General features: G+C 70.9%; 774 protein-coding genes, 6 tRNA genes, 60 pseudogenes and 1 riboswitch (2 of these 841 cut by a window edge). Of the genes and pseudogenes, 312 read left to right on the forward strand and 528 right to left on the reverse strand.

All coding sequences use genetic code 11. The features are described 5' to 3' along the window. On the forward strand, positions 1-649 hold the 3' portion of the coding sequence (locus HUV60_RS09940) for a sugar ABC transporter permease (protein ID WP_257847770.1). 371 nt of this gene lie to the left of the window's left edge; the window shows 649 of its 1,020 coding nt (coding positions 372-1,020); its start codon lies beyond the left edge, outside the window; the stop codon is at positions 647-649. Between the two features lie 630 nt (positions 650-1,279). Here HUV60_RS09940 and HUV60_RS09945 read toward each other — a convergent pair. Continuing rightward, positions 1,280-2,452: an acyl-CoA dehydrogenase family protein gene (locus HUV60_RS09945; protein WP_257847769.1), complete on the reverse strand. Its 1,173-nt coding sequence runs from the start codon at positions 2,450-2,452 to the stop codon at positions 1,280-1,282. Positions 2,453-2,578: 126 nt separating this feature from the next. On the opposite strand from HUV60_RS09945, the gene HUV60_RS09950 reads away from it, so the two are divergent. Continuing rightward, entirely contained in the window at positions 2,579-4,318 is a 1,740-nt protein-coding gene (locus HUV60_RS09950) for a CoA transferase (RefSeq protein ID WP_042167450.1), read from the forward strand. Beyond that, positions 4,315-5,982, forward strand: a complete 1,668-nt coding sequence (locus HUV60_RS09955; protein ID WP_257847768.1) for a class I adenylate-forming enzyme family protein — start codon at positions 4,315-4,317, stop codon at positions 5,980-5,982. The genes HUV60_RS09950 and HUV60_RS09955 overlap by 4 nt, the downstream gene beginning before the upstream one ends. Positions 5,983-6,067: 85 nt before the next feature. Here the strand turns inward: HUV60_RS09955 and HUV60_RS09960 are convergent, their stop codons facing one another. The 7 genes from HUV60_RS09960 to HUV60_RS09990 form a co-directional block, all read right to left on the reverse strand. Further along, positions 6,068-6,892 carry a metal ABC transporter substrate-binding protein gene (locus tag HUV60_RS09960; protein WP_257847767.1) on the reverse strand — a complete coding sequence of 275 codons (825 nt, stop codon included), beginning with the start codon at positions 6,890-6,892 and terminating at the stop codon, positions 6,068-6,070. Further along, positions 6,841-7,719 carry a metal ABC transporter permease gene (locus HUV60_RS09965; RefSeq protein WP_042167444.1) on the reverse strand — a complete coding sequence of 293 codons (879 nt, stop codon included), beginning with the start codon at positions 7,717-7,719 and terminating at the stop codon, positions 6,841-6,843. The genes HUV60_RS09960 and HUV60_RS09965 overlap by 52 nt, the downstream gene beginning before the upstream one ends. Next, the gene (locus tag HUV60_RS09970; RefSeq protein WP_042167443.1) at positions 7,716-8,351 is read right to left on the reverse strand and encodes an ABC transporter ATP-binding protein; all 636 of its coding nucleotides are present in this window, start codon (positions 8,349-8,351) and stop codon (positions 7,716-7,718) included. The genes HUV60_RS09965 and HUV60_RS09970 overlap by 4 nt, the downstream gene beginning before the upstream one ends. Before the next feature lie 286 nt (positions 8,352-8,637). Continuing rightward, a complete protein-coding gene (locus HUV60_RS09975) occupies positions 8,638-10,032 on the reverse strand; it encodes an endonuclease VII domain-containing protein (RefSeq protein WP_257847766.1) in 1,395 nt (464 codons plus the stop codon). A gap of 321 nt (positions 10,033-10,353) precedes the next feature. Beyond that, positions 10,354-10,890, reverse strand: a complete 537-nt coding sequence (locus HUV60_RS09980; RefSeq protein ID WP_257847765.1) for a hypothetical protein — start codon at positions 10,888-10,890, stop codon at positions 10,354-10,356. A gap of 650 nt (positions 10,891-11,540) precedes the next feature. Next, on the reverse strand, positions 11,541-15,365 hold the full coding sequence (locus HUV60_RS09985; RefSeq protein WP_257847764.1) for an ATP-dependent DNA helicase: 3,825 nt from the start codon (positions 15,363-15,365) through the stop codon (positions 11,541-11,543). A gap of 94 nt (positions 15,366-15,459) precedes the next feature. Further along, positions 15,460-16,035, reverse strand: a complete 576-nt coding sequence (locus HUV60_RS09990) for a hypothetical protein (RefSeq protein ID WP_257847763.1) — start codon at positions 16,033-16,035, stop codon at positions 15,460-15,462. 365 nt (positions 16,036-16,400) lie between these two features. On the opposite strand from HUV60_RS09990, the gene HUV60_RS09995 reads away from it, so the two are divergent. The 7 genes from HUV60_RS09995 to HUV60_RS10025 all read left to right on the forward strand — a co-directional run bounded on the left by HUV60_RS09995 (position 16,401) and on the right by HUV60_RS10025 (position 29,454). After that, positions 16,401-16,838 carry a hypothetical protein gene (locus HUV60_RS09995; protein WP_269441162.1) on the forward strand — a complete coding sequence of 146 codons (438 nt, stop codon included), beginning with the start codon at positions 16,401-16,403 and terminating at the stop codon, positions 16,836-16,838. A 163-nt stretch (positions 16,839-17,001) separates the two neighbouring features. Continuing rightward, positions 17,002-18,414, forward strand: a complete 1,413-nt coding sequence (locus HUV60_RS10000; protein WP_257847761.1) for a serine/threonine-protein kinase — start codon at positions 17,002-17,004, stop codon at positions 18,412-18,414. Between the two features lie 244 nt (positions 18,415-18,658). Next, positions 18,659-21,853: a DEAD/DEAH box helicase gene (locus HUV60_RS10005; protein WP_257847760.1), complete on the forward strand. Its 3,195-nt coding sequence runs from the start codon at positions 18,659-18,661 to the stop codon at positions 21,851-21,853. A 160-nt stretch (positions 21,854-22,013) separates the two neighbouring features. After that, the gene (locus tag HUV60_RS10010; protein WP_257847759.1) at positions 22,014-26,213 is read left to right on the forward strand and encodes an Eco57I restriction-modification methylase domain-containing protein; all 4,200 of its coding nucleotides are present in this window, start codon (positions 22,014-22,016) and stop codon (positions 26,211-26,213) included. Between the two features lie 78 nt (positions 26,214-26,291). Next, positions 26,292-26,975 (forward strand): transposase, encoded by a 684-nt coding sequence (locus tag HUV60_RS10015; RefSeq protein ID WP_269441099.1) that lies wholly within the window; start codon positions 26,292-26,294, stop codon positions 26,973-26,975. Then, positions 26,972-27,751: a transposase gene (locus tag HUV60_RS10020; protein ID WP_257853091.1), complete on the forward strand. Its 780-nt coding sequence runs from the start codon at positions 26,972-26,974 to the stop codon at positions 27,749-27,751. The genes HUV60_RS10015 and HUV60_RS10020 overlap by 4 nt, the downstream gene beginning before the upstream one ends. 170 nt (positions 27,752-27,921) lie before the next feature. Beyond that, on the forward strand, positions 27,922-29,454 hold the full coding sequence (locus HUV60_RS10025) for a hypothetical protein (protein WP_257847757.1): 1,533 nt from the start codon (positions 27,922-27,924) through the stop codon (positions 29,452-29,454). A 64-nt stretch (positions 29,455-29,518) separates the two neighbouring features. Here the strand turns inward: HUV60_RS10025 and HUV60_RS10030 are convergent, their stop codons facing one another. The 4 genes from HUV60_RS10030 to HUV60_RS10045 all read right to left on the reverse strand — a co-directional run bounded on the left by HUV60_RS10030 (position 29,519) and on the right by HUV60_RS10045 (position 34,437). Beyond that, entirely contained in the window at positions 29,519-29,710 is a 192-nt protein-coding gene (locus HUV60_RS10030; RefSeq protein WP_257847756.1) for a DUF397 domain-containing protein, read from the reverse strand. Positions 29,711-29,727: 17 nt separating this feature from the next. After that, a complete protein-coding gene (locus tag HUV60_RS10035; protein WP_443047253.1) occupies positions 29,728-30,597 on the reverse strand; it encodes a helix-turn-helix domain-containing protein in 870 nt (289 codons plus the stop codon). Between the two features lie 235 nt (positions 30,598-30,832). Beyond that, positions 30,833-31,774, reverse strand: a complete 942-nt coding sequence (locus HUV60_RS10040) for a phosphotransferase (RefSeq protein ID WP_257847754.1) — start codon at positions 31,772-31,774, stop codon at positions 30,833-30,835. A gap of 5 nt (positions 31,775-31,779) precedes the next feature. Next, positions 31,780-34,437, reverse strand: coding sequence for an ATP/GTP-binding protein (locus HUV60_RS10045; RefSeq protein WP_257847753.1), 2,658 nt, complete (start codon positions 34,435-34,437; stop codon positions 31,780-31,782). Positions 34,438-34,652: 215 nt separating this feature from the next. Between HUV60_RS10045 and HUV60_RS10050 the strand changes: the two genes are divergently transcribed. Beyond that, positions 34,653-35,183: an ATP-binding protein gene (locus HUV60_RS10050; protein WP_257847751.1), complete on the forward strand. Its 531-nt coding sequence runs from the start codon at positions 34,653-34,655 to the stop codon at positions 35,181-35,183. A 174-nt stretch (positions 35,184-35,357) separates the two neighbouring features. Then, positions 35,358-39,533, forward strand: coding sequence for a DEAD/DEAH box helicase (locus tag HUV60_RS10055; protein ID WP_257847750.1), 4,176 nt, complete (start codon positions 35,358-35,360; stop codon positions 39,531-39,533). On the opposite strand, the gene HUV60_RS10060 is transcribed toward HUV60_RS10055, so the two are convergent. Further along, entirely contained in the window at positions 39,515-41,293 is a 1,779-nt protein-coding gene (locus HUV60_RS10060; RefSeq protein ID WP_269441163.1) for a transposase, read from the reverse strand. The two genes, HUV60_RS10055 and HUV60_RS10060, sit on opposite strands and share 19 nt — an antisense overlap. Before the next feature lie 161 nt (positions 41,294-41,454). Here HUV60_RS10060 and HUV60_RS10065 point away from each other — a divergent pair, with 161 nt between their 5' ends. From HUV60_RS10065 to HUV60_RS10090, 6 genes are all read left to right on the forward strand, one after another. Beyond that, positions 41,455-44,562: a DUF1998 domain-containing protein gene (locus HUV60_RS10065; protein ID WP_269441164.1), complete on the forward strand. Its 3,108-nt coding sequence runs from the start codon at positions 41,455-41,457 to the stop codon at positions 44,560-44,562. Continuing rightward, positions 44,559-46,976 carry a UvrD-helicase domain-containing protein gene (locus HUV60_RS10070; RefSeq protein ID WP_257847748.1) on the forward strand — a complete coding sequence of 806 codons (2,418 nt, stop codon included), beginning with the start codon at positions 44,559-44,561 and terminating at the stop codon, positions 46,974-46,976. Before HUV60_RS10065 ends, HUV60_RS10070 begins: the two co-directional genes overlap by 4 nt. 291 nt (positions 46,977-47,267) lie before the next feature. After that, on the forward strand, positions 47,268-47,444 hold the full coding sequence (locus HUV60_RS33880) for a hypothetical protein (protein ID WP_443047254.1): 177 nt from the start codon (positions 47,268-47,270) through the stop codon (positions 47,442-47,444). Position 47,445: 1 nt separating this feature from the next. Next, positions 47,446-47,664 (forward strand): hypothetical protein, encoded by a 219-nt coding sequence (locus tag HUV60_RS10080; RefSeq protein WP_257847747.1) that lies wholly within the window; start codon positions 47,446-47,448, stop codon positions 47,662-47,664. Positions 47,665-47,698: 34 nt separating this feature from the next. Beyond that, positions 47,699-48,583, forward strand: a complete 885-nt coding sequence (locus HUV60_RS10085; protein ID WP_269441165.1) for a potassium channel family protein — start codon at positions 47,699-47,701, stop codon at positions 48,581-48,583. Positions 48,584-49,193: 610 nt separating this feature from the next. Next, positions 49,194-49,484 (forward strand): hypothetical protein, encoded by a 291-nt coding sequence (locus HUV60_RS10090; RefSeq protein WP_042167420.1) that lies wholly within the window; start codon positions 49,194-49,196, stop codon positions 49,482-49,484. An 870-nt stretch (positions 49,485-50,354) separates the two neighbouring features. Here the strand turns inward: HUV60_RS10090 and HUV60_RS10095 are convergent. After that, complete coding sequence (locus HUV60_RS10095; protein WP_062189508.1) at positions 50,355-50,852, reverse strand: MarR family winged helix-turn-helix transcriptional regulator; 498 nt, start codon at positions 50,850-50,852, stop codon at positions 50,355-50,357. Positions 50,853-50,964: 112 nt separating this feature from the next. On the opposite strand from HUV60_RS10095, the gene HUV60_RS10100 reads away from it, so the two are divergent. The 7 genes from HUV60_RS10100 to HUV60_RS10130 all read left to right on the forward strand — a co-directional run bounded on the left by HUV60_RS10100 (position 50,965) and on the right by HUV60_RS10130 (position 63,712). Beyond that, the gene (locus HUV60_RS10100; protein ID WP_042167415.1) at positions 50,965-53,121 is read left to right on the forward strand and encodes an MMPL family transporter; all 2,157 of its coding nucleotides are present in this window, start codon (positions 50,965-50,967) and stop codon (positions 53,119-53,121) included. A gap of 96 nt (positions 53,122-53,217) precedes the next feature. Next, entirely contained in the window at positions 53,218-54,834 is a 1,617-nt protein-coding gene (locus HUV60_RS10105; RefSeq protein ID WP_443047255.1) for an SDR family oxidoreductase, read from the forward strand. Between the two features lie 164 nt (positions 54,835-54,998). Beyond that, on the forward strand, positions 54,999-56,378 hold the full coding sequence (locus tag HUV60_RS10110) for a cryptochrome/photolyase family protein (RefSeq protein WP_257847746.1): 1,380 nt from the start codon (positions 54,999-55,001) through the stop codon (positions 56,376-56,378). 163 nt (positions 56,379-56,541) lie between these two features. Continuing rightward, positions 56,542-57,309, forward strand: coding sequence for a GntR family transcriptional regulator (locus tag HUV60_RS10115; RefSeq protein ID WP_257847745.1), 768 nt, complete (start codon positions 56,542-56,544; stop codon positions 57,307-57,309). A 388-nt stretch (positions 57,310-57,697) separates the two neighbouring features. After that, positions 57,698-61,324, forward strand: a complete 3,627-nt coding sequence (uca, locus tag HUV60_RS10120; protein ID WP_257847744.1) for an urea carboxylase — start codon at positions 57,698-57,700, stop codon at positions 61,322-61,324. Next, positions 61,321-63,045: an allophanate hydrolase gene (gene atzF / locus HUV60_RS10125; RefSeq protein WP_257847743.1), complete on the forward strand. Its 1,725-nt coding sequence runs from the start codon at positions 61,321-61,323 to the stop codon at positions 63,043-63,045. The genes uca and atzF overlap by 4 nt, the downstream gene beginning before the upstream one ends. Before the next feature lie 463 nt (positions 63,046-63,508). Further along, on the forward strand, positions 63,509-63,712 hold the full coding sequence (locus HUV60_RS10130; RefSeq protein ID WP_443047256.1) for an alpha/beta fold hydrolase: 204 nt from the start codon (positions 63,509-63,511) through the stop codon (positions 63,710-63,712). Positions 63,713-63,758: 46 nt separating this feature from the next. Here HUV60_RS10130 and HUV60_RS10135 read toward each other — a convergent pair whose 3' ends face one another. The 4 genes from HUV60_RS10135 to HUV60_RS10150 form a co-directional block, all read right to left on the reverse strand. Further along, complete coding sequence (locus HUV60_RS10135; RefSeq protein WP_257847742.1) at positions 63,759-64,523, reverse strand: hypothetical protein; 765 nt, start codon at positions 64,521-64,523, stop codon at positions 63,759-63,761. Continuing rightward, complete coding sequence (locus HUV60_RS10140; protein ID WP_257847741.1) at positions 64,513-65,028, reverse strand: SigE family RNA polymerase sigma factor; 516 nt, start codon at positions 65,026-65,028, stop codon at positions 64,513-64,515. The genes HUV60_RS10135 and HUV60_RS10140 overlap by 11 nt, the downstream gene beginning before the upstream one ends. A 177-nt stretch (positions 65,029-65,205) precedes the next feature. Beyond that, positions 65,206-65,409 (reverse strand): hypothetical protein, encoded by a 204-nt coding sequence (locus HUV60_RS10145; protein WP_269441166.1) that lies wholly within the window; start codon positions 65,407-65,409, stop codon positions 65,206-65,208. Between the two features lie 25 nt (positions 65,410-65,434). Then, positions 65,435-66,241 carry an NERD domain-containing protein gene (locus HUV60_RS10150; RefSeq protein ID WP_257847740.1) on the reverse strand — a complete coding sequence of 269 codons (807 nt, stop codon included), beginning with the start codon at positions 66,239-66,241 and terminating at the stop codon, positions 65,435-65,437. A 101-nt stretch (positions 66,242-66,342) separates the two neighbouring features. On the opposite strand from HUV60_RS10150, the gene HUV60_RS10155 reads away from it, so the two are divergent. The 5 genes and pseudogenes from HUV60_RS10155 to HUV60_RS10175 form a co-directional block, all read left to right on the forward strand. Next, positions 66,343-66,849 carry a protein-tyrosine phosphatase family protein gene (locus HUV60_RS10155; protein WP_257847739.1) on the forward strand — a complete coding sequence of 169 codons (507 nt, stop codon included), beginning with the start codon at positions 66,343-66,345 and terminating at the stop codon, positions 66,847-66,849. Between the two features lie 108 nt (positions 66,850-66,957). After that, positions 66,958-67,578 carry an SH3 domain-containing protein gene (locus HUV60_RS10160; RefSeq protein ID WP_443047257.1) on the forward strand — a complete coding sequence of 207 codons (621 nt, stop codon included), beginning with the start codon at positions 66,958-66,960 and terminating at the stop codon, positions 67,576-67,578. A 43-nt stretch (positions 67,579-67,621) separates the two neighbouring features. Continuing rightward, positions 67,622-69,010, forward strand: coding sequence for an FtsW/RodA/SpoVE family cell cycle protein (locus tag HUV60_RS10165; protein WP_257847737.1), 1,389 nt, complete (start codon positions 67,622-67,624; stop codon positions 69,008-69,010). Beyond that, complete coding sequence (locus tag HUV60_RS10170; RefSeq protein WP_257847736.1) at positions 69,007-70,464, forward strand: penicillin-binding transpeptidase domain-containing protein; 1,458 nt, start codon at positions 69,007-69,009, stop codon at positions 70,462-70,464. The genes HUV60_RS10165 and HUV60_RS10170 overlap by 4 nt, the downstream gene beginning before the upstream one ends. 82 nt (positions 70,465-70,546) lie before the next feature. After that, a pseudogene (locus HUV60_RS10175) lies at positions 70,547-70,921 on the forward strand (DUF3291 domain-containing protein); the annotation flags it as partial. A gap of 60 nt (positions 70,922-70,981) precedes the next feature. Here the strand turns inward: HUV60_RS10175 and HUV60_RS10180 are convergent. Continuing rightward, a pseudogene (locus tag HUV60_RS10180) lies at positions 70,982-71,299 on the reverse strand (Uma2 family endonuclease); the annotation flags it as partial. A gap of 212 nt (positions 71,300-71,511) precedes the next feature. On the opposite strand from HUV60_RS10180, the gene HUV60_RS10185 reads away from it, so the two are divergent. The 4 genes from HUV60_RS10185 (at position 71,512) to HUV60_RS10200 (ending at position 75,352) form a co-directional block, all read left to right on the forward strand. Continuing rightward, positions 71,512-72,456: an AurF N-oxygenase family protein gene (locus HUV60_RS10185; RefSeq protein WP_257847735.1), complete on the forward strand. Its 945-nt coding sequence runs from the start codon at positions 71,512-71,514 to the stop codon at positions 72,454-72,456. Positions 72,457-72,925: 469 nt separating this feature from the next. Continuing rightward, a complete protein-coding gene (locus HUV60_RS10190) occupies positions 72,926-73,579 on the forward strand; it encodes a TetR/AcrR family transcriptional regulator (protein ID WP_257847734.1) in 654 nt (217 codons plus the stop codon). Between the two features lie 54 nt (positions 73,580-73,633). After that, entirely contained in the window at positions 73,634-73,963 is a 330-nt protein-coding gene (locus HUV60_RS10195) for a hypothetical protein (protein WP_257847733.1), read from the forward strand. Positions 73,964-74,065: 102 nt separating this feature from the next. Continuing rightward, positions 74,066-75,352, forward strand: a complete 1,287-nt coding sequence (locus HUV60_RS10200) for a C40 family peptidase (protein WP_257847732.1) — start codon at positions 74,066-74,068, stop codon at positions 75,350-75,352. On the opposite strand, the pseudogene HUV60_RS10205 reads toward HUV60_RS10200, so the two are convergent. The 5 genes and pseudogenes from HUV60_RS10205 to HUV60_RS10225 all read right to left on the reverse strand — a co-directional run bounded on the left by HUV60_RS10205 (position 75,316) and on the right by HUV60_RS10225 (position 81,693). Beyond that, positions 75,316-76,576, reverse strand: a pseudogene (locus HUV60_RS10205) (styrene monooxygenase/indole monooxygenase family protein). The gene HUV60_RS10200 and the pseudogene HUV60_RS10205 sit on opposite strands and share 37 nt — an antisense overlap. Positions 76,577-76,630: 54 nt before the next feature. Then, complete coding sequence (locus tag HUV60_RS10210) at positions 76,631-77,269, reverse strand: GTP-binding protein (RefSeq protein ID WP_257847731.1); 639 nt, start codon at positions 77,267-77,269, stop codon at positions 76,631-76,633. Next, on the reverse strand, positions 77,250-77,672 hold the full coding sequence (locus tag HUV60_RS10215) for a DUF742 domain-containing protein (RefSeq protein ID WP_257847730.1): 423 nt from the start codon (positions 77,670-77,672) through the stop codon (positions 77,250-77,252). The genes HUV60_RS10210 and HUV60_RS10215 overlap by 20 nt, the downstream gene beginning before the upstream one ends. Continuing rightward, the gene (locus HUV60_RS10220; RefSeq protein ID WP_257847729.1) at positions 77,669-78,223 is read right to left on the reverse strand and encodes a roadblock/LC7 domain-containing protein; all 555 of its coding nucleotides are present in this window, start codon (positions 78,221-78,223) and stop codon (positions 77,669-77,671) included. Before HUV60_RS10220 ends, HUV60_RS10215 begins: the two co-directional genes overlap by 4 nt. Beyond that, positions 78,220-81,693 carry a sensor histidine kinase gene (locus tag HUV60_RS10225; protein WP_257847728.1) on the reverse strand — a complete coding sequence of 1,158 codons (3,474 nt, stop codon included), beginning with the start codon at positions 81,691-81,693 and terminating at the stop codon, positions 78,220-78,222. The genes HUV60_RS10220 and HUV60_RS10225 overlap by 4 nt, the downstream gene beginning before the upstream one ends. A gap of 431 nt (positions 81,694-82,124) precedes the next feature. Here HUV60_RS10225 and HUV60_RS10230 point away from each other — a divergent pair, with 431 nt between their 5' ends. Beyond that, the gene (locus HUV60_RS10230; protein ID WP_257847727.1) at positions 82,125-82,910 is read left to right on the forward strand and encodes a protein phosphatase 2C domain-containing protein; all 786 of its coding nucleotides are present in this window, start codon (positions 82,125-82,127) and stop codon (positions 82,908-82,910) included. 35 nt (positions 82,911-82,945) lie between these two features. Here HUV60_RS10230 and HUV60_RS10235 read toward each other — a convergent pair whose 3' ends face one another. Together HUV60_RS10235 and lon are read right to left on the reverse strand one after the other, a co-directional pair. Beyond that, on the reverse strand, positions 82,946-83,440 hold the full coding sequence (locus HUV60_RS10235; protein WP_257847726.1) for a MarR family winged helix-turn-helix transcriptional regulator: 495 nt from the start codon (positions 83,438-83,440) through the stop codon (positions 82,946-82,948). Positions 83,441-83,646: 206 nt separating this feature from the next. Next, positions 83,647-86,061 carry an endopeptidase La gene (gene lon / locus HUV60_RS10240; protein WP_257847725.1) on the reverse strand — a complete coding sequence of 805 codons (2,415 nt, stop codon included), beginning with the start codon at positions 86,059-86,061 and terminating at the stop codon, positions 83,647-83,649. A 223-nt stretch (positions 86,062-86,284) separates the two neighbouring features. Between lon and HUV60_RS10245 the strand changes: the two genes are divergently transcribed. From HUV60_RS10245 to HUV60_RS10265, 5 genes are all read left to right on the forward strand, one after another. Further along, positions 86,285-86,989 (forward strand): spermidine synthase, encoded by a 705-nt coding sequence (locus HUV60_RS10245; RefSeq protein ID WP_257847724.1) that lies wholly within the window; start codon positions 86,285-86,287, stop codon positions 86,987-86,989. A 123-nt stretch (positions 86,990-87,112) separates the two neighbouring features. Then, positions 87,113-87,850, forward strand: a complete 738-nt coding sequence (locus HUV60_RS10250) for a response regulator transcription factor (RefSeq protein ID WP_257847723.1) — start codon at positions 87,113-87,115, stop codon at positions 87,848-87,850. After that, positions 87,847-88,959, forward strand: a complete 1,113-nt coding sequence (locus tag HUV60_RS10255; protein WP_257847722.1) for a sensor histidine kinase — start codon at positions 87,847-87,849, stop codon at positions 88,957-88,959. The genes HUV60_RS10250 and HUV60_RS10255 overlap by 4 nt, the downstream gene beginning before the upstream one ends. Before the next feature lie 303 nt (positions 88,960-89,262). Next, entirely contained in the window at positions 89,263-93,069 is a 3,807-nt protein-coding gene (locus tag HUV60_RS10260) for a multifunctional oxoglutarate decarboxylase/oxoglutarate dehydrogenase thiamine pyrophosphate-binding subunit/dihydrolipoyllysine-residue succinyltransferase subunit (RefSeq protein ID WP_257847721.1), read from the forward strand. Positions 93,070-93,177: 108 nt separating this feature from the next. Then, a complete protein-coding gene (locus HUV60_RS10265) occupies positions 93,178-93,363 on the forward strand; it encodes a DUF6104 family protein (RefSeq protein ID WP_257847720.1) in 186 nt (61 codons plus the stop codon). 26 nt (positions 93,364-93,389) lie between these two features. Here HUV60_RS10265 and HUV60_RS10270 read toward each other — a convergent pair whose 3' ends face one another. Next, entirely contained in the window at positions 93,390-94,277 is an 888-nt protein-coding gene (locus HUV60_RS10270; RefSeq protein ID WP_257847719.1) for a hypothetical protein, read from the reverse strand. A 204-nt stretch (positions 94,278-94,481) separates the two neighbouring features. Between HUV60_RS10270 and HUV60_RS10275 the strand changes: the two genes are divergently transcribed. Then, the gene (locus HUV60_RS10275; protein ID WP_257847718.1) at positions 94,482-95,408 is read left to right on the forward strand and encodes a DUF4097 family beta strand repeat-containing protein; all 927 of its coding nucleotides are present in this window, start codon (positions 94,482-94,484) and stop codon (positions 95,406-95,408) included. Between the two features lies 1 nt (position 95,409). Then, the gene (locus HUV60_RS10280; protein WP_257847717.1) at positions 95,410-96,471 is read left to right on the forward strand and encodes a PadR family transcriptional regulator; all 1,062 of its coding nucleotides are present in this window, start codon (positions 95,410-95,412) and stop codon (positions 96,469-96,471) included. A gap of 698 nt (positions 96,472-97,169) precedes the next feature. On the opposite strand, the gene HUV60_RS10290 is transcribed toward HUV60_RS10280, so the two are convergent. The 3 genes from HUV60_RS10290 to HUV60_RS10300 form a co-directional block, all read right to left on the reverse strand. Continuing rightward, positions 97,170-97,379: an HTH domain-containing protein gene (locus HUV60_RS10290; protein WP_257847716.1), complete on the reverse strand. Its 210-nt coding sequence runs from the start codon at positions 97,377-97,379 to the stop codon at positions 97,170-97,172. Between the two features lie 132 nt (positions 97,380-97,511). Beyond that, positions 97,512-98,477 carry a zinc-binding dehydrogenase gene (locus HUV60_RS10295; RefSeq protein ID WP_257847715.1) on the reverse strand — a complete coding sequence of 322 codons (966 nt, stop codon included), beginning with the start codon at positions 98,475-98,477 and terminating at the stop codon, positions 97,512-97,514. 142 nt (positions 98,478-98,619) lie between these two features. Further along, on the reverse strand, positions 98,620-99,858 hold the full coding sequence (locus tag HUV60_RS10300) for an NAD(P)-dependent malic enzyme (RefSeq protein ID WP_257847714.1): 1,239 nt from the start codon (positions 99,856-99,858) through the stop codon (positions 98,620-98,622). A gap of 584 nt (positions 99,859-100,442) precedes the next feature. Between HUV60_RS10300 and HUV60_RS10305 the strand changes: the two genes are divergently transcribed. From HUV60_RS10305 to HUV60_RS10315, 3 genes are read left to right on the forward strand one after another with little or no spacing between them, the layout of a single operon-like run. Further along, positions 100,443-101,411: an ABC transporter substrate-binding protein gene (locus HUV60_RS10305; RefSeq protein ID WP_257847713.1), complete on the forward strand. Its 969-nt coding sequence runs from the start codon at positions 100,443-100,445 to the stop codon at positions 101,409-101,411. Positions 101,412-101,444: 33 nt separating this feature from the next. Continuing rightward, positions 101,445-102,383 (forward strand): amino acid ABC transporter permease, encoded by a 939-nt coding sequence (locus tag HUV60_RS10310; RefSeq protein ID WP_257847712.1) that lies wholly within the window; start codon positions 101,445-101,447, stop codon positions 102,381-102,383. Between the two features lie 56 nt (positions 102,384-102,439). Continuing rightward, on the forward strand, positions 102,440-103,192 hold the full coding sequence (locus tag HUV60_RS10315) for an amino acid ABC transporter ATP-binding protein (RefSeq protein WP_257850104.1): 753 nt from the start codon (positions 102,440-102,442) through the stop codon (positions 103,190-103,192). A gap of 84 nt (positions 103,193-103,276) precedes the next feature. Here HUV60_RS10315 and HUV60_RS10320 read toward each other — a convergent pair whose 3' ends face one another. Then, positions 103,277-104,062: a class I SAM-dependent methyltransferase gene (locus tag HUV60_RS10320; protein WP_443047508.1), complete on the reverse strand. Its 786-nt coding sequence runs from the start codon at positions 104,060-104,062 to the stop codon at positions 103,277-103,279. Between the two features lie 102 nt (positions 104,063-104,164). Between HUV60_RS10320 and HUV60_RS10325 the strand changes: the two genes are divergently transcribed. Further along, positions 104,165-104,794: a CGNR zinc finger domain-containing protein gene (locus HUV60_RS10325; protein ID WP_257847710.1), complete on the forward strand. Its 630-nt coding sequence runs from the start codon at positions 104,165-104,167 to the stop codon at positions 104,792-104,794. Here HUV60_RS10325 and sodX read toward each other — a convergent pair. Beyond that, positions 104,698-105,132 carry a nickel-type superoxide dismutase maturation protease gene (gene sodX, locus HUV60_RS10330; protein WP_257847709.1) on the reverse strand — a complete coding sequence of 145 codons (435 nt, stop codon included), beginning with the start codon at positions 105,130-105,132 and terminating at the stop codon, positions 104,698-104,700. The genes HUV60_RS10325 and sodX overlap by 97 nt on opposite strands. 145 nt (positions 105,133-105,277) lie before the next feature. Between sodX and sodN the strand changes: the two genes are divergently transcribed. After that, positions 105,278-105,673 carry a superoxide dismutase, Ni gene (sodN, locus tag HUV60_RS10335; protein WP_257847708.1) on the forward strand — a complete coding sequence of 132 codons (396 nt, stop codon included), beginning with the start codon at positions 105,278-105,280 and terminating at the stop codon, positions 105,671-105,673. A 7-nt stretch (positions 105,674-105,680) separates the two neighbouring features. Here sodN and HUV60_RS10340 read toward each other — a convergent pair. Beyond that, positions 105,681-105,956: pseudogene (locus tag HUV60_RS10340) on the reverse strand (tyrosine-type recombinase/integrase); the annotation flags it as partial. A 51-nt stretch (positions 105,957-106,007) separates the two neighbouring features. Beyond that, positions 106,008-106,904, reverse strand: a complete 897-nt coding sequence (locus HUV60_RS10345; RefSeq protein WP_257847707.1) for a transposase — start codon at positions 106,902-106,904, stop codon at positions 106,008-106,010. 97 nt (positions 106,905-107,001) lie between these two features. On the opposite strand from HUV60_RS10345, the pseudogene HUV60_RS10350 reads away from it, so the two are divergent. Then, positions 107,002-107,199, forward strand: a pseudogene (locus tag HUV60_RS10350) (TetR/AcrR family transcriptional regulator); the annotation flags it as partial. A 126-nt stretch (positions 107,200-107,325) separates the two neighbouring features. Here HUV60_RS10350 and HUV60_RS10355 read toward each other — a convergent pair. From HUV60_RS10355 to HUV60_RS10365, 3 genes are all read right to left on the reverse strand, one after another. Beyond that, entirely contained in the window at positions 107,326-107,934 is a 609-nt protein-coding gene (locus HUV60_RS10355) for a GNAT family N-acetyltransferase (RefSeq protein WP_257847706.1), read from the reverse strand. Positions 107,935-108,440: 506 nt separating this feature from the next. Beyond that, on the reverse strand, positions 108,441-109,478 hold the full coding sequence (locus HUV60_RS10360) for a family 2 encapsulin nanocompartment cargo protein polyprenyl transferase (RefSeq protein ID WP_257847705.1): 1,038 nt from the start codon (positions 109,476-109,478) through the stop codon (positions 108,441-108,443). 161 nt (positions 109,479-109,639) lie between these two features. Further along, on the reverse strand, positions 109,640-111,043 hold the full coding sequence (locus HUV60_RS10365) for a family 2B encapsulin nanocompartment shell protein (protein ID WP_257847704.1): 1,404 nt from the start codon (positions 111,041-111,043) through the stop codon (positions 109,640-109,642). Positions 111,044-111,337: 294 nt separating this feature from the next. Here HUV60_RS10365 and HUV60_RS10370 point away from each other — a divergent pair, with 294 nt between their 5' ends. Together HUV60_RS10370 and HUV60_RS10375 are read left to right on the forward strand one after the other, a co-directional pair. Beyond that, entirely contained in the window at positions 111,338-111,925 is a 588-nt protein-coding gene (locus tag HUV60_RS10370; RefSeq protein WP_257847703.1) for a peptidoglycan recognition protein family protein, read from the forward strand. Positions 111,926-112,221: 296 nt separating this feature from the next. Further along, a pseudogene (locus tag HUV60_RS10375) lies at positions 112,222-112,607 on the forward strand (DUF6010 family protein); the annotation flags it as partial. Positions 112,608-112,786: 179 nt separating this feature from the next. Here the strand turns inward: HUV60_RS10375 and HUV60_RS10380 are convergent. Beyond that, the gene (locus HUV60_RS10380) at positions 112,787-114,577 is read right to left on the reverse strand and encodes a transposase (RefSeq protein ID WP_269441168.1); all 1,791 of its coding nucleotides are present in this window, start codon (positions 114,575-114,577) and stop codon (positions 112,787-112,789) included. A 389-nt stretch (positions 114,578-114,966) separates the two neighbouring features. Here HUV60_RS10380 and HUV60_RS10385 point away from each other — a divergent pair, with 389 nt between their 5' ends. From HUV60_RS10385 to HUV60_RS10395, 3 genes are all read left to right on the forward strand, one after another. Beyond that, the gene (locus HUV60_RS10385) at positions 114,967-115,842 is read left to right on the forward strand and encodes a 1-aminocyclopropane-1-carboxylate deaminase/D-cysteine desulfhydrase (RefSeq protein WP_257850103.1); all 876 of its coding nucleotides are present in this window, start codon (positions 114,967-114,969) and stop codon (positions 115,840-115,842) included. Positions 115,843-116,141: 299 nt separating this feature from the next. After that, positions 116,142-116,555 carry an anti-sigma factor gene (locus HUV60_RS10390; protein WP_006136266.1) on the forward strand — a complete coding sequence of 138 codons (414 nt, stop codon included), beginning with the start codon at positions 116,142-116,144 and terminating at the stop codon, positions 116,553-116,555. 17 nt (positions 116,556-116,572) lie between these two features. After that, positions 116,573-117,718, forward strand: a complete 1,146-nt coding sequence (locus tag HUV60_RS10395) for an RNA polymerase sigma factor SigF (protein WP_257847701.1) — start codon at positions 116,573-116,575, stop codon at positions 117,716-117,718. A 57-nt stretch (positions 117,719-117,775) separates the two neighbouring features. Here HUV60_RS10395 and HUV60_RS10400 read toward each other — a convergent pair whose 3' ends face one another. Beyond that, on the reverse strand, positions 117,776-118,219 hold the full coding sequence (locus HUV60_RS10400) for a hypothetical protein (RefSeq protein ID WP_257847700.1): 444 nt from the start codon (positions 118,217-118,219) through the stop codon (positions 117,776-117,778). 173 nt (positions 118,220-118,392) lie between these two features. Between HUV60_RS10400 and HUV60_RS10405 the strand changes: the two genes are divergently transcribed. Both HUV60_RS10405 and HUV60_RS10410 read left to right on the forward strand, forming a co-directional pair. Then, a complete protein-coding gene (locus HUV60_RS10405; protein ID WP_257847699.1) occupies positions 118,393-119,361 on the forward strand; it encodes a diacylglycerol/lipid kinase family protein in 969 nt (322 codons plus the stop codon). A gap of 318 nt (positions 119,362-119,679) precedes the next feature. Further along, on the forward strand, positions 119,680-119,937 hold the full coding sequence (locus HUV60_RS10410) for a WhiB family transcriptional regulator (protein WP_030219886.1): 258 nt from the start codon (positions 119,680-119,682) through the stop codon (positions 119,935-119,937). 222 nt (positions 119,938-120,159) lie between these two features. On the opposite strand, the gene HUV60_RS10415 is transcribed toward HUV60_RS10410, so the two are convergent. Further along, entirely contained in the window at positions 120,160-121,626 is a 1,467-nt protein-coding gene (locus HUV60_RS10415; RefSeq protein WP_257850102.1) for a sensor histidine kinase, read from the reverse strand. A gap of 677 nt (positions 121,627-122,303) precedes the next feature. Here HUV60_RS10415 and nagB point away from each other — a divergent pair. The 7 genes and pseudogenes from nagB to HUV60_RS10450 all read left to right on the forward strand — a co-directional run. Continuing rightward, positions 122,304-123,089, forward strand: coding sequence for a glucosamine-6-phosphate deaminase (gene nagB / locus HUV60_RS10420; RefSeq protein WP_257847698.1), 786 nt, complete (start codon positions 122,304-122,306; stop codon positions 123,087-123,089). Between the two features lie 225 nt (positions 123,090-123,314). Then, positions 123,315-124,079, forward strand: a complete 765-nt coding sequence (locus HUV60_RS10425) for a GntR family transcriptional regulator (protein WP_257847697.1) — start codon at positions 123,315-123,317, stop codon at positions 124,077-124,079. Between the two features lie 131 nt (positions 124,080-124,210). Next, a complete protein-coding gene (locus HUV60_RS10430; protein WP_257847696.1) occupies positions 124,211-124,477 on the forward strand; it encodes a DUF3311 domain-containing protein in 267 nt (88 codons plus the stop codon). After that, positions 124,474-126,123: a monocarboxylate uptake permease MctP gene (gene mctP / locus HUV60_RS10435; RefSeq protein WP_257847695.1), complete on the forward strand. Its 1,650-nt coding sequence runs from the start codon at positions 124,474-124,476 to the stop codon at positions 126,121-126,123. The genes HUV60_RS10430 and mctP overlap by 4 nt, the downstream gene beginning before the upstream one ends. A 49-nt stretch (positions 126,124-126,172) precedes the next feature. Beyond that, positions 126,173-127,002, forward strand: a pseudogene (locus HUV60_RS10440) (ribonucleoside-diphosphate reductase subunit alpha); the annotation flags it as partial. A gap of 70 nt (positions 127,003-127,072) precedes the next feature. Beyond that, a pseudogene (locus tag HUV60_RS10445) lies at positions 127,073-127,639 on the forward strand (ribonucleotide-diphosphate reductase subunit beta); the annotation flags it as partial. Beyond that, positions 127,609-128,330: pseudogene (locus tag HUV60_RS10450) on the forward strand (helix-turn-helix domain-containing protein); the annotation flags it as partial. The pseudogenes HUV60_RS10445 and HUV60_RS10450, both read left to right, overlap by 31 nt. A gap of 39 nt (positions 128,331-128,369) precedes the next feature. On the opposite strand, the gene HUV60_RS10455 reads toward HUV60_RS10450, so the two are convergent. The 12 genes and pseudogenes from HUV60_RS10455 to HUV60_RS33885 all read right to left on the reverse strand — a co-directional run bounded on the left by HUV60_RS10455 (position 128,370) and on the right by HUV60_RS33885 (position 139,021). Continuing rightward, the gene (locus HUV60_RS10455; protein ID WP_257847694.1) at positions 128,370-129,800 is read right to left on the reverse strand and encodes a bifunctional albaflavenone monooxygenase/terpene synthase; all 1,431 of its coding nucleotides are present in this window, start codon (positions 129,798-129,800) and stop codon (positions 128,370-128,372) included. Continuing rightward, positions 129,797-130,882, reverse strand: coding sequence for an epi-isozizaene synthase (cyc1, locus tag HUV60_RS10460; RefSeq protein ID WP_257847693.1), 1,086 nt, complete (start codon positions 130,880-130,882; stop codon positions 129,797-129,799). The genes HUV60_RS10455 and cyc1 overlap by 4 nt, the downstream gene beginning before the upstream one ends. 330 nt (positions 130,883-131,212) lie before the next feature. Next, a complete protein-coding gene (def, locus tag HUV60_RS10465; protein WP_257847692.1) occupies positions 131,213-131,863 on the reverse strand; it encodes a peptide deformylase in 651 nt (216 codons plus the stop codon). Between the two features lie 145 nt (positions 131,864-132,008). Next, positions 132,009-132,989, reverse strand: coding sequence for a tetratricopeptide repeat protein (locus HUV60_RS10470; protein WP_257847691.1), 981 nt, complete (start codon positions 132,987-132,989; stop codon positions 132,009-132,011). Positions 132,990-133,261: 272 nt separating this feature from the next. Next, positions 133,262-133,633, reverse strand: coding sequence for a hypothetical protein (locus HUV60_RS10475; protein ID WP_257850309.1), 372 nt, complete (start codon positions 133,631-133,633; stop codon positions 133,262-133,264). Between the two features lie 58 nt (positions 133,634-133,691). After that, positions 133,692-133,922: pseudogene (locus HUV60_RS10480) on the reverse strand (metal-dependent phosphohydrolase); the annotation flags it as partial. Positions 133,923-133,969: 47 nt separating this feature from the next. Then, positions 133,970-135,430, reverse strand: coding sequence for an HD-GYP domain-containing protein (locus HUV60_RS10485; RefSeq protein WP_257850101.1), 1,461 nt, complete (start codon positions 135,428-135,430; stop codon positions 133,970-133,972). 208 nt (positions 135,431-135,638) lie between these two features. Further along, the gene (rsrA, locus tag HUV60_RS10490) at positions 135,639-135,977 is read right to left on the reverse strand and encodes a mycothiol system anti-sigma-R factor (RefSeq protein WP_257847690.1); all 339 of its coding nucleotides are present in this window, start codon (positions 135,975-135,977) and stop codon (positions 135,639-135,641) included. Further along, positions 135,974-136,660 carry a sigma-70 family RNA polymerase sigma factor gene (locus tag HUV60_RS10495; RefSeq protein WP_257850100.1) on the reverse strand — a complete coding sequence of 229 codons (687 nt, stop codon included), beginning with the start codon at positions 136,658-136,660 and terminating at the stop codon, positions 135,974-135,976. Before HUV60_RS10495 ends, rsrA begins: the two co-directional genes overlap by 4 nt. A 237-nt stretch (positions 136,661-136,897) precedes the next feature. Continuing rightward, positions 136,898-137,638: an alpha/beta hydrolase family protein gene (locus HUV60_RS10500; protein ID WP_257850099.1), complete on the reverse strand. Its 741-nt coding sequence runs from the start codon at positions 137,636-137,638 to the stop codon at positions 136,898-136,900. Between the two features lie 10 nt (positions 137,639-137,648). Then, positions 137,649-138,407, reverse strand: a complete 759-nt coding sequence (locus HUV60_RS10505; protein ID WP_443047509.1) for an SOS response-associated peptidase — start codon at positions 138,405-138,407, stop codon at positions 137,649-137,651. After that, positions 138,317-139,021 carry a tyrosine-type recombinase/integrase gene (locus tag HUV60_RS33885; RefSeq protein ID WP_443047511.1) on the reverse strand — a complete coding sequence of 235 codons (705 nt, stop codon included), beginning with the start codon at positions 139,019-139,021 and terminating at the stop codon, positions 138,317-138,319. The genes HUV60_RS10505 and HUV60_RS33885 overlap by 91 nt, the downstream gene beginning before the upstream one ends. On the opposite strand from HUV60_RS33885, the gene HUV60_RS10510 reads away from it, so the two are divergent. Further along, positions 138,905-139,240, forward strand: coding sequence for a hypothetical protein (locus HUV60_RS10510; protein WP_257847688.1), 336 nt, complete (start codon positions 138,905-138,907; stop codon positions 139,238-139,240). The genes HUV60_RS33885 and HUV60_RS10510 overlap by 117 nt on opposite strands. Here the strand turns inward: HUV60_RS10510 and HUV60_RS10515 are convergent. Further along, positions 139,219-139,665, reverse strand: a complete 447-nt coding sequence (locus HUV60_RS10515) for an N-terminal phage integrase SAM-like domain-containing protein (protein WP_257847687.1) — start codon at positions 139,663-139,665, stop codon at positions 139,219-139,221. The genes HUV60_RS10510 and HUV60_RS10515 overlap by 22 nt on opposite strands. Positions 139,666-140,599: 934 nt before the next feature. Between HUV60_RS10515 and HUV60_RS10520 the strand changes: the two genes are divergently transcribed. Next, a complete protein-coding gene (locus HUV60_RS10520) occupies positions 140,600-141,172 on the forward strand; it encodes a transposase family protein (RefSeq protein WP_257847686.1) in 573 nt (190 codons plus the stop codon). Positions 141,173-141,195: 23 nt separating this feature from the next. Here HUV60_RS10520 and HUV60_RS10525 read toward each other — a convergent pair. Further along, a protein-coding gene (locus HUV60_RS10525) for an IS3 family transposase (RefSeq protein WP_257850098.1) occupies positions 141,196-142,412 on the reverse strand; the annotation gives its coding sequence in 2 pieces (ribosomal slippage) (positions 141,196-142,097 and positions 142,097-142,412; 1,218 coding nt in all). A gap of 166 nt (positions 142,413-142,578) precedes the next feature. Here HUV60_RS10525 and HUV60_RS10530 point away from each other — a divergent pair. From HUV60_RS10530 to HUV60_RS10550, 5 genes are all read left to right on the forward strand, one after another. After that, entirely contained in the window at positions 142,579-143,532 is a 954-nt protein-coding gene (locus HUV60_RS10530; protein WP_443047259.1) for a transposase, read from the forward strand. A gap of 333 nt (positions 143,533-143,865) precedes the next feature. Then, positions 143,866-144,588, forward strand: a complete 723-nt coding sequence (locus tag HUV60_RS10535; protein ID WP_257847685.1) for a M50 family metallopeptidase — start codon at positions 143,866-143,868, stop codon at positions 144,586-144,588. A gap of 191 nt (positions 144,589-144,779) precedes the next feature. Then, complete coding sequence (gene aroA / locus HUV60_RS10540) at positions 144,780-146,096, forward strand: 3-phosphoshikimate 1-carboxyvinyltransferase (RefSeq protein ID WP_257847684.1); 1,317 nt, start codon at positions 144,780-144,782, stop codon at positions 146,094-146,096. An 11-nt stretch (positions 146,097-146,107) separates the two neighbouring features. Next, positions 146,108-147,118, forward strand: coding sequence for a ribosome small subunit-dependent GTPase A (gene rsgA / locus HUV60_RS10545; RefSeq protein ID WP_257847683.1), 1,011 nt, complete (start codon positions 146,108-146,110; stop codon positions 147,116-147,118). A 223-nt stretch (positions 147,119-147,341) separates the two neighbouring features. After that, on the forward strand, positions 147,342-147,665 hold the full coding sequence (locus HUV60_RS10550; RefSeq protein ID WP_257847682.1) for a DMT family transporter: 324 nt from the start codon (positions 147,342-147,344) through the stop codon (positions 147,663-147,665). Between the two features lie 44 nt (positions 147,666-147,709). Here the strand turns inward: HUV60_RS10550 and HUV60_RS10555 are convergent, their stop codons facing one another. Continuing rightward, a complete protein-coding gene (locus tag HUV60_RS10555) occupies positions 147,710-148,324 on the reverse strand; it encodes a TetR/AcrR family transcriptional regulator (RefSeq protein WP_257847681.1) in 615 nt (204 codons plus the stop codon). Positions 148,325-148,479: 155 nt separating this feature from the next. Here HUV60_RS10555 and hisN point away from each other — a divergent pair, with 155 nt between their 5' ends. Together hisN and HUV60_RS10565 are read left to right on the forward strand one after the other, a co-directional pair. Next, complete coding sequence (gene hisN / locus HUV60_RS10560) at positions 148,480-149,280, forward strand: histidinol-phosphatase (protein ID WP_257847680.1); 801 nt, start codon at positions 148,480-148,482, stop codon at positions 149,278-149,280. Positions 149,281-149,476: 196 nt separating this feature from the next. After that, the gene (locus HUV60_RS10565; RefSeq protein ID WP_257847679.1) at positions 149,477-149,881 is read left to right on the forward strand and encodes a CBS domain-containing protein; all 405 of its coding nucleotides are present in this window, start codon (positions 149,477-149,479) and stop codon (positions 149,879-149,881) included. A gap of 93 nt (positions 149,882-149,974) precedes the next feature. Here HUV60_RS10565 and HUV60_RS10570 read toward each other — a convergent pair whose 3' ends face one another. Further along, entirely contained in the window at positions 149,975-151,426 is a 1,452-nt protein-coding gene (locus tag HUV60_RS10570) for a catalase (protein WP_257847678.1), read from the reverse strand. A 144-nt stretch (positions 151,427-151,570) separates the two neighbouring features. Between HUV60_RS10570 and HUV60_RS10575 the strand changes: the two genes are divergently transcribed. Then, entirely contained in the window at positions 151,571-151,987 is a 417-nt protein-coding gene (locus HUV60_RS10575) for a Fur family transcriptional regulator (RefSeq protein WP_257847677.1), read from the forward strand. A gap of 86 nt (positions 151,988-152,073) precedes the next feature. On the opposite strand, the gene HUV60_RS10580 is transcribed toward HUV60_RS10575, so the two are convergent. The 4 genes from HUV60_RS10580 to HUV60_RS10595 all read right to left on the reverse strand — a co-directional run bounded on the left by HUV60_RS10580 (position 152,074) and on the right by HUV60_RS10595 (position 157,506). Next, a tRNA-Met gene (locus HUV60_RS10580) sits at positions 152,074-152,147 on the reverse strand. A 257-nt stretch (positions 152,148-152,404) separates the two neighbouring features. Beyond that, entirely contained in the window at positions 152,405-154,222 is a 1,818-nt protein-coding gene (locus HUV60_RS10585; RefSeq protein WP_443047262.1) for a sel1 repeat family protein, read from the reverse strand. Between the two features lie 223 nt (positions 154,223-154,445). After that, positions 154,446-154,519 (reverse strand) — tRNA-Met (locus tag HUV60_RS10590). Positions 154,520-154,575: 56 nt separating this feature from the next. Continuing rightward, a complete protein-coding gene (locus HUV60_RS10595; protein WP_257847675.1) occupies positions 154,576-157,506 on the reverse strand; it encodes a UPF0182 family membrane protein in 2,931 nt (976 codons plus the stop codon). Between the two features lie 200 nt (positions 157,507-157,706). On the opposite strand from HUV60_RS10595, the gene HUV60_RS10600 reads away from it, so the two are divergent. Further along, positions 157,707-158,249 (forward strand): PPA1309 family protein, encoded by a 543-nt coding sequence (locus tag HUV60_RS10600; RefSeq protein ID WP_257847674.1) that lies wholly within the window; start codon positions 157,707-157,709, stop codon positions 158,247-158,249. 44 nt (positions 158,250-158,293) lie between these two features. Here HUV60_RS10600 and HUV60_RS10605 read toward each other — a convergent pair whose 3' ends face one another. From HUV60_RS10605 to HUV60_RS10615, 3 genes are all read right to left on the reverse strand, one after another. Then, complete coding sequence (locus HUV60_RS10605; RefSeq protein ID WP_257847673.1) at positions 158,294-159,388, reverse strand: YlbL family protein; 1,095 nt, start codon at positions 159,386-159,388, stop codon at positions 158,294-158,296. Positions 159,389-159,850: 462 nt separating this feature from the next. After that, on the reverse strand, positions 159,851-160,309 hold the full coding sequence (locus HUV60_RS10610; protein WP_257847672.1) for a molybdenum cofactor biosynthesis protein MoaE: 459 nt from the start codon (positions 160,307-160,309) through the stop codon (positions 159,851-159,853). Positions 160,310-160,421: 112 nt separating this feature from the next. Next, positions 160,422-161,537 (reverse strand): SDR family oxidoreductase, encoded by a 1,116-nt coding sequence (locus HUV60_RS10615; protein ID WP_257847671.1) that lies wholly within the window; start codon positions 161,535-161,537, stop codon positions 160,422-160,424. Between the two features lie 192 nt (positions 161,538-161,729). Between HUV60_RS10615 and HUV60_RS10620 the strand changes: the two genes are divergently transcribed. Together HUV60_RS10620 and HUV60_RS10625 are read left to right on the forward strand one after the other, a co-directional pair. Continuing rightward, the gene (locus HUV60_RS10620) at positions 161,730-163,247 is read left to right on the forward strand and encodes a zinc-dependent metalloprotease (protein WP_257847670.1); all 1,518 of its coding nucleotides are present in this window, start codon (positions 161,730-161,732) and stop codon (positions 163,245-163,247) included. Beyond that, positions 163,244-163,771, forward strand: a complete 528-nt coding sequence (locus HUV60_RS10625; RefSeq protein WP_257847669.1) for an NUDIX hydrolase — start codon at positions 163,244-163,246, stop codon at positions 163,769-163,771. Before HUV60_RS10620 ends, HUV60_RS10625 begins: the two co-directional genes overlap by 4 nt. Positions 163,772-163,891: 120 nt before the next feature. Here the strand turns inward: HUV60_RS10625 and HUV60_RS10630 are convergent, their stop codons facing one another. From HUV60_RS10630 to HUV60_RS10645, 4 genes are all read right to left on the reverse strand, one after another. Then, positions 163,892-164,647 (reverse strand): AIM24 family protein, encoded by a 756-nt coding sequence (locus HUV60_RS10630; protein ID WP_257847668.1) that lies wholly within the window; start codon positions 164,645-164,647, stop codon positions 163,892-163,894. Between the two features lie 17 nt (positions 164,648-164,664). Continuing rightward, the gene (locus HUV60_RS10635; protein WP_257847667.1) at positions 164,665-165,345 is read right to left on the reverse strand and encodes an AIM24 family protein; all 681 of its coding nucleotides are present in this window, start codon (positions 165,343-165,345) and stop codon (positions 164,665-164,667) included. Positions 165,346-165,356: 11 nt separating this feature from the next. Beyond that, a complete protein-coding gene (locus HUV60_RS10640) occupies positions 165,357-167,057 on the reverse strand; it encodes a TerD family protein (protein ID WP_257847666.1) in 1,701 nt (566 codons plus the stop codon). 137 nt (positions 167,058-167,194) lie between these two features. After that, positions 167,195-167,791, reverse strand: a complete 597-nt coding sequence (locus HUV60_RS10645) for a M48 metallopeptidase family protein (RefSeq protein ID WP_257847665.1) — start codon at positions 167,789-167,791, stop codon at positions 167,195-167,197. Between the two features lie 247 nt (positions 167,792-168,038). Here HUV60_RS10645 and HUV60_RS10650 point away from each other — a divergent pair, with 247 nt between their 5' ends. Together HUV60_RS10650 and HUV60_RS10655 are read left to right on the forward strand one after the other, a co-directional pair. Continuing rightward, positions 168,039-169,265 (forward strand): TOMM precursor leader peptide-binding protein, encoded by a 1,227-nt coding sequence (locus tag HUV60_RS10650; protein ID WP_257847664.1) that lies wholly within the window; start codon positions 168,039-168,041, stop codon positions 169,263-169,265. Beyond that, positions 169,258-170,742 carry an ABC1 kinase family protein gene (locus HUV60_RS10655; protein WP_257847663.1) on the forward strand — a complete coding sequence of 495 codons (1,485 nt, stop codon included), beginning with the start codon at positions 169,258-169,260 and terminating at the stop codon, positions 170,740-170,742. The genes HUV60_RS10650 and HUV60_RS10655 overlap by 8 nt, the downstream gene beginning before the upstream one ends. Positions 170,743-171,119: 377 nt before the next feature. Here the strand turns inward: HUV60_RS10655 and HUV60_RS10660 are convergent, their stop codons facing one another. The 4 genes from HUV60_RS10660 to HUV60_RS10675 all read right to left on the reverse strand — a co-directional run bounded on the left by HUV60_RS10660 (position 171,120) and on the right by HUV60_RS10675 (position 174,753). Continuing rightward, positions 171,120-171,443: a hypothetical protein gene (locus HUV60_RS10660; protein ID WP_257847662.1), complete on the reverse strand. Its 324-nt coding sequence runs from the start codon at positions 171,441-171,443 to the stop codon at positions 171,120-171,122. After that, positions 171,440-171,808 carry a WhiB family transcriptional regulator gene (locus HUV60_RS10665; RefSeq protein ID WP_257847661.1) on the reverse strand — a complete coding sequence of 123 codons (369 nt, stop codon included), beginning with the start codon at positions 171,806-171,808 and terminating at the stop codon, positions 171,440-171,442. The genes HUV60_RS10660 and HUV60_RS10665 overlap by 4 nt, the downstream gene beginning before the upstream one ends. A gap of 173 nt (positions 171,809-171,981) precedes the next feature. Further along, positions 171,982-172,296, reverse strand: coding sequence for a hypothetical protein (locus HUV60_RS10670; protein ID WP_257847660.1), 315 nt, complete (start codon positions 172,294-172,296; stop codon positions 171,982-171,984). A gap of 165 nt (positions 172,297-172,461) precedes the next feature. Further along, the gene (locus HUV60_RS10675; protein WP_257847659.1) at positions 172,462-174,753 is read right to left on the reverse strand and encodes an ATP-dependent DNA helicase UvrD2; all 2,292 of its coding nucleotides are present in this window, start codon (positions 174,751-174,753) and stop codon (positions 172,462-172,464) included. A 106-nt stretch (positions 174,754-174,859) separates the two neighbouring features. Here HUV60_RS10675 and HUV60_RS10680 point away from each other — a divergent pair, with 106 nt between their 5' ends. After that, complete coding sequence (locus tag HUV60_RS10680) at positions 174,860-175,102, forward strand: mycoredoxin (RefSeq protein WP_257847658.1); 243 nt, start codon at positions 174,860-174,862, stop codon at positions 175,100-175,102. Between the two features lie 66 nt (positions 175,103-175,168). Here HUV60_RS10680 and nudC read toward each other — a convergent pair whose 3' ends face one another. The 5 genes from nudC to HUV60_RS10705 form a co-directional block, all read right to left on the reverse strand. Beyond that, positions 175,169-176,113 (reverse strand): NAD(+) diphosphatase, encoded by a 945-nt coding sequence (nudC, locus tag HUV60_RS10685; RefSeq protein ID WP_257847657.1) that lies wholly within the window; start codon positions 176,111-176,113, stop codon positions 175,169-175,171. A 152-nt stretch (positions 176,114-176,265) separates the two neighbouring features. After that, positions 176,266-177,678, reverse strand: coding sequence for a dipeptidase (locus tag HUV60_RS10690; protein ID WP_257847656.1), 1,413 nt, complete (start codon positions 177,676-177,678; stop codon positions 176,266-176,268). Positions 177,679-177,688: 10 nt separating this feature from the next. Then, the gene (locus tag HUV60_RS10695; RefSeq protein ID WP_257847655.1) at positions 177,689-181,300 is read right to left on the reverse strand and encodes an ATP-dependent DNA helicase; all 3,612 of its coding nucleotides are present in this window, start codon (positions 181,298-181,300) and stop codon (positions 177,689-177,691) included. A gap of 133 nt (positions 181,301-181,433) precedes the next feature. Continuing rightward, on the reverse strand, positions 181,434-184,793 hold the full coding sequence (locus tag HUV60_RS10700; protein WP_257847654.1) for an ATP-dependent helicase: 3,360 nt from the start codon (positions 184,791-184,793) through the stop codon (positions 181,434-181,436). A 219-nt stretch (positions 184,794-185,012) separates the two neighbouring features. Further along, positions 185,013-185,435, reverse strand: a complete 423-nt coding sequence (locus HUV60_RS10705; RefSeq protein WP_257847653.1) for an MGMT family protein — start codon at positions 185,433-185,435, stop codon at positions 185,013-185,015. 199 nt (positions 185,436-185,634) lie between these two features. Here HUV60_RS10705 and HUV60_RS10710 point away from each other — a divergent pair, with 199 nt between their 5' ends. Together HUV60_RS10710 and HUV60_RS10715 are read left to right on the forward strand one after the other, a co-directional pair. Beyond that, on the forward strand, positions 185,635-188,463 hold the full coding sequence (locus HUV60_RS10710) for a lysylphosphatidylglycerol synthase transmembrane domain-containing protein (RefSeq protein ID WP_257847652.1): 2,829 nt from the start codon (positions 185,635-185,637) through the stop codon (positions 188,461-188,463). A 158-nt stretch (positions 188,464-188,621) separates the two neighbouring features. Then, positions 188,622-190,124, forward strand: a complete 1,503-nt coding sequence (locus tag HUV60_RS10715) for an alpha/beta hydrolase (protein WP_257847651.1) — start codon at positions 188,622-188,624, stop codon at positions 190,122-190,124. Between the two features lie 119 nt (positions 190,125-190,243). On the opposite strand, the gene moeZ is transcribed toward HUV60_RS10715, so the two are convergent. The 6 genes and pseudogenes from moeZ to HUV60_RS10745 all read right to left on the reverse strand — a co-directional run bounded on the left by moeZ (position 190,244) and on the right by HUV60_RS10745 (position 198,552). Further along, positions 190,244-191,422 carry an adenylyltransferase/sulfurtransferase MoeZ gene (gene moeZ, locus HUV60_RS10720; RefSeq protein ID WP_257847650.1) on the reverse strand — a complete coding sequence of 393 codons (1,179 nt, stop codon included), beginning with the start codon at positions 191,420-191,422 and terminating at the stop codon, positions 190,244-190,246. 64 nt (positions 191,423-191,486) lie between these two features. After that, complete coding sequence (locus HUV60_RS10725; protein ID WP_257847649.1) at positions 191,487-192,308, reverse strand: spherulation-specific family 4 protein; 822 nt, start codon at positions 192,306-192,308, stop codon at positions 191,487-191,489. Beyond that, positions 192,296-193,315, reverse strand: a complete 1,020-nt coding sequence (locus HUV60_RS10730) for an NAD-dependent epimerase/dehydratase (protein WP_257847648.1) — start codon at positions 193,313-193,315, stop codon at positions 192,296-192,298. The genes HUV60_RS10725 and HUV60_RS10730 overlap by 13 nt, the downstream gene beginning before the upstream one ends. Positions 193,316-194,267: 952 nt before the next feature. Next, positions 194,268-195,818, reverse strand: a pseudogene (locus tag HUV60_RS10735) (DUF3492 domain-containing protein); the annotation flags it as partial. Positions 195,819-196,000: 182 nt separating this feature from the next. Next, positions 196,001-197,470, reverse strand: coding sequence for a DUF3152 domain-containing protein (locus tag HUV60_RS10740; RefSeq protein ID WP_257847647.1), 1,470 nt, complete (start codon positions 197,468-197,470; stop codon positions 196,001-196,003). Between the two features lie 8 nt (positions 197,471-197,478). Further along, positions 197,479-198,552: an alpha/beta fold hydrolase gene (locus HUV60_RS10745; RefSeq protein ID WP_257847646.1), complete on the reverse strand. Its 1,074-nt coding sequence runs from the start codon at positions 198,550-198,552 to the stop codon at positions 197,479-197,481. A gap of 200 nt (positions 198,553-198,752) precedes the next feature. Here HUV60_RS10745 and HUV60_RS10750 point away from each other — a divergent pair, with 200 nt between their 5' ends. The 4 genes from HUV60_RS10750 to HUV60_RS10765 all read left to right on the forward strand — a co-directional run bounded on the left by HUV60_RS10750 (position 198,753) and on the right by HUV60_RS10765 (position 200,835). Beyond that, complete coding sequence (locus HUV60_RS10750) at positions 198,753-198,980, forward strand: hypothetical protein (RefSeq protein WP_257847645.1); 228 nt, start codon at positions 198,753-198,755, stop codon at positions 198,978-198,980. Positions 198,981-199,207: 227 nt separating this feature from the next. Beyond that, positions 199,208-199,852 (forward strand): TetR/AcrR family transcriptional regulator, encoded by a 645-nt coding sequence (locus tag HUV60_RS10755; protein ID WP_065002280.1) that lies wholly within the window; start codon positions 199,208-199,210, stop codon positions 199,850-199,852. 168 nt (positions 199,853-200,020) lie between these two features. Then, positions 200,021-200,248, forward strand: a complete 228-nt coding sequence (locus HUV60_RS10760) for a DUF3107 domain-containing protein (RefSeq protein ID WP_030220063.1) — start codon at positions 200,021-200,023, stop codon at positions 200,246-200,248. A gap of 317 nt (positions 200,249-200,565) precedes the next feature. Further along, on the forward strand, positions 200,566-200,835 hold the full coding sequence (locus HUV60_RS10765; RefSeq protein ID WP_257847644.1) for a hypothetical protein: 270 nt from the start codon (positions 200,566-200,568) through the stop codon (positions 200,833-200,835). Between the two features lie 84 nt (positions 200,836-200,919). On the opposite strand, the gene HUV60_RS10770 is transcribed toward HUV60_RS10765, so the two are convergent. Beyond that, positions 200,920-201,675 (reverse strand): ferritin-like domain-containing protein, encoded by a 756-nt coding sequence (locus HUV60_RS10770; protein WP_257847643.1) that lies wholly within the window; start codon positions 201,673-201,675, stop codon positions 200,920-200,922. Positions 201,676-202,151: 476 nt separating this feature from the next. Here HUV60_RS10770 and HUV60_RS10775 point away from each other — a divergent pair, with 476 nt between their 5' ends. After that, positions 202,152-204,617: a DEAD/DEAH box helicase gene (locus HUV60_RS10775; RefSeq protein ID WP_257847642.1), complete on the forward strand. Its 2,466-nt coding sequence runs from the start codon at positions 202,152-202,154 to the stop codon at positions 204,615-204,617. Between the two features lie 217 nt (positions 204,618-204,834). Further along, a complete protein-coding gene (locus HUV60_RS10780; protein ID WP_257850097.1) occupies positions 204,835-205,737 on the forward strand; it encodes an alpha/beta fold hydrolase in 903 nt (300 codons plus the stop codon). Here the strand turns inward: HUV60_RS10780 and HUV60_RS10785 are convergent. Next, positions 205,734-206,627, reverse strand: a complete 894-nt coding sequence (locus HUV60_RS10785) for an NYN domain-containing protein (RefSeq protein ID WP_257847641.1) — start codon at positions 206,625-206,627, stop codon at positions 205,734-205,736. The two genes, HUV60_RS10780 and HUV60_RS10785, sit on opposite strands and share 4 nt — an antisense overlap. Positions 206,628-206,830: 203 nt before the next feature. On the opposite strand from HUV60_RS10785, the gene HUV60_RS10790 reads away from it, so the two are divergent. After that, positions 206,831-207,007 (forward strand): hypothetical protein, encoded by a 177-nt coding sequence (locus HUV60_RS10790; protein ID WP_257850308.1) that lies wholly within the window; start codon positions 206,831-206,833, stop codon positions 207,005-207,007. Positions 207,008-207,119: 112 nt separating this feature from the next. Here the strand turns inward: HUV60_RS10790 and HUV60_RS10795 are convergent, their stop codons facing one another. From HUV60_RS10795 to HUV60_RS10810, 4 genes are all read right to left on the reverse strand, one after another. Next, a complete protein-coding gene (locus HUV60_RS10795; protein ID WP_257847640.1) occupies positions 207,120-207,725 on the reverse strand; it encodes a MarC family protein in 606 nt (201 codons plus the stop codon). A gap of 194 nt (positions 207,726-207,919) precedes the next feature. Then, positions 207,920-208,777 (reverse strand): PHP domain-containing protein, encoded by an 858-nt coding sequence (locus HUV60_RS10800; RefSeq protein ID WP_257847639.1) that lies wholly within the window; start codon positions 208,775-208,777, stop codon positions 207,920-207,922. 165 nt (positions 208,778-208,942) lie between these two features. Continuing rightward, a complete protein-coding gene (locus HUV60_RS10805) occupies positions 208,943-209,587 on the reverse strand; it encodes a DUF6758 family protein (RefSeq protein ID WP_257847638.1) in 645 nt (214 codons plus the stop codon). Between the two features lie 228 nt (positions 209,588-209,815). Further along, positions 209,816-210,400, reverse strand: coding sequence for a suppressor of fused domain protein (locus tag HUV60_RS10810; protein ID WP_257847637.1), 585 nt, complete (start codon positions 210,398-210,400; stop codon positions 209,816-209,818). Between the two features lie 579 nt (positions 210,401-210,979). On the opposite strand from HUV60_RS10810, the gene HUV60_RS10815 reads away from it, so the two are divergent. Together HUV60_RS10815 and HUV60_RS10820 are read left to right on the forward strand one after the other, a co-directional pair. Continuing rightward, complete coding sequence (locus tag HUV60_RS10815; protein ID WP_257847636.1) at positions 210,980-212,098, forward strand: magnesium and cobalt transport protein CorA; 1,119 nt, start codon at positions 210,980-210,982, stop codon at positions 212,096-212,098. 78 nt (positions 212,099-212,176) lie between these two features. Beyond that, positions 212,177-212,698 (forward strand): hypothetical protein, encoded by a 522-nt coding sequence (locus tag HUV60_RS10820; RefSeq protein WP_257847635.1) that lies wholly within the window; start codon positions 212,177-212,179, stop codon positions 212,696-212,698. A gap of 21 nt (positions 212,699-212,719) precedes the next feature. Here the strand turns inward: HUV60_RS10820 and HUV60_RS10825 are convergent, their stop codons facing one another. Beyond that, positions 212,720-213,502, reverse strand: coding sequence for a hypothetical protein (locus tag HUV60_RS10825; RefSeq protein ID WP_257847634.1), 783 nt, complete (start codon positions 213,500-213,502; stop codon positions 212,720-212,722). A gap of 260 nt (positions 213,503-213,762) precedes the next feature. On the opposite strand from HUV60_RS10825, the gene HUV60_RS10830 reads away from it, so the two are divergent. From HUV60_RS10830 to HUV60_RS10840, 3 genes are read left to right on the forward strand one after another with little or no spacing between them, the layout of a single operon-like run. Continuing rightward, the gene (locus HUV60_RS10830; RefSeq protein WP_257847633.1) at positions 213,763-215,172 is read left to right on the forward strand and encodes a magnesium transporter MgtE N-terminal domain-containing protein; all 1,410 of its coding nucleotides are present in this window, start codon (positions 213,763-213,765) and stop codon (positions 215,170-215,172) included. After that, a complete protein-coding gene (locus HUV60_RS10835) occupies positions 215,162-215,794 on the forward strand; it encodes a DUF1003 domain-containing protein (RefSeq protein ID WP_257847632.1) in 633 nt (210 codons plus the stop codon). Before HUV60_RS10830 ends, HUV60_RS10835 begins: the two co-directional genes overlap by 11 nt. 43 nt (positions 215,795-215,837) lie before the next feature. After that, a complete protein-coding gene (locus HUV60_RS10840) occupies positions 215,838-216,971 on the forward strand; it encodes an Mrp/NBP35 family ATP-binding protein (protein ID WP_257847631.1) in 1,134 nt (377 codons plus the stop codon). A 145-nt stretch (positions 216,972-217,116) separates the two neighbouring features. On the opposite strand, the gene HUV60_RS10845 is transcribed toward HUV60_RS10840, so the two are convergent. The 5 genes from HUV60_RS10845 to sigE all read right to left on the reverse strand — a co-directional run bounded on the left by HUV60_RS10845 (position 217,117) and on the right by sigE (position 222,733). Then, a complete protein-coding gene (locus HUV60_RS10845; RefSeq protein WP_257847630.1) occupies positions 217,117-217,794 on the reverse strand; it encodes a hypothetical protein in 678 nt (225 codons plus the stop codon). Between the two features lie 247 nt (positions 217,795-218,041). Then, positions 218,042-218,491, reverse strand: a complete 450-nt coding sequence (locus HUV60_RS10850; protein WP_257847629.1) for a sec-independent translocase — start codon at positions 218,489-218,491, stop codon at positions 218,042-218,044. Between the two features lie 219 nt (positions 218,492-218,710). Then, positions 218,711-220,855 carry a trypsin-like peptidase domain-containing protein gene (locus tag HUV60_RS10855; protein ID WP_269441169.1) on the reverse strand — a complete coding sequence of 715 codons (2,145 nt, stop codon included), beginning with the start codon at positions 220,853-220,855 and terminating at the stop codon, positions 218,711-218,713. A 160-nt stretch (positions 220,856-221,015) separates the two neighbouring features. Further along, on the reverse strand, positions 221,016-222,020 hold the full coding sequence (locus HUV60_RS10860; protein WP_257847627.1) for an anti-sigma factor family protein: 1,005 nt from the start codon (positions 222,018-222,020) through the stop codon (positions 221,016-221,018). Continuing rightward, on the reverse strand, positions 222,017-222,733 hold the full coding sequence (gene sigE, locus HUV60_RS10865; RefSeq protein ID WP_257847626.1) for an RNA polymerase sigma factor SigE: 717 nt from the start codon (positions 222,731-222,733) through the stop codon (positions 222,017-222,019). The genes HUV60_RS10860 and sigE overlap by 4 nt, the downstream gene beginning before the upstream one ends. 219 nt (positions 222,734-222,952) lie before the next feature. On the opposite strand from sigE, the gene HUV60_RS10870 reads away from it, so the two are divergent. After that, positions 222,953-223,651, forward strand: coding sequence for an O-methyltransferase (locus HUV60_RS10870; protein ID WP_257850096.1), 699 nt, complete (start codon positions 222,953-222,955; stop codon positions 223,649-223,651). A 115-nt stretch (positions 223,652-223,766) separates the two neighbouring features. Here HUV60_RS10870 and HUV60_RS10875 read toward each other — a convergent pair whose 3' ends face one another. Together HUV60_RS10875 and HUV60_RS10880 are read right to left on the reverse strand one after the other, a co-directional pair. Then, positions 223,767-223,934 carry a DUF3117 domain-containing protein gene (locus HUV60_RS10875; RefSeq protein ID WP_003966491.1) on the reverse strand — a complete coding sequence of 56 codons (168 nt, stop codon included), beginning with the start codon at positions 223,932-223,934 and terminating at the stop codon, positions 223,767-223,769. 151 nt (positions 223,935-224,085) lie between these two features. Then, positions 224,086-224,250 carry a hypothetical protein gene (locus tag HUV60_RS10880; protein WP_257847625.1) on the reverse strand — a complete coding sequence of 55 codons (165 nt, stop codon included), beginning with the start codon at positions 224,248-224,250 and terminating at the stop codon, positions 224,086-224,088. Between the two features lie 65 nt (positions 224,251-224,315). On the opposite strand from HUV60_RS10880, the gene HUV60_RS10885 reads away from it, so the two are divergent. Next, positions 224,316-225,119, forward strand: coding sequence for an enoyl-CoA hydratase/isomerase family protein (locus HUV60_RS10885; RefSeq protein WP_257847624.1), 804 nt, complete (start codon positions 224,316-224,318; stop codon positions 225,117-225,119). A 54-nt stretch (positions 225,120-225,173) separates the two neighbouring features. On the opposite strand, the gene HUV60_RS10890 is transcribed toward HUV60_RS10885, so the two are convergent. Next, a complete protein-coding gene (locus tag HUV60_RS10890) occupies positions 225,174-225,758 on the reverse strand; it encodes a DNA-3-methyladenine glycosylase I (RefSeq protein ID WP_269441170.1) in 585 nt (194 codons plus the stop codon). Then, entirely contained in the window at positions 225,755-226,117 is a 363-nt protein-coding gene (locus HUV60_RS10895) for a DivIVA domain-containing protein (protein WP_257847623.1), read from the reverse strand. Before HUV60_RS10895 ends, HUV60_RS10890 begins: the two co-directional genes overlap by 4 nt. 147 nt (positions 226,118-226,264) lie before the next feature. Between HUV60_RS10895 and folP the strand changes: the two genes are divergently transcribed. After that, positions 226,265-227,125 (forward strand): dihydropteroate synthase, encoded by an 861-nt coding sequence (gene folP, locus HUV60_RS10900; protein WP_257847622.1) that lies wholly within the window; start codon positions 226,265-226,267, stop codon positions 227,123-227,125. 278 nt (positions 227,126-227,403) lie between these two features. On the opposite strand, the gene HUV60_RS10905 is transcribed toward folP, so the two are convergent. Both HUV60_RS10905 and dapE read right to left on the reverse strand, forming a co-directional pair. Beyond that, the gene (locus HUV60_RS10905; protein ID WP_257847621.1) at positions 227,404-228,162 is read right to left on the reverse strand and encodes a TIGR00730 family Rossman fold protein; all 759 of its coding nucleotides are present in this window, start codon (positions 228,160-228,162) and stop codon (positions 227,404-227,406) included. Positions 228,163-228,325: 163 nt separating this feature from the next. Then, a complete protein-coding gene (dapE, locus tag HUV60_RS10910) occupies positions 228,326-229,405 on the reverse strand; it encodes a succinyl-diaminopimelate desuccinylase (protein ID WP_257847620.1) in 1,080 nt (359 codons plus the stop codon). 81 nt (positions 229,406-229,486) lie between these two features. On the opposite strand from dapE, the gene HUV60_RS10915 reads away from it, so the two are divergent. Further along, the gene (locus HUV60_RS10915) at positions 229,487-230,488 is read left to right on the forward strand and encodes a heavy metal transporter (protein ID WP_443047264.1); all 1,002 of its coding nucleotides are present in this window, start codon (positions 229,487-229,489) and stop codon (positions 230,486-230,488) included. A 334-nt stretch (positions 230,489-230,822) separates the two neighbouring features. After that, positions 230,823-231,149, forward strand: a complete 327-nt coding sequence (locus tag HUV60_RS10920) for an ATP-binding protein (RefSeq protein ID WP_257847619.1) — start codon at positions 230,823-230,825, stop codon at positions 231,147-231,149. Between the two features lie 111 nt (positions 231,150-231,260). Here HUV60_RS10920 and HUV60_RS10925 read toward each other — a convergent pair whose 3' ends face one another. Further along, positions 231,261-232,382: a bifunctional succinyldiaminopimelate transaminase/glutamate-prephenate aminotransferase gene (locus HUV60_RS10925; protein WP_257847618.1), complete on the reverse strand. Its 1,122-nt coding sequence runs from the start codon at positions 232,380-232,382 to the stop codon at positions 231,261-231,263. 122 nt (positions 232,383-232,504) lie between these two features. Next, positions 232,505-232,822 (reverse strand): ferredoxin, encoded by a 318-nt coding sequence (gene fdxA, locus HUV60_RS10930; protein WP_055572727.1) that lies wholly within the window; start codon positions 232,820-232,822, stop codon positions 232,505-232,507. Positions 232,823-232,962: 140 nt separating this feature from the next. On the opposite strand from fdxA, the gene HUV60_RS10935 reads away from it, so the two are divergent. The 4 genes and pseudogenes from HUV60_RS10935 to HUV60_RS10950 all read left to right on the forward strand — a co-directional run bounded on the left by HUV60_RS10935 (position 232,963) and on the right by HUV60_RS10950 (position 235,003). Next, a complete protein-coding gene (locus tag HUV60_RS10935) occupies positions 232,963-234,021 on the forward strand; it encodes a GNAT family N-acetyltransferase (RefSeq protein WP_257850092.1) in 1,059 nt (352 codons plus the stop codon). Positions 234,022-234,038: 17 nt separating this feature from the next. Further along, positions 234,039-234,320 (forward strand): annotated as a pseudogene (locus HUV60_RS10940) (hypothetical protein); the annotation flags it as partial. 3 nt (positions 234,321-234,323) lie between these two features. Then, positions 234,324-234,527: pseudogene (locus tag HUV60_RS10945) on the forward strand (SHOCT domain-containing protein); the annotation flags it as partial. 38 nt (positions 234,528-234,565) lie between these two features. Continuing rightward, positions 234,566-235,003 (forward strand): DUF7144 family membrane protein, encoded by a 438-nt coding sequence (locus HUV60_RS10950; protein ID WP_257847617.1) that lies wholly within the window; start codon positions 234,566-234,568, stop codon positions 235,001-235,003. 57 nt (positions 235,004-235,060) lie between these two features. Here the strand turns inward: HUV60_RS10950 and HUV60_RS10955 are convergent, their stop codons facing one another. From HUV60_RS10955 to HUV60_RS11005, 11 genes and pseudogenes are all read right to left on the reverse strand, one after another. Continuing rightward, positions 235,061-237,400, reverse strand: coding sequence for a hypothetical protein (locus HUV60_RS10955; RefSeq protein ID WP_257847616.1), 2,340 nt, complete (start codon positions 237,398-237,400; stop codon positions 235,061-235,063). A 195-nt stretch (positions 237,401-237,595) separates the two neighbouring features. Next, a complete protein-coding gene (locus HUV60_RS10960) occupies positions 237,596-238,024 on the reverse strand; it encodes a DUF6113 family protein (RefSeq protein ID WP_257847615.1) in 429 nt (142 codons plus the stop codon). After that, positions 238,021-238,911, reverse strand: a complete 891-nt coding sequence (gene mshB, locus HUV60_RS10965) for an N-acetyl-1-D-myo-inositol-2-amino-2-deoxy-alpha-D-glucopyranoside deacetylase (protein WP_257847614.1) — start codon at positions 238,909-238,911, stop codon at positions 238,021-238,023. Before mshB ends, HUV60_RS10960 begins: the two co-directional genes overlap by 4 nt. Before the next feature lie 278 nt (positions 238,912-239,189). Further along, complete coding sequence (locus tag HUV60_RS10970) at positions 239,190-240,152, reverse strand: Gfo/Idh/MocA family protein (RefSeq protein ID WP_257847613.1); 963 nt, start codon at positions 240,150-240,152, stop codon at positions 239,190-239,192. Positions 240,153-240,178: 26 nt separating this feature from the next. Beyond that, positions 240,179-241,504 carry an aspartate aminotransferase family protein gene (locus tag HUV60_RS10975; RefSeq protein ID WP_257847612.1) on the reverse strand — a complete coding sequence of 442 codons (1,326 nt, stop codon included), beginning with the start codon at positions 241,502-241,504 and terminating at the stop codon, positions 240,179-240,181. Beyond that, a complete protein-coding gene (locus HUV60_RS10980; protein WP_257847611.1) occupies positions 241,494-243,242 on the reverse strand; it encodes a formylglycine-generating enzyme family protein in 1,749 nt (582 codons plus the stop codon). The genes HUV60_RS10975 and HUV60_RS10980 overlap by 11 nt, the downstream gene beginning before the upstream one ends. Further along, a complete protein-coding gene (locus HUV60_RS10985; protein WP_257847610.1) occupies positions 243,239-244,015 on the reverse strand; it encodes an alpha/beta hydrolase family protein in 777 nt (258 codons plus the stop codon). The genes HUV60_RS10980 and HUV60_RS10985 overlap by 4 nt, the downstream gene beginning before the upstream one ends. Before the next feature lie 37 nt (positions 244,016-244,052). After that, positions 244,053-246,194, reverse strand: coding sequence for an ATP-binding protein (locus HUV60_RS10990; RefSeq protein ID WP_269441171.1), 2,142 nt, complete (start codon positions 246,192-246,194; stop codon positions 244,053-244,055). Then, entirely contained in the window at positions 246,194-246,577 is a 384-nt protein-coding gene (locus HUV60_RS10995; RefSeq protein ID WP_257847608.1) for a hypothetical protein, read from the reverse strand. Before HUV60_RS10995 ends, HUV60_RS10990 begins: the two co-directional genes overlap by 1 nt. Positions 246,578-247,087: 510 nt before the next feature. Then, positions 247,088-247,523, reverse strand: a pseudogene (locus HUV60_RS11000) (helix-turn-helix domain-containing protein); the annotation flags it as partial. Positions 247,524-247,750: 227 nt separating this feature from the next. Further along, positions 247,751-248,184, reverse strand: a pseudogene (locus HUV60_RS11005) (ATP-binding protein). Between the two features lie 84 nt (positions 248,185-248,268). Between HUV60_RS11005 and HUV60_RS11010 the strand changes: the two are divergent. Both HUV60_RS11010 and HUV60_RS11015 read left to right on the forward strand, forming a co-directional pair. Beyond that, positions 248,269-248,448: pseudogene (locus HUV60_RS11010) on the forward strand (transcriptional regulator); the annotation flags it as partial. Beyond that, positions 248,445-248,654 (forward strand): DUF397 domain-containing protein, encoded by a 210-nt coding sequence (locus HUV60_RS11015; protein ID WP_257847607.1) that lies wholly within the window; start codon positions 248,445-248,447, stop codon positions 248,652-248,654. The pseudogene HUV60_RS11010 and the gene HUV60_RS11015, both read left to right, overlap by 4 nt. A 10-nt stretch (positions 248,655-248,664) precedes the next feature. Here HUV60_RS11015 and HUV60_RS11020 read toward each other — a convergent pair whose 3' ends face one another. Next, on the reverse strand, positions 248,665-248,952 hold the full coding sequence (locus HUV60_RS11020) for a methyltransferase (protein WP_257847606.1): 288 nt from the start codon (positions 248,950-248,952) through the stop codon (positions 248,665-248,667). 12 nt (positions 248,953-248,964) lie between these two features. Here HUV60_RS11020 and HUV60_RS11025 point away from each other — a divergent pair, with 12 nt between their 5' ends. Both HUV60_RS11025 and HUV60_RS11030 read left to right on the forward strand, forming a co-directional pair. Continuing rightward, positions 248,965-249,183 carry a hypothetical protein gene (locus tag HUV60_RS11025; RefSeq protein WP_257847605.1) on the forward strand — a complete coding sequence of 73 codons (219 nt, stop codon included), beginning with the start codon at positions 248,965-248,967 and terminating at the stop codon, positions 249,181-249,183. A 210-nt stretch (positions 249,184-249,393) separates the two neighbouring features. Then, positions 249,394-250,375 (forward strand): annotated as a pseudogene (locus HUV60_RS11030) (zinc-binding dehydrogenase). Between the two features lie 322 nt (positions 250,376-250,697). On the opposite strand, the gene HUV60_RS11035 reads toward HUV60_RS11030, so the two are convergent. Beyond that, positions 250,698-252,113 carry an amidase gene (locus tag HUV60_RS11035; RefSeq protein WP_257847604.1) on the reverse strand — a complete coding sequence of 472 codons (1,416 nt, stop codon included), beginning with the start codon at positions 252,111-252,113 and terminating at the stop codon, positions 250,698-250,700. 514 nt (positions 252,114-252,627) lie between these two features. Next, positions 252,628-252,822, reverse strand: coding sequence for a hypothetical protein (locus tag HUV60_RS11040; protein WP_042172665.1), 195 nt, complete (start codon positions 252,820-252,822; stop codon positions 252,628-252,630). A gap of 177 nt (positions 252,823-252,999) precedes the next feature. Here HUV60_RS11040 and HUV60_RS11045 point away from each other — a divergent pair, with 177 nt between their 5' ends. Both HUV60_RS11045 and HUV60_RS11050 read left to right on the forward strand, forming a co-directional pair. After that, positions 253,000-255,153 carry a S9 family peptidase gene (locus HUV60_RS11045; RefSeq protein WP_257847603.1) on the forward strand — a complete coding sequence of 718 codons (2,154 nt, stop codon included), beginning with the start codon at positions 253,000-253,002 and terminating at the stop codon, positions 255,151-255,153. 221 nt (positions 255,154-255,374) lie between these two features. Next, positions 255,375-255,797, forward strand: a pseudogene (locus tag HUV60_RS11050) (ATP-binding cassette domain-containing protein); the annotation flags it as partial. Here HUV60_RS11050 and HUV60_RS11055 read toward each other — a convergent pair. Beyond that, positions 255,796-256,080, reverse strand: a pseudogene (locus tag HUV60_RS11055) (AfsR/SARP family transcriptional regulator); the annotation flags it as partial. The pseudogenes HUV60_RS11050 and HUV60_RS11055 overlap by 2 nt on opposite strands. Positions 256,081-256,311: 231 nt before the next feature. Between HUV60_RS11055 and HUV60_RS11060 the strand changes: the two are divergent. Together HUV60_RS11060 and HUV60_RS11065 are read left to right on the forward strand one after the other, a co-directional pair. After that, entirely contained in the window at positions 256,312-256,887 is a 576-nt protein-coding gene (locus tag HUV60_RS11060; protein WP_257850091.1) for an ATP-binding cassette domain-containing protein, read from the forward strand. 12 nt (positions 256,888-256,899) lie between these two features. Next, a complete protein-coding gene (locus tag HUV60_RS11065) occupies positions 256,900-257,037 on the forward strand; it encodes a hypothetical protein (RefSeq protein ID WP_257847602.1) in 138 nt (45 codons plus the stop codon). A gap of 217 nt (positions 257,038-257,254) precedes the next feature. On the opposite strand, the gene HUV60_RS11070 is transcribed toward HUV60_RS11065, so the two are convergent. From HUV60_RS11070 to HUV60_RS11125, 12 genes are all read right to left on the reverse strand, one after another. Then, positions 257,255-258,382 (reverse strand): ABC transporter ATP-binding protein, encoded by a 1,128-nt coding sequence (locus HUV60_RS11070; RefSeq protein WP_257847601.1) that lies wholly within the window; start codon positions 258,380-258,382, stop codon positions 257,255-257,257. After that, the gene (locus HUV60_RS11075) at positions 258,375-259,358 is read right to left on the reverse strand and encodes an ABC transporter ATP-binding protein (protein WP_257847600.1); all 984 of its coding nucleotides are present in this window, start codon (positions 259,356-259,358) and stop codon (positions 258,375-258,377) included. Before HUV60_RS11075 ends, HUV60_RS11070 begins: the two co-directional genes overlap by 8 nt. A 9-nt stretch (positions 259,359-259,367) precedes the next feature. After that, entirely contained in the window at positions 259,368-260,348 is a 981-nt protein-coding gene (locus tag HUV60_RS11080; protein ID WP_257847599.1) for an ABC transporter permease, read from the reverse strand. Beyond that, positions 260,341-261,264: an ABC transporter permease gene (locus tag HUV60_RS11085; protein ID WP_257847598.1), complete on the reverse strand. Its 924-nt coding sequence runs from the start codon at positions 261,262-261,264 to the stop codon at positions 260,341-260,343. Before HUV60_RS11085 ends, HUV60_RS11080 begins: the two co-directional genes overlap by 8 nt. Positions 261,265-261,270: 6 nt before the next feature. Further along, positions 261,271-262,905, reverse strand: coding sequence for a peptide ABC transporter substrate-binding protein (locus HUV60_RS11090; protein WP_257847597.1), 1,635 nt, complete (start codon positions 262,903-262,905; stop codon positions 261,271-261,273). 279 nt (positions 262,906-263,184) lie between these two features. Then, positions 263,185-264,333: an ABC transporter ATP-binding protein gene (locus HUV60_RS11095; protein WP_257847596.1), complete on the reverse strand. Its 1,149-nt coding sequence runs from the start codon at positions 264,331-264,333 to the stop codon at positions 263,185-263,187. 27 nt (positions 264,334-264,360) lie between these two features. Beyond that, positions 264,361-265,422 carry an ABC transporter ATP-binding protein gene (locus HUV60_RS11100; RefSeq protein ID WP_257847595.1) on the reverse strand — a complete coding sequence of 354 codons (1,062 nt, stop codon included), beginning with the start codon at positions 265,420-265,422 and terminating at the stop codon, positions 264,361-264,363. 10 nt (positions 265,423-265,432) lie between these two features. Further along, positions 265,433-266,410: an ABC transporter permease gene (locus tag HUV60_RS11105; RefSeq protein WP_257847594.1), complete on the reverse strand. Its 978-nt coding sequence runs from the start codon at positions 266,408-266,410 to the stop codon at positions 265,433-265,435. A gap of 116 nt (positions 266,411-266,526) precedes the next feature. Next, positions 266,527-268,329, reverse strand: coding sequence for an ABC transporter substrate-binding protein (locus HUV60_RS11110; protein WP_257847593.1), 1,803 nt, complete (start codon positions 268,327-268,329; stop codon positions 266,527-266,529). 107 nt (positions 268,330-268,436) lie between these two features. After that, complete coding sequence (locus tag HUV60_RS11115) at positions 268,437-269,468, reverse strand: ABC transporter permease (RefSeq protein ID WP_257847592.1); 1,032 nt, start codon at positions 269,466-269,468, stop codon at positions 268,437-268,439. 997 nt (positions 269,469-270,465) lie between these two features. Then, the gene (gene typA, locus HUV60_RS11120; protein ID WP_257847591.1) at positions 270,466-272,373 is read right to left on the reverse strand and encodes a translational GTPase TypA; all 1,908 of its coding nucleotides are present in this window, start codon (positions 272,371-272,373) and stop codon (positions 270,466-270,468) included. Between the two features lie 177 nt (positions 272,374-272,550). Beyond that, a complete protein-coding gene (locus HUV60_RS11125; RefSeq protein WP_257847590.1) occupies positions 272,551-274,950 on the reverse strand; it encodes an ABC transporter family substrate-binding protein in 2,400 nt (799 codons plus the stop codon). Positions 274,951-275,250: 300 nt separating this feature from the next. Here HUV60_RS11125 and HUV60_RS11130 point away from each other — a divergent pair, with 300 nt between their 5' ends. From HUV60_RS11130 to HUV60_RS11145, 4 genes are all read left to right on the forward strand, one after another. Next, the gene (locus tag HUV60_RS11130; RefSeq protein ID WP_257847589.1) at positions 275,251-275,544 is read left to right on the forward strand and encodes a hypothetical protein; all 294 of its coding nucleotides are present in this window, start codon (positions 275,251-275,253) and stop codon (positions 275,542-275,544) included. Positions 275,545-275,612: 68 nt separating this feature from the next. Continuing rightward, the gene (locus tag HUV60_RS11135; protein WP_257847588.1) at positions 275,613-276,449 is read left to right on the forward strand and encodes a hypothetical protein; all 837 of its coding nucleotides are present in this window, start codon (positions 275,613-275,615) and stop codon (positions 276,447-276,449) included. A gap of 19 nt (positions 276,450-276,468) precedes the next feature. After that, positions 276,469-278,409, forward strand: a complete 1,941-nt coding sequence (locus HUV60_RS11140) for a fumarate reductase/succinate dehydrogenase flavoprotein subunit (RefSeq protein WP_257847587.1) — start codon at positions 276,469-276,471, stop codon at positions 278,407-278,409. Beyond that, positions 278,406-279,182 carry a succinate dehydrogenase/fumarate reductase iron-sulfur subunit gene (locus HUV60_RS11145; protein WP_257847586.1) on the forward strand — a complete coding sequence of 259 codons (777 nt, stop codon included), beginning with the start codon at positions 278,406-278,408 and terminating at the stop codon, positions 279,180-279,182. The genes HUV60_RS11140 and HUV60_RS11145 overlap by 4 nt, the downstream gene beginning before the upstream one ends. A gap of 620 nt (positions 279,183-279,802) precedes the next feature. On the opposite strand, the pseudogene HUV60_RS11150 reads toward HUV60_RS11145, so the two are convergent. The 13 genes and pseudogenes from HUV60_RS11150 to HUV60_RS11210 form a co-directional block, all read right to left on the reverse strand. Further along, positions 279,803-280,339: pseudogene (locus tag HUV60_RS11150) on the reverse strand (GNAT family N-acetyltransferase); the annotation flags it as partial. 65 nt (positions 280,340-280,404) lie between these two features. Further along, a complete protein-coding gene (locus HUV60_RS11155) occupies positions 280,405-283,119 on the reverse strand; it encodes a SpoIIE family protein phosphatase (protein WP_257847585.1) in 2,715 nt (904 codons plus the stop codon). Between the two features lie 289 nt (positions 283,120-283,408). After that, entirely contained in the window at positions 283,409-283,807 is a 399-nt protein-coding gene (locus HUV60_RS11160) for an ATP-binding protein (protein ID WP_257847584.1), read from the reverse strand. 190 nt (positions 283,808-283,997) lie between these two features. Beyond that, the gene (locus tag HUV60_RS11165) at positions 283,998-284,414 is read right to left on the reverse strand and encodes a (deoxy)nucleoside triphosphate pyrophosphohydrolase (protein ID WP_257847583.1); all 417 of its coding nucleotides are present in this window, start codon (positions 284,412-284,414) and stop codon (positions 283,998-284,000) included. A gap of 97 nt (positions 284,415-284,511) precedes the next feature. Beyond that, complete coding sequence (locus tag HUV60_RS11170) at positions 284,512-284,700, reverse strand: SPOR domain-containing protein (RefSeq protein WP_257847582.1); 189 nt, start codon at positions 284,698-284,700, stop codon at positions 284,512-284,514. Between the two features lie 378 nt (positions 284,701-285,078). Continuing rightward, positions 285,079-285,831 (reverse strand): GntR family transcriptional regulator, encoded by a 753-nt coding sequence (locus HUV60_RS11175; RefSeq protein WP_257847581.1) that lies wholly within the window; start codon positions 285,829-285,831, stop codon positions 285,079-285,081. A 263-nt stretch (positions 285,832-286,094) separates the two neighbouring features. Next, positions 286,095-286,877: a DUF4190 domain-containing protein gene (locus HUV60_RS11180; protein ID WP_331461983.1), complete on the reverse strand. Its 783-nt coding sequence runs from the start codon at positions 286,875-286,877 to the stop codon at positions 286,095-286,097. Between the two features lie 191 nt (positions 286,878-287,068). Continuing rightward, the gene (locus HUV60_RS11185) at positions 287,069-288,649 is read right to left on the reverse strand and encodes a S8 family peptidase (protein WP_257847579.1); all 1,581 of its coding nucleotides are present in this window, start codon (positions 288,647-288,649) and stop codon (positions 287,069-287,071) included. 318 nt (positions 288,650-288,967) lie between these two features. Then, positions 288,968-289,465, reverse strand: a complete 498-nt coding sequence (locus HUV60_RS11190) for a CocE/NonD family hydrolase C-terminal non-catalytic domain-containing protein (RefSeq protein WP_257847578.1) — start codon at positions 289,463-289,465, stop codon at positions 288,968-288,970. A 254-nt stretch (positions 289,466-289,719) separates the two neighbouring features. After that, positions 289,720-290,772 (reverse strand): SPFH domain-containing protein, encoded by a 1,053-nt coding sequence (locus HUV60_RS11195; protein WP_257847577.1) that lies wholly within the window; start codon positions 290,770-290,772, stop codon positions 289,720-289,722. Between the two features lie 4 nt (positions 290,773-290,776). After that, positions 290,777-291,208, reverse strand: coding sequence for an NfeD family protein (locus tag HUV60_RS11200; RefSeq protein WP_257847576.1), 432 nt, complete (start codon positions 291,206-291,208; stop codon positions 290,777-290,779). Positions 291,209-291,452: 244 nt separating this feature from the next. After that, entirely contained in the window at positions 291,453-292,445 is a 993-nt protein-coding gene (locus HUV60_RS11205; RefSeq protein ID WP_257847575.1) for a TIGR03557 family F420-dependent LLM class oxidoreductase, read from the reverse strand. Positions 292,446-292,814: 369 nt separating this feature from the next. Beyond that, positions 292,815-294,452, reverse strand: a complete 1,638-nt coding sequence (locus tag HUV60_RS11210) for a SpoIIE family protein phosphatase (RefSeq protein WP_257847574.1) — start codon at positions 294,450-294,452, stop codon at positions 292,815-292,817. A gap of 613 nt (positions 294,453-295,065) precedes the next feature. On the opposite strand from HUV60_RS11210, the gene HUV60_RS11215 reads away from it, so the two are divergent. Then, positions 295,066-295,524, forward strand: coding sequence for an integrase core domain-containing protein (locus tag HUV60_RS11215; RefSeq protein ID WP_257847573.1), 459 nt, complete (start codon positions 295,066-295,068; stop codon positions 295,522-295,524). Between the two features lie 35 nt (positions 295,525-295,559). Then, a pseudogene (locus HUV60_RS11220) lies at positions 295,560-295,685 on the forward strand (hypothetical protein); the annotation flags it as partial. A gap of 167 nt (positions 295,686-295,852) precedes the next feature. On the opposite strand, the gene HUV60_RS11225 reads toward HUV60_RS11220, so the two are convergent. From HUV60_RS11225 to HUV60_RS11255, 7 genes and pseudogenes are all read right to left on the reverse strand, one after another. Beyond that, a complete protein-coding gene (locus HUV60_RS11225; RefSeq protein ID WP_257847572.1) occupies positions 295,853-297,331 on the reverse strand; it encodes an oxygenase MpaB family protein in 1,479 nt (492 codons plus the stop codon). Then, positions 297,328-298,065 (reverse strand): polyprenyl diphosphate synthase, encoded by a 738-nt coding sequence (gene uppS / locus HUV60_RS11230; RefSeq protein ID WP_443047513.1) that lies wholly within the window; start codon positions 298,063-298,065, stop codon positions 297,328-297,330. Before uppS ends, HUV60_RS11225 begins: the two co-directional genes overlap by 4 nt. A 774-nt stretch (positions 298,066-298,839) precedes the next feature. Beyond that, positions 298,840-299,509 (reverse strand): annotated as a pseudogene (locus HUV60_RS11235) (transposase family protein); the annotation flags it as partial. Positions 299,510-300,126: 617 nt separating this feature from the next. Continuing rightward, a complete protein-coding gene (locus HUV60_RS11240; RefSeq protein WP_257847571.1) occupies positions 300,127-300,303 on the reverse strand; it encodes a hypothetical protein in 177 nt (58 codons plus the stop codon). Between the two features lie 155 nt (positions 300,304-300,458). Further along, positions 300,459-301,991 carry an ISKra4 family transposase gene (locus HUV60_RS11245; RefSeq protein ID WP_257847570.1) on the reverse strand — a complete coding sequence of 511 codons (1,533 nt, stop codon included), beginning with the start codon at positions 301,989-301,991 and terminating at the stop codon, positions 300,459-300,461. Further along, positions 301,988-302,467, reverse strand: coding sequence for a hypothetical protein (locus HUV60_RS11250; RefSeq protein ID WP_269441172.1), 480 nt, complete (start codon positions 302,465-302,467; stop codon positions 301,988-301,990). Before HUV60_RS11250 ends, HUV60_RS11245 begins: the two co-directional genes overlap by 4 nt. 159 nt (positions 302,468-302,626) lie before the next feature. Then, positions 302,627-302,848 (reverse strand): annotated as a pseudogene (locus HUV60_RS11255) (DUF5655 domain-containing protein); the annotation flags it as partial. Between the two features lie 811 nt (positions 302,849-303,659). Here HUV60_RS11255 and HUV60_RS11260 point away from each other — a divergent pair. From HUV60_RS11260 to HUV60_RS11270, 3 genes and pseudogenes are all read left to right on the forward strand, one after another. Continuing rightward, positions 303,660-304,046, forward strand: coding sequence for a CPCC family cysteine-rich protein (locus HUV60_RS11260; protein ID WP_257847567.1), 387 nt, complete (start codon positions 303,660-303,662; stop codon positions 304,044-304,046). Then, positions 304,043-304,774 carry a HEAT repeat domain-containing protein gene (locus tag HUV60_RS11265; RefSeq protein WP_257847566.1) on the forward strand — a complete coding sequence of 244 codons (732 nt, stop codon included), beginning with the start codon at positions 304,043-304,045 and terminating at the stop codon, positions 304,772-304,774. The genes HUV60_RS11260 and HUV60_RS11265 overlap by 4 nt, the downstream gene beginning before the upstream one ends. Before the next feature lie 3 nt (positions 304,775-304,777). Next, positions 304,778-305,215 (forward strand): annotated as a pseudogene (locus HUV60_RS11270) (DUF6000 family protein); the annotation flags it as partial. A 241-nt stretch (positions 305,216-305,456) separates the two neighbouring features. Here HUV60_RS11270 and HUV60_RS11275 read toward each other — a convergent pair. The 3 genes from HUV60_RS11275 to HUV60_RS11285 form a co-directional block, all read right to left on the reverse strand. After that, positions 305,457-306,791 carry an ISL3 family transposase gene (locus tag HUV60_RS11275; protein WP_257847564.1) on the reverse strand — a complete coding sequence of 445 codons (1,335 nt, stop codon included), beginning with the start codon at positions 306,789-306,791 and terminating at the stop codon, positions 305,457-305,459. A 226-nt stretch (positions 306,792-307,017) separates the two neighbouring features. Further along, on the reverse strand, positions 307,018-307,548 hold the full coding sequence (locus tag HUV60_RS11280; protein WP_257847563.1) for an NUDIX domain-containing protein: 531 nt from the start codon (positions 307,546-307,548) through the stop codon (positions 307,018-307,020). Position 307,549: 1 nt separating this feature from the next. Beyond that, positions 307,550-308,905: a tetratricopeptide repeat protein gene (locus HUV60_RS11285; protein WP_257847562.1), complete on the reverse strand. Its 1,356-nt coding sequence runs from the start codon at positions 308,903-308,905 to the stop codon at positions 307,550-307,552. Between the two features lie 224 nt (positions 308,906-309,129). Here HUV60_RS11285 and HUV60_RS11290 point away from each other — a divergent pair, with 224 nt between their 5' ends. The 4 genes from HUV60_RS11290 to HUV60_RS11305 all read left to right on the forward strand — a co-directional run bounded on the left by HUV60_RS11290 (position 309,130) and on the right by HUV60_RS11305 (position 312,141). Next, complete coding sequence (locus tag HUV60_RS11290; RefSeq protein ID WP_257847561.1) at positions 309,130-309,879, forward strand: hypothetical protein; 750 nt, start codon at positions 309,130-309,132, stop codon at positions 309,877-309,879. A gap of 79 nt (positions 309,880-309,958) precedes the next feature. After that, positions 309,959-310,870, forward strand: coding sequence for a phosphotransferase family protein (locus HUV60_RS11295; protein ID WP_257847560.1), 912 nt, complete (start codon positions 309,959-309,961; stop codon positions 310,868-310,870). Between the two features lies 1 nt (position 310,871). Further along, positions 310,872-311,564: a class I SAM-dependent methyltransferase gene (locus tag HUV60_RS11300; protein ID WP_257847559.1), complete on the forward strand. Its 693-nt coding sequence runs from the start codon at positions 310,872-310,874 to the stop codon at positions 311,562-311,564. A gap of 31 nt (positions 311,565-311,595) precedes the next feature. Further along, positions 311,596-312,141, forward strand: a complete 546-nt coding sequence (locus HUV60_RS11305) for an HAD domain-containing protein (RefSeq protein WP_257847558.1) — start codon at positions 311,596-311,598, stop codon at positions 312,139-312,141. A 66-nt stretch (positions 312,142-312,207) separates the two neighbouring features. Here HUV60_RS11305 and HUV60_RS11310 read toward each other — a convergent pair whose 3' ends face one another. Continuing rightward, positions 312,208-312,711 (reverse strand): hypothetical protein, encoded by a 504-nt coding sequence (locus HUV60_RS11310; RefSeq protein ID WP_257847557.1) that lies wholly within the window; start codon positions 312,709-312,711, stop codon positions 312,208-312,210. Between the two features lie 90 nt (positions 312,712-312,801). Here HUV60_RS11310 and HUV60_RS11315 point away from each other — a divergent pair, with 90 nt between their 5' ends. Continuing rightward, complete coding sequence (locus HUV60_RS11315; protein WP_257847556.1) at positions 312,802-313,335, forward strand: SMI1/KNR4 family protein; 534 nt, start codon at positions 312,802-312,804, stop codon at positions 313,333-313,335. Positions 313,336-313,384: 49 nt separating this feature from the next. On the opposite strand, the gene HUV60_RS11320 is transcribed toward HUV60_RS11315, so the two are convergent. From HUV60_RS11320 to HUV60_RS11335, 4 genes are all read right to left on the reverse strand, one after another. Continuing rightward, entirely contained in the window at positions 313,385-315,082 is a 1,698-nt protein-coding gene (locus tag HUV60_RS11320; protein ID WP_257847555.1) for a relaxase/mobilization nuclease domain-containing protein, read from the reverse strand. Then, a complete protein-coding gene (locus HUV60_RS11325; protein ID WP_257850089.1) occupies positions 315,072-315,647 on the reverse strand; it encodes a MobC family plasmid mobilization relaxosome protein in 576 nt (191 codons plus the stop codon). The genes HUV60_RS11320 and HUV60_RS11325 overlap by 11 nt, the downstream gene beginning before the upstream one ends. Before the next feature lie 315 nt (positions 315,648-315,962). Continuing rightward, positions 315,963-317,216, reverse strand: coding sequence for a DUF3631 domain-containing protein (locus HUV60_RS11330; protein WP_257847554.1), 1,254 nt, complete (start codon positions 317,214-317,216; stop codon positions 315,963-315,965). Positions 317,217-317,733: 517 nt separating this feature from the next. Beyond that, positions 317,734-317,928: a helix-turn-helix transcriptional regulator gene (locus HUV60_RS11335; RefSeq protein ID WP_257847553.1), complete on the reverse strand. Its 195-nt coding sequence runs from the start codon at positions 317,926-317,928 to the stop codon at positions 317,734-317,736. Positions 317,929-318,049: 121 nt separating this feature from the next. Here HUV60_RS11335 and HUV60_RS11340 point away from each other — a divergent pair, with 121 nt between their 5' ends. Next, positions 318,050-318,550 carry a helix-turn-helix transcriptional regulator gene (locus tag HUV60_RS11340; protein WP_257847552.1) on the forward strand — a complete coding sequence of 167 codons (501 nt, stop codon included), beginning with the start codon at positions 318,050-318,052 and terminating at the stop codon, positions 318,548-318,550. Positions 318,551-318,574: 24 nt separating this feature from the next. Next, positions 318,575-319,693, forward strand: a complete 1,119-nt coding sequence (locus HUV60_RS11345; RefSeq protein ID WP_257847551.1) for a tyrosine-type recombinase/integrase — start codon at positions 318,575-318,577, stop codon at positions 319,691-319,693. Positions 319,694-319,801: 108 nt separating this feature from the next. On the opposite strand, the gene ychF is transcribed toward HUV60_RS11345, so the two are convergent. Further along, complete coding sequence (gene ychF, locus HUV60_RS11350; RefSeq protein WP_257847550.1) at positions 319,802-320,890, reverse strand: redox-regulated ATPase YchF; 1,089 nt, start codon at positions 320,888-320,890, stop codon at positions 319,802-319,804. 181 nt (positions 320,891-321,071) lie between these two features. On the opposite strand from ychF, the gene HUV60_RS11355 reads away from it, so the two are divergent. Then, a complete protein-coding gene (locus HUV60_RS11355) occupies positions 321,072-321,701 on the forward strand; it encodes a DUF6542 domain-containing protein (RefSeq protein ID WP_257847549.1) in 630 nt (209 codons plus the stop codon). A 46-nt stretch (positions 321,702-321,747) separates the two neighbouring features. Here HUV60_RS11355 and ppgK read toward each other — a convergent pair whose 3' ends face one another. Next, positions 321,748-322,494, reverse strand: a complete 747-nt coding sequence (gene ppgK / locus HUV60_RS11360) for a polyphosphate--glucose phosphotransferase (RefSeq protein WP_257847548.1) — start codon at positions 322,492-322,494, stop codon at positions 321,748-321,750. 144 nt (positions 322,495-322,638) lie between these two features. Further along, complete coding sequence (locus tag HUV60_RS11365; RefSeq protein ID WP_257847547.1) at positions 322,639-323,661, reverse strand: 4-hydroxy-3-methylbut-2-enyl diphosphate reductase; 1,023 nt, start codon at positions 323,659-323,661, stop codon at positions 322,639-322,641. A 211-nt stretch (positions 323,662-323,872) separates the two neighbouring features. Here HUV60_RS11365 and xseA point away from each other — a divergent pair, with 211 nt between their 5' ends. Both xseA and HUV60_RS11375 read left to right on the forward strand, forming a co-directional pair. Further along, positions 323,873-325,081, forward strand: coding sequence for an exodeoxyribonuclease VII large subunit (xseA, locus tag HUV60_RS11370; RefSeq protein ID WP_257847546.1), 1,209 nt, complete (start codon positions 323,873-323,875; stop codon positions 325,079-325,081). Positions 325,082-325,090: 9 nt separating this feature from the next. Beyond that, the gene (locus tag HUV60_RS11375) at positions 325,091-325,402 is read left to right on the forward strand and encodes an exodeoxyribonuclease VII small subunit (RefSeq protein WP_257847545.1); all 312 of its coding nucleotides are present in this window, start codon (positions 325,091-325,093) and stop codon (positions 325,400-325,402) included. 41 nt (positions 325,403-325,443) lie between these two features. On the opposite strand, the gene HUV60_RS11380 is transcribed toward HUV60_RS11375, so the two are convergent. Further along, complete coding sequence (locus HUV60_RS11380) at positions 325,444-325,656, reverse strand: DUF4287 domain-containing protein (protein ID WP_257847544.1); 213 nt, start codon at positions 325,654-325,656, stop codon at positions 325,444-325,446. A 234-nt stretch (positions 325,657-325,890) separates the two neighbouring features. On the opposite strand from HUV60_RS11380, the gene HUV60_RS11385 reads away from it, so the two are divergent. Further along, entirely contained in the window at positions 325,891-326,481 is a 591-nt protein-coding gene (locus HUV60_RS11385) for a malonic semialdehyde reductase (RefSeq protein WP_257847543.1), read from the forward strand. An 86-nt stretch (positions 326,482-326,567) separates the two neighbouring features. On the opposite strand, the gene HUV60_RS11390 is transcribed toward HUV60_RS11385, so the two are convergent. Beyond that, positions 326,568-327,095 carry a DUF4245 domain-containing protein gene (locus tag HUV60_RS11390; RefSeq protein ID WP_257847542.1) on the reverse strand — a complete coding sequence of 176 codons (528 nt, stop codon included), beginning with the start codon at positions 327,093-327,095 and terminating at the stop codon, positions 326,568-326,570. A 125-nt stretch (positions 327,096-327,220) separates the two neighbouring features. Between HUV60_RS11390 and glpX the strand changes: the two genes are divergently transcribed. Further along, complete coding sequence (gene glpX, locus HUV60_RS11395) at positions 327,221-328,255, forward strand: class II fructose-bisphosphatase (RefSeq protein ID WP_257847541.1); 1,035 nt, start codon at positions 327,221-327,223, stop codon at positions 328,253-328,255. An 871-nt stretch (positions 328,256-329,126) separates the two neighbouring features. On the opposite strand, the gene HUV60_RS11400 is transcribed toward glpX, so the two are convergent. Further along, positions 329,127-329,504 carry a WhiB family transcriptional regulator gene (locus tag HUV60_RS11400; RefSeq protein ID WP_257847540.1) on the reverse strand — a complete coding sequence of 126 codons (378 nt, stop codon included), beginning with the start codon at positions 329,502-329,504 and terminating at the stop codon, positions 329,127-329,129. Positions 329,505-329,680: 176 nt separating this feature from the next. Next, positions 329,681-330,376 (reverse strand): DUF1707 SHOCT-like domain-containing protein, encoded by a 696-nt coding sequence (locus tag HUV60_RS11405; protein ID WP_257847539.1) that lies wholly within the window; start codon positions 330,374-330,376, stop codon positions 329,681-329,683. Between the two features lie 216 nt (positions 330,377-330,592). Here HUV60_RS11405 and HUV60_RS11410 point away from each other — a divergent pair, with 216 nt between their 5' ends. The 5 genes from HUV60_RS11410 to HUV60_RS11430 all read left to right on the forward strand — a co-directional run bounded on the left by HUV60_RS11410 (position 330,593) and on the right by HUV60_RS11430 (position 338,732). Then, positions 330,593-332,272: a fumarate hydratase gene (locus HUV60_RS11410; RefSeq protein ID WP_269441173.1), complete on the forward strand. Its 1,680-nt coding sequence runs from the start codon at positions 330,593-330,595 to the stop codon at positions 332,270-332,272. Positions 332,273-332,678: 406 nt separating this feature from the next. Further along, positions 332,679-333,647 (forward strand): M28 family metallopeptidase, encoded by a 969-nt coding sequence (locus tag HUV60_RS11415; protein ID WP_257847537.1) that lies wholly within the window; start codon positions 332,679-332,681, stop codon positions 333,645-333,647. A 401-nt stretch (positions 333,648-334,048) separates the two neighbouring features. After that, on the forward strand, positions 334,049-335,452 hold the full coding sequence (locus tag HUV60_RS11420; RefSeq protein WP_257847536.1) for a class II fumarate hydratase: 1,404 nt from the start codon (positions 334,049-334,051) through the stop codon (positions 335,450-335,452). A gap of 103 nt (positions 335,453-335,555) precedes the next feature. After that, the gene (fomD, locus tag HUV60_RS11425; RefSeq protein WP_257847535.1) at positions 335,556-336,233 is read left to right on the forward strand and encodes a cytidylyl-2-hydroxypropylphosphonate hydrolase; all 678 of its coding nucleotides are present in this window, start codon (positions 335,556-335,558) and stop codon (positions 336,231-336,233) included. 330 nt (positions 336,234-336,563) lie between these two features. Continuing rightward, a complete protein-coding gene (locus HUV60_RS11430) occupies positions 336,564-338,732 on the forward strand; it encodes a SpoIIE family protein phosphatase (protein ID WP_257847534.1) in 2,169 nt (722 codons plus the stop codon). Between the two features lie 85 nt (positions 338,733-338,817). Here the strand turns inward: HUV60_RS11430 and HUV60_RS11435 are convergent, their stop codons facing one another. Further along, positions 338,818-341,130, reverse strand: a complete 2,313-nt coding sequence (locus HUV60_RS11435; protein WP_257847533.1) for a transglycosylase domain-containing protein — start codon at positions 341,128-341,130, stop codon at positions 338,818-338,820. A gap of 291 nt (positions 341,131-341,421) precedes the next feature. Here HUV60_RS11435 and HUV60_RS11440 point away from each other — a divergent pair, with 291 nt between their 5' ends. From HUV60_RS11440 to HUV60_RS11465, 6 genes are all read left to right on the forward strand, one after another. Continuing rightward, entirely contained in the window at positions 341,422-342,366 is a 945-nt protein-coding gene (locus HUV60_RS11440; RefSeq protein WP_257847532.1) for an SPFH domain-containing protein, read from the forward strand. Next, positions 342,363-342,701: a hypothetical protein gene (locus HUV60_RS11445; protein ID WP_257847531.1), complete on the forward strand. Its 339-nt coding sequence runs from the start codon at positions 342,363-342,365 to the stop codon at positions 342,699-342,701. Before HUV60_RS11440 ends, HUV60_RS11445 begins: the two co-directional genes overlap by 4 nt. Before the next feature lie 442 nt (positions 342,702-343,143). Further along, a complete protein-coding gene (locus tag HUV60_RS11450) occupies positions 343,144-343,668 on the forward strand; it encodes a PadR family transcriptional regulator (RefSeq protein WP_257847530.1) in 525 nt (174 codons plus the stop codon). Beyond that, a complete protein-coding gene (locus tag HUV60_RS11455; RefSeq protein ID WP_257847529.1) occupies positions 343,665-344,354 on the forward strand; it encodes an ABC transporter ATP-binding protein in 690 nt (229 codons plus the stop codon). The genes HUV60_RS11450 and HUV60_RS11455 overlap by 4 nt, the downstream gene beginning before the upstream one ends. Positions 344,355-344,449: 95 nt before the next feature. Continuing rightward, positions 344,450-346,768, forward strand: coding sequence for an ABC transporter permease (locus tag HUV60_RS11460; RefSeq protein ID WP_257850088.1), 2,319 nt, complete (start codon positions 344,450-344,452; stop codon positions 346,766-346,768). Positions 346,769-346,872: 104 nt separating this feature from the next. After that, the gene (locus tag HUV60_RS11465; RefSeq protein ID WP_257847528.1) at positions 346,873-347,460 is read left to right on the forward strand and encodes an alkyl hydroperoxide reductase; all 588 of its coding nucleotides are present in this window, start codon (positions 346,873-346,875) and stop codon (positions 347,458-347,460) included. Positions 347,461-347,506: 46 nt separating this feature from the next. On the opposite strand, the gene HUV60_RS11470 is transcribed toward HUV60_RS11465, so the two are convergent. From HUV60_RS11470 to HUV60_RS11485, 4 genes are all read right to left on the reverse strand, one after another. After that, a complete protein-coding gene (locus tag HUV60_RS11470) occupies positions 347,507-348,964 on the reverse strand; it encodes an AI-2E family transporter (protein ID WP_257847527.1) in 1,458 nt (485 codons plus the stop codon). Positions 348,965-349,104: 140 nt separating this feature from the next. Further along, positions 349,105-349,821, reverse strand: a complete 717-nt coding sequence (locus HUV60_RS11475) for a lytic transglycosylase domain-containing protein (protein WP_257847526.1) — start codon at positions 349,819-349,821, stop codon at positions 349,105-349,107. A 475-nt stretch (positions 349,822-350,296) separates the two neighbouring features. Further along, positions 350,297-351,622: a PhoH family protein gene (locus tag HUV60_RS11480; RefSeq protein ID WP_257847525.1), complete on the reverse strand. Its 1,326-nt coding sequence runs from the start codon at positions 351,620-351,622 to the stop codon at positions 350,297-350,299. A gap of 640 nt (positions 351,623-352,262) precedes the next feature. Next, on the reverse strand, positions 352,263-353,036 hold the full coding sequence (locus HUV60_RS11485; RefSeq protein ID WP_257847524.1) for an isoprenyl transferase: 774 nt from the start codon (positions 353,034-353,036) through the stop codon (positions 352,263-352,265). Between the two features lie 316 nt (positions 353,037-353,352). Between HUV60_RS11485 and HUV60_RS11490 the strand changes: the two genes are divergently transcribed. Next, positions 353,353-353,511: a hypothetical protein gene (locus tag HUV60_RS11490; RefSeq protein ID WP_257847523.1), complete on the forward strand. Its 159-nt coding sequence runs from the start codon at positions 353,353-353,355 to the stop codon at positions 353,509-353,511. A gap of 278 nt (positions 353,512-353,789) precedes the next feature. Here HUV60_RS11490 and HUV60_RS11495 read toward each other — a convergent pair whose 3' ends face one another. The 3 genes and pseudogenes from HUV60_RS11495 to HUV60_RS11505 form a co-directional block, all read right to left on the reverse strand. After that, positions 353,790-354,680, reverse strand: coding sequence for a class I SAM-dependent methyltransferase (locus tag HUV60_RS11495; protein ID WP_257847522.1), 891 nt, complete (start codon positions 354,678-354,680; stop codon positions 353,790-353,792). A gap of 74 nt (positions 354,681-354,754) precedes the next feature. Further along, positions 354,755-355,646: pseudogene (locus tag HUV60_RS11500) on the reverse strand (LLM class flavin-dependent oxidoreductase). Between the two features lie 10 nt (positions 355,647-355,656). Continuing rightward, entirely contained in the window at positions 355,657-355,983 is a 327-nt protein-coding gene (locus HUV60_RS11505; RefSeq protein WP_257847521.1) for a hypothetical protein, read from the reverse strand. 225 nt (positions 355,984-356,208) lie between these two features. On the opposite strand from HUV60_RS11505, the gene HUV60_RS11510 reads away from it, so the two are divergent. Then, on the forward strand, positions 356,209-358,140 hold the full coding sequence (locus HUV60_RS11510; RefSeq protein WP_269441174.1) for an IS4 family transposase: 1,932 nt from the start codon (positions 356,209-356,211) through the stop codon (positions 358,138-358,140). A gap of 200 nt (positions 358,141-358,340) precedes the next feature. On the opposite strand, the gene HUV60_RS11515 is transcribed toward HUV60_RS11510, so the two are convergent. After that, on the reverse strand, positions 358,341-358,661 hold the full coding sequence (locus tag HUV60_RS11515) for a hypothetical protein (protein WP_257847519.1): 321 nt from the start codon (positions 358,659-358,661) through the stop codon (positions 358,341-358,343). Positions 358,662-359,273: 612 nt separating this feature from the next. Here HUV60_RS11515 and HUV60_RS11520 point away from each other — a divergent pair. Together HUV60_RS11520 and HUV60_RS11525 are read left to right on the forward strand one after the other, a co-directional pair. Then, entirely contained in the window at positions 359,274-360,818 is a 1,545-nt protein-coding gene (locus tag HUV60_RS11520; RefSeq protein WP_257847518.1) for an alpha-1,2-mannosidase, read from the forward strand. Positions 360,819-360,876: 58 nt separating this feature from the next. Then, complete coding sequence (locus HUV60_RS11525; protein WP_257847517.1) at positions 360,877-361,293, forward strand: DUF192 domain-containing protein; 417 nt, start codon at positions 360,877-360,879, stop codon at positions 361,291-361,293. Here the strand turns inward: HUV60_RS11525 and HUV60_RS11530 are convergent. Both HUV60_RS11530 and HUV60_RS11535 read right to left on the reverse strand, forming a co-directional pair. Next, positions 361,290-361,781 (reverse strand): annotated as a pseudogene (locus HUV60_RS11530) (transposase); the annotation flags it as partial. The gene HUV60_RS11525 and the pseudogene HUV60_RS11530 overlap by 4 nt on opposite strands. Then, positions 361,781-363,034 carry an ISAs1 family transposase gene (locus HUV60_RS11535; RefSeq protein WP_257847516.1) on the reverse strand — a complete coding sequence of 418 codons (1,254 nt, stop codon included), beginning with the start codon at positions 363,032-363,034 and terminating at the stop codon, positions 361,781-361,783. The gene HUV60_RS11535 and the pseudogene HUV60_RS11530, both read right to left, overlap by 1 nt. 529 nt (positions 363,035-363,563) lie before the next feature. Here HUV60_RS11535 and HUV60_RS11540 point away from each other — a divergent pair. Beyond that, positions 363,564-364,172 (forward strand): hypothetical protein, encoded by a 609-nt coding sequence (locus HUV60_RS11540; RefSeq protein ID WP_257847515.1) that lies wholly within the window; start codon positions 363,564-363,566, stop codon positions 364,170-364,172. A gap of 210 nt (positions 364,173-364,382) precedes the next feature. Here HUV60_RS11540 and HUV60_RS11545 read toward each other — a convergent pair whose 3' ends face one another. From HUV60_RS11545 to HUV60_RS11615, 15 genes are all read right to left on the reverse strand, one after another. After that, on the reverse strand, positions 364,383-365,558 hold the full coding sequence (locus tag HUV60_RS11545) for an amidinotransferase (protein WP_257847514.1): 1,176 nt from the start codon (positions 365,556-365,558) through the stop codon (positions 364,383-364,385). A gap of 166 nt (positions 365,559-365,724) precedes the next feature. Then, a complete protein-coding gene (locus HUV60_RS11550) occupies positions 365,725-366,372 on the reverse strand; it encodes an OmpA family protein (RefSeq protein ID WP_257847513.1) in 648 nt (215 codons plus the stop codon). Between the two features lie 8 nt (positions 366,373-366,380). After that, positions 366,381-366,962, reverse strand: a complete 582-nt coding sequence (locus HUV60_RS11555) for a hypothetical protein (protein ID WP_257847512.1) — start codon at positions 366,960-366,962, stop codon at positions 366,381-366,383. Between the two features lie 34 nt (positions 366,963-366,996). Next, on the reverse strand, positions 366,997-367,599 hold the full coding sequence (locus tag HUV60_RS11560; RefSeq protein WP_257847511.1) for a pilus assembly protein TadG-related protein: 603 nt from the start codon (positions 367,597-367,599) through the stop codon (positions 366,997-366,999). After that, the gene (locus HUV60_RS11565; protein WP_257847510.1) at positions 367,596-367,793 is read right to left on the reverse strand and encodes a Flp family type IVb pilin; all 198 of its coding nucleotides are present in this window, start codon (positions 367,791-367,793) and stop codon (positions 367,596-367,598) included. The genes HUV60_RS11560 and HUV60_RS11565 overlap by 4 nt, the downstream gene beginning before the upstream one ends. 160 nt (positions 367,794-367,953) lie before the next feature. Then, entirely contained in the window at positions 367,954-368,874 is a 921-nt protein-coding gene (locus HUV60_RS11570; protein WP_257847509.1) for a response regulator transcription factor, read from the reverse strand. Positions 368,875-368,879: 5 nt separating this feature from the next. After that, positions 368,880-370,391, reverse strand: a complete 1,512-nt coding sequence (locus tag HUV60_RS11575; protein ID WP_257847508.1) for a sensor histidine kinase — start codon at positions 370,389-370,391, stop codon at positions 368,880-368,882. Between the two features lie 50 nt (positions 370,392-370,441). Further along, a complete protein-coding gene (locus tag HUV60_RS11580; protein ID WP_257847507.1) occupies positions 370,442-371,329 on the reverse strand; it encodes a type II secretion system F family protein in 888 nt (295 codons plus the stop codon). Between the two features lie 19 nt (positions 371,330-371,348). Next, positions 371,349-372,293 (reverse strand): type II secretion system F family protein, encoded by a 945-nt coding sequence (locus HUV60_RS11585; RefSeq protein ID WP_257847506.1) that lies wholly within the window; start codon positions 372,291-372,293, stop codon positions 371,349-371,351. A gap of 10 nt (positions 372,294-372,303) precedes the next feature. Then, on the reverse strand, positions 372,304-373,641 hold the full coding sequence (locus HUV60_RS11590; RefSeq protein ID WP_257847505.1) for a CpaF family protein: 1,338 nt from the start codon (positions 373,639-373,641) through the stop codon (positions 372,304-372,306). A 118-nt stretch (positions 373,642-373,759) separates the two neighbouring features. Then, complete coding sequence (locus HUV60_RS11595) at positions 373,760-374,080, reverse strand: TadE/TadG family type IV pilus assembly protein (RefSeq protein WP_042175707.1); 321 nt, start codon at positions 374,078-374,080, stop codon at positions 373,760-373,762. A 120-nt stretch (positions 374,081-374,200) separates the two neighbouring features. Next, positions 374,201-374,533 (reverse strand): pilus assembly protein, encoded by a 333-nt coding sequence (locus HUV60_RS11600; RefSeq protein ID WP_234308024.1) that lies wholly within the window; start codon positions 374,531-374,533, stop codon positions 374,201-374,203. A gap of 140 nt (positions 374,534-374,673) precedes the next feature. Then, a complete protein-coding gene (locus HUV60_RS11605; protein ID WP_257847504.1) occupies positions 374,674-375,957 on the reverse strand; it encodes an AAA family ATPase in 1,284 nt (427 codons plus the stop codon). A gap of 9 nt (positions 375,958-375,966) precedes the next feature. Beyond that, a complete protein-coding gene (gene cpaB, locus HUV60_RS11610; protein ID WP_257847503.1) occupies positions 375,967-376,674 on the reverse strand; it encodes a Flp pilus assembly protein CpaB in 708 nt (235 codons plus the stop codon). Between the two features lie 101 nt (positions 376,675-376,775). Continuing rightward, positions 376,776-377,669: a hypothetical protein gene (locus HUV60_RS11615; protein ID WP_257847502.1), complete on the reverse strand. Its 894-nt coding sequence runs from the start codon at positions 377,667-377,669 to the stop codon at positions 376,776-376,778. Positions 377,670-378,194: 525 nt separating this feature from the next. Between HUV60_RS11615 and HUV60_RS11620 the strand changes: the two genes are divergently transcribed. Next, entirely contained in the window at positions 378,195-379,922 is a 1,728-nt protein-coding gene (locus tag HUV60_RS11620) for a chitinase (RefSeq protein ID WP_257847501.1), read from the forward strand. A gap of 43 nt (positions 379,923-379,965) precedes the next feature. On the opposite strand, the pseudogene HUV60_RS11625 reads toward HUV60_RS11620, so the two are convergent. Then, a pseudogene (locus HUV60_RS11625) lies at positions 379,966-380,052 on the reverse strand (DUF899 domain-containing protein); the annotation flags it as partial. 171 nt (positions 380,053-380,223) lie between these two features. On the opposite strand from HUV60_RS11625, the gene HUV60_RS11630 reads away from it, so the two are divergent. Next, positions 380,224-380,433 (forward strand): 4-oxalocrotonate tautomerase family protein, encoded by a 210-nt coding sequence (locus tag HUV60_RS11630; protein ID WP_257850087.1) that lies wholly within the window; start codon positions 380,224-380,226, stop codon positions 380,431-380,433. Positions 380,434-380,468: 35 nt separating this feature from the next. On the opposite strand, the gene HUV60_RS11635 is transcribed toward HUV60_RS11630, so the two are convergent. Continuing rightward, positions 380,469-381,797 (reverse strand): Nramp family divalent metal transporter, encoded by a 1,329-nt coding sequence (locus tag HUV60_RS11635; RefSeq protein ID WP_257850086.1) that lies wholly within the window; start codon positions 381,795-381,797, stop codon positions 380,469-380,471. A gap of 189 nt (positions 381,798-381,986) precedes the next feature. Here HUV60_RS11635 and HUV60_RS11640 point away from each other — a divergent pair, with 189 nt between their 5' ends. Beyond that, positions 381,987-383,324 carry a M14 family metallopeptidase gene (locus HUV60_RS11640; RefSeq protein WP_257847500.1) on the forward strand — a complete coding sequence of 446 codons (1,338 nt, stop codon included), beginning with the start codon at positions 381,987-381,989 and terminating at the stop codon, positions 383,322-383,324. 24 nt (positions 383,325-383,348) lie between these two features. Here the strand turns inward: HUV60_RS11640 and HUV60_RS11645 are convergent, their stop codons facing one another. From HUV60_RS11645 to HUV60_RS11665, 5 genes and pseudogenes are all read right to left on the reverse strand, one after another. Continuing rightward, a complete protein-coding gene (locus tag HUV60_RS11645) occupies positions 383,349-384,059 on the reverse strand; it encodes a hypothetical protein (protein WP_257847499.1) in 711 nt (236 codons plus the stop codon). Positions 384,060-384,193: 134 nt separating this feature from the next. Further along, positions 384,194-385,078 (reverse strand): annotated as a pseudogene (locus tag HUV60_RS11650) (GntP family permease); the annotation flags it as partial. Between the two features lie 33 nt (positions 385,079-385,111). Next, the gene (locus HUV60_RS11655; RefSeq protein ID WP_257847498.1) at positions 385,112-385,531 is read right to left on the reverse strand and encodes a RidA family protein; all 420 of its coding nucleotides are present in this window, start codon (positions 385,529-385,531) and stop codon (positions 385,112-385,114) included. 22 nt (positions 385,532-385,553) lie between these two features. Further along, complete coding sequence (locus HUV60_RS11660) at positions 385,554-386,312, reverse strand: IclR family transcriptional regulator (protein ID WP_257847497.1); 759 nt, start codon at positions 386,310-386,312, stop codon at positions 385,554-385,556. Further along, positions 386,309-387,517 carry a sugar kinase gene (locus HUV60_RS11665; protein ID WP_443047270.1) on the reverse strand — a complete coding sequence of 403 codons (1,209 nt, stop codon included), beginning with the start codon at positions 387,515-387,517 and terminating at the stop codon, positions 386,309-386,311. Before HUV60_RS11665 ends, HUV60_RS11660 begins: the two co-directional genes overlap by 4 nt. Positions 387,518-387,752: 235 nt before the next feature. Here HUV60_RS11665 and HUV60_RS11670 point away from each other — a divergent pair, with 235 nt between their 5' ends. Both HUV60_RS11670 and HUV60_RS11675 read left to right on the forward strand, forming a co-directional pair. Next, complete coding sequence (locus tag HUV60_RS11670; protein WP_257847496.1) at positions 387,753-389,030, forward strand: amino acid deaminase; 1,278 nt, start codon at positions 387,753-387,755, stop codon at positions 389,028-389,030. Positions 389,031-389,041: 11 nt separating this feature from the next. Beyond that, positions 389,042-390,652, forward strand: a complete 1,611-nt coding sequence (locus HUV60_RS11675; protein WP_257847495.1) for an N-acyl-D-amino-acid deacylase family protein — start codon at positions 389,042-389,044, stop codon at positions 390,650-390,652. Between the two features lie 23 nt (positions 390,653-390,675). Here the strand turns inward: HUV60_RS11675 and HUV60_RS11680 are convergent, their stop codons facing one another. After that, the gene (locus HUV60_RS11680) at positions 390,676-391,617 is read right to left on the reverse strand and encodes a S1 family peptidase (RefSeq protein WP_257847494.1); all 942 of its coding nucleotides are present in this window, start codon (positions 391,615-391,617) and stop codon (positions 390,676-390,678) included. Between the two features lie 368 nt (positions 391,618-391,985). Here HUV60_RS11680 and HUV60_RS11685 point away from each other — a divergent pair, with 368 nt between their 5' ends. From HUV60_RS11685 to HUV60_RS11695, 3 genes are all read left to right on the forward strand, one after another. After that, on the forward strand, positions 391,986-393,197 hold the full coding sequence (locus HUV60_RS11685; protein ID WP_257847493.1) for a pyridoxal phosphate-dependent aminotransferase: 1,212 nt from the start codon (positions 391,986-391,988) through the stop codon (positions 393,195-393,197). 95 nt (positions 393,198-393,292) lie between these two features. Then, the gene (locus HUV60_RS11690; protein WP_257847492.1) at positions 393,293-393,715 is read left to right on the forward strand and encodes an SCO4983 family protein; all 423 of its coding nucleotides are present in this window, start codon (positions 393,293-393,295) and stop codon (positions 393,713-393,715) included. A gap of 264 nt (positions 393,716-393,979) precedes the next feature. Beyond that, positions 393,980-394,264 carry a type II toxin-antitoxin system RelE/ParE family toxin gene (locus HUV60_RS11695; RefSeq protein ID WP_331462045.1) on the forward strand — a complete coding sequence of 95 codons (285 nt, stop codon included), beginning with the start codon at positions 393,980-393,982 and terminating at the stop codon, positions 394,262-394,264. A 333-nt stretch (positions 394,265-394,597) separates the two neighbouring features. Here the strand turns inward: HUV60_RS11695 and HUV60_RS11700 are convergent, their stop codons facing one another. Then, complete coding sequence (locus HUV60_RS11700) at positions 394,598-396,418, reverse strand: phosphoenolpyruvate carboxykinase (GTP) (protein WP_257847491.1); 1,821 nt, start codon at positions 396,416-396,418, stop codon at positions 394,598-394,600. 364 nt (positions 396,419-396,782) lie between these two features. On the opposite strand from HUV60_RS11700, the gene trhA reads away from it, so the two are divergent. Together trhA and HUV60_RS11710 are read left to right on the forward strand one after the other, a co-directional pair. Further along, positions 396,783-397,514, forward strand: coding sequence for a PAQR family membrane homeostasis protein TrhA (gene trhA / locus HUV60_RS11705; protein WP_257847490.1), 732 nt, complete (start codon positions 396,783-396,785; stop codon positions 397,512-397,514). A gap of 212 nt (positions 397,515-397,726) precedes the next feature. Next, on the forward strand, positions 397,727-398,455 hold the full coding sequence (locus tag HUV60_RS11710) for a Mut7-C ubiquitin/RNAse domain-containing protein (RefSeq protein ID WP_257847489.1): 729 nt from the start codon (positions 397,727-397,729) through the stop codon (positions 398,453-398,455). Between the two features lie 19 nt (positions 398,456-398,474). Here HUV60_RS11710 and HUV60_RS11715 read toward each other — a convergent pair whose 3' ends face one another. Then, positions 398,475-400,517 carry a thioredoxin domain-containing protein gene (locus tag HUV60_RS11715; RefSeq protein WP_257847488.1) on the reverse strand — a complete coding sequence of 681 codons (2,043 nt, stop codon included), beginning with the start codon at positions 400,515-400,517 and terminating at the stop codon, positions 398,475-398,477. Positions 400,518-400,799: 282 nt separating this feature from the next. Between HUV60_RS11715 and HUV60_RS11720 the strand changes: the two genes are divergently transcribed. Next, positions 400,800-404,018 (forward strand): tetratricopeptide repeat protein, encoded by a 3,219-nt coding sequence (locus HUV60_RS11720; RefSeq protein ID WP_257847487.1) that lies wholly within the window; start codon positions 400,800-400,802, stop codon positions 404,016-404,018. Between the two features lie 484 nt (positions 404,019-404,502). Here the strand turns inward: HUV60_RS11720 and HUV60_RS11725 are convergent, their stop codons facing one another. Both HUV60_RS11725 and mca read right to left on the reverse strand, forming a co-directional pair. Then, complete coding sequence (locus HUV60_RS11725) at positions 404,503-404,760, reverse strand: hypothetical protein (RefSeq protein WP_257847486.1); 258 nt, start codon at positions 404,758-404,760, stop codon at positions 404,503-404,505. After that, complete coding sequence (gene mca / locus HUV60_RS11730) at positions 404,753-405,634, reverse strand: mycothiol conjugate amidase Mca (RefSeq protein WP_257847485.1); 882 nt, start codon at positions 405,632-405,634, stop codon at positions 404,753-404,755. Before mca ends, HUV60_RS11725 begins: the two co-directional genes overlap by 8 nt. Before the next feature lie 225 nt (positions 405,635-405,859). Between mca and HUV60_RS11735 the strand changes: the two genes are divergently transcribed. Both HUV60_RS11735 and greA read left to right on the forward strand, forming a co-directional pair. Next, positions 405,860-406,258, forward strand: a complete 399-nt coding sequence (locus HUV60_RS11735) for a DUF4307 domain-containing protein (protein ID WP_257847484.1) — start codon at positions 405,860-405,862, stop codon at positions 406,256-406,258. A gap of 187 nt (positions 406,259-406,445) precedes the next feature. Next, the gene (gene greA / locus HUV60_RS11740) at positions 406,446-406,943 is read left to right on the forward strand and encodes a transcription elongation factor GreA (RefSeq protein ID WP_257847483.1); all 498 of its coding nucleotides are present in this window, start codon (positions 406,446-406,448) and stop codon (positions 406,941-406,943) included. A 456-nt stretch (positions 406,944-407,399) separates the two neighbouring features. Here greA and ilvA read toward each other — a convergent pair whose 3' ends face one another. After that, positions 407,400-408,629, reverse strand: a complete 1,230-nt coding sequence (ilvA, locus tag HUV60_RS11745; protein ID WP_257847482.1) for a threonine ammonia-lyase — start codon at positions 408,627-408,629, stop codon at positions 407,400-407,402. 163 nt (positions 408,630-408,792) lie between these two features. Between ilvA and HUV60_RS11750 the strand changes: the two genes are divergently transcribed. Beyond that, the gene (locus tag HUV60_RS11750) at positions 408,793-409,299 is read left to right on the forward strand and encodes a MarR family winged helix-turn-helix transcriptional regulator (protein WP_257850084.1); all 507 of its coding nucleotides are present in this window, start codon (positions 408,793-408,795) and stop codon (positions 409,297-409,299) included. A gap of 151 nt (positions 409,300-409,450) precedes the next feature. Here the strand turns inward: HUV60_RS11750 and HUV60_RS11755 are convergent, their stop codons facing one another. Next, entirely contained in the window at positions 409,451-410,608 is a 1,158-nt protein-coding gene (locus HUV60_RS11755; protein WP_257847481.1) for a cystathionine gamma-synthase, read from the reverse strand. Between the two features lie 105 nt (positions 410,609-410,713). Between HUV60_RS11755 and HUV60_RS11760 the strand changes: the two genes are divergently transcribed. Further along, positions 410,714-411,835 (forward strand): hypothetical protein, encoded by a 1,122-nt coding sequence (locus tag HUV60_RS11760; protein WP_257847480.1) that lies wholly within the window; start codon positions 410,714-410,716, stop codon positions 411,833-411,835. Positions 411,836-411,886: 51 nt separating this feature from the next. Here HUV60_RS11760 and HUV60_RS11765 read toward each other — a convergent pair whose 3' ends face one another. The 4 genes from HUV60_RS11765 to HUV60_RS11780 form a co-directional block, all read right to left on the reverse strand. Next, positions 411,887-412,570 (reverse strand): ABC transporter ATP-binding protein, encoded by a 684-nt coding sequence (locus tag HUV60_RS11765; RefSeq protein WP_257847479.1) that lies wholly within the window; start codon positions 412,568-412,570, stop codon positions 411,887-411,889. Between the two features lie 112 nt (positions 412,571-412,682). Next, complete coding sequence (locus HUV60_RS11770; protein ID WP_257847478.1) at positions 412,683-414,146, reverse strand: ABC transporter permease; 1,464 nt, start codon at positions 414,144-414,146, stop codon at positions 412,683-412,685. A gap of 168 nt (positions 414,147-414,314) precedes the next feature. Then, positions 414,315-415,571 carry a L,D-transpeptidase gene (locus tag HUV60_RS11775; RefSeq protein WP_257847477.1) on the reverse strand — a complete coding sequence of 419 codons (1,257 nt, stop codon included), beginning with the start codon at positions 415,569-415,571 and terminating at the stop codon, positions 414,315-414,317. Positions 415,572-415,861: 290 nt separating this feature from the next. Further along, positions 415,862-416,353 carry a hypothetical protein gene (locus HUV60_RS11780; protein ID WP_257847476.1) on the reverse strand — a complete coding sequence of 164 codons (492 nt, stop codon included), beginning with the start codon at positions 416,351-416,353 and terminating at the stop codon, positions 415,862-415,864. A gap of 108 nt (positions 416,354-416,461) precedes the next feature. Between HUV60_RS11780 and HUV60_RS11785 the strand changes: the two genes are divergently transcribed. Continuing rightward, positions 416,462-416,800 (forward strand): hypothetical protein, encoded by a 339-nt coding sequence (locus tag HUV60_RS11785; protein ID WP_257847475.1) that lies wholly within the window; start codon positions 416,462-416,464, stop codon positions 416,798-416,800. Between the two features lie 60 nt (positions 416,801-416,860). Here HUV60_RS11785 and hutH read toward each other — a convergent pair whose 3' ends face one another. The 3 genes from hutH to HUV60_RS11800 all read right to left on the reverse strand — a co-directional run bounded on the left by hutH (position 416,861) and on the right by HUV60_RS11800 (position 420,649). Continuing rightward, positions 416,861-418,525, reverse strand: coding sequence for a histidine ammonia-lyase (gene hutH, locus HUV60_RS11790; protein ID WP_257850083.1), 1,665 nt, complete (start codon positions 418,523-418,525; stop codon positions 416,861-416,863). An 81-nt stretch (positions 418,526-418,606) separates the two neighbouring features. Further along, a complete protein-coding gene (locus tag HUV60_RS11795; RefSeq protein WP_257847474.1) occupies positions 418,607-419,758 on the reverse strand; it encodes a GGDEF domain-containing protein in 1,152 nt (383 codons plus the stop codon). Between the two features lie 90 nt (positions 419,759-419,848). Next, entirely contained in the window at positions 419,849-420,649 is an 801-nt protein-coding gene (locus HUV60_RS11800) for an enoyl-CoA hydratase/isomerase family protein (protein ID WP_257847473.1), read from the reverse strand. Between the two features lie 213 nt (positions 420,650-420,862). On the opposite strand from HUV60_RS11800, the gene HUV60_RS11805 reads away from it, so the two are divergent. Continuing rightward, positions 420,863-421,657, forward strand: a complete 795-nt coding sequence (locus HUV60_RS11805) for a hypothetical protein (RefSeq protein WP_257850306.1) — start codon at positions 420,863-420,865, stop codon at positions 421,655-421,657. 29 nt (positions 421,658-421,686) lie between these two features. Here the strand turns inward: HUV60_RS11805 and HUV60_RS11810 are convergent, their stop codons facing one another. Together HUV60_RS11810 and HUV60_RS11815 are read right to left on the reverse strand one after the other, a co-directional pair. Further along, positions 421,687-422,844 (reverse strand): adenylate/guanylate cyclase domain-containing protein, encoded by a 1,158-nt coding sequence (locus tag HUV60_RS11810; RefSeq protein ID WP_257847472.1) that lies wholly within the window; start codon positions 422,842-422,844, stop codon positions 421,687-421,689. A gap of 192 nt (positions 422,845-423,036) precedes the next feature. Further along, a complete protein-coding gene (locus HUV60_RS11815; protein WP_257847471.1) occupies positions 423,037-423,945 on the reverse strand; it encodes a biotin--[acetyl-CoA-carboxylase] ligase in 909 nt (302 codons plus the stop codon). Between the two features lie 264 nt (positions 423,946-424,209). Between HUV60_RS11815 and HUV60_RS11820 the strand changes: the two genes are divergently transcribed. The 4 genes from HUV60_RS11820 to HUV60_RS11835 all read left to right on the forward strand — a co-directional run bounded on the left by HUV60_RS11820 (position 424,210) and on the right by HUV60_RS11835 (position 427,027). Beyond that, a complete protein-coding gene (locus HUV60_RS11820; RefSeq protein WP_257847470.1) occupies positions 424,210-425,814 on the forward strand; it encodes an acyl-CoA carboxylase subunit beta in 1,605 nt (534 codons plus the stop codon). 16 nt (positions 425,815-425,830) lie between these two features. After that, entirely contained in the window at positions 425,831-426,040 is a 210-nt protein-coding gene (locus HUV60_RS11825; RefSeq protein ID WP_257847469.1) for an acyl-CoA carboxylase epsilon subunit, read from the forward strand. Positions 426,041-426,190: 150 nt separating this feature from the next. Continuing rightward, positions 426,191-426,319 (forward strand): morphogenic membrane protein MmpB, encoded by a 129-nt coding sequence (mmpB, locus tag HUV60_RS11830; protein ID WP_257847468.1) that lies wholly within the window; start codon positions 426,191-426,193, stop codon positions 426,317-426,319. 81 nt (positions 426,320-426,400) lie between these two features. Further along, positions 426,401-427,027, forward strand: a complete 627-nt coding sequence (locus HUV60_RS11835) for a Maf family protein (protein ID WP_257847467.1) — start codon at positions 426,401-426,403, stop codon at positions 427,025-427,027. Here HUV60_RS11835 and HUV60_RS11840 read toward each other — a convergent pair. After that, positions 426,996-427,435: pseudogene (locus HUV60_RS11840) on the reverse strand (hypothetical protein). The gene HUV60_RS11835 and the pseudogene HUV60_RS11840 overlap by 32 nt on opposite strands. A gap of 363 nt (positions 427,436-427,798) precedes the next feature. On the opposite strand from HUV60_RS11840, the gene HUV60_RS11845 reads away from it, so the two are divergent. Further along, the gene (locus HUV60_RS11845; RefSeq protein ID WP_257847466.1) at positions 427,799-429,571 is read left to right on the forward strand and encodes an acetyl/propionyl/methylcrotonyl-CoA carboxylase subunit alpha; all 1,773 of its coding nucleotides are present in this window, start codon (positions 427,799-427,801) and stop codon (positions 429,569-429,571) included. A gap of 75 nt (positions 429,572-429,646) precedes the next feature. Here HUV60_RS11845 and HUV60_RS11850 read toward each other — a convergent pair whose 3' ends face one another. After that, entirely contained in the window at positions 429,647-430,609 is a 963-nt protein-coding gene (locus HUV60_RS11850; protein WP_257847465.1) for a DeoR/GlpR family DNA-binding transcription regulator, read from the reverse strand. Positions 430,610-430,818: 209 nt separating this feature from the next. Beyond that, a complete protein-coding gene (locus HUV60_RS11855) occupies positions 430,819-432,267 on the reverse strand; it encodes an NAD(P)H-quinone dehydrogenase (protein WP_257847464.1) in 1,449 nt (482 codons plus the stop codon). Between the two features lie 110 nt (positions 432,268-432,377). Here HUV60_RS11855 and HUV60_RS11860 point away from each other — a divergent pair, with 110 nt between their 5' ends. The 3 genes from HUV60_RS11860 to HUV60_RS11870 all read left to right on the forward strand — a co-directional run bounded on the left by HUV60_RS11860 (position 432,378) and on the right by HUV60_RS11870 (position 435,622). Next, complete coding sequence (locus HUV60_RS11860; RefSeq protein ID WP_257847463.1) at positions 432,378-432,866, forward strand: gamma-glutamylcyclotransferase; 489 nt, start codon at positions 432,378-432,380, stop codon at positions 432,864-432,866. Positions 432,867-433,037: 171 nt separating this feature from the next. Further along, positions 433,038-433,862 (forward strand): purine-nucleoside phosphorylase, encoded by an 825-nt coding sequence (locus tag HUV60_RS11865; RefSeq protein ID WP_257847462.1) that lies wholly within the window; start codon positions 433,038-433,040, stop codon positions 433,860-433,862. 110 nt (positions 433,863-433,972) lie between these two features. Further along, the gene (locus HUV60_RS11870; protein ID WP_257847461.1) at positions 433,973-435,622 is read left to right on the forward strand and encodes a phospho-sugar mutase; all 1,650 of its coding nucleotides are present in this window, start codon (positions 433,973-433,975) and stop codon (positions 435,620-435,622) included. 416 nt (positions 435,623-436,038) lie between these two features. On the opposite strand, the gene HUV60_RS11875 is transcribed toward HUV60_RS11870, so the two are convergent. Next, positions 436,039-436,614 (reverse strand): PH domain-containing protein, encoded by a 576-nt coding sequence (locus HUV60_RS11875; protein ID WP_257850082.1) that lies wholly within the window; start codon positions 436,612-436,614, stop codon positions 436,039-436,041. Positions 436,615-437,054: 440 nt separating this feature from the next. Here HUV60_RS11875 and deoC point away from each other — a divergent pair, with 440 nt between their 5' ends. Genes deoC through HUV60_RS11890 form a run of 3 tightly spaced genes read left to right on the forward strand, consistent with a single transcriptional unit; the run spans position 437,055 to position 440,558 of the window. Then, positions 437,055-438,053 (forward strand): deoxyribose-phosphate aldolase, encoded by a 999-nt coding sequence (deoC, locus tag HUV60_RS11880; RefSeq protein ID WP_257850081.1) that lies wholly within the window; start codon positions 437,055-437,057, stop codon positions 438,051-438,053. Between the two features lie 5 nt (positions 438,054-438,058). Then, positions 438,059-439,630 carry an aldehyde dehydrogenase family protein gene (locus HUV60_RS11885; protein ID WP_257847460.1) on the forward strand — a complete coding sequence of 524 codons (1,572 nt, stop codon included), beginning with the start codon at positions 438,059-438,061 and terminating at the stop codon, positions 439,628-439,630. Next, entirely contained in the window at positions 439,620-440,558 is a 939-nt protein-coding gene (locus tag HUV60_RS11890) for an aldehyde dehydrogenase family protein (RefSeq protein WP_257847459.1), read from the forward strand. The genes HUV60_RS11885 and HUV60_RS11890 overlap by 11 nt, the downstream gene beginning before the upstream one ends. A 74-nt stretch (positions 440,559-440,632) precedes the next feature. Here the strand turns inward: HUV60_RS11890 and mads8 are convergent, their stop codons facing one another. The 4 genes from mads8 to HUV60_RS11910 all read right to left on the reverse strand — a co-directional run bounded on the left by mads8 (position 440,633) and on the right by HUV60_RS11910 (position 452,580). Beyond that, a complete protein-coding gene (gene mads8 / locus HUV60_RS11895; RefSeq protein ID WP_257847458.1) occupies positions 440,633-446,206 on the reverse strand; it encodes a methylation-associated defense system ATP-binding protein MAD8 in 5,574 nt (1,857 codons plus the stop codon). Positions 446,207-446,222: 16 nt separating this feature from the next. After that, positions 446,223-447,929: a methylation-associated defense system protein MAD7 gene (gene mads7 / locus HUV60_RS11900; RefSeq protein WP_257847457.1), complete on the reverse strand. Its 1,707-nt coding sequence runs from the start codon at positions 447,927-447,929 to the stop codon at positions 446,223-446,225. Further along, a complete protein-coding gene (mads6, locus tag HUV60_RS11905; protein WP_257847456.1) occupies positions 447,929-452,098 on the reverse strand; it encodes a methylation-associated defense system protein kinase MAD6 in 4,170 nt (1,389 codons plus the stop codon). The genes mads7 and mads6 overlap by 1 nt, the downstream gene beginning before the upstream one ends. Positions 452,099-452,223: 125 nt before the next feature. Further along, positions 452,224-452,580: a hypothetical protein gene (locus HUV60_RS11910; RefSeq protein WP_257847455.1), complete on the reverse strand. Its 357-nt coding sequence runs from the start codon at positions 452,578-452,580 to the stop codon at positions 452,224-452,226. Positions 452,581-452,955: 375 nt separating this feature from the next. Between HUV60_RS11910 and HUV60_RS11915 the strand changes: the two genes are divergently transcribed. The 6 genes from HUV60_RS11915 to HUV60_RS11940 all read left to right on the forward strand — a co-directional run bounded on the left by HUV60_RS11915 (position 452,956) and on the right by HUV60_RS11940 (position 459,266). Beyond that, entirely contained in the window at positions 452,956-453,732 is a 777-nt protein-coding gene (locus HUV60_RS11915; RefSeq protein ID WP_269441175.1) for a class I SAM-dependent methyltransferase, read from the forward strand. After that, positions 453,729-456,380 (forward strand): SUMF1/EgtB/PvdO family nonheme iron enzyme, encoded by a 2,652-nt coding sequence (locus HUV60_RS11920; RefSeq protein ID WP_257847453.1) that lies wholly within the window; start codon positions 453,729-453,731, stop codon positions 456,378-456,380. The genes HUV60_RS11915 and HUV60_RS11920 overlap by 4 nt, the downstream gene beginning before the upstream one ends. Beyond that, the gene (locus HUV60_RS11925; RefSeq protein WP_062194076.1) at positions 456,377-456,643 is read left to right on the forward strand and encodes a hypothetical protein; all 267 of its coding nucleotides are present in this window, start codon (positions 456,377-456,379) and stop codon (positions 456,641-456,643) included. The genes HUV60_RS11920 and HUV60_RS11925 overlap by 4 nt, the downstream gene beginning before the upstream one ends. Beyond that, positions 456,640-457,926, forward strand: coding sequence for a hypothetical protein (locus HUV60_RS11930; protein WP_062194073.1), 1,287 nt, complete (start codon positions 456,640-456,642; stop codon positions 457,924-457,926). Before HUV60_RS11925 ends, HUV60_RS11930 begins: the two co-directional genes overlap by 4 nt. Positions 457,927-458,232: 306 nt before the next feature. Next, the gene (locus tag HUV60_RS11935; protein ID WP_069086982.1) at positions 458,233-459,081 is read left to right on the forward strand and encodes a DUF5753 domain-containing protein; all 849 of its coding nucleotides are present in this window, start codon (positions 458,233-458,235) and stop codon (positions 459,079-459,081) included. Continuing rightward, positions 459,060-459,266, forward strand: a complete 207-nt coding sequence (locus HUV60_RS11940) for a DUF397 domain-containing protein (protein WP_079139438.1) — start codon at positions 459,060-459,062, stop codon at positions 459,264-459,266. Before HUV60_RS11935 ends, HUV60_RS11940 begins: the two co-directional genes overlap by 22 nt. A gap of 58 nt (positions 459,267-459,324) precedes the next feature. Here the strand turns inward: HUV60_RS11940 and mads5 are convergent, their stop codons facing one another. The 4 genes from mads5 to HUV60_RS11960 all read right to left on the reverse strand — a co-directional run bounded on the left by mads5 (position 459,325) and on the right by HUV60_RS11960 (position 467,037). Next, a complete protein-coding gene (mads5, locus tag HUV60_RS11945) occupies positions 459,325-460,767 on the reverse strand; it encodes a methylation-associated defense system restriction endonuclease subunit S MAD5 (protein ID WP_257847452.1) in 1,443 nt (480 codons plus the stop codon). Next, positions 460,764-463,010: a methylation-associated defense system DNA methyltransferase MAD2 gene (gene mads2 / locus HUV60_RS11950; protein ID WP_257847451.1), complete on the reverse strand. Its 2,247-nt coding sequence runs from the start codon at positions 463,008-463,010 to the stop codon at positions 460,764-460,766. Before mads2 ends, mads5 begins: the two co-directional genes overlap by 4 nt. Positions 463,011-463,161: 151 nt before the next feature. Then, entirely contained in the window at positions 463,162-465,297 is a 2,136-nt protein-coding gene (locus HUV60_RS11955; protein WP_257847450.1) for an AIPR family protein, read from the reverse strand. Positions 465,298-465,639: 342 nt separating this feature from the next. Further along, positions 465,640-467,037: an IS1380 family transposase gene (locus HUV60_RS11960; RefSeq protein WP_269441176.1), complete on the reverse strand. Its 1,398-nt coding sequence runs from the start codon at positions 467,035-467,037 to the stop codon at positions 465,640-465,642. A gap of 137 nt (positions 467,038-467,174) precedes the next feature. Here HUV60_RS11960 and HUV60_RS11965 point away from each other — a divergent pair, with 137 nt between their 5' ends. The 3 genes from HUV60_RS11965 (at position 467,175) to HUV60_RS11975 (ending at position 468,923) form a co-directional block, all read left to right on the forward strand. Then, complete coding sequence (locus HUV60_RS11965; RefSeq protein WP_257850080.1) at positions 467,175-467,711, forward strand: histidine kinase dimerization/phosphoacceptor domain-containing protein; 537 nt, start codon at positions 467,175-467,177, stop codon at positions 467,709-467,711. Beyond that, positions 467,708-468,142 (forward strand): sensor histidine kinase, encoded by a 435-nt coding sequence (locus HUV60_RS11970; RefSeq protein WP_257847448.1) that lies wholly within the window; start codon positions 467,708-467,710, stop codon positions 468,140-468,142. Before HUV60_RS11965 ends, HUV60_RS11970 begins: the two co-directional genes overlap by 4 nt. A 76-nt stretch (positions 468,143-468,218) precedes the next feature. Beyond that, the gene (locus tag HUV60_RS11975; protein ID WP_257847447.1) at positions 468,219-468,923 is read left to right on the forward strand and encodes a YqeB family protein; all 705 of its coding nucleotides are present in this window, start codon (positions 468,219-468,221) and stop codon (positions 468,921-468,923) included. A gap of 16 nt (positions 468,924-468,939) precedes the next feature. On the opposite strand, the gene HUV60_RS11980 is transcribed toward HUV60_RS11975, so the two are convergent. After that, complete coding sequence (locus HUV60_RS11980) at positions 468,940-470,175, reverse strand: nucleotide disphospho-sugar-binding domain-containing protein (protein ID WP_257847446.1); 1,236 nt, start codon at positions 470,173-470,175, stop codon at positions 468,940-468,942. A 44-nt stretch (positions 470,176-470,219) separates the two neighbouring features. On the opposite strand from HUV60_RS11980, the gene HUV60_RS11985 reads away from it, so the two are divergent. After that, positions 470,220-470,495 (forward strand): hypothetical protein, encoded by a 276-nt coding sequence (locus HUV60_RS11985; protein ID WP_269441294.1) that lies wholly within the window; start codon positions 470,220-470,222, stop codon positions 470,493-470,495. A 91-nt stretch (positions 470,496-470,586) separates the two neighbouring features. Here the strand turns inward: HUV60_RS11985 and HUV60_RS11990 are convergent, their stop codons facing one another. After that, positions 470,587-470,925 carry a hypothetical protein gene (locus HUV60_RS11990; protein ID WP_062193208.1) on the reverse strand — a complete coding sequence of 113 codons (339 nt, stop codon included), beginning with the start codon at positions 470,923-470,925 and terminating at the stop codon, positions 470,587-470,589. A 128-nt stretch (positions 470,926-471,053) separates the two neighbouring features. Here HUV60_RS11990 and HUV60_RS11995 point away from each other — a divergent pair, with 128 nt between their 5' ends. Further along, positions 471,054-471,728, forward strand: coding sequence for a uridine kinase (locus HUV60_RS11995; protein WP_257851276.1), 675 nt, complete (start codon positions 471,054-471,056; stop codon positions 471,726-471,728). A 237-nt stretch (positions 471,729-471,965) separates the two neighbouring features. Here the strand turns inward: HUV60_RS11995 and HUV60_RS12000 are convergent, their stop codons facing one another. Further along, positions 471,966-472,709: a SigE family RNA polymerase sigma factor gene (locus HUV60_RS12000; protein ID WP_257851275.1), complete on the reverse strand. Its 744-nt coding sequence runs from the start codon at positions 472,707-472,709 to the stop codon at positions 471,966-471,968. A gap of 262 nt (positions 472,710-472,971) precedes the next feature. Between HUV60_RS12000 and afsQ1 the strand changes: the two genes are divergently transcribed. From afsQ1 to HUV60_RS12025, 5 genes are all read left to right on the forward strand, one after another. Then, complete coding sequence (afsQ1, locus tag HUV60_RS12005) at positions 472,972-473,649, forward strand: two-component system response regulator AfsQ1 (RefSeq protein ID WP_042165460.1); 678 nt, start codon at positions 472,972-472,974, stop codon at positions 473,647-473,649. Continuing rightward, on the forward strand, positions 473,547-475,433 hold the full coding sequence (locus tag HUV60_RS12010) for an ATP-binding protein (RefSeq protein WP_443047516.1): 1,887 nt from the start codon (positions 473,547-473,549) through the stop codon (positions 475,431-475,433). The genes afsQ1 and HUV60_RS12010 overlap by 103 nt, the downstream gene beginning before the upstream one ends. Continuing rightward, a complete protein-coding gene (locus HUV60_RS12015; RefSeq protein ID WP_257851273.1) occupies positions 475,433-476,077 on the forward strand; it encodes a hypothetical protein in 645 nt (214 codons plus the stop codon). Before HUV60_RS12010 ends, HUV60_RS12015 begins: the two co-directional genes overlap by 1 nt. A gap of 99 nt (positions 476,078-476,176) precedes the next feature. Continuing rightward, a complete protein-coding gene (locus tag HUV60_RS12020; RefSeq protein WP_257851272.1) occupies positions 476,177-476,758 on the forward strand; it encodes a VanZ family protein in 582 nt (193 codons plus the stop codon). A gap of 53 nt (positions 476,759-476,811) precedes the next feature. After that, positions 476,812-477,015: a PspC domain-containing protein gene (locus HUV60_RS12025; RefSeq protein WP_257851271.1), complete on the forward strand. Its 204-nt coding sequence runs from the start codon at positions 476,812-476,814 to the stop codon at positions 477,013-477,015. Positions 477,016-477,137: 122 nt separating this feature from the next. Here the strand turns inward: HUV60_RS12025 and HUV60_RS12030 are convergent, their stop codons facing one another. Both HUV60_RS12030 and HUV60_RS12035 read right to left on the reverse strand, forming a co-directional pair. After that, positions 477,138-477,470 (reverse strand): ATP-binding protein, encoded by a 333-nt coding sequence (locus HUV60_RS12030; RefSeq protein WP_257851270.1) that lies wholly within the window; start codon positions 477,468-477,470, stop codon positions 477,138-477,140. A gap of 140 nt (positions 477,471-477,610) precedes the next feature. Further along, positions 477,611-478,768 (reverse strand): adenosine deaminase, encoded by a 1,158-nt coding sequence (locus HUV60_RS12035; protein ID WP_257851269.1) that lies wholly within the window; start codon positions 478,766-478,768, stop codon positions 477,611-477,613. A 113-nt stretch (positions 478,769-478,881) separates the two neighbouring features. On the opposite strand from HUV60_RS12035, the gene HUV60_RS12040 reads away from it, so the two are divergent. Continuing rightward, positions 478,882-479,643 carry an alpha/beta hydrolase gene (locus HUV60_RS12040; RefSeq protein WP_257851268.1) on the forward strand — a complete coding sequence of 254 codons (762 nt, stop codon included), beginning with the start codon at positions 478,882-478,884 and terminating at the stop codon, positions 479,641-479,643. A 113-nt stretch (positions 479,644-479,756) separates the two neighbouring features. On the opposite strand, the gene HUV60_RS12045 is transcribed toward HUV60_RS12040, so the two are convergent. Then, entirely contained in the window at positions 479,757-480,710 is a 954-nt protein-coding gene (locus HUV60_RS12045) for a LysR family transcriptional regulator (protein ID WP_257851267.1), read from the reverse strand. Between the two features lie 63 nt (positions 480,711-480,773). Between HUV60_RS12045 and HUV60_RS12050 the strand changes: the two genes are divergently transcribed. Both HUV60_RS12050 and HUV60_RS12055 read left to right on the forward strand, forming a co-directional pair. Next, on the forward strand, positions 480,774-482,213 hold the full coding sequence (locus HUV60_RS12050; protein ID WP_257851266.1) for an MFS transporter: 1,440 nt from the start codon (positions 480,774-480,776) through the stop codon (positions 482,211-482,213). Positions 482,214-482,344: 131 nt separating this feature from the next. Continuing rightward, positions 482,345-483,358: pseudogene (locus HUV60_RS12055) on the forward strand (sigma-70 family RNA polymerase sigma factor); the annotation flags it as partial. Here HUV60_RS12055 and HUV60_RS12060 read toward each other — a convergent pair. Then, positions 483,251-483,634, reverse strand: a pseudogene (locus HUV60_RS12060) (STAS domain-containing protein); the annotation flags it as partial. The pseudogenes HUV60_RS12055 and HUV60_RS12060 overlap by 108 nt on opposite strands. Before the next feature lie 181 nt (positions 483,635-483,815). Between HUV60_RS12060 and HUV60_RS12065 the strand changes: the two are divergent. Further along, a complete protein-coding gene (locus tag HUV60_RS12065; RefSeq protein WP_257851265.1) occupies positions 483,816-484,736 on the forward strand; it encodes an AEC family transporter in 921 nt (306 codons plus the stop codon). Positions 484,737-484,869: 133 nt separating this feature from the next. Here the strand turns inward: HUV60_RS12065 and HUV60_RS12070 are convergent, their stop codons facing one another. From HUV60_RS12070 to HUV60_RS12130, 13 genes are all read right to left on the reverse strand, one after another. Beyond that, positions 484,870-486,153, reverse strand: coding sequence for a thymidine phosphorylase (locus tag HUV60_RS12070; protein WP_257851264.1), 1,284 nt, complete (start codon positions 486,151-486,153; stop codon positions 484,870-484,872). 157 nt (positions 486,154-486,310) lie between these two features. Then, positions 486,311-486,724, reverse strand: coding sequence for a cytidine deaminase (locus HUV60_RS12075; RefSeq protein ID WP_257851263.1), 414 nt, complete (start codon positions 486,722-486,724; stop codon positions 486,311-486,313). Next, the gene (locus HUV60_RS12080; protein WP_257851262.1) at positions 486,721-487,995 is read right to left on the reverse strand and encodes an ABC transporter permease; all 1,275 of its coding nucleotides are present in this window, start codon (positions 487,993-487,995) and stop codon (positions 486,721-486,723) included. Before HUV60_RS12080 ends, HUV60_RS12075 begins: the two co-directional genes overlap by 4 nt. Next, a complete protein-coding gene (locus HUV60_RS12085; protein WP_257851261.1) occupies positions 487,992-489,116 on the reverse strand; it encodes an ABC transporter permease in 1,125 nt (374 codons plus the stop codon). Before HUV60_RS12085 ends, HUV60_RS12080 begins: the two co-directional genes overlap by 4 nt. Further along, positions 489,116-490,726 carry an ABC transporter ATP-binding protein gene (locus HUV60_RS12090; RefSeq protein ID WP_257851260.1) on the reverse strand — a complete coding sequence of 537 codons (1,611 nt, stop codon included), beginning with the start codon at positions 490,724-490,726 and terminating at the stop codon, positions 489,116-489,118. The genes HUV60_RS12085 and HUV60_RS12090 overlap by 1 nt, the downstream gene beginning before the upstream one ends. Before the next feature lie 207 nt (positions 490,727-490,933). Beyond that, entirely contained in the window at positions 490,934-491,986 is a 1,053-nt protein-coding gene (locus HUV60_RS12095) for a BMP family lipoprotein (RefSeq protein WP_257851259.1), read from the reverse strand. Positions 491,987-492,283: 297 nt separating this feature from the next. Next, a complete protein-coding gene (locus tag HUV60_RS12100) occupies positions 492,284-492,961 on the reverse strand; it encodes a class I SAM-dependent methyltransferase (RefSeq protein WP_257851258.1) in 678 nt (225 codons plus the stop codon). A 149-nt stretch (positions 492,962-493,110) separates the two neighbouring features. Further along, the gene (locus tag HUV60_RS12105; RefSeq protein ID WP_257851257.1) at positions 493,111-494,166 is read right to left on the reverse strand and encodes a BMP family lipoprotein; all 1,056 of its coding nucleotides are present in this window, start codon (positions 494,164-494,166) and stop codon (positions 493,111-493,113) included. A 369-nt stretch (positions 494,167-494,535) separates the two neighbouring features. Next, a complete protein-coding gene (locus HUV60_RS12110) occupies positions 494,536-495,795 on the reverse strand; it encodes a M20 family metallopeptidase (protein WP_257851770.1) in 1,260 nt (419 codons plus the stop codon). A 394-nt stretch (positions 495,796-496,189) separates the two neighbouring features. Then, complete coding sequence (locus tag HUV60_RS12115) at positions 496,190-497,263, reverse strand: hypothetical protein (protein WP_257851256.1); 1,074 nt, start codon at positions 497,261-497,263, stop codon at positions 496,190-496,192. 51 nt (positions 497,264-497,314) lie between these two features. After that, the gene (locus HUV60_RS12120) at positions 497,315-498,253 is read right to left on the reverse strand and encodes an N-acetylneuraminate synthase family protein (RefSeq protein WP_257851255.1); all 939 of its coding nucleotides are present in this window, start codon (positions 498,251-498,253) and stop codon (positions 497,315-497,317) included. 14 nt (positions 498,254-498,267) lie between these two features. After that, complete coding sequence (locus HUV60_RS12125) at positions 498,268-499,557, reverse strand: acylneuraminate cytidylyltransferase (protein ID WP_257851254.1); 1,290 nt, start codon at positions 499,555-499,557, stop codon at positions 498,268-498,270. Between the two features lie 62 nt (positions 499,558-499,619). Then, positions 499,620-501,005 (reverse strand): DUF6716 putative glycosyltransferase, encoded by a 1,386-nt coding sequence (locus HUV60_RS12130; protein ID WP_257851253.1) that lies wholly within the window; start codon positions 501,003-501,005, stop codon positions 499,620-499,622. Between the two features lie 197 nt (positions 501,006-501,202). Between HUV60_RS12130 and HUV60_RS12135 the strand changes: the two genes are divergently transcribed. From HUV60_RS12135 to HUV60_RS12145, 3 genes are all read left to right on the forward strand, one after another. Then, on the forward strand, positions 501,203-502,183 hold the full coding sequence (locus HUV60_RS12135) for a glycosyltransferase family 2 protein (protein WP_257851769.1): 981 nt from the start codon (positions 501,203-501,205) through the stop codon (positions 502,181-502,183). Continuing rightward, on the forward strand, positions 502,180-503,517 hold the full coding sequence (locus HUV60_RS12140; RefSeq protein ID WP_257851252.1) for an alpha-2,8-polysialyltransferase family protein: 1,338 nt from the start codon (positions 502,180-502,182) through the stop codon (positions 503,515-503,517). Before HUV60_RS12135 ends, HUV60_RS12140 begins: the two co-directional genes overlap by 4 nt. Positions 503,518-503,762: 245 nt before the next feature. Next, positions 503,763-504,749 carry a class I SAM-dependent methyltransferase gene (locus HUV60_RS12145; protein ID WP_257851251.1) on the forward strand — a complete coding sequence of 329 codons (987 nt, stop codon included), beginning with the start codon at positions 503,763-503,765 and terminating at the stop codon, positions 504,747-504,749. Positions 504,750-504,866: 117 nt separating this feature from the next. On the opposite strand, the gene HUV60_RS12150 is transcribed toward HUV60_RS12145, so the two are convergent. Beyond that, on the reverse strand, positions 504,867-507,200 hold the full coding sequence (locus HUV60_RS12150) for a glycosyltransferase (RefSeq protein ID WP_257851250.1): 2,334 nt from the start codon (positions 507,198-507,200) through the stop codon (positions 504,867-504,869). Beyond that, complete coding sequence (locus tag HUV60_RS12155) at positions 507,197-508,669, reverse strand: glycosyltransferase family 29 protein (RefSeq protein ID WP_257851249.1); 1,473 nt, start codon at positions 508,667-508,669, stop codon at positions 507,197-507,199. Before HUV60_RS12155 ends, HUV60_RS12150 begins: the two co-directional genes overlap by 4 nt. Before the next feature lie 242 nt (positions 508,670-508,911). Between HUV60_RS12155 and HUV60_RS12160 the strand changes: the two genes are divergently transcribed. Continuing rightward, positions 508,912-510,051: an acyltransferase family protein gene (locus tag HUV60_RS12160; protein ID WP_257851248.1), complete on the forward strand. Its 1,140-nt coding sequence runs from the start codon at positions 508,912-508,914 to the stop codon at positions 510,049-510,051. A 484-nt stretch (positions 510,052-510,535) separates the two neighbouring features. On the opposite strand, the gene leuE is transcribed toward HUV60_RS12160, so the two are convergent. Continuing rightward, positions 510,536-511,192 (reverse strand): leucine efflux protein LeuE, encoded by a 657-nt coding sequence (gene leuE / locus HUV60_RS12165; RefSeq protein WP_257851247.1) that lies wholly within the window; start codon positions 511,190-511,192, stop codon positions 510,536-510,538. 220 nt (positions 511,193-511,412) lie between these two features. Next, positions 511,413-513,011, reverse strand: coding sequence for an acyl-CoA mutase large subunit family protein (locus tag HUV60_RS12170; RefSeq protein ID WP_257851246.1), 1,599 nt, complete (start codon positions 513,009-513,011; stop codon positions 511,413-511,415). 326 nt (positions 513,012-513,337) lie between these two features. On the opposite strand from HUV60_RS12170, the gene HUV60_RS12175 reads away from it, so the two are divergent. Further along, the gene (locus HUV60_RS12175) at positions 513,338-514,321 is read left to right on the forward strand and encodes a L,D-transpeptidase family protein (protein WP_257851245.1); all 984 of its coding nucleotides are present in this window, start codon (positions 513,338-513,340) and stop codon (positions 514,319-514,321) included. A 186-nt stretch (positions 514,322-514,507) separates the two neighbouring features. On the opposite strand, the gene HUV60_RS12180 is transcribed toward HUV60_RS12175, so the two are convergent. The 6 genes from HUV60_RS12180 to HUV60_RS12205 all read right to left on the reverse strand — a co-directional run bounded on the left by HUV60_RS12180 (position 514,508) and on the right by HUV60_RS12205 (position 520,775). Beyond that, positions 514,508-515,578 carry a hypothetical protein gene (locus HUV60_RS12180; RefSeq protein ID WP_257851244.1) on the reverse strand — a complete coding sequence of 357 codons (1,071 nt, stop codon included), beginning with the start codon at positions 515,576-515,578 and terminating at the stop codon, positions 514,508-514,510. Next, a complete protein-coding gene (locus tag HUV60_RS12185; protein ID WP_257851243.1) occupies positions 515,578-516,252 on the reverse strand; it encodes an RNA polymerase sigma factor in 675 nt (224 codons plus the stop codon). The genes HUV60_RS12180 and HUV60_RS12185 overlap by 1 nt, the downstream gene beginning before the upstream one ends. 643 nt (positions 516,253-516,895) lie before the next feature. Further along, positions 516,896-517,324: a hypothetical protein gene (locus HUV60_RS12190; RefSeq protein WP_257851242.1), complete on the reverse strand. Its 429-nt coding sequence runs from the start codon at positions 517,322-517,324 to the stop codon at positions 516,896-516,898. 484 nt (positions 517,325-517,808) lie between these two features. Then, positions 517,809-518,378 carry a hypothetical protein gene (locus tag HUV60_RS12195; RefSeq protein WP_257851241.1) on the reverse strand — a complete coding sequence of 190 codons (570 nt, stop codon included), beginning with the start codon at positions 518,376-518,378 and terminating at the stop codon, positions 517,809-517,811. Positions 518,379-518,486: 108 nt separating this feature from the next. After that, positions 518,487-519,032 (reverse strand): hypothetical protein, encoded by a 546-nt coding sequence (locus HUV60_RS12200; RefSeq protein ID WP_257851240.1) that lies wholly within the window; start codon positions 519,030-519,032, stop codon positions 518,487-518,489. Positions 519,033-519,176: 144 nt separating this feature from the next. Then, positions 519,177-520,775, reverse strand: a complete 1,599-nt coding sequence (locus tag HUV60_RS12205) for a beta-N-acetylhexosaminidase (RefSeq protein WP_257851768.1) — start codon at positions 520,773-520,775, stop codon at positions 519,177-519,179. 391 nt (positions 520,776-521,166) lie between these two features. Between HUV60_RS12205 and HUV60_RS12210 the strand changes: the two genes are divergently transcribed. Next, a complete protein-coding gene (locus HUV60_RS12210) occupies positions 521,167-521,607 on the forward strand; it encodes a 2-oxo-4-hydroxy-4-carboxy-5-ureidoimidazoline decarboxylase (RefSeq protein WP_257851767.1) in 441 nt (146 codons plus the stop codon). Positions 521,608-521,737: 130 nt separating this feature from the next. On the opposite strand, the gene HUV60_RS12215 is transcribed toward HUV60_RS12210, so the two are convergent. After that, positions 521,738-522,631 (reverse strand): IS982 family transposase, encoded by an 894-nt coding sequence (locus tag HUV60_RS12215; RefSeq protein ID WP_257848832.1) that lies wholly within the window; start codon positions 522,629-522,631, stop codon positions 521,738-521,740. 220 nt (positions 522,632-522,851) lie between these two features. Here HUV60_RS12215 and sdhC point away from each other — a divergent pair, with 220 nt between their 5' ends. From sdhC to HUV60_RS12235, 4 genes are read left to right on the forward strand one after another with little or no spacing between them, the layout of a single operon-like run. Then, entirely contained in the window at positions 522,852-523,232 is a 381-nt protein-coding gene (sdhC, locus tag HUV60_RS12220; RefSeq protein WP_257851239.1) for a succinate dehydrogenase, cytochrome b556 subunit, read from the forward strand. Positions 523,233-523,237: 5 nt separating this feature from the next. Beyond that, positions 523,238-523,720 (forward strand): succinate dehydrogenase hydrophobic membrane anchor subunit, encoded by a 483-nt coding sequence (locus HUV60_RS12225; protein ID WP_257851238.1) that lies wholly within the window; start codon positions 523,238-523,240, stop codon positions 523,718-523,720. A gap of 19 nt (positions 523,721-523,739) precedes the next feature. Beyond that, positions 523,740-525,494: a succinate dehydrogenase flavoprotein subunit gene (gene sdhA, locus HUV60_RS12230; protein WP_257851237.1), complete on the forward strand. Its 1,755-nt coding sequence runs from the start codon at positions 523,740-523,742 to the stop codon at positions 525,492-525,494. Next, a complete protein-coding gene (locus HUV60_RS12235; protein ID WP_062190266.1) occupies positions 525,494-526,273 on the forward strand; it encodes a succinate dehydrogenase iron-sulfur subunit in 780 nt (259 codons plus the stop codon). The genes sdhA and HUV60_RS12235 overlap by 1 nt, the downstream gene beginning before the upstream one ends. An 84-nt stretch (positions 526,274-526,357) precedes the next feature. Here HUV60_RS12235 and HUV60_RS12240 read toward each other — a convergent pair whose 3' ends face one another. The 3 genes from HUV60_RS12240 to HUV60_RS12250 all read right to left on the reverse strand — a co-directional run bounded on the left by HUV60_RS12240 (position 526,358) and on the right by HUV60_RS12250 (position 527,714). Beyond that, positions 526,358-526,624 carry a TM2 domain-containing protein gene (locus HUV60_RS12240; protein ID WP_257851236.1) on the reverse strand — a complete coding sequence of 89 codons (267 nt, stop codon included), beginning with the start codon at positions 526,622-526,624 and terminating at the stop codon, positions 526,358-526,360. A 231-nt stretch (positions 526,625-526,855) separates the two neighbouring features. Continuing rightward, a complete protein-coding gene (locus HUV60_RS12245; RefSeq protein WP_269441177.1) occupies positions 526,856-527,272 on the reverse strand; it encodes a DUF2752 domain-containing protein in 417 nt (138 codons plus the stop codon). Further along, the gene (locus tag HUV60_RS12250) at positions 527,265-527,714 is read right to left on the reverse strand and encodes a TM2 domain-containing protein (RefSeq protein ID WP_257851234.1); all 450 of its coding nucleotides are present in this window, start codon (positions 527,712-527,714) and stop codon (positions 527,265-527,267) included. The genes HUV60_RS12245 and HUV60_RS12250 overlap by 8 nt, the downstream gene beginning before the upstream one ends. A gap of 203 nt (positions 527,715-527,917) precedes the next feature. Here HUV60_RS12250 and HUV60_RS12255 point away from each other — a divergent pair, with 203 nt between their 5' ends. Together HUV60_RS12255 and HUV60_RS12260 are read left to right on the forward strand one after the other, a co-directional pair. Next, positions 527,918-528,328 carry a VOC family protein gene (locus HUV60_RS12255; protein ID WP_257851232.1) on the forward strand — a complete coding sequence of 137 codons (411 nt, stop codon included), beginning with the start codon at positions 527,918-527,920 and terminating at the stop codon, positions 528,326-528,328. Between the two features lie 229 nt (positions 528,329-528,557). Further along, complete coding sequence (locus tag HUV60_RS12260) at positions 528,558-529,403, forward strand: TetR/AcrR family transcriptional regulator (RefSeq protein ID WP_257851231.1); 846 nt, start codon at positions 528,558-528,560, stop codon at positions 529,401-529,403. Here HUV60_RS12260 and HUV60_RS12265 read toward each other — a convergent pair. After that, positions 529,396-531,520 (reverse strand): annotated as a pseudogene (locus HUV60_RS12265) (MMPL family transporter); the annotation flags it as partial. The gene HUV60_RS12260 and the pseudogene HUV60_RS12265 sit on opposite strands and share 8 nt — an antisense overlap. Before the next feature lie 248 nt (positions 531,521-531,768). Between HUV60_RS12265 and HUV60_RS12270 the strand changes: the two are divergent. The 4 genes and pseudogenes from HUV60_RS12270 (at position 531,769) to HUV60_RS12280 (ending at position 538,940) form a co-directional block, all read left to right on the forward strand. Then, positions 531,769-534,795, forward strand: a complete 3,027-nt coding sequence (locus HUV60_RS12270; RefSeq protein WP_257851229.1) for a TnsA-like heteromeric transposase endonuclease subunit — start codon at positions 531,769-531,771, stop codon at positions 534,793-534,795. Further along, on the forward strand, positions 534,792-535,934 hold the full coding sequence (locus tag HUV60_RS12275; protein WP_257851228.1) for a TniB family NTP-binding protein: 1,143 nt from the start codon (positions 534,792-534,794) through the stop codon (positions 535,932-535,934). The genes HUV60_RS12270 and HUV60_RS12275 overlap by 4 nt, the downstream gene beginning before the upstream one ends. Then, positions 535,931-536,299 (forward strand): annotated as a pseudogene (locus HUV60_RS33890) (TniQ family protein); the annotation flags it as partial. The gene HUV60_RS12275 and the pseudogene HUV60_RS33890, both read left to right, overlap by 4 nt. 163 nt (positions 536,300-536,462) lie before the next feature. Further along, complete coding sequence (locus HUV60_RS12280; RefSeq protein ID WP_257851227.1) at positions 536,463-538,940, forward strand: helix-turn-helix domain-containing protein; 2,478 nt, start codon at positions 536,463-536,465, stop codon at positions 538,938-538,940. A gap of 117 nt (positions 538,941-539,057) precedes the next feature. Here HUV60_RS12280 and HUV60_RS12285 read toward each other — a convergent pair whose 3' ends face one another. The 17 genes from HUV60_RS12285 to HUV60_RS12365 form a co-directional block, all read right to left on the reverse strand. Continuing rightward, the gene (locus HUV60_RS12285) at positions 539,058-539,363 is read right to left on the reverse strand and encodes a hypothetical protein (protein WP_257851226.1); all 306 of its coding nucleotides are present in this window, start codon (positions 539,361-539,363) and stop codon (positions 539,058-539,060) included. A 500-nt stretch (positions 539,364-539,863) separates the two neighbouring features. Continuing rightward, entirely contained in the window at positions 539,864-540,181 is a 318-nt protein-coding gene (locus tag HUV60_RS12290; protein WP_257851225.1) for a winged helix-turn-helix domain-containing protein, read from the reverse strand. Further along, on the reverse strand, positions 540,178-540,618 hold the full coding sequence (locus HUV60_RS12295; protein ID WP_257851224.1) for a hypothetical protein: 441 nt from the start codon (positions 540,616-540,618) through the stop codon (positions 540,178-540,180). The genes HUV60_RS12290 and HUV60_RS12295 overlap by 4 nt, the downstream gene beginning before the upstream one ends. Positions 540,619-540,695: 77 nt before the next feature. Further along, entirely contained in the window at positions 540,696-541,457 is a 762-nt protein-coding gene (locus HUV60_RS12300) for an ABC transporter permease (RefSeq protein WP_257851223.1), read from the reverse strand. Then, positions 541,454-542,485: an ABC transporter ATP-binding protein gene (locus tag HUV60_RS12305; RefSeq protein WP_257851222.1), complete on the reverse strand. Its 1,032-nt coding sequence runs from the start codon at positions 542,483-542,485 to the stop codon at positions 541,454-541,456. Before HUV60_RS12305 ends, HUV60_RS12300 begins: the two co-directional genes overlap by 4 nt. A 154-nt stretch (positions 542,486-542,639) precedes the next feature. Then, positions 542,640-543,512: a thiopeptide-type bacteriocin biosynthesis protein gene (locus HUV60_RS12310; RefSeq protein WP_257851221.1), complete on the reverse strand. Its 873-nt coding sequence runs from the start codon at positions 543,510-543,512 to the stop codon at positions 542,640-542,642. A 2-nt stretch (positions 543,513-543,514) separates the two neighbouring features. Beyond that, positions 543,515-545,992 carry a lantibiotic dehydratase family protein gene (locus HUV60_RS12315; RefSeq protein ID WP_257851220.1) on the reverse strand — a complete coding sequence of 826 codons (2,478 nt, stop codon included), beginning with the start codon at positions 545,990-545,992 and terminating at the stop codon, positions 543,515-543,517. A gap of 23 nt (positions 545,993-546,015) precedes the next feature. Continuing rightward, positions 546,016-547,143, reverse strand: coding sequence for a hypothetical protein (locus tag HUV60_RS12320; RefSeq protein ID WP_257851219.1), 1,128 nt, complete (start codon positions 547,141-547,143; stop codon positions 546,016-546,018). Positions 547,144-547,309: 166 nt separating this feature from the next. After that, positions 547,310-547,492 carry a thiocillin family RiPP gene (locus HUV60_RS12325; RefSeq protein ID WP_257851218.1) on the reverse strand — a complete coding sequence of 61 codons (183 nt, stop codon included), beginning with the start codon at positions 547,490-547,492 and terminating at the stop codon, positions 547,310-547,312. 64 nt (positions 547,493-547,556) lie between these two features. After that, positions 547,557-547,739 carry a thiocillin family RiPP gene (locus HUV60_RS12330; RefSeq protein ID WP_331461984.1) on the reverse strand — a complete coding sequence of 61 codons (183 nt, stop codon included), beginning with the start codon at positions 547,737-547,739 and terminating at the stop codon, positions 547,557-547,559. Between the two features lie 70 nt (positions 547,740-547,809). Then, on the reverse strand, positions 547,810-547,995 hold the full coding sequence (locus HUV60_RS12335; RefSeq protein WP_257851217.1) for a thiocillin family RiPP: 186 nt from the start codon (positions 547,993-547,995) through the stop codon (positions 547,810-547,812). A 19-nt stretch (positions 547,996-548,014) separates the two neighbouring features. Next, complete coding sequence (locus tag HUV60_RS12340) at positions 548,015-548,188, reverse strand: thiocillin family RiPP (protein WP_257851215.1); 174 nt, start codon at positions 548,186-548,188, stop codon at positions 548,015-548,017. Between the two features lie 33 nt (positions 548,189-548,221). Next, positions 548,222-548,407: a thiocillin family RiPP gene (locus HUV60_RS12345; protein ID WP_257851214.1), complete on the reverse strand. Its 186-nt coding sequence runs from the start codon at positions 548,405-548,407 to the stop codon at positions 548,222-548,224. A 31-nt stretch (positions 548,408-548,438) separates the two neighbouring features. Further along, entirely contained in the window at positions 548,439-549,194 is a 756-nt protein-coding gene (locus HUV60_RS12350) for a nitroreductase family protein (RefSeq protein ID WP_257851213.1), read from the reverse strand. Next, positions 549,191-550,852, reverse strand: a complete 1,662-nt coding sequence (locus tag HUV60_RS12355; protein ID WP_257851212.1) for a nitroreductase family protein — start codon at positions 550,850-550,852, stop codon at positions 549,191-549,193. The genes HUV60_RS12350 and HUV60_RS12355 overlap by 4 nt, the downstream gene beginning before the upstream one ends. Further along, positions 550,849-551,463 carry a TOMM precursor leader peptide-binding protein gene (locus HUV60_RS12360; RefSeq protein ID WP_257851210.1) on the reverse strand — a complete coding sequence of 205 codons (615 nt, stop codon included), beginning with the start codon at positions 551,461-551,463 and terminating at the stop codon, positions 550,849-550,851. The genes HUV60_RS12355 and HUV60_RS12360 overlap by 4 nt, the downstream gene beginning before the upstream one ends. Before the next feature lie 8 nt (positions 551,464-551,471). Next, positions 551,472-552,827, reverse strand: a complete 1,356-nt coding sequence (locus tag HUV60_RS12365; RefSeq protein ID WP_257851208.1) for a YcaO-like family protein — start codon at positions 552,825-552,827, stop codon at positions 551,472-551,474. 192 nt (positions 552,828-553,019) lie between these two features. Between HUV60_RS12365 and HUV60_RS12370 the strand changes: the two genes are divergently transcribed. Next, positions 553,020-553,742 carry a SigE family RNA polymerase sigma factor gene (locus HUV60_RS12370; protein ID WP_257851207.1) on the forward strand — a complete coding sequence of 241 codons (723 nt, stop codon included), beginning with the start codon at positions 553,020-553,022 and terminating at the stop codon, positions 553,740-553,742. Positions 553,743-554,471: 729 nt separating this feature from the next. On the opposite strand, the pseudogene HUV60_RS12375 reads toward HUV60_RS12370, so the two are convergent. Continuing rightward, positions 554,472-554,783 (reverse strand): annotated as a pseudogene (locus HUV60_RS12375) (MMPL family transporter); the annotation flags it as partial. Positions 554,784-554,944: 161 nt separating this feature from the next. Between HUV60_RS12375 and HUV60_RS12380 the strand changes: the two are divergent. Further along, positions 554,945-555,634, forward strand: coding sequence for a response regulator transcription factor (locus tag HUV60_RS12380; RefSeq protein WP_257851206.1), 690 nt, complete (start codon positions 554,945-554,947; stop codon positions 555,632-555,634). 62 nt (positions 555,635-555,696) lie between these two features. Beyond that, a pseudogene (locus tag HUV60_RS12385) lies at positions 555,697-556,695 on the forward strand (histidine kinase dimerization/phospho-acceptor domain-containing protein); the annotation flags it as partial. Between the two features lie 145 nt (positions 556,696-556,840). Here the strand turns inward: HUV60_RS12385 and HUV60_RS12390 are convergent. Both HUV60_RS12390 and HUV60_RS12395 read right to left on the reverse strand, forming a co-directional pair. Further along, complete coding sequence (locus tag HUV60_RS12390; RefSeq protein WP_257851205.1) at positions 556,841-558,199, reverse strand: metallophosphoesterase; 1,359 nt, start codon at positions 558,197-558,199, stop codon at positions 556,841-556,843. A gap of 24 nt (positions 558,200-558,223) precedes the next feature. Beyond that, complete coding sequence (locus HUV60_RS12395) at positions 558,224-558,472, reverse strand: SCO4848 family membrane protein (protein ID WP_257851204.1); 249 nt, start codon at positions 558,470-558,472, stop codon at positions 558,224-558,226. Between the two features lie 172 nt (positions 558,473-558,644). Between HUV60_RS12395 and HUV60_RS12400 the strand changes: the two genes are divergently transcribed. Next, positions 558,645-560,045, forward strand: a complete 1,401-nt coding sequence (locus HUV60_RS12400; protein ID WP_257851203.1) for a D-alanyl-D-alanine carboxypeptidase family protein — start codon at positions 558,645-558,647, stop codon at positions 560,043-560,045. Here HUV60_RS12400 and HUV60_RS12405 read toward each other — a convergent pair. Next, positions 559,993-560,910, reverse strand: a complete 918-nt coding sequence (locus HUV60_RS12405; RefSeq protein WP_257851202.1) for a YihY/virulence factor BrkB family protein — start codon at positions 560,908-560,910, stop codon at positions 559,993-559,995. The genes HUV60_RS12400 and HUV60_RS12405 overlap by 53 nt on opposite strands. A gap of 125 nt (positions 560,911-561,035) precedes the next feature. Between HUV60_RS12405 and HUV60_RS12410 the strand changes: the two genes are divergently transcribed. Further along, entirely contained in the window at positions 561,036-561,833 is a 798-nt protein-coding gene (locus tag HUV60_RS12410; RefSeq protein WP_257851201.1) for a decaprenylphospho-beta-D-erythro-pentofuranosid-2-ulose 2-reductase, read from the forward strand. 206 nt (positions 561,834-562,039) lie between these two features. Here HUV60_RS12410 and HUV60_RS12415 read toward each other — a convergent pair whose 3' ends face one another. The 5 genes and pseudogenes from HUV60_RS12415 to HUV60_RS12435 all read right to left on the reverse strand — a co-directional run bounded on the left by HUV60_RS12415 (position 562,040) and on the right by HUV60_RS12435 (position 566,257). Further along, positions 562,040-562,618 (reverse strand): 2'-5' RNA ligase family protein, encoded by a 579-nt coding sequence (locus tag HUV60_RS12415; RefSeq protein ID WP_257851200.1) that lies wholly within the window; start codon positions 562,616-562,618, stop codon positions 562,040-562,042. A 253-nt stretch (positions 562,619-562,871) separates the two neighbouring features. Further along, positions 562,872-563,942: a tryptophan--tRNA ligase gene (gene trpS, locus HUV60_RS12420; RefSeq protein ID WP_269441178.1), complete on the reverse strand. Its 1,071-nt coding sequence runs from the start codon at positions 563,940-563,942 to the stop codon at positions 562,872-562,874. Positions 563,943-564,221: 279 nt separating this feature from the next. Next, positions 564,222-565,670 (reverse strand): glycine hydroxymethyltransferase, encoded by a 1,449-nt coding sequence (locus HUV60_RS12425; protein WP_257851199.1) that lies wholly within the window; start codon positions 565,668-565,670, stop codon positions 564,222-564,224. Between the two features lie 126 nt (positions 565,671-565,796). Then, positions 565,797-565,952: a hypothetical protein gene (locus HUV60_RS12430; protein WP_257851198.1), complete on the reverse strand. Its 156-nt coding sequence runs from the start codon at positions 565,950-565,952 to the stop codon at positions 565,797-565,799. A gap of 35 nt (positions 565,953-565,987) precedes the next feature. After that, positions 565,988-566,257 (reverse strand): annotated as a pseudogene (locus HUV60_RS12435) (hypothetical protein). Between the two features lie 910 nt (positions 566,258-567,167). Here HUV60_RS12435 and HUV60_RS12440 point away from each other — a divergent pair. Next, positions 567,168-567,858 (forward strand): annotated as a pseudogene (locus tag HUV60_RS12440) (isocitrate lyase/phosphoenolpyruvate mutase family protein). Positions 567,859-567,942: 84 nt separating this feature from the next. Here HUV60_RS12440 and HUV60_RS12445 read toward each other — a convergent pair. The 12 genes from HUV60_RS12445 to HUV60_RS12500 all read right to left on the reverse strand — a co-directional run bounded on the left by HUV60_RS12445 (position 567,943) and on the right by HUV60_RS12500 (position 583,812). Next, on the reverse strand, positions 567,943-568,905 hold the full coding sequence (locus HUV60_RS12445; RefSeq protein WP_257851196.1) for an ABC transporter substrate-binding protein: 963 nt from the start codon (positions 568,903-568,905) through the stop codon (positions 567,943-567,945). A gap of 97 nt (positions 568,906-569,002) precedes the next feature. Next, a complete protein-coding gene (locus tag HUV60_RS12450; protein WP_443047277.1) occupies positions 569,003-571,021 on the reverse strand; it encodes an ABC transporter permease in 2,019 nt (672 codons plus the stop codon). Positions 571,022-571,085: 64 nt separating this feature from the next. Beyond that, the gene (locus HUV60_RS12455; protein ID WP_257851195.1) at positions 571,086-572,195 is read right to left on the reverse strand and encodes a quaternary amine ABC transporter ATP-binding protein; all 1,110 of its coding nucleotides are present in this window, start codon (positions 572,193-572,195) and stop codon (positions 571,086-571,088) included. Further along, positions 572,195-573,805, reverse strand: coding sequence for a GMC family oxidoreductase (locus HUV60_RS12460; RefSeq protein ID WP_257851194.1), 1,611 nt, complete (start codon positions 573,803-573,805; stop codon positions 572,195-572,197). Before HUV60_RS12460 ends, HUV60_RS12455 begins: the two co-directional genes overlap by 1 nt. A gap of 225 nt (positions 573,806-574,030) precedes the next feature. After that, positions 574,031-575,551, reverse strand: coding sequence for an aldehyde dehydrogenase family protein (locus HUV60_RS12465; RefSeq protein ID WP_257851192.1), 1,521 nt, complete (start codon positions 575,549-575,551; stop codon positions 574,031-574,033). 212 nt (positions 575,552-575,763) lie between these two features. Beyond that, positions 575,764-576,798, reverse strand: a complete 1,035-nt coding sequence (locus HUV60_RS12470; protein ID WP_257851191.1) for a hypothetical protein — start codon at positions 576,796-576,798, stop codon at positions 575,764-575,766. Between the two features lie 69 nt (positions 576,799-576,867). Beyond that, the gene (locus tag HUV60_RS12475; RefSeq protein WP_257851190.1) at positions 576,868-577,224 is read right to left on the reverse strand and encodes a hypothetical protein; all 357 of its coding nucleotides are present in this window, start codon (positions 577,222-577,224) and stop codon (positions 576,868-576,870) included. Then, positions 577,211-579,019 (reverse strand): hypothetical protein, encoded by a 1,809-nt coding sequence (locus tag HUV60_RS12480; protein WP_257851189.1) that lies wholly within the window; start codon positions 579,017-579,019, stop codon positions 577,211-577,213. The genes HUV60_RS12475 and HUV60_RS12480 overlap by 14 nt, the downstream gene beginning before the upstream one ends. Positions 579,020-579,270: 251 nt before the next feature. Further along, positions 579,271-580,260 (reverse strand): malate dehydrogenase, encoded by a 990-nt coding sequence (locus tag HUV60_RS12485; protein ID WP_257851188.1) that lies wholly within the window; start codon positions 580,258-580,260, stop codon positions 579,271-579,273. Positions 580,261-580,738: 478 nt separating this feature from the next. After that, positions 580,739-581,845, reverse strand: a complete 1,107-nt coding sequence (locus tag HUV60_RS12490) for a helix-turn-helix domain-containing protein (RefSeq protein ID WP_257851187.1) — start codon at positions 581,843-581,845, stop codon at positions 580,739-580,741. A 481-nt stretch (positions 581,846-582,326) separates the two neighbouring features. After that, on the reverse strand, positions 582,327-582,968 hold the full coding sequence (locus HUV60_RS12495; RefSeq protein ID WP_257851186.1) for a DUF3017 domain-containing protein: 642 nt from the start codon (positions 582,966-582,968) through the stop codon (positions 582,327-582,329). After that, on the reverse strand, positions 582,958-583,812 hold the full coding sequence (locus HUV60_RS12500; protein WP_257851185.1) for a bifunctional methylenetetrahydrofolate dehydrogenase/methenyltetrahydrofolate cyclohydrolase: 855 nt from the start codon (positions 583,810-583,812) through the stop codon (positions 582,958-582,960). Before HUV60_RS12500 ends, HUV60_RS12495 begins: the two co-directional genes overlap by 11 nt. A gap of 366 nt (positions 583,813-584,178) precedes the next feature. Between HUV60_RS12500 and HUV60_RS12505 the strand changes: the two genes are divergently transcribed. Next, positions 584,179-584,787 carry a hypothetical protein gene (locus tag HUV60_RS12505; protein ID WP_257851184.1) on the forward strand — a complete coding sequence of 203 codons (609 nt, stop codon included), beginning with the start codon at positions 584,179-584,181 and terminating at the stop codon, positions 584,785-584,787. A 673-nt stretch (positions 584,788-585,460) separates the two neighbouring features. Here HUV60_RS12505 and purH read toward each other — a convergent pair. Both purH and purN read right to left on the reverse strand, forming a co-directional pair. Then, complete coding sequence (purH, locus tag HUV60_RS12515) at positions 585,461-587,023, reverse strand: bifunctional phosphoribosylaminoimidazolecarboxamide formyltransferase/IMP cyclohydrolase (RefSeq protein WP_257851182.1); 1,563 nt, start codon at positions 587,021-587,023, stop codon at positions 585,461-585,463. Next, the gene (gene purN, locus HUV60_RS12520) at positions 587,020-587,658 is read right to left on the reverse strand and encodes a phosphoribosylglycinamide formyltransferase (RefSeq protein WP_257851180.1); all 639 of its coding nucleotides are present in this window, start codon (positions 587,656-587,658) and stop codon (positions 587,020-587,022) included. The genes purH and purN overlap by 4 nt, the downstream gene beginning before the upstream one ends. Positions 587,659-588,076: 418 nt before the next feature. Here purN and HUV60_RS12525 point away from each other — a divergent pair, with 418 nt between their 5' ends. Further along, positions 588,077-588,877 carry an MFS transporter gene (locus tag HUV60_RS12525; RefSeq protein WP_257851179.1) on the forward strand — a complete coding sequence of 267 codons (801 nt, stop codon included), beginning with the start codon at positions 588,077-588,079 and terminating at the stop codon, positions 588,875-588,877. Between the two features lie 54 nt (positions 588,878-588,931). On the opposite strand, the gene HUV60_RS12530 is transcribed toward HUV60_RS12525, so the two are convergent. Then, positions 588,932-590,581 (reverse strand): cell division protein PerM, encoded by a 1,650-nt coding sequence (locus HUV60_RS12530; RefSeq protein WP_257851178.1) that lies wholly within the window; start codon positions 590,579-590,581, stop codon positions 588,932-588,934. 96 nt (positions 590,582-590,677) lie between these two features. On the opposite strand from HUV60_RS12530, the gene HUV60_RS12535 reads away from it, so the two are divergent. Further along, positions 590,678-591,868 (forward strand): helix-turn-helix domain-containing protein, encoded by a 1,191-nt coding sequence (locus HUV60_RS12535; protein ID WP_257851177.1) that lies wholly within the window; start codon positions 590,678-590,680, stop codon positions 591,866-591,868. Between the two features lie 110 nt (positions 591,869-591,978). On the opposite strand, the gene sucD is transcribed toward HUV60_RS12535, so the two are convergent. From sucD to HUV60_RS12560, 5 genes are all read right to left on the reverse strand, one after another. Further along, complete coding sequence (sucD, locus tag HUV60_RS12540) at positions 591,979-592,863, reverse strand: succinate--CoA ligase subunit alpha (RefSeq protein ID WP_257851176.1); 885 nt, start codon at positions 592,861-592,863, stop codon at positions 591,979-591,981. A gap of 21 nt (positions 592,864-592,884) precedes the next feature. Then, the gene (sucC, locus tag HUV60_RS12545; RefSeq protein WP_257851175.1) at positions 592,885-594,063 is read right to left on the reverse strand and encodes an ADP-forming succinate--CoA ligase subunit beta; all 1,179 of its coding nucleotides are present in this window, start codon (positions 594,061-594,063) and stop codon (positions 592,885-592,887) included. Between the two features lie 1,443 nt (positions 594,064-595,506). Further along, positions 595,507-596,688 carry a VWA domain-containing protein gene (locus HUV60_RS12550; RefSeq protein WP_257851173.1) on the reverse strand — a complete coding sequence of 394 codons (1,182 nt, stop codon included), beginning with the start codon at positions 596,686-596,688 and terminating at the stop codon, positions 595,507-595,509. Beyond that, entirely contained in the window at positions 596,673-599,258 is a 2,586-nt protein-coding gene (locus HUV60_RS12555) for a DUF5682 family protein (protein ID WP_257851762.1), read from the reverse strand. Before HUV60_RS12555 ends, HUV60_RS12550 begins: the two co-directional genes overlap by 16 nt. 82 nt (positions 599,259-599,340) lie before the next feature. Continuing rightward, positions 599,341-600,486: an ATP-binding protein gene (locus HUV60_RS12560; RefSeq protein WP_257851172.1), complete on the reverse strand. Its 1,146-nt coding sequence runs from the start codon at positions 600,484-600,486 to the stop codon at positions 599,341-599,343. Between the two features lie 132 nt (positions 600,487-600,618). Here HUV60_RS12560 and HUV60_RS12565 point away from each other — a divergent pair, with 132 nt between their 5' ends. Together HUV60_RS12565 and HUV60_RS12570 are read left to right on the forward strand one after the other, a co-directional pair. Then, on the forward strand, positions 600,619-601,977 hold the full coding sequence (locus HUV60_RS12565) for an SWIM zinc finger family protein (protein WP_257851171.1): 1,359 nt from the start codon (positions 600,619-600,621) through the stop codon (positions 601,975-601,977). A 127-nt stretch (positions 601,978-602,104) separates the two neighbouring features. Beyond that, positions 602,105-603,781, forward strand: a complete 1,677-nt coding sequence (locus tag HUV60_RS12570; protein ID WP_257851170.1) for a DUF5691 domain-containing protein — start codon at positions 602,105-602,107, stop codon at positions 603,779-603,781. 143 nt (positions 603,782-603,924) lie between these two features. Here HUV60_RS12570 and HUV60_RS12575 read toward each other — a convergent pair whose 3' ends face one another. Continuing rightward, positions 603,925-604,341, reverse strand: coding sequence for a cobalamin B12-binding domain-containing protein (locus tag HUV60_RS12575; RefSeq protein ID WP_257851761.1), 417 nt, complete (start codon positions 604,339-604,341; stop codon positions 603,925-603,927). 458 nt (positions 604,342-604,799) lie between these two features. Here HUV60_RS12575 and HUV60_RS12580 point away from each other — a divergent pair. Beyond that, positions 604,800-605,665 (forward strand): annotated as a pseudogene (locus HUV60_RS12580) (esterase/lipase family protein); the annotation flags it as partial. 321 nt (positions 605,666-605,986) lie between these two features. Next, positions 605,987-607,633, forward strand: a complete 1,647-nt coding sequence (locus HUV60_RS12585) for a peptidoglycan DD-metalloendopeptidase family protein (RefSeq protein ID WP_443047278.1) — start codon at positions 605,987-605,989, stop codon at positions 607,631-607,633. 416 nt (positions 607,634-608,049) lie between these two features. Here the strand turns inward: HUV60_RS12585 and pcrA are convergent, their stop codons facing one another. After that, positions 608,050-610,533 (reverse strand): DNA helicase PcrA, encoded by a 2,484-nt coding sequence (gene pcrA, locus HUV60_RS12590; RefSeq protein WP_257851167.1) that lies wholly within the window; start codon positions 610,531-610,533, stop codon positions 608,050-608,052. Between the two features lie 489 nt (positions 610,534-611,022). On the opposite strand from pcrA, the gene HUV60_RS12595 reads away from it, so the two are divergent. Continuing rightward, on the forward strand, positions 611,023-612,195 hold the full coding sequence (locus HUV60_RS12595) for a C40 family peptidase (RefSeq protein WP_257851166.1): 1,173 nt from the start codon (positions 611,023-611,025) through the stop codon (positions 612,193-612,195). A 358-nt stretch (positions 612,196-612,553) separates the two neighbouring features. Here the strand turns inward: HUV60_RS12595 and HUV60_RS12600 are convergent. Continuing rightward, positions 612,554-613,388 (reverse strand): annotated as a pseudogene (locus HUV60_RS12600) (LysR family transcriptional regulator). A 182-nt stretch (positions 613,389-613,570) separates the two neighbouring features. On the opposite strand from HUV60_RS12600, the pseudogene HUV60_RS12605 reads away from it, so the two are divergent. Continuing rightward, positions 613,571-613,808 (forward strand): annotated as a pseudogene (locus tag HUV60_RS12605) (cupin domain-containing protein); the annotation flags it as partial. Between the two features lie 11 nt (positions 613,809-613,819). Continuing rightward, positions 613,820-614,153, forward strand: a pseudogene (locus tag HUV60_RS12610) (DoxX family protein). Between the two features lie 200 nt (positions 614,154-614,353). Here the strand turns inward: HUV60_RS12610 and HUV60_RS12615 are convergent. Genes HUV60_RS12615 through HUV60_RS12625 form a run of 3 tightly spaced genes read right to left on the reverse strand, consistent with a single transcriptional unit; the run spans position 614,354 to position 616,773 of the window. Then, positions 614,354-614,707: a hypothetical protein gene (locus HUV60_RS12615; RefSeq protein ID WP_257851165.1), complete on the reverse strand. Its 354-nt coding sequence runs from the start codon at positions 614,705-614,707 to the stop codon at positions 614,354-614,356. 45 nt (positions 614,708-614,752) lie between these two features. After that, positions 614,753-615,484, reverse strand: coding sequence for a LuxR C-terminal-related transcriptional regulator (locus tag HUV60_RS12620; RefSeq protein WP_269441179.1), 732 nt, complete (start codon positions 615,482-615,484; stop codon positions 614,753-614,755). Then, a complete protein-coding gene (locus HUV60_RS12625) occupies positions 615,481-616,773 on the reverse strand; it encodes an ATP-binding protein (protein WP_257851164.1) in 1,293 nt (430 codons plus the stop codon). The genes HUV60_RS12620 and HUV60_RS12625 overlap by 4 nt, the downstream gene beginning before the upstream one ends. A gap of 197 nt (positions 616,774-616,970) precedes the next feature. Here HUV60_RS12625 and HUV60_RS12630 point away from each other — a divergent pair, with 197 nt between their 5' ends. Then, positions 616,971-618,419, forward strand: coding sequence for a PspC domain-containing protein (locus HUV60_RS12630; protein ID WP_257851163.1), 1,449 nt, complete (start codon positions 616,971-616,973; stop codon positions 618,417-618,419). Continuing rightward, entirely contained in the window at positions 618,406-618,639 is a 234-nt protein-coding gene (locus HUV60_RS12635; protein ID WP_257851162.1) for a hypothetical protein, read from the forward strand. Before HUV60_RS12630 ends, HUV60_RS12635 begins: the two co-directional genes overlap by 14 nt. A 126-nt stretch (positions 618,640-618,765) precedes the next feature. On the opposite strand, the gene HUV60_RS12640 is transcribed toward HUV60_RS12635, so the two are convergent. From HUV60_RS12640 to HUV60_RS12650, 3 genes and pseudogenes are all read right to left on the reverse strand, one after another. Beyond that, a complete protein-coding gene (locus HUV60_RS12640) occupies positions 618,766-619,284 on the reverse strand; it encodes a DoxX family protein (RefSeq protein WP_443047279.1) in 519 nt (172 codons plus the stop codon). Positions 619,285-619,439: 155 nt separating this feature from the next. Continuing rightward, positions 619,440-620,720: a hypothetical protein gene (locus tag HUV60_RS12645; protein WP_257851160.1), complete on the reverse strand. Its 1,281-nt coding sequence runs from the start codon at positions 620,718-620,720 to the stop codon at positions 619,440-619,442. A 226-nt stretch (positions 620,721-620,946) separates the two neighbouring features. Then, positions 620,947-621,764 (reverse strand): annotated as a pseudogene (locus tag HUV60_RS12650) (class II aldolase/adducin family protein). Positions 621,765-621,970: 206 nt separating this feature from the next. Here HUV60_RS12650 and HUV60_RS12655 point away from each other — a divergent pair. Then, entirely contained in the window at positions 621,971-622,444 is a 474-nt protein-coding gene (locus tag HUV60_RS12655; RefSeq protein ID WP_257851158.1) for a pyridoxamine 5'-phosphate oxidase family protein, read from the forward strand. Positions 622,445-622,477: 33 nt separating this feature from the next. Here the strand turns inward: HUV60_RS12655 and guaA are convergent, their stop codons facing one another. Then, positions 622,478-624,058 (reverse strand): glutamine-hydrolyzing GMP synthase, encoded by a 1,581-nt coding sequence (guaA, locus tag HUV60_RS12660; RefSeq protein WP_257851157.1) that lies wholly within the window; start codon positions 624,056-624,058, stop codon positions 622,478-622,480. Between the two features lie 370 nt (positions 624,059-624,428). On the opposite strand from guaA, the gene HUV60_RS12665 reads away from it, so the two are divergent. Next, positions 624,429-624,785, forward strand: a complete 357-nt coding sequence (locus tag HUV60_RS12665; protein WP_257851156.1) for a chorismate mutase — start codon at positions 624,429-624,431, stop codon at positions 624,783-624,785. A 256-nt stretch (positions 624,786-625,041) separates the two neighbouring features. Here the strand turns inward: HUV60_RS12665 and HUV60_RS12670 are convergent, their stop codons facing one another. Continuing rightward, complete coding sequence (locus HUV60_RS12670) at positions 625,042-625,635, reverse strand: hypothetical protein (RefSeq protein ID WP_257851155.1); 594 nt, start codon at positions 625,633-625,635, stop codon at positions 625,042-625,044. Between the two features lie 312 nt (positions 625,636-625,947). On the opposite strand from HUV60_RS12670, the gene HUV60_RS12675 reads away from it, so the two are divergent. Next, positions 625,948-626,964, forward strand: coding sequence for a hypothetical protein (locus tag HUV60_RS12675; protein ID WP_257851154.1), 1,017 nt, complete (start codon positions 625,948-625,950; stop codon positions 626,962-626,964). 133 nt (positions 626,965-627,097) lie between these two features. On the opposite strand, the gene HUV60_RS12680 is transcribed toward HUV60_RS12675, so the two are convergent. The 8 genes and pseudogenes from HUV60_RS12680 to HUV60_RS12715 all read right to left on the reverse strand — a co-directional run bounded on the left by HUV60_RS12680 (position 627,098) and on the right by HUV60_RS12715 (position 640,716). Then, entirely contained in the window at positions 627,098-628,969 is a 1,872-nt protein-coding gene (locus HUV60_RS12680) for a GMC oxidoreductase (protein ID WP_257851153.1), read from the reverse strand. 54 nt (positions 628,970-629,023) lie between these two features. Further along, positions 629,024-630,637 (reverse strand): succinic semialdehyde dehydrogenase, encoded by a 1,614-nt coding sequence (locus tag HUV60_RS12685; protein WP_257851152.1) that lies wholly within the window; start codon positions 630,635-630,637, stop codon positions 629,024-629,026. A 104-nt stretch (positions 630,638-630,741) separates the two neighbouring features. Then, a complete protein-coding gene (locus tag HUV60_RS12690) occupies positions 630,742-631,122 on the reverse strand; it encodes a hypothetical protein (RefSeq protein ID WP_257851803.1) in 381 nt (126 codons plus the stop codon). Between the two features lie 669 nt (positions 631,123-631,791). After that, positions 631,792-632,448, reverse strand: a pseudogene (locus HUV60_RS12695) (serine/threonine protein kinase); the annotation flags it as partial. A 99-nt stretch (positions 632,449-632,547) separates the two neighbouring features. Then, positions 632,548-633,804 (reverse strand): serine/threonine-protein kinase, encoded by a 1,257-nt coding sequence (locus HUV60_RS12700; protein ID WP_257851151.1) that lies wholly within the window; start codon positions 633,802-633,804, stop codon positions 632,548-632,550. 106 nt (positions 633,805-633,910) lie between these two features. Next, positions 633,911-635,612 (reverse strand): annotated as a pseudogene (locus tag HUV60_RS12705) (protein kinase domain-containing protein). Positions 635,613-635,780: 168 nt separating this feature from the next. Then, a complete protein-coding gene (locus HUV60_RS12710) occupies positions 635,781-638,468 on the reverse strand; it encodes a protein kinase (RefSeq protein ID WP_257851150.1) in 2,688 nt (895 codons plus the stop codon). A gap of 154 nt (positions 638,469-638,622) precedes the next feature. Further along, positions 638,623-640,716 (reverse strand): serine/threonine-protein kinase, encoded by a 2,094-nt coding sequence (locus HUV60_RS12715; RefSeq protein ID WP_257851149.1) that lies wholly within the window; start codon positions 640,714-640,716, stop codon positions 638,623-638,625. Positions 640,717-641,083: 367 nt separating this feature from the next. Between HUV60_RS12715 and HUV60_RS33895 the strand changes: the two genes are divergently transcribed. After that, entirely contained in the window at positions 641,084-641,350 is a 267-nt protein-coding gene (locus HUV60_RS33895; protein ID WP_443047280.1) for a serine hydrolase, read from the forward strand. A 128-nt stretch (positions 641,351-641,478) separates the two neighbouring features. Here the strand turns inward: HUV60_RS33895 and HUV60_RS12725 are convergent, their stop codons facing one another. Then, positions 641,479-643,185, reverse strand: a complete 1,707-nt coding sequence (locus tag HUV60_RS12725) for a glycerol-3-phosphate dehydrogenase/oxidase (protein WP_257851148.1) — start codon at positions 643,183-643,185, stop codon at positions 641,479-641,481. A gap of 286 nt (positions 643,186-643,471) precedes the next feature. Here HUV60_RS12725 and HUV60_RS12730 point away from each other — a divergent pair, with 286 nt between their 5' ends. Beyond that, complete coding sequence (locus HUV60_RS12730; protein ID WP_257851147.1) at positions 643,472-644,680, forward strand: nucleotide sugar dehydrogenase; 1,209 nt, start codon at positions 643,472-643,474, stop codon at positions 644,678-644,680. Between the two features lie 671 nt (positions 644,681-645,351). On the opposite strand, the gene HUV60_RS12735 is transcribed toward HUV60_RS12730, so the two are convergent. The 4 genes from HUV60_RS12735 to HUV60_RS12750 all read right to left on the reverse strand — a co-directional run bounded on the left by HUV60_RS12735 (position 645,352) and on the right by HUV60_RS12750 (position 650,100). Beyond that, positions 645,352-646,476: a GuaB3 family IMP dehydrogenase-related protein gene (locus tag HUV60_RS12735; protein WP_257851146.1), complete on the reverse strand. Its 1,125-nt coding sequence runs from the start codon at positions 646,474-646,476 to the stop codon at positions 645,352-645,354. A gap of 212 nt (positions 646,477-646,688) precedes the next feature. Next, positions 646,689-648,197: an IMP dehydrogenase gene (gene guaB / locus HUV60_RS12740; protein ID WP_257851145.1), complete on the reverse strand. Its 1,509-nt coding sequence runs from the start codon at positions 648,195-648,197 to the stop codon at positions 646,689-646,691. A gap of 173 nt (positions 648,198-648,370) precedes the next feature. After that, positions 648,371-648,958: a sigma-70 family RNA polymerase sigma factor gene (locus HUV60_RS12745; RefSeq protein ID WP_042165213.1), complete on the reverse strand. Its 588-nt coding sequence runs from the start codon at positions 648,956-648,958 to the stop codon at positions 648,371-648,373. Between the two features lie 530 nt (positions 648,959-649,488). Further along, complete coding sequence (locus HUV60_RS12750; protein ID WP_003948568.1) at positions 649,489-650,100, reverse strand: response regulator transcription factor; 612 nt, start codon at positions 650,098-650,100, stop codon at positions 649,489-649,491. A gap of 380 nt (positions 650,101-650,480) precedes the next feature. Between HUV60_RS12750 and HUV60_RS12755 the strand changes: the two genes are divergently transcribed. Continuing rightward, entirely contained in the window at positions 650,481-650,834 is a 354-nt protein-coding gene (locus tag HUV60_RS12755) for a WhiB family transcriptional regulator (RefSeq protein ID WP_257851144.1), read from the forward strand. 349 nt (positions 650,835-651,183) lie between these two features. On the opposite strand, the gene HUV60_RS12760 is transcribed toward HUV60_RS12755, so the two are convergent. Further along, positions 651,184-652,080, reverse strand: a complete 897-nt coding sequence (locus HUV60_RS12760; RefSeq protein WP_257851143.1) for a LysR family transcriptional regulator — start codon at positions 652,078-652,080, stop codon at positions 651,184-651,186. Between the two features lie 82 nt (positions 652,081-652,162). Here HUV60_RS12760 and HUV60_RS12765 point away from each other — a divergent pair, with 82 nt between their 5' ends. Beyond that, positions 652,163-652,879, forward strand: a complete 717-nt coding sequence (locus tag HUV60_RS12765; RefSeq protein WP_257851142.1) for an MOSC domain-containing protein — start codon at positions 652,163-652,165, stop codon at positions 652,877-652,879. A gap of 179 nt (positions 652,880-653,058) precedes the next feature. Then, positions 653,059-653,832, forward strand: a complete 774-nt coding sequence (locus HUV60_RS12770) for an SDR family NAD(P)-dependent oxidoreductase (protein ID WP_257851141.1) — start codon at positions 653,059-653,061, stop codon at positions 653,830-653,832. Between the two features lie 216 nt (positions 653,833-654,048). On the opposite strand, the gene HUV60_RS12775 is transcribed toward HUV60_RS12770, so the two are convergent. Beyond that, a complete protein-coding gene (locus tag HUV60_RS12775; RefSeq protein ID WP_257851140.1) occupies positions 654,049-654,522 on the reverse strand; it encodes an MmyB family transcriptional regulator in 474 nt (157 codons plus the stop codon). Positions 654,523-654,632: 110 nt separating this feature from the next. On the opposite strand from HUV60_RS12775, the gene HUV60_RS33900 reads away from it, so the two are divergent. Further along, positions 654,633-654,719: a type II toxin-antitoxin system RelE family toxin gene (locus tag HUV60_RS33900; protein WP_257851758.1), complete on the forward strand. Its 87-nt coding sequence runs from the start codon at positions 654,633-654,635 to the stop codon at positions 654,717-654,719. Positions 654,720-654,982: 263 nt separating this feature from the next. Continuing rightward, on the forward strand, positions 654,983-655,402 hold the full coding sequence (locus HUV60_RS12785; protein WP_257851139.1) for an ATP-binding protein: 420 nt from the start codon (positions 654,983-654,985) through the stop codon (positions 655,400-655,402). 261 nt (positions 655,403-655,663) lie between these two features. Here HUV60_RS12785 and groL read toward each other — a convergent pair whose 3' ends face one another. The 4 genes from groL to HUV60_RS12805 all read right to left on the reverse strand — a co-directional run bounded on the left by groL (position 655,664) and on the right by HUV60_RS12805 (position 659,793). Continuing rightward, positions 655,664-657,289, reverse strand: coding sequence for a chaperonin GroEL (gene groL / locus HUV60_RS12790; RefSeq protein WP_257851138.1), 1,626 nt, complete (start codon positions 657,287-657,289; stop codon positions 655,664-655,666). A gap of 117 nt (positions 657,290-657,406) precedes the next feature. After that, entirely contained in the window at positions 657,407-657,715 is a 309-nt protein-coding gene (gene groES, locus HUV60_RS12795) for a co-chaperone GroES (RefSeq protein WP_042165190.1), read from the reverse strand. Positions 657,716-658,096: 381 nt separating this feature from the next. After that, positions 658,097-658,864 carry a polysaccharide deacetylase family protein gene (locus HUV60_RS12800; RefSeq protein WP_331461985.1) on the reverse strand — a complete coding sequence of 256 codons (768 nt, stop codon included), beginning with the start codon at positions 658,862-658,864 and terminating at the stop codon, positions 658,097-658,099. Further along, positions 658,861-659,793 carry a polysaccharide deacetylase family protein gene (locus HUV60_RS12805; protein WP_257851137.1) on the reverse strand — a complete coding sequence of 311 codons (933 nt, stop codon included), beginning with the start codon at positions 659,791-659,793 and terminating at the stop codon, positions 658,861-658,863. Before HUV60_RS12805 ends, HUV60_RS12800 begins: the two co-directional genes overlap by 4 nt. A 112-nt stretch (positions 659,794-659,905) precedes the next feature. On the opposite strand from HUV60_RS12805, the gene HUV60_RS12810 reads away from it, so the two are divergent. After that, a complete protein-coding gene (locus HUV60_RS12810) occupies positions 659,906-661,159 on the forward strand; it encodes a THUMP-like domain-containing protein (protein ID WP_443047281.1) in 1,254 nt (417 codons plus the stop codon). A gap of 40 nt (positions 661,160-661,199) precedes the next feature. Here the strand turns inward: HUV60_RS12810 and HUV60_RS12815 are convergent, their stop codons facing one another. Both HUV60_RS12815 and HUV60_RS12820 read right to left on the reverse strand, forming a co-directional pair. After that, positions 661,200-662,240, reverse strand: a complete 1,041-nt coding sequence (locus tag HUV60_RS12815; protein ID WP_257851755.1) for an LCP family protein — start codon at positions 662,238-662,240, stop codon at positions 661,200-661,202. A 350-nt stretch (positions 662,241-662,590) separates the two neighbouring features. After that, the gene (locus HUV60_RS12820) at positions 662,591-663,649 is read right to left on the reverse strand and encodes a LacI family DNA-binding transcriptional regulator (protein ID WP_257851136.1); all 1,059 of its coding nucleotides are present in this window, start codon (positions 663,647-663,649) and stop codon (positions 662,591-662,593) included. Between the two features lie 201 nt (positions 663,650-663,850). Between HUV60_RS12820 and HUV60_RS12825 the strand changes: the two genes are divergently transcribed. Continuing rightward, positions 663,851-666,163, forward strand: coding sequence for a glycoside hydrolase family 3 N-terminal domain-containing protein (locus HUV60_RS12825; RefSeq protein ID WP_257851135.1), 2,313 nt, complete (start codon positions 663,851-663,853; stop codon positions 666,161-666,163). Positions 666,164-667,077: 914 nt separating this feature from the next. Here HUV60_RS12825 and HUV60_RS33555 read toward each other — a convergent pair. From HUV60_RS33555 to tsaB, 5 genes and pseudogenes are all read right to left on the reverse strand, one after another. After that, positions 667,078-667,386 (reverse strand): annotated as a pseudogene (locus HUV60_RS33555) (RHS repeat-associated core domain-containing protein); the annotation flags it as partial. Positions 667,387-668,115: 729 nt separating this feature from the next. Then, the gene (locus HUV60_RS12835; protein WP_257851134.1) at positions 668,116-668,385 is read right to left on the reverse strand and encodes a hypothetical protein; all 270 of its coding nucleotides are present in this window, start codon (positions 668,383-668,385) and stop codon (positions 668,116-668,118) included. Then, entirely contained in the window at positions 668,382-669,491 is a 1,110-nt protein-coding gene (tsaD, locus tag HUV60_RS12840; RefSeq protein WP_257851132.1) for a tRNA (adenosine(37)-N6)-threonylcarbamoyltransferase complex transferase subunit TsaD, read from the reverse strand. Before tsaD ends, HUV60_RS12835 begins: the two co-directional genes overlap by 4 nt. Beyond that, positions 669,484-670,053, reverse strand: coding sequence for a ribosomal protein S18-alanine N-acetyltransferase (gene rimI, locus HUV60_RS12845; RefSeq protein WP_257851753.1), 570 nt, complete (start codon positions 670,051-670,053; stop codon positions 669,484-669,486). The genes tsaD and rimI overlap by 8 nt, the downstream gene beginning before the upstream one ends. Positions 670,054-670,091: 38 nt before the next feature. Further along, positions 670,092-670,745, reverse strand: coding sequence for a tRNA (adenosine(37)-N6)-threonylcarbamoyltransferase complex dimerization subunit type 1 TsaB (tsaB, locus tag HUV60_RS12850; protein WP_257851131.1), 654 nt, complete (start codon positions 670,743-670,745; stop codon positions 670,092-670,094). A gap of 244 nt (positions 670,746-670,989) precedes the next feature. Between tsaB and HUV60_RS12855 the strand changes: the two genes are divergently transcribed. Continuing rightward, complete coding sequence (locus HUV60_RS12855; RefSeq protein WP_257851752.1) at positions 670,990-671,538, forward strand: hypothetical protein; 549 nt, start codon at positions 670,990-670,992, stop codon at positions 671,536-671,538. A gap of 44 nt (positions 671,539-671,582) precedes the next feature. Here the strand turns inward: HUV60_RS12855 and HUV60_RS12860 are convergent, their stop codons facing one another. The 5 genes from HUV60_RS12860 to HUV60_RS12880 all read right to left on the reverse strand — a co-directional run bounded on the left by HUV60_RS12860 (position 671,583) and on the right by HUV60_RS12880 (position 676,706). After that, the gene (locus HUV60_RS12860) at positions 671,583-671,774 is read right to left on the reverse strand and encodes a hypothetical protein (protein ID WP_257851130.1); all 192 of its coding nucleotides are present in this window, start codon (positions 671,772-671,774) and stop codon (positions 671,583-671,585) included. Between the two features lie 184 nt (positions 671,775-671,958). After that, entirely contained in the window at positions 671,959-672,540 is a 582-nt protein-coding gene (tsaE, locus tag HUV60_RS12865) for a tRNA (adenosine(37)-N6)-threonylcarbamoyltransferase complex ATPase subunit type 1 TsaE (RefSeq protein WP_269441180.1), read from the reverse strand. Beyond that, the gene (locus HUV60_RS12870) at positions 672,494-673,759 is read right to left on the reverse strand and encodes an alpha/beta fold hydrolase (protein WP_257851129.1); all 1,266 of its coding nucleotides are present in this window, start codon (positions 673,757-673,759) and stop codon (positions 672,494-672,496) included. Before HUV60_RS12870 ends, tsaE begins: the two co-directional genes overlap by 47 nt. Before the next feature lie 75 nt (positions 673,760-673,834). After that, complete coding sequence (gene alr / locus HUV60_RS12875) at positions 673,835-675,046, reverse strand: alanine racemase (RefSeq protein ID WP_257851128.1); 1,212 nt, start codon at positions 675,044-675,046, stop codon at positions 673,835-673,837. 103 nt (positions 675,047-675,149) lie between these two features. Continuing rightward, positions 675,150-676,706, reverse strand: a complete 1,557-nt coding sequence (locus tag HUV60_RS12880; protein ID WP_257851127.1) for an NAD(P)H-hydrate epimerase — start codon at positions 676,704-676,706, stop codon at positions 675,150-675,152. 247 nt (positions 676,707-676,953) lie between these two features. On the opposite strand from HUV60_RS12880, the gene HUV60_RS12885 reads away from it, so the two are divergent. Beyond that, the gene (locus HUV60_RS12885; RefSeq protein WP_257851126.1) at positions 676,954-678,132 is read left to right on the forward strand and encodes a hypothetical protein; all 1,179 of its coding nucleotides are present in this window, start codon (positions 676,954-676,956) and stop codon (positions 678,130-678,132) included. 62 nt (positions 678,133-678,194) lie between these two features. Here the strand turns inward: HUV60_RS12885 and HUV60_RS12890 are convergent, their stop codons facing one another. From HUV60_RS12890 to HUV60_RS12920, 6 genes are all read right to left on the reverse strand, one after another. Further along, positions 678,195-678,365 (reverse strand): hypothetical protein, encoded by a 171-nt coding sequence (locus HUV60_RS12890; protein ID WP_257851124.1) that lies wholly within the window; start codon positions 678,363-678,365, stop codon positions 678,195-678,197. A 5-nt stretch (positions 678,366-678,370) separates the two neighbouring features. Continuing rightward, on the reverse strand, positions 678,371-678,742 hold the full coding sequence (locus HUV60_RS12895) for a holo-ACP synthase (RefSeq protein ID WP_042165154.1): 372 nt from the start codon (positions 678,740-678,742) through the stop codon (positions 678,371-678,373). Beyond that, positions 678,739-678,963 carry a hypothetical protein gene (locus HUV60_RS12900; RefSeq protein ID WP_257851122.1) on the reverse strand — a complete coding sequence of 75 codons (225 nt, stop codon included), beginning with the start codon at positions 678,961-678,963 and terminating at the stop codon, positions 678,739-678,741. Before HUV60_RS12900 ends, HUV60_RS12895 begins: the two co-directional genes overlap by 4 nt. A gap of 227 nt (positions 678,964-679,190) precedes the next feature. Beyond that, the gene (glmS, locus tag HUV60_RS12910; RefSeq protein WP_257851121.1) at positions 679,191-681,038 is read right to left on the reverse strand and encodes a glutamine--fructose-6-phosphate transaminase (isomerizing); all 1,848 of its coding nucleotides are present in this window, start codon (positions 681,036-681,038) and stop codon (positions 679,191-679,193) included. A 452-nt stretch (positions 681,039-681,490) separates the two neighbouring features. After that, the gene (locus HUV60_RS33560) at positions 681,491-681,919 is read right to left on the reverse strand and encodes a hypothetical protein (protein ID WP_331461986.1); all 429 of its coding nucleotides are present in this window, start codon (positions 681,917-681,919) and stop codon (positions 681,491-681,493) included. A 164-nt stretch (positions 681,920-682,083) separates the two neighbouring features. Continuing rightward, positions 682,084-683,580, reverse strand: coding sequence for a polysaccharide pyruvyl transferase family protein (locus HUV60_RS12920; RefSeq protein ID WP_257851120.1), 1,497 nt, complete (start codon positions 683,578-683,580; stop codon positions 682,084-682,086). A gap of 202 nt (positions 683,581-683,782) precedes the next feature. Between HUV60_RS12920 and coaA the strand changes: the two genes are divergently transcribed. Continuing rightward, on the forward strand, positions 683,783-684,772 hold the full coding sequence (coaA, locus tag HUV60_RS12925; protein WP_257851119.1) for a type I pantothenate kinase: 990 nt from the start codon (positions 683,783-683,785) through the stop codon (positions 684,770-684,772). Between the two features lie 90 nt (positions 684,773-684,862). On the opposite strand, the gene glmM is transcribed toward coaA, so the two are convergent. From glmM to rplM, 3 genes are all read right to left on the reverse strand, one after another. Next, on the reverse strand, positions 684,863-686,221 hold the full coding sequence (glmM, locus tag HUV60_RS12930) for a phosphoglucosamine mutase (protein ID WP_257851118.1): 1,359 nt from the start codon (positions 686,219-686,221) through the stop codon (positions 684,863-684,865). 273 nt (positions 686,222-686,494) lie between these two features. Further along, positions 686,495-687,007, reverse strand: coding sequence for a 30S ribosomal protein S9 (rpsI, locus tag HUV60_RS12935; RefSeq protein WP_257851116.1), 513 nt, complete (start codon positions 687,005-687,007; stop codon positions 686,495-686,497). A gap of 42 nt (positions 687,008-687,049) precedes the next feature. Then, positions 687,050-687,493, reverse strand: coding sequence for a 50S ribosomal protein L13 (gene rplM / locus HUV60_RS12940; protein WP_042165138.1), 444 nt, complete (start codon positions 687,491-687,493; stop codon positions 687,050-687,052). A 426-nt stretch (positions 687,494-687,919) separates the two neighbouring features. Here rplM and HUV60_RS12945 point away from each other — a divergent pair, with 426 nt between their 5' ends. Then, positions 687,920-688,810 (forward strand): hypothetical protein, encoded by an 891-nt coding sequence (locus HUV60_RS12945; protein WP_257851114.1) that lies wholly within the window; start codon positions 687,920-687,922, stop codon positions 688,808-688,810. 52 nt (positions 688,811-688,862) lie between these two features. On the opposite strand, the gene truA is transcribed toward HUV60_RS12945, so the two are convergent. From truA to gdhA, 35 genes and pseudogenes are all read right to left on the reverse strand, one after another. Continuing rightward, positions 688,863-689,726 carry a tRNA pseudouridine(38-40) synthase TruA gene (truA, locus tag HUV60_RS12950; protein ID WP_257851113.1) on the reverse strand — a complete coding sequence of 288 codons (864 nt, stop codon included), beginning with the start codon at positions 689,724-689,726 and terminating at the stop codon, positions 688,863-688,865. A gap of 115 nt (positions 689,727-689,841) precedes the next feature. Beyond that, positions 689,842-690,399: a group II intron maturase-specific domain-containing protein gene (locus HUV60_RS12955; RefSeq protein WP_257851112.1), complete on the reverse strand. Its 558-nt coding sequence runs from the start codon at positions 690,397-690,399 to the stop codon at positions 689,842-689,844. A 49-nt stretch (positions 690,400-690,448) separates the two neighbouring features. After that, positions 690,449-691,156, reverse strand: a pseudogene (locus HUV60_RS33905) (reverse transcriptase domain-containing protein); the annotation flags it as partial. A 70-nt stretch (positions 691,157-691,226) separates the two neighbouring features. Further along, a complete protein-coding gene (rplQ, locus tag HUV60_RS12960; RefSeq protein WP_257851111.1) occupies positions 691,227-691,856 on the reverse strand; it encodes a 50S ribosomal protein L17 in 630 nt (209 codons plus the stop codon). Between the two features lie 187 nt (positions 691,857-692,043). Further along, a complete protein-coding gene (locus tag HUV60_RS12965) occupies positions 692,044-693,066 on the reverse strand; it encodes a DNA-directed RNA polymerase subunit alpha (protein ID WP_042165128.1) in 1,023 nt (340 codons plus the stop codon). Positions 693,067-693,218: 152 nt separating this feature from the next. Beyond that, complete coding sequence (gene rpsK / locus HUV60_RS12970; RefSeq protein ID WP_003956432.1) at positions 693,219-693,623, reverse strand: 30S ribosomal protein S11; 405 nt, start codon at positions 693,621-693,623, stop codon at positions 693,219-693,221. Positions 693,624-693,688: 65 nt separating this feature from the next. Beyond that, positions 693,689-694,069, reverse strand: coding sequence for a 30S ribosomal protein S13 (gene rpsM / locus HUV60_RS12975; RefSeq protein ID WP_031041520.1), 381 nt, complete (start codon positions 694,067-694,069; stop codon positions 693,689-693,691). A gap of 208 nt (positions 694,070-694,277) precedes the next feature. Beyond that, positions 694,278-694,391: a 50S ribosomal protein L36 gene (rpmJ, locus tag HUV60_RS12980; protein ID WP_003974245.1), complete on the reverse strand. Its 114-nt coding sequence runs from the start codon at positions 694,389-694,391 to the stop codon at positions 694,278-694,280. 70 nt (positions 694,392-694,461) lie between these two features. Beyond that, positions 694,462-694,683, reverse strand: a complete 222-nt coding sequence (infA, locus tag HUV60_RS12985) for a translation initiation factor IF-1 (protein ID WP_003948620.1) — start codon at positions 694,681-694,683, stop codon at positions 694,462-694,464. Positions 694,684-695,008: 325 nt separating this feature from the next. Then, positions 695,009-695,845 (reverse strand): type I methionyl aminopeptidase, encoded by an 837-nt coding sequence (gene map / locus HUV60_RS12990; RefSeq protein ID WP_257851109.1) that lies wholly within the window; start codon positions 695,843-695,845, stop codon positions 695,009-695,011. Between the two features lie 147 nt (positions 695,846-695,992). Continuing rightward, positions 695,993-696,646, reverse strand: coding sequence for an adenylate kinase (locus HUV60_RS12995; protein ID WP_257851108.1), 654 nt, complete (start codon positions 696,644-696,646; stop codon positions 695,993-695,995). After that, entirely contained in the window at positions 696,646-697,959 is a 1,314-nt protein-coding gene (gene secY, locus HUV60_RS13000) for a preprotein translocase subunit SecY (RefSeq protein WP_257851107.1), read from the reverse strand. Before secY ends, HUV60_RS12995 begins: the two co-directional genes overlap by 1 nt. Before the next feature lie 232 nt (positions 697,960-698,191). Further along, positions 698,192-698,647 (reverse strand): 50S ribosomal protein L15, encoded by a 456-nt coding sequence (rplO, locus tag HUV60_RS13005; protein ID WP_257851106.1) that lies wholly within the window; start codon positions 698,645-698,647, stop codon positions 698,192-698,194. A 2-nt stretch (positions 698,648-698,649) separates the two neighbouring features. Further along, the gene (gene rpmD, locus HUV60_RS13010) at positions 698,650-698,832 is read right to left on the reverse strand and encodes a 50S ribosomal protein L30 (protein WP_042165115.1); all 183 of its coding nucleotides are present in this window, start codon (positions 698,830-698,832) and stop codon (positions 698,650-698,652) included. 2 nt (positions 698,833-698,834) lie between these two features. Next, the gene (rpsE, locus tag HUV60_RS13015) at positions 698,835-699,440 is read right to left on the reverse strand and encodes a 30S ribosomal protein S5 (RefSeq protein WP_007494753.1); all 606 of its coding nucleotides are present in this window, start codon (positions 699,438-699,440) and stop codon (positions 698,835-698,837) included. A 67-nt stretch (positions 699,441-699,507) separates the two neighbouring features. Further along, positions 699,508-699,891 (reverse strand): 50S ribosomal protein L18, encoded by a 384-nt coding sequence (gene rplR / locus HUV60_RS13020; RefSeq protein ID WP_257851105.1) that lies wholly within the window; start codon positions 699,889-699,891, stop codon positions 699,508-699,510. A 3-nt stretch (positions 699,892-699,894) separates the two neighbouring features. After that, the gene (gene rplF, locus HUV60_RS13025) at positions 699,895-700,434 is read right to left on the reverse strand and encodes a 50S ribosomal protein L6 (RefSeq protein ID WP_042165107.1); all 540 of its coding nucleotides are present in this window, start codon (positions 700,432-700,434) and stop codon (positions 699,895-699,897) included. Between the two features lie 24 nt (positions 700,435-700,458). Further along, positions 700,459-700,857, reverse strand: a complete 399-nt coding sequence (rpsH, locus tag HUV60_RS13030; protein ID WP_013001411.1) for a 30S ribosomal protein S8 — start codon at positions 700,855-700,857, stop codon at positions 700,459-700,461. Between the two features lie 236 nt (positions 700,858-701,093). Next, on the reverse strand, positions 701,094-701,279 hold the full coding sequence (locus HUV60_RS13035; RefSeq protein WP_003948630.1) for a type Z 30S ribosomal protein S14: 186 nt from the start codon (positions 701,277-701,279) through the stop codon (positions 701,094-701,096). 5 nt (positions 701,280-701,284) lie between these two features. Then, a complete protein-coding gene (rplE, locus tag HUV60_RS13040) occupies positions 701,285-701,842 on the reverse strand; it encodes a 50S ribosomal protein L5 (RefSeq protein WP_042165103.1) in 558 nt (185 codons plus the stop codon). Continuing rightward, on the reverse strand, positions 701,842-702,165 hold the full coding sequence (rplX, locus tag HUV60_RS13045) for a 50S ribosomal protein L24 (RefSeq protein WP_042165101.1): 324 nt from the start codon (positions 702,163-702,165) through the stop codon (positions 701,842-701,844). The genes rplE and rplX overlap by 1 nt, the downstream gene beginning before the upstream one ends. A 2-nt stretch (positions 702,166-702,167) precedes the next feature. Next, entirely contained in the window at positions 702,168-702,536 is a 369-nt protein-coding gene (gene rplN, locus HUV60_RS13050; RefSeq protein WP_003992364.1) for a 50S ribosomal protein L14, read from the reverse strand. Positions 702,537-702,637: 101 nt separating this feature from the next. After that, complete coding sequence (gene rpsQ, locus HUV60_RS13055) at positions 702,638-702,919, reverse strand: 30S ribosomal protein S17 (protein WP_042165099.1); 282 nt, start codon at positions 702,917-702,919, stop codon at positions 702,638-702,640. Beyond that, on the reverse strand, positions 702,919-703,143 hold the full coding sequence (gene rpmC / locus HUV60_RS13060; protein WP_042165097.1) for a 50S ribosomal protein L29: 225 nt from the start codon (positions 703,141-703,143) through the stop codon (positions 702,919-702,921). Before rpmC ends, rpsQ begins: the two co-directional genes overlap by 1 nt. Beyond that, positions 703,143-703,562 (reverse strand): 50S ribosomal protein L16, encoded by a 420-nt coding sequence (gene rplP / locus HUV60_RS13065; protein ID WP_004927269.1) that lies wholly within the window; start codon positions 703,560-703,562, stop codon positions 703,143-703,145. The genes rpmC and rplP overlap by 1 nt, the downstream gene beginning before the upstream one ends. A 5-nt stretch (positions 703,563-703,567) precedes the next feature. Then, the gene (rpsC, locus tag HUV60_RS13070; RefSeq protein ID WP_257851103.1) at positions 703,568-704,398 is read right to left on the reverse strand and encodes a 30S ribosomal protein S3; all 831 of its coding nucleotides are present in this window, start codon (positions 704,396-704,398) and stop codon (positions 703,568-703,570) included. Then, a complete protein-coding gene (gene rplV, locus HUV60_RS13075; protein WP_257851101.1) occupies positions 704,398-704,745 on the reverse strand; it encodes a 50S ribosomal protein L22 in 348 nt (115 codons plus the stop codon). The genes rpsC and rplV overlap by 1 nt, the downstream gene beginning before the upstream one ends. Positions 704,746-704,787: 42 nt before the next feature. Then, the gene (gene rpsS / locus HUV60_RS13080) at positions 704,788-705,069 is read right to left on the reverse strand and encodes a 30S ribosomal protein S19 (protein ID WP_003948639.1); all 282 of its coding nucleotides are present in this window, start codon (positions 705,067-705,069) and stop codon (positions 704,788-704,790) included. 12 nt (positions 705,070-705,081) lie between these two features. Next, entirely contained in the window at positions 705,082-705,918 is an 837-nt protein-coding gene (gene rplB, locus HUV60_RS13085; RefSeq protein WP_257851099.1) for a 50S ribosomal protein L2, read from the reverse strand. A gap of 40 nt (positions 705,919-705,958) precedes the next feature. Then, positions 705,959-706,378, reverse strand: a complete 420-nt coding sequence (gene rplW / locus HUV60_RS13090) for a 50S ribosomal protein L23 (RefSeq protein ID WP_257851098.1) — start codon at positions 706,376-706,378, stop codon at positions 705,959-705,961. Further along, the gene (rplD, locus tag HUV60_RS13095) at positions 706,378-707,037 is read right to left on the reverse strand and encodes a 50S ribosomal protein L4 (protein WP_257851096.1); all 660 of its coding nucleotides are present in this window, start codon (positions 707,035-707,037) and stop codon (positions 706,378-706,380) included. Before rplD ends, rplW begins: the two co-directional genes overlap by 1 nt. An 8-nt stretch (positions 707,038-707,045) precedes the next feature. Then, positions 707,046-707,690, reverse strand: a complete 645-nt coding sequence (gene rplC / locus HUV60_RS13100; protein ID WP_257851095.1) for a 50S ribosomal protein L3 — start codon at positions 707,688-707,690, stop codon at positions 707,046-707,048. A gap of 18 nt (positions 707,691-707,708) precedes the next feature. After that, entirely contained in the window at positions 707,709-708,017 is a 309-nt protein-coding gene (rpsJ, locus tag HUV60_RS13105; RefSeq protein WP_003948644.1) for a 30S ribosomal protein S10, read from the reverse strand. Between the two features lie 645 nt (positions 708,018-708,662). After that, the gene (locus HUV60_RS13110) at positions 708,663-708,995 is read right to left on the reverse strand and encodes a cupin domain-containing protein (protein WP_257851093.1); all 333 of its coding nucleotides are present in this window, start codon (positions 708,993-708,995) and stop codon (positions 708,663-708,665) included. 115 nt (positions 708,996-709,110) lie between these two features. Continuing rightward, positions 709,111-710,466 carry an NADP-specific glutamate dehydrogenase gene (gdhA, locus tag HUV60_RS13115; RefSeq protein WP_257851092.1) on the reverse strand — a complete coding sequence of 452 codons (1,356 nt, stop codon included), beginning with the start codon at positions 710,464-710,466 and terminating at the stop codon, positions 709,111-709,113. A gap of 455 nt (positions 710,467-710,921) precedes the next feature. Between gdhA and HUV60_RS13120 the strand changes: the two are divergent. Continuing rightward, a pseudogene (locus HUV60_RS13120) lies at positions 710,922-711,223 on the forward strand (RNA polymerase subunit sigma-24); the annotation flags it as partial. A gap of 33 nt (positions 711,224-711,256) precedes the next feature. Here the strand turns inward: HUV60_RS13120 and HUV60_RS33910 are convergent. The 16 genes from HUV60_RS33910 to HUV60_RS13200 all read right to left on the reverse strand — a co-directional run bounded on the left by HUV60_RS33910 (position 711,257) and on the right by HUV60_RS13200 (position 731,300). Continuing rightward, the gene (locus HUV60_RS33910; protein WP_443047284.1) at positions 711,257-711,985 is read right to left on the reverse strand and encodes a hypothetical protein; all 729 of its coding nucleotides are present in this window, start codon (positions 711,983-711,985) and stop codon (positions 711,257-711,259) included. Between the two features lie 364 nt (positions 711,986-712,349). After that, positions 712,350-713,543, reverse strand: a complete 1,194-nt coding sequence (gene tuf / locus HUV60_RS13130) for an elongation factor Tu (protein ID WP_042165064.1) — start codon at positions 713,541-713,543, stop codon at positions 712,350-712,352. Positions 713,544-713,697: 154 nt separating this feature from the next. Beyond that, complete coding sequence (gene fusA / locus HUV60_RS13135; protein WP_257851091.1) at positions 713,698-715,824, reverse strand: elongation factor G; 2,127 nt, start codon at positions 715,822-715,824, stop codon at positions 713,698-713,700. Positions 715,825-715,863: 39 nt separating this feature from the next. Continuing rightward, entirely contained in the window at positions 715,864-716,334 is a 471-nt protein-coding gene (rpsG, locus tag HUV60_RS13140) for a 30S ribosomal protein S7 (protein WP_003974303.1), read from the reverse strand. A 2-nt stretch (positions 716,335-716,336) separates the two neighbouring features. Next, positions 716,337-716,708 (reverse strand): 30S ribosomal protein S12, encoded by a 372-nt coding sequence (gene rpsL, locus HUV60_RS13145; protein ID WP_003948652.1) that lies wholly within the window; start codon positions 716,706-716,708, stop codon positions 716,337-716,339. Positions 716,709-717,049: 341 nt separating this feature from the next. Further along, on the reverse strand, positions 717,050-717,523 hold the full coding sequence (locus tag HUV60_RS13150) for a DUF1707 and DUF4190 domain-containing protein (RefSeq protein WP_257851090.1): 474 nt from the start codon (positions 717,521-717,523) through the stop codon (positions 717,050-717,052). 271 nt (positions 717,524-717,794) lie between these two features. Further along, positions 717,795-721,709, reverse strand: coding sequence for a DNA-directed RNA polymerase subunit beta' (locus tag HUV60_RS13155; RefSeq protein WP_257851089.1), 3,915 nt, complete (start codon positions 721,707-721,709; stop codon positions 717,795-717,797). Between the two features lie 111 nt (positions 721,710-721,820). Then, positions 721,821-725,306 (reverse strand): DNA-directed RNA polymerase subunit beta, encoded by a 3,486-nt coding sequence (gene rpoB, locus HUV60_RS13160; RefSeq protein WP_257851088.1) that lies wholly within the window; start codon positions 725,304-725,306, stop codon positions 721,821-721,823. Positions 725,307-725,950: 644 nt separating this feature from the next. Further along, the gene (gene rplL / locus HUV60_RS13165) at positions 725,951-726,334 is read right to left on the reverse strand and encodes a 50S ribosomal protein L7/L12 (RefSeq protein ID WP_257851087.1); all 384 of its coding nucleotides are present in this window, start codon (positions 726,332-726,334) and stop codon (positions 725,951-725,953) included. Positions 726,335-726,449: 115 nt separating this feature from the next. Further along, positions 726,450-726,980, reverse strand: coding sequence for a 50S ribosomal protein L10 (gene rplJ / locus HUV60_RS13170; RefSeq protein WP_257851086.1), 531 nt, complete (start codon positions 726,978-726,980; stop codon positions 726,450-726,452). Between the two features lie 347 nt (positions 726,981-727,327). Next, entirely contained in the window at positions 727,328-728,089 is a 762-nt protein-coding gene (locus HUV60_RS13175) for a hypothetical protein (protein WP_331461987.1), read from the reverse strand. 384 nt (positions 728,090-728,473) lie between these two features. Continuing rightward, a complete protein-coding gene (rplA, locus tag HUV60_RS13180) occupies positions 728,474-729,199 on the reverse strand; it encodes a 50S ribosomal protein L1 (protein WP_257851085.1) in 726 nt (241 codons plus the stop codon). An 84-nt stretch (positions 729,200-729,283) separates the two neighbouring features. Then, positions 729,284-729,718 (reverse strand): 50S ribosomal protein L11, encoded by a 435-nt coding sequence (rplK, locus tag HUV60_RS13185; protein ID WP_024883170.1) that lies wholly within the window; start codon positions 729,716-729,718, stop codon positions 729,284-729,286. Between the two features lie 189 nt (positions 729,719-729,907). Then, positions 729,908-730,753, reverse strand: a complete 846-nt coding sequence (gene nusG, locus HUV60_RS13190) for a transcription termination/antitermination protein NusG (protein ID WP_257851083.1) — start codon at positions 730,751-730,753, stop codon at positions 729,908-729,910. 80 nt (positions 730,754-730,833) lie between these two features. Next, a complete protein-coding gene (secE, locus tag HUV60_RS13195; protein ID WP_257851081.1) occupies positions 730,834-731,118 on the reverse strand; it encodes a preprotein translocase subunit SecE in 285 nt (94 codons plus the stop codon). 109 nt (positions 731,119-731,227) lie between these two features. Next, positions 731,228-731,300 (reverse strand) — tRNA-Trp (locus HUV60_RS13200). Positions 731,301-731,605: 305 nt separating this feature from the next. On the opposite strand from HUV60_RS13200, the gene HUV60_RS13205 reads away from it, so the two are divergent. Both HUV60_RS13205 and HUV60_RS13210 read left to right on the forward strand, forming a co-directional pair. Continuing rightward, positions 731,606-732,832, forward strand: a complete 1,227-nt coding sequence (locus HUV60_RS13205; protein ID WP_257851080.1) for a pyridoxal phosphate-dependent aminotransferase — start codon at positions 731,606-731,608, stop codon at positions 732,830-732,832. A 180-nt stretch (positions 732,833-733,012) separates the two neighbouring features. Continuing rightward, positions 733,013-734,053 (forward strand): adenosine deaminase, encoded by a 1,041-nt coding sequence (locus HUV60_RS13210; protein WP_257851079.1) that lies wholly within the window; start codon positions 733,013-733,015, stop codon positions 734,051-734,053. 67 nt (positions 734,054-734,120) lie between these two features. On the opposite strand, the gene HUV60_RS13215 is transcribed toward HUV60_RS13210, so the two are convergent. From HUV60_RS13215 to HUV60_RS13255, 9 genes are all read right to left on the reverse strand, one after another. Beyond that, entirely contained in the window at positions 734,121-735,176 is a 1,056-nt protein-coding gene (locus HUV60_RS13215; protein ID WP_257851078.1) for a UDP-N-acetylmuramate dehydrogenase, read from the reverse strand. A gap of 77 nt (positions 735,177-735,253) precedes the next feature. Next, entirely contained in the window at positions 735,254-735,634 is a 381-nt protein-coding gene (locus HUV60_RS13220; protein WP_257851077.1) for a DUF3291 domain-containing protein, read from the reverse strand. An 81-nt stretch (positions 735,635-735,715) separates the two neighbouring features. After that, positions 735,716-737,158, reverse strand: coding sequence for an MFS transporter (locus tag HUV60_RS13225; RefSeq protein ID WP_257851076.1), 1,443 nt, complete (start codon positions 737,156-737,158; stop codon positions 735,716-735,718). An 86-nt stretch (positions 737,159-737,244) separates the two neighbouring features. Beyond that, entirely contained in the window at positions 737,245-737,802 is a 558-nt protein-coding gene (locus HUV60_RS13230; protein ID WP_257851075.1) for a TetR/AcrR family transcriptional regulator, read from the reverse strand. Positions 737,803-737,937: 135 nt separating this feature from the next. Continuing rightward, positions 737,938-738,366, reverse strand: coding sequence for a MaoC family dehydratase (locus tag HUV60_RS13235; protein ID WP_257851746.1), 429 nt, complete (start codon positions 738,364-738,366; stop codon positions 737,938-737,940). Between the two features lie 8 nt (positions 738,367-738,374). Continuing rightward, on the reverse strand, positions 738,375-738,833 hold the full coding sequence (locus tag HUV60_RS13240; RefSeq protein ID WP_257851074.1) for a MaoC family dehydratase N-terminal domain-containing protein: 459 nt from the start codon (positions 738,831-738,833) through the stop codon (positions 738,375-738,377). A gap of 103 nt (positions 738,834-738,936) precedes the next feature. After that, positions 738,937-739,101, reverse strand: a complete 165-nt coding sequence (rpmG, locus tag HUV60_RS13245; RefSeq protein ID WP_003948671.1) for a 50S ribosomal protein L33 — start codon at positions 739,099-739,101, stop codon at positions 738,937-738,939. A 94-nt stretch (positions 739,102-739,195) separates the two neighbouring features. Beyond that, positions 739,196-739,268: transfer RNA gene (locus HUV60_RS13250), tRNA-Met, on the reverse strand. Between the two features lie 46 nt (positions 739,269-739,314). After that, positions 739,315-739,387 (reverse strand) — tRNA-Thr (locus HUV60_RS13255). Between the two features lie 378 nt (positions 739,388-739,765). Here HUV60_RS13255 and HUV60_RS13260 point away from each other — a divergent pair. Together HUV60_RS13260 and HUV60_RS13265 are read left to right on the forward strand one after the other, a co-directional pair. Then, on the forward strand, positions 739,766-741,043 hold the full coding sequence (locus HUV60_RS13260) for an amidohydrolase family protein (RefSeq protein ID WP_257851072.1): 1,278 nt from the start codon (positions 739,766-739,768) through the stop codon (positions 741,041-741,043). A 100-nt stretch (positions 741,044-741,143) separates the two neighbouring features. Continuing rightward, positions 741,144-741,800: an SDR family oxidoreductase gene (locus tag HUV60_RS13265; protein ID WP_257851071.1), complete on the forward strand. Its 657-nt coding sequence runs from the start codon at positions 741,144-741,146 to the stop codon at positions 741,798-741,800. Positions 741,801-741,846: 46 nt separating this feature from the next. Here the strand turns inward: HUV60_RS13265 and HUV60_RS13270 are convergent. Together HUV60_RS13270 and HUV60_RS13275 are read right to left on the reverse strand one after the other, a co-directional pair. Beyond that, positions 741,847-742,045 (reverse strand): annotated as a pseudogene (locus HUV60_RS13270) (hypothetical protein). A gap of 106 nt (positions 742,046-742,151) precedes the next feature. Further along, positions 742,152-742,233, reverse strand: a tRNA-Tyr gene (locus HUV60_RS13275). A 242-nt stretch (positions 742,234-742,475) separates the two neighbouring features. On the opposite strand from HUV60_RS13275, the gene HUV60_RS13280 reads away from it, so the two are divergent. Then, positions 742,476-742,964: a YajQ family cyclic di-GMP-binding protein gene (locus tag HUV60_RS13280; RefSeq protein WP_257851070.1), complete on the forward strand. Its 489-nt coding sequence runs from the start codon at positions 742,476-742,478 to the stop codon at positions 742,962-742,964. A gap of 133 nt (positions 742,965-743,097) precedes the next feature. Here the strand turns inward: HUV60_RS13280 and HUV60_RS13285 are convergent, their stop codons facing one another. Beyond that, positions 743,098-743,364 (reverse strand): GlsB/YeaQ/YmgE family stress response membrane protein, encoded by a 267-nt coding sequence (locus tag HUV60_RS13285; RefSeq protein ID WP_042165006.1) that lies wholly within the window; start codon positions 743,362-743,364, stop codon positions 743,098-743,100. Positions 743,365-743,506: 142 nt separating this feature from the next. On the opposite strand from HUV60_RS13285, the gene HUV60_RS13290 reads away from it, so the two are divergent. Beyond that, the gene (locus HUV60_RS13290) at positions 743,507-744,757 is read left to right on the forward strand and encodes an APC family permease (RefSeq protein ID WP_257851068.1); all 1,251 of its coding nucleotides are present in this window, start codon (positions 743,507-743,509) and stop codon (positions 744,755-744,757) included. A gap of 269 nt (positions 744,758-745,026) precedes the next feature. Here the strand turns inward: HUV60_RS13290 and HUV60_RS13295 are convergent. The 13 genes and pseudogenes from HUV60_RS13295 to HUV60_RS13355 all read right to left on the reverse strand — a co-directional run bounded on the left by HUV60_RS13295 (position 745,027) and on the right by HUV60_RS13355 (position 757,932). Continuing rightward, positions 745,027-746,118: pseudogene (locus tag HUV60_RS13295) on the reverse strand (IS630 family transposase). 54 nt (positions 746,119-746,172) lie between these two features. Beyond that, a pseudogene (locus HUV60_RS13300) lies at positions 746,173-746,286 on the reverse strand (YccF domain-containing protein); the annotation flags it as partial. Next, entirely contained in the window at positions 746,283-747,146 is an 864-nt protein-coding gene (gene htpX / locus HUV60_RS13305; protein ID WP_257851067.1) for a zinc metalloprotease HtpX, read from the reverse strand. The pseudogene HUV60_RS13300 and the gene htpX, both read right to left, overlap by 4 nt. A 336-nt stretch (positions 747,147-747,482) precedes the next feature. Then, on the reverse strand, positions 747,483-748,982 hold the full coding sequence (locus HUV60_RS13310) for an NADH-quinone oxidoreductase subunit N (RefSeq protein WP_257851066.1): 1,500 nt from the start codon (positions 748,980-748,982) through the stop codon (positions 747,483-747,485). Then, complete coding sequence (locus HUV60_RS13315) at positions 748,979-750,553, reverse strand: complex I subunit 4 family protein (RefSeq protein WP_257851065.1); 1,575 nt, start codon at positions 750,551-750,553, stop codon at positions 748,979-748,981. Before HUV60_RS13315 ends, HUV60_RS13310 begins: the two co-directional genes overlap by 4 nt. Before the next feature lie 6 nt (positions 750,554-750,559). After that, the gene (locus tag HUV60_RS13320; RefSeq protein WP_257851064.1) at positions 750,560-752,554 is read right to left on the reverse strand and encodes an NADH-quinone oxidoreductase subunit 5 family protein; all 1,995 of its coding nucleotides are present in this window, start codon (positions 752,552-752,554) and stop codon (positions 750,560-750,562) included. Then, positions 752,551-752,991, reverse strand: coding sequence for an NADH-quinone oxidoreductase subunit NuoK (gene nuoK, locus HUV60_RS13325; protein WP_257851063.1), 441 nt, complete (start codon positions 752,989-752,991; stop codon positions 752,551-752,553). Before nuoK (HUV60_RS13325) ends, HUV60_RS13320 begins: the two co-directional genes overlap by 4 nt. After that, positions 752,991-753,692, reverse strand: a complete 702-nt coding sequence (locus HUV60_RS13330) for an NADH-quinone oxidoreductase subunit J family protein (RefSeq protein WP_257851062.1) — start codon at positions 753,690-753,692, stop codon at positions 752,991-752,993. The genes nuoK (HUV60_RS13325) and HUV60_RS13330 overlap by 1 nt, the downstream gene beginning before the upstream one ends. Continuing rightward, positions 753,689-754,285 (reverse strand): NuoI/complex I 23 kDa subunit family protein, encoded by a 597-nt coding sequence (locus HUV60_RS13335; protein ID WP_257851061.1) that lies wholly within the window; start codon positions 754,283-754,285, stop codon positions 753,689-753,691. The genes HUV60_RS13330 and HUV60_RS13335 overlap by 4 nt, the downstream gene beginning before the upstream one ends. A gap of 2 nt (positions 754,286-754,287) precedes the next feature. Beyond that, positions 754,288-755,256: a complex I subunit 1/NuoH family protein gene (locus HUV60_RS13340; protein ID WP_257851060.1), complete on the reverse strand. Its 969-nt coding sequence runs from the start codon at positions 755,254-755,256 to the stop codon at positions 754,288-754,290. Then, positions 755,253-756,773 carry an NADH-quinone oxidoreductase subunit C gene (locus HUV60_RS13345; RefSeq protein ID WP_257851059.1) on the reverse strand — a complete coding sequence of 507 codons (1,521 nt, stop codon included), beginning with the start codon at positions 756,771-756,773 and terminating at the stop codon, positions 755,253-755,255. The genes HUV60_RS13340 and HUV60_RS13345 overlap by 4 nt, the downstream gene beginning before the upstream one ends. Continuing rightward, entirely contained in the window at positions 756,770-757,477 is a 708-nt protein-coding gene (locus HUV60_RS13350; RefSeq protein WP_257851058.1) for an NADH-quinone oxidoreductase subunit B, read from the reverse strand. Before HUV60_RS13350 ends, HUV60_RS13345 begins: the two co-directional genes overlap by 4 nt. Next, positions 757,468-757,932, reverse strand: a complete 465-nt coding sequence (locus tag HUV60_RS13355) for an NADH-quinone oxidoreductase subunit A (protein WP_443047517.1) — start codon at positions 757,930-757,932, stop codon at positions 757,468-757,470. Before HUV60_RS13355 ends, HUV60_RS13350 begins: the two co-directional genes overlap by 10 nt. 219 nt (positions 757,933-758,151) lie before the next feature. Between HUV60_RS13355 and HUV60_RS13360 the strand changes: the two genes are divergently transcribed. The 5 genes from HUV60_RS13360 to HUV60_RS13380 all read left to right on the forward strand — a co-directional run bounded on the left by HUV60_RS13360 (position 758,152) and on the right by HUV60_RS13380 (position 765,209). Beyond that, a complete protein-coding gene (locus HUV60_RS13360) occupies positions 758,152-759,378 on the forward strand; it encodes a sensor histidine kinase (RefSeq protein WP_257851057.1) in 1,227 nt (408 codons plus the stop codon). A gap of 176 nt (positions 759,379-759,554) precedes the next feature. Next, positions 759,555-760,931: a sensor histidine kinase gene (locus tag HUV60_RS13365; RefSeq protein WP_257851056.1), complete on the forward strand. Its 1,377-nt coding sequence runs from the start codon at positions 759,555-759,557 to the stop codon at positions 760,929-760,931. Positions 760,932-761,211: 280 nt separating this feature from the next. Beyond that, a complete protein-coding gene (locus HUV60_RS13370; protein WP_257851055.1) occupies positions 761,212-761,883 on the forward strand; it encodes a response regulator transcription factor in 672 nt (223 codons plus the stop codon). Positions 761,884-762,187: 304 nt separating this feature from the next. Then, positions 762,188-764,119: a 2-oxoacid:acceptor oxidoreductase subunit alpha gene (locus HUV60_RS13375; RefSeq protein WP_257851054.1), complete on the forward strand. Its 1,932-nt coding sequence runs from the start codon at positions 762,188-762,190 to the stop codon at positions 764,117-764,119. Then, on the forward strand, positions 764,112-765,209 hold the full coding sequence (locus HUV60_RS13380) for a 2-oxoacid:ferredoxin oxidoreductase subunit beta (RefSeq protein ID WP_257851053.1): 1,098 nt from the start codon (positions 764,112-764,114) through the stop codon (positions 765,207-765,209). The genes HUV60_RS13375 and HUV60_RS13380 overlap by 8 nt, the downstream gene beginning before the upstream one ends. A gap of 62 nt (positions 765,210-765,271) precedes the next feature. Here the strand turns inward: HUV60_RS13380 and HUV60_RS13385 are convergent, their stop codons facing one another. Further along, the gene (locus HUV60_RS13385) at positions 765,272-765,631 is read right to left on the reverse strand and encodes a winged helix-turn-helix transcriptional regulator (RefSeq protein ID WP_257851052.1); all 360 of its coding nucleotides are present in this window, start codon (positions 765,629-765,631) and stop codon (positions 765,272-765,274) included. A gap of 173 nt (positions 765,632-765,804) precedes the next feature. Here HUV60_RS13385 and HUV60_RS13390 point away from each other — a divergent pair. Together HUV60_RS13390 and rarD are read left to right on the forward strand one after the other, a co-directional pair. After that, a pseudogene (locus tag HUV60_RS13390) lies at positions 765,805-766,585 on the forward strand (NAD(P)H-binding protein). A gap of 169 nt (positions 766,586-766,754) precedes the next feature. Further along, positions 766,755-767,822, forward strand: coding sequence for an EamA family transporter RarD (gene rarD, locus HUV60_RS13395; protein WP_257851051.1), 1,068 nt, complete (start codon positions 766,755-766,757; stop codon positions 767,820-767,822). A gap of 19 nt (positions 767,823-767,841) precedes the next feature. Here rarD and HUV60_RS13400 read toward each other — a convergent pair whose 3' ends face one another. After that, the gene (locus tag HUV60_RS13400) at positions 767,842-768,735 is read right to left on the reverse strand and encodes an IS982 family transposase (protein ID WP_269441181.1); all 894 of its coding nucleotides are present in this window, start codon (positions 768,733-768,735) and stop codon (positions 767,842-767,844) included. A gap of 234 nt (positions 768,736-768,969) precedes the next feature. Between HUV60_RS13400 and HUV60_RS13405 the strand changes: the two genes are divergently transcribed. Continuing rightward, positions 768,970-769,470 (forward strand): VOC family protein, encoded by a 501-nt coding sequence (locus HUV60_RS13405; protein WP_257851050.1) that lies wholly within the window; start codon positions 768,970-768,972, stop codon positions 769,468-769,470. A 30-nt stretch (positions 769,471-769,500) separates the two neighbouring features. On the opposite strand, the gene HUV60_RS13410 is transcribed toward HUV60_RS13405, so the two are convergent. Beyond that, a complete protein-coding gene (locus HUV60_RS13410) occupies positions 769,501-770,976 on the reverse strand; it encodes a tetratricopeptide repeat protein (RefSeq protein ID WP_257851049.1) in 1,476 nt (491 codons plus the stop codon). Between the two features lie 132 nt (positions 770,977-771,108). Here HUV60_RS13410 and HUV60_RS13415 point away from each other — a divergent pair, with 132 nt between their 5' ends. The 3 genes and pseudogenes from HUV60_RS13415 to HUV60_RS13425 all read left to right on the forward strand — a co-directional run bounded on the left by HUV60_RS13415 (position 771,109) and on the right by HUV60_RS13425 (position 773,543). Then, positions 771,109-771,615: a DUF6668 family protein gene (locus HUV60_RS13415; protein WP_257851048.1), complete on the forward strand. Its 507-nt coding sequence runs from the start codon at positions 771,109-771,111 to the stop codon at positions 771,613-771,615. A gap of 35 nt (positions 771,616-771,650) precedes the next feature. Continuing rightward, positions 771,651-772,844 (forward strand): annotated as a pseudogene (locus HUV60_RS13420) (amidase family protein); the annotation flags it as partial. A 99-nt stretch (positions 772,845-772,943) separates the two neighbouring features. After that, the gene (locus HUV60_RS13425; protein ID WP_257851743.1) at positions 772,944-773,543 is read left to right on the forward strand and encodes a flavodoxin family protein; all 600 of its coding nucleotides are present in this window, start codon (positions 772,944-772,946) and stop codon (positions 773,541-773,543) included. On the opposite strand, the pseudogene HUV60_RS13430 reads toward HUV60_RS13425, so the two are convergent. The 4 genes and pseudogenes from HUV60_RS13430 to HUV60_RS13445 all read right to left on the reverse strand — a co-directional run. Further along, a pseudogene (locus tag HUV60_RS13430) lies at positions 773,533-774,059 on the reverse strand (ABC transporter permease); the annotation flags it as partial. The gene HUV60_RS13425 and the pseudogene HUV60_RS13430 sit on opposite strands and share 11 nt — an antisense overlap. Next, positions 774,054-774,919, reverse strand: a pseudogene (locus HUV60_RS13435) (ABC transporter ATP-binding protein); the annotation flags it as partial. The pseudogenes HUV60_RS13435 and HUV60_RS13430, both read right to left, overlap by 6 nt. A 35-nt stretch (positions 774,920-774,954) precedes the next feature. After that, positions 774,955-776,223 (reverse strand): LolA family protein, encoded by a 1,269-nt coding sequence (locus HUV60_RS13440; RefSeq protein WP_257851047.1) that lies wholly within the window; start codon positions 776,221-776,223, stop codon positions 774,955-774,957. Between the two features lie 259 nt (positions 776,224-776,482). Further along, a complete protein-coding gene (locus HUV60_RS13445; RefSeq protein WP_257851046.1) occupies positions 776,483-777,493 on the reverse strand; it encodes a polyprenyl synthetase family protein in 1,011 nt (336 codons plus the stop codon). Between the two features lie 609 nt (positions 777,494-778,102). After that, a riboswitch (cyclic di-AMP (ydaO/yuaA leader) is annotated at positions 778,103-778,267 on the forward strand. A 3-nt stretch (positions 778,268-778,270) separates the two neighbouring features. On the opposite strand from HUV60_RS13445, the gene HUV60_RS13450 reads away from it, so the two are divergent. After that, a complete protein-coding gene (locus tag HUV60_RS13450) occupies positions 778,271-778,765 on the forward strand; it encodes a transglycosylase SLT domain-containing protein (protein ID WP_257851045.1) in 495 nt (164 codons plus the stop codon). 75 nt (positions 778,766-778,840) lie between these two features. On the opposite strand, the gene HUV60_RS13455 is transcribed toward HUV60_RS13450, so the two are convergent. After that, complete coding sequence (locus HUV60_RS13455; protein ID WP_257851044.1) at positions 778,841-779,710, reverse strand: HAD family hydrolase; 870 nt, start codon at positions 779,708-779,710, stop codon at positions 778,841-778,843. 193 nt (positions 779,711-779,903) lie between these two features. On the opposite strand from HUV60_RS13455, the gene HUV60_RS13460 reads away from it, so the two are divergent. From HUV60_RS13460 to HUV60_RS13470, 3 genes are all read left to right on the forward strand, one after another. Beyond that, the gene (locus HUV60_RS13460) at positions 779,904-780,974 is read left to right on the forward strand and encodes a GNAT family N-acetyltransferase (protein ID WP_269441182.1); all 1,071 of its coding nucleotides are present in this window, start codon (positions 779,904-779,906) and stop codon (positions 780,972-780,974) included. A 120-nt stretch (positions 780,975-781,094) separates the two neighbouring features. Continuing rightward, positions 781,095-782,465: a glycosyltransferase gene (locus HUV60_RS13465; protein WP_257851042.1), complete on the forward strand. Its 1,371-nt coding sequence runs from the start codon at positions 781,095-781,097 to the stop codon at positions 782,463-782,465. A 62-nt stretch (positions 782,466-782,527) separates the two neighbouring features. After that, positions 782,528-783,283 (forward strand): polysaccharide deacetylase family protein, encoded by a 756-nt coding sequence (locus HUV60_RS13470; protein ID WP_257851041.1) that lies wholly within the window; start codon positions 782,528-782,530, stop codon positions 783,281-783,283. Positions 783,284-783,341: 58 nt separating this feature from the next. Here HUV60_RS13470 and HUV60_RS13475 read toward each other — a convergent pair whose 3' ends face one another. The 5 genes from HUV60_RS13475 to HUV60_RS13495 form a co-directional block, all read right to left on the reverse strand. Next, on the reverse strand, positions 783,342-784,364 hold the full coding sequence (locus HUV60_RS13475) for a glycoside hydrolase family 26 protein (protein WP_257851040.1): 1,023 nt from the start codon (positions 784,362-784,364) through the stop codon (positions 783,342-783,344). A 188-nt stretch (positions 784,365-784,552) separates the two neighbouring features. After that, positions 784,553-784,981, reverse strand: a complete 429-nt coding sequence (locus tag HUV60_RS13480; protein WP_257851039.1) for a hypothetical protein — start codon at positions 784,979-784,981, stop codon at positions 784,553-784,555. After that, positions 784,981-786,882 carry a glycosyltransferase gene (locus HUV60_RS13485; RefSeq protein WP_257851038.1) on the reverse strand — a complete coding sequence of 634 codons (1,902 nt, stop codon included), beginning with the start codon at positions 786,880-786,882 and terminating at the stop codon, positions 784,981-784,983. The genes HUV60_RS13480 and HUV60_RS13485 overlap by 1 nt, the downstream gene beginning before the upstream one ends. Positions 786,883-787,099: 217 nt before the next feature. After that, positions 787,100-789,676, reverse strand: coding sequence for a lipopolysaccharide biosynthesis protein (locus HUV60_RS13490; RefSeq protein ID WP_257851037.1), 2,577 nt, complete (start codon positions 789,674-789,676; stop codon positions 787,100-787,102). After that, entirely contained in the window at positions 789,669-790,958 is a 1,290-nt protein-coding gene (locus HUV60_RS13495; protein ID WP_443047285.1) for a DegT/DnrJ/EryC1/StrS family aminotransferase, read from the reverse strand. Before HUV60_RS13495 ends, HUV60_RS13490 begins: the two co-directional genes overlap by 8 nt. 279 nt (positions 790,959-791,237) lie before the next feature. Here HUV60_RS13495 and fahA point away from each other — a divergent pair, with 279 nt between their 5' ends. Together fahA and HUV60_RS13505 are read left to right on the forward strand one after the other, a co-directional pair. Next, positions 791,238-792,452, forward strand: coding sequence for a fumarylacetoacetase (gene fahA / locus HUV60_RS13500; RefSeq protein WP_257851036.1), 1,215 nt, complete (start codon positions 791,238-791,240; stop codon positions 792,450-792,452). A gap of 266 nt (positions 792,453-792,718) precedes the next feature. Further along, positions 792,719-792,901, forward strand: a pseudogene (locus tag HUV60_RS13505) (M56 family peptidase); the annotation flags it as partial. A gap of 11 nt (positions 792,902-792,912) precedes the next feature. Here HUV60_RS13505 and recQ read toward each other — a convergent pair. The 15 genes from recQ to HUV60_RS13580 form a co-directional block, all read right to left on the reverse strand. Beyond that, entirely contained in the window at positions 792,913-794,937 is a 2,025-nt protein-coding gene (gene recQ, locus HUV60_RS13510) for a DNA helicase RecQ (protein WP_443047286.1), read from the reverse strand. A gap of 283 nt (positions 794,938-795,220) precedes the next feature. After that, complete coding sequence (gene nuoN / locus HUV60_RS13515; RefSeq protein WP_257851035.1) at positions 795,221-796,870, reverse strand: NADH-quinone oxidoreductase subunit NuoN; 1,650 nt, start codon at positions 796,868-796,870, stop codon at positions 795,221-795,223. Beyond that, entirely contained in the window at positions 796,867-798,438 is a 1,572-nt protein-coding gene (locus HUV60_RS13520; protein ID WP_257851034.1) for an NADH-quinone oxidoreductase subunit M, read from the reverse strand. Before HUV60_RS13520 ends, nuoN begins: the two co-directional genes overlap by 4 nt. Positions 798,439-798,443: 5 nt before the next feature. After that, on the reverse strand, positions 798,444-800,417 hold the full coding sequence (nuoL, locus tag HUV60_RS13525) for an NADH-quinone oxidoreductase subunit L (protein ID WP_257851033.1): 1,974 nt from the start codon (positions 800,415-800,417) through the stop codon (positions 798,444-798,446). Between the two features lie 15 nt (positions 800,418-800,432). Continuing rightward, positions 800,433-800,732 (reverse strand): NADH-quinone oxidoreductase subunit NuoK, encoded by a 300-nt coding sequence (nuoK, locus tag HUV60_RS13530; protein WP_003974374.1) that lies wholly within the window; start codon positions 800,730-800,732, stop codon positions 800,433-800,435. Beyond that, on the reverse strand, positions 800,729-801,571 hold the full coding sequence (locus tag HUV60_RS13535) for an NADH-quinone oxidoreductase subunit J (protein WP_257851032.1): 843 nt from the start codon (positions 801,569-801,571) through the stop codon (positions 800,729-800,731). The genes nuoK (HUV60_RS13530) and HUV60_RS13535 overlap by 4 nt, the downstream gene beginning before the upstream one ends. Beyond that, positions 801,568-802,218, reverse strand: coding sequence for an NADH-quinone oxidoreductase subunit NuoI (gene nuoI / locus HUV60_RS13540; RefSeq protein WP_257851031.1), 651 nt, complete (start codon positions 802,216-802,218; stop codon positions 801,568-801,570). Before nuoI ends, HUV60_RS13535 begins: the two co-directional genes overlap by 4 nt. Next, complete coding sequence (gene nuoH, locus HUV60_RS13545; protein ID WP_257851030.1) at positions 802,211-803,584, reverse strand: NADH-quinone oxidoreductase subunit NuoH; 1,374 nt, start codon at positions 803,582-803,584, stop codon at positions 802,211-802,213. The genes nuoI and nuoH overlap by 8 nt, the downstream gene beginning before the upstream one ends. Further along, entirely contained in the window at positions 803,581-806,106 is a 2,526-nt protein-coding gene (locus tag HUV60_RS13550) for an NADH-quinone oxidoreductase subunit G (protein ID WP_257851029.1), read from the reverse strand. Before HUV60_RS13550 ends, nuoH begins: the two co-directional genes overlap by 4 nt. After that, positions 806,103-807,449 (reverse strand): NADH-quinone oxidoreductase subunit NuoF, encoded by a 1,347-nt coding sequence (gene nuoF, locus HUV60_RS13555; protein WP_443047287.1) that lies wholly within the window; start codon positions 807,447-807,449, stop codon positions 806,103-806,105. The genes HUV60_RS13550 and nuoF overlap by 4 nt, the downstream gene beginning before the upstream one ends. Beyond that, positions 807,449-808,309: an NADH-quinone oxidoreductase subunit NuoE gene (gene nuoE / locus HUV60_RS13560; protein WP_257851027.1), complete on the reverse strand. Its 861-nt coding sequence runs from the start codon at positions 808,307-808,309 to the stop codon at positions 807,449-807,451. Before nuoE ends, nuoF begins: the two co-directional genes overlap by 1 nt. Next, complete coding sequence (locus HUV60_RS13565; protein ID WP_257851026.1) at positions 808,306-809,646, reverse strand: NADH-quinone oxidoreductase subunit D; 1,341 nt, start codon at positions 809,644-809,646, stop codon at positions 808,306-808,308. The genes nuoE and HUV60_RS13565 overlap by 4 nt, the downstream gene beginning before the upstream one ends. Next, positions 809,643-810,392 (reverse strand): NADH-quinone oxidoreductase subunit C, encoded by a 750-nt coding sequence (locus HUV60_RS13570; RefSeq protein WP_257851025.1) that lies wholly within the window; start codon positions 810,390-810,392, stop codon positions 809,643-809,645. The genes HUV60_RS13565 and HUV60_RS13570 overlap by 4 nt, the downstream gene beginning before the upstream one ends. Further along, positions 810,389-810,943 carry a NuoB/complex I 20 kDa subunit family protein gene (locus HUV60_RS13575; RefSeq protein WP_257851024.1) on the reverse strand — a complete coding sequence of 185 codons (555 nt, stop codon included), beginning with the start codon at positions 810,941-810,943 and terminating at the stop codon, positions 810,389-810,391. Before HUV60_RS13575 ends, HUV60_RS13570 begins: the two co-directional genes overlap by 4 nt. 13 nt (positions 810,944-810,956) lie before the next feature. Further along, on the reverse strand, positions 810,957-811,316 hold the full coding sequence (locus HUV60_RS13580) for an NADH-quinone oxidoreductase subunit A (RefSeq protein WP_055570452.1): 360 nt from the start codon (positions 811,314-811,316) through the stop codon (positions 810,957-810,959). Between the two features lie 1,090 nt (positions 811,317-812,406). Here HUV60_RS13580 and HUV60_RS13585 point away from each other — a divergent pair. After that, the gene (locus HUV60_RS13585; protein ID WP_257851022.1) at positions 812,407-813,261 is read left to right on the forward strand and encodes a C40 family peptidase; all 855 of its coding nucleotides are present in this window, start codon (positions 812,407-812,409) and stop codon (positions 813,259-813,261) included. A gap of 342 nt (positions 813,262-813,603) precedes the next feature. Here the strand turns inward: HUV60_RS13585 and HUV60_RS13590 are convergent, their stop codons facing one another. After that, positions 813,604-814,887, reverse strand: coding sequence for a geranylgeranyl reductase family protein (locus HUV60_RS13590; RefSeq protein ID WP_257851020.1), 1,284 nt, complete (start codon positions 814,885-814,887; stop codon positions 813,604-813,606). A 98-nt stretch (positions 814,888-814,985) separates the two neighbouring features. On the opposite strand from HUV60_RS13590, the gene HUV60_RS13595 reads away from it, so the two are divergent. Both HUV60_RS13595 and HUV60_RS13600 read left to right on the forward strand, forming a co-directional pair. Beyond that, positions 814,986-815,492, forward strand: coding sequence for a GNAT family N-acetyltransferase (locus HUV60_RS13595; RefSeq protein ID WP_257851018.1), 507 nt, complete (start codon positions 814,986-814,988; stop codon positions 815,490-815,492). A gap of 151 nt (positions 815,493-815,643) precedes the next feature. Continuing rightward, the gene (locus HUV60_RS13600) at positions 815,644-815,979 is read left to right on the forward strand and encodes a PASTA domain-containing protein (RefSeq protein ID WP_256082493.1); all 336 of its coding nucleotides are present in this window, start codon (positions 815,644-815,646) and stop codon (positions 815,977-815,979) included. A gap of 40 nt (positions 815,980-816,019) precedes the next feature. Here HUV60_RS13600 and HUV60_RS13605 read toward each other — a convergent pair whose 3' ends face one another. Together HUV60_RS13605 and HUV60_RS13610 are read right to left on the reverse strand one after the other, a co-directional pair. Further along, positions 816,020-816,715 carry a demethylmenaquinone methyltransferase gene (locus HUV60_RS13605; protein WP_257851740.1) on the reverse strand — a complete coding sequence of 232 codons (696 nt, stop codon included), beginning with the start codon at positions 816,713-816,715 and terminating at the stop codon, positions 816,020-816,022. A 346-nt stretch (positions 816,716-817,061) separates the two neighbouring features. Further along, the gene (locus HUV60_RS13610) at positions 817,062-817,976 is read right to left on the reverse strand and encodes an alpha/beta hydrolase (RefSeq protein WP_257851014.1); all 915 of its coding nucleotides are present in this window, start codon (positions 817,974-817,976) and stop codon (positions 817,062-817,064) included. A 106-nt stretch (positions 817,977-818,082) separates the two neighbouring features. On the opposite strand from HUV60_RS13610, the gene HUV60_RS13615 reads away from it, so the two are divergent. After that, positions 818,083-818,517 carry a MarR family winged helix-turn-helix transcriptional regulator gene (locus HUV60_RS13615; protein WP_062193584.1) on the forward strand — a complete coding sequence of 145 codons (435 nt, stop codon included), beginning with the start codon at positions 818,083-818,085 and terminating at the stop codon, positions 818,515-818,517. Between the two features lie 75 nt (positions 818,518-818,592). On the opposite strand, the pseudogene HUV60_RS13620 reads toward HUV60_RS13615, so the two are convergent. The 5 genes and pseudogenes from HUV60_RS13620 to HUV60_RS13640 form a co-directional block, all read right to left on the reverse strand. Next, positions 818,593-819,585 (reverse strand): annotated as a pseudogene (locus HUV60_RS13620) (IS630 family transposase); the annotation flags it as partial. 144 nt (positions 819,586-819,729) lie between these two features. Then, a complete protein-coding gene (locus tag HUV60_RS13625; protein WP_062193582.1) occupies positions 819,730-820,191 on the reverse strand; it encodes an imidazolonepropionase-like domain-containing protein in 462 nt (153 codons plus the stop codon). Positions 820,192-820,198: 7 nt separating this feature from the next. Beyond that, on the reverse strand, positions 820,199-821,398 hold the full coding sequence (mqnC, locus tag HUV60_RS13630; RefSeq protein WP_257851009.1) for a cyclic dehypoxanthinyl futalosine synthase: 1,200 nt from the start codon (positions 821,396-821,398) through the stop codon (positions 820,199-820,201). Positions 821,399-821,566: 168 nt separating this feature from the next. Then, entirely contained in the window at positions 821,567-822,346 is a 780-nt protein-coding gene (locus HUV60_RS13635) for a prepilin peptidase (RefSeq protein ID WP_257851008.1), read from the reverse strand. Further along, entirely contained in the window at positions 822,343-825,243 is a 2,901-nt protein-coding gene (locus tag HUV60_RS13640; protein WP_443047288.1) for a BTAD domain-containing putative transcriptional regulator, read from the reverse strand. Before HUV60_RS13640 ends, HUV60_RS13635 begins: the two co-directional genes overlap by 4 nt. A 584-nt stretch (positions 825,244-825,827) precedes the next feature. Here HUV60_RS13640 and HUV60_RS13645 point away from each other — a divergent pair. From HUV60_RS13645 to HUV60_RS13680, 8 genes are all read left to right on the forward strand, one after another. Further along, positions 825,828-826,055, forward strand: a complete 228-nt coding sequence (locus HUV60_RS13645; RefSeq protein WP_257851802.1) for a hypothetical protein — start codon at positions 825,828-825,830, stop codon at positions 826,053-826,055. A gap of 537 nt (positions 826,056-826,592) precedes the next feature. Next, a complete protein-coding gene (ltrA, locus tag HUV60_RS13650) occupies positions 826,593-828,041 on the forward strand; it encodes a group II intron reverse transcriptase/maturase (protein ID WP_257848168.1) in 1,449 nt (482 codons plus the stop codon). 162 nt (positions 828,042-828,203) lie between these two features. Further along, complete coding sequence (locus tag HUV60_RS13655) at positions 828,204-829,232, forward strand: IS701 family transposase (protein WP_257851739.1); 1,029 nt, start codon at positions 828,204-828,206, stop codon at positions 829,230-829,232. A 308-nt stretch (positions 829,233-829,540) separates the two neighbouring features. Beyond that, positions 829,541-830,629 (forward strand): putative T7SS-secreted protein, encoded by a 1,089-nt coding sequence (locus HUV60_RS13660; RefSeq protein ID WP_257851006.1) that lies wholly within the window; start codon positions 829,541-829,543, stop codon positions 830,627-830,629. Positions 830,630-830,695: 66 nt separating this feature from the next. Then, positions 830,696-831,121, forward strand: a complete 426-nt coding sequence (locus HUV60_RS13665; protein ID WP_257851005.1) for a hypothetical protein — start codon at positions 830,696-830,698, stop codon at positions 831,119-831,121. 26 nt (positions 831,122-831,147) lie between these two features. After that, positions 831,148-831,543 carry a hypothetical protein gene (locus HUV60_RS13670; RefSeq protein ID WP_257851004.1) on the forward strand — a complete coding sequence of 132 codons (396 nt, stop codon included), beginning with the start codon at positions 831,148-831,150 and terminating at the stop codon, positions 831,541-831,543. Between the two features lie 37 nt (positions 831,544-831,580). Further along, positions 831,581-832,186, forward strand: a complete 606-nt coding sequence (locus HUV60_RS13675) for a hypothetical protein (protein WP_257851003.1) — start codon at positions 831,581-831,583, stop codon at positions 832,184-832,186. 41 nt (positions 832,187-832,227) lie between these two features. Further along, positions 832,228-832,557: a hypothetical protein gene (locus HUV60_RS13680; protein ID WP_257851002.1), complete on the forward strand. Its 330-nt coding sequence runs from the start codon at positions 832,228-832,230 to the stop codon at positions 832,555-832,557. 94 nt (positions 832,558-832,651) lie between these two features. Here HUV60_RS13680 and HUV60_RS13685 read toward each other — a convergent pair whose 3' ends face one another. Then, positions 832,652-832,885: a hypothetical protein gene (locus tag HUV60_RS13685; protein WP_257851001.1), complete on the reverse strand. Its 234-nt coding sequence runs from the start codon at positions 832,883-832,885 to the stop codon at positions 832,652-832,654. Positions 832,886-832,911: 26 nt separating this feature from the next. On the opposite strand from HUV60_RS13685, the gene HUV60_RS13690 reads away from it, so the two are divergent. Next, on the forward strand, positions 832,912-833,064 hold the full coding sequence (locus HUV60_RS13690) for a hypothetical protein (protein WP_257851000.1): 153 nt from the start codon (positions 832,912-832,914) through the stop codon (positions 833,062-833,064). Positions 833,065-833,874: 810 nt separating this feature from the next. On the opposite strand, the gene HUV60_RS13695 is transcribed toward HUV60_RS13690, so the two are convergent. Continuing rightward, positions 833,875-834,096: a hypothetical protein gene (locus HUV60_RS13695; protein ID WP_257850999.1), complete on the reverse strand. Its 222-nt coding sequence runs from the start codon at positions 834,094-834,096 to the stop codon at positions 833,875-833,877. A 169-nt stretch (positions 834,097-834,265) separates the two neighbouring features. Continuing rightward, positions 834,266-834,682 (reverse strand): ATP-binding protein, encoded by a 417-nt coding sequence (locus tag HUV60_RS13700; protein ID WP_257850998.1) that lies wholly within the window; start codon positions 834,680-834,682, stop codon positions 834,266-834,268. 292 nt (positions 834,683-834,974) lie between these two features. Here HUV60_RS13700 and HUV60_RS13705 point away from each other — a divergent pair, with 292 nt between their 5' ends. Both HUV60_RS13705 and HUV60_RS13710 read left to right on the forward strand, forming a co-directional pair. Further along, positions 834,975-835,748: a helix-turn-helix domain-containing protein gene (locus HUV60_RS13705; protein ID WP_257850997.1), complete on the forward strand. Its 774-nt coding sequence runs from the start codon at positions 834,975-834,977 to the stop codon at positions 835,746-835,748. Positions 835,749-835,756: 8 nt separating this feature from the next. Next, positions 835,757-835,948 carry a DUF397 domain-containing protein gene (locus HUV60_RS13710; RefSeq protein WP_257850996.1) on the forward strand — a complete coding sequence of 64 codons (192 nt, stop codon included), beginning with the start codon at positions 835,757-835,759 and terminating at the stop codon, positions 835,946-835,948. Positions 835,949-836,287: 339 nt separating this feature from the next. Here HUV60_RS13710 and HUV60_RS33915 read toward each other — a convergent pair whose 3' ends face one another. Together HUV60_RS33915 and ltrA (HUV60_RS13715) are read right to left on the reverse strand one after the other, a co-directional pair. Next, on the reverse strand, positions 836,288-836,638 hold the full coding sequence (locus HUV60_RS33915; protein ID WP_443047289.1) for a group II intron maturase-specific domain-containing protein: 351 nt from the start codon (positions 836,636-836,638) through the stop codon (positions 836,288-836,290). Then, complete coding sequence (gene ltrA, locus HUV60_RS13715; RefSeq protein WP_257850995.1) at positions 836,569-837,759, reverse strand: group II intron reverse transcriptase/maturase; 1,191 nt, start codon at positions 837,757-837,759, stop codon at positions 836,569-836,571. Before ltrA (HUV60_RS13715) ends, HUV60_RS33915 begins: the two co-directional genes overlap by 70 nt. A gap of 661 nt (positions 837,760-838,420) precedes the next feature. Here ltrA (HUV60_RS13715) and HUV60_RS13720 point away from each other — a divergent pair. Further along, positions 838,421-839,074 carry a hypothetical protein gene (locus tag HUV60_RS13720; RefSeq protein WP_257850994.1) on the forward strand — a complete coding sequence of 218 codons (654 nt, stop codon included), beginning with the start codon at positions 838,421-838,423 and terminating at the stop codon, positions 839,072-839,074. Positions 839,075-839,084: 10 nt separating this feature from the next. Here the strand turns inward: HUV60_RS13720 and HUV60_RS13725 are convergent, their stop codons facing one another. From HUV60_RS13725 to HUV60_RS13790, 14 genes are all read right to left on the reverse strand, one after another. Continuing rightward, positions 839,085-839,675 carry a hypothetical protein gene (locus tag HUV60_RS13725; protein ID WP_257850993.1) on the reverse strand — a complete coding sequence of 197 codons (591 nt, stop codon included), beginning with the start codon at positions 839,673-839,675 and terminating at the stop codon, positions 839,085-839,087. An 8-nt stretch (positions 839,676-839,683) separates the two neighbouring features. Continuing rightward, positions 839,684-840,289 carry a hypothetical protein gene (locus tag HUV60_RS13730; RefSeq protein WP_257850992.1) on the reverse strand — a complete coding sequence of 202 codons (606 nt, stop codon included), beginning with the start codon at positions 840,287-840,289 and terminating at the stop codon, positions 839,684-839,686. Beyond that, on the reverse strand, positions 840,286-841,608 hold the full coding sequence (locus tag HUV60_RS13735) for a hypothetical protein (protein WP_257850991.1): 1,323 nt from the start codon (positions 841,606-841,608) through the stop codon (positions 840,286-840,288). The genes HUV60_RS13730 and HUV60_RS13735 overlap by 4 nt, the downstream gene beginning before the upstream one ends. Next, positions 841,605-843,032, reverse strand: coding sequence for a putative T7SS-secreted protein (locus HUV60_RS13740; RefSeq protein ID WP_257850990.1), 1,428 nt, complete (start codon positions 843,030-843,032; stop codon positions 841,605-841,607). Before HUV60_RS13740 ends, HUV60_RS13735 begins: the two co-directional genes overlap by 4 nt. Continuing rightward, the gene (locus HUV60_RS13745; RefSeq protein ID WP_042176818.1) at positions 843,029-843,346 is read right to left on the reverse strand and encodes a hypothetical protein; all 318 of its coding nucleotides are present in this window, start codon (positions 843,344-843,346) and stop codon (positions 843,029-843,031) included. The genes HUV60_RS13740 and HUV60_RS13745 overlap by 4 nt, the downstream gene beginning before the upstream one ends. A 23-nt stretch (positions 843,347-843,369) precedes the next feature. Beyond that, the gene (locus tag HUV60_RS13750; protein WP_257850989.1) at positions 843,370-843,831 is read right to left on the reverse strand and encodes a Tad domain-containing protein; all 462 of its coding nucleotides are present in this window, start codon (positions 843,829-843,831) and stop codon (positions 843,370-843,372) included. Then, positions 843,828-844,289, reverse strand: a complete 462-nt coding sequence (locus HUV60_RS13755; RefSeq protein WP_257850988.1) for a TadE/TadG family type IV pilus assembly protein — start codon at positions 844,287-844,289, stop codon at positions 843,828-843,830. Before HUV60_RS13755 ends, HUV60_RS13750 begins: the two co-directional genes overlap by 4 nt. Then, positions 844,290-844,739, reverse strand: coding sequence for a TadE family protein (locus HUV60_RS13760; protein WP_257850987.1), 450 nt, complete (start codon positions 844,737-844,739; stop codon positions 844,290-844,292). 69 nt (positions 844,740-844,808) lie between these two features. Next, positions 844,809-845,060 carry a hypothetical protein gene (locus HUV60_RS13765; RefSeq protein WP_257850986.1) on the reverse strand — a complete coding sequence of 84 codons (252 nt, stop codon included), beginning with the start codon at positions 845,058-845,060 and terminating at the stop codon, positions 844,809-844,811. A gap of 120 nt (positions 845,061-845,180) precedes the next feature. Next, positions 845,181-846,089 carry a type II secretion system F family protein gene (locus tag HUV60_RS13770; protein ID WP_257851738.1) on the reverse strand — a complete coding sequence of 303 codons (909 nt, stop codon included), beginning with the start codon at positions 846,087-846,089 and terminating at the stop codon, positions 845,181-845,183. 14 nt (positions 846,090-846,103) lie between these two features. Further along, the gene (locus HUV60_RS13775; protein ID WP_257851737.1) at positions 846,104-847,096 is read right to left on the reverse strand and encodes a type II secretion system F family protein; all 993 of its coding nucleotides are present in this window, start codon (positions 847,094-847,096) and stop codon (positions 846,104-846,106) included. 115 nt (positions 847,097-847,211) lie between these two features. Next, the gene (locus tag HUV60_RS13780) at positions 847,212-848,519 is read right to left on the reverse strand and encodes a CpaF family protein (RefSeq protein ID WP_257850984.1); all 1,308 of its coding nucleotides are present in this window, start codon (positions 848,517-848,519) and stop codon (positions 847,212-847,214) included. Then, positions 848,516-849,490 carry a hypothetical protein gene (locus HUV60_RS13785; RefSeq protein ID WP_257850983.1) on the reverse strand — a complete coding sequence of 325 codons (975 nt, stop codon included), beginning with the start codon at positions 849,488-849,490 and terminating at the stop codon, positions 848,516-848,518. Before HUV60_RS13785 ends, HUV60_RS13780 begins: the two co-directional genes overlap by 4 nt. Further along, entirely contained in the window at positions 849,481-850,239 is a 759-nt protein-coding gene (locus HUV60_RS13790; RefSeq protein ID WP_257850982.1) for a hypothetical protein, read from the reverse strand. The genes HUV60_RS13785 and HUV60_RS13790 overlap by 10 nt, the downstream gene beginning before the upstream one ends. Before the next feature lie 800 nt (positions 850,240-851,039). Here HUV60_RS13790 and HUV60_RS13795 point away from each other — a divergent pair. Next, positions 851,040-851,411: a hypothetical protein gene (locus HUV60_RS13795; RefSeq protein ID WP_257850978.1), complete on the forward strand. Its 372-nt coding sequence runs from the start codon at positions 851,040-851,042 to the stop codon at positions 851,409-851,411. Positions 851,412-851,440: 29 nt separating this feature from the next. Then, on the forward strand, positions 851,441-851,776 hold the full coding sequence (locus tag HUV60_RS13800) for a hypothetical protein (protein ID WP_257850977.1): 336 nt from the start codon (positions 851,441-851,443) through the stop codon (positions 851,774-851,776). A gap of 644 nt (positions 851,777-852,420) precedes the next feature. Here the strand turns inward: HUV60_RS13800 and HUV60_RS13805 are convergent. Together HUV60_RS13805 and HUV60_RS13810 are read right to left on the reverse strand one after the other, a co-directional pair. Continuing rightward, positions 852,421-852,951, reverse strand: coding sequence for a DDE-type integrase/transposase/recombinase (locus HUV60_RS13805; RefSeq protein ID WP_257850975.1), 531 nt, complete (start codon positions 852,949-852,951; stop codon positions 852,421-852,423). 292 nt (positions 852,952-853,243) lie between these two features. Continuing rightward, positions 853,244-853,627, reverse strand: a complete 384-nt coding sequence (locus HUV60_RS13810; protein WP_257850974.1) for a hypothetical protein — start codon at positions 853,625-853,627, stop codon at positions 853,244-853,246. A 201-nt stretch (positions 853,628-853,828) separates the two neighbouring features. Here HUV60_RS13810 and HUV60_RS13815 point away from each other — a divergent pair, with 201 nt between their 5' ends. The 6 genes from HUV60_RS13815 to HUV60_RS13840 all read left to right on the forward strand — a co-directional run bounded on the left by HUV60_RS13815 (position 853,829) and on the right by HUV60_RS13840 (position 858,903). Beyond that, positions 853,829-854,503 (forward strand): hypothetical protein, encoded by a 675-nt coding sequence (locus HUV60_RS13815; protein WP_257850973.1) that lies wholly within the window; start codon positions 853,829-853,831, stop codon positions 854,501-854,503. After that, positions 854,491-855,534 carry a hypothetical protein gene (locus HUV60_RS13820; protein WP_257850971.1) on the forward strand — a complete coding sequence of 348 codons (1,044 nt, stop codon included), beginning with the start codon at positions 854,491-854,493 and terminating at the stop codon, positions 855,532-855,534. Before HUV60_RS13815 ends, HUV60_RS13820 begins: the two co-directional genes overlap by 13 nt. Before the next feature lie 56 nt (positions 855,535-855,590). Beyond that, positions 855,591-855,899 carry a hypothetical protein gene (locus HUV60_RS13825; RefSeq protein WP_257850970.1) on the forward strand — a complete coding sequence of 103 codons (309 nt, stop codon included), beginning with the start codon at positions 855,591-855,593 and terminating at the stop codon, positions 855,897-855,899. Positions 855,900-855,901: 2 nt separating this feature from the next. After that, complete coding sequence (locus HUV60_RS13830) at positions 855,902-857,122, forward strand: enoyl-CoA hydratase/isomerase family protein (protein WP_257850969.1); 1,221 nt, start codon at positions 855,902-855,904, stop codon at positions 857,120-857,122. Positions 857,123-857,226: 104 nt separating this feature from the next. Beyond that, on the forward strand, positions 857,227-858,144 hold the full coding sequence (locus HUV60_RS13835) for a hypothetical protein (RefSeq protein ID WP_257850968.1): 918 nt from the start codon (positions 857,227-857,229) through the stop codon (positions 858,142-858,144). A gap of 27 nt (positions 858,145-858,171) precedes the next feature. After that, positions 858,172-858,903 carry a hypothetical protein gene (locus tag HUV60_RS13840; RefSeq protein ID WP_257850967.1) on the forward strand — a complete coding sequence of 244 codons (732 nt, stop codon included), beginning with the start codon at positions 858,172-858,174 and terminating at the stop codon, positions 858,901-858,903. Between the two features lie 189 nt (positions 858,904-859,092). Here HUV60_RS13840 and HUV60_RS13845 read toward each other — a convergent pair whose 3' ends face one another. Continuing rightward, positions 859,093-859,401 (reverse strand): WXG100 family type VII secretion target, encoded by a 309-nt coding sequence (locus HUV60_RS13845; protein WP_042176546.1) that lies wholly within the window; start codon positions 859,399-859,401, stop codon positions 859,093-859,095. A gap of 248 nt (positions 859,402-859,649) precedes the next feature. Here HUV60_RS13845 and HUV60_RS13850 point away from each other — a divergent pair, with 248 nt between their 5' ends. Continuing rightward, complete coding sequence (locus HUV60_RS13850; RefSeq protein WP_257848832.1) at positions 859,650-860,543, forward strand: IS982 family transposase; 894 nt, start codon at positions 859,650-859,652, stop codon at positions 860,541-860,543. 83 nt (positions 860,544-860,626) lie between these two features. Beyond that, positions 860,627-865,255, forward strand: a complete 4,629-nt coding sequence (locus tag HUV60_RS13855) for an FtsK/SpoIIIE domain-containing protein (RefSeq protein WP_257850966.1) — start codon at positions 860,627-860,629, stop codon at positions 865,253-865,255. 77 nt (positions 865,256-865,332) lie between these two features. Here the strand turns inward: HUV60_RS13855 and HUV60_RS13860 are convergent, their stop codons facing one another. The 3 genes from HUV60_RS13860 to HUV60_RS13870 all read right to left on the reverse strand — a co-directional run bounded on the left by HUV60_RS13860 (position 865,333) and on the right by HUV60_RS13870 (position 867,681). Next, entirely contained in the window at positions 865,333-865,644 is a 312-nt protein-coding gene (locus HUV60_RS13860) for a hypothetical protein (RefSeq protein WP_257851801.1), read from the reverse strand. A 91-nt stretch (positions 865,645-865,735) separates the two neighbouring features. Beyond that, a complete protein-coding gene (locus tag HUV60_RS13865; protein ID WP_257851736.1) occupies positions 865,736-866,659 on the reverse strand; it encodes a hypothetical protein in 924 nt (307 codons plus the stop codon). 173 nt (positions 866,660-866,832) lie between these two features. Beyond that, on the reverse strand, positions 866,833-867,681 hold the full coding sequence (locus HUV60_RS13870; protein WP_257850965.1) for a menaquinone biosynthetic enzyme MqnA/MqnD family protein: 849 nt from the start codon (positions 867,679-867,681) through the stop codon (positions 866,833-866,835). Between the two features lie 300 nt (positions 867,682-867,981). On the opposite strand from HUV60_RS13870, the gene HUV60_RS13875 reads away from it, so the two are divergent. The 4 genes and pseudogenes from HUV60_RS13875 to HUV60_RS13890 all read left to right on the forward strand — a co-directional run bounded on the left by HUV60_RS13875 (position 867,982) and on the right by HUV60_RS13890 (position 870,366). Further along, on the forward strand, positions 867,982-868,185 hold the full coding sequence (locus tag HUV60_RS13875) for a cold-shock protein (protein ID WP_003992177.1): 204 nt from the start codon (positions 867,982-867,984) through the stop codon (positions 868,183-868,185). A 140-nt stretch (positions 868,186-868,325) separates the two neighbouring features. After that, the gene (locus HUV60_RS13880) at positions 868,326-869,033 is read left to right on the forward strand and encodes a class I SAM-dependent DNA methyltransferase (protein ID WP_257850953.1); all 708 of its coding nucleotides are present in this window, start codon (positions 868,326-868,328) and stop codon (positions 869,031-869,033) included. A gap of 10 nt (positions 869,034-869,043) precedes the next feature. Continuing rightward, positions 869,044-869,451, forward strand: a pseudogene (locus HUV60_RS13885) (SDR family oxidoreductase); the annotation flags it as partial. A gap of 43 nt (positions 869,452-869,494) precedes the next feature. Beyond that, positions 869,495-870,366, forward strand: a pseudogene (locus HUV60_RS13890) (MaoC family dehydratase). Here HUV60_RS13890 and HUV60_RS13895 read toward each other — a convergent pair. The 6 genes and pseudogenes from HUV60_RS13895 to HUV60_RS13920 form a co-directional block, all read right to left on the reverse strand. Further along, positions 870,336-871,165: pseudogene (locus HUV60_RS13895) on the reverse strand (TetR/AcrR family transcriptional regulator). The pseudogenes HUV60_RS13890 and HUV60_RS13895 sit on opposite strands and share 31 nt — an antisense overlap. 89 nt (positions 871,166-871,254) lie before the next feature. Continuing rightward, complete coding sequence (locus tag HUV60_RS13900; protein ID WP_257850951.1) at positions 871,255-871,581, reverse strand: DUF4229 domain-containing protein; 327 nt, start codon at positions 871,579-871,581, stop codon at positions 871,255-871,257. Positions 871,582-871,704: 123 nt separating this feature from the next. Next, positions 871,705-872,271 (reverse strand): GNAT family N-acetyltransferase, encoded by a 567-nt coding sequence (locus HUV60_RS13905; protein ID WP_257850949.1) that lies wholly within the window; start codon positions 872,269-872,271, stop codon positions 871,705-871,707. 16 nt (positions 872,272-872,287) lie between these two features. Then, a complete protein-coding gene (mqnE, locus tag HUV60_RS13910; RefSeq protein ID WP_257850948.1) occupies positions 872,288-873,451 on the reverse strand; it encodes an aminofutalosine synthase MqnE in 1,164 nt (387 codons plus the stop codon). 48 nt (positions 873,452-873,499) lie between these two features. Beyond that, positions 873,500-873,958: an Lrp/AsnC family transcriptional regulator gene (locus HUV60_RS13915; protein WP_257850947.1), complete on the reverse strand. Its 459-nt coding sequence runs from the start codon at positions 873,956-873,958 to the stop codon at positions 873,500-873,502. A gap of 99 nt (positions 873,959-874,057) precedes the next feature. Further along, positions 874,058-874,771 carry a UbiX family flavin prenyltransferase gene (locus tag HUV60_RS13920; protein WP_257850946.1) on the reverse strand — a complete coding sequence of 238 codons (714 nt, stop codon included), beginning with the start codon at positions 874,769-874,771 and terminating at the stop codon, positions 874,058-874,060. A 188-nt stretch (positions 874,772-874,959) separates the two neighbouring features. On the opposite strand from HUV60_RS13920, the gene HUV60_RS13925 reads away from it, so the two are divergent. Further along, positions 874,960-875,505: a rhomboid family intramembrane serine protease gene (locus tag HUV60_RS13925; protein WP_443047518.1), complete on the forward strand. Its 546-nt coding sequence runs from the start codon at positions 874,960-874,962 to the stop codon at positions 875,503-875,505. Between the two features lie 42 nt (positions 875,506-875,547). Here HUV60_RS13925 and mqnP read toward each other — a convergent pair whose 3' ends face one another. From mqnP to HUV60_RS13940, 3 genes are read right to left on the reverse strand one after another with little or no spacing between them, the layout of a single operon-like run. Further along, on the reverse strand, positions 875,548-876,471 hold the full coding sequence (gene mqnP / locus HUV60_RS13930; RefSeq protein ID WP_257850944.1) for a menaquinone biosynthesis prenyltransferase MqnP: 924 nt from the start codon (positions 876,469-876,471) through the stop codon (positions 875,548-875,550). Further along, positions 876,468-876,992, reverse strand: coding sequence for a hypothetical protein (locus HUV60_RS13935; protein WP_257850943.1), 525 nt, complete (start codon positions 876,990-876,992; stop codon positions 876,468-876,470). Before HUV60_RS13935 ends, mqnP begins: the two co-directional genes overlap by 4 nt. Further along, positions 876,989-878,440 (reverse strand): menaquinone biosynthesis decarboxylase, encoded by a 1,452-nt coding sequence (locus HUV60_RS13940; RefSeq protein ID WP_257850942.1) that lies wholly within the window; start codon positions 878,438-878,440, stop codon positions 876,989-876,991. Before HUV60_RS13940 ends, HUV60_RS13935 begins: the two co-directional genes overlap by 4 nt. Positions 878,441-878,533: 93 nt before the next feature. Between HUV60_RS13940 and HUV60_RS13945 the strand changes: the two genes are divergently transcribed. Then, positions 878,534-878,905: a PLD nuclease N-terminal domain-containing protein gene (locus HUV60_RS13945; protein ID WP_257850941.1), complete on the forward strand. Its 372-nt coding sequence runs from the start codon at positions 878,534-878,536 to the stop codon at positions 878,903-878,905. Positions 878,906-879,154: 249 nt separating this feature from the next. On the opposite strand, the gene HUV60_RS13950 is transcribed toward HUV60_RS13945, so the two are convergent. The 8 genes from HUV60_RS13950 to hemL form a co-directional block, all read right to left on the reverse strand. Beyond that, complete coding sequence (locus HUV60_RS13950; protein WP_257850940.1) at positions 879,155-879,649, reverse strand: hypothetical protein; 495 nt, start codon at positions 879,647-879,649, stop codon at positions 879,155-879,157. A 126-nt stretch (positions 879,650-879,775) separates the two neighbouring features. Then, positions 879,776-880,927, reverse strand: coding sequence for a c-type cytochrome biogenesis protein CcsB (gene ccsB, locus HUV60_RS13955; protein WP_257850939.1), 1,152 nt, complete (start codon positions 880,925-880,927; stop codon positions 879,776-879,778). Further along, positions 880,924-882,738, reverse strand: a complete 1,815-nt coding sequence (resB, locus tag HUV60_RS13960; RefSeq protein ID WP_257850938.1) for a cytochrome c biogenesis protein ResB — start codon at positions 882,736-882,738, stop codon at positions 880,924-880,926. Before resB ends, ccsB begins: the two co-directional genes overlap by 4 nt. 5 nt (positions 882,739-882,743) lie before the next feature. After that, positions 882,744-883,559: a cytochrome c biogenesis CcdA family protein gene (locus HUV60_RS13965; protein WP_443047292.1), complete on the reverse strand. Its 816-nt coding sequence runs from the start codon at positions 883,557-883,559 to the stop codon at positions 882,744-882,746. Between the two features lies 1 nt (position 883,560). Beyond that, positions 883,561-884,205, reverse strand: coding sequence for a TlpA family protein disulfide reductase (locus HUV60_RS13970; RefSeq protein ID WP_257850937.1), 645 nt, complete (start codon positions 884,203-884,205; stop codon positions 883,561-883,563). Next, positions 884,202-885,614, reverse strand: coding sequence for a hypothetical protein (locus HUV60_RS13975; protein WP_269441183.1), 1,413 nt, complete (start codon positions 885,612-885,614; stop codon positions 884,202-884,204). Before HUV60_RS13975 ends, HUV60_RS13970 begins: the two co-directional genes overlap by 4 nt. Positions 885,615-885,994: 380 nt before the next feature. Continuing rightward, positions 885,995-886,657, reverse strand: a complete 663-nt coding sequence (locus tag HUV60_RS13980; protein WP_257851734.1) for a histidine phosphatase family protein — start codon at positions 886,655-886,657, stop codon at positions 885,995-885,997. An 89-nt stretch (positions 886,658-886,746) separates the two neighbouring features. Beyond that, the gene (gene hemL / locus HUV60_RS13985; RefSeq protein WP_257850935.1) at positions 886,747-888,063 is read right to left on the reverse strand and encodes a glutamate-1-semialdehyde 2,1-aminomutase; all 1,317 of its coding nucleotides are present in this window, start codon (positions 888,061-888,063) and stop codon (positions 886,747-886,749) included. A gap of 619 nt (positions 888,064-888,682) precedes the next feature. On the opposite strand from hemL, the gene HUV60_RS13990 reads away from it, so the two are divergent. After that, entirely contained in the window at positions 888,683-889,120 is a 438-nt protein-coding gene (locus tag HUV60_RS13990) for a hypothetical protein (RefSeq protein WP_003992141.1), read from the forward strand. A gap of 421 nt (positions 889,121-889,541) precedes the next feature. Here HUV60_RS13990 and HUV60_RS13995 read toward each other — a convergent pair whose 3' ends face one another. From HUV60_RS13995 to HUV60_RS14030, 8 genes are all read right to left on the reverse strand, one after another. Then, positions 889,542-891,302, reverse strand: coding sequence for a hypothetical protein (locus HUV60_RS13995; RefSeq protein WP_257850933.1), 1,761 nt, complete (start codon positions 891,300-891,302; stop codon positions 889,542-889,544). Positions 891,303-891,388: 86 nt separating this feature from the next. Beyond that, positions 891,389-892,093, reverse strand: a complete 705-nt coding sequence (locus tag HUV60_RS14000; RefSeq protein ID WP_257850932.1) for a cupin domain-containing protein — start codon at positions 892,091-892,093, stop codon at positions 891,389-891,391. Continuing rightward, positions 892,087-892,986 (reverse strand): PmoA family protein, encoded by a 900-nt coding sequence (locus HUV60_RS14005; protein WP_257850931.1) that lies wholly within the window; start codon positions 892,984-892,986, stop codon positions 892,087-892,089. The genes HUV60_RS14000 and HUV60_RS14005 overlap by 7 nt, the downstream gene beginning before the upstream one ends. An 11-nt stretch (positions 892,987-892,997) precedes the next feature. Next, positions 892,998-894,125, reverse strand: coding sequence for a Gfo/Idh/MocA family protein (locus HUV60_RS14010; RefSeq protein ID WP_257850930.1), 1,128 nt, complete (start codon positions 894,123-894,125; stop codon positions 892,998-893,000). A gap of 11 nt (positions 894,126-894,136) precedes the next feature. Further along, positions 894,137-894,979, reverse strand: coding sequence for an ABC transporter permease (locus tag HUV60_RS14015; RefSeq protein ID WP_257850929.1), 843 nt, complete (start codon positions 894,977-894,979; stop codon positions 894,137-894,139). Next, positions 894,976-895,899 carry an ABC transporter permease gene (locus tag HUV60_RS14020; protein WP_257850928.1) on the reverse strand — a complete coding sequence of 308 codons (924 nt, stop codon included), beginning with the start codon at positions 895,897-895,899 and terminating at the stop codon, positions 894,976-894,978. Before HUV60_RS14020 ends, HUV60_RS14015 begins: the two co-directional genes overlap by 4 nt. Continuing rightward, positions 895,896-897,005, reverse strand: coding sequence for an ABC transporter ATP-binding protein (locus tag HUV60_RS14025; protein ID WP_257850927.1), 1,110 nt, complete (start codon positions 897,003-897,005; stop codon positions 895,896-895,898). Before HUV60_RS14025 ends, HUV60_RS14020 begins: the two co-directional genes overlap by 4 nt. Next, positions 897,002-898,198 carry an extracellular solute-binding protein gene (locus tag HUV60_RS14030; RefSeq protein WP_257850926.1) on the reverse strand — a complete coding sequence of 399 codons (1,197 nt, stop codon included), beginning with the start codon at positions 898,196-898,198 and terminating at the stop codon, positions 897,002-897,004. The genes HUV60_RS14025 and HUV60_RS14030 overlap by 4 nt, the downstream gene beginning before the upstream one ends. Before the next feature lie 367 nt (positions 898,199-898,565). On the opposite strand from HUV60_RS14030, the gene HUV60_RS14035 reads away from it, so the two are divergent. Together HUV60_RS14035 and HUV60_RS14040 are read left to right on the forward strand one after the other, a co-directional pair. Next, positions 898,566-899,585 carry a LacI family DNA-binding transcriptional regulator gene (locus HUV60_RS14035; RefSeq protein WP_257850925.1) on the forward strand — a complete coding sequence of 340 codons (1,020 nt, stop codon included), beginning with the start codon at positions 898,566-898,568 and terminating at the stop codon, positions 899,583-899,585. A gap of 81 nt (positions 899,586-899,666) precedes the next feature. Then, positions 899,667-900,785, forward strand: coding sequence for a LacI family DNA-binding transcriptional regulator (locus HUV60_RS14040; RefSeq protein WP_257850924.1), 1,119 nt, complete (start codon positions 899,667-899,669; stop codon positions 900,783-900,785). A gap of 235 nt (positions 900,786-901,020) precedes the next feature. Here HUV60_RS14040 and HUV60_RS14045 read toward each other — a convergent pair whose 3' ends face one another. Beyond that, the gene (locus HUV60_RS14045) at positions 901,021-902,139 is read right to left on the reverse strand and encodes a fatty acid desaturase family protein (RefSeq protein ID WP_257850923.1); all 1,119 of its coding nucleotides are present in this window, start codon (positions 902,137-902,139) and stop codon (positions 901,021-901,023) included. A 7-nt stretch (positions 902,140-902,146) separates the two neighbouring features. Then, complete coding sequence (locus HUV60_RS14050; protein ID WP_257850922.1) at positions 902,147-903,202, reverse strand: ferredoxin reductase; 1,056 nt, start codon at positions 903,200-903,202, stop codon at positions 902,147-902,149. Between the two features lie 86 nt (positions 903,203-903,288). On the opposite strand from HUV60_RS14050, the gene HUV60_RS14055 reads away from it, so the two are divergent. Continuing rightward, complete coding sequence (locus tag HUV60_RS14055) at positions 903,289-904,431, forward strand: PucR family transcriptional regulator (RefSeq protein ID WP_257850921.1); 1,143 nt, start codon at positions 903,289-903,291, stop codon at positions 904,429-904,431. Positions 904,432-905,339: 908 nt separating this feature from the next. On the opposite strand, the pseudogene HUV60_RS14060 reads toward HUV60_RS14055, so the two are convergent. Continuing rightward, positions 905,340-905,944 (reverse strand): annotated as a pseudogene (locus tag HUV60_RS14060) (sigma-70 family RNA polymerase sigma factor). Between the two features lie 661 nt (positions 905,945-906,605). Here HUV60_RS14060 and HUV60_RS14065 point away from each other — a divergent pair. Next, the gene (locus HUV60_RS14065; RefSeq protein ID WP_257850919.1) at positions 906,606-907,703 is read left to right on the forward strand and encodes a carboxylate-amine ligase; all 1,098 of its coding nucleotides are present in this window, start codon (positions 906,606-906,608) and stop codon (positions 907,701-907,703) included. A gap of 672 nt (positions 907,704-908,375) precedes the next feature. After that, the gene (locus HUV60_RS14070; protein ID WP_257850918.1) at positions 908,376-908,717 is read left to right on the forward strand and encodes a serine/threonine-protein phosphatase; all 342 of its coding nucleotides are present in this window, start codon (positions 908,376-908,378) and stop codon (positions 908,715-908,717) included. A gap of 52 nt (positions 908,718-908,769) precedes the next feature. On the opposite strand, the gene HUV60_RS14075 is transcribed toward HUV60_RS14070, so the two are convergent. From HUV60_RS14075 to HUV60_RS14095, 5 genes are all read right to left on the reverse strand, one after another. Continuing rightward, entirely contained in the window at positions 908,770-910,527 is a 1,758-nt protein-coding gene (locus tag HUV60_RS14075) for a sigma-70 family RNA polymerase sigma factor (RefSeq protein ID WP_257850917.1), read from the reverse strand. A 219-nt stretch (positions 910,528-910,746) separates the two neighbouring features. Beyond that, positions 910,747-912,207, reverse strand: coding sequence for a HAMP domain-containing sensor histidine kinase (locus HUV60_RS14080; RefSeq protein WP_257851733.1), 1,461 nt, complete (start codon positions 912,205-912,207; stop codon positions 910,747-910,749). A gap of 24 nt (positions 912,208-912,231) precedes the next feature. Then, positions 912,232-913,026, reverse strand: a complete 795-nt coding sequence (locus tag HUV60_RS14085; RefSeq protein WP_257850916.1) for a response regulator transcription factor — start codon at positions 913,024-913,026, stop codon at positions 912,232-912,234. Positions 913,027-913,189: 163 nt separating this feature from the next. Next, on the reverse strand, positions 913,190-913,888 hold the full coding sequence (locus HUV60_RS14090) for a CE1759 family FMN reductase (protein WP_257850915.1): 699 nt from the start codon (positions 913,886-913,888) through the stop codon (positions 913,190-913,192). Beyond that, a complete protein-coding gene (locus HUV60_RS14095; protein ID WP_257850914.1) occupies positions 913,885-914,970 on the reverse strand; it encodes an LLM class flavin-dependent oxidoreductase in 1,086 nt (361 codons plus the stop codon). Before HUV60_RS14095 ends, HUV60_RS14090 begins: the two co-directional genes overlap by 4 nt. A 94-nt stretch (positions 914,971-915,064) precedes the next feature. Between HUV60_RS14095 and HUV60_RS14100 the strand changes: the two genes are divergently transcribed. The 5 genes from HUV60_RS14100 (at position 915,065) to HUV60_RS14120 (ending at position 920,080) form a co-directional block, all read left to right on the forward strand. After that, positions 915,065-915,400, forward strand: a complete 336-nt coding sequence (locus HUV60_RS14100; RefSeq protein ID WP_257850913.1) for a YnfA family protein — start codon at positions 915,065-915,067, stop codon at positions 915,398-915,400. Positions 915,401-915,528: 128 nt separating this feature from the next. Then, the gene (locus HUV60_RS14105) at positions 915,529-916,305 is read left to right on the forward strand and encodes an SDR family NAD(P)-dependent oxidoreductase (RefSeq protein WP_257850912.1); all 777 of its coding nucleotides are present in this window, start codon (positions 915,529-915,531) and stop codon (positions 916,303-916,305) included. Between the two features lie 366 nt (positions 916,306-916,671). After that, positions 916,672-917,574: a DUF3558 domain-containing protein gene (locus tag HUV60_RS14110; protein WP_257850911.1), complete on the forward strand. Its 903-nt coding sequence runs from the start codon at positions 916,672-916,674 to the stop codon at positions 917,572-917,574. A gap of 119 nt (positions 917,575-917,693) precedes the next feature. Beyond that, a complete protein-coding gene (locus HUV60_RS14115) occupies positions 917,694-918,497 on the forward strand; it encodes a DUF3558 domain-containing protein (protein WP_257850910.1) in 804 nt (267 codons plus the stop codon). A 128-nt stretch (positions 918,498-918,625) separates the two neighbouring features. Continuing rightward, the gene (locus HUV60_RS14120) at positions 918,626-920,080 is read left to right on the forward strand and encodes a DUF2637 domain-containing protein (RefSeq protein WP_257850909.1); all 1,455 of its coding nucleotides are present in this window, start codon (positions 918,626-918,628) and stop codon (positions 920,078-920,080) included. A 96-nt stretch (positions 920,081-920,176) separates the two neighbouring features. Here the strand turns inward: HUV60_RS14120 and lysS are convergent, their stop codons facing one another. Next, positions 920,177-921,916, reverse strand: coding sequence for a lysine--tRNA ligase (lysS, locus tag HUV60_RS14125; RefSeq protein WP_257850908.1), 1,740 nt, complete (start codon positions 921,914-921,916; stop codon positions 920,177-920,179). 152 nt (positions 921,917-922,068) lie between these two features. Here lysS and argS point away from each other — a divergent pair, with 152 nt between their 5' ends. Further along, positions 922,069-922,746, forward strand: partial view of an arginine--tRNA ligase gene (argS, locus tag HUV60_RS14130; protein ID WP_257850907.1) — the 5' portion only. Its footprint extends 1,098 nt past the window's final position; 678 of the gene's 1,776 nt are visible here — the first part of the coding sequence; it begins with the start codon at positions 922,069-922,071; its stop codon lies beyond the right edge, outside the window.

Genomic DNA, 922,746 nt, shown 5'->3' on the forward strand with positions numbered 1-922,746 from the left:
GGCGGCTGACGCCTGCCGGGACGCCTACGACTGCGAACTCGGCCTGGTTCCCTGGGGCTCGGCGTTCGGCGGACCCCGTCTCCTGGCGCGCGTGGACGGCGTGCCCGGCATGGTTCCGCTGCTTGCCTCGGTGGACCCACGGGCGGCCGGGTCCCATCTGCGCCGTCATCTGGAACTCTGCGCGGGTGATGGCTGCTTCCGCTGGTCCTGGCGGTACGAGCGGCCTGGCGGCTGGGCGTCCTGCGACGACCCGCCGCCCGGCTGGAGCCGAGGCCGCGCCTGGCTGCTGCTGGCCGTCGCCGATGCCGCGCACCATCTGGACACCGACGATCCGGCAGAATCCGTAAGTCACTTGCTCCGGGAACCGGCTGTGCCTCCGGCCGACGAGGCACACCCCGAAGGCCCTCTCGACACCTCCGCCGCCGCCATTACCACCGTGGCCCTGCTCAAGCTCGGCCACCGCGAGCAGGCGGTCACACTTCTCGACGAACTGGTCCGCACCCATGTCACGGCGGACGGCCGTCTCCTGAACGGCTGCTACGACCTCGCCGCCGGGACGGCGACGCAACACGAGCTGATCTGGGGCGACTTCTTCCTCGCGTACGCGCTCGCCACACTCACGGGCCTCGTCGGCCCGCACGACGCCTGAGCGCTCCGCCGGACGTGCCGTGTCATGCCGTCGTTCGTCTGCGGCACCGTCTCGGCCGGTCGCTCTCCTCGCTCTCGGCTTCGCTCGAAACCGGGGGACCCGTCGTCGTCGGTCGCGGGTCACGTCCCGCTGTCCGGTGTGGCCGATCTTGTATCTTCCGCCCCTCGGACACCGACGCACCGGCCATCGGGGGCAGCGCCTCCCAGCGGAACGTGATCCGCTGCACCACTCCACGGGACACCGTCCCGTCGCGGCGGGGCCGCATGGCGATACGGCCCCGCATCCCTTCAGGGCGCTGTCGGACAGCGTGGAAACCGGCGGTCGTGCGAGGCGCGCGGAACCGCCCGGACAGCTTGCTTCCTCGTCGGAGCAGCCGTACGCGCGGGCGAGGGCCGGGGGCCGGCCGCCTCGAGGGGCGGGCCGGACGGTGACAGAGCCGCCCAACCTCACGCGCCGAGATCCAACCCAGTGCCGCGGCAGGCAATGTGTGCCCGTCAAGGGGCGGCGTCCGGTGCGTGCTCTCGGCGTGCCGGGCGCACGCCCCCGTACTGGACGTACTTGGGCTTGTGCCCGGTGCGGCGAGAGTGCGCACCGGACGCCGCGACGGGGCGAACGTTGCCTGTTGCGGCCCTAGGTGGTGCGCAGGACCCGGCGCGCGACCGACGTGACGTGCAGTTCGTCCGGGCCATCGAGGAGCCGGGCCGCTCTGCCCGTGCGAAACAGGGCGGGCAGAGCGGTGTCCGGGCCGAGGCCGGCTGCTCCGTGGACCTGGATCGCCGCGTCGGCCACCTGCTGAAGGGTGCGGGCGGCGGCCACCTTGGCCAGGCCCACCTCCACGTGCGCGTCAGCCCCCGCGTCGAGGCGGGCCACCGCTTCGTACACCAGCGGGCGGGTGGTCCGCAGGGCGAGCAGCGACTCGAAGACGTGCTGCTGGACGAGTTGCAGGTCGCCGAGCGGGCCTCGGGAGCGGGTGCGGTTCACGGCGCGCTCGCGCATCAGGTCGAAGGCCCGGCGTGCCTGGCCCAGCCAGCGCAGGCAGCGCAGGGTACGGCCGAGTTGGAGTCGTTCGCCCGCGACGGCGAGGGCCTTGCCGCGCTCGCCGATCACATGGTCCCCGTCGACCATCACCTCGTCCAGGGCGATCTCCCACTGCCCGCCCGCACCGAACACCGGCAGTTCGCGCACCACACGGAAGCCGGGTGAGGAGGTGGGCACGAGGAGCAGCGACAGCTCTTCGCGGTCCGGCGGTTCGCCGTCGGTGCGGGCGAGGACCGTGACGAGGTCGGCGTCGGCGGCCCCACTGGTGAACCACTTCCGCCCGTTCACCCGCCAGCTTCCGTCCTCCTCCGGCACGGCACGCGTGGCGGTGAGGAAGGGGTCGGTGCCCGGTGTCTCGGGCTCGGTCATCGCGTAGCAGGCCCGTATCTCCCCGGCGACCAGGCGCTCGGCGTAGCGGTCGCGGACGCCGGGGCTGCCGTGCCGCCACAGCATCAGCGTGTCGAGCAGAGGTGCCGATCCGAGGGCGGCCGGTCCGTGGTCGCTGGCTCCCTCCGCTTCGGCGACATGCGCGTACGACCCCAGCGGCAGCCCTTGCCCGCCGAGTTCGGCGGGAAGCGGCAACGCCCACAGCCCCTCGGCCGTCGCTGCCTCCCGCAGTCCGTGCAGGGCGGCTGCGGCTTCCGGTCCGCCGGCGTCCAGCAGCGGTTCACGGGGCACCACCCGGTCGCGTACGAACGCCCCGACGCGGTCTCTCAACTCTGTTGTTTCCGCCGGGCATTGGGGCGCTCCGGTGAAGTCCTCCATGCGGATTTCTCCTCACTTTCCTCAGAGGTCACGGGAACCCCGGCCGTCGGCCGTCCGACTTCCTCTTCCGTGGAACAGGTCGGGGGCGACCGCCCCCGGGTTCCCGCGCGTCAGGAAAGGAGTGGCATGGCGACTCCAGCCACACCGGCCGTCGCTCGGACGGTCGGCCCCCTCGACGGACTCCGACTGGAGAGCTCAGGTCCACCGGGTCCGGCGGACGGCCTCGTCGCGGAGCATCTGCGGCTGCTCGGCGCCCGGGGAGACGGAAGCTCCGGCAGCCGGCTCACCGTCACCGGAGAAGACCTCGGCGAGGTCACCGCCCGCACCACATGGGGCATGACCGCGACGGACGAGGCCACCGCTCAGGCGGCGACGGGCATCATGGCGGTGCACGGTCGGCGCGACGGCTCCCCGCGCGGGCTCGCCGTCGACTACGCCGCCACCGCCACCGGCGTGCTCGCCGTGCAGGGCCTGCTGGCCGGGCTCCTGGCCTCGGCGCGCGGAGGCGGGCGCACCGCGCAGGTGGAGGTGAGCGCGGAGCGGGCCGGTCTGCTCGCGGCCTCGCAGTACCTGGCCGCCGCCGGGGCGGAGGAGGGCGAGGCCGCCGAACTCGCGCCCGGCGGGCCCCCCTTCACCTCCGCCGACGGGACCGTCTTCGAACTGGAGACGCTCGACCCTGGGGTGTGGGCGGCGTTCTGGCGCGCCCTCGACGCACCGGAGGAGGCGATACGTCAGGGGTGGCGGCCCTTCCAGTTCCGTTACGCCACCGCCTGCGCTCCCTTCCCGCGGACCCTGCACGAGGCGGTGCGGGCGAGCTCCTGGGAGCGGGTCCGGCACACCGCCGAGACGTCCGGCGCCGATGTGTGCCCGCTGCGGTCACTCGCCGAACGGGCGGCGGAGTACGACGGGGCCCCGCCCTGGGAACTGAGCCCGCGCGACGCCACGTACGCCCCGGGGAGAGCGAGCGGCGATCCGCCGCTGTCCGGGTTCACCGTCCTGGAGGCCGGCCGCCGCGTCCAGGCCCCGCTTGCCGCCCATCTCCTCGGTCTGCTGGGCGCGGAGGTGATCCGGATCGAGCCGCCGGGCGGCGACCCGTTGCGTGGTATGCCGCCCACCTGCTCGGGTGTCTCGGCACGGTGGCTCGCGCTGAACCGGGGCAAGAAGGCCGTCGAGGTGGACATCAAGTCCCCGGCCGACCGGGAGCGGCTGCGCGAGATGGCCGCCGACGCCGATGTGTTCCTGCACAACTGGGCGCCGGGCAAGGCCGCGCAACTCGGCCTCGACCACGAGCACCTGGCCGCCGCCAACCCCGCGCTCGTCTACGCGTACACCAGCGGCTGGGCCGGCCGGCTGCCAGGCGCTCCTATGGGCACCGACTTCATGGTCCAGGCCCGTACCGGGGTGGGTGAGGCCGTACGGCCCGCCGACGAGACACCCGCGCCGTCGCTGATGACACTGCTCGACGTCCTCGGCGGGCTGCTCGGCACCGAGGGGGTCCTGGCGGGGCTGCTGCTGCGTGAGCGCACTGGTCACGGGGTGCGCGTCGACTCGTCTCTCCTCGGCGCCGCCGACGTGCTCACGGCACCCGCCCGGGCCCGGGCCGCACAAGGGCTCGACCCGCGTCAGCCGGCTGGGTTCCGCCGCCCGCTGCCGACGACGGACGGCTGGATCGCCCTTCCCGATCACGGCGCGATCCCGTACGACGTACGCGGACTGTCCACCGGTCAGGCGCTTTTGCGGTTGCGCGAGCGTGGTCTGGCCGCCGTCCCGGTCGTCACCGACCTCGCCCTTCTCCTCTCCTCCGGCTCGATCAGCCGCGACGCCCACGGCGCACCCGCCGTGCCGACCCCCTGGAGCTTCGTATGACCGTGGCCCTGCACGACCTGCTTCCCGCCGGACTGCGCCGCGGCTGGGCGGTCGACGGCAGCTGCCCCGACCTCGACCTCTACAGCCTCTACCGGTCCCGGCAGATCGCCGACCCGCACCGCACCGCGGTCCTCGATGCCAGGGGGAAGCTCTGTTACACCGCCATGGACCGTAAGGTGCGATGTCTGGCCGCCGGGCTGTCCGGGCTCGGCATACGCGCCGGCGACGTCGTCGGCATACAGCTCCCCAACGGCCGGGGCGCCGTCATCGCCGACCTCGCGCTGGCCGCCCTGGGCGCGATCGCGCTGCCCTTCCCGGTCGGCCGCGGCCACCGCGAGGCGGCCTCGCTGCTGCGCAGGGCGGAGGCGGTCGCCGTCATCGCCGCCACCGAACACCGCGGCAACCACCACGCCGCCGGCCTGCTCGCTCTGACCGGTGAACTGCCCGACCTGCGCACCGTGATCAGCGCCGGGCCGGGAACCGCCCCCGAAGGCACTGTCGCGCTCTCCTCACTGCTGCGCACCGACCCCACTTCCTTCAGTCCGGCCCGCCCCGACCCCGACTCCGCCGCCCGCATCCTCGTCTCGTCCGGCTCCGAGGCCGAGCCGAAGATGGTGGCTTACTCCCACAACGCGCTGGCCGGCGGCCGCGGCAACTTCCTGGCCTCCCTCATCCCCGACGGTCAGCCGCCGCGCTGTCTCTTCCTCGTACCGCTGGCCTCCGCGTTCGGCAGCAACGGCACCGCCGTCACGCTCGCCCGGCACGGCGGAACGCTCGTCCTGCTGGACCACTTCACCCCCGAGGCGGCCCTGGACGCGCTCGCCGAGCACGAGCCCACGCATGTCCTGGGCGTGCCGACCATGATCCGGATGATGCTGGACCGGACCGCCGAGGGGCGGCACCCGGCGCCGACTCCCCCGACGGCCGTCGTCGTCGGCGGCTCGCCGCTCGACGAGGCCACGGCCGAGGAGGCCCGCCGGGTCTTCGGCTGCCCGGTCGTGAACCTCTACGGCTCGGCCGACGGCGTCAACTGCCACACCGGGCTGAGTGATGAACCCCTGCGCGGGGAAGGGCCCGGCATCCTCGCGGGACACCCCGACCCGCGCGTCGCCGACATCCGTATAGCCGTCCCCGGCACACCCGAACTGCAGGAAGCGCCGAAGGGGTCGGTCGGTGAGATCGTCGCCCGCGGTCCCATGACGCCACTGTGCTATGTGGCCGCCCCGGACCTTGATGCCCGCTACCGCACCGCCGACGGTTGGGTACGCACCGGCGACCTCGGCCTGGTCGAGGACGACGGCAACCTGCGGATCGTCGGCCGCCTGAAGGACGTCGTCATAAGGGGCGGGGCCAATATCAGCCCGGCCGAGGTGGAGATCGAGCTCGCCGGCCATCCGCTGGTCCGGGACGTGGTGTGCGTCGGGGTGCCGGATGCGCTGATGGGCGAGCGGCTGGCGGCCTGCGTGGTGTCGCGGGGTAATGCGCCCACGCTGGAGGAGCTGTCCGCGCACCTGGACAGGCGCGGACTTGAGCGGCGCAAGCACCCCGAACACCTGGTGTTCGTCACGGAGTTGCCGTTGACTCCGGCGGGCAAGCCGGACCGGGCGCTGCTGCGGGAGCGGTGCGCGGCGCAGGCACCGGAGCCCGCGGCGCAGGCCGTGTGACCCGTACGTGAGAGGGCCGCCGTGTGTCTCCCGGCGGCCCCGCACTCCTGTCAGGAGGACTCCCCCTCCTCCCTCGCGTGCCCCGCTACGGGGCCAGCGCCTTCTCGATCGTCTCCGCCGCGTTCTTGTAGACGGTCATCAGATCCAGGTCCTTGCCCGGGTAGTTGACGATCTCCACCTGCTTCGCCCCCGAGTCCGGCAGCACCTCGCCCGTCGTCATGTGGACGTTGTCGAAGACGTACGCGGGTTTCTTCCCCGACAGCTCGGACAGCTGCTTGGCCGTCACGGCCTCGGGGCCGTACGTGCCGCTCACCTCGGCGCCCGCCAGTTTCGCCGACCAGAGGGAGAACACCTGGGCGACGACGGTCGGGGCATTGCCGCCCGGCCATGCCTCCTTCAACTGCTTCTGCAGCGTGCCGTACTCGCTCTCGAAGGAGGCGTTCCACTGAGTGGCGGCGTCCCCGGTGCCGAACAGCTCGCCCAGGCGTGCCACTTCGGTGCTCACCTTGTCGGCGTCGTTGTCCAGGTTGACCTCGACCAGCTTCGCGTCGGACCCGGCGGCTTCCTTGATCTTCTCCGCGTACGGCTCGAAGGGTGCGTAGAGCACGAAGTCGGCGCCGGCGACGGCCGTGAGGTCGGACGGTTTGGGGTCGTAGTCGGGGGCGTGCTGCGCGGACGACGGGACGATGACCTTCACGTCCTCGGCACCCGCGGCTTTCGCGAAGGCGCCCTCCCAGGTGGTGGTGGCAACGACGACGGGCGTGTCGGCGTCGGTCTTCCCGCTCGTGCTCGCGTCCGAGCTGTCGGCCTTGTCGGAGCCGCAGCCGGTGGCGGTCAGGACGAGCGCGGTGCTCAGACTCAGTGCGAGAAGGGAAGGGACACGGATGATGCGGACGCGGATGCGCGCCATGAGCTGATTCTCCGTTCGGGGATGAGATGGACGGCCAGGACGACGATCCCGGCCGTCAGGACGAGCACGGGCCCGGGCGGCCAGTCGAGCTTCAACGCGACAAGGAACCCGGTGAGGTTCACGACGACACCGATGCCCACCGCCCAGGCGGTGATGGACTTCAGGGAGGTGCCCAGCCGCCTCGCGGCCAGCGCGGGCAGCAGGGTCAGCGCGTCGACGAGCAGCGCGCCGGTCAGTTTGATGGCTCCGGCCACGGACACCGCGACCAGGACGAGCAGCAGGAGGGTGAGCAGGTCGACGCGTACGCCCGAGGAAAGGGCGAGTTCACGGTCGTGGAGCAGCAGGGCGAGATCGCGGCGACGCCACCAGAACAGCGCCGGTACGACGACCGCGAGCACGCCCAGCAGCCACAGGTCGGCCGTGCCCACGGACAGGATCGAGCCCCACAGCAGCGCGAACGCGCCCTGCGCGTTCACCCCGGACACGGCAAGAAGCAGCAGCGCGGCGGCGATCGCCAGACTCATCAGCAAACCCATCGCGCCCGACAGGCCGTCCGGCGTGCGCGCGAGCGGCGCGACCCCGGCACCCGCCAGGGCGCAGGCGACGAGGGCGCACAGCATGGGGTCGAGCCCGGTCAGCAGTCCGACCGCGATGCCCAGCAGCGCGACGTGCATCATCGCGAACCGCACCGGCATGATGTCGAGCCCGACGATCACGACACCGATCACGGGGAGACCGATCGCAGCCAACAGCAGTGCCGTTCCGGCGCGTTGGACGGGTAAGAGCTGGAGGAGCGGCCCGAGGTCGGTGGCGGCGAGGGTGTTCACCGGACCTCCCTCAGCCGGCCGGCGGCCATCTCCAGCACCCGGTCGCAGCGATCGGCGAGCGCCCGGTCGTGCGTGACGACCACGACGGTGACGGGCAGGGACAGCAGGACGTCGGCGGCCTCCTCCTGTCCCGCGAAGTCGAGCGCGGCGGTGGGCTCGTCGGCCAGCAGCACCCCCGCGCCGGCCGCGACACAGCCGACCGCGCGGGCCAGATACATGCGTTGCAGCTGGCCTCCGGAGAGCGTGTGCAGCGGCCGGCCGGTCAACGACCCGACGCCCAGCTTCTCCGCCGCCTCCACCGCCTCGACGCGCGCGCCGCTGCTTGCCAGCAACTCCCCTGCCAGCAGCGGGAACCGGCCGACCGCGGGTTTCTGCGGAATCCACGCGCACGCCCGGCGCCGCCATGCCCACTCGGCCGCGCTCTCCGTGCCCCGACCGCCGACGAGGATCCGGCCGGCGTACTGACGGTGCAGGCCAAGGACAGCTCGTAGCAAGGTGGTCTTGCCCGAACCGTTGGTGCCGGTCAACGCCACCCGCTGGCCCGCCCCGACGTCCAGGCCGACGTCCCGCACGGCGTCCACCCGGCCGTGACGGCAGACGACTTCACACATCCGGACGTCCAGACCGTCCATGCCACCTCCTCGCTCCCCCACAACAGTCGGAAGGAAGGAGCGGCTGGTTCCCGCGGATCGCCACACGTTGCTCACCGCGCAGTCGGGGCATGCCTCATCGTCTGCCGGCGCAGTCACGATCTGTGCAGCCGGCACGCACAGCGCCATGAGCACTGCCGCATCTGCGCCGAGACCACCGGCCGCGCCGACGACGCCGACGCCTGCCGGGATGTACGCAACGCCATACGGGGCGGTTCAGCCCGTGCCATGGCGCCGGAGTCCGCCTCGCCGTGCGCGGCACACCGCCTCAGAACAGTGCCAAGCCGTCACCACTGGTGTCCACGACGACCGGGCGGGGCTGGGTCGGGAGGCCGTCCACCCGGTCGGGACCGGCCGCAGCGGCCACGGCGGGGGCCGTCTCGGCCAGCCAGTCGTGGAACAACCGGACGGCCTCGCGGTAGGGGACCCGGGCCAGGATCCGGTGCTCGCCGGAGGGACAGAAGTCGACCATGACGGTGAGCAGACAGGCTCGCGGCGTGTTCTGACTGCCCGTCCAGGACACACGCAGGGCTCCGCAGGGTTTGCGTCCGCCCGGAGTCCGGTGGGTCGGGCGCAGGGACCGGCAGGCGATGAACGCCGTCCACGCGGCGAGGTGCGGCAGCGGCAGGACGGTGCGCGCGCGACAGCCGGTGCAGCGGTGCCAGTGGCGGAGCCATGTCTCGGCGTCGGTGCGGAAGAGGCGGAGGCAGCGGTCCGTGACGCGGGCGTCGGTGGCGTAGAGGTGGTCGGGACGTTCCCGCGTGTTGCAGGACTGGCAGACGGGGGCGCGGACATAGCCGTGCTCGTGGCAGTGGTCGAGGACCGCGGCGGGCACACGGAGGCAGACGGCGCAGAGCCACCCGGCCACCCTCTCCGTGATGCCGGGCTCTCTGCTGAGCACGGAGTACCGACGGCCTTCGAGCTCTTTCCCGTACGGGCGGGGCGGAGCGGTGGCCTCCTCGGAGGGCTGTGACACGCCCTGCTCCACGGGATCCGGTGGCGACACGGGACCCGCGAAGCGCGGCGCCGGCCCGCCATCGGCTCCCACGTCCTGCCGGGCGGCGGGGGAAGAAGCGGTCGCGGTCGGTCCCCCGGCCACGTCCCCTTCACCGATCGCCTCGGCTCGCAGCCACCGTGTCTCGGCGTGCTCGGCCGCGTCGAGCAGCCTCACCACCGTGCGCGGCAGCCACCACGTCCGGGTCCCGGCACGGTCGCGCTCCACCAGCACCCGCCGCCAGTCGATCCCCGCCAGGTGAGTCGGTCGACCTGCCGTGCGCCCGGGACCGGCCGGCTCCGCCAGCTCGTCCGCGACGCGCCGCCGCCAACGCATCCGTGTCTCCTCGTCGTACGCGGGCCCCTGCGACGCGCGGAAGGGACCGACACGGACCAGGTCCCGCCGGTCCATCCGCACCGCGTTCAACTCCGCCGCCGCTTCGCGCACCTGGGCCTCCGGAACACGCCACCGGTCCCCGCCCACCTGAACCGCCGTGACGACACGGCACCCGACGAGGACATACCCCGCCCGGGCGGGGGAAGGCCGGTGGGTGAACGGCCCGGCGACCGCCGGCACGGTACCGTCGGCCGTCAGAACGGCCCACAGTGCGTCCGCCTCCTCCGGAGTGACCAGACCCTTCGCACCGTGGTGCACGACGTGCTCCGTCATACCGACAGGCTAACGGGACACCAGTGGGCCGACCGGTCCGGACGGGACACGGCCTCCCGGTCAGCCGCAGCGGGGCCGCGTCGGAGCGCCCGTGTCGGCCTGCCCGCCGGGCGAGCGGACTCGAGGCGGCGATACGCCGGTGACGTGCCGGAAGCCGGTGGCGAGTGCCGGGTAGCGGTACGGCGGCTGGAACGCCGTCAACCGACCGCTACAACCGGCCCCCCGGCCCGCACACCCGCACTGCCCACTCGCCGTCCCGCGGCCGGCCGGTCCGCCTGCTCCCCGGCCCCGGCCCTTCGGCCCGCTGGTCCGTCCGGTCGGTCACAGGGCCGGCCCGGCAAGCCGCGCGGTCTCGTCGCGGAGGTCCTCGATCGCCCTCAGCGCCGCCTCACGCTCGGCGTTGATCCTCGCACCCGGCTCCGTGAGGCCGCCGAGCGACTGCTCCACCAGGGCGATCCACGCGTTCACGTACCGCGTGCCGGCCTCGGTGAGGGCCTTCCGCTGTGCGCGTGCCTGCTCGGCGAAGTGGCCCCTGACCTCCTGCCGCCGCTTGTTGACCACCCTCCACTCGCCCTGCTCCTGCACGACGCCCGCCAGGTCCGTCAGCGGCCCCATGACCGCCAGCGCCCACTGCACCCGGCCCGCCGCATCCGCCACCTTTCCGGCCGCCTTGGTCTTGCCCCACGGCTTGAACTTCCCTGCGCCGTCGGTGACTTTTCCACCGGCGTCGAGGATCTTCCGTCCCACCCCGTGCTTGTTGAGCTTGTCCACGACGGTGGCCGCCGCGCTTCCCGGCCCGTGGCCGCCGTCCTTGACCCTCCCGAGCCACTCCCCCGCCTTCGCGGCACCCGTCTTCACGCCCTTCTTGGCCGCCCCCTTGACCCCCTGAGCCAGCGGGGACGCTTCCTTCGGCGCCGCGACGGGCGTCGTCCCGGGGGTTTCGAGGTCGTTCGCCTGCTTTGGGCAGCTCCCGTTCTGCGACCGCCAGCGCCGCGGCGTCCGCCCGGAGCGCCTCCACCGGCACGCCCTCCAGGGCCGGCAGACGGCTCCGCAGTCCGTCGAACCGTCGCAGCTCCCTGAGGTGTCCGCCCCCGTCCGGCGCCGGGACCCGCCCGCGGGCCGTCGTCAGGCGGATCAGTTCGTGTGCCTCGGCGCAGGTCACCACCGCGTCGGACACCGGTGGGAGAGTGCTCCCGGACGCCGGCAGGGCCGGGTACCCCCGCGCCCGGGCGACCGCGGCCACGTCCTCGGCGAAGCGCTGGAGTGCGGCCGGGCCCACCACGGCGTCCACCCTCAGCGGTTCGAGCAGGAGGGCCAGCGCCCCGGCCCTGAGGGTCGTCCCGCCGTGCACTGTCCTGCCCTTCGCCGCGCCGTCGTTCAGCATGCCCCCGTTCACCGACCCGTCGTTCCTCTTCCGCGCTTCCCCGCGCTCACCCGGGCCTCGTACGGTCCCTCGTCCTTCGGGGGGACCGTACGCGCACGCCACCGGGCGGGTGCCGGCGGCGCGGTCACGGCCTCCTCCGCCGGGCGGCGGTCTTCTTGGCCCTTCTCACCGGACCGGCCCCGGCCCCGGTCACGTTCGCGGACCCGGAGTCCGCAGGCTCCGCGTCCAGGACCTGGGAGGCGAGCGCGAGCCAGGCCCGGGCGTCCGCGCCGTCGAGGTCGTCGGTCCACATCAGGGTGCCGTTGGGGCCGCCGCCCTTTTCCCACGGCTCGATGCCGTTCTTCGCGTACCACTCCTTCTTGCGCTCCCACGTGCGCGCGTAGTCGGGGAGGTCGAGCATGCCGGCGTGTTCCCAGAAGACCGTGCGGCCGTCCTCGGCGGCCACGGTGAAGTCGGGGCGGACGACGCGGCCGTCGGCGCCCGTGAGCGGCTCCTCGTAGAGCCATCGCCCCGGCGCCAGGCGGTCGAGGAGGCCCGCGATGATGACCTCGTTCTTGGAGGCCATCGGCGTCCCGTCGGCGGACACGTGCATCAGTTTGCGGTCGAAGCGGCGGGTCTGCCCCCGTACGTCGAGGGCGAACGGCTGCGGTGCCTCGAAGAGGTCGGTCAGCCGACGGGCGGTCTCGGAGTTGCTCGGGTGGGCGAAGGCACGCAGGTCCGCCAGGGTGCCCTCGTGGAGGATGACGACTCTGTCCTTCTGCCGGGTCAGCGCCGTGTACAGAAGTTCCCTGGGCAGGTTGGCCCTGGCGGGCAGGACCAGGAACGTCGTGCCGAACTCGGAGCCCTGCGACTTGTGCACGGTGACGGCCCAGGCCAGCTCCAGTGGGGCGTCGTCCTTGTCCGACGGCTGGTAGCTGTACTCGTGGCCGGGCTGGGAGGAAAACTCCACACCGAGCTTCAGGGTGTGCTTCTTCCGTTTGGCGGGGGGCGTGGGCCGGGCGAGGGCGACGCCGATCTCCCCGTTGGCGACGTAGTCCATCGCGTTCTCGCGCGGCCACGCCTTCATGCGTTTGTTGGTCGTCTGCATGACCTTGTCACCGCGCACGATCTCCTCGGGCCCGATCGGGAAGGGGATGTTCGCACGCCGGTACCGTTTCGCCCACTCGGTGTCGCCGGCCCGGTACACGCGTTTGATGTGTCGGTTCAGCTCGACCGTCCCGAAGGCACGGGAACGGGTGGGCGAGAGGATCTGCCACGCCTCCGCGCGGATGCCCGCGCCGCGCTGCCAGTTGAGGTGGTCGCCGTTGACGCTGCCGCCGTAGGTGAGGGCGAACGCCCGCACGGGATCCTCCGCATCACCGAGACCGAGGACCTGGCCGAGGGCGTCCGTGAGGGCCTGCACGGCGGTGCGCCCGCCCCAGGGGACGTACTGGAGCGTGGGAAGGTCGGGGTTGGTCGCGAGTTCGTCCCAGACGGCCTCGTCGCCGGCGCCGCGGGTGCCCCCGCCGAACCAGGCGGCGAGTTCGAGGTCGTGGCGGGTGCCGTGGCTGCCGTCCGGCAACTGGCGTCGGGGCACCTGCAACTCGACGTATCCGGCGGCGACCCGCACCGCGGTCGGGAAGTCGTCCGGGCACAGTCTGTCGACCAGGTCAACGAACGGCCGTCCGGCTCCGATCGGGGGCAGTTGGCGGGGGTCGCCCACCAGGATCAGCCGTTTGACGCCGGTGAACGAGTCCAGCGTCGCGGCGAGCATCTCCTCCGTCAGCATGGACGCCTCGTCGATCACTACGAGGCCGTAGCCGCGCCGGGGGCGGTCGGCGCCCCGTACCAGGTACCGGCCGCTGTCGGCGTCGTAGCGGCCGGTGGCGCTCAGGTGGGAGGCGAGGGTCTTCGCCGGACGCCCGACCTTGGTCTCCAGCTGCACCTTCGCCTTGCCCGTGGGGGCGAGGAGCAGGACGTCCCCTGCGGCCACGCCGGGGTAGTCGACGAGGGCCCGCAGCAGCGTCGTCTTGCCGGTGCCCGCCGGTCCGACCAGGACGGACAGGCGTGCGTCGTGCAGGGCGGCGAGCCCCGCGGCCTTCTCCGTGCGGGCCCGCTCCTCCAGCTCGGCGGCGTGCGCGGCGTCGCCGGAGCCGTCCCGGTCCCGGTCACTGTCCCGGTCGAGTACGGCGTCGAGTACGGCGCGGGCGTCACCGATCCCGCCCAGCGCGGGGCGTGCCTGCTGCGCCGCCACCCAGTCCCGGACGACGTTCGCCGTCTCCTCCAGCCGGTCCAGCTTGTAGGCGGGCGCGCCGTCGTCGAGCCGGACGGCGGTCAGCGGTGACCAGTCCGGGCAGTCGACGACCCCGTCGTGGTCCAGGCCGAGTCCGGTGAGGATGTCGCGGTTCAGAGCCGGGAGCCCCGTGGGTGCCATGAGCCGGATGTGCTCCAGGGCCTCGCCGACGGGGATCAGGGTGTCCCCCTGGTCGCACTGCCGCTCCAGCACCTCGGTGAGGAGTGCTTCGACGCGTCGGCGGTCCAGGGGGTCGCCGAGGCCCACCTCGTCCGGGACGGGCGGTCGCCAGGTGACGTGCGCCGGAGGGAACACCGCGCGGTCGACGGTGGTGAACGGGACGTGGAGGGGTTGGCCGTACGTGCAGGTCGCGGCGTAGTACGGGTTCTCCAGGAGTTCCTCGGCGGTCGTCTCGACCTCGGTGTCGCCGTCGAGCAGCATGCGCACCTGGTCCGGGCCGATGTCGAACCCGGACAGCAGACGCAGAACCGCCCGGCGCTCGGCCGGGATCCTGTTCCAGACCCGTGCCTGGAGGGGGCCGACATGAGCCCGCAGTGCCCGCGGAGCGCGCGCGGGATCGGCGAAGACGCCGTGCAGCAGGTCCCACGGATCGGTGGCCTCGCCGGCTTCCGTGAGCACCGCTCGTGCGGCCACGTGTGGCCGCTGGACCCCGATGAGGGCGAGGACGCCGGGCAGGCCAGGGACCGGACCGCGCAGCTGCCAGAGCCGTTCGGTCTGCTCGGTCAGCCAGGTCGTGGCGGACTCGGGGACGGCGAGGCCCAGTTCGCGCATGCCCTCGGCGGCCGACATCAGTGAGGCCAGGGCCTCGATGGCGGCGTCGTCGGAGAGGTGTTCCGTGACGTAGGAGAACTCGACGTCACGGCCCTCGGGCGCCCAGGCCAGTGCCCTGTCGATGTCGGCGCCCCCGTCCAGGAGCGGCACGAGCTGCTGATAGGGCAGTAGGACTCCCTCCGTCATGCCGGGGCGCAGGGAGTGCTGCACGATCGTCTCCCACATGGAGGAGTCGAACGGCGGTTTCCCGGCCTGGTTCCACATCGGCGGCCGGGTCAGGCCCGTGACGTGTGCGGCGCCCACCAGCAGGCGGTCGGTGCGCTGCTCCTGGAGCGGGGAGTGCTTGAGGTAGACGAACACCAGGCTGTCGCGTGGTGCGACCGGCTCGAAGAAGGACTCGATGACCGCCTGTTGGTTGTCACCGTCCATCACCCAGGCGGCACGGGAGTTCAGGACGCGGTCGGTGTGGTCCTCGGCGAACTGGTCGAAGGCGGGCACCCTGGCGTGGCCGATCTCGTCGTTCAGGGAGGCGCGGTTCAGCCAGCGGAAGGGGATGGCCTCGAACGCGTACCCGGGGACGCTGAGGGACGTGGGGAGCAGACTGCCGCGCAGCGCCTGGTTGTGGCTGTAGGGGTGCTCCTTGACGACGGTGTACCCGACGGGCGACATGAAGGTGGCCCGCTCACTCAGGCAGGGCAGCCGGTCGGGGTCCAGGCTGCCGACGGGGGCGCCCGCGTGTTCCGCTTCGAACGCGTCGTCGCGGCCCTTGCCGATCGCCGCGAGCAGGGTGCACGAGGAGTTGCCCTTCGGGTCGTCGCAGAGGAACTGGTCCCAGGGGCGGTCCCGCCACGGGATCCTCATCGACAGATGCTTCACGCCGCTCATGCTGGTGTCCTGTCGGCCGGGTTCGTACGGTTTCGGGTCGCGGAGCTCTCCGCGTGCGGCCGTGCCGGATGGCCGCCGCCGGTCCGGGGCGCCGTCACGTGTCGCCCGTCCAGCCGGTCTGCCTCAGCGTCGGCATGAGGCGGGTGAGCACGTAGGCGACGACGGGTGTCTCCCGGTCCTCGTCCTCGAACACGATCGCGTGCTGGAACCGCTCGGTGTCCTGCGGGTCCGCCGGATCGAAGGACGGGCTGAGCGACACGCCGGGGCGGGCCACCAGCCGGCACAGGAGCTGAGCCCCGCAGCCCTGCGCCAGCTGCGCCGTGGTCAGGGCGCGCTTCTGCTTCGGCCGCCCGTTCGGCTGGGGCAGGGACAGGAAGGCAGTGATCCGCCGACGCTCCGCGGACACCTCGGTGATCCCGGCCCGGTGCCGGCCGTGCAGGTTGGCCAGTCCGGCCGGCATCTCCGGTAACAGCGCGCCCTGTTGCAGGACCACGTCCCGTTCGCCTCCGTCCCACCGCGTGTCGTGGATCGTCAGCCGTGGACGGCCGGCGGCCTGAAGGTGCCATTCGGTGGCGAACCCCGCGTCCTGGGCGCCGGAGGTCGTGGTGCCCTGCCTGGGGACGTAGTCGCGAGCGTGTTTCAAGGTGAGGGTGGAGCCGAGTACGGTCAAAGTGCCTTCTCCTGTGCGGAACCGAGGATCGGGGGACATCGCGGGCCTGAGGACGTTCAAGGGCTGTGACATTCGGAGTCCGTAATGTCGCAGTGCCCCGGGCCCCCGCCTTCGGGGCGGCGCGGCCGGTGACCACATCCGTTCGTCCTGCATCGGATATAGCACCTGATGCACGGAGTTGGCGGGGGAAATGATGATCCCGTCGACGAAGCGTGACACGGTCAGGGTGGTGTGCCGTCGGCGTGTGCGGCTCGACGAGGTGCGGCACGGGGCCAGCCGTACGGTGCGGGGACGAGGGTATGGCGACTCAACTGGTGATCATCAGTGACCGTGAACCGCCGGCATAGGTCCTGGGGGCCCAGCGGTTGGCCTTTCCGGCCAGCCGGGCCGCGAGCGGGCTGCCCGCCGAGGGCGACCAGGCCCTTCTCTGCACGACGCGGGGCTGCTACCGGAATCCGACACGTGACCGCGGCCGGGCCATGGGACTGGCCGTCGTCACGTCGCCCGTCGAGACGCTCCCGGAACCGGTCGTCTTCGGCGAGCGACGCTTCACCTCGGGGTGTGCCCTGCGGATCGAAGGGCTGGCGCCGGTGCGTGACGGTGTCGTGCTCGCCGACCTGGTCCCGCGGCTGGAGGTCTTCCCGGACGAGCGCTCCTGGAGCGTACGCATGCGGCGGGCGTCGCTCACCCTTCCGCCGGCGGACGCGCATCTGCTCACCCGTGAGCTGCGGCCGCTGCTCGGACCACGATCGGAACGGCTCGCCGGCTACACGCGGGGGACCGAGTGGCATGACGGAACCTGACCGGAACCGGCCGATCATGGCTACTACGTCCGTACACTGATCGACACGCTGTGTGCGTAGTCGGCGCGACGCGGCCGTCCGGGAACCGCACGGGCTCCCGAGCCGCTCCTCTGCCGCCGGCCGGATCTGATCCAAGGACGAGGGACGGGGGACGCGGAGCGGCATGCAGGCGTTGGACATGGAGAGGGACCCGGCTGTGCTGGGCCCGTTCGAGCTGCTCGCCGTGCTCGGTCAGGGAGGCATGGGCAGGACCTATCTGGCGCGGAGGCTACGGCTGGAGGACCTCCCGCCGGAACTGGAGGCGGCCTGTCACCTGACGGACGTCGACCAGCGGCAGGACGGTGGTCCTGTGCTCGCCGCGGTCAAAGTGGTCAAGCCGGACAGGCTGACGGACGGCAGCGAGCACTCCGAGCAGCAGGCGCGTGCCCGCTTCGGGCAGGAGATAGAGACGATGCGGACCGTCGTCAGCGCCCGGGTGCCGTCCCTCCTGGCGTCGGACGCCGACGCGGCACGGCCCTGGCTGGCCATGGACTACGTGCACGGCCCGACGCTCCACCACCTCGTGCACGCCCGCGGCCCGCTGGAGGTCGGCCCGTACGCGGCGGTCGGTCTGGCCCTCGTCGAGGCCCTGCGCGCCATCCACGAGGTGAAACTGCTGCACCGGGACCTCAAACCGGGCAACATCGCGATCGGCCCGGACGGCCCGGCGGTACTCGACTTCGGTCTGGCGGTGCTGACCGAACGCGACAGCGCCGAGGCGCTGACGAAGACCGGTACGGGTTTCGGGACCCCGGCCTACATGTCCCTGGAGCAGGCGACCGACGCCAAGCACGTCGAGGAGCCGGCCGACGTCTACTCTCTCGGCGCGGTGCTCTACTACACCGCGACGGGCCGGGTGGCCTTCCCTCACGGCCCCATTCCGGTGGAGCCCGGCTGGGAGCGGGTGCCGTCGCCCTTCGTACCGCTGCTCTCCCGGATGCTGGTGCACGTCGCGGTCCAGCGGCCGCTGCTCGGTGAGATCGAGCAGACTCTGGTGCAGCTGCTCGCCCAGCACGGCCTCACCCCGCAGGATGCGGCCGGACAGCTCCGGGCCCTGGTCGACTCGTCCGGGCTCGTACCGGTCCTTCCCCCCGGCGCGTTCGCCGACGGGCCCGACCCCGAGGTACGGTCGGCCGCCCAGCGGGCCGTGGACGAGGGCGACCGTCCGGACGCGCCGTGGGCGCCGGCCGACGACCTGTTCGCCGAGTTCCTGGCCGGGGAGGACGCTGAGCAGCTTCCGGCGGCCGACGTCGCCGACGCCCCTGCGCCTGCGCCTGCGCCTGCGCCTGCGCCTGCGCCCGACGACGCTCCTCCCGCCGGGTACGTACCGACCGTCGTGGACGAGGGGGCGGTGCGGACGCCGGGAACCGGGGCACCCGCGGGGAACCCCGCCAAGGTCACCAGCTACCGTCTGGCTCCGCCGAAGCCCGCGCCGGCCCCGGTGCCGGCGGAGCCGACGACGTCCGGTCCGCCGCCGGCCGCGCTCAAGGCGGCGGAGTCCCTGCGTCGCGCGTACGCGCACAGCGGACGTCTGTGAGCGGGGTACCGGCCGGGAACACCGATGGCCGGTGTCCCCGCCGTCGACGGCTCGGTCACGCCGGTCCCGCCGTGCGGGGCACGTGACGACGCCGCCCCCCTGCACGGCGTCCCCGCCGCCGTGACCGATTCCGGGGTGCCCGCCCGGCCGACGGGCGGCGAACGGTACAAAGGAAAACCCACACCGAGACCGTGCCCGCGACCCGGGTGTCGCCCCGCGGCCTCCGTCGAAAGGAACGTCCGTCATGTCCGAGACCGCCTCCGGTCTTCCCTCCGGCGCGCCCCCGGCCGGGACGCTGATCGAGGTCCGGGACGAGGAATGGCTGGTACGCAGCAGCGACGAGCTGCGGGCGGGCGAGTACGCGATCGACGCGATCGGCGCCTCGGAGCTGGTCCGCGGGCACAGCGCCCGGTTCCTGACGGCACTCGACGGCATGCCGCGGGTTCTGCGGCCGGAGGACACCAGGCTGGAGGTCGACGGGTCCGACGGGTACCGGGTCGGCCGGCTGTTCCTCGAAGCGGTGCGACGCAGGCTGCCGCTCCCGCAGGGGGAGCAGGGTCTCGCGCTGACCGAGGGGTTTCTGCTGGACCGGCTGGACTACCAGCTGAGGCCCGCGGTGAAGGCCCTCGCCAACCGGTTCCAGCCGCGGCTGCTGATCGGCGATGTCGTCGGCCTCGGCAAGACCCTGGAGATCGGGATCCTGCTGGGCGAGCTGATCCGGCGCGGCCGTGGTGAGCGCATCCTGGTGGTGACGCCGGCTCCCGTGCTGGAGCAGTTCCAGCACGAGATGTGGACGCGGTTCTCCCTGCCCCTGGTCCGGCTGGACAGCGCCGGCATCTCGCGGATCGAGCGGAAGATCCCGGTGGGGCGCAACCCGTTCACCTACTACAAGCGCGTCATCGTGTCGATGGACACCCTGAAGAACCAGAAGCGCTACGGGCCCTGGCTGCGGGACGTCGAGTGGGACGCCGTGGTGATGGACGAGTCGCACAATCTGCTCAACCGGGGCAGCGACCGCCGGGAGCTCGCCGAGGTGCTGGCCCGCCAGACCGACGCGCTGGTGCTGGCGAGCGCCACCCCGCACAACGGCGAGATGCGCGCCTTCACCGGCCTGGTCCGGCTGCTGGACCCGATGGCGGTGCGGGACGCCGCCCGCCCCCGGGCCGAGGAACTGCACCATCTGATGGTGCGGCGGACCAAGGTGAGCGACGAGGTCGCACGGGTGCTGGAGGACAAGTGGGCGCCCCGCGGCGATTCCCGCCCCCTGCGGGTGAGGGCGAGCGAGCTGGAGGAGGAGGTGTTCGCCGAGCTGGCGGCGGTGTGGCTGTCCGACCCCGGGGCCGGCCGGTCCGGCGCCCGGGGCGACGAGCGCCTCTTCCCGTACGTGCTGCTGAAGTCGTTCCTCTCCTCGCACCGGGCGCTGTTCGCGACGGCCCGCGAGAAGCTGGCCACGCTGGGGCACGCGCTTCCCGAGGGCCACAAGCAGGTAGCGGACCCCTCCCCGGCGGGGCCAGCGGAGTCCCCGGCGGCGCGCGAGGTGGTGTCCCTGCTGCGGCTCACCGAGCTGGCCCGGCGCATCGAGCTGACGGCGGCGGACGGTACGGGCGTCTCGGCCAAGCTCGCCGGACTCGTCGCCGAGCTGCGGGACGAGGTGAAGGTGGGGCCGGGCCGCGCGGCCCGCGCCGTCGTGTTCTCCGAGCGCCGCGAGACCCTCAACTGGCTCGGCACGGTGCTGCCGCCGCTGCTGGGCTGGTCGGACCCGAAGGACGGCGAGGCCGCCGTCAAGGTGATGCACAGCGGGGTCTCCGACACGGTCCAGATGGGCCACGTCGACGAGTTCGCCCGCGCGGGCGGGGACATCCGGGTGCTGCTCACCGGTGACGGCGCTTCAGAGGGTGTCAACCTGCACCGCCAGTGCCACCACCTGATCCACTGGGACCTGCCGTGGAGCCTGATCCGGGTCGAGCAGCGCAACGGCCGTATCGACCGCTACGGCCAGACCCGCCGCCCCGAGTTCCGCGCCCTGCTGCTCACCAGCGGGGTCGAGGGGGCGCTCGACGACCGGACCGTCGCGGAGAAGGTGCTGGCCCGCGAGGCCAGGGTGCACGAGGTGCTGGGCGCGGTGGAGGCCGTCACCCGGGAGAACGACGGGGACCGCGAGGAGCGCAGGGTCATGGAGGCGCTGCTGGGCCGGGCCACGTCCGAGGAGGCAGTGGCGGACCTGGAGGCGGTCCCGGTGGAGGCGTTCGCGTCGGGTGAGGGTGACGGGACACCGGGAACGGACGCCGCCGCGCTACCGGTCGAGCGGCTGACGATGAGCGAGTTCGGCACCGGCCCCGCACCCGTCGGCTCTCCGGCCCACGTCGCCTCGACGGTGACCGAGGCCGGTACGCCGGACGGGAGCGCCTTCGGCGCCGCTTCCGGACTGGACCTGGACATCGACCTGGACGACTTCGGGGACTTCGCCCCTCCGGCGGACGGCGAGGGGACGGAGGAGGACGGCAGCGGTAGGGGGGCGGCCTCGGGCACGGGCTCGTCGGAGGCCCCCGCCTCGGACATCCCCACGGTCGAGGAGCTGCGCTTCTTCTCCGGGGTCCCCGAGCGCAACCGGCAGGAGTTCGTCCTGGCCGGTCTCGCCGAGTTGCCGGACCTCGGCGGGCTGCGGGCCGGGCTCACCGTCGCGGGCACCGACCTGAGCTTCGAGCCGCCGCGGGACCTGGCCGACCGTTTCGACGTCCTGCCGCCCGGATACGTCCGTGACCAGGGCATCACGCGGCGGATCAACCTCACGTTCAGCCGGGAGGACGCCGCCGACTCGTTGCGGCGGGCCCGGGAGGACGCCGGTTCGACGTCGCTGTGGCCGGACGCGCACTACGTGGGCGAGTTGCACCCGGTAGTGGAGTGGATCACCGACAGGGTGCTGGTGGAGTACGGACGTCAGCAGGCCCTGGTGCTCCAGGTGGGGCCCGAGAAGGCGCCGGACCCGGTGTTCCTGACACAGGGGGTGTGGTCCAACGCGGAGGGCCGTCCCACCGCCGTGGTCTGGCTGGCGATCGACCAACTCGGCTCCGGCACGCCCCGCACCCGCGAGCTGACCCCCGGCCTGCTCGCGGCACTCGGAGTGGGTCCGGGGATGCCGGACCACTGGACCCCCTCCGACGCCGCGACGACACTCCAGCCGCTGGTGCGTCCCGCCGTGGAGGAGACCCGGCGGGCGATGCAACGGGTCAGGGACGTGGCGGAGGAGCGGGTGGACGGCCCGCTGCGCGACCTCGAACGCGGGATCGCCGCGTGGCGGCAGCAGACGCTGCCGGGTTTCGAGGGCGGCAAGCCCAAACAGCGGGAGGCGGCGGACCGGCTGGCCCGGCTCGCCGCCCGGCTGCGGACGGCCGGCGAGCCCATGGTCCGGGTGCTGGCCGTGCTGGAGGCCGGTTCATGACCGGCTCCGCTCCCCGTCGCGCCGCCGGCCGCCCGAGGGGTGGCCGCGCGCGCCGGGCCGCCTCCCGGCGCGCCGGTCCCTTCACGTCCGACGCGTCCCCGGTGGTGTCGGCGCCACCCCCGCCCCTCCCCTTTCCGAGCAGTCGGCAGGAGCCGCAGGCATGACGTTCGACTCCCTGATCAACGAGAACGAGTACTTTCCCTCGTTCTACCTGGACGACATCCTGCCCAAGGAGCTGGCGAGCGGCCCGCTGAAGGAGTGGGCGGCGCTGGAGCGGCAGGGTGTGCCCACGCCGCGGCAGGCGCTGCGCGACCTGACCGGCCCGTACATGGACGTACGGGCCGTGCTCGGTCCGGAGGCGGACAAGTACAACCGGCTGCCGTACGCGCCCGCCATGGCCTCGCAGCTCGCGGCGGCCGAGGTGCTGCGAGCGGTCGGCCCCGACGCCGGGCCGCCGGTCTTCCAGCCCTCGGTGCCCACCACGGACGACCCCGACGACCCGTACGTACCGGATGTGGAGGACGAGTGGCGCGAGGCACTGGACGGCTGGCACCGCCGACTGCTGTCCGCCCTGGGGTTCACCCCCTCCCCCGGTCACTTCGCCGTCCGTACCCCCACCGGGCCCGTCGCCGCCCCCGTCGCCCATCACGAGCCCGGGATCGTCGTCCTGACGGGCGGGTTCGCGGAGGATCTGGACGCCACCCGGGGCGACGGCACCGCGAACCTCCTGCCGGTGCCGGTGCGGGTGTCCGCGTCGAAGACCCTCACCACCGTCCGTGAGCTGGCATCCTGGCTGCTCAACTCGGAGAACGCGCCCCGCTACGCGCTGCTGCTCTTCGGGGGCGTGGTGATCCTCGCCGACCGGCACGCCTTCTCCCGGGGCCGCTGTCTGGCGGTACGGCTGGACACCGCGCTGCCCCGCAAGGCCGCCAAGGGTGCGCGTGCGAACGAGATCGACCTGATCGCAGCCCTCTTCGCGGCGGATTCGCTGCGGCCCGGCGAGAGCGGCGCGGACGACGGCATCGCCCGTCTGGTCGCCGCCTCCCGGGACCACTCGGTGGGAGTCACCGCCGAACTCCGCGTCGGCCTCCAGAAGTCGGTGCAGCTCATCGCCAACGAGGTCCTGGAGCGGGCCCGGACCGAGCGCGGCGTGCACCCCGAGGACCTGCCCGAGTGGCTGCCCGACGAGCTGCGTGAGCCGGGCGACCTGCCGCGCCTGCTCACCGAGGAGTCGCTGCGCTACCTGTACCGCATCCTGTTCCTGCTGTACGCGGAGGCCCGGCCGGAGCTGAACATCCTGCCGGTGAAGTCGGAGGCGTACGCCACCGGTTACAGCGTGGCCCGGCTGCGCGAGCTGGCCGTGCCGGACAGGCTGGGCAGCGCCTCACGCCGGGGCCACCACTTCCACGAGTCCCTCGCCCTGCTCTTCGACCGGGTCTACCACGGGCATCCGCTGGCAGGGACCGTCACCGACCGCGCCTCGGCCTCCGTCCTCGCCGAGGAGGCGCCGGCGCTCGCCGCCGACGACGGCCACGACGACGTCCGCGTGGAGGCCCTGCGCTCCCGCCTGTTCGACCCCGAGTCGACAAGGCTGGTCGGCCGCCGCGTCCCCTACCCGGACCGGGTGCGCCCCGACGGCTCTCCCGCCCCGGCACAGCCGCTGGACCTGCGCCTGCGCAACGAGGTGCTCCACCAGGTGCTGCGCCATTTGACCCTGGTGGAGGGCAGGGGCAGCAAGGGACGCGGAGGCTTCATCAGCTACGCGAACCTGAGCATCGACCAACTCGGCGCGGTGTACGAGGGCCTGATGGCGTACTCGGGTTTAGTCGCCACCGAGCCGCTGTACGAGGTCGCCAGGGGCGGCGACCCGGAGGGCGGGAGCTGGCTGATCAGCAAGGCGCAGGTGCGTTCCGGGCTGTACCCGGACACGCCGGGTGACAGCGTCTTCGTCAAGGCGGACGACATCAATCCGGAGACCGGCGTGCCGGACTCGGTGGTGCATCCGGTGGGTTCGTACGTCTACCGGCTGGCCGGCCGCGAGCGGCAGACGAGCGCCTCCTACTACACCCCGAAGTCCCTCACCGAGACCACGGTGGAGCAGACCCTGCGCTTCCGGCTCGACGACCAGGGCCGGACCGACCCCCGTGCACCGGAGAAGTCCCGGGTCACGGCCGCCGAGGTGCTGCGCTGGCGGGTGTGCGAACCGGCCCTGGGCTCGGGCGCGTTCCTCAACGAGGCCGTGAACCAGCTGGCCGAGCTGTACCTGAGGCTGGCCCAGCACGAGCGGGGCGAGCAGATCGACCCCGAGGAGTATCCGCGCGAACTGCAGAAGGCGAAGGCGTACATCGCCCTGCACAACGCCTACGGCGTCGACCTGAACCGTACGGCGGTGGAGCTGGCGGAGATCTCGCTGTGGCTGAACACCATGTACCCCGGGATGCGGGCCCCTTGGTACGGGCTGCACCTGCACCGGGGCAACTCGCTCGTCGGCGCGTCCCGGAAGGTGTACCCGGGCAAGGGGCTGAGCGAGGGCGGCTGGCTGAAGTCCGGGGGCCAGCAGAAGCCGCGTGTGCTGCCGTTCCCCGAGAAGCTGCCGGGGCGGTCGGTGCACCAGTTCCTGCTGCCGGCGCTGGGCTGGGGCTCGGTCGCCGAGTCCGTGTCGGTGCGCAGGCCGAAGAAGAACGCGGCCGACCGGACGCCGGTGAGCGTGGTGGCCGGGGCGGTCGCGGAGTGGCTGGAGCCTGAGCGGATCGAGGCGCTGAAGCGGTGGCGGTCGCGTATCCGGCGTGCGCCGGAGGGCTCGAAGACGTCGAAGCGGGCGGGCGCGGGCGCGTCGGCTGCCGCGCAGGTGGTCCGGTCCACGCCGCAGGAACGGGCCGCGAAGTCGGAGGCGCGGTCCGGGCAGGGGGCGTTCGACCTGGGGCTGGAGATCTGGGAGCAGGCGGGGCTGGACTTCGGCGGGTCCGGGGAGGCGGAGGGTTCCGGGGGCGCGGAGGGTTCCGGGGGCCCCGGTGCCCGGGCCGTCCCGGCCGCTTCCGTGCCGGCGGCGCGGGCCGCCCAGGTGTCCGCCCGGACGGCCACCGGCGGCGGTGAGGACGACGAAAGGCCCGGCGGGCGGTCCCAGACGGGCCGGCTGATGGCACTGGCCGAGCGGGTGGAGTACCTGTGGGGCCTGGTACGGCTCCGTCTGGAACTGTCCGAGCGGGAGATCGCGCGGCAGGTTCCCGTGTGGGGCGCGGACGCGCCGTCCGGTGGGACGGGCGGACCTATCATGGACCGTGCGGCGGTCGTCGCCGCCCTGCACGCGCCGGGCAGCCCGTACTGGCGGCTGCGGCAGCTCATGGACGCCTGGTGCGCCCTGTGGTTCTGGCCGCTGGAGCAGGTCGCCCTGCTGGACGGCACGGCACCGGACTACTTCCGTGAGGGCCGGGACCTGAAGAAGGCCCCCCGGGGCGGCGGGGACCGCCGGGTTGCCCTGCGGTCCCTGGACGACTGGATCGAGTTCGCCGAGGCCCTCGTCGGCCGCGTCGACGCCGACTCGGAGGCGGAGGCCAGAGCCAGGGGGACGACCTCGCTGTTCGAGATGCCGAAGGTGACCGGCCTGCGGGACCTGGACACCTTCGAGCAGGAACTCGACGGGCGGATGACCCGGCTGTCGGCCTGGGTGTCCTTCCTCGACCTGGGCGACCTGTTCCCGTGGCACGGGACGGCCGTACAGATCGCCAGGGACCGGGGGTTCTTCCACTGGGAGCTGGACTTCGCCCACGTGTTCGCGGAGGGCGGGTTCGACGTGATGGTGGGAAATCCGCCGTGGGTCAAGCAGGAGTGGAAGGAGAGCGAGGTCCTCGCCGAGTTCGAGCCGTGGTTCGAACTGGCGGAGAAGCCGGGCAACGAGGCGTGGGCCGAGCGGAAGTCGGCGGTGCTGGAGCGGGGGGACGCGCGGTCGGCGTTTCTGGGGGAGCTGGCGGGGGCGGCGGGGCTTTCCGGTTTCCTGGCCTCGGCTGACACCTGTCCGGAGCTCGTCGGAACGCAGCCGGATGTGTACCGCGGGTTCATGCTGCTCTCGTGGAGGTCGACGGGAGAAAGAGGAGCCGTGGGGCTCATCCATCCGTCCACTCATCTGACGGGGGCCAAGGAAGGCCCCTTGCGGCGTGCCTCCTATCAGCACCTGCGCCTGCACGCCGACTTCGTGAACGAGCTCTACCTCTTCGCCAAGCCGGTCGACCACAGCACGCATTTCAGCGTGAACATCTACGGCAGGAAGCGGGCCATCGGGTTCCAGCATCTGTCTTGGCTGGTCCATCCATTGGCCTCGTGTATTCAGCTACGAGGGCCGTCCGTCAGTGATGTGACGCCCTGATAGCGGAAGGGTGCCCCTGACCTGCGATGATCTGAACTTCCTAGATCAAGAACGTCGCAGAGTGGGGGCACCCAACAGGTGCAGGCTACCGAATGGGATCGTCGGCTCGTTGTGCGGGCCGACGGCAAGAACCTGGTCGGGCATGCGGGCGTGGTGCTGCTGCACCGGATCGCGGACCGGGTCGGGCTGACCCGCGCCCTGGCCGCCGCGCTGCCCCGCGGCGTCGGGCCGGGGTGGCGGGATCGCGGGATGGCCCTGGTCCAGCTGGCCTGCGCGATCGTCCTCGGCGCGAGGAATGTCCTGCAGGCCGAGCAACTGCAGCAGCACTGGAGGCCGTTCTTCCCCCGTCCGGTCTCGGACAGCACCCTGTGGCGCACGCTGGAAGCCATCGACGGCCCTGTCGGAGCCCGGGTGGAGCGCGTGCGCGCCGTGATACGGCGTGGGGTGTGGACGCTGCTCGCCCTGCGGCCCGGTGGGTTCCCGTGGATCTCGGTATGCGGGCGCACGCTCACCAACTGGTACGTCCTGGATCTCGATGCCACCTTGGTGACCTGCACCAGCAAGAAGGACGGCGCGGCCGGCACGTTCAAGGGCGGCTACGGACATCACCCGCTGGGCGCCTGGCTGGCCAATACCCGCGAGTGCGTGACCATGCTGCTACGGCCGGGCAACGCGGCGTCCAACGACGTCGCCGACCACAAGACGGTGCTGGCCGCCGCGCTGCGGCAACTCCGCTGCCGCTGTGGTCGAAGCTGCTGGTGAGGATCGACGGCGCGGCCTTCAGCCACGGCCTCCTTGAGCATCTGCAGGCGCTGACCACCAGCCGCCGCCGAGTGCGCTGGGTGACCGGCTGGGCCATCAATACCGCCGACGAGGCCGCGATCGCACTGCTGCCCGCGGACGTGTGGAACGACGCGCTGCGGCAGGACGGCGAGGTCCACGAGATCAAGGGCCCGGACGGACAGAAGGTCACCTACCAGGTCGCCGAGCTGACCGGGGTGCGCGACCTGAGCGGCTGGCCCGAGGGGATGCGGCTGATCGTGCGCCGGGTCAAGCCCTCGCGCCGCGATCTGAAGAAGCTGACCGCGTTCGAGCAGCGCACCGGCTGGCGTTACCAGATCGTCGCCACGAACATCCCCGCCCACCAGGGGCTTTCCGGGGTGTCCGGCTCCGGGCAGGTGTGGTTCGTCGATGCTCTCTACCGTGATCATGCCGAGGTCGAGGATCGTGTCAAGGCGATCAAGCGGATCGGCCTCGGGCTGCTGCCCTCGAAGTCCTGGCAGCTGAACGCCGCCTGGGTGCTGGCTGCCACTATCGCCGCGGACCTCGACGCATGGACCAGGCTCCTTCTCCTGCATGACGAGCCCGAACTCGCCGCCGCCGAACCGGAGACGATCCGCAGGAGGCTCTACCACCTGCCCGCCCGGCTCACCGCCCACGCACGCAGACGCACCCTCCACCTCGACCGCACCTGGCCCTGGGCGCCGGCGTTCGCCACCGCCTGGCAGCGGGCCACCCAGCTTCCGGCCCACACCTGACGGTCGGCCCCGCCCCGACGACAGCGGAGAGGAGAGGACCCGCAGCACCCTCGGGCCCGTGGAACCCGACGCCCCGCAGCGTCACGCGACGGCCCGTCCTCGAACGGCAGGGGACATTACGGGCAAACCGCCGAACCGACCGACGTCACACCGCAAGTGAAGAATCGAGGTTGGTTCTGTCTGAGTCTTTGCGTCACGACGGCAAGGGCGATACCCCCGGCATCAAGCACGCGGGCAACTGGGACCAACGGCCGCATGCGAAACGCGTCGTCACCGTGAGCACATCGACGCTCACCGAATGGCAGAAGCTGACGGGTGACAAGGAGGGGCCCGCCGAAGAGGCCAAGCTGCTGTTCCCCGTGACCGCGTCCGAGGAGTCGGCCATCTCGGCCCTGGCCAGGTGGCCACACCGGCTCGGGGCGCTCAGGCCGCGCATCAGCCCCGGTTTTCACGAGAAGAACGACCACACGGCGGGCTACTTCACCTGGGACTCCGGCCCGGCAGGGGCGTGGGAGGACGTAATCCTCCAGGGGCCGTTCTTCGGTATCGCGACGCCGTTCGCGAAGCGGCCGGTGGAGGGCGCGCGGACTTCGCTTCAGATGGAGCCCTGGGATAATACGGGGCTTGCCGAGGACGCGGTGCCGCGTACCAATTACCGGCGGGCCACGCCAAGGGCGCGGTTCCTGAAGGCGCAGGATCGTTGGGTAGACCACGGGCGGCTGGCGCAGCTTCTCACTTCTCCGGCCGCTGTGGACGCGGCCGAGACCGAGGTGCTGGCCGGTCGGCCCGACCTGGCGGAGGACGAGGCAGCATGCGCCCAGGCCGTCAAGTCACTTCTGGAAACGGTGGCGGAGCGACCGTACTCGGAGTTCTACCGAGTGGCGTGGCGGCGGCAGATTCCCTCCAACACTGAGCGCAGCCTCTTCGCCTCACTCATTCCGAGCGGTCCGGTGCACGTCGACCTGGTAAATAGCGCCTCACTGCACGATGACTTCAAGACGGTGTTGCTGAGCGGATTCATGGCCGGTCTCCCACTCGATTACTACCTGCGAGCTACAGGCCGTAACGACCTGCGTATCGGAGAAGCGAAGACACTTCCCTCACCCACACTCGGCCATCCCCTCACCCATGCCCTGCTCCTCCGCACCCTGCGCCTCAACGCCCAGACGAACGCCTACGCACGCCTCTGGTCCATGCTGTACGAGCCGTCCTGGGCGAAGGACGACTGGGCGGCGAAGAGCGAGTGGCCGTCAGCCCGTCCGAGCCTCTCGGCGGGCGTCGGTCCCGACTGGACGCGTGACGCCCCCCTCCGCTCGGAGTTCGCCCGGCGTGCCGCCCTGGTCGAGATTGACGCGCTCGTGGCCGTGTGGCTGGGCATCAGCGCGGAGGAGTTGGTCGCGATGTACCGGGCCCGGTTCCCTGTACTTCAGCAGTACGAGGAGAGCATGTGGTTCGACGCCACGGGGCGGAGGATCGCCAAGGCGCATCAGCAGCACGGCCACGACCAACCCAAGGACGCGTGGAAGCAGCTCAGTTCACATGACGACTTCCCGCTCAAGGGCAACATTCCCGAAGGCTACGAAGGGCCGCTGTACCGGGCGAACCGAGTGGAGGAGATGCAGGCCGCGCACGCGGAGTTCACGCGACGGATGCGGGCCGTCGGCTGGGAGCCCGGCGACACCGAGCCGCCCGGAGGGAAGTAGAACTTCGGCGCCGCATGACGTGGCCCCTGACCCCAAGGGGGCAGGGGCCACGTCATGCCAGGACTCACACGCGCAGGTCCGTGACGGCCAGGGCGACCAGCCCGGCCCACGCCTGCGGGGAGACGGTCACGATCGCGTCAGTCGGTCGCTTCGAGTCCCGCACGTGGACGGTGCCGGGGGCGGTGGCGACCTCCAGGCACTCGCCGCCACCCCCACCGCTGTAGCTGCTCTTGAACCAGGCTGTCTCCGAGATCATCGGTGCGCCCCCATCAGTCATCTCTCTCCCAGCAACTTCTCGATGAACGCTGACGACTCACGCGGGGTGAGCGCCTGTGATCGGATGATGCCATAGCGGGATTCGAGTTCATGAACCCTGGCTCGATCTGTATGCATACGGCTGTCATCCTGCACTTCCGTGTAGGCGATGCGTTGCCCCTCAGCCGTGTCAATGAGGTTGAAGGGCCCGTCCATTCCCGCGTGGTCCTCGCGATCCACCGGCATGACCTGGATCTCCACGTTCCGCTTCTGGCTGACCAGCAGGATGTGCTCCAACTGCTCGTTCAGTACCGACCGTCCACCGAGCGGCCTGCGCAGGACGAACTCCTCGATCACGAAGCTCAGCAAGGGCGCGGGGCGCCGGTCGAAGATGTCCTGCCGGGCCAGGCGCGCCGACAGCCGTTGTTCGATGACGTCGTCGTCCAGCAGCGGACGCTGCACGGTGAACACCGCGCGCGCGTACTCTTCCGTTTGCAACAGGCCAGGTACAGCGATGGCTGCGTACACGTGCACTCCCAGAGCCCTGGCCTCCGCACGCGCCGCGTCCCGGAAGTGTGCCGGATACTGCGCCCGAGCCACCTCCTCCTTCAGCGCCGCCAGCACCCCGCCCGCCCTCAGCGCCTCGTCCGCCCGCTCGATGAACCGGGGCGGCGGAATGCGGCGCCCCTGCTCGTAGGAGGCGATGCTGGAGGCCGAGTAGCCCAGCCTGCACCCCAGTTCCGTACGCTCCATGCCCGCCGCCGTTCTCAGCAGCTTCAGCTGGCGGCCGAACGCGGCCACCACCCCCGTACCCGGATCGTCCTCCGGCCGGGAGCCCGTCTCCCCCGCCGTGTGCTCCACGTCCGTGCCCAGTTCCGTCGGCTCCATCGGCCCTCACCGCCCGTTCTCCGTACGCCCACGCGCCCCGCGTCACCCACGGCGCGCCCAGCCCCGCCGACAACCTCGCCGACGGCCGCGCACAGCCGGCCCGCGTCAGCGCGTCACCACTGGTCACGCTACGCGACCGACCCGGACGCTGTCCGCATGACGACGGATACCACCACCCGCACCGGTGACCCCGCCGCGCTCGAACCCCTCACCCCCGTACGGCGGATCCGCTCGGTCAGTCGACCAGCCCTCGCGCCCGGCCCTCCACGGACTCGGCGAACCTCACCATCTCCCGGTGATAGGCGGCTCTGTCGGGGTTCGGGAAGCGCACGTTGTGGCGGTGGTAGCGGTGGTAGCCGATGATGAGGGCCGCGTGCTCGATCTCCAGGGGGAGAACGGCACGGTCTTCCATCGTGAGAGGCCGTCTCTTCTCGTAGCCGCGCAGAAGCGCTTCGAACCGCTCGATGGAGAGGAGTCCCGCTCCGTCCTGTGCCAGGCCCACCGCGGCCATGCCGAGATCGAGCAGAGGGTCGTCCAGGGAGACCGTCTCCCAGTCGAGAACGGAAAGGTGCCCGTCGTCCCGGACGACGATGTTGTCGTCGAAGAGGTCACCGTGGACGAGACACGGTTCGCGCCGGGCGCGGAGCTCAGCGACGCGGATCCGGTCGAGGCGCCCCGTCAGCCACCCGGCGAACTCCCGGTCGGGGAAGCCGGGGATCGCGGCAAGCTGTTCGGAGGACAGTCGACGAGCGCCGCGGGGGACGTCCTCCAGGCCGTCGGCCTGAGACGGCAGGCCGTGCAGCTCGGCGAGGAACTGGCCGGCCTCGGGCAGCAGCGTCACCGGCAGGGGCTGTTCGACCCTTCCGGAGATCCATTCCTTCAGCACGAGTCTCCGGCCGCCGACCGGGGTGACCAGGTCTCCGTCCACCGTCGGGACGATCACGCTGGTGGACAGGCCGAGCATGCGCAGGGCGCGAGTGTGGCGGGCCAGGGCCGACGCGCTGCGGTCGTCGTGGTTGTCCAACGCGGTGAGGACGTATCGCCCCTGGTCGGCGTCGAGTCGGAAGCTGGAGTTGGCGGCCCCTCCCGCGAGCGGGGCGATCGCCGGGTTCGTCAACGCGTACCGCTCGGCGACGGCGTTCAGGGCGATCTGATCGGCTGTGGTGTAGTGCGCCACCTGGCTCAGTCTCCTTGGCGTGCGGTAGGCGACTCGCGCCTGCGGTCCTCGACGAGGCCGGCCCAGCGTGCCCGCACCTGGTCGACGGTGTCCAGCCAGGTGGCCCGTGGAAGGCTGTCCGGGGGCTCCTCCCCCGCCATCAGGTGGGTAAGCTCCACGAGATAGGCGAACTCGGTGCCGTTGACGCACTCCCGCGTCAACCGTTCCCGCGCGGTGGTGAGTGCGTCCCTGCCTTCGGTGAGGCGAACGTGGAGGCACTCCGCGAAGCGGACGTACGCCACGGACGAGGTCAGGCCCGCCTCCCGGGCCTCGGTCGCGACTGCTTCAGCTCGCTCGGGGAAGCCGCCCGCGATGCCCGCGTCGCGTACCAGCGCGGCGACGCGGAGGTGGACCTCGGCCCAGCGGATCGCGACGCCCGCGAGGAGCTCCCCGGCACGGTCGATCTGCTCGGCAGCCCGGGGACGGTCCTGGAAGGCCGCGGCGAAGGCGAGGCAGGTCTGCGAGAGCGCGGCCTCACCGGCCTGCCCGGCGGCGAGGGCCTGGTCGCGGGCCGACGCGTAGGAGGCGCAGGCCAGGGCGATGGACCCATGAGCCCAGTGCAGGTCACCCATGACCCGGTCCTGTCGTCCTTCGACGCCGAGACGCGTGGCGGCCTGGAACGCCTGAGGGAAGTCACCAGTCCTGCGGGCGAGGTGCACCAGGCCCCGGCGCGCGGTCGCGGACAGGCGTCCACCGGCGTCGGCAACACGGTGCATGCCTTCCAGGGACGCCCGGAAGTTGCCGAGGTCCCGGTCGCATTCGGCGAGGAAGTAGCGGGGCAGTTCGCTCAGGCTCTCCGGCAGTGCACCGCTGTCGAGGACCACGCGGAGTCGCCGCGCCGTTTGGCCGCGATGGTGACGCTGACGCTGTGCGATGGAGGAGAGCACGGTCGCCAGCGCTTGCGCGGGGGTGAGAGGCCGGTCGTCGGACGGGGCCACCGAGGGCGGCTCGATCGGCTCCCACACGAAGTCGTCGACGTACTGGAAGGCCGCGTCCTCCAGCCATCCGAGCGGCAGGTCGAACTCGTGGGAGAGCGTCAGCCCCTGGCGCAGGGCAGAGACAAGGCGCGCACGGTCGGAGAGATCCTGCTGTCCGACGGCGTCGAACGCCCGCCGCGCGGCTCGTCGCCAGTCCGCTTCCGTCCACCGGTCGTCGCTGGTCGAGTCCATCTCCCGCACCGCTTCACGGACCAGCGAGTGCAGGCGGTACGGCCAGGGCGCGTCGGGGTCGTGGTCGACGAACGGCCGCTCGGTCAAATCCTGCGCGGGAGCGTCGTGGTCAAGGCCTGCGGCGGCGGACGCCAGCGGGACCGAGAAGGTCTCCAGGAGACTCACAGAGCGAAGGACCCGGCGTGTCTCCGGGGCCAGGTCCCGGAAGGTCCGGGCCACGAGAGCGGGGAAGCCGATGTTGAACTCATCAGCCGCGGGCGCGTGTCCCCGGCGTCGGTAGAGGTCGAGGAACCGCATCGCGGCGAGGTCGAGGTAGAGCGGCAGACCGTGGGAGTTGGTCGTGATCAGCCGGCGGGTGGCGTCGTCCATCATCGGCCGTCCGTCACGTGTCAGGCGCTGCGAGAGATACGCCTCGCAGTCCCCGGCTGAAAGATAGCCGACCGTGTGCTGGCGGGGCTCCTGCGTAGCACCGCCGACCAACTGCGGCCAGAACTCGTCGCCAGCCCAGTCCAGCTGCCCTTCGAGGCGCGGGTCGTCCCATTGGAGGCGATTGCGTCCGGTGATGACGAACAGGGTTCCCGGCATCAGCCACACCACACGTTGGACGAGGCGTTCGAGGTCGCGGTGGATCCGGTCGCCGACATCCTCGAAGGTGTCCAGCAGGACGACGAGGGTCGCCCGCTGCCGCCTCGGTACATTGGCCAGGTCCCAGGCGAGAAGGTACGGGTAGAAACTGAGCGCGTCCTGGTCCGGGGTGGCCTCGAGGAGGTCGGCGAACCGGCGGCACCCGGCGAACGCCCTGACCCGGTGCTGCCTCTCCCGCAGGGCGTGCACCACCATGCGTAAGCCTTGGCCGACGACGTTGCCCACCGTGCCCGGAAGAGCCACGGCCTGCGCCACGTCCGCCAGGGCCGACTGCACCTGGCCCGGCAGGTTCCGCGCCCCGGGCAGCCCACTGAGCCGGGTACGGCGCAGAATGTACTCGTCGAGCGGCTCACCCGGATGGTTGTGCTCCCAGTAACGCTGGAGGGCTAGGTCGAACGTCGGCATCGGTCGTCCCAGTTCCGCCGCTGCCAGGCGGATGGCCAGTACCAGGGACTCGAAGTCCGTGCCCGAGTCCCGCGCCAGATCGATCCGCACCGGCACGACGGGGCCGGTCGCCAGATCGACCGCCGGCCAGTGTCCCCGACGGCCGGTCCCCTGCCTCAGGTGCCCGGTCACCTGACGTGAGAGGGTCGACTTCCCGATACCGCCGACACCGTAGAAGGTGAGCACGTTCCGCCGGGGTGCCTCAAGGTCCTGGACGTCGAAGCCCCTCTCCCGCGTCGCGTCCACGAGAACGGATAGCCCCCGGGCGACGGACTGCCACTCGTCGACGCGGTCCGCGAAGTAGTCGACCGCCTTGACCTCCCGGTCGTTGGAACGGAACAGCGCCCTCAGATCCGACCGACCCACTGTGCATCCCCCTTGTCTCGGCAACGGTGCCAGAACAACAGCACGTCTGATGGCCGTCAAGGACGTGTGGAAGAACTTCACGCCGCCCCGGGACCCGGCCGTCACCCACGGCACGCCCGGTCCCGCCGACAACGCCGCCGACAGCCGCGTACAGCCGGCCCGCGTCAGCGCGTCACCACTGGTCACGCTACGCGACCGGCCCGGATGCTGTCCGCATGACGAAGGAAGACACCTCCGGCACCACCCTCACCGGTGCCCCCGAACCCCTCACCCCCGTCCGGCACTTCGGGATGCGGTTCAGTTGCACCCCGCGCGGTGCCCGGCTCGCCCGGCGGCTGGCCGGGGTGCGGCTGGACGCGTGGGGGTGGGCGTACGGCACCGACGCGCACGACGACGTGACGCTGATCGTCGCCGAGCTGTGCTCCAACGCCGTACGGCACGCACGGGTGTCCGGCCGGGACTTCCGGCTGGACCTCGGCGCGCGCCCCGCCCCCGGCGCCTCCCCCCACACCGCCTCAGCCCTCGGCGCCTCCCCCGACGGGAGGGCCGTCGTCCTCCGCGTCGCTGTCACCGACACCGTCGGCGAGCGGTTCCCCGTCACCCGTCCGGTCCGGCCGCTGGACGACACGGGGCGCGGACTCGCGATCGTGGCGGCGCTCGCCGCCCGCTCGGGATGGCGGCCCCGGGAGAGCGGGACGCCGGGGAAGACCGTGTGGGCGGAGTACGCGGCACCGGTCCCCTCCTGACGGGCGGGACGCCGGCCAGGTCCCGCAGGCCCCTCACCAGTCCGTTCCGGCTGATTCGTTCCTCACCCTCAGTGCCCGCGCGTAAGGTGGTGGTGATCGTGTGCGGGGCGGCGGGGCCGGGGGAACCGTCGGCGGGCGTCCCGTGTCTGGCCGTACGGGAGGGGCGCGACCGCCATGAGACCCACACTCGCCGCGCAGGCACTGCGCGACACGGCGGTCGAGTACCTGACCACCACGTTCGCGCTGGCCGAACCGGCCACGCAGGAGGCGCTCACCGACTTCCTCACCGATCCGGCCGACGGCCTCTTCCGGGGGCCGTATCTGCGCGTCCGGCGGCCGTTCCGGTCCGCGCCCGGCGGCTGGGAGCGGCACCTGGACTGGTGGCAGGACGGTTTCCGGCCGTACGCGCACCAGGCGGAGGCCTTCGCTCGGCTCACCACCAAGGACGGGCATACTCCTCAGCCCACGCTCGTGACGACCGGTACGGGGTCCGGGAAGACCGAGTCGTTCCTGGTGCCCGTGATCGACCACTGCCGTCGGGAGCGGGCGGCGGGACAGGCCGGCGTCAAGGCGGTGCTGCTGTATCCGATGAACGCGCTCGCCGGGGACCAGGCGGGGCGGCTCGGCAAGCTGCTGGACGAGGACCCGCGGCTCGCCGAGGTGACCGCCGGGCTGTACATCGGCGAGGCGAGCGCCCGGGGGGCGGCCTCCCCTTACGGGCGGGTGATGGTGGACCGGTCGGAGATGCGCCGTAATCCGCCGGACGTCCTGCTCACCAACTACAAGATGCTGGACCTGCTGCTCCAGCGGCAGCTCGACGCCCCGCTGTGGGCGGACGCGGACCTCGCGTACGTGGTGATCGACGAGTTCCACACCTACGACGGCGCACAGGGCACGGACGTGGCGATGCTGCTGCGGCGCCTCGGCGCGGTCGCCGGGGCGGCCGAGGAGGGGCGGCCACTCGGGTCGGTGTGCCCGGTGGCGACGTCGGCGACCCTCGGCGGGTCCGGGCCGCGGGCCGATCCGCAGACCGCGGGGGCCGGCGGGGCACGGGCCATACTGGACGTGGCCTCGCGGGTGTTCGGCACGTACTTCCCCGACGACGCGGTGATCGGGGAGGACCGGCGGGAGCCGGGTGCCTTCCTGAAGCCGCTGGACGTCTCGCTGCCCGTGCCGCCGCCCGGCGAGGTGGCCGCGCTGCCCGACCCGGCGGCCACGGCCGGCGGGATGGACCGGCTGGCGCGCGCCGTGCTCGGCTGCGACGCGTCCGACGCCCGGGAGCTGGGACGCCGGCTGCTCGCGCACCCGGTGACCCACGAGCTGCTGGCCACGGGGGTGGATCAGCCGCTCACCTTCGAGGAGGTGCTGCGGGGCTTCCCGGCGAGTTCGCCCTGGTGTCCGGTGGTGGAGCAGGACCCGGCGACCGCCGTGGAGGCGCTGGCCCGGTTCGTGGCGCTGGTCTCCGAGGCCCGTGACCCGGACGCCCCAAACGGGGAGCGGCGGCCCCTGCTGCTGGTCGAGAGCCACCTGTGGGTGCGGTCGCTGTCGCGGGTGCTGCGGTTCGTGGCGCCCCGGCCGGTGTTCTCCTGGTCGGACGCCGACCAGGCCGCCGCCTGTGCCGTGGCGTCGGCCGCGCAGGAGGAGCGGCGGCGTTCGGTGCGGCGCTCGGGGCGGCTGCCGTCGGCGTACTGCCGGCACTGCGGGCGGTCCGGCTGGAGCGCCGTGTGCCCCGAGCGCAACCCGTCCGAGTTGGTGACCGCCCCCGATGACGTCTACCGGCTGAGCGCGGGCGGCGGCGCAGGGAAGGCCCGGGTGCGGGCGATGATCGCGGCGACGCCCGCCGAGGCGGCCGAGGAGGCCCGCCGGGCCCTCGCTCGGGCCCGGCGCAGGCGTACGGCGACCTCGCGGGACGCGAGCGTGCTCGTCCTGGAGGACAACGGGGAGCGGCTGCGGCCCGTCGACCCGGATGAAGTCCTGCTGCCCGGCGACCGGATCGCCGACGCCCCGGACAACGGGGTGTTCGTCAAGATGTGGTACCTCCAGTCGGACGCCGACGAGTTCGCCCGGCAGGACCGCTGCCCGGCCTGCGGCCAGGCCCAGGGCATCCGCTTCCTCGGCGCGGGCGTCGCGCCGCTCGCGTCGGTGGCGGTCACCCAGTTGTTCACCGGTGGCGAGCTGCCCGCGAGGGACACCGACGGAAACGACCGGCGACGCACCCTGGTCTTCAACGACTCGGTGCAGGACGCCGCGCACCTGGCCGGGTTCGTGGCCAGCCGGGCGTGGAAGTTCTCCCTGCGTTCGCTGGTCCACGAGCAGCTGGCCGAACAGGCGTCGGAGGACCCGGAGTTCGCGAAGGACGGCGTGCCGCTGAACGAGCTGATCGCCGCGCTGGTGCGGCGGGCGTCGGTGGACAAGGAGAAGCTCCTGGCCTCCGTCGTACCGCCGGACCTGCACGACGTGGACGGGGTACGGCGGCTGCTGGCCGGGCGGAAGCGGTTACCGAAGGGCACGTGGAATCTGGTCGGGGAGCGCCTGGCGTTCAACACGCTGCTGGAGTTCGGGCTGCACGCCCGGCTCGGCCGCACCCTGGAACTGACCCGAACCGTGGCCGCCGAGGTCCACCTGCCCGACCCGGGGACGGCGGCCAGGACCGCCGAGGCCCTCTACGAGGAGGTCCTGCGGCAGCAACTGCCGTTCGACGAGGCGCCGGCCGAGGGGTCCCCCGCCCACCCGGAAGCCGGGGACGGCGGCTTCGACGACCCCCCGGACGACACTCCGGACGGCGGCCCGGACGCGGGCGTGCCGGTCAGGGTGCCCGCGGTGGGGCCCGAACGGCTGCGCCGCTTCGAGGGGTTCGTGCGCGGGCTGCTGGAACACGTCAGGGTCAGCGGCGGGATACGGCACGCCTGGCTGGACACCTTCATCGGCGAGGAGGGCCGCAACCGCTACAGCGTGTGGGGCGGGCGCCCGGAGGGGATGCAGGCGTTCGGGCGGGGCTCCGAGGCCCCGGCGTTCGTCCTCGTCGGCGCACGGGCCGGCCGGAGCGACTTCGAACGGGTCGACACCCGGGAGAGCTGGTACACCGACTTCACGGCCCGCTGCCTGGACATGGACCGCTCCCTGGCCGGCGACTACCTGGCCAGGCTGCTTCCCCGGCTCGCCGAGCCGGGCATCGGCGCGCTGGCGTACCGGCGTACCGGCGAGCAGCGCGCCGGACGCGGCCGGGACCGGGCCGGGGTGTACGGGCTGACCCCCGGACACGTCCGGGTGCGTCCGCTCGCCGACGACGAGACGGCCGCCGCCGCGCTGGTGTGCCGCGAGTGCGGCTGGACGCAGACCGTGCCGCCGGAGCGGGTCCAGGTGTGGGCGGGGCTGCCCTGTCCGCTCAAAGGCTGCGCCGGCGCCCTGCGACGGCCCCCGGCGGCGGACGCCGGGCGGGCCGGACGTGACTTCCGCGGCGACTACTACCGCCGTCTGTACCGGGAGGCCGACCCCTACAGCGTGGTCGCGGCCGAGCACACCGGTGTGCTGACCCGCAGGGAACGCGAGCAGGTCGAGAAGGGCTTCCGCGAAGGGGTCCGGCACACCGACCCCAACGTGCTGTCCTGCACGCCCACCCTGGAGCTCGGCATCGACATCGGCCAGTTGGAGGCGGTGCTGCTGGCCTCGCTGCCGCCGACGACCGCGGCGTACGTCCAGCGGTCCGGCCGGGCGGGGCGCTCCACCGGCAACGCGCTGCTGGTGTCCCTCGCCGACACCAGCCCACGCTCCCTTTACCACCTGGCAGAGCCCCGGCATCTGATCGCCGGGCGCATCCTTCCACCGGGCTGCTTCCTGTCCGCCACCGAGCTGCTGCGCCGCCAGTTCACCGCCCGTCTGCTCGACCTCGCGGGCCGGGGCGGGCTGGAGGGCGTGCTGCCGCTGCCCGACCGGGCTACGGCACTGTTCGGGCGGGCCGGATGGCTGCGCCGGTTCGCCGAGGCCGTCGTCGGCCGGACCGACCTGGTGGACGACTTCCTGCGACTGTTCCCCGAGGTCGAGGGGGTCCCCGACTCGGGGGCGTCCCGTGACGCCCACAAGGAGCTGCGCCGGTACGTGGAGCCGCTGCCCGACGCCGGTGACGCGGCGGCGGCGCGATCGCCCGAGCGGTGGCTGGCCTGGCGGCTGCGGGACGCCGAGACCGCCTGGGAGGCGGAGCGGGCGGAGCTGGTGGACCGGCTCGCCGCGATCGACGAGGCCGCCGAGGCGTTGCACGACACCGTCGAGGACGAGGCCCGCGAGAAGCGGACCCTCGGCCGGGACTCCGTTGCCCAATTCCGAGCGGTCGCCGGTCAGGCTGTGAGCATGTAGGCAAGGCGTTCGAGTCTGCTGGTCCGGGGTCTGCCGAGCGGGGTGGTGCTCCAGTAGGCGTCGAGGCGGATGACGTTCAAGGCGGTGGCGGAGAAGACGTGCTGGAGGCGGACCTTGGCCAGTCCTCGGTAGCGGGCCCGGCGGATTCCGGTCATGTCCAGGGCCTGGTTGATCGTGCCCTCGACCCCCGCGCGCAGCTTGTACTTGTCCCGCCAGGTCTGGGTCTTCTGCACGGCGCGGGCGGTGGCCTGGATCTCGTGCAGCTCTTTCGGCCGCAGGGTGAGCATCCGACTGACCCGCCGGGAGGAAGTGCACTGCGTCCTTGACGGGCAGGCCCGGCAGTCGGTGGAGGCGAACTGGGCGACGATGGCGGGCCTGCCGTGCTGGGTGACCGGATACCACCCGGCGCTGGTGCGACCGGCCGGGCAGGTGACCTGACGGGCCTTCCAGTCGACGCGGAAAGCACTCTTGTCGAACCCCGCAGCGGCCTTGGACTGCGGCGAGTGGTCGGCCAGCAGCGGGGTGACCATCGCGGTCCCGTCCTTGCCGGCGGCGGCCACCAGGTCCACGCTCGGATAGCCGGAGTCCAGATAGTGCTCGCCCGGGCGCAGACCGCGCTCATTCAGGCGCTGCTGGATGCCGGCGGTGGCCTTCACGTCCGGCACCGTCGCCTTCGTGGTGTGCACATCGGTGATCAGGTTCGGCGGCGCCGCGACGCGCTTCCCGCTCCCGGCTTCGGCTTCGGCTTCGGCTTCGGCTTCGGCTTCGGCTTCGGCTTCGGCTTCGGCTTCGGCTTCGGCTTCGGCTTCGGCTTCGGCTTCGGCTTCGGCTTCGGCTTCGGCTTCGGCTTCGGCTTCGGCGGGAGTATGGCAGGTCTCGGTCAAATGAATCTTGTAGCCCAGCCAGAACAGCTCCTCGCCCTTGGCCGCCCACCGCGCATCCGCATCGTAGGGAGAGGCCAGGCGGATATGACCGGGCGGGACGCCGTCCACCTCGGCCTCCCGCTTCCTGATCACCTCCCGTCCCCGCGCGCCGGTCTCGATGTAGTAGGTCTGCACCAGCACCTGCCGCAAAAGCTCAACCGCGGGAAGCTCCGCCAGCCACGGCGGGGCGCCGGGCGCGCGCACCGCCCGGCACAGCATCAGCGCGTCCTGCCCGAACACCACCGCGAGCCGGTCCCGCTTGGTCTTCGAGGCCGGCAGCTTCCACCCGTCCACGCGCGGACCGTAGCGGTGCGCCAGTTCGGTGACATCCACCGCGCCTGCCAGCCACTCGGGCGCGGCTGCGGCCAGCACCTCCAGCGCGGCGCGCACGCTCTCGCCCGCCAACTCCAGCCGGTTCAAGTCCCTCACCGCGCTGATGACATGGGTGGAGTCGCTGCGCTGCTTGCCGCCGGCCGCAACGAGTCCCTCGGTGCGGCAGCACTCCAGGAGCCGGTCGAAGACCAGGCGTTCCATGCCGTGCTCGATCAGGCGTGCGCGGAACTTGGCCAGCACGCTGAAGTCGAAGCCGGGATCGGTCAGCTCGGCGCCGATCGCGTACTTCCAGTCGATCGCGCGTACCGCCATCGCGGTGGCCTGCCGGTCGGTCAGGTCCTCGGTGAACTGCAGGACAGTGACCAGCGAGAGCACCGCCGGGGACAGCCCCGGGGCACCGCGCACCCCGAACGCGTCGGTGTACGGCTCATCGGCGAAGACCGCTTCCATCCGGTCTCGCAGGCGTATCGGCAGGCTCCCGGCCGGGAAAGCGGCCCGGGCCACCCTCGCTGTCTCCTCCGGAACCGCAGGCAGCCCCTCCGGCCGCATCGACATCCGCACCATCCCAGGGCTCGCACCACTCATGACGACACGGCAGATCATCTCCCACTGCGCATCGCCGCCGCGGCGAATTGGGCAACAGAGTCGGCCGGGAGGCCAAAGCCGTGCGCGGACAGTTGCAGACCCTCGCCCAGTCCGGCGCGCAGGCGTTCCTCGTCGAGCGGGGACTGCTGCCCAACTACACCCTGGTGGAGAACGGCGTCCGGCTGGAGGCGGTCCTCACCCGCAAGGAACCGGCCCGGCGGGCCCGGGGGGCGGACGCGGAGCGCGCGCCGAAGAGCCGGTGGCGTACCGAGACACGCCTGTACCAGCGGCCCGCCGAGGCCGCGCTGACCGAGCTGGCACCGGGCAGCTCCTACTACGTTCTCGGCTACCGGCACGAGGTCGACGGGTTCGACCTCGGCGCCCGGCCCCGCGGCGGCGAGCAGACCGCGGACGGCACCGGGGAGGAGAGCCGGCCGGCGATTGCGGTGTGGCGGGTGTGCCCGGAGTGCGGTCACGTCCGCACCGGACGGGACGCCGAGGCGGACACCTCGCCGTGCCCGCGCTGCGCCGGGCCCGGCATCGGCGGCCGGTCGGCACGGTTCTCGGTCATCGTGCCGCGCAAGGTCACCTCCCGTGACCGGCGGGACGACGCCCGCATCATCGACGACCAGGAGTCCCGCAGCCGCCGCTACCACTCGACGGTGACGGCGGTCGACGTCGACCCGGCGGCGGTCAAGGAGAGCTGGCGGCACCAGAGCGCCGTCTTCGGGTTCGACCACGTACGCGAGGCGGTCGTACGCCGTTTCAACCTGGGTCCGTCCAGGCCGGGGCGGCGTCCGGACACGTTCTTCGCCGGGCGTGAGGTGACTGTCAGCCCGTTCACCGTGTGCCCGCTGTGCGGCGGGGCCACCGACCGGGATGCGGGCCATCCGCCCGTGCAGGAGCAGGTGAGCGAGTCGATCGCGGCCCGGCCCGAGCTGGCGCATCACCGGCCCTGGTGTCCCACCCGGCGCCGGGCCCGGCCCGTTCAGACGGCGAACGCGCGGGTGATCACGTGCGCCGAGCACCGCACCGAGGCCCTGCGCGTCCTGCTGCCGGCCGCGACCCTGCAAGTCCCCGAGCGACTCGCTTCGTTCTCCGCCGCGCTCCATCTCGGCCTGGCCCTGCGCTACGGCGGCGACCCCGCGCACATCCGCTCCGCCCCGACCAGCGAACCGGACCGGGCGACCGGTCTGACCCGCAACCACCTGGTGCTGTACGACTCCCTGCCCGGGGGCACCGGCTATCTCCAGCGTCTCGTCGAACGCGACGGCGAGGAGTTCCGGGCCGTACTGGCCCGCGCCCAGTCGTATCTGCGCGGCTGCCCCTGCGGGAAGGAGCCCCGGCGCCGCGCCTGCCATCTGTGTCTGCTCGGCTACGCGCCCGACCGGGACCACGCTCTGCTCGACCGGCGCGAGGCCCTGTGGATGCTGGACGACGTCCTCGGCGTGGACGGGCACAGCCGCTGGGACGTCCGCCGAGCCCGCAAGGAACCGGACGGACGGACCGGAGCCGGTGAGGACGTCGGGGACGTGGACCGCCGACGTTTCGCGAAGCAGGCACAGAGCGACCTGGAGCGGCGCTTCATCGACTGCCTGGACCGGTGGCTGGAGAGCGCCTCCGACGGCGCCGGGGTCGAGCACGAGGAGACGCCGACCGGTCGCCAGGGCAAGCTGTTCACCCTGCGCGGACGGGACGGCTCCCCCGTCCACTGGGAGGTCGTCGCGCAGAAGCCGCTCGATGCCCACGGCACGGTCCCGGACCTGCTGCTGCGCCCCGCGGGCGACACGGCCACCGGTGACGGGCCGCGCCCGGTACCCGTGGCCGTGTATCTCGACGGCTACCGCTGGCACGCCTCCGAAGCCGTCAACCGGATCGCCGGGGACGCGGCGAAACGTGCCCGCCTGCGGGCCGACGGCACGTTGGTGTGGCAGATCACCTGGGACGACGTCATCGCCTGGGAGAAGGAACTGCGCGAGCGGTCCGGGCGCGCCGGCGGCGCCGACGCGGACGAGGCTGCGGGTGCGCTCGCCCCCGCGCTGGCCGGACCGCAGGCGCGAGGCGCCTGGCCTCCGTACCCGGTGGACGGCGACAACACGCCGGGCGGCAAGGCGCGTGCCCGGTGGGTACAGCAGCGGCAGGACCCGGCGTACATGGACCGGCTGTTCGCCGGTGCGATCCCCGCGCTACTGGGGTTCCTGGCCGATCCGGACCCGCGCCGGTGGCAGGTGCTGGCACGGCTCGCCGTGGCGGGCCTGATGAGCATGGCGCGGCGCGAGGACGTCGTCGACGCCGGGCCCGAGGCCGCGGTGCCGTGGGTGGAGGCCGTGCTGCGTGGCGGGGAACGCCCGGCGGTCGGCGGGGACCCGGGGGGGCTGCGGCTGTATCCGGTACGCGACGGTTCGGGGCTGCCCCTGCTGCTGATCGGGGACTCCCGCGTCAGACCGCAGGGGCTGAGCGCACTGGCGGTCCTGGACGACCGTCCGGAGGCCGTCGCCGGTGACGGTGCCGAGCACCGGCGGCGCTGGAAGGCGTGGCTGTGCTGGGGCAACGTCCTGCAGTTCCTCGACCCGTCGGGCGAAGGCCGGGCGGACGGACTGCAGCTGGCCCGCACGGCGCTGGACGCCTTCGACGCCGGCCTGCTGGCCGCGACCGCCGGGCCGGCCGGCGGGCTTCTGGCCGCCCTGCGCGAGGACCAGCAGGGTACCGGGCTGACCGACAGCGGCGCGGTCCCGGCCGGGGCCGTCGCGGAGCCCGAGCGGGGCGCCGACGTCCGCATCACGGGCACCGGCACCGGTGCCGCAGTCGCAGTCGCGCACGCCGACGCCGTCACGCCCACTGCTCTGGAGCGGACGACCGCCTGGCAACTCGTGCTGCGGGAGCTGTCGTACATGGGCGACCCTGCCATCGAGAAGCTGGCGCTCGCGCTCGCGGAGCGGGGGGACGTACCGCCGCCCGAGGCCGGGTGGGACACGCATGGGGTCTCCCGCCCGCTGGAACTGGCCTGGCCCACGGCGAGGATCGCCGTCGTCCTGGCCGAGGACGCGCAGGACGCCGGGTATCTGTCCGAGTGCCACGCCGCGGGCTGGCGGGTCGGGGACGCGGGAGCCTGGAACGAGACCGAGCTGGCCGCCCTGGTCCGCCAGGCACGGTCCGGCGCGACGGACGAGGGAGGCGACGGAGCGTGAACACCCCGGTCAGGACACAGGTCATCCCGACCCCGCAGGCCAACGAGGACATCAAGGGCCTGGCTCCCGGCGACAAGAACGCCGTCGGCGACTTCGTCCGCAGGTTGCGCGCCGACCGCTCCAACCGCGCTCTGCGACTCACCTCGCTGCGGGATGCGGGCCGCAACGGCCGGCTCTTCCTCGCGAGGGTCGACAGCCGCGGGACGGCTCTGCTACTGGAGACCGACGAGAACCGCTTCAGCCTCCTCGCCGTGCGGGTCGGCGACACGGCCCGCGACGAACTCGCCCGGATCACCGTGGAGATCAACGAGATCTCCGGGGGTGTCGAACTCGTGGACCAGAGCGTGGTCAGCCGTGAGGTCGTCGCGCTCCCGCCCCGAGAGGGCGCGGGCAACACCGGGGACGCGGTGCCGTCGCCGGCCGACGGCACCGCTCATCCGGCCCCCCGGTCGCTGCCGGTACCCCTGTTCGCCCGGCACGACGACACGGAACTGCTCCGCCTCGGCGTGTCCGCCTCGCTGCTTCCGGCGCTTCGGCGGATCACGGACCGGGCGCAGTTGGAGACGCTGCTGGGCCACAACCTCCCCGCTCTCACCCGCGACGTCCTGCTCGCCCTGAGCGACGGAATGGAGCCCGCCGACGTCCGGGTCCACATCACCGAGGCGTGGCGCGCCGACGACAAGGTGGATCCGCACGACTGGGCGAAGGCTGCACGCCGGCCGGTGTCCCGGGTCAGCACCGAGGACGCCGCCGTGCTCGGCGCGCTCGGCGACGGGTTCGAAGCCTGGCGGCTGTTCCTCCACCCCGAGCAGCACCGCCTGGCCACTACCTCGTTCAAGGGGTCGGCCAAGGTGACCGGCGGCCCCGGGACCGGCAAGACGGTGGTGGCACTGCACCGGGTGCGCCATCTGGTGGAGCGGCTTCCGCCGGGGCACACCAAGCCGGTGCTGCTCACCACGTACAACACCAACCTGGCCAAGGACCTTCAGGACAGGCTGTACCGCCTCGGCGGTGACAAGCTGGTGCGCCGGGTCGAAGTGAAGTCGATCGACCGGCTCGCCCGTGAAGTCGTCCAGGAGACGCACCCCGGGTCCCCGCTGCCCCCTCCGCTGAGCGACGAGCAGGCGCTGAGCCTCTGGCACACCGTCTGCGCCGAGGCCAAGGTGTACGCGTTCGACGCGGAGTTCCTGGACTGGGAGTTCCGACATGTGATCCTCGCCCAGGGCTGCGGCACCGACCACATGTACCTCCGGGCCGGGCGCAAGGGCAGGGGCGTCCTCCAGCGTCCGCAGCGCCGCCAGGTGTGGGAGCTGGTCCAGCGTTACCGGGCGCATCTGGACCAGCAATACCGCACCACACACGCGCTCATCGCCGACGAGGCCGCCCGTGCGGAGGGCCATCGAATGGCCAGGGTGAACGAGCAGACCCGCTACAAAGCCGAACACGGTGGCCTCGACCTGATCCACCGCGAGGCCGGGAGCGGTATGTGGCTCAAGCCCCGTTACCGGCACGTGGTCGTGGACGAGGCGCAGGACCTGTCCGCGTCCCACTGGCGCATGCTGCGCGCGATGGTGACGCCCGACCGGGACGACATCTTCCTGGTCGGTGACGCCCACCAGCGGATCTATGCCCACCAGGTGGTACTGGGGCGGCTGGGCATCAGCACGCCCGGCCGGGCCTCACGCCGGCTGACGCTCAACTACCGGACCACGCGCGAGATCCTGGGCAGCGCGCAGGGGCTGATGAGCGGCGAGCGGTTCGACGACCTCGACGACGGCCGGGACACTCTCGACGGTTACCGATCCGTGCTCACCGGACTGTCACCGCAGTACTGGCGCGCCCCTGACTGGCAGACCGAGATGCGGGCGATCGCCGTGCTTCTCAGGGAACGCCACGACCGCTACGGAACGCCCTACGCGGCGATGGCGATCGGTGTGCCGTCGCGGGACTCGGCCAGGCAACTGGCCGTCACCCTGGCCGATGAGCGGTACGGCATCCACGCCTGCGAGATCGGCCGGGACATCCCGGCCAGGGTTGACGCCGTACGCATCGGCACGCTGCACGGCTTCAAGGGTCTGGAGTTCCAACGGGTTTTCCTCGCCGGGGTGAGCGAGGGTCTGATTCCGCATCAGCGGCTCGAAACCTACCGGCACGAACAAGTGGAACGCTACCGGCAGGAAGAACAGCAGTCCCGTTCGCTGCTCTTCGTGGCGGCCACACGGGCCCGCGACGAACTGGTGATCACGTGGAACGGGAAGGCCAGTCGTTTCCTCCCGGAGCACGCCATGAGGAGCGCCGGGCACGCCACGGAACTTCTGGTGGACGACGGCCCGCCATCCGGATCGGCAGCGGCATGGTCGGACAGGCAAAGCGGCTCGCACGGCCCGGCCGAGTGCTCTTCGGAAGCCTCCTGACTGCTTGGCTGCGCTCTGGGCCGACCGGGATACTCACCTCCAGACCAAAGTCACCCAGCAGGGCCTTCCGGCCCATTCCTCCACCCGGGACAGGCCCGAGGGGACCCTCGATCTCGTGCACACCATTGCACGGAGTTCTTAGGGGAGTTCACCGTTCCTGACACAACCCGGGAGGCACCCTTCCGCCAGGATGCGGGCAACTGCTTCCGCCTCGGCACCGACGGCGACGGCGACGGCGACGGCGACGGCGACGGCCAAGAGGACCACTGCCCCGCCGACTCCCTCGAAGCCTTGCGTACCCTCATCACCGACATCAAGGCCGGCGAGGCCGACCACCTGCTGCAGGGCCCGCCACGCATCCCGCCACCAGTCGGTACCGTGTACAGCGACCGGCTGACGCGGCATCAGGACGACGCGGGCGCAACGCGTTGCGCCCGCAAGGAGACTCTGCGAGCAGGACCGTTGTGAGTTGATCGAGGAGATCGAGTCCGGTGGTATGAGCACGGTCCGGCGCGGCTACGACGCCGTCCTGGACCGGGAGATCGCGGTCGAGATCATCCGGGCCGACGTCGTCGCGTCGCCCGCGCAGGCGAAGGATTCCACCCGTCGCTTCACAGCCCCGCCTGGTCCTGCCCGGACCGCCGGGTCCCCAGCCGTCCCCCTGGGGCCGGAACGCATGCCGTCGTGACCGTCGTACCGGGTCGATGCCACAATGGCGTGCCATGTCTGCCACACCTGCCCTCAGGGACCAACGGCTCCGGCGCTGGGAGCAGCGCACCGGCGGCTGGCTCATCGGCCTCGCGCTGGTCTACCTCACGGCCTACGCGGTGCCGATCCTCGACCCGGGGCTGCCCCGCGCCTGGCGTGACGCCGCCGAAACCGTGACCTTCGCCATCTGGGCGCTGCTGGCCGCCGAGTTCGTTCTGCGCTTCGCCGTGGCCGGCAGCCGATGGCAGTTCCTCAAGGTACGGCTGTTCGACCTGGCGACCCTGGTCCTGCCGCCGCTGCGCCCCCTGCGACTGGTGACCCTCGTGTTCATGGTGGTACGCCGCAACGCCTCCACCCTGGGCCGGGTCCGGCTGCGTCTGGGCACCTACGTGGCGGCCTGCACGGCTCTGCTGCTGTTCCTCTCCAGCCTGACCATCCTCGATGTCGAGCGGCGCAACCCGGACGCCTCGATCACGGCGTTCGGTGACGCCCTGTGGTGGTCGCTGACCACGGTCACCACCGTCGGTTACGGCGACCTCTACCCCACGACGACCGAGGGGCGTCTGATCGCCGTCGCGCTGATGGTCGGCGGCATCGCGCTCGCGGGTCTCGTCACCGCGACCCTCGCGTCCTGGTTCATGGACCGGTTCTCCGAACTCCGCGCCAACGAGGCCCAGACGACCAGCGAGATCTCCGCCCTCACGGAAGAGGTCCGCCGCCTCCGCGAGGAACTGCACACCCAACGCCCCACCGCCCCGTCCGCTTCTGCGGAAGGGCCGCACACCGCTGGAGCGAACGGCCCCGGGACCACGTCCGGCGGCGCCCCCGGCCTGGACACCGGCACCGCGGACGGCACCCCCGGCGCGTCCGGGACCCGCGCCCCCTCCCGCCTCGCGTAGCCCGGCCGCGGAGGGCGAGGCACCCGGCCGCCACGCTCAGGCCGCCTGACAGGCCGCCCGCACAAGAGGAACGTCATGATCTTGATGGTCTTTCCGGCAGGCCAGGACTCGTTCCGGGGCCGCGCGGGCGTCCGGGCGTCCGGGCGTCCGGGCGTCCGGGCGTCCGGGCGTCCGGGCACGCAGGAGATCTTGTGACGTCCTGCTCCCCGTGGCCGGTGTTCTCCCAGCCCTGATCGCAGCTCTGGGGACTCTCCTCGGTGTCGCCGTGACGCACCTGTTCCAGCGCCGAGCGGCTGCACGCGACCAGATGGCCGCGTCCCGGCGGCAGCTCCGCAGTGAACGCATGACCGCGTACAGCGACTTCGCCGGAACAGTGGCCGTGTTCAGACAGGGCCGGGCCGCGGGGAAGCCCTGGACGCCTCCGGGCAGATCAAAGCCTCCGTCCCCGCCGGAGCGGTTCACGATCCGGCGGGGAACATTCCGGTGCCGCTCCGCGCTGACCGTATTGACCCGCCGGAGGTCCCGGACAGGACACCTGCCGGGCCCAGCGGACAGGACGACCGCCGGAGTTGCCGGGCCGGCCCGGCCGGCGCAAAGGAGTGTGAGACGGATGACGACGACAGGGCGCGACCTGGCCACCGCGGCCGGGACCCCCTCGCTCGTGACGGCCTGCGGGCGCAGGATCGCGGTGCGGTGCCTGCGGCTCGCGCCCGCGGACCGGCCCATCAGCAGGGTCACCCTGGACGTGGGCCAGGACCAGGGGGGCGGGCCGGGGACATGGGCGGCGCTCACCGCCGACGAGGCGCGTGACCTGGCCCGCCTGCTTCTCCTGCACGCCGGGCTCGCCGAGCGGGGCAACGGGCCCGTCGGGCCGCCGCAGCCGGGGGTTTCCTCCCTCTGACCTCGTCCGGGCGTTGCCTTCGAGGCTCGCGCCGCGGTGAGCACCGCTCTGCCGCGGGCGTGGCCCCGCGCCACGTGGCGCACCGACCCGGACGCCTCGGCTCCCTCGGCCCCCTCGGCCCCCTCGGCCCCCTCGGCCCCCTCGGCCAGGGGGTTGCCGCGACCGTGTGATCGTGCACCGGTCCGCTGCCGGCCACCCGACGCACGCCGCCAGATCCTGATCACTGCGGTGTGCCCGCCGCACAGCGCCGTGATGCCCTCGGGGCCGAAGGTCCCGAGGGCGGCGGCGAGGCCGGTAGATGTTCGGGTGCCGTGGGTGTCACGCTGATGTGCGCTGCCGCGTGTCGCGGATTCCGGGTGGGAACGGGGTGGATCGTGGTCGAGCCTGACAGGGGCTGGGTGACGTTGGGGGAGTGGGCCGCCCAGGTGGGGTACCGCCACGGCCACGTGGTGCGCGCGATGCCTCGCCACTACCCCGGCTTCCCGGCCCCGGGGCGCGCTCGACGCGGGATGGGCACCAAGGGAGGGGCGGGGCAGCGCGTGGTACGACCCGGTCGAGCGGGAACCGTTTCGTCCACGGCCAGCCGACCCGGTGGAGCCGAGGGAGGAGGACCTGGACCGTGAGGTGACGCTCGGAGGGCTCGCCAAGCCGATCGGGGTGGACGGCCGCAGGGTGACGCAGATCAAGGACGACCGCCCCGACACCCTTGCGAACACGGTGGACGGACGGCGGTGGTACCCGAGGGCACGGTTCCACGTACCTGACCTGCTGCTGATGTGGAACAGACGCCCGGGCCGTGGGGTTGCCCTCCCCGGTCGGGCATGGCCTTTCGTGCGGGCGGCAACCGGAGCCGGGGTGCCCTTCCCGTCGTCACGAGCCGTGACGGCCCAGGAGGACGAGTTCCCGGTTGAGTTCGGTGAGGAACCGGGTCACCGTCATCAGTTCGTCCTGGGTGAAGCGGACCCGGGCCGCTTCCGTACTCCGTGCCAGAGGGCGGAAGAAGGCGCCTGCGACGGCCCTGGCCGCCTGCTCGTAGTGCAGATGGACCACGCGGCGGTCCCCCGGGGCCCGTACACGGCGGATGTGGCCCGCCTTCTCCAGGCGGTCGACGCATGCCGTCACCGCGCCGGACGTGAGGTCGAGCTGGTCGCGCAGCCTGCCGGGCGTCATGGGGCCGTCGGCCGGGTCGGCGTCCAGGACGGCGACCAGCGCCTGCACGTCGGTGAGGTGCAGGCCCTGCGCCTGGGCGAACTCGTGGGCGATGCGGTTGAACTCGGAGTTCATCCGGCGCAGCAGGACCGCGAAGCTCTGCAGCCCCGTCGGGTCGTCCCCGGGAGGGGAGGGCGAGGTGCTATCGGTGCCGGACATGCGTTCAGTATATATTTGTTCAACCATTGAGATACTTGATGGTTGACTTACTTCTGCTCGTCCCGCTTCCGTTCCTTCCGTTCCTTCCGTTCCTATGCCACTTGGGGATTCAATGAGGACCACACCGATCTGGGGCCGGTGGCTGGTGCCGCTCGTTCTGCTGATCGTCTGGCTGGGTGTGGGCGGCACGCTCGGCCCCTACGCGGGCAAGCTGGGCGAGGTCGCCACCAACGACCAGGCCGCGTTCCTGCCGCAGAGCGCAGAGTCGACCAAGGTACTCGAAGAGGGCGACGCGTTCGAGCAGGCCGGGGCGTCGCGCGATGTACCCGCCGTCATCGTGTGGACGGCCGACGGGGGCGGCCGGGTGACGGGGGCCCAGCAGGAGGAGGCCACGCGGGCCGCCGGCGCTCTGGCCGGGCAGCCCGGGGTCGCCGGTTCGCCGTCGCCCGCTCTCGTCTCCGACGACGGGCAGGCCCTGCAGGCAGTCGTCCAACTGGAGCCGGGTCTCGACGAGGAACTGCCCGCCGTCCTGGACGAGATCCGGCAGGCGGCCGGGAACGTGCCGGGGACCACGGCGCAGATCGCGGGGCCGGCGGCAAGCCAGGCCGATCTGTCGGACGCGTTCGCGGGGGTCGACGGGCTGCTGCTGGGCGTGGCGCTCGCCGCCGTGCTGGTGATCCTGCTGCTCGTCTACCGGAGCGTCCTGCTGCCGTTCCTGATCATTCTCGGGTCCGTCTTCGCCCTCGGGCTCGCCTGCGCGGTCGTGTACGCGCTGGCCGACCGGGACGTCGTCCGGGTCGACGGCCAGGTGCAGGGCATTCTCTCCATCCTCGTCATCGGCGCCGCCACGGACTACGCGCTGCTGCTGACCGCCCGCTTCCGCGAGGAGATCACCCTGCGCGGGGACCGGGTCGAGGCCGCGGTCGCCGCGGTGCGCCGCTCGTTCGGGGCGATCACGGCCAGTGCCGCCACCGTGGCGCTCGGACTGCTGGCCCTGCTCGCCAGTGACCTCACCAACAACCGCGCTCTCGGGCCGGTCGGCGCGATCGGCATCGTGTGCGCCGTGCTCTCCACGCTCACCTTCCTGCCGGCCGTGCTGGCCCTGCTGGGGCGCAGCGCGTTCTGGCCCTCCCGCCCGAAGAAGGCCGGGAGCACGCCCTCCGCGGACGCCCCCGCGGAGGGGCACGGAGTGTGGCACCGGGTCGCCGCGGCCGTGGACCGGCGGCCGCGCGCCACCTGGGTGGTGACCGCCCTGGTGCTCGCCGTCTTCGCGGCCTTCTCCCCCACCCTGTCCTCCAAGGGCGTACCGTTCGAGGAGATCTTCGTCGGTGACGCCCCCTCGGTGACCGCCCAGGAGACACTCGGCGAGCACTTCCCCGGCGGCTCCGGCAACCCCGCCGTCATCATCGCCGACGCCGCCCGCGTCACCGAGGTGACGGCCGCGGCCGAGGAGACCGAGGGCGTCGCCTCGGCGGCCCCGGTCTCCGCCTCGGGGAGGCCCGGCGGCGAGCCGCTCGTCGCCGACGGCCGGGTCGAGATCGCCGCCACCCTCGAGGACGGCGCGGACAGCGACGCCGCCAAGGAGACCGTCGAGCGGCTCCGCGACAGCGTGCACGCCGTCTCCGGGGCCGACGCGCTGGTCGGCGGCTACACGGCGCAGCAGTACGACACCCAGGAGACCGCAGCCCGGGACCGTACGGTGATCGTGCCGATCGTGCTCGCCATCATCCTGCTGATCCTCGTCCTGCTGCTGCGCTCGCTGCTCGTACCGGTGCTGCTGGTGGCGACGGTCGGGCTCAACTTCCTGGCGACGCTCGGGGTGTCGGCGCTCGTCTTCGAGCATCTCCTCGGCTTCTCGGGCACGGACGCGTCGGTACCCCTGTACGGGTTCGTGTTCCTGGTCGCGCTGGGCGTCGACTACAACATCTTCCTGATGTCCCGGGTCCGGGAGGAGGCGCTCGCGCACGGCAGCCGGCAGGGCGTGCTGCGCGGGCTCACCACGACCGGCGGGGTCATCACCTCGGCGGGGGTCGTCCTCGCGGCGACGTTCGCGGCCCTGATGGTGATTCCCCTGGCCTTCCTGGTCCAGATCGCGTTCATCGTGGCCTTCGGCGTCCTGCTCGACACCCTCGTCGTCCGCTCGCTCCTGGTGCCCGCGCTCGTGATCGACATCGGCCCCCGGGCATGGTGGCCCAGCGCCCTGGCCCGCGGGAGCGACGCGGATGCCGGTGCCGGCTCCGGCTCCCCTTCCGGTTCCCGGTCCGTCTGAACGGGCACGTCCACCGCGCTGCCGCCATGATCGGAGGAGAGGAAGCAACCCCGGAGCGAGTGGGCACGTGGGCGGACGAGCGCGGAGGAGACGGACGTGGGTACCGAGACGGACGCGGGCGAGGGCTCGGGCGGGCAGTGGGACGAGGGCGGCACCGAGCGGCTGCACTGCCTGGTCACCGGCGCCTCCGGATACATCGGCGGGCGCCTGGTACCGGAGCTGCTGCGGGCCGGCCACCGGGTCCGGTGCCTCGCCCGCTCCCCCGGCAAACTCCGCGACCATCCCTGGGCGGGTGACGTCGAGGCGGTCCGGGGCGACGTCACCGACCCCGGTTCGGTCGCCGCGGCCATGCGCGGGATCGACGTCGCCTACTACCTGGTGCACGCCCTCGGGGCCGGTCCCGGCTTCGAGGAGACCGACCGGCGGTCCGCCCGGACCTTCGCCGAGCAGGCCCGTGCCGCCGGCGTACGGCGCATCGTCTACCTGGGCGGGCTGACCCCGCGCGACGTCCCGGAAGAGTCCCTGTCCCCGCATCTGCGCTCCCGCGCCGAGGTGGGACGGATCTTCCTCGACGGGCCGGTGCCCGCCACCGTGCTGCGGGCCGCGGTGGTCATCGGTTCGGGGTCGGCGTCGTTCGAGATGCTGCGCTACCTGACCGAACGGCTGCCGGTCATGGTCACCCCCAGCTGGGTGCACACCCGGATCCAGCCGATCGGGGTACGCGACGTGCTGCGGTACCTGGTGGGCTCGGCCCGCATGCCCGCCGACGTCGACCGGGCGTTCGACATCGGCGGGCCGGACGTCCTCACCTACCGCGAGATGATGCGGCGGTACGCCGTCATCGCCGGACTGCGGCGGCGGCTCGTCGTGTCGGTGCCGGTGCTCACCCCGAGCCTGTCCAGCCACTGGATCGGGCTCATCACCCCCGTACCCGCCTCCCTGGCACGGCCGCTGACGGAGTCGCTGCGCCACGAGGTCGTCTGCCACGAGCACGACATCGCCCCCTACGTGCCCGACACACCGGACAGCCCGCTGTCGTTCGACGAGTCACTGGCGCTCGCGCTGCGGAGGGTGCGGGAGGCGCAGGTCGCCACGCGCTGGTCGTCCGCGAGCCTGCCGGGGGCGCCCAGCGATCCGCTGCCCACCGACCCCGACTGGGCCGGCGGAAGTCTCTACCGCGACGAGCGCGAGGTGCGCGTCGAGGCGTCCGTGGAGTCGCTCTGGAAGGTGATCGAGGGCATCGGCGGGGACAACGGCTGGTACTCCTTCCCGCTGGCCTGGGCGGTGCGGGGCTGGCTGGACCGGTTCGTCGGCGGGGTGGGCCTGCGGCGCGGGCGGCGTGACGCCGAACGGCTGCGGGTCGGTGACTCGCTGGACTTCTGGCGGGTCGAGGAGATCGAGCCCGGCCGGCTGCTGCGGCTGCGGGCGGAGATGCGGCTGCCGGGTCTCGCCTGGCTGGAGATGTACGCCGGCACGGACGACGAGGGCCGCACTCTCTACCGGCAACGCGCCCTGTTCCACCCGCGCGGGCTGCCGGGCCACGCCTACTGGTGGTCCGTCGCCCCGCTCCACTCCGTCGTGTTCGAGGGCATGGCCCGCAACATCACCCAGGCCGCCACGAAGGGCATGAGCGCACACGAGGCCGATGCGCGCGGGGGCCGCGGCGAAAGCCACGGGCCCGCACGGCGTGCCCGCCGCCCGCGCCGCGGGTGACGAGTCCGGCGTGACGTGCCCGGCGGTGACGTGCCCGGCGGTGACGTGCCCGGCGGTGACGTGCCCGGCGGTGACGTGCCCGGCTCCGCATCCGCGGGCCGGGAACAGCCCGAAGAGACGGCGGGAAAGCAAGCAAGGCCTCATGCACGGCGAGGAGTGGCCCCATGACCGTCGCGGTCGTCCTGTTCACCTCGGATCTGCGTCTGCACGACCATCCGCCGCTGCGCGCCGCGCTCGCCGCGGCCGACGAGGTGGTGCCGCTCTTCGTACGCGATACCGGCATCCACGCGGCCGGCTTCGACGCGCCGAACCGTGCCGCCTTCCTCGGCGACTGCCTGCGGGATCTCGACGCCTCGCTGCGCCGGCGCGGCGGCCGGCTCGTCGTGCGTACGGGGCCGGGTGTCCGGGAGGCCTGCGCGGTCGCCGCGGAGTGCGGGGCCACGGAGGTCCACATGGCGGCGGGCGTCAGCGGCTACGCCCAGCGGCGTGAGGAGCGGCTGCGGGAGGAACTCGAGCGGCGTGGGGTGGCGCTGCAGGTGCACGACGCCGTGATCACCGCCCTCGCCGCCGGGGCGGTGACGCCCGCCGGGTCCGACCACTACGCCGTGTTCACCCCCTACTTCCGCCGCTGGTCGCAGGAGCAGCTGCGGGAGACCTGCCCGGCGCCGCGCACCGTGCGGGTCCCCGACGCGGTGCGCGGCGAGCCGCTGCCCTCCCGTGACGGCCTGTCCGGCCTCTCGCCCGGCCTCCCGGACGGAGGCGAGTCGGCGGGGCGCGAACGGTTCGCCCGGTGGGCCCGGTCCCGGATGTCCGGGTACCAGGAACGGCACGACGACCTGGCGGGCGACGCGACCTCCCGGCTCTCGGCCTACCTCCACTTCGGGGCCCTCTCGCCGGTGGAACTCGTCCACCGGGCCCGGTCACGGGGCGGGGCCGGGGCGGAGGCGTTCGTGCGCCAGTTGTGCTGGCGCGACTTCCACCACCAGGTGCTGGCGGCACGGCCCGAGGCGTCCGAACGCGACTACCGCCCCCGGCACGACCGGTGGCGGACCGGGGACGAGGCGGCCGAGGACATCGCCGCGTGGCGGGAGGGCCGTACCGGCTATCCGGTCGTCGACGCGGCGATGCGCCAGCTGCTCCACGAGGGATGGATGCACAACCGCGCACGGCTGCTGGCGGCGAGCTTCCTGACCAAGACGCTGTACGTGGACTGGCGGGTCGGCGCCCGGCACTTCCTGGACCTGCTCGTGGACGGCGACCTCGTCAACAACCAGCTCAACTGGCAGTGGGTCGCCGGGACCGGCACCGACACCCGCCCGAACCGGGTCCTCAACCCCGTGCGCCAGGGCAGGCGTTACGACCCGAGCGGCATCTACGTACGGCGCTGGGTGCCCGAGTTGGCGGACGTGGACGACCGGTACGTGCACGAGCCCTGGCGGCTGCCGGAGGACCGGCGCGCCCGCCTCGGCTATCCCGGACCGCTGATCGGCCTCGCCGACGGCCAGGCCCGCTTCGCCCACGCCCGCGGCCTCGGCGGCACCTGAGCCCGGGGGAGCGGGCGCCGGATCCCGGACCCCGGGCGCCGGATCCCGGACCCCGGGCGCCGGATCCCGGATTCCGGGGTGAGGACTCGGAAACGAGGCATTCACGCGCGGAGGGCTCCTGGGAAACAAGGGGTTTCTAGCGTCTGCGGGCATGGATTCAACGGTGTATACGCGGCCGGACGCGGTCCCGGCCGATCCTGCCGGACCGCTCACCCTCGTGGCCCCGGTGGCCCCGGGCGTGACGCCGCCCGCGGGTTCGCTGCGTGACCGGGTGTACGCGGAGTTGCGGGCCGCCGTGCTCGACGGCGGGTTCGGCACACGCGAGCGGCTGAGCGACGTACGGCTGGCCGCGCGCTTCGGGGTGTCGCGGACGCCCGTGCGGGAGGCGCTGGCGCGGCTGCTGGCGGACGGGCTGATCGAGCGGGGGGACGGCGGTTTCCACGTCACGGTCCTCGGACTCGCCCAGCTGAAGGATCTCTACGAACTCCGGGTCACCCTGGAGCTGCGCGGTATCGCCCGGGCGATCGAGGACCCCTCCGTGCGGCACGATCCGGCGGTCCTCGGCGCCGAGCTGGAGCGCTGGTACGCGATGCGGGAGCGGTCGCCGGCGCCGGATCCGCGTTTCGTGGTGCAGGACGAGCGGTTCCACGCCGAGCTGTCCCGCGCCTCGGGCAATCCGGCACTCACGGACGCACTCGTGGCGGTCGGCGAGCGCATCCGCCGGGTGCGCAGGTACGACTTCCTGACCGAGGACCGGGTGCGGACGACCGTCGCCGAGCACATCGAGATCATGGAGCTCGTCCGCGACGGACGGCTCGACGAGGCCTACCGCGCCCTGCACGCCCACGTCGGCGACTCGATGGACGTGGTGCTGGAACGCGCCCGGCGTGCCATGACGCAGAGGGCGCTGCACGCCGACGACCACCCCTGAGTCCCCGTCGGGCCAGGGGCCCCGACCTCCCTCTCCGCCGTCGCGCCCCCGGTCGCCCTCCGCCTGGCCGGCCTCACCGCCCTCGCGCCACGCACCGCCGCAGCCCTCGCCCCGCGCTCCCCGCCCGTCACCCCCCACCGCCCTCCTCCGCCCGGCACGCCGCCCCGACGCCCGCCCCAGCGTCTCCGCCCCTCACCTCCCGACGTCCACCGCCGTCCCCCACCCGGCCCCGCACCCGACCCGCCACCCCACCACTTGCCACCCCTCGCCCGGCCCTCACCCCACCACTTGCCACCGTCGTCTCCGCCCCGCGCCGTCTCGCCTGCCCCGGGAGCGGCCGTCCCGCCCCGAACCGTCCCGCCCCGCCCGTTCCGGAGGAGCTGCCGTCATGTTCGACACCCTGCTCGTCGCCAACCGCGGAGAGATCGCCTGCCGCATCATCCGCAGCGCCCACGCGCTCGGGCTGCGCACCGTCGCGGTGTACTCGGACGCCGACGGCGCCGCCCCGCACGTCCGGATGGCCGACGAGGCCGTACGGCTGGGCCCGGCGCCCGCCGCCGAGAGCTATCTGCGGGCGGATCTGCTGCTGGAGGCGGCGCTGGCCACCGGCGCGGGGGCGGTCCACCCCGGGTACGGCTTCCTGTCGGAGAGCGCCGCCTTCGCCACCGCCGTGGAGGAGGCCGGCCTGGTCTTCGTCGGCCCCACCCCGTCCCAGCTGGAGGTCTTCGGTGCCAAGCACACCGCCCGGACCGCCGCACGGGCGGCCGGGGTGCCGCTGCTGCCAGGCAGCGGACTGCTCGCCGACGAGGACGAGGCGCTGCGCGCGGCGGAGGAGACCGGCTACCCGGTGATGCTCAAGGCGACGGGCGGCGGGGGCGGCATCGGCATGCGGGTGTGCGCCGGACCGGAGGCACTGCGGGAGGCGTTCGGCCGGGTGACGCGGCTCGCCCGGAGCAGTTTCGGGGACGGCGGGGTCTACCTGGAGCGGTACGTCGACCGCGCCCGCCATGTGGAGGTGCAGGTCTTCGGCGACGGGGCCGGAGGGGTGGTCGTCCTCGGTGACCGCGACTGCTCGCTCCAGCGCCGCAACCAGAAGGTGCTGGAGGAGGCCCCGGCACCCGGTCTGCCGCAGCGGCTGCGCTCCCGACTGCACAGCGCCGCACGGGACTTGTGTGCCTCCGTCGGCTACCGCTCCGCCGGCACCGTCGAGTTCGTGTACGACGCCGAGCGCGAGGAGGCGTACTTCCTGGAGGTCAACACCCGGCTCCAGGTGGAACATCCGGTCACCGAGGAGATCACCGGCGTCGATCTCGTCGCCTGGATGCTGCGCCTGGCCCGCGGCGAGTCCGGCTTCCCGGCCTCCGCTCCCCTCGGCGCAGTCGAGAACTCCAACGGCTCCAGGGGTCCCGAGGGCTCGGGCACTCGCCACGCCCACGCGGTGGAGGCACGCATCTACGCCGAGGACCCGTCCCGCGACCACCGCCCCAGCTCCGGGCTGCTGACCCGCGTCCGCTTCCCCGACGGCGTGCGCGTGGACGGCTGGGCGGAGACCGGGCAGCAGGTGTCCACCGCGTACGACCCGATGCTCGCCAAGGTCGTCGCGACCGGCCGCGACCGCGCGGAGGCGTTCGCCCGGCTCGCGGCGGCCCTGGACGCGACCCGCGTCGACGGTGTGGAGACCAACCTCGGCCTGCTGCGCGCCGCGTGCCGGACGAAGGACGTGCTGGAGGTGCGGCACACCACGGCCACACTCGCCAAGATCGTCGACCCGCGTCCGCGCGTCGACGTCGTACGCGGCGGCACGCAGACCACCGTGCAGGACTGGCCCGGCCGCACCGGCTACTGGGAGGTGGGCGTCCCTCCCGGCGGTCCGATGGACGACCTCTCCTTCCGGCTCGGCAACACCGCCGTCGGCAACCCTGTGGGAGCACCGGGCCTGGAGTGCACGCTCGAGGGTCCGGCGCTGCGGTTCTCGCACCCGGCGGTCGTCTGCGTCACGGGCGCCCCGGCCGAGGTCACCGTCGACGGACGGCCCGCCGCCCAGTGGCAGCCGGTCGAGCTGGCCGCCGGGCAACTGCTGGACGTGGGCACGCCGGAGGGCCCCGGCATGCGGACATACGTACTGGTCCGCGGGGGCCTCGACATACCCGGCCACCTCGGCAGCGCGGCCACCTTCACCCCGGGCGGGTTCGGCGGGCACGCCGGCCGTGCCCTGCGCACCGGGGACGTGCTGCATCCGGCCGTTCCCGCCGACGGCGCTCCGACGCCCGCGCCCGTCCCCGTGCCGGACCGCCCGCGCTTCACCGCCCACTGGCGGCTCGCGGTGAGCGAAGGCCCGCACCCCGCACCGGACTTCCTCACCCGCGACGGCCTGAGGACGGTGTACTCCTCCGACTGGAAGGTGTCCGCCCAGTCCGCCCGCACCGGTGTCCGGCTCATCGGACCACGCCCCGAGTGGGCCCGCCCGGACGGCGGCGAGGCGGGGCTGCACCCCTCCAACGTCCACGACACCGCGTACTCGGTCGGCGCGGTCAACCTCACCGGCGACATCCCGGCGATCCTCGGCCCGGACGGGCCCAGCCTCGGCGGCTTCGCCTGCCCGGTCACCGTCGTGCGCGGCGAACGCTGGAAAACCGGGCAGCTGCGCCCCGGCGACACCGTACGGTTCGTGCCGGTCACGGAGGCCGTCGCCGACGGTCTGCGCCGTACGCCCACCCTGCTCACGGCGGCGGGCGGCCCGGACGGCGACGACGGCGTCCTCGCCCGCCGCCCGGCCACCGACGACACCCCCGAGGTCACCTACCGGCGCGGCGCGGACGACAACATCCTCGTCGAGTACGGCCCGATGACCCTCGACCTGGCCCTGCGCATGCGGGTCCACACCCTCGCCCGGCACCTGGCCGCCCTCGCTCCGCGGGGCCTGGTGGACTCCACGCCCGGGGTCCGTTCCCTGCACCTGCACACCGACCCCGACGTGCTGCCCCTGCGCACGCTGCTCGCGATCCTCCGGGAGGCGGAGGACGAGCTGCCCGCGACCGCCGGACTGACCGTGCCCAGCAGGGAGGTGCACCTCCCGATGTCCTGGGACGACCCCACGGTCGACGAGGCCGTCTCCCGCTACGGGGCGTCCATCCGGGACGACGCGCCGTGGAACCCGTCCAACATCGACTTCATCCGCCGCATCAACGGCCTGGACAGCGTGGAGGACGTGCGCCGGACGGTCTTCGACGCCGAGTACCTGGTGCTCGGGCTCGGTGACGTGTACCTGGGCGCCCCTGCCGCGACCCCGCTCGACCCGCGGCACCGGCTGGTCACCACCAAGTACAACCCGGCCCGCACCTGGACCGCCGAGGCCGGTGTCGGGATCGGCGGCGCCTATCTGTGCATCTACGGGATGGAGAGCCCCGGCGGCTACCAGCTGATCGGCCGGACCGTGCCCATCTGGGGCGGGCTGCGGCCACCGCGCTCCTTCGCCGACGGCACACCGTGGCTGCTGCGGTTCTTCGACCGCATCGTCTGGCACCCCGTCGAGGCCGACGAGCTCCTCGGCATCCGGGCCGACCTGGCCGCCGGCCGCACCGGCCTCGACATCCGGCCCGGCACCTTCTCGCTCGCCGCGCACGAGGCGTTCCTGCGCGACAACGCCGCCGGCATCGCCGCGTTCCGCAGCCGTCAGGCCGCCGCCTTCGAGGCGGAGCGGCAGGCGTGGGAGGCGGCGGGCGAGTTCGCCGACCGCCCGCTGCCCGGGCCGGGCGCCGACACCGCCCCGGTGGCCCTTCCGCCGGGCGGGAGCCTGGTGGAGGCGCCGCTCAGCTCCACCGTGTGGAAGGTCGAGGCGGGGCCCGGCACCACCGTGGAACCCGGCCAGCCCCTGCTCGTCCTGGAGGCCATGAAGATGGAGGTGGTGATCCGGGCGCCCGGACACGGCATCGTGACCGACGTCCTCGTCTCCGCCGGACAGCACATCGACGCCGGTGCCCCGCTGGCCGTCGTCGTACGAGAGGAAGCAGCATGACCCTCACCCCGTCCCCGAGCTGCGTGGAACGCGTCGCCGCCGCGTACCGGCGCATCACCGAGACCGACCGCCCGGAGATCTGGATCACCCTGCGGGACGAACAGGACGTCGTGGCCGAGGCGCGGGCCCTCGACACGCGCGTGGCGGCGGGTTCCCCGGGCACACCGCTGCCGCTGGCGGGCGTTCTGGTGGCGGTCAAGGACAACATCGACGTCGCCGGACTGCCCACCACGGCCGGCTGTCCCGCGTACGCGTACACGCCGGACGTCTCCGCGCCCGCCGTGCGACGGCTGGTGGAGGCGGGGGCGATCGTGCTGGGCAAGACGAACCTGGACCAGTTCGCCACCGGCCTCGTCGGCACCCGCAGCCCGTACGGCGCGGTCCGCGGGGCGCTGCGCCCCGGGAAGGTCTCCGGCGGTTCCAGTTCCGGCTCGGCGGTCGCGGTCGCGCTGGGCATCGCCGACCTCGCGCTCGGCACCGACACCGCGGGGTCCGGCCGGGTACCCGCCGCCTTCAACGGCATCGTCGGCATCAAGCCCACCCTGGGCCTGGTCCCCGCCGCGGGGGTGGTCCCGGCCGCGCGGTCCTACGACGCGGTCACCGTGTTCGCCCGCACGCTCACCCAGGCGCAGCGGGCCGTGGCCCGCATGGCCGGCCCCGACGCCGGCGACCCGCGCGGCCGCGACTGGCCGGACGACGTGCGCCTGGCCGCGCCCGAACACCCGCGCGTCGCGGTGCCCCGGGACGAGGACCTGGCCCCGCTCTCACCGGCGGCCCGGGCCGCGTTCCGCGGCGCCGTCGAACGGCTGGAGGCGGCCGGGGCCGAGACCGCCGTCCTCGACGTCTCCCCGCTGCTGCGGGCCGCGCGCCTGCTGTACGACGGCGCCCTGGTCGCCGAACGGTACGCGGCCGTCGGCGAGTTCATCGCGCGGGACCCCTCGGCGGCGGACCCGACGGTGGCCGCGATCATCCTGGCCGCCGCCGGGATTCCCGCCCACGCGCTGGCGGCGGACCAGGAGCGGCTGGACCGGCACAAGGCGGAGGCCTCACGGCTGCTGGCCGGTTTCGACGCCCTGCTCCTGCCGACCACGACCGAACACCCCGACATCGCCGAGGTCCTCGCCGACCCGGTCGGCGTGAACAAGCGGCTGGGGACCTACACCAACTTCGTCAACCTGCTGGACATGGCCGCCGTGGCCGTTCCGGCCGGGGAGGCGGACGGCGGTCCGTTCGGCGTCAGTGTCATCACGCGTGCCTTCGAGGACCAGCCGGCGCTCGACATCGCGGCCCTGCTGACCGGGGAGCAGGAGCCCGCTCCGCTGCCGGGTACGGGAGTCGGGCTCGCCGTGTTCGGCGCCCACCTGCGCGGCCAGCCCCTCAACCACCAGCTCACGGGCGCGGGCGCGCGGTTCGGGGGCGAGGTCGTCACCGCGCCGCACTACCGGCTCGCCGCGCTGGACACCGTCCCCGCCAAGCCCGGCCTGGTCCGGGTCGCTCCGGGGTCCGGGGCCGGGATCACCGGGGAGCTCTGGACCCTCTCCCCCGCCGCCCTCGGGCGTTTCCTCGCCGCGCTGCCCGCGCCCATGTCCCTCGGGCGCGTCGAACTCGGCGACGGGACGTGGGTCCTCGGCTTCCAGTGCGACCCGGAGTCGGCCGCGGCCGGCACCGACATCACCCGTCTCGGCGGCTGGCGGGCCCATTTGGCGGCCGGGGCGTCCTGACCCGGGCTGCCCCGCCCTGCCTCGTTCCCTGCCTGTCCTTACCTGTCCCCTTACCTGTCCTTACCTGTCCTGCCCTTACCTGTCCTGCCCTGCCCTGTCCTGTCCTGTCCTGTCCTTGCCCTGTCCTCGGCCTGATCCGCCCGGCCGGCGGGCGCCGGCCCCGGGGCCCTGGGATTCGCCCCGAGACCCTCGGGGCCGTCGTGTCCTCGTGGACACGTTCCTGGCCGTGCTGCCGTCGGGCATCGCCTTCCCGGTCCTCCGGCGCTCGTTCCTCCGCGGGCTGACGTCGGGGACGGTCAGGGAGAAGGGAGAAGGGAGAAGGCTTGCGGAGGATCCGGGTGTGGCATCGGTGTTCTCCTGGGAGGAGTTGCCGAAGGACGCTTCGCGTACTGCCGCGGCGCACCTCCGACCGGGGTGGGCCGTGGGCGGCGTCGTGGGCGGCCGGAATCGAAAGCGGGTGTACATGAGCGAGTGGCAGTGGCAGTTGAGCGGGCGGTTCTCCGGTTCGGACGCCTGGATCCCGGTGGCCAGGGGGCGGAAGCCCGCCGTCCTGATCCCGCACGCCCGGTGGGAGCCGATCCCCGGCGCCGGGCGTCTCGTCCAGGAGCATGCGCCCGCCGAACTCGCGGCTGTCCTGGGCTCGTTCCTCCGGAACGTGTTCCGCTGATCCAGGGGCGTTGGTCCAGGGCCGTGGTCCCGGGGCGCGGGTGGGGTCAGGTCCGGGGGCGGGAGGTTGCGGTTCCGGTTTCGGGGCCGGCCCCTGCGGTGGGGTCCGTCGTCGCCTCGGGCGGGGCCGGGGCGGCCACGGAGGTGATCTCGATGTGCTCGCCCCGCCGGGCGCGGGTGTAGAACCATCGCGCGTCGTCGACGCCCAGGCCCAGCCAGCTCGTCCTGGCGTCGAGGGCGCCGAGGGACCTGGTGTCGAAGGCGAGGGCGCCCGCGTAGGCCGGGGCCCCGTCGCCGGTACGCAGCTCCACCACGTACGGGACCTTGGCCTCGTAGGCGTTACCGGCCTTCGCGTCGCTCCGCAGCAGCATGGCCTCGTGCTTGGCCCACACGGTCAGCCGGTGGCCGTGCGGCAGCGGAGTGGCGGCGAGGTACGAGTTGACGCGCATGACGCGGCCGCCGACCGTGAGGGTGTGGCGGCCCAGGTCGAGGACGGCCTCTGCGGTGCCGGCCGGCCTGCCGGCCGCCGCCTCGGGTGCCCGGGGGCTGGACGTCGGCGTGCCGGTCGCCCGGGTGCCGGACGAGGTGGCCGGGGTGTGCCGCGAGTCGTGGCCGGGCTCCTCGGCATGCACGGTGAGTCCGATCGTCGCCAGCATGCCGGCCACCGAGGTCGCCAGGCCCAGGCGGACGGTGGCCCGGCGACGGTGGGAGCGGCGGCGTGCCCGGGTGCGGACCTCGGCGGCCGGCGTGGGCGGCGGGGCCTCATGGGCTTCCGCCAACTCACGCAACACGGTCGCGAGTTCATCCGACACGGCCGCCCTCCCTCCAGACCGGCTCCTCGGCCTCGTCCACCGCCAGCTGTTTGGCCAGTGCCGCCCGCCCCCGGGACAGCCGGGCCTTGACCGTCCCCACGGGTGCGCCGGTCTCGGAGGCTACCTGTTCGACACTGAGGTCGCACAGATGGTGAAGAACGACCGCCATGCGCTGGGTCTCGGGCAGTTCGCGCAACGCGGCGACCAGCGCGGCGCGTTCGGGGCCGGGGCCGGGGGTCGTTTCCGGCAGCGCGGAATGGCGCACCAGCTCCAGCCAACGGCGTGCGCGGCGCCAGCGGCTGACCGCGAGGCGCATGGCGACCGTGCGTACCCATGCCTCGGGTGCCCCGTCGGCCTGAAGCACGCGGCGCCGGTCCCAGGCCCGTACGAACGCCTCCTGGACCACGTCCTGAGCCTCGCCCAGGTCCCCCGTGAAGGCGAAGAGCTGCCCGGTCAGACGGGGGAAAGCGGCCGCGTAGAAAGCGTCGAACTCGTCCTCGGTCATGCCCTCCACCGGTATCCGTGAATGTGCCGTGTGACCGGCTGCCTCCTCATGCACACAGGTCCAACAGATCACGCACATGGAAGCACAGCCCTGAAGGAAGACGCGGAACGCCGGTCCCGGGATCCATCAACCGCCATGTGAGTGAACATCTTTTCGTCGTCGCGCAGTCGGCCGTAGTCACCCGCGGCCGTCTGCGGCCGGGGCAGGCCGAGCGTCCGCGCGCTCCGGCCCGTCTTCGCCGTGGCCGTCCCCGAGGCCCGGTTCGGCGACGAGGCCGTCGGCGTCGGCTCCTTGCCGCCGTTCCTCCTGCATCTGGCCCGCTCCCTCCTCCTCCCCCCGCGAAGCACGGGCCGCACGGACGTCGTTCTCCGGGGCCGCCATCAGGTCCAGGACCTTGCCGCCCCGCTCAGAGCCGTGCCCACGTGTTCCGGTCCCGTGCCATCGCGTGCAGGGCCTCCACGTCCGCCGGTTTCAGTACGCCCCCCAGGCCGCCCAGGCGCTCCACCTCGCCGTCCGTCAGGACGCGCACCTCGCGCGGCGGGGTCCTCACCGTCACCTGCGACGCTCCGGCCAGGACAAGTACCGGACGGACCTCAGCGGTCAGGGCGTACGAGACCCGGTCGGCGTCGGCACGGACGCGGCGCAGCAGGGGGTGCGGCTCACGACGGCGGCCGACGGTGACCAGGGGGTCGGCGACCGTAACCCGCTGCCTGCGGGCGTACACGGCGTGTACGGCGTACAGCCCGCCGGGGCCGATCGCCAGGTGGTGGACGCGGTCGCCGCCGGGGAGCGGGATCGAGTGCAGGGTGCGTACGCCCAGGCCGTCCATGCGGTCCAGCACCTCGCCCACCGCCCGCTCCGCCTCGAGAGCCCGGTGGCGCGGGTCGGCGCGGAGGAGGCGGGCCGGGCCGGGGTCGCGGTCGATCGCGACCAGAAGGGCCTCGCCGGGGCGGTTCGGGGCGAGGTCGTCGTCGGGGTGGAGGGTGAGTCGTGCCAGCTCGGCGGGGGTGGGGGCCAGAGGCGGGCCGACCGAGACCGGGCCGGTGAGGAAGGGGCCGAGTGCTTCGAGCACCTCCGCCTCCCGGTCCTCGCCGAGCAGGTTGACCCTGGCCGCGTCACGGTCGTACCAGGCGATGTTCCCGCCGTCCGGGAGAGAGACGTACAGCCGCTCCTGGCCGTGCCGCCAGGCCGGTACGACGCGCAGACCGTTCATGCACCATCACCCCGTCTTCCATGGGAACAGGCGGGGTGCTCCAGGGGCAAGAACCCGGCTACCTTTGGGAGCACGTGGACGGTGATGCCGGGGAGGCACCGTTGCATACCCGCAGGAAGCAGCCCGACGTGCCGGCACCGGACACTCCGTGGGACGAGATCGCACCCGGTCTGTGGATGGGCGGTCACCAGTTCAGGGCCCGGACCGGGCAGCTGGAGTCCGTTTCGGTGCGCCAGGAGTTCGATCTCGTACAGACGCTGCTGCGGCTGCCGGGGCACGGGCCGGCCCCCGGGGTCGGGCACCATGTGTGGGCGATCCCGGACGGGCCGCTCGACGGAACCCACCTGCTGGGCGTCATCCGGCTCGCCGAGGCGGCGTGCGAGGCGCTGGACGACGGGCGCAAGGTCCTCGTGCGCTGCTATCACGGGTACAACCGCTCCGGACTGGTCGTCGCGCACGCGCTGATGCGCCGGGGCAGCTCCGCCGAGGAGGCGATCCGGCTGATCCGGGCCCGCCGCTCGGTCTGGGCCCTGCACAACGACCTGTTCGTCGACTACCTGCGGGCCGGACTGGCGACGGCCCGGCTGCTGGAGGAACTGGCCGAGTAGACGGACTGCCGTCCCCGATGGCGCACCAGGGCGGGCGGGGGCGGAGGGGTGCTCCTAATGTGGCGATTAGTCACCTTCGGCCCTCTCGCCCCCATGTGGAGGTACTTCATGTCACGCCACTCCCCGCGCACGCCGCGCTCGTCGCGCTCCCCCCTCCTTCGCCGTCTGCCCATGACGCTGGCCGCCGGCACCCTGGCGCTCGCGGCCGCCGTCGCCCCCGCGGTCGCCGTCGCGAACGACACTCCGGACAGCGGCGGCCAGTCGGACTGGAGCCAGCAGGGCGGCGGCAACGGCGACGGCGGCGGCTCCCCCCAGCAGGGCGGCAACGACGACTGGGACCAGCAGTCCGGCGGCAACGGCGGCAACGGCGGCAACGGCGACTGGGACCAGCAGTCCGGCGGCAACGGCGGCAACGATCACGGCAACAACAGCGGCGGAGGCAACGCAGGCGGCGGCGACGGGGGCAACCATGCCGGCGGCAACCACGGCAACCGGGGCGAGTACAAGGGGGTCGTCACGACCGATTCGCTCGCCCTGCGCACCTCGCCGGACCGCGGTTCGAAGGTCATCCGGTATGCCCACAAGGGCGATGTCGTCTCGATCTACTGCAAGGTGGGCGGAGACGACGTGCAGGGCAACCCGCTCTGGTACCTGCTCACCGACGGCACCTGGGCCTGGGGCCCCGCCCGCCACATCGACAACATCGGGCCCGCGCCACGCTGGTGCTGACAGACACAGCACCCAAAGGGGAACATATAGGTAGGTTCCGGGCATGAGCAAGGCCGGAATCTCCCTGGCGACGGCTGATCCGCCCACGCCCACCGCTCCCCTCTCCCGGCGCCGTGGCGTCGAACTCGCCCTCATCGTCCTGGCCGTCCTGCTGTCGGTGTACGGCTACTGCGCCGTCGGCTACGCCAGGAACGGCTCCGTCCCGCCCGGCGCCGCCGGTTACGGCGCCGGGCTCGGTGTGCTCGCGCTGGTCGCGCATCTGACGGTGCGCTTCCGGGCGCCCTGCGCCGACCCGCTCCTGCTCCCCATCGCCGTCCTGCTCAACGGGCTCGGCCTGGTGCTGATCTACCGGCTCGACCTGGAGACACCGGGCGACGAGGCCGCCCCGACCCAGCTGGTGTGGTCGACGCTGGGCGTGGCGCTGTTCATCGCGGTCGTCCTGCTGCTGCGCGACCACCGGGTGCTCCGGCGCTTCACCCGCGTGTGCGCCGTCTCCGCTCTCGTCCTGCTCACGGTGCCGATCTTCTTCCCCTCGGTGAACGGAGCCCGGATCTGGATCCGCGTCGCCGGCTTCTCCATCCAGCCGGGTGAGTTCGCGAAGGTGCTGCTCGCGGTGTTCTTCGCCGCGTACCTGGCGGAGAACCGGGGCGCGCTCACCTACGCCGGCCGCCGGTTCTGGGGGGTGCAGTTGCCCACCGGGCGGGTGCTCGGGCCGATCGTCGCCGTGTGGCTGGTGAGCGTGGGCGTGCTGGTCCTGGAACGGGACCTCGGCACGTCGCTGCTGTTCTTCGGCCTGTTCGTCATCGTGCTGTACGTCGCCACCGGCCGCACCGGCTGGCTCGCCGTAGGGCTGCTGCTGGCATCGCTGGGCGCGGTGGCCGTCGGCCGGCTGGAACCCCACGTGCACAGCAGGATCGAGACCTGGCTGCGACCGTTCGCCTCGATCGAGGCGGGCGCGGGCCCGAACCAGCTGGCGCAGTCCCTGTTCGCCTTCGCGGAGGGCGGGCTGCTCGGCACCGGTCTGGGGCTCGGGCACTCCGTACTCATCGGCTTCGCGGTCAAGTCCGACTTCATCCTGGCCACGGCCGGCGAGGAACTGGGGCTGGCCGGGCTCTCCGCGATCTTCCTGCTGTACGGGCTGCTGGTGGAACGCGGCTACCGGACGGGCCTCGCGCTGCGCGACCCGTTCGGCCGACTGCTCGCCGTGGGGCTGGCCGCGATCGTGGCGCTCCAGGTGTTCGTGATCGCGGGCGGGGTGACCGGGCTGATCCCGCTGACCGGGATGGCGATGCCGTTCCTGGCACAGGGAGGTTCGTCGGTGGTCGCCAACTGGGCGATCGTGGCGCTGCTGGTCCGGCTGAGCGATTCGGCACGCCGTCGGGGGGACGGACGTTCCCGGTGCGACGGGGCGAACGAAGGGGCGGGGTCATGACGCGGTACATCCGGCGTGCCGCCGTCTTCTGCGCGCTGCTGCTGTTCGCCCTGCTGACGAACGCCACCCGGGTACAGGTACTGCATGCCGATGCCTACGCCGACAACCCCGCCAACCGCCGTGACACCATCGCCCGTTACCACCAGCCGCGCGGCGACATCCTGGTCGACGGCCGCCCCGTCACCGGCTCGCGGGACACCGGCGAGCACCTGCGCTACGAACGGACCTACACCGACGGCCCGTTGTACGCGCCGGTGACCGGCTTCGCCTCACAGGAGTACGGGACGACCCTGCTGGAGCACACGGAGGACGCGCTGCTGGCGGGCACCGACCCGCTGCTCCAGCCGCTGCCGCTGTGGAACGACTTCACCCGTTCCCGCAACGCGGGCGGCGACGTCGTCACGACGATCCACCCTGCAGCCCAGCGGGCCGCGTACGAGGGACTGCGCTCGCGCAAGGGCGCGGTGGCGGCGGTGGAGCCGTCAACCGGCCGGATCCTGGCACTGGTGTCCGTTCCGTCGTACGACCCGGAGCCGCTGGCCGGGAACGGGGCGGCGGCGCGGCGGGCCTGGGCCCGGCTGAACGCCGATCCGGACAAGCCGATGCTGAACCGGGCCGTGCGGCAGACGTACCCGCCGGGGTCGACGTTCAAGGTGGTCACCGCGGCGGCGGCGCTGGACGCGGGTGTGGTCACCGACCTCGACGAGCCGACGGACTCCCCCGACCCGTACACCCTGCCGGGGACGACGACACGGCTGACGAACGAGTCCCGCGGCTGCGCGGACGCCTCGGTGCGGGAGGCGTTCACCTGGTCCTGCAACACCGTGTTCGCCAAGCTGGGGGTGGCCACGGGCCTGGCGGACCTGGCGGCCACGGCGGAGGGCTTCGGCTTCAACGAGGAGGGACTGCGGGTGCCGTTCCCGGTGGCGCGCAGCACCCTCGACACCACGATGGACCGGGCACAGGTCGCACTGTCGTCGATCGGGCAGTACAACACGCGGGCCACTCCCCTGCAGATGGCGATGGTCGCGGCGGCCGTCGCCGACAACGGGAACGTGCGGGAGCCGTACCTGGTGGAGCGGACCACCCGGGCGGGCGGCTCCACGGTGGCGACGGCCGCCCCGGGGCAGCCCCGGCGGGCCATGCACCCGTCGACGGCGCTGCGGATGCGAAAGCTGATGCGCGCGGTGGTGGAGGAGGGCACGGGCACGAACGCCGCGATCCCCGGTGCCGTGGTCGGCGGCAAGACCGGCACGGCCCAGCACGGGATCGGCAACTCCGGTACGCCGTACGCCTGGTTCGTGTCCTGGGCGCAGGCCGTCGGGGACGCGGCGGCGAAGGTCGCGGTGGCCGTCGTGGTGGAGGACGCGGCGGCCAGCCGCCGGGAGATCAGCGGCGGCGGCACGGCGGCGCCGATCGCGCGGGCGGTGATGGAGGCGGTGCTGAGGCCGTAGGCGTCACTCGCGGACCACCTCGCGGATCACCTGCCGGGACGGGGACTGCCGAATCCCGCCCCCCGCGCCTACGGTTCGGCCCATGACGGAAGCCGCTCCCGCGTACGCACTCGCCCAGGTCAACATCGCCCGGCTCAAGGCCCCTCTGGATTCCCCGCGGCTGAAGGACTTCGTCGACAACCTCGGCCCGGTGAACGCGGACGCCGAGGCCGCCGACGGCTTCGTCCGGCGACTGCAGAGCGAGGAGGGGAACGCCGCCGATGTGGCCGTCTTCGACGATGCGTGGCTGATCCTGAACATGACGGTGTGGCGGGACGCCGACACCCTGACGGCGTACATGTACCAAGGGCGGCACCGGGAGATGCTGGCGCGGCGCAGAGAGTTCTTCGAACGGGTGCAGGAGGCGATGACGACCCTGTGGTGGGTTCCGAAGGGACACCGCCCCACGGTCGCGGAGAACGACCTCGACCGCGATCACGACATCCTCCGGCCGGTACCAGGTCTGGCCTGGTCCGGTGCCGGCGTCCGCCCGGAACACCAGAACACCGGGCTCCGGTCGATTGCGCTGGTTGAGCTTGACGGTCATCGCACGGAGGACGTCGAACTCGTCAGGCACCTGAGCAAGCAGGGCATTGTCCAGCAGGCGGATGACACGTGAGTGGAAATTGGTCTGCGGACTCACGAAGACAAGGCTCCCGTCGATCAGCTCCGTGTGCGGAGGCAGATTGGGAAGCCTGTCGAGGTCGTCCGCCGTCCAGCCGTCCTGCGGCGGACGCGGCCACTGGTAGTCGTCGTCCGACTCGGACTCGCGTACGGCGCTCATGGTTGCCCCCATGCGCTGGAGTCCGACCCGCGCAGTCAGCCTACCCGGGGTGAACGCCGATTCGCCGCTCCATGAGGTGGGCCGGGGCGTGCGCCGTTGACACTCGCCCCAGGTAGATCATCTGTCAATAAGACTCGCACGAGGGATTGACGGGCTTACTGACAAGCGGTCTCATAAGTTGAGTGACCGCCGGTAACCCCTAACGCCCGCGAGGTGGAACCACCATGACGGCCCAGCCCCTGACGGATGCCGACGCGATCGACGGGCTGCGCGACGCGCTCGGCCTGCTCAAGGACCGGGAGCAGGTGGCGCAGCGGCTGCTCGACGCCTCCGCCAAGCACTCCGTCGACCCGGACGAGGAGCTGGACTGGGACGCGCCCTTCGAGGAGGGCCTGTGGTTCTGGCCGCCGGAGCTGGTCTCGCTGTACGGCACCCCGCTGTGGAAGCGGATGAGCGAAGAACAGCGCATCCGGCTGTCGCGGCACGAGGCGGCGGCGCTCGCCTCGCTCGGCATCTGGTTCGAGCTGATCCTGATGCAGCTGCTGGTGCGGCACGTCTACGACAAGGACGCCACCACTGCCCATGTGCGGTACGCGCTCACCGAGATGGAGGACGAGTGCCGGCACTCCATGATGTTCGCGCGGCTGATCACCCGCGGCGGGACACCGTGGTACCCGGTGAGCCCGCTGCACCAGCACCTGGGACGGCTGTTCAAGACCATCTCCACCACGCCCGGCTCCTTCACTGCGACCCTGCTCGGCGAGGAGGTCCTGGACTGGATGCAGCGGCTGACCTTCCCCGACGAGCGGGTCCAGCCGCTGATCCGGGGCGTCACGCGCATCCACGTCGTCGAGGAGGCCCGGCATGTGCGCTACGCCCGCGAGGAGCTGCGGCGCCAGATGGTGACCGCGCCGAAGTGGTCGCAGGAGTTCACCCGGGTCACCTCCGGCGAGTTCGCCCGCGTCTTCTCGGTGGCGTTCGTCAACCCGGAGGTCTACACGAACGTCGGGCTGGACAAGCGGGAGGCCGTCGCCCAGGTCAGGGCGAGCGGACACCGCCGGGAGATCATGCAGCAGGGCTCGAAGCGGCTCACCGACTTCCTGGACGACATCGGTGTGCTGCGCGGGGTCGGACGACGGCTGTGGAAGTCGTCCGGACTGCTGGCCTGAACACCACCGCCCCACACCCGCCAAACGGCCCACCACCACACGGCGGAGCCGCACACCGACACGACCTGGACGACATCGGCGTGCTGCCCGGCACCGCACGACGACCGCGGAAACCATCCGGACCGCCGGCCTGAACACCACCGCCCCACACCCGCCAAACGGCCCACCACCACACGGCGGAGCCGCACACCGACACGACCTGGACGACATCGGCGTGCTGCCCGGCACCGCACGACGACCGCGGAAACCATCCGGACCGCCGGCCTGAACACCACCGCCCCACACCCGCCAAACGGCCCACCACCACACGGCGGAGCCGCACACCGACACGACCTGGACGACATCGGCGTGCTGCCCGGCACCGCACGACGACCGCGGAAACCATCCGGACCGCCGGCACAGGGCTCGGGCAGGGGCAGTCGGCACACACCCGAGCAGCCGCCGGGGGCGGGCGGTTACGCTGCGGGGCATGACTCCGCCGGCCCCCACCCCCGCCTACCGGCGCCTCGGCGTCGAGGAGCGGCGCAGTCAGCTGCTCGACGCCGCGCTGTCCCTCTTCGCGCACCGCGCACCCGACGAGGTGTCGCTGGACGACGTGGCGGAGGCGGCCGGCGTGTCGCGGCCCCTGGTGTACCGGTACTTCCCGGGCGGCAAGCAGCAGCTGCACGAGGCGGCGCTCCGGTCCGCCGCCGACGAGCTGCGGGACTGCTTCGACGAGCCCCGCGAGGGCCCGCTGCTGCTCCGGCTGTCCCGGGCGCTCGACCGGTATCTCGCCTTCGCCGACGGGCACGGCACCGGGTTCAGCGCGCTGCTGCAGGGCGGGAGCGTGGTGGAGACCTCCCGTACGACCGCCATCGTCGACGGGGTGCGCCGGGCCGCCGCCGAGCACATCCTCAGTCATCTCGGGGTCGCCGAGCCGGGGCCGCGGCTGCGGATGACCATCCGGATGTGGATCACCGCCGTGGAGGCTGCCTCGCTGATCTGGCTCGACGAGGACAGGCCGCTGCCCGTCGGTGAGCTGCGGGACTGGCTCGTGGAGCAGTTCCTGGCCGCCCTGGAGGTGACCGCGCGGCGTGACGCGGAGACCGGGGTCCTCGTCCGCACGCTGCTGGTGGACGGCTGACCGGACGGCCGGCCGGCGGGCACCCTGCGCGGGGGCATGGCCGACACTGGTGCCGTGAAGAGACAGGACACCCCCTTCGAGGGCGGGCCCATGGACGGGCGCGTCCTGCCCGTGCTGCCGGGCATCACCGGGCACCCGCCCAAGACGTACCGCATCCCCGTCCCGGCCCCGGGCGGCGGCCCGCCCACGGTGCTGGTCTACCGGCGCGTGCCCCGGGGGCGGAGCAGCCGGCTCGGCCTGACGCAGGGGTGGAAGTACCTGTACGACCCGGACGGGGCGGCGACACCCGGCCGCCCGAGGTGGCCGTGGTCCGGGCGCACCCGCGGTCCGGCCGCCGATCCAGGCGCCACGCCGCGCGGCAAGCCGGACGACGCCGACGGGTGACGCTGTTGCGCCGAACCGCGCACACCCGGCGAGCGGGCCCGGCCGGGTCGCCGGATGCTCACGGGGCGGAGCGGAGGAGCCGCCCGCGTCGGAGGTGATGGCGTGCCAGGAATGCTTCTGCGTCTGGTGTGTACGGCGGCGGTCGCGGCCGGAACCGTTCTCGCACCGGTACCCGCTACGGCCGCTGCGGACCCGTCGGGAGGTACCGCGGCACGGGCTCCGGGGGCCGGGGTGTCCACCGAGAGGGCTCAGCCCGATGACCGGTCCGTCGCGGAACTGCTGACGGATCTCCAGCGGCTGTACCGCGAGGCCGGGAAGGCCACCGAGGCCTACAACGCCACCGAGGAGCGGCTGGCGAAGCAGCGCGCCGAGACACGGCGCCTGGACCGTGCCCTCGCCGCCGCCCGCCTCTCCCTGCATGACAGCCGGGGCGCTGCCGGGCTGCTGGCCCGGCAGCAGTACCAGAGCAGCACCGGCATCTCCCCGTACGTACGACTGCTGCTGGCCCGCGATCCGCAGCGCGCGCTCGACCAGGGACACGTGATCGGGCGGCTGGCGCGCAACCGGGCGGACACGGTGGGCCGGCTGACCGGCAGCGAGCAGCGTGCCGACGCGCTCGCCCGGCGGGCCCGCACGGCACTCGACGACCAGCTCGCCCTCACCGAGCTGCGCGGGAAGCAACGCGCCGCGGTGCACGAGCGGCTCGGCGAGGTCGAGGAACTGCTCGCCTCGCTCACCCCCGGCCGGTTGGCCGCCCTCGCGGAGCTGGAGCGGACCGAAGCGGCCGAGAAACAGGCGGAGTTCATGGCGTCCGGTGCCCTCGGCACGCCAGGCGCTCCCGGCGCCCCGGGCGGTACCGGCGCCCCGGGCGGTACCGGTACCGGGCGCACGCCCTCCGCTGCGGGCGACCGGGCCCTGCGGTACGCGGTGGAGCAGATCGGGAAGCCGTACGAGTGGGGCGCCGAGGGTCCGGAGGCGTTCGACTGCTCGGGGCTGACCTCCGGGGCGTGGGGGACGGCCGGGACGCAGGTGCCCCGGACCAGCCAGGAGCAGTGGGCGCGGCTGGACCGGATCCCGCTGGACGAGCTGCGACCGGGTGACCTCGTCGTGTACTTCCCCGACGCCACGCATGTCGCCCTCTACCTCGGCGATGGCATGGTGGTGCAGGCCCCCCGGCCCGGCGCGCGGGTGAAGGTCTCCCCGATCGCGGCCAACCCGGTCCTGGGCGCCGTACGCCCCGACCCGGACGGGAAGCCCCTGCGGCACCATGTGCCGCCCGAACTCCCCGAGGGGGCGACGGAGGGGCCCGACGAGGGATACGCACCGGCTCAGGACCAGGACCGGGGCCTGCCCTACGCCCCCACGGCCCCCGGGACCTCCGCCAGGTAGGCGCCGGCCTTCTCCGGGTCGTAGAGGAAGTTCTCGAAGTCGGCCGGGTTGTCGAAGCCGTTGGCGAACCGGTCGGCGACGGGCTGGAGGCCGCCGGTGGCACCGAGGACGTCCAGGACGTGCTCGGGCGGCGGGGCCAGCATGGCGGTGGTCCACTTGGTGACGTGCCGGGTCATGTCCCAGTAGCGGTCGAAGGTCCCTCGCATCCACGCCTCGTCGAACGGGGCCTCGCCGTGCTCGACGATGGAGGCGAGGGTAGGAGGCCGTGCACCGGGACGCGGAGTTGGAGCCCTGACCGGTGATCGGGTCGTTGGCCACGACCACGTCGGCGACGCCGAGGACCTTGCCGCCGCCGGGCAGGGTGCCGACGGGGTGGCGGACGGTCGGGGCGTAACGGCCGGCGAGGGTGCCGCCGGCGTCGGTCAGTTCGACCTTGGTGGCCCGCGCGTACTCCCAGGGAAGGAACCTCTCCATGAGTTCCCGGGTCAGGGAGAGGTGCTCCGCCGGGTCCTTGACGTCCTTGAAGACGTCCAGCGGGCCGCCGGGTACGCCTTCCCAGAACAGGATGTCGGCGCGGCCCGAGGTGGTGGACGTCGGCATGATGAGCATCTCGCCGACCCCGGGGACGAGGTTGCAGCGGACGGCCTCCGTCTCCGGGTGCTCCGGACGCGGGGCGAGTCCGTGGACCTAGGCCACCGCGAGGGCGCGCTGCGGCTGCGCGTACGGGGAACGCGAGGCGTCCCGGCCGAACATCCGCACGAGCTCGCCCTGGCCGGCGGAGACGAGCACGAGGTCGTACGTACGGGAGAAGTGGTCCAGGTCGCCCACGGCCGCGCCGTGGATGACCAGCCGGCCGCCGCGCTGGGCGAACGTCTCCATCCAGCCCGCCATCTTCACCCGCTGGTCGACCGACTGCGCGAACCCGTCGAGCCTGCCCAGCCAGTCGACCGCGCGCTGCGTGGGACCCGGGTCGTGCGAGCCGGAGGCCGCGACCGAGACGCCGGTCCCCTGGATCCTCGGGGCCCGGGACTCCCAGAAGCTCAGCTGGAGATCACGCTCGTGCTGCACCGTGTGGAACATGCACTGCGTCGACATCACCCGCCCGGTGCGGATCTCGTCCACGGTCCGGTTGGACATCAGGGTGGCCTCGTACCCGTGCGGCTGGAGGCCGGGGGCGAGCTGGAGACCGGACTGGCCGGCTCCGACGACGAGTATCTTCCGCATACGGGGTCTCCTCGCTGGACGAGGGCTTCGGCAGCCGAACAGAGGGCTCCCGGACTACTCCGGGGTTTCCTCGAGCGCGTGACCCACCAGGGACAGGAGGGTCTCGATGACCGAGATCCGGCGCCGAGCGTCCATGATCATGACAGGTATGTGGGCGGGGACGGTGAGCGCCTCCCGCACGTCGTCCGGCTCGAACAGCTCGGTCTCGTCGAAGTGGTTGACCGCGACGACGTACGGCAGTCCACAGCTCTCGAAGTAGTCGAGCGCCGGGAAGCAGTCCTTCAGCCGGCGGGTGTCGGCCATGACGACCGCGCCGATCGCGCCGCGCACCAGGTCGTCCCACATGAACCAGAACCGCTGCTGACCGGGGGTGCCGAAGACATAGAGCACCAGGTCGTCGTCGAGCGTGATCCGGCCGAAGTCCAGGGCCACGGTGGTGGTGAGCTTCTCCGGCGTGGCGCTGAGGTCGTCGGTCCCCGCGCTCGCCTCGGTCATCAGCGCCTCGGTCTCCAGAGGCCTGATCTCCGAGACGGTGGTGACCAGCGTGGTCTTGCCGACGCCGAAACCGCCGGCCACCACTATCTTCGTGGCGACGGGGGCGCGGGTACGGTCCGTCTGCCAGGGCAGCAACGGCTCGTCGTCCTCGACGAGCGAGGTGACGCCTCGAGCAGCGTCAGAGACGGCGGAGTCCACTCAGCACCCTTTCCAGCAGCGCGCGGTCCGGGCGGCCCGTGCCGTGGCCGGTTCCCGTTCCGTAGACACGGATCTTTCCCTGGTCCACGAGGTCACTCAGGAGCACGCGGACCACACCGAGCGGCATCTTCAGCAGCGCGGAGATCTCGGCCACCGTTCGCATACGGCGGCACAGTTCGACGATGGCCCGCAGTTCCGGCGTCACCGTCGACTTCAGCGAGCCCTTCGGCAGCTCCTTGCGTTCCTCGGCGGCCTCCAGATCGGCGGTGCTCGCCACGAACGTCTCGACGAGGAGTACGTGCCCGAAGCGGGTACGTCCGCCGGTGAGCGAGTAGGGGCGGACCCTGGCGGGTTTGCGGTCACCGCCGCGGACCGGGAGGTCCTTCCTGGACTTACCGCTCAACGGGGGCTCCCGGGGGACTCGTTCTCCAGGGACTTGTTCTCCAGGGACCGGCGCAGCTCGCTGCGGAGTTCGGGGGTCAGTACATGGCCGGCCCGGCCCACGAACAGGGCCATGTGGTACGCCACCACGCTCATGTCGCAGTCCGCGGAGCCGTGCACACCGAGCAGCGAGCCGTCGCTGATCGACATGACGAACAGGCTGCCCTCGTCCATCGCCACCATGGTGTGCCGGACCGGGCCGGAGTCCATCAGCTTGGCGGCGCCGACGGTGAGGCTGCCGATGCCGGAGACGACGGTGGCCAGATCGGCGGCGGAGCCGCGCGGGCCGGTGCGCCCGCCGGCCCGCGCCCGGGGTGCCCCGGCGGTGCGGGCGCCCTCGGGCGAGTCCGTCCGGGCCATCACGGGATCGGGGTCCGAGGAGAGCAGCAGCAGGCCGTCGGAGGAGACCACGGCGACCGAGAGGATGCCGGGGACCTCCTCGACGAGATTGGTCAGCAGCCAGTGCAGGTTGCGGGCTTCACTGCTCGGTCCGAAGGTACTCGGCGCGGTCAACTCGTTGCCTCCTCGACAGTGCCCCCCGTGGCTTCTTCGGATGGGGCGGTGGACGGCGGCCGGTGCGGTCCCGCCTCCTCCCCGATCTCCACCTCGACGTCCCGGCGTCCGGCGTCCGCCCCCCGGCGGAAGCCACCGAGGCGGCGGCGCAGGGTGTCGGCGTCCACCGAGCCGGTGCGCTGGCGAGGGGCCTCGACGGGTGCGGTGATCTTCGGTGTGCGCTTGGGCAGGCCCTTGTCGGTGACCGGTTCCGGCGCCTGCTGCACCGCTCGCTCCGCCGCCGGGCCGTCGGCCGCACGCGTGTCCTCGGCAACGGAGGGGGGGGCGGGGTCGGGGGCGGAGTCACTCACGGGCGCCGACGCGGGCGCGGGCCTGGCCGGCGACACGGGCCCGGGGGCGGCTGTGGCCTCCGGGGCGGCCGTGAGGTCGACGGCCGCAGAGGTGTCGTCGACCGGGTGACCGGGGTGGGCGGCCGGGGTGTCGGCGCCGGAAGTCCCGGCAGGTCCGGCGATCTCGGTGGCCGGCCGTGCGGGCTGGTCGTCGGCCGGCAGCGCGGGCGCCGGGATCAGCAGCTCCATGGTGGTCTCGACGGGCCGCTCGTGCGTCGTGTCCGCGGGCTCGCCGGCGCCGTGGACGACGTCGGCCGCTCGGGCCCCCGCCTCCGAGACACCGTCCCGCACGGACTCCCCGGCCTGCTCTGCCACGGGCACGTCCGCGGGCTCGCCGACGCCGTCGACAGCACCGCTCGCCCCAGGCCCGTCGGCCGCCCCGTCCGTGCGCTCCAGGGCGTCGTCCCGCACGGACTCCCCGGCCTGCTCTGCCACGGGCACGTCCGCGGGCTCGCCGACGCCGTCGACAGCACCGCTCGCCCCAGGCCCGTCGGCCGCCCCATCCGTGCGCTCCAGGGCGTCGTCCCGCACGGACTCCCCGGCCTGCTCTGCCACGGGCACGTCCGCGGGCTCGCCGACGCCGTCGACAGCACCGCTCGCCCCAGGCCCGTCGGCCGCCCCGTCCGTGCGCTCCAGGGCGTCGTCCCGCACGGACTCCCCGGCCTGCTCTGCCACGGGCACGTCCGCGGGCTCGCCGACGCCGTCGACAGCACCGCTCGCCCCAGGCCCGTCGGCCGCCCCGTCCGTGCGCTCCAGGGCGTCGTCCCGCACGGACTCCCCGGCCTGCTCCCCTGCGGGCTCGGCGGCGGGCTTCCCGGCCGGCTCGTCGTCGGCGGGCTCCTGCTGCTGTACCGCCTGCTCCGCCAGGGCGACCAGCGGGTCGCCGCCCTCCGCACGGTCGTGCAGGACGTGGGAGCTGGACTCCGCGTCGGCGCCGGGCAGGGTGACACGGGGCGAACCGTCGGCGACGGTGCCGGAGGCCGGTACGGCGCCCGGGGCGGCGGCCAGCAGGGTCGTGGGCAGGACCACGACCGCGGCGACGCCGCCCTGCTTCTGCTCCCGCAGCTGCACCCGTACCCCGTGCCGCCGGGCGAGCCGGGCGACGACGTACAGGCCGAGCCCGAGGCCGCCCTCGCCCTCGTGCTCGTAGGGCGCCTGAGGGTCGAAGTCGGACAGACGGGCGTTGAGCCGCTCCAGCCGCTCCCCGGTCATGCCGATGCCCTCGTCCTGCACGGAGAGCATGACCTCGCCGCTCTCGAGCAGCCAGCCGGAGGCCTCGACGGGCAGGTCGGGCGGGCAGAACGAGGTGGCGTTCTCCAGGAGTTCGGCGAGCAGATGGCTGAGGTCGTCCGCGGCGAACCCGGCGATGTGCGCGTGCGGCGGCAGTGCGGCGATGCGGACCCGCTCGTAGCGCTCGATCTCGCTGACCGCGGCCCGTACCACGTCGACGAGCGGCACCGGCCCGGCCGAGTGCTGGACGTGTTCGGTGCCGGCGAGGACGAGGAGGTTCTCGCTGTGCCGGCGCATCACCGTGGCGAAGTGGTCGAGCTTGAACAGGGTGGCCAGGCGCTCCGGGTCGTCCTCGCGCTCCTCCAGACCCTCGATGACCCCGAGTTGCCGTTCGACCAGGCCGAGGGTGCGCAGTGCCAGGCTGACGAAGGTGCCGCCGATGCTGCTGCGCAGCTGCTCCAGGTGGGTGGCGGACTCGGTGACCTGGGTGCGCAGCTCCTCGCGGGCGTCGGCCATCCGCTGCCGCTGCGCGACGAGGTGCTTGCGGTCGGCCTCCAGCGTGGTGATCCGCCCGGCGAGCTGCGCGGCGTGCGCGTGCAGGGCGTTGACGGAGCGCACGACCTGGGCGAACTCGTCGTTGCGCCCGGTGAACGCGACCGGCTCCTCGCTGCTGGGGTCCTCGGCGCCGGCGAGCCGGGCGGAACCGCGGCGCAGCACGGACAGCGGACGGGTGAGGGTACGGGCCATGGCGGTGGCGACGCCGACCGCGAGCAGCAGGAGGGCACCGAGGAGGGCGACGCGGACCTCCAGCGCGGTGACGTCGTCGTCGCGCAGCTGGGCGAGGTCCTTGGTGCGCTGGTCGAAGAGGGCGGACTCGACTCCGCGCATCGCCTCGACGCGGGCGGTGAGCGCGGCCGCCAGCTTCTTGGTGCCGGTGGAGAGTTCCTCGTCGGAGAGGGTCGGCTCGTCGGTGAGGTTCTCGAGGTACTTCTCGGCGGCGTCGACCTCGGGCCCGGTGACCGTGGAGTCGTACGAGGCGCGGGGGGCCTTGGGGGCCGTCTCACGGAAGTCGGCGAGCGCTGCGTCGGAGCGCAGGCGGGCCTGGAGGGCGGCGGCGGTCAGCGCGTCGCGCCGCTCGGCGTCGGCGTCCGACGTGGAGGTGGACGTGCCGGGCCGACCGGTGACGGGGTCGATCACGGCCTGGGCGGTGCTCGGCACGTTGAGCGCGGCGAGCAGCAGTCCTCGGGTGGCGGCGGCCTGCTGGACGGCGGTGTCCAGCTCGGCGAGCGCGTAGGAGCCGGAACCGGCCCGGGGCGGGGTCTCCTCCGCGAGCTGCTCGGCGAGCCGGTGCAGCTGGGTGATGGCGGTGGAGTACGCCTGGTGCGCCTCGAGCGGGCTGCTCTTGCCGGTGAGCGCGGCCCTGCGCAGGGCCGCGATGGCGTCGAGGTCCTCGCGCAGCGCCTCGGGGGTGCCGGTGTCGGCGCGCAGTTCCTCGACCTGCCGGTCGACGCGGGTGCTGTGCTGCTCGGTGGGCGCCTTGTCCTCGTCACGGCCGGCCGCGACGTAGGACGTGACGTCGTCCCGCTCGTCGGCGAGCGAGTGCGCGAGGGTGAGTGCGTCCTGGGTCAGCTCGGCGTGGGTCACCAGGTTCTGTGAGTCGCTCAGCTGCCCGGAGGCGGTGAGCAGGGACGGTGTCCCGGCGGCGGCGATCGCCGCGGCCACGACCGCGACGGCCACGATGAGCCGGTTGCGTACGTGGGCGGGGCGGCCCCTGCCGACGGCGGGCTGCTGCTCAGCGTCCCCCGTGGGGGACGTCTGCTTGCCTGTGCGACGAGGCCGCGTCTTCTGCACCGGTGCTCGCATTCCTGAACTCGTGTACCCGTGGGTCGGGGTGACGTTCCGTCAACAGGCTTCTGCGCCCTGCCCGTGCCGGGCGTGTACGTCCTGGCGGACGGCCGGTCGCGCTCGGGCAGCGAGACGCCCCCGTCACTCCCCGACCCTCCCAGTGCCCACGGGCACCGCACGCGCATCACCTGACCCGCCACTCGAAGGAGTGAACCCCGGAGTCGAGTTGAGGAGCAAGTCACGCGACCTCCCGCAGCAGCCCTCCGCGGCACGTCGGTTGGACGTCTGCGGCGGCCGGTGGCAGGATTCGCCGCCACGCGTTTTCGGAGCACTGCAACCCCGCCCAAACGCGGTGCCTGACCTGCGTGACTGTAGGCATCCGGTCAACGGTGACGGTCTCCTGGAGCCCTTGTGGAGACGTCGTGCAGACTGGCCGAATGCGTACGGAACTTGTCTCGGACCCCGGTGACGCGGACCGCCCCAACGAGGACTTCGCGAGCGTCGGGCTTCCGGCCTCCGGGCAGGGCGGTTCACTGGTCGTACTGGACGGGGTCACGCCGCCGCGCGACGGCACGGGCTGCCTGCACGCGGTCCCCTGGTTCACCGCGCGGCTCGGCGGGGCGCTCGCCGAACTGACCGTTTCCCTCCCTGATGTCCCCCTGACGGACCTGCTGTCCCGGGCCGTGTCCCGTACCGCCGGGGCACACGCCGGGACCTGTGACCTTTCTCACCCGCGAACGCCGCAGGCGACGGTGGTGCTGGCGCGCTGGTCACCGGAGTCGGTCGACTACCTGGTCCTCTCCGACTCCGCCCTGCTGGTCGAGTCCTCCGACGGCACGGTCACCGCGCTGCTGGACGACCGGCTGGCCCGGCTGCCCCGCTCGGCGCTGGCCACGGACGCGCTGGTGGACTCCACCGTGCGGAACAGGGAGGGCGGCTTCTTCACCGCGGCGGCCGATCCGTCGGTCGCGGCGCGCGCGGTCACCGGTACGCTGCCGCGCGCCGGGGTGCGCGCCCTGGCCGCGCTGACGGACGGGGCGACCCGCTGGGTCGAGAAGTTCGGCGAGGGCGACTGGCCCGACTGTCTCGCCCTCGTCCGCAAGGAGGGGGCGCAGGCGCTGGTGGACCGTGTCCGGGCGCTGGAGCGGGCGGACACGGAACGGGTGATGCTCGGCCGGAGCAAGACGCACGACGACGCGACGGTCGTGTACGTGGAGTTCTGAGCCCCGCGGGTTCCGAGGACCGGCCAAGGCCCCCGCTACTTCTCCATCCCCCGGTTCAGCTGGTGCAGCAGCCGGGCGAGTTCCGTGACCTCGCCCGGATCCCAGTCGGCGAGGCCGCGGGAGTAGCGCTCCCGACGGGCCTCGCGGACCCTGCTCATCCGGCTCCGGCCCTCCGGGGTGAGGGCGACCAGCCAGGCACGGCCGTCGGCGGGGTCCGGTTCGCGCGTGACGAGTCCGAGTTCCTCCAGGGCGTGCAGCTGGCGCGACATGGTCGCCTTGCCGACGCCGATGAAGGCGGCGAGTTCGGTGGCCCGCTGCTTGCCGCACTCGTCCAGGCGCACGAGCAGCCCGTACGCGGACGGCTCCAGGTCCGGGTGGACCGCGCGGGACATCTCCCCCTGGCTGGCCCTGGCCCGGCGCAGCAGCACGGTCAGCTCCCTTTCCAGGGCGAGGAATCCGGGCTGTTCCACGCCGCTGTCGGGTGCCTGGGACGAGGTGTCCTCGCTGTCGCCGTTTCCGCCTTCGTGCACGTCGGTCCCTGCCTCGGTCTTCCCGGTCGTCCGTGTTTCCGCCACATGGCGACGCCACTGGGGCTCCGCAAGTATTTCGCAGACGTGGGGCGCGGCAGTACACCGCCACCGGCCCGCCGGCCACGGCCCCGTCGTTCGCGCTGCCGCACGGCGGCGGCCCGGACCGCCCTCACGGGGCCCGGACCGCCGCCCGTCCGATGGCGCCGTCACACCGCCAGCGGAACCTTTGGCCCGGCGCCGTTCGCCGCCGGCGAGAGCGTCAGTTCCAGGACCTGGCGGACGTCGGTCACGGCGTGGACGTCGAGCCCGTCCAGCACCTCGGCGGGGACGTCGTCCAGGTCGGGCTCGTTGCGCTTGGGGATGATCACCGTGGCGATCCCGGCCCGGTGCGCCGCGAGCAGCTTCTGCTTCACCCCGCCGATCGGCAGCACCCGCCCGGTCAGCGAGACCTCTCCGGTCATGGCCACGTCCGTACGGACCGGGCGCCCGGACAGCAGCGAGGCCAGGGCGGTGGTCATCGTGACGCCGGCACTGGGGCCGTCCTTGGGCACCGCACCCGCCGGGAAGTGGATGTGCGCGCCCCGGTCCTTCAGGTCGCCGACGGGAAGCTCCAGTTCGGCGCCGTGGGAACGCAGGAAACTCAGCGCGATCTGCGCCGACTCCTTCATCACGTCGCCCAGCTGTCCGGTCAGGGTCAGTCCGGCGGCACCCGTCTCCGGGTCGGCCAGGGACGCCTCCACGTAGAGGACGTCACCGCCTGCACCGGTCACCGCGAGCCCGGTGGCGACACCGGGGACGGCGGTGCGGCGCTCGGCCGGGTCCTGGGCGGACTCGGGCACGTGGTGCGGCCGGCCGAGCAGTCCGCGCAGGTCACCGTCCGTGACGGTGAACGGCAGCTCCCGCTCGCCCAGTTCGTGCTGGGCCGCGACCTTGCGCAACAGCCGCGCGATGGATCGCTCCAGGGTGCGCACCCCCGCCTCGCGCGTGTACTCACCGGCCAGCTTGCGCAGCGCGCCGTCGTCGAGGGCGACCTCGTCGGTGGCGAGCCCCGCGTGCTCCAGCTGGCGCGGCAGCAGGTGGTCGCGTGCGATGACGACCTTCTCGTCCTCCGTGTAACCGTCCAGACGGACGATGTCCATCCGGTCCGCCAGTGCCTCCGGGACGGCCTCCAGGACGTTGGCGGTGGCGAGGAAGACGACGTCCGAGAGGTCCAGCTCGACCTCCAGGTAGTGGTCGCGGAAGGTGTGGTTCTGCGCCGGGTCCAGCACTTCGAGGAGGGCTGCGGCCGGGTCGCCCCGGAAGTCGGAGCCCACCTTGTCGATCTCGTCGAGCAGCACCACCGGGTTCATCGACCCGGCCTCCTTGATCGCCCGCACGATCCGGCCGGGCAGCGCGCCGACGTACGTACGTCGGTGGCCGCGGATCTCGGCCTCGTCGCGGACGCCGCCGAGGGCGACCCGGACGAACCTGCGCCCCATCGCGTGGGCGACGGACTCGCCGAGGCTCGTCTTGCCGACGCCCGGCGGGCCCACGAGGGCGAGTACGGCACCGCCGCGGCGGCCGCCGACGACGCCGAGCCCGCGCTCGGCACGCCGCTTGCGCACCGCCAGGTACTCGGTGATGCGTTCCTTCACGTCCGTCAGGCCGGCGTGCTCGGCGTCGAGCACGGCCCGGGCGCCCTGGATGTCGTACGCGTCCTCGGTGCGCTCGCTCCACGGCATCTCCAGGGCCGTGTCGAGCCAGGCGCGGATCCACGAGCCCTCGGGCGACTGGTCGGAGGAGCGCTCCAGCTTGTCGACCTCCTTGAGCGCGGCCTCGCGCACCTTCTCCGGCAGGCCGGCGGCCTCCACCCGGCTGCGGTAGTCGTCGGACTCCTCACCGTCCTGTTCGCCGTTCAGCTCGCGCAGTTCCTTGCGCACGGCTTCCAGTTGGCGGCGCAGCAGGAACTCGCGCTGCTGCTTGTCCACGCCGTCCTGGACGTCCTTGGCGAGGGACTCGGCGACGTCCTGCTCGGCGAGGTGGTCGCGCAGCTGCCGGGTGGCGAGCTTCAGCCGGGCCACCGGATCGGCGGTCTCCAGCAGGGCCACCTTCTGTCCGGTGGCCAGGAACGGTGAGTATCCGGAGTTGTCGGCGAGGGCGGAGACGTCGTCGATGGCCTGGACGCGGTCGACGACCTGCCAGGCACCGCGCTTGCGCAGCCAGGCGGTGGCGAGCGCCTTGTACTCGGTGACCAGCTCGGTCACCTGGCCGGACACCGGCTCCGGTACGGTCTCGTCGGTCCGGGTGCCCTCCACCCACAGCGCGGCGCCCGGCCCGGTCGTCCCGGCGCCTATCCGCACCCGGCCCCGGCCCCGGATCAGGGCGCCCGGGTCACCGTCGGCCAGCCGGCCGACCTGCTCGACCGTGCCCAGGACGCCGGTGGCAGCGTAGGTCCCGTCGATGCGTGGAACCAGCAGGACCCTGGGCTTTCCGGTCTCCGACGTGGCGGCGGCCTGGGCGGCCTCCACCGCGGCGCGCACCTCGGAATCGCTCAGGTCCAGCGGGACCACCATCCCGGGCAGCACGACCTCGTCGTCGAGCGGCAGCACAGGCAGGGCGAGCGGTGTGGACTCAGCAGCCATGATCTCCCCTTCGGCAGTCAAGTTGAGCTATGCCGACTCAATGCTGGTGAGTCCGCGATTGTTCCCGGACTGCGCTCCCTCGCGTTCGCTCTCAGCGATCACCCGCCGGCCCGGGACGGATCAGGGCCACCTGGTGCCGCTCGGGCACGCCCGGATCCGCCGCGGACGACACGAAACGGCGGGAGGTGCTCCGCCGAACGGGGAGCACTGCCAGGATGAACGCATGTCCACCCCCTACGACATTCCCGAAGTCCTGGACCGCCGCGAGGGCCCGTACGGGGAGGTGGTGCTCCGCCGGCACGGGAGCCTGCTGCAGATCATCGCGAACGGGTGCTTCCTGATGGACACCTCCGACGGCCGCTCGGAGCGCCGGCTGGTCGACGCGGCCCTGTCCGCGCTCGACGCCGCCGACACCCGTGCGGGGCACGGTCCGCGGCAGGACCCGCACGTCCTCATCGGCGGACTCGGCGTCGGCTTCTCACTCGCGCACGCCGCCGCAGCACCCCGCTGGGGCCGCATCACGGTGGTGGAGCGCGAACCCGCCGTCGTCGACTGGCACCGCGCGGGCCCCCTGGCCGAACTCTCCGCGAGCGCCCTCGCCGACCCGCGCACGGAGATCGTCGAGGCCGATCTGGTGGCGTACGTCCACGAGACGTCCGACACGTTCGACGCACTGTGCCTCGACATCGACAACGGTCCCGACTGGACCGTCACCGAGGACAACGGCGGGCTCTACTCCCCCACCGGACTCATGGACTGCGCAAGGGCGTTGAGACCGGACGGAGTACTCGCGGTGTGGTCCGCGCAGCCGTCGGCGAATTTCGAAAAAACCTTGCGGGATGCCGGGTTCAGGCAGGTGCGTACCGAAGAGATCCCCGTTGCCCGGGGCGTGCCGGACGTCGTGCACCTCGGCGTCCGCCCTGGATAGCAAAGCCGCGGTGACTCCCCGTACGCTGCTGCACTGACGCCGATCATTCAAACGTCAATCACAGTCATGCGCAGAGACGGATTCACCCCACGGATTCCGGAAAGCACACTTCAGGGGCGGGCGATGGAGCAGACACACACCTCCCACAACGGCACGGCGGCCACCCCGGGCGCGCAGCGCCGGGTCCTGGTGGTCGAGGACGACGCGACGATCGTGGACGCCATCGCGACCCGCCTTCGCGCCGAGGGATTCCTGGTGCAGACGGCGGGTGACGGGCCGTCCGCGGTCGACACGGCGGAGGCCTGGCAGCCCGACCTGCTGATCCTCGACATCATGCTGCCCGGCTTCGACGGTCTGGAGGTCTGCCGGCGCGTGCAGGCACAGCGGCCGGTGCCGGTGATGATGCTGACCGCGCGCGACGACGAGACCGACATGCTGGTCGGGCTGGGCGTCGGCGCCGACGACTACATGACCAAGCCGTTCTCCATGCGGGAACTGGCGGCACGCGTGCACGTGCTGCTGCGCCGCATGGAGCGGGCGGCCCAGGCGGCCACCACCCCGCGCAGCGGCATCCTGCGCCTGGGCGAACTGGAGATCGACCACACGCAGCGCAGGGTCCGGGTGTGCAGCGAGGACGTCCACCTGACGCCCACCGAGTTCGACCTCCTGGTGTGCCTGGCGAACACGCCCCGCGCGGTGCTCTCCCGCGAGCAGCTGCTGGCCGAGGTCTGGGACTGGGCGGACGCCTCCGGCACCCGGACCGTCGACAGCCACATCAAGGCGCTGCGCCGGAAGATCGGTGCCGAGCGCATCCGCACCGTGCACGGCGTGGGCTACGCCCTGGAGACGCCGACGCCATGAGCGACGGGCCGGCCGCACGGAAAGGCTCCGGGGATCCCGGTCCCTGGGGCGCTGTCCGCCCGTTCTCCATCAAGACCAAGCTGGGCGCGCTGGTCGTCATCTCGGTGCTGATCACCACCGGGCTGTCGATGATCGCGGTGCACACCAAGACGGAGCTGCGCTTCATCACGGTCTTCTCGATGATCGCCACCCTGCTCATCACGCAGTTCGTGGCGCACTCCCTCACCGCGCCGCTGGACGACATGAACGCGGTGGCCCGGTCCATCTCCCACGGCGACTACACCCGCCGCGTGCGCGAGAACCGCTGGGACGAGCTGGGCGACCTGGCCCGGACCATCAACGTCATGGCCGACGAGCTGGAGGCCCAGGACCATCAGCGCAAGGAGCTGGTGGCCAACGTCTCGCACGAGCTGCGCACCCCCATCGCGGGTCTGCGCGCGGTGCTGGAGAACATCGTCGACGGCGTCACCGAGGCCGACCCCGAGACCATGCGCACGGCGCTGAAGCAGACCGAGCGGCTGGGACGTCTCGTGGAGACGCTCCTGGACCTGTCCCGTCTGGACAACGGGGTCGTCCCGCTGCGGCGGCAGCGGTTCGAGGTGTGGCCGTATCTGTCCGGCGTGCTCAAGGAGGCCAACATGGTCGCCTCCGCTCGCGCGGGCATGACCACCGGATCCGGCGGCCACACGCGTAAGGACGTCCATCTGAGCCTCGACGTCTCGCCCCCGGAGCTCACCGCGCACCTCGACCCGGAGCGCATCCACCAGGTCGTCGCCAACCTCGTCGACAACGCGGTCAAGCACAGCCCGCCGCACGGCCGGGTGACGGTCAAGGCGCGGCCCGGACCGCAGCCGGACTCGCTCCGGCTGGAGATCCTGGACGAGGGGCCCGGCATTCCGCGGACCGAGTGGCACCGCGTCTTCGAGCGGTTCAACCGTGGCAGCGTCAATCTGCCGCACGGTCCGGGCAGCGACGGGGGCACCGGTCTCGGCCTGGCGATCGCCCGCTGGGCCGTCGATCTCCACGGCGGACGCATCGGGGTGGCCGAATCCGAGCGGGGCTGTCGCATTCTCATCACTCTTCCGGGAGCCTCTCTCTCGTCAGGTTGACGTAGGGTGCCAAGCGGAGCCACAAGATCCACGTACGTTCGCACTGACGGATACGTGTGATCAGGTACGGATTCGGACACAGGCCCGTGCGGCGAGCACGACGGGTCGCGGCCGACCCGTACCCCACGCGCCCCGACAGCGCGGAACCACGCTTGTTTCCCGCCATTTCCTGCACCGAAACACCCTCCGAGATGTGACTTGCACGACGTTGAACGGGCCCGGACTGACCTTCTCGGTCGGGGAGGCGTAGCCTTAATTTCCGCTGTCCATCATCTTGTGAAGCGGAAGAGGGCGGTTGACGCCGTGTCGCCACAGTCCCCCAGTAACTCGAGCATCTCGACCGACACCGACCAAGCGGGCAAGAACCCCGCCGCGGCCTTCGGTGCCAACGAGTGGCTCGTCGACGAGATCTACCAGCAGTACCTCCAGGACCCGAACTCGGTCGACCGGGCCTGGTGGGACTTCTTCGCCGACTACAAGCCGGGCGCCCCTCAGGGCCCGGCTCCGGTGAACAACGCGGCGTCGGGGACCGCAGGCACGACGACGGCTGCGCCGGTCACTCCGGCCCAGCCCGCCGCCACGCCCGCGCCGGCTGCCCCGCGGCCCGCCGCCCCGCGGCCGGCTGCCCAGCCGGCCGCGAAGGCTCCGGCGTCCGCTCCGGCGAAGGCCGCTCCGCCCCCCGCCGAGCCGGCCGCCGCGAAGTCCCGGGCCCCCCGGGAGAAGCCCGCCGAGGAGGCCAAGCAGGGCCCCGAGCAGCTGACGCTGCGCGGCCCGTCCGCGGCCGTCGCGAAGAACATGGACGCCTCCCTGGAGGTGCCCACGGCCACGTCCGTACGCGCACTCCCGGTGAAGCTCCTGTTCGACAACCGCATCGTCATCAACAACCACCTCAAGCGTGCCCGGGGCGGGAAGATCTCCTTCACGCACCTCATCGGCTACGCGATGGTCCAGGCCATCAAGGCGATGCCGTCGATGAACTGGCACTACGCGAAGGTGGACGGCAGGCCCACCCTGGTGAAGCCGGAGCACATCAAGTTCGGCCTCGCCATCGACCTGGTCAAGCCGAACGGCGACCGCCAGCTGGTCGTCGCGGGCATCAAGAAGGCCGAGACCCTGAACTTCTTCGAGTTCTGGCAGGCCTACGAGGACATCGTCCGTCGCGCCCGCGACAACAAGCTGACGATGGACGACTTCAGCGGAGTCACCGTCTCGCTGACCAACCCCGGCGGCCTCGGCACGGTTCACTCGGTGCCGCGTCTGATGCCGAACCAGTCGGTGATCCTGGGCGTCGGTTCCATGGACTACCCGGCGGAGTTCCAGGGCACCAGCCAGGACACCCTGAACAAGCTCGGCATCTCGAAGGTCATGACGCTCACGTCGACCTACGACCACCGGGTGATCCAGGGCGCCGCCTCCGGCGAGTTCCTGCGCGCCGTGGCGAACCTGCTGCTGGGCGAGAACGGCTTCTACGACGACATCTTCGAGGCGCTGCGCATCCCCTACGAGCCGGTCCGCTGGCTCAAGGACATCGACGCGTCCCACGACGACGACGTCACCAAGGCCGCCCGCGTCTTCGAGCTGATCCACTCCTACCGGGTCCGCGGCCACGTCATGGCCGACACCGACCCGCTGGAGTACCGCCAGCGCAAGCACCCCGACCTGGACATCACCGAGCACGGACTCACCCTGTGGGACCTGGAGCGCGAGTTCGCGGTCGGCGGTTTCTCGGGCAAGAGCCTGATGAAGCTGCGCGACATCCTCGGCGTGCTCCGCGACTCGTACTGCCGCACCACCGGCATCGAGTTCATGCACATCCAGGACCCGAAGCAGCGCAAGTGGATCCAGGACCGCGTGGAGCGCACGCACTCCAACCTGGAGCGTGAGGAGCAGCTGCGCATCCTGCGCCGGCTGAACGCGGCGGAGGCCTTCGAGACCTTCCTGCAGACCAAGTACGTCGGTCAGAAGCGCTTCTCCCTGGAGGGCGGCGAGTCCGTCATCCCGCTGCTCGACGCCGTGCTGGACTCGGCCGCCGAGTCCCGTCTCGACGAGGTCGTCGTCGGCATGGCCCACCGCGGCCGGCTGAACGTGCTGGCCAACGTCGTGGGCAAGTCGTACGCGCAGATCTTCCGCGAGTTCGAGGGCAACCTCGACCCGAAGTCGATGCACGGCTCCGGCGACGTGAAGTACCACCTCGGCGCCGAGGGCACCTTCACCGGTCTCGACGGCGAGCAGATCAAGGTCTCCCTGGTCGCCAACCCCTCCCACCTGGAGGCGGTGGACCCGGTACTGGAGGGCGTCGCGCGCGCCAAGCAGGACATCATCAACAAGGGCGGCACGGACTTCACCGTCCTGCCGGTGGCGATCCACGGCGACGCGGCCTTCGCGGGCCAGGGCGTGGTGGCCGAGACCCTGAACATGTCCCAGCTGCGCGGCTACCGCACCGGCGGTACGGTCCACGTCGTCATCAACAACCAGGTCGGCTTCACCGCGGCCCCCGAGTCCTCGCGTTCCTCCATGTACGCGACGGACGTGGCCCGCATGATCGAGGCCCCGATCTTCCATGTGAACGGTGACGACCCGGAGGCCGTGGTCCGCGTCGCGCGACTGGCCTTCGAGTTCCGCCAGGCGTTCAACAAGGACGTGGTGATCGACCTCATCTGCTACCGCCGCCGCGGTCACAACGAGTCGGACAACCCGGCGTTCACACAGCCGCTGATGTACGACCTGATCGACAAGAAGCGCTCGGTGCGCAAGCTGTACACCGAGTCCCTCATCGGTCGCGGCGACATCACCCTGGAGGAGGCCGAGCAGGCGCTGCAGGACTACCAGGGCCAGCTGGAGAAGGTCTTCACCGAGGTCCGCGAGGCGGCGTCCCAGCCGACGGCCGTCGAGCCCTCGGAGCCGCAGGCCCGGTTCCCCGTGGCGGTGAACACGGCGGTCACCTCGGAGGTCGTCAAGCGGATCGCCGAGTCGCAGGTCAACATCCCCGACCACGTCACCATCCACCCGCGTCTGCTGCCGCAGTTGCAGCGCCGGGCGGCGATGGTCGAGGACGGCACGATCGACTGGGGCATGGGTGAGACCCTCGCGGTCGGCTCGCTGCTCCTGGAGGGCGTCCCGGTCCGGCTGTCCGGCCAGGACTCGCAGCGCGGCACCTTCGGCCAGCGTCACGCGGTGGTCATCGACCGTGAGACGGGCGACGAGTTCACACCGCTGCTGTACCTGTCCGAGGACCAGTCGCGGTACAACGTCCACAACTCGCTGCTCTCCGAATACGCGGCGATGGGCTTCGAGTACGGCTACTCGCTGGCCCGCCCTGACGCGCTGGTGATGTGGGAGGCGCAGTTCGGCGACTTCGTCAACGGCGCGCAGACGGTCGTGGACGAGTTCATCTCGTCGGCCGAGCAGAAGTGGAGCCAGACCTCCGGGGTGACCCTGCTTCTGCCGCACGGCTACGAGGGCCAGGGCCCGGACCACTCCTCGGCCCGTCCGGAGCGGTTCCTGCAGCTCTGCGCGCAGAACAACATGACGGTCGCGATGCCGACCCTCCCGTCGAACTACTTCCACCTCCTGCGGTGGCAGGTGCACAACCCGCACCACAAGCCGCTGGTCGTCTTCACCCCGAAGTCGATGCTGCGTCTGAAGACCGCGGCCTCGAAGGCGGAGGAGTTCACCACGGGCCAGTTCCGTCCGGTCATCGGCGACGGCTCGGTCGACCCGGCCGCGGTCAGGAAGGTCGTCTTCTGCGCCGGCAAGGTCTACTACGACCTCGAGGCCGAGCGGAAGAAGCGCGGCGTGACGGACACGGCGATCCTGCGCATCGAGCGCCTGTACCCGCTGCCGGGTGCCGAGCTCCAGGCGGAGATCAAGAAGTACCCGAACGCCGAGAAGTACCTGTGGGCCCAGGAGGAGCCGGCGAACCAGGGTGCCTGGCCGTTCATCGCGCTCAACCTGATCGACCACCTCGACCTGGCGGTCGGCGCCGACGTCCCGCACGGCGAGCGTCTGCGCCGCATCTCGCGCCCGCACGGCTCGTCCCCGGCCGTCGGTTCCGCGAAGCGGCACCAGGCCGAGCAGGAGCAGCTGGTGCGTGAGGTGTTCGACGCCTGACGGACTCCTGAGCGGCCCCGTGACGGGTCGTAGGCCGTACGTGACCGGGCCGCACTCCCACTCCGGGGGTGCGGCCCGGCTCGTGTGGGCGCACATATTCTTGTCCTCATGTACTTCACGGACCGTGGCATCGAGGAACTGGAGAAGCGGCGCGGCGGGGAGGAGGTCACCTTCGAGTGGCTCGCCGAGCGGCTGCGGACGTTCGTCGACCTCAACCCCGACTTCGAGGTGCCGGTGGAGCGCCTGGCGACATGGCTGGCCCGGCTGGACGACGACGACGAGGACGAGGAGTAGGAGTAGGCCGGGCTCTGCGCGCGGGTTCAGCCGCGCGGGTGGGTGAGGGTGTGGGTGGCCAGCGTGACGGCTCCCTGGGCGAGCAGGAGCGTCCCCGCCACGATCCAGCCGCCGCTGCGGTGCCGTAGACCCCAGAGGGCCAGCGGCAGGCCCGCGGCCATCTGGACGAGGGCCGGGACGGGCACGGCGGCGGACACGACGGGCACGGACGACGGACCGCCCGCGCGGGAGGGCCGGGGCGCGGGGTGCGGGGCGGCGGTGCCGTCCGGCCGTCCCGCCGCGCTCTTCTCGCCGCTCTTCTCGCCGCTCTCGTCGGCCTCGATCCGGCGGGTGTCCGGCTGGAGCCGGGCCGCTTCGAGCAGTCCGTCGGCGTTCTCTCCGGGGACGAGTCCCGGGGGCAGTGATACGCCCGCGTGGGTGAGGACGGCGAGGACGCCGCGCAGCCGCGTGGAGGCGTCGGCGGCGGAGTCGGGCTTGGTCAGCTCGTCCAGGGCCTGCATGTCCAGGACCGGGTCGAGGCCGAGCCGGCCCGCGAAGGTGCGCATGGCCTCCTCCGTGCCGGCCGGTGTGCCGTCGGCCAGCCACACGTAGCCGACCGGACGGCAGAAGCCGGTGGCGAGGGTGAATCCGGTTCGCTCTCCGTCCCACCACAGGGCCAGCACCGGCCAGGAGAAAGCGACGGTGAGCGCGATGGCCCAGCCGTTGACCACCCGGTCCACCGGGTCCGTGCCGGACCGCCAGGGCCCGCCCTCGGGGACGAGCACGCTCCATTCGTCGCCGGCTCGGGCGAGCAGCATGCGTTCGTGCAGCAGCCGGGCGTCGGGGACGACGGATCGGGCCGCCGCCCGGCACAGCAGCAGGGCTCCCGATTCGGGACGGGCCCGCTCCGCGACCTGGGACTGTTCCGTCGACATGGTCACACCGTAGGGCAATTCACCCCTCTCGCACGGCGACTGCCCACCGGAACGAGCGTCTTGACTTTCCTTGCCCGCGATATATCGTGAATTGCGTGAGACGCGATATGGCGTGTCATGGTGTGCGTGCAGCCATGCACCGCACTCCTCGTTGCACTGTTTCGCCCCCCGGCGTTCAGGCAGTCCGGCCCAGGAGGTTCCGCCATGTCCGAAAGGTCCGTCCCAGGGCCCGAGAAGCTCACTTTCGACGACCCGGTGACCGAGCTCCACGTCCGCATCGTCGACGGAACGGTGAACGTGGTGGGCACGGACGAAGGTTCCGCCCGGCTGGAGGTCTCCGAGATCGAGGGACCGCCCCTGGTGGTGACCCAGCGGGACGGCGTCCTGACGGTGACCTACAAGGACCTGCCCTGGAAGGGCCTCCTCAAGTGGCTGGACCGCAAGGGCCGGCGCCGCAGCGCGGTGGTCTCCCTGGCCGTCCCGGCGCGAACGCGGGTCGAGGTGGGGGTGGTCGGCGCCGCCGCCGTCGTCTCCGGGGTCAAGGGACCGTCCGTGGTGAGGGGCGTCACGGGCGACGCGACCCTGGTCGCCCTCGCCGGCCCGGTCCGCGCGGACACGGTGTCCGGGAACGTCGAGGCCCAGTCCGTCACCGGTGACCTCCAGTTCAACTCCGTCTCCGGCGACCTCACCGTGGTCGACGGCTCCGGCTCCACCGTGCGGGCGGAGTCGGTCAGCGGCTCCATGATCGTGGACCTCGCTGCCGACGGCCCCACCGACATCCGGCTGACCAGCGTTTCCGGCGAGATCGCGATCCGGCTGCCCGATCCGGCGGATGCCCGGGTCGAGGCCAATACGGCGAGCGGCGCCGTCTCCAGCGCCTTCGACGGCCTGCGCGTGCACGGCCAGTGGGGCGCCCACCAGATAACCGGCCGGCTGGGCGCGGGCACCGGCAGGCTACGGGCCACCACCGTCTCCGGCTCCATCGCCCTGCTGCGCCGCCCGCCTCACGAGGAGGGGAGCGAGCCGTGGGACGACTCGGGGGACCCTTCCGTCCCCACTCCGGACCCCGGCTCCACCGACGCCACATCCGGTGGCCCTGCCGATGGCCCGACCGACAAGAAGGTGTTCTGACATGCCCCCCGTCTTCGCGCACGGCCGTCTCCGCCTTTATCTGCTGAAGCTGCTGGCCGAGGCCCCGCGCCACGGCTACGAGGTGATCCGTCTGCTCGAGGAGCGCTTCCAGGGGCTCTACGCGCCGTCGGCGGGCACGGTCTACCCGCGCCTGGCCAAGCTGGAGGCCGAGGGCCTGGTCACCCACACCACCGAGGGCGGCCGCAAGGTGTACTCGATCACGGACGCCGGCCGTGCCGAACTGACCGACCGCAGCGGTGAGCTGGTCGACCTGGAGCTGGAGATCCGGGATTCGGTCGCCGAGCTGGCCGCCGAGATCCGGGCCGACGTCCGCGGTGCGGCGGGCGACCTGCGCCGCGAGATGCGTGCCGCCGCCGGCCAGGCCCGCAAGGGCGGCCGCGACGCGGAGGCACCGGGCGGGGCCGGCCCCGGCGCTGCCTCCGGCGGCGACTTCACGGGCCTCGGCGACAACGAGGCCTGGCGCGCCGCGAAGGAGGAGATGCACCGCGCCAAGCAGGAGTGGAAGGAACAGGCCCGGCGCGCGAAGGACGAGAGCCGCCGCGCCCGCGACGAGGCACAGCGTGCCCGCCGTCAGGCCAAGGAGGCCCAGGACCGGGCCGCCGCCCAGGCCCAGGAGGAGGTGCAGCGCATCGCCCGGCGGGTCCAGGAGCAGATGCAGGACCACTTCTCACGGGGTGACTGGCCTACGGGCCTGCGCGAGGGCCTGGGTGAGCTGGTCAAGGAGGTGGGCGGGTTCGGCAAGGACTTCGACTTCGGCCTTACCGGCACGGAGAGCGGCGCCCCGGCGCCCGGACCGTCGTACTCCCGGACACCGGAGGACTTCCCCGCCGACTACACCCCGGCGTGGGCGCACGAGGGCGCCACGGACTCCGCCGGTGACCCCGCGCGCGACCTGGACCGCCTGCTGGACCGCTTCCGGGACGACATCCGCGACGCGACCCGCGACCACGGCATCACCCCGGACCAGCTCCGCGAAGCCCGCCACCACCTGTCCACGGCCGCAGCCCGGATCGGAGCCCTCCTTCACCCCCCGAAGCCCTGAACCTCCGGCACACCCGGCCCGCGACCACACACCACCCGCACCGCGCGATCCCCGGCCCGGCCTCTCCGGACCAGCTCCGCGACGCCCGCCCGCCGCGCATCCACGGCCGCAGCCCGGATCGAAGCCCTCCTTCACCCCCGAAGCCCTGAACCTCCGGCACGCCCGGCCCCACCCGGCCCGCGACCACACACCACCCGCACCGCGCGATCCCCGGCCCGGCCTCTCCGGACCAGCTCCGCGACGCCCGCCCGCCGCGCATCCACGGCCGCAGCCCGGATCGAAGCCCTCCTTCACCCCCGAAGCCCTGAACCTCCGGCACGCCCGGCCCCACCCGGCCCGCGACCACACACCACCCGCACCGCGCGATCCCCGGCCCGGCCTCTCCGGACCAGCTCCGCGACGCCCGCCCGCCGCGCATCCACGGCCGCAGCCCGGATCGAAGCCCTCCTTCACCCCCCGAAGCCCTGAACCTCCGGCACACCCGGCCCCACCCGGCCCGCGACCACACACCACCCGCACCGAGTCCCGTCGCTCGGCGAGTCCGGGAGCGGCCAGCGCGAACGAACCCCTGCCGCCCTCCCGGTCGGTCAGGGCCAGCAGCAGGTGGCCGGCGTCGACACGCCGTGCTCCCGCCTTTTCTGCGTGCTCGACCGCCCCCTTCACCACGGCGCGGGCATCCTTCGTGAACCGCTCGAACATCAATGCCTCCCGTACTTCTTGTGCGCGGCCTGCCTGCTCACTCCGAGCTCGTTGGCGATCTCCTGCCACGACCAGCCGCGATTGCGCGCGTTGCGCACCTGCACGGCCTCCAACTGCTCCAGCAGCCTGCGCAGCGCGGCGACGGCCCGCAGGCCGACCCGTGGATCGCGGTCGCCCGCCCGCTCGGCAAGATCGGTTGCCTCGGTCATGCCGTCAACGTACATTGACGACCTCGCGCACGTCGACCTCGGTTGACATTTCGACGGCCGGTCCGGAAACCGGACCGGCCGCGAACACCCACCGCGAGAGGCGTCGGGACTGGGCGGCGTACCGCCGTGCGCCTACGGAGCAGTGAGCACGATCTTTCCGAACTGCCCGCCCGTCTCCATACGCCCGAACCCCTCCCGGGCCCGGTCCATGGGCAGCACCTCGTCGATGACGGGACGCACCCCGGCGGCGGCGCAGAAGGCGAGCAGGTCCTCCAGTTCGTCCTTGCTGCCCATCGTCGACCCGACGACCTTGAGCTCCAGGAAGAAGATCCGGGTCAGCTCGGCGTGCGAGGGCCGGTCACCGCTGGTGGCGCCGGAGATCACCAGCGTGCCGCCGGGCCGCAGCGACTTCACCGAGTGGGACCAGGTGGCGGCCCCCACCGTCTCGATGACCGCGTCGACCCGCTGCGGCAGCCGAGCCCCGGGCTCCAGCGCCTCCACGGCGCCCAGCTCCAGAGCCCGCTTCCGCTTCGCCTCGTCACGGCTGGTGGCGAACACCCGCAGCCCCGCGGCCCTGCCGAGCACGATCGCAGCGGTGGCGACGCCTCCGCCGGCGCCCTGCACCAGTACGGAGTCGCCGGGCCGCACCCCGGCGTTGGTGAACAGCATCCGGTACGCGGTCAGCCAGGCCGTGGGCAGGCAGGCCGCCTCCTCGAAGGACAGTTGCTTCGGCTTGGGCAGGACGTTCCAGGTGGGCACGGCGACCTGCTCGGCGAACGTGCCGGGGTAGCGCTCCGTCAGGATCGACCGGGGTTCTTCGGGACCCACCCCGTGGCCGGTCTGTCCGATCACGGAGTGCAGGACGACCTCGTTGCCGTCCTCGTCGACCCCGGCGGCGTCGCAGCCGAGGATCATCGGCAGCCGGTCCTCCGGAAGGCCGACGCCCCGCAGGGACCACAGGTCATGGTGATTGAGGGAGGCGGCCTTCACGGTCACGGTGCTCCAGCCGGGGCGGGCCTCGGGAGCCGGGCGCTCCCCCAGCTCCAGACCGGAAAGCGGCTGGTCACGGTCGATTCGAGCGGCGTAGACAGCGAACATGGCCTTGACGATAGGCCGCCCGTCCTCCTGGCGGAACAAGGTGTCGCTGTGAGACACGCCTTCTTGCCACCGCGCTTCGAACCACACACGCGTGTCGGCCCCGTCCACGGGTGGACGGGGCCGACACACACCGTCGCGCGCCTCAGCGGCGGGCGACGCCCTCCGCACGGGCCGCCGCGGCGACCGCCGCCGTCACCGCCGGCGCGACCCGCTCGTCGAACGGGGACGGGATGACGTAGTCGGGGGCGAGATCGTCTCCGACCACGGCCGCCAGCGCCTCGGCCGCCGCCAGCTTCATCCCCTCGGTGATCCGCGAGGCCCGCACCTGCAGCGCCCCGGCGAAGATCCCCGGGAACGCCAGCACGTTGTTGATCTGGTTCGGGAAGTCCGACCGCCCGGTGGCCACGACGGCCGCGTACTTGTGGGCGATCTCCGGGAGCACCTCGGGATCGGGGTTGGCCATGGCGAAGACGAAGGCACCCTCGGCCATCGACGCCACCGCCGTCTCCGCCACCGTACCGCCGGAGACGCCGATGAAGACGTCGGCCCCGGCGAGCGCGTCCTCCAGCGATCCGGAGAGGCCGGCCTTGTTGGTGAACCGGGCGACCTCCCGCTTGACCGGCGTGAGGTCCTCGCGGTCCCGTGAGACGACACCCTTGCGGTCGGCCACCGCGACGTCGCCGATACCGGCCTCGACGAGCATCTTCGCGATGGCGACACCGGCCGCGCCCGCGCCCGAGATCACGGCCCGCAGCTCACCCAGGGACCGCCCGCTCAGCCGCGCCGCGTTCCGCAGTGCCGCCAGCGACACGACCGCGGTGCCGTGCTGGTCGTCGTGGAAGACCGGGATGTCCAGCAGTTCCTGGAGCCGCTGCTCGATCTCGAAGCACCGGGGCGCCGAGATGTCCTCCAGGTTCACGCCGCCGAAGGACGGGGCGAGCCGGACCACGGTCTCGACGATCTCGTCCACGTCGGTGCAGTCCAGGGCGAGCGGAACCGCGTCCACGCCGCCGAACTGCTTGAAGAGGATCGCCTTGCCCTCCATCACGGGGAGGGAGGCCTCGGGGCCGATGTCACCGAGCCCCAGCACGGCCGTACCGTCCGTGACGACGGCGACGACCGAGGACTTCCAGGTGTAGTCGTGGACGAGGTCCGGCTGCTCGGCGATCGCGCTGCACACCTTCGCGACGCCGGGTGTGTACGCCAGGGACAGGTCGTCCTTGTCGCGGAGCGGCACGGTGGCCTGCACAGCCATCTTGCCGCCGCGGTGCAGCGCGAATGCCGGGTCGAAGGACTCGAGGGGCTCCGCCCCGCCGTCCTTCTCCTCATGACCGGTCCGGCTTTCGCTGTCGCTGCGAGGATTGACGATCTCCGCTGCCACTTGGTTTTACCCCTTAATCGTTCACGGTTTGAGGGTTGCCGCTCCGGGTGAGGAGCGGGCGGGACCGTGCCGGGCCCGGTGGGTTGATGCGTCGGGCTCGGACACGACGGGCGCGCCGCACACGCGCCCTTGATCCCCGGATGAGGGGTGTAAAGCACCTTCTTACCGGACCGACGCCTTCGGCGACGAGTCCATAACGCAAAGGTCACATGCGGGCGCCAGGACCCATCGACCATTTTCAGGACAAGGCCCGGACAAAGACTCGGCAAGCGCTCGAGCCGCAACAAATCCGACGGCCGAACGCCCTTTACCTCACCGAAGACCGAAGATCTTCCGGCCACGATGGCGTAAACCAGCAGGCTGCCCGGCCATGGTGGAGCGGGGCAGTGCGGTTCGAGCGTCACCTGTTATCCGATTTTGACATGGCGAGCCCACTGAACGGCGCAGTCCGAATGGCAAGATGCGGTCATCACACAGAGTCGCGACACTCGAAGACGTGTGCTTCCGTCGACTCGCGGCACTGCCGATACCCATCGGCCGTGGCCGACCCCATCGGCACCCCACCCTTCCGCCGGAGGAACACCATGACCGCACGTACCACCCGTCGTACCCCCGCCGCCAAGTCCCGACTGGCAGCGGTTGGCGCGATCGCGGTCGCAGGCACCCTGCTCGTCACCGGCTGCGGTGACCAGACCAAGGACAACGGCAACGGCTCGGACGGCGGCAGCACCGCGGCCGACAGCGCCGCCCCGCTGGCCGACAAGCTGCCGCAGGCGATCCGCGACAAGGGCGTCATCAAGGTCGGCTCGGACATCGCGTACGCCCCGGTCGAGTTCAAGGACGACTCCGGCGAAACGGTCGGCATCGACCCCGACCTCGCCGACGCCATGGGCAAGCAGCTCGGCGTGACGTTCGAGTTCGAGAACGGCACCTTCGACACCCTGATCACGGGTCTGCGCTCCAAGCGGTACGACATCGCCATGTCCGCGATGACCGACACCAAGGACCGCCAGGAAGGCATCGACTCCGAGACCGGCAAGAAGGTCGGCGAGGGCGTCGACTTCGTCGACTACTTCACGGCCGGTGTGTCGATCTACACCGAGAAGGGTGACGACCAGGGCATCAAGACCTGGTCGGACCTGTGCGGCAAGAAGATCGTGCTGCAGCGCGGCACCGTCTCCGAGGACCTCGCCAAGGCCGAGGCCGAGAAGTGCCCGGCGGACCAGAAGCTCAGCATCGAGTCCTTCGACAACGACCAGCAGGCCCAGACCCGCCTGCGGGCCGGCGGTGCCGACGCCGGATCGTCCGACTTCCCGGTCGCCGCGTACGCCGTGAAGACCTCCGGCGGCGGCAACGACTTCGAGCTGGTCGGCGAGCAGGTCGAGGCCGCCCCGTACGGCATCGCGGTCGCCAAGACCAACACCGAACTGCGGGACGCCCTCCAGGCCGCGCTGGAGGCCGTGATCGAGAACGGCGAGTACCAGGAGATCATGGACAAGTGGGGCGTCGAGGAAGGCGCCGTCGGCGAAGCCACCGTCAACGGCGGCAAGTGACCGCGGGCCTCGCGGCGCTGAGAGGCAACACCCGTGACTGTTGACACCGACAAGACGACGGGCCCGGCCGACACCCCGCCGGCCGGCCCGGAGGCCATCAAGGCCATCCCGGTCCGTCACTACGGCCGGTACGTCACCGGCGTGATCGCTCTCGTCCTGCTGGGCTCGGTCGTCTACGCCTTCTCCCAGGGCAGGATCAACTGGAACGCGATCCCGGACTACTTCTTCGACGGCCGTGTCCTCGGCGGTGTGGGCAAGACGCTCCTGATGACCGTCCTGGCCATGACCATGGGCATCGTCGGCGGCATCGTGCTGGCTGTCATGCGACTGTCGGAGAACCCGGTGACCTCGGCGATCGCGTGGTTCTACATCTGGTTCTTCCGGGGCACCCCGGTCCTGGTGCAGCTGGTGGTCTGGTTCAACCTGGGCCTGGTCTTCGACTACATCAGCCTCGGGCCGGTCTACCGGGACGAGTGGTCCGACTTCATGACCCCGTTCCTGACCGCGCTGCTCGGCCTCGGCCTCAACGAGGCCGCGTACATGGCGGAGATCTGCCGTGCAGGTCTGCTCTCGGTCGACGAGGGCCAGACGGAGGCGTCGCACGCGCTGGGCATGAGCCACACCAAGACGCTGCGCCGCGTCGTCATCCCGCAGGCGATGCGCGTCATCGTGCCGCCCACGGGCAACGAGGTCATCAACATGCTGAAGACGACCTCGCTGGTGTCCGTCGTCCAGTACTCCGAGTTGTTCAGGGTGGCCCAGGACATCGGACAGACCTCCGGGGCCCCCGCGGAGATGCTGTTCCTGGCGGCGGCCTGGTACCTGCTGCTGACCTCGGTCTTCAGCGTCGGCCAGTACTACCTGGAGCGTTACTACGCCCGCGGCTCCACCCGGCAGCTGCCGGCGACGCCGTGGCAGAAGGTGAGGGCGAACATGCTGTCCCTCGGCCGCCCGAAGGGAGGCGCGGCATGACCGACCAGGTGAAGGCGAGCACGACGGGCACACCGGTGAAGAACTCCTCCGTTCCCATGGTCAAGGCGGAGGGCGTTCACAAGTCCTTCGGTCTCGTGGAGGTCCTCAAGGGCATCGACCTCGAGGTCAGGACGGGTGAGGTGTTCTGCCTCATCGGCCCTTCCGGCTCCGGCAAGTCCACCTTCCTGAGGTGTATCAACCACCTCGAGAAGATCAACGCCGGGCGTCTTTACGTCGACGGTGAGCTGGTCGGCTACCGCCAGAAGGGCGACAAGCTGTACGAGCTCAAGGACAGCGAGGTCGCGCTGAAGCGCCGGGACATCGGCATGGTCTTCCAGCGCTTCAACCTGTTCCCTCACATGACGGCGCTGGAGAACGTCATGGAGGCGCCGGTGCAGGTCAAGGGCGTGAGCAGGGCGCAGGCCAGGGAGCGCGCGGGGCAACTGCTGGAGCGCGTGGGCCTGGCCGACAAGGCCGAGGGCTACCCCACGCAGCTCTCCGGCGGCCAGCAGCAGCGGGTGGCGATCGCGCGGGCGCTCGCCATGGACCCGAAGCTGATGCTGTTCGACGAGCCGACCTCGGCCCTCGACCCGGAACTGGTCGGTGACGTCCTCGACGTCATGCGCGATCTGGCCGAGTCGGGCATGACGATGGTCGTCGTCACCCACGAGATGGGCTTCGCCCGCGAGGTGGGCGACAACCTGGTCTTCATGGACGGCGGCGTGGTGGTCGAGTCCGGCCGCCCGCGGGACGTGCTGACCGACCCGCAGCACGAGCGGACGAAGTCGTTCCTGTCCAAGGTGCTCTGACGGCCCACGGGAACACGCGAGGACGGAGGGGCGGTACGGATGATCTCCGTACCGCCCCTCCGGCGTGCGCCTCGTACGGCCGGCTCACTTCACCGCGAGCAGCAGGGTGTCCGAGGGCGAGCACCACACCGGGCGGGCCTCGGCGAACCCCTTTTCGCGCAGCACGCGCGCGTGCCACGCCGCGGACGGCGTGTCACCGTCGGCGTGCTCGCCGTAGATCCCGAAGCGTCGGGCGGTGGGTTCGGCCAGGACGGGGTCCTCGGCCGCGGCCTTCCACCATTCGGCCCAGTCGAGGGCACCGGCGCGTTTGGCCTGCTCCATGCGTGCGTGACGCTGGGCGCGCTCGGCCGCGTTGATCCGGGGGGTCGCCTCGTCGATCATGTGGTCCGCGTTCATGAAGACACCGCCGTCGCGGACCAGTTCCGCGACCTGTCCGTAGAGGTCCGCGAGAGGTTCGCCGTGCAGCCAGTGGAGGGCGGTCGCGGTCAGTACGGCGTCGTAGGAGTCACGGGGAAGCCGGGCGGGCCAGTCGGGGTCCTTGAGGTCGGCCGTGACGAAGGCGACCCGCTCGTCGTCCGCGAAGGTGCCCTCGGCGATGGTGAGCAGCGCCGGGTCCAGGTCGACGCCGGTGCTGGTGGCGTCCGGGAACCGGGCGAGCAGCCGGGCGGTGATGGTCCCCGTGCCGCAGGCGAGGTCCAGGACGCGCGGAGAGGTGCCGACGACGGCCTCCATCATGTCGAGCATGATCCGGAACCGCTCCTCACGGTCGGGCATGTACCACTCCTGCTGGCGGTCCCAGCTCTCCTGCCAGGCCTGCCAGTCCGCTGTCACCGCGGCCCCGACCGCCGTCGTACTGATGCTCGAGTCCATCATGCAGCTCTCCCGTATCCATGAAACGTAATACCCTTTAACTACAGTCACCTGTTACTTGACCGCAGGCACGACCATAGACCTCCCACGTAAGGACTACAAGTGGAACTGGCCTATTACTCAGACTACGCCCTGCGTCTCGTCAACACCGAGGAGCCGGCCCGGGGCAAGGACACCCTGACCTCGGTGGACGCCGTCCGTGACCTGTTCGGTGCCAACCAGTCCGCGGCGCGGCGCGCGACCGAGGCGGACGTGACCCGGTTCCGTTCCGTCCGGGCCCGGCTGCGCGCGGTCTTCGAGGCGGCGGACGCGGGCGACGAGACCCTCGGCGTCGACCTGCTGAACTCACTGCTGCTGGAGTTCCCGGTGAGCCCGCAGATCTCCGGGCACGACCACCGTGACGACGACGGCCGCCCCCTGTGGCACATGCACCTGGCGGACCATCCCTCCAACCCGACCGCCGGCTACGCCGCCATCGCCGCGATGGGTCTGGCCTTCCACCTCACCGAGTACGGCGTCGACCGCCTCGGCCTGTGCGAGGCGCCGCCCTGCCGCAACGCCTACCTCGACACCTCGACCAACCGCTCCCGGCGTTACTGCTCGGACCGCTGCGCCACCCGCGCCAACGTGGCCGCCTACCGCGCCCGCAAGCGCCTGGAGGCCGAGCGGGCGGTGAACACCGGCCGGGCCGCCGACAGCGCCCAGCCCAGCACGGCCAGCGGCGAGCGCTGAGCCGGTTCGCGCGGCCGGTAGCGCAGGCGGACCCGGCCGAGCACCAGTTCGTCGGGCACCACCCCGTAGTCGGTGCTGTCACCGCCGGCGTACCGGTTGTCCCCCAGCACCCACCAGCCGCCCTCGCGCTGCTCGGCGATCCGCTTGACCACGAGCAGATCCTGCTGGAACGGGTGTCGCAGCACGACTACGCATCCCGGCCCGACCGGGGCTCCGTAATGCACCAGGAGCCGGTCCCCGTGGTGCAGCGTGGGCACCATGGACGGCCCCGTCACCTCGGCCACCCCGAAGGGCAGCGGCGCCCTTGCCCGCCCGGCGTCCTGCGACAGCTCCGGCATCACCCGGCACCTCCCCGGTTCTTCCTCCACCAGTCCCAGTCTGACCCCGGACTTTTGTCCTAAGCCCCCGGGGGCACTCGAGAAAACCACTCCTCCACGGAGTAATGTCCCCTGTGAGAAGACGATCACGAGGAAGGATTGCTCCATGCTTTCCCGCCTGTTTGCCCCCAAGGTCAAGGTCAGCGCCCACTGCGACCTGCCCTGCGGCGTGTACGACCCGGCCCAGGCCCGCATCGAGGCGGAGTCGGTGAAGGCCGTCCAGGAGAAGATGGCCGGCAACGACGACGCCCACTTCCAGGCCCGCGCCACGGTCATCAAGGAGCAGCGCGCCGAACTGGCGAAGCACCACGTCTCCGTCCTGTGGAGCGACTACTTCAAGCCCCCGCACTTCGAGAAGTACCCGGAGCTGCACCAGCTGGTCAACGACACCCTGAAGGCCCTGTCGGCCGCCAAGGGTTCGACCGACCCGGCCACCGGCCAGAAGGCACTGGACCACATCGCCCAGATCGACAAGATCTTCTGGGAGACGAAGAAGGCCTGATCTCTGGCTAGGCGTTCTGACCTGCGGTTTCGCGGGTAACGTCGCCTACCTGTCCGCACCCGGTCCGCAGGCCGCCAAGCACGGCGTCCATGACGGCCCGGGTGCGGTCTTCTTCCCCGGGCCACAGGTGCGCGTAGATCCGCAGCGTGATGACGGCGGACGCGTGCCCGAGGACGAGCTGCACCTGCTTGACGCTCGCGCCGCCGGCGATGAGCGCAGAGGCGTAGAAGTGCCGCAGGTCGTGGGTGACCATGTGGGGCAGCTCGATGGCCTTACGACGTGGTGCGCGATTGAGCTTGGGGCGTGCCGGCCTGGCGGGTTGGCTGGTGGGTGATCACCTTTCGGCGGCGTGGTCGGAGAGCAGGCCGGCGACGGCCCGGTAGCTCTCATCGAAGTACTTGCGGCGTCCGAGGAAGCGCTGGAGGGTTCGCCACTGCTTGTGCTCGGCGTTGGCGTGCTCCACGCAGATCCGTTCCGAGGACTGCTGGTGGCGCTCGGTCTCCCAGACGGCAACTTCCTCGGGTGTCGCGTCCTTCTTCGGTTTGAGCGGCGGGGCGGTGACCTGGCAGGGGAACTCCTTTGCCAGGCCTCGGTATCCGGCGTCGACCTTGGCCTTGACCTGGGGAAACTCCTTGAACAGGTCGGCGATGCCCTCGGTGCGCACGGCGGTCTGGTCGTGCACGCGGCCGGGCCGGAACGCCCCCGCCCACAGCGTGCGGCCCTTCTCGTCGGTGATGACGGTGGCCTTCTTGGTGTTCATCCTCTTCTTGCCCGAGACGAACGCACGGCGGCCGGGCTTGTTGGCCCGTGGTCGGCGCACCTGGACCTCCGTGCCGTCGATGCGCAGCTCGACGCCTTCGGCCGCAGCGTACGAAAAAACGTCCGCCAGGGTGCGAAGGCGCAGGTCGGGGCGGGCGGGGACGGCGAATCCGCGGGCCGCCAGGAGCGGCCGGATCTCGTGGACGGCGCGGGTGAGCGTGGAGCGGTCCACCCGGTACAGCTCCGCCAGGGCCGCGTGCGGGAGCTGGAAGCGCAGCACGACCAGGGTGACGATCACTCGGTCGACGAACACCAGATCGTGGTTCGGGCCGGCTCCTGGCGCGCGCTGACGGTCGTGACCTCGGCGTTCACGCAGCCGCCCCTCTTCCGCGGCCAACCAGGAGTCGGCAAGCTCGACGACGAGTTCGCCAAGGCGCCGCGGGGCAAGGCCGGTGAAGATACGCTTGGACAAGGCCGTGCGGCCAAGGTATTGCGTCACAACAACACCCAAGCCGCACGGCCTACTTCATGCCCCGACAGTGCCCCGATCGTTACCGCGCACCACGTCGATACGGCTCGCACCCGACCCGGCGGTCGTCGCCGAGCTGCTGACCCGGCCGCGGGGCCGCTCGCTCGTCACCGCGTTCATGCACGACCTGATGGCGCGTGCCACCGGTGACCGCACGGGCTGGCTGGCCCTGCTGGAGATGCGGCTGGAGGCCACCCGGCACCCCGAACTGCTCACCTCCTACACCGCCTCGGCCCGCTTCTTGCCAGGCAAGTGAAGCGAGGAGGCACGTCGGCAGCCAGGGCCGAACGTCCCTGTCGGGACGGGAAACCTGCCCGATCGCGTTCGGTCGGGCCCGGCCGGACGCGGGCGGGACGTCGGCCGGTCACGGGGTGCGGGGCTCGCGCCACATCGGCCACATGTGAGGGCCGTCCGGGAGCGACAGGGGCTCGCCGGCCGGGGCGAAGCCGAGACGTTCGTACAGCAGACGGCTGCGGGCGCTGCTCGCCTCCAGATAGGCCGGCCGCCCCTCGCGGTCGCAGCGGTCGAGGACCGGACCGATGAGCGCGGTGCCGAGTCCCTCACCCTGCCGGCCGGGGGTCACGCCGATCATCCACAGGTACTCGTGGGCCCGCCCGGTGGGGTGGACGCCCGCCGTCAGCCGGCCGATCATCTCCACCCGCTCGTTCTCCGGGTCGACGGCCTGGCGCACCTGCGCAGGCCCCTCGTCGTCCGCCCGGTCCCCGTCGCCGTGGTCGTCGGCCGGCATCGACGTCCACAGCGCGCACGCCGAGCCGTCCCCCGTGACATCGATGCGTCCTGCGGCAAGCACGATGTCGGTAAAGGCTCCCATCAGCCTGTGGTGCGTCGTACGGCGGTACTCCACGCCCGGGAAGACCCAGCCACTCACCGGGTCGTCCTGGAACGCCTCGTCCAGGAGCCGGACCAGCAGCTCCCGGTCCCCGTCCCCAGCCGTCCGGATCGCCACACCCATGTCCGCTCCTTCGCCTCAACCATCCTCTTCTGTAAGGGGGGTGACCCTATCGGGACGGCGATGCCCGGCGGGACTCTGTTGCTCCATTGCGGAGAGGGACGCCGGCCTGTCGGCGGGGCGCAGGGAACGGGTCTCGTGAGGAGGCGGTCCGGCGCCCCGGCCGGCCCCTCTGGGATGCGGTGCGTGACCCTCCCCCGAATTGAGCAGCAGAGTCCGGCGGGACTCTGCTGCGCAATTACCCGGCGTGATGACGCCGTGCCGATACGGCCTTCAGAGCGCGTCGCAGATGCAGGCAGGCCGGGCGCGGCCGAGCCCTGAAAGCATGGCACGTGATCGCTCGCCGAATTGAGCAGCAGAGTCCGGCGGCAGGGCAAAGACAGGCGCGCGGCGGGGACGGCAGGACTCGCACACCATGGGAAAGTGGGGGGCCGCCGAGCCGGAACCACGGCCGCCGTACGGGTGGGTCCCGCACGGCACCGGTGGCCCGGCGGCCCGAGCCGCTCTGCCTACGTGGTGCGCCGTGTCACGAACTCGGAGAGGGCCAGCAGTCCGCCCGCCGCCTCCGGGTCCGGCACCGCGCGGGCCAGTTCCTGCATCATCCGGGCCATGCGGTCGGCAGCCTGGGCCTGTGCCCAGTCGCGGCCGCCCGCCCGTTCCACGGCAAGGGCGATGCGCTCCAGGTCCTCCCCAGCATGCGGGGCCGTGTACAGCGCGGCGAGTTCGGGGGCCGCCGGAGTGCCGGAGGTGAGCGCGGCGACCACTGGCAGGGACTTCTTGCGGGCGGCCAGATCCGCACCGGCCGGCTTGCCGGTGCGCCGTGGGTCTCCCCATATGCCGATCACGTCGTCGATCAGCTGGAAGGCCAGTCCCGCCTCCCGGCCGAACGCGTCCAGTGCCGCCACGTCCGCCGTCCCGGCACCCGCGTACAGCGCACCGAGCGCACAGGCGCAGCCGAGCAGCGCGCCCGTTTTCGCCTCAGCCATGGACAGCGTCTCGTCGAGGGTGACCTCGTCGGGAGCGCGCCCCTCCATGGCTGTGTCCACCTGTTGCCCCGCGCACAGTTCCACGACACAGTCCGCGAGCCGGGCCACCGCGGCCGGGGCCGACGGGTGCGGATCCTCCGCGAGCAGTCCCAGGGCGAGGGCGTGGAGGGCGTCCCCGGCGAGGATCGCGTCGGCGTCGCCGAACACGGTCCACACGGTGGGCCGGTGGCGCCGGGTGGTGTCCCGGTCCATCACGTCGTCGTGCAGCAGCGTGAAGTTGTGGACCAGTTCCACCGCGACGGCCGCCCGGACGGCCGTCGCCCGTGCGGCACGGCCGCCGAGGGCGGAGGCCGTGGCGAGCACCAGTGCGGGGCGGATCGCCTTGCCGGAACCGCCGTCGGCCGGGGCACCGTCCGCGTGCTCCCATCCGAAGTGGTAGCGGACGATCCGGCGCAGCGGGCCGGGCAGCGAGCCGATGGCGGCCCGCAGCACCGGGTCGACCTCGGCCCTCGCCCGCTCGAGCAGAATCGTCGCCTCGTGGCCCTCCACGGGAGGGTGCACGTCCTCCCTCCCCGTCTTGAGTTCGGTCGTGGACTCACCTCTGGACCCGTCCCGGAAAATGGGCGGAGGTGGCGCTTCCGCCGGTGTCGCGCGCGTGCCCCCGGGGTGCACCCGCCCAGGTGGGCGAGGACACGGCGGGCGGGCCGAGAGATCCCGGAAGGTCACCGCCAGCGGCCGATCTCGACGTTCTCCAGAACGCCGAGCGCGTCCGGCACCAGGACCGCGGCCGAGTAGTAGGCCGTGACGAGGTACTTGATGATGGCCTGTTCGTTGACGCCCATGAACCGCACCGACAGGCTCGGCTCGATCTCGTCGGGGATGCCGGAGGCCCGCAGGCCGATGACGCCCTGGTCCTCCTCACCGGTACGCAGGGCGATGATGGAGGTCGTGCGTTCCTCGGTCACCGGGATCTTGTTGCACGGGAAGAGGGGGACGCCCCGCCAGGTGGGGATGCGGTTGCCGGCCATGTCGATGGTCTCCGGCACCAGCCCGCGCTTGTTGAGCTCGCGGCCGATGGCCGAGATCGCGCGCGGATGGGCGAGGAGCAGCTTGGTGCCGCGCCGCCTGCTCAGCAGTTCGTCCAGGTCGTCGGGGGCGGGTACCCCGTCGTGCGGCTGGATCCGCTGGTCGTACTCGCAGTTGTGCAGCAGACCGAAGCCGCGGTTGTTGACGAGTTCGTGCTCCTGGCGCTCCTTCAGCGCCTCGACGGTCAGCCGGATCTGCTGTTCCGTCTGGTTCATGGGCTGGTTGTAGAGGTCGGCCACGCGGGAGTGGATGCGCAGCACGGTCTGGGCGACACTCAGTTCGTACTCGCGGGGCTTGGCCTCGTAGTCGACGAAGGTGTGCGGGATGTCGGGTTCGCCGCTGTGGTCGGCCGCGAGGTCGATCTCCTGCTCACCGTACTTGTTGGTGCGCCTGCTGGGGGCCGAGCGCTGCTGCTGGAGGTGTTCGCCCAGTGTCTCGGCCCGCTCGGCGACCTGCTGGACGGCGTCACGCGGCAGCACGAGCACGGTGCAGGCGGTCAGGGTGCGGGTGGTGTACTCCCAGATGGCGTCGTCGTCCAGCAGCGCCTGGTCGCCGAAGTAGGCGCCGTCGGCGAGGACTCCGAGCGACTCGTCGTCGCCGTAGGGGCCGGTGCCGACCTTCTCGACCCTGCCGTGCGCCAGCAGGAACACCTCGTCGGCCGGGCTGCCGAACGAGGCGATCACCTGGCCTGCCTCGATCTCCCGCTGCCGGCAGCGGGAGGCCAGCTCCGAGAGCACCTCCTCGTCCTCGTACGACCGCAGGGCCGGCAGCTCGCCCAGCTCGGCCGGGATGACCTCGACGCGGTCGCCGGTCTTCACGAACGTCACGCGTCCGTCGCCGACGGCGTACGTCAGCCGCCGGTTCACCCGGTATGCGCCGCCCTGCACGTCCACCCAGGGCAGCATGCGCAGCAGCCAGCGCGAGCTGATCTCCTGCATCTGCGGTACGGACTTGGTGGTGGTGGCCAGGTTCCGCGCCGCGGCCGTGCCGAGACTCTGCTGCCGGGTCTGCTCGGTGCGGACCTCTTCGCCTACCGACATAAGGAATTGCCCTCCCAGTTGTGACCGATGCCCATCCGTGCCGGGCGCCGGTCTCCGCGACAAAGCCTTCCTCACGTAACGTGTCCGCGGTATTACCCGAAAGAGCGGGAATGGATCTTCAACTGTGTGGGCATCCATGGGGGTTCCGTTCAGCGGCGACCCCGTGGCCGGACATTGTCCGGATCGGCTCGTACCGGGCCCGGACGATGGGTTGCGCTCGCTCCGTTCAGGTACGAGCACCGGTACGAGGCGACTGCGACCGGCAGCCGTCGCGCTGCGAGAAGGAGGGTGGACATGACCCCACCCCTGTCCGCGAGCGCGTTCCTGAGCGCCCTGAAAGCGGAGGGTCCCACGGTCGCCGAGGTCGGCGACTGGCGCGACCACAACCGCAACCACAAGGGCCCGTGGGGGCCGGTGCACGGCGTGATGATCCATCACACGGTCACCCGGGGCAGCGCCCGGACCGTGGAGCTGTGCCGCAAGGGCTACTCGGGGCTGCCGGGACCGCTGTGCCACGGTGTCATCACCCAGGACGGCAAGGTCCACCTCGTCGGCTACGGCCGTGCCGACCACGCCGGCCCGGGCGACGACGACGTCCTGCGCGCGGTGATCGCGGAGAAGCGGCTGCCCGCGGACAACGAGCAGAACACCGACGGCAACCGGCACTTCTCCGGCTTCGAGTACGAGAACCCGGGCGACGGGAAGGATCCCTGGCCCGCGGCGCAGTTGGAGGCCGTCGAGAGGGCCGCCCCGGTCTGCCGCCGCCACGGCTGGAACGAGCGGTCGGTGATCGGGCATCTGGAGTGTCAGCCGGGAAAGGTGGACCCGCGCGGGTTCACGATGGCGTCGACGCGGAAGCGGATCCTCGACCGGCTCAAGTGACGCACGCGGGCACACGCGGCGTACGGGAGAGCGCCGGGACCGGGGGTCGGCGGCGATCCGCCGGAAGCTGTCGCCCGGCCCCCGGGAGTGCGGCACACCCGCTTCCGACGTGGCGAGCCACCCCACGTCGTCGACTCTGCTGCTCAATTCGGCGAGCGATCACGTGCCGTGCTTTCAGGGCTCGGCCGCGCCCGGCCTGCCTGCATCTGCGACGCGCTCTGAAGGCCGTATCGGCACGGCGTCATCACGCCGGGTAATTGCGCAGCAGAGTCGTCGTCCCGGGCAAAGGCCCCGCCGTGCAGTACGTGGCCCCCGTAGCCCTCGGCGTTCTCCACGCCCTGTCGATGCACCTCGTCCGCGAGCCGCACCGGCGGCGCCCGAACGCCGTCGTGCTCGCCGGCGCGGGCGCCGCCCACCTCAACGGGTCGGCCTGGGCGGCTGGACGTTCGCCTTCGCCGCGCCGATGCCCTGCGTCGCGTTCCGCGGCCTGGATCCGTGGACGTTCACCGGCATCGGCCGGCTGTCGCACACCGCGTGGGACGTCGTCCACCACCTCGAGGGCAACCCGATCATCCCGTTCGCCCACACCTCGTCGCCGGGCTGCGCGATCTGCGACCCGGTGATCGCCCTGCGGTGTCTTCGGCGCGGCCCGTCCCTGGTCACCCTCGCCCGCCGCCGACGGCGCGGGTCCCCCACCGGGACCGACCGGGAAACCCGGTCCCGCCGGACCTGTCGGACACTCCGGCGCTCCAGCGCCGGAGCGCCGGCATCGAACAAAAGTTCAAGCCAACCGCGCACATCGGTCGCGTGCTCCTTTGAAGCCCGGTTGGACTCCGTTGCCCAATTCCGAGCGGTCGCCGGTCAGGCTGTGAGCATGTAGGCAAGGCGTTCGAGTCTGCTGGTCCGGGGTCTGCCGAGCGGGGTGGTGCTCCAGTAGGCGTCGAGGCGGATGACGTTCAAGGCGGTGGCGGAGAAGACGTGCTGGAGGCGGACCTTGGCCAGTCCTCGGTAGCGGGCCCGGCGGATTCCGGTCATGTCCAGGGCCTGGTTGATCGTGCCCTCGACCCCCGCGCGCAGCTTGTACTTGTCCCGCCAGGTCTGGGTCTTCTGCACGGCGCGGGCGGTGGCCTGGATCTCGTGCAGCTCTTTCGGCCGCAGGGTGAGCATCCGACTGACCCGCCGGGAGGAAGTGCACTGCGTCCTTGACGGGCAGGCCCGGCAGTCGGTGGAGGCGAACTGGGCGACGATGGCGGGCCTGCCGTGCTGGGTGACCGGATACCACCCGGCGCTGGTGCGACCGGCCGGGCAGGTGACCTGACGGGCCTTCCAGTCGACGCGGAAAGCACTCTTGTCGAACCCCGCAGCGGCCTTGGACTGCGGCGAGTGGTCGGCCAGCAGCGGGGTGACCATCGCGGTCCCGTCCTTGCCGGCGGCGGCCACCAGGTCCACGCTCGGATAGCCGGAGTCCAGATAGTGCTCGCCCGGGCGCAGACCGCGCTCATTCAGGCGCTGCTGGATGCCGGCGGTGGCCTTCACGTCCGGCACCGTCGCCTTCGTGGTGTGCACATCGGTGATCAGGTTCGGCGGCGCCGCGACGCGCTTCCCGCTCCCGGCTTCGGCTTCGGCTTCGGCTTCGGCTTCGGCTTCGGCTTCGGCTTCGGCTTCGGCTTCGGCTTCGGCTTCGGCTTCGGCTTCGGCTTCGGCTTCGGCTTCGGCTTCGGCTTCGGCTTCGGCTTCGGCTTCGGCTTCGGCGGGAGTATGGCAGGTCTCGGTCAAATGAATCTTGTAGCCCAGCCAGAACAGCTCCTCGCCCTTGGCCGCCCACCGCGCATCCGCATCGTAGGGAGAGGCCAGGCGGATATGACCGGGCGGGACGCCGTCCACCTCGGCCTCCCGCTTCCTGATCACCTCCCGTCCCCGCGCGCCGGTCTCGATGTAGTAGGTCTGCACCAGCACCTGCCGCAAAAGCTCAACCGCGGGAAGCTCCGCCAGCCACGGCGGGGCGCCGGGCGCGCGCACCGCCCGGCACAGCATCAGCGCGTCCTGCCCGAACACCACCGCGAGCCGGTCCCGCTTGGTCTTCGAGGCCGGCAGCTTCCACCCGTCCACGCGCGGACCGTAGCGGTGCGCCAGTTCGGTGACATCCACCGCGCCTGCCAGCCACTCGGGCGCGGCTGCGGCCAGCACCTCCAGCGCGGCGCGCACGCTCTCGCCCGCCAACTCCAGCCGGTTCAAGTCCCTCACCGCGCTGATGACATGGGTGGAGTCGCTGCGCTGCTTGCCGCCGGCCGCAACGAGTCCCTCGGTGCGGCAGCACTCCAGGAGCCGGTCGAAGACCAGGCGTTCCATGCCGTGCTCGATCAGGCGTGCGCGGAACTTGGCCAGCACGCTGAAGTCGAAGCCGGGATCGGTCAGCTCGGCGCCGATCGCGTACTTCCAGTCGATCGCGCGTACCGCCATCGCGGTGGCCTGCCGGTCGGTCAGGTCCTCGGTGAACTGCAGGACAGTGACCAGCGAGAGCACCGCCGGGGACAGCCCCGGGGCACCGCGCACCCCGAACGCGTCGGTGTACGGCTCATCGGCGAAGACCGCTTCCATCCGGTCTCGCAGGCGTATCGGCAGGCTCCCGGCCGGGAAAGCGGCCCGGGCCACCCTCGCTGTCTCCTCCGGAACCGCAGGCAGCCCCTCCGGCCGCATCGACATCCGCACCATCCCAGGGCTCGCACCACTCATGACGACACGGCAGATCATCTCCCACTGCGCATCGCCGCCGCGGCGAATTGGGCAACAGAGTCCGGTTGGCAACGGCAGAATCCAGCCATGCTCACTTCACCCGCCCGACGCCCGGCCCGTCCGGCGTCCGGTCTCCCCAGCCGGGCGACAATGGCCCGGTGACCAGACCGGAAACCCCCGATTCCCCTTCCGGCCCCAGGCCGGGCGCCCGTTCCAGCCCTGAACCCGCCGCCTCCGGCACCGCGACCTCCACCGCCCCGGCCTCCGTCACCTCCGTCACCTCCGCCGGTCCCGGAGGCGTCGCGGGTCTGCGCCCCCGGCTGCCCTCGCCGGTGCAGGACGTCGTGGACGAGCGGTTCGAGCGGCACGGCGTCCGGCTGGTGCTGAAACGGGACGATCTGATCCACCCGGAGCTGATCGGAAACAAATGGCGCAAACTCGCGCCGAACCTGTCGGCGGTGACCGGACGGACGGTGCTCACCTTCGGCGGCGCCTACTCCAACCACCTGAGGGCCACCGCCGCCGCCGGGCGGCTGCTCGGGCTCCCCACGGTCGGCGTGGTGCGCGGCCAGGAACTCGCCGGCCGCCCCCTCAACGCCTCGCTGGCCCGGTGCGCGGCCGACGGCATGCGGCTGCACTTCGTCGACCGGACGACCTACCGCCGCACAACCACACCGGAGACGCTCGCCGCCGTCCTGCGCGACACGGATGCCCGGGACGCGTACGTCGTCCCCGAGGGCGGCAGCAACGCCGCCGCCGTGCGCGGCTGCCGTGCGCTCGGAGAGGAGCTGGCGGGGCGGGCGGACGTGGTCGCGGTGGCGTGCGGCACCGGCGGGACGCTCGCCGGGCTGGCCGCCGGACTCGGCTCCGGTGAGCGCGCGTTGGGCGTTCCGGTGCTCAAGGGCGGCTTCCTGGCCGCCGGGACACAGAGGCTGCAGGCCGAGGCGTTCGGCGGTCCGCGCGGCGACTGGAGCCTGGACGACCGCTTCCACTTCGGCGGCTACGCCCGTACACCCCCGGAACTCGATGCGTTCGCCGCGGACTTCGAGCACCGCCACGGCGTACCCGTCGAACGCGTCTATGTCGCCAAGTTGCTTTACGCCCTTGTCGCCCTGGTGGAAGAGAACGCGTTCCCGCGCGGGAGCACCGTCGCGGCCGTGGTCACCGGGCACCCCTTCCCATGAGCAGGGACGCGTGGACAAGGGCGCCCCGGTGTCCTGCGAAGCGACCCGAGAGGACTCCGATACCGGACGGTTCGACCGTCTGACGTCTGGGTACGTCAATGCGGCGCGCGCTCTTCCCATTCGGGCCCACAGACCCCTAGCCACGGAGCGTATTCATAGGTTTACTATGAGTAACCGCGTGAGGTCGGGGTCCCGGGGACAGGACTGTCCGGGGCGCGGTAGCGTCACCGCTGAACCACATATCGCGTTGTCCGGGGGCGACCCCGATCCTGAACGCTTGTACCACCTTGGAGGTGAGGGTGTCCCAGATCGCAGGCGAGCCCGCGACCCAGGACTTCGTGGAAGTCCGGCTGCCGGCCGCGGGTGCCTACCTGTCGGTGCTGCGTACGGCCACGGCCGGCCTCGCGGCCCGTTTGGACTTCACCCTCGACGAGATCGAGGACCTGCGCATCGCGGTCGACGAGGCCTGCGCGATCCTGCTTCAGCAGGCCGTGCCGGGTTCGGTGCTCAGTTGCGTCTTCCGCCTCGTCGACGACTCGCTCGAGGTCACCGTCTCGGCGCCCACCACGGACGGTCACGCGCCTTCGCGTGACACCTTCGCGTGGACCGTGCTGTCCGCTCTCGCGGGCAAGGTCTCCTCCGCCGTGGACGAGGACAGAACCGTTTCGATCAGCCTCTACAAACAGCGCGGCGCGGGACCCGGGCCGGCGTGAGGAACGAGGACGGGCCGGTGCGGGACGAAGAACGCGGCACACGCGAACTGCCGGCCGAGCGGATGCCGGGCGGCGTCGACCCCGTCGACGCCATTCCGGAACAGGCCCGGCCGCATCCGGAGGACGACTCCGCGGTGGCCGGGGCTCCGGACGGCGGGCAGCACGACGCCGCCGCACGGAACATGCCCGAGGCCGGGCGGCCCGCCGTCTCCCCCGGCCACGGGGGAGACCGTGTGCATGCGAAGCCGACGGCGGGGGACGAGGCGAGCGCTCGGGGAAGGACGACGGGCGGGACGATGAACGAGCACGAGCGACACGCCGAGAGCGAGGTGCCGCGGATGCCGGGCGCAGAGAGCGCCCGGCGGACACCGGACACCCCCGGGACGCACGGCGGCGCACAGCGTGACCCGCAGGACCGCAGCGGGGCGCGTGCCTTGTTCCTCGAGTTGCGCATGCTGCAGGACGGCAGTCCGGAGTACGCGGAACTGCGCAACCGGCTGGTCCGCATGCACCTGCCGCTCGTCGAGCATCTCGCGCGCCGTTTCCGCAACCGCGGGGAACCGCTGGACGACCTGACACAGGTCGCCACCATCGGCCTGATCAAGTCGGTCGACCGTTTCGACCCGGACCGGGGCGTCGAGTTCTCGACGTACGCGACCCCGACGGTCGTGGGCGAGATCAAGCGGCACTTCCGGGACAAGGGCTGGGCGGTACGCGTGCCGCGCAGGCTGCAGGAGCTGCGGCTGGCGCTGACGACGGCCACGGCCGAACTCTCGCAGCAGCACGGCCGCTCCCCCACCGTCCACGAACTCGCCGAGAAGCTGGCCATCTCGGAGGAGGAGGTCCTGGAGGGCCTGGAGTCCGCCAACGCGTACTCCACGCTGTCCCTGGACGTTCCCGACACCGACGACGAGTCCCCGGCGGTCGCGGACACCCTGGGCGCGGAGGACGAGGCGCTGGAGGGCGTGGAGTACCGCGAGTCGCTGAAGCCGCTGCTCGAGGACCTGCCTCCGCGCGAGAAGCGGATTCTGCTGCTGCGCTTCTTCGGCAACATGACCCAGTCGCAGATCGCCCAGGAGGTCGGGATCTCGCAGATGCACGTCTCCCGGCTGCTGGCCCGCACACTGGCCCAGCTGCGGGAGAAGCTGCTCGTGGAGGAATGAAGTCCCGAGAGCCCGCCCGGACCGTGAAACGTGCCCCGGGCCGTGGAGCGTGCGGCGTTACTTCTCGGCGTTCCCGGGCCCCCGGATACCGAGGGCCCGGGCCGTCTCGGGATTCAGCAGCAGCACCAGGGCCGTGACGGCGACCACCGCGAGCGCGATTCCCGCCGGGATGGCCACGCTGTCGGACTGCAGCAGGTTGTAGGCCACCGGCAGGGCCAGGAGCTGGGTGATGACGGCCGGGCCGCGACTCCAGCCGCGGCGGCCGAGCAGCCCGCGCGCGGCAAGCAGCGGCAGCAGGGCGAGGACCGCGAGCGTCACTCCGCCGGTGACGGCCTGCTGCCGGTCGTCCGGCTCGCCCGTGAGCCCGAGGACCAGCATCCAGACCCCGCCGACCAGCAGGGCCAGCCCTTCCAGGGCGGCGAGCCCCGCGGCGTACGTCAGGCGGCGCGGGCGGGGACCGGCGGCGCCCGGGGCGGTGGTGGGGGTCTGCTCGCTGCTCACCCCTGAAGGGTAGCCCTCGCCCGAGCGCCTCCATGCGGAGGTTCACGCCCCCTCCCGTGCCCGTGCCACCCCCGAATCCGTCCCTGGTCACACCCCTGGTCCCACCTCTGATCCCGCTCACCGCCTCGCCTCGGCCTGGGCCCCGGTACCACCCAGTAGGTACCCTGCATCGCATGCGTGCACTTCTCGTGGTCAATCCGGCGGCAACCACGACGAGTGCGCGCACGCGCGATGTGCTGATCCACGCCCTCGCCAGCGAGATGAAGCTGGAGGCGGTCACCACCGAGTACCGCGGCCACGCGCGCGACCTGGGCCGGCAGGCGGCGGAGAGCGACGACATCGGCCTGGTGGTAGCCCTCGGCGGCGACGGCACGGTCAACGAGGTCGTCAACGGCCTGCTGCACGCCGGCCCCGACCCGGAGCACCTGCCCGGCCTCGCCGTGGTCCCCGGCGGCTCCACCAATGTCTTCGCCCGCGCCCTGGATCTGCCCAACCACCCCGTGGAGGCCACCGGCGCCCTCCTGGACGCGCTGCGCGAGGGCCGCGAACGCACCGTCGGCCTGGGCCTGACGTCGGGCACACCGGGAACGGACGACGAGGGCGTGCCGGCCCGCTGGTTCACCTTCAACGCGGGGCTGGGCTTCGACGCCGGTGTGGTCGGCCGGGTGGAGCAGCACCGGGAGCGCGGCAGGAAGTCCACTCACGCGTTGTACATGCGTCAGGTCGTGCGTCAGCTGGTCGGTGAGCCCCATCGCCACAGCGGTGTGATAACGCTCGAGCAGCCGGGCGAGGACCCGGTCACCGATCTGGTGCTCTCGATAGTTTCGAACGCTTCCCCGTGGACGTTTCTCGGCAATCGCCCGATCTACGCGTCACCTAAGGCCTCGTTCGATACCGGCCTCGACATCTTCGGTCTGAAACGGCTGTCCACCCTCGCCGTTGCCCGGTATGGCACCCAGTTGCTCACTTCGTCCCCCGAGCGCGGACCCCTGGGCCGGCACGTGGTCGCAGGGCACGATCTGACCCAGTTCACCTTGCATTCGAAGGTGCCACTCCCCCTCCAGATGGACGGCGACCACCTAGGACTGCGAACCAGCGTGACGTTCACAGGCGTTCGCCGTGCACTGCGTGTGATTGTGTGAGCGGAAAACACTAAACTCCTTTCACTCGAACGTTTAGACCAGGATCCACCCCATGGAAGTACGGCTGTGACCTAGTCGACACCGATGAATCAAAAAAAACTTTCCGCAAGGGGTTGTATCCGCCGCCGAGGTTTGCGAGTCTCTACATGGCGATCGGGACGGCCCGCAACATCGGCCTCCACAGATCGCCGGAACCCCTCTTCAAACCCAAGGACCACGCCAGGCGATCTGGCGTTCGGCCCTTCCCTTGTTGAGGGATTCGTGAAAGCGTTCACATTCACAAGCATATGTAGTTCATACCAAGGAGAGGTAGCAGCCATGGACTGGCGTCACAACGCCGTTTGCCGCGAGGAAGACCCCGAGCTCTTCTTCCCCATCGGCAACACCGGTCCTGCGCTGCTGCAGATCGAGGAAGCCAAGGCCGTCTGCCGTCGCTGCCCGGTGATCGAGAGCTGCCTTCAGTGGGCACTCGAGTCCGGTCAGGACTCCGGCGTCTGGGGTGGTCTCAGCGAGGACGAGCGCCGTGCGATGAAGCGCCGCGCCGCCCGCAACCGGGCCCGTCAGGCCTCCGCCTGACCACCCACCCCTGCTGACAGCCTGAGCTTGGCGGCGCGTACAGCGCGTACGCATCTCCCGCCCCCGAGCCGCAGCACGCAGTTCCCCGGTGCTCCCCCGAGTTCCCGGCTCACTTCGAGCCGGAGGGGAACCCATCAGTCAGGCAAGAGCCCCGGACGGTCGACCGTCCGGGGCTCTTCGCTGCTCACCGACATCACGTACGTCGCTCGTCGGCACTCGCCGTCACTTGTCCACGGCGACCGGCACGTCCAGGATCGCCCGTGTTCCCCCGTGCGGGGCCGGGACCATGTCAAAGGTGCCGCCCAACTCGCCTTCGACCAGGGTCCGTACGATGTGCAACCCCAGGTTGCCGCCGGTGTGCGGGTCGAAGCCCTCGGGCAGGCCGACGCCGTCGTCCTGGACGGTGACCAGCAGGCGGGCCTCCTTGGTGGTGCCGCCGCGGACCGCAGTCACCTCGACCGTGCCCGTGTCACCCTCGCGGAAGCCGTGCTCCAGAGCGTTCTGCAGAACCTCCGTCAGCACCATGGACAACGGGGTGGCGACCTCCGCGTCGAGTATGCCGAAGCGGCCGGTGCGCCGTCCGGCGACCTTGCCCGGTGAGATTTCGGCGACCATCGCCAGGACACGGTCAGCGATCTCGTCGAACTCCACCCGCTCGTCCAGGTTCTGGGAGAGTGTCTCGTGCACGATCGCGATGGAACCGACCCGGCGCACCGCCTCCTCCAGCGCCGCGCGGCCGCGCTCGGAGCCGATCCGCCGGGCCTGGAGGCGCAGCAGTGCCGCCACCGTCTGGAGGTTGTTCTTCACCCGGTGGTGGATCTCCCTGATGGTCGCGTCCTTGGTGATCAGCTCCCTTTCACGGCGCCGGAGTTCGGTGACGTCCCGGAGCAGGACCAGCGAACCGATGCGGGTTCCCTTCGGCTTGAGCGGGATCGCCCGGAACTGGATCACCCCGCCGGGCGCCTCGATCTCGAACTCGCGCGGTGCCCAGCCGCTGGCGACCTTGGCCAGCGCCTCGTCCACCGGCCCGCGGGAGGGCGCCAGTTCGGCAGTGGTGCGGCCGAGGTGGTGGCCGACCAGGTCGGACGCCAGGCCCATCCGGTGGTAGGCGGACAGGGCGTTCGGGGAGGCGTACTGGACGAGCCCTTCGGCGTCGAGCCGGATCAGTCCGTCGCCCACCCGGGGCAACGCGTCCATGTCGAGCTGTTGGTTCGCGAACGGGAAGGAACCGGCCGCGATCATCTGCGCGAGGTCGGAGGCGCTCTGGAGGTAGGTGAGCTCCAGCCGGCTGGGGGTACGCACCGTGAGCAGGTTGGTGTTGCGCGCGATGACCCCGAGGACGCGGCCCTCCCGCCGTACGGGAATGGACTCGACGCGGACGGGGACCTCCTCGCGCCACTCCGGGTCGCCCTCGCGCACGATCCGCCCCTCGTCCAGGGCAACGTCCAGCATGGGACGCCGGCCGCGCGGGACGAGATGACCGACCATGTCGTCCTGGTACGAGGTCGGGCCGGTGTTGGGCCGCATCTGGGCGACGGAGACATAGCGGGTGCCGTCGCGGGTGGGGACCCACAGGACCAGGTCGGCGAAGGAGAGGTCGGAGAGCAGCTGCCACTCCGAGACCAGCAGATGAAGCCACTCGAGAGCGGAGTCGCCGAGATCGGTGTGCTGGTGTACGAGTTCGTTCATGGAGGGCACGTCAGCGAGCGTACCCGGGGCGTCGCCCCTCCCCCGGAAACACCCGCGGGCCGCGGCGCCGGGGAGGGACCCTCAGCCCTCCCGGCACCGCAGCCCGGAGCGACATCGGCCGCGGGGTGTGCGGTCCCGTTCGGCCGAGGGACGAGGATCCGGGGCAGTCAGGGCAGAGAGCTCCGGGTCCTCGATCCGCCTTCCTGTGCGGGGAAGGCAGGCTTGCGTGCGCTGCACTGTTAGGCATTGTGGACTAGACCACTACCCGTGTCCATGTGCCGGAGGCTGTTCGTTGTTGTCTTTTTTCCGTGCTCACGTGCTCACGTGCTCACGTGCTCACGCGACCCTCGGGACAACGATCGATCGGGACAACGGTCAAGCGGACAGCCAAGAGTCCATCAGGCACCCTATCCCGCGGGGGTGCGCCTCGGGAACGGAATTCCATGCTCATTTCGGTCGGCGGGCCGCGACCGTTCCGTCCCGGGGCGCCGGGAAGAGGCCAGGCGGCGGATGTCCACCCGACGTGCCGCTCCCCTCGCCCCTTCACCCCCTCGCCCCGACCGCCTGGGAGCGGGACCCCCGCTCTGTTAGATTGAGATTGGTCTAAACCACATGGCTGCCCGCGCCTCTCCGGGGCCGGTCCCAGTCGAGTCCCCTCCCAGATCGGCAGGCTCAGCGTGGAAGTTGTCATCGTTCCGGACGCCAAGACCGGCGGCGCACTCATCGCCGGGGCCATGGCGGATCTCCTGCGGCGCACCTCCGACGCCCTGCTCGGTGTGGCCACCGGCTCGACACCCCTGCCCGTCTACGAGGCGCTTGCGGCCCAGGTGCGCTCCGGCGCCGTGGACACCTCCCGGGCGAGGATCGCCCAGCTCGACGAGTACGTGGGCCTGCCCGCCGATCACCCCGAGTCCTACCGGTCGGTGCTCCGGCGCGAGGTCCTGGAGCCGCTCGGCATCGGCATGGACGCCTTCATGGGCCCCAACGGCACGGCCGAGGACGTACAGGCCGCGTGCGAGGCGTACGACAGGGCGCTGGCCGAGGCCGGCGGCGTCGACCTGCAACTGCTCGGCATCGGGACGGACGGGCACATCGGGTTCAACGAGCCGTGCTCCTCGCTCGCCTCACGCACCCGGATCAAGACGCTGACCGAGCAGACCCGGGTGGACAACGCGCGCTTCTTCGGCGACGACATCGGCCAGGTCCCGCACCACGTCATCACCCAGGGCATCGGCACCATCCTGGAGGCCCGCCACCTGGTCCTGCTCGCCACCGGCGAGGGCAAGGCGGACGCGGTCGCCGCGACCGTCGAGGGCCCGGTGGCCGCGGTGTGCCCGGCGTCCGCGCTGCAACTGCACCCGCACGTCACGGTCGTCGTCGACGAGGCCGCCGCGACCGAACTCAAGCTCGCGGACTACTTCCGGCACACCTACGCCAACAAGCCGGACTGGCAGGGGATCTGACCGAAGGCCCCCGGGCTCGCCCCTCGCCCCTCGCCGCGCGCCGCAGCTCCCGCGGCCGCCACGGCCCCGGGCGGCCTCGGTGGACTAGACCAGCCCCGGGCCCGGCGGTATACAGAGGGGATCACGGAGCGTACGGGGAACACCCCCGGCCGCGGCCGTGCCACGATGTGAGCCGGGGCCGATGGCGTGTCGGTCGTTCGGCACTCGGAGCCGGGAAGGCAGAGCATGAGCACCGACGTCAGCAATACGGAGAACGAGGGTGGGACTACGGTCCGTACGGCGCGCGTGCCCAAGTACTACCGGTTGAAGAAGCATCTGCTCGACATGACGGAAACGGCCTCTCCCGGTACGCCGGTCCCGCCCGAGCGCACCCTGGCGGCGGAGTTCGACACCTCGCGCACCACCGTGCGCCAGGCGCTGCAGGAGCTGGTGGTCGAGGGGCGTCTGGAGCGCATCCAGGGCAAGGGCACCTTCGTCGCCAAGCCCAAGGTCTCGCAGGCGCTGCAACTCACCTCGTACACCGAGGACATGCGCGCGCAGGGTCTGGAGCCCACCTCGCAGCTGCTGGACGTCGGCTACATCACCGCCGACGACGGGCTCGCCTCGCTGCTCGACATCGCCACCGGCGGGCGGGTGCTGCGCATCGAGCGGCTGCGCATGGCGAACGGCGAGCCGATGGCCATCGAGACCACCCACCTCAGCGCCAAGCGCTTCCCGGCCCTGCGCCGCAGCCTGGTCAAGTACACGTCTCTCTACACCGCCCTCGCCGAGGTGTACGACATCCATCTGGCGGAAGCCGAGGAGACCATCGAGACCTCCCTGGCCACCCCGCGCGAGGCCGGCCTGCTCGGCACCGACGTGGGGCTGCCGATGCTGATGCTCTCCCGGCACTCTCTGGACCGGGGCGGGCAGCCGGTGGAGTGGGTGCGCTCGGTGTACCGGGGGGACCGGTACAAGTTCGTCGCCCGGCTGAAGCGCCCGCAGGACTGAGCCGTTGAGTCGGCCTTCCGTGGAGTTTGAGTACGCAATACCCTCGAGGGGTTCCGCCCCGGTCCGGCGCTGATCTAGATTCTCTGCGCGTCACGCAGCGCAGGCGATCAGCGAAGGGACGGAGTCGTTCGATGTCGCAAGCCCCAGATTCCAGCAGAGGTCCGGCGGTGACGCCCGCGCGCGTCGTCATCGGCGTCTGTCTCGCAGCACCGTTCGTGGCCATGCTGTGGGTCGGTTCGTACGCGAGGATCGACCCCACCTTCATCGGCATCCCGTTCTTCTACTGGTACCAGATGCTGTGGGTGCTGGTCTCCACCGCGCTGACGGTGATCGCCTACAAGCTGTGGCAGCGTGACCAGCGTGCCCACGCGGCGGCGAAGGGCGGTACGCGGCGGTGAACGACGGCGTGAACGGCGTGGCACTCGCCGTCTTCATCTTCTTCTTCGTCCTCGTCACGGCGATGGGTTTCCTGGCCGCCCGCTGGCGCAAGGCCGCCAACGAGCACAGCCTCGACGAATGGGGCCTGGGCGGACGGTCGTTCGGCACCTGGGTCACCTGGTTCCTGCTGGGTGGCGACCTGTACACCGCGTACACCTTCGTGGCCGTACCGGCGGCGATCTACGCGGCGGGAGCGGCGGGCTTCTTCGCCGTGCCGTACACCATCCTCGTCTACCCGCTGATCTTCACCTTCCTGCCCCGGCTGTGGTCGGTGTCGCACAAGCACGGCTATGTGACGACCTCCGACTTCGTGCGCGGCCGGTTCGGCTCGAAGGGACTGTCGCTGGCGGTGGCGCTCACCGGCATCCTGGCGACGATGCCGTACATCGCCCTCCAACTGGTCGGTATCCAGGCCGTGCTGGACGTGATGGGCGTCGGCGGCGGCGAGGACACCAACTGGTTCGTCAAGGACCTGCCGCTGCTGATCGCCTTCGGTGTGCTGGCGGCGTACACGTACTCGTCGGGTCTGCGGGCCCCGGCGCTGATCGCGTTCGTGAAGGACACGCTGATCTATCTCGTGATCGCGGTGGCGATCATCTACATCCCGATCAAGCTGGGCGGCTTCGACGACATCTTCGCCAGGGCGAGCGAGGCGTACAGCGAGACCAACCCGGCCACCGGCGCGGCGCGCGGTTCGCTGGTGCCGGCCGAGGCGGGGCAGTGGACGTACGCCACGCTGGCGCTGGGCTCGGCGCTCGCGCTGTTCATGTACCCGCACTCGATCACCGCGACGCTGTCCTCGCGCAGCCGTGAGGTGATCCGCCGCAACACCACGATCCTGCCGTTGTACTCGCTGATGCTGGGCCTGCTGGCGCTGCTCGGCTTCATGGCGATCGCGGCCGGGGTCGAGGTCAGCAACGGGCAGCTGGCGATCCCCCAGTTGTTCGAGAACATGTTCCCGGCCTGGTTCGCCGGCGTGGCCTTCGCGGCCATCGGCATCGGGGCGCTGGTGCCGGCGGCGATCATGTCGATCGCCGCCGCGAACCTGTTCACCCGTAACATCTACAAGGACTTCATCAAACCGGACGCGACACCGGCGCAGGAGACCAAAGTCTCCAAGGTGGTCTCGCTCCTTGTGAAGGTGGGGGCGCTGGCCTTCGTCCTCACCATGGACAAGACGGTCGCCATCAACTTCCAGCTCCTCGGCGGCATCTGGATCCTGCAGACCTTCCCGGCGCTGGTGGGCGGTCTGTTCACCCGTTGGTTCCACCGCTGGGCGCTGCTCGCGGGCTGGGCGGTCGGCATGCTCTACGGCACGGTCGCGGCGTACGGGGTGGCCTCGCCGACGCAGAAGCACTTCGGCGGTTCGTCGCGGGAGATCCCGGGCATCGGCGAGATCGGCTACATCGGCCTCACCGCTTTCGTGATCAACGCTCTGGTCACGATCGCCCTGACCTTCGTCCTGCGGGCGGTCAAGGCTCCCGAGGGCATCGACGAGACCCGACCGCGGGACTACACGGCGGACTCGGGCGACCCGGGGGTCAGCACCGAGCTGCCGCTGGACGCGGCCGAGGCAGCCGACGTGGCCGCCGACGGAAAGCGCTGACACGGGCTGGCACCGCACACGGGGACGACAACGGGCAACGGCCGCCGGAGAAACCCGGCGGCTCTCCGCCCGGATCGCGGAGCGGATCGTGCTCGCCGTGTACGAGACCTCCGCCGACCTGACCGAACGCGACGGTGTCCTGCCGGCCTGGGAACACACACGGACCGCCCGGGGCGTGCTGCACCCCGACCACTACGACACCGCACTCGCCTGGCCCGAGCGGCGGTCGGCGCTGCGCGAGCGCATCGCGTCCGTCGGGCCTGCGCAACGCGCTGCTGCTGGCGATCGCGCCGACCGCCACCATCGCGTCCATCGCGTCCATCGCCGGCGTGTACGAGTGCGTCGAGCCGCAGGTGTCCAACCTGTTCAAGCGCGAGACGCTGTCCGGCGAGTTCCTCCAGGTCAACTCGTACCTGGTGAACGATCCGAAGCGGCCGGGCACGTGGGACGCGCGGACCCGCGAGGCGCTGCGCGAGGCCGGCGGCTCGGTGCGGGGGGCACCTGGATCCCCGAGGAGGTGCGCGAGCTGTACCGGACCGCGTGGGAGATTCCGCAGCGCGGTCTGATCGACGTGGCCGCCGACCGCACCCCGTTCCTGGACCAGTCGCAGTCGCAGTCGCTGAACCTGTTCCTGGAGACGCCGACCATCGGCAGGCTCTCCTCGATGTACGCCTACGCCTGGAAGCGGGGCCTGAAGGCCACCTACTACCTGCGCTCGCGCCCGGCGACCCGCATCGCCCGCGCGGCCCAGGCGCAGAGCACCGCCGCCACCGCCCCCGTTTCTCCCCTGCCCCCGTCCCCGCCCGGCAGCCGGCCGCCGACCCCGAGGCCGTCTCCTGCTCCCTTGAGACCCCCGAGTCCTGCGAGGCCTGCCAGTAATGACCAGCACCACGGGACCACCCGGACCCAGAACCTCCTCGACCCGGGCTTCGAGCTCACCCTGCGGCCCATGCGCTACCCCGACTTCTACGAGCGCTACCGGGACGCGATCAAGAACACCTGGACCGTGGAGGAGGTCGACCTCCACTCGGACGTCGCCGACCTCGCGGAACTGAGCCCCGCGGAACAGCATCTGATCGGCCGTCCGGTGGCGTTCTTCGCCACCGGCGACTCGATCGTGGCCAACAACCTCGTGCTCACCCTCTACCAGCACATCGACTCCCCGGAGGCGCGGCTGTATCTGTCGCGGCAGCTCTTCGAGGAGGCGGCGCACGTCCAGTTCTATCTGACGCTGCTGGACACCTGTCTGCCCGGCCTCCAGGACCGGACGGCCGCGTTCGCGGCGGTGGAGAACATTCCGTCCATCCGGGAGAAGGCCGAGTTCTGCTTCCGGTGGATGGGCTCGGTGGAGAAGCTGGACCGGCTGGAGACGCGGGCCGACCGCCGCCGCTTCCTGCTCAACCTGATCTGCTTCGCCGCGTGCATCGAAGGTCTGTTCTTCTGCGGGGCGTTCGCCTACGTGTACTGGTTCCGCCGCCGGGGCACGAGACGCGGGACTTCCCGCCCGAGCTGCTGGACGCGCTGCGCCGGGGCGTGGACCGGGGGGCCAGGGTGCTCAGCGTCTGCTCCGGCGTGTTCGTGCTGGCCGTCGCCGGTCTTCTCGACGGCCGGCGCGCCGCCGCACACTGGCGGCACGCGGACGCGCTGACCAGTAAGTACCCCCATCTGACCGTGGAACCGGACGTGCTCTACGTCGACGAGGACCCCGTGATCACCTCCGCGGGCACCGCCGCCGGGATCGACGCCTGTCTGCATCTCGTGCGCAAGGAGCAGGGCCCGGGGTCGCCAACCGGATCGCCCGGCGCATGGTGGTGCCCCCGCACCGGGACGGGGGCCAGGCCCAGTACATAGAACGCCCGCTGCCGCTGCCCGGCGGCGACACCGTGACCGAGGTGCTGGTGTGGACGGAGCGGCACCTCGACGAGGAGGTCACCGTCGAGCGGCTCGCGGCCCGCGCCCTCATGTCCCCGCGCGCCTTCGCCCGCCGCTTCCAGCAGGAGACCGGCACCACGCCGTACCGCTGGATCCTGCGCCGGCGTGCGCTGCTCGCCCAGCGTCTCCTGGAGGGGACCGACGAGACGGTGGACGCGGTCGCGGGTCGTACGGGCTTCGGCAACGCGGCCGCGCTGCGCCACCACTTCGTACGCGCCGTGGGAACGACCCCGAACGCCTACCGGCGGACGTTCCGTGGCCCCGAGGCCGCGTGAACGCCCGCCGGAGGTGACAGTCCCGCCGGCTGTGACGGTTCAGCGCGTGACCGGCCTGAGCATCAGCCGGTTCGGGCGCAGGGTGATGCCCACACGGGTGGTGTCGTCCGAGCCGGGGACGTGCTCGAAGCGGAACTTCGTCGCCAGCGCGGCCGCGATCAGGCTGAGCTGGGCCATCGAGAAGTGATCGCTCGGGCACTTGCGGTTGCCCACGCCGAACGGGCTCATGGCGTATTTCGGAACGTCCTTCGCACGCTCCGGAAGCCAGCGGTCCGGGTCGAACTCCAGGTTGCGCTCGTACGACTTCGGATCGCGCTGGATCGCGAACGGACTGTAGATGATGTCCGCCCCGGCCGGAATGCGATAGCCACCGAGCTCCGTGTCCCTGACCGCCCGGCGGGTCAATATCCAGACAGCGGGACGCAGACGCATGGACTCGACGACGACATTGTTGGTGTGCGTGAGCTTCTGTATGTCCTCGAATGCGACCGGGCGGCCCCCGGTAACGGCGAGAACCTCGTCGCGCATCCTGTCGCCGTGTTCCGGGTGCGCGGCAAGTGCCTGCAGCAACCACATGATCGTGGAGCCGATCGTTTCACCGCCGGGGGTGAGTATCGCGAGCACCTGGTCGTGGATCTCCTGCTCCCCGATCGGGTCGCCATTGTCGTCCTTCGCCTCCAGCAATGCCGTCAGCAAATCGTCCGGCCTTTGATCGGATACACGGCGCTCGGCGACGATCTCGTCGACCACGCGATGCAAATCGGCCAGAGCCCGGTTGAATTCGCGGTTGGCCGGAAGCGGCAGTTTGTACAGCGGGCCGAGCGGCAACACCATCCGCCGGTACATGCCGCGGAAGACGGTGGAGAGCGCGACGCACAGCCGGTCCGCCCGCTCGTCCATGTAACCGCCGTGCAGGAGACAGCGGGCGGCGATGCGCACGGCGACCCGGAACGCCTCGGTGGTGCAGTCGACCGGCTCCCCCGGCACCCAGCGCCCGGTCAGCGCGTGGGCCTCCTCTTCGATGACCGGGCCGTAGGCGGGGATCGCGTCGAGCCGGAAGGCGGGCTGGATGGTGCGCCGCTGGCGCCGGTGCAGCGGGCCGTTGGCCGTGGCCACGCCCTCCTTTCCGAGCAGGTCCTCCATCGACTCCCACAGGGGGCCGGAGATGATGTAGTCGGTGCTGAGGGCCAGCGCCCCGGTGAGAGCGGGCGTGGTGACGGCGTACACGGTCTTGGGGCCGAGCCTGAGCCGCACGATGTCGCCGTGGTCGCGCAACTGGGAGATGAAGGCCAGCGGATCGCGGACCAGTCTGAGGCCGTGGCCGAGGCCGGGGATGCCTCCGCCGGCCACCGGCGCCACGTGCAGCCCGGTCGTGTCGGTCCTCCCCCGGGTTGCCTCGTCGGCCGCTTCGGATGCTCCGGATGCTCCGGATGCGTCTGGTGCGTCGGGCGTCACCGACTCGAGGGTCATTTCTCACCTGCCGTTTCGTTGTTGACGTACGGGGGCGTGGACCGGTCGTCCCAGCTGTCGACCCTGTACCGGCCGGATTCGTGGTGGAACCAGTAGACGGAACTGAACCAGTTCCGCATGTTTCCGAGGCAGGCACGCACGGCCGCACCCCGTTCCTTTCCTCCTACCGTGCCGTCCTCGAGACCGTCGGCGAATCGTAAGACCTCCTGTTCGACGTCGATGAATTCGTTGATGCATTCCTCGATCCGGCGCCTCACATCGGCGGTCGCCTCTTCGAGAGTCAGCCGTTCGTGGGTGATGAGACTGATTCCGAGGTTGTGCACCTCATTGCCCGCCAGTTCCTTCGGGAGTGAGCAGAGGTCGTTGTACCAGGCGGCGAATTCCTGACTCAGTAGAGCCGCCTTCCGATAGGACGGGTCATTCCGCACGAAGACCGGCAGTTCACAGCCCGCACTCAGCTCCAGTAGATCGGTCCAGATCCAGTGGGCGAAGGTGAGCCGGCGCAGTTCCAGGTATTCCTCGACGGTCGGGACGATCCCCTCCGTACGATTGAAAAATTCCCGGTCGTACGCCTCGATCACCGCGTGGAAGTGCCGGGCGAACCGGGCGTTCCACGTGTCCGGGAGGAACGAGTACAGCCGCCGCACACCGTCCGCGAGCCCGGCCACCAGTGCGTCTTCGTGACGCAGGTGGTCCGTGGGACGGTCGAGAGCCGTGTGCAGGTGGTCCTTCAGCCGCCGCCAGGCGCCGGGACGGCCGTGCACGATGTCGCGGTCGTGCCGGTCGTCCCAGACGAAGAACCACGCGCTGTAGTCCGCTATCGCCTGGAGGACCTCGTCGGCGGCGCCGGTGTAGTAGCCCGCCATGAGGTCCGTGTAGCACAGTCCGTCGGCATATTCCTCCACCTTCTCGGCCGGCATGAGCCGCTTTTCGAGCAGCCACACACGGGTTTCCTTTTGGAGCTTCGGCCAATACGGATGGAGTTGCCGGGGAAACGCCGCCTCGATCACCGGGAGGAACAGCGCCGGTGGAACTGCGATGGCGGTCGGTTTCGATGTGGTGCCGCGTGACAAAGCATGCACGAACAATCCCCTCTCAGCCGCCACTTGGTGTGCGCCCCGTTCCCCCGTCCCGGGCGCGCGCCGTTGCGTATCCCTGCCACTCCATTCAGCACCACAACTGACCGTTTTGGGAACGCATTTGCCTTCTTCACCACCCGAGGGTGCCGAGAATCTTCCCTTGGGTGTCTGATTTCGGGCCGCCGGGCCGCCGAGGGGTCGAACACGTGCCGGAAAGACGCACGGCGCCTGGTCCGGTAGGGATGCCGGACCAGGCGCCGTGCGCGAGGGAGTTGTGCGGACCAGCGGACGAGAGGGGCGAGGAGGCCCGGACGTGACGGGCGCGACGGGAGATCAGTCGTTGGCGACCACGGGATAGCGCGGCTCGTTCTCGGCCATCTGCCGCAGCACGTCCTTGCGTTCCCGCTTGGAGAGCCGGTCGATGTACAGGTAGCCGTAGAGATGATCCGTCTCGTGTTGCAAACACCGTGCGAAGTAGCCGGTGCCCCGCACCTTGACCGGGTTGCCCAGCTCGTCCTGGCCGGACACCTCGGCGCAGTCGGGCCGGGCCAGCGGGGAGTACGCCGTGGGGACGGACAGACAGCCCTCGTTGGAGTCGTCCAGCCGGCGCCTCCCGGCGGGCAGTTCGACCAGCTCGGGATTGCAGACCACGCCGACGTGGCGTGCGCCGTCGTCGTCCGGACAGTCGTAGACGAAGACCTTCAGGTCGACACCGATCTGGTTGGCGGCCAGGCCCACGCCCTCGGCGGTGCGCTGGCTGGCGAACATGTCCGCGACCAGCTGCTGGAGTTCCGGACCGAAGTCGGTGACGTCCCGGCACTCCTTGTGCAGCACCGGATTGCCGACCACGGTGATCGGCCGCGGGGTGCCGCGCTCGACCCAGGCGGCCTCGCGCTCCGCGCAGCCCTCCGTGTCGATGACGTACCCCTCCTCGTCGACGGGGAGCACTCCCGCGTGCTGCTGATCGGTGTCCTGCTGAACCATGACCGACGTACGCCTTCCTGGAAAACATGGGGTGTGATACTGATACAGGGTACGGCGAACGGACGTCCCGCCGACCGGCCCTCGCCCGCGGCCGGCACGGCAACCGGCCCTGTGGTACGCCCCGTGAACGGGCCCCGGGAACGCCCTAGCAGACCTCTTCGAGGTCCCGCCAGCCCCGCGAGTCCGGGCTGTCCGCGACCCATCCGTCCAGCAGCCCGCGGACCAGCGAGGCCGGCGCGGCCAGCCCACACTCGCGCTCGGGCACCCACAACTGCCCGTCGGTGCGGTGGCCGAGCGGCCCGGGGTGTCCGGGCTCGCTGTGGTCGTGCGGGTCGAGATGCTCGCCCTCCCCCTCGTCGGACGGCATCCGGGACTCCGAGCACAACCGGCACAGCAGCCGCACCGAGGACGACCAGTCCTCGGCGGCGAACCCGGCGTCCGCGGCCAACCGCTCCAGGGCGTCCCGGTCGACCTCGCTCGCGGCCTCCAGCAGGACCACCCACGTGGGCACCGGAGAGGGCGCCCACAACTCGATCTCGTCGAACACCGGGTAGGTGTGCCCGGCGGCCGTGCTCCGCTCGCCGTGCGGCACCCCGTCGTGCAGGACGACCTCGCCCCAGCGGCGGCCGGAGGACGGCAGTGGAATGGACAGCACCTCAATCCGGGCGGGATCGAGCCGTCGCCCCCAGACGACCTCGGCCTCCCCCTCCGGGGACAGCCGCACGGCCGCGCTGCCCAGGTCCATACCGAGCGGCTCGCCGGAGTCGGTGGGGCCCCCTGGCACCTTCAGCCCGTAGGCCTGCCAGGCGCGGCGGGCCAGCGGCCAGTCCTGCAGGGCGGTGGCGGCGATGCCGACGTTCCACCAGTCCGGCGCGCCGGTGTCCCGGTCGAGCAGCGCCACGGCCCTGAGGCCCGCTGCCCGCGCCTGCTCCCAGTCGTGCCGGAACTTGTGCAGCAGCGCGAGGTTGAACCAGGACTCCGACAGCCAGGGTTCCAGATCGGCGGCCCGGGTGAGCAGCGCACCCGCGTCCTCGTAACGGCCGTCGCCGATGAGTGTGAACGCGCGGTCCGTGGCCTGCCGCCAGGAGGCGGAGGGCCTGTTCCGTCCCTTGCCGAAGATCCTCACGATTCCCGCCTGCCAGTTCCGTGCGGTGGGCGGCCTAGCCCCCGGACACCGTCTCCTTCGCATCCAACCACGTACGGGCGGAAGGGCGCCCATTACCCATGGGTTACCCCGGACCGGCCCGGGTCAGACCGTCCGGTTCGCGGCTCTCGCCGCGGTCGGGCGCCTGTCCTCACGCCGGTTCTCGCGCCCTTTCCTCCCTCGCCCCCCACTTCGGTCCTCATCCTCATCCTCACATCCCGGCCTCCGCGGTCCTTGGGCGGCCTCCCACTGCCTCACGACCGTCCGCCTCCGTCGTCGTACCCGTCTGCGTAGTCCCTCTCCCTGGCCCTGGACAGCACCCGGGCCAGGGATTCGACGACCTGGGGCGCGTACTCACCGGCGGTACCGAGGCGCAGTTCCTCCAGTGCCGTCAGCGGTCCGCCGGGGCCTCCTGCCCGGGACTTCTCGTCGTACGCGTTCACCACCCGGACGATCCGCGCGGCCAGCGGCTGCTCCCCGTGCGGTTCGGCCTGCCGCTCCACGATCCCGGCCACCCTCGGGTCCACCCCGGTCTGCCGGACCACGGCGCCGCCGAGCAGGGCGATCCGCCGCTGTTGCGCTGCCGACAGGGCGGCGGTGGCGCCCTGCCGGCACCGGGTCGACAAGGCTGAGCTGGCCGATGTCGTGCATCAGGGCCGCGTACTCCAACACCACCAGATCCGGCTCGGCCAGTCCCAGGTCCCGGCCCACCGACCGGCTGAGGTCGGCGACCCTGCGGGCGTGCCCGGCCGGGGTGCAGCCGGCGATCTCTGTGGCCCGCGCGAGGGAGGTGATGGTCTGGCGGTAGGTGGCCCGGACAGCCGCGTACCGTCGGTAGGGCAGCTGTGCGAGCAGCAAGGGCACGGAGAGCAGGGGCAGCGCCCACAGCCCCACGGCCGCGACGCCGAGCGCCATCCCCGCGCCCGTCGCGACGGCGGCGGCCCCGATGCCGGACAGCGCCCTCAGTTCGTCACGCAGTACCGGCGGGAAGGGCCAGCCGGTGCGGGAGCGGGCCAGCGCGGCGGCGAGCACGGTGTCGCACAGGGCGGACAACGACAGGGGGACGAGCAGCAGCAGCGCGTAGGCGGGGCCACCCCCGTCGTCGAACGTCCCCCTGCCGTACAAGGGCTGGATACACACGGCGACGAACCCGACGGTGAGGCTCCGGCGGGCCAGCCGGTCGCGGGTGGGTCCGTGCCCGCGGCCGATGTGCGGCACGCTGCCGAGCAGGGAGGCGGCGAGGACCACGGCGCCGGCCTGGGCCACGCCGTGGTGGCTGGGTCCCCCGCCGGCCTCGCCGAGCAGCGCGTACGCCAGTGACCCGGCGGCGGCGAGCGGCGCGGCCTGACGGACCCGCGGTCCGTCGCGGGGCTGCGTTCCGGCGCCCGGCAGCGCTCCTTCACCGGGCTGCCGTCCGTTTCGATGACCCGCCGCTCCTCGGGGGTCAGCGGCCCGTCCTTGGTGAGCAGCCGGGTGGGCACACCGAGCTTGCCCACGTCGTGCAGGATGCCGGCGAAGCGCAGCACCTCGGTCCGCTCGTCGTCCATGCCGAGTTCGCGCGCGATCATCGTGGAGGCCTGACCGACCCGCTCGCTGTGTCCGCGTGTGTACCCGTCCTTGATGTCGACGGCCTGCACGAGCGCGCGGATCGTGGCCTGGTGGGCGGCCCGCTCCCGGTGGTACTGGGCGAACGCCCACCACGAGACGTATATCGGCGGCAGCACGAGCAGCGCGGCCACGGGTCCGTGGGGGCTGCGCCACAGCAGGGCTGTCATCAGTCCGGCGAGCCCGTGCACGGTGACCGGTGCGAGCGACCGCAGGAACAGCCGCCACCAGGTCGTCTGCCGGGCCCTCCGTCGCGTCGTCCGCCGGGCCGTCCGGCCCCCGGGCCGAAGCGGCAGGCCGCCCGCAAACACCAGGATGCCGCGGTCCAGCAGCGTCAGCACCAGGCAGAACACCAGCACCGAGGCGCCGACCGCGCTCAGCGCCTCAGGAACGTCGCCGTCCGCGATCGTCTCCCGGCCGCCGGCCGCACGGTGTACCCGGCTCGCGGCCCACACGGCGAGGGCCAGCTGCCCGGCCCGCCAGATCCGCCGCGCGAGGAACGGCCGCTGCTCCACGGGGGTGAGCAGCGCGCCGGGCAGCGCGACCAGCGCTGCGGCGGACGGCGGCAGCAGAAAAGCCGCGGCGAGCAGTACGGGGTGGAAGGTGCCGCCGGAGTGCGGAGCACCGAGCTGCCGGGACCGGGCGAGGCGTTCGCAGCAGGCGTACAGCACGGCGAGTGACGCGACGGCCCGCCAGGAGACGTCCGGACCGTACCCGGCCCGCATCGACAACGGCACCGCCGGCAGCAGACAGAGCAGGCCCGCCACGGCGACACCGGCCAGGTACACACGACCCCGCGCCGGTAACACCTCCGTCAGGCCCTCCCCCCGACCGTGCCGGCCACGCTCGGCCTGCCGTCTGTCAGGGTCTGGAGCCTAGAGGGACGAGCGGCGCCTCCGCGGGTCCCCGACCCGCGGATTAGCGCGTACGGGTGAGGGCGCTCCTCTTTCGCGGGTGCTCACCGGGGCGACTGTTCGGCGGCGTTCGAACAGTGGGCCGCGGGGGGGGGAGGGGTTCCCGAAGGGCTCAGGACTCCTGCGGCGCCGGAGCGGCCTGGGGCCGCTGTGCGGCCGCCTCGGAGACGGTGACGTCCTGGTCGGGAACGTCCTGGCCCGAGCGGATCACGTCGATCCGGCCCATGACCTTGGCACGCAGGTCACCCGGCACGTCGTCCTGCCCGCAGCACCGCTTGACCAGCTTCTTCACCGCCTGCTCGAGCCCGTACTTCTCGAGGCAGGGCGAGCATTCCTCGAAGTGATGTTCGAATTTTGCGCAGTCGGAGTCCGGCATCTCACGGTCGAGGAACTCGTAGAGATGATCGAGGATCTCGCTGCAATCCGTCTCGTGCGGCTCTCCGCAGCTCATGACCTCGAGCCTTTCGCTTCGTTCGACTCTCCGGCGCCCGCCGGGACCAGCCCACGCTCGCGCGCGTAGTCCTCGAGCATGCCGCGCAGCTGACGGCGGCCGCGGTGCAGCCGGGACATCACGGTACCGATGGGTGTGCCCATGATGTCGGCGATCTCCTTGTAGGCAAAGCCCTCGACATCTGCGAGATACACGGCAATGCGGAACTCCTCGGGGATCGCCTGGAGCGCTTCCTTGACGTCCGAGTCGGGAAGATGGTCCAGCGCCTGTGCCTCCGCGGAACGCAGACCGGTCGACATGTGCGACGCGGCCCGCGCGATCTGCCAGTCCTCGATCTCCTCGGCCCCGCTGCGCTGCGGTTCCCGCTGCTTCTTGCGGTACGAGTTGATGAAGGTGTTGGTGAGAATCCGGTACAGCCACGCCTTGAGGTTGGTGCCCTCGCGGAACTGGTGGAAGGACGCGTACGCCTTGGCATACGTCTCCTGAACCAGGTCCTCGGCGTCCGCCGGGTTGCGCGTCATGCGCAGGGCGGCCGAGTACATCTGGTCGAGGAACTCGAGCGCGTCCCGCTCGAAGCGCGCGCTGCGCTCGGCGTTCGACTCCACTCGCTTGTCGCCCTGGCCCTCGGGCTGTTCCGCCCGGCCGTGTTCGGTCCCTGCGTCGGTACCGGGAACCGGACCCACCTCCTCCAGAGTTGTCGTGGGACCGGAAACGGTCCCACTCGAATCGGAGGATAGACGACGATCCGGTCCGTCCGCCGCCCGAAGGGCGACGGTCCTTGCCGCGTGCAGCACCGTCCAGTCCAGCTCGGTGCGGCCCTTGCGGCTCGGGCAGAAGGTCGAACCCATGCGGCGGACTTCCTCTCCTACGACTACGACGGCTGCGCCGGCTGCGACGGCGGACCGGCGGACACGTCGGGGTCAACAGCGGAGGCCGTCCGGACATTCCCGAAGCTTTACCCGGGCGGGAGGCGCCCCCTGCTCCACGAGGGAGCCGACCCACCGCACGACAGCGTCCGTGACGACTGTCAGGGCCTCCTCCTGCGTGATGTCCGCCCGCCTGGGAACGGCGAGACCGTGATCGCCGTGCGCCACCTCGACCAGTTCGTACGTCCCCCCGGGGAACTCCCCGGGCCTGCCGAAGGGGTCGTTGCCGCCCTGCACGACGAGGGTGGGCACCCCGGCCCCGAGCAGCTCGTCGGCGCGGGACTTCTCGGGCCTGCCCGGCGGGTGCAGGGGAAAACCGAGAGCGAGTACCGCGTGGGCGCCCAGTTCACCGGCGGTCCGGCAGGCGACGCGGGCTCCGGCGCTGCGCCCGCCCGAGATCACCGGCAGGCCCGGCTTCGTCAGCGCGGGCCAGAGGCCGCGCCAGCCGGTGTCCAGGGTCTTCGGCGCGGGGGCCACCTTCTTGCCGGCCACCCGCCAGGGCTGCTCCACCAGCGCCACGGTCGTGCCGTGCGCGGGCAGCACGGCGGCCAGGGCCCGCAGGTCCCGGGCTTCGATGCCGCCGCCGGCGCCGTGGCTCAGCGCGAGGACGAAGCGCGCGGTGTGCCGGGCGGGGTGCCAGGTGATGCGGGCAGGACCGGCGTCGGTCTCGACGGTCTCGGCCGACGGCGGCTCCGCCGGGCCGGCCGCGGCAGGAGCGTTCTTCGTGTTCCTCACAGGCGTCACGTCAGAAGAGTGTGCTCTCTTCCGGTGCCTCCAGCTCCCTCAGCAGCTCCGGGCCGTTGTTGCGCACGTTGCTGACCGCGGTGGAGACCGGGAAGGCACGCATCAGGCCGGAGGGCGGCGGCGCGAGGAGCCCGCGCAGCTCCTCGGTGTCCGTGCGGGCGGGGTCGAGCCAGGCGTCCCAGCGGTCCGGTGTGAGCATCAGCGGCATCCGCGGGTGGATGTCGGCCAGCGCCCTCAGGCCGTCCGCCGGCGCCACCGCGAGCGGCGTGGTCTCCGCCTCGGTGGTGATGACGGTGCACGTCGCCCACCAGGCCCGCGGATGGTCGTCCGGCAGGGTCCGGTCCCGCCAGAACTCGTACAGACCCGCCATCGCGAACACCGAGCCGTCGGCCGGGGTCACGAAGTACGGCTGCTTGCGCGGGCGCTTGCGTTTGCCCTCGACCTCCAGGTCCCGCTCCTGCGTGCCGGTGACCCACTCGTAGTAGCCGTCGGCGGGCAGGATGCATCGCCGGGCGGCGAAGGCGCGGCGGTAGGACGGCTTCTCGTGGACGGTCTCCGCACGGGCGTTGATCATCCGGGCCCCGCCCTCGGGCGTCTTGGCCCAGGACGGCACGAGGCCCCACTTCAGCTTCCGCAGCTGCCGAACCGGCCGCGGGTCGTCCGCGTCCTTCACTGCGCGGTCGAGCACGGCGAAGACCTCTTTGGTGGGTGCCACGTTGTAGTCGGGCTCCAGGGCCTCTTCCGGCTCCCACCTGTCGATCTCAAAGACTCCTGCGAGATCCTCGGGCCTGCGACTTGCTGCATACCGTCCGCACATCTCAATCCGACCCTCCGACCTGCGAAAACGCTAAATTGTGCCACGTCAGTCAGCACCAAGTCAGCACGGTGCTGGGTCAGCGCCACATCCATCACCTTGACAGCCCGGCCCGTGGAGTCGGGAGTGAGGTGCCCGTACGTGTCCGCCGTCTCCTTGATGCTCTTGTGCCCGAGCCACCTGGACACGTCCAAGAGTGGCAGACCGTTGCTGAGCGCGGTCGTGGCGAACCAGTGCCGCAGGTCGTGAGGCGACCAGTCGTAACCCAGGGTCTTCACGACCTTACGGAACGCTGACGAGTAGTTCGAGGTCGTGACCAGGGTTCCGGTGATGGTCTGGAACAGGGCACCGTCCGGACCGGTGCCAGAGCGGGCCACGTGCTCGCCCACGGCCTCGGACAGGTTCGTCGCCAACGGAATGTCCCGCCAGTCTCCCTTCCTGCGATGCTTCAGCGGGCCCAGTACGGCCCCCTTGACGCCCTTGACACGGGTTACCTGGCGGCGGAGCCGTACGCGGTCGTCGAGGACGTCTCCGACCCGGAGACCGAGCATCTCGCCCATCCGGAGCCCAAGGCCCGCCATGAGCCAGACGGACAGCGCCCACTCGCGGCGGAACTCGTCAGCGATGTCCTGCACCTGCTGACCGGACGGAAGGAGCGTCTCATCCACGGCCCGGCTCGGCAGCGCGGGCAGCTTGGCACCGCGGAAGGGGTGCCGGCCGACATCCCCGTTGTTCACAGCAGCCGTGAAGACCGCCTTCAGGGGGGCGTGTACGCCTGAACGGAGTGCGCGGAGAGCCCTCCAGCCGTCATGTGGGCGCCCAACCGCTCGATGTCATCGGGGCGTATCGAGGTCAGCAGTCGTTCACCCATGAAGGGGAAGACGTGCAGTCGGAAGGCCCGCTCGTACGTGTTCTCCGTGTTGGGTGCGAGATGCTGACGTTCGAACCACGCCTCCGCGTACATCCGAAGCGGTACGGCGCCCCGCTTGGGATCGAGGTACGTGCCTTCCCGCTTGGCGTTCTCCATCTCCACGCCGTGGTCGTCGGCCTCGCGCTTGGTCGGGAACGTCCTCTCGCGCTGCCGCCCGGACCGGCCTCCCGGCTCACGGTATCTGACCGTCCAGGGGTGGCCGCATCTGGTCTTCTCACACGGATATTTCTTATTCTTGTCATCGGTCTTGCACTTCTGGAAGACGGTGGCCAAGTGGCCTCCTTTCACTCTTGGGTGCCATGCGACAGGCTCACCCGTAGTTGCGGTCCAGGTAGCTCACGACATCGCGCTATCGGAAGCGCAGAAGGCGACCGACTTTCTGAGGCTTTAGCCCCCATGCGCGATACTTGTTCTTGACAGTGATCTCGCTGACTTTGAGCCAGGCGGCCACTTCCTCCGGGGTCAGCAACCGGTTGCTGCCTCCGGCGGTCAAAGCGCCACCAGCCAGTTTGCCTCGGCGGCATCCGGGACAGGAACGAAGTCGGCGAGCAATACAGAGGGCGCCGCCAATCGAAGGGGAAAATGGGCAGAGGATATCGCGGATCGGCACATCGCGTGGAATCTCTCGGGAAGGGGCACACAAAGCGACAGAGCGGGAGCAGCAACACCTGAGAGTCCACGCCAAGACGTGGATTTCGCTATCTTTCAGCGAACGGCGCTGCTGATTCCAGGGAAGCCGTAGACAGGGCCGCTTATTACCTCCTTGTGTATTGCGGCACTACCGACTGTATCCACAACGGCTCCACCGCCAAGCACAGCCGCTGCGAACTCCCCCAATGGTCGTTACGATCGCCGGTTTGGCTAACCGGCGATCGTCGGCTATGTTGCGCGCCGCACCCCGCACCCGACGGCTGCGTGGTCGTCGAGGCCGTCTGCCCGGTGTGGCTGCTAGCGGGGCGTCGCTCGTAGGTCAGTCGAGAGGCACCGTCACGCGACACTCGGGAGCCACGGGGCCGCGCACCACTTGGCGCGGAGTCGCCGGGACACGGGTCTTCGAATTTAGTCGGGGAGGGCCGCCCGTGACCTGTACCGCCGGTTGCCGAGAGTGACCGTCGTGGGTGCGTGAGGGGTGAACGCAGACCGCCCGCGCTGCTTGTGGATCATGACTGGTGTCTAGACAGCCGATCTTCAAACAGACACGGGCGGCATGGGCCACGATACCGGCGCGACGGCGCTGTTCGATCTGGAGGGGGTCGCGGTGGCCGAGGTCGTCCGCGACGAGGACGGGATACGTACGGTGCGTCTGGTGACCACGGACCCGGCGGCGCGGGCCTGCCCGGCGTGCGGGACCTTCGCCACCCGGGTCAAGGAACGGGCCGTGACGCGGCCTCGTGACCTCGCCCATGGCGGTGGCGCGGTACGGATCCGCTGGCACAAACGGCGCTGGCAGTGTCGTGAAGATGCCTGTGAGCGGGGCTCGTTCACCGAACAGATTCCCCAGATACCCGCACGGATGCGGCTCACCGAGCGGCTGCGGACCGCGTGCGGGCAGGCCGTGGCCGACGGCGGACGCACCGTGGTGCAGACCGGCCGCGACCTGGGGCCGTCCTGGCCGGTCGTCATGCGCGCCACCCGCACCTACGCCGAGCGCCACCTGCCCGCCGCACTGCCGACGACCGAGGCGATCGGGATCGACGAGGCGGGGCAAGCCGGTATGGAAGCAGAACCCGGACACGGAGAAGTGGGAGCTGGTCGCGGATGCCTGGCACATGGGGCTTGACCCCGGATCGTGGACACCGTTTGCTATGCAGCGGTGGCCAGCGTAATCGATCGTTGTTCGTAGGTGATCGGGCTGATCTGGCCGAGTGCGGAGTGTCTTCTTTTCGTGTTGTAGCGAGTGACCCACCGGAACACCGCGAGGCGGGCCTCGCGCGCCCCTGACCAGCGTTTCCTTCTCTGCAAGGTCTCCCGTTTCAGGCTTGCGTTGAAGGATTCGGCGGCGGCGTTGTCCGCCGAGGTTCCGACCGCCCCACGTGATCTGGTCACGCCGAGTTCGCGGCACACGTTCGCGAACTCCTTCGACGCATACTGGGCGCCGTTGTCGCTGTGGAATATCGCCCCGTCAAGAGTTCCGCCGCGGGTACGGGCCGCAGCCCGGAGCGCATCGGTGACCAGCTCGGTGCGCATGTGGTCGGCGATCGACCAGCCAGCCAGCCGTTTCGAGCAAAGGTCCAACACCGTTGCCAAATACAGGAATTGGCCGTCGCCGATGGGCAGGTAAGTGATGTCGCCGACGTACCTGGTGTTCGGCTCGCTCGCGGTGAAGTCACGCCGCAGTAGATCGGGCACCGGCGTCGCGGACGGCTCGGGGACGGTAGTGCGGACCTTCTTACGCAGATGCACGCCCTGCAGGCCGATCCGGGCCATCACACGCGCGACCCGCTTGTGGTTCACCTCGATCCCGGCGTCCCACAACTCGGCCGTGATCCGCGGGACGCCGTAGGTACCGTCGGACTCCTTGTGGATCTCCCGGATCCGCCGGGCCAGGCGGGCGTCGGACCGCGCCCGCTCGATGCGGGCCGGGGCGCCCTTCAGCCACCGGTAGAACCCGGACCGGGAGACCTCCAGGACCCGGCACAGCCGCTTGACGCCGAACGCGCCGCGATGATCATCAACGAACTGGAAACGGCTCACCAGTTGGTCTCGCCGGCGAAATACTTCGCGGCCCTCCGCAGGATCTCCCGCTCGGTCTCCAGCTCCCTGATCCGAGCCCTGAGCTGCTTGTTCTCCTCTTTCAGCACATCGTCGGAGGGCACATCAACGGCCTGTACCGCCCGCGGCGAGCGACTCGCGGCCGCCGCACGGCCCTGCCGGGTGCACTCGACCCGCACCCAATTCCGCAGCGTCTCCCGGCTGACGCCCAGGTCCTTACTCACGCCCTCGAACGTATTCTTCGGGTCCGACAGGTACAGCGCGACAGCATCCGCCTTGAACTCCGCCGAGTACACCTTCATCACCATCAGTGACATCTCTTCCTCTGGACCCTCAAGGTCCAGTGTCCAAGGTGTCTACGATCCGGGGTGAAGCCCCGGCCGGTGGTGCACCGCGCACGACTACACCGACCCCGGCAAACCCAAGATCGCCTGGAATGACGAGGCCGCCCGCGCCGCGCTGGTCGACGCGCTGGTGTCCGACGCACTCAACCTGCTCGGCCGGCTGCCCGACCGCGAGCTGGGCGAGCAGGCCGCGAACGCGGTGGGCCTGCTCGCCCTGGTCGCCGGCCAGGACGTGGAGCCGGCCGAGGACTCCGACGGCCGCGACGGACGCTGGCGCATCGCCCGGCGCACCGTGCCCGACCGGACGGTGTCCACCGTCGATGCCGATGCCCGGCACATCCACAAGAACCGCACCCGCCACCAGGAGGGCTACCGCGGGCACGTGTCCTTCGAGCCGGAGGCCGGACTGTTCACCGCCGTGGCGCTGACCGGCGGCTACGGTCCGGACAACCACGAGGCCGCCGTCGCGCTGGACCTGCTGGCCGACGAAGACCACAGCGAAGGCGAGACGCTGACCGTGCTCGGCGACTCCGCCTACGGCACCGGCAGCCTGCGCGAACAGCTGACCGCCCAGGGCCACGTCCTGGTGATCAAACCGCCGCCGCTGCGGCAGGCCGTCCCCGGCGGCTTCACCATCGACGACTTCCACGTCGACACCGGCGCCGCCACCGTGACCTGCCCGGCGGGACAGACCGCGAATCTGGGCCGCCCCAAGGCCGACGGCGCCCGCACCGCCCAGTTCAAACGGCTGTGCACCGGCTGCCCGCTGCGGGAACGCTGCACGACCTCGAAGACCGGACGGGTCGTCAATGTCCACCCCCAGCACGGGCTGCTGACCGCCGCCCGGCACCAGGCCACCACCGACACCGCCTGGCAGGACGAATACCGCCGCTGGCGGCCCCCGGTCGAACGCGCCATCGCCTGGCTCGTCGCCCACGGCCACCGCCGCGTCCGCTACCGAGGCGTGATCGCCAACAACATCGCGCTCCACCACCGCGCCGCCGCCCTCAACCTCCGCCGACTGATCAACCTGGGACTCACCCGAACCAGCGGCACCTGGCACCTCGCCCCAACCACCCCATGACGAAGAAGGGCCGCCCGGCCTGCGGCCGAACAGCCCCTCCACAAGATTTTCAGTGGCCTTCTAGGCAACGCCACGCCCGAACTGGGAATGTGCAAGGAGATCAGCACCAGCCCAGCACGGGACGGGTTCCCTGGGGTGATCACAGGTGTCTACAGGTCAGCACGCAGTCAGCACGGGTAAGGCAAGAGCCCCGGATCGCTCCGGGGCTGCAACGCTGTGACCTGCATGTTTGCCGTCAGGAACGATCGCTGCTACGTCAGCGTCTCAGATACCGTCCGCACATACGTGCAACACTGCCAGACTCCGCGCCACCACGAGGAGCCCCCGCCCCACATGGACAGCACCGCATCCGCCTCGCTCACCTCCCTCTGGGACGAGGTCACCGGCACCCAGCCCGACCCTGACCTGTGGGTGGTGATCGCCACACTGGCCGCCGCGCTCGTCGTGGTCACGCCGCACGGGCTGTGGCGGCTCTCGCGCAATGCCATCACCATCGCGCACGAGGGGGGCCACGGGCTCGTGGCACTGCTCACCGGCCGCACCCTCACGGGGATACGCCTCCATTCGGACACCAGCGGCCTGACCGTCAGCCGCGGCAAACCGACCGGCATCGGCATGATCCTCACCGCCGCGGCCGGCTACACCGCTCCCCCGCTGCTGGGCCTCGGCGGTGCGGCGCTGCTGGGCGCCGGGCGCATCACGCTGCTGCTGTGGCTGGCCACGGTGCTGCTCGTGGCGATGCTGGTCATGATCCGCAATGCCTACGGGGCGCTGACGGTGCTACTCACCGGCGGCACGTTCGTCCTCGTGTCCTGGCTGGCAGGCCCGCAGGTCCAGGCGGCCTTCGCGTACGCCGTGGTGTGGTTCCTGCTGCTCGGCGGGGTGCGCCCGGCGTTCGAGCTCCAGGCCAAGCGGGCGCGCGGGGGCGCGGGCGACTCGGACGCGGACCAGTTGTCCCGGCTGACACACGTACCGGCGGGGCTGTGGTTCTTCCTGTTCCACGCGGTGTCGCTGTGTTCGCTGCTCGGCGGTGGACGGTGGCTGCTGGGGCTGTGACGCCGCAGGAGTGGCCCGGGGGCGGTGGTTGCCGACGGGTCAACAGGGGCGCCCGCCGCGCGGGACCCACGCGTACTCCGCCCAGGGGCACCCGGTGGAGCGGCCCGGCCTGGGGTACAACGGCCCGGGGCCGACCGTTCGGGGTGTCCCGGGCACGCCCGGTGGCCGGAACCGCCACTAAAGTGGTGCGCATGACCGCTGATCCCGCGCACACCGACCTCTGGCCCGCCCCGCACGCGAGCGGAGCCGTCGACGCGACGGTCCACGTGCCGGGGTCGAAGTCGGTCACCAACCGTGCTCTCGTACTCGCCGCCCTCGCCTCCGAGCCCGGCTGGCTGCGCCGCCCGCTCCGCTCACGCGACACGCTGCTGATGGCCGGCGCGCTGCGGGCCATGGGGATCGAGATCGAGGAGGGCGTGGGCCCCGACGGCACCGGTGAGGCCTGGCGGGTGCTGCCCACGGGCCTGCGCGGCCCGGCCACCGTCGATGTCGGCAACGCCGGCACGGTGATGCGGTTCCTTCCCCCGGTGGCCGCCCTGGCCGACGGTCCCGTCCGGTTCGACGGCGACCCGCGGTCGTACGAGCGCCCACTGAACGGCGTCGTCGACGCACTGCGTCACCTGGGTGCCCGGATCGACGACGACGGCCGGGGCGCGCTGCCGCTGACCGTGCACGGCGGCGGCGCCCTGGAGGGCGGCCCCGTGTCGGTGGACGCGTCCTCGTCGTCGCAGTTCGTCAGCGCGCTGCTGCTGTCGGCGCCGCGTTTCAACCAGGGCGTCGAGGTCCGGCACACCGGCGCGACGCTTCCCTCCCTGCCGCACATCCGGATGACCGTCGACATGCTCCGCGCGGTGGGCGCCCAGGTGGACAGTCCGGAGTCGGGCGGCGAGCCCAACGTCTGGCGGGTGACCCCGGGTGCCCTGCTCGGACGGGATCTCGCCGTCGAACCCGACCTGTCCAACGCCCAGCCGTTCCTGGCGGCGGCGCTGGTGACCGGCGGCCGGGTGCTCGTCCCGGACTGGCCGGCCCGTACCACCCAGCCCGGTGACCGGCTGCGGGAGATCTTCACCGAGATGGGCGGTTCCTGCGAGCTGACCGAGCAGGGGCTGGAGTTCACCGGTTCCGGATCGGTCCACGGCATCGACGTGGACCTCGGCGAGGTCGGTGAGCTGGCGCCGGGCATCGCGGCCGTCGCGGCGCTGGCGGACTCACCTTCCACGCTGCGCGGTGTGGCCCACCTCCGGCTGCACGAGACGGACCGCCTGGCCGCGCTCACCAAGGAGATCGACGAGCTCGGCGGCGACGTCACCGAGACCGCCGACGGTCTGCACATCCGCCCGCGCCGGCTGCACGGCGGTGTCTTCCACACGTACGAGGACCACCGCATGGCCACCGCCGGTGCGATCATCGGCCTCCGGGTGGGGGGCGTACGGATCGAGAACGTGGCGACCACGGCGAAGACCCTCCCGGACTTCCCCGCACTGTGGGCCGGGATGCTCGGGGCTTAGGACCGCAGACGATGCGCCGCTACGGCAAGCACACCGACGAGGACGACATCCGCTCCCGTCCGAACCGCAAGGGCAACCGGCCGCGCACCCACATCCGGCCCAAACACGAGGACGCCGCCGAGGGCATGGTCCTCACCGTCGACCGGGGCCGGCTCACCTGCCTCGTCGAGGACCGGACCGTGTTCGCCATGAAGGCCCGTGAGCTGGGCCGCAAGGCGGCGGTGGTCGGCGACCGGGTCGCGATCGTCGGCGACCTCTCCGGGGAGAAGGACACCCTCGCGCGGATCGTCCGCATCGAGAAGCGGACGTCGGTACTGCGCCGTACCGCGGACGACGACGACCCCTACGAGCGGGTCGTCGTCGCCAACGCCGACCAGCTGGCCGTCGTCACCGCCCTCTCCGACCCCGAGCCCCGCCCACGCCTGATCGACCGCTGCCTGGTCGCGGCGTACGACGGCGGGCTCACCCCGCTGCTGGTCCTGACGAAGTCGGACCTCGCACCACCGGACAAACTGCTGGAGCTGTACGGCGACCTCGACATCCCGCACGTCGTCACCAGCCGCGCGGAACTGGAGAGCGGTGCGGCGGCCGACCGGGTGCGGGAGCAGCTGGCGGGCCGGATCACGGCGTTCGTGGGGCACTCCGGGGTCGGCAAGACGACCCTGGTGAACGCGCTGGTGCCGCAGGAGCGGCGGCGGTCGACCGGGCATGTCAACGCGGTGACAGGGCGGGGGCGCCATACGACGACGTCCGCGCTGGCGCTGCCGTTGTCGGGCGCCGAGGGGTGGGTGGTCGACACCCCCGGAGTGCGGTCGTTCGGCCTCGCGCACGTCGATCCGTCACGGGTCATCCTCGCCTTTCCCGACCTCGGTCCGGGTACGGAGGGCTGCCCCCGCGCGTGCAGCCACGACGAGCCGGACTGCGCGCTGGACGCGTGGGTCGCCGAGGGACACGCGGACCCGGCGCGGCTGTACTCGCTGCGGCGGCTGCTGGCGGCCCGGGAGCACACGGAGGGCGACTGACCCGGACGGACCGGACCGGACCCGAAGGGTCCTGGAGCGGCCTGAAGCCGCCGGGTCTTCTCGGGCCACGACGCGGAATCGTCGGCCCGCCCGTGTTTGCCATGGACCACGGACGGTAAGTGCATAATCGCACCGAGCCGGATCCGAAGCTCTCGAACCCGGCGGAACAGGTCGCCGTACGCGAAAGCGGTCACTGCATGTCGGGACGACGGGAGGACGACACATGGCGTGGCTGCTGGTCGTGGTGGCCGGGTTGCTCGAGACCGGTTTCGCCGTGTGCCTGAAGCTGTCCCACGGCTTCACACGGCTCTGGCCGACGATCGCCTTCTGCGTGTTCGCGCTGGGCAGCTTCGGCCTGCTCACCATGGCCCTGAAGAAACTGGACGTCGGGCCCGCGTACGCCGTGTGGACGGGGATCGGGGCCGCCGGCACGGCCGTCTACGGGATGGTGTTCCTGGGTGACCTGGTGTCGACGCTGAAGATCGTGTCGATCACCTTGGTGATCGTCGGCGTGATCGGGCTGCAGTTGTCTGGGTCGGCGCGCTGAACGCTTCCCGACGGTGGGCGTGGGGGTGCGGCAGCGCCGGAGTGCTACGGCGCCGGCTGACGGTACAGGGCACTGCGGACCAGATCGGCGACACCGCCCTCGGCCGGCGGCGCGGCGATGCAGGACAGGGCGAGGCGCACCACCAGTTCGCAGGCGCGGGTCAGCTCCGCGGCGTCGGCCGGCCCGGGCACGCCGGGGCCGGTCAGGACGGCCACCGCGCGGTCGCGGACGAGCGCGACGAGGTCACCGGGCGAGGGCAGCGGACCGTCGGCGTGGCGTTGGGCGGGGACGGCAGAGCCGGACCGGACCGGCGCGAGGGCCGGGGAGGGCAGGTACTCGCTCCAGCAGCCGGTGAGCAGGGCCCGGACGAGGGCATTCTGGCGGGCCGCGGCGGCGGTCCACTCGGCCGCCGCGGTGAGCCGGTCGCGGGGGTCGCTGTGGACCGTGAGGGCCCGGTCGACGCCGGCGAGGTAGCCGTCGGCCTCTCTGCGGGCCAGGGCCCTGGCGAGTCCGTCCTTGCTGCCGAACTCGTTGTAGAGCGTCTGCCGGGACACCCCGGCCGTCGCGGCCACGTCCACCATCCGTACCGCGGACCACGGGCGGCGCGCGAGGGCCGTGTAAGCGGCGTCCAACAGGGATTCCCGCGCTGCAGGCATCATCGCCTCCCTCGGGGCGGGCGAGCGGCTCTGCGTCTCAGATTTGACGCGCCGCCGGGCACTGTCAAGGGTTCGCGCGACGTGCGGACCGTCGGCCCGCGCGCGGGCCACAAGCCCCCTGTGGCCCTGGCCCCACCTCGGCAGATACGGTTCGTTTCATGCCCGACTACCTTGACGACCTGCGTCTCGCCCATGTCCTCGCGGACGCCGCCGACGCCGCGACGATGGACCGGTTCAAGGCCCTCGACCTCAAGGTGGAGACCAAACCGGACATGACGCCGGTGACCGAGGCGGACAGGGGCGCGGAGGACGTCGTCCGAGGCCACCTGAAGCGTGCCCGTCCGAGGGACGCGGTTCTCGGCGAGGAGTACGGGGTGGAGGGCACGGGGCCGCGGCGCTGGGTGATCGACCCGATCGACGGCACCAAGAACTACGTGCGCGGCGTTCCCGTCTGGGCCACCCTGATCTCCCTGACGGAGGCCGGCGAGGGGGGCTTCCAGCCTGTCGTCGGTCTCGTCTCGGCTCCCGCGCTCGGCCGCCGCTGGTGGGCGGCGAAGGGCCACGGCGCGTACAGCGGCCGCAGCCTGACCTCGGCCTCCCGGCTCCAGGTCTCCCGGGTGTCCAAACTCGCCGACGCCTCGTTCGCGTACTCCTCACTCAGCGGCTGGGAGGAGCAGGGGCGCCTGGACGGCTTCCTGGACCTCACCCGCGAGGTGTGGCGGACGCGCGCGTACGGCGACTTCTGGCCGTACATGATGGTCGCGGAGGGGGCGGTCGACATGTGCGCCGAGCCCGAGCTGTCGCTCTGGGACATGGCCGCCACCTCGATCGTCGTCACCGAGGCGGGCGGCGGTTTCACCGGACTCGACGGCCGGCCCGGACCGCACAGCGGCAACGCGGCCGCCTCGAACGGCCTGCTGCATGACGAGCTGCTGGGCTACCTCAACCAGCGTTACTAGCGCTGCCGGCGTCCGGGGACGCACGAAGCCCGCGCACGAGGCCCGCGCCCCAGATCCGCCGCACGCGCCCTCTTGTTGGCTCCGGCCTTACCTGCGACTCTGAGGATCCGCCCACTTGTGAAATTGTGAAACCGTGAACCGGCGGACCGCTCCGGCGTCCGACGGCACGGTTCCCGGTAGGAGGTGGCTCCATCCCATGCTCGTCCGTGACGCCATGAGCACGGTGGTCCTCACCATCGGCCCCGCCCACACTCTTCGCCAGGCCGCCACCCTGATGTCCGCCCGCCGCGTCGGCGCGGCCGTGGTCCTCGACCCCGACGGCATCGGCATCGGCATTCTCACCGAACGGGACGTCCTCAATTCGCTGGGCCTGGGACAGAACCCGGACTCCGAGCGCGCCCACGCCCACACCACCACCGACGTCGTCTTCGCCGCCCCGTCCTGGACGCTCGAGGACGCCGCCCACGCCATGGCCCACGGCGGGTTCCGCCATCTGATCGTCCTGGAGCGGGGCGAGCCCGTCGGCATCGTCTCGGTACGCGACATCATCCGCTGCTGGGCTCCCCTACGACGACAGGCCGCCCAGCACACACCTGCGTGACCGAACGGGTCAGGAGCCGCTCGGCACGCCGAACGGGCCGGGCCCCGTGAGGGAGCCCGGCCCGTCGCCACGACAAGCGGTCCAGCGCTGGAATCAGCCGCGAAGGGCCTGGACCGCGGCCTCCAGCCGCTTGCCGAAGTCCTCGTCCGCCTGACGGAAGTTGTTGATCGCGCGCTCGGCGATGTCGTCGCGCGTGACCCCGGAGAGGGCGCCCGCCAGGTTGTCGACCAGGCGGACCTTCTCGTCCTCGCTCATCAGCCGGTAGAGGTTGCCCGCCTGCACGAAGTCGTCGTCCTCGGCGTGGGACGGCGTGGCCGTCTCGCCGGTGAGACCGGTCACCGCGATGGGCTCCCACAGCGGACGGTCGATCTGGACCGGACCGTCGAAGCTGTTCGGCTCGTAGTTCTTCGCACCCTTGTGACGGCCGTCGTACAGGTGGCCGTCACGGGAGTAGGTGCGCGCCTCGGTGGCGTGCGGGCGGTTGACCGGCAGGTGGTCGGCGTTGATCCCGACCCGGTACCGGTGGGCGTCCGCGTAGGAGAAGACGCGGCCCTGGAGCATCCTGTCCGGGGACGGACCGATGCCGGGCACGAAGTGACCGGGGCTGAAGACGGACTGCTCGACCTCGGCGAAGATGTTCTCCGGGTTGCGGTCGAGCTCCAGCTTGCCGAACTCGATGACCGGGTAGTCCGCGTGCGGCCAGACCTTGGTCAGGTCGAACGGGTTGAAGCGGTACGTGGCCGCCTCGGCCGCCGGCATGATCTGCACGCCCACGGTCCAGGACGGGAAGTCGCCCCGCTCGATGGACTCGCGCAGGTCACGCTGGTGCGAGTCGGGGTCCCTGCCCGCGAGGACCTCGGCCTCCCCGGCGGTGAGGTTCCTGATGCCCTGGTCGGTCTTGAAGTGGTACTTGACCCAGAAGACCTCGCCGGCCTCGTTGTTCCACTGGTAGGTGTGGGAGCTGAAACCGTCCATGTGACGGTAGGACGCCGGGATACCGCGGTCACCGAACAGCCAGGTCACCTGGTGGGTGGACTCGGGCGACAGGCCCCAGAAGTCGAAGACGTTGTCCGCCTCCTGCGAGCCCGTGTACGGGTCGCGCTTCTGCGTGTGGATGAAGTCGGGGAACTTGATGGCGTCCCGGATGAAGAAGACCGGGGTGTTGTTGCCGACGAGGTCGTAGTTGCCCTCTTCGGTGTAGAACTTCAGCGCGAAACCACGCGGGTCGCGCACGGCGTCCGGAGCGCCCAGATTGCCTGCCACGGTCGAGAAACGGACGAAGGTCTCCGTCTCCTTGCCCACCTCGGACAGGAACTTGGCCCTGGTGTACTTCGTCACGTCGGCGGTGACCTTGAAGGTTCCGTAGGCGCCGGCGCCGCGGGCGTGCACCACGCGCTCCGGAATGCGCTCACGATTGAAGTGGGCCAGCTTCTCCAGAAGCAGCTGGTCCTGAACGAGCACCGGGCCACCGACGCCCGCGCTCTCACTGTTCTGATTGTCGGATACCGGAGCCCCGGCCTCCGTGGTGAGCGGTCCCTGCGTCACGTGTGCCTCCTGCGTCATTCCAACCAACTGTGCCCCTCGGCCAAAGCCATCCCCGATCCTACAATGGACAATGTCTAAGTCAAGTAAGGCTCCAAAATCACACTCATTCGGGATCTGGCCTCCGCGGCTGTTAGACTGGCGTTCATGAGCGACCTTCTGGAACGACTGCGCGGGCGTGGCTGGCGGATGACCGCACAGCGTCGTGTGGTGGCCGAGGTCCTCGACGGCGATCACGTCCATCTGACGGCCGACGAGGTGCACGCCCGAGCTGTCACCAAGCTGCCCGAGATCTCCCGGGCGACCGTCTACAACACACTGGGCGAGCTGGTCACGCTCGGTGAGGTGGTGGAGGTCTCCACGGACAAACGGGCCAAGCGCTACGACCCGAACGCCCACCGGCCGCACCACCACCTGGTGTGCGCACGGTGCGGCGCGATCCGTGACGTGCATCCGACCGGCAACCCGCTGGCCGACCTCCCCGACACGGAGCGCTTCGGCTTCACGGTGTCGGGCGTCGAGATGACGTACCGCGGCGTCTGCCCGAACTGCGTACCTGCGTAACGTTCCGCCAGCGCCACCACGCATCCACGGATGCGCACATGCACCGAGGGCCGGAACCCTTTCGGATTCCGGCCCTCGGCCTTCAGTAGCGGGGACAGGATTTGAACCTGCGACCTCTGGGTTATGAGCCCAGCGAGCTACCGAGCTGCTCCACCCCGCGTCGACGTATGCAACGTTACGTCAAGGACGCGGACGGAGGCAAATTCCTTTCGGAGCGGTCGTACGCCCCCGAGCTGCGGCGACACCGTCCCACCGCCGGCCGGACGGGCGGACGGGCGGCCGGGCGGACGGGCGGACGGGCGGACGGGCGGCCGGGCGGACGGGCGGACGGGCGGACGGGCGGCCGGACGGGCGGACGGGCGGACGGGCGGACGGGCGGCCGGACGGGCGGACGGGCGGACGGGCGGACGGGCGGCCTCAGGCCGAGAGTTCCTCCCGGAGGGCGTCGCGCAGGCGGATCGCGCGCTCCATGACCGCCGCCGGGCCCAGTGCCGCCGCGCGGTCGGCCCAGCGCTGCCCCTCGGCGAGCTCACCCCGGCGCGCGTAGACCAGGGCGAGCCGCAGGGCGGCACGCCCGTGCCCGGCGTCGGCCGCGCGGGCCCACCACAGGGCCGCCTCGGGCTCGCTGCCCTCACGGGCCAGCAGCAGGCCCAGGTTGAACGCGCCATTGCGGGAACCGGCCTCGGCCGCCTCCCGGTACCAGCGGGCCGCCTCGACCACGTCACCACGGGCCGCGGCGAGCATGCCGACCCGCACCTGTGCGCGCCGGTGGCCCTGCAGGGCCGCGCGCTCGTACCACTCCTCGCACTCGCTGCGCCGGTTCACCGGCTCGCCCAGTTCGTGCGCAGGCTCCGGCGGGCGGCGGGCGTCCAGCACGGCCGCCAGGCGGTAGGCGGCCTCGGCGCTGCCGCCGCCCGCCGCGCACCGCAGGAACCGCTCCGCCTCACCCTCGTCGCCGTCGCGCAGCCGGGCCATGCCGACCTGGAGCGCGGCCTCCGTGTGCCCGGCGCCCGCGGCCTGCTCGTACCAGCGCAGCGCGGCCTCCTTCTCCTCCCGGCCCGCGTGCAGGATGCCGAGGTTGAAGGCGGCGTCCACGCTGCCCGCCTCCGCGGCCTTGGAGAACCAGGGCTCCGCCCCCTTCTCGTCGCCGGCCGTCAGCAGCAGGATCGCCAGCGCGTTGGCCGCCTCCCGGTGGCCGGCATAGGCGGCCCGGCGGTACCACTGCTCGGCCGGGCCGGTCCGTCCCTGCTCGGCGCAGAGCAGCGCGAGGTTGTACGCGCCGTTGACGTCGCCCGCGTCCATCGCGGCCCGGTACCAGCGTTCGGCGGTCTGGGTCTCGCCGCGCTCGGCGTGCAGGGCGCCCAGCGCGTTGGCGGCGTTGCCGTCGCCGTCCTGGGCGGCGCGCAGCCACCACACGGCGGCGTTCTCGGTGTCGCCGGCGTCGCGCAGCAGGAAGGCGAGCGCGCAGGCGGCCCGCGCCTCCCCGTCCTTGGCCGACGTCAGGTACCAGCGGCCGGCCTCCTTGAGTTCGCCGCGCTTCTCCAGGATCGCGCCGAGGTGCAGCGCGGCCCTGCGGTGTCCCCGCGCGGCGGCCTGCCGGTACCACTGCTCGGCCTCCTCCAGGAACGGGAGGGTGTCCTCGCCTGCCTCCCGGACCACCTTCCGGTCCAGCGTCCTCGCCAGGCGGTAGGCGGCTTCCCGGTGTCCCCGCTCGGCGGCCGTCCGCATCCAGCGCTCGGCACCTGCCGCGTCCCCGCGGTGTTCCAGCAGGTCGGCGAGGGCGTAGGCACCCAGGGCGTGTTCCTGCTCGGCAGACTGGCGCAGCCAGTACTCGGCGGCGGGCTCGTCGCCACGCTCCCGGTGGTACCGGCCGAGTGCGTGCGCCGCCGGGGCCGATCCGGCGACGGCCGCGATCCGCCACCACACCGCGGCCTCCTCCGGGTAGCCGCGCTGGAACAGAAGGACGCCCAGGTTGTTGGCGGCGGCGCGGTCGCCCGCGGCGGTGGCTGCGCGCAGATGGGGTTCGGCTCCGGCAAGGTCACCGCGGCGCAGCAGCATGGCGCCGAGAACGCTCATCGCCTCGACGTCGCCGACTTCGGCGGCGAGCCGTCGACGCAGCTCCTCGGCCGCCTCGTCGGCGGCCTCCGCGGTCTCGTCGCGAGTTTCCTCCCGAGGGGAGGGATGCTCAATACGTCCCGTCTCGAACAGAGTTGTCCTGTCCCCCATAACATCCATCGTCGCACCACCTGCAACCTGGGTACACCTGGTATGCCGCAGTCAGTGAGGTCACTTCAGCGTTTTGTCGACATGCCCACAGAGAGACAAGTGAAACACAGATCCGCCAACTTCCTTCGTCGGCGCGGCCGCAGACGCTCCCGGCATATGCGTTCGCACACCACAAAGGCCCGGATTCCCTGAGGAATCCGGGCCTTTACTGTCGCCGACTTCACGACTTCAGTAGCGGGGACAGGATTTGAACCTGCGACCTCTGGGTTATGAGCCCAGCGAGCTACCGAGCTGCTCCACCCCGCGCCGTTGTGTGCCCAACCGTACCACGGCGCGAGGTGGGCCTTTGACCAGCCGACCTGCTAACTGCTCGGGCTCGAGTCGGGGCCGGGACTGCTGTCCGACGTGCCCGAGCCGCCTCGGCCTTCCGCGGACTGGGCCTCCTCGGCCCTGCGCAGGGCCTCCTCGAGGTCCTCCTGCGCCTGGCCGTAGGCTTCCCAGTCGTTCTTCTGCAGGGCTTCCTGGCCGGCCTCGAAGGCCTCCTGGGCGTCGTTCAGAGCCTCTTGGACCGTCGGGGTGTCGGACGACGGCGGCTCGGCGCCTTCCTCCTCGCCGGTTCCTTCGCCCTCGCCCTCGCCCTCGCCCTCGCCCTCGCCTTCCGGTGGCTCGGTGGCCGCGCCATCCGTTCCGAAGATCTTGTCAAGAGCCTGCTCCAGAGTGTCCTCGAAGGCGGTCTGGCCTCCGTAGGTCACCAGCACCTTCCGCAGCAGCGGGTACTTGAGTCCGCCACCGCGCACATAGACCGGCTCCACGTACAGCAGTCCGCCGTCGAGCGGGACGGCCAGCAGGTTGCCGTACTCCACTTCGGAGTCGCCGCCTCTCAGCAGCCTGATCGTCTCCGCGATGTCCTGCTGGGAGTTGAACTGGCTCTGGACCTGTTTGGGTCCGGCGGCCGTGGTGCTCGTCGGCAGTTTCAGGACTCTGATCTTGCCGTACCCCTCACTGCCCGCCTCGGCGTCGACCGCCATGAACGCGCTGAGGTTGTCACGGCCGTTCGGAGTGAACGTGGTGGTGAGCGAGAAGGCCTGTTCCTGCTGGTCGGGCATCTTCATGCTCAGGTAGTACGGCGGTACCGCGTCGCCCGTCTTGTTCGTCGGGTCGTCCGGCACCTGCCACACCTCGCTGCCACTGAGGAACGTGGTGGCGTCCTTCACGTGGTAGCGGGTCAGCAGTTCGCGCTGCACCTTGAACAGGTCCTGCGGATACCGCAGATGATTCATCAGGTCGTCGGAGATCTCGCTCTTCGGGTCGACCGTGCCCGGGAACGCCTTCATCCATGTCTTCAGGACGGGATCCTGGGTGTCCCACTGGTAGAGCTCGACCTTGCCGCTGTACGCGTCGACGGTCGCCTTCACCGAGTTGCGGATGTAGTTGACCTGGTTCTCCTGGGCCACCACCGTGCGGCTGTCGTTGGTGGCGGTCAGCGAGTCGGCCGTCGTGTCACCGAGGGTCGTCCGCGAGGCGTACGGATAGCCGTTGGTGGTCGTGTAGGCGTCCACGATCCACTGGATCCGGCCCTCCACCACCGCGGGGTAGGCGTCGCCGTCGATGGTCAGCCAGGGGGCGACCGCTTCGACGCGCTCCTTGGGCGTGCGGTTGTACAGAATCCGCGAGCCCTCTCCGATGGCACCGGAGTACAGGATCTGCGGCTCGCTGAACGCGGCGGCGTAGGCGGCCCGGTTGACCGGGTTCTCGAGGTTGACGCCGCTGTCGCCCTCGTAACTGGTCGTCTTCTCGCCGCTGTCGTCGGAGTAGTCGATCTCCTTCTGGGGGCCGCCGACGATCGAGTACGTCGTCGTCCGCTCGCCATAGTAGACGCGCTGCTCGTACGTCCCCAGGTCACCCTTGGACGGCAGGTCCGACTCGGTGAAATCCGGACGGCCGCCGGCGTCGGCGCTGGTGCCCTTGGCCGCGACGGCACCGTATCCGTGGGTGTACCGGAAGTGGTCGTTGATCCAGTTCCGCTTGGGGATGCCGTTCAGGTTGATCTCGCGCAGACCGATGACGGTGTCCTGCTCCGTGCCGGTCGCGGGATCGGGATAGCGGTCCACGTCCAGGTTGGTCGGGAACGCGTAGTAGTTCCTGATCTGCTGGAGCTGCTGGAACGTCGGCGAGACGATGTTCGGGTCTATGATCCGGATGCTCGCCGTGTCGGAGACCTGGCCCCGGAGCTCGGTCTTGTCCTCGGTCTGGCTGGTTCCCGGGTAGTCGTCGACCTGGGCGTCTTCGATGCCGTAGGCCTCACGCGTCGCCTTGAGGTTCTTCTCGACGTACGGCGCTTCCTTGGCCTGCTCGTTCGGCTGGACCTGGAACTTCTGCACGATCGCCGGGTACAGGCCGCCGATGAGGATCGCCGACAGCACCATCAGGCCGAAGCCGATCACGGGCAGCTGCCAGGTGCGCCGCCACAGGGTGGCGAAGAACAGCAGCGCGCAGATGACGGCGATGCAGAACAGGATCGTCTTCGCCGGCAGATAGGCGTTGGCGTCGACGTACCGCAGACCGGTCCAGCTGTCGGTCGCCTTGAAGTCGCTGGACTTGACCGCCAGGCCGTACCGGTCGAGCCAGTACGCGACCGCCTTCAGGGCGACGAAGACGCCGAGGAGCACCGACAGATGGCCGGTGGCCGAGGCCGTGGCACGCGCGCCGGGGCTGGTGACCCGCAGACCGCCGTACAGGTAGTGGGTGAGCGCGGCCGCGATCAGCGACAGGATGGTGGCCGCGAAGCCGAACCCGAGCAGAAACCGGTACCAGGGCAGGTCGAAGGCGTAGAACGCCACGTCGAGCTTGAACTGCGGGTCCTTCTGGCCGAACGGCACCCCGTTGACCCACATCAGCCAGGTGCGCCACTGGCTCGAGGCCGAGGCACCGGCGATCAGCCCGAGCAGCGCGGTGATGCCGAGCAGCAGCCACTTCTTGTACGGGGCGATGCCCATCCGGTAGCGGTCGAGGTTCTGCTGCTCCATCGACATGGCGCTCAGCGGCGGCCGCATCCGGTGTGCCAGCCAGATGTTGAAGCCGACCGCGAGGGCCATCAGCAGACCGAAGACGAAGAAGAGTCCGATCTTGGTCCACAGGGTCGTCGTGAACACCGACGAGTAGTCGACCGAGCGGTACCACAGCCAGTCGGTCCAGAACCCCGCGAACATGGTGAACGCCATGCCGAGGACGGCCAGGACGCCCAGTGTCGTGAGCAGGGTTCGGACCCGCCGGGACGGGCGGCCCACTCTCATCCGTGGCCCTGTCGGGCCTCCGCCTCGGTCCGGCATCTGGAAAGCCAAGGTAGGCACCTCGAAGTTCGCTGTTGATTCGTCAGGCCCGCGAGTTCGTGGACCGTGTGCGGGCCCTTTTACTCACGAGCCCACACCTATGCAACTTACTCACCCTTTACTCGGTTCCCGATTCCGGGCCTGAACGAGAGAGGATTGTGACCATGTCCAACACACCCATGGCGGCGAGCCCGCTCACCCGGGCCGTGCTCGAGATCGACGCGTACGTCTCCGGCCTCGGCTGGGACCAGCCCGCCCGGCTCTTCGCCCTCGTAGACACCGCACGGCTGCGTGCCGAGCAGCCTTCTCTCGCGCACCGGCTCGGTCCGGGCGACGAGCAGGGGACGACCGCCCTCACCCCGATCGAGCAGGATGCCATTCCAACGGGCCAGCCGCTGGACGAGTTCCTGGGCACCGTCGCCTGGCCCGACTCGGTGGCCGGCTGCGCCCTGACCGTGGAACGTCTGATGCTGCCGCCGTCCGCGGAGGCCCAGGTTCCGCAGGACCTGGAGGAGGACGCGCTGGCCGCGTGGGTGGCGAAGCACCCGAAGCGCCAGGAGGTCCGTATGACGGTCGCGGTACTGCGCGACGGCGCCCGCGATTCCGCTCTGCGGCTGCGGGGGAAGGACTCTCCGACGGAGGTCCTCACCGGTTCTGCCCTGGTGCCGGGCCTGGCGGAGGCGTTGACGGCGACGTTCGAGGCGTAGTCCGAGGCCTGCCCGTCAGCGACCGCGGCGGGCAGTCCGCACGGTCAGGAGGCCGTGCACGTCGGCAGGTCGGCGGTGTCGCCGGAGCCGAGGTCCTTCAGGGCGCCGAGGGCGTCGTCGATGGTGTCCACCTTGATGAGCGTCAGACCCTCGGGGACGTCCTCGGCGGCGGCCGCGCAGTTGTCGGCGGGCGTGAGGAAGTACTCGGCGCCCTTGGCGCGCGCGCCGACCGTCTTCATCTCGATCCCGCCGATCGGCCCGACCTTGCCGGCGTCGTCTATGGTGCCGGTGCCGGCGACGAACTTGCCTCCGGTCAGGCTGCCCGGGGTGAGCTTGTCGTAGAGGCCGAGTGCGAACATCAGACCGGCGCTCGGCCCTCCGACGTCGGCGAGCTTGATGTCGATGGTGAACGGGAAGGTGTGGTCGATTCCGGCGGCGATCCCGACGACGGCGCGGTCGTCCCCGGCGTCGTCGGAGGCCACGGTGGTGATCGTGATCTCCTCGGTCCCGGTCGGCGTCCGGTTCTCCTTCTCGGCGGCGGCCTGCTCCTTGGCGGGCACGATCGTGAAGCCGACGTCCTCGCCGGGCTTGTGCTTGGTCACCAGCTCGGCGACGTCGGCCGGCTCGCGCACCGCGCTGCCGTCGACGCTCCTGATCACGTCACCCGCGTGCAGCTTGCCCTCGGCGGGCGATCCCTTGACGACCATGGAGACGATCACCCAGGACTTCACCGGGACGTCGAGCTCCTTCAGGGCGGCGACCTTGGCGCTCTCCTGGGACTGGCTGAACTCCTCGGCGTTCTCCTGGGTGGACTGCTCCTCCGTCTTGCCGTCGGGGTAGAGCGTGTCGTGCGGCACGACCTTGTTGTCGTGCGCGAGCCACCCGTAGACGGCCTCGACCAGGTTCATCCGGTAGTCAGCGCTCGTGACCCGCACCGTGGTCATGTTGAGGTGGCCGTCGGTCGGATACGTCTTGCGCCCGTCGATCCGCAGCACCGGGTCGCCGTCATGATCACCCAGAGTGTTGACCGTCGGCCCCGGGGACATCTCCGAGTACGGCACAGGGATGAACACACCCGCGCACAGAAGCACGATCAGCATGAGGGTGGAGGCGAGCATCGTCGCAGTGCGGCGTGGCATGCACCGACAGTACGGGACGGGTCTGTCAGCGCACTGTCAGGGCCGCCCGGACGGGCGGCCCTGATCTTTTCCTACACACGTGACCTGCTGTTTCGACACGAGGGCCGGACCTCTTCCTCCGCCGGCCGAGGTCTCTCCATGGCTTCGCGGAACCGGGCGTAACCGATGAGCTCGGGGCCGTCGCTCCGCACCCGGCGGGTGCGACTGGCCCAACTGCCCCACAGTCCCGCGCCGACCGCGGTCATCAACGGAATCAGCAACCAGGCAAGCGCCGCCATGCCGACCTCCCATCCCCATGAGCGTCCGCGACTGACTGATCAGCAGATTAACCATCCGCAGTGACAACGCTCATACCCGGGGGGAGGTTGCGCAAGCGGAGCGGAACGGGGAACAGACGTGCGAGAGCGGAGGTGGTGGGGCGGCCCTCGGAGGCCTCCTCCCGGCATGCCTCACCCGCCCGCGCTACGCGCCGACCCACTCCTCGGTCCCGTCCGCGAACGTCTGGTGCTTCCAGATGGGCACCTCGTGCTTGAGGTCGTCGATCAGCTTCCGGCAGGCCTCGAAGGCCTCGCCCCGGTGTGCACACGAAACACCGACGACGACGGCAAGATCCCCGACCCCGAGGCCCCCCACCCTGTGCACGGCCGCCAGCGCCCGCACGGGGTACTCGGCGACGACCTTCTCGGCGATCCGCCGCATCTCTTCCTCGGCGCTCGGGTGGCACGAGTACCCCAGCTCATCGACGTCGGCCCCGCCGTCGTGGTTGCGTACGGTCCCCACGAACAGTGCCGTCCCTCCGGCCGCGTCGTCGCCGACGGCCCGGAAGACCTCGTCGACGGAGAGCGGCGTGCCCCGGATCGCGATCAGTTTGATCGGATCCTGTGCGGGCTGCTCACCGGGGTGATCGTTCGTGGATGCCATGTCCTCCATCGTGCCCCACGCCCACGCCGGCGCAAAAGCACCCCTGTGTCCCGTCGGCGCCCTGCCCCCGGCGGGTGCCGCGTGGTACTCGAATACGGCCACCGCGTGGTGCTCAGATCCGCCGCCGGGCCTTCCGCGCCCGCCGCACCACTGCCGCCGCACCCAGCAGGGCCACCGTCGCTCCCGCGGCGCCGGCAGCCGTCGCGTCCTTGCGTCCGAGCCGCCGCCCGGCGACGGTGTGCCGGCCGGCGACCTCCTCCAGCAGCTCGGCCAGCACCTGCTCGTTGGTGTAGGCGGGCCGCCACCCGGCGTCGTGCAGTCGGCTCCCGCTGACCACCCAGGGGTGCATCGTGTACGCCAGGTCCCCGGCCGGGGACGGGGTGAGCCCGATCCGGTGCAGCCGGGCCGCCGCGCCCAGCGCGACCGCCGACGGCAGCTCCATCCGCCGGATCCCGCTGAGCTCCTCGACCTCCTCCTGCTCCAGCCATCCGTCGCACCCGACGGCCAGCTCTCCGTCGGCCTTCTCCAGGACGGCGTACTCCAGGGCACTGCACAGGTCGTCGACGTGGCAGAACTGCCACGCGGGCCGCGAACCGGCCACCACGAGCAGCCGAGGCGACTCGAAGTATCTGGTCAGCGCAGTGTCGGTGCCGCCCACGAGCACGGCCGGACGCACCACCGTGACATTGAGCCCGGGGTGTGCACGGGGTGCCCTGCGCGCGAGCCGCTCGATCTCCAGGAGGTCGCCCACGCCCGTCGCCTCGGCGGTGGCCCGCAGTTCCGCGTCCTCGGACAGCGGCAGCTCGTTGTCCGGGAGCGCCCCGTAGACCATCGTCGAGGTGCACAGCACCGCTCGGTGCACTCCGGCGGCCGCGGCGGCGGTCAGCACGGTCTGCGTCCCGCGGACGTTGTAGGCCGTCCGGGTGGCAGCGTCGGTCTCCAGGTCGAGGTCGAGTGCCAGATGGACCACGGCGTCGGCCCCGCGCAGCCGGTCCGCGATGGCGGGGTCCCGTACGTCGAGGATGTGCCACTGTGCCTCGGCGCACTCGCCGCGGCGCTCGTCGATGGCGATGACCTGCTTGATCTCCTGCGAGGCAGCGAGCCGCTCGGTGAGCAGCGCGCCGACACCCGAGGCGGCGCCGGTGACCGCGACGACGGGCCCCCGCGCGGGCGACGAGCGGGCTGACCGGTTTCGCGCTGCGCGAACCTGTGGATCTGGGGAACTCACCGGGCGTCTCCAGCGGTTGTCTTCAGTACGAGCGCATGCGAAGCATGCGTACCAGGTGGCATCCATCCTGCCGCAGGCCTTATGTCGGCGAAGCATCGAGGCTCGAACCGCCTCAGGTGTCTACGCTGGGTGGTGTTGTCGGGCAACCGCGCCGCCGGAAAGAACCGGTGGCCCTATCAGCCGAGGAATCCCGTGAGTGACACCCCATTCGGATTCGGCCTTCCGCCGGAGGAGCCGGACGACGGCGACGAGGGCAAGAAGAAGGACCAGCAGAGCGGTGGTGGTCAGGACCCGGCCAACCCGTTCGGTCTCGGCATGTCCGGAGCCGGTGGCTTCGGCGCACCCGGCGCGGACAATCCGTTCGCCGCGATGTTCGGTTCCCTGAACCCCAACGACCTGGGCGCCGCGTTCCAGCAGCTCGGCCAGATGCTCTCCTACGAGGGCGGCCCGGTGAACTGGGACATGGCCAAGCAGATCGCCCGCCAGACGGTGTCCCAGGGCACCGCCGACGGCACGAAGGACGCGAGCGTCGGCCCCGCCGAGCGCAAGGCCGTCGACGAGGCCGTCCGGCTGGCCGACCTGTGGCTGGACGATGCCACCTCGCTGCCGTCCGGTGCGGCTTCTTCGGTGGCCTGGAGCCGCGCGGAGTGGGTCGAGGCGACGCTTCCGGCGTGGCGGGAGCTCGTGGACCCGGTCGCCGAGCGTGTCGGCACCGCCATGGGCGATGTGCTGCCGGAGGAGATGCAGGCCATGGCGGGCCCGCTGATCGGCATGATGCGTTCGATGGGCGGAGCCATGTTCGGTACGCAGATCGGCCAGGCGGTCGGCGTGCTGGCCGGTGAGGTCGTCGGCTCCACCGACATCGGTCTGCCGCTCGGCCCGGTCGGCAAGGCCGCGCTGCTGCCGGTGAACATCGCGGCGTTCGGCAAGGACCTGGGCGTCCCGCAGGAGGAGGTGCGGCTGTATCTCGCCCTGCGGGAGGCCGCCCACCAGCGCCTGTTCGCGCATGTGCCGTGGCTGCGCTCCCACCTGTACGGCGCGGTCGACGGCTACGCGCGCGGGATCGAGGTCGACACCGCCAAGCTGGAGGACGTGGTCGGCCAGTTCGACCCGCAGAACCCGGAGCAGCTCCAGGAAGCTCTTCAGCAGGGCATGTTCCAGCCGGAGGACACCCCGCAGCAGAAGACGGCGCTGGCCCGTCTCGAGACGGCACTGGCCCTCGTCGAGGGCTGGGTGGACGCAGTGGTGCACGCGGCGGCGAAGCCCCGCCTGTCGTCGGCGGACGCGCTGCGCGAGACGCTGCGCCGCCGCCGTGCCTCGGGCGGCCCCGCGGAGCAGACGTTCGCCACGCTGATCGGTCTGGAGCTGCGCCCGCGCCGGCTGCGCGACGCCTCGCGCCTGTGGGCCTCACTCACGGACGCGCACGGCGTCGACGGGAGGGACGCCCTGTGGGCCCACCCCGACATGCTGCCGACGGCCACCGACCTGGACGACCCGGACGGCTTCGTGCACCGCGAGCAGACCGACTTCTCCGAGCTGGACAAGATGCTCGGCGAGGCGGCGGGCAAGCACGACCTCGGCAAGCGGAGCAACAACGAAGACACCAAGGACACCAAGGACACCACCGGGGACGCCGACGGGGGCAGCAACGACGGCGGCGAGGACGGGGGCGGCCGGGGCGGCGACCGCAAGGGTGACGGCGCCGAGTGAGTCTGTACGACGACGCGGTTCTCGCACTCAAGAAGCACGAGGACCAGCCGGAGCTGCGCCAGGCCTACCTGGATCACCTCGCCGCGCATCCGGACGGCATGTGGAAGACCTGCCATGCGGGCCATCTCACCGCCAGCGCCCTGGTGGTCGACCCCGGACTCGGCCGGGTGCTGCTGACTCTGCACCGGAAACTGCGGATGTGGCTGCAGATGGGCGGTCACTGCGAGCCGGGCGACCCGTCACTGACCGCGGCGGCTTTGCGGGAGGCCACCGAGGAGTCGGGGATCGCGGGGCTGACCCTCCTTGCGGGCGGGCCGGTGCGCCTGGACCGGCATGCGATCCCGTCTCCCTGCCACTGGCACTTCGACGTCCAGTATGCGGCCGTGGCCCCTCCCGACGCCGCGCACACCATCAGTGACGAGTCGCTCGACCTGCGCTGGTTCCCGTACGCGGAGGTGGCGGAGGTGGCGGATGCCTCGGTCGTGCGTCTGCTGGAGGCGACCCGGCCGCGCCTGGGCGTCTGACCTGCGGGTGACGGCAGGCACACGGGCAGAACGGCAGACCTGCACCTGATTGTTCTCCGCATACGGGTGAGGGGCGACCGCCTGGCGACCGCCCCTCACCGCCCTGTCCCCGAAAGCCGGTCAGCTCCAGACGTTGCCCTGGTTCTGCCCGCGGGCACCCTGCTGTCCCATGCCGTACTGCGCGGCGATGCCGGAGCCGATCCGGGCGTTCTGCGGCGGCAGCAGCTCGCTGGGCTGGACGAGGGCGAAGCCGCTGCCCATGAAGCTGAGCTCCCAGCCCTCGCCGGTGCTGCCACGGCGCCGCCACACCCCGGAGGAGTGCGTCTGGGCCTGCAGCTGCACGCGCAGCCCCGTGGACCATGCGACGATCGCGTCGGCGTCGCAGTTGACGTACTTGTCCGGCGTCACCCGCATCAGCAGCGGCATGCCGGAGGTCATCAGGGCGACCTTGCCCTGACCGGTGATGTTGAGCTGGTACTTCCCGGATCCGGAGATGCCGTACAGGCTGTCGACGGCGATGACCTCCTGATGCAGCGAGGAGTCCATCGCGAGCACGTAGCTGCTGTCGACGGTCAGCCCTTCATGGTCCACATCCATGACATGGATGTGCTGGGCGAGGTTGGCGAGGTAGACCGTGCCCTGCCCGTGGCAGCGCATCAGGTCCAGCCCCTCGCCCGTGTACGAACGGCTGTGCGTCTGGCTACGGCTCTGGTACTCGGCGTCGAACTCGACGAGTCCCTGGTAGGCGATCATGCTGCCCTTGCGGGCGAGGATGTCGTCGTGGCCGCCCAGGGCGACCCGGAGCATCTGCTTGTTCTGCAGGCTCCAGCGTTCTTGGGTCTGCCGGTCGTTGAAGGCGAAAAGCGGGCTCTGCATGGTGTAGTTGCTCCCCCTCAGCCCCGGACCCGGAGACGGTCGGTGCTGTCCTCACTGGGCTGGACGACGACGATGCCCTGACCGGAGAACGCCATCTGGTAGGCCTCGCCGCTGCCGCGGCCGATCAGTGACTGTGCCCGGAAGCTGCGCTTGCCCTTCACCTTGAGGTTCGGGGACCAGGCGACCAGGGCGTCCGGGTCGACGTACGTCTCGTCGTCACCTCCGCCGCAGTCGACGACGATCGGCTTGCCCCGGGAGGTCAGCGCGACCCAGCCCTGCCCGGAGATCTTGGTGTTCCACAGGCCCTGCCCGGCGAACTTCGCCAGCCCCTTCACCCGCTCCACGCCCCACGTCAGGCCGGCGTCGAAGGCGAGGAGGTTGGTGGCGTTGACGGAGATGCCGTCGCCGTCGAGGTTGATCACGACGACGTTCGCGCCGTAGTCGGCGAGGTAGAGCAGGCCGTCGCCGGAGCACTTCATCAACGGGGCGCCCTCCCCGGTGGCCCAGTCCCGGGCGATCTGGCGCACGGCCGGCGGGTTGGGCTCGTACTGGATGAAACCTTCGTAGGCGATCATCGACCCGACGCGCGCGAGAAGGTCGTTCCCGGTCTGCATGGCGACCTTGAGCATGTGGTCGCCGTGGTTCTCCATGCGCGCGGTGACCGGTGCGGGGGCGAAGCCCGCGAGTGGCTGGTTCATGACGGGCTCCCTCAGATCTCGTACGGCTGGACGAGGACGAAGTTGCCGGGCGCGCCCCGGAACTGGAGGTTGACGCTCTCCCCGGTGTCGCCGGGGTAGGAGTTGCGGCGCATCCGCACCTGGCTGGAGACGACAACCTGGGAGGCGGCCGACCAGGCGACCACGGCGTTGGCGTCGGCGAAGGTGGTGGGCGTGACCGGCAGGACCACGGGCACACCGTGCGTCTTGACGACAATGGTGCCGGTCCCCTGGAACTGCATCGTGAACAGCGCCCCGCCGGGGATGCCGTGCCCCTCGATGCGGCGGACCTCGTACTGGAGGCTCTCGTCGAAGGCGAGGACGTTCTCGGCGGAGACGCAGACGGCGTCGCCCTGGAGCTCGATCGGGTGCAGCATCGTGGCGTCCTCGGCGAAGAACACCTGGCCCTGGCCCGTGCAGCGCATCAGCTGCATCTCCTGGCCGGTCGCGTTGCCGACGATCCGGCCGCTGAACCCGGCGCCCTTGTAGCTGAAGTCGACCTTGCCCTGGTAAAGCACCATGCTGCCCTGACGGGCCAGCACGGGCTGCCCGCCCGTGCCGAGATCGGCACGGACCAGCTTCGGGTTCTGGGCGGTCCAGCGCTGCCCGGTGGGCGTCTCCTTGAACATCTGGAGCGCGCCGAGCACACCCGGACTCTGCGGCGCTCCCTGCGGTGCCCCGTAGGGGGCCGCCTGCTGACCCGGCACCTGACCCGGCGGCATCTGTCCGGGCGGCATCTGTCCGGGCGGCTGCTGCCGGCCGTAGCCCGGCGGGGGTGTCGGCCGACCGTAGCCCGGCGGCGGAGCGGGGGCCTGCGGTGTGTGTGGCTGCGCGCCGTAGCCCGGGGGCGGCGGGGCGCTCGGGGCGGGCGGCTGCTGGCCGGGCTGGCCGAAGGCGGGCGCCGGGGACGGTGGCGGCACGGGAGAACCGCCGGGCGGAGTGTGCAAGGGCGCGACGATCGTCTGCGCGGCGTGCACCGGCGGCGGGGCGGCGGGGGGAGGGGCGAACCCCTGCGCGGCAGGCTGAGGCGCGGGAACAGGGGCCGGGGCGGGTGCGGGAGGCGGCGCGGGTGCGGGGTTGCCGGGAACCCCGAACGCGGGCGGGGCGAAGCCGGGGACCGCGCCACCGGCCTGGGGCTGCGGCTGTTGCGGGGCGGCGGGCTCCTCCTCGGCGACCTCGCCGCCGAAGTTCTTCAGCAGCGCGTCGAGACCGCCGTCGAAGCCCTGGCCGACGGCGGCGAACCGCCACACGTCCTTGACGTAGAAGTCACCCAGCATCACCGCGCGCTCGGTGGAGAACTCCGAGCCGTTGAAGGGGTAGCGGGCCACTTCCTCGCCGCCCGCGACGATGCGGATGTATCCGGGACCGATCTGGGACATCTGTCCGGCGCCGTCGAGCGTCGCCGTGAAGGACAGCTTCCTGATCTGCTGCGGGATCGCGTCCAGCGTCACTCGGAAGGACTCCGTGTCGCCCGCCTGGGGGCCCAGCAGCTGAAGGGACTCCTCGGGGGACTTCGGCTGGTTGAAGAAAACGAAGTACCGGTCGTCCGAGAGCCGTTCCTCGGCGTCGAGACCGAAGCAGCTGATGTCGAAGGCGAGCCCGGGGCCGGAGATCTGTACGCCTACGTACAGATCCGTGCCCGCGGTGAGGTCACTGATCCTGGCCTTGTGGCCGCGTTGGAATTCCCTGGCCATGCGTACGACCGTCCCCCATCCCGAATGCGAGTGCGTCGCGCCAGGCTAACCGCAGACTCGGACATCCGATGAAGTTCGGTACAGACCCGGTACACAACGCGCGGCTGCCCCTGCGGGGTTCTCGCCTCGGGCGACATTCACTCGTCGCGGGTCCCCGGCGGGTGGGGCGACCGCTCGGCAGCGACCACTCCTTCAAGGTAGCCCCGGGCCCGCTCCGTCTTCGGATACGCCTCCAGCAGGCGCCAGAAGTCGGGCCCGTGCCCGGGCACGAGCAGGTGGGCCAGTTCGTGGCAGAGGACATAGTCGACGACGTACTCGGGCATGCCCTGCAGCCGGTGCGACAGGCGGATGCTGCCCTCGGACGGCGTGCACGAACCCCAGCGCGTGTTCTGGTTGGTCACCCAGCGCACGGAGCGGGGCAGGGACCGCCCGTCGAAGTACTGGGCCGACAGCCGCTCGGCGCGCTCGGCCAGCTCGGTGTCCCCGAGCGCCCTCCGTCTCTCCTGGGCCGCCAGCTTGTCGAGCATGACGTTCACCCAGCGCTGCTCCTCCGCCTCGGACATCCGGGCGGGGATGAGCACCACCGTGCGATCACCCTCGCGGTACGCGGAGACCGTTCTGCGCCGGCGGGTACTCCTGCGGACCTCGATCGCGCTCGCCCGTGAGCCGCTCGTCGGCTGGCTCGTCGTGCTGCGCTGTGGATCTGCGGCGCTGTGCAGTGGGTCGGCGGGCACGCCCCGACGTTACCCGCTGCACACGGGGAAGTCCCGGCTTCGGGATGCTTCGGTACCCGATCCCCCGCCATGCGACGGATTTATACGATCAATCAACTTCCCTGTGGACAACTTTTCGCAAGACACTTCAGATCCGGGCATGCTGGCACTCACCGACCGGCCCACGAACGGACGGCGGTATGACGGCGGCCGTTCGGGGACGCACGAAGACATACATGGACACACAAGGGCACACGGGGGACCTGACATGCATCCGATGATGAAGCCGGCACTCCGGCGCGGCTGGCGCGACCTGAACACCGTGCAGTTCGGGATGACATCCGCGCACGCGTTGACCCTGGGGCCGGTGGACACGGCGACAGGCAGCTTCCTCGGCCTGCTCAACGGCACCCGCGGCCTCGGTCGTCTGCGCAAGGAGGGCCGGCGGATGGATCTGCCCGACGGCCATGTCGACCGGCTCGTGGCCCGGCTGTCCCGGGCCGGACTCCTCGACGACTCCCGGGGCGGCGGCCCTGCCGCCGACGCACTGCGCGAGAAGCGGGAGGTCCTCGACCGGCTGCGCCCCGATCTGGCCTCGCTGACCCTGACCACCTCCGCGCCGGGCGACGCGCTCGGACGGCTCGCGGCGCGGAGCGGAGCGCGGGTGCAGGTGAGGGGCGCGGGCCGGGTGGGCTCGACGCTGGCCGCACTGCTGTCAGGGGCCGGCGTGGGCGAGGTCGACGTGCGCGACATCGGCCGGGTCGAGCCCTGGGACGTCGCACCGGGCGGGCTGCCCCCGGAAGCCGTCGGCGACCGCAGGGACGAGGCGGCCCGCCGCGCCGTGCGCCGGGCCGCGCCGGACCGGCCGCCGCGCCGGACCACTCAGTCCCCGCCCGATGAGGGCACCCACGGGTTCTCCCTGGTGATCGTCGCTCCACGGGACGACGTCGCCGTGCACGCTCCGGACCCGGCGGGGGCCGAAACCCTGATGGTCTCGGGAACACCCCATCTCTACGCAGGCGTGGTGGAGGGGACCGGTGTCGTCGGCCCGTTCGTCCTGCCTGGTGAGACAGGGTGCGCGGGCTGTCTCCAGGAGGACAGGACCGACCGGGATCCGACGTGGCCGCGTATGGTCGCCCAATGGCGTTCCGGGCAGCAGCGCCGGGTGGGAGCCTGTGATCTGCTACTGGCCGCGACCGTGGCCGGACTCGCCGGTGCCCATGCGCTCGCCTTCCTGGACGGCCATGTTCCGTCCAGTGCCGGTGCCCGGTGGGAGGTTTCCCTTCCGAGTCTGCGCTGGCATGCGCGGCCGGTCGGGGGTCACCCCGGCTGTCCGTGCGGAGCGGCGGATCAGGACTCGGCGAAAACGGAGTCGGAGCACACCTCCGAGTACGGCCGGACGCACGGGACAATGGTCATGCACGGGCCGTCGAAGAAGGTGTGCCGTCAGGCGGACGCGGAGCGGCCGGCAAGGACTTGGAGGGCTCATGTCTGATCTTCCCCGGAAGGCGGTCACCCGGACCGCCAAACTCGCCGCGCTCCCGCTCGGCTTCGCCGGGCGGGCGACCTGGGGGCTCGGCAAGCGGATCGTGGGCGAGTCCGCGGAGCTCGTCGGCCGCGAGTTGCAGCAGCGCACCGCGGAGCAGTTGTTCAAGGTGCTCGGCGAGCTCAAGGGCGGGGCGATGAAGTTCGGCCAGGCCCTGTCGGTCTTCGAGTCCGCCCTGCCCGAGGAGGTCGCCGGCCCCTACCGCGCGGCGCTGACGAAACTCCAGGAGGCGGCCCCGCCGATGCCGGCCCGGACCGTGCACGCGGTGCTGGAGGAGCGGCTCGGCGAGGACTGGCCCGACTTGTTCCTGGAGTTCGAGGACAAGCCGTCCGCCGCGGCCTCGATCGGTCAGGTGCACCGTGGGGTGTGGCACGACGGCCGTGAAGTGGCGGTCAAGGTGCAGTACCCGGGCGCCGGCGAGGCCTTGCTCTCCGACCTGAACCAGTTGAGCCGGTTCGCCCGGCTGCTGGGACCGCTGGTCCCCGGTATGGATGTCAAGCCACTGATCGCGGAGCTGAAGGACCGGGTCGCGGAGGAGCTGGACTACGGTCTGGAGGCCCAGGCCCAGCGGACCCACGCCGAGGAGTTCGCTGACGACCCCGATGTCCTCGTACCGGCGGTGGTCCACCAGTGCGAGCAGGTGCTGGTCACCGAGTGGATGGACGGCGTCCCGCTGTCGGAGATCATCTCGGACGGCACGGAGGAACAGCGCGACCGGGCCGGCCAGCTCCTCGCCCGTTTCCTGTTCTCCGGGCCCGCCCGCACCGGACTGCTGCACGCCGACCCGCATCCGGGCAACTTCCGCCTGCTGCCCGGCGGCCCGGACGGTGAGGGCCACTGGCGTCTGGGTGTGCTGGACTTCGGCACGGTCGACCGTCTGCCGGGCGGGCTGCCCACTCCCATCGGCGCGGCTCTGCGGATGACGCTGGACGGCGAGGCGGAGGCCGTCCACGAGATGCTGCGCGCGGAGGGGTTCATCAGGGAGACCATCGAGCTGGATCCCGACGCGGTCCTCGAGTACCTCCTGCCGATCATCGAACCGGCGCAGGTGGAGGAGTTCACGTTCACCCGGGGCTGGATGCGCGGTCAGGCAGCCCGCATCGGCGACCCCCGCTCCCCCGCGTACCAGCTGGCCAAGCAGCTCAACCTTCCCCCGGCGTATCTGCTGATCCACCGGGTGACCCTGAGCACGATCGGCGTGCTGTGCCAGCTGGGCGGGACGGTACGGCTGCGCGACGAACTGCGGGAGTGGCTGCCGGGGTTCGCCCCGGAGGAGTCGCAGGAGACGGATGAAACGCAAGCAGCGGAAGTGGAAGACGCGGATCCGGAGGCGGCGGGACCGGAGAGAACAGGGGGAGCGGAGGAAGCCGGGAAGCCGGTGCCGAGGCAGACGGTGGACGAGGTCCTGATGAAGGAGCCCTCGTAGGAGAGGCCTGCCGGCCGGGGAACCGCGAAGCAGAAGTCCTCGAAGCGGAAGTCCACAAAGGGGAGGCCTCCAGCGAGAAAGGCCACGGAGGGGAAGGCCACGGCGGCCAAGCCTTCGGACGGGGCCTCCGAGGACGGGGTGGAGGAGGCGCCGGCAGCGCAGGCGTGAGAGACGCGGACCGCGCCTGCCGTCACCGACACCGGAATGGCTCGTCGCCCGGCGACGACAACGCCGCAGCGGACGGACCGCACCATGTGCTCGGCGCAACGCACCGCGAGGGCCTGGCCGTTCGGCACGGACCGGCCCCCGCGGGAAGAGCCACGACGGGCTGGATCACCTTGATCCGTTGGATCGGATCATTGGATCGGTCGGATCGGTTACTGCATGACGGCCATGGCGAGCGCGCGGCGGGCGCGCCGGGAGGCGCGCTCGGCACGGCGCTGCATCCGGCGAGCGGTCACCAGGTGGGCGACCCGGCGTTCCCGCTCGGCCTCTCGCAGTCGCTCGTGCATATGCGCACGGGCCAGGGCTTCTGGGATGAGTTGCATTTCTCGGGTCCTGTTCTGGCGCGAGTCGTTCGCGCCACGGGTGGTGAAGTCTTCGGTCGCGGAGCCTGCGGGCTCGTCTGCGGTCGGCATCATCGGGGCCTGCTTCTGGGGGTCGTGCGTGAGGGGGCGGTCGATTGTTCCTGAGGTGTTCATGCCATGACCGGGTTCTTCCGCGGACGGCCACGCGGCCGCTTCCGGGCGACCACGGCACCCTGGACGAAAAGTTCTCCACCCCAGACACCCCACGGCTCACGCCGCTCCTTGGCGCCGGCGAGGCAGGCCTCCATCAGCGGGCAGGTGCGGCAGAGAGACTTGGCGTACTCGACGTCTGCCGGCGACTCGGCGAAGAAGACCTCCGGGTCGTAGGAACGGCAGGGGACGGGGACGCCGAGGTTCTCGATGGCGTCGTCGAGCGCGGTGAGCGTGGTGAGCGGAGTCAAGGTCGGGTCCTCCGTGGAGCCGGTCTTGGGGATCGTGTGGGAAGGCGGTACGGACGGGGCGTGCGCTTCGAGTTGCACGGTTCGTCTTCCTCGTCTGGTCGTTTCCGGCCGGTGGGCCGGGTGGCAGCTGGTACCGGGCTCTTGCTCTTGTCCCGAGGCGCTTCGGTCCGTCGTCCCCGTTCGGGGACAAACAGAAGGGCCGCGGATCCCGGATGGGGTTCCGCGGCCCTGAAGGCGCCGGCCTGAGCGAATCAGGCTGGATCACTCCAGGGTTCTGGCCCACGGAAGGCCCACATCAGGTGGTGCTGCGTCGTCTGCTTCCGGAATCCGGCACCGGTCGCCGCAAAGGCATAGGCCTTCGCCTGTGCCTCTACCGCTTCCAGTGCCTTGACCGGTCGCTCATCGCGCTCACGGAGGGCAAGGCCCGCGGGAGCGACGGAGGACGCCGGACGTGCGGCAGGGATGCCGGACAGACCGGTGCCCTGATTCGAGGCGCCGAGAATGCACAGGGAGACGGCCGAGCGACCGGTCATTTTGACGACGGAGCTGGTGTTGATGCTGATCACAGGACTCGCCTCCTCTCGGCGCATCGGGGGACCGGGGACAGCCGGTCCAACGGATATGCAAGTACAACACGGAATCAGGGCCTTCGAGAAGGCCGCTGTTCTCGTGTCTAAGAACCTATGGGGATTCCCGGGGCCTGCGCAAACTATTTTCTCGACGAGTCGAAATCAGTCCTGTTCCTTGCCCTCCGCTCCGTCCCGGCCCGCGCAGATGGCCAGTACGTCGGCCCCGTAGCGGTCCAGCTTGCGCCTGCCCACACCGGGGATGCGGGCGAGCTCCGGCGCGTCCTCGGGGACGGTCTCGGCGATGGCCATCAACGTCTTGTCGGTGAAGACGCAGAACGCGGGCTGCCCGCTGCGTCGCGCCTGCTCACCACGCCACTCGTGCAGCCGCTCGTAAACGCCCTCGTCCATGTCGGAGGGGCAGTCCTCGCAGCGCATCAGCTTCATCTCGCCCGCGTCCGTCAACGTGCGCCCGCAGACCCGGCAGCGGGCGGGGTTGCGCTGCCTGCGTCCCGGACTCGGGGCCGCGGAGGCGGTCACCGGCCCGGACACACCGCGCTCCACACCGCCGGCGCCTCCCGCTCCGCTCCGGCCGACCGCGGCGGGCGAGCCGGAACGCAGCCCGTGAAGAAAACGGCTGGGCCGGCGGTTCGCCCGGCCGCCGGGCGAGCGGGCGAGCGACCAGGACACATGGAGACGCTCCCGTGCCCGGGTGACACCCACATAGAGGAGACGGCGCTCCTCCTCGATCTGCTCGTCGGTCTTTGCGTAGGTGATCGGCATCATGCCCTCGGCGACACCGACCAGGAAGACGACGTCCCACTCGAGTCCCTTGGCCGAGTGCAGCGACGCGAGCGTGACGCCCTGCACGGTCGGGGCGTGCTGGGCACCGGCCCGCTCGTCGAGCTCGGCGACGAGATCGGTGAGGGTGGCGCCGGGGCTCGCGGCGGTGAAGTCCTGGGCGAGGTTCACCAGAGCGGCCAAGGACTCCCAGCGCTCCCGCACCGCCCCCGAGCCCGCCGGCGGCTGCGCCGTCCACCCTTCGCCCGACAGCACGGCGCGCACCTGGGAGGGCAGGTCGACCACGTCGTCGAGAAGGCTGTCGTTGCCTCCGAAGCGGGCCGCCGCGCGCAGGGCGCTGCTCGCCTTGCGCACCTCCGGACGGTCGAAGAAGCGCTCGGCGCCCCGCAGCTGGTAAGGAACTCCGGCGTCCGCGAGGGCCTGCTCGTAGGTCTCGGACTGGGAGTTCGTGCGGAACAGCACGGCGATCTCACTGGCCCGGGCACCGGCGCCGATCAGTTCGCCGATCCGGCGCGCGGCACCCTCGGCCTCCGCGGGTTCGTCGGTGTACTCGGTGAAGACGGGGTCGGGTCCTGGACCGCGCTGGGAGACGAGTTCCAGCCGATGGTCGGCGGCACGGCCGCGTGCCTGGGCGAGCAGGCCGTTGGCGAGGCGGACCACCTGGGGAGTCGAGCGGTAGTCGCGGACCAGTTTCACGACGGTGGCACCGGGATGCCGGGTGCGGAAGTCGAGCAGGTGGTCGGGGGTTGCGCCCGTGAACGAGTAGATCGTCTGGCTGGCGTCGCCGACCACGCACAGGTTCTCCCGGCCGCCGAGCCAGAGCTCCAGCAGCCGCTGCTGGAGCGGACTGACGTCCTGGTACTCGTCGACGACGAAGTGCTGGTACTGGGCGCGGACCTGTTCCGCGATGTCCTGACGGTCCTGGAGCACGGCCACGGTGAGCAGCAGCACGTCCTCGAAGTCGATGACCCCCCGCTCCCGCTTGAGGTCCTCGTAGGCGGCGTAGAGCTGGGCGATCTCGGCGGGGTCACGGGTCACCTCCCGCGCGGCCCTGGCGGCGGCGGACGGGTACTCGGCGGGGACGGTCTGGGTGACCTTGGACCACTCGATCTCGGCGGTGACGTCCCGCAGCTCGCCCCGGTCGAGCCGGATGCGGCAGGCGGCGGCCGCGTCGGCGACGAGCTGGACCTTGCGGTCGACCAGCCGGGGCAGGGAGCCACCGACCGCTTTCGGCCAGAAGTACTGGAGCTGGCGGAGCGCCGCCGAGTGGAAGGTGCGGGCCTGGACCCCTGCGGCGCCGAGGTGGCGCAGCCGGCCGCGCATCTCCCCGGCGGCGCGGTGGGTGAAGGTGACGGCGAGCACGCTGGAGGGCTGGAGGATTCCGGCGCGCACCCCGTAGGCGATCCGGTGGGTGATCGCCCTGGTCTTGCCGGTACCGGCGCCCGCCAGCACACACACCGGGCCGTGCAGGGCGGTGGCGACCTCACGCTGCTCGGGGTCGAGCCCTTCGAGCACCGCGTCGGCCGAGTCCGGTACCCGCGGGAAGAGAGGGGAGTGCGTTGCTGCTGTCACACAGCCATGCTGCCAGGTCCCCGGAGACGGCTGAGCCGGTTGTCCACAGGCACGCCCTCGCAGTCGTACTGATGCGGCAGGCATCACGTCACACGGGTGAGTGGGCCGCGGCCCCTGGGAATGCCGGCGCTTTCAAGTACGTTCCTGCCCCAGCGAGGACTTCCCGAGTCGCCGAAGGAGCGCGAGAGATATGCCGGGCACTGTGACGATGTACAGCACCACGTGGTGCGGTTACTGCCGCCGTCTGAAGGGCCAGATGGACCGCGAGGGCATCGCCTACACCGAGATCAACATCGAGCAGGACCCGGCCTCCGCGGCCTTCGTGGAGGAGGCGAACGGCGGGAATCAGACCGTTCCCACTGTGCTCTTCGCAGACGGCTCGACGCTCACCAACCCGTCGTTGGCGCAGGTGAAGCAGAAGGTCGGTGTCTGAGCGAGTGGTTCACCCCAAGCGGGGTGGGGGTCCCTGGCCGAGGAACGCCCACCCCGTTTCCGTGTGTCAGAAAGCGGTGCGGGTCGGGAGGGGCTTGCCGTACCAGCGCTCGATCAGGCGGGCCGCGATCGAGATGCCGTAGGGCGGGAGCATCTCGCCGGATTCGAAGGCTGCGCCCAGTTCGTCCCGGGAGAACCAGCGGGCTTCGTGGATCTCCTCGCCGTCGACGTCGATGTCGGTGGAGGTGGCGCGGGCGACGAAGCCCAGCATGAGGCTGGAGGGGAACGGCCAGGGCTGGCTGGCGATGTACTCGACCTCGCCGACGCCGATGCCGACCTCCTCGTGGACCTCGCGGCGCACCGACTGCTCGATGGACTCCCCCGGCTCGACGAAGCCGGCGAGCGTCGAGAAGCGGCCCTCGGGCCAGTGGACCTGGCGGCCGAGCAGGATGCGGTCCTGGTCGTCGACGACGGACATGATCACCGCGGGGTCGGTGCGCGGGTAGTGCTCGGCGCCGCAGGCCGGGCAGCGGCGGATGTGGCCGGCCGCGGCGATGACGGTGCGCTCGCCGCAGCGGGAGCAGAAGCGGTGCAGACGCTGCCAGTTCTCCAGGGCGACCGCGTGCACCATCAGGCCCGCGTCGCGGGGTGACAGGAGCAGGCCCGCCTCGCGCAGGCCGGCCGGACGGGCGGAGTCGTCCATGCGGCCGGGCAGGGCGTCCTTCTGCAGGGCGAAGTAGCTGACGCCGTCCTCGTCGATGCCCAGGAAGTAGCGGTGTGCTTCGGTGAGCGGCGCCTCGAAGGAGGGTGTCATGACGAGTTCGGTACGGCCGTCGGCCGTCTCGTCGATGAGGACCTGGCCGCCGGAGACCACGAAGCAGCGCGTCGAGGGGTGACTCCAGGCCGCCGCGAGCCATGCTTCGTCGAGCCGGTGGTGGGCGGCGCGGTGGATGCCGCTCGAGGCGGTGAGCGAGACGGGGCGGTCGGCGGTGTGGTCGGTCCAGGTGGTCACGGGTGCTTCCAACTCCCCCGGTGAAACGGATGGGATCGGCGGTCGGGTCGGCGGGTGGTACGGCGGGAGGCGACCGGGCCCGGCGGCACGCGCGGCGGGGTGCTTCCAGTGTGCCCCGCGCGGGCGGCCGGGGTCGGACGGCCTGAGGGCGTTCAGGGCACGCGCCGCCAGTGCTCGGCGAGGTCGTCCCAGAGGTGTGCGGCGGCTTCGGCACCCTTGCGGAGCAGGTTCAGTTCGATCTTCTCGTCGGGGGCGTGCCATCCGTCGGACGGGACGGAGATACCGAGGAAGAGCACGGGCGCGCCGAGCACGTCCTGGAGGTCGGCGGCCGGTCCGGAACCCCCCTCGCGCGTGAAGCGGACGGGTGTGCCGAAGGCGCGGCCCATGGCGCGGACCACGGATTTGAGGACCGGGTGGTCCAGCGGGGTCAGGCACGGGCGGGTGGCGGGGCTGAAGGCGATCTCGCAGCGGATGCCGTCGGGGATCTGCCCGGCCGCCCAGTCGCGGACGGCTTTCTCGACGTGGCCGGGCTCCTGGCCCGCGACCAGCCGGAAGGACAGTTTGACCATGGCGGAGGACGGGATGACCGTCTTGCTGCCGGGGCCCTGGTAGCCCCCGCCGATACCGTTGACCTCCGCGGTGGGGCGGGCCCAGACGCGCTCCAGGGTGCTGTATCCGACCTCGCCGCCGGTGGCGTGGGAGGAGGCGGCGCGCAGCCACTCCCGCTCGTCGAAGGGCAGCTCGGCGAAGAGTTCGCGTTCGCGGTCGGTGAGCTCGACGACACCGTCGTAGAAGCCGGGGACCGCCACGCGCGCGTTCTCGTCGTGCAGCGCGGCGACCAGGCGGGCGACGACGGTGGCCGGGTTGGGCACCGCACCGCCGAAGGAGCCGGAGTGGATGTCCTGGTCCGGGCCGTGCAGCCGGATCTCGCATTCGGCGAGGCCGCGCATGCCGGTGCACACGGTAGGGGTGTCCTCGGACCACATCCCGGTGTCCGAGACGATCACCACATCGGCGGCGAGCCGGTCCGCGTGCCGCTCGACGAGGGCCCGGAAGTGGGGTGAGCCGGATTCCTCCTCGCCCTCGATCAGCAGTTTCAGGTGCACTGCGGGGGCGGTACGGCCGGTCGTGGCGAGGTGGGCCCGGACGCCGAGGGTGTGGAAGAACACCTGGCCCTTGTCGTCGGCCGCCCCGCGTGCGTACAGCCGGTTGTCCCGGACGACGGGTTCGAAGGGTTCGCTGTGCCAGCCGTCCTCGCGGGCGGCGGGCTGCACGTCGTGGTGGCCGTAGACCAGGACGGTGGGCGCCCCGGGGTCGGCGGAGGGCCATTCGGCGTAGACGGCGGGGGCGCCCGGGGTCGGCCAGACCTCGGCGGACGGGAAGCCGGTCGCGGTGAGTGCGGCGGCGAGCCAGTCGGCGCTGCGGCGCACGTCGGGTGCGTGATCGGGGCGGGCCGACACCGAGGGGATACGCAGCCACTCGGTGAGGTCGTCGAGGAAGGCGGCGCTGTGCTGTTCGATGTACGTACGGACGGCGCTGACGGCACTGTCAACGGGCTGGCTCATGGTCTCGAGCCTATCGGCCCGCGGGGGTGTCCTCGGAGTGCGGTATCTCACCGGGCGCATCACCCGGTCCGTCACCCGATGTGTCTTTGGAGGGTTCCTCCAGGAGCAGCTGTTCGATGGCCGCTCGGTCCGGCAGCACATCGTGGCGTACGGTCTCGCCGGTGCGTACGTGCAGGAAGGCGGCGGTGACCGACTCCAGGGGGACTCCCTGCTGCTCGGCCCACGCGAGCCGGTAGACGGCGAGCTGGAGCGGGTCGGCGGTGCGGCCGCGGCCGGTCTTCCAGTCGATGATCTCGTACGTTGTCCCGGCACCGGTACCGGTACCACCCGCGTCGCTGTCGTCCTGCCGGTAGACGGCGTCGATGCGGCCGCGGACGACCCGGCCTGCGATCTCCAGCTGGAAAGGGGCCTCCACCCGGTAGGGCGTGCGGTGGGCGTACTCGGTGCGCTCGAAGGCGTCCTTGAGGGCGGCGAGGTCGTGCTCGTCGGAGATCTCGGCCTCGCTGCCGGGGAGGTCGTCCGGTTCGAGCAGGGGCAGCGTCAGTTCCTCGAACCGGGCCTCGACCCAGGCGTGGAAGCGGGTGCCGCGGCGGGCGGCGGGCTGCGGTGGGCGGGGCATGGGGCGGGCCAGTTCCCGCGCGAAGCCGTCCGGGTCCGCGGCCAGCCGCAGCAGCTGGGAGGCGGTGAGCGACGCGGGCAGCAAAACCTCGGTGCCGCTGTCGCGGGCGCGCAGCAGCTCGCCGGCGAGGGCGTCGAGGTCGCGGTCCCAGGAGGCGACGGTCCGGGCCTCCTCCGGGGTGAGGCGGGGCGCGGCGGGTTCCGGAGCCGTCGCCTGGTGCGGGACGGTGGGACGGCGGCCGGCGGGACGGTCGGCCGGAAGACTGTCGATGGACGGGCCGGCGGGCAGGCTGTCGGCGGGGAGGCCGTCGTCCGGGGGGCGGTCGGCGGTCCAGGAGGCCCAGTCGTCCTCGTCGGCTACGTCGGCCACGTCGGCCACGTCGTCGGCGAAGGGGGCGACGTCGTCGGGCGGGAGGTCTTCGTCGTCCGGGGGCGGGGGCCAGTCCGGGTCGTCGTACGTGTCCTGGGCGTGTACGGCCGCAGGGCGGTCGTCGGGGTGGCCGGCGAGGCTCTCGAGGTGGGCCAGGACGGTGTCGGCGGCGGCGCGGCGTCGGGCGAGGGCGTCGTCGTCCAGCGGAAGGGGCCACGCCTGGTCCTGGCCGGCCCGCCGCAGGGCGGGGTTCTCGTCGTCCTCGGCGGGCTCGTTCGCCCAGGCCTCGGTCTCGCCGTACCCGGCGGCGCAGTGGTCGTGGAGAGCCTGGAGGAACGCGGAAGGCCCGCGCGGTTTCTTCTGCGAGGGCCCCCACCAGTGGCCGGAGCCGAGCAGCAGCGAGCGGGGGCGGGTGAAGGTGACGTAGCCGAGGCGGAGTTCCTCGGTGTGCTGGTGGTCCTTCATCGCCTCGTGGAAGACCTTCAGGCCCCGGGAGTCCCAGGATTCGATGTCGGGCAGGGTGTCGGCGTCGCCGCGCAGTCCGTGCGGCAGCACCTTGCCCTGTGCGGTCCACTTCTCGCGGCCCTGGCCGCTGGGGAAGGTGCCGGTGACCAGTCCGGGGACGGCCACGACGTCCCACTCCAGACCCTTGGACTTGTGCGCGGTGAGCACCTTGACGGTGTTCTCGCCGCCGGGCAGCGCGTTGTCGAGGCCCTTCTCGTACTGGGCGGCGGTGCGCAGGAAGCCGAGGAAGGCGAGCAGGGTCGCCTCGCCGTCCCCGGCGGCGAAAGAGGCGGCGATGTCGAGAAAGTTGGACAGGGTCTCGCGGCGGCGGGCGGCCAGGGCGTGCGGGGACGCCGACAGTTCGATCTCGAGGCCGGTGACGGCGAGGACGCGGTGCAGGACGTCCATCAGCGGGTCGGCCAGGGAGCGGCGCAGGTCGCGCAGTTCGGTGGCCAGCCGGGCGAACCGTACGCGCGCGTCCGGCGAGAAGGGCAGCCCGTCGTCGTCCCCGTGGCCGTCGAGCGGGGTTTCCAGGAACGTGTCGAGGGCGTCGGCGAGCGAGATCACCTCGGACGGGTCGGTCCCCTCGACGGCCTCGGCGAGACGGCGGTCGGGGTCGCCCTCGCCGTCCATACGCGCGTGGGAGACGAGCAGGCGCGCACGGCGGCCGAGGAGGGCGAGGTCGCGCGGGCCGATGCGCCAGCGCGGGCCGGTCAGCAGACGGACGAGCGAGGCGTTGGCACCGGGATCCTGGAGGACCTCGCAGACGGCGACCAGGTCGGCGATCTCGGGCAGGTACAGCAGCCCGGACAGGCCGACGACCTCGACGGGGACCTCCCGGGCGACGAGGACGCTCTGGATCTCGGCGAAATCGGTCGCCGTACGGCACAGGACGGCGATCTCGCCGGGCGCCGTGCCGGTGCGTACGAGGTGGGCGATGGAGTCGGCGATCCAGTCGAGTTCCTCGGCGTGGGTGAGCAGCAGGGCGCAGCGCACGGTGCCGTTCCGCTCGGCTCCCGGGGCCGGGCGGAGGGCCTCCACTCCCGCGTGCATGGCCCGCAGGGGCTCGGCGAGACCGTTGGCGAGGTCCAGCAGGCGACCGCCGCTGCGGCGGTTCTCGCTGAGCGACTGGCGGGTGGCGGGGCCGCCGTCGGCCCGTGCGAAGTGCTCGGGGAAGTCGTCCAGGTTGGCGACGGAGGCGCCGCGCCAGCCGTAGATCGCCTGGCAGGGGTCGCCCACGGCGGTCACCGGGTGGCCGGTCCCGCCGCCGAACAGGCCGGAGAGCAGAACGCGCTGGGCGACCGAGGTGTCCTGGTACTCGTCGAGCAGGACCACACGGAACTCGTCGCGCAGGACGCGGCCCACCTCGGGGATCCGGCCGAGCCGCGCCGAGAGAGCGATCTGGTCACCGAAGTCGAGCAGGTCGCGCTCGCGTTTGGCTGCCCGGTAGCGCAGGACGAGGTCGGCGAGTTCGCGCCGCGCGGCGGCCGCTTCGGGCACTTTGCGCAGGTCGGCGTTGGTGAGCTTGGTGTTCTCCAGGGTGCGCAGCAACTCGGTGTCGTGGCCGCGCAAGTCCTCGGGTCGCACGAGGTGCTCGGAGAGTTCGCCGTCGAGGGTGAGGAGGTCGCCGACCAGGTCGGGGAAGGAACGGGTGAGGGCGGGGTACGGGCCGGGGGCCTCGCGCAGCACCCGCGCGGCGAGCTGGTAGCGGGTGGCGTCGGCGAGGAGCCGGGAGGTCGGTTCGAGGCCGATGCGCAGCCCGTGGTCGGTCAGGAGGCGGCCCGCGAAGGCATGGTAGGTGGAGATCACCGGTTCGCCCGGCGGGTTGTCGGGGTCGATGGTGTCCGGATCGGTGACGCCTGCCTTGATCAGCGCCTTGCGGACGCGTTCGGCGAGTTCACCGGCGGCCTTGTTGGTGAAGGTCAGGCCGAGCACCTGTTCGGGGGCGACCCGGCCGGTGCCGACCAGCCACACCACGCGTGCCGCCATCACCGTCGTCTTGCCGGAACCGGCTCCGGCCACGATCACCTGAGGAGCGGGCGGCGCGACGATGCAGGCCGTCTGCTCGGGGGTGAAGGGGATCCCGAGGAGCTCCTTGAGCTGCTCGGGATCGCTGATGGGCGCATGCACATGCAGAGGCTAGCGGCGATCACCGACAAAAGGCCCCACCGCCCCTCAACAGCCAAAGAATCGCAGGTCGGCGCGGGTGGTGCGATGCGTCACGCCGGTGCGCCCCGCCGGTCTGCGGAGCCTGCCGGACCGCTCACTCGATCACGTGCCGCCCCTCGGGGCGGGCGCTGCACGAGGCGCGGAAGGCGCAGTGGGTGCAGTGTTGGCCCGCGCTCGGGGTGAAGCGTTCGTCGAGGACCTTCCCGGCGGCCGTGGCGAGCAGGTCACCGACCCACTCCCCCTGCTCTCCCTGCTCTCCCTGTCCCTCCAGCGACTCCTGGGCCTGCACCTTGGGCAGGGTCTCTCCGCCGTCCCGCTTGGCCGCGGGCTGGCGCAGTTGGACCAGTTCGGCGCCGCCCGCCTCGGGGCGGGAGCCGTCGAAGACCTCGTCGACAGCTCCCTCCTGCACGGCGAGCTGGTAGACGGCGAGCTGGGGGTGACGGGCCACCTCGGCGGAGCTGGGGGCGTGCTTGCCGGTCTTGAAGTCGACGACGTAGGCACGGCCTTCGCCGTCCGCTTCGACGCGGTCCATCTGGCCGCGGATACGGACCTCGTAGTCGCCTGCTCCGAGGCGGACGTCGAAGTCGTGCTCGCTGGCCACCGGGGTGCGGCCGGCGCGGTCCATGACGTGCCACTTCAGAAACCGTTCGAGTGCCACGCGCGCGTTCTGCTTCTCCTGCCGGGACTTCCACGGCGCGTCGAAGGCAAGCGCGTTCCACACGGAGTCGAGCCGCTCCATGAGGACGGCGAGGTCGGCCGGGGTGCGCCCGGAGGCCACCTCGTCGGCGAGGACGTGCACCACGTTGCCGAAGCCCTGGGCGGCGGTCGCGGGGGCGTCGGCCTTCACCTCCCGGCCGAGGAACCACTGCAGGGCGCAGGTGTTGGCGAGCTGGTCGAGGGCGCTGCCGGAGAGCACGACGGGCTGGTCGCGGCTGCGCAGCGGCACCCTGCTCCGGGTGGGCTCGTACATGCCCCACCAGCGGTAGGGGTGTGCGGACGGCACCAGGGGGCGGCCGTCCTCGTCGGCGAGGGCGGCGAGCCGGGCGAGCCGGCGGGCGGCGGCCTCCCTGAGGGTGCCGGAGACACGCGGGTCGACGGTGGTGGCGCGCAGCTCCGCGACGAGCGCGGCGACGGACAGCGGGCGGCGTGGGCGTCCGGTGACGTCCTTGGGCTCGACGCCGAGTTCGGTCAGGAAGCGGGAGGGCTGGTCCCCGTCGTCGGCGGGGGCCTTCACGGCCGTCACGACGAGCCGTTCACGCGCGCGGGTGGCGGCGACGTAGAACAGGCGGCGTTCCTCGGCGAGGAGCGCGCCGGGGGTGAGCGGTTCGGCGAGCCCGTCGCGGCCGATGCGGTCGGCCTCCAGCAGGGAGCCGCGGCGGCGCAGGTCGGGCCACAGGCCTTCCTGGACACCGGCCACGACGACGAGCCGCCACTCCAGGCCCTTCGCGCGGTGCGCGGTCATCAGGCGCACGGCGTCGGGGCGTACGGCGCGGCGGGTGAGGGCGTCGGCGGCGATGTCCTCGGCGTCGATCTCCTCCAGGAAGTTCAGGGCGCCGCGGCCCCCGGTGCGTTCCTCCGCGCGGGCGGCGGTCGCGAACAGGGCGCACACCGCGTCGAGGTCCCGGTCGGCGTTGCGTCCGGCCGCGCCGCCGCGGCGGGCGGAGCGTTCCAGGCGCGTCGGCCACGGGGTGCCGTCCCACAGGTCCCACAACGCCTCCTCGGCGGTACCGCCGTTCGCCAGACGCTCGCGTGCCGTGCGCAGCAGCGTGCCGAGCCGCTGGGCTCCGCGCGCGTACGTGGGGTCGTGCACGACCAGCCGTTCGGGTTCGGCCAGCGCCCGCGCGAGGAGGTCGTCCGAGGGCGGCGGCAGCGCGTTGCCCGCGGCCCGCTCCTCCTCGCGCAGGGCCCGGCCGAGGCGCCGCAGATCGGCGGTGTCCATGCCGGCGAGAGGAGAGGCGAGCAGGGTGAGCGCGGTCTCGGTGTCGAGCCAGCAGCGTTGCCCCTGCGCCTGCCCCTTCTCCTGCCCTGAAGCATCGGGCTCCTCCTCCGGCCCGCCGGCCGCCTCCGCCGTCGCCACCGCTCGCAGGGCCGTGAGCAACGGGGTCACCGCCGGTTCGTGGCGCAGGGGAAGGTCGTTGCCGTCGACGTCCACCGGGACGCCCGCCGAGGTGAGGGCGCGGCGGACGACGGGGAGGGTGCGGGAGCCTGCCCGCACCAGGACGGCCATGTCCCGCCAGGCGACGCCGTCCTCCAGGTGGGCCCTGCGCAGGATGTCGGCGATGTTGTCCAGCTCCGTGCCGGAGGTCGGGTACGTGTGGACCTCAGCCCGGCCGCCGTCCCCTACCGGGGTGGGCTCCCGGTGGGCGCGGACCTTCTCGGCGGGCAGGCGGGGCAGCGGCATGCGCTGGGTGACCAGGCGGGTGGCCGCCAGCAGGGCAGCGCCGGAGCGGCGCGCGACACGCAGCACCTCGACCGGGGCCGGGCGGCCGTCCGCGCGGGGGAACGCGTCGGGGAAGTCCAGGATGCCGTTCACGTCCGCGCCCCGGAAGGCGTAGATCGACTGGTCCGGGTCGCCGAGGGCGACCAGGGTACGGCCGCCGCCGGCCAGCGCCTGCAGCAGCCGTACCTGCGCCGGGTCGGTGTCCTGGTACTCGTCCACGTACACGGCGTCGTACCGCGCGGCGAGCTGCCGGGCGGTCTCGGGGCGGCGGGCGAGGAGCACCGCACGGTGGACCAGTTCGGCGTAGTCGAGGACGCCCTGCAGGTCGAGGACGTCGAGATACTCGGCGAGGAAGGCGGACGCGGCACGCCAGTCGGGGCGACCGATACGGCGGGCGAAGGCGTCCAGGGCGTCGGGGCCGAGGCCCAGTTCGCGGCTGCGGGCGAGCACCGCGCGGACCTCGTCGGCGAAGCCGCGGGTGGTCAGGCAGGCGCGCAGTTCGTCCGGCCAGCGCACGTGTGTCAGGCCGAGGCGCTCCAGGTCGACCTGGCCGGCGAGCAGCTCACGGACGGTGACGTCCTGTTCGGGGCCCGACAGCAGTCGCAGGGGCTCGACGAAGAGGTCGCTGTCCTGGTGGGCACGGATCAGGGCATAGCACAGCGAGTGGAACGTGGTCGCCTGCGGAGCGTGCGCGGCTCCTGTGCGCAGGGCCATGCGGTCGCGCAGCTCGACCGCCGCCCCGCGGCTGAACGTCAGCACGAGGATGCGCTCGGGGTCACCTCCCCGGGCGATGCGCGCGGCCACCGACTCGACCAGTGTGGTCGTTTTTCCGGTGCCCGGACCTGCGAGGACGAGCATCGGCCCGGTCCCGTGGTCAACCACGGAGCGCTGTGCGGCGTCCAACCGAGGGGGGGATGTGCGGGCCGGCGGGGTACGGACCAGTCGATGAGCGCCACGCTTCCCCCGTCGTACCTGGGGGTGCGACAGGCCGTTGGTGGAGAAAGAGGAGCTCACGTGGTTCGCCGGTCCTGGTGGGTGTGCTGGTTGCCGTTCCACCACGTGTGGCGGGCGGTGGCCGCGGGGTCGAGAGGGACACGTGTGGTTGACGCTACGCCTACGGAAAGTGCGGAATCAGGGCTTCCGATTCTTCCCTCCCGGCACACACGGCGGGCGTGTCACTTGCCTCACGAACGTACGTCATGGCACAGAGGTGTCCTGTTTCCCCCGTACGGATCACAGGTCGCCCGGCGGTACGTCCGATGGCGGAAGCCGGCCGCCGTCCTCTGCGGACCCGCCGCCGTCCCACCGCGCGCGCTTCATGTCGAGGCGCGGCAGGTGCCGCTCGGCGGCCCGGCCCGCCTCCCTCAGGGGAGTGCCCTCCGCCCGGTAGTGGTCGAGGGCTCTCAGCTCGTGGCCCGGCAGCAGCGCCCCGTCCGCGCGGACGACCCTCCACCACGGGACGGCTCCCCCGTAGAGCGCCATCACGCGCCCGACCTGTCGGGGACCGCCCTCCTCCAGCCATTCGGCCACGTCCCCGTATGTCAGGACACGGCCCGGCGGGATCCGCTCGGCCGCGTCGAGAACCCGCTCGGCGTACTCGGGCAGGGCGCCCGCGCACTTTGGGCCGGTATCGGACGGAAGGCTCTGCTGGCTCATCCTGCCCATCCTGCACCACCCCGCCGACAACGCGACCGGCGACCTCACGCGCACCGGGGCGTACATACGCCTCGCCCGGGAACCGTGTGTCGGGCAGACTGTGCGACCCCGCACGTCGACCCTGCCGCCCGCGCGCGGCGGTGCAGCATGCCACCATCGTGCGGGCGGTGAACCGGTGATACGAGATCAAGACGAGGCCATGACGGAACAGGGTGCGCACCCAGGGGACGCGGCGGGCACCCCTGACGCCTCGGCGCGCCCGGACCCCGGTCGCACCGACGGCCCCGGTTCCCGGGGCACCGATCCGCAGCACGCCGGCACCGAGGACGCAGGCACCAGGACGGCCGGGACCGGGAGGCAGGCCGCTCCGGACGCACACGGCACCGACGGCGAAAACGGCACCGGTCCGGCGCACGTCGACGAGGTGGAGGGCGACGAACCCCTGCTCCCCGCGCGCGTGCACCGTCCGTCCGATCTCATGCGGCTCCTGGTGGGCGTGTTCGCCATCGGAGTGCTGCTGGCGATCGCCACGTTCGCCCACGGCACCACCTCGGGACTGGAACAGGACATCACCAAGGGCACCGGTCAGGCGCCCGACCTGCTCATCAAGATCGCCGGTCTGGCCTCCAGCATCGCGATCCTCCTCGTGCCGGTCGCCTTCGCCATCGAACGGCTGATCAAACGCGACGGACTGCGGATCGCGGACGGTGTGCTCGCCGCCGTCCTCGCGCACGGAGTGACACTCGCCACCGACCTGTGGGTCGCGCAGGCGGCCCCCGGCTCGATCCAGGAGGCGCTGACCCAGCCCTCCCCCGGCAACGTCCACGCCCTCACCGATCCGGTGCACGGCTATCTGGCACCCGTCATCGCCTACATGACGGCCGTCGGCATGTCCCGCAGGCCCAGGTGGCGCGCGGTGCTGTGGGCCGTGCTGCTCCTCGACGCCTTCTCCATGCTGGTCACCGGGTACACGACCCCGTTCTCGGTCATCCTGACGGTGCTGCTCGGCTGGACCGTCGCGTACGGCACGCTCTATGCGGTCGGTTCGCCCAATGTGCGTCCCACCGGACAGACCCTGATGGCGGGCCTGCGGACGGTCGGCTTCCATCCGGTGAGCGCGTCCCGCCAGGAGGCGCCGGACGCCGTCGAGACCGGGGACCGGGGCCGCCGGTACTTCGTCACCCTGGAGGACGGTCCGCCGCTGGACGTGACGGTGGTCGACCGCGAGCAGCAGGCACAGGGCTTCTTCTACCGCGCGTGGCGCAATCTGACCCTGCGCGGCTTCGCCACCCGCAGCAGTCTCCAGTCCCTGCGCCAGGCACTCGAGCAGGAGGCGCTGCTGGCGTACGCGGCCATCGCGGCCGGTGCCAACGCGCCGAAGCTGATCGCGATGTCCGAGCTGGGCCCCGACGCGGTGATGCTCGTCTACGAGCACAGCGGCGGGCGCACCCTCGACTCGCTGCCGGACGAGGAGATCACCGACGAACTCCTGCGCGGCACCTGGCATCAGGTGCAGTCTCTGCAGTCCCGCCGGATCGCGCACCGCAGGCTGGTCGGCGACGCGATCCTGGTGGATCGTTCCGGCGCGGTGATCCTCACCGATCTGCGGAGCGGGGAGATCGCGGCCGGCGAGGTGCTGCTGCGCATGGACGTCTCCCAGCTGCTGGTGACACTGGGGCTCCGGGTGGGCGCCGAACGCGCGGTGGCCTCCGCGCTGAGCGTGCTCGGACCCGACGCCGTGGCGGACTGCCTGCCGATGCTCCAGCCGATCGCACTGAGCCGCTCCACACGCGCGACGCTGCGCAGGCTCGCCCGGGAACGGGCGGAGCGCGAACGTGAGGCGGTCCTGGAGGCTTCCCGGCAGGCCAAGCTGCTGCGCACGGAGCAGGCCGCGGACCACTTCGGGGGGGCCTCGGCCGACGGTCGGCCCGAGGCCGGGAAGCCCGACAAGAAGGCCGTACGCGCGGAACAGCGGGCCGAGAAGCGGGCGATCGACGAGGCGCTGGAGGAGGCGCGCGAGGAGGACCTGCTCATGCAGATCCGGTACGAGGTGCTGCGGATCAGGCCGCAGGCGCCGGTCGAGCCGGTCCGCCTCGAGCGGGTGCGTCCGCGCACGCTGATCAGTTTCATCGCGGGCGCCATCGGCGGGTACTTCCTGCTGACGCAGCTCACCCATATCGAGTTCGGGCCGCTGATCTCCAACGCGGAATGGGGCTGGGTGGCGGCGGCCGCGCTGTTCTCGGCGGCCAGCTACTTCGCCGCCGCCCTGGCGCTGCTGGGGTTCGTGCCGGAGCGGGTGCCGTACGTCAGGACGGTGGCGGCGCAGGTCGCCGGTTCCTTCGTGAAGATCGTCGCTCCGGCGGCGGTGGGCGGTGTCGCCCTGAACACCCGCTTCCTCCAACGTGCCGGGGTGCGGCCGGGGCTCGCGGTGGCGAGTGTCGGCGCGTCCCAGCTGTTCGGGCTGGGCTGCCACATCCTGATGCTGCTGGCGTTCGGCTATCTGACCGGTACCGAGAAGACGCCCTCGCTGTCGCCGTCCCGTACGGTCATCGCGGGTCTGCTGACGGTGGCGGTGCTGGTGCTGGTGGTGACCTCGGTGCCGTTCCTGAGGAAGTTCCTCTTCACGCGCGTGCGGTCGCTCTTCGCGGGTGTCGTGCCACGGATGCTCGATGTACTGCAACGCCCGCAGAAACTGGTCACCGGCATCGGTGGCATGCTGCTGCTGACCGCCTGTTTCGTGCTGTGCCTGTACGCCTCCGTCCAGGCGTTCGGCGACGGGACGACGTCGGTCAGCCTCGCCGGCGTGGCCGTGGTCTTCCTCGCGGGCAACGCGCTGGGGTCGGCGGCGCCCACCCCGGGTGGTGTGGGCGCGGTCGAGGCGACCCTGACGGTCGGTCTGATCGCGGTCGGCCTGCCCAGCGAGGTCGCCGCGCCGGCGGTCCTGTTGTTCCGGCTGCTGACCCTGTGGCTGCCGGTTCTTCCGGGGTGGCTGGCCTTCAACCACCTCACCCGCAAGCAGGCCCTGTAGCGGGTAGCGGGCTGCGACGGGTACACACCGAACAACTCCACAAAACAGCAGGTCAGTAGGTTGTCCACAGGCTTTCGTGACGAATGCGGGATCTGCCTACCATGGCCTGACCGCCATCCGCCGCACGGTGCGGACGGCCCGCGAGGGGAATGTGGCACATGACGCGTTGCGTACGGTGGACGGCTCTGGCGGCCTGTGCCGCGCTGCTGACGGCAGGATGCAGCGGCGGCTCCTCCGACGACGGTCCGGACGGTTCCGGCGACCAGGACAGGAGCGGCGGGACGTCGATCGACTGGGGGCGCTGCGAGGCCTCCGGGGACACGCCCGCACCCGGTGAGGAATGGCAGTGCGGCACTCTCGAGGTGCCGCTCGACTGGTCGGACCCGGACGGCAGGACGATCGGGCTGGCGCTGATCCGGGCGAAGGCCACGGGGGACGACCGCCTCGGATCCCTGCTGTTCAACTTCGGCGGCCCCGGCGGCTCCGGCGTGTCCGGGATGCCTTCCTACGCCGCTACCGCCTCGCAGCTGCGCGGGCGGTACGACCTGGTGAGCTGGGACCCGCGCGGGGTGGCCGCCAGTGAGGGCATCCGCTGCCGGGACGACGAGGAGATCCAGGCGGCCGAGTCGGTGGACTTCACCCCGGACACCCCGGCCGAAAGGCAGGCGTACCTCGCGGACGCCGCCGACTTCGGGAAGGGCTGCCAGGAGTCGGCCGGCGAGCTGCTGGCCCATGTGTCGACCACCGACACCGCTCGTGACATGGACCGCATCCGGCAGGCTCTGGGTGACGACAGGCTCAACTACTTCGGGATCTCCTACGGCACCGAACTCGGCGGCGTCTACGCCCACCTGTTCCCGAAGAAGGTGGGACGGCTGGCTCTCGACGCGGTGGTCGACCCGACCGCCGACACGGTGGGGCACGCCCAGAACCAGGCCCGTGGATTCCAGCGCGCGCTGGACAACTATCTGAAGTCCACGGGCCGGGACCCCGAGCAGGGGTCGCGTGAGACAGCGGAGCTGCTGGACCGGATCGACGCCGCGCCGCTGCCGACGTCCTCGCAGGGGCGTGAGCTGACCCAGTCGCTGGCGCTGACCGGCATCGTCCTCCCGTTGTACAGCCGGACCAGCTGGCCGGTGCTGACCAGTGCCCTGGAGGCGGCCGAGGAGGGCGACGGCTCGGAGCTGCTGGCGCTGGCCGACGGCTACAACGAACGGGATGCCTCGGGGAAGTACGGCACGACGACCCACTCACAGCGGGCCATATCGTGCCTGGACGACAAGCAGCGGATGACGGCGGCCGAGACGGAGGAACTGCTGCCGGAGTTCGAGCGGATATCGGCGGTGTTCGGCCCGTTCCTCGGCTGGGACACGGCCGGCTGGTGCCACGACTGGCCGGTCTCCGGTCAGCACGACAACCCGGAGGTGAGCGCGCCGGGTGCCGCGCCGGTGCTGGTGATCGGCAACACCGGCGATCCAGCCACCCCGTACGAGGGCGCGCGGCGGATGGCGGACGAGCTGGGCGAGGGCGTGGGAACCGTGCTCACCTGGAAGGGCGAGGGCCACGGCGCGTACGGCAGTGGGAGCGACTGTGTCGACTCCACTGTGAACGCGTATCTGCTGGACGGCACGGTGCCGAAGGACGGCCGGGTCTGCTCATGAGAACGGCGGGGGCTTCGCGCAACCGTGGTGCGCGAAGCCCCCGCCGAAAACGCCCGGGACCGGGGTCCTGCACGGGGTCGGCGGGGGCGACCCCGCGTCAGGCGCACCCCGGGGATCGGTCAGTAGATCGGCTTGGCCGGCTCGATCTGGTTGACCCAGCCGACGACGCCGCCGCCGACATGGACGGCGTCGGCAAAGCCCGCGGACTTCAGGACCGCGAGGACTTCCGCACTGCGGACGCCCGTCTTGCAGTTCAGGACGATCTTCTTGTCCTGCGGGAGGCTCTCCAGGGCGCCGCCCATGAGGAACTCGTTCTTCGGGATCAGCCGGGCGCCGGGGATGGAGACGATCTCGAACTCGTTCGGCTCGCGGACGTCGATGATCTCGATGTTCTCGCCGTCGTCGATCCATTCCTTGAGCTGCTTGGGAGTGATCGTGGAGCCGGCGGCTGCCGCCTGGGCCTCGTCGGAGACGACGCCGCAGAAGGCCTCGTAGTCGATGAGTTCGGTGACGGTCGGGTTCTCGCCGCAGACCGCGCAGTCGGGGTCCTTGCGGACCTTGACCTGGCGGTACTGCATCTCCAGGGCGTCGTAGATCATCAGGCGGCCGACCAGCGGCTCACCGATACCGGCGAGGAGCTTGATGGCCTCGTTGGCCTGGATGGAGCCGATGGACGCGCACAGCACACCCAGGACGCCGCCCTCTGCGCAGGAGGGAACCATGCCGGGGGGCGGGGGCTCCGGGTAGAGGCAGCGGTAGCAGGGGCCGTGCTCGGACCAGAACACGGAGGCCTGGCCGTCGAAGCGGTAGATCGAGCCCCAGACGTAGGGCTTGTTCAACAGCACGCACGCGTCGTTGACCAGGTAGCGGGTCGCGAAGTTGTCCGTGCCGTCGACGATGAGGTCGTAGTCGCCGAAGAGGCCCATCACGTTGTCGGCCTCGAGGCGCTCCTCGTGGAGGACCACGTTCACGTAGGGGTTGATGCCCTTGATCGTGTCGCGCGCGGACTCGGCCTTGGGCCGGCCGATGTCGGCCTGGCTGTGGATGATCTGTCGCTGCAGGTTCGACTCGTCGACCTCGTCGAACTCCACGATGCCGAGCGTGCCCACGCCCGCCGCGGCCAGATACATCAGCCCCGGCGAACCCAGGCCACCGGCGCCGACGAACAGCACCTTGGCGTTCTTCAGCCGCTTCTGCCCGGCCATCCCCACGTCGGGGATGATCAGGTGGCGGGAGTACCTGCGGACCTCGTCTACGGTGAGCTCGGCGGCCGGCTCGACCAGGGGTGGCAACGACACGGGGACTCCGTTGGTCGGTCAATCACTACGGTTGTTCTTCCCCTCAACAGTGTCATGGCCTTTTTCATTCCGAGACACCCATCCCGACCTGCGAGACAACATCGTCCCAGTAGTCGGGCAGCGACTCCCAGGGGCCGACGTTGCTGTCGTGGTCGGTGCGGTCGGTGAACCATACGGTCGCGGCACCCTGCCAGCGGGCGATGCGCAGCGCCTCCTCCAGACGCGACCGGGGCACTCCGTGGACGAAGTGGCAGAAACGCTCGGGCGGATGACCGGCGGTCCACTCGGCCACCTGTGACCAGCGGTAGTCGCGCCACGGGCCGGAAAAGGTGACCAGTTGGTCGGCGATGTCCGCGTGGCCCGGGTGCGGGTGGGTCCCGTGACCGAGGACGATGTGGGCATCGTCACGGATCGCCCGGAGCGTACGGACCACGCGCCGGACCTCGGGGAGCACGGCGCGGCCCGCGGGGCAGCGGTCCAGGAGGAACCCGTCGGCCTGATACCAGTCGAGGAAACGGTGGGCCTCCGGGATCAGTTCGCCGAGGCCCCGAAGACCATGTGCCGAGTCGAGACGGCCCAGAATGCGGACACCCGCGTTGCGCAGGCGACCGGCCGCTTCCAGGCAGCTCGGGTCGGGGTGTGCTCCGGGTCCGTCGGCCACGTTCAGGACGACCCAGTCCAGCGGGCCCGCGCCTCCCGGGCGGGTGAGCGCGTTCCACTCGGCCGGGGCGAGGAGAGGATGCGCCAGACCGGGCACCCCGAAGCCGGTACGGGCACCGGTGCCCGTGCTTGTGCCCCTGCAGGCCCCGGGCCTGCTGCCGTCCGCGGCGGGACGGCCGGGGCGCACCGGACCGCCCGGGTGGTTCCGGTTGATCAGATGCGGCATGCCGCCTCCATCCAGATGTCGGCGAGGGACTCCTCGAGATTGATCCGGGGCCGCCAGCCGAGCCGGTCGCGCGCGGTGCGCACGTCCGCCTGCTGCCAGTTGCCGCAGCCGTCCGGGTAGGGGAACGCGACCGCGGCCGTGTGCTGGTCGGACTCGCCGCGGGGGTGCCCGATGGCCGACCTCGGATGCGGGGGTTGCCCCGTGTGCCCGCCGTGCCCGCCGTGCGCGGAGTGGGAGAGGTGGGTGCCGAGCGGGCCGTCGAGCTCGTTCAGGGCGCCGCTGTACCCGGCCACCCGGGCGAGCACCCCGGCGACGTCCCGCAGGCGGACGGCGCGGCCCGAACCGATGTTGATGACGCCCTGCGCGGCGGAGAGCGAGGCCGCGTGGACGGCTCGGGCCACGTCCCGGACATCGACGAAGTCGCGCTGGACGCCGAGGCCGCCGAGCTTCAGTTCCCCGTCACCGGACTGCATGGCACGGCGCATGGCCTCGGCGAGGCGGCCGAGCGGCGAACCGGCGGGGGTGCCGGGGCCCGCGGGCGAGAAGACCCGCAGGACCACGGCGTCCAGGCCGGAGCCGAGGACGAGTTCGGTCGCGGCGAGCTTGCTCACTCCGTACGGGCCGCCGGGGCGGGGGACGGCGTCCTCCGCCGTGGAGGAGTTGGGCTGGCTGGGGCCGTACTCGGCGCCGCAGCCGATCTGCACGAGCCGGGCGCCGCAGCCGCTGCGGCGCAGGGCCTCGCAGACGGTGGCCACGGCGACGGTGTTGTGCCGGGTGAGGTCGCGGGCTCCGCCGCGGGTGGTGCCGGCGCAGTTGACCACGACGCCGGGGTGTACGGCGTCGAGGAAGCGGGTGAGCGCGCCGGGGCTGCCGGTGGCGAGGTCGAAGCGGACGTCCGCGTCGTCGCCGCGACCGAGAGCGGTGAGCTGGACGGCCGGGTCGGCGAGCAGGCGGTCGGCGACGAAGCGGCCGAGGTAGCCGTTGGCTCCGATCAGCAGGACTCTCATCGGGCGGCTCCTGTAGCGGCCGAGGCTGCTGGGCGGGTGATCATGCGGGATCTCCTTGGGATGGGGCCTCCGGCTGGGCGTGGGCCGAGGCTCGGGTGAGGGTGCGTGCTGCGTGGATCAGGAGGGTCAGGGCGGCCACGCCGCAGATGAGGGTGGGGACGCCGCTGGGGTCCCAGGCGGTGACCAGGGTTTCCACGGGGGCGGCCAGCGCCCCGCAACCGGGCAGGCGGGCCGTGAGGACCACGGCCAGGACCGCCGCCTGGGCGAGGACCGCGGCGACGAGGATCACCTTCGGCGCATGGGTGAAGCCGTGGAGGGTGAGGAGGCGGGCCAGGAAGAGGAGGGCCCCCAGGGCGAGCACCTCGTGGAAGGTGAAGGGCTCGTCCAGGGCCGTGGCGCAGAAGGCGAAGAGAGCGGCAAGAGCGCACAGGAACAGGACGAAGACGCCGAGCAGCAGGGGGCGCACGGAGTCGGCGAAGTCCTCGAGGCCACGGCTGGCCGCGACCTTGCGTCGGGCCCGTACGGCGAACAGCCGGGCGCTCCAGACCCCGGGGGCGAAGGCCAGGGTGAGGGCCAGGGCCGGGGCTACGGCGAGCGCCCAGCCACCGTCGGAGGTGACGCCGGTGGCGCCGGTGGGCAGGCCGTCGGGGCCGCCGGTGATCGCGGTGTGGAGCAGGCCGTCACCCAGGAGGGCGTAACCGACGAGCCAGCAGGTCCAGGCCGCCGGGCCCGTGGTGGGTGGGTTGGACGCGGCGGGCGTGGTGCCGAGCGGCCTGCCGCGTCGCAGGGCCGCGCGCATGGCCAGGGCGATGGCGAGGACGCCCGCAGAGACGGCGTAGACGCGGGTCTGGCCATGAGTGAGGCGCAGAGCGGCCACCGATGCGAGGCCGAGGGCGCCGGGGAGCAGGGTGAGGACGACCCAGCCGGCGCGGAGTCCGGGAGCGGCCCTGTCTGCGGAGGGGCGGGCGGCGGCACCGAGGCGCACGCGCCGCTCGGGGTCGCGCAGCAGCGACACGCACGCCTCCGCGAGCGCTCGCGGAGGGCGCGGGGGTACGACGAGTCCGGTGCCGCCGATGACCTCGACCACGGCGCCGACGTCCGCGGACACCGTCGCGCGGCCGGCGAACATCGCCTCGACGAGTCCGGCGGGGAAGCCTTCGACGACGCTGGACAGGACGGTCACGGCGCCCGCTGCGTACGCGTCGGCGGGGCCGGTGAGCTCCGGGCCGCCGATCTTCTCGAAGGACACCGGACCGGCGCCGTCGGCGTGTGGGTCCTCGGCCCCGTCCGGGAAGAGCCGCGTGGCCAGGTCCCGGCCGGCCCCGAGGGAGGGGGCGCCCTCGGGGCCGGCCGGGCCGCCGATGATCCGCAGGCGGGCCGAGGGCTCGGCCGTACGGACCACGGCGAACGCGTGCAGCAGCGAGACGAGGTCCTTGGCGGGCTCCACCCGGCCGGTCCCGACGAGGGTGTGCGGGGCGGCGCGCTCCGGTGACCCGCCCGTCTCCGCGAAGGGCGCCGCGTCCATCCCGGGATGGACCGTACGGACCTTGGCCCGGTCGGCGCCGCAGCGCTCCTGCCGGCGGCGGGCGTGCGAGTTGCCCGGGGTGATGAACGCGGCCCGCCGGTAGGTTTCGGTGGCGAGCCGGCCGTGGAAGGCCGCGAGCAGGGACCGGACGGCGGGCGAGGAGTCCGGCCGGATCAGGTAGTGCGTGCGCAGCCGAACGCCGTACTCGGTCACCAGCAGGGGGATGCCGAAGAAGTGGGCGGCGAGCAGACCCGGCGGGGCGGCCGTGCCGCCGGAGGCTGCGTGGCACAGGTCGACCGCGCCGCACCCGTCCTCCCCGTACCAGTCGGGGGAGAGGGGGCGCAGGGCCTGGTGCAGGTGCGCGGCCACGGCCAGCAGGTCCGGCGCCCGGGCCTCCCGCGCGGCGGGCAGCACGCGGGGCGCACGACAGGCGCGTTCCAGGGCTCGTACGGCGGTCTCGGAGCGGAGGGCGGCGATGAGACCGCCCTCGTCGCGGGCGAGTTCGTCGCGGGCGAGTTCGTCGCGGGCGAGTTCGTCGCGGGCGAGTTCGTCGCGGGCGAGTTCGGTGAGGCCGAACAGAGCTCCGGCGAAACGGTCCGCCTCGGCCGGGGCACGGGTCGTCCCTGCCGTTCCGGTGTCCCCGGGGCCCGCGTCGGATGTCATCGCCGGGACCGCCGTGGCGGAGTCGGACGCGCAGAGAATGGCGACGGGTTCGCCGTAGTGCTCGGCGAAGCGCCGGCGCGCGCGCCTGCCGTACACCACCTCTTCGTCCCCGGCCGTCCACAGCGGCGCGGTACGCACCCGGCCGACCTGCGGCGGCAGCGGCACCCAGCCCTCGTCCCCCTGGGCCTCACTGCGACTGAACGCGTAGACGTCGAACTCGTGGTGTCCGAGTCCGCGCACGAGACGGTCGCACCAGAGTCCGGCGTCACCGCTCACATACGGAGAGTCACCTTCCGTAGGTAGTCCGATGCGCACGAGTGCACCCCCGATCTCCCGTATGGGGAGCCGCCGTTGCCCCGGCGGCTCGTAGCGGGACGAACGTATGCGGACAAGGTGGTGGCGTGATGGACGGTTGTCCGTCACGCCATCAAAAGGGGTGAACGGTCGTAACTTTCCCGCGTGGAGCGCGTTGGGTCGCGCTGGGAGATCGGATGCCGTCAGCTGTTCGGATACGCCCAGGCATTGGGCCGACAGCTGATTCCGTCGTGTTCGAGGAACTTGGTCTGCTGCTGCATGACCGGGGCCAGATCGCCGTCCTTGTCACAGGTGACGTGGTTGTACCCGAGGCGGTGGCCGACCTCGTGGTTGATCAGCATCTGGCGGTAGGCGAGCAGCTCGTCGCCGTACGTCGCGGCCCCCCGAGCCCAGCGGAACGCGTTGATCATCACGCGTTCGGTGGCCGCCGAGTCACAGGACACGTTGTCGACCGTGGTGTCCAGGCCGGACTTGGCGCACCATTCGGCGGTCGTCGCGGGGCTGGCGAGGGTGATGACGAAGTCGGGGCGGCCGGAGTGGATGCGTTCGAAGGTGCGGGCGCCGTTGTGCGCCCAGCTGCGGTTGTCGTTGAGCGTCCTGTGCACCGCCTCGGCGAAGAGTGCCCCGTCCAGGCCGAGTCCCTGCTCCACGTCCACGCGGTAGGTGATCTTCTGCCCCTTGCCGGACCCGTCGGCGATGCCGGTGATCGCGTCGAACCTCCCCGAGCCCTCGGCCGTGGCGCTGAGCGGGAACTTCCTGTCCATCTTCTGCGCGTACGTCAGCGGCTCGGTGCGGGAGGTCCCCCGATCGTCGTCCGCGCCCCCGTTCACGCCGGGGTCCCGGACGTCGCGCGCCGCCTGTTCGGGGGCGGACTGCGACTGAAGGCCGTCGGAACCGTCGCGTTCGTCGGCGACCTGGCCGGCCACGACGATCGCCAGCACGGTGGTGACGGCGGCGGCCGCGGTTCCGGCGAACGCACGCCCCTTGGCGCCCTTGCCCTGCTCCGGCGCGCCGGTGGGCGGCGCGTCGTCGTCGGGGCCGACCGGGTCCCCCGCGGCCGGGGCGGAGCTCCGGTCCGTGACGGCGGCGCAAGGGTCTGCGGGGTGTGCGCGGTCCGCGCCGGAGGCCGGGCGGGCCGTGGCGGTCCGACGTGACGCGAAGACGTCGTCGCCCTCGCCGAAGGCGTCGAGGTAGTCCTGCCGCGGCCCCTGTCGCCCGCCCGGTTGCTCGGGCGGCGCCTGGCGCTGTCCCGGCAGGGGGAGGGCCCTGTCGGCCGACCCGGCACTCGCGCCACGTCCCCCCACCTCTCCCCAGCCACCGCCGGGTTCCCGCTGCTCGGGGTGGCCGCCGCCACGGCCAGCTCCCGGAACGCCGTGCGCGGGAGCGCCGTCGGGCAGGCGGGGGAAGCCATGGGCGGGCGTGCCGTCGGGGAAGCGGTGCGCTCCGTGGGCCGGGGTTCCGGGCCCCGCGGGTATGCCGTCGCCCCGCGCCGCCTGCCCGGGTGAGCCGTACGGGCCGGGCGGGGCGGGGTGGGTGGGTGGGCCGTACGCACCGGTTCCGCCGGAGGCCGCCCCCTGCCCCGGGGGCGTCGTACCCCGCGCCGGGCGGGCGTCGTCCTTGGGCGCGGGTCCACGGCGGCTGTGGCGTCCCACGTCGTGCCTCAGCCCCTCGCGTTGTCGGCGGTTGACCCGCCGGCGGCGGTCCCGTCCGCGGCGATACCGGCGGTCGAGCCCGGGGCGCCCTTCGCGCCCGGCTCCAAAGTATCCCCCTCCTCCGCCGAATCCGTTGCATCCGCGAGGAGTTCACGGAACGCAGCGGCCACCGCCTCGGGGTATTCCATCATCGCCACATGCCCCGCATCAGGCAGGGTGACCAGCCTGGAGTCCCGGAACGCGCGGGCCGCGCGCCCGGCCATCCGGAAGCCGACGAGCTGGTCCCGTCCGCCGTACAGCAGCAGGGTCGGCGCGAGCACCCGCTCGGCCTGGCGCCACAGCCCGTGCTGACCGCCGAGAGTATACGCGTTGACGAGGCCCCGCGCGGAGCGGGTCATGGCATCCCAGAAGTACGGCAGCCGCAGCCGCCGCTCCATCTCCTGCACGGCGTGGCGGAACGCCTCCGGTGCCACCTGCCCGGGATCCCCGTAGCAGAGCGCCACGACGCCGCGGACGCGCTGCTCCGCCGACCATCCCCGGGTGATCCGGGTGAACAGCGGGGCCACCCCGGGCACCGCCAGCAGTCCCGTCGGCACGGCGGTGCGCTGTACGCGCAGTTCGGGAAGGGCCGGTGACACGAGCGTGAGCGTCCGGACGAGATCGGGGCGTACGGCGGCGACACGGGTGGCGACCGCGCCGCCGAGCGAATTGCCCAGGAGGTGTACGGGGCCGCGCCCGGCCACGTCGAGATAGCGGATCACCGCGCGGGCGTGCGCCGGGATCGAGTAGTTGCCGTCGTCCGGCGGCGGCGAGCTGCCGAAGCCGGGAAGGTCGACGGCCTCGCTGTGAACAGCGTCCTCCAGGAGGGGCATCAGCGTCGACCAGTTCTGCGACGACCCCCCGAGCCCGTGGATGTGGAGTGCGGGCGGGAGACCTTCGCGCGTGGGCGGTCTCGACCGCACGGACAGGGTGAGGCCCGGAAGTTCGACCGACCTGAGACGCTCACCCTCGGCGACCCTCACGGCAGCCGCTTCGGAAAGAACGGTCGTGGGCGGCACGGACGGCAGGTCGGTCGAAGGCATGCGGCAATATTACGAGACGATCACGCCGGGGCTCATGTGTCGGCGGTCACAGGTCCGCCGCCCCGCCGCGTGCACACGGCGTCACGTTCCGGTCGCGGATCGTACGGCGTCCGGATCGGGTGTCTCCCCGGCTCGAACCGGGGGCACCCGTATGTGGCCCCCGCACGGTGCGGGGCCGTTCGCAGGAAGGGAGCCCAGCCATGGCACCGGATCCCACCGATCCCGAGACGTTCGAGGAAGCCGACGACGCCCGCGAAGACCTGGGGTACGGCGTCGAGGCGCCGGAGGCCGACGCGGCCGAGCAGCGCGCGGCCCTCGCCCCGGACCGTGACGAGCCGCTGACCGACGCCGACATCGACCGCGCCAACGAGGCGGACCTCGCCGAGCAGGCCAGGGTCGTCTCCCTCGACGAGGACGACTACCGGTGACGGCGCCGAGGGAGCCGTGGAGGCCGCCGAAGGGCGACTCCACGGGAGGGTTCCACGCGGAAGCGAGGCATCGCCTTGCCCTCTCTGACAGCTTCTGAAACCGTCCGTACGGCTTTCGGTGTCGTCCGGTCCGTGAAATTCTGCGCTCTCACCGCGCACAGCACGGTTACCGAAAAGTACGATGACGGCGCGGCTCACACCGCATGTGGACGACAATGGGAGGCGGCGTGACAGCCATCGAGCAGACAGAGACCGTGCGCCCGAGGGGTACACGCCTGCCGCGCCGTGCCCGACGGAACCAGCTGCTGGGCGCCGCCCAGGAAGTGTTCGTCGCGCAGGGTTACCACGCGGCGGCGATGGACGACATCGCCGAGCGGGCGGGCGTCAGCAAGCCGGTGCTCTACCAGCACTTCCCGGGCAAGCTCGACCTGTATCTGGCGCTGCTGGACCAGCACTGCGAGTCGCTGATCCAGTCGGTGCGTCACGCGCTCGCGTCGACGCACGACAACAAGCAGCGCGTACGGGCGACCATGGACGCCTACTTCGCGTACGTCGAGGACGACGGTGGCGCCTTCCGGCTGGTCTTCGAGTCGGACCTGACGAACGAGCCCGCGGTACGTGAGCGGGTCGACCGGGTCACCAACGACTGCGCCGAGGCGATCTGCGACGTCATCGCCGAGGACACCGGGCTGTCGCGCCAGGAGTCGATGCTGCTCGCCTCGGGGCTTGGCGGTCTGGCCCAGGTGGTCGCGCGGTCCTGGCTGCACAGCGACCGCAGCGTGCCGCGCGACCAGGCGGTCCAGCTGCTGACCTCGCTGGCCTGGCGGGGCATCGCCGGATTCCCGCTGCACGGCAGCGAGCAGCAACTCTGACAGCACCGGGCCGCAGGGGCCGGCGGGCGGGGGGGGCCGTTTGTTCCCGTCCGCTGTTCGCTCCTGGCGTTGCGGGGGCTGAGCGTGCACATCGCCTCACCGGGCTAATGTGTGCTGGGTACGGCGCGGAAGGTCGCGCACTTCACTGACCGTCGGAGGGACATAGCCGTGGAGGTCAAGATCGGCGTGCAGCACGCGCCCCGCGAGATCGTTCTGGAGAGCGGTCAGAGCGCCGAGGAGGTCGAGCGTGTGGTGGCCGAGGCGCTGGCCGGGAAGTCTCAGCTGCTGAGTCTCGTGGACGAGCACGGCCGCAAGATCCTGGTCCCGGCCGACCGTCTCGCATACATCGAGATCGGCGAGCCGGCCCCGCGCAAGGTGGGCTTCGGCGCGCTGTAGGCGACGGCCGGCAGACACGCCGACAAGCACGGAAGGGCCCGGCGGCTCGGCACCTCGAGCCGCCGGGCCCTTCCATGCCCGCGTTCCGCACCCCGGATGTTCCGGCGCTCCGCTCTCCGCGTCTGCTCCGTTCGGCTTCTCCCCCCCCTGCCGTTCACCCCCGCGCACCCCGCCGCTCCCCTGCCGTCCACCGCCGTCTTCGCTCTTCACGGACGAGACAGGGCTCCCTGTGCAGGGAAGGATTGGAATCCGCAGGTCAGGGGTAGACGGGCTACGACCGATGTGAGCAGGCCGGCCCTGTGGGAGGGACCCCGAACATGCTCTTGGAAGCGCTCAGTTCAGCGATCCTCGGCCTGGCTCTGGCATGGGTGGCCACGCGCCGCCTGCCGCACCGCCTCCCCGCCCGCACCCTGGTCCTGTCGACCGGTGTGGCCGGAGCCCTGTTCGGCGCGTTCCTCACGCACAGCGCGCTGGACGCGGACCGCCTGCTGACGGTCCTGCTCGGGGCGGCGATCGTCTCCGTGGCGTCGCTGTCGCTGCTGCTGCGCCCTGCGGGCGGACTCGGCGGCCGGTCGGCGACCGCCTGACCGGCCGCCGAAACCGGCCCCGCCGGCACCTCCCGTCCTGGAGCCCCGCGGAGCCCCCAGGAGCCCGGCCGAGCCGGACGATTCTCAGGCCGCCAGGCCCAGGGCCGCCATCCGCTTGGTGTGGGCCTCGGTGATCCGGGAGAACATCCGGCCGACCTCGGCGAGGTCGAAGCCGTCCGAGACACCGCCGACGAGCATCGTCGACAGCGCGTCCCGGTCGGCCACGACCCGCTGCGACTGGGACAGCGCCTCACCCATCAGCCGCCGCGCCCACAGCGCGAGCCGCCCGCCCACGCGCGGGTCCGCGTCGATCGCCGCGCGCACCTTCTCCACGGCGAACCCGCCGTGCCCGGTGTCGTCGAGCACGCCCAGCACCAGCGCGCGGGTGTCGGAGTCCAGCCGGACCGCGACCTCCCGGTAGAAGTCGCTGGCGATCGAGTCGCCGACGTAGGCCTTGACCAGCCCCTCGAGCCAGTCGGAGGGCGCCGTCTGCTTGTGGAAGCCCTCGTAGGCGGCCACGAACGGCTCCATCGCGACGGTCGGCTCCTGGCCGATCCCGGCCAGCCGGTCGCGCAGCCGCTCGAAGTGGTGGAACTCGGCCGACGCCATCTTCGCCAGCTCCGCCTTGTCCTCCAGCGTGGGCGCCAGCTTGGCGTCGTCGGCGAGCCGCTCGAACGCCGCCAACTCCCCGTACGCGAGCGCGCCGAGCAGGTCCACGACGGCGGCGCGGTACTGCGGGTCGGCGGAGGCGGCCGCCCAGTCCATGGCGGCGACGCCGGTCGGCGCGGCGGGGGTGTCGGGGGTGGCCTCGACGTGGTCGGGCATGTCAGAGCTCGTCATAATCCGCACAATAGCCCGCTTGTCCCGGGCCGTAAGGCGCTGGTCAGCACGTGTGATGACGACTACGTGACCAAATCGGCCATGGCGTGTGCACGAATTCGAGGTATGGTGGTAATGCGTCTGTCGACTACTTTGAGGTAGTCGACAGGGCGCATGCATGAGGATGCCCGGTCGGAGGCCCGATCGGCTCCGCCCCGACCGCTCTCCCTGACCGTACGGCACCTTGCGTACGACGATCGGAGGGACCCTCAGCGGTACGAGCGCTAGAGCGTCGGCAGTGGTCCCGTGCCCTACGGCATCCCCGTAAGGCAGCCGACGTCCCCGGCACGGTCCATAGACGACCCCCCGCGCTCGCCTCGCACCGCGCACACAGAAGAGGCAGCACCCTGACTACGTTCCGAGAGCTCGGGATTCTCCCCGAGACCGCCGAAGCCCTTGAAGCCGTCGGCATCATCACCCCCTTCCCCATCCAGGAGATGACGCTCCCCGTGGCCCTGTCGGGCTCGGACGTCATCGGCCAGGCCAAGACCGGTACCGGCAAGACGCTGGGCTTCGGCCTTCCGCTCCTCGAGCGCGTGACCGTCCCCGCGGACGTGGAGGCGGGCCGCGCGAAGCCCGAGGACCTCACGGACACGCCGCAGGCGCTCGTCGTCGTCCCCACCCGCGAGCTGTGCACGCAGGTCACCAACGACCTGCTGACCGCAGGCAAGGTGCGCAACGTCCGCGTCACCGCGATCTACGGCGGACGGGCCTACGAGCCGCAGGTCGAGGCCCTGAGGAAGGGCGTCGACGTGATCGTCGGCACCCCGGGCCGGCTGCTCGACCTGGCCGGGCAGAAGAAGCTGAACCTGAAGGATGTCAGGGCCCTCGTCCTCGACGAGGCCGACGAGATGCTCGACCTGGGCTTCCTGCCCGACGTCGAGAAGATCATCAACCTGCTTCCGGCCCGCCGCCAGACCATGCTGTTCTCGGCGACGATGCCGGGCGCGGTCATTGGGCTGGCCCGCCGCTACATGTCGCAGCCCACGCACATCCGCGCCACCGCGCCGGACGACGAGGGCGCGACCGTCGCGAACACCACGCAGTTCATCTACCGCGCGCACAACATGGACAAGCCCGAGATGGTCGCGCGGATACTCCAGGCGGACAGCCGGGGCCTGGTCATGGTCTTCTGCCGCACCAAGCGCACCGCCGCCGACCTCGCCGACCAGCTCAAGCAGCGCGGTTTCGCCTCCGGCGCGGTCCACGGCGACCTCGGCCAGGGCGCCCGCGAGCAGGCGCTGCGCGCGTTCCGCAACGGCAAGGTGGACGTGCTCGTCTGCACCGACGTCGCCGCCCGCGGCATCGACGTCGAAGGCGTCACGCACGTCATCAACTACCAGTCCCCCGAGGACGAGAAGACGTACCTGCACCGCATCGGCCGTACCGGCCGCGCGGGGGCGAAGGGTACGGCGATCACGCTGGTCGACTGGGACGACATCCCGCGCTGGCAGCTGATCAACAAAGCGCTGGACCTGGGCTTCGGCGACCCGCCGGAGACGTACTCCACCTCCCCGCACCTGTTCACCGACCTCGGCATCTCCGAGGGCACGAAGGGGGTCCTGCCACGTTCGGAGCGCGTCCGCGCCGGGCTCGACGCGGAGGAGATGGAGGACCTGGGCGAGCCGGGCGGCCGTGGTGGCCCACGCGGACGCGGTGGCCGCAACGACCGGGCCGACCGCAGCAACCGGGGCGACTCCCGGTCCGCCGATCACGAGCGTTTGGCCCGTACGCCGCGCCGCCGTCGCCGCACACGTGGCGGTACGCCGCTGAGCGAGTCGGCGCGGCAGCCGGCGGTCCCGGCCGTCGAGGGCACCGGTGAAAGCACCGGTGAGACGGAGGCCGGCACCGCTTCCCGCACCCCGCGTCGCCGTCGCCGTATGCGCGGTGGGGCCGCGGCCGAGGCGACGACGGCCCCGGTGACCGCGGTCGAGTCCGCCGAGGCCGCTGTCGCGACGGCGGAGGGCACGACCGGCCACGCGCCAATGGCCCTGGAGGCCCTCGATGCCCCGTCGGGCGAGGTCCCGTCGAAGTCGCGCCGCCGCCGTTCCCGCAGGTCCGCGGAGCCGGAAGCCGTCGACTCCGCGGCCGACGCAGCGGTGGCGGTCGCCGTCGCCCCGTCGGCCGGGAGCACCGCCCCGACCGGGACGGCCCCGGTGACCGGGGAGCCCGAGGCCCCCGCCGCCGAGCCGCGCCGTCGCCGGACCCGCAAGTCCGCGGCCGCGACTGCGTCTTCGGCTGCCGAGGCAGTGGCGGACACGGCCGAGGCGACCGCCGCATCCGTCCCGGAGCCGGTGGAGACCAAGCCGCGCCGCACCCGCAAGAGCGTGGCCAGGGCCCCCGAGGCTGCCGAGGCCGTGCTCGACACCGCCGAAGGCACGGAGGCCAAGCCCCGCCGCCGCACCCGCAAGGCCACCGCGACGGCCGAGGCCGCCGGGACCACCGCGACGGCCGCTGGTATTCCGGCCCAGGCTGCGTCCGAGACCGAGCCGGAGGCAGCCGTGGCGGCCAAGCCCCGGCGCACCCGCAAGACCGCCGCGACGGCGGAGACGGCTGTGGACACGGCCGAGGCCACCGAGGCCAAGCCCCGGGTCCGCCGCACCCGCAAGGCGGCCACCGCCACGCAGCAGCCGGAAGCCTCGCCGGAGACCACGGTCACCACGGCCGAGGCGAAGCCCAAGCGCACCCGGAAGGCGGCGGCCGACAAGACCGTCGACACTGCTGAGGCTGTCGAGGCTGTCGAGACCAAGCCCCGCCGCCGCGCCCGCAAGGCCACCGCGGACACCGCCGGTATCCCGGCCCAGGCTGCGTCCGAGACCGAGCCGGAGGCAGCCGTGGCGGCCAAGCCCCGGCGCACCCGCAAGACCGCCGCGACGGCCCCCGTGGAGTCCACGGAGGCCTGACGCCCACCAGAGGCGACGCCGACGGCCCGGCCCCCACAGAGGTGTGGGGGCCGGGCCGTCGGCGTCGCCCGGCGCCCCGTCCGCGCCCCGTCCGCGCCCCGGCGCCCGCTACCCTCACCCCGTGACCAGCCACCCCTCCCCCGTTTCCCCTCCTTCCGCTCCTTCCGCTTCCCCTGCCCCCTCCCCTCCCTCCCCTTCCTCCCCTCCCTTCTCCACGCTGCCGGCCGGTGCTCGGGCTTACCGGCTCCGCACCGCCCGTGGGGAGTTCGCCGTCGTCGACGTGCCGCCGGCCGACGGGATCGAGCCGAAGGGGGTCGTGCTGTCGCTGCCCGGGTTCACGGGCAGCAAGGAGGACTTCACGCTGGTGCACGGACCGCTCGCCGCACGCGGGTACCGCAGCGTCGCCGTGGACGGGCGGGGGCAGTACGAGTCGGACGGGCCCCTGGACGACGAGTCCGCGTACGCGCGGGCGGAACTGGCGCGGGACGTGCTCGCGCAGGCGGAGGCGCTCGGCGGTCCGCGCGGAGCGGACGTACCACTGCATCTGGTCGGACACTCGCTCGGCGGCCAGATCGCCCGTGCTGCGCTGCTCGAGGACCTCTCGCCTTTCGGTTCGCTCACCCTGATCTCGTCCGGTCCCGCCCGGATCTCGGTCTCCCAGGAACAGCGCGTGAAGCTGCTGCGGGACGCGCTCTCCCACAAGACGATGGCGGAGTGCTGGGATGCGGTCCTGGCCCTGGGCCCACCGGAGGAGGTCGGCGGACCCGCGCGCGGGATCGGGGGCCAGGAGCATCTGCGCCGCCGCTGGCTGGGCACCAGCCCCGCTCAGCTCCTTGCTACGGGGCGGCAGTTGTGCGCGGAGCCGGATCTGGTCGCCGAACTGGCCGCCGTACCGCTGCCGTTCCACGTGCTGTCGGGCGCGTACGACGACACCTGGCCGGTGGCGGACCTCGACGCCATGGCCGTACGCCTGAACGCGCACCGCACGGTCGTCGCGGGGGCCGAGCACTCCCCCGCCGCCGACCGGCCCGAGCCCACCGCGCAAGCCCTCGCCGACTTCTGGGACGGCCTCCAGGCCCGCCCCGCCGACAACGCCACCGGCACCGGGCCCCTCTCCTAGTACTGCGCCTGGAGGTGGGCCCAGAAGCCGTCGCGCAGGGCGCGTCGCAGGTCGGCCTGTCCGCGCAGGGAGTACTGCAGCAGCCCTTCGGCCTCCACCAGCAGGTCCTGGTCGACCGAGCCGGGCAGATAGGGGCGGCCCGGCAGTAGTTCCACCAGCGAGTCCCGCCCGCGTTCGGAGAGCCACTTCGCGGCGATCTGCGCGCCGACGAAGCGGACGTCCTCGCGGGCGGGCCGGCCCGTCGCGGGCTCGTACATGGGGCCCGTACGCCGGGAGACGTACGGCTTGAAGAAGTCGAGGTCGAAGGTGCGCTGGCTGTCGACCTCCCAGAGCAGGGGCTCGGCCTGGTTGCGGCCATCAGGGGCCTCTATCCCCCAGAGGTGGACCCGGGCGCCGTACCCCTGGGCGGCCTCGACCGCCGAGACCAGGTCCTCGTCGCCGCCCAGCAGGGCCGCGTCGCTGATGGCGCGGTGCCGGGCCAGTGACTCCAGGTCGGAGCGGATCAGGGAGTCGACGCCCTTCTGCTGGTTGTTGGCGTTGAGGTTGCCCAGGCGGACCTTGACGTCGGGGAGCTCGGCGATGGTCTGCTGCTCGGCGGTGTGGATACGGCGCCTGGCGCCGTCGTACCAGTAGACGCGCAGCAGTCTGCTGTCCGCGAAGATGGTGCGGGCCCGGTCGATGAGCGCGTCGATGAGTCCCTCGGCGTCGAGGTCGAAGGCCCGGCGGTCCTCCGTCCCGGCCACCAGCCGCCCCGCCGCCGCGTACAGGTAGCCCGCGTCGACGAAGATCGCGTGGGTGGAGGGCGTCTTCGCCACCTCGGCGAGCATGCGCTGGAGCAGCTCGTTCGTGCGGTCGATACGGGAGTTCAGGTCCGCCAGGTCGTCGTTCATCGTTTCCATTGTCCCGGCGGTCACTGTGCGAACACAACCGGTCCCGGTCGGTCTCCTGCGAAACCCCTACTCGTCATTATTTAGCCGATCGAAGAATTTCTTTAGCGTAGGGAATGTCTGTAGGGGGCAACTCGTTGAGAGCGGATGGAACACGGGCCGTTCCGGACCGTGGCCGACCACCCCAGTAGTTCTCCTTCAGGAGGATGCCCGGACGAAGGGAGAAGCCCCTGCGCTTCGAAATCATGCGACTCGACGACATCGACGGCACCGCCGTGGACACCACCGTCGTGGACGCCGCCTCCGTCAACCACATCGTGCAGCAGGCCGCCGCCATCGGGCAGCGCCTGTGGATCCGCCCGGCCGACACACCGGCCTCATAACTCAGGACACCGGCAGCGCACCGGCCTTCCGGAGCCCCCGTACCGCCGTCGCCGGCCACGGGGGTTTCGTGCGTCCCGTGCGCTGCCGTCCGGCGTCGCGCGGGCGACACGGTCAACCGCCCTGGATCACCTGTGTGACCCCGTTGATGATCTGCTGGACGGCGATCGCGGAGAGCATCATGCCCGCGAGCCGCGTCACCAGGACCACCCCGCCGTCCTTGATGACCCTGATGATCAGCAGCGAGTACCGCATCACCAGCCACAGCACGACGTGGATGGCGAGGATCGCCGCCCACACCGACACCTGGGCCGTGCCGCTGTCGGCCTTCTGCACGGCGAGGATGACCGACACGATCGCGCCGGGCCCGGCCAGCAGCGGCATGCCGAGCGGGACCAGGGCGACGTTGACGTCCTTGGTCTGCTGGGGCTCGTCGGTCTTGCCGGTGAGCAGGTCGAGCGCGATCAGCAGGAGCAGCAGCCCGCCCGCGATCATCAGCGCGGGCACGGACACGTGCAGGTAGTCGAGGATCTGCTGCCCGACCAGCCCGAACAGGGCGATCACGCCACCGGCCACGCAGACGGCCTGGAAGGCCATCCGCTTCTGCACCTTGGCGGGCCGGCCCGCGGTCAGGGCCAGGAAGATCGGGGTGATCCCGGGGGGATCCATGATGACGAAGAGGGTCAGGAAGAGGGAGCCGAAGACGGCGACGTCGAACATGACTGCCTTGCTGTGAAACGAATGAGGGGAGAGGGGTGGCGGGAGCGGCGAGCCGGGGGCACCGGAAGGACGCGCGCGCAGACGTGCTCGATGCACGGGCTCGGAACGGGGAGCCTCAAGGAGCGGGAAGGCGCGGGGGGAAAGCGTGCGCCGCCCCTGCCGGGGCGAAGCCCAAGGGCGTACGGACGGGCGGCTCAGGCGCCGCCGGCCCCCGGCACCGGGAACGCGCCGGCCGCACGGCGTGTGATCTCGCCGTACACCTCGGGGTCCGTGGTGAACTCGCCGGGCACGCAGCTCTTCCGGCTGCCGTGGTAGTCGCTGGACCCGGTCACGAGCAGCCCCAGTTCCTTCGCGAGGCCCCGCAGCCGCGCCCGGGTGTCGGGGTCGTGGTCCATGTGGTCGACCTCGATGCCGTCGAGGCCGGCCTCGGCCAGTTCGGCGATGGCGGAATCCGGCACGGTCCGACCGCGCTTGGCCGCGGCCGGGTGGGCGAACACCGCCACCCCGCCCGCTCCCTTGACCAGGCGCAGCGCCTCGAAGGGGTCGGTCTCGTGCTTCGCCATGTGGGCCCGGCCGCCGTCGGCCAGCCACTGCGGGGTGAACGCGTCGTTCACCGTCTCCACCACACCCAGCTCGACGAGTGCCGTGGCGATGTGCGGGCGGCCCACCGAGCCGTCGCCGGCGATCCGCGCGACCTGCTCCCAGGTGACGGGCACCCCCAGATCGTTCAGCTTGGCGACCATGCCCCGGGCCCGCGGCACCCGGTCGTCCCGGACCAGCTCACGCTCGGCGAGCAGCGCCGGTTCCTCGGGGTCGAACAGGTAGGCCAGCATGTGCATGCTGGTGCCGGCGTAGCGGCAGGAGAGCTCGGCACCGGTCACCAGCGTGAGCCCCGCGGGGAGTGCGGCGAGGGCCTCTGCATGTCCGCGGGTGGTGTCGTGGTCGGTCAGCGCGACGACGTCGAGACCGGCGGCGGCCGCCGCTCGCACCAGCTCGGCCGGGGAGTCCGTACCGTCGGACGCGGTGGAGTGGGTGTGCAGATCGATGCGCACGACGCGTGGCTCCAAGCGGTGGCGGGCGGACGGGGACGGTTCAGGATAACCGCACTCCCGCACGCTACCGTCACACCCGAACTCGTCCCGCGCCCCCTACACACGCACTCCTCCGTCCACGCACTCCACCTCGACGCGCCCCTCCGGCCCTCCCGCCGCCACGGATCACGGCGCCTCCATCAGCCGCGGCGACAGCGCACCGCAGGGCACCAGCTCCACTTCGGCCCCGGCGTCCCGCAGGTCGGTGAGGACCAGTTCGTCGTACATCAGGAGCCCGGACCGCTCGGGCCACACCACCGCCCACAGCCACATCCCGAGCGCCTCGCCCGCGAAGACGGCCCGGTCGTCCGGTGTCTTGGAGACGTGCCAGAGCGGGGTCGGGCGGCCGGCGGCCAGCACCTTGGTGTCGGCGGGCTTCTCGACGTCCAGATACGGCCCCGGGTCCGGACCTTCGACGCCCGCGTACCGCGCGCCGAGTCCGACGCCGAGTTCCTCGGCCACCAGGATCAGCTCGCCCATGCCGCCGAGCGGCCCGGGTCCGGTGCACGCGACGGCGCTGGCACGGCCGCCGCTGCGGTCGTCACCGGCGCTGGCCACACCGCTGAACAGCCAGCCCACCGGCAGCGGCCACGGCATCCACACCGGCACCCGCGTACGGTGTACGACGACGTCGAGAGCCTCGACGCTCGGCGGTATCACGGGCTGGACCGGATGCACGGTGCCGTGCGCATCGCACTGCCAGGCATCGGAGAAGAGGCCGGGAGCCCTGACCCGGCCACCACACTTCGGGCAACTGGGTTCGCCTCTCATAGGGCCCCACGGTCCTACCCTCGCACCGCCACGTCAAGGACGATCACCCGTTCGGACCGAACCGGTCACCCACCACGGCCGAGGCCCGCCCGCCCGCGATCGCGCTCCCGGTTGACCTCAGGCCGCGCTTCCCTCGCCAACTGGGGCGTCACAGCTCGACGTTGACGGGTCGGCACAGGTGAGCTTGCTCACTCCGGCGAGCGACCGCCCGCCCCGCCGGGGAGCCGTTCAGTCCAGCGCGACGGAGGCGCGGGCGGGGTGCCGCAGGTCCGTCCCCCGGGCCAGCCAGCGCTCCTGAAGAGCCTGGGCGCCGTGCACCCGCTTCCAGGCGGCCTCGTTCGGCGTCATGGGCAGCAGCGGCAGGAACCGTACGGGCTCCATGGGCTCGTCGAGCTCCAGGTCCTCCACCAGACCGCCCGGCTCGGCGACCAGTACCGAGGTGAACGGGGCCCCGGGCCACAGCGGTTCACCGACGTCGAGTGAAGCACCGGGGGCCACGACCACGCCCTCGACCTGCGGGGACGCGGCGAGCACGGCGAGCGGGCGGAGCACCTTGTCGGTGTCGGCGGGACCGGTCCGTACCGACAGCACCAGTTCCGCGCGCGGGCCCTCGACCGGGTCCGCGAGCACCGCCGTGGGGTCGGCCATGGGCAGCGTGGACATGCCGAGGGTGGCGTAGCGCACGATGTCGCCCTCCTGGAAGCGCAACACCTCGACCCGGTCCGTACCCAGGAAGGTGACCGCCGCGCGTGCGTCCGGTTCGCCCAGAGCCGTACGCAACCGGGCTTCGACCAGAGGAAGAACATCTGCCATGCGGCGAGCATAGAACTCGTCGGCAGCAGGCGAAGCGGCGCCTTGACACAGCGGCCGGCTGCTAGTGTGGCCCGGTGGTTCGGGGCAGCACGCAGTAGGCCTCCCAGGCAACGCCCAGGCCCGTCAGGGCATTTTCAGGGCACTGGGAGAGTCCGCCGGAGCCCCGGTACCGCTGTGACCCTCCCCTGTGGGGGAATTCCCCCACAGGGGATCAGAATCGTCCCTCACGGGGGACCGGCCGGAGGAGGTGGGGCTGGCATGGACCGAAGTCGACCGTGCAGTAGCACCCGCTCTTCCACTCGTTGATGTAGCCGCTCCGTTCCGGCTGCCACCTCGCATTATCGCGTCTTCATCGGAAGAGCTTTTCGTTTCGTCCCGTCTGATCTGCCCCAGCAGCTGCATCAGCGACGAGACTCGCCACCGCGACGATGCGGTGCTCCCCGCTTTGTGGACGTGCCAAACATCCTCTGCCCCTGCTTTCCCGGAGGCCGGGTCATCTCCGGTCAGGACGTCCTCATTCCGAGTGGTTCCACCGTTGCACCGGCGCCTTTCGTTGCCCGTTTCGCGAAGGAGCCCGCCATGTCGATGATCCGCGACCTGCGCGCCGTGGTCCGTCCCTCCCGTGTCTCGCTGCGCAAGGAGAGCAACTCCCCGTACGACACCACCCGTGATCCGGCGACGGCCACCGCGGTCGTCGACTGCGCCATCTACCGCGACGGCCGGCGCGTGGAGACCGACAGCCCGCTCACCCCGCAGGAGGCGATGCGCCTGGTGCGCCGTGACTCGGGCTTCGTGTGGATCGGTCTGCACGAGCCGACCGAGGACGAATTCTCCGGTGTCGCCCGCGAGTTCGGTCTGCACCCGCTGGCCGTGGAGGATGCGGTCCAGGCCCATCAGCGGCCCAAGCTGGAGCGCTACGACGACTCTCTCTTCACGGTCTTCAAGACCATCCACTACCTCGACCACGACCGGCTCAACTCCAGCAGCGAGGTCGTCGAGACCGGTGAGGTGATGTGCTTCACCGGCCGGGACTTCTTCATCACCGTCCGGCACGGCGGCCAGGGCTCCCTGCGGGGGCTGCGGCACCGCCTCCAGGAGGACCCCGAGCTGCTGGCCAAAGGCCCCTCGGCGGTCCTGCATGCCATCGCCGACCATGTCGTCGACGGCTACATCGCGGTGGCCGACGCGGTGCAGGACGACATCGACGAGGTGGAGACGGAGGTGTTCTCGCCGGGCCGGGGAGGCACCCCGCGCGGCACCGACGCCGGACGGATCTACCAGCTCAAGCGTGAGGTGCTGGAGTTCAAGCGGGCGGTGTCGCCGCTGCTGCGGCCCATGCAGCTGCTGAGTGAGCGGCCGATGCGGCTGGTCGACCCGGAGATCCAGAAGTACTTCCGGGACGTCGCCGACCACGTGGCCCGGGTGCACGAGCAGGTGATCGGCTTCGACGAGCTGCTCAACTCCATCCTCCAGGCCAACCTCGCGCAGGCCTCCGTGGCGCAGAACGAGGACATGCGCAAGATCACCTCGTGGGCCGCCATCATCGCCGTGCCGACGATGGTCTGCGGGGTGTACGGCATGAACTTCGACTACATGCCGGAGACGCACTGGAAGTACGGCTATCCGGTGATCCTCAGTGTGACCGTCGCCCTCTGCCTGGGCATCCACCGCACGCTGAAGCGCAACGGCTGGCTCTGACACCGGCACCGGAGCGGGACCGGGCCCCGGGATCCGGGATCCGGGATCCGGCTCCACGGCCCTGGATAGGCTGGGCCCATGACAAGTGCGACCAGTGCGCTGTTCGACCGGGCCCTCGTCGAGGAGGCCACCAGGAAGTCCGGCCTCGTCTGGGTCCAGGGGCCCGGTGTCCCGGCCCGGCCGCTGTGGCATGTGTGGCACGAGGGTGCGATGTGCCTGGTCGGCGACGGTCCCGGCGAGCAGCCGCTGCCGGGGCTGGTGGACGGCGGGCCGGCCGGGGTGACGGTGCGCAGCAAGGACAAGGGCGGCCGGCTGGTCTCCTGGGCCGCGACGGTCGTGGAGCTGGCGTCCGGCTCCGAGGAGTGGGAGGCTGCGGTCGCCGTACTCAAGGGCAAGCGGCTCAACGCGCCCGACGGCGAGGCGATGACGGGTCGCTGGGCGCGTGAGTGCCGGGTCCTGCGCCTGGAGCCGACCGGGGTGACGGCACCGCTGCCCGACGGTTCCCTGGCCGAGCCCCCGCTGCCGACCCCGGTGACGACCCGGCATCCGGCCCCCGCGGGCCTGCCCCGGCTGCTGGCGGGGCGGAGGAAGCGGCGCTGACCGGCCGCTGTGCCGGTCCTCCTACGACGTCGGGAGCTGCCCCTCGTAGTCCAGCGTCTCGTCCTTGGCCGGCTTCTCCAGGGCGAAGTCGACGCCCCAGGCCGAGAAGGTGAGGGTGCCGGCCTTGCCGGCGCGCACCATGCGCAGTGGGTACGGCTTGCCCTCGAGGGAGACGTCCAGAGTGCCGCCGGAGCCCTTGTCTCCGGTGACGCGGATGCTGCGGACGCCGTCCTGCTCGTGGTGACCGTCCGTGGCGAGGGTGCCGTACAGGGTCAGCAGGCTGTCGAGGAGAACGTCCTTGTCCGCGAAGCCGATGAACTTCTTGTACGACGGGTCGCCCTCCGGCACCTTCACGTACTTCTCGGCGAGCTTGCCGGCCGCCACCGCGTCCGACGCGCCGTCACCCTTCGCGTCGTCCTCGCCGGCCCCCCCGTCCGCCTGGCCCCAGAACCTGGCGTCGGCCTTCAGGAAGAGCTCGTCGTCGACCTTCAGCAGCCGGAAGGTCTGCCCGCCGGCGGTGACCGATCCGATGCCGCCCTCGGGCTTGAGGCGCATGTCGAGCGTGTACGTACGCCCGCTGGTGACCACGTTCCCGTGCAGCCGCACGGTGTCGACCGACTTGGCGGCCGTCCGCGTCCTGTTCTGGATCTCGGCGGCGGAGAGCTTGCCGACGCCGTTGGTGCCCTTGTGGGGGTCTTCCTCCTCGGAGGAGCATCCCGTGAGCACCGTTCCGGTCACGAGCAGCACGCACACGGCACCCGCCAGCGTGGCTGTGCGGGAACGGCCCGGGGAGATCGGAGTCACAGGTTGCGCTGCCTCTCTGACGGGGACCTGAACGGCGTACCGCAGATTACCGGGACCGCACCGGCCCCTCGGAGGCAGTCCGTCCGGACCGGCTCCCGAAGCACCGCTGGTCGGGACGGGCTAGCCTGAAGCCGCCCGAACGGGGCATCCGGACCACCGGCACGGTACGCGGGGGAGAAGCGGCAGGGCCAGAGCAGGCAGCACGCAGCACAGGCAAGGCGGCACCGCAGCACCGCCCCGTACGAAAAGGAGCCGCCGCCATGGCAGCGGGCGCCCCCCGGTTCTTCGTCTCGCACATCTCCGGTGTCGCCACCTTCGATCCGGCCGGTGACCAGGTGGGGCGTGTGCGCGATCTGGTCGTCATGCTGCGGGTGGGCGGGCGTCCGCCGAGGCTGCTCGGTCTGGTGGTCGAACTCCCCAGCCGGCGCCGCATCTTCCTGCCCATGAACCGGGTGACCGCCGTGCAGTCCGGCCAGGTCATCACCACCGGGGTGCTCAACGTCCGGCGCTTCGAGCAGCGGCCCACCGAGCGGCTCGTCTTCGGCGAGCTCCTGGACCGCAGGGTGACGCTGGTGGAGACCGGTGAGGAGGTCACCGTCCTGGACCTGTCGGTGCATCAGCTGCCGGCCCGCCGGGAATGGGAGATCGACCGGGTCTTCGTCCGCAAGGGCAAGAAGGGCGGAACGTTTCGGCGGGGCAGGGGGGAGACACTGACCGTCGAGTGGTCGGCGGTCACCGGGTTCTCACTGGAGGAGCAGGGGCAGGGCGCCGAGAGTCTGCTCGCCACGTTCGAGCAGCTGCGTCCCGCCGACCTGGCCAACGTCCTGCACCACCTCTCCGCCAAGCGCCGCGCCGAGGTGGCCGCCGCCCTGGACGACGACCGCCTCGCGGACGTGCTGGAGGAGCTGCCCGAGGACGACCAGGTGGAGATCCTCGGCAAGCTGAAGGAGGAGCGCGCCGCCGACGTCCTGGAGGCCATGGACCCGGATGACGCCGCCGACCTGCTCTCCGAGCTGCCCGAGGAGGACAAGGAGCGGCTGCTGAGCCTGATGAAGCCCGGTGACGCGGCCGACATGCGGCGTCTGATGGCGTACGAGGAGCACACCGCGGGCGGTCTGATGACGACCGAGCCGATCGTGCTCAGGCCCGACGCGACCGTCGCCGACGCCCTGGCCCGCATCCGCAACCCGGACCTGTCCCCGGCGCACGCGGCCCAGATCTACGTGTGCCGTCCGCCGGACGAGACCCCGACCGGCAAGTACCTGGGCACGGTCCACTTCCAGCGGCTGCTGCGGGACCCCCCGTACACGCTGGTCGGCTCGATCCTCGACGACGATCTGCAGTCGCTGGCGCCGGGTGCGGCGCTGCCCGTGGTCGCCGGGTTCTTCGCCGCGTACGACATGGTGGCGGCGCCCGTGGTCGACGAGACGGGCGCGCTGCTGGGCGCGGTGACGGTGGACGACGTACTGGACCACATGCTGCCGGACGACTGGCGGGAGACCGAGTTCCATCTGGACGACGACGACGCCCCGGACCACGACGCCCCGGACGACACCGGGGGCCCGGAGGGCACGAGGGGCGCAGGGGACACGAACGGGACGGACGGCACCGATGACGCGGACGGCAGAGACGTCGGGGGCGACGAGGGGGTGGTGACCGATGGCACCTGAGCGCGACGGCGTGCGCGAGCAGCGTCAGCCCGCGGGAGCCACGGCCTCCGGCCACCGGCCGCGTACGCCCCGGCTGGACCAGCCGCTCCCGCCCGGGCGCCGGCTGCTGCCCGAGTGGGACCCGGAGGCCTTCGGGCGCCTGTCGGAGCGGATCGCGCGGTTCCTGGGTACCGGGCGGTTCATCGTCTGGATGACCGTCGTCATCATCGTGTGGCTGGTGTGGAACGTGGCAGCGCCCGAGGAACTGCGCTTCGACGAGTACCCGTTCATCTTCCTGACCCTGATGCTGTCCCTCCAGGCCTCGTACGCCGCCCCGCTGATCCTGCTCGCGCAGAACAGGCAGGACGACCGCGACCGGGTCAACCTGGAGCAGGACCGCAAGCAGGACGAGCGGGTGATCGCGGACACCGAGTACCTGACACGGGAGATCGCCGCCCTGCGGATCGGGCTCGGGGAGGTCGCGACGCGTGACTGGATCCGCTCGGAGCTCCAGGACATGATGAAGGAGCTCGAGGGACGGCAGAACGGACACCGGGCCCACCAGGACCACCAGGACCACCAGGACGCAATCGCGGCGATGCGGACGCAACGGCCTCCGGGACGTGACGCAGACGACCGGTAGAGGGCTTACCGGGAGACGCACCGGGCGCCGTACCATCGACACCATGGCTACGGAAGACGCGGTGCGCGAGGCACTGGCGACGGTGAACGACCCCGAGATCAACCGGCCCATCACCGAGCTGGGGATGGTCAAATCGGTGGAGACCGGTGCGGACGGGGCGGTCGCGGTCACCGTGTACCTGACGGTCTCCGGCTGCCCGATGCGGGACACGATCACGCAGCGGGTGACGGACGCGGTCTCCCGGCTCGAAGGCGTCACCCGGGTCGACGTCACGCTGGACGTGATGAGCGACGAACAGCGCAAGGAGCTGGCGAACGCCCTGCGCGGCGGCCAGACCGAGCGCGAGGTGCCCTTCGCCAAGCCGGGCAGCCTGACCCGGGTGTACGCGGTCGCCTCCGGCAAGGGCGGGGTCGGCAAGTCGTCGGTGACGGTGAACCTGGCGGCGGCGATGGCGGCCGACGGCCTGAAGGTGGGCGTCGTGGACGCCGACATCTACGGTCACTCGGTGCCGCGCATGCTGGGTGCCGACGGGCGTCCGACCCAGGTCGAGAACATGATCATGCCGCCGTCCGCGCACGGTGTGAAGGTCATCTCCATCGGCATGTTCACCCCGGGCAACGAGCCGGTGGTGTGGCGCGGTCCGATGCTGCACCGCGCGCTGCAGCAGTTCCTGGCAGACGTGTACTGGGGCGACCTGGACGTGCTGCTGCTCGATCTGCCGCCGGGTACCGGCGACATCGCGATCTCCGTCGCGCAGCTCGTGCCGAACGCCGAGATCCTGGTCGTCACCACGCCTCAGCAGGCGGCGGCCGAGGTGGCCGAGCGGGCGGGTTCCATCGCCGTGCAGACCCACCAGAAGATCGTCGGCGTGGTCGAGAACATGTCCGGCCTGCCCTGCCCGCACTGCGGTGAGATGGTCGACGTCTTCGGCACCGGTGGCGGCCAGTCGGTGGCCGACGGACTGACCCGGACCACGGGCGCGAACGTCCCGGTGCTGGGGTCCATCCCCATCGACGTGCGTCTGCGCGAGGGCAGCGACGAGGGAAGGCCGGTCGTCCTGTCCGACCCGGAGTCCCCCGCGGGTTCGGCACTCCGCTCGATCGCCGGCAAGCTCGGCGGGCGCCAGCGCGGCCTGGCGGGCCTGGCGCTGGGTATCACGCCGAAGAACAAGTTCTGAGCGCTCCAGGGGCCCGTACGGGGCCGTGAGCGGGCCGTGGTCCGCTGTACTGCGGGGCGCCGTCCGTCAGGGCGGCGCCCTTCGCCGTAGGGGGACATCCGTACGGGGACGCCCGTACGGGGGCGGCAGTGGTGCGCTCCGCGGCTCAGACCGCCGCGTAGGCGGCGATGTCCTTGACCACGGCGAAACCCAGGCCGTACGCGCTCATGCCCCGGCCGTACGCGCCGACGTGCACGCCCGCCCGCGTCGATCCCGCGAGCACCCAGCCGAACTCGGACTCCCGGTAGTGGAACGGCGCCGGAACCCCGTCCACGGGGAGGGACAGCGTCGACCAGTCCGGCCCGTCGAGGTCGTCCGCCAGCACCCAGGCCGTCTCCGTCTGCTGCTCCAGCCAGTCGTCGCGCAGGGAGTGGTCCATCTGGCCCGGCCAGGTGAACGACAGCAGCCCCACTCCGGCCAGCCAGGCGGCGGAGGACACCGAGGTGGCCTCCATCAGACCGGTGCCGTCCGCACTGCGGCGCACCGGGTTCGCGGCCACCGTCACGGCGACCGCGAACTTCTCCTTCGCGTCCTGGCCGGCCTGGGCCGTGTACTCGCTGCGGACCGAGGGCTCGTCACCGTGCCCGATCGACCCGTGCTCGACGGCACCGTCGGCCGCGGTGCCGACCTGCATCAGCCAGCGCCGCCCCGTGAACGCCTCGTCGAGGCCGTACCACGGGAAGGGCGCGCTCAGGTAGCCGTCGACCGTACGCCGGCCGAAGGAGACCTGTCGTCCGTCCTCCGCGGCCGACGCCTGCGCGACTGCCCGACTCGTCGTCTCCATGCCCGGACGCCTCCTCGCTCTCGTCGGACCGGGGGCGGCCCGCCCCCCTTCGGGCGTACTCGTCCGGACCGCACAACAACTCGGGCAGCATAGCCACCTCGTGGGCACGTGCCGGGAAACCGCCCGGCACGTGGGCCGCACGGACGTCCGGTTCAGGCCGTACGGGGGCCTGACGGAGTATGAAACGCGTCACGTGCGGAGGATGTACGGCTCCTGCTCGGCCGACCACGCAGGGGACCGGCGGGGCTCAGGTGGCGTCCGCGTCGAAGGGCGGACGGTCGTCGACAGCCGCCTTCTCGGGCTTCTTCGTCATGTCGAGGCGACCCCCCACGGCGGGCGCGGAGGAGGACGAGGAGGCCTGGGAGGACTCGGGGGCGCGGCCGTGGACGGCGTCCGTGACGTCGGCCATCTCCTTCTTCAGGTCGAATCCGCTGCGGATCTCCTGAAGCCCCAGCTCGTCGTTGTCCAGCTGCTTGCGGATGAACGTCTTGGGGTTGAGGTCCTCGAACTCGAAGTCCTTGAACTCCGGGCCGAGTTCCTCGCGGATGTCCTGCTTCGCACTGTCCGAGAAGTCGCGGATCTTACGGATCGTCCTGGTCACATCCTGAATGACCTTGGGGAGCTTGTCCGGACCGAAGACGAGCACGGCGAGGATGACGAGCGTCACCAGCTCGAGCGGTCCTATGTCATTGAACACCTGAAGCTCCTTGCGATGTCCTCGGCCCTCGGCCCTCGGCGGTCAGTGCGTCCGTGCGGTCTTCCGTGGTCCGGGCCGGGTCCACGGTACCCGGCCACCCCCTGCTACCGGTACTGTGCCGGGCCCCGGGCTGCGTGACACGTACGGTCTTCGCCGGCTGTCCGCCTTCCCTTGTCCGCCCCGCCCGGGTGTCTGCCGCGCTCCGTGCCGTCCTGCTGTCTAGTCGCCGCCGGAGGAGCCGAGGACGAGCGAGACCTCACGCTCCGTGCCGTCCCGCTCCAGGGTGAGCTCCAGGCGGTCTCCGGGACGGTGGGCACGGGTCTTGACGATGAGCTCCTCACCGGAGTGGACGCGCTGCCCGTCGACCTTCGTGATGACGTCGCCGGCCCTGATCCCGGCCTTGTCCCCGGGACCGCCGCTGCTGACCGGGGGGCCGCCGTCGCTGCCCCTGGCGCCGACGCGGGCGCCGTCGCCGGCGTAGTCCATGTCCAGGGTGATGCCGATCACCGGGTGGGTCGCCCTGCCGGTGTTGATCAGTTCCTCGGCGACGCGCTTGCCCTGGTTGACCGGGATGGCGAAGCCGAGGCCTATGGAGCCGGCCTGGCCGCCCCCGGCCTCGCCGCCGCCGCTGCCTGCGGAGCGGATGGCGGAGTTGATGCCGATCACGTGGCCCTCGGCGTCGAGCAGGGGGCCGCCGGAGTTGCCGGGGTTGATCGGCGCGTCGGTCTGCAGGGCGTCGACGTAGGACACGTCACTGCCGTCGCCCTGCCCGCCGCCCGCCGTGATGGGGCGCTCGCGCGCGCTGATGATGCCGGCGGTGACCGTGCCGGCCAGGTCGAAGGGGGCGCCGATGGCGACGACGGGATCGCCCACCTGCACGTTGTCCGAGTTGCCGAGGGGCAGGGGGGCAAGCCGGCTGACGCCCTTGACCTTCACCACGGCGAGGTCGTAGCCGCTGTCCCGGCCGACGACCGTGGCCTCGGCGGTGTCGCCGCTGTGAAAGGTCACGGTGATCTCGCCGTCGCGTCCGGCGGGCTGCACGACGTGGTCGTTGGTGAGGATGTGTCCGCGGTCGTCGAGCACGAATCCGGTGCCGGTGCCCGCCGACGACGCCCCGCTGACGTGCAGGGTGACGACGCTGGGCAGGGCCTGCGCGGCGATCCCGGCGATGCTTCCGGGGTCCCGTCCGGCGGGCTTGCCCTCGGCCTGCGGGAGTTCCACGGAACCGACACCGCCGTTGCGCTCCAGCTGGGTGCCGACGATCCCACCGACGCTGCCGGAGACGAGCGCGACCACCAGCACGAAGCCGGCGAGCGTCCTTTTGGCCCGCTTGCGCCGCTGCCCCTCCGTGGCGACCACGCCACCGGTCTGCTGCAACGGGGCGCTCGCCGCGACGGCGGCCCAGGGGTCGTAACGCCGCCAGGGGTCGGCCGGCGCCTGCGCATCCGCCGCCGGAGCGTCCTGAGCCTGGAATACGGCGGGGGCTGCGGGCGCGGGCACGGTTGCGGAGTGGCTCGCGTCCGGGGCGTGGGGAGCGGGAGCAGCGGGCGCGGGCATGCCGTGCGGCAGGGCGCCCGGCTCCGGGGACGGCACCGGAACCGATGTGTCCTGCACGGGAGTTGCCGCCGGGCGCTGAACCGGGGGTGCGGACGCCCAGGGGCCCGGCTCACCGTACGGCGGAGTGCTGTAGGGATCGGGGTCGTGCAACGGCCGAGGCTGCTCGGACCGACCTCCGAGGAGACCGGCCCCGGCGGGCCGGGCGGGCTCCGGAGCCACGCCGGACTCACGCGGCTCGATGGCTCCCGCGGACTCGCCGGGGGCACCGGACACGACGGCCCCGGCAGGCTCGGCGGACGTGGCGGGCCGGGCGGGCTCCGGAGCCACGCCGGACTCACGCGGCTCGATGGCTCCCGCGGGCTCGCCGGGGGCACCGGACACGACGGCCCCGGCAGGCTCGGCGGACGTGGCGGGCCGGGCGGGCTCCGGAGCCACGCCGGACTCACGCGGCTCGATGGCTCCCGCGGACTCGCCGGGGGCACCGGACACGACGGCCCCGGCAGGCTCGGCGGACGTGGCGGGCCGGGCGGGCTCCGGAGCCACGCCGGACTCACGCGGCTCGATGGCTCCCGCGGGCTCGACGTCCTTTGGCAGGCCGGGCCCCCTCGTCCCGGCACTCGGGGGCCGGTGCAGTTCGTAGTCGTCCCCCGTGTCGGCCGGGGGCGTGGCGGGCCGCGCGAGTTCGAAGTCGTCGGAGCCGCCCGACGGCGCCGGGCGCTCCAGCTCGAAGTCCCCGTCCCCGCCCGGCCCGTCCGGCTGTTCCTGCTCTCCTGACGGGCCCGCCTTCGGAGGCTTCCCCTCGTTCATGCTCTCCCCACAGCTGGCCGCAGATCGTCGACTCCGTGGCTCCGTACGCCTCCGCGCAGGAACTCTCCTGGTGTGGCGCCCGGCCGCACGGGCCCGGGCGCGCCCCTGGATTCAATCAGGTTCGCACGCCCGTGCGCAGCGGACGCGGTCGGTGCACCGGTCAGCGGATGGTGCGGGAGGAGGCGACGGGGGCGGGCGCCGCGGTCGCGCCGGTGGGGACGGGAGGCGACGAGACTGCGGCGGCGGGGAAACCGCCGGGGGTCTTGAGCCCCGGGGCCGTCTCCCACTCCGACAGGACCAGCGGCGCTGTCAGCGGGGCCATGGGCGCCCCGCCGACCATGACGGGGGCGGCCGCCAGAGGGCTGTCGTGCCGGGGGGCGGGCGGTGACACCCCGGGGAGCAGCGGCGCGGACGTACGGGTCGGGGCGGCCGGGGCGTCGCCCAGCGCGCTCTGCCCGTGCAGTTGACCCAGCAGCGGGACCGCACCCCGGCGTCGCTGCGACTCGGGCGCTGTCGCCGCCGTGCTGCCCTGGCTGCGCAGCGGCGTCACGTTGCTGCCGTTGCCCGGACCACGGACCTCCGCGTCGGTGGGGGTGACGGCGGCGACGCCGCCGAGGGCGATCGCCGCGAGGGACACCGCTCCCGCCGCCGCCGCGGCGAACCGCATTCCGCGTGGGGAGGACCGGTCCTGCTCGTGCCGGCTGACGTCATGGATACGGAAGCTCCGGTCCGCCCGGTCCACGCCCAACGGGGACGCGAGCAGAGGGGAGGACCGCCGGGCAGGTGTGTAGGCGAACTCGAACCGCTCGCCGCGCCCGCCGCCGGGCCCGAAGGCTCCGGGCGTCCCGCCGAGTTGCACGGGCGGGTCGCCCGGCAGTCCGTTGCCGGCCGGCGGCGGGCCGCCGAGGTCACCGCCTGCAGGAAGGCCCTGGAGACGGGCCAGGAAGCTCTCGGACGGGGGCGGGGGCGCGACCTGTGCGAAGACGCTCTTCAGGCGGCGCTGCGCGTCCACCTCCGACTTGCACTTCGCACAGGTGGCGACGTGCGCCAGTACGCGCTCACGCGCGTCATGACCGAGCTCTCCGTCCACCAGGGCGGAAAGGCGGTCTCCCAGGTGCTGCTCTGCGAGGTGTGCCTCGGCAGGTTTCGGCCGTGAACCGCTCACGTGCTCGTGCCCCCTCCCCCCAGTGCGGGAACACGCGGCATGAAGGAGCGGCGCTCCGCGCGCGCCTGGGGCGAGCGGTGGGCGAGGGCCTTGCGCAGCTGGGAGCGCCCGCGGTGGATCCGGGACCGGACCGTGCCGAGCTTGACGCCGAGAGTCGCGGCGATCTCCTCGTACGACAGTCCTTCGATGTCGCAGAGGACGACCGCGGCACGGAATTCGGGCGCGAGCGTGTCGAGGGCCTGCTGGACGTCCGCGTCGAAGTGGGTGTCGTTGAAGACCTGCTGGGGTGTGGGCTCCTTGCTGGGGAGCCGCTCGGCCGCGTCGTCGCCCAGCGAGTCGAAACGGATGCGCTGCTTGCGGCGCACCATGTCCAGGAAGAGGTTGGTGGTAATACGGTGCAGCCAGCCCTCGAAGGTGCCCGGCGTGTACGTCGACAGCGAGCGGAAGACGCGGACGAAGACCTCCTGGGTGAGGTCCTCCGCGTCGTGCTGGTTGCCGGTGAGGCGGTAGGCAAGCCGGTAGACCCGGCCGCTGTGCATGCTGACGATCTCCTCCCACGTGGGCGGAGTCCACGCCTGCCCGTCCGCGTCGGTGGAGAAGCCCGCGGTCTGGGCCGGGTCAGCGGCGTGACTGTGGTCAGCAGCGGTGTCGTTCACGGATTTCGGCCTGCCCGCCGATCCGAGGAAGCGCCTCAGCACTCCCCCCCGATCCATAGGCGCAGCCGCACCTCCCCTGTCGGCTCTGATGGCGTCCGGTGGAGCCCCTACCATAGCCACCTCGCCCGTTAGCTCCGGATAAGCGGTTTTACGAGAAATTGATGTGGGCTGCCACGGCTCGTGGGCCTGCGCCAGCACCTGCTCGGTGTCCCCGCTCATCCGCCCACCCCCTCCACGGCACACGCCGCTCACTCTTCCCTTTGAACGACTGGTCCCATCAGTGGGTTCCCGGCGCCAACGGATAAAGTCACGCCGAGGCAACCACGGGGACAGGAGAGGGTCATTACCGCCAACCGGCAGACGAGCTGGGCGTTCGCGGACGCCTATGTCGCCGAGGACGAGGCGCTGCACTGGGCCCGGGACCGGGCCCGTGAGGCAGGGCTGCGCTCGGTGTCGCCCGGTACGGGTGCGGCCCTGCGGTTGCTCGCGGCCACCGTGGACGCCAAGGCGGTCGCGGAGATCGGCACCGGCTGCGGCGTCTCCGGGATCCACCTGCTGCACGGTATGCGGCCGGACGGCGTGCTGACCACGGTCGACCAGGAACCGGAGCACCAGCAGTCGGCCCGTCAGTCCTTCCGTACGGCGGGCTTCGCCGCCAACAGGGCCCGCTTCATCCCGGGCCGGGCACTGGATGTCCTGCCCCGTCTCGCGGACTCCGGCTACGACCTCGTCTTCTGCGACGGCGACCGGCTCGAGTACCAGGACTATCTCGCCGAATCGCTGCGTCTGCTGCGTCCGGGAGGCCTGGTCGCCTTCGAAGGGGTCTTCGCGAACGGCCGGACGGTGGACTCCGGCCCACAGCCCACCGAGGTGCTGCGGCTGCGGGAACTGGTGCGGGCCCTGCGCGAGAGCCAGGAGATGGTGTCGTCCCTGCTGCCCGTGGGTGACGGACTGCTCTGCGCGGTGAAGCGGTAGCGGGCATCGGAGGAGGCGGGTCAGTGGACCTCACTGTGCCCCTGACCTGTACAGACAGTCGCCCCCGTGCCGCATGCGGCACGGGGGCGACTGAAAGGGTATGGCCGCTTGTGCGTCAGCCGACGACCTTCTTGAGGGCGTCGCCGAGCGCATCGGCCTCGTCCGGGGTCAGCTCGACGACGAGCCGACCGCCGCCTTCGAGCGGAACGCGCATGACGATGCCCCGCCCCTCCTTGGTCACCTCGAGCGGGCCATCACCCGTTCGCGGCTTCATGGCCGCCATGCTCGTTCCCCTTCCTGAAACCCAGCTCAACCGTCTAAGCCGACGGCCCACTGAAGGGCACCTGCGGTCCTTGAAGCAGGACACACGCCACCGGCATCGAACACATTGCTTCCAGGCCATTATCCCGCATCTCAGGACCCGATGACCAACATCAGCCGGCATCGCTTGGGCAACGCGCGCGAGCAAAACCACTCAATTCGGCGATGTGACTGCGATACTGCGCCACCGCGCACCGCTCCACCGACAAAAAACGCCCCGGAATTCTTTGACGCAGGTCACATGCGGGCTCCGTTCCACCGCCGTCGATCTCCGTCATGCTGTGTCCTGCACAAGGACGTACTGACGGGTAGGTCCACGAGCCGCGACGCGGAGGGATACACCATGGCCGACACCGTGCTCTACGAGGTGAACGACGGACTCGCGACCATCACGCTGAACCGCCCGGAGGCGATGAACGCGCTGAACGTGGCGGCGAAGGTCGCGCTCCGGGACGCGGTCCGGTCCGCGGCGGACGACGACGGCGTACGAGCCGTGCTGCTGACCGCCGCCGGTGACCGGGCGTTCTGCGTCGGGCAGGATCTCAAGGAGCACATCGGGCTGCTGGCCGCCGACCGCGAGGACAGCGGCGACCGCACGATGAGCACGGTGCGCGAGCACTACAACCCGATCGTGATGGCGCTCGCCGGGGCCGCGAAGCCGGTGGTCGCCGCGGTGAACGGGGTCGCGGCCGGAGCGGGCTTCGGCTTCGCCCTGGCGGCGGACTACCGGATCGTGGCCGACACGGCGGCGTTCAACACGTCGTTCGCGGGAGTCGCGCTGACCGCCGACTCCGGGATCTCCTGGGCGCTGCCGCGGGTCGTCGGCCCGAGCCGCGCCACCGACCTGCTGCTCTTCCCCCGCAGCATCACGGCCCAGGAGGCGTACGACCTCGGGATCGCGAACCGGCTGGTCCCGGCCGCCGAGCTGCGCGCGGAGGCTCGGAAGACGGCGCGGGCGCTGGCCGCGGGGCCGACGGTGGCGTACGCGGCGCTGAAGGAGTCGGTGGCGTACGGGCTCACCCACTCCCTGGAGGAGGCCCTGGCGAAGGAGGACGAGCTCCAGACCCGGGCGGGTGCCTCCGAGGACCACACGATCGCCGTGCAGGCCTTCGTCAACAAGGAGAAGCCGAAGTACCAGGGACGCTGACCGAGGGGGCGGGATCCCGGGCGGCCCGCCGCGTGGTCTGCCCGCCTCCGCGGCTCAGGTCTGTCGGGCCGCGCAGTCCTTCAGGTGGTCGTCGACCAGGCCACAGGCCTGCATCAGCGCGTATGCCGTGGTCGGGCCGACGAAGCGCAGGCCCTGCTTCTTCAGGGCCTTGGACAGCGCCGTCGACTCGGGGGTGACCGGGAGGACGTCGGCGAGCGTCACCGGAGCCGGGCGGCCGTCCGGGTCGGGGGCGTGCGACCAGATCAGGGTGTCCAGGTCGCCGGGCGCCCATCCGGCCAGTACCCGCGCGTTGCCCAGGGTCGCGTCGATCTTGGCGCGATTGCGGATGATGCCGGCGTCGGCGAGCAGACGCTCCCGGTCGGAGTCGGTGAACTCCGCGACGGCCGCGATCCGGAAGCCGGCGAAGGCGGTACGGAAGCCCGGACGGCGGCGCAGGATCGTGATCCACGACAGGCCGGACTGGAAGGCCTCCAGGCTGAGCCGCTCGAACAGGGCGTCGTCCCCGTGGACCGGGTGGCCCCACTCCTCGTCGTGGTAGGCGAGGTAGTCCTCGGCGGACAGGGCCCAGGGACAGCGCGGGGCGCCGTCCGGGCCGGGAAGGGCGGCTCCGTCGGTCACGTCCGGTCTCCCTCCTGGCGGGCGGCGGGCTCGTCCGGGGCGATGCGGGCCGCGACGGCACGGGCACCGGCCAGCGCGGCCTCCATGTCGGCGATCCGGGCGTCGCGCTCTGCGAGTTCGGCGCCGAGGCGGCTCAGCGCGTCGTCCACGTCGGCCATGCGGTAGCCGCGGGCTGCGAGCGGGAAGCGGAGGGCGTCCACGTCCGCGCGGTCGACCGGGCGGTCCAGCGGCAGGGTGTCCCTCAGACGGTCGGGGGCCGCGTCGGGCAGCGGGCCGCTCTCACCGCCGCCCACCACCGCGAGGGTCACCGCGGCGACCACGACGGCGAGCGCGACGACCAGGAACAAGAACATAACCATCGCTGAGGTCCCCAGGGTTGGATCGGGCCGGAGTCGGATGTGTGGCTCCGATCGTGCCATGCGAGTCTGACAGTCGGGATCACGGGCAGCCGGGGACGGCCGCGGACCGGACCCGACGAGGAACCGAACGAGGAGAGGTCTCAGGGGATGCTCAGGCTGGGCAGGCGGGAATTCGCACCGCACGAGCCGGTGATCATGGCGATCGTGAACCGGACCCCGGACTCCTTCTACGACCGGGGCGCGACCTTCCGCGACGAACCGGCGCTCGCGCGCGTGGAGCGGGCGGTGGCCGAGGGCGCCGCGATCATCGACATCGGCGGGGTGAAGGCCGGGCCGGGCGAGGAGGTGTCCGCCGAGGAGGAGGCCCGGCGGACGGTCGGTTTCGTCGCCGGGGTGCGGCGGCGCTTCCCGGACGTCGTGATCAGTGTGGACACCTGGCGGCACGAGGTCGGCGAGGCCGTGTGCGAGGCGGGGGCGGACGTGCTGAACGACGCCTGGGGCGGGGTCGATCCGCTGCTCGCGGAGGTCGCCGCGCGGTACGGCGCCGGACTGGTGTGCACCCACGCGGGAGGCGCCCTGCCGCGGACCCGGCCGCACCGGGTGGAGTACGAGGACGTGATGGCCGACATCCTGGACCGGACGCTGGGGCTGGCGGAGCGTGCGGTCTCCCTGGGCGTGCCGCGGGAGTCGGTGATGATCGACCCCGGGCACGACTTCGGCAAGAACACCCGGCACAGCCTCGAGGCGACGCGGCGGCTGGACGAGATGGTCGCCACCGGGTGGCCGGTGCTGGTGTCGCTGTCCAACAAGGACTTCGTCGGTGAGACGTTGGACCGGCCGGTCAAGGAGCGGCTGCTGGGGACGTTGGCGACGACCGCGGTGTCCGCGTGGTTGGGGGCGCGGGTGTACCGGGTGCACGAGGTGGCGGAGACGCGGCAGGTGCTGGACATGGTGGCGTCGATCGCGGGCCGCCGCCCGCCGGCGGTGGCCCGGCGGGGGCTGGCGTAGGGCTCCGTCCCGGGGACGGTTCTGCCCCTGCGTCCACTTCGTCGGCGTCGCCCCGGCGTCCGGGCATGGGGCTCTGCCCCGGACCCCGGCCTCCGCCCACCCCTCACCCGACTCGGCCGGTCGGAAGGTGCCCCGGAGGCCGCGCCCGCCCGCGCCCGCACTCGGTCGGTCAGGAGGGGCCCGCAGACAGCCCGGGCCCGCACCGGTACCCGGGCGGCCGGAAAGCGGTCCGAAGAACGCACGCCCCCGCCGCCACCCGGCCGGTCGGAAGGTCGTTCTCAGCGGCCCGCTTCCTTCGAGACCAGGGCCACCGCTTCGTCCACGTCGTCCGTGACGTGGATGAGGAGGAGGTCCTGGTCGGCTGCCTTGCCCTGGGCGATGACCGTGTGGCGCAGCCAGTCGACCAGACCGCCCCAGTACTCGGTGCCGAACAGGACGATGGGGAACTGGGTGATCTTCTGCGTCTGGACCAGGGTCAGTGCCTCGAAGAGCTCGTCGAGGGTGCCGAGGCCGCCGGGCAGGACGACGAAGCCCTGTGAGTACTTGACGAACATCAGCTTGCGGACGAAGAAGTACCGGAAGTTCAGGCCGATGTCGACGTAGCTGTTGAGCCCCTGCTCGAAGGGCAGCTCGATGCCGAGGCCGACCGAGACGCCGTTGGCTTCGCAGGCGCCCTTGTTGGCCGACTCCATGGCCCCGGGGCCGCCGCCGGTGATGACGGCGAACCCCGCCTCGACCAGGCCCCGGCCGAGTCGGACGCCGGCCTCGTACTCCGGCGAGTCCACCGGGGTGCGGGCCGAACCGAAGACGCTGATGGCGGGCGGCAGCTCGGCGAGGGTGCCGAAGCCCTCGATGAACTCCGACTGGATGCGCAGCACCCGCCAGGGGTCGGTGTGCACCCAGTCCGAGGGTGCGCGCCCGTCCAGCAGCCGCTGGTCCGTGGTGCTCGCCTGGACCTGGTCCCGCCTGCGGAGCACCGGACCCAGCCGCCGCTCCTCCGGTGGGCTCTGCCTGCCCTCGGGGTTGCCAGTAGCCATATGTGCTCCCTCCGGTTGCGGTCTCCCCCGCTCGGGGGATGCCGAGGTCCGGAGGAGAGGTCGTTCCACTTCAGCTTCAGCGTAAATCCACGCGGGTTGCGTCTGGGGGGACGTCAGCATGTCCGCAGAAAAGCGTTCCCAACACCCTGACCGGGCGGAGCGCTCATGCCGTCAGCCAGGTCCGCAGCCGCTCCTCTCCCGCGATGATCTTCGCCGTCTCCACGCGTTCGTCCCGCTTGTGCGCCAAGTGCGGGTTGCCGGGACCGTAGTTGACGGCCGGGACGCCGAGCGCGGAGAAGCGGGAGACGTCCGTCCAACCGTACTTGGGCTGGGGGGTGCCGCCCACCGCCTCGACGAAGGCGACCGCGGCCGGGTGGGAGAGACCGGGCAGTGCCGCGCCGCTGTGGTCGTCGACGACGCACTCGGCCACGCCGCAGTCGGCGAAGACCTCGTGGACGTGGGCGAGCGCCTCGGCCTCCGAGCGGTCGGGGGCGTAGCGGAAGTTGACGGCGACGACGCACTCGTCGGGGATGACGTTGCCGGCCACGCCCCCGGAGATACCCACCGCGTTCAGGCCCTCGCGGTACTCCAGGCCGTCGATCACCGGGTGGCGCGGCTCGTAAGAGGCGAGGCGGGCCAGGACGGGGGCCGCCGCGTGGATCGCGTTGGAGCCCATCCAGCCGCGCGCGGAGTGGGCGCGCTCGCCGGTGGTCTTCAGGAGCACCCGGAGCGTGCCCTGACAGCCGCCCTCGACCTGGCCGTCGGAGGGCTCGAGGAGGACCGCGAAGTCGCCCTCCAGCCAGTCGGGACGCTGCTCGGCGACGTGCTTGAGGCCGTTGAGGTCCGCGGCGACCTCCTCGTTGTCGTAGAAGACGAAGGTCAGGTCCCGGTTGGGTGCGGGGACGGTGGCCGCGATGCGCAGTTGGACGGCCACGCCCGCCTTCATGTCGCAGGTTCCGCAGCCCCACAGCACGCCGTCCTCGTCGAGCCGGGAGGGGACGTTGTCCGCGATCGGGACCGTGTCGATGTGTCCGGCGAGGATCACGCGCTCCTCGCGCCCCAGGTTGGTACGGGCCACGACGTTGTTGCCGTACCGGTCGACCGTGAGGTGCGGCAGGGGGCGCAGGGCGGATTCGATCGCGTCCGCGAGCGGCTTCTCCGCGCCGCTGACGGAGGGGAAGTCGACGAGCCGCGCGGTCAGAAGCGCCGCGTCCAGGGTGAGGTCAAGCGGGGTGTCGGCCATGCCGACGACCCTAACGCGCTGGTCCGGGCGCACTGTCCGCACCCGGCACACACGCCTCGTACTCTCCAGTACCTTGTACGCGTGTCAGAGTCACCGTCTCCTTCCAAGCGTCGCGGCCGCTTCCTCCGCTTCGGGGCGGCCTCCGTGGCCCTCCTCGCAGTCGCCGGCTACCTGGTGGTCCGGTACGACACCGGGGGCGGCCAGAGCGGGCCGGGCTGCCGGGCCGTGTCCGCCAAGGGCGACGGGGCCACGTACGAGTTCACGCCCGAGCAGGCGGTGAACGCGGCGACGATCACGGCCGTGGGCACCGCGCGCGACCTGCCCGAGCGGGCCGTGACGATCGCGTTGGCGACCGCCCTCCAGGAGTCGGCCCTGCGCAACATCGACTTCGGGGACCGTGACTCGCTCGGCCTGTTCCAGCAGCGGCCCTCGCAGGGCTGGGGCGCGCCGGAGGAGATCATGGACCCGGCGTACTCGGCGGGGAAGTTCTACGACGGTCTGGAGAAGGTACCGGGGTACACCCGGCTGCCGCTCACCGTCGCCGCCCAGCGGGTGCAGCTCAGCGGCTTCCCGCAGGCGTACGCCAAGCACGAGCCGGACGCCACTCTGCTGGCCGCCGCTCTCACCGGCCGCCGCTCGGCGGCCACCCTGACCTGCGCGGGCCGCCCGGCGGCGACCCGCGCGGCGGGGACGGACGCGGTACGGGACGCGCTGGCCCGCGACTTCGGGCAGGACGCCCTGGAGCCGGCCGGTGCCGAGGTCGGCGACCCGGCGCGCTCCTCCTCCGCTCCCGGGGACAAGGACACCGGCCCGGACGGGCGGACCATGACGCTGCCGGTCTCCACCGAGGCGGATCCCGGCCGGAAGGGCGGGGACCGGGGCTGGCAGTTGGCGCACTGGGCCGTGGCCAACGCCTCCGCGCTGCACATCGAGCGGGTGTCGTACGCGGGGGAGGAGTGGACCGCCGGGGACGACGGCGACCGCTGGAGCCCGATCGACGACGAGGACGGCAAGAACTCCGCGGGCTCGGACGGCGGTGCGGACCGTGGGGCGGACGCGGTCCGGATCACGACCGCGCAGTAGTCCGCAGAACCCGTCCGCACAGTTGCCCGATGGCTCACCCCCAGGGGTTGCCCCGGGGGTCGGCCCCTTGACGAGACGAGCGGGTTTCGCGTTCTCACCCACGGTTCGGCCCACCCCTTGGGGCTTGGGCGCCGTAACCATTCGGCAGCCCATCGAACGACGTACCGTTCGTCCGCTTTTCGGTGTAGCCGACAATGCGACGCATTGCCAACTCTTTACGGCGCCGCACCGCAACCTTCCTGCCCTTCGAGCGGTAGTCACTGCGTCCGAGCCCGGAGGCCGATCACCGGGTCCGGCTGAACGTCTCATCGTTCTCTCCCGCCGAAGGAGCACCATGTCCCTCCCCCTGACCCGTCGGATCGCCCGTGCCACGCTGCTTGTCGCCGCCGGAGCGGCCGCCGGGGTCGGTGCGGCCGGTTCCGCCTGCGCGGCCCCCGAGCTGCCGATCACCCCGAGCGTCGGCGGCCTGACCGTCCTGGACGAGGCCGGCGCGGCCGGCACCGTGGACGACGCGGCGCACACCGTCACCGACACCACGGGCAACGCCGGAGGCCAGGCACTCGAGCAGGCCGCCGGAGACGCGCTGCCGGCCGACGCCGTCAGCCTGGCCGGCGTGCCGGCCGCCCGGACCCTCCCGGCCACCGCACTGCCGCTCGGCTGACCCCCCCCCGGATCACGGAAAACCGGCCGACTCCACCCGAACCGCACGAAAGCCGTCGGGGCCCAGGTTTTTCCTGGGCCCCGACGGCTTTCGTGTCTCCGCTCCCCCGCGTCACGCCTTCAGGCGTTCCACCCCCGCCCGTACCCGCTCGTCCGTGGCGGTGAGGGCGACGCGTACGAACCGCTCGCCGGCCGGGCCGTAGAAGTCGCCCGGTGCGACCAGGATGCCGCGCTCGGCGAGGCGGGCGACGGTGTCCCAGCAGGACTCGTCGCGGGTGGCCCACAGGTAGAGCCCGCCCTCGCTGTGCTCGATGCGGAAGCCGTGTCCGAGGAGGGCCATCCGCAGGGCGGTGCGGCGGGCCGTGTAGCGCTCGCGCTGGACGCGGACGTGGTCGTCGTCGCCCAGGGCCGCCACCACGGCCGCCTGGGTGGGCGCCGAGGTCATCATGCCGCCGTGCTTGCGGATCTGCAGCAGCGGGCCGAGGACGGCGGGGTCTCCGGCCAGGAAGGCGGCGCGGTAACCCGCGAGGTTGGACCGCTTGGACAGCGAGTGAACGGCGACGATGCCGTCGTACGAACCGCCGTTGACGTCCGGGTGCAGCACCGAGACCGGGTCGGCGTCCCAGCCCAGTTCGAGGTAGCACTCGTCGGAGAGGACGAGGACGCCGTGTTCGCGGGCCCAGGCGACGACGCGGGTCAGCTCCGCCTTGGAGAGCACCTGGCCCGTGGGGTTGGACGGGGAGTTCAGCCAGAGGAGCTTCAGGCCGGCCGGGTCCAGCTCGGTCGGGCCCGGCGCGTCAGCGCCTGGTGCCAGCGAGTACGCCTCGTACTCCGCGCGGGCCAGGCGTGCGCCGACCTCGTACGTCGGGTAGGCCAGGCGGGGGTATGCCACCCGGTCGCCGGGGCCGAGGCCCAGCTGGGTGGGGAGCCAGGCGACCAGTTCCTTGGATCCGACGACCGGCAGCACGTGGTGGTGGGTGAGGTCACGGGCGCCCAGGCGGCGCTCCACCCAGCGGGTGAGCGCGTCGCGCAGTTCCGGGGTGCCCCAGACCGTGGGATAGCCCGGGGAGTCCGCAGCGGCGATCAGGGCCTTCTGGATCAGCTCGGGGACCGGGTCGACGGGGGTTCCGACGGAGAGGTCGACGATGCCGTCGGGGTGCGCGGCGGCCGTCTTCTTGTAGGGCTCCAGCTTGTCCCAGGGGAAGGTGGGCAGCCGGTCGGAGACTGCGGACACGGGTTCTCGCTCCCTTTCTGGTACGGCAAACGCCTCGGCCCCGCGCGGCGCCGATCGGTGGGTGATCAGGCCGTACGGGACCGGGCGGCGCGGGCGGGGGCCGCTTGGGGCCGCCCGAATGCTTACGCCTGTGGCGGCAGCGCGGCGATGAACGGGTGGTCGCGCTCGATCAGCCCGAGCTTGCTGGCGCCGCCGGGCGAGCCGAGGTCGTCGAAGAACTCGACGTTGGCCTTGTAGTAGTCCTTCCACTCCTCGGGAGTGTCGTCCTCGTAGAAGATGGCCTCGACCGGGCAGACCGGTTCACAGGCGCCGCAGTCGACGCATTCGTCCGGGTGGATGTACAAGGACCGCTGGCCCTCGTAGATGCAGTCGACCGGGCATTCCTCGATGCACGCCTTGTCCTTCACGTCGACACAAGGCTGCGCGATGACGTAGGTCACGCTGTCGTTCCTCCTCGATAGGGCGCTGGCGGGCCTCCTCAGGCTCCGCCGCCCGGCGCGCGGGAGCGCGGCGTCGTCGATGCCCGCCTCTAGTATCTCCGTTCCTGGGCATGATCCGAACAGGAGGGGTGAACCGACCTGTGGAAATATCCGCCGCCGGGCGTCTCGAGGTCCGCATCACCACTGCTGACGTGGGTAAACGGGTCTCCGTACGGAGCTTGATCGAACATGGTCCCCCGGGTGAGAAGTTCACCGACACCGTCGGAGTTCTCACATCATGGGACAGCGGCGTGCTGCGGATCACACGGAAGAACGGCGAGAGCGTGCTCGTGAGGGAGTCCGCACTGGTCGCGGGCAAGGTGGTCGCGTCCGCACCGGCCCGCCGACGCGGCCCGGCCGCCTCGTACGGGGAACTGGCACGGGTCGCCGCGCGGGCGTGGCGGCCCGTGGAGAGCGAGTCGCTGGGCCCGTGGGAGCTGAGGGCGGCGGCCGGGTTCACCCGCCGGGCCAACTCGGTGCTGCCGCTCGGCGACCCGGGCGTGGAGCTGGACGAGGCGCTGACGGCCGTGCGCCGCTGGTACGCCGGGCGCGGGCTGCCCGCCTACGTGCAGACGGCGACCGGTGCCGAGGGGACGCAGGAGGCACTGGGCGCGGAGCTGGAGCGGCGGGGCTGGGTGCGGGAGGTGACCGCCGAGCTGTGGGTCGGCGGTCTCGCGCAGGTCGCCGACCTGGGACCGGCGCCGTCCGGCACGGAATGCGCCGGGACGGACGTCGTCCTGTCCCGGGAGGCCGACGAGGCGTGGCTGACGCGCTACCGGCGCCGGGGCCTGAGCGAGGTCGCCCTGAAGGTACTGGGCAGCGGCCCGTCGGTGTGGTTCGCGACCGTGCCGGGGGACGCCGAGGACGCCGGTGGCGGCCCCGCGGCCATCGGGCGGTGTGTCGTGGACGGGCGGTGGGCCGGTTTCGCGGCCGTCGAGGTGGACCCGGCGCTGCGGCGACGCGGGCTCGCGACCGCCGTGATGGCCGCGCTGGCCCGGCGGGCACTCGATGAGGGTGCGTCGGCCGCCTGGCTCCAGGTGGAGGAGGACAACGCGGGAGCGCGCGCCCTGTACGACAGGATGGGTTTCGCCGTGCATCACGCCTACCACCACTACCGCGCGCCCCGGTCGCCGGCTCCGGCCGGTGACGGGTCGCCCTGAGAGGGCACGAACCGGTCATGCGCGCCCCCCATCCCCCGCCCCCGGAACGCTCCGCCGAGCTGCGGCGGCGGTTCACCGAGGAGGCCCGGTCCGAGCGGCCGGATCTCTCCACGCTGTGTCTGCTGATCGGCGCGGAGGCGGACGGCACGCTGGACGAGGCAGGCATCGACGCCGCCCAGATCGAACTGGACGCGCTGGCCGGCCGCCTCCCCTGCCGGCCCGGCGCCCCGCGCGCGTGGGCGTCGGCGCTGCGGGAGCTGCTGGGTGAGCGGTACGGCTTCCACGGCACCCCGGGCGACTAGGAGATCGCGCAGGCACGGGCGCAGCAGGAGGCGTTCGACCGCTACGTGCGGGAGACCGCGGCGGGCCGCGGCGGGCAGGCCGCCACCGTCGACGAACTGCGTCGGCTGGCCGAGCTCCGCTCGCGCGGCGACCTCACCGACGAGGAGTTCGACCGGGCCAAGGAACTGGTGCTCGGCGGCCACGGCACGGGACACACCCGCTGACCGCACACACCCGTACGACGAACGAGAGGGACGACGACATGGCTTCGGCTCATGCCCATCAGGCACAGGTGCGGACACGTGCGCACACATCCTCCGCCAACCACGAGTGGGCCGGCGGGCCGACCGTCTTCGGCGGCGTCATGCTGATGCTCGCCGGAATCCTGAACATCGTCCGGGGCATCTCGGGAATCGCCGAGGACGACGTCTTCGTGGCCACGGGGAACTACGTCTTCGCGTTCGACCTCACGGCCCGGGGCTGGATCCACCTGGCCCTGGGGGCGCCGGCCGTGCTCATCAGCGTGGGGCTGTTCCAGGCCGGCACGTGGGCACGGGTGGCCGGAGTGGCGGTCGGCGGGCTCATCATGATCGCCAACTTCGTCTCCCTGCCGTACGCCCCGGTCTGGTCGGTCGTGATGATCGCCCTTTCCGGCGTCATGATCTGGGCGCTGTGCACGGTGCGGCGTGGGGACACCTGAGCCCCGCACGACGGGTGTCGTGCGGGGCCCGGTCGGCGGATCGGGGCCGGCCCGGCTTCAGCTGGGGTCGGTCTCGATCACGGCGACGCGGTCGCTGGTGCTCTGGAGCGCCGGGCGCAGGGCGCCGATCACGTCCTCGACGGTGACGGGGGTCTTCTCCCCGTTGCCGCGGGTGATGAGCACGCCGTCGAAGACGTCCCCGTAGAGCTCCTGCAGCGCCTTCCGGTCGTAGAACTCGACCAGTTTGCCGTCCTGCGCCTTGACGCCGAGGAACTTCCACAGCGAGTTCTCCGGGCTGAAGGCGATGCTCTGCCCGGTCTCGGTCTGGACCGTGACCAGGCCGGACATCGCCGGCTCGGCGAACTCCTTCATCATCCGGTCGACCTCGGCCTTGGACACCGTGGGTTCCTGGGTGACCGTCGGCACCGTCACCGCGGACGAGGAGCCGGTCTCGACCTGGGTCCGGTACGCCTCCTCGACCGCCGCGGTCGACTCGTCGGCGTCGATGCCCGAGCCGGGCTTGCCGTAGACGGCGACGGCCTTGCCGGACTCGAACCTGATCGTGCCGTCGTTGCCGGAGCCGCCCGCCGACTCGAGGGCGGCGTGCAGCTTCTCCTCGTCGACGGGGATGACGGGGTCGACGACGCGGCTGTTGCCGAAGAGGGAGCCGATGACGGAGACCGGGTTGTAGTCGCTCCGCGCCGCCGCGCCGACGGTGGCGTCGGTGTCGAACTGCAGTCCGGCGTTGTCCGGCTCGAGTTCGACGGTCTTGTCGCCGACAGTCAGCTTGAGCGGCTTGTTCAACCGGTCGGCGAGAGCCTGGTCGAGCGTCTTCACGGCCTCGTCGCGGGTGCCGCCGCCGATGTCGACGCCGAGCACAGTGGTGCCCTTGGGCACGTCGGAGTGGTTCATCAGCAGGCCGGCGCCGTAGGCGACACCGGCGAGCAGGAGCACGCCGCCGACGAGCAGGGGGAGCTTGCGGCGGCCCTTCTTCTTCGGCGCCTTCGAGGAGGCCGCCGGGGGCGGGGCGACCGGGTCGGGCACTCTGGGCGGCGTGTGCGGACCGGGGCCGCCGGAGGGGTCGCCCGCATCGAAGGAGGCGCTCGCCGGGACGACCGGGACACCGCTGGTGCCGGTCTGCCCGGAGACGTTCTCGTAGCGGGCTCCGTAGCCCGGGGCGCCCTGTTCGGGGACGGGGAGCTGCGGGGTGAGACTCGCGGTGTCGTCGCTCAGCCCGCCACCGGGGTGGGGGCCGCCACGGGCGTCGCGCGGGCCGCTGCCGGGCGGCAGGCCCGGCCGGCCGGGGTGGGCGGTGGCAGGCCCGGTCGTGGCGCCACCGGAACCACCCGGGACACCGGGACCGGCAGGACCACCGGGTCCGTCCTGACCGCCGTACGGCGACTGGCCGGGGTGGGCGGGCCGGCCCTCCTGGCCGTTCCGCGCTCCGAGGTCGTCGTCCGTGAAGAACGGCATGCTCTCGAGGCGCGGCTCGCCGCCACCGTTCCCGCCCGCGCCCGGGCGCTGATCGCCCGGACGCGTACCGCCGTTGCCGAGCGGGCCGCCGGCCAGCGCCTCGGTCACGTCGAAGGAACCGGTGCCGCCGCCGTGCCCCGGAGCGACCGGCCCGCCGGTCGCTCCGGAGAGCCCGGAGCCGTTGCCGCCGCCGGGTGCGGAACCGTTCGTGCCACCGGCAACGCCCGGGCCGCCGGGCCGGGCGTTGCCGCCCGTCACGCTCATGCCGCCGCCCACACCGGGCGGACGTCCGCCCGGACGCGCACCGCCGCCGGAGACACCGGGCGGTCCCGAAGGCCCCGCACCGAGCGCCCTGGGGCCGCCCGCGGAAACCGAACCGCCCGCCGGGCCGGCCCCGTTGCCGGAGCCACCGCCCGCGGTGCCCTTGCCCGGACCGGACTTGCGCGGCGCGAACCACTCGCTGGTCGGCTTGTCCGGCGGGGCCGCCTGCTGCGGCACGGACGGCTGCGGCGCGGTCTGCGGGCCGCCCGGAGCGCCCGCGGCGGGAGACTCGACGGTACCGGGGCCGTAGCCGGGGCCGGTACCCAGCGCCCGGGGTGAACCCGGCGCCGGCGCCTGGGCGTTGGCCCCGCCCCGGTCCCGGTCGGCACCTTGGGTGTCGGTGCCGACCGTGCCTTCGCCGTCCGTGACGGTCTTGCGCACGACGACCGGCGGAATGGGACGGGAACCGGGGATGTTGATCCGGATTCTGGTCGTCAGCGTGGTCTCGGTCTTGCGGTCGCCCGGACGCTGCTCGGCAGGCCGGCCCGCAGCCGCCGCCTCACCCGGAACCGCCGGAATCCCGTAGGGCGGGGTGCCCGACGGATATGCGGCTCCGCCGCGCCCGTTGGGACCGTTGGACGGAGTGTCAGTTTCACGACTCAAGGCAGGTTCTCCTGGTTGGCTCCGCCGCCCGTCACGATCTCACGGTGGGGGTCTCCCCCCCTCGGCCGGAGCCGGGAGTTCGGGGAGGCTCAACGGCGCGCGCACCACCATACTGGCCCCATCCGGCCGGTATCTCCGGACCGTGGCGGAAATCCGCACCGGACCCCCACGCGCGCACCGCTGCGAAGGGGTACGTCACTTCCCAAGTCGGTCGGGAGCGCCGTCCGGTTGCCGCCCCGGGGCGAGGGTGGCGCACATCACAGCGACAGCGATGCCGCCGAGCAGGAAGAGGTAGGAGCCGGCTCCCGCGGCGAACAGGAAGTCGCCTTCCGGCCGGCTGGTGGTGAGCAGGAGGGCGACGAGCACCCAGCCACCGGCGGCCGAAGCGGCCCCGGCCCGGCTGCGCAGCGCGAGTGCCCCGCCCAGGCAGAGTCCGGCCTCGGCGGCGAGGGCGAGCAGCAGCCCGCCCGGGAACCACGCGGGCTGCACCAGCGCCCCGGCCGCTCCGACCACGGCGCCGAGCAGGAACAGCCCCACGCAGACGGCGATTCGCCCGAAGGAGGGCAACCGCAGTGGCTGGGCCAGCGCCGGCACCGGCGCGTTCCCGTTCGTCCGGCCGCTCACGAGGCCTCCCCCGTACCGGAGGCCGTACCGCCCCCGACCCCGGCGAACAGGTCGCTCTCCCGGCCGGGGGCCCGCGCACCGCGCACCAGCTCGTAGTACTCGGTGGCGAACAGCGGCTGGGCAAGTTCGTTGGAGAGCACGAAGTACGGTGCGTACGGCTCGGCCACGGTGATCTGGGTGGCGTGGGCGCGCATCGCGGCGGCCTTGGCGGCGGCGTACGCGGTGCCGTCGATCTCGGTGGTGACCAGCTCGTCGTCGACGACTCCGGGGACGTCACCGACCTCGCCCGCCTTGTCGAACGGCAGTCCGGGCAGTGCGTCGTCCAGCCGCTCGAAGGCGGCCTCGGCGACGGAGCGGGGCACCCGGTTCCAGTAGACCTTGGGGATGTCCCACCCGTCCCCGGCGGCGAGTTCGACGGCACGCATGGCGACGCGGTGCGCCTGGACGTGGTCGGGGTGCCCGTAACCGCCGTTCTCGTCGTACGTGACGAGCACCTGGGGCCGGACCTCGAGGATCACCTCGGCGAGGAGGCCGGCGGCCTGGTCGACGTCGGCCTGCCAGAAGCAGCCGGAGTCGTCGTTGTCGGGCAGGCCCGTCATCCCGGAGTCGCTGTAGCGCCCGGCGCCGCCGAGCAGCCGGAAGTCGTCGACACCGAGGGCGCGCATCGCCTCGGTCAACTCCCCCATCCGGCGCTGTCCGAGAGCGGCACCGGACAGGTGGGCCAGCTCGGGCGGGATGACCTCTCCCCGCTCACCGAGCGTGCAGGTCACCAGCGTCACCTGCGCCCCCTCGGCGGCGTAGCGGGCCATGGTGGCCCCGTTGTTGATCGACTCGTCGTCCGGGTGGGCGTGCACCAGCAGCAGCCGCCGGACGGGCAGTTCCGTCATGGGACCAGCCTACGAGGCGCCCGGCCGGGGCGCGGCGCGTTCCCGGCGCGGGTCCCCCGTCACGTCTCGTCGTCGAGTACGTACGCGATGGCCAGGGCGATTCGCCCGATCCGGTCGATGGCGTCCGTCACGGCGGCCTCGCCACCGTCGCCCCGGCCGCGAGGGCGTCACGATGCCGTCGAAGACCGTCCCCGCCGTCACCGGCCTGCCGCCCGGGCGAGCGGGCGGCTCCGGAACGGTTCGCCCACCTCGTGCAGCATCGCGGACCGGCCTCGACCTCACGGCATTTCGGCGCATTCCAGCCACGTGCCGCCCCGGGTATGGGACTCCGTGGCCCATCGCAGGACACGTGCGACGGTCACGGCTCTCCCCCACTCCACGGACGGCCCGGGACTCCCTTCGCACAAGAACTCGTAGTCGCGGAACAGCGGCGAGAACCATTCCATGTGTGCATGGGAGTCGTCGTCGGAGACAGTGAACCGTCGGGTGTCCGTCTCGGTCCGGACATCCACCCGGCCCCCCTGAACACTGAGAATCCCTCCTTCTCTGCGGAGGACGAGCGAATTCGCGCGCACCTGCGACACCCAGCTCACACGGACATCCGCCCGGAGCGACGGGCCGAATTCCATGGACAGGTGCGCTTCCCGGTCCACGGGGCCGTGCGGACCCGGTGTGCAGCGGACCCGTGAGGGCAGGCCGAGGAGGTGCAGCAGTACGTAGATCCAGTGGGTTCCGTGATCGACCAGGACGCCCCCGCCCGACACTTCCCTCTCCTCGCGCCATCGCGGCCGCCAGTCTCCCACCCCCTGCGCCGAATCAGTGCGGCGCACGTCGACGGAGACGCTCCTCACCCGACCGAGCCCGCCGCGCGTCGCGAATTCGCGTGCGATGCGGAAGGTGGGCGAGTAGAGGTAGTTGTGAACCGGGTGGAGCGTCTTCGCCGTGCGCCGGGAGATGCGGGAGAGCGAGACACCTTCTTCGGGATCCAGAACAGCGGGTTTCTCGCAGAGTACGTGGGCTCCGCGCAGCAGGAAGTGCCTCACCTGAGAGGCGTGGTACGCCGGTGGGGTACAGACGTCGACGGTGTCGGCCCTCACCGTGGCCATGGCGGTGGACGAGAAGAGCCGGGCTTCCGGAAAGAGGGCGCCCGCGCGGGCGAGCCGCTGCCGGCTGGGGTCCACCACACCGACCACCCGGACCCGTGGATGACGGTGGTAGAAGAGGGCGTGGGCTTCTCCCATGCGCCCGAATCCGCACAGCAGCACTCTCACGTTGCCGGACCGGAGTCGGCGAGTACCCCACCCAGGACGGCAACCGCGTGTTCGGCGTCCTCGAGCCCCACGTTCAGCGGGGGATACAGTCTGAGCGAGTTGCCGCCGGCCATGACAAGCACCCCGTGGTGGGCGAGCTGTGACACCACACGCCTGAGCCGTGGCCTCGGAAACGCCGTGCGAGGACACCGCGGATCGACCAGCTGGATTCCCAGGGCCATTCCCTGCCCCTGGATCCTGCCCACAACCGGAAGGTTTCCGAGTTCCGACGTGAGCAGTCGCAGCAGAGCGTTCCCCGTTTCTCTGCCGCGGGTCACGAGGTGCTCGTCACGTACCACGTCCAGTACGGCCGATGCCGCGGCACAGGCCAGCGGAAAGCCTCCGAAACTGGAGGAACTCCCGCTCGGCAGGCCGAAGGGTGCCGTTCGCATGAGATCCCGGTGGGCGGCGACAGCCGTCACCGGGTACCCGCCGCCCATCCCCTTCCCCATGATCAGTACGTCGGGCACCACATCGTCGTGTTCGACGGCGAACATTCTCCCGGTTCTGCCGAACCCGGTCATCGATTCGTCCACGACGAGGAGAGCCCCCAGCTCTCGTGCCAGTTCCCGCAGGGCGGCCAGGTATCCGGAAGGGGGGACGAGGTTTCCGGCTCGCCCCTGGACCGGCTCGACCACGATTGCCGCCGGTGCCGGCGCCGAACTCTGGGCCACCACCTGGCGTGCGTGATCCACACAGGCGAAGCCACAGCTCGGGAAGGTCAACCGCAGGGGGCACGAGGCGCAGTCGGCGTAAGGGGCGTGGGTGACTCCCGGAACGGCGGGTCCGTACCCGCCGTGGGCGCCGGGCGTCAGCGCCAGGCCGGCCGCCGTGCGGCCGTGGAAGCTGTTCCAGAAGCTCAGAACCCCGAAACGTCCGGTGGCGGACTTGGCCAGCCGGAGCGCGGCCTCCACCGCCTCGCTTCCACCGCTGTAGAACTGCGTCTGCATGGTGTCGTCGGGCAGCACGGCCGACAGCTTCTCGAGCAGCGCCAAGCGCGCTTTCGACGCGTGCGCGCCGATCATCCACGCGCGGGACTGCTGTGCGATGGCCGATACGAGACGTGGGTGGGAATGACCTATCAGGTTCACTCCCGCCCCGCCCATGAAGTCGAGGTAGCTTTTTCCCTCCGTGTCCCAGACACGTGCCCCCTCGGCACGGGCGACGACTATGCCGATCCAGTCCACGGCAGCCGAGATTCCGGGCCCCAGAAGTTCCCGTTCCCGCCTTCTGTGCGCATCCGTGGGGCTCTCGGCGGAACTCTCGAACGCGTCACTGCTCACGGCACACCGCCACGCGGAACCCACCGGCCGGATGACGCTCCGTCGGCGTGACGCGGTTCCTCGTGTAGGAGTTGGCACACACGTCGGCGTAGTAATAGCCACCGCCACGGACGACACGGCGGACATCACCGCTGGTGTCCGGGTCCTCACGGCCGTCGTCGGCGGCGTAGGGGTAGGTGAAATGAGGATGCCGGCCCGACCGGCCCCAGGCGCTGCTGGTCCACTCCCATACGTTGCCGATCAGGTCCACACAACCGGCGCGGCTGTCCCCTGCGGGAGAGAAGGACCCCGGAGTCACCACCCGGCCCAGCCCTGTCGCGCGGACGTTGCAACGGAGCGGATCGAAACCGTCACCCCACGGGTGGATGTCGTCTTTCGCGTTCCGGGCAGCGATTTCCCATTGCGCCTCACTCGGAAGAGTGACTACCAGAGAAGAGTCCAACAGGCCTTCGGCTCTGGCCTGCGCGGTCAGCCAACGGCAGTATCTCCGGGCTTCGTACCACGACACCATGACCACCGGGTCGTTCACATCTTCGGTGAAGACCCAGCCGCTCCTCCAGTGCCCCGGAGGTTCGGCTCCCGCGGCGAGCACGTAGGAGAGATAGTCCCCGTTCGTCGTCGGCCGCACGGCTATTCGGAAGGCGGGAACCCTCACACGGTGTGACGGCCGTTCGAAACTCTGCCCCACCGGCGCGTCCACACCCATGACCCCTCTGCCGTCGAACCATTCGGTCAGCGGAGGCATGACGGGGCCGGTGTTCTCCACCACGGTGGCGGCCGGAACGAATCCGAAGTCGACCAACTGGCGGACACTGGGACCCTGCCCGCTTTGATCGACGGCCAGAGCGAAGGCGCGGACCTCTGCAGAATGATCGTTCTTCCGCATCTCCTCCAGGCAGTGGCGCGCGTGGGCCTCCCCCTCACGTGCCAGGTCCGCCAGCTCGACGACGGCGTCGAGCCGCGATCCCGGATCCGGTGAGTAGAGGTCCTCCCGGATGTGGCCGGACAGGCGCTGCTCCTTGTTCAGCGGTACGACGTCCACGTCACGTCTCGGCCGGTGCAGGACCGTGACGGACCGGCCGCCCGAGGAGAGGTGGGCATGGGACCTGTCGATGATGTCCGCCAGTGAGGCTGCGGCTCCGCCGTCGGCCGTGAACCGCAGAGCCCTGTCCAGGGCGTGCGCCACCGGGGCCTGTCCCTGCTGCGGCCGTCCGCCCTGGACGCGCGCCAGGAGACAGGTCTCCTGCCCGTCGCGGTCCGTCACGTGGCCTTGCAGCAGGGCGGCCACCTCGCACGGGGCGGGCGGCGGGCGCCTGGAACTGCTGGGCAGCACGTGGAGGTCCAGCATCGCCAGTACGGGAGCCTCGGGCACGAGTCCGGCGACGGAATCCAGCAGCCTGCGCACAGGCATCATGCTTCCCGGGCGCCCGGGGGTGCTGTCCCGGAGCGCGACGGCGCAGAATTCCTCGCCGCCGCGCTCGAACGTCGTCACGTAGGACCGGAACAGCAGGAGCACGGCACCGAAGAGGGGCGTCCCGCCGCTGCGGACGGCCGGAAGGTTCTCCGTCAGGAGCTTCGGGGTCGCGGCGCGGGAGCTTCCCAGAACCGTGACGCGCGCCCCGTATTCATCTGTCAGGCACTGTTTCAGATGCCGTAGTGCGGTGTCGTGGTCCTCGTCGGCCAACGGGGGCAGGTGGGGCGGGCTGCCCAGTTCGAGGTGAAGGACGCCGAGCGTCATACGTGGGTCACCAGCCAGTCGACCGTCTCCCGGTACACGACGTCCCGCTCGGCGGGACGCTCAAGGCAGTGGTCGCCGTCCGGTACGAGGACGACCTTCTTGGGCCCCGACAGGAGTTCCGCGGCCCGCACGCTCTGCTGGTAGGGCACCTCCTGGTCGGCCTTCCCGTGCACGAGGAGGGTGGGGAGGGGCTTCCCTCGCAGGCCGGCACTCACGTTGTCGAACTCGACCAACTGGTTCAGGAAGGCGAGACCGACCTTTTCCCCCTCCTCCTCGATGAATCCGTGCCGTCGGGCCTGTTCCATCTTCTCCGGCGTGACGAAGGACTGGAAGGTGTTGTCCAGAAGCCAGATCGCCGGCCACAGAAGGACGAGTGCGGCATAGTCGGCCTGCTCCAGCCCCAGAACGGCGATGGTGGCGCCGTAGCTCTCTCCGACGATTCCCAGGGAGGAGGGCCGGAGCTCGGACCGCACATGGTCGACCACGGCACCGAGTTCGGCCACCTGTCGGGTGATGGTCATGTCCTCGTAGGCCCCGGTGCTTTCGCCCGCGCCGAGGAAGTCGAAGCGCACGGACGCGATGCCGCGCTCGGCCAGGCGGTCCGCCAGGTCGACGTAGAGATCCGCCGGCCCCTCTTTGACACCTCCGGGTCCACCGTGGGCCAGCACCACCAGCCGGCCGGCGCTCCCGGTCTCCGGAAGGACGACCTCGGAGCACAGTTCCCCGTCTCCGATCCTGATCATCCTCTTCCCGGACACAAGCGCCTTGTCCATGTCTCCTCGCTCTCCCTCAGTGGTACACGGCGACCGGTCAGTCGCCGCCGATCGTCATTTCGGTGAATCGGGGGATCGGCGTGACGAACTTCGACACCCATCTCCAGGGCAGGAAGGTCGCCCGCTGCGACGTGACGACCACGGCTCTGGCCTCTTCCCGCTCGCTCAGCAGACCGAGGCGTTGGGCGTTCCTGACGACGCCGGTGCCGTGTCGCCAGGCGCGGGCGGGGCGCCCCCGGAACAGGTGGAGACGCACCTCGCTCAGAGCGATCCGGACGAGTTGCCTTTCGTCGCGGTACTTCTGGGCGATTTCCCTGCTCTCCCGGAGCAGGACGTCGGCGTCACGGAACGAGCGGTCCATCATGGAAAGCTCCGCCTTCTCCCTGACCGGGTACGCGATGGCACGCTCCCAGGGGATGGCCCGGCAGTAGTGGAGGAACACGTCCACGGTCGACCGGCACTCCTCCAGTCTCCCCAGGTGCCACTGGGCGGCCGACCGCAGGGCGACGATGTCGACGAAGTTGTTGAGGTCGTCGGCCTCCAGAGCCATCGTGTCGACCCCGTCGGTGATACGGAGCGCCTGCTCGGCGTCCCCGGACCTGAAGACGTTGTATGCCTTGCACCGAATCTGCCGGGCCCGTTCACGCGTCGATCCGGCTGCCGTCGCGATGCCCATGCCCAGGTCGATGGCATGGTCCGCCTGCTCGTGTTCCCCGCGGAGCGAGTGGGTGGAGGAGACGACGGAGAGAGCCAGGGAAGCCCGTTCGGGGTCACCGAGAGCGGTGGCGGCTTCATAGGCAATCCAACCGAGGCGGATCCGGTCGTCAAAAAGCCCCAAGGTGAAGAAGATGTCCAGACTGGCCTCGAAGAGGTCGAGACAGAGTTCCAGTTCATTGGAGCGACCCAACTGCTCCACCAGTTGCCGGGTCGCCGAAATGTGCGGAAGCGCTCCCTCGGCGTCCTCCCAGTCTTCCTGGTATTTCAGGGTCAGGTGCCGGGCGAGATGCTTTCGGATTTCCTCGACGGTCGTGTCCGGGGCCTGCTTCAGGGCGAAGCCGCGCATGATGGGAGTGACGGAGTAATAGGCTTCGTCGCCTTGCTGTCTGCGCGTGATGAGCCCGTCCGACCACAAGTACTCGATACGCCGGCGCAGCAACTCGGGGGAGACCTCCAAAGCCGCTTCGACATGCTCGAGGAGCGACTCGCTCTCCAGAAGGGAACACGCCACGACGACAAGCCGGTCCTCTCCTGAGAGACCTTCCCATACAGCCGAGAAGAGCTCACGCAGAACAGGTCCGTCACCGGAGGAGATCTGCTCGATGACGCCCGAAAGGGTGGCGGGCGGGCGGGAACACACCTGCACGAACAACTCGACCGCCTGGGGGTTGCCCCCGATGATGCGGTACACCTTTCCGATGGTTTCCTCGTCGGCGTTCAGGATGCTCTGGGCGCCGATCCGTTCGGCCTCACGCATGAGTAACTCACGCATGAATCCGAGTTGAAGCTCCTCGACGAGGATGCGCGGGGCGTTCAAGCGCCCCGGTGTGTTCGAGCTGATGATGGCGATGGAACCACTCGGCAGGGTCCTCATGAACCGGGAGAACTCCTGGGCTCCGGAGGCCGTCAGCTTGACGTTGTCGATCACAAGAATGCTGGGCGACCGCGCCAGAAAAGACCTCAGCACAGCTTCTTTGTCTTCCTCCGGAGCCGTCGCCAGGCTCTGCTCCCCGGTGAGCAGGGACAGTTGGTTGCCCACCTCGGCAATACTCGGGCAGCTGTTGTGGGCGTCGATCCAGGCAAGCCACTGGTACCGCCTCCCGATGCGCGACATGGGACCGCCCGAGGGCGAACCCACCCGGTCGGCGAGACGGTGGGCGACCTCGGCGGCGATCGCGCTCTTCCCGCTCCCGATGGCCCCTTCGATGGCGATGAGGAATTCACCGCGCTGAAGGTGCCTCAACACGGTGCTCACTTCGTTGGTCCTGTCGACCAGACCGACCCGGGAGGGAAGAATGATCTGGTGGTTGCGTGTACTCGCCCGGCGTTCCCGCCGGTTCCTGGCCACCACCTGGGACACCGGAACCAAAGCGGCAAGGATTCCGCCGGCTGCCGCTATGCACGCGGCCCACACCTCGGGACTGCCGAAGGCCAGGGTGAGCTGGGCGACCGCTCCCGCCATCACTGGGCCCGGAGATCGAGTTCAGCTGCCAGGAACGCCCTGATGCGCTGCGCCAGTTCCCTTTCATAGGTCAGCAGCACCATCACGTCCCTCTCGATGTCCGCCTTCCGGTACAGGCGGAAAAGGGTTTCCCTGTCCTCTGCGCTCAACCCGTAACGAGGGAGCTCATCAGTGGTGAAGAATCCCGCGCAGTGGAACTTCTCGCGGACGCGATCACACCACGTACGCCCAAAGGCGCGGGACTCGTCATGCTCCTTGGAAAACATCCCCCTGCGGCCACGGATGCAGAACCCGTGAAGCATTCCGTCCGTCCGGGCCAGGATCCGGGAGGACGAGTCAGCCATCAGCATGGGGACGAGCGGACCTACGTCGGGCTCACCCACGAGCCCTTTCTCACGCCCGGCCAAGATCATCCCCCGCCCCCTCAGCGGTGCGCAATCCGCCGCGCTCAAACATACCGGCAGCTTACACATCCCCGACCGGCTGGTCTAGAAAGCCTGCCGCTTCAAAAATTCGTTTGATTGATCTCCCGCAGGAACGCACCGTCGAGCTCGCACGTCCCGCATCACCGGGATTCATCATCCTGCCCACTCGACTCATAGATGTCGGTGATTGGCCGGTTCAAGGGTTGCGTCACCAACCGGCACAACTCGGTGAGGGATCGTTTTCTCGCACTTCACCGACGAGACAGGAGGCCGTTCGAAGAGGGGCGGACCAGAACTCTTACCGCGTTTTCACCGACATTCCTGTCCAGCCCCCGGGCGGAGGCAATACCTCAGGTGGCCCTGGGGCCGGTACGGCAGTCGCGGCAGCGGTCGGGGCCCGGGACGGGGGCGCGGAAGCCTCGGTCGCAGCCGTCGCAGTTACGCACCTTGGTCTCGACGGACGGCGCACCGGCCGGTGCGCGGAACGGGGGCGGGGGCGGGTTCGCCCGTGCGGTGGCGGGCCGCCGTCGGCTGGTTGCACGAGGTCGTGCGGGTGACGATCCGGCCCGCGGGGGTGCGGACGCGTTCGCGGCGCAGGTAGCCGTGGGTCTCCAGCTCACGCAGCGCGGCGGCGATCCGGGGCCCCCTCGGGGAAACGGGTCGCGAGCGTCCTGATGTGGGCGGGGGCGCCCTTCGGCAGTGACTGGAGGTGGGTGCCGAGCCCGATGGCGAGGAGCGAGAGTTCGCCGTGCTGGGCCAGGTGGTTGCCGATCACGGTGAAGCGGGCGGTGTGGCGGGTGTTGTCGTGGACCAGCCCGCCGGTACGGCGCCCCCGGTTCGGGGACTTGTCGCCCGGGATACGGGCCTGGGCGCGTGGGGGCACGTTAGGGTTCTGAATACCCATCGGGAAGGTTCTCGCTTCCTCGGTGGTCAGGCCCTCGTACTGGGATTGCCGTCCCTGCGGGGTCCGTCGCATGCCTGTCGGCGTGGGTCCTGCGTTGGGCCGAGCCTCGGGCCTGGCGGGCCCCGAAATCAGCCGGACCGGGGATGTTCACCCTCCCGAGTGAGCGCGGGTCACGGGCGGGAGGGGTGGGGTGTGGTGGGGGTTCTTTCCCTCACGTTCTTTGTCTTTCAGTCGTCAGCACCACCGGAACCGGCGGGGCCGTGTTCCGGTGGCGCGAGGCTCAATTCCGCCCACACGGTTTTCCGCGGGAACCTCCCCTCCACCACCCCCCAGCGGTCGGCCAGCGCCTCCACGAGCAGCAGCCCACGGCCCGACTCGTCCCCCGCGGCGGGCTCCTGCCGCGCGGGCAGCCGGTCGCCCCGCGTGTCGGTGACCTCGATGCGGAGCGTGGAGCCGACGACGTACAGCGTGAGGCGGAAGCTGCGGCCGGGCAGCCGGCCGTGCGTGGCGGCGTTGGCCGCCGGCTCCGGAGCGCGTCCACCGCGAGCAGACGGCCCAGCCGGGCCCCGCGCGGGGTGGACGACAACAGCATGGTGGTGTGGCGGACTTCGTGGCCGGGTCGGGTGTCCGTCCCGGCGATCTCCCGAGTTTTCTGATTCACGTCACTCAGCGTGGCCGACCGGACGTACCGTGAAGGGTAATCGCGCTGCTGCGTACGGTGACCGTCCAGGGCTTGTCCGGCCCTGTCCGAAGTTTCGAGGACGGTTCAGCGATCGGCCGTTCCCCAGCGGTGGCCAACGGACGGCCGGTTTCCGAGCTGAGGCAGCTCCGTATCCTGGAACTGCGGTATGGCATCATCCGGGCTCAGGCGCTCACACCACGTGAGTCAACGGTCTTCATCGAAGAACTGCTGGGGGAGACATGATCCGCAACACCTCGTCCGGGGACGCCTCGGACCTGGCGTGGTTCAAGAGCAGCTACAGCAGCGGCAGTGAGGGCGACTCATGCGTAGAGATCGCCGTCCAGCCCGACACCCTCCACGTCCGTGACTCCAAGGACGTGGAGGGCGGCCGGCTGACCTTCTCCCCCGCCGCGTGGGCCGGCTTCGTGCCGTACGCGGTCGAGGGCTGACGGGCCGTTTCTACTCGGCCTCGGCCTCCGGTACGTCCACCTCGCCGCCCAGGGAACGGGCGATGGCGGTGAACTCGTTGAGGGCGGACTGGAGGTCGCGGACGTTCTCCTCGGCGATCACCTCGGGCGGCAGCCCGCTGTCGGCGTCGTCGAGGGCGGGGTCCTTCATCCACGTGATGTCGGGGTTGACCTTGTCGCGGGCGACCAGGTCCTCGTAGCCGAACTTCTTGAACGGCCCGTTCTCGCCCTCCGACTCCACGCGGGCAGAGCTGGGCTCACCGGGCCGGCAGGCCGCCACGAAGTCGTCCAGGTGGGCGCGGGTGAGCGGGCGCTGCTCGAGCGTGAAGTGCCGGCCGGTGCGGAAGTCGTAGACCCACGTCTCGGTGGTGTGCGGCTTGCCGTCGGCGCGCGGGGCCTTCTTGTCGAGGAACAGGACGTCGGCCCTGACGCCACCCGCGTCGACGCCGCCTTCCTCACCCTCGGCTGCGCCATCATCTGCCGACGACGCCTGAAGACCTCATTCTGTTGAGGGTTCCTGGGTGGGGGACGGGTCCGAGCGGGGTCCTTGTGCCACCGGGGCGTGATGTGTCACGGCTGAAACCGCCGCCGCTCGGTGAGGCTCGCGCCGTCGCATGGAGAGCATCACCGCTGGGAGGCGCCCGCCGCGAAAGGCTTGACCTCAAGTGAAGTAGAGGTCGCAGAGTGGGTGTCTCCCGCAGATCTACCGGAAGGAACGGTCATGCACGCCGTCGTGCTGCACGAGTTCGGACCCGCTGAGAACCTCCGTTATGAGACCGTGCCCGATCCCGTACCGGGGCCGGGCGAGGTCCGTGTCTCGGTGAGGGCCGCGGGAGTCCACCAGATCGAGACGGCGATGCGCGAAGGGCTGGAGATCGGTCCGCCGCTTCCCGGACTTCCGGCGATCCTCGGGGGAGAGGTGGCCGGCGTCGTCGAGTCGGTCGGGCCGGATGTGGACGAGGCCTGGACCGGCGCCAAGGTGGTGACCGCGCACGGCAGGCCGGGGGGGCTACGCTGAGCTCGCCGTCGCCGACGTCCCGTGCCTGCACCGGATTCCGGCCGGACTGGGGTACGAGGCCGCCGCTACCACGGTCGTCACCGGCAGTACCACCATCGGCCTGCTCGACATCGCGGAACTCACCTCCGGCGACGTGGTCCTGGTCACCTCCGCGGCCGGCGGCATCGGCCGGCTGGTCGTCCAGTTCGCCCACCGCCTCGGCGCCACGGTCGTCGGCGCGGCGGGCGGACCGGCCAAGACGGCGGCCGTGCGGGAGCTGGGAGCGGACATCGCTGTCGACTACAACCTGCCGGACTGGGCGGGCACCGTCCGCGACGCCTTGGGCGGGCGCGGCGTCACGGCCGTTCTGGACGGCGTCGAGGGCGACAAGGGGCGGGCCGCCTTCGGGCTGTTGGCCGAGGGCGGGCGCTACCTCACCATCGGCGCGGCCTCGCGGGAGGAGTTCCGCCCCGACGAGGCGGAACTGAAGGAGCGCGGCGTGCACTTCACCGACGCACTGGCCCTGCTGCTGGAGGGCCAGGACGCGCCCGCCGACGAGGCCCGCGCGCTCACGGCTGCCGCCGAGGGGAGTCTGGTGCCCGCCTTCCAGACCTTCCCCCTGTCGCAGGCCGCCGCGGCGCACGCCGCCCTGCGGACGAGGGCGACAACAGGCAAGGTCGCCCTCGTCCCCGACGCCCACTGGTGAGAGACGGCCGGCGTCGGTCCAGCCGACACAGTGGTCTCACGAAAACACCGGGCAACGTCGCCCGCCGGACATTTCGCCAGGACCTGCTGACGGCGATTCCGCCACCCGCACACGGAATGCGGCGAACCGCACATGGTCATGAACGAGTCCGCCCGACGATCGGCCGTTCGGACCCGACCGGACGGAGTGACGCCCGGGGGCCCGGCCGACCGCGGAATCTTCGGTGCCGTCACACTTTGGCACCCAGCGGGTACCCAAGGACTGCGCGGCGGCCCCTCGCCGCTTCCGGCCGTTCACGTCCTCCACCTGCCCGGCGAGCCCGTCAGAGGTCCCGCACCCGCCGGAACGGCTGGTCGGCCTCCAGTTCGAAGGCGAGCTCCAGCAGCGTCCGTTCGGCGCCGGGGCGGCCGGAGAGCATGACGCCGACGGGGAGGCCGTCCGGCGTCGTGCTCGTGGCCGGGACCGAGATCGACGGCGTTCCGACGACGTTGTTGACCGGGGTGAACGCCACGTAGGCGATGATCCGTTCGATCAGGGTCGCGTAGGGGACCGTCGGGGCGAGGTGGCCGATCTCCGGTGTGGTGTGGGCGAGGACCGGGGAGAGGACGAGGTCGAGCCCGCGGAACGCCGCCGCGTACGGCTCCCGCGTGCGCTTCAGCCGCCGCACCACACCCGGCGTGCGCTGCCAGTTCCTCACGTACGTCTCGCGCAGGCCCCGGCTGAGGCCGTCCATGCGGCGCCGGTCGAAGTCCGGGCCGAGCGTCCTTCCGGTGACGCCGATCAGGAACGACAACAGGCCCCAGTAGGTGAGGAAGTCCTCCGTGAAGCGCGGGTCGATCGACAGCTCCACCGGCTGCACGGTGTGGCCGAGCCGCTCCAGTCGCTGTGCCGTCCGTGTGACGGCCGCCCGGGTCGCGGCGTCGGAGGGGACGCCGCTCGGCGAGTCCACCACGAGGCCGATGCGCAGCCGACGCTCCGAGGGACCCTCGACCAGCCCCACGGGCGGTAGCTTCGGGTTGCGCCAGTGCTGCTCGGCGGCGGCGAGGAACGCGGCGCTGTCCCGTACCGAGCGGCTCAGGACGCCGTCGGTGACGACGTCGATCGGCAGTTGGCGGCCCTGCGCGTTCGGGACCATCCGGCCCCGTGTGGGCTTCAGCCCCACAAGTCCGCAGCAGGCGGCGGGAATCCGGATCGAGCCGCCACCGTCGTTGGCGTGCGCGATCGGCACGGCTCCGGCGGCGACCAGCGCGGCGCTGCCGCCGGACGAGCCGCCCGCCGAGTGGCCGGTGTGCCACGGGTTACGGACGGGCGCGGCGTCCTCGTACTCGGTGGTCGGGCTGAACCCGAACTCGGGCAGCCGGGACTTGCCGAGCACCGTGACGCCGGTGCTGACGAACTGCCGGGCGAACGGGGCGTGCCGGCGTGCGTCCTTCGGCGCGAACGCGGCGCTGCCGTGTCCGGTGGGCAGCCCCCGGTAGTCGGTGTTGTCCTTGACGAAGGTCGGCACCCCGGTGAGGGCGCCGGCCGGCCCAAAGCCGTGGTCCGGAGCGTCGATGTGCACCTGGACGGCGTTGAGCCGGGCGTCCACGGCCCTGACCCGTGCCGCCGCGTCACGGGCGGCCTCGGCCGCGCTCACCTCTCCCCGCCGGATCGCCTCGGCGAGCCCGACGGCGTCGTGGTCGCCCAGGGCGTCGTCCCCGAAGGCGTGGACCCTGGTCTGTTCCTCGGAAGTCGTCATCGCCGGCTCCGCCCCTGAACTCATGGATACTGGCCCGCCATCATTCCTTACCGGCGAGTAACAGGCGAGGGGGGGGTGCGCGCGAGTCGCTCCACCGCCGTCCGCGGCGCGCCACCGCGGGTGAGACGCGCGATACCCAGCCACAGCAGCACGGCCGTGGCGAGCAGCACGAAGGCGTCGCAGTTCGCGATGCCCGGCTTGACCCACGGTAGGCACCGTCGCGCGGCCAGTGACGGCCGTACTCGCATGCCTCGCCGACGTCGAACCCAGGCCACGAAGCCGGCGAACAGCGCGAGGGACACAGGCACGCCCACCACAGCGGACGCTGCCAGGATCCGTCCCGCAGGCCGACGGGGATGCGGTAGAGGCTCCACAGCAGCCACGCCGCAAGGAGCCCGGAGACGGCGAGCACGCCGGCGGCCTCCACGCGCCAGTCCTCAGGGTTCGTCCGGACCTGTCCGTTGCGCCGGCAGCCCGGCAAGGCCCGGAGCCGGGTCGGGCGAGGCCCGGCGGGTCAGAAGTTGATGCTGCCGATCATCCCCGCGATGTTGGTCGTCAACTCGCTGATCGTGGGCGCGATCGTCGACGACGCCATGTAGAAGCCGAGGAGCATGCAGACGACCGCATGCCCTGCCTTGAGGCCCGACTTCTTGATCAACAGGAAGACGATGATCGCCAGCAGCACTACCGCCGAAATCGAGAGTGCCACGGCGGCTCACCTCCAAGGATCCCAGGACGACAGGGGGTAGGAATATGGGGGCAGATAAATCCGTACAACAGCCAGCAGGTTCATACCCACTATGCGCCAACGATCATAACTATCCGTACGCGCGCATCGGTCGGCGCACGGCCGCACAAGGGGGCGCATGGCCAATATGGTCATGGCATGACCACAGACGCTGACTCCTTCCCCCGACGGCACGCCCGCACCCAGCGCTTCACCCTCGGCGCGCCGCGTTCGTTCACCGTGGCACCCGACGGTTCCCGGGTGGTGTTCCTGCGCTCGGGTTCCGGTACGGACCGGGCGAATTCGCTGTGGGTGCTCGACCCCCGGGACGGCGGGGAGCGCGTGGCGGCCGACCCGCACGCCCTCCTGGGCGGCGCCGCGGAGAGCCTGTCGGCCCAGGAGCGTGCGCGGCGCGAACGCAGCCGTGAGGGAGGCGCCGGCATCGTCGGCTACGCCACCGACGCGCAGGTCGAGTTGACCTCTTTCTCCCTGTCAGGGCGGCTTTTCACAGCCGAGTTGCGGGCCGGGACGGCGCGTGAACTGCCCACTCCCGCACCGGTGATCGACCCCCGGCCGTCACCCGACGGGCGTCACGTCGCATACGTCGCACAGGGCGCGCTGCGGGTCGTGGGTGCCGGGGGGACGGACGACCGCGCGCTGGCCGCCCCCGAGACGGAGAACGTCACCTACGGTCTGGCGGAGTTCGTCGCGGCCGAGGAGATGGGGCGTTCGCGGGGCTTCTGGTGGGCGCCCGACTCGGACCGGCTGCTGGTGGCGCGCGTGGACGACACGCCGGTGAGGCGGTGGTGGATCTCCGATCCGGCGCACCCGGGACGGGAGCCGCAGCGGGTGGCGTATCCGGCGGCGGGCACCGCGAACGCGGAGGTGCGGCTGTTCGTGATCGGGCTGGACGGGGCGCGTACGGAGGTCGTGTGGGACCGGGAGCGGTACCCGTACATGGCGCATGCGCACTGGTCAGCGGCGGGTGCGCCACTGCTGCTCGTACAGGCGCGCGACCAGCGCAGTCAGCTGTTCCTGGCGGTGGACCCGGACACCGGGACCACCCGGATGGTGCACGCCGACGAAGATCCAGTTTGGCTGGATCTTTTCGCGGGGGTGCCGTGCTGGAGCCCTTCGGGGCAGCTGGTCCGGATCACGGACGAGGGGGGTGCACGACGACTCGCCGTCGGCGAACGCCCGCTGACCGGACCGCAGTTGCACATCCGCGCGGTACTGGACGTGTCGGACGACGATGTGCTGGTGTCGGCGTCGGCGGGAGCGGAGCCGGGTCCGAGGCCGGGGGCGGCGGACGGCGGCCCGGAGATCGGCGAGGTGCACGTCTACCGGGTGAACGAACTGGGTGTGGAGCGCGTCTCCCAGGAGCCCGGTGTGCACTCCGCGGTACGCGCCGGGGGCGTGACCGTACTCGTGTCCGCGACACCGGACCGGCCGGGGGCGCGGGCGCAGGTTCTGCGTGACGGGAAACCGACGGCGACCGTCCGCTCGTACGCCGAAGACCCCGGTATGTCCCCCCGGGTGACGCTCACCCAGGGGGGCGCACGCAAAATTCCGTGCGCCGTGCTTATGCCAACGGACTACCACGGCGACACTCCCCTCCCCGTCCTCATGGACCCCTACGGCGGCCCGCACGGCCAGCGTGTGGTGGCCGCGCACAACCCCCATCTGACCTCGCAGTGGTTCGCCGACCAGGGCTTCGCGGTGGTCGTCGCCGACGGCCGCGGCACCCCCGGCCACTCCCCGGCCTGGGAGAAGGCCGTCAAGGACGACATCGCCGCGATCACCCTCCAGGACCAGGTGGACGCGCTCCAGGCCCTCGCCGCCGACTTCCCGCTCGACCTGGGCCGCGTCGCCGTCCGCGGCTGGTCCTTCGGCGGCTACCTGGCCGCCCTCGCGGCACTGCGCCGGCCGGACGTCTTCCACGCGGCCGTGGTGGGAGCCCCGGTCACCGACCTGCGCCTGTACGACACCCACTACCAGGAGCGCTACCTCGGTCACCCGGACGAGCAGCCGGAGGCCTACCGCCGCAACTCGGTGATCGACGACGCGGGTCTGGTCGACGCCGCCGCACCGCACCGCCCCATGATGATCATCCACGGGCTGGCGGACGACAACGTGGTGGTCGCCCACTCGCTGCGCCTGTCCTCGGCCCTCCTCGCGGCCGGCCGTCCCCACGAGGTGCTGCCCCTGTCCGGCGTCACGCACATGACCCCGCAGGAGGAAGTCGCCGAGAACCTGCTCCGTCTCCAACTGGACTTCCTCAGGCGCTCGCTGGGTCTGACGACGCACGGCTGACCACCACCGGAACCCGACCGCCGCCGGCCGCGGTCCCACGTGGCAGCGCCCCCATGCCGAGGAGGCCTTGGGGGCGCTGCAGGCGGGGCGCGACGACAGCCGTGCCGAGGCCGCAACGGCAGGGAGGCAAGCAGTAGGGCATTGCCCTCCGCCGCCCGGTTTCAGGGCGTTGAAAGCATCCTGAAACCGCGCTGAATGCGCCCTGCCGCAATCTCTGCGGCATGACGACGACATCACGCTCACTCGCCATCGCGGCCAAAGGGCTGCGCAAGGCCTACGGGGACAGGACGGTCCTCGACGGCATCGACCTGGCGGTGCCGGCCGGGTCCGTGTTCGCGCTGCTCGGCCCGAACGGCGCCGGCAAGACCACCGCGGTGAAGATCCTCTCCACCCTCGTCACCGCAGACGCCGGCGAGCTGCGCGTCGGCGGCCACGACCTGGCCGCCGACCCGCAGGCCGTGCGCGCCGCGATCGGCGTCACCGGCCAGTTCTCCGCCGTCGACGGCCTGATCACCGGTGAGGAGAACATGCTCCTCATGGCGGACCTGCACCACCTCTCCCGCAGTGAGGGCCGCCGCACCGTCGCCGGACTGCTGGAGCGCTTCGACCTGGTGGAGGCCGCGAAGAAGCCCGCCTCCACCTACTGCTGTCGACCTGGTCCTCGGCGAGGGTGAGCCGGTATCCGGTCGGCGTGCTCGCGCGGACGTCGGAGCCCAGCTGCGCCCGCGCCCTGGACACGAGGACCTGCACCGCCTTTCCCGGCCGCTCCGGCAACTCCTCCGACCACAGCCCTGCCACGAGCCGCTCGGTGCTGCAGCCCGTGCGCAGGTCGTCCGCGAGCAGCGCGAGGAGGCCGCGGAGCCGGGGCGCGGTGACCTCCTGTCCGCGATAGGCGACACGCGGCGGCAGGGTCAGGTCGGCGGTCACCCGTGCAGATGAGCCAAGGCACCGGCCGACGGACCTCCCGCCGGGGGCGAACTCCCGTCGCGCGGGCGTCCCTTGCGCGAGGCGCATCCACGGACGGCTGTGGAAGGGAGCCGAAGGCGGCACGGATGCCGGCTCCCCGGAACCTCGCCCGCATCCGCCGCTCCGGAGGCTGAGTTCCGTTAACACGGAGGCAACTCCGGGGAAGCGGTACCGATATACGGACACGCGAGGCTGTCCAGCGTACGGCCGTGCGGGTGCCGTAAACGGGTCGGGGCTCGCCATGTTGCCCCGGCCCGTTGCCGCGCCCGGCGGTCCCGGCGGCCCGGAAAACCGCCGGACCGAACCGGTGCCGGGAAGTCCACGCTGCTCGCCGTACTGGCCGGCGCGCTCGAGCCCACGCAGGGGTACGTGCGGGCGGCGAAGGGGGCGCGGGTCGTCCGCGTCACCCAGGAGACCGCCGCGCAGGACCCCGGACTCACCGCCCGCGAGGTGCACGCCCGCCATGTCGGGCGGCTGGTGGCGCGCGGCGCGCTCCGCGACGCGGACACCGTCCCGCTCGGGGCACTCGGGCTGCTGGACTCCGAGGCGCCGCGCACACCGGTCGGGCGGATGTCCCAGGGGCAGCAGCGGCGGCTCGACCTGGCGCTGGCGCTGGCCGGGCGGCCCGGACTGGTCCTGCTCGACGAGCCGACCAACCACCTGTCGTCGGCACTCGTCGACGAGCTGACCGACGCGCTCCGCACCACGAGCGCCGCCGTCGTCGTCGCGACCCACGACCGGCAACTGCTGCGCGACCTCGCGGACTGACCACGACTGGAGGTGACCGCACTCCGGCACCGGAAGAACCGGGCGGGCCCGGCAGCCCTGGAGGGCCCGGCAAACGGGGCGGACCGGGAGGGCCGGGAGAGCCGGATGGACCAGGAGAACCAGGAGGGCCGGGTGCCCGACCTGGCCTGACCGATGGAGCGCGCCTCAACGCGGCCCCGGCCGCGTCACGGCCTCGCACCGGCGGGGCCGCCACCGGCCCCTTCCCGTCGGCGGTTCCCGGCCTGCGAGCCCGGCCCGGTGCCCCTGGGGCCGGTGCCCCGCGCCCCTGGGCCACCCCTCGGACCCACCGGGTCCGCCCACGGCGTCCCGGTGGCCGGGGGCGGACGGCCGCACCGACCGCCCTCCGTCAGCCGCCCGCGGGCGGCTCCCCCGGGGCCCCCGACGGCACCACCTGCTTCTCCTCCGCGAAGTGGCACGCCGAGTCGTGCGCCGCCGGGCCGCCGGCCTTGCGGAACACCTCGGGGACCGCCAGCAGCGGCACCTCCTCGGCGCAGCGCGCCTGTGCCTTCCAGCAGCGGGTGCGGAAGCGGCAGCCGGAGGGGATGTTCGTCGGGGACGGGACGTCACCGGTGAGGACGATCCGCTCCCGGCGCTCCCGGGCCGCCGGGTCCGGTACGGGGACGGCGGACAGGAGGGCCTGCGTGTACGGGTGGGTCGGGTGGTCGTAGATCTGGGTGTCGGTGCCGATCTCGACGATCCGGCCCAGGTACATCACGCCGACCCGGTCGGAGATGTGCCGGACGATCGACAGGTCGTGGGCGATGAAGACGAACGCCAGGTCGAACTCGCTCTGCAGCCGGTCCATCAGGTTGATGACCTGGGCCTGGACGGAGACGTCCAGCGCGGAGACCGGTTCGTCGGCGACGATCACCTCGGGGCGCAGCGCCAGCCCGCGGGCGATGCCGATGCGCTGGCGCTGCCCGCCGGAGAACTGGTGCGGATACCGGTTGACGTACTCCGGGTTGAGCCCGACCACGTCCAGCAGGTGCTGCACCCGCCCCCGCCGGTCGCCCTTCGGCGCCACCTCGGGGTGGATGTCGAAGGGCTCCCCGATGATGTCGCCCACCGTCATCCGGGGGTTGAGGGAGGTGTACGGGTCCTGGAACACCATCTGGATGTTGCGGCGGACGGCCTTCAGCGCCTTCCCCGACAGCCTGGTGATGTCCTCGCCCTTGTAGCGGATCGTGCCGGCCGTCGGTTTCTCGAGATGGACCAGCATCTTCGCGACCGTGGACTTGCCGCACCCGGACTCGCCCACGATGCCCAGGGTCTCGCCCCGGCCGAGCGTGAAGTCGACCCCGTCGACGGCCTTCACGGCGCCGACCTGCTTGCGGATCAGGACGCCCTGGGTCAGCGGGTAGTGCTTGACCAGGCCGGAGACCTCCAGAATCGGTTCTCCGGCGGGCCCGGCGCCCTTCTCGAAGCCCGGCTGCAGGGCCGGTTTTCCCTCCACCCCGCCCCTCGGCTCAGCCATGCAGGCACTCCCTCCAGAAGTGGCAGGCGCTGCCGCGGTCGGCGTCCGACTCGGTGACCTCGTACAGCGGCGGCTCGTCGGTGCGGCAGACGCCTTGGGCCATCGGGCAGCGGGGGTGGAAGGCGCAGCCGGGCGGGATGTTCATGAGGTTGGGCGGCAGTCCCTTGATGGCGTAGAGCTCCCGGCCCTTCTGGTCGAGGCGCGGGATGGAGTCCAGCAGGCCCCGGGTGTACGGGTGGGCGGGGGCCTTGTAGAGGTCGTGCACGGGGGCCGACTCGACGATCCGGCCCGCGTACATGACGGCGATCCGGTCGGCGACGTCGGCGACCACACCGAGGTCGTGGGTGATGAGGATGAGCCCCATGTGGTACTCGCGCTGGAGTTCCGCGAGGAGTTCCATGACCTGGGCCTGGACGGTGACGTCGAGGGCGGTGGTCGGTTCGTCGGCGATGATCAGGGCCGGTTCCAGGGCCAGCGCCATGGCGATCATGATGCGCTGTCGCATGCCGCCGGAGAACTGGTGCGGGTACTGCCGCACCCGCTCCCGGGCGGCGGGGATGCGTACCCGGTCCATCAGCTCGACGGCCTTGGCCCGCGCGTCCTTCTTGGACATGCCCCGGTGGACGACGAACATCTCGCCGAGCTGGTCGCCCACGGAGATCACCGGGTTGAGGGAGGACAGCGCGTCCTGGAAGATCATCGCCATCTCGGCGCCCCTGACCCTGCGGCGCTGCTCCTCCTTCAGGCCGAGGAGGTCTCGGCCCTGGAAGACGACCTCGCCGCCGGTGATCCGGCCGGGCGGCATGTCGAGGATGCCCATGATCACCTGCGCGGTCACCGACTTGCCCGAACCGGACTCGCCGAGCACCGCGAGCGTCTCCCCCGCGTCGACGCCGTAGCTGACGCCGTTGACGGCCTTGGCGACGCCGTCCCGGGTATGGAACTCCACGTGCAGGTCACGCACTTCGAGCAGCATGACGGCGGGTCACCTCAGCTTCGGGTCGAGGGCGTCGCGCACCGCGTCGCCGAGCATGATGAACGCCAGGACGGTGATCGCGAGGGCGCCGGAGGGCCACAGGAGCGCGTGCGGGGCGTTGCGGATGTAGGGCGAGGCCGCGGAGATGTCGATGCCCCAGGAGACGCTGGGCGGCTTCAGGCCGACACCGAGGTAGGACAGGGTCGCCTCCAGCGAGATGTACGTACCGAGCGCGATGGTCGCCACGACGACGACCGGGGCGACGGCGTTGGGCGCGATGTGCCGGAGTACCAGGCGGGAGTTGGAGGCGCCGAGGGCGCGCGCGGCCTGGACGTAGTCGTTCTGCTTGGCGGTGATGACCGAGCCGCGGGCGATCCGGGACAGCTGCGGCCAGCCGAGCAGCACGATGAAGCCGACGACGGGCCAGACGGTGGTGCTGGTGATGACGGACAGCAGCACCAGGCCGCCGAGGACGACCGGGATCGCGAAGAAGACGTCGGTGATCCGGGACAGGACCGAGTCCCACACCCCGCCGAAGAAGCCGGCCAGCGCGCCCAGGACGCTGCCGAGGACCGCGACGCCGAGCGTGGCGCAGACGCCGACGGTGACGGACGTACGGGCGCCGTAGACGGTACGGGTGTAGACGTCGCAGCCCTGCCCGTTGAAGCCGAAGGGGTGGCCGGCCTGCGAGCCCTCCTGGGCCTTGGCGAGGTCGCACTTGAGCGGGCTGCCGGAGGCGATCAGCGAGGGCCACAGGGAGATGACGACCAGGAAGAGGATCACCAGGGAGGAGACGACGAAGACGGGGTTGCGGCGCAGGTCGCGCCAGGCGTCGGACCACAGGGAGCGCGGTCTGTCCTGCGGGCCGGTGCCGTCGGGGCCGGCCGGGGGCTTCTCGAGGGTCTCGGCCTCGTCGACGCCCAGGTCCATGGTGCCGCCCATGCCGGTCCCGGCGACGGCGCGGTCGGGGTCGAAGCGCGGTTCAGGCATAGCGGATCCTCGGGTCGAGAACAGCGTACAGAAGATCGACGACGAGGTTGGCGACCAGGAAGACCAGCACGAGGACGGTCACGAAGCCGACGACGGTCTGGGTGTTCTGCCGCAGGATGCCCTGGTAGATCTGGTAGCCGACGCCGTGGATGTTGAAGATCCGCTCGGTGACGATCGCGCCGCCCATGAGGAAGCCGATGTCCGCGCCGATGAAGGTGACCACCGGGATGAGGGAGTTGCGCAGCAGGTGCCGGGTGATCACCCGGCTCCGGGGCAGCCCCTTGGCGATGGCGGTGCGGACGTAGTCGGAGCGCCGGTTCTCGGCGATGGAGGTGCGGGTCAGCCGGGTGACGTAGGCGAGGGAGACGGAGGCCAGCACCAGGCCGGGCAGGATCAGCTCGTCGAACGGGGCCTCGGAGGACACCGACGGCCTGATCCACCCCCACTTCACCCCCAGCAGCAACTGGAGCAGCAGGCCGGTGACGAAGGTGGGAACGGAGATCACGACGAGGGTGAGCAGCAGGACGCCGGTGTCGACGGGCCGCCCCCGGCGCAGTCCGGTGACCACGCCGAGGGCGATGCCGACGACGATCTCGAAGAGGATCGCGATCAGCGTGAGCCGGATGGTGACGGGGAACGCGGTCGCCATCAGCTCGGTGACCTCCTGGCCGTTGAACGCCGTGCCGAAGTCGCCGGTGAACAGATTCCCCATGTAGGTCAGGTACTGCTGCCAGACGGGCTTGTCGAGGCCGAACTCCCTCTCCAGTTGGGCGGCCGTCGCCGGGTCGCAGCGCCGCTCGCCGCAGAGCCCGGCGATGGGGTCGCCCATCACGTTCACCATGAGGAAGATCAGCAGCGTGGCCCCGATGAACACCGGGATCATCTGGAGCAGCCGCCGGACGACGTAGCGTCCCACGGCGGGTCAGCTCACCTTGATCTGTTCGTACACGGGGACGCTGAAGGGGTTGAGCTTCACGTCGGACAGCCGCTCGGACCAGCCCGCGCTGCCGTTCTGGTACCACAGCGGGATGGCGGCCATGTTGTCGCGGACGACCTCCTCGGCCTGCTGGAACAGGCCGACGGCCTTGGCCGTGTCGGTCTCCTGGTTGGCCTGGTCGACGAATTCGTCGAAGTCGTTGTTGGACCACTTGCCGTCGTTGGAGGAGGCGTTGGTGTAGTAGAGCGGCTGGAGGAAGTTCTGGATGAGCGGGTAGTCCATCTGCCAGCCGGCGCGGAAGGGGCCGCTCATCTTCTGCTGGGTGATCTGGCTGCGGAAGTCCGCGAAGGTGCCGACCGGGTTGCCGGTGCAGGCGCGCTCGTTGTCCAGCGCGTTGTTGACGGAGTTGCAGACGGCGTCGACCCAGTCCTTGTGGGAGCCGGTGTCGGCGTTGTAGGTGATGGTGACCCTGCCGCCGGGCAGGCCGCCGCCCTCCTCGATGAGCTGCTTCGCCTCGTCGGGCCTGTACTCGCACCCCTCACCGCACAGGCCCTCCTGGAAGCCGCCGTCCTCGCCGAGGACCGGGGAGGTCCAGTCGGTGGCGGGGGTGCGGGTCCTCGCGAAGATGGTCTCGGTGATCTGGTCGCGGTCGATCGCCATGGACAGGCCCTTGCGGACCTTCTCCGAGCCGGACCTGTTCCAGTTCTCGTCGTAGTACGGGAAGGCGAGGGTCTGGATGATGCCGGCGGGGGTGTTGAGGTAGCGGTCGCCCAGGTCGCTCTCGACGTTCTTCAGCTGGGAGGCGGGGACGTCGTCGACCAGGTCGAGGTTTCCGGCGATGAGATCGGTGTAGGCGGTGTTGTTGTCGGTGTAGACCTTGAGGTCGACACCGCCGTTCTGCGCCGCGTCGTCGCCGGGGTAGTCCTCCCAGGTCCGCAGGGACATCTGCGAGCCCTTGGTGTACGTGTCCACGGCGTACGGGCCGTTGCCGACCGGCTTGGCGACCCAGGCCTCGTGGTCGTCGAAGAAGGCCTGGGGCAGCGGGGCGAAGGCGGCGTAGCCGAGGGTGTCGGGGAAGGTCGAGAACTTCTGGGAGAGCTTGACGGTGAAGGTCAGTTCGTCGACGACCTCGAGCCCGGAGAGTGTGTCGGCGCTCTGCTCGCCACCGTCCTCGGGGTGGGTCCGGTCGTAGCCCTCGATGTAACCGAAGAAGTAGGCGTTGCGCTGGTTGTTCCGCAGGCTCGCGCCGTAGTTCCAGGCGTCCACGAAGGACTTGGCGGTGACCTTCTCGCCGTTGCTGAAGGTCCAGCCGTCCTTGACCTTGACGGTGAAGTTCTGCGAGTCCGTGGTCTCGATGGACTCGGCGAGCATGTCCTGGGCCTCGCCGGTCTCCGGGTGGTAGCGCTTGAGACCCCGGAAGATCATGTCGAGGACCTTGCCGCCCTGCACCTCGTTGGTGTTGGCCGGCTCCAGCGGGTTCTGCGGGTCCCCCCAGGAGGCGCTCAGCACCGCACCGGCGTCCCCGCTGCCGCCCCCGCCGTCCCCACCCCCGCAGGCCGTCGCCGTGAGGGCGGCCGCCACCGCGCAGACGATCCATTGGGCGTGCGTCGCTCCGCGCATGGAGTGCCTCCTCGTACGTGCGCCGTGGCGCGCTGGTGCTTTACGTCAATATCGGCGCAAAGGGTGCGTCACGCACATGCGCGACACCCGTACGGGCGCGGCTCCTCCCGTATACACCCGTCCGGCGGTGCACACGGGAGGAGAGATGACGGGGGATGACACGAGGCGGTGCCAGAAGGCGCGGGGCGGAGGGAAAAGACCGGCACCCGGCACCCCTCTGTACGGGGTACCGGGTGCCGTCGGCGGGCCGGGCCGTCGTCGCGGACGGCGGCCCGGACGTCAGGCCTTCTCGACGGCGGAGTCGGCGGAGTGGACGTCCTCCTCCAGGGCCGCGAGCGCCGGGTCCATGACGATCTCCTCGCCACGGGCCAGGATGGTCGGCTCCTCCGGGAAGTGGCAGGCGGTCAGGTGCCCCGGCCTGCTGCCGGAGATCTGGACCAGCGGCGGCTCCTCGGTCGCGCACTTGTCCTGCGCCTTCCAGCACCGCGTGCGGAACCGGCAGCCGGAGGGCGGCGAGATCGGCGAGGGCACGTCGCCCTGCAGGCGGATGCGCTCCCGCTTGACCGCGTCGATGTCCACCTCGGGCACGGCCGACAGCAACGCGTGCGTGTAGGGGTGCCGGGGCCGGTTGTAGAGCGAGTCGCGGTCCGCGATCTCCACGATCTTGCCCAGGTACATCACCGCGACGCGCTGCGAGAAGTGCCGCACGATCGCCAGGTCGTGGGCGATGAAGACGAACGCGATCCCCATCTCCCGCTGCACCTTCTGCAGCAGGTTGATCACCTGGGCCTGGATCGACACGTCGAGGGCCGAGACCGGCTCGTCGGCGACGATCAGCTTCGGCTCCAGGGCGACGGCACGCGCGACGCCGATGCGCTGGCGCTGGCCGCCGGAGAACTCGTGCGGGAAGCGGTTGTAGTGCTCCGGGTTGAGACCGACGATCTCCAGGAGCTCCCGGACGCGCTTCTCGCGGCCTCCGGGCGGGTTGATCCCGTTGATCTCCATCGGGCCCGAGATGATCGTGCCCACGGTCTGGCGCGGGTTCAGCGCCGTGTACGGGTCCTGGAAGATCATCTGGATCTCGGACCTGATCGGCGCCAGCTTGGCCCGGCTCGCGTGGCTGATGTCCTGGCCCTTGTACGCGATGGTGCCCTCGGTGGGCTCGTACAGACGGGTCAGCAGCCGGCCGGTGGTCGACTTGCCGCAGCCGGACTCGCCGACGAGGCCGAGGCTCTCCCCGGGGAAGACCTCGAAATCGACGCCGTCGACGGCCTTGACCGCGCCGACGGTACGCCGGATCGGGAAGCCGCCCTTGATCGGGAAGTACTTCCTCAGGCCCTTGACCTGCAGAAGCGGTGCGGCGTCGTCGTCCCGCTGCTGCGGGACCTCGTCGGCGACCGCCGTGGTCGTCTTGGTTGTGTCGCTCATGGTGATGCCCCAGTCGCCGGTTTCAGCTCAGCCCAGCCGGGGCTGAATCTTGTCGATGAACACCTGCTGCCGCTGTTCCACCGTCAGGTGGCAGGCGGCCGCTCGCCCCGGGGCGAGCTCAGGCCGCTCGCCCGGGCAGCGGCTGCCGGAAACCAGGTCGGTGAAGCCGCACCGCGGGTGGAAAGCGCACCCCGAGGGCGGGTTGAGCAGCGACGGCGGCGATCCGGGAATCGGCATCAGCGGCTCGTCCACGTCGGAGGTGAGCCGCGGCATCGACCCCAGCAGACCCCAGGTGTACGGGTGCTGCGGCTCCTTGAGCACCTCGCGCGCCGTGCCGCGTTCGACGGCGCGGCCGGCGTACATCACCAGGATGTCGTCGGCCATGTTGCCGACCACGCCCAGGTCGTGGGTGATCATGATGATCGCGGAACCGAACTCCTGCTGGAGGTCCTTGAGCAGGTCGAGGATCTGCGCCTGCACCGTCACGTCGAGCGCCGTGGTCGGCTCGTCGGCGATGAGCAGGTCGGGGTTGCAGGAGAGCGACATGGCGATCATGGCGCGCTGGCGCATACCGCCGGAGAACTGGTGCGGGTAGTCGTCGACCCGCTGCCTCGGGTGCGGGATGCCGACCTTCTCCAGCAGGTCGATGGCACGTTCCCGGGCGTCCTTCTTGGAGGCGCCGGTGTGCTTCATGAACGGCTCGGCGATCTGGCGGCCGACCGTGTAGTACGGCGACAGCGCGGTGAGCGCGTCCTGGAAGATCATCGCCATCTTCTTGCCGCGCAGCGTCTCCAGCTGCTTCTCACTGGCGTCGGTCAGCTCCTGACCGTCCAGCTTGATCGACCCCTCGATGGCGGTCTTCCTGCGGTTGTGCAGGCCGAGGACGGCCAGGTTGGTCACCGACTTGCCGGAGCCGGACTCGCCCACGATGCCGAGGGTCCTGCCGCGCTCCAGGCCGAAGGAGAGGCCGTCCACCGCCTTGACGATGCCGTCGTCGGTGGAGAAGTGGACCTTGAGGTCACGCACCGAGAGAAAGGCTTCCCCCGCGGCGGGGGCCGCGTCCTCGTCGGGCTTGGTCAGAGTGGTCACGGTGGTTCTCCTAGGACAGACGCACGCGCGGGTCGATGACGGCGTACAGGGCGTCCACGATCAGGTTGAAGAGGATGATGAGGGCCGCGCTGAACAGCATGACGCCCATCAGCATCGGCAGGTCCTTGTTGATGACGGAGTCCAGCGCGAGCCGGCCGAGACCGGCCAGACTGAAGGTCTTCTCCGTCACCATTCCGCCGGCCAGCAGCGAGGCCAGGTCGATGCCGAGGATGGTGATGATGGGGATGAGGGATCCGCGCCAGGCATACCGCATGAAGACGTAGTTGCCCGACATGCCCTTGGCGCGGGCCGCCTTCACATGCTCTTCCTGGAGCTGCTCGACCATCGAGGAACGGCTCATACGGGTGTACTGGGCGGTGAAGATGGTCGCCATGACCACCCAGGGGATCAGCAGGCCCATGAACCAGCCGCCGGGGTCCTCGGAGAACGGCACGTACCTCGGCTTGTCGAGCCAGCCGGTGCTGTAGACGAAGGCGAGCATCACGAGCGGGCCGAGGAAGTAGATCTGCAGCGAGCTGAGGACCAGCGAACCACTGCTGAAGGTCTTGTCCAGCCAGGTGCCGCGGAACTTGGCGGCCAGCAGACCGGCGCCGAGACCGACGATGAGGAAGACCACCAGACCGCCGACGGTCAGCGAGAGGGTGAGCGGGAGGCGATCCATGATCGTGTCCCAGACGTTCTGGTTGTTGGCGAAGGAGACGCCGAAGCAGGGGGCGTCGCAGTGGCCGACGGCGAAGTCCCGGCCGGTGAAGATGCCGGTGAGGAAGATCCAGTACTGGACGGTGACCGGCTTGTCGAGGCCCAGGTTCTTGTGGATGATCTCCAGCGCGTCCGGGGTGCAGTTCTTGCCACAGGCCAGCAGGGCCGGGTCCTGCGGGATCGCGAAGAACATGAAGAACGTGAACGCACTGATCAACAGCAGAATCAGCGCCGCGCCGAATGTCCGGCGAATGAGGAATTGAAGCATGGCAGAAGGCTGCTCTCAGGACGGCGGCAATCGGATGGGCGGTCGGGACGAGATCCGGGCCCCGGTGGTGGGCGCTCCGCCGCGCGCCCACCACCGGTTTCCCTACGAGCCGGCTACTACTGCTTCAGGAAGACCCGCGTGACGTCCACGTAGCTCGAGTCCGAGCTGTAGCGGATGCCGCCGACGTTCGAGCCGAAGATCTGGAAGACCTTGGTGTAGTACATCGGGGCGGCCGGGTTGACCTCGTCCGAGATGTACTCGTTCAGCTCGGCCCAGGCCTTGGTGGCCTCTTCGGTGTCGGTGATCTTCTGGATGCGCGCGATCTCGGAGTTCACGTGGTCGTCGTTGATGTGCGCGTAGTTCGACGCACCGTCCTGGATCTGCGTGCCGTCGTACAGCGGCGGGAAGACGGTGCTGGCGGACGGCCAGTCCTGACCCCAGCCGGTCATGTACAGGTCGAGGCCGTTGTCGACCTTGCCGATCTGCTCGTACCAGGTGGCGGCGTCGATCTCCTTCTTCTGGATGTCGAGACCGATCTTCTCCAGCGCGTCGGCGATCAGCACGGACTGCTGCTGACGGACCGGGCTGTTGGCGTAGGCGTAGACGAGCTTCTTGCCCGCGAAGCCGCCTTCCTCGATCAGCTTCTTGGCGGCCGCGATGTCACCGTTGGGCTTCTCGGCACGGTTGAACGGGTCGTAGGACTCGTCGTAGCCCGGGGTGGTGGGCGACATCAGCGAGTTGGCGACCTCACCGCCGTAGGCGCCGCCGTCGGCCTTGAAGACCGAGGTGGAGGGGATGGCCAGGGTGATCGCGTCACGGAGCTTCTTGTCCTTGACGCGGTCCATGTTGAAGTTGAGCTGCCACACGTAGGGCGCGTAGCCCTGGATCGTGCGGTTGTCCATGACCTCCTTGTCGCTCACGACCTTCTGCAGCTGCGTGGTGGCGACCTGCCCCGTGAACATCATCGCGTTCTTGGCCTCGCCCTGGTCGGCGAGCAGGGTCTTGGTCTGGTCCTCGTCATCGTGGTTCATCGAGATGTTGAAGCCGTCGACGTACTGGTGACGCACCGAGTCGGACTTCGCGTCCCACTGGTCGTTCTTGACCAGCTTCATGGACTTGCCCGGCTTGAAGTCGGCGATCTTGTACGGACCCGTGGCGACCGGGTCGGTGTCGTACTTCTCCTTGGTGTCCGACTCCTCGGGGACCACGGCGTAACCGGGCATGGTCAGCAGCTGCGGGAGGTCGGGCTGCGCGTCCTCGAAGTGGAAGACGACCGTCTTGTCGTCCGGCGTCTCCAGGACGTCGTCGGGCAGGTGCTTGCCCTTGAACGGACCCTCGTAGGCGTCGCGGTAGGTGGTACCGGCGCCGGACAGCCACTGCTGCAGGTAGGTCGGGCCGTCGGTGATGAAGGACGCGTACATGCGCTCGATCGAGTGGCGGATGTCCGCCGAGTTGATCGGGTCGCCGTTCTCGTCCTTGAGGTCGTCCTTGAGCGTGTACGTCCAGGTCTTGCCGCCGTCGGAGACCTTGCCCGCGTCGGTGGCGAGGTCGCCCACGACGGTCAGGTTGCCCTTGTCGTCCTCTTCGTACTGGGTCAGACCGCGGTAGATCAGGCGGCTGAGCAGCTTGCCGTCCGAGACGTAGATCTGGCCCGGGTCCAGGTGCGAGAAGTCCGACTCCTGGTAGACGACCGCGGTGCCGCCGGGCTTGGCGCCGGGGACCTCGGGGGCCGGACCGGTCGACGCCTCGACGTCACCGATCTGCACCGGCTTCGACTGGGCGGCGGCGTCCTCCTTCTGCTTGCTGGTGTCCTTGGCCGAGTTGCCGCCGTCGCCCCCGCCGCACGCGGTGAGGGTCAGGGCGCCGGCCGCCACCGCGACAATCGCGGCCGTAGCGGTGCGGTTTCGGAAGATGCTCATGGAGTCGAATCCACCTGCCTGTGAGTAGTGAGCGTGGTTGTTGCTGGCCGGAAGCGGGCCGGGTGGCACCGGAGCCGACCGGGGCAAGGATGAGGAGCCCCCCGGACTCAGCGGCCCGTCTTGGGATCGAACGCGTCCCGCACCGAGTCACCGAGGAGGTTGAAGGCCACAATGAAGATCACCATGGCCACTCCGGGGAAGAGCATGTAGTACGGGTCCTGTTCGACGATGTCGGCCCCGATGGCGAACATGCGGCCCCAGTCCGGCGTGGGTTCGACGTATCCGACGCCCACGAAGGAGAGGAAGGCGATGCTGAGGATGAGGGACGGCAGTGCGAGGGTCGCCTGGACCAGCACCGGGGTGACGATGTTGGGCAGCAGCTCCTTGCGGATGATCCGCCAGGGCGAGGCCCCGGAGATGCGCGCCGCCTCGATGAACTCCCGGTCGCGCAGCGACAGCGCGGCGGCCCGGACGATCCGGGCCATACTCATCCAGCCCAGGAACGAGAGCACGATGATGATCGCACTGGCCCGCACGTAGGTGGGCGTCTCCTCGTCCGGAGCGACGAACACCGTGGTGATGACCGGCATCGCGGCGACGAAGAAGAGCTGGTTGGGCAGGGCCATGAAGAAGTCGGTCACCCGGCCGAGCCAGTAGTCGACCTTGCCGCCGAAGTACCCTCCGAAGAGACCGATCAGCACACCGATGAGGGTGACCAGCAGCGCCGCGGCCAGCGCCGTGAACAACGAGGTCCGGATGCCGTACACCAGCTGCGTGAACACGTCGCGGCCCAGGCCCGGCTCGATGCCGAACCAGAACTCACCGGTGATGCCGCCGAAGGGCGCCGCCGGCATGGTGAACATGTCCAGGAGGTCCGGGTTCTCCTGCCCGTAGAGCGTGTACGGGTCCTTGCCGTATGCCTTCGAGATCAGCGGCGCCGCTGCCGCGACCACGAAGAAGAACAGGACGACGAAGGCGGAGACCACTCCGGTGCGGTCGCGCTTGAAGCGCGCCCACATCAGCTGCCCGGGGCTGCGGCCCTCGAGCTTCTTCGGCTCCTGGGCGTCGCCCTGCGGCCCGCTCTCTTTGTCCAAGACGGGAGAGGCCACAGCCCTCTCGATCTCGGTTGGACTCGTCATGATTCGTCCGTTTCACAGGTGTTGGAGGTCGTCGGCGGTACACAAGCGGTCCGACGACCTTCGCACGGCGTACGTCATTGAAGCGCGCGACTGGATCAGCGACTGGAGGTGAACCCCACCACAGGGGAACCCTGGTCCGCGGCCGGTGCCGGCCGGTCACGGGCCGGGGCAGTCAAAGAAGTTCGCGACGCCGGATCGTTGCCTCGGCCACGGGAGCGGGAACAGCACTGAACGCACCCACGGGACCTACACCTGTCATCGGGGACGACGCGACCCATATGGCGCTTGTGGCACCTCGCATGGGTTCCTCCTCATGAATCCACTGGTTCACCGCAAAGGGGAGCACTCGACATGTCTTCGCCCACCGCCCGTCGCCGGTGTCGGAGATCATCAGGTGCCCCCTGGCTCGCGAGCCCGCGCCGTCGGCGCGTGACCCGTTCGGCCGAGCTCTACGCGCCTAACTATCTGCCATGCGACAGAGCCGAACCACACCCACGAGGTCTCGGTTCGATCACAGCTGGGCCCTACATCTTCCAAAATCCGGACAAAGGGTTTCGGAGGAGATCCCTGCGAAACGGACTTGTTACACATCTATCGGCGCCAACCGTCCGCATAGCGGACACCCGAAGAGGGAAAAGCCGTTGCGGGAGGAGCGGCTGCCGCGCAGGATCCCTCGCGCAGCTGACGTGCACTCAGCACGCCGGGGCGGCAGAGCCGTTGGCATCGGCCCCGGACCGTGGCACTCCGGACGTGAACCGCACCACGTCGGCGGCGACCGCGGTCCGCTTCGGGAGCAGGGTAGTGGGCATCACCCGTCTCAGGAGCATCCCCCGGCCGGATAGAGGGTTATCCCTACCCTCCTCTTTTGCTCCGCTTCGCCATGACATCGCGCGGTGGCAGCACACCGTGCGGGTGTATACGGCACCGGGCACCCCTGGGAGCAGGGGTGCCCGGTGCCGTATGCGCGTATACCCGCGTACGTGCGCGGGCCGGTGTGTCAGCCGTGCTTGGCGCGGCTCGCGGCGCGGGCGCGCTCGCGGCCGTCCAGGTTCACCTTGCGGATACGGACCGACTCCGGGGTCACCTCGACGCACTCGTCGTCGCGGCAGAACTCCAGGGACTGTTCCAGCGACAGCTTGCGCGGCGGGACGATCGCCTCGAACGAGTCCGCCGAGGACGACCGCATGTTGGTGAGCTTCTTCTCCTTGGTGATGTTGACGTCCATGTCGTCGGCACGGGAGTTCTCGCCGACGATCATGCCCTCGTACACCTCGGTGCCGGGGTCGACGAACAGCACGCCGCGCTCCTGCAGGTTGGTCATCGCGAACGCGGTGACCGCGCCGGAGCGGTCGGCGACCAGGGAGCCGTTGTTCCGGGTCTGCAGCGGCCCGAACCAGGGCTCGTGGCCCTCGTGGATGGAGTGCGCGATACCGGTGCCGCGGGTCTGCGTGAGGAACTCGGTACGGAAACCGATCAGACCGCGCGAGGGCACCACGAACTCCAGCCGCACCCAGCCGGAGCCGTGGTTCGACATGTTGTCCATCCGTCCCTTGCGGACGCCCATCACCTGCGTGACCGCGCCCATGTGCTCCTCGGGCACGTCGATCGTCATGCGCTCGACGGGCTCGTGCACCTTGCCGTCGATCTCGCGGGTGACGACCTGCGGCTTGCCGACGGTCAGCTCGTAGCCCTCCCGGCGCATCTGCTCGACCAGGATCGCCAGTGCCAGCTCGCCGCGGCCCTGTACCTCCCAGGCGTCGGGACGGCCGGTCTCCAGGACGCGCAGCGAGACGTTGCCGATGAGCTCGCGGTCCAGGCGGTCCTTGACCTGACGGGCGGTGACCTTGCGGTCCTTCACGGCCGCCTTCGCGTCGGCGCCCTTGCCCGTGCCGCCTCGGCCGACCAACGGCGAGGTGTTGGTGCCGATGGTCATGGAGATCGCGGGCTCGTCCACCGTGATCAGCGGCAGCGGGACCGGGGTCTCCGGGTCGGCCAGGGTCTCGCCGATCATGATCTCCGGGATGCCGGCGACCGCGCAGATGTCACCGGGGCCGGCCTTCTCGGCGGGCTTGCGGGTGAGCGCCTCGGTCATCATCAGCTCGGAGATGCGCACATTGGAGACGGTCCCGTCGCGCTTCATCCACGCGACGGTCTGCCCCTTCTTCAGCTCGCCCTGGTGCACGCGCAGCAGCGCGATCCGGCCGAGGAAGTTGTCGGCGTCCAGGTTGGTGACGTGGGCCTGGAGCGAGGCGCCCTCGTCGTAGGTGGGGGCCGGGATGTGCGACAGGATGGTGGAGAAGAACGGCTCGAGCGAGTCCGAGTCGGCCGGGACCGTGCCGTCCTCCGGCTTGGTCAACGAGGCGACGCCGTCACGGCCGCAGGCGTAGACGATCGGGAACTCGATCTGCTCCTCGTCGGCGTCCAGGTCGAGGAAGAGGTCGTAGGCCTCGTTGACCACCTCGTCGATACGGGCGTCCGGACGGTCCGTCTTGTTGATGCAGAGGATGATCGGCAGCCGCTGCTGGAGCGCCTTGCGGAGCACGAAGCGGGTCTGCGGCAGCGGGCCCTCGGAGGCGTCGACGAGCAGCACGACACCGTCGACCATCGACAGACCGCGCTCGACCTCGCCACCGAAGTCGGCGTGGCCGGGGGTGTCGATGATGTTGATCGTGATCAGGTCCCCGCCGTCCTTGGGGTGGTACTTCACCGCCGTGTTCTTGGCGAGGATCGTGATGCCCTTCTCACGCTCCAGGTCGTTCGAGTCCATCATGCGGTCGTCGACCGAGTCGAGCTGGTGCGCGGCGAAGGCGCCGGCCTGCTTCAGCATGCCGTCGACGATGGTGGTCTTGCCGTGGTCGACGTGGGCGACGATGGCGACGTTGCGGATGTCGTGGCGCGTGGCCATAAAAGGCGTACTCCCGGAATGGTGAGGAATGCCCTGCGCAGACGGCTGCGGTGCGCGGGCCCTGCCGGGCTGGACACGCCGCGGCCACCTCCCATGGTACGGGCCCCCGGCGCCTGGGGCTCGCCCTCCTCGTCCGGACCGGCCCCACGGGCCGTTACGCGGGGTGATCAGGACTGATCAGGAATCCGACTCCGACTCCGATTCCGGGTTCGATTCCGGGTTCGATTCCGGCTCCGGGGCGGAACCGGAGGCGAAGGGCTCGGGGGCCTTCCCCCGCGGTGTCCCGGCCGGGCCCCGCGCTCCCTTCTTCAGGTACCCCATGTCCTCGTAGACCGGGGTACGGAAACCGAACGCGCCTGCGTTGGCCAGGTCCTTGCGGGCGGCGGTGAGCTGAGGACGCTGGTAGAGGGGGATCGAGCCGGCCGCCGCCCAGATACGGGCGTCCGCCTTGCGGAGCAGCTCGGCGCGCTTCGCGTCGTCGAGCGTCGCGAGGGCCTGGTCGAAGAGCTGGTCGACCTGGTCGGTGCCGACGCGGGGGTAGTTCTGTCCGACGTTCAGCGAGCCGTCGGCTGCCGGGACCGGCTTGGCGTAGACGGGGCGGGCGTCGGTGGCGGGGTAGGCGGTCGCGGGCCAGGAGTAGAGAGCGAGGTCGTACTCACCGGAGGCGATGTGGTCCGTGAAATAGCTCTCGCCGTCGACCTTGGTGATCTCCGCGCGGATACCGATCTTCTCCAGCATCTTCGCGATCCGGTCCGCCACGGTGCCGAGGACCTCCGAGCCGGGGCCGGAGGGGAGCACGAAGTCGAGCGTGAGCGCCTTGCCGTCCTTGGCGAGCGGGGCGTCCTCCGCCTGGGCGGGGGCGGCGGTGCCCAGGGGTGCGTAGGCGCCGGGGAGGTTGCCCTGCTTCAGCCGCGTGTGCTGGGTGCCGTCCTGGGCGAGGTGGTCGTCGTCGCCGTTGTTTCCGTCGCTCTCGGCGTCCCCTTCGTCGTCCTCGCCGACGATGTACGTGCCGTCGTCGGCGGCGTCGTTCCCGGAGTCCTTGTCCTTGTCCTTGTCCTTGTCCTTGTCCTTGCCGGAAGCCTCGCCGGAGCCCTCGTCGGACGATTCCGCCTTCTCGCCCTCCCCGCCGGCGGCCTGCTCCCCCTTCTCCCCCTTCTCCCCCTTCTTCACCGGACCGCCCGGTACCCAGCCGGCGTCCGCGAGCAGGGCCCGCGCCTCCTTGGCGTTCTGGTCGCCGAGGGCGCCGCTGCCGTCGGCGTAGGCGGCCTGCCCGGAGAGCGCGAGGTGGCTTCCGACGGGCTCGGCGGGCAGGCCGAGCGGCTTCAGAACCGCTTCCGCCAGGTCCCGCCGGTCCAGGGCACGGGCCACGGCGCGGCGGACCCGGTCGTCGGCGAGGGGCCCCTCGGCTCCGTTGAGTGCGAGCTGGGTGTAGGCGGGCTCCAGCGACTTGCGCACCTCGAAACCGCTGAGGGCCCGCGCCTCGCGCGCGAGCTCCGCGGCGGCCTCGCGCTGCTCCTCGCGGGCGGAGATCTCCTCGTCGGAGCCGTTCGCGACGGCCCAGGAGCGCACGGCCCCGGCCGCGGACCGCCCGGCTCCGAACCCGGCGGCCCGGGGGCCCCTCAGGGGTGTACCGCCCGCGGCCTCGCTGTCCCGCGCGCTCGTACCCGCGCTCCCGCTCGCGTTCGTGTCCTGCGGACCGGCGGCGACGGAGATACGGCGGGCGGCCGGGGCGTCGATCTCGGCCAGGTCCAGGGTTCCGTCGGTGAGCGCGGCGATCCGTTCGTCGCGGGGCACCTCGCGCAGCACGATCGTGGAGAGCCGGGCCGGCTCGCCCCACCAGCGGGCGTTGCGGGCGAGGGTGACCTCGTCGTCCTTGCGGTCGACCTTCTTCACCACGAACGGGCCGGCGGTGACCTTCAGCTTCGTGCGGGCCCCGTCGTTGAAGAAGTCCGGGGTGCCCATGACGTCCTTCGGGTACAGCGGCGCGAACAGCGACTTCCAGTCGGCGTAGGGACGGCTGAAGGTGACCTTGACCTCCAGGTCGCCCTCGCCGCGCTGGATCTTCTCGATGCGGTCGTAGCCGGCGTTGCGGGCGGTCCAGTAGGCGGAGTCCTTCCCGGACAGGGCGCGCCACTGGGCGGCGAAGTCGGCGGCGCCGATCTCCCGGCCGTCGCTCCAGACCGCCTGCTGGTTGAGCTTGTAGAGGACGACCTGCTTGGGCTCGGTCTCGACGACCTCGGCGGACTCCAGGTAGTCGGGGTTGCGTACCGGACGCCCCCGGCCGTCCATCCGGTACATCGACGGCAGCACGGCCTGGGCGATCCGGGTGGTGGTGGCGTCGGCGTCCGACTGGAAGGCGTTCAGGGTCTCCGGAACGGAGTCCACGCCCCAGCGCAGGGTGCCGCCGTCGGCGATCCGCGCGCGGTCGGCACGGGCGATGTCCCCTCCGGCGAGGGGCCGACCGGCCGGGTCGTCGCCGGAGCTGCATCCGGCCAGCGTGGGCACCACGAGCACGCCCGCGGTGAGGAAGGCTACCGAGCGCGTGACCGCGCGCGGGCCGACGCCGTCGTGTGACATCTCTGGTTACCTCCGTGAAGCCGCGGGCATTACGATCACTTTTGGTGGTATTTAGATCTCATCTGATGTATGCGGCCACTGAAGTGGAAAGGCTTCGGCAACCAAGAGCGACACGGCGGCCACGGACCGGAAGGTCACCCGCATGGCGTAACACACCGCGCGGTGCACCCGTGCGCCTCGGCCAATCGACGCACATCCCTTCACAGCGCAAGGTGTGACGCGCAACACTCTCAGGCGCACGAACGTTGCCGCCTTGGGCCTGAAGGACCCTTGAGGACCCGCGGGAAGTGAGGGCAAGTCATGTCCGTGCACGACGAACTGGCATCCGTCCAGCGCAGTCTCGACGACCTGATCCGGTCGGTGGGGCGCCTGGAGAAGCAGCTCGGCAGCGGCGGCCTGGAGATGCGCCGCGTCCGGGCCGACACCAACCATCTGCGCGAGAGCGTCGCGCTGCTCCGGGAGACGGCCGTCACCACGGCCGGCGTACCGAAGCGGCCCGATCTCGTCACCATCTCCGACGCGCCGTACGACCCGTCCCTGTGGGTGGACACGGACGACGAGGGGCTCGGCGCACACGACCGCCGCGCTCCCTGACTCCCGTTCGAATCCCCGTCCACCTCGCAGGATCCGCCGCGCCCCCTGACCCCGACCGGAGCGGACAAGTGGCCACTGGTACGGAACCGCCCGCCACAGACCCCCAACCCCGACGCACCGGTGTGAGAACCGGTACCCGCGCCGCGATCGCCGCTCCGCACCTGCGGACCGACCGCTGGTGGCTGGCCCCGGCCGCCACCGCGGCCGGTCTGCTCGCCTTCGTCGTCTACTCGACCTGGCGGGCCCTGTCGAACGCGGACTACTACGCGGCGCCGTACGTCTCGCCCTTCTACTCCCCGTGCCTCGCCGAGAACTGCGAGCCGATGCGCGGCGGACCCAACTGGGAGCTCGTCGGCGGGTGGTGGGGCCTCTCACCGGCGATCATCATTCTGGTCTTCCCACTCGGCTTCCGCCTGACCTGCTACTACTACCGCAAGGCCTACTACCGGGGCTTCTGGGCGTCCCCGCCGGCCTGCGCGGTCGCCGAGCCGCACAGGAAGTACACCGGGGAGACCCGCTTCCCGCTGATCCTGCAGAACATCCACCGGTACTTCTTCTACGCGGCACTCCTGGTCGCCCTGGTGCTGACCTACGACACTGTCCTCGCCTTCCGCGACGAGCACTACGCGTGGGGTCACATGGGACTCGGCACCCTCGTCTTCCTGGTCAACATCGTGCTGATCTGGGCTTACACCCTCTCCTGCCACTCCTGCCGGCACATCGTCGGCGGCAAGCTCAAGCACTTCTCCCGGCATCCCGTGCGCTACCGGATGTGGCAGTGGGTGGGCCGGCTGAACGCCCGGCACATGCAGCTCGCCTGGGCGTCGCTGGTGAGCGTGGCGGTCGCCGACCTCTACGTCTACCTCGTCGCGTCCGGCGCCTTCGACGATCCGCGTTTCTTCTAGCTGAGGGGGACTGCCTGACATGCCCGTGGTCGACCGGCAGGAATGGGACGTCGTCGTGGTCGGTGCGGGCGGCGCCGGGCTGCGCGCCGCCATCGAGGCACGCGAGCGGGGCGCCCGTACGGCGGTGATCTGCAAGTCGCTGTTCGGCAAGGCCCACACCGTGATGGCCGAGGGCGGGATCGCCGCCGCCATGGCCAACGTCAACACCGGCGACAACTGGAAGGTCCACTTCCGCGACACCCTGCGCGGCGGGAAGTTCCTCAACCAGTGGCGGATGGCCGAGCTGCACGCCCGGGAGGCGCCGCAGCGGGTGTGGGAGCTGGAGACCTGGGGCGCGCTGTTCGACCGGACGAAGGACGGCCGGATCTCGCAGCGCAACTTCGGCGGCCACGAGTACCCGCGCCTCGCGCACGTCGGCGACCGCACCGGTCTGGAGCTGATCCGCACCCTCCAGCAGAGGATCGTCGCCCTCCAGCAGGAGGACTTCCGGGAGACCGGGGACTACGAGTCCCGGGTGAAGGTCTTCCAGGAGTGCACGGTCACCCGCGTGCTCAAGGACGGCCGTCACGTATGTGGTGTCTTCTGCTACGAACGGGAGTCCGGGCGCTTCTTCGTCCTTCAGGCGCCCGCCGTGGTCCTCTCGACGGGCGGTATCGGCAAGTCCTTCAAGGTGACGTCGAACTCGTGGGAGTACACCGGCGACGGCCACGCGCTGGCGCTGCTGGCCGGGGCCCCGCTGCTCAACATGGAGTTCGTGCAGTTCCACCCGACGGGCATGGTCTGGCCGCCGTCGGTGAAGGGCATCCTGGTCACCGAGTCGGTGCGCGGCGACGGCGGGGTACTGCGCAACTCCGACGGCAGGCGGTTCATGTTCGACTACGTGCCGGACGTCTTCAAGAAGAAGTACGCCGAGTCCGAGGAGGAGGGCGACCGCTGGTACGACGACCCGGACCACAACCGCCGGCCCCCCGAACTGCTCCCCCGCGACGAGGTCGCCCGCGCGATCAACGCCGAGGTGAAGGCGGGCCGCGGCTCCCCGCACGGCGGGGTCTTCCTGGACGTGTCCACCCGGATGCCGGCCGAGGTCATCAAGCGCCGGCTGCCGTCGATGTACCACCAGTTCAAGGAGCTGGCGGACGTCGACATCACGGCGGAGGCGATGGAGGTCGGGCCCACCTGCCACTACGTGATGGGCGGCATCGCCGTCGACTCGGACACGGCGGCGGCGCGCGGGGTGCCGGGGCTGTTCGCGGCCGGTGAGGTGGCCGGCGGCATGCACGGATCCAACCGGCTGGGCGGCAACTCCCTCTCCGACCTGCTGGTGTTCGGGCGCCGGGCGGGCCGGCACGCGGCCGAGCACGCGGCGGGACAAGGGCGGGGGAGGGAGCGTCGCCGGGTGGACGACGTCCAGGTGGACGCGGCCGCCGCGGAGGCTCTGCGCCCGTTCTCGGCGGAGGGCGAGGGACCGGACGAGGGGCCACCGGAGAACCCGTACACCCTGCACCAGGAACTCCAGCAGACGATGAACGACCTGGTCGGCATCATCCGCCGCGAGCACGAGATGAAGCAGGCCCTGGAGAAGCTCGCCGCGCTGCGGGTACGGGCCCGCCGGGCCGGGGTCGAGGGGCACCGGCAGTTCAACCCGGGCTGGCACCTCGCCCTGGACCTCAGGAACATGCTGCTGGTCAGCGAGTGCGTGGCCCGGGCGGCGCTGGAGCGTACCGAGTCGCGCGGCGGCCACACCCGTGAGGACCACGCTGCGATGGAGCGCACCTGGCGCAACGTCAATCTGCTGTGCGCGCTCACCGACCCCACGGGCGGTCTCGCGGCCACCGACAGCGTGCGCGGCCAGATCACCCTCACCCGTGAGATCACCGAACCCATCCGCCCCGACCTGCTCGCCCTCTTCGAGAAGGAGGAGCTGGTCAAGTACCTCGCCGAAGAGGAGCTGTACGAGTGAGCAGCTATGAGGCCCGCTTCAAGGTGTGGCGGGGGGACGTGCAGGGCGGCGGCCTGGAGGACTTCCGGGTGGAGGTGCACGACGGCGAGGTGGTCCTCGACATCGTCCACCGGCTGCAGGCCACCCAGGCCCCCGACCTCGCCGTCCGCTGGAACTGCAAGGCGGGCAAGTGCGGTTCGTGCTCGGCGGAGATCAACGGCCGTCCGCGGCTGTTGTGCATGACCCGCATGTCGGTGTTCGGCCGGGACGAGACGATCACCGTGACCCCGCTGCGTGCCTTCCCGGTGATCCGCGATCTCGTGACGGACGTCGGCTTCAACTACACCAAGGCCAGGGAGGTCCCGGCCTTCGTACCGCCCGAGGGGGTCGGGCCCGGCGAGTACCGGATGGCACAGGAGGACGTGGACCGGTCGCAGGAGTTCCGCAAGTGCATCGAGTGCTTCCTGTGCCAGGACACCTGCCATGTCGTCCGCGACCACGAGGAGAACAAGCAGGCCTTCGCCGGACCGCGGTTCCTGATGCGGGTGGCGGAGCTGGACATGCATCCGCTGGACGCGGCCGACGCCTTGGGCCTGGACCGGAGGCGCACGGCGCAGGACGGGCACGGACTCGGCTACTGCAACATCACCAAGTGCTGCACCGAGGTGTGCCCCGAGGGCATCAGGATCACGGACAACGCGCTGATCCCGCTGAAGGAAAGGGCGGTGGACCGCAAGTACGACCCGCTCGTCTGGCTCGGGAACAGGATCCGGCGCCGGTCGGCGCCGTCCTGACACCCGGAGCCCTCGACGCCCCGCCCGGCGTCCCCGGGCCCGGAGACCCGGAGGCCCGGAGACCCGGAGGCCGCAGATAGCCGGAGTGCGCCACCCGGCCGAGGAAGGTCAGCCGGGTGTCGGTGGCCATGTGCTTCTCGTAGGCCTCCTTGCTCCCCGGCCGCTCCGGGTGTCCGAAGTCGTCCAGGACGACGATGCCGCCGGGCGCCACGATCCGCTCGGCGCCCGTCGACCCAGGCGTGCCCGAGACAGATGGCGTCACGGCCGCGGGTGTACGTCCCGTCGGCCGGGTCACCGGTGAGGTTGAACCGCAGCACCGTCCCGGCGGCCAGCAACGGCACCAGTATCACGAGCACGAGCACGACCGCGAGCGCGGCCCAGGTGAGCCGGTGTCTCCGGCGCCGGGGCGGCTTCCCCTCCGTCTGCCCGTGCCCGTACCAGGTGATCTCCGCGTCGCCGGGACCGGGCCCGGTGGGCCCGGTGGGCCCGGTGGGCCCGGTGGGTTCCGTGCGTGACATCACGTGTCCCCTCCGCCGCCGGCCCCGGCCGGGCCCGCGGCTGATCTTGGGAAGGAGGACGGGGGGCGGGGAAGCCCGTGGTTGCGGTCGGGCGGCGGTGGGCGCGTGGCGTACGTGCGCGTGCCCGTCCCGGGGGAAGGCGGGCGGTGCGGCGGGGAGCACGCCGGCGAGTGTGGAACCGGCCTTCCCGGCGACGCGGCAGGAAGCCTCGTTGTCGACCTGGTGCAGCAACTCCAGGCGAGTCAGGCCCTCGTGGGCGAAGGCCGTGAACGCCCAGTCGGTCACTACCGCCAGAGCGCGGGGAGCCACTCCGCGGCCCCGCGCGGGCGCCCCGTTCCAGTAGCCCACCTCTGCGGAACCCGAGCCCCTGGCCGCGTACTTGAGGACGACGCCGCCGACGAACCTCGCAGGGTCGCCACTTGCTCCCGGCCCCGCCGACGCCTCCTCCACGGCGAACGCGAGCCGGTCGCCCGCTTCCCAGCCACGCTGCTGCGCCGACACCCAGCGCGCCGCACTCGTCTCGTCGTGCACGGCGTCGCTCGTCCAGCGGCGCAACGCCTCGTCCCGGTACAGCTCGGCCGGGCCCGCCGACTCCTTCGGGCTCCAGGGCCTCAGGGTGCCCGCTGTCAGGCGTGTCAAAGTGGCCGGGGCCGGAGTCGGGTGCGTACGGCGAGGGTATGCGGGGGCCGTTCGGTGACCGGGTGTCAGAAGAGACGCAGAAGGGCCTCTACGGGGTCGGTCAGGGTGGTGTCGAGGCCGGGGAGGGGGAGTTCGAACCAGACGGTCTTGCCGCGGGGGGTGCGGCGGGAGCCCCAGGCGGCGCTGAGCAGGCCGACGAGCTGGAGGCCGCGGCCACCCTCGTCGGTGTCACGGGCGCGGCGGCGGCGCGGCTGGACCAGACCGGCGTCCCAGACCTCGCAGACCAGGGTGCGGTCGAGCAGGAGACGGAGCCTGATCTCGCCCTCGCCGTACCGCAGGGCGTTGGTGACCAGCTCGCTGACCAGGAGTTCCGTGGTGTCGACGAGGGGTTCCAGGTCCCAGGCGAGCAGTTGTGTACGGGCGTACTCGCGGGCGCGGCCCACGCTGCGGGGTTCGCGCGGCAGCGCCCAGTCGCCCACGGAGTCGGCGGGCAGTCCCTGGACACGTGCCATCAGCAGCGCGATGTCGTCCTCGCCGTGGTGGGTGTCGAGGGTGTTGAGGACGTGGTCGCAGACGTCTTCCAGGTTCCGGGTGTCGGCGCGCGGCGGCGCCGAGCCGTCGTGGTGGTCGTCGCCCGACGGCCGGGCGGGGTCGGTGAGCGCGCCCACGAAGGCCTGGAGCCCTTCGTCGAGGGGGTGGTCGCGGCTCTCGACCAGCCCGTCGGTGTAGAGCGCGAGCAGGGCGCCCTCGGGCAGTTCGACCTCGACCTCCTCGAAGGGTTCCCCTCCGACGCCGAGCGGCAGGCCCGGCGGCACGTCCAGCATCAGCGCGGGCTCGCCGGGTTCGACCAGGACCGGCGGCAGGTGGCCCGCGTTGGCGAAGGTGCACCTCCTGGTCACCGAGTCGTACACGGCGTAGACGCACGTCGCCAGGTAGACCTCGGAGAGGTCGGCCTCCTGGGGGCGGCGGGCGGCCCGGGTGGCCTGCTGGACGCCTCCGGGGGCGCCGAGGCCACGGGCGATCTCGTCCAGCTGGGAGAGGACCTCGGCGGGTTCGAGGTCGAGCTGGGCCAGGGTGCGGACGGCGGTGCGCAGTTCACCCATCGCCACCGCGGCGCGCAGGCCCCGTCCCATCACGTCCCCGACGACCAGCGCGGTGCGGTGGCCGGGCAGTTCGATGACGTCGAACCAGTCGCCGCCGACCTCGCTGGGGCGGCTGGTGGCCGGGCTGCCGGGCAGGTACCGGCAGGCGATGTCGAGGCCGGACGCCTCCGGGTCGCCGGGCGGGAGCAGGGACCGCTGCAGTATCAGGGCGCGTTCGTGCTCGCGCCGGTAGAGGCGGGCGTTGTCGATGCAGACAGCGGCGCGCGCGGCCAGCTCCACCGCGAGGTCCCGGTCGCGGTCCCCGAACGGCTCGCTGCCCTTGGTCCGGGCGAACTGCGCGAGACCGACCACCGTGTCGTGGGCGACCATCGGCACGGCGAGCGTGGACCGCACCAGTCCGCCGTCCTCGCCCGGCAGGGTCCGCGGGCGGGCGGTGCGCAGGGCGTCCGCGCACGGCGAGTTGAACGCGTAGTGGTGGACGGCGCCGAGTTCGACGGGCTCGCCGGTGACGCTGAACGGCGCGTCGGAGACGGCGCTGGCGAAGGCGACGCGGCGCACCTCCGCGCTGCCGTCGGCGAGGCCCGGCGGAGTCTCGTCGCCGGCCAGCAGCCCCTGGTAGAGGTCGACGGTGGCCAGGTCGCAGAAGCCGGGGACGGCGACGTCGAGGAGTTCGCGGGCCGTGGTCTCCAGATCGAGGGAGTTGCCGATCCGGGCACCTGCCTCGTTGAGCAGGGCGAGATTGCGCCGCGCGTTGGCGGCCTCGCGGGCGGCGGCGCGGCGGGCGGTGATGTCCGTTCCCAGCCATGCGATGCCGATGGGGCGGCCGTTGCCGCTGTGCACGCGGTACAGGTTGATGGACCAGTGACGGCGTCCGGCGGAGCCCGGTACGAAGCCCGTGACGTGCATGTCCGTGACGGACCGGCCGGTGTCCAGCACCCTGCGCAGGGTCGCGTCGACCCGCTCGGCCTCGCCACGCGGCAGATAGCTGTGGACGTCCCTGCCCCGGTGGTCGTCGGGCGTGCCTCCGAAGATGGACGCGAACCGCTCGTTGGCGCGGCGAACCCGCAGGTCGGGGTCGATCAGCAGAAAACCGAAAGGAGATTGGCCGAAAATGGCCTGCGAAGCGGCGAGGTCGGTCTCGATGCTGCGTAGGGTACGCACGTCGACGACGATGCAGACGGCCGCCTTCTCACCCTCCTCGGTGCGCGTCGGCATGACGTAGACCTCGGCGAGGGCCTCACCACCGGGCTCGCCGTCCTCCCCCGTGTCGGAGAGGCGGAAGGGCACGACCCCGGTCCACTCCCGGCCGTCGAGGATCTCGGCCATCTTGCGCTGGCCCTGCTCACGCCGGTCCAGGTCGATGAAGGCCGCGATGGGATCCATCCCCAGCGCCCGCTCCGCCGGGATGCCGAAGATCTGCTCGGCGCGCAGGCTCCACTGGTCGACCAGCCCGTCGGGGCCGATGGAGAAGGACGCGACCTTGATGTACTCGTACATGGAGCCGGGAGGACTGACCTGCCAGGTCCCGCCCGCCGACGAGACGTCACCGGCGGGCAGGAGATCTCCGAGAGGAGCGGAGGAGGAGGCATCGCCGGAGGAGAGGCCGTCCTTGGCCTCGGCCCTTGCGCCGCCCGACGGGTCCTTGGACTCCGTGGCCTTCGCTGGTATCTCGCTCACGCGAACCGTCCCCTCCAGCTCACCGCGTCCGGCACCGGTCACCGGGGGCGGCTGCCCGCAGTATCCAGCACTACGGCGCCGCACCACACGGTGTTCACGATCACAGCACCGTCCCGATGCTTTTCGGTCTGGCCTGTGAGAACACTCCCAGTCTTCTAACCAGCGGACACGTCATCGAACCTCCTTCTTCGACAACCGTCCGGGGCCTGAACGGTCGCTCGACAGGAGCGGCCCGTGCGTACCCCGGCGAGGAGCGGTACGGCGCCTCTTTTCAGCCGGGGGCGAACGCTCACTTCGGCACGGTGAGTTCGAACCACACGGTCTTGCCCATGCCGTCGGGCCGGGTGCCCCAGCGTCGGGCGGTACGGGTGAGGAGCTGCAGTCCGCGCCCGCCCTCGTCCTCGGGCCGGGCGTCCCGCTCGTGCGGAAGGTCCGGCAGCGGGTCGGAGACCTCCACCCGCAGGACCCGGTCGAGGCCGGAGGGACGCAGCAGGCGGACGTCGATGGGGCCGGTGGCGTGCCGGAGGGCATTGGTGACCAGTTCACTGACCAGCAGGGCCGCTTGGTCATCGATGCAGCCGAGGCCCCAGCCGTGCAACTGGGCCCGGACCGTGGAACGCGCGGCGCCCACGGCACCCGGATCCGCAGGAAAGGTCCACGTGACGTGGTCGCCCTCCGTGTCGACCACCGGATCACCTCCGTCCCTCACCGACGGCCCGCCCACCGCCCGTGCCCCGTTCCACGGCCCCCCGACCTCATGGGACTAATGGGCCCATACCCGGCACCGGCGGTCGAATACCTTCCGCGACACCACGTCGTGACATGCGGGACGGTGACGCGGCGCACGGCACGCACCCCCGTCCACCGCGGCGCGTACCTCACACGCCCCGCGCGGTGAGGTCCAGATGGGCGAGCATGTCGCGCACGGCCGGCACGTCGTGGCCGAGCCAGTCGACGTCCCAGATCTGCGCGGGAGTCAGCCAGCGCAGCCGGTCATGGTCCTCGAGGGGCGCGGGAGCGGCGGATCCGGGGCACAGGCGGGCGGTCCACACCCGCATCACATACGGCGCCCTCAGTGCCCACTCCCCCGGGACACGCTCTTCGGCCTCGGCGTCCACACCGAGTTCCTCACGCAGCTCCCTTACGACGGCTGCGTCTTCGGTCTCACCCGGCTCGACCTTGCCGCCCGGCAGTTCCCAACGCCCGGCCAGGTCGGCGGGGGCGCTGCGGCGGGCGGCGAGCAGCCTGCCCCCGTGCCACAGGGCCGCACCGACCACCACGATCCGCTCACTCATGCGCCGGAGCCTACGGGGGTTCAGGATCCCGCCCCGAACGTGACGGGACGGGACGGGCCACGATGTGATGGGGCCCGTGGGAGCCGAGGAGGGGAGGTCAGTCGGAGGGTGTCGCGGTGCGCCCCATGCGCTCGACCCAGTACAACTGCTTGTGCCCGCGGCCGTCGAGGCTGTCCGCGATCTTCTGCGCCTCGGCGCGGGTCGCGTACCGGCCCACGCGATAGCGATTGCCGTTGTCGTCCTGTCGCACCACGAGCCAGGGAAGCGGGGCCGTGCTGTCGTTCATCGCACCCCTCCGCTTCCCGTCCGCAGCCTGCGCAGCGCCCCGCCCGGTAAGGAATCCCCAGTCCGCATATGCCCGAGCCTACGCCTTACCTTCACGCAGCGAACATGGGTTCACACAAAAAGGTACGCAACCGGCCAGCACGCGGGGGGCGCATCACCACGAACGCGCCATGGGCGAGCTCGACGCATCCGGTCAGGGGCATGCCGCCCCCGTGCCTGCCGCCGGACGGCCACCTGCGAGAACGGCCAGATTCATACGAGGCCCGGACGGGCACGTCACTGCCCGTCGGGGCGAGCCCGTGCCCGGACGGGGCGCAGAGGGAGTGATCCGGGGTCGACGACGGCTCGGGACCGCGGTCCGTGACGGCCGCCGGTCCGGCTACCTCACCGGGAGGCGGTAGGCAACCCGGTACCGGTCGGCGGGAATCACCACGTCGGCCGTCTCGACCGGACGGCCCGAGGCGTAGTACGTGCGCCGGATGACCAGGACGACATGGCCGGGGACACCGCCGAGCAGCGCCAACTCCTCGGCGAGGCCGGGGCGGGCGCCGACCTCCTCGGTCACGTTGTCCACGATCACGTCGATGGCGCGCATGCGCTCGACCACACCCATGCCGCCGAGGGGGCCCTCCTCGGGCAGCATCACGGGCGTCCGGCCGGTCAGGGCGAGCGGCTCCCAGGAGGTGGAAAGCATCATCGGCTCGCCGGCCTCCCGGAAGAGGTACCGGGTGCGCATCACCCTGTCCCCCGGCTCGACCTCGAGCCGCTCGGCGACGTCCCCGCGGGCCTCGGCCTGCTCGCTGCTCGACTCCCAGGTCCCGCGCACGTCCCCGTCCGCCTGCTCCTGCCGGAACGGGGTGGCGCCATGCTCCGGGCGGAACCCGGAACGGGCCACGCGCCGGGGCACGGGCCGCTCACGGACGTACGTCCCCGAACCGGAGCGGCCCTCGACGAGGCCCTCCGCCATGAGCACCTTGCGCGCCTCCAGCGCGACCGTGTCGGAGACGCCGTACTCCTCGCGGATCCGCGCCTGGGACGGAAGACGGGTGTGCGGGGGCAGCCGACCCTCGACGATCTTCTTACGGAGATCACCCGCGACGCGCAGATACGCCGGCTGCTCACCGAATGTCACTGGCCACTCCCATCAGCTTGTACGGACAGCGACAGAGTGGCAACCGTATGTTGTACCAGGCAAGCGAAGGCCAGAGAATCACTTGTTGTGATGACACGCCTCGGCGGGGGTTTTTACGCAGGCGCTTTCTCCCTGCTGCAGCGGCCCTCACGCCTCGATACGGCCCTCGTCGGCCCCGCCGCCCCCAGCCCCGCCCTCGCTGTCGTCCTCGTCGAACGTGGGCGGTCGCCGTAGTCCCAGCCGTCCCTGGACGGGGTGAGGTGCTACACGTCCACGTCGGCCGGCAGGGCCCCGCCGTCCATGGCGTAGGCGTCCTCGAGGCCGTAGCACCGCTCGCCGGCGGTGTCGAAGAGGCTGTCGTCGCCCGGGGAGGGACCGTCGGGCAGACGGACGGTGCCGAGGACCTCCCCGTCGTGCTCCCCCTCGCAGGACACCCGGTCGGCCTCGGTCGCCCAGCCCACCAGCCCTCCGGGCGAGTCGAAGCAGTCGCCGTCGGCGAAGGTGTGGACCCCGGTGCCGCCCGTCACGGGGACCTCGTCGAGCTCGTCCCAGAAGACGGCGAGGAGCGCGGCGAGCAGGATCCACGTCACCAGCGACACGGAGGACATCACGATCCCGCCCCTCGCCATGCCCCGGCCCTGCTCCCCCCGCCGCCGGAGCTGCCCCAGCGCGACGATCCCCAGCACGAGCCCGACGACCGGCACGAACCACAGCAGACCGAGGACGAGCGAGGCGACGGCGAGCCCGTTGAAGCGGGGCGGAGGCCGGAGCCCGTACGGGCCCTGGGAGAACGGCGATGGCGCGTACGGCCCTTGGGGCCGGGGAATGGGGTTACTGCCCCTGGGGGTGCTGCCCCGGGGCGCCCTCGGGCTGCTGGGGCACGGAGGGCGGGGATATGGACACGGGTGCCGTGCTCCTGGTTCTGCCGTGCTCCTGGTTCTGCCGTGCTCCTGGTTCTGCCGTGCTCCTGGTTCTGCCGTGCTGCTGCGGGGAGGTGGTGCATGCGCCGGCGCGGACCGCCGTGCGGGGCACATGGCTCCGCACATCGTAAGCGTGCCGTCCCACAGGACCGTTGGGGGCACCCCCGTCCGAGCCGCCCGCACCGGGCACCGCACCCCCGTCCACACGCCTCGTCCCCGTGAGCGGACGGCCGGACCGGCGGTCCGGAACCCGCTCACGGGGACGAGGACGGCGAGGCGGTGTCCCGGGCACCTGCCCGGGACGCCGGTCCCGTCGGTCAGAACTGCAGGGCCCAGCCGTTCAGCCGACCCGTGTCGTACGGGTAGTTGTCGCTGACGCGCAGCGTCCAGGTGCCGTTGGCGGTCTCCGAGGAGGCGTTGACCGTGTACGTGGTGTCGATGTTGTCCGCGCTGCCTCCGGTGCCGTATGCCTTCAGCGTGTACACCGTGCCGTCGGGGGCGACCAGCTGGACCCGGAGGTCGCCGATGTAGGTGTGGGTGATGTCCACCTCGACGGCCAGGTCGGAGGGTGCGTTGCCCGAGACGCCGGAGACGGTCACCGAGGTCTCGACGGTGGAGTTGTCGGCGATGCCGACACCCTGGGTGCTCTCGAAACGGTCACCGGTGGGCGGCGGGGCGGTGCCACCGCCCCCGACGTTCAGCAGGCGGTTGGGGGAACCGCTGCCCGGGTTGCCGACGACACCGCTGGTGGCGGCGGAGGTCAGCGCGGAGGAGACCTGGGCGGGGGTGGCCGAAGGGCTGCCGGCCAGGTGGAGGGCGGCCGCTCCGGCGACGTGCGGGCTCGCCATGGACGTACCGGAGATGGTGTTGGTGGCCGTGTTGCTCGTGTGCCAGCTGGAGGTGATGGAGGAGCCCGGGGCGAAGATGTCCAGGACCGAACCGTAGTTGGAGTAGCTGGCGCGGGCGTCGGTGGAGGTGGTGGCGCCGACGGTGATCGCCTCGGCCACCCGGGCCGGGGACTTCGTGGAGGCGTTGGTGGACTCGTTGCCCGCCGCGACGACGAAGGTGATGCCGGCGTTTATCGCGCTGCGCACCGCAGCGTCGAGGACACTGTCGGCGCCGCCGCCGAGGGACATGTTGGCGACGGCCGGCTTGACCGCGTTCCGCGCCACCCAGTCGATACCGGCGACGACCCCTGCGGTGGTGCCGGAACCGGCGTTGTTCAGCACGCGAACGCCGACGATGTCGGCCTTCTTGGCCACACCGTGGGCGTTGCCCGCGACGGTGCCCGCGACGTGGGTGCCGTGGCCGTTGCCGTCCTGGGCGACGTTGTCGTTGTCGACGGCGTCGTAGCCGTTGTAGGCGCGGCCGCCGAAGTCGCTGTGCGAGATGCGGACGCCGGTGTCGATGATGTACGCCGTCACCCCCTCGCCGGCCGAGTCCGGGTAGGTGTACGAGTGGTTCAGCGGCAGGTTCGCCTGGTCGATGCGGTCCAGGCCCCAGGAGGGCGGGTTGGTCTGGGTGGCGGTGGTGTGGAACGTGCGGTTCTGGACCACCGAGGCGACGGCCGGATCGGCGGCGAGACGTTTCGCCTCGGCCTCGGAGGCCTCGACCTCGTAGCCGTTGACCGCCTTGGTGTAGGTCCGCTCGATCTCGGCGCCGTACTTCTTGACCACCGCACGGCCCTCGGCGGAGCCGGACTTCACCTCGTCCGCCTTCAGGGTCACGATGAAGCTGTCGCTGACGGCGTTCGCAGCGCCCTCGTACTGGATGTGGCCTTCGGCGGCGGCCGGGGCCGCGCCGGCGGGGAGCGCGGAGACGAGGCCTGCCATGAGTGCCGCGCTGGTCGCGACGCCGAGAGTGGCCAGTCTTCGGTGGGGGTGACGCATCAACGCCATGTGAGGGTTCCTCCTCAGTCGGGGTGCGTTGCTGTGGGGGGTGGTGCCGGTGACGCACGTGCCGCGGGTGGGGCATAGCCGGTCATTAGTGGCGTGGGCATGTCAATGCTTACTGCCGGAGCAACTGCGTGCGTCAGCCGAAAGATTGAGGGTTCCACAGGAATTGCACAAGAGGGCCCGCATGAACGAAACACCACCGCCATGCAGCCGACACATTCAGCGGCACGCCGGCCCGGGCGACCCCGGATCGCACCGCCGGAAGAGGCACGACGACGCGACTGCCGGGGGCACGGGACCCGGCGGCGTGGTGACGGTGCGTCAGAGGCTGTTGCGCCGGTCCGCTTCGTGGTCGCGGGCAGAGCCCTGCCCGGCGGCGTGCGCCTCCATGACCGTCGTGAACGGCAGCACGAGCCGGGACGGGTGCGCGGCGCCGCGGTAGATCTCGCGGGTGACGGGGCGGCCCACCGGCAGGTGGAAGGCGTCCGGCGGCAGCGGCGCGGTGTGCGCGTCGGCCAGGGGCTCGGCGTTCGGCAGCTCCGCGACCGGCCGGTGGCCCGGCATGAACGTCGCGGTGAACGGGCGGAGCCGCGGTACGCGCTCCTCACCCCTCCCCTGCTCCACCGGCACCGCGCGGGTGTGCGGGTGGAAGGGGTCGCCCTCGGTGGTGCGCTCCTCGTCGAACTCGTGGTGGGAGGCCTTGAGGTAGGCGGTCGTGATGAGGCGACGCCTGCCGTCCGGGGCTTCGTCCCACACACGCAGAACGAAGTTCGTGTCGGGCCGGTCGCTCTCCGTGAAGAGGTGCGTCCTTGCGGTCAAGTCCGCCGACGACGCGGTCGGCCGGCAGCTTCTCGTCCGGGACGACGCCGAGGTCATGGACGGCGTCGCTCCCGCAGCGGACGGAGAGGCGACGCCGGTGCTCAGAACGGTCCGGGCCGCACCGCGGAACAGGCTCCCGTCGGCCCGCGACCGGTCCGGCTCGTCGCCGAGCGCGCACCGGGCCCCACTCGCCCCGGGCGGACGGACACCGCCGGCCACCTCCGAGGCGGCCAGGCAGTTGTCGTCACCGGCCGCTACTGCCGGGGAGACGGATCGGACGGAAGGGCGGCAGGGGCGGCAGGGGCGGCGCCGTCGGCCTTGGCCGCGTCGGCGACGGCCTCGGCGGCCGCTTCCGCCGCCTGCGCCGTGTCGCTGGCGGCCTGGGCGGCCATGTCGTCGACCGGCCTCTCACGGGTGGCCGGCGACTTGGGCAGTTCCTCGCTGAAGGCCCGGGACACGCCTTGGAGCGCGGAGGTGATCTCGCTGGGGATGACCCAGAAGTTGTTGCCCGAGCCCTGAGCGAGTTGCGGCAGCGTCTGGAGGTACTGGTAGGCGAGCAGCTTGGGGTCGGGATCGTTGCGGTGCACGGCCTGGAACACCTCGTCGATGGCCCGGGACTGGCCCTCCGCCTGGAGGATCGCAGCGGTACGGTTGCCCTCCGCCCGCAGGACGGCGGCCTGCTTGTCGCCTTCGGCGGTGAGGATCTGCGACTGGCGCTGTCCCTCGGCCCCGAGGATCGCGGCCCGTTTGTCCCTCTCGGCCCGCATCTGCTTCTGCATCGCGTCCTTGATGGTCTGCGGCGGATCGATGGCCTTGATCTCCACCCGGTTGACCCGCAGCCCCCACTTACCGGTGGCCTCGTCCAGCACGCCACGGAGCTGGCTGTTGATGGTGTCCCGTGAGGTGAGCGTCTTCTCCAGATCCATGGAGCCCACGACGTTGCGCAAGGTGGTGACGGTCAACTGCTCGACGGCCTGAAGGAAACTCGCGATCTCGTAGAAGGCCGCCCGCGGGTCGGTGACCTGGAAATACAGGACGGTGTCGATCTCGACGACCAGGTTGTCCTCGGTGATGACCGGCTGCGGTTTGAAGGAGACGACCTGCTCCCGCAGATCGATCACCGGGTGGACGCGGTCGATATAGGGAATGACGAGATTGAGGCCGGGATTCAGGGTGCGATGGTAACGGCCGAGCCGCTCGACATTACGAGCACGCGCCTGAGGAACGATACGCACCGTCCGCACCACGGTGAAGATCGCAAAAAGCGCGACGATCAGGCCGGCGATGAGAAATGCTGAGGTCTCCATGGTTTCAGTCCCGGGGGTAGACGTACGCGGTGGCACCACTTATCTCAATGACATCGACGGTCGCTCCGGGAGGAATCACCAGAGTCTCGTCGTACGCGCGGGCCGTCCACTCCTCACCCTCGATACGCACCCTGCCACCCACGCCCGTCACCTCCGTGACAGCCGAGGCGGCCTTGCCCACCAGCGCGTCCACACCGAATCGCGCCACTTGCGGCCGGCGTACACGGCGCAGCGCGACGGGTCGCACGAAGAGCACGGTGGCGATGGCCACGACGGCGAACACCAGGAACTGGAACGGAACCGGCAGCCCGATCGCGGCGGACCCCGCCGTGACCAGAGCGGCGGCACTCAGCATTCCGAGAGCGGCAGTGAGGGTGAAGACCTCCGCCACCGCCAGCACGGTTGCGACGATCAACCAGATCAGCCATGGATCCATTGCGCACCTCTTCCGAACGGCGCGGGTACAAGGGGCCGGACCCTCTATTGGAACCCAATGGGAACGGCCCCGATACCCCCTGGACCCCGCCGAACACGGCGAAGGCGCACGGAACACCTGCCGCAAGCGAGAATCCCGAGGTTTGCTGCCACTTTACCCGTTGATGGGGAGAAGATGCGGCCGCGCATCGACCACGTGACCGACGGCCCGCGCGGGGAGCACTGCCCGCCACGTGCCGTTCGGCTCACGAACCGGTTCGGGCCTGCGGGCCGTTCGGCTTCAGCTGCCGGATGCGCCCGTCGAGTTCGCTCTGGTAGAAGTCGATGAAACCGTCGGGATCGGGGCCGGCGTTCTGCATGACCAGCATGTCGAAACCCGCGTCGACGAACGGCTGCGCCACCTCGAGGTACCGGGCGGGGTCCGCGCCGCAGGCGAACTTCTCCAGGACGTCCTCCTCGCGCACGGTGGTCGTCGCCGCGTCGAAGTTGACCGGGTTGGGGAGCTCGCTCATGACCTTCCACCCCGTCAGGGCCCATCGCGAGGTCTCCAGGGCCGCTTTCGCCGCGGTGTGCGCGTCGGGCGCCCAGGCCATGGGAACCTCCGCGTAGCACGGGCCGGTGCCGCCGGCGTCACGGTAGTGCTGGACGATCTCCGGCTTGTCCTCGGTGGCGAACAGGCCGTCGCCCAGTTCGGCGGCGATACGCGTCGACACCTGGCCGCTGGCGGCCACCGCGATCAGGGGGAGTTCCTCGGGGAGGTCGAAGACCCGGGCGTCCTCCAGCCTCAGGTGCTTCCCTTCGTAGGACCGGTAGCCCCCGCTCCACAGCAGCCGGATGATCTCCAGAGCCTCCCTGAGCATCTCGTGCCGGGTGCGGACCACGTCGGGGAAGCCGCGGCCGACGACGTGCTCGTTGAGCCGCTCGCCCGAGCCGACGCCGAGGACGAAACGGCCCTCCGAGAGGAGGGCGAGGGTCGCCGCGGCCTGAGCGATGATCGCGGGGTGGTAGCGCACGGTGGGACACGTCACGCCGGTCGCCAGCTCGATCCGTGAGGTCCTGGCCGCGATGCTCCCGAGGACGGTCCAGGCGAACGGTGAATGTCCCTGGTTGTCCAGCCAGGGGTGGTAGTGGTCACTGATCTCGACGAAGTCGAAGCCCGCCTTTTCCGCGAGAACCGCTTGCCGTACCAGCTCTGCCGGGCCGAACGCCTCGGCGGCCAGCTTGTAACCCACCTTCATGTGTTTCTCGTTCCCTCGTGCGCCGCGGTCGTTTTGTCCGCACAGAGGTACCCGCCTGGTGTCAGGCGTAACACCTGGCCGCCCCCTGGCCGGGGACGGAACCGGCTGGAACCTCCCCTGATCGTGGACGCTCTGAAGCGCCTCCACCACCACGCCGCCCAGGTCAGCCGTCAGCAGGTGAAGCGGCCGGGGACGGGGGCGCAGTGGCGGGCACCCGCCCTGTACAGCCCCGTGGGGGCGAGGTGGGCGCTGATGCGGCGGAAGGGCTGCCGGGTGCCTGCGCCCTCGCACGTACTCCCGGTAACCGGCGCGCGCAGGAGGTCCGAACGGGTGGCAGGACGTCGCTACGGGCCGGTCGTGGCCGCCGGTCTATGCACGAGTGGGCATGCGCAGCGCCAGCATGGCGACGTCGTCGTCGTTGTCGTCGGGGCGGACCTGCTCCAGCAGCAGCTCGCAGAAGGACTCCAGAGGACGGTGGGCAAGAGAGGCCGCGTGGCGACGCAACCGGTCCAGTCCATGGTCGATGGAGTGGTGCGGGGACTCGACCAGGCCGTCGGTGTAGAGCAGGACGGTGGTGCGGGGCGGCAGGACGGTGACGGTGTCGGGACGAGGCCGGACCATTCCGGTCCCGAGCAGAATGCCGTGGGCGTCGGTGAGATAGCGGGCCCGACCGTCATGGCTGACCAGCAGCGGAGGAGGATGGCCGGCGTTCGTCCAGGACAGTCGCCACAGCTCGTCGTCGCCGAGAGCGAGCGTGGCCAGGATCATGGTCGCCATGGGGACCTCGGCTATGTGCTTCACGGCGTCGTCGAGCTGGGTGACGACGGCGCTGGGCGTGGCCTGGGGCTGGGACCACGCGAAGGCCCGCAGCATGTTGCGGACCTGCGCCATGCCGGCTGCGGCGTCGAGGTCGTGCCCGACGACATCTCCGATGACCAGGGCGTGGGAGCTGCCGGTCAGGGCGAAGACGTCGTACCAGTCACCGCCGACAGAGGAGGCGTGCGGAGCGGGGACGTACCGCGCCGTCATCTCCACCCCGGGCACGGTGGGGAGCTGGGGCAGCAGGTGACGCTGCATGGTCTCGGCGACCTTGCGCTGACGCTGGTACAGACGCGCGTTGTCCAGCGCCAGGCCCGCCCGGCGGGCGATGTCCTCCAGCAGCGGCAGATCGGCGGCGGTGAAGGCGCCAGGACGTTTCGAGCGTCCCAGGGTCAGGGCTCCGAGCACGTCGCGCAGTCCCCGGATGGGCGCGATGACCGCGGAGTGCATGCCCGTCCCGGCGAACAGGCGGCCCTGCTCCACCGCGATTCCGGAATCGGGCGGGCCCAGGTAGGTAGCAGGGTCCGCAAGAGAGGACGCGGCGCCACGCAGGGCCCGCGACAGGGGCATCGGGGACTCCTCCGGCACAGGGGGCATGGGTCCCTGCAGGTCCTCCCGCTCGACCAGGATCCCGTCCTTGTGCTCCGTCACCAAGGCGCGCCGGACCTCGTCCCGCTCGGTGAGCAGATCGATCACCGCCCAGTCCGCAAGCCGGGGCACCGTCAGGGCCGCCAGCCGACGCAGTGCCTCGTCCACATCCAAGGTGGACGTCAGCTGGGTGGTCGTCTCCGCCAGCAGGGACAGGCGGTCCAGCTCCGTCAGCGGCGCCGGGGCCTCGTCGACGCCTTCGTCCGATACGCCCCGGTCCGATCCGTACAACAGCACCAGCGCGCCCTGCTCCTCCGATCCGAAGGAGCAGGGCGCGACGAGCCAGGAGAGCCGGACAAGCGTGCCGTCCCCGCGGGCGAACCACTCCGAGTCACCGTGCTCGGTCCTCCCGGCGAGAAGCGCGCCCCTGAGCCGACAGCGCGCGCGGGGCGGGGCGTGCCCGTGGCTGTCGCGGTGCAGCAGGTCGTGCGAATCCCGCCCGACGAGTTCCTCGAAGCCGCGGCCCAGCACGCTCTGGGCCGCGCCGTTGGCCGAGACGATGAGTCCGCCGTCGTCGACGACGACGACAGCCGTCCGCATGTCCTCCAGCGTTGCACCGCGCAGGGCGCCTGAGCACGCCTGAGGACCGGACACGGGGGGATCTCCCGTGCCGGCGCCGGTTACGTCCATGGCCCTCCTCGGCGGGTGCGGACCTGCTCGAGTTCCCCGGGAAAGGTACTCGCATACGCAGCCCCCTGCAGGAAAAGATCAACCGCCGGTCATCTCCACACACCACTCGCGCCGGCGTGAGCGATGCCGTGCTCGCCCCGGACACGCGTCCGGGAACCACTCGCCGGACTCCCGTGCGGCCAGGCTCCGGTCCGCTTCCGGGATCTGCCCGTGGCCAAGCCGGTCATGCGGTGGCTGTGCCCTCCACGGGACACCGATCCACCGCACATGCCCCTGTTCTCGCCTCTTCTCATGCGCACCACCGGCATACCGGTTCGAACCCGCCTGCCACGAAGTCGCACCGTCTTCCTCGCATGATGCGTCTGCACCGGATCGAGGGCCGCCGCCTGCGCCGGCGCAGGCGCGCCACCGTCCCGGACCGCCTCGCACCGCCCGTCCCGGACCTCGTCCAACGCGACTTCTTCGCCGAGCAACTGAACGAGAAGTGGTGCGGCGGTATCACATGCGTGCAGGTCGGTGGCTCGTGGCTGTATCTCGCCTGCGTCCTGGACATCTGCTCACGCCGATGCTCGGCTGCTCCATGGCCTCCCACGTGCGGGCCGGACCGGTCACCGGCGCCCTGAGGACGGCCCCGGCCACGCGGGGCGGCAGCGTGGCCGGGGTGATCTTCCACACGGACCGGGGTTCGCAGGACACGTCGGGCGCGTTCGCGCAGGTCTGTGACGGTGTCGGGATCCGCAGGAGCCTGGGCAGAGTCGGCTCGAGTGGTGACAACGCCCTCACCGAATCGTTCTGGCAGGGGCTCAAGAGGGAGACGGTGCACAAGAAGCTGTTCTCGACGATGTGCCAGGCAAGGCTGGAGATCTTCCAGTGGCTCACCTACCACCACGCCCGAAGGCACCACAACGCCCTCCACTCCCCTTCACCTGCCGAGTTCGAACAGCAGCATCAGAGAGAACGCGGAGTCACACGCGCAGCATGAGCCCCGTGTCCCCACTCCGGGGGACGCCTCAGTGCGGCGGTGTCCACTTCCGCGAGACGGTCGAGCGGTCCCTGGTCTTCGGTGAGCAGTTCGGCGACCTGGCCCACGAGTTCGTACAGCGGTACGTCAAGGGCGACGTCAAGGGCGGCGTCAGGGGCTGACGGCCCTGCCGAAGCAGAAGCGACGGCCACCCTCGCGGGTGACGACGAGTATCCTGCCGCACCCGGCCATCGCATGGGGCGGGTCGGGTGCGGCAGGACTAGGAGGCTCCCCGCGCGGCCCTGCGTGCAAGCACCTGGGCATGCCTCTTCTGGAGGCTGGACCGCCGTCAGGCGTCCGTGAGGAGGGGGTCGTACGGGGTACTCGTGCGGCGGGCGGACATGAAGGAGAGGAAGTCACCCACGAAGGCGCTGCGGCCGTAGGTTCCGTCGGTGGTGGCGAGGTCGCGGTGGAAGGCGGTGCGGAAGAGGGACCGGTACTCGTCCGGGCTGATGGTCCCGTTGCCGTCCCTGTCGGTGGCGTCGAAGAGTACCTCGGCGACGCGGATGAGCGCGGGGCCGGCGAGGGAGGGGACGGCGGCGGCGTACTCGTCGGCACTGACGCGGCCGTCGCCGTCCGTGTCGAGGGCGGCCTGGAGTTCGCGCCACCAGGCGGCGAAGGCGTCGTAGAGCCGGGTCTCCTCGGGTTCGTCCAGGTCGAGGCGGGTGGAGAGTTCGCGGGCCATGGCGGCGAGGTCCGGCCAGTCGAGGTGGCCGTCACCGGTCTGGTCCAGCACCTGGCGGAAGAACTCCTCCGCCGAGCGCCGGCCCTCCCCCGTGCGCGTCGCGGACGCCGGGTCCGGAGCGGGGTCGCCGCCCAGCGGGGTGAGGAGGCGGAGCAGGGCCGATGTCCGCTTCATGCGGCCGCGCAGGGCGGCCACAGTCCGGGCGCGAGGGTCGTCGCTCCCGGGCGAGAGCGAGAGGAGTTCGATGAAGCTCTCGGCGTTGAGCCAGCCCTCGGGCAGGAAGCGGGCCAGTCCGGCGGCGAGGTAGGCGCCCTGCATGAGGGCCTGGGCGCCGGGCATCTCCGGGAGGCCGGCCCGGCGCCGGTACGGCTCGGGGAGCGAGGCGACGGTGATGGCTCCGAGGAGTGGTCCGGCTACGGCCCGGCCTGCCGCCCACAGCGTTGGCGCGCCGTCGAGCAGCGCCGGGGCGGGCAGGTGGTCGAAGAGCCGGTAGAGGATGACGCGGGCCGCCTCGGTGTTCTCCAACTGGTCCTCGACGACCCGGTCGAAGTACTGCCAGAAGTCGTGAAGTTCCTCGGGGAGTTCCCCGGCGTCACCGTCGAGGGCGGCGAGAAACGCGCGGTACTCGGCGTACATCCGCTCCATCGTGTCCTGGTCGAGCGGCTGGCCGCTCAGTCGGCACATGGTGACGGCGCTCTCGAAGAGGGTGGCGACCACCCAGGCACGGGCCGCGCGGTCCATCGCGTCATAGGCCCGGCCGCGGGAGTCGGAGCCGCTCATGCGGGCGTGCAGCCGGTTGAGGCGAGCGGCCTCCCGCTCACGTACCGCGCAATCGGCGCTGAACATGCGCCGCATGCTGAGGAAGGTGTTGCGGAGCCGGCGCCAGGGGTGGGCGACGAAGGTGGAGTTGTCGACGAGTGCGGCACCGATCTGCGGGTGGGCCGCCTCCAGCACGGTCGCACGGATCATGGCGAGCGCCCAGCGCGGGTCGTCGAAGAACGCGTGGAACCGAGAGTCCGGACTGAACAGGGGAGGCCCCTCATCCGGAGGCGTGGTGTCTGTACGGGGCGTGCCTGTCGTCATCGTGGGTCTCCGTTCGTCCGGGGCGGTAGGCCGCCGAAGCGGCGGTCGCGGCGCCGGTAGGTGTGCAGGCAGGCGAGGAAGTCGGGGGCCCGGAAGTCCGGCCAGAGCACCTCGGGGAAGGTCCACTCGGCGTAGGCGACTTTCCAGAGCATGAAGTTGGAGATGCGCTGCTCGCCGGAGGTACGGATGACGAGGTCCACGTCCGGGGTGTCGGGGAACGGCAGGTGCTCGGCGAAGAGCCGCTCGGTCACCTTGTCCGCGGGAGTCCCGTTGCGGATCAGTGACCGGGCGGCCTCGACGATGTCCCGGCGCCCTCCGTGGTCGAAGGCCACGGTCAGCGTCATCCCCCGGTTGTCGCCGGTCAGCGTCGTCAGGTCCTCGAAGTCCCGCGCCAGTTCGCGGGGGACGCGCGGGTCGGCCACCCCGAGGAAACGGCAGCGGATGCCGCGGGCGAGCAGCAGCGGCGCGTGCTTCCGCACGACCCGGCGGACCAGGCACATCAAGTAGTCGACCTCGTCGCCGGGCCGGTTCCAGTTCTCGGTGGAGAAGGCGTACAGGCTGAGCCACTCGACGCCGGCGGCCCGGGCCGCCTCGATGATGTCGATGACGGTGGCCTCGGCGGCCCGGTGGCCCGCCGTGCGCGGCAGTGAACGCCGCTCCGCCCAACGGCCGTTGCCGTCCATCACGCACGCCACGTGTCGGGGCACCGCACGCGCCGCCGGCCCGTCGCCCAGCCGTTGCCCGCCCGGCCCGTCGCTCTGCCGTTCCCGGCCCGGCCGGCCCTCCGTCGCCGTGCGTCCGCCCGGGACGCCGTGGTCCGTCGTGCCCGGCTTCGCCCCGCGCGGAGCGGCACGACCGGTCGTGCCGTGCTCGTTCACGCCCACCCCTCCTCGCCCGTGCCCCCACCGGTGCGTTCCCTGCCGGGATTTTGGCAGCGCGGAAGAGCCCTGACAGGCCGATACGGGGCACCGTCACCCTTGGCTCGTATGTCCAAGTCTCCGCGCAGGTGCCGGGTAGCGTCCCACCGGTGACTGCGGCCGAGGTCCTCGCACACCCCTGCCCACCGAGCCGCCGTCCGCCGGGGACTGGGCGCGGGCCGAACGCGCTCCGACAGGGTGCCCCGGCCGGCTACGAGCGACCCGCCGGGATGTACGGTGCCGGATTCCTCGATGGGACCGTCCGTCTGCCCACCGGGACGCGGTCGATCCGTGACGATCCGGTCGGGCGGCGGCCCGCCTGCGAACAGGTCCCGGCCGTGCCCGTTCAGACATGTGCCGGCCCTCTCGACGTCGCACCCGGCAGGAGGCCAACGCAACCGCGTGCGCCAGACCCGCGGCGGTTATGGGCGATCAAGCGGGTCGAGGCCCGGGAAGCGCCGCCGTACCACCAGAGGAGCCACGGGCGCACGCGCCCACGGACCGACGCCCCCGCACCCGCTGCCCACACGGCTTGACCATGTCCTCGGCACCGGACGTGAGGACCGCCACCGCGCCCGGCAGGCGCAGCGTCACCTCGGCGGCCTTCGCGCCGGTCTCACGCGGGGCGAGGGTGATGCCGTCGCCGTGGCGGACCGCGGACAGCACGAGAACCCGGCTGCCGTCAGGGCGTCGTGCACCGCGCAGACACTTGCCGTCCACCGTGATCGCCCGGCGCCTGCGGCGCACCGGATCGGCCTGGGTGGCAGCCTGGTGGGCCCGGCGCTGTTCCCGCTCCTGGCCGCCGTCCGGCATCAGCGGCGGGGGAGTCGCGCCCTTGTCGGGGAGCAGGGATTTCAGGTAGGTGAACCCGGCCGCGTTGAGCTCGGCCGGATCGAGGCGCCCCAGCACGCTGCGCAGGGTCTTCTCGCCCGGCACCCGGAAGCGGCCCTGGAGCGGGTGGTAGGGCAGGCCGGAGGCGGCCGGTTCCTCGGGGGCCGCACGCCGGCACCACTCTGCCGCGGCGGTGATCGAGTCGTGGCCCGCGGGTGTCATCGCGCAGACCACCAGGGCGAGCAGGGAGGAGAGCCGGTAGCGCACCCCGCCGGCTCCGCGCGGACCGGTGAGCGACTCGAACTCGGCTACCGGGCTGCGGACTTGATCCCGCGCGACCTCCGCACCCAGGGCTTCCAGACGGGAGGAGGGACAGACAGAGGGAGGGACAGACGGGAGGAGTGAGGGGGGATGATGGTGGGACGAACACGGCACCTTCATGGATCTTGAAGCGTAGAGAACTCCATGATCCGCAGGGGCCGTGTTCGCCTACTTCCGGGGTCCACCGCCGGCATCAATCAACCCAAGTTCGGACGAGCCGGGCAAACGCCGGGGCCCTGGCGGTGGGGTGCCCGGCACCCCCTTCTCGTAGCTTTGTGTACGGGCCTACCTTTCACCCTTTCTTGTATGGCCTTGAGCCAAACCGACGGTTTCCTTGGCGATCTCGTGCTGCCGCTGAGCACAGGGCTCGTCATGGGCTTGATCTTCGGGTTGACTGCTCTGTCGGAACGGCGCCGCCAGAACCGCCTCCGCAGCGTCGGCGGTCCGCGAGGTTGACGCCCTCAGCTTCCTTCCTGCCGGTCTACGCCCAGGAAGCCCGGGGCCCTGGCTTCGCCTCACTGCGGACAAGTATTCGTATCCCGCACTCGGAACGCGGAAGGCGCTACCGGCCAGGCTTACGGCCGGTAGCGCCTGCGACGGGCTAGCTGCACCCGACTTCCCCGCGCTCAGGGCTGTCGTTATCGAGCGGGAACGACCCTCGTTTTCCACAGCCCCGTTTGGCTGCTCGCTAACAGGACGGCCCTGTCGCTGAGGCGGGTGTGCAGTTCAGTCGTTTGATGTCTTCTCGACCACCCAGCCGACCCCGAGGATGATTGTCGAGCAGAAGAAGAGCCGCTCGCCGTCCATGTGCCCGTAGAGCAGCGATGCGGTGATCCCTAGGGCGAAGACGAGTACCCCGGTCCAGAACATCGCTCGTGAGGTTTGCTTTGCTTTGTTTGTCATAGTTTCTCCCAGTCCGGGGCTGGCCGTTCATGTTGTGGGGCCAGCCCCGGGCACGTGTTGCAGATCCGTCAGGTGGGCGTCACCAGCGCCATGACCGGGATCTCCTGTGGTTGTAGAAGCGCTTGGGTGTGCATCTTTTGAGGGTGTCTGTGTGATCAGGCGGTGGGTATGAGGGTGTTGCGGTAGCGAGCCTGGTGGTTGCGGGTGTACTCCTGTTGTTCGTGCCAGGCCCAGTAGGTGTCGAAGTCGCCGTTGGTGCGCAGGGCGCGGAGTTTCAGGACGGCTTCGGCTCCGGCCAGGCCCCAGCGGGCCCCGGTGATGTCGAGGCGGTCTTTTACCAGGTGGCGGCATGCGCCTTCGATGATCCCGGTCGCGATGGGCCAGCCGGCGGCCAGCGCGGTGTCGTAGCGCAGGTAGTCGGCTTTGTTGGTGAGGTAGGCCACGGCGTCGTCGATGCTCTTGTTCTGGCCCGGGGCGATCCCTGCGTCGGTGGCGGCCGTTGTGATCGTCTCGGCTGCGGTCAGGGCGTCTCCGGCCAGGATGGTGCGGGCGGTGCGGGCGACCCATGCCTCGATGTCCTTGCTGCCGCCGGGGTGCAGGGCGTGGGCGGCGCTCCACAGGTATTCCAGGACGTGGATGATGTCGATCACGATGTGCACCTGCACGTCGCGGGCGGCGGCCTGCTCGTTGATCAGATCGATCTGGTGGGGTGCGCCGTCCACGAGGGCCACCCAGGTGCGCCGGTGGTCGGGGTCTCGGTGTTCGGCCTGGTCGAACACGGCGGTGATGACCTGGGAGCAGGTGTCGTTGACCGATCCGGTCAGCCACTTGGAGCGGGCCCTGGGTCCTTTGCTCCGGCGGGTGGTGTCCTGCTCGCCGGTGTCGGGGTCGGCGATGATGTCGTCGGCGGTGCGTACCGCGGGTTCGGCGTCGTAGACGGTTCCGAGGGTGGCCATGCGCTTTCGGCCGTTCTTCTCCCCGGCTGACAGGCGTTTGTGCAGCTTGTTGCCGCCTTTGGCCGCGGCGGCTCTCGCGGTGGCCTCCCGCAGGGCCTCCGGCCTTATCACCACGCCCTTGCCGTCGGCCGACATCACCAGCAGCGTGGCGTCCGTGCACGGCTCGGGCGCGAGGGCGGCATAGAAGTCGTCGATGTCCGCGGCGGCGGCGACGGTGAGCTCGCCGGCCTGCCGCGGGCCGATCCCGGCGCCGGTCAGGGTGTTGACGCGCTCGACCGCTTCGGCGAACGAGCCCCGGGACGCCTCGATGGCGACCTGTTTGGCCAGGCCGTGCGAATGCATCCCGGCCGGCAGGTTCAGCGCCGCATCGGCCGGGTGCAGATCCGGCACGGCGTCGCCGCGGTAGGCGATCCGGCCGACGGTCACCTTCCCGAACACCGTGGACAGGATCCGCCGCCGGCCCCGCTCGATCCTGGTGCGCTCCCGGCCGGCGGCGTCCACGACCTGCTCGATGCGCTGCTCGGTCAGCTCCCGCAGCCGCAGATGGTCCTGATACAGCTGCCGCGTCACCTCCCGCATGTCCGCGCCCAGCACCTCCTCCAGCTGCGAGTGCGTCAACGAACCGGTCTCCACGGACTGCATCCGGGCACTGACCTGCTCGAACAAGCCCCGCGAGGCGGCGAACGCGGCCTCCGCCGCCGCCAGATCCCCGCCGAGCACGCCGCCGCTCACCGGGCACCGGCCCGACAGGCCAGCCCGAACAACCCCGGCTCCACCTCGGCCAGGATCCCCCGCCCGACCAGCTTCTTCAGCTTGCCACGCATGCCCTCGGTGTGGTTCGCCTCCGTGCTCAACCCCACCCCGACGCACACGTCCTTGCAGCGCAACGGCCCGGACGCCTCGGCGAACACGATCAGGATCCGCCGATACGGCTCGGAGGTCACCGTCGTGTCCCCGGCCGCCTCGGCGGCCAACAGCACCGGCACCAGTTCCGCCAACTGCGGCAGCACCGCCCCCTCCGTATCCAGCACCACCCCCGGCGGCACCGCCGGGCCGACCGGTGAGGACAACACCTCCTCCACCGTCTCCCGCGTGATCCGCATTCGCACCAACTGCTCCTCGGCCGTAGCCAACTCCGCGGTCAACACCTCCAGCCGCGCCCGCACCTCGGCCGCGGACGCCCGGACCTCGTCTTCCCTGGCCTGCAAGGCAGCCATCAACGACGGCACAGATGCCACCCACCCTCGCTCAACGCCCGCCCACCACAGCCGGACTCGACACCACGAGGCTAGGAACCAGCAACCCCCGACCGAGACCTGAACCCTGACGAATCACCCCAACGACGCACCCTCACAAGATATGCACCCTTCCACGATCGCGGGCGCGTTGTTCTCGTCAATGCCCAGCGAATCGATGCGCCCGCCATGGACGGGGCCAGTGCTGTACTCGCTCGCCAGGAACCGCACCCCGAGCGTGGTCTCCATGTTCGCCTCGATGAGGTCCTGCACATCGGCCTCTTCCTCGGCCAGACGCGGCGTTACCTCGGTCACGCCGTCCTTCGTCGTGTGGAACAGCTTCAGGCCCGACACCTTCCCCTCCTCGGCTCGGAGATCACAAACGCGGAGCGGGGCAGGATTGTTTCCACGAAGGGCTTCGGTCCTGTGGAGATGGCGTGAGAAGCTACGTACGGCTTATCCGGGCGCTTGCGTCCCCCCGCCGCCAGGGATCTACGGTTCCCCCATGTGTCCCCCGCGTTGCCGGGGACGGCGCTAGAAGGTCGGGTTTACGCAGGTCAGGGCCCATGGTCGGGTGGATACTCACACAGCGGAGCACTACCAGGGACAGTCGCGCCATCAAATGCATGGGAACCCGTCACCGGTGACGGCGCGTGGAGCGGGCACGGAGAACGAGGTCCCCTGCCAGTGCAGGCGCTTCCCTTGCCGCGCGCGCAGTCTTCGCTTCCGGCTGCGCTGTCGTACGCGGGTCTTCCTGACCACATCCGTCTTCCCATGCGGAGCTACAGCCCATGGGTCAGCACAGAACCAGCACGGGAGGGGTGATGAGGGGTGAAGAGGGGTGCTCGCAGGTCAGCACCAAGTCAGCACGGGAACAGAAAAGGGGCCTGCCCTTGAGAAGACAGACCCCATCTGACCTGCAGGTTTGCAAGATCAGTTAAGCCATGCTATGTGACCTGCTACACGTTGAAGCGGAATGTCTGAAGCCCGATCCTGACCTGCGGCGGAGCCCCGAGCAGGGCGCTGACCTGGGATTCCTCGTTGACGTGCGTTGGCTCCCGACGGCCGTTTACGGGTGTCCTGCGGACTGGCTGCGGACTGGCCGGGCGGGCGGAGGCCGAGAAATCCATGGCGCACCGGCGGGACCGGCAAGGAGACTGCCCGGGTGAGCGACCGCTACCCCTGCCCATGCTGCGGGCACCGCGTGCTGGGCGAGATGCCCGGCTCGTACGAGATCTGCCCCGTCTGCTTCTGGGAGGACGACGTGGTCCAGTTCCGCTGGTCGACCATGGCCGGAGGGGCGAACAAGGTCTCCCTGATCGAGGCCCAGCGGAACTACCAGGACTTCGGCGCCTGCGACCAGCACGGGCGGCGGTACGTCCGCCCGCCGACCGAGGACGAGCCGCTCGACCCTGCCTGGCGCCCCATCGACCTGACACGCGACTCCTTCGAGGACTGGGCGGCCGAGGACCGCGCCCCGTGGCCCGACGACTACTCGGTGCTCTGCTGGTGGCTGCCCACTTTCTGGCGCCGGGACCACTCCGCGTCATGACCTCCCACATCGAGACGCTCGTCCGGCAGCTCGACGGCAAGGCCGACGAGTCCTACGACGCCCGTGCGAAGCTGATCTGGATCGGCGCCGACGCCGTACCCGCCGTCATCAACGGCCTGCCTTCCCTCGGCGGCTTCGGTCAGCTGACCGCCATTGAGGTCTTCGAGGAGGTGGGCGATCCCCGTTGCGGCCCCGCTCTCATCGGCCTGCTGGACAGCGACAACCCGACCGTCCGCGAATGGGCGGCCATGGCCCTGGCAAGCCTGGAGATCGACGGCGCCGTTGAGCCCCTGCGCCGCGCTTACCGCGCCTGCCTGGAACGGTCAACCCCACCGGACTGGACCGAGTCCGTGGGCATCCGCTGGGCGCTGACCGAACTCGGCGCCCGCACCCCCGTCGTCTCGCCGCTCACCGCGCGCCTACGACCCATCACTGCGGACAACGCCCCCGGCTGGCCTTCAGCCCACTTCACCGAGATCATCAACGACCTGGCCGACCACGCCCAGGTGATCCTCTACTCCCAGTTCTGGCGAGTGGACGCCGGCGGCACATACGGCGTCTCCGGCCCCGTGCTGGACTGGGAACTCGACTGGACCGCGCCCTGGGAGCACCTGGTCGAGGAGTCCCGCACCTGGTCCCTGCTGGAAGCCTCAGAAGCCCCCACCGGCGACAACATCTTCGTCGCACCCACCTGGATCGACCGTACCGACCTGCACCCGGAGAGGTGACCGATGCCGTTCCAGCACCCCGAGGAGGTCGGCTACGGCTACGTGATCGAGCGCTACGCGGCAAGGAAGGGCTCGGGCCACGCGCGCTACCTCGTCCTGAAAAGTGGTCGATTCCTGCGGCCCGAGTGGCCTCACGGCGAACGTTTCGCCCATCACCTCATCGACGACGCGGCCACGATCACCGATGCCGAGTTGGAAGCCCTCCTCGGCTACGAGTGGCGCTCGCGCCTCACCGCCGCATGGCTGATCGGCGTCGACCGCCGCGAACGGTTCCGCGAACGCATCGGCGACCTGCTCCTGGCCAGCGAGGTCTGCTTCTCCGGCAGCACCTACTGCTTCGCCCTAACCCGCTTCGGCACCCACGCCGACGCCGAGATCCTCACTACCTACCTCGACCATTACCTCCCCCGCACCGACCTCCGCCACGACCAGCCCGCCACCCTCGGCGCCCTCCTCCGCCTCGACGCCCACCATGCGGACCGCTTCACCCAGCCTGGGGGGGCTCTGGGACCAGTGGGTCAATGCCCTGGCCCACCTCCGCGACCCCCGCCTACACCCCCGCCTACACCCCCGTCGAGCGGCGCCGCTCGACAGACCTCCAGTGCGAGTACGCCCACAACTGGTCCCGTACCTGAGCATCTGTGGAGGCCATGGGGAGGGATGCAAAGCCGGGTCTTCGAAGTTAGTCGGGGACCCCCTCGCGGCGGGCTCGTCTCGTGGTCGCGCAGAGTGACCGTAGGCGTTGGTTGGCGCGGTTGCGATAGCCGAAGGCGCATCGCGCGTCGAGCTTGATGACGCGGTTGTTGCCCTCGCTGGCGGCGTTCGTGATCCCGGTCAGGACGTATGCCTCGATGCCGTTCCACCACTGATCGACGGTTTCGGCGAGGGTGACGAGTTCGGGCAGGTGGGCGTGGTCGGCGACGTGGGCGTTGAAGCGGTGGCGGGCTGCGGAGATCGCGGAGCGGTCGGGGGTGACGTGGGTGCGGTGGACGGCCAGGCCGAGGAGGTCACGCAGGAGTTCCTTGGCCTGCCAGGCCGCGTAGATCTGACGGCCGTAGGTGCCCATGTACTCCAACTCGACCTTGAGCAGGGCGAGTTGTTCTCCGGTGAGGTCTTCCTTGTTGCGGCGCAGGAGTTTGCGGACGGTGTAGACGCTGTCTCCCTTGCGGGCCCGGCGGCCGTGCTGTTTCCAGGTGAGGCGTCGGCGCAGGTCGGCGAGGTGGCGCTGGGCGAGTTGCACGATGTGGAAGCAGTCGATGACGACGGTGGCGTGGGGCAGGGCGCGGTGGATTGCGGCGCGGAAGGTGGCGCACAGGTCGATGGCGACGTAGCGCACGTGTTCGCGCCAGGCGGCGGGCTGGGCGCTGAGCCAGTCGGCGACCGAGTCCGCGTTGCGGCCCTCGACCTGGCCGAACAGGCCGCGTCCGCCGATCGCGTCGACGAAGCCGATGTGCCAGGCATCCGCGACCAGCTCCCACTTCTCCGTGTCCGGGTTCTGCTTCCATACCGGCTTGCCCCGCCTCGTCTCGTCGATCCCGATCGCCTCGGTCGTCGGCAGTGCGGCGGGCAGGTGGCGCTCGGCGTAGGTGCGGGTGGCGCGCATGACGACCGGCCAGGACGGCCCCAGGTCGCGGCCGGTCTGCACCACGGTGCGTCCGCCGTCGGCCACGGCCTGCCCGCACGCGGTCCGCAGCCGCTCGGTGAGCCGCATCCGTGCGGGTATCTGGGGAATCTGTTCGGTGAACGAGCCCCGCTCACAGGCATCTTCACGACACTGCCAGCGCCGTTTGTGCCAGCGGATCCGTACCGCGCCACCGCCATGGGCGAGGTCACGAGGCCGCGTCACGGCCCGTTCCTTGACCCGGGTGGCGAAGGTCCCGCACGCCGGGCAGGCCCGCGCCGCCGGGTCCGTGGTCACCAGACGCACCGTACGTATCCCGTCCTCGTCGCGGACGACCTCGGCCACCGCGACCCCCTCCAGATCGAACAGCGCCGTCACGCCGGTATCGTGGCCCATGCCGCCCGTGTCTGTTTGAAGATCGGCTGTCTAGACACCAGTCATGATCCACAAGCAGCGCGGGCGGTCTGCGTTCACCCCTCACGCACCCACGACGGTCACTCTCGGCAACCGGCGGTACAGGTCACGGGCGGCCCTCCCCGACTAAATTCGAAGACCCGACATCGTTGCTCACCGAACACGGTATGCGAATGAGTGCGGGCAGCCCTCTTGATGGTTGGCGCGCTCAGCTCCAACCATCAAGAGAAACTTGTGTGCCGCCTGCCAAGAAATGCCGGAGGGCAATGGCTGTGGTGCCCACGAAATCGTCGGGGATGGCGTCGGCATCGACCCAGCGGACCTGGGCGTGCTTGCGGGGTTCGCGGTTCTCGGGTTCGCCGGTCCATTCGTGGGCGGCGAAGACGACCGTGAGGAAGCCGTTGGGGGCCTCGACGCCCCAGGCGCCGTGGATGATGTGGGCGACCCTGAGGGACTCAGGCTTCACCGTGAGGCCGGTTTCCTCGTACAGCTCGCGGACTGCCGTCTCCGTGATGGGCTCGCCCGGCTCGCTCTTGCCGACAGGCAGGTCCCACATGCCCTGGGCGAACTTGGCGTTCTCGCTGCGCTGGAGGAGGACGACGCGGTTGGTGGCCTTGTCGTGGACGATGACGGCGGCGACCAGCAGAGTCATCGATTCGAGCGCCGGCGTGAGGGCCTTCGGCTGGTCGTTGGTCTGCTGGGCCACGGTGTTCCCTTCGTCGGGCGGGTTGTTGGGCATGTTAGGCGAGGGCCTCGCGGGCGCGGCGAGCGAGATCGCTGGCGCCGGGCACTTTGCGGCGCTGGTAGAGCGCGAGCGTGGAGCGGATCGAGGTGATTGCCTTACGGGTCCGGTCAGAGGTCATGCCCTCCATGAGGACCAGGGCCTGGGTCCAGGCGGCGACCGCCTCGTCCGCGCGGGCCTGGGCAGCGAGGCTGTCGCCGAGGTCGGCGTGGGTGAGCGCATGGACACGCTTGTACTTCTCGGGGTCCCAGCGGGTGAGGGCGTCGCGGTGCTGCTGTTCGGTGCCGATGTGGTCGGCGAGGTCGGTCAGGGTGCGGGCGGTGTGGCTGGCCACGGTGCCAGCGGCGGGGCCGCTCACGCGGGAGTAGCTGGGCTGGGGGCCATCGTCACGGAGGGCGGCGTCCTCGGCGGCAAGCAGGGCGCGTACGGCCGACGAGTTCTCGTCGATGGCTGCGTAGGCACGGGCGTGGGTGATGTGGAGGAGGGCCTCGGTCTGGCCGTCGACTTGGCCGAGGCCGCGTCGCAGGGCGCCTTCGACGAGGTCGACACAGTGGTGGGGCTGCTTGAGGCTCAGGGCCTGGTGGGCGAGGGCGCGCATCATCCAGGCGGCGTGGCCGTGGGGGTCGGCTTCGCAGGCGAGCTTGTAGCCGACCTGGTAGTAGCGCTGAGCCGCGCCTTCCTGGCCGAGGTCGTGGTGCTTCCATCCTGCGAGGTAGGCCAGCTCGGCGACGGCGCCGAAGGCGGCCCGGCGTAAGGCTTCGCTGGGGAACCGTCCACGCAGCATGGGAGCAGCGGTGTCGGCGAGGTACGCGGTGACCGTGGTCAGGCCGTGCCCGCCGCCGAGGCGCTCGTCGGCCGCGCTGAAGGCTGCCGTGATCTGCCGTACGACGTCCACGTCCTCCGCCCCGACCAGGGACGTGCCGGTGCGGGCGCGGAGCATGCGGGCGGTGGCTTCGTGGTCGTATCCGAGCGGCATGGCGACGCCGGCAGTGGTGAAGGCCGCGATGGCGAGGAAGCGGCGGCGCTCGACGTCGGCCCGGCCCAGGTCGGTGACCGCGAGGACGGGGTCGGATTCCGTCGGCTCTTCGTCATCACCGGTCTGGAGGCCGATCTCGGTCTGGGTGACCGTGCGCCCCGCTCGGCGGGACAGAGCTTCGGCGAGGTACCGGCCTACCCGGCCCGACGGGGCGCGGGTGCCGTTCACCCAGTGCGAGATGGCCGACTTGTTGGTCTGGAGGATCTCGCCGTTCTCTGCGGCGATGCGGCGCACGTCTCTGGCGAGGGCCTCGTAGGTGCAGTCGACCGCCGCGATGACGTCGTGCAGACGGGAATTTGGGTCTCTCTGCGCCGCCACGATCGCCTCCACTCCGGAGCTGTAAACCGCGTATACCGCTTCAACTGCCTTCCACCGTACCCACTCAGCGTGACCACCGGTTCACTTATCAGCAGCCGCCCGGGACGGCGCAACCGTGATCCAGGCTTCCCCTCGGTCCGGGCGGCACCCCGAAGTTCCGTACGCCCACACCAGGCTCGGGCATTCCTGTGCCCGAACCCGGCCAATCAGAGACGGAGAACACGGTGACCACCATCGACACCACGGCCATCACGGTCGAGCTGCCCGAGGCGTTCGACCCGCGCTGGAGCCGCCTGCCCGGCATCCAGGTCGACGGCCGGCGCATCACGATCGACCCGGCCGAGTACTTCTTCCGCTTCGAGTCGAACACGTGGCTCGTCGCCGACTGGGAGCTGGTCAAGTCCCAGCTCCTGGAGGTGGACGAGACGACCGAGAGCGCGGTCGAGCAGCTCGCGCTCGACTTCATCAAGCAGCACAGCGAGTCCACCTCCGACGCCGCCCGCGTCCTGGCCACCGCGTACGAGGTGTACGCGTACCTCTTCCGCGACGAGCATCTGGCCGGCCTCGGCCTACCGCAGATCACCGCCGAGCACCTGCGGATGCTCCGCGAGGCCGCCACGCTCATGGCGCTCAACAAGGTCGAGCTCGACGGGCACATCTCCAACGTCGGCCCGTGCTGGTTCTTCCCCGCCGCCACCTCCGTCGTCTTCGACCTGGACGACGAGGTGGGCGGGATGCTCGACGAGGTCTACCACGGCGGCTGGTTCAACGAGCACCGCCGGATCGAGTCCATCAAGGCCCACGCCGCCCTCGGCGGCCGGCTCGTGCACGGCTGCCAGTCCGTGCCGGACCAGTCCGGCGGCGTGGTCGCGCCCTACGGTGCCTCGATGGCGGACTTCCGTGACGACCTCGCCGCGTTCAAGGCGAGCTGGATTGAGCAGGTCTACGCCCACCGCGTGAACCCCGCCGCGTAACCCCACCCGATCAGGCTCCGGGGCGGGCCGGCATCCCTCGCCCGCCCCGGACGCCACCACCCCTCCCCGGAGCCCTCACGTGACCACGAACCCCAGCGCCGAACTCCTCGACAACCTGCTCACCGCGACCGGCCAGACCACCGCGGTACGGGAGGAGGTACGCGTGTGGTCCATGTCCGGCGTCGAGCGCGTGACCTTCCCCGACGGCTCCACGGCCATCTTCAAGTACGCCAAGAAGCCCTTCGACAGCGAGGACCAGGCCCTCCGCCTGGCCCACACCCTGGGCGTCCCCGTCCCCCAGGTCCACGCCTCCGCCGTCCTGGACGGCTGGCTCGGCATGCTCATGGAGGACCTCGGACCGTCCGTCCGCGAGGCCGACGACCTCGACGGCGTCGCCGCGGCCGTGATCCTGCACGGAACCCGTACGGCTCCGCCCTTGCCCGTCCTCGACCAGGACCGGCTGCGGACGCTGCCGGCCAGGGCGCTGGAGCACCTCGAACGGCTGCGCAAGGCCGACCGGTGGCAGGACGCCGACGACGTCGAGGACGCGCTCGACCGGATCGCCCAGGCCGCCGAGGCCCGATCGGCCGGAGCGACGCTGGAACCGTTCGGCTGGGTGCACTCGGAGTTCCACCCCACCAGCCTCCACATCGGCGAGCGCGGCTGGCGGCTGCTCGACTTCGCCCGCGCCTTCACCGGCCCCGGCCTGCTCGACCTCGCCAGCTGGCACGGCACCATCGATCCCCCGCACCCCGTGCGCCTGCGCGTCTTCCTGGAGCAGTACGTCACCGCCGGCGGCACCCCCGACGCCCTCGCCCCACGCGGCGGGCTCACCGCCGAGAACTGGGCCCTGGGCTGGCACCGCATGTGGGCCGTCGAGTGGTTCATGGAGCAGTCCATCCGCTGGATCAACGACCCGGCCACCGACCCCGCCTACATCAAGGCCGTCCGCCGCCACCTCACCGACGTCCTCCACCTCCTGGAGATCTGACGTGCTCGCCCAGGCATCCCCCTGGCACGCCCACGCCCTCCAGCGCACCGCCGCCGGACTCGCCGAACCCCTGTCCGTACCCGCACGGATGGAATGGACCACGAGACCCGGCCAAGGGCCCGGAGCTGACGTCCTCGGCCCCGACCTGCGCGGCAAGCGACTCCTGGAACTCGGCTGCGGCCCCGGCCACAACGCCGCCCACCTCGCCACCCGCCACGGGGCTCACGTCACCGGTGTTGACCTGGTCGGCCTGCAGATCCGCCGCGCCCGCTCCCACTACGGACGGCTGAACAACCTCACCTTCGTCGCCGGCCACGCCCTGCACTACCTGCACGCCTCCGACGAGCAGTTCGACGCGATCTACTCCGTCTTCGGCGCCGCCGGGCTCGTCGCGCCCGAGCTCCTGCTCCCGGCCATCGCCCAGCGCCTCATGCCCGGGCGAGTGCTCGCCTTCTCTGTCCCCCACCCGCAGCGCGGCGGTCGAAGCCCCTCCGGCGACGACCGGCCCCGCCGCGACTTCGTCACCCTGCCCGACCGCACACGGCTCCCCATCGCCCGCTGGGAGTTCGATACCGACCGTTGGGAGAGGCACCTCAGCCAGGCCGGCTTCTGGCTCACCTCGGCCCAGGAATTCCACGACCCCCGCATGGGCCACTGGCCCACCACCCTGCTGATCCGCGCCCGCAAGCTCTGACAGCCGCGTTCATCCGGCCTATGGAGGACCGATGCGCTCGCCCTACCTGCTCCTCGACATCGACGGCGTCCTCATACCCTTCCCCGACGAGCACGGCTCGACCCCGGCCACCCACGCCCGCCACGACGTCGTCCCCACCGGCCGCAGCGCCGACACCCCGGTCACCGTATGGCTCAACTCCGACCACGGCCGCCTGCTCATGGAGGTCATCCGCACCGGTCTGGTCACCCCCGTCTGGTGCACCAGCTGGCGCCAGGACGCCACCACCCTCATTGGGCCCCTCCTGGGCCTCCCGATGCTGCCGTGCGTCGACCTGCCGCGTCCGCAGATCACCACCAGCCACCCCAACGGTTACTTGTGGAAGCGCGACCACGTCGACGCCTGGCTCGGCGACGCCCCTGCTGTGTGGATCGACGACGACTTCACCGGCCTCGACCATGAATGGGCGGTGGAACGCACTGCGAAGGGAACGGCGACCCTCCTCATTCAGCCCCACCCGCACCTCGGTCTACAGCCCGAGCACCTGACCGAGGTCACGAGGTGGGTCGCGCAGTTACGCACAGCCCGCGCCGCCTGACGACTGATGCCCTCACTGCCACGAGCAGCGAGGGCATCAGGGTGCGCTGCTGGCACTGCACCAGGGCTACTGCCACAAGTCCGCTCCATCGCGCCCACTCGGGTCCATGGCCAAGAGATCTTCGTGCAGGCCCGAGAGGGCTCGACCAGTCGGGGCGCCGTCTTCGGCTGACTCCATGACGAGCCAGCCGACATCGATGCCCGATACGTTCACATCACTCCCGGTGTCCAGCTCATCGAGCGTTGCGAACACTGCCTCATAGGCGACCGCTCGCGCCAGGCGAGCGAGATCCTCCTTGTTCGCCCCAGCAGCATGAAGCCGCTGGGCAACAGGAAGCTGATCGATGGCATCCGGATCGGCCCAACCACCGATCGGACCGCGCCACAGACTTCGCAGCAGCATGAACCGCGCGAGGTGTGGAAGGTCCTCGCAGATCTCCGACTTGGCCCAGTCGCCAGCATCGGCTGCGCCGAGTGCTTCGAATCGCGCGCGCAGCGACTCCGCTGCCGCCCTTCCACGCGCGTCCAGACTGTTCAACCAAGCCTGCCACTCGTTTGAGGATTCACTCACCGTGACAGCATGCCCCACGCGTACCTCGGCTGGAGATCCGCCAGCACTATCAGCAGCTTGGCAGCCCAAGCCGATCACTACTCTGTTCGCATGACCGTGAACGGAGATCGCCAGTTCCCCGCCGCGCTCGCCGCTGCCATGGCGGTCCGGCTCGAGTGCATTGGCGAGGATGGTGTCGACTTCGAGCCTTACGAGTCCTTCCTGACCGCCGATGAGACCACCAAGTGGTTTCGCGCGTGGACCGGCAACGGCGAGCTGAACGGCGACGACTTCCGCGTGTTTGGCCAGGACGGGACCGGCGGGAACGCAGCGTTGTGGCTGGTCCGTGAAGGTCGAGAACTGGTCGAGCAGCCCGTTGTCTTCCTGGGCTCCGAAGGAGAGACCGGCGTCGTCGCTCCCGACCTGGGTGCCTTCCTGTGGCTGCTGGCTGACGGCTTCGGCCCGTGGGAAGCAGCCACCTCGTACGAGCCCGAGCCGGATTGGGCTCCCCAGGCCAATCGCGACCTGGCGGCCATCGCCGAGCAATTCGCTCCGGACCGCCGCACGTCGGCAACGGCGATCACCGCGCAGGCCACACAGGAGTTTCCCGACTTCGACGACACCATCATGAAGCTCTGCCGTTGAGCCGGACCCGATGCCCCGCCACAAGCCGTGGCGGGGCATCGGGCCGGGGTCAGCGGTGCCGACTGCGCTCTTCGGGCCTCGTGGCCGCTGGTGTGGCCGGAGGGTGTGGCGTGGCGGACATGGACGGCGTTCCGCTGGTGGTGCTTCGGCTGCGAGCTGCTTGCGTCCGCCGGTTCGGCTGAGCGGTGATGCGCCAGTTGAGGACCTCCGCGGGGCGCTCGGCGCTGTCGAGCTCTCGTTGGGCGCTCACCTCGATCAGGAGGCGTCGGGGATTGTGGCCAGCGGTTTCGGCTTGGGCGAGGGTTGTGGTCAGGGCGGTCCAAGTGGGGTCGGCGAGGATCCGGGCGGCGTCGTCAGGGAGGGCCGCGCGAACGTCCTGCTCGAAGCGGCAGGCGGTCGCGGCTCGCGGTGCCCGGCGGGCCAAGTCCGCCAGGACGGGTGCAGCGGCCTGCTGGTAGCCCGCCTGGAGGTGGCGGAAGGCTTCCTCGGCCGCAGCGGCCTGCTGCTCGTGGCCGCGCTGCTCGTGCCACTTGGCGGCGGCGCGGGCCAGGTGCACCGTGGCGAAGAGCAGGGCGATGGCGAGTCCGCCCGGCTCGTTGGAGGCGTAGGCGAGTTCCTTGGCGGCCTTGCGCAGGGCGGTGGCGGCCTGGTGATCGGCGCGGGTGGCGGAGCGGCGGGCGCGGTTGAACATCATTGCCGCCGCCTGCAGTTCCGCCCGGTGGGGGCCGGTCGTGGCGCTGGCGATGTTGTACAGGGCGTCGCCGAAGGCGGCCAGGTGGCCCTGGGCGGCGGCATCGTCACCGGAGTCGAGGACGGTGTGCGCCGCGTGGATGGCGGTGGTGGTGGGGCGCCATGGGTCGGCGGGGTCCGCCACGTACCGGGGGCGGTCGGCCACCTCCTGGTCGGGGAGGCGTTCGCGTAGGCGGTTGATGGAGAGGTCGGGGGCGAGTTTGGAGCCGCCGTACCAGACGGGTTCGCCGACCGCGTTGGTGTCGCCGGGGGCGGCAAGGCTGTAGCCGATGACGTCGCCGGTCTCGGGGCCGAGGCGTGTTTTGACCTTGATTCCGAGGGACTGCAGCACGGTGAAGTAGTCGGCTTCGCTTCCTACGGCTGCGGCGACCGCGTACGCCTGCTCGCGGAGCCAGTGCCGTGCGGTGACCGTCTGGCCCTGGCGGGCGGCCTTGGCGCGTTCGGCGCCGGTGGGGGTGCGGGGCGCGGTGAGGTCGCCGGACTTCAGGCGGCGCAGGCCGAACTCGGCTTCGAGCTTGCGGCACTCGGCCTGGGCCCGCTGTCCGTCGCGGTGGGTGCGCGGGCGGCGTCCGTCGGCGCGTACGGTGGTGGCCATGATGTGGATGTGGTTGTCGGCGTGGCGCACGGCGATCCAACGGCATGCCTTGTCGTCGCCTTCGGGGGCGATGCCTGTGGCGTGAACGATGCGGCGGGCGACCTCGGCCCACTCGGCGTCGGTGAGGTAGCGGTCGCCGGGCGCGGTGCGGACCGGGCAGTGCCAGACGTGCTGGGGTGGTTTTTTGCCGTCCAGCTCGCGGGTGCGCAGGTCGACGTGGTGGTCGAGGCGCTTGGCGAGCTGGGAGTAGGTGGCTGCCGGGTCGCGGCCGGGGTCGGGGGCGCCGGCCATGTCCCAGGCGGCGACGATGTGTGGGTCGGTGTGTTCGTCGCGGCGGCCGGGGCCGAAGAGGTAAACGATCAGTCCGCGGGTGTCGGAGCCGGTGGAGACGTCAGGAACCATGCGCGGTGCCTTCCGTCAGGAGCTGGTCGATCAGTCGGTAGCTGCGCTCGGCCGCTTGCTCGACGCGGTCCAGCACCGCCTCGGCGCGCTCGGGCACTGTTCCTCGGTGGATGGCTGCGGTGATCTGGTTGAGATTGCCACCGATGCGGTTCAGCGCGACCGTCTGTGCCTCGACGGCCTCGATCAGCGGGCGGACCGGGTCGTCCTCCGGGCTGCCGACCAGCCCCGCCTTGCCGAGGGCAACGGCCAAGGCGGCGTCGCCGACGAATCCGGCGAACTTCTGACCGCGCTGGTGAGCGGCGGCGCTGATCACGCTTACAGCGGTCCGCGTGAAGCGGATGGTCTTCTCCTGGTCGCGCTTCTCCACCGTGCGCTTGCGGTTCATCAGCGCGGGCAGGACGGGGGCGTCGAGATCTCGCCAGGAGGGCTGCTCGACGGGCGGCGGGATCTCGGCCGGCGGCTGAGTGCTCGGGGCGATGGAGTCGGGTGCGGGCGGGCAGCTGGTCTCGGCTATGCCCACCTCCGGCTCGGGCGCCCCCTGGCGCTCGGCCTTCTCCTCCGCCACCCCTGCGGCGGGGGCAAGCGCGGACGAAGCCTCGTTAGAGGCTCGTTCGCTCCAGCTTGCTGCTGATCGGCGGGTCAGGCCGAAGAATCCCTTGCGGCGGCGGGTGGAGGCGTTGTCGGTGCTCGTTTCGGGCATGGTGGTGCTCCGGTGGTCTTGTGCGGTGGGGCTTCGTCACGTCCGTTCCATCCGTCCCGTAGCTGGTCAGGACAGGTACGGAGGCGGTCGCAGGTACGGAGTTATCCGTACCTGCGAGGAAGTCCGTCCCCGCGCTGACCTGCGCGGGGACGGATGCGACGGATTGATACGGAGCTGGTGTCAGCGAGTGGGCCTGGGGCCGGCAGGCCCGCCTGGCGGGCCGATGGGCAACGTCCCCGACGGAGGGGCCGGTGGCTTGCCCTGGGCTCGACGTACGACCACGGTCTCGCCGGCTGCGCGGGTCGGCTGGGCAGGGTCGGGGCAGTAGCGGGCCCAGGCGTCGAGGAACTGGTTGCGGGCGTACGCCTTGGCCTGCCTGCCGTTCTCGAAGCGGTGGTTGGCCGGGCTGATGCCGAAGTCGCGCAGCAGGTTGGCCAGGTGGTAGGCGTTCAGGCCCTTCGTCCCGTACTCGGACCAGGGCGCCTCGGCGTCCTGGAGAAGGGCGGCGAGCAGGTCGTGGCTGCGCAGCGCCTCTGTGTCGCCGTGATGCTCGAAGGCGCGGCGGATGTCCCGGAGCAGCCGGGTCTTCAGCGTCGTCTGTTCGTCCTGGACCAGCTCGGTGCGGGTCATCGACAGGCAGGCGGCGTGGGCCTGGGCGGGCCAGTGGCCGCCGGCCAAGTCGGCGACGATGACCAGGGGCTCCCAGGTGTCCGCGGCCCGGTCCTCGACAGGCATCGGTGGCACCAGTCGGTGCGCTGCCCCGCGCAGCGGGGTCAGCCACGCCGACAGCCGGTCGCGCAGCACGTTCAGTTCCGGAACGGAGTGCCGGGAGCGGAAGGGAGCGACCTTCTCGCCGGGCTTGCGCTTCTGCATGCGGAGCACGACCGCCCGGTCCATGATCGTGTCCGGCAGGTCGCCGATCCCGGCGAGCGCGGCCATGGCGAAGGTGGGAAACGCCGTCGGCTTGTGCTCCGGCCCGGAGATTCGCCAGGCGGGCCGGTTGCGCTGGTGCCCGGCGTTCAGCAGGCCACGCAGGTCCTCCTTGTCTCCGGCCTTCGGGCCGAAGATGGTGTCGGCCTCGTCCACCAGCAGCGTCGGCGGGTTCTTGCCGATGACGCGGAAGACCACTGCCGGCGAAGTGTTCACCGTCATCATCGGCTGATGCACGGTCTCGTGGAGTACGTCCAGGACGCGGGACTTGCCGCATCCCTTGGTCGGCCCCACGACCGCCAGCCGTGGCGCGTGCTGGAGGGCGGGCTGGATGTGGGAGGCCGCCACCCACAACGTGACCGCAGTCAGGGCCTCGTCGCTCGGCAGTACCACGTATCGGCCGATCGCCGCACGTAGGTCATCCAGCAGCGCGGCTCCTTCGTCGGCCGTCTCGCCACCCGTACCGGCGCGGTCCCCGGTCCCCGATCCGCCGTCGGGGACCACGGTCCCCGCAGATGCGTGGGGACCGTGGCCCTCACCATCTGCTCGGAGCACGGCGTGCTCGCCCGGGATTCGGGGACCGGGTTCGGGGACCAGCGGACCGAAAGTCTCCGCCCGATCCCCGGCTTCCGCTCCGGCGGGACCGGTCCCCAAGGCACTGACCTGCACATGTTCCGCGCTGGGGGTGTTTCGGTCCCCGACCGGAACACCCGTCGAAGCATCGCCGCTGACGCGTGCAGCAGGGGACCGTGACTCCGTTCGGTCCCCGCTTCGGTCCCCATTGCGCCAGGGGATGCCCTGGCCGGGGACCGCGGCGGGGGGCCAGACAACCTCGGATGCGTTCGAGGTGGCGGGGGACGTAGGGTCCTCCATAGACGTTCCTCTCAGGTGAGGGGCGAGACGGGCAAGGTCCCGCCTCTCACCGGTTCGTTCGTTCAGGGATGGGCGACGTGCAGGGGAATCTCCGGCCCTCGGCGTTGGCGCGCCGGGGGCCGTTGCTGTGTCCGGGCCTGCCGGCGGCTCATGAGGCCAGGCCCCACTCGTCTCGGCCGTCGATCAGCGTGCGCTCGTAGCGCAGCAGCTCGGCCTCGGGGTAGAGCACCCGCTTGCCGACCTTGATGCCGCGCGGCCCCTTCTTGATGTGGCGCCAGTAGCGGACGGTGCTCTCGGCTGTGCGGTAGCGCTCGGCGACCTCGGTGGTGGTCAGGTATCGCATGCATTCCCATTCGGCTAGATGGCGATTCGATCTGCATAGAGTTGTACCCCGCGATCGGCGGTTAGCCAAATCGGGAAGCTCATGTTTCAGTTTGGATAGCGACGGTGATGATGGAGGTTCGATGGCAGGCGACAAGGCCGAGGGCGGCGAGGTGCCGCTGCTCTACAGCGAAGGGAACGTGGCCGCGCGCGTGGCCCTGGAGCGCGAAGTCAGAGGGTGGAGCACGACCGAGCTGGCGGAGCGGGTGACCAGGGCCGGCGTCAAGATGAACCAGACGGCGGTCTGGCGCATTGAGAACGGCTCCCCTCGCCGGCGTATCAATCTCGACGAGGCCCTCGCCTTCGCCCGCGTCTTCGAGCTTCCTCTTGAAGAGCTGATGTCCCCGCCCCTGGAGGGGCTCGACATCGACAGTCGGCGGCTCGTCCAAGAGGCCGTCGAAGCGTTCTACGAGTCCCGAGACGCGCGCGACCGTCTACACCACGCCGTGGTCGCCATCGCCGACCACATCAAGGCCCATCCCGACAGCTCGCGGGCGATCCACGAGCAGTGCCTCCGCCTCATGGGCGACGAGCGGGACGCTCGCACCCTCACCAGCGACATCGAGGACGGCGGCCACTACTGACAACCGACACGAAGGAGAAGCCACTTGGCCAACATTCAGAAGCGCCCCAACGGCAAATGGCGTGCTCGCTACCGCGACCTCGACGGCAAGGAGCACGCGCGCCACTTCGACCGCAAGATCGACGCCCAGCGGTGGCTCGACGAGGTCACGGCCAGCCTGGTCACCGGGCAGTACGTCGACCCGCGGTCGGCGAAGAAGCCCTTCAAGGAGTACGCGGAGGAATGGCGGGCCATCCAGCCGCACCGGCCTTCCACGGCCAAGGCGGTGGCCCAGCACCTGCGCTGCTATGTCTACCCGGCCTGGGAGAAGCGGGCACTCGGCGCCATCAAGCCCGGCGACGTACAGAGCTGGGTCACCAGCCTGACCACCACACACGGGCTGGCCGCCAGCACCTCACGGACGGTCTTCAACACGGTCAACGCCGTCTTCCGGGCGGCCGTCCGTGACCGCATGATCCCTCACAACCCGTGCGCCGAGGCGAAGCTGCCCTCGGTACCACGGAAGAAGATCGTGCCGCTGGCCGTCGAGCAGGTGCGGACGCTGTCCGAGGAGATACCCGCCCGATACAAGGGCCTCGTGCTGCTCGGCGCAGCCACCGGGCTCCGCCCCGGCGAACTCTTCGGCCTTCAGCTCCGGCACGTGGACCTGCTGCACGCGACCGTCTCGGTCGAGCAGCAGATCCAGCAGACCGCCAAGCACGGCGTGTACGTCTGCCCGCCCAAGACCGCTCGCTCGCACCGCACGGTCCCGCTCCCCCGCATGGCGGTGGACGCGATGAAGGCCCACCTGCGGGACTTCCCCGCCGATGGGCCCGAGAGCTGGATCTTCACGGCGCCGCAAAGCGGACCCGTGGTCTACACGCACTTCATGGACGGGTCCTGGCGGCCCGCCTGCGCGAAGGCCGGCATACCGAAGGGCACCGGACCCCACGCCCTCCGGCATCACTACGCCAGCCTGCTGATCAAGCACGGCGAGTCCGTGAAGACGGTCTCCGAGCGTCTCGGCCACACCAACGCGGCCATGACGCTGAACATCTACACCCACCTGTGGCCCGACTCCGAGGAGCGGACCCGGGCCGCCGTCGACAAGGCGTACGCGGACCAGTCCGCCGATGCCCAGCCACAGGTCGACGAAGCGGCGTAGCCGCTCCCCCGCGTGCTGACCGAAGTCAGCACGCTGCGGACTCTGTGCGGACCGCAAAGGCCGCCCAACCCGCTCCGCCGCAGGTCAGACGGCCTTTCGCCGGACGCATTAGACGTTGAAGCGGAACTCCACCACGTCGCCGTCGCGCATGACGTAGTCCTTGCCTTCCATGCGGGCCTTGCCCTTGGCCCGAGCCTCGGCGACCGATCCGGTTTCGACGAGGTCGTCGAAGGAGATGACCTCGGCCTTGATGAAGCCCTTCTGGAAGTCGGTGTGGATGACTCCGGCGGCCTCGGGGGCGGTGGCGCCTCGCTTGATGGTCCAGGCGCGGGACTCCTTCGGGCCCGCGGTCAGGTAGGTCTGCAGACCGAGGGTGTTGAAGCCGACGCGGGCGAGGGTGGCGAGGCCGGGCTCCTCGGCGCCGACCGACTCCAGCAGTTCCATGGCGTCCTCCTCGTCCAGCTCGGCGAGGTCCGCCTCCAGCTTGGCGTTGAGGAAGATCGCCTCGGCGGGGGCGACCAGGGCGCGCTGCTCGTTCTTGAAGTCCTCGTCGGTCAGCTCGTCCTCGTCGACGTTGAAGACGTAGAGGAAGGGCTTGGTGGTGAGCAGGTGCAGGTCGTGCAGGAGTTCGTTGCGCTCGCCGCCCTGGACGATGCCGTGGGTGAAGAGCGTGTCGCCCTTCTCCAGGATCTCCTTGGCCTCCTCGACCGCCTTGACCTTGGACGCGATGTCCTTCTTGATCCGCGACTCCTTCTGCAGGCGCGGCAGGACCTTCTCGATGGTCTGCAGATCGGCGAGGATCAGCTCGGTGTTGATCGTCTCGATGTCGTCCTTCGGCGAGACCTTGCCGTCGACATGGACGACGTTCTCGTCCTGGAAGGCGCGGATGACCTGGCAGATCGCGTCGGACTCCCGGATGTTCGCCAGGAACTTGTTGCCGAGGCCCTCGCCCTCGCTGGCGCCGCGCACGATGCCCGCGATGTCGACGAAGTCGACCGTGGCCGGGAGGACCCGCTGGGAACCGAAGATCTCCGCGAGCTTCGCCAGCCGGGCGTCGGGGACGCCGACGACGCCGACGTTCGGCTCGATGGTGGCGAACGGGTAGTTGGCCGCCAGCACGTCGTTCTTGGTCAGGGCGTTGAACAGGGTCGACTTGCCGACATTCGGCAGACCGACGATTCCGATCGTGAGCGACACGTTGCGACTTCCCGTACGTGAGGATGGGGGGCGAGGGTCGGCCGACTGGGCGCGTGGGCCGATCCACCAGTCTACGGCGTCCCCGCCCACGCCCCGCCTACGAATCGAACACCTGGACAGCCCCCGCTCCTCGGCGTGTCTGACAGCCCATTCGGCACATAAACAGACCTAGGTTGGTCCAGTGGAGCAACACAGCACGCGACCTGCCCAGTACGGACCGCGACGCGACCGGCCGGCCCGGCCGCCCAAGCCGCCGCTGCCGCCGCTGCCTCCGCTGCCTCCGCTGCCTCCGCAGGCGGGGCGAGCCCCCGGGGGTGGTGTCGCGCGGTCCGCGCGGCCCGCCCGTCCGGACCGGCGCGGGCCCGCGCCGACCCGCCGGCCCGCTCCTTCCCCCGCGGCCCAGCGGCTGCCGAATCCCCGGCTCACCGGCCTCGGCGGCGGCCTCTTCTGCGGGCTCGTGATGCTGGCGCTCGGGTTCCTCGTCACGCTGCTGTTCGGGGCGTCCCAGGTCGTGTACGGCGTACTGTTCCTGCCGGCGTGCGCGCTGACCGCTCTGTGGGTGCGCGAGGGGGACCTGCTCACCGCGCCCGTCGTCGTCCCGATCGCCTTCGCCCTGGGCCTGATCCCGGTCGCCGACGAGGGCGACGGAGGAATCGGGGGCCGGCTCATGGGTATGGTGACCGGCCTGGCCACCCAGGCCGGCTGGCTGTACGGGGGGACCCTGGTCGCCGGTGTGATCGTGCTCGGCCGGCGGATGCGCACGATCCGTACGATCAACCGGCGGACCGCCGCCGCCCGGGGCCGGGCCTGACATCCGGGTGTTCCGAGTATCCGGACACCCGGATGCGCCCGGTGTCCTACATCCCCGTGGCCGCGCGCATCGCCGCTCCCACGATGCCCGCGTTGTTCTGCAGGTGCGCCGGGACGACCTCGGCCTTGATGCCCTCGATATGGGACAGGAACTTCTCGGACTTGCGGCTGACACCGCCACCGATCACGAACAGCTCCGGCGAGAACAGCATCTCCAGGTGAGCCAGGTACTTCTGCACCCGGTGCGCCCAGTGCTCCCACGTCAGCTCGTGGTCCTCCCTGGCCTTGCTGGACGCCCGCTTCTCCGCCTCGTGGCCGTGCAGCTCCAGGTGGCCGAGCTCCGTGTTGGGGACCAGGACGCCGTCCACGAAGACGGCGCTGCCGATGCCCGTACCGAACGTCAGCATGACGACCGTGCCCCGGCGGCCCTTGCCGGCGCCGAAGTGCATCTCGGCGACGCCCGCCGCGTCCGCGTCGTTGACGACGGTCACGGGCAGGCCACCGAGGCGGTCGCCGAGCAGGACGCGCGCGTCGGTGTGGATCCAGCCCTTGTCGACGTTGGCCGCCGAACGGATCGTGGTGCCGCCGGTGACCACGCCCGGGAAGGTGACCCCGACCGGGCCGGTCCAGCCGAAGTGGTCGATGACCTGCTTGACCCCGTCGGCCACCGCGTCCGGCGTGGACGGGTGCGGGGTGAGGACCTTGCAGCGCTCCTGCGCCAGGTCCCCCTTGTCCAGGTCGACCGGGGCACCCTTGATCCCGGACCCGCCGATGTCCACACCGAAGATCTGCATGGAACCACGTTAAGCCGGACGGTGAACGGTCACCGAATCGAACGTCGTCACCGATCGGACACGGGGTGAGGAATGGGGACGTGACGACGTCACGCCGTCACGTCCCCGGGTGTTCTCACCCGTCGGCGCGCCGCGCCGGCCCCACTACGCCGAGGCCTGGCCCGTCCCCGTGCCGCCGCGCTCCGCCACCAGCGTCGCCGCCTCCTCGCGCAGGTCGCGGCGCAGTTCCTTGGGCAGCGAGAAGATGATGGACTCCTCCGCGGCCTTGACGATCTCGACGTCCTCGAAGCCGCGCTGCGCGAGCCGTTCCAGGACCTGCTCGACCAGTACCTCCGGCACCGAGGCGCCCGAGGTGACGCCGACCGTGGCGACACCCTCCAGCCAGGACTCGTCGATCTCGTCGGCGAAGTCCACCAGGTGGGCGTCACGGGCGCCCGCGATCTTGGCGACCTCGACGAGACGCTTGGAGTTCGAGGAGTTCCGCGAGCCGACCACGATCACCAGGTCCGCCTCGGCGCCCATCTGCTTGACCGCGAGCTGGCGGTTCTGCGTGGCGTAGCAGATGTCGTCGCTGGGCGGGGAGATCAGCTGGGGGAACTTGTCCTTGAGTGCGTCGACGGTCTCCATGGTCTCGTCCACCGAGAGGGTGGTCTGGGAGAGCCAGACCACCTTCGACGGGTCGCGGACCTCGACCTTGGCGACGTCCCCGGGGCCGTCGACGAGCTGGATGTGGTCGGGGGCCTCGCCGGAGGTGCCGATGACCTCCTCGTGACCCTCGTGCCCGATCAGGAGGATGTCGTAGTCCTCGCCTGCGAACCGGACCGCTTCCTTGTGCACCTTGGTGACCAGCGGGCAGGTCGCGTCGATGGTGGCGAGCCGGCCGCGCTCGGCCTCCTCGTGGACGACGGGGGCCACGCCGTGCGCGGAGAACATGACGATGTTGCCCGGCGGCACCTCCTCCGTCCGTTCGACGAAGACGGCGCCCTTCTTCTCCAGGGTCTGCACGACGTACTTGTTGTGCACGATCTCGTGCCGGACGTAGACGGGGGCCCCATACTGCTCCAGGGCCTTCTCGACGGCGATCACGGCGCGGTCCACGCCCGCGCAGTAGCCCCGGGGGGCGGCGAGCAGGACACGGCGGCCAGGCGAAGCAGTCATGCGTCCCATCGTAAGGGCCGTGTCCGGCCGTCCGGTGATCGCATCCGGCGGAAGGCGCCGGACCGGCCCGGGTTCCGGATGCGCGGGGGCGGTGAGCAGGACGTACGGGCGCACCGGGCGCATGGGCGGGCGGTGCGCGGGCACGGGCGGACGGTGTACGGCACCGGGTCGCCGCCCGGTGGTGGCCCCTGGTGTCGGTGACCCGCACTACTCTCGCGGCATGGCTGTCAACACGTCTGCGGAAGCGCCCATCCCGGTCGGTGAGGTGTCACGGCTCATCGGGGGGTGGATCGACCGGCTCGGCGCGGTGTGGGTCGAGGGGCAGATCACCCAGCTGTCGCGGCGGCCGGGGGCCGGCGTGGTGTTCATGACGCTGCGGGACGCCTCGTACGACATCTCCGTCGGAGTGACCTGCTACCGGCAGGTGTTCGACGCCGTCACCGACGTCGTCGGCGAGGGCACACGGGTCGTGGTGCACTGCAAGCCCGAGTGGTACGCCCCGCGCGGGCAGCTGTCGCTGCGGGCCGCCGAGATCAGACCGGTCGGGGTCGGGGAGCTGCTCGCGCGGCTCGAGCAGCTGAAGAAGTCCCTCGCGCGGGAGGGACTTTTCGCGCCGGAGCGGAAGAAGACGCTGCCGTTCCTGCCGCGGCTGATCGGGCTGGCCTGCGGGCGCGCCTCGGCCGCCGAGCGGGACGTGCTGGAGAATGCCCGGCGCCGCTGGCCCGCCGTCCGCTTCGAGGTGCGCAATGTCGCCGTGCAGGGCGTGCACGCGGTGCCGCAGGTCGTCCAGGCCGTGAAGGAGCTGGACGCGGTCGACGAGGTGGACGTGATCGTCGTGGCGCGGGGCGGGGGCAGCGTGGAGGACCTGCTGCCGTTCTCCGACGAGCAGCTGGTGCGGGCGGTGGCGGCCTGCCGTACGCCGGTCGTCTCCGCGATCGGGCACGAGCCGGACAACCCGCTCCTGGATCATGTCGCCGACGTGCGGGCCTCCACTCCGACGGACGCCGCCAAGAAGGTGGTCCCGGACGTGGGCGAGGAGTACGAGCGGGTGCGGCTGCTGCGCGACCGTGCGCGGCGCTGCGTCCAGGCGTTCGTCGACCGGGAGGAGCGGGGGCTGGCCCATGCGCTGGCCCGGCCCTCCATGGAAGAACCGCACCGGATGATCGACGGACGGGCCGAGGAGGTCACCGCGCTGCTCGACCGGGCCCGGCGCTCTCTGCGGCACCAGCTGGACCGGACCGACTCCGAGCTGACGCACACGCACGCACGCGTGGTGGCCCTGTCCCCCGCCGCGACGCTGAAGCGCGGGTACGCCGTGCTGCAGCGGGCCGACGGGCACGCGGTGCGTGATCCGGGCGAGGTGGAGGCCGGTGAGGCGTTGCGGGCACGGGTGTCCGAGGGCGAGTTCAGTGTCCGAGTCGATGCGTAGGGTGGGCGGATGACCAGCAAGACGGAGCAGACCGGGCAGACCGGGCAGACCGGGCAGGCGGCGGGGGCCGCCGGTCGGGCGGAGGCCGCGGCCGAGGCGCTCGGGTACGAGCAGGCACGGGACGAGCTGATCGAGGTCGTACGCCGTCTGGAAACGGGCGGTACGACGCTGGAGGAGTCTCTCGCGCTCTGGGAGCGGGGCGAGGAGCTGGCCAAGGTGTGCCGGAGCCGGCTGGACGGGGCACGGGCCCGGCTGGACGCGGCACTCGCGGAGGAGACCGCCGGCGCGGGGCGCGCGGAGGACGGGTCCGGGGACCTGTAGGCCGCGTGCGGCCCGCCCCGGCCCGTCCGACGGGCCCGGAGCTACCTGGCGTCGCCCTCGGCCAGTGCGTGGGCGACGAGGGCGTTCGCGTGGCCGTGGCCCAGGCCGTGCTCGGCCTTGAGCCAGGCGACCAGCTCCGTGTGCTTGACGAGCGGCGAGGAGCGGATCAGCTCCTTCCACTCCGCGATCGGACGGCCGTGCTTCTTCTCGATCGACGGAAAGTAGCTGGCTGGGCCCTTGGCGGTGGCGGCCATATCGGGTCGGTCCCCTCTGCTCCGGATGATGGCGTACTGCTTGCAGGACCGGAGGCGGGCGGGGAAGTGATCGGAGAATCGACGTGGTCCGCGTCACCCGGCGAACAGAGCCGTGAAGCGGATCACCGCACCCCATTTTGATTGAACTTTGAACTTCTCTGGCGTAGCGTTTTCTCCGCCAAGGGCTGCGCGCAGGTCGTGCGGAGCCGACACCCTCCTCCAGAAAGATCACGCATGTCCCTCGTTCTTGACGCCGCCGCCCAGAACCTGCTCTTCCGTGAGGCACGCACCGCCAACACGTTCACCGACGAGCCGGTGACCGACGAGCAGGTGCAGGCCATCTACGACCTGGTCAAGTACGGCCCGACCTCCATGAACCAGTCGCCGCTGCGCGTCACCCTGGTCCGCTCCCCCGAGGCCCGCGAGCGTCTCGTCCAGCACATGTCCGAGGGCAACAAGCCCAAGACGGCCGCCGCCCCGCTGGTCGCGATCCTCTCCGCGGACAACGAGTTCCACGAGGAACTGCCGCGCCTCTTCCCGCACTTCCCACAGGCCAAGGACATGTTCGCCGCCGACCGCCTGGTGCGGGAGAAGAACGCCGCGTTGAACGCCGCCCTCCAGGCCGCGTACTTCATCGTCGGTGTGCGCGCCGCGGGTCTGGCCGCCGGCCCGATGACCGGCGGCGACCTCGAGGGCATCCGCAAGGAATTCCTCGACGACGACCACACCCCGCTGATGGTCGTCAACATCGGCCGCCCCGGCCAGGACGCCTGGTTCCCGCGCAGTCCTCGCCTGGAGTACGGCCAGGTCGTCACCACCGTCTGACCCACGCCTGCGCCGCGGCGCGCACGGCACGCGCATACGGCAGGACGCCCCCCGACACGCCATCGGAGGTGCCTGCCGTACGCCGATCAGTCGGATTCGGTGCGCAGGGCCCCGGCCATCTCCGCCAGCCGGGCGAAGGACGCCGTGCCCGTCACCACCGTGGTCGAGTCCTCGTCCTCGAGCACCAGCGCGTCGTACCGATCGCCCTCGTACCGGGTCCAGGTCCTGCCGGCGATCTGCTGCGTCCTCCCGGTCTCCTCCGCGCCCTGGGTCTCGTCCTCGATGAAGACCACCGGCTTCCGAGTCGACTGCTCCACCGCCACGTACTCCCCGTCGGGGGCTCGGTAGCCGAGGTGCCAGGCGTCGAACTCCTCGCCCTGGAAACGGACGGAGGTGGGCTTCCACGCCTCGGGCAGCCCCTCGGGCGCGGCCACCGCGTAGGCGGCGGCACGGCGCGCGGTGAGCAGGTCGACGCGGTAGTCGACCCGCTTGAGGTCGGGCTCGCTGCCGTCGTGCGGGATGAACAGCCAGATCACTCCCGCGGCGAGCAAGATGAGACCCAGGGAAAGGATCATGTCCCGGGCCGACTTCTGCGTGCTGTTCGTTCCTGCCACCCCCCTATCGTCGCAGGTGCCCGGTCCGCTCATCCGTGGGGCCCCCTGCTCATTCTGTCTGCCCGGCGCTAGAGTCGGGCTCAACACCCTCATCCGGCCGTCGTCGTACAGAAAGGTGCGCTCCGATGACCGAGAATCATCAGTTGCCGTCCGAACTCGATGTGCCCTCCGAAGCTCCCGACCGCAACCTCGCCATGGAACTCGTCCGGGTCACCGAGGCCGCCGCGATGGCCGCCGGGCGCTGGGTCGGGCGCGGCGACAAGAACGGCGCCGACGGGGCCGCGGTACGCGCCATGCGCACCCTCGTCTCCACCGTCTCGATGAACGGCGTCGTCGTCATCGGCGAGGGGGAGAAGGACGAGGCCCCCATGCTCTTCAACGGGGAGCGCGTGGGCGACGGGACCGGGCCCGAGTGCGACATCGCCGTCGACCCGATCGACGGCACCACGCTGACCGCCAAGGGCATGACCAACGCGATCGCCGTGCTGGCCGCCGCCGAACGCGGCTCGATGTTCGACCCGTCTGCCGTGTTCTACATGGACAAGCTGGTCACCGGCCCCGAGGCCGCCGACTTCGTCGACATCGACGCGCCCGTGTCCGTGAACATCCGCCGGGTCGCCAGGGCCAAGCGGGCGACCCCCGAGGACGTCACGGTGGTGATCCTCGACCGGCCTCGGCACGAGGGCATCATCAAGGAGATCAGAGAGACCGGTGCGCGCATCAAACTGATCTCCGACGGTGACGTGGCCGGCTCGATTCTCGCCCTGCGCGAGGGCACCGGCATCGACCTGCTGCTCGGCATCGGCGGCACCCCCGAGGGCATCATCTCGGCCTGTGCCGTGAAGTGCCTCGGCGGCACCCTCCAGGGCAAGCTGTGGCCGCAGGACGACGCGGAGCGGCAGCGCGCGCTCGACGCGGGGCACGACCTCGACCGGGTGCTGACCGACGCGGACCTCGTCACCGGCGACAACGTGTTCTTCGTGGCCACCGGCATCACCGACGGCGAACTGCTGCGCGGGGTGCGATACCGGTCCGAGACCGCCACGACCGACTCCATCGTGATGCGGTCCAGGTCGGGGACGGTGCGGCGGATCGACTCCGAGCACCGGCTGAGCAAGCTGCGTGCGTACAGTGCAGTGGATTTCGACCGGGCGAAGTAGCTCCGCGGGGTTCGCCGGAGGTGGTGCGGGGCCCACGGGTGTGCGGTCCGTGGGCCCCCGCCTCGTGCCGTCCGGCGGTCCCGCCGAAGGGTGCGGGCCCGCTCTGGAAGTGTGTGCGACACCCACTGACGAGCGGCGAGCCAGGTGACAGGTAACGCGCTGGCGGCTTTCAGGGCTTCGCTGCCGAAGGTTTCCCGGGCTGGCGGGGGGGGGCGGGCGGTCCCGGTCTTGCCGAGGTGTCCGTACACCGTCGGCCGAGGCACGCCGAACACGTCGGCGATCTGCTGGACGGTTTCCTCCCGCTCGTCGTGGAGCCGCTGGGCGAGCGCGGCTTGGCCCTCGATGCGCTTGGGCCGGCGCCCACCCGGCCGCGGGCCCGCGCGGGGGCGAGCCCGCCGTGGTGTTCGCCACGATCCGCTCGCACTGGAGCTCGGCGGGCGACCGGAACGCCGAACGGGCCGAGGAGCCCGCCGCGTTCGCGGCCGCGCCGAGCAGGACATCGGGGATCCGGACGACTTCGCGCTGCACCGGCTGCGGCCTTCCGCGCTCACCCACGACGCGGAGGGCGGTACCTCCGCCCCGATGCCGCCGGCCCGCTCCCGCCACGGCTCGGTTTGCTCACTGGAGCGGTACGCCCGCCCCGGCGTCGACGCGGTCGCCCGGCACGTCGCCGGACGCGACCCCGCCGCACGCGGATCAGAGCGGATCAGAGCGGATCAGAGCGGATCAGAGCTTCAAGATCATCTCGTTGCCCCTTCGGCGCGCGTCTCGGTCACACCCCGGGAACGCGCCCCCTGCACAGCGCAGGGCGCGTGGTTCTCCGCGGCCCCGGGTGGGCCGGGTGTGCGGGGCCCGGAGGGCCGGGGGCCGGTCAGCCTGCTGCTGCTACGGGGCCGCCCGTGCGGGCCGCCTTCTGGAGTTCCAGGTCTCGGCGGCGGCGTCGGGCCAGGACCACGCGGCGCTCGGCGGCGGTCAGGCCGCCCCAGACTCCGTAGGGCTCGGGCTGGAGCAGGGCGTGCTCCCGGCACTCCACCATCACCGGGCAGCGGGCGCAGACCCGCTTGGCGGCCTCCTCGCGGGAGAGCCTGGCGGCCGTGGGCTCCTTCGACGGGGCGAAGAACAGTCCTGCCTCGTCGCGCCGGCACACCGCCTCGGTGTGCCAGGGCGCGTCCTGGTCCCTGTCTCGCGTCGGCACCCGCTGGGCCGGAACGGCAGCTACCTGCAGGGACGAATGCGGCGGTTGCGGCACGGGTCTACTCCTGACGACGGCTTCGCGAGCGAGAGACGATGCAGCAAGGCTTACCCGCTGTGCGCACGCCTATGCACTGAGTCCCGAACCGCCGTTTCCGGCACCGGAATTCGGCCTATACCGCCACCGCACCGGTGACCCGGCCGCATCGACGGGACGCCTCCGCTTCACGGGCCTCAATGGTCCCGGCGCCACCGCAGACTCTTGTCCACCGAGCGCTGCACCCGGTCGAGGATGTCCGCCACCAGCTTGCCCCGCCTGGGCCGTGCCTCGACGTTGCCCAGCACCGCCCAGCCGTCCACGTAGACCACCGGCGCCTCGGGGTCCTCCGTGTCCAGCGAGGCCACCTCGAAGTTGCCGAGGACGCCCCCGCCCATGCCGCGCAGCGACACGTTCTCCGGGACGCGGACCTCGACGTTGCCGAAGACCGAGAAGGCCTTGATCACGACCTGCTGGTGGTCGAAGATCGCCTCACTGAGGTCTATCTCGACACTGCCGAAGACCGCGTACACGTGGATGCGGCGGCCCGCCCGCCGGCGGCCCTTGCGGGTGGCGGCGCTGAAGACCGCGACCACGTTGTCGTCGGGCTCCGTCGGGAAGGCGCCCGCGGCGGGCCGGCCGGGCACCGCGGCAGGGGTCGCGCGCCGCTGGTGGGCGCCCGGCAGGTCCCGTACGAACACCTCGAGCTCCCCCTCGGTCCTGGCGGCCAGCACGCCCTCGACACGCCCGGAGTGCTCCTCGGGGGTCAGTCTGCCTTCGGCGAGGGCATCGCGCAGAAGGTCGGCGACACGGTCGCGGTCGGCGTCCGAGACGCGCAGCTCGGCGGCCCGCGGCGCGCTGTCCTGCGGCTGGGCGTGCTTCTGAAGGTCCACGGCAGCAGCGTACCCAAACGCGATAGATCGCGACTACCCCCTGTCGCGAAATACCCGCGAACCCCACGGGAACCGCTGGACGGGAAGCGCGAGAGCCCGCGGCCGGGCCGTGGCCGACAGCAACTGAGGACAACCTCACAGGTTCCCCCACCGCGACAGGTCCTACGCTGGTGGCCGCTCGCCGGCGTCGGCGGGCGGCCACCCGTCGAGTGAGGAATGGGCGAGATGCCTGAGTTCGAGTACGCCGATCTGCTCCCCACGGGAGAGGACACCACCCCCTACCGGCTGGTGACCTCCGAAGGTGTCTCCACCTTCGAGGCCGACGGACGGACCTTCCTCAAGGTCGAGCCGGAGGCGCTGCGCAAGCTCGCCGAAGAGGCCATCCGCGACATCCAGCACTACCTCCGCCCCGCACACCTCGCCCAGCTGCGCCGCATCGTCGACGACCCCGAGGCCTCGTCGAACGACAAGTTCGTCGCCCTGGACCTGCTGAAGAACGCCAACATCGCGGCGGCCGGCGTGCTCCCCATGTGCCAGGACACCGGCACCGCGATCGTCATGGGCAAGCGCGGCCAGAACGTCCTCACCGGGGGCGGCGACGAGGAGGCCCTCTCCCGGGGCATCTACGACGCGTACCACAACCTCAACCTGCGCTACTCCCAGATGGCGCCCCTGACCATGTGGGAGGAGAAGAACACCGGCTCCAACCTCCCCGCCCAGATCGAGCTGTACGCCACCGACGGCGGCACCTACAAGTTCCTGTTCATGGCCAAGGGCGGCGGCTCCGCCAACAAGAGCTTCCTCTACCAGGAGACCAAGGCCGTCCTGAACGAGTCCTCCATGATGAAGTTCCTGGAGGAGAAGATCCGTTCGCTCGGCACGTCCGCCTGTCCGCCGTACCATCTGGCGATCGTCGTCGGCGGCACCTCCGCCGAGTACGCGCTGAAGACCGCGAAGTACGCCTCCGCGCACTACCTCGACGAGATCCCCTCCGAGGGCTCCCCGCTCGGCCACGGCTTCCGCGACAAGGCGCTGGAGGACAAGGTCTTCGAGCTGACCCAGAGGATCGGCATCGGCGCGCAGTTCGGCGGCAAGTACTTCTGCCACGACGTCCGCGTGGTCCGGCTGCCGCGGCACGGCGCGTCCTGCCCGGTCGCGATCGCCGTCTCCTGCTCCGCCGACCGCCAGGCCGTCGCGAAGATCACCGCCGAGGGGGTCTTCCTCGAGCAGTTGGAGCGGGACCCCGCGCGGTTCCTCCCGGAGACGACGGACGAGCAGCTGGAGGCCGAGGGCAACGTCGTCAGGGTCGACCTCAACCAGCCGATGGACGACATCCTCGCGGAGCTCACCACGTACCCGGTGAAGACCCGCCTCTCCCTCACCGGCCCGTTGGTCGTCGCCCGCGACATCGCGCACGCCAAGATCAAGGAACGGCTGGACGCGGGCGAGGGGATGCCGCAGTACCTCAAGGACCACCCGGTGTACTACGCCGGTCCGGCCAAGACCCCCGAGGGCTACGCGTCCGGCTCCTTCGGCCCGACCACAGCCGGCCGCATGGACTCCTACGTCGAGCAGTTCCAGGCGGCGGGCGGCTCCAAGGTGATGCTCGCCAAGGGCAACCGCAGCATGCAGGTCACCGACGCGTGCGACGCGCACGGCGGCTTCTACCTCGGATCGATCGGCGGGCCGGCCGCCCGGCTCGCCCAGGACTGCATCAAGAAGGTCGAGGTCCTGGAGTACGAGGAGCTCGGCATGGAGGCGGTCTGGAAGATCGAGGTCGAGAACTTCCCGGCGTTCGTCGTCGTGGACGACAAGGGCAACGACTTCTTCCAGGATCCTTCGCCGCGGCAGCCGACGTTCACGTCGATTCCGGTGCGGGGGCCGGGGCCGGCGTAGCGCCCCCCCCCGGGGGGGGCGGCGGTTGAGGTTCCAGCCCCCGCCGCCCCTTTTCCTCCCGTCCCCGGGGCCGCACCCCGGCCCTCCTCCGGCCCCGGCCGGGCCTCGTCCTCGAACGCCGGCCGGGCGGGGGCCCACCCCCGCGGTCCGTCCTCGACCGGCTGGGCCGACTCGGCACCGGCGCGCCCTCACGACAGGCCCCGGAAAGGCACGCGGGGGCTGCCGCAGGGTCCCGCGCGCCCGGATAGCGGACGCCGTGTTCCGTTTTTGGACAACCTCTCCACACGGAGCCCGTTTCCGTTGACTCTCCCCCCCTTCGCTGTGAACCTTCTCGCCACCTTGACATGCGCTCGCCACGCCAGGCTCCCTGTGGCCCACCCCACGACCACCTCCCGAAGGAGACAGTGTGAGACGACGATTCACCGTGGCGAGCTTCTCCCTCGCCGTCGCGCTCGGCTGCGGGACACTCCCCGCCGCAGCCGCCGCTCCCGCGGGACCGGGCCGGTCCGTCGCCGTCGTGAACGCGCTCGCCGCGCCCGACGTCGACGTGGCGAAGGTGCGGGCCCACCTGAGCGAACTCAGCGCCATCGCCGGCCGCAACGGCGGCAACCGCCGCTCCACCACCCAGGGGTACCTCGACTCGGTCGCCTACGTGAAGGGCAAGCTGCAGGCGGCCGGGTACACCGTCACCGAGCAGCCCTGCACCTCCGGCTGCACCAGAGGAGCGGGTCCCAACCTGATCGCCGAGTGGCCGCAGGGCGACGCGAACAACGTGTACATGTTCGGCGCCCACCTCGACGGCGTCTCGGCGGGCCCCGGCATGAACGACAACGGCTCCGGCTCGGCCGCGCTCCTGGAGAACGCCCTGGCCCTGGCCCAGCAGAACCCGGCCATGCGCAACCGGGTCCGCTTCGCCTGGTGGACCGACGAGGAGCAGGGCCTCAACGGCTCGGATTTCTACGTCCGTTCGCTGTCCTCCACCCAGCGCTCCAGGGTCCGGGCGTACTACAACTTCGACATGATCGCCTCGACCAACGGCGGCTACTTCATCAACCGCATCACCTCGTCGGCCGCCGCGCCGATGAAGGCGTACTGGGACTCGCTGGGTCTGCGGCCCGAGGAGAACACCGAGGGCGCCGGGCGCAGCGACGACTACCCCTTCCAGCAGGCCGGCATCCCCACCTCCGGCTACGCGATGGGCGCCGGCGCCCGCAAGACGTCCGCGCAGGCCACCAAATGGGGCGGCACGGCCGGTTCCGCCTACGACCCCTGCTACCACCGGTCCTGCGACACCCTCGCCAACATCGACACCACCGGCCTGAACCGTGCGGCCGACGGCATCGCCCACACCCTCTGGCAGCAAGCCGTCTCCTGAAACCGGGAAGCCGCCGGTTCCCGGCCCGGCGGCGTACGACGGCTCCACGCCCGAGGCCGACGGCGGCACGCTCACCACGCCGTCCGACGCCGACACCCGTAGCGGAGCGGATGCGTGCGGCGCCCGGTCGGCCTGACGGCGTACGCGGGCCGCCGGGTGGCCGTCTCCCTCTCCGAAGGTCCACACGGTCGGTGGGAGCGCGTCCCCGCGGTCGGGCCTCCTGGCCGACGACACGTGCCTCCGTGGCACCCGGCCGGCGCCGGTCTCCACGGGGCACTCCGCCCCGCCACTCCCTCGCGGCGGGGCGGAGTCCGTTCCGGGTACCCGCGCGGAATGCTGGCAGGGGCCGGCAGGAATACACCCGGCCCGCACCACTGCTGTGGACCTTCGGAGGTATGACGATGACGACCACGGACGACAACCGGCACTACCGCATCGAACACGACTCCATGGGGGAGGTGAAGGTACCCGCCGACGCCAAGTGGCGGGCTCAGACGCAGCGGGCCGTGCAGAACTTCCCGGTCTCGGGGCAGCGCATCGAACGCGCCCACATCGAGGCCCTCGCCCTGGTCAAGGGCGCCGCGGCGAAGGTGAACGCGCGTCTCGGTGTGCTGGACGAGGACATCGCCGAGGCGATCGGGGAGGCGGCCGGGGAGGTCGCCGGGGGAAAGTGGGACGAGCACTTCCCCGTCGACGTGTTCCAGACGGGTTCGGGCACCTCGTCCAACATGAACACCAACGAGGTCATCGCCACCCTGGCGACCGAGCGGCTCGGGCGCCCCGTGCATCCCAACGACCACGTCAACGCCTCCCAGTCGTCCAACGACGTCTTCCCTTCCTCGATCCACATCGCCGCCACCGCCGCCGTCACCCGGAACCTCGTACCGGCTCTCGAGCACCTCGCGGCCTCGCTGGAGCGCAAGGCCGAGGAGTTCGCCGACGTGGTGAAGTCGGGGCGTACGCACCTGATGGACGCCACGCCCGTCACCCTCGGGCAGGAGTTCGGCGGGTACGCGGCCCAGGTGCGGTACGGGGTCGAGCGGCTGCACGCCTCCCTCCCCCGGCTGGCCGAGCTGCCCCTCGGCGGGACCGCCGTCGGCACCGGCATCAACACCCCGCCCGGGTTCCCGGCCGCAGTCATCGAGGAGGTCGCCCGGGTCACCGGGCTGCCGCTGACCGAGGCCCGCGACCACTTCGAGGCGCAGGGCGCGCGGGACGGCATCGTGGAGACCAGCGGCCAGCTGCGGACGATCGCGGTCGGCCTGACGAAGATCGCCAACGATCTGCGGTGGATGGCCTCGGGTCCCCGCACGGGCCTCGCCGAGATCGCCCTGCCCGACCTCCAGCCCGGCTCCTCGATCATGCCCGGCAAGGTCAACCCGGTCATCCCGGAGGCCGTGCTCATGGTGAGCGCGCAGGTCGTCGGCAACGACGCGACCGTCGCCACCGCGGGTGCCGCCGGCAACTTCGAGCTCAACGTGATGCTGCCCGTCATCGCGAAGAACGTCCTGGAGTCGATCAGGCTGCTCGCGAACGCCTCCCGGCTGCTCGCCGACCGTACGGTCGACGGGATCGTCGCCGACCGCGAGCGGGCCCGGGAGTACGCCGAGTCCTCGCCGTCCGTGGTCACCCCGCTCAACAGGTACATCGGCTACGAGGAGGCCGCGAAGGTCGCCAAGGAGGCGCTGGCACAGCGGAAGACCATCCGTCAGGTGGTCCTGGAGAGCGGGTACGTCGAGCGCGGCGACCTCACCGTGGAGCAACTCGACGAGGCGCTGGACGTCCTGCGGATGACGCACCCGTGAGGCGGCGCGGCCGAGGCGTGTCCACGCCGTGTCCGGCGTTCCGCACAGGTGAAGCGTGACGGGGACCGCAGCGATCTGTGCCTGTGGCACCTAATATCTGCCCATGACAGAGGGCGGAGCGGCAGGACGCGGGCACGACCACTGGGTACCGGGGACGCAGGTTCTGTGGCGCTACCGGGAGAACGGCGGCGCACGCTTGCACATCGCGCGCCCCGTCACGGTCGTACGCGACGATCCCGAACTGCTCGCCGTGTGGATGGCGCCCGGCACCGAGTGTGTGAAGCCGGTGCTCGCCGACGGCACCCCCGTGCACCAGGAGCCCCTCCGCACCCGGTACACCAAGCCCCGCACGGTCCAGCGCGGCCGCTGGACCGGGACCGGCGTGCTGAAGCTGGCCCGGCCCGGTAAGCCCTGGTCGGTGTGGCTGTTCTGGAACCAGGGCTGGCGGTTCAAGAACTGGTACGTGAACCTGGAGGAGCCGCTGGCCCGTTGGACCGGCGGGGTGGACTCCGAGGATCATTTTCTGGACATATCCGTTTACCCGGACCGCAGTTGGCACTGGCTGGACGAGGACGAGTTCGCGCAGGCCCAGCGGGACGGACTGGTGGATGCCACACTGGCCGGCCGGGTGCGGGAGGCGGGCCGGGACGCGGTGGCCGTGATCTCCCGCTGGGGAGCCCCGTTCTCGGACGACTGGCAGAACTGGCGCCCGGATCCGTCGTGGGCGGTACCTTCACTGCCATCGGACTGGGACCGCACACCTGTGCATCTGACGTCATGAGACTCTTGATGCACTCCGGGTCAGAAAACGTAGGATCGTCCTCCGCAAGGCACCGGGCGGCGGCAACTTCCGGAGCAAGCGCTGGGCTTGACCGATCGTCACCGAGGGGCGGCAGGACGTGAGCGAGGGATACGGCAACACCGGTGCGGGCCGGGGACGGCCGGCAGGCGGCACAGAAACAGGCGCTCACCACGCGGGAATCCCGTTCCCGGGACAGGCGTTCCGGGTATCGGAGTCTCGGCAGGACGTACGGTGTGCACGGCGTGCGTCCCCGGCCTCACGTTCACGGGACGGGCGCGAAGGTGAGGAACGGGCCGTGGCCCCGGACGGATGGACTCGACACGCGTGACGGAGCAGCCGACCTCCTACGAGCGCCCGGAACCGGGCGTCATCCCCGCAGATACCCGCGGGGCGTTCCTGTCTGCCTCGGCACCGGCACACGGTCCCGGCTCGACGTCGTCGTCGTCATCGTCGTCATCGTCATCGTCACCTCCGTCGGCATCGGGCACCGCCGGTCCCGGCGCCGAGCACTCCCAGCCGCACGCCGGGCAGGAATCCGAACCCGACACCCACCGCCCTCGGCCCGCGCCCGAGGGCATCCCGCTCCAGCCGGCCGGAGGACAGAAACCCGACGTGCACGACCACCCGGCAGCGGACCACCCGGCGGCGGACCCTTCGGCCCCCGGCGGCACGTCCCGGGAACAGGCGTCCCAGGACCACTCCGTACCCGCCCCCGACGGCCCCGAGCGGCGCACCGGCCAGGTGACCCCGCCCGGGAAACCCACGCCGATGCGGCGGGACGGGGACCGGCTGAGGTTCGTCGGCGCCGCGACCCGGCGGATCGCCCGCGGCATCGATCTCGAAGAGATCGTGATGGGTCTGTGCCGGGCCACCGTGCCCACCTTCGCCGACACCATCCTGGTCTACCTGCGCGAGCCGCTGCCGGTCGGTGACGAGCGGCCCACCGGTCCGCTGGTGCTGCGGCTGCGGCGCAGCGACCGGATCCCGGCCGAGCGCGACATCGAGGGCGGATTCGTGCCGGCCGCCGCGCCCACGCCGTCCGAGCTGGACTCCATCGGCTCGGAGCGGTGCACGGTGCGGCCCGGCAGCGCGCTCGCCGAAGTGCTGCGCGGCGTACGACCGGTGTTCACGGACGCGCCCGCCGCGCGCGCCGCGCTGCCCGAACTCCTGGGCAACGGAGCCGAACCGGCCGTCCCCGGCGGTCAGCGGGCGATCCTCGCGCCGCTGCGCGGCCGGCGTCGGGTGATCGGCGCGGCCCTGTTCCTGCGCGGTCCGGAGCGCCTGGCGTTCGAGGCCGACGACCTGCTGGTCGCCGCCCAGCTCGCCACGCACAGCGCCCTCGGCATCGACAAGGCGGTGCTGTACGGGCGGGAGGCGTACATCGCGGACGAGTTGCAGCGGACCATGCTGCCGGAGAACCTGCCGCGCTGCACGGGCGTGCGGCTGGCCTCCCGCTATCTGCCGGCCGCAGAGACCGCGCGCGTGGGCGGTGACTGGTACGACGCCATCCCGTTGCCCGGCAGCAGGGTCGCGCTGGTCGTCGGCGACGTCATGGGGCACTCCATGACCTCCGCCGCGATCATGGGCCAGCTGCGCACCACCGCCCAGACCCTGGCCGGTCTCGACCTGCCGCCGCAGGAGGTGCTGCACCACCTCGACGAACAGGCACAGCGGCTCGGCGCGGACCGCATGGCGACCTGTCTGTACGCGGTGTACGACCCGGTCGCGCACCGCATCACCATCGCCAACGCCGGTCATCCGCCGCCGATTCTGCTGCCCATCGGCGGGCGGGCCGAGGTGCTGCGGGTACCCGCGGGCGCCCCGATCGGCGTCGGCGGCGTGGATTTCGAGGCGGTCGAGCTGGACGCGCCGGCCGGGGCGACGCTGCTGCTCTACACGGACGGCCTGGTCGAGTCCCGGCTGCGGGACGTGTGGACCGGCATCAACCAGCTGCGCGACAAGCTCGCCGCGACCGCGCAGCTGACCGGCCCGGACCATCCGCCGCCGCTGGAGGCGCTGTGCGACGAGGTGCTCGACATGCTCGGTCCGGGTGACCGGGACGACGACATCGCGCTGCTCGCCGCCCGCTTCGACGGGATCGCGCCGAACGACGTGGCGTACTGGTTCCTCGAGCCGGAGGACGCCGCTCCCGGCCGGGCCCGCCGGCTGGCCCGCCGGGCGCTGTCCCGGTGGGGGATGGAGGACCTGAGCGACTCGGTGGAGCTGCTGGTCAGCGAGGTGGTTACCAACGCGGTCCGGTACGCCTCCCGCCCGGTCACCCTGCGGCTGCTGCGTACGGACGTCCTGCGCTGCGAGGTCGGTGACGACGTGCCCCAGCTCCCGCGGCTGCGCCAGGCGCGCGCCACGGACGAGGGCGGCCGCGGCCTCTACCTGGTCAACCGTCTGGCCCGCCGCTGGGGCGCGACCCGGCTGAGCACCGGCAAGGTGGTGTGGTTCGAACTGAACCACGGCGGCTGAAGCACGGCGCACACGCCGAGCCGCACGGACGAGGTGGGGGCACCCGGTGACACACCGGGTGCCCCCACCTCGTCCGCCTCCCCGTCTACTGCTGCTCCCCGCCGTCCGGTGTCTCGTCCGGGTCGGGCGGGATCTCGTCGGTGGGCGGGGTGAACGGCGACGACGACGGTGTGGTCGCCGGCTCTTCGGTCGGGGGCTCGGTCGTCGGTTCCTCGGTCGGTTCCTCGGTCGGTTCCTCGGTCGGTTCCTCGGTGGTCGGGGCCTGCGTGGTCGGTTCCTCGGTCGTCGGTTCCTCGGTGGGCGACTGGGACGGCGACGCGGGCGCCGACGACGACGGGGGCGGCGCGACAGCGGCGCCCTGGTCGGTCTCCAGGTCGAACCTGCTGGTCTTCTCCATCACGCCGAAGGTGTACGCCGCCCAGATCTGTGCCGGGAAGCCGCCCCCGTTGACCCGGGGCTGGCCGCCCGCGCCGTACATCTCGACCTGCGGGTGCGGGGCCTTGTCGTCCTCGCCGAACAGGCCGACCGTGGTGACCAGGTCGGGGGTGTAACCGGCGAACCAGGCCGACTTGTTGTTGTCGGAGGTACCCGTCTTGCCGGCGACCTGCTGGCCGTCGCGCAGGGGGTTGTCCCGGACCGAGGCCTGGGCGGTGCCGTCGTCGACCACGCCGGTCAGGACCGAGGTCACCGTGTCGGCGGCCTCACGGCTGATGGCCTGCTCGCCGACGGCGTCCGGGACGGTGACGGTGCGGTTGAGGTGCTCCGCCGACTTGATGAGCGTCGGGGTGGTCCGCTTGCCGTGGTTGTCGAGGGTGGCGTAGACGGCGGCCATGTCCAGCGGGCTCGCGCCCATGGAGCCCAGGGTCTGGGCGGGCACCGCCTCCAGATCCTCGGCGTCCATGCCGAGCCTGCCCGCGGTCTCCATCACCTTCTCCATGCCGACGTCGACGCCCATCTGCGCGAAGACGGAGTTGACGGACTTGTTCATGGCCGTCTGGACGGTGATGTCGCCGTAGTCCCGGTCGTCCTCGTTCTCCGGGGCGAAGCCGACCTTCGTGCCGTCGTCCTCGACGGGGCGCTTGCTGGTGCCGTCGTAGACGGTGTTGGCCACGATCGGCCGGCCGTCCTGCGTCTCGGCCTGTTCCTCGGCGGCGGCGGCCAGGATGACCGGCTTGAAGGTGGAGGCGGGCTGGTAGTCGGGGCGCGTGGCGTTGTTCGTGAAGTGCTTGAGGTAGTCCTCGCCGCCGTACATCGCCACGACCGCGCCGGTCTTCGGGTCCACGGAGACGGCGCCGGCCTGGACGTCGGCGTCGACCTCGCGCTCCTCGGCGTCCAGCTTGCCGGTGAGCCGGGTCCTGACCGCTTCCTCCAGCTCCTTCTGCTTCTTCTTGTCGATGTTGAGGGTGACGGTCCAGCCGCCGAGGTCGACCAGGGCGTCGGCCTCCTTGGCGTCCGCGGCGGTGCCCTCGTCGACCAGTCGGCGCTTCAGCGCGGCGTTGGCCTCGTTCACCAGGTAACCGGTCTGACCGGCCTGGCCCGGATTGCCCCTGGGATCCTTGGGCACCGGGAACTCCATGCCGGACCGCTCGGCGGCGTCCAGCCACTTCTCCTCGACCATGTTGCCCAGGACGTAGTTCCAGCGGTTCTTCACGATCCTCTTGCCGGCGTCCGAGGCCACCGCCCAGTCGTACTGGCTCGGCGCCTGGAGGAGCGCGGCGAGGTAGGCGCCCTGCTCGACGGTCAGTTCCTCGGCGTCGACGCGGTAGTAGGCCTGGGCCGCGGCCTGGACACCGTAGGCGCCGCGGCCGTAGTAGCTGGTGTTCATGTAGCCGGCGAGGAGGTAGTCCTTGGGCTTCTCCCGGTCCAGCTTCAGGGAGATGACGACTTCCTTGAGCTTGCGCGAGACCGTCTGCTCCTGGGTCAGGTAGTAGTTCTTCACGTACTGCTGGGTGATCGTCGAACCGCCCTGCGCGCCCTTGCCGGACACGGTGTTGAGCAGACCGCGCGCGGTGCCCTTGAGGTCGACGCCGGCGTCCTGGTAGAACGTCTTGTTCTCGGCGGCGACGAACGCCCGCTGGACCGGCTTGGGGACCTGCGCCAGTTCGACGACCTCACGGTTGACCTCGCCGTCACGGGCCATGACCGAGCCGTCACTGTACTTGTAGACGTTGCTCTGCTGCTGGGCGTCGGCGTTCCCCTCGGGGATGTCGATCGCCATGTACAGCACGATGAAGGCGCCCATGCCGAGCAGGCAGAGGCCGAAGGCCGTGCCGAGGATCTTCTTCCAGGTGAAGAGGCGGCGTATCCGGCCCGAGCCGTTCCCGCCCGACGAACGGCCCCCGGATGCCGCACGGTGCCCACCGCGCTGTCGTGCGCGTCGTTCTTCCGCTCGTCCCATGGGTCCGCCCTGCTCCGCTTCGTTCGTGTGTGCCGACGAGGCACACGGGTTCGCCACTCAGGTCAACTCTGCAAGCTCACACCGGAAGCTACGACAAACATCGACCGATCCGGCCTTTACGGGCGTGACAATCAGCACCCTCCCCACCGGAACCTCCACCCGCCTCACCAGAACCGACGTGCGAGACCTGTCCACGGTTGCCGTGAAGCGTTAAAGTGATATCACTTAGATAGATAGGCGCTGGCGGCGCCCAGCTCATGCCGCAGCGCCCCGAGAGACGGGGGATCACCCATGTCCACACACGGCACCCAGGCCACACCGGCCGCGGCCGACACCCCCGAGATGCCGGCCCCACGCGTGCGGGAGACGGTGGCACACAGCATCGGCGGCGGGCTCGCCCTGACGCTCGGACTGGCCGGGCTGCTGCTCGGCATCGGGATGACCATCAGCGCCACGGCGGTCACCGCGGTCGCCGGGAAGGCCCTGCTGATCGTCTTCGGCGTCCTGGTCGCCCTCGCCGCGTTCCTCGCCATGTGCGGGCTGAACATGGTGGCGCCGGGCGAGGCCCGGGTGGTCCAGCTCTTCGGGCGCTACCAGGGCACGATCCGCCAGGACGGCCTGCGCTGGGTGAACCCCTTCACCTCGCGCGTCAAGATCTCGACCCGGGTCCGCAACCACGAGACCGCGGTCCTCAAGGTGAACGACGCCTACGGCAACCCGATCGAGCTCGCCTCGGTCGTGGTGTGGCGAGTGGCGGACACCGCGCAGGCCACCTTCGAGGTGGACGACTACATCGAGTTCGTCTCCACCCAGACCGAGGCCGCCGTCCGGCACATCGCGATCGAGTACCCGTACGACGCCCACGAGGAGGACGGCCTCTCGCTGCGCGGCAACGCCGAGGAGATCACCGAGAAGCTCGCGGTCGAACTGCGCGCACGCGTGGACGCGGCCGGCGTCGAGATCGTCGAGTCCCGCTTCACCCACCTCGCCTACGCGCCCGAAATCGCCTCGGCGATGCTCCAGCGGCAGCAGGCGGGCGCGGTCGTCGCGGCCCGGCAGCTGATCGTGGAGGGCGCCGTGGGCATGGTCGAGACGGCGCTGGCCCGGATCACCGAGCATGACATCGTCGAGCTGGACTCCGAGCGCAAGGCCGCGATGGTGTCCAACCTGATGGTGGTCCTGTGCGGCGACCGCGCCGCACAGCCGGTCCTCAACACCGGGACCCTCTACCAGTGACCAGCCCTTCCGACCCCCCCGAGGGCCGGGCCCCTCGGCGCAGGCCGCAGCAGCAGCGCAAGCAGGTGCTGCTGCGGCTGGACCCGCTGGTGTACGAGGCGCTGGCGCGGTGGGCGAACGACGAGCTGCGCTCGGCGAACGCACAGATCGAGTTCCTGCTGCGGCGGGCACTCACGGAGGTGGGCCGGCTGCCCGGCGAGGCAGGCCCTCTGCCCCGCCGGGGGCGCCCACCCGCACAGTCGCCGTCCGCGCCCCCGCAGCCGCCGTCCGAGCAGCCGCCCCCACAGCCGCCGCCCCCGCAGCAGCCACCCGAGGACCCGCCCGCACCCCGCTGAACCGAACCTCCCTGGCCCGGTGACTCACCCGGGTCTCCGACGCTTCCCCCGGCCCGCCCCCTCCGGGCCCTCAGCTCAGGCCTCCCTGTCCACCGCAGCCCGCACAGCCGCCACCCGGGAACCCGGCCAAGTCCCACCGACCCGAACCCCCGCCCCAGCCATCCACCCCAGACTCCGATGCTCTCCCCGGCCCGCCCCCTCCGGGCCTCAGGCCCCGCCGCCTCCGGCTCTCCCTCCCTCCGGGGCTCCCCTCTCCAGGCCCCTCACCCGAGGCCCCGAGTTCCCGGCCGCCATCCGCTAACGCCCCTCGGCCCGAGCCCTCTCCCCACCCCAGTGACAGAACCGCGACAACCGGCCCCCACCTGGGCGTCGACACTCCGCCCCTCGGTCTGCGCACTCGGCGTATACACGGTGCGTATACACGCTGTGTAGAGTGCTCGTCATGTCCATCGGTCACACACTCCTCGGACTCCTGGAGTCCGGCCCGCGCCATGGTTACGACCTGAAGCGGACCTTCGACGCGAAGTTCGGTCACGACCGGCCCCTGCACTACGGCCAGGTCTACTCGACGATGTCCCGCCTGCTGAAGAACGGACTCGTCGAAGTCGACGGCATCGAGGCCGGCGACGGCCCCGAGCGCAAGCGGTACGCGATCACCGAGGCCGGCGTCACCGACGTCGCCCGCTGGCTCGCCACGCCGGAGAAGCCGGAGCCGTACCTCCAGTCGACGCTCTACACCAAGGTCGTCCTCGCGCTGCTCACCAGCCGCGACGCCGCCGACATCCTCGACACCCAGCGCTCCGAGCACCTGCGCGGCATGCGCGTCCTCACCGAGCGCAAGCGCCAGGGCGACCTGGCCGACCAGCTCATCTGCGACCACGCCCTGTTCCACCTCGAGGCCGACCTGCGTTGGCTGGAGCTCACCGCCGCGCGCCTCGACAAACTCTGTGAGGCGGTCTCCCGATGACGATCCCCGCCGGATCCCTGCTCGTCGCCCGGGACCTGCGCAAGGCGTACGGGCCGACCCCCGCGCTCGACGGGGCCGCGTTCTCCATCCACCCCGGTGAGGTCGTCGCCGTGATGGGTCCCTCCGGGGCGGGCAAGTCGACCCTGCTGCACTGCCTCGCCGGGATCGTCACGCCCGACTCCGGCTCGGTCACGTACGACGGGCGCGAACTGACCGCGATGAACGACTCCGAGCGCTCCAGGCTCAGGCGCTCGGAGTTCGGCTTCGTGTTCCAGTTCGGGCAGCTCGTGCCGGAGCTGACCTGCGTGGAGAACGTCGCGCTGCCGATGCGGCTGAACGGCACGCCCCGCAAGGAGGCCGAGCGGGCCGCCCTGACCTGGCTCGAGCGGCTGGAGGTCGAGGACGTCCGCGCGAAGCGTCCCGGCGAGGTCTCCGGCGGCCAGGGGCAGCGGGTCGCCGTGGCCCGGTCGCTGGTCACCGGCCCGCGGGTGCTGTTCGCCGACGAGCCGACCGGTGCCCTGGACTCGCTCAACGGCGAGCGCGTGATGGAACTGCTCACCGACGCCGCCCGGTCCACCAACGCCGCCGTCGTCCTCGTCACGCACGAGGCGCGGGTGGCCGCGTACTCCGACCGCGAGATCGTCGTACGCGACGGGAAGTCCCGGGACATGGAGCACGCCGTATGAGCGGGACCCGGGAACGCGTCCCCGCCACCCCCGCCCCCGCCGTCTCCGCCTCCCGTGCGGAGCCGAAGACGCGGATGATGGTCCGGGACCTGGGCATGGGCGTCCGGTTCGCCCTGGCCGGCGGGCGCGAGGGGTGGGTCAGGGCGCTGCTCACCGGCGTCGGTGTCGGCCTCGGCGTGGCACTGTTGCTGCTCTGCGCCGCGCTGCCCGGTGTGCTGACGGAGCGGGACCGGCGGGAGGAGGCGCGCCTGGACTGGCCCTTCATCACGGAGGTCATCCCGAAGGCCGACGACACGCTGATCGTCTCGCGCGTGGACACCGAGTTCCGGAACCAGGACATCCGCGGCCGCCTGACGGAGCCGGAGGGCCCGAAGGCCCCGCTGCCGCCGGGCCTGAACGGATTCCCGGCGCCCGGCGAGACGGTGGTCTCCCCCGCCCTGAAGGAGCTCCTCGCGTCGGACGGCACCGGCCTGCTGCGCGAACGGCTGCCGTACGAGGTCGTGGGGACGATCGGCGAGCCCGGTCTCATCGGCTCGCAGGAGCTCGCCTACTACGCGGGCGCCACGGGGCTCGCCGGCAAGCTCGCCGACCAGGGGCCGACGCGCCTGGACCGGTTCGGCTCACCACCCGGGTATGTCACCGAGGAGGAGAACGACCCGGTGCTCATGCTGCTGATCCTGGTCGTCTTCGTGGTGCTGCTGACGCCGGTCGCCGTGTTCATCGCCACGGCCGTGCGGTTCGGCGGCGAGCGGCGCGACCGCCGGCTGGCGGCGCTGCGGCTGGTCGGTTCCGACGCGGCGAGCACCCGGCGCATCGCGGCGGGCGAGGCTCTCGCCGGGTCACTGTTCGGACTGGTCCTCGGCACCGGCTTCTTCCTGGTCGGACGTCAGGTGGCCGCTTCGGTCGAGCTGTTCGGCATCAGTGTGTTCCCGAGCTATCTGAACCCCTCGCCGCTGCTGGCCCTGCTGGTCGCGGTGCTGGTCCCGGCGGCGGCGGTGTTGGTGACGCTGGTCGCGCTGCGCGCGGTCGTCATCGAGCCGCTGGGCGTGGTCCGTACCACGCGGCCGGCCCGGCGCAGGCTGTGGTGGCGGCTGCTGCTGCCGGTGGCCGGCCTCGGGATGCTCTACCCGATGGCCGGACAGGGCCAGGAGGGCGGGAACTTCAACCAGTACCTGGTCGTCGGCGGTGTCCTGTGCCTGCTCATCGGGATCACCGCGCTGCTGCCGTGGGTCGTGGAGACGGCCGTCGTCCGGCTCGTCGGGTGCAGTCTGTCGTGGCAACTGGCGGTGCGCCGCCTTCAGCTGAGCAGTGGCGCGGCGGCCCGGATGGTCAACGGGATCGCGGTGGCGGTGGCCGGCGCGATCGCGCTGCAGATGCTGTTCGCCGGCGTCGAGGGCGGCTACACCGAGGACACCGGGCTCGACGTGTCGCGGGCCCAGATGAGTGTGGAGCTGCCGCGCGGCAGCTCGCTCCCCACGGCTGCCGAGAAGGTGGCGGACACCAAGGGGGTGAGCGAGGTCTACGCGGTGTCCCACGGCTATTCCGCCGACAAGCCCTGGGAGCAGGAACCGGACGGCTCCGCCGCCCTGACCATCGCCGACTGCGCGACCCTGCGCACGGTGGCGGCGCTCCCTTCCTGCAGTGACGGCGACGTGTTCGCGGTGTCGGGCGCCGGGTACGACGAGGGCACCCAGGCACTGAACAAGCCGGGCCGGCAGCTCTACCTCGAGGTGATCGACCGCGCAGCCCCCTCCGGCCGGGGCGAGGACGTCGTCTGGACGGTCCCGGAGGGCGTCAAGCAGTCCCGTTCGGTTCCGGACCCGGTGGGCACCGAGCGCGGTGGCTTCCTGCTGACCCCTGGCGCGGTCACGGCGGGGATGACGGACGCGTTCTCCGGTGAGCTCTACCTCGCGCTCGACGACTCGGTGCCCCACGCCGAGGAGCACGTGCGCAACACGGCCGCCGCGATCGACCCGTTGACGAACACGTTCATGTGGGCCTCCACCGAACGTACCGAGAAGTACGACACCGTCCGTACCGGCCTGTTCGTCGGCGCGGCCTGTGTGCTGCTGCTGATCGGGGCGAGTCTGCTGGTCTCGCAGCTGGAGCAGCTGCGCGAACGCCGCAAGCTGCTGTCGGCCCTGGTCGCCTTCGGCACCCGGAAGCGCACGCTGAGCCTGTCCGTGCTGTGGCAGACGGCCGTGCCGATCGGTCTGGGGCTGGTACTGGCCTCGGCGGTGGGTGTCACACTGGGCGCCGTGCTGCTGCGGATGACGTCGACACCCGTGCGGATGGACTGGCCGGGCCTGTTGCAGATGACCGGCGTCGGTGCGGCCGTCGTCCTGGTGGTGACGCTGCTGAGCCTGCCGCCCCTCCTGCGCATGATGCGGCCGGACGGCCTGCGCGCGGAGTGACCGGGGAGGTGGCGGCCGGTCCCGGGCGGCACGGGGTGCCCGAGACCGGCCGCCCCTGGCAGCATGGACCGCGTCCGGCCCACCCGGCTGCAGGAGCGTTCCCCATGTCGTTCGAGTCCGTCGAGTCCCTCAAGTCCCGCCTCCCCGACTACGCCCGGGACCTGAGGCTCAACCTGGACTCGGCCATCGGCGCCTCGGACCTGCCGGCCCAGCGGCTGTGGGGGACGGTGCTGTCGACGGCGATCGCCTCGCGCTCGGCCGTCGTGCTGCGCGAGCTGGCGCCGGAGGCGAAGGCGGTCCTGTCTCCCGAGGCGTACCGGGCGGCGAAGACCACCGCTTCGGTGATGGCCCTGAACAACGCCTTCTTCCGGACCCGCCACCTGCTGTCGGACGAGGAGTACGGCAACCTGCGCGCGGGCCTGCGGATGAACGTCCTCGGCAACCCGGGCGTCGACCGGGTCGACTTCGAGTTCTGGGCGTGCGCGGTCTCCGCGGTCAACGGCTGCGGATTGTGCCTCGACGCGCACGAGTCGGCCCTGCGCGGGGCGGGCGTCGAACGCGAGGTCGTCCAGGAGGCCTTCAGGATCGCCGCGGTGATCAAGGCCGTCGCCACCACCCTGGAGGCGGAGACGGCCCTCGCGGCCATCGAGGGCCTGGGGGACCTTGATGGCCTGGGGAGCTTCGGGGAGTGACTCCGCGCGCACCGGCCCCGCCGGCAGCCGAGGACGGAGCAGCCGCCTACTCCCGTCCTTCCTCCGCTCCCGTGCCCCTGCCGTTCTGCGCCGGCTTCGGCCCGGCGGGTGACTCCGGCGGGGCGGGCGGCACGGGGTGGGTCATGGCCGCCGAGGCCGCCGTGGCCCCCCGGGGCTTCGGGGCAAGCCGTGCGGCCGGCTCCTGGGCGTACGCGCGGAGGTAGACCACGACCGTGTTGATCACCGCGACCAGCGGTACGGCGACCACCGCACCGCCGATTCCCGCCACCATGCCTCCGGTGGCGACTGCCAGCACCACCGCGAGCGGATGGACGCGGACCGCGCGGCCGAGGATGAACGGCTGGAGGATGTGGCCCTCGATCTGCTGCACCGCCAGGACCACCACCAGCGTCATGACGGCCGTGAACACGCCCTGCGTGACCAGGCCGACGACGACCGCCAGCGCGCCCGAGACCACCGCGCCGACGAGCGGGATGAAGGCGAACAGGAAGATGAAGACGGCGAGCGGCACCGCCATCGGCACGTCCAGGAAGTAGATGCCGAGGCCGATGAAGATCGCGTCGATCAGTGCCACTACCACCGTGCCGCGCACATACGCCGTCAGCGTCCGCCACGCGGCCGGTCCGGCGCCGGCGACCCCCGGACGGGCGGCGGCGGGCACCAGCTTCAGCGCCCATTCCCAGATGCGCTTGCCGTCGTAGAGCAGGAACAGGGTCGAGAAGACCGCGAGCAGGAGGCCGGTGAGCGCCTCGACGACGACCGTCACGCCCTCCAGGCCCGCCGAGGTGATCTGCTCGGTGTTGGCGCCGACCGCCTCACGCAGGTTCTTGGCGATCTCGTTGATCTGGTGGTCGGTGACGTGGAAGGGGCTGTTGAGCAGCCAGTTGCGCAGCTCGTCGATGCCGTCCTGGATCTGGTCGGAGAGGGTGTCGATGTTCTCCATGACCTGCCAGGTCACGAACCACCCTATGAGGCCGATGACGACGAACCCGAACAGCGCGGTCAGCGCCGTGGCCGGTCCGCGCGGCAGCCCGATCTTCCGCAGCCGGGCCACCGTCGGCTGGAGCAGCGCCGTGATCAGCAGCGCGGCGGCGAAGGCCAGCACCACGAGCTGGACGGCGCCGATGATCCGCATGAGCACCCAGACCGTCCCCGCGAGCACCAGCAGGCGCCAGCCGGCCTCGGCGGCGACCCGTACCCCCCAGGGCACGGCGTGCGCGGGATCGGGACGGGAGGGGAGGACGAGGGCGGGAGCCGCCGCGGGGCCGTGGTCGCCCGGTGACCCGGGTACCCGGTCGGCGGGTTCGGCGGAGGTTTCGGAAGTGGCGGACGCCTGGGGGAGGGCGGCCGATCCGGGCGTGACGTCGGGCTCGGGGCGCGCCCGGTTCTCCCGTTCCATCTCGGCGCGGCGTTCCTCCAGCCGCCTGCTCGCCTCGGTCAGTCCGGCTCCGATCCGGCCGAGCCATCCTGGCATGCGCGACATGCTGCTTCCTCTTCCCCCGGTTCTCCCCATCACTCCCCCTGCCCCCTGGGGCATCGATCAGACCGTACATGGCGAAAGCCCCCCACCGTAGGACGGTGCGGGGCTCTGCCGGGGTTGAACGGGGCTGGTACCGAGCGGGGCTAGTACCAGTTGTTGGCCTGCCAGAACGACCAGGCGCCACAGGGGCTTCCGTAGCGGTCGTTCATGTAGTTGAGGCCCCACTTGATCTGGGTCGCCGGGTTGGTCTGCCAGTCGGCGCCGGCGGAGGCCATCTTGGTTCCCGGCAGTGCCTGGACGAGACCGTAGGCACCGGAGGATGGGTTGACGGCCTTGTAGTTCCAGGTGGACTCGTGGTCCACGATGTTGCTGAAGCACTGGAACTGGTCAGCCGGAATCAACTGCCGGGCCATCGCCTGGACCTCGGCGACGCTGTACGAGCTCTGCACCGCGAAGTCGGCGGCGGACGCGGAGGCCGTCTTGGAACGGCTGGCGGCCTTCTCGGCCTCCTCGCGCTCCTTGGCTTCCTTCTCCGCCTTGGCCGCCTTTTCGGCGGCTTCCTGCTTCTTGGCGATCGCGGTCTCGGCGGCTGCCTTGCGGGCCGCTTCCTCCGCGTCCTTCTTGGCGCTCGTGTCCGCGGCGATGGCCATGGTTTCGGCCTGCTGCGTCAGGGACGCGGTCTGCACCTCGACCTGCTGGCCCGCAGGGATGTCCGCGAGCAGCGTGGTGCCGGCCGCCGTCGCCTCGGCGTCATTACCGGTCTGCGCCACACTGCCCGACGCAACGCCGACGACACTTCCGACAGCGGTGACCGCGGTGGCCGAAGCCACTGCGAATCCCCGGACCGAAATCCGGCTCACACGGTTTCCTTCCAGCATCGACCGCTTCGGTGACCCTCGCGGACGCAATCGTGCCCCTGGCACTGGCCTCCCCAACTCGGGTCACGGGAGGCACGGGCCCGGTGGGCAACTCCCGAACGGGAGCGCCGCGTGGTGCTCGGGCGGCATACGACGACGCTATGGAGTTGATGCTGGTGCTCATATGGCGCCCTACCGCTGGGGGCAAGGCTGTGTCGTATGCGGGGCCTGACAGGAGTGAGACTCTAGCCGTAATACCGAGCCGGGAGGCAATTCCATCGTGCGTGTGAAAGCTCACATCCCGTTTGGTCCAGGCGATCAGCGGAAAGCCGCACGCACGCCGACGCCGCCCGGCTAGGCTCTTCACCTTTCCGGACGGCGTCAGCCCACAGACGGGGCAGGCGGGGCGGACGGTTCAGATCACCCGGACCGCCCGGACTCCTCATACCGCTTTTACCACTCGGAACACTCAGAACACTCAGATATGACCGTCCTCCAGCATTTCGGTCACAAGAGCGGCGATCTGGGACCTCTCGGACCGGTTCAGGGTCACGTGGGCGAAGAGCGGATGGCCCTTCAGTTTCTCGACGACGGCGACCACACCGTCGTACCGGCCCACCCTGAGGTTGTCCCGCTGGGCGACGTCGTGGGTCAGGACGACCCGCGAATTGGCGCCGATCCGGGACAGAACGGTCAGCAGTACGTTCCGTTCCAGCGACTGGGCCTCGTCCACGATCACGAACGCGTCGTGCAGCGAGCGGCCCCGAATGTGCGTGAGCGGCAGGACCTCCAGCATGCCGCGCGCGGTGACCTCCTCGATGACCTCGCGGCTCGTGACCGCCGACAGCGTGTCGAAGACGGCCTGCGCCCAGGGGCTCATCTTCTCGGCCTCGCTGCCGGGGAGATAGCCGAGTTCCTGGCCGCCCACCGCGTACAACGGGCGGAAGACCATCACCTTCTGGTGCTGACGGCGCTCGAGCACCGCCTCCAGACCCGCGCACAGCGCCAGCGCCGACTTTCCGGTGCCGGCCCGGCCGCCGAGGGAGAGGATTCCCACGTCGGGGTCGAGCAGCAGGTCGAGCGCGATCCGCTGCTCGGCACTGCGGCCCTTGATGCCGAACGCCTCCCGGTCACCGCGCACCAGCCGGACGTTGCCCTCGGGGGTGACCCGGCCGAGGGCCTTGCCACGCTCCGACTGGATGGTCAGCCCCGTGTGCACGGGCAGGTCGGCCGCCTCGGGCACATAGACACGGCCCTCCTCGAAGAGGACGTCCACCTGCTCGCCGGGCAGGGTCAGTTCGGACATTCCGGTCCAGCCGGAGGCGTCCGTGACGGCGAGCTCGGCGCGGTACTCCTCGGCGAGGAGGCCCACGGAGGACGCCTTGATCCTGAGCGGGAGGTCCTTCGACACGACGGTGACGTCGAACCCCTCGGCCTGCAGATTGCGGGCGACCGCGAGGATGCGGGTGTCGTTGTCCCCCAGTCGGTAGCCGCTGGGCAGCAGACCGGGGTCCGAGTGGTTGAGCTCGACACGCAGGGTTCCGCCGAGGTCCCCGATAGGGAGGGGAGCATCGAGGCGGCCGTACCGCACCCGGAAGTCGTCGAGCAGGCGCAGGGCCTGCCGGGCGAAGTAGCCGAGTTCGGGATGGTGCCGCTTGGCCTCCAGTTCCGTCACCACGACGACGGGGAGCACGACCTCGTGCTCGTCGAAGCGGCTCAGGGCATTGGGATCGGCCAGCAGGACGCTGGTGTCGATGACATAGGTGCGCCGGTCGGGCTTGTGGCGCTTTGTGCTGGTCACCACGGAAGGACGTACCCCCTCGGAAGAGGTCGGGGAGCGACGGAGCGGAGCTGGACCGGTTGACGGCGCCGATGCACGGGCCGAGAACCGGCCCTCCGCTGCTTCGTCCGTGCCGTGACCGCACGGTCGGGCTGGTGCAAAGGGCCTCCCGGGCGGACGACCCCGGGCCGCCCGCTGAGATCCGACACCCGTGGTTCGGGTGTCGACCTGTCTGACTTATGCCCTCGAACCATCGCCGCCATGCCGGATCACCGGGCGGCGTCCCGATGAACTCCCCGTTACATCCCCGACTCTGTTGCTCCATTGCGGAGAGTGACGCCGGCCTGTCGACGGGGCGCAGGGAACGGGCCTCGCGGGGAGGCGGTCCGGCGCCCCGGCCGGCCCCTCTCGGATGCGGTGCGTGACCCTCCCTCGAATGGAGCAGCAGAGTCGTCCCCGACTCTGCTGCGCAATTACCCGGCGTGATGACGCCGTGCCGATACGGCCTTCAGAGCGCGTCGCAGATGCAGGCAGGCCGGGCGCGGCCGAGCCCTGAAAGCATGGCACGTGATCGCTCGCCGAATTGAGCAGCAGAGTCGCCCCCTCCCCCAAAGCGTCCCTCGTCCCGGAGTGGGATGGTGACGGGACGGTGGGGGTGGGTGCCTCAGCCGCCGAAACGCCGGTGGCGGGCCGCGTAGTCGCGCAGCGCGCGCAGGAAGTCGACCTTGCGGAAGGCCGGCCAGAAGACCTCGCAGAAGTAATACTCCGAATGGGCGGTCTGCCACAGCATGAATCCGGACAACCGCTGCTCGCCACTCGTACGGATGACCAGGTCCGGGTCGGGCTGGGCCCGGGTGTAGAGATGACGTCCGATCATGTCGACGTCGACGTCCTCGGCGAGCGCCTCCATCGAGGTGCCCTTCTCGTGGGCGTCGAGAATCATGGAGCGCACCGCGTCGGCGATCTCCTGGCGACCGCCGTAGCCGATCGCGACGTTGACCACTATTCCGTCGACCCGCGCGGTGGCCGACTCGGCCTCCTTGAGGCTGATCTGCATCCCGGCCGGCAGCAGGTCGGGGTTGCCGACGTGGTGCACCCGCCAGCGACCGTCGGCCGCGAGGCTGCGGACGACGTCCTCGATGATGCCGAGCAGCGGGACGAGTTCCGCCTCGGGCCGGTCGAAGTTGTCCGTCGACAGCAGCCAGAGGGTGACGACCTCGACCTCCGTCTCGGTGCACCAGCCGAGGAACTCACCGATCTTGTCCGCGCCAACCCGGTGGCCGTGGACGGTGCTGGAACCCGAGGCCTTCGCCCAACGACGGTTGCCATCCATGATGACGCCGATGTGCTTCGGCACCTGATCGTGGTCCAGGTGGCCTTCCACCCGGCGTGCGTACAGCCTGACCAGCAGGCCGCGCAGCTTGTCACGCAGGTTCACGCGATCGTCAGCCCCTCAGTACGGGATCGGACAGGGGCGGCACCCGCCGCGGTCCGCGGCATGCGGCCCGGTACTTGGCCGCGGGCGGACTCCGTCTCCCTATGGCAGCCCCCGGAGGCGAAGCCTACCCCTGCGAAGGCGGGGAGCCTCCACGCCGGGGCCTCAGCGGCGGGGGCCGGACCCGGGCGCCCTCCCGAGGACCGCCCGGGACGGAGGTGGGTGGCCCGCGGCCGGGCGCGGGCGAAGAAAAACGGGCCGGTCCGTGGGGGGGATACGGACCGGCCCGAGGGGGGGGTTCCACCATAACCCTTCGTGAGTGATGCTGCGCGCATCGGCGTGCCACAACTACTCTCCGGAATCGTCCGGCAACGCCCCGATGGTCCAGAAAATGCACATTCCGGGCGTCTCGATGGCCGAAATGCAGCAGTTCTTCCCGGAGGAAACTGGCGATAGCGGGTCATCCAGCCCGGCGTGACGCGACACACCCTCAGCGGACCCCCGCCACGACCACTCTTCCGGCCGCCCCTCCGACGGGTGACCCCACGAGAAATGCCCCTTGACCCGCCGGCGGGTCGGCGACGGCACGACAGGCCTCGGCGTCGTGCGGTCCCCTCCGCGGCGCGGGCCGGACGCGACACGGGCGGACGTACGGGCCGCGCTGAAGGGCTGAAGGGAGGACCGCAAGAGTAAGCCGGTCCGGTGGGCCTCGGCGGACCTCGTCGGCGGACCTTGATGGATTGGTTTCCGTGGGCCTCAGGGCTTGCGTACGTCGAAGAGATGACGGCTGCTGTGGGCGACGAAGGCGCCCTCGGCCAGGACTCGTTCATGCAGGGCACGCAGCTGGGGCAGGTACGCCTCGACGGTGAAGCCCGGAACCGTCCAGACCACCTTGCGCAGGAAGTGCACGACGGCGGCGATGTCGTAGAACTCCATGCGCAGGCGCTCGGCCCGCAGGTCGACGATCTCCAGCCCGGCGGCCTCGGCCTCCCGGCGTTCGCGTTCGGGATGGCGGGCGTTGCGCTGCTCGTCCGGCTGTGGTCCGAGGAAGTGCTCGACGAGTTCGTAGGCGCTGCTGGGACCGACGTGCTGGGCGAAGTAGCTGCCACCGGAGCGCAGCACGCGCGCGATCTCACGCCAGTGGGCTTCGACGGGATGCCGACTGACGACGAGATCGAAGACCCCGTCGGCGAAGGGGAACGCCGTGCGGCCGGACACGCCTTCGGATGCGGCGACGACGAACCCTCCCTGCGCCCGGAGCGGCCCGGCGGCTTTGGCGACGTTGGGCGCCCAGCCTTCGGTGGCGACGACGAGCGCGGGCCGACGGCTGTCGGGGGCGGCGCGGCGGACTTCGTCGAGGGCGAGGCTCAGCACCTCCCCTCCCCCGGTCTGCACGTCAAGCACGGCCCTGGCCGCCGCCGCACCCTGCTCCGCGCCCAACCGCGCAGCCAGGGCACGCGAGTACTCCCAGGAGGGCCGAGCCTCGGTGGCCCGTCCCTCGAACCAGGAGAAGTCCCACCCCTCAGTGGGAACGGCCGCGCCTTCGGCAAGCAGTTCGTCAAAGGAAGGAGAGAGAGGGGAGAGAGGAGAGAGAGGGGAGGAGGAGGAAAAGGAAGAGCACTGGTCGGAGCGACGTCCGTAAGACATCCCGCGATCCTCACAGAACGCCACGCAATCCGCTCGCGGTTTTCCCGGGGCAATCCGGCCGGACCGCCGACGGCTCACGACACGGCCGCCCCCACCCGCCGGGCCACTTCCTCCGCGGCGAACCGTACGAACCCCTCCGGATCCGGCTCGTCCCCCGTCGGCTGGAGGATCACGGAGTCGGCCCCCGCGTCGGCCAGCCGCTGGACCGCCTCGGCGACGGCAGCAGCGCCCGCCCCCGGCCACTCCGGGACCGGGCTCGGAGCCGACACCCTCGGCGATCGGCTCGGCGCAGAGCCGCTCGTCCGCGCCGGGTCCGGTGGCGGTGAGGAGATAAACGACAACCGTGTGCGCCGCGGCCTCACGCCCGGACGCCGCACGCCCCTCGTCGATGAGACGCCGGGCACGCCGGACGCCTTCGGGTGGGGTGGACGCCGTGAGAACGGTGCCGGCGGCGACCTCGCCGGTGAGCCGCAGGGTACGCGGCCCGGTGGCCCCGGCGAGCACCTCGGCCTCGCCCTCGGGCGGCCAGTCGAGGGCGACGTCGTCGAGTGTGACGTACCGCCCGTCGACGCTGAGCCGTTCTCCGCGCAACAGGGCACGCAGCGCGACGAGTTACTCCCGTAACAGCGTCACCGGCGACTCGGCCCTGGCTCCGACCTGGCCCATCCAGTCCTGCACCCCGTGCCCGACACCGATGACGGCCCGGCCGGGGAACATCCGGTGCAGGGTGGCGGCCTCCATGGCCGTGACGGCGACGTTCCGCAACGGCACGGGGAGCAGTCCGAGCCCGATCCGCACCCGCTCCGTCCAGGCCAGCGCGGCGGCGGCCGTGGAGATCCCGCCCTCCCGGAAACAGTCCTCCCCCAACCACAGCTCGTCCAGCCCGGCGTCCTCCGCGCTGCGGGCAACGGCACGAAGACGCTCGGGAGCAAGCTGCGGCCGGAACACGGCACCAAGTGTGGTCATGGCGGAGTACCTACCCGAGGCTTTCGAAGCTGACGCTCTCGGCGATCGTCCGGTACTCCTCGCGCCGCGCGGGAGCCGTGGTGGTGAGCGTGAGGACAGCGAGCCGCCGGCAGTCCGGATGGGGAAGGTGGGCATGCACCTGCGGAAGCGGCCGCTGCGGCACCCCGCTCTCGCTGCCGGGGGTGGAGGTCGACTCGCTGAGCGTGGCGGGCCCAGCGGCCGATTCGACGAACTCAACGCCCTGATGCCCGCCACCGGCCGTCACGGCACGGGCAGCGGTGACACCCCGGGGCGCAGGTGCGAACTCCCGCCAGGAAACCGTAAACAACGAGAACAACGGCCCTCCAGCCCCAATGCAATGCCGGGAAGTTGAAGGCGGCGGGCGGTTGTCAAGCGGTTCCGGGGATTCTGTGGTTTGGAGGGTGCGCGAACGGGGCCTGCGGTAGTTGAGAAGTCGACCAAGACAAACTCAACACCGGAGGCCCCGTTGCCGGGTCAGTCTGGCACGACGACGTTCACCCGCACCATCACTACGGCGGGTGGACTGTATGCCCCTGGACACTTGGGGGCTTTGACCAGGTTCGTTCCGTTCGAGTTGGTGGACTCCGTTCTGGAGGGCCTGGGTCGGCGTACCGTGGTGCGCCGGGTCCCCTCGCGAGTGGCGGTCTACTTCGTACTGGCGCTGGTGCTGTTCCCGGGGCTGGGGTACGGGCAGGTGTGGGACAAGCTGATCGGTGCGGTCCGCCAACTCGGTGGCGGCGTCGAACTGCTGTCCCGCACGAGCCTGGGAGGGTTGCGTCGCAGGTTGGGGCCGGTTCCGTTCAAGGAGCTGTTCGAGGTCGTCGCGGGACCGCTGGGTGGCCGCCGGACGGTGGGCGTGTTCTACCGGGGCCTGCGCACGGTCGCGTTCGACGGCTGCAGGTCGACCCGGGTGCCGGAGTCCGCGGCCAACCTCGCCTGGCTGGGCAAGCACCGCCTCAGGGGCGACGCGCAGGCCAGCTACCCCCTGCTGCACCTGATGGCCCTGATGGAGACCGGCACCCGGGCGGTACTGGGAGCGGTGCTCGGTGCGACGCGAGGCGAGGTCGGCATGGCACTGGAGCTCATGGACCGGGTCAAGGAGGGCATGCCCCTCCTCGCGGACCGGGGCTTCGACTCCAACGAGTTCATCCGCGCGGTCCACGCCGGCGGGGCCGCACTGTTGCTGCGCGCGTGCGCCACCCGCAGACCCGTGGTGCTGAAGATCCTGCACGACGGCTCGTACCTGTCGGTGATCGCCGGGGTCCCGGTCCGCATCATCGAGGCCCGGACCACTGTCACCTGCGCCGACGGCAGCACCCACCGCGGCGACTACCGGCTGATCACCACCCTGCTCGACGCCCGCCGCCACCCCGCCGGCGAACTCGTGACCCTCTACCACCAGCGCTGGGAGATAGAAGTCGCGTTTCTGGCCCTGCGCCACACCATGGTCGGCGGCCAGGTCCTGCGCTCGCAGGACCCCCAGGGACTGCGGCAGGAGATGTGGGCCCTGCTCACGGTCTACCAGGTCATCCGCACCGCGATGGCCGACGCCACCGATGCGATCTCCGGCTGCGACCCGGACCGGGCCTGCTTCACCGTCGCCCTGAACACCGCCCGCGACTCGCTCATCACCGCCACCGACATCCTGCCCGCACCAGGATGCGAACTGACCAGCACCATCACCCTGGCGGTAAGCGAGAACCTGCTGGACCCCCGCCGCCCACGCATCAGCGCACGCACCGTCAAATCCGCCTCCAGCCGATACAACTGGAGACCCGTCGACGAGGACCGCCCCCAGGTCAGCACGCCGGTCACCAGGATCGACACCGCCATCCACCCACCACGGGCCGCGCTCCTGATCCCCCGGGCCACCACCGCACCAGCACCCGCCCCCGAGCACCACGCCCCGCCGCGACCGCGCCCCCAGATCCCACTCCCGCCGCCGGCCCCGCCACACACCACCCGCCTGCAGGATCTTCGGGCGCTCATGGCCACCGCCCCCGAACGCCACTGGCGCCTGGGCGAACTCAACGCGCTCCTACGCCTCGAACCCGTCAACGGACTCGGGCGCCAACTGCTCACCTGGTCACAGCGGGGAATCCTGACCAGGACCGGACACGGCACCTACGCCCTCCCCGAAGGCCCACCCATCACCTCCCGGCGCAGTCTTCGCCCAGAAGACGTCCTCACCGTCATGGCCACCGAACCCGAACGCCACTGGCGCCCGAGGGAACTGGCGGAAGTCATGGGGACCTTCAAGGAGAGCACTCTCGCACAAGTCATGAGCACCTGGTCACACAAAGGACTGCTGACCAAGACCGCTCCAGCCGTCCATACCCTCCCCGGCAAGCCCACAACACGCCACGCCAGCGAACCAAGAAACGCAACAAAACATCACAAACCAACCAGATCGATCTCCTCAGCCCCGCCCTCAACCCGAAGAATTGAACACCAAATCATCCAAGCCGCTTGACAACCACCCGCCGCCTTCAACTGTCCGGCATTGCATTGCCTGGGTCTCGGAGCCTGCGCCTTCTCCACCAGGAACGACATCCGCCCGGGCCGGCGTGACGGTGACCGCCATGACGAGGCCGACCAGGACAAGTCCTCCCAATGGCAGACGTGTTACGGCTGACACTGGGCGGCTCCCCTCGACGAGACAATGCGGGATGTCTACCACACGCCCTCGGCACTCTTTTCGAGCTTGGTGTTGTAGAGCACGTAGCTGTTCTTGGTCACGGGCGCCTCATGGACCTTGTTGGTCTTCTTGTCCTTGCTGAAGCCCTTGCTCTCGTCCGCGCAGAAAATGATCACCGCCGACTTCTCATCCTTGAGAGTCACTTTGCTTTCGTAGTAACGGACTTCGCCCGTCATCGTGGCCCCAGCTTTTTCGAACTGGTTGACCCGGGATAGAGCTGCTTCCAAAGCCTTGCCCGTGTTGCAGAAGGCCAGAGCCTCGCCGTTGGCGTCTGTGCCTGCAATGGCTGCGTCCACCGCCCTCATGCGCTCTGCGTTGTCCGCCAGGACGGCGTCCTTGACCTGATCACCCGTTTCCTCGCCCTCGAAGACCAGCGTGTCATCAGACGGCAGTTCGATCTTCGGGCGCCCCTCGGCGGCCGGCGCCGATGATCCACCCGGCGAGGCCGGCTTCTCGCCCCCCGTGCCCGCGCCCGCGATCTTGTCGCTGTCCTTCCTTGTTCTTGGCGGAGCCCTCCTCGCTGTCGCCGCACGCGGACAGCGTCAGGGCTGCGGTGGCGGTCAGCGCGAGCACTGCGAGCCAGGGTATGGCGGCGGTTCACGGTGCCGGCTCCCGGTGGGGCGAGGCTTCTCTCGAGCGAACCCACGCTATCCAGCGATGCGTAACGACACCAGGAAAGTCAGCGACGACTTGCCGGGCGTATACGACCAAACTCTTGGCCGCTCGCCTGTCTTGGGGCGGCGCCCTTACGCAAGTCGGCATCGCCGACGCTCCGGCTCTCGACGTCGGCCGGAGGCGTTGTCACAGGGGGACGCTAGGTTCACTGCTTGTGGGGCCGGTCGTGGTGGTTGGAGCCGCCATTCCACCTTGCCCCAGATATTTTTGACGAATCATCAGGAGATACTGTCATGAGCATGGAAGCCACCTACGCGGACTTCTCCGTCAGCCCGGCCCGGCTGGCCAACGCCGATGTCCGGCACGACGACGGCCGGTTCGCCGGGGCCCATCTGGCGCTCGGCGCGGGTGGGACCGTGACCATGGAGTTCGAGGTGGAGGACCCCGAGGACATCCCCCAGGCGACGCTCACCGTCACCGCTCTTGTCTCCAAGCTCGGCCCCGAGCCCGGGTACGCGCCCGTCGACATCCTGCTCCAGGGCGAGGCACTGGCCGAGGGCCTCACCGTGCCCGGTGGCGGCGACCTCCCGCAGGACAACGTCTTCGCTGTGCCCGGACATCTGCTCAAGGCCGGGACCAACACCCTGGAGATACGCTGCTCCGCCAAGGCCCGCAGCATGTTCTGGCTCTACCGGATCACTCTCGACCCCGTCGCCCAGCGGGGCCGCTCCGAGCGCGCGTGGAATGCGGAGGCCGCCCGGGACTCGGTCTTCACGTACCGGACCGAACGCCGTTCCGCCCACGCCTCCCCTTTCCGCTCCTGGCAGGCGGCCCCGCGGCTGCTGTTCCACATCGACCGGGACGAGAACTCGCTGCCCGCGCAGCTCAGCTGGAAGGGTGACGACGGTACCGAGACGGCCATCAGCTTCCAGTCCAACATGTCGGACTTCCACGGCGTCCACCGTGCCGCCGACGGTACGGCGTACGAGTACCGGGGCCGTCTCACCGGCAGGTGGCCGTACGCGGAGGGCATGCCTGACGCCCCGGTCTCCGGCTCGCACCACCTGCACCGCTTCCGCACCGAGGAGGGCTGGGGCGGCGGCTGGCACCGTTCCCACGAACTGCGGCTCCTGGTGGACGACGGCGGCCCCGCCCCCGCGGAGCGGGTGTCCTGGCGCGACCAGCGCGGGAACTCCGGAGTGGCCGTGCTGCACACCCTGTCGAACGAGGTCGGGGCCACCGAGGTCGAGGCGAGCGACGAGTTCGAGGAAGCCGGCGAGATCGCGGAAAACCTCATTGAGGACTCCCACGACAAGTGGCTGGCCGGCGACGACGTCGCCCTGCTCGACTTCACCCTCGCCCGTCCCGCCGCCGTCACCTCGTACACCCTCACCTCCGCGAACGACTGCGCCGAGCGCGATCCTCGCGACTGGACCCTCCTCGGGTCCCACGACGGCACGGCCTGGACCCCCTTGGACGTGCGCATCGGGGAGAGGTTCACCGACCGCTTCGAGACGCGGGAGTTCTTCCTGCGTCCCCGCGCCGACATGCCCGCCTTCCGTCACTACCGCCTCGACATCACCCGCAACTCCGGCGGGAGCGAGACGCAGCTCACCGGGGTCCGTTTCGTCGCGGCCCCCTCCGGCAAGGGGTTCACCGGCTACTACCAGCGCTACAACGAGGGGCCGATCGGCTACCGGGGTACGCCGGTTCCCTCCGCGCCCGCCGCCGCCCTCCCGGCACCCCTCCTCGTCTCGGACCTGGACGCCGCCGTGGAGAGCCTGACCGGCACCGCCCAGACCCTTGCCGCCCTTGCGGCCCGCCTCCGCGGCAACTGACCATAGGGAGGCGGGAAGAAACGTAAGAGACCGAAGAGGCGGGAGGGGCGGGGTGTTGATGGCGGCCTGGCGAGACGGGTGTGGGGAGTTGGTCGTGCCGGGTCACGAGGGACGGCCGGACGTGCGGGTACCGCTGGAGATCGCCGCCTCCTACCGCACCCGCACCAAAGGGCTGTTGGGGCGGGACTCGCTCGACGGCGCGCTGCTCCTCTCCCCCGCCAACAGCATCCACACCTTCCGTATGCGCATGCCCATCGACGTCGCCTATCTGGACCGGCGTCTGCGCGTCATCGCTGTACGCACCATGGCTCCGGGACGGCTGGGGCTGCCGAGGATGCGGGCGCGGCATGTCGTCGAGTCCGGGGCCGGGGCGATGACGGGGTGGGGGCTGAGGAGAGGGGTGCGGGTGACAGTGCTGACGAGCCCTCCCGGCCCCAGCATCGTGAAGGCGGCGCCCGCCACGCCGCACGACTAGTGCCCTGCGCCGGGAATTCGATCAAGATGTGAAGCGAGGTGTTGAAGGATCTCGTCGGCGTCCTTCGTCCAGACGAAGGGCTTCGGGTTGTCGTTCCGCTGGGCGGTCCAGGCTCGGATGCCCCGTTCCAGGGCCTGGAGGTTCTTGTGGACTCCGCGTCGTATCTTCTTGTCCGTCAGCAGGCCGAACCGTCACACGACTTGGTTGAGCCAGGACGAGTGGGTCGGTGTGAAGTGCAGGTGGAAGCGGGGGTGGGCCTCCAGCCACTTGCGGACCGCCGGCGCCGTGTGGGTGCTGTAGCTGTCGCAGATCAGGGGGACGTCGAGGTGGGCGGGAACCTCCTTGTCCAGCTCGGCGAGGAACTTCTTGAACCCCGCTGCACGGTGGCGGTGGATGGAGCTGATCACCTCGCCTGTTGCGACGTCCAGGGCGGCGAACAGGGTAGTGATGCCGTGACGGACGTAGCCGTGGGTACGGCACTCGGGCATCAGGGCTTCGGCGTAGTCCGATGTCGTCCGTTTTGATCATGTGAGGCCGAGAAGGGCAAGGGGCCGGGTGTGGTCTCGGGCTTCCCGTCGGAGGCCGGAGGCGATGTTGCGGGCGCCGGTCGGGCGGAGAGCTCCGATCGCGAGGTTTCTGCAGGTGGCCATCGCTCTGGGGGGTGTTTCCGGTCCTCCGCAGCTGGGAGGCGTCCTCGGCGGAGGTGACGTCCCTGACGTGGCGCAGGGCCTCGACGCTCCGGTGCCTTCGAATCAGTCGGGCGAGCCGAGCCGGCCTGCTCGGCGGTGAGGCCGGTGACCGCGTAGACGGTCTTGAGGCCGATCTTCCCGGACTTGCGGTGGACGCGGCGGTGGACGATCCGGACGGCCTGGCGGACGCCGGGAAAAGCAGGTTGCTGACCCGTGCACACCTTCAGCCGGCGGGTCTCCCGGCGGCCGTGACCGGTCGCACGGGTCCTGTCCTGCAGTGGGATCTGCTTCCAGGAAAGGGACTTGAGCTGCTGACGGAGCTTCTTCGTGTTGCGCTCGGCGATCACGATGTAGTGGGCCTGCCGGTCGAGCAGGTAGACGGCGTGGTCATGCCGGGTGTGCATCGCGTCGCTGGTGACGACCGTGCCGGCCAGATCCCCGATGCTGTCGAGCAGAGGCCGGCAGCGGGTGATCTCGTTGGTCTTCTCACCGACGTCCATCTGGGCCAGGACCAGTGCGTTCGCGTGGTCACAGGCGGCCAGGAGGTGGATTTCCCGTCCCTTCGCGCGGGCCGCACCCCGCGGCGGCTCCTCGTCGACCGCGAGCCCTCTCAGCCCTTGCCCCCCTGGTCTTCCGGTCCGCGAGCCAGGCTCCGACCGCCCGGTCCAGGGCGTCCGCGTCGATTCTGGCGAGCAGTCGCCGGATCGTGGATTCCGCGGGCCAGGACCGTTTCGGGACCAGCGGGTCGACGACCGTGCCGAGCCGTTCGAGCAGGGCGGCGGTGCGTCGGCCACCCCTCCACTCACCGCGAGCAGGGATCGCGCTCCGGCGAGGACCGTGCAGGCCGTCAGTGCCAGGAGCGTCACGAGAGGATGCCGTTCTCCCCGTGGATCCCGCGGGGCCGGGACCTGCGCGAGGCGTTCCAGCAGATCCGGAGGGTCGCTCCCGGACACTTCCGGATGCGGTCTGAGCTGGTCGAAGGCAGGGGAGATCAGAGATGATGCATCGGCAGGCACGGGCAGTCCAAGGTCGCAGAGCGTAGAGAACTCCATGATCGCGGACGTCCGTGCCTGCTCTGCGCCGGCCCCTGCCCGACATGACGAGACGTCAGCAACCGGGCGTCAGCCGACCGACTGCGCCGAAGTTTTGACCGAGGAGGGCGCGGCAGTACGCGACTCCCGGTTCGCGCTCCATCCAGATGTTGCCGGTGAGGGGTCTCCGTTGTTGCGTTGTCGGACCATCCGGCTGGTTTCCGCTGCGCCCTTCGAGATGCACGACGAATGGATCGTCCTACCTCGCCACCACCTCCCCGAAGGGGATATGGGCGATATCTGCCGCAAACTCTCTTTTAGTTCCTTCGTGCCACCCAACGCACCGAAATGCAACCGCCAGTTGATCCCCAACACCATGACGGGGGACACTACCCGGCGGATGCGTGTTCCCGACCGAGTGGCACTTGCTTCAATATCCTCCCGTGCAGGCCATCGGGAGCCATTTACCCAAAGATTGCCGGGCAGTTGACCTCAGGGTTTCGTGGTAGCGTTCCTGCCCGGTGGGACAGTGCAACCTGAAAGGGAAATCGTGAACACGGAGAAGATCGCCGCTCGCCGCCTCTCACTGGAAGAGGTGACGAAGCTCGGCGTGAAGGACAGGCTCTTCGTTTCCGCCGACACGGCAGAACTCAAACTTCCCGACTGCTATGTCCCTGCTTTTCTGACCAAGTCCGGTGGGGATTTCGAGGGCGGCTCGATCACGGCGAGAACCGTATTCCAGGAAGAGGTCTCCTGCCTTCCCGACGACGAGGATGAAGCCGGAATCTACTTGGCCGACGAGAACGGCTCGGTGACCATCGAGGTCCTCCAGTCCGCCGGTGTCGTGCTGGACCTGGCACTTTTCGTCCCTGGTGGGGACAAGGGGGCCCTCACTGCCCTTTACGCTGCGGCCCGGCAGGCGTTCGGCGCCGACGTCGTGCAGATCTGGCGCCAGGGCCTCAAGGAGGTTCCCGACGTGAAGGTCGACATCTTCGAGGAGCAGACTCCCCGGGGGCGCAAGGGGAGCGACAGCCCCAAGCGTGACCGTCGCGCGATCGACACCTACCCCACCCGCGCGGACTTCATCGAGTTCTCCGCGGGGTGGAAGCGGGTCGTTGAGGTTCACAGGCCGATCGTTGACGACACCCCGACCATCTGAGGCGGCGTCACCTCTCGTCTCGACCTGAGAGGACGCCGAGAACGCATGCGCCGGATCCGACGGCTCCCTGAGCTGCCCAGGGAGCCGTCGGAAAATAACCCACGAATGTCGAAGCGCCGTTCCACCGGGGCAGCGCTTCCTCGGTCATGGGCACCACGTACGCCGTCCAGTGCGCGGCGCTCGGGGTGACCTCGGCGGCCGGTGGGGTCGTCAATCGGTGTACGACTCGAGCGTGCCGCGGCGGCGGACGTCGAGGGTCGCGCAGTGGAACGAGCCGCCGAACGGCGCGTAGTGCAGCAGGTCGCACGGGATCGGCTCGAAACCCCATTTCTCGAGTGCGCGCAGCATGTCCGTGTGGTGGCGCTCCGCGATCACCCGCTTCTCGTCGATCATGAGAACGTTCATGCTCAACCACTTGCCGCACATCGAAGTGACCTTGAGCAGACGCTCGTCGATCGGACGGGGCCCGGGGGCGATCAGGACGTCCCACGAGCTCAGGACGTCGGGCAGGTGGTCGACGTCGACGTATTCGGGGTTGACCAGTACCTTGCCGGGCGCGAGGGGGACGAACGTCGTGTCGATGTGCATGGGGGTGCGGCAGCGGCTCTTGATCTCGTGGATGCGGTAGCCGGGCCCGAGATGGCGGCGCAGCCAGTCGATGCCCATCCGGTTGGTGACGTTGCTCCGCGTGACGAACAGGTCGCGTCCCGCGCGCACGAAATCCGCCGCGTCGAACACCGGCTCGAACTCGGTGAGGATGTAGCGCATGGGCTCGCCGGCCTCGGGGACACGGAAATCCGCCTCGAAGAGTTCGTCGGTGAGCTGCGGCTTGGGAGCCGCCGTCCAGCGCGCGCCGCCCCGGAAGTACTCCTTGAGGATCATGCGATAGGAGTGGGTCTCGAAATACCGGCACGGCCATGCCATCGGGGTCTCGATGATCTCGTCACCGATCACCAGCATGCTGTCACGCGGGCACGTGTTGCAGAAGCCGCGTGACGACCAGTCGGGGGTGCTGAAGCGTCGCCGGTGGTCGACCTCGTCCGGGCGCCTGACGGTGACGTCGAGGGACTCCAGGAGGGCGACGAACTGGTCGAGCTCCTGCTGCGCCCGCTCGACCAACAGGCGCGGGTATCTGAATCCGGCGGCAAGCCCCTGCATCCGTGCCGCCCATGGCGGGATGTTGCAGGTCACGACCGGATGGTCGGAGGGAATCGTCGCGCCGTCGAGACGCCCGACGATGATCTCCTCCAGCGGGTCCCACTCGTTGTGCGAATTGACCGGCGAGACGAAGGGCTCCGAGTCGCTGTCAGTCGTGGCTGATCGCGCCGGACGCGAATCCTTGTCTGCCGCTGCCGTCGGCCTACCGGGCCTTGGCGTTACCGCCATGATCAACCGCTTTCGATCGCAAAAGTCAGTAACTCACCCTATTCAACGCGTTGCGTCAGGAGATGTACAGGACCGGTGCGTGTCCACGAGTAGGACCAGGTGCGCAGCAGGACGGAACCTCGCTCGGATCAAAGATCCGGGAATCGCACGAGCGTTTTAGTGGTTCTCAGTTCTCAGTTCGGGGGAACGTGATCTCGACCCTGCGGTTCTTCTTGCGGCCGGCCTCCGTCGAGTTGTCGGAGATCGGGTACTGCTCGCCGTAGCCGCGTACCTCGTACGTGACGTCGGGGTCGTTCAACTCCTGTTCCAGGACGGCGTGGACGGCGTTCGCGCGTCGGCGGGACAGGACGTCGCCGTGGGCCGAGGAACCCAGGTTGTCCGTGAAGCCGAAGACCCGGATCCTCGCCGCGTTCTGCTTTTTGATCTCCTCGGCGATCGCGCCGATACGGGCCTGCGCCCGCCCGCTGAGCTTCGCGCTGTCCTTGCCGAACAGCACCTCCGCCTGCAGCGCGAACGTCACCTCCGTGTTGGTGTCCTCGCGGCGCTCGTCACCGCTCTGCTCCTCGACGACCTGCTTGATGTCCAGGACCTTCGGCTCGGCGAGGGTGGCTCCGTCTGGGAGCTTCAGGTCCGGGTCGTTCGGGTCGAGGCGGACGGGTGCGGAGGCAGTGGCCCCGGAGTCCGGGGGGGTGCTGGGGTCGTCGGCGGCGGCGGTGCCGGTGGCGCCGTAGAGGGTGGTGGCCACCAGGACGGTTACGGAGGTTGCTACGACTGCGAGGCGTGGGGCCTCCAGTCCGGTGGGCAAACGGATCATTGGCGGCCTCACCCAGAAATCTTGATGTCGCCAGTGGCGAACATCGGCAACTGGAAGGTCACTTCGGTCGTCTCGCTCGGAGGCGACGGGAATTGCATGAAGACAGGCACGGTCTCGCCGGACTTGACCCGACTGATACCCGTTGTGGTGAGGGGACGACCCTCTGTGTCACGCAGAACGTAGTAACGCTTCTTGCTCTTTGAATCGACCAGTGTCGCTCCGCCGAGGGACTGGCCGTTCCTGATCACTTCGGTCTCATTGCCACTCAGTTGTGCAGGCAGAGTGAGTGTCTTGTCACTCTCATTCTTCAGGACGCCGTTGAAGGTGACGAAGCCTCCCGCATCCCGGTCTGCGGAAGTGACTTGAAGCAATAGGCCGTCAGGCCCCTTCAATTCGACCTGGACCTCGTCCGTCGGCCCCTCCTGAGCACTCGGGTTTGACCCGTCACCCTTTGAAGGGGACGCCGACTTCTCCGGGCTCTTGTCGTCGTCTTTGCCCCCACCGCAGCCAGCCACCCCGAGGGCCAGTCCGGCCACAACGGTCAGCGCGACCATCCCCCTCTGGGCCTTCGTCGTGAACCAAATGCTCATGCCTCTGCTTCCTTAGTCACTCGTGGTTCGTCGGTCAGTCGGCCAGGTGGACATCGAAAAGGTCCTCGGGCTGCGGAAGGAGTTCCACCGGGCCTTCCGGATCCAGTTCCCACTTTGTGCCCTTGCAGGTGAGCAGAGGCAGTGTGTCCTCAGCCTCGTCCTCAGCCAGAGGGTCGAAAGCACAGCGAAAATCGATCACCGCGGTGGCTTTCTCCTGCGACTTCATGTTTTCGGTGCCGGGCACGATGGAGTCCCCCACGGTGTCGGTGGTCTCGACTTCGACCGTGTAGCCCAGCGGGCCGTTCTGTACGCACCCCAGGACGGCCGCGTCGTTCTGTGCCGCTAGTTGCCGTGCGCGCCAGCACGAGTCGTCGAGTCCTTCCGCGCTGCCGTCGAAGATCGCCTGCCATTTGGTCGAGTCCAGGAGATCCTCGACCCAGGCACCAGCGAGTTGGTCACGCCTGTCCTGCGCCGCAGCCAGCGCCGCGGCGTCCGCGGCCGTCTGAGCGCCGTTCCTGTTGGCCGCGGCTTGCCCGACCGCCAAGTACGCGAACGCGAGAAAGAGCAGGCCCCCCACCACCGTCAGATAGATGGGAAAGGCCTGCCCTGCGTCGCCGAACCTGCGGAACCGCCTCAACCGCCGGTTACCTCGGTGATCTTGTCCGTGATCGCATTGAAGATCGTCTGCCCGATGCTCATCCCCGTGATGGCCAAAACGATCGCCACCACCACCGCGATGATTCCCAGGTACTCCACCGCTGTCTGCCCCCTGTCGTTGCGGGCGGTGCGGGACTGGAGGTACGTGACCGTGGTGTTGATCCAGTTGCTCATGGTGTTCCCCTCCGGCTGACGCGGTTGCGGCTTCCTTCAGGGTGCCGCATTCGATATCAGCAACGTACGGCGAATTTTGCAGTCCGCCAGAGGGCCCCAGGACCCAATCCCGGGCCCAGTTGCCGGGCCGCCGCTTCGTCCCCCCTGACGTCACCACAGGTCACCCCAGTCCTCGTGCGGAATCCGGGGCCGTGCCGAGCCACTTGGCGGCGGCTTCGGAACGGCTGGTGCTGTGCAGCTTGGCGAAGATGCGGTTGATGTGGTTCTTGACCGTCTTCTCGCTGATGAAACAAGTGGCGGCGATCTGCTGGTTGTTCATCCCGGATGCGATGTGATCCATGATCTCCGCCTCTCTGCTGCTCAGTTGGAACCTCGACCTGCCGGGAACAGCCGGACCACGACCGCTTGTCCACCCTGACGACGACTGTCCCACACCTGGTTGCAGTTGCGAAAGGCTTTGCGAAGAAGCGGATGGGGCGGTAGGCCGACGTGCACTCAATACACCTGGCGAAAGCACCTGTTGAGGATTCATATACTGAAGCTTCTTCTTGGAAAGTTCGTATGCAGTCGCATCCGTCCGGATTCCCAGGCCTTCCGGCAAGGGCGGACCCGAGGGCGTCCTGCGGAGTTGGGCCAGCAGCGCTTCTGCCGCCGCGGGGGTGAAGTGGGGGCGGCCGTGGCTGATGCCCCTTACCGCCGCGATCAGTTCGTCCGCCGTGAACTCGCCGTGGACCAGGTAACCACCCGCTCCCCTGCGCAGTGCCTCTTCGACGGTCTCCGACTCCCCGCTGTACGTGAGCATCACCACCGGGGCGATCCCCACCAGGTACGGAAGTGCCGAGATGCCGTCCATGCGCGGCATCCGGACGTCGAGGAGGATGACGTCCGGATGGTGGTCGCGGGCCGCCTCGCAGGCCTCCTGGCCGTCTGTCGCCTCCGCCACCACCCTTGCCTCTCCTCGGCCGGAGAGCAGGGCCGTCAGGCCTGCGCGGACCACCGGGTTGTCGTCGGCGACGAGGACCCGCAGGGCCACGGCGGGCGGGGGGCCCTGGTTCGTCGCCATCTGTGCCATCTGCGCCATCTGTGTCATCGGGCCGCTTCCGCTGTCGCGCGGGTACTGATGAGTGGTCTCGCGGGCGCTGTCGGGAGTTCCAGCCGGACCTCCGTGCCTCGCGGGTGGGCACCTCGGCCGATGCGGATGCGGGCGCCGATCGCCGCCGCGCGCTCGACCATGCCGACCAGGCCGAAGCGGCCGTCCCTGCGGAGTTGTTCGAGGGTCGTGCCGGGCGGGAGGCCGCGGCCGTCGTCGTGGACGGTGATGCGGAGCAGGCCGCCGTGGACGCCCGCGCTCACGGCGACTCGTGTCGGGTGCGCATGGCGGTGGGCGTTCTCCATCGCCTCTGAGACGATGGAGAGCAGTTGGCGGGCCACCGTGAGGGGGACACGCACGGGGCGGGGCGGCGTCCCGGCCCCGTCGTCATCGCTTGTTCGGCGGAAGGTCGCCGGAAGGCCTGTGCGAGTACTGAAGTTGCTCGTGCGGGCTGCCAGTTCGCTCACGATCTCCTTGTCGCCCTGCCACGCGCCCGCGTCCCCGGGCCTCCCTCCCCTCAGGTCCGCCAGGAGTTCGCGGGACTCGGCGGCGGCGCGGCGGGCCGAGCGGGCGACCAGTTCCGCCTGTTGCCGTACCAGCGCCGCGTTCACGTGTCCGGCGCTCGCCGAGCCGGCGAGGCCGTCGGCGGCCAGGGCGACGCCGTACAGGGTCTTCGCCACCGAGTCGTGCATCTCGCGGGCCAGGCGGGTGCGTTCCTCGCTGACCGCCTCCGTGGCGGCCAGGCGGGTCTGGACTGCCGTCAGGGCCCGGGCGGCCGTGCCGAAGCGGAGCATGAGGTCTCGGAGGCTGGAGCCGACCGCGCCCGTGACGACGCAGAGGCCTGGCAGGAACAGTGTCTCCGTGAGGCCCGCGGGCGGGGCCGCGTCCGCCAGGGTCCCGCGGACCAGGAGCAGGATCAGGCCCTGGAGGGAGGCGAACGCCGCCGCCCCCCGCCGGCCGTAGACCAGACCCGCGAGGAGCGGGGTGCAGACGCCGGCGTACGCGAGGAGGCTGTCGGGGCCGGCGGAGATGAGGAGCAGGGCGCCGAAGAGGGTGTCCACGGCGAGGAGAGCGGGGTGGCGCAGGAGGAAGGGGCCGAAGCGTTCCCAGTCCCGGACGAGGACGTAGGACGCCATGAAGGTGCCCACGACCGCGATGCCGACCAGGCGCACCCCCCAGCCCGGCCCCGCGTTGCGGAGGGCGGCGGGGGCGGCCAGCGCGATCACCGCCAGCCGGAAGCCGAACACCTGCCGGCACAGGGCCTGGAGTGCGTTGATCTGGAGGCCGACGGCCGGGGACTCGAATGCCGGTACGGGTTCCGGTGGGGGTGGGGATGCGGGTGCCTGCGGAGTGGCCCGGTCCGTCGCCTCCGGGACAGCCGGCTCCGGAAGGGGCGAACCGTCCGCCGAGGGCACGCCGGTCCCGGGCCGCCGGGTACGGCACCGGCGCAGCAAGCCCCTGCGGCCCCTGTGTCCTGAGCGCGGCCTGCGCTCCCCTGTCATCGCCATCCTGCTGTTCACCGTCCCTCGCCCCGTCCCTTCTCCTCGGCCTCGTCCCGCTACTCGCCCGTGATCGAGCCGAAGTCAGTGCCGGAGCCCAGGATCAGGCCCGCGCCGAGGAGGATCATCGTGGCCGGGACCATGAACGTGGTGATCATCATGGTGGCCTTGGGGATCGCGCGGGCCGCCTTGCGTCGGGCGTTCTGCGCGTCCGTGCGGCGCATGTCCTTCGCGAGGGCGACCAGCGTCTCCACGATGGGGGCACCGAGTTCCTCGCCCTGCTGCAACGCAGTGACGAACATGGCGACCTGCTCGGAGTCGTTGCGTCGGCGCAGTTCCGCGAAGGCCTGGCGGCGGCTCATACCGAGGTCCATCTGGCGCAGCGTGATGCGCAGTTCGTCCGCCCACGGGCCCTCGTACTTGGTGGCGACCCGGTCCAGGGCCTGCCGGAAGCCGAGGCCCGCGCTGACGACGACGGCGAGGACGTCCAGGAAGTCCGGCAGGGTCCGCTCGATCACGTCCCGGCGGATCCGGATCGCCGACCAGATGCCGACCTCCGTCCAGAACGCGCCGAAGGCGAGCAGCAGCAGGGCGACGAAGAACTGCCCGCGCATGAGGAAGACCAGGAAGCCGAGGCCGCCGAGGAATCCGTAGACCGCGCGGCGGGCGGCGTAACGGTCGATGGTGAGGCCGCCCGGGTTGCCCGCGAGGTCGATCCTGCGGCGGTACCTGGCGACCCGCTGGGAGCCCATGAGACGCAGGACGGCGGGGGCGTAACGCATGCCCATGCGGTCGACGAGCGAGTCCACCGCACCGGTGCGGGTGGCGCCGACCTCCAGGGCAAGGACCAGGTCGGCGGGGAGTTTCGCGTCGGCGCGGTACATGCGTACGCCGGCGAAGACGCCCCCTACGGCGACGGCCGTCACCAGCGCCAGCAGAAGTCCCATGCCGGTCACTCCTCCCTCCTCATACGTCGATGCGGGACAGGCGGCGGATCAGGACGAAGCCGACCGCGTACAGGCCAAAGGCGACGATCACGGCGCCCTGGCCGACCGGGGAGCCGGTCATGCGTTCCAGGGCGCCGTCCTTCACCCCGTTCATCAGGAACAACGAGCCGACCCCCAGAACGGGGACGGCGTACGACGTCATGCTGACCTGGGAGAGCTGGGTACGGACCTCGCGCCGGGTCTCCTTGCGCTCCTCCAGGGTGTCGGTGAGGTTCCGCAGGGCGCTGACGACCTGGCCGCCCGCCCGGTTGGAGAGCACCAACGTGGTGACCAGAACGATGAGTTCACGGGAGGGAAGACGTTCGGCCAGCTCGCCCAGCGCGTCGTCCATCGAGGCACCGAGGGCCAGCTGGTTGTCGACCTTGGCCAGTTCCTCGCCCGCCGGCGCCTCCAGCTCCTCCGCCGCCATGCCGATCGCCGTCCGCAGGGCGAGGCCGGCCTGGGTGGCGTTGGCCAGGATACGGGCCAGTTCGGGGAGTTGGTTGATGAACTTCTCGATGCGTTTCCGGCGCTGCCAGTCGAGGAACTGGAACGCCAGCCAGATGCCCAGGATGCCGGCGAGCGGGCCGAAGAACGGGGCGAGGATGGCCTGGCCGGTGAGGAAGAGCCCCAGGGCGAGGGCGACCATGCAGGCGACGAACTCGCCCGGGGTGATGTCCAGGCCGGTCGCCACCAGGCGCAGTTCCAGTTTCCTGCCGGACGCGGTGCGGCGCAGCCTGCGGTCCAGGGTGGGGAAGTGGCGCCGGCGCCCGCCGACCGTGACCTGCCCGGTGTACGACAGCCGTTCCACCAGTTCCTGCCGCTGAGCCCTGCCCGCGGCGTACGTGTGCACGCCGACGACCGCGAGGACGCAGGTCAGCAGTGCGATGCCGGTGGTCAGCGTGATCAGGTCCTGCAGATCCATGATGGCGGTCCTACCTGGCTTCTCGGGTGGTGAGCTGGTCGAGGGAGCGGGCGACGCCGAAGGCCTGCGGGACGGGCTGACTCGCCATGTAGAGGCGTTCGGCCGTGCGGCGCGGGAGCGGGTGATGCTCGTACGAGCCGTAGATGCGGCCGTCGCCTGCCATCGGCTGCGCGTTGAACCGGGCGACCGTGGCCAGCCGGTACGGTTCGCCGCCGTGGCTCTCCAGCAGGGCGATCTCGGTGATGCGGCGGGCGCCGTCGGCGAAGCGGGTGAGCTGGACGACGACGTCGACGGCGCTGTTGATCTGGTCGTGCAGCGCGACGAAGGGGATCTCCACCTCCGACATGGAGGCAAGGGTCTGCAGGCGCATCAGGGCGTCCTCCGCGCTGTTGGCGTGGACGGTGGCGAGCGAGCCGTCGTGGCCCGTGGACATCGCCTGGAGCATGTCCAGGGACTCGCCGCCGCGGACCTCACCGACGACGATCCGGTCGGGGCGCATGCGCAGCGAGTTGCGCACCAGGTCGCGGATGGTGATGCGGCCCTTGCCCTCGACGTTCGGCGGGCGCGCCTCCAGGCGGATCACGTGCGGCTGCTGGAGCTGGAGTTCGGCGGAGTCCTCGATGGTGATGATGCGTTCGCCCTCGGGGATCAGGCCGGAGAGCGCGTTGAGGAGGGTCGTCTTGCCGGTGCCGGTCGCGCCCGACACGATCACGTTGAAGCGTGCCTGCACCAGGCCCGCCAGCAGGTACAGCATGTGCTCGTCGAGCGAGCCGAGGCCGATCAGCTCGTGGAGGGTGAAGGAGCGCGGGAAGCGGCGGATGGTGAGGGTGGCGCCGGTCAGGGACAGCGGCGGGATGATGACGTTGACGCGCTCGCCGGAGGGCAGGCGTGCGTCCACCATCGGATTCGACTCGTCGACCCGACGGTTGACCGTCGAGACGATGCGTTCGATGGTCTGCATCAGCTGGTCGTGGGAGGCGAAACGCATCGGCAGCTGCTCGACGCGTCCGCCGCGCTCGACGAAGATCGCGTCGGGGCCGTTGACCATGATCTCCGTGACGGAGGCGTCCTCCAGGAGCGGTTCCAGGATGCCCAGGCCGAGTGCCTCGTCGACGACCCTGCGGATCAGCTGCGAGCGCTCCACGGTCGACAGGACCGGACCCTCGCGGCTGATGATGTGCCCGAGCACCCGCTCCAGTCTCGCCCGGCGCTCGCCGGCGGCCAGCGAACTCATCTCCGCGAGGTCGATCTCCTCGAGGAGCTTGGCACGGTAGGAGGCGACCAGATGGCCGTCCTCGCCCCGGCTGCCCTTCTCCTCGGGGGAGTTGATACGTGACCGCAGACTCATGAGTCCGGCGCTCCTCGTTCCTGGTTCGTGGTGAATACCTGGGGGCTGGTCGATGGTCGGCTGGTCGGGCGGGTGTGCGAGTGGTCGGTCAGGTCAGGTCCTGTTCGGTTCGATCCGGTCAGTGGTCGACGGGCATCGTGGCGGTCTTCGTGGCCTGGCCGAAGTCCCAGCCCGGCACGATCGACGGGATGCCGATCGTGGCGGTGACGGTGACCTCGTCGCCGCCCCCGGACGCCCCGCAGTCGGTGCGCCCGGCCAGCCAGCCACTCACCGCCACCGCGCAGGCCGGGCCGGCCGCCCCGTCGAGCGAGGCGCTGCGGGCCCCCGCGCGGGCGGCGGTACCGGCCTGCTGGGCGGTGTACGCGATCAGGCCCAGCTGGACGGCGGCCATGGCGACGATGATCAGGACCGGCAGGAAGCCCAGGTACTCGATCGCCACCTGCCCGCGGTCCCCCGGCCTCCCGGGCCCGCCCCGCCGCCGTCTGTGCCTGCGCCCGTGCTCGTGCTCGTACCTGTACCTGTACCTGTACCTGTGCCCGTGCCTGTGCCCGTACGACATCTAGTCCCCCACCTCCTCCTCCACCGCGCCCGCGTGGCCGTTCACCTCGAAGGGGAAGGTGGCTGTGCCCGGGAAGAGGACGGGGACGCCCAGTGTCACGTCTGCGGTGACGTAACCGCCCCCGGTCGCGCACGTCACCGTCGCCGCCCCCTCCCAGGCACCGGGCAGTTTGTCCAGCCCCGCCGCCTCGCAGGCGCCCTGGCGCGCGCCGGGGTCAGCGGCGGTGGCCGCCCGTACCGCCTCGTCCGCAGCATTCCCCGCGAGGGTGAACGTGTATCCCAGCAGCACGAGTTGCCACAGCACCACGAGTGTCACGAGGATCGTCGGGATCATGCCGAGGAACTCGATGGTGACCTGGCCCCGGTCACGGTCCTGGTTGCCGGCACGCTCACCGTCATGGTCATGGTCATGGTCGCCGTCACGGTCACGGTCACAGCCCAGGCAGAAGCACGGCTCCTCCCCCTTCATCACCCTCACCCCCCTCCGTCCTTGCGCCGCCGGAGGCTCACCGCTCCCCGGTCTCCGCGCTGCCGGTCGCCGCGCAGCCGGTCTCCCCGCAGCCGGCCGGGCTTCTGGGCGCCCTCGGGGGCCCTGGCCAGTCCCAGCTCCCCGGCCAGGGCCCACAGCGCCTGCTTCACCGCGCTCCTGTTCTCCAGTTCGTGGACCCGGCCCGCGTCCACGACCGACTGGAGTTCCTTGAAGTTGGCGGGAACCACGGTGGCCGCGACCGCGGTGCCGGTGATCTTCTGGATGAGGGGCGGCTGGATCTCCGTACCCCGGGTGTGGCGGTTGACGACGACCGTGGTCTCCTCCGCCTTGCGGATCTGGAGCCGGTCCCACATCCGTACCGTCCGCTTGGCGCCCCGGACGGAGACGACGTCCGGGGTGGTGACCAGGAGGGCGGTGTCGGCGGTCTCGACGGCGGCCGCGCCGGCCCCGACGAGCTGGGCGCCGGTGTCGACGACCACGACCTCGTAGCGGGAGCGCAGGGCGCCGACGATATGGCGGGCGGCGCGGTCGGTGACGTCCTCGCCTCGTTCGCCCTCGGCGGGGGCGAGGAGCAGGGTGAGGCCGGTGTCGTGGCGGAAGACGGCGTCGGCCAGGACGCGCGGGGAGATGTCGGTGATCGTCGCGAGGTCCACGACGGACCGCCGGAACTGGACGTCCAGGAAGGAGGCGACGTCCCCGCTCTGGAGGTCCAGGTCGACCAGGGCGGTGCTGCGGCCGGACGCCTGGGCTGCGAGGGCGAGCTGGATGGCGGTCAGGGTCACGCCCACGCCGCCCTTGGCCCCGCTGACGGTGACGACCGTGCCGCCGACGCCGGTGAACACGTCGCTGCCAGCTCCGAGATGACGCCGTACGCCGGAGGACCACTGGGCGACGGCCTGGACGCGGGTGGCGAGTTCCTCGTAGCTGAGCGGCAGGGCGACCAGGCCACGGGCCCCGTAGTCCATCGCGGCCTGGAAGAGGCCGGGACTGACGTCGGAGGTGACGAGGATGACGCCGACGGCGGGGAAGCGCAGGGCCACTTCGCGGATCAGTTCCAGCGCGGGGACCGGGCCGATCCGCTCGTGCACGACCACGACCTCGGGCAGTTCGTCGATCGACTCGGCGGCCAGGCGCGCGAGGGTGTCGACGAGCTGGGTGGAGTCGACCACCGGGGCCACCGGCTCGGCGTCCGGGAGCTGACTGAGCAGCGTGGTGATGGACCGGACGGCGTCCGCGTCACCGACTGCCGGGAGGATCCTCGTGGGCATGCGGGCCTCTCACTTGTCCTTCGCGAGTTCGTACGTACGGTCCTGCTCGGGAACCGTGGTGTCGCCGCCGGGGGCGACGAGCGCGAGTCTGACCCGCTGGGCGAAGGACTCGGCGTAGGTGATGCGCTGGGCGTCGATGGCGGACAGCGCGAAGGTGATGGGGACGGCGTCCGTGGGCTGCCGTCCGCGGTCGTTCTCGTCGGGTTCCAGGGCGGTGATCCGGCCGACGTCGAGGACCTTGGCGTTGGTCACGATGATCTTCGACTGGGCCGGGGTGCCCTCGCGCTCCCCCTCGAAGGTGGCGTAGACGTTGACCGACGAGCCCGGCGTGATCTTTCCGGCGACGCCGGTGGCCGCGTCGATCATGATGGCGACCTCCTGCTGCCCCGGCTGCAGGGCGGGCTGGTTCACGACCATGTCGCTCTGCAGCAGGGAGCCCTCCTGCAGCGTGGTGACGGCGATCTTGCCCCGGATGTCGCCGAGATCGGTGACCGCGTTCGCCGAGAGCCAGCGCTCGGGCATCTCGATCTTCTCGAACTGGCTTGTCCTGAGCGGCGTGTAGGGCGCCACATCGGATTTCAGCCGGTACGCGCTGACCTCGGGACCGACCTTGGACTCCACGTCGTTGATGACGGAGAGCACGCCGGCGAACGCGGCGAGGGCGCACAGGATCGACAGGAGCAGGAGTATCACGCCGCGGCGCTGACGGGAGTTCATAGACCGTGCAACCTCATTGGGGGATATGGGCCGAGCGGGACGGTGGGAGACCGCGTTTCGTGTGCGGGTGGGGTGTATGGGGTGCGGGGCGGTGTGCCGGTTCAGCTGCCGCGGACGAGGGCTCTGCTGCCGGTGCCTCGGCCGCTGTCGATGCCGCGGGGGCTGTCGTGGGCGGGCACGGACGGTGGTGTGGCCGAACAGAAGACGCACCGGTCGCCGATGACATCGATGCCGCACCAGTGGCAGCTGCCGCGCCGCACGCTCGTGACCAGTTGGTAGAGGACGGAGAGGTCGGGGAGATAGGTGCAGAACTCGATGACCTTGCCGGTCCCCCACCAACTCGAGGACTCGGCGGGAAGCGGCGTCTCGCGCAGTCCCTGCACCTTCCAGGACGGTGCCAGGGTGCCGGTGACCCAGTCGGACTGGAGCTGCCCCTTGGCGACGAGCATCCAGGTGCCGAACTCCGGTCCGTCCAGAACGGCTTCCGGGCCGAGGCGGACGAGTTGCGGCTGCGGGTGGGCCAGAACGGCGAACTGGCTGCCGGGCATCCACGACTTGGCGTGCTGTTTCAGGTTCACGGGGACCCGGTCGAGCCGGGCGACGGAGCCGAGCAGGGCCCCGGAGTGGATGTAGTGGACCAGCAGCCGGCCGGCCGAGGCGAGCACGCCGGGGCTGAGGTCGCAGGAGGCGAGCTGTCTCAACTGGTGTGCGAGTGCGGCGAGTCCGAGCGGGGGCAGATCGGGGCTGAAGAGGGCGATCCGGTCGCTCTCCAGCAGGGAGCGCAGGGTGTGCAGCCGCCGCAGGACGGCGACGGGCGTCGCCCTGGAGCAGACCACGATGACGTACCCGTGCTGCTCGACGAGCGCCTGGAGTTCGGTCAACGCCTGTTCGAGCGGCAGGGTGGCGATGTCCCGCAGGACCACGGCGGGCAGGGTTCGTTCGTCCTGCGGTGGCAGTGCCAGGTCGGCACTGGTCACGGCAATGGCAGTTGGCACGCGCGGCTCCCCGTTCTCCCCATGCCCCTCGGCCCACCGGACGTCACTCCGGTACACCCTGATGACTTCGCTGCGTGACTATGCGAGCACTGTAACCACGGCTTTGTGGCCGGAGAACAGCGTTCGTGCAGCTCGTAAGCAACTGACGTTGCACAAGTTGCGCCAAAACGGGGCACGTTGAGCATCTTGCCGGTCTCGACGCAACCCGCAGGGCGGAGGTCCCGCACACCGCCTTGACGCCGGGACCCCGGCGCGGGGCCGCCCGACGGACCGGCCCGCCGGGCGGCCGGACACGGCCCGGCACCCTCGAATTGGTCTGGACCCATTGACAACCCGATTGGTCTGGACCACCTTGTTGCTCCAACGACGACGCCCACAGTCATCCCCATGCCCCTCTCGCTTCTCCCCTCTCGCTTCTCGCTTCTCCCCCCTCTCTCCCTCTCTCCCCTCCAGTCCCTCCTTGCATCCCCCTCTTTCCGTACCTCCTTGTCCAGCCCCCTTCCCCCACCCCCACAGGAGGCTTCAGTGGACCGCACGCCAGCCACGACCGACCGCAGAAACAGAACGGTCCGCCGTCCCGGCCGCCTCCGGGCGGGTGCCCTCGTCTCGGCCCTCGCTCTCACCCTGCCCCTCACGGGTGCGGGCCAGGCGTCCGCGGCGGACGTGAACAACGTCGGGAACGCCGGTTTCGAGTCGGGTCTGAGCAACTGGACCTGTTCGGCGAACAGCGGCACGACCGTCTCGTCCCCCGTGCGCGGCGGCACGGCCGCACTCAAGGCCACCCCGGCCGGCCAGGACAACGCCCGCTGCACGCAGACCGTCGCGGTGCGGCCCGACTCCACCTACTCCCTGAGCACCTGGGTGCAGGGCGGGTACGCCTACCTGGGGGTGACCGGCACCGGCACGACGGACGTCTCCACCTGGACCCCGGACTCCAGCACCTGGAAGCAGCTGACGACGAGCTTCCGCACCGGCTCCGCGACCACGTCCGTGACGGTCTACACCCACGGCTGGTACGGACAGCAGCCCTACTACGCGGACGACCTGTCGGTCTTCGGCCCCGACGGAGGCGGAGGCGACCCGGACCCGACCGTCCCCGGCACCCCGAGCGGTCTGAGCGTCTCGGGCACGACGGCGTCGACGGCGTCTCTGACCTGGAACTCCGTATCAGGGGCGACGCGTTACACCATCTACCGGAACGGTACGAAGATCACGGCGGTGACGGGCACGTCGGCGACGGTGACCGGGCTCGCGGCCTCCACCTCGTACTCCTTCCAGGTCGCGGCGACCAACGCGGCGGGCGAATCACCCAAGTCGACGGCGGTGACGGCCCGGACGACGGAGGACGACGACGGTGGCGGCGGCGACCTGCCCAGGCACGCGGTGACCGGCTACTGGCAGAACTTCAACAACGGTGCAGCCGTTCAGCGCATTTCGGACGTCCCGGCCCAGTACGACATCATCGCGGTCGCCTTCGCCGACGCGACGGGCACACCGGGCGCGGTCACCTTCGACCTGGACTCGGCGGGCCTGAACGGCTACACCGTCGGCCAGTTCAAGGCGGACGTGCGGGCGAAGCAGGCGTCGGGCAAGAAGGTCATCATCTCGGTGGGCGGCGAACTGGGCACCGTGTCGGTGAACGACCCCACCTCCGCGACGAACTTCGCGAACTCGGTGTACGCCGTGATGCAGGAGTACGGCTTCGACGGCGTCGACATCGACCTGGAGAACGGCCTCAACGCGACCTACATGACGCAGGCGCTGCGGTCGCTGTCCGTGAAGGCGGGCCCGGACATGATCCTGACGATGGCCCCGCAGACCATCGACATGCAGTCCACGTCCAACTCCTACTTCCAGACCGCGCTGAACGTGAAGGACATCCTCACGGTCGTCAACATGCAGTACTACAACAGTGGTTCGATGCTGGGCTGCGACGGAAAGGTCTACAGCCAGGGCTCGGTGGACTTCCTGACCGCGCTGGCCTGCATCCAGCTGGAAGGCGGCCTCGACCCGTCCCAGGTGAGCCTCGGCCTCCCGGCCTCCACCCGCGGCGCGGGCAGCGGCTACGTCTCCCCGACCGTGGTGAACAACGCCCTGGACTGCCTGACCCGGGCCACGAACTGCGGTTCCTTCAAACCGTCGGAGACCTACCCGGCCCTGCGCGGCGCCATGACCTGGTCCGCCAACTGGGACGCCACCTCCGGCAACGTCTGGTCCAACACGGTGGGACCGCACGTCCACGCCCTGCCGTAACCGGTCCTCCTCCCCTCCCGAGCGCGCGCAGCGGACAAACGCGTCAGTGGTAGGAGCCGTGTCGGCCGAGAGACTCCACGGGGCTCGCGCCGGGGCGGGGCCACTGCGGCACGGGGCGGCTGGTCGGGCCCCGAACCGATCAGCGAGCCGGCCACGGCGTCCTTCGCGTCCCGCCTGGCGGCGGCTGCGCGCGGGCGGCTCGTTCGTGGGGTTCCCGACCTCCGTGGTCGGCACACAGCTCCCCGCCTACGGCGCGTACACGGCGAGCAAGGACGCCGTCGAGGCGCCAAGGAGAAGACCCGTGCCTTTCGCCCGCTTCAAGGGGCCGGCGGGCACCCTCACCGCCGAGGGCAAGCAGAAGATCGTGGAGCGCACCACCGGCCTGTACGCGGAGATCTACGGCGAGCGCGCCCGCCCCACCGCTGTCGTCCTCGTCGACGAGGTCGCCGACGGCGGCTGGGGCGTCGCGGGCAACGTCCTGACCGCCGCCGTGCTGAACGGCGACGCCTGACCCGGGCTGCGACGCCCGGGGCCGGACCCCGGGCGTCAGAAGAACTCCGACCACGGCTGGTCCCAGACCTGTTTGACGCACAGGACCAGGAAGAGGAGGCCCGCGGCGACGAGCATGCCGTTGCTGAGGGGGCCGTTGCGCCATTCGCGCGGGGTGCGGCTGGAGTTGAGGAGCCAGAGCAGGGTCAGGGCGAGGAAGGGCATGAACGCGGCACCGAGGACGCCGTAGACGATGATCAGGCGGAAGGGCTGGCCTTCGAACAGGAGGATCATGGGCGGGAAGGTCAGCCACAGCAGGTAGGCGCGGAACGGCCAGGACTTCTCCGGCCGGCCGGACGCGATGGCCTCGCCCGTCGACTCCTTCGCCTTCCTCCGGCAGCGCGTCACGAAGTCGGCGAACATCAGGCTCACCCCGTGCCACACGCCGATCAGCGACGTGAACGACGTGGCGAAGAAGCCGGTCAGGAAGAACTTCGCCGTCGCGGTGCCGTACCTGTCCTCCAGGATGTCGCCCAGCCGCACCAGTCCCTTGTCGCCCTTCTCCAGCGCGAGGCCCGCCGAGTGCAGGAGCTCTGCGCCGACGAGGAGCATCGCGACGACGAAGAGGCCGGTGGTGACGTACGCGACGCGGTTGTCCAGGCGCATCACCTTCATCCAGCCGGTGTCGGTCCAGCCCTTGGCGTTGACCCAGTAGCCGTACGCGGCCAGCGTGATCGTGCCGCCGACGCCGCCGATCAGGCCCAGGGTGTAGAGGACCGAGTCGTCCGCGTCCGGCAGCACCGGAAGCAGTCCGGCGAGGGCGTCCCCGAGGTTCGGCGCCACCCTGACGGCCAGGTAGACGGTCACCACGAACATGACGCCCACCAGGACCGTCATGACCTTCTCGAAGACCGCGTACCGGTTGAACCAGACGAAGGCCAGACCCGCCAGGGCGCAGGCGATGCCCCACCATTCGAGGTCCATCACGTCCGGGAAGAGGGCCTGCAGGGGCAGCGCGCTCGACGACATCGCCGCCGCGCCGTAGACGAAGCCCCAGAGGACGACGTAGACGCCGAAGAAGTACGTCGTCCAGCGGCCCAGGCTCGCCCAGCCGTCGAACAGGGTGCGTCCGGTGGCCAGATGCCAGCGGCCCGCCGCCTCGGCGAGGGAGATCTTCACCAGACATCCGGTGACCGCCGCCCAGAGCAGGGTGTAGCCGAAGTTGCTGCCCGCGATAAGGGTGGCGACCAGGTCTCCCGCGCCCACGCCGGTCGCGGCGACGACGATTCCGGGGCCGATGTAGCGCCAACGGGACTTGCGGGGCTGGGGGCCGGGGGCCGGGAGTGGTACCCCGGTGTCCTGGGTGTTTCCCGTGGTGTCCGCCATGGAGGCAAGAAAGCTCATGAACACCGGGGGGACAAGGGGGCGTGCGGGGATCTTCACCGGATACACCTGGTCGAGTGGCCGGTCGGCACGACGGTCTTGACCTGATCATGTCACGCACGCAGGATTGCGGCACCGCACACCGCACAGCACGGCGCCATGGACAACCCTCACCTCCCACAAGGAGATTTCATGCGACCTCGCACACGCGGCAGACGCTCCGCCGTGCTCGCCGCGCTCCTCGCCCTCGCCCTCGCCGCGCCCGTGTCGATGTCGGCCACGGAGGCCGACGCCGACAGCGCGAAGCGGCCGGCGCCTTCGGCGGACGACATCCGCCAGTACGAGATCCACCAGCACACGACTCCCGTGACCCGTACGGCGATCCAGCAGGCCGGGGTCACCGTGGACGAGGCCGACGAGGAGACGGTGGTCGTCTCCGGCCGCGCGGACCAGATCCACGCCCTGCGCCGGCAGGGGTACGAACTCACGCCGTTGGGTGCCGCTCCCGACCGCTCGTCCGCCGCCGACGGTCTGCGGCTGTTCGACTTCCCCTCGGCCGACTCCCGCTATCACAACTACGCCGAGATGAACGCGGAGATCGACCAGCGGCTGTCGGCGTACCCGAACATCATGAGCAAGCAGGTGATCGGCCGGTCCTACCAGGGCCGGGACATCGTCGCCATCAAGATCAGCGACAACGTGAGGACGGACGAGAACGAGCCCGAGGTCCTGTTCACCCACCACCAGCACGCGCGTGAGCACCTCACGGTGGAGATGGCGCTCTACCTGCTGCGCGAACTCGGCGCGGGATACGGCAGCGACTCCCGGATCACCAACATGGTCAACGGCCGCGAGATCTGGATCATCCCGGACCTCAACCCGGACGGCGGCGAGTACGACATCGCCGCCGGCTCCTACCGTTCGTGGCGCAAGAACCGCCAGCCCAACTCCGGTTCGTCGTACGTCGGTACCGACCTGAACCGCAACTGGGACTACCGCTGGGGCTGCTGCGGCGGTTCCTCCGGCTCCAAGTCCTCCGACACCTACCGGGGTTCGGCTCCCGAGTCCGCACCCGAGGTGAAGGTCGTCGCCGACTTCGTGCGCAGCCGGGTCGTGGGCGGGGTACAGCAGATCAAGGCCGGCATCGACTTCCACACGTACAGCGAGCTGGTGCTGTGGCCGTTCGGCTACACCTACTCGGACACCACGACCGGGATGACGGCCGACGACCACGCCGCCTTCCGGACGGTCGGCCAGAAGATGGCCGCGAGCAACGGCTACACGGCCCAGCAGTCCAGCGACCTGTACATCACGGACGGGTCGATCGACGACTTCCTGTGGGGCACGCACAAGATCTTCGGCTACACCTACGAGATGTACCCGCGGTCCGCGTCGGGCGGCGGCTTCTACCCGCCCGACGAGGTCATCGAGCGGGAGACGTCCCGGAACCGGGACGCCGTCCTGCAACTCCTGGAGAACGCCGACTGCATGTACCGCTCCATCGGCAAGGCGGCGCAGTACTGCAGTTAGCGTCACCAGGAGCCGTCGAGGCTCCTAGACCACGGGGCCGGCGTCCGGCCGGGACGTGTCCGCATCCGCGTCCGCGTCGGCATCCGGCTCGGGCTTGTCGGACGAGTCCGCGTCGGACGCCTCGGGTTCGGGCGCCCCGTCGTCGAAGTAGGCGTCGAGCACCGCGTCCAGTTCCGCGTCCCATACGGGGAAGCGGCTGCGGGACGTGGCCTCGATCTCGATCGGGTACCAACGGCTCTCCGTGGTGTGGACGGTGACCGTGTAGCGCTTGCCGAAGCGCCCGGTCTCCGTCTCCACCGCGCCGATCTCGTCCCAGCGGAACTCGCACGCCTGGTCGTCCAGCCGGAGCCGTACGCCTTCGTGATCGGCGACGATCCCGGCGCGACGGTCGGACGCCTCGAAGACGGGGCCGTCCGTGACGGACTCCGCCTCGGAGGACCCGGACGTCTCGGAGACCGAGGAGACCCCGGCGGCCTCGGAAGCTTCTGCGGCTCCCGAAGCCGCAGGCTTCTCCAGGGAGGCCGCCGCCCCGGACTGCGTCCCCGGCTCCCCGGCCGCGTCGGTCTCCGCCTCCGGCGCCGCCTTCGCGTCCTTCGGCTCCTCCTCGCCCTTCACGTCCTTCACGTCCGCCTTGCGGCCGGACGCGGGTGCGGTGAGCCCGGGAATGAAGGCCGGGTCGAATCCGGCGCCTTCCAAGGGCTGGGGCTGGCTGTTCGAACCTATACGCTGCTCCACACCGGATGAGTATGGCCGAGAATCCTGTGTGGGGGACAGCCAGCCCCTACTTCGTTATCAGACGCCTACATGCGGCCCACCGTTCGCACCAATCGGACGATGATCAGCCGATTCGTACGGTGATCCGCCGGAGGTCACACGACCAGGCTGAGCGCCACCGGACCACGAAGCCCGCCACCGACAGGACGCTCTCCAGCACTGTCCACGTCTTCAGCGTGTCCCGCTCGCTGGTGCCGAAGTACTTGGCGACCGTCCAGAAGCCTCCGTCGTTGACGTGCGAGGCGAAGACGGAGCCCGCGGAGATGGCCGTGATGACCAGCGCCACGAACGCCTGCGAGTGGTCCCCCTCCGACAGCAGCGGGGCAACGATGCCCGCCGTCATGACGATCGCCACCGTCGCCGAGCCCTGCGCGACCCTGAGTACCACGGAGATCAGGTACGCCAGGACAATCACCGGCAGGCCGACGTCGTTGAACGTGTCGGACAGCGCCTGGGCGGCCCCGCTCCCCCCTGAGGACCGCGCCGACGACCAGCAGGATGTTGCCGACCGGCTTCAGCGAGGACGCCGAGACGGTCTCCGGGGACTTGCGGGACCAGCCGCGCCGGATGCCGAGCAGGTAGTACACCAGGAACAGGGCAAGGGTGAGCGCGACGAACGGGTGGCCGAAGAACGCGACGGCCGAGCGCGGCGTGGACTCGTCCAGGGCGATCGAGGAGAACGTCGAGGCGAGGATCAGGATGAGCGGCGCACCGATGATGCCGAGGACGGTGCCGAGCGGCACGGGCGCCTCACGCGGCTCGACGCCGGCGGCGCGCTGCTCGTCGAGGACGGCCTGACGGGACTCCTCGGCGGCCTCGAGCATGTCCTGCGGCACGGCGACGAAGATCCGCCTGCCGATCCAGGCGGAGCAGACCCAGGCGGCGACGGCCGGGAGGCCGGTGACGACGCCCATGAGGGTGACCCAGCCGAGGTCGACGTCGAGCAGTCCGGCGGCGGCGACGGGGCCGGGGCGCGGGGGTGGTCACCGGGGAGGGAGAAAGGTGAGTGCGCGTCAGCCCAGTACGGCCAGTGCGTCGATCTCGACGAGGAGTCCCGCGGGCAGGCCGACGTAGACGGTCGTGCGCGCGGCGGGCGGCTGGGCGAGGCCCTGCTCCTCGAAGTAGGTGTTGTAGATGCCGTTCATCTCGGCGAAGTGGTCCACGTCGGTGAGGTAGACGCGGATCATCATCACGTCGTCCCAGGTCGCACCGCCCTCCTCGAGGATGGCCTTGACATTGGCGAGGGTCTGGAGGGTCTGCTCGCGCAGGGTGGGACCGGCGGGCGTGGGCGGCTTGCCCTCCTCGGCGGGGAGGAACCCGACCTGCCCGGCGACCTGGAGGATGTTGCCCTTGCGCACGCCGTGGGAGAACTTCGCGGGCGGAGTGGTGTGCGTGCTCGGGGTGAGGGCGGCCTTCTCGGCTTTCTCGGTCATGCGGGGCGGTCCTTCGCTGGAGTCACTGGAGTTCTGCCGGAGTCCGGCCGGAGTACTCTCCGCTGATCGCAGCCGCGGTGCGGCGGACCAGCGGGAGCAGGGTGAGGAGTTCGCCGGCGGTGACGACGACGTTCGGCGCGGAGACCGACATCGCGGCGACCACCCGGCCGTCGGTGCCGCGGATCGGCGCGGCGACGCAGTTGATGGACTCCTCGTGGCCACCGAGGTCGGTGGCCCAGCCCTGTTCGCGCACCTTCTCCAGCTCGCGCAGGAACGCGGCCGGGCCCGGTGTCGAACGGGACGTGTACATGGGGTAGTCGAGCGTGTCCGCGAGGGCGCGGCGCTCGTGTTCGGGCAGGTCGGCGAGGAGCAGCTTGGCCACGGCGGCGACCGTGAGGGCGACGGACTTGCCGATCCGCGAGTACATGCGGACCGGGTAGCGGCTCTCCACCTTGTCGACGTAGAGGACCTCGTTCTCCTCGTGGACGGCGAGGTGCACGGTGTGCCCGCACTGCTCGTTGAGGCGGACGAGGTGGGCGTGGGCGATCTCGCGGACGTCGAGGTTCTCCATCGCCTCCTGGGCGAGGGCGAAGAGGCGGGCGCCGAGCCGGTAGCGCTGGTCGGACTGGCGGTAGACGAGCCCGTGTTCGTGCAGGGTGCGCAGCAGCCGCAGGGCGGTGGACTTGTGCACGCCGAGACGGTCGGCGACCTGTCCGAGGTCGGCGGGTCCTTCGGCGAGCAGCGGCAGGATGCTCAGTGCGCGGTCGACGGTCTGGCTCATGGGGTACGTACCTCCTCCTCGGCCCGGTCCCGGTCCGCGTCTGTGTACGCGTCCGCGTCCGCGGTGTCGGTCTCCGTCCAACCGGGGCCGAGGCGCAGTCTCCCCCACGCGGCCTCGTCCAGGGCCACCAGCCGGTCGGCCAGGTCCCGGGCGGGGGGCGCGGCGAGGTCGCCGGGGACGGTGAGGGCGGCGGCGGCCGTGAGGTGGCCGTGCCGGAGCCGGTCCCGTACGGGCAGGGCGCGCAGGGTGGCGGAGAGGAACCCGGCGGCGAAGGCGTCCCCGGCTCCGGTCGTCGCCACGACGTCGACGGTGAGGGCGGGGACGAAGGTGCCCGGTGCAGGGGCCCGCCGGGGGCGGGCCGCGCGACCCGGCGCCGGCGGGGTGCCTCCCCCTGCGGGGGTGCCACCAGCGGTACGACCGCCCGCGGGTGTGCGGCAGAAGGCCGTGGCTCCCCGCGCGCCTTGTTTGACCACCAGAACCTCCGGCTCGGGCAGCGCCTCACGGATCGACGACGGGCCGCCCTTGATGCCCCAGGCGGACTCGGCCTCGTCGTCGCCGACGAAGACGATGTCGGCCCTGCGGGCCAGTTCCAGGAGCACCTCGGGACCGTGGGCGTCGCGCCACAGACCCGGCCGGTGGTTGACGTCGAAGGAGACGAGCGGGCGGCCGGGGCGGGGGGCGGTGAGCTCCCGCATCAGTTCCAGACAGCCGGAGGAGAGCGCGGCCGTGATGCCGGACAGGTGCAGGACGCGTCCGGCGCGCACCGCCTCCGGGCCGGCGTCGGCGGCGGTCATCGCGGAGGCCGCGGAGCCCGCCCGGTAGTAGGCGACCTCGTGGGCGTCGGTGGCGCGGTCACCGGCGGTGCGGAAGTAGATGCCGGTGGGGCGGTGCGGATCGCGCCGGACGTACGACACGTCGACGCCGTACTCCCCGATCGTCCGTACGAGGTGGTCGCCGAAGCCGTCCTGGCCGACCGCGCTGATCCAGCGCGCCGAGTGGCCGGCCGCGGCGAGGACGCAGACGGTGTTGGACTCCGCGCCGCCGATGGCCCGCTCGAAGGAGGGCACGTCGGCGAGGCGGCCCGGCCGGGAGGGCAGGAACGTCACCATGGACTCGCCCAGCGCGACGACGTCGGCGGTCTCCACGGCGTCGGCGTCGGCGTCGGCGTCGGCGTCGGGGGTGGTGCGGGGTCCGGTGGCGTTCACGGTGGGGTGGCTCCTCGGGTGGCGGGACGGGCGGGGGCACTCGCGGGCCGGGCGGGGTCCGGACGGCCCGCGTCCGGATCGTCGTCGGCGGCGTCCGGCGTTCGCCCGCCCCGTGCCCGTTGGCTGCGGGGATCCGTTTCCGTTGACCCCGCGTGGCCGAGATGTTAGACAGCGGTAAGCAACATACGCAACGGCTGTTGCATATAACGCAACATGCCGGACCAGGGAGGCTCTGATGGGCATGGACCCCGGCCCCGACGCCTACGCGCTCCTCGCGGAGGAACGCGTCGACCACCGTTTCAAGGGCCTCCCGCCGGACGCCGACGGGCTGACCGTCGGCGAGCTGGCCGCCCAGCGCCGGAACCTGTTCACCGGAGGTTTCACCACCCCGGTGCTCGCGCTGTCCGCCGAGCGCCTGGAGCACAACCTGAAGCTGATGGAGACGTACACGGCCCGGCACGGCCTCGTCTTCGCCCCGCACGGCAAGACGTCCATGGCCCCGCAGCTCTTCCGGCGCCAGATCGAGCACGGCGCCTGGGGCATCACGCTCGCGGTGCCGCATCAGGTGCGGGTGGCGCGGGCGTTCGGCGTGCGGCGGGTGTTCCTGGCCAACGAGCTGGTGGACCCGGCGGCCCTGCGATGGGTCTCCGGTGAGCTGGACGCCGACCCCGGCTTCCGGTTCGTCTGTTACGTCGACTCCGTGCGTGGCGTCGAGCTGATGGACACGGCCCTCGCCGGATCCGCCCGACCGGTGGACGTCGTGGTCGAACTGGCCGGGGGCGAGGGTGCGCGGACCGGGGTGCGGACGGAGGCGGAGTGCGCCGCCGTCGCCGACGCGGTGGCGGGCGCGCGCGGGCTGCGGCTGGTCGGGGTCGCCGGGTACGAGGGCGAGGTGCCGGACGCCGGCCCGGAGCGGGTGGCGGAGTGGCTGCGGCGCCTGGTGGCCCTGGCGGCGGACTTCGACAGGGCGGGGCGGTTCACGGGCCTGGACGAGGTCGTGGTGAGCGCGGGCGGCAGCGCCTGGTTCGACGCGGTCGCCGACGTCTTCGCCGGGATCCCGGAACTCTCCCTCCCCGTACTGAAGTTGCTGCGCTCGGGTGCGTACGTCTCGCACGACGACGGGCACTACCGCAAGCTGACGCCGTTCAACCGGGTTCCGGAGGAAGGCGCGTTGGAGCCGGCGTTCCGGCTGTGGACGCAGATCGTGTCCCGGCCGTCCGCCGACCAGGCCTTCGCCAACGCGGGCAAGCGGGACGCGGCCCACGACCTCGACCTGCCGTTCGCCCAGGTGGTCCGCCGGGACGGCGCGGAACGCCCGGCGGCCGGGATCTCGGTCGTCTCCCTCTCCGACCAGCACGCCTGGCTGAGCACCGCCCCACAGGCCGACCTGGAGGTCGGCGACTGGCTGGGCGTCGGGCTCTCCCACCCGTGCACCTCCTTCGACAAGTGGGTACTCATCCCCCTCACCGAGGCGGACGGCACGGTGGTCGATTACATCCGTACGTTCTTCTAGGAGGCCGTGTCGTGGAAGAACTCGTCATCCGGGACGCCGACGTCGTGGACGGCTCCGGCGACAGCGCGTACCGCGCGGACGTGGTCGTCGACAGCGGCCGTGTCGTCTCGATCGTGAAGGAGGCGGCGGCAGCGGGCTGCCAGCGCCCGAAGGCCCGCCGTGAACTGGACGCCGAGGGGCTGGTCCTCTCCCCGGGCTTCATCGACATGCACGCCCACAGCGATCTGGCACTGCTGCGCGACCCCGACCACAGCGCCAAGGCCGCGCAGGGCGTCACCCTCGAAGTGCTGGGTCAGGACGGCCTGTCGTACGCGCCGGTCGACGACCGCACCCTCGGCGAGGTCCGCCGCGCGATCGCCGGGTGGAACGGCGGCGGGGACGACATCGACTTCGGCTGGCGGTCGGTCGGCGAGTACCTGGACCGGCTCGACGGGGGCATCGCCGTCAACGCCGCCTATCTGATCCCGCAGGGCACGGTCCGCGCCCTCGCCGTCGGCTGGGAGGACCGGGACGCCACCCCCGCGGAGCTGGACCGGATGCGGCAACTCGTCGCCGAAGGCATGGAACAGGGCGCGGTCGGCATGTCGTCGGGGCTGACGTACCCGCCCGGCATGTACGCCAGGGACGCCGAACTCACCGAACTGTGCCGGGTGGTGGCCCACTACGGCGGTTACTACTGCCCGCACCACCGCTCCTACGGCACGGGCGCGCTCCGGGCGTACGAGGAGATGGTGACGCTCACCCGGGAGGCGGGCTGCCCGCTGCACCTGGCGCACGCGACGATGAACTTCGGCGTGAACGAGGGCAGGGCTCCCGAACTGCTGGCGCTCCTCGACGACGCGCTCGCCGCCGGGGCGGACATCAGCCTCGACACGTACCCGTACACGCCGGGCGCCACCACACTGGTCGCCGTGCTGCCGAGTTGGGCGGGCGAGGGCGGACCCGAGGAGATCCTCCGGCGGCTCGCGGACGACGCGACGGCCGAGCGGATCCGGCACCACCTGGAGGTCACCGGCTCGAACGGCTGCCACGGTGTGCCCGTCGAGTGGGACACCATCGAGATCTCCGGGGTGGGCGACCCCGCGCTGACGGAGTACGTGGGCCGCACGGTCCGGGAGTCGGCCGCGCTGCGCGGCGAGATCCCGTGGGCCGTCGCCCGTGAGCTGCTGCTCAAGGACAGGCTGGCCCCGTCGATCCTCCAGCACGTCGGCCATGAGGAGAACGTGCGGGAGATCATGCGGCACCGGGTGCACACCGGCGGCTCGGACGGCATCCTCCAGGGCGCCAAGCCGCACCCGCGCGCGTACGGCGCCTTCCCGCAGTACCTCGGCCGGTACGTGAGGGAGTTGGGTGTGCTGTCGCTGGAGGAGTGCGTCGCGCATCTGACGTCCCGGCCGGCCGCCCGGCTGCGGCTCGCGGACCGCGGGCTGGTCCGCGAGGGCCACAGGGCGGACCTGGTGCTGTTCGATCCGGGGACGGTGGCCGCCGGTTCCACCTTCGAACGGCCCCGGACACTGCCGACGGGCATCCCGTACGTGCTGGTCGACGGCCGGTTCGTGATCGAGGACGGGCGGCGCACCGACGTACTGGCGGGGCGGGCGGTCCGCAGGTCGCCCCGCTGAACCGCCCGCCCGCGACGGGCTCGTCAGGGCTTGGGCAGGGTGCAGGCGCTCGCGTCGAGGTCGAGCACGCCGTCCGCGCCGAAGCAGTCGGTGAACGGGTAGGTCTGCTGGGCGTAGTTGATGCCCCGGCGAACGGTGACGACGCCATTCGCGTCGACCTCGCACGGGTTGTTGACCGTGCAGCGCTCGCCGTCCTCGTTGCCGGTGTTGTTGACGGCGACCACCTTGCCGGTGGCGTCGTCGACGACCGGCGAGCCGGAGGTGCCGCCGATGGTGTCGCAGGCGGGGGTGTAGCGGACCGAGTCCTTCCAGGTCCAGGCCCCCTCCTTCAGCCGGTGTGCGAATCCGTCGACGGAGCAGCCGTAGATCCGCTTCCAGTAGCCGGAGACCACGCTGATGGCGGTGCCGGCCGCCGGGCGGGTGTCGTCGAGGGTGAGCGCGTCGATGCCGTACGCGCTCTTGATCCGCGCGTACGTGGTGCCGAGCCGGTAGACCGCCGCGTCCGTGTCGGTCATGGTCGCGTAGACGAGCCGGTTGGCGCGCAGGGTGGCGACCCGGGAGCCGGAGGCGCCGAGCAGTCCGAAGCCGCGGCTGGACGCCCGGTCGACGAGGACTTCGCCGGCCGCGGGGAAGCCGCTCTCCAGACAGTGGCCGTTGGTGAGGACGAGGGCGGGGTCGTCGTCCTCCGAGTGGGGCAGGCGGACGACGGAGCCCGAGCAGTTGCTCAACGAGACGGTGCCCGCGAAGTTCACCGCGGCGGCCTTCGGCCCGGTGAGGCCGGCCACGGCGTCCGCCGCGGTGGCGGCGCCGTCGACGACGTCGAGCACCGTGGTCGAACCCGGGCCCGCGCCGGTGCCCGGGGCCGTGTCCGCGCCCGCGGAGGTGGGCGCGGCGGCGGCCGCGGGAGTCACGCCCGCCCCGGCCAGGGCCAGGGCGCAGAGCGCGACGACGAGAGGTTTTCTCATGTGGGGTCCCCTCTTGCGACGGATCCTGCGACGGAGGCGGCGGGATCCCTCCGGCCACCCACAGGATTTATTGACATGCGCATTGTCAATACGTCGCGAGCGGGGGACAAGACGTCGTTTCCGGCCTTCGGACTTCCGGGCCCCTGGACTCCCCGGGCGGATCACCCTCCCCCGCATGGACGGCGGAAGAGGCGCCCGTGCGGGGGAGGCCCGGCGTGGAGCGGCTTCCACGGCGGCTTCAACGATCACGGCCGGGGCCGCTCCCCCCGCGCCCCGTCACGGGCAATCAGGCATTTCCCCCCAAGCGACACGTCTCACGTGGCGGATAACACGCCGCAAACAGCATTACCGGGCCGTAAGCTCCCACCATGCAGGTGATCCAGTCGACCAAGCTCGCCAACGTCTGTTACGAGATCCGGGGCCCGGTGCTCGAGGAGGCGATGCGACTGGAGGCAGCAGGGCACCGCATCGTCAAGCTCAACACCGGCAACCCGGCCGCGTTCGGGTTCGAGTGCCCTCCCGAGATCCTGGAGGACGTCCTCCGCAACGTGTCGTCGGCGCACGGCTACGGTGACGCGAAGGGACTGCTGGCCGCTCGCCGGGCGGTCGTGATGCACAACCAGACCCTCGGCATCGAGACCGACGTCGAGCACGTCTTCATCGGCAACGGCGTCTCCGAGTTGATCGTGATGGCGATGCAGGCCCTGCTCGACGACGGGGACGAGGTGCTCGTCCCGGCGCCGGACTACCCGCTGTGGACGGCGGCCGTCTCGCTGTCCGGCGGTACGGCGGTGCACTACCGGTGCGACGAGCAGTCCGACTGGATGCCCGACCTCGCCGACATGGAGCGCAAGGTCACCGACCGCACCAAGGCGATCGTCATCATCAACCCGAACAACCCGACCGGAGCGGTCTACGACGAGGCGATGGTCAGGGGCCTGACCGACATCGCCCGCCGGCACAACCTGCTGGTCTGCTCGGACGAGATCTACGACAAGATCCTCTACGACGACGCCACGCACACCCCCACCGCCTCGATCGCCCCCGACCTGCTCACCCTCACCTTCAACGGCATGTCGAAGGCGTACCGGGTGGCCGGATACCGGGTCGGCTGGATGGCGATCTCCGGGCCCCGCGCGCACGCCGACTCCTACATCGAGGGCCTGACGATCCTGGCGAACATGCGCCTGTGCGCGAACATGCCGGGCCAGCACGGCGTGGTCGCCGCGCTCAGCGGACGCCAGACGATCAACGACCTGGTACTTCCGGGCGGCCGGCTGCGCGAGCAGCGGGACACGGCGTACGAGCTGCTGACCCAGATCCCGGGCGTGACCTGCGTGAAGCCGAAGGGGGCGCTCTACCTCTTCCCGCGGCTCGACCCCACGGTCTTCAAGATCAAGGACGACCGGCAGATGGTCCTCGACCTGCTGCGCAGCGAGAAGATCATGGTCGTGCACGGCACGGGCTTCAACTGGACGGAGCCCGACCACTTCCGGGTGGTGACGCTGCCCTCGGCCGACGACCTGCGGGACGCGGTGGGCCGGATCGCCCGCTTCCTGGACGGTTACTGCCAGGTCTGACCCTGCGTGCTCCCTTCGTCCGGTTCTACCAACCGCTCAACTTTAGACGAATTCCAAGCTAGGATGGTTTCCTGATAGCACTCAGGAGGCCATCCATGTACGAACCGATCCGCACCAACTCGGTCCACCGCACGATGGCCGGCGCTCCTCACGACTTCCCCGGCCGCTCCCGCGAGGAAGAGCTGGACATCCAGCTCGCAGGCCATCTCGACGCACTGCTCGCCGTCACCGACGAGCTGCGTGCCGGGGCACCCTCGGCCGACCTGGACACGGCGGCCGAGCGGCTCGCCGAGCAGGTGACCCGCCTGCGGGGAGGAAGTGAGCCGGCCCGCGCGTCGGCGACCACGGGCGGGAGCACACCCCGCGTCACCGCCCTGCACCGACAGGCGCACACCCTCGCGGGCCGCGCCCTGGTCGTCGCCGCCTCCCGCGCCGACACGGTGGCCGCCATCCTGGCCGCCGAGCGGATGGACGCGCACACCGCGGCCCTCGCACCGCGCGAGCTCACGCCCCACTGAGCCCCACCCCGGGCTCTCCCCCTACGGCCCCGGTCCGCGTGCACCCACGGCGACGCGCGGACCGGGCGCCTCACAGGAGCCGGGGAACGGAATGCCGAGCGAAGCAGCGTCGGACCACTTCGGACATGCCGTAACCGGCATGTAGTTCTTGCGGCGCGGACGCGCTCTTCGCCATCGAGCTCGAACCCCGGGTGCGGGCCTGGCTGGAATGTTTGCCGGCCAAACACTTCCCCGCACTTCGCCAAGACCGACGAACACGCCGGCCTGCTCGCGGAGCACGCCGGCGCCCTTGGCGAGCCCTGTGCCCGCCATCCCGGCGACGGAGTCCGGGAGCTGCGCCCGGCCCTCGACGGTGCTGCCATACGCCTGACGTACCGGCCGGCCCCGAACCGCACCGCGGTCCTGCCGGCCGTCTTCCGCAAGACGGGAATGCGCGAGGACACCGAGGCCGCCCGGGCCCGACCCGCGCAGAAGACCTGCGAGGCAGAGCATGGACCAGCACACGAGGAGTTCATCCGCGTCATCGGGAAGGGAGAGGCGGAGCGATGAGCCACGGTCACGGGAAGACGCCGCGCGAACGGAAAGCCCGAAGAGGGTCCGACCGAACCGGAGGACGTGGCCGAGGCGCGCCGCGGGATCCGCCTCTCCATGGTCCTGGCGAAAGCCGTGCACGACCGGCGCGCCGAGCTCGGGCTCACCCGGACCGGGCCGGCCGGCCGCTCGGGCCTCACCCAGGCGAAGATCTCCCGGATCGAAGGCTCCGACACCGTTCCCGCACCGCCGCTCCTCGCCAGGCAGGCGACGATGGTGCTGGTCAGGGCGCGATCGGAGCCGGCCGCGGCGTCTTGGGGGTCCTGCGCGGTGGGAGGACCGGCGGTGGGATCAGCCCAGGCGTTGCACCAGGGCGTGGTACTGGTCCCACAGCTCCTTGGGCGTGTGGTCGCCGAAGGTGTTGAGGTGCTCGGGGACCAGCGCGGCCTCCTCGCGCCACACGTCCTTGTCGACGGTGAGGAGGACGTCCAGGTCGGACTCGGACAGCTCGAGGCCGTCGGTGTCCAGCGCGCCCTTGGCCGGCAGGACGCCGATCGGGGTCTCGATGCCGTCCGCCGTGCCGGCCAGGCGCTCCACGATCCACTTCAGGACGCGGCCGTTCTCGCCGAATCCGGGCCACACGAACGTGCCCTCGTCGTTCTTGCGGAACCAGTTGACGTAGTAGATCTTCGGCAGCCTGGACTGGTCCTTGTCCTTCGCCACGTCGATCCAGTGGCCCATGTAGTCGCCCATGTTGTAGCCGCAGAACGGCAGCATGGCGAACGGGTCGCGGCGCAGTTCGCCGACCTTGCCCTCGGCGGCGGCGGTCTTCTCGGAGGCCACGTTGGCGCCGAGGAAGACGCCGTGGTTCCAGTCGAAGGACTCCGTCACCAGGGGGACGGCGGTGGCGCGGCGCCCACCGAAGAGGATCGCGGAGATCGGCACGCCCCTGGGGTCCTCCCACTCGGGCGCGATGATCGGACACTGGGCGGCGGGCGTGGTGAAGCGGGCGTTGGGGTGGGCGGCCGGGGTGCCCGACTCGGGCGTCCAGTCGTTGCCCCTCCAGTCGGTCAGGTGGGCCGGGGTCTCCTCGGTCATGCCCTCCCACCACACGTCGCCGTCGTCGGTGAGGGCGACGTTGGTGAAGACGGAATTGCCCCACAGGGTCTTCATCGCGTTGGCGTTGGTGTGCTCGCCGGTGCCGGGCGCGACACCGAAGAAGCCGGCCTCGGGGTTGATCGCGTAGAGGCGGCCGTCCTCGCCGAACCGCATCCAGGCGATGTCGTCACCGATCGTCTCGACGGTCCAGCCGGAGATCGTGGGCTCCAGCATGGCGAGGTTGGTCTTGCCGCAGGCGCTCGGGAAGGCCGCGGCGACGTACCTGGACTCCCCCTGCGGCGGGGTGAGCTTGAGGATCAGCATGTGCTCGGCGAGCCAGCCCTCGTCGCGGGCCATGACGGAGGCGATACGCAGGGCGTAGCACTTCTTGCCGAGCAGGGCGTTGCCGCCGTAACCGGAGCCGTAGGACCAGATCTCGCGGTCCTCGGGAAAGTGCGAGATGTACTTGGTCCGGTTGCAGGGCCAGGGCACGTCCTTCTGGCCGGGCTCCAGGGGGGCGCCGACGGAGTGCACGGCCCTGACGAAGAAGCCGTCGTCGCCGAGCTCGTCCAGGACGTCCTGGCCCATGCGGGTCATGGTGCGCATGGAGACGGCGACGTACGCGGAGTCGGTGATCTCGACGCCGATGGCGGACAGCGGCGAGCCGAGGGGGCCCATGCAGAAGGGCACGACGTACATCGTGCGGCCCTTCATGGAGCCGCGGAAGACGCCCTCCTCACCGGCGAAGATCTCCCGCATCTCGCCGGGGGCCTTCCAGTGGTTGGTGGGCCCGGCGTCCTCCTCCTTCTCGGAACAGATGAAGGTGCGGTCCTCGACGCGGGCGACGTCGTCGGGGTCGGAGGCCGCGTAGTAGGAGTTGGGGCGCTTGATCGGGTCGAGTTTGCGGAACGTGCCCGTGTCGACCAGTTCCTCGCTCAGCCGCTGGTACTCGGCCTCGGAACCGTCGCACCAGACCACGTGGTCCGGCTGGGTCAGCTCGGCGATCTCGTCGACCCAGGAGATGAGTGCCTGGTGGGTGGTGGGGACGCCGGGAGCCGCGATGTCGCGCGCCACGATTGCTCCTAAGTGAGGGGTCTTGGTCTGGAGGGCCCCGTGGGGGCTGCGGCCCGGATGCTTCACGGTGAGATCTTGGGCGCTCATCCGGTGCCGACCGCACTCATTTGATCCTCCGATGCAAGTGCCCATCTGTCCAGGGGGTCTCACATGTGAGCAGAGTGACGATGACCACGACCTCCGGGAGGGCCTCCGCGCACGCTGGGTTTCTTTACGCGCACGTTGCGTTCACCAGGTCATCTTTTTACCGATGCACACCGCGGGACGTACTGGCGAGCAGGCCGCGTGAGACCCTGACCACTTCACAGCGACCGACCCCCTGGACCGATTCGTAACTTACGGTTCCGTAGGTACGATTGCAGTCATGACAGCGTTCGTCCCCGACGCCTCCGACTCACCCGGCGCGTCCGCGGACCGGCCGGCCGAAGGCCGCGGCCCGGTCCCGACCTCCCTCCCCCACCCGGTCAAGCCCAAGCTCCGCGGCTGGCTGCACCTGGGCATGTTCCCCGCCGCCCTGGTCGCCGGGCTGGTGCTCGTCGTCCTCGTCGACTCGACCCGGGCCCGCGTCGCCTGCGCGGTCTTCGCGCTGACGGCCTGCCTGCTGTTCGGCGTGAGCGCCCTGTACCACCGGGGCGACTGGAGCCCGCGCATGGACGGCGTGCTCCGCCGCCTCGACCATGCCAACATCTTCCTGATCATCGCCGGCACCTACACGCCGCTCACCATGCTGCTCCTGCCGGAAGCGAAAGGCCGGTGGCTGCTGTGGGGCATCTGGGCGGCGGCCCTCGCCGGGATCGCCTTCCGGGTGTTCTGGGTGGGCGCCCCGCGCTGGCTCTACACCCCGTGCTACATCGCGATGGGCTGGGCCGCCGTCTTCTACCTCCCCGACTTCATGCGCAGCGGCGGCATCGCCGTCCTGGTCCTGGTGATCGCGGGCGGCGTGCTCTACAGCGCGGGCGGGGTGATCTACGGCCTCAAGAAGCCCAACCCGTCACCGCGCTGGTTCGGCTTCCACGAGGTCTTCCACTCCCTCACCCTGGCCGCCTTCATCGCCCACTACGTGGGCATCTCCCTGGTGGCCTACCAGCACGGATGAGCCGGGCGCGCCCGGGGACCGTCCGGCGGACCGAGCCGGGGACACGGGATCCGGCACGCCCTCCTGCGCCGTGCGGCCCAGCACACCGGCCCCGCTCGCCCCAGCCGGGCAGGTCCCGTCGGCCGCCTCCGGCCCGGCCGCCCCGGAACGGCACCAAGGCCCCGGGCCGGAAATCCCGCGGCTCCGGGCCGCGCACATGACATCCTGACCCGGTGAACGGTCCCGAGATCCACGTCGAGTTCGCCCCCGACCTGCTCGTCTTCGTCCCCCGGGCACGCACCACCGGCGCCGTGAGGGCCCCGGCCGACGGCGTCTCCACCCTCGGCCACCTCGTCGAGTCCCTCGGCGTACCGCTGACGGAGGTCGGCGCGCTGCTCGTGGGCGGCCGGGAGGTTCCCGTCTCGCACCTCCCGGCCGCGGGCGAGTCGGTCACCGTCCGCCCCGTCGCCCATCCCCAGCACGTACCCGGCGCCCCGCTCCGCTTCCTCCTCGACGTCCACCTCGGCACGCTGGCCCGCCGGCTGCGGCTGCTGGGCGTGGACACGGCGTACGAGTCGACGGACATCGGCGACCCGGCCCTGGCCGCCCGGTCCGCGGCCGAGAGACGGGTGATGCTCAGCCGCGACCGCGGGCTGCTGCGCCGCCGGGAACTGTGGGCCGGCGCGTTCGTCTACAGCACCGGGCCCGACGAGCAGCTGCCGTACGTCCTGGACCGGTTCCGGCCCGAGCTGCGCCCCTGGACCCGCTGCATCGCCTGCAACGGGCTGCTCCGCGCCGCCACCAAGGACGAGGTCGCCGACCAGCTGAAGAGCGGCACGCACCGCTCGTACGACGTGTTCGCCCAGTGCGGCGACTGCGGCCGCGCCTACTGGCGGGGCGCGCACCACGACCAGCTGGAGGCGATCGTGGAACGCGCGCTGAGCCGGGTCGCCCAGGGGTGAGCGTCCCGGCTCCGCCGCTTCAGCCGCCCAGGGCCGCGCTCAGCCGATCGGGATCGGTCGTCGGCGCGTCACAGGTGAAGTTGCGGCAGACGTACGCGGTCGGTTCACCGCCCACCAGGGGCCGGTCGGCCAGCAGCGGGAACTCGTCGCTCTCCGGTGTCCCGAGGGCGATCACCGCACCCGGGGCGGTGCCCAGAAGCGCCGTACGGTGCAGGGCCGTCGTGGCCGGGTCGGCGAGCGCGGGGCCGACCACCGCGACCTCCCGCGGACCGTCCAGTGCCGCCTCGGCGACCGCGAGCCCCCAGCCGACGAACCGCGGCACCCGCGGACCGAGCGTCCCCACCACGCCCAACGCCCTTTCCGCGGCGGTGCGGTGGGGCTCGGATCCGGTCTGCGCCGCATACCCGAGCAGCGCACCCGCGGCTGCCGTCCAGCCGGACGGGACGGCGTTGTCGGTCGGGTCCTGCGGGCGCCGGATGAGCCGCTCGGCGTCGGACGCCGTGTCGTACAGGGTGCCCGACTCGGGGTCGGCGAAGCGGGCCAGCACATGGTCGAGCAGCAGCCCGGCGAATTCCAGCCACGCCCCCTCCCCGGTCACCGAGGCCAGCGCGAGGAGGCCCTCGGCGACATCGGCGTAGTCCTCCAGAACGCCCGCGCTGCCTCCGACACGGCCGTCCTTGCTGGTCCGGGCGATCCGGGCGTGGTCGTCGAGGTGCACGCGGACCAGCAGGTCGGCGGCGGCGACCGCGGCCTCGGTCAGGTCCGGCCGGCCGAAGTAGGCGCCGGTCTCGGCGAGCGCGGCGATCGCCAGCCCGTTCCAGGCGGCGACGACCTTGTCGTCCCGGCCGGGAGCGGGACGTGCGCCGCGCGCCGCGAGCAGCCGCTCCCTGATCCCGTCGGGGCCGGCGATCCGGCCGGCGTCGAACACCTCGTCCTGCTGCGGAAGCCGGAGCACGGAGGCGCCCTCCTCGAAGGTGCCCTCATCGGTCACCCCGAAGTACCGCACGGCGAGTTCGGCGTCCTCCGTGCCCAGCACCTCACGCAGCTGCGCGGGCGTCCAGACGTAGTACGCCCCCTCGACGTGCCGCCCCGTCCCGTCGTCACTGTCGGCATCCAGCGCGGACGCGAACCCGCCCTCGGGCGTACGCAGTTCGCGCACCATGAAGTCGGCGGTCTCCAGCGCGACCCGGCGCGCGGGCTCCGACCCGGTTGACCGCCAGAGATGGGCGTAGACGCGGCACAGCAGGGCGTTGTCGTAGAGCATCTTCTCGAAGTGCGGCACCACCCAGTCCCGGTCGACGGAGTAGCGGGCGAAGCCGCCGCCGAGCTGGTCGTAGATGCCGCCACGGGCCATCCGCTCGGCGGTGTCCCCCGCCATCTGGAGGGCTCCCTCGGCGCCGGTGCGGGCGTGGTGCCTGAGCAGGAACTCGATCACCATGGACGGCGGGAACTTCGGCGCCCCGCCGAATCCGCCGCGCTGCGGGTCGTACTCCCTGGTCAGGCCGAGCAGCGCCTGCGCCTGCTGTTCCTCGCCGGGCAGCCGCGCGTCGCCGTAGGAGATCTCCCGCCCCGCCAGGTCCCGCACGATCTTCCCGGCGACCTCGGCGACCTCGTCCCTGCGCTCGTCCCAGGCCTGGTGCACGCCCTGGAGCAGCTGCCGGAAGGACGGCATGCCCTGGCGGGGCTCGGGCGGGAAGTAGGTGCCGAAGTAGAACGGCTCGGCGTCCGGGGTGAGGAACACGGTCATCGGCCAGCCGCCCTGCCCGGTCGCCGCCTGCACGGCCTCCATGTAGACCGCGTCCACGTCGGGACGCTCCTCCCGGTCCACCTTGACGCTCACGAAGTGCGCGTTCAGGTACTCGGCGGTCGCCCGGTCCTCGAACGACTCGTGCGCCATGACGTGGCACCAGTGGCAGCTCGCGTACCCGACGCTCAGCAGGACGGGCACGTCGCGCTCGCGCGCCTCGGCGAAGGCTTCGTCCGACCAGGGCCACCAGTCGACGGGGTTGTCGGCGTGCTGGAGGAGGTAGGGGGACGTCTCGTGGGCCAGTCGGTTCGGCATGGGTCCATCCTGCCCCAGTACCGGCACGGCACCGCTGTACCGGTGTGCCCCGCCGCCGTCCGTGCCCCGGATGCCGACTGTGCGGGTGCCCCTCGCACGGACGTCCGCCGCCCGGACGTCCGTCGCCCGGACGTCGTCCTGTCCCCCTGCTTCCCGAGGTACGGCGTGCACAGGACACTCGGGCCACGCATAACCGGCAGGGGTCTCGGGGAGGGGACGGGAGGGACCCGAGGACAGCCGGGCACACCGGGTGCGGACGAGGCCGCCTGAGGGGGACGTGACATGCGGGACAGTCATCGTGCGGACGCCGAGCGGTTGTTGGTGCGGGCTGTGGAGGAGGAGGTGCGCCGCCCGGGCGGGCGCACCGACGGGAAGGTGCTGCTGTCCCGGGCGCGCGGCGCCATGGACGCGATGGCGCGGACGGCCGCCGAGGAGTACGAGGCGTACACCCGTGCCCTGGACGAGGCGGCGGCCGGACAGCTCACTTTCGGCCAGCGGTACGCCCGTGAGGGTGCCGGGACGCCGCTGCTCGTGGCCGGGGTGGCCGGGGCGGCGGCCGTGGTCGCCGACCTCCTCCTCGGCACCGGGACCGGGACGGCGCTCGGCGCTGGTGTGGCCGTCGGGGTGGCCGGGGCGGCGGCGACCGTGGTGAAGGTCGTGGGCGTGCATGTACCCGCCGCCCACCACCGGGCCGGCGCGGTGAGCCAGCCGGGCGGGCCCGAGCAACTGCGGCTGCAGTGGCTGACGGCGCTGGAGGTGCGCGGCATCCGTCCGTTCCTGGACCAGCAGCGGATGCTGGCCGTGTCCACGGGGCCCAGGCGGAAGGGGCCGCGGCTGCGCGGCACGGACAAGAGCGCGGCGGCCCGCGGGCGCAGCGTGCTCGAGCAGTCGTTCGGACAACTGCCCGAACCGGTCGGGGCGCTCGCGGGGCGGCGGCGGGAGATGGCACAGATCCGGCAGTGGGTGCAGGCCGCACGCGCGACCACCGGGACCCTGACGACGGTGGTGGTGCTGTACGGGGCGCCCGGCAGCGGCCGGAGCACGCTCGCGGTGCGCGCCACGCACGACCTGAAGGACTACTTCCGCGGCGCCTGCGTGGTCGATCTGCGCGCCGACAGCCCCGGCGAGGCGCCGCTGTCGACGCGGGACGCCCTGCTGCATCTGCTGAACCGGCTGGGGGCGCCCCGCGAGCAGCTGCTGTTCCGTGAGCGGACCTCACCCGACCAGCAGGTCAGACGGCTGAGCGAGCTGTACCGCCAGCAGGTGACGGGCATGCCGGTGACGGTCGTCCTCGACGACGCCGCGGACCCGCAGCAGGTCCGCACCCTGCTGCCGGAGCGTTCCGACAGCCTGGTCCTGGTGACCTCCCGCGCGCCGCTCGGCCTGCCCGACGACCTGCCGGCCCGGGTGCACCAGATGCCGGTGGAGGCACTGGACGCTGCGGGCTCGGAGGAGCTGCTGTCGTCCGCCGCCCAGGAGTCCTTCGAACCGTACGACGCCGAGTCGGCCGGCCTCGTCCGGGAGCTGTGCGGCGGGCTGCCGCTGGCGCTGCGGATCGCTGGTTCGTCGCTGGGCGCGCGCTCGCCGCGTGCGCTCGCCGCGGACCTGAGCGCGTACGGCCCGGTCGACCCGGTCGAGCGTGCCCTGTGGCTGCGCTACACGGACCAGCCGGACACGCTGCGGCGGCTGCTGCGCCGGCTGGCGCTGGCGGGCCGGGTCTCGCTGGGCGCCGCCGCGGCGGCCGCGGTGCTCGGCACCGACGAGGCCGAGGCGCGGCGGCACCTGGAGGCGCTGTCCCGGACCGGTCTGATCACCCCGGTGCGGCAGGGCCGCTACCAGCTGCACGACCTCGTACGCGCCTTCGCGCTGGCTCGTCTCCTCGACGAGGAGGACCCGGCCGAGCGGACGGCTGCGCAGGAGCGGCTGATCGTGAACTACGCCGAGCTGGCCGACTCGGTGCTGCGCCTGGTCGACGGGAACATGTCAACCCGCTCCGACCGCTTCGGCTCGTACGGCTTCACGTCGCTGGACGAGGCGCTGCGCTGGCTGGACGACGAGTCGAGCTTCATCACGGCGGCGCTGCGGCACGCGGAGGGCGTGGACCAGCGGGCGGTGCTGAACCTCCTCGGCGCGCTGTGCGACTACTGCCTGCTGCGCGGCGACCTGTACCGGCTCGGGGAGATCAGCGAGCTGGCGCAGGCCGTGGACGAGGGGCTGCTGGTGCGTTCGGTGCAGTGGCGCACCGGTATCGCGGCACGTCAGCTGGGCGAGCTGGACACGGCGCGGACGACCCTGACCTCGGTGGTCGGCCTGTACCGGGAGGCGCACCACGACGCGGGCGCCGCGCGGGCGCTGACCTCGCTGGGCATCACGCTGCACCACCAGGGCAACCTGACGGAGGCGTCGGCCCGGCTGCGGGAGGCGATGGACCTGCAGTCCGCGCCCCGGCTGGCCACCGACCGGGCGTGGACGATGCACGCGCTGGCCGCGGTGGAACGCGACCGGTCCCGGCTGGCCGAGGCCCTGGACCTGCTCACCGAGTCGCTGGTGCTGCACCGGGCGGGCGAGTCCGTGCACGGCCAGGCGTGGGCGCACTTCCAGCTCGGGCAGCTGCACCTGCGGACGGGCGACGTCCCGCACGCCGAGACGGAGCTGCGCACCGCGCTCGAGCTGTACGGCCGTACCCGCGACGCCCGCGGGGAGGCGTGGGCACTGACCCAGCTGGCGCGGGCCCGGCTGGTCGCCGGGGACGCCTCACCGGCGGTGGAGGACCTGCGGCGGGCCGCCGCCCGGCACCGGGACAACGAGGACGCGCGCGGGGAGGCGTGGACGCTGTACTACCTGGGCCAGGCACTGGAGGAGACCGGGGACCTGGACCGGGCGGTGCGCGAGCTGGAGCGGTCCCGCACCATGTTCTCCCGAATGCGGGACGTGTACGGGCTGGCCTGTGCCCGGCACCACTCGGCCCGGGTGACCCGCGACCAGCGGGCCGCGCAGACCGGCTCGCTGCGCAACTCCGGCTTCGCCCGTCAGCTGCTGGTCGACGCCCGTGCGGACTTCCAGCGCATCGGGGTGGCCCACGGCGAGGCGTGGACCTGCCTGGAGCTGGCGGTCGTCGACGCGGGCAACGCCCGCACGCAGCAGGCGCTGGCCCTGTGCGACGAGGCGGCGGCACTGTTCGCGTCCTACGGGGACCGGCGCGGGGAGGACTGGGCCCGGTTCCTGCGCTGCACCCTGCTCCCGTACGCGGCCCCCGGCGGTACGGAGGTCGGTACGGCGGTGGCCCAGGAGGAGCTGACCCAGCTCGGCCGGAGCGCGCACGCCGCCCGCGACGACAAGCTGGGCGACTACGTGGACGCCTACCAGCTGCTGCTGGAGCGGGGGGCGAGCCTGGAGGCGGGCTGGCAGGCGTGGCGCCTGGGCATGGTCCCCGGCCGCCACGCGCGCGAGGTGACGGGGGTGGCCGTGGGGTCGCGGACGCGGGGCGGCCCGGTGGAGTGACGCGGACACCTCCGCGGGCCCGAGGCCCTGCCGGGCGCCGGCGCGCGGCGCGCTCCAGCACCGCACGGCCGCGTACGCGCGACGTGCGCGTCCGCCACCGGCGGTACCGCCGGTGGCTGCCGGTCGCCAGGCGCCTGCCGGGTGCGGGGCGGGCCGGTGGCGGACGACGTCCGTCGGACACCCGGAGCGGGCCGGCGGGACCCCGACCCCGGCTGCGGGACACGGTGGGCGGTACGGACGCCTCCAGGCACCGGGATACCACGACCTCACTGCCGGGCACGCGAGGCGCGCCTCGGCGGACGACGCCCCGGAGCGGGCCGGCGGGATCCCGGCCAGGGGGCCGCGTCGGCCGGTGGGGCGCGAAGTCAGGGCGGCGGGGCGGGGGCGCCCCTGCGACACGGGCCACCGTGTGACAGGGGCCCGCGGGGTGCCGCCGCCCACGCGTGCTGCCGCGTGGCCCTCCGGTACCGGAGGGCCACGCGGATCAGCCCTGCTTCTTGCCTGCCGTGTCGGCGGTCGGCTGCCCGGCCTTCCCGGGTTCTGCCGCCCGGGGCCCCGGCTCGGCGAAGTCGACCCGGTTCATGTGCCGGTTCATCGACTTCATCAGACCCCAGACCGCCAGGGCCATCACCGCGAACACGACGAAGCCGAGGACACCGGGGGAGACCTTGTCCTCGTCGAGCTCGGCGAGGGTGACCAGGTGGCTCATTGCCAGGTGTGCGCTTGCGCTCATGTCAGGCATTGTCGCGGATGCCCGCGAAGAGGTCGTCCTCGGGGAGGGAGGTATCGACGAGGGACTTCGCCAGCTCGTACTCCTCGGTGGGCCAGACCTCCTTCTGGACGCCCATCGGGATCCGGAACCAGCCGCCGTCGGGGTCGATCTGCGTGGCGTGCGCGATCAGGGCCTTGTCACGGATCTCGAAGAAGTCCGCGCACGGAACGTGCGTGGTGAGCGTGCGCTCCTTGCGCTCGAACTCCGCCCAGCCCTCGAGCCAGTCCCCGTACGGCGACTCCAGGCCGCGGTCCAGCAGCGCCTGGTGCAGCATCTCGATGCGGGGGCGGTTGAAACCCTGGTTGTAGTAGACCTTCAACGGCTGGAAGACCGGGCCGAACTCGTCCTCCGGGTACGCCCCGGTGTCCGCCGCCCCCTCGAAGGCCACCATCGTGATCTTGTGGGTCATGATGTGGTCGGGGTGCGGGTAGCCGCCGTTCTCGTCGTAGGTGGTGATCACCTGGGGACGGAACGCGCGGATCTTCCGCACCAGCTCCCCGGCCGCCGTGTCCACGTCCTGAAGGGCGAAGCAGCCCTCGGGCAGCGGGGGCAGCGGGTCGCCCTCGGGCAGACCGGAGTCGACGAAGCCGAGCCATTCCTGCTTCACCCCGAGGATCTCCCGGGCCTCGTCCATCTCCTTCCTGCGCACCTCGTGGATGTTCTCCTCGATGTACGGATCGCCCTGCAGTCTGGGGTTGAGGATGGAGCCGCGCTCCCCGCCCGTGCAGGTCACGACCAGCACGTCCACCCCCTCGGACACGTACTTCGCCATGGTGGCCGCGCCCTTGCTCGACTCGTCGTCGGGGTGGGCGTGCACGGCCATCAGTCGCAACTGATCAGTCAAGACTCATTCCTCAAGTCGGCAAGTCGTCAGGCGCCCCGCGCATCCGGCACGCGATCCACCGGCGGTCGCCCCGTGGGAGGTGTTCCCCGGGCGCCCCGGTGGGGTGGCGGTCGGGCGGTGGGCGGAAGGCTTCTATAGTGACCGAAGCCAGGGACGAATAATTCCGGAGTCCGCCCCCGAGCCTTGCCGGGAGTACACCGTCCCGTTCCTGCCGAGGAGACGACCATGAGTACGGCGAGCACGCGACCGCCCGAGGGCCGTTACGGCCTCTCCTCGGACGAACGCGCGGACCGCACTCTCAGGATCGTCGGTGCGGGTCTGGCCGCGGTCGTGCTCACCCTGCTGGGCTGGTTCGGCCACCACCACGTCGTCCAGAACGAGATCAGCGGTGAGCTGATCGCCTTCGACGTCTCGAAGACCGAGGTGCGGGTGCGTCTGGAGGTCCACAAGGACGCCGGCGTCGAGGGCTACTGCACGGTGCGCTCGCAGGCCGAGGACGGTGCCGAGGTGGGCCGCGCCGACTTCCGCTTCGGCAGGGACGACACCCGCGTCGACAAGGTCGTCACGCTGCGCACGACGTCCCCGGGCACCTCGGCCGAGCTCGTCGGCTGCCACGCCGGCTAGAGCCGGCCCGACCGGACCGGTAGTGCGAGAAATACTGAGTCGCTGACCTGCGGGAACAGGATTGTCGCGGCTTATGTCCTCCCTCTTCCACCGCTGAATTGTTAGGCTCGTGGTTTCGCCCATCCGTGGAGGAACATCCTTCAGGGAGGGCGAGCTTTGCATTCCCACGTACCTACGAGGAGCACCAGTGACCCAGACCAGCGAGAACGTCACCTGGCTGACCCAGGAGGCGTACAACAAGCTCAAGGACGAGCTTGAGTACCTTACTGGTCCCGCGCGTACGGAGATCTCCGCCAAGATCGCCGCCGCGCGCGAGGAGGGCGACCTGCGGGAGAACGGCGGGTACCACGCGGCCAAGGAGGAGCAGGGCAAACAGGAGCTCCGCGTGCGGCAGCTCACCCAGCTCCTCGAAAACGCCAAGGTCGGTGAGGCGCCGGCGGCCGACGGTTCGGTGGCGCCCGGCACGGTCGTCACGATCGCCTTCGACGGCGACGAGGACGACACGCTGACCTTCCTCCTCGCCTCGCGTGAATACGCGAGCGGGGACATCGAGACGTACTCACCGCAGTCCCCGCTGGGTGCCGGGGTCAACGGCCACAGGGTCGGCGAGGACGCGGAGTACGAGCTGCCGAACGGCAGGAAGGCCTCGGTGAAGATCCTCAGGGCCGAGCCGTACGACGGCTGACTCCGGCCGGCTCCACCCTGCGCGTCCGCACGACCGGGACTCCGCACGCCGGAACTCCGTATTCCGGGACTCCGCGCGCGGCGCGCTTCCGACCGGCCCCCGGCAGTCCTCCCCGACAGGGAGGCTGCCAGGGGCTTTGTCGTGCCGTCGGACTCTGCTGCGCAATTACCCGGCGTGATGACGCCGTGCCGATACGGCCTTCAGAGCGCGTCGCAGATGCAGGCAGGCCGGGCGCGGCCGAGCCCGGAAAGCACGGCACGTGATCGCTCGCCGAATGGAGCAGCAGAGTCCCGTCGGACTCTGCTGCTCCATTCGAGGGAGGGGCACGCACCGCATCCGAGAGGGGCCGGCCGGGGCCGGACCGCCTCCTCGCGAGGCCCGTTCCCTGCGCCCCGTCGACGGGCCGGCGTCACTCTCCGCAATGGAGCAACAGAGTCCCGTCGGGCCGGATCGAGGTCAGCCGATGACCGTGTAGCCCGCGTCGCGCAGGACCCGGTCGACCTCGGTGCGGTGCGCCGGGCCCTTCGTCTCGAGGTGCACCTCGACCTCCACCTCCGTGAGCCCGAGCCGGGGGTCGGTCCGTACATGGCTCACGTCCAGGACGTTGGCGTCGGCCACCGACAAGGCCCCGAGAAGCATCGCGAGGGCGCCCGGCCGGTCCGGCAGACGCAGCCGTACGGCCAGGTAGCGGCCCTGCGCGGCCATGCCGTGCCGCAGCACCCGCTCCATCAGCACCGGGTCGACGTTGCCGCCGGACAGCACGGCGACGACCGGTCCCTCGAAGGCGTCGGGGCGGCTCAGCAGCGCCGCGACCGGGCTCGCCCCGGCCGGCTCCACGACCAGCTTGGCCCGCTCCAGGCACAGCAGCAGCGCGGCCGACAGCTCGCCCTCGGTGACGGTGCGGACCTCGTCCACCAGCTCGCCGACGATCCCGAACGGCACGTCGCCGGGCCGCCCCACCTTGATGCCGTCGGCCATCGTCGCCGGGTCGCGCACCGACACCGGGTGCCCGGCGGCCAGCGAGGGCGGGTACGCGGCCGCGCCCTCCGCCTGCACCCCGATGATCCGTACGTCCGGCCGCAGCGCCTTCACCGCGACCGCGATCCCGGCGACCAGCCCGCCGCCGCCGGCACCGACGACGATCGTGCGCGCCTCCGGGCACTGCTCCAGGATCTCCAGGCCCACGGTGCCCTGGCCGGCGATGATGTCGGGGTGGTCGAAGGGATGGATGAACACGGCGCCCGTCTCGGCCGCGTACTCCTCGGCGGCGGCCAGCGCCTCGTCGACCACCTGGCCGTGCAGACGCACCTCGGCTCCGTACTCCCGGGTGGCGCTGATCTTCGGCAGTGGGGCGCCCTTCGGCATGAACACCGTCGCACCCACCCCGAGCAGCGAGGACGCGAGCGCGACGCCCTGCGCGTGGTTTCCGGCACTCGCGGCGACGACACCGGCGGCGCGCTGCTCGGGCAGCAGCCCGGCGATCCGGACGTACGCGCCGCGCAGCTTGAACGACCCCGTCCGTTGGAGGTTCTCGCACTTCAGGTGCACCGGGGTGCCCACCGTGCGGGACAGGTACCTGCTGCTCTCCATCGCGGTCATCCGCGCGACGCCCTGGAGCATCTTCCGGGCACCGCGTACGTCATCGAGGGTGACGGTGCGCAAGGAGTCAGCCGTGCCGTAGCTCATGCCTCCAGCATCGCAGTTCACGGGAGACGGGCGAACGCGGTGACCCACGGGTGGACCCGGCTTTGCGAAGCGTCGGTACGGCCTGCCTCCCGGCCGCGTACCCTGTCCCCCAATCAGCAGCCCTTCACGAAGTGAGCCTCCGGCCATGCCCACAACACCTGACATGTCGATGGACATGACGACCGTCGGTGACCCCGGCCTCCTCGAAAAGCTGCAGCACGAGGTGGCGCTGTTCGCCCGCCGCGCCGAACAGACCCGGCTCGGCGGCGTCGGCCAGGTGCGCAACTCCATGGACCGCGCCGCCTATCTGCTGCTCAACCGCCTGGACAACGAAGGCCCTATGGGGGTCAAGGCGCTCGCAGCGAGCATGGGCATCGACTCGTCGACGGTCACCCGCCAGGTGGCACCGCTGGTGGACACCGGTCTGGTGAAACGCACCTCGCACCCCGAGGACGGCCGGGCGGTGGTGCTCCAGCTGTCTCCGCGCGGGCAATCACGTCTGGAGGAAGTCCGTTCCTCACGGCGTCAGCTGATGGCCGAACTGACGGAGGACTGGGAGCAGGAGGAGCGCGAGGCGTTCTGCGCGCTCCTCACGCGCTTCAACAGCGCGCTCTCCGCCCGGATGGCGGCACCGGACCTGCCGGGGCAGGACGGACGGCCTGCCTCCTGAACTCCCGGGCCGCGCCGTACGGCCCGCCGAGCCGTGCACGGCAGGCGTGGAGAGCGCTGCGCGGCGTGTGCGGGGCGCGCGTCTTCGGTGCGGAGCCGCCGTCGGGGGCGGCTCCGCACCATGGGCGGGGCAGGGCCTGGGCGGCAGGTCCTCAGCGGCCGAGCGCCTGCTGGAGGTCCGCGAGCAGGTCCTCGATGTTCTCGATGCCGACGGAGAGGCGGACCAGGTCGGCGGGGACCTCGAGGGCGGAGCCCGCGACGGACGCGTGCGTCATGCGCCCGGGGTGCTCGATCAGCGACTCGACGCCGCCAAGGGACTCGCCGAGCGTGAACACCCTGGCCCGGTTGCAGACCTCGACGGCCGCCTCCTCGCCGCCCTCCACACGGAAGGAGACCATGCCGCCGAAGGACCGCATCTGCTTGGCGGCGACCTCGTGGCCGGGGTGCTCGGGCAGCCCCGGGTAAAGGACACTCGTCACACGCGCGTGCCTGCTGAGCATGTCGGCGACCTTGGTGGCGTTCTCGCTGTGCCGGTCCATACGCACGGAGAGCGTCTTGGCGCCACGCAGTACCAGCCAGGAGTCGAACGGTCCGGCGACCGCGCCCATCGCGTTCTGGTGGTAGGCCAGCTCCTCGCCGAGCTCCGCGTCCCCCGTGATCAGGGCGCCGCCGACGACGTCCGAGTGGCCGCCCATGTACTTGGTCAGGGAGTGCACGACGACGTCCGCGCCGAGCGCGAGCGGCTGCTGGAGGTACGGGGTGGCGAAGGTGTTGTCGACGACGAGGCGGGCGCCCGCGTCCCGGGCGACCTGGGCGACGGCGGCGATGTCGGTGATGCCGAGCAGGGGGTTGGAGGGGGTCTCCACCCATACCGCCCTGGTCTTCGGGGTGAGGGCGGCCCGGACGGCGGCCGGGTCGCTGGTGTCGGCCACCGACCACTCCACACCCCAGCGGGCGACCACCTTGGCGAACAGGCGGAACGTGCCGCCGTAGGCGTCGTCCGGGATCACCACGTGGTCGCCGGGGGCGAGCAGCGTACGCAGCAGGCAGTCCTCTGCCGCCAGCCCCGACGCGAACGCGAGGCCGCGGCGGCCGCCCTCCAGGGCCGCGAGGTTCTCCTCCAGCGCGGTCCTGGTCGGGTTGGCGCTGCGGCTGTACTCGTAGCCGCCGCGCAGACCGCCGACACCGTCCTGCTTGTACGTGGACACCTGGTAGATCGGCGGGACGACCGCGCCCGTCAGGGGGTCGGCCGTGTTGCCCGCGTGGATCGCGAGCGTCTCGAAGTGCTGGCTGATGTGCGTGTCGCTCATGTGTACCGAGGGTAGTCCGCCCGCGCCCCGATGGCGGGAGTCGAGTTGTCCACAGGTCCGGCACCACATTGGCCAATTGTCGGCGCGATCTGGTTCGCTTGGTGCATGGAGATTCTCTTGGTCCTGCTCGCGGTGGTCATGATCGGCTTCGTGGTGCTGTCGTTCCTGAGGCGCGGGCGCGGCGGGATCACGCAGGTACCGGCCGGACACCCCGACGCGGCGGACCCGGCCGGGTACGGCTTCGCCCTCGAGGAGGAGCTGGACGTCCGTATGCCCGGCCCCGACCAGGACCTGCTGGACGTCCTGGACCTGGTGCAGCGCACCCAGGACTACCGCGGGGCCCAGCAGTTGCTGGCCGGCACCGAGGCGACGGGCGAGCTGCGCTGGCAGCGCGTGCAGGCCTTCGCGGGCGCCGCCTCCCTGGAGCTCACCGCGCGGCCCGGCGGGGCGGCCGGTGGGTCCCCGGGCGGCCAGTGGCTGCGGGTGTGGCGCGCGGAGGCACCCAAGGACGCGGGCGGCGCGGCGGTGCACGCCGAGTTCCTGGTGCAGCAGGCGTGGCGTACGGCAGCGCCCGGGACGGACGAGTTCCGGATCATCATGGAGGAGGCGAAGGCGGCATGCGGCGAGGCCGCGCTGCTGGCCCCAGGTGACCCGGTCCCGTACATCGTGGAGCTGTCGGTGGCCCGCGGACTGGCCTACGAGCGGGCGGACTTCGAGCAGGTCTGGCTGAAGATCCTGGACCGCGCGCCGGCCCACATGGGCGCGCACCTGGCCGCGCTGCACTACTGGTGCGAGAAGTGGCACGGCTCGCGGGAGCTGGCGCACTCGTTCGCGGAGGCCGCGGCGGCACGGGCTCCGCAGGGGTCGCTGCTGGCCGCGATGCCCCTGTTCGCCGTGTTCGAGCACCTGCCGGAGGTGAACCTGGTCAGCGGTTTCCACCAGAGCCAGGTGGTGACGAAGGCGGTCCACGGCGCGCTGCACGCGGTGCACGCGACCCGCCCGGACGACCCGATGGCGGCGCATGTCCGGCATCTGCTGGTCTTCTTCCTGGTCCGCGGTGAGCGCTGGGCGGAGGCCATGGACCAGCTGATACACATCGACGGCCACGTCGGCGCGCTCCCCTGGACCCTGTCCCCCGATCCCGCCGCGGAGTTCGCGGTCTACCGGGCCCTGGCGGTCGCGGGGTACGAGGCCAACGGCGGCAGCCCGGCGACCCTGCCGCCGTGACCACGGCGGACGCCGACCGATCCGGGCTCCGGGGCGCGCCGTGTCCGCGGGTCAGGCACCCGCGTTCTCCCTGACCGTGACACGGCCCTTGCGGATGGTCGCCACGCGCGGGGCCTGCTTCGCCAGGGTCGAGTCGTGGGTGACCATGACGAAGGTGAGCCCGAGCTCCTTCCACATCCGGATCAGTACGTCCATGATCTCGTCGCGCATCGACTCGTCGAGGTTTCCGGTGGGCTCGTCGGCGAGCAGCACCTTCGGTTCCTTCACCAGCGCCCGGGCGATGGCCACCCGCTGCTGCTGCCCCCCGGACATCTCGGCGGGCAGGTGCCCGAGCCGCTCGCCGAGCCCGACCGCGGCCAGTGCCTCGGCGGCCTTCTCGCGGCGCTCCTTCGTCTTCACCCCGAGCGGGACGAGCGCGGTCTCGACGTTCTCCTGCGCGGTGAGGGTCGGGATCAGGTTGAAGGACTGGAAGACGAAGCCGATGCTCTCGCCGCGCACCCGGGTGAGCCGGGCCTCCGGCAGCTTGGCCAGGTCGGTGCCGTCGAGGAGGATCTCGCCGGAGCTGGGGTGGTCCAGTCCGCCGAGCATCTGCAGCAGTGTGGACTTGCCGCCGCCGGTGGGGCCCTGGATGACGAGCCGGTCGCCGTCGGGGATCGTCAGGTCGATGCCGTCGAGGGCGTGGACGGTGTCCTTACCCCGGGTGTAGCGCCGGGTGACGCCTTTGAGTTCGTACATGGGTCAACTCCTTTATTGCGGTACGAGAGTGAGGGCCCGTCGGCAGCGGGACGGAGCCCCGCGATGCCGTCAGCGGCGCCGGCGCCGCTGACGGTCCCGGCGCCGGGCGGCTCTACGCGACGCGGCGCAGCGCGTCCGCCGGCCGGAGGCGGGAGGCGCGCCAGCCGCCGAAGGCACCGGCGACGAGTCCGCCGGCCACCGCGAGGCCGACCGCGAGGGCGACGGTCGTGAGGCTGACCGGCGCGGTGAGAGCGACCTCGAGGGTCCTGGCAGCCGCTTCCCGGCCGGGACCACCACCGCCCGGGCCGCCCATGCCGCCGCGACCGCCCGCGCCGGCTCCGCCGCCGGCGAGTTCGGCCCGCAGGGTGGGGCTGACCGCGGTGACGGCGTACGCGCCCGCCAGGCCGAGCGCGATACCGAGCGCGCCGCCGATCAGGCCGTGCACGACCGCCTCGCCGACCACCTGCCCGGTCACCCGCCCCGACTTCCAGCCCAGGGCCTTCAGCGTGCCGAACTCGCGCACCCGGCGGGAGACCGCCGAGGAGGTGAGCAGTCCGGCGACGAGGAACGCGGCCACGAGCACCGCGGCCGACAGCCACGTGCCGACGCCGGTGGCGAGGGAGGACGCGGTGGACAGCGAGCCGGAGACGGTGTCCGCGAGGTCGGCGGAGGTGGTGACCGTCGTCCCCGAAACGTTCTTCCGGATCGCGGACTTGATGCTGTCGAGTTGCTGCGAGTCGGTCGCCCGGACGTAGATCGTGGTGACCTTGCCCTCGGCGTCGGCCAGGGTCTGGGCCTGCTTCAGCGGGACGTAGAGGTCGGCGGTGGCGTCTCCGCTCTCGGCGGTGGCGATACCGATGATCTTGAACTTGGTGCTCTTGACGGTGACGGTGTCACCGGTCTCGAGCTCCTTCTCCTTGGCGTGGGCGGAGTCGACGACGGCCACCTTCGCGTCGGTCTCGCTCGCCCTGAAGGTACGGCCGTCGGTGATCCCGGAGGAGGTCAGCGGGCCGAGCTCCGACTCCGTGACGTCGGTACCGTGGACGGAGTAGCTGGTGACGTCGAAGTCGGCGCCGCCGCCCTGCACCCCGCCGCCGCCCTCCGGCGGCGCGGCCCCGCCGGGGCCGCCCTGCCGGCCGCTCCCGCCGTCCTGCTGGACCTGGCCGCGGGTGAACTCGCCGCTGACCTTGACGACCTGGAGGCTCAGCCCGCCCACGGCGTCGGCGACACCGTTCTGTTTGCCGACCTTGTCCACCGTGGAGCCGGTGAGGCTCTGGAAGCCCTGCACCATGACGCGGTCGGTGCTCTGCTCCTCGCCGGAGTCCTCGTCCTGGGCGTCGAATCTGAAGCCCGGCCGCTCCGCGCGCTCTCCGGGCGCCTCCACGGCCTTGGTGACTGTCATGTCCGTCCCCAGTCCGTACAGCGACTGCAGGACCTTCTCCTGCGCCCTGCCCATCCCGGAGGACACGGAGCTGACGACGATGACCAGCGCGATACCGAGCGCGAGGCCGGAGGCGACGACGAGGGCCGCTTTTCTGCGGCGGCGCAGTTCGCGCCTCAGGTAGGTGAAGAACATGGGGGCAAGCTAGGGAGTGCCCCTGATGAAGTGTTAAGCCCGGGATAAGAGCCGCATGAGAAGAGAGCCGGACCGTACGAACCGATGCCGCCGTCCGCCCGGGAGGGCGGACGGCGGCATCGGCCGGGCAGGTCGGGCAGGGGGCGCCGGGTGGTGCCGGCGGCCGGGTCAGACGGCCGAACCCGCCTTCCACTGGGCCCAGTCCATGTTCCAGCCGTTGAGACCGTTGTCCGGGGCGATGGTCTTGTCGCCGGTGTTCTGCACGACGACGACGTCACCGACGATCGAGTTGTCGTAGAACCAGGCGCCCGGCGTGTTCGGGTCGTCGGCGCCCTGGGTGTCGGCCAGACCGACGCAGCCGTGGCTGGTGTTGACGCTTCCGAAGATGGACTTGGCGCCCCAGTAGTTGCCGTGGAGGAAGGTGCCGGAGGTGCTCAGGCGCATGGCGTGCGGCACGTCCTTGATGTCGTACTCGCCCTCACCGTCGTCGTCGGTGAAGCCGACGGTCGCACCGTTCATCCGGGTCTCCTTGAACTTCTCGGAGATCACCATCTGGCCTTCGTACGTCTTGTTCTCGGGCGACCCGGCGGAGATCGGGATCGTCCGGACGGTCTTGCCGTCCTGCGTGACCTTCATCTGCTTGGTGTCGGCGTCGACGATCGAGACCTGGTTGCGGCCTATCTTGAAGTTGACCGTCTTCTGCTGGACGCCGTAGACACCCTCGGCACCCTCGACGCCGTCGAGCGCCAGCTCCAGGGTGACGGTGGAGTCCTCCTGCCAGTAGTCCTCGGGACGGCAGTCCATACGGTTGGCGTTGAACCAGTGGCAGGCCACCTCCTGACCACTGGTGCTGGAGACGGTGATGCCCTTCTGGACCTCCGCCTTGTTGGTGATCGCCTTGTCGAAGTTGATCGACACCGGCATGCCGACACCCACGGTCGAGCCGTCGTCCGGGGTGAAGGTGCCGATGAAGCTGCTGGTCGGCGAGACCGTGGTGAACGACGCGTTCTCGTGGGCGGCGCGGCCCTCGGAGTCCTCGGCGGTGGCGGCCAGCTTGTAGGTGGTGGCGCGCTCCAACTGGCCGCTGGGCTTCCAGCTCTTCTTGTCCGCGGATATCTCACCCTCGACGGCGGTACCGTCGGTGGTCGTCATCTTGACCTCGGTGAGCGTGCCCTTGGTCACGGCGACCGCGGCGGAGTTGTTGATGGAGGCGTTGCTGGAGCCGTCCTTCGGCGTGATCTTGATCTGGGCCGCGGAGGTCTTCTTGGCCGCCGCCTCGTCGACCTGGGTCTGCGACGTGCCCTTGCCACTGTCCCCGCCGGAGCCCGTGTCCTCACCGCCGCCGGAGCACGCCGAGAGCACCATCACTCCGCCGAGCAGAGCGGACGCAGCCGTCAGGCCCCTACGCCGCTTACCGTCCGTCATCACACGCTTCTCCATCGTCGCCGCTTGCCCGAACCCCACGGGCCCCGCACCCGAAGCCGAGAGTCCCCGTCGAACACCTCAACGCTACGACCGGCAGGTCCCGTTCCATATGGGCCGCGAATGTGGGGCTCACCACGTCCGTCGCGGCCGGGCGGGAATGATCGGCCCGTGCGTCACCAAAGACGCCGGACCCCGGGCGGCGGTTGCCGCCCGGGGCCACGATTTCCCCGAACCGGGTCGGCCAGTCACGCCGGCCCGCCGCAATCCGCTCTACCCACAGCCCTTTTTTCTCATGGAGAGGTATTTCGCGCTTTGGCACTTACATCCCTTTTGTGAGACATGCCCGCATCGGACCAGCTGCCGTGCCCGCCCGAAGCGCCACCCACCGCACCGTTGCCTGACGCCTCGTCGATTCCCTCGCCGCCGAACTCGTCGCCACCGAACTCGTCGCCACCGAACTCGTCACCGTCGAACCCGTCCCCGTCGAGGTCCCACTCGGGCGAGTCCGGGTCGTAGTCGATCTCCTCGCTGCTCCACGAGGCCTGCTGGAGTTCCACGCCCGGCACGTCACCGACCAGGCCGAACGGGTCGACGAGGTGCGCGAGCGCCTCGGCCGTGTCCCCGGTCACCGCGTCCCGGGCCGGCTCCCGCTCCCCGGCCGGCAGATCGCCGTCGTCCGCGATCCTGGCCAGTGCCGCCCTGGCCACGGCGACCTCGTCGCCGACCTCGAGAACGAGGTCGACCCGAAGTCGCACAAACCGTGATGTCTCTGGAGTGCTCATGCCCGGAGCGTACGGCTCCGGCTCCCGTGACTTTCCTGTGACCCGAGACTTTCACTACCATCAGCCCACACGGCCAATTCGCCAGCACCACAAGGGGATCGATATTCCGTGTCATCCGCGCTCCGTCCGTTACTGACCGCCACCGCCGCGGGCACCCTGCTGGGCGCCCTGTGGTTCGTCCCGTCCGCCAACGCGACCTCCGGGGCCCCGGCGAGAGGAACCACCCCGACAAGCCCGTCTCCGCAGGTCACAGAGCAGGCCAGGGTCACTTCCAGCACCTTGGCCGACACCTCGACCGTGTCGTACGACGGCACCGTCGGGGAGGTCCGGCTCGCCGACACCGGCAGCTTCAACAGCACGCCGTACACCGTCGGCGGCACCGCCTGCCTCACCCTCGGCGCGGGCTTCGTCGCCTACTCGGTCCGCCGGGAACGGCTCGACTTTTAACGCGCTTGACTTTTCCTTGAGATTACTTTGACCGCACCCTTCCCTGTGCCGCGGTTCCCGTCACCGCAGCGGGCCGGTGACCTGTTCCACAGCCGTCAGCAGCCGTCCGTCGCGTACGAACGCTTCCGCCGCGGCGAGGTCGGGCGCGAGAGGGCGGTCCGGGCCGGGACCGCCCACACCGGCCTGTCGCGCGGCCTCGACCACGGCCCGGGTCGCGGGCGCCGGAGTGAGCCCCTCGCGCAACTCCACCGCACGCGCGGCGGCGTACAGCTCGATGGCGATGACCCTGGTGAGGTTGTCGACCGAGGTACGCAGCTTGCGCGCGGCCGACCATCCCATCGAGACGTGGTCCTCCTGCATCGCGGAGGACGGGATCGAGTCCGCAGACGCCGGGACGGCCAGCCGCTTCAGCTCGCTCACGAGTGCGGCCTGCGTGTACTGAGCGATCATCAGACCGGAGTCGACGCCCGCGTCGTCGGCGAGGAACGGCGGCAGCCCGTGGCTGCGGTTCTTGTCCAGCAGCCGGTCGGTACGGCGCTCGGCGATGGAGCCGAGGTCGGCGACGGCGATGGCGAGGAAGTCCAGCACATAGGCCACCGGGGCGCCGTGGAAGTTGCCGTTGGACTCCACCCGCCCGCCCTCGAAGCCGAACGCCCCCGAACCGGTGCCGCCCGGACCCGTACCGCCATGACCGGTCCCGTTGTGACCGGCCTCGCCGGGCAGCACCACCGGATTGTCGATGGCCGCGGCGAGTTCGCGCTCGGCGACCAGCCGGGCGTGCGTGATCGTGTCCCGTCCGGCGCCCGCGACCTGCGGGGCGCAGCGCACCGAATAGGCGTCCTGGACACGCGGCGCGTCGTCCTGGTGATGTCCCGTCAGGCCCGAACCGGAGAGCACGGCGAGCATGTTGGCGGCGCTGACGGCCTGGCCCGGGTGCGGGCGGATGGCATGCAGTTCGGGGGCGAGGACCTTGTCGGTGCCGAGCAACGCCTCCAGGCTCATCGCGGCCGTGACGTCGGCGGACCGGTACAGGGTGTCGAGGTCGGCGAGGGCCATGACCAGCATGCCGAGCATGCCGTCGGTGCCGTTGAGAAGGGCGAGCCCTTCTTTCTCGCGCAGTTCCACGGGCCGGATCCCGTGCTCGGCCAGCAGGTCGCCGGCGGGGCGCAGGGTCCCGTCGGGTCCTTCGGCCTCCCCTTCACCCATCAGGGCCAGGGCGCAGTGGGACAGCGGGGCCAGGTCGCCCGAGCAGCCGAGGGAACCGTACTCGTGCACCACGGGGGTGATCCCGGCGTTCAGCACGTCGGCGATCGCCTGCGCGACCTCGGGGCGTACGCCGGTGTGCCCGGAGCAGAGGGTCTTCAGCCGCAGGAACATCAGGGCGCGGACGACCTCGCGCTCGACGCGGGGCCCCATGCCGGCGGCGTGCGAGCGGACGATGTTGCGCTGCAGCCGGTCACGCAGCTCGGGACCGATGTGCCGGGTCGCCAGAGCGCCGAAGCCGGTGCTCACCCCGTACACGGGCTCCGGCTTGGCGGCCAGGGCGTCCACGATCCCGCGGGAGGCGGCGAGGGCGGCCAGCGCCTCACCGGAGAGCTCGACGCGGGCACCGCCGCGCGCCACGGCGAGCACGTCGGACGCGGTCACTGCGGACGCCCGCCCGTCTCCCACCACCACCCCTTCAAGGCCGCGCCTCGCGCCTTCCGCGTTCACCACAGTGCGCATATCCATATTCAGGAGCGTACGCAGTGAATTCATTGATGTCACCACCGGGGCCGGCGGTCACCCCTTACCGCCGCCCCCGCCCTACGGCGAGTGCCGCCCCCGGAACCGGCGCCGCTCGCCGTCCGGCTCCCGTACCGGCTCGTCCGCCAGGCGTACGACCGGGTCACCCGGACCCTCACGCCCGGCGACGACGGGACGGCGTGCCCGCTCGGCCTTCGCGCGGTACTGCGCCGCGTCGGCCAGCCGGAAGAGCCGCCGGGCGGAGTGCACGGGGCCGATGGCGTCCCCCGTGGAGGCCACCCCGCAGGCCACACCGTCTCCGATCCCCAACTCCACGGCGCGGCGGCACACTTCGTCGGCCGCCTCGACCGCTTCGTCGGCGGGCGGCCCCACCGCCAGCAGGCAGAACTCGTCCCCGCCGAGCCGCGCCGCGAGGGCGCCGGGAAGCATGGCCCCGCACAGGGACAGCACGGTCCCGAACCGCTCGAGCAGCCGGTCGCCGACGGCATGTCCCAGGGTGTCGTTGACCCGCTTGAGCCCGTTCAGGTCGCACACGACGAGGCTGACGACGGCACCGTCCCGGCGGTGCCGCTCGATCGCCTCGTCGAGCCGCACATCCACGGCCCGGCGGTTGGCCAGCCCGGTGAGCGCGTCCGTGTACGCCAGCCGCCGCGCCTCCTCCAACCGCTCGGTCTGCGCGATCCCGGCGGCGACGACGGCGGCCAGCACCGTCGCGAAGTCGGCGTCGCCCCGCCCGAAGACGGGCGCGCCGACCGGCCGGGCCACGTACAGCTCGCCCCACGCCCGCCCGTTCAGCACGATCGGGGCGACCACGCAGCAGCCGCGCCCGCGCCGGCGCAGGGCCGCCACCCTCTGGTGGGTGTAGCCGGGCCGCCCCTCCGTCGGCCCCCGAGCGGTCTCCACCCAGGCGTCCGGCTCACCGCCACCGGCCGCCCACCGCTCGTGCAGGAACTCGGTGATCTCGGCGAACCGGTGCACGGGATAGGTCTCGTCGTCCGGGAACGCCTCCTCACCCTCGGCCAGCTCGCCGACGTTGACCAGGACCCGCAGCCGCCCCAGCTCGCGCTCCCACACCGACAGCGCGGCGAAAGTCCCGCCGAGCGCCCGGCGGGCCCCGTGGGCCGCGGCCCTCCAGACCTCCCGCGAGCTGTGCGCGGCGGCCATGCCCTGCGCCAGCTCCACCACCGCCGCCAGCCGGCTGTCCTCACCCATCCGTCCAGGCTAGGGACGATCGGGACGAATGGGCATGTTCAGGGAGCGAACGGGGAGTGCGGCCATGCCCTCCGGGCGGTCGGTGCCGCGCTACTCCCCCGGCCAGTCCGGTGTGCGCTTCTCGTTGAAGGCGGCGACGCCCTCCGCACGGTCGCCCGAGAACGCCACCGACCGCCAGGCGGCGTCCTCCACCTCGAGCCCGGCCGGCAGATCCAGCCCCTGCCCGAGCCGCAGCGCCCGCTTGGCCGCACGCAGCCCCACCGGCGAGTTGGCGGCGATCCCGGCGGCCAGGGCCAGCGCCTCCTCCCGGTCCCGGCCCGCCTCCACGAGTGTGTCGACGAGCCCCAGCTCCCGCGCCTCGGCGGCCTCCACCCGGCGCGCCGTGAAGATCAACTCGGCGGCCCGCGCGGCGCCCACGCGCCGGGGCAGCAACTGCGTACCGCCACCGCCCGGAATCACCCCGACGGACACCTCGGGCAGCCCCACCACGGCCGTGCCGTCGGCGACGATCACATCGCAGGCCAGGGCCAGTTCGAATCCGCCGCCCAGCGCGAACCCGTGCAGCGCCGCCACCGTCGGCACCGGCAGCTCCAGCACACCGGTGTACGCGCCGCGCGCCACCGGCCGCTGACGCACCAGGTCGGCGTCACTGAAGGAATTGCGCTCCTTCAGATCGGCCCCGACGCAGAAGGCCCGATCGTGCGACGAGGTCAGCACCACCACCCGTACGGCCGGATCCTTCCCCAGCGCCGCGCAGGCCCCGGCGAGGGACCGGGCCATCTCGGTCGAGACGGCGTTCATGGCCTTGGGCCGGTCGAGGACGAGCTCCGCGACACGCTCCTGCTCATGCCGCCGCACCAGCACGAACTCCCCGAACCGTTCCTCACCCATGACACCCTCCGGTTAACGTGGGTTAACATCCGTCGGCCCGATCATCGCAGTCGGACCCCCTCCGGCAAAAGGGCGTGCGTCCAGTTCCTTCGTCACCCCCCGTCCACCCGTTCGAGTGACATCCCGCCCACTCCGGCCCCGCTCCGTACGGGAAGGCCTAGCGTGCGGGGCACCGCGACGCGTGGGGGCGCGTACGCAGGGGGAGGAATCATCATGCCGACGCACACGCCGACCAGCTCGTCCAAATCGAACAGATCGCCTGGATCAGCCGTCCCGACCGTCCCGACCGTCCCGACCGTCCCGACGGAGTCTCGGTCCACCGGGCGGGAGGCGGTCGAGGGAGCACCGGCGCACGCCGGATTCGCCCTCTTCGGCGCACGCATCCGGGGCCGCCACCGCAAACCCCGCCCCCGGAAGCTCCTGCTGGCCGTCGGCGGGCTGACGCTGACCGCGGGAGCCCTGAGCCTCGTACGCCTGGCGTCCGGACCGGGCCCCACCGACGTCGGCGCCGGAACCGGCCCCCGGCAGGTCGCCCCGGACCCCTCGTCCGCCCCGGGCCCCGGCGCGGACGGCACAGGCGGCACGGGCGGCACGGACGGCAGCCCTGCTCCGGTGTCCCCGGCCGCCCCGGGGGCCCCGGGGGCCGGCCCCTCCTCGCCCACCGCCCTGAGCGGTCAGAGTGCGCCGCTGCGTGTTCCCGTCGCCCCGGGCGGCACCGTCGCACCGACCGCCGTCACACCGCCCCTCACCGCTGCGAAGACCCCCAGCACCCCACCGGACACACCGGGCGCCCCGCAGCCGCCGGCCCCCACCGGCGCCCCGCCGGACGACCCCGCTCCCTCACCGGCCCCCGCGGACCGCACACCTCCGCAGCAGAAACCACCGCCCCCGGACCGTCAGGCACCACCTCCGCCGGGCCGGCCGGGCGAACCGGGCGGCAGCGCCCCCGTCCTCTGCGTACCGATCATCGGCCTGTGCGTGGGCGGCGGCCCGGACCTCAAGGGCTGAACCACCAGGGGCCGTCGGGCAAGCACATCTCAAGGCCTCTGGGGATCGTCCCGGCGTGTGAGCAGCCATGGCTCGACCACGCCCAGGCCACGCACCGGCCTCTGCCACATCGGCTGCAGCCCGAAGCGGTACGTCGGCGGTTCCTCGCCCTCCTTCTCCGCCTCGGCCGCCGCCGCCTCGGAGGCGGGCGCGTCACCGGTGCGGATCAGTTCCTCGGCGAAGGCGGTGTCGACGAGCACGGCGTCCCGAGGAGCTATCGAGGTGAGCCGGGAGGCGAGGTTCACCGTCGTACCGAAGACATCGCCCATCCGGGTGGTGACGGTGCCGAACGCCATGCCGACCCGCAGCTCCGGCATCGTCTCGTCGTTCGCCATGGTCTCGATCAGACGCAGGGCGATCTCCGCGGCCGTTCCCGCGTCGTCGGCGGCGTAGAGCACCTCGTCCCCGAGGGTTTTGATGAGCCGCCCGCCGCGCGCGGCCACCAGGTCGGCGGCGGTCGTCTCGAAGGCCTCGACGAGTTCGCCGAGCTCCTCCTCCTCCATGCGCCGGGTCAGCCGTGTGAACCCGACGAGGTCGGCGAACGCGACGGCGAGCCGCCGGTCCACCATCTCCTCGTCGTCGGCGGCCTGGAGCACCCGCCCGGCCGAGGCGGCGAGCTGCCGTCGCCAGACGTAGACGAGGAACTCCTCCAGCTCGGGCAGGAGCAGCTCGATGATGGGGTACGTGACCTCGGTGCGTGTCATGCCCAGCTCAGGCGGCTCGGTCAGTCCTTCCAGGAAGGAATCGATCTGCCACTCGGCCAGTCGCGCGGTGGTCTGTCCCGTGGACCGCGCCACCTGCACGGCCATGGCCTCGCTCAGCAGCCCCGCCTCGACCAGACCGGCCAGCCGGCGCAGCGCCAGGACGTCGGCCTCCGTGAACGCCTTGGCCTGCCCGACGTCGGCGAACCCCATGGCCCGCCAGAACCGTGTGGCCAGCTCCACCGTGACGCTGGCACTGCGGGCCGCCTGAAAGGGGGTGTAACGGCGCTCGGCGCCCAGAATGAGCTGTTCGAGACGCAGAGCGAGCGGGTCCTCACCGTTGTCGGCGGGGCGGGAGTCGTCCCCCCGCTCGCGCGAGGCCGAGGGTGGCGGAGGCTCCGCGCGGCCCTGCGCTTCCGTTCCGGAGCCCGAGTCGTCGACGGTCACGCGTTGCTGCCCTTCCGATCTGCCACGGCCATGTCTCGACCGGCCTCAACTCTACGGCAGGTGTGCGCCAGCTCACTCCGTTCGGTTGCACCTGCAGGTGGCACGACCGGCACACCCGGCATCGGGGTACCCACCGTACGCACCCGCACCCGTGCCCGCGTGCGCCCCTCACCCGCCCCGGGCCGGCAGGGCCTACGGGACGACGGGACGTACGTGCACGATGTCGCCCGCTCCCACCGGTTCCTGCATCCCCTCCTCCGTCGCCAGTACCAGGCGCCCGTCCCCGTCCACGGCGACCGCCTCGCCCAGCAGTACCCGGTCCCCCGGCAGCTCGGCGCGCACCGCCCGCCCGAGGGTCGCGCACCCCGCCGCGTACGTCTCCTGCAGGCCGCTCGCGACCGGGTCGCCGCCCGCCTCCCGCCAGCGCCGGTACCACCCCTCCAGCGACCGCAGCACGCCCCGCAGCAGCGGGTCCCGGTCCGTGGTCACCGCGCCGGCCAGCGCCAGCGACCCGGCGGTGGGCACCGGCAGCTCGTCGGTGCGCAGGCTGACGTTGATCCCGACGCCGATCACCACCCCGTCGTCCCCGGCCCGCTCCGCGAGGATTCCGGCGGCCTTGCGCTCCTCGCCACCGACGGTGACGAGAAGGTCGTTGGGCCACTTCAGGGCCGTGTCGACACCCGCCGTACGGGACAGTCCGGTGGCCACCGCGACGCCGGTGAGCAGCGGCAGCCAGCCCCAGCGGGCCACCGGCACCTCGGTGGGCCGGAGCAGTACGGAGAAGAAGAGACCGGAGCGGGCCGGCGCCGTCCACTGCCGGTCCAGGCGGCCCCGCGCGGCGGTCTGCTCCTCGGCGACGAGCACGGCCCCCTCGTCGGCCGTCCCCTCGTCGGCGCGGGCCACGAGGTCGGAGTTGGTGGATCCGGTGCGCTGCACCACGTCGACCTGCCGCCACAGCCCGCCGTCGCGCACCAGGCCTCTGCGCAGGCCTGCGGCGTTCAACGGCGGACGGTCGAGATCGGACCAGCGTCCCGACCCGCCTTTCGGCCCGGGCGGGAGGTCCGGGCCGGTCTCGCCTTCGTCATCCGGTGACTTCGTCATGCGGCCACCCTAGGTACGCCGTTCCGCGCACCGCAGCGGGGACGGGCCGGGAGACCGGATCATGAGACCGGGTGACCGGGGCGCAGCCGCGAGGCCGGACCGGTGCGGACCGCCGGACCGGGTCAGGGCGGACCTCAGCCCGTTCCCCGCCCTGTGAAGGGGAAAGCAGTGTGGGATAGACCGCACTGCCGATCCCGAAGGCCCCCGCTACGCTACGGATGAGTAACCGTCCCCCCTTTTGAGCAGGCAGGGAGCCGTATCCCGATGTCCGAGCCGGAAGTGCAGCAGCCCGACATTCATACGACCGCGGGCAAGCTCGCGGATCTGAGGCGTCGCATCCACGAGGCGACGCACGCCGGTTCGGAACGTGCCGTGGAGAAGCAGCACGCCAAGGGCAAGCTGACGGCCCGGGAGCGGATCGGTCTGCTGCTCGACGAGGGGTCGTTCGTCGAACTGGACGAGTTCGCCCGGCACCGTTCCACCAACTTCGGGCTGGACGCCAACCGCCCCTACGGCGACGGTGTGGTGACCGGCTACGGCACCGTCGACGGCCGCCCGGTCGCCGTGTTCTCGCAGGACTTCACGGTCTTCGGCGGAGCGCTGGGCGAAGTGTACGGACAGAAGATCGTCAAGGTCATGGACTTCGCCCTGAGGACCGGCTGCCCGGTCGTCGGGATCAACGACTCCGGCGGCGCCCGGATCCAGGAGGGCGTGGCCTCGCTGGGCGCCTACGGCGAGATCTTCCGCCGCAACACCCATGCCTCCGGGGTGATCCCGCAGATCAGCCTGGTCGTCGGCCCGTGCGCGGGCGGCGCGGTCTACTCCCCGGCGATCACCGACTTCACGGTCATGGTCGACCGGACCTCGCACATGTTCATCACCGGGCCGGACGTCATCAAGACGGTCACCGGCGAGGACGTCGGCTTCGAGGAGCTGGGCGGCGCCCGCACCCACAACTCCACCTCGGGTGTGGCCCACCACATGGCCGGCGACGAGAAGGACGCCATCGAGTACGTCAAGCAGCTGCTGTCGTACCTGCCGTCCAACAACCTCTCCGAGCCGCCGGCATACCCGGAGGAGGCGGACCTCACCGTCACCGACGAGGACCGGGAGCTTGACACGATCGTCCCGGACAGCGCGAACCAGCCGTACGACATGCACGCGGTGCTCGAGCACATCCTGGACGACGGGGAGTTCTTCGAGACGCAGGCACTGTTCGCGCCGAACATCGTCACCGGGTACGGGCGGGTGGAGGGCCGTCCGGTCGGCATCGTCGCCAACCAGCCGATGCAGTTCGCCGGGTGCCTGGACATCACCGCCTCCGAGAAGGCGGCCCGTTTCGTGCGCACCTGCGACGCCTTCAACGTGCCGGTCCTGACCTTCGTCGACGTGCCCGGCTTCCTGCCGGGGGTCGACCAGGAGCACGACGGCATCATCCGGCGCGGCGCCAAGCTGATCTTCGCGTACGCGGAGGCGACCGTCCCGCTGATCACCGTCATCACCCGCAAGGCCTTCGGCGGCGCCTACGACGTCATGGGCTCCAAGCACCTGGGCGCCGACATCAACCTGGCGTGGCCCACCGCGCAGATCGCGGTGATGGGCGCGCAGGGCGCCGTCAACATCCTGCACCGCCGCACCATCGCCGAATCGGAGTCCGCCGGGGAGGGAGAAGGAGCGGCCACCCGCGCCCGGCTGATGCAGGAGTACGAGGACGCGCTGCTCAACCCGTACGTGGCGGCCGAACGCGGCTACATCGACGCGGTGATCATGCCGTCGGACACCCGCCGGCACATCGTCCGCGGGCTGCGTCAACTGCGGACGAAGCGAGGCTCCCTGCCTCCGAAGAAGCACGGCAACATCCCTCTCTAGGCCTGTTGGAGCCACCATGACGATCAAGGTCGTACGGGGCAACCCGACCCCGGAGGAGCTGGCCGCCGCACTGGCGGTGGTCCGGGTGCGCGCCGCGGCGGCGTCCGCCGTGCCGTCCGGCGCGCCCGTTCCCCGCGACTCCTGGTCCGACCCGTCCCGCCTCGCCGGCCACCGCCTGCCCCAGCCGGGGCCGGCGGCCTGGTCACGCACATACTGGCCGAGCTGAGCCGCAGCCGGTCCCAGGGGCGCGGGGCTGTCCGGTGTGCGGCTCCCCCGCGCGGGCGCACAGCCCCGCGCCCCGCGCCCCGCGCCCCGCGCCCCAACATGAGTACCTGTACTCAGGCGCCCTCCCCCGGCTCAGCCGCACGCTGGCGGCATGCTGTGGTCCGACCCCGAGAACGAGCCGCCGAAGGAACTGCGTGACACGCAGGAGATGTTGCGGCGGCTGAGCGTTCTCGTGGCGCTGGCCATGGTCCTCGCGATGATCATGATCGGCGTGCGGTGAGACGCGCCGCGAGAGGTCCGGCAGGGCTTCCGCGGAGCGTCCGGACACGCCGGTGGGCGGATGCGCCGATACGCTGATCGCATGACAGATCAGCCTCGCCGCCGGCTCGTGCTCGCCTCCCAGTCCCCCGCCCGGCTCGGGCTGCTCCGCCAGGCCGGACTCACCCCCGAGGTGATCGTCAGCGGAGTCGACGAGGACGCCGTCACCGCACCCACCCCGGCCGAACTGGCCCTCGCCCTCGCCGAGGCGAAGGCCTCCGTCGTCGCGGCGAAGCCGGAGGTCCTCGGTGCCCTGGTGATCGGCTGCGACTCGGTGCTCGAGCTGGACGGCCAGGCCCTCGGCAAGCCCGCGGACGCCGAGGAGGCCACCGCCCGCTGGAAGGCGATGCGAGGCCGCGCGGGGGTCCTGCAGACCGGCCACTGCGTCTACGACACCGCCGGGGGCGGCAGCCGGTACGCCTCCGCCACCGCGTCCACCGTCGTCCGCTTCGGAGAACCCTCGGACGAGGAGATCGCCGCCTACGTCGCCTCCGGCGAACCGCTCCATGTCGCGGGGGCCTTCACCCTGGACGGCCGCTCGGCCCCGTTCATCGAGGGCATCGACGGCGACCACGGGAACGTCATCGGCATCAGCCTGCCGCTGGTGCGGCGCCTGCTGGCCCGGCTGGACGTGGGCATCACCGAGCTGTGGGCGCCGCGGGAGAGGTGACCGGGGAGCTGCCGCCGCCGTCGGGGTCGTACGTCACCAGCGGCAGCACGACGAGGGCGAACACCACCGTCACGCAGAGGAACGCGGACGCGCCGACCGGCCCCACGCGAAGGCGCCCAGCAGCGCGTGCACCACGGCGGCGCTGATCAGCAGGACCCGGCCCGGCCCGGAGGGGGCGCGGTCGCGCAGGGCGGCCGGCAGCGCGAGGAGGCCGCACCACGCGAAGTGCAGCCCGAAGACGATGCCGCCGGCCTTCGAGGACACCGACATCGTGTGCGGATCGAGGCCGGCCAGTGACATGTCCTGCCGGTCGACGACGGTCCCGAGGAGCCAGTTCAGGGCACCGATGCCGAGCGCCTCGGCGAGGAGCACGAGTGCCACGATCCGCGCCACCGGTCTGCCAACCACCGGCCCCCACCCGCTTTCGGCCACGACTGCGGTTACCCCGAGTACGTCCGGGGCGGCGTGAACGTTACTGACGAGTAAGGCCAGGAACAAGGACCTCACGACCGGCAAAGAACCATTGGGCCATTCGTAGGGACTCGACAAAAAACAGAGTGGGCCGCAGCACGCTCTCGCAGAGACCTTGGCCACATGGGAGGGCTAGGGTTTCCCGGAGGAGTCTTGCGTACCAAGGCGCGACATGGGATTTCGCGGGTCGAGCGAGCCTCGAATCACGCTCCGTGTGGGCAAGCTCACCATGGGGGACGGGTCGTAGTGCCGTGTCGGCAGTCCCTAAACTCGGCTTGTTTCAAGGAGGGAGCCTCAATCGTGCGCAAGGTGCTCATCGCCAACCGTGGCGAAATCGCTGTCCGCGTGGCCCGGGCCTGCCGGGATGCCGGTATCTCGAGCGTGGCCGTCTACGCGGACCCGGACCGGGACGCTCTGCATGTCCGCGCAGCGGATGAGGCGTTCGCCCTGGGCGGTGACACTCCCGCGACCAGCTACCTCGACATCGGCAAAGTCCTGAAGGCCGCCCGCGAGTCGGGAGCCGACGCCATCCACCCCGGCTACGGCTTCCTCTCCGAGAACGCCGACTTCGCCCAGGCGGTCCTCGACGCCGGACTCGTCTGGATCGGCCCGCCGCCGCAGGCCATCCGCGACCTCGGCGACAAGGTCGCCGCCCGCCACATCGCCCAGCGCGCCGGCGCCCCCCTGGTGGCCGGTACGCCCGACCCGGTGTCCGGCGCCGACGAGGTCGTCGCCTTCGCCGAGGAGCACGGCCTGCCGATCGCGATCAAGGCCGCGTTCGGCGGTGGCGGCCGCGGCCTGAAGGTCGCCCGCACCCTCGAAGAGGTCCCGGAGCTGTACGAGTCCGCGGTCCGCGAGGCGGTGGCCGCCTTCGGCCGCGGCGAGTGCTTCGTCGAGCGCTACCTGGACAAGCCGCGGCACGTGGAGACCCAGTGCCTGGCCGACCGGCACGGCAACGTGGTCGTCGTCTCCACCCGTGACTGCTCGCTGCAGCGCCGCCACCAGAAGCTGGTCGAGGAGGCCCCGGCGCCGTTCCTGTCCGACGCGCAGGTCGCCGAGCTCTACTCGTCCTCGAAGGCCATCCTGAAGGAGGCCGGCTACGTCGGCGCCGGCACGGTGGAGTTCCTGGTCGGCCTCGACGGCACGGTCTCCTTCCTGGAGGTCAACACCCGTCTCCAGGTGGAACACCCGGTCACCGAGGAGGTCTCCGGCCTCGACCTGGTGCGCGAGATGTTCCGCATCGCTGACGGCGAGGTCCTCGGCTACGACGACCCGCCGCTGCGCGGCCACTCCTTCGAGTTCCGGATCAACGGCGAGGACCCGGGCCGCGGCTTCCTTCCCGCCCCCGGCACGGTCACCACGTTCGCCCCGCCGTCCGGCCCGGGCGTGCGCCTGGACGCGGGCGTCGAGTCCGGCTCGGTCATCGGCCCGGCCTGGGACTCCCTGCTGGCCAAGCTGATCGTCACCGGCCGCACCCGCGAGGAAGCGCTCCAGCGGGCCGCCCGCGCCCTGGACGAGTTCCAGGTCGAGGGCATGGCCACCGCCGTCCCGTTCCACCGCGCCGTGGTCAGGGACCCCGCGTTCGCCCCCGAACTCACCGGTTCCCGGGACCCGTTCACGGTCCACACCCGCTGGATCGAGACCGAGTACGTCAACGAGACCAAGCCCTTCACCGCCGGCGCGGACGCCGAGGCCGAGGAGGAGGCCGACCGGGAGACCGTCGTCGTCGAGGTCGGCGGCAAGCGTCTCGAGGTCTCCCTGCCCGCCTCGCTCGGCATGTCGCTGGCCCGCACGGGCCTCGCGGCCGGGGCCAGGCCCAAGCGCCGGGCGGCGAAGAAGTCCGGTCCCTCGGCCTCGGGCGACGCCCTCGCCTCCCCGATGCAGGGCACCATCGTGAAGATCGCGGTGGAGGAGGGCCAGGAGGTCAAGGAGGGCGACCTCGTCGTCGTCCTGGAGGCCATGAAGATGGAACAGCCCCTCAACGCCCACCGCTCCGGCACCGTCAAAGGCCTGAGCGCGGAGGTCGGCGCGTCCGTCACGTCCGGCGCGGTCATCTGCGAGATCAAGGACTGACCCGTACGACACGACAGGGCGCCCGGCGGACCTGCCTGGTCCGCCGGGCGCCCTGTTGTCACGGGCTGCCCCCGCTCACCGCCTGCGCAGGTCCGCGACCCGTGCCCGCTCCGCGCCCTGGGCCTGCTCGGCCGCCCCCCGGCCCACCGCCGACCGCAGCCCCGGCCCCTGTCGGCGCGGCCCCGGCAGCGGCATGTCCCGGCGCTGCTGCTGCCGTGCCGGGGCCCCGTCACCCCCCGGGCCCGCGGCACCTCCCGGCGCTCCGGCCACGGCGATCTGGACGCCCTGGTCGGCGAGGGCCTGCAACTCGGTGCCCGCGCGGTCGTCGTGCGCGGGCGGCTCGTCCGTCACCAGGCGGGTGATGAGGTCCGTGGGCACGGTCTGGAACATGGTGTCCATGCCGAGCTTGCCGTGGTCGGCGAGAACCACCACCTCCGCGGCGGCCTGTACCAGCGCCCGGTCGACGGAGGCCGACAGCATGTTGGACGTGGACAGCCCGCGTTCGGCGGTCAGCCCGCTCCCGGAGAGGAAGGCCCTGGACACCCGCAGCCCCTGGAGGGACTGTTCGGCACCGCTGCCGACGAGGGCGTAGTTGGAGCCGCGCAGCGTACCGCCGGTCATCACCACCTCGACCCGGTTGGCGTGCGCCAACGCCTGGGCCACGAGCAGGGAGTTGGTGACGACGGTCAGCCCGGACACCCGGGCCAGCCGGCGCGCCAGCTCCTGCATGGTGGTGCCCGCACCGACCACGACGGCCTCGCCCTCCTCCACGAAACTCGCGGCGAGGTCGGCGATGGCGGTCTTCTCGGCGGTCGCGAGATGGGACTTCTGCGGGAAGCCGGACTCTCGCGTGAAACCACCCGGCAGTACCGCACCGCCATGCCGGCGGTCGAGGAGTCCTTCTGCCTCCAGCGCGCGCACGTCCCGCCGTACGGTCACTTCGGAGGTATGGACGACGCGGGCGAGCTCACGGAGCGACACGGCCCCGTTCGCTCGCACCATTTCGAGGATCAATTGACGACGTTCTGCAGCGAACACGAAACTGACAGTAACTCCAGCGACCGTCTGCTTTCAGCACTTTGCGCTGAATAGCAGAAGTTGTTCGCACGCCCGACCGTCAAGTGGTATAAGCGCCAAGTGGTGGCCTGGTTGCATCGCCCCCATCGCACGCGCACCCCCGACTTCCGTGAAGAAAAAGAAGGTGACGGAGGCTGGTGGGGCGTCGTCCGGCAGCCGGGTCCGGTCCGTCAGGCTTCCCCGGGCACCTTCCGTGTGTGCAGCTGCCGTGCCACCTCGGCGATCGATCCCGACAGGGAGGGGTACACGGTGAAGGCGTTCGCGATCTGCTCGACCGTCAGGTTGTTGTCGACCGCGAGCGAGATGGGGTGGATCAGTTCCGAGGCGCGCGGCGCGACCACCACGCCGCCCACGACGATCTCGGTGCCCGGCCGGCAGAAGATCTTGACGAATCCGTCGCGGATGCCCTGCATCTTCGCGCGGGGGTTGCGCAGCAGCGGCAGCTTCACGACCCGCGCGTCGATCTTGCCCGCGTCGACGTCGGCCTGGGTGTAGCCGACGGTGGCGATCTCGGGGTCGGTGAACACGTTCGACGAGACGGTCTTCAGGTTCAGCGGAGCGACCGCGTCGCCCAGGAAGTGGTACATGGCGATGCGCCCCTGCATCGCCGCCACCGACGCCAGCGCGAAGACCCCGGTGACGTCACCGGCCGCGTACACGCCGGGGGCGCTGGTGCGGGAGACCCGGTCGGTCCAGATGTGCCCCGACTCGCGCAGCCTGACCCCGGCCTCCTCGAGCCCCATGCCCGCGGAGTTCGGGACGGCGCCGACGGCCATCAGGCAGTGCGACCCGGTGATGACCCGCCCGTCCGCGAGGGTCACCTCCACCCGGTCCCCGGCCCGCTTGGCGGACTGCGCGCGCGAGCGCGCCATGACGTTCATGCCGCGTCGGCGGAAGACGTCCTCCAGCACCACGGCGGCGTCCGGGTCCTCGCCCGGCAGCACCCGGTCGCGCGACGACACGAGCGTCACCTTCGAGCCCAGCGCCTGGTACGCGCCGGCGAACTCGGCGCCGGTCACACCGGATCCGACCACGATGAGCTCCTCGGGGAGCTCGTTCAGGTCGTACACCTGGGTCCAGTTCAGGATGCGCTCGCCGTCCGGCAACGCGTCGGCCAGCTCGCGCGGCTTGCCGCCGGTGGCGATGAGGACCGCGTCGGCGGTCAGCGTCTCCTCGGTCCCGTCGGCGGCCCGGACGACGACCTTGCGCGAGCCGTCCAGGGCCTGCATGCCCTCGAGCCGCCCACGGCCGCGCAGCACCCGCGCACCGGCCCGCGTCACGGACGCCGTGATGTCGTGCGACTGGGCCAGGGCCAGCCGCTTCACCCGGCGGTTCACCTTCCCCAGGTCCACGCCCACGACCCGGGCGGCCTGCTTCTCGGGCGGGGTGTCGTCGGCGACGATGATGCCCAGCTCCTCGTAGGAGGAGTCGAAGGTGGTCATCACCTCGGCCGTGGCGATCAGGGTCTTCGACGGCACGCAGTCGGTGAGGACCGACGCCCCGCCCAGGCCGTCGCTGTCGACGACGGTCACCTCCGCGCCGAGCTGCGCGGCGACCAGCGCCGCTTCGTATCCGCCGGGTCCGCCACCGATGATCACGATCCGAGTCACGTACTCCATTGTCCCGCACACCGCACCGGGCGACCGCCCCGGGGGTCCGGCCGTGGCCCCCCTGTTACCGGACCTGTTGCCGAAGTGGCCCGTGGTGCGGCTGCCGTACGCTCTCCACCATGTCGCTCTACGCCGCCTACGCCGGCAACCTCGACGCGCGGCTGATGTCCCGCCGCGCCCCGCACTCGCCACTGCGCGCCACCGGCTGGCTGAACGGGTGGCGCCTGACCTTCGGGGGCGAGAACCGGGGTCTGCCCCGGTCGGGCGGCCCCGGCGGCGGCCTCCCGACCGAGGACGGGAGCGGGAACGGGGCCCTGGCGACCATCGTCGAGGACCACTTCGCACAGGTCTTCGTCGCGCTGTACGACATCACCCCCGTGGACGAGGAGTCCCTCGACCGCTGGGAGGGCACGGGCCTGGACATATACCGGCGCACCCGCGTCCGCGTGCACACCCTGGACGGCGAGGAATCCGCCTGGACCTACGTCCTGAACACCTACGAGGGCGGCCTGCCCTCGGCCCGCTACCTGGGCGAGGTCGCCGACGCGGCGGAGTCCGCCGGCGCGCCCCACGACTACGTGATGGAACTGCGCAAGCGCCCCTGCTGACCCCGGCCGCACACCCCCGCGCCTCCCCTCGCGCCCCTCGTGCGAACCCGCTCGTACGAAGCTGCGCGCCAAAGTCGGTCACGATCTCGCCGGAAACGACAAGACAACGATCGCGAGCCCGTGAGCTTCGACATCTACGCGCGTAGGCGAACACCGGCTACTCTCATCCGCGTGAACGCTTCTCTTCTTCCGGACGACATCCAGGGCGACCCCCACGCCGCAGCCGACGCGGCAGCCGCGCGCCTGCGCGAGCTCACGGGCGCCGAGACCCACGACGTCGCCCTCGTGATGGGCTCCGGCTGGGCACCGGCCGTGGACGCCCTCGGCACCCCCGGGGCCGAGTTCCCGGTCACCGAGCTGCCCGGTTTCCCGCCGCCCGCGGTGGAGGGCCACGGAGGCACGGTCCGGTCCTACCGCCTCGGCACCAAGCGCGCCCTGGTCTTCCTGGGCCGCACCCACTACTACGAGGGCCGCGGCGTGGCCTCCGTCGCGCACGGCGTCCGCACCGCGGTCGCCGCCGGCGCCAAGACGGTCGTCCTGACCAACGGCTGCGGCGGTCTGCGCAAGGGCATGCGCCCCGGCCAGCCGGTCCTGATCAGCGATCACATCAACCTCACGGCCACGTCCCCCATCGTCGGCGCCAACTTCGTCGACCTCACCGACCTGTACTCGCCGCGGCTGCGGGCGCTGTGCAAGGAGATCGACGCCAGCCTGGAGGAGGGCGTCTACGCCCAGTTCCCCGGCCCGCACTACGAGACCCCGGCGGAGATCCGCATGGCACGGACGATCGGGGCGGACCTGGTGGGCATGTCGACGGTGCTCGAGGCCATCGCGGCACGGGAGGCGGGCGCGGAGGTGCTCGGCATCTCCCTGGTCACCAACCTCGCCGCCGGCATGACCGGTGAGCCCCTCAACCACGAGGAGGTCCTCCAGGCGGGCCGCGACTCGGCCGCCCGGATGGGCACCCTCCTGGCCCAGGTCCTGGGTCGCCTGTAAGGGGAAAACCCCCTCCAGGGACCCTCCACGGGACCTGTGGACCCCGTCCCGGGCCGCCTTCGCGGGGCGGGGCGACGACGCAACGAATCCTCCGAGAGGCTGACCGACACGTGCACGACGACCTGACCGCTCGCGCCCGCACCTGGCTCGCCGAGGACCCCGATCCCGAGACCCGCGCGGAACTCGCGGCGCTCCTCGACGCCGGCGACGTCACCGAACTCACCGCCCGTTTCAGCGGCACCCTCCAGTTCGGCACCGCGGGCCTCCGCGGCGAGCTGGGGGCCGGCCCCCAGCGGATGAACCGGGCCGTCGTCATCCGCGCCGCCGCCGGCCTCGCCGCGTACCTGAAGCGGCACGGGCACGCCGGCGGCCTCGTCGTGATCGGCTACGACGCCCGTCACAAGTCGGCGGACTTCGCCCGCGACACCGCCGCCGTCATGACGGGCGCCGGCCTGCGGGCCGCCGTCCTGCCCCGGCCCCTGCCCACGCCGGTGCTCGCCTTCGCCGTACGGCACCTCGGCGCGGTCGCCGGGGTCGAGGTCACCGCCAGCCACAACCCGCCCCGCGACAACGGCTACAAGGTGTACCTCGGCGACGGCTCCCAGATCGTCCCCCCGGCGGACGCGGAGATCGCCGACCGGATCGCGGCCGTCGGCTCCCTGGACGACGTGCCCCGTCCCGACTCCGGCTGGGAGATCCTGGACGACTCCGTCCTGGACGCCTACCTCGCCCGCACGGACGCGGTCCTGGCCGAGGGTTCCCCCCGGACCGCCCGCACGGTCTACACGGCGATGCACGGCGTCGGCAAGGACGTCCTGCTCGCCGCCTTCGCGCGGGCCGGTTTCCCCGAGCCGGTCCTGGTCGCCGAGCAGGCCGAGCCCGACCCGGACTTCCCCACCGTCGCGTTCCCCAACCCGGAGGAGCCCGGCGCGATGGACCTGGCCTTCGCGACGGCCCGCGCGGCCGGGCCCGACCTGGTCATCGCCAACGACCCGGACGCCGACCGCTGCGCCGCGGCCGTCAAGGACACCGCCGCCGGGGGCGTCGACGGGGAGTGGCGCATGCTGCGCGGCGACGAGGTGGGGGCGCTGCTCGCCGCCCATCTGGTCCGCCGTGGGGTGAGGGGCACGTTCGCCGAGTCGATCGTCTCGTCGGCCCTGCTCGCCCGTATCGCGGAGCAGGCGGGCCTGCCGCACGAGGAGACGCTGACCGGCTTCAAGTGGATCGCCAGGGTCGAGGGGCTGCGCTACGGCTACGAGGAGGCGCTGGGCTACTGCGTCGATCCGGACGGCGTACGCGACAAGGACGGCATCACGGCCGCCCTCCTCCTCGCCGAGCTGGCCTCCGAGCTGAAGGAGGAGGGCCGCACCCTCCCGGGCCTCCTCGACGACCTCGCCGTGGCCCACGGCCTGCACGCCACCGACCAGCTCTCCGCCCGCGTCGAGGACCTGTCCCTCATCGCGGACGCGATGCGCCGGCTGCGCGAGAACCCCCCGGCCGAACTGGCCGGCCTGCCGGTCACCGAGGCCGAGGACCTGACCCGGGGCACGGACACCCTGCCGCCCACCGACGGCCTGCGCTACACCCTCCGGGGCGCCCGCGTCATCGTCCGCCCGAGCGGTACGGAACCCAAGTTGAAGTGCTACCTGGAGGTCGTCGTCCCGGTCGCCGCGCGGGACGGCCTTCCCGCGGCCCGCACCGAGGCGACGGCCCTGCTGACCGCGATCAAGCGGGACCTGAAGGCGGCGGCCGGCATCTGAGCGGCAGCCTCCGGCAGGCCTCGGGGACACACGCGGGAACGGGAAAACGTCAGGAGGGGCCGCCGACACGGCGGCCCCTCCTGCGTGCCGCCCCGGGGCCTGCCCGGCCCGGCGGGGCGCGGGGCGGGGCCGGGCGGGGCGCCGGCACCCGCCCGGCCGGAGCGCGGGGGCCGGTGCGGCCGGCCACGGGGCGAGGCGGGGACGGCATCGCGGCCCGGGTGACTCCGCCTCGAAGGGCTCACCGGAGGGCGGGCCGCCCCGGCGACGCCCGCACGCACTTCCCCGGGCTCTGCGAGCGGGAGGGGTCCGGCCGCGTCGCCGGGGCGCCTTGCGCTCGCACGCACCGGACGGCCGCGGACCCGCTCTTCGTACGAACGACGGAAACCGTCAGCCGGGCCCGAGCCGCTCGCGGTCCCTCAGCCGAGCGCCAGCAGGACCGCCAGCAGCACGGCGCCGGCCAGGGACGGGGCGATGATCTCGTAGGCCCACCGCACGCTCGCCTCGCCCTGGGCGTGCGCCTCGCCCGCGTTCCTCTCGCGCAGCTCGCGCAGCTCGTCCATCGAGCCGTCGGTCCCCGCCCGTCCGCCTCCGCCGGGAGAGGCCCCGGCGCCCGGCGCGGCACGGTCCGAGGCCTGCGGGAGCCGTCGTGCCGCCCTCTTGCGGGCCCGCAGCGACACGGGCAGGGCCCACAGCTGGTACTTGGCGCCGGCCTCGGAGAAGACCTCGTTGGTGTAGCCGGAGCGCAGCGAGGAGACCTGCCCCCAGGGCAGCACGATCGTGCGGAACGGGTTGCGGACGCGCAGCCGGTCCTCGTTGGCGTACACCGCGGGGACCAGAGTGTAGGCCGCCACCAGGGGCACGACGAACAGCAGCGCGGCGAGCGCGAGCCACGGGGCGTCGCCCTCGCCGGCGAGCAGGGCGTCGACGCCGAGCCAGCAGACGAGGCCGAGGATCAGCGCACCGCCGACAAACCCCGAGGTCGACCGGTACACCCGGTCGGCGTACCTGGGCTGCGGGCCCGCCGCCGCCTCCGGGTCCGCCGGGCTTTCCGGGCCCGCCGAAGCCGCGGCCGGGGAGGCCGCCGAGGACTCCGGTCCCGCCGAGGACTCCGCGGATTCGGAGGCGGCAGCGGACCCGGTGGAGGCGCTGCCGTCCTCCGTCCCGTCGGCGGGCTCGGTGGACGGGGCGGGCTCGGCGGGCTCCCGGTCGGACGGCTGAGGCTCGGGGGTCGTCATGCCCCCGATTCTGCCCGACACCCGCAGCCGCACCGGCAGGCGGTGGGCGGGGGCGGGCGGGGGCGGGCGGAAGCCGGGCGGGGGCGGGCGGAAGCCGGGCGGGGGCGGGCGGAAGCCGGGCGGGGCCCGCTCCTGTCGCCGGACGGGACGGAGGACTGTACAGCTGCTACGCGCGTAGATATGCTCGTCTGGTGACCATGTCCTCCACTGCACCCTCCTCCCCCCAGCCCCCGCCGGCGCCCGAGCGGGTCGGTGCCCCCGCCGCGCTGGGCGACGTCACCGCGTCCGACAGCACGCTGCGCCGCTTCCTGCACGGGCTGCCCGGTGTCGACGCGGTCGGCCTGGAGGCGCGTGCCGCCTCGCTCGGCACCCGCTCGATCAAGACGACCGCGAAGGCGTACGCCATCGACCTCGCCCTCTCGATGGTCGACCTGACGACGCTGGAAGGCGCGGACACCCCGGGCAAGGTCCGGGCGCTCGGCGCGAAGGCGGTCCGCCCCGACCCCTCCGACCGCACGGCTCCCGCCACGGCCGCGGTCTGCGTCTACCCCGACATGGTGGCGACGGCCAGGGAGACCGTCGCCGGCTCCACGGTCAAGGTCGCCTCCGTCGCCACCGCCTTCCCGGCCGGCCGCGCCCCGCTCGCCGTCAAGCTGGCCGACGTCCGGGAGGCCGTCGCCGCCGGTGCCGACGAGATCGACATGGTCATCGACCGCGGCGCGTTCCTCGCGGGGAACTACCGGAAGGTGTTCGACGAGATCACCGCCGTGAAGGAGACCTGCGGGGCGAGCGCCCGACTGAAGGTCATCTTCGAGACGGGCGAGCTGTCGACGTACGACAACATCCGCCGGGCGAGCTGGCTCGGCATGCTGGCCGGCGCGGACTTCATCAAGACCTCGACCGGCAAGGTGGCGGTGAACGCCACGCCCGCCAACACGCTCCTGATGCTGGAGGCGGTCCGCGACTTCCGTGCGCAGACCGGGGTCCAGGTCGGTGTGAAGCCGGCCGGCGGCATCCGCACCACCAAGGACGCGATCAAGTTCCTCGTGCTGGTCAACGAGACCGTCGGCGAGGACTGGCTGGACAACCACTGGTTCCGCTTCGGTGCCTCCTCACTTCTGAACGACCTGCTGATGCAGCGCCAGAAGCTGGCCACCGGCCGCTACTCCGGCCCCGACTACGTGACGGTGGACTGATCACCATGACCAAGAAGAACAAGAAGACCAAGAAGAGCAGGACCGCCCCCGCGCAGGCCGCCGCGGCCGGCGGGACCACCCCGGCGGCCACCGTCCGGGCCACCGCCCGGACCGCCCCCGCACAGGTCGCCCCCGCGCGCTCGTCCGCGTTCGAGTACGCCCCGGCGCCGGAGTCCCGCGCGGTCGTCGACATCGCTCCGTCCTACGGCCTGTTCGTCGACGGCGAGTTCGCCGAGGCCGCCGACGGCCGGGTCTTCAAGACCGTCAGCCCCGCCACCGAGGAGGTCCTCTCCGAGGTCGCGCAGGCCGGTGAGGCGGATGTGGACCGCGCGGTGAAGGCGGCCGGGAAGGCCTTCGCGACCTGGTCGGCGCTGCCCGGCGCGGAGCGGGCGAAGTACCTGTTCCGCATCGCCCGGATCATCCAGGAGCGCAGCCGCGAACTGGCCGTCCTGGAGACGCTGGACAACGGCAAGCCGATCAGGGAGACGCGCGACGCCGACCTGCCCCTGGTCGCCGCGCACTTCTTCTACTACGCGGGCTGGGCCGACAAGCTCGAGCACGCCGGTTACGGAGCGAACCCGCGCCCCCTGGGCGTCGCCGGCCAGGTCATCCCGTGGAACTTCCCGCTGCTGATGCTCGCGTGGAAGATCGCGCCGGCGCTCGCGACCGGCAACACGGTCGTGCTGAAGCCGGCCGAGACCACCCCCCTCTCCGCCCTGTTCTTCGCGGACGTCTGCCGCCAGGCGGGCCTGCCCCGGGGTGTCGTCAACATCCTTCCCGGATACGGCGACGCGGGCGCCGCGCTGGTCGCCCACCCGGACGTGCGCAAGGTCGCCTTCACCGGCTCCACGGCGGTCGGCAAGCAGATCGCGCGGACCGTCGCCGGGACCCGCAAGAAGCTCACGCTCGAACTCGGCGGCAAGGGCGCCAACATCGTCTTCGACGACGCCCCGATCGACCAGGCCGTCGAGGGCATCGTGAACGGCATCTTCTTCAACCAGGGCCAGGTCTGCTGCGCGGGCTCCCGCCTGCTGGTCCAGGAGTCGATCCAGGACGAACTGCTGGAGTCCCTCAAGCGCAGGCTCGCCACGCTGCGGCTGGGCGACCCGCTGGACAAGAACACCGACATCGGGGCGATCAACTCCTCCGAGCAGCTCGCGCGGATCACCTCGCTCGTCGAGCAGGGCGAGGCCGAGGGCGCCGAACGCTGGTCACCTGCCTGCGAACTCCCGGAGAACGGCTACTGGTTCGCGCCGACGCTGTTCACCGGCGTCACCCAGGCACACACGGTCGCACGGGACGAGATCTTCGGCCCGGTGCTGTCGGTGCTCAGCTTCCGGACCCCGGACGAGGCCGTCGCCAAGGCCAACAACACGCCGTACGGCCTGTCGGCGGGCATCTGGACGGAGAAGGGCTCCCGCATCCTGGCCGTCGCGAACAAGCTCCGCGCGGGCGTCGTCTGGTCCAACACGTTCAACAAGTTCGATCCCACCTCGCCGTTCGGCGGCTACAAGGAGTCGGGATTCGGCCGCGAGGGCGGCCGCCACGGCCTGGAGGCGTACCTCGATGTCCGATAAGACCGACAAGAACGTGCAGGCCGGCGGGGCCGGGACGGCCGAACAGCCGCGGCTGAGCGTCTTCAAGACCTACAAGCTGTACGTCGGCGGGAAGTTCCCGCGTTCGGAGAGCGGCCGGGTGTACGAGGTGACGGACCCCCAGGGCACATGGCTCGCCAACGCCCCGCTGTCGTCCCGCAAGGACGCCCGTGACGCGGTGGTCGCCGCCCGCAAGGCGTTCGGCGGCTGGTCGGGGGCGACCGCGTACAACCGCGGTCAGGTCCTCTACCGCGTCGCGGAGATGCTGGAGGGCCGCCGGGAGCAGTTCGTGCGGGAGGTCGCCGACGCGGAGGGCCTGTCGCGGGCGAAGGCCGCGGCACAGGTGGACGCGGCGGTGGACCGCTGGGTCTGGTACGCGGGCTGGACGGACAAGATCGCCCAGATCATCGGCGGCGGGAACCCGGTCGCGGGCCCGTTCTTCAACCTGTCGTCCCCCGAACCGACCGGTGTGGTCGCCGTCCTGGCGCCCCGGGAGTCGTCGTTCCTGGGCCTGGTCTCGGTTCTCGCCCCGGTGATCGCGACCGGCAACACCGCGGTCGTCGTCGCCTCGGAGAAGGCCCCGCTCCCGGCACTCTCGCTCGGCGAGGTCCTGGCCACCTCCGACGTGCCCGGCGGCGTGGTCAACCTCCTGTCCGGCCGTACGGCGGAGATCGCCGCGCCGCTGGCCGCGCACCAGGACGTCAACGCGATCGACCTCGCGGGCGCCGACGAGGCACTCGCGAAGGACCTGGAGACCGCCGCGGCCGACAACCTCAAGCGCGTCCTGCGTCCACAGCCTGTGGACGACTGGTCGACCATGCCGGGGACGGACCGCATGACGGCGTTCCTGGAGACCAAGACGGTCTGGCACCCGACGGGTTCCCTGGGCGCCTCGGGCTCCGCGTACTGACCGAGCGGCTCTGTACATCCCACGCGGGTGGTACCGGCGGCTTTTTGCCGGGACCACCCGCTTTCCCTTACCTGTCAGTCGAACGCCGTTCTGGTTCCGCCTCCGTGCTCGGTGAACCGTGGGCGGCACTGGATCTTGACGGTTCCCTGAGTGAAGGCTTCGTCCGTCGCCTTGCTCGACCAGAGGTAGGCCTCCCCCGGCTGCAGGGCCGCCATCTTCTGCGGTGTGAGGCCGCCCAGGGCGGTGTTCACCTTCTGCAGGTACTTGAGCCACGCCGGTGATGTGAACTTGTGCAGCACGATTTCACTGGACAGCTCGATCAGTGCCGTCGGAACGGACGGCGGGTCCTGACTGGCGACGATGACAGACATCCCTTTGTGCCGCATTTCGCGGACACTCGAGACGAGCCCCGCCACCAGGCCTCCGCTGTCCGCGTACTTGTGCGCCTCGTCGAAGACGACGAGCTTGTTGAATGTCTCGTCCGACTGGCGGGCCTCTGCGAACAGCTGCATCAGCACAACGAACAGACCGAGCGCATCGCTCTTCTCGATGTCGTCGGAGCGTACGTCGACGATGATCAGCCGTCCGGGCCGCACCAGATCACGCAACCGGGTGGAGTCGTCGATGAAGTTCTCCGCCAGCTCCAGCCTCGCCTTGGCCTGCTTCTTGAGGTGATCGGCGAGTTCAGAGTCCTCGATACCCTGGCGGACGGCGTCCAGGGTGAGGTTCTTGCGGTTCTCCTTTATGATCCGGTTGACCTGCCGGATGTAGGTGGCCTGATTGCCCACGGCCCCCATGAGGAAACGCCAGTGGCTTCGCTTGAGTTCGGAGGAGGCGAAGGTCAGCGGCCGGATCTCCAGGTCCGGGAACTCTTCCCTCCGCTCCTCCAGGTTCTCCGCGGGGACGAGCATCATCACGTCCTCCAGCCCCACCGGCTCGGCGCCGTAACGCAGTCGCAGGGCGGCCCGCTGCCCCCCGTCGTCATTGGGGCGGATCATGCTGGTGAACTCAGGGGCGTAGTCGGACGTCTCGCTGTAGTGGAACACCATGCTCGCCAACGGCCTGCCGAGCCGGTTGATTCCGGGCACGGGCCGGGAGGCCATCTCCAGGATGGCACCCAGGGTGTAGCTCTTGCCGCCGCCCTGGACGCCGAACAGGCTCATCGTGTGGGTCTCGTAGAGGTCCAGGGCGACCCGGCGGCCCGCACTGGTGCCCAGGAGGCCGTACTGGGGTGAGGGCTGGGCGACGCCCAGCATGACTTCGGCAGCCGTTCCCTCAGGGCCTTCGGTGCCGTCGACCGTGTGCGCGGTCCCGACGTCCGGGACCGGGCGGAGTGGTGGATCGTCGCCGTCGGCACGCTGTGGTTCGAGCTCCGCCGACGGCCGCTCCCGCGGTTCTGCCTCGGACGGCTCCTGCTCCGGTTCGCCGACCGCATTTTCCTCCGCGCCCGGTTCCGCCCCGCGCCCCGGATCGTCGTCCTCGGTCTCCAGAGGGAGCGGCCCGGGGTCGTCCGGCACCGTCCGCTCGCGTTCCCGCGGTCGGAGCGTAGCTGCCGTCGCGGCATCCCGGTCCCCGGGGGGCGCGGGATGCGTACCCGGCTGCGAGCCCGAGCGCTCCGGTTCCGTTCCGTCCTCGCTCTCCCCGGCTGCCTCGGAGCGCTCTGCCTCGTCCGCCGGGCCGTGCAGATACTCCGTCCGGATCTCGTCGAGCATCCGCAGTGCCTGCCCCCGGCCGACCCGGTGGTAGGTGATGCCGTCGGCGGTTTCGATGTCCAGTCCGTTCGCGGACAGGTCGAAGACCAGGCCGGTAGCGGTGAACTCCCAGGTGAAGTGGTGGTCCAAGTGGTCGAGTAGCCAGCGCGCCTCCTCCCGGGCCTTCGCGGAGAAGAGGCCGTACCGGTCCGCGCGTGCGAGGTAGTGGCCCAGCAGTGTGCGCAGAGTGACGTTCTGCAGGGGGCGGTCGCTGCGAGCAATGGACGGGTCGAACAGTCCGCCGAGCACCCGCCGGGTGTTGTCCAGCTGGGTGTGGATCCGCTGCCGTGTCGACTCCAGGGACGCCGGGCCTCCCGTACCGGTGAAGCACTTGACCTCGACCAGCCGGCAGGTAATGGTCGCCCGTTCGGCATCCAGGTCGAACAGAGCGAGGTCGGTACGGTGCAGCCTGACCTCCGTGTCGCCCGCGGCCGAGCGCCGCTGCTGTTCGGCGTAGAGCTCGGGATGCGCGTCGAGGGGCACCAGGATCTGATGCCGCAGCGCGCTGCGGTGCTCCAGGTACAGGCGGGCCAGTGCCAGCCCCACCACCTCGGTGCGTCCGCTCTCACTCAGCGCCGCCAGTTTGAAGGCCAGGTTGCCCGACAGTTCCCGCAGCTGGTCAAAGAAGGTGCGGACATGGCGCTGCTCGATGCTCAGTCTGCGGTCCGCGAGGACCGGTTCGAGTAACGCCCTCAACTCGTCGACGGAGCGTGAGGAGACCACGATGTGGCTGCTCATACCCGCCACCGAGGAGGCTGTGTAGTCGATGACGTACTCGGCCCGGTTCGGGCGTCCGTGGTCGAAGTACTCGGCACCGAGTGTGCGGTCCACGGTGATCACCCAGTCGCTCATGCGGTGCACGTCGTGCAGCAGTGAGCGGTCGTCCGTCCCGAGGCTGAGGCTGATCTGGGGCAGCATGCCGGGCCGGGGCTCCCCCGCGGTGGCCGCGACCACGGCGGCCGACACGGTGGCAGGCAGTGTGGCCAGCAGGTCTCCGGTGATCTCCGCGCCGGGCAGCGGGTCCGTCGCGCCGTGCCGGGGGCGGCGGCTCCAGGTGGCCGATTCTCCACCCTCGCTGTAGTGGCTGGTCATCTCCTGCACGAGTCCGTGCACAGCGGCCCGGCCCGAGACGGGCCGGCCGGGAGCGATGTCATGGCGCTCGCCGCCGAACGGCGCGAACAGGAAGCTGAGATGTGCGGGAAAGCCCTCGCCGCCGGAGGTGAGATCGGCGAGGTCCCGTACGACGACCGACAGTTTCGGGCGCAGCGGATCGCCCGGGGTCGAGAACGCCTCGGCGGCCGCGGTGCGCGCCCCGTCCCGGGGAGCGAAGAGGTCGGTGAGGGCGGCTCCTGCCCAGGGATCGTCAGGAACGGAGGTGAACAGCCGCACCGTGTACCGCAGATGGGCCAGGTGGCGGCGCTCCTGGAGGGCGATGAGCATGTCTGTGAGCAGTTCGCCGCGGCCGGCACCCACCGCGTTGATGATCAGTGAGTCCGCATAGGGGTGAAGGCGGATGTAGCGCTCGACGCGGTCGGCGAGGTTCGCACCGGTCACATCGCCACTGCTGGTGACGGCTCCGTCCGCTCCGAGTGCCACGGCGATCCTGGCGACGGTGCCGCGCGGGTTCTCGGCCTCGCTCGGCAGGCAGACCTGCCAGTAGTCGGTCAGGAGCCCTGCCGCGAAGGTGAGTTCTCCGGTGTCCAGCGGCACGGTGAGGGGGAAGCCGAGCGGCGCCAGTCTCCGCTCCAGTGCTTCGAGCCGTTCCAGTACTGCCGCCCTGTCGTCGTGCTCCGCTTCGCCGAGCCAGTGGTCGGCCAGGGCTGCGTGGCCGCTGTCCCACAGCATCCGCAGGGGGTGGGTGGGAGCCACGAGCACGGCGTCCGAGCGGTTGCCGTCCGGGGCAACCAAGATCACGGGCAGGGTGTCGGTGCTTAGCAGCTGGTGGAGTTCGCCGCGGTGCGTGTCCGTATCGCGTGCGTACGGGTCCTCCAGGGCACGCAGGCAGGCCGTCAGCGCGTCCAGATAGGCCTCCGCGTATGCCTCGGTCGGGGCGCGGAGGCCCCGGGGGTCCCTTCCTTCCAACACGTGGGCGTCCTCGCCGGCCCGCTCCCCGGTGATCGCCGAGAACAGGACGGTGCGCGCGTGCAGGAACGTGGTGTACGCGGGTGTGTGGCCGGTGCGGGCCGCTGTGGGCCGGGGTTGCGGACTCAGGTGCACCCAGTCCGCCGCGTCGATCTCGACCGTGGGGCCGGTCAGGGTGTGGGGCCGGGCCAGAAGGGACTGCTGCGCCTCGGCGAGCCGGCGCGGCAGGTCGAGGAGGAAGGGCGCGCCGGCGCCGAAGGATGCGCGCAGGGAACGGGTCTTGGCTCCCGTGCTCGCCCAGGTGACATCACGGCAGGTGATGCGCCAGGGATCACGTCCTTCGGCCCGCGCAGTGAAGCGCAGCCGGTTGAGGGCCTGGGCGACACCGGAAGCATGCTGGACGCGGGGGGCCGGGGGCTCGTCGAATTCACCGTCCGGCACCACGTAGAAGCGGTCGCTCTCCTCCGTGCGCCGTGTGCGGCCACGACCGGTCCGGGTCACGGGCAGGGGTTCGCCGTGCTCGTCCAGGGGTGTGACCCGGACGAAGTGCCAGCCTTCCTCCCATTCGGTGGCCCGGCGGCCACGCTTCAGTTTCACCTTGGTGCTGTGCGCGTTCCGGGTGGTGCGGCGGTGTGCGGGGACGGTGATGGTGAGTCCGGTGGGGCTGACCGCCACGGTGCTGTCGTCGTCTCCGTCGGTTCCTTCCCCCACCGATTCCGAGTAGATCTCGACCTTGAAATGGGCGAGCCCGGTGATGGTGCGGGTGTCGGGAGCCACGGTGAAGGACACCGGCAGGGAGGAGAGTCCGCCGGGCAGTAGGTAGCGGGCGCCGTAGACGCGTTCCAGTACGGAGTGGTTCCGCAGGTCCTCGTCGCTGTCGCCGACCTTCGGCAGGGCGGTCAGGTCGTCGACTTCGACGGTGATCCGCTGGTTGCCCCGGTCCTGTTGCTCCGGCCAGTGGTGGAAGCCCAGCGGCCAATTGTCCGGTTCGACGGCGATGGACCGGCACCACTGGCGGGGCTCGGCGAACGAGGTGCGTCCCGCGAAGTCGACCAGCCGCTTCATGAAGGCCTGCTGCTGCGCACTGGAGCGGGGCAGGCCCAGGGAGAGGACCCGTTGCCGGGGGGTGGCGGCGTGGTCGCTGAGCGCGTCGACGACATGGCGGTTGCGGGTGCTCTTACGGCCGACCAGTGCGGGATCGGCGAAGAGCCGGAAGTCGGGGATGAGGCCGAGCAGGTGGACAGCCGCGCCGGCCGCCTCGGGGTGGTGGTGGTTCTCCCGGAGCGTGAGCAGGTACCGCACGGCGGCCTGGGCGTCGGCGCCCTTCGGTCCGCCGGCCGCCGGGGAGCCGAGCAGTTCCGTGACGGACGGGCGCAGGGTTTCGGGCACCTGGCCGAGCAGGGTCTGCCGCAGCGCCATGTGTACGTCGTCCAGAGGCAGTTCCTCGAACGTCGCGGTGGAGAAGGAGTCCTCCGCGCTGGCCCGGGTGCCGGGCGGGATGAAGACCAGCAGTGGGGGCCGCAGCGACCCGGTGTCGTCGGGGTTGCGCAGTTCCACGAGCCGGGTGCCGGTGATGGTCACGTCGGCGGCGTCGAGGTCCGCTGTCCCCGGGTCGAGGACGTGGACCTGGGCCTCCGGTACCGCGGTGTGCAGTCTGCGGGACAGGCTCACGGCCAGGTCGGTGTGCAGCCCTTCGACGCGCATGCAGTGTCCGGCTTCCCTGCGTCGCAGCACGGAGGCGATGCGGGGCAGCAGTGCCTGTTCCAGGGCCTGTCGCCACTGGCTTTCGGTGATCTCGGTCAGTCCGCGTGCCATGGTGGTCCGTTCTCCGCTACCTTCCGCTGCCCGCTGCGACGGTGCCGTCCTGAGCGATCACGAAACGGGGTGTGATCACCTGGGTGACGTACGCGTCGGACAGGTCGTCGTAGAAGCCGGTCTCCCGCAGCTTCGTGGTGAACGCCTCGGTGTTCGCCCGCAGTGCCGCTTCTTCCTCCGGTCCGGTGACGGCGAAGCCGTCACCGGCCGGAAGCCGGTCGATGTGCAGGCCGTAGCGGGTGCGCAGCAGGTCGGTGAATTCGTCGAGTCGCAGGGAGACGGTGTGGTGGGTGAAGCGCGAGCGGGTACCGCGCGGGTTGGGGCGCAGCAGCGCCACCTGGACGAGTACGTCCAGCAGCGCGCTGTCGAGGACGAACCTCCGCTGCCCACGGTGGGGCTGTGTGATCAGCGCGCCGGGCCGGTTCTTCAGCAGCAGGGAGTCGATCGTCTCGATAAGGTATTTGTGGTGGTAGCGGCCGCGGTAGGCCATGAGCAGTTCGATGTACTGCTCGAAGGCGCCGAGTCCCATGGAGGATTCCAGCAGTGGCCGGACCTCTTCGGGCTGCTCCTCCTTCGGCGTTTCGACGAGGATGTTCTCCAGGCGGGCCTCGAAGAACCGTTCTCGACGGGCCAGGTAGGCGTCCGTGCCGAAGCGCAGGAGTTCACCGATGGTGGCACGGCCCCGGGCGGGCCGGGTGGCCTCGCCGCGTGAGACGAGGTGATCGGCGAAGTCGTCGAGCTTGCGCACCACGTAGCCGGCGCGGACGAAGTCCGGGATGCGCCGGTGCCAGGCGGCCGCGCTCTGTTCGGCCAGGGCTGCCGCCTCGCTTCCGGGGACACCGGCCGCGTCGACGAAGAGCCCGGCGCGGAACGGGCAGCCCGCGAGCGGATCGGCGGCTGCCGCGGTGGCGGGGCAGTTGTCGGGGCCGCAGGCCGGGTCCGCGCCGCCGCGGGCCACGGCGTGCGGGAGCAGCTTCATCGTCTTCAGCTGTCCGAGGGCGAGGTGCAGCGCACAGAGGATCTTCAGGTAGTCGACAAGGGTGACGCGCGGCAGCAGGTCTTTCAGGGACATCAGGCGCAATACGTCGTCGGCAAGCAGGTCGGCCTGGCCGACGCACAGGGGCGGCGCGTCGTACCAGCCGCGTACCTGTTGCGCCGCGTCCTGGGTGACCTGGCTGTTGAGGTGCAGTACGGCCTGGGTCTCGACGTCGATGCGGGGGTCCGCGGAGTCGTCCGGCCGGCCGCGGGAGGCGGAGCCCAGTCCGGTGAAGAAGAACCTCCGCAGTTGTTCGAGGGCTGCCTGGCCCTGGCCGCCTCGCGCGTGGCGCAGCATCTGGTAGAGCTGGGCGTCGGCGCCGTAGGCGCGCGAGTGGTAGTAGCTGCGGAATTTGTAGGTGAGTCCGTGCAGCGGGCGCAGTCCTGCCACGGCCTGGCTGGGGCGGCCGCGGTTGACCATGTCGAGGAGCTGGGTCTCGATCCACCGGCGGGCGATATCGCTGTGCTCGGCGAAACCGGGGAATTTCGCGGCGTGCTGTTCCTTGGTGAACTCACTTACGAAGGCGTCGACGGAGAGTTCCTTGCGCTGCACCATTTTGCTGGGCAGGCCGTTGTGGTTGACCCGCATCAGGAATCCGGTGAGGACCCGGTCCATCTCGACCCGCTTGTATTCCAGGTGGGAGACGCCGGGGTGTTTCAGCTCGCTGTCGCGGCGGTGCAGTGCCATCAGTGCTCCGTTTCCGGGGCCGGGGCGAGCCGCAGGGTTCCGCCGGGCTGCCGGGTGAGGCGGTAGGGAGGACTTCCGGGGGCGCTGAGCAGCACTTCCTGGCAGGATGCGGCGGACAGGGCGTTCTTGAAGACGGTGAGGGCGAGGTTCTGGCCCTGACGGTCCTCGACACCGGGCCGGTGGCCACGGTGGAGCCGGTCGAGCAGCTCGTACAGGTCGAGGCGGACGACGAGCCGGGCGTGCTGCGGTCCGTCGCCGTCGGGCCGGTTACTCATGACGAGTTCCCGTGGGCTGGTCTCCACGTACGGGGAGGCGGTGGGGCTGCGTACGTCGAGGGTGAACCGTCCGGCGGGGAAGAGGCGGTGGCTGCGAATGGTGGCGCCGCGTACCGCCCTGACCTGGAGGGCGAGGTCGGGTTCGCCGTCCGGGCCGATGGGGTGCGGCATCTCTTCGCCGCGGCTGATCGCCTCGACGAGCCGAGCCAGTTCCCCGCCCGCAGGGAGCGTGCCGTCCAGGAGGCCGAGGAAGCGGCTGCCGGAGCGGTGGCTGACCATCGTGGTCCAGCGGGTGTCGTCCAGGCTCTCGAAGTAGAAGCGGCGCCGGGCGGCGGCGAGGTACGCCCTGTGGGCGTCGCGCTGTCGCCCGTCCGGGTCGGGCGTGCGGGGCAGAGTGGTGAACTGTTCGCGCAGGAGTTCCTCGTCGTGGTTTCCGCGCTGGTCCACCGAGATCAGGCTGTGGCCGCCGGAGGGCCCGGTGTAGTCGAGCCGGCGGTCGAGTTGGGGGTCGGGGACCTGGGCCATGTCGAGATCGCGGAGCTGGGTGAGGAACCGGTCGTGCTCCTGGTCGCCACCGGTGTGGATGCCGGCCCAGCTGGTGAAGTAGAAGCTGTCGAGCCGCTGCTGGGCGGTGTCTGCGCCACCGGCGTAGAGGGCGTGGATCTGGTCGCAGTCCCGTCCCGAAGTGAGGGTGTGGGCGAGGGCGGAGCGCAGGTCGCGCAGGGTGATGTGGAGCCGTCCGCGGAGCCTGGCCATACGGTGCAGGGTGGTGAGGCGTTCACGCACCTGGGGGCCTGCGGTGGGGTGGGCGAAGGTGCGTGCGTTGTGCAGGGCGTAGCAGCGGGAGGCGAGGGGGCAGGAGCCGCAGGCCTCCCAGTGCCGCGGGTCGGTCATGGTCTCGACCATGCGCCGCATGATGGAGCCGGTGCTGTGCGGGTCGGCGAAGACGTCGCGGGCGTTGAGGTTGACGACGGCGACGCCGTGGGTCTCCTGTCCGCTCGCGAGGCCCTCGCGGAGGATGTCGGCGAGCAGCGGGTAGTGCTTCTCGTGCCGGCTCAGGAAGTCGGCCAGCCGTCCTTCGTTGATGGCGAGCAGCCGGGTTTCGTGGTCGGTCCAGCCGTCGGCGGACTCACCACGGTAGGGGGCGAGGAACGCCTCCAGGACGGTGTCGTTGTCCGTTCCGTCCTCGTCCTGGCTGCCGTCGTGGTTGGTGCGGAACAGGCGTCCGCGGTAGGTGAACTCGTCTCCGTTGGCGCGATGGGGAGCGAAGTCCGCGTTCTTCTTGGCCGCGGTGGCGGCGAGATGCTGGAGGAAGGCGGTCTTGCCGTCGCCCGCGTTCCCGGTGATGACCACCAGGCGGTGCTCTCCCCGCAGCACGGCCGGGGCCAGCCGGGTGTCGAGGGCGGTCTCGACGTAGAGCGGGAAGCCGGTGGGGTCAAGGCCGCGGGTGCCGGCGTTGGTCCGCGCGTTTTGGCTGTAGAGGGTCTGCAGATGCGCCACGAACGGGTTGCGCCCTGGTTCGGCCGGCTGCGTGGGGGCGGTCGCGGTTCCTCGCGGTGCGGCCGGTGTCCCGTCACCGGTGGGGCGGCCCGGGGGTGTCCGGCGTACGTCTCCGGCTTCGCGCAGCGCGGTACGGAACGCCTCGGCATCGGGGAAGCGTTCGGACCGGCGGGGCGAGATCGCGCGGCGCAGCACGCCGGTGAAGCCGGCGCCGAGGTCGGCGAAACCCGCGAGGTCCCGGGGGTCGGGGGCCTCCTCGTCGCGGGGCGGACTCTCGCGGCCCCGCCACGGGTAGCAGCCGGTGAGCGCCATGTAGGCGGACAGGCCGGTCGCGTACAGGTCGAGGTCGGTGAGGTCCTCGGCCCTGGGCCGTTCCCGGCCGAGGGCTCCGGGGGCGATGAACTTGGGTGAGCCGAGGGTGGGGGTGAGGGTGGAGCCGGTGGAGACCGCCGCGTTGAAGTCGAGCAGCCGGGTGCCGTCGGGCGTCCACAGCAGGTTGCTGGGTTTGATGTCGCAGTGGTAGACGCCGTGTCCGTGGAGATGGCCGAGGCCCTTCAGGCAGTCCTCCAGCAGGCGAAGCACGTCGGCCGGGCCCAGGGGCCGTTCGGCGCCGCGGTCGATGACGGCCTGGAGATCCCGCCCTTCGGCGAACTCCATGCGCAGGTACGGGAATCCGCCCTTGGGAAGCCATTCGGCGTCGATGAGCCGTACCAGGTTGGGGTGTGGCGGGAGCCGGCGGAGCGCCCGGTACTCCTTCTTGAGCCGCTCCTCCACCTCCAGCCCGCCGCCGGTGAGGATCTTCAGCACTTCGTCCTCGTCGTCGAGGACGTTGTAGACCCGGTAGACGACACCGAACTGTCCCCGCCCGAGTTTGGCCCGCACGCGGAACTTCTCGGTGAGCCGGAAACCAGTGCGCAGGTCCGCATAGTTGCGCGGATTGTGCCAGTCGAAGGAGCCGTCGTCCTCCGGTTGGGGCAGGCCGCCGCGGCGCCCGCCCGGTGCCGGGCGGTGCCGCTCCAGCAATTCCAGCGCGTCACGGGCCTGAGGCCGCCGCCGCGGGTCGGGGTCGAGCAGCGCCGCGACGAGGGACCCGACACCGCTGTCCAGGCCGGGAACCTCTCCGAGCGCCGCCGCGGTGTCCCCTTCCGGGTCGGGCGGCTCACCCGTGTACAGCTCGTGGAAGAGCGCACCCGCCGCGTACATGTCCGATGCGGGGGAGAACGCGTCCGCGTCCCCCGCCACCTCCGGCGCCAGGTAGACGGCATCGTGCCGCGTCAGCGCCGTCTGCCGCACGGTGAGCAGGGGGCCGCGCGGCTGCCCCGGGTAGGCCAGGTCGAATCCGGTCAGCATGGCGTCCCCGTCACGGTCGACGAGGACCGCGTCGGGAGTGAGTCCCCGGTGCACCACGCCCTTGGCGTGGGCGTGCGCGAGCCCGGCGAGTACGCCGGACATCACCCTTCGTCTGGCGTCCGCGCCGAGGGGTGACGACTGGTCCGTGAGCCGTACCCGCAGCGCGTCGGCCCGCACGTCCTCCAGAACGACCGCGTAGCCCGCCTGGTCGTCCACGGGGAAGTCGTCCACGCAGGCCACGATGTGCTCACTCGCCTTGAGCCTGCCGAGTGCCTGCATCGGTGTGCTGATCCGGGCGAACGCCGCGTCCAGTTCGGCCTCCGGCAGCAGGGGGTCGACGCCGTGCACCTGAAGCAGATAGGTGCCGGCACCTGCCTGGCCCTGTCTGCGCACCCGGTACACCGACACGTTCTCGTACGGGTCGTAGGGATCGGCGGGTGCCGAGGGGTCGGTCTCCGCCAGGGTCTCCTCGACCTCGTACCGGCCGAACGTCCGGGGTCCCGCGGGGGTCCGGGCCTCGGCGAGCAGCACCCGCACGATGTCGTCGTGCCGGCCGGCGATGTCCGGCACCGGGTGGCCGGCCGCCGGACGGTACTGTGCGAGGAACGGCACGAGGTCGCGCAGGCGCACCGTGTGCGGCTCGTCCAGTCCGGCGGGGTCCCGCAGCACGGAGTCGTCGAACGGCAGGATGACCAGCGGGTCGCACCACACCGACAGCGCCGCGCCGGACCGGGACCGCCGCAGCAGCCGCCCCAGCACCTTGGCGTGCTCCCGGGACTTGCGCACCGGGCTCGGGAAGTACGACCCCCGGCTCAGATACCAGCGGGCCCCGCGCACCTCGATCCGGCCGTGCGCCCCTTTGGTGTCGGCGAGCAGGCACACATGGTCGGTGAGGATGGCCAGGTCCACCTCGAAGACCTGCCGGCCGCGTCCGTACGACAGCTCGAAGTTGGACACCACCGTCCAGTCGTCGGGGGCGTGGTCCCGCAGATGCCGCAGCACCATCCGCTCGGCATCGTTGACCGGCTCACCCACCGGAATCATCCGCGCCACCGGTCGCAACCCCCTGTCCACACCCGCACACTTCGAGTCACCGGCCACTCTATGCCCAGCCACTGACAACCCGGGTGCCACCTGCGCAACACCCCCTGCGGGAGCCGCGCTTGCGATCACAGCAGCTCCCGTCGGCTGCGGGAGTTCGCCACGGCGACCCGGGCCCTCAGGATGCCCTCGGGCAGGTCACCCCCGAGTACGGAGGCGGCCGGCTCGACCTCGTCCGGCCGCGCGGTCCACTCCGTTCCACCGCTCTCCGGGCGCAGCCAGACCAGCCCGTCAAGGTGATCCATGACGGTGCCCCGCCGCTCCCGCCGGGTGTCGTAAGCGAGTTGCCCGACGGGCAGCCGCTGCGGGGCGCGCTCCTCCCGCGCGGCACGTACGGCGGCCTCGTGCGCCTGGACCGCGGCGGCGATGGCGGAACGGCCGGGCTTGCGGCGGGGCAGCGGGGGCTGCGGGGTGTGGGGGGCCATGTGGTGCCTCCTGGTGCAGGAGCCGCGTCGGGGCGGCTCGGGGGTTTCACTGTTCGCACCCAAAGAGTCACCATCCGCTACGTTCGTGAACAGGGTGACGGCATCCCGCCCTGGGATGCGGAACGGCACGTCAACGGGAAGCGGGATCCATACGGCCTCGGACACCCCGCGCCTCTTTCCGGGCGCACCGCTCCGGTTCCGATCCGCTTCAGGTCGGCCGCGGCTCACCAGATCGAATGCCCGACTTTCCATAGCCTTTCGGCTGAATCACTCCTCGGCCTATTACCGACTGTCGTCGCGCAAATACCCGCGATAGCCTGTCGGTGATCGATACGAGCACAGCGGGTCGTCAGTACCACGGGGGCGAGGGGGAGCGTGGAGCGGGGCGACGTGCGGGGGCACTACGAGGAGTTGGCGGCCGAGTACGACGAGCACTGGGCCTACGGTCCGGACTACATCGCCTGGATGTCCGGTCGGATCGCCGAGACGCTGCGACTCACACCCACGGACCGAATCGCTGACGTTGGCGCCGGTACCGGCCTGTTTGCCAGGGGGGTGGCCGGGCAGCTCCGGCCGCACCGGCCCATCCTCTGCATTGACCCCTCCGAGGCGATGCTGCGCCAACTCGGCACACCTCCCTCATCTGGTCTGACGCCTGTGGTCGCCTCCGCCGAGGACATCACTGAGGGCCGTACGCGGCTGCCGTACCGGCGACTTGATGCGATGTGGCTCAAGGAATCGGTGCATCATCTGGCCGACCCGGGGCGCACGCTCAAGGGTCTCGTCGGCCAACTGGCGCCTGGTGGCCGACTGTTGGTGGTATTGCTCCCTGCCAGCATCCGGTACCCGCTGTTCGAGGCGGCTCTCACCCGGTTCGAGGAGTTGCAGCCGGACCCGGCGCACATGGTGGAGCATCTGCGCACTGCCGGGCTGGAGGTGCACCTCACTCATGTCGAGCACGAGTTGCGCATCGACCGGGACCGGTACTTCGGCATGGTGCGCGCCCGTTATATGTCACTGCTCTCCACCTTCAGTGACAGCGAGATCGAGAAGGGCATCGAGGAGATGTGTGCCGCCCACCCGGAGCCTGTGCTGGTGTTTCCCGACCGGTTCGCGTTCGTCCTGGGGCAGCACCGGAAGGAGTCCGCATGAGTACCGTGGTCGACGAGCGGTTACGACGGCTGCGGAGTGAGCTGGACGATCACTCCCGGATCGCCGACCGGCTGGGGCTCGACCTCGAACGGCCGCTGCGGTCCCTGAACGACGGCTATCCCGAGAACGCGGTGGCCCTCATCGGCAAGCTGACCGAGAGGCTGCTCAAGGAGCTGTGGCGTCACCACGGTATTGAGGGTGATCCCTCGACGAAGACCCTGAACGACCTCGTCAAGCGCTGCCGACCGCACATTCGGAGCAGCACGGTCATGGGCGCGCTCGACGACATCCGACGGTTGCGCAACCGGTCCACCCATGACGGGTACGACATCAGTGAAGAGGACGGATTGCTGGCGGCCCGCCGCCTCATCGACGTACTGGTGTGGTTCACCGAGACCGGAAGCCCGGCTCTTCTCGGCGACGAGCCGGACGTGGCACCGGAGGTGGCGCGCCGCTGCGAGTTCCTCGCCGGGCTCTACGTCACCCTCGGCTACCGGCAGGCCAAGCGGTTCGTCCTCAGCCCCAACACTGTGTACCAGTTGTTCTGTCGCGAATCGGGGATGCGTCTGGAGTACGTGGAGCTATTGCTCTCCAGGGACGCCAACGACCTGGGAACGGTACTCTCCGCGAGCGGGGGCGATCTGCTGCGCACCAAGTTGCCCAAGCTCACCCGGTTCGTCGTGCTGGACGGCGTGGGCGCGGGGCCCGGCGCCCTCCACCAGCTACTGGGGACGGACTTCCGGATCGTGCCCTACGACGGTTTCGTCGACACCATCGTCAGTCTGGAGACGCACCTCTCCGGACTCACATCCGTCAGTGGGTCCTGCGAGCCGCGGGCCGCCGTCGCAGCGGCGACACTCACCACGGATCCGCGCACCGGCGAGCAGAAGGTGGAACAGTCCAGCGACGCTGCGGAGTTGCTGACCCGCCTGGCGTGCGGCAGCGCGAACGTCCTGGTGACCGGTCGTCCGGGAAGCGGCAAAAGCACGCTCCTGCGCTCGCTCGCCCTCAATCCGGAACTTCGCCGTTTCCGCTTCTACTTCGATCTCGGTCTCAAACCGAAGGACGAACCGTTCTCCGAGTACGCGGCCCGGCTCCTGGCGCCGGCCATGGGACCGGAGCGCTCCCGCGCCTGGGACCTCTTCCTCTACCTGATCCGCTCCGGAACCGCGCTGTGCGTACTCGACGCCATCGACGAGGGCATCGAGGAACCCAGTCCAGACGGGTTCCTGAAACTCTTCACCGACCTCGCGGCCGTCCTGTCCGCCGAGTCGGCGGTGGTCATGAGCTCTCGGGTGTCGTTCCTCGCGGACTCGCCCCAGGTACGTCAGTTGCTGGACAGCGGAGCGGGCCGGTCCGAGCAACTGGTCGAACAGATGTACGTGAACGGCATCGATCCGTCCCGTGTCCCGCACTTCCACGTCGTGCGTCTGGCCGATCCTGGGGCCACCCCGCTGGAGAAGCGCGTCACGGCGGCCCTGGAGCTTCCCTCGGGACAGGCACTCGGCGACATCCTGGGCGCGCATTTCACGCGGACACTGACCGAGCGCGGTTGCGCCGGCCTGGAGGAGCGGATGCCTTCCGCTTTCGGGTGGGCCTTCCTGAACGGCCGGACAACCTTCTCCCTACTCGACGTTCACAGGGAGTTGGGGGCCGGTGCCTTCTCGGACGCACGTCTCGGTCTTGACACATGCGTTCTCGCGCCACTGCTGCGCCCGGCAGGACCGGACCACGTCGCCTTCGTACATACGGCGTACCAGGAGCTGCTGGCCGCCCACTATCTGGCGGAGCACGCGCACCTGAACGCGGCGGCAGACGTTCCGGGCGGCGCCTTCCTCACGGAGCAGGTACGCGTCTTCCTCGCGAGCATGCCCGGCGCAGCGGAGACCGACGACTGCGTACTGCCGGCCGGAGCGTACGTGGTCGGCCCGGCCGAGCGGCTGCTGATCCGCCGTGTCTCACGCGCCGTTCGCTTCGACCGCCATGCGGTGACGGTCGCCCGCTACCGCCGTTTCCTGGATGCCCTCGAAGCAGACGGCACCTCACAGTGGGACCACCCGGACCAGCCCGCGCACGTCACACACCGCCCCTGGACCGACCGGCTGAGGCATCCGGACTACTACGAGAATCCGCGCTACTCCGATCACCCGGCCGTCTGCGTGAACTGGTGGAGCGCGTACGCGTTCGCCGCGTTCGAGGGCAAGCGCCTGCCAACCTCCCTGGAATGGGAGGCTGCCGCACGCGGTACGGACGGGCGTCTGTTCCCGTGGGGCGACACGTCCGACAGCAGCCGCGTCAACTGCGCGGACTCCTGGGTCGGGCGGCCCGTCGTGACGTACCAGGCGTGGTATCGCGATTTCGCGGGTGACGCCGTCCGGGAGGCAGGCGCCTCCCCCGTAGGGGAACACCCTGGCAACCGCTCGCCCTTCGGCGTCCTCGACATGGTGGGCAACTGCTGGGAATGGACGTCGACCAGCCTGAGCGATCCCGGGGAAGCCGTGATCTGCGGCGGCAGCTACGACAACCCGATGCGCGCGGTGCAGGCCAGCAGCAAGGGCGTCTACCGGAAGCGCGGCGGGAGCAACGCGGTCGGTTTCCGGTGCGTGCAGGACATCGACACCGACAAGACGAAGGAGGCACAGACGTGAGCGGCGGTGGGCCCCGGCATGGAACGATCACCGACAGAAGACCGAGCGGCGGAGGAGCTAACGGCTCCCTGGGCTCGTACATCGTCCGGGACGACGAGGAGGAGCGGTACTACGGCTTTGACTACCGGCAGATCGTGACGGAGGGGTTCCGGACCATCCGCACCGGCGAACACGTCCGCTTCCACGTCAGCGCCGAGAGCCCAGACCGGGCGGAGTTCGTCATCCGCCTCGACCAGCCCGACCCTGCCGAGTACTACGCGTGACCGCTTCTCCTCCACCGCTCGACGAGGTGACCGGGGCGCGCCAGGAACTGACCGTCGTCCTGCCCGTAAGGCTGCTGCGCATTCCCGGCTGGCCCGAAGGCCCCTTTCCGTTCGAGCTGGGCAGCCGTCGCACCGACGCCCCGACCCGGTCCACCTATTTCGCCCCGGCCTCCGCCCGCGCCCTCTACGGGGCATCCGGGCGGCGCCTTCGCTGGCACCGTCCACTGGACGTCAAACACGACGGTCTGACCCTGCTGGGAATGGAGCTCGTGCGCACGGCCACCGCCCGCAATCCCGACCACGCGCTCGGAGTATTGCACTTCAGTGCCGAAAGGCCACTGCTGCCCGTATTGAGAGCTCTCGCCGGGCGGCGATCGGCCACCGTCGGCGATCCGCTCACCGGCCCGTTCGACCCGGCCGAGCTCCTCACCGGCATCGCCGACATCCGGAACCACGCCGCGCCATTCGCGATCGCCCGGCCCTACACGATCGCCTTCCTGACCCCGACCTCGCAGCACACACCAGCACTCCGCACCGGCGCGGACGAACACCTGCCCGCCACCGCGGACCAGTGGCTGTGGCAACTGGCGTCACGGTCCACACACGAGGACTTCCCCGTCCCACCGGAGACCGCCGGCGAACAGCTCAAGGACACCTTGAGGATCTCCGCCGACTGGAGCGCCCTGGTACTCCGGCAGGGAGCCGCCTTCCTCGGCCACCGGCCCGACACCGGCACCGGCGACTTCTTCGAATTCGGCGCACTGCACTCACGCACCGTCTATCTCGACGCGCTACTCCTCGGCTCCCTTCAGCGCGATCACATCGACGAGCTCACCGACGAGCTCTCCGACGTGTTCAACTCCTCGGGGCTCGCCCGTCGCGTGGCCATCCTGGAACGGAACATCGCCCACTTCCGCAGCACCTACTGGCGACAGCACCTCACCGCCCACGGGCCGGCCAACGACCTGCTGCTCGCCTTCCAGCACCAGCACCGACTGCCGGCCCGCTTCGGCGAGATCCTGGCCGAGGCCGCCGACTACAGCAGGCTCGTCCAGACACAGGAGAGCCAACAGATCGGCGCTGCCCTGGGCGTTCTCACCATTCTCGGCCTGCCCCTGGGGACCGCCCTCGGCATCCTGCAAGTCATCGGCGACGAATCGATGACACATCTCCTCATCGCCGTCGCGCTGTCGATCGCCACGGCGGGCGCCATTCTCACCACACGGTACGGCCGCATGGTCCTGTCCTCGCTGCGGGGTGGAGACGCACGGCGACAGCCGTGATGGAACGAGGCGCTTGAGGCCACAGCGTGGTGCAGGTCAAGGCATCGCCCTTTCGCCAGAGTTGGGCTGCCACAGCTGGCACCTGCGTCTGTCCCGGTGGCCGGCGCCGAGCCCTCGAACTGCGGCAGGAAGTGTCGCCATGCGGACGGAGATACCCGGTCCGGCGCATGCCGTGCGGGAGTTGCTCTGGGGGCAGCTCCGGAATCTCACTGTTCGCACCCGTGAAATCACTATGCGCCACTACCGTGAACAGGGTGGCGGCATTCCACCCGGGGGTGCCGGACAGCACGTCAACAGGGGAAGCACATGGCCTCCGAGACCCAGAAGCTCGACCCGTCCCGCTCGGCGCGGGACCTCTACGGCACGGAACTGCGCCGCCAGCGCCAGCTTGCCGGAGTGTCCCTGGACCGGCTGTCCGACATCGTGAACTACAGCAAGACCCAGCTCCACGGCGTCGAGACCGCCGAGCGCCTGCCCCTGCCCCCGCTCTCCTCCAAGCTCGACGCCGCGTTCGGCACGGGCGGGCTGTTCGAGGGCCTGTGGAGCATCATCCAGCGGGAGCGCTACCCCGACCGCTACCGCCGCTTCATGGAACTCGCCGACCAGGCCACCGACATCCACGAATACGCCGGGCACCTGGTACCGGGACTGCTCCAGACACCGGCGTACGCGCGGGCGCTGCTGCGGGTGGGAGACCCGGAGGCGTCGGGGGAAGAGATCGAGCGGAAGGTGGAGCTTCGGGTGGGGAGGCAGGGGCGGCTGGGGGAAGGGGATGGGCCCCGCTTGTGGGCACTCCTGGAGGAGGGCGTTCTACGACGCCCTGTCGGAGGTCCGGCAACCGCGCGCGAACAGCTCCGGGCTCTGCTGTCGTTCGCCGAGTCACCGCGCATCGAGGTGCAGGTCATCCCGTGCGCACATGGGGAACACGCACTGCTCGACAGCACCCTGACGCTCCTCACACTGCCGAACACCACGGCGGTTGCTTACGTAGAGAGCAACTACTCCGGCCAACTCATCGAGGATCCGGCCGAGTCCATGAAGCGGCGTCGGGCTTACGATCTACTCAGGGCCAACGCCCTGTCGCCGCGGGAGTCAGCCGCGGTGATCGAAGCAGCGATGAAAGGTTTCAACCCGTGCGAGCAGCAATCGGACTGAGCCCTATACGGTGGCGCAAGTCGAGCTACAGCAACGTGGACGGGGGCAACTGCCTTGAGGTCGCCGACGGCTTCCCTGACGCTGTGCCCGTCCGGGACAGCAAGGCCGCGGAGGGCCCTATCCTGATGATCCCCCGTCCAGCCTGGACACAGTTCGTTGGAAGCATCAAACACACTTCGAAGTAGGGGACAGCGACGGGCCGTAGCAGGGCCCGGCCACGGTGTGACAAAATGCGGCATCCCCTCAGCTGGTTACGCCCGCGTGCTGAGCCACAGCCTCTTCCAGCCGCAAAAGGGCCCGGTCTTCCTTGCGATCGGCCTCATCACGCTGGCTGTGGGCCTGGCGGACGGTTTCGGCAATTCGCTCGCGGTCTTCTCCAGCCAAGGCCGGTACCGGAATCGCAGCGCATAGCTCGGGGTGAATGTCCTGCTGCTTTCCGCCTGTCGAGCATGAACGAAGCACTCGAAACACACATTCCGAGCGCAGGAAAGCGAACAGGTAAGCTCCGCTGTAGCCAGCGAGCCCCGGACGTACGCGCAGAAAATGTTCAGAGAATGCGAAAGACCGCCAGGAGCCAGCAGCAAAGAGCGCCCGCCCATACACCTCATTTTCGCCGAGAGTACCCTGCGAAGCGATCAAAACCGTCTCGTCCTCCGCCAGCACATCCTTCGAGGTGTGCGCCTTGCTGATCCATCGCCCTTCCGGCCGAAGCCAGAACGCTTGACGCTGGCCCACCAGTCGGTAGCTGTATGTGTCCCCGGGCTCGCCGTCGACGCGCGGAAAGCGCAGGCCACGACTCATCTGGCCGCCCTTGCAAAACTCCCCCAGCGTCACATGCTCAACCTCCCCCAGTCGCCGCAGTATCTTTCGCGCCCGTGGCTGAAAGTTCAGCGGCCGCAGCGTCGTCGTATCCAACCCACGCTGCGCGAACCCGAGATCCCGTCCCTGCTCGTGCCACCGCAGGTCGAGCAGATCCCCGAGTCCCGCGGTCTCGAACAGGTCCCGCGTCGCCTGATGCACGCCGCTCTGGTACGCCGCCCGCAATGAGGCGGCTTCCTCCATTAGTTCATGGATCTCCTTCTCCACCGCCTCACCGAAGCGCGGCACCCGGATCTCCTCGATGTGGTCCGGCGCGATATGCCTGATGGCGGACCCATACACGCCACCCCTGACCAGCACTTCCCCGAAGCGGCTCGACAGGAATGTGTACAGGTACCCCGGCTTGATCTTGTTCTGGTCGGGAGTGACCTTGATGACGTCCTCCGACGACCAGTACCCCTCCATGTCGGGTCGCACATACGCGCGTCGGCCGGCGTTGAATCCCGAGCGCGAGATCATCGTCATGCCGGGCTGAAGTTCCAGGTAATGCAGACTGGACGATTCCGCATCGGTCTTCTTTAGCCGGGGCAACGAGCTCAGGTCGGCAACCAGCATGTCTTTGCTGCCCACGAAGGGAACACTGTGCTCAGGGGTGCTGACATAGACCCGCCGGAACAGCGGGCCACTGTTGACGCCCCCGCCGTACCCCGCCGTCAGCTCCCGCAGCGGCGCCTTCTCCACCGTGAGCCGTTCCAGCAGCTGCTGGGTGGCGAAGGCCCCCGACAGGTACGGCTTGGCAACCAGCCGCAGCCCCTGCCGGTCGAGCCAGCTCCGCATGGCCGGGTTGCCCCGCTCGGCGATCTTCACGCGTCGTCCTCCGGCCGCTTCCAGGGGAGCTGGTCGCCGTACTCCTTGATGAACTGCCGGTACTCGCGGACAACGCTCGGCCGATCGTGGTACTTGGGCCGGTCACGCTCGGACATCAGGTCGTCGTCGAGGATGCGGGTGCGCCGCTTGATGGCACGTTCGATCGCGACGTTCTTGACGACGATTTCGTCCTTCTCCTCGTACTCCTTGATGACGTAGTCGCCCTTGGCGTCCCGAACGAACAGGTCGTTGCCGCGCCGGTCGTGACCGACCTTCTCGGCGACGGCCATGAAGACGGGGTGGTCAAGAGGACCGTGCACCTGCTCCTCGTCCTTCTCCTCCTGTGTCTTCTTCTGGAGGAAGAGCAAGGTGGTGAGGATGTTGACGCCCGCGCCGACGACGAAGATCTCCACGGGGAGTTCGACGCTGGCCATCACCCAGCACTCGTCGAGGATGTACTTGCGTACCGCCTCGTCGTCGGGGCCGGGGTTGGACAGGATGCCGTTGGGCAGCACGATGCCGATGCGGCCGCCCGGCTTGACCCATTCGACGGCCTTCTGGACGAAGAGCCGCTCGGGCGAGACGGAGACGGCCGGCCTGCCCTTCACCAGTGTGCCGTCCTCGCCGCGGGACCAGCTATAGGCGATGCTCCGTTCCTTCTCGAAGCCGTCCTCGTCCTTGCGGAACAGTTCGAGCACCGGTCCGGTCACGGGGATGTCGGAGCCGAAGGGCGGATTGGTGAGCAGGATGTCGACCTCGCCGGGCGCGATGCGGTCGAGGTACTGGAGGGCGCGCTCCATGCCCCGCAGGGTGCCCATATGAGGGAAGCCGAGAGAGTCGACCTGGAAGGTATTGCCTGCGACGTCGGTGAGCATCATCACGCCGAACGCGGCAGCGCGGGTCAGGAAGGGGTCGAAGTCGGTGCCGAAGACACAGGCCTGGGCATACTTGCCAAGCAGCTCCCGCTTCGTGGTCTCCTGCCGGGCCCGCTCCTGGACGGACAGGTCCTGTTCGTCCTCCGGCATCCACGTGTGCAGGATGTGCAGCAGGGTCTCCCGGAGGAAGCCGCCGGTGCCGCAGCACGGGTCGAGGACGGTCTGACCCTCCTGGGGATTGAGCATCTCGACCATGAGGCGGACCGCGCCGGACGGCGTGAAGTACTGGCCGCGGTCGCCGCGCAGGTTGTCCCCGACGAGTTCCTGGTAAGCAGTGCCGAGGGCATCCAGGGACGTGTCGTGCATGCGGTAGGTGGCGAGCTGCTTGACGATGAAGGTGAGGGCACCGTCGGTCAGGGTCAGGCGGTCGTACTCGTCGAACAGCTGCTGGGGGGCGTAGAACTTTTTGACCTCGTCGAACAGCTCCCTTATCCGCTGGGCGACCTCGGCGCTGCCCGCCTCCTCCTCGGCGGCGGCGGCGAGGTCGTCACTGTCGATGCGGAAGCGCGGCTCCTCGGCACCCTCGCGGACCAGCCGCTCGTCATGCAGCTTGGCGAACAGCACGTACAGGAACTGCCAGAACGCCGCGTCCTTGGGCAGGCCCTCGTTGCCGTGGATGTAGTTGTGGCAGCGGCGGAACGCGAACCGCAGCATCCGCTCGTCCGCCCGCCGCATGATCGCAAGGGAGGAGGCGTCGCCCTGGGCGTCGAAGCTGGTCGCGTCGCCACGCGGCCAGTTCAGCATGGGACGATACTTGGTCTCGAACAGGGACGAATCGTCGTCCTTGCGGACGAAGTACAGGTCCTTGTCGTCCGTCCACATCCCGTACCGGCAGTCGGGTACCGCCTGCATGAGCTGGCCGACCTCGTCGATCTGCGCCTTGGCGTGGGCGTAGGTACGGATCTTGGAGACGGTGCGGCTGTCCTTGGGGCGGGGCTTGGTGACGACGACCCGGCGGAGGTTCTCCAGCTCGTGCTTCTTGCCGTGCTCGAAGATCGCGATGCTCGCGCGGCGCCGGGTCTTGCGGCCGTCTTCGTTGACCACCGGGATCGAGAAGTCGGCCTTCATGTCGTGCGGGTCGATGCCGTACTGGTGGACGAGGGAGCGGGCGATGTGCTGCCGTACCTTCTCGGCCTCGGTGAGCTTCACCACCCTGTCGCCGGTGATGTAGTCGAAGACCTCGTCGTCCGCGAGCTTGCGCGGCCCGGCGGGCGCCTCGCCGGTGTCCTCCTTGCCGGTCTTCCCGGACGTCTCCGGCCTGTGCGGGCCCTCCTCCGGCATGTCGAAGCCCAGCTGTTCCTCAGCCATCGTGATGAGTGCCCCTCTGTTCCCTCTTACCGCACGGCACACCGCCCGCCGTCCAACCGACGGCACCGACCAAGACTAGGCCAGTCCGGAACCGGTTCCGTTCGGCCCCACACCGCTCACCCTCCGTATCCACCAGAAGGTCGCCACGTCGTTATTCCTCGGCATTCCGTCCCGCATCCAAGTCATCGACAGCCCGCAGCTCGGCTGCGATGTCGGCAAGCGAGCCTTCACCCGGCACATGCCAGTATCGAGTCCCCTGAACCTGCTGATGGACCCCCATGGCCTCACCACGCATGAGCCGGGCAAGCGTAGAGGGCGCGTACGGCATACCGTCCGCTTCCCAGACCAATGGCTTGGTCTTGTTGTTCCGCCACGCTGCACGGGATCGTTTCGCGTCGGCGGTGAGCCAGTTCGGCAGGCCACGGCGGTCGGGGCCGGTCACCGGACGGAACTCCAGCACAGTGCCCTCGGCGATCCACCCCGCATCGACGATCACCCGTACCGCGTTCGCCAGTCTGCCGCCCGTGCCCGCGGACTGCTCGGTCACCCGGTACTCGCTGTAGTCGGGGGCCTTGTCCCCCGCCTTGAGCCGCTCGGTCAGGCGCCGTGCGACCACCTGTACCCGCTCGGCCGTACGAACGGTCGTGGCATACTGACTCTTCTCGCCGAAGGCGACGTCCGCGATCGCCACGAACCACCACAGAGCCCGTCCGGTCAGCTCAGGCACGGCAGTCAACCGCTCCCGCCACCGGGCCTCACCCGCCTCGTCGGTGTCGTCGAGACCTTGGATGTCCATGGTCTGGAAGATCGCATGCGCGATGAGCAAGTCGGCGTTCCCCGCCGCACTGGCAACTCTGCCGTACAGATCGACGCGCAGCTTGCCCAGAGCATCGCGTACTTCCCGCAGAAGCTGCACGACACGCCAGACCCTGGCGGCGCTCGGGCGATGCCCGAAGAGGTCACGGTAGTGGCGGTCCTCCCACAAAGTGGACGAGTCCCGCTTGGCTCGGGCGACCATGTCCGGCGAACGGTGCGTCGCAGCCAGCGCGAGCGCGGCCTCGGTCATGGTGCAGCCGGCCGCAGGGTGGGGCACCGGCTCCCCGCGACGGATGACATAGTTCAGGCCGAGCGAGACGATGAACTCGTCACGAAGGTCGAACTGCATCCGGTCACGTGACTTGAAGTCCCGCTCCTGCACAGGGTTCTGCGTGTTGGCAGCGGTGGTGACCCGGTCGCCGAAACCCTCGGGACACTCCTTGAGGGAAATGATCCGCACCAGGACCCGCCCCTGTCCTGCGTTTCCCGGGCTCCTCTGGACAGCGCGCGCTATCGCGTCCACGGTCTGCGCGCCGTTGACGACACTGGCGCCCTTCAGCCGGAAACCGACTCCTGCACCAGGTCTGAACGCCCCCTTCCCTTTCGGCTCGTAACTCTCGCAGAGCAGCGTGATGCCGTTGCTGAAGTACCAGAAGTGCTGGGGTTCGCTGAGCAGCGTGGCCTGGATCTTGGGGTTGACGTCGGAGACGTCCAGAGCGTCCCGCAGGTTGCGTGAGAACAGGTGAGCCCGGTTGTCGCCCTGGTACCACTCCGCGATCTCCGTCACGGACACGGTGCCGTAGAACGCCTCGTACGGCATCGTTTCCCTGCCGGCGCCCTCGAGCCACACATCGAGCTCGATCTTTCTCTCCGCCTGATCGCCCAGCAGTTCCTGGTACAGGCCTCGCAGGTCGATGACCTCGTAATCGATCATGCCCGGCAACCAGCTGCGTTCCTCGATCCCCTTCTTGAGCTCCCGCTCGATGTTGGGGTGCAGGTCATTCTCCGTGACCAGCGCAAGGACCAGCCGGATGGTCCCGGGATTGTCCAGCGCTGTCTCAAGCGCCACCGCATGGGACTCGATCCGGCTGTTGAAGCGGTGGAACTCCAATTCCCGCAGATCATCCAGGCCCCTGAACAACGCCCTGAGCTCGCGCTCACCAAAACCGGCGGTACCGTTCACACTCCACTTCGCCTGGACCAGAGTGATGTGGTAGCGGTCTTCTCCGCGCTCCTCGACTGCGACAGCGTCGATACCTCGATCCCCGAAGCCGTCGATCACGCCGGCCGCTGCCTGGGCATCGCTCCATCCCGTCTCGTGCTTGACGGCGAGCGCCGCAACCGCGCGGCTCAGGAACGCCCTCTCCTCCTCCTTGGGATCCGCCTTGGCCCGGTCGGACATGTCGATGTGCGGGCGGAACCTCTTCTCAAGTCCCTTGCGAAGGTGCCGCATGTAGTAGGGATTGGTCACGGATTCCCCCCCGGTGTCGTCAGCGCAAGGCAGGCCGCACACTTCATGAGCAGGGCCGCCAACCAGGCTATCCCGGCGGGTCTCCTGTGTTCCTTCCATTGCGACGGAACAGCTTCGCTCTTGCGCTGAGAAGTCTTTCTGGGCCCCGCCTCGATCATTCACGTGCGCGCGCCGGCTTGAGGGGGTCGGCTGAGGTGTCCGGTTTCCGGCGGTTCGTTCCGCTGGGTGATCGGTGCCGGTCAGGGCGGTGTGCCGCGTGTCGTCGCGGTGGGCGTCGGCTTCCACGGTCCGAGGGTGCTGCGGGTCTTCTCCTTCCGGGCTGTTGGGGCGACGGATTGGTGGTCAGCCGGTGTCGGGCAGGTCCTGGACGCGGTCCCATGCGGCGACGGCCCGGTGGGCGGCGGGCCAGGCGGGGTCGAACTTGAGCTCCCGGCTGCGGGCGTGGTCGGCCGGCTTGGCGGGGATGTCGAAGAGTTCGCTGCGCAGGGTGGCGGGTTCGGCGCGGGCGAGTTTGCCGTCGAGGGCGAGGAGCTGCAGCCAGGAGATCAGGTCCATGGTGAGGGCGAGCAGGGTGCACCAGGCTTGGTTCAGGGCGAACTTGGCCGAGGGTAGCCGTGTCAGGGTGAGCGCTTTTGATCTTCGAATGCCGGACTCGACGTGCGCGTGGACGCGGTGACGGGCGTCGAGCCACTGCAGTTGACGGCCTGGGGTGTTGGTGGCGATCACGGTGTAGCGGAAGCCGGTGGCCACTTCGTAGGGCTTGAGGTCCTTTTCGTACTTGGGGTGGATCGGCTCGCGGCGCACGACGATCCGCAGGCTCCCGGGCCGGCCGGTGAGGTCGAGCAGGTCGGTGATCTCGACCAGGGCGGCGTCCTCGCGTGGCTTTCCCTTCGCGTCGAGCGCGGGCGTCCACGCCTTCTTGGGGACCTTGGCCAGCGCGGTCCAGAAGTCGTCATCGCGGGTCCAACCCACCGAGTACTCCCAGGTGTTGGCCTTGTTTCCGCCGCCTGATGTGATCCAGGTGAGCCACTCCTTGGTGGCGCCGGCACCATCAGCGCAGAAGAGGACCTTCCGGCGTCGGCGGGTGGGCAGCTGGCGTATCGCCTCGGCGCCGACCTCGATGTGGTCCACGGCAGTGTTCGACCCGGCGCTGCCCGGCCGTAGCCGGCACACCAGATGCTCGTCGGTGTTGTCCAGGAAGATCAGCAGCGGGTGCAGGCCGAAGCCTTTGCGGTGGGCTTCGGCGCCTTCCTTGTCGGAGTGCACGGGCACGAAGGAGGCGTCGATGTCCAGGACTGTCCAGCCGGTCAGTGGTCGGCCGTCCACCCGGATCCAGGGGAACCCGCCGGGGCGCAGGCCGATCAGGTCGTGCACCCTGGAGCGGGTCCTGGCCGGCGCCGAGGCGATCTTGTCGAGCTGGAGAGGGCCGATCCCGTCCAGCGTGCGGTACAGCGTGGAGGCGGAGGCCGGATGGCCAAGGATCAGCGCGGCCTGCCGCATCATATCGATCCCCGCGATCGACCGTGACCCCAGCAGCACCGCGCACGCCGCCGACACCAACACCTCGCCCCGGTCATGCACCGGATGGAAGTCCCGCCGCACCAGCGCCGACGACAGCGCGTCGGTCAGCCCGACCTTGTCCGCGAGACGCCGCACCGGCACGATTCCTGCCTTGCCCACCAGCTTCCGCCCGCCCGTCGACAGCGACAAGCCCTCCGCCCACCCAGTAAGCTTCGACACCCGGAGGGTGCCTCCTTCCCAGCATGATCCAGTCGTAGAGAAGCTGAATCATCGCAGGTCGAGGCACCCTCCTTTGCTGATCTCACACACCGTCACCAGCAGCCGCCCGCCTGGTGAATTCATGAGGCGTGGGAGCGATGGGCTGCGCCCTGCTGTGGATACGCCGCCGACGGCCCGTGGTGCTGGCCCTGGTGCTGGTCGCCCTGTCGGCGGCATTCGAATTCGTCTCCGGCGCGATGCTGGTCTCGCTCTTCACCGTCGCCGTGCACGCGCGGCCCCGCAAGACCATGGAAGTCTTTCTGGCGAGCGTGGCCGCAGCCTTCGTCTTCACCCTGCTCCACCCCGAGCCAGGCCTGTCCAGTGTCCTGCTCTTCCTCTTCGGCGTCGTCATCCAGGGCAGTGCTGTCAGCTGGGGCATGTTCGTGCACCACCAGCGCCAACTGGTCCGTCACGTTGCGGCCGAAGCCGAACTTCGAGCTGAACAGGCCCAGTTGCGGGCTCGGGAGGCGGTGGCGAGAGAGATGCACGACGTGCTCGGGCACCGCCTGTCGCTGCTCAGCGTGTATGCCGGAGCTCTGGAGTTCCGGCCCGACGCCGCACGCGAGGACATAGCCCGCATGGCCGCCGTGCTCCGGGAGAGCGCTCACCAGGCGCGCAGGACCTGCGCGAGGTGATCGGAGTGCTGCGCGCCCCCGAGGGTGAACTTCCCCAGCCCACACTGGCCGACGTGCACCGGCTCGTGGCCGAGTCGTGCCGCGCGGGTATGCGGGTGGAACTGCTCGAGGAAATTCTGGACACGGCACCCGAATCGATCGGGCGCTGCGCCTACCGCGTCGTTCAGGAGGCGCTCACCAACGTGCGCAAGCACGCCTCCGGAGCGGAGGTGTCGGTCCGCTTGAACAGCAGGGCCGGCAAAGGAATAACCGTCCTGGTGGTCAACACGGCCCCCGGCGACAGCGCCGTCGCCGTCCCCCCACCGGCTCCCGACGCGCCACCCGGCCAGGGGCTGGTCGGCCTGGCCGAGAGGGTCGCGCTCTGCGGGGGCCAGCCAGAGTACAGGCCCACGGACGACGGCGGCTGGAAAGTCAAGGCATATTTCCCGTGACCATAGGAAAGTATATCCGAGCGCACATGCCCTGGCCTCGGGAAAACCGTCCGATCAAGAAAATGAGTGATTTTTGATGTCAAAGCAGCAGAATTCACGGACTGAGGCGCCCGTGGTGGTCGCCGAACCGGCCTGGGCGTTCGTCCTCATAGGTGGCGTCTTCGCGTTGGTCGGAGCAGGCATTGGCCTGGGAATCAAGTTTCTCGCGGAGTGGTTCGTGACCCTGCCCTGGGCCCCGATGCAGGGACCGGCCGAGCTGCTCACCTCGATTCCCGAGCCCGGCCTCAGCCTCGGTCTTGCCGCCCTCGGCGCCCTGCTCGGCCTGGTGGCGGGTGCCCTGGCCCGACACGACGCGCTGTCCGTCAGCGTGTCGCCCGCCCAGGTCGCCCTCGAACGCAAGGGAAAGTCCCGCGAGTTCGAACGCGAAACAGTGACCCTGGCTTTCCGGGACGGCAAGCAGTTGATTCTACTCGGCCGACGCACCGAGGAACTCGTCCGGGAGGCATGCGACTTGAACGCGCAGGCACTCGCGGACGCGTTCACCTCGCGCGGTTACACCTGGGCGGACAGTGACCCGTATCAGGACGAGTACCGCCGCTGGGTCCCCGACACCCCAGGGCTGCCGGAGGGCGCCAACGCCGTGCTGAAGGCCCGCTCTCAGACGCTTGCCAAGAAGGGCGGTTCCGAGGAGGCCCGGGAGTTGCGCGAGGAGCTGTCCCGGCTCGGTGTCGTCGTGCGGGACAACGAGAAGCGGCAGTTCTGGCGTCTGGTTCAGCGGTAGCAGGCCTCCCAGGAAGTCACTGGCCGTGGTGTTCCTGCACCAGCTTCTCCAGGTCTGCGACGAAGGCGTTGGCATGCGGGACGGAGAGCATCTCCTCCCGCAGCCGGCGCGCCCGGTCCCTGAAGGTCTGCTCCTCCAGGAGCCGGAGCAGGTACTCGCGGACGGTGCTCCCGGTGGCCTTCGTCGAGTGGGTCGTCAGGCCGGCCCCGTGGTCGGCCAGGCGACCCGACAGCAGCGGCTGGTCGACGTCCCACGGCAGGGCCAACTGGGGCACCCCGTACAGTGCCGCCGTGGTCAGCGTGCCCACGCCGGCGTGGTGGATGACCGCCGAGCATGTGGGCAGCAGGGCCTGGAGGGGCACGTACGGGACCAGCCGGGCGTTGGCCGGGATCCGCTCGAGTGTCTGCCGGGCCTCGTCACTGATGGTCGCCACCAGCTCGATGTCCAGGTCCGCCACGGCGTCGAGGATCTCCTGGACGCCGATGGGGTAACCAACGCCGTGGTCGGTCACCGTGAGCCCCAGCGTCAGGGCCACGCGGGGCCGGGTGGGCGGCTCCCACAGCCACTTGGGTACGACCGCGGGCCCGCCGTAGGGCGTGTACCGCAGCGAGTGGTAGTCGAGGCCCGGGGCATGGACCTGCAGGGACGGCGGCAGCACGTCCAGGGAAAACTGTCCGGTGACCATGTCCTCGGAGAACGCGCCCCCGTACGCGCGGGCGTACGAGCCGAGCCAGTCCGCGAGCGGGTCCGTCCGGTGTTCCTCCGGCTGCTCTGCATTGAGCCGGACGTAGTGCTGACGGGTGACGCCGTAGACATCGGCACCGATCAGCAGACGGGCGTGGGCTGCCCCGGTGGCCTTGGCCGCGATGCCGCCCGCAAACGTCAGCGGCTCCCAGATGATCAGGTCCGGCTGCCATTCCCGGGCGAACTCCACCAGGGGCGCCGTCAGCGGCACATTGGTCATCTTGTGCCAACTCTCGATCTGGACCTCGTAGCCGGTGCGCAGTGACTCCAGCGTGATGTCCTCCGGCCGCCGTTCGACGGCGTCGTACGGCTCAGGCAGGCCGGGCAGCAGCTTCGAGCCGGTGTTCTTGACCCGGCCGACGATCTGCCAGAGGTCCCGGTTGCTGCCGACGGGCACGGCGGTGAGTCCCAGGGCTCCGTCAAGTTCCCTGGATGCGAGGGTGGTTGACGGAGCCCTGGTGTGAATCCGCAGCAGATCACACCCGGACACCAGGTGGGCTTGATTCACTTCGGCGGACATCCAGGATCAGGGCCCCCGGAAGGATGTCCAACATGGAGAGCATGGGGAAGGAGAAGCCGCGTCCTCGCCGCTCGTTCACGCCGGAGTTCAAGGCCGAGATCGTCGAGCTGTGCCAGCGCGGCGACCGCTCGATCGGTCAGGGCGCCAAGGACTTCGACCTGACCGAGACCGTGGTGGGCGGCGGCCCGGCTGGGCCGCCGCCCACCACGGTCTTCGAGTGGATCGAAGGCTGGTACAACTTGCACCGATTGCACAGCAGCCTCGGCTACCGCAGTCCGGCCGACTACGAGGCCGCCTTGGCGGCCTGACCACCGCACCAATGGTGTCCGCCAAAGCGGAGTAAGCTCAAGGGAGCCGCGATTCCGTACGAGGAAGGCGCGGCTCCTGGCTTGGTGAAGATCAGCTGCGCAGCGCGCCCGCCGCCTGTCCGACCGTCGGAATGCTGCCGACCGACGGCGCCTGCGCCACCGGGCCGGTGACCTCCCGCGAGTCGACCGCGCGGAAGTCGGCCACCTGCGTGCTGACGCCGTTGTCGAGCGGATCCACACCCGTGTCCGCCAGAGGGTTGGGCTTGAGGTCTGCCACCGTACCCACGACCTGGCCCCCATCGTCGAGGACCGTTCCGGAGTTCGCGGCCGCCGCCGTGGCCGCGCCGACGCCGAGGGCCATGCCCGTGGTCGCAAGGACGGCCAGGGCGCGTCGGGCGGTCGGCGTCTTGAGGGTCTTGTGTCGGGCCATCGCTCTGCCACCTGCCATCTCCACCGAGTGATCGATCCGATGCGAAGAGTAGTTGACGTGTGACGCTCGCTTCAAAGCCGCGCCTCGGGGTCGTCCACCCCCCGTCCGATGCCTCAGACTGGTGTCCCGTGAGTTCCCAGTCGCCCTTCTCCGCGCGTGTCGTGCTGCTCTGCGGCCCCTCCGGCTCCGGCAAGTCCCTCCTCTCGGCCCGCTCCGGCCTGCCGGTGCTGCGCCTCGACGACTTCTACAAGGAGGGCGACGACCCGTCGCTGCCCCTCGTGACGGGCAGTTCCGACATCGACTGGGACCACCCCGGCTCCTGGGACGCGGACGCCGCCGTCGCCGCGATCGACCGGCTGTGCCGTACGGGCCGTACGGACGTGCCCGTCTACGACATCGGCCTGAGCGCCCGTACGGGTGCGTCGCACGTGGACTTCGGCGCGGCCCCGCTGTTCATAGCGGAGGGCATCTTCGCCGCGGAGATCGTCACGCGCTGCGGCGAACTCGGCCTCCTGGCCGACGCGTTGTGCCTGAGCCGGGGCCCGGTGAAGACCTTCCGCCGCAGGTTCCTGCGGGACCTCAGGGAGGGCCGCAAGTCCGTGCCGTTCCTGCTGCGCCGTGGCTGGCGGCTGATGCGGCTGGAGCGGTCGATCGTCAGCCGTCAGACCGCGCTCGGCGCGCACGCCTGCGACCGCGACGAGGCACTGACCCGCCTCGCGGCCGCGCGGCGCGACAGCGGCAGCGGACGGGGCGGGGCCGACACGGACACGGGCACGGCGCGTACGCCTGTCCGGCCCGTGTAGTCGGCATGTAACCGGCGCCGCGCCGACGCGGACCTGGGCACGCGCAGAAGCGGGACCGGAAGGCCCCCGGCCCTCCGGTCCCGCTTCCTCGTGGCTCCCCCGCTCCGTGGTGACGTCCCCCGACGTCCCCGCGTCCCCCGTTACTTGCTCCCCCCGGTTCCCCCTGGGATCCCCCGATCCCTCGGTCCCCGTTTTCCCCGTGGTCCCCCGGTCCCCCGTGCTCCCCCCCCCGTACCTTCAGGCGACCAGCTCCCCGAAGGCGCTCTCCTCGTCACGGCCGAAGCTCAGGGCCTCGTCGTCGCGCAGCCGGCGGAGCGACCGCCAGATGCTCGACTTCACCGTGCCGACACTGATGCCGAGGATGTCCGCGATCTCCGGGTCCGTGCGGCCCTCGTAGTAGCGCAGGACCAGCATGGTGCGCTGGAGCTCTGGCAGCCGCGCCAGCGCCTGCCAGAGGACCGCGCGCAGCTCGGTGCCGCGCATCGCGTCCGTGTCGCCCACCGTCTCCGGCAGTTCCTCGGTCGGGTACTCGTTCAGCTTGCGGCGGCGCCACGCGCTGATGTGCAGGTTGGTCATGGTGCGGCGGAGGTATCCGCCGACCGCGGCCTTGTCACTGATCCGCTCCCATGCCCGGTAGGTCGAGAACAGGGCGCTCTGCAGCAGGTCCTCGGCCTCGAAGCGGTCGCCGGTCAGGTGGTAGGCGGTCGCGTACAGGGAGGTGCGTCGCTCCTGGACGTAGGCGGTGAACTCCGCCTCCGACAGTGAACGGCGCTCCCCCGTCCCCTCCCCGTACCCGCTTCCCCCGCGTATTTCCCCCGTGCCCCCCGTGGGCGCGTCGATCACCGTCATGAAGCCGGTGTGACGCCCGGTGCCGCGACCGCACCCCCGTTTGGTCGCGGCACCGGCCTTCTCACCACCCCGGTGCACGTCGTGCAGACGCGTGACAACCGCGCTGTAGCTGGTGCCGTGCAGCGTGCTCATCTCGCGCCCCCCGTCGTGGACTTCCGGTGTGTTCGCCTTGCTGTACCGCTGTCCTGCTGATGACGGAAAGCCTGCCCGGGTGACTTCATCGCCGTGTCCGCCGACTGTCACAGGCCTGTCACAGAGGGCGGCCTCGGTCCGGAGCCGTCGTCGCCCGCGCCTTCTCCCCAGACGTCGGCACACGTGGCTGTCTTCGTGCGATCCCCACGGGTATCTGCCCCCGCGGGTCGAACGGGGAGCCTCCATGGGCCAGAATGAGCCTGTGCCTTCCCTGTTGCTGATCGAGGACGACGACGCCATCCGCACGGCCCTGGAGCTCTCACTGACGCGCCAGGGTCATCGCGTGGCGACCGCTGCCAGCGGTGAGGACGGTCTGAAGCTGCTGCGTGAGCAGCGGCCGGATCTGATCGTGCTGGACGTGAACCTGCCCGGCATCGACGGATTCGAGGTCTGCCGGCGTATCCGGCGCACCGACCAGCTGCCGATCATCCTGCTGACCGCGCGCAACGACGACATCGACGTCGTGGTCGGCCTGGAGTCCGGCGCCGACGACTACGTGGTCAAACCCGTGCAGGGCAGGGTGCTGGACGCCCGGATCCGGGCGGTGCTGCGCCGCGGTGAACGGGAGTCCACCGACTCGGCGAGCTTCGGCAGTCTGGTCATCGACCGCGCGGCGATGACCGTGACGAAGAACGGCGAGGACCTCCAGCTGACGCCGACCGAGCTGCGCCTGCTGCTCGAACTGAGCCGCCGTCCGGGCCAGGCGCTGTCCCGGCAGCAGCTGCTGCGGCTGGTGTGGGAACACGACTACCTGGGCGACTCGCGCCTCGTGGACGCCTGCGTCCAGCGGCTGCGCGCCAAGATCGAGGACGTGCCGTCGTCCCCGACGCTGATCCGTACGGTGCGGGGTGTCGGCTACCGGCTGGACCCGCCTCAGTGACACACGAGCAACAAGGGAACCAGCAGCACCAGGAGCACCAGGAGCACCAGGAAGACCGCAGCGGGCCCCGCGGCTGGTCCGCGGCGCGCAAGGGCGTCTGGTCACGGCTGCGGTTCACCAGCCTGCGGCTGCGGCTCGTCGTCGTGTTCGGGCTGGTCGCGCTCACCGCCGCGGTGTCCGCGTCGGGCATCGCGTACTGGCTCAACCGCGAGGCGGTGCTCACCCGTGCCCAGGACGCGGTCCTGGGCGACTTCGAGCAGGGGATGCAGAACCGGGCGGGCGCGCTGCCCGAGCACCCGACGCAGGACGAACTGCAGCACGCGGCGGGCCAGATGGCCGACAGCAGCCAGCGGTTCTCGGTGCTGCTGATCGCCGAGGACCCCCGGGGCCGTACCGTGTACGGCAGTTCGGGCGGGCTGAGCGGCTTCTCGGTGCAGGACGTGCCGGTCTCGCTGCGCGAGGCGGTGAACGAGCGGCAGAAGATCACCTCGGCCAACCCGTACGCGTACCACCTGTACTGGCAGCGGATCGTCCAGGGCGACACCCCCTACCTGGTGGCGGGCACCCGGACGATCGGCAGCGGCCCGACCGGTTACATGCTCAAGTCGCTGGAGCCGGAGGCCAAGGACCTCAACTCGCTCGCCTGGTCGCTGGGGATCGCCACCGGGCTCGCGCTGATCGGCTCCGCGCTGCTGGCGCAGGCCCTGGCGACGACCGTGCTGAAGCCGGTGCAGCGGCTCGGGGTGGCCGCCTGGCGGCTCGGCGAGGGCAGGCTGGACACCCGGCTGCGGGTGTCGGGCACGGACGAACTGGCCGATCTGTCGAGAACGTTCAACAAGGCCGCCGAGGCGCTGGAGAAACGGGTGGCCGACATGGCTGCCCGGGACGACGCGTCCCGCCGGTTCGTCGCGGACATGAGCCACGAACTGCGTACCCCGCTGACCGCGATCACGGCGGTGACGGAAGTCCTCGAGGAGGAGTTGGAGTTCGAGGGCGGTGGCATCGACCCGATGATCGAGCCCGCCGTACGGATCGTGATCAGTGAGACGCGACGGCTGGGCGACCTGGTCGAGAACCTGATGGAGGTCACCCGTTTCGACGCGGGCACCGCCCGTCTCGTCCTCGACGACGTCGACATCGCCGACCAGATCACCGCCTGCATCGACGCCCGTGCCTGGCTGGACGCGGTCGAACTGGACGCGGAGCGCGGCATCCACGCCCGGATCGACCCGCGCCGGCTGGACGTGGTCCTCGCCAACCTCATCGGCAACGCCCTCAAACACGGCGGCTCGCCGGTACGGGTGTCGGTGCGGGAGGAACGCGAGGCCGGAAGCGGAAGCGGTGGCGACCGTCCGGGCGCCGCGGGGGCAGACACGGTCGACGGCAGGGAAACGGCCGACGAGCCGGGTCCCACCGCCGGCGCCGAGGGCGTGGGCACGGTGGTCATCGAGGTGCGGGACCAGGGACCGGGCATTCCCGAGGACGTCCTGCCGCACGTCTTCGACCGCTTCTACAAGGCCAGCGCGTCCCGGCCGCGTTCCGAGGGCAGCGGGCTCGGGCTGTCCATCGCGATGGAGAACGCCCATGCCCACGGCGGCGAGATCACCGCGGCCAACGCCCCCGGCGGCGGTGCGGTGTTCACGCTGCGGCTGCCGCGCGACGTCTCCGCACTGATGGAACGGGACGCCGAGGACCCGCGGGAGAGCACGGGCGGCGCCTCCGGGAAGGCGGCCGGTGGCGGCAAGGGCGGCGCCCGGCGTGAGCGCGCCGAGGGGGACACGTGATGACCGTACGTCCGACGAAGGCGAGCCCGGTGCGGATACGCCGCTTCCCCGGGCTGCTCACCGTCACCGCGCTCGGCGTGCTGCTCGCCGGGTGCGGGATCCGGGCCACCGAGGTGCCGACCGACTTCGGTCCGGCACCCTCCCGGATGCGCTGTGCTCAGACCGAGGCGGACGGAGCCTCACCGCCCGCGCGGGGCCTGCCGGCGCAGGTGTTCCTGCTCTGCGGCTCGTCCCTGGCGGCCGTCGACCGGACGGTGCGGGTGCCAAAGAGCGCGGCGGACTCCGGGCAGCGGCGCGCCGAGGTGGCTCGGGGACTGCTGGACCAGCTCTCCGCGCCGCCGACGCCCGCCGAGAAGGAGACCGGGTACACCACGAACGTACGGGGCGGGATGACCGTGAGCGGTCCGCGTGCCGGCGACCCCCAGGACACGCTGCGTCTGAGCATCCCGCCGGGGAGCCTGACGTCCTATGCGCTCGCGCAGATCGTCTGCACGTTCTCCGACTCGGCGGCGGTCGAGGGCGACGGCTCGGTGGTCCTGGGCGGCCAGGACGACGGACGACCGCGCCGCTACCGGTGCACCGACGAGGTCCGGGCCCGTCCCGGCAGCACGGAGCTGCCGTCCACGGCGGTCGCCGACGGGTGACGCCGGGCGCGGCCGGTGTGCCGCGCTGTGGCGCATGCCTCACCCGACTGACGGGGTCCCGCGCGGAACCGATCCTGCCGGGGCCGCGTCTAGGGGTTCGTGCAGCGTCAAGGCCCCGTCGGCGGCACCGCCGCGTTCCGTATCCGTGTGGCAGGAGGTCTCCTCCTGGCCGGGTATCTCGTGTTCGTCGCCTGGTGCACGCTGCGCCCTCTGCAGGTCCCCTGGGTGACGCCCGCCAATCTGCGCCCCTTCGACGGCCTCCGGGCGGATTTCGCGCTGGGCTGGGCGACGGGGGGCCGCCGGGTCGCCGAGGGGCTGGCGCTGTTCGCGCCGCTCGGTGTGCTGCTGCCGATGGCGGGGGGCCGGCTGGCCGTCTCGCCGGTGGGTTCACTGATCCGCACCATGACCGCTGCGGCGCTGCTGTCGCTGGGCATCGAGATGCTGCAGACCGGGGTGCCGGGACGGGTCGTGGACGTCGACGCGCTGATGCTGAACACCCTGGGTGCGGCCCTCGCTCATGCCGCCCTGGTGCCTGCGGGGCGTGCCCGGCTGCGCCGCCGGGCCCTGCGCCGGGCCGGGACGGGGATCCGCGGGGAGGAGCCTGCTCAGGGTCGGACCCCGACGATTACCAGGGTGGGCATCGCCCCGTGGAGTGACGCCTTGCCCCCTTCATCTCCGTAACGTGGGGTACACGGGAGGAACAACCCGACAGCACGACCACGAAGGAGTTCACGATGTCCCGCCTCGCCCGCCCCACCGACAACCGCGTGATCGGCGGCGTGTGTGCCGCGCTGGCCCGCCGCTTCGGCACCTCCCCGACCACGATGCGGGTCGTCTTCGTGGCCTCGTGCCTGCTCCCAGGCCCGCAGTTCCTGCTCTACATAGCGCTGTGGATCCTGTTCCCGTCCGAGGGCAAGGTCCGGACGAGCGCCTGGTGAGACCCGCGGTTCCCGCGCCGCCCTCCTCGTGAGCACACCGATGGGGCGCCCCCGGACCCGGGGGCGCCCCATCGGACACGGGCCTGCCGGGGCGGGCCCTGTGCGAGATGCTCCTGTGGATGTCAGCCGACGGGGAAGCCGTTGACGGAGCCCTGCAGCGGCAGGCCGCCGAGCAGACCGGCGACCGGCTGCGTCGGACCGTCGGCGAGCCGCTGCTCGACGACCGGCTGTACGGCCGTCACGCCCGCGCCTGCCGCCTGCAGACCGGTCTCCGCCGCCTGCTCCGGGCCCGGCAGCGCGGAGAGGTTCTCGGCCGGGAGGGCCTGGGTGACGGTGTCCAGCGCGGGGAGGGCGTCCGGGACGGACGGGGCTGCGGTGGCGGCACCCGCACCGGCGGCGGCGAAGGCGGCACCGAGCGCGGCGACGCCGAGGGTCTTGGCAGCAGACTGCTTCATGAAGATGTGTCCTCGAAATGGAATACAGGGATGTGAGCGGTCCGGTGACCGTAATCAGACGGGGCCACCGGCCGCAAACAGCGAAATGCAGACGCAGGGTGAACACCGCTCGCGTGTCCGCTGTCCGAAGATCCCCCCGATCACTCTTCCGAGGTGACAGAACGGCTGGTGGAGGCGGCCCGACGGAACAGCCATTCGGATTTCAGCTCGGCGTAACCGGGCTTGATGACGTCATTGATCATGGCGAGTCGTTCGTCGAAAGGAATGAATGCCGATTTCATCGCATTGACGGAGAACCACTGCATGTCGTCGAGCGTGTAGCCGAACGCGTCGACCAGGTGCTCGAATTCCTGGCTCATGCTCGTGTGCGACATGAGCCTGTTGTCGGTGTTCACCGTGGCACGGAAATGCAGCCGGCGCAGCAGGCCGATGGGGTGCTCGGCGTACGAGGCCGCCGCCCCGGTCTGCAGGTTGGAGCTGGGGCACAGCTCCAACGGGATGCGCTTGTCCCGGACGTAGGAGGCGAGCCGGCCGAGCTCGACCGTGCCGTCGTCGCGCACCTGGATGTCGTCGATGATGCGCACCCCGTGCCCGAGCCGGTCGGCACCGCACCACTGCAGGGCCTGCCAGATGGACGGGAGCCCGAAGGCCTCTCCGGCGTGGATCGTGAAGTGGTTGTTCTCGCGCTTGAGGTACTCGAAGGCGTCGAGGTGCCGGGTGGGAGGGTAACCGGCCTCGGCGCCCGCGATGTCGAAGCCGACGACACCCAGGTCCCGGTAGCGGTTGGCGAGTTCGGCGATCTCCAGGGAGCGGGCCGCGTGCCGCATGGCGGTGAGCAGTGCGCCGACGCGGATGCGTCGGCCGTCCTGCCGGGCCCGCCGTTCCCCCTGCCGGAAGCCCTCGTTGACCGCTTCGACGACCTCCTCGAGGGTCAGCCCGCCCTCGAGGTGCTGCTCGGGCGCGTAGCGCACCTCGGCGTAGACGACACCGTCCGCCGCCAGGTCCTCGGCGCACTCGGCGGCCACCCGCACCAGGGCGTCCCGGGTCTGCATGACGCCGACGGTGTGCGAGAACGTCTCCAGGTACCGCTCCAGGGAACCGGAGTCGGCGGCCTCCCGGAACCAGAGGCCGAGCCTGTCCGGGTCGGTCTCGGGGAGTTGGGTGCAACCGCCCTCGCGGGCCAGGTCGACGACGGTGCCGGGGCGCAGACCGCCGTCGAGATGGTCGTGCAGCAGAACCTTGGGCGCCCGACGGATCTGGCCCGCGGCCGGGGTGTTCACAGTGCTCTGGCTCGTCATCTCGGCACTCTAACGCCTACGCGCGTAGATCGCCCGGCGTGCGCATCTGCCGATACCCAACAGTGACCGCACGGAAGGGGCCCGTACACCGTTGCTTCTGACACTGTTCTGCCATGGCACAGCAAGCGACGTCGGCTCGCGGGGCACGGCTGGGGAGGGCGCTCGGCCCCGAGGCGAAGACGGTGAGCGGCGTGGTGCTGCTGCTCCCCGGCGGCGATCCGGTCTCCGGCCGCAGACCGTCCCCCCTGGTGGCGACCGCCTCCGTGCGCGCGCTGGGACGCCGTCTCAGCCGCGCGGGCCGGGCCGAGCAACTCGCCGTCCATGTCGTCCACTACCGCTACCGGGGCTGGAACGGCAGCGAGGCGCGTCTCGCGCGGGACGCCACCTGGGCCGCCGACGAGGCCGTGCGGCGCTACGGGGACGTTCCCGTGTGCCTGGCCGGCCTCGGCATGGGCGGCAGGGCGGCCCTGCGCGCGGGCGGCCACGAGGCCGTCGGCTCCGTGCTGGCGCTGGCCCCCTGGCTGCCCGAGGAGGATGTGGCCGCACCACCCGAACCGGTGAAACAACTGGCCGGACGGCAGGTACTGATCGTCCACGGCACGCACGACCTGCGGACCGACCCCGAGCTGTCCTTCCGGCTGGCGGCGCGGGCGAAGAAGGCGAACCGGGACGTGTGCCGCTTCGAAGTACACGCCGACGGGCACGGGTTGCACCAGTACCGGGATGAAGTACTGGCGCTGTGCGAGGACTTCGTGATGGGAACGCTGTTCGGGCGGGCGCTGTCGCGTCCGGTGCGGGACGCGCTGGCGGCGCCTCCGCCCCTGGGACTGCGGATGCCGCTGGCCTCGGGGTTCGGTACGTCGTTACGGCGGTAGGCGGCCTCGGCCGTACGCACCGGTATTCGGCCGTACGCACCGGTATGACGAGTGCCGGGCGTCGAGTGGTAGGCGGCAGACGCCGGGCGCCGAGCGGCAGGCGGCGGGGGCGGTCAGTCCGGGAGCAGGCGGCCGCGCCGCGACAGCAGGAACTTCTTGAACGCCGACACCGGCAGGGTGTCCGGCCGCCCCGCCAGCCAGGCGACGCCGATCTCACGGGCCGCCCGCGGCGAGGTGACGGTCAGTTCCACCACACCGGGGCGGGGCACGGCCGGCGGGGGCAGCAGGGCGACGCCGAGCCCGGCCGCGACCAGGCCCCTCAGGGTCTCCGCCTCCTCGCCCTCGAAGGCGACCCGGGGCCGGAACCCGGCCTGGGCGCAGAGGTCGTCGGTGATGCGGCGCAGGCCGTAACCGGCCTCCAGGGTCACGAAGTTCTCGTCGGCGGCCTCGTCGAGGCGGATCCGGCGGCGGCCGGCGAGCCGGTGGTCGGCGGGGATGACCAGGCGCAGCTTCTGCTCGTCCAGGCGGCGGGCGACGAGGTCGGGGGCGTCCGGGACCGGGGAGGTCAGGCACAGGTCGAGCTCGCCCGCGCGGAGGCCTTCCAGCATGGCCTCGCCGTAGTTCTGGACGAGGCTGAAGCGGATGCGCGGGTGATCGGCGCGGAAGGCGTGCAGCAGGCCGGGCACGGTCTCGGCGCCCATGGTGTGCAGGAACCCGAAGGCGACCTTGCCGGTGGCCGGGTCGGCGTCGGCACGGACCTCGTCGGCGCCCCGCCCGATCTCGGCGAGGGCCCGTTCCACGGAGGCGAGGAAGGTACGGCCGGCGGGGGTGAGGGAGAGGGCCCGGCCGTGACGGGCGAACAGGTCGACGCCCAGGTCCTGTTCGAGGCGGACGACGGACCGGGAGAGCGTGGACTGCGGCACCTGCAGTTCCTGGGCGGCACGGGTGACATGCTCCGTGCGGGCGACGCCGGCGAAGTGGACGAGGCGCGGCGCGAGCAGCGCGACGATGTCTTCTGTGTCACTGGACGGTGGCAGTCGACCCGATGACCTCTGCTGATGCTGCATGGGAACGATTATGACGATTCCATGCATTGGACGGATGAGTGGGGCCGTTCGTAGATTCGCGGCATGTCTCCCGCCGGTACCGGGGCGTCCACCACCGTGGACGCCCGCACCTTCGTCATATCCGCCGTCTCTCCCCCCGTCCTCCCCTCCTCCCCGCCCCCGAGCCCGCCGGCCGCTCCGGTTGCTCCGGTTGCTCCGGGCACGCCGGGCACGCCGGGTGGTGCCGACGCGCGTCTGTCCCCGGGCGGCCCCGGTTTCCGCCGGATGAGCTTCGCCCTGTTCCTGGCGGGTGTGGCGGCTTTCGCGCTGCTGTACTCCACGCAGGCCCTGCTGCCGCTGGTCTCCGGCGACCTCGGGGTGAGCGCGGGCGAGGCGAGCTGGACGGTGGCGGCGGCCACCGGTGGTCTCGCGGTGTTCGTGCTGCCGATGAGCGCGCTCTCGGAGCGGTACGGGCGCCGTACGGTCATGACGGCCTCGCTGGCCGTCGCGGTGACCGTCGGCCTGCTGGTCCCCTTCGCCCCGTCGCTGGGCTCCCTGGTGGCACTGCGGGCGCTCCAGGGGGCGGCCCTGGCCGGGGTGCCCGCGTCCGCGACCGCGTATCTGGCGGAGGAGGTCCGGCCGAAGGCCCTGGTGACCGCGATCGGACTGTTCGTCGCGGGCAACAGCGTCGGCGGGATGAGCGGCCGGGTCATCGCCGGCTGGGTGGCCCAGGAGTGGGGCTGGCGGATCGCCGTCGGTGTGATCGGGGTGCTCTCGGTGGTGTGCGCGGTGGCGTTCCGGCTGCTGCTGCCGGCGCCGAAGCACTTCCGTCCGGGCTCGCTGCGCCCACGCGTCCTGCTCGGCACGGTCCGCGGCCATCTCGCGAACCCGCTGCTGCGGCGCCTGTACGCCATCGGCGCCCTGTTCATGACCGTGTTCGGCGGGGTCTACACCGTGATCGGCTACCGGCTGGCCGAGGCGCCCTTCTCCCTCCCCCAGGGCATCGTCGGCTCGATCTTCCTGGTGTACCTGGTCGGCACGGTGGCGGCGTCGGCGGCGGGCCGGCTGGCGGGCCGGCTCGGCCGCCGGGGCGCACTGTACGCGGCGGGCGGCACCACGGCGGCGGGTCTGCTGCTGTCCCTGGCCGGCTCCCTGCCCCTGATCCTGCTGGGCCTGGTGCTGATCACCGGCGGTTTCTTCGCGGGTCACGCGGTCGCGTCCGCGGCGGTCGGGCGGACGGCCACCCAGGGCCGCGCCCAGGCGTCGGCGCTGTACCAGTCCGCCTACTACGTCGGCTCCAGCGCGGGCAGCACGGCCGGTGCGCTCGCCTTCCACTCGGGCGGCTGGTCCGGGACGGTGGGGGTCGGCCTGGTGGCGGTGGCCGGCGTCGTGGCCATCACGGTGCTGGGCACCCGCGCGGCCCGGGTGGAGCGGCGCCGGCCCGCCCCTGCGCCGGGCGGGCCCGACGGGCCCGACGGGCCCGACGGGTTCGGAGCGGTTCCGCGGGCCGGTGGGCGGACGTAGCGGTTCCCCACCGGACCCGCCCCCGCCTGCACGTTCGTCGTCTCGGGGGGTCGTTGTCAGTGGGCTGCGGTAGCTTCCGAAGTGCTGGGTGCGAAGGCGCGCCACAGACAAGCCGCAGGGGTGGACGGACGATGACGAACGGCACGGCGACGACGACCGGTCTCGACTCCAGGCTCGAGGCACACCGCGTCGAGCTGACCGGGTACTGCTACCGCATGCTCGGCTCCTCCTTCGACGCGGAGGACGCGGTGCAGGACACGATGGTCCGTGCCTGGCGCAGCTTCGACAGGTTCGAAGGCCGCTCCAGTCTGCGTTCCTGGCTGTACCGCATCGCGACCAACGTCTGCCTGGACATGCTGACGGCGGGCAACAAACGGGCCCGCCCGATGGACCTGACGGAGTCGATGCCACTGGCCCGCGCGGCTCTCTCGCCCCGGCCGGACCACACCTGGCTGGAGCCGATGCCGGATTCCCGGATGCTGCCCGAGACCGCCGACCCGGCGGAGGCGGCGGTCGCCAAGGAGTCCGTGCGGCTCGCCTTCATGGCCGCCCTCCAGCAGCTGCCGCCCAAGCAGCGGGCGGTGCTGGTGCTGCGCGAGGTGCTGGCCTGGAGGGCGAGCGAGGTGGCCGAGCTGCTCAACACCTCGGTCGCGTCCGTCAACAGCGCGCTGCAGCGGGCGCGGGCGACGCTCGCGGAGGGCCGGCAGCCGGGCGCCGAGGCGTCCGTCTCGGACCCGTTGGACGAAAAGCAGCAGAGGCTCCTGGAGCGCTATGTGGCGGCGTTCGAGGGGTACGACATGCCGGCGCTGACGGCGCTGCTGCACGAGGAGGCCATCATGACGATGCCGCCGTTCGACCTGTGGCTGACCGGCACCGGCGACATCACGGGCTTCATGACGACGCTGGGCGCCGCCTGTGCGGGCTCACGGCTGCTGCCGGTCCGGGTGAACGGCCTGCCCGGGTTCGCCCAGTACAAGCCGGACCCGGAGGCCGGCGGGTTCATTCCGTGGGCGGTCCAGGTGCTGGAGATCTCGGGCGGCCGGATCACCGGGTTCCACTGCTTCCTCGACACCCGGCGCTGGTTCCCGCTCTTCGGGCTGCCCCTCCACCTCGAAGCCGAGGCCGACGAGGTCGAGCAGGGAGCACAGGGCGGGGTCGGGGTCGCGCAACCGTATCCGGCCGCCGGTCCGGCGGGCCAGGAGCTGGAGGCGCGCCAGCAGGTTCACGGCGGCGAGCCCCGGCGGCCCCAGCCCTCCCACGTCGCAGACGACCACCCCGCCGGCCCCGCCGCGGTCCAGGAGTGCCCGCAGCGCGTCGCTCGGCCCGCTCACCCCGTCAAGGGTGACGGGGCCGCGCAGGACGAGTACAGGGGGTGTCGTGGCATCCACGAGCGGTAGACCGGACGGAGGCGCGTAACTCATCGCGGTGGCTCCTCGTGGGACACCGCGATGAGTTACGCGCCCTTTCCCCTGATGCCGCGCAGTGGAGATCACATTGACCCGGGCACGACCCGCCCCCGAGGGTTGCCTGTATGCGCCACAGATCCTCCCCGCCCGCGGTCCCCGGCACTCGCCGTGCTCGCCACCCCGGCGAGGAGCCGTCGTGCAGGGGGTGCTGAGCGGCTTCTTGGTGATCGCGGTCGTCATCGGCGCCGGCTACCTGATCGGCCGCCGGGGGTATCTCGGCCGGCAGGGCCACGAGGTGCTGACGAAGCTCGCGTTCCACGTGGCGTCCCCGGCGCTGCTGTTCACGATCCTCGCCGAGGCCGACCTGTCGCTGGTCTTCTCCGGCCGGCTCCTGGTCACCGCGCTGAGCACGGCCGCGGTGGCCGGCGTCTTCGTGGCGGTGGGTGCCGCGCGCGGCTGGGGCGTGGGGCGCACCACCATCGGCGCCCTGTGTTCCAGCTACGTCAACTCCGGCAACCTGGGCATCCCGATCGCCGTGTACGTCCTCGGTGACGCCTCGCTCGTGGCGCCGGTGCTGCTGTTCCAGCTCGTCGGGGTCACACCGGTCGCGCTGACGATCCTGGACCTGGCGACCGCCGGGGAGAAACAGCCCCTGTGGCGGCGGCTTCTCACACCGCTGCGGAATCCGGTCGCGCTGGGCTCACTGACGGGGGTGGCGGTGTCGGCGAGCGGCATCGGGATTCCCGGCCCGGTCATGGACCCGCTGACGTTGATCGGCAACATGGCGGTCCCGGCGGTCCTGCTTGCATTCGGCATCTCGCTGCGCGGCAGCTCCCCGCCCCTGCGGGGCGGGCAACGCGGGGCGGTACTGCTCGCCGTGGCCCTGAAGTCGGTGGGCCAGCCGGCGGTCGCCTGGATACTGGCGGTGACGGTCTTCGGCCTGCGCGGCGCCCAGTTGCTCGACGTGGTGGTGACGTCGGCGCTCCCGGCAGCGCAGAACATCTTCACCTACGCGAGCCGCTACCGCGTGGGCGAAACCCTGGCCCGCGAGGCGATCCTGGTGTCGACCCTGCTGTCGGTCCCGGTGCTCGTGGTGGTGGCGGCGCTGCTGGGGTGACCCGGTCCCGGGGACTCGCCTGTGCCGGCGACGGGGCGTCGTCCGGCACGCCGAACGGGGCCGGTGGCGGTCCACCGGCCCCGTCCACCCGAAAAAGCGGTGCCCGGCATCGGCCTCCGGCCGCGGGCGCAGGTCAGGCGATGCGTTCCCGTACCACCGGCGTCGCCGTGAACGGCGTGCCCGGGGCCTCGATGTCGTAGGAGCCGGACACCGCGTCGAGGGCGTAGTCGAAGCGGTCCGGGGTGTCCGTGTGGAGGGTGAGCAGGGGCTGGCCCGCGGTGACGGTGTCGCCGGGCCTGGCGTGCAGTTCGACGCCCGCGCCCGCCTGCACCGGGTCCTCCTTGCGGGCACGGCCCGCGCCGAGGCGCCAGGCGGCGACGCCGATGTCGTAGGCGTCCAGGCGGGTCAGGACACCGGAGGCGACCGCCGTCACCACGTGCTGTTCGCGAGCCGTCGGCAGGGGCGCGTCCGGGTCGCCGCCCTGGGCCGCGATCATGCGACGCCAGACGTCCATCGCGGTGCCGTCGGCCAGGGCCTTCGCCGGGTCGGCGTCCTTGACGCCGGCGGCGTCGAGCATCTCACGGGCCAGGGCGAGGGTCAGTTCCACGACGTCGGCGGGGCCGCCGCCCGCCAGGACCTCCACCGACTCGCGGACCTCGAGGGCGTTGCCGGCGGTCAGGCCGAGCGGCGTCGACATGTCGGTGAGCAGGGCGACCGTCCTCACGCCGTGGCCGGTGCCGAGGCCGACCATCGTGGAGGCGAGTTCGCGGGCGTCGTCCAGCGTCTTCATGAAGGCGCCGCTGCCGACCTTGACGTCCAGGACGAGCGAGCCGGTGCCCTCGGCGATCTTCTTCGACATGATCGAGGAGGCGATCAGCGGGATCGCCTCGACGGTGCCGGTCACGTCGCGCAGGGCGTAGAGCTTCTTGTCGGCGGGGGCGAGGCCGTCGCCGGCCGCGCAGATCACGGCGCCGACGCCGTCCAGGACGGACAGCATCTCGTCGTTGGACAGCAGCGCGCGCCAGCCGGGGATCGACTCCAGCTTGTCCAGGGTGCCTCCGGTGTGGCCGAGGCCCCTGCCGGACAGCTGCGGGACGGCCGCGCCGCAGGCGGCGACCAGCGGGGCGAGCGGCAGGGTGATCTTGTCGCCGACGCCGCCCGTGGAGTGCTTGTCGGCCGTGGGCCGGGACAGCGAGGAGAAGTCCATGCGCTCGCCGGAGGCGATCATCGCCGCGGTCCAGCGGGCGATCTCGCCCCGGTTCATGCCGTTGAGGAGGATCGCCATCGCGAGGGCCGACATCTGCTCGTCGGCGACCTCCCCGCGGGTGTACGCGTCGATCACCCAGTCGATCTGTTCGTCGCTGAGTTCGCCGCGGTCCCGCTTGGTGCGGATGACGGAGATGACGTCCATGGCCATGACTGGCATTCCTTCCGGAGTACGAAGGGAGCGGCCCCTCGGGACGCGGCCCCTCCGGTCGGGGGTGAGCCGCGAGGAGGGGCCGCGGTGGAGTTGCGGAGGTGTGGCGGAGTACGGGGTGGGCGAGGTACTGCGGGGCCTGCGGGGTCCCGCGGAGCTACTGGGCGAGGTGCTCCGGGCCGAAGGCCTGGGGCAGCATCTCCGAGAGCGGCAGGACGCCCGCCGGGGTGTCCAGGAGCAGCCCCGGGCCGCCGAACTCGTACAGCAGCTGTCGGCAGCGGCCGCACGGGACGAGGGCGGCGCCCGTGCCGTCCACGCAGGTGAAGTGCGTGAGGCGGCCACCGCCGGTGCGCTGCAGTTCCGAGACCAGTCCGCACTCGGCGCACAGGCTGAGCCCGTAGCTGGCGTTCTCGACGTTGCAGCCGGAGACCGTGCGACCGTCGTCGACCAGGGCGGCGACACCGACCGGGTAGCCCGAGTAGGGGGCGTACGCGTGGGACATGGCCTCCCGCGCCACCGTGCGCAGCGCCTCCCAGTCGGTGTCCGCGGCGGCGGCCGGGGCCGGGGTCATCCGCCCTGGCCCTTCCGGTACGGCAGTCCGTTCGCCCTGGGCATGCGCAGCCGCTGCGCGGACAGGGCCAGGACCACGAGGGTGATGACGTACGGCGTGGCGGCGACGACCTGGTTGGGGACCTCGTTGGTGCCGGCGTACCAGGCGTAGACGAGGGCGCCGATGACCAGGGTGACGACCGCTGCCACGTACTTCTTGCGGATCGCCAGCCAGATCGCGCCGATGACCAGCAGCAGCGCGCCGAGCAGCAGCAGGGCGTGCACGTTGGTGGAGCCGCCGCGCAGGTTGAGGCTGTCGGTGTAGCCGAAGAGTCCGGCGCCGATGGCGAGGCCGCCCGGCATCCAGTTGCCGAAGATCATCGCGGCGAGGCCGATGTAGCCGCGTCCGCTGACCTGGCCCTCCAGGTAGAAGGGGTTGGCGACGATGGAGAGGAAGGCGCCGCCGAGGCCGGCCAGACCGCCGGAGATGATCACGGCCAGGTACTTGTACTTGTAGACGTCGACGCCGAGGGACTCGGCGGCGACGGGGTTCTCGCCGCAGGAGCGCAGGCGCAGACCGAAGGCGGTGCGCCAGAGGATCCACCAGGTGGCGGGGATGAGCGCGACGGCGATGAGGGTCAGCCAGGAGACGTTGGTGACCAGGCCGCCGAGCAGGCCGGCGACGTCGGAGACGAAGAACCAGCCCTTGGCGTTGAGATCCCGCAGCGCGTCGGACAGCCCCGGCACGGTGAAGTGGCCGAGCGGTTCGATCGCCGGGGACTGCTTGGCCGAGCCGCCCTGGTGGCCTTCGAAGGCCAGCGGGGCGAGGTAGCGGGTGGCGCCGAGGGCGAGGATGTTGATGGCCACACCGGAGACGATGTGGTTGACGCGGAAGGTGACGGTGACGACGGCGTGCAGCAGTCCGCCGAGGCAGCCGCCGAGGACGCCGACGAGGACGCCGGTCCACGGGCCCCACTGGAACCCGGCCCAGGCGCCGAACCAGGTGCCGAGGATCAGCATGCCCTCGAGGCCGATGTTGACGATGCCCGCACGCTCGGCCCACAGGCCGCCGAGTCCGGCGAGGCCGATGGGAACGGCGAGCTGGAGGGCGGTGGACATCTGGCTGACGTTGGTGATGCCGTCCGCGCCGGTGATGAGGCGGACGAGCGAGACCAGGGCCAGGGCGCCGGCGATGACCAGCAGCAGCACGGGCCACGACATGCGGCGGCCGGTGGGCGCCGCGTGCTGCAGCGAGGGCTGGTTGACGTCGGTCGCTGTGGTCGGAGCAGTCATCGGCCGGCCACCTCCTTCGTGGTGTTGTTGTCGGCGCCGAGGACGTGGCCCGCGGCGAGTTCCGCGCCGACCTGGCGCTGCTGGCGGCGCAGGCCCCACTCACGGACGGCCTCATAGGAGACGACGACCGAGAGGACGATCAGGCCCTGCATGATGACCGCGATCTCCTTGTCGTAGCCGTGGAAGTCCAGCTCGGGCGAGGCCTTGTCGAGCCAGGCCCACAGGAGGGCGGCGAAGGCGATGCCCACGGGGCTGTTGCGGCCCAGGAGGGCGATGCCGATGCCGAGGAAGCCGATACCGGTGGGGAAGTTCAGGTTGTAGGTGTGGGAGTCGCCGAGCAGGATCGGCAGGCCCGCGAGGCCGGCGAGGCCGCCGGAGATCAGCATGGCGCTGAGCACCATGCGCCTGGGGTCGACCCCGCTGGCCGAGGCGGCGGTCGTGGAGGCGCCGGAGGCGCGCAGGTCGAAGCCGAAGCGGGTGCGGTGGAGGACGATCGAGTAGCCGATGCCGAGCAGCGCGGCGAGGACGACCAGGCCGTAGATCTCGCCGGCCTCGCCCATGTCGATGCCGGGGACCCAGCCGGACTCGTGCATCTCGCCGGTGGTGCTGTTGTTGCCGACCTTGACGCCGAAGACGTCCGGCTTCCACATGTAGACGATGAGCGAGGTGGCGATCGCGTTGAGCATGATCGTGGCGACGACCTCGCTGACCCCGCGGGTGACCTTGAGGACGCCGGCGATGCCGGACCAGAAGGCGCCGGTGAACACGGCGGTGAGGAGCAGCAGCGGGATCTGCAGCACGGCCGGCAGGTTCATGTGGGTGCCGACGACGGCTGCCATGAAGGCGCCGAGCTGGTACTGGCCGTCGACCCCGATGTTGAAGAGGTTCATCCGGAAGCCGATGGCCACCGCGAGGGCGGCGATGTAGTACATCGACGCCTGGTTGACGATCAGGACCTGGATGTCGGAGAACGTCGCCTGCTCGAACATCAGGGCGAACGGCTCGACGGGGTTCTTGCCCGAGGCGAGCAGCACGATCGCGCTGAGCGCGAAGGCCACGGCGAGCGCGATAACCGGTCCGGCCACCGCGAGGAGCACGCGCTCCTTGTCGAACTTCTTCATCAGCGGGCCTCGTCTTCCGGAGACTCGGGGGCGGCGGCCTCGGTGCCGGGGGTGTCCGCCCCGGTCTTTCGGGCGTCGGCCGGGGTCTCGGGGGTCTCTTCGTGTTCGAGGTGTCCGGCGGCGGCACCGGTCATGGCGGTACCGAGCTCCTCGGGGGTGATGGTGGCGGGGTCGGCGTCCGCGACGAGCCTGCCGTCGTAGATCACCCGCAGGGTGTCGGACAGGCCGATCAGCTCGTCCAGGTCGGCGGAGATCAGCAGGACGGCGAGGCCCTCGTGGCGCGCCTGACGGATGTGGTCCCAGATCGCGGCCTGCGCGCCGACGTCCACACCGCGGGTGGGGTGGGAGGCGATCAGGAAGCGGGGCCCGTGGCTCATCTCCCGGCCGACGATCAGCTTCTGCTGGTTGCCGCCGGACAGGGACGCGGCGGTGACGTCGATGCCGGGGGTACGCACGTCGTACTTCTCGACGATGCGGCGGGTGTCCTCCTGGGCCGCCTTCTGGTCCAGCCAGACGCCCTTGGCGTTGGGCTTCTCGGTGACGTGGCCGAGGATGCGGTTCTCCCAGAGGGGGGCCTCCAGGAGCAGGCCGTGGCGGTGGCGGTCCTCGGGGATGTACCCGATGCCCTCCTCGCGGCGCCTGCGGGTGGCCCAGCCGGTGATCTCCTCGTCGGCCAGCCGGATGGTGCCGGAGTCGGCGTGCCGCAGGCCGATGAGCGCGTCGACCAGTTCGGTCTGGCCGTTGCCCTCGACGCCGGCGATGCCGAGGACCTCGCCCGCGTGGATGGTGAAGCTGACGTCGTCGAGCAGGGCCTTGCCGCCGGGGGCCGCCAGGCGGAGCTTGTCGACGGTGAGCACCGCGCGGTCGGTGACCGTGGACTCGGCGGTCTTGGGCGTGGGCAGTTCGCTGCCGACCATCATCTCGGCGAGCCGGCGCGGGGTGGTCTCGGCGGGAACGGCGGTGCCCACGGTGGTGCCCCGGCGGACGACGGTGATGTCGTCGGCGACCGAGAGGACCTCGCCCAGCTTGTGGGAGATGAAGATGACCGACAGGCCCTCCGCCTTGAGCTCGCGCAGGTTGTCGAAGAGCGCGTCGACCTCCTGCGGGACGAGGACGGCGGTGGGCTCGTCGAGGATCAGCGTGGTCGCGCCGCGGTAGAGGACCTTGAGGATCTCCACGCGCTGGCGGGCGGCGACACCGAGTTCCTCGACCAGCAGGTCGGGGCGCACGCCGAGGCCGTAGCGCTCGGAGATCTCCTCGATCCTGCGGCGGGCCTTCGCGCCGATGCCGTGCAGCCTCTCGCTGCCGAGCACCACGTTCTCGAGGACCGTGAGGTTGTCGGCGAGCATGAAGTGCTGGTGGACCATGCCGATGCCGCGGGCGATGGCGTCGGCCGGCGAGGAGAAGGAGACCGTCTCGCCGTGGACCGCGATGGTGCCCTCGTCCGGCTTCTGCATGCCGTAGAGGATCTTCATCAGCGTCGACTTGCCGGCCCCGTTCTCTCCGACGAGTGCGTGCACGGTGCCCTTGCGGACCGTGAGGTGGATGTCGTGGTTGGCCACGACACCCGGAAATCGCTTCGTGATCCCGGCGAGTTCGACGGCGGTCACCGATTCGTTGACCGCCGCTCCGGCCGGAGGGCTGCTGGACGCGTTGATGGCGCACTCCTGGGGACGGGGGTCGTCTACGCGCGTAGCGCCCCTACGGCATCGAACGGGGTCACGCACCCCGCTCGACGGGGTCCGGGGAGCCTACTCCCCGGACCCCGTCGAGCGGTCACAACCCCACGGGTTACACGCTGTTCGAGTCCTGCGTGATCAGCTGGACTCGACCTCGATCTCACCGTTGATGATCTTCCCCCTGGCCGTCTCGATGACGTCCTGGAGCTCGTCGTTGTCCGCGAACACGGGGTTCGAGTTCGACAGGCCGACCTCACCCGACGCCAGATCGCCCCTGAGGACACCGGTGCGCGGAGACTTGTCCTCGACCGACTGCGCCAGCTTGTAGACCGACTTGGCGACGTCCTTCATCGCCGAGGTGAGGATCGAGTCCTTGTACTTCGCCAGCGCCTCCTGCGCGTACTGGTCGGAGTCCACACCGATCGCCCAGACCTTGTTGGCGGCCGCGGCCTCGATGGCACCCTGGCCGGACAGACCGGCCGCCGTGTAGACGACGTCGGCCTTCTTCTCGATCTGGCCCTCGGCGGCGGCCCTGCCCTTGTCGGGGCTGGAGAAGCCGCCCTCCTCCGCCGTCTGCGTCAGGAACTGCGAGATGACCTTGACGTCCGGGTCGGTGTCCTTGACGCCCTGCTCGAAGCCGGCCCGGAACTTGTGGATCAGCGGGATGTCCACTCCGCCGATGAAGCCCACGACGTCGGTCTTGGTGGTCTCCGCGGCGGCGACACCGGCCAGGTAGGAGGCCTGCTCCTCGGAGAAGACCAGGTCGGTCACGTTGTCCATCTCGACCGTGGCGTCGTCGACGATGCCGAAGGTGGTGTCCGGGTACTTCTCGGCGGCGCCCTTCACGGCGGCGGCGTAGGCGTAGCCGACACCGATCACCGGGTTGTAGCCCTGCTTCGCCAGCGAGGCCAGGCGCTGCTCCTTGTCCGCGTCGGTCTCACCGTCGGTGGGCTCGACGTCGGCTGTCTTGTAGCCGTACTCCTTCTCCGCCCGCTGCAGGCCCGCGTACGCCGCGTCGTTGAAGGACTGGTCGCCCTTGCCGCCGACGTCGTACGCGATGGCCAGGCCTTTGTCCTCGGCGGACTCGGACGAGCTGGAGGAAGAGGTAGAGGTGCCACCGCAGGCGGCGAGCGCGAGGGCCAGAGAGGCGGTCGCCGCGCCTGCGACCGTGATCCGGGAAGTCCGGCGCATGTGTGGTGCTCCTTCGTACAAGCGCCGGAGGTTCGGGGGACGGCGCTGGCTTCGCCGCAGATTAACGCGCGTAGACAGTCCCGGAGAACCCTTCTGTCCACCTTGTTATGCGGCCGTGGCCTACCCGGGCCCTACCGCGAGCACACCGTTGCCGATCGCGAACAGATCATGGCGCTGGGTGACATTCGGGCGTTGTACGGACGATGTACGGCGTGAGGCGACAAGCACCATGACATCCGACACGGCGCACGCCGGGCATCGGAGCGGGTTTCCGGGTCTGCTGCGGACGGCGGGGGCTCAGCGCAGCCGGCGCGCGCGCAGCACCAGGTCGTCGGTGTGGTGCGCGCCGGCGCCGCCGTCGGGTGCCACGCGGGGACGCTGCTCGTCCACCTCCACCTCCCAGTCCTCGTCGAACAGAGCGGCGACCATCGAGGGCCAGACGTAGTCGGCCGGGTCGAAGCCGCCCACGTTCTCCTGCCGGGCGTCCATCCCCGCGTGGTGTACGAGCAGCAGCACGCCGCCGGGCGCGACGGCCGCGAGCAGCGCTCGCTCGGCCGCGGCGTCGGGGGTGCGCAGCAGGGCGGGGTACTGCGCGGAGACCAGGTCGAAGGAGGCCGGCGGGAGGGCCGCCTCCGTCAGTGAGGCGTGGACCCAGCGAACGGCGAGGCCGGCGTCCCGCGCGTGCCCGGCCGCCCGTTCCAGCGCCACGCCCGAGACCTCGAGCGCGGTCACGTCCCAGCCGCGGCGCGCGAGCCAGACAGCGTCCGCGCCCTCACCACAGCCCACGTCGAGCACCCGCCCGGGTGTGAGCCCGGCGGCCTCGGCCACCAGCGCACCGTTGGGCCGGCCGCTCCACACCTGCTGCCGTTCGGTGTACCGGTCGTCCCACTCGGCCCTCACCGCGGGGTCTCCGACGTATCCGTCGACGGGGGAGGAAGCGTCGAACGCGGGCGGTCCTGCTGCGATGTCGTCCATCGGCCCACCGTCGCCCAGCGCGTCCCGGACAGGCCACTCCTGTTGCCGGTCCGGCAAAACGGCGCCCGAAGGACACGGACACGGGCGGGCACCCGCTGTGGGTGCCCGCCCGTGTCCGGTACCGCGGTCCGCGCCGCTCCCCTGCCGCGCTACTCCGTCTTGACGGTGATGGAGCCGTCGATGATGCCTTCCTTGGCCTCGGCCACGGCGTCCGTCAGGCCCTCGACCTCGGCCATCTTCGGGTTGCTGTCGGAGAGGCCGACGCCGTCCACCTTCAGGTCGAAGACCTGGGTGCCGGTCAGCGGCTCGTCGTCCTGGACGGACTTGGCCAGCGCGTACACCGAACCGCCGACGTCCTTGAGGGCGGAGGTGAGGATGAAGTCCTTGTAGCCGGCCAGGGCTTCCTGCTCGTACTGGTCGGAGTCGACGCCGATCGCCCAGACCTTCGCCTTGGCGGCGGCCTCGATCACGCCCTGCCCGGAAAGACCGGCCGCCTGGTAGACGACATCGGCCTTCTTCTCGATCTGGCCCTCGGCGGCGGCCTTGCCCTTGTCGGGGCTGGAGAAGCCGCCCTCCTCCGCCGTCTGCGTCAGGTACTGGGAGACGACCTTGACCTTCGGGTCGGTCGCCTGCACGCCCTGCTTGAAGCCGGCCTCGAACTTGTGGATCAGCGGGATGTCGACACCGCCCACGAAGCCGACGGTGTTCGTCTCGGTGGCCTTGGCGGCGGCGACACCGGCGAGGTAGGACGCCTGCTCCTCGGCGAAGACGAGGGAGGCGACGTTCTCTCCCTCGACCACGGAGTCGACGATGCCGAAGGTGGTGTCCGGGTACTTCTCGGCCACGGCCGTCATCGCCGGACCGTAGGCGAAGCCGACGCCGATGACGGGGTCGTAGCCCTGCTTCGCGAGCGACGCGAGGCGCTGTTCCTTGTCCGCGTCGGTCTCGCCCTCGGTGGGCTCGATGTCGGCGGTCTTGTAGCCGAACTCGTCCGCGGCCTTCTGCAGACCCGCGTAGGCGGCGTCGTTGAAGGACTGGTCGCCCTTGCCACCGATGTCGTAGGCGATGGCGAGACCGAGGCCGTCCTTCGCGGAGCTCTCTGAGCTGTCACCGCTCTCGCTGCTGGTACCGCCGCAGGCCGTGGCGGCGAGTGCGAGCGACGCGACCCCCACCGCGGCGCGAGTCAGTCTGGATATCCGACGCATCTGACGCTCCCCATTCTCCAAAGCCCCGCATCGGGCGCTCGGTTCGGCGCACATTAACGCGCGTAGACACTCCTGGGAACGGGGTACTGCCGGGCCGTTATCCATTCGTGCCGATGGCCGGTTACACCCTGGTAAAGCAGAGGGCCGTAGGGGATCGAAGGGGGCGGAAACGGTCGACCGGAGCGGTGCGCGGCGGGACACCACGCGCACCACGCTCCCCCTCCCCCGCCCGCGACGCAAGTGGAACGGCAGGACGGGAACAGAACAGGACGGGAACAGAAGGGGCGGAGAGAGCCGGAGAGGCGAAAGAGGCCCGGCAGCGCGGGGGAGCCGACCCTCCACGCCGGCTCCCCCGCGCTGCCGGCGTTCTCAGCGCAGGTCGTCCAGCAGGGCGGCGGCGGTGAAGAGTTCGACACCCACGGTGATGGCGTACTCGTCGACGTCGAAGTCGCCCTGGTGCAGGTCGCGGGTGGTGCGCTCGCCCGGGGGCCGGACCCCGAGGCGGGCCATGGCGCCGGGAACGTGCTCCAGGTACCAGGAGAAGTCCTCGCCGCCGAGGCTCTGTTCGGTGTTCTCCACGGACTCCGGGCCGCGCCGGGCGATCATGGCGTCCCGCAGGAGCTCGGTGGCACCGGCCTCGTTGACGACCGGCGGGACTCCGCGCACGTAGTTGATCTCCGACTTGGCACGGTGCAGGTTGGCCACCTCGTCGATGGCGGCGACCACGACGTCCGGGGCCAGCCGCCAGGTCTCCAGGTCGAGGCAGCGCACGGTGCCGGAGATCTCGGCGTGCTGCGGGATGACGTTGGGCGCGTGGCCGGACTCGACCCTGCCCCAGGTGATGGCGAGCCCGCTGCGGCTGTCGACCCGCCGGCCCACCAGCGCGGGCACGTCGGTGACGACACGGGCGGCGGCGGTGACCAGGTCCGTGGTCAGGTGCGGCCGGGCGGTGTGGCCGCCGGGTCCGTCGAGGGCGATCTCCAGCCGGTCGCAGGCGGAGGTGATGGGGCCCTCCCGCAGCCCGATCTTCCCGGCGTCGACCCGGGGATCGCAGTGCACGGCGACGATCCGCCCGATCCCGTCGAGCGCGCCGTCCAGGATGGCGTCGGCGGCACCGCCGGGCAGCACCTCCTCGGCGGGCTGGAAGATCAGCCGCACCGGCCGGGGCAGCAGGCCCTGGCGGTGCAGTTCGTCGAGGACGAGCCCGGTGCCGAGCACGACGGTGGTGTGCACGTCGTGGCCGCAGGCGTGCGCGCGGTCGGGCACGGTGGAGCGGTACGGGCACTCGGTCTTCATGTCGGGAATGGGCAGTCCGTCGATGTCGGCCCGCAGTGCGAGCATGCCGGCGCCGGGGAGGGCACCGGTACCGGTGCCCTCGATGCCGCTGCCGCCCTCCGCCACCCCGATGTCACAGACGAGGCCGGTTCCGCCGGAGAGTACACGCGGCGCGAGACCGGCCCGCTCGAGCCGCTCCTTGATCGCGGCGGTCGTACGGAACTCCTGGTTGCCCAGCTCGGGGTGCATGTGCAGGTCGCGACGGAAGGCGACGAGCTCGGCGCGCAGGACCTCGGAGAGCGCGCCCAGAAGCACCGCCCCTCCGGGCAGATCGATCTCGGACTCCAGTGACATTAGTTGCTTCACCCTTTGAAGGGTAGGCCGCCGGGCCCTCCGACCGACCCCTGATCAAGAAAATTCAGCCCGTCAGTGGAAGAAAAACCGGCGTCGCCACGCTTAGCCGCACTCCGCGACGGGTAAGCTCGACGCCCCCGTACGCGAGTGAGCCCACACGGACCACCGGAACGCACCGCCGCTCGGACGGCCGCTTCCGGCACCCGCACCGCACTCCACCTCTCCTCGGTGTACCACGCATCGCCCGGGCCACGCGGACCGGTTCACCTGCCGGACACGGCGCCCCGCCACCCACGGGTCCACGCCCGCCACCCACGCACCCGGGTGAAAACGCCTCCGGCGCCCCGGGTTGCGCCGGTGGGGGTGCGGGCCCGTGCCTCGCACGACGCTCTCCTCAGATGGCCGGCGCCACCGAAACCGACGCCAGGCGGTGGGCGCCCCGGGCCGTGCCCGTCACGTTGGAGAGGAAGCCCTGGGCCCGGGGGGAGGCGTGGTCGGTCAGCCAGGCCGAATTGATGTCGCAGACCGCGACGCGGACCTCCGTGCCGGAGAGGGCCAGGGGGAGGGTGTGGACGACGGTCGACGGGAAGCTGAGCACCGTACGGCCGATGGGGCCCCGGCGGGCGATCAGTTCGAGGGGGAGTTCGGGGCGGACGATCTCCAGGCCCGTCCCGACCGCGAGGCGGTGGAGTTTCTCGGTGCTCTCGCGGCGGTGGGCGAAGTAGCGGGTCACGCCGTGGGCCTTGGCGAGGGAGCGGACGGCGTCGAGGTAGGCGTCGGCGTCCACCACACCGGTTTCCACGAGGGACGTGCCGACCATGTCGGCGGTCCTGGTGATGGTGGGCGGGCCGAACCGTTCCCGGGTCCAGGCGAAGGAGTTGGCGCCGACGGTGACACCGGCCGGTATGTCGTCGACCGGCATCGAGGAGAAGACCTCCACCCGGCGCCGGCCGCCCGGGGTGAGCCTGCGGCGGGCGATGCCGGAGACCGGGGCGAGGAGCAGGTCGCGGGGGCCGCGGCGGCCGCCCTTGCGGTGCCAGCGGACCAGGCGTTCGCCGCGCGCGAGCTGGCCGACGAACTCCATGGTCGCCGTGCCGTCGTCGACGACGACGAGGTCGTGGGCACCGGTGATCGCCAGCATGAGCTGTACGTACCGCGAGAAGGGGTCGCCGAGGACGACCCGGGTGGCGCGGCGCAGCGGGCCGGCCAGGCCCCCTACGGTCTGGAAGGGCGCGCCCGCCCCGCCGCGCGCCTCCTCCCAGCGGACCTCGTGGCCCTCTTCGCGGGCGAGTTCGGACATGCGGCGCAACTGGCCGCGGGTCATGGGGTCGACGGGGGACAGCACCACGAGGGTGAGCCCCACGCCGGGCGCATGCGCGTGCGCCCACTCCAGCACGTTCAGCAGCTGTACCGGGCTCTCGACGAAGGCGAGAGTGTGGGGGCCGGCATTCCCGGCGCGAGGGCTCATCGACGTACGACCGTTCCCGTCGTCAAGGGATGGTGAGGGGGGGAGGGAAGGTCAGACGGCCAGCGGCTCGCCGGCCGCGTCGGCGATCTCCGCCTCGGCGACGACACCGGGAACCCGGCGCAGCTTCTTCATCGGGCCCAGCTCGGACTCGTAGACCTTCTTGACGCCGTCACCGAGGGACTCCTCGATGGTGCGGATGTCGCGGACCAGGCGGGTGAGGCCCTGCGGCTCGACGGACGCGGCCTGGTCGGAGCCCCACATGGCGCGGTCGAGGGTGATGTGGCGCTCGACGAAGCTGGCGCCGAGGGCGACGGCGGCCAGCGTGGTCTGCAGCCCGGTCTCGTGGCCGGAGTAGCCGATCGGGACGTTCGGGTACTCCTGCTGGAGGGTGTTGATCACGCGGAGGTTCAGCTCCTCGGCCTTGGCCGGGTAGGTGGACGTCGCGTGGCAGAGCAGGATGTTGTCGCTGCCCAGGACCTCGACCGCGTGGCGGATCTGCTTCGGGGTGGACATGCCGGTGGAGAGGATGACCGTGCGGCCGGTGGCGCGCAGGGCGCGCAGCAGCTCGTCGTCGGTGAGGGAGGCGGAGGCGACCTTGTGGGCGGGGACGTCGAACTTCTCCAGGAAGGCGACGGCCTCGGTGTCCCACGGGGAGGCGAACCAGGCGATGTTCCTGGACTTGCAGTACGCGTCGATCCGACGGTACTCGTCCTCACCGAACTCCACGCGGTGGCGGTAGTCGATGTAGGTCATGCGGCCCCAGGGGGTGTCGCGCTCGATGTCCCACTGGTCGCGCGGGGTGCAGATCTCGGGCGTGCGCTTCTGGAACTTGACGGCGTCGCAGCCGGCCTCGGCGGCGGCGTCGATCAGCTTGAACGCGTTCTCGAGCTCGCCGTTGTGGTTGATGCCGATCTCGCCGGTGATGTACACCGGGCGGCCGGGGCCGGCTTCGCGGGTACCGAAGGTGCGAACGCGGGAGTTGGTGCTCATGGCCTGGGGTTTCCTTACGTGGGGAGGGAATCGAGAGAGGGGCCGAGGATCCAGCTGGCGATCTCCCGGATCGCGCCGTCGCCACCGGGGACGGTGGTGACCGCGCGTGCGGCGCCGCGTACGACGTCGTGGGCGCTCGCGACCGCCACGGGCCAGCCCACGAGGGCGAAGCACGGGAGGTCATTGACGTCGTTGCCGACGTAGAGCACGCGCTCGGGCGCGATGCCCTGTTCCTCGCACCACTGCTTCAGTGCGAGGTCCTTGCGGTCGATGCCGTGCAGCACGGGGATCTCGAGCTTGCGTGCGCGGGCGGCGACGACCGTGTTCTTCTCCGTGGACAGGACGAGCATCTTCAGTCCGCTCCTGCGCAGAGCCGCGATGCCGAGTCCGTCACCGCGGTGCACGGAGACGAATTCCTGTCCGGTGGCGTCGATCAGCACCCTGTCGTCGGTCTGGGTGCCGTCGAAGTCGAGGACGACCGCGTCGATGTCGTCGGCGGTCGGGAGCGCGCCGGGCCTTGCCTCGTCGAAGAGCGGGGCGAGGGCGCGGGCGCGGGCGAGGTCGTGCGGGTCGTCGATCTCCAGGACCCGCGCGGGGTCGGTGCGGACGAGTCCGGTCCGGCCGAAGAAGCGGTGCCGGTGCTCGCGGAAGCCGGCCGCGTCCATCGCGTAGGCGGCACCGGTTTCCAGGAGGTCCTGGGGGCGGTCCTGGCGGCGGGGGCGGAAGGACTTGTCGTGGTTGACGCCGTAGCCGCCGCTGGGGCCGTCCGCCCCGGGGTCCGGCCGGGTGTCCGCCGGCGCCGCGTCGGTCGGTGCCTCGTCCGTCGTCGCCTCGTCCCGCCAGATGAAACCGTGGAACGGGGCCACGGTCACCGCCGTGTCGGCGCCCTGCTCGGCGACCGCGCCGGCCACTCCGTCGATGTCCTCGCGGATCAGGAACGGGCTGGTGCACTGGATCAGCAGGACGATGTCCACCCCGGCACCGTGCAGCGCCTCGTGGACGTCCATGGCGTGCAGGACGGCGGCCTCGGAGGTGGCGAGGTCGCCCGCGAGGGCGGCGGGGCGCATCACGATCTCGGCGCCCGCCTGCCGGGCGGCGGCCGCGATGGCCTGGTCGTCGGTGGAGACGACGACGTCCGTGACATGGTGCGCGGCACGGCACTCGCGGACCGCGCGGGTCACCAGGGGCGCGCCGTTGACCGGCGCGAGGTTCTTCGCGGGCACGCCCTTGGAGCCGCCGCGCGCGGGGATCACGGCGAGCACCCGGCGCACCGGGGCCCCCTGGCCCGCTGGTGGTGAGGACATGGGATCAGCTCCTTGAGCCGGACAGGAAGGGAGGCGGTCCCGGCCGGCCGGGAGAGGGGCGCTCACAGCTCGCCCATCCGCCGGATCACCGGGGCCACCCGCTGGACGCCGTGGCGATAGGCGCCGCGCGCCGCACGGCGCACGATCTGCCGGACCGGTCCGGGCTCCTTGTCGGCGGCAGGGGTGCCGGGCAGCGGGGTGCCGTCCGGGCCGAGGTGGTGGCGGGCGAGCAGGCCGGGCAGATAGCCGGGCGCGGTGACGGTCGTGTAGTACGGGGCCGGCGGCGGCAGGCCGCCGGGGCGGTCGAGCAGCTGGGTGATGCGTGCCCGGGCGGCGTCGAAGGCGGTGTCGTACGACCCTCCCCCGGAGGGGGTGCCTCCGGGGGCGACACCCTGCCGGGACACCCACTCCTCGTCCGGCACCGGCCGGTGGCCGGCGTCGAGCTGGTCCCAGGAGGCGAGGCAGCCGGAGCCGACGAAGTGGTGGTTGCCGAGCGCCTCGCGCACCCCGAGGTCGGTGAGGACCACGGTCGGGATGCGACGGTGCAGGGACTCCAGCGCGGCCGTGGAACTCATGGTGACCAGCAGGTCGGTGCGGTCCAGGACCTCGCCCATGTGCCCGTACACCAGACGGAAGTTGGCCGGCGGATCGAGCCGCTGGACCAGCTTCTGGTAGGGCAGTTCCTCGATGTGCGTGGTGTGCTCGCCCGGCTTGGAGCGCAGCTTGAGCAGCACCTCGCGCTCGGGGTGCCGACGGGCGTGCTCGACCAGCCGGTTCAGCAGGTAGGTACGGTCCCGGCGGTTGTCCGGGACGGAGGGCTGGGCGGCGAAGACGACCGTGTAGGGCCTGCCCCCCTGCTCCGCGGGCGGATCGGGCTCACCGGTGTAGGCGGCCCCGCCGAGGAACGGAAGCGCGACCTCCGTCACCGAGCGGGCGTCGGCGCCCACGCCTTCGTACACGGCGCGGAAACGGTCGGCGTCCTGACGGGAGTTGGCGAGGACGAGGTCGGCGCCGTGGCGCAGCAGCAGGCCGTCGGCGAGCTTCTCGTAGACGACTCCGACGTACCCGGTGACGACGACGGGCCGCTTCGCCCGGCCTGCGGGGTCTTCGGAGCGGACCCTGGCGTCCTCCCAGACCCGCCCGAGGCCGTGCAGCATCGCCTGCACCCCGCCGCCGACCAGGGCGAGGACCAGGATGTCGTACGACTCCTCGCGCATGGCGTGCAGGAACTGGACCGCGGTCACCTCGTGGAGGGCGTCCGCCTGGACGCCGACCTCTTCGAGCTGACGGGCGGTGGGAGTCGCGCGGCCCCGCAGGAGATAACCGTCCAGACGGATGTCCGAGTTCTCCGGGGCGATGCGGTGCGCGGTGAGCGAACCCCATTTCCACCGGGTGTCGGAATCCGCGAGGACGGCGACTCGCAGGGTCTTCGTTGTACTTGCTGGCACAACGAAGACGCTAGAAGCAATTTCTAGGAGCTGCCCAACCTGAATCCAACAAATGGTTAACAGGAGGCCGCCGAACGAAGAATCAACCGGCCCGCCACTCGGAAAAACGTTCGCTTCACTGCTTCGCCACGCGCCGTTCACCCCGCATCAAGGTTCAATCAATGACGAATGACGGACTGCCGCCTAACGTCGAAGACGTGCTCAAGCTCTCCGTCATCGTGCCGTTCTACAACGTGCGCCCATACGTCCCAGATGCCCTGCGAAGTCTGCGCGCCAACGCGCGGGAGGACTTCGAATTCATTCTCGTCGACGACTGCTCGACCGACGGGACCGCGGACCTCCTCGCGCGCGCCGGGCGCGAACTGCCGGGGGCGGTGCTGGTCGGACACGAGAAGAACGGCGGCCTGGCCACCGCCCGCAACACCGGAATCGACCGGGCCCGCGGCGAGTACCTGACCTTCCTCGACGGGGACGACTGGCTGGCGCCCGGCTATTACGCCAAACTGGTGACCGCGATCGAGAAGCTGGACTGCGACTTCGTCCGCACCGACCACGTGCAGTGCACCGCGCGGGCCCGCGTCGTGCACCGCGTCCCGCACGGCCGGCGCAACGTGGTGCTGGACCCGCGTGACGCGATCCTCCCCGCCCACCGGACCACCTCCGTCGACTACGCCTACGCCTGGGCGGGCATCTACCACCGCAGGCTCGTCGAACGCGGCGTACTGCACTTCACCGACGGGCTGCGCACCGCCGAGGACCGGCCCTGGATCTGGAAGCTGCACCGGGAGGCGGAGTCCTTCGCGGTGACCAGCCTCCTCGGGGTCTTCTACCGGCGCGGCATTTCCTCGTCGCTCACCCAGATCGGTGACGCGCGGCAGCTCGACTTCATTCGCGCGTTCGACCAGGTGATCGAGGAGACCGCGCGGGACTCCGATGCGGCGGCCCTGCTCCCGAAGGCCGTGCGCACGTACTGCGCCATCATTTCCCATCACCTGGGAACCGTCGAAAGGTTCGAGGCACCCGTGGCACGGCAACTGAAGACGATGAGCAGCGCCGCGCTGCGGCGCATGCCTCAGGACGTACTCGACGACGCACTCGGTTCGATGGACGCCAAGCGTGCGGACGTGCTGCGCCGGCTGCGCCGCCGTCCGGTGCCGGCCACGGAGGCCGCCGCGTGACCACGCAGATCTTCATGGCGTCGACCCTGTACGGCACGGCCACGCTCGCCGCCGCCCTGGACTCGGGCTGCTTCGCGCCCGCCGACCGGCGGATCCTGTTGGTCTCCAACAACGCGACGACGCCCGAGACGACGCCCGCCGTCGACGAGATGCCCGGGTTCGAGCGGCTGCGGTCCCGGTTCGACGACGTGCTGTCGTGGAACGAGGCCATCTTCCCGTTCCACCCCGGCGGCTGGGCGCCGCGCCTGGAGGACGTTCCCCTGTGGGAGCGGTATCTGCGGCTGCTCTGGGAGCTCGGCGACGACGACCTCGCGCTCGCCGTGGAGTCCATCCAGGTCAACCCGGCCCTCGGGCTGACGCAGATCTTCACCGACGCGCCCGTCACGGTCTACGCGGACGGCCTGATGAGCTACGGCCCCACCCGCAACAAGATCGACCCGCTGGTCGGCACCCGGGTGGAGCGGCTGCTCCACCTCGACCTGGTACCGGGTCTCGAACCCCTGCTGCTCACCGAGTTCGGGGTGGTACCGGAGATCGTGGCCACACCGGCCTTCACCAAGGTGCTGGCCGAACTGGTCGACACCGGCGACGCGTTGCCGGACGTGACGGAGCCCGCGCTGCTCCTCGGCCAGTACCTGTCCGCGCTGAACATCCTCTCCGCCGAGGAGGAGGAGAACCTTCATGTGCGGATGCTGAAGGGCGCGGTGCACCTCGGTCACACCCGGGTGGTGTTCAAGCCGCACCCCACGGCCCCGGCGCGCTTCACCCGCACCCTGGAGGACGAGGCCGAACGGCTCGGCGTCGCCCTCACGGTGGTGGACACCCCGGTCCTGGCCGAAGTGCTGTACCAGCGGATGCGTCCGGCCCTGGTCGTCGGCTGCTTCTCCACCGCCCTGCTGACCGCGTCCGCCTTCTACGGCCTGCCGGTCGCCCGCGTCGGCACCGAGACCCTGCTGGACCGGCTGACCCCGTTCGAGAACAGCAACCGCGTACCGGTCACCGTCGTCGACGCGCTCCTGCCGGAGCCCGCGGACGGGGCGGCCGTCGCCGAGGGGCGCGGGCGCATGGACACGGGCGCCCTCGGCGATCTCGTACGGACCGTCGGCTTCACGATGCAGCCGAAGATCCTGCCGGACCTGCGGCCGGAGGCCGAGCGGTACCTGGCGACGCGGCTGGACGACGGCACCTGGCGGTACTTCAGGAGGAAGCGGCTGACGTCCCTCGGGCTGCCCGGCGGGGTGCCGCCCCAGCTGGCGTTCCTGCCGCGCAACACCACGGTCCGCAAGGTCGCGCGCAAGGCGCGCAGGCTGCGCCGGGCGATGACGCGCCGCTGAGCACACGGGGCGCCCGCCCGGAGCACCGGTGTGGGGCGGGCGCCCGATACGCCGAATGGGGCGGGCGCGGCCGGCCTCATCGGTCGACCAGCCTTCCGGTCCGGGTGAACGGTGGGTGAAGACCGAAGAAATCCCGAGTCGCAACCAGCTAACTCCATGGATTCCATGGTGAACTGACAGTCGCAGCCATAGGCTCACGACGCTTGCCGTCCTTCTCCGGCGTCACTCAACCCGTGAGGCATTCCATGACGAACCTCGGCCGGCTCTACCCGCTCCTCGACGACGTCCAACTGCCGGGCGACCTCCCCTACTCCCAGGTCAGCACCTGGGAACTGCGGTTCCTCTACCTGTTGGGGCGCCATCACCTCACGGGCGGGGGCCGGCTGGTCGAACTGGGGTCCGGTGGCGGCGGCTCCACCTACGCTCTCGCCCTCGGGCTGCGCGAGAGCACCCTCTTCGACGAGCGCCGGGGGCGGCTGCACGCGTACGACTTCTTCCGTGTGGGCAAGGGCACCTTCGCGACGGAGAGGTTCTTCACCTCCGGCAGCAGGCCGGCCGACGACGACTCCTTCCTGGACGACTTCCGCGGACGTCTCGAGCCGTTCCTGCCGTTCCTGGAGATCCACGCCGGAGACCTCTGGAAGACCTCGGACCCCGAGGACACCAGCCCGATCGAGTTCCTGCACGTCGACATCGCCAAGACCGCCCGGGTGTTCCGCTGTGTGACCGAGCGGTTCCTGACCAGGCTGCGGCCCGGCTCGGTCGTCCTGCACCAGGACTTCGCCGGTCCCCGGCTGCCGTGGCTGCACCACAGCACGGGCGCACTGCTGCCGTACATCGCGATCGCCGGGCCGCCGATCCGCTCCACGCTCGCCTTCGAGGTCGTCCGGCCGATTCCCGAGGACGTACTGAGGTCCGTCGCCGAGGACAGCTACTCCGTGGACGAGAAGCTGGCGCTGATCTCCGCCGTCCAGGAACGGATCGACCGCGACCACACCGGCGGCATCCCCTTCAAGTCCGTCCTGGAGTTCGCCAAGGCCTACGTCGCCCACTACGCCGGCGACCACCGGCGTGCGTGGTCGCTGGCCAAGCCGCTGACCGACGACGCGTACCTGAGCCGTACCCGCTCCGACCACTTCGAACAGCTGCGCAGGGCGTACGACGAGGACCGGGCGAAGAACGGTAGCGGTTCGCGGCTGGCCCGGCTGGTGAAGAAGGCCGTGGGGCGCTGAGCCCGCGGCCCCGGCGCGAGGGGACCCGGCGCGAAAGGATGCGGTGCGCGGCCTGCGTGAGCCCCCGCGGCCCGTCCCGGAAACTCTCCGGGACGGGCCGCGGGGGCTCACCGCGTCTCACTCCCCGAGGAGCGCCCTCAGGTCGGCCGCGTTCGCCTCGGTGACCTTCCACAGCGACTGCTGACGCTCGTGGACGTCGGCGACGGTCGCCGCGTGGCTGTCCAGGATGCCGGTCGCCCGCTCGGTGAGCACGGCGCCCAGGTTCCGGTCGTGCACGGAGACACCCCATTCGGGGCGCTCGATGTCGGCCAGGAAGTACGTCATCTTCGGGTGCGAGATCAGGCTGATGATCGGCGTGCCCACGCCGAACGGGATCATCCCGGCGTGCCCGCGCATGCCGATGACGAGGCGGGTCCTCGCGTACAGGTCCCGGATCCCGTCGTTGTCGAAGTCGTACATGGGGATGACCGGCAGTGAGATGCCGTGCTCGCGGCGCAGGTCGAAGGCGATCCGCTCGTCGTCCAGCGAATGCGCCACGCAGCGGACCTCGGTGTGCGCGCCGATGCCCCGCACAGCCTTGGCGATCTCCGCGAGGAAGTGCCCGTAGTCGTGTCCGAAGCGCAGGCCCGCCCGGTCGTAGGCGGCGTTGAGCAGGACGGTGTCCTCGCGCTCGGCCGGGTCCGTCCAGCCCCGCACCAGCTGGCGGCTGACCGTGGTGGGGCAGGGCTGGAAGCGGACCTTGTCGTGCAGGTGGTCCGGGAGCATGGCCCGCACCCTGGCGATGGAGCCGTGGTTGCGCAGCCCGAAGAAGGAGGACCTCTCCACCAGCAGGCGCAGGCTCTCGCGGAACCGCCCGGCACGGTACGACTGGCCGTCGAAGGCGTTGAAGCCGACCGCGTACACCATGATCGGCACGTCGATGGCGCGCAGGTGTTCGTCGGGCACGTTCCACTGCCAGGCGCTGTTGCCGTTGGGCATGGTGTCCGGGATGAACAGCCCGCCGCCGCCGATGACCAGGCCGCGCCGGGCGTTGACCCGCTCCAGGGCGGCCTCGTCGAACAGCCGGTGGGCGTGGACGGAGTGCCAGCGGCGGGAGGTGGTGTCCGGCCCGAAGCCCAGGCGGACGGTCTCCGGCAGCAGCTTGTCACCGGCATTTCCCTGGCGGTCCATGTAGAAGGCGACGTGCGCCAGCTGGTCCCCCGCGCCGCCCGGCTCCTGCTCGGGCACGGAGGCGGCACGCTGCGCCCACAGCCGGCTCGAGCGGTGGGTGGGGTCGACGGAGATGCCGTCGGTGGCATGGCGCAGCGACGTGGCGTCGTCGCCGTGCACCCAGGCCATCTGGGCGAGCCGGGCATGGGCGGTGGCGGCCCGGTTGGGAGCGGCGGCGGCGAGCAGCAGCTGTGCCCTGGCCTCGTCGTAGCGGGAGACGCTCATCAGGGCGTGCCCGAGCACCTCGTGCGGCCAGGCCTCGTCGAGCGGGATGTGCACGCTGCTCAGGATGTCGACGGCGTCCTGGTAGTCGCCGGCCGCGATGTGCGCGGCGGCCACCTTGCGGGCGCTCTCGGTGTCCTTGGTACGCGCGACGTGCGGGGTGCCCAGGTGCACCACCAGGTCGTGGTGGAGGCCCCCGGGCTGAGAGAGGTAGGCGGCCTGGAACTCGGCGTCGGACATGTCGAACTCACGCCAGCGGCCCTCCGCCTGCCCGTATCCGGCCTCGCCGCCCTGCCAGGGCTTGTGGCGGCCGGTGAAGTGCAGGATCGCGGTGTCCTCGGGGACCGGCAGGTCGCCGGACAGGCGCCGTTTGACGAAGTTGTAGCGGGCGTCGAGGCGGACGAAGTCGCCGTCCAGGACGGAGTTGAGGATGCCCTGGTCGTGCTTGTCGAGTTCGTAGTCGCCGCTGCGTCCGGTCGCGTCCAGCCTGGCGCAGAAGGCGTCGCTGAGGTACTCGCGCTGGATGACCAGCAGCCCGGAGTTCAGCTTGTGCTGCCCGTAGAAGAACTGCGGGACGGCGGCCAGGCCCTCGCGCAGCCTCAGCAGTTCACCGAGGTCACGGAGGACGACCATGTCGGTGTCGAGCGTGACGATGGTGTCGTACTCGCGCAGCCGGAAGACGTCGAGGATGAAGTACGCCTTGCGGACCAGGTAGTTGTCCTGGTCGCCCTTCTTGTACGTGTCGTAGTGACCGGTGTTCACCCGGCGCAGCACGATCCGGGGGTGCAGGGCGCGGATCCTGGCGATGGAGCCGGGGCGCAGGTCGTCGTGGAGGACGACGAAGTCCTCGCACACGCCCGGGTTGGACAGGGCGAGGCTGCGCAGGAGGGCGAGGAAGCCGGGCAGGTAGTTCTCGTCGACGTAGGAGGCGAAGGCGACGCGGCGCTTGCCGGTGAGCGCGGCCGACGAGAGAGCCGGCGCCAGGGGGGCGCCGGTCACGGCCCCGGGGGTGTTGGTCATCGCAGGGAGATCCTCATGTCGGTCACTCGCTGGGCCCGCTGCATGACCCATTCCTTCTCGCTGGTGTACTCGTGCACGGAGGTGATCGGCATCTTCATGGCTTCCGGAACGCGGTAGGCACCGCTCTCGTAGAAGTCGAAGCCGATCAGGTCGAGGGTGGGGCTGACGTCCAGGAAGTCCAGCAGGAACAGCATGTTGAAGCCGGTGGTCGGAATGCCGGACCAGGCGTCGGAGCCGAGCTTGCCGATGGTGCGCACGGGCCAGCGCAACGACTCGTCGCCGAGGTGGCGCTGGGCACCGGGCACCAGGCGGTTGCGCAGGGAGTACTTCCAGTCGCCGGAGATGCCGCCGAACACGAGCCGGGTGGTGACCGGCTGGTCCCAGTTGAAGCCGTGCTTGTGGATGGTGGCGTGGATGTCGGTGCGCCCGCCGGTGTGCTTCTCGTCGACGCGGTAGGAGTTGAAACGGACCACCAGGTCGTAGGCGTCGATCTCGGCGCCCATCGAGCTGGTGGCGACCCGGCCCGAGTTGGCGATGAGGCAGATGGACTTGCCGGCGATCAGGTTGCGGAACTCACCGAGGCTGACCCACTGCACGCCGCCGATGGTGGGGTCGGCGACGGGGCCGCGCATCCGGTTGCGGCGCTGCTCGGCGTAGAGGGCGAGGACCTCGGTGAACGCGGGGAGGTCGGCGTCGCCGCGCGCGGCGCGCAGCTCCAGGTACTGGCTCAGGAGCTCCTGCCGGTCGGCGACCGGCGCCTGCTCGGCGGCCAGCGCGAGGAGCGCTCCGACCATGCGCGGTTCGGCCTCCGCCCAGTCCCCCACGGCGTGCGCGGCGAGGCCCTCGGCCCATACGTCGGTGGCGGGGCCGGCGGCGAACCGCTCCGCGCGCGGGCACTGGTGCCGCAGCAGGGCCAGCAGTTCCTGCTCCTTCTCCCCGGCGACGCGCAGCCCGGCGATCTTCGCGGAGACGCCGAACCCGTCGCTGTCGGTGAGACCCAGGTACCGCTCGTAGGCGGGCACGGCCTCGGACTCGTCGCCGAGGGCCTCCATCAGCCGGGCGCGCAGCCGCCAGCCGGCGCGGGAGTTCTTCCGCTGGGCGAGCACGGTGTCGCTGATGACCAGCGCGAGGTCCAGCTCGTCGTCGTAGCCGCACTCCAGGGCCTTGTTGGCGACGGCGAGCAGGGCGTCCAGTACTTCGTTGGCGATGCCGGCGGCGGGGGCCGACGCACCCTTGACGACCCGCTTGAGGCGGGCGGCGGCGCCGCCCGGCACGGCGCTGGTGGCGGTGGCAGTGGCGGCGTCACCGGTGGTGACCACGACGAGCAACCTGCGCAACTGCTCCGCAAGCTCGATTCTGCGGCGGTCCACACTGCCGACGAGTTTGCCACTGTGTACCGCACAGGCACGCAAACAGTCGTCCAGCCCTCCTCCACGCACACGTGCCCGTCTGTTCTGAACCGTCGTCATGGCACTCCTGTTTTACCGAACCGGCTGCGCGCTCAACTTATCGCGACAGCACGGGTTGCGTTCTCTTCTGCATAAGGGGGATGTCAGGAGATTTTAAAAAGCCAAAACGACATCCAGGTGAACTCGTCTCCACTGGACGGGAAATCGTTGGCCTGGCGTTCGATTGCTCTCCACCCGTCGGACTGACGTGCTGACATACCCGCGGCCGAAGCCGGCCGGAATCATGGAGCACCGAGGTCTCCTTGACCAGCACGCTCGCCCGTCCGACACCCGAAGAGACCCGGCGGGCGGAGCCGGGGAAGCCACGCGTCCGCCCCCGTCTGCGGGCTCTGGACGGACTGCGGCTGGTCGCCGCGCTGACGGTGGCCGCTTACCACTACGGCGGTCGCGGCGTCGACGTCACCACCGCCCGGGGAAGCTCCCCGAAAGACCAGTTCCCCACCCTGCACGAGTACTTCGCGTACGACTGTCTCGGGGTCCAGGTCTTCTTCGTGATCAGCGGGTTCGTCATCTGCATGAGCGGCTGGGGCAGGCCGCTGAGGTCGTTCTTCGCCTCCCGCACCTCCCGGCTGCTGCCCGCCTGCTGGGCGGCGGTCCTCCTCGTGACGGCGGTGTTCGCGCTGCCGGTGGTCGTCTACGAGGCGGTCTCGCCGAGCGACGCGCTGGTGAACCTGACGCTGCTCCAGCAGCCGCTCGGCGCGGACCGGGTGCTGGGGGTGTGCTGGACCCTGTGGGTGGAGATCCGCTTCTACACGCTGTTCGCCCTGTTCGTGGTGATGCCCGGGGCGAGCCGGCAGCGGGTGATCCTGTTCTGCGCGGTGTGGACCATGGCCGCCGCGATCGCCGATGCCGCGAACGAGCCGCTGCTCGCCCTCGCCCTCATGCCGGAGTACGCGCCGCTCTTCGTCGGGGGCATCGGCCTGTACCTCGTCCACCGCGACCGCAAGGACGCGTACGCCTGGGGCCTCGTCGGGGTGGGCTGGCTGATCGGCCAGCGCTACGCGGTCCAGGACCTGTGGCACGCGCCGAGCGCGGACGCCTTCTCCCACCGGACCTCGTGCGGCATCATCCTGATCGTCACGCTCGGCTTCGTCGCCGTCACCGTCGCCGTCGCCGCCCTCGCGCTGGGCTGGCTGAGCTGGGCGAACTGGCGCCGGCTGACCGTCGCGGGCACCCTCACCCACCCGTTCCACCTGGTCCACGAGCACCTGGGGTGGGTGGTCATCCACGGCCTCCACCGCGGCCTGGGCATCGGCTCGGCAGAGACCCTCGCCCTGACCGTCGCCGCGATGCTGCTGCTGGCCTGGCTGCTGAACCGGTACGTGGAGGAAACCCTGACGCCGGCCCTGCGATCCCACCTGTCGAGGCAGCACAGGAGCTGAACACGGAGCACGCGTGTTCTCCGATGCCGAGGAAGAGGTCGAGGACTTCCGCCGTATGTGCGGCTTCGACGAGGAGCGGTTCCGGGAGGGCAGCCGGCCCGCCGCCGCGATCCGCGGCTGCTGCGGCGGCGATTCCGGCAGGGGGGACTCCGGCGCCCGGCCCGGTTCCCGGGGCGGCGTGGGGGCCTGCATGATTTCCGGGGCCGGTGGGCCACGGCGCGGAACGGACCCGCGAACGCGGCGAACCACGCGGCTGGAACCTGCTCCGGCAACCGAGGCTGCCAGGGGGCCACATGGGACGGGCCGGGCAGGAAGCCCCAGGACGGGTACCTCCTGAAGCAGGTTGCGGCCATCCCCCCGCAACGGCGTCAGGAAACGCCTGCACGGAGAATCGGCCCGGCCTGAGCACGAAGCGGGGTTGTCCGAGCCCTCCGGTGTCCGAGCCCTCCGGCATCCCCGTGTGAAGAAACCGGAGCCGCCGGCCTCACGCCGTAAGGGACAGCTTCGCCGCGAAGCCCAGGAACAGGGCGCCTGCTGCCGAGGTGGCGCCCGCCGACAGGGCCCGGCGGCGGCGGAAGGCGGCGGCGAGCCGGGTGCCGCAGAATATGAGCGCGCTCAGGTAGAGCACGCTGGCGATCTGGGCGAGGATGCCGAGGACGACGAAGGAGAGCGCCGGGTAGGCGTAGGCCGGGTCGACGAACTGCACGAAGAAGGAGACGAAGAACAGGATCGCCTTCGGGTTGAGCAGGCTGATGACCAGCGCCCTGCGGTACGGCCGCTCTCCGGGGGCCGTCGGAACCGCGTCGACTGCGGCGTCGACGGCGCTCTGTTCCCGCCGGGTGCGCCACATGCCCCAGGCCGCGCGCAGCATGCCGACCGCGAGCCATGTCAGATAGCCGGCGCCCGCGTACTTGACGATGCCGAACAGCACGGCGTTCGCCTGGAGCAGCGAGGCGACGCCCGCCGCGGACAGCGTCATCAGCACGGCGTCCCCGCACCACACCCCGGCCGCCGCCCTGTAGCCGACCCGCACCCCGCGCCGGGCGGCGACGGACAGGACGTACAGGGAGTTGGGGCCGGGCAGCAGCACGATGAGGATCAGGCCGGCCAGGTAGGTGAGGAGGTCGACGACGCCGAACACGGAGCGAGTGTCGCACGGAGGTGCGGCACTCCGCGCCGGTGTTTCAGCCGTCGGGAAGCGTGTCCACGGGGAGCTCTGCGCGCACGCCGACCGGTTCCGGCAGGGCCACGTCCTGCCCCTGCTCGAAGCGCCGGGGGTCGGGGTGTCCGCCGTCGGCCGGTTCCGTGCAGAGCAGGACCTCGTCGCGCCTGCGGTCACTCGTACGAGGTGACCGACCAGCTCAGAAGGCGTCGCTGGGCACGTACGTCCCCCAGACCTCGCGCAGCGCGTTGCAGACCTCGCCGACGGTGGCGCGGGCGCGCAGGGCCTCCTTCATGGGGTGGAGGACGTTGTCCTCGCCCTCGGCGGCCTTCTTCAGGGCGGTCAGGGCGTTGTCCACGGCCTGCTGGTCGCGCTCCGCGCGGAGTGCGGCCAGACGTTGGGCCTGCTGGGCCTCGATGGCCGGGTCGACGCGCAGCGGCTCGTAGGGTTCCTCGGTCTCGAGCTGGTAGCGGTTGACGCCGACCACGACGCGCTCGCCGGAGTCGGTCTCCTGGGCGATGCGGTAGGCGGAGCGTTCGATCTCGCTCTTCTGGAAGCCGTGTTCGATGGCGTCGACCGCGCCGCCGAGCTCCTCGACCTTCTCCATCAGCTCGAGTGCCGCGGCCTCCACCTCGTCGGTCATCCTCTCGACGACGTAGGAGCCTGCGAACGGGTCGACGGTGGCGGTCACGTCCGTCTCGTAGGCGAGGACCTGCTGGGTACGCAGGGCCAGGCGGGCGCTCTTGTCGGTGGGCAGCGCGATGGCCTCGTCGAAGGAGTTGGTGTGCAGCGACTGCGTGCCGCCCAGGACGGCCGCCAGGCCCTGCACGGCCACGCGCACCAGGTTCACCTCGGGCTGCTGGGCGGTCAGCTGCACCCCGGCCGTCTGCGTGTGGAAGCGCAACATCAGCGACTTGGGGTTCTTCGCCCCGAACTCCTCCTTCATCACCCGGGCCCAGATCCGGCGGGCCGCGCGGAACTTGGCGACCTCCTCCAGGATCGTCGTGCGGGCGACGAAGAAGAACGACAGGCGGGGCGCGAAGTCGTCGACGTCCATGCCGGCTGCCACCGCGGTGCGCACGTACTCGATGCCGTCCGCGAGGGTGAAGGCGATCTCCTGCGCGGGCGAGGCCCCGGCCTCGGCCATGTGGTAGCCGGAGATCGAGATCGTGTTCCACTTCGGGATCTCGGCCCGGCAGTACTTGAAGATGTCCGCGATCAGGCGCAGGGACGGCTTGGGCGGGAAGATGTACGTCCCGCGCGCGATGTACTCCTTGAGCACGTCGTTCTGGATCGTGCCCGTCAGCTTCTCGGCGCTGACGCCCTGCTCCTCGGCGACCAGTTGGTACAGCAGCAGCAACAGGGCGGCCGGGGCGTTGATCGTCATCGACGTGGAGACCTGGTCCAGCGGGATCCCGCCGAACAGCACCCGCATGTCGTCGACCGAGTCGATCGCCACGCCCACCTTGCCGACCTCGCCCGAGGCGATCGGGGCGTCGGAGTCGTGGCCCATCTGGGTGGGCAGGTCGAAGGCGACCGACAGGCCCATCGTGCCGTTGGCGATCAGCTGCTTGTAACGGGCGTTGGACTCGCTCGCCGTGCCGAAACCGGCGTACTGGCGCATCGTCCACGGCCGGCCCGTGTACATCGTCGGATACACACCCCGGGTGAACGGGAACTTCCCCGGCTCGCCCAACTGCTCGGCAGGATCCCAGCCCCCGAGGGAGTCCGGACCGTAGACCGGCTCGATGGGCAGTCCGCTCTCGGTGGATCGGGCACTGCCCGACTCGCGTGCCATGGTGTGATGCCTCCCGCTGAGCAGCGCTGCTCGGCTGCTTGCCCGTTCACGTCAGGTCAGGTGCCCGTCAGGTGCTCACCCGTACCGACCGACTGCCCGCCGGTACGGACCCGGCCCTTCGACGGACTGTAGTCGTGGGGGGGCGACCCGGTGCAGGGGCGCACGCTGGGACCTTCCTCACAGGGGCGGTGGGACTCCGCTCACAGCGCCCGCCCCCGCCGTCGTCCGCCTGTCACTCACCACCATGCCCCCTGGTTCGGGAGCGGTCATGTCGGGGACCATCTCAGGTGACGGCACGCAGGGACCGGTGAGGCGAGGGGGCTCGCGTGCGTACTACGGGCATGGGGACGAGGGCGCGGTCGTCGGCGGAGACCCGGTCGCGGCCGGGCGCGGGTGCGGTGGCGAGGGCCGTCGCCGCGGGCGCGGCGCTGGCCGCGCTGACCGGGGGCACGGTGGGCTGCACCGTGGAGCCCGTCGACGCGGACGGCAACGGACGGTCACCGGTGCGCATCGAGCTGCCGAGCGGCACGCCGCCGGCGTACCGGCCGCCCTCCGGTTCCGGTTCTGACGACGGTTCCGGCTCCGGCGGCGGTTCGGGGGCCGGGGCCGACGACGGCAAGGGCGGTGGGGGTTCCGGTGCCGGTGACCGGCCGGAGAGCGTGCCTGCCCGGCCGCCGGCGCGGGTGCTGTGGTCCCCCGGTGACTCGGGGCGTGACGTCCGTGAACTCCAGGCCCGGCTGCGTCAGGTCGCCTGGCTGTTCGACGGGCCCACCGGGACGTACGACGGTGCCACGCGGGAGGCCGTCGAGGGGTTCCAGGGCAAGCGGGGGCTGCCGCGGACCGGGGGGACCGACACCGTCACCTGGCAGCGGCTGCTCGGCATGACGCGCGAGCCGGACCGGTGGGAGCTGTACCTGATGGGCGGCCAGCCGGCCGCCGCTCCCGACGCGCGCTGCCGGACGGGACGCGTGCTGTGCATCAGCAAGTCCAGCCGCACCCTGCGCTGGATGATCGACGGGCGGACCCTGACGACGCTGCCCGTCCGCTTCGGTTCCGATCCCACACCGACGCGCGACGGTGTCTTCGAGGTCTACTGGAAGTCCCGCGACCACGTGTCCACGCTCTACGACTCACCGATGCCGTACGCCATGTTCTTCAGCGGCGGCCAGGCCGTGCACTTCTCGGCCGACTTCGCCGCGCGGGGCTACGCCGGGTCCTCGCACGGCTGCGTCAACGTGCGGGACGAGACGGCCGTCGCCGGGTTGTACGAACAGGTGCGCAACGGCGACAAGGTCGTCGTCCACTGGTGAGAAGGGCGCGGGCGGGACCGGGGGAACGTGTCTCGCCCGCGCCGAGTGCACGAGCCGCAGGTACGGGGGGAACCCCGGCTCCGTGCAGAAGCCGATGACCAGTCGGCTCACCCAGTACTGCGCCCCGGTGGCCGAAAACGTCACACCTGGCGACACGAAAACGCCGAACACCCGTAAAAACGCAGGTCAGCCGGATGCATCGGCATCCTTGCCGCCGTTGGCGTTCCCGTTCGCCTTCCCGTCGGCACCGCCGGTCGCGTTGCCCTTCCCGTTCCCGTTGCTGCCGTTCGCCGCACCCTCGGTGCCGCCGGCGCCGTTACCGGTGCCGGTGCCGGTGTTCCCGTCTCCCGCGGCCTCGTTGTCCCGGCCGGTGCCGGTGCCGGTCTCGTTGCCGCCGTCGCTCTTCGCCGTGGAGCCGGAGCCGGTGCCCGTGTCGGCTCCGGTGCCGTGCGTGGCCAGGACGTTCTCGCAGTACGGCCCGACATGGGCGGAACCACCCGCCGCGCCCTCCAGCAGGCGCTTGCGGCTGCCCGGGAGCTTGCGGCCGTCGCGTAAGGCACGGCAGGCCGAGACGATCTGCTTCCCGCGGCCCTTCCCGGCCGTGAGGTCACCGGTCTTCACGCCGGGTTCCGCCGCGCCGCCGTCCTCGTCGTCGCCGGTGCCCGGTGCGTCCTGCTGCCCGGTGCCCCCCTCGGCGTCCCCGGACGGCTTGTCCGGGGCACCGCCCCCGGGCGGGGCGCCGACCGGCGCGTCCTTCTTCGACGGGGGCGGCGGCAGGGGGGGTCCGGGTGGGATGGTGGCGGTGGACGTGGCGGCGGGACCGGAGACTCCGGACGGTGTCGGCAGGATCCCGGTACCGGCCAGGACCGCGACACCACCGACCATGCCCACGGTCAGTGCGGCGGCCAGTCCGAAGCGCGCCGGGCGCGCCCAGCGGGGTCCGTGCTCGGGTCCGTGCTCGGCTCCGGGACGGTCCCCGGGCGGGGCGCCGATGCTGACCAGTCCCCCGTCGTCGTCCCGTGCGGCCTGTTCCGCCCGCTCCTCACGGACCGTGCGGAAAGCGGCCAGCGCGGCGGCCTCGCCGGGGAGTTCCCCGTCGGCCGGCGGGGGCGGGGGCGGGGCAGACAGGGTGCCGAGGACGCGCGCGAGCCGTTCGGCCTGTTCGCGGTCGGCCGGGCCGACAGCTTCGGGTGACTCTCCGCTCAGCAGTCGCTCCGCCGTTTCGCGGTCCAGCCACCTGTACTGCTCGTCGGCCATCACATGTCCTTCTGCGTCCGCGCTCGCATATGCGTCACGCTCGCGGACGTCACCGCAGGGCTGCGTGGTTCTCGCTGGGGAGGGAGGGCCTCGAGTCCCCCTGCGGATTCCGGATGTGCTTCCGGATCGCCGTCGAGTATCTCAGCCAGCCGCCTCAGGCCCCGGTGCGCGGCCGTGCGTACGGCACCCGGCCGTTTGCCCAGCGTGGCGGCGGCGGTCTTGGCGTCGAGGCCCACGACCACCCGCAGGACGACGGCCTCGGCCTGGTCCTGCGGCAGCCGGGAGATGAGGGCGAAGGCGCCGTCGGTGGCCATCGCCTCGATGGCCTGGTCGGCGGTGTCGGACTCGGCGGGCCGCCCGTCCAGTTCGCTCTCGTCGCCGCCGATCGCGGGGCGACGCCCACGCATGCGGATGTGGTCGAGGGCACGGTTGCGGGCGATCCGGGCGGCCCAGCCGCGGAACCGGTCCGCGTCACCGCTGAACCGCTGCAGGTCCCGGGCGATCTGCAGCCACGCCTCGGACGTCACGTCCTCGGCGTCGGGCTCGCCGACCAGCGTGCGTACGTACCCCAGCAGCCGTGGGTGCACGGCCCGGTACACCGTCCGGAACGCGGTCTCGTCCCCGTCCTGTGCCGCCCCCACCGCGGCCGTCAGCTCCGCGTCGTCCCCCAGCACCGCGCACCCTCTTTGCGCCTAAGCCGGCGCCGCTCTCGCGGACCGGGTTCTCGCCGTCGTGGTTCCTCGATCGATGGTTGCGGTCTCTGGCCGCGAGTGGGTCGTGGTCATGTTTCCGTCGCAGCCTGGCGCGAAAGGCACGTTACGACCTCAAACCTCTCCCCGTCCATGTCCGTCCACGTTTCCGTGCATGATTCAACAGAGCTGTGACCGGGCGGTGTGACAGAAAACGCACTCATGGCGCTGTACGAGTCACGGGCCGCCGCGCGGTCCGTGCCGCGCGACGGCCGGGGCCTCTCCTGTGGGGGGTGGTGGCCTCGGCCGTCGCCCCGGCCGCGACATTCCGCGGGCCCCGTCGGGCCTGCCCGGCCTGCCGTGGACCACGGCGCTCCCTTCGCCCCCGGCCAGGCCGACGCACCCCGGCTCGCCCCTCGGTCCTCCCGTACGCACGCACCGGACCCCGGGGACCGGTGCGGAGGGGGCGCTCCGAGGCTGCGGGCCGGGCCTCGTCCGGGCCGGCGGCGAGGGACCGGCCGGCGGACGGGTTCCGCACGTGTCCGGCACGACATCCCGGGTGCCCCGGGTCCCGTCGGGAGCCGCCGGTGCCGGGCCCGGACGGCATGACCGCGCGAAGGCGGTCACCTCAGCGGTCACCGCTCGACGCGTCCCGGCACAGCAGGCGCAGAGACCCGTCGGCCGTGTAGCGGCGGCGGGCCTCCTCCCTGGGGTCCCAGAGGCGGCCGTCGGGGGTACGGACCCCGTGTTCACCTCCCGAGGCCCACCACTCGCCACCGGTCTGGCGCACCATCACCTCACCGGCACAGGCGCCGAACCCGCGCAGCACCGTCTCCACGGCGGCGTACGGGGCCGGCTCGCCGCGTATCTCCTCGATGGCGCGGTCGACGCTCCACAGGCTGCGCGCCGAGTAGTCGAGGCGCAGCCGCGCCCCTTCGCGCATCGCCGTCACGGTGTCCGCCGCCCACCGCACGGGCGTGGCCGCGGCCGCAGGCCGGGGCTCCTGCCGTGTCGTCGCAGTCTCAGTCGTCTGGGTCGCAGTCGTCTCAGTCGTCACACCCGGTGGAGCGCCCGGACCCGCGGTTTTGTCACCCGGACGGACTCTGCTGCGCAATTACCCGGCGTGATGACGCCGTGCCGATACGGCCTTCAGAGCGCGTCGCAGATGCAGGCAGGCCGGGCGCGGCCGAGCCCGGAAAGCACGGCACGTGATCGCTCGCCGAATGGAGCAGCGGAGTCCGGACGGACTCTGCTGCTCCATTGCGGAGAGTGACGCCGGCCCGTCGACGGGGCGCAGGGAACGGGCCTCGCGAGGAGGCGGTCCAGCCCCGGCCGGCCCCTCTCGGATACGGTGTGTGCCCCTCCCCCGAATAGAGCAGCGGAGTCCGGACGGGCGGGGCGCGGGCAACCGGCGCAGAACCGACCCGGCTCCGCCGCAACACGGTCACAGGAGCCGCCGTTTGGGCGGTGTCCGGCTCTGCGAGCCGCAGGCGGACCCCACGTCTGCGGCATGATCCGACGGGCCGGCCCCGAGGGCCCGGTCAGCCGTCCCGGCGGTTTCGGCGGGACAGGGCCGCGGCGAGGACGCGCCGGCCCTCCGTCGAGACCTCCAGCACGCGCCGCAGCCCGGCCGGGCCGTGGCCGGCCAGGACCTCCAGAACAACGATCTGACGGCGCAGTTCGGCGGCGCCGAGCGGCGACAGCGGCAGACCCTCCGTGCGGCCCCCGCGGGCTGCCTCGATCGCGTCCGCCACGTCCTCGTCCGGAGCACCGCCGTCCAGGATGCGGTGGATCCGCAGCGCGGTGACCGAGCAGGCGTGTGCCCACTCACGCAGTGCGGCGGCGGAGCGCTCCGCCGGGGCGGTGGTGAGCATCCGGTGCGCGAGCGCCGCCGCGGCGTCCGGGCCGTCCGCCGCGGCGAGCTTGCCGCGCGTCTGCTCCAGCCGCTCCGCCCAGTCCTCGGCGGCGGCGTCCCCGGCGAGGGTCCCCCACAGCGGGCGCAGCGTCTCGTCGTCACCGCCCAGCAACGGCACGCAGCGATCCAAACAAGCCAGTCCGCTCGCGGCCAGTGTTCGCTCGTCGGCCTGCGCGATCAGTTCCACCAGGCTCATCCACGTCCCCCTCAGCAGGTCTTCGCGAGCCTCCGAAAAGGCTCTTCGCGGACCTCACGGGTACGGAGGCCGCACTTTGCCCTTACTGCGTGCGACGGGCCGGGAGTGTCACAGGGGCACCACTCCAAGCCGGTCGAGCAACCGGAAGAACAAGGTTTCGGCCACGGGGTCGGGGTCCGCGGTCAACACCTCGACCAGTTCCTCCACGGCCACGGCGTGTCCGGCCTCTGCGGCCCATTCGACGGCCCGGCCGGCGGCGTCACGGGGTTCCAGGAAGTAGTCCTCCAGTGTGAGCCCGTCCTGCGCCGTGCCCGCCGCGCCCTCGCCGCAGGTGCCGTCCGCCGCCGGGGCGCCGAGGTAGCCGGCCATCGCGGACCGCGCCAGGCAGGTCGCCCAGGCGCCGCTCTCCGGTGCGGCCGCCTCCACCACCACGCAGGCGCTGTCCATCACGTAGCCGAACAGCGCGGGTGCGCCGGTCTCCCCGGCGAGGTCGTTCATGTTCCCGACGGCGCCGTCGCCGCTCGGGTACTCCCAGACCTGCCATCCGCCCGGCGCCGACGTACGCAGGGTCATGTCCCGGGCTCCGGCCAGCGCGTCCCGCTCGGCGAGCGGCCGCTCGTCACGGCCTACGACGAAATACCCCCAGTAGCCCATGTGCCGGCATTCCCCCCGGTGTATCGGTTTCGACTCGTCAGAAGACCACCACAGTCGCAAGGGGGTCCGCAGGAATACGCCGCGATCCGCCCGAATCCATCTGTACCGGCTGAGGGCCGTTGAAACCGCCGCGCCGGGTCCGGCTCAGTCCACCTCGTCCGCCAGGCTCCGGAACTCCGCCCAGGACAAAGCCGGTTCGGCCGGGTCCCAGAGCTTCTGCGTGGTCGCCCGCAGAGGCATCCTGATCCCGGCCGCGACCTGGTCCTGTGTCTGGGAACGGGACAGGTCGCACCAGACGGCGAAGGATCCGCCGAGGATCTGACCGTCGTACCGGGCAGGGACGGCGGTGGTTCCGCGCAGCACGAGCGGCGTCCACTGCTCGTAGATCCGCTCCCCCGTCGGGTAGACGAAGTCGTTCGGCTCGCCGAGCACGTAGTAGAGGAACTCGTCGTTGTAGTTGACGACCTCGCGGCCCTCACCGAGGTAGTCCGCCGGCTGCCGGGCCCCGATCTCCTTGCCGGTCCAGTAGGCGACCTGGATGTCCTTCGCGGCCTGCACCGAACCGCCTTCGAAGAAGCCGTCGTTCCAGGCGCGGAAGGTGCGGTCGTGGGCGCGGACGGTGTCGGCGCGGTCGTTGAGCCAGCTCGTGGCCAGGTCCTCGACGGTCGCGCCGGGACCGTGCTCCTTGCGCGCGGCGGCGGCCAGCCCCGGGAACGCCGCCTCGGGGTCGGAGACCACCAGCGCCTGGTACTCGTCGGCGCCGAGGTGCCACTGCGAACCGGGGAACAGCCCGGCGTACTCGTTCAGCAGGTCGTCGACGATCTCGGCGGACCCTGGATCGGAGATGTCGATCGCGCCGCGCACGGGCCCGCCGCCCGCGTCGCGCAGCTGGAGGCCGGGGTGGGCGGCGATGACCGCGCCGAGGTGCCCGGGCGAGTCGATCTCGGGCACGACGGTGATGTGCCGGCTCGCGGCGAGGTCGACGATCCGCTCGACCTGCGCCTTGGTCAGATGCCGGTCGGAGACGATCTCCGGGTGCGAGTCGGACTCGATGCGGAAGCCCTGGTCGTCGGAGAAGTGCAGACCCAGCTCGTTGTACTTCAGGTCGCCGAGCTCGCGGACCCGGTCCTCGATCCAGTCGGCGGTGAAGTGCTTGCGGGCGATGTCCAGCATCATCCCGCGCCGCTGCTTGGCCGGCTCGTCGCGCACCACGCCCTCGGGGGCGGTCTCGGCGCCGCGGATCTGCTGCTTGAGGGTGCGGGTCCCGTAGAAGACGCCCGCCTCGGCGGGAGCACTGATGGTCACCCGACCGCCCCGCACGGTCATCGTGTACGACTCGGGGTTCGCGCCCCCGCCCTTGTTCAGCTCCAGGCGCAGGTCCCCGGCGCGCTCGTCGTCCTGCTCCCCCGCGTACGCGAGGCCCAGCTCCCCGGCTATGAGGCGGCCCTCGTCCGCCAGCGCCGGATCTCCGACGACCACCCGGTGGCCGCGCCCGGGCCGCCAGCCGGGGCCGCGCTCGGCGCTGTGGTCACGGACGGCGGGAATGGTCCGGGGCGTCTTCGACAGGGGGTGGGAACGGGTGGGACTCGGCTCGGACGTCCCGGAGGGCGGTGAACCCGCCGCGTCCGCGGAGCGGGAGGCGGCGGAACCGGCCGGTCCCGTGTCGTCGTCCGACGTCGCCCACAGGCCGACGCCCACCCCGGACGCCGCGACCAGCGTGCCCGCGGCGAGGGCCACGACCAGCGTCCGCCGCTGCCGCGTTTGCCGAGCGGAGGGCCGACGCCTGTGCTGCCTGTGCTGACTCACACGACCAACCTACGGCTCATCCGGGTGACGGACGCCGGGGAACCGTTTTGAAACTCTCCCGTCCGAGTGAATTTCGACTATCGATCGGACACGTCGTGGACTCACTCGATAACGTGATGGCACAACTCTCACACCATCCGCCACCCCACCTCCACGGTTCCCGCCCCCTTCTCTCACCGACCCACACGTGACACCCCAAGGACTCACGCTGCCCGCGCACCGTCTCCCGCACCTCCCCGGCCGTGTCGCCCTTCCCGGACAGTCGCACGGCGCCCCCGAAGCGCCCGACACGCCCGGCGTCCTGTCCGGGCTGGAGCACTTCAACGCCATGCCGTCCGAGGACGCCGAGCGCACCCTGCTGGCCTGTCTGCACAGCCCTCGCTGGGCGGTGCGCGTCGCGGCCCACCGCCCGTACCCCGACCTGGAAGCCCTCCTGGCGGCTGCGGACGAGGCGGCCTACGACCTGCCCCGCGCGGACCGCGCCGAGGCGCTGGCGGCGGAATCCCTCCCCGGCCTCCCGGCGGACGCCTACTCCGCCGCCCACACGGCCCTGAACGCGGCCAGCGCAGCCTACGGGAGCCGGTTCGGACATCCGTTCGCCATCTGCCTCGACGGTCTGAAGCCGGACGAGGTCCTGGACCACGTACTCGAAGGCATCCGGTCACGATTGGCCAACGATCCGGAGGAGGAACGCCTGGTCGCCGCAGAGGAACTCCGGCGCCTGGCCCGGGGCCGTCTGGCCGGCCTCCTCGCGAACACGGACCACTGACGGGTCGCCGACAGGCCGCAACGACCGCCCGGAGACGGCACCAAGCCGCACCAAACAGGCCAAAAGCCCCACGGCGGCTCCTCGGAGGCCCTTCCGCGGCCCGCTCCCTAGACGAGTAAGTCGTATGTCTTCAGTGGTCGTAGGCGATCAACGATCGAGTGATCGGTGCGCCGGTCAGGTTGTTCAGCCAGATCGCGGCGGCCATGGCCAGAATGCGCTGGGCGACGCGGACCGCGACGCCCGCGCAGCTGCGCCCTCCGTGGCCCTCCAGGTCGAGCTGGCCTTTGAGGGTGTCGTTGACCGACTCGATCAGCTGGCGGACCTTCTTCAGCATCGGCTCGCCGTACCGGGCCTTCTCGCGCTTGCGGGAGGGCCGCAGCAAGGTGATGCCGTGGTCGGCCAGCAACTGCTCGAAAGCTCGGCCGGCGAAGCCCTTGTCGGAGATGAGCAGGATGCCGTCGTGCTCGGCGACGACGCCTGCTTCGACCTCCAGCATCGCGGCCAGCACCTCGCGTTCGCCGATCTTGGGGTCCGCCAGGGCCCACAGGATCGGCATCCCGGCCGGGGTGCACACGAGGTACAGCCGCAGCCCCCAGAAGAACCGCGAGTGGCTGGCGCAGTAGCCGTATCCGGCCCATCCGGCCAGGTCGGAGCGTTTCACGGTGGGCCGCGACATGCCGCACGGCACCGGGGTGGAGTCCACGATCCAGCAGTCGTCCAGCCAGAAGTCGGACGCCTTCGCGAGCATCCGGACGACCCGCTTGACCAGGCCGAGCGCCGCGCGCAGGCGTTTGTTGTAGCCGGACTGCTGGGGCAGGTACGGAAACATCCCGGCCAGGTGCTTGCGGGCGTAGCGCAGCCAGTGGGCTTCGGAGGTGAATCCGAGCATCGCCTGGGCGACCGCGGCGCACACCAGCTCGGAGTCGGTCAGCAACGGCGGCCTGCCCAGCCAACGCGGCCCTCCCAACTCGTCGTCGATCTTCACGTACAGTGCGGTGATGAGGGTCTCGAGGTCGTTCGTCACACATCGACCAACGGGACCCTCACCCTTTGCGCTCAACGAGACTTCGGACTTACTCGTCTAGCCCGTAAGCGTGCCAGTCCGATCACAGCGGCAGGGCCCCTGTCCGCCTCGCGGCCACACCTGGCTACGATGCTGGGGGCCGGTGGACCGTACCCGGCCGGGCCCGACCGACACGAGAAAGCCGGCGCGGCCCCAATCCCCGCTACCGGAGGAAACTTCCGTGCCGGCTGGAACGCTGTACCGCGGCCGGGAAGGAATGTGGTCCTGGGTGGCTCATCGAGTCACCGGCGTCCTCATCTTCTTCTTCCTGTTCGTTCACGTGCTGGACACCGCCCTCGTGCGAGTGTCCCCTGAGGCCTACGACACCGTCGTGGCCACGTACAAGACGCCGATCGTCGCGCTGCTGGAGTACGGCCTCGTCGCCGCCATCCTCTTCCATGCGCTCAACGGCCTGCGTGTCATCGCCGTCGACTTCTGGCTCCAGGGCGCCCGGTACCAGAAGCAGATGCTCTGGACCGTCGTCGCCCTGTGGGTCGTGCTGATGCTCGGGGCGGTCTACCCCGTGCTCGGCCACGCCGCTCGTGAACTGTTCGGGAGCTGACGCCCATGTCCACGACTGAATCCACCGCTTCGGGCATCGGCCCCGTCGAGGGTGCGTCGCTCTACTCGGTCGACAACCCGGCGCCGGTCATCGAGCCCCCGCGCAAGCGGACCAGGAAGACCCCGAGGACCACCCGGGGCAACTTCGAGATGGCCGCCTGGCTGTTCATGCGCCTGTCCGGTGTCGTCCTGGTCGTCCTGGTCATCGGGCACCTGCTGATCCAGCTCGTCCTGGACGGCGGCGTCTCCAAGATCGGCTTCGCCTTCGTGGCGGGCCGCTGGGCCTCGCCGTTCTGGCAGGTCTGGGACCTGCTGATGCTGTGGCTCGCCATGCTGCACGGCACGAACGGCCTGCGCACGGTCATCAACGACTACGCGGAACGCGCGAACACCCGGCTGTGGCTCAAGGGCCTGCTCTACACGGCCACGGTGTTCACCATCCTGCTGGGCACGCTGGTGATCTTCACCTTCGACCCGAACATCCGCTAGGCACGGGGCTGCGAGAATCATGAAGATCCACAAGTACGACACCGTCATCGTCGGCGCCGGTGGCGCGGGCATGCGCGCGGCCATCGAGTCGACGAAGCGCAGCCGCACCGCCGTCCTGACCAAGCTCTACCCCACCCGCTCCCACACGGGCGCCGCGCAGGGCGGCATGGCCGCCGCGCTGGCCAACGTGGAGGAGGACAACTGGGAGTGGCACACCTTCGACACGGTCAAGGGTGGTGACTACCTGGTCGACCAGGACGCCGCCGAGATCCTGGCGAGGGAGGCCATCGACTCCGTCCTCGACCTGGAGAAGATGGGCCTGCCGTTCAACCGCACCCCGGACGGCACCATCGACCAGCGCCGCTTCGGCGGTCACAGCCGCAACCACGGCGAGGCCCCGGTCCGTCGCTCCTGCTACGCGGCCGACCGTACCGGTCACATGATCCTCCAGACGCTGTACCAGAACTGCGTGAAGGAGGGCGTGGAGTTCTTCAACGAGTTCTACGTCCTGGACCAGCTGATCACCGAGGTCGACGGCGTCAGGAAGTCGGCCGGTGTGGTGGCGTACGAGCTGGCCACCGGTGAGATCCACGTCTTCCAGGCGAAGTCCGTGATCTACGCCTCCGGCGGCAACGGCAAGTTCTTCAAGGTGACGTCCAACGCGCACACCCTGACCGGTGACGGCCAGGCGGCCGTGTACCGGCGCGGGCTGCCGCTGGAGGACATGGAGTTCTTCCAGTTCCACCCGACCGGCATCTGGCGCATGGGCATCCTGCTGACGGAGGGCGCCCGCGGTGAGGGCGGCATCCTGCGCAACAAGGACGGTGAGCGCTTCATGGAGAAGTACGCGCCGGTCATGAAGGACCTCGCCTCCCGCGACGTGGTGTCCCGGTCCATCTACACGGAGATCCGCGAGGGCCGTGGCTGCGGTCCCGAGGGCGACCACGTCTACCTGGACCTCACCCACCTCCCGCCGGAGCAGCTGGACGCCAAGCTGCCCGACATCACGGAGTTCGCGCGGACCTACCTGGGCATCGAGCCGTACACGGACCCGATCCCGATCCAGCCCACCGCGCACTACGCCATGGGCGGCATCCCGACGAACGTCCGGGGCGAGGTGCTGGCGGACAACACCACCGTCGTCCCCGGCCTGTACGCGGCCGGCGAGGTCGCCTGCGTGTCGGTGCACGGCGCCAACCGGCTGGGCACCAACTCGCTGCTGGACATCAACGTGTTCGGCAAGCGGGCCGGCATCGCGGCCGCCGACTACGCGCAGACCGCCGACTTCGTCGAGCTGCCCGAGGCCCCGGAGTCCTTCGTCGTCGCGCAGATCGAGCGGCTGCGGTCCTCCACCGGCACCGAGCGGGTCTCCGAGATCCGCCGTGAGCTGCAGGAGACCATGGACGCCAACGTCATGGTGTTCCGCACGGAGCAGACGATCAAGACGGCCGTCGAGAAGATCGCCGAGCTGCGCGAGCGCTACCTGCGCGTCTCCGTCCAGGACAAGGGCAAGCGGTTCAACACGGACCTGCTGGAGGCGATCGAGCTGGGCAACCTGCTCGACCTGGCCGAGGTCATGGCCGTCTCCGCGCTCGCCCGCAAGGAGTCCCGCGGCGGCCACTACCGCGAGGACTACCCGAACCGGGACGACGTCAACTTCATGCGCCACACCATGGCGTACCGCGAGGTGGGCGACGCCGGCTCCGAGTCGGTCCGGCTCGACTACAAGCCGGTCGTCCAGACCCGCTACCAGCCGATGGAGCGTAAGTACTGATGGCTACCCCTGTTGTGGACAAGGCGGAAGCGGCCGGATCCCCCGAGCCCGGCTTCGGCGACTCCCCGTACATCACCGCCACCTTCCGGATCCGCCGGTTCAACCCGGAGGTCTCCGCCGAGGCGACCTGGGAAGACTTCCAGCTGGAGATCGACCCCAAGGAGCGTGTCCTCGACGCGCTGCACAAGATCAAGTGGGATCAGGACGGCACGCTGACCTTCCGCCGTTCCTGCGCCCACGGCATCTGCGGCTCCGACGCCATGCGGATCAACGGCAAGAACCGCCTGGCGTGCAAGACGCTGATCAAGGATCTCAACCCGGAGAAGCCGATCACGGTCGAGGCGATCAAGGGCCTCACGGTCCTCAAGGACCTGATCGTGGACATGGAGCCGTTCTTCCAGGCGTACCGGGACGTGATGCCCTTCCTGATCACGAAGGAGACCAACGAGCCGACGCGTGAGCGGCTGCAGTCCGCCGAGGACCGCGAGCGTTTCGACGACACGACGAAGTGCATCCTGTGCGCCGCCTGCACGTCCTCGTGCCCGGTCTTCTGGAACGACGGCCAGTACTTCGGTCCGGCCGCCATCGTCAACGCGCACCGGTTCATCTTCGACTCGCGCGACGAGGCCGGCGAGCAGCGTTTGGAGATCCTCAACGACCGTGACGGCGTCTGGCGTTGCCGTACGACCTTCAACTGCACGGACGCGTGTCCGCGCGGTATCGAGGTCACCAAGGCGATCGCGGAGGTGAAGCGGGCGCTCATCACGCGCCGCTTCTGACGCTTTCCCCGCACACGGCCAAGGTCCCGGTCCGGTGGACCGGGACCTTGGCCGTGTGCGGGCGCCGGAGCGGCCGGCGCCGCGTCAGCCGCGCAGGACGCGGCCCTCCTTGTCGGTGCGGTCGTTGCTCACGAGGAACATGACGCCGTCGATCAGCGCCCAGAAGCCGAGGCCACCACAGGTGAGCAGTTGGGCGACACCGATGCCGACGGAACCGACGTAGAAGCGTCCGATGCCCAGGGTCCCCAGGAAGATCTGGAGGAGACCGGCGACGATCTTCGACTTGTCGGAGTAGGGGCGGCCCTGCGGGTCGTGGCCGTAGGGGGCCTGAGGGCCGGCGGGGACGGTCATGACGCTGCTCCTGGGGAGAAAAGTGTGACGCGCCGGGCAGGCTGCCCGGACGGCTCAGGAGGGGCCAGTGGAAACACGCGTACGGATCCCGCGCGCCTACGGCGCCAAAACCCACGGTTCGCGAACCGTCCCCCTGCGCCAGAGGAGCGTAAGGGGCCCGGTGTTCGAACGGGAAAGCGAGAAGTCGAATGTTCCCGTTCCGTGATCAACTCGGCCCGATTATCATATATTTCAGATGCTGTTGCGGGCGATCGTCCAGGCCACGGCCGCCGTCAGGATCAGCACCTGGACCCAGGGCTCGATCCGGGGCGCCCAGGCGCGGCCGCGCAGCCCCTCCAGCGTCCAGCGTGCCCACAGCGCCAGAGCGAACGGCGCGGCGAGCAGCAGGGCCCTGTTGTCCAGCCAGGCGGCGGCGAACTGGCCGTGCATCAGGTCGTACACCATGCGCGTGCCGCCACAGGCCGGGCACAGCAGTCCGGTGACGGCCCGCAGCGGACACCGGGGCAGGAGGTGACCCGGCTCGTGCGGGTCGGTGCCCCACAGGCAGGCGGCGCCCGCGGCGCCCGCGACCAGCACCGCGACGGGGGCCACCGCGGGATGCCACCGCGGGTGCCCCCGGGACGGGGCCTGAGGTACCGCGTCAGCCACGCAGGATCCGCCCCTGGGCGTCCGTGCGGTCGTTGCTGACCAGGTACATGATCCCGTCGATCAGCGCCCAGAAGCCGAGCCCGCCGCAGGTGAGCAGCTGGGCGACGCCGATGCCGACCGAACCGGTGTAGAAGCGGCCGATGCCGAACGAGCCGAGGAAGAGCTGGAGAATACCGGCGACGATCTTCGACTTGTCGGAAAGAGGGCGTCCGTAGGGGTCATACCCATAGGGCGCGCCGGGGTCGGGAGCACCGGGGACGAACCCGTGGGGCGGGGGCTGCTGGAACCCGGGCGGCGGGTAGCCTCCGGGAGACGGCTGGCCGCCGTGGGACTGCTGGGGTCCGGGCTGCGGGTAGCCGTAGGGGCCGGACGGACCGAACGGGCCGGAGTTCGGGGGGCCGAAACCGGGCGGCGTGGACGGCTGCTGCGGCTGCTCGCTCACAGTGGGTCTCTCCTGAAAGATACGGATAACTGTCGGTCATCTTGCAGGACTCGGGCGGTAATGAGAAGTCGGATCCCGCCCAGGGCCTGTGGCACATGATCCGCCGGGGAGAGGCCCCGAGGCCGTCCGTCCGGACGAGTGAGCCTTTGCCGCCCGGTCACCGCCTCGGCCCGCTCTGTGCCGTTACCACCTGATCTGACACCATGTCAGACGATGAGCCCTACGAACTGCTCGGGTTCGACCATGTGCTGCTGCCCGTCGGAGACCTCGACGAGGCCGTCGGATTCTACGGACGGGCCGGGTTCCCGGTCGGCTTCCGGCTGGACGAGGCCGGGATCGTGCTGCTGAAGGTGGGCGGCGAGACGCCCGGGGTGCTGCTGCGGCACGAGGCGGGCCTGGGCTGTCGGCCGGCGGCGTGGCCCTCCGCGCGGGTGTGGCTGGAGGTACCGGACGCCCGTGCCGCCGCCGGGGCTCTGGAGGGCGCCGGGATCGGTCTGCTCGACGGGCCGTTCCCGGGCGCCACCGGCTGGACCGTCGAGTTCGCCGACCCCTGGGGGAACGTGGTCGGCCTGACCGACTACACCAAGCGTCCGCGACTGGGCCGCCGGCCATAGGCCCTGTCGTCGCGTTCCCGCCTGCCTCGCGACGCCGTGCGCGCCCTCTCGCCGCACCGTGCACGGAACCGAGTGCCTCCGCACGGGGGCTCTGTGCCCCGCATGCCGAGAGCACGCACTGACGCCGCGGGGCCCGCCCTGCGGGCGGACGACGAGAAGGTGGCGACAGGGCCCGGCCGCGGTCCGCGCGGGCACGGGGCGTTTTGGCCTGGGGCTAGGCTCTCTGTCCGTGTCCGTGAAGAACGACGGTCCCGGTGGCGGTACCGCACTCAGCAAGTCCGAGCAGACCCGCGCCCTGATCCTGGAGACGGCCATGCGGCTGTTCCAGGAGCGCGGGTACGACAGGACGACCATGCGGGCCATCGCCACGGAGGCCGGTGTCTCCGTCGGCAACGCGTACTACTATTTCGAGGGCAAGGAGCACCTGATCCAGGGGTTCTACGACCGGATCGCCGCCGAGCACCAGCGGGCGGTGCGGGAGGCCCTGGAACGGGAGACCGATCTGGAGGCCCGGTTCGCGGGCGTGCTGAAGGCATGGCTGGACATCGCCACGCCGTACCACGAGTTCGCCGTGCAGTTCTTCAAGAACGCCGCCGACCCGGACAGCCCGCTCAGCCCCTTCTCGCCCGAGTCGGAACACGCGCGCGCGGAGGCGATCAGCGTCCATCGGGACGTGCTGGCCGGTTCGAAGGCCAAGGTGCCCGCCGAGCTGCGGGAGGTGCTGCCGGAACTGATGTGGCTGGCGCAGATGGGGCTCGTCCTCTACTGGATCTTCGACCGCACCGAGGACCGCGAACGCAGTTACCGTCTCGCCGAGCGCGGCGCCCGCATCACCGCGCGGGGCGTCGCCCTGGCCCGTTTCCGCGTCCTGCGCCCGCTGGTCCGCGAGGTCCACGACATGTTCACGGAGTTCCTGCCGGGGATGACCAGGATGCTGCCGGACCCGGCGAAGGCGCGGGAGAGGCCCCCTGCCGGGAACGACGACGGGACGGGCCACGGGGAACCCGCCGGGAACGACGGGACGGCCCGCAGGGTGCCCGCCGGCCGCGACGGGCACCCCGGTCCGGTCAGTTGACGGCGTCCACCTCACCGGGGGCGAGTTCCACGTCGTGCACCAGCGGGCCGCCGGGCACCGTCACCTGCTCCGCGCGGGAGCCGTACGGGGCCGCCGTCACCGCCAGCAGGTAGGTACCCGGGGACGGGACGGAGACGAGGTACGAGCCGTCGGCGAGGGAGACGGCCCGGTCCAGCCGGCGCCCGCCCGAGGTCAGCAGGGTGACGACCGCGCCGTCCACGGGGTCGCCCTCGACGGTGCGGACGAAGCCGTGCACGACCGAGGCGGCCGGAGCCGTCGGGCCGGGCCCCTCACCGGGGGTCCGGGCGGCCGGGAGCGTGCCCGTGGCGTCCTCCTTCGGCTCGACCGCCAGATGCGGCAGCCGCTTCTCCAGCCCCGCCGGCAGCCACCAGTTGGCCTTGCCGATCAGGTGCATCACGGCCGGTACCAGCGCCGTACGCAGGATGAACGCATCCAGGGCGACGGCCGCGGCGAGTCCCACGCCCGCCATGCCGGCCGCGTAGTCGCCGCTGAGCACGAAGGCGAGGAAGACGCACACCATGATCAGGGCCGCGGAGTTGATGACGCGGCTGGTCTCCGCGAGACCGACGCGCACCGCGCGGGCGTTGTCCCGGGTGTGCACCCATTCCTCGTGCATCCGGCTCACCAGGAACACCTGGTAGTCCATGGAGAGGCCGAAGAGCAGCGACAGCATGACGATCGGCAGGAAGGCCGCGATGGGCCCCTCCCTGCCGAAACCGAGCAGGTCCAGGCCCCAGCCCCACTGGAAGACCGCCACCAGGACGCCGAAGGAGGCCGCCGCCGCGAGCAGGTTCATCACGGCGGCCGTCAGCGGCACCACCAGGGAGCGGAACGCGAGCAGCAGGAGCAGGAAGCCCAGGCCGATGATCGTGCCGACGAAGAGCGGCAGGCGGTCGCCCGTCACGGACGCGAAGTCCTTGGACACCGCCGTCACACCGCCGACGTGGGCCTCGGCGCCCGCTGCGGGGAGCACGTCCTCGCGCAGGACGTCGATGAGCCGGTCCGTCCTCTCGTCCTGCGGTGAGGTCTCGGGGACGACCTGGATGACGGTGACGCCGTTCGCGGACGGCATCGGGGCGACCTGGGCGACGCCCTCGGTCCCCTCGACCGCCCTCACCAGGCGGTCGGACGCCTCACCGTCCACGACCACCTGGAGCGGTCCGTTGACGCCGGGGCCGAAGCCCTCGGCGAGCAGGTCGTAGGCCTTCCTGGTGGTCGTGGACGGCCTCGTCGTTGCCCTGGTCCACGGTGCCCAGGCGCAGCGACAGCAGCGGGACGGCGAGCGCGGCCATCAGGACCACGGCGAGGACGGCGGTGGACCGCGGGCGGCGTTCGACGCCGGCGGCCCAGCGGGCCGCGAGGCCGGTGGGCCGGTCCGTCTCCGGGCCCCGCGCGGCGAGTGTGCGGCGCTGGCGGCGGCTGAGCACCCGGTGGCCGAGCAGTCCGAGGAGCGCCGGCAGCAGGGTGACGGCCGCGAGCACGCTCAGCACCACGGTCAACGACGTGCCGATGACGACGCCGTCCAGGAAGCGCAGGTTCGTCACCAGCATGCCGGCCAGCGCGATGCACACCGTGCCGCCCGCGAACAGCACTGCCCGCCCGGAGGTGTTGAGCGCGGTGACGGCCGCCTCCTCCGGGTCGTCGCCGCGCAGGATGCCGCGCCGGTGCCGGGTGACGATGAACAGGGCGTAGTCGATGCCCACGCCGAGACCGATCAACGTCGACAGCAGCGAGGCGAGTTCGGGCACGTTCGTGACATGGCTGATCAACTGGGTGCCGAACATGCCGGTGCCGACGCCGAACACGGCGATCACGATCGGCAGCAGCATCGCGAGCACCGAGCCGAACGCCACGAACAGCACCACGGCCGCCGCGAGGACGCCGACCAGCTCGGCCGTGCCGGCGGGCGGCTCCTGGACCCGCGTGATGGCCTGGCCCCCCAGTTCCACCTGAAGTCCGTCACCCGCGGCGTCCTTCGCCGTGTCGACGACGTCCTCGACGAGTTCCTTCGGCACGGCGTCCGCCTGTTCGGCGAAGGTGACCTGCGCGTACGCGGTCCGCCCGTCCCGGCTGATCTGCGCCGCGCCCTGCGGCCCTGTAGGTTCGCATTTCGCGTGTCCCTTTCTCAATGACCGTGGCCTTTGTCCGGCCTAAAGGACAGGGCCGTGAGATGAACTCTCGTCTGATCGTTCACTCGTCGTAGTGCTGATCCCGGTCTCGATCTATGCAGCAGCGCTCTCCAACCTGATCGTGGAGAAGTCGCAGCTGATCGAGATCGGGGTTTCCGCTCCCCGCTCGCGCCGCTCAGGGGTGGGGTATGTCGCGTGTGGTCGGCGAAGTCTCGATGAGTCTCCGTCGTACGGACGGGGAGATCGACGAGGACCTGGTCTGGTCGGCCGCGGGCGTCGACGTATTCGAGCCGTCGACGCCGTGGCGCACGTTCCGGTGGCGGTACGGGCAGAAGCACTACTCCGGCACGTACTGGTCGTCCACCATGCGCGACCATGTCGTTTACGAGTCCCGGCTCGAGCTGACACGGCTGCTCTACGCCGACTTCGACCAGGACGTGACGGCCGTGTTCGCCCAGCCGTTCCTGCTGTCCACCACCGTCGACAGTCGCCGGCGCCGCCATGTACCTGACTTCCTGGTTCTGCGCGAGAAGGACGTTCCGCTGGTCGTGGACGTCAAGCCGCGGCATCTGCTCACCCGGCCGAAGGCGAACTTCGCACTGGGCTGGGCCCGCAAGGTCGTCCTGTCGCGCGGCTGGGACTTCCAGGTGTGGACCGAGCCGCCTGAGGCGGAGCTGGAGAACCTACGGTTCCTCGCGGGCTATCGCCGTGACTGGCTCTTCGACGAGGACCTGCTCGCGGAGATCCGGGCGGCAGATCTGTACGGGGCGACGCTGGGGGATGCGTTTCGCGCCTTTCCCTGGCACCCGGACTGGCGGGTGAGAGCAGCGGTGCTGCGGCTGTTGTGGTGCCAGCACTTCGTGACGGACCTGACGGAGCCGTTGTCCGAGCGCCATGTGCTACGCCAAGGCACAGCCGCGGTGGTCGGCGCCGGGCGACACGACCTGCCCCTCCCCGTCGAGGAGCCCGAGGACGAGGCCGCGCTCGACGAAGAGCAGGTCGATCAGATCAAGCAGGTCTGTCGCATCACGACGTCGAGGACTGGCGGAGGAGGACAGTTGACCGGGGCCGCTGTACGTGTCGGGGTGGGCACGAGGCTGAAGTACGACGGTGAAGTCGTCGTGGTGGAGCAGATGTTCGGCTCGGCCGCCGGCAACGAGGTGCTGGTCCGTGACGGCCAGGGGCGCAGGTTCCGGTTGTCGCTGCGCGAGGTGCTCTCCTCTGGTCGGGCCCAGGTCATCGCGACCGGGCCGGGGCCAGAGGCGGACGACGATCGCGACACGGCCTCGGTGCTGTTCGCTCAGCTCAGCGACGAAAAACTGGCTGAGGTCCGGGAGCGGGCCGCTCATGTCAACGAGGTTCTGACCGGCTTCCGGTCGGGGAACGCCGAACTCGCGGAGCCTGGCGAGCCTCGGCCGCAGTACGCGGCCACGGTACCCAAGATGCAGAGATATGAGATGAAAGCCGCCGAGCTGGACGTGAGTGTGCGCACCATCAAGCGGTGGGTACGCGCCTTCCTCACCGACCGGGAGGCCGGGCTCGTGCACAGCGGCCCGGATCGCGGCGGTGACATGGGAGGGCTGGGCCGGGCCGATCCTCGGTGGGTGGAGATGGCCCTGGAGATCATGGCCGAGCACGGGAAGGAATCGAAGCCCACCCGGGGGAAGGTGATCCGCTCGGTTGGCCCGCGCCTGGTGGCCCGCCACGGCGAGGGCGAGGTGAAGCTGCCGACCCGCGCGACGGCATACCGGTGGCTTCAGGAGCTGGAGCGGCGGCTGCCGACGTTCCGGCTGAGTACGAAACGCAACCGGGACGTTGCCGCCCGGCCACCGGGCGCGTACGGGAAGCTGCGCCCTACGAGGCCGGGCGAGTACCTGCTGATGGACACCACGCGCCTGGACGTCTTCGCCATGGACCCGATCACGATGAAGTGGGTCCAGGCCGAACTCACCGCCGCGATGGACTGGTACACCCGCTGCATCACGGGGCTCCGGGTGACGCCGGTGTCCACATCGTCCATCGACGTCGCGGCGGTGATGTTCCAGACCTTCCGTCCCCGCCCGGCCGGCAAGGACTGGCCCGAGTACGCACTGTGGCCCGACCACGGCATTCCCCACCACGTGTTCGTCGAGCGGAAGGCACTCGAACCTGCTGAGGAGGAGCCGGAGAAGGCCCAGAAGCGCGGTGTCGCCTCTCCCGCTCTGGTGCCGGAGACGATCGTCGTCGACCACGGCAAGCCCTACATCTCCGAGCACGTCACCTCCGTCTGCCAGCGGCTGGGCCTGTCCATTCAGCCGGCCCGGCTGCGAACGGGCCGGGACAAGGGACCGCTGGAGAGATTCTTCAAGACCGTGCGCGAGGGGCTGCTGGAGGTCCTGCCTGGCTACAAGGGCCCGGACCTGTTCTCCCGGGGTGAGCGGCCGGAGGAGCAGGCGTTCTTCTTCCTTCACGAGCTGGAGGCGATCATCCGGGAATGGGTGGCCTGCACGTATCACCACAGGGGACTCGTCGACGCCCACGTGCCGGGGCTGAACCTGTCGCCGGCGGCCATGTTCGAGCACGGCATCGCCCGGGCCGGTTACATCGAGGTCCCCCGCGACCCGGCGCTCGGATTCGAGTTCCTCAAGACCGAGTGGAGGCCGACCCACCACTACGGCATCGAGATCCGCAAGTGCCGCTACAACGGCCCCGGCCTGGACGGCTACCGGGGCGAGACCAGCGAGTACACCGGGCCGAAGGCCAGGGGGCTGTGGCCCGTGCAGGTCGACCCCGACAACATCAACTACATCTACTTCCGCCGCCCGGACACCCGCCGCTGGCACACCCTGGAGTGGGAGCACGCCCCGGCGCAGAGGTTCCCGATCAGCCAGGGGGCCATCGAGATCGCCCGGAAGATCGCGGGCGAGAAATACCCGTTCCCCGACGACGAGACCGCCATCGCCGAACTCCTCGACCGGTGGCACCTGGGACTCGGGCTGACGATGGCCGAGCGCCGGCTGGCTCTGCGCCAGGCCCGCGAGGAGTCCGCCTTCGACCTGCCGGCGACCGTCGAGGATGAGATCCGTGCGCTGCCGTCCGTCGCCCGGATCCTCGACTCCGCCGACGACGAGGACAACGAGGAGGAGACGGACGAGGCCGAGCCGTACGAGGGCCCGGCAGCCGGTGATGACGACGAGGACGACGAACTCGACGGCCCCGATGCCGACGAGGACTTCTACGCCGACGCCCTGGAGGACGCGTGACGCAGCCCCGCCCCGAGACCCCGCCGCTGGACAACCTCACGCTCTCGCGGAAGGAGAGCCTCAGGGCCCTGGCCGAGGCGCCGAAACGGCAGATACCGGAGCTGCTCACCGTCAGACAGAAGGCGCACCTGAGCGGGCCGGCGCTGCTGGAGTACGAGAAGCGCCGGAGTGTCTGGCACGCCAACCTCGGCCCGATCAAGACGCCCCAGCTCACGGCCCTGCACGAGGACCTGTGGGACATCGTCGACAGCAACCAGCAGGACGGCGACAAGGCCAAGGGGGCCGTCGCGGTGGACGCCTTTCCCGGGCTCGGCAAGACCACCGCGGTCTTGAACTTCGCGTTGAAGTACCACCGGCAGGTGATCGAACGGGACGGGGCGTTCACCGCGGCCGGACACGAGCGGTGGCCGGTGTGCCGGGTCGGGCTGACCAGCAACATCGGAATGAAGGAGTTCAACCGGTCGTTGCTGGAGTACTACGCGCACCCGGGCCGCAGGAGCTGCACGGCCGCCTTGTTCGCTCAGCGTGCCCTGGACTGCGTGCTGGAGTGCGAGACGCGTATCTTGATCATCGACGACCTGCACTTCCTCAAGTGGCATGACCGCAATGGCACCGAGGTCAGCAACCACTTCAAGTACATCGCGTACGAGTTCCCCGTCACCTTGATCTTCATCGGCGTCGAGCTCGGCAACCGCGGCCTGTACTCCGAGGAGAGCACGCGTGGCGACATCACCCTCGCGCAGACCGCGCGCCGTACGACGCCGCTGACGATGGAGCCGTTCACCGTCACCAACGAACAGCACCGCATCGAGTGGCGCAGCATGCTGCTCGCGCTGGAGAGGCGGATCGTTCTGTGCCGGAAGTTCCCCGGCATGCTCGCCGACGAGCTGTCCGACTACCTCTACGTCCGTACCACCGGACACATCGGCTCGCTGATGACGCTGATCAACCGCGGCTGCCAGCGCGCCGCCCGTACCGGTGCCGAACTCCTCGACGAGGCCCTCCTCGACCAGGTCAAGCTGGACGCGGCCGCGGAGCGGGCCCGCCAGGCCCTCGCGAAGAAGTTCGCCCGCGGCCGGATGACCACCAAGCCCCGTTCCCGCGCCGCGAAGAACGCGTCGGCGAAGACCGTGGCATGACGCCCGCCCGCACCCTGCCGCTGCGACACGCCCCGCATGACGGGGAGGCGCTGGACTCGTGGATCGAAGCGATCGCGGCCCGCCTACGGGTCCCCATGGGCGAGACGCTCGTCGCCCTGGGGCTGCGGAGAGAGGGTGCCCAGCCCTTGGGCTGGGCACCCTGGATGACACTGCTGCTGCCGGACGAGGCGGGCCACATGGCCTCCACCACCGGGATCCCGCGCGAGCGCCTGCGCGCCATGACACTGGAACACTTCGACGAAAGAGCCCTCATCGTCGATCACGCCCGCCGTCGGATCAACGGGTCCTTCGTCTGGGGGCGCAGCGCCAGCAGCGGTTCACGCTTCTGCCCGGACTGCCTCCGGGAGAACGGGGGGACGCTGGCCTCTGCACTGGCGGCTCGGCTGGTCCTTCGCCTGCCTCCCCCACCGCCGGCTCCTGGCGGACTTCTGTCCCCGGTGCGGATCACGTCAACGCAAGCGACCCCACGCCGCACAGCTCATCCCGCAGCCCGGCATCTGCGACTACGTGGGCTCTCCGCCGGCCGACGGATCCCCTCGGTTCCACTGCCGGCACCCGCTCTCCGAGACCGAGAGCCTGCCGCTCGATGCCGGACACCCCGCGCTCCTCGCCCAGCAGGAACTGCTCGAGGTCATCACCCAGGGCACAGGAGCCTTCGGCGTCTACACTCGTGATCCGCAGCCCGCCGTCGCAGTGCTCTCCGACATGAAGGCCATCGCCCGCCGCGTCCTGTTCCACATGCCCCCGCACCGGATGTCCCGCCTCGTCCCCGAAGAACTGGTCCAGGCACACCTCCACGCCCGCGAGCACAACAGCGGCCTCAGCAACGCCAAGCGCCGGGCGCCGGTCGACCCCGGACGTGTGGCACCGGCCTACGCGGTGACCGCCGCCGCGGGCGCCACCGCCGCCTGGAGCGTCCTCGGGCAAGCCGACTGCCGCCAGGCCGCCCCGCGGATGCGGGAACTCCACGACGCCATCGTGGAACGCGGCTACTGGGCCAGCCCCACCGTGACCCGCAACTGGGGCCGCCACACCAGCCCCCTGCTGCAATCCGTCCACCTGGCGGCGATCGCACCCGCGATGTGGCCCAGCACGGCTTTGCGCTACCGCACCACGCTGCCCAACCCGTCGAGCCCGGCCACCACGGCCTCGCAGCTGACCGCGCGGGCTCGTAAGATCCCCGGCGAGATCTGGCCGCTGTGGGCCGTACGTCTCAACCCCGTTCCTCAGGTGCGCGAGAATCTCGCCGCCGCGCTCGCGGCCAGCGTGCTGCTGGTGGACAGCACGATCGAGCTCTCCGCGGCCGTCAAGAAGCTCGGCGGTCTTATCGACCAGCCCACGCTGAGCCATGTGCTCCAGGCACTGCGCGACGATGCCCGCTACGAGGGGATCCAGCTTGCCTTGATCCGTCTCGCCGCCTACCTCGACAGCCACGAGGTTCCGATCGACTACGCCCGACGGCGGCGCCTGGACTACACCACCCTGCTGCCTGAGGACGAGTGGATCGACCTGTGCCACCGGGCCCTGATGGACCCGGGGGCCGGAACCCGCCACCACAGTGCCCGCTGCTACCTGTTCGAAAAGATCAGCGGTCTGCCCCACACCCGGATCCCCAACCCTCCGCCCGACAGCCAGTCCTTCCGCAACAGCCGGGTACGGTTCCCCTACGTCCTGACCCAGGCCGCGGCCACCGCACTCGACCAGCCCGGCGGGACGTTCCTCGACCGCAATCGGCTCGCCAGCGAACCGCTCACCTGGCAGCCGCCCGCCGAGCTACTGAACGGGCTCGGCCTGCCCCGGGCCGATCCTGACGACATCGACCTCGACGACCTTCACCGCCGGGTCCGGGACGGGCAGCCGAGCACCCACATCGCCGCCGAGCTCGGAACCGACCCGCGCACAGTGCGATACCTCCTCAGCGAGCACCCTCCGGCAGCACCGAAGGTCACCGTGAACGACCCGCGCGCACGGCGGCGCGGGCGCACAAGCCTTCACGTCGCACGGCACATGCTCTCCAAGGACCAGCTGGAACGCCTGTACGTGCAGCAGGAGATGCCCTTCCTGGACATCGCCCGCGAGACGGGAATCAACCGGAAGACCCTGGCGGCACTCGCCGACGAATACGGCATCGCGCGGCACACCCACAGACCGAGCAGAACCCTGGACAGGCAATGGCTCTACGAACACTACGTCGTACGACGCCGCACGCTGGCCGACCTCGGCCGGGAGACCGGCATGAGCACCACCACCGTGGCGGCTCGAGCTCGCGAGTACGGCATCCAGGCGCAGTACAACCGGCAGCCGCGGTGCCCGCAGCAGGGGTTCACCTCAGCACCAGAGGTGATCCGGCCCACCCTGGGCAATTCCTACGCGCTCCGTCGGCTTCGCGTCTTCATCCAGGTCGTCCGGTACTCCACCCTCGGCGAAGCGTGCCAGACCCACGGCATCCACCCGTCGACCCTCACCCAGCAGCTCAAACACCTGGAGACGGACCTCGGGGGCCCCTTGCTGGTCGGCGCGGGACGAGGCCGCCGACTTGAACTCACCGACCTCGGCAGGCAAGTCGTCCAAGCTGTCGAGGACTGGGCCCACACATTGGCGGAACAGCCCCGGGAGACATGGACCCAAGCGGCAAAGCGCCGTCCGCAACCGGGGCCGAAGCGGCGGAAGAACTGGGTGCGCCCTGACGCGCCGGGCGTGGACCTCTTCCCCGCGCTGCTGCAGCCGGCGGTGCGAACATTCGCCGGGCGCCGTCGGCTGCGCAGGTTCCTCCACGTCGCGGACTACCCCTCCCTGGCGGCGTACTGCCGCGACGTAGGTCTGTCCCCTTCCGCGCTGACCGTGCAGATCCAGCATCTGGAGCGAGACCTCCAAGGCCAGGTCCTGATCCGCGGCCAGTACGGACACCGGATGCGCCTCACCGATCTCGGTGAGAACGTCCTGGCCGTAGCCCGGCCGTACGTCGACCAGCTCAGCAGACGGTGAAGATCACCGAGCGTTGGGGCAACGTGTAGAGCTCCGCGAGCCCCCCGCCGTCGGCCGTGCCGTGCAGTGCAGTGCCTGGACGACGAGAGGGCGGGGAGCCTCATGGGCGAGGAATCGCTACTTCTTGACGTAGAGGCCCTGGAAGGGAGTGAAGGGAAGTTCCTGGACGCAGAGGTAGGCGCTCCACTTGCCCTCCGTCACACCGCTCCTGCCCACCGACTGGCACTTTGCTGCCGTCCCGTAGAAGGAGTCCTCGCGGGTGTAGCCCTCGGGGGGCGTCCAGGCCGCGGGTGAGGAGATCACGGGCTGCTGCTCGGTGCGGGCGCCTTCCGAGGCTGGCGCCGCTAAGGCTTGCGGGGCGCCCAGGGCGAGCATGGCGGCGAGGACCGTGCCGTGCACGGCAAGCTTGATCGATCGGTTCATGTCTGATTCCTGCTCTCCGGTCGCGCTGCGGCAACGACCGTGAATATTCGGACCATTACGGGAAGCGGCGGGTGTGAGCTGAGTAGTCTGAAGATCTCTCTGCTCGTCTTCCGGACTGTGTCAGGAGTGGCGGCGGCGCACGGCCTCCGCCGCAGCCCTTTGGCTCGCAGGAGGCGGTTGTCCCGATGAAGGACGTTTCACGGGTATGGGCCTCAGGGGCGTCGAGAGTGGGGATGGCGGCTAGGTCCGTCCTCCGCGGGTCACTCCTTTGCACAGCCTCCGGGCTGGATCACGGTCCTGAAGTGATCGTGCTTCGGCGGGTTCTGCACCGCGGACCGCTGCGCTGATCGGTGGCTGACCAGCTGTGATCAGTTGATCTTCCCGAACGGGTGACCTGCGGAGGACGGGGCTAGGACCGTACCGTGCACGGCGGGCTTGATCGATCGGTTCAAGCGTGGTTCCTTTCCTGGCTGTGAGGATGTGATCGAGCTGTGACGTCGTCAGTCCGCGTCCCCCACCGGTGGGGTGCCGGAGGCAATCTCTTGGAGGGCTGCCACGTGGCGGGTGAGGGCTGTGCGACCCTTGGGGGAAAGGGAGAGCCAGGTGCGGGTGCGTTTGCCGACGAAGCCTTTACGGACCTTGATGTATCCGGCCTCTTCCAGGAGGGCGATCTGCTTGGAGAGGGCCGAGTCCGTGATCTCGATGGCGTCGCGGAGCGTCCTGAAGTCCGCTTCGTCGACCGACGCGAGTGCGGCCGCGATGGAGAACCGCACGGGCGCGTGGATCACGCTGTCGAGCCACTTGCGAGGGTGCGTCACCGCTCATCCTCTGCGGACCGGCCGACCTTTCGCTCCAGGACGCCGATCACCAGGAACGGGACCCCGCAGAGAACGGCCCCGGGCAGCCACCAGGCGGGCTCCCCGGAGAAGCGGGCGGAGCCGATGGTGACCGTCAGGCTGTAGACGCCTGCTCCGGCCGCCGTGGTCACCGCGTAGAGCGCGCGGTAGTGGCGGGGCAGGACTGGGCGGGTCGCCGTGTAGATGCCGAGCGCCAGCAGCGGGAGCAGGAGCAGGACGGGGACGGCGTACGGCACGCTGGGCTGGACGAGCAGGCCGTACACTGCGGTCAGGACCATCATGACCACGCCCAAGAGCAGGATCAGGGCCGTACGGGGGCGGCGGCCGGCTTTCCGCATGCGCGAGGCGGCCGCGTCGGCGGAGGCGAGGGCCTCGCGCGCCTGGTCTTTGTCCATCATGGTGCCTTCCTGTACCGCTGCGGCCATGGGCGGCCGTCCAGTCTCTGTGTTCCCTGTCTCTGCTTGCCCGTCGCGCGTTACGCCGTCTCGCCCTGGTCCCAGCGGAAGGTGCGTACCGCCAGCCATACCGCCACCGCCGTGGTGGCGAGCACCACCAGGATCGAAAGCCACACCGGGTGCTGGGGTGCGCCGTTCGGCATCTGGGTGAGCATGAGGTCCGCGAAGAAGGTACTCGGGAGCAGGCCCAGCGTGGTGCGGACGGCGTCCGGCATGAGCTCCATGGGGAAGGCGAGGCCGCTCAGGAAGAGGGCGGTGAGCTGGACCAGCGTGCCCACGTTGGTGGCGGCGTCCGGCGAGGCCATGCGGCCGCCGATGAGGTAGCCGATGCCGCCGAACATGGCCAGGCCCAGGAAGGCGATGCCGAACAGCGCGGGCAGCCTGGCCGGTTCCACCTTGCCCAGGGCGACGGCCACCGCAAGCAGGGCGACCGTCTGGGCGGTCACCATGAGGACCCTCGGGAACATGTGGGTCAGGACGAGGCGGGCACGGCCCACGGGTGTGGTGCCCAGGAGACGCAGGGTGCCCTTGGTGCGCAGGGTGGCCAGCGGGCCGGCCGTGACGGTGAGCGCGGCGCTGGTGACGGCCAGGAAGATGGCCATCGGGATGACCAACTGGAGGAAGTCAGGGGCGCCGGTCTCCTGAGGGACGACCGCGCCGATGCCGAGGAAGATGGCCAGCATTCCGAAGGGGAAGAAGAGCGCGAAGTAGAAATACCGGGGCTCGCGGAGGAGTTCGCGGGCATGCAGCATGGCCAGTTCCCGGGTGGCGGTGGTGATCACGCCGTGGCCCCTTCCGAGTCGGTGTCCGCATCCGCGGATTCGGCGGCGTTCTGGAACGGCACGCCCGTGAGGTGACGGAAGACCGCCTCCAGTCCCGCTTCCCTGAGCTGGATCCGGGTGGCCGCGAGGGGGCCGGTGAACTGCGTGAGCACGGCGTCGGAGTTGCGGGTGCGTGCGGTCACGCGGGTGCCGTCGGCGGCGTCGTGGGACTCCACGTGGGTAACGCCTTCCGTGGTGCGCAGGGCGGTCAGGTCGGTGCCGGCGGCGACGGTGAAGTGGACCTCGCGTTCGGGTGCGTAGTGAGCAATGAGCTCCTGGGGCGCTCCGCAGGCGGCGACCTTGCCCTGGTGGAGGATGGCCACCCGGTCGCAGAGAGTCTCGGCCTCCTCCATGGAGTGGGTCGAGAGCAGGACGGTGCCGCCGCCGTCGCGGTGGCTGCGGATGGCGGCCCAGAGTTCCTGGCGGGCGTTGGGATCCAGACCGGTGGACGGCTCGTCGAGAATCAGGACACGGGGGCGGGAGATGAGGGCTGTGCCGACGAGGAGGCGCTGGCGCTGTCCGCCCGAGAGCTTGGCTACGCGGACGTCACGGGAGTCGGTGAGGCCGATGCGCTCGATGATGGCGTCGGGGGATTCGGGGTCCGGGTAGAAGGAGGCCCAGACTCGCAAGAGTTCGGCGACAGTCTGCTGTTCGAAGAGCGCGGCCTGCTGGGGCTGGATCGCGACCTGGCGGCGCACTTCGTCGCGCTCGGCCGCGGGATCGAGTCCCAGGATGCGCACGGCTCCGGAGGTGGGGCGGCGCAGACCGGCCAGCATCTCGATGGTCGTGGTCTTACCGGCACCGTTGGGTCCGAGTAGGCCGAAGATCTCACCGTGGCCAACCGCCAGATCGATCCTGTCCGTCGCGGTCCTCGCGGTGCCGTGGGGACCGGGGTAGTGCTTGGTGACGGCGGCGAGCCGGATCGCCGCGTCCCGCGGTATGTCGGCCTCGGGAACGGGTGCGGTGGTGTCGGTGTCCAGTTCGGGCATATCCGAGTCAGCCTCTCGTTGGTGCTGCTGAGAACTCGCCGAGTCACGCATGGTTCCTATCATGGCATCCACTTGCCGAGTCTGCAAGTAAGTGCTGATACGGAACACGGTTGGCTTGTAAAGGAGTTGACGTAGCGTGTGCCACTCGGGCCGGCTAGCGACTACCGGCTGACGCCAGGATGCCCAGCAGGCTCTCCTCGGCGGGTACGAAGCCCCAGCGGTTCATGTCCATGTGCAGGTAGTGCAGAAGGAGGACGGGGCGCGGGACGGGGTTACCGTCCGCCGCCGCGCCGTCGAGGGTACGAACGGCCGCGGCGACGTGGTTTCGCACGGCTTCCCGGTGCCGGTCCTCCAGGGGCGCCGCGTGCACGCCGGCTGCCGCGCGTGCGAGGAGGTGGCGGCGCTGGTCCTGGTCCGGTGCGCACATGGCCAGCTGGCGGCCCCACTGGCGTCGGTGGGCCGTCCAGAACGCGGACTGCGCCTCCTGGTCGGGGAGCGCCGCCCGCACGAGGGAGCTCATGTGGGCGACCGCTAGGGCCGCCCGGGCGAACAGCGGCTCCAGGGTGCCGATCTGCTGCTCGATGTAGAGGCGGCTGGATGCGGTGAACAGCGCCTCCGCCCGCCGCACCCCGGCGGAGCCTCCGTACTTGGCCAGCTCCGGCGCGTACAGGGCGCAGCGGGTCTGTCTGACAAGGGGTAGGCCCTGGGGCACGGAGCCGGGCACGAGGCGCTCGGCGAGGGTTGGGGCGGACAGGTTGTGCAGTAGCTCGACGAGTTCGGGCAGCCGGTCATGGACGTGGTCCGCACCGTCCGGGGGGCAGGCCAGGCGGAGCCGCAGGTGGTGGCCGCTCATGTCCCAGTAGCGGGTGAAGAACCACGCGGAGGCGGTCTCCTGTGCGGCATGTGCGGCGAGCCAGGGGACCAGGACCCTGGTCGCCTCGTCCATGAGGTCCGGGTGACCGGGGTAGGCGCGTACGTACCACCAGTCCGTTCGGTGGGCGGAGTCATGCGGGAGGGTGGTCGTCATCGTCACTGCTCCTCGTACTCCTTGGGCCAGGACAGCAGCGCCGCGTGCTCTGTGACCCGGGGGCGACCGAGATGGTCGCGCTGCGGTTGCCGTCCACGCGCGGGCAGGGCCTCCACTATTCGGACGTGGCGGGTCGACGGGCTCAGCCAGTGCCGCAGGACGCCGACGGAGAGGGGCGAGCCCAGCGAGACCCACATGGGTTTGCGGTCCTGGGTGAGGCCGAATCCCCCGCTGCCGAGCTGGTGGACGAAGACCTCCTCAGGCATGCCGTGCTCGCGCCGGAACTCGTCCCAGCGGACGGCCAGCTCCAGGTCGTCCTGTCCTTCGGGCAGAGCGTCGGCGGGCACGATCCAGGACGCGCGGGCGGTGACGAGGCGTCCCTCGGGGCCGTCCGTGACCCGGGGCAGGGCCACGACCTCCTCGCCGCAGTGGGCGCGGAGCCGGTTGGCCTGCGTCAGCGTGTAGTCGGAGTGCGGGGAGCCGTTGACCCAGGGGTCGGCCAGCACCGCGAGCAGACGTACGTACGATTGGAGGAGGTGCTGCGGGATGAGTCCCAGGTAGGCGAGGCCCACAGGTTCGCCGTCGCGGTCGAAGAGGGACAGGGTGCGGGTGGCGGGATCGTGAACAAGCACGGTGTCGTCGAGCGTGAGAGCGCCGGGCGCGAGGGACTCGGGCGCGCCGACCTCACCGGGCAGCACGAGCGGCGGGAGGAGGCCGCCGCACTCGGCCTGCACGGTGTTGCAGTCTGTCCAGACCACCAGCTCACGGCAGCGCACCCCGGCTCGGGAGCGTTGGACGTGGTCGGTGAGGCGGTCGCGGAAGCCGTCGCCTAAGAGCCGGGCGAAACGGGTGAACAGCGCGCCACTGCCGGCCCCGAACTGGTTGACAACCAGTTGGTGGCGGCCGGTCGCAGAGTCGTCCGCGCTGTCGGCCTCCAGTTGGAAGAAGACCCCGGCGTTCGGTGGTGCGCTCGTCGGCCCGACCGGCAGCCAGGCCCGGTCCCCGGGGTTCTCGCGGCTGGCTATGTCGGCGTACAGGGCACGTTCGAGCGGAGGATTGGCGTCGCGGTCCACGGTGAGCCGCATGAGGAAGCCGAGCGGATCGCGGCACACGCCGCCGGGCCCGTACTCGGCGACGAAGCCGTCCAGCAGGAAGTCGTACAAGTGCGAGCGGAAGATGTACGGACGCATGCGCTCACCCAGCGTGGTGAGGTCGGCGCGTACGGCGGGCGCGGCCAGTGGGTCGGAGAGTGCCAGGTCGGTTTCCCGGTCCTCGTAGATGAGGCCACTGGGCTTCCGCTCGCCCGGGTCGCGGTGCTCGCTCCAGCCGCCGGTCAGGGTCTGCAGGTCGCCGGCGGCCGCGATCCGGTTCCGTACGGTCTTGCGGTGGGCATGGGCACCCAGGTCGTGTGCGCGGACCAGGTCGGTCTCCGTGATCGGGGCGTCCTTGCCGGCCACGAGCGCAGCCAGGACAGGTAACGGGTCATCGCCGCGCCGCCAAGGCGGCACCGGATGGATGAACCCCGCGTCTAGGAGGCGCCGGAACCGCGCGAAGGGCCGGGCCCCGCCGAGGTGAACAAGTAGCTCCTCGAGAGCGACGGCTTCCTGGACCTCGGCATCGACTGCCTTGAACCCCGCCAGCGCCCGCGCCCTGTGGTCTGCCTCGATCGCGCGGTCGTGGCGCCAGACGACGCCCTCGGTGGTGACGACCTCGCTGTGCAGCAGCAGGCCGTCCGGCTCGGTGGGGGTGCCCCGGCGGATCGGCGCTACGCGGTAGCGCAGCCGCCCCGCCGTCCGCTCGTCGCGGGCGAGGCGGCTCAAGGCCAGGTAGGTGGGGGTGGCTGAGACGCGGCTGCGGGCCCGGCCCTCACCGGTGGTCCCGGCCTCACCGACCGTGGTCAGGCCGGAGAAAGGGCTGGTCTTGACGGCAGCGCGGATGACGTACGAGTACAGGGTCTTGAGTTTCCTGGCCGAGCGCTCCTTGCGGTCGGAGTGCCGGATCCAGTCGGGCGCCGCGAGCGCGACGGACTCGGCGAAGCCGGGCACGTCGAGGGCCGCGTGGAGGTGGCGGACCGCTTCGGCACGGTCCTCGGCCAGCCGTGCGCCGAGCTGATCCAGCAGGTCGTGACGCTCCCGTGCCAGCCGTACCCAGGCGTCGAGACATGCCACAGCCTCAGGGCCGGGGAGGCGTCGGCGGACGGCATCCAGGACGGTGTCGTCCCACGGGAGCGGGTCGAGCCGGTTAACCGCCCGTTTGCCCGCGAGAACCTTGCGCCGCAGCGGCACGTCGTCCTCCAGCTGCGGGACCAGGGCGAAGAAGATGTCCGCTATGCCGGTTGCCAGTTCACCCGACTCGGCGGTCGTACGGGCTAGTTCGTCCAGGAGTTTGCGTGTGGTCGACGCGACCAGGTCCAGGGCGTCCGCCGGAAGGCCCGCCACTCGGGTCAGAAGGAGAGGGGAGATCGAGACAGTGCGAGACATCGAGGATGCGATCGCCTTCTTCGTCACCGGCCCACCACCGACAAGGCAAGATCCACCGAGAGCGGGATCGTGTGGAACATCGCGTACGCCAAGAAACAGCCGTATGCGACCGAGGCCAGCGCGTACGTCACATGCCAGCGCCGGGCGCCGGTACCGAAGCGTGCGAGGTGCTCGGGCAGCGGCTGCCTCCTGATGGTGTGGCGCAGCAGTGTGAACGCCCTGCCCCGCATGTTCGTCAGCCCGGCTGCCGCTTCCACGGCGGTGTAGCCGTCGCTGGGCATCAGCGGGTTGAGATTCACGATCAGCAGGAACATCTGCATACCCAACAAGAACGCTGCCGTGTGCTGGACGAGGCCGCTGGAGTTGAGCGCCACGAGCCCCACCACGCCGCAGAACCAGCCGTCGCTCAGCACGCCCGCCATGGCCAGAAGCACCCGGCCGCCGCGCCCTCGGAGGCGGTAGGCGTCTGTGCGGTCCACGTACGCGACTGGCATGAAGTAGAAGAGCAACGCCACCCCGAGACCCCGGATGGGCACCTTGAGGTACTGGGCGACGAGCGCGTGGGCACTCTCGTGCGCGAGGACGATCAGCAGCATGACGCCCGTCGCGATGAGGAACGCCGGGCCCGCCAGGTCGCGTAGACCAGGGGTGCCAGTGAAGAGGGTGTGAAAGCCGAACGCATACCCGGTGACCGCACCCAGCGTAGCGAGCACGACGATGAGGCGAGCGGGCAAGGCGCGCAGGACACGGGCCACCGGCTCCAGCACGGTGGGCAGCGAGCGAGTGAGCACGACGCGCGGCATCAGCATGGACGTGCGGAACCGCTTGCCGCCGGCACTGGGACTGGCACCAGTGCCCTGTTCGGTCTGCTCAGATCCCTCCAGCAGCCCACTGCGCTCCAGGCCCGCAAGGAAGGTGTCGAGCTGCCGCGAGAACGCATCGGCACGCGCCTGATCCACACGGGCGTTCTCGGAGAAGTACGCCACGAGATCGTCACGGGTACGGGTGCCGTCCAGGTACCCGAGCAGCGCCTCGGCGGAGCGCGTGATGCGGTGGTAGTGCCCGGAGACCGGATCGAAGATCAGCGGAATGTCGTCCATTCCACGGATGACCTCCAGTCCCTCCCGGAGCTTGGGCGGTGAACTGATCACTGTTCCTCCTGTACGGGCAGCACCCGGGGTCAAGCGGGTGGTAGCCACCCGCTTGACCCCGGCCCTGCAGGGCAGGATGATGCGGAATTGCGAGGACCTTCTGGTCCGACGCCGGCAGGACGGTGCCGAAGGTGTCAGCCGGTACGGCACCGCCCGCCGTGCCCGGTCACCCGTAGGTCGAGGCCGTGGTGAAGCTCGACGCGGAGGAGGCCGGGCAGGACGCCGAGCTCGCGGATGTCGCGCTGGCGAAGGACCCGAGGGCGCTGCCCTCCGGCAGCTCCTCGACGGTGAGCTCATCGTCCATCGCGTACAGGTCGAAGAGGTTCTCGGTCGTGAGGTCGTGGTTCATGCTTGTCACTCCTTTCGTGTGAGTGGTGACCGTGCTGTGGTGCGCTATGGCACCTGCGGCGCGATCAGCCGAAGGTGGAGGCCGAGCCCACGCTGGCGGCGGAGGTGGCCGGGCAGGACGCCGTCGACGCGGAGGAAGCGGAGAACCAGCTGCCGAGGGCGTTGCCCTCCGGCAGCTCCTCGACGGCGAGCTCACCGTCGAGGGCGTACAGGTCGAACATCTCCTCGGTGGCGATGATGTCGTTCACTGATCTACTCCTCTCTTGTTGTGGTGTTGCGATGCGCCAAGCGCTGCTGACGACTTGCCAGTGCTCTTCGTCAGCCCGTGCAGTTGGCGGTCATGATGCTGCCCGCGGTGCTGGCCGGGCAGCTCGCGGTTCCGGCGGTGGAGGCGGTGCTGAAGGTGCCCAGCGCCACTCCCTCGGGGACCTGCTCCACGAACAGCCCCTCGTCACCCGGATCCACCAGGTGCAGATCGAGCTCCGTCATGGTGATGTCGCTCATCGGATGCCTCCGGGGCGGCTCAGGTGTAGCTGGAGAAGGACGTGAACGAGGACGCCGACGTGGCCGGGCACGAGGCGCTGCCGACGGTTCCGGCCGTCGACACCGACGCCAGCGCGTTTCCGTCCGCCAGGGTCTCCATCTCCAGGGAGTCCTCGAGCATGTCGTCGAGGACGTACAGTTCCAGGTCAGCCATGGGGAATCCCCCTTCTGCTGCAGTCGGGGGCTACTAGCCCGAGCATTGGGCGGTCATGATGCTGCCCGCGGTGCTGGCCGGGCAGCTCGCGGTTCCGGCGGTGGAGGCGGTGCTGAAGGTGCCCAGCGCCACTCCCTCGGGGACCTGCTCCACGAACAGCCCCTCGTCACCCGGATCCACCAGGTGCAGATCGAGCTCCGTCGAGCCGAAGTCGCTCATGCGATATACCTCCCTTCTGTTCTCTCGGCGGTCACCGGTGGCCGGCCGGCCCCGGGAGCGTGTGGGGCGGCGGCAGCTCGGCGGCGCCACCCAGGGCGAGAGCGAACAGCTGATGGCGGGCCGCGCCGTCGCTGCGGAGCGGCTGCCGCACCGACGCGGGGATGAAGCCCGCGAAGACCGTGCCCACGAGGCCGACCGCGACGGCGTCCAGCCACATCGTGTACGCGGCGGCCGCGGCGCGGCCCATGAGCATGCGGTAGCCGTGCGCCCCGTGGCCGCGGCTCACCCGGTCGAGGTCGGCAGCGATGGAGATGATGGCCGCCGCATCGCAGAACTCCCGCTGGAGCGTAAGGCCATGAAGCGCTTCCGGCGCGGGCAGCGGGGCCACCGGGGTGTATGCGCGGTCGCCGGAGTCCAGGCAGAACATGCCCGGTTCCAGGCCATCGAGGCGGAATGCGACGATGTCGGTCTGGAGCGGGCACCGCTCCTGCTCGTCCGGCCAGGTCGCCCGGTCCGCGTCGATGCCGCTCGCGACGACTTCGGCGAGGAGGGACGCTGCGACCGGGCTGGGATCGAAGATCCTGGTCGAGGTGCGACGCTCAAGGGTCGCGAGGAGGGAGGCCCTGGGGTCCCGCCCCTCCGCCTGCTCGAACCTGACGGGCGGTCCGAGCGGTACGGGGCCGGGGCTCGCCAGCCGCGGTCGCGTGGAGTCCCCGTCCACGGGGGCCGGTGCCGGGGAACGCAGGGCAGTGATCAGATCGGCTGCCAGGTCGTGCGGGCTGCTCACTTGCTGCCTCCCAGGTCGATGACCGCGGTGATCGGTTCGACATCGGGATCGATCCCGAGCGCGGTGGCGACGGCGTCGTCGTCCCAGTGGGGGCGCGGCGCCAGGCCGATGCCGAGGGTGTGGGCCGCGGCCCGGGCGGTGGCCTGGGCGCAGCCGCTGTCCAGTAGGACGATGCGCAGTGCGAAGGCCGAGTACTTGCGGGCCACCTTGGGGAAGTCGCCGGTCAGTACGAGGGTCACCGGGGCGTCTCCCGTGACCTCACCCGTGCCGGAGGACAGCCGGGCAAGGCGGTGCTCAGTGGCCACGTAGCCGTACACACCGGGGGACAGCCCGAGGATGTCCCGTACCACCGCGTACGCCGTGACGGAACCAATGTTGCCGCCGCTGGCCGTCCACCGGGCCACCTTGTCCTTTTCGTCGGCCTTGATGCCGGCGGTGACGGACAGGAGGAGGGAGACCGCGGCCGCGTCCAGGGCTGCCGGGACGGCCGGCCGGCCGGTGTCCAGGCGGTGGTGCGCGGGCGGGGGCAGCTCCACGGCCTGGGCGACCGGCCAGGTGCGGGAGACTCGTTGGAGGGCCAGGTTCGACGGCTTGTAGTGCATCTGGTGCGCCTTGAGGTCCGCGAATTCCTTAGGCGGCATCGCGACCGACGCCTCGAACCGGGTAGCCAGCGAGGCCCGCTCCAGAGGTGTGCCGGCCGGGGCTTCGGCGGCGGAGCAGCGGGGACAGCCTGGCCGGGTCGCGGAGGAGGCATCCTGGTGGCCCAGTGTCTCGAGGTCGACGACTCGCCAGCGCATGGGCAGTGGCGAGGGCGTCGTACGGGACACCATGGCGAACAGGTCGCGGGCGAAGAGAGCGGCCGCGAGCCGGTGGTCGCCGGGCGCAGCTGTCCTTTCGTCGGAGGCGTCCTCGGCGGAGAGGCACTCCAGGCAGGGCGTGATGCGGGGGTCGGTCAGCGGGCCGAGGGCGGCCTTGCGGCCGTGGACCCGCAGCCGGAGCAGCGGAAGGCCCTTCTCCCAGCAGTGGTCCGCGAGCGCGGCGCCGTCACGCTCATCCTCTGTCCGGTCCGCTGCTTCGGCCCATACCGCGAGGGTCGTCCCTTCCAAGGGCAGCCCACCTTCGCCACGACGTACGGGCAGGGAGCCGCTGAGCTCCTCCTCCAGCAGCACCGTCAGGCCAGGGTCACCGAAGATCTCGACGGACGTGTGGTGAAGTCGGGCGGCTGCCTGTTCCCATGAGGCATTGGCCTCGGTGGCGCTGCCCACCCGGGACAGGAAGTCGGCGAGCCGGTCGTCGACCTCCCCCGCCACCGGTGCGGTCTCCGTCCCTGCCTCGGGCGGGCCTTCCTCGATCACGCCGGAGGCCCACAGCAGTGACAGCGCCTTGAACACGATCTCCTCGGGGCGCCCGAGCCGCACCGCGAGGTCCCCATGGGTGTGGGTCCCGTCGAGCAGGTCGAGCAGGGCGGGCAACAGGTCGGCGGCGGACCTGCCCCGGAACAGTTGCTTCTTCGGCGTACCGGTCACCACCACCTGGTCCGGCTCGGTGCTGATGACCAGGCCCCGGCGGAGCCGAGGCCTGCGGGGAATCCGCAGCTGCGGATCGAACCGGGCAGCGGCGCCGATCGAATCGGCCGTGAGCATGGGCTGTTCAGTCACTGGGTCGACCCTCCTTCGACCGAGGCGAGCGTGCGCCACAGCTCGTCGCTGGTGGCTCGCCCGCGGCAGCGCGTACAGCGGTCCACTGCGACCACCGACGATCTGCTCGTGGCTCCGCTGATCTGGTCAAACCTGCGTACGGTCCCGCCGAGCCCCTCGCCCGCCGGAGCGCGGAACACCTCGTCCACGGCCTGGTGGGCGAATGCTCCGGCGATGCCCACGTGGTGGACTGGGTATCCGGAGGGGTGGCGGTCATCGGCGGACGCGGCAGCGCCGTGCCCAGGACGCCGGTGCTGGTCGCGGCGACGTACGAAACAGTGGTGGCAAGCGGTCCGGCCGGGGATTACGACGGGGCCGCACTGGACCTCGGTCACGGTGGAGTGGACGCCGAACCACGGCACGCGCCACGCGAACGCCGCACGGTCCAGGGCCTCGGCAATACGAGGCCGTTCCTGAGCGGTCGCCAGCACGATCAGGTCGGCATGCGGCCACAGGCTCGGATGCGTACCGCCGTCGATCTCCTGGAGCGCTACGGGATACACGCGCTCCAGACGCCGCGCGACCTCCTTGCCATAGGCATCCGAAGCGAGGACGAGCAGTTCACGGTTCATGTCGCACCTCACGCGAAGGGCTGCGGATGGGGATTGATGCCGGCCTCGTCGTGCACTGGGTGGCCCATGGCGCGCGGAGCGTCGTAGAGCCTGGGGTGGGCGAGGTAGCGGGCACGGTGGGCGAAAGACAACGGCATCAACTGGGGCACCATGACGCGGACGACGGTGGCGCCCACCTGCCGGGCCTCATCCGTGGTGAGGTCCACGACCACCACCTCGCACCCGGCCGCCGCCATCCGCTTCAGCAGCCACGGAAGGGGCTCGGCCCCCCCGCCGGGGCGGGGCAGCGCGGACAACCGACGTACGGGACGATCGCCCTCCAACAGGAAGTCGAACTTGTGGCGCTGGTCCCGCGGCCCGGCCAGCAGCGCTCCGTCGATCACGCTCACGGTGTCCTCGGGCCGCTCCGGGCGGGTGCTGCGACCGGCCATGGAACGCAGCGCGATGCGGAGGGAAGCAGCCTCGCGGTAGAGCTTGGCGACGGCCTTGCCCGGGTCACTGTCGCAGGTGGCGACGACCAGTTGGGCGAGATCGCGGTCGTGATCAGCAAGTTGCACCCCGTACACGACGGGGATACCGAGGTCGGTGGTGGCGTCGAAGAGCAGCGTGCGAATGTTCTCGGACGTTCCCCTCTCCACGAACGCCTGCTGCTCGGCCGACAACTCGCCGAGATCGACTTCCAGGCGCGGGAGCCGGAGCCGCTGCAGCCAGGTCAGGGCGATGGAATCACGTTCGACGACCTCCAAGAGGCCGTTGGCGACAGCGGCGAGCGGATCAGCATGGGTGGCACAACCGGTGGAGGCGGGGTGAACGTGGCGCTCCGCCGCAGACTCCGGGGAGCACTTGAGGTAGACCTGGACAACGGGGACGTAGACTTTGCGGCCGCGGGTGAAGGACCAGCCCTCCACCCAGCGCAGAGGCACCGTGGGGTCGGCGGGGATCAGCCCGCAGCGGGGATCGGCGAGCTCGGCCGACGAGCAGGTGGGCCAGTCCCACGGCGGGATGGCGTCCTTGCCCAACTCTGCCGCGGTGGCCCAGAACATGCCCTGCGGATCCCATGCGATGGAGGAGTACCGCTCCAGCGACTCGGCCGCCGCGAGATGTGCGGCTGTCTCCCGGTCGAGTGCTCCTCCGGCGCCGTCGAAGTTGCCAGAGGTCGGGTCGTGAGCCCATGCCGGCTGGCTGGTAAGTACCGCCCCGGGGTTCCCCAGCGAGCCGGAGTAGACCTGGAAGTCAGGCTCCCCCTCGGTGACGGGCAGCCAGGTCAGCCGGGACACGAGTCCGTACGGCGACACCAGCTTCCCCATCGCGCGCAGTGACGCGGGCACGGATGCGCTGAGAGGCGTCGCTTGAAGCGTCCTCATGTCCGGCCTCCTTGGTCGAATGTGATCTAGCGTGGTCGAAGAGCTGCAGGTACTGCCAGGAAGTACCGTGGCTGCCCGTTTTGCGGTCCTCTCGCGAGTCCCTAGTTGCAGACGGGACTTTTCGTGTATCCCGAACCGTCGCGGCGATCCCTTGGAATCTCTGGGGGCCGGAATGGGTCGTGTGGAGCTGGCGTGGCGGTCGTTAACGTGTTTGACTCCGGTCGCGACAGCGCACGGAGGGGGGATGTGCGTCGTCGCGACCGGTTCCACCATCTACACGCGGTGGAGCGGCTGGCACGCTGTTCACGGGACCAGGAAATTTCCGAACGGGGGATGAACGGCTTGAACGAGGTGTTAGAGGAGAGCTTCGCGCAGTACGTCAGGGGTGCTCGCCCAGCACTGCGACGTAACGCTTTCGTCCTGGTGGGAGACTGGTTCACAGCAGATGATCTTGTGCAGCAGACCCTGATGGTCCTCTACCAGCGCTGGGAGCGCCTGGAGCAGCACGATGCATTGTCCGGCTACGCCCGCACGGTCATGGTGCGGCTCTTCATCAGCGAGCGGCGGGCGCACCGCTGGACCCGTGAACTCCTTCACGACTCGCCGCCGGATTCCCAGCCGGCTCCGGAGGAAGCCGCCCGGGTCGGCGACCGCATCATGCTGCTCGGGGTGCTGGCCACCCTGACGCCGAAGCAACGCAGCCTGGTTTATCTCCGCTACTGGGAAGATCTGAGCATCGAGGAGACGGCTCAGATCATGGACTGCTCACCGGCCACCGTCCGTAGCTCCGCCTCCCGGACATTGCGCATCCTGCGGCAGCGACTGGGCAGCCTCGGTTCCGCGCCGGACTCAACTCTCCTCGGCGCCGCAGCGGGTGAAGCGCCCGGGCTGCCATCAGCTGAGATTGGCCAATAGCCTGGGTTTCGGGAGGAGCTCGGAGCGGAAGAGCTGAGGGGGGCCCCGCCAAAGGGCCGGGAGCCCTTTGGCGGGGGACCGGACGATTCTTCTCACATACTCTTGACGGACCAATTGCCCACGCCTCGCTCCTTCTCCCCCTACAGGATCAAGCCATGAATGAGACGCCGCCGGGCCCCTCCGTTGAGGGGGATCATGACACCTCCGAATCGTTCGGCCTTGTCCTGCGATCGCTCCTCGGCGGGGCTCCGGCCCCGGAACCCCGCCTCAGCGACGACGAGCTGATCGCGGAGATCCGCAGGACGGACACTTCAGTCTGCAGGTCAACTCACGAGTGAAGCAGTAGCCGAGCGTCTCGGCTGATACCAGTTCCATCACATCAGCGACCAAGTAGAGGCCGATGGCTCCGGCAGCGCGGTGTGGCCGATCCCGGTGGGGCAGCGCACCGCTTCTGTGAGGTCTGTGCGGTGAACGGTCGGGTAGCCCAGGGGCGAGATCCCCCTGGGCCACCCGACCGTTGGCTGGACAGACCCGCTGTCGGCCAAGAGCGAAGCAAAGGTCATCATCTGGGAACACCCGGCGGAGAACCCGCTCGGCGGCCCCACGGCGTAGACCACGAAATGGGCCAAGATCATGGGACAGAAACGCGGTGTCCCTCGAATGAGACGGCCGGGAATAGCCAGGCCACCAAAACGGAATGGGGCATTCCGATTGCGAGCCTACAGGCCCGTAGGGGCCGGTGACGTCGCCGACGCCCTCCATACGTCCGATCGCGTCCAGCGCGGGTTCCATCCGGTCCTGTACGGACGCGTCCCGCACGGAACCGTCCCCGACCTTCCACACCACGGTGTCGGTGTCGCCGGCGCGTTCCGGGAACGCCTTCTCCATCAGGCCGTACGCCCGCTTGGAGTCCGTGTCCGGCAGGGAGAAGACATTCGCGTAGTTCGTGCCCGCGCCGCTCGCCGCCGCCCCCAGTCCGAGCAGCGCCCCCACCCACAGCAACACGACCACCAGCCGGTGCCGATAGCACCAGCGTGCCAGTACCGCCACGTTCAAGCTCCTTCGTCGCTCCGTAGGTCCCCCAGGTCCTCGCAGCAGGATCGGCGGCCGGACCCCGCGGGGACACGACTCGCGCGGAACTCTCAAGGAACTCCAAAGCGGGAAGCGGTACGGCCGCGGACGCTCGCACCGATACTGGGAACATGACGACGGCTCCAGGCACCGTGCTGGTCGTGGAGGACGAGGAGAGCATTGCCGATGTCCTCGCCATCGCCCTGCGCTACCACCGGTTCGAGGTCATGGCGGCCGGCACCGTCCGCGAGGCGCTCGCGCTGACCGAGCACACGCACCCCGACGCCGCCCTGCTCGACGTCATGCTGCCGGACGGCGACGGCCGCGGACTCGGTCGTGAACTGCGGCTCAGGCGACCCGAGCTGGCGTTGGTGTTCCTCACCGCCCGGGACGCCCCGGCCGAGATCGTCGGCGCGCTCGGCTTCGGTGACGACTACATCACCAAGCCGTTCAACATCGACGAGGTCGTCGCACGGGTGACCGCGGTGCTGCGCCGCACCCGGCCCGCCGACGCCCTCCCGCAGCGGGCGCCGCTGCGCCACGGCGACCTGGAGCTGGACGAGACGACGTACTCGGTGCGCCGCGCGGGCCGTTCGGTCGAACTGACCCCCACCGAGTACGCCCTGCTGCGCTTCCTGGTGCGCAACGGCGGGCGGATCGTGCCCAAGGACCAACTGCTGCGCCATGTCTGGCAGTACGAGCACACCCCGTCGGAGTCGACCGTCGTCGAGACCTACATCAGCTACCTGCGCCGCAAACTCGACGTGCTGGGTCCGCCGGTGATCACCACCCGGCGCGGGGTCGGATACGGCCTGACGTGAGAGCGCCACGACCGTGGCCGTCCCGGCTCCCCCGGCTCGTCCGGCTCGTCCGGCTCGTCCGGCTGCGCCGCCTGGTGCACTGCGAGCGGGGCATCCACTCCCTGCGCGGCCGGCTGACGCTGGCGAACCTGGTACTGCTCGCCATCGGCATCACGGCGGCGACCCTGGTGAGCGTGCTGGGCATGCGGTACTACCTGCTCGACCAGATCGACACGGAGCTGGTCCAAAGCCGCGACTCGCTCGGCGGCTCCCGGCTGACACTGCGGCAGATCGACTCGCTGAGCGTGCTGAGCTTCTTCACCGAGCGGACGGATCCGGCGGAGAACGGCGGGAACCGTCCCGCCTCGGTCTTCGCCGCCGTCGACTCCGGTGGCGAGACCGTGGGCGTCCTCGGCTTCGAGCCGACCGAGGCCCAGCGTGCCCTGGCGGACGAGGTCGGCGACCCCCGCTTCCTGGTCCGTGCCCCCGAGCCGCACGACCTCACCGTCCGGGGCACCGGCTACCGCGCCACGGCCACCAGGCTCGGGGACGGCACGTACATCCTGATCGCCACCTCCACCGAGTCCCTCCACACGGGGGTCGCCAAGGTGGTCAAGCTCGACGTGGCCATCGGGACGCTGCTCCTCGCGCTGCTGGCCTGTCTGACGAGGGTCAGCGTGAGCCGCCGGATGCGGCCGTTGGAGGACATGGTGGAGACCTCGTCGGCGATCGCCGAGGGCGATCTGACCCGGCGTGTGCCCTCCAGCCGGGATCCCATCCTGGAGGTGGAGCAACTGCGGATCGCCCTGAACTCGATGCTCCAGCAGGTCGAGTCGGCGTACCGCACGCGCGAGCGCAGCGCGGCCCAGCTGCGCCGGTTCGTCGCCGACGCCTCGCACGAACTGCGCACGCCGCTGGCGGCGATCCGCGGCTACCTCCAGTTGTACGGCCGGGGGATGCTGCGGGAGCCGGCGGAGCGTCGGCGGGCCTGGGACAGGATGCTGGCGGAGTCCGACCGCATGGCACGGCTCGTGGACGAACTGCTCGTGCTGGCCCGTCTCGACCAGCGGCCCGAACTGCGGCTTACGGCGGACCGGACCGACCCGCCGCCGACCGCCTTCCGGGACGGGTACTGAGCGCACGGAACGGACCTGGGCCGCGGAGCCCGGGGCACCGGGCCGTACCGCAGGGGCCCGGGGTGGCACCCGGGCCCCTGCGACGGAACCGTCAGGTCTGCTTCGACGCCAGTTCGATCACCGTGACGTCCGACGGCGCGCCGATCCGGGTCGGCGGGCCCCAGGCGCCTGCGCCGCGGCTGACGTACAGCTGGGTGTCGCCGTAGCGGTCCAGGCCCGCGAGGGTCGGGTTGGCGGCGGCGGCGAGGTAGCTGGCGGGCCAGAGCTGGCCGCCGTGGGTGTGGCCGGAGAGCTGGAGGTCGACGCCGTGGTCGACGGCCTCGTGGACCATCACCGGCTGGTGGGCGAGGAGCACGCAGGCACGGGCCCGGTCCCGGTCGCCGAGCGCCCGCGCGTAGTCGGGTCCCTGGCCCTCGTCCTCGCCGGCCAGGTCGTTCACGCCGGCGAGGTCGAAGTGCGGGAGTGCTGTGCGCGCGTTCTCCAGCGGGTTCAGGCCGAGCCGGCGCACCTCGTCGACCCACTCCTCGGCGCCGGAGAAGTACTCGTGGTTCCCGGTGACGAAGAAGGAGCCGTGACGTGCCCTCAGCTGCGCCAGCGGGGCCGCGGCCGGGCCGAGTTCCTTGACCGTGCCGTCCACCAGGTCGCCGACGACGGCGATCAGGTCGGGCTGGGTCGAGTTGATCGTGTCGACGACCTTCTGCGCGAAGCCCCGGCCGAGGACCGGCCCCAGGTGGATGTCGCTGACCACGGCGATCCGGTAGCCGTGCGCCGCGCGGGGCAGCGTGGCGAGCGGCACGGTGACCCGCTTCACCTTCGGCCCGCGCACCGTGCCGTACGTGCCGTACCCGACCGTTCCGACGGCCGCCGCGGCAGCGGCCCCGGCGACCACCCGGGAGACGAACAGCCGCCGGGAGGGACCGGCGGGCTCCTCGGCTGCGTCAGGGGCGTCGGAGACGGGCGCGGAGGCCGCGGTCCCGGCCGGCGCGGGGACGTCCGCGTCCGCCGGCTGCGGCGTTCCCGGGGCCGGTGCTCCCGGTGCCGACGCGGCCGGTGCGGCAGCGGTGGCCGTCACGCCCGCCGGTACCGGCGTCGGCTCCTGGCCCGGCGGGGCGGCCACCGTGCGCCGTGCCCGGCGTTCCAGGACCCGGCGCAGCACCGGGCGGACGGCCTCGCCCACGAGCACCGCGAGGAGCAGGTAGAGGCACAGGGCCAGCCAGAGGTAGCCGGGCCAGGCCAGGACCTGCTTGAGCCGGAACGGGACATCGCTGCGTGTGGCGAAGAACGCCGCGAAGGTCACCGCCCAGCCTCCGGCGACCACCACCGCACCGATGCGGCGCACGGCACCCGGGGCCCGGGTCGTGTCGCGGAACAGACGGCGCCACAGGTACCAGTTGCCCGCCACCAGGACGGACAGGACCAGCAGGGCGATGAGTACGAAGGCTATGGCCACGGTGCGGTGTTCCCCAGTTTTCCGTTACGACGTCCGTGACGTCCGGCTCAGTGCGCGCAGGCCGCGCAACCCGATGCCCCCGATGACCGTCCCCCATACGAAGGAGACGACAGCCAGCAGCAGATGAACCCAGAAGTATGCCGTCGGCTCACCGTCGTCGAAGGCCAGCCCGCTGCCGTCCTTGACCAGGTTCCTGACGAAAGTGATCCAGATGATCCAGCTCCACACCCCGAAGACGAGCAGGAGCCAGGAGACGGGGCGGCTGAGTTTCACCAGATCTGACCTTTCGTCGCAACACCGGGCGCCCGGATCCGGCCAGGGCTCCGGGGAGTGTCCCCCGGGCGTGCACGGCATGGGTCCAGTATCACCGGCCGGTGTCCGGTTCCGTTCGCGGGGTGGGGAGGGAGGGGGGACTTCCTCAGGCACTGCATGTACGTTTCCGACCGTGTCCGCACCCAAAAACTCCATCCAGCGCTCACTGTTGGTCACTTCCGCCATATTGGTGTCCACCGCGCTGACCGCTCCCGTCGCCCTCGCGGCCCCGGGCCCGTCGTCCACCCCTTCGTCCAAGCCCTCGGCCGGCTCCTCGGCCGACCCGTCGAAGAGCTCCACGAAGAGCCCGTCGAAAAGTGCGTCGAAAAGTGCGTCGAAGAAGCCGGCGAAGGGACCCGAGGCCGCTCCTCCGGCCGGAATGTCGACGGTGGGCGGCACCCGGCTCGGACGGGCGGGGACCCAGGTCAACCTCGCGAGCGGCGTGCCGGTGCTGCCGAAGGACCTGTCGGCCCGGTCCTGGATCGTCGCCGACGCGGAGTCCGGCGAGGTGCTCGCCGCGCACAACGCGCACTGGAGGCTGGCCCCGGCGAGCACCCTGAAGATGCTGTTCGCCGACACGCTGCTGCCGAAGTGGCCCGGTTCGACGAAGCACAGGGTCGAGCCCTCCGACCTGGCCGGCACCGGCCCGGGCTCCAGCATGGTCGGGATCAAGGAGGACGAGACGTACACCGTCCACGACCTGTGGCTCGGTGTCTTCCTCCGCTCCGGCAACGACGCGGTCAGGGTGCTGTCCGCCATGAACAAGGGCCTCGGGAACACCGTCAGGGAGATGAACGAGCACGCCGAGGAGCTCCAGGCCCTCGACACGGTCGTGGTGAGCCCCGACGGCTACGACGCCGAGGGTCAGGTGTCGTCCGCGTACGACCTGACCCTGATAGCCCGTTCCGGGCTGCAGAAGAAGGACTTCCGGGAGTACGCCTCGACGGTCCGCGCGGACTTCCCCGGTGAGACGAAGAAGAACAAGAAGGGCAGGAAGGTTCGCGAGTCCTTCGAGATCCAGAACACCAACCGGCTGCTGTCCGGCGACTACGACGTGCCCGTCTACGAGGGCATCGCCGGAGTGAAGAACGGCAACACCACCAACGCGGGCGCCACCTTCACCGGGGTCGCGGAGCAGGACGGCAGGGTGCTGCTCGTCACCGTGATGAACCCTCGGAAGAAGGAGAGCAACGGGGTCTACAAGGAGACCGCGAGACTGTTCGACTGGGGTTTCGAGGCGGTCGGCAAGGTCGACCCGGTGGGTGAGCTGGTGCCGCCCAGGAGCGCCGTGCAGGCCGGCGCCCGGCCGAGCGCCGGCGCCTCCCCCGGCGAGGCGGGCGGCGCGGGCGAGGGGGTGCCCGGCGCCGCGGGCACCCGGCCGGTGGCGAGCGCCGCGGCCGGGAGCGGGGCCGGTGGCGTCGGGACCGCACTCGCCGTCACGGGCGGCGTGCTGGTACTGCTCGTGGGCGGGGCGTTCCTGGTCAACCGCCGATGGCCGTTGCCGGATCTGGTGCGCCGCCGGCCGCGCCCGTGACCTGCCCGCCCTTCTTCTCCTTGTCCTGCGTCGCTGTCCAGGCGGCGCAGAACACGATCAGTTTCATGGTGAAGTTGATCCACAGCAGCAGGGCGACCGGGACGCCGAACGCGCCGTACATGCTCTTCGCCGCGATGCCCTGCACATAGCCGCTGAGCAGCAGTTTCAGCAGTTCGAAGCCGACCGCGCCGATGAGCGCGGACACGACCAGAGGGCGGCGGGCGGGTTCGACGCCGGGCAGCGGCGCCAGGACGTACAGCAGGAGCAGGAAGTCGGCGCCCACGGCGACGGCGAAGGCCACGATCCGCAGCACGATCCCGCCCCAGCCGCCCTCCTCCAGCCCGATGGCGTCACTGATCCGGTCGACCGCCGTCGAGGCGACCGCGGAGGCGGCCAGGGTGACCAGAACCGCGCCGCCGAGCCCGACGAGGATACCCGCGTCCTTGGCCTTGCGCAGGAAGGGGTTCTCCTCCGGTTCGGGCAGCTCCCACACCGCGCGCAGGCACTCGCGCGTCGATCCGGCCCAGCTGATGCCGGTGAACAGCAGGGCCGCACCGGCGACGAGACCGATGGTGCCGGCGTTGTCCACCAGGCCGGCGATATCCAGTTGGTCGGAGATGCCGGGCACCTGCTCGGCGATCTTCTCCTGGAGGGTGTCCTGCTGCTCCTGGCTGAGCATGGCGGCGCCGACCGCCGCGGCGACGGTGAGCAGCGGGAACAGCGCGACGAAGCTGGTGAACGTCATCGCGGCGGCCAGTCGCGTCCAGGCCACCCGTTCCATCCGCTCGTACGACCGCCACGCGTGCGTGAGCATCAGCCGCGTGGCCCACGGGCCGACGACCGGGAGTCTCTTCAGCCAGTCCATGAACCGCCTCTGCCCCCGCAGGGGAGGTCCCATGTCCGGAACGACATCCCATTAATCACCCGTTCCGGGGAGTGAGGCGAGGTTTCAGAACTAATCACCCATATAGGGGCGATACGGTCATCGACATGCCTGATGACACCGTCTCCCCCACGGGATGGGGCCACGCCGTTCCCGCCGCGGCCCGGCTGCCCCGGTCCCTGCTCGTCCTCGGCGGTACGTCCGAGATCGCGCTGGCCACCGCACGCCGGCTGATCGCCCGCCGCACCCGCACGGTGTGGCTGGCGGGCCGGCCCTCCCCCGCGCTGGACCGGGCCGCGGAGCAGTTGCGCCGCCTGGGCGCTCAGGTGCGCACCGTCGCCTTCGACGCCCTGGACCACGCCTCCCACGAGAACGTCCTCGGCAAGGTCTTCGCGGAGGGTGACATCGACATGGTGCTGCTCGCCTTCGGCACCCTCGGCGACCAGGCCCACGACGAGCGGTCGCCCCGGGCCGCCGTCCGGGTCGCGCAGACCAACTACACCGGCGCGGTCTCCGCGGGCCTCGTGTGCGCCGGTGCCCTCCAGAACCAGGAGCACGGCTCCCTGGTGGTGCTGTCGTCCGTCGCCGGGGAGCGGGCCCGCCGCGCGGACTTCATCTACGGCTCCAGCAAGGCCGGCCTGGACACCTTCACCCAGGGCCTCGGCGACGCGCTGTACGGAACGGGTGTGCACGTCATGGTCGTGCGTCCCGGCTTCGTCCGTACCCGGACGACCGCCGCGCTGCCCGAGGCACCGTTCGCCACCACCCCGGAGGCGGTCGCGACGGCGGTGGAGCTGGGGCTGCGCCGCCGTGCGGAGACGGTGTGGGTACCGGGCGGACTACGCGTGGTGATGTCGGCGCTGCGGCACCTGCCCCGGGCGGTGTTCCGGCGGCTGCCGCTCTGACGTCCGAGGGCCGGGGGTCCTGTCGTTGCCTTCCCGTCGTCCGCCCGCAGGGCGGTTCTTGCGGCGTCATGGGGCCCCGCTCATGGGGGCCTCCCCCGCTCGGGCGAAGCCGGGAGGCGGGGGAGGAGCCGAGAGCTCGGGGGAACGTGGCCGGGCGTCGCTGGACAGGCGGAAACGTGACGACGGGGCCCACGAGGACCGGAGGGTCAGTACGCGGTGACGGAACCGCGGTCGGCACGGCCGGACTGCGGGGGCACCGCCGGCGAACCGAACGGAAAGTCCCGCAGCTTGCGCCACACCGCGTCGGCGCCCTGTTCGTAGAGCGCGAAGCCGGTGCAGGGCCACCGCGCCTCGTAGTCGGCGAGCTCCTCGAAGGCGCGGTCCATCGCCGCCTCCTCGATGCCGTGCGCCACGGTGACGTGCGGGTGGTACGGGAACTGCAGCTCACGCGCGACGGGGCCGGACGCGTCGCGGACCTGCTTCTGCAGCCAGGTGCAGGCCTCGGCTCCCTCCACGATCCGGACGAACACGACCGGCGACAGGGGCCGGAAGGTACCGGTGCCGGAGAGCCGCATGCGGAACGGGCGGCCGGTCACGGCGACCTCGTTCAGATGCGTCTCGATGGCCGCCAGGTCACTCTCGTCGACCTCCGTCGGCGGCAACAGGGTGACGTGCGTGGGGATACCGTGAGCAGCGGCGTCGCCGAAGCCCGTGCGCAGCTGCTGAAGCCGGCTGCCGTGAGGCTCCGGGACCGCGATCGACACACCGATCGTTACGGTCCCCACATCGTCTCCTTCGTTTCCGTCGTTCGGTCCTTGCGGTGGTGCCGGCCCCGGGTGGTGGCACCGCCCCGCCCCGTCCGGTGCGCAGCGGGTGGCCGCCGGAGCGGCCACCCCCGTACCGACTGTACGACCACGGCCCGCTCCCGGGCAGGCGCAGCCGGAGTGACGTACGGCGCTCAGCAGGTGGTACGGATCGGTACCGGGCCCGCGTTCAGTCCCGCGGCGGTCGCCGCAAGAGCCCCGGCCCGGGGCCGGGTCAGTGCTTGGCGGGCAGGAAGCCCACCCGTTCGTAGGCCAGGGCAAGGGTCTCCGCGGCGACGGCGCGGGCCTTCTCCGCGCCCTTGGCCAGGATCGAGTCGAGCGTCTCGGGGTCGTCGAGGTACTGCTGGGTGCGCTCCCTGAACGGGGTCACGAACTCCACCACGACCTCGGCGAGGTCCGTCTTCAGCGCCCCGTAGCCCTTGCCGGCGTAACGCTCCTCCAACTCGGTGATGCCCGCCCCGGTGAGGGTCGAGTACACGCTGAGGAGGTTGCTGACCCCCGGCTTGTTCCCGACGTCGTAGCGGATCACGGTGTCGGTGTCGGTGACCGCGCTCCTCACCTTCTTGGCGGTGGCCTTCGGGTCGTCGAGGAGGTTGACGAGGCCTTTCGGCGTGGACGCCGACTTGCTCATCTTGATCGTCGGGTCCTGAAGGTCGTAGATCTTCGCCGTCTCCTTGGGGATGTACGGCTTGGGGACGGTGAAGGTCGGGCCGAACCGGGCGTTGAAGCGGTCGGCGAGGTCGCGGGTGAGCTCGATGTGCTGGCGCTGGTCCTCGCCCACCGGCACCTCGTGTGCCTGGTAGAGCAGGATGTCGGCGACCTGGAGGACCGGGTACGTGAACAGGCCGACGGAGGCGCGGTCGGCGCCCTGCCTGGCGGACTTGTCCTTGAACTGGGTCATGCGGGAGGCCTCGCCGAAGCCGGTGAGACAGTTCATGATCCAGGCGAGCTGGGCGTGCTCGGGGACGTGGCTCTGGACGAAGAGCGTGCAGCGCTCCGGGTCGAGCCCGGCTGCCAGCAGCTGGGCGACGGCGAGCCGGGTGTTGGCGCGCAGCCCGGCCGGGTCCTGCGGGACCGTGATCGCGTGCAGGTCGACGACCATGTAGAACGCGTCGTGGGTCTCCTGCAGGGCCACCCACTGGCGCACGGCGCCGAGGTAGTTGCCGAGGTGGAACGAGCCGGCGGTGGGCTGGATTCCGGAGAGCACGCGAGGGCGACGCTGCAGGGTATAGCCGTTCCCCTGGGGGTGGGGTGAGTGGCGGCGAGGCGGACGATCAGAGGCCATGCTCACCATTCTCTCAGGCCTCGGAGGGCGATCGGGCACTGGTCCGGAACAGGCGGATTCCGATCCGTGCGCGGGGGCGGGGCGGGAGGGAGCGTCATGTGACGGCCGGGGTGTGTGCCGGCGACGACGGTGGCGGTGCTGTCGGCGGGGGTGCCAGGGGCCGCGGCGGCGGCCGTCGGAACCCTGCTGGTACGACGCGCGGCGGTCCGCCGCCGTGGCGGACCGCCGCGCGAGGAGCCGCGTCAGGAACCGAGCGGCCTCTGAGGGCCGTCGGCGCCGTCAGCCGAGGTCGATCTCCGGGTACAGCGGGAAGCCGGCCACCAGGTCGGTCGCGCGGTGGGAGATCTCGTCGGCGATCTTCGCGTCGAGGACGTGGGCCGCCCTGGAGGGGGCGCCGGACTTGGTGGTGCCGGCCTCGGTGGTGGTCAGGACACGGTCGATCAGGCCCGCGACCTCGTCCATCTCGGCAGTGCCCAGACCGCGCGTGGTCAGCGCGGGGGTGCCGATGCGGATGCCGGAGGTGTACCAGGCACCGTTCGGGTCGGCCGGGATGGCGTTGCGGTTGGTGACGATGCCGGAGTCGAGGAGGGCGGCCTCGGCCTGGCGGCCGGTGAGGCCGTAGGAGGACGCCACGTCGATCAGGTTCAGGTGGTTGTCCGTGCCACCGGTCACCAGGGTGGCGCCGCGGCGCATCAGGCCGTCGGCGAGGGCACGTGAGTTGTCCACGATGCGCTGGGCGTAGTCCTGGAAGGAGGGCTGCCGGGCCTCCGCCAGGGCGACCGCCTTGGCGGCCATGACGTGCGGGAGCGGGCCGCCCAGGACCATCGGGCAGCCACGGTCGACCTGGTCCTTGAGGGAGTCGTCGCACAGGACCATGCCGCCGCGCGGGCCGCGCAGCGACTTGTGGGTGGTGGTGGTGACGATCTGGGCGTGCGGGACCGGGTCGAAGTCGCCGGTGAGGACCTTGCCGGCGACGAGGCCGGCGAAGTGCGCCATGTCGACCATGAGCGTGGCCCCGCCCTCGTCGGCGATCTCGCGCATGATCCGGAAGTTCACCAGACGGGGGTACGCGGAGTACCCGGCGACGATGATCAGCGGCTTGAACGCGCGGGCGGACGCGCGCAGCGCCTCGTAGTCGATCAGGCCGGTGGCCGGGTCGGTGCCGTAGGAGCGCTGGTCGAACATCTTGCCGGAGATGTTCGGGCGGAAGCCGTGGGTGAGGTGGCCGCCGGCGTCCAGGGACATGCCGAGCATGCGCTGGTTGCCGAAGGCGCGCCGCAGCTCGGCCCAGTCGGCGTCGGAGAGGTCGTTGACCTGGCGGACGCCGGTCTTCTCCAGGAAGGGCACCTCGACGCGGGCACCGAGGACGGCCCAGAAGGCGACGAGGTTGGCGTCGATGCCGGAGTGCGGCTGGACGTAGGCGTGGCGGGCGCCGAAGAGCTCCTTGGCGTGCTCGGCGGCCAGCGATTCGACGGTGTCGACATTACGGCAGCCGGCGTAGAAGCGGCGGCCGACGGTGCCCTCGGCGTACTTGTCGCTGAACCAGTTGCCCATCGCCAGGAGGGTGGCGGGCGAGGCGTAGTTCTCGGAGGCGATCAGTTTGAGCATCTCGCGCTGGTCGGCGACCTCCTGGCCGATGGCGTCGGCGACGCGCGGCTCGACGGCACGAATCACGTCGAGGGCGGAGCGGAAGGCGGTGGAAGCGGTGGAGAGGGGCTCGGCGGGCATGAGGGACCTCCGGACGTGGCGTTCGGTGTTCACGGCATGGCCCAGGCGCACGGCACTCGGCCGGTCCCGGCGGGTCACGGGCCCGGGGGCCGCTTCCCGATGGTCGGTCCCATCCCAGCACGCCAGTCACGGCCCGCCGGTCAGCCTACCGGGCGGCGCGGAGTGCATTCCCGCCGCCCGGTCGGCCTCGAGCGGCTTGGGCAGGGTGAGGGGGTGGATCAGGCCCTGTTCCTCGACGGTCCGCTGCCAGCCGGGGCGGGGTTCGATGGTGCGGCGTTCCACGGACGGGTCCTTCGCTCCTTGGCTCGACGGGGTGTTCAGCCGCCGCTGCCGGAGGACGAGCCGAAGCCGTGCCGGTCGACGGCCTCGCTCCGGCTGAAGGTGCCGTCGTCGGCCCAGCCGGCGCTGACGTCGGCGTCGTAGTACCAGCCGACGTCGGCTCCCTTGCTGAGGGAACCGGAGGTCGTCGTGCAGTTCTGGTCGGCGACGACCTTGTAGCCGTCGAGGTGGTCGTAACTCTCCCGGTCCACTCAGCGGCGGTCCGGATCCGAACCGCACGCGGACAGGGCCGCCGCGAGAACCCCCATACCGCCGAGCATCACCGTGCCGGACCGCAGCCGCCGCCGGGTCCGGGCCTTCTGCTCCGTCTTCCGGGCTGCCCTCTGCGCCGTCTTCTCCGCTCCCCCGTGTGTGCCGCGTCGCCGCTGCCGGTCCGTCGTGCTCCCCGGCTCGCGGCGGACAGCCTAGGCACCGGCCGGCAGGCGTGGGCAGGGGCCCTTGGCCACGGGCTCGACCGCCCCCTGTTTCGGGGCCTTTGGGATGGTGTGCGCGCTTGGCACGGCGGCCCGTCGGCGAAGGACTGCCGGGAGAGCCCTCGGGGGAGAGCCCGGCACAAGACGTCCAGGGGCGCCGTCCAGGCGTGGTCCGGCGGGGTGCCGTAGCGGACGACCAGTCCGTCCGGGGGCGGCTTCGGCGGCGGGGCGGCGAAAGTACGCCAGGCCCTTGACCGCGAGGCCCTGCCAGTCGGCCGCCCGGACGACCGGCTGCTCGGTGCCCGGCGGCAGTCGGAGCACCGCGTGCAGCCCGGCCGCGCAACCACTGCGCCTTCTGCCTGGACATGCACTCCGATGCGGGGGTGTCGGCGTCCCTCGGGTGTGAGGACGGGGCGACCCCGGCCGACGAGACGGTCGCGGCGGTCGCGGCGGTCGCGGCGCATCGCGCGGGCCGCGGCGGTCGCGGCGGATCGCGCGGGCCGTGGCGGTCGCGGCGCATCGTGCGGGCCGCGGCGGTCGCGGCGCATCGTGCGGGCCGCGGCGGTCGCGGCGCATCGTGCGGGCCGCGGCGGTCGCGGCGGATCGCGCGGGCCGCGGCGGTCGCGGCGGATCGCGCGGGCCGCGGCGGTCGCGGCGGATCGCGCGGGCCGCGGCGGTCGCGGCGCATCGCGCGGGCCGCGGCGGTCGCGGCGGATCGCGCGGGCCGTGGCGGTCGCGGCGCATCGTGCGGGCCGCGGCGGTCGCGGCGCATCGTGCGGGCCGCGGCGGTCGCGGCGCATCGTGCGGGCCGCGGCGGTCGCGGCGCATCGTGCGGGCCGCGGCGGTCGCGGCGCATCGTGCGGGCCGCGGCGGTCGCGGCGCATCGTGCGGGCCGTGGCGGTCGCGGCGCATCGTGCGGGCCGTGGACGTGCCCGTGTCGGCGGGCGTCGAGGGCGGGTACGGGCCGGCGCCGAAGGAGCCGGTGGAGCAGCTGCTGGAGGCGGACGCCTGGGCTGCGTCCTGGAGGACTCCGGGCGGGGCGTCCTCCAGGACCCGCGGCGGCACGCCGACCGGCTCGCCGAGGTGCGCGCCGCCTCGGGCGGGCTGCTCTTCGGCAACACCCGCGTCGACACCTTCCTCTGCGGAGTCCCCGGTCCGGGAGCGGCCGTCGAGCGGACTGCCGCACGCGTCGCGGCCGGCGCCGACCGCGTGTATCCGATCGGCGCCCCGCCGGACGTACTGCCCCTGCTGCGGGCGGGATCCAGGGGCCCGTCAACGTGTTCGCGCGCCTGGACGGCGAAGGCCCCTCGCCCACCGCGCTCGGCGAACTCGGGGCCACACGCGTCGCCTTCGGCCCGGGCCTGCAACGTTGGGCCGCACGGGCACCGGCCGGCATCACGGCCGGACTCGCCCCTGGAGGGCCTCTGGTGCTGTGACCGGAAGGGTCTGCCGGAGCCGGTGAACCCTCCTGGCCACATCACCAGAGGCACGGTCACCCCGTGCGGCGGTGAGGGCTTCGGTCAGGCCAGCCAAGCCTTCCAGACGTCCTCGTTGGCCTTGACCCAGGTCTCGGCCGCCTTCGTGGAACTCATCTTCTTGTCCGCGATCATCACGGCGACCTCGTTCTGCTGCTCGGCGGTCCAGTTGAAGTTCTTCAGGAACTGGGCCGCCTCCCCGCCGTCCTTGGCGAAGTCGGCGTTGAAGTACTTCTGCAGAGGCGTCTGGGCGTAACCGCAGGCGACCTTCTTCGGGTCGGCGTCGCAGCCCTCCTTGTACTCGGGCAGCTGCACCTCGACCATGTCGACCTGCGCGTTCAGCCACTGCGGCGTCCACCAGTAGGTGATGAACGGCTTCTTGGCCTTGTAGTCCTCCTTGATCTGCGTGATCTGCGCGGCCTCGGAGCCGGCGTACACCGTCTTGAAGTCCAGATCGAGGTTCTTGATGATCGCGTCGTCGTTGGTGGTGTACGACGGCGAGCCCTCGAGCAGCTGGCCCTTGTCGCCGCTCTCCGCGGTGCGGAAGAGATCGCTGTACTTGTTGAGGTTCTTCCAGTCCGTGATGTCCGGGTGCTCGTCCACGAGGTACTTCGGCACGAACCAGCCGATGTGGCCGGTGACGCCGAGGTCGCCGCCCTCGACGACGGACTTCCTGTCCTCGACGTACCGCTCGATCTTGTCCGGAGCGCCGCCCCAGTCCTCGAGCACGGCGTCGACCTTGCCGCTGTTGAGCCCGTCGAGGGCGACCGACTCGTCGAGCTGGGTCAGCTCTACCTCGGTGTCGAGCTCGTTCTCCAGGATGTACTTGGCCACAGCCCCGTTGGCCTCGGCGCCGACCCACGACGGGACGGCGATGGTGACCGTGTCGGAGCTGCCCGAGGCGGAGGAGGAGTCGGTCTTGGCGGCACCGCACGCGCTCAGGCCGGTGACGGCGAGGACGGCGGCCGTGGCGGTCGCGGCGCGCAGGAGGTTCTTTCTGCTCTTCATGTGCGTGTCTCTCTCGGTTGGAACAGGCAGGGGTTTCCCTGCGGGGGGAACTTGAGGGCCGGGTACGGGCGGGTGGCCGGGTCCCGGGAACGGCGGGCTAGCGGGTACCGGCCTGCTTGCCCGGGCGCTGTGTGGTGCGGTCCAGGACCAGGCCCAGCAGCACGATCGCCACACCGGCGCCGAGTCCGACGCCGAGCTCGCTCTTCTGCAGGCCGTAGACGACGTCGTAGCCGAGGGCACCGGAGCCGACGAAGCCGCCGACGATCACCATGGCCAGCACCAGCACCACGCCCTGGTTGAGGGCGAGCATCAGCGCGGGCCGGGCCAGCGGTACCTGCACCTGGCGGATCTGCTGGAAGGAGCTCGCGCCCATGGAACGGGCCGCCTCCAGCGTCGCGGCGTCGACCTGGGTCAGGCCCTGCGCCGTGATCCGTACGACGGCGGGCAGCGCGTACAGCACGGCCGCGGCGACGGCGGCGGAGCGGCCCACGTTGAACAGGGCCACCACCGGGATCAGGTAGATGAACTGCGGCAGGGTCTGCATGGTGTCCAGCACCGGCCGCAGCAGGCGGTTCAGCAGCGGCACCCGGGCCGCCACCACACCGATCAGGAAGCCGAGCGCGAGCGTGACGGCGACGCCCGCGATCGCCTGCGACAGGGTGTCCAGGGAGGTGGCCCACACACCGATGACGCCGACGCCGGCCATCGCCACGGCCGCCGTGCACATCGCGCCCCAGCCGCCCGCGAGCAGGGCCAGGGCCGCGGCCAGCAGCACCAGCAGCCACCACGGCATGGCGGTCAGGCCGTCCCGGAGCGGGTCGAGCACCCAGATGGTGAAGCCGTCCGCCCAGGTCCGGGTGCCGCCCAGCACGGGCACGCCCTCGGCCAGGTGGCCGGTGAACCAGCCGACGGCGTCGTTGACGGGCGGGGCGATGTTGACGGTCCAGGTCCCGGGCCACTCGGCGATCAGCAGCAGCCATCCGGCCGTGCCCAGCGCCGCACCGGAGCCGGCGGCCACGGCCCAGGCGCGCCACCCGTGCAGCCAGGAGGAGCCGGCCGGAGCCGCGCCCTCACTCAGCCGCTCCCCGGCGACCGCGGTGGTGCGGTCCAGCCAGATGGCCAGCAGCACGATCGGGATGCCCGCGGCGAGCGCCCCGCCGACGTCGACGGTGGACAGTGCGCGGAACACCTCCTCGCCGAGGCCGCCGGCGCCGATCACGGAGGCGATGGTGACCATCGACAGCGCCATCATGATCGTCTGGTTCAGGCCGAGCAGGATCTCCTTGCGGGCCAGCGGCAGCCGGGCCGTCAGCAGCCGCTGCGACGGGCTGGTGCCCAGCGACTTCGCGGCCTCCATGACGGACGGGTCGGCACCCCGCAGACCGAGTGCGGTCAGCCGGGCCATCGGCGGGGCCGCGTAGATGACCGTCGCGATCAGGGCGGACGGCACGCCGATGTCGAACAGCAGCACCAGCGGCAGCAGATAGGCGAACGCCGGCATGATCTGCATCGTGTCCAGGACCGGCCGCAGGATCCGCTCGAAGCGGTCCGACAGCCCGGCGCCCAGCCCCAGCACCGCGCCGATCAGGGCCGATACGGTGACCGCGACCGCCATCAGCGCCAGGGTCTCCATGGTGGCTTCCCACATGCCGAGCACGCCGCACACCGCGAAGGCGGCGAGCGTGACGCCGGCGAGCTTCGGTCCGCGCTTGTCGCGCAGTCCGCCCGCCCTCCAGGACAGCAGCACGGCGGTCACGACCACCGGGAACCAGCCGAGGGACTCCAGCAGGTCCGTCATCCAGCTCACGGAGCCGTCGGACCAGTTGCTCAGGTGCAGCAGGAAGTAGAGGAAGACCGGGTTGGTCTCCCGGTTGTTCACGACCCAGGTGTAGGCGTCGTCCAGGGGCGTCCGGATGTCCACGGTCAGCTCGGACGGCCAGGTTCCGCTGCCCCACAGCAGGGCTGCGAACGGGACGAGCACGGCGGCGGCGACGGCCAGCGGCAGCAGGCGGCGCACCACGGGGTGTCGCAGCGGGGTGCGCCGCTCGGCGGACGCGCGTTCCCCGGACTGTTCGGTCGGCTTCGTCGGCGGGGCGGGCGTGATGACGGCGCTCACGCGGTCCACCCCCGGCTATGAGGGACGGCGCCGGTGGCCGTACGGGCTATGTGGGGACGGGAGGTCATGCGGCCACCTCCTCGCGGTCCAGTCCGGCGACGACCCGCAGCAGGTCCACCTGGTCGACCTGACCCAGGCACGCGCCGTCCTGCACCACGCACGCGGCACGGCCGCTGCGGGCGACGGTCTCGATGGCCTCGACGACGATCATGCCGGGGGTGAGGGAGCCGGGATGCTCGGAGCCGCCGCAGCCGCCCGGCCGCATCGCGGTGCGCACGGTCATGACCTGCTCGCGCGGCACGTCGCGGACGAAGTCGCGGACGTAGTCGTCGGCGGGCGAGCCGACGATCTGCTCGGGAGTGCCGAGCTGCACGATCTCGCCGTCCCGCATCAGTGCGATGCGGTCGCCGACCCGGAGCGCCTCACTGAGGTCGTGGGTGATGAAGACCATGGTGCGGCCCTCCTCGTGGTGCAGCCGGATGACCTCCTCCTGCATGTCCCGCCGGATCAGCGGGTCGAGGGCGCTGAACGGCTCGTCGAAGAGCAGCACCTCGGGGTCGGAGGCGAGCGCCCGTGCCAGGCCCACGCGCTGCTGCTGACCGCCGGAGAGCTGGCCGGGGCGGCGCAGCTCCAGGCCGTCGAGGCCGACCTTGTGGACCATCTCCTCGGCCCGGGCCCGCCGTTCTGCCCTGGGCATGCCCTGGATCTCCAGGCCGTAGGCGATGTTGTCCAGGACGGAGCGGTGCGGCAGCAGACCGAAGTGCTGGAACACCATGGCCGCGCGGTGCCTGCGCAGCTCGCGCAGCCGGCTGCGGTCCATGGCGAGGACGTCCTCGCCGTCGATCTCCAGGGAACCCGAGGTCGGCTCGATGAGCCGGGTCAGGCAGCGTACGAGGGTGGACTTGCCGGAGCCGGACAGGCCCATGACGACGAAGACCTCGCCCTTGCGCACGTCGAAGGAGACGTCCCGGACGGCCGCGGTGCAGCCGGTGCGGGTGCGCAGTTCGGACTGGGTGAGGCCCGCGGTCTCCGGATCGGCGGGAATGCGCTCGGCCTTCGGGCCGAAGACCTTCCACAGGTTGCGCACGCCGAAGACGGGCGGCTGCCCGGACGGGTCCGCGGGCGGGGTCTGCGTACCGGGCCGGGGCTTTTCCGGTGTGGCGGTGCTACTCATCAGGCGTGGTTCCCTTCGTTGGCCTCGGCCAGCAGTTCGGCCGCCTTCTCGCCCACCATCAGCACGCCGATCATGGGGTTCACGGCGGTCATGGTCGGGAAGACGGAGGCGTCCGCGATCCGGATGCCCTGCAGCCCGCGGACCCGCAACGCGGGGTCGACCACCGCCTGTTCGTCGGTCGCTGCCCCCATCCGGCAGGTGCCCGCAGGGTGGTAGACGGTGTGCGCGACCTTGCGGGCGTACTCGCTCAGCTCCTCGTCACCGGTGACGTCGGGGCCGGGGGCCACCTCGCGCTTGAGCCAGTGGGCCAGCGGTTCGGTCTGCGCGATCTCGCGGGCGACGCGGATGCCGTCGACGAGGGTGCGTGCGTCGTAGTCGTCCGCGTCGGTGAAGTAGCGGAAGTCCAGCGCGGGCTTGACCTCCGGGTCGGCGCTGGTCAGGTGGAGTCGGCCGCGGCTCTTCGGCTTGGGGATGTTCGGGGTCATCGAGACGCCGGACTCCGGCCGCCGGTAGCCGAGGCGCTCCGGATTGTCCGTGAACGGGATCTGGTAGAAGTGGAACATCAGGTCGGGGCCCGCGTGTCCGGGGTCGCGGCGCACGAAGAGGCCGGCGTCGGAGTCCATCGCGGAGTTGTCCGGGATGGGTCCGTCCGTCTCCCAGACGATCACCGACTCGGGGTGGTCGAGCAGGTTCTCGCCGACACCGGGAAGGTCGTGCGCCACGGGTATGCCGAGCGCCTCCAGGTCGGCCTTCGGACCGATGCCGGAGTGCAGCAGCAGCCGGGGCGAGTCGACGGCGCCGGCGCACAGCAGGACCTCGCTGCGGGCCCGGACGAGGATCTCCTCGCCGTCCTTGGTGCGGACGTGGACGCCCTCGGCGCGCGTGTCTTTCAGCTCCAGCCGGTACGCCCAGGTCTCCAGCAGGAGCGTCAGATTGGGGCGCTCGTCCATCACCGGGTGCAGATAGGCGACCGACGCCGAGGAGCGCTGATTGTTCTCCGGGTGGTAGGCGAGGTCGAAGAAGCCGACGCCGTCGTTGAACGGCTTCTTGTTGAAGCCCTCGACGCGCGGCACGCCGAGCGCGCTCTGGGCGGCGTCGACGAAGTCACGGGCGATGGCGTTCCGGTCCTTCTCGTCGACCGGGACGATGTTGTTCTCGAGCCGGGCGTAGTACGCCTCCATCTGCACCGCGCCCCACCCCTCGGCGCCGGCCTGCTCCCACTCGTCCCAGTCGGACGGGAGCGGCTTGAAGGCGATGAGGGTGTTGTGCGAGGAGCATCCCCCGAGGACGCGGGCCCGGCTGTGCCGGATGTGCGAGTTGCCGCGTGGCTGCTCGGTGACGGGGTAGTCGTAGTCCAGTTCGCCGCCGAGCAGCCCCGTCCAGCGGCGCAGGGTCAGCACGTCGTCGCGGCCCACGTCGCTGGGGCCGCCCTCGATGACCGCGACGGTGACGTCCGGGTTCTCCGTCAGCCGGGAGGCGATGACGGACCCCGCGGTGCCGCCGCCGATGACGACGTAGTCGTACGTGTGTTCACGGACGGCGTCCCGGCCGTGCCCCGGGCCGGGTCCGTGGCGGTGTTCGTGCACGTGCTCGTGGATGCGCTCTGGCATGGGCTGTTGCTCCTCCGGGGGGTCGGGGCGGACTGTGCGATGAGCTGTTCGGAGTGCGGCTCGAAGCGGTGGGGCGGGTGCTTCCGCTGCCCCTGGCGCGCCGGGCACGCCGGTGCCGCGCGCCCCGGGGACCGCGGATGCCGCGGGTTCCGGGGAGAGGCGGGGGGGGACCGCTTCTCCCCACGGTTCCGCGTTCGCCGTGCGGGCCGCCCGGTGGTGGCGGCCTCAGCCGGCGAACCAGCGCACCGGCTTCGGCGCGAGGTTCTGGTAGATGTGCTTGGTCTCGCGGTACTCGGCGAGACCCGCCGGGCCGAGTTCACGGCCCACTCCGCTCTTGCCGAATCCGCCCCACTCGGCCTGCGGGAGGTAGGGGTGGAAGTCGTTGATCCACACAGTGCCGTGGCGCAGCCGTCCGGCCACCCGCCGGGCGCGGCCCGCGTCGGCGGTCCAGACGGCGCCGGCCAGCCCGTACTCGGTGTCGTTGGCAAGGGCGACGGCCTCGTCCTCGGTGCGGAAGGTCTCGACGGTGAGGACCGGCCCGAACACCTCCTCGCGCACCACCCGCATCTCGCGGTGGCAGTGGTCGAGGACGGTCGGCTCGTAGAAGTAACCGGCCCCGGGCCGCTCCGCGGACGGCTCGGGACGCTTTCCGCCGGAACGCAGCACCGCGCCTTCCTTCAACGCGGAGGCGACATACGCCTCGATCCTGTCGCGCTGCTGCTCGGAGACCAGCGGGCCGCACTCGACGCCGTCCGCGGTGCCCCGGCCGAGCCTGATCCGCTCGGCGCGGCGGACGAGTTCGGTGACGAAGCGGTCGCGGACCGACTCCTCGACGATGAGCCGCGCGCCCGCCGAGCAGACCTGGCCGCTGTGGATGAAGGCCGCGTTGAGCGCCTGGTCTACGGCGGTGTCGAAGCCTTCCCCGGTGGCGCAGGAGTCGGCGAAGACCACGTTGGGGTTCTTGCCGCCGAGTTCGAGGGCGACCTTCTTCACGGTCGGCGCGGCGGCCTCGGCGACCTTGGTGCCGCTGACCAGTCCGCCGGTGAAGGAGACCATGTCGACGTCGGGGTGCTCGGCGAGCCGGGCGCCGACGGTGTGGCCGGGGCCGGTGACGATGTTGGCGACACCGGCGGGCAGGCCCGCCTCGGTCAGCAGGCCGATGAGGGCGGCCGTGGTCAGCGGGGTGATCTCGCTGGGCTTGATGACGAAGGTGCTGCCGGCCGCGAGCGCCGGGGCGATCTTCCAGCTGGCCTGGAGCAGCGGATAGTTCCAGGGAGTGATCATGGCGCAAACACCGACGGGCTCGTGCACGACGACGCTGTGGACGTCGGCGGAGCCCGCGTCGACGACCCGGCCGGGGGCCTCACCGGCGACCAGGTCGGCGAAGTAGCGGAAGGCGTCGGCGACACAGTCGATGTCGACGCGTCCCTCCTCGACGGTCTTGCCCGCGTCCCGGCTCTCCAGCAGGCCGAGTTCTTCCCGGTCCCGGACGAGGAGACCGGCGACGCGGCGCAGCAGCGCGGCCCGCTCGGCGGCCGGGGTGTGCGGCCACGGGCCCTCGTCGAACGCGCGCCGGGCGGCGGCCACCGCGAGGTCGGCGTCCTTCTCGTCGCCCTCCGCTACGACGGCGAACGGCAGGGCGTCCGCGGGGTCGAGGATCTCGCGCGTGGCCCCGGAGACGGCCGCCCGCCACTCGCCTCCCGCGTGGATGGAGGTGCTCACCTGAAGCTCTGTAGTGTCCGACATGATCGCCTACTGCCTTCCGTTCCTGTGCAACGCCCACGAGTGACACAGGTCGAATGACACAGGTCGAGTCACACAGGCGTCACCCATGGAGCGGGAGGGCTCCTGCCCGCGCGCTCGGCATGCATGCGCGATTCGCCGCGGGAAGTGCGCAGCGTCACGGGATGCGCGGGATAAAACAGGGCGATCACCCCGTATCGCCGGACGCAATCGGTTCAGCCGAGGTCCACGGCCGTCCCGCAGGTGGTGTCCGGCGGGCAGAAGTGTGCGAGGGCGGTCCGGATCAGCTCACGTTCGTCCTCGTGACCGTCGGAGTCGGCCCCATAGGCGGCGAGCGCGTACAGCTTGCCGTCGGCGGCCTGGAAGCGCAGGTCGACGACGTGCCAGGTCCCGATGTCGGGCTCTCCCCTGAAGGAGTCCGCGAGGTACTCCAGCCGGGAGCCGGTGAAGACGCCGTCGTCCAGCGTCTCCAGGGAGAGCTGCTCGAATCCGGGGGCCTTCGGGGTGGCGTCGGAGAGAAACAGTTCGTACGACGCGTCGGGCGAGGGCTCCGCCACCTCGAACACCTGGAGCCGCCTGTCGCTGCCGGGGCTGCGGTAGCTGACCACGTCCATGCCGTACTGGGAGGACACGCTGGTACGGCTCCACCCCTCGGGGCGGGCGATGGTGAAGCCCTCGGAGTCGGTGTACCGGTCGTAACCGGCGGGGACCGTGCTATCCGGGTCCGGGGTGGACGGCGCGGTCTGCTCGGCGGAGAAGGACGGCTGCCGCGGGGCGGGTGGCTCCTGCGGTCCGGGGGTTCCGGAACCGGTGGGCTGCGACACGCTCGCCGAGGCGGCCTTGTCGTCCTCCCGGCCGTCCGCACCCTCGCCGCCTCCCAGGGTCTGGGTCAGCGCCAGTCCCACGGCCACACCGACCACGACGGCCCCGCCCACCACGGCCCATACCCGCTTCCGGTCGAGCCCGTGCCGCACCGGTGGCGGGGACGCGGGCGGGACGGGTGGCCCGGCGGGGCCGTGGGGCAGCTCGGGAGACGACCAGGAGGCCGGTGCGGGCTGCCCGGAGGGCACCGACGGGGGACCGCCGCCCGGCCACCGGATGCCCGTGAGGGTGGGGGCCGAGGGCGAGACGTCCGGGGGCGGCGGCATCACCGGAGCGGACGCCCCCGCGGCGGCGTCCGCCGTCGTGCCCTCCTCCCCTTCCTCCCAGCGCTGGTTCTCCTCGTTCCAGTACCGCGGTCCCCCACCCATCGCTTCCTTCTCCTCCCCCGTGTCTCCTGCGTCTCCTGCGTCTCCTGCGTCTTTCGGATACTGCCGTCGTCACATCCCGAGCAGTCCCGCCACGGCCCCGGCCGAGGCGAGCAGCGCCATGACGGCCTGGGCGTCCGCGAGTACCTCACGCAGCCGCTGACGGCGGCTCTCGCCGGCCGTACCGGTCCGGTCGATCTCCTCCTCGGTCTCCGCGAGGGCGGCGTCGAGCTGTACGGTCTGTTCGCTCCTCTGGAGCCGGGACAGGTCGGCCCGCAGTTCCCTTACCGCGGCGAGCAGTTCCTCGGTGGCTGCGTCGCGCGGAGCCGGGACGCCGTGGTGACTCTCCGCGCGTGCGTGACTACCGATAGCGAAGGTGCTGTGGGAGACGTCGCCCACGCGGACGCCCTTTTCCTCACTGGGTGCCATTGCTGGAAGATCCTCTCTCCGGCGTGGGGCCGCCGGTGGTGGCGGCGGCACGGGCGTGCGCACCGATGGCGAAGGTGGAGCCGTCGACGCGGTTGATGTTGACCGCGCCATTGCTGATGTTCACGATCTTCTGCACGAACTCACCGGTCTCGTAGCCGGCTTCGGCGAGCGCGAGCCGCACCCCGTGCCCGACGCGGTCCTGGATGCTGCGCAGGTAACGCCGCACATCCATGTCCTGGAAGGTGGAGCCCGCCCTCACCGCGGCCAGTTCACGCACCGAGACAGCGGGGCCTTCGAGCAACCCACCGCCCCGGCCGACGGTCAGCAGCCGCCACCCGTGGCCCAGGCCACGGCACAGGACGATCAGCGCGCGGCCCGCGGAGCCGGGTACCTGGACGGCGGCCGCGACGGTCCTGCCGAACCCGGTGGCGGTGCGGAGCTCGTGCTGAACGCGGTCGACGTTCTTGAACCTCTCCTGCAGCGGGGGCATCACGTGCGGGGCGATCTCCAGCATGAGCATCCGCCCCTGCGTGTGAACCCGCACGTAGACCGTGACGATCAGCTCCTCCTCCCAGCCGCCGACCCGGATGCGCAGGAAGTGCCGTCGGCCCTCGCCGCCCTCCTCGACCGCCCGCAGCCGATGCCGCTCGATCTCCTGCGGCGTGTACAGGGCCTGCGCGCGGTCGGTCTGTTCCTTGTCGACGGGAAGGAACACGCACTCGTCGATCTCCAGATGCCGCAGCCGGTCGCGCGCGGCGGAGCCCGCGCTCTCGGCGGGCACACGCAGTTGTTCGATCAAGGGCCGGATCCGGTCGAGGATCGCCCGGTTGCTGAGCGGCTCCTGGTTCCCCTTCTGCTCGTCCGGCCGGAGTTCGACGGCCAGCACCCAGCTGTCGCGCCCGATTCCGGCCCCACGGAACGGACTCGCCTCGTCGTACATCACCAGCGGCGCGTGCTGTTCCTGCCGGATACGCTCCCTCAGCCGGACGAACCGCTCTCCCCCGGCCTGTTCCGCGGGGTCTTCCGCGACATCCCGGAATCGCCGCCGCGACAGCTCCTCGGTGAGCACGCGGGCGAACTGGTCGCGCCGGACCGCCACGCACAGTCCGATCAGCACGAGGAAAACGAGCGCCGTCCAGGCCTGCCACGGCTCGAACGTCCCCTCAAAGCCGGTGAAGAGCGGAAACGGAAGGTCGCCGAGGCCGAAGACGTCGCCGCTCGAACCACTGGAGTCGTAGGAGTCGTAGGAGTCGTAGGCGGGATCGTACGAACCGTACGAGGAACCGGAATCCGAACCGGAGCCGCCGGTGGCGGCACCGAAGCCGACCCCGACCATGGTGGCCAGGCACACCGCGAAGTAGAGCCGTCCGAACCAGAGCACCAGGGCGGCGCCGGACTGCCTGGCCTGGGACGACTCCCCGTCACGGCCTTTGAACCAGCTCACGAGACCGAGCAGCACGCTGGGCACGAGCAGCACGGCCAGCAGGCCGTCGGTCACCAGTACGCCCACGGCCCAGAGCCCGAGGACGGCGGCCGACCAGCACAGCGCCCGCCGCTGGGCCCGCAGCGCGTGCGCCAGGACCCGGGCCGCGTCGAAACCCGGCGAGGGGGCCACGATCCGCTGCTCGTGGAGATACAGCTCTTCGATGACCCGGTCGCGGTAGACGAGGTCCAGGTTGACGCCCCCGCACAGCAGCCTGGTCACCTCGCTGGCACGGGGCGGGACGCGCGGGAGGTCCGGCGGTGCCGTGCCGTCCGTGTGGTGCGATTGCTGCGGCACGTGGGCAGTGCTCATACCGGTCCCCCGATGCGGATGCGCATGTGTCCTTGGTGGCGGAAGAGTTGAAGGAGCATCAGCATAAGGGGGCGGCAACATCACGCAAAGCGAATTGTCAATAGTGTGATGGTGTGAGATGCGTTAACCTTTGGCCATGGGCTGGAGTCATGACCGCTCCACCGCACACGTGGACGCGCCCGCACACGCGAACGGGCCCCGTACCGGTCGAACCCGGTACGGGGCCCGTGGCCCGGAACGTGACCGACGGATCAGATGAGGCCGAGGCCTCGGACCGCCTCGCGCTCCTCCTCGAGCTCCTTGACGGAGGCGTCGATGCGGGCGCGGGAGAAGTCGTTGATCTCCAGGCCCTGGACGATCTCGTACTTCCCGTCCTTCACGGTGACCGGGAAGGAGGAGATCAGGCCCTCCGGGACGCCGTAGGAGCCGTCCGACGGGATGCCCATGGAGACCCAGTCGCCGTCCGCGGTGCCGTTGACCCAGGTGTGGACGTGGTCGACGGCCGCGTTGGCGGCGGAGGCGGCCGACGAGGCGCCGCGGGCCTCGATGATCGCGGCGCCGCGCTTGGCGACGGTCGGGATGAAGTCCTCGGCCAGCCACTTCTCGTCGTTCACGACCTCGGCGGCGTTCTTGCCGGCGACGGTGGCGTGGAAGATGTCCGGGTACTGCGTGGCGGAGTGGTTGCCCCAGATGGTCAGGCGCTTGATGTCGGCGACCGTCGAACCCGTCTTCTTCGCCAGCTGGGTCAGCGCGCGGTTGTGGTCCAGGCGGGTCATCGCGGTGAAGCGCTCGGCCGGTACGTCCGGCGCGGCGGCCTGGGCGATGAGCGCGTTGGTGTTGGCCGGGTTGCCGACCACGAGCACCCGGATGTCGTCCGCGGCATGGCCGTTGATGGCCTGGCCCTGCGGCTTGAAGATGCCGCCGTTGGCCTCCAGGAGGTCACCGCGCTCCATGCCCTTGGTGCGCGGGCGGGCGCCCACGAGAAGGGCGACGTTGGCCCCGTCGAAGGCCACGTCCGGGTCGTCCGAGATGTCGATGCCCTGGAGCAGCGGGAACGCGCAGTCGTCCAGCTCCATGGCCGTGCCCTCGGCCGCCTTGAGCGCGGGGGTGATCTCCAGCAGGCGCAGCTTGACCGGCACGTCCGCGCCGAGCAGCTGGCCGGAGGCGATGCGGAAGAGCAGGGCGTAACCGATCTGGCCGGCCGCGCCGGTGACGGTGACGTTCACGGGGGTGCGGGTCATGGCGTTCTCCGTATGACAGCTGGCGGTGGGGCGTCCCTGCCCCGGGGTACGGGATCCCGTCCGGCTCGTGACCAGTGCCCGCCACGATGATCGATCACCGGTACGGAGAGATCACCGCTGGACGGTCGGTCTCTTGGCGTCAAGAGAGATCCAGCGGTCAGGCTACCGCGCATCCACGATCGCGGACGGCCGGGCTCCATGTGGCCCGTCCCACAGGGTGACCGAGGGATACGCCGGCGCACCCACGGGAAAGGCGACCGCCCGCCCGGGAGAGGGACGGAGGCGGCCGCCGTTCGGGTGACCGAATCCTGCCGGACTCCCGTGGGGGTCACATGCACGTGCCTGACATTCGCCGGCTCATGCCCGTCCCGCGCCACGAACTTCACCGGGAGGGGCCGACCCGCGCCGGTCCCGGGGGGCCACCGTCGCGCGCCACCTGCGCCCGTACCCGGCGGGCCGGCGGGCGCGCTTCGGAGACCTACTCCGCGGTCCCCGCCACCGCCTCCTCCGTGCACCCCTCCTCGCCGGAGGCCAGCAGTACGCACGCCTTGGCGTCCGCCGCCTTCCCGACCGCCATCATCGGGGTATACGTGACCGTGTCGCCGACCTCGGTGATGCTGTCGCTCTGCTTGCTCTTCCCACCGGAGATCTCGACCGTGTCGCCCTGCGCGGCCTGGGTGATCCGGCCCCACGCGGCACCGCAGACCTCGCTGTAGCGGACCTCGACGAGGGTGGTGCCGACAGTCGCCGTCCGCGTCGTGGTCACGAGGTCACCGCTGCACCCCATGCTCTCCGCGTCCTTGCCGTGGCAGCTGTCGCCGCTGCACTCCACACCGGCGGGCAGATTCGCGGGGACGGAGGCCGTGGGCGAGGGCGACTTCACCGCCTCACCCTCCTTGTCGCTCTCGAGCCCGGTGACGTAGAACGCGGCTGCGATCACCACCAGCACGCAGACGGCGCCCGCGAGGAACGTTCCCGTGCGCCGCCTGCCACCGGAACCGCCGCGGCCCGCCGTCCCTCGGCCCGCCGCCCTTCGGGGCGGAGCGCCCTGCGCGCCCGACGGGGACGGTCCGGTGTACCCGGCCATGCCCCAGGAGTTCGGTCCCGACGCGTCACGGACGTCCGAGGCGGTGGGCTGCTCAGGCACCAGCGGGGGACCCCCGGCCGGGCCGGCGACGCCCGGCCGGACTGCGGCGCCCCCGCCCTTGCGCCCTCGGCCGCCCGCACCGGTCGACGACGGACCGGCGAGCTCGCTCAGCGCGGAACGCGCCTGCGAGATCCTGATCGCCTCCATTGTCATGTCGTGACGCATCTCCGAGCGGCTCCAGGCCCGCTCGGCCAGCTCCCACATCGTGGTCAGGTGCACCGGATTGGTTCCGGTCACCTCGGCCAGCGCCACGATCGCGCCCTTGGGCGCGAGCAGCCGGCCGTTCAGATAACGCTCCCAGGACGTCTTGCTGTATCCCGTGCGGTCCGAGACCGACGCGACACTCATGCCACTGCGGTCCACCACCCGTCTGAGCTGGCTCGTGAACTCCTTGATCTGCGGATCGAGTTCATCCGGCAAGGCCTTCCAACGAGGCATTGATTCCCCACCTTCCCCCGGTCGTGCTGGTATTTCCCCGCGCGTGGTGCCTCTGCCGAGTCCCCGTTCCGGCTACCCACATGGATGCCGCCAGACAGGATCTCAATTTCCGAGGTGGGGCGCACGGGAGCGTCGGGGCCGCGGGCTTGCGCCGTCGCACACTCATTCGCTCGTGTCCCAGTCTCCCACCGGCAACCCCTTCGACCGAACGGAACCGGCACAACGCGTGGGACATCACAGTTTGTCCCGGATCGTCATGATTATCACGCCTCCGGGGTTCCGGAGGCGCTTCGCGGAAGTCCCCGGGACGATCCGGGGCATCCGGGGGACGTAGCGGAACGGTCACTTCCGTGCCACAGCGCCCTGACAGCCGTTGAACAGCCGGTTCACGGTGCAGGAAGGTTGCTTCCGGCGGCGGCCCGTCCTTTCACGGGGGTGAGGACGGGCCGCCGTTCACCGGACGGGCGAGACAGCGGGTGCGTCAGCTGTTGCTGACGGTGAAGTGCAGGGTGTCCTTCAGGAACGGGATCTCCAGCCAGGGCCCGGGCTGCGCCATCAGCGCCAGCAGCACGATCGACAGACCCAGCACCCCGTACGTGGCGATGTCCGTGAAGCGGGAGCGTACGGCGAGCATGCCGACACCCGGCAGCGCCCAGCGCAGCGCCCCGCCGACCAGCAGCGCCGCCCCGATCAGCAGCGTGCCGATCCGGAACAGGTCGAGCGCCGTCAGCAGCAGGCCGAGACCGGCCATGAGCAGGACGGCAAGGATCGGCCACTGCCGGGCGGGCGCGGGAGCGTCGCCGGGTGCGGCCCGGCCGCCGCCCTCCGGGCGGGCGGTGTCCCTGGTGAAGAGGGGGAAGCGACGGGTGGCGCGCCGTGGCCGCCCGGAGGCGTCGGGCGCGCTGACGGGGTCGATGACCGTGATGTCCTCGTCGGCGACGCCCCCGGAGGCCTCCTCGACGGCGGCCCCCTCGACCGGCTCCCGTTCCTGCCCCTTCTCCCGGCCCTGCTCCCGCTTCTGCTTGCACCCCCGGTCCGGCTCCGGCTCGTGCGTCTCGCCGAAGTCGGTCCCGGTCTCGCGGGCCCTGGCATCTGCCTCTCGGGCACTGCGGTCAGCCGGCACTGCGCTCCGCCGCCTCGACCACGTTGACCAGCAGCTGGGCCCGGGTCATCGGGCCGACACCGCCGGGGTTCGGGGAGATCCAGCCGGCCGCCTCGGCCACGTCCGGGTGCACGTCGCCCACGATCCTGCCCTCGGCGCTACGGGAGACGCCGACGTCGAGGACGGCCGCGCCGGGCTTGACGTCCTCCGGGCGGACGAGGTGGGCGGAGCCGGCGGCGGCGACGATGATGTCCGCGCGCTTGAGATGCGCCGACAGGTCGCGGGTGCCGGTGTGGCACTGGGTCACGGTGGCGTTCTCGCTGCGCCGGGTCAGCAGCAGCGGCATCGGGCGGCCGATGGTCACGCCACGGCCGACGACGACGACCTCGGCACCCCTGATCTCCACGCCGTAGCGGCGCAGCAGGGTGAGGACACCGTTGGGGGTGCAGGGCAGCGGGGCCGGCTCGTTCAGGACCAGGCGGCCGAGGTTCATCGGGTGGAGGCCGTCGGCGTCCTTGTCCGGGTCCATGAGTTCGAGGATGCGGTTCTCGTCGATGCCCCTGGGCAGCGGCAGTTGGACGATGTACCCGGTGCAGGCCGGGTCCTCGTTCAGGTCGTGGACGACCGCCTCGATCTCCTGCTGCGTGGCCGTTTCGGGCAACTCCCGCTGGATGGAGGCGATACCGACCTGGGCGCAGTCCCGGTGCTTGCCTGCGACGTACTTCTGGCTGCCGGGGTCGTTCCCGACGAGGATCGTGCCGAGGCCGGGTGTGATGCCCTTCCCCTTCAGCGCCGCCACGCGGACGGTCAGATCGGACTTGATCGCTGCTGCGGTGGCCTTGCCATCGAGAATCTGGGCGGTCATGGCCCCATCCTCGCGGATGACCGGGCCCTGGTTCCAATCCGCCCGCATTCCGGCCGCACCGTACGGGTGTCGTACCCGGGCCGCGCCACGGGTGCGCCCCGGGCGACCGCGAGGTTCGCGATCCCACACACCGGCTCCGGCCCGCCCCCTCACCGGTCATTTCCCACCTGTCATCCGGCCAAGATCAGCAATGTTGCACTTGCACAACACAATCTGCCCGCGGCTGGACAATCGACAGATGCGTCGAGAACGATGAACGGACAGTGCCGCGGGCAGTACCGGGGGGACGGACCGCATCTGTAGACCTTCCTCCGAACCGCGCCCCGCGTGTCCCGCACCTGAAGCGACAACGGAGGAAGAACCGCCATGAGCTTCGGCGACCCGAACACCCCCTACGGGCAGCCGCCCCAGCAGCACGGCGGACCCGGATACGGCTACCCGCAGCAGCCGCCGCCCGGCCAGCCCGGCTACGGCTACCCCTCGCCACCGCAGTTCCCGCAGTCCTACGGACAGCCGGGGCCGGGTCCCGCGGCGGTCATGCCGGGCAGCGTGAAGGCCGCGCGCGTGATGCTGTTCGTGCTCGGCGGGCTCCAGGCCCTCAGCGGCGTGCTGATGATGGTGGCCAGCGCCTGGTTCGCGGACTACCTCGAGGAGGAACTCTCCTCCGACCCGAACTTCTCGTCGGACGACGTGAACACCGTCGGCGACATCGGCGCGGGCATCATGATCGTGCTCGGTGTGATCGTCCTGGGGTTCGCGTTCTGGGCGATCCTCACCGCCGTGAAGATGGCCACGGGCCGCGGCGGGGTGCGTGTCTCCGCGATCGTCTACGCCTCGGTGGTCACGCTGTTCAGTGTGATCAGCCTGCTCACAGCCAACGTCTTCGCGCTGATCAGCCTGATCCTCGGGATTCTGATCATCGTGTTCTGCGCCAACCGGAACGGCAGCTACTGGTTCAACCGGCCCCGGTACTGAGCCTGTTCCGCCGCCGCGCCTGTTCCGCCGCCGCGCCGGATCCGCCGCTGTGCCGGATCCACTGCTGTGCCGGTTTCGTCCGGCGCCGCTTCCGGCCAGTCACGCACCGGGGCCGTGCCCCACCCGTACGGGGGGGAGAGACGCGGCCCCGGTGCGTCGCCCTCGTCTGACGGGGTAGCCGTCAGACGAGGGCGACGCACCTTGTACAGCATCATCGTCCTGCCTCCGCCGACCACGGGGGACGCAGGACACCCCAGCACACGGCCCCGGCTCACCCCGGGCGAAGGCCTCGCCCTCGGCCGGGCCTCGCACGTCGAGGCCCGGCCGGAGCGGCTGGACGCACCGGTGCCGTCCGGGTTCCCGCGGATCGTCCTCCCCTCGACCGGCGACCTGCCGCCGGAGGTCGGGGCACCGCGCCACGACTGCCTGCGCGGTGCGCCCCACGCCCCACTTGCCCACCCGTCGGCCGGGTCCCGCTCGCCGCCGCCTACCGCACGTACGCAGACCGCGTCGCCCACTATCTCAAGGAGGACCCGCCTCCGACCGGGAAGTGACCCCGAGACGTCCGGGGTTGCGTCCCTCCGCCCGTCCGCCCCCCTCCGCTCGCGCGGGCGGGCAGGCAGGCAGAGGGGCGGGAACCCTGGCGGGCAGTCGGCGTCACGGCCACTCACCGTCAGTGGAAGAAGTGGCGCGTCCCCGTGAAGTACATCGTCACGCCGGCCTTGTTCGCGGCTCCGACGACCTGCTCGTCGCGGACCGAGCCACCCGGCTGGACCACGGCCCTGACCCCGGCCCCGGTGAGGATCTCCAGGCCGTCGGGGAAAGGGAAGAAGGCGTCGGACGCGGCGAAGGAACCGGCCGCACGCTCGGCTCCCGCACGCTCCACCGCGAGCTTCGCGGAGTCGACCCGGTTGACCTGGCCCATGCCGACGCCGACCGAGGCACCGTCCTTGGCGAGCAGGATGGCGTTGGACTTCACGGCCCGGCACGCCCGCCAGGCGAAGGCCAGCTCGGCAAGCTCCGCCGCGGACAGCGCCTCGCCGCTCGCGAGGGTCCAGTTCGCGGGGTCGTCGCCCTCGGCCTGGAGGCGGTCGGTGACCTGGAGGAGGGCTCCGCCGTCGATCGGCTTGACCTCGACCGGGGCTGCGGGGGCCTCGGGAGCGCGCAGCACGCGGATGTTCTTCTTCTTGGTGAGGGCCTCGAGAGCGCCCTCCTCGTAGTCCGGCGCGACGACGACCTCGGTGAAGACCTCGGCGACCTGCTCGGCCATCTCCCTGGACACCGGGCGGTTGACCGCGATCACACCGCCGAACGCGGACAGCGGGTCGCAGGCGTGCGCCTTGCGGTGCGCCTCGGCGACGTCCGCACCGGTCGCGATGCCGCACGGGTTGGCGTGCTTGATGATCGCGACGCACGGCTCGCTGTGGTCGTACGCGGCACGGCGGGCGGCGTCCGTGTCCGTGTAGTTGTTGTACGACATCTCCTTGCCGTGCAGTTGCTCGGCCTCCGCGAGGCCACCCGTGCCGGAGGTGTAGAGGGCGGCGGGCTGGTGCGGGTTCTCGCCGTAGCGCAGGGTGTGTGCGCGGTCGTACGTGGCGCCGAGGAAGTCCGGGAACCGCGACTCGTCGACCGGGGCGTACTCGGCGGCGAACCAGGAGGCGACCGCCACGTCGTACGCGGCGGTGTGCCGGAAGGCCTCGGCGGCGAGCCGCTTGCGGGTGGTGAGGTCGAAGCCGCCGCCCTTCACCGCAGACAGGACGTCGGCGTAGCGGGCGGGACTGGTCACCACGGCGACCGAGGGGTGGTTCTTCGCCGCGGCACGCACCATCGACGGACCGCCGATGTCGATCTGCTCCACGCACGCGTCGGGCGTCGCGCCCGAGGCGACGGTCTCGCGGAACGGGTAGAGGTTGACCACGACCAGGTCGAACGGCTCCACGCCCAGCCCACCGAGCTGCTGCCGGTGGCTGTCGAGGCGCAGGTCGGCGAGGATGCCGGCGTGGACCTTCGGGTGCAGGGTCTTGACGCGGCCGTCCAGGCACTCGGGGAAGCCGGTGAGCTCCTCGACCTTGGTGACCGGCACGCCGGCGGCGGAGATGCGGCCGGCCGTGGACCCAGTGGAGACGAGCTCCACGCCGGCCTCGTGCAGGCCGCGCGCGAGATCCTCGAGGCCTGTCTTGTCGTAGACGCTGACGAGCGCCCGTCGGATGGCCCGCTTGTTGCTCTCGGCGGTCACTGGATAACTACCTTTCGTCCCTCAATGCGATAGCCGTTGCGGGCGAGCCGCCCCACGACCTCGACGAGCAGCCTTCGCTCGACTTCCTTGATGCGCTCGTGCAGCGCGCTCTCGTCGTCCTCGTCCCGGACCTCCACCACGCCCTGCGCGATGATCGGCCCGGTGTCGACGCCGTCGTCGACGAAGTGGACGGTGCAGCCGGTGACCCTGACGCCGTACGCGAGTGCGTCCCGCACGCCGTGGGCTCCGGGGAAACTGGGCAGCAGGGCAGGATGGGTGTTGACGAACCGCCCGCCGAAGCGCGCGAGGAACTCCCTGCCCACGATCTTCATGAACCCGGCGGAGACCACGAGGTCGGGCTCGTGGGCGGCGACGGCCTCGGCGAGTGCCGCGTCCCACTCCTGCCGGGTGGCGTGGTCCCCGACCCGGCACACGAAGGTCGGCAGCCCGGCGCGCTCGGCGCGGGCAAGCCCCTCGATGCCCGCGCGGTCGGCGCCGACGGCCACGATCCCGGCTCCGTACGCCTCGGCGCCGGTGGCGGCGATCTCGTCGAGAAGCGCCTGAAGGTTGGTGCCGGATCCGGAGACCAGCACGACGAGACGCCTGACGCGCTCGGCCACGGGCTTGGCGGCCACGGTGAGGCCCTTTCTCGGGGAGCACTGGTGCGGTCGGGGACCAGCACTTTGTACATTCATACGAATGCTTCGCGCCCTCGGATACGGGGAAGCCTACGAAGCGGCCGACCGCCGGCAACGATACCGGCACATGAGGCGGCCCCCACGGGACGGGTACGTGGCCGGAAGGTAGCGTCTGGGAAGAGCCGGTTCACAACGTCCGGGAACGACCGGTCGCCCGGGAACGCCACCCGTGCACCAAGCGTTCACAGGGCGAGGCGCCCGGGCCGGAAAGCGGACGGGCACGCGCCGGCTCAGCCGTACATGTCCCGGCCTGCCTGGCAGCGGCTGCAGTCGAGCAGTGGCTGTAGCAGTTGTTGATCGACTTGATCGACTTGATTGACTTGATCGACTTGATTAAGGGGAAGACGCTCACTTGATGCCGGACCGCAGCCTGCGACTCCTCACGTTCCCCCAGCCGTCGGCGCAGGGAGGGGGGCGTGGCGCCGTGCTGCTGCGGGAGCACCCCTCCTCGCCGCCCGAGCCGCCCCGGGGCGAAGGCAGCGGCGGCGACAGGCGCCGTGGATCCGAGGAGAACAACCCGTTCGCGCCGCCGCCGGAGGGGACTCCCGACCAGCCCTGGCAGCCCCGGCGTCCGCCCGGCGACGAGGGCGGTGACAGCGGCGGCGAGGGGGACGGCGGCCGTCCCCTCTGGGGTGGGCGGTGGAGCGACCGGCAGCCCGGCCGTTCCTCCGGCGGCTTCGGTGAGCGCCCGCGCGGCCCGGAGGGGCAGGGCGGTGGCGGGGCCGGCGCCCCCCGGAGCCCCGGCCCACGCTGGGATCCCACCGATCCGGCCCAGCGCCGGGCTCGCTACTCCCTGCTGTCCGGGATGTGGGCCTTCTTCTTCGCCCTGTTCGGCTGGCCGTACGTCGGGCTGCTGCTGGGTGCGCTCGCCGTGCACTGGGCCGTCAGCGCCCTGCGGGCCAAGCCCCGCGCGGCGTCCGACCCCGACTCCCCGGCGCCGCCCGCGCAGAAGGGCCGTCCGCAGACCACGGCGGCGGTGAGCGGGCTGGTCACGGCCTCCCTGGCGCTCATCCTGGTCGCCGTCAGTTTCACGGCACAGATGGTCTACCAGGATTACTACACGTGCACGAATGACGCCCTCACCCAGCAGTCCAAGGAGTCCTGCAACGACCTCCTGCCGGATGAGCTCCAGAAGCTGCTCGGGACGGCCGAGTGAGAGCCGGCCGGCAGCGCGCCCCGGCTTCCCCGCTCCCCGAAGCCGCCTCCTGCCCTACGGGGCAGGAGGCGGCTTCGGGGTTTCGGGAGCGGTGGGGACGCCCCGGCCGGAGAGGTCACGGCTGAGGGCGCTCCGGCCGGGGGCGGGGTCCGGCGGGAGGAAGTCGTAGGAGTCGGCGGCGTCCCGGCCCCGTCGGCCGTCCGCCACCGTACCGGCACCGCTCTCCGGCGATCCCCGGCGTGGGAGGCCGATCCTCGAGATCCATGCCCGCGCAGTCGCCCGCGCCCCTGCCCACGCCTCCTCGTCCGCGCTCGCCGGTGCCCGCTCCGCCCGCTCGTTCCGGGGCGTGCGGCACCGCCAGGCCCGTACCGCCAGGGCCGTCGCCGTGGCCACCAGTCCGATCCACACCAGCGTCGCGGCCCCTGTCTGCCACCACACCGGCCCGAACCGGGAGAGTGCGGCGACGCCCATCGGCCCACCCGCCATCGCGGCGAACAACGCCAGCAGGGCCGCGCACAGTACCGCCGCGACTCCGGCGACACCGGCCGTCCGGCCTCGCGACCAGAGCGCGTACGGTTCCTGCCCCGACCGCCCGCCCCCGGGCTCCGTCGGGCGGCCGGCCGTCGTGGCCCCCTGCGCGACATACCACCCCGCTGCCGCCCCGGCCGCCAACGGCACGGCCACGGCCGCCCAGTTCACCGGCGTCCCGGCCCCCGCGTCCGGCACCGCCGCAAGGAGCGGGAAAGCGGGCAGCGGCGGAGCCGGCGTGGCGGAGAGCGGAGTCACGGCATGGCCGGCGCCGAGGAGGAACCCGGGCCCCAGGGCGTACGCCGTCGCCCACACCGCAGCGTTCGGCAGCAGGGCGACGCCGAGCAGCAGCACCGCGACCCACCCCGACCACCCCCGCGTCAGGCGCAGGAAGGCGTCCTGGGTCTCGCCACCGTGCCACAGCAGTGACACCGTCAGCAGCAATGCTCCGCCGACGACGAGCACCGCCGCCCCGGCCGCCGCCGCCCGCGCGGCGGCTCCGAGGCGCCCGTCCGGGCCGAGGAGCAGATGGCGTACGCCCCGCGGCAGCAACGCACCCGCCGTCCGTTCCAGTGACCCACGGGGGCAGCCGTACGCCCGCCACACCCCCACACCCGCCGCCACCACCGCGACCAGCGGCACGCACACGCCCGCCGACGCCCATGCCGGACGCAGCGCGCCGCCCGCGGCGTAGAGCGCCGCGGGCGTGCCGACGGCCAGGTAGCCGAGGACGACGCCGGCCCAGGCCGTCGGACCATGGACGAGCGGGGCGTCACTCGGAGCTCCCGAGGCGTCCGACACGTTTGACGCACCCCCGTCGGTGGCGTCGCGGGCCGCCCGGTGCAGCAGCCACACCGGGAGCGCGAGCAGCAGCAACGGCGGGACACCGAGTGGAGCCGGCACGCCCGAGAGCGTGTCGGTGCGGACCAGTTCGGCACCGTGCGCCAGCAGCCACAGCGCCGCCGCGACACTCAGCGCGCCGTCGGGCCCGCTGTCCGGGTACGGCGAGCTGATCCACAGCAGCATCACGAGCACGGCGAACGCGGCGAGCCCGAGCCCGGCCGCGAGGGCTCCGCCGAGGAGGGAGGGGCCCAGTCCGGGCGAGCGGTCACGCATCCGGGTGAGCAGGAGGGACTGCCTCGTTCGGCGGGTGGTCGTCTGGATCACACCCGTCATGCTCCCAACGGCACACACTTTCCCTGCGTAACAGGCGAAGCGCCGCCGTGTCGCTCAATATACGTTTATGTACTTTTTCGCACGAAGGGGCACCCTGTGACACAGAGCCCTGCCACCCCCCTCCCCCCACCCGGGGAACGCCGACGCCTGCGCGAGTCCCGCTCGCTGACACAGGCTCAGCTCGCCCGGCGGGTCGGCGTCAGCCGCGAGACGGTGCGTGCGTGGGAGTCCGGCCGCACCGCACCGCGCGGCCGGAAGGGGGAGGCGTACGCGAAACTGCTGATCACCGCCACCACCGCCCCGGCGAAGCCCGGGCCCACCGGCCCCCTCACGCCGACCGAGACGACGAGGTCGGCCGACTCGGCCGACTCGGCCGAGTCCCCCGAGATCTCCAGGCGTTCGGCCGAGTCTCCCACGCGTTCGGCCGCCGGTCGGGCCGGCCGGGGGCAGCCCTCCTGGTCCGTCCTGGAGGAGGTCGCCGATCCCGCCGCCCTGACGCCCGCTCAGGCCTTCGACGCCTTGTACGCCTTCTGCGCCCCGGCGCTCGTACGACAGACGTACCTGCTGTCCGGCCGTCGCGACCTGGCGCGTGAATCGGTCGAGCGGGCCTTCCAACTGGCCTGGGAACGCTGGCCCGAGGTGGCCCGCGACCGTGACCCGGCCGGCTGGGTGCGCGCGGCGTCGTACGAGTGGGCGCTCGCCCCGTGGCACCGGTTCCGGCCCCGCTACCGACACCCGGAACCACCGCCCTCGCAGCCCTTCGACCGCGCGCTGCTGGACGTCCTGCTGCACCTTCCGCCGCCGCACCGCCGCGCACTCGTGCTCTACGACGGTGTCGGCCTCGACCTGCCGGAGACCGCGGCGGAGACGGAGGCGAGCACGCCCGCGACCGCGAACCGCCTGCTGCACGCACACGCGACCCTCGCGGCCCGGCTGCCGGAACTGTCGGATCCGCTCGTGCTGCACCGACGGCTAGCCGAACTGGCCGCCACCGAACACCTCCGGTCCGCCAAACCGCCGGAGGTACGCGACGGCAGCGAGCGCAGAGCCCGCTTCCGGACCCGGGCCGCCGTCGCCTTCACAGTGGCCCTGATCGGCGCCACCGCACTCACCCTGTGCACGGCCCCCACACGGTACGACCCGCCGGTACCGCCCGGCGAGACGGTCCGGGGGGTACCGCCGCGGGTGGCGCCGGGGCCCCTCTCGGGCAAGGAGCGGGAGCTGCGCACCAAGCTCCGTGAGGAACTGCTGCACGGCCCGGAGCGACTGGCACCGCAGTCACGGTGACGGACCCGGCCGCGGCCCCGGTACGGCCTCCGCTTCCGGTCCCGCGTCCGGGAACGACGATGGGCCCGTTCCCCCGGGGAGGGACGGGCCCATCCGTGTTCTGCGGGTGATCAGCCCGCTAGGATCTCGCGTGCCAGCTTGGCCGTCTCGGTCGGCGTCTTGCCGACCTTGACGTCCGCGGCCTCGAGGGCCTCCTTCTTGGCCTGGGCGGTACCGGACGAACCGGAGACGATGGCGCCGGCGTGGCCCATGGTCTTGCCCTCGGGCGCGGTGAAGCCCGCGACGTAGCCGACGACCGGCTTCCTCACGTTCTCCTTGATGTACGCCGCGGCCCGCTCCTCGGCGTCGCCGCCGATCTCACCGATCATCACGATCAGGTCGGTGTCGGGGTCGGCCTCGAACGCGGCCAGCGCGTCGATGTGGGTCGTACCGATGACCGGGTCGCCACCGATGCCGACGGCCGACGAGAAGCCGATGTCCCGCAGCTCGTACATCATCTGGTACGTCAGCGTGCCGGACTTCGAGACCAGGCCGATGCGGCCCGGCTTGGTGATGTCGCCCGGAATGATGCCGGCGTTCGACTGGCCCGGGGTGATCAGACCGGGGCAGTTCGGGCCGATGATCCGGGTCTTGTTGCCCTGCGACACGGCGTACGCGTAGAACGCGGCCGAGTCGTGGACCGCGATGCCCTCGGTGATGACGACCGCGAGCGGGATCTCGGCGTCGATGGCCTCGACGACGGCGGCCTTCGCGAACGCCGGCGGTACGAAGAGGACGGACACGTTCGCACCCGTCTTCTCCATCGCCTCGGCGACCGTGCCGAAGACCGGGATGTCGTTGCCCTCGATGTCGACGGAGGTGCCCGCCTTGCGCGGGTTCACCCCGCCGACGATGTTCGTGCCGTCGGCCAGCATGAGCTTGGTGTGCTTCATGCCCGTGGCACCGGTCATGCCCTGGACGATGACCTTGGAGTCCTTGTTGAGGAAGATAGCCATGGCTGTTCTGTCCCTCGTCCCTTACTTCGCGGCCGCGAGTTCGGCGGCCTTGTCGGCCGCGCCGTCCATGGTGTCCACGCGCTGCACAAGCGGGTGGTTGGCGTCCGAGAGGATCCTGCGACCCAGTTCGGCGTTGTTGCCGTCCAGGCGCACGACCAGCGGCTTGGTGACTTCCTCACCCTTGTCCGCGAGCAGCTGCAGCGCCTGCACGATGCCGTTGGCGACCTCGTCACAGGCGGTGATGCCACCGAAGACGTTGACGAACACAGACTTGACGTCCGGGTCCCCGAGGATGATCTCCAGGCCGTTGGCCATGACCGCGGCGGAGGCGCCACCGCCGATGTCGAGGAAGTTGGCGGGCTTCACACCGCCGTGCGCCTCACCGGCGTAGGCGACGACGTCCAGGGTGCTCATCACGAGCCCCGCGCCGTTGCCGATGATGCCGACCTCGCCGTCGAGCTTGACGTAGTTGAGGTTCTTCTCCTTGGCGGCGGCCTCCAGCGGGTTGGCCGCGGCCTTGTCGTGGAACGCCTCGAAGTCGGGGTGACGGAACTCGGCGTTGTCGTCGAGGCTCACCTTGCCGTCGAGGGCGAGGACGTCGCCGGAGGCGACCTTGGCCAGCGGGTTGACCTCGACGAGGAGCGCGTCCTCGGCGATGAAGGTCTTCCACAGCGTGACGAGGACGTCGGCGACCTTGCCGGCCACCTCGGCCGGGAACTTCGCGGCCTCGACGATCTCGCGCGCCTTCTCGGGGGTCACGCCCTTGTTGGGGTCGATCGGGGTCTTGGCGACGGCCTCCGGGCGGGTGGCCGCCACCTCCTCGATGTCCACGCCGCCCTCGACGGACGCGATGGAGAGGAAGGTGCGGTTGGCACGGTCGAGGAGGAAGGAGACGTAGTACTCCTCGACGATCTCCGGAGCGGTCTCGGCGATCATCACCTTGTGGACCGTGTGGCCCTTGATGTCCATGCCGAGGATGTCCGTCGCGCGGGCGACGGCCTCCTCCGGGGTTGCTGCCAGCTTCACGCCACCGGCCTTGCCGCGGCCACCGACCTTCACCTGCGCCTTGACGACGGACTTTCCGCCGAGACGCTCGGTGATCTCGCGCGCCGCCTCAGGCGTGTCGATGACTTCACCGGCCAGCACCGGTACATCGTGCTTGGCGAAGAGGTCCCTCGCCTGGTACTCGAACAGGTCCACGCGCTTCCGTCCCTATCAGTGATCTCGCGGTTCGTTGGATGCGTGGGCGTGCCGCGAAGGGCAACGTGACGACGTCCGCTGTGTCACAAGGGAAGCGCACACGGTGTCCGAGCGCGCGGCATGTCCATCTCGCAGGCTATCGCCGGTTGCGAAGCCTCCCGAAATCGTGAGGTCACACCTGAGCGGTGATGCCTGTCACATGATGCCCTGTTCGGTGACACAGAGTGCCATGGACGAGTGGCCTCACCGGGCTGGGGCCGACCCGGTGAGGCCCGCCGCGCACCCGGCGGGGCGGAAACGTTTCCGCCCTTCGGGGTGCGGTGCGGCCTGCTCCCACCCCCATGGGGCAGGCCACCTCATCCACGGGTCTGCGGCCGGACAGTCCGATGACGTTCGGCCGCCCACGCCCGGCTGCCCCGTGAAGCCTTTATTACTCGCGAGTCAGGCTAGTCGTGTGATCCACGTGACGTGCGCAACGCATGTGACATACATGACGTACGCCAGATACGCGACGTGCGGATGACTCGGGGACGGCGGGAAGGTCCAGGGCTCGGGCGTCCGCACCCGGAGGGGACGCGGGACCGACCCGGCGGACAGGCCCACGGCCCCGGGTGCGGCCCCGGACGGGCATGACCGTGTCCGGGCCCGGCCGGGGAGCTCGGCACGCCCCCGCGGGCGTGCCTACGCGGGGGAGACGGGGACGTCACGGTACCGGTCCCGTGTGTCGGCCGCTTCGGCCTGCGCGGCGGCGCCGGGGACGAGCAGGGCGCGGGGGCGGAGGCTCACGGTGACGGCCGGGGCGTCACCGTGACGCGGGGCGCCGTGGTCGGCGGCGGTGCGGTTGCCCGTCGTGCCGTCCGGGCTTTCGCCGGGGGGCGCGAGGAGCGGGGGCCGCCGGCCCGGTGTGCGGCACGGTCCTCGTGTCCCCTCGGCCGTCGGCTCCGTCGTGCGGCCGGGTGTCGCACGCCTCGGCTCCGATCCTCCGCCGGACGGGGCTTGGCGGGACGAGGCTGCACCGAACCGGCCGGCTCGGGACGGACCGGCTTGGGACGGGGGTCGAGCGTGGTGTCGAAGCCGGGCGTGCCGCTCTGCCCGTCCGAATCCGTCGGCCGCCCGCCCGGCACCGTGCCCGGGCCGTCGGACCGCCCGGCCGCAGCACTCGCCTCCGCCCGGACACCGTCCACCACCGACACCACGGCCTCGGCGACGGAGGCGACGGAGGCGACTCTGCTGCTCAATTCGAGGGATGGTCACGCACCGCATCCCAGAGGGGCCGGCCGGGGCCGGACCGCCTCCTCGCGAGACCCGTTCCCTGTGCCCCGCCGGACAGGCCGGCGTCACTCTCCGCGATTGAGTAGCAGAGCACCCAGGCCGGACGGCGACAGATCGACAAATCGTCACCGAACCCCTCATGCCCCCGTCCCTCCTCCTCTTCGCCGCGCCTCACCCCGGGTCCGGTACCGGCAGCGGACGTTTCTCGATCACCGCGGCCATCACCTCCGGAAACAGGTCGGGCGTGCAGGCGAACGCCGGCGCGCCCAGCGCGGCAAGTGCGGCCGCGTGCTCCCGGTCGTGGGCGGGCGTCCCCTCGTCGGACAGCGCCAGCAGCGTCACGAACTGCACCCCGGACGCCTTCATCGCCGCGACCCGCTTGAGCATCTCGTCGCGGATGCCACCCTCGTAGAGGTCACTGATGAGCACGACCACCGTCTCCGCGGGCCGAGTGATCTGCGACTGGCAGTACGCCAGCGCCCGGTTGATGTCCGTACCGCCGCCGAGCCGGGTCCCGAAGATCACGTCGACGGGGTCGTCGAGCTGGTCCGTGAGGTCGACGACCGCCGTATCGAACAGGACCAGCCGCGTGTCGATCGACCGCATGGACGCGAGGACCGCTCCGAACACCGACGCGTAGACGACGGACGCCGCCATCGACCCGGACTGGTCGATGCAGAGGACGACCTCCTTCTTCACCGACCGCGCGGCGCGCCCGTAGCCGATGAGCCGCTCGGGCACGACGGTCCGGTACTCGGGAAGGTAGTGCTTGAGGTTGGCCGCGATGGTGCGGTTCCAGTCGATGTCGTGGTGGCGGGGCCGGTTGACGCGGGCGCTCCGGTCGAGAGCACCGGTCAGGGTGGCCCGGGTGCGGGTGGCGAGCCGCTTCTCCAGCGCGTCGACGACCTTGCGGACGACGACCCGTGCCGTCTCTTTCGTCGTCTCCGGCATCACCTTGTTGAGCGACATCAGAGTGCCTACGAGGTGGACGTCGGCCTCGACCGCCTCCAGCATCTCCGGTTCCAGGAGGAGGGTGGCGAGCCCCAGCCGGTCGATGGCGTCGCGCTGCATGATCCGGACGCCGGAGGACGGGAAGTAGGTCCGGATGTCTCCGAGCCAGCGCGCCACCGACGGCGCGGACGCCCCCAGCCCCGCCGAACGCTCCTGCCCCGACCGCTCCTTGCCTCCCTTCTGCGGTCCGTCTCCCTTGCCGTAGAGCGCGGTGAGCGCTCCGTCCATGGCGGCGTCCTGGCCGGACAGGCCGCACCCGGTGCCGTCCGCCCCGCCCCCGCCCAGTACCAGCCGCCACCGCCGCAGCCGCTCCTGCTCCGTGCCCGTCACCGCAGCCGACATGTGTCCCCCCTCGTGCTGTGATCCTCCGTGCCGTGGTTCTTCGCCCCGTCGTCCTTCTGTCCGGGGTGTTCGTCCTGCACTCGTGTGCCCTGGGGTCTCGTGCACTGCGGCTGTGCGCCCTGCTGCCGTATCCGCACGCCGGTCATCGAGCCGCACCCACCAGGCCGGCGCGTGTCCCCGCCGTCCCCGCCGTCTCCGCCGCCCCGGGCGGCGGCCTGGTCCTCGTCCAGGCCGAGCAGCAGCCGCACCACGGGCAGGACCGCGTCCGCGCGAGCGGTGTCGAGGCCGGCCGCGAACCCGGGTGCTCCGGAGCCGGTGGTCGCCGAGCCGCTCGGCGTCCCCGGTCCGCGCCGGACCAGCTCACCCAGCGTGCGCCGGACCCCGGGCTCGTACGCCGAGAACGTCCGCCGCAGCAGCGGCAGTACGTCCGTGAACGCCTCCGTCGGCACGCCTGTCAGCCACGCGTCGACCAGTTCGCGGAGCCGCTCGTCGTGGACGAGGAGCAGGCCGCCACCCGAGCCGCCGCCGACGAAGCCCTCGATCCACGCCGCCGCGTCCGCCGACGCCGCACCCGGCGACGACAGCACCAGCCCCATCTGCCGGGCCGCCTCGTCGTGCGCCAGCTCCCCGTCGTCCAGCAGCAGGCGGACGGACCGCCCCCGTATCACCCCGGGCACGGTGTCCCGCGTCGCCAGCGTGCGCAGCACCGACGCCCAGCGGGTGCGCAGGCCGCCATGGCCCGGCGCGGGTGCGTCACCGAGGAGGCCGACCGCGCCGTGCACGGCGTCGAGGTGGCCGCGCATCTCGTCGGCGGCGTCCGCGTCCAGTCCGGCACACGCCGGTGGCAGGCCGATCAGGATCCGCTCCGCCAGCCCGGCGGCGACCTCCGAGAGCGCCCCGGAGCCGGTGCCGCGCACATCGCCGTAGCGCAGCGAGCGGACCAGGGCCGGCAGGGCCTGGGCGAGATGGCCGACGTCCGCGTCGAGAGCCGCGCGGTCGGCGAGTATCCGCATCACCGTCGGCAGCGCGTCGGGCAGCTCTGCCAGGAGGCAGCGCTCGGCGAGCCCGGTGATATCGGCGAGGTCCTGTGCGGCGACGGCGTCCGCCCCGGCCTTGGCGGTTGCGGCGGCGCGGACGGTCGTCCCCCATATCCCGGCCTCCGCGACCCGCACGGACAGCTCCGGTTCCCAGCGCAGCCGCCATGTCTCCCGGAAGGTGCCCGTACTCCCGTACGAGACCACCGGCTCGCCCCAGTGCACGGCAAGCAGCCGCAGCCGGTGCAGCAGTCTGCTGCGCTCCCCGTCGGTCTCCCTGCGCAGATCGAGTGCCAGCTCGCGCTCCGCTGGCTCGGGTTTCAGCCGCAGCCTGCGCTGGGTCCGCGTGAGGTCCCGCTGGAGGGGCACCGCGGGCGCCGCCGCCGGCACCTCCCCCAGCACGTCTCCGACGATCAGCCGGTCGTGCACCAGCGCCAGCGGCACGTCCGAACCCTCGCACATCACCGCCCGGACCGCGTCGGTCGTCTCGCCCAGTCCGGGCAGGGGCCGGCCGCGCATCGCGGCGAGCGTGTCCGCCAGCCGCACCGCCTCGATGACATGGGCGGAGGACACGATCCGGTCCTCGGCACGCAGCAGCCCCGCCACCTTGGTCATCCACCGCTCGACGGGCCGGTCCGCCGCGCCGAACAGATGCCCGTACCAGCCGGGCGAGGTGATGCCCGCACCGTATCCGCTGAAGCGGGAGAGCCTGCGGTTCGTCCACGGCACCCAGGTCATGTCCGCCTTGACCTTCGGCAGTCCCTTCAGCAGGGCCCGGTCGGCGGCGACCGTGGCCCTCCGCCGCAACGCGGGCACGTGCCAGGCACCGCAGACGACGGCCAGGCCGCCCCCGAACGCGCGCTGCGCCGCCCGGATCCGCAGGCGCATGTACGCCTCGCGGACGAGGTCGCGGTCGTTTCCGCCGCTTCCGTACTCCTCCCGGAGCGCCGTCATGGCTTCCTCCAGGGCGGTGAACGGTGCGATCGCCTCGCCCTTCTCCCCCGTACCACGATGCTCGACGACGTCCTCCCACCACCGCTCGGCGTCGTCGTGCCCGGCTGCCCCGGCCAGCACCCCGAGCGGATCGATCCGCACATCGGCGCCCGCGCCGGCACCGGTTGTCCGCTCCTCGTCCGCCGTTTCCCGGTCCTTCGGCCCGCAGCCCGCCTCCTCGTCCCTCCTCCAGGCCAGGCCATGGGTGGCCGGCAGGTCGATGAAGCGGGCGGGGACGCCGTGTTCGAGCGCCCAGCGGATCGCGACCCACTCCGGGGAGAACTCGGCGAGCGGCCAGAACGCCGAGCGGCCGGGCTCGTCCACGGCATGGGCGAGCAGGGCGACCGGCGGACGCATGTCCTCGTCCGCGGCGAGCGGAATCAGATCGTTCGCCTCGGGCGGACCCTCGACCAGGACGGCCTTTGGCCGGGTCTCCTCCAGCGCGGCCCGCACCGCCCGCGCCGACCCCGGACCGTGGTGCCGCACTCCGAGGAGCAGCGGCCTCGTCCCCCGGCCGCCGCCGGGCCGGTCCGCGTCGCTCATGTCGCCCATGCCGCCCCCGTCCCCCTCGAAGCCCCGCCGGGCGGGCACGCCGGCTCCCGACGCGCCGCGCTCCCCGTGCCGTTCACGCGCCGGCCTCCCGGCAGGCCCGGTAGAAGTCCGCCCAGCCGTCACGCTCGCGGACGACGGTCTCCAGGTACTCCTGCCAGATGACGCGGTCCGCAGCCGGGTCGCGGACGACCGCGCCGTGGACGCCCGCCGCGACGTCCCCGGCCCGCAGCACGCCGTCGCCGAAGTGGGCCGCCAGTGCCAGACCGTTGGTGACGACGGAGATCGCCTCGGCGGTCGACAGCGTGCCACTGGGCGATTTCAGCTTCGTCCGGCCGTCGGTGGTGACCCCGTCGCGCAGCTCGCGGAAGACCGTGACGACCCGGTGGATCTCGGCGATGCCGTCGGGCGCGGCCGGCAGGTCGAGGGAGCGGCCTATCTGGTCCACGCGGCGCGAGACGATGTCGACCTCCGCCTCGGGGGTCTGGGGCAACGGCAGCACCACGGTGTTGAAACGGCGGCGCAGGGCGCTGGACAGTTCGTTGACCCCGCGGTCGCGGTCGTTGGCCGTGGCGATCAGGTTGAAGCCGCGGACCGCCTGCACCTCCTGGCCCAGTTCGGGAATCGGCAGTGTCTTCTCCGACAGGATCGTGATGAGCGTGTCCTGGACATCGGCCGGGACACGGGTCAGTTCCTCGACGCGAACCGTCATCCCCTCCGCCATCGCACGCATGACGGGGCTGGGCACGAGAGCGTCGCGGCTGGGCCCGTGGGCGAGCAGCCGGGCGTAGTTCCAGCCGTAGCGGATGGCCTCCTCCGGGGTGCCGGCGGTGCCCTGGACCAGCAGGGTGGAGTCGCCGCTGACCGCGGCGGCGAGGTGCTCGGACACCCAGGTCTTCGCGGTGCCGGGCACACCGAGGAGGAGCAGCGCGCGATCGGTGGCCAGAGTGGTGACGGCGACCTCGACGATGCGGCGCGGGCCCACGTACTTCGGTGTGATCACGGTGCCGTCCGCCAGCGTGCCGCCGAGCAGGTAGGTCGCGACGGCCCACGGGGACAGCCTCCACCGGGCAGGGCGCGGACGGTCGTCCTGTGCGGCCAGCGAGGCGAGTTCGGCGGCGAAGGCATCCTCGGCGTGCGCCCGCAGGACCTCGGCCGCGGGCAGGGGCTCGGAGCCGTTCTGCCACGGGTCGACGGATGTCGGTTCTACGGAGACAGTCATGGCGCAGTCCCCCTCCAGCTCGGCCGGTTCGGATCTGGTGACCACCGTGCACCACGCCACTGACAATCGCTTTGACCTGGGGAAACGCAACTGCCGGGGCGATTGTCAGTGGTAGGGCCTACCTTCGATGGCATGACTCAGCAGGGGGTGCGCTGGAGTGCGGACCAGGTGCTGGCCCTGGCACCCGACACCGCGTCGCGCAAGGCGGGAGGCAGGCTCGGCGTGGCCGGCCCGTGGTCCGGGGCCGGCCGTTCGGGCGAGGGGGCGGTGTGGGGGCTGTGCGAGGGCAGCGGCAGCAAGCCGTACCGGACGGTGGTCGACCTCGCGGACGGCTCCGGGCCCGCGTACAAGTGCAGTTGCCCGAGTCGTAAGTTCCCGTGCAAGCACGCGCTCGGTCTGCTGCTGCTCTGGGCGGGCGACGAAAGAGCGGTGCCCCCGGCGGAGGTGCCGGAGTGGGCCGGTCAGTGGATCGAGGGCAGACGCGGGCGTGCGGAGCAGAAGAGGGCCGCGGCCTCCCCGTCGGGTCCCTCGCCCGGGCCCGCGGATCCGGAGGCGGCCCGGCGCAGGGCGGAGCGGCGCGCCGAGCGGGTCACGGCGGGTGCGTCGGAACTGGAGCAGCGGCTGACGGACCTGCTCCGCGGCGGGCTGGTCATGGCGGAGCAGTCCGGGTACGGCCTGTGGGAGGAGACGGCGGCCCGGATGGTCGACGCACAGGCGCAGGGACTGGCCGCCAGGGTGCGCGAGCTGGGAGCGATCCCGGGCACGGGTCCGGGCTGGCCGGTGCGGCTGCTGGAGGAGTGCGCGCTGCTCCACCTCCTCGATCGGGGCTGGCTGCGCCGAGAGCGGCTGCCGGAAGGCCTGGCCGCGACAGTCCGCTCCCGCATCGGCCTGCCGGCCTCGGCGGACGGTCCGCCGGTGCGCGACCGCTGGCTGGTGCTCGCCCAGTACGACACGGCGGACGCGCGCCTGACGACCCGCCGGATCTGGCTGTACGGCACCCGGTCGGGGCGTACGTCGCTGCTCCTCTCCTACGGCGCCGCGGGGCGTACCCCCGAACCGGCGCTGCCGGTGGGGCTGCTTCTGGACGCGGAGCTGTCCGCCTATCCGGGCGCGGGGCAGGTCCGGGCGGCACTGGGCGAGCAGTTCGCGCCACCCGCCCCCACGGCCGAGCGGCCTCCCGGGACGACGACGGCCCTGGCCGCCACCCGGTACGGCGACGCGCTGTGCGACGATCCCTGGCTGGATGCGGTGCCGGTGACCCTGGACCGGGTCGTACCGGTTCCGGACGGCGACTCCTGGCAGCTCGCCGACGCCGACGCGGACTCGGCCCTGCCGCTCACGCCGGCCGCGCGTTCCCGTCCCGGCCTGTGGCGTCTCGTCGCCCTCTCGGGCGGAGCGCCGGTCAAGGTCTTCGGTGAGTGCGGCCACCGGGGATTCACTCCGCTGTCGGCCTGGCCGGAGGAGCCGGGCGGGGTGATCCCCCTGTGCTGACCCACCCACTGTTCCGCCCTCGCTCCCGGCGCTCTCTGCGCTCCCCGGGCATCGCGGTACACGCGGTACACGCGGTACACGCGAGCCTTTCCGGGCCGCTCCCGAACGTCCGACGGAAAGGAATGCGATGAGCAGGACCTCCACCGCCGCGACCCCGCCCGGCGGATCGGGCCCGCAGGCCTCGTCTCTCCCTGACGGCTGGGAGGACCTCGTCACCACCGCCCTGCTGGGCACCGACCGGCGCACTCCGGCGGGCTCCGCGTCCGGTGCGGACGCCCCGGCGGCCCTGCTGGACGCGGCGGCCGTGGCGACCGTACGGCGTCGGGCCGGGCTGCGCCCTGTCAGGGCGGCCGAGCGTCCCCGGCCTGCGCCCGAGGACCTGCGTCCCGAGCTGCCGCCCGCCGCCGCCCGCCGGCTGACGATGCTGCTCACCGACCGCTCCGGTGCGTCCGGCAGTGGCCGCCGGGGCGCTGCACCGGCTCTGATAGAGCTGTTGCCCCAGTGGCTCGCGGCTGCGAACGCCCATGGTTTCGCGGCTCCCCCACCGGCTCTGCCCGCGCTGCTCGACGCCGCGCGGGGGCGTACGGATCTGCGGTCGGCGGCCCTGCGGTTCGCGGGCCCGCGAGGCCTGTGGCTGGCCCGCCTCAACCCGGACTGGCGGTTCGCCCTGCGCTCGGCGCCGGGTGGGGGAACATCGCTGCCGGGGCCCGGGGACACGGGGAGAGTCCTGCGGCTCTGGCAGGAGGGCCTCTTCGCGGAGCGGGTCGCTCTGCTCTCCTCCCTGCGTTCCCGCGAGCCCGCCACCGCGCGCGAACTGCTCGCGACGACCTGGGCGACGGAGCGGGCCGAGGACCGGCTGATGTTCCTCGACTCGCTGCGCACCCGCCTCGGCCCGGACGACGAGCCGTTCCTGGAGCAGTCGCTCGCCGACCGCAGCCGCAATGTACGGGCGACGGCCGCCGAGCTGCTGTCGGCGCTGCCCGGCTCGGCCCTCGCGCAGCGCATGGCGGTCCGGGCCGGGGCGTGCGTGGCCGTCGACCACACCCGGGACGCGCCCCTGCTCACCGTCGAGGCGCCGCACGAGTGTGACGCGGGCATGGAGCGGGACGGCGTGGTGGCCAAGGCTCCCGCGGGCCGGGGCGAACGGTCCTGGTGGCTGGGGCAGTTGATGGAGGCGGCACCGCTGGGCACATGGCCGCGCCGACTCGGCGGGCGTACGCCGCCGCAGATCGTGGCCCTCCCGGTCGGGGACGACTGGCGGAGCGAGCTGCACGCGGCCTGGTGCCGTGCGGCGGTGCGCCAGCGGGATGCCGAGTGGGCTCAGGCCCTGCTCGGTGAGCCCTCCGCCGCGGAGGCGGGCGGCCCGGGGGCGGTGTCCCTGGCCGAGCGCGCCAAGCTGCTCGGCACGCTCGGTGCCGCCGAACGGGCCGGGTGGGTGGCGAGGTTCATCGGGACACACGGGTTGCCGGACGCGTTCCAACTGCTCGGTGTGTGCGCGGTGCCGTGGGCGCCGCCGCTCGGTCGGGCCGTGGTGGAGGCACTCAACATCGCCCGCGACGCGGGGAGTTACCCATGGAGTTTCAGCGGCGTCATGGGTCTGTCCGAGCGCTGCCTCGATCCCCTGGAGGCAAGCCACCTCGATGCGCTCCTGGCCGTACCGGACGAGCCGGAGGACGCCTCACCGGGTGCCGGTGGCTACTGGTCGGAGGCGTTCCAACGGCTGGTCACGACGCTGCGCCTGCGCGCCGCGATGCTGACGGAACTGGACCCGGCCGCCCGGCCCCCGGCACCCGCCCGGGCCTGACGCACTCCCGCGCCCACAGCGACCGGCCAACCCGCAGGACCGCACTCCGAAGCCGCCCGGCACGTACGACCCGGCCGACCCGGTGCGGCACCGCACCGTGCGGGCGGGGTGAGCGGCCGCGCAGGCCGGGCCCGGGGCAGACGTTACGCCTGCGCGGGCTGCCGTACGGTCGCACGGACCCAGTCCACGATCGACGCGGTCGTCGCCCCCGGGGTGAAGATCGCCGCGACACCCTTCTCCTTCAGGGGCGCGATGTCCGCCTCGGGGATGATCCCGCCGCCGAAGACCAGGATGTCCGCCGCGTCCCGCTCCTTGAGCAAGTCGATCACCGCCGCGAAGAGCGTGTTGTGCGCACCGGAGAGGATGGACAGGCCGATCGCGTCGGCGTCCTCCTGGATCGCGGTGTCGACGACCTGCTCGGGGGTCTGGTGAAGCCCGGTATAGATGACCTCCATACCGGCGTCACGCAGGGCCCGTGCGATCACCTTGGCCCCGCGATCATGGCCGTCGAGCCCCGGCTTGGCCACCACCACGCGGATCGGACCGGCTGCCACACCCATCACTGCCTCCATGAAGCGACTACATCCATCCGTACCGATACATACCGCACACTCGGTCGTTCCCGTACCCGTCACGGGTACCGCACACTCCGTCGCCCACTGCACCGACTGCGCCACCGCGGCATGGACGCCCCCGTCCGAAACGGCCGGGGAAGTGAACGAACGTTATCCCCAGCATCCCGCAACCGGCAGTTTCGCGGTGGGGACCGAGGGGGAAATCACACAGAGGAACATGTTCACCGCGCACTGTTCCAGGGCCTCCGGATCCGAACATCGCGCCCATGCACCACACGGGTATCAGTGGGAACATGCGCATAAGGGGTTCACGACGAGGCCGCCGTACACCACGGCCGCACCAAGCGCCTGCCGCGCGTGGCGTCGACCGCTTTCGCCGCGACGCCCCGTGAGGGCGCACGGGGGACAGAGCTGTCCTTCCGCGTGCCGACAGGAGGTCGGCCATGAAGGTAACGGAGGCAGCGCTTCCCTTTCTGCCGCTCTGCCGGCGCATCGCGCCGGGCAGGCGGGCGGTTCCCTCCACCGCCCTGCTGAAAGCCACCGCCCTGGAACTCGCGATCCTCGCGGGCCACGTCCTTCTTTATCCCGCAGGCATGGCCCAGGAGCGTCGGGAGGCGACCCTCGAACCCCCCGCACCGGACGGCACCGCAAAGCTGCCGACGGAGGCCCGGCCCCCGGTCGTGCTGCTGCACGGCTTCATCGACAACCGCTCGGTCTTCCTCCTGCTGCGCCGCAGCCTCGCCCAGCACGGCAGGCAGCGGATCGAGTCGCTCAACTACTCTCCACTGACCTGCGACATCCGCGTCGCGGCCGAACTACTGGGCCGGCACATAGAGGAAGTGTGCGAGCGCACCGGCAGCAGCCGCGTCGATGTCGTCGGACACAGCCTCGGAGGCCTGATCGGGCGGTACTACGTGCAGCGCCTGGGCGGTGACAGCCGGGTACGGACCCTGGTCACGCTCGGCACCCCGCATTCCGGCACCCGCGTCGCCCCCCTGGCCAACGCGCACCCGATCGTGCGCCAGATGCGCCCCGGTTCACCGGTGCTCGAGGAGCTGACCAGCCCCGCACCCGGCTGCCGTACGCACTTCGTCGCCTTCTGGAGCGATCTCGACCACATCATGGACCCGCCGGAGGCGGCCCGCATCGAGCACCAGGACCTTCTCGCGCAGAACATACGGGTGAGCGGCGTCGGCCACCTCGCCCTGCCCGTGCACCCCGCCGTGGCCGGCGGCATACGGCAGGCACTGAACACGGCGCACCCGGGAGAACCGTCCACGGCCGCGCGGCGGACGGCCTGACGGCGGCCCGGCCCCGCCCCCTCGCCCCCCGCGGCCTTCCCCCCTGCCCGACACGCCCGGATCATCCACCCCTGGGCAACTGCGGCGGCATTGTTCGCTCACCCGAACAACAGCCGCCCCACCCGGCCGACTTGGCGACGTGAACTCAACAAATTTCGAACAAATCTCGAACACAAAGCCAAGACCGCGTCTACCCGTCGCCAAAACACAACCGAATGCCCGTTTCCTGCGCGCGTGAAACCTGCGGAAGATTGTCGCGCCCGCGTACCGCCGGGTACAGTCGCCGCACTGCTCTGGCAGCCCCTGTTGTCGAGGCGAAAGAGAAGTTGGTGAACGACCGTCACCCGTCGGGGACCATGGCCCCGGCCCCGGCTTCCGACACCTCGTCGGCGCACTACGCGTCGTACGGCACTCCGGAAGCCCAGTACGGCGACTTCACCATGTACGACGGCCATGACGCCACCGGTTTCGACCCCACGGGCCCGGGAGCCGGGGGCCACGCCACCACGGCCTTCGCCGCCGACCCCCTCTTCGGTGACCTTCCGGGCAACGGTCACGACCAAGCGGCGTACGCCACCGGAAACGTCACCGGGACCTGGTCCGCCGTCGGCCACGACACCGCGCACTACGACGCGTACGCAGCCCAGCAGCAGGCCGGCTACGACACCGGCGGCTACGACGCGACCGCATGGACCACCGGACAGCAGCAGAGACCGGAGGCGCCGCAGCAGTCCACGGCCTCCGACGCGAGCGGCCAGTGGGACTCCGGCGCATGGCTCCAGGCCGACCAGAGCACCGCCGATCCGACCCAGCAGTGGTACTGGGGCACCCAGACCTTCAACACCGGCGCCCACGACGCCACACAGTGGAACTCCGACGGCAGCACGGCCACACCGGCCCCCGAGGCCTATGCGGACCCCTACGAACACCAGGCCGTGCCCTTCGACCAGCAGGCCACGGCCACGTTCGAGCAGCACCCCGATCCGCAGACCTCCGACTCCTCCGCCTTCGGTTCCCAGGCCCCCGCCCAGGAGTCGTACGAGGAGGAGCCCTACGGGCGGGACTCTCACGAGCGGGGCGTGTCCGAGAAGGGACACGACGATCCGTACGGGCCCACGCAGGACGCCTCGGGTGACATCGGTGAGCTACCTGCGGTGGCCCCGCTGCTCGACGGCCAGGAGGAGCTGACCCCGGTCACCCTGCCCTCACCGCGCTCGGCGTCGCGCACCGGGTCGCGTTCCCGCCGCCGTACCCCCGCCAAGCGTTCCGCGCTGCTGACGGTGGCCGTGCCCTCGGCGTGCGTGATGGGTGTCGCCGGTATCGCGGCGGCCTCGGTCGGCGATCTGGCGGAAGAAAGCGGTGGCCAGGAGACCAGGACGACCGCCGCGGACGCACAGCCGGTACAGCCCGCCGTGGCCAACAACCAGCTCGACGCCCAGCTCGAGAGTCTTTCCGCCGGGGCGGACGACTTCGCCGACCGGGCGAGCCGTACCCAGGAACGCATCGATCTGAAGGCACAGCAGGCGGCCGACCGCAAGGCGGCGGCTGAGGAGGCGGCACGCCAGGAACGGCTGCGTCCGAAGTTCGCGCTCCCCGTCGCCCAGCACGGCCTCAGCGCCTACTACGGCCAGTCCGGCATCAACTGGATGTCCCTGCACACCGGTATCGACTTCCCCGTCTCGTACGGCGCGACGGTGATGGCCGCGACCGACGGCACGGTCCGCACCCAGTACAACAGCGCCTACGGCAACATGATGATCGTGACAGCGATGGACGGCACGGAGACGTGGTACTGCCACCTCTCCAGCTACCAGGTCGCCTCCGGCACCACGGTGAAGGCCGGCGATCCGATCGCGTTCTCCGGCAACTCGGGCAACTCGACCGGCCCACACCTCCACTTCGAGGTCCGCCCGGCCGGCGGCTCGGCGATCGACCCGCTCGCGTGGTTCCGCAGCCACGGCCTCGAACCGTCGTAGAACCACCCCACCGTCGGTAGCACCGCCTGTGGCGAAACGGGCCGAGCGCCGTGGAGCCGACCGGCCCTCGCCCACCGTCTTTGACCGCTCCGTGGACTCTGCTGCTCAATTCAGGGGATGGTCACGCACCGCATCCGAGAGGGTCCGGGGCCGGACCGCCTCCTCGCGAGACCCGTTCCCTGCGCCCCGTCGACAGGCCGGCGTCACTCTCCGCAATTGAGCAACAGAGTCTCCGTGGACTCTGCTGCTCAATTCGGCGAGCGATCACGTGCCGTGCTTTCAGGGCTCGGCCGCGCCCGGCCTGCCTACATCTGCGACGCGCTCTGAAGGCCGTATCGGCACGGCGTCATCACGCCGGGTAATTGCGCAGCAGAGTCTCCGTGGCGGCGAAGGCTCCGGGCGTGCCGGGCTCCCGGTCACAGCTTCTCGACCGGCGCGTACCGCAGCAGCAGCCGCTTCGGCTTGGTGTCCCCGAAGTCGATCGTCGCCTCGGCGTTGCCGCCCGTGCCCTTCACCGCGACGACGGTGCCGAGCCCGAACTGGTCGTGCGTGACCCGGTCCCCGACCGTCAGCGACACCGTCGGCTTCTCGGCGGCCCGTCGTGTGGCGAAGCCGGACGCGCCCGACGCCGACGAGCGGGACCGGGACGACGACAGCGAGGCCGCCACTCCCGACGCCGGCCCAGAGGACATGGGCGCGGTCGCGCCCGTCCGCCTCCACTCCAGATGAGTGGCCGGGATCTCCTCCAGGAAACGCGAAGGCGGGTTGTACGACGGCTGCCCCCAGGCGCTGCGCAGCGCGGAACGCGTGAGATACAGCCGCTCACGCGCACGCGTGATGCCGACGTACGCCAGGCGCCGCTCCTCCTCCAGCTCCTTGGTCTCCCCGAGGGCACGCATGTGCGGGAAGACGCCGTCCTCCATGCCGGTCAGGAAGACGACCGGGAACTCCAGGCCCTTGGCGGTGTGCAGGGTCATCAGGGTGATGACTCCGGAGCCGCCCTCGTCCTCGTCGGGGATCTGGTCGGAGTCGGCGACCAGCGCGACCCGCTCCAGGAATTCGGCCAGCGTGCCTTGCTCTCCTTCGCCACGCTCCTGCTCGAACTCCAGAGCGACGGCGGCGAGTTCCTGGAGGTTCTCGATCCGGGTCTCGTCCTGCGGGTCGGTGGAGGCCTGCAGCTCGGCGAGGTAACCCGTTCGTTCGAGGACCGCCTCCAGGACGGTCGCCGGGCCCGCTCCGGACTCGACGACGGTCCGGAGGTCCTCCACCAGCGTGTTGAACCGCTTTACCGCGTTCGTGGAGCGCGCGGCCATGCCGTACGCCTCGTCGATGCGCTTCAGCGCCTGGGGAAAACTGATCTTCTCCCGCTGGGAGAGGGCGTCGACCATGGCCTCCGCGCGGTCGCCGATGCCCCGCTTGGGGACGTTGAGGATGCGGCGCAGCGGCACCGAGTCCTCGGGGTTGGCGAGCACCCGCAGGTAGGCCAGGACGTCCCGGACCTCCTTGCGCTCGTAGAAGCGGACACCGCCGACGACCTTGTAGGGCAGACCGACCCGGATGAAGATCTCTTCGAAGACACGGGACTGTGCGTTGGTGCGGTAGAAGACGGCGACGTCACCGGCCTTGGCCTCGCCCGCGTCCGTGAGGCGGTCTATCTCGTCGGAGACGAACTGGGCCTCGTCGTGCTCGGTGTCGGCGACGTACCCGGTGATCTGCGCGCCGCTGCCCGCGTTGGTCCACAGGTTCTTGGGGCGGCGGGACTCGTTGCGCTCGATGACGGCGTTGGCGGCGCTCAGGATCGTCTGCGTGGAGCGGTAGTTCTGCTCCAGCAGGATCGTCGTCGCGTTCGGGTAGTCCTCCTCGAACTGGAGGATGTTGCGGATCGTCGCGCCGCGGAAGGCGTAGATCGACTGGTCTGCGTCGCCCACCACGCACAGTTCGGCGGGCGGCAGCTCGCCCGCGCCCGACGGTACGTCGGCGGAGGACTCGGAGGTGCCGACCAGCTCGCGCACGAGGGCGTACTGGGCGTGGTTGGTGTCCTGGTACTCGTCCACGAGGACGTGCCGGAACCGGCGGCGGTAGTACTCGGCGACGTCCGGGAAGGCGCGGAGCAGGTTGACCGTGGTCATGATCAGGTCGTCGAAGTCGAGGGCGTTGGCCTCGCGCAGCCGCGACTGGTAGAGCGTGTAGGCCTGGGCGAGGGTCTTCTCGAAGCCGTCGCCCGCCCGTGCGGCGAAGTCCTCCTCGTCGATCAGTTCGTTCTTCAGGTTACTGATCTTGGCAGTGAAGGACTTGGGTGGGAAGCGCTTCGGGTCGAGGTCCAGGTCACGGCAGACCAGGGCCATCAGGCGCTTGGAATCCGCGGCGTCGTAGATGGAGAACGACGACGTGAAGCCGAGCTTCTTGCTCTCGCGGCGCAGGATGCGCACACAGGCGCTGTGGAACGTCATGACCCACATCGCGTTCGCGCGCGGGCCGACGAGCTGCTCGACGCGCTCCTTCATCTCACCGGCGGCCTTGTTGGTGAAGGTGATCGCGAGGATCTGGCCCGGGTGGACGCTCCGCGCGGCCAGCAGGTGCGCGATGCGGTGGGTGAGCACACGGGTCTTGCCGGAGCCGGCGCCGGCCACGATGAGCAGCGGGGAGCCGGAGTGCGCGACGGCGGCGCGCTGGTTGTCGTTCAGCCCTTCCAGAAGGGCTGCGGGGTCCAGCACCGGGCGCGGGGCGCCGTCGCGGTAGTGGGTGTCCCGGTCCGGCGGCACGTCGAACTTCCCGCCGAACAGATCGTCCGGAACCTGCTCCGGCACATGATCGTCCTCGGGTGGCGGCGGGGGTTCGTCCACGGGGCCGCGCCGGGCCTGGAGGTCCGCCAGGAAGCTGTCGTCAAAGAGGCTGCTCATCGCCCTCCGAGTCTAGGCCGCCCCACTGACAACCCGTGGCCACCCCGGGAACATCCCCGCATTCCGGCCCGTTCGCCAGCGGCTGACGCCGCCGCGCGCCCGGCGACCGGACGCGCACCCACCCTCCAGGACCACATCCTCACCCTGCGTGACGTGACGAAGAAGGTCACGAAAACGTATCGGGCATATCACCCGTCAACCTTCACACGAGGCACATGAGTTGGCTACGGTTCGAGCGGGCCGCGCGATCCCCACCGGCGAACCTCGCCGGGCGAGCGGCCTCCGCCGAGTCCGTCACTGTCGCCGCGGCAGCCGGAGCCGGGGCCCCACCGGGAACCCGGGGTAAATCGGCCGCTCCCTCCCCGGAGCAGCCGTAGGGCAGCCCTTCCGGTCTACCCCGCCCGCACCCCTCCCGAACCTCCGGGGCCGGCACGGCCCGGGAGCCCCTGCCGCTCCCCCGCGGCGGAACGTTGGAAGGAGTCGCCTCCCTTGGCGTCGCACCGCAAGTCGCGCACCCCGGGTACGCGCGTGGCCGGCATACGGACCCCCGCTCTCGCCACGGCGGCCCTCACCTCCGTCGCCCTCCTCTCCCAGACGGCCGACGCCGCTCCCTCGGACGACGACCGGCCGAGTCTGGAGGAGGTCGAGAAGAAGGTCGGCGACCTCTACCGCCAGGCGGAGTCGGCGACCGAGAAGTACAACGGGGCCAAGGAGAGGGCCGCGAAGCAGCGCAAGCGCGTCGACACGCTTCTCGACGACGTGGCCAAGAGCACCCAGACGCTCAACGAGGCGCGGGAGGAACTGGGTTCCTTCGCCTCGGCCCAGTACCGGACCGGTGCCGGTGTCCCCGACACGGCGACCTTCCTCCTCGCGGACTCACCGCAGGACTTCTTCGACCAGAACCAGTTGCTGGACCGGATGACCGGCCGCCAGAAGGAAGCGGTCGACGACTACGTCACCCAGCAGTCCGAGACGATGGAGAAGCGCAAGGAGGCCACCGAGAGCCTCGAGACGCTCACCGAGTCGCAGGAGGCCCTGAAGACCGCCAAGGCGACCGTCCAGAAGAAGCTCAGCACCGCGCGTGGGCTGATGTCGAAGCTGACCGCCGAGGAGAAGGCGCGGCTCGCGGCGATCGAGGAGAAGAAGCAGGAAGAGGCCGCCCGCAAGGCCGCCGAACTCGCCCAGCAGCAGAAGGCCGAGGAGGAGGCACGGCAGCAGGAGGCGGCGAGCGGCGCCTCGGGCGCGTCGGGCTCCTCCGGCTCCACGATGACCACGCCGTCGGCCTCGACGGACTCCTCGTACGCGGCCAAGGCGGAGAAGGCGCTCACCTTCGCCCGCGCACAGATCGGCAAGCCCTACGTCTGGGGCGCCACCGGTCCCGGCTCCTACGACTGCTCGGGCCTGACCCAGGGCGCGTGGAAGGCCGCGGGCGTCTCCCTGCCCCGCACCACCTACGACCAGGTCGAGGCCGGGGCCACGGTCCCGGTGTCCCAGGCCCAGCCCGGTGACCTCGTCTTCTTCTACGACGACATCACCCATGTGGGCATCTACATCGGCAACGGCATGATGATCCACGCCCCGAAGCCCGGCACCTACGTCCGCGAGGAGTCGGTCTTCTACGACGGCGAGTCGTCGATCCACAGCGTGGTCCGCCCGGCCTGACCCACTGCAGGGCCACTCTGGACCTGCCGGATTCCCAACGGTCTGTCGTCGGCTTGTCGTCCGCGACAGACCGCTGGGAATCGCTCCGCCGAGTGGCTCTCGGCCGCTCACAGCATTCTTGCGCTCCCCGGGCGTATGGGACGGCGCGGTCCGTGGGCGGTCTCGGCCGGGATCACCTTCTGCGTCTCTTCGATTACGTATGTCGGGGGTGGCGGTGTCGCACGTCCCGGTTCAAGAGCCAGGGGAAGCAAGGACTGGCTCCGAACCCGAGAACGGGCAGTAGATGTCTTCGGAGGCAGTCCGAGGGCCTCCGCGTTCGAATTGGCCACGAGCTGCGGCAGCACCGTTGGCTGGGCACTCAGTGGCGGTACGCGGCTGTCGCGATCTCGATGAATGATCGGATCAACGGGTTGGTGTCACCCTCGTTCCACACCACCACTCGGCTCGGCGCCATGTCGATCAGCGGCACCACGGCCAGCTCTGGGGGCAGGTCGTGCCCGAGCGGGGGCCAGGCCGACCGTGCCGTTCCACAGCACGGCCTGCAGGCGTTCCTGGACGCCGCGCACCACCGGGCCCTCGCGCGGCTCGCCGCCGTTCCAGTACGACTGCCGGATCGGGTCGGTTCCCTGCGGGAACTGGAACCAGCGGCGTTCCCCCAGGTCGGCCAGCTGCAGTCGGCCGCGGCGGGCCAGCGGATCGTCGGTGCGCAGGACCACACCCACCGGATCGGTACGCAGCTCACGCGCCGTCAGGGCGGTCTCGTCGAACGGCGCCCGGGTCAGGGCGCCGTCGACCAGCCCGGCGCGCAGCCCACAGGTCGGGTCGGTCAGGTCGGTGTCGCGGATGCGGATGTCGATGCCGGGGTGGCTTCGACGGTAAGCCGCGGCCAGCCTGGTCGCTCCCGGGTCAGTGCTGTCGCCCAGGATACCGACGGCGATGGTCGCGACGCCGGCCGCCGCGGTCACGCGTATGCGGACGCGGTCCGCCTGGTCGAGCAGGGCCCGCGCCTCATCGAGCAGTACTGCGCCCACTGGGGTGAGCGTGACGCCGACAGGCGAGCGTGCGAACAAAAGGGCACCGACCTCGGTCTCCCACTGCTTGATCGCCCGGCTCAGCGGCGGCTGGCTCATGTGTAGTCGAATGGCGGCCCGGCCGAAGTGGAGTTCCTCAGCAACCGCCACGAAGTAGCGCAGGGTACGTAACTCCACGCTGTAACGATACCTAGGAGGTATCGGCGCTGCGGAATGGGTCCTGGACAGTCACAGGGCTCTGGCGGTGCACTCGGAGCGTGACCGAAGAAGCGAGGACCAGCGCACCGCAGGCCGACCCCGCCGTATCGGTGGTCGGTGGTCCCGACGGCGGCGAGACGATCGTCATGGGCAACACACGCATGCGCGTCCTCGAAGACGGCAGCCGTACCGGGCACCGCATCGGAATCGCCGAGTCCGTCCTCGCCCCGTACACCCCCGTACACCCCCGGCCCGCCGCAGCACCGCCACGCCCAGCACGACGAGGGCTTCTGCATCGTCTCCGGCACGGTGCGGTTCACCGTCGGGGACAAGGACCACGACGCCACCACGGGCACGCTCGTGATGGTCCCGCCCGGCGCCCCACCCATCCCGGACTGCTCGCCCTCTTCTGCCTCTACGCAGGCGTGATGAAAGTTTTCCGTGGCCGAGATCAACTCCGCCCGATGATGGCCTGGGTCGATCGCGTACCCCTGCCCGCCGTCAAGGCACTGGGAACGGTCGAAATACTCGGTGCGACCGGGCTGATCCTGCCGGCCCCTGACCGGCATCGCACCCTGGCTGGCACTGGCCGCGGCCATCGGGGTCGGGCTCCTGCAGATCGGTGCGATCGCCGTCCACCTGACCGGCGAAGACCGCCAGATCACACTCAACGCCGGGCTCATCGCCACTGCGGCCGTGATCATCTGGCTGGCCACCACCTGGCTGTGATCGAGCACAGTTCTCGACCGGTGGATGCGACTGCGGGCCAGCCGCCCCACGGCCGCTGTCATTTCTCATGAATATCGAGAAGTCACGACGAATGCGCAGCTCACGAGGGTAACGCCGGACAAAGGTGGCGAGAACCCACACCACGGATGCGGTGGCGTCGGCGCGGGCCGTGATCACGCCCGGCCCCGCGCCGGCCGCCGTCAGGTCCAGAGCACGGCGATGAAGATGTTCGCCGTGGTCAGCAGACCGACCAGGCCGAACAGGCCCTTGTCCACCTTCTCGTCGTCCCGCTTCACGTAGACCAGGCCGAGGACGACGATCAGCAGGGCGAGCTTGACGCCGATCTTGATGTTGTCGACGGAATAGTCCTGCGCTTGGTTCAGCCCGGTCAGGACCACACCGGTGACCAGCATCGTCACCGCACCGTGCAGCATCGCCGGAACGAACCGGGCGGTGCCCTGGCCCATGGCCTTCATCTGAGTGAGGAACCCGCCGAGCAGCGCCGCGATGCCGATGACGTGCAGCCCGACGAAGAGGTGGATGAGTACGTCCATGAGGCCGAAGCCTAGGGGAAGAGGACGTATACGCTCAGCGGGTAATCACACTAGACGCCGTGCCGTCGCCCAGCGGGTCAGTTCGTGGCGGTTGGAGAGCTGGAGCTTTCTGAGGACCGCCGAGACATGGGACTCGACCGTCTTCACGGAGATGAAGAGCTGTTTGGCGATCTCCTTGTACGCGTAGCCCCGGGCGATCAGCCGCAGTACTTCGCGCTCGCGCTGGGTAAGGCGGTCGAGGTCCTCGTCGGCCGGCGGGGCGTCGGTCGAGGCGAAGGCGTCGAGGACGAAGCCGGCCAGGCGGGGTGAAAAGACGGCGTCGCCCTCCTGGACCCGGAAGATCGAGTCGACCAGGTCGGTCCCGGTGATCGTCTTCGTGACGTACCCGCGGGCACCGCCCCGGATCACGCCGATCACGTCCTCCGCCGCGTCCGAGACGGACAGCGCCAGGAAGCGGACCGGCTGCTCGGTGTCGCCCATCAACGGGGCGCAGCGGCGGAGCACTTCCACGCCACCACCACCGGGCAGGTGCACGTCGAGGAGCACGACCTCGGGCCGGGTCGTGGTGACGACCGTGACCGCCTGGTCGACGTCCGCGGCCTCGCCGACCACTTCGACACCGGTCTGTTCGGTCTGTCCGATCTCGGCCTGGACGCCCGTGCGGAACATGCGGTGGTCGTCGACGAGGACGACGCGCACACGACGTCCGGCACCGTCGACCGGTCCCGCCGTTCCGTTCGTTCCGTTCGTCCCGGTCGGCCCGTTCGGCTCGCTCATGACGTCTCCTCCGCCCTCTCCATCTCCAGCTCGACCTCCGTGCCGCCGTCCGGCACCGCGCGCAGTCGCACCGTGCCGCCGTTGCGCTCCATGCGGCCGATGATCGATTCTCTGACACCCATGCGGTCGGCGGGTATCGAGTCGAGGTCGAAGCCGGGGCCGCGGTCCCGGACGGACACGAAGACCGTCCTTCCCTCGACTTCGGCGTAGACCTGTACGGCACCCCCCTCGCCACCGTACTTGGCCGCGTTCACCATAGCCTCGCGCGCGGCCTGCATCTGCGGGCCGGTCCTCTCGTCGAGCGGGCAGTCGCCGACAACGACGACTTCGATGGGGACACCGTGCTTGTCCTCCACCTCCGCGGCATTGCGCCGTACGGCGTCGGCCAGGGTGGTGGGCTCGTCGGCCTCGTCCTTGCCGGTGCCCTCGGGTCTGTAGAGCCAGGTGCGCAGGTCGCGCTCCTGGGCGCGGGCGAGCCGGCGCACCTCGCCCGGACTGTCGGCGTTGCGCTGGATCAGGGTGAGGGTGTGCAGCACCGAGTCGTGGACGTGGGCGGCGACCTCGGCGCGTTCCTGGGCGCGGATGCGCATCAGCCGTTCCTCGGAGAGGTCCTGGGTCATGCGCACGAGGTAGGGACCAGCGAGGAGCGTGATCCCGATGAGGACCGCGAGGGCCGCCTGGAGCACCGAGGCGAGATGGGCGCCTGAGCCCCGGAGCACGAAGATGCCCGACACACCGGCCGTCACCAGCAGGACGCCGGCACCGGCCCGCAGCAGGGTGACCGTGCGGCGGCGGCTGCCGACCTCGGCCCAGCGGGCCCGGCGCGCATTGTCCGCCTGCCTCCACACGAGGGCGACGCCCGCGCCGACCAGCACGGTTGGCCAGAGGTAGACCCTGGCGTCGTTGGACAGGTCCACGTTGCCGACGAAGACCATGGCCACGACGACCATGAGGAGCAGGGCGACGATCTGGCCCTTGTCCGGTCTGCGGGTGACGAGTCTGCGCCGGCCGTCCGGCGAGCTCTCGGTCGCGACCAGGGTGGGCGGCTTCTGCGCGTCCACGCCGCCGACCCCCAGCGGCACGAAGAACCAGAAGGCGGCATACAGCAGGGCCCCGAGACCGTCGGCCATGAACAGGCCGACGAAGACGAGCCGTACCCAGATCACGGGCAGCCCGAGGTGTCCGGCGAGCCCCCGCGCCACACCACCGAGCCAGCGTCCGTCACTGCTGCGGTAGAGCCTGCGCGGCGGCCGCGGCTCGGCGAGGGGCGCTGCTGCGGCTTCCGACATGCCAATGATGGTCACACGGCCCCTGGTTCCGGGGCATCAGGGTCGGTCCCCGGAGACTCCCCTGATCTCCGGGGACCTCCGAGCGGCCGGGGCCGGCCTCCCGAGCACTCCCCCGGCCACCCCTCAGGGCCGATATCAGGGTCCGGCCAGGGTCGTCCCGACTGCCGTCGCGGCGGCTCGCCCTTCACCATGGACTCATGACAGATCACCAGCACGCCGCGACGGGTCCGGGACCCGGCTCCGGCCCGCGCCGCCCTCCCGAGGGCGCCGGGCCGCGGGAGGGCGCACCTGCCGCAGGCGCGGCAGGCGGTACGGCGGCCGGGGGGACCGCCTCCGCCGGAGCTTCGCACCCTCCCGGCGAGGCGCCCTTGCCCGAGCCGCCGCATCGTTTCCGGCGTGACCGCCGGCACCAGATGCTCGGCGGAGTGTGCTCCGGGCTCGGCCGGCAGTGCGACATGGACCCGGTGATCTTCCGCATCACGCTGGCGGTGCTCTCCGCCACCGGCGGTGTCGGCCTCATCTTCTACGGCTTCGCCTGGCTCCTCGTCCCGTGCGAGGGCGAGGAGGAGAACGAGATCCGCAGACTGCTGACCGGCAGGGTCGACGGCCAGACGCTGGCGGCCATACTTTTCGCGCTCGTCGGTTGCGGTGTCTTCCTCACCATGCTGAACAACGGCGGGGTGCTGAGCTTCGCCGTGATGCTCTCCCTGCTGCTCGCCGGTGCCGGGTACTGGTCGCGGCGGCGCGGTACCCCCAGCCCCGACCCCCTCGCCGCCCAGGCCGCGGCCGATGCCCCGCCGGAGCCCCAGGCGCCGCCGGTTCCCGCCGCGTTCTCCTCGTGGTGGCGCGACCCCATCGTGAAGGACGGTACGCACATCGGCGGCACGGGCTACCTGTGGGGCCCCCGGGACTCCCGGGACCTGGACATCGCCTCCGCGATCGACGTCAGACTCGCCCCCCACTCCTCCGCTCGCGACGGCGCGCCCGCCCCCCGCCGACCGGCGAAGCCACGCGGCCCCCACTGGATCGGGGGCTGGATCTTCCTGCTCGCCCTGCTCACGGCCGGCCTGGGCGCGGGCCTGACCTGGGCGGAGCAGCCGCTCGGCACCAGCCTGCAGACCGGTCTCGCATGTGCGCTCGCCGTCTTCGGGATCGGCCTGGCGGTCAGTGCCTTCCTGGGCCGCACCGGAGTGGGGTCGATCATGCTGGCGGTCATCACCGCAGGGCTGCTCGCCGCGTCCTCGGCCATCCCCGAGGATGTCGGCACCGAGTGGATGCGCACGACCTGGGAGCCCGCGTCGGCCGCCCAGATACGCCCGGTCTACGACCTGGGCACGGGCACCGGCACCCTGGACCTGTCCAAGGCACGGGTACCCGAGGGAGAGACCGTGTCCACGCGGGCGAATGTCGGCGTGGGCCGCGCCCACGTGATTGTCCCCGAGGGCACGACCGTGAAGCTCAGCATCAACGTGGGAGTGGGTGACATTCAACTGCCCGGCGACAAGCAGAAGGACGTGGACGTGGCGCCGGGCAAGCACGAGGAAGTGACCCTGCGGCCTCCCTCGGGCGTCAGAAGGACGGGGACACTCGACCTGGACGTCCACGTCGGTGCGGGACAGGTGGAGGTGAGCCGTGCTACGTCATGAGTTCCAGCCCGGCAGACTGGTCACCGGCCTCTTCCTGACCCTCGCCGCCGTGCTCTACGCAGGCGACGCGGGCGGCGCGTGGGAGACACCGTGGTTCGTCGTGATTCCCGTCGTCACGGGCGGTCTGTGCCTGGCCGGGGCAGTGGCCGCCGTGACGGCGCTGATACGCCGGCACAAACGCTCAGGTACCCGGGAGACCCACGCGAAGTCACCGGCCTGACGAGTCGACTCGGCAAGGCGGCCTGGGGGCGCGGCTCGAGGAGACAACCAGGCGCGAGTGACTTGGCCGATGGGAGGGGCGGATCCACCCGGACGAGGGCAGATCCGCCCCGCGGAAAGCGGGACCCTACCGGTAGCCCCCCGCACCCTGTCGCCGTCGCGACCGGAGTACGGCGTCCACGGAGAAGAGGGGAGCGCCTGCCAGCAGCAGCGGAGTCCAGGCCATGAGGTAAGGGAGGTCGTTGCCGTAGTAGTAGGGCTCGGCGGCCCAGCTCACAGTCAGCCAGAGGCTGAGGGAGATCAGCACACCGCCGAGGGCGGCCACCCGGGTGAGCAGGCCCATCAGGATTCCGATCCCGACGGCCAACTCGCCGAAGGCCATGGCGTAGCCGAAGGCGACGGGGCTCTCCAGGGACATGTCGACCAGTGCGGGAATGGCCGAGGAGTCGCGGACGGCCCGCATCATGTCACCGATCGACCCGGCCCCGGCGTCCTTCATGAACGCGCTGTCGGTGAGTTTGTCGATGCCCGCGTAGCTGAAGGTGACGCCCAGAAAGATCCGCAGAGGAAGGAGTGCGTACCGCGTGGCGGTGTCCCGCCATCCCCTGTCGCCATCGAGTGGGGGGCCGTAAGTATCCGCTCGCATACCGTGAGTCATCGCCGTCTGTCGCCTCTCGCCACCGTACCGAGCCCCCTCAACAGAGCATACGTACGACAATTAACACGGGATCAATCCCAGGCAGCCCGGATTTCTTCGGACGTTCGCCGGAGAACGCGGAGGGGGACTTGAGGGGGACCGGTCTAGTCCGTCACGTCGATCGCGTACCGGTTCGTCTCCACCCCTGCCGCCGTGACGACCTGCACCTCGACCCGTCCCGGTTCCACGTCCGCCGGGACCGGGACCGTCAGCAGGGCGTCCGTCGGGTTGTCGAAGCCGCCTGCTACCGGCACCAGCGGTACATGGACGTGCACGGTGCCCACCCGGACGACCATCCGGGCCAGCCGGTCGGCTGCCTGCGCGCCCAGCGGCACGAAGCCGGCCCCGCGGATCTCGATGTCGCCACCGGTCCGGATCGGCGCGTCCAGGTCACCGGCCTCCCGCGCCCGTACCACCGACAGGATCACCGGCCGGCCGCCCTCCGCGTACTTCCCGGCGAGATAGGTCGCCGCCGACACCAGCACGACCACGGCGAGTCCCCAGGGCAGGTCCGGCAGTTGGTCCGGTCGCCGCGCCAGTCGTACCGCCGCGAACGCCAGCGCGACGGTGCTGATCACGACGTACTGGATGTCGGCGAAGGCACCCCGGCCCGCGTCGTCGGTCAGCAGATCGGCCGCCCGGGGCCGGTCCGCACGCACCTTCTGCAGCCGCTGTCCCTGCACGCGCAGCCCGACCACCCGCCGCACCACCACGGCGATCCCGCACACCACGGCGAGGACGGTCACCACACCGGCGCCGCGGGCGAGTTCCAGTCCCGCGATCAGCGCGTCACGTTTCCGGTGATCGGAGGCGACGGCCAGTTGTCCGACCAGGACCAGCAGCGCGTACGCCAGGAAGAGCACCCAGGCGGCCGCCACCGCACGGGACGTGGAGAGGCGGTTGTCCTCCCCGATGACCGGGGCCAGCACCCCGCCGCGCGCCCGGTGGAACCAGGAGGCCGCGGTCAGCGCACCCGCGACCACCAGCGCGGCCAGCAGCCCGGCCGTGCGGGCGGCGCCCCACCCCGGGCCGATCGCCGTGAGCGCCTGGCCCAGGAGCAGCAGGACGACCGCCGACCACACCACCACCGCCGTCCGGCGACACATGCGTGCCAGCCAGGCCGCGCCCTCGGCCCGGCCACGCCGGGCGACGAGTTCGGCGGCCTGGGCCAGTTCCTCCGAGATCCACTGGCGGGAGGCGGACGCCGAGTGGGCCACCGCCGCGGGCAGCCCGTGGCCGGCCGCGAACTCCTCACGTCTCAGCAGGAACGCGGCGACTGCGCGCCGATGCCCCTCACGCACCCCGTGCGGACAGTCCCCGCAGGCGCAGCCGCCCTCGTGGGCGCCCGCGTCCGCGCCGCCCTGTCTCGCCTCCTGCACCGCCACGCCCGAAGCCTGCCTTCCCCGCATCCACGTTCATGATCACGACCACGTCCCCGGCCGCCTGCACCGGTGCAGGCAACTCCCCTGCAACGAAAGCGAATTGTGCCCTACGTCCAGCTCTCCCCACCCAGCAGGTCCGGGCCGTGGGAGTGAAATCCGAGGCCTCGTGTTGACCCGGCCACAGGATTTTCCTCGCTCGGCGCGCCGGGGCAGGTCAGGCCACCTCAGGTCAGGTCAGCAGGCCGGGCCCGCTTCGGCTGATGTCCCGCCACATCGGCTGGTAGTTGATCCACGCCACCAGGTCGCCGCCCAACTGCTCCCGCGTCGCCACCGCCTGCCGGTGGGCGATCAGTACGGGCCGGCCCGCCGCCTTCGCGCCGAGCTGCACCTGGCAGAAGCGTTCCATGGACACGAACCACCAGGCAGCCGCGTCCAACGAGTCTCCCACGGTGAGCAGCCCGTGATTGCGCAGCACCAGCGCCTTGCGAGAGCCGAGCACGGCTGCGATGCGCCGGCCCTCGTGCGCGTCGACGGTGACGCCGCTGTAGGTGTTGTAGAGAGTGTGGTCCTCGTAGAACGCGCAGTTCTCCTGGCTGATCGGGTCGAGCAGGTCGCCGAGGGCGGCGAGCGCGCGGCCGTGCACCGCGTGGCAGTGGGCGACGGCGACGACGTCGGGCCGCGCCGTGTGCACCTGCGCGTGCAGGGTGAACACCGCCTGGTTGACGTGGTGGCCGCCCTGGACCACCTGGCCGTCCCGATTGCCAGCACCGGGTCACTCACGGTGACGTACCGGAAGGACATCCCGAACAGATTACCCCAGAAACAGTCCGTGAACCCGGGATCGCGTGCGGTGATGCGCCCGGAGACTCCGTCCTCGAAGCCGAGCCGTCCGAACAGCCGTAGCGCGCCCGCGAGCCGTTCCATGCGGTGCCGGCGTTCGTCCTCGACCGACTCGTGCATGGGCGGCATGGCGAACCGCAGCCGGTCGGTGGGCAGCGGCAGAAGCGGGGGCGGGGGCGGGGGCGGGGGCGGGGTCTGCCCGCGCATAAGCCCTCCAGCAGGGGGGCGCATGATGCGGAAGTTACCGTCGTGCAGCCACGGACGACAGATCGATTCCACAAGGATCCGGTGCGACGCGACAAAGGCGACATCCGGGCGCCGCCATCCGCAAGCCGCCATCCGGAGGAACACCGTCCGGTGGACTTGGCGGATATCCGACACAAGACGTCCGGTATCCCCGCCACACTCGGCCCATGAACACGAACTGGGAGGCCTTCACCACCGCCGAACCCGCCCTCGCGAAGACCGTGGAGGAGCGCTTCGCCACACACACCCACCACGTCCTCGCCACCCTGCGCAAGGACGGGTCGCCGCGCACCACCGGCCTGGAGGTGCGTTTCCTGAACGGCGAGCTGTGGCTCGGCATGATGCCGGACTCGCTCAAGGCTCTCGACCTGCGCCGCGACCCGCGCTTCGCACTGCAGGCGAACCCCGGATCGGGCACGGGCATGGGCGGCGGGGACGTCCGGATCAGCGGCCGGGCGATCGAGGTCGAGGACAGGGAAACCCGGCGCAGGTACGCCGAAGAGGTGGAACCGACGGAGCCGTTCCACCTCTTCCGCACCGAGCTGACGGAGGTCGTACGGACCTGTGTGGAGGACGGGACGTATCTCGTCCTCCAGGTCTGGAAGCCCGGTGAGCCGGTGCGCACGCTCAAGCGGGCCTGAAAGGACCCGGCGGGGACTGCTCCCCGCCGGGCATCACTCCCACTCGATGGTCCCCGGGGGCTTGGACGTCACGTCGAGGACGACGCGGTTGACGTCCCGTACCTCGTTGGTGATGCGGGTCGAGATCTTCGCGAGGACGTCGTACGGCAGCCGCGACCAGTCGGCAGTCATGGCGTCCTCGGAGGACACCGGGCGCAGGACGACCGGGTGGCCGTAGGTCCGGCCGTCGCCCTGGACCCCGACACTGCGGACCTCCGCGAGCAGGACCACCGGGCACTGCCAGATGTCCCGGTCGAGGCCGGCCTCGGTGAGCTCCTCGCGGGCGATGGCGTCGGCCTCGCGCAGCAGGTCGAGCCGTTCCTTGGTCACCTCGCCGACGATACGGATGCCGAGCCCGGGGCCGGGGAACGGCTGGCGCTGGACGATCTCGTCGGGCAGGCCGAGCTCCTGGCCGACCCGCCGGACCTCGTCCTTGAACAGCTGCCGCAGCGGCTCGACCAGCTGGAACTCGAGGTCCTCGGGGAGCCCGCCGACGTTGTGGTGCGACTTGATGTTGGCGGTGCCGGTGCCGCCGCCGGACTCGACGACGTCCGGGTAGAGGGTGCCCTGGACCAGGAACTCCACGGCCGGGCCCGCGTCCGCGATGATCTCGGCCTGGGCCTGCTCGAAGACCCGGATGAACTCGCGGCCGATGATCTTCCGCTTCTCCTCGGGGTCCGAGACGCCCTTGAGCGCGGCCAGGAACCGCTCCGACGCGTCGACGACCTTCAGCCGGACGCCGGTCGCGGCCACGAAGTCCTTCTCGACCTGCTCGGTCTCGCCCTTGCGCATCAGGCCGTGGTCGACGTACACACAGGTCAGCTGGGAACCGATGGCCTTCTGGACGAGGGCCGCGGCGACGGCGGAGTCCACCCCGCCGGACAGGCCGCAGAGGGCGCGCCGGTCGCCGACCTGCTCGCGGACGGCGGCGACCTGCTCCTCGATGACGTTGCCGGTGGTCCAGTCCGGGCTCAGGCCGGCACCCCGGTACAGGAAGTGCTCCAGCACCTGCTGCCCGTGCGTGGAGTGCATGACCTCGGGGTGGTACTGGACGCCGTAGAGCTTCTTGTCGTCGTTCTCGAAGGCGGCGACCGGGACGACGTCCGTGGACGCCGTGACGGCGAAGCCCTCGGGGGCGGCGGAGCAGGCGTCGCCGTGCGACATCCACACCGGCTGCTCCTCCGGGGTGCCCTCAAAGAGGGTGGAGGCCGCCTTGGAGACGTGCAGTGCGGTACGGCCGTACTCACGGGAGCCGGTGTTGTCCACCTGGCCGCCGAGGGTCTGCGCCATGAGCTGGAAGCCGTAGCACATGCCGAAGACCGGGACGCCGGCCTCGAAGAGCGCGCGGTCGACGGTCGGGGCGCCCTCCTCGTACACGGACGAGGGGCCGCCGGAGAGGATGATCGCCGCCGGGTTCTTGGCGAGGATCTCCGCGACCGGCATGGTGCTCGGCACGATCTCGCTGTAGACCCGGGCCTCGCGGACGCGGCGGGCGATGAGCTGGGCGTACTGCGCGCCGAAATCGACGACCAGGACGGTGTCGGGCGCGTGGGCAGCGGAAGTCGCTGATGACACGAGGTGCCTTCCGGCGGTGGGGCGGGGTCTGGTGCCTCCCGATTCTACCGGGAGGCGCGTGCCCGCCCTCCCCTCACTCCCGGTGCCCGCGCGGGCACCGGGCTGCAGCACCGCACGGTGGGGGCCCGTCTCAGCACGCGACCCTTGTTGAACGGCCGGGTACCGCACGGCATACTGGGCCCATGCTCATGCACCCGACCTTCCTCTTTACCTATGGCAACCGGCCCACCGGCTGCCATGGTCGTGCTGCTTGAGCCACTGACAAGCAACTTCCCAGGCGCCCCGGGCCGACAAGGTCCGGGGCGCCTGGCGTTTTCGGACCCGGTCACTCCGGGGCACACCCCGCGCCCACCCGACGAGGAGCCCCGACATGACCACCACCGACCTCATCCGCCCCGACCTCGCCGGCACCGGCAGCACGGGCGCGGAGGCCACGAACTCCGACACCGCGCGCACCGAGAAGACCGGAGCCCGCACCGCCGAGGCCGCCGGCGTGATCACCGGGGCCCGCGAGCGGATCGACGCGCTCGACGATCGGATCATCGGCCTGGTCCAGGAGCGGATGGCCGTGTCGGCCGTCATCCAGCGGGAACGGATCACCTCCGGCGGCCGGCGGGTGAATCTCTCCCGCGAGATGGAGGTCCTCGGCCACTACAGGGACGCCCTGGGCAAGCCGGGCACCACGCTCGCGATGACCCTGCTGGAGCTGTGCCGCGGCAAGATCTGAACCCACCGCCGAGCACCGGAGCCGGCGTCGCCCACCGAATCCGCGTTCCAGGCACGGACGCATGTATCCGCCCTCACCCGCACGGCGCGTGACCGGAACCGGGATCGCGTCGTTGGTACCGGTGTCCGTGTCAGCCGGGGGCGGGCCCGAAAGAACCACGCGTGGCTCGCCGGAGCGATGAGACGTACGGCTCGCGCCGTGCGTCGTGGGACCTCGTTCCGGACAGGTGACCGGACGGCAGGGGACAGCAGCCCGGTCACTCAGGAGAACGGCCGGCTCCGGGGACGCCCGGGGCCGGCCGGCGGGACGAGTCCCGGTCCGGCCGGAACGTGGGCCCAGGTCCTCCGCGGACAGCGTCCTCGCGGACGGCAGACGAGACCAGCGGCGCCGGCAGCCGGATCTCCGCCCCCGACTCCCACCGCGCGGCCGGAGATCCGGCGAACGGCCGCTCGCGGGTCGGCATGTCGGCGGGCTCCGCGGACGGGGCACTGCCGCGGCGGGCGGTTTCACGGGCCGGCGGCGCGGCGGAAGCGCCGGACGGGTTGACGGCGACCACGGCCACGGCAGCGGCCACCAGCACGCTGACGACGCTCCAGCCCTTGCGCCGGCGCGTGGCCCGGCCGTCCATGCCCTGCCAGGCGGGCCCGGTACGCCATGCTTCAGGCCCGGCGGGCGGGGCAGCGGGTTTGTTCCGGCCCCAACCCCGTTCCTTGCCGACGCTGTTGGACCTGGCCCGGGCCTCGCCCATGGCACGCAGCCGTTCGGTCACCCTCCGCGCCCGTGCGGACGGTTCCTTGGGGGCGGAGCCGCGGATGTCGCGCTCACTGTCCTCGACGGATCTGCCCCACACGCCGTCAGACGGGTGAGAGAACTCCGGTCTTGCGGGTTCTTCGGGCGGCTGCTGCTCGGGCAGGTGACGCGCTTCCTGTCGGGCGATGTCGGATTCCGTCCACGCGGATCGGAGAGTGAGCGTACGCCGCCGCCGATCAGCCCATGCCAGTGATCCACCTCACATAAAGTTGCCGTCGGGACCGGGACAACCATTCACGGGGTTGGGTGATCAAACCCCCCGGAACCACGGGCCACTCCCGCGCCCCACCGCGGAGGCCTCCACCCGACGCGTACCGCAACCGGTGACAGAACCCGACTTTCCGAGGTCCTCATGAAGCTCCGCCGTGCCATGGCTGTCGCCGCAGCAACAGCAGTGACAGCCCCGGCAGCGCTCCTCGCGGCTCCGGCCGCCTACGCCACCGAGTCGGCGAGCCCGTCGCCGACCGTCACCTCGACCGACGAGCCCGGGACGGGCGAGGAGGGCGCGGAGGAGACGGACACCCCGCCGGCCACGACCGATCCCACCGGCGACACGGACACCCCCGACGACACCGAGACCGACGAGGAGCCGGAGCCCCCTCCCAGCGAGTCCGAGGCCGAGACGGAGCCGGCCCCGAGCACCTCCGTCTCCCCGACCGGCCCCGCCCCGAGCCCGTCCGCGCCGGAGGAGTCGGAGTCTCCGGAGCCCGAGCCGTCCGTGTGCGAGGACATCAAGGCCGACGTCGGCATCTCCGGTCTGCCCGGCAAGATCGTCGCGGGCAGTGGCTGGCACGAGTTCTCGCTGGACGTGGTGAACAACTCCGACTCGACGCTCGAGAACCTCGGCTACTTCGCCGGAGCCGCCGCAGACGCGGACGGCGCCGACCGGTTCAGGAGCAAGCAGATCCAACTGCAGGTCTGGAACCCGGACGGCAAGAGCTGGGCCACCCTCGACGAGGACGGCTACGCGGTCGGTTACATCGGGTACAGCACCGAACTCGAGCCCGACTACCAGGTCAACATCCCGATGCGGCTCAACGTGAAGGCCTCCGCCCCGGTCGGCGTCGGCTTCACCATCGGGGCGACCATCTACGGCGAGTGCACCGGCCACGGCTCCATGTCGTACAAGTTCCAGATCGTGGGCGCCGGTACGGACACGGCCGGCATCAAACCGCAGGAAGGCGGCAAGGCACCCGTCACCGGCAAGAAGCCGGTCCGCGGCAACACCCCGAAGGTCACCGGGAGCCTCGCCACGACCGGCGCCGACTCCGACCTGCCGATGATCAGCTTCGTCAGCGGTCTCGCCCTCGTGACCGGCACCGGCGCGGTGTACCTGGTGCGCCGCCGCAAGGCCGGCGCGGTGGCGTGAGCACTCCGTGCGGCGGTTGGCACCGGACCAGGCAAGGTGAAGGACCTGCGCTCGGAGGGGGGCGCAGGTCCTTCGTCCTTTCCCGCCCTCCCCTTCCCCTCCGGTCCGCTCTTCCCGTCCGTCCCTTGTCGGCCTACTTCTTCGGCGGCATCGCCGGCATGCCCAGGAACGGCAGCTTCAGAGCGCCGAAGGCGTCCGCCGGGACCGCCGGGGACCTCGGCTCGGCCGGCTGGAGCCGCTCGTAGGCCGCGCCCTGTTCCGGCCGCTGGTCGGGCTCGCCCTTGTTGGGCCAGTACGACATCGCCCGCTCGGCCTGGGCCGTGATCGTCAGGGACGGGTTCACTCCCAGGTTCGCCGAGACCGCCGCTCCGTCCACGACGGAGATGCCGGGATGGCCGTAGAGCCGGTGGTACGGGTCGATCACGCCGGTCTCCCGGTCGGAGCCGATGGGGCAGCCGCCCAGGAAGTGGGCCGTGAGTGGCATGCCCGTCAGCTCGCCGATGTTGGAACCGGCGAACCCGTTGATCTCGGCGGCCAGGGCGGACGCGCCCTCCGTGGCCGCCCTGATCTGCTTGGGGTTGGCGGCACCATGACCCTGCCGGGCGGTGAGCAGCCCGCGCCCCGGGCCGGACGGCTTCAGGTACGTCGTCAGGGAGTTGTCCAGCGACTGCATCACCAGACCGATGATGGTCCGTTCCGACCAGCGCCGGTTGGAGAACGAACGCACCAGCAGCCAGGGGTGTTTCGCCGCGTTGCCCAGCCAGCCCAGGACCCTGGCCGGGCCCGAGTCACGGCCCGCGTAAGGGACCTGGAGGATCGAGAGGCCGCCCATCGAGTTCGAGCCGCGACCGTAGCGGACCGGCTCGATGTGGGTGTTCTCGTCGGGGTGGATCGACGACGTGATGGCTACGCCGCGGGTGAAGTCGGCCCTGGGCGCCCCGGACACCTTGCGATAACGGCGGTCGTCGGTCTGCGCGCCGACGAGCGCCTCGGAGTTGGTGCGGGTCAGCTCACCCAGCCTGTCCGAGAGGTGCGGCAGCTGTCCGTTCGCCTTCATGCGGTGCAACAGCGTCTGGGTACCGTAGGTGCCGGCGGCGAGCACGACCCGGCGGGCCCGGAAAGTCCGGCCGCCGCCCTTGCGGCGGTTGCCGGTGGGGAGGGCGGCGACGGCGAATCCGCCCTGCGAGTCCTCCGTCACCGACATGGCCGTCGTCATGGGGTGGACGACCGCGCCGGCCTTCTCCGCGAGGTGCAGGTAGTTCTCGTTGAGGGTGTTCTTCGCACCGTGCCGACAGCCCGTCATGCACTCGCCGCACTCGGCGCAGGCCCGGCGTGCCGGCCCAACACCGCCGAAGTACGGGTCGGGCACCTCCTGCCCCGGCTTCGCCTTCGCCGCCGCCTTTCCGCCGGCGTCCTCGCCGTCGCCGAAGAAGACGCCGACCGGGGCCATGTGGAAGGTGTCTCCCACACCCATCCGCGCGGCCGCCGCCTTCAGGTGCACGTCGGTCGGGGTCGTCGTCGGATTGAGCCGTACGCCCAGCATGCGCTGCGCCTGGTCGTAGTACGGCTTCAACTCCTCCTGCCAGTCGGTGATGTCGCGCCACTGCGGGTCGTCGAAGAAGGGCTTCGGGGGTACGTACAGGGTGTTGGCGTAGTTGAGGGAACCGCCGCCGACGCCCGCGCCGGCCAGGACCATGACGTTGCCGAGCAGGTGGATGCGCTGGATGCCGTACATGCCCAGCCTGGGAGCCCACAGGTAGTTCTTCAGGTCCCAGGAGTTCTTCGGGAGGGACGCGCGGGTGAAGCGGCGGCCCGCCTCCAGAACACCGACGCGGTACCCCTTCTCGGTCAGGCGCAGGGCCGTGACGGAGCCGCCGAAGCCCGAGCCGACAACGAGGACGTCGTAGTCGTACGCGGTGGACGCGGTGGACGCGGTGGACGCGGTGGACGCGGTACCGTCTTCGCGCTCCTCGTTCCGTTCCTGGGCGGAGTTCTCCTGTGCCACGTGCTCTCCTCGTCGGAAGCTGCGGTGCCGGCCGGCCGGCCGGCGCGGGGCCGGCTAGCGGAAACGGAAGGCCTTCATCAGGCGCAGGCTCCGGCTCATGAACGCCGCGTACTGCTCGTCGTCCATGCCGAAGACGGGCGCCATGGGCAGCAGCCGCTGGTGGGCGACGGTCTGGGCCTCCGTGTACTTGAGGATGCCCTCGGAGCCGTGCCGGCGGCCGAGGCCGGAGTCCTTCATGCCGCCCATCGGCGACTGGACGCTGCCGTAGGCGGGCGCGTACCCCTCGTTGATGTTGACCGTGCCGGTGCGCAGCCTGGCGGCCACCTCGCCGCCGCGCCGGGCGTCCTTCGTCCAGACCGAGGAGTTCAGGCCGTAAGGGGTGGAGTTGGCGCGTTCGACTGCCTCGTCGTCGGACCCGAAGCGGTAGAGGGAGACGACCGGGCCGAAGGTCTCCTCCGCGCAAACGATCATGGACTCGTCGACGCCGTCGAGGATGGTCGGCTCGTAGAAGTAGGGGCCGATGTCCGGGCGCGCCGTGCCGCCCGTGATCACCTTGGCACCCTTGGCGACGGCGTCGTCCACGTGCCGGGTGACCGCGTCCAGCTGGCGTTCGCCGACCAGGGAGCCCATGTCGGCGCCGTAGGCCAGGGATGTGCCGAGGCGGATCGCGCGGGTCCGGGCGGCGAAGCGCTCCAGGAAGGCGTCGGCGACCGACTCGTGGACGTACAGCCGCTCGATGGAGATGCAGAGCTGGCCCGCGGAGGAGAAGCAGGCGCGGACGGCGCCCGCGGCGGCCCTGTCCAGGTCGGCGTCCTCCAGGACCAGCATGGCGTTCTTGCCGCCGAGCTCCAGGGACACCCCGACGAGCCGGGCGGCGGCGAGCCGGGCCACCTCGCGGCCGGTGCGGGTGGAGCCGGTGAAGGAGACGTAGTCGGCGCGCTTGACGACCTCCGGACCGACGACGGGTCCCTCGCCGAGCACGACCTGGAAGACGTCGGCGGGCAGTCCGGCCTCGATCAGCAGGTCACGGGCCCACAGGGCGGTGAGGCAGGTCTCCGTGTCGGGCTTCATCACGACCGCGTTGCCCGCGACGAACGCCGGGAGCGCGTCGCCGACGGACAGTTCGAGCGGGTAGTTCCAGGGGGCGATCTGGCCGACGACACCGCGCGGGTGGCGCCGTTCGACGGCCTTCGTGAGGACCGGCACGGCGCCCGCGTGCCGCTTGGGCCGAAGGTACGCGGCGGCCCTGCGGCCGTAGTGGCGGGCGGCGACGGCGACGGCCTGGACCTCCTCGTGGGCGTGCAGACGGGCCTTGCCGGTCTCCAGCTGGATCAGGTCGAGTACCTCGGCCTGGCGTTCGAGCACCAGGTCGTGGAAACGGAGCAGCACGGCGGCCCGCCGGCGTACCGGGATCCGCGCCCACACGGCCTGGGCGGCGCGGGCCGTCCCGAAGGCCCGCCGCACGTCCTCGGGGCTCGACTCGGGCAGGTCGGCCAGCTTCTCACCGGTGACGGGCGTGTGGTTGGCCGTCCACCCGGACCCGACGACTTCCCTGGTGAGCCGGGCGACCAGCTCGGGCGTGACCACGTCGGCCGCGGTGCGGGCGCCCTCCGGGGCGGCGGCGAGAGGATGGGTACCGGTCGTTTCCCGGGTCTGCGCGTCCGTCATGAGCCGCAGGGTATGCCCGCGCGAACACTTTGTGTACCCGTCGGTAACAGATTCACCGACTGCTCACACACCACGCCAGTGAACGCTGGCAGCAAACCCGCTGATCAGGGCATTGCGGACCGGACCGCCCCGATCTCGAGCCGGTCGCGGGCACCCTTGAACACCGCAGTCCCCCTCCTTTCCCCGGACGGGCGCCTGGGCATGTCGACACGGAGCTCGTACATGCGGTCGTCCTCAGCGAGGATCATCAGCTGCATGACCCGGACGCGCAGCTCGTCCGGGCCGTACGTCGTGTCGGCGAGGACGGCTTCGTACCCCTGGAAGCTGGTACGGGTGTACTGGGTGCGCGCGTCCGCGTCGTACGTGTCCCGGCCCGCGTGCGCCTGTCGCGCCTGGGCCGTCGGGGACCGGGAGGCCTGGTGCCACTGGGTGAGGCGGACGTCGACGCCGTCCCGGGAGCTGCCGTCGCCGGACCCGTAGACCACGAGCCTGGGCCGATCGCGCGCCCTGCCTCCCGGGCGAACTCCTGGTAGCCGTGCGGGAGGGAGAGGACGGCGGCCGTGGCGGCCTCGCGGTGGGCGGTCCACAGGGGCGAGGCCGGGGCGACCGCGGGAGTGGACATGGGGGTGGACATGGGGTGGACATGGGGGTAGCGGCGGAAGCGCGAGCGGTGCGCTCGGTGGCCGCCCCGTGTCCGCCACGAGGGTGGCGGCGGACCATGCACCGCCTACGAGCAGAGCGCCGGGGGCCGCCACGGGAGCGGGACGGAGAAGGTGACGCACGAGGGGCGGGGACCCGGGGCGCCGGAACCCGAGGCGCCGGAACCCGAGGCGCCGGAACCCGAGGCGCCGGAACCCGAGGCGCCGGAACCCGAGGCGCCGGAACCCGAGGCGCCGGAACCCGAGGCGCCGGAACCCGAGGTGTCGGAACCCGAGGTGTCGGAACCCGAGGTGTCGGAACCCGGGGCGCCGGAACCCGGGGTGCCGGAACCCGGGGTGCCGGGACCGGGCGTATCGGGACCGGGCGTATCGGGACCGGGCGTATCGGGACCGGGCCCGGATTCGCGTTCGGGCCCGGAGACATCGGACGTCGGCTCGGACTCCGGGATCGACTCGGGGACCGGTCTCCGACCCGGGCCCGGGGCTCGGCTCAGGTACGGCGAGGCCGATGCGTGCGGCCTCCGCGGGCGGCAGCGGACCGCGTTCGAGCAGCTCGTGCAGCGACTCGCCGCGGACCAGCTCCATGACGATCCCGGGGAGTCCGTTGGTGCCGTCCCGCCCCTCCGGCTCCTTGACCCCGTCGTCCTCGATCACGACGTCGTGGATGGCGACCGCCGCGGGGTGGTCGACGCGGGCGGCGGCACGGGCTTCGCGACGCATACGCTCGAACGCGTTGGCACGTTCGCGTTCGGGAAGGCGGTCCGGGACGCGGGGCTCCTCGACGGCGACCTCGCGGTCCACCGTCTCGTCCGCCGCCCTTCACACCGTGCCCATGCCGCCGTGCCCCAGCTTGGAGAGCAGCCGGTAACGACCGGCGATGAGCCGGCCGACGCCGGGGTCGTCCTGCGACGGCCGCGGGGGCGACGCCTCGTGGCGGGACGGCCGTGAGGGCGTCGGCGGCGGTGCCGACGGCCGGCCGGGCACCTGCTGTTGCGCATGCGGGGTCTGCTGCTGCGGAACCACCTGCATGGGCGTCGCGTACGGGTTGCCCGGATGCGGCACGGACGCGGGCGGGTTCGGGTTCGGCGGTTGCAGACCGAAACTCGTTGGTTCGTCGGCCGCGCCGTGGCGGGCTCCCCCATTGCTGCTCATGCTCCATCCATATCGCGCCGGGTCCTCGCGGAGCCACAGCGGGTGCCGTCCGGTCGCAGACCCGTGGCCCCGTTCGCGACTTATCCACCTTTCATGCGACTACGCACCCGACGAGGAGATGCCGGTCACCACGGACCGCGAAGGTGTCACCGTTGTCACCACGGCGGAAGACGTGACGGAAGAAGGCGTGGGAGAAGCGGACGGATCCGCCGTACGTGGTGGGCGGGGCTCCGGAGGCCGGCTCGCGGGCGTCAGCGGCCCGGTGCTCGACGGCGTACCGCCCCCGCCCCCGCCGCTCCCGTCACCGTCGTGGTCCAGGAACAGGAGCGCCGCGGACGCCCCCGCCCCCATCAGCGCGGCGACGGCCAGCGCGGCCACGAGCACGCTCTTCACGGGACGCCCCGGCGAGCGCACGGCGGCAGGACCGCCGGGCACGTGTCCCCACCCGCGTGCCGGTTGTCCGGGCGGCAGGTGGCCGGGCGGCGGGGGCTCCGGTGTGCGGCCCGTCTCGAGGAAGGACCACAGCATCCCCTCGGCGCGGTCCGCGTCCAGCCGCCGGGCGGGATCCCGTTCCAGCAGGCCGCGCACGACGGGCAGGATCGGCCCGGCTTGCGCGGGTGGCCGTATCTCGTCGGCCACGACCGCGTGCACGATCCCGCCGATCGAGTCCCGGCGGAACGGCGACTCGCCGCTGAGCAGCGTGCACAGCAGCGCGCCCAGCGACCACAGATCCGACTCGGGTCCGCTCCCGGCCCCGGACATCCGCTCGGGGGCGGTGTACTCGGGCGAGCCGACGAAGGAGCCGGACTCGGTGAGCGTGGTGGCGCCGGCCACCTGGGCGATACCGAAGTCGGTGAGGACGACCCGGTCGGTGCCGCGCTCCAGCAGCACGTTCGCGGGTTTGAGATCCCGGTGCAACACGCCCGCCGCGTGGGCGGCGCGCAGCGCACCGAGCAGGGCGATGCCGATGTGCGCGGCCTCCACTGCGTCGACCGGGCCCCGTGCGGCAACACGGTCGGCGAGCGAACCGCCGTCGATCAGCTCCAGGACGATGTACGGACGTTCGTCGTCCCCGACGACGTCGTGGACGACGATGATGTGCGGATGGCTCAGCTGGGCGAGCGCCCGCGCCTCCCGCAGGGTGAGGTCCCGCTGCCGACGGGCCTCCGTCGCGGTGAGCGTCTCGTCCAGGGGGAGTTCCTTGACGGCGACGCCACGCCCGAGCAGTTGGTCCGTCGCCCGCCACACCACGCTCATGCCGCCGCGCCCGAGCCTCGCCTCCAGGCGGTAACGGCCTGCGACGACACGGTCGTTGTGCCGCGCGGACCCGCTTGCGGGTTCCCCCTCGGTCACCATGGGCCCATCATGCCTCACCGGATGTCGTCCCTCCGGTAGGCCGATTCGGCCAAGCGCCGCCGTCACGGCCCCGAACGGCCGGATTCCCCCGGGGCCGGGGCCCGTCTCAGCCGGGTTCCCGCCATCCCCGCAGGACCGTTTCGAACTGCCGGCTTGTCGTGGCCCAGTCCTCGGCCGGGGACACGGTGTAGATCGCGTACTCGACTCCGCCACGGGAGATGTACATCTGCTCCACGGCCCGGTACGGCCCGGGGAACTCCGTGTCCTTCGCCAGCGCGGTCCAGCTGTACCTCCAGCCGCGCACCCTCGCGGTCGCGGTCGACGCGGCGTTCCAGCGTCACCTGCCGGTAGTCGACCAGCCGCTGCCCTATCCGCTGGTCCGGATCACTCAGGTACTCGAACGGGTCGGCGAAGTCGGGGGAGTCGGCGAAGTCGCCGGCGGCGATACTGATGAAGGTCCTGCCGCCGTCGGGCGTGTAGTCGACCTGGCGGGTCGCCTCGTCGAAGACGACCCGCTCCCAGTCGTCCCCGGGCAGGGCGGCACTGAAGCCGAACGGATCGTCACGACGCACCCAGCCCGCCGGCGGCCCACCCGTCTGCTCACCGCCCTGCGCACCGGCCTCGTCGGACGATGACGACGGCGTGGCCGTGGGGGTCGGTTTGTCGAGGGGCGACGCCGAGCTGCCGCTGCCCTGTTCCCTGCCGTCGCCCCCCTGCACGAGCAGGAGCGCCGTCCCTCCGCCGACGAGCGCGGCCAGGACCGCGACCAGTATGTCAGACGCCCGCGCCCGAGCCGCCGGGGCCCGGCGGGAGCGACGCCTCCGGAAGGCGACTGGACGGCCGTGACACGGGGAGCGGAACCCGCCCCGGGCTCGTACGCCGTCGGTCCCGAGGGCCACGGAGGCTGCGTCGGCGACTGCGTCGGCGTCGGCGTCGAGGCCTGCGAGAGCGCCGCCTGCGACGACGACGGCGATGTCTGCGCCGAGGTCGGCCGTTGCCTCTCCGCCACCTCGGCGAGCATCCGCTCGGCCGCCGCCGCGTCGGGCCTCGTGACCGGATCCTTGCGCAGGAGTGCGCCGATGACGGGCGCGAGCGGGCCGGCGTACCGCGGCTCGTCGGCCTCCTCCTCCACGACCGCCTGCATGGTGGTCAGCGGAGACGTCCGGCGGAACGGCGATCCGCCCTCCACCGCCGTGTGCAGCGTCGCGCCCAGTGCCCAGAGGTCCGAGGAGGGGCCGGGATCCTGGCCGCGGATCCGCTCGGGTGCCAGGTAGTCGACCGAGCCGGCGACCTCTCCGGTACGGGTGATCGCCGTGTCGCCCTCGATCTGCGCGATGCCGAAGTCGGTGAGCAGCACGCGGCCGTCGCCGCCGAGGAGCACGTTGCCGGGCTCGACGTCGCGGTGCACCACCCCGGCGGCGTGCGCGGCGCACAGGGCGCGCAGCACCCGCAGGCCGATACGGGCCGCCTCACGGGGGCTCGACGCGCTCCCGCTCCTTGACGGCGTCGGCGAGCGAATGGCCTTCGACCAACTCCGTGACGATCCACGGCCGGCCGTCGTGCTCCAGCACGTCGTGCACGGTGACGACCGCGGAGTGGTTGATCCGTGCTGCCGCGCGTGCCTCGGCGCGGGTCCGCGCCAGCATCATGGCCTGGTCCGCGTCGGAGACGTGGAGCGCGACGGTCAGTTCCTTGACGGCCACGGACCGGTGCAGCACCTCGTCGTGCGCGCGCCACACCCGGCCCATGCCACCGCTGCCGATGGCATCGCCCAGCCGGTAGCGGCCCGCGACGAGCAGGCCCTGCATCTGATGCACCTTGCCCCGCGATGTTCTTGACAGGGTCAGATTAGGTTTCCGGGGCCCGGCCTGGGAACAGCGGGCGGACCATGGAAACCGCACTGTGACGGTTGCCACTGCGGGAAACACGCGGTGGCGGATGCGACAGCGGCGACTGCCGAGGTGTACGGCGCCGGGTCAGCCGGTGAACCGGTAGGTCGCCGAGGCCTGCTCGAACAGCCGGGTCACCTCGTCCCGTTCGCCCTCCGGGCCACGCACCTGGAGTACGTGGTACCGGCCGTCGATCAGCGCGGCGAGGTTGCGGATGTACAGCTCGCCGCTGTCACCGGTCCAGGTGAACTGGCCCTCGGCCATGGTCCGTCCACCCACCTCGACGGTCTTCAGACCGGTGGAGGTGGCCCAACTGGAGTCGCGGTACGGCTGGAGTTCACGCTCGTCTTCCCGCTGATAGGCCATCGGGTCGTCCCCGTACTGCGCGGCGCTGTCCCGGCCCGGTACAACGATCAGCTCGAAGTCGCCGCTGGAGTAGAGGACCTGACCGCTGCCGTTCTTCCCGGTGCGCTGCCAGCCCTTCGCCACGGCGACACGGAAGTCCTCCGGGTCCTTGCGCAGGGTGAAGCCCTCGGGGACGTCGGGATCGTCGGGGCTGGTGGTCTGCGTCTCGTCGGCCGCACCGGACTCCCCGGTGCCGCCCTCCGGGTTCTTCGGATCCCCCGGTTCCGCAGAGGAGTCGCCGGAGCCTGCTCCCGGCGCGCCGCCCGCCCCCTGCGAGGGAGACGCCTCGCCCGCCGTACCGACCGCACCGGTGCGGTCGGCCGCCCCCGCGCCCCCGGTGTCCTCACCGGCCTCCGGCATGAACATCACGGCGTACGTGATCGCCGCGGCCATGGCGACCAGCACCAGCAGAAGCAGCGTGCGGCCCAGCCTGCGCGGGGACTTCGACTCCTGCCTGGCCCGCTTGTGCCGTCCTTGGTGCGCCGGCAGCCCGGCGCGGCGCCTGCGCACCAGCTCGCCCCGGCGGCGCACGATCGGCAGCCGGCTGGCGTCGACCGGCGGCGCCGCTATGACGTGCACACCCGCTTCCGGCTCGGGCGCCGACCGCACCAGCGAACGCAGCCAGCCCCGCAGTTCCTCGAAGTCGAGCCGCTCGGTGGGATCCTGGCGCAGCAGCGACTCCACGACCGGCCTGAGCGGCCCGCACTCCTCGGCGAACGCGGGGGGCTCGGCGCACACCATCTGCACCAGCTCGGCCGTCGACTCCTCCGGGTAGGGCGCGTGTCCCTGTACGGCCCGGAACAGGAGCGCGCCCAGTGCCCACAGGTCCGTCGCTGGACCGATGGGCGCGGCCAGTTGCCAGTTCTCGTGCACGGGACCGGCCTGCTCCGGTGCCCACCGCTCCGTCACGGGGCCGACGACGGCCATCCGTGTCTGTCGCGCCCGCTCGGCGGCCAACGCGGTGGTGGGGCCCCGGCGCACAGGTGCGTGGGCTGCCGGCTCGCCCCAGTGTGCGGTGGCCGGGACGGCTCCGCCGGACGGCAGGGCCGTACGCCCGTGCCGGTCGGCACTGCCGAAGCCTCCGCCACTGGGCGACTGCGGGCTGCCCGCGCCGGGTTGTTCGGCGGGGGAAGCGCTGCGGGACATGGCGCCGTGCCAGCCGGTGGCCTCCACGCCGTACGGATCGGCCATCCGCCCCGGCGGGGCCGGACCGCTCCCGCCCGGCGTGGCCGACGAAGCGCTGGTGTGCGGTGCGAGGACGGCCTGGTCGCCGCCCTCGGTGGCGGGAGCGGCGCCGGGCAGGACAGCTCGTCCCGACCGCTGCGCCTCCTGCACCCGGGCTGCGGCACGGGCACCCGCCCGGTACGCGGCGATCGCCCCCGCGCGGGCGGCCCTGACGTCCCCGGCGCTGTCGATGGCCCGCGCGTCCGGCGCCCCGGTGCCCGGGGCCGCCGCCTCGCCCCCGGGAAGCCGACCGGATCGCGCCTCGATGGCAGCCCGTCGCGAGACGTCGGGATGCGGGTCGGGGGCCGCGGTGAATCCGGGCGGCCATGACGGAGTGCGCCCCGGTTCCTGCGCCGGAACACCGGTGCCCGTGGGTGCCACGGGCCCCAACGCCCCGGCTGCCGAGCCCGAGCCCCCGCCGGCCCGCGGCACCACAGGGTTCGGAGCAGCCCGGCCCGCAGCGGTGGTAACCGGAGCGGTAGGTGCCGGAGCGGCGGCATCCGGAAGGAACGTGTCAGGAACGGGCACCGGGTCGTACCCGCACAGCGCCTCCTCCGCCGCGCCGACCGCGAGACCGGTCAGCATCACACGGCCGTCGTCGCAGACCAGCACCGTACGGGTGGTGATGTTCCGGTGCACCCAGCCGTGTCCGTGCAGTACCCGCACGGCCATCAGAACGTCGGCGGCGACCTCGGCCGCCCGGTACGGGGTCAGCGGCTGCTCGGCCAGCAGCGCCGCCAGCGGCCGGGCGGACACCAGTTCGCTGACGATCCAGAGGGAGCCGCCCTCCGCGAACACGTCGAAGACCTGGTCCAGCCGGGGGTGGTCGGGGATGGCCGCCGCGGCCTGCGCGGCTTCGACCGCTCGCCGCACCACGGGGTCGGTGGGCCGCCGTGTGCCCGTGCGGTCGGCCGTACGCCCCACAGAGCGGCGGGCACTTCCGTCACGCGCCGTGAAACCGTCGGGCAGTCCTTCCGCGTCGAGCACCTCGGCCTCGACGACCTCCGGCAACGGAATCTGTCTGACGAGGACTTCCTGCCCGCTGTAGGTGTCGAAGGCGCGGATCTCGGTCAGTTCGTACTCGTCGGACGGCGGCAACGGCAGGCGGTAGCGGTCGGCGAGGACCCGCCCCGCGTATTCGTCCACTGCGCCTCCCCCGGCATTGTGGTCGGTCAGGTCCGCTCGCCCAGCGGCCTGTTCCGGCTTCGTACGGTCCGCGAATATTCACGATACGTGCCGGAGGCGACCCGGAGAGAGGGGATGCCACATCTCACTTCCCCCTTCGGGGGGCCGCCCATGCTCAGGACTGGGGTTCGAAGGACCGCGTCAGCGCCTTCCAGGTCTCCTTGCGCTGCTCACCGCCCCAGCCGTCGGCCTTCGCCGTGTACATCAGCGCATACCCGACCCGGCCGTCCACGACGAACCCCCGGTCGATGGTCCGGTACTTCGTACCGCCGTCCACGTAGGTGAACTCCCAGTCAGCGGTGTTCCACCCCCGGTAGTCCACCGCCTCTATTCGGACCCTCTTGTACTGCGAACGCACCATGCCGCGTTCCTGGTTCTCCCAGTCGGCCACCGGGTCGTCCTTCGGCGTGGACGTCCAGGCGATGAGCAGTTTCTGTCCGTCGGGCCCGGTGTACCGGTCCCCGGCGCCATCCGTCGACCGGTACTTCCAGCCCTCGGGCAGTCCGATCGTGTAGCCCTGGGTCCCGTTGTGCGTCGCCGCCACCAAGGCGTCCCCGTCGGTCCCGGCCGAGCCGTCCGCCCCACTGCCACCCGTTTCGGTGCCGGCGTCGGCGTCACCGGAGCCCGTTCCCGTACCCGTGTCCTCCGATTCGGCTGCCTCACCGTCGGTTCGGATGCCGTCGTCCGCACCGGCCTCGGAGCCGCCGTCCTTCTTGGTCTCGGCGCTGGGCACCTGGCCGGAGGCAACCTGATCCGGGCCGTCCTTCGCTCCCGCACCGCTCTCGTCATCGCCACCGAGTGTCAGGGCCAGCACCGTACCGATCACGGCGAGCACCACGACCACCGCGATGAGGGCCAGCGTCCGCCGCGGCACCATATCGGTGAGCGACGCCCTCGGCGCGGGCCGCGCCGGCAGGTCCGGCGGCGTCATCACGGGCCATCCCGAATCCCGGGCACCCGAAGCCGCATCCGCCGCCCCGGAAGCCGAGCCACGCACCGAACCGGACCCACGGTTCGCCGCCGGGCCCCCCTGCCGCACTCCGGTCCCGGTCCCCTTCCCGGCCCCGGTTCCGGACCGAGTCGTGGTCGGCGTGGTGGCCGGGTCCGCCGGATTCGCCGCGGCGGTCTTCCCGGCCGTCGAACCGCCGGCGCGGTCAACGGACTTGGCGCGCGTCGCGGCCGCCGAACCGGCCGCCCCTGCCGACACCGCGGTCTTCCGCACGGAGCGCATCGCGCCGCGCAGCCGCTCCCCTGCCTCCCCGCCGCCCCGCCCGCCTCCGGCACGCCCGCCGGGCTGCTCGGGCAGCGGCACGACCTTCGTCGCGTCCGCCGGTTCCGAGTCGGCGCCCTTGGTCTCGGGCGCGTTGATCACCGCGTTCAGCATGGCCCGCGAAGTGGCGTCGTCGAGCCGCTGGGCCGGGTCCTTGGTGAGCAGTCCGTGGATGACGTCCCTGAGCGGTCCCGCGTTCCTGGGCCCCTCGAGCGGCTCGGTCATCACCGCCGTGAGCGTCGCGATCGCGGACCCCTTGTCGTACGGCGGCGTACCCTCCACCGCCGCGTACAGCAGCCCGCCGAGGGACCACAGGTCGGCCGCCGGCCCCGGCTTGTGCCCACGGGCCCGCTCCGGGGAGATGTACGAGGGGGCGCCGACCAGCATGCCGGTCGAGGTGATGGACGGGTCGCCCTCGACCTGGGCGATGCCGAAGTCGGTGAGCACGACCCGGCCGTCCTCGGCGATCAGCACGTTCGAGGGTTTCACGTCACGGTGCAGGATGCCCTCGCGGTGGGCGGAACGCAGCACGTCGAGCACCGCGAGCCCGACCTCGGCGGCACGCCGGGGTTCCAGCAGGCCGTCCTCCCGGATGGCCTCGGCGAGCGACTTGCCCTCGACGAGCTCCATCACGATCCAGGGCCGGTCGTCCTCCTGGACCACGTCGAAGACCGTCACGGCACTGCTGTTGCGTATGCGCGCGATCGCCTTGGCCTCGCGCAACGTCCGCGTGACGAGCCGCCGCTTCTCCTCCTCGTCGATGCTCGACGGGAACCGAAGCTCCTTGACGGCGACGGTCCGCCCCAAGGTCTCGTCCTCGGCGCGCCACACCGTCCCCATGCCGCCGCGTCCGAGCACATCTCCCAGCCGGTACCGCCCGGCGAGCAGACGTGCGCTCTCGTCCTGACGGGTTGTCCCCGCCTGCTCCGGCTCCGACATGCGTCCCCTCATGCAACCCGCCCCGACAGAGCCTTCATTGTCCCTCACCCGACAAGTGCTCCACGCCCAGGGTGCCTCTGGCCCCGGCTCGCGCCCGGCACACCCGGAACCCGGGTGAAGGACCTACCCCACGGCCCTGCATGAAGGTCCCTCCGACAAGAGAGGAACCGGATGCCGCCGCCCCGGACGCTCCTGGCCATCGCTGTGTCCGTGGCCACGCCTGCCCTGGCCCCGACGGTCTCCTCGGCCCTGTCGGCGTATCCCGCCGACGTACTCCTCCCGCTGCTGGTCACCCAGGGGGAGCCCCGGCGGCGGCGCTGCTGGCCGTGGAGGAATCCGGCCCGCGCCATGCCGGGCCGGCGAGGGCATGGGCCGGACCGACCACTTCCGGGCCGGCAGCATCACGAAGACGTTCATCGCGACGCTCGTGCTGCAACTGGCGGACGAGCACCGCCTGCCCCTGTCCGACACCGTGTGGGGGCACAACGGGCACATGTCCGGCAGCTACGTGCGCAGCGCAGCTGCCGTCGACGGCCGGCATGTCCTCACCTTCCGGGTGCACACGGACGCGATAGCGGACCCCGGCCTCGAACCCGCGGTGCTCGCGGCCGAGTTCTGCCCTCGCACCCGGTAGAACGGCCGGGTTCCGAACGGAGATCCCCGTTCACAGCACTCGTTCGAGTGAACGTGATCCCGTGCCCCGAAACCGGGTTCCGGGGCACGGGATCGGTCTCGTCCTGCCCCCGGCTGACGGCCCTTCCCCTATGACGGAACGCTGTCCGGAGCCCCCAGCCGGGCCGCGTCCGCCGTCAGGTCGTCCGGCTGCCGCTGCGAATCCCGTTCGGCCTCCACCCGCTTCTCGTAGTGACGCACCTCACGCGCGATCCGGTCCTTGTCCCAGCCCAGCACCGGCGCCATCAGCTCGGCGGCCTCCCGGGCGCTGCGCGTGCCCCGGTCGAACGTCTCGATGGAGATGCGGGTCCGCCGGGTCAGCACGTCGTCCAGGTGCCGCGCCCCCTCGTGCGAGGCGGCGTAGGTGATCTCGGCGCGCAGGTAGTCGTCGGCCGCCTGCAGTGGCTCACCCAGCATGGGTTCCTGCGCGACGAGTTCCAGGACCTCTTCGGCCAGCGATCCGTACCGGTTCAGCAGGTGCTCGACCCGCACCACGTGCAGTCCGGTGCGTGCGGCGATCCGCGCCCGCGCGTTCCACAGCGCCCGGTACCCCTCGGCGCCGACCAGCGGTATGTCCTCGGTGACACAGGCGGCGACCCGCGCGTCGAGCCCGTGCACGGCCTCGTCCACCGCGTCCTTGGCCATCACCCGGTAGGTCGTGTACTTGCCGCCCGCGACCACCACGAGTCCGGGCACAGGATGGGCCACGGTGTGCTCGCGCGACAGTTTGCTGGTCGCGTCGGACTCACCGGCGAGCAACGGCCGGAGACCGGCGTACACGCCCTGGACGTCGTCCCTGGTGAGCGGGACCGCGAGGACCGAGTTCACATGCTCGAGCAGGTAGTCGATGTCCGCGCTGGACGCGGCCGGATGCGCCTTGTCGAGGTCCCAGCCGGTGTCCGTGGTCCCGATGATCCAGTGCCGGCCCCACGGGATGACGAACAGGACGGACTTCTCCGTGCGCAGGATGAGCCCGGTGGTGGAGTGGATGCGGTCCTTGGGGACGACCAGGTGGATGCCCTTGGAGGCCCGTACGTGGAACTGGCCCCGCTCGCCCACCATCGCCTGGGTGTCGTCGGTCCACACACCTGTGGCGTTGACCACCTGCTTGGCGCGGACTTCGTACTCCCCGCCGCCCTCGACGTCCTGCACCCGGGCGCCGACGACCCGTTCGCCCTCGCGCAGGAATCCGGTGACCCGTGCGCGGTTGGCGACCTTCGCGCCGTATGCCGCGGCGGTGCGCACCAGCGTCGCCACGAAGCGGGCGTCGTCCATCTGGGCGTCGTAGTACTGGAGCGCCCCGACCAGGGCGTCCCTCTTCAGACACGGTGCCACGCGCAGCGCGTGACGGCGGCTCAGGTGCCGGTGCACGGGCAGCCCCCGTCCGTGTCCGGGGGCCATCGACATGGTGTCGTAGAGCGCGACACCCGCCCCGGCGTACAGCCGCTCCCAGCCCTTGTGCCGCAACGGGTAGAGGAACGGCACCGGTTTCACCAGGTGCGGGGCGAGCTTCTCCAGCAGCAGGCCTCGCTCCTTCAACGCCTCCCGCACGAGGGCGAAGTCGAGCATCTCCAGGTAGCGCAGACCGCCGTGGACCAGTTTGCTGGACCTGCTGGACGTGCCCGACGCCCAGTCACGTGCCTCGACCAGTCCGGTGGACAGGCCGCGCGTCACGGCGTCCAGCACGGTGCCGGCGCCGACCACACCACCGCCCACCACCAGCACGTCCAGTTCACGCTCCGCCATGGATGCGAGTGACTCGGCGCGCTCCGCCGGTCCCAGTGTCGCTGTCCTCACCGCTGCCTCCCGCTGATCGGTCGCATCGGCCGCACCCGTCGGGCGAAGCCCGGTCCCTCTCCCTCATGCCCAGATTCTCGCCGGGTTGCCCGGTTCCAGCCACCACGCGCCTTCGCCCTGCGGACGGCTCGCTCACGCTGCGACTCGGCGAAACTCCGCAAAACCCGGCCAATCAATACAGCATATCGGTCATATTTACTCCTAGTCTGACATTGCGCTCGCTCGTTCTGTCCACCGAGCTTGCGCGCCTGTCCCGCTTCGGTTACTGGGAAGGACGGCCCACGCCATGCCCGCAGATCTCGCCGTCATCGGACTCGGCCCGTACGGCCTGCCCCTGGCCCAGGCCGCCGTCGCCGCCGGCATCCCCACCATCGGCTACCGGACCGGACCGGAGGCCGCCTCCCTCAGCCCCGCCGAGCTGCGCCGCATGGCCGCCCAGGGGTTCCGCGTGATCACCGGGCCTGCCGAGCTCGGCCGGGTGCGTACCGCCGTCATCTGCGCGCCGGTCCCGCGCGGCGCGGAGGGCGGACTTGATCTCGGCCCGGTGGAAGCGACCGCCCGCACCCTGGCCGCGCGGCTGCGCCCGCACACCACGGTGATCCTCGAGTCCCCGGTGCCCCCCGGAACGACCGAGGACTTCCTCCGCCCCCTGCTCGAATCCGGATCCGGCCTCCGCGCAGGCCACGACTTCCACCTCGCCCACTCCCCCAGCCGTGTCGACCCGGGCAACCGCGACTTCACTCCCGCCAACACCCCGAAGGTCATCGGCGGTCTCACCCCGGCCTGCACCGAGTCGGCCGCCGCCTTCTACGGGAGGCTCACCGACAAGGTCGTCCGCGCGCGCGGACCGCGGGAAGCGGAGACCGTGCAGTTGCTGGAAACCAACTTCCGGCACGTCAACACCGCCCTCGTCAACGAGATGGCCGTGCTCTGCCACGACCTGGGCGTCGACCTGTGGGACGTCATCCGCTGCGCGGAGACCAAACCCTTCGGCTTCCACTCCTTCCGCCCCGGCCCCGGCGTCGGCGGCCACGCCCTGGCCCAGGACCTGACCGCCCACACGGGCCGCACCCTGCGGATGGCGGAACTCGCCCAGCAGGTCAACGGCCGGATGCCCCACTACGTCGTCCAGCGCGCCGCCGCGCTCCTCAACGAGCACGGCAAGTCGGCCCGCGGCGCACGCGTGCTCCTCCTGGGCGTCACCTACAAGGCCGACCTCGCCGACCAGCAGGGCAGCCCCGCGCGGGAGATCGCGATGCGGCTGATGGAGCTGGGCGCCTCCGTCAGCTACCACGACCCGCACGTCCCGTCCTGGAGCGTGCTCGACCGTCCCCTCCCCCGCGCCGACTCCCTGTACGAGGCCGCCGCCGACGCCGACCTGACGATCCTGCTCCAGCAGCACCGCACGTACGACCTCCAGGGCCTGTCCGTGAAGGCCCAGCTGCTGCTGGACACCCGCGGGGCCACTCCGACGGGGGCGGCGCACCGGTTGTGAGAGGGGCGAGAGCCGCGCCCGCGACGTCCCGTGCTCCGGGAGCTGGTGGTGAGCGGCACCCGGCGCGGGTACCTTGGGATTCAGGTGGAGCCCACCGCAGGGCACTGCGGCAGGCTCCGGATGGATCACGGAGTGTCCACCCCTGTGTCTCTTATGCCCCTTGGGGGTGGACACTCACCATCCGAAAACCCGCGGGATCCGCCCCCTCCGGCACTTCACCGTCCACAGACGGATCCGGTCCCAGCAGGTGGGCTTGCGGTGGCGCCCCTGGGCACGCCCCCTTCCACGAGGCCGCCCGTCAGCCCGGTAGGGCGGTCCGTCCGGAATCGGGCCGGGCCCCGAAGGGCGGGGTCCGGATCGTTTCCTCGGAAGGGGGCGTCCCGGAGAACCGGGCCGCCGGCCACGGACATTACCGCCCCGAACCGGCCCGTCTCCCGACCGCCCCGAACCGGCCCGTCTCCCGACCGCCCCGAACCGGCCCGTCTCCCGATATTCGCGCCGGAGGCAACCGCGCACCCTCCTCGCACCCCACACGCCCCCTCACCACGGCGCCACCCTCGTGGACATGCGACGGGGCCCGGCCACCCCTTACGGATGGCCGGGCCCCGTCCTCACTCTCAAGACTCTCAAGGGCGTCGTGCGCGCCGCGCTCCGTGCGGGCGCGGCATCAGTCATCGCCGGTGCTGCGCGTCCGCCACCGTCACCTCGACGCGCTGGAACTCCTTCAGCTCGCTGTACCCGGTGGTGGCCATGGCGCGGCGCAGGGCGCCGAAGAGGTTCATCGAGCCGTCGGGCGTGTGCGACGGGCCGGTGAGGATCTCCTCTATCGTGCCGACGGTGCCGAGGCCGACCTTCTTGCCGCGCGGCAGTTCCTCGTTCACCGCCTCCATGCCCCAGTGGTTGCCCCTGCCGGGACCGTCGGTGGCGCGTGCGAGGGGGGAACCCATCATCACCGCGTCGGCGCCGCAGGCGATGGCCTTGGGCAGGTCGCCGGACCAGCCGACGCCGCCGTCCGCGATCACGTGCACGTACCGGCCGCCGGACTCGTCCATGTAGTCGCGGCGGGCGGCCGCCACGTCCGCGACCGCGGTGGCCATGGGGACCTGGATGCCGAGCACGTTGCGGGTGGTGTGCGCGGCGCCGCCGCCGAAGCCCACCAGGACACCGGCCGCGCCGGTGCGCATCAGGTGCAGGGCCGCGGTGTAGGTGGCGCAGCCGCCGACGATCACCGGGACGTCGAGTTCGTAGATGAACTGCTTCAGGTTGAGCGGCTCGTGCGAGCCGGAGACGTGCTCCGCGGAGACGGTCGTCCCGCGGATCACGAAGATGTCCACGCCGGCGTCGACGACGGCCTTGGAGAACTGGGCGGTACGCTGCGGGGAGAGCGCGGCCGCGGTGACCACGCCCGAGTCGCGCACCTCCTTCAGGCGCTGCCCGATCAGCTCTTCCTTGATGGGGGCGGTGTAAATCTCCTGGAAGCGGCGCGTGGCCGTCTCGGCGTCGAGCTCGGCGATCTCGTCGAGCAGCGGCTGCGGGTCCTCGTAGCGCGTCCACAGCCCTTCGAGGTTCAGCACGCCGAGGCCACCGAGCTCACCGATACGGATCGCCGTGGCCGGCGAGACGACCGAGTCCATGGGGGCGGCCAGGAACGGCAGCTCAAAACGGTAGGCGTCGATCTGCCAGGCGATCGAGACCTCCTTCGGGTCCCGCGTACGGCGGCTGGGGACGACGGCGATGTCGTCGAAGGCGTACGCCCGGCGGCCGCGCTTGCCGCGCCCGATCTCGATCTCAGTCACGTCTGTGGCCTCTCCCTGATGCGTTGCAGCGCCTTCCAGTATCCCCGACCGTCACGCCCCGCATCGCCCCGCGTCACTCCGCATCCCCCCAGGACGAACGACGAGGGCGGCCCGGACCTCTCCCGGGCCGCCCTCGGACGACTGGAACGAACCGTCACACACGCGTGCGTCACACGCCTGCGCGGGCCGTCGGCGCCTGCGGCTGTGTGCCGTCAGCGCTTGCTGCTGTAGTTGGGTGCTTCGACGGTCATCTGGATGTCGTGCGGGTGGCTCTCCTTGAGCCCAGCGGAGGTGATCCGCACGAACCGGCCGTTCGCCTGCAGGTCGGGCACAGTCCGGCCGCCGACGTAGAACATCGACTGGCGCAGGCCGCCGACCAACTGGTGGACCACCGAGGAGAGCGGCCCGCGGTAGGGCACCTGGCCCTCGATTCCCTCGGGGACGAGCTGCTCGTCGGAGGCGACGCCCTCCTGGAAGTAGCGGTCCTTGGAGAACGACCTGCGGTCGCCGCGGGTCTGCATCGCGCCGAGCGACCCCATGCCGCGGTACGACTTGAACTGCTTGCCGTTGATGAACAGCAGCTCGCCCGGCGACTCCGCGCAGCCCGCGAGCAGCGAACCCAGCATCACCGTGTCGGCGCCCGCGACCAGGGCCTTGGCGATGTCGCCGGAGTACTGCAGGCCGCCGTCGCCGATGACCGGGACACCGGCCTCCTTGGCGGCGAGCGCAGCCTCGTAGATCGCGGTGACCTGCGGCACGCCCACGCCGGCGACGACACGCGTGGTGCAGATGGAGCCGGGGCCGACGCCGACCTTGATGCCGTCGCAGCCCGCGTCGACCAGGGCCTTCGCGCCGTCGCGCGTGGCGATGTTGCCGCCGATGACGTCGACGCCGGTGGAGTTCGACTTGATCTTGGCGACCATGTCGCCGACGAGGCGGGAGTGGCCGTGCGCGGTGTCGACGACGATGAAGTCGGCGCCCGCCTCGATCAGCGCCTGGGCGCGCTCGAAGGCGTCGCCCGCGACGCCGACCGCGGCGCCGACCAGCAGCCGGCCCTCGCCGTCCTTGGCGGCGTTCGGGTACTGCTCGGCCTTCACGAAGTCCTTGACCGTGATCAGGCCCTTGAGGACGCCGTGGTCGTCGACCAGCGGAAGCTTCTCGATCTTGTGGCGGCGCAGCAGTTGTACGGCCTCCGCACCCGAGATGCCGACCTTGCCGGTGACCAGCGGCATCGGCGTCATGACCTCGCGTACCCGCTGCGAGCGGTCGGTCTCGAAGGTCATGTCGCGGTTGGTGACGATGCCGAGCAGCTTCTTGTTGCCGTCGGTGACCGGGACGCCACTGATGCGGAACTTGCCGCACAGGGCGTCGGCCTCGGCGAGGGTGGCGTCCGGGTGAATGGTGATCGGGTCGGTGACCATGCCCGACTCGGAACGCTTCACCAGGTCGACCTGGTTCGCCTGGTCCTCGATGGACAGGTTGCGGTGCAGGACACCGACACCGCCCTGGCGAGCCATCGCGATCGCCATGCGCGATTCGGTCACCTTGTCCATGGCGGCGGACAGCAGCGGGACGTTGACCCGCACGTTCCTGGAGACGTGCGAGGCGGTGTCGATCTCGTCGGGCGCCATGTCCGACGCGCCCGGCAGCAGCAGCACGTCGTCGTAGGTCAGCCCGAGTGTCGCGAATTTACCGGGCACTCCGTCGACGTTCGCGGTCATGACACCTTCCCCAAATGGCCTTGATCGGTGCGGATGTCCATGCTAACGGGAAGGAGAGCTGTCTCATTCCACGGTTCCGCAAGGCTCCGGCCTTTGTACGTTTGTACGGAATCGGCCGCGGGCCCGTTCAGTTCCGCGAGGGGCGGCCGGTCGGCGGACGGTGTCGGCGGCGGTCACTGCTCCGCCAGCGCGCGCAGCCGGCTCAGGGCGCGGTGCTGGGCGACCCGGACGGCACCGGGTGACATTCCCAACATCTGGCCGGTCTCCTCCGCCGTGAGGCCCACGGCGATCCGCAGCAGAAGCAGCTCGCGCTGGTTCTCGGGCAGGTTGGCCATCAGCTTCTTGGCCCACTCGGCGTCGCTGCTGAGCAGAGCGCGCTCCTCCGGGCCGAGGGAGTCGTCGGGACGCTCGGGCATCTCGTCGGAGGGCACGGCCGTCAGTCCGGGATGGCGCATGGCGGCCCGCTGCAGGTCGGCGACCTTGTGTGCGGCGATGGCGAAGACGAACGCCTCGAACGGGCGGCCGGTGTCCCTGTAGCGGGGCAGCGCGAGGAGCACCGCTACGCAGACCTCCTGGGCGAGGTCCTCGACGAAGTGCCGGGCGTCGCCCGGGAGCCGGGACAGCCTGGTGCGGCAGTACCGCAGCGCCAGGGGGTGGACGTGGGCGAGCAGATCGTGCGTGGCCTGCTCGTCTCCGTCGACGGCGCGGTGGACGAGCGCACCGATCGCCCCGCGGGCCGTGCCCGCCTCGTCGTCGCGCATCGGTCCATGGTGCCCTGCGGGCGTCGGCTCCACGGCACCCCGCCCGTTGTTGTGCACCGAAGCGTTATGAGCAGGTGCGCCGGAACTCATCGCCTGCGCCCTCCCCTTCCGCTCGACCGACTTGTCCCCGAGGAACTCCACACCTCAAGGATGCGTCATCCGCGGCGAAACAGGCACAGGGCACTCGGCAACCGGCTTCGGCACCCTGGTGGACCAGGCGTTTCACGCCTCTGCCGACGAGGTGCGCGCGGACTCCCGCAGGACCTGCGTCCGGATCGCTCCGGGGCCGCCCTGCGCGGTACGTGCCCTGCCTGGGCAGCGGCCGCGACCTGCTGGGTGACGGCGGCCCGCACCAGGGTCGCCGCCCGCGTCCGGCGCCCTCCCGCGCGGGAGCGACCCACACCTGCGCGGTCCTGGCGGGTGCGGTCCGGGCGGCGGGCGCTCCCGCGTGCCCCCCCCCCACCCGCCGGCCACCGCTCGATGCCGTGCACCGAAGCCGGTCCGGTCCGGTCCGGTCCAAAGGACAGGTCCTAGCGCACCAGGCCCCACCGGAATCCGAGCGCCACCGCGTGGGCCCGGTCCGACGCGCCGAGCTTCTTGAAGAGCCGCCGGGCGTGCGTCTTGACGGTGTCCTCGGAGAGGAACAGCTCGCGGCCGATCTCGGCGTTGGAGCGGCCGTGGCTCATGCCCTCGAGGACCTGGATCTCACGCGCGGTGAGCGTGGGCGCGGCGCCCATCTCCGCCGAACGCAGCCGCCGCGGGGCGAGCCGCCAGGTCGGGTCGGCGAGAGCCTGCGTGACCGTCGCGCGCAACTCCGCGCGGGAGGCGTCCTTGTGCAGGTAGCCGCGGGCGCCGGCGGCCACCGCGAGTGCCACGCCGTCGAGGTCCTCGGCGACGGTGAGCATGATGATCCGTGCGCCGGGATCGGCGGACAGCAGCCGCCGGACGGTCTCGACACCACCCAGGCCGGGCATGCGCACGTCCATCAGAATCAGGTCCGAGCGGTCGGCTCCCCAGCGGCGGAGCACTTCCTCGCCGTTGGCAGCCGTCGTCACGCGCTCGACGCCGGGCACGGTCGCGACCGCGCGGCGAAGCGCCTCTCGGGCAAGCGGGGAGTCGTCGCAGACGAGGACGGAAGTCATGACCGCCCTCCGCAGCTGATGCGCGTCACCTTGAGCCTCCAGGCTGGTACGAAATCGTCACCTGTGCGGTCGACCGCTTCGGACACCTGCCCGAGCGCTTGTTCCTTCAACCGCCTCGCACTCTCAACGACGGTCACCCGAAAGAGTTACGGGGCCGCCTGCCGACTTCGGCACTCTACGTGAGGGGGCGGACACGGTGCAGACGCGCGCGGCGCACCCTCGAACTTTCATCACAACCCGTGCCCCGTTCGGACCTTTTTCTTCCCATTTGCTGGTGTCTGAGACTAGATTCGCAATGAGTCATATTTTCATCTCCTTTGATCGTAGTTGTACGGTCGTGGGCACCGGATCCACCCAGAACGGCTACAAGGGGTCACGCAATGGCAGATTTCTCCCGCCTTCCAGGACCGAACGCGGACCTGTGGGACTGGCAGCTCCTGGCCGCGTGCCGCGGGGTGGACAGCTCGCTCTTCTTCCACCCCGAGGGCGAACGGGGTGCGGCACGAAGCGCTCGCGAGCACTCGGCCAAAGAGGTCTGCACGAGGTGTCCGGTACGCGCCGAGTGCGCCGCCCACGCGCTGGCCGTACGCGAGCCGTACGGCGTGTGGGGCGGACTGACCGAGGACGAGCGCGAGGAACTGATGGGCCGGGCGCGCCACCGATTGGTGTCGACCCCGCCGCCGGCGCCCGCGTCGGTCGCGACGACCGGCGAGCACGTCGCCTCGAACACCTGAAGGAACGTTTCTTCACATCGGGCACGCGCGCACCCTTCGCGTTTTTCGTTTTTCGCAGGAGGTTCCAGAGCGGAGCAGGACGGAGCAGGACAGGACGGTGGAGTGTCGGCCGCCCGCGAGTACCGGGGGTACCGGGGGTACCGGGGGTACCGGGGGTACCGGGGGTACCGGGGGTACCGGCCAGCCCCATCCTCCACAGGTCGCCCATTCGGGAAGATCAACTGATCACAGCTGGTCAGCCACCGATCAGCGCAGCGGTCCGCGGTGCAGAACCCGCCGAAGCACGACCGCTCCAGAACCGTGATCAAGCTCGGAGACTGTGCAAAAGAGTGACCCGCGGAGGAGGGAGCTAGCAGCCGCCCGCACGCGCCAGTTGGTCGAGCGTCGCGCCGACCGCGGGCACCCGGGCCAGGTCGGGGAGGGTCAGGGCGACGATCTCCCGCCGCACCGCGGGCTCCAGGGTGACGGTACGCACACCCCTGGGCCGTACGGAGTCGACGGCAAGCTGGGGCAGGACGGCCACCCCGAGCTCCGCGCCCACCAGTCCCGCGACCGCGGGGTAGTCGTCGGTCGCGAAGTCGATGCGCGGAGTGAAACCGGCCGACTCGCACACCTCGACCAGTTGCCCCCGGCAGCGCGGACAGCCGGCGATCCACGGCTCCTCGGCGAGTTCCCCTATGGACAGGGACTCCGCGTGCGCCAGCGGGTGCCGCTCGGGCACAAGCCCCACGAGCCGGTCCGTGAGCAGCGGCCGCACGACGAGGTCGTCCCACTCCTCGGCGCCCGACGCCCCTTCGTAGCGGAAGGCGAGGGCCACGTCGCAGTCGCCCCCGCGCAGCATCTCGACGGACCGGGGCGGTTCGGCCTCCTCCAGGGAGACACGGGTGCCCGGGTGTGCGTCGCGGAGCGCGGCGAGGGCTGTCGGGACGAGCGTCGAGCTACCGCTGGGAAAGGACACGAGCCGTACCCGCCCCGCCCTCAGCCCGGCGATGGCGGCGACCTCCTCCTCGGCGGCCGTCAGCCCGGCGAGGACGCCGGCGGCATGACGCACCAGCGCGTCCCCGGCCTGCGTCATGCGCATCTCCCGTCCGGTGCGGACCAGCAGCGGCGTGCCGACGGACACCTCCAGCGCCTTCATCTGCTGGCTGACGGCGGGCTGGGTGCAGCCCAGCTCCCTGGCCGCCGCGGAGAACGAACCGGTGGTGGCCACGGCGCGCAGCACGCGGAGATGACGGGCTTCGATCACACTCCAAGGATAAGCCGTCCTTGGGCGGGGCACTGGATATCCGTTCGACGCTTTGATCCGGCATCGCCTACGGTGCGCCCTCATGAAGCTTCTGTCTGTGAATCTGGGTCGCCCCAAGGCCGTGCCGTACACGGACCACCCCCAGGGCATGACCGGTATTGACAAGCAGCCGGTGGACACGCCGGTGCGGGTGGCGGCGCCGGGGCCGAAGGGGTTCGGCGCGAGCGGACTGGCCGGGGACTCGGTGTGCGGGACGCGGCACCACGGGGGCGATGACCAAGCGGTGTACGCGATGGCCCGCGAGGACCTCGACGAGTGGGAAGGCGCGCTGGGCCGCACGCTGCCGAACGGCTCGTTCGGCGAGAACCTCACCACGGAGGGAGTCGACCTGTCCGGCGCCCGGATCGGCGAGCGGTGGGCCGTCGGATCCGAGGTGGTGCTGGAGGTCACCTCCGGTCGCATCCCCTGCCGCACCTTCCAGGGCCATCTGGGTGAGAAGGGCTGGGTGAAGCGGTTCACGCAGCGCGGCGCACCGGGCGCGTACCTGCGGGTGATCCGGCCCGGTGAGATACGGGCGGGCGACGCGATACAGATCGTGCACCGGCCGGGTCACGAGGTGACGGTCGCTCTGCAGTTCCGGGCGGCGACGACCGAGCAGACTCTGCTGCCGCTGCTGCTGGCGGCGGGCGACGCTCTCCACCCGGAGGCACTGGCGAGGGCACGGAAGCACAAGGAGAAGTACGGGGAGGGGAACGAGGAGCGGTCCGGGGAGAAGTACGTGGCGGATCCGGGCTCCTGACGTACAGCCACCGCACACCGGCTGCCCTGCCCGGCCGCCGGGTACCGGCCGCAGGGCAGGAAGGCGGGGGCGGGTGGAGGGGCGGACATGGGGGTGACTGATCCGGCCAAGCTTCAGTGCACCGGCCGGGGCGGCGGTGCCGACCGGACGCCCGGACTCCGGGTAACTAGTCTTGGGCCATGACAACCGCTCTGATTACGGGTTCGACAGCCGGGATCGGTGCCGCGTTCGCGCGGCGGCTGGCGGCCGACGGGCACGACCTGGTGCTGGTGGCCCGCGACCTCGGCAGGCTCCGGGAGCAGGCGACCGAGCTTCACGACCGTCACGGTATCGAGGCGGAGGTGCTGTCGGCCGATTTGTCCGAGGACAAGGGCATCGAGGCGGTGGCCGAACGGTTGGGCGATCGCAGGAACCCCGTCGACCTGCTGGTCAACAACGCGGGTTTCGGTAACAAGGGCCGGTACCTCGAGGTCTCCGTGGCGGACGAGCTGAGGATGCTCAAGGTGCACTGCGAGGCGGTGCTCCGGCTGACGACGGCTGCGGTGGAGGCGATGCGGGAGCGCGGGCGCGGGGGCGTGGTGAACGTCGCCTCGACCGCGGCCTTCGTGCCGCGCGGGACCTACGGGGCGTCCAAGGCGTGGGTCGTGCAGTTCACCCAGGGCGCGGCGCAGGACCTGGCGGGCAACGGCGTCCGCCTGATGGCGCTGTGCCCCGGGTTCGTACGCACCGAGTTCCATGAGCGTGCGGGGATGGGGACGGACAACATCCCGAACTGGATGTGGCTGGACGCGGACAAGGTGGCCGAGGCCGCCCTCGCCGACCTGGCCCGTGGCAGGACGGTGTCGATCCCGGACCCGCGCTACAAGGCGCTGATGGGGGCGGCGAAGCTGGTACCGCGGGGCATGCTGGGCGGGCTCACCTCGCGGTCGGGGCGGAAGTACGGACCGCGGTGACGGCGAAGGCTCCCCCTGTTTCGATCCGAGGGGGCGGTGTGGCCTTCGGGGGCCGGCACCGCGTGATCGCAGGAGGACCGCGGCGACGGGCCGGCCACCAGGGACGAGGGCGGCGATGATCGCCGCACCGCCGGCGACCATGGAGATCGTCCCGGCCACCGTGCTGACACGGCCGGACCAGAGGGCCCGGTCGTCCAAAGCCGCATACGAGGGTTCTCAGCCGGCGACGGCGGAAGCCGCGGCCTGAGCCAGCAGTGTCAGGGCCGCCTGTGAGACGGACCCCGGTGTCGCCGTGCTCATGATGATGAGCTGGTCCCGGTCCGGCAGGCTCATGCTGCGCTGGGTGACCGTGAGGGTGCCGACCGGGGGATGGCGTATCCCGTAGTCGCTGACAGCGCACGGCTGGACGGGGTGGTCGGCCCACAGGGTGGAGAACTCCGCTCTGAGCATGGTGAGTTCGTCGATGAGAGCGGCGAGCAGAGCGTCATCGGGATGGCGTCCTGCCGTGGCCCGCAGGGTGCCCACGACCGCCTGGGCCTGGGCCGGACAGTCGACGTACAGATCGCGCACGTGCGGGTCGAGGAAGGCGAGCCGGGACAGACTGGGGCGGTCCTCGGGACGCCGGGGGGCGTCCGGCGGGGAAGGTGGGACGCGAGGAGCGCGTGTCCCGACGCCCTGCGCATCCTGCACCGTCTGACCGAACTCCAGAGAGCGATGGATGCGGGGACACCGCGGCGTTCGACGTCAAGGCCCTCGGAGGGCACAACGCCCGGTGGCGGCTCAGGGTCGGTGACCACCGGGTGGTCCACACCGTCGAGGACGGTGGGCTCATCGTGTGGGTCCTGACCGTGGGCAACCGTCGCGAGGTCTACCGTCAGGTTCCCTAAGGAGCCCCGCCGGCTCCGACACCCTCACCCGCCGCTTCCACAGAGCGCCGCTGTGGGGCGTCGGGCCTGGTGAACGGGGTTGCTGCCACGGGATCTCCGGGGCATGACGAGTTCCCCCAGCGGCAGCGACCGGCTGCTTCCGCCCTCCCTTCGCCGAGCAGAGGGCCCTCACCCTCCGCTTCTCCGCCCCCCGCGGGGCTCGGCTCGCCCGGCGCCTCACCTCCCGGCAGACGGGCGCATAGGGCTGGACCTACGGCAGCCCGGTGCACGACACCGTCGAGCTGGTCGTGGCCGAGCTGGCCGCCGACGCCGTCACCCACGGCCGGATTCCCGGCCGGGACGCCGAGCTGCGGCTCAGCAGGAACACGGAGGGGGCCCGGGTACGCGTGGAGGTGAGCGACGCGCGCGGTGAGCGGCTGCCCGTCCCGGCGCCGGACGGTGAACCGCTCGCAGGGGGCGGCCGGGGCCTTGCCCTCGTCTCGGCACTCGTCGAGGAGTGGGGCGTCGCCGAGCGGCCGGGAACTGCTGTGCGGGCTCCGGCGGGTCGAGGTCCGGCCACACCTCGAGCGCCCGGCCCGACGCGGCACGCAGCGTCGCCACGTCGACGACGGCACGGGGCTCGGCCGACGACTTCCCGCTGCGGCACCCGCGCGGGTGCGAACCGGTCGACGGGCGGCGCATAGCGCCCCTCGTCCTCTCCGGGCGGTCCCAAGGACACCAACACAGCCCGCTCACCGGCCCGCTCACCGGCCCGCTCCTCCGGCAGCGCAAGGTCGTCGAAGAATCCCCTGCGCCGAGCGTGGCCCAGGGCACTGGCATCGATACCGGCATCAACACCGACTGCGAGACGGGCGCAGCACGGAGGCCCGGCGCCGCTGGGCAGCGGTGCCGGGCCTCCGTGTCTGCTACCGGCGTCGGTTACCGACGTCCGTCGCGTGTGGTGCTCAGTGGGAGTGGCCGTGGCCGTGACCACCGGCGGCCGGCTCCTCCTCTTCCTTCTTCTCGACGACCAGGGTCTCGGTCGTCAGGAGGAGGGAGGCGATGGAGGCGGCGTTCTCCAGGGCGGAGCGGGTGACCTTGACCGGGTCGATGACGCCGGCCTTGACCAGGTCACCGTACTCGCCGGTGGCGGCGTTGAAGCCGCTGCCCTTCTCGAGCTCGGCGACCTTGGAGGTGATGACGTAGCCCTCGAGGCCGGCGTTCTCGGCGATCCAGCGCAGCGGCTCGACGGCGGCGCGGCGGACGACCGCGACACCGGTGGCCTCGTCGCCGGTCTTGCCGAGGTTGCCCTCGAGGACCTTGACGGCGTGGACGAGCGCGGAGCCACCACCGGAGACAATGCCCTCCTCGACCGCGGCGCGGGTCGCGGAGATGGCGTCCTCCAGACGGTGCTTCTTCTCCTTCAGCTCCACCTCGGTGGCGGCACCGACCTTGATGACGCACACGCCGCCGGCCAGCTTCGCGAGGCGCTCCTGGAGCTTCTCGCGGTCCCAGTCGGAGTCCGTGGACTCGATCTCGGCCTTGATCTGGCCGATGCGACCGGTCACGTCCTCCTTCTTGCCGCCGCCGTCGACGATCGTGGTGTCGTCCTTGGTGACGGTGACGCGGCGGGCGGAGCCCAGCACGTCCAGGCCGACCTGGTCGAGCTTGAGGCCGACCTCCTCGGAGACGACCGTGGCGCCGGTGAGGACGGCCATGTCCTGCAGCATCGCCTTGCGGCGGTCACCGAAGCCGGGGGCCTTGACCGCGACGGCGTTGAACGTGCCGCGGATCTTGTTGACGACCAGGGTCGACAGGGCCTCGCCCTCGACGTCCTCGGCGATGATCAGCAGCGGCTTGGAGGAGTTGGCCTGGATGACCTTCTCCAGCAGCGGCAGCAGCTCGGCGATGGAGCCGATCTTGCCCTGCGTGATGAGGATGTACGGGTCGTCCAGGACGGCTTCCATGCGCTCCTGGTCCGTCACGAAGTACGGAGACAGGTAGCCCTTGTCGAAGGCCATGCCCTCGGTGAAGTCCAGCTCCAGACCGAAGGTGTTGGACTCCTCCACGGTGATGACACCGTCCTTGCCGACCTTGTCCATCGCCTCGGCGATGAGCTCGCCGACCTGCTGGTCCTGGGCGGACAGCCCGGCGACGGCGGCGATGTCGGACTTCTCGTCGATCGGGCGGGCCGAGGCGAGGAGGTCCTCGGAGACCGCGGCGACGGCGGCGTCGATGCCCTTCTTCAGGGCGGCCGGGGAGGCGCCGGCGGCGACGTTGCGCAGGCCCTCGCGGACCAGGGCCTGGGCCAGCACGGTCGCGGTGGTCGTACCGTCACCCGCGATGTCGTTGGTCTTGGTCGCCACCTCCTTGACCAGCTGGGCACCGAGGTTCTCGAACGGGTCGTCGACCTCGACCTCGCGGGCGATCGTGACACCGTCGTTGGTGATGGTGGGGGCGCCGAACTTCTTGTCGATGACGACGTTGCGGCCCTTGGGGCCGATCGTCACCTTCACCGTGTCGGCAAGCTTGTTGACGCCGCGCTCAAGGGCGCGACGGGCGTCCTCGTCGAACTTCAGGATCTTCGCCATGGCAGCGGGAGCCCTCTCGGAAATCTGGGGTGAGAAAACACTGCGCCCCGGGCGCCCGGCTCAGGAAGCGTGTCGGGACCAGGGGCGCAGTTCGGAGCAAATCTGCTACGAGGTGACTTACTTCTCGATGATCGCGAGAACGTCGCGGGCCGAGAGGACGAGGTATTCCTCGCCGTTGTACTTCACCTCGGTGCCGCCGTACTTGCTGTAGAGCACGACGTCGCCGACGTTCACGTCGAGTTCGACGCGCTTGCCGTCCTCGATGCGGCCGGGGCCGGCGGCCAGGACAACGCCCTCCTGGGGCTTCTCCTTCGCCGTGTCCGGAATGACCAGGCCCGAAGCCGTGGTCTGTTCGGCGTCGAGCGGCTGGACCACAATGCGGTCCTCGAGCGGCTTGATGGCAACCTTGGAGCTGGCGGTCGTCACGATCCGACCTCCCCCTTCGGAGATCTCACGGGGTTAACTGTCTGAGGTGGCGACCAGGTCGATCCGTCGTCGCGGGTGCCGGACCTGCCCGTCGCTGTGTTGGCACTCTCCAGTGGGGAGTGCCAGACCTGAGACTATGACCGCGATTAGCACTCGGTCAAGCGGAGTGCCAATTCACTGCGCGGCGTCGCCGGGATTCCCCTGTACGCCGACCCGGAAACCGGGCTTGTGTTCGAGTGATCGTCCCCTGGGGCTTCCGCCCCCCGGACCCCCGTTCCGGCCCGAACGGCCTCGCCCCCGGCCTCTCCCCCCGTTCCACGAGCGGGGGGCACCCGGACGGGCCGGCCGGCGAGCGGTGCCCGTCGGTGACCGCAGGAGGACTCAAGGGCGCCGGACGTGGTCCTCCAGCCTCCCGACCCTCAGCCCTCTCTCCGCCAGCTCGCGCAGCAGCCGCGTCGTCCGCTCCTCCAGGGTCAGGGCCGGAGTCCCGCCCGCGGGGACGGAGATGATGTCGCCGGGCGTCAGGCGGTGCGCGCCGCGGGTGTACGTGAGGGTGCCGTCACCCTCCAGGGTGACCCGCCAGAGCACGACCGCCGTGATGCCGCAGTCGCCGGCGGCCCTGAGGGTCGTGGTGTCGTACGTGCCGTGGGGCGGGCGGAACAGGTGGGGGCGGATACCGAAGCGGGCCCTGAGCTTGCGCTGCTGGCCGCAGATCTCGGCGCGCTGACCGGCGTAGGGCAGGCCGCGCAGGGCGGGGTGGTCGAGGGTGTGGTTCTGCAGACTCGCGCCGACCGAGCGCAGCCGGGCGAAGTGACCGTAACCGGGCCCCACCACGCTGTCCGTGAGGAAGATGCTGACGGGGAGGCGGCGGCGGCGTACGAGGTCGATGAAGCGGGGATCGCGTTCGGCGCCGTCGTCGTAGGTCAGGAAGACGACCTTGTCCCGGGTCGGGACGTGGTCGACGACGGGCGGGAGGCCCGGATCGCCGCGGGGCGAGCGGCCCGCGCCGCCCCCGGCGCCCTTCCCCGCCTCGGCCCGGACGGTCGGGCCCACGGCCGGCCGGCCGCCCGCCGAGTCGCAACCCGCCAGCACCGCCAGGAGAACCGCCGTGGCCACCCCCCGCCGGAGCGGCCGGACCGGCCCGGTCACAGGTAGTCCTCCAGACGCCCCACCGCGTATCCCTCGGCCGTGACCTTGTCCAGGAAGCGGCGGACCATGTCGGGCATGGTGCCCTTCCCGTCGTCGCGGCCCCGGAAGTGGGTGAGGACGATGTCGCCGGGGTGCAGTTCCCTGTCCCACTCGCGGTAGTCCCAGCGGTCGGCGAAGACCTCCTCGTTCCACAGCGGGGCGTACTCGATGCCGCAGGACTTCGCCGCGCGCAGGGTGTCCTTGTTGTAGTTTCCGAACGGCGGGCGGAAGAGGACGGGGCGTTCGCCGTACCGCTTCTCGATGACGTCCTGCATGCCGCAGATCTCGCGCTTCTGGCGGGCGTAGGACAGGCCGGGCAGGTACGGGTGGTTCAGGGTGTGGTTGTTCAGGCCGACCCCCCGGTCCTGCATCCTCTCGAAGTAGCCGTAGTCCTCCTTGATCACGTAGTCGCTGAGGAACGCGGTGTACGGGATCTTCAGCTCGCTCGTCATGCGCAGGAACGCGGGGTCCTTCTCGGCACCGTCGTCGATGGTGAGGAAGACGACCTTCTCCTCGGTGGGGACGGTGGTGAAGACCGGGGGGAGGTCCAGTTCCCGGTGGCCGTCGACCTCGAAGCCCTTACGGGTGGAGATCCGGGGTTTCTCCTGGGGCGCGGGCGGGGCGGCCAGAGGCACCTGCTTGAGCCCCCAGCGCTTCGCCACGGCCACGCGCGCGGCGTGCGCGGCGTGCAGTCTGGTGGCGTAGGAGTCGAGCGCGTGGGCCGGGGGCGCATGGAGGGGCTGCTGTCCGCCCGCAGCCGGGGCCGGGGCGGTGGAGTCCTGTCCGCAGCCCGCGGCGAGAGGAGCGAGGGCCGCGAGGGTGAGTACGGCGACACCGGCCCGTACGCCGCCCCATGACCGCCTTTTATCGTTTTGTCCTACTACTCGCATGGGGCCGGATCATCGCAGTCCCCGGCTCCCGCCCCGGCCCGACACCGCGGTCGGCGGCACACCGTCCATCGACTGGCCGACACCGGACCCGCACCTGGCCCACAATGAGCCGGTGAACGACCGCACCGCGCCCCACACCCGGCCCTCCTCGCACCCCCCCGACGCCTCGCCCCTCGCCCTGCTCCTCACCCCCGAGGGCCGCGCCCTCCTCGACGAGGTGCGCGACACCGACCCGGCCCGGGAACTCGCCGTCGCGACCCGGCTGCGCCGTGGGCATCCGGCGGAGCTGGTCTCGGCGGCGCTCGGCCAGGCCCGGCTGCGGCAGCGGGCGGCGGCGAAGTTCGGGGCCCAGGACGCCGGGCGGATGTTCTTCACGCCGAACGGGGTCGAGCAGTCGACCCGGGCGAGCGTGGCGGCGTACCGGGCACGGCGGCTGAGGGAGCTGGGCGTGACGTCGGTGGCCGACCTGTGCTGCGGGATCGGCGGGGACGCGATCGCGCTGGCCCGCGCCGGGATCCGGGTGCTCGCGGTGGACCGGGACCCGCTCACCGCGGCGGCGGCCCGTGCGAACGCGGACGCGCTGGGCCTGGCCGCGCTGATCGAGGTACGGGAAGCCGATGTCACGGAGGTGGACACGGCCGGGTACGACGCCGTCTTCGTCGACCCGGCCCGGCGCGGCGGCCGGGGCCGCATCTTCGACCCCGAGGCCTGCTCGCCCCCGCTGTCCTGGGCGGTCGAGGCGGCCCGCGGGGCGGCCCGCGCCGCCGCCCTGAAGGTCGCCCCGGGCATTCCGCACGAGGCCGTCCCCGGTGACGCCGAGGCCGAGTGGATCTCGGACGGCGGGGACGTGAAGGAGGCGGTGCTCTGGTTCGGCACCGGACGGGCGGTCGCCGGGGCGGGGGGCGCGGTGGCCCCGGCGATCCGCGCGACCCTGCTGCCCGGCCCCCGCACGCTGCTCTCCCGCGGCCTGCCCGACCCCGCGGTGCGTCCGCCCGGCCGGTACCTGTACGAGCCCGACGGCGCCGTCATCCGCGCGCATCTCGTCGCCGAGGTCGCGCAGGACCTCGGCGGAGGGCTGATCGACGCGACCATCGCGTACGTCACCGCCGACGCACACCTCCCGACGCCGTACGCCACCGCCTACGAGATCACCGACCGGCTCCCCTTCAACGTCAAGAGACTGAAGGCGCTGCTGCGCGAACGCCGGGTCGGCACCCTGACCGTCAAGAAGCGCGGCTCGGCGGTGGAACCGGAGGAGCTCCGCCGCAAGGCCCTCCCCAGACCGAACGGCACCGTGTCCGTCACCGTCTTCCTCACCCGTGTCGCAGGCGCCCCGACGATGCTCCTGGGGCACCCGGTGCGCTGACGCCCTCGAGCTCCCGGGACTTCTCTCCGGCGGGGGCGGGTCACCGCAGCGACGCCCACAGCTCCTCCGCCTCCGGCTGCCGTGCCACCACCCGGTTGGGGTTCCAGGGCGCCGGAAGCACCGGCATCATCACGGTGGTGACGGCGGGCGAGGACAGCCCCTGCAGGCTCTGGGCGAAGCGGGTCAGCTCGGCCAGCGAGTCCAGGCCGGTGTCGGTCGTGAGGCTGCTGGTGACCGCGTCGGCGATCTCGTACAGCTCGGTGGGGTCGGTCAGCAGGCTCTGCTTCCCCGCCTGGTCCAGCAGCGCCTTCACCAGCGTGTGCTGGAGACCTATGCGGCCGAGGTCGCTGCCGTCCGCTATGCCGTACCGGGTGCGGGCCATGGCCAGGGCCTCGGTGCCGTCCAGGTGGTGGGTGCCCGCTTTGAGGTGCAGACGGCTCAGGTCGTCGTCGATGTCCTCGTCCGTGGTGACGGTGACGCCGCCGAGTGCGTCGACCAGGCGGGCGAAGCCGGTGAAGTCGATCTCGACGTAGTGGTCCATGCGGACGCCCGTGAGCAGTTCGGCCGTCTTCACCGCGCACACCGGCCCGCCCGCCTCGTAGGCGCTGTTGAACATCGCGTCGGCCGCCGGCCGCGTCGACCCGCCGTCCGGCAGCGGGCAGGCCGGGCGGTCGACCAGGGTGTCGCGCGGGATGCTGACCACGGTCGCCGCGGTCCGGCCGGCGTCGAGGTGGACGACCATGGCCGTGTCGGAACGGGCCCCGCCGCTGTCGCCGCCACCGAGCTCCTGGTTCTCCCCGCCGCTGCGCGAGTCCGAGCCCAGCACCAGGAGGTTGAGGGAACCCGTCGGCAGGGGCGAGGCCGAGGGGGACGCCGAAGCGTCCTGGACCGAGGTCGTCGTTCCCCTGGGCGGGCGGTCGTCGCCCAGGGCGCTGTTGATGTCGACGCTCCTGATGTTGCCGCCCAGCTGCCAGTACGCCCAGCCGGCCGCCCCGGCGCCCAGGACCAGCGCGCCCGCCAGCGCGAGGCCGGCGAACTTCAGGACCCGCGCCCGGTGACGGACCGGCTGCGGGTCCGTCACCGGGTCCGTCGCCGAAGCTGTCGGCGGGTCCGTCCGTATGTCCGGGTCCTCGGCGGGGTCCGAGGACGCGTCCGAAGGCACCTCGCTTCCGCCTTCGTCGCGCCCGTCACCGTGACCCCCGTCGTGCTCCTCTCCTCGCCCCTCGCGGGAACCCTCGTCGTGGCCCTCATGTCCCGTCACAGACAGGAACGTAAGTCCGCATTATGACAACGAGCGCTCCCGGACCGTTTTCTTGTGAAGTTCTCAGACTTCACAGCCCGGACTCACCCACCGCGCGCACCGAAACTTTCGAAACCGTCGACGACACCCTTCGAGCAGCGCCCGGCCGACGCCCGCGAGCCCGGCGCCCGTCACCCTCCGGCCGGCGGCGCCCCCGTACTGCTGCGCACCACCAGGCTCGTCGCCAGCTCCACCCGGGTCGCGGCGGCCGCGGGGTCCTCGCCCTTGCCGAGGTCGAGGACCAGCCTGGCCGCCGCCTCCGCCATCTCCGTCAGCGGCTGCCGTACGGTCGTCAGCGGCGGCCCCACCCAGCGGGCCACCGGCAGGTCGTCGAACCCCACCACGCTCAGGTCCTCGGGAATCCGCAGGCCCAGCTCACGCGCGGCCTCGTAGAGACCGAGCGCCTGGAGATCGTTGCCGGCGAAGACCGCGGTGGGCCGGTCGGGGCGGCGCAGCAGGGCGAGACCCTGGCGGTACCCGGTCTCGTGGTGGAAGTCGCCGGTCATGACCAGCCCGGGGTCCACCGGAAGTCCGCCGGTCTCCAGCGCGGCCCGGTAGCCGTCGATGCGGGCGCGGCTGCACATCATCTGCGAGGGCCCGCTGATCGCCCCGATCCTGGTGTGCCCGAGCTCGACCAGGTGCCGGGTGGCGGCGAGCCCGCCCTGCCAGTTGGTCGCGCCGACGGAGGGCACGTCGGTGCCGGGGTCACCGGCCGGGTCCACCACCACGAACGGGATGGAACGGCTGGTCAGCAGCGCCCGCCCGGACTCGTCGAGACCGGACAGGACGAGGATCACCCCGTGCGGGCGGCGGGCGGCGACCTGGTCGGCCCAGGTCCGCCCCGGGGTGAGGCGGCCCGCGCTCTCGGAGAGCACGACGCTCAGCCCCGCGTCCCTCGCCACGTTCTCCACGCCCCGGATGACCTCCATCGCCCAGGCGCTCTCCAGTTCGTGGAAGACCAGGTCGAGCAGGGGCGAGCGGGTGGCCTCGGCGCGTCGGCGCCGGTAGCCGTGCGCGTGCAGCAACTCCTCGACCCGGCTCCGGGTGGCGGGGGCGACATCGGCACGGCCGTTGAGGACCTTCGAAACAGTCGGTGCCGAGACACCGGCCTCGCGGGCGATCTCGGCGAGGGTCGCAGTCTGCGCGCTGCGCCCTCGCGTCCGGGTTTCGGCGGGCTGCGAGGAAGTCATGGCCGCGATCGTATCCCTGCGGGCCCCCTTGACGAAGTGTTCCCTGAGCCATAGGTTCCCGGAACATTCGCCATACATTCCGAAACATTCGTAGGTCGCGATGAAACCCGCAGCCGACCCGGCTCCACCCCGGCGGCCCCAGAGAACCTTTGAACCTTCGAACCTTTGTGAGAGGGCCCTTCGTCCCCCGACAGGAGTCTCATGACCACCGTGCCCTGGCGTGACCCCGCCCTGCCCGCCGCCGCCCGTGTCGAGGACCTGCTCGCCCGGATGACCCTGGAGGAGAAGACCGCCCAGTTGTACGGGGTGTGGGTGGGCGCGGACACGGACGGCGAGGGAGTCGCGCCGCACCAGCACGACATGACCTCCGCCTACGACTGGGACGAGCTGATCACCCACGGCCTCGGCCAGCTCACCCGCCCCTTCGGCACGGCCCCCGTCGACCCGGGCCTCGGCACACGGTCGCTGGCCCGCGCCCAGCGCCGGATCGCGCGGGCGGGCAGGTTCGGCGTCCCGGCCCTCGCGCACGAGGAGTGCCTGGCCGGCTTCACCGCCTGGCAGGCCACCGCCTACCCGGTGCCACTGGCCTGGGGCGCCACCTTCCATCCGGAGCTGGTCGAGGAGATGGCCCACCGCATCGGCCACGACCTGCGTTCGGTCGGCGTCCACCAGGGCCTCGCGCCGGTCCTGGACGTCGTGCGCGATCCGCGCTGGGGCAGGGTGGAGGAGACGATCGGTGAGGACCCGTATCTGGTCGGCACCATCGGCGCCGCCTATGTGCGCGGACTGGAGTCCGCCGGGGTCGTCGCCACGCTCAAGCACTTCGCCGGGTACGCCTCCTCGGCCGGCGCCCGCAATCTCGCTCCCGTGCGGGCGGGCGTGAGGGAGTTCGCCGACGTCACCCTGCCGCCGTTCGAGATGGCGCTGCGCGAGGGCGGGGCGCGCTCGGTGATGGCCGCGTACACGGAGACCGACGGCGTGCCCGCATCCGCCGACCCCGCCCTGCTGACCGGTCTCCTGCGGGAGGACTGGGGGTTCACCGGCACGGTCGTCGCCGACTACTTCGGCATCGGCTTCCTGGAGAGCCTGCACCGGGTCGCCTCGACCCCGGCCGAGGCGGCGCACGCGGCGCTGCTGGCCGGCATCGACGTCGAACTGCCCACCCTGAAGTGCTACGGCGAGCCCCTCCTGGACGCGGTCCGGGCCGGCGAGGTCCCCGAGGCGCTGGTGGACCGGGCGGCCCGCCGGGTGCTGCTGCAGAAGTGTGAGCTGGGCCTCCTCGACGAGGACTGGACCCCGGAACCGGACACCCCCGTCGACCTGGACTCCACCGGGAACCGCGTCCTGGCCCGCACCCTGGCCGAGGAGTCGGTGGTCCTCCTCGACAACCCCGACGGGCTGCTGCCGCTCTCCCCCGACACCCGGGTCGCGGTCGTCGGTCCCCGCGCGGCCGACGCCCTGGCCATGCTGGGCTGCTACTCCTTCCCGTCCCACGTCCTCACCCATCACCCCGGCAAGCCGACGGGCATCGACATCCCGACGGTGCTGGAAGCACTGCGCGCCGAACTGCCCGACGCCAAGGTGACGTTCACAGAGGGCTGCGACACCGCCGGCCCGGACACCGGCGGCTTCGAGGAGGCCGTCGCCCGTGCCGCCGAGGCGGACGTGTGCATAGCGGTCCTCGGTGACCGGGCCGGGCTGTTCGGCCGCGGCACCTCCGGCGAGGGCTGCGACGCGACCGACCTGAGCCTGCCCGGCGTCCAGGGCGAACTGCTGGACGCCCTGGTCGGCACCGGTGTGCCCGTCGTCCTGGTGCTGCTCACCGGGCGCCCGTACGCGCTCGGCCGCTGGCAGGGCCGCCTGGGCGCCGTCGTCCAGGCCTTCTTTCCGGGGGAGGAGGGCGGCCCGGCGGTGGCGGGAGTGCTGTCGGGCCGCGTCAACCCGTCCGGCCGGCTGCCGGTGAGCGTGCCACGGCTGCCCGGCGGCCAGCCGTGGACGTACCTCCAGCCGCCGCTCGGCCTCGCGGGCGAGGTCAGCAACCTCGACCCGACCCCGCTGTACGCCTTCGGCCACGGCCGCTCGTACACGACGTTCGCGTGGACGGACTTCACGGGCACCGGCGAACCGGCCGGACTCGCGACGGACGACGGGACGTACGACATCTCCCTGACCGTCCGCAACACGGGCGACCGCGAGGGCGCGGAGGTGGTGCAGCTCTACCTGCACGACCCGGTGGCCTCGGTCACCCGCCCCGACGTACGCCTGATCGGCTACCGGCGCGTGCGGCTGGCCCCGGGCGCGGCGGCCCGGGTGGTCTTCCGCTTCCATGCGGACCTCTCGGCCTTCACCGACCGCTCGGGCCGCCGCGTGGTCGAACCCGGCGTCCTGGAACTCCGGTTGGCCGCATCCAGCACGGACGTACGCCACACGGCACACCTCACCCTCACCGGCCCACTCCACGAACCCGGACCGGACCGGAGACTGTTGTGTGGGACGGAGGTCTCGGAGGCGTAGGAGCCCGACGCGCAGAGGCGGGTGCGGGCGGCGCGTCCGGCACCCTCCGTGTCGATCCGCTCCGCTCCGTCGAGCACGTACGGGGGCAGCTTCGAACTGGCCGGGTGGGCGTCCGTCGCGGTGAGCCCGACCTGCTCGCCGTCGACGGTGAGGGTGATCACCACCAGGTTCTTCGGTCCCTCGCCGGTGACCGTCTTGACCCCGGTCCTCTCTCTTCGGGTCCGCCGCCAGGGCCTTGTCGCCGATGACGACGTCCCGATGGGCCTGGTGGTGCCGTCCGCCAGCAGGACTTCGGTGCCGGGGACGAAGCTGTTGCAGGCTTCGACGATCTTCGCGCCCTTGAACACCCGCAGCCAGGGCAGGTCTGTCGCCGCCCAGCCGCAGGCCTTGACGCTGTCGCCGCTCAGACAGCTCTTCCAGGAGTCGGCGTCGGGAGCGACCAGAGACACGACGATCCTGTCGAAGAGGGTCTGCTCGTGGTGGATGACGCCGAGCGCCTCGGCGGCACCGCAGAACGCCTTCGTGTTGGCGCCCTGGGCGGAGCGCTTACGCTCCGCCCACGCCTCCATCCGGTCCTTCTCCTCGTACTGCGGGAACATCGCCGCCAGTTCGCGTGCGGCCGGGACCTGGATGTTCTCGATCCAGACCGTCCCCTTCTTCTCGGTGACGTTGATCGTCTTCGCCGGCGAGTTCTGGGACTTCTTGATGGTCCCGCCGCCTCCTCCGCCGCCGGAGGTCGAGTACAGGAAGTCGCCGTCCTTGTCGTAGCAGCCGGATGTCGTGCAGCCCGGCCCGTGGCCCTTCTCCGGTGCCCGGACCGAGTCCGGGTTGTTGACGCTGCACCCGTCACGGTAGAGGCCCGACGGATCGGAGAAGGTGAGCGGGTTGTTGTTGCTGTAGGCGTAACCGTTGATCTGCTGCGGATCCGTCAGGTCCATGATCGGGTCGACCGAGAGGAACCGGCCCGCCGCCGGGTCGTACTCGCGGGCGCCCAGGTGGGTCAGGCCCGTGGAGGCGTCCTGGGTGCCGCCGACGAAGCCCTTGGTGCCGGGCCGGTCGTCCGGTTCCTCACCACGGAGGCCGCCGAAGGGCAGTGTGCGGCGTTGGCCGAGCTGCTGTGTGGCCGCGTCGATGGCGAGCAGTGCCGTGCCGTGGTGGTCGGCGGTGGTGAAGGAGACCGTGCCGTCGTCGGCCTGGACGGCCGTGTGGCCGCCGCCGAGGATGGCGCCGCTCTCCGGGTAGGTGGCCGTGGTGCCGTCGTGGGACCTGAGGACCGCGGTCGCGGTGGCGTCGCCCCTGGCCGGCGCGGCGTTGTGGGCCGGCCGTCACAGGCGGTGCGCAGGTCGGAGATGACGTCCCTGGTGCGGTCGGGTGTGGTGGCGCAGTTCTTGGCGACCGCGCGATCATGCCCTTGTCCGGGCCCCCGCCCACGGCGGCGAGCTTCGTGTCGACGGCCTTCCACCCGCCGTCGATCCGGGTCCGGACCGGACGCAGGTACTCGCGGGCCTCCAGACCTCCCTCGGGAGTGGCGTACACCTCGCTCGACTCGCCGCGCAGCGACAGCACCTCGACATTCCGCCCCAGGCGCCCGGCCTGCCGCAGTGCTTCCTCCTCGGTGGCCGCGACGGCCGGTTCCCCGGCCGTGCCGCTCGTCGCCGAGGCCACCGCCCCCGCCGGACCCACCGCCTCGGCGGAGAGCGCTCCCAACGACAGCAGCCCGACCGTCGCACCGGTCGACGCACCGATCGCCACCGTCGTGATGGAGCCGCCCGTTCTCCGGCGACCGTGCGCACGCCGAACCATCCGGTCCCTCCCCCGTCCACGAAACCCGGACCATGACCTTGCCGTGGTCACGTCAAATCAGGAGCCGCAGGGAGAGGAACGGCGGTTCCCCTTCACCGGAAGGGTGAACTCGTCCCGTCGATCGTGGACGAGCGGTGAAGGGAACGGAGTCAGTTCGCCGTCATCGACTCGAAGCGCCACCGGTGCACCGCGCGGGTGACCAAGTCCCCGGGCGGGTCGGTGAGTTCGGGAAGGACGGCGTCGTACGGGGCGTCCCACCAGGTGATGACGAGGACCCGGTCCTGCGGGGCGCGGAAGGTCTCCCGGCGCAGGGGGGACGGGTCGGCGGGCAGTCCGCCCAGCCGCTCCCCGGCCCAGGCCAGCAGTGCCTCGCCCCGGCCGGGCACGGCCCGTGCCTCCCACATCAGCGCGACGGTCACGAGTACAGGTTCTCCTTGCCGACCTCGTGCACGTGATCGTGCGTGTGCGCACGGGCGTGGGCCTCGCCCGGTACGTGGGGTTCCGTCACCGGGAGAGAGGAGTCCGCGGACAGGCCCCAGTCGGACTCCGCCCGGCCCCGGGCGACCATTTCCGCGCCCAGGGCGGCCACCATCGCGCCGTTGTCCGTGCACAGCCCCGGGCGCGGTACGCGCAGCCGGATGCCGGCCGCCTCGCAGCGCTCCTGGGCCAGTGCCCGCAGCCGGGTGTTGGCGGCCACTCCGCCGCCGATCATCAGATGGTCGACGCCCTCGTCCTTGCAGGCGCGTACCGCCTTGCGGGTGAGCACGTCCACGACCGCCTCCTGGAAGGAGGCCGCCACGTCACGCACCGGGACCTCCTCCCCCGCCGCCCGTCTGGCCTCGATCCAGCGGGCCACCGCGGTCTTCAGACCGGAGAAGGAGAAGTCGTACGCCGGGTCGCGCGGCCCGGTCAGCCCGCGCGGGAACGCGATCGCGGACGGGTCGCCCTCGCGCGCGTACCGGTCGATGACCGGGCCGCCGGGGAAACCGAGGCCGAGCACGCGCGCGATCTTGTCGAAGGCCTCGCCGGCCGCGTCGTCGATGGTGGCGCCCATCGGGCGGACGTCGGAGGTGATGTCCGAGGAGAGCAGCAGCGAGGAGTGACCGCCGGAGACCAGCAGCGCCATCGTCGGCTCGGGCAGCGGCCCGTGTTCCAGCTGGTCGACGCAGATGTGCGAGGCGAGGTGGTTGACGCCGTAGAGGGGCTTGCCGAGGGCGTAGGCGTACGCCTTGGCCGCCGAGACGCCGACCAGCAGCGCACCGGCGAGCCCCGGACCGGCGGTGACGGCGATGCCGTCCAGGTCCCCGGCGCTCACCCCGGCCTCCTTCAGCGCGCGCCCGATCGTCGGCACCATCGCCTCCAGGTGGGCGCGGGAGGCGACCTCCGGGACGACACCGCCGAAGCGGGCGTGCTCGTCGACGCTCGAGGCGACGGCGTCCGCCAGCAGGGTGGTGCCCCGGACGACGCCGACACCGGTCTCGTCGCAGGAGGTCTCGATCCCCAGCACCAGGGGTTCGTCAGCCATGGGTCTTGGTTCCTTCTACGCCGTTCACGGGGTTCGCGGGGGCGGCCCTGGAGGTCTCCGGGGCCGCCGGGGTGACGGAGGTGGACGGATCGGTCAGCCGCATCACCAGGGCGTCCACGTTCCCCGGCTGGTAGTAGCCCTTCCTGACCCCGATGGTCTCGAAGCCGAAGCGCTCGTACAGCTTCTGGGCCCGGACGTTGTCGATTCTGCACTCCAGCAGCACCTCGGCGCACTCGAACGCGGTCGCCGCCCGCAACAGATCCGTCAGCAGCCGCGCGCCGAGGCCGGTGCCCCAGTGGTCCCGGCGGACGGCGATGGTCTGGACGTCGGCCACCCCGGCCACCCCGCCCGTGCCCTCGCCGCCGTCGGCCGCCACGCCGGCGGAGGTGAGCCCCGCGTATCCGACGAGCCGGCCGGCCTCCTCGGCGACCACGTAACGGCGGGTCGCGGCGGGACCGCGCGCATGGGCCAGCTCGGACCAGAACATCCCTCGTGACCAGGCGTCCTCGGGGAACAGTTCACGCTCCAGCTGGAACACCCGCTCGATGTCCCACCAGCGCATCTCACGCAGTGCGACCTTCTCGGGCCCTGTCGCTCGTGTCACTTGGGGGTGACCACCTTGTAGTTCTCGGGGACCTGGGCATCGGGGCGGCGCAGGTACAGCGGCCGCGGCGCGGGCAGTTCCGTGCCGGCCGCCAGCCGCTCGGCGGCCAGCCGGGCGAGGGCGGCGGCACTCACGTGCTCGGGCTCGTGCGCCTTGGGGAAGGTGTCGGGGTACAGCAGCGCGCCTGCGCCGACCGCGGGCAGCCCCGCGACCTGAGCGGCGATGTCGGCGGGCCGGTCGACGGCGGGGTCGGTGAGGCGGGTACGCGAGTCGGCGTACCGCGCCCAGTAGACCTCCTTGCGGCGGGCGTCGGTCGCCACGACGAAGGGGCCTTCCAGGTCCGCGGCGTACGCGAGGCCGTCCAGCGTGCACACACCGTGCACGGGGACACCGAGCGCGAGCCCGAAGGTCTCCGCGGTCATCAGGCCGACCCGCAGCCCGGTGTACGGCCCGGGGCCGACGCCGACGACGATCCCGGTGAGGGCGTCCGCCTTCACGCCGGCCTCGGCGAGCACCCGGTCGATCGCCGGGAGCAGCAGTTCGCCGTGGCGGCGGGCATCCACCTGACTCGACGAGGTGATGACGTCGCCGCCGTCGTGCAGCGCGACAGTGACGGCAGGGGTGGCGGTATCCAGAGCGAGCAGGAGCACACAAACAGCCTACGGCTCCTGGCGCCCCGTGTCGGACGTCCCGGTCGGATGGTCACGTACTGCTACCGTCACATCGGCGTATGCACCATCCTGGACGATCCTGGACGATCCGGGACGATCTGTGGTCGTCCCGAAAGACCACCACCGGGTGGTGCGGAGCGGCCGGGGCGACCGTGAGCGGTGCGGGGCGACATCGAGCGGCACAGAGAAGCAGAAGCACAGCGGCACAGAGGCGGTGACGGCGGTGGCGGGCAACAGCACGGCGATCGTGGCGGGGCTGACCGCGGCGGCCCTCCTGACGGTGGGCGTCCTCGGCTACCAGGCATCCGCGAACGCGCCGGCCACTCGGTCCGCCGCCCGTGCGGGCACCGTACCGGCGGCCCTGCAGGCCGACCGGGACAAGGGCTCCCGCTCCCCCACCGGCCCGCCCCGGGGGTCCGGTGGGGGCATCCGGGTGGTGTACGCACTGGACGACGACCGGGTGTGGCTGGTCGAGAAGGACGGCAGGGTCCGGCGCACCTTCACGGTCAGCCCCGGCACGGTGGACCCGGAACCGGGCACCTACCACGTCACCTCCCGCTCGGGGGCCGTCACCGGATCGGACGGCGTCCCGGTCGAACACGTCGTCCGCTTCGCCACCGACAACGGCACCGCGATCGGTTTCAGCGCGGCGGTCGACGGCTCGGCCCCGGAGCCGGAGGTCCCCACCGGCGGTATCCGCGAAACCCGCGCGGACGGCGAGGCGATGTGGAAGTTCGCCACCATCGGCCGCAAGGTCGTCGTCGTGCGGTAGCCGCGATGCCGCCCGCGGCTCACGAGCCGCGGCTCACGCCGCGATCAGGCGGCCTCGCGGCGGCCGTTCCCCGGCTCGGCGAGCCGGAGCTGCGGGCGCGGGTGCGGTTCGGGAGCGCGGGGCGGGGTGGAGATCGCGGCGGCGGCCTCGCCGGCCGCCAGCAGGTCACGCATCGACACCCCGGCGAACGACTGCGGCCGCACCTCGGTCCGGCGAGAACTCTCGGTGGCCGGCATGGACGCCTCCTGGGGCCGGGGGCGGACGCAGTTAGGCAGACCTAACCACGAGCTGGATACCATGTGACCACGCCCGGGACACCGAACGCAACATTTTGCCGACACCTTGTCGGAACGCACGGCGGACAGACAGCGCGGGCACAGGAAACCGGGCACCACGGGCGGCGGGGCACCCGCCGCCCGCTCAGGCCGACAGCGCGCTCAGGTCCGTGCCCGCCCAGCGGTCGCCCAGGCCGGTCAGCGTCACGTGCCGTACCTCGTCCGTGGTGTCGCCGACCGCGCGGTGGACGACGATCTGGAGCCGGTCGTCGGTCAGCTCCTCGATCCTGCCCTCGCCCCACTCCACGACGATCACCGACTCGGGCAGCGAGACGTCGAGATCGAGGTCCTCCATCTCGTCCAGCCCGCCCGACAGCCGGTACGCGTCGACGTGGACCAGCGGAGGACCGTCCCCCAGGGACGGGTGCACGCGTGCGATCACGAACGTCGGGGAGGTGACGGCGCCCCGCACCCCGAGCCCTTCGCCGAGCCCGCGGGTCAGCGTGGTCTTGCCCGCGCCCAGCTCGCCGGTGAGCATCACGAGGTCGCCGGCGCGCAGCAGCTCGGCGAGGGCGCGGCCCAGGTCCCGCATCTGCTCGGCCGAGGTGACGGTGAGCCCGACGGACGGCCCGGCGGAGGAGGACGGCCCGGAGGTCGTGGAGGGCGCGGGCGGCTGCGGCTCAGCCCGGTTGTGCGCCTGGTCGTGCGCTGCTGCTGGTGCTTCCATAACCACCCACGGTAGCTCCTGCGGGCACCGCGCCCACGCGGACCAGCAGGTCCGCGAGACGGTCGGTGACCACTTCCGGATGCTCCAGGATGACCAGGTGCCCGGCGTCCGGTACCAGCACCAGCTCGGCGTCCGGCAGCAGACCGGCGATGGACTCGCTGTGCTCGCTGGGCGTGATCAGGTCGTGCACCCCTGCCAGCACCAGCACCGGGAGACCGGTGAAGTGAACGAGTGCCTCGGTCTTGTCGTGCTCGTGGAACGCCGGGTAGTACTCGGCGACGACGTCGATCGGGGTGGACTCGATCATCCGCTCGGCGAACCGGGCGACGGCCGGGTCGACGTCCCGGGCCGCGAACGAGTACCGCTTGATGATCCCGGCGAACAGGTCCACGGTGGCCCGGCGCCCCTTCTCCACCAGCTCGGCCCGCTGCCCCAGCGCCTTCAGCACCCCCGGCAGCACCCGCCGCACCGCGTTGACCCCGGCCACGGGCAGACCGAAATTGACCTCGCCCAGCTTCCCCGGCGACGTGCCGACGAGGGCGACGCCGACGACCCGCTCGCGTATCAGCTCGGGGTACCGGTCGGCGAGGGCCATCACCGTCATGCCTCCCATGGAGTGCCCGACCAGCACGATCGGCCCCTCGGGGGCGGCGGCGTCGATGACGGCCTTGAGGTCCTGCCCCAGCTGGTCGATGGTGACCGGCTCGCCCCGCTCGGCCTGGGCCGCGCCCCGCCCGGAGCGGCCATGACTGCGCTGGTCCCAGTAGACGGTGCGTACGACGCCCCTGAGCGCGGCCCGCTGGAAGTGCCAGGAGTCCTGGCCGAGGCAGTAGCCGTGGCTGAAGACGACGGTGACGGGGGCGGGCGGCTTGCGGCCGAACAGCCGGCGGCGGCGCGCGGGGGTGGCGTCCGGGTCGGGATCGGGGTCGTCGACCTCGTAGTACAGCTCGGTGCCGTCCTCGGCGTACGCCGTGCCGGGGGTGCCGCGCAGCGAACCGTACGGTCCCGTGGAGTCCAGGGCGAGCCGGGCCTTCCTGCGCATGCCCCGGCCGACGGTCATCCGCTCTATGGCGACCCCGGCGGCGGCGCCCGTGGCGAGCACACCTATCGCCATGCCGGCGACCCCGGTCGCCCGGCGCCAGCCACCGGACGCTTCGGCGACGGAGGCGGCAGCGGTCATGGCGGCGTCCCGGGCAGCCTCCGCACTGCTCTCGCTCACGTACTGGCTCCTCTGTCGTTCCGGTCGTTCCGGTCGTTCCTCATGGGCGTGCAGTGGGACGAGCGTACGGACGTACTACTCCGTCACGTCACCCACGTCACCCACGTCACCCGTGCCGTCCACGGCGTTCACATGGACGCGCGGGACGCGGGTTCCGATCCGGGTGACGATTTCGTACCCGATGGTTCCCGCGGCCTGCGCCCAGTCCTCGACGGTGGGTTCGCCGCGGTCGCCCGGGCCGAAGAGCACCGCCTCGGCGCCCGGCGGGGGTTCCTCCCCGCCGAGGTCGACGACGAACTGGTCCATCGCGATCCGCCCCGCGGCCGTACGCCACTTGCCCTCGACGAGCACCGGACCGGTGGAGGAGGCGTGCCGCGGGATGCCGTCCGCGTAGCCGAGCGGGATGAGGCCGAGGGTGGTGGCGCCCGGGGTGACGTAGTGGTGGCCGTACGAGACTCCGTGCCCGCCCGGGACGTGCTTCACCAGGGCGAGGGAGGCGGTCAGGGTCATCACCTGGCGCAGCCCGAAGTCCGCCGGGGTACCGATCTCGGGGCTGGGCGAGACGCCGTACAGGGCGATGCCGGCCCGGACGAGGTCGAAGTGGCTGTCGGGGAGGGTGAGAAGGGCGGGCGAGTTGGCGATGTGCCGGACCTCGGGGGCGACGCCCTGCCGCTCGGCGTGCGCCGCCATCTCCCGGAAGCGGGTGAGCTGGGCGTCGATGGAGGGGTGGCCCGGTTCGTCGGCGCAGGCGAAGTGCGACCACAGGCCGGTGACGCGCAGCAGCCCGTCGGCCTCGGCGGCGAGCGCCGCGGCGACCAGCCCGGCCCAGTCCCCGGGCGCGCAGCCGCCCCGCCCGAGGCCGGTGTCGGCCTTGAGGTGCACGCGCGCGGGCCGCCCGGCGAGGCGCGCGGCCTCGGTGACCTCCTCCAGCGCCCACACGCCGCTGACGGAGACGTCGAGGTCGGCCTCGATCGCCTCCCGCCAGGGCCCGCCGGGTGTCCACAGCCAGCACAGGATGCGTACGCCGGCGGGAACACCGGCACCGGGCGCGCGCAGCGCCAGCGCCTCCTGCGGGGTGGCCGTGCCGAGCCAGGACGCCCCGGCCTCGACGGCCGCCCGCGCGCAGGCGAGGGCGCCGTGCCCGTACGCGTCCGCCTTGACCACGGCCATGAGGGCGGCGCCGGGCGCGTGGGCGCGCAGGCTCCGCACGTTGGCGCGCAGCGCGGCCAGATCGATCTCGGCACGGGCTCGCAGGGTCGCGCTCCGCACAGCAGCTGTCTCGTTCATCGCGCCCCAGTGTCTCAGAGCGGTACGAGGCCTCACCGGGAGTGGTACGAGTGGTACGGCCGCGGCGGGCAGCGGTACGACACCACCGGCGGCCCGGGGCGGGTCACCCGCGTGTGACGTCCCGCCACGCCGCCGGGATCGCCGCCGCCACGTCGTGTGCCCCCACCGGCGCGCCGTTCGCCGCGTAGCGTCCGGCGAGTCCGTGCAGGTAGGCCGCCACGCCGCCGGCGTCCCGGGCCGGCAGTCCCGCCGCCAGCAGCGAGCCGGCGAGGCCCGACAGGACGTCCCCGCTCCCGGCCGTGGCCAGCCAGGACGTGCCGGTCGGGTTCACCCGTACGGCGGTGCCATGCCCCTTCCCGCCCTTCCCGCCCTTCCCGCCCTTCCCGCCCTTGTCCCCGTCCCCCGGGCCGACGACCAGGGTCGTGGAGCCCTTGAGCAGTACGGTCGCCCCGTACCGTCCGGCCAGTTCACGCGCCGCGGCCAGCCGGCCGCCCTCGACCTCCTCGCGCTCGACGCCGAGCAGCGCGGCGGCCTCTCCGGCGTGCGGGGTCAGCAGGGTCGGCGCGCTGCGGGCCCGTACGGCCGAGGCGTCGGCGAGCCGCAGGCCGTCCGCGTCGATCAGCACCGGGACGTCCGCCGCCAGCGCCTCCGCCACCGGCCCGGCGTCGTCGCCGGCGCCCGGCCCGGCCACCCACGCCTGCACCCGCCCGGCGTGCTTCGGTCCACGGTCGGACACCAGTGTCTCGGGGAAGCGGGCGATCACGTCCTGCGCGGCGGGACCGACGTACCGTACGGCCCCGGCACCGCCCCGCAGCGCCCCGGCGACCGCGAGCACGGCGGCACCGGGGTAGCGGGCGGATCCGGCGGCGATGCCGACGACACCGCGCCGGTACTTGTCGCTCTCCGCGCCGGGCACCGGCAGCAGGCGGGCCACGTCGGCGTGCTGGAGCGCCTCGAGTACCGGGTCCGCAGACCCTGCGGTCAGGTCGAGGCCGATGTCGACGAGCCGTACGGACCCCGCATACTCGCGCGCCGGGTCGACGAGCAGCCCCGGCTTGTGCGTCCCGAAGGTCACCGTGAGGTCGGCCCGGACCGCGGTGCCGCGCACCTCGCCGGTGTCCGCGTCGACGCCGCTCGGCAGGTCGACGGCGACGACCGCGGCACCCGACCGTTCGGCGGCCTCGGCGAGCGGCACCGCCGCCGGGCGCAGCCCGCCCCTGCCGCCGATCCCGACGATGCCGTCCACGACGAGATCGGCCCGCCGGACGGCGGCGACGGCATCGGTGTCCGCCCGGGCCCCGCCTCCGGCATCGGCGTCGGCGTCGGCGTCGGTGATCCCCACGGTCCGGCCGCCTGCCCGGCGCAGTGCCTCGAGCCCGGCGGCGTGGGTGTGCTCCGGCGCGAGCAGCACCGCCGTGACGCCGGCGCCGCGCCGGGCCAGCCGGGCACCGGCGTAGAGGGCGTCACCGCCGTTGTCCCCACTGCCGACCAGCAGGACGACTCTGCTGCCGTAGACCCGGCCGTGGCCCCGCGCCAGCAGGTCCGCGCAGGCCGCGGCGAGCCCGGCGGCGGCGCGCTGCATCAGCGTGCCCTCCGGCAGTCGTGCCATCAGGTCCCGCTCCGCCGCCCTGACCGTCTCCACGCTGTACGCAGTACGCATACGTCCGAGTGTCCCCCGCGCCCCGTCCCGCACACCCTGCTCCCGCCGCCGTTCGCGGGAAGCCCTCCCCGCTCCGCCTCCCGCACCCCGGAAACCGGTCGAAAGTTGTCGGAGCCCGTCCCCCGGTCGCATCCATTGACGACGTGCCGCCCTCTCGCCACACTCACCACCCCCCACCGCGTGAATCGATTCAGTCGAATCGGTTCGACGCGACGCGAAGACCAGAGGAAGAGGAAGCAGAGACCCCATGGGACGCAGAGCCGCACTCCTCGCCGCAGCCGGCGCCACCGCACTCCTCACCGCCGCGGGCGCGCTGACGGCCCCCGCCACCGCCGCACCCGCCCCCGTCGTCCAGGAGGCCCCCGTCCGGGCCGCGGCCTGCGGTGACGGCTCCTACCAGGCCGAGGTCGTGCAGAGCGGCAGCACCTGGACCTCCCGGCGCGGCAGCAGCGTCGTCCACACCGGTACCGACATGCGCGCGGCCGTCCAGGCGGCGGTCAGCAGCCTGTCCTCCGGCCGCACCTCCAAGGAACGGGTGGTGGTACGCGGCTCGGGTTCGATCTCCGCCGGTTCGCGCATCTCGCTGCCGAGCTACACGGTTCTGGACGTCTGCGGCACGATCAACGTCACGGGCAGCGGCTCCGGCGACCAGGCCCCGGTCTACTCCCGCGGCACGCGGGACGTCGAGGTCCAGAACCTCAGCGTCACCGGGACCCCGCTGTACGGCATCTTCATGCGCAACGTGCAGAACGTGGTCCTGGGCCAGATCGACATGCGCCTCTCGCGCGGCCTCGGCGTCCGCATCGACAACCGCGGCGACACCAGCCAGTGGACAAGGAACGTCCGCATCGACAACGTCTACGTCTCCGGCGCCTCCAGCCACGCCGTCGAGACGTACGGGGTCGACGGCCTGACCGTCGGCACGGTGACGGCCCGCAACGTCGGCGAGTCCGGTCTCCTCCTCAACCAGACCGTCAACGCCACGGTCGGCAGGGTGGACGCGGAGAACGCGGGCACCGGCACCGGCTACGCCGCGTTCCGCATGGCCAACCGCAACGGGCGGGTCGGCAGTTCGTACCCGACCAACATCCGCGTCGGCGAGGTCGTCGCGCGGGGCGGCGGACGCGGCGTGTTCTGCGTCTCGGAGAGCGGCGGCGCGACGATCGACCGGATCAGCCTGTCCCACACGGGCAACAACGCGATCCTGATCGAGAACTGCCACAACGTCAGCCTCGCCGCCCAGAGCGGCACGGTCACGGGCGGCGGCGAGATCCGGCTGGCGGCGCGCACGGAGTTCGCGAACAACCGGGACATCACGGTGCAGAACCTGACGGTGACCAACTCCTCGATCCGCGAGAGCCCTTGCGGTGAGAACACCACGTTCCGCAACAACAGGCTGGTCAACAGCAGCCAGTCCATCTGCTGACGGAACCGGCGGCACCAGGGTGACCGGCCGGCTGAGGCGCAGGCGAAGCCCCGCCCGGCCGGTCACCTGCGCCTGCGCCTGCGCCCCGCCCGACGGGCCATCCGCACTCTTCTCACGACCGTGAACACCACGACGAGCAGAGCGGCGGCAGCGAGAAGCGCCTCTCCCCACACCGGCAGCCGTCCCCCGACCTCCCCGACCCCGGGAAACCCCAGCAGACTCGGCCGGTCCATGTCCGTCACCCTTCGGCGACGACGACCGCCGAGGCCACCCCGGCGTCATGGCTGAGCGAGACGTGCCACGACCGCACGCCCAGTTCCTCGGCCCGCGCCGCCACGGTCCCCTTCACCCGCAGCCGCGGCTGCCCGCTGTCCTCGCAGTACACCTCGGCATCGGTCCAGTACAGCCCGCCGGGCGCACCGAGTGCCTTGGCCAGTGCCTCCTTGGCGGCGAACCGCGCGGCCAGCGAGGCGACCCCCCGCCGCTCGCCGCCGGCCAGCAGCAGCTCGCTCTCCACGAACAGCCGCCGCGCGAGACCGGGCGTCCGCTCCAGCGACGCCGCGAACCGCTCGATCTCGGCCACGTCGATCCCGACCCCGATGATGCTCATGCCGAGCACTTTACGGCGGCGCCGGGGCCCCGGCCCGCGGGCAGCACACCGGCACGCCGCCAACCGAGGCCGGAAACCCGCCCGGGGAAGGAGTCGGCGCTCTGCACGTACTCCATGGACCTGGTGAACTCCGGTTCGCCGAGGCGGCGCTCCAGCTCCTGCGGGCTCACGCCCTCCACGCGTGTCTGGATCCCGTACAGGTTGCCCAGCGGGTCCCGCACCCGCCCGACCAGGTCGCCGAAGAACGGAAGCGGTCATCCACGAAGCCGCGCTCCGGCTCGGGATCAGTGACCGGGCAACACGGGATCAACTCGCCCGTCCCCTCGATGTCTCCGGAGCGGACCGCGTCACCCTCCGTCCGCGGCTCCAGGGCCCTCGCCCGAGCCGCCCTCACCGTTTCCACCGTCCCCACCGGGGCCTTCAGCACCTTCCTCGACGCGGTCCGGGTTCACTCCACCGTGACCGACTTCGCCAGGTTGCGGGGCTGGTCCACCTCGTTGCCGCGGGCCGTGGCCAGTTCGCAGGCGAAGACCTGCAACGGCACCGTCGTCACCAGCGGCTGCAGCAGTGTGGGAGTGGCCGGGACCCGGATGAGGTGGTCGGCGTACGGGACGACCGCGTCGTCGCCCTCCTCGGCGATGACGATGGTGCGGGCGCCGCGGGCGCGGATCTCCTGGATGTTGGAGACGATCTTGTCGTGGAGGACGGAACGGCCGCGTGGTGAGGGGACGACCACGACGACCGGCAGGTCGTCCTCGATCAGGGCGATCGGGCCGTGCTTCAGCTCGCCCGCGGCGAAGCCCTCCGCGTGCATGTAGGCGAGTTCCTTGAGCTTGAGCGCGCCCTCCAGGGCGACCGGGTAGCCGATGTGCCGGCCCAGGAACAGCACGGTGTTCTTGTGGGCGAGAGTGCGGGCCAGTTGGCGTACGGGCTCCATGGTCTCCAGGACGCGTTCCACCGACCGGGCGATGGAGGAGAGGTCCCTCACGACCGCGCGGATCTCGTCGCCGTACTTCACGCCGCGGACCTGGGCGAGGTACAGGGCGACCAGGTAGCAGGCGACCAGCTGGGTCAGGAAGGCCTTGGTCGAGGCGACGGCGACCTCGGGGCCGGCGTGGGTGTAGAGGACGGCGTCGGACTCGCGGGGGACGGTCGAGCCGTTGGTGTTGCAGATGGCCAGGACGCGGGCGCCCTGTTCGCGCGCGTGCCGCAGGGCCATCAGGGTGTCCATGGTCTCGCCGGACTGGGAGATGGCGATGACGAGGGTCTGCTGGTCGAGGATCGGATCGCGATAGCGGAACTCGCTCGCCAGCTCCACCTCGCAGGGGATCCTCGTCCAGTGCTCGATGGCGTACTTGGCGATCATCCCGGCGTGGAAGGCGGTGCCGCAGGCGACGATGACGACCTTGTCGGCCTCCCGCAGCGCCTCCGGCGGGATGCGTACCTCGTCGAGGGACAGGGCGCCAAAGCCGTCGATGCGGCCGAGCAGGGTGTCGGCGACCGCCCGCGGCTGCTCTGCGATCTCCTTGAGCATGAAGGAGGCGTAGCCGCCCTTCTCGGCGGCCGACGCGTCCCAGTCGACGTGGTACGAGCGGACGTCCGCCGGTGCGCCGTCGAAACCGGTCACCGTGACCTTGTCGCGGCGCAGTTCGACCACCTGGTCCTGTCCCAGTTCGATCGCGGAGCGGGTGTGGTCGATGAACGCGGCGACGTCCGAGGCGAGGAACGACTCGCCCTCTCCGACACCCACCACGAGCGGCGAGTTGCGGCGCGCGCCGACGACCACGTCCGGCGCGTCCGCGTGGACGGCGACCAGGGTGAAGGCGCCGAGCAGGCGCTTGCAGACGAGGCGCATCGCCTCGGCGAGGTCCGCGCAGGAGGAGAACTCCTCGGCGAGCAGGTGGGCGACGACCTCGGTGTCCGTCTCGGAGGCCATGTCGTGTCCGCGCCCGGCCAGTTCGGACCGCAGTTCGGTGAAGTTCTCGATGATGCCGTTGTGGACGACGGCGACCCGGCCCGCGTTGTCGAGGTGCGGGTGGGCGTTGGCGTCGGTGGGGCCGCCGTGCGTGGCCCAGCGGGTATGGCCGATTCCGGTCGCCCCGGTGGGGAGCGGCCGGGCGGCCAGTTCCTTCTCCAGGTTGACGAGTTTCCCGGCCCGTTTCGCCGTGGCGAGCCCGCCGTCCACGAGGACGGCCACGCCCGCCGAGTCGTAGCCCCGGTACTCCAGCCGTTTCAGTCCGGCCGTCACGATGTCCAGCGCCGACTGCGTCCCCACGTATCCCACGATTCCGCACATGCCCGGCAGCCTACGATCCGTCAGGCACCGGAAGGAGCCGCCGCGTGCCCGGAACCGGAAATTCCCACCGGTGCGCGACACACCGGCGGGAACGGAAAGGGATCCGCCAGCCGGGCTGGGCGAGCTGGGCGTCGGAGATCTGCGTCGGGAAGGGAGCCCCCTCGCCGGCGGCCAGTGCGGCGAGGGGGCCGCCGAGAAGGCGGCGACGGTGGACCCGGTGCACGCGACGACGACGTTCACGGGGGCCCCGGACCTGCGGCGGATATGGTCAGGCAGGGTGACCGTCAGCGCCTCGTCGGCCTCCTTCGGTCCCTCGGCCTTGACGGCCTTCACGTACTCGCCGCTCTCACCGGCGGCGGTGTGGGCGAAGCCCTCGGCGCGCTTCTCCGCGGCGGCTTCGACGTCCTTGACGGCCTCCTCGGCGCCGCCGTCCTCGTAGGAGGCGAGGGTGATCAGGGCCTTGTCCACGTCGAGGCCCGCGGTCGGGGACCCCTCCGGTCCGCCGCCCTCGGCGGGCTTCTCCGGCTCACCGGTCCAGGACCGCTACGGTGGTGGCGGGCGAGCCGACCGGGACACCGGCCTGGATGCGGGCGGGCGGCCGGCAGGCCTCGTCCTTCACCTCGACCGCGTCGGCGGCGATGCCGTCCCCCCGCGGGCAGCCCGGTGACCACCTTGCCGTCCCTCACCTCGGCCTGCGCCAGCGCGGCCTTCTCCAGCTCGGCCGCGGTCAACGCCTTGGCAGCGGGCGCGGCGGAGGAGTCGGCCTTGCCCTCGTCGCCCTTGTTGCTGCCGCTGTCGTCGGAGCCGCCGCAGGCGGTGACGAGCAGGGCGAGCGCGGCGGCGGAGGCGAGAGCGGCACGGCGGACGGCGGTGGTTCTCACGGGGAACTCCTTCTGCGAAGGCGCGACGGGATCCGCAACGCGTTGCGCGCGATACAGACACAGCCCTCTCGTGAAATGATCATCAGAAGATCATCTGTGGGGCAACTGTGACTGCTGGGTGATCCTGTCTCGCGCCCGCCGTCCGGCCCGGCTCCTTCCCCCGGTCAGCCCCTCTCGCCGGGCTTGGAGAGGCGGCGCACCCGGCGGCGGACCGCGGGGCCGATCCGGACCATGGCGCGCTTCTCGATGCCGCCGATACGCCGCTCCAGGGCTGCGAGGCGTTTGCGGGTGACCGCCAGTTCCTTCTGCGCGGTGGCGAGCCGCAGACTGTTCTCGTCCGCCCGTTCCTCGGCGGCGGCCAGCCGGGCGCGCAGTTCCTTGTCCTCCCGGACGCGCTTGTCGATCCGGGTGTTGGCGACGGCGATCCGCTCCCGCAGCCGGCTGACCCGGTAGCGCGTGTGGCCGTCGTCCGAGCCGTCCCAGACCGGCATCGACGCGGGCAAATCCAGGGCGGCGAGCCGGGCGTCGAACGCGGCGCCGCCGTCGCCGTGGGAGTAGGTGTTCCGCAGGTCGTTGCGGTCGAGGAAGGTGATGATCCGCTCGAACCGTTCACCGTGGTACTTGGTCATCGCCGAGTAGTCGGCGGACTCGTACAGGTCACGCGGGTCGGTGTCCGCGGACAGCGCGTCGATCGGGACGTGCGGGATGTCGAAGTAACGGCACAGTTCGAGGGTCCGCGAGTCGTGGGTGAGCACGACGCTCGGCGTACCGGCCAGCAGGGCGGCGATGTTGCCGTGGATCCGGGTGCCGTAGGCGAAGTCGTGGCCGCGCAGCTCGTCGATCCAGGTCGCCGGGTCCAGCGGCATGCGCACCTTGTTCTCCCGCAGCAGATCGTGGCTGAGCTGGAGCGGGAAGGGGTCCTCGACGCCGGTCTCCGGCGTGAGGTCGCCCCAGAGCAGCAGTTCCGCGTCGACGAGGTTCTGCGCGTAGTAGAGCAGGTGGGGGTACCGCTCCCAGGCGGTACGGGCCAGACCGGCGATGTCCCCCACCGGTACGGCGTCAGGGGAGAGGTTGACGGCGATGCGCGAGGCCGCGGTCAGCTCGACGGCTCGGACGGCCGGGAAGGTGTCCCCGTACAAGAACATGGAGGGACAGCCGATGATGTCGACGCGGTCTGCGGGGAACCCCAGGTCGGTGAGGTAGCGGGCGGTGAGCTCGCCGCGGACACCGATCGACGCGGACCGGTCCAGGACGGCGGAGACGAAACGTCTCACCGACGCCTCGATCGGTTTCAGCTCCCCGGTGTCGTAGTCGGCCCCGGTCTGGGCGCCCACACCGAAGACGACCACGGGGACGGTGAGCTGCTCCACCAGGGTCGCCAGCCGGTCCAGGGACGCCTGGAAGGAGGGGCGGAAGGCGTTCGCGAGCGGCACGACGAAGGCGTCGTACCGTCCGTTGATCTCGGCCGCGCGCCGGGCGGACGGGTCGGTGCGGATGCCGTTCGAGACGACCTCGGTGTCCGGCGCGGACAGCATCTTGTGGGCCGAGTCGCTGAAGAGCAGATTGCCCGTGTTGGTCCCGATCAGATCCTGGTGGATGAACTCCGTCGGCGTGGCCACGCGGAGCGGGCTCTTCCCGGAACGGATCAGGATGCGCTTCACACGACACTCCCCGGCTGCGACTGGTGGACACGACGGCGGCCCGAGCCGCTAAGAAATGCTAAACGTCATGCACCGAAAACTCGGACACGGAGTGTGCACATTCCGACAACTTCCCTCATCCTCCCTCGGCTTCGCTCCCCTCCTGCCCATCACGTGACACAGCCCACGAACCATCCCGTTCGAACTCCGTTAACAATGGACTGTGATCTCTCCGGTCTCCTCGACGTCCCGGAGCGCCCACCGGCAGCGGCCGGAGGCGACTCCCTACCTCGACCTCACCCGCGCGGAATGGAGCGCGCTGCGCCACAAGACGCCGCTGCCGCTGTCCGCCGACGAGGTGGAGCGGCTGCGCGGGCTCGGTGACGTCATCGACCTCGACGAGGTGCGGGACATCTACCTGCCGCTGTCCCGGCTGCTCAACCTCTACGTCGGCGCCACCGACGGGCTCCGCGGCGCGTTGAACACCTTCCTCGGCGAGCAGGGTTCCCAGTCCGGCACACCCTTCGTCATAGGGGTCGCCGGTTCCGTCGCCGTCGGGAAGTCCACGGTCGCCCGGCTGCTCCAGGCCCTGCTCTCGCGCTGGCCCGAGCACCCGCGCGTCGAACTGGTCACCACGGACGGCTTCCTGCTGCCCACCGCGGAGCTCCAGGCGCGCGGCCTGATGTCGAGGAAGGGGTTCCCCGAGTCGTACGACCGCCGCGCGCTCACCCGTTTCGTCGCCGACATCAAGGCCGGCAAGGACGAGGTGACGGCCCCGGTCTACTCCCACCTCATCTACGACATCGTCCCGGGCGAACGGCTCACCGTGCGCCGCCCCGACATCCTGATCGTCGAGGGGCTCAACGTCCTGCAGCCCGCGCTCCCCGGCAAGGACGGGCGCACCCGGGTCGGGCTCGCCGACTACTTCGACTTCAGCGTGTACGTGGACGCCCGCACCGAGGACATCGAGCGCTGGTACCTCAACCGCTTCCGCAAGCTGCGCGCGACCGCCTTCCAGGACCCCTCCTCGTACTTCCGCAAGTACACCCAGGTCTCGGAGGAGGAGTCCCTCGACTACGCCGGCACGATGTGGCGGACGATCAACCGGCCCAACCTGGTGGAGAACATCGCCCCCACCCGCGGCCGGGCCACCCTGGTCCTGCGCAAGGGCCCGGACCACACGGTCCAGCGCCTCAGCCTGCGCAAACTCTGACCTCGGGCGCGGATCACCGGTCGTGACCCGGGTGCGGGGCGATCAGCCGCCCCGCACCCCGCCCGCACCGCACACGCCCGCCCGCTCCGGTCAGCCCAGTGCCGACTTGACCACGTCCGCCAGGCGCTCCGCGACCGAGCGGGCCTGGTCGATGTCGGCGGCCTCCACCATCACGCGGACCAGCGGCTCGGTGCCCGAGGGGCGCAGCAGCACGCGGCCGGTCCCGCCCAGCTCGCGCTCGGCCTCCGTCACCGCCGCCGCGAGTTCCCCGGAGGTCTTCACCCGGGCCCTGTCCACGTCGGGCACGTTGATGAGCACCTGCGGCAGCCTCTCCATCACCGACGCCAGCTCGCGCAGCGAACGCCCGGTCTCGGCGACGCGCGCGGCGAGCAGCAGGCCGGTGAGCGTGCCGTCGCCGGTCGTGGCGTGGTCGAGGACGATGACGTGGCCGGACTGCTCGCCGCCGAGGGCGTAGCCCCGCTGCTTCATCTGCTCCAGGACGTACCGGTCGCCGACCGCGGTCTGCACGAAGTGGATGCCCTCGCGCTCCATGGCGAGCTTGAACCCGAGGTTGGACATCACGGTCGCGACGACGGTGTCGGAGCGCAGTGCGGAACGCTCCCGCATCGCCAGCGCGAGCACGGCGAGGATCTGGTCCCCGTCCACCTCTTCACCGGTGTGGTCGACCGCCAGACAGCGGTCGGCGTCGCCGTCGTGCGCGATACCGAGGGCGGCCCCGTGCTCGACGACCGCGGCCTTCAGCTTCTCCATGTGGGTCGAGCCGCAGCCGTCGTTGATGTTGAGCCCGTCCGGCTGGGCGCCGATGGTGACGACCTCGGCCCCGGCCCGCGCGAACGCCTCCGGCGAGACCCGGGAGGCGGCGCCGTGCGCCTCGTCGAGGACGATCCGCAGGCCGTCCAGCCGGTTCGGCAGCACGCCGACGAGGTGGGCGACGTACGTGTCGAGCCCCTCCTCGTGGTCCCGCACGCGGCCCACGCCCGCGCCGGTCGGGCGGTCCCAGGGGGCGCCGGTGCGGTGCTCCTCGTAGACGGACCCGATCCGGTCCTCCAGCTCGTCGGCGAGCTTGTGTCCACCGCGCGCGAAGAACTTGATGCCGTTGTCGGGCATGGCGTTGTGGCTCGCGGACAGCATCACACCGAGATCGGCGCCGAGCGCCCCGGTCAGATGCGCCACGGCGGGCGTCGGCAGCACGCCGACCCGCAGCACGTCCACGCCGGCGCTGGCCAGCCCGGCGACCACCGCGGCCTCCAGGAACTCCCCGGACGCCCGCGGATCACGCCCGACCACAGCGGTCGGCCGATGCCCCTCGAACGTGCCCGCCTCGGCCAGTACGTGCGCGGCGGCCACGGAGAGGCCCAGCGCCATCTCGGCCGTCAGGTCCACGTTGGCGACACCGCGCACGCCGTCCGTGCCGAAGAGTCGTCCCACTTGTCCTCCTGAGAAGCGTCAGTATCGATGCGGGGCGCCGGGCACCGTGCACGGCTCCCCGGGCCGCGGCCCACGGGTGCGTGTGAGGTGTTCGACGGTCGCGATGCATGGGCGGCTCCCGCATCCCGAGGCAAGCGCTCCCCGGCCATCCGGTCAGATTAACCGTCGAGCACCTTGTGCCGTTATACGCCCGCAACAGTGAGAAAACGAACGCCCCGGCGGCACTGTGGCGTGCCGCCGGGGCGTTCGGAGTACGTGCAGGGGCAGCTGCAATCAGCGCTTGCTGTACTGCGGGGCCTTGCGGGCCTTCTTCAGACCGGCCTTCTTGCGCTCGACCGCGCGGTCGTCGCGGCGGAGGAAACCGGCCTTCTTGAGCGCGCCGCGGTTGTTGTCGACGTCCGCCTCGTTCAGCGCGCGGGCGACACCGAGACGGAGCGCACCGGCCTGACCGGAGACACCGCCACCCGCGATGCGGGCGATGACGTCGTAGCGGCCCTCGAGCTCGAGCACCTTGAAGGGCTCGTTGACTTCCTGCTGGTGCACCTTGTTCGGGAAGTAGTCCTCGAGAGTGCGACCGTTGATCTTCCACTTGCCGGTGCCCGGGACGATCCGGACGCGGGCGATGGCGTTCTTGCGACGGCCCAGGCCGGCGGCCGGCTGCGGGTCGCCGAAGCGGGAGGCCATGGACTCCGAGGTGTACTCGCCCTCGACGGGCACCTCGGACTCGGTGGTGTAGCTGTCGATGTCGGTCTCTTCGAGCGGCTGCTCGGCAGTGGTCTCGGCCACGATGCTCCTCAGATTCTCTTCAGTCTTAGGGGGTGGCCGGAATTACTGCGCGACCTGGGTGATCTCGAACGGCACCGGCTGCTGCGCAGCGTGCGGGTGCTGGTCGCCCGAGTAGACCTTCAGCTTCGACAGCATCTGACGGCCCAGGGTGTTCTTGGGGAGCATGCCCTTGACGGCCTTCTCGACGGCCTTCTCGGGGTTCTTCGCCAGCAGCTCGTCGTAGCGGACGGAGCGCAGACCACCCGGGTAGCCCGAGTGGCGGTACGCCATCTTCTGGGTCCGCTTGTTGCCGGAGAGGTGCACCTTGTCGGCGTTGATGATGACGACGAAGTCACCGGTGTCGACGTGCGGGGCGTAGATCGGCTTGTGCTTGCCGCGCAGGATGGAGGCCGCAGTGGTGGCCAGACGACCCAGGACGACGTCCTGAGCGTCGATGACGTGCCACTGGCGCGTCACATCGCCGGGCTTGGGGCTGTACGTACGCACGGTTCGTAGCCTTCGCTTCTTCAGTGAGTGGTCCTGACATGGCCACCGAAGACGATCACGACAGCCCTGACCGCACTGCGGTGACGCAAACCGCGTGCTGGTCGCTGGTCATCGGCCCGGCGGACCGGTGTAAGGGCCCCTCACGTGAGAATGAGCAAGCCAATACACATAACAAACATGCAGAATACCCACGCTCGGCCGGACGGGTCAAAACGAGTCCGCCGGGTATGGGCTGCACCAACTCTACAGGGGTCCGCCATCACCCGGCCCCCTCCCGTTCGCCGAGGCCTCGCGCGCACCGCCCGCACCAACCGCCCGGAGTTGCCCCTTTTGCCCGTCGGCGCGGTGCGACTGCGGCAACGGCGGGGGCGTCGGCCGGGGTTGGGGCGGACCGGCACACCCCGCTCCCCGTCTAAGATGCGCCCCATGAGTTATGGGCAGGGGGGACCTCCTTCGCAGTGGGATCCCTGGAAACCACAGTCTCCGCAACCCTGGAACAGCGAAGGCGGAAGCGGCAGCGGCCAGGCACCGGACTGGGCCGCGCTCGCCGACGCGTCCGAGACACGTCACAAGCGACGGCGGCTGCTGCTCATCGGCGGCGGCGCGATCGCGACCGTCGCGATAGGCACGGCCGTGGCGGTGGCCGTCGTCTCGGCGAACGGCAGCGACCAGGCCTCCGGCCCGTCGTCCTCCCAGCTGCCGGCGACCGCCGGCCTGCCGAGCGCCACCGGCACGGTCCCGTCGTTCGCCCCGACGAGCGCGCCGCCGCCGCTGGACCCGAAGGACTTCGTCTCCAGCGTGCAGAAGGACCGGGCGCCGCTGGGCCCCGACGTCCTCTTCCCGGGCACGCAGCTCACCATGGGCGACACGGTGTACAAGAAGGGCCCGACGGCCGACACCCGCAACTGCGCCTCGGCCGCGAAGGCCACACTGCCCAAGGTCCTCACCGACAACGAGTGCAGCCGCCTGCTGCGGGTCACCTACACCAAGGACGACATCGCGGTGACGGTGGGCGTGGCCGTCTTCGACACCGAGGCCCAGGCGGCCAAGGCCAAACAGCAGGCCGACGCCAAGAGCATCGTCAAGTCCCTCGCGGGCGGCGGCGTCAAGGGGTTCTGCGACGGCGCGGTCTGCCGCTCGACCACCAACTCCTACGGCCGTTACGCCTACTTCACGCTGTCCGGCTTCACCGATGCCAAGAACGTGACCGAGCAGGACAAGGCCGTCTTCTCCACCGGCAACGACCTCGCCGAGTTCACCTTCCGCCAGATCCGCCGCCGCGGCGAGGCCCAGGCCTCGGCCGCCGCGAACGAGTGACGACGACCGGGCGAACCCCTTCGGCGGTGACGCCGCCGAGCCGGGCCCCGGTTCAGCAGCACCGGGCCGGCGGCGCCGGCAGCGAGCGCTTGTTGCGGGCCTCCTTGGAGCGGGCGGCCAGGAGGTCGTCGGACGGATAGCCGACCTCCTCCAGGGTCAGCCCGTGCGGGCGCACGACGTGCACCGCGGAGTCCCGTACACCCGCCGCCAGCACCTTGCCCGGCCAGTCGGGCGCGCGGTGGCCGTCGCCGACGAACAGCAGCGCCCCGATCAGCGAGCGCACCATGTTGTGGCAGAAGGCGTCGGCCCGGACCGTCGCCGTGATCACCCCGTCCGCGTCGCGCGCCAGGCTCAGCTCCTGGAGCGTACGGATCGTCGTCGCACCCTCCCGCCGCTTGCAGTACGCGGCGAAGTCGTGCTCCCCCAGAAGTCCCCCCGCCGCCTCGTTCATGGCGTCGACGTCGAGGGGCCAGTCGTGCCAGAGCACATGGCCCCGCAGCAACGGGTCCACCCCTCCGGGGTGGTCGGTGACGCGGTACGCGTAACGCCTCCAGATCGCGGAGAAGCGGGCGTTGAACCCCGCGGGGGCCTCGGTGAGGGACCAGACCCGCACATCGCGCGCCAACCGTCCCGCGAGCCGCTTGATCAGCTTCTCGCGGTGCTGCTCCCACAGTTCGGACGGGAGGTCGACATGGGCCACCTGGCCGCGGGCGTGCACGCCGGCGTCGGTCCGTCCCGCCACGGTCAGCTCGTACGTCGTCTCCCCGGACCGCGTGACGGTCCGCAGGGCGTCCTCGATCTCCCCCTGGACGGTCCGCCGGCCCCCAGCCTGCGTGGCCCAGCCGGAGAACCCGGCCCCGTCGTAGGAGAGATCGAGACGGATACGGACGTGTCCGGGCTGCGCTTCGTCACTCACGTACAGATCCTCTCAGGCGTACGGCATCGGACAGCAGGCAATCGAGTAGGAGGGACGGGTCGCCCGTCCCTCCTCTCACACCACCGGACATGCGGGCCACGCATCCGGCGGTTCGTCAAGCTGACCTCACCCGTTGCCAGGTCGGCTTGAGCATGCGCAGACCAGGATCCTCCCCGTGAGAGTTGGGCAGCGCCCGCTGGAGGACCACCGGTCCCGCGGTCCGCCAGTAGCCCTTGCTGCCGACCGCCCGTTCCCGAGCGGAACGCTCACCGATCCCGAGCGCCCGCAGGTCACGACGTCTGGTCGCGTGCCGTTTCCATTCCTTCCAGCGGATCTGCCGCATCCTGCGGTGGAGCCACTTGTCCAGCCCCTGGAACACCCCGGGAGTGTCCGCGAGCTGGAAGCAGCCCATCCAGCCAGTGGTGAAGCGGTTGATCCTCGCGATGCGTTCCTCCACCGCGATACTCCACCGGCGAGACGTCCGTTCCTTGATCCGTACCTTCCAGCGCGCGAGCGCCTTCGGGCCGACCCGGATCCCGACCTCCCCGCCCCGGACGAAGTAGAAGCCGAACCCCAGCATCGTCACACGAGAAGCTGGGACCACCGTCGACCTGTCCCGGTTGACCTTCAGTTTCAACCGCTGCCCGACCACGACCGTGACCGAGCCGAGCACTCTCTGAGCGGCCCGCCTGCTCCGCACGAGAAGCTGGGACCACCGTAGACCTGTCCCGGTTGACCTTCAGTTTCAACCGCTGCCCGACCACGACCGTGACCGAGTCGAGCACTCTCTGAGCGGCCCGCCTGCTCCGCACGAAGATCCGCAGATCGTCGGCATAGCGTGCGAACCGGTGACCGCGCCTGAACAGTTCCCGGTCCAGATCGTCGAGCACGATGTTCGACAGGACGGGCGACAGAGGCGGCCCCCGCGGGGTCCCCTCCGCGCTCGGCATCTTCACGCCGTCCACCATGATCCCGGCTTCCGGATACCTCCGGATCAGCTTCAGAACCCTGCGGTCACTGACCTTGCGCGCCACCCGTGCCCTCAGGACATCGTGCTGAACCCGGTCGAAGAACCGGTCCGGATCAAGGTCCACGACCCACCGGTTGCCGTCCTCGATGGCCCGCCGCGCGACCCGGACCGCCTGACGGGCGGACCGGCCGGGACGGAACCCGAAGGACGCCCCGGAGAAGCCCGGGTCGAAGAGGGGCACGAGCACTTGCGCAACGGCCTGCTGGATCAAGCGGTCCAGCACCCGCGGCACCCCCCGCATCCGCTCACCACCGCCAGGCTTCAAAATGATCACCTGACGGACCGGCGCCGGCCGGCAGATGCCCGCATCGAGTTCAGCCCGGACCTCGGGCCAGTGCACCGCAACCCACGGCCTGAGTGCGGCCGTGGTCAAGCCGTCCACCCCCAGGCAATCGCCCACGCTGGGCGCACCACGAAAAGCGGGCCCGCCCCCACAAGGGCGGACCCGCTCAACGTGAAGCAGTGCTGCCTCAGGCGTCCTTGGCGTCCTCGGCCGGGGCCTCGGCGGCCTCGTCCTTGGCCAGGTCGGCCTTGGCGTCCTCGGGCTTGGCCTCAGCGGCCTCGTCCTTGGCCAGGTCGGCCTTGGCGTCCTCGGGCTTGGCCTCAGCGGCCTCGTCCTTGGCCAGGTCGGCCTTGGCGTCCTCGGGCTTGGCCTCAGCGGCCTCGTCCTTCGTGAGGGCGTCTTCCTTGACCGCGCGCTTGGTCGCGGCCTCGGCCTCACCGGTGGCCTCCTGGGCGACCGTCAGGGCCTCGACCAGCTCGATGACGGCCATGGGCGCGTTGTCGCCACGGCGGTTACCGATCTTGGTGATGCGGGTGTAGCCACCCGGCCGGTTCTCGTACCGCGGGCCGATCTCGGTGAAGAGCGTGTGCACGATGCTCTTGTCCGTGATGACCTGGAGCACCTGGCGGCGGTTGTGAAGGTCGCCCTTCTTCGCCTTGGTGACCAGACGCTCGGCGTACGGACGCAGCTTGCGCGCCTTCGCCTCGGTGGTGGTGATCCGGCCGTGCTCGAAGAGCGACTTCGCGAGGTTCGCGAGGAGCAGCTTCTCGTGCGCGGCGCTGCCGCCCATACGGGCACCCTTGGTGGGCTTCGGCATGGTGTCTCTCCTAGGTGTCTGCCCCGGCCGTATCAGGTACCGGGGTCAGTATCCGAGCAGGCGGTCGCCTGTCGGAGACCCCGCGCCCCAGAGGGGCGCGGGGAGGTGCCGATATGCGGCTCCGTCGCGTGGGCGCGATCAGCCGCAGCGGACCCGCGGCCACGACGGAACCGTCGGTCCCGAGCTCTCAGTACTGCTCGGTCTCGACGAAGCCCGCGTCCGCGTCGTCGTCCGCCCCGAAGGCGTCCGCGGCAGCGGTCGGGTCGAATCCGGGCGGGCTGTCCTTCAGAGCCAGGCTCATACCGGCCAGCTTCGCCTTGACCTCGTCGATCGACTTCGCACCGAAGTTGCGGATGTCGAGGAGGTCGGCCTCGGAGCGGGCGACGAGCTCACCCACGGAGTGGATGCCCTCACGCTTGAGGCAGTTGTACGAGCGGACGGTGAGCTCGAGCTCCTCGATCGGCAGGGCCAGATCGGCGGCGAGAGCGGCGTCCGTCGGGGACGGGCCCATGTCGATGCCCTCGGCGTCGATGTTGAGCTCGCGGGCCAGACCGAACAGCTCGACCAGGGTCTTTCCGGCCGACGCCATGGCGTCACGCGGCCGCATGGCCTGCTTGGTCTCGACGTCGACGATCAGCTTGTCGAAGTCGGTGCGCTGCTCGACACGGGTCGCCTCGACCTTGTACGTGACCTTCAGCACGGGACTGTAGATGGAGTCGACCGGGATACGGCCGATCTCCTGGCCCACCTGCTTATTCTGCACGGCGGAGACGTAGCCGCGGCCGCGCTCGACGGTCAGCTCCATCTCCAGCTTGCCCTTGCCGTTGAGCGTGGCGAGGACGAGGTCGGGGTTGTGCACCTCGACACCGGCCGGGGGCGCGATGTCGGCGGCGGTGACCTGGCCCGGGCCCTGCTTGCGCAGGTACATCACCACGGGCTCGTCGTGCTCGGAGGAGACGACCAGCTGCTTGATGTTGAGGATCAGGTCGGTGACGTCCTCCTTGACGCCCGGCACGGTGGTGAACTCGTGCAGGACGCCGTCGATGCGGATGCTGGTGACAGCAGCGCCGGGGATCGACGACAGGAGGGTACGGCGGAGGGAGTTGCCGAGGGTGTAGCCGAAGCCCGGCTCCAGCGGCTCGATCACGAACCGGGAGCGGAACTCGTCGACGACCTCTTCGGTCAACGAGGGACGCTGAGCGATCAGCATGTGTGGATCCTTCTCTCGTGGACGCCCGCTATTTGACGCCCGACGGAAACCGCACCCGGTGAGGAGTGCGGGCACTGCAAGGGTACGGGCGGTACGGCCCGTATACGGAGCGTACCGCCCGAAAAATCACTACCGGCGAAACCGGCGTCGCATCAGACGCGGCGACGCTTCGGCGGGCGGCAGCCGTTGTGCGGGGTCGGGGTGACGTCCTGGATGGAGCCGACCTCGAGACCGGTCGCCTGGAGCGAACGGATGGCGGTCTCGCGACCGGAACCCGGACCCTTGACGAACACGTCGACCTTGCGCATGCCGTGCTCCTGAGCGCGGCGGGCGGCCGACTCGGCGGCCATCTGCGCGGCGAACGGCGTGGACTTCCGGGAACCCTTGAAGCCGACGTGGCCGGCGGAGGCCCAGGAGATCACGTTGCCCGACGGGTCCGTGATGGAGACGATCGTGTTGTTGAACGTGCTCTTGATGTGCGCGTGGCCGTGAGCGACGTTCTTCTTTTCCTTGCGGCGCACCTTCTTGGCAGCGCCCTGACGTCCCTTGGGGGGCATCTACTAACTCCTACGGGAGGTGGTCGGTCCTTCAGCGAAGACCGTGGACAGGTGTCCGCTGCGGACTACTTCTTGCCCGGCTTCTTCTTGCCGGCGATGGCGCGACGCGGGCCCTTGCGGGTACGCGCGTTGGTGCTGGTGCGCTGACCGCGGACGGGCAGACCGCGACGGTGACGCAGACCCTGGTAGGTACCGATCTCGACCTTGCGGCGGATGTCGGCCTGGATCTCGCGACGGAGGTCACCCTCGGTCTTGATGTTGTTGTCGACGAACTCGCGGATCGCGACGAGCTGCTCTTCGGAGAGGTCGCGAACGCGGGTGTTCGGGTCGACGCCGACAGCGGCCAGCGTCTGCTGCGAAAGGGTCCGGCCGATGCCGAACACATAGGTGAGGGCGATCTCCACGCGCTTTTCGCGCGGGATGTCAACACCGGAAACGCGTGCCATTCAATGGCTCCAGTTTGTTGTCGGAGGTCTTCCGCAGAACCGCCTCCCAGCCGCCGGCCTCGCCCGCTTCGGCGATTTGGTACGGACCGGGTCCCCGGCCTCCGAGCCGGGGGTGTCGAGCCGTGGGGCTCGGGTCCTGCGTATGAACGTGTGTTGCTCGCGTCGCGCGAAGTTCTGCGGAAAAGTCGCAGAGGGTGGGTCGTGCGGGTCAGCCCTGGCGCTGCTTGTGGCGCGGGTTGTCGCAGATGACCATGACCCGGCCGTGACGGCGGATCACCCTGCACTTGTCGCAGATCTTCTTGACGCTCGGCTTGACCTTCATGGGATGTGAAGTTCTCCGGGCTCAGTGCCCCCGCACCCGCATCGCGGGAGGAGGGGCAAGATCTACTTGCTCACTTGTACCGGTAGACGATCCGGCCACGCGTCAGGTCGTACGGAGAGAGCTCCACCACGACCCGGTCGTCAGGGAGGATACGGATGTAGTGCATACGCATCTTGCCGCTGATGTGCGCCAGGACCTGGTGGCCGTTCTGGAGCTCGACCTTGAACATGGCGTTCGGAAGAGACTCGACGACAGTGCCCTCGATCTCGATGGCACCTTGCTTCTTGGCCACGCTTCGCCCTTCGAATCGACTACCTTGATCAACTCGGCCGCGCACCCCACGCGCGGACCCGCGTCCATGGACGCGGATGCAGGCATACGGGTGCACGAGAGCCGACGAGTCAGTCTACGTCAGGGCCTCCGGAAAGACGAATCGAGGAAGTCTGCCCCACTCGCGAGATCCTTAACCCGTGGGCGTGTGCCCGTGCCGTCCGTCGGGATCACGGTCCAGCCGCTCACGCCCCGGCGCCCCTCTCGCGGGCCCGGCGCCCGGGGCGCCTCAGAGGCTTCGAGCGGCTGCGCCGGCCTCCGACCGGCAGGCGCGGCGAGAGTCCTCGTCAGACGAGCGGATCCGGAGCCGCCGTGATCCCGTACTCGGCGAGCTTCGTCTTCCCGCCGTCCGGAGCGGTCAGCACCAGCGGACCCTCCTCCGTCAGCGCGACCGAGTGCTCCCAGTGCGAGGACCAGGTCCCGTCCGTCGTGATCACGGTCCAGTCGTCCTCCAGCACCCGCGTCTTCGCGGTGCCCAGCGCGACCATCGGCTCGATGGCGAGGCAGAAGCCCGGGACCAGCTTGGGCCCCTTGCCCCGGCGGCGGTCGACGTAGTTCAGCAGGTGCGGGTCCATGTGCATCTCGGTACCGATGCCGTGGCCGCCGTAGTCCTCGATGATCCCGTAACGTCCGCCGCCCGGCTTCGGCTGCCGGCGGATGTAGGTCTCGATGGCGCGGGAGACGTCGACCAGCCGGTTGCCGGGCTTCATGGCCGCGATGCCGGCCCACATCGACTCCTCGGTCACCCGGGACAGCTCGACCAGCTCCGGCGCGTGCCCCGACCCGACGAAGGCCGTGTAGGCCGCGTCGCCGTGCCAGCCGTCGATGATGGCGCCGCAGTCGATGGAGATGATGTCGCCGTCCTTGAGGACGACGGCGTCGGAGGGGATGCCGTGGACGACGACCTCGTTGGCAGAGGTGCAGATCGTCGCGGGGAAGCCGCCGTAGCCCAGGAAGTTCGGCTTCGCGTTGTGCTCTGCGAGCACCTTGCGGGCGACCTGGTCCAGGTCCTTCGTCGTGGCCCCGGGCACGGCCGCTTCGCGGGTGGCCGCGTGCATGGCAGCGACCACCAGCCCCGCCTCACGCATCTTGGCGATCTGCTCGGGGGTCTTGATCTGCACCATGAGGACGACGGCCTTTCTGGACCGGAAGGAGTACGGACACCGCCAACGATACGGGGAACGGCGTCCGCCCCCGCTCCCTCGTGCTCACACCCGCCGCGCACACGTCGGCCGCGGCCCCCACAGGGAACCGCGGCCGGACGGGCACCGCTACTTGTCCTGCTTGAGCGCCTCCAGCGCGCGCCCGGTGACCTCGTCGACCGGACCCGTCGCCTGGATCGTCACCACGAGGCCCTGGGCCTTGTAGTAGTCGATGATCGGCTCGGTCTGCGTGTGGTAGACCTCGAGCCGGGTGCGCACCGTCTCCTCGGAGTCGTCGTCCCGCTGGTACAGCTCACCGCCGCAGACGTCGCAGATGCCTTCCCGCTTCGGCTTGCTGTACGTCACGTGGAAGACATGGCTGGAGTCCTTGCGGCAGATCCGCCGCCCGGCAATCCGCTTGACCACCTCGGCCTCGGGGGCCTCCAGGTCCAGCACCGCGTCGAGCGTGATGCCCTCGGTCTCCAGCAGTTCGTCCAGGGACTCGGCCTGGGAGACGTTCCTCGGGAAGCCGTCCAGCAGGAAGCCGCCTTCGGCGTCCGGCTGTTCCATGCGGTCCTTCGCCATGGCGATGGTGACCTCGTCCGGCACCAGGTTGCCCGCGTCCATGTAGGACTTCGCGAGCTTGCCCAGCTCGGTCTGCTTGCTGATGTTGGCGCGGAACAGGTCGCCGGTGGAGATGTGGGGGATGCTCAGCTTCTCGGCTAGGCGGGTGGCCTGCGTGCCTTTCCCAGCACCGGGCGGCCCGACGAGGACGATTCGCATCAGCGGAGGAACCCTTCGTAATTGCGCTGCTGGAGCTGGCTCTCGATCTGCCTCACCGTCTCGAGACCGACACCCACGATGATGAGGATGCTGGTCCCGCCGAACGGGAAGTTCTGGTTTGCCCCGAAACCGGCCAACGCCATCGTCGGCACGAGAGAGATCAGCCCCAAGTACAGCGAACCCGGCCAGGTGATCCGGTTGAGTACGTAACTCAGGTACTCAGCGGTCGGTCGGCCAGCCCGGATGCCCGGGATGAAACCACCATACTTCTTCATGTTGTCGGCGACTTCTTCGGGGTTGAAGGTAATCGCCACATAGAAGAATGCGAAAAACACGATCAAGAAGAAGTACAAAATGATGTGCATCGTGGCGCCGGTGTCGGCGAGGTTGTTCGTCACCCACGTCGCCCAGCCCGAGGTGGAGCTGGAGAACTGGACGATCAGCGCCGGGATGTAGAGCAGCGACGAGGCGAAGATGACGGGGATGACACCCGCCTGGTTCACCTTGAGCGGGATGTAGGTCGACGTACCTCCGTAGGAACGGCGGCCGATCATGCGCTTCGCGTACTGCACGGGAATCCGGCGCTGGGCCTGCTCGACGAAGACGACCAGGCCGACCATGACCAGACCGACGGTCATGACCGTGCCGAACTCGATCCAGCCGTCCGCCAGGCTGCCCTGCTCCTTGATGGCCCACAGGGCGGAGGGGAAGGTGGCGGCGATCGAGATGAACATCAGCATCGACATGCCGTTGCCGATGCCTCGGTCGGTGATCAGCTCACCGAGCCACATGACGGCGGCCGTGCCGGCGGTCATGGTGATGACCATGGTGATGGTCACGAACATCGACTGGTCGGGGACGATCTCGCTCGCCACCGGGCAGCCCTGGAAGAGCGCGCCGCTGCGGGCGGTGGCCACCAGGCCGGTGCCCTGCAGGATGGCCAGCGCCACCGTCAGGTAACGGGTGTACTGCGTGATCTTGGCGGTACCGGCCTGGCCCTCCTTCTTCAGGGCCTCCAGGCGCGGGATCACCACGGTCAGCAACTGCAGAATGATGCTCGCCGTGATGTACGGCATGATTCCCAGCGCGAAGACCGTGATCTGCAGCAGCGCACCGCCGCTGAACATGTTGACGAGCCCGAACAGGCCCTGGTTCGCCTGGGCCGCGTCGATACAGGTCTGCACGTTCCGGTAATCGACACCGGGAACCGGCACGTTGGTACCGATCCGGTACACCACGATGATGCCGAGAGTGAACAGCAGCTTCTTGCGCAGGTCGGGCGTCTTGAACGCCCGGGCGAACGCGGTGAGCACGGTGCCTCCTGCGACCCCCGCGCAACCGCGTCAAGGGTGGTGGTCTTGAGGTTCGACGAATAGGTAACGGACAGCTTTCACCCGAAGTGCCCGCGTGGGGCGCCCGGGGAAAGTGGGCAGTGCAGGCCACCTTACCGGCGGACCACCGCCCTAGGAACGACCAACCGGGGATACCCCATATGTGGGGTATCCCCGGTCGGGATCGCTCAAGTCATCGGCACGCCTGAGTGGTTCAGACGAGCTCGGTGACGGTACCGCCGGCGGCGGTGATCTTCTCCTTGGCGGAGCCGGAAACGGCGTCGACCGTCACCTGCAGCGCCACGGAGATATCGCCCTGGCCGAGGACCTTGACGAGGCTGTTCTTGCGAACGGCACCCTTGGCCACCAGCCCCTCGACGGTGACCTCGCCACCCTCGGGGTAGAGCGCGGCCAGCTTGTCGAGGTTCACGACCTGGAACTCGGTCTTGAACGGGTTCTTGAAGCCCTTCAGCTTCGGGAGACGCATGTGGAGGGGCATCTGGCCACCCTCGAAGCGCTCCGGAACCTGGTAACGGGCCTTGGTGCCCTTCGTACCACGACCGGCCGTCTTACCCTTGGACGCCTCACCACGACCCACACGGGTCTTGGCGGTCTTGGCGCCCGGGGCGGGACGGAGGTTGTGGATCTTGAGCGGGTTGTTCTCCGCCATGATCAGTCGACCTCCTCGACCGTCACGAGGTGGCGGACGGTGTGCACCATGCCGCGGAACTCGGGACGATCCTCCTTGACGACCACGTCGTTGAGCCTCTTCAGGCCCAGCGAACGCAGGGTGTCACGGTGGTTCTGCTTGCTACCGATGTAGGACTTGACCTGCGTAATCCTGAGCTGCGCCATGATTACGCACCCGCCCCGGCACGCGCACGGAGAAGAGCCGCGGGGGCGACGTCCTCGAGCGGCAGACCGCGGCGGGCCGCGACCTCCTCGGGACGTTGCAGGCCCTTGAGGGCCGCCACGGTCGCGTGCACGATGTTGATCGCGTTGTCGGAGCCGAGCGACTTCGACAGGATGTCGTGGATGCCGGCGCACTCGAGCACGGCGCGCACCGGACCACCGGCGATAACACCGGTACCGGGGGACGCCGGCTTGAGCAGAACGACGCCGGCAGCCTTCTCACCCTGGATCGGGTGCGGGATGGTGCCCTGGATGCGGGGGACCTTGAAGAAGTGCTTCTTGGCCTCCTCAACGCCCTTGGCGATGGCGGCCGGCACCTCCTTGGCCTTGCCGTATCCGACACCCACGGTGCCGTCACCGTCGCCCACCACGACCAGCGCGGTGAAGCTGAAGCGACGACCACCCTTCACAACCTTGGCGACACGGTTGATCGCGACGACGCGCTCAACGTATGCGGTCTTCTCGGCGGCAGCTGCGCCGCCGTCACGGCCCTTCCGGTCCCGCCGCTCGCCGCCACCGGCACCGCCACCGCGGCGCTGGGGTCCAGCCATTGGAATTACCTCTCTCTGTTTCCGCTAGCTACGCGGCAACGACAAGTCGTTGCCGCGACGGGCGGCTCTAGAACTTGAGCCCGGCTTCGCGAGCGGCGTCCGCCAGGGCGGCGATGCGCCCCGCGTACCGGTTACCACCGCGGTCGAATACGACAGCCTCGATACCGGCGGCCTTGGCGCGCTCCGCGACCAGGGCACCGACCTGCTTGGCCTGCGAGGACTTGTCGGCCTCGCCACCGCGGATCGATGCGTCCAGCGTGGACGCCGACGCCAGGGTGTGCCCCTTCAGATCGTCGATCACCTGCGCCACGATGTGGCGGTTGGAGCGGGTCACGACCAGGCGAGGACGCTCGGCGGTACCAGAGACATTCTTGCGGATCCGGATGTGACGACGCTTGATAGCAGCACGCTTGTAGGCGTCGCCCTTGAGGATCTTCTGCCCGTATGCCATGGCTTACTTACCCGCCTTTCCGACCTTGCGCCGGATGACTTCGCCCTCGTACTTGACGCCCTTGGCCTTGTACGGGTCGGGCTTGCGCAGCTTGCGGATGTTCGCCGCAACCTCGCCGACCTTCTGCTTGTCAATGCCCTCGACCGAGAAACGGGTCGGGGACTCCACCTTGAAGGTGATGCCCTCGGGGGCCTCGACCAGAATCGAGTGGCTGTAACCGAGAGAGAACTCCAGGTTCGAACCCTTGGCGAGCACGCGGTAACCGACACCGCTGATCTCGAGCTTCTTCACGTAACCCTGGGTCACGCCGGTGATCATGTTCGCCACCAGCGTGCGGGACAGGCCGTGGAGGGCCTTGTTCTGACGCTCGTCGTTGGGGCGGGTGACGCTCAGCACGCCGTCCTCGCCCTTGGCGATCTCGATCGGCGCCACGACGGTGTGGGTCAGCGTGCCCTTCGGGCCCTTGACCGCGACCGTGCGGCCGTCGATGGTGACGTCCACGCCGGCGGGAACCGCGATGGGGAGCTTGCCGATGCGCGACATAGCTGTTTCCTCCGTTCCCTTCTGCTACCAGACGTAGGCGAGGACTTCCCCACCCACGCCCTTCTTGCCGGCCTGCTTGTCGGTGAGGAGCCCGTGCGACGTGGAGATGATCGCCACGCCGAGGCCGCCCAGCACCTTCGGCAGGGAGGTGGACTTCGCGTACACCCGGAGACCGGGCTTGGAGATCCGCTTGATGCCCGCGATGGAGCGCTCACGGTTGGGGCCGAACTTCAGCTCCAGGACGAGGTTCTTGCCGACTTCGGCGTCCTCGACCTTCCAGCCCGTGATGAAGCCCTCCTGCTGGAGGATCTCCGCGATGTGGGACTTGATCTTGGATGCCGGCATCGTCACGGAGTCGTGGTACGCCGAGTTCGCGTTCCGCAGACGAGTCAGCATGTCTGCGATCGGATCAGTCATGGTCATGAATTGGCCTTCGGCCTCTCTCGCCGTGGTTTCCTGGTGCGCCATCCCTCTCCCCGATCCGAGACGGGACGGGTGTGGCGCGGTGGACCTACGGCGTAGTAAGCAAACATTAGCGGGCGAGCCCGCGTGCGTCCGGGCACGGCAGGTGCCCAACCCCGCAAGCCTAAGCCATGCGGAGCGGGCCTCCTGCCGTTCCCCTTGCTTACCGAGAGCCCTGGGAGTCCGGAACTACCGGATTACCAGGAACTCTTGGTCACGCCCGGCAGCTCGCCACGGTGAGCCATCTCACGAAGGCACACGCGGCACAGGCCGAACTTGCGGTACACGGAGTGCGGACGACCGCAGCGCTGGCAACGGGTGTAGCCGCGCACTCCGAACTTGGGCTTGCGAGCAGCCTTCGCGATGAGAGCCTTCTTCGCCATCTCGCTCACGCCTCCTTGAACGGGAAGCCGAGGTGACGGAGAAGGGCACGGCCCTCTTCGTCATTGGTCGCCGTGGTGACCACGGTGATGTCCATACCCCGGACACGGTCGATCTTGTCCTGATCGATCTCGTGGAACATGACCTGCTCCGTGAGACCGAAGGTGTAGTTGCCACGGCCGTCGAACTGCTTGGGGGACAGACCACGGAAGTCGCGGATGCGCGGCAGCGCGAGCGACAGGGTGCGGTCCAGGAACTCCCACATGCGGTCGCCACGGAGGGTGACGTGGGCGCCGATCGGCTGGCCCTCACGCAGCTTGAACTGCGCGATGGACTTGCGGGCCTTGGTGACGGCCGGCTTCTGACCGGTGATCGTGGTGAGGTCGCGCACGGCGCCGTCCATCAACTTGGAGTCGCGGGCGGCGTCGCCCACACCCATGTTGACCACGATCTTGACGAGGCCGGGAACCTGCATGACGTTCTCGTAGGAGAACTGCTCACGCAGCTTGCCCGCGATCTCCTCGCGGTACTTCGTCTTCAGACGCGGAGTGGTGGTGGTCGTCATCAGATGTCCTCACCCGTCCGCTTGGCAACGCGGATCTTGTTGCCTTCGTCGTCGAAGCGGTAGCCGACGCGGGTGACGACCTTCTGGCCGTCCTTCTCCACGACGAGCTGAACGTTGCTGACGTGGACCGGGGCCTCGGTGGTCACGATCCCGCCGGCCTGCGAACCGCGGGCGGTCGGGGCGGCCTTGGTGTGCTTCTTGACCCGGTTGACGCCCTCGACCAGGACGCGGTCCTCGCGCGGGTAAGCGGCAATGACCTTGCCCTGCTTGCCCTTGTCCTTGCCGGTGACGACCTGGACCAGGTCACCCTTCTTGATCTTCATGCTCACAGCACCTCCGGCGCGAGGGAGATGATCTTCATGAACTTCTTCTCGCGCAGCTCTCGGCCGACCGGGCCGAAGATACGGGTGCCACGAGGGTCGCCGTCGTTCTTCAGAATGACGGCGGCGTTCTCGTCGAAGCGGATGTACGAGCCGTCCGGACGGCGACGCTCCTTGACGGTGCGAACGATGACCGCCTTGATGACGTCACCCTTCTTCACGTTGCCACCGGGGATCGCGTCCTTGACGGTGGCGACGATGACGTCACCGATGCCCGCGTAGCGACGACCGGAGCCACCGAGCACACGGATGCAAAGGATTTCCTTCGCCCCCGTGTTGTCGGCGACGCGCAGTCGCGACTCCTGCTGGATCACGTCTATCTCCTGATTGTCTGCCGGTTCCCCGGGGGCCGGTCACCTGGACCGGCCCCCGGAGCCTGGCGGAACTGTCCTGCGAGGGGTGCCTCGCAGGAAACTTACTTGGCCTTCTCGAGGACCTCGACGATGCGCCAGTGCTTGGTCGCGGACATCGGCCGGGTCTCCATCAGGAGGACACGGTCGCCGACGCCGGCCGAGTTCTGCTCGTCGTGGGCCTTGAGCTTGCTCGTGCTGCGGATGACCTTGCCGTACAGCGCGTGCTTCTTGCGGTCCTCGACGGCGACGACGACGGTCTTGTCCATCTTGTCGCTGACGACGATGCCCTCGCGGGTCTTGCGGAAGCCCCGCTGGTCGTTCTCAGTCACGTTGTTCTCGCTCATCAGGCGCTCTCCACCGTTTCGATGCCCAGCTCACGCTCGCGCATCAGGGTGTAGATCCGCGCGATGTCCTTACGGACCGCCTTGAGACGGCCGTGGTTCTCGAGCTGTCCGGTCGCCGCCTGGAAGCGGAGGTTGAACAGCTCTTCCTTGGACTCGCGGAGCTTCGCGAGAAGCTCCTCGTTGTCCAGTTCGCGCAGCTCGGACGCCTTGGTACCGGCCGACATCACGCTTCACCTGCCTCGCGCTTGACGATCCGGCACTTCATCGGCAGCTTGTGGGCCGCACGAGTCAGCGCCTCACGGGCGATCTTTTCGTTGGGGTAGGACAGCTCGAACATGACCCGGCCCGGGTGCACGTTCGCGATCCACCACTCGGGAGAACCCTTACCGGAACCCATGCGGGTCTCGGCAGGCTTCTTCGTCAGCGGGCGGTCCGGGTAGATGTTGATCCAGACCTTGCCGCCACGCTTGATGTGGCGGGTCATCGCGATACGGGCCGCCTCGATCTGGCGGTTGGTCACGTACGCCGGCGTGAGGGCCTGGATGCCGTACTCGCCGAACGCGACCGTCGTACCGCCCTTGGCCTGACCACGACGCTTCGGGTGGTGCTGCTTGCGGTGCTTGACCCTACGGGGGATCAGCATGTCGGTCAGGCCTCCGTTCCGGTGCTCTCAGCCGGAGCGGCGGCGGGAGCCTCGGCCTTGGGGGCCTCGGCAGCCGGAGCCTGCTGCGGCTTGCGACCGCGCCCGCCACGCTCGCCACCGCGGCCACCACGGCCGGCCGGGCGGTCGGCACCGCCACGGGCCGGACGGTTGCCGGCGCGGGCGGCGGCGTTCTCGGCGCGGACCTCGGCGATGTTCTTGACGTCGCCCTTGTAGATCCAGACCTTCACGCCGATGCGGCCGAAGGTCGTCTTGGCCTCGAAGAAGCCGTAGTCCACGTTCGCGCGGAGCGTGTGCAGGGGCACGCGGCCCTCGCGGTAGAACTCCGAGCGGGACATCTCGGCGCCGCCGAGACGGCCACCGCACTGGATCTTGATGCCCTTGGCGCCCGCCTTCATCGACGACTGCATGCTCTTGCGCATGGCGCGGCGGAAGGAGACGCGGGAGGAGAGCTGCTCGGCGACGGCCTGGGCCACGAGCTGAGCGTCCGTCTCGGGGTTCTTGACCTCGAGGATGTTCAGCTGGACCTGCTTGCCCGTGAGCTTCTCGAGGTCGCCGCGGATGCGGTCGGCCTCGGCGCCGCGGCGGCCGATGACGATGCCCGGACGCGCGGTGTGGATGTCCACACGCACACGGTCACGGGTGCGCTCGATCTCCACCTTCGAGATGCCGGCGCGCTCCATGCCGGACGTCATCATCCGACGGATGGCGACGTCTTCCTTGACGTAGTCCTTGTACAGCTTGTCGGCGTACCAACGCGACTTGAAGTCGGTGGTGATGCCGAGCCGGAACCCATGCGGGTTTACCTTCTGGCCCATTACCGGGTTCCTTCCTTGCTGCTGACGACCACGGTGATGTGGCTGGTCCGCTTGCGGATCCGGTAGGCGCGGCCCTGGGCGCGCGGCCGGAACCGCTTCAGGGTCGGACCCTCGTCGACGTACGCCTCGGAGATGAAGAGGCTGTCGGCGTCGGTGTGGTCGTAGTTGTGCGCGGCGTTGGCAATGGCGCTGTCCAGCACCTTGCTGACCGGCACGCTCGCGGCCTGCGGGGCGAAGCGCAGGACCGCCTGAGCCTCCGTGGCGTCCATGCCACGGATGAGGTCCACCACGCGGCGGGCCTTCATGGGCGTGACGCGGATGTACCGCGCCTGGGCCCTGGCTTCCATGGTTGTCCTTCCAGTGTCTGTCATGGTCATTCCACCCCGCCTTTAGCGGCGCTTCGACTTCCGGTCGTCCTTGACGTGACCCCGGAAGGTGCGCGTCGGCGAGAACTCGCCGAGCTTGTGGCCGACCATCGACTCGGTGACGAACACCGGAATGTGGGTCTTGCCGTTGTGCACCGCGATCGTGTGGCCGAGCATGGCCGGGACGATCATCGAGCGACGGGACCAGGTCTTGATGACGTTCTTGGTACCAGCTTCGTTCTGGACGTCCACCTTCTTGATCAGGTGGTCGTCGACGAAGGGCCCCTTCTTGAGACTCCGCGGCATCTAAACCCGCTCCTAGCGCTTCTTGTTCGTCTTGCGGCGGCGGACGATGTACTTGTTCGACGCCTTCTTGGGCGAACGAGTACGGCCTTCCTTCTGACCCCACGGGGACACCGGGTGGCGGCCACCGGAGGTACGGCCCTCACCACCACCGTGCGGGTGGTCCACCGGGTTCATGACCACACCACGCACGGTCGGGCGGACGCCCAGCCAGCGCTTGCGCCCGGCCTTGCCCCAGTTGATGTTGCTCTGCTCGGCGTTGCCGACCTCGCCGACGGTGGCGCGGCAGCGGACGTCGACCAGGCGGATCTCACCGGAGGGCATGCGGAGGTGAGCCATGGAGCCCTCCTTCGCGAGCAGCTGCACCGAGGCGCCGGCGGAGCGGGCGAACTTGGCGCCGCCGCCGGGACGCAGCTCGATGGCGTGCAGCGTGGTACCGACCGGGATGTTGCGCAGGGCGAGGTTGTTGCCCGGCTTGATGTCAGCCCCGGGACCGTTCTCCACGCGGTCGCCCTGCTGCAGGTTGCGCGGGGCGAGGATGTAGCGCTTCTCGCCGTCCGCGTAGTGCAGCAGCGCGATGCGCGCGGTGCGGTTGGGGTCGTACTCGATGTGCGCGACCTTCGCCGGCACGCCGTCCTTGTCGTGACGACGGAAGTCGATCACGCGGTAGGCGCGCTTGTGTCCGCCACCCTGGTGGCGGACGGTCACACGACCTGAGTTGTTACGGCCGCCCTTGCTGTGCAGGGGACGGACCAGCGACTTCTCCGGCGTGGACCGCGTGACCTCGACGAAGTCGGCGACGCTGGAGCCACGACGGCCCGGCGTAGTCGGCTTGTACTTGCGGATTCCCATTTCTCAGTCCTCGTCCGATTCCGGACGATCCGGACCTCCGTCAGGAGGTCGGACCGCCGAAGATGTCGATACGGTCGCCCTCGGCAAGGGTCACGATCGCGCGCTTGGTACCCGCGCGCTGGCCGAAGCCGGTGCGGGTGCGCTTGCGCTTGCCCTGGCGGTTGATCGTGTTGACCCCGGTGACCTTGACCGAGAAGACCGCCTGCACGGCCTCCTTGATCTCCGTCTTGTTGGAGCCCGGAGCGACGATGAACGTGTACTTGTTCTCGTCGATGAGCGCGTAGCTCTTCTCCGACACGACCGGCTTGATCAGGACGTCACGGGGGTCCGTGTACGACTTGCTCGCCGGGGTGACGACGGTGTTCTTGCCCTCGGTGGCGTGACGGCGCGCCTTGGCGACGCGTGCGGCCTTGGCCTTCTTCGCCGCCTTGGAGGCGATGGAGGGGTGACGGACTGCCATCAGACCTCGCTCCCTTCGTTGTCGTTGGCCTTGTTCGGGCCGGCGACGAAGGACTCGAAAGCGGCCTTGGTGAAGACCACGTCGTCCGAGACGAGAACGTCGTACGTGTTCAGCTGGCCCGGCTCCAGGATGTGGACCTGGGGCAGGTTGCGGGCGGAGAGCCACGCGGCCTCGTCGGCGCGGTCGACGACCAGGAGCAGGTTCTTGCGCTCCGAGATCTTGCCGAACAGCGTCCGAGCGGCCTTCGTGGAGGGGTTCTCGCCCTCGATCACGCCGGTGATGACGTGAATGCGGTCGTGGCGGGCCCGGTCGGTGAGGGCGTGGCGCAGGGCCGCGGCCTTCATCTTCTTCGGGGTCCGCTGCGAGTAGTCACGCGGCTGCGGGCCGTGGACGACGCCACCGCCGGCGAACTGCGGCGCACGGGTCGAGCCCTGGCGGGCGCGGCCGGTGCCCTTCTGGCGGTACGGCTTCCTGCCGCCACCACGGACTTCACCGCGACGCTTTGTCTTGTGCGTGCCCTGGCGGGCAGCGGCGTTCTGCGCGACGACGACCTGGTGGATCAGCGGGATGCTGATCTTCTCCACGCCGAAGATCTCCGCGGGGAGCTCGACGCTTCCGGTCTTCTCGCCTGCAGGCGAAAGGATGTCAACAGTGCTCATCGGTTACCTCAGGCCCCCTTGGCCGCGGTGCGGACCAGGACGAGGCCGCCGTTCGGACCGGGAACCGCGCCCTTGATGAGCAGCAGACCCTTCTCCGCGTCAACGGCGTGGACGGTCAGGTTCTGGGTGGTGACCCGCTCGTTGCCCATGCGGCCGGCCATGCGGAGGCCCTTGAACACACGGCCCGGGGTGGCGCAGCCACCGATGGAACCGGGAGAGCGGTGCTTGCGCTGGGTGCCGTGTCCGGCGCCGAGGCCCTTGAAGTTGTGACGCTTCATGACACCGGCGAAGCCCTTGCCCTTGCTCGTGCCGGTCACGTCGACCTTGATGCCGGCCTCGAAGACCTCGGCGGTGACTTCCTGACCGAGCGTGTACTCGGCGGCGTCGGCCGTGCGGATCTCGACGAGGTGGCGGCGGGGGGTGACGTCGGCCTTGGCGAAGTGACCCTTGAGGGGCTTGTTCACCTTGCGCGGGTCGATCTCGCCGAAGGCGATCTGGACGGACTCGTAGCCGTCGACATCGTTCGTGCGGACCTGGGTGACGACGTTGGGGTCGGCCTTGACGACGGTGACGGGAACGACACGGTTGTTCGCGTCCCACACCTGCGTCATGCCGAGCTTCTCGCCCAGGATGCCCTTGATCTGTTTCGTCATCTCTTCAGATCACCGGCCTCAGAGCTTGATCTCGATGTCGACACCGGCCGGGAGGTCGAGTCGCATCAGAGAGTCAACGGTCTTGGGGGTCGGGTCGAGGATGTCGATCAGACGCTTGTGCGTGCGCATCTCGAAGTGCTCGCGCGAGTCCTTGTACTTGTGCGGCGACTTGATGACGCAGTACACGTTCTTCTCAGTGGGCAGCGGCACCGGGCCCGCGACCGACGCACCAGTGCGAGTCACCGTCTCGACGATCTTCTTCGCCGAAGAGTCGATGACCTCGTGGTCGTAGGCCTTGAGCCGGATGCGGATCTTCTGTCCCGCCATGGCTGCTTCGTAGTCCTGTCTCTAGTAACGCTCCGGAACCCGGTGGTGTCCCGCTCTGTCACTCCACCCTCCCCTCCTCCGACCCACGCGGTCGGGCGTGTCGCGCTCCCGCTGACATGAATGTCCCTTGTCGGAACTTCCCTGCGTGGGAGTGCGGGCCCTTCCGGAACCGCGGGCGGGGGCGAGAGGCCCACCGGGTGCCTGGCCGGCACCCCGCTGACGCTTCCCGGAAGATTCCCGTACGTCCGCCCCTACATCTCTCGATGTATCGCGTAGGGCGACGAGTACTGTGGGACTCGCTTCCGGTCCCCCCGGCGGGAGGCGCGCAGCATCGGCACTCGACCGAGCAACCCCGTTAGTCTGCCATACGGGACATCGGCCTGGCCAATCGAGCGGGAGAGAATACCCCGGGGGTGGCGGGGGTCAAACCCGGCGGTGCCCCCGTCGGCGTGCACGCTTCCGCTCGACCCTGACGTCACGGGTTCGCCGGGGTGCCGCACCTGCCAGGACTCCGGCACCTTGATCCGGAAACCGCCCCGCGCGACGGTCAGTGCCTCCATGTAGCGGGCCATGACGCCGCACTCCCCCGTTCACGGCTCGACTGTCTGCGCCGACATCGCCCCATTGTTCGATGCGTGTGTGCGTTCAGCCCCGCTTGGCGACGGTGAGGAGTACGGCCGCGTCCTCGAGTGCCTCCAGGGCGTGCCGGGCAGGCGGGACGACGATCAGGTCGCCGGTCCGGCCCTCCCACGACGTCTCCCCGCTGGTGAGGCGGATCCGGCCGCGCAGTACCAGCAGGGTCGCCTCGCCGGGGTTCTCGTGCTCGGCGAGGGAGCTTCCGGCGGTCAGCGCGAGGAGGGTCTGGCGCAGGGTGTGCCTGTGGCCGCCGTGGACCGTGCTCGCGCTGCGGCCGGTGGAGGCGGCGTCAGCGCGTTCCAGGTGCTCGCGGGCGAGTGCCTCGAGGGAGAGCTTCTGCATGGGTCCGAGTCTCCACGGCCGGGTCGTGCGGGTACCAGGGCCATGTGGGTCAGTCCCCCGGTCCGGGCGGGGGAAGGCCCTCTGCCCTCCCCCGCCCGGACCGGGACCCGCACCGTCAGATGACGCCCTGCGCCAGAACCGCGTCCGCGACCCGCTCGAAGCCGGCGATGTTCGCACCCGTGACGTAGTCGCCGGGGGCGCCGTAGCGCTCGGCGGTCTCGGCGCAGGTGCGGTGGATGTCGGTCATGATGCGGGCCAGCTCGTTCTCGACCTGGTCGGCCTTCCACGTCGTACGCGACGCGTTCTGCGTCATCTCCAGCGCGCTGACCGCGACCCCGCCCGCGTTCGCCGCCTTGCCGGGTCCGAAGGCGACTCCGGCCTGCTGGAGAAGCTGCACCGCCTCCGGTGTCGTGGGCATGTTCGCACCCTCCGAGACGGCCTTCACACCGTTGCGGACGAGCGTGGCGGCCGAGTCCTCGTTCAGCTCGTTCTGCGTCGCCGACGGCAGGGCGATGTCGGCGGGGACCTCCCAGACCCGCCCGCCGGGCACGAACCGCGCGGAGGAGCCGCGCCGCTCGGCGTACGTGCTCACCCGGCCGCGCTCGACCTCCTTGATCTGGCTGAGCAGCTCCAGGTCGATGCCCTTCTCGTCGACGACGTAACCGCTGGAGTCGGAGCAGGTCACCGGGTTGGCGCCGAGGGCGATCAGCTTCTGGACGGTGTGGAGCGCGACGTTTCCGGAGCCGGAGACGACCGCGGTCTGGCCCTCGAGGTCCTCGCCGCGCTCGCGCAGCATCGCCTCGGCGAACAGCACGTTGCCGTACCCGGTCGCCTCCGGCCGGATCAGCGAGCCGCCCCAGCCGGCGCGCTTGCCGGTCAGGACGCCGCCCTCCCAGCGGTTGGTGATCCGCCGGTACTGGCCGAACAGGTAGCCGATCTCGCGCGCGCCGACGCCGATGTCGCCCGCCGGTACGTCGGTGTACTCGCCGATGTGCCGGTACAGCTCCGTCATGAAGGACTGGCAGAAGCGCATGACCTCCGTGTCGCTGCGGCCCTGCGGGTCGAAGTCGCTGCCCCCCTTGCCGCCGCCGATACCGAGCCCGGTCAGCGCGTTCTTGAAGACCTGCTCGAAGCCGAGGAACTTGATGATCCCCAGGTTCACGGAGGGGTGGAAACGCAGACCGCCCTTGTACGGGCCGAGGGCGCTGTTGTATTCGATCCGGAAGCCGCGGTTGACGTGCACCCGGCCCTGGTCGTCCTGCCACGGCACCCGGAAGATGATCTGCCGCTCCGGCTCGATCAACCGCTCGACGAGTCCGGGGTCCCGGTACTCGGAACGCGCCGCGAGCGCCGGCCCGAGGCTGTCCAGCACCTCGCGTGCGGCCTGGTGGAACTCGGGTTCGGCCGGATTGCGGCGCACGAGTTCGGCGCGGAGGTGGTCGAGCGAGGTGTGGGCGGGTCGCGTCGTCACGGGAGCCCTTTCTGGCACGGCTGCCACCGGAAGCCCGGCAGCCGGTACATCCGGTCTGGTCCGGTTCGGTGAGAGGTGACGCTCGGCGTCATTGCCGCGCGCAGGACACTTCAGTGTGACGCTTACGTCAACACGGTGACCAGCAGCCCACGGTTCGTACGCCACCATGTGAGACCGGAGGCCATAAACAACCCTACCGCCCCGATTCGCGTCGACACTCCTTTCGGGCTCTCGCGGGATTCGCCTCCGGTCCCCGGCCGCGGACGGCCCTCCCGCCCGGAAGCACGCTCCGCGTCACACGTTCCGGAGAACCCGTGTGACGGACACGGCGTCTGGCAGGTGTGAGATCACGCAGGAGAGCACTGCACGAGCTGGACGGGGAACAACTCCTCCGGCTGGTGGCCAGGGGCGACCGCGGGGCGTTCGAGGAGCTGTAGCAGCGCACGCCGCCGTGGCTGGCGGTCCGGCTGCGCCGACGATGCGCGGACGAGCAGATCGTCGCCGAGGTCCTGCGGGAGACGTACCTGGCGGTGTGGCGCGCTGCCGGCGCGTTCGCCGGCAGCGCGCCGGAGGCACGGCCGTCGGGTGGCTGCGGACGATCGCCGCACGTCGCCCCATCGGCGCCTTCCGGCGCCGGGCGCACCACGCCGAACCGCTGGTCGCCGCCGGGCCGGCGACGGTGCCCGCCTCGGAGGAGGAGGCGCTCGCCGCGAGTGCCGGCGGTGACGTAGGGGGCGCGTTACGGCGCCTGGCACCCTCGACGAGCGCGTCCGGCATCCACCCCGAAGACCTACGCCGGGGAGATCCGGACCACCGGCCCGAAGGTCCGGGCCGGGCGGAGGGCGATGGCCGTCGACGGGCTCGATTCTCGCTGGGCATCGGCACCCACGGCCTCCTCGGACGGGGCGGGAAAGACCACCCCGATCCGGGCCCTGACCACCGTGACGCGCCCCGCCTGGGGCGAACCGGAGCTGCTCGGCACCCCCGTGAGCGGGATGGGCGCCCACCGCGGGAGCTCGCCCCCGTCGGCTTCGTCGTCCGGGACGGCGCAGGCCAGACCGGTCTGGCCGCGCTCGGGGCGACGGTGTGCGGGGCACGGTCCGCATGGACCCTGCCGACCGGCTGGCTGGCGTTCCCCCTCCTCGCCCCTCCCCGGACCGGCATTGCGGGACAGGCGGGCGGCCGGCTGCTCCTGCCGGCCGGCACGGCGGCGGCCCCCGGACGCTTCCGTCTCGTCGGGGCTGGCGATCACCGGCAGGCTGTCCGGCCCCAGGACCAGAGGGCGCAGGGTGAGTGCGGGCCACTGAGGCGGGCCGATGTCGACCTGCCGGGACGCCCAGGCCGCGGTGGACCGGTCCGTGCACACGACGAGGAGGACCGGGGGAATGCCGTACTTGGCGCACCGGTGGGAGAGGTAGTACGCCCAGCTCGCGGGCTTGCCGGGGTCCCGTTCGCCCTGGGACTCGATCACCGGGACGAATTCGCCGTCCTCGGTGTCCATCCTCAGCAGCGTGTCCACCCGCCGCTCCACCGGACGGTTTTGTCCGTGAGGTTGGTGGGCAGCGGGGAGACGGGAACAGGCGGCGGAAAGGACACGCCGAGCCCTCTGACGGTACGGGCGAAGAGACCCGGGTCCTCCTGGAAGATCCGGTGCAGGGCCTCATGAGATGAGCTGACCACGATCCGAAGCGAGAGCCGCACCCCACTCCGTGGGCCGCATACGCCAACCCTTCCCGCGATCGAGTGACAGGCAGGACGCGGAGACTGACACCACCGGTCACCGGCTCCCGGCACCGCGAAAGGGCCCGCACGACCGAAGTCGTGCGGGCCCTCTCAGGTGCTCGCGGTGGAGCGACCCGGTCGGATCAGCGAGCAGCCGGAGCTTACTTGTTGATCTTGGTGACCTGGCCGGCGCCCACGGTCCGGCCACCCTCACGGATGGCGAACTTCAGGCCCTCTTCCATGGCGATGGGCTGGATGAGCTCCACCTTCATCTCGGTGTTGTCACCCGGCATGACCATCTCGGTGCCCTCGGGAAGGGTCACGACGCCGGTCACGTCCGTCGTACGGAAGTAGAACTGCGGACGGTAGTTGTTGAAGAAGGGGGTGTGACGGCCACCCTCGTCCTTCGACAGGATGTAGGCCTGGGCCTCGAACTCGGTGTGCGGGGTGACCGAACCGGGCTTGATGATGACCTGGCCGCGCTCGACGTCCTCACGCTTGATGCCGCGGAGCAGCAGACCGACGTTCTCACCGGCCTGACCCTCGTCGAGCAGCTTGCGGAACATCTCGATGCCGGTGACCGTGGTGGTGGTCTTCTCCTGCTTGATGCCCACGATGTCAACGGTCTCGTTGACCTTGAGGATGCCGCGCTCGATACGGCCGGTGACAACGGTGCCACGACCGGTGATCGTGAAGACGTCCTCGATCGGCATCAGGAACGGCTTGTCGACGTCACGCTCGGGCTGCGGGATGTTCTCGTCGACGGCCTTCATCAGGTCGAGGACGGTCTGGCCCCACTCCTTGTCGCCCTCAAGGGCCTTGAGGGCCGAGACCTTGACGACCGGCAGGTCGTCGCCCGGGAACTCGTACTCGGAGAGCAGCTCGCGGACCTCGAGCTCGACGAGCTCCAGGATCTCCTCGTCGTCCACCATGTCGGCCTTGTTCAGCGCGACGACGATGTACGGCACGCCGACCTGGCGGGCCAGGAGCACGTGCTCCTTGGTCTGCGGCATCGGGCCGTCGGTCGCGGCGACCACGAGGATGGCGCCGTCCATCTGCGCCGCACCCGTGATCATGTTCTTGATGTAGTCCGCGTGACCGGGGCAGTCGACGTGGGCGTAGTGCCGCGTCTCGGTCTGGTACTCGACGTGCGCGATGGAGATGGTGATACCGCGCTGGCGCTCCTCGGGAGCCTTGTCGATCTGGTCGAAGGCCGAGGCCTCGTTCAGGTCCGGGTACGCGTCATGCAGCACCTTGGTAATGGCGGCCGTGAGGGTCGTCTTACCGTGGTCGATGTGACCGATGGTGCCGATGTTGACGTGCGGCTTAGTCCGCTCGAACTTCGCCTTCGCCACTGGGGTCCTCCTGTGGAGTGGTTCTGTACGCCTTACTCATCGGCGCCAGGTGATCTTTGCTGGAAAGCCCGGGGCCGGGGGCATTCCGCCGAGTTCCGGCGGAATGCCCCAAGCAGGCTCCGGGGTCAAGCCTAAAGCGTGCGAACGGTGTCCGTTACTCGCCCTTGGCCTTCGCGATGATCTCCTCGGCGACGTTCCGCGGAACCTCGGCGTAGGAGTCGAACTGCATCGAGTAGCTTGCGCGACCCGACGTCTTGCTGCGGAGGTCCCCGACGTAGCCGAACATCTCCGAAAGGGGCACAAGGCCCTTCACGACGCGAGCACCGGCCCGCTCCTCCATGGCCTGGATCTGGCCACGGCGGGAGTTGATGTCGCCGATGACCTCACCCATGTAGTCCTCGGGCGTGGTGACCTCGACGGCCATCATCGGCTCGAGAAGCACGGGCGAAGCCTTGCGCGCGGCTTCCTTGAACGCCTGCGAACCGGCGATCTTGAACGCGAGCTCGGAGGAGTCCACCTCGTGGTAGCCACCGTCGATGAGCGTGACGCGCACGCCCGTCATCTCGTAGCCGGCGAGGATGCCGAACTGCATGGCCTCCTGCGCGCCGGCGTCCACCGAAGGAATGTACTCCTTCGGGATGCGGCCACCGGTCACCTTGTTCACGAACTCGTACGAGATGTCGCCGCCCTCGATGGGCTCGATCGCGATCTGCACCTTGGCGAACTGGCCGGTACCACCGGTCTGCTTCTTGTGGGTGTAGTCCACGCGCTCGACGGTCTTGCGGATCGTCTCACGGTAGGCGACCTGCGGCTTGCCGACGTTGGCCTCGACCTTGAACTCACGGCGCATGCGGTCGACCAGCACCTCGAGGTGCAGCTCGCCCATACCACCGATGATGGTCTGGCCCGTCTCCTCGTCCGAGTGAACCTGGAAGGACGGGTCCTCCTCGGCCAGGCGCTGGATCGCGACGCCCAGCTTCTCCTGGTCACCCTTCGACTTGGGCTCGATGGCGACCTGGATGACCGGCGCCGGGAAGTCCATGGACTCCAGGATCACCGGGCTCTTGTCGTCGGACAGCGTCTCACCGGTGGTGGTCTGCTTCAGGCCCATGACGGCGACGATGTCACCGGCGCCCACCGACGCGATCTCCTCACGCTTGTTCGCGTGCATGCGGTAGATCTTGCCGATGCGCTCCTTCTTGCCCTTGACGGAGTTCAGCACGGCGGTGCCGGACTCCAGGCGGCCCGAGTACACCCGGACGAAGGTGAGCTTGCCGAGGTGCGGGTCGCTCATGATCTTGAAGGCGAGGGCCGCGAGCGGCTCGTCCTCGGACGGCTTGCGCTTGACCACGACCTCGGGGTCCTTGACGTCGTGGCCCTCGATGGCCTCGACGTCGAGCGGGGTCGGGAGGTAGCGCACGACCGCGTCGAGCAGGGGCTGGACGCCCTTGTTCTTGAACGCGGTACCGCAGAACACCGGGGTGACCGTGGTGTCCTCGGACTTTCCGGAGGCGATGGTGATGCGACGGATCGCGGCGTACAGCTGCTCCTCGGTGGGCTCCTGGCCCTCCAGGTACAGCTCCATGATCTCTTCGTCGTTCTCCGCGACGGCCTCGACCAGCTTGCCGCGCCACTCCTCGGCGGCCTCGGTGTGCGTGGCCGGGATGTCGACGGTGTCGTACATCTCGCCCTTGGCCGCGTCGGCGGACCACACGAGCGCCTTCATGCGGACCAGGTCCACGACGCCCTTGAAGTCGGCCTCGGCGCCGATCGGCAGCTGCATGACCAGCGGCTGCGCGCCCAGGCGGTCCTTGATCATGTCGACGCAGCGGTGGAACTCCGCGCCGGTACGGTCGAGCTTGTTGACGAAGCAGATACGCGGCACGCCGTAACGGTCGGCCTGACGCCACACCGTCTCGGACTGCGGCTCGACACCGGCGACGCCGTCGAACACGGTCACGGCACCGTCGAGCACACGCAGGGAACGCTCCACCTCGACGGTGAAGTCGACGTGCCCCGGGGTGTCGATGATGTTGATCGTGTAGTCGTCGTCCTCGAGCGGCCAGTGACAGGTGGTCGCAGCAGACGTGATCGTGATGCCACGCTCCTGCTCCTGCTCCATCCAGTCCATCGTGGCAGCGCCGTCGTGGACCTCACCGATCTTGTACGAGACGCCGGTGTAGAACAGGATCCGCTCGGTGGTGGTCGTCTTGCCCGCGTCGATGTGGGCCATGATCCCGATGTTGCGGACCTTGGCCAGGTCAAGTGAAGTGGTAGCCATAAGGCTTCAGTCTTCTCTCGGTCTCGATGTGGGTAGCGACTACCAGCGGTAGTGCGCGAAGGCCTTGTTGGACTCGGCCATCTTGTGCGTGTCCTCGCGCTTCTTCACCGCGGCACCGAGGCCGTTGCTGGCGTCGAGGAGTTCGTTGAGCAGACGCTCGGTCATGGTCTTCTCGCGACGGGCGCGGGAGTAACCCACCAGCCAGCGCAGCGCCAGGGTGTTGGCTCGGCCGGGCTTGACCTCGATCGGCACCTGGTAGGTGGCGCCACCGACACGGCGGGACTTGACCTCGAGGGTCGGCTTGATGTTCTCGAGAGCGCGCTTCAGCGTGATGACCGGGTCGTTGCCCGTCTTCTCACGAAGGCCCTCCATGGCGCCGTAGACGATGCGCTCGGCGGTGGAGCGCTTGCCGTTCAGCAGCACCTTGTTGATGAGCGACGTGACAAGAGGAGAACCGTAGACCGGGTCGATGATGACCGGGCGCTTCGGGGCGGGGCCCTTACGAGGCATTCTTACTTCTCCTTCTTGGCGCCGTAGCGGCTGCGGGCCTGCTTGCGGTTCTTGACACCCTGGGTGTCGAGCGAACCGCGGATGATCTTGTAGCGAACACCCGGCAGGTCCTTCACACGGCCGCCGCGCACGAGCACGATGGAGTGCTCCTGCAGGTTGTGTCCCTCACCCGGAATGTAGGCGGTGACCTCGATCCCGCTGGTCAGACGCACACGCGCGACCTTACGCAGGGCCGAGTTCGGCTTCTTCGGGGTGGTCGTGAACACACGCGTGCAGACGCCGCGACGCTGGGGCGAACCCTCGAGCGCGGGCGTCTTGTTCTTCTCGACCTTGTCCTGCCGGCCCTTCCGGACCAGCTGCTGGATCGTAGGCACTACTTCTCCGGTTTCTGTGTGCCGAATGGTGAAGCTAACCTGGAACATCTCCGACCCACGCGGTCGGGTGTGTCGAATCCCGCGGACTCCCACCGCCAGGCAGAAAGAGACGCATGATCACGGCGGCCGTTCACAGCCTCCGATGCGGGTGATGGCACGCACGGAGACCAGGGCACACCCCAGGCACAAGGTCTGAGCGTACCTATAGCATCGGCTGCGGTCAAAACAAATGGGCCTTCACCCCACCGCCGCGCGAAGCAAGTGAAGCCCGGACATGGCCAACGATCTTCGAATGGACGCTCTCCGGCCCTTCCGGACACCGCCCACCGGCCGGCCGGACGTCAGCCGGACGCGCTGAACAGAACCATCAGCATGACCAGCAGAGCCCAGCTGGCCGTGGACAGCCAGCCGAGCACCAGCCCGGTCATCGCGTATCCATCACCGCTCTCCCCCGTCCGCCGGATCTCCGTACGGGCCACGTGCCCGAGGATCACGGCCGGAATACCGGTCAGGCCACCCGTCGCCAGGCACAGCACCCCGCACACCATGGCCCCGACCGCCTTCTCGTTGGTCTTGGGCGGCCGGGCCAGGAACGTCGCCGGCGGCATGACGGGAACGGCGTGCTGCATCGCGGCGGTCTGCGGTACGGGCCCCTGCGGCAGGTCGGCCACCAGCAGCGTCAGATCCGCCACCGTACGCATCTGGCAGGCCCGCGCCACCCGGCGCTCGAGCTCCTGCTGGTCCAGTCGGCCCTCGGCGTACCCGGCCCGCAGCACGTCCACCGTGCGCTCCCGGTCGGCGTGCGAGGCCAGCATCGGGGGCCCGCCCTGCGGCGGTCCGACCGGTCCACCCGGTCCGCTCCACGGCTGCGGAACGCCTCGCCCCTGCCAGGGCTGCCACGGCGGATACGGCGACTGCGACACCCGATACCTCCCCCGACTGCACGTGTCATCCATGATGCGCCCCCGCAAAGCCGTCCGGCACCGCCGCGCGTCACAAAACCGGTACAGGTCACGAGAACGCCGCGGGGCGGCCACCCCCGTACGAAACGGAAGTGACCGCCCTGCGGTACGTCGAGCGACCCGCTTACTGGTTGTACGGACCGTAGTCGTAGTCCTCCAGCGGAACGGCCTGGCCGGAGCCCGTACCGAACGGCGAGTAGTCGATGTCGTCGTAGCCGACGGCCGAGTACATCGCGGCCTTGGCCTCCTCGGTCGGCTCGACCCGGATGTTGCGGTAGCGGGACAGACCCGTACCGGCCGGGATGAGCTTACCGATGATGACGTTCTCCTTGAGGCCGATCAGGGAGTCGGACTTGGCGTTGATCGCCGCGTCCGTGAGGACCCTGGTCGTCTCCTGGAAGGACGCCGCCGACAGCCACGACTCGGTCGCCAGCGAGGCCTTGGTGATACCCATCAGCTGCGGACGGCCGGAAGCGGGGTGACCGCCCTCCTGCACCACACGACGGTTCTCGGTCTCGAACTTCGACCGCTCGACCAGCTCACCGGGCAGCAGCTCGGCGTCGCCGGACTCGATGATCGTCACACGGCGGAGCATCTGCCGGATGATGATCTCGATGTGCTTGTCGTGGATCGACACGCCCTGCGAGTTGTAGACCTTCTGGACCTCGCCGACCAGGTGGACCTGGACGGCCCGCTGACCCAGGATGCGCAGCACGTCGTGCGGGTTGGTGGCACCCACGGTGAGCTTCTGGCCCACCTCGACGTGATCACCCTCGCCGACCAGCAGACGGGAACGCTTCGAGATCGGGAACGCCGTCTCGTCGCTGCCGTCGTCCGGGGTGACGACGATCTTCTTCGTCTTCTCGGTCTCCTCGATCCGGATGCGGCCGGCGGCCTCGGAGATCGGGGCGACACCCTTCGGGGTACGGGCCTCGAAGAGCTCGACGACACGCGGCAGACCCTGCGTGATGTCGTCACCGGCCACACCACCGGTGTGGAAGGTACGCATCGTCAGCTGGGTACCGGGCTCACCGATGGACTGGGCGGCGATGATGCCGACCGCCTCACCGATGTCGACCAGCTTGCCGGTCGCCAGCGAACGGCCGTAGCACATGGCGCAGGTGCCGACGGCGGACTCGCAGGTCAGGATCGAACGGGTCTTGACCTCCTCGACGCCGTGGTGCACCAGCTGGTCGATGAGCACGTCACCGAGGTCCACGTTGGCCGGCGCGATCACCTTGCCGTCGATGACGACGTCCTCGGCGAGCATGCGGGCGTAGACGCTGGTCTCGACGTCGTCCGTCTTGCGCAGGGTGCCGTCGGCATCGCGCTGGGCGATCCGCAGCTTCAGACCGCGCTCGGTGCCGCAGTCCTCCTCGCGGATGATGACGTCCTGCGAGACGTCGACCAGACGACGGGTGAGGTAACCCGAGTCGGCGGTACGCAGAGCGGTGTCCGCCAGACCCTTACGGGCACCGTGCGTGGAGATGAAGTACTCCAGCACGGACAGACCCTCACGGAACGACGCCTTGATGGGCCGCGGGATCGTCTCGTTCTTCGCGTTCGACACCAGACCGCGCATACCGGCGATCTGACGCATCTGCATCATGTTGCCTCGTGCACCCGAGTTCACCATCATGAAGATCGGGTTGGTCTTCGGGAAGTTGTCGTTCATCGCCTCGGCAACCTCGTTGGTCGCCTTGGTCCAGATCGCGATGAGCTCCTGCGTGCGCTCGTCCTTGGTGATCAGACCGCGCTCGTACTGCTTCTGGACCTTTTCGTCCTGCGCCTCGTACCCGCGGACGATCTCCTTCTTCGCCTCGGGAACGACGACGTCGGAGATGGCCACGGTGACGCCGGAACGGGTCGCCCAGTGGAAGCCGGCCGCCTTCAGGTTGTCGAGCGTCGCCGCCACGATGACCTTCGGGTAGCGCTCGGCGAGGTCGTTGACGATCTCGGAGAGCTGCTTCTTGCCGACCTCGTAGTCGACGAACGGGTAGTCCTCGGGCAGCAGCTCGTTGAAGAGCGCGCGGCCCAGCGTGGTGTTCAGCCGGAAGCTGTCACCCTGCTGCCACGCCCTCTCCCCGGCGCCGTCGTCGCCTTCCTCCCGCACCGGCGGCATCCAGCCACGCGGCGGAATGGTGCCGACCGGGAAGCGGACGTCGATCCGCGACTGGAGCGACAGCTCGCCCGCGTCGAAGGCCATGATCGCCTCGGCGACCGAGGCGAAGGAACGCTCCTCGCCCTTGAGGTCGCGCATCTCGCCGTCGGTGGTGAGGAAGAACAGACCGAGGACCATGTCCTGGGTCGGCATCGTCACCGGACGGCCGTCGGCGGGCTTGAGGATGTTGTTCGAGGACAGCATCAGGATGCGGGCCTCGGCCTGCGCCTCCGCGGACAGCGGCAGGTGCACGGCCATCTGGTCACCGTCGAAGTCCGCGTTGAACGCGGTGCAGACGAGCGGGTGGATCTGGATGGCCTTGCCCTCGACCAGCTGCGGCTCGAACGCCTGGATGCCGAGGCGGTGCAGCGTGGGCGCACGGTTCAGCAGAACCGGGTGCTCCGCGATGACCTCTTCGAGCACGTCGTACACGACCGTGCGGCCACGCTCGACCATGCGCTTGGCGCTCTTGATGTTCTGCGCGTGGTTCAGGTCGACCAGGCGCTTCATCACGAACGGCTTGAAGAGCTCCAGCGCCATCGCCTTCGGCAGACCGCACTGGTGCAGCTTCAGCTGCGGACCGACGACGATCACGGAACGCGCCGAGTAGTCCACGCGCTTGCCGAGCAGGTTCTGACGGAAGCGGCCCTGCTTGCCCTTGAGCATGTCGGACAGCGACTTCAGCGGACGGTTGCCGGGGCCCGTCACCGGACGGCCACGACGGCCGTTGTCGAAGAGCGCGTCCACGGCCTCCTGGAGCATGCGCTTCTCGTTGTTCACGATGATCTCGGGCGCGCCGAGGTCGAGAAGCCGCTTCAGGCGGTTGTTGCGGTTGATGACGCGGCGGTACAGGTCGTTCAGGTCGGAGGTCGCGAAGCGGCCACCGTCCAGCTGCACCATCGGACGCAGGTCCGGCGGGATGACCGGCACGCAGTCCAGCACCATGCCCTTGGGGCTGTTGCTGGTCTGCAGGAACGCGGAGACGACCTTGAGGCGCTTGAGCGCACGGGTCTTCTTCTGGCCCTTGCCGGTACGGATGATCTCGCGGAGACGCTCGGCCTCCTCCTCGAGGTCGAAGGACTCCAGGCGCTTCTGCAGCGCCGCGGCACCCATCGAACCGTCGAAGTACGTGCCGAAGCGGTCCCGCAGCTCGCGGTAGAGCAGTTCGTCGCCCTCCAGGTCCTGGACCTTGAGGTTCTTGAACCGGTTCCACACCTCGTCGAGACGGTCGATCTCGCGCTGCGCACGGTCGCGCAGCTGCTTCATCTCACGCTCGGCGCCCTCGCGCACCTTGCGGCGCACGTCGGCCTTGGCACCCTCGGCCTCGAGCTCGGCCAGGTCGGTCTCGAGCTTCTTGGCCCGGGCCTCCAGGTCGGCGTCGCGACGGTTCTCCACCTGCTGGCGCTCGACGGAGACGTGCGCCTCCAGCGAGGGCAGGTCGCGGGTGCGGCGCTCCTCGTCGACGAACGTGATCATGTACGCCGCGAAGTAGATGACCTTCTCCAGGTCCTTCGGGGCGAGGTCGAGCAGGTAGCCGAGGCGCGACGGAACGCCCTTGAAGTACCAGATGTGCGTGACGGGGGCGGCGAGCTCGATGTGGCCCATCCGCTCACGGCGCACCTTGGCGCGCGTGACCTCGACGCCACAGCGCTCGCAGATGATGCCCTTGAAGCGGACACGCTTGTACTTGCCGCAGTAGCACTCCCAGTCCCGGGTCGGACCGAAGATCTTCTCGCAGAAGAGTCCGTCCTTCTCGGGCTTGAGGGTGCGGTAGTTGATGGTCTCGGGCTTCTTGACCTCGCCGTGGCTCCACTGACGGATGTCGTCCGCGGTGGCCAGGCCGATCCGGAGCTCATCGAAGAAGTTGACGTCGAGCACTATGCGTCAATCCCTCTCAGGGTTGTAAGTCATGGGGTCTGATACGGGGGTCCTGGGGCCGGCCGGAGGTTCAGGGATCTTCATCACCGAACCTCCTGGCCAAAACTCCCGTCAGACCTCTTCGACGCTGCTCGGCTCGCGCCGGGACAGGTCGATGCCAAGCTCCTCCGCAGCGCGGAAGACGTCCTCGTCGGTGTCGCGCATCTCGATGGACATGCCGTCCGAGGACAGCACCTCCACGTTGAGGCACAGGGACTGCATCTCCTTGATGAGCACCTTGAAGGACTCGGGGATGCCGGGCTCGGGGATGTTCTCGCCCTTGACGATGGCCTCGTAGACCTTCACGCGGCCGGTGACGTCGTCGGACTTGATGGTCAGCAGCTCCTGGAGGGCGTAAGCGGCGCCGTACGCCTCCAGCGCCCACACCTCCATCTCACCGAAGCGCTGGCCACCGAACTGGGCCTTACCACCCAGCGGCTGCTGGGTGATCATCGAGTACGGACCGGTCGAGCGGGCGTGCAGCTTGTCGTCGACCAGGTGGTGCAGCTTGAGGATGTACATGAAGCCGACCGAGATCGGCTCCGGGAACGGCTCGCCGGAGCGGCCGTCGAACAGCCTCGCCTTACCGGAGGGGAGCACCATGCGCTCGCCGTCCCGGTTCGGGATGGTGTGCTGCAGCAGTCCGGCCAGCTCGTCCTCGCGCGCACCGTCGAAGACGGGGGTGGCGACGTTGGTGCCGGGTTCGACCTTGTCGGCGCCGATCACCTGCAGGCGCTCGGCCCATTCCTCGGCGAGGCCGGAGACGTCCCAGCCGCGGCTGGCGAGCCAGCCGAGGTGGATCTCCAGGACCTGTCCCGGGTTCATCCGGGACGGCACACCGAGGGGGTTGAGGATGATGTCGACCGGGGTGCCGTCCTCCAGGAACGGCATGTCCTCGATCGGCAGGATCTTCGAGATGACGCCCTTGTTGCCGTGCCGGCCGGCGAGCTTGTCACCGTCGGTGATCTTGCGCTTCTGCGCGACGTAGACGCGCACCAGCTGGTTCACACCGGGGGGAAGCTCGTCGCCCTCCTCGCGGTCGAAGACGCGCACGCCGATGATCTTACCGATCTCGCCGTGCGGCACCTTCAGGGAGGTGTCACGGACCTCGCGGGCCTTCTCGCCGAAGATCGCGCGCAGCAGGCGCTCCTCCGGGGTCAGCTCGGTCTCGCCCTTGGGCGTGACCTTGCCGACGAGGATGTCACCGGCGACGACCTCGGCACCGATGCGGATGATGCCGCGCTCGTCGAGGTCGGCGAGGACCTCCTCGGAGACGTTCGGGATGTCCCGGGTGATCTCCTCGGGGCCGAGCTTGGTGTCACGGGCGTCGACCTCGTGCTCCTCGATGTGGATCGAGGAGAGGACGTCGTCCTGGACGAGGCGCTGCGACAGGATGATCGCGTCCTCGTAGTTGTGGCCCTCCCACGGCATGAACGCGACCAGCAGGTTCTTGCCGAGCGCCATCTCGCCGTTCTCGGTGGCCGGACCGTCGGCGAGGACCTGGCCCTCGATGACGCGGTCGCCCTCGTTGACGATGACCTTCTGGTTGACCGAGGTGCCCTGGTTGGAGCGGGCGAACTTGGCCAGGCGGTACGTGATGTACGTGCCGTCGTCGTTGGTCGTGGTGATGTAGTCCGCGGAGACCTCCTGGACCACACCCGCCTTCTCGGCCTTGACCACGTCACCGGCGTCGGCGGCGGAGCGGTACTCCATGCCGGTGCCGACGAGCGGGGACTCGGAGCGGATCAGCGGCACGGCCTGACGCATCATGTTCGCGCCCATGAGGGCACGGTTGGCGTCGTCGTGCTCGAGGAAGGGGATCATGGCGGTCGCGACCGACACCATCTGGCGCGGCGAGACGTCCATGTAGTCGACCTCGTCGGGGCTGACGTAGTCGACCTCGCCGCCCTTGCGGCGGACCAGCACGCGGGCCTCGGCGAACCGCAGGTCGTCGTTGAGCGGCGCGTTGGCCTGCGCGATGACGAAGCGGTCCTCCTCGTCGGCGGTCAGGTAGTCGACGTCGTCGGTGACCTGGCCGTCGACCACCTTGCGGTAAGGGGTCTCGACGAAGCCGAACGCGTTGACCCGGCCGTAGGAGGCGAGCGAGCCGATCAGACCGATGTTCGGGCCTTCAGGGGTCTCGATCGGGCACATGCGGCCGTAGTGCGAGGGGTGCACGTCACGGACCTCGAAGCCGGCCCGCTCACGGGAGAGACCACCCGGGCCGAGCGCGGACAGACGACGCTTGTGCGTCAGCCCGGACAGCGGGTTGTTCTGGTCCATGAACTGGGACAGCTGGCTGGTGCCGAAGAACTCCTTGATGGAGGCGACGACCGGCCGGATGTTGATCAGGGTCTGCGGCGTGATCGCCTCGACGTCCTGCGTCGTCATGCGCTCACGCACGACGCGCTCCATCCGGGCCAGACCCGTACGGACCTGGTTCTGGATGAGCTCGCCGACGCTGCGCAGACGGCGGTTGCCGAAGTGGTCGATGTCGTCCGTCTCGACGACGATGTTCTGACCGCTGTCACCGACGGTCTCGACCTCGCCGGCGTGCAGCTTCACCAGGTATTTGATCGTCGAGATGACGTCCTCGACGGTCAGCACGCCCGCGTCGAGCGGCGCGTCGGCACCCAGCTTCTTGTTGACCTTGTAACGGCCGACCTTGGCGAGGTCGTAGCGCTTCGGGTTGAAGTAGAGGTTCTCGAGCAGCGTCTGCGCGGCCTCACGGGTGGGGGGCTCGCCCGGACGCAGCTTGCGGTAGATGTCGAGCAGCGCGTCGTCCTGACCCTGGGTGTGGTCCTTCTCCAGGGTGGCGCGCATGGACTCGTACTCGCCGAACTCCTCGAGGATCTGCTCGGTGGTCCAGCCGAGCGCCTTGAGCAGGACGGTGACGGACTGCTTGCGCTTGCGGTCGACGCGGACGCCGACCATGTCGCGCTTGTCGATCTCCATCTCCAGCCAGGCACCCCGGGACGGGATGATCTTGGCGGAGAAGATGTCCTTGTCGGACGTCTTGTCGATGCTGGAGTCGAAGTAGACACCCGGCGAACGGACCAACTGCGACACCACGACACGCTCGGTGCCGTTGATGACGAAGGTGCCCTTGTTCGTCATGAGCGGGAAGTCACCCATGAAGACCGTCTGGGACTTGATCTCGCCGGTCTCGTTGTTGGTGAACTCGGCGGTGACGAAGAGCGGCGCCGCATACGTGAAGTCGCGGTCCTTGCACTCGTCGATGCTGTTCTTCGGAGGTTCGAAGCGGTGGTCGCGGAAGGTCAGCGACATCGACCCGGAGAAGTCCTCGATCGGGGAGATCTCCTCGAAGATCTCCTCCAGGCCGGACTTGGTGGGGACGTCCTGACCGTTCTCCAGAGCGGCCTCGACGCGAGCCTTCCAGGCCTCGTTGCCGAGCAGCCAGTCGAAGCTCTCGGTTTGCAGCGCGAGAAGGTTCGGAACCTCGAGGGGCTCCCTGATCTTTGCAAAGGAGATGCGCAGCGGGGCGGTGCTGGCAGCGTTGTTCGTATTCGAGGTCGAGGCATTGCGCGAGGCGGCCAAGAGGGGGTCCTTCCGAGGGCTCGGACTCACTACGCGCGTACCGGCCCCCCACGGGACACAACGACAGACACTTCACTTCCCGGCGGAAAAGGCCAGGTCTGAAAGGTCTGATCGTCAATGCTCAAGTGAGGGCATGCCCCTGGTGACGGGCAGGGGACAGCTAACAGGCAGCGCAAAGGGACAGTGTAGCCACTTGGCACACTGATGTCCAGTGCGGGTTTTCGAGACCCTCGAAGGCCCTCGTTGCTCTCAACTCCTGCGACCGACTGTTGCGACTGCTGCGGCACGGTTCTGCCCTCAACGCACCGTGATACTGCCCTCTTCGCCACCGATCCATGCCTCGGATTCGGATTCTTGTGACGACGCGTCCTGAGAATTGCGCGCCACGTGCGGTTCGTCAAGGCCCCCTTGCCCGAACCGCCTTCCGACAGGCGACCCCTCACGGCCCGCGCGGGGCCACAACGAAGATCACCCTACCCCCCGCCGTCCCGGGTTCGAGGCAGCCTCCACCCGACCCGGAGACACCGAGGAGCGACCACCCGGATGGATGATCGCTCCTCGGCGCTTACGCGTTACACGCCCTGCTGGACGCGGTGCGGATCCGGCGCTGCCGGACCGCGGAGGTCCTGTCGGACCGGAGGGTCCTACTTGACCTCGACGGAGGCACCGGCGCCCTCGAGGGCCTCCTTGGCCTTCTCCGCGGCTTCCTTGTTGACCTTCTCGACGACGGGCTTCGGCGCACCGTCGACCAGGTCCTTGGCCTCCTTCAGGCCGAGGGAGGTCAGCTCGCGCACGACCTTGATGACCTGGATCTTCTTATCGCCGGCGCCGGTGAGGACGACGTCGAACTCGTCCTGCTCGGCCTCGGCCTCGACGGCGGCGGCCGGACCGGCCGGACCGGCCACGGCGACCGCGGCGGCGGCGGTGACGTCGAACTTCTCCTCGAAGGCCTTCACGAACTCGGAGAGCTCGATGAGGGTCATGCCCTCGAACTGGGCCAGCAGCTCGTCCTGGGTGAGCTTCGCCATGATGGCGGTCCTTCCACTAAATCGGCAGGTGCCGGGTGTACTGGGTGAGGCGGGCGTACGTCGGGCCCGCTATGACCCTTGCCTCATGTCGGCGAGGGCCGGAAAGCGAGCCGAATTACTCGGCACCGCCCTGCTCGTCCTGCTTGGCGCGAAGCGCGTCCACGGTGCGGACGAGCTTCGACGGAAGCGCCTGGAAGAGCTGAGCAGTCTGGGACTGCTTACCCTTGAAGACACCCGCCAGCTTGGAGAGCAGAACCTCACGGGACTCGAGGTCCGCGAGCTTCTTGATCTCGTCGGCGGACAGCGCCTTGCCGTCAAGGACACCGCCCTTGATGACGAGGTTCGGGTTGTCCTTGGCGAAGTCACGAAGACCCTTCGCCGACTCCACCGGGTCACCGGCGACGAAGGCGATTGCCGTCGGACCGTTGAACAGGTCGTCCAGCGTCGTGATCCCGGCCTCGTTGGCCGCAATCTTGGTCAGCGTGTTCTTCACCACGGCGTACTGGGCGTTCTCACCGAGCGAACGGCGCAGCTGCTTGAGCTGCGCCACGGTGAGACCGCGGTACTCGGTCAGCACGGCGGCGCTCGAGTTGCGGAACTGGTCCGTCAGCTCGGCAACCGCGGCAGCCTTGTCGGGCCTCGCCATAGAGCCTCGGCCTCCTTCCGGGTGATTCGGACCGCGCGGACCCGAAGGAGGACTGGGGAAAACGAAACGCCCCGGCGCAGGCGCACGGGGCTGGGCTCAACCGGTTGTCTCGCATCCTCGCGGCCGCGAATCCCGGGAACTCTTCCACTGTCACCTGCGCGGGTCGCCCGCAGTTCAGCGGATCCTTCGGCCACCGCACCCTCTTGCAAGTGCACGGCAACGACCAGCGGTCTTTGGCTTCTCATGGAGAGTACGGGAACGGATCGCCGCGAGGCAAATCCGTTCCCGGCACAACGTCCGGGACGGGCCGTCAGGACGGCCGGGTCCTCGGGACGGTCACGACGCGCTCAGACGCCGGCCCCTGCGTCCGCGAGCCCTTCCTCGAGACCCTGCAGCATCCCGAAGAGATCGACCGTGTCCTTGGCCGGCGGCACCTCGACCTCGGCCCGGGCCCCGTAGTCGGAGTAGTGCGTCGTGATCTCGACCGTGCCCTCGTCCGACTCCACGCCGAGGAGCATCTTGACCGGGTAGTCGTCCTCGTTGACCCAGACCTCGGTGTCGTAACCCTTCACACCCGACTTCTCGGCGTTGGCGACGAGCTCCTCGCGCTCCTCCTCGGAGAGGAAGTCGAAGGACTCGTTGCCCTCGATGATCTCCTCGAAGGCCAGTGTGCCCTCGTAGCGCTGCGCCGGGACGCCGTCCGCCTTCTGCGGGCCGACGTGCTGCAGGTTCGGCGACTCGAGCAGCAGGGCCAGCTGCTGGGCCGGGTCCTGGTTCATGCTCTCCAGGCTGCCGGTCATCTGCTTCTGCAATTCCTCGCTTCCGGCCTCCTCGGCGATGGCCTGGAAGTCCAGCTTCATCCAGCGCTTGCCGTCCATCCCGGCGGCCTGCTCCGCGCCCATGTCCGCGTACATGACGTTGTCGAGCATGATCATGCGGATCTCGGAGGGCACGCCGGGACCGGTCTCCCCGAGGTCGGATCCCTTGATGGTCAGATCCATGACCGCCGGGTCCCAGCCCTGGACTCCGGTCATCTCCATGGTGCCGTCGCCCCCGAGGCCCATCATGTCCCCCATGCCCTGCGCTCCGGCGGGCACCGACATGGTCATCCGGACCTTGGCGGACTTCGCCTCGGCCGTCTTCGCCTCGGCCGTCTTCCTGAAGGCGGCTTGCAGGACCTCGGTCGCCTCGCTCCGGGACAGGACCTTGGCTCCGCGTCCTTCCCCTCCGCTCCCCCGTCGCCGGCCTGACAGCCCGAGACACCCGCGACCACCGTCACGGCCGCCACGCGGACACCCGCGCCTTCCATGCCGACCTGCCCGTGAATCCCACCCCTGTTTCGCTTTGCCCCGGTCTGTGAAGTCCGTTGAACCGTAACCCACCCGGCTGACACAGACGTACGAAAAAAGTCCGTCCCCGCGCCTTGCAAGGGGCGGGGACGGACTCACGAGGTGCTCGGTGAGCGCGGGGACCGGTCGGGCCGGCCCGAGGGCTCAGACCGCCGCCGGGTCCTCTTCGACGAGGAGGTTGCGGGTGCGGTTCGGGTCGAGCGGAACGCCGGGGCCGATCGTGGTGCTGATCGCGGCCTTCCTGATGTACCGGCCCTTCGCGGCGGACGGCTTCAGACGGAGGACCTCTTCCAGCGCGGCGCCGTAGTTCTCCACCAGCCTGGTGTCGTCGAAGGACGTCTTGCCGATGATGAAGTGCAGGTTCGAGTGCTTGTCGACGCGGAACTCGATCTTGCCACCCTTGATGTCGTTGACAGCCTTGGTGACGTCCGGGGTGACGGTGCCGGTCTTGGGGTTCGGCATGAGACCACGGGGACCGAGCACACGGCCGAGGCGGCCGACCTTGCCCATGAGGTCCGGGGTGGCGACGACGGCGTCGAAGTCCAGACGGCCCTTCGACACCTCGTCGATCAGTTCGTCGGCGCCGACGATGTCGGCGCCCGCGGCACGCGCGGCCTCGGCACGGTCGCCGGTCGCGAAGACCAGGACCCGGGCGGTCTTGCCGGTGCCGTGCGGGAGGTTCACGGTGCCACGGACCATCTGGTCGGCCTTGCGCGGGTCGACGCCCAGGCGGAAGGCGACCTCGACGGTGCCGTCGAACTTCGAGGTGGAGGTCTCCTTGGCGAGACGGACGGCCTCGAGCGGGGCGTACAGCTTCTCCCGGTCGATCTTGGCGTCCGCAGCGCGGAGAGACTTGCTGCGCTTGCTCACGTATAGCTCCTGTGGGTTCTTAGGAGTCGTGGTCCGGGCCGAGCGGGCCCTTCCACACTTCTGCTTGGCTTACGGGGGTGGAGGTCAGCCCTCGACCGTGATGCCCATGGAACGGGCGGTGCCGGCGATGATCTTCGACGCGGCGTCCAGGTCGTTGGCGTTGAGGTCGGGCATCTTGGTCGTGGCGATCTCACGGACCTGGTCGGCGGTGATCTTCGCGACCTTGGTCTTGTGCGGCTCGCCGGAGCCCTTCTCCACACCCGCGGCCTTGAGGATCATCTTCGCGGCCGGCGGGGTCTTGGTGATGAAGGTGAAGGAACGGTCCTCGTAGACCGTGATCTCCACCGGGATGACCCAGCCACGCTGCGACTCGGTCGCGGCGTTGTAGGCCTTGCAGAACTCCATGATGTTGACGCCGTGCTGACCGAGCGCGGGGCCGACCGGCGGAGCCGGGTTGGCGGCACCGGCCTGGATCTGGAGCTTGATGAGCCCCGTGACCTTCTTCTTCTTGGGAGGCATGGCTCTCCGGGTCCTTTCGATTCGGGTCCTGCCCGCGTACCGGGAATCAACCCGGACACAGGCATACCGCACCACGATAGCGGGTATGGATGTGCGGCCAAAAACCGGGCAGGCCAGGCAGACGCCTGAGCGTTCGCCTGACCTGCCCGGAAGCTGCGGTCCAGAATGTTCGAGCCGCCCGGAACCGGGTCAGTTCTTCTGGATCTGGTCGAAGGAGAGCTCGACCGGCGTCTCGCGGCCGAAGATCTCCACCAGGCCCTTGACCTTCTTGGAGTCGGGGTTGATCTCGTTGATGGTCGCCTGGAGGGTGGCGAACGGGCCGTCGGTGACGGTGACCGAGTCGCCGACCTCGAAGTCCAGCACCTGGACCTCGACCTTGCGCTGCGGAACCGGCTTGCCCTCGGCCTCGGCGGCCTCGCGGGCGGCCTTCTCCTCGGCCTCCGGGGCGAGCATCTTCACGATCTCGTCCAGGGTCAGCGGGTACGGGTCGTAGGCGTTGCCCACGAAGCCGGTGACACCGGGAGTGTTGCGGACGACGCCCCAGGACTCGTTCGTCAGGTCCATGCGGACCAGGACGTAACCAGGGAGCTTGTTCTGCTTGATCGTCTTGCGGTCGCCGTTCTTGATCTGGACGACCTCTTCCTGCGGCACCTCGGCCTGGAAGATGAAGTCCTCGACGTTCAGCGAGACGGCACGCTGCTCCAGGTTGGTCTTCACCCGGTTCTCGTACCCCGCGTACGTGTGGATGACATACCACTCGCCGGGCAGCGTCCGCAGTTCCTCACGGAACTTCTCGACCGGGTCGCGGTCGTCCTGGGCTTCTTCGGCCTCGTGCTCGGCGGAGTCGGTCCCGGCGGAGTCCGCGGCCTCGGGGGCCGGATCGGCCGCCGTCTCGGACTCGTCTGCGGCGGCGTCGGCAGCCTCGACCTCGGCGGAGGCCTTGGAGGCCTCGCTGTCCGCGCCCCCGACGGTGTCGAGCTCGTCCTCGACGGACTCGACCGGCTCGATGGCGTCGTTCACGTTCGGGTCAGACACGGTGGCTGCTTCTTCCTGGATACATAGGGGTGGAACACGCGAAAGGAGCGCCGGGTACCTCGGCGCTCTTCGCAGGCGGCTCAGCCGAAGACGTACTTGGCGACGTGGCCGAGCCCGTAGTCGATCAGAGTGATCAGGCCGATCATGACGACCACAAAGATGATCACTGCGGTTGTGTACGACGTCAGCTGGTTCCGGGTGGGCCAGACAACCTTGCGAAGCTCCGCCACGATCTGGCGGTAGAAGAGCGCGAGGCGCTTCAGGGGGCCCTTCTTGGCCCGCTTGCCGCCCTTGCGGTTCTTCTTGGAGTCCGGCGCCTCGTCCTCGGCATCAGGCATGTCGATGGAGCCCACGGCGTCCGTCACTCGTCCTCACCTGATTCCGGGTCATGGCCGTGCCGCGCCCGGTATGAGCCGCACGGCGGTGCATTGCTGTACGTACATGCGTACACATCCTGGCTAAGGTTGTGTGTAGCAGGGCCGGAGGGACTTGAACCCCCAACCGCTGGTTTTGGAGACCAGTGCTCTACCAATTGAGCTACGACCCTTTGTGTGTACCCCAACGTACCGCATACGCCCGGATGCTTGGTGTGCACCCGGCGAGCGCGACCGCAGAAGGCCAACGAGGTGTGAGTGTACGTGTTTCGGGGCCGGGCGTCGAACAGAAAGCGCCTGTGACCGGTCTCCCGGCCGAAGACCGTCCTGGCCGAAGACCGTCCTGGCCGGGGCGGGGCGGACCGGCGGGGCGGACCGGCGGGGCGGATCCGGACTGGTGTTCAGAGGTTGGCCAGGACCTGTTCAGTCCGTGAAACCCCCGTGCCGGGCAGGTTTCCGGTCTGGAACGATAGGCCCCATGAGCTCTGCAACCCCTCCCACCGAGCGCCGGGTCTCCGCCCGGGTCGGTGCGATCTCCGAGTCCGCCACCCTCGCCGTGGACGCCAAGGCCAAGGCCCTCAAGGCCGCCGGACGACCGGTGATCGGCTTCGGCGCCGGTGAGCCCGACTTCCCGACTCCGGACTACATCGTCGACGCCGCGATCGAGGCGTGCCGGAACCCGAAGTACCACCGCTACACGCCGGCCGGCGGGCTGCCCGAGCTGAAGGCCGCGATCGCCGCGAAGACGCTGCGCGACTCCGGCTACGAGGTGGACCCCGCCCAGGTCCTCGTCACCAACGGCGGAAAGCAGGCCATCTACCAGGCCTTCGCCGCGATCCTCGACCCGGGAGACGAGGTCATCGTCCCGGCCCCGTACTGGACGACGTACCCGGAGTCGATCCGGCTGGCCGGCGGTGTCCCGGTCGAGGTCGTCGCCGACGAGACGACCGGTTACCGCGTCAGTGTGGAACAGTTGGAGGCCGCACGGACGGAGAAGACCAAGGTCGTCCTGTTCGTCTCCCCCTCGAACCCGACCGGCGCGGTCTACAGCGCCGAGGACGCCGAGGCGATCGGCCGCTGGGCGGTCGAGCACGGTCTGTGGGTGCTGACCGACGAGATCTACGAGCACCTGGTCTACGGCGACGCCACCTTCACCTCGCTGCCCGCCGTCCTGCCGGAGCTGCGGGACAGGTGCATCGTGGTCAACGGTGTCGCGAAGACGTACGCGATGACCGGCTGGCGGGTCGGATGGATCGTCGGCCCGAAGGACGTCGTGAAGGCCGCCACCAACCTGCAGTCGCACGCCACGTCGAACGTGTCGAACGTCGCCCAGGTGGCGGCGCTGGCCGCGGTCTCCGGCTCCCTGGACGCGGTCGCCACGATGCGTGAGGCCTTCGACCGCCGGCGCAGGACCATCGTGCGGATGCTCAACGAGATCGACGGCGTGGTCTGCCCCGAGCCCGAGGGCGCGTTCTACGCCTACCCGTCCGTGAAGGCCCTGATCGGCAAGGAGATCCGGGGCCGGAGGCCGCAGAACTCCGTGGAGCTGGCCGCGCTCGTCCTCGAGGAGGTCGAGGTCGCGGTCGTACCCGGCGAGGCCTTCGGCACTCCGGGATACCTGCGGCTGTCCTACGCGCTGGGCGACGAGGACCTGGTGGAGGGTGTGAGCCGGATCCAGAAGCTGCTGGCGGAGGCACAGGACTGAGTCCTGCCCACTCGTGCGAGTGGGCAGGATCGACTGAAAATCACTCGTCCGAGTGATTTACGGGCTGTTTCCCTCTTGAGGGAAACAGCCCGCTTCCGTTTCCTCATACTGGTGTGCGAGCAAGGCCACGTTCAGGGAAAACCCTACCGGGGCCGCCGGGAGGTGCGGCAGGATCCTGGAATGGAACGTGTACGTGACCTCTCCCTGCTGCCGAAGGCCCATCTGCACCTGCACTTCACCGGGTCGATGCGCCCCGCCACCGTGCTGGAACTGGCCGACAAGTACGGCGTGCGCCTCCCCGAGGCGCTGACCGACGCGCTGACCAGCGGGGAGCCGCCGAGTCTGCGGGCCACGGACGAGCGGGGCTGGTTCCGGTTCCAGCGGCTGTACGACGCGGCGCGCTCGTGTCTGAGGGAGCCGGAGGACATCCAGCGGCTGGTACGGGAGGCCGCGGAGGAGGACCTGAAGGACGGCGCGGGCTGGCTGGAGATCCAGGTCGATCCGACGTCGTACGCGCCGCGGCTGGGCGGGCTGATCCCTGCGCTGGAGGTCATCCTGGACGCGGTGGACTCGGCGCGGCGGGACACCGGGCTCGGGATCCGGGTGCTGGTCGCCGCGAACCGGATGAAGCACCACCTGGACGCGCGCACGCTGGCCCGGCTGGCGGTGCGGTACACGGACCGGGGCGTCATCGGGTTCGGACTGTCCAACGACGAGCGGCGTGGCATGGCCCGCAACTTCGATCGGGCGTTCGCCATCGCGCGCGAGGGCGGGCTGATGTCCGCGCCGCACGGCGGTGAGCTGAACGGGCCCGCGTCCGTGCGGGACTGTCTGGACGACCTGGAGGCCGACCGGATCGGGCACGGGGTGCGGGCGGCGGAGGACCCGCGGCTGGTGCAGCAGCTCGCGGACCAGCAGGTGACGTGCGAGGTGTGCCCGGCGTCGAACGTGGCACTGGGCGTCTACGAGAAGCCGGGGGACGTGCCGTTGCGGAAGCTGTTCGAGGCGGGTGTGCCGTTGGCACTGGGGGCGGACGATCCTCTGCTGTTCGGCTCCCGGCTGGCGGACCAGTACGAGATTGCGCGTGAGCACCACGGGTTCACGGACGCCGAGCTGGCGGAGCTGGCGCGGCAGTCGGTGCGCGGGTCGGCGGCGCCGGAGGCGGTCAAGGCGGAGCTGCTGGCGGGGGTCGACGCGTGGCTCACCGCGCCGATGGGATGAGGGGCGGACGGGCCTCGACCCGGTGGGGCAGGCAGGCCCGCGGCCCGGTGGGGTGAGCCGGAACCGGTCAGAGGCCGACCCCGACCGTCACCGGCTCGTTGACCAGCGTGACGCCGAAGGCTTCGCGAACACCGGCGACCACCTCTCGGGCGAGTGCCAGCAGGTCCTCGGTAGTCGCCTCGCCGCGGTTGGTGAGGGCGAGGGTGTGCTTGGTGGAGATGCGGACGGGACCGGTGCCGTAGCCCTTGCTGAAGCCCGCCTTGTCGATCAGCCAGGCGGCGGAGGTCTTGGTGCGTCCCTCCCCGGCGGGGTAGGCGGGAGGCTCGGTGTCGGTGCCGAGGTGCTGCCGCGCCCGGGTCCGGAAGGCTACGAACTCCTGCTCCGTGAGGATCGGGTTGGTGAAGAAGGAGCCGGCCGACCAGGTGTCGTGGTCCTCGGGGTCCAGGACCATGCCCTTCCCGGCACGGAGCTTCAGGACCGTCTCGCGGGCCGTGGGCAGGGGGACGCGCTCGCCCGGTGCGACGCCGAGGACGCGGGCCGTCTCGGCGTACCGAACGGGTCCGGAGAGTCCGTCGGCGTCCTCCAGCGCGAAGCGGACGCGCAGGACGACGTACCGCCCGGGATCGGCCTTGAAGCGGCTGTGGCGGTAGGAGAAGGCGCATTCCTCGTTGGTGAGAGTGACCGTCTCGCGTGTCCGGCGGTCGTAGGCGACGACCCCGGTGACGGTGGAGGAGACCTCCTGGCCGTACGCACCGACGTTCTGGATGGGGGTGGCGCCCGCCGAGCCGGGGATGCCGGCCAGGCACTCGACGCCGGCCAGGCCGGCTTCCACGGTGCGGGCGACGGCGTCGGTCCACATCTCCCCGGCCGCGAGCTCAAGGCGCGTGCCGTCCAGGGTGAGGCCCTTGGTGGCCACGACGAGTGCTGTTCCGTCGAAGCCCTTGTCTCCGATGACCAGGTTGGAGCCGCCGCCGATGATCAGCAGGGGCGTACCGGCGGAGTCGGCCTCGCGGACGACGGCGATCACTTCGTCGTCGGTCGTCGCGGTGACCAGCCGGGTCGCGGGTCCGCCCAGGCGGAACGTGGTCAGCGGGGCGAGGGGGGCGTCGTGGAGTTCCTGCACGGGCTCAAGACTAAGGCCCCCGCCGGACGGACCGGCGGGGGCGGCATGCGCGGTCGGGCGCACGCGCGGGGTGTTCATCAGGCGAGGCGGCGCTGTACTTCGGTCCAGTCGACGGGGAGGTCCTCGCTCTTCGCGGTCCAGTCGGCGAACTTGGCGTCGCGCATCTGCGGGGCGAGCCCACGGGCGGTCGGCGCGTGCAGGCCGGTACGGGCGAAGGCGCCGAGGGCCTTCGGGGACTCCCAGGCGGACACGGTCCAGAACGTCCGCCGCAGCGGCTGTGCCTTCAGGGAGGCCCCGTACGCGCCGGGAGCCCTGCTCACCTGTCGCCACACGCCGGGGGTCCTGAGGAGGAACCGCAGGGCTCCCCGGAAGGTGCGGGTCTCGAAGCGGGAGGCGAAGACATGCACTTCGGTGTGGGGCGGCTGGGTGTTCGGGACGGTCCAGGGAAGCGTGGGCATGACCGGGTCCTTCCGTGGGGTGAAGGGGTTCTGTCGGATTCCGGGTCTTGGGGTTCCGCGGGTCCTGGGATTCCGGCGGGCTCAGGAGGCCGTTTCCAGTACCGGCTCGGGCGTCGGACCGGCCGGGGGCACGGTGGGGGCGGTGGGCCGCCTGCGAGCCGGTATGAACAGGGTCGCGACGCCCGCGAGGGCGACCACCGCGGCGCCGGTCACCAGTGCCGGACGCATACCGTCGACGAACGTCCGACCGGATTCGTAGCCGCCCTGGGACGCGAAGATCGACGCCATGACCGCGATGCCCAGGGCACCGCCCACCTCACGCAGGGCGTTATTGGCCCCGGAGGCGATGCCCTGTTCCTTCGGACGGACGCTGGACATCACCAGGGTGGAGGCCGGGGCGAAGAACAGCGCCATGCCGATGCCGCTGATGATCAGGGCGGGCAGCTGGGCCGCGTAGGAGGCGTCGGCGGTCGCCACCAGGGCCAGGTGGCCGAGGCCGAGGGCCTGCAGGAACAGGCCGGTGGCGACGACCGGACGGCCGCCGACGCGGTCGGAGAGGATGCCGGCGATCGGGGCGACGAGCATCGGCATGCCGGTCCAGGGCAGCATCCGCAGGCCCGCCTCGGTGGGCGAGTAGCCGAGCACGCCCTGCATGTACTGGCTGAGCAGGAAGATCGAGCCGAACATGCCGAGGAACATCAGCAGACTCGCCGCGTTGATACCGGCGAAGGCCCGGGAGCGGAACAGCCGCATCGGCAGCATGGGGTTCTTGGCGCGGATGCTGTGGAGCACGAAGCCCACGAGCAGCGCCGTCCCGGCGGACAGGCCGGCCAGGACGACGGTGGCGGTCCAGCCGTCGACGGGCCCGCGGACCAGGCCGTAGACGATGCCGAAGAGTCCGCCGCTGGCGAGCAGGGTGCCGGGCAGGTCGAGCGGGGCTCCGGTGCCGTGGGACTCGGCGAGGCGCAGGCGGGCGAGCGGAATGAGGATCAGGCCGAGCGGGACGTTCAGCCAGAAGATCCACTGCCAGGAGATGTGTTCGGTGAGGCTGCCGCCGACCAACGGCCCGGAGGCCACGGCCAGGCCGTTCACGGCGCCCCAGATGCCGTATGCCGCGCCGCGCCGCGCCTCGGGCACGGCCGCGGTGAGCAGGGTCAGGGTGAGGGGCATCATGACCGCGGCGCCGGCACCCTGCACCGCGCGGGCGGCGATCAGGGAGTCGATGTCGGAGGCCATCGCCGCGGCGGCGGAGGCCGCGGTGAAGACGGTGATGCCGACGGTGAAGAGCCGGCGGCGGCCGAAGCGGTCACCGAGGGCCGCGCCGAACATCAGCAGGACGGCGAAGGTGAGCGTGTAGGCGCTCACGGTCCATTCCAGATCGTGCAGGGCACCGCCCAGGTCCTCCCGGATGGAGGGGAGTGCGGTGGTGACGACGAGGTTGTCGAGGGCCGCCATGAAGCCGGCGACGCTGGTGATGACGAGTGCCCAGGCGGCCGAGCCGCCGTGTGCGGTCTGCTGTGACATCGCTCCCCCAGGAGATGATTTTGTTAGTTATTGATTACTAACTTTCGCGCACAGAGAAGAGGCGGGGGTCACCCCCGGCCCTTCGACTAGTCGCCGAGTCGCGCCGACGGGTCCAGCCCTTCCCAGATCCGGTGGCCGGACGGGAATCCCATGGCGGACAGGCAGTTGATGAGCATGCCGTACGCCATGAAGGTCGTCGTCTCCTTGACGTCGGCACCCAGGGCGAAGTGCGCGGTGTCCCACAGCCGCAGCCAGCCCGCACGCACGGTCGCGCCGAACTCCTGATCGCCCTCCTGCTCGGCGGCCGCCACCGCGAGGTACATCTGCATCTGCATCATGAGCAGCTCGGGCCGCTCCGTGATGGCCTGCATGTAGGCGTGCGCCATGGCGTGCAGAGCCTCTTCGCCCTCCAGCCCCTCGGACGCCTCCGCGAACATGCGGATGGTGTCCTCCACGCAGCGTTCCGCCGCCGCCAGGAAGATGGCCTTCTTCCCCGGGAAGAGCCGGAAGAGATACGGCTGCGAGACGCCGACCCGCCTGGCGATCACCTCGGTCGACGTGCCGTGGTAGCCACCGCGGCCGAACTCGGCACTCGCCACGCGGACGATACTCTCGCGCCTCTCCTCTGCGCTCATCCTGACCATGCCCGTAAGTTAGTGCTCAATCACTAACTATGTCAAGAGGTGGGCTGCGATACCGGGTCCGACATGGCGCAAGGGGCGCCCCTCTCGAAGAACGCCCCTCACGCCCTATGTCGTGCCACGCGATCCGCCCCTCGGTCAGGCGAGTCGTACGACCGCCCGCGACATCCCCAGCACTTTCTGCCCGGCACTGGCCGCCGTGAGGTCGACACGGACCGTGTGGTCGTCGAGCTTGGCCGCGACCTTGCCGCTGACCTCGATGGTGGCGCCCCGGTCGTCGTCGGGGACGACGACCGGCCTGGTGAAGCGGACGCCGTACTCGACGACCGCGCCCGGGTCGCCCACCCAGTCGGTGACCACGCGGATCGCCTCGGCCATGGTGAACATGCCGTGCGCGATGACGTCCGGCAGGCCGACCTCCTTGGCGAACCTCTCGTTCCAGTGGATGGGATTGAAGTCGCCTGAGGCGCCCGCGTACCGGACGAGGGTGGCCCTGGTCACGGGGAACGTCCGCGCGGGCAGTTCGGTGCCGACCTCGACGTCCGCGGAGGAGATCTTCGCCGTCATGATGCCGCTCACGCCCCCTCGTTCTCGCCCGCGCGGGCCACCAGCTTGATCCAGGACGTCACGACGTGCTCGCCGGCCTCGTCGTGCACCTCGCCGCGGATGTCCAGGATGTCGTTGCCCGCCATCGACTTGATCGCCTCGATGGTCGAGGTGACCGTGAGCCGGTCACCGGCGCGCACCGGACGGCGGTAGGCGAACTTCTGGTCGCCGTGCACCACCCGGCTGTAGTCCAGGCCCAGCCGGGGGTCGGCAATGACGCTCCCGGCGGCCTTGAAGGTGACCGCGAACACAAAGGTCGGCGGGGCGATCACATCGGGGTGGCCGAGCGCCTTGGCGGCCTCCGCGTCCGTGTACGCCGGGTTGGTGTCCCCCACCGCTTCGGCAAACTCGCGGATCTTCTCCCGGCCCACTTCATAGGGATCGGTGGGCGGGTAGCTCCGCCCCACGAAGGACTGGTCGAGCGCCATACGTGCGGCACCTCCTGTGTCTCGTGCGGCCGCGGTCGGCCGGCGGGAAGAACGACGCGAGGCCGCCCCCGGCTACGGGGACGGCCTCGCGTACGAGCCTGATTTATCGCGTTTCGCGGTGCGCGGTGTGCGCATTGCAACGCGGGCAGTGCTTCTTCATCTCCAGACGATCCGGGTTGTTACGCCGGTTCTTCTTGGTGATGTAGTTCCGCTCCTTGCACTCCACGCAGGCCAGCGTGATCTTCGGGCGGACGTCGGTGGCAGCCACGTGAGTGCTCCTTGACGAACGGGATAGTTGAGACTGAATGAACGCAGAAAGAGTAGCCGATCGAAGGACCGACCCCACAATCGGCTACTGTATGTAGCGGTGACCGGACTTGAACCGGTGACACAGCGATTATGAGCCGCTTGCTCTACCGACTGAGCTACACCGCTGTGATGCGATCGGATCCCGCTTCGCGACGGGAACCTCACACACCAGAGCCCCAAAACGGAATCGAACCGTTGACCTTCTCCTTACCATGGAGACGCTCTGCCGACTGAGCTATTGGGGCGAGCGAGGAAGACATTACACGCTCCGCCGCCGTTCACCCAAATCCGTTTCGCGGCCCCTGCCCCACCCCGTCAGCCGCTCCCCGAAAGGGTCCCGGACGTCACACCCGACCCCCACGACGCCCCCACCGCACCGCAGCCACACCCCCCTCCGGACCACGGGAGGACCGGCGGAGGACCCCGGCCGCACCCCGCCGGCCCTCACCGGAGCGCCTTGGACCACACCGGAGCGCCTTGGAGCACACCGGTACGACTATTGCTGACTCCTGCGCTCCTCCCGGCGAGAGGTGAGCCGCCGCCCTAAGCTCGACTCACTCTGCGTAATCTTCTCTCTGCGCGATCCTGCGACAACCGTGCGCAGTCAGAGCCTCAGGAGCGCGATGCCCGACAGCCGGCCGCAGCCGCCGCCCTCGTCGCCCCCGCCCTCCCCGGGCCCGGCCGGCCCGGCGCCGCTCCTGCTGTGCGGCGCCCGGCTCACCGACGGCCGAGCCGTGGACGTGCGGCTGGGCGGCGGACGCATCGAGGCGGTCGGCACGGCCGGCAGCCTGACCGTGGACGGCACCCCCACGGGCGGCACCCGGGTCGACCTGACCGGCCACCTGCTCCTCCCGGCCCCCGCCGAACCGCACGCCCACGCCGACACCGCCCTCTCCGCCGAATCCGACGGCCCCGTCTCGTACGACCCCCACGACGTCCGGCGCCGGGCGACGGAGGCCGCGCTGCTCCAGCTCGCGCACGGAGCGACGGCGGTGCGGGCGCACGTGCGGGTGGACGACATGACCGGGCTCGGCGCGCTCACCGCCGTACTGCAGGCGAGGCGTTCGCTGCGCGGGCTGACCGAGCTGGGCACGGTGGCGATGCCGCGCGTACTGACCGGGGTGGCCGGAGCCGACGGGATCGCGATGCTGCGGGACGCGGTGAAGATGGGCGCATCGGTGGTGGGCGGCTGCCCGGACGTCGACCCCGACCCCACGGGGTACGTGGAAGCGGTCCTGGAGGTCGCCGCCGAGCACGGCTGCCCCGTCGACCTGCACACGGACACCGCCGACCCCGCCCGCGTGGCCCGGCTCGCCGCGATGGCGGGCGGGCTGCGGCCGGGAGTGACGCTCAGCCCGTGCGGCGGCCTCGGCCGGCTGCCCGCCGAAGCGGCCTCACGGACCGCGGACCAGCTGGCGGCGGCCGGCGTGACCGTGGTGTGCCTGCCCCAGGGCGGCTGCGGGGGTGTCGACCGCCCGGGCACGGGCACGGCCCCGGTACGGCTGCTGCGCACGGCGGGCGTGCGGGTCTCGGCCGGGAGCGGCGCCCTGCGGGACGTGTCGAACCCGGTCGGCCGCGGCGACCCGCTGGAAGCGGCGTATCTGCTGGCCTCCCGCCACGGACTGTCGCCCGAGGACGCCTACGAGGCGGTGAGCACGTCGGCCCGGGCCGTCCTCGGGCTGCCCGAGGTACGGGTGGAGGCGGGCTTCCCCGCCGAGCTGCTCGCGGTCCGCGGCGACCGGCTGCCGGCTGCACTGTCCCTGGCGTACAGCCGGATCGTGGTGCACCGGGGGCGCGTGGTCGCGCGGACGAGCGCGGTACGGGAGTACTGCGGCGCCTCGACGACGACCACGGAGTCGGCATCGGGCCTGCCCCGACAGGGCCGGGGAGGAGCCCCGTAGCCCCTCTGCCGCCCCCGTTCCTCCTCCTCTCCCTCCTGCCCTTCCCCTTCCGGGCCGTGCCGGGCGGCGGATGCGATCGTCGCGGCGTACGGTCGGAGGCATGCGCATTGTCATCGCTGGTGGTCATGGTCAGATCGCGCTGCGGCTGGAGCGGTTGCTCGCCGCGCGCGGGTACGAAGTGGCGGGCATCATCCGCAAACCCGAACAGGCCGATGAACTGAGGAAATTGGGCGCCGAACCGGTCGTACTCGACCTGGAGTCCGCGTCCGTGGAGGAGGTCGCGGAGCGACTCCGGGGCGCGGACGCCGCGGTGTTCGCCGCGGGCTCCGGGCCGGGGAGCGGCGTGGCGCGCAAGGAGGCGGTGGACAAGGCCTCGGCGGTCCTCTTCGCCGACGCGGCGGTCCGCGCGGGTGTGCGGCGGTTCGTGGTCGTCTCCTCGATGGGCGCGGATCCGGCCCACGAGGGGGACGAGGTCTTCGACGTGTACCAACGTGCCAAGGGCGAGGCCGACGCCTACGTCCGCGGCTTGGACGCACTCGCCTGGACGATCCTGCGCCCCGGCTCGCTCACCGACGGGGCCGGCACCGGTCTGGTCCGCCTGGAGGCCCGCACCGGCCCCGGCCCGATTTCCCGGGACGACGTGGCCGCCGTCCTGGCCGAACTGCTGAAGGACTCCTCGACGGCCGGCCTGACCCTGGAACTGATCAGTGGCCCCTCGCCGATCCCGGCAGCGGTGAAGTCGGTGGCGGGCGAGTGAGCCGGGGGAGGGATCCGGGAGGATCCGGAAAGCCGCGCGAGGGCGGCTAGAACAGCGGCATCTGCCCCGGGAACCCCGGGACGACGTCCCCGTCCAGCGAAGGCTGTTCGACGCCGGCCCGGGCGTACCGGCGGGACCCCGGACGCAAGGCCAGCTCCCCGTGTTCCCGAGCGCCGGGCGGATCGTGACGCGCGTACCGCCCGGCCACGACGGCACTCGGGACAACGCCTACGACGCGACGACATCCCGCCAGTGTCTCCCGATCGGCCCGCGCCCCACGCATACCCCATCGCAAACGCGGAGGGCCCCCTCCGGACCGCATCTTGCGGTCCGGAGGGGGCCCTCCCCTTGTGGCGGCGCCAGGATTCGAACCTGGGAAGGCTGAGCCGGCAGATTTACAGTCTGCTCCCTTTGGCCGCTCGGGCACACCGCCAAGCTCGTCGCACTCGAACCGCCTTGCGGCGGCGCTCCGTGGCAACGACGTAAACGATACCTGATGGGGAGGGGTGGTCCGCCACCCGATTGATCGCCACCCGGGGACCCCGGGGTGGCTACGCTTGTGCGGATGCGGCCCGGGACCGATACAGGGCTCGACGGCCGCCCCCAGTACGCCGGTAGCCGGTACGCATCCGGCTCTCAGCCCGATACACACCCCGATACAAGGAGCCACAGGACATGGCCGACTCCAGTTTCGACATCGTCTCGAAGGTCGAGCGGCAGGAGGTCGACAACGCCCTCAACCAGACCGCCAAGGAGATCTCTCAGCGCTACGACTTCAAGGGCGTGGGTGCCTCGATCTCGTGGTCCGGGGAGAAGATCCTTCTGGAGGCGAACTCCGAGGACCGGGTGAAGGCTGTCCTCGACGTCTTCCAGTCCAAGCTGATCAAGCGGGGCATCTCCCTGAAGTCCCTGGACGCCGGTGAGCCGCAGCTCTCCGGCAAGGAGTACAAGATCTTCGCGTCGATCCAGGAGGGCATCTCCCAGGAGAACGCGAAGAAGGTGGCGAAGCTCATCCGGGACGAGGGTCCCAAGGGTGTGAAGGCCCAGGTGCAGGGCGAGGAGCTCCGGGTCTCCTCAAAGAGCCGTGACGACCTTCAGGCCGTCATCTCCCTGCTCAAGGGCCAGGACTTCGACTTCGCCCTGCAGTTCGTGAACTACCGGTAGGCCGGGTCGGAGAACGAAGCCGCGTGCGCCTTGGGCGTCGCGTACGCATCTGTCCGCGTGCGGAGGGGTGGGTGCCGCTGGGTGCCCGCCCTTCTCGGCTGGCGACGGTGCCCGGGGCGGCCCCGGAATCGGGTCAGTCGCGCGAGTGGCCGAAGAGGAGGCGGTAGGCGATCAGGAGGACCAGGGAGCCGCCTATAGCGGCGGCCCAGGTGGCGCCGTCGTAGAAGTCCTTGGTGATCGGGTGGTCGAGCCAACGGGCCGATACCCAGCCGCCGATGAACGCTCCGGCGACACCGATCAGGGTCGTGCCGATGAGGCCGCCCGGATCGCGGCCCGGCAGCAGGAACTTCGCGATCGCTCCGGCCAACAGTCCCAGAATGATCCAGCTGATGATCGTCATGCTCTGATGCCTGCCCTTTCGTGCCGCGCCCTCACCTGCCGCGGCCTGTGATTCCGGTCCGGTCCCGGCGTTCATCCGGTCCTGGGGTGGAGGACGACGTGGGTACGCGTGCCGGTTGCCGCGATCAGTAGGGTGCGGCCTCATGACATCCCCTTCCGGTTCCGGACTGCGCCGCACACTCGGTGTGGGAGACGCCGTCGTCATCGGTCTCGGCTCCATGGTGGGGGCCGGGATCTTCGCCGCTCTGGCGCCCGCTGCGCACGCGGCCGGCTCCGGGCTGCTCCTCGGACTCGCAGTCGCCGCCGGGGTCGCCTACTGCAACGCCACGTCGTCGGCGCGCCTCGCCGCGCTGTATCCCGCCTCGGGCGGCACCTACGTCTACGGGCGGGCGCGGCTCGGCGAGTTCTGGGGGTACCTCGCGGGCTGGGCGTTCGTGGTCGGCAAGACCGCCTCCTGCGCGGCGATGGCACTCACCGTCGGCGCGTACCTCTGGCCGGGGCAGGCCCACGCCGTGGCGGTCGCCGCTGTCGTGGCGCTGACCGCGGTGAACTACGGCGGTGTGCAGAAGTCCGCGTGGCTGACGCGGGTGATCGTGGCCATGGTCCTTGCTGTCCTCGCCTCCGTGGTGGTCGTGTGCCTGACCTCGGGAGAGGTCGATGCCGGGCGCCTCTCCTTCGCGGCACCGGGCGGCGCGGGCGGTGTGCTTCAGGCTGCCGGTCTGCTGTTCTTCGCCTTCGCCGGGTACGCGCGGATCGCGACACTCGGCGAGGAGGTGCGGGATCCCGCGCGCACCATTCCGCGCGCGATCCCGCTGGCCCTGGGCATCGCGCTGGTCGTGTACGTGGCTGTCGCGGTCGCCGTCCTTTCGGTGTTGGGGGCACAGGAGCTGGGTGACTCGGGCGCACCGCTCACCGACGCGGTGCGGGCGGCCGGGGTTCCGGAACTGACACCGCTGGTACGGGCGGGGGCGGCCGCGGCCGCGCTGGGATCACTGCTCGCCCTGATCCTGGGTGTCTCGCGGACGACGCTCGCCATGGCCCGGGACCGGCATCTGCCGGGCTCCCTGGCTGCCGTCCACCCCCGGTTCCGGGTGCCGCACCGGGCGGAGCTGGCCGTGGGAGCGGTGGTCGCCGTCCTGGCCGCCACGGTGGACGTACGGGGCGCGATCGGGTTCTCCTCCTTCGGGGTGCTGGCGTACTACGCGGTGGCCAACGCGTCGGCCTGGACGCTTCGTCCGGGACCGGCGGCGCGGGTACTGCCGGCGGTCGGGCTCGCCGGGTGCCTGGTCCTGGCGTTCTCGCTGCCGGGAAGGTCCGTGGCCGTCGGCGCGGGGGTGCTGGCGGTGGGTGCTGCCGCTTACGGGGTACGACGGTGGAGGGCCGCCGGGCAGTAGAACCCCCAGGTCCGGGCTGCCCTGGGCCCTGCAGGGCAGCCCATGGGCTTGGCGGGGACAGGGACTTCGGGGTGGGGCTCGGCCTTCCGGGCCGCCCGGAACACGGTCGCCACCCGGAGTCGGAAATTGCTCACGCTCGGTCATAAATCCATGATGCAGGCCGCCTCCGACAGTCGGGGCGACCTGTGGACAACCTTCGTCGGCACGCGTGTACGAGCTGTGGAAAACCGGGTCGGGCTAGTGTCCTGAGTCTCAGAAGCACCGCATATTTAGGGTTTGGGGTTCGGTAGGCGGTTGAGGTAGCCGGCGAGGCGTTCGAAGATCTCGTCGGCGGACTTGGTCCAGGTGAACGGCTTGGGGTCTTCGTTCCAGTGGGCGATCCAGTCGCGGATGTCTTTCTCCGGCGCCTGGACGTTCTTGTGGACGCCGCGCCGGGTCTGCTTGTCCGTCAGCAGGCCGAACCAGCGCTCTACTTGGTTGAGCCAGGAGGAACTGGTGGGCGTGAAGTGCATGTGGAAGCGCGGGTGTGCCAGGAGCCACTTCTGGATGGCGGGGGTCTTGTGGGTGGCGTAGTTGTCGCAGATCAGGTGGACGTCGAGTCCCGCGGGGACTTCCTTGTCGAGCTTGGCGAGGAACTTTTTGAACTCGCTGGCGCGGTGGCGGCGGTGCAGGGAGCCGATGACCTCGCCGGTGGCGGTGTTGAGCGCCGCGAACAAGGTGGTGACGCCGCCGCGCAGGTAGTCGTGGGTGCGGCGCCCGGGCATGCCGGGCATCATCGGCAGCACCGGCGCCGAGCGGTCCAGCGCCTGTATCCGGGACTTCTCATCGACGCAGAGCACGACGGCGCGCTCGGGCGGATCGAGGTACAGGCCCACCACGTCGCGGACCTTCTCGATGAACTGCGGGTCCTTGCTCAGCTTGAAGGTGTCGACCTGGTGCGGCTTGAGGCCGAAGGTGCGCCAGATCCGCGAGACCGTCGACTGGCTCAGCCCGCTCTGTTTCGCCATCTCCCGGGTGGACCAGCGCGTGGCCCCCTTCGGTGTCGTTTCCAGCGTTCACACGATCACGTCCTCGACCTGCTCGTCCGTCACCGTGCGGGCAGGCCCCGGCCGTTTCTCGTCGGCCAGGCCCTCCAGCCGGTTGACCGCGAACCGCTTGCGCCACGTGGCCACCGTGGTCGGATGGATCCCGAGGTCCGCGCCGACCCGGGTGTTCGACAGCCCGTCGGCACACGCGAGGACGATCCGGCAGCGCAGCGCCAGAGCCTGCGCGGACGTCGCCCGCCGCGACCAGCACAGCAACGTCTCACGCTCGGCATCCGTCAGAACCACTTCGACCGTCGGCCGACCCATGCGCGCCATGAGCCAAGCATACTTCTATAGCTTTTCTAAGACTCAGAACGCTAGAAGGACGCTCCCGAAAGGAACACCGATGATCGTGATGCACAACAGGACGCCGGCGAGCAGGTAGCCGAGGAACAGCCAGAAGCCGCCCAGAACGAGCCATGTGACGTTCAGGATGGTCTTCACCGCGTTCGACCTGCCATCTTCTCGAGTCGGGCGATGCGTTCCGCCATGGGCGGGTGGGTCGAGAACATCTTCGCGAACCCCTGGCCCGGACGGAACGGGTTCGCGATCATCATGTGGCTCGCGGTCTCGATGCGGGGCTCGGGAGGCAGGGGAAGCTGTTTGGTGCCCGTTTCCAGCTTGCGCAGGGCGCTTGCCAGGGCCAGGGGGTCGCCGGTCAGCTGGGCACCGGAGGCATCTGCCTCGTACTCCCGGGAGCGGGTGATGGCCAGCTTGATGAGGGAGGCGGCGAGCGGGCCCAGGATCATGATCAGCAGCATGCCGAGGATGCCGGGGCCGTCGTCGTCGTTGGAACGGCCGACCGGGATCAGCCAGGCGAAATTGACCAGGAACATGATCACGGAGGCGAGGGCGCCGGCGACCGAGGAGATCAGGATGTCCCGGTTGTAGACATGGCTGAGCTCGTGGCCGATGACACCGCGCAGTTCGCGCTCGTCGAGCAGGCGCAGGATTCCCTCGGTGCAGCACACGGCGGCGTTGCGCGGGTTGCGGCCGGTGGCGAAGGCGTTGGGTGCCTCGGTCGGGGAGATGTACAGGCGGGGCATGGGCTGACGGGCCTGCGTGGAGAGCTCGCGGACCATGCGGTACAGGCCAGGAGCCTCGAACTCGCTCACGGGGCGGGCCCGCATCGCGCGCAGGGCGAGCTTGTCGCTGTTCCAGTACGCGTACGCGTTGGTGCCCAGCGCGATCACGACGGCGACGAGGAGGCCCGTGCGGCCGAAGAAGCTGCCGATGACGATGATGAGTGCGGACAGTCCCCCGAGGAGGACCGCGGTCCTGAGCCCGTTGTGCCGGCGGTGCACGGTACGCCCTCCAAATCGTGCGGCGGGGGACCCCTGTCTGCCGATCTTCCTTCTGACCTGCGACGGTCCCGGGTGTCTTGGCCTCACGTCCAGTGGACCCTCCCGTATTCGTCAACGCCAGGCGAGCGGCACAGGTTCCCTGGGGCGCGTGGTGGCGCGTGTAAACCGTCCGGGCGACGGCTGCTCTCGACACCGTGCCGCCGCGCCCGTCCGGTGGCCGAACAGCACGGCCGGTGGGTGAGGGCAGGGGTGACGGAGGAAACCCGATGAGTCCGGAGGACCCTGGGTCGCCGGGTGCCGGCGGGGCGGCGGAGCGGCGGGGCCCGGGAGGGCGGGTCAGAAGAGCCCGGTGTCGGTGAAGCGCAGGATCAGTTGTGGCGCGCCGGACAGGACGATGCCGAGGACACCGGTCAGAGTGATCGCGGCGGTGAGCGGGACCGGGACGCGGTGCACGGCCGGTGCGCCCTCGGGTGCGTGGAACAGCAGGGCCGTCCAGCGGAGGTAGTAGACCAGCGCGACGACGACGTTGACGGCCATGACGACGGTGAGCCAGCCGAGTCCGGCGTCGACTGCCGCGGAGAAGACGGTGACCTTGGCGAAGAGGCCGATGATGCCGGGCGGGAGTCCGGCGAGGCACAGCAGGAAGAAGGCCAGGAGCAGGGCGGTGAGCGGGCTGGATGCGTACAGGCCGCGGTAGTCGGAGACCCGGTTGAGGGAGTTCGTCCGGCCTACCAGGGCGGCGACGGCGAAGGCGCCGAGGTTCACCGCGCCGTACATGAGGGCGTAGGCGAGGGTGGAGCCGATCGACTTCTCGGCGTCGCCGGAGTACGCGGCGGCGGCGATCGGCACCAGGAGGTAGCCGGCCTGTCCGACGGAGGACCAGGCCAGGAGCCGTACCGCGCTGTACGCGCGCGTGGCCTGCTGTGCGAGGGCGCCGACGTTGCCGACGGTCATGGTGAGGGCGGCGAGCGTGGCGAGGGCCGGGCCCCAGACCTCGGCGTACGACGGGAGTGCGACGACGGTGACGAGGATCAGGCCGGTGAAGCCGACCGCCTTGCCGATGACCGACAGGTAGGCGGCGATCGGCAGGGGGGCGCCGACGTAGGTGTCGGGCACCCAGAAGTGGAAGGGGACGGCGGCCGTCTTGAAGGCGAAGCCGACGAGGGTGAGGACGACGCCGGCCTGGGCGAGGGTGTGGAGCTGTCCGTCGACGGTCTGGACGCGTTCGGCCACCAGGGTGAGGTGGAGGGTACCGGTGGCCGCGTAGACGAAGCTGATGCCGAGGAGGCTGACCGCGGTGGCGGTGACCGAGGACAGGAAGAACTTCAGCGCCGCTTCGGACGACTTCCGGTCGCCGTGCCGGAGGCCGACCAGGGCGAAGGCGGGCAGGGAGGCGACTTCCAGGGCGACGACGAGGGTCGCGAAATCCCGGGAGGCGGGCAGGAGGGCGGCGCCCGCGACGGAGGAGAGGAACAGGAACCAGTACTCGCCCTCGGGGAGCCGTTTGTCGGCGTCCTTGAGGGCGGTGACCGACAGAAGGGCGGTCAGGAGCGCGCCGCCGAGCACCAGGAACTGGATGACGAGGGTGAACCGGTCCACGGTGTAGCTGCATACTCCGGGGTCGCCGACCAGGCAGAACGTGCTGCGGTCGGCGTCGAGGAGGGGCAGCAGCATGAGGGTGGCGGCGGCGAGTCCGGTCACCGCGAGCCGGCCGAGGAGCGGTTTCCTGGACTCGTCGAGGAACAGGTCGGCGACGAGGACGGCGAGTCCGACGACGGCCGCGACGGCGGGCGGTGCGACGGCCAGCCAGTCGACGGACTGGACGAGGGAGCTCATCGGGTGCCTCCTGAGAGGAGCTGCTGCACGGCCGGGTCGGTCAGTCCGATCAGTGCCCCGGGCCACAGTCCGGCGACGACGGTGAGGACGACGAGCGGGGTCCAGGCCGCGAACTCGTAGCCGCGCACGTCGGTGAGCGCGGGGGCCTGTTCCTGCGGGGAGCCCATGCAGACCCTGCGGACCACGAGGAGCAGGTATGCCGCGGTCAGCAGGGTGCCGAAGGCACCGATCGACATGAAGACGAGGAAGGCAGGGCGGCTGAGTCCTTCGGCGGGGTCGAACGCGCCGAAGAGGGCCAGCATCTCGCCCCAGAACCCGGCGAGGCCCGGCAGGCCGAGGGAGGCGACGGCGGCGAAGGCGAGCAGTCCGCCGAGGCGCGGTGCCCTGCCGTAGAGGGCGGCGCCGGTCTGCTGGGCCAGCGTGTCGAGGTCGACGGTGCCGGTGCGGTCCTTGAGGGCGCCGACGAGGAAGAAGAGGAGGCCGGTGATGAGGCCGTGGGCGATGTTGGCGAAGAGGGCGCCGTTGACTCCGGTCGGGGTCATGGTGGCGATGCCGAGGAGGACGAAGCCCATGTGACCGACGGAGGAGTAGGCGATGAGGCGCTTGAGATCGCCCTTGGCTCCCTGTCTCACGAGGGCGAGGCAGGCGAGGGATCCGTAGATGACGCCGACGACGGCGAAGGCGGCGAGGTAGGGCGCGAAGGTGCGGAAGCCTTCCGGTGCGGCGGGGAGCAGGATCCGCACGAACCCGTACGTGCCCATCTTCAGCAGGACCCCGGCCAGCAGGACGGAACCGACGGTCGGGGCGGCGGTGTGGGCGTCGGGCAACCAGCTGTGCAGCGGCCACATCGGGGTCTTGACCGCGAGCCCGATCCCGATCGCCAGTACGGCGACGACCTGCACGGATACACTCAGTGACCGGCCGTTGTCAGTGGCGAGTGCCACCATGTCGAATGTGCCCGCCTTGATTCCGATCAGGAGCAGGCCGAGCAGCATGACCACGGAGCCGAGCAGCGTGTAGAGGACGAACTTCCAGGCGGCCTCGGCCCGCCCCTCGCCGCCCCAGCGGGCGATGAGGAAGTACATCGGGATCAGGACCATCTCGAAGGCGAGGAAGAACAGGATCAGGTCGAGGACGGCGAAAGCCGCGAGGGTGCCGGACTCGAGGACCAGCAGCAGGGCGACGAAGGCCTTCGGGGACGGGCCCGCGGGCGGTTTGACATACGTGTAGAGCGCGCTGAGGAAGGTCAGCAGGGCGGTCAGGACCAGAAGGGGGAGGGAGATGCCGTCGGTACCGAGGTGGATCCGCACGTCGAGTGCGGGGATCCAGTTGATGTCGGTCGTGGCCTGCATCTTCGACGGCTGGCCGTGGTCGAAGCCGAGTGCGAGGACGGTCGCCGCGATGAGGACGGCTCCGGTGACGGTCACACCGTGCCGGAGCACGGCCCGGTCGGGTGATGCCCCCCTGAGTCCGGGCGGGGCCGGGAGAAGAGCGGCGGCGGCACCCAGGAGCGGGCCGACGACGAGGAACGCCAGAAGGAACTGCATCACGGACTCGCTGATATCGATCACGTCTGGTCACGCTCCCGTGGCGGCGAGGACGACGGCGACCGCGAGAACGACGGTGCCGGCGAGCAGCGCGCTCACATAGGTCTGCAGATTGCCGGTCTGGGCACGTCGTACGGCGATGCCGAGCCACCGGGGCAGCGTTCCCACGCCGCGTACGTAGGTGTCGACGACCTCGCGGTCGAGGAAGCGGACGAGACCGGCCGCCGCCTGGACGGGCCGGACGAAGAAGGTCGTGTACAAGGCGTCGAGGTGGAAGCCGGCGGCCGCGTGGCGGTGCAGCGGGCCGAGCAGCAGACGACCGGGGTCGGCCGGGTCGGGTGCGTACGCGACGTCTCCGTAGGCGGGTTCGTGGGTGGCGATGGCCTCGGCCTCGACCTTTCCGGCGCCTGCCTCCGGGCGGGCGGCTACGGCACCGAGCGGAGGGCGGGCGGCGTGGGCGGTGGCGTGCCGCCAGGTGGTGTAGGTGATGATGCCGCCGACCAGGGCCACGCCGGTGCCGAGCATCGAGGTGGTGAGGGTCGGGGCGAGGTCGTGGCCGTCGAACCAGTCGGGCAGCGCGCGGAAGGTGAGGGCGCCCAGGGTGAGGGAGGGGAGCGCGAGCACCCACAGCACGGCGGTCATGGCGCGGGGCTGCCTGCCGTGGTCGGGGGTCTCGGTGCCGTGTCCGTGGAAGGCCAGCAGCCACAGACGTACCGCGTAGGCGGCGGTGAGCAGGGCGGTGGCCAGGCCTGCGAGGAGGACGGTCCAGCCCGCGGCGGCGGGGGCCTGCCCGGTGTGGCCGGTGACGACGTGTTCGGCGGCTCCGAGAACGGCTTCCTTGGAGAAGAAGCCGCTGAACGGCGGGATCGCGGCGAGCGCGAGGAGCGCCACGGTCATTGTCCAGTAGGCGTCGGGCACGCGGTTGCGCAGGTGGCTCATGCGGGACATGGCGGCCAGCGAGTTGGTGCCGGCTGCGTGGATCAGCACGCCTGCGGCGAGGAACAGGAGCGCCTTGAAGGCACCGTGGGACAGGAGGTGGAAGACGGCTGCTCCGCGCTCGCCGACGGCGAGGGCGCCGGTCATGTAGCCGAGCTGGCCGATCGTCGAGTAGGCCAGAACGCGTTTGATGTCGTCCTGGGCGAGAGCGGCGAGCGCCGAGCCGGTCATGGTGACGGCGGCCATGATGGCGAGGACGGTCATCGCGGCCTGTGAGGCCTGGAAGAGCGGGAGGAGACGGGCGACGAAGTAGACACCGGCGGCGACCATCGTCGCGGCGTGGATCAGCGCGGAGACGGGAGTCGGGCCCGCCATCGCGTCGGGGAGCCAGGTGTGCAGCGGGAACTGCGCCGACTTGCCCGCCACGCCCGCCAGAAGAAGCAGGGCGATCAGGGTGGGGTGCTCGATACCGCCGTTCGCGACGGCGTCGAGGACATGCGTGATCCGGAAGGAGCCTGCCTCGCCGGCGAGGGCGAACAGGCCGATGAGGAAGGGGACGTCGCCGAGCTTGGTGACCAGGAAGGCCTTGAGGGAGGCGGCGCGGGCCTGAGGGGTCCCCCAGTAGTGGCCGACGAGGAAGTAGGAGCAGATGCCCATGACTTCCCAGCCGACCAGCAGCACCATCAGGTCGCCGGAGTAGACGACGAGGAACATCGCGGAGGTGAACAGGGAGACGAGGGCCGCATAGGAGGGGTAACGCGGGTCGTCGCGGAGGTAACCCGTCGAATAGATCTGCACACAGGTGGCGACGACGCCGACGACCACGGCGGTGAGGGCGGCGAAACCATCGATACGCAGGGCGAGTTCGATGGGGACGGAGCCGGTGGGGGTGAGCTCGGTCGCGGCGTCGAGGGCTCGGCCGCCGCCCTGGCGCGCGGCGACCACGGCGGCCAGGGCGAGGGCGGTGAGTGTGGGCAGGACGGCGAGCGGACGGATGAACCCGGGGGCAGTGCGCCCCAGGAGCAGTCCGGCGATCGCGCCGAGGAACGGAAGGAGGGGGACGAGGACGGCGAGGGTGGTCGTGGTCACGCGGTGGCCTCAGCCTTCGTGGCGGCCGCCCGGGTCGTGGGGGCGTCGGCGTCGCTGTCGGGGTCGGGACCGACCGGCCCGCCGGTGCTGCCCGTGCCGTCGGGGTCGTCGGGGTCGTGGCCCTCGGCGGTGTCGCGGAGCTTGTCGAGGTCCGCGGTGCCGCGGTTGCGGTGGACGGCGAGGACGATCGCCAGGCCGATGCCGATCTCGGCGGCGGCGATGGCGATGGTGAACAGGGCGAGGGCCTGACCGGAGTGCAGGGTCTCCTCGACGGTCTTGCTGAGCCAGACGTCGAAGGCGACCAGGTTCAGGTTGACGGCGTTGAGCATCAGCTCGACCGACATCAGCACCAGGATCGCGTTGCGGCGGGCGAGGACTCCGTACAGGCCGGTGCAGAAGAGGAGCGCGGACAGTACGACGGGATAGGCGAGGTGCATCAGCGGTTCCCTTCCGCATCACGGCGGGGGCGGGCGGGCGGTCCGTCGGTGGCTCCGCCGGCCGTTTCCCGCGCCTCGGTTTCCCGTGTCCCGGCTCCCCGTACCGCGGCGGCCGTCTTCGCTCTGCGGGAGAGGACGATCGCGCCGACGAGAGCAGCCAGAAGGAGGACGGAGAGGGCCTCGAAGGGAAGGACCCAGTGCTGGAAGAGGCTGGCACCGGTCACTTCGGTGGAGCCGGCTGGCGTGCCGTCCAGGTCGATCCAGGTCGTGCGGAAGGCGTCGACGACGACCCAGACCAGGGCGACGGCCGCGGCGACGGCCACGCCGAGGGCGACCCAGCGGTTGCCGGAGTCGGCGTCCGGGGAGCGGCCGATGGGCGCTCTGGTGAGCATCAGGCCGAACAGAAGGAGGACGACGACCGAACCCACGTAGATGAGGACCTGCACCCAGGCGATGAACTCGGCGGTGAGCAGGAGGTATTCGACGGCGAGTCCGCCGAGGGCCACCACCAGCCACAGGGCGGCGTGCACCAACTGCCGGGTGGTGACGGTGACGACGGCGGCACCGAAGGTGACCAGGCCGACGAGGAGGAAGGCGATCTCCACTCCGGTCGGGGAGAGGAAGCCCTGTGCCTCGATGGAGACGTCGACGGTGGTGGTCGTGACGTGCGCGACCGTGCCGGCGACGGCGGCGAGGGTCACGACTCCTCCTCCTTCGGATCGGGCTGCGGGTCGGCCTGCGCAGCCGGCTGCGGGTCGGCCCGGGTGGCGGCCAGTTTGTCGGCCGTCTTGCGGGCGGCGGCGAGTTCCTTCGGTTCCTCGGCGTCGGGGTCCAGGGCCGGCGGGGCCGGGACCGTCCACATCCACTCGCGGAGCTTGTCGCGTTCGTGGGTGAGTTCGCGGATGTCGGTCTCGGCGTACTCGAACTCGGGTGACCAGAAGAGGGCGTCGAAGGGGCAGACCTCGATGCAGATACCGCAGTACATGCACAGGGAGAAGTCGATGGCGAACCGGTCGAGGACGTTGCGGCTGCGGTCACGGCCGCCGGGCGTCGCCGCCGGGACGGTCTCCTTGTGGGAGTCGATGTAGATGCACCAGTCGGGGCACTCGCGGGCGCACAGCATGCAGACCGTGCAGTTCTCCTCGAACAGGCCGATCACCCCGCGGGTGCGGGGCGGGAGGTCGGGCTGGGTGTCCGGGTACCGGGCGGTGACGGATTTCCTCGTCATCGTCCGCAGGGTGACGGCCAGGCCCTTGGCCAGACCGGATCCGGGGAAGCCGGGAAGAGAAGCCATGGCTAGGAGATCACCACCTTGACGACGCCGGTGAGGGCGATCTGGGCGAGGGCGAGGGGAACGAGGAGGGTCCAGGACAGCTTCTGCAACTGGTCCTCGCGCAGGCGGGGGTAACTGACGCGGAGCCAGATGATGACGAAGGCGAGGACTGCGGTCTTCAGCAGGGTCCAGACCCAGCCGAGACCGTCGGCGCCCCACGGACCGTGCCAGCCGCCCAGGAAGAGAACGGTGGTCAGGCCGCACAGGACGACGATCCCGGCGTACTCGGCGAGGAGGAAGAGCGCGAACCGCAGGCCGGTGTACTCGGTGTACGCACCGAAGATGATCTCCGAGTCGGCGACGGGCATGTCGAAGGGCGGCCGCTGGAGTTCGGCGAGTCCGGCGACGAAGAAGACGACCGCGCCGACGATCTGCCAGGGCAGCCACCACCACTCGAAGGCGTCGAGGATGCCGACGAGCGAGACGGTGCCCGCCGCCATCGCCACCGAGGCGGCGGTGAGCAGCATCGGCAGTTCATAGGCGAGGAGCTGAGCGGCGGTGCGCAGGCCGCCGAGGAGGGAGAACTTGTTGGCGGAGGCCCACCCGGCCATGAGCGAGCCGAGGACGCCTACGCCCATCACCGCGAGCACGAAGAACACGCCCGCGTCCAGTACCTGCCCGACGGCTCCCTCGCCCGGCCCGACCGGGATCGCGAGCAGGACGAGGAGGTACGGCAGGAGGGCTACGGCAGGGGCGAGTTGGAAGACACGGCGGTCGGCACCGGCCGGGACCACGTCCTCCTTCTGTACGAACTTGACGCCGTCGGCGACGAGCTGGGCCCAGCCGTGGAAGCCGCCCGCGTACATCGGGCCCAGGCGGCCCTGCATGTGCGCCATCACTTTGTGCTCGGTCTGGCCGACGATCAGGGGGAAGGTGAGAAAGACGACGAAGACGATCAGGAGTCGCAGGGCGACGTCGAGTACGTCGTTCACCGCGGGCCTCCTGAGGGGGTGTCGGGGGCAGAAGGCCGGGATGGGCTCGAGGGGCCCGGCTCCGGGTCGGGGCCCGGGTCGGACTCGGGGCCCGGGTCGGGGTCCGGGGCGGAGTCGGCCTTGCGGGCGGAGTCGCGCTCAGCCTCTGCTTCGGGGGCGGGTTCCACCTGTGTTTCGGGTTCGGGTCCGGTATAGGCCGGGCGGATGTGGTGCCAGGGGGCGTCCGGGCTGCGCGGCGGGGCGGAAGGCCTGGTGTCCGATACCCCTGTCCGACCCGGCACCTCCTCCGTCTCCTCCGACGCGCCGATGGTGCCCGGCGTCCCTGTCCCGTCCGGCGCGCTGCGTGCCCGGCCGGGGCCTCGTGCAACGGCGGGCCCCGTTTCGGCGGGCTTCGGCGGTGACGACTGGGGACGTTGGCCCGCGGAGCCTTCAGAGGCGCTTCGGGCGCGGCGTCCCGCTGCCGGCGCTTCGGTGGCCGGCGTTTCGGACGCGTCGCTGCCGGGGCCGGCAGCAGGGCCGACCGCACCCTCGGCGGCTTCCGCGCCCTCCGCGGTTTTCCCGGACGTGGCTGCCGTCGACCGCCCGCGCTGGGAAGCCGAGCCCTCGCTCGCGCTCCGGGCACGGCGCGTCCGGGGCGTGGCCGACGGGGGTGTCCCGGGCTGTGCCGCGGTGTCGGCAGTCGGTGACTCGGCAGTCGGTGACTCGGGGGCGGGCGCGGCCTGTTGGCTCGCGGAGCCCTCGGCCGCCGTACGGCTCCGGCGCGGCGGCCGTGCGGGACGGCCCTCGCCCTCGGCCCCCGCAGAGGCGGCCTGGCTCGCGGAGCCCTCCGCCGCCGTACGGGTCCGGCGTACCGGGCGGTCGCCGGGTGTTCGCCCTGTGTCGGGTCCGCCTCCGGCGCCGGTGACCGCCCTGCCCGCGCCCCGGGCCGGACGGGACGGGGCCGGGGGGAGCCGGCCCTTCAGGGGGCCCCACTCATTGGGGTCGGGGACCCCGGGGGGAAGCATCTGGCGGCGCTTGGGCCCGCCGTGCTCGGACTCGCCGGGCTCCTTGGCTCCGGGCCAGGCCTTGGCGACGCGGGCGGCGAGGACGAAGTCCTTGCGCAGGGGGTGGCCCTCGAAGGTGTCCGGCAGGAGCAGGTGGCCGAGTGCGGGATGGCCGGTGAAGTCGACGCCGAACATCTCGTGCGTCTCGCGCTCGTGCCAGGCGGCCCCCGCGTAGACGCCCACGGCGGAGGGCAGCACCGGTGCCTCGTGCGGGACGGTCGTACGCAGCAGCAGGCGCCGTACCGGGGAGAGAGCCACGACGTGGGCGGTGACGCGGAAGCCCGTGCCGGGCTCGTCGACCGCGCTCAGCCAGTCGAAATACGTGCAGCCGAGCCGGTCGCGCGCACTCTCCAGGGCCGGGATCCAGGAGCCGGACGGAACGTCGACGGTGAGGACGTCGTACGACTCCTCGGCCGTGGTCTCCGTACCGAACAGCTCTTCGACATCGGCGGGGAGCCAGCCGGCCGCGGTCATCGGTCCTCCCCCGCACCGGACTCCCCCGCACGGGGCTCCCCCGGCGCCGGCGGCTCCACCAACCCGCTCTGCAGGGCGGCCACGGAGGCGCCCCGCCCACCGGACCCGTACCGCTCCCCCAGCGACTCCCGCGCGATCTTCTCCTGGAGTTTCAGGATCCCCTGGAGCAGCGCCTCGGGCCGCGGCGGGCAGCCGGGGACGTAGACGTCGACAGGGATGATCTGGTCGACGCCTTTGGTGACGGAGTAGGAGTCCCAGTACGGTCCGCCGCAGTTGCTGCACGCGCCGAACGAGATGACGTACTTCGGCTCGGGCATCTGCTCGTACAGGCGCTTCACCGCGGGTGCCATCTTGTCCGTGACCGTCCCGGAGACGACCATCAGGTCGGCCTGGCGCGGTCCCGGCGCGAAGGGAATGACGCCGAGGCGGATGAAGTCGTGGCGGGCCATCGACGCGGCGATGAACTCGATCGCGCAGCAGGCGAGACCGAAGTTGAAGACCCACAGCGAGTAGCGGCGGCCCCAGTTGAGAATCACCTTCATCGGCTCCGGGGCGAGCCGGGCGAGCGCGCCGAGCTTTCCGCTGCCTTCGGCGGGGAGCACGGCGGGCTCGGGAAGCAGCACCGGCCCCAAAGCCGCGCCGGAGTCCGAGTGCGCGCCCGCCGGGGGGGCGGCGTCCGGTGGGTTGGTGGGGGTCACGTCCATGTCAGGACGCCCTTCTTGTATGCGTACAGCAGGCCGACGGCGAGGAAGCCGAGGAAGATGAACATCTCCACGAGCGTGGCCGCGCCGTAGCCGTCGGCGGCGAAGACGGTCGCCCAGGGGAAGAGGAAGATCGAGTCGACAGCGAAGATCACGTAGAGGAAGGCGTAGACGTAGTAGCGGACCTGCGTGTGGGCCCATCCCTCGCCGACGGGGTCGACTCCGCACTCGTACGTCATGAGTTTCTCGGGCGTGGGTACCACCGGCCGCAGCAGGCGTCCCGCGCCGAAGGCGAAGGCGACGAACAGCACGCCGACGACGGCGAGCAGTCCGACGACCGAGTACGCCTGGAAGTAGTCGGCCGCCGCGACCTGGTTCGAAGCGATCACGGCAGCCGGATCGCTGGGGGTCGCGCCGGTGGAGGTCGGGGCGAAGCCGGTGGTACCGAAGTCGGCCATGCCGGTGGAGGTCGGGTCGAAGCCGGTCGGATCGACGCCGGTCGGTTGCCGCACGTCCGCCCCTCGCTGTTCGACGATCTGTACGCACGGGAGTCTAGGCCCTGTTAAGTGCCCCGTAAGCAGCCCGGCACCCCTGGTATCGGGGGTGGGGGTTTCCCCCGTGGATATCAGGGGTCCGCCTCATGGCGCGGGCCCCCGTGGCCGGGCACGCTATGGCACATGTTCGAGCCCTCCCCTTCTCCCGACGACCGCCCGCCACAGGCGCGTTTCGCCTACGACCGGCACACCTGGAAGGAGATCGCCCACCTCCTGGCGAACCTTCCGGTGTCGCTGGTGGGCTTCGTCTACGTCGTGACCGTGCTGCTCCTGGGCCTCGGGCTGACCGTCACCGTGGTCGGGTTCCCGCTGCTCTCGGCCGGCCTGATGGGGACGCGGCTGCTGGGCAGGGGTGAGCGGGCGCGGGCCAGGGCGTTGCTCGGGGTGCGGGTGGAGGAGCCGAGCCGGCTGCCGCTGCACGGTGCCGGAGGGTTCCTGCCGCGGCTGCGGATGGCGCTGAAGGACCCGGTGGGCTGGCGCACGGCGCTGTATGAGGTGATACGCCTGCCGTGGGGCATCGTCACCTTCACCGTCACGCTGGTCTCGCTGTTCGTGCTGTGGCCGGTGCTGCCGTTCATCGCGCGCGGGTTGGCCAACGCGGACCGGGCCATGGTGCGCGGTCTGCTGTCGCCGTCCGACGAACTGGAGCGGCGTGTGGCCGAGCTGGAGTCCGACCGGGGTGTCGTGGTCGACACGGCCGCGGCGGATCTGCGGCGGATCGAGCGCGATCTGCACGACGGGGCGCAGGCCCGGCTGGTGAACCTGGCCATGGGGCTGGGCCTGGCCAGGGAGAAGCTGCTGGAGGATCCCGACGCGGCGGCGTCGATGGTCGATGAGGCGCACGGCGAGGTGAAACTGGCGTTGCAGGAGCTGCGGGACCTGGCCCGCGGCATCCACCCCGCGGTCCTGACCGACCGCGGTCTCGACGCGGCCCTGTCGTCGGTCGCCTCGCGCTGCACGGTTCCGGTGAGGGTGACGGTCGATCTCACCGAGCGGCCGGCCGCGGCCATCGAGGGCATCGCCTACTTCACCGTCTCGGAGCTGCTGCAGAACGTCAGCAAGCACAGCGCCGCGCGTACGGCCTCGGTCGAGGTGTGGCGTTCGGCCGGCCGTCTGCTCATCCAGGTGGAGGACAACGGCCGCGGCGGTGCGAGCCTGGACGGCGGTACGGGGATGCGGGGGCTCGCCGACCGGCTGGGGGCGGTCGACGGTCTGTTCGTCGTGGAGTCGCCGGAGGGGGGGCCGACGACGGTGACGGCGGAGCTGCCGTGGCGAGACCGCTCCGGTGCCCTCGCCGAGGACACGCGTACGCGTACACCCGCGCGGAACTCCGTACGGCCGGCCACGTGACCGCGCCCCGCATGTCCGTGCGTGACCCGACCCGCGCCCGCACGGCCGTCCGCCCGGTCGGAGGTAGGGAAAACCCCCGTCCAGGACTGCGACGCGCTCCATGGTCCGCCGGCCTGCTGCGGAGGAGTCTGGGGATACGACAGCACAGCCGCCGGACGAGGAGAAGGACGACGCCGATGGCCACCGGGTACGAACAGGGCTACGGGCTCCACAGCAAGCCCACTGGGGGTACCGGGGGCACCGGGAGGGCCGGCGAGCGCCCGCACCGGGTGCCTGCGGTGCTGCGGGCACCGGTCGAGGGACGGACCTGGCGCGAGCTGGTGTACGTCCTGTTGAGTCTGCCGGTCAGCGTGCCGCTCTTCACCTATGCGGTCACGATGGTGTCGCTGGGTGCCGGTCTGCTGGTGACGTTCCTCGGCGTACCGGTGCTGGCCGCCGGACTCGCCGGATGCCGCGGGTTCGGGACGCTGGAGCGGATGCGGGCGCGGGGGCTGCTGGGCCTGGACGTGGCCGAGCCGGAGCCGCTGCGGGTGAAGCGCCGGGGGCTCATGGCCTGGATGGGGGCGGTGCTGAGGAGCGGCGCCTCGTGGCGGTCGCTGCTGTACGCGGTGCTCCACCTGCCGTGGGCGGTGTTCGCCTTCGCCGTCGCGGTGACCGTCTGGTCGATCGGCTGGTCGCTGCTGACGTATCCCCTGTGGTTCTGGGTCTTCCCGATGTACGCCGGTCAGGACGGGATACAGCTGTACGGCGACGGGCAGCACCAGATCTATCTGGACAACCTGTTCGAGATCACGGTGACCGCCATGATCGGACTGCTGTTCACCATCGTCACGCCGTGGATCGTGCGGGCGCTGACCATGGTGGACCGGCTGCTGGTGCACGGGCTGCTCGGGCCGTCCCGGCTGGCGACGCGGGTGGTGGAGCTGGAGTCGGGCCGGGGCGCCGTGGTGGACACGGCGGCGGCGGACCTGCGGCGCATCGAGCGCGATCTGCACGACGGGGCACAGGCCCGGCTGGTGGCGCTGGCCATGGACCTGGGGCTGGCGAAGGAGAAGCTGCGGGAGGACCCGCGGGCCGCGGCGCACATGGTGGACGAGGCGCACGGCGAGGTGAAGACGGCTCTGCAGGAGCTGCGGGACCTGGCGCGCGGCATCCACCCGGCCGTGCTGACCGACCGGGGCCTTGACGCGGCTCTCTCGTCGGTGGCCTCCCGGTGCACGGTCCCGGTGCAGGTCGACGTGGATCTGACGGAGCGCCCGGCGCCGGCGATCGAGGGCATCGCCTATTTCACCGTCTCGGAGCTGCTGCAGAACATCAGCAAGCACGCGCGGGCGACCCGGGCGACCGTGGAGGTGTGGCGGACGGAGAACCGGCTGATGGTGCAGGTCGAGGACGACGGCGTGGGCGGTGCCGACGTGTCGGAGGGTTCCGGACTGGCCGGCCTTGCGGAGCGGCTGGACGCGGTGGACGGCATCCTGGTGGTCGACTCCCCGTCCGGCGGCCCGACCCGGGTGACGGCGGAGCTGCCCTGGCGGGCGGGTCGGACGCGGTGAGCAAGCCGGCGCATGAGCGCGTGAGCGGCGGCTGAGGACGCGGAAGCGGCCGGCAGGTGTGCGGGTACGGGCGGTGGGCCCGTACCCGCACACTCCTGCACCAGGAAAGTGTCCTTGCTCCGTACCAGGACATGCCCCTGCCACCGGTGCGGCCCCTGCCCGCCAAGGCTTCTCTCGCGTCATCCCTCCGCGTCACCCGCCGAATGCTGGGATGCTGGTCCCGTCAGCCGGGCCTGCCGTACGGACGGGCCCGGATGAGGGGCGTGGGGGCCGATAATTCATGGAGGACAGAGTGCGTGTGGTCATCGCCGAGGATTCAGTGCTGCTGCGGGAGGGCCTGACCCGGTTGCTGACCGACCGGGGGCACGATGTCGTGGCCGGGGTCGGCGACGGCGACGCGCTGATCAAGACGATCACCGAGCTGAACGACCAGGGGGAGCTGCCGGACGTCGTGGTGGCCGACGTGCGGATGCCGCCGACGCACACCGACGAGGGCGTGCGGGCCGCCGTCCAGCTGCGCAAGACGTATCCGGGTGTCGGGGTGCTGGTGCTGTCACAGTACGTGGAGGAGCGCTACGCCACCGAGCTGCTCGCCCATTCCAGCCGGGGCATCGGCTACCTGCTCAAGGACCGGGTGGCCGAGGTACGGGAGTTCGTGGACGCGGTGGTGCGCGTGGCCGAGGGCGGTACGGCCCTGGACCCCGAGGTCGTCGCGCAGTTGCTCGGCCGCAGCCGCAAGCAGGACGTTCTCGCGGGACTCACCCCACGTGAGCGGGAGGTCCTGGGGCTGATGGCGGAGGGACGGACGAACTCGGCGATCGCCCGGCAGCTGGTGGTGAGCGACGGAGCCGTGGAGAAGCACGTCAGCAACATCTTCCTGAAGCTGGGGCTGTCCCCGGGTAACGGCGACCACCGCCGGGTGCTCGCGGTCCTGACCCACCTCAAGTCCTGAACCGGACCCGCCCGACCCGCTTACGGGTGACGCCGGTGGCCGACGGCTGAACCGCCGGCGGGCGGCGTCCTGGAAGGCAGGAGCCGGTGGGTCGGCGACCAGGGCGAATGTGGGCAGGAGACGCGATGCGTCGGTGCTCCGCACGTCGTACCGACGCATCGCGGGGAGACCGCGGGACATCTCCAAGTCGTGTCCAAGATGCGAATGACCCGAGGAAGGCGACCCTTACGGACGTAGGGTTGATCCAGGGACGGCCTGCGGAAGGGCCGGTCCCGGACAGCCGCCCTCGAGGAGGTCCAGTTCAGTGACCAGTCAGGTCAGCAGCCCAGCGGAGCAGGCCGACGGAACAGTCCTAGGAGAGCAGCGCAAAGCGGCGGGCGCGAAGGACGTCCGCCGTCTGGACCGGGTGATCATCAGGTTCGCGGGGGACTCGGGTGACGGTATGCAGCTCACCGGTGACCGCTTCACCTCGGAGACGGCTTCCTTCGGCAACGACCTGTCGACCCTGCCGAACTTCCCCGCCGAGATCCGTGCCCCGGCCGGCACCCTGCCGGGTGTCTCGTCCTTCCAGCTCCACTTCGCCGACCACGACATCCTCACCCCCGGTGACGCGCCGAACGTGCTGGTGGCGATGAACCCCGCCGCGCTGAAGGCGAACATCGGGGACCTGCCGCGCGGCGCGGAGATCATCGTCAACACGGACGAATTCACCAAGCGGGCGATGCAGAAGGTCGGCTACGCCAGCAACCCGCTGGAGGACGGCTCGCTCGACGGCTACAGCCTCCATCCGGTGCCGCTGACGACGCTGACGGTCGAAGCGCTGAAGCAGTTCGACCTCACCCGCAAGGAGGCCGAACGCAGCAAGAACATGTTCGCGCTCGGCCTGCTGAGCTGGATGTACCACCGGCCCACCGAGGGCACGGAGAGGTTCCTGAACTCGAAGTTCGCCAGGAAGCCGGACATCGCCGCGGCCAACATCGCCGCGTACCGGGCGGGCTGGAATTTCGGGGAGACGACGGAGGACTTCGCCGTCTCCTACGAGGTGGCCCCGGCCACCACGGCGTTCCCACCGGGCGTGTACCGGAACATCTCCGGCAACCTGGCCCTGGCGTACGGCCTGATCGCGGCGTCCCGGCAGGCGGATCTGCCGCTGTTCCTGGGGTCGTACCCGATCACGCCGGCCTCGGACATCCTGCACGAGCTGAGCCGGCACAAGAACTTCGGCGTGCGGACCTTCCAGGCCGAGGACGAGATCGCCGGCATCGGTGCCGCACTGGGGGCGGCTTTCGGCGGTTCGCTGGCGGTGACGACGACCAGTGGCCCCGGGGTGGCGCTGAAGTCCGAGACGATCGGTCTCGCGGTGTCGCTGGAGCTGCCGCTGCTGATCGTGGACATCCAGCGCGGCGGCCCGTCCACGGGCCTGCCCACCAAGACCGAGCAGGCGGACCTGCTCCAGGCGATGTACGGGCGCAACGGCGAGGCGCCGGTCCCGGTGGTCGCGCCGCGTACGCCGGCCGACTGCTTCGACGCGGCGCTCGAGGCGGCCCGGATCGCGCTGACCTACCGGACGCCGGTGTTCCTGCTTTCCGACGGCTATCTGGCCAACGGCAGCGAGCCGTGGCGCGTTCCGGACACGGAGGAGCTGCCGGACCTGCGCGTGCGGTTCGCGCAGGGCCCCAACCACACGATGGACGACGGCACCGAAGTGTTCTGGCCGTACCAGCGGGACCCGCACACTTTGGCCCGGCCGTGGGCGGTCCCGGGCACACCGGGTCTGGAGCACCGGATCGGCGGCATCGAGAAGCAGGACGGCACAGGCAACATCTCGTACGACCCGGCCAACCACGACTTCATGGTGCGCATTCGGCAGGCGAAGATCGACGGTGTCGACGTCCCCGATCTGGAGGTCGACGACGCGGACGGCGACGCCAGGGTCCTGGTGCTCGGCTGGGGGTCCACCTACGGGCCGATCACCGCGGCCGTACGGCGTATCAGGGGCGCGGGGGGCGCGGTCGCGCAGGCTCATCTGCGCCACGTCAACCCCTTCCCGCGGAATCTGGGGGAGGTCCTGAAGCGTTACGAGAAGGTGGTCGTACCCGAGATGAACCTCGGCCAGCTCGCGACCCTGATCCGGGCGAAGTACCTGGTCGACGCCCACTCCTACAACCAGGTCAACGGCATGCCGTTCAAGGCGGAGCAGCTTGCCGGGGCACTGAAGGAGGCCATCGATGACTGAGACGATGACAGGCGGCCCGTCCTCCCTCGGCGACTCCCCGTCCGGCGAGGCGCTCGCCCTGGTGCCCAAGGCCGCGGGCACACAGTCGATGAAGGACTTCAAGTCCGACCAGGAGGTGCGCTGGTGCCCCGGCTGCGGCGACTACGCCGTCCTGGCCGCCGTGCAGGGCTTCATGCCCCAGCTCGGGCTGGCGAAGGAGAACATCGTCTTCGTCTCCGGCATCGGCTGTTCGTCCCGGTTCCCGTACTACATGAACACCTACGGGATGCATTCCATCCACGGCCGCGCTCCCGCGATCGCGACGGGCCTGGCGGCGTCCCGGCGCGACCTGAGCGTGTGGGTCGTCACCGGTGACGGGGACGCGTTGTCCATCGGCGGCAACCATCTGATCCACGCGCTGCGCCGCAACGTCAACCTGAAGATCCTGCTGTTCAACAACCGGATCTACGGTCTGACCAAGGGCCAGTACTCGCCGACGTCCGAGATCGGCAAGATCACCAAGTCGACACCGGTGGGATCGCTGGACGCGCCCTTCAACCCGGTGTCGCTGGCGATCGGCGCGGAGGCGTCCTTCGTGGCCCGTACGGTCGACTCGGACCGCAGGCACCTGACCGAGGTACTGCGGCAGGCCGCGGCCCATCCGGGCACAGCCCTGGTCGAGATCTACCAGAACTGCAACATCTTCAACGACGGCGCCTTCGAGGTCCTCAAGGACCGGCAGCGGGCCGAGGAGGCGGTGATCCGGCTGGAGCACGGGAGCCCGATCCGCTTCGGCGCGGGAGGCACGAAGGGCGTCGTCCGGGACCGGACCACCGGTGACCTGAAGGTGGTCGTGGTGACGCCGGAGAACGAGGCGGAGATCGTGGTCCACGACGCGCACTCGGCGTCCCCGACCACCGCGTTCGCGGTGTCCCGGCTCGCCGATCCGGACACCCTGCACCACACCCCGATCGGTGTCTTCCGCTCCGTGGACCGCCCGGTCTACGACACGCTGATGGCCGAGCAGCTGGACACCTCCGTCGAGCAGCACGGCAAGGGCGACCTCGGCGCACTGCTGGCGGGCAACGACACGTGGACGGTCGTCGGCTGAGCGACTGAGCGGCCGAGGTACTGCCCGCTGAAAGCCGGAGCCCCGCACGAGGCCCGGACGTCTCAGGGCGTCCGGGCCTCGTCGCGCGTCCGCCTGGCTTCGTCGTACGCCTGACGGGCGGCCAGTACGTCGTCCATGCGCTGCTCCGTCCACAGGGCCAGCGCACGCACCTGTTCGGCGGCCTCGTGCCCCAGACCGGTGAGGGAGTAGTCGACGCGCGGCGGGATCACCGGTCTGGCGTCACGATGGACGAGGCCGTCGCGCTCCAGCGTCTGGAGGGTCTGGGTGAGCATCTTCTCGCTGACCCTGCCGATCGTCCGGCGCAGCTCACTGAAGCGGTGGGGCCGTTCCTGGAGCCGGATCAGCACGAGCACGCCCCAGCGGCTCGTCACGTGCTCCAGGACCAGGCGCTGCGGACTCATCGCCTCCTGCGCGCTCCACAGCGGCCCGGAAAAAGGCGCCGGTGCGGGCGCCGGGGGCACGGATCCATCCTCGCTTACTGTCGTACCAGTACCTTGCTTCAGAGCGGGTACTTACAAAGAGTTAGCGTAACTCCTGGCGTTGGCGACACCGCACCCCACAAGAAGTTCTGATCATGAGCATCGTCGTCACCGGAGTCACCGGAGTCACCGGAGTCACCGGAGTCACCGGACACCTCGGCCGCCACATCGTGGAACAACTGCTGGAGAAGGTTCCGGCCGGACAGGTCACCGCCGTCGTGCGCAGCCCGGAGAAGGCCGCCGACCTGGCGGAGCGCGGCGTGCGGCTCGCGGTCGCCGACTCCAACGCCCCGAGACCTTCGACGGCGCGTTCGCGGCGGGCGACAAGGGCCGGGTGCAGCAGCACCGGGGGGTCATCGGGGCCGCCAAGGCGGCCGGTGTCGCCCTGCTCGCCTGCACGAGCGCCCCAAAACGCTGACCGCCGCGCTCGCCGACGACCACCGCGGCACCGAGAAGGCCCTGCTGGACTCCGGTGTGCCGTACGTCCTGCTGCGCAACGGCTGGCACCACGAGGTCTACACCGAGAACCTCGTCCCGGTACCGGAGCACGACGCGGTCGTCGTACTGACCGGTGAGGGCCACGAGAACAAGACGTACGAGCTGGGCGGCGACGAGGCGTGGAGCCTCGCCGAGTACGCGGCCGGGCTGAGCCGGCAGACCGGCAGGGAGATCACCTACAAGCCGGTCACGGTCGAGGAGCTCACCGGCGTCCTGACCGGCGCCGGACTGCCCGAGCCGATGGCCGCCGTCTTCACCGGCGTGGACGCCTCCATCGAGAAGGGTGAGCTGGTCGTCACCAGTGGCGAGCCGGCCCCTCTGGCCGGCCGCCCGGCCACGCCGCTCGCGGACGCCATCGCCACCGCACCGAAGGGATGACCTCCGCGCGGGCCCGCGGCCCGGCCGCACACCCCTGCCTGTCATGACCGTATTCCGATACGGGCATGACAGGCAGGGGTGTGCGGCGTTACCGTCGTCCGGGCGGCCGACGGCCGCCCGGACGGCACGCGTCGAACGCCCCGGACGCAGCAGGTGAGAAGGAGGACCCGTGACCGAGAAGTCGGCCAACGAGCGGCGCAGGGGACTGCTGAACGGCTTCGCGGCATACGGCATGTGGGGACTCGTCCCCCTCTTCTGGCCCCTCCTCAAGCCCGCGGGGGCCGTGGAGATCCTGGCCCACCGGATGGTCTGGTCGCTGTTGTTCGTGGGCGCCGCCCTGCTCGTCATACGCCGCTGGGCCTGGCTCGGAGAGTTGCTGCGGCAGCCTCGCCGGCTGGCCCTGATCGCGGTGGCCGCGGCGGTCATCACCGTGAACTGGGGCGTCTACATCTGGGCGGTGAACTCCGGGCACGTCGTCGAGGCCTCCCTCGGCTACTTCATCAACCCGCTGGTCACCATCGCCATCGGCGTACTGCTGCTGAAGGAACGGCTGCGGCCCGTGCAGTGGACAGCGGTGGGGGTCGGCTTCGCCGCGGTGCTCGTCCTCACCGTCGGCTACGGCCGTCCGCCGTGGATCTCGCTCTGCCTCGCCTTCTCCTTCGCCGTCTACGGGCTGGTGAAGAAGAAGGTCAACCTCGGCGGCATCGAGTCGCTGGCCGCCGAGACGGCCATCCAGTTCCTGCCCGCGCTCGGCTATCTGCTGTGGCTGGGAAGCCGGGGCGGTTCCGCGTTCGGCACCGAGGGCACGGGACACGCGGCACTGCTCGCAGCCACCGGGATCGTCACCGCGCTCCCCCTGGTCTGCTTCGGCGCCGCCGCGATCCGTGTGCCGCTGTCCACGATGGGGCTGCTCCAGTATCTGGCCCCGGTGTTCCAGTTCCTGCTCGGCATCCTCTACTTCAAGGAGGCCATGCCGCCCGAGCGCTGGGCCGGCTTCGCGCTGGTGTGGCTGGCTCTCATGCTGCTGACCTGGGACGCGCTGCGCACCGCCCACCGCTCCGCCCGCGCGCTCACCAGGAAGCGGGCGAGGGTCGCGGCGGCAGCGGCGGCGGCAGCCACGGCCGGTGCGGTCACGACGGTCACGACGGCCACCGCCATGGCGACGCACCCCGTGGAGCCGGCGGGGGATGCGGCTGATGCGGTGGACACGGTGGACGCCCCGGTAGCCAGGCCCTAGACGAGTAAGTCGTATGTCTTCAGTGGTCGTAGGCGATCAACGATCGAGTGATCGGTGCGCCGGTCAGGTTGTTCAGCCAGATCGCGGCGGCCATGGCCAGAATGCGCTGGGCGACGCGGACCGCGACGCCCGCGCAGCTGCGCCCTCCGTGGCCCTCCAGGTCGAGCTGGCCTTTGAGGGTGTCGTTGACCGACTCGATCAGCTGGCGGACCTTCTTCAGCATCGGCTCGCCGTACCGGGCCTTCTCGCGCTTGCGGGAGGGCCGCAGCAAGGTGATGCCGTGGTCGGCCAGCAACTGCTCGAAAGCTCGGCCGGCGAAGCCCTTGTCGGAGATGAGCAGGATGCCGTCGTGCTCGGCGACGACGCCTGCTTCGACCTCCAGCATCGCGGCCGGCACCTCGCGTTCGCCGATCTTGGGGTCCGCCAGGGCCCACAGGATCGGCATCCCGGCCGGGGTGCACACGAGGTACAGCCGCAGCCCCCAGAAGAACCGCGAGTGGCTGGCGCAGTAGCCGTATCCGGCCCATCCGGCCAGGTCGGAGCGTTTCACGGTGGGCCGCGACATGCCGCACGGCACCGGGGTGGAGTCCACGATCCAGCAGTCGTCCAGCCAGAAGTCGGACGCCTTCGCGAGCATCCGGACGACCCGCTTGACCAGGCCGAGCGCCGCGCGCAGGCGTTTGTTGTAGCCGGACTGCTGGGGCAGGTACGGAAACATCCCGGCCAGGTGCTTGCGGGCGTAGCGCAGCCAGTGGGCTTCGGAGGTGAATCCGAGCATCGCCTGGGCGACCGCGGCGCACACCAGCTCGGAGTCGGTCAGCAACGGCGGCCTGCCCAGCCAACGCGGCCCTCCCAACTCGTCGTCGATCTTCACGTACAGTGCGGTGATGAGGGTCTCGAGGTCGTTCGTCACACATCGACCAACGGGACCCTCACCCTTTGCGCTCAACGAGGACTCTGCTGCGCAATTACCCGGCGTGATGACGCCGTGCCGATACGGCCTTCAGAGCGCGTCGCAGATGCAGGCAGGCCGGGCGCGGCCGAGCCCTGAAAGCATGGCACGTGATCGCTCGCCGAATTGAGCAGCAGAGTCAACGAGACTTCGGACTTACTCGTCTAGGGCCGTTCGAAGCGCTTGAATGGCTCCATGACGCAGCCACCGGCCTCACCCGCTCCCGAGGGCCCCACCGATTCCGCCGCTCCCGTGCACTGGAAGCTCGTCATCGACACGGCCGACCCGCACGCACAGGCCGACTTCTGGGCCGCCGCCCTCGGATACACGGTCGAGGACCACAGCGCACTCATCGGGAAGCTGCTCGGTCTGGGCTCCGTACCGGCCGGGCTGACCACCGAGCAGCACGGCCGCGCCGCCTGGCGTGACCTGGCCGCGGTACGGCATCCCGACGACCCGCACCAGGAGGAGAGCGGCACAGGGCTGGGACGGCGGCTGCTGTTCCAGCGGGTGCCGGAGCCGAAGACGGCCAAGAACCGGCTCCACCTCGACCTGCACCCCGGTGAGGGGCGCCGCGAGGCGGAGGTGGCACGGCTGGAGCGGCTTGGGGCGAGGGTGCTGCGGCGCGTGGAGGAGCCGTCCGGTTCCTGGACGGTGATGACGGACCCGGAAGGCAACGAGTACTGCGTCCACTGAGGCCTTCACGGCCCGGGCGAGTCCGCTCGTTCACCCGTGCTGGGCGCGGGCGGTCAGGCGGGCCATGCGGGCGCGGGCGGACTCCAGTTCCTCGAGTTCGTCGGCGGCCGGGCCGCCCTCGCCGGCGAGTTCGGTCCACCGCTCGATCAGGTCGCGTCCCAGTTCCAGACCGCGCAGCGGGTCGCGCACCGCGCGCCAGGCGGTGGCCGCGCTGCGGACGTTGCCGTAGGCGGCCTCCGCGTCGCCCGCCCGACGGTGGATACCGGCGAGGTCGAGGGAGAGCCGGAAGGCGTGCAGCGGCTCGTCGCCGAGGTAGGCGATGTACGCGGTCAGCTCGCGCAGCCGGAGTACCTCGGGGTGCTCGGGCCCCAGCGTCTGCGAGGCCTCGGCCACCGTCTCCCCGGCCAGTCGCGCCGCGGTCTCGATCCGGCCCGCCCGGACTGCGTCGTCGATCAGGCCCATGGGACCGGCCAGACGGGTCTCGCCCGGTACGGCCGGCGGCTCGTCCCCGAGCATCGCCTCCGCCACGGCGTCGAAGCCGCGGGGCGGCATCGGTCGGCGATCGGGGTCGCTGCCGGTGCCGGTTCCGGTGCCGGTGCCGGTGCCACTGCCGCACACGTCCTCGGGAAGCGGTTCGGGCATCCGGGGACGGCCGGTTCGCGGCGCCGGACCGGCCGGCGGAGGCAGGGGGCTCGGTATCCGGTCGACCGGCGGGAGCGGGTATGCCGGGGGCCTCGGGGACGCTGCCGGGCCCCCCGGGGGGCTGTCCGCTTCGGGGGCGGGGTGCGGCCGCGCGTCCATGGGCGGTGGCGGGCCGAACTCACCGGTCGGCGCCGCGACCGTTCCCGGGGGTGCCGCTCCTGTCGCCGCCCCGGGCACCGGTCGCAGCCGGAAGGTGGGGGCAGAGTCCCGTACGGCGTCGGGTACCGGATCCCGGTCCGGGGCTGATGCCCGTGCCGGAGCCGGGTCCGGCACGGGACGCAGGATGTGGGTGGACCGGTCGTGCCCGGGGCGCGGGGGCAAAACGGCGACCGGGCCCGGGGCCGGGGCTGCGGAGAAGGACGCGTCGGCATGCGGCGCGGCCGCTGGTTCCTCCTGGACCACACCCCGGCCCGGCGCACGGCCCGGCCCCGGCTCCGGCGCGGCCCCCGGCGCGGACTCCGGCCCCGGCTCCGGTTTCATCGGCGCCGGCTCCCCCGTGAAGCGGCTGGCGCCGTCCGGGCCGACCTGGAGGGGGACCACGTAGCCGATGCGCTCGTCGTGGACGGTGGCCAGGACGGCATGCCCCGAGGCGAGGGCGATGCGGTGGAGCCGGTTCAGCACGGCGTGCTGAACCGGCTCATCGGGTCCGGCGACCACCAGTACCCCGTCGACGGACGCACTCCGCGGGCCCGCGCCGCCCTCCGCCGCGACGGGTATACGGACGTCGATCGGCACTGCAGCAAGGTGCGCCGCGTGTGCGGCCTGCTGCTGTCCCCGCTTCTTCTCACGGCCGAGTCGCGCCATCGTCCCCTCATTCGGGTTGTTGACCTACCGACGAGTCTGTCCGCTGAGCCCTGTTTCTCACGTCACCGCGTTGTCACAGGCTCGTCCCAACGGCCGGCACGAGGACCGGGGTGGCGGGGCGGGAGAACGGGCATGCGTACAGTCCTGCGACAAGGACCGGAGATCTGGATCCGAGGGCCGGTGGGAGAGCCGGAGCCGGACCCGCCGGAGTTCGCCCACGCCCAGGCGGTGACCCGGCGCTTCTCCTGGGGCGGCCTCCAGGGCAGTGCCGGGGTCGCCACCCTCGCCGCGGTGCACGGTGATCACGACAACGGCCGCGCCTGGCCCGGACCGGCCGGTCCTCAGCCGGTGCTGCTCGTCGCCCGGACACACGCGTCCGGTCTGGAGACCGTCGTCCCGGCCGTGGAGATGTTCCGGCGCGGGGAGGTCCCGTACGGGCTCGCTCTCGATGCCGTTGTCCTGGTGGCGGACGCGCCGGGTTGCCTGCCGCGCTCCCTCGCCCAGCGGATCCGGTACCTCGAGTCCGTGGCCGATGTCTACCGCGTGCCGTGGGTGCCCGCGTGGCGCCTGGGAGACCTGGGCGGCCGACGGCCGCGCGAGGCCGGGCCACTGGCCCGCCTGACGGGATCGATGCGCTGAGCGGCGGCCGGGACGCCACTCGGGCTTCGGCCTCGGTGACGGAGATCGCCTCCGCGGTGCGCACGGGGACGGTGCGGGCCGTCGATGTGGTCGCAGAGTCGCTGGAGCGGATCGAACGGGCCGATCCGGCGCTGTGCGCGTTCACCGAGGTGTGGGCCGAGGAGGCACTGCGGCGGTCCGGTGAGGTGGACGCCCTGGTCGAGGCGGGCCCTTCGCATCCGCCGCGTCCGTCCGGCCCGGGCGAGGGCGGGGGTCCCGGGGCTCACGCATGGCTGCCGCTGGCCGGGGTGCCCCTCGCCGTCAAGAAGGGGCGGCACGGGCTGCGGGCGGCGGGCCCGCTGCTCACGGCCGGTTGTGTCGCGGTGGGTGCCACCGCGGTACCCGGGCCCGGCACCTCCTGGCAGACCTGGGGTCTCGGGGCGCGCGGACGGACCGTCAATCCGTGGCGGGCCGACCGTACGCCGGGCGGCTCCTCTGCCGGGGCCGCGGTCGCGGTGGCGGCGGGCCTGGTGCCGCTGGCGACGGGCAGCGACGGCGCGGGGTCGGTACGCGTCCCGGCGGCTTGGTGCTCAGTCGTCGGCCTCAAGGTCACCAACGGCCTGTTCCCCTCACCCGACCGCACGGGGCTCGCTGCTCCCGGGGTCCTCGCCCGTACGGCGGCCGACGCGGCGGCCTGGTGGCAGGCGGTGTCACCGACGCCCACCGGCGTCGGTGCGCGGCCGCCCCTCCTGCGCACCGCCGTCTGGTCCCCCGGTCTCGGCTTCGCAGATCCCGATCCGGAGCCCCTCGCGCTGGCACGGGCAGCGGTCGACCGGCTCGTCGACGCCGGAGTCGTACGGCTCGCACGGCCGTCGGCACCGCCGGTGCTCATGGACCCCGCCCCGGCCTGGCTCGTTCTGCGCAACTCCGGCACGGCCCCCTCCGGCCTCGCCGACGCCCACCGCCTCAGGGCGGAGAACGACCGGCGCCTGGCCCGCCCCTTCACCGGCACCGAGCTGCTGCTCACGCCCACCGCACCCACCGCACCGCACGGCCACGAAGGTCCGGGGAACGTCTACTCCACCGCGCTCACCTGGGCGTTCAACCTGAGCGGTCACCCCGCGCTGAGCCTGCCCGCCGGGTTCGGCACCGACGGCTGCCCAGCCGGACTCCAACTGGTGGCGCCGCCCGGACGGGAGGCACTGCTGCTCGCCGTGGCAGGGGCCGCGAAGAAGCCGAGCGGCCGAGGAGCCGAGGGCCGCCGTCCGAATCCCCTTGGACATTTACTTGCTCATACATATGATGCACATGCCGGTAATTGGTGCGCGCCGACCATCTGGAGGATGACCATGACACGCCGTTTCCTTTTCGTCCTGGGGAGCGCCCGACGCGACGGCAACTCCGCGCTGCTGTCCCGCCGGGCCGCCGAACAACTGCCCGCGGGTACGGAGCAGCGCTGGATCGACCTCGCCGACCATCCGCTGCCCGACTTCGAGGACCTCCGCCACGACAGCGAGCACGTCCGCCCCACGGAGGGCGATGTCGCCCTGCTGCTCGACGCCACCGTCGCGGCGACGGACGTGGTGATCGTCTCGCCGCTGTACTGGTACTCGGTGTCCGCGCAGACCAAGCGCTACCTGGACCACTGGTCGGGCTGGCTGCGCACCCCCGGCCTGGACTTCAGGGCGACGATGGCGGGGCGCACGCTCTGGGGTGTCACGGTGCTCGCGGACGACGAGCCGGTGGTCGCCGACCCACTGGTCAACACGCTCCACCACTCCGCCGCCTACCTGGGCATGCACTTCGGCGGGGTGCTCCTCGGCAACGGCAGCAAGCCCGGTGACGTGCTGAAGGACACCGAGGCCCTCGCCCGCGCGAAGACGTTCTTCGCACCGGAGGCCCCCGCCCCGCTCGCCCGGTTCCCCTACGAAACCGGGTCTACGCGGTGATGTCCTTCGTCGTGAACCTCGCCCAGGCCGCCGAGCCGAACACCAGCGCGTACAAGGACTGGAGACCGAGGTTCCTCACCAGGTCCTCCCAGTAGACGGGCTCGCGCACGAGGTCGGCGAAGGAGAACCAGTAGTGGGAGAAGAAGTACGGGTGGAGGGCGTCGAGCTGCGGGATCTGGCCGAGGATCCGGACGGTGATCAGCAGCCCCACCGTCGTCGCCATCGCCGCGATGCCGCTGCTGGTCAGCGTGGACACGAACAGGCCGAGCGCCGCCACCCCGACCGGTGACGCGGCGACGGCCAGGGCGATCAGCAGGGCTCTGCCCAGCCCCTCCGCGAAGCCAATCCGGGTGCCGGAGATGGTCGTGAGGTCGCCGAGCGGGAACAGGAGCGCCCCCACGGCCAGGGCGGAGAGGGCCACGACGAGGGTGGCGGCCAGGCAGAAGGCGATGACGGTGGCGTACTTGATGAGCAGCAGCCGGGTCCGGCCGGCGGGGCGACGAGGAGATACCGGACACCGGCCGTCACCAGCGCGGCGTTCACCTCGGCGAGGTCGCGCTCGGGCGCCTCACCGGTCACCCGGTCGTCGGTGGCCACGACATCGCCGACGCCCTGTTCCTTCAGCACCCGCGCCGCGTCCGCCGGGTCCGGTGCGGTCACCACCAGCCGGCCGCCTGCGGCCAGGTCGGCGACGGGCCCCTGGGTGAGCAGCCGTCCGCGCGCCATCACGGCGGCATGCGTACCCACCTGCTCGACCTCGTCGAGCAGGTGCGAGGAGAGGAAGACGGTCGCGCCGTCCGAAGCCAACTCCCTCACCGGAGCGCGGATCTCCCGCATGCCCTGCGGGTCGAGTCCGTTGGCCGGCTCGTCCAGGACGAGCAGGGTGCGGGGCTGGAGCAGGGCCGCCCCGAGTCCGAGGCGCTGCTTCGTACCGAGGGAGTACGCCTTCGCCTTCTTGCCCACGGCGGCCGTGAGGCCCACCCGGTCCAGGGCGGCGGTGACGCGGGCGCGCCGGGTGCGCGGATCGGCGGTCGGATCGGCGTCGTCGTATCGCAGAAGGTTGTCCCGGCCGGAGAGGAAGCCGTACAGGGCGGGCCCTCGATGAGGGCCCCGACCCGCGGGAGCACGGCGCGCGCGGAGCGCGGCATGGGCCGTCCAAGAACGTGCGCCGTGCCCGAGGTGGGCTCGATCAGGCCCATCAGCATGCGGGTGGTGGTGGTCTTGCCGGATCCGTTGGGGCCGAGGAAGCCGAAGACGCTGCCCGCCGGGACGGTCGGATCGAAGCCGTCGGCGGCGAGCTGCCCGCCGCGGTAGCGCTTGGTGAGGGTACGGGTGACGCCGTCACCCGTACCCCGCGTGGCGGACGCCTCGCCCATCGGCTCCCTCGTTCCCTGTCGTGCCGCTGGCCGGGTTACTTCGCCTCGTTGGCCGCCTTCACCAGGGTGTCCTTGGTGACGGCGCCCACGTAGACCTTGCCGTCCTCGGTGAGCAGGGCGTTGACCAGGCGGGTGCTGAACATGGTGCCCGTGCCGAACCCGCCCTTCACCTGGTCGCCGAACGAGCCGAGGAAGCCGTCGAGGTCCCCGCCTCCGGAGCCGGTCGGCAGACCGCCCTCCGCGCCGGTGTCGAAGGTGGCGACGGAGTTCCAGCCCTCGCCGAGCACCTCCAGTCCGTCGAGGCCCTTGGCCAGGTCCTCCTCGGACTTCGAGGCACCCTGCGGCTTCCCGTACTCCCTTCCCCTCTCGTCACCGCCCTGCTCACCGCCCTGCTCACCGCCGTCCGGCTCGCCCTCCTCGGTCACCTTGGCGCCCTTGGGCGGGGTGAAGTCGAAGGTCGACGCGGCGGGCCGGTCGAAGCTGACCTTGGTGAAGCCGACGTCCACGACGGCGGCACCGCCGCTCGCCGGGGTCAGCGTGAACTTCAGCGGCGTACCGGTCCTGTGGTCCACCGCGATGCTGATGGCGCCGACCGTGGAGCCGGACTGCCTGGGCTTGACGACCAGCTTGTACGCGTCCCGGCCGGCCACCTGCGCGGTGCCGTCGACGGTGACGGACGTGGTGTCGTCGACCGACTTCAGCGCCTCCTCGGCGAAGTCCTTCGGCATGGCCGGGCGCTGGTGCTCTTGGCCCTCGTCCCCGGCGGACCCGTCGGTGGTGCCGTGGAAGACCTCGTTGGACTCGCTGTCGTAGCCCCAGACGTCCTCGCCGTTGTGGATCAGGCTGTACTCGGACGCGCTCCCGAGCAGCGACACCTTCTGCCGCTCGGGGCCGTCGGCCGCGATGCGCAGGGTGTGCGTGCCGGACGCCAGCTCGGTGAGCTTGGCCGTCGGGTCGGCGGAGGAACCGTCGGCATCGCCCCGGCCCATGGCGCCGGAGGCCAGGCTGTTCTCCAGGCCGCCGAGGTCCGGCAGCCCGAGGTCGGTAGTGATCTTCACGGTGCCGGACAGCTGCTCGACGTCCGACTGGGCGATCTTCTCGATGAGTTGCGCGGCGGTGATCTTCGGCAGGTCCGGGTCGCCGGAGTCGGCGATCGCGGGGACGAGCCCGATGGTCACGGCCGCCACTCCTATCACCGTGACCGGAACGACGTACCGCGCGGCCCTGCGCCGGCCCGCGCCCCGCTCGTCGGCCTCGCCGGCCTGACGAGCGGTCGTCGTGTCGTCGGATTCATACGGTGCCATGTGTGCCTTACCTCCGTGGTCGGCGGCGGCCTGCGTCTCGTGTCGCTCACACCAGTCACACCCTGAGCCGCCATTCTCACCCGAATCGGTGAGGAGTGGTGATGTCCGTCGTCTTCCATCTGACCAAACCCGGCGGGCAGATGCGTCAGACCCCGGACTCAACTCCGTGTACTACTGCGGTATGACACGGGGCGTTGTTTCGGTACCCGACCAGTAGGGGTCGAGGTCCGGGGGCGGCGGCGGACGGGACGGCGGCGGGTCAGCCGGCCCGGTGCACCACCGCGTCGCACAGCTCGACCAGGGCCGTCTTCGACTCGCACTCCGGCAGCGGGGCCAGCGCCGAACGCGCCTCCTCCGCGTAGCGCACGGTGTCCCGGCGGGCCTGCTCCAGCGCGGGGTGGGCACGCAGCAGCCGCAGCGCCTCGGCATGCCGGGCGTCGTCGCCGAGGTCGGAGTCGAGCAGCTCGCGCAGGGCGATGTCCTCGGCCAGCCCCAGCCGGGCCGCCCGCTCGCGCAGCCGCAGCACGGGCAGCGTCGGAATGCCCTCGCGCAGGTCGGTGCCCGGGGTCTTGCCGGACTCGTGGGAGTCGGAGGCGATGTCCAGTACGTCGTCGGCGAGCTGGAAGGCGACCCCGAGCCGCTCGCCGTACTGAGTCAGCACATCCACGACCGTGTCGTTCGCGCCGGACATCATGGCGCCGAACCGGCAGGCGACGGCGACCAGCGAGCCGGTCTTGCCGCCGAGGACGTCCAGGTAGTGGTCGACCGGGTCCCGGCCCTCCTGCGGCCCCGCGGTCTCCAGGATCTGACCGGTGACCAGGCGCTCGAACGCCTCGGCCTGCACCCGTACGGCCTCCGGGCCCAGGTCGGCCAGGATGTGCGACGCGCGCGCGAAGAGGAAGTCGCCGGTGAGGACCGCGACGGAGTTGCCCCATCGGGTGTTGGCGCTGGGCACCCCGCGCCGTACGGTGGCGTCGTCCATCACGTCGTCGTGGTACAGCGTGGCCAGGTGGGTCAGCTCCACGACCACGGCGGACGGTACGACACCGGGTGCGTAGGGGTCGCCGAACTGGGCGGCGAGCGTCACGAGCAGCGGCCGGAACCGCTTGCCACCGGCCCGCACCAGGTGCTGGGCGGCCTCGGTGATGAAGGGGACCTCACTCTTCGTGGCCTCGAGCAGCCCTTCCTCGACAGCCGTCATTCCGGCCTGGACATCGGCCTCCAGAGCCTGGTCCCGCACGCTCAGCCCGAACGGCCCGACGACGGTCACGAGGGGTCTCCTGTCTGCTGGTGTCCACTGACGCCTAGACGTCTTGCACAGTTTGTCGATAGGTCGCTGACGTCACTCGAGTCAGCGTATCCGGTCATGTTTCGATCACCGCCAGCACCCACATTCCCCGGCCTCACCCGCACACACGCGGACGGCGCCTCACGGCGCCCTCCCATATCGGATCACCACCAGATCGTTCCTGACCAGTTGACGACAAAGGATATTCGCCATCTTTCGGGCGTAGCGGCCCGCCCTCGACGCGCAGCCCCGCCCGCCACCCACCCCATCCGACCCACCCGATCCCGCGGTCCCCTTTGTCGCGATTGTCAAGCCAATTCCCCTTGGCGGCAAATGCTTCCGCGTGGCGCGTCCAGTGAAGTGAGTCACGCGCGCCCCGGCGCGCCCGCCCCTCACACCTGCCCACGCTTTCCCTTGCCCCGAAAGCGAGTTGACCCTTGACGCCCTCAAGGGATCAAGTACCCCAAAACCCCCGGAACAAGATCAAGCGGCGCGATCCGTGATCGTCGCACTTGTTTCCGACAAGTGGACTCGCATACGTTCCCGGCTTGTCGGGCGGACGCCGAATCCTGCCGCCGCCCGCGCCACCCATCGACGAACTCACTCACGCACGGCAGGAGCGGGGGACCCAGGTAAGCCGCCGGACCGGTGCGCACCCGGAACGGCTCGGGGTGAAGCCATGCCCGCACGGGCACGGCCGGGCACTCTCCCGCCCGAACCCGACAGCTCACCTCGCAGGCGTAGGAGAGGAACACAGACATGACCGCATCCGGTCCGCCCCGCCGCTTCGGCCGCTCCCGCCTCGTCCGCTCCTTCGCCGTCGCCGGTGTCGCGGCGGTCGCCCTCCCGCTGTTCGGCGCCACCGCCGCCTCGGCCGCGCCCGCCGCTGCCGCGACGTCCACCCCTGCCGCCGCCGGCACCGTGACCGCGTACCCGGACAACCTCGACGGCTGGATCCGCGAGTCGCTGTCCGTCATGGCGCAGCACGGCATCCCCGGCGGCTACGACTCCATCCACCGCAACATCCTGCGCGAGTCGTCCGGCAACCCGCAGGCCATCAACCTGTGGGACTCCAATGCCATGGCCGGCACCCCGTCGAAGGGCCTGCTCCAGGTCATCGACCCGACCTTCCAGGCGTACCACGTGCCCGGCACGGCCTTCGACCCGTTCGACCCGGTCGCGAACATCGCGGCGGCCTGCAACTACGCGGCAGACCGCTACGGCTCCATCGACAACGTCTTCGGTGCCTACTGAGACACCTGAGACATCCGATACGTCCGGGCCCGTCGGAACGCCGGCGGCACCGGCCACACCGGCGGACGCCGAGGCCTACCGGGACACATTCCCGGACCTGGGGCGGGGCAGCACGTGTTGGGGCACGCGCGGCTCCGCTCCGCCGAACAACCGCTCGAGGACGACGGCCACGCCGTCGTCCTCGTTCGACGTGGTCACCTCGTCGGCCACCGCCTTGAGCGCGGGGTGTGCGTTGGCCATGGCGACTCCGTGGGCCGCCCAGTCGAACATCGGAATGTCGTTGGGCATGTCGCCGAAGGCGACGGTCCGCTCCGGATCCAGCCCCAGGTGCTCGGCGGCCAGCGCGAGACCCGTCGCCTTGGTGACACCGCACGGCTGGAGTTCCACGGTGCCCGGACCCGACATCGTGACCGTGGCCAGCGAGCCGACCGCCGCACGGGCCGTCGCCGCCAACTCGTCGTCGGTCAGGTCGGGATGGCGCAACAGCACCTTGCTGATCGGCCGGACCCACAGATCGTCCCGCCGTGCGACCCGCACCGCGGGCAGCGTCGGGTGCGGCATCAGGTAGCCCGACTCGATCAGGGTGAGCCCGTCCACCCCGTTCTGGTCGACCGCGGCGTAGAGCTCCCCGGCCTCGGCCTCGATCTTGCCGAGGGTGGTCTCCGCCAGTTCCCGGTCCAGGGTGATCGACCACAGCAGCCGGTCCGTGCCGGCGTCGTACACCTGCGCGCCCTGTGCGCACACCGCGAGCCCCGTGGACCCCAGGTCGTCCAGGAGCGGCCTCACTCTGGGCGCCGGGCGCCCCGTCACCACGAGGTGCCGGACACCGGCCCGCGCCACCAGCGCCAGCGCGGCGAGGGAGCGGTCGGAGAGGGTGTCGTCGCCGCGCAGCAGCGTCCCGTCCAGGTCGGTGGCGATGAGCGAGCAATCGGTGGGTGCGGCCATGATCAGAGAATACGGACACCGCGCGCCCTCGACTCACCGCGCTCGGGACGCCCGCCCCGCGCACCGATCGCGGCCTCTGCACCACTTGGCGGCAACATGAGCCGCTACCTACCGTCCTCGTGGTCCTGGCGGTACCTTCCAAGTGTCCGGGGGGACTTGATCGGGGGGTCAGGTGAGCGGTGGACGCACACGTGTGCTGGGGCTCGACGAGCTCGGCGAGGGGGAGCGGGAGCGATGGCGTGAGCTGCGCGCCGCCTCGGAGGCACCGCGCAGCCCTTTCATGGAACCGGAGTTCGCCGCCGCCGTGTCCGGGGTGCGGCCGCAGGCCCGGGTCGCGGTGCTGTACGAGGGAGCGTCCGCCGAGCCGGCCGGCTTCCTGCCGTACGAGCGGGGCGCGTGGGGGCAGGGCCGGGCGATCGGGCTCGGGGTCTCGGACTGCCAGGGCGCCGTCCTGCGGCCGGGTCTCGTGCTGGAGACCGGTGACCTGCTGCGTGCCTGCTCGGTGTCGAGCTTCGCCTTCGACAACCTGGAAGCGGACCAGACCCTCTTCGTCCCGCAGGCGGCCCAGGAACACGCCACCTTCGTCATCGCCGTGGAGAAGGGCTACGAGACCTACGAGTCCGTCCTGCGCACCCAGTCGCCGAAGTTCCTGAAGACCACCCTGGCCAAGGAGCGCAGGCTCGGCCGCCAGGCCGGACCCGTGCGGTTCGTGTTCGACGAACACGACCCGGCCGCGCTGCGCACCCTCATCGGGTGGAAGTCCGCGCAGTACCGCAGGACCGGGCGCCGCGACCGGTTCGCGCGGGAGTGGATCACCCGGCTCGTGGGCCGCCTGGCCGAAACCCGGGCTCCGGAGTGCGCGGGCACCCTGTCCGTCCTGTACGCCGGGGACCGTCCCGTCGCCGCCCACTTCGGCCTGCGCTCGGCCTCGGTGCTGGCCTGCTGGTTCCCGGCGTACGACCCGGAGTTCGCGAAGTTCTCGCCGGGGCTCGTGCTGCATCTGCGGATGGCCGGGGCGGCGGCCGGCGAGGGCATCGGTCTGCTCGACATGGGGCGCGGCCCGGCCGAGTACAAGGACTCGCTGAAGACGGGCGAACGTGCCGTCTACGAAGGCGAGGCGACACGTCCGGGCCTGGGCGCCACGCTCCAACTGCTGCGCCGCGAGCCCGCACGCCGTGCGCACCGCTTCGTCGTCGCCCGTCCGCGTCTCGCCTCGCTGGCGTCACGCGCCTTGAAGGGGGCGGCGCGGCCGCGCCGGCCCTGAGTTCGTCAGTTCGTCAGTTCGTCAGTTCGTCAGTTCGTCAGGGGGCCGGTCGTGAGGACGAGAACCGCTCGGGACGGCCACGGCCGCTTGCGACAACCGTTCGTGAGGAGGGGAGGAGCCATGTCCCGCACGGCACGTACCCAGGGGGAGATACGGCGGTTCCTGGACATCGGCGCGGTCCAGGTCGCCGAACTGGACCTGACCGGCGAGGAGGGGGAAGCCACCCTGAGACCCGGTCCGGGCAGCCCGCCGGTGACGCACGGCGAGGTGTTCCTGCTGGTCAGGAAGGACGGTCTGCCGGTGGGCACGCTGCTGGGAAAGGTCCCGGATGGGGCCGATCCGACGACGGTCCTGGCGGCGCTCGCACGGGAGGCACACGGGCACGGGCAGGGGCAGGGGCAGGGGCAGGCAAACGACATGGCGGGGGCGGCCGGGCCGCCGCCCCCGCCACCGTTCGCCTCGGTCGTCGTGGCCACCCGGGAGCGGGCCGGACCGCTCGCCCGCGCCCTCGACTCGCTCCTCGCGCAGGACCATCCGCGCTTCGAGATCGTCGTCGTCGACAACGCGCCCGTGACGGACGAGACACGTGACCTGGTGCGGCAGAAGTACGGGGAGCGCGTGCGGTACGTGCGCGAGCCGGTCCCCGGACTGGCGACCGCGCACAACACCGGGCTCGACCACGCCCTGGGCGAGGTGATCGCGTTCACCGACGACGACGTCGTCGCCGACGCCCGCTGGCTCACCGAGCTGGCCGCGCCCTTCGCCGCCGACCCGGAACTCGGCTGTGCCACCGGCCTGATCCTGCCCGCCCGGCTGCGCACCCCGGCCCAGGTCCTGCTGGAGAGCCACGGCGGCTTCGCCAAGGGGTTCACGCCGACGACGTACGACCCGCAGGACCCGCCCCGCGACGAACCGCTGTTCCCCTTCACCGCGGGCCGGTTCGGCTCCGGGGCGAACATGGCGTTCCGTACCGGAGTGCTGCGCGCGGTCGGTGGTTTCGACCCGGCCACCGGCGCCGGGACGCCCGCCCGGGGCGGCGACGACCTGTACGGGTTCGTCCGGGTCCTCGCCCAGGGGCACAGGCTGCGCTACACGCCCCGGGCGCTGGTGTGGCACCACCACCGTGAGACATGGGCCGATCTGGAGACCCAGGCGTTCGGCTACGGCGCCGGCCTCACCGCCTATCTCACGGCGATCCTGGTCAACCGGCCCGCGCTGCTGCCGGCGTTCCTGGCCCGGCTGCCCCGCGGCCTGTCCCACGCCCGCGGCCTCACCGCCGCACGGGACACCGGGAACTCCGGGGAAGCCGGTGCCGGCCCGGCCGCTCCGGGCGATCACGGCACCCGTACGCATCCCTGGCCGCGCCGCCTCTCACACCTGCAGCGCAAGGGGATGCTGTACGGCCCGGTCGGCTATCTGCGGGCCCGGCGGGCGACGGGCGGGGCGGCGGGGGAGGCCTTGGGCGGCCGGGCGGCCGGGGGTGCGCGATGACGGCGTCGTCCTCACAGGACCCGAAGCCTCCAGCCATCCCGGTGTTTCTCTATCACGCCGTGATGGACGACCCGCCCGACTGGATCGCCGAGTTCACCGTCACGCCGAGGGAGTTCGCGGCGCATCTCGACACGCTCGAGGACAGCGGCCGCACCCCCGTCACCATCAGCGCCCTCGCGGGCCATCTCACCGGGCGGGCGCCCCTGCCGCCCCGGCCGGTGCTCCTCACCTTCGACGACGGCTTCGCGGACCTGCCCGGTCCCACCGCCGGCCTCCTGACCCGGCGCTCCCTGCCGGCCACCGCGTACCTCACCACCGGCGCCATCACCCCGAGAGGCCACAGCCTGCTGCCGCCGGCGCCGATGATGACCCTGGACCGGGTGGCGGAGCTGGAGGCTTCCGGAATGGAGATCGGCAGCCATACGGTCAGCCACGCCCAGCTGGACACGCTGGCCGGGAAGCAGCTGCGTGCCGAACTGGCCGACTCCAAGGCCGTGCTGGAGGACACCCTCGGCCATCCGGTCCTCCATCTCGCCTACCCGCACGGCTACAACAGCCCCCGGGTGAGGGCCATGGCGTCCCGCACCGGGTACGAGACGGCGACCGCGGTGCGGCACGCGCTCAGCTCGGACCGGGACGAGCGCTACCGCATCGCCCGGCTCATCGTCCGCCGCAGCCACACCGTCGCCGACGTCAGGGCCTGGCTGGCGGGCGACGGTGCCCGCGTCGCCCCCTACCGCGACGGCCCGAAGACGATCGCCTGGCGCTGGTACCGGCACGCCCGCGCGACGCTCCGCGGACCGGAGTTCGCGGGCTGAGGCACGGGACGAACGGGGAGGGCGGCCGGGCGGGCGCGGCGGCCCTCCCCGTGGTCACTCACTCGGTGGGCTGGTTCAGATGCGGGTCGGCCGCCGCCTCGCGCAGGGCCTCCCACGCCGCCTCGTCGGCCACGGCCAGGTTGCAGTGGGGCCCGGGGTCGCGGTGGTTCCACTGAAGCGCGGCCTTGACGCCCTCCAGCCCCTTCAGCACGGGCGGCACCTGCGCGTACCACTCCGCCTGCCGCTTCGGCCGGGCGGAGTCTGCCGCGCTGCCGAACTCGGAGAGCATCAGCGGCTTGTCGGCGGAGATGTTCTCGCGTATCCACTCGTGCGTGGCCGTCTGGGTCTGCTCGAAGGTCAGCCACTCGGTCTTGTGGCAGCGGTAGTAGTTGTACTGGTTGTAGCCGATCCAGTCGACGTACTCGTCCCCCGGGTACATCGTCTTGAACAGGTCGCCGTGGTTCAGGTAGCCGGTGACGATCCAGGTCCACACCACGTTGTCCACGCCGAGTTCCCGGAACCGGTCGTGGATGTGCCGGTACGCCTGCACGTACTGGGCCGGGGTGCCGTTGGCCGGGGTGCGCGTGTCCATCTCGAGGTCGAAGGAGAGGAAGACCTTCTTCCCCGTGCGCTGCCCGTAGTCCTTGATGCGCTGCGCCTGGACGTCGATCACGGTCGCGTCCAGGTCGCCGGCGGCTATCTCCTCCCACCTCGGCTGCTGCCCCTTCGTGCCGCCCCACCACTTGCTCTCCCAGGACAACAGCAACATGTGGTCCTCACCGACCCGTTGTTCCTCCGGGCTCAGCAACTGACCTTCCCTGCGGGTACCTTCGGGCAGGGACATGTCGTGGTACGTGTAGACGATGTCGAGCTTGCGGCCCACCCGTTCCTCGTAGGCCTCCACCTTCTCCTCCAGGTTGGCCCGTCCGTGCGGCACGAAGGCCCCGAACCAGGCACCGCACGGCGGTTCGAGCAGTTCCGTGGGCCGGCACTCCTCGTCCGTCCCGGACGGCTCCGAGGTGTTCCGCAGGACGAGGACGGCGACCAGTACCGCGGAGACGACCGCGGCCGAGGTGATCACTGCCCGACGGCGGCTCGCGGCCTGCCGCCCGGCCTTCTGCTCACGGTGCCGGCCGGTTCCTCCAGGGGATCCGGGGCCTGCGGGAGGGCCGGTGGCCGGGCCTGCGGCCGGACGGCCGGCGGTCGGGCCGGCTTTGGACCGGACACCGCGCAGGACGGTGGTGATACGGCGGAGCGTGCGAGCGAACCTCACAGGACGGAACCCTTCCGTGTCCTCGACGACGGGGAGGCGTGCGGCCGCGGGCAGAACGCGGCGAGTGTGGTCAGCAGTGTCAGGGCCAGCAGTACCCGCCGGGCGCTGAAGGTGTGCGTGGCGATCAGTACCGTCGCGACGATCATCACCGCGGCGACGCTGACGAAGACGGCCAGCATCAGCCGTTCCAACAGATCGGAGTGGCGGACGAAGTCGGGGTCGCGCCGCTCGCCGGGCCCCCGTGCGGACCGTACGCGCAGCGCGGGACCGCAGAGGCCGACCAGGGCCGCGCCCGGCCCCGCCGGCAGGAAGACGACGACGGCCGCGCAGCGCAGCGGCGAACCGCCGGGCAGGGCGAGCGCGGCGAGCGCCAGCCAGCCGGCGAACGGCGGAAGCATCCGGATCACGAGATCCTGTGGTGTCATCACTCCGCTCCCCCTTCCTCTCCGGTCCCCTCTGTTCCTTCTGCTTCCTCCGCCTGCCGCAGTTCGTAGACCGCCCCCGCACTGTTCTCCGCCACCAGCCGGAACCGCGGCGACGCGGCGACGGACTCCAGGACGCTGTTCAACCGGGCACCGGTGAGCTGACCGTTCATCTCGGAGTTGGCCGACTGGCCCTGGGTGAAGAGGAGGTAGGCCCGGCTCGGACGGTCCACTCCCGCCATGTCGGTGGCGAGGGTGCCGGCCGGGTCCCGCACGATCTCGTCGACGTGGCTCCGGTCGTCCTCGAGGAACCAGTAGTGGTCGATGCTTCCGTACGAGGCGTAGGCGAGCGGGTAGTTGCGGTTGGCGGCGACGACCAGCGAGCCCTCGGGCGCTTCGTCGAGGAGCTGCCCCACCAGGGCCACCTCCTGCGGTGGGAAGTAGTTGACCCGGTCCTTGCCCGAATAGCTCGGAACGAACGCCAGGGTCCCGGCGAGCAGCACGAACAGCGAGCCCCGGACGCGGACACCGAAGCCGGTGCGGAACCGGAACCGGTCACCGAGGCCGCGGCGGGCGGAAACCCGGTCCGCATCGCGGACCCGGGCGTCACCGCGGGCCCTCGCCTCCGCCTCCGTGGCGGCGGGGGTGCGCACCTCGGGCAGCAGGGCGGCGGCGGCGAAGAAGGCGACGCCGGGCAGCATGAACATCAGGACCCGGAAGATCATTTCGCTGCCGTAGCTGCTCGCCACGAACATCGGCAGCGGTGCCGCCGTGACCACCAGCAGCGGCATCGCGCGGTACCGCAGTACGGGCTGGAGCCAGACCCCGGCCGCCGCCAGCAGCAGGACGGAGCCCGAGAGCAGCCGGGCCGCCCACGAGGTCGCGATCGCCCCGGCACCGGTCGGGGTGGCGCCGTAGCCCGTCTCGACGTTGCCGCCGACGTCGCCCACTGCGCGGATCATGTCCGGCAGCGCGGCGGACAGGAAGGGCAGCGCGGCCGTCAGACACCAGGCCAGGAAGATGACGACCGTCGTGACCACCGGCACCCAGTCCCGGTGGCGGCGGAGCAGGACCAGCGCGAGCAACGACACGACCAGCATGGCGGGGGTGAGCTGGTGCGAGATGACGATCGCCGTCACCAGCACGGTGAGCACGACGGTCCAGATCACCTGCCCCCGCCGCCCGCTGCCCCCTCCCCCGCCCGAAGGGCCGTACCGGCGCAGCACCACGGCCAGCACGCCGAGGTGCAGCGCGAAGGCGACGGACTGCGGGGAGAAGTAGTCCTGGCCCACCCAGTTGCCGACGTAAAAGAGCCAGACCGCGGTCCAGATCAGCCGTCGGTCCTCGGTGAAGGTGCGGTAGACCAGCAGCAGTGGGAACAGCAGCATCAGGCTGGACGCCAGCGGCCACCACGCCATGTACACCGCCGCCGAGTCCACGCCCAGCAGCCGCACCAGCGCCGCCTGCGCGGCGAAGAAGCCCGGCCACTGGTCGTAGACCGCCATGTCACCGATCCGGTCGGCGGTCTGGAACCCGCCGGCGGTCAGCAGGTGATCGACGACACCGTCGTGCTTCCACGCCCAGGCGTACAACGGGGTCGGGTAGAGCACGGCCTGGGTGGCCCGCTCCATCACCAGCAGGCCGAGCACGTACGCCGCCGGCCAGCCGCCGGGCCGACGCCGGTCGCGGACCGTGGACCAGAAGCCGGCGGTGAGGACGACGAGGCCGGCCCAGAAGCCCGGGTGGAGCGCGGTGACCAGACCGTAGTCGTCGAGCCGCGACACATCGGTGTGCCGTACCGCGTACAGCCACAGGGCGAGCGCCGCGAGCAGCGGCAGGGCGGGCCGGAGTGCGAGGGTCCGGCGCACGGGCCAGAAGGGCGGCAGGTCGGAAAGATCCGTCACGGGCTCCTGGCCAGGGGCCGACGACTCCGAGGAAGGGCGGGTCCGCGACTCGGTCCGCGAAGGCGGCTCCGCAGAGGTGTCCGCAGGCGTGACGGGTGCCGGTGTGCTCTCTGGTGCGGGCTCGGACGCGGATCTCTCGCGTGGAGTGGCTGGCGGACGCACGGTGGTTCCCCCCTGGCGGTTCGTTCGGCTCCAAAGGCTTGGTTCGATCTCTGGTTCAGCCGTTCGGTTGTCTGTGGCCGGGCGGCCACGACGCCGTCACGGCACGGCGGAGCGGCGGAAGTCGGAGAAGGGGCAGCAGCAGAAGCAGTGCGGCGAGCAGCGGCGGTGACACAGGCGCGAGCACGTCCCGCCACACCCAGCCGGCCACGGCGGCGAGATACAACGCCCCCCAGCGTCCCGGCCAGGACAGCCGGTCGCCGCCCACCCGCTCGAGCAGCGGCCACAGTACGACGAGGCACAGCAACTGGCACACCTGCGGCGTCCAGCGCAGCAGCGGCCCCGGCCCGTCGATTCCCACCGCGTCCGCGAGGAATCCGGCTGTCCGGACATACGGCGCCCCGCCCACCGGCGAGGGTTCCCGGCCGAGCGCGACCGGTGCAGCGTACAGGGCGAGCAGGGCCGAGCCCAGCGCGGTGCCGGGGAGCCAGGGGTCGGGCGCCGTGCACAGCGTCACCGCCGCGACGAGGACCAGGAGCAGCACTCCGCCCGCCGTGAGTGCCGCGAGCGGCAGCCCTTCCAGCAACTGCCGTCCCGTCGGTCCGCCCTGCCGGTCCGATGACGGTGCGCCGAGCCGGTACAGGGGGCGCGTCGACGCCCAGAAGGCGACGGTGGCAATTCCGAGCAGCCCCCAGAGGACGTCCCGCAGCCGCCGCTCGGACCGGTCGGATCCGTCACCGCCTGCGGCCTCGCGGCGTTCGTCGCGTCGGGGCGGGGTCTCGTCCCGGACCGGTGCGCGTGTGTTCCGTGGAGTGGGTTCCACGTGATCGCCGGCCACCTGGCCGCCCGCCGCCTCGCACTCGTGCGCCTCGGCGTCCGGGGACTCCCCCGGCTCGGCGTCCGGACCCACGCCTGCGTCCGCGACCTGCTCCGAGTCCCCGTCCGGGTCGGTCTCCGGGGCCGCGTCCGGCCCCGGCCCCGCGTCCGGCTGCGGGTCCCCGTCCGTGGGGCGGGGCCGGACGATGAACGCCATCGTGTCCGCCTGGAGGGCCTCCCGTTCGTAACCGGGGGTGCCGATGAACAGCGTGACGGTGTCCGCGTCGTCCTGCTCGCGGTCCTTGTCCTCGTACGCGGCCCGGCGGGCCCAGCCCGTGCCGTACCCGGCGGTGGCGTTCAGCTTCGCCCAGCGCGTGCCGTAGACGGGGCCGGTGGAGGCGCCCCCGGCCAGGCCCGGCCCGCTCGCCGTGCCGTCCTTGCCGCCGTCCCCGCCCGGCCGGTCGACGGGCCCACCCGGCCCGCTGTGCCCGCCGCGCGTGTCGCGCAGCGCCGAGCGCAGGCCGAACACCGAGACGGCGGCGACCACCGTCATGCCGATCAGCACCGCCCACCCGGCGCCCGCGATGCCCGCCGGCGTGAACAGCACGGCCGCGCTGCCCAGGACCAGCACGCACATGGCTCCTTGGAGCACGGCGAGCACCCCGGTACGCCCCTGCACCCGCAGCACCCCGATGTACAGCTCCACGACCACCCGGGGCAGCGCCCCGAGCGCCAGCAGTCGCAGCACCGTCGAACCGTGCTCGGCGTAGTCCGCGCTGAACGGCGTGAGGATCAGCGGCGCGAAGACCACCAGCACCAGCACGACCGGCACCAGAAGCAGCGTCATCCGACGCAGCGCCCCCCGTACCCCGTCCGCGAGCCGGCGTGGGTCGTGCGAGGCGTGGGCGGTGAGCGACGCGGCCATGTTGACGGCCATGAACTCCATGGTTCCGCCGACGGTGTACGCCACGTAGAAGTAGCCGTTCTCGGCGGCGCTGAAGCGGACCGCGACCATCACCGGCAGGAGATTGATCATCGCCAGGCTGAACAGCGCGCCGAGCGAGTCACCGGCGAGGAAGCGGCCCATGTCGCGGATCCCGGGCGGTTCCCGGTCGCGGTCGGCGGCGGCCTGACGCGGGATGAGCCGGCGGAAGATCAGCCAGCCGAGCGGAAGTGTGGAGAACGCGATCGCGACGGCCCAGGACACGAAGATGCCCAGCACCGGCAGCGCGCTCGCGAAGACGGCCAGCAGGACCAGCTTGCCGGCGGAGAAGAGGGCGTTGCCGACGGGCACCCACTCGGTCTTGCGCAGGCCCGTGAGCACCCCGTCCTGCAGGGTGAGCAGTGCCCAGGCCACGCACGCCGCGACGAACAGCGCGCCCGCCAGAGGCGTGCCCAGGGGTTCGTACGACGCGCCCCACAGGTCGAGCGTGAGCAGGAAGGCGCCCGTGGCCAGTGCGACGACCAGCGAACTCGCCCCGTACACGCCCCACACCAGGCGCCCGGTCCCACGCCCTGCGCGCGGTACGAAACGGACCACGGCACCGATCATCGTGGTCGCGGTGATGCTCGCGAGCAGCCGCATCGCGGCGATGGCGGCGGAGCCCTGGCCGACCGCGTCCTCGGAGTAGTAGCGCGCGGCCACGAGCCAGAAGCCCAGCCCGAGGACGGCGGACACGCCGGTGCTGAGCATCAGGAAGTAGGCGTTCCTGAACAGCGAGTCGGAGCCGTCGGGGCCGGGACTGTCGTCGGCGGGTCCGGGTCCGCCGACGCTGCCGGTGCGCACCGCGGCGGGCTCGTGCACCTGGATCTCAGCCACGGGGCGGCCCCAGACCTCTCGTCGTGGTCCCCTCCGGCGGCTCCGATGTGTCCCGCGCGGCCGGCGTGTCCGCCTCCTTCGGCGGTTCGGCCGGCCGGGCCCCGGACCGCTCCAGGACCTCCACCGCCTCACGTGCCCGCAGCGGGTCCACGGGCAGCGCGTGCCGCGCGAACCAGCGAGCGTTGCCGGGGCCGGGCGACGGGTCCGTGAAGGCCGCTCCCGCATAGTCGTCCAGGGGCGGGTCGTAGAGGTCGCCGACGACGATGCCGTGCCGGGCCAGTGCCGCCGTCGCCGCGTCCCGGTCCGCGACCGGCAGGGGCACCCGGAACAGCGGTTGCACCGCGCCGTCCGCCGGTGCCCGGGCCCACGGCGTCGACAGCAGCAGCCGCGTGCCCGTCCGCGAGGCCCGTAGGACGTCGTCCAGCCGCCCGAGACCGCGGTGGACGCGGCGCAGGCGCAAGGGGCCGGGCTCCAGCCGGTAGTCGTGCATGTCGACCCGCACCCAGGGGTCGTGTGCGGCCCGGTCCGGCGCTGAGCGCACGGCACCGGCCAGCGCGTCCGGACGCAGCGGCATCCGGATTCCCTCACGCTCCGTCAGCCCCAGCAGGCCCATCGTGGCCCGGGCGGCCCGGCGCAGCCCCAGCCGCCGCACGGCGGCCTCGGCGCAGGGCCGTACCGCGTAGGTGAGTTCGGACGTCACGCACCGCGGGGCGAGCAGTTCGGCACAGGCTTCACGCACGACCGCGCTCCGGTCCGGGTCGGCCAGCGCGAGGATGCCTCCCGTCCGGGCGCCGACGTGCTGGGAAAGGCGGAAAACGGAGGCGTCGCCCCAGGCCCCGACCGGCCGTCCGCCGACCTCGCTGCCGATGGCATGCGCCCCGTCCTCGAACAACGGGAGGCCCGACGCATCGCAGCGGGCCCGCAGCCCGGGCGCCGGATCCGGGTTGCCGTACAGGTTCGTGGTCAGTACGGCGGACAGCGAGTCCCACGTCCCCTCCGGCACGGCGTCGATGTCGATGGACGCGTCGAACGGGTTGAGCGGCGCCTGCACCGGGCGCAGGCCCGCCGCGAGCACCACGAAGAAGACGACGACGTCGTTGACCGGCGACATCGGCACCCTGCCGCCCGGCGGGCACCAGTGGCGCAGCGCCACGAACAGCCCGAACCTGAGCGACGGCACGTACACACATTCCCGGCCGAGCCGGCCGCGCATGGCATCTTCCAGCCTCTTCGGCTGCATGCCGGAGCGCGCCGATCCCGGACCGGCCTCCCCAATGGCCATCCGTCCCCCTGATGTGCCATCGGAACGCCCCCTCCCCGAGACCTTCCGGCACCCGCCCAGAGTCGCCCCGTTCGCACCACTCCGTCAAGATTGCGTCACACCCTGTGGACAACCTCCGCTGCGCAAGTGGAAGCGGCGCACGCGTCCTGCCGTCCCGGACACGTCCCACGCCCCGGACCCGCCCTCCGCCTCTGCCCAGGACCACCGCGGCCCCCGTAACGTGTGGCCTGGCCACGGACACGTGGAGCACCTGCGCACACGAGAGCGAGGCAGCACCCGATGCCCCCCTTCGATGTCCCCGAGGGCGATCCCTTCGGCCCGCACAATCTGCCGTACGGCGCGTTCTCACCCTCCGGCTCGTCGGAGCAGAGAGTGGGCGTCCGGCTCGGCGACCACGTCCTCGACGCCGGCGCGGCCGCACACGCCCTGGGTTCCCCGTACGCCTTCCTGCTCGCCCGCCCGACCCTCAACCCGCTGCTGGCGGCGGGCCGTACGGCTTGGTCGGACGTCCGGCGCGCCCTCACCGCCTGGGTGACCGTCCCGGCGCACCGGGAGACCGTCGAGCCGCTGTTCCACCCGCTGTCGTCGGTGGCCCTGCACCTCCCCTTCGAGGTCGCGGACTACGTCGACTTCTACGCCTCCGAGAACCACGCCCGCAACGTCGGCCGGATCTTCCGCCCGGACGCCGCCGACTCCCTCACCCCGAACTGGAAGCACCTGCCGATCGGCTACCACGGCCGCTCCGGCACGGTGCTGGTGTCCGGCACCGACGTCGTACGCCCCTCGGGGCAGCGCAAGGCCCCCACCGATCCGGCCCCGGTCTTCGGCCCGTCGGTGCGGCTGGACATCGAGGCCGAGGTCGGCTTCGTGGTCGGGGCGCCGTCCGAGCTGGGCCGGCCGGTGCCGCTCGGCGGCTTCCGCGACCACGTCTTTGGCCTCTGCCTCCTCAACGACTGGTCCGCACGCGACGTCCAGGCCTGGGAGTACGTCCCCCTGGGCCCGTTCCTCGGAAAGTCCTTCGCCACCTCGGTGTCGGCCTGGATCACCCCCCTGGACGCCCTGGAGGAGGCCCGGGTGGCACCGCCGGAGCGCACCCACGCGCTGCTGCCGTACCTGGACGACACGGACGAGGAACCCGGCGGTTACGACCTGCGGATCTCCGTGGCCGTCAACGGGCACGTCGTCTCCGAACCCCCCTTCTCCACCATGTACTGGACGGCCGCCCAGCAGCTCGCCCACATGACCGTGAACGGCGCTTCCCTGCGCACCGGCGACCTCTACGGCTCCGGCACCGTGAGCGGGCCCGCCGGGGGACAGCGCGGGTCCCTGCTGGAACTGACCTGGAACGGCCGCGACGCCCTCGAACTCCCCGGCGGCAAGCGGACGTTCCTCGAGGACGGCGATGTCGTGACCCTGTCGGCCTGGGCCCCGGGACCGGGCGGAGTCCGCGTCGGCCTCGGCGAGGTCACAGGACGGGTGACGCCCACGGTCTGACACGCACCGCGATCCGGCCCCCGCCGCGGTGCGCCCCCGCCGGCGCCGCGACGGGAGCCCCTCGCGTCCGCCGGCCGACGCCGCACCCCTGCCTCACGCCGCCCTCCGCCGTCATACTTGTCGGCGTCGGGTGGGGTACCGCTCCCGCACGCTCCACGCCGCACACCCACGCGTCACACGCCGGACACCCTCCGCACGGCGCGCAGACCGCACATCCCCGCACAACCCGAAGCAGCCCCCTTCCGACAGGATCCGGAGTCCGTGGCATGACTGGCACGCCCCTCTGCCTGCTCCTGCTGAGCGTTGTCTCCGTGACGGCCGCCTGGCCCGTCCCCCGTGCGCCGACCCGGGCGAACTGGCCGGAGCGGGAACCGGTGGTGGCCCTGTGGGTCTGGCAGTGTCTGGTCGCCACGGTCCTGTTGTGCTGCCTGACCGGCCGCAGGAGCGGACGGCTGCCGGGTCACAGCCAGTCGTCGGGCTCCGGCTCGGCGTCCATCTCCGGCCAGTCGTCACCGGTCCCGGCCCCGGCGTGGTGCCGGCCCACGTCACCGGTCCCGGCACGACCGGAGTCGCCCCCGGCGGCCTCGGCCGGGCCCTGCGCGCCGGCCGGTGATCCGCCCTGCGGCCCGCCCAGCGCCGCGAGCACCCCCACCACGCCCTCCCCGTACGTCACGAGCTTCTTCTCGCCCACCCCGCTGATCCCGTCGAGCTCGGCGACCGAACCGGGCCAGACCGTGACGATCTCGCGGAGCGTGGCATCGTGGAAGATGACGTACGCGGGGACGCCCTGCTCGCGGGCCTGTTCGGCACGCCAGGCGCGCAGCGCCTCGAAGGCCGGCAGGAGGTGCTCGGGCAGCTCGGCCGCCGCGGCCTTGGCCTTGCCCTTCCCGGAGCCCGGTGCCCCCGGGCTTCCCGGCCGGGAGGCCGTCGGCCTCTTCGGCTCCTTGCGCAGCGGCACCTCCCGCTCGCGCCGCAGCACGGTCCCGCTGGCCCCGGTCAGCACCAGCGTGCCGTAGTCCCCCTCGACCGCGAGCAGCCCCTGGGCCAGCAGCTGCCGGACGACGCCCCGCCATTCGGCCTCGCCGAGATCCTCACCGATCCCGAATACGGAGAGCTGGTCATGGTCGAACTGGATGACCTTGGCCGTGCGCTTGCCCAGCAGGATGTCCACGATCTGCACCGCGCCGAACTTCTGCCCGCGCTCCCGCTGCAGCCGGACCACCGTCGACAGCACCTTCTGGGCCGCGACGGTGCCGTCCCACGTCTGTGGCGGGGTGAGGCAGCAATCGCAGTTGCCGCAGCCCGCCGGGTCGGGGTTGTCCTGGCCGAAGTAGGCCAGGAGCTGCCCTCGCCGGCACCGGACCGTCTCGCACAGGGCGAGCATCGCGTCCAGGTGCTGGCCGGCCCGGCGCCGGAAAGCCTCGTCGCCCTCGCCCGACTGGATCAGCTTGCGCTGCTGTATGACGTCGTTGAGGCCGTACGCCATCCAGGCCGTGGACGGGAGCCCGTCGCGACCCGCACGGCCCGTCTCCTGGTAGTAGCCCTCGACGGACTTGGGCAGGTCGAGGTGGGCGACGAACCGGACGTCCGGCTTGTCGATGCCCATGCCGAAGGCGATGGTCGCCACCACGACCAGGCCGTCCTCCCGCAGGAAGCGGGACTGGTGCGCGGCACGCGTCCCCGCGTCCAGCCCTGCGTGGTACGGCACCGCCTCGACGCCGTTGCGGCTGAGGAACTCGGCGGTCTTCTCCACGGAGTTGCGGGAGAGGCAGTAGACGATGCCCGCGTCGCCCGCGTGCTCCTCCCGCAGGAAGTTCAGCAGCTGCTTCCTGGGGTCGGCCTTGGGCACGATCCGGTACTGGATGTTGGGCCGGTCGAAGCTCGCCACGAAGTGCCGGGCGTCCGGCATGGCCAGCCGCTCGGTGATCTCCTGGTGCGTGGTGTGCGTGGCTGTCGCGGTGAGCGCGATCCGGGGCACGTCCGGCCAGCGCTCGCCGAGCAGCGACAGGGAGAGGTAGTCCGGCCGGAAGTCGTGCCCCCACTGGGACACGCAGTGCGCCTCGTCGATCGCGAATACGGAGATCTTCCCCCGCGAGAGCAGGTCCAGGGAGCTGTCCAACCGCAGCCGCTCCGGCGCAAGATACAGCAGATCCAGCTCGCCGGCGAGGAACTCGGCCTCCACGACGCGCCGCTCCTCGAAGTCCTGTGTGGAGTTCATGAACCCGGCGCGCACGCCGAGCGCCCGCAGTGCGTCCACCTGGTCCTGCATCAACGCGATCAGCGGGGAGACGACGACTCCCGTACCCGGTCTGACCAGGGCCGGAATCTGGTAGCACAGCGACTTTCCGCCACCGGTCGGCATGAGCACCACGGCGTCCCCGCCCGCGACCACATGCTCGATCACCGCCTCCTGCTCACCGCGGAAGGCGTCGAATCCGAACACCCGCTGCAGCACCGCCAGCGCCTCGTTCTCCGTCACTGCCATGCCACCACTACCGCCCGTCCCACCCATCGGCCTGCCCCCGTACGACCACTCGCGGCCACCGCGTCCACTGCGGCCGTTCTCGACCACTGCGTCCACGATAGGCGCCCGGGCCGACATCCCCGGCGTTGTCCACAGACCGACGCCCCGGACGTGTCCACAGGCCTCCGGGCCAGTCACATCCGTGTACCGCTGTGCGCAGGGGGCCGCGTTCCGCCGGGCGCGGCAACGGCCCGGCACCCCCCCGAGCGGGTGCCGGGCCGCCCTGTCGTCGGCGGGCGCCGGGTCAGCGCACGAACACCCCCGCGTCCCCCGCCAACTCCAGGAAGTACTGCGGCGCGACGCCCAGCACCACCGTGACCGCCACGCCCAGCCCGATCGCCGTCATCGTCAGCGGTGACGGCACCGCGACGGTCGGGCCCTCGGGCCGCGGCTCGCTGAAGAACATCAGGACGATCACCCGGATGTAGAAGAACGCCGCGATCGCCGACGCAATCACACCGACCACGACCAACGGGACCGCGCCGCCCTCCGCCGCCGCCTTGAACACGGCGAACTTCCCGGCGAAGCCCGACGTCAGCGGAATGCCCGCGAAGGCGAGCAGAAACACCGCGAACACGGCCGCCACCAGGGGTGAACGGCGTCCGAGTCCGGCCCACTTGGACAGGTGCGTCGCCTCGCCGCCCGCATCCCGCACCAGCGTCACCACCGCGAACGCGCCGATCGTCACGAACGAGTACGCCGCCAGGTAGAAGAGGACGGACGAGATGCCCTCCGGCGTGGTCGCGATGACACCCGCGAGGATGAAGCCCGCGTGCGAGATCGCCGAGTACGCCAGCAGCCGCTTGATGTCGGTCTGGGTGATCGCGATGATCGCGCCGCCCAGCATCGTGACGATCGCGACGGCCCACATGACCGGCCGCCAGTCCCAGCGCAGGCCGGGGAGCAGGACGTACAGCACCCGCAGCAGGGCACCGAACGCGGCCACCTTGGTCGCCGCCGCCATCAGGCCCGTCACCGGCGTCGGCGCGCCCTGGTACACGTCCGGCGTCCACATGTGGAAGGGGACGGCACCGACCTTGAACAGCAGGCCCATGATCAGCAGGCCCGCGCCCACCAGGAGCAGCACGTCGTTGCCCATGGTGTTGACGAGCGCCGGGTCGACCTCCGCGATCGTGCCGTCGACGACCTGCGCGATCGTCGCGTACGACATCGAGCCCGCGTAGCCGTACAGCAGCGCGATGCCGAAGAGGAGGAACGCGGAGGCGAACGAGCCGAGCAGGAAGTACTTGACCGCGGCCTCCTGCGAGATGAGCCGCTTGCGTCGGGCCAGCGCGCAGAGCAGGTACAGCGGCAGGGAGAGGACCTCCAGGGCCACGAACAGGGTCAGCAGGTCGTTGGCCGCGGGGAAGACCAGCATGCCGGCGACCGCGAAGAGCAGCAGCGGGAACACCTCGGTGGTGGCGAACCCGGCCTTGACGGCCTTCTTCTCACCGTCGCTGCCCGGCACCGACGCGGCCTGGGCGGCGAAGGAGTCGACCCGGTTGCCGTGCGTCTTCGGGTCGAGTCTGCGCTCGGCGAAGGTGAACAGGCCGACCAGGGCGGTCAGCAGGATCGTGCCCTGCAGGAAGAGGGCGGGGCCGTCGACGGCGATCGCGCCCATGGCCACGATGCCCGCCTTGGTCGTGCCGTACCCGTCGGCGGCGAGCGCCACGACCGCGGCGAACGCGGAGACGAGTGCGGCCGACGCGACGAACATCTGTGCGTAGTAACGGGATCTGCGCGGTACGAAGCCCTCGATCAGGATTCCCAGGACCGCCGCACCGACGACGATCAGGGTGGGCGCGAGCTGCGCGTACTCGATCTTCGGCGCGTCGATCTTCGCGATCGGGTCGGCCGCGGTTGTCCACAGGCTGTGGACGACTGGCATGCTCACTTGGCCGCCTCCACCTCGGGCTGGGGGTCCTTCTGCTGGACGTCGGACATGGTCTGCTTCACCGCCGGGTTCACGATGTCCGTGACGGGCTTCGGGTAGACGCCCAGGAAGACCAGCAGCACGATCAGCGGCGCGGCCACGGCGATCTCGCGCACCCGCAGGTCGGGCATCCTGGCGAGCTCGGGCCTGAGGGGGCCCGTCATCGTCCGCTGGTAGAGGACGAGGGTGTAGAGCGCGGCGAGCACGATGCCGAAGGTGGCGATGATGCCGATCACCGGATACCGCGTGAACGTGCCGACCAGGACCAGGAACTCGCTGACGAACGGAGCGAGTCCGGGCAGCGACAGCGTCGCCAGACCGCCGATCAGGAACGTGCCGGCGAGCACCGGCGCGACCTTCTGGACCCCGCCGTAGTCGGCGATGAGCCGGGAGCCGCGCCGCGAGATGAGGAACCCGGCCACCAGGAGCAGGACGGCGGTCGAGATCCCGTGGTTGACCATGTACAGCGTCGCCCCGGACTGGCCCTGGCTGGTCATCGCGAAGATGCCCATGATGATGAAGCCGAAGTGCGAGATCGACGCGTAGGCGATCAGCCGCTTGATGTCGCGCTGGCCGACCGCGAGCAGGGCCCCGTAGATGATGCTGATGACCGCCAGCACCATGATCACCGGTGCCGCCCACTTGCTCGCCTCCGGGAACAGCTGGAGGCAGAAGCGCAGCATCGCGAAGGTGCCCACCTTGTCCACGACGGCCGTGATGAGCACGGCGACCGGGGTGGTGGACTCCTGCATGGCGTTGGGCAGCCAGGTGTGCAGCGGCCACATCGGCGCCTTCACCGCGAAGGCGAGGAAGAAGCCGAGGAACAGCCAGCGTTCGGTGCTCGTCGACATCTCGAGCGAGCCGTTGGCCCGCGCCTCGGCGATCTCGGTGAGCGAGAAGTTCCCGGCGACCACGTAGAGCCCGATCACCGCGGCCAGCATGACCAGACCGCCGGCCAGGTTGTAGAGCAGGAACTTGACCGCCGCGTAAGACCGTTGGGTCGCCGCGGCCTTCTCACCGTGCTGGTGGGCCCGGTCCCCGAAGCCGCCGATGAGGAAGTACATCGGGATCAGCATGGCTTCGAAGAAGACGTAGAAGAGGAAGACGTCGGTGGCCTCGAAGGAGATGATCACCATCGCCTCGACGGCCAGGATCAGGGCGAAGAAGCCCTGCGTCGGCCGCCACCTCCTGCTGCCCGTCTCCAGGGGGTCGGCGTCGTGCCAGCCCGCGAGGATGACGAACGGGATCAGCAGGGCGGTCAGCGCGATCAGCGCGACCCCGATGCCGTCCACCCCCAGTTCGTAACGGACTCCGAAGTCCGCGATCCAGGCGTGCGACTCGGTGAGCTGGTAGCGGTCGCCGTCCGGGTCGAAACGCACCAGGACGACGACCGCCAGCACCAGGGTGGCGACCGAGACCAGCAGGGCCAGCCACTTGGCGGCGGTGCGCTTCGTGGCCGGTACGGCGGCCGTGGCGATCGCCCCGATGGCCGGGAGCACCGCCGTCGCTGTCAGCAGAGGAAAGGACATCGGTATCAGACCGCCCTCATCAGCAGGGTCGCGGCGACCAGAACGGCCGCGCCCCCGAACATCGAGACCGCGTAGGACCGCGCGAAGCCGTTCTGCAGCCTGCGCATCCGCCCGGACAGGCCGCCGAACGAGGCCGCCGTTCCGTTGACGACGCCGTCGACCAGGGTGTGGTCGACGTACACCAGGGAGCGTGTGAGATGTTCGCCGCCGCGCACCAGGACCACGTGGTTGAAGTCGTCCTGAAGCAGGTCGCGCCGGGCGGCCCGGGTGAGCAGCGACCCCCGCGGGGCGAGCGCCGGGACCGGGCGGCGCCCGTACTGGCCCCAGGCGATCGCCACGCCGATGACCATGACCGCCACCGTGGACAGCGTGACCGTCAGGGCGCTGATCGGCGCGTGGCCGTGGTCGTGCCCGGTGACGGGCTCCAGCCAGTGCACGAACCGGTCGCCGATGCCGAAGAACGCGCCGGCGAACACGGAACCGAAGGCGAGCACGATCATCGGGATCGTCATGCTCCTCGGCGACTCGTGCGGATGCGGGGGCGTGTACTCGCCCCGGGTCTCCGCGGCCGGCTCCGCTCCGGGCCCGGCCGGGGACGGTGCCGGAGCCTTCCGCCAGCGTTCCTCGCCGAAGAACGTCATGAGCATCACGCGCGTCATGTAGTACGCGGTGATCGCAGCGCCCAGCAGGGCCACCCCGCCGAGGATCCAGCCCTCGGTGCCGCCCTTGGCGAACGCCGACTCGATGATCATGTCCTTGGAGAAGAAGCCGGACAGACCAGGGAAGCCGATGATGGCGAGGTAGCCGAGCCCGAAGGTGACGAAAGTGACCGGCATGTACCTGCGCAGTCCCCCGTAGCGGCGCATGTCGACCTCGTCGTTCATGCCGTGCATGACCGAACCGGCGCCGAGGAACAGCCCTGCCTTGAAGAAGCCGTGCGTCACCAGGTGCATGATCGCGAAGACGTAGCCGATGGGGCCGAGGCCCGCCGCGAGCACCATGTAGCCGATCTGCGACATCGTCGAACCGGCCAGCGCCTTCTTGATGTCGTCCTTCGCGCAACCGACGATCGCACCGAACAGCAGCGTGACCGCGCCGACGATGGTGACGACCAGTTGCGCGTCCGGGGTCCCGTTGAAGATGGCGCCCGAGCGGACGATCAGGTAGACACCCGCCGTCACCATGGTCGCGGCGTGGATCAGGGCCGAGACCGGGGTCGGGCCCTCCATCGCGTCCCCGAGCCAGGACTGCAGGGGCACCTGGGCGGACTTGCCGCAGGCGGCGAGCAGCAGCATGAGGGCGATCACGGTGAGCTTGCCCTCATCGGCGGCGCCGGCCAGCCCGGCCTCGTCGTGGCTGCCGAGCACCGGCCCGAAGGCGAAGGTGCCGAACCACAGGAACATCAGCATGATCGCGATCGACAGGCCCATGTCGCCGACCCGGTTGACCAGGAAGGCCTTCTTCGCCGCGGTCGCGGCGCTGGGCTTGTGCTGCCAGAAGCCGATCAGCAGGTAGGAGGCGAGACCGACGCCCTCCCAGCCGACGTACAGCAGCAGGTAGTTGTCGGCGAGGACGAGGACCAGCATCGCCGCGAGGAACAGGTTCAGATAGCCGAAGAAACGGCGGCGGCGCTCGTCGTGCTCCATGTACCCGATCGAGTACAGGTGGATGAGCGAGCCGACGCCGGTGATCAGCAGGACGAACGTCATCGACAGCTGGTCGAGCCGGAAGGCCGCGTCGGCCTGGAATCCCTCCACCGGGATCCAGCTGAACAGATGCTGCGTCAGGGTGCGGTCGGCGGCGGCGCTGCCCAGCATGTCGGTGAAGAGGACGACACCGATCAGGAAGGACACGGCGGCGAGCACCGTACCGATCCAGTGCCCGACGGCGTCCAGCCGGCGGCCGCCGCACAGCAGGACCGCCGCTCCGAGCAGGGGCGCCGCCACCAGCAGCGCAATCAGGTTCTCTGCATTACTCACGGTTCTAGCGACCCCTCACAGCTTCATCAGGCTGGCGTCGTCGACCGAGGCCGAGTGGCGGGAACGGAACAGGGACACGATGATCGCCAGCCCGACCACGACCTCCGCCGCGGCGACGACCATCGTGAAGAAGGCGATGATCTGGCCGTCGAGGTTGCCGTGCATACGGGAGAAGGCGACGAACGCGAGGTTGCAGGCGTTGAGCATCAGCTCGATGCACATGAAGACGACGATCGCGTTGCGCCGGATGAGGACACCGGTGGCGCCGATCGTGAACAGCAGGGCGGCGAGATAGAGGTAGTTGACCGGGTTCACTTCGACGCCTCCTCGGCCCGCTCCGACGACGCCGGCTCGATCGCCGTGCGCTCGAGCCGCTCCTCGGAGCGCCGCTCCAGCGACCGCAGGTCGCTGAGCGCCTCCTGGGAGACGTCCCGGATCTGGCCGCGCTCGCGCAGCGTGCTGCTGACGGTGAGGTCGGACGTGGTGCCGTCGGGCAGCAGGCCCGGGATGTCCACCGCGTTGTGCCGGGCGTACACGCCCGGGGCCGGCAGCGGCGGGAGCTGCCTGCCCTCGCGGACGCGCTCCTCGGCCAGCTCCCGCTGGGTCTTGGCCTGCTCGGTGCGCTCGCGGTGGGTGAGCACCATGGCGCCGACGACGGCCGTGATGAGCAGGGCGCCGGTGATCTCGAAGGCGAAGACGTACTTGGTGAAGATGAGGGCGGCGAGACCCTCCACGTTGCCGTTCGCGTTCGCCTGCCCGATGCCGTTGAACTCGGTGAGCGCCGCGTTGCCGATGCCGCCGACGAGCAGGATGCCGAAGCCCAGCCCGCACAGCAGGGCGAGCCAGCGCTGGCCCTTGATGGTCTCCTTCAGGGAGTCCGCCGCGGTGACACCGACCAGCATCACCACGAACAGGAACAGCATCATGATCGCGCCGGTGTAGACGATGATCTGGACGACGCCCAGGAAGTAGGCGCCGTTGGCGAGGTAGAACACCGCCAGGATGATCATGGTCCCGGCGAGGCAGAGCGCGCTGTGCACGGCCCGCCGCATCAGGATCGTGCACAGGGCGCCGATCACGGCGACCGTGCCGAGGATCCAGAACTGGACGGCCTCTCCGGTGGAGGTGGAGTAGGCGGCGAGGTGCTCGGTCATCCCCGGATCACCTTCTTCGACGCCGGTTCGTCCTCGCCGGAGGTCGAGTCGGCCTCCTGCACGGCCTCGCCCTCGAAGTGGGCCGCCTGCTGCTCCGTACCGGGGGCGGCCTCGGTCACCAGGCCCCGGTAGTAGTCCTGTTCGTCGGTGCCCGGATACATGGCGTGCGGGCTGTCGACCATGCCCTCCTCCAGACCGGCGAGCAGCTGCTCCTTGGTGTAGATGAGGTTGGCGCGGCTCGAGTCGGCCAGCTCGAACTCGTTGGTCATCGTCAGCGCGCGCGTGGGGCACGCCTCGATGCACAGGCCGCACAGGATGCAGCGGGCGTAGTTGATCTGGTAGACGCGGCCGTACCGCTCGCCGGGCGAGTAGCGCTCCTCCTCGGTGTTGTCCGCGCCCTCGACGTAGATCGCGTCGGCGGGACAGGCCCAGGCGCACAGCTCGCAGCCGACGCACTTCTCCAGGCCGTCCGGATGACGGTTGAGCTGGTGCCGTCCGTGGAAGCGCGGGGCCGTGGTCTTCTGCTGCTCCGGGTACTGCTCGGTCAGCCGCTTCTTGAACATGGCCTTGAAGGTCACACCGAAGCCGGCCACGGGGTTCTGGAAGCCGGGCTTCGTCTGCCCGGCCTCCTTGGGCTCCTCAGCCATCGGACGCCTCCTTTCCATCCAGAGATCCGTCACTGTGGGTATCGGGCCCGCCACTGGCGACGAGCTCCCGCTCCCGGCGCGAACGGCGTCGCGGCACCGGCGGGAGCTCCTGCCCGGGCAGCGGCGGTACGGGGAACCCGCCTGCCATCGGGTCGAAGGCGGCCGGTTCCCCGCCCGTGCCCTCGGCGTCCTCGGCGTTCTTGCCCCTCGCCCGGAACACGTCGGCGACGAAGGACAGCAGCAACAGGACGAGGACTCCGGCGGCGATGTAGAGGGCGATGTCCGCGAAGCCGTAGTTCTCGTTCCTCAGGACCCGCACCGTGGCGACGGCCATCAGCCACACCAGGGAGACCGGGATGAGGACCTTCCAGCCGAGCTTCATCAGCTGGTCGTACCGCACGCGCGGGAGCGTGCCGCGCAGCCAGACGAACATGAACAGCAGCAGCTGGACCTTGACGATGAACCAGAGCATCGGCCACCAGCCGTGGTTCGCGCCCTCCCAGAAGGTGCTGACCGGCCACGGAGCGCGCCAGCCACCCAGGAAGAGGGTGACGGCGACGGCCGAGACGGTGACCATGTTGATGTACTCGGCGAGCATGAACATCGCGAACTTGATCGACGAGTACTCCGTGTTGAAGCCGCCGACCAGGTCGCCCTCGGACTCCGGCATGTCGAAGGGGGCGCGGTTGACCTCGCCGACCATCGTCACGATGTAGATGAGGAAGGAGACCGGCAGCAGCAGGATGTACCAGCGGTCGGCCTGCTGCTCGACGATCGTCGACGTCGACATCGATCCCGAGTAGAGGAACACGGAGGCGAAGGCGGCACCCATGGCGATCTCGTAGGAGATCATCTGCGCGCACGAGCGCAGCCCGCCCAGCAGCGGGTAAGTGGATCCGGAGCTCCAGCCGGCGAGAACGAGGCCGTAGATGCCGATCGAGGCGACCGCGAGGATGTAGAGCAGTGCCACCGGCAGGTCGGTGAGCTGCATCGTGGTCCGCTGGCCGAAGATCGAGATCTCGTTGCCGGAGGGCCCGAAGGGGATCACCGCGATCGCCATGAAGGCCGGGACGGCCGCGATGATCGGCGCCAGGATGTACACCGCCTTGTCGGCGCGTTTGACGACGACGTCTTCCTTGAGCATCAGTTTCACGCCGTCGGCGAGCGACTGGAGCATGCCCCAGGGCCCGTTCCGGTTCGGACCGATGCGCCGCTGCATCCAGGCGACGATCTTGCGTTCCATCACGATGGCGATCAGCACCGTCACCATGACGAAGGCGAAGCAGAAGACCGCCTTGACCACGACCAGCCACCAGGGGTCGCGGCCGAACATCGAGAGGTCTTCAGCGGCGAAGTACGGGCTCATGCCTCCACCTCCTTGGGGGCCTCGCCGGCGAGTGACGCCGGGCCGATACGGACGAGGGCGCCGGGCAGCGCCCCGGTGTCGGAGGCGACGCCGTGGCCGGCGGAGTTCAGCGGGAGCCACACCACGCGGTCGGGCATCTCGGTGACGCTCAGGACCAGTTCGACCGTCCCCGCGGGGCCGGTCACGGCCAGCGGGTCGCCGTCCTTGACGCCGACCTCGGCGGCCGTGGCGGCCGACACGCGCGCCTGCGCGGCGTGCCGGGTGCCGGCGAGCGCCTCGTCACCCTGTTGCAGGAGCCCCTGGTCCAGCAGCAGCCGGTGCCCTGCGAGCACCGCCTCCCCGGCGGCCGGCCGGGGCAGCGCACCCGCCCTCTCCAGGGGCTCGGTGGCCCGCGGGCCCTCCCAGGCGCCGAGCCGGTCGAGCTCCGCGCGGACGGTGCGCAGGTCAGGCAGGCCCAGGTGCACGTCCATGGCGTCGGCCAGCATGTGCAGCACGCGCGCGTCGGTCGGCGGCAGGTTGCGGGTCATCTGCTCGGGCTTGAGCGCGGACGCGAAGGACCGGACCCTGCCCTCCCAGTTGAGGAAGGCGCCGGCCTTCTCGACGACGGCTGCCACCGGCAGTACCACGTCGGCGAGTTCGGTGACCTCGCTGGGCCTCAGCTCCAGTGAGACCACGAAACCGGCCTCGGCCAGTGCCGCACGCGCGCGTGCCGGGTCGGGCAGGTCGGCGACCTCCACGCCCGCGACCAGCAGCGCCTGCAGCTCGCCGCTCACCGCGGCCCCGACGATCTCACCGGTGTCGCGGCCGTAGCGGTGCGGCAGGGCTGCAACGCCCCAGACGGCGGCGACCTCCTCGCGCGCTCGGGGGTCGGTCGCCGGGCGTCCGCCCGGCAGCAGCGACGGCAGCGCGCCCGCCTCGACGGCGCCCCGCTCCCCGGCGCGCCGCGGGATCCACACCAGTCGGGCGCCGGTCTCGGTGGCGATGCGTACGGCGGCGGTCGGGCCGCCCTCGACGGCGGCGATCCGCTCGCCGACGACGATCACCGCGCCCTCGGCCCGCAGCGCTTCGGCGGCTCTGGCCCCGTCTCCCTCCAGGCCGACCCCGCTCGCGAGCGCGTCCAGCCATTCGGTCTCGGTGCCGGGAGCCGCCGGCAGCAGCGTGCCGCCGGCCTTCTCCAGGCCGCGTGTGGCGTGCGTGGCCAGCGAGAAGGTTCGCTGCCCGTGCGCACGCCATGCCTTGCGTAGCCGCAGGAAGACGCCGGGCGCCTCCTCCTCGGCCTCGAACCCGACCAGCAGGACGGCGGGCGCCTTCTCCAGCGAGGAGTACGTGACACCGTCGGTCGCGTCCTGACCGGACGCGCCCCCGAGGTCACGTCCGCGGCCCGCGACCCGCGCGGCGAGGAAGTCCGCCTCCTCGGCGCTGTGCACGCGCGCGCGGAAGTCGATGTCGTTGGTGTCGAGGGCCACACGCGCGAACTTGCTGTACGCGTAGGCGTCCTCGACGGTGAGCCGGCCGCCGGTCAGGACGCCGGTGCGGCCGCGGGAGGCCAGCAGGCCCTGGGCCGCGATCTGCAGCGCGTCGGGCCAGGAGGCCGGCTCCAGCTCACCCTCGGCGTTGCGGACGAGCGGGGTCTGCAGCCGGTCCCGCCGCTGCGCGTACCGGAACCCGAAGCGGCCCTTGTCGCACATCCATTCCTCGTTGACCTCGGGGTCCTCGGCGGCGAGCCGCCGCATGACCTTGCCGCGCCGGTGGTCGGTGCGGGTGGCGCAGCCGCCGGCGCAGTGTTCGCACACCGACGGCGAGGAGACCAGGTCGAAGGGGCGGGAGCGGAACCGGTAGGCAGCCGAGGTGAGCGCGCCGACCGGGCAGATCTGGATGGTGTTGCCGGAGAAGTACGACTCGAAGGGGTCGCCCTCACCGGTGCCGATCTGCTGGAGCGCGCCCCGCTCGACCATCTCGATCATCGGGTCGCCCGCGATCTGGTTCGAGAACCGGGTGCAGCGGGCGCACAGCACGCACCGCTCGCGGTCGAGCAGCACCTGGGTGGAGATCGGCACGGGCTTCTCGTAGGTCCGCTTCTTGCCGTCGAAGCGGGACTCCGGGTTGCCGTGCGACATCGCCTGGTTCTGCAGCGGGCACTCGCCGCCCTTGTCGCAGACCGGACAGTCCAGCGGGTGGTTGATGAGCAGCAGCTCCATCACGCCGTGCTGGGCCTTCTCGGCCACGGGCGAGGTGAGCTGGGTCCGCACCACCATCCCGTCGGTGCAGGTGATGGTGCAGGAGGCCATGGGCTTGCGCTGGCCCTCGACCTCGACGATGCACTGGCGGCAGGCACCGGCCGGGTCGAGGAGGGGGTGGTCGCAGAACCGGGGGATCTCGATGCCGAGCTGCTCGGCGGCCCGGATGACCAGGGTGCCCTTGGGCACGCTGACCCCGGCGCCGTCGATCGTCAGCGTGACGAGGTCCTCCGGCGGGACCGCCGCCTCTCCCCCTCCCGAAGGAGCGTTGGTGGTCACGGTCATGCGTGCACCTCCGTGCGGTCGGCCCAGGCCGTCGACCTCGCGGGGTCGAAGGGGCAGCCCCGGCCCGTGATGTGCTGCTCGTACTCCTCACGGAAGTACTTGAGCGAGGAGAAGATCGGCGAGGCGGCGCCGTCGCCGAGGGCGCAGAACGACTTGCCGTTGATGTTGTCGGCGATGTCGTTCAGCTTGTCGAGGTCGGACATGTGGCCCTTGCCCGCCTCGATGTCGCGCATCAGCTGCACGAGCCAGTACGTGCCTTCGCGGCAGGGCGTGCACTTGCCGCAGGACTCGTGGGCGTAGAACTCGGTCCAGCGGGTGACGGCCCGTACGACGCAGGTCGTCTCGTCGAAGCACTGGAGGGCCTTCGTGCCGAGCATGGAACCGGCTGCGCCGACTCCCTCGTAGTCGAGGGGGACGTCGAGGTGCTCGTCGGTGAACATCGGCGTCGAGGAGCCGCCCGGCGTCCAGAACTTCAGGCGGTGCCCCGGCCGCATGCCGCCGCTCGTGTCGAGCAGCTGGCGCAGTGTGATGCCCATCGGGGCCTCGTACTGTCCGGGGCGGGCGACGTGGCCGCTGAGGGAGTAGAGAGTGAAGCCGGGCGACTTCTCGCTCCCCATCGAGCGGAACCATTCCTTGCCCCGGTTCATGATGGCGGGAACCGAGGCGATCGACTCGACGTTGTTCACCACGGTCGGGCACGCGTAGAGGCCCGCGACGGCGGGGAAGGGGGGACGGAGCCGCGGTTGGCCCCGGCGGCCTTCGAGCGAGTCGAGCAGTGCGGTCTCCTCACCGCAGATGTACGCGCCGGCGCCGGCGTGCACGGTGAGGTCGAGGCTGAGTCCGCTGCCCAGCGCGTTCTCGCCGAGGACGCCCGCCGCGTAGGCCTCGCGCACGGCCTCGTGCAGCCGCCGCAGTACGGGGACGACTTCACCCCGCAGATAGACGAAGGCGTGGGACGACCTGATGGCGTAACAGGCGATGGCGATGCCCTCGATGAGGCTGTGCGGGTTCGCGAAAAGGAGCGGAATGTCCTTGCACGTCCCGGGCTCCGACTCGTCGGCGTTGACCACCAGGTAGTGCGGTTTTCCGTCGCCCTGGGGAATGAACTGCCATTTCATTCCCGTCGGGAAGCCGGCGCCTCCGCGCCCCCGCAGACCGGACTCCTTGACGTACGCGATGACGTCGTCCGGTGACATGGCGAGCGCCTTGCGGAGCCCCTCGTATCCCTCGTGCCTCTTGTAGCCGTCCAGTGTCCAGGACCTGTCCTCGTCCCAGAAGGCCGACAGTACGGGTGCGAGCAGCTTCTCCGGTCCGGTGTCCTTGACCTCGGGTGCCAACGTCATCACTCCCCCTCCTCGGCGGCGGGTCCGGCCGGGTGCGTCGGATCGGAGGCCGACGTGTCCTGCGGCGCGTCGTGCGAGCTGAGGTGTTCCGCCGGTGACGGGTCGTGTGTCGGGGTCTCCCGGGGTGCCTCGCCGCGCGGGTGCACCACGCGCGCGGGGGCGGTCTCCCCCTTGGCCAGCTTCAGGCCGGCCAGGGAGGCGGGTCCCGCGCCGCCCGTGGCGTCGACGGCGCCGTCCCGCTCGTCGGGGAAACCGGCCAGGATCCGGGCGGTCTCCTTGAACGTGCACAGGGGCGCCCCGCGGGTGGGCGAGACGGGACGGCCGGCCCGCAGGTCGTCGACGAGGCGCTTGGCGCTCTGCGGGTCCTGGTTGTCGAAGAACTCCCAGTTGACCATCACGACGGGCGCGAAGTCGCAGGCCGCGTTGCACTCGATGTGCTCGAGGGTGACCTTGCCGTCGTCGGTGGTCTCGCCGTTGCCGACGCCCAGGTGTTCCTGGAGCTCCTCGAAGATGGCGTCACCGCCCATGACGGCGCACAGGGTGTTGGTGCACACCCCGACCTGGTAGTCACCGCTCGGCCGGCGCCGGTACATGGAGTAGAAGGTGGCGACGGCGGTGACCTCGGCCGTGGTCAGGCCGAGCACGTCCGCGCAGAACTGCATCCCGGTGCGGGTGACATGGCCCTCCTGGGCCTGCATGAGGTGCAGCAGCGGCAGGAGAGCCGACCGGGAGTCCGGGTAGCGGGCGATCACCTCGCGCGCGTCGGTCTCCAGCCGGGCCCGGACGTCGTCCGGGTAGGCGGGCGCGGGCAGGTGGGGCATGCCCAGACTGACGCCCCGCTCCGAAGGTGTGGTGGTCACCGGTCGACGCCTCCCATCACGGGGTCGAGGGATGCCACGGCGACGATGACGTCGGCGACCTGGCCGCCCTCGCACATCGCCGCCATGGCCTGCAGGTTGGTGAAGGACGGGTCGCGGAAGTGGACCCGGAAGGGGCGGGTGCCGCCGTCGGAGACGACATGCGCCCCGAGCTCGCCCTTGGGCGACTCGACGGCCACGTACGCCTGTCCCGGCGGTACGCGGAAACCCTCGGTGACCAGCTTGAAGTGGTGGATCAGGGCCTCCATGGAGGTGCCCATGATCTTCTTGATGTGGTCGAGGGAGTTGCCCAGTCCGTCCGGGCCCATGGCGAGCTGGGCGGGCCAGGCGATCTTCTTGTCGGCGACCATGACCGGTCCGGGCTGGAGCCGGTCCAGGCACTGCTCGACGATGCGCAGCGACTGGCGCATCTCCTCCAGCCGGATCAGGAAGCGGCCGTAGGAGTCGCAGGTGTCCGCGGTGGGGACCTCGAAGTCGTACGTCTCGTACCCGCAGTACGGCTGCGCCTTGCGCAGGTCGTGCGGCAGGCCGGTGGAGCGCAGGACCGGGCCGGTCGCCCCGAGGGCCATGCAGCCGGCCAGGTCCAGATAGCCGACGTCCTGCATACGGGCCTTGAAGATGGGGTTCCCGGTGGCGAGCGCGTCGTACTCCGGGAGGTTCTTGCGCAGCGTCTTCACCAGCTCGCGGATCTGGTCCACCGCACCGGGCGGCAGGTCCTGGGCGAGTCCGCCGGGGCGGATGTACGCGTGGTTCATCCGCAGGCCGGTGATGAGCTCGAAGGCGTCGAGAATGAGTTCACGATCACGGAATCCGTAGATCATGATCGTGGTGGCGCCGAGCTCCATGCCTCCGGTGGCGATGCACACCAGGTGGGAGGAGAGCCGGTTCAGCTCCATCAGGAGCACACGGATGACCGAGGCGCGGTCGGGAATCTGCTCCTCGATACCGAGGAGCTTCTCCACTCCGAGGCAGTACGCCGCCTCGTTGAAGAACGGCGTCAGGTAGTCCATGCGCGTCACGAACGTGGTGCCCTGGGTCCAGGTCCGGTACTCGAGGTTCTTCTCAATGCCGGTGTGGAGGTAGCCGATGCCGCAGCGGGCCTCGGAGACCGTCTCGCCGTCGATCTCCAGGATCAGCCGGAGCACCCCGTGCGTGGACGGGTGCTGCGGGCCCATGTTGACGATGATGCGCTCGTCGTCACTGCGCTGCGCCGTCTCGACGACCTCGTCCCAGTCCCCGCCGGTGACGGTGTAGACGGTGCCTTCCGTGGTCTCGCGCGCGGAGGCGGCGGAGGCCGCGGAAGTGTTCGACGTGCTCATGAGTACGACCTCCGCTGGTCCGGAGCCGGGATCTGGGCGCCCTTGTACTCGACGGGGATGCCGCCGAGGGGATAGTCCTTGCGCTGCGGATGCCCCTGCCAGTCGTCCGGCATCAGGATCCGCGTGAGGGCCGGGTGGCCGTCGAAGACGATGCCGAAGAAGTCGTACGTCTCGCGCTCGTGCCAGTCGTTCGTCGGATAGACGGAGCACAGTGACGGGATGTGCGGGTCGCTGTCGGGAGCGCTGACTTCCAGGCGGATCAGCCGATTGTGGGTGATCGAGCGCAGGTGGTAGACGGCGTGCAGCTCGCGGCCCTTGTCACCGGGATAGTGCACGCCGCTGACGCCGGTGCACAGTTCGAAGCGGAGCGCGGGGTCGTCGCGCAGGGTCGTCGCGACCCGGAGCAGGTGCTCGCGCTCGATGTGGAAGGTGAGTTCGCCGCGGTCGACGACCGTCTTCCCGATGGCGTTGCCGGGGAGCAGGTCCTGCTCCTCCAACGCGCCCTCCAGTTCGTCGGCCACCTCGTCGAACCATCCGCCGTAGGGGCGGTTCGAGGCTCCCGGGAACCGGATCGAGCGGACCAGGCCGCCGTAACCGGAGGTGTCACCGCCGTTGTCGGCGCCGAACATGCCGCGCTGGACGCGGATCTCCTCACCGCCCTCGCCCCGCTGGCCGGGGAGGTTCTCGGCGGAGAGGTCCTTCTCGGGGTTCACGCCGTCGCCCGCGGTGTCGTTCGCGTCGCTCATCGCAGCAGCCCCTTCATCTCGATGGTGGGCAGGGCCTTGAGCGCCGCCTCCTCCGCCTCGCGGGCCGCCTCCTCGGCGTTCACCCCCAGCTTGGAACCCTGGATCTTCTGATGGAGCTTGAGAATGGCGTCCAACAGCATCTCGGGCCGGGGCGGGCAGCCGGGCAGGTAGATGTCGACCGGGACGACGTGGTCGACGCCCTGGACGATCGCGTAGTTGTTGAACATGCCGCCCGACGAGGCGCAGACCCCCATGGAGATCACCCACTTGGGGTTCGGCATCTGGTCGTAGACCTGCCGCAGCACCGGCGCCATCTTCTGGCTGACCCGGCCGGCCACGATCATCAGGTCCGCCTGCCGCGGCGAGCCGCGGAAGACCTCCATGCCGAAGCGCGCCAGGTCGTAGCGGCCGGCGCCGGTGGTCATCATCTCGATGGCACAGCAGGCGAGCCCGAACGTGGCGGGGAACATGGACGACTTGCGTACCCAGCCCGCGGCCTGCTCGACGGTGGTCAGCAGGAATCCGCTCGGCAGTTTTTCTTCGAGTCCCATGGTCAAAGGCCCCTCAGTCCCATTCCAGGCCGCCGCGCCGCCACACGTACGCGTAGGCGACGAAGACGGTGAGCACGAAGAGCAGCATCTCCACGAGCCCGAAAATCCCCAGGGCGTCGAAGCTGACGGCCCAGGGATAAAGGAAGACGATCTCGATGTCGAAGACGATGAAGAGCATCGCCGTCAGGTAGTACTTGATGGGGAAGCGCCCGCCGCCGGCCGGCGTGGGGGTCGGCTCGATACCGCACTCGTAGGCTTCGAGCCTGGCGCGGTTGTACCGCTTCGGACCGATCAGCGTGGCCATGACCACGGAGAAGATCGCAAAGCCTGCCCCGAGGGCTCCCAGTACGAGGATGGGCGCATACGCGTTCACCGCTCCTCGCTCCTCTCAGTCGGCACTGACTGCTGGCGAGCCGGGCTCACTTGCCCCACGCGTCCCACGAACCACGCCCGCCCCGGCGAAGATCGAGAACATGTGAAGCAGGTCACAAGCCCAACCGCTCCGCATCCTATGCCCGCCGGTCTGTGATCTGCGACACGGGGTGTCGCACAAGCTTTGTGATCTCCACCACCTGACGAACGATCATGAAGCCGGAAGAGCGGTGATCTTCATACGCGAAGCGTCCACGCGGTCACCATAAGTGACATTCTGTCGCGTCGATGCAGGCCAGGGAGGTGACCCTGATATCAAGAGTGTTCCTCTGCATGCAAATTGGCGCTGTACGCGAACGCTTGTTGGGGGACGCGTTCACACATCGGAGGGGTGCGGGGCGTGATGTGGACGTGTGCACGCGTTCACGAAGTCCGGGAGACCCGCGCCCCGCCGCGGAGCCGGGTCGCCGGCCGCGGGCCGTACCCCCGCCCCGGCCGACCGCCGTCGGCACCCGCCCCGTCGCACCCCGGCGCCCCGCACCCGACCCCGCGCCCGACCCCGCGCCGGAGCCGGTCGCCCCCCGAGCCGATCCGGAGCACGCCCGGGACTCCCCCCCCCCGGGCCCCCGCGGAGCCCACCGCGGACCCCCTCCCCCGCCCGACTCCCGGACGCCGCCTCGGACCCGGCCCGAGGCCCGGACCGGGCCCCCCAGAGGCAGCCCGGAACGCGGTGCGGGCCCGGCGCGGTCGCGACCCGGCCCGGGCCGAACGTCACGCCCGTCGCGATCCCGACGCAGGCCGCCCGCAATCCGTCCACAACCCGTCCGGAGTTCGCACACCGGACGCGATGCGAGGGGTGACCTTTCCGTGACCTGCACCACATCCACAGGGAGGACACAGAAAGAGGGCTTGGCCAATCGTTTCAACCGATGGTAGGCAGGGGGCAATTCGGACGTAAAGATGAAAGACCGTGATCACAGGCCCATTACGCCGCGCCCGCAATGTCCGTTACGGCATCAATAAAGAGCGACACGCCCGGGCTTCGGCGTCACGATTGAACAACTGTGGCGCAGCACACGTTTCTTGTGGATATGAAGGAGCCCCTGGTACCGGTTGTTCCCATGTCCCACACCGCTCACATACGAAGCCACCGGAAACCCCGCCGCAGCGCCCAGACCACGAGGGCGATGCGGGCCGGAGTCGCTGGTGGCGTCCTCGGCACTCTGGTAGTGGCCGGGGCGTCGGCCTCGGCGGTCGCCGCCGAGCCGGTGACCCAGACCCTCGAACTGCCCGCCCTCACGGCCGACCTGTCCACCCAGGTCGCTCAGTCCGCGGAAGCCACCCAGCAGGCCGCCGCGAACTACCAGCTGCAGGCCGAGCGGGACGCCGCCGCGGCCAAGGCCGCCAAGGAGGCGAAGGCCGACCTCGCCGAGGCCAAGGAGAGGGCCGAGGCGAAGAAGAAGGCGGCCGAGGAGGCCCGTAAGGCCGCCGCCGAGCGGGCCACGCGCGATGCCGAGCGCGCCCCCCTCACCGCCGACCCGGGCACCACGACCACGGCGGCCACCACGACCACCGCCTCCGCGCCGGCCAGTGGCAGCGTCGGAACGGTGATCTCCTTCCTCAAGGCGCAGGTGGGCGACGCCTACGTCATGGGTGCCACGGGCCCCAACGCCTGGGACTGCTCCAGCCTGGTCCAGGCCGCGTTCCGCCAGGTCGGCGTCGACCTCCCGCGCGTCTCGCAGGACCAGTCGACGGTCGGAACCGACGTCTCGCTGTCCGCCCTCCAGGTCGGCGACATCCTGTACTGGGGCGGCAAGGGCTCCGCGTACCACACGGGTGTCTACATCGGTAACGGCCAGTACCTGGACGCCGCCAACCCGTCCAAGGGCGTCGTCATCCAGGACCTTTCCGGCTACCCCGCGTCGGGCGCGGTGCGCGTGCTCTGATCCGGGCCGCCCGCACGGGCCGGAGGGCCGCTGCCGCTCGGGGGCAGCGGCCTCTCCGTCGCCCACCTCCGGGCGCTTCGGGGCACTCCGGGGCACTCCGGATATACCGGATACCTCACTCGGAGGTTCACCCCGCCGCGCCGGAATATCCCAGTCGTCCGAATCGTCCCCAGGTCGGGGTGCGCTGACGGGCCGCCATGCCCGCGCGAAGCGCCGTCCGGCCTTGTAGTGCCCCCTGCGGCGCCCCGCGCGCGCCGGACAGCCCCGGGGGCCCGCCCCTCGGGTGCCGGCCGTCCACAGCGTCGCTCAACGGCTCCCGGGCTCCCGCGCACGCGGAACGCGTCACGCCTTCGGCGTCACCTTGCTCAGACCGTTGATGATGCGGTCCATCGCGTCGCCGCCCGTGGGGTCCGTCAGGTTGGCGAGCAGCTTCAGGGTGAACTTCATCAGCATCGGGTGCGTCAGGCCGCGCTGGGCGGCGATCTGCATGACCTTCGGGTTGCCGATGAGCTTCACGAACGCACGGCCGAGCGTGTAGTAGCCGCCGTAGGTGTCCTTCAGGACGCGCGGGTAGCGCTGGAGGGCGATCTCCCGCTGGGCCGGCGTCGCCCGCGCGTGGGCCTGGACGATGACCTCGGCGGCGATCTGCCCGGACTCCATGGCGTAGGCGATGCCCTCGCCGTTGAACGGGTTCACCAGGCCGCCCGCGTCACCGACGAGCAGCAGCCCGCGCGTGTAGTGCGGCTGGCGGTTGAAGGCCATGGGGAGCGCGGCGCCGCGGATCGGGCCGGTCATGTTGTCCGGGGTGTAGCCCCAGTCCTCGGGCATCGACGCGCACCAGGCCTTCAGGACCTCGCGCCAGTCCAGTTCCTTGAAGGAGTCCGAGGTGTTGAGCACGCCGAGACCGACGTTGCTCGTCCCGTCGCCCATGCCGAAGATCCAGCCGTAGCCGGGCAGCAGCCGGTCCTGCGGGCCGCGGCGGTCCCACAGCTCGAGCCAGGACTCCAGGTAGTCGTCCTCGTGACGCGGCGAGGTGAAGTACGTACGGACCGCGACACCCATCGGACGGTCCTCACGGCGGTGCAGGCCCATGGCCAGCGACAGCCGCGTGGAGTTGCCGTCGGCGGCCACCACCAGCGGGGCGTGGAAGGTGACTTCCCGCTTCTCCTCGCCGGTCCTGGCCTTCACGCCGGTGATGCGGCCGGTGCGGTCGTCGATGATCGGCGCGCCCACGTTGCAGCGCTCGTACAGGCGCGCGCCGGCCTTCTGGGCCGCCCGGGCGAGCTGCTCGTCGAAGTCGTCGCGCTTGCGGACCAGGCCGTAGTCGGGGAAGGAGGCGAGTTCCGGCCAGTCGAGCTGGAGGCGGACTCCGCCACCGATGATGCGCAGGCCCTTGTTGCGCAGCCAGCCCGCCTCCTCGGAGATGTCGATGCCCATCGACACCAGCTGCTTGGTGGCGCGCGGGGTGAGGCCGTCGCCGCAGACCTTCTCCCTCGGGAACTCGGTCTTCTCCAGCAGGAGCACGTCGAGACCGGACCTCGCCAGGTGGTACGCGGTCGCGGAGCCGGCCGGCCCCGCGCCCACGACGATCACATCGGCGGTGTTGTCGGAGAGCGGCTCGGTCACGGCGGGTTCTCCCCAGGTTCGAAATCTGCGTGCCGACGGGCACTGGACACGGGCAGTCTATGCAGCGGAACCGATCACCCTGTCGAAGGGCCGTCCCGATGAATCCAGTCCCACCCGCCGTACGGCTCCGTGTACCCACCCACGAGGACGTCTTCACCTGGCACCGGATCTTCGCCGATCCGGACGTCATGGAGTTCCACGGCGGCAGGGCCGCGGAGTTGTCGGTCTGCGAGGAGCTCACCGCGCGCCGGCGGCGGCACGACGCCGAACTCGGCTTCTGCCTGTGGACCGTGGTCGACGGGGCGGACCGCGTCGTCGGCTTCACGGGCGCCCAGCCCTGGGAACGGGACTGGGGCCCGACCGGCGAGATCGAGATCGGCCGGCGCCTCGGCCGGGAGCACTGGGGCAAGGGGTACGCCACCGCCGCCGCGCGCCGGACGCTGGAGCGCGTGCGCGCCACCGGCGTGCGGGACGTGGTCGCGCTGGTCGACGCCCGCAACACCCGCTCGGCGGCGGTCACCCGTCGGCTCGGGATGCACCTCGACGAGACGTTCACGGTCCCGGCCTCGCACCGGGAGAGCCACTGCTACCGGCTGACCCTCTGACAGTGGAAGTGACAACTCCCACTTCAGTCACCCGTTGTGACCGATTGTCACGGATAGCCACGGAATGCTTCCTTCCGGCCCGTGGCCGTGCCTACGCTGCCGGTACCGCTGGGGGGTGACATCCGTGCCGGTGCGACCCAGAACACCCGAGGTGCGCGTTCCTCGCCTGGTCGGCCTGATGGCCGTGGACGCGCGCGAGTCGGCTCGTGCGCGTGGCCTGTCCCTCGAGGCGCCGGACCGGCCGGACTTCCACCTGACCGTCGTCGAGTACGTCGTGCGCCAGTATCCGCAGCCCGGCACCGAGGTGCCGCGGGGCTCCGCCGTGCACGTGTGGTTCGACTTCGGGGAGGGGGACGGCGGAGGAGGGGTGCGTGAACCGCGCGGGCCGGTGCCTCCCCGCGGCGGCCTCCGGCGGGAACTGGACGAACCCGGAGCCCCGTACACGGCCGCGCCCCGCACGGCGACGGCGCTCCTCGGCCCGCCCTGACCCCGCCCGCGCGCCCTGTGCGCGACCTCCGTGGCTCGCCTCAGCCCGCCTTGTGGCCCCGGTGCAGTGCGACCACACCGCCCGTGAGGTTGCGCCAGGCCACCCTCGTCCAGCCGGCCCCCTGGAGCCGCTCGGCCAGGGCGGGCTGGTCGGGCCACTCCCGGATGGACTCGGCGAGGTAGACGTACGCGTCGGGGTTCGACGACACCGACCGGGCGACCGGCGGCAGCGCGCGCATCAGGTACTCGGTGTACACGGTGCGGAACGGCGCCCAGGTGGGCTGCGAGAACTCGCAGATGACGAGGCGGCCCCCGGGCCGGGTCACCCGGTGCATCTCACGCAGCGCGACGTCCGTGTCCTGGACGTTGCGCAGTCCGAAGGAAATGGTGACGGCGTCGAAGACGTCGTCCTTGAAGGGCAGCCGGGTCGCGTCGCCGGCGGTGCAGGGCAGCCAGCTCCGGCGCTGCTTGCCGACCTGGAGCATGCCGAGGGAGAAGTCGCAGGGGACGACGTAGGCGCCGGCCTGCGCGAAGGGCAGCGAGGACGTCGCCGTACCGGCCGCCAGGTCCAGGACCTTCTCGGCGGGGCGCGCGCCGACCGCCTTGGCCACCTCCTTGCGCCAGATCCGGTCCTGGCCGAGCGACAGCACGTCGTTGGTCAGGTCGTACCGTGCCGCCACGTTGTCGAACATCGAGGCGACTTCGTGCGGCTGCTTGTCCAGGGATGCGCGGGTCACGGCCCCATTCTTGCAGCCCGCCCTCCGGGCAGGAGCCCCGGCTTCCCGCCCGCGCCCCGCGGCACCCCCGCTCCGTGCGCCCGCCGGCGCGCCCCCGCCGGCCCGCCGACCTCGCCCGTGCGCTTCAGCTTCTGCCAGCGCCTCGACGGTCTGCGAGCGCTCGCCACCGGAGTCGTGGAAGAGCACCGACGCGCCCTCGCCGTCCTCGGGCGTCGCCCCCCTTCACCATCTCCGCCATCCCGGGCCGCTTCCAGTCCTGGCTGTCGGTGTCGATGAAGACGCTGGTGCAACCGTCCCCGCCGAGCTGCTGGTGCTGTGACCGCACAGGTTCGCCGGTTCGTATGCCTTACAGGTTGTTCGCATAGAAGCTGACGAGTCGTTCGACGGCAGCGTCGACGTATTCGGGTTCGTCGTACATCTCGTAGTGGCCGGCGCCGTCGATCACCATGAGGTCGACGGGGTCGGGGGCCAGCTTCCACAGCTGCATGCCGGTGTCGTAGGAGCCGGTGTTGCCGATGCGTCCGGCGAGGATGACCTGGAGTGGTTGGGTCATGAGCTGATCGGCCAGGTGGAACGCGTCGTAGCCCAGCAGGTGGGAGTCGCTGCGCAAGAGGCGCCGGTTCGTGGAGTGTTCGTTACCGCCGCGCTCGGTGCGGTAGTAGGTGATGGCCTGGGTGGTGTCGATGTCGGTCAGGCCCGCTGCCGTGGCGTCCTCGAGGGTGTCGGGCAGCCAGTTCACGCGGGTCGTCTCGCCGGAGCGGGCCTCTTCGGTGCGTGCGTCCGCGAGGGCGTCGAGTGCTGCGGCCGGACCGTCGGGCTGGAAGCTGCGGAATGAGGCGCCGATGTTGACGGGGACGACCGTGCCGACCGCGTTGATGCGGTGGTCCGTGCGGGCGGTGTGCACGGCGTAGCCTCCACCGGCGCAGATGCCGAGGACGCCGATGCGCTGCGGGTCGATGCCGGGGGTCGTGGTGAGCACGTCGATGGCGTAGGAGATGTCCTCACCTCGGCGGTAGGGGTCTTCGAGGTCGCGGGGCTCGCCCTCGCTCTGGCCCTGATGGGCGGGGTCGAGGACGAGCGCCGCGATGCCGCGGGCGGCGAGACGGGAGGCGTAGTTGGCGCCGATCTGCTCCTTCACGCTGCTGCCTGGGGTGGAGAGCACCACGGCGCGCAGCGGTGCGCTGCTGTCGGCGTTGTCGGGCAGGTGGAGGTCCGCGGCGAGGTTGATGGGACCGCGCGGGATCGTGAGGTGCTGAAGCATGCCTGGCTTCCTTCGTGAGATCATTGTTCCATAGGAGTCCAGTACAAAAAAATACCTTGTACTATATGAAACCAATACGAAACTGTATCACCTGGATGGAGGGTCGATGTCAGTCGACGGGGCGCAACTGTGGACCCTGAACCAGCGGCTGCTGGGTGTTGTGATGGATGCCTGCACGGGGGAGCTGGCCGAGCTCGGGTTGGAGACGAAGGAGTTTTTCGTCCTGGCCGAGGTGGAGGCATCGCCGTACCCGGCTGAGATCGCGACTGCGCTGCTGCTGCCCAAGGCGAGCGTGACGGTCTACGTTCGCAACCTCGTCGCCAAGGGCTTTGTCCGCCGCGAGATCGACGAGGCGGACTTGCGGCGTCATCGGCTCGTACCGACCGCTGAGGGCACGCAAGCACGCGATCGAGCACTTGCAGCTCTCGCGGCGGAGTACGACCGCAGGTTGGCGAGGGTCACCCCCCAGGACCGCGTTGAGCTGCAACGCATCCTCAAAGCGATGCTCGCCTCGCCCGCGTCAGGCCGTATGCGCGAGTGATTCGTCTGTCCGGTGCTCTGCTGCACGTTCGGGCCGCGACCGCATGGATTCGTCAGATCGTTCAGGTTGCGACGGCAAGGGACGTCCGCCCCAGCGGATGCCCTTCTCGCTTCGGACGCGGGCACGTTCGCGACGCTGCGCCGCGAGGATGTCGGGGTGGCGGGTGTTGGTGTTTCGCCAGCGCAGGTAGGCGTGCAGGGCCCGGGTTTGCACGCTGTGGTTGCGGTGGTTGGAGTTGGCGATCGTGAACTGCCGCAGTGGCCCGAAATGGGCTTCGATCGGGTTGGCCCACGAGGCGTAGGCCGGGGTGAAGCACAACTCGACACGGTTCTTCTTCGCCCAGCGACGGATCTTGTCGCCCTTGTGGGCGGACAGGTTGTCCGGGATGACGTAGATCGGGGCGCCGTCCGGGCGCGCGGCCCGGGTCGACCTCAGTGCGGCCAGGGTGTTGACCGCACCCTCCTTGCGGCGGTTGACGCCCCACAGCCGGTCGTCGCCGACGGAATAGCAGCCGTGGAAGTACCGCACCCCGAGGGTGCGGTGGTAGGTCGCGGGATGGCGCTCGGGGTGACCGGCGGGAGCCCAGCCGGCCCCGGCGGTGGGGCGGATGCCGAGCGGCCCGAACTCGTCGAACGCGAACACGCGGTCCGCGAAGCGTTCCAGCACCTCCTCGATGCGGTCCAGCTTGGCGTCACGCTCGGGGTCGGGCGACTCCTTCCAGGTTCTGGTGCGCCGGAAGGTGATGCCGCGGCGGGCGAGCAGGCACCGTAATGCCTCGCGGCCGATCCGGATCACACGGCCGTGCACCTTCCGCAGGCAGGCGGCGAGTTTACGGATCGACCAGCGGGTAAAGGGCTGGCCGAGCTTGGTCGGGCGGGTGGTGGCCGTCTGGAAGACGCAGTCCTCGTCGTCAGGACTGAGCAGGCGGGGACGGCCTCCCGCCCAGCGAGGGTCCAGGCAGGCCAGGCCGATCTCGTTGAACCGGTGGATCACGTCGCGGACGGTGTCCTCGTCAGCCTGAACCAGCTTCGCGATCACCGGGACCCGGTTTCCGCCGGCCGAGGCCACCGGTCAGCACCGATCGGTCAGCACCGGACCTGCCTGCACCGAGCCTGTCGGCACCAGGCTGGTCCGCGTCGGACGGTCAGCACGGACCTGCACCGGACCCGTCGGCGTGGCCGGTCAGCACCAGGCCTGCCCGCACCGGACCGGTCAGCGCCGGCGGTGCACCAGGCGTCCCGCGCACACGGTTGCGACGCAGGCACCGGTTCCGTCGAAGACCGCCAGGTCCGCGCGACCACCCACGACGAGCGCCTCGGGGCGGAAGGACGTCAGGACGACGACGTCGTTGCGTCCGGCCGCGGCGCGCAGCCCGGGTGCGGCGGCGTGCTCCGCCCGTACCGCCACCGCGCCGCGCTTGAGCACCTCGTGGACGCGTTCACGCGGACTCGGCGCGTCCGGGAGCGGCCCCCGGTGGGTCCGCCCGGGCCCGAGCGTCCCCGGCCAACGCCGGATCCGGGCGCCCGGAAACCGTGCCTCCACCTCCGCCGACGGCCCGACGGCGACGATCCGGCCGCCGTCGACGGCGACGGCCCCGCCCGTCAACGGCTCGGCAGCCTCCGCGGGGGCGTCCCAGGTGAGGCGCACCACCTCCGCCGTGTGAATCGTCAGCACGGGTGGATCAGTTGGAGGCGAGGAGCTTCAGCTCCGGGTGGGCCGTGCCGCCCTCGATCGCCGTGGAGGAGATGTGGGAGGCCACCCGGTCGTCGACGGGGTCGTTCGCCGGGTCGTCGTGCACGACGAGGTGTTCGTACGTGGTCGACCGCTGGGCGGGCACCCGTCCGGCCCGGCGGATGAGGTCGATGATCTCCATGCGGTTGGAGCGGTGCCTGGCGCCGGCGGAGGAGACGACGTTCTCCTCGAGCATGATCGAGCCGAGGTCGTCCGCGCCGTAGTGCATGGAGAGCTGGCCGACCTCCTTGCCGGTGGTCAGCCAGGAGCCCTGGATGTGGGCGACGTTGTCGAAGAACAGCCGGGCGATGGCGATCATCCGCAGGTACTCGAAGAGCGTGGCCTGGGTGCGACCCTTCAGATGGTTGTTCTCGGGCTGGTAGGTGTACGGGATGAAGGCGCGGAAGCCGCCCGTGCGGTCCTGTACGTCCCGGATCATGCGCAGGTGCTCGATGCGCTCGGCGTTGGTCTCGCCGGTGCCCATCAGCATGGTGGACGTCGACTCGACGCCCAGCCCGTGCGCGATCTCCATGATCTCCAGCCAGCGCTCGCCGGACTCCTTCAGCGGCGCGATGGCCTTGCGCGGCCGCTCGGGCAGCAGCTCGGCACCGGCCCCGGCGAAGGAGTCGAGCCCGGCCGCGTGGATCCGGGTGATGGCCTCCTCGACCGACACCTTCGAGATCCGGGCCATGTGCTCGACCTCGCTCGCCCCCAGACTGTGGATGACGAGCTGCGGGAACTCCTTCTTGATGGCGGCGAAGTGCTTCTCGTAGTACTCGACGCCGTAGTCCGGGTGATGGCCGCCCTGGAACATGATCTGCGTGCCGCCGAGTTCGACGGTCTCGGCGCAGCGCCGCAGGATGTCGTCGAGGTCGCGGGTCCAGCCCTTGGCGGTGTCCTTCGGCGCGGCGTAGAAGGCGCAGAAGCGGCACGCGGTGACGCAGACGTTCGTGTAGTTGATGTTGCGCTCGATGATGTACGTCGCGATGTGCTCGGTCCCCGCGTACCGGCGGCGGCGTACGGTGTCGGCGGCGGCGCCCAGCGCGTGCAGCGGGGCGTCGCGGTAGAGGTCGAGCGCCTCTTCGGGGGTGATCCGCCCACCGGCGGCAGCACGGTCGAGGATGGGCTGAAGGTCGGCCTTCTCGGTCACCGGGCGTCCCTTTCGTAAGGTTCGTAAGGGTTGTGGACGGGCTGAGCCAGCCTACGCCAGCGGCCCGGGACACCTGACGTCAGGCCGTACCGGCACCCGTACGCCCCGTACGCCCCGTACGCCCCGTCGATCGTCGGCCGCATCGGCCCCTCTTCATCTGCCCAGGCGTCACGCCGTGTACGCCCCGATCAGCAGCCCGACGAACGCGCCGGCGATCAGGAACGGTCCGAAGGGGATCGCCGTCCTGCGTCCCGCCCTCCGCGCGACGACGAGGGCACCGCCGTACAGCGCCCCGAACAGGAACCCGGCGAAGGTGCCGAGCATCACGGTCGGCCAGCCGTACCAGCCGAGGACGGCCCCCGCGCCGAGGGCGAGTTTCACGTCGCCGAAGCCCATGCCGGCCGGGTTGATCAGGAACAGGACGAAGTAGCCGGCACCGAGCGCGAGGGCGCCCAGCAGGGCGGTCGTCCAGGTGCCCGCGTGCTCGGGGAACAGGGTGACGACGCCGAGCAGAGCGAGGGTGGCCGCGGCGAACGGGAGGGTGAGCGGGTCGGGCAGCCGCTGCACCCGGAAGTCGACGACCGCCAGCAGCACGCCGACGGGCGCGAGCAGCAGCCAGACGGCCAGCTCGGGCCGGGTCCCGGTGGCGGCGGCGAGGGCGGCGCACACGAGCGTGGTGGCGGCTGCGGGGGCGACGGGTCCGGGACCGTACGACGTGCCGGCGGTCCCTTCTCCCTCCCCTCCTGCGCGCGCGGCGCACTGCCCGCACCGGGCCCGGCCGAGCCACCCGCGCAGCGGATGTCCCGCGGGGCACCGGGCGCGCCACTCCTCCCCCACCGGGACGGCGAACCGGTGCACCGCGCGGGGCAGCAGCGCGCCCGCCACCGCCCCCCACAGCACGGCGACCAGGACGACGGCCCCGACCGGCGGCACCGGCAGGTCGTTCATCCCGCCGCCGCTGCCGCGACCGTGTCGCGCCAGGCCGGCAGCAGTTCGTCGAGCAGCGCCTCGGTGCGCGGCGGCAGTCCGCGGGCACCGCTGCGGCCGACGAGGTCGGTGGCGAGGGCGGTGAGCCGGGAGGGGTCGTCGAGGGCGTGGGTGGCGCGCAGCAGCTCGTTCCACAGCCGCTCGTCGACCGGGGCGGTGCGCAGGGCCGCGTCGAGCGCCTCGATGGCCTTCTCCGCGCGGCTCTTCTCCATGTGGAACTCGGAGAGGGCGAGCCCGGTGTCGGCGACGAGCAGCGGAAGCTGGGCGTCGACGATCTCGTGGGTGAGCCAGCGGTAGCGGCCCTCGGGCCGGTCGGCGAGCAGCGGGCCGCGCACCAGCACCAGCGCGTCGGTGAGCAGCCGCCCGCGGACGGCACGGCTGTCGACCCCCTTGCCCTGGGTCGCCTCGTGGTACAGCGACCGCAGCACGTCCAGGTCGGAGACGACGGACTGGGCGAGGGTGAGCCGCCCGGTGCGGTCGGTGCCGAGGCGGGGTGTGCCGTCGGCGTCGGTGCCGAGCCAGGCGCGCAGCCGGTCGAGGAGCGCCTCGCGCACGTCGTCGGTGACACCGCGCGGCCACAGCACGGAGGACAGCACGCGCGGGTGCACGCCCTCGCGGTGCAGGAGCAGCAGGGCGAGCGCCTCGTGGAGCAGGGCGCTGCGCTCGCCGTCCGGGGTGTCGAGCCCGATGATCTCGTACGGCCCGACGAGACGCGCGTACACGGCCGGCCGGCCCTGTTCGCTGATGTCGACGAGGAACGGAGGGGTGTTGACCGGTCCGTCGGGACCGCGGTCCGGGTCGGCCTCCACGAACAGTTCGACGACCGCGCGCTGTTGGGCGGCGGGCAGGAGCTGGGCGTCGAGTTCGAGGCCCAGCAGGGGCGCGAGCAGCTTGCCCTCGCCGGTGATCTCCATCTCCCAGGCGGCGCCCGGCAGATCGCCGCTCCCGGTGCCGACGAGGTAGCCGATGCCGAGGCGGCTCGCGTCGGCGGCGAGCTCGGCGAGCTTGACGGCGTCCTCGGCGGTCGGCTCGGCGGCGAGCAGGACGAGCTGCGGGGCCCAACGGGTGTGCTGGGCCGGGCCGGTGCGTCCGGTGAGGACGGAGTCGTGCCCGGCGGCGCCCAGCGCGCCGCGCCGCTGCCGGGTCTCCGCCTCCATCGTCTCGATGAGTGCCTCGACGTCGTCGAGGTGGCGGAGCCGGTTGGGGGCGAGCGGGGTCAGGTCCTCGCCGAACCCGACGAGGGTGATGGTCATGCGGTCCGACCATCCGTTGGTCGCCAGCTCGGCGGCGACGGAGGCGAACACGGCGGCCCGGTCGGCCTCGCTGCCGCTCAGCGAGACGATGCCGGGGACGGACTCCAGGTTGAGCAGCAGCCGCGAGTCGTCCAGGGTGCCGAGGCTGACCAGACCGGGGTAGGGGGCGGCGGTGTCGACGTCCTCGTACTGGCTGGCGTCGTCCTTGGCCAGCGTCCAGAACGTCTGGTCCTGCCCCGGCCGCCACGGCGCCGGGGGCCTGCCGGCCGGCTGGGCGAGCTGGAGGTGCAGGTCTCCGTCGCTGAGCCAGGCGGCGTAGACGGTCGGCAGGGCGCGCGACTCGGCGGCGAGGAAGGCGGCGAGCCCGCGCAGGGACCGGTCGAGCAGCCGTACGCCCTCGGGGTCGGCGCCGACGAGCAGCGCGTCCTGGACGTCCTGGGCATCGCCTTCCGGCGTGGGCGGCTCCATCCCGCGCCGCCCGCCGATCCCCCCGAACGCCGACTGCCACAGCGCCTGCCGACGCCGGTGCCCGAGGGCACCGAGCAGGCCGGCGGCGAGGAGGGGGGCGGTGAGGAGGGCTTCGGGCAGGCCGAAGGAGGAGGTGTCCCGGGCGGGGCCGGCGTGCTGCGGGGCGGGCGCGGGCCGCTGGTGACCGGCGTGGTCGGCGGCGGGCGCGGGTTGCCGCTCGGGTGCGGGCCGCTGTTCGGGCACGGAGACGTGGGCGGCACCCCCGCCGCTGCCCCGGGCGTGGTCCCCGGTCCTGGCGTAGTCGTGGATCTGCTGTTGCACGTCCGGCGAGACCTCGGGCGTCTCGTCCGGCATCTCGACGAGGTCGCCGCCGCGCGCGTCGCCGGGCATCTCCATGATCCAGCCGGGCCGGATGAGACTGGCCTCGGAGAGCCTGGAACCGTCGGGCTGGGCCCGGTCCTTGTTGAGCGCGAAGATCTCCTTGTACCGGCGTCCGTCCCCGAGGTGCCGCTCGGCTATCTCCCAGAGGGAGTCGTGGTGACGCCCCTCGGGTGGCTGGATCCGGTAGAACTTCGTGTCGTCCCGCTGGGCGGTGCTGCTCCCGGCGTCGGCGCGGGCGGCGGCGTCGGAGGCCTGCTCGGCGAGAGCGGCGGCGGCCCCGGCGGCCTGCTCCTGCTGCTGGGCGAAGAGCCCCGGCGTCTGCTGGGCGGTGGCGGCCGTGGCCTGCTGGTTCCCTTCGACTCCCTGTCCCAGTTGCGAGAGCCCCGGCGTGAAACTGGCCGCGGCGGCGCCGACGAGCAGCAGTGCGGCGACGAGTTGACGCGCGAGCAGCTGACTGGGCCCGGCCCCGGGCACCCGCCCCGGCACCCCGACACCGGAGAGCGCGGCCTTCATCTCGACGAGCACGCAGGCGGTGAACTGGGCCCAGGCAACCCAGACGAAGAAGACCAGGATGTTCTGGAAGGTCTCGACGGAGACCTCCGTCCTCAGCCACTCCATGGGCTCGAACGTGCTCGGCAACGGCCAGCCCGCCACCGTCGCGAGCCCGGCCGGGACCCCCACCACCAGAACGAGCAACGCCACGAAGGCGAAGAACGCCTTGACGAAGTCCCCGAAGGTCCGCCGCCGTATCCGCACGGCCCGAGGCGTCCGGTTCCGCGGAGCGGCGGCGCCCTCTGCTGGGTTTCCCGTCGCGCTGGACGAGCTTGGACTACGGCGTCGTGGCATGGCGGGTGTCCCGGTCGTGTGGTGTGGGAGGAGCTGAGGTGACGGCGTGGAATGAGGCGAGATCAGGTGAGGGAGGGCGTACTGAGCCTACAGAGATCCTATTGACTCGCGCCGCCCCCGCAGAAGCCCGCCTCCGCGCCCCCACGTTCCCGTCACGCCACCGCAAGGTCGCACCACACGCACGTGCCCCGGTTGCCGTCCCCGGCCGGCGGCTGCCAGCCCCGGAGGCCCGCGCAGGCGGCCGGGCCGTCCCGCGACAGGCGGAATGCCGTCGACCAGAGCGGGAGTCCGGGTGTCGGCGCCCCTTTTCCGCACGGGTGCGGGAGCCGTCGGCACACACTCTGAACCAGTCGGGTTCACCGGCCGCGTACAGCCCGGCAGGCAGGATGCGGTGCGGTTCGCCGAAGACGCCGGCCCGCTGCCACCGCTCCAGCCGGTACTACAGCCGTGACTCGTGTCCGTGTCCGGTAGTCGTGTGACGCGTTGTTCCCTCCGTGAGTACGGAGCGGGCGGTACAGGTCTGGGCGGGCTGGTTCGATGACTTCTTCGCCGGGTTGGCGGGGGTCTTCGGGAGGGTCGAGCCGCGCCTGATGGCGATGGCCTATCGGAAAGCGCTGGTGGCGCCGGTCGAACGCAAGAACGGGTGGGTGCGCCACGAGGCGCCATGTGACCGAGTGGAGGTGGGAGACCTCTACCGCCGGGCCGTCGCAGCGGCCGGGTAGAAGCTGAGGGCAGTCCGGGCCGGGGAACGCCGGTGAGGACGGGAAGCAGCCCTGACAACGCCGGGACGGCGCGGTACTGCCAGACGCGTCGGGTTCGGCAAGCAAGGCCAGAAGGCGTACGAAGAGGAATCCGTGTAAAGCCCCGTAAGTCTTGTCACCGGGCTCCAATCTGGCGGATATGGGCCCGGGGTGCAGTGCGTGACCGCTTGCTTCGGCTGGGGCGGTCAACTCCGAAGCCGGTCTCCAACTGCCGGTGGGGAGGCCACGCTGAAGGTCTGCGGCGTAGGCGTGGTGATGCTGCCGGGGTAGTAGCGGGACGCCGACCTGGCCGATCGGCACATGGTGAACGTGGGAACCGCCTGCGGTCGCCCTTTCCTTCCGGACAGCCGGTCCGGCGAGGAGGGCAGGCCCGTTGCCGGCTGAGGTCCGCAGGTGGGGCGGAGGCCTCGTAGTAGTCCGAGCGGAGGAAAGCTCCGTGCATGGCGAAGGGGGCCAGCAAGTCGGCAGGGAGGATGCTGCAATGCCAGGAGGTCGCTGGTGAATACCGACGCGCTGGAGTTCGGGCTGCTCAAGGCCGAGCGCCGGGTACTGGAGATGCAGACCAAACTGCACTGTTGGGCGACCGACGATCGTGATCGCCGGTTCGATGACCTGTTCAATCTCGTTGCTGATCCCGCGTTCCTGCTGGTCGCGTGGGTTCGGGTGAGGAGGAACAGGGGCGCTCGCTCGGCCGGAGTGGACGGGCAGACGGCCCGTTCCGTGGAGGACGGGCAAGGCGTCGAGGCATTCCTCGACGAGGTGCGGTCCGACCTGAAGGACCGCACCTTCCGTCCGCTTCCCGTGCGGGAAAGGATGATCCCCAAGCCGGGGACGGCCAAGCGCCGTCGGCTGGGTATTCCGACCGTGCGGGACCGGGTGGTCCAGGCGTCCCTGAAGCTGGTACTGGAGCCGATCTTCGAGGCGTATTTCCTCCCGTGCTCCTACGGGTTCCGCCCGAAGCGCCGGGCTCACGACGCGCTCGCCGAGGCGCACCACTTCGCCAAGAACTCCTATGAGTGGATGGTGGAGGGGGACATCGAGGCGTGCTTCGACTCGATCGACCACGCGGCCCTGATGGGCCGGGTGCGTCGCCGAGTCGGAGACCGGCGCGTCCTTGACCTGGTGAAGGCGTTCTTGAAGTCGGGCATCCTCAGCGAGGCTGGCCAGTCCAAGGACACCGATTCCGGCACTCCGCAGGGTGGGATCCTCTCGCCGCTGCTGGCCAACATCGCCCTGTCGGTTCTCGATGAGTTCATCGCGGCCGGTCCGGGCGGGCCGAACTCCACGCAAGGCCAGCGGGCCCGGCGACGTCGGCAGAATCTGCCCAACTACCGGCTCTTCCGGTATGCGGACGACTTTCTGATCGCCGTGACCGGGACACGCGAGCAGGCCGAAGACATGCGCACCCAGGTGGCGGAAGTACTCGCCCCGATGGGACTGCGTCTGTCGGTGGAGAAGACGGCCATCACCCATATCGACGAGGGGCTGGACTTCCTCGGGTGGCGCCTCCAGCGTCACCGCAAACGTGGGACCCAGAAGCACTACGTCTACCTCTACCCCTCCAAGAAGGCCCTCCAAGCCGTCAAGGAGAAGGTCAAGACGCTGTGCCGACAGGACACGAACCTGCCGCTGGCAGTCGTGCTGCACCATCTCAACCCGGTGTTGCGCGGCTGGACGGCGTACTTCCGGCACGGGGTGTCGTCCGCGACCTTCCAGTACCTGTCGGCCTTCACCTGGCGGCAGGTCTTCGGGTGGCTGCGGCGAAAGCACCGCCGGTCCAACTGGAAGAGTCTTCGCCGTCGTTACTGCGCGGGCCGATGGTGGCCTGCTGATGACGAGGTGGTCTTGTTCAGGTGCGCGAAGGTGCGAACCAACCGCTATTTGTATCGCGGGAACAAGATCCCCTCGCCCTGGCCCAGTGGGAGCACGACGGCCGCGGCCGTCTGAGAGGGCTTGTGGAGAGCCGGATGCCTGGAGAGCGGGCACGTCCGGTTCGGGAGGCGGCTCGGGGAAACCCGCTGGTGGAAACACCAGCAGGGCGCCCCGAGTCGACCTCACCAGATCGCCGAGCACGTCGGGCACACGAGTCCGGATCGGGTGCAGTGATTCCTGGCCCGCTCGACCTGGTGCACGGATCAACTCCGCGACGCGCTGCGGTCGTTCGTAGTCCAGTTCCTGGCCCGGCCGGATGGGGTGCTGGTGCTGGATGAGACCGCGTTCTTGAAGAAGGGACGGATGTCGGCCGGGGTGGCCCCGCAGTACGCAGGGATTACCGGACAGATCGAGAACTGCCAGGTCGCGGTGTTCTGCGCGTACGCCTCCGACACCGGACGCGCTCTGATCGACCGTGAGTTGTACCTGCCCGCCGCCTGGTGCCAGGACGCCGGCCGCTGCCGCACCGCGCGCATTCCCAAGCCGCGTGCGAAGGCCGTGGTCACCAAGCCCAAGCTCGGCCGGCGCATGGTGGAACGCTGCCGCCGGGCCAAGGTCCCGTTCGGCTGGATGGCTGCCGACAGCGCCTACGGCCAGGACCGCAAACTCCGCTCCGCCCTCGAACGCCGCCGCATCCCCTATGTCATGGCCGTGCCGGTGGACGAGACCGTGTCCACCCACGGCACCGGGAGCCTGCGCGTCGACAAGCTCGCCGCCCGCATCCCGCTGATCTTCGAGCGCCGTTCCTGCGGGAAGGGGGCCAAGGGCCTGCGCTCCTACGACTGGGCGCTGGCCGAGGTCACCTGGCCGGGCGGCGCCGAGAACGGGCCCCGCCGCGGCTGTATTCACCTGCTGCTGGTCAGGCGCTCGATCACCGACCCTGCCCAGATCGCCTACTTCGCGGTGCATGCCAAGGTCAGCACCCCGATCGGCGAGATCGTCCGCGTGATGGGCCTGCGCTGGTCGATTGAGGACTGCTTCGAGACCGCGAAGTCCGACTGCGGACTGGACCACTACGAGGTTCGCACCTGGGACGCCTGGCACCGTCACATCACTCTGTCCATGGCCGCCCTCGCCTTCCTGACCATCACCGACACCCGCTCCCGTGACCTCGAAGACCCCACAGAGCCAGTCCAGTTGCCCGCACCCAGCGACCTGACCCGGGTGCTCGAAAAGGGGGGCCGCCGGGCCGCGTTGAAAAACTGATCCGCTACACCGCCGAGGAGATCCGCCGCCTGCTCAACCGGCTCGTACGGGCCACCTCGCCGCCACCACCGACGATCGTGATCACCCAGTCACACTGACGCCGCACCCACCAGGCCCGCGCACAACGCTGCCACTACGCCACCCGCGACAAACGAGATCGCGAGTCACGGCTGTAGTACCCGCCGCCGCTTTCGCCGACTTCGTCGTCCCACTCAAGTCATCGGGCACACCCACCGACCTGATCGACACCTGGTAGGTTCAAACGCGCTTTTCAGCAAGCGCGTTGCAGGCGTTACGGGGGTACACGCGTGTCCATCAGGCCGACGGACTGGCACGTACTCGACCTGGAGAAGGACCCGACACCGGGCGATCCGCGACGCATCCGCAAACTCGCCGGCGCTCTGCACGACTTCGCCGACGACGTGGGCGAGGCCCTGCGTGATCTGAAGGGCATCGCCAAGGAGGACGAGATCCTCTCCCGGGCGGGCAAAACGGCGGACGTGTTCGCCCAGGAGTTCGCGGACGCGCCCAGGAGGCTGCGGAAGCTGAGGAAGTCGTACGACCTGGCGGGCGACGCCCTCGCCACCTTCTGGCCGGACCTGCAGGACGCCCAGGAGAAGGCCGACAAGGCACTGCGCGACGGCCGCAAGGCCCGCGCCGAACTCACCACCGCGCAGACGGTGTTGTCGGGTGCCGACGACTGGGTCCGCACGGCGACGGGGAAGGTGGACTCGTACGACCCCGCGAAGAGCGGAGGCAGGAACGTCCCCGAACCCGACGAGGCCGACGTCCGCCGCGCCACCCGCGACGCCCAGCACGCGAAGGCCCGCCAGGCCACGGCCGAACGGAACGCCGAGAGCGCGCAGAGCGCCCTCGACGCGGCGAAGAAGCTCGCCGGTCAGGCGAAGGGCCTGCGTGAAGAGGCCGCCCGCCGGACGGTCACCAAGCTGAGGGAAGCCTCCGACGCCGGAATCCCCAACCGCCGCTGGTGGGAGGAGATCGGCGACTGGGTCACCGACAACTGGGACGAGATCGTCCTCGTCTGCAAGTGGGTCGTGGCCATCCTCGGCATCATCGTGATGATCATCGGTGGCCCACTGGGCTGGCTGGTCTTCGCGGCGGCCCTCGTCGTCATGGCCGACACGCTACGAAAAGTCGTCAAGGGCGAGGCCGGATGGGGCGACCTCCTCTGGGCAGCACTGGACTGCATACCCGCGACCAAGGGCATCACGAGCCTCGCCAAACTCGGCAAACTCTGGAAGACCGGAGGACTGAAAGCTCTCGGCACCGGAGCCATGGGCGGCATCGGCGGCGGACTGAAGAACCTCGCAGACAGTGTTCGCGGGTTGAGGAACGTACGTTTCTCCACGTTCAGCATGATGGGCAAGAGGCAATAGTGGAAAACGGACTCTCCCCATGTTGCTCCTCCCGGAAGAAAAGCCGATGACGCCCTCCCTTCCGGCATGCCCGTCTACCACAAGCCGGGGGCGACCGCCATCGGATACGATCCGGCAACTCTCCGAAACTTCGATGTCGCAAAGCGTCTCCCCGGATACCAGGACGTCATCATTCACGGCACGACCGACGGCCGAATGGTCGCAGGCCAGATAAATCGTGCGGGACAAAGAGCGGGGGGACACGACGTTCACCCCAACCATGTCCTTGATACGATAAATCGAATACCCGACTACGACGGCCAACCCGTTCGGATGCTCACCTGCCATTCAGGATCCGCGCAACCCGAAGTGATTCAGAACATGGCAAACTCCCTGGGGGTCCCCGTCAAGGCGCCAACCGATGCCGTGGGCGTACCCGCGTTCGGAGAGGGGCCCTTCACCCCTAAAATCAAAGAAGACGGGGTTTGGCTCACCTTCCTTCCCATGGCCTGATACAACAGCGAACACGTGGAGCTCCAATGATTCGACCCGTAGGTTTCTTCTCAGAGCTCTCGCCCGGCTGGGGTCTTCTTGAGAGCGGCTCGATCAAAGACGCAGTGCGGCCTTCGGGCGAGCCGGACGAAAAAGGGATCGTCTCCTACCTCATGAATGGCACAGGAATCTGGAGCGAGATGAGCGCCGGACCCGACGTGCTGGATCCAGCTGGCCCCCTTCTGCCCGGCATTGGCTCCCTCTATACCGACGGAGAATGGATCTGGCGCGGCGACCTTTCATACTACGTTGCCACCCACCACATATCCTTGCCCGTCGAATTCGTCACTCACATCAGGGATGCGAACTATTCCCCTCCGAAGGTGACGGAAAGCAGACTGACCGAGATCGCGATGATGGATCTCGGCATGGATCTCGATTAAAGATTCACGAAGAACAGCGGAAGAGAGCGCAGCGCTGATGCCAAGTTTCTCGTTGGCGGTCCCGGACTCGTGGTGGGAGTTCGGCATCCGCCCGGAGGGACGCGAGGCCACGATCCGGGCCCTGGTCGAGGAGCGGATCCGTGAACTCCCGGAACTCGCCCCGTACCGCGCCGACCTGACCGCCATGCTCCGCAGGATGGCGAAGGACGCCCACGACTCCGGTGCCCTCTACCTGGGCTGCATGGCCGAGAACTTCGACGGCGTCCCGCTCTCCGCGACCGTCACGGTCTCCGTCCTCGGCGCCAGGAACGAACAGGGCGTCGCCCTGTCCACCGACCCGCGGGCCATCGCCGGGAGCCTGGGCACGATCACCGCCCGCCGCGAGGGCGACGCCTGGCGCGAGGTCACAACCGTCGACATCCCCGACGTGGGCCCGGCCGCGCGGACCTACGGCGTCGAGGACGTACCCGTCGCGCAGGGCGACAGCCGTACCCTCCGTATGGTGCTGACACAGACCTACATCCCCGTGCCGGGAACCACCGACCAGGTCGTCCTCGTCTCCGGGGCCAGCCCGGTACTGGACCTGGCCGAGGCGTTCCACGACGTCTTCGACGCCGTGACCAGCACCTTCCGCTTCGTCTGAACAGGTCAGCAGAAGATCCGCAGAAGAGAGGACTCCGGGCCATGGGCAAGAGCGACCTCGCGCTCCCGCTGAGCGAGATGGAGGACTACGGGCGCCGGCTGCGGTCACTCAGGACACGGCTGAACCACACCAGGAAGCTCTTCGACTCCTGCAAGGACGACATCGGCGACGGCAGCGTCAACGACGCACTCTCCGACTTCGAGTCCAACTGGGAGGACGGCCGCGAGGACATCTCCCAGCAACTCGACGCCCTCGCCGGCCTGTCCGACGCCGTCGTCCGCGAGTTCAAGAAACTCGACGACGAACTCACCCGACAGGTCAAGGACAAGATGCAGGTCAAGGACGAACGGGGCGGCAAGACCGACAAGTAGCGGGGCGACACCACGGGACCGCATGCCGCCGCTCCACAGGAGTGCCGTGGGCCCCGGTTCCGGGCTGGAACCGGGGCCCACGAGGCATGTCCTGTCAGTACTGGGTGACGGCGAGGGTTCCACCCACCGAGAGGCCCTCGGGAGAGACGGAGGCACCCAGGCCCCCGGTGATGCCGACGTTCCCGGCCTCGACGTGGACACCGAGCGCACCCGCCTCGGCGTGGACACCGAGACCGGCGTTCACGGCGGCGCCCGCCTGACCACCGGAGACGGCGTCCAGATCGGCATCGGAGATTTCAGCGGTCGCGACCTTGGGGACGAGGTTCATGGCGCGCGTTTCCCTTCGTGTAAAAAATGAGCGGCGGCGCAGCTCGCCTGATTCCCGAATCCGGTATCACCAACGGCGAACCGCGCGCCGACTCTGCTGCTCAATTCGGCGAGCGATCACGTGCCGTGCTTTCAGGGCTCGGCCGCGCCCGGCCTGCCTGCATCTGCGACGCGCTCTGAAGGCCGTATCGGCACGGCGTCATCACGCCGGGTAATTGCGCAGCAGAGTCCGCGCCCCGATCAAAGCACGCGGGGAATGAAGCGACCAGCAACGTAAGGGCAGCAGGGCTCGTTCACGCGCCGCGGAATTCACGAGTGTGGCGAAGCGGTCGGCCGAACACCTCGGTACCTTCACTCGTACTCGTCCGTAAGCGCTCCCCTCGGCAGTCTCCGCAGCACATGTGAAACGGCTGTTCCGGGGGCGTGCCCGTCGTACGCCTTCACGGTGAAGGGTGCGCAGATCCTTGAGATGTACCAGAACCGGACAGAAACGCAACACGATTCACCGGCCCTCTGGGTACCCCGTCGCAAAGGGAGGCTCCCACGTGGCCGACGGCTCAACCGACCTCGCTCTCCGCCACCGCCTGGCCGCGGACCACCACGTCGCCGCCGTAGAACACGCCGGTGAAGACGAACGAGTACGTCAACTGAACCTGTAACCCGACTTCTTGGGCGTTCACTGCGGAGCGGCGGCACCCCCGGCCGGGTTTCCCGTCGCGCTGGACGAGCATGGACTACGGCGTCGTGGCCTGGCGGGTGTCCCGGGTCGCGTGGTGTGGGAGGGGTTCTGGAGGTCCGACGTGGGGTGAGACGAGATCAGGCACTGAAGGGTGTACTGAGCCTACAGAGATCCCATGGACTCGCACCGGCCCCGCAGAAGCCCACCTCCACACACCCGCGTTCCCGTCACACCAGCCCGGTCGCCGCCCAGGTAAGTGCGTGTTGTCCCTGACAGCTTCCAGCTGACGGCTCAAGCACTCATCGGTGGAATCAGACCGCCTTCGCGGCGAACAAGGATTCCGGACCGGCCACGTGCATGGCCCGGTTTGCCCATGTCCTGAGCTGCTCGGGATCGGAGCATGCCTTCACCCTCGCGCGAATGCCGTCCGTCACGTCAAGGGGACCCTCGTCCGCGAGAGTCATGACCAGCTCGGCGAGCCGCTCCGGCGAACAGTTCTCCTCGGCACTCGGCAGTCGTCTCCAAGCAGGCATGCAGGAAGGCGGGGTGCCCGAAGAGAAACGTCAGCGGACACCGGCCTCGTCGTGACGTTCCACGTATTCGGCCACCGACTCTGCATCGACTGCCGACAAGTGATTGTCCGGCATCATCAGCTCCTCCAGATCCGCTTCGCCTGGGGTCCTGGTCGACGTGATCAACGCTTCACACCGCCGCAAGGTCACACCACACGTACTTGCCCCGGTTGCCGTCCCCGGCCAGCGGCTGCCAGCCCCAGAGGTCCGCGCAGGCCCTCACCAGGGCGAGTCCTCGCCCTTCCTCCGCCTCGGCAAACAAAGCCGGCTCCCCCGGCGGCTCCGGGTCCGTGTCCCACGCTCCGATCCGCAGCACGCCGGCCGACCAGCGCACCCGCAGTGCGGCAGGCCCCTTGGTGTGGCGTACGGCGTTGGAGACCAGCTCGGTCGCGAGCAGTTCGGCGGTGTCCACGAGGCGGATCAACCCGTGCATGGTGAGGATCAACCGGAGGGTGCGGCGGGAGACGGTGACGGCGCGCAGGTCGTTCGGGATGTAGAGGGTGTACTCCCACGAGGTCGTCAAGTCGACGAGATCGTCTTCTGGCATGAGTGAACTCCGATCAGGGTGGGAGAGGTTGGCCGGTGGCATCGCCGCCCGTCAGGGCATGACGAAACGGTACATTTCAGACACCAGGCAGTAGCGCGACGCGCTCGCCATGTAGCCGACGGTATTTCCTAGTTTTAGGAAACTGCAAGCGGCTGCCGTATTCTGCCCCTCGAACGAGTTACTTGGGTCAGGCACTTGAGACCAGGAGGCGTCGTTGCCGCCGAAGAGGCATCTCACGGCCCGCAGGGTGCGATTGGGCACTGAGCTGCGCAAACTGCGCGAGGCGATGGGCATGAGATCCAAAGAAGCCGCAGAGCTGCTCGGCGCCGACTCGGTCCAGATAAGCCAGATCGAGTCCGGTGTCGCGGGCGTGAGCGCCAAGCGTGTACGTCGACTTGCGGCGCACTACGCCTGCACGGACGAGGGGTTGATCGACGCACTCGTCACCATGGCGACCGACCGCACGCGCGGATGGTGGGAGGAGTATCGGGGAGTACTGCCCCCGGTGTTCCTGGACACCGCCGAAGTCGAGCACCACGCGACGGCCCTGCGCGAGATCGTGATCACGCACGTTCCTGGGCTGCTTCAGACCGCCGACTACGCCCGCGCGGTGTACACGTACATGATGCCGGGCCTGCCCGAGAGCGAACTGGCTCCTCGCGTGGAACACCGGATGCGCCGGCGTGCCGCGATCGAGGGTGACAACTCGACGCCGTACGAGACGATCATCCACGAGTTCGCCCTTCGGGTCCGTGTAGCCGACCGTCAGGTGACCCAGGCTCAACTCCGTCAGATCCTGGCACAGATCGAGGACGGTCACGCGACCGTACGTGTCATCCCCACTCACCAGGACGGCTTCGCCGGTGCCGAGGCCTCGATGATGCACGCATGCGGTCCTGTGCCCCAACTGGACACCGTACTGCGGGACTTTCCCACCGGGACTGCCTTCATCGATGCAGAACCTCAGTTGAACCAGTTTCGAACGCTGTTCCGTAAAGTGGAGAAGGCGTCGCTGGAACCCACGGCGTCGCTGGACTTCATCCACCACTTGGCGAAGGAACTGTGAGGCGAGCCATGACCGAGCCCCCGCGCTGGCGGAAGTCCTCGTTCTCTGGCGGCGGCGACGGCAACACCTGCGTGGAAATCGCCCCGTTGCGTACCCGAGTCGCGATACGCGACTCGAAGAACCCGTCCCGGGGCACGGTGACCATCCCGGTCGGCTCCTTCACCGCCCTCGTCCAGAGCCTCAAGACGACCACCACCTGACAAGGCGCCGACTCCACCCACTCCAACGCCCTGCTCCCCCATGCCCTCACGCAACAAGCAACGCGTGCGATAAGTTCATACGCGCGTTCTAACGGTAGGCATTGCGTGTGCACGGCGGAGAATACGGTGTCGCACAGGCCGACGGACTGGCACGTACTCGACCTGGAGAAGGACCCGACACCGGGCGATCCGCGACGCATCCGCAAACTCGGACGGGTACGGACGTCCGATCAGCGTGGAGGAATGTAGGGTCGGGGGCTGGCGCGGTGGCGAAGTGCTTCCGCTCCGTTTCCAGCCCCCGCCGCTTCGAACCGTGCATGCGGTTCTCCCGCACACGGCTCACCGACGTCGTTCACCGACGGCATTCGGCCTTTCCCGCCAGGGTCTTCCGGCCCTGGGTGCCACGACGGTTCCGTACGGGCTGATCAGACCGAGGTCGTTCGGGGACGAGATGGTCAGCACCCACCAACCGAAGGCCCGGCTACGCCGGTGCTTTCTGCTGATGAAGTGCGCGACGCGTACCCGTGCGAATCTGCCGATCTTGCTGAAGCGGCGGGCGGAATGACCGTACCTGAAGTACGCCATCCACCCGCGGAGGAACAAGTTCAGGTCCTCCACGATCACTTCGGGACGCAGCGGGAGCCTGCGCCAGGCGGTAATCTCCCGGACCCGGTCGCGGGCGTGCTGCATCGCCCTGTTCGAGGGCCAGCGGGCGAGGAACTCGACGCGTCGGCGTCCGGGTCCTCGAACTTGACGGGGGTACCGCCGGCCGTCGGCACCTCGGCACGCGCCGACTGCCCGTCGAACGTCCTGGTCGGGCGGCGCTCCGTGGGGCGGCCGAGGCGCGTCGGCCGACGATCACCCCCACCAACTTCGAAGAGCCGTCGGCGTCCGTGCAGCCCCCGGGAACGCACCTGACCGTGGTGGAATCCGAGGAAGTCAAAACCTTCCCCGCCCGTCGCCAGATGCACGATCCGAGTCCTGGCCGCCTTCGGCTTCAGCCCCAGCTCCCCCAGCAGTTCGACCAGTCGGGCGAGAGCCCTCTCGGCCTGGCTGCGGGAGAAGCACATCACGACCAGCTCGTCGGCATGGCGGACCAGGGTCCCGTCGTGCTCGTCCCACGCCCGGTCCAGCCGGTGCAGATAGACATTGCACAGCAGCGGTGAGATCACACCGCCCTGCGGGGTCCCGGTCACCGGCCGTCGCACCTGCCCGTCCTCCATCACCCCGGCGCGCAAGATCTGCCGCAGGAGCTTGAGAACAGACTGGTCGCAGACGCGTTCCTCGACCGCAGACATCAACTTCTCGTGCGGGATCGCCGAGAAACACTCGGCGATGTCCGTCTCCACCACCCACCGCTTGCCCCGATAGTGCTCGTCGATGAGCACCTGCAAGGCGTCATGCGCCGAGCGTTTCGGGCGGAACCCGAAGCTGCACGCCAGCATGTCGGCCTCGAAAACCGGCTCGAGCACGATCTTCATCGCGGCCTGCACGATACGGTCACGAACCGTCGGGATGGACAGCGGTCTTTGCTCGTCCTTCACCCCCGGCTTGGGGATGAGTACCCGGCAGGCAGGCAACGGCCGATACCGTCCCTGCCGCAACTCGTCGGCCATCTCGCCAAGAAGACGGTCAATGCCGTACTCCTCGACGTCGGCCAGGGTGGTGCGGTCGACGCCCGGTGCGCCGTTGTTGGCACGCACCATGGCCCACGCGCGCCGGAGAACATCCCTGCGGTGGATCTTGTCTCCCAGCGCGTGAAACCGCCGTCCGGGATCGGCCTTGGCCGACCGGTAAAGCGCATGCTGCAAGGCGCGGACCTTGTCCGAGGGAGAACGTCCCCCGACGGCGGGACTAGCCATACGGGCACTCACCGGGCCCCTCCTTCACCTCATGACGCACCGACGAAGCAGTGGCCCTTCCCTCACCGGGAGCTGTGTTGTCTCCTCGGCACGAGCGGTACTACGGCCACCTCCGACGCCCACCCGGCTCGCGTCCACTTCCCGGGATCACCGGTTATAGGACACGCCGCTTCCGATGACGTCTATCCGCAGGTCACCGGGCCAGGGAGGGCCTCCCCAGTTCCCGCCGCCACCTTCGATACGTTCCGCGCCCCATACGCCGAGGAGTCCTTCACGGCTACCATCCAGGATCTTCACCGCTTCCATGGCCTTCGCCCCGATTTCGAAGGGCTCGGCACTCCCTCGTTCCACCCGAAAGAGTGGCTGAGTAACGACGCCGCAGGCTTCGCGTAATGCTACGGACCGTATCGTCGCTCCCCCTTGCAGGGCCTTTGACGCTGGGCTTCGACGCCGGACGTTTCCCTCCGACGCCGCCAGCCTGCTACCGGGCCTCCTGGCAGCTACCCGGACCGGACTTCCACCGGCAGGCGACGACGAGCTTCCGAACAGCAAGAACACCGCTACGTCACGGTGTCACCTCCTGTTCTGCTGGGCGCACGACAAAGACTCATTGACTACCGACAGAGGTGGCGAGCCCAACGAAGAGGTCCGGGGAACGCCCACCTTCGCCGACTGCATCTCGTTGGCGGTCCCGGACTCGTGGTGGGAGTTCGGCATCCGCCCGGAGGGGCGCGAGGCCACGATCCGGGCCCTGGTCGAGGAGCGGATCCGTGAACTCCCGGAACTCGCCCCGTACCGCGCCGACCTGACCGCCATGCTCCGCAGGATGGCGAAGGACGCCCACGACTCCGGTGCCCTCTACCTGGGCTGCATGGCCGAGAACTTCGACGGCGTCCCGCTCTCCGCGACCGTCACGGTCTCCGTCCTCGGCGCCAGGAACGAACAGGGCGTCGCCCTGTCCACCGACCCGCGGGCCATCGCCGGGAGCCTGGGCACGATCACCGCCCGCCGCGAGGGCGACGCCTGGCGCGAGGTCACGACCGTCGACATCCCCGACGTGGGCCCGGCCGCGCGGACCTACGGCGTCGAGGACGTACCCGTCGCGCAGGGCGACAGCCGTACCCTCCGTATGGTGCTGACACAGACCTGCATCCCCGTGCCGGGAACCACCGACGAGTTCAAGAAACTCGACGACGAACTCACCCGACAGGTCAAGGACCAGATGCAGGTCAAGGACGAACGGGGCGGCAAGGGCAACGCGTAGCGGGCCGGCGTCAGAGCGACAGCGTGTGCGCGATGCCGTCCACGATGCCTTCCAGGGGTTCGTCCAGGACCGGCTCCGTCCAGGACACCAGGAGGGTGACCGCGGCGTCCGTCGTGGCCGGCCGGACGCCGTAGAAGAGGGTGCGGATCACCGGACGCGGTCCGAGGAGGCGCTTCCTGTCCTCGACGAGGTTCTGGCGGATGCGCACGGCGTCGCCGAGGGGCAGCCGCGTCTCGCGGACGTCCGGTTCTCCGAAGTCCCGCGCCGACATGGACGCGGTGAGCAGGGAGAGGGTCACCTCGGGGTGGGTGGCGTCCGGATGGACGGCGTCGAGCTCCAGGACGGCCGCCACCGCATGGTGCCCGCTGACGTACCAGCCGAAGGCACCGAGAAGCTCGCGGGTACGGCAGTCGGCCGCCACTCGCTTCAGGTCGCGGGCCAGCAGACGGGCGTTGCCCTTCTCCCCGTCGCGCTCGTACCGTTCGGCGAGTTCCTTCGCCTGGTACGTGGCCCAGTAGTCCAGGTCCAGGGTGCCGGACAGGGGAAACGGCACCCAGTCCTGCGAGCACTCCAGGCCGAGGTTCGACAGGTCGTCGGTCATGTCCGTGGTCACTCCGTCCAGGTCAGCGAGGCGGCGATCGCGTCGAAGAGGCCGGCCATCGCGTCGGCGATCGGCTCCAGGGGCGTGGAGAAGGTGAGCAGCAGGAACTCCGTCGTGCCGGGGACGGGCACGTGGTACTCCACCGAGACGGAGACGTGGCCCCCGTCCTTCCCCTCCCCCGGTCGGCGCGTCGTTCTGCGCACCCGTACGGCGGTGCCCGCCGCCAGTTCTTCGATACCGACCTCCGTCGCCGTGGCCGGACCGGCCTCCTGAGCGAACGCCCGCGCCAGAGCCTCCGGCGGCAGTGGTTCGGCGTGGCGGAGCGGTGCCAGGCTCACCAGCAGCGAGGCGGGGACGGTGAACGGCCCCGCCTCCTGGAGGCTGAGGTACAGCTCGATGCCGCCGCCGCGGTGCGCCTTGGCAGCACGGTTGCGCAGGTCCGCGCGCAGCTCGTCCTTGAGGTGCGGCGCGTTGTCGATGCCGTGGAACTGCCGCTCCACCAGAGCGTCGATCGACCTGTCGCGCTGTTCCGGGTCCAGCAGGATCCGGAACCACCCCTCCGGCAGGAGCAGGCGGTAGTCGGCGGGCGGGGCGGTCTTCCCGGTGCGTGTCATCGACTGCCCTCCCTGGACGTCCGTTCCGGAACCGGCCGGTCGAGCAGGAGCCGGCTGCGCAGTTGGTGGAGCGCGTACGGCACGGCCTGCAGGACGAGGCCGAGCACCCCCATGAGCACCGCGGCGGCCGCCGGCCCGGGGGCCGAGTCCGCGACCCGCAGGCCCTGGACCACCGAGAAGAAGGAACCGAAGGCCATGACGGCGGTGGACGACACCCCGGCGACGGTGCCGGGGAACCGCGCCATGCGGCGGGCTGCCGGACCGGAACCGGGCAGCAGCCCCGTGCCCAGCACCGGGCCCTTGGGCCAGGCCCCCTTGCCGCCCAGACGGCGCTCGGACACCGCCAGCCCGGCGGCCCGGCGCAGCCTCGACCACCCGTCGGCACCCTCCTCGCCGCCGAACCACAGGTCCCACGGGAACACCGCCCGCACCTGCTCCCCGGGACCGCGGAGTTCGACACCGACCGGTCTGCCCGCGCGGTCCTCCACCCGGACCAGCGAGGTCACCGCGTGCGGGCCGGACAGCGCGAACCAGTACTCCTGGCCGCCCAGGTCGCGCAGGACGAGGTCCCGGTCCTGTACCCGCAGCTCGGTGTGCCGGCGGAACCTGACCGTTGCACCGGTCTCCCGCGCGGGGCCGGCCCGGACGCGTTCACGGACGACGGGGTCGTGGCGCCCCGTCCGCAGCCGGATCCAGCCCCGCAGCGCCAGCCGTGCCACGGGCGCCGGGAAGGCGGTCGCGGCGAGCAGCAGGACGATCCAGGGGACCGTCGTGTCGGAGAACACGACCCACGTGAACACCGCGAACCAGACGCTCCCCGCGACGGCGCGCGTGCCCCAGTACCAGGACGGGAAGGAACGGCCCGGGCCGAGGGAGGCGCCCGCGCCCTTCGAGACCACCAGGGGGTCGTTTCTGTCCCGTACGACGTGCAGTGGCACCCCCGCGGCCCGCAGCAGTCCCGCCACGCCCGTCCGGGCGAGCAGTTGTTCGCCCTGCACCGACCGCTTGGGCAGCACGGGAGCCTCGGGCAGCCAGTCCTCGATGTCGAAGCGGCCGACCAGCGCACCGTCCCCGTCCTGCAGTTGCACCTCCCCCCAGGAGCCGGGGAGGTCGGGCCCCACGCGCGTCCTGTCCCCGCCCGCCGCGTCGACGAACACGGCACGGGCGATACCGGCGGCCCCGCCGACCGGGAAGCGTCGGGTACGTCCGCGGGTGCGCAGGACGAGAGCGCCGTCCTGTGCGTAGAACCGGGAGACGTGGCATCGTTCCAGGCCGGGACCGCGCGAGGCGGCCGGCCTGAGGGCGGGCTCGGTGCTCAACGGGTGACCCCGTCGTAGAGGGAGGTGACCGTGCCGTAGGCGCCCTCCGCGCCGGCGGTGGTGCCGGTGGCCGTGGTACCCGCCCAGACGTTGGCCTGGCCGGTGAAGTTGTTCAGCGCGCCGCTGACCGCGGGCAGTTCCCGGGCGGCCGGTGCGATGCCGTCGAGACCGGCGGCCGTCCTGGCGAGGTCGGGGTCCAGGGTGCCCGCCGAGCGGGGGGCGGCCATGCCGCTGAGCCCGTCACGCCGGCCCTGTCGGGAGAACGCGTTGCCGACCGACTTCACGCCGTCGACCGTGTCCCGGTACATGGCGGACGGGCTGAAGCCCTCCTTGATGTTGCTCCAGTTGGGAAGCTTCCCCTTGGGCATGTCCGCCATCGCCTGTGCCGCGTCCTTTCTCCGGTTGCTCCCCTGGGCACCGCGGTTGGCGAGGTTCCAGGCCTTGTTGGTCTTCATGCCGGACGCCACGGCGTTCTTGTAGAGGTTGCTGCGTGCCAGGGCCTTGCTGCCGGCGGCCACGCCCTTCGCTCCGGCCATCGCCGCCCGTCCGAGACCGAAGGTGGCGACGCCCACGGCGTCCAGGATCACCGACTTCCAGCTTCCCTCACCACCCAGCGCGAGCACCAGGTCGGTGGCGAGCGCCACGACGCTGGCCGCCAGGGCGACGGCGCCGGCCACGGCGGCGATGGCCTGCCCGATGACCGGGATCCATCCCAGGGCCAGGGCCGCCACTCCCGCCCACAGGGCGATCCGTCCCGCCCATGTGGAGATCTCCTTGAGCCAGCCGGCGTTCTCGTGGACCCAGTTCTTGAACTTGTCCTTCCAGCCGTCCTTCAGCCCGTCGCTCTCGATCACGTCGTAGATCGCGTCGGCAGCCCTTCGAGCGGCACGGTCACGGATGCCCTTGGCGGTCTCCAGCGCCTCCTTCGCCGCCGACAGGGCGGAGGACGCCGCCTCCTGCTGCCGGGTGTGCTTCTTCCTGTCCGGATCGTCCTTCGGGGTGTCGTCGGGCAGCCCGTCCAGCGACCGCTTCGCGGACCCCAGGCCCTCATCGGCCGTCTCGGCGTCCCGCAGCGCCTTGTCGGCCACCTGCTGGGCGCGATGCAGTTCCGAGGCGAACTCGTTGCTGCACACCCCGTCCCGCACCTGCGTACCGAGCGCGTCGGCGGCCTCGTCGTAGCGTTTGAAGGCCTTGCGGAGCTTGTCACCGGCGCCCTCGGCCGCGCCCCGGAACTCGGTGGCAGCCTTGCCCTTCCAGTTCTCCACGGACGCCAGCGCCTTGATCTCGCGGGCTTCCTTGTCGATGGCCTCGGCGGTCTTGCGCAGTTGCCGTCCGAGACGTGCGACCGCGTCCGGGTCCCCGGGGACCGGGTCGGAGGACTCGTCGAGCACGGCCCAGCGGTGCGCGGCGGGGCGGGCCGTCATTTCCCGCCCCCCTTCGGCTGCCGGTCGTCAGTGCTTCTGAGGGCCTCGGCGAGTTCGTGGTCGAGCGTCTCGTACGACTCGGCGGCGCCCTTGGTGATCCCGTGCAGCTTCTCCAGCTCCTCCGTGAGCTGCCTGCGGTGGATCTTCCAGTTGCTGTCGAACTCGTCGAAGGCGTCCAGGATCTTCTGCGCGCCGATGTCGTCGACGCCGTACCCGTCGGCCGGGTTCGCCCGTTCCGCGAAGGTGTCGCGGATGCGCTTCAGCGCGCGGGCGCTCTCCTTGATCCGCGCTATGTCCGCTTCCTGGTCTCCCATGGTGCTCCTCCTCCGGCCCCGGCTCAGCCGACCTCGTTCTCCGCCACCGCCTGGCCGCGGACCACCACATCGCCACCGTAGAACACGCCGGTGAAGACGGGTGAGTACGTCAACTGGACCTGTACCTCGACTCCTTGGGCGCTCGCCGCCACGCAGTGCGTACCGGCGACGTCCGCGCCGGACATGTCCATCTCGCGGGCGAAGGCCTTCACCCGGGCGTCGCAGTTCTCGTAGTTGATGGGAGCGGGCTCGTCCACGTTCTCGTACAGGGCCTCGCGGTCGATGTCCTGGGCGGCGTAGCGGGCGGCCTGTTCCGCGATGTCGGCGGCGCGTTCGCGCTGGGAGACGGAGAGACCGCCGTCGATCACGAAGGCCGCGAGGGAGATGAAGACCAGCGCGAAGACGATGACCGCGCCGGCGCCGGAGCCACGGTCGTCGAACCCGGGGCCGCGACGCGTCAGCCACGTGCGCACCTGTGCCCTCATGCCGTCCTCCGGTACGGGTCCAACGGTGAACTGAAGCTCGCCGACAGGGTCGTCGGGATGTTCAGGCCCAGCATGGCCAGGCCGCGCACCTCGCAGCTCACCTCGACCGTGAAGAGGGTGTCCGGTTCGAAGCCCGCACTGGTCTGTACGACGTTCACCGGACCCGAGCAGATGTCCGCGAGGTTCGCCTCGGCCGCGTCGCGTGCCTCGGCCATCGCCCGCACGTGGTCCTTCTGGAGGGAGCCCGCGCGTGCCGCGTCCCGGGCCGCGCCGTCCAGCGCGCCGCGTCCGCTGACCAGTTGCCCGAACGCCACCAGCACCAGGATGAACAGGATCATCACCGGAGCGAGGATCACCACCTCGACGGTGGACAGGCCACGGTCGTCCGCGGGCAGCCGGCGGGACGGGCCCCGGCCGTTTACCGGTCCCCGGCGCTCCGGCCGACGGGAGAGGCCCATCTAGTTCTCCCCCTCTTCCACGAACCGCTCCACCGGACCCGCCGACCGGGCGTGCACCGTGAGGTCGAGGCCCGGGAACACCGTCGGGATGCGTGCCGTGATCTCCACGCCCACCGTGTCCTGCTCCGGCTGGAGCATCCGCACGTCCGGCGACAGCACCAGCTGCGGTCCCAGTTGCCGGATGTAGCTGTCCACCACGTCCTGTGCCTCGCCCCGCCAGCCGCCGGGCTGGTCGTGCGCCGTCGCCCGCGCCTTGCGCGCGCCCGCCTGCGCCGCCGCCTGGGCGACGTGGTCCGCGAAGAAGTACAGCGCGAACTGCACCGTCGCGAAGATCATGAAGAACAGGACCGGAGTGAGCAGCACGAACTCGATCGCGGTCATGCCGGAGTCGCCGCGGACGGAGGCGGCCTCCGCCCGTCGGCGTGCCCAGCGACGTACGCGCACCGGCATTTCCGTTCCCCGTAGGCGTCAGGTGTCAGACGTTCGGCGGTAGCACAAGCAGTGACCATGTGCGTGCGGTCAGCAGGTGCTGCCCGCGTTCGCGCCCTTGATGCAGTCGCCCACCTTGTTGGCGCCCTCGCTGAGCGCCGCGTTGATGATGGCGGCGACCACGCCGACGATCGCGACGACGACCGCCGAGATGATGACCCACTCCACCGCGGAGGCACCGCGGTCCAGTTCGCCGGAGCGGGCGCGCTCCACGCGGGCCTGCATGAAGGTGACGAGGAAGTCCACGGCGGGGATGCCCGTGGGGAAGGTACGTCCGTTCATGACGCTTCGTCCTTTCGTATGCGGTTCACAGATGCTCTGACGTACGGTTCCCGGCTGTTGGTTCGCAAGGGGCGGTGCGGGGCCCGTGGTGCGCGGCGGCACCGCTCCCGTTCACGGTTCTCACACCTGGAACACCCTCATCGCCGCCGGGAAGATCAGGAACACGAGGAACCCCGCACACAACAGCAGCTGCGCCACGAGCATCGACTGGGACTTCTCGCCCGCGCCGCCCTCGATCTCGGAGAGTTCGCGGTGCCGCATGGTCTCCGCACGGGAGGCGAGGGACTCACGGACCTTGGCGCCGTCGTCGGCGACCAGGGCGAGGGAGGCGGAGAGGTCCTTCAGCTCCTCGACGCCCAGTTCGTCCCCGAGCTGCCCCAGCGCCTGCCACTGGCTGACACCGGTGATCCGGGCGTCGGCGAGGGCGTTGCGGATGCGCTGCGTCGCCCAGCCGTCGGACACCTCGGCCGCCGCCATCAGCGCCTCGGGGAGGCCGCGTCCGCCGGCCAGGCTCATCGACACCAGGTCCAGATAGGCGCCGATGACCCGGCGCAGGTCGCGCCGTTTCTCGGCGGCGTCCCGGCGTACCTCCAGGTCGGGCAGGAAGAAGAAGACGACCGAGCAGAGCAGCGCCAGCCAGACCGGGACGACCGGGCTGCGGCTGAAACCGAGCGTCCAGACGACCGCGAAGAGGAACGGCCCGAAGAACAGGCCCCCCGCCGCCAGCAGCACCTTCGTCGCCAGGAACTTCTCCCAGCTCCGTTCCAGTACGGCCAGGTCGGCGCGCAACGAGCGTTGCTCCCAGCCCTGCTGAAGATAGAACTCGGCGATGCGCGCGCCCACTTCGGCACGCAGCGACGCGAACCGGCCGGTGTCCTTCTGCGTGCGTGCCGACTCGTGCGCCGCGCCCCGCGCCCGCATCGCGTCGATCCGGGCGACCTGGGCGACCGCGCTGCGCCGGGTGGGCATCAGGGCCCGGATCAGGACGTAGACGCCCAGTCCGAGGACCGCGCCGACGACCACCGGCATCGTCAGTTCGTCGTTCACCGTTGTACCCCCCTGCCCTGCTGGTGCGGGAGCCGCAGCGACGGCGCGTGCCCCGGTTCCATCTGTTGCTGCCCCGCGGCGGCTGCCCCCGGAGTACGGGGCCGTACGAACTGGACCGCCGCTTCGTCGCGCACCAGGAAGCGTTCGGGTGTCTCGATGGTGGACAGCTTGCGCAGCCACCAGAAGCCGAGCGCGAAGAGCCCGCAGACGCAGGCGAGGACGAGCTGTCCCACCGCCGTCCCGTACGGCTCGACGAACTCCCGGTTGAAGATGGCCAGTCCGAGGACGAACGAGATCGTGACGGCCACGACGATCTGCACCGACCTCCGGGTGGAGGCCCGCTGGGCCATCACGCGCTGCCGCATGTCGACCTCTTCGCGCGCCGACTTGGCCAGCGCGCCCAGCACCTGCCGCAGACCGGGGCCACGCAGCTTGGCGTTGAGGATGAGCGCGGCGACGATGATGTCGGCGGAGGCGTCGTCGATCTCGTCGGCGAGATGCTGGAGCGCCTCGGGCAGTGGGGTGCGGGAGCGCAACCGGTCGACGAGCGCGTCGAGATGGGGGCGCAGGACGGGCGCGGCGGCCCGCGCCGACGCCGGAATGGCCTGCTCGAGGCCCACCGCACCGGCGATGGTGTCGCGCAGCGACTCCGTCCAGGAGGCCAGGGCCTCCACACGCCGCATGGCGGCCCGTTCCTCCGCGGCTCCGCCGAACAGGCGGTCCCAGAAGAAGACGAGGACGGCGGCGGCGACACCGGCGACGGTCCAGCGGGTCAGCAGCAGCACGGCGAGGCCGACGATCGCGGCGAGGGAGCCGCGCTGCCCCGCGAACCGGATCAGCTCGGCGGCACGCGCGCTCGTCCGCAGCTTCTCGTGCTCGGGCTTGGCGGGCAGTCCGCGTACGGTGACGACGAGGAGGGCGAGTCCGCCGCCGACGGCGAGGCCGCACGCGAGCGCGTACAGGACCGTGGTGGAGAACAGTCCGCCCATCGAGCCGAGCGAGCCGGCGGCGGTGAGGTCCGTGGTGGCGGAGGTGATGTCGACAGCGGCGGTGTCGGCAGCGGTGGCGAGGAGGTCCGTGGTCGTCGTACGGGTCACCGGATCATCACCCCCACGTTCCGCTGGGGCGGTAGCCGTGGGCCATCAGTTCCTCCAGGCAGGCGATGGGGGCGTGCGGCACGACCCGGCCGTCGGGCGACCGGGCGAACACCTCACTGGACAGGACGCGTCCGTCGACGCCGTTGACCTCGCGGACGGAGGTGACCATGCGCTGGAGCCGGCCGCCGTTCTGGAACTCGTTGCGCCGCTCGATGAAGACGACGAAGTTCACCGCCCCCGCGATCAGCATCTGGCTGGCCTCGATGGGCAGTCGCTCCGTCGCCTGCAGGGCGTACGTCGAGATGCGGTTGAAGACCTCGCTGGAGCTGTTGGCGTGGATCGTGGACAGGGAGCCGTCGTTGCCCTGCGACATCGCGTTCAGCATCGTCACGATCTCGTCGCCGAGCACCTCACCGACGATGACCCGCGAGGGGTTCATACGAAGGGAACGGCGCACCAGCTCGGCCATGGAAATGGTGCCCTGCCCCTCGGAGTTGGGCAGCCGCTCCTCGAACGCCACCACGTTCGGGTGGAGTTCGGGGAAGGAGTCGAGACCGAGCTCCAGGGCCCGTTCGACGGTGATGAGACGTTCGTGCGGCGGGATCTCGTTGGCGAGGGCGCGCAGCAGTGTCGTCTTGCCGGCGTTCGTGGCTCCCGCGATCATGATGTTCTTGCGGGCGCGCACCGCGCAGGCCAGGAAGTGCCCCAGCTCCGGGGTGAGCGTGCCGTTCCCGACCATGTCGGAGATGAACACCTTGCCCATGCGGGCCCGTCGGATGGACAGCGCGGGACGCCTCGTCACGTCCATGACGGCGGAGAGACGGGACCCGTCCGGCAGCCGCAGGTCGAGCTGCGGGTTCGCGGAGTCGAAGGGCCGGGAGGAGAGACCGGAGTACGCACCGAGCACCTGGATCAGCTCGATGAGCTCCTCGTCGGTCTCGGCGACGGGCTCGCCCTGCACCTCGTGGCCGTCCGCGTAGCCGACGAACACCTGGTCGCAGCCGTTGATGTCGATGTTCTCGACCTCGGGGTCGTCGAGCAGCGGCTGGAGCCGCCCGACGCCGAACAGCGCGGCGTGCACGGCGGCCGCGTACTGCTCCTCGGTCTCGGCGTCCAGCGGTGTACGGCCCGCGTTGATCTCGGAGCGGGCCTGCTCCTCGAGGATCTGCGCTATGACGGCCCGCGCGAACTGGCGCTCGTCCTCGGTGGACATCGGCGTGACACCGTTGACCTGGTCGAGACGCCGCTGTTCGGAGATGCGGTCGCCGGCGTCCTGACGGAACCGCTTGACCAGTTGATGGTCGACAGCGGTCATCGCCCGGCTCCGGCGGCACGGCCGTCGGACCGGCCCTGCACGGCCGACTGGCCGGGCTGACCCGGCTGACCGGCCTGACCCGGCTGGGTCTGCGGTGCGTGGTGCGCCTGCTGCGCGTACTGACCCTGCTGGGACTGATGCGGCTGCTGGGGCCGCGCGGCGTGGGCGGAGGCCGTCCAGGCGGCGCCGTACTGCTGGTACAGGTCGGCGGTCACCTTGCGGGCGGTGCGGATCAGCAGCGACTTGTCGAGCCGGCCCCGCCTGCGGCCTGCCAGTTGCTCGGCGCCGGCCGGGTCGTCGGCGAGGGTGCCGACCACGCGGGCGCCGGTCTGGGCGTGCACGAGCATGTCGTTGACCTGGGAGGCGAGCTTGGCCGCGCTGCCGGTGTCGGCGATCAGGACGACACCGACCATGGGGCTGCCCGGCCCGGCGACACGCGAACCGCCGTTCAGCTTGCCGGCCAGGGCGGCGGCACGGTCCCGGACCCGGGCGAGTGCCTCCGGTTCGGTACGGGAGACGAGCAGGACGAGGGAGGCGTGCGGGAACAGCTCGACCGCCGGCGTGTCGCCGCTGATCCGCCCGCAGTCGGCGACGACGTCGGCGGCCGCGTGCGGGGAGTCGGCGAGGGAGGCGAAGGCGCGCCCGAGGGTCGGCCACAGCCCGGCGAGGCCTGCGGCCTGCTCGGAGTTGCCGAGTCCGACGAGCACTTCGAGTCCGCCGCTCAACGGCTGGACGTGGTCCCACAGCTGGTCGGGCACGAGTCCGCGCCGCGCGGTGGCGGCGATGGACAGCATGCCGGTGTTGGGGTTGAGCGGACCGCCGTGGGCGGCGGCGCTGCGGTAGACGAGGTCACCGCCTGCCGGGTCGGTCTCGGCGAGCAGCACACGTCGCGGCCAGACCGCCGCGAGAGCGACGGCCGCGGTGGTGACGCCGGGGGAACCCTTGTCGGCGGCGAGGGCGATCAGGGCCATGAGTGGGGTGCCGCCTTCTCATTGCCAGGAACGAGGACGAGTGCCACCTCGCCGTTGGAAGCGGCCTGGGTCAGCGCCGCGGCCTGAGCGCTGTCGACGACCAGCGTCACGGGCAGGTTGGCGCTGCTGACGATGCCGCTGTCGCCCCTCTGCTTGGGCACGGACTCCACGCGAGCCTGCTCGGCGATCACGGAACTGCTGCCGCCCGCCGCGGAGCCGCCGTCCTCGTCGGCTCCGCCCCCGGAGCTCGACCCGGCGCCCCCGACGCGGTACGCGGTGACGATGTCGCCGCCCTCGATCCCGGCCGGGTACTGCCCCTCCTTGAGGGACAGGCCGACGACGGACTTGCCGTCCGGGATCTTGGCCCCGTCACCGAACATGTCGCCGACGGCGACGACGTTGGCCGGGATGGTGCTGACGGCCTTGAGCTTCTTCAGCGCGGACAGCTGGGTCCACGGGATGTAGTTGATCTCCGGATCGTCGACGACGAGGATGGACTCGACGCTGCCGTCGTTGACCGCCTGTCCCGCCGGAATCTCCTTGGTGACCTTGACGACCTCGATCCGGTCCCCGACCTGGAGCACCAGCATCGTGGCACCGAGCGCGCCCACCAGGATCAGCAGCACCGCGAGCGCGGCCAACGCGGGTTTGCGCTCACGAGGCGGAGTGGGAAGCCGGTCACCGACCGATGGCTGAGCCGGAGCAGCGGAACGCCCCGCGCCCGCCCCCGCACGCTCCTGGATCTTCACGCAATCGCTCCCCGTACGCCCAAGATGATGTCTGCCAAGTATCTCGAAAATCAGGACACTTCACCCACGCCCGCTCGCGCACGGACACACGGGACGCGGGGCGCGGGACGCGGTCGGACCTACCGGGCCGACCTGGGCAAACAGCCAGCGTCGAGGTGAGTGTCAAGCCATCGCACCGTACCAGTCACACATCAGCCCCTCAAGGCACACCCAACGTCACGGACACCGCATGACACACCGTCACTGATCTACAATTTCACTCTTGGACAACCCCGTTGGGAACTGCGCCAAGGCGCAGCTCAACCCCTGTGCGCCGGCGAAGCGCCGAGCCCGCCGACCATCCATGAACCCCGCACGACTCGCTCACGTTTCACGATCTGCAAGGTTGCCGTGCCTGCCGCCTCATCTTCTCTCACCGCTGCTGCGCCCGTCACGACGCCCCCGCCCGTCGACCCGGCGGCGGTCGTGCCGCCCGGACTCCTGGATGCCCCGGCCCGCGTGCCCGACCCCCGCGACCGTCGGGGCCGACGTTTTCAGCTGACCACCTTGCTCGCCGTCGGCGTCTGCGCGACGACCTGTGCCGGGCACAACTCCCTTGTCTCCATAGCGGAATAGGCACGGCGGTGCGAGCAGGAGGTTCTGGCCCGGCTCGGCTGCCCGTACGATCCCTTCGCCGGGCGCTACCGCGCCCCGGGTGAACGCACCCTGCGTGACGCATTTGCCAGGGTCGATCCCGCGGCGCTGACCGCGGCCGGCTTCGCCCACCTGACTGCTCTGGCTACCGCCCCCCCATTGCGCCGGTGAACCCGGACGGCACCCACGAGCGTGAACAGCGCCGCGCCCACCGCACCGCCCGACGCGTCCGTCCAGGCCACCCCACCATCCGCAGACGTGCGATCGCCGTCGACGGTAAATGCCTGCGCGGTGCGGTACGCGCCGACGGATCGAAAGTGTTCGTGCTCAGCGCGGTACGCCACGACGACGCGCTGACCGCGGCCCTGCGTGAGATCGGCGCGAAGGCCAACGAAATCCCCCAGTTCGCCCCGCTGCTGGACCAGATCGCCGATACCGACCTCACCGACGCGGTCGTCACCGTCGATGCCCTGCACGCCCGGACTTCCCATGTCCGCTACCTCGTGGACGGCGCAAAGCGCACTACCTGCTCTCCGTAAAGCACAACCAGCCCATCCTCGCCCGCCAGTTGGCGAAGCTGCCCTGGCGTGAGATACCCGTCCAAGACCGTTCCCATGGCCGTGAGGAAGTACGCGAGGTCAAGGTCGCCAACGTGGACAACCTGCTGTTCCCGCACACCAAACAGGTCGTACGCATCCACCGCAGGCGTCATCGGCTCGGCACGAAGAAGTGGTCCACCGAAACCGTCCACGCGGTCACCGACCTCGCCGCCCACCAGGCCGACGCCGCCGAGATCGCCGCCTGGGCCCGCGGGCACTGGATGATCGAGGTGCGCCGTGAGGCGTTTCGCTACCGGACGGGGGTGAGAGACCCCTGGCGCCCGGCTGTCGCAGCAGCCAGGTGAAGCAGAGGGCAGCCGTCACGCCGCAGGAAGCGTGGGTGTGGCAGTGGCAAGCGGCCCTGACACCGTCGGGACGTGCGGGTACGGCCAGACCGCGCGGGTCCGGCCAGTGACTCGCGAAGGGATACGAAAGGAGCCGGTGCTTGACGCCTCGTTAGCCAGAACCGTTCTCGAACCTGGCGGATATGGGGCGGGACTGCGGTGCGAGCCGGGCTGTTTCGATAAGCAGGCTCCCGTCGGCTGCGGCAACCAGTGGTGGCGGACAGGCCGTTGCGTGTGTCTGCGGGCGCGACGGAGACCGCCGGGGTATAGCCGGGTCCCTCCCGTGAGGACCGGAACGAAGTGAACATGGGAACCATGCAGGGTCTGCCTTCCCCGTCTCCCGGCCAGGGAGTCGGGTGGCAGGCGCACCGGTGTCTGTCAAGTCAAATGAAACGAATGTGGCTCTATGAGATCTTTTGTTCTTTTTGATGTCGCTTGGCGGGGTGGTTGATCCATGCCTGGCGGGGGATGGATGGTGGGACGGGGCGGCGGTTGAACCGCTCCGGATGTTTTTCGTAGGCCGCTGTGAGGGTGGCGGCTCGTTGCTCGCGCACCAGCTCCGCGGTGCCGAAGTGCACGCTGGCCGGGGTGTGGTAGCCGATCCCTCAGTGCCGGTGGACGTGGTTGTAGTAGCTGATGAAGCCGTCCATCCAGTCCCGGGCGTGTGTCAGCGGGTCGAACCTCTGCGGGAAGTCGGGCTGGTACTTGGTGGTCTTGAAGTGGCTTTCGCTGTAGGGGTTGTCGTTGCTCACCTTGGGGCGTGAGTGGCTGCGGGTGACTCCGAGGTCGATCAGCAGCTGTGAGACCTTCTTGGAGGTCATGGAGGTGCCCCGGTCGGCGTGCACGGTCTCGGGCACGATGCCGTTGCGCTCGATGGTCTCGCGGATCAGCTCCTCGGCCCGGTCGGCCGCTTCGGCCCGTTCCACGGTGTGGCCGACGATGTAGCGGCTGTAGATGTCGATGATGACGTAGGCGTGGTACCAGATGCCCTCGTCCTCACCGGCCAGCTTCGTGATGTCCCAGGTGAACACCTGCGAAGGGGCGTCGGCGACGGGTTCGGGCACGGTCCTGGCGCCGTGGGTGGCGATCCGGCGCCGCTCGCCGTCCTGCCCGGCCTCCTTGAGGATCCGGTACATCGTGCGCTCGGAGCAGTGGTAGCGGCCCTCGTCCAGTTCGCGGGCGTAGATCTGGGCGGCGGCAGTTCGGCGTACTCGCAGCTGTTCATCAGCGCCAGCACGGCGGCCCGCTCGGCGGCCTACAGGGCGGTGACCGGGTCCGGACGCGGTCGCCTGGGTGCCGGCGGCCTGGGGTGCAGCCGCCGGTGGTGGGTCGCCCGGGAACTCCCGGTGATCCGGCAGGCATCCACGATGCCCACCAGCAGCCTCAACTCCTCGACCGCCGCGTGCAGGTGGCCGTCCAGGACCTGGCTCAGTCCGCGCTCCTGGACAGTGACTGCAAGAGCGCGTGTGTTTTTCCCGGCACCTCCAGAGCCGCGTTCCTCTGGTCCACCTCCGCACGCAGCCGCTCGTTCGCCCGCCGCAGCTTGGCGTTCTCGGCCTCGGCCGGGTGCTTCCTGGGGCGGACAGGGCTGGTGCGGTGATCGGACAGCCGCGCGAGCGCACCTGTGTCACGGGCCGTACGCCACTCGATCACGTGTGAGTGATACAGGCGCTCGCGGCACAGAACGGCGCCCTTCTCGCCGACCGGGGCGGCGTCGCACTCGGCGACGATCCGCAGCTTGTACTCGGCGGTGAAGGTCCGACGCTTCGGCTTCGAAGCCCGATCGGCACCGGGACCACTGCTGCTGGTCATACGTGTGGTTCTCCTGCTCACTCGTGCACCCAGGCTAACTGATCGCACCAAGGCGTCTCTCCTAACGCTGTCAGGGAGAACCGACAGGGGCCGCTACAGCCGGAGTTGTCGTGTTCCACGGGGTAGTTCGCAGTGGCGAAACCGGTAACCCCACCGATACTGTCAGTGTTCCACACGCACTTCTGTCTCACGGGGGCCACTGTGAAGCGCCACTTCCGTCCCGTTGCCGCCATCCTTGCCTCGACGGCAGTCCTACTGCTGGCGGCATGCGGCAGCGGGGAAGACGAATCCGCAAAGAACGACCAGATCGCCGGAGTCGACACCAATGACACGGAGCCGTCAGCGACGCCCACCGTGTCCGAGGACGCCTCGGGCGTCCAGCGTCCGGAAATGGTTTTTCCGTCGGACTTCATGATGGAGTTCGACCGCGTCAAGCCGTCCGACGCCAAGCAGACCGCAGCCCTCAGCGACGCCGAGAACTTCGTGCGCTCCATCAACCACGGCATCATCCAGCAGGATGCCGAGGACGCTGCGTACAAGTTCTACTCCACGCCTGGTAGCAGCGCTCAGGCGTATGCAAAGAAGCAGATTCAGCAGTACGTCGACGGAGGGTGGACCGTCACCGGCGTCCAGCGTTACACCCAGGCCAAGGTTGACACGGCGGGCGACGGCAGCCGCGCCTCGGTTTCCTTTTGCGACGACGACTCGAAGTTCTACGGTAAGGAGGTCAAGACCAAGAAGGTCCTGAAGACGGAGCCGAGCGACAAGGACTACTACTTCTTCGAAATCGTCATGACGACGTCCAAGGACACACCGGGCTTATGGAGCGCCGAGTCCATCGAGGTCCAGACGGAGGCCACACAGTGCAAGGCATAGACCGCCGAGCCCTGTTCGCTGTTGGCAGTGCAGCCGCCCTGTTCCTGATGTTCATCCCCACGGCCTTCGCCGGCGGTCCCGTCGGCAAGGGAACGGACACCGATGCCGGCCTCAAGGACGACGACCTCTATGCCAAGGCCACGGCGATCTCATACAACACGTCGGAGAATGGGTCTGGTCCCGCCGCAGGATCCGTGGCGGTCTCGGGTGGCGCCTGGGCACCCCCGGCATGCTGGCTGGCGCCCAAGTGGACAGCAGAGGAGTTCGCCAAGGAGACCGAGGCGAGCTACAAGGAGATCTCCAGCGACCCCAACCAGGCTCCTCACGCGAGGAAGGGAACGCACGAGTTCCGCCAGATCTACAAAGACGGCAAGTACAAGAATTACAACCTTGACATTGAGGGCGAGGGAATGTGGTGGGGACCGGTCGAGAACCCGAACTCCCCTATTCTCGAGCGAACCGCCTGCAACTCTACGCTTCCCTTCTGGGCCGAGAACGGCGAGACGCCGGACGTAGAGAACGCCATCACACCTGAAATCCTTGCCGGTCTGGCCTACGAGCAAATCAAGGTCCCTGGCACCGAGGTGACGCTCGCTCCCGACGGCGCGACCAAGGTCAACCTCCCCACGTGGGCCTGGCTGGACAACGGTGAGTTCAAGCCGGTATCCGTCACGGCTTCACTCAACGCACCCGGTCTGAACATCCAAGCCACCACCACGGCCCGACCGATCGCGTTGAAACTGCAGCCCGGAAGCGCTGACGCCACAACCCACCCCGCGTCCGGCGAATGCGACATCGGCAATGACGGTTCCATCGGCGAGCCCTACGCCAAGGGCAAGGCCGACCGGACGCCGCCCTGCGGGGTCACGTACCTACGCTCCTCCGGGGACGGGACCTTCACCCTCCAGGCCACTGTCACATGGGAGATCACCTGGACCGGCACAGGCAGCGTGGGCGGCGATCTGCCCGACGGCACCTTCGGCAACGACCAGGACGTCATCGTCCAGGAAATCCAAGCAGTAAACCGATGAGCGCACCGACTGCTACGACGTAAACCGAAAATTACCCACAGGAACAGAAATCAGGCATGAGTGATCTACGCCTAGAAGACACCGTCTTCGTGCAGCTGAAGAAAACCTTTTCCTCCATCAGTGACCGCATGGAGACCACTCGCCGCACCCTTCGAAGCACCGATGCCTCGGCCGTCGGTGAGAGTAAACTCATCGAGGATGTACAGGACTTCGCCGACGACTGGGGCCATGGAATCAAAAATCTCGGCAAGCACACACACGGTGCCGTGAAAATGATCAAAACCATCGGTGAGACATTTGACAAGCTCGACCTCGATCTGGCCGAGTCACTCAAGGCGGCCAAAGCTCAGAAGAAGGGAAAGTAGAGGTGGCCGGAACCCGCCCTGCATTCCCCCACATAGGCTGGGACCCCACCCCGGGAGACGTCGAGGACACCCGAGAACTGGCCAAGAAACTCGGAAGTCTGGCCAGCGAGCTGGGTACAGCGGTGAAACAACTCGAACGTATCGAGTGCGGAGCTTGGAAGGGCAAGACCGCGATCGCCTTCACCGAGTACATCGGCGAGGACGTAACTCCCCTCATCCGAAAAGGCCATGAATCCTTCAACAAAGCCTCCCGGGCCTTGCACCGATGGGCCAACGACCTGAAGGAATTTCAGGACGAGGCGAACCGGCTGGAGAAGACAGCCGGTGAAAAGCTCGACGCCAAGGCCAAAGCTGAGAACGAGGCCAACGGAAAAGGCAGCAAGTCACTCGGGGAAGCCTCCAGCGCTGTAAACGAGGTCACCCAGAAGGTGTACGACCTCGAAAAGAGGTACAAGGAAGCCGCCCGGGAGATCGGTAAGGAGCTCGACAAGGCTGCCGACATCGCTCCCAGCGAACCAGGCTTCTGGGGCAAGCTGGGCCAAGGCATCACTGACGCCTGGGATGCCACCGGCGAGTGGCTTAAGGAACACGCTGATCTGATCAAGGTAATCGGTGACGTTCTCAGCGACGTCACCGCTGTGCTGGGAATGCTGGCCATCGTCACTCTCCCTTTCCCGCCACTCGCAGCAATTTTTGGGACAGCCGCCCTCATCGGAGCGGGACTCTCCCTGGCAGCTCACGGAGTGGCCAAGGCGGCTGGAGCCGATGTGAGCTGGGCACAGCTGGGCTTGGACGCGGTGGGGCTACTGCCGGGTATCGGGATGTTCAGCAAGGGCGTCAAGGTGATCGGTGCAGCTCAGGCCGCAACGACGGCTGGCAGGCTCGGCAAGGGATTCGAAGCCACCAAGATCGGCAGTTCACGGGTACTGCTGTCCTCCGGGAAGGAATCCGCAGACATTGCAGGCGGGCTCGGCAAGGCCGGACTGGTGAAGATCGGCGGCATGTCCGAGGACGTCTACCAGGTCACACACTCGAGTAGCGGCCTGATGTCACGTATGGGTGGCCTCGCAGTTGCCGGCTACCACCAAGGGCAGTTGATCGGGACTAAGGGGGCCAATCTCGTCGGGGCGAACATCAATCCGTTGGGAATTGGTGGTATGGCTCTGGATGCCGGCCTTAAGGTCGCGCCCAAGGTCTACGGTCATGTGGCGGCAGATGACTAGTCCGGCGTTTCGGCCCCAGATGAGTAAGTACCTGACTCGGTTTGACACCGCAGAACACGAATACACCGGCATCGAGGCCACAGCGGAGGAAGGTTCATACTAAAATGAACGTATGGCAGCCCAAACCGGATGAGATTCTCCTCGCCCGCGCTCCCATCACGTTCGCCACAGGTGAGGCAACGCGGGTCAAGGGAATGCGGTGGTTTCGCGACACCGAACGCCGCGATATTCAGCACGAGCTGACCGGTTGGCCTCCCGGGCCTGTCTACACGGCCCACTCCAGGGGTGGCACGACCGCCCGGAACACCGTCAAGGGCACAGTGATGGCGGCAGGCGCCGTGATCATCGGCTTCCTCTCCTCGCACGGTGGAAATATCAGCGGCACCCCGTCCTCAAATGTGGGTACGGACACCTCGGACGACCAGGCGGATGAGGTCAACGACTTCCCGGTCATGTGGGCCGACCCAGGCACCGTTGCGCGCGCCCTGCCCTGGCAACTGGATCCCGCGCGCTCCCCCGCTAAGCACTACCGCACACATGCGATCGTCACTGACCAGCGGATCGTAGTCGTGGGCTTCCCTTACATCAAAGAAGACGACAGGCTCATCAGGGACGAGCTCCTCTGGGAGGTCCCTCGATACCTCATCGCGAACGTCGAACTGCGGAATTTCAAAGTCGGGCACGACGCGAAAATCGTCTTCACGGACGGCTCATGGTGCAGAGTGAGCAGTGCGAACCGGGAAAGACTCACTCGGTACCTGATCGAGCCGCTGGATTTCATCCCATTGGAAACGCTCACCCTGGCTCAGCGGAACACGGCTGAATCGTTCGCCGCATCCCAGGCCCCGGATGCGCAGCCGCCGCTCGTGAAGCGAAATACATGCGGCTGCCTTCGAGTCGAGATCTTGGCACCGAGCACAGTACACGCCTTCTTCGGCCACTCAGGCCTGAACACGGTCATGGACGCGCACGGCACCGAACTCAGACTCTCGGAGTACCACCCACAAGACTTCTTGACCTGACACTCCGCTCCGGTACAATCACTGCTTTTGATCGAAACGGGCCTTCACGCCATGACACCCGCCGCCGAGTCCATGAACCCTCTGTATGTCAGTGCCATTCAGGGAGACCTCCCACCTCTGTGGTTCCTCGCCCCCGAGGGATTTTTCGCCCTTCCCGTCGCCACCACCGCCGAGGAACGCGCCGAACGTGCCCGCTCGTTCGTACAAGAGCTGTACTCACGTGGAGACGAGACCATCTGGGAGCCAGCCGCTCTCTACTACACAGCGATAGCCGAGTCCATGGGAGAAACCGGGGTCTCCTACGCCGCTATGGGTCTGTTCTCCACAGCGGGGGAAGCCGACATCCCTGAGAGCAACACGATCCGGTACGAGCCCACCGAAGGCGTGGCCCAGTGCTCCTTCACCGTAGGCATCGTCGCCACTGACCATGACGAGGCTGACACTGATGTCGTGGCCCAGGGAATCCTCGCTACGCTCGCCGACGATCCGCACAACGACGCCGTCTGGCTGGATCTGCCATGCGGACCTGCGGTGTCCTGCGTGACCATGCGCGAGTACACGCTCGCCCCGGAGCTGACGGCGAGCGGTGAGAAGACGACACTTCTCACCGGGAAGATCCAGGTCCACGTCCCCTTCCCGACGGGCCCGTACACGGCTGTCTTCACTCTCTGCACAGCTTCTCTGGACCACTGGACTGAGATCTACCGCCTGCTGTCGGCCCTTCTCCAGACGGTTTCCTTTGTCGCCCCAGCCGAGTAGCTCACCAGGCCCACACATTGAACGAACCAGGACCGGGGTTACTTTTCCCTTCCATGTTCCAGGGCATGGTAATCACTCATGCGGCGCCTTCCTGACACGGCAGGCGCCGGAGCAAACATCCCTGGCGCCCCGGTCGGCAGCGGCTGAACCGCGCCGACCGGGGCGCCAGGGCATCGATGGGGCGGCGGCTCAGCCCTTCGCGCTCTTCGCCAGCTGCTCGTCCAGGTCCTCGTAGGCCTGTTTGGCCTTCTTCAGGAACTCGGACATGCCCTCCAGTCCCTCCATGGCCTTCTTCGCACCCTTGGTGAAGTCCTTGAAGGACTCCTCGAAGGCGGACGAGCCCTTCTGAGTGGTGTAGCCGTTCTCCACGAGCGCCTTGATCCGGTCGTCGATGGTGTCGAGCTCGCCGTGCAGCCGGTTCATGTCCTTCAGAAGCTTGCCGGCTTCCTTGTCCATCTCGGCATAAGTGATATCTGCGTCTTTGCCCTTGCCGGCCACGACGCTCCCTCCCGTTTTCGTTCGCCGCGGGGCCTTCCCCCGGCGCTCGTCGGGATCGTCGGCCACTCGGCGCCGACCATCCGCGTGAGCAAAGATCTTACGGGTGTGGCTGTTGGGATCCCAGGATGTTGTGCGAGCAGAGCGTGAACTGGTGCACATCCCGTTGTCACACGGGGTGCCTGGCCAACTAGACGAGTAAGTCCGAAGTCTCGTTGAGCGCAAAGGGTGAGGGTCCCGTTGGTCGATGTGTGACGAACGACCTCGAGACCCTCATCACCGCACTGTACGTGAAGATCGACGACGAGTTGGGAGGGCCGCGTTGGCTGGGCAGGCCGCCGTTGCTGACCGACTCCGAGCTGGTGTGCGCCGCGGTCGCCCAGGCGATGCTCGGATTCACCTCCGAAGCCCACTGGCTGCGCTACGCCCGCAAGCACCTGGCCGGGATGTTTCCGTACCTGCCCCAGCAGTCCGGCTACAACAAACGCCTGCGCGCGGCGCTCGGCCTGGTCAAGCGGGTCGTCCGGATGCTCGCGAAGGCGTCCGACTTCTGGCTGGACGACTGCTGGATCGTGGACTCCACCCCGGTGCCGTGCGGCATGTCGCGGCCCACCGTGAAACGCTCCGACCTGGCCGGATGGGCCGGATACGGCTACTGCGCCAGCCACTCGCGGTTCTTCTGGGGGCTGCGGCTGTACCTCGTGTGCACCCCGGCCGGGATGCCGATCCTGTGGGCCCTGGCGGACCCCAAGATCGGCGAACGCGAGGTGCTGGCCGCGATGCTGGAGGTCGAAGCAGGCGTCGTCGCCGAGCACGACGGCATCCTGCTCATCTCCGACAAGGGCTTCGCCGGCCGAGCTTTCGAGCAGTTGCTGGCCGACCACGGCATCACCTTGCTGCGGCCCTCCCGCAAGCGCGAGAAGGCCCGGTACGGCGAGCCGATGCTGAAGAAGGTCCGCCAGCTGATCGAGTCGGTCAACGACACCCTCAAAGGCCAGCTCGACCTGGAGGGCCACGGAGGGCGCAGCTGCGCGGGCGTCGCGGTCCGCGTCGCCCAGCGCATTCTGGCCATGGCCGCCGCGATCTGGCTGAACAACCTGACCGGCGCACCGATCACTCGATCGTTGATCGCCTACGACCACTGAAGACATACGACTTACTCGTCTAGGGTCGCTCCCACCGTGTTCAGCGCTCCGGGGGAGGCCTCGGGCCAACGAGGAGGACGCACGTGCGCCTGAGCCTGACCGTCGTCGACCCGGCTGCTGGAGCGACCGCCGACGTGGTGCTCGACGCGGACCCGGAGTCGTCGGTGGGTGACATCACACGGGAGTTGGCGCAGCACGTCGGACCGGGTGGCAGCGCGCAGGTCATCCCCATCGGGAGCCACCGGGGAACCGGTGGACCGCTACAGGCTTTCGTCGACGGTTACCCGCTGGATCCGGCCGCCACCGTGGTCGAGTCGCCGCTGCGCGAAGGCGCCGTCGTCAGTCTGCAGGATCCGGCCGGCTGCGTCTTCGGGGAGCCGACCGGAGTGGTGGAGTTCCGCGTCGCCGGCGGTCCCGCGGCGGGCTCGGTGCACCGGCTGGGCGTAGGCCGGTACGACATCGGCAGCGGCCCGGCCGCACACCTGCGCATCGACGATCCCGAACTGGAGGCGCGTGCAGCGACGTTGTCGATCGCCATGGACGGCGCCTGCAAGGTCACCGTGCACGCGGAGAGCGGTAGGGCATCCGGTAAGGAAAACGCGTCCGGCAAGGAGCGCGGGGGCGACAAGGAGGGCGGCGGGGACGACGCATCCACCGCTCGGCGCGACGGTGAGCCCTTCGAAGGCGACGACTGGCCTCTGGGGTCTCAACTGGCGATCGGCAACAGTCTGTTCGACCTCATCACGTATCTCCCGCCGGATGCTGCCCTGAAGTGGTCCGAGGACGGCACAGGTCTCGACTACAACCGTCCCCCTCGGCTGCGGCCCGCCGAGCGTCAGACCCGGTTCCGTTTGCCGTCGCCGCCCGGCGACTTCGAAGTGCGGCCGCTGCCCTGGCTGATGGCGCTCTTCCCACTGGTCGGTGCCGTGGTCGCGGTCATGATCTTCGGACGCTGGTACTACATGATCATGGCCCTGCTGAGCCCGATCATGCTCTTCGGCAACTACTTCGTGGACAAGAAGCACGGCCGGAAGTCGCACGCCAAGCGGATGAAGGAGTACAAGGAGACCAAGAAGCGGATCGAGAAGGACGCCGAGGACGCTCTGGTCACCGAACGGTCGGACCGGCGCCAGGCCGTTCCCGATCCGGCCGCCGTGTTGTCCTTCGGCACCGGCCCCCGCACCCGGTTGTGGGAGCGGCGGCGTACCGACGCCGACCATCTGTTGCTGCGCGTGGGAACCGGCCGGGTCCGCTCCGAAGTCGTCCTCGACGACCCGGAGCAGGACGACCACAAGCGCGAGGTCACCTGGCAGATAGAGGACGCGCCGGTGGCGCTGCCGCTCAAGGATCTCGGGGTCATCGGCATCGCCGGTCCCGGCGAGTCCGCACAGGCTCTCGGGCGCTGGGCCGTGGCGCAGACCGCGGTGCTGCACAGCCCCATGGACGTGCAGTTCTACGTACTGACCGAGCAGGGGGCGCGCACCCGCTGGGACTGGACGCGCTGGCTCCCGCACGCGCGTCCGTCGGGTGAGCAGGACATCAACGTCCTGATCGGTACGGACTCCGAGACAGTGGGTTCCCGGGTCGGTGAGCTGACTCAGCTGCTCGACGCGCGGCAGAAGGCGTTGAAGGAGGGCGACCGCCGTGACGGCCCGGCGTTCTCCGACCCCGACATCGTGGTCGTCTGGGACGGGTCCCGTCGGCTGCGTTCGCTGCCCGGTGTGGTCCGGCTGCTGCGCGAAGGGCCGGCCGTCGCCATGTACGCGATCTGTCTGGACGCCGAGGAACGTTTCCTGCCCGGGGAGTGCCAGGGCGTCGTCGTCGCCGAGCCGCGACGGACCGAGGGCACCGCGAACACCGCCGGCACCGCCCAGGCCAAGGCAGCGCAACCTGCCGTCGGCGGGTTTCCCTCCTTCCACGCCTGGCACCAGGCCGCCCCCCGGCCCCAGGAGAGCGCACCCGAGGACCTCGAACTCCGGCTTCGGGTGGAGCAGAGCGGTGCCCGTCGGCTGACCGGCGTCCGGCCCGATTTCGTCTCCGCCGGCTGGTGCGCGCGGCTGGCCCGGTCGATGTCTCCCGTGCGCGACATCAGCGGCGAGACGGCGGACTCCGCACTGCCCGCCGCGAGCCGCCTGCTCGACGTCCTGCAGCTCGAGCCTCCGACGAGCGACGCGGTCGCCGCCCGCTGGCGGATGGGCGGCCAGTCGACGATGGCCGTGATCGGCGAGTCCTACGACGGTCCGTTCGGCATCGACATGCGCAAGGACGGCCCACACGGTCTGATCGCCGGTACCACCGGTTCGGGTAAGTCGGAGCTGCTCCAGACCATCGTGGCGGCGCTCGCGGTGGCGAACACTCCGGAGAACATGACCTTCGTGCTCGTCGACTACAAGGGCGGCTCCGCGTTCAAGGACTGTGTGAAACTGCCGCACACCGTCGGCATGGTCACCGACCTGGACGCCCACCTCGTCGAGCGGGCCCTGGAGTCGCTGGGTGCAGAGCTGAAACGGCGCGAACACATCCTGGCCGACGCGGACGCCAAGGACATCGAGGACTACCAGGACCTCGTACGACGGGACCCCTCGCACGCGCCTGTGCCTCGGCTCCTCATCGTCATCGACGAGTTCGCGTCGATGGTGCGCGACCTGCCCGACTTCGTGACCGGACTCGTGAACATCGCGCAGCGAGGGCGGTCCCTCGGTATTCACCTGCTGCTCGCGACGCAGCGGCCCAGCGGCGTCGTCTCCCCCGAGATCCGCGCCAACACGAACCTCCGTATCGCGCTGCGTGTGACGGACGCCGGCGAGTCCTCGGACGTCATCGACGCACCGGAGGCCGGGCACATTTCGAAGAGCACGCCCGGCCGGGCGTACGTACGCCTTGGCCACGCCTCCCTCATCCCGTTCCAGTCCGGACGGGTGGGAGGGCGGCGTCCCGGCGCGGCGGATCCGCAGGCGCTGGCGCCCTGGGCGGGGGAGCTGACCTGGGAGGACCTGGGACGGCAGGCGTTGCGCAAACCCAAGACGGAAACCCGCGAGGACGACGAGATCACCGACCTCAAGGTCCTCGTGGATGCCGTACGGGACGCCCACCAGGTACTCGGCATTCCGGCTCAGCACTCCCCGTGGCTGCCCGCCCTGGAGGAGAGCCTGCAGCTGGACGATGTTCCCGCGGTGCGCCCCCGAGGTGCACTGCCCGCTGCCCCGTACGGCGTGGAGGACCTGCCCGGCGAGCAGGCCCGACGCCCGGTGGCCGTGGACTTCGCCACCTTCGGTCACCTGCTGGTCGGCGGTGCCCCTCGCACCGGCCGCTCGCAGTTGCTGCGGACCATCGCCGGTTCCCTGGCCCGTACGCTCTCGTGCGCCGATGTCCACCTGTACGGCATCGACTGCGGCAACGGCGCCCTCAACGCGCTGACCCGGCTGCCGCACTGCGGCGCGGTCGTCGGCCGTAACCAGCTGGAGCGTGTCGTACGGTTGTTCACCCGCCTGAGCACAGAACTCACTCGCCGCCAGGACCTGTTCGCCGAAAGCGGCTTCGCCGACATCGGGGAGCAGCGTGCCGCTGTCACCGAGGAGGAGCGGCTGCCGCACATCGTGCTGCTGCTGGACCGCTGGGAGGGCTGGCTGCCCACCCTGGGCGACTACGACCACGGCGACCTGACCGACCAGCTGATGACCATGATGCGTGAGGGCGCGAGCGTCGGTCTCCACGTCGTGATCACCGGTGATCGGCAGGTCCTGGCGGGACGCATCTCCTCGCTCACCGAGGACAAGTACGGTCTGCGCCTGGCGGACCGCGGCGACTTCTCCATGCTGGACATCAACTCCCGCAAGGTGCCCGAGGAGATCCCGCCGGGACGTGCCTTCCGCAACGAGACCGCCACGGAGACACAGTTCGCACTGCTCTCCGAGGACACCACCGGTCAGGGGCAGGCAGCGGCCCTGGTCGCGATCGGCGAGGCCGCCACCGCCCACGACGCCGACGTCCCCCGTTCCCGCCGTCCGTTCCGGGTCGACGTCCTGCCGAGCCGGATCTCCTTCGCTGACGCCTGGGCCATGCGCGACACGCACACGAGCGGATCACGGCTGTGGGCCGTGGTGGGTGTGGGCGGTGACGAGCTCACCGCCTTCGGCCCCGACCTCGGCCAGGGCGTCCCGGCGTTCGTGATCGGCGGTCCCGCCAAGTCCGGGCGCAGCACGGTGCTGATGAACTTCGCCCGGTCGTATCTCGCCCAGGGCGTCCGTCTCGTCGTCGCCGCTCCTCGCCCGTCACCACTGCGGGAACTCGAGGGACGGGAAGGCGTGCTGAAGGTCTTCACCGGCCGTGACATCGACGAGGACGAATTGGAGGAGACCATCTCGTCCGCCAAGCCCGGGGACCCGGTCGTCGTCCTCGTCGACGACGCCGAGGTACTGGACGACTGCGACGCCGAGGACGTCTTCAGACGGATCGTGGAGCGTGGCGGCGAGGAAGGGCTCGCCGTCGTCATCGCCGGTGACGAGGAGGAGATCTGTGACGGTTTCTCCGGCTGGCAAGTCGACGCGAAGAAGGCGCGCCGCGGCGTCCTGCTGTCGCCGCAGGACTCGTCCGCCGGAGATCTGATCGGTATCCGTACGACGCGGAGCATGGTCGGTGGTCAGATCTCACCGGGCAAGGGGATGCTGCACCTGGGCAGCGGGGATCACCAGACGGTCACGACCGCGATGTGACGTCGCATGTGACGCGTGGGCCCCGGATCCGTCCGTCGAACACCGGATCCGGGGCCCGTCCGTGCCGTCACTTGGTGTCATACGGCTGGCAGGGCGCGGACCTCGGGTCCGTGGGTCGACAGCAGTCGGTTGCCGGGGAGTCCGACCTGCCGGGTTTCTCCGTGGTCCCTGTTGTCGTCGTAGACCCGGCGGGCCTTGCCCGATGCGGCGTCCAGGGCGAAGGCGCCACCGCCCAGTGGGCCGGAGGCGCCGTACGGGGTGGCGCCGGCCTTCAGGAACGTCTGCGGCACATGGCCGTCTCCCGGGTCCTCGCAGAGCCAGGTCCGCGGGCCGGTCTTCGCGTTCACGGCCCAGACAACGCCGTCGTAGTCACCGTCGGCCAGGAACACTTTGCCGTCGTGGAAGAGGAGTTGGGCGCCCGGACGGCAGACGCCCGGTTTGGACCAGCGGGTTGTGCCCTTCTCCTCGCGTCGTAGGGGACTAGCGGATCGCCGCTGACCAGGAACAGCCCGTCGTGCGTGAGGAGCGGCACGCCGGTGCCGGTGCTGTCGGCCGCGGCCGACTCGTGCCACAGCGGCTGAGGTGCCGCACCTGCCGACGGGGTGGTGAAGTCCTCGCCCGCGGGTTCAGCCGAACCGCCCTTGTCCGGACCGTCCGTTGCCGCGTCGGTGGCGTCGTCCCCTGACGTGAGCGCCCAGGTGACACCGCCGCCGACCGCCGCGACGGCCACAGCGCCGCCGAGGGCCAGGCCGGGTATCCGACGGCGGGAGGAGACAGAGCCGGTCTGCGCGCCGTCCGGGCCGCCCCGTACCGTGCCGGGGAGGGGCACGCCGGGGCCGTGACCGCTTTGGGGCGCGCCGTACGCGGGTGCCGGGACACCGCCGGGCTGCGTGCCGTACCCGGCCGACGGCGTACCGGGCGACGGTGCCCCGTCCAGCATCGTCGGCGGAGGACCGGAGGAGGCCGCCGGCTGTCCCGGGGGGGGGCGACGCCGGTTGCCTTGGGAGCCTCCAGGTCCAGGATCCCCGCGGCGTGGGTCGCAATCGTCGACACAACCGCGGAGGGCAGCCAGCCCCACAGGACCGCGGCAATGCCCTGCTCGGCCAGGGCTGCCACGATCTCCGAAGGTACCGGTCGCTGCTCCGGGTCCTTCATCAGGCAGGCACGGACCAGACCGAGCAAGGACTGCGGTACGCCGGTGAGGTCCGCCTCTCCGTGGACGACCTGGTACAAGAGGGCAGCATGCGAGGCCGCACCGTCACCGAAGGCACCCCGTCCGGTCGCCGCGAACACGAGTACGGCTCCCCGTGAGAAAAAGCCGGCCGCCGTGCCGATGTCCTTGTCCGTCGCCTGCTCCGGCGACATGTAACCGGGTGAACCGACCACAACCCCGGTCTGTGTCATGCGGCTTCCGTCCACCGCTCGCGCGATGCCGAAGTCGATGACGCGCACCCCTTGCGCTCCTTGCGCTCCTTGCGCTCCTTGCGCTCCTTGCGCTCCTTGCGCTCCGTCCGACTCTCCCCCGTCGCACCCGTACCCGGGAACCTTTCAGCAGGGTAGTGGTCGGCCCCACGTCCTCACGGCTGCAGCAGGTCGACCTTCACGTCCGCCGCGAAGCCCGTCGTCGGCCCCACCCGGCGCGCGAACTCCTCGACCGCCGCCAGCTGCGGCGGGCCGAAGCTGAAGTCGAGGGTGGTGAAGTACTGGGCCAGCGTCTTCTCGTCGAAGGCCTCCCAGCGGGACGCCTGCTCGGCGACCTTGCCGACCTCCTCCAGGGAGAGGTCACGGGAGGCGAGGAAGGCCTCGTGCACCTTCCGGGTGAGGGCCGGCTCGCGCTCCAGGTAGTCACGGCGCGCCGCCCAGACGGCGAAGACGAACGGCAGCCCCGTCCACTCCTTCCACAGCGCGCCCAGGTCGTATACGTCGAGCCCGAAGCGGGGCCCGTCGATCATGGTCGCGCGCAGGGCTGCGTCGCCGATGAGGACGGCCGCGTCGGCCTCCCGCATCATCAGGCTGAGGTCGGGCGGGCACCTGTAGTAGTCGGGCTGTACGCCGAACCGCTCGGCCAGCAGGAGCTGGGCGAGGCGGACGGACGTGCGCGAGGTCGACCCGAGGGCGACGCGGGCGCCGTCCAGGCGGTCCAGCGGGACCTGCGAGACGATCACGCACGACATCACCGGGCCGTCGCAGCCGACGGCGATGTCGGGGAAGGCGACCAACTGGTCGGCATGCTTGAGGAACTCGACCAGGGTGATCGGCCCGATGTCGAGATCTCCCTGCACGAGCTTCTCGCTGAGCTTCTCGGGGGTGTCCTTCGACAGCTCGAAGTCGAGGAGAGTGCCCGTTCTCGCAAGCCCCCAGTAGAGGGGCATGCAGTTCAGGAACTGAATGTGTCCGACGCGCGGCCGGGTGCGAGGATTGTCCACATCGCGAGGCTAGACCTCGTGCCACGGGGCGGACTCCCCGGGCCCGGTATCGCCTCGACGCATGAAGCGGAAGTGAACATTCAAACATTCGGGTGACGTGATCTTGACCTCTATTGCGTGCGGGCGGTCGCGTGCTAGGCTCGTCCGCAAGTTGCAGTTTGGTTTCCCTTGCAGTACAGAGCCTGCGGAGCATGTGACCGCGGGCTCTCGTCGTTCTCAGACGGATGCGATTGTGCAGAATTGGTCTTCACACTTGCTGGGTTCTGGAGCAGGGCAACCCTTTGGGCCCAAGGAGGGCTTATGGCTACCGGAACCGTGAAGTGGTTCAACGCCGAAAAGGGCTTTGGTTTCATCGCCCAGGAAGGCGGAGGCCCCGACGTCTTCGTCCACTACTCCGCGATCAATGCGAGCGGCTTCCGCTCTCTCGAAGAGAACCAGCAGGTGTCCTTCGACGTCACGCAGGGCCCCAAGGGCCCGCAGGCGGAGAATGTCACCCCGGTCTGATCCTCTCCGATCCGGGAACGACTAGCAGTACCCAAGGAGCCCCGCGCCGTCAGGCGAAAGGGGCTCCTGCCTTTTCCCGGCGCCCTGAAGCAGAGCTGCCGCGCACGCCCTGTCAGTGGCGGCGGTTAGTCTCTCCGTCCATGACCGATGCCATCCGCGCCTTCTACGACGCCGTCGCCGAGGACTACGCCGACCGCTTCCGCGACGTTTTCGCCGCCCAGCCCTTGGAACTGGCGCTGCTGACCGGATTCGCCGGGCTCGTCAGAACGGCGAGCGGCACCGGCGGCAAGGTGGCCGACCTCGGATGTGGTCCCGGGTGGGTGACGGCCCACCTGGCCTCCCGCGGGCTGGACGTCTTCGGCCTCGACCTGTCGGAATCGATGCTCAGGGTCGCCCGCCGCGAGAACCCCGGCCTGCGGTTCGAGCAGGGTTCGATGCGGGAGCCGGGCATCCCGGACGGCACGCTGGCCGGCGTCGTCTCGTGGTACTCGAGCATCCACACCCCGCAGGAGGGCCTGCCGGCGCTGTTCGCCGGATTCCGCCGGCTCCTGGTGCCCGGGGGGCATCTGCTGCTCGCCTTCCAGGCCGGCGAGAAAGCCCTCCGCCTCGAGCGCCCCTTCGGTCATCCGGTCACCCTGGACTTCCAGCGGCGCCGTCCGGACCGGATGGCCGAGGCCCTGGAGACGGCCGGGTTCACCCTCGTGCTGCGATCCGAGCGGGCCGCGGACGAGGAACAGGGCGAGTCGACGCCCCAGGCGTTCCTCATCGCCCGCAGACCGCCCGCCGACCGCTCAGGACCACCGTGTGCGGGCCACGTTCGCGTTGTCGAAGGGCAGGTCGGCGAGTGATCCGTTCCGCGCCGGCGCCCTGAGGCGGGGCGGGCGGATCGTGGCGACGGCGTCCGTCGCCGGCGCCGGGATCGCCGGCACCACGGGCCAGACGCACCACGGGCCAGACGCACCACGGGCCAGACGCACTACGGGGCCTCCACGGCCGGCGCCATCGGCCTGGTCCGCGCCCTCGCCGCGCGCGGCGGCCGAGCACGGGGTGACGGTGAACGCGGTCGCCTCCGGGTTCGTCGAGACGACGATGACGGCCGCGGTCCCGCCGCTCATCCGCGGGGCGGGCCGGCGCATGAACTCCCTGGCCCAGGGCGGCCTTCCCGTCGACATCGCCGAGACCGCCGCCTGGCTCGCCCACCCGGCCCCGGGCGCGGTCAACGGGCAGGTCGTACGGGTCTGTGGCCAGAGCCTGCTGGGGGCGTGACCACCATGGCCTCCGTACCCCCGCTCCCCTCCGTACCCCCGTTATCTTTTTCGCGGCCTCACCGTCCCCAGTGCCCCTCGCCCGCTCACCCGCCCTCGCGCCCCTGCTGGCGCGCGGTGCGCTGCTGTCGCCGTTCAAACGGCCCCGCCCCGACGCCGTGTGCCCCCCCCGCACCCGGCTGGTGCTGCCCGGGCTGCGGGTGGTTCTCGCGCGGCTGGCGGCGTACGAAAGGATCTGCGGCTTCCCGGCCGGGGAGGACGCGCTGCCGCTGACGCATCCCCATGAGCTGGGCTTCCCGGCGGCCACGCGGCTGATGAGCGGCCGGGACTTCCCGCTGCCACTGCCGGGCTCGTCCACACGTCGATCGAGATCACCCGGAACCGGGCCGTGCCCGCCACCGGGACGCACGAACTGAGCGTGTACGTCGAAGGGCTGGCACCGCACCGGCGCGGTACGGAGGCCTCCTTGGTCACCGGGATACGGACGCCCGGCGGCGGCCTCGTACAGGAGTCACGGAGCACGTATCTGGCCCGGCACCGCACCTTCGGGCACACCGCCCCGCCCCGGGAGAAGACGTCAGGGACCACGCGGCCCCTGCCCGTCGTCGACGCGTGACGGCGGGCCGGGGACACGGGGCGGCGGTACGGAGCCGCGTCCGGCGACCGCAACCCGGTCCATCTGCACCCGCTCGCCGCACGGCTCCTCGGCTTCCCCCGCGCCGTCGCGCACGGCATGTGGACCGCGGCCCGCTGCCTCGCCGCGCACGGCGTCCCGGAAGCCGTGACGGTCCGGGCCGGCTTCAGGGCGCCGGTCCTGCTGCCGGGCACGGTGACGTACAGAGCGCGGGGCGGGCGCTTCGAACTGCGCGGCCCCGGCGACCGCCTTCACCTCACCGGGGAGGTCCGCCCGGCGTGAACGACCGCGTCGGCCCCGGCGCCCCCGACCCCGACCCCGGCCCCGGCCCCGGCCCCGGCCCCGGCGGCCGAGGCTTCCTCCTCGGGCGGTGACCAGGGGCGGCCCGCCATCAGGTCGCCCAGTCCCGCCCAGGCGAAGTTCATCAGGGTGGCCGACGCCTGCCGGGCGGTGACGCCCGGGGTGCTGTTGGACCAGTCCGCGAGGGCCTCCGCGGCGCCGACCAGGGCCTCCGCGAGCCCGGCGACCTCACCGCCGGGGAGGTGGGAGTCCATGGGGCTCCCACCCGCTCGTGGGGGGTCCCCCCTGCTCGAGCGAGGTCGAGGACCTGGGGGGAGCAGCCGAGAGCCCGGGGGAGCGCTTCGCGGGCGGCGGCGAGGATCAGCTCGGTCACGAACGTCACGATGTCCGCGCGTGTCGCGGCGATCTCGGCGGCGAAGACCTCGCCGTGCGTACGGGCCTGGAGGTGCAGGACGGCCCAGCCGTCCGGGTGCCGCGCGGTGTGGGTGGAGAACGCCGTCAGGCCCGACCAGAGCCGGCGGTCCGCGGGCAGTACGGGCCGGGCACCGGCGCGTACCGCCTCGAGAAGAGCCTTCGCCTCACGGCGGATGCACGCGATGAAGAGGTCTTCCTTGGAGTTCAGGTACAGGTAGACCAACGGCTTGGAAACGCCCGCCAGTTCGGCGATCTCGTCCATCGACGCGGCCATGTATCCGCGCTGGGCGGAGGTCTGCACGGCGGCGTCCAGCATCTGCTGTTCGCGGACCGCACGCGGCATCCGTTTGCTCTTCACGGCACCCATACGGATCAGCCTACGGGGCGAGGGCACCCTCACCCGCCCGCACGGGAAACCCACCCCGTCCGGGCCGGACCGGTCGCGCCGCCGGGCTCCTACGAGGCCTGTGCCTGTCCCCGCCCCTGTCCCTGCACCTGCGTGCCGCGGGCGGCGTCGTCGGCGTCGTCCTCCTGGTTGCGGTTGGCCTCCAGGCCGGCCTTCGCCCGGTCGACGCGGCGCACGATGTTCTCGGAGGCCACGTCCCGCTGCTTGCGCAGGACGACGAAGCTGATCGGTGCCGAGAACACCAGGGCGAGCAGGACGATCCACAGCCCGTTGGAGTCGCCCAGGCCACGCGGGGCGAGACCCGAGTGGACGAGGCCCCAGACGACCAGGAGGCAGCCCACGAAGATCCCGAAGCGCATCAACGTGTAGCGGAGCATCTTCTCCCACTCTCCCGGACGAACAGCCAGAACGTATCCCAAGGGGTTCCCAATGGGACACCCTCCAGTGAAGCACGCCCGCACCCGGACGACCGCGGCGGGGTCGCAGGCGGGTGCGTACGGTCAGGTCAGCGGCAGCAGCATGACGACGTCGTCCCGCTCGTCGCCCGGGGCCACCCGGATCGCGCCGGGGACCCGGCCGACCTCCTTGTAGCCGCAGGAGCCGTAGAAGCGCTCCAGGCCGAGGCCGCCACGGCAGGTGAGCCGGATCGCCTCGATGCCGGGGAGGGTGCGGGCGGCCCGTTCGGCGGCGGCGAGCAGGCCACGGCCGTACCCCTTGCCCTGGTGGCGGGGATGGACCATCACCGTGTACAGCCAGAGCCAGTGCGTCATCAGGCGGTGGGTGTTGAGGGTGAGGAACGCCGTCGCGGCGACCCTCCCCTCCTCGTCGAACCCCACGAGCAGCCGGGACCGTTGCTCCTCCATCGCCACGAACTGCCGTACCAGCTCGGGGCGGACGTCCTCCGGCGTCACCGGCGGCACGAAGCCGACGGCTCCGCCCGCGTTGGTGACGTCCACCCACAACTCCATGATGCCGTCACGGAGTCCGGGAGTGACGGGCGGATCCAGAGTGAAGGTCAGCGGCGCGAAAAGGGGGTCCTCCGGCATGGAAAGAGGGCTCTCCGGCATGGGACGGGATTCCTCCTCAGACCCGCATCGGCTGCGGGGACTCACGGCGGGCGGGGTCAGCGGCGTCGTACTCACGGATGATCTCGTACCGCGTGTTGCGCTCCACCGGGCGGAAACCGGCGTCGCGGATCAGGTCCAGCAGGTCCTCGCGGGTGAGCTTGTGCGGCGTGCCGAAGTCGTCCGCGTCGTGCGTGATCTTGTACTCGACGACCGAGCCGTCCATGTCGTCCGCGCCGTGCTGGAGGGCGAGCTGGGCGGTGTTGACGCCGTGCATCACCCAGAAGACCTTGACGTGCGGGACGTTGTCGAAGAGGAGACGGGAGACGGCGAACGTCTTCAGCGCCTCGGCCCCGGTCGCCATCTGCGTCCGGGCCTGGAGGCGGTTGCGCACCTTGCCGTCCTTCATGTCCACGAAGTCGTGCTGGTAGCGCAGCGGGATGAAGACCTGGAACCCGCCTGTCTCGTCCTGGAGCTCACGCAGCCGCAGCACGTGGTCGACACGGTGGCGGGGCTCCTCGATGTGGCCGTAGAGCATGGTGCAGGGGGTCTTCAGCCCTTTCCCGTGGGCCAGCCGGTGGATCCGCGACCAGTCCTCCCAGTGGGTGCGGTGGTCGACGATGTGCTGCCGGACCTCCCAGTCGAAGATCTCCGCGCCACCGCCGGTGAGGGACTCGAGCCCGGCGTCGACCAGCTCGTCGAGGATCTCGGACGCGGACATCCCGGAGATGGTCTCGAAATGGTGGATCTCGGTGGCGGTGAACGCCTTCAGCGACACGTCCGGCAGCGCGGCCTTCAGCTCGCGCAGGGAACGCGGGTAGTAGCGCCAGGGCAGATTGGGATGGAGCCCGTTGACGATGTGCAGTTCGGTGAGGTTCTCCCCCTCCATCGCCTTCGCGAGCTTCACCGCCTCCTCGATCCGCATCGTGTACGCGTCCTTCTCCCCCGGCTTGCGCTGGAAGGAGCAGTACGCGCAGGAGGCGGTGCACACGTTCGTCATGTTGAGGTGGCGGTTGACGTTGAAGTGGACGACGTCGCCGTTCTTCCGCGTCCGCACCTCGTGCGCCAGCCCGCCCAGCCAGGCCAGGTCGTCCGACTCGTACAGCGCGATGCCGTCCTCGCGGGACAGCCGCTCACCGGAGCGGGCCTTCTCCTCCAGCTCGCGCTTGAGCCCGACGTCCATGCGGATACCCCTTTTCTGAGAAAGACTCCGCCAACCGTAACGCCCCGGCTACTGGACCTCTTCGGGCAGCTCCCCCACGCGGTTCTCCCACTTCGTGGAGAGCACGATGGTGGTACGCGTCCGGGAGACGCCCTTGGTGCCGGACAGCCGGCGGATCATCCGCTCCAGCCCGTCCACGTCGGCCGCCCGCACCTTGAGCATGAAGGAGTCGTCGCCGGCGATGAACCAGCAGTCCTCGATCTCCCGCAGGTCCTTCAGCCGCTGCGCCACGTCCTCGTGGTCGGCGTCGTCGGAGAGCGAGATGCCGATCAGGGCGGTCACCCCGAGGCCGAGCGAGGCCGCGTCCACGGTGGCGCGGTAGCCGGTGATGACACCGGCCGCCTCCAGCCGGTTGATCCGGTCGGTGACGCTGGGTCCCGACAGGCCGACGAGGCGCCCCAGCTCGGCGTAGGAGGCCCGGCCGTTCTCTCTCAGGGCCTGGATGAGCTGCCTGTCCACCGCGTCCATGCGATCGAAGCCTTCCGCTGAAGAGGTCTGAACGTGACTGAGAATCGGTGAGTGGTGCTGCGGGGTGCACGGAGGGCGCACCGGGGATGCGGGTGCTGCTCAGGCGGTACGGGACGCTGAGGGCCCACCCCCGAGTTCGCCCTTCCAGCGGCGGTACAGCCGGTGCTCGACACCCGCAGCGTCGAGTACGCGTCCGGCGACGAAGTCCACCAGGTCCTGGATGTGCGCCGCACCCGCGTAGAACGCCGGTGAGGCGGGCACCACGGTCGCGCCCGCGTCGTCGAGGGAGACCAGGTGCCGCAGGGTCTGGCCGTTCAGCGGGGTCTCCCGTACGGCCACGACCAGGGTGCGCCCTTCCTTGAGGGTCACGCTCGCCGCCCGTTGCAGCAGGTCCTTGGACAGCCCGAGCGCCACCCCGGCCACGCAGGCCGTGGAGGCGGGCACGATCAGCATGCCCCGGCTCGGATACGAACCGGAGGAGGGCCCCGCGGCGAGGTCACCGGCGGCCCAGTACCGCACGCCACCGAGGTCCACGGTGAAGGTGCCCGGCTTGCCGTCCGCTCCACGGGACAGCCATTGCCGCAGGTCGTCCCGCCAGTGGGCGTCCCGGAAGGAGATGTCGGTCTCGTCCAGCAGGGTGAGCCGCGAGGCACGGCTGACGACGAGGTCGACGCTCTCCCCCGCTTGGAGGAGCGCACGGATGACGGCTGCCGCATATGGCGTGCCGGAAGCGCCGGACACCCCCAGGATCCAAGGCGTTCGCGTCGTCTCTCCTGGCTTGAGATGGTTCACGACACCGAGCCTATCCGGCATCGAGGGAGGGGAACCGGCCAAGGGGTCCGGTCCGTTTCCCCGGTGGGCGACCGGTCCGTCTCCCGGGCGGACGCCGAGCAGACGACCGGCCCGTCTCCCGGGGGACGACCAAGGCGAGGGGGTGTGCCGTGTCCGACATCGATACGCGGTGGTCGGGGCGCGAGCGGACGAAGACGGCGGCCGTGGTGATGGTGGCCTGGGTGGCGCTGCTGTGGCTGCTGGAAGTGGCCGACGTGGCCTCCGGTCACGCGCTGGACGACTTCGGCGTCGTGCCGCGCACGGCCTCGGAGCTGGTCGACGTCGTCCCCTCCGCTTTCGTCCACTTCGGTTTCGCCCATGTCGCGGCGAACAGTGTGCCGCTGCTGGTGCTCGGTTTCCTCGCCGCCCTGGGCGGGCTGCGCCGGTTCGCCGCCGTGTGCGCGCTGATCATCGTCTGCGACGGCCTGGGGGTGTGGCTCATAGCCCCGGCATACACCAACACGGCGGGCGCCTCCGGTCTGGTCTTCGGCCTGTTCGGCTTCCTGTTGTGCAGCGGCTTCGTAGAGCGCCGGCCGATGGGCGTCGTGGTCGCCGTGCTGGTCGGCGCGGTCTGGGGTGGCTCGATCCTCGCGGGCATCGCGCCCGGTCAGGCCGGCGTGAGCTGGCAGGGCCACCTCATCGGCCTGCTGGCCGGCGTGGCATCGGCCTTCCTGTTCCGGCGCCGGCCGGGCCGCCGGGGCGCGCTGACGACGTAGGGCATGCCCTGCGCGCCCTGCCGGGCTCGCGCCGGCCCGACCTCAGACCGTCAGCCCCCGTACCAGGAGGTCCAGCAGCGCGCAGACGAACAGCGCGATGCCGATGAAGCCGTTGACGCTGAAGAAGGCACGGTTCAGGCGGGTCAGGTCGTTCGGGCGGACGATGGTGTGCTCGTAGACGAAGGCCGCCGCGACGATCACCAGGCCGAGCCAGAAGAACGCGCCGGCGCCGGTGAGGACCGCATACCAGACGAACAGGGCCGTCGTCACGGCGTGGCAGGCGCGGGCGCCCCGGACGGCGGCCGGGATGCCGAAGCGGGCCGGGACCGACTTCACGCCGACCTCGCGGTCGGTCTCCACGTCCTGGCAGGCGTAGATGAGATCGAAGCCGCCGATCCAGACGCCGACCGCGAGGCCGAGGACGACCGCGTCCCAGGACCAGGAGCCGGTGACAGCCAGCCATCCGCCGACCGGGCCCATGGCCTGGGCGAGTCCGAGGATGGCCTGCGGGAAGTTGGTGAACCGCTTGCCGTACGGATAGACCACCATCGGGATCACCGCGACCGGCGCGAGGGCCAGGCAGAGCGGGTTGAGCAGGGCAGCCGCGCCCAGGAACACCACCAGGGCGATGACGGCGCCGGTCCACGCGTGCCGGACCGACATCGCGCCGGTGACCAGTTCGCGGTGCGCGGTACGCGGGTTGCGGGCGTCGATCTCGCGGTCGATGATCCGGTTGGCGGCCATCGCGAAGGTGCGCAGGCCGACCATGGCGATCGTGACCAGGAGCAGCCGGCCCCAGTGGATGGTCCGGTCCCACTCGTACATCGCGGTGAGAGCGGCGATGTACGCGAAGGGCAGCGCGAACACGGAGTGCTCGATCATCACCAGGCGCAGGAAGGCCTTCACCCTGCCGGTCGGCTGCGGTGCCACGCCCGGGTTCGCGATCCCGTCGGCGGTGGTCATCATGCGAGGCTCCCGAGGAACGCGTCGAGGTCGGCCAGCAGTGCGGCGACGGGCAGCGGTCCCGTCTCCACGGCCAGCGGCGTTCCGGCGTCGTCGCCGGACGGGTCCTCGGGCGGGGTGACGTGCGCGGTGAAGACGTACGCGTCCGTACCCGTGTCCCCTTCCGCGCCCGCGTCCGCGCCCGGGGCGGCCGGACGGGCGTCCAGGCGCAGCAGCGAGCCGCCGTCGACCGTGAACGGCCCGCCCGCCGCGGCGGTGAGCCCGGCGCGCAGCCGTTCGGCGAAGTCGGCGGGTTCCGTGTCGCGCACCCCGGGCAGCTCGAAGCCGCCGCCCTCGCCGTCGTGCTCGACCAGGACCGCCCAGGTGTCGCCGGCGCCCGCGAACTCCTGCGGCGTGACGCCCGCCTGCTCGGCGGCCTGCCGGACTCCGGGGTCGGCCGGGTCCAGCTCGGGGCGCACGAGGGCCACGTAGTCGGTGTCGGTGCCGATGAAGAGGGCCGGGCCGCCCACGGGGACGGGACTCACAGTCCGTACTCCTTCCAGCGGCGGTCGACCAGTGCGGCCGTGTCCGGGTCGGACTCGACCATGTCGGGCCAGCCGCCGTCGCGCGTGTACCCCTCCTCGGGCCACTTCTTCGTCGCGTCGATGCCCGCCTTGCCGCCCCAGAACTGCTGGTAGGACGAGTGGTCGAGGTGGTCGACCGGACCTTCGACGACGCTGAGGTCACGGGCGTAGTCGGTGTTGCCGAGGGCCCGCCAGGCGACCTCGTGCAGGTCGTGGACGTCGCAGTCGGAGTCGACGACCACGATCAGCTTGGTCAGCGACATCATGTGGGCGCCCCAGACGGCGTGCATCACCTTCTGCGCGTGCTTGGGGTACTTCTTGTCGATCGAGATGATCGCGCAGTTGTGGAAGCCGCCGGCCTCGGGGAGGTGGTAGTCCACGATGTCCGGGACGATGATCTTGAGGAGGGGCAGGAAGAAGCGTTCCGTCGCACGGCCCAGGGGCCCGTCCTCGGTCGGCGGGCGGCCGACGACGATCGACTGGAGCAGCGGGCGCCTGCGCATGGTGACGCAGTCGATCTTCAGTGCGGGGAACGGTTCCTGCGGGGTGTAGAACCCGGTGTGGTCGCCGAACGGGCCCTCGGGAAGCATCTCGCCCGGCTCCAGCCAGCCCTCGACGACGACCTCGGCGTGCGCCGGGACCTGGAGCGGGACCGTCTTGCAGTCGACCATCTCGATCCGCTTGCCCTGCAGGAACCCGGCGAAGAGGTACTCGTCGATGTCGCCGGGGAGCGGGGCGGTGGAGGCGTACGTCACGGCGGGCGGACAGCCGAAGGCGATGGCGACCGGGAGCCGCTCGCCGCGGCGGGCGGCCACCTGGTAGTGGTTCCGGCTGTCCTTGTGGATCTGCCAGTGCATGCCGATGGTGCGCTTGTCGTGGCGCTGGAGCCGGTACAGGCCGAGGTTGCGGATGCCCGTCTCGGGGTCCTTGGTGTGGGTGAGGCCCAGGTTGAAGAAGGAGCCGCCGTCCTTGGGCCAGGTGAACAGGGCGGGGAGCTGACCGAGGTCCACGTCGTCGCCCTGCAGGACGACCTCCTGCACCGGGGCGTCCTTCACCTTCCTCGGCGGTACGTGGGTCATCGAGCCGAGCTTGCCGAACGCCTCGCGCAGGCCCACGAAGCCGTTGGGCAGCTCGGGCTTGAGGAGGCCGCCGATCCTCTCGCTGATCCCGGCGTACGACTTCAGGCCGAGCGCCTTCAGCAGGCGGCGGTCGGTGCCGTACACGTTCATCGCGAGGGGCATGCCCGAACCGCGCACGTTCTCGAAGAGCAGGGCGGGACCGCCGGCCTTCTGCACCCGGTCGACGATCTCACCGACCTCGAGGTACGGGTCGACCTCGGCCTTGACGCGCTTGAGGTCTCCCTCGCGGTCCAGGGCCCTCAGCAGGGAGCGAAGATCGTCGTAAGCCATGGGGCCAAGTATCCCCGAGCGGCTACCCTTTCCAGGTACCTGGGGGCTGTGGCTGTGCCGACGTCCCCGACGACCCCTTCTCTGGAGAGGCCCATGCTCCGGGTGCTGATGTTCCTCGTCCCCCTCGCACTGAGCGTCTACGCGTTCATCGACTGCATCAGCACGAAGGACGAGGACGTGCGTCACATGCCCAAGCCGCTGTGGGCGATCCTCGTGCTGGTGTTCCCGCTCGTCGGTTCGATCTCGTGGATCATCGCCGGCAAGAAGCGGCACCCCGCGGGCGCGGGCGGCGGCGTCAATTCCGCGTGGGGCCGGGGCGGCGGCCGGCAGCGGTGGGTGGCGCCGGACGACAACCCCGATTTCCTGAAGTCGCTCGGCGAGGAGCCGGACGGGCCCGGGGAGAAGAACACCGACCCGGGCAGGGACAAGGGCAAGGAACGCGACGAGAAGCCCGAGACCGACTGAGGGGCTGCGCGGGCCCGCCCGATCCCTGTCGAGGGGGCACAGGGGCGGGCCAGTCCGAACCCGGAGGGCCGGGATCACCGGCCCCCGAGAACCTCCTCGGACACGGTGACGGCCCGGGTGAGCCGTGCGCGGAGAACCTCGTGGCCCAGACGGCTCGTGACACGCGTGCGCACGGCGTCGGACACCTCAGGGCCGCGCTGCTCGAGAACGAGCAGGACATCCTCGGCCCGGCCTTTCCCAAGCCCCTGTTCACGCCCCTCGTCCCGGATTTCTTCGGAGATGCTCGGCCCGGCGGTTCTCCGGCCCCTGCACGGTGGATCCGACGAGGGGATCCGCGATGTCTTCGGGGGTCTCCCGCAATGCTGCGGAGAGCGCCTTCGGTACCTCGTCGACGGCCTTACCGGCGGCGTGCGTGACGGCGGCCGGACCGGCCGGAACCAGGTCGGCGCGGGCCTCCTCCGGGTCCTCGATCACGGGCATGTCGTGCGGGCCCGCGACCGGGGGCTGCGGGGTGGGAGCGGGCATCCGGGCCGGCCCGCCGCACGCCGGCTGCTGGACCCAGCGGGCCGCGTCGTGGTCCTGGCGGACGACGAGGAGCGCCGTGGTAAGCCGGTACTTCGTCCACAGACAGCTGACGCGGTAAGCCCAGCCGGCCGGCTTGTCCGGTTTCTCGCCGCCCTGGGCCGCGACGGCCGGCAGGAACACTGCCTGCGCCTCGGTCCCGAGCCGCAGCAGGGTGTCCACCCCGCGTTCGACGGGGTTGCCCCCGAGGTGTGGACCGAGGACATCGGGACGTGACGAAGGCCGGTTCCCGTGCCCGGTGACCGGTGACGGGAACCGGCCTTCGCGGGCGGTGCCTCGGGGTGCCGCTCAGAAGCCGACGGCGGTGAGGGCGCCCAGGCCGACGTCGGCGTAGGAGTGCTTGCCGGAGACGAAGATGTTCACGCCGTAGTAGTTGAACAGCCAGCAGCCGAAGGCGAGCAGGGCCAGGTAGGCGGCCTTGCGGCCCTTCCAGCCTGCGGTGGCGCGGGCGTGCAGGTAGCCGGCGTAGGCGACCCAGGTGATGAAGGACCAGGTCTCCTTGGGGTCCCAGCCCCAGTAGCGGCCCCAGGCGTCACCGGCCCAGATGGCGCCCGCGATGATCGTGAACGTCCACAGCGGGAAGACGGCCGCGTTGACGCGGTAGGAGAACTTGTCGAGCGAGGCGGAGGCGGGCAGCCGCTCCATGACGGAGGTGGCGAAGTTGCCGGGCCTGCCGCCCCGCGCGAGCTTGCTCTCGTAGGTGTCCTTGAAGAGGTACAGGACCGTGCCGACCGCACCGACGTAGAAGACCGCGCCGCACAGGATCGCGGTGGAGACGTGGATGTAGAGCCAGTACGAGTCGAGCGCGGGGACCAGCTGGTCGCTCTCGGTGTACAGGACGGTGACGGCCAGGCCGAGGTCGAGGAGGACCGTCGTGGTCAGGAACAGGCCGAGCCAGCGCACGTTCTTCTTCAGCGCCAGCAGCAGGACGTACACGCCGACGACGACCGTGGTGAAGGTGATGTTGAACTCGTACATGTTGCCCCACGGCGCCCGCTGCACGGACAGCGCCCGGGTGAGCACACCGCCGAACTCGACCAGGAAGGCGAGCACGGTGAGGGAGACGGCGATCCGCCCGTAGAGGTCGCCCTGCGCGTCCCCGCCGTGCGCCCCCGGCCCGTCGGGCACGTCCCGCGCGCCGGCCACGGCCCGTACGACGACCTTGGGCCGCTCCAGTACGGCGGTGCCGCCCTCCTGCTTCACGGTGACCGCGGGGGCGGCCTTCTTCGCCGACTGCGCGCGGGGGGTGAGCGCGGCGGCGGTGCGGGCGACCTTGCTGCGGCTACCGAAGATCCATTCGGCGATGTACGCGAAGAAGGCCAGGGTGTAGACCGCCATCGCGGAGTAGATCAGGACGTTGCTGATCTCCGCGAGATTCTCGTTCTTCGCGGCGGCCAGGCTCGTGGCGGTGACCAGATCGGTTGCGGCGGCGAGAGTCACGGCTTCTCAGCCCCTTCGGCAGGTACGGCTTGAGGGTCGGGGGTGTCGGGCGAGTCCGGTGCGTCAGGCGAGTCAGGTGAATCGGCGGACGGCTCCTGGGCGCCCGGGGCCCGGTCGTAGAGGATTCCGGCGAGGTCACCGAGTTCCTCGGGCACGGTGGCGGACTCGCTGCGACCGAGCCCGGCCATCTCGACGACGGTGACGCCGTCGGGGCCCTCGACCGCGCGCACCCACACCCGGCGCCGTTGGATGAACAGGGAGCCGGCCAGACCGGCGATCGCGACGAGGGCACCGCCGAGGGCCCAGCCGCCGCCCGGCTCCTGGACCATCTGGAAGCCGGCCCATTCCCTGATGTCGTTCTCGAAGGTGACCGTGCCCGCACCGTCCGGGAGGGTCATGGTCTCGCCGGGCGTCAGCATCTTCTTGAACAGCTCACCGTCGGAGTCCTTGAACTCCTTCATCTTGGTCCTGTCCATCTGGTACACGCTCTGCGGAATGCCGGAATCGGCCTTCAGATCGCCGTGGTAGGCGGACAGCGCGAGCACCGGATAGTCGAGGGCCGGGAACTGGGAGAGCATCGTGCCGCTCTGGGAGCCGCCGAAGGTGGGCACGAAGAAGGCGTTGAAGCCGAGCTGTTCCTTCTCACCCTCGGCGTTGCGGTAGCCGTCGAGGACCTTGACCACTCCGGAGGAGGTGACGTTGGAGTCGAGCGGCAGCAGGGGCACCGCGTCCTTGAAGACGACCTTGCCGTCGCCGTCGCGGACGGTGACCACGGGCGCGTAACCGTGGCTGACGAGGTAGACCTTGGAGTCGCCGATCCGCAGCGGCTCGTTGACCTTGACGGTGGTCGTCCTCTCCTCGCCGTAGGCGCCCTCGCTGTAGACGAGCTCGGTCTCGTAGGTGCGCGGCGTTCCCTTGTTGGGGCCGCTGCGCTCGTAGGTGCCGGTGAAGGACTTCACGTCGAAGCTGAACGGCTCCAGGTCGGCGACGTCGAAGAGGTTGCCGGACTTGAAGTCGTCGTACTGCGAGAGCGTGTTGGCGAAGCCGTTGCCCTCGACGATCAGCTTGTTGCCCTCGGACTTGAACAACTGCCCCCAGGCGAAGGCGACCAGCATCACGATCAGGGCGAGGTGGAAGGCGAGGTTGCCCACTTCGCGCAGATAGCCCTTCTCGGCGGCGACGGCGTCACCGGCGAGGTGGGCACGGAAGCGGCGCTTCCGCAGCAGGGCGAGCGCGGCCCCGCGAACCTGCCCGGGGTCGGCCCCGGTCCGCCAGGTGGTGTACGCGGGCAGCCGGGTCAGGCGCTTGGGGGCACCCGGCGGGCGTCCGCGCAGCTGGCCCACGAACTGCCAGGTGCGGGGCACGATGCAGCCGATGAGGGAGACGAACAGCAGGATGTAGATCGCCGAGAACCACACCGAGCTGTAGACGTTGAACAGGCCGACCTTGTCGTAGACCGGCGCGAGGAACTCGTGCTGCTCACGGAAGTCGGCGACCCGGGTCTCGTCGACGCCGGTCTGCGGGATCAGCGAGCCGGGGATCGCGGCGAGCGACAGCAGCAGGAGCAGCAGCAGCGCCACCCGCATGGAGGTGAGCTGCCGCCAGAACCAGCGGGCCCAGCCGATGACGCCCAGGGCGGGCAGGTTCGGCAGCTCCTCCTTGGGCGCGGTGGACAGCTGGGAGCCGGCCGCGCCGAGGTCCTGGTCCCGGTCGCGGTCGCGGTCGGCCTGGTCCTGGGCCGCTGCGTCGGCCGCGGCACCCCCGGATTTCCCCGGGGTGTGTTCCCGCCCGGTCTTGGAAGTCGTGCTCATCGCCGTCAGATCCCCACAGTGAAGCCGTTGGACCAGGTCTGCATCTCCACCACGAGGCTGTCCCACACTCCGGTGAGCAGCAGCACTCCGGTCAGGATCATCAGCGTGCCGCCGACCCGTATGACCCAGACGTAGTGCCGCTTGACCCACCCGAAGGCGCCGAGCGCCTTACGGAAGGCCACGGCCGCGAGGACGAAGGGCAGACCCAGTCCCAGACAGTACGCGACGGTCAGTACGGCGCCGCGTCCGGCGCTCTCCTGCTGTGCGGAGAGCGTCAGCACGGAGGCGAGGGTGGGGCCGATGCAGGGCGTCCAGCCGATGCCGAACAGGGCGCCGAGGACGGGCGCGCCGGCCAGCCCGGCCGCCGGCCGCTTGTGGAAGCGGAACTCGCGCTGGGTCAGCCAGGGCATCATCCCCATGAAGAAGACGCCCATGAGGATCATGAGGACGCCGAGCACCTTGGTGAGGACGTCCGACTGTTCCTGCAGCGTCTGCCCGAAGAAGCCGAAGAAGGCGCCGCCCGAGACGAACACGACGGTGAAGCCGAGGACGAACAGCGAGGCGCCGGCGACCATCCGGCCGCGCCGGGCCTCGGCCAGGTCGGTGCCGGACACGCCGGTGACGTAGGAGAGGTAGCCGGGGACCAGTGGCAGGACGCAGGGCGAGAAGAAGGAGACGAGGCCGCCGAGCAGGGCGATGGGCAACGCCACCAGCAGGGCGCCGTTGAGCACCGTGCCGTTGTAGCCCGTCTCGGCGGCGAGGTGGGCCGTCCCGGCGGTGAGGGAGCCCGCGTCGGCCGCGAGCGCGGTGAGGACGGTCACGTCACTTCTCCGCGACGACCGGCTCGAGCATCTTCAGCAGCCGTTCCTCGCTGAGCGCGGTGAGCGATCGGGCGGCGACCTTCCCGTCCCGGTCCAGGATCAGGGTGGAGGGGATCGCCTGCGGGTTGAGGGTGCCCTTCTCGAAGCGGAGCATCAGCTTGCCCGTGGGGTCGTACAGGCTCGGGTAGGTGATGCCGAAGTCCTTCTCGAAGGCGAGCGCCGACCCGGTACTGGTGTCGCGGGTGTTGATGCCGACGAACTGCACGTCCCGGCCGGCGTAGTCCTCGGACACCTTGGCGAAGTACTTGGCCTCCGCGCGGCACGGGTTGCACCAGGAGCCCCACACGTTGAGGACGACGACCTTGCCCCGGAAGGCGGCGACGTCGAGGTGTTCGCCCTCGATCGTCTTGCCGGACAGGTCGGGCGCGGCGACGCGCTCGCCCCTGGCGACGGTGGAGATGCCGTCGGCGCCGGTGACGAAGTTGGTGTTGCCGCCCCCGCCGGAGGTTCCGCCGGAACCGCACGCGGAGAGCAGCAGGGCCGCCACCGCGGTTCCGGTGGCCAGGACGGCACGGCGGCGCGCGCGGACGGCGTGAACTCGGGTGGCGCGGTTCGAGCGCTGGGGGGCGCGGCTGGCGGCACTCATGTGAAAAGTTTCGCATGCCCGTTCCGGGGCTCTCGGGCACCCCCCTTGCGGACGGAAACCCGCATATCAGGCGCCGCTCGCGGCGCCCTCCCCGAGCCCGCCCCGGCCCCCGGCCCGGCGGCTCCGGAGCCGCCCGGCCCGCCCGAGCCCCCCGGACCGCCCAGGAAGCCCTTCCAGCCACCGGCCGGTTTCTGCCCGACCCCCAGTGTGCGCAGCCGCTCCAGCACCTCGGGCTCCTGCACGTCCAGCCAGTCGACGAACTGCCGGAAGGAGACCATGCGGACGTCGCCGCCCTTGCCCTCCTCCCGCGCGATGTGCTCGATGACACCCTCGACGGCGTCCATGTAGATGCCGCCGTTCCACTGCTCGAAGTGGTTGCCCACGAAGAAGGGCGCCCGGTTCGTCTCGTACGCGCGCTTGAATCCCGATATGTACGCCCGGGTCGCCTGTTCCCGCCAGGCGGGGTGGTTGCTCGCGGGCGCGTTGGTGGAGTTGACGGACTGGTTGGCGAGGATGTTGTAGTCCATCGACAGGACCTCGAAGGACCGGCCGGGGAGCGGGATCTGCTGCAGGGGCAGGTCCCACATCCCCCGGCGCTTCGACGGCCAGACCTGGAGGCCGCCGGGCGAGGAGGCGTCGTAGCGCCAGCCCAGGTCGCGGGCGGTGGTGAGCAGGTTGTCCCGGCCGAGCAGGCAGGGCGTGCGGCCGCCGACGAGCTCCTTGTCATAGTCGAACGGCAGGGACGGCAGGTCCGTCCAGCCGGAGTTGGTCCGCCACTCCTTGACGAAGGACTTCGCCTGGTCGATCTCACTGCGCCACTGCTGCGGGGACCAGGTGCCGACGCTGCCGGAGCCGGCACAGAAGTGGCCGTTGAAGTGGGTGCCGATCTCGTGGCCCTCGAGCCAGGCGCGGCGGATGTTCCTCAGCGTGTCCTTGATGTGGTCGTCGGTCAGGTAGCCGATGTCGGAGGCGCCGCGCGGGTTGTTGGGCGGGTCGTACAGCCGCTTCTTCGACTCGGGCAGCAGGTAGATGCCGGAGAGGAAGAACGTCATGTGGGCCTTGTGCCGCTCGGCGAGGTCCAGGAAGCGCGGGAAGAGCCCGTTGCCGACCTCGCCGGCCCCGTCCCAGGAGAAGACGACGAACTGCGGCGGCGCCTGACCCGGCTCCAGCGGCACCGGCCGGGAGGGCTGGTGGGGCTGCTTTCCGGTGAAGGCGGTGGAGCCGTCACCGATCGGCCGGGCGGTCTTCGCCGGCTTGGGCTTCCCGGGACGGTCGCCGTCCTTCGGTCCGCCCGTACGCCTCGAGCCGCCCGAGCCCGAGCCCGTGCCGCTGCCGCAGCCGGTCAGCGGGACCGCCGCGGCGGTCCCTGCTCCGAGTCCGAGCATCCCCCTGCGGGTGAGCGCGCGCATGACATCCCCGATCGTCGCGTCCTCTGGTGGTCACTCACTCAGAGGACGTGACGGGAACAGAAGTTCCCCGTCTTGTGCGAAGGTTCGGCAACGAGCGTCACGAGGGCGTGCCGGGCACCGGGTACGCCGGGTCTCCGGGTGCGCAGCACGCCTCACGGGCCGGGCATCGCACGTCGGGTACGTCGGTGCCTGCCCGGCAGATCAGGCCGGAGGTGACCGGCGGTATCCGTCCGGCCGGGGCGAGCAGGGGCCGCCGCGTCCCGTCGCAGGGCGGAGGAGGGCGTCGACGCGAGGGGGGCGCCGGGGGCGCCCCCCTGCCCGAAGAGCTCGGGCGGGGCATACCGCGCCCCCGCGCCTCCGGCATGCCCCGCCGGTCAGGCCTACGCGCCGAAGGCCTTGCCCTGCGGGGTGCCTCCCTTCCCCTTCACCGGTTTGGCGCCGGCGAGGAGATGGGCGGGGACGAGATCGCGGACCGGCTCGCTGTAGCCGACGGAGACGATCCTGTCGCCCAGGTAGGTGAAGGTGGTCAGCGAGGCGAGCGTGCACTGCCGCTTGCGCGGGTCGTGCCACAGCCTCCGCTTCTCGATGTGGGAGCGCACGATCCAGATCGGCAGCTGGTGGCTGACCAGCACCGCCTCGTGACCGCGCGCCGCGTCCTTGGCCGCGTCGAGCGCGCCCGTCATGCGGACGACCTGCTCGGCGTACGGCTCGCCCCAGGACGGCTTGAACGGGTTGACGAGGTGCTTCCAGTTCCCGGGGCGGCGCAGGGCGCCGTCACCGACGCCGAAGGTCTTGCCCTGGAAGACGTTCCCGGCCTCGAGGAGCCGGTCGTCGGTGGCGACGTCCAGGCCGTGCGCCTTGGCGATCGGCTGTGCCGTCTCCTGGGCCCGCTCCAGCGGGGAGGCACCGACGTGGACGATGTCGCGGGAGGCGAGGTGCTCGCCGACCCGGTCGGCCATGCGCCGGCCCAGTTCGGAGAGCTGGTAGCCGGGGAGCCGGCCGTAGAGGACGCCGTCCGGGTTGTGGACCTCGCCGTGCCGCATGAGATGGACGACGGTGATGTCCCCGCCTTTCTTTCCCGCACCCGTGCCGTCGCTCCCGCCGCTGTTCCTGCTGGTACCCGTGCCGTCGCTCATGCCGTCGCCTCTGCTGCCGCCCGGGCCGCCGCGGGGAGGGCGTCGGCGATCCGCTGGACGGCCCGGTCGTCGTGCGCGGTGGACACGAACCAGGATTCGAAGGACGAGGGCGGCAGATAGACGCCGTTCTCGAGGAGGGAGTGGAAGAAGGCGGTGAAGCGGAACGACTCCTGCGCCTTTGCGTCCTCGTAGTTCCTGACCGGCCGGTCGGTGAAGAAGACGGAGAACATGTTGGAGGCGTTCTGCAGCGTGTGTGCGACGCCCTCCTTGGTCAGCGCCTCGGTGACGAGGGACTGGATCCGCGCGGAGACGGCGTCCACCGTGTCGTACGCGGCGGCGTCGAGCAGCCGCAGCTGGGCGAGCCCGGCGGCGGTGGCGACGGGGTTCCCGGAGAGGGTGCCGGCCTGGTAGACGGGCCCGGCGGGGGCGAGGTGCGCCATGACGTCGGCCCGCCCGCCGAAGGCCGCGGCCGGGAAGCCGCCGCCCATCACCTTGCCGAAGGTCATCAGGTCGGGCCGCACGCCGTCGACGCCGTACCACCCGGCGCGGCTGGTACGGAAACCGGTCATCACCTCGTCGGAGATGTACAGCGCGCCGTGCGCGGCGCAGGCCTCCTTGAGCCCCTGGTTGAACCCGGGCAGCGGCGGTACGACACCCATGTTGCCCGGGGACGCCTCGGTGATCACGCAGGCGATCTCACCCGGGTGCGCGGCGAAGGCGGCGCGCACGGCGTCGGGGTCGTTGTAGGGCAGGACGATCGTGTCGCCGGCCTGGGCGCCGGTGACACCGGGGGTGTCCGGCAGGGCGAAGGTGGCGACGCCCGACCCGGCGGCGGCGAGCAGCGCGTCGACGTGCCCGTGGTAGCAGCCGGCGAACTTGATCACCTTGGCGCGCCGCGTGAAACCGCGGGCGAGCCGGATGGCCGACATGGTGGCCTCGGTGCCGCTGGAGACGAGCCGGACCTGCTCCAGGGGCTCGATCCGGGCGACCATCTCCTCGGCGAGCGCGACCTCGCCCTCACCGGGCGTCCCGAAGGAGGTACCGCGCGCGACGGCGTCCTGCACGGCGGCGATCACCTCGGGGTGCGCATGCCCGAGGATCATCGGCCCCCAGGAGCAGACGAGGTCGACGTACTCCCGCCCGTCGGCGTCGGTCAGGTACGGGCCGGTGCCGGACACCATGAACCGGGGCGTGCCGCCGACGGCCCGGAAGGCACGTACCGGCGAATTCACGCCACCGGGTGTGACGGCCGCGGCACGGTCGAACAGCGCCTGCGAGGCTTGGGCTTCGTATGGGTATGGCAGTTCGCTCATGACCTGCGACTTCTCCGACCTCTCCGACATCTCGGACTCGGGCTGCGAGTGACCTGTTCAGGGTAGGCCAGGCGCGGGCGGGGAGCCGGGGGCCACCGAGACCCGCGGCGGTCCCGGTGAGTAATCCGGCCCCACCTGCCCGTACCACCTGTTCGTACAACCATTTCGCATGCCTGTTCAGTACGGTCGCCCCGCGCGGCCGTTCACGGGCTCGGGTATCCGGCCACCCGCAGCGGCATCCGGTCCCGAATCGCCCGTGATCTGCGAAACTGGCGTGGGAGTGCACACAGCTCACCGGCCCGGGGCGGCCGGATGCTGGGAAGGACCCGCGGGCAGATGCGACACCGTACGTTTCGGCGTGCGGCCGTGGGGGAGGTCACTGACACGATGATCAGGTTGCGCGGCGGGGCCACGCGGCCTAGAAAAGTAGTCGGGTGGAGATATGCATCGCGGTGGCGGACTGGGCGAGGGAACCGACGACCTCGGCCCTCGGCGTTCCCGGCGGGGAAAGCACCGGCGCGAGGCGGAAGAGGTGGACGAGGCCCGTCGGGCACACGGTGCTCCGGGCGAGGCCGAGTCGATCAGCCCGTCGAGTGCGGGAAGCAGGAGTGGTGGGCGAGTGGGGGTGACCTACAAGTATTTCGGCGCGCCGGACGGCGCCACCGCCGCCCGCGTCCCGATCTCGATGCGCCCCGAGGAACTCGGCGGCGACGAGCTCGGCATGAACGGCATGTTCACCAAGATCAAGCCGGAGACGATGGCCGCCATGGTCCTCACCGGCATCGAAGGTGTCCCCCTGCACAAGGTGCCGCCGCTGGAACTGGTCGTCCTGCACCCCGACTACGCGGTCGTGAAACTCCCGATGACCGTCGTCGACCCCCTCCGCGGCATAGGCGAGGAAGCGGTGGGCGCGGCCGCCTTCATCTGGTCCACCGTCCCGGACCGCGGCGGCCCCCGCGACGCCTTCAACGTCTACCAACTGCTGCACGAGTGGCAGGACTTCTCGCATCGGCTGCACGAGGCGGGGCATCAGGCCTACTGCCTGGTGTGGCCCTGAGCCGGGGTTTCGCAGGGGCCGGGCGCGGGTCTTCGGGCCTCGCCCTTTTTCGTTCCGGGGAGGGGCCGTCGGACGGCCAGGACATACTGAGGGCACGTTGGTTTCGCCGGGGGCGGTGACTCTGTTGCTCCATTGCGGAGAGTGACGCCGGTCCGTCGACGGGGCGGCGTCACTCTCCGCAATGGAGCAGCAGAGTCAGCAGGCGACGCAAAGCACCACCGATGCTTCCCTGCCGCCACACCTGCACCGCAAGATCAGGCCCCACCACCCACCCGGGCGACCCCACGACGATCAACGAGAACGTCGGAGGCCGAGGGGGCCTAGAAATACCTGAACCACGATAGACCCCGTCGGCAGTGGGGTCCGGAGCAGGGGTGACCGGTCGGCCTCGGCCTCCGATCACCCGTACGCCTCGGTCAGGTCAGGTCAGGGGGAACAATTCGAAGCGGTCGAACGTCATCCAGTGGTTGCCGGAGGCGGCGTTCTTCCCGACGACCTTGAACTGCAGGGTGTGTTGACCGACCGTGAGGGGGAGGTGACCGAAGGTGGTCCGGTAGTACTCCGCGGCGGTGCCGTACTCGTCCTGGGGCGGGCCGAAGGCCTTACCGTCGACGTAGAGCTGGAAGAAGCCCCGGTTCGCCAGCCTCTTGAGATAGGCGCTGAGCTCATAGCGCCCCGTGGCGGGCACGTTGACCGTGTAGGTCACGGACTGGCCGACTGCGGTGGACTCCACGGCGCTGGCCTGGCCCGCGCTGGCTCCCTCCTCGGCGAAGTTGCGGCGCACGACGCCCGAGGTCGAGGTGACGGGCAGCGACTCGGCCTCGTAGACCGTCCTGGGGCTGCCCGCGATGACCGGGCTGACGTCGAAACGCAGCGAGGCACTGGCCGGCAGCGCGGGCAGGCTGATCCGTGCCGTGTTGCCGGTGACCGTGTAGTCGGCCTCCAGGACCTTGACCGGGTTGGTCAGCTGCGCGACGTCGTCGAAGCGGGTGGCGCGAAGCCGGATCTTGCCGCTGCGCTGCAGGGCGGCGGGAATGTTACGCAGGTCCAGGGTGACCGTGTGCGCGGCCGCGGTCTGGTTGCCTATCAGGCCGGTGGAGCGGCGCTGGGCGGTGTCGACGGCAGTGAAGGCGTCCACGGTGGCCTCGGCGGACGACGTGGTGCGCGCGAGCCGCCCGGTCATGTCCTTGTAGGTGTTGTAGTTCCACCACACGCCCCGGGGCAGGGCCGCGCTCCGGGTCGCGGCGTTGCCCAGGGTCGCCACGAAGGCCGGGTTGTCCCCGACCCACTCCCAGGCGGAGTAGAGCCCGTCGGTCAGGCCGTTGGGCACGCTGCGCTCGAACTGGGCGAGATAGCGGACGTTGACGCCCGCGTCCCACGCGTCCGCCTTGCCGTATCCGGTGCCCTGGTACTCGGTGATCGCGATGGGCATCGGGGCGATGCCGTTGTCGATCATCCACTGCTTGATCTGGGCGGTGTGCCCCGGGATGTCGGGCGCGCCGGCGGTGAGCTCGTGCCAGGACAGCACCTCGGGCAGGCAGTCGTTCTGCTTGCAGTAGGTGAGGAACTGCGTGAGCCGCGCGAAGTTGTAGCCGGACAGTTCCGGCGCCTGCACCTTGAGTGCGGGGTCACGGGCCTTCAGGGTGTCGTAGGCGACGTTGTGCGCGGCGAGGTAGCTGGTGAAGGGCCGCGCGGTGGTGTTCCACTGCAGGTCCGGTTCGTTCCAGGTGATCCAGGATTCGACGTCGTAGTCACCCGTCTGCGCTTCGTCGTAGACGCTGTTGACGATCTTCCGCCAGCGGTCCTGGTCGCCGCCGTCTCCCGGCCGGTAGCTGCGGTCGGGGTGGTTGGGGTCAGCGACGTAGTAGTAGACGCCGACCTGCAGCCGTGCGCCGGTGTCCTTGACGCGGTCGTAGGTGGGGTGGTCGAACAGGCTGGGCAGGTTCGGGTGGTGGTCCGCGCCGCGGATCGCCCGGACCTTGACGCCGTCGATGAGGTACTGGGCGGGTGAGGTGGCGTCGATCCCGTGGAGATAGCCGCTGGCGACCTGGTTGGACGGACCTACGTCGGCGCCGTAGTCCACCGTCACCGTGATCGAGTCCGCTTGCGCGGGTGTCACCCCGACCAGGGTGCTCAAGAGCGCCCCGGCCACGGTCGCGGTGAGCACTTTGAGGATTCTCATCGTTGAGATCTCCCTTCGGTTGTCGTGCGTGAGGGTCTGCTCGCCCTGTCCTCCGTCACCGGGACGAAGGACAGGGGTTTCGGGGGTCAGGTCATCCGGTAGGTGTCGAGGCGGCCGCACATGCCGAAGGCGCGATCATCCGGAGCCGGGGCGTCCGCTGACATGACCTGCGCCTCCCGCAGGTGGGAGCTGTCTGATTCCAGCAGCGCGTCGATGTGCCGGGAACTGGCCGCGACCGCCGCCGCGGGGCCGGCAGTGACGATGTCACGCCATGCGGCCGCCCGTGGCCGTACCAACGCCGCGGCCTGGCGGTAAAGGGTGAGGAGCGGCTCGGGGTTGCCGTCGGCCAGGTGGTCGCGCAAGGTCTGGAACCCGGCGACGGCCAGATCCCGTCGGCGCCGGGCGGAGCCTTCGGGGTCGGCGGGGTCCAGGGTGGCGGCGGCGCGGTAGCGGTCGGCGTCGGCCAGCACATCGGGCGGGAAGGTGAGGACGGCGTCGCCCGCCTCGGGCAGGCCGGCGTTCTGCATCACCACGATCACCCGAAGGCCGCCGTGGTTGACCGCGCGGTGCACCGTGCCCGGGCTGAACCAGGCGACGGTGCCCGTCCGCAGGGGTACGGAGGTGTACCCCTGCGCGGTGAGGGTCTGCAGTTCACCGCCGCCCGCCACGACGACATAGCCCTCGGTGCAGACGGTGTGCAGGTGGGGTGACCCGCCGTGACAGCCGTCGGCGGCCTCCCAGGGGTAGACCTCCAGCCCCGAGAGCCCGGTGCCGCCGGGGAAGGTCACCACGGGTGCTCCTTGAGGTGTCCGGTGATGGCGGCGCGGTCCCACAGTCCGTCGGCGACGACGATCCGGGAGTGGCGTCGCAGGACGTCCCCGTCGGGCAGGACGAGTTCCTCGTGGAAGGCCGGGGACGGGGCGACGGCGGGGAACGGCTCGCTGCGCACGAACCAGTGGGTCCGCCCCTCCTCGCCGGGGTCCTGCTCGAAGACGAGCGTGGAGGCCGCGTCGACCTCGTCGTGCGGGGAGGAGTACGCGAGCCACGACGCGGAGCGGCCCATGACCTCGCCGCCTTCGAGGTCCCCGTCGGCGAGAACCGTGCCGTGGGCCATGTCCCGCGGGCCGCGCCAGAACAGGCCCGTGTAGCCGGCGTCGGGCCTGCCCGCCGTGGTGGGGCTGCCGATCTCCAGGTCGCGGCCGCTCACGTTGGTCAGCGCCGTGCCGAAGCGCAGCTCCCACGCCCCCGCGGTCGTGTCCACGTCGTGAACACGCAGGGTGCGCACCTCGGTGAGCCATTCCTCGCCGTGCGCGGTCACCCATGTCACCCGCTCGGCCAGCACCAACTCCTGCCCGTCGCATTCGATTTCGTCGAAGCCCTCGTGCCTCAGACGCCCGACATTGTCGAGTTGGACGTACCCGTGGCCGGGTGCGGAAGCGTCGAAGGTCGGCCCGCCCCAGAAGTTCTGTCCCGAGACGTGCGACAGGGTCATGGCCAGCCCTTTGTGCCAGCGGTGGTCGTGCGGCCGGTTCGCCGTGACGGCCTGACCGCCCAGCGTGCGCAGAGGGTGCAGGTACGGCGCGGGGCACTCCGAGGGGATCGTGTCGGAGTCAAAGGTGTAGCGCAGCAGTTCCACCCCGTGCCCGGTCAGGCTGAGCGAGGTCTCGTCGCGGCTCAGTTCCAAGGAGGACAAGATCACTCGCTTTCGGTGGAGGAGCAGGACGGGCTGGGGGCCCAGCCGTCGGTGTCGCCGTGCAGCCGGTGGTAGAAGGGGTCCGCCGGAGTCAGGTCCGCGCGCGCGACGGTGGTACGCGTGAACGCCGAGCGGTAGACGGCGGTCACCAGCTCCAGCGTGCGCCGACCGTCCGCACCGCTCACCGGGGGTCGCTCGCCCCGGTCGTAGGCGTCGAGCAGGGCGGTCAGCTGGGCGGCGTGGGAACTGGGTTCGTCGCCGGCGGGAGCCGACCAGCGGGCGATGCGCTCCTGGTCGTCCACATGCGGGGCCGGGGTGTAGGTCCAGTCGTCGTTGCGGTAGCCGTACAGGTGCTCGACCTCTACGGTGGCGTCGGTGAGGTCCACGCGGATGTAGCTCTCCTCGCGCGGGGACAGCACGCTGTTGACCACGGTCGCCAGCGTGCCGCTGTCGAACCGCACGATCGCCATCGAGACGTCCTCGGTCTCCACGTCGCGGTCCAGTCGGCCCGCCATGGCGGTCACCTCGCTCCAGTCCCCGAGCAGCGCCAGCAGTAGGTCCATCTGGTGGATGCCGTGGCCCATGGTCGGACCGCCGCCCTCGCTGTCCCAGGTGCCGCGCCACGGCACCTCGTAGTAGGCGTGCGAGCGGTACCAGGTGGTGCTGCAGTGCGCGACCAGCGGGCGGCCGAGGCCGCCGGAGGCGATCAGATCGGTCGCGTGTCGACCCGCCGCGCCGAAGCGGTGCTGGAACACCACGCTGGCGTAGGCGCCGCCCAGCCGCTCGGCCTCGGTGATCAGGTCGTACTCGGCCAGGGACAGACAGGGCGGCTTCTCCAGCCATACCCAGGCACCCGCCAGCAGGCACTGCCGGGCCTGTTCGGCGTGCAGGCTCGGCGGTGTGCACAGGTGCACCAGGTCCGGCCGGGTGTTCTTGAGCATCTCTCCCAGATCCGTGTAGGAGCCGGGGATGCCGTGGGTGTCGCAGAACGACTTGACACGGTCGGGGTCGACGTCGCAGGCGGCGACGACCTGTACGCGATCACCCTGGGCGGCCAGGGCGGGCAGGTGCGCACCCTCCGCTATGCCGCCGGTGCCCACCAGGGCGACCCGTACGGGTTTGTTCGTCATGGGGCTACTCCTCAACGGCGGTTGCGTGCGGCGACGGATGTCGGGTCGACGAACCGCAGGGCGATCATGAGCAGGACGAGCGTGGTGAGCATGTACACGACGGCCATCGCGTCGATCTGCTGCGAGGGAAGTTGGCCTGCCTGCAGCGATGCCCCGAACAGGGCCACGACGATGGTCTGGCTGTTGGGTCCGGCGACCAGGAAGGTCAGCTCGAACTGGCCGACCACGCGGACCAGGACCAGCACACCGGCGGCCAGCAGGCCGGGAACCATCAGCGGGGTCAGCACCCGCAGGAACACCTGGCGCATCCCCGCGCCGAACACGCGGGCGGCGTCCTCGACGCGTGGGTCGATCTGGTCCACGAACGGGATGAGGACCAGGACGGCGAAGGGAAGCGCCGGCACCAGGTTCACCAGCACGAGCCCGGCGATGGTGTCGTTGAGCCGCAGCTGGTACACCAAGGTGGCCAGCGGCACGGCGTAGCTCATGGTCGGGATGACCTGGGGCACCAGGAACAGCACCAGCACCAGGCGCTTGCCGGGGAAGTCCAGCCGGGACAGAGCGAAGGCCGTCGGGATCGCCACCAGGAGCGACAGCGCCACCACGGCGACCGCGACGATCAGCGTCGTGGTCAGCAGACTCGGGAGGTCGAAGTAGGACCATGCGCCGGAGTACCACGTGGTGGTGACCTGTGCCGGCAGCCACCCGCTGCTGAGCTGCTGGGTGAACGACGCCAGGACGACCACCAGCACAGCGACCAGCAGACCGCCGATGAACGTCCACAGACCTGTCCAGGTGACCGCACCGGTGAGAGTGAAGGCGTGACGGCGGCGCGCGGTGATCTCGGCGGTCATCCTTTACCCCCTGCGGTCGAGCCGCGGTAGAGCTTGCTGCGCAGTGCGAAGACCAGTCCGATCACCATCAGTTGGATGACCGCCATGATGACCGCGGTGGCCGACGCGGTGGCGTACTGGGCGTTGGTGTACTCGGTATAGGCGATCTTGGACAACACCCGGGTGGGGCCCGCGTCGTTGCCGACCAGGGTCGCCGAGGGGAACACCCCGAACGCGAGCACGAACGACAGACAGAACGTGATCGTCAGCCCTGGCAGCAGGAGCGGCAGCGCGATCAGCCGGAACCTGGCCCGGGCGTCCGCGCCCAGCACGGCAGCGGCCTTCTCCAGACTCGGGTCGATGCCCGAGGCGTAGCCGAGCATCAACAGGAACGCGAACGGGAAACCGCTGATCACCAGTGACAGCAGTACGCCGAGGAAGTTGCCGGTCAGCGCGAGCGGCTCGTCGACCAGCCCGACAGTCAGCAAGGCCTTGTTGAACCAGCCCGCCGGGCCGAGGAAGTTGTTCATCGCCGAGGCGACGAACACCGTCCCGAGCGTCATCGGGATGAGCACCACGGCCGTGATGACCCGCTTGCCCCGCACCGGACCCCGCATCCGGTACGCGATGGGCAGCGCGGCCCCGACGTTGATCAGCGAGGCCAGTAGCGCGAGTTGCAGTGTGATGAGGAGGGACTCACGGCTGCCCTGGTTGTCGACCAGGCGGTTGTCGAAGAACGCCTGGTAGGCCGAGAGCGGACCGTCCTTGCCCTGGAACGACAGTCCGAGGCCGTAGAACAGCGGGTAGACGAAGAACACCAGCATGAACAGCACGCCGGGGACGACCAGCCACAGCACCGGGGTGATCCCCCGCGCACGGGCCCACCGGCGCACGGCGCCCCGGCCGCCGGCACTCCGCGAGTTCGCGACGACGGCGCTCACGGCTGTCCACCACTCGCGACCAGGGCGAGCTCCTGCGCTCCGAGCTCCGCGTCGGAGGGGAAGACCTGGATCCGCTCCGGCTTCACGTTGGCGTCGACGACACTGCCCGGTGAGAGAGGCTCCAGCGAGTAGGCATGCACCACCGTGCCGTCAGCGGTGCGCCCCTCGACCGCGAACGTCCGCCCTTGGTACTCGCACACCCGGACCGTGAGCGGGATCGGCCTGCTGGTCTTCTGACCACCGATGAGCAGGTCGTCCGGGCGAATCATGGCCACCGCCTCGCCGTGGGCCCCCTGCGCGCGCCCACCGGGGAACGCCCAGCCGAGGCCGGCGATCTCGACGGTTCCCGCCGCCATGCGGGCCGGAAGCGCGTTGCGGTAGCCGACGAACGCGGCGACGAACGCGTTGGCCGGGCTCTCGTACACCTCCGACGGAATGCCTATCTGCTGCACCACGCCGCTGCGCATGACCACCAGCCGGTCGGCCAGGGACAACGCCTCGGCCTGGTCGTGGGTGACGTACACGGTGGTGAGGCCGAGCTCCTGGTGCAGCAGCCGGATCTCCGTGCGCATGTCCAGCCGCAACTTGGCGTCCAGGTTGGACAACGGCTCGTCCATCAGCACGAGCCGGGGCTCGACCACGATCGCCCGGGCGATGGCGACCCGCTGCTGCTGCCCGCCGGAGAGCTGCCCGGGATGCTTGTCCGCCTGCTCGCCCAGCTGCACGAGGTCGAGCGCCTTGCGGACCCGCTCGACCCGCTCGGCCTTGCCCACCTTGCGCATCCGCAGCCCGAACGCGACGTTCTCGGCGACGGTCAGGTGCGGGAACAGCGCGTAGTTCTGGAAGACCATGCCGAAGTTGCGCTTCTCCGACGGCAGCGTGTCCACCTGCTGCTCGTCGATCCAGATCGATCCGCTGGTCGGGTCCAAGAGCCCCGCCAGCAGGTTCAGCGCGGTGGATTTGCCGCAGCCCGACGGACCGAGGAAGGCGATGAACTCACCCCCCTTCACGGTAAGGTCGAGCCCGTCCAGAGCGGTGAAACCATTGGGGTAGCGGCGGCCCAGCCCGTCGATCCGCAACTCGCCGAACGTTGCCGCGCGACTCACTTCTTCGATCCGATCTTTTCGTTCCACTCCGCGAACTTGGCCTGCACGTCAGCACCCGCCATCGGGGCGATCGGCGTTCCCTGCTGCAGCTTCTCGACCAGCTCCGGCCTGCCGAACTCCTCGAACACTGCCGCGATGTCCTTCGGCGCGAGGCCGGGCGTGACGCCCTTGACCGGGAAACCGCTGCCGTGCAGGGCGTAGGTGAGTGCCTGCTGGTCCGGCTTGAGCATCCACTTGGCCAGGTCGAGGACCACGGCCAGCTTTTCCGCCTCGATCCCGCGCGGCACCGTGACGTACCGGCCCTCGATGACGAGCTTGGGATCGTCGAAGGCGGCGACCTCGATGTCCTTGCCCAGCGTTCCGTTGGCGTGCTGCTGCTGGTCCCAGCCGCCGGAGGTGACCGTCATGTCGATGGCGCCCTTGGTCACGGCGTCGAAGGACTCGGCGGTCTTGGCGTAATAGGTCCCGGTGTACTTGTTGAGCTCGGCCAGGTACGCCCAGGTCTTGTCCCAGGTCTTGGGGTCGTCCGGGTTGGTGTCACCGAGCATGTGCGGCAGCGCGTCGATGAACTGGTTGGCCGGGCCAGAACCGCCGGTCGGATTGGCATAGCTGAACTTGCCGGGGTGCTTCTTGGCCCATGCCAGCAACTCCTCCGGTGTGGTGGGCGGGGTGCCGACCCGGGACTTGGAGTAGGTCAGCAGAGGGCCGTTGGGGTCGGCGGAGTCAGTGATGCCGAACCCGTCGCCCGCCTTCTGCATCACCGAACCCGCCTCGGTGAGCTGCGAGGACAGCTCGGGCAGGGCCGACTCGTAGGCCGGCGTGAGCTGCACCAGCGTCTTCTGCGCCCGCATGTTGGACAGCCCTTCGATGCCCGTCAGCACGACGTCGATCGAGACTCTGCCGGCGGACTGCTGGGCGGCGAGTTTGCCGGCCGCGTCGGCGGGTGCCCCCGTCTCGTAGGTGATGCCGGAGACGAGCTTGGGGTGTGCCTTCTTGTAGTTCTCGATCACCGGCTGCATGTGGGCCAAGTCGCCCGACACGTCCAGGATGTTCAGCTTGACCGGGGAATCGGGCAGCGCGGGAGCCGAGGCCGGTGCTTCGGGCAGAGACTGTATTTCGGGCGTCGAACAGGCCGAAGCGAAGAGAGTTGCGGCCAGCAAACCAGAGACACGTACGGCTGATCTGATCTTCATGGGACAGGCCTTCCTCAATCACCGGGTCCGAGTGCCCGGCGGCGGCGAAGGAAATCGCTTTCCGGACGGTAGGGCCAGCCCCGAATACGTGTCAATGCATACGTCGATACTCTCTCGTCATGTGATCGGAACACTCTCGCCCGTCCGGCCATGACGCCGTCGGAGTGGACCACCCATCGATCTCTACAGCCCGTGAACTGGGCAAATGAGATCGTTGACGCCTTGTCATCACAAGATGGAGGATCACCGGTGAGACGTCCACCGGTGCTCTCGAGCAAGAATCGCCCCGTTGCGCGCAGTGGCGCGGCCGGCGTCCGACACCAGAGGAGGCAGCCCGATGCCCGAAGCGGCCAGATCCCCTGTCACGTTGCGTGATGTCGCTGCTGCGGCGGGCGTCTCGATCACGACTGCTTCCCGCGTCCTGGGGGGCAGCACCCACTCGGTGTCGAAGGCGACCGCCGAACGCGTACGCACGGCCGCCGCGGACCTGCGTTACACACTGAACGCGTCCGCACGGGCCATGCGACGGGCCAGTGAGGCGGTCGCACTCGTCGCGGACGACCTGACCACACCTTCCATGGGCATGGTGGTCGCGGCGATGGAGAGGCAGGCCCGGAAATCGGGCGCGTTCGTCACCGTGTCCTCGACTCGCGCCACCCCGGACAGGCAACTGCAGACCGTCCGACTGCTGCGCGGGCTGCGGCCGAAGGCGCTGGTGCTCACCTCCGGGCGACTGCAGGGCAACCGGCTCGGAGAGCGACTGCTCAAGGAGTTGCGGGCGTACGAGCGCGAGGGCGGCCGGGTCGTCATCGTCGGCGCCGCGGAGGAGGCGTTCGACTCGATCGACCTGGACAACCACGGCGCCGGATACTGCGTCGGCGACTACATCGCGCGATCCGGACACCGCAACGTGGTGGTCCTCGGATCCCAACAGGGCACGGCGAACCTCTCGGCGCGCGCCTCCGGCTTCGTCGGCGGGCTGACCAGCGCAGGAGTCCCCGCCGCGGCCATCCGCACGGTGAACTGCACGGGCGACCGCCGAGGCGGCTTCGAAGCGGCCCGCGCACTGGCCGGCCAGGGGATGACGGCGGTCGACGCCGTCCTCGCCGTCAACGACGCGGTCGCCATCGGCGCGATGTCGGCACTCCGCGACGCCGGTGTCAGCGTCCCCCACGACGTGTCGGTGACGGGAATCGACGACATCCAGCTCGCGGTTGACGTCACGCCTCAACTGACCACGTTCGCACTGCCCTTGACCGATATGGGGGCGACCGCCATCCAGCTGGCGCTGGCCGACCGCCACGAACCGACGACCCTGACGGTCCAGGGCCATCTGGTCATCCGGGGCAGCACCATGCCGAGGGGCAGGCGAGCACCGTGCCCTTGACTGTGCGCCGCCCCGCGACCACACTGCGGAAAGCGATTGCCATACTGGACGTCGACAGTTACTGACGGTGAAAGGCATACGATGTCCGCACTGGACAGCAGGTCCGGATCCGGCGCGACTCCACGCCGCACGCGGGCCGCCGAACCGGAGCCCGCCTCGGTGACCCTGCAGGACGTCGCCACGGAAGCGGGGGTCTCCCTCGCCACAGCGTCCCGAGCCCTCAACGGCGGCAGCCGCGGCGTCCGGCCGGAAAACCTCGCGCGTGTGCGCGACGCCGCGGCCAGGCTCGGCTATGTACCCAACGCCTCGGCACAGGCCACGGCCAAGGGGTCAACCCAGACCGTGGCGCTCGTGGTGAGCGACGTGGCCGATCCCTACTACTCCGCCGTGGCCGCCGGGATCACCGATGCGGCGGAGGCGAACGGGCTCGTCGTCACCATGACCGTCGCCGACCGTTCCCCCCGTCGCGAACTGGAGCTCGCCAGAGGGCTACGAGGTCACCGTCCGCAGATCATCGTCATCGCCGGCAGCCGGATCAACGACAGCGAGACCGAGCAGGAGCTCATCGACGAACTCGCACAGTACCGGGCCACCGGAGGTCGCGTGGTGCTGATCAGCCAGCCAGGCCTTCCCTTCCCCACGGTCACCGTCGACGACACACACGGAGCCGAAATGCTGGCCCGGACCATGGTGCAGGCAGGCTATCGGCGGTACGCGATCATCTGCGGTCCCGACCGCATCAAGACCTCGCTCGACCGGTGCAAGGGGTTCACCACAGGTTTGCGCGCATCCGGCATCGAGACCGATGAGCAGATCCTCATACGCACCCGGTTCACCCGCAGCGGAGGCTACGACGCGGCTCGCGAGCTGGTCGAACGCGGTCTGGGCGACATCGAGTTGATCTTCGCGGTGAGCGACACGATGGCGATCGGTGTGATGACCGCGCTGCGGGACGCGGGCCTGGAGCCCGGCCGTGACATCGCAGTGGCCGGTTTCGACGACATCAGCTCGGCGAGCGACGTCGTACCCGCGCTGACCACGGTCGCCGTGCCGCTCAGAGAAGCCGGAAGCGAAGCGGTCCGGCTCGGGCTGTCCGGCGAGGAGGCCCACCCGGTGCACATCCCGACGACCGTCCATGTCCGGGAGAGCACCCCTCGCGCCCCGGCGTCCGGCCGTTCGCCGACCGGACCGTCCGTGTAGGTACCCCTCCATGTGGGTCGTCAGGTGCAGGGCGCGCCGGGTGACCTCGCCTTGGTCGGGTACGGCGCCTGTCGATCCCCTGGTTTCTGAGGGGCCGCACGGCCCGTCAGCCTGTGGACAGAGGGCGGAGAACTTTCTCCCCGCCGTCCGGATGGGATGAATCGGGGCGGCACGAGCCAAACCCGGCCCTCCTTGTCCAGCGTGGTCGGCCCGGCCACGGTCCCGCCCCCGGGAATCAGGCCGCGACGAGCTCCTGCTCGCGCCCCGGCGTCTTGGCCTTGGGCCTCTTGTTCGGCAGCGAGAGCCGGAAGACCTTGCGCCACGCGGAGAACACCTGCTTGGGCAGCGGCCCGGTGACGTACTCCAGCTCGTACTTTTCGAACAGCGCGCGCACCTTCACCGCGACCTCGGCGTACCGGTTGCTCGGCAGGTCCGGGAACAGGTGGTGCTCGATCTGGTGCGACAGGTTGCCGGTCATGAAGTGCATGGCCCTGCTGCCGCTGATGTTCGCCGAGCCCATCATCTGGCGCAGGTACCACTGGCCGCGCGTCTCGCCCTTGATCGACCGGCGCTCGAAGACCTGCACGCCCTCGGGGAAGTGCCCGCACATGATCACCGAGTGGGACCAGATGTTGCGGACCAGATTCGCGGTGAACGTGGCGGCGAGCGTGGTGAGGAACGACGGGCCCGACAGCAGCGGGTGGATCACGTAGTCCTTGAGTACCTGCTTGCGGATCTTGCGGCCCACGGCCTTGGCCCGCGCGCGGAACTCCGGGTTCTTGCGGCGGCGCTTGTGCAGGTTCTTGCCGAGCTCCAGGTCGTACGCTGCGATGCCGTACTCGAAGAAGCAGGCATTGATGAAGTTCCACAGCGGCTGGCCGAGGTGGAACGGGTGCCACTTCTGGTCCTCGTCGACGCGCATGATGCCGTAGCCGAGGTCGTTGTCCTTGCCGATCACGTTGGTGTACGTGTGGTGCAGCTCGTTGTGCGAGTGCTTCCACTGCTCGGACGGCGAGACGTGATCCCACTCCCAGGTGGTGGAGTGAATCTTCGGGTCTCGCATCCAGTCCCACTGGCCGTGCAGGACGTTGTGGCCGATCTCCATGTTGTCCATGATCTTCGCCACGGACAGACCGGCGGTGCCGAGCAGCCACGCGGGCGGGAAGATCGAGAACAGCAGTACGCCCCTGCTGACCAGCTCGAGCTTGCGCTGCACCGAGATGACCTTACGGATGTAGGCGGCGTCCTTCTCGCCGCGGCCGGCGATCACCTCGTCGCGGATCGCGTCCAGCTCGCGGCCAAGCTCCTCGATCTGCTCCGCGGTCAGGTGGGCGGTGGGGTCGATGGCGGTCAAGGTGCTCCTACCGTTCGATGTCGCAGGGGCCCGCCGCGGCGGACACACAGGTCTGGATGAGGACGCCCGGCTCGGCCTCGGTGATCTCGCCGGTGCGCAGGTCGCGGACGGCGCCCGCCCTGAGCGGCGTGACGCAGCCGAAGCAGATGCCCATGCGGCACCCGGAGGGCATGAGCACGCCGGCCTCCTCGCCGATGTCCAGCAACGGCGTGGCGCCGTCCGCGTCGACGGTCTTGCCGGTGGCGCTGAACGTGACCTCGCCGCCGTCGCCGGCGGCGACGATGCTGGGGCGGAAGCGTTCGGTGTGCAGGCGCTCTCGTACGCCGTGCCCGGTCCAGTGATCTTCGGCGGCGTCGAGCAGGCCCGCGGGCCCACAAGCCCAGGTCTCGCGCTCGGCCCAGTCGGGCACGAGCTCGTCGAGACGGGCGATGTCGAGCATGCCGTCTGTGTCGGTGTGCACCTCGGTGAGCCGCAGCTTCTTGTCCGCGACCAGGTCGTGCAGTTCGTTGCGGAAGATCACGTCGCGCGGCTGTGGAGCGCAGTGGACCATGACGACGTCGTCGAACTCGACGTCGCGCAGCATGCCCATCACGGGCGTGATGCCGCTGCCGGCCGTCAGGTAGAGCACCTTGGCGGGCTTCGCCTGCTGCAGCACGAAGTCACCGGTCGCCTGGTCGAGCTGGATCAGCGTGCCCGGTTTCACCCTGCCGACCAGGTGGTTGCTGACCTTGCCGTCCGGGATCGCCTTCACGGTGATCGTGACGCGGCCGTCCTGACGGTTCGTCGGCGAGGTGATGGAGTAGGCACGCCACAGACGCACCCCGTCGACGTCGACCCCGATCCGCACGTACTGACCGGCTGTGTGGCCGCGCCAGCCCCGCCCCGGCCTGATCACGATAGTCGCGGCGTCACCCGTCTCGGGGTGCACGGCCTCGATGCGCCCACGCAGGTCAGCGCTCGCACGCAGCGGGCTGACCAGGTCGAGGTAGTCCGACGGCAGCAGCGGCGTCGTGACCATCTCCAGCAGTTTCCACGCCCTGCTGCGCAGGGCCGCACTCGTCATGACTCCAGCTTGCTGCGCCTCAAGGCGTAAAGTCCTGACCGCAGGACGTGAATCTGGCCGACAGAATTGTTCGCAGGGAACAAAACGTGAGCCATGCAATCCAAAGGGCCAGCGAACTGGCCCTCAATGAGACGACGGTCACCGCACTTCGGGCCGCGCTGAAGACCACCGCCGACGAGGTCGTCCAGGCGATCATCGACGAGGTCCCTCCCTACGCCAACGCCCTTTCGGGCCACATGGGCGCCACCATCCGCCGAGCCGTCCGCACCGCCCTGGGGCACTATCTGGACCTCGCGAGCGGGAACGCCACAGGCGGCGACGCCGGTGACGCAGCCTACGAGCTGGGCCGCGGCGAGGTGCGCGACGGCCGTTCGATGGACGCCCTGCTCAGCGCCTACCGCGTCGGCGCCCGCGTGGCCTGGCGATGCCTGGCAGCGGGTGCCGTACCCGCAGGTCTGCCCGCCGCCGAAATCGCCAAGTTCGCCGAGCTGACCTTCGCCTACATCGACGAGCTCTCCGCCGCGAGCGCCGCGGGCCATGCCGACGAACTGGCCGCCCGGGGCAGGGCCCACGAGCGCCACCTGGAACACCTGGCCCGCGACCTCCTCGCCGGCGCGAGCCCGGACGCGCTGCTGGCCTCCGTTCAACGGGCCGGGTGGCAGCCTCCGGTTTCGCTGACCGCGGTCCTGCTGCCCGCCGCCCAGGCCCGGCCTGCCTACCGCGCGCTCGACCCGAGCACCCTCGTCCTCGACGACCTGCCGGACGCCACCGGTGTGCTGCTCGTCCCCGATGCCGACCGATCACATCTCTTGCGGCAGCTGACCGACCGCACCGCCGTGGTCGGCCCGGCCCGGCCATGGACTCGTGCATCCGCCTCGTACGCACGAGCCATACGCGCGCGCTCCCTCTCCTCCGATATTCGCGACACCGAGGACCACCTGCCCGAGCTGGTGCTGAGCGCCGACGTGGACGCGTTCGCAGACCTGCGTGCCCGAGCCCTCGCACCGTTGCGGACCTTGCCTGTCGCGACCGCATGGCGGCTGGAGGAGACGTTGCGGGCGTGGCTGCTGCACCAGGGCAGGCGGGACGAGGTGGCGGCGGCGTTGTTCGTCCATCCCCAGACAGTCCGGTACCGGATGTCGCAGCTGCGGGAGCTGTTCCCGGACCTCGCATCGCCCCACCGGGTCCTTGAACTGACACTGGCGGTCGGCCTTCGGGACCGTCGATGAATTAGTGGACCGCTTCGGACAGTCGGCCTCGTGATCGGGTGTAAGACGCTTTGACGGATCGGCGCCCCGTCTGTCAGACACGGCAGCTGCAGTTCGTGAGGCGTGAGGCATCGCCGCCGGCCGGCGTGGTGGGTGGGATGCCTGCGGGCAGGGATACCGCCACCGGCATCGTGGTCTCGTGTGACGAAGGATCAAGAAGCGGTGGCCGCACAGGGCACGGCAGTACACGCCGGGTGGGACGGGCCGTTCGAGGGGTCGACGGGCGGGCTCGCGAGCTGCTTCCCGCGCCGGGAGCCCCGGCTGACCTGCCGGAACATGGTTTCTGGGCTGCTGACGGTCAAGGAATCGGCGAGCTGCTGGTCGTCGGCCGGGGCGATCGGGCGATCGGCCCCAGCGGTCCGCATGTCCTGCAGCACTTCTTGTCGAGGGCCCCCTTCGGCACCGAGGCAACCCGCCGGCCGGTCGCGGCCCGGACGGTGGAGCAACGCGGCGAGAGGGAGGCGATGTTGGTGGTGGACGAGACGGAGGATGAGAAGTCGTCCCTCGACGCGGTCGGCGCGGCCCGGCGGTGCTCCGGGGCGCTGGGCGGGAACTGCGCCCCGAGTGGCAGGACTTCAGCCACCGGCTGCACGAGGCGGGGCACCAGGCGTACTACCTGGTATGGCCCTGACCCGGGTCTTCACCGGTAGCGGGCGGGGTCTCTCGGGTCTCGCCCTCCTCTGTACCGGAGAAGGGCCGTCAGGGGGCCGGGGCACTCGGGGGCACGTCGGCTTCGCCGGGGGCGCCGAAGTGCCCTGGGTGGCGTTGTCGTCCTCTGCCTCGGACTCCTCGGCGCACAAGTGCTCCGCAGTACCGAGTGCTCCGCAGCACTTGTGACTGACGCCCTGGCAGGTCCGTTGCGGACGCCGTCAGGCGGCGGCGTCCAGCGGTTCACCCCGCTCGGCGTCCCGCGGGGACTGGATCAGCGGGGCGCGGGCACGGGCCACGCGAGAACGGACCGTACCGATCGGGCAGTCACCGAGCTCGGCCGCCCCCGCGTAGGGAAGACCGACGGGTTGGGTGAGGACGAACGCCTCACGGCGTTCGTCGGGCAGCGCGTCCAGCAGTTCGGTGAGGGCGTTGCCGTCGTCGAAGCCCGGCAGACCACGATCCTGTGCGCATTCGGTGGCGGCCTGCCAGTCGTCGGTGTCGAGGAGCCGGGGCCGGGCGGACGCGTGCCGGTAGCTGTCGATCACCACTCGGCGGCCGATGGACAGCAGCCGGGTGCGGGCAGAGGAGCGGCCCTCGAACCGGTGCAGGCTGCCGAGGGCCCGCAGGAAGGTGTCCTGGGCCAGGTCGTCGGCGGCCTGAGGGGGGCGGGGCTGAGGTAGGTGACGAAGTGGCGCACGTCTCGGTGGAGAGCACGTACGAAGTTCCCCACCGCCTCTGGATCGACGACCCCCGCCGGTTTCGCCACGGCGGCCGTGCTCTCCCCGGTCGGCGGCCGGGTGGTGAACCGGGTGGGGCCCGCCACGGCGGCCGTGCTCTCCCCGGTCGGCGGCCGGGTGGTGAACCGGGTGGGGCCCGCCACGGCGGCCGTGCTCTCCCCGGTCGGCGGCCGGGTGGTGAACCGGGTGGGGCCGCGGCGGCGGCCGTGCTCTCCCCGGTCGGCGGCCGGGTGGTGAACCGGGTGGGGCCGCGGCGGCGCCCGATGGTCCTCTGGTCTTGGGGGCGGTCGCCCTGGCGCTGGTCGGATCGGCCCCGGGGCCGGGTTCCTGCCGGCCGCCGTCGCGCTCGGCGGCCTGCCGCAGGCTCTGGCCGACCCCTCCACGAACAAGGCGATCCGTGCCGCCGTACCGCCGGTGCGACACGGCTCGGCCCCGGATGAAGCAGTCGGGGGCGCAGCCGACCGACGTCGGCCGCGGCCAGGACACTCATACGGCCTCCCGCGGCCGGCCAGCTCCAGCACCCGGTCGCAGCGCCCGGCCAGGGTCCGGTCGTGCGTGACGGGCGGTCGGCGAGCCCCCCGGTCGTGGACGCGGGCCGGTGGCACCAGATGTGAACGGGCACGCCGGTGGCATTTCACGAGCATCGCTGGGCAGACGGTGGTAGGTCCGGGTGCCGAGCGGTGACGCCCGGCCCTGAACGCCTCCACGAACACGCGGGCGCCGTGCAACAGTGATGAAAGGCCGGTCATGACCACAACCATCGGTGTGGAAGAGGAGTACATGCTGGTGGAGCCGGTCACCGGCCGGTTGGCGCCACGCGCGGAGAAGGTGCGGGCAGCGGCCGGCGTGAAGCCGTTCGTCACCGCCCGGGAGATCCAGTCGGAGCTGTTGCAGGCGCAGATCGAAGTGGCCACCCCGGTGTGCGGCACGCTGGAGGAGGTCGGCGGGCATCTGCTGCGTCTGCGGCACGCCGTGGCCGGAGCGGCGGAGGCGCACGGCTGCCGGATCGTGGCGAGCGGCACGCCGCCGCTGCGCGAGGCGCTGACGGTGCCTGTCACCGACCGGGCCCGCTACCGGGCCCTCCAGCACCAGGCCCCGCAGCTGGTGGCCGAGCAGCTGGTCAACGGCATGCACGTCCACGTCTCCGTCCCCGGCCGGCACGTCGGCGTCCAGGTACTGAACCGGATCCGCGTCTGGCTGCCGCTCCTGACCGCCATGTCGGCGAACTCCCCCCTGTGGGAGGGCAGCGACACCGGCTTCGCCAGCTGGCGCACCGTTGTCTTCGGCCGCTGGCCGGTCAGTGGCGTCCCGCCGCGCTTCGCCGACGACACGGACTACGACGCACGGGTACGCCGTCTGCTGGCGGCCGGGGTGATCGGCGACACCGGCCAGCTGTACTGGCAGGCGCGCCTGTCCGAGGACTACCCCACCGTCGAGATCCGCTGCCTCGACGTCCAGCTGCGCACGGACGACGCGGTGATGTTCGCCGGGCTGCTGCGCGCCCTGGTCGACACCGCCCTGCGCGAGACGGCCGACGGCGTCGAGGAGCCGGATCCCGCTCCGGAACTGGTGGACGCGGCGATGTGGCAGGCCGCGCGCTACGGACTGAGCGGTGAGCTGATCGATTCGCGCGGCCGGCGCCGGCGGGCGGGGGACGCCGTGTACGGACTTCTGAAACATGTCGGCCCCGCCCTGGAAGAGGCCGGCGACAGCCGCGAGGTGACCTCACTGGTCCACCGGCTGCTGCAGCAGGGCACGGGAGCGGACCGCCAGCGCCAGACGCTGGCCGAGAACGGCCCCGACGCCCTCACGGCCATGATCATCGAGGCCAGCGGCATGCCCTGACCGCCGGAAGCGGCGACGGCGGTCGGCGGCGCGGCGCCGGACAGCACGTGCGGGGGTGACAGGACAGGCCGCGCAGGCCTCCGCCCGTCGTCAGGCGTGCGCCGGATGACGGGCGGCACGGACCACCAGGACGACGGCGCCCGCGGCCACCGCGGCTCCGGAGGCCACCGGGGAAGCGCGGCAGGCGGCGGGGCCGCTGCCCGGCGTGAGGTCGCGCAGCCGGTCGAAGACGCCGAGAGGGACGCCTCGCAGGGCGTTGCCCGGCGGGCGCCGGGAGGGGGCGGGCCGGGGCGGTTGCCCGCACCGCTTCCCACACGGCGCTCATGCGCCGCAACCGGCGATCGCCGAACGCAGCCCGCAGGCGGGGCAGCAGCTCGTCCTCCTCATGAGGTCGCCGAAGGGCCCGCTCGCGCTCCACGGGATCGCGCCACGGCGTACGGACGGCTTCCCCCCGGCCGGCCCGGCGAGAGGTGCGGCGCATGTCCGACAGGTCCTCGGCAGCGCTGATGAGGCTGGTGCAGGCGAGTCACACAGCTACCCTCGAACAGCTTCCGGAGATGATCGCCGAGCACACGGAGGGGGCCGGCCTGCGGGACACGGCCGTCTTCGCCGTGAACCTCCGCGAGACCGTGCTGCGCCAGATCACCTGCCCGTACTGCTGCGCGGCAACCGGTGGCCACGGAGCTGGCCCGCCCGTCGGCCGGGCCCACGGGCACCGGTCTCGGGCTGCCGGTGACCGAGCGCCGGGAGCAGTTGGAGCCCGGTGACCATCTGCTGCTGTACACCGACGGCATCGTCCAGGCTCGCGACACCCGGGGCAGGGAGTTCGGGCGGGGCCGGTTCATCGAGTTCGTCCTCCGCCAGCACTCGGGCCGGCACACCCTGCACGAGACGCTGCGCCGGCTCATGGCGGCGGTGCCGGACCATCACCACGGCGCGCTCGACGACGTCACCGTGCTTCTCACGGAGTGGCGTGGCGGTCACCAGCAGGAGCTGATCCCGTGGGGTACCTGATGACGACGGCCCCGAGCGAGCCGCACGCCGCATGCGGTGACCGGGAACCCGGTCACCGGCCGAACACCTGGGTCCACGTCCAGTCGCTCGTGACCACGCCCACGCCCATCGTCTTCAGCGAGCAGTTGAGGATGTTCGCGCGGTGGCCCTCGGAGTTCATCCACGACTCCATGACGCTCGCGGCGGAGCTCTGGCCGCGGGCGATGTTCTCGGCACCCGGGCTCGGGTGGCCCTGCGCGGTGATCCGGTCGACGAAACTGCTGCCGTTCTGCCCGGTGTGGGAGAAGTAGTCGTTGGCGGACATGTCCTCGCTGTGCAGCTGGGCCGCCTTGTTCAGGCGGTCGTCGAGCGTCACCGGTGAGCACCCTGCTTCGGACCGCTCGGCGTTGGCGAGGGACAGGACCTCGGCGGCGTTGCCGCCTCCCGGAGCGGCCGCGGGCGCGGACCCGGTGGTCGGTGCCGCCTGGGGGCGCGTCGTCGTCCTCTCGGGCTGTACGGGGGCCGGGGCGGCGGACTTCGTACGGGACGTGTCGGCGCTCGGTGTGGGTGAGGACTTCGGCTCCCGCGACGCGTCCGGTGAGGCGGAGGCCGAGGACGGGGCGGAAGCGGAGGGCGAGGGCGAGGCCGAGGCCGAGGTGGGGGGTTCCGGCGACGAGGGATCCGGTGCCGTGGCTTTCGGGGCTCCCTCCCAGGCCGACTGCACCTTGTCCGCCTCACCGTCCGGCGTCAGGAGGGCCCACCCGGATATCGCACCGCCGGTGACCAGCAGCGCCGCGACCACGGCCGTGATGTTCCGGCTCCGCCGCCTGCGTGCGCGGCTCTGCGCGCGGCTGCCCGCGGGGCCGCCGGTCCGGCGGTCCGCGCCGCGGCCCGCACGGCGTCGGCCCACCTCCACCGTCCCGAGGGGCTCGGCCGGGGAGCCGGCGGGCGCCGGGCCTCCCGCGTCCCCGTACGCCCCCGGTCCCGCCGCCGCGTGGCCGGCGAAGGACATCGGCGCCGCCTCCGCCGTCCCGGCGCCGAGAGCGGCGAGCAGGCCCGCCGCGACCGGCACCAGCCCCAGCCCGACCAGCAGGCCCTCCGCCGGGACCAGCCCCGACTGGAAGCCCGCGCAGACCGTGCAGTCCCGGGCGTGCCGTGCGATGCGCTTGCGCCACAGGGCCGAGGGGACGCCGTCCCAGGCCGCGGTGATGTCGTCCAGCAGGACACAGCGCGGCCGCGCGGACAGTGCCCGTACCACCAGCCGGGCCGTCTCCAGCTGTGCCTTCATCCGCTGTACGCGTACCGCGGTGTGCTGCGGCGGCAGCTCCAGCGCGGCGGCGACCTCCGCCCGGGTCAGCTCGCCCGCCGCCTCCAGCCACCACAGCGACAGCAGCGCCTGGTCGTCGGGGTCCAGCCAGCGGGTGGCCTCGGCGGCCTCGCGCCGCTGGCCCTCCAGGCCGAGCCGCAGGATCGTCAGGTCCACGAAGTCGGCACCGGGGTCGGCGACGTCGTGCGCGTCGTGCAGGCCCGACCGGACCGGCCCCGACCGGCTGTCGTTCTCGCTGCGCCAGTGGCGGCGTATCTGGTTCATGGTGATGGCGACCAGCCAGGACCGGAAGCACCCGGGGTCCTTCAGCGAGCCGAGGGAGCCGAGGGCGCGGAGCATGGTCTCCTGCACCACGTCCTCGACGTCGGGGTGCCCGTTCAGGGCCCGGCCCACGATGTTGTAGACCAGCGGGAGGTAGGCGGCGACGAGTTCGTCCTGGGCCCGCAGGTCGCCGCGCCGTGCCGCCTCGACCGTCTCCCCGCCGGGTTCGCTGCTCGATGACATGCTCGTCCACGCTCCTTCTCGGTCCTGGCCCGTACTGCCCTGTCACAGGAGGAGAGCCGTCGCCGGGGGCCGGATAACACAAAGCGCGGGAGTCGTTCCCGTCCGCGCGAGCCCCCACGCACGTACGCGCGTTCGGTCACCGCGGGGAGAGTGTGGCACAGGGCCCCGCGCATGGCGGTGAGCGCCGTCACCGTCCGCGGCGCGGACACACCGGCACGGTCACCGGCCTGGTTCGCCGGCGTCGGGGTGCGGCAGCGGGCCGCCGCCCACAGTGAAGCCGATCACCGTGCCGCCGCCGGGCCGGCGGATGGCGTAGGGGGCGCCCCCGTGGGCCAGGGCCACCTCGCGGACGATGGAGAGACCGAGCCCCGAACCGGGGAGGGAGCGGGCGTCGGCGGCGCGGAAGAAGCGGTCGAAGACGCGGATCAGGTCACCTGCGGCGATGCCGGGCCCCCGGTCGCGGACCTCCACCCGTACGGTGCCCGGCCGTGCGGGCCCCGCGACCGTGATGTCGATGGGCGCCGTGCCGTCCCGGTCGAACTTGACGGCGTTCTCGACCAGGTTGGACACCGCCCGCGTCAGCATCCCGGGCCGTCCGTCGGTCGTGGTGTCGCCGCTCGCGTGGACGGTGATCTCGCGGCCGCCCCGGCGCCGGGCCAGTCCGGCCACGTCCTGGGCGATGACGGCGAGGTCGACCCGGCACGGCGGCTCGGTGTCGGACTGGCCGGCGGCGAGCTCGACGAGTTCGTTGACCAGATCGGTCAGCTCACGGGCCTCCTGGGTCAGGTCGGCGACGAGTTCCTCGCGGGCGTCGGGCACAAGCTCGTCGATACGGCGCAGCAGGGAGATGTTGGTCCGCAGCGAGGTGAGCGGCGTACGCAGTTCGTGGCCCGCGTCCTGGACGAGCCGGCGCTGGTCGTCCTCGGACTGGGCGAGCCGGCCGAGCATCCGGTCGAAGGCACGGCCGAGCCGCCCCACCTCGTCGTGACCGGCGACGGGCACCTGGATGCCGAGCCTGCGGGTGCGGGCGACGTCCTCGGCGGCGGCGGTGAGGACGACCAGGCGTCGGGTGATCCGCCGGGCCAGCCACCAGCCGAACAGACCGGCCGCGACCACCACCGCCACCATCAGGACGAGCGTGCGCCGCTGGAGGGTCAGCAACAGGTCCTCGATGTCGCTGAACTCCTGCGCGACCTGCACCGCGCCCCGGCCGCCGCCCAGCGCGACGGTCGCGACGCGGTAGACGTCGTCGCCGACGTCGACGTCCGCGTGCTCGACCACCCGCCCGGCGACGGCAGCACCCGCGACCGCGCGGTCCGCGGCGACCACCGGCAGCCCCGGGTCGCCCGGGTCGACGATCCGGCCGTCCGGCCCGAGGACCTGGACGTCCGTCCGGGCGGGCCGGACCAGGTCGTGGCCGGGGGCGGCGGAGGAAAAGTCGACCGGCGACATCCGGTTCGCCCGGACCGCACCCCGCAGGTCCTCCACGACCTCGTCGAACACCGTCTGCTGGTCCACCCGCAGCAGCCGGGCGGCGGCGCTGTAGGACAGGAGGCCGACCAGGACGGTGATCGTGGCCGTCACCGCGGCGAACGCCACCGCGAACTTGGTGCCGAGCGACAGCAGCCGCGGCCGGCGCCGCCCGGCCGGGGCACCCGCCGGGGTGCGCGAGGTGCCCACGGTGCGCGAGGTACCGCGTGCCACTCAGTCCTCCCGCAGCACGTAACCCACCCCGCGCACCGTGTGGATCAGCTGCGGCGCGCCGGGCTCGTCGAGTTTGCGGCGCAGGTAGCCGACGTAGACGGCGAGGTTCTTGGAACCGGGGCCGAAGTCGTAGCCCCAGATGCGGTCGTAGATGGTGGAGTGGTCGAGGACGACGCCCGCGTTGCGCAGCAGCAGCTCCAGCAGCTCGAACTCGGTGCGGGTCAGCTCCAGCTCCCGCCGGCCCCGCCAGGCCCGGCGCGCCCGCGGATCCATGCGCAGCCCGGCCGCCCCGACGAAGCGCCCCGCCTCCGGGACACCCGGCCGCCCGTCCGGGGCCTCAGGTGCCCCCGGCGGTGTCCTGGGGGGGTGCGTCTCCTGAGCCGGCGGCCCGGCGGACACGGACGGTACGGGCGGCACCCGGCGCAGCAGGGCGCGCAGCCGGGCGAAGACCTCCTCGACGTCGAACGGTTTGACGACGTAGTCGTCGGCGCCCGCGTCCAGTCCTTCGATCCGGTCGGCGGTCTCCACCAGCGCCGTCAGTATCAGTACGGGGGTGCGGTCGCCCTCGGCGCGCAGCACCCGGCACACCTGGAGTCCGTCGATGCCGGGCATCATCACGTCGAGCACGAGGACGTCGGGCCGGCTGCGGTGGACCTGCGCCAGCGCCTCGACGCCGTCGGCGACCGCGGTGACCCGGTAGCCCTCCAGGGTCAGGGCACGCTCGAGGGCGTTGCGGATGGCACGGTCGTCCTCGGCGAGCAGCACGGTGGGGGTGTGGGGCGCGGTAGGGGGCACAGGGCCAGTCTGCCAAGCACCGCCGCAGCCCGGGAACGACCGGTGTCCCGCGGGCCGCCTTCCGCTTCTTGTCGCGGTCCGGCTTCCCGTCCCGGTCCGCGGAGGGCCGCCGGGAGTTCCGTGCCGGGCGCGCCGGGCACGGTCCGTGCCCCCCGCGCCGCGCTCAGCCCGCCGACCGCAGCGCGGCCAGCTGCTCCTCGAACGGCACCACGTTGCGCGCGTCGAACGTGTCACCGGTCGCGCCCCCGTGTGTGCCACCGATCGCGCCGCCGCCCGTACCGCCGCCCGTACCGTTGTCCGCGCCACCGTCCGCACCGCCGGAGGCGGCCGGCAGCGCGCCCGTCAGTGCGGCCGTCAGTGCGGCCAGCTCACCTCCCGCCCGCTCGATCCGGGCGTCCAGGCCCTTGTCGCCCCAGTCCTGGGACGCGGCGTACACCCCCGTGGGGGCGACGACCGCGCGCAGGTGGGCGAAGAGGGGCCGCAGGGCGTGCTCCAGCACCAGCGAGTGCCGGGGCGTGCCCCCGGTCGCGGCGATCAGCACCGGCTTGCCGGCCAGCGCCTGGCGGTCCCGTACGCCGAGCACGTCGAAGAACGACTTGAACAGCCCGCTGTACGACGCCGAGAACACCGGCGTGACCGCGATCAGCCCGTCCGCCCCGGTCACCGCGTCCATCGCGTCGGCGAGCGCCGGCGCGGGGAAGCCGCTGGTGAAGTTGTGGGCGATGTCGACCGCGAGGTCCCGCAGCTCGATCACCCGCGCGTCCTTCGCGGCCCGCCCGGTGGCCGCGGCGGCCAACTGTTCCCCGAGCAGCCGGGTGGACGACGGCACGCTCAGCCCGGCCGACACGACGACGACGCTCATACCCTGCTCGCCTTCCGGCCGGCCGTCAGCGCGGAGTGGGTCGGCGCGTCGGGCACGTCGGCCGGACGGTCCTTCGCGGACTCCTTGCGCAGCACCGGCACCACTTCCTCGCCGAGCAGGTCGAGCTGCTCGAGCACGGTCTTCAGCGGCAGCCCCGCGTGGTCCATGAGGAACAGCTGGCGCTGGTAGTCGCCCGCGTAGTCACGGAAGGACAGCGTCTTCTCGATGACCTCCTGCGGGGAGCCCACGGTCAGCGGGGTCTGCCGGGTGAACTCCTCCAGCGAGGGTCCGTGCCCGTAGACGGGGGCGACGTCGAAGTACGGACGGAACTCGCGCACCGCGTCCTGCGAGTTCCTCCGCATGAACACCTGGCCGCCGAGGCCGACGACGGCCTGCTCCGGTGTGCCGTGCCCGTAGTGCGCGTAGCGGGCGCGGTACAGCTCGATCATCCGCTTGGTGTGGTCGGCGGGCCAGAAGATGTTGTTGTGGAAGAAGCCGTCGCCGTAGTAGGCCGCCTGCTCGGCGATCTCGGGCGAGCGGATCGACCCGTGCCAGACGAACGGTGGTACGTCGTCCAGCGGGCGGGGCGTGGAGGTGAAGCCCTGCAGCGGGGTGCGGAACCGGCCCTCCCAGTCGACGACGTCCTCGCGCCACAGGCGGCGCAGCAGGGCGTAGTTCTCGATGGCGAGGTTGATGCCCTCGCGGATGTCCTGGCCGAACCAGGGGTAGACCGGCCCGGTGTTGCCGCGCCCCATCATGACGTCCACCCGGCCGTCGGCCAGGTGCTGGAGCATGGCGAAGTCCTCGGCGATCTTCACCGGGTCGTTGGTGGTGACGAGGGTGGTCGAGGTGGAGAGGATCAGCCTCTCCGTGCGCGCGGCGATGTAGCCGAGCATGGTCGTCGGCGAGGACGGCACGAACGGCGGGTTGTGGTGCTCGCCGGTGGCGAACACGTCCAGGCCCACCTCTTCGGCCTTCAGCGCGATGGCGACCATGGCCTTGATCCGCTCACGCTCGGTGGGGGTGCGCCCCGTCGTGGGGTCGGCCGTGACGTCGCCGACGCTGAAGATCCCGAACTGCATGACCGCTCACCCTCCATGTTGTTTATGGTTCAACTATATCGGTGAACGGGTCCCCTGCCCCCGTTATTCCGAAACCGCGTGCGAAGCTGCCCGCATGCTGATCGCCCGCTCCGCCGCGCTGTTCGTCCTCGCCGCGATCCTGGAGATCGGGGGCGCCTGGCTGGTCTGGCAGGGCGTACGGGACAACCGCGGCTGGATGTGGGCGGCCGGCGGCGTCCTCGCCCTCGGCGCCTACGGGTTCGTCGCGACCTTCCAGCCCGACGCGCACTTCGGCCGCGTCCTCGCCGCGTACGGGGGGATCTTCGTCGCCGGTTCGCTCCTGTGGGGCGCGGTCGCCGACGGTTACCGCCCGGACCGCTGGGACATCACGGGCGCGCTGGTCTGCCTGGCCGGGATGGCCGTGATCATGTGGGCCCCGCGCAGCGGCTGACAGGCCGGGCGGACGAGGCACCCGCCCACGGCCGCCCGGGGCCGGTCCCCGGGCGGGCGAGAGGGCCCGGGCGGCCCCGCATATCCTGACCTGGCCCGGTACCGCAGTCGCCCGTATGGAGGAGCCCCATGGCCGCCGCACCACCGTCCGCAGCGTCGCGCATCGCCGTCGTCACCGGCGCGAGCAGCGGGATCGGGGCCGCCACGGCACGCGGGCTCGCCGAGGCCGGTTACCGCGTCGTCCTCACCGCCCGCCGCAAGGACCGGATCGAGGCGCTCGCCGGGGAACTGAACACGGCGGGCCACGCGGCGACCGCGTACCCGCTCGACGTCACCGACCGCGCGGCCGTCGACGAGTTCGCCACCGCGTTCAAGAGCATCGGCGTCCTGGTCAACAACGCCGGCGGGGCGCTGGGCGCCGACCCGGTCGCGACCGGCGACCCCGAGGACTGGCGCCGGATGTACGAGACGAACGTCATCGGCACCCTGCACCTCACCCAGGCCCTGCTGCCCAGGCTGGAGGCGAGCGGTGACGGCACGGTCGTCGTCGTGTCCTCGACGGCCGGGCACGCCACCTACGAGGGCGGCGCCGGCTATGCCGCCGCCAAGCACGGCGCCCACGTCCTCGCCGAGACCCTGCGCCTCGAGATCGTCGGCCGGCCCGTCCGCGTCATCGAGATCGCGCCCGGCATGGTGAAGACCGACGAGTTCGCCCTCACCCGTTTCGGCGGCGACGGGGCGAAGGCCGCCAAGGTGTACGAGGGCGTCGCCGAGCCCCTCACCGCGACGGACGTCGCCGACACCATCACCTGGGCGGTGACCCGCCCGAGCCACGTCAACATCGACCTGCTGGTGGTCCGCCCCCGCGCCCAGGCGTCGAACAGCAAGGTCCACCGGGAGCACTGACGCCCGGATCCGGGCGGATCCGCCCGGATCCGCTCAACCCTTCACGCAGACGACCTGCTTCAGCAACTGCTGGAGGGCGACCTCCTCCACCGACGCCGGGTCCGTCCACATCCGGATCGGCACCTTCGCGCCCGGCAATTCCACGTACGACATGTTTCCCCCTTCCCCCGAAAAGCAACAGAAGCACGAAAGCGCAAAAACCGTCGCCAGGGTCGACGAAAGGGACTTCGGACCGGCGTTCACGGCGGTACGTGCGATACACATTGTCTGCCGGGGGTGACCCCGTGCGGCAAACGATTAACCAGCGGGGACGCTGGTAGACCCAGCGGGCCGAGGCCCGCGCCCACCGTCGAGAGGAGCCCGGCCGTGCAGCGGAGGGCCTACGTACCCGGCGCCGCCGCGCTCCTCGCGGCCCTGCTGGCCGGATGCACCGGCAGTTCGGGCGACGGGAGCCAGTCGGACAACTCCAACCCCGGCAGCGCCGGTACGGCGTCGCAGGCGGCCCAACCCGGCAGGTACACCACGCTTCCGGAGCCCTGCGGCGTGGTCGGCACCGAGACGCTCGACCAACTCCTGCCCGGCATCGGGGAGATGGTCGACGAGGCCCAGCGGACGAAGGCGTACGAGGGGGAGCCGACGCTCACCTACGACACGGACCGCAAGGTGGGCTGCGGCTGGAAGGTGGAGTCCGCCGAGGCGACCAACCGCCTGGTGATCGACCTCGAGCGGGTCGTCTCCTACGACAACGCCGTCAGCGACGACAGCCAGGCAGGGGAGCTCTTCGCGACGAAGCAGGACGCGGCCGACCTTCCGGAGCCGACGGCCACCGAGCCCGGTTCCGCAGACACGGACGACGGCGCCGACGAGGAGGACGGCAGCGCGTCCGCCGATCCGGACGCGTCCGGGTCCCCTTCGACCGACGCCTCCGACTCCCCTGATTCCTCCGGTTCTTCGGATTCCGGCTCCCTGGCGTCCACCGGGACGTCCGCGACCTCCGGCCCCGCGTCGCCGGCCGTCCCGCCCGCCGATCTCCAGCCCCGTGTCCTGGACGGATTCGGCGACGAGGCCTTCATCGACGACGAACTGGGCAGCTCCGGATCGACCGTCAAGCAGCGCACGGTGACTGTGGCGTTCCGCACGTCCAACGTGATCGTGACGATCGAGTACGCGGAGCAGCCGACGTCCGTCGGCGCTGTCCCGGACAGCAAGGAAATGCAGGACAGGGCGCGGAAACTGGCGTCCCTGCTGGCCGATTCGCTGGGCGGCTGAGCCTCGCACACGCCTCCTTCACTGCCCTGCGCGAAGCATCCGGAGGAAGACCACACGGATGACTCACCGCGTACCGTGACCCCTCGGCCCCCGTTTTGACCGCAGGGAACTCAAGCGTCATGAGCGAAGGAACCATGCAACGACGAGCACAGCGAGCGAAGCGCCTCCACCGCGTCCTTGTCGGCGCGACGGCCGTCCCGGCGATGCTGATCGTCGCGGGCTGCTCCTCGGACTCCGGCTCCGACGACGGCAAGGACAAGGCTTCCGCCGGCTCGGCGTCGGCGCCCGCGAGCCCGTCCCCGACGGTGCGGGCGGCGGTGTACAAGGACCTGCCGGACGCGTGCGACGTCCTGTCCGAGAAGACCCTGGACGACCTCGTCCCGAAGGCGAAGTCGGGCAAGGAGAGCCAGTCCGACGACATCTCGACGCGGGCCGGCTGCTCCTGGGACAGCCTCGCCAACAACGGGGTGGACGGTTCGCAGTTCCGCTGGCTGAGCGTGTCGATGCTGCGCTTCGAGTCGGACACCACGCGTGGCGCGGGCGACGAACTGGCCAAGGAGTACTACGACAAGCAGGTCGAGGACGTCCAGGCCGCCGAGGATGCCAAGGACACGAAGGCGGAGCCGGTCACGGGCACCGGCGACGAGGCGACGGCCGTGCGCTACGACCTGAAGAAGAAGGAAGGAACCTTCAAGCAGCAGACGGTCGTGACCCGCGTCGAGAACGTGGTCGTCATCCTCGACTACAACGGGGCGGGGCTCGCCGGCGACAGGACGCCGAGCGCCGACGACCTGATGAAGGACGCGCAGAAAGCGGCGAAGGAGGCGGTGACGACCGTGACCGGGTCCAAGGCCGGCAAGGACGACGGCGGGAGCGCCTCGCCGTCGAAGGCGGCGCCCTCCCCGGCACCGTCCAAGGACTGAGGCCGGGCGGCCACGGCGACGTGCACGAGGACGCGGGGTGAAGCTCCGATACGGAACCGGCCACTCGTTCTCCGCACACATGTGCCACTCTGTTGCCCGCAACAACGCGCTCGAGGAGGGGAGTACGGGTGGCAGCGCCCATTCAGCTGACACGGACGCACCGGATTCTCATCGGCGTGGTCGTCGCCGGAGCCGTGGTCATCGCCGGCATCGGCTTCGCGGGGTCGTACGCGGCCGTCCGTGAACTGGCCCTGCAGAAGGGTTTCGGCAACTTCAGCTACGTGTTCCCGATCGGTATCGACGCGGGCATCTGCGTCCTGCTGGCCCTGGATCTGCTGCTGACCTGGATCCGCATCCCCTTCCCGCTGCTGCGTCAGACGGCGTGGCTGCTGACGGCGGCGACGATCGCCTTCAACGGCGCGGCGGCCTGGCCGGATCCGCTCGGCGTGGGCATGCACAGCGTGATCCCCATCCTGTTCGTGGTGTCCGTGGAGGCGGCCCGGCACGCGGTCGGCCGGATCGCCGACATCACCGCGGACAAGCACATGGAGGGCGTCCGCCTCACCCGGTGGCTGCTCTCGCCGATACCCACGTTCCTGCTGTGGCGGCGGATGAAGCTGTGGGAACTGCGTTCCTACGACCAGGTCATCAAGCTGGAGCAGGAACGTCTCGTCTACCAGGCCCGCATGCGCTCCCGCTTCGGCCGGAGCTGGCGCCGCAAGGCCCCGGTGGAGTCCCTGATGCCGCTGCGCCTGGCCAAGTTCGGCGTCCCCCTCGCCGAGACGGCCCCGGCGGGTCTGGCGGCGGCCGGCATCGAACCGGCGCTGATCCCGCCGGCCCCCGAGCCCCGGGGCGGCGTGGACGGTCCGGCCGCCGGAGCACCGGCGCTCCCCCTGCAGAAGGCGGCGCCGTCCGCCGAGCAGCGCCCCGAGCTGACGGGCGGCCCCGGTCGCCTCGACGCCTTCGGTGACGAGGGCGACGGCGGCGCGTACGACGAGACCCACCCCGACGCGCAGGCCTCCCAGGCCTTCCTCGGCCCCCGCGACGCCCGCGACGCCCGCCGCCCCCGCGATGTCCCGGACGCGGAGGCCGTGTCCCCGCACGAGCAGCAGCCGGCCGACCCGGACCAGAACCTGTGGCTGCAGGCCCGGGACCCGCAGTCCGTCGAGTACCACGGCGGCTACGACCCCACCTACGACCCCGCCGACGACCCGCAGTACGCCGCGTGGGTGGCGGAGCAGGAGCGGGCCGACCAGTACCGCGGGCAGTTCGAGGAGGCGCCTCCGGTACGGGAGCCGTCCCCGGAGGACACCGGCACCTTCCCCATCCCGGTGGGCCCCGGCCGCACCCGTGAGCTGGGCGAGGGCGGCGGCCCTCCGGAGCCCCCGGCCCCGGACGACGACAGCTACTACCAGGTCTTCAAGCAGTCGATAAGCGGCAGCGGCTATCCGACGCCGCGCGAGTTCGGCGACAACGTCCGCGCGACATACGGCCACTCCCTGCTGGACGCCGAGGCCAAGCGCATGGTCCTCGACTTCCAGAACCGCCACTCCGCCGAGTTGGAGGAAGACCACATCGCGTGACCCGCACCACGCAGAGGTACCCATACGTATCGCACACGAGGAGGGGGCGTCCGGTGTCCGCCGGGCGCCCCCTCCTCGTGTGCGGCGGTACCTCGCTCAGTCCCCGAGCAGCAGCCGCACCCGCTCCTGCCCCACCGCGAGCAGCAGGGTGGGAAGACGCGGACCCGTGTCCCGCCCGACCATCAGGTGGTAGAGCAGCGCGAAGAACGACCGCTGCGCGGCCTTGATCTCCGCGGGCAGTTCCTTGGGCGTGGCGTCGGCGGGGAAGCCGGCCTGGACCTTGGGGACACCGTAGACATGGTGGGTGAGCCCGTCCAGGGACCAGTGGTCGGCGAGTCCGTCGAGCAGCAGCCGCAGGGACTGGCGGCCCTGCTCGTCGAGGGACTTCAGCAGCATCTCGTCCGGCTCCGTACGCACGATGGTGCGCTGGTCGGCCGGGACGTGGAGGGTGATCCACGCCTCGGCCTTGTCGTAGCGGGGCCGGGCCTCGTCGAGCGAGGCGAGCGGGTGGGCGGGGTCGAAGTCGCTGAGGATGCGCAGCGCCTGGTCCGTGTGCCCGCCGGTGATGTCGGCGACGGAGGCGAGGGTGCGGTACGGCAGCGGCCGGGGCGTCATGGGCAGCGCGCCACTCGCCGTGCCCACCGCGCGGGAGTGCGCGGCGATGTCGCCGGGCAGGGCGGTACCCTCGGTGACCTTGGCGTCGAGCCGGTCCCACTCGTCGTAGAGGCGCTGGATCTCCTGGTCGAAGGCGACCTTGAAGGACTGGTTGGGGCGGCGGCGTGCGTACAGCCAGCGCAGCAGCTGGGGTTCCATGATCTTCAGCGCGTCGGCGGGCGTGGGGACGCCGCCGCGTGAGGACGACATCTTGGCCATGCCGCTGATGCCGACGAAGGCGTACATGGGGCCGATCGGCTGCTTGCCGCCGAAGATGCCGACGATCTGCCCGCCGACCTGGAACGACGACCCGGGCGAGGAGTGGTCGACCCCGCTCGGCTCGAAGATCACGCCCTCGTACGCCCAGCGCATCGGCCAGTCGACCTTCCAGACCAGCTTGCCGCGGTTGAACTCGCCCAGCCGGACCGTCTCGCAGAAGCCGCAGGCGGTGCAGGCGTAGGTCAGCTCGGTGCTGTCGTCGTCGTACGAGGTGACGGTGGTGAGGTCCTTCTCGCAGTTGCCGCAGTACGGCTTGTACGGGAAGTAGCCGGCGGAGCCGGTGCTGCCGTCGTCCTCGGCGGCGGCGCCGGAGCCCTCCGCCGCCTCCAGCTCGGCCTCGTCGACCGCCTTCTGCTGCTGCTTCGCCGGGGCCTTCCTGGTGCGGTACTGGCCGAGGATCGCGTCGATGTCGCCGCGGTGCCTGATGGCGTGCAGGATCTGCTCGCGGTAGGCACCGGAGGTGTACTGCTCCGTCTGGCTGATGCCGTCGAACTCCACGCCCAGCTCGGCGAGCGACTCGGCCATGGCTGCCTTGAAGTGCTCGGCCCAGGTCGGGTACGGGGAGCCCTTGGGAGCCGGGACCGAGGTGAGCGGCTTGCCGATGTGCTCGGCCCACGTCTCGTCGACGCCCTCGACACCGGCCGGGACCTTGCGGTACCGGTCGTAGTCGTCCCAGGAGATCAGGTGTCGGACCCGGTGGCCGCGGCGGCGGATCTCGTCGGCGACCAGGTGCGGGGTCATGACCTCGCGGAGGTTGCCCAGGTGGATGGGGCCCGACGGGGACAGTCCGGACGCGACGACCACAGGTTTGCCCGGGGCCCGACGCTCCGACTCCTCGATGACCTCGTCCGCGAAACGGGAGACCCAGTCGGTGGTCTCGGTGCTCTGAGCCACGATCGGCACGTCCTTCTTTCTGCTCGGGCAGCCGGTACGGTCGCACGGCTGACCTCTCCATTCTCCCAGCCCGGACCGCATCCGCGAAAACCGCTTCTCACCGCGTGGGATACTCGGTTTCCGTAGCACTCCCACAACCCGAGCAGAACGGCAGCCACTCCATGGCCTCGGTCACGTCCCTCAGCGACTCCGTCCAGCAGCATCTCGCGTCCGCGCTCTCGGCCGTCCGGCCCGAGGCCGCCGGCGCGGACCCGCTGCTGCGCCGAAGCGACCGGGCGGACTACCAGGCCAACGGCATCCTGGCGCTGGCCAAGAAGGCGAAGGCGAACCCGCGGGAGCTGGCCGCCGAGGTCGTCGCGCACGTCGTCACCGGTGACGAGCTGATCAAGGACGTCGAGGTCTCCGGACCCGGCTTCCTCAACCTCACGATCGCGGACCGGGCGATCACCGCGAACCTCGCCGCGCGGTACGCGGACCCCGAGCGCCTCGGCGTGCCGGTGGTCCCGGACCCCGGCACCACGGTGATCGACTACGCCCAGCCGAACGTGGCGAAGGAGATGCACGTCGGCCACCTGCGGTCCGCCGTGATCGGCGACTCCGTCGTCCAGCTCCTGGAGTTCACCGGGGAGAACGTGGTGCGCCGCCACCACATCGGCGACTGGGGAACCCAGTTCGGCATGCTCATCCAGTACCTGGACGAGCACCCGCACGAGTTGGACCACAAGGACGCCGAGAGCCTCCAGGCCTCCGGTCAGGAGGCGATGTCCAACCTGGACCGCCTCTACAAGACCGCGCGGAAGCTGTTCGACTCCGACGAGGAGTTCAAGACGCGCTCCCGG

This window comes from Streptomyces sp. KMM 9044 (assembly GCF_024701375.2).
GTDB lineage: Bacteria > Actinomycetota > Actinomycetes > Streptomycetales > Streptomycetaceae > Streptomyces.

What these genes read in the sequence shown, in the direction of transcription:
- HUV60_RS09945 (WP_257847769.1), bottom strand. Translation starts at nt 2,452, where the DNA reads ATGGAGGACTTCACCGGAGCGCCCCAATGCCCGGCGGAAACAACAGAG.
- HUV60_RS09950 (WP_042167450.1), top strand. Translation starts at nt 2,579, where the DNA reads ATGGCGACTCCAGCCACACCGGCCGTCGCTCGGACGGTCGGCCCCCTC.
- HUV60_RS09955 (WP_257847768.1), top strand. Translation starts at nt 4,315, where the DNA reads ATGACCGTGGCCCTGCACGACCTGCTTCCCGCCGGACTGCGCCGCGGC.
- HUV60_RS09960 (WP_257847767.1), bottom strand. Translation starts at nt 6,892, where the DNA reads ATGGCGCGCATCCGCGTCCGCATCATCCGTGTCCCTTCCCTTCTCGCA.
- HUV60_RS09970 (WP_042167443.1), bottom strand. Translation starts at nt 8,351, where the DNA reads ATGGACGGTCTGGACGTCCGGATGTGTGAAGTCGTCTGCCGTCACGGC.
- HUV60_RS09975 (WP_257847766.1), bottom strand. Translation starts at nt 10,032, where the DNA reads ATGACGGAGCACGTCGTGCACCACGGTGCGAAGGGTCTGGTCACTCCG.
- HUV60_RS09985 (WP_257847764.1), bottom strand. Translation starts at nt 15,365, where the DNA reads ATGAGCGGCGTGAAGCATCTGTCGATGAGGATCCCGTGGCGGGACCGC.
- HUV60_RS10000 (WP_257847761.1), top strand. Translation starts at nt 17,002, where the DNA reads ATGCAGGCGTTGGACATGGAGAGGGACCCGGCTGTGCTGGGCCCGTTC.
- HUV60_RS10005 (WP_257847760.1), top strand. Translation starts at nt 18,659, where the DNA reads ATGTCCGAGACCGCCTCCGGTCTTCCCTCCGGCGCGCCCCCGGCCGGG.
- HUV60_RS10010 (WP_257847759.1), top strand. Translation starts at nt 22,014, where the DNA reads ATGACGTTCGACTCCCTGATCAACGAGAACGAGTACTTTCCCTCGTTC.
- HUV60_RS10030 (WP_257847756.1), bottom strand. Translation starts at nt 29,710, where the DNA reads ATGATCTCGGAGACAGCCTGGTTCAAGAGCAGCTACAGCGGTGGGGGT.
- HUV60_RS10035 (WP_443047253.1), bottom strand. Translation starts at nt 30,597, where the DNA reads ATGGAGCCGACGGAACTGGGCACGGACGTGGAGCACACGGCGGGGGAG.
- HUV60_RS10050 (WP_257847751.1), top strand. Translation starts at nt 34,653, where the DNA reads ATGACGAAGGAAGACACCTCCGGCACCACCCTCACCGGTGCCCCCGAA.
- HUV60_RS10055 (WP_257847750.1), top strand. Translation starts at nt 35,358, where the DNA reads ATGAGACCCACACTCGCCGCGCAGGCACTGCGCGACACGGCGGTCGAG.
- HUV60_RS10085 (WP_269441165.1), top strand. Translation starts at nt 47,699, where the DNA reads ATGTCTGCCACACCTGCCCTCAGGGACCAACGGCTCCGGCGCTGGGAG.
- HUV60_RS10090 (WP_042167420.1), top strand. Translation starts at nt 49,194, where the DNA reads ATGACGACGACAGGGCGCGACCTGGCCACCGCGGCCGGGACCCCCTCG.
- HUV60_RS10095 (WP_062189508.1), bottom strand. Translation starts at nt 50,852, where the DNA reads ATGTCCGGCACCGATAGCACCTCGCCCTCCCCTCCCGGGGACGACCCG.
- HUV60_RS10100 (WP_042167415.1), top strand. Translation starts at nt 50,965, where the DNA reads ATGAGGACCACACCGATCTGGGGCCGGTGGCTGGTGCCGCTCGTTCTG.
- HUV60_RS10110 (WP_257847746.1), top strand. Translation starts at nt 54,999, where the DNA reads ATGACCGTCGCGGTCGTCCTGTTCACCTCGGATCTGCGTCTGCACGAC.
- uca (WP_257847744.1), top strand. Translation starts at nt 57,698, where the DNA reads ATGTTCGACACCCTGCTCGTCGCCAACCGCGGAGAGATCGCCTGCCGC.
- atzF (WP_257847743.1), top strand. Translation starts at nt 61,321, where the DNA reads ATGACCCTCACCCCGTCCCCGAGCTGCGTGGAACGCGTCGCCGCCGCG.
- HUV60_RS10130 (WP_443047256.1), top strand. Translation starts at nt 63,509, where the DNA reads ATGAGCGAGTGGCAGTGGCAGTTGAGCGGGCGGTTCTCCGGTTCGGAC.
- HUV60_RS10140 (WP_257847741.1), bottom strand. Translation starts at nt 65,028, where the DNA reads ATGACCGAGGACGAGTTCGACGCTTTCTACGCGGCCGCTTTCCCCCGT.
- HUV60_RS10145 (WP_269441166.1), bottom strand. Translation starts at nt 65,409, where the DNA reads ATGGCGGCCCCGGAGAACGACGTCCGTGCGGCCCGTGCTTCGCGGGGG.
- HUV60_RS10150 (WP_257847740.1), bottom strand. Translation starts at nt 66,241, where the DNA reads ATGAACGGTCTGCGCGTCGTACCGGCCTGGCGGCACGGCCAGGAGCGG.
- HUV60_RS10160 (WP_443047257.1), top strand. Translation starts at nt 66,958, where the DNA reads ATGTCACGCCACTCCCCGCGCACGCCGCGCTCGTCGCGCTCCCCCCTC.
- HUV60_RS10165 (WP_257847737.1), top strand. Translation starts at nt 67,622, where the DNA reads ATGAGCAAGGCCGGAATCTCCCTGGCGACGGCTGATCCGCCCACGCCC.
- HUV60_RS10170 (WP_257847736.1), top strand. Translation starts at nt 69,007, where the DNA reads ATGACGCGGTACATCCGGCGTGCCGCCGTCTTCTGCGCGCTGCTGCTG.
- HUV60_RS10185 (WP_257847735.1), top strand. Translation starts at nt 71,512, where the DNA reads ATGACGGCCCAGCCCCTGACGGATGCCGACGCGATCGACGGGCTGCGC.
- HUV60_RS10190 (WP_257847734.1), top strand. Translation starts at nt 72,926, where the DNA reads ATGACTCCGCCGGCCCCCACCCCCGCCTACCGGCGCCTCGGCGTCGAG.
- HUV60_RS10230 (WP_257847727.1), top strand. Translation starts at nt 82,125, where the DNA reads ATGCGTACGGAACTTGTCTCGGACCCCGGTGACGCGGACCGCCCCAAC.
- lon (WP_257847725.1), bottom strand. Translation starts at nt 86,061, where the DNA reads ATGGCTGCTGAGTCCACACCGCTCGCCCTGCCTGTGCTGCCGCTCGAC.
- HUV60_RS10245 (WP_257847724.1), top strand. Translation starts at nt 86,285, where the DNA reads ATGTCCACCCCCTACGACATTCCCGAAGTCCTGGACCGCCGCGAGGGC.
- HUV60_RS10250 (WP_257847723.1), top strand. Translation starts at nt 87,113, where the DNA reads ATGGAGCAGACACACACCTCCCACAACGGCACGGCGGCCACCCCGGGC.
- HUV60_RS10255 (WP_257847722.1), top strand. Translation starts at nt 87,847, where the DNA reads ATGAGCGACGGGCCGGCCGCACGGAAAGGCTCCGGGGATCCCGGTCCC.
- HUV60_RS10265 (WP_257847720.1), top strand. Translation starts at nt 93,178, where the DNA reads ATGTACTTCACGGACCGTGGCATCGAGGAACTGGAGAAGCGGCGCGGC.
- HUV60_RS10270 (WP_257847719.1), bottom strand. Translation starts at nt 94,277, where the DNA reads ATGTCGACGGAACAGTCCCAGGTCGCGGAGCGGGCCCGTCCCGAATCG.
- HUV60_RS10275 (WP_257847718.1), top strand. Translation starts at nt 94,482, where the DNA reads ATGTCCGAAAGGTCCGTCCCAGGGCCCGAGAAGCTCACTTTCGACGAC.
- HUV60_RS10280 (WP_257847717.1), top strand. Translation starts at nt 95,410, where the DNA reads ATGCCCCCCGTCTTCGCGCACGGCCGTCTCCGCCTTTATCTGCTGAAG.
- HUV60_RS10290 (WP_257847716.1), bottom strand. Translation starts at nt 97,379, where the DNA reads ATGACCGAGGCAACCGATCTTGCCGAGCGGGCGGGCGACCGCGATCCA.
- HUV60_RS10295 (WP_257847715.1), bottom strand. Translation starts at nt 98,477, where the DNA reads ATGTTCGCTGTCTACGCCGCTCGAATCGACCGTGACCAGCCGCTTTCC.
- HUV60_RS10305 (WP_257847713.1), top strand. Translation starts at nt 100,443, where the DNA reads ATGACCGCACGTACCACCCGTCGTACCCCCGCCGCCAAGTCCCGACTG.
- HUV60_RS10315 (WP_257850104.1), top strand. Translation starts at nt 102,440, where the DNA reads ATGGTCAAGGCGGAGGGCGTTCACAAGTCCTTCGGTCTCGTGGAGGTC.
- HUV60_RS10320 (WP_443047508.1), bottom strand. Translation starts at nt 104,062, where the DNA reads ATGGACTCGAGCATCAGTACGACGGCGGTCGGGGCCGCGGTGACAGCG.
- sodX (WP_257847709.1), bottom strand. Translation starts at nt 105,132, where the DNA reads ATGCCGGAGCTGTCGCAGGACGCCGGGCGGGCAAGGGCGCCGCTGCCC.
- sodN (WP_257847708.1), top strand. Translation starts at nt 105,278, where the DNA reads ATGCTTTCCCGCCTGTTTGCCCCCAAGGTCAAGGTCAGCGCCCACTGC.
- HUV60_RS10355 (WP_257847706.1), bottom strand. Translation starts at nt 107,934, where the DNA reads ATGGGTGTGGCGATCCGGACGGCTGGGGACGGGGACCGGGAGCTGCTG.
- HUV60_RS10365 (WP_257847704.1), bottom strand. Translation starts at nt 111,043, where the DNA reads ATGTCGGTAGGCGAAGAGGTCCGCACCGAGCAGACCCGGCAGCAGAGT.
- HUV60_RS10370 (WP_257847703.1), top strand. Translation starts at nt 111,338, where the DNA reads ATGACCCCACCCCTGTCCGCGAGCGCGTTCCTGAGCGCCCTGAAAGCG.
- HUV60_RS10405 (WP_257847699.1), top strand. Translation starts at nt 118,393, where the DNA reads ATGCGTGCACTTCTCGTGGTCAATCCGGCGGCAACCACGACGAGTGCG.
- HUV60_RS10410 (WP_030219886.1), top strand. Translation starts at nt 119,680, where the DNA reads ATGGACTGGCGTCACAACGCCGTTTGCCGCGAGGAAGACCCCGAGCTC.
- HUV60_RS10415 (WP_257850102.1), bottom strand. Translation starts at nt 121,626, where the DNA reads ATGAACGAACTCGTACACCAGCACACCGATCTCGGCGACTCCGCTCTC.
- HUV60_RS10425 (WP_257847697.1), top strand. Translation starts at nt 123,315, where the DNA reads ATGAGCACCGACGTCAGCAATACGGAGAACGAGGGTGGGACTACGGTC.
- HUV60_RS10430 (WP_257847696.1), top strand. Translation starts at nt 124,211, where the DNA reads ATGTCGCAAGCCCCAGATTCCAGCAGAGGTCCGGCGGTGACGCCCGCG.
- HUV60_RS10455 (WP_257847694.1), bottom strand. Translation starts at nt 129,800, where the DNA reads ATGACCCTCGAGTCGGTGACGCCCGACGCACCAGACGCATCCGGAGCA.
- def (WP_257847692.1), bottom strand. Translation starts at nt 131,863, where the DNA reads ATGGTTCAGCAGGACACCGATCAGCAGCACGCGGGAGTGCTCCCCGTC.
- rsrA (WP_257847690.1), bottom strand. Translation starts at nt 135,977, where the DNA reads ATGAGCTGCGGAGAGCCGCACGAGACGGATTGCAGCGAGATCCTCGAT.
- HUV60_RS10510 (WP_257847688.1), top strand. Translation starts at nt 138,905, where the DNA reads ATGCTTCAGCGGGCCCAGTACGGCCCCCTTGACGCCCTTGACACGGGT.
- HUV60_RS33885 (WP_443047511.1), bottom strand. Translation starts at nt 139,021, where the DNA reads ATGGGCGAGATGCTCGGTCTCCGGGTCGGAGACGTCCTCGACGACCGC.
- HUV60_RS10520 (WP_257847686.1), top strand. Translation starts at nt 140,600, where the DNA reads ATGGGCCACGATACCGGCGCGACGGCGCTGTTCGATCTGGAGGGGGTC.
- HUV60_RS10535 (WP_257847685.1), top strand. Translation starts at nt 143,866, where the DNA reads ATGGACAGCACCGCATCCGCCTCGCTCACCTCCCTCTGGGACGAGGTC.
- aroA (WP_257847684.1), top strand. Translation starts at nt 144,780, where the DNA reads ATGACCGCTGATCCCGCGCACACCGACCTCTGGCCCGCCCCGCACGCG.
- rsgA (WP_257847683.1), top strand. Translation starts at nt 146,108, where the DNA reads ATGCGCCGCTACGGCAAGCACACCGACGAGGACGACATCCGCTCCCGT.
- HUV60_RS10550 (WP_257847682.1), top strand. Translation starts at nt 147,342, where the DNA reads ATGGCGTGGCTGCTGGTCGTGGTGGCCGGGTTGCTCGAGACCGGTTTC.
- HUV60_RS10555 (WP_257847681.1), bottom strand. Translation starts at nt 148,324, where the DNA reads ATGATGCCTGCAGCGCGGGAATCCCTGTTGGACGCCGCTTACACGGCC.
- hisN (WP_257847680.1), top strand. Translation starts at nt 148,480, where the DNA reads ATGCCCGACTACCTTGACGACCTGCGTCTCGCCCATGTCCTCGCGGAC.
- HUV60_RS10565 (WP_257847679.1), top strand. Translation starts at nt 149,477, where the DNA reads ATGCTCGTCCGTGACGCCATGAGCACGGTGGTCCTCACCATCGGCCCC.
- HUV60_RS10575 (WP_257847677.1), top strand. Translation starts at nt 151,571, where the DNA reads ATGAGCGACCTTCTGGAACGACTGCGCGGGCGTGGCTGGCGGATGACC.
- HUV60_RS10585 (WP_443047262.1), bottom strand. Translation starts at nt 154,222, where the DNA reads ATGGATGTTATGGGGGACAGGACAACTCTGTTCGAGACGGGACGTATT.
- HUV60_RS10595 (WP_257847675.1), bottom strand. Translation starts at nt 157,506, where the DNA reads ATGAGAGTGGGCCGCCCGTCCCGGCGGGTCCGAACCCTGCTCACGACA.
- HUV60_RS10600 (WP_257847674.1), top strand. Translation starts at nt 157,707, where the DNA reads ATGTCCAACACACCCATGGCGGCGAGCCCGCTCACCCGGGCCGTGCTC.
- HUV60_RS10605 (WP_257847673.1), bottom strand. Translation starts at nt 159,388, where the DNA reads ATGCCACGCCGCACTGCGACGATGCTCGCCTCCACCCTCATGCTGATC.
- HUV60_RS10610 (WP_257847672.1), bottom strand. Translation starts at nt 160,309, where the DNA reads ATGGCATCCACGAACGATCACCCCGGTGAGCAGCCCGCACAGGATCCG.
- HUV60_RS10630 (WP_257847668.1), bottom strand. Translation starts at nt 164,647, where the DNA reads ATGCAGAGCCCGCTTTTCGCCTTCAACGACCGGCAGACCCAAGAACGC.
- HUV60_RS10635 (WP_257847667.1), bottom strand. Translation starts at nt 165,345, where the DNA reads ATGAACCAGCCACTCGCGGGCTTCGCCCCCGCACCGGTCACCGCGCGC.
- HUV60_RS10640 (WP_257847666.1), bottom strand. Translation starts at nt 167,057, where the DNA reads ATGGCCAGGGAATTCCAACGCGGCCACAAGGCCAGGATCAGTGACCTC.
- HUV60_RS10650 (WP_257847664.1), top strand. Translation starts at nt 168,039, where the DNA reads ATGCATCCGATGATGAAGCCGGCACTCCGGCGCGGCTGGCGCGACCTG.
- HUV60_RS10655 (WP_257847663.1), top strand. Translation starts at nt 169,258, where the DNA reads ATGTCTGATCTTCCCCGGAAGGCGGTCACCCGGACCGCCAAACTCGCC.
- HUV60_RS10660 (WP_257847662.1), bottom strand. Translation starts at nt 171,443, where the DNA reads ATGAACACCTCAGGAACAATCGACCGCCCCCTCACGCACGACCCCCAG.
- HUV60_RS10675 (WP_257847659.1), bottom strand. Translation starts at nt 174,753, where the DNA reads ATGCCTGCCGCATCAGTACGACTGCGAGGGCGTGCCTGTGGACAACCG.
- HUV60_RS10680 (WP_257847658.1), top strand. Translation starts at nt 174,860, where the DNA reads ATGCCGGGCACTGTGACGATGTACAGCACCACGTGGTGCGGTTACTGC.
- HUV60_RS10690 (WP_257847656.1), bottom strand. Translation starts at nt 177,678, where the DNA reads ATGAGCCAGCCCGTTGACAGTGCCGTCAGCGCCGTCCGTACGTACATC.
- HUV60_RS10705 (WP_257847653.1), bottom strand. Translation starts at nt 185,435, where the DNA reads ATGAGCCAGCAGAGCCTTCCGTCCGATACCGGCCCAAAGTGCGCGGGC.
- HUV60_RS10710 (WP_257847652.1), top strand. Translation starts at nt 185,635, where the DNA reads ATGACGGAACAGGGTGCGCACCCAGGGGACGCGGCGGGCACCCCTGAC.
- HUV60_RS10715 (WP_257847651.1), top strand. Translation starts at nt 188,622, where the DNA reads ATGACGCGTTGCGTACGGTGGACGGCTCTGGCGGCCTGTGCCGCGCTG.
- HUV60_RS10725 (WP_257847649.1), bottom strand. Translation starts at nt 192,308, where the DNA reads ATGCCGCATCTGATCAACCGGAACCACCCGGGCGGTCCGGTGCGCCCC.
- HUV60_RS10730 (WP_257847648.1), bottom strand. Translation starts at nt 193,315, where the DNA reads ATGAGAGTCCTGCTGATCGGAGCCAACGGCTACCTCGGCCGCTTCGTC.
- HUV60_RS10745 (WP_257847646.1), bottom strand. Translation starts at nt 198,552, where the DNA reads ATGCCTTCGACCGACCTGCCGTCCGTGCCGCCCACGACCGTTCTTTCC.
- HUV60_RS10750 (WP_257847645.1), top strand. Translation starts at nt 198,753, where the DNA reads ATGGCACCGGATCCCACCGATCCCGAGACGTTCGAGGAAGCCGACGAC.
- HUV60_RS10765 (WP_257847644.1), top strand. Translation starts at nt 200,566, where the DNA reads ATGCTCTTGGAAGCGCTCAGTTCAGCGATCCTCGGCCTGGCTCTGGCA.
- HUV60_RS10770 (WP_257847643.1), bottom strand. Translation starts at nt 201,675, where the DNA reads ATGACGAGCTCTGACATGCCCGACCACGTCGAGGCCACCCCCGACACC.
- HUV60_RS10775 (WP_257847642.1), top strand. Translation starts at nt 202,152, where the DNA reads ATGACGCTCCCCGTGGCCCTGTCGGGCTCGGACGTCATCGGCCAGGCC.
- HUV60_RS10785 (WP_257847641.1), bottom strand. Translation starts at nt 206,627, where the DNA reads ATGAACGACGACCTGGCGGACCTGAACTCCCGTATCGACCGCACGAAC.
- HUV60_RS10790 (WP_257850308.1), top strand. Translation starts at nt 206,831, where the DNA reads ATGCCCGGACGAAGGGAGAAGCCCCTGCGCTTCGAAATCATGCGACTC.
- HUV60_RS10795 (WP_257847640.1), bottom strand. Translation starts at nt 207,725, where the DNA reads ATGTTCGACGTCGCCGTCTTCGGCTCCCTCTTCCTGACCCTCTTCGTC.
- HUV60_RS10805 (WP_257847638.1), bottom strand. Translation starts at nt 209,587, where the DNA reads ATGAGAGGCGAACCCAGTTGCCCGAAGTGTGGTGGCCGGGTCAGGGCT.
- HUV60_RS10810 (WP_257847637.1), bottom strand. Translation starts at nt 210,400, where the DNA reads ATGGCAGATGTTCTTCCTCTGGTCGAAGCCCGGTTGCGTACGGCTCTG.
- HUV60_RS10815 (WP_257847636.1), top strand. Translation starts at nt 210,980, where the DNA reads ATGTCGATGATCCGCGACCTGCGCGCCGTGGTCCGTCCCTCCCGTGTC.
- HUV60_RS10820 (WP_257847635.1), top strand. Translation starts at nt 212,177, where the DNA reads ATGACAAGTGCGACCAGTGCGCTGTTCGACCGGGCCCTCGTCGAGGAG.
- HUV60_RS10830 (WP_257847633.1), top strand. Translation starts at nt 213,763, where the DNA reads ATGGCAGCGGGCGCCCCCCGGTTCTTCGTCTCGCACATCTCCGGTGTC.
- HUV60_RS10835 (WP_257847632.1), top strand. Translation starts at nt 215,162, where the DNA reads ATGGCACCTGAGCGCGACGGCGTGCGCGAGCAGCGTCAGCCCGCGGGA.
- HUV60_RS10840 (WP_257847631.1), top strand. Translation starts at nt 215,838, where the DNA reads ATGGCTACGGAAGACGCGGTGCGCGAGGCACTGGCGACGGTGAACGAC.
- HUV60_RS10845 (WP_257847630.1), bottom strand. Translation starts at nt 217,794, where the DNA reads ATGGAGACGACGAGTCGGGCAGTCGCGCAGGCGTCGGCCGCGGAGGAC.
- HUV60_RS10855 (WP_269441169.1), bottom strand. Translation starts at nt 220,855, where the DNA reads ATGAACGAGGGGAAGCCTCCGAAGGCGGGCCCGTCAGGAGAGCAGGAA.
- sigE (WP_257847626.1), bottom strand. Translation starts at nt 222,733, where the DNA reads ATGGATCGGGGGGGAGTGCTGAGGCGCTTCCTCGGATCGGCGGGCAGG.
- HUV60_RS10875 (WP_003966491.1), bottom strand. Translation starts at nt 223,934, where the DNA reads ATGGCGGCCATGAAGCCGCGAACGGGTGATGGCCCGCTCGAGGTGACC.
- HUV60_RS10880 (WP_257847625.1), bottom strand. Translation starts at nt 224,250, where the DNA reads ATGACGGAGATCGACGGCGGTGGAACGGAGCCCGCATGTGACCTGCGT.
- HUV60_RS10885 (WP_257847624.1), top strand. Translation starts at nt 224,316, where the DNA reads ATGGCCGACACCGTGCTCTACGAGGTGAACGACGGACTCGCGACCATC.
- HUV60_RS10895 (WP_257847623.1), bottom strand. Translation starts at nt 226,117, where the DNA reads ATGGTTATGTTCTTGTTCCTGGTCGTCGCGCTCGCCGTCGTGGTCGCC.
- folP (WP_257847622.1), top strand. Translation starts at nt 226,265, where the DNA reads ATGCTCAGGCTGGGCAGGCGGGAATTCGCACCGCACGAGCCGGTGATC.
- HUV60_RS10905 (WP_257847621.1), bottom strand. Translation starts at nt 228,162, where the DNA reads ATGGCTACTGGCAACCCCGAGGGCAGGCAGAGCCCACCGGAGGAGCGG.
- dapE (WP_257847620.1), bottom strand. Translation starts at nt 229,405, where the DNA reads ATGGCCGACACCCCGCTTGACCTCACCCTGGACGCGGCGCTTCTGACC.
- HUV60_RS10920 (WP_257847619.1), top strand. Translation starts at nt 230,823, where the DNA reads ATGTCCCTCCCCCTGACCCGTCGGATCGCCCGTGCCACGCTGCTTGTC.
- HUV60_RS10950 (WP_257847617.1), top strand. Translation starts at nt 234,566, where the DNA reads ATGGCTTCGGCTCATGCCCATCAGGCACAGGTGCGGACACGTGCGCAC.
- mshB (WP_257847614.1), bottom strand. Translation starts at nt 238,911, where the DNA reads ATGACGGAACTGCCCGTCCGGCGGCTGCTGCTGGTGCACGCCCACCCG.
- HUV60_RS10970 (WP_257847613.1), bottom strand. Translation starts at nt 240,152, where the DNA reads ATGGGAGAAGCCCACGCCCTCTTCTACCACCGTCATCCACGGGTCCGG.
- HUV60_RS10980 (WP_257847611.1), bottom strand. Translation starts at nt 243,242, where the DNA reads ATGACGCTCGGCGTCCTTCACCTCGAACTGGGCAGCCCGCCCCACCTG.
- HUV60_RS10985 (WP_257847610.1), bottom strand. Translation starts at nt 244,015, where the DNA reads ATGGACAAGGCGCTTGTGTCCGGGAAGAGGATGATCAGGATCGGAGAC.
- HUV60_RS10990 (WP_269441171.1), bottom strand. Translation starts at nt 246,194, where the DNA reads ATGGCGGGAGCGGTCGCCCAGCTCACCCTGGCCTTCGGCAGTCCCGAG.
- HUV60_RS11015 (WP_257847607.1), top strand. Translation starts at nt 248,445, where the DNA reads ATGATCCGCAACACCTCGTCCGGGGACGCCTCGGACCTGGCGTGGTTC.
- HUV60_RS11035 (WP_257847604.1), bottom strand. Translation starts at nt 252,113, where the DNA reads ATGACGACTTCCGAGGAACAGACCAGGGTCCACGCCTTCGGGGACGAC.
- HUV60_RS11045 (WP_257847603.1), top strand. Translation starts at nt 253,000, where the DNA reads ATGACCACAGACGCTGACTCCTTCCCCCGACGGCACGCCCGCACCCAG.
- HUV60_RS11070 (WP_257847601.1), bottom strand. Translation starts at nt 258,382, where the DNA reads ATGGCTGAGCCGAGGGGCGGGGTGGAGGGAAAACCGGCCCTGCAGCCG.
- HUV60_RS11075 (WP_257847600.1), bottom strand. Translation starts at nt 259,358, where the DNA reads ATGCTGCTCGAAGTGCGTGACCTGCACGTGGAGTTCCATACCCGGGAC.
- HUV60_RS11080 (WP_257847599.1), bottom strand. Translation starts at nt 260,348, where the DNA reads ATGCCTGAACCGCGCTTCGACCCCGACCGCGCCGTCGCCGGGACCGGC.
- HUV60_RS11090 (WP_257847597.1), bottom strand. Translation starts at nt 262,905, where the DNA reads ATGCGCGGAGCGACGCACGCCCAATGGATCGTCTGCGCGGTGGCGGCC.
- HUV60_RS11095 (WP_257847596.1), bottom strand. Translation starts at nt 264,333, where the DNA reads ATGAGCGACACAACCAAGACGACCACGGCGGTCGCCGACGAGGTCCCG.
- HUV60_RS11105 (WP_257847594.1), bottom strand. Translation starts at nt 266,410, where the DNA reads ATGCTTCAATTCCTCATTCGCCGGACATTCGGCGCGGCGCTGATTCTG.
- HUV60_RS11110 (WP_257847593.1), bottom strand. Translation starts at nt 268,329, where the DNA reads ATGAGCATCTTCCGAAACCGCACCGCTACGGCCGCGATTGTCGCGGTG.
- HUV60_RS11115 (WP_257847592.1), bottom strand. Translation starts at nt 269,468, where the DNA reads ATGACGAGTCCAACCGAGATCGAGAGGGCTGTGGCCTCTCCCGTCTTG.
- typA (WP_257847591.1), bottom strand. Translation starts at nt 272,373, where the DNA reads ATGGCCACGCGCCACGACATCCGCAACGTCGCCATCGTCGCCCACGTC.
- HUV60_RS11125 (WP_257847590.1), bottom strand. Translation starts at nt 274,950, where the DNA reads ATGTCACACGACGGCGTCGGCCCGCGCGCGGTCACGCGCTCGGTAGCC.
- HUV60_RS11130 (WP_257847589.1), top strand. Translation starts at nt 275,251, where the DNA reads ATGTCCGTGCACGACGAACTGGCATCCGTCCAGCGCAGTCTCGACGAC.
- HUV60_RS11140 (WP_257847587.1), top strand. Translation starts at nt 276,469, where the DNA reads ATGCCCGTGGTCGACCGGCAGGAATGGGACGTCGTCGTGGTCGGTGCG.
- HUV60_RS11165 (WP_257847583.1), bottom strand. Translation starts at nt 284,414, where the DNA reads ATGAGTGAGCGGATCGTGGTGGTCGGTGCGGCCCTGTGGCACGGGGGC.
- HUV60_RS11170 (WP_257847582.1), bottom strand. Translation starts at nt 284,700, where the DNA reads ATGAACGACAGCACGGCCCCGCTTCCCTGGCTCGTGGTGCGACAGGAC.
- HUV60_RS11180 (WP_331461983.1), bottom strand. Translation starts at nt 286,877, where the DNA reads ATGTGCGGAGCCATGTGCCCCGCACGGCGGTCCGCGCCGGCGCATGCA.
- HUV60_RS11185 (WP_257847579.1), bottom strand. Translation starts at nt 288,649, where the DNA reads ATGGCGTTGATGCGTCACCCCCACCGAAGACTGGCCACTCTCGGCGTC.
- HUV60_RS11195 (WP_257847577.1), bottom strand. Translation starts at nt 290,772, where the DNA reads ATGGAGACCTCAGCATTTCTCATCGCCGGCCTGATCGTCGCGCTTTTT.
- HUV60_RS11200 (WP_257847576.1), bottom strand. Translation starts at nt 291,208, where the DNA reads ATGGATCCATGGCTGATCTGGTTGATCGTCGCAACCGTGCTGGCGGTG.
- HUV60_RS11205 (WP_257847575.1), bottom strand. Translation starts at nt 292,445, where the DNA reads ATGAAGGTGGGTTACAAGCTGGCCGCCGAGGCGTTCGGCCCGGCAGAG.
- HUV60_RS11210 (WP_257847574.1), bottom strand. Translation starts at nt 294,452, where the DNA reads ATGCGGACGGCTGTCGTCGTCGTCGACGACGGCGGACTCATCGTCTCG.
- HUV60_RS11225 (WP_257847572.1), bottom strand. Translation starts at nt 297,331, where the DNA reads ATGACGACAGGCACGCCCCGTACAGACACCACGCCTCCGGATGAGGGG.
- HUV60_RS11240 (WP_257847571.1), bottom strand. Translation starts at nt 300,303, where the DNA reads ATGACAAACAAAGCAAAGCAAACCTCACGAGCGATGTTCTGGACCGGG.
- HUV60_RS11265 (WP_257847566.1), top strand. Translation starts at nt 304,043, where the DNA reads ATGACCTCCCACATCGAGACGCTCGTCCGGCAGCTCGACGGCAAGGCC.
- HUV60_RS11275 (WP_257847564.1), bottom strand. Translation starts at nt 306,791, where the DNA reads ATGGGCCACGATACCGGCGTGACGGCGCTGTTCGATCTGGAGGGGGTC.
- HUV60_RS11280 (WP_257847563.1), bottom strand. Translation starts at nt 307,548, where the DNA reads ATGCCCAACAACCCGCCCGACGAAGGGAACACCGTGGCCCAGCAGACC.
- HUV60_RS11305 (WP_257847558.1), top strand. Translation starts at nt 311,596, where the DNA reads ATGCGCTCGCCCTACCTGCTCCTCGACATCGACGGCGTCCTCATACCC.
- HUV60_RS11315 (WP_257847556.1), top strand. Translation starts at nt 312,802, where the DNA reads ATGACCGTGAACGGAGATCGCCAGTTCCCCGCCGCGCTCGCCGCTGCC.
- HUV60_RS11320 (WP_257847555.1), bottom strand. Translation starts at nt 315,082, where the DNA reads ATGGTTCCTGACGTCTCCACCGGCTCCGACACCCGCGGACTGATCGTT.
- HUV60_RS11335 (WP_257847553.1), bottom strand. Translation starts at nt 317,928, where the DNA reads ATGCGATACCTGACCACCACCGAGGTCGCCGAGCGCTACCGCACAGCC.
- HUV60_RS11340 (WP_257847552.1), top strand. Translation starts at nt 318,050, where the DNA reads ATGGCAGGCGACAAGGCCGAGGGCGGCGAGGTGCCGCTGCTCTACAGC.
- ppgK (WP_257847548.1), bottom strand. Translation starts at nt 322,494, where the DNA reads ATGCAGATCTTCGGTGTGGACATCGGCGGGTCCGGGATCAAGGGTGCC.
- HUV60_RS11365 (WP_257847547.1), bottom strand. Translation starts at nt 323,661, where the DNA reads ATGGGACGCATGACTGCTTCGCCTGGCCGCCGTGTCCTGCTCGCCGCC.
- xseA (WP_257847546.1), top strand. Translation starts at nt 323,873, where the DNA reads ATGGCTGTCAACACGTCTGCGGAAGCGCCCATCCCGGTCGGTGAGGTG.
- HUV60_RS11375 (WP_257847545.1), top strand. Translation starts at nt 325,091, where the DNA reads ATGACCAGCAAGACGGAGCAGACCGGGCAGACCGGGCAGACCGGGCAG.
- HUV60_RS11380 (WP_257847544.1), bottom strand. Translation starts at nt 325,656, where the DNA reads ATGGCCGCCACCGCCAAGGGCCCAGCCAGCTACTTTCCGTCGATCGAG.
- HUV60_RS11385 (WP_257847543.1), top strand. Translation starts at nt 325,891, where the DNA reads ATGTCCCTCGTTCTTGACGCCGCCGCCCAGAACCTGCTCTTCCGTGAG.
- glpX (WP_257847541.1), top strand. Translation starts at nt 327,221, where the DNA reads ATGACCGAGAATCATCAGTTGCCGTCCGAACTCGATGTGCCCTCCGAA.
- HUV60_RS11410 (WP_269441173.1), top strand. Translation starts at nt 330,593, where the DNA reads ATGGGCGAGATGCCTGAGTTCGAGTACGCCGATCTGCTCCCCACGGGA.
- HUV60_RS11420 (WP_257847536.1), top strand. Translation starts at nt 334,049, where the DNA reads ATGACGACCACGGACGACAACCGGCACTACCGCATCGAACACGACTCC.
- fomD (WP_257847535.1), top strand. Translation starts at nt 335,556, where the DNA reads ATGACAGAGGGCGGAGCGGCAGGACGCGGGCACGACCACTGGGTACCG.
- HUV60_RS11430 (WP_257847534.1), top strand. Translation starts at nt 336,564, where the DNA reads ATGGACTCGACACGCGTGACGGAGCAGCCGACCTCCTACGAGCGCCCG.
- HUV60_RS11435 (WP_257847533.1), bottom strand. Translation starts at nt 341,130, where the DNA reads ATGGGACGAGCGGAAGAACGACGCGCACGACAGCGCGGTGGGCACCGT.
- HUV60_RS11440 (WP_257847532.1), top strand. Translation starts at nt 341,422, where the DNA reads ATGTCCACACACGGCACCCAGGCCACACCGGCCGCGGCCGACACCCCC.
- HUV60_RS11450 (WP_257847530.1), top strand. Translation starts at nt 343,144, where the DNA reads ATGTCCATCGGTCACACACTCCTCGGACTCCTGGAGTCCGGCCCGCGC.
- HUV60_RS11455 (WP_257847529.1), top strand. Translation starts at nt 343,665, where the DNA reads ATGACGATCCCCGCCGGATCCCTGCTCGTCGCCCGGGACCTGCGCAAG.
- HUV60_RS11460 (WP_257850088.1), top strand. Translation starts at nt 344,450, where the DNA reads ATGGGCGTCCGGTTCGCCCTGGCCGGCGGGCGCGAGGGGTGGGTCAGG.
- HUV60_RS11465 (WP_257847528.1), top strand. Translation starts at nt 346,873, where the DNA reads ATGTCGTTCGAGTCCGTCGAGTCCCTCAAGTCCCGCCTCCCCGACTAC.
- HUV60_RS11470 (WP_257847527.1), bottom strand. Translation starts at nt 348,964, where the DNA reads ATGTCGCGCATGCCAGGATGGCTCGGCCGGATCGGAGCCGGACTGACC.
- HUV60_RS11495 (WP_257847522.1), bottom strand. Translation starts at nt 354,680, where the DNA reads ATGTCTTACGGACGTCGCTCCGACCAGTGCTCTTCCTTTTCCTCCTCC.
- HUV60_RS11520 (WP_257847518.1), top strand. Translation starts at nt 359,274, where the DNA reads ATGAGCATGGAAGCCACCTACGCGGACTTCTCCGTCAGCCCGGCCCGG.
- HUV60_RS11525 (WP_257847517.1), top strand. Translation starts at nt 360,877, where the DNA reads ATGGCGGCCTGGCGAGACGGGTGTGGGGAGTTGGTCGTGCCGGGTCAC.
- HUV60_RS11535 (WP_257847516.1), bottom strand. Translation starts at nt 363,034, where the DNA reads ATGGAGTTCTCTACGCTCTGCGACCTTGGACTGCCCGTGCCTGCCGAT.
- HUV60_RS11545 (WP_257847514.1), bottom strand. Translation starts at nt 365,558, where the DNA reads ATGGCGGTAACGCCAAGGCCCGGTAGGCCGACGGCAGCGGCAGACAAG.
- HUV60_RS11550 (WP_257847513.1), bottom strand. Translation starts at nt 366,372, where the DNA reads ATGATCCGTTTGCCCACCGGACTGGAGGCCCCACGCCTCGCAGTCGTA.
- HUV60_RS11555 (WP_257847512.1), bottom strand. Translation starts at nt 366,962, where the DNA reads ATGAGCATTTGGTTCACGACGAAGGCCCAGAGGGGGATGGTCGCGCTG.
- HUV60_RS11565 (WP_257847510.1), bottom strand. Translation starts at nt 367,793, where the DNA reads ATGAGCAACTGGATCAACACCACGGTCACGTACCTCCAGTCCCGCACC.
- HUV60_RS11570 (WP_257847509.1), bottom strand. Translation starts at nt 368,874, where the DNA reads ATGGCGCAGATGGCACAGATGGCGACGAACCAGGGCCCCCCGCCCGCC.
- HUV60_RS11575 (WP_257847508.1), bottom strand. Translation starts at nt 370,391, where the DNA reads ATGGCGATGACAGGGGAGCGCAGGCCGCGCTCAGGACACAGGGGCCGC.
- HUV60_RS11580 (WP_257847507.1), bottom strand. Translation starts at nt 371,329, where the DNA reads ATGGGACTTCTGCTGGCGCTGGTGACGGCCGTCGCCGTAGGGGGCGTC.
- HUV60_RS11585 (WP_257847506.1), bottom strand. Translation starts at nt 372,293, where the DNA reads ATGGATCTGCAGGACCTGATCACGCTGACCACCGGCATCGCACTGCTG.
- HUV60_RS11590 (WP_257847505.1), bottom strand. Translation starts at nt 373,641, where the DNA reads ATGAGTCTGCGGTCACGTATCAACTCCCCCGAGGAGAAGGGCAGCCGG.
- HUV60_RS11600 (WP_234308024.1), bottom strand. Translation starts at nt 374,533, where the DNA reads ATGATCCCGACGATCCTCGTGACACTCGTGGTGCTGTGGCAACTCGTG.
- HUV60_RS11605 (WP_257847504.1), bottom strand. Translation starts at nt 375,957, where the DNA reads ATGCCCACGAGGATCCTCCCGGCAGTCGGTGACGCGGACGCCGTCCGG.
- cpaB (WP_257847503.1), bottom strand. Translation starts at nt 376,674, where the DNA reads ATGAACTCCCGTCAGCGCCGCGGCGTGATACTCCTGCTCCTGTCGATC.
- HUV60_RS11635 (WP_257850086.1), bottom strand. Translation starts at nt 381,797, where the DNA reads ATGGCGGACACCACGGGAAACACCCAGGACACCGGGGTACCACTCCCG.
- HUV60_RS11640 (WP_257847500.1), top strand. Translation starts at nt 381,987, where the DNA reads ATGCGACCTCGCACACGCGGCAGACGCTCCGCCGTGCTCGCCGCGCTC.
- HUV60_RS11655 (WP_257847498.1), bottom strand. Translation starts at nt 385,531, where the DNA reads ATGACCGAGAAAGCCGAGAAGGCCGCCCTCACCCCGAGCACGCACACC.
- HUV60_RS11660 (WP_257847497.1), bottom strand. Translation starts at nt 386,312, where the DNA reads ATGAGCCAGACCGTCGACCGCGCACTGAGCATCCTGCCGCTGCTCGCC.
- HUV60_RS11670 (WP_257847496.1), top strand. Translation starts at nt 387,753, where the DNA reads ATGGGCATGGACCCCGGCCCCGACGCCTACGCGCTCCTCGCGGAGGAA.
- HUV60_RS11680 (WP_257847494.1), bottom strand. Translation starts at nt 391,617, where the DNA reads ATGAGAAAACCTCTCGTCGTCGCGCTCTGCGCCCTGGCCCTGGCCGGG.
- HUV60_RS11685 (WP_257847493.1), top strand. Translation starts at nt 391,986, where the DNA reads ATGCAGGTGATCCAGTCGACCAAGCTCGCCAACGTCTGTTACGAGATC.
- HUV60_RS11690 (WP_257847492.1), top strand. Translation starts at nt 393,293, where the DNA reads ATGTACGAACCGATCCGCACCAACTCGGTCCACCGCACGATGGCCGGC.
- trhA (WP_257847490.1), top strand. Translation starts at nt 396,783, where the DNA reads ATGACAGCGTTCGTCCCCGACGCCTCCGACTCACCCGGCGCGTCCGCG.
- HUV60_RS11715 (WP_257847488.1), bottom strand. Translation starts at nt 400,517, where the DNA reads ATGCCGAACCGACTGGCCCACGAGACGTCCCCCTACCTCCTCCAGCAC.
- HUV60_RS11720 (WP_257847487.1), top strand. Translation starts at nt 400,800, where the DNA reads ATGCGGGACAGTCATCGTGCGGACGCCGAGCGGTTGTTGGTGCGGGCT.
- HUV60_RS11725 (WP_257847486.1), bottom strand. Translation starts at nt 404,760, where the DNA reads ATGCCTGACATGAGCGCAAGCGCACACCTGGCAATGAGCCACCTGGTC.
- HUV60_RS11735 (WP_257847484.1), top strand. Translation starts at nt 405,860, where the DNA reads ATGAGTACGGCGAGCACGCGACCGCCCGAGGGCCGTTACGGCCTCTCC.
- ilvA (WP_257847482.1), bottom strand. Translation starts at nt 408,629, where the DNA reads ATGAGCTACGGCACGGCTGACTCCTTGCGCACCGTCACCCTCGATGAC.
- HUV60_RS11750 (WP_257850084.1), top strand. Translation starts at nt 408,793, where the DNA reads ATGTCGATGGACATGACGACCGTCGGTGACCCCGGCCTCCTCGAAAAG.
- HUV60_RS11755 (WP_257847481.1), bottom strand. Translation starts at nt 410,608, where the DNA reads ATGAGCGACACGCACATCAGCCAGCACTTCGAGACGCTCGCGATCCAC.
- HUV60_RS11760 (WP_257847480.1), top strand. Translation starts at nt 410,714, where the DNA reads ATGGAGATTCTCTTGGTCCTGCTCGCGGTGGTCATGATCGGCTTCGTG.
- HUV60_RS11765 (WP_257847479.1), bottom strand. Translation starts at nt 412,570, where the DNA reads ATGTACGAACTCAAAGGCGTCACCCGGCGCTACACCCGGGGTAAGGAC.
- HUV60_RS11770 (WP_257847478.1), bottom strand. Translation starts at nt 414,146, where the DNA reads ATGTTCTTCACCTACCTGAGGCGCGAACTGCGCCGCCGCAGAAAAGCG.
- HUV60_RS11775 (WP_257847477.1), bottom strand. Translation starts at nt 415,571, where the DNA reads ATGACGGACGGTAAGCGGCGTAGGGGCCTGACGGCTGCGTCCGCTCTG.
- HUV60_RS11780 (WP_257847476.1), bottom strand. Translation starts at nt 416,353, where the DNA reads ATGAGCACTCCAGAGACATCACGGTTTGTGCGACTTCGGGTCGACCTC.
- hutH (WP_257850083.1), bottom strand. Translation starts at nt 418,525, where the DNA reads ATGCGCACTGTGGTGAACGCGGAAGGCGCGAGGCGCGGCCTTGAAGGG.
- HUV60_RS11795 (WP_257847474.1), bottom strand. Translation starts at nt 419,758, where the DNA reads ATGGGTGAGGACAGCCGGCTGGCGGCGGTGGTGGAGCTGGCGCAGGGC.
- HUV60_RS11800 (WP_257847473.1), bottom strand. Translation starts at nt 420,649, where the DNA reads ATGGGTGAGGAACGGTTCGGGGAGTTCGTGCTGGTGCGGCGGCATGAG.
- HUV60_RS11805 (WP_257850306.1), top strand. Translation starts at nt 420,863, where the DNA reads ATGCCGACGCACACGCCGACCAGCTCGTCCAAATCGAACAGATCGCCT.
- HUV60_RS11815 (WP_257847471.1), bottom strand. Translation starts at nt 423,945, where the DNA reads ATGACGAAGTCACCGGATGACGAAGGCGAGACCGGCCCGGACCTCCCG.
- HUV60_RS11820 (WP_257847470.1), top strand. Translation starts at nt 424,210, where the DNA reads ATGTCCGAGCCGGAAGTGCAGCAGCCCGACATTCATACGACCGCGGGC.
- HUV60_RS11825 (WP_257847469.1), top strand. Translation starts at nt 425,831, where the DNA reads ATGACGATCAAGGTCGTACGGGGCAACCCGACCCCGGAGGAGCTGGCC.
- mmpB (WP_257847468.1), top strand. Translation starts at nt 426,191, where the DNA reads ATGCTGTGGTCCGACCCCGAGAACGAGCCGCCGAAGGAACTGCGTGAC.
- HUV60_RS11835 (WP_257847467.1), top strand. Translation starts at nt 426,401, where the DNA reads ATGACAGATCAGCCTCGCCGCCGGCTCGTGCTCGCCTCCCAGTCCCCC.
- HUV60_RS11855 (WP_257847464.1), bottom strand. Translation starts at nt 432,267, where the DNA reads ATGGAGTACGTGACTCGGATCGTGATCATCGGTGGCGGACCCGGCGGA.
- HUV60_RS11860 (WP_257847463.1), top strand. Translation starts at nt 432,378, where the DNA reads ATGTCGCTCTACGCCGCCTACGCCGGCAACCTCGACGCGCGGCTGATG.
- deoC (WP_257850081.1), top strand. Translation starts at nt 437,055, where the DNA reads ATGTCCTCCACTGCACCCTCCTCCCCCCAGCCCCCGCCGGCGCCCGAG.
- HUV60_RS11885 (WP_257847460.1), top strand. Translation starts at nt 438,059, where the DNA reads ATGACCAAGAAGAACAAGAAGACCAAGAAGAGCAGGACCGCCCCCGCG.
- HUV60_RS11890 (WP_257847459.1), top strand. Translation starts at nt 439,620, where the DNA reads ATGTCCGATAAGACCGACAAGAACGTGCAGGCCGGCGGGGCCGGGACG.
- mads8 (WP_257847458.1), bottom strand. Translation starts at nt 446,206, where the DNA reads ATGGCACGCGGACTGACCGAGATCACCGAAAGCCAGTGGCGACAGGCC.
- mads7 (WP_257847457.1), bottom strand. Translation starts at nt 447,929, where the DNA reads ATGGCACTGCACCGCCGCGACAGCGAGCTGAAACACCCCGGCGTCTCC.
- mads6 (WP_257847456.1), bottom strand. Translation starts at nt 452,098, where the DNA reads ATGATTCCGGTGGGTGAGCCGGTCAACGATGCCGAGCGGATGGTGCTG.
- HUV60_RS11910 (WP_257847455.1), bottom strand. Translation starts at nt 452,580, where the DNA reads ATGGCCCCCCACACCCCGCAGCCCCCGCTGCCCCGCCGCAAGCCCGGC.
- HUV60_RS11920 (WP_257847453.1), top strand. Translation starts at nt 453,729, where the DNA reads ATGAGTACCGTGGTCGACGAGCGGTTACGACGGCTGCGGAGTGAGCTG.
- HUV60_RS11935 (WP_069086982.1), top strand. Translation starts at nt 458,233, where the DNA reads ATGGCCTCCGAGACCCAGAAGCTCGACCCGTCCCGCTCGGCGCGGGAC.
- mads2 (WP_257847451.1), bottom strand. Translation starts at nt 463,010, where the DNA reads ATGGCTGAGGAACAGCTGGGCTTCGACATGCCGGAGGAGGGCCCGCAC.
- HUV60_RS11965 (WP_257850080.1), top strand. Translation starts at nt 467,175, where the DNA reads ATGGGCTGCGCCCTGCTGTGGATACGCCGCCGACGGCCCGTGGTGCTG.
- HUV60_RS11975 (WP_257847447.1), top strand. Translation starts at nt 468,219, where the DNA reads ATGTCAAAGCAGCAGAATTCACGGACTGAGGCGCCCGTGGTGGTCGCC.
- HUV60_RS11985 (WP_269441294.1), top strand. Translation starts at nt 470,220, where the DNA reads ATGGAGAGCATGGGGAAGGAGAAGCCGCGTCCTCGCCGCTCGTTCACG.
- HUV60_RS11990 (WP_062193208.1), bottom strand. Translation starts at nt 470,925, where the DNA reads ATGGCCCGACACAAGACCCTCAAGACGCCGACCGCCCGACGCGCCCTG.
- HUV60_RS12000 (WP_257851275.1), bottom strand. Translation starts at nt 472,709, where the DNA reads ATGAGCACGCTGCACGGCACCAGCTACAGCGCGGTTGTCACGCGTCTG.
- HUV60_RS12015 (WP_257851273.1), top strand. Translation starts at nt 475,433, where the DNA reads ATGACCGTACGTCCGACGAAGGCGAGCCCGGTGCGGATACGCCGCTTC.
- HUV60_RS12025 (WP_257851271.1), top strand. Translation starts at nt 476,812, where the DNA reads ATGTCCCGCCTCGCCCGCCCCACCGACAACCGCGTGATCGGCGGCGTG.
- HUV60_RS12030 (WP_257851270.1), bottom strand. Translation starts at nt 477,470, where the DNA reads ATGAAGCAGTCTGCTGCCAAGACCCTCGGCGTCGCCGCGCTCGGTGCC.
- HUV60_RS12035 (WP_257851269.1), bottom strand. Translation starts at nt 478,768, where the DNA reads ATGACGAGCCAGAGCACTGTGAACACCCCGGCCGCGGGCCAGATCCGT.
- HUV60_RS12040 (WP_257851268.1), top strand. Translation starts at nt 478,882, where the DNA reads ATGGCACAGCAAGCGACGTCGGCTCGCGGGGCACGGCTGGGGAGGGCG.
- HUV60_RS12045 (WP_257851267.1), bottom strand. Translation starts at nt 480,710, where the DNA reads ATGCAGCATCAGCAGAGGTCATCGGGTCGACTGCCACCGTCCAGTGAC.
- HUV60_RS12050 (WP_257851266.1), top strand. Translation starts at nt 480,774, where the DNA reads ATGTCTCCCGCCGGTACCGGGGCGTCCACCACCGTGGACGCCCGCACC.
- HUV60_RS12070 (WP_257851264.1), bottom strand. Translation starts at nt 486,153, where the DNA reads ATGGCCATGGACGTCATCTCCGTCATCCGCACCAAGCGGGACCGCGGC.
- HUV60_RS12075 (WP_257851263.1), bottom strand. Translation starts at nt 486,724, where the DNA reads ATGACCCCGGCCCCGGCCGCCGCCGCGGACACCGACTGGGAGGCGCTG.
- HUV60_RS12080 (WP_257851262.1), bottom strand. Translation starts at nt 487,995, where the DNA reads ATGACTGCTCCGACCACAGCGACCGACGTCAACCAGCCCTCGCTGCAG.
- HUV60_RS12085 (WP_257851261.1), bottom strand. Translation starts at nt 489,116, where the DNA reads ATGAAGAAGTTCGACAAGGAGCGCGTGCTCCTCGCGGTGGCCGGACCG.
- HUV60_RS12095 (WP_257851259.1), bottom strand. Translation starts at nt 491,986, where the DNA reads ATGCGCCGGACTTCCCGGATCACGGTCGCAGGCGCGGCGACCGCCTCT.
- HUV60_RS12100 (WP_257851258.1), bottom strand. Translation starts at nt 492,961, where the DNA reads ATGGACGACATCGCAGCAGGACCGCCCGCGTTCGACGCTTCCTCCCCC.
- HUV60_RS12105 (WP_257851257.1), bottom strand. Translation starts at nt 494,166, where the DNA reads ATGCGTCGGATATCCAGACTGACTCGCGCCGCGGTGGGGGTCGCGTCG.
- HUV60_RS12110 (WP_257851770.1), bottom strand. Translation starts at nt 495,795, where the DNA reads ATGTCACTGGAGTCCGAGATCGATCTGCCCGGAGGGGCGGTGCTTCTG.
- HUV60_RS12115 (WP_257851256.1), bottom strand. Translation starts at nt 497,263, where the DNA reads ATGAGCCCTCGCGCCGGGAATGCCGGCCCCCACACTCTCGCCTTCGTC.
- HUV60_RS12120 (WP_257851255.1), bottom strand. Translation starts at nt 498,253, where the DNA reads ATGAGCACCAACTCCCGCGTTCGCACCTTCGGTACCCGCGAAGCCGGC.
- HUV60_RS12125 (WP_257851254.1), bottom strand. Translation starts at nt 499,557, where the DNA reads ATGTCCTCACCACCAGCGGGCCAGGGGGCCCCGGTGCGCCGGGTGCTC.
- HUV60_RS12145 (WP_257851251.1), top strand. Translation starts at nt 503,763, where the DNA reads ATGACGAACCTCGGCCGGCTCTACCCGCTCCTCGACGACGTCCAACTG.
- HUV60_RS12150 (WP_257851250.1), bottom strand. Translation starts at nt 507,200, where the DNA reads ATGACCAACACCCCCGGGGCCGTGACCGGCGCCCCCCTGGCGCCGGCT.
- HUV60_RS12155 (WP_257851249.1), bottom strand. Translation starts at nt 508,669, where the DNA reads ATGACGACGGTTCAGAACAGACGGGCACGTGTGCGTGGAGGAGGGCTG.
- HUV60_RS12170 (WP_257851246.1), bottom strand. Translation starts at nt 513,011, where the DNA reads ATGGCACGCGAGTCGGGCAGTGCCCGATCCACCGAGAGCGGACTGCCC.
- HUV60_RS12180 (WP_257851244.1), bottom strand. Translation starts at nt 515,578, where the DNA reads ATGGCCGACGAGCAGTACAGGTGGCTGGACCGCGAAACGGCGGAGCGA.
- HUV60_RS12195 (WP_257851241.1), bottom strand. Translation starts at nt 518,378, where the DNA reads ATGAGCCTGGTGGAACTGATCGCGCAGGCCGACGAGCGAACACTGGCC.
- HUV60_RS12200 (WP_257851240.1), bottom strand. Translation starts at nt 519,032, where the DNA reads ATGGGCTACTGGGGGTATTTCGTCGTAGGCCGTGACGAGCGGCCGCTC.
- HUV60_RS12210 (WP_257851767.1), top strand. Translation starts at nt 521,167, where the DNA reads ATGCCGTCCGAGGACGCCGAGCGCACCCTGCTGGCCTGTCTGCACAGC.
- HUV60_RS12225 (WP_257851238.1), top strand. Translation starts at nt 523,238, where the DNA reads ATGTCCACGACTGAATCCACCGCTTCGGGCATCGGCCCCGTCGAGGGT.
- sdhA (WP_257851237.1), top strand. Translation starts at nt 523,740, where the DNA reads ATGAAGATCCACAAGTACGACACCGTCATCGTCGGCGCCGGTGGCGCG.
- HUV60_RS12235 (WP_062190266.1), top strand. Translation starts at nt 525,494, where the DNA reads ATGGCTACCCCTGTTGTGGACAAGGCGGAAGCGGCCGGATCCCCCGAG.
- HUV60_RS12240 (WP_257851236.1), bottom strand. Translation starts at nt 526,624, where the DNA reads ATGACCGTCCCCGCCGGCCCTCAGGCCCCCTACGGCCACGACCCGCAG.
- HUV60_RS12255 (WP_257851232.1), top strand. Translation starts at nt 527,918, where the DNA reads ATGTCAGACGATGAGCCCTACGAACTGCTCGGGTTCGACCATGTGCTG.
- HUV60_RS12270 (WP_257851229.1), top strand. Translation starts at nt 531,769, where the DNA reads ATGAGTCTCCGTCGTACGGACGGGGAGATCGACGAGGACCTGGTCTGG.
- HUV60_RS12285 (WP_257851226.1), bottom strand. Translation starts at nt 539,363, where the DNA reads ATGAACCGATCGATCAAGCTTGCCGTGCACGGCACGGTCCTCGCCGCC.
- HUV60_RS12295 (WP_257851224.1), bottom strand. Translation starts at nt 540,618, where the DNA reads ATGATGGACAAAGACCAGGCGCGCGAGGCCCTCGCCTCCGCCGACGCG.
- HUV60_RS12305 (WP_257851222.1), bottom strand. Translation starts at nt 542,485, where the DNA reads ATGCCCGAACTGGACACCGACACCACCGCACCCGTTCCCGAGGCCGAC.
- HUV60_RS12310 (WP_257851221.1), bottom strand. Translation starts at nt 543,512, where the DNA reads ATGACGACCACCCTCCCGCATGACTCCGCCCACCGAACGGACTGGTGG.
- HUV60_RS12315 (WP_257851220.1), bottom strand. Translation starts at nt 545,992, where the DNA reads ATGTCTCGCACTGTCTCGATCTCCCCTCTCCTTCTGACCCGAGTGGCG.
- HUV60_RS12325 (WP_257851218.1), bottom strand. Translation starts at nt 547,492, where the DNA reads ATGAACCACGACCTCACGACCGAGAACCTCTTCGACCTGTACGCGATG.
- HUV60_RS12335 (WP_257851217.1), bottom strand. Translation starts at nt 547,995, where the DNA reads ATGAGCGACATCACCATGACGGAGCTCGATCTGCACCTGGTGGATCCG.
- HUV60_RS12340 (WP_257851215.1), bottom strand. Translation starts at nt 548,188, where the DNA reads ATGGCTGACCTGGAACTGTACGTCCTCGACGACATGCTCGAGGACTCC.
- HUV60_RS12345 (WP_257851214.1), bottom strand. Translation starts at nt 548,407, where the DNA reads ATGAGCGACTTCGGCTCGACGGAGCTCGATCTGCACCTGGTGGATCCG.
- HUV60_RS12360 (WP_257851210.1), bottom strand. Translation starts at nt 551,463, where the DNA reads ATGAACCGTGAACTGCTCGTCCTCGCTTCGGATGCCTATGGCAAGGAG.
- HUV60_RS12365 (WP_257851208.1), bottom strand. Translation starts at nt 552,827, where the DNA reads ATGAGGACGCTTCAAGCGACGCCTCTCAGCGCATCCGTGCCCGCGTCA.
- HUV60_RS12380 (WP_257851206.1), top strand. Translation starts at nt 554,945, where the DNA reads ATGACGACGGCTCCAGGCACCGTGCTGGTCGTGGAGGACGAGGAGAGC.
- HUV60_RS12405 (WP_257851202.1), bottom strand. Translation starts at nt 560,910, where the DNA reads ATGGACTGGCTGAAGAGACTCCCGGTCGTCGGCCCGTGGGCCACGCGG.
- HUV60_RS12410 (WP_257851201.1), top strand. Translation starts at nt 561,036, where the DNA reads ATGCCTGATGACACCGTCTCCCCCACGGGATGGGGCCACGCCGTTCCC.
- trpS (WP_269441178.1), bottom strand. Translation starts at nt 563,942, where the DNA reads ATGGCCTCTGATCGTCCGCCTCGCCGCCACTCACCCCACCCCCAGGGG.
- HUV60_RS12425 (WP_257851199.1), bottom strand. Translation starts at nt 565,670, where the DNA reads ATGCCCGCCGAGCCCCTCTCCACCGCTTCCACCGCCTTCCGCTCCGCC.
- HUV60_RS12445 (WP_257851196.1), bottom strand. Translation starts at nt 568,905, where the DNA reads ATGAAGAGCAGAAAGAACCTCCTGCGCGCCGCGACCGCCACGGCCGCC.
- HUV60_RS12455 (WP_257851195.1), bottom strand. Translation starts at nt 572,195, where the DNA reads ATGAGTAGCACCGCCACACCGGAAAAGCCCCGGCCCGGTACGCAGACC.
- HUV60_RS12460 (WP_257851194.1), bottom strand. Translation starts at nt 573,805, where the DNA reads ATGCCAGAGCGCATCCACGAGCACGTGCACGAACACCGCCACGGACCC.
- HUV60_RS12465 (WP_257851192.1), bottom strand. Translation starts at nt 575,551, where the DNA reads ATGTCGGACACTACAGAGCTTCAGGTGAGCACCTCCATCCACGCGGGA.
- HUV60_RS12470 (WP_257851191.1), bottom strand. Translation starts at nt 576,798, where the DNA reads ATGGGTGGGGGACCGCGGTACTGGAACGAGGAGAACCAGCGCTGGGAG.
- HUV60_RS12475 (WP_257851190.1), bottom strand. Translation starts at nt 577,224, where the DNA reads ATGGCACCCAGTGAGGAAAAGGGCGTCCGCGTGGGCGACGTCTCCCAC.
- HUV60_RS12480 (WP_257851189.1), bottom strand. Translation starts at nt 579,019, where the DNA reads ATGAGCACTGCCCACGTGCCGCAGCAATCGCACCACACGGACGGCACG.
- HUV60_RS12485 (WP_257851188.1), bottom strand. Translation starts at nt 580,260, where the DNA reads ATGACCCGCACCCCCGTGAACGTCACCGTCACCGGCGCGGCCGGCCAG.
- HUV60_RS12490 (WP_257851187.1), bottom strand. Translation starts at nt 581,845, where the DNA reads ATGCCTCGTTGGAAGGCCTTGCCGGATGAACTCGATCCGCAGATCAAG.
- HUV60_RS12500 (WP_257851185.1), bottom strand. Translation starts at nt 583,812, where the DNA reads ATGACCGCCCAGATTCTCGATGGCAAGGCCACCGCAGCAGCGATCAAG.
- HUV60_RS12505 (WP_257851184.1), top strand. Translation starts at nt 584,179, where the DNA reads ATGAGCTTCGGCGACCCGAACACCCCCTACGGGCAGCCGCCCCAGCAG.
- HUV60_RS12525 (WP_257851179.1), top strand. Translation starts at nt 588,077, where the DNA reads ATGCCGGACCGCAGCCTGCGACTCCTCACGTTCCCCCAGCCGTCGGCG.
- HUV60_RS12530 (WP_257851178.1), bottom strand. Translation starts at nt 590,581, where the DNA reads ATGACGGGTGTGATCCAGACGACCACCCGCCGAACGAGGCAGTCCCTC.
- sucD (WP_257851176.1), bottom strand. Translation starts at nt 592,863, where the DNA reads ATGGCTATCTTCCTCAACAAGGACTCCAAGGTCATCGTCCAGGGCATG.
- HUV60_RS12550 (WP_257851173.1), bottom strand. Translation starts at nt 596,688, where the DNA reads ATGTCGGCTGCGGTGACGGGCACGGAGCAGGAGCGGCTGCGGCGGTGG.
- HUV60_RS12555 (WP_257851762.1), bottom strand. Translation starts at nt 599,258, where the DNA reads ATGAGCGACGCGGACCGGCCCGGCGGCGGCCGGGGGACGAGGCCGCTG.
- HUV60_RS12560 (WP_257851172.1), bottom strand. Translation starts at nt 600,486, where the DNA reads ATGACTGTCTCCGTAGAACCGACATCCGTCGACCCGTGGCAGAACGGC.
- HUV60_RS12565 (WP_257851171.1), top strand. Translation starts at nt 600,619, where the DNA reads ATGACTCAGCAGGGGGTGCGCTGGAGTGCGGACCAGGTGCTGGCCCTG.
- HUV60_RS12570 (WP_257851170.1), top strand. Translation starts at nt 602,105, where the DNA reads ATGAGCAGGACCTCCACCGCCGCGACCCCGCCCGGCGGATCGGGCCCG.
- HUV60_RS12575 (WP_257851761.1), bottom strand. Translation starts at nt 604,341, where the DNA reads ATGGGTGTGGCAGCCGGTCCGATCCGCGTGGTGGTGGCCAAGCCGGGG.
- pcrA (WP_257851167.1), bottom strand. Translation starts at nt 610,533, where the DNA reads ATGAGCAGCCTCTTTGACGACAGCTTCCTGGCGGACCTCCAGGCCCGG.
- HUV60_RS12615 (WP_257851165.1), bottom strand. Translation starts at nt 614,707, where the DNA reads ATGGACGTACTCATCCACCTCTTCGTCGGGCTGCACGTCATCGGCATC.
- HUV60_RS12620 (WP_269441179.1), bottom strand. Translation starts at nt 615,484, where the DNA reads ATGAGCGAGCCGAACGGGCCGACCGGGACGAACGGAACGAACGGAACG.
- HUV60_RS12625 (WP_257851164.1), bottom strand. Translation starts at nt 616,773, where the DNA reads ATGTCGGAAGCCGCAGCAGCGCCCCTCGCCGAGCCGCGGCCGCCGCGC.
- HUV60_RS12630 (WP_257851163.1), top strand. Translation starts at nt 616,971, where the DNA reads ATGACAGATCACCAGCACGCCGCGACGGGTCCGGGACCCGGCTCCGGC.
- HUV60_RS12640 (WP_443047279.1), bottom strand. Translation starts at nt 619,284, where the DNA reads ATGCGAGCGGATACTTACGGCCCCCCACTCGATGGCGACAGGGGATGG.
- HUV60_RS12655 (WP_257851158.1), top strand. Translation starts at nt 621,971, where the DNA reads ATGAACACGAACTGGGAGGCCTTCACCACCGCCGAACCCGCCCTCGCG.
- HUV60_RS12665 (WP_257851156.1), top strand. Translation starts at nt 624,429, where the DNA reads ATGACCACCACCGACCTCATCCGCCCCGACCTCGCCGGCACCGGCAGC.
- HUV60_RS12675 (WP_257851154.1), top strand. Translation starts at nt 625,948, where the DNA reads ATGAAGCTCCGCCGTGCCATGGCTGTCGCCGCAGCAACAGCAGTGACA.
- HUV60_RS12685 (WP_257851152.1), bottom strand. Translation starts at nt 630,637, where the DNA reads ATGACGGACGCGCAGACCCGGGAAACGACCGGTACCCATCCTCTCGCC.
- HUV60_RS12700 (WP_257851151.1), bottom strand. Translation starts at nt 633,804, where the DNA reads ATGGTGACCGAGGGGGAACCCGCAAGCGGGTCCGCGCGGCACAACGAC.
- HUV60_RS12715 (WP_257851149.1), bottom strand. Translation starts at nt 640,716, where the DNA reads ATGTCGGAGCCGGAGCAGGCGGGGACAACCCGTCAGGACGAGAGCGCA.
- HUV60_RS33895 (WP_443047280.1), top strand. Translation starts at nt 641,084, where the DNA reads ATGGGCCGGACCGACCACTTCCGGGCCGGCAGCATCACGAAGACGTTC.
- HUV60_RS12730 (WP_257851147.1), top strand. Translation starts at nt 643,472, where the DNA reads ATGCCCGCAGATCTCGCCGTCATCGGACTCGGCCCGTACGGCCTGCCC.
- guaB (WP_257851145.1), bottom strand. Translation starts at nt 648,197, where the DNA reads ATGACCGCGAACGTCGACGGAGTGCCCGGTAAATTCGCGACACTCGGG.
- HUV60_RS12745 (WP_042165213.1), bottom strand. Translation starts at nt 648,958, where the DNA reads ATGCGCGACGACGAGGCGGGCACGGCCCGCGGGGCGATCGGTGCGCTC.
- HUV60_RS12750 (WP_003948568.1), bottom strand. Translation starts at nt 650,100, where the DNA reads ATGACTTCCGTCCTCGTCTGCGACGACTCCCCGCTTGCCCGAGAGGCG.
- HUV60_RS12755 (WP_257851144.1), top strand. Translation starts at nt 650,481, where the DNA reads ATGGCAGATTTCTCCCGCCTTCCAGGACCGAACGCGGACCTGTGGGAC.
- HUV60_RS12765 (WP_257851142.1), top strand. Translation starts at nt 652,163, where the DNA reads ATGAAGCTTCTGTCTGTGAATCTGGGTCGCCCCAAGGCCGTGCCGTAC.
- HUV60_RS12770 (WP_257851141.1), top strand. Translation starts at nt 653,059, where the DNA reads ATGACAACCGCTCTGATTACGGGTTCGACAGCCGGGATCGGTGCCGCG.
- groL (WP_257851138.1), bottom strand. Translation starts at nt 657,289, where the DNA reads ATGGCGAAGATCCTGAAGTTCGACGAGGACGCCCGTCGCGCCCTTGAG.
- HUV60_RS12805 (WP_257851137.1), bottom strand. Translation starts at nt 659,793, where the DNA reads ATGCGAGTAGTAGGACAAAACGATAAAAGGCGGTCATGGGGCGGCGTA.
- HUV60_RS12820 (WP_257851136.1), bottom strand. Translation starts at nt 663,649, where the DNA reads ATGACTTCCTCGCAGCCCGCCGAAACCCGGACGCGAGGGCGCAGCGCG.
- HUV60_RS12825 (WP_257851135.1), top strand. Translation starts at nt 663,851, where the DNA reads ATGACCACCGTGCCCTGGCGTGACCCCGCCCTGCCCGCCGCCGCCCGT.
- tsaD (WP_257851132.1), bottom strand. Translation starts at nt 669,491, where the DNA reads ATGGCTGACGAACCCCTGGTGCTGGGGATCGAGACCTCCTGCGACGAG.
- rimI (WP_257851753.1), bottom strand. Translation starts at nt 670,053, where the DNA reads ATGCGCTGGTGGGACATCGAGCGGGTGTTCCAGCTGGAGCGTGAACTG.
- HUV60_RS12860 (WP_257851130.1), bottom strand. Translation starts at nt 671,774, where the DNA reads ATGCCGGCCACCGAGAGTTCTCGCCGGACCGAGGTGCGGCCGCAGTCG.
- tsaE (WP_269441180.1), bottom strand. Translation starts at nt 672,540, where the DNA reads ATGGAAGCACCAGCAGCAGCGCACGACCAGGCGCACAACCGGGCTGAG.
- alr (WP_257851128.1), bottom strand. Translation starts at nt 675,046, where the DNA reads ATGAACGAGACAGCTGCTGTGCGGAGCGCGACCCTGCGAGCCCGTGCC.
- HUV60_RS12880 (WP_257851127.1), bottom strand. Translation starts at nt 676,706, where the DNA reads ATGCGTACTGCGTACAGCGTGGAGACGGTCAGGGCGGCGGAGCGGGAC.
- HUV60_RS12885 (WP_257851126.1), top strand. Translation starts at nt 676,954, where the DNA reads ATGGGACGCAGAGCCGCACTCCTCGCCGCAGCCGGCGCCACCGCACTC.
- HUV60_RS12890 (WP_257851124.1), bottom strand. Translation starts at nt 678,365, where the DNA reads ATGGACCGGCCGAGTCTGCTGGGGTTTCCCGGGGTCGGGGAGGTCGGG.
- HUV60_RS12895 (WP_042165154.1), bottom strand. Translation starts at nt 678,742, where the DNA reads ATGAGCATCATCGGGGTCGGGATCGACGTGGCCGAGATCGAGCGGTTC.
- glmS (WP_257851121.1), bottom strand. Translation starts at nt 681,038, where the DNA reads ATGTGCGGAATCGTGGGATACGTGGGGACGCAGTCGGCGCTGGACATC.
- HUV60_RS12945 (WP_257851114.1), top strand. Translation starts at nt 687,920, where the DNA reads ATGAGTTATGGGCAGGGGGGACCTCCTTCGCAGTGGGATCCCTGGAAA.
- rplQ (WP_257851111.1), bottom strand. Translation starts at nt 691,856, where the DNA reads ATGCCGAAGCCCACCAAGGGTGCCCGTATGGGCGGCAGCGCCGCGCAC.
- HUV60_RS12965 (WP_042165128.1), bottom strand. Translation starts at nt 693,066, where the DNA reads ATGCTGATCGCTCAGCGTCCCTCGTTGACCGAAGAGGTCGTCGACGAG.
- rpsK (WP_003956432.1), bottom strand. Translation starts at nt 693,623, where the DNA reads ATGCCCCCCAAGGGACGTCAGGGCGCTGCCAAGAAGGTGCGCCGCAAG.
- rpsM (WP_031041520.1), bottom strand. Translation starts at nt 694,069, where the DNA reads ATGGCACGCGTTTCCGGTGTTGACATCCCGCGCGAAAAGCGCGTGGAG.
- rpmJ (WP_003974245.1), bottom strand. Translation starts at nt 694,391, where the DNA reads ATGAAGGTCAAGCCGAGCGTCAAGAAGATCTGCGACAAGTGCAGGGTG.
- map (WP_257851109.1), bottom strand. Translation starts at nt 695,845, where the DNA reads ATGGTGCAGATCAAGACCCCCGAGCAGATCGCCAAGATGCGTGAGGCG.
- HUV60_RS12995 (WP_257851108.1), bottom strand. Translation starts at nt 696,646, where the DNA reads ATGCGAATCGTCCTCGTCGGGCCGCCCGGTGCTGGGAAAGGCACGCAG.
- rplO (WP_257851106.1), bottom strand. Translation starts at nt 698,647, where the DNA reads ATGGCGGAGAACAACCCGCTCAAGATCCACAACCTCCGTCCCGCCCCG.
- rpmD (WP_042165115.1), bottom strand. Translation starts at nt 698,832, where the DNA reads ATGGCGCAGCTCAGGATTACGCAGGTCAAGTCCTACATCGGTAGCAAG.
- rpsE (WP_007494753.1), bottom strand. Translation starts at nt 699,440, where the DNA reads ATGGCTGGACCCCAGCGCCGCGGTGGCGGTGCCGGTGGCGGCGAGCGG.
- rplR (WP_257851105.1), bottom strand. Translation starts at nt 699,891, where the DNA reads ATGGCATACGGGCAGAAGATCCTCAAGGGCGACGCCTACAAGCGTGCT.
- rplF (WP_042165107.1), bottom strand. Translation starts at nt 700,434, where the DNA reads ATGTCGCGCATCGGCAAGCTCCCCATCGCGGTTCCCGCCGGCGTGGAC.
- rpsH (WP_013001411.1), bottom strand. Translation starts at nt 700,857, where the DNA reads ATGACCATGACTGATCCGATCGCAGACATGCTGACTCGTCTGCGGAAC.
- HUV60_RS13035 (WP_003948630.1), bottom strand. Translation starts at nt 701,279, where the DNA reads ATGGCGAAGAAGGCTCTCATCGCGAAGGCTGCTCGCAAGCCCAAGTTC.
- rplE (WP_042165103.1), bottom strand. Translation starts at nt 701,842, where the DNA reads ATGACGACCACCACCACTCCGCGTCTGAAGACGAAGTACCGCGAGGAG.
- rplX (WP_042165101.1), bottom strand. Translation starts at nt 702,165, where the DNA reads ATGAAGATCAAGAAGGGTGACCTGGTCCAGGTCGTCACCGGCAAGGAC.
- rpsQ (WP_042165099.1), bottom strand. Translation starts at nt 702,919, where the DNA reads ATGAGCGAGAACAACGTGACTGAGAACGACCAGCGGGGCTTCCGCAAG.
- rpmC (WP_042165097.1), bottom strand. Translation starts at nt 703,143, where the DNA reads ATGTCGGCCGGTACCAAGGCGTCCGAGCTGCGCGAACTGGACAACGAG.
- rplP (WP_004927269.1), bottom strand. Translation starts at nt 703,562, where the DNA reads ATGCTGATCCCCCGTAGGGTCAAGCACCGCAAGCAGCACCACCCGAAG.
- rpsC (WP_257851103.1), bottom strand. Translation starts at nt 704,398, where the DNA reads ATGGGCCAGAAGGTAAACCCGCATGGGTTCCGGCTCGGCATCACCACC.
- rplV (WP_257851101.1), bottom strand. Translation starts at nt 704,745, where the DNA reads ATGGAAGCCAGGGCCCAGGCGCGGTACATCCGCGTCACGCCCATGAAG.
- rpsS (WP_003948639.1), bottom strand. Translation starts at nt 705,069, where the DNA reads ATGCCGCGGAGTCTCAAGAAGGGGCCCTTCGTCGACGACCACCTGATC.
- rplB (WP_257851099.1), bottom strand. Translation starts at nt 705,918, where the DNA reads ATGGGAATCCGCAAGTACAAGCCGACTACGCCGGGCCGTCGTGGCTCC.
- rplW (WP_257851098.1), bottom strand. Translation starts at nt 706,378, where the DNA reads ATGGCAGTCCGTCACCCCTCCATCGCCTCCAAGGCGGCGAAGAAGGCC.
- rplD (WP_257851096.1), bottom strand. Translation starts at nt 707,037, where the DNA reads ATGAGCACTGTTGACATCCTTTCGCCTGCAGGCGAGAAGACCGGAAGC.
- rplC (WP_257851095.1), bottom strand. Translation starts at nt 707,690, where the DNA reads ATGACGAAACAGATCAAGGGCATCCTGGGCGAGAAGCTCGGCATGACG.
- rpsJ (WP_003948644.1), bottom strand. Translation starts at nt 708,017, where the DNA reads ATGGCGGGACAGAAGATCCGCATCCGGCTCAAGGCCTACGACCACGAG.
- HUV60_RS13110 (WP_257851093.1), bottom strand. Translation starts at nt 708,995, where the DNA reads ATGCAGAAGCTCTCCCTCGAGGCACTCGCCCGCGAGCACCTGGAACGC.
- fusA (WP_257851091.1), bottom strand. Translation starts at nt 715,824, where the DNA reads ATGGCTACCACTTCACTTGACCTGGCCAAGGTCCGCAACATCGGGATC.
- rpsG (WP_003974303.1), bottom strand. Translation starts at nt 716,334, where the DNA reads ATGCCTCGTAAGGGCCCCGCCCCGAAGCGCCCGGTCATCATCGACCCG.
- HUV60_RS13150 (WP_257851090.1), bottom strand. Translation starts at nt 717,523, where the DNA reads ATGCTGGCCTCGCACGCCGACCGGGAGCGCACGGTGGACGTGCTGCGG.
- rplL (WP_257851087.1), bottom strand. Translation starts at nt 726,334, where the DNA reads ATGGCGAAGCTCACCCAGGACGAGCTGCTGGCCCAGTTCGAGGGCATG.
- rplJ (WP_257851086.1), bottom strand. Translation starts at nt 726,980, where the DNA reads ATGGCGAGGCCCGACAAGGCTGCCGCGGTTGCCGAGCTGACGGACCAG.
- HUV60_RS13175 (WP_331461987.1), bottom strand. Translation starts at nt 728,089, where the DNA reads ATGACCATGTCGGTGCCCGCCGGAGCGCAGGGCATGGGGGACATGATG.
- rplK (WP_024883170.1), bottom strand. Translation starts at nt 729,718, where the DNA reads ATGCCTCCCAAGAAGAAGAAGGTCACGGGGCTCATCAAGCTCCAGATC.
- HUV60_RS13205 (WP_257851080.1), top strand. Translation starts at nt 731,606, where the DNA reads ATGAGCTCTGCAACCCCTCCCACCGAGCGCCGGGTCTCCGCCCGGGTC.
- HUV60_RS13210 (WP_257851079.1), top strand. Translation starts at nt 733,013, where the DNA reads ATGGAACGTGTACGTGACCTCTCCCTGCTGCCGAAGGCCCATCTGCAC.
- HUV60_RS13220 (WP_257851077.1), bottom strand. Translation starts at nt 735,634, where the DNA reads ATGCCCACGCTTCCCTGGACCGTCCCGAACACCCAGCCGCCCCACACC.
- HUV60_RS13225 (WP_257851076.1), bottom strand. Translation starts at nt 737,158, where the DNA reads ATGTCACAGCAGACCGCACACGGCGGCTCGGCCGCCTGGGCACTCGTC.
- HUV60_RS13230 (WP_257851075.1), bottom strand. Translation starts at nt 737,802, where the DNA reads ATGGTCAGGATGAGCGCAGAGGAGAGGCGCGAGAGTATCGTCCGCGTG.
- HUV60_RS13235 (WP_257851746.1), bottom strand. Translation starts at nt 738,366, where the DNA reads ATGACGGCGAAGATCTCCTCCGCGGACGTCGAGGTCGGCACCGAACTG.
- HUV60_RS13240 (WP_257851074.1), bottom strand. Translation starts at nt 738,833, where the DNA reads ATGGCGCTCGACCAGTCCTTCGTGGGGCGGAGCTACCCGCCCACCGAT.
- HUV60_RS13260 (WP_257851072.1), top strand. Translation starts at nt 739,766, where the DNA reads ATGCCCGACAGCCGGCCGCAGCCGCCGCCCTCGTCGCCCCCGCCCTCC.
- HUV60_RS13265 (WP_257851071.1), top strand. Translation starts at nt 741,144, where the DNA reads ATGCGCATTGTCATCGCTGGTGGTCATGGTCAGATCGCGCTGCGGCTG.
- HUV60_RS13280 (WP_257851070.1), top strand. Translation starts at nt 742,476, where the DNA reads ATGGCCGACTCCAGTTTCGACATCGTCTCGAAGGTCGAGCGGCAGGAG.
- HUV60_RS13285 (WP_042165006.1), bottom strand. Translation starts at nt 743,364, where the DNA reads ATGACGATCATCAGCTGGATCATTCTGGGACTGTTGGCCGGAGCGATC.
- HUV60_RS13290 (WP_257851068.1), top strand. Translation starts at nt 743,507, where the DNA reads ATGACATCCCCTTCCGGTTCCGGACTGCGCCGCACACTCGGTGTGGGA.
- HUV60_RS13310 (WP_257851066.1), bottom strand. Translation starts at nt 748,982, where the DNA reads ATGAGCTCCCTCGTCCAGTCCGTCGACTGGCTGGCCGTCGCACCGCCC.
- nuoK (WP_257851063.1), bottom strand. Translation starts at nt 752,991, where the DNA reads ATGCACCTCGCCTATCCCGTCGTACTGTCCGCGCTCCTCTTCTGCACC.
- HUV60_RS13335 (WP_257851061.1), bottom strand. Translation starts at nt 754,285, where the DNA reads ATGGCTTCTCTTCCCGGCTTCCCCGGATCCGGTCTGGCCAAGGGCCTG.
- HUV60_RS13345 (WP_257851059.1), bottom strand. Translation starts at nt 756,773, where the DNA reads ATGACCGCGGCCGGCTGGCTCCCCGCCGATGTCGAAGAGCTGTTCGGT.
- HUV60_RS13350 (WP_257851058.1), bottom strand. Translation starts at nt 757,477, where the DNA reads ATGGACGTGACCCCCACCAACCCACCGGACGCCGCCCCCCCGGCGGGC.
- HUV60_RS13355 (WP_443047517.1), bottom strand. Translation starts at nt 757,932, where the DNA reads ATGGCCGACTTCGGTACCACCGGCTTCGCCCCGACCTCCACCGGCGCG.
- HUV60_RS13360 (WP_257851057.1), top strand. Translation starts at nt 758,152, where the DNA reads ATGTTCGAGCCCTCCCCTTCTCCCGACGACCGCCCGCCACAGGCGCGT.
- HUV60_RS13365 (WP_257851056.1), top strand. Translation starts at nt 759,555, where the DNA reads ATGGCCACCGGGTACGAACAGGGCTACGGGCTCCACAGCAAGCCCACT.
- HUV60_RS13370 (WP_257851055.1), top strand. Translation starts at nt 761,212, where the DNA reads ATGGAGGACAGAGTGCGTGTGGTCATCGCCGAGGATTCAGTGCTGCTG.
- HUV60_RS13380 (WP_257851053.1), top strand. Translation starts at nt 764,112, where the DNA reads ATGACTGAGACGATGACAGGCGGCCCGTCCTCCCTCGGCGACTCCCCG.
- HUV60_RS13385 (WP_257851052.1), bottom strand. Translation starts at nt 765,631, where the DNA reads ATGAGTCCGCAGCGCCTGGTCCTGGAGCACGTGACGAGCCGCTGGGGC.
- HUV60_RS13405 (WP_257851050.1), top strand. Translation starts at nt 768,970, where the DNA reads ATGACGCAGCCACCGGCCTCACCCGCTCCCGAGGGCCCCACCGATTCC.
- HUV60_RS13410 (WP_257851049.1), bottom strand. Translation starts at nt 770,976, where the DNA reads ATGGCGCGACTCGGCCGTGAGAAGAAGCGGGGACAGCAGCAGGCCGCA.
- HUV60_RS13415 (WP_257851048.1), top strand. Translation starts at nt 771,109, where the DNA reads ATGCGTACAGTCCTGCGACAAGGACCGGAGATCTGGATCCGAGGGCCG.
- HUV60_RS13425 (WP_257851743.1), top strand. Translation starts at nt 772,944, where the DNA reads ATGACACGCCGTTTCCTTTTCGTCCTGGGGAGCGCCCGACGCGACGGC.
- HUV60_RS13440 (WP_257851047.1), bottom strand. Translation starts at nt 776,223, where the DNA reads ATGGCACCGTATGAATCCGACGACACGACGACCGCTCGTCAGGCCGGC.
- HUV60_RS13450 (WP_257851045.1), top strand. Translation starts at nt 778,271, where the DNA reads ATGACCGCATCCGGTCCGCCCCGCCGCTTCGGCCGCTCCCGCCTCGTC.
- HUV60_RS13455 (WP_257851044.1), bottom strand. Translation starts at nt 779,710, where the DNA reads ATGGCCGCACCCACCGATTGCTCGCTCATCGCCACCGACCTGGACGGG.
- HUV60_RS13465 (WP_257851042.1), top strand. Translation starts at nt 781,095, where the DNA reads ATGTCCCGCACGGCACGTACCCAGGGGGAGATACGGCGGTTCCTGGAC.
- HUV60_RS13470 (WP_257851041.1), top strand. Translation starts at nt 782,528, where the DNA reads ATGGACGACCCGCCCGACTGGATCGCCGAGTTCACCGTCACGCCGAGG.
- HUV60_RS13480 (WP_257851039.1), bottom strand. Translation starts at nt 784,981, where the DNA reads ATGACACCACAGGATCTCGTGATCCGGATGCTTCCGCCGTTCGCCGGC.
- HUV60_RS13495 (WP_443047285.1), bottom strand. Translation starts at nt 790,958, where the DNA reads ATGGCCATTGGGGAGGCCGGTCCGGGATCGGCGCGCTCCGGCATGCAG.
- fahA (WP_257851036.1), top strand. Translation starts at nt 791,238, where the DNA reads ATGCCCCCCTTCGATGTCCCCGAGGGCGATCCCTTCGGCCCGCACAAT.
- recQ (WP_443047286.1), bottom strand. Translation starts at nt 794,937, where the DNA reads ATGGCAGTGACGGAGAACGAGGCGCTGGCGGTGCTGCAGCGGGTGTTC.
- HUV60_RS13520 (WP_257851034.1), bottom strand. Translation starts at nt 798,438, where the DNA reads ATGTCCTTTCCTCTGCTGACAGCGACGGCGGTGCTCCCGGCCATCGGG.
- HUV60_RS13535 (WP_257851032.1), bottom strand. Translation starts at nt 801,571, where the DNA reads ATGACCGAGCACCTCGCCGCCTACTCCACCTCCACCGGAGAGGCCGTC.
- nuoI (WP_257851031.1), bottom strand. Translation starts at nt 802,218, where the DNA reads ATGGCTGAGGAGCCCAAGGAGGCCGGGCAGACGAAGCCCGGCTTCCAG.
- nuoH (WP_257851030.1), bottom strand. Translation starts at nt 803,584, where the DNA reads ATGAGCCCGTACTTCGCCGCTGAAGACCTCTCGATGTTCGGCCGCGAC.
- HUV60_RS13550 (WP_257851029.1), bottom strand. Translation starts at nt 806,106, where the DNA reads ATGACCGTGACCACCAACGCTCCTTCGGGAGGGGGAGAGGCGGCGGTC.
- nuoF (WP_443047287.1), bottom strand. Translation starts at nt 807,449, where the DNA reads ATGACGTTGGCACCCGAGGTCAAGGACACCGGACCGGAGAAGCTGCTC.
- HUV60_RS13565 (WP_257851026.1), bottom strand. Translation starts at nt 809,646, where the DNA reads ATGAGCACGTCGAACACTTCCGCGGCCTCCGCCGCCTCCGCGCGCGAG.
- HUV60_RS13570 (WP_257851025.1), bottom strand. Translation starts at nt 810,392, where the DNA reads ATGAGCGACGCGAACGACACCGCGGGCGACGGCGTGAACCCCGAGAAG.
- HUV60_RS13575 (WP_257851024.1), bottom strand. Translation starts at nt 810,943, where the DNA reads ATGGGACTCGAAGAAAAACTGCCGAGCGGATTCCTGCTGACCACCGTC.
- HUV60_RS13585 (WP_257851022.1), top strand. Translation starts at nt 812,407, where the DNA reads ATGAAGGAGCCCCTGGTACCGGTTGTTCCCATGTCCCACACCGCTCAC.
- HUV60_RS13595 (WP_257851018.1), top strand. Translation starts at nt 814,986, where the DNA reads ATGAATCCAGTCCCACCCGCCGTACGGCTCCGTGTACCCACCCACGAG.
- HUV60_RS13610 (WP_257851014.1), bottom strand. Translation starts at nt 817,976, where the DNA reads ATGCTTCAGCACCTCACGATCCCGCGCGGTCCCATCAACCTCGCCGCG.
- HUV60_RS13615 (WP_062193584.1), top strand. Translation starts at nt 818,083, where the DNA reads ATGTCAGTCGACGGGGCGCAACTGTGGACCCTGAACCAGCGGCTGCTG.
- HUV60_RS13635 (WP_257851008.1), bottom strand. Translation starts at nt 822,346, where the DNA reads ATGAACGACCTGCCGGTGCCGCCGGTCGGGGCCGTCGTCCTGGTCGCC.
- HUV60_RS13665 (WP_257851005.1), top strand. Translation starts at nt 830,696, where the DNA reads ATGCCCGTCTACCACAAGCCGGGGGCGACCGCCATCGGATACGATCCG.
- HUV60_RS13670 (WP_257851004.1), top strand. Translation starts at nt 831,148, where the DNA reads ATGATTCGACCCGTAGGTTTCTTCTCAGAGCTCTCGCCCGGCTGGGGT.
- HUV60_RS13675 (WP_257851003.1), top strand. Translation starts at nt 831,581, where the DNA reads ATGCCAAGTTTCTCGTTGGCGGTCCCGGACTCGTGGTGGGAGTTCGGC.
- HUV60_RS13680 (WP_257851002.1), top strand. Translation starts at nt 832,228, where the DNA reads ATGGGCAAGAGCGACCTCGCGCTCCCGCTGAGCGAGATGGAGGACTAC.
- HUV60_RS13685 (WP_257851001.1), bottom strand. Translation starts at nt 832,885, where the DNA reads ATGAACCTCGTCCCCAAGGTCGCGACCGCTGAAATCTCCGATGCCGAT.
- HUV60_RS13690 (WP_257851000.1), top strand. Translation starts at nt 832,912, where the DNA reads ATGAGCGGCGGCGCAGCTCGCCTGATTCCCGAATCCGGTATCACCAAC.
- HUV60_RS13695 (WP_257850999.1), bottom strand. Translation starts at nt 834,096, where the DNA reads ATGCCTGCTTGGAGACGACTGCCGAGTGCCGAGGAGAACTGTTCGCCG.
- HUV60_RS13700 (WP_257850998.1), bottom strand. Translation starts at nt 834,682, where the DNA reads ATGCCAGAAGACGATCTCGTCGACTTGACGACCTCGTGGGAGTACACC.
- HUV60_RS13705 (WP_257850997.1), top strand. Translation starts at nt 834,975, where the DNA reads ATGAGATCCAAAGAAGCCGCAGAGCTGCTCGGCGCCGACTCGGTCCAG.
- HUV60_RS13710 (WP_257850996.1), top strand. Translation starts at nt 835,757, where the DNA reads ATGACCGAGCCCCCGCGCTGGCGGAAGTCCTCGTTCTCTGGCGGCGGC.
- HUV60_RS33915 (WP_443047289.1), bottom strand. Translation starts at nt 836,638, where the DNA reads ATGCAGCACGCCCGCGACCGGGTCCGGGAGATTACCGCCTGGCGCAGG.
- HUV60_RS13725 (WP_257850993.1), bottom strand. Translation starts at nt 839,675, where the DNA reads ATGACCGACGACCTGTCGAACCTCGGCCTGGAGTGCTCGCAGGACTGG.
- HUV60_RS13730 (WP_257850992.1), bottom strand. Translation starts at nt 840,289, where the DNA reads ATGACACGCACCGGGAAGACCGCCCCGCCCGCCGACTACCGCCTGCTC.
- HUV60_RS13740 (WP_257850990.1), bottom strand. Translation starts at nt 843,032, where the DNA reads ATGACGGCCCGCCCCGCCGCGCACCGCTGGGCCGTGCTCGACGAGTCC.
- HUV60_RS13745 (WP_042176818.1), bottom strand. Translation starts at nt 843,346, where the DNA reads ATGGGAGACCAGGAAGCGGACATAGCGCGGATCAAGGAGAGCGCCCGC.
- HUV60_RS13750 (WP_257850989.1), bottom strand. Translation starts at nt 843,831, where the DNA reads ATGAGGGCACAGGTGCGCACGTGGCTGACGCGTCGCGGCCCCGGGTTC.
- HUV60_RS13755 (WP_257850988.1), bottom strand. Translation starts at nt 844,289, where the DNA reads ATGGGCCTCTCCCGTCGGCCGGAGCGCCGGGGACCGGTAAACGGCCGG.
- HUV60_RS13760 (WP_257850987.1), bottom strand. Translation starts at nt 844,739, where the DNA reads ATGCCGGTGCGCGTACGTCGCTGGGCACGCCGACGGGCGGAGGCCGCC.
- HUV60_RS13765 (WP_257850986.1), bottom strand. Translation starts at nt 845,060, where the DNA reads ATGAACGGACGTACCTTCCCCACGGGCATCCCCGCCGTGGACTTCCTC.
- HUV60_RS13770 (WP_257851738.1), bottom strand. Translation starts at nt 846,089, where the DNA reads ATGCCGGTGGTCGTCGGCGCGGTCCTCGGACTGGGCGTCTACGTCCTG.
- HUV60_RS13775 (WP_257851737.1), bottom strand. Translation starts at nt 847,096, where the DNA reads ATGGGCGGACTGTTCTCCACCACGGTCCTGTACGCGCTCGCGTGCGGC.
- HUV60_RS13780 (WP_257850984.1), bottom strand. Translation starts at nt 848,519, where the DNA reads ATGACCGCTGTCGACCATCAACTGGTCAAGCGGTTCCGTCAGGACGCC.
- HUV60_RS13785 (WP_257850983.1), bottom strand. Translation starts at nt 849,490, where the DNA reads ATGGCCCTGATCGCCCTCGCCGCCGACAAGGGTTCCCCCGGCGTCACC.
- HUV60_RS13805 (WP_257850975.1), bottom strand. Translation starts at nt 852,951, where the DNA reads ATGTACCGGATCCTCAAGGAGGCCGGGCAGGACGGCGAGCGGCGCCGG.
- HUV60_RS13810 (WP_257850974.1), bottom strand. Translation starts at nt 853,627, where the DNA reads ATGACCAGCAGCAGTGGTCCCGGTGCCGATCGGGCTTCGAAGCCGAAG.
- HUV60_RS13825 (WP_257850970.1), top strand. Translation starts at nt 855,591, where the DNA reads ATGAGTGATCTACGCCTAGAAGACACCGTCTTCGTGCAGCTGAAGAAA.
- HUV60_RS13835 (WP_257850968.1), top strand. Translation starts at nt 857,227, where the DNA reads ATGAACGTATGGCAGCCCAAACCGGATGAGATTCTCCTCGCCCGCGCT.
- HUV60_RS13865 (WP_257851736.1), bottom strand. Translation starts at nt 866,659, where the DNA reads ATGACACAGACCGGGGTTGTGGTCGGTTCACCCGGTTACATGTCGCCG.
- HUV60_RS13875 (WP_003992177.1), top strand. Translation starts at nt 867,982, where the DNA reads ATGGCTACCGGAACCGTGAAGTGGTTCAACGCCGAAAAGGGCTTTGGT.
- HUV60_RS13880 (WP_257850953.1), top strand. Translation starts at nt 868,326, where the DNA reads ATGACCGATGCCATCCGCGCCTTCTACGACGCCGTCGCCGAGGACTAC.
- HUV60_RS13900 (WP_257850951.1), bottom strand. Translation starts at nt 871,581, where the DNA reads ATGCTCCGCTACACGTTGATGCGCTTCGGGATCTTCGTGGGCTGCCTC.
- HUV60_RS13905 (WP_257850949.1), bottom strand. Translation starts at nt 872,271, where the DNA reads ATGCCGGAGAGCCCTCTTTCCATGCCGGAGGACCCCCTTTTCGCGCCG.
- mqnE (WP_257850948.1), bottom strand. Translation starts at nt 873,451, where the DNA reads ATGGACGTCGGGCTCAAGCGCGAGCTGGAGGAGAAGGCCCGCTCCGGT.
- HUV60_RS13915 (WP_257850947.1), bottom strand. Translation starts at nt 873,958, where the DNA reads ATGGACGCGGTGGACAGGCAGCTCATCCAGGCCCTGAGAGAGAACGGC.
- HUV60_RS13920 (WP_257850946.1), bottom strand. Translation starts at nt 874,771, where the DNA reads ATGCCGGATAGGCTCGGTGTCGTGAACCATCTCAAGCCAGGAGAGACG.
- HUV60_RS13925 (WP_443047518.1), top strand. Translation starts at nt 874,960, where the DNA reads ATGGTGGCCTGGGTGGCGCTGCTGTGGCTGCTGGAAGTGGCCGACGTG.
- mqnP (WP_257850944.1), bottom strand. Translation starts at nt 876,471, where the DNA reads ATGATGACCACCGCCGACGGGATCGCGAACCCGGGCGTGGCACCGCAG.
- HUV60_RS13940 (WP_257850942.1), bottom strand. Translation starts at nt 878,440, where the DNA reads ATGGCTTACGACGATCTTCGCTCCCTGCTGAGGGCCCTGGACCGCGAG.
- HUV60_RS13945 (WP_257850941.1), top strand. Translation starts at nt 878,534, where the DNA reads ATGCTCCGGGTGCTGATGTTCCTCGTCCCCCTCGCACTGAGCGTCTAC.
- resB (WP_257850938.1), bottom strand. Translation starts at nt 882,738, where the DNA reads ATGAGCACGACTTCCAAGACCGGGCGGGAACACACCCCGGGGAAATCC.
- HUV60_RS13970 (WP_257850937.1), bottom strand. Translation starts at nt 884,205, where the DNA reads ATGAGTGCCGCCAGCCGCGCCCCCCAGCGCTCGAACCGCGCCACCCGA.
- HUV60_RS13975 (WP_269441183.1), bottom strand. Translation starts at nt 885,614, where the DNA reads ATGCGCGCGCTCACCCGCAGGGGGATGCTCGGACTCGGAGCAGGGACC.
- HUV60_RS13980 (WP_257851734.1), bottom strand. Translation starts at nt 886,657, where the DNA reads ATGCGGCACGGCGAGGTCCACAACCCGGACGGCGTCCTCTACGGCCGG.
- hemL (WP_257850935.1), bottom strand. Translation starts at nt 888,063, where the DNA reads ATGAGCGAACTGCCATACCCATACGAAGCCCAAGCCTCGCAGGCGCTG.
- HUV60_RS13995 (WP_257850933.1), bottom strand. Translation starts at nt 891,302, where the DNA reads ATGAGAATCCTCAAAGTGCTCACCGCGACCGTGGCCGGGGCGCTCTTG.
- HUV60_RS14010 (WP_257850930.1), bottom strand. Translation starts at nt 894,125, where the DNA reads ATGACGAACAAACCCGTACGGGTCGCCCTGGTGGGCACCGGCGGCATA.
- HUV60_RS14015 (WP_257850929.1), bottom strand. Translation starts at nt 894,979, where the DNA reads ATGACCGCCGAGATCACCGCGCGCCGCCGTCACGCCTTCACTCTCACC.
- HUV60_RS14030 (WP_257850926.1), bottom strand. Translation starts at nt 898,198, where the DNA reads ATGAAGATCAGATCAGCCGTACGTGTCTCTGGTTTGCTGGCCGCAACT.
- HUV60_RS14040 (WP_257850924.1), top strand. Translation starts at nt 899,667, where the DNA reads ATGTCCGCACTGGACAGCAGGTCCGGATCCGGCGCGACTCCACGCCGC.
- HUV60_RS14050 (WP_257850922.1), bottom strand. Translation starts at nt 903,202, where the DNA reads ATGACGAGTGCGGCCCTGCGCAGCAGGGCGTGGAAACTGCTGGAGATG.
- HUV60_RS14065 (WP_257850919.1), top strand. Translation starts at nt 906,606, where the DNA reads ATGACCACAACCATCGGTGTGGAAGAGGAGTACATGCTGGTGGAGCCG.
- HUV60_RS14075 (WP_257850917.1), bottom strand. Translation starts at nt 910,527, where the DNA reads ATGTCATCGAGCAGCGAACCCGGCGGGGAGACGGTCGAGGCGGCACGG.
- HUV60_RS14090 (WP_257850915.1), bottom strand. Translation starts at nt 913,888, where the DNA reads ATGAGCGTCGTCGTCGTGTCGGCCGGGCTGAGCGTGCCGTCGTCCACC.
- HUV60_RS14095 (WP_257850914.1), bottom strand. Translation starts at nt 914,970, where the DNA reads ATGCAGTTCGGGATCTTCAGCGTCGGCGACGTCACGGCCGACCCCACG.
- HUV60_RS14100 (WP_257850913.1), top strand. Translation starts at nt 915,065, where the DNA reads ATGCTGATCGCCCGCTCCGCCGCGCTGTTCGTCCTCGCCGCGATCCTG.
- HUV60_RS14105 (WP_257850912.1), top strand. Translation starts at nt 915,529, where the DNA reads ATGGCCGCCGCACCACCGTCCGCAGCGTCGCGCATCGCCGTCGTCACC.
- HUV60_RS14115 (WP_257850910.1), top strand. Translation starts at nt 917,694, where the DNA reads ATGAGCGAAGGAACCATGCAACGACGAGCACAGCGAGCGAAGCGCCTC.